The 922,746-nt window shown below is 50.6% G+C and carries 840 protein-coding genes, 1 tRNA gene, 12 pseudogenes, 2 riboswitches and 2 other annotated features (2 of these 857 running past the window's edge); of the genes and pseudogenes, 212 read left to right on the top strand and 641 right to left on the bottom strand.

The features are described 5' to 3' along the window. From PBOR_RS17265 to PBOR_RS17100, 35 genes are all read right to left on the bottom strand, one after another. Window positions 1-1,531, bottom strand: partial view of a cache domain-containing sensor histidine kinase gene (locus PBOR_RS17265; RefSeq protein ID WP_042213702.1) — the 5' portion only. 245 nt of this gene lie to the left of the window's left edge; only the first 1,531 of its 1,776 coding nucleotides appear in the window; it begins with the start codon at window positions 1,529-1,531; its stop codon lies beyond the left edge, outside the window. A 74-nt stretch (window positions 1,532-1,605) separates the two neighbouring features. Next, window positions 1,606-3,291 (bottom strand): type 2 periplasmic-binding domain-containing protein, encoded by a 1,686-nt coding sequence (locus tag PBOR_RS17260; RefSeq protein ID WP_042213700.1) that lies wholly within the window; start codon window positions 3,289-3,291, stop codon window positions 1,606-1,608. Window positions 3,292-3,322: 31 nt separating this feature from the next. After that, on the bottom strand, window positions 3,323-4,219 hold the full coding sequence (locus PBOR_RS17255; protein WP_042213698.1) for a carbohydrate ABC transporter permease: 897 nt from the start codon (window positions 4,217-4,219) through the stop codon (window positions 3,323-3,325). Window positions 4,220-4,225: 6 nt separating this feature from the next. Continuing rightward, entirely contained in the window at window positions 4,226-5,119 is an 894-nt protein-coding gene (locus PBOR_RS17250; protein ID WP_052429518.1) for an ABC transporter permease, read from the bottom strand. A gap of 368 nt (window positions 5,120-5,487) precedes the next feature. Then, the gene (locus tag PBOR_RS17245) at window positions 5,488-6,294 is read right to left on the bottom strand and encodes a hypothetical protein (RefSeq protein WP_081972085.1); all 807 of its coding nucleotides are present in this window, start codon (window positions 6,292-6,294) and stop codon (window positions 5,488-5,490) included. Between the two features lie 119 nt (window positions 6,295-6,413). Continuing rightward, the gene (locus PBOR_RS17240; protein ID WP_042213690.1) at window positions 6,414-7,895 is read right to left on the bottom strand and encodes an Lsa family ABC-F type ribosomal protection protein; all 1,482 of its coding nucleotides are present in this window, start codon (window positions 7,893-7,895) and stop codon (window positions 6,414-6,416) included. Between the two features lie 307 nt (window positions 7,896-8,202). Next, window positions 8,203-9,060: a Cof-type HAD-IIB family hydrolase gene (locus tag PBOR_RS17235; RefSeq protein WP_042213689.1), complete on the bottom strand. Its 858-nt coding sequence runs from the start codon at window positions 9,058-9,060 to the stop codon at window positions 8,203-8,205. Window positions 9,061-9,213: 153 nt separating this feature from the next. Continuing rightward, a complete protein-coding gene (locus PBOR_RS17230; protein WP_042213687.1) occupies window positions 9,214-10,374 on the bottom strand; it encodes an amidohydrolase family protein in 1,161 nt (386 codons plus the stop codon). Further along, window positions 10,371-11,435: an aminotransferase class V-fold PLP-dependent enzyme gene (locus tag PBOR_RS17225; RefSeq protein WP_042213685.1), complete on the bottom strand. Its 1,065-nt coding sequence runs from the start codon at window positions 11,433-11,435 to the stop codon at window positions 10,371-10,373. The genes PBOR_RS17230 and PBOR_RS17225 overlap by 4 nt, the downstream gene beginning before the upstream one ends. A gap of 24 nt (window positions 11,436-11,459) precedes the next feature. Continuing rightward, a complete protein-coding gene (locus PBOR_RS17220; protein WP_042213682.1) occupies window positions 11,460-12,209 on the bottom strand; it encodes an ABC transporter ATP-binding protein in 750 nt (249 codons plus the stop codon). Continuing rightward, window positions 12,209-12,964 (bottom strand): ABC transporter ATP-binding protein, encoded by a 756-nt coding sequence (locus PBOR_RS17215; RefSeq protein ID WP_042213680.1) that lies wholly within the window; start codon window positions 12,962-12,964, stop codon window positions 12,209-12,211. Before PBOR_RS17215 ends, PBOR_RS17220 begins: the two co-directional genes overlap by 1 nt. Beyond that, window positions 12,964-13,830: an ABC transporter permease gene (locus PBOR_RS17210; protein ID WP_081972084.1), complete on the bottom strand. Its 867-nt coding sequence runs from the start codon at window positions 13,828-13,830 to the stop codon at window positions 12,964-12,966. The genes PBOR_RS17215 and PBOR_RS17210 overlap by 1 nt, the downstream gene beginning before the upstream one ends. Next, window positions 13,827-14,816: an ABC transporter permease gene (locus PBOR_RS17205; RefSeq protein WP_245647804.1), complete on the bottom strand. Its 990-nt coding sequence runs from the start codon at window positions 14,814-14,816 to the stop codon at window positions 13,827-13,829. The genes PBOR_RS17210 and PBOR_RS17205 overlap by 4 nt, the downstream gene beginning before the upstream one ends. After that, window positions 14,813-16,432: an ABC transporter substrate-binding protein gene (locus tag PBOR_RS17200; protein ID WP_042213677.1), complete on the bottom strand. Its 1,620-nt coding sequence runs from the start codon at window positions 16,430-16,432 to the stop codon at window positions 14,813-14,815. Before PBOR_RS17200 ends, PBOR_RS17205 begins: the two co-directional genes overlap by 4 nt. 140 nt (window positions 16,433-16,572) lie before the next feature. Next, window positions 16,573-17,700 (bottom strand): NAD(P)/FAD-dependent oxidoreductase, encoded by a 1,128-nt coding sequence (locus PBOR_RS17195; RefSeq protein ID WP_042213675.1) that lies wholly within the window; start codon window positions 17,698-17,700, stop codon window positions 16,573-16,575. 13 nt (window positions 17,701-17,713) lie between these two features. Further along, window positions 17,714-18,472, bottom strand: a complete 759-nt coding sequence (locus PBOR_RS17190) for an alpha/beta fold hydrolase (RefSeq protein ID WP_081972083.1) — start codon at window positions 18,470-18,472, stop codon at window positions 17,714-17,716. 203 nt (window positions 18,473-18,675) lie between these two features. Further along, entirely contained in the window at window positions 18,676-19,551 is an 876-nt protein-coding gene (locus PBOR_RS17185; RefSeq protein WP_042213673.1) for an amidohydrolase family protein, read from the bottom strand. A 20-nt stretch (window positions 19,552-19,571) separates the two neighbouring features. Further along, the gene (locus PBOR_RS17180; protein ID WP_042213671.1) at window positions 19,572-22,685 is read right to left on the bottom strand and encodes a GNAT family N-acetyltransferase; all 3,114 of its coding nucleotides are present in this window, start codon (window positions 22,683-22,685) and stop codon (window positions 19,572-19,574) included. Between the two features lie 181 nt (window positions 22,686-22,866). Further along, window positions 22,867-23,361, bottom strand: coding sequence for a DedA family protein (locus tag PBOR_RS17175; protein WP_042213669.1), 495 nt, complete (start codon window positions 23,359-23,361; stop codon window positions 22,867-22,869). 6 nt (window positions 23,362-23,367) lie between these two features. Next, complete coding sequence (pssA, locus tag PBOR_RS17170; protein ID WP_042213667.1) at window positions 23,368-23,892, bottom strand: CDP-diacylglycerol--serine O-phosphatidyltransferase; 525 nt, start codon at window positions 23,890-23,892, stop codon at window positions 23,368-23,370. Between the two features lie 33 nt (window positions 23,893-23,925). Next, window positions 23,926-25,680, bottom strand: a complete 1,755-nt coding sequence (locus tag PBOR_RS17165; RefSeq protein ID WP_042213666.1) for a sensor histidine kinase — start codon at window positions 25,678-25,680, stop codon at window positions 23,926-23,928. Beyond that, on the bottom strand, window positions 25,677-26,357 hold the full coding sequence (locus PBOR_RS17160; protein ID WP_042213663.1) for a response regulator transcription factor: 681 nt from the start codon (window positions 26,355-26,357) through the stop codon (window positions 25,677-25,679). The genes PBOR_RS17165 and PBOR_RS17160 overlap by 4 nt, the downstream gene beginning before the upstream one ends. Before the next feature lie 149 nt (window positions 26,358-26,506). Beyond that, the gene (locus PBOR_RS17155; protein WP_042213662.1) at window positions 26,507-28,351 is read right to left on the bottom strand and encodes an ABC transporter ATP-binding protein; all 1,845 of its coding nucleotides are present in this window, start codon (window positions 28,349-28,351) and stop codon (window positions 26,507-26,509) included. Beyond that, window positions 28,335-30,080 (bottom strand): ABC transporter ATP-binding protein, encoded by a 1,746-nt coding sequence (locus PBOR_RS17150; protein WP_042213660.1) that lies wholly within the window; start codon window positions 30,078-30,080, stop codon window positions 28,335-28,337. The genes PBOR_RS17155 and PBOR_RS17150 overlap by 17 nt, the downstream gene beginning before the upstream one ends. A 31-nt stretch (window positions 30,081-30,111) precedes the next feature. Then, window positions 30,112-30,597 (bottom strand): nitroreductase family protein, encoded by a 486-nt coding sequence (locus tag PBOR_RS17145; RefSeq protein ID WP_042213658.1) that lies wholly within the window; start codon window positions 30,595-30,597, stop codon window positions 30,112-30,114. Further along, complete coding sequence (locus tag PBOR_RS17140; RefSeq protein ID WP_042213656.1) at window positions 30,584-30,919, bottom strand: hypothetical protein; 336 nt, start codon at window positions 30,917-30,919, stop codon at window positions 30,584-30,586. Before PBOR_RS17140 ends, PBOR_RS17145 begins: the two co-directional genes overlap by 14 nt. Before the next feature lie 185 nt (window positions 30,920-31,104). Further along, on the bottom strand, window positions 31,105-32,049 hold the full coding sequence (locus PBOR_RS17135; RefSeq protein ID WP_342671121.1) for a ketopantoate reductase family protein: 945 nt from the start codon (window positions 32,047-32,049) through the stop codon (window positions 31,105-31,107). Window positions 32,050-32,218: 169 nt separating this feature from the next. After that, a complete protein-coding gene (locus tag PBOR_RS17130) occupies window positions 32,219-34,540 on the bottom strand; it encodes a universal stress protein (protein WP_042213651.1) in 2,322 nt (773 codons plus the stop codon). Window positions 34,541-34,617: 77 nt separating this feature from the next. Continuing rightward, window positions 34,618-35,241 (bottom strand): potassium-transporting ATPase subunit KdpC, encoded by a 624-nt coding sequence (gene kdpC, locus PBOR_RS17125; RefSeq protein ID WP_042213648.1) that lies wholly within the window; start codon window positions 35,239-35,241, stop codon window positions 34,618-34,620. A 42-nt stretch (window positions 35,242-35,283) separates the two neighbouring features. After that, the gene (gene kdpB / locus PBOR_RS17120) at window positions 35,284-37,317 is read right to left on the bottom strand and encodes a potassium-transporting ATPase subunit KdpB (RefSeq protein WP_042213646.1); all 2,034 of its coding nucleotides are present in this window, start codon (window positions 37,315-37,317) and stop codon (window positions 35,284-35,286) included. Between the two features lie 17 nt (window positions 37,318-37,334). Continuing rightward, the gene (kdpA, locus tag PBOR_RS17115) at window positions 37,335-39,011 is read right to left on the bottom strand and encodes a potassium-transporting ATPase subunit KdpA (protein WP_042213643.1); all 1,677 of its coding nucleotides are present in this window, start codon (window positions 39,009-39,011) and stop codon (window positions 37,335-37,337) included. A 282-nt stretch (window positions 39,012-39,293) separates the two neighbouring features. Then, the gene (gene kdpF / locus PBOR_RS38590) at window positions 39,294-39,371 is read right to left on the bottom strand and encodes a K(+)-transporting ATPase subunit F (RefSeq protein ID WP_157764199.1); all 78 of its coding nucleotides are present in this window, start codon (window positions 39,369-39,371) and stop codon (window positions 39,294-39,296) included. Between the two features lie 226 nt (window positions 39,372-39,597). Next, complete coding sequence (locus PBOR_RS17110) at window positions 39,598-39,924, bottom strand: hypothetical protein (RefSeq protein ID WP_042213641.1); 327 nt, start codon at window positions 39,922-39,924, stop codon at window positions 39,598-39,600. A 230-nt stretch (window positions 39,925-40,154) separates the two neighbouring features. After that, window positions 40,155-40,871, bottom strand: coding sequence for a response regulator (locus PBOR_RS17105; RefSeq protein ID WP_042213639.1), 717 nt, complete (start codon window positions 40,869-40,871; stop codon window positions 40,155-40,157). Continuing rightward, complete coding sequence (locus tag PBOR_RS17100; protein WP_042213637.1) at window positions 40,864-43,524, bottom strand: sensor histidine kinase; 2,661 nt, start codon at window positions 43,522-43,524, stop codon at window positions 40,864-40,866. The genes PBOR_RS17105 and PBOR_RS17100 overlap by 8 nt, the downstream gene beginning before the upstream one ends. Before the next feature lie 299 nt (window positions 43,525-43,823). Here PBOR_RS17100 and PBOR_RS38085 point away from each other — a divergent pair. Continuing rightward, window positions 43,824-43,928: pseudogene (locus PBOR_RS38085) on the top strand (SHOCT domain-containing protein); the annotation flags it as partial. A 353-nt stretch (window positions 43,929-44,281) separates the two neighbouring features. Continuing rightward, a complete protein-coding gene (locus PBOR_RS17095; RefSeq protein WP_245648215.1) occupies window positions 44,282-44,965 on the top strand; it encodes a YitT family protein in 684 nt (227 codons plus the stop codon). Between the two features lie 61 nt (window positions 44,966-45,026). Here PBOR_RS17095 and PBOR_RS17090 read toward each other — a convergent pair whose 3' ends face one another. The 9 genes from PBOR_RS17090 to PBOR_RS17050 all read right to left on the bottom strand — a co-directional run bounded on the left by PBOR_RS17090 (window position 45,027) and on the right by PBOR_RS17050 (window position 56,720). Next, window positions 45,027-45,446, bottom strand: a complete 420-nt coding sequence (locus PBOR_RS17090) for an FMN-binding protein (protein ID WP_042213635.1) — start codon at window positions 45,444-45,446, stop codon at window positions 45,027-45,029. A 39-nt stretch (window positions 45,447-45,485) separates the two neighbouring features. Then, entirely contained in the window at window positions 45,486-46,262 is a 777-nt protein-coding gene (locus tag PBOR_RS17085) for a flavodoxin family protein (RefSeq protein ID WP_042213633.1), read from the bottom strand. 266 nt (window positions 46,263-46,528) lie between these two features. Next, window positions 46,529-47,434, bottom strand: a complete 906-nt coding sequence (locus PBOR_RS17080) for a fumarylacetoacetate hydrolase family protein (protein ID WP_042213631.1) — start codon at window positions 47,432-47,434, stop codon at window positions 46,529-46,531. Window positions 47,435-47,449: 15 nt separating this feature from the next. Then, complete coding sequence (locus PBOR_RS17075; RefSeq protein WP_052429517.1) at window positions 47,450-48,364, bottom strand: alpha/beta hydrolase; 915 nt, start codon at window positions 48,362-48,364, stop codon at window positions 47,450-47,452. 132 nt (window positions 48,365-48,496) lie between these two features. Further along, entirely contained in the window at window positions 48,497-50,059 is a 1,563-nt protein-coding gene (locus PBOR_RS17070; RefSeq protein ID WP_218918911.1) for a peptide ABC transporter substrate-binding protein, read from the bottom strand. Window positions 50,060-50,251: 192 nt separating this feature from the next. Continuing rightward, window positions 50,252-54,184: a discoidin domain-containing protein gene (locus tag PBOR_RS17065; protein WP_042213625.1), complete on the bottom strand. Its 3,933-nt coding sequence runs from the start codon at window positions 54,182-54,184 to the stop codon at window positions 50,252-50,254. Window positions 54,185-54,607: 423 nt separating this feature from the next. Further along, entirely contained in the window at window positions 54,608-55,501 is an 894-nt protein-coding gene (locus tag PBOR_RS17060; protein WP_081972081.1) for a (Fe-S)-binding protein, read from the bottom strand. Between the two features lie 129 nt (window positions 55,502-55,630). Continuing rightward, window positions 55,631-56,083 carry a MarR family winged helix-turn-helix transcriptional regulator gene (locus PBOR_RS17055; protein WP_042213623.1) on the bottom strand — a complete coding sequence of 151 codons (453 nt, stop codon included), beginning with the start codon at window positions 56,081-56,083 and terminating at the stop codon, window positions 55,631-55,633. 160 nt (window positions 56,084-56,243) lie between these two features. After that, entirely contained in the window at window positions 56,244-56,720 is a 477-nt protein-coding gene (locus PBOR_RS17050) for a GNAT family N-acetyltransferase (protein WP_042213621.1), read from the bottom strand. Window positions 56,721-57,103: 383 nt separating this feature from the next. Here PBOR_RS17050 and PBOR_RS17045 point away from each other — a divergent pair, with 383 nt between their 5' ends. Beyond that, window positions 57,104-57,706: a P-loop nucleotide/nucleoside kinase family protein gene (locus PBOR_RS17045; RefSeq protein WP_042213619.1), complete on the top strand. Its 603-nt coding sequence runs from the start codon at window positions 57,104-57,106 to the stop codon at window positions 57,704-57,706. On the opposite strand, the gene PBOR_RS17040 is transcribed toward PBOR_RS17045, so the two are convergent. From PBOR_RS17040 to PBOR_RS17030, 3 genes are all read right to left on the bottom strand, one after another. Continuing rightward, window positions 57,703-58,275 carry a GNAT family N-acetyltransferase gene (locus tag PBOR_RS17040; RefSeq protein ID WP_042213617.1) on the bottom strand — a complete coding sequence of 191 codons (573 nt, stop codon included), beginning with the start codon at window positions 58,273-58,275 and terminating at the stop codon, window positions 57,703-57,705. The genes PBOR_RS17045 and PBOR_RS17040 overlap by 4 nt on opposite strands. An 81-nt stretch (window positions 58,276-58,356) precedes the next feature. Beyond that, window positions 58,357-59,274 (bottom strand): class I SAM-dependent methyltransferase, encoded by a 918-nt coding sequence (locus PBOR_RS17035; RefSeq protein WP_042213616.1) that lies wholly within the window; start codon window positions 59,272-59,274, stop codon window positions 58,357-58,359. A 102-nt stretch (window positions 59,275-59,376) separates the two neighbouring features. Further along, window positions 59,377-60,771: a sedoheptulokinase gene (locus PBOR_RS17030; RefSeq protein WP_218918910.1), complete on the bottom strand. Its 1,395-nt coding sequence runs from the start codon at window positions 60,769-60,771 to the stop codon at window positions 59,377-59,379. 127 nt (window positions 60,772-60,898) lie between these two features. Here PBOR_RS17030 and PBOR_RS17025 point away from each other — a divergent pair, with 127 nt between their 5' ends. Beyond that, window positions 60,899-61,657: an SDR family oxidoreductase gene (locus PBOR_RS17025; protein WP_042213612.1), complete on the top strand. Its 759-nt coding sequence runs from the start codon at window positions 60,899-60,901 to the stop codon at window positions 61,655-61,657. Between the two features lie 73 nt (window positions 61,658-61,730). On the opposite strand, the gene PBOR_RS17020 is transcribed toward PBOR_RS17025, so the two are convergent. The 9 genes from PBOR_RS17020 to PBOR_RS16980 all read right to left on the bottom strand — a co-directional run bounded on the left by PBOR_RS17020 (window position 61,731) and on the right by PBOR_RS16980 (window position 69,248). Beyond that, on the bottom strand, window positions 61,731-62,051 hold the full coding sequence (locus PBOR_RS17020) for an iron-sulfur cluster biosynthesis family protein (RefSeq protein WP_042213610.1): 321 nt from the start codon (window positions 62,049-62,051) through the stop codon (window positions 61,731-61,733). Between the two features lie 148 nt (window positions 62,052-62,199). Next, window positions 62,200-62,694 carry a DMT family transporter gene (locus PBOR_RS17015; RefSeq protein ID WP_042213608.1) on the bottom strand — a complete coding sequence of 165 codons (495 nt, stop codon included), beginning with the start codon at window positions 62,692-62,694 and terminating at the stop codon, window positions 62,200-62,202. A gap of 48 nt (window positions 62,695-62,742) precedes the next feature. Next, window positions 62,743-63,441, bottom strand: coding sequence for a Crp/Fnr family transcriptional regulator (locus tag PBOR_RS17010; protein WP_042213606.1), 699 nt, complete (start codon window positions 63,439-63,441; stop codon window positions 62,743-62,745). A gap of 32 nt (window positions 63,442-63,473) precedes the next feature. Then, window positions 63,474-63,899 carry a DMT family transporter gene (locus tag PBOR_RS17005; RefSeq protein WP_042213604.1) on the bottom strand — a complete coding sequence of 142 codons (426 nt, stop codon included), beginning with the start codon at window positions 63,897-63,899 and terminating at the stop codon, window positions 63,474-63,476. A gap of 180 nt (window positions 63,900-64,079) precedes the next feature. Then, entirely contained in the window at window positions 64,080-64,481 is a 402-nt protein-coding gene (locus PBOR_RS17000) for an NUDIX hydrolase (RefSeq protein WP_042213602.1), read from the bottom strand. A gap of 15 nt (window positions 64,482-64,496) precedes the next feature. After that, entirely contained in the window at window positions 64,497-66,455 is a 1,959-nt protein-coding gene (locus PBOR_RS16995) for an elongation factor G (RefSeq protein WP_042213600.1), read from the bottom strand. A 9-nt stretch (window positions 66,456-66,464) separates the two neighbouring features. Continuing rightward, window positions 66,465-67,448, bottom strand: coding sequence for an aldo/keto reductase (locus PBOR_RS16990; RefSeq protein ID WP_042213597.1), 984 nt, complete (start codon window positions 67,446-67,448; stop codon window positions 66,465-66,467). A gap of 792 nt (window positions 67,449-68,240) precedes the next feature. Next, window positions 68,241-68,420, bottom strand: a complete 180-nt coding sequence (locus PBOR_RS16985) for a hypothetical protein (RefSeq protein WP_042213595.1) — start codon at window positions 68,418-68,420, stop codon at window positions 68,241-68,243. Window positions 68,421-68,435: 15 nt separating this feature from the next. Beyond that, window positions 68,436-69,248: a GNAT family N-acetyltransferase gene (locus PBOR_RS16980; RefSeq protein WP_042213592.1), complete on the bottom strand. Its 813-nt coding sequence runs from the start codon at window positions 69,246-69,248 to the stop codon at window positions 68,436-68,438. 206 nt (window positions 69,249-69,454) lie between these two features. Here PBOR_RS16980 and PBOR_RS16975 point away from each other — a divergent pair, with 206 nt between their 5' ends. Next, window positions 69,455-69,658 (top strand): TOBE domain-containing protein, encoded by a 204-nt coding sequence (locus PBOR_RS16975; RefSeq protein WP_042213590.1) that lies wholly within the window; start codon window positions 69,455-69,457, stop codon window positions 69,656-69,658. Between the two features lie 97 nt (window positions 69,659-69,755). Here the strand turns inward: PBOR_RS16975 and PBOR_RS16970 are convergent, their stop codons facing one another. From PBOR_RS16970 to PBOR_RS16885, 18 genes are all read right to left on the bottom strand, one after another. Continuing rightward, complete coding sequence (locus PBOR_RS16970; RefSeq protein WP_052429516.1) at window positions 69,756-71,042, bottom strand: sensor histidine kinase; 1,287 nt, start codon at window positions 71,040-71,042, stop codon at window positions 69,756-69,758. Continuing rightward, window positions 71,029-71,709: a response regulator transcription factor gene (locus PBOR_RS16965; RefSeq protein WP_042213588.1), complete on the bottom strand. Its 681-nt coding sequence runs from the start codon at window positions 71,707-71,709 to the stop codon at window positions 71,029-71,031. Before PBOR_RS16965 ends, PBOR_RS16970 begins: the two co-directional genes overlap by 14 nt. 23 nt (window positions 71,710-71,732) lie before the next feature. Next, window positions 71,733-72,509 (bottom strand): ABC transporter ATP-binding protein, encoded by a 777-nt coding sequence (locus PBOR_RS16960; RefSeq protein WP_042213586.1) that lies wholly within the window; start codon window positions 72,507-72,509, stop codon window positions 71,733-71,735. A gap of 43 nt (window positions 72,510-72,552) precedes the next feature. After that, window positions 72,553-74,904, bottom strand: a complete 2,352-nt coding sequence (locus PBOR_RS16955) for an FtsX-like permease family protein (protein ID WP_042213584.1) — start codon at window positions 74,902-74,904, stop codon at window positions 72,553-72,555. A 136-nt stretch (window positions 74,905-75,040) separates the two neighbouring features. After that, window positions 75,041-76,612 (bottom strand): ABC-F family ATP-binding cassette domain-containing protein, encoded by a 1,572-nt coding sequence (locus PBOR_RS16950; protein ID WP_042213582.1) that lies wholly within the window; start codon window positions 76,610-76,612, stop codon window positions 75,041-75,043. 130 nt (window positions 76,613-76,742) lie between these two features. Next, window positions 76,743-77,915 (bottom strand): alanyl-tRNA editing protein, encoded by a 1,173-nt coding sequence (locus tag PBOR_RS16945; RefSeq protein WP_042213580.1) that lies wholly within the window; start codon window positions 77,913-77,915, stop codon window positions 76,743-76,745. Between the two features lie 2 nt (window positions 77,916-77,917). Next, a complete protein-coding gene (locus PBOR_RS16940; RefSeq protein ID WP_174479818.1) occupies window positions 77,918-78,352 on the bottom strand; it encodes a GNAT family N-acetyltransferase in 435 nt (144 codons plus the stop codon). A 23-nt stretch (window positions 78,353-78,375) separates the two neighbouring features. Further along, complete coding sequence (locus PBOR_RS16935; RefSeq protein ID WP_042213573.1) at window positions 78,376-79,140, bottom strand: TSUP family transporter; 765 nt, start codon at window positions 79,138-79,140, stop codon at window positions 78,376-78,378. A 122-nt stretch (window positions 79,141-79,262) separates the two neighbouring features. After that, window positions 79,263-79,697, bottom strand: coding sequence for an NUDIX hydrolase (locus PBOR_RS16930; RefSeq protein ID WP_042213571.1), 435 nt, complete (start codon window positions 79,695-79,697; stop codon window positions 79,263-79,265). A 191-nt stretch (window positions 79,698-79,888) separates the two neighbouring features. Then, window positions 79,889-80,068: a hypothetical protein gene (locus PBOR_RS16925; RefSeq protein ID WP_042213569.1), complete on the bottom strand. Its 180-nt coding sequence runs from the start codon at window positions 80,066-80,068 to the stop codon at window positions 79,889-79,891. Between the two features lie 137 nt (window positions 80,069-80,205). Further along, window positions 80,206-80,925 (bottom strand): YebC/PmpR family DNA-binding transcriptional regulator, encoded by a 720-nt coding sequence (locus tag PBOR_RS16920; RefSeq protein ID WP_042213568.1) that lies wholly within the window; start codon window positions 80,923-80,925, stop codon window positions 80,206-80,208. 94 nt (window positions 80,926-81,019) lie between these two features. Then, window positions 81,020-82,573 carry a lysine--tRNA ligase gene (gene lysS / locus PBOR_RS16915; protein ID WP_042213566.1) on the bottom strand — a complete coding sequence of 518 codons (1,554 nt, stop codon included), beginning with the start codon at window positions 82,571-82,573 and terminating at the stop codon, window positions 81,020-81,022. 468 nt (window positions 82,574-83,041) lie between these two features. Continuing rightward, on the bottom strand, window positions 83,042-84,157 hold the full coding sequence (locus PBOR_RS16910; RefSeq protein ID WP_042213563.1) for a 5-methyltetrahydropteroyltriglutamate--homocysteine S-methyltransferase: 1,116 nt from the start codon (window positions 84,155-84,157) through the stop codon (window positions 83,042-83,044). Between the two features lie 15 nt (window positions 84,158-84,172). Further along, a complete protein-coding gene (locus tag PBOR_RS16905) occupies window positions 84,173-85,105 on the bottom strand; it encodes a LysR family transcriptional regulator (RefSeq protein ID WP_042213561.1) in 933 nt (310 codons plus the stop codon). Window positions 85,106-85,228: 123 nt separating this feature from the next. Further along, the gene (locus PBOR_RS16900) at window positions 85,229-86,356 is read right to left on the bottom strand and encodes a phosphodiester glycosidase family protein (protein ID WP_042213559.1); all 1,128 of its coding nucleotides are present in this window, start codon (window positions 86,354-86,356) and stop codon (window positions 85,229-85,231) included. Window positions 86,357-86,524: 168 nt separating this feature from the next. Further along, on the bottom strand, window positions 86,525-87,034 hold the full coding sequence (locus PBOR_RS16895; RefSeq protein WP_052429515.1) for a GNAT family N-acetyltransferase: 510 nt from the start codon (window positions 87,032-87,034) through the stop codon (window positions 86,525-86,527). A gap of 63 nt (window positions 87,035-87,097) precedes the next feature. Continuing rightward, window positions 87,098-87,538, bottom strand: a complete 441-nt coding sequence (locus PBOR_RS16890) for a GNAT family N-acetyltransferase (protein ID WP_042213557.1) — start codon at window positions 87,536-87,538, stop codon at window positions 87,098-87,100. A 4-nt stretch (window positions 87,539-87,542) separates the two neighbouring features. Beyond that, window positions 87,543-87,992 (bottom strand): MerR family transcriptional regulator, encoded by a 450-nt coding sequence (locus PBOR_RS16885; protein WP_042213556.1) that lies wholly within the window; start codon window positions 87,990-87,992, stop codon window positions 87,543-87,545. A gap of 168 nt (window positions 87,993-88,160) precedes the next feature. Between PBOR_RS16885 and PBOR_RS16880 the strand changes: the two genes are divergently transcribed. Beyond that, the gene (locus PBOR_RS16880) at window positions 88,161-89,012 is read left to right on the top strand and encodes an aldo/keto reductase (protein ID WP_042213554.1); all 852 of its coding nucleotides are present in this window, start codon (window positions 88,161-88,163) and stop codon (window positions 89,010-89,012) included. Window positions 89,013-89,123: 111 nt separating this feature from the next. Here PBOR_RS16880 and PBOR_RS35520 read toward each other — a convergent pair whose 3' ends face one another. The 9 genes from PBOR_RS35520 to PBOR_RS16835 all read right to left on the bottom strand — a co-directional run bounded on the left by PBOR_RS35520 (window position 89,124) and on the right by PBOR_RS16835 (window position 104,060). Beyond that, entirely contained in the window at window positions 89,124-90,599 is a 1,476-nt protein-coding gene (locus tag PBOR_RS35520) for a TPM domain-containing protein (protein WP_052429514.1), read from the bottom strand. A 187-nt stretch (window positions 90,600-90,786) separates the two neighbouring features. Next, the gene (locus PBOR_RS35515; protein ID WP_052429513.1) at window positions 90,787-92,400 is read right to left on the bottom strand and encodes a TPM domain-containing protein; all 1,614 of its coding nucleotides are present in this window, start codon (window positions 92,398-92,400) and stop codon (window positions 90,787-90,789) included. 125 nt (window positions 92,401-92,525) lie between these two features. Continuing rightward, entirely contained in the window at window positions 92,526-93,359 is an 834-nt protein-coding gene (locus PBOR_RS16865) for an aldo/keto reductase (RefSeq protein WP_157764198.1), read from the bottom strand. 35 nt (window positions 93,360-93,394) lie between these two features. Then, window positions 93,395-97,885 carry a coiled-coil domain-containing protein gene (locus tag PBOR_RS16860; protein ID WP_042213549.1) on the bottom strand — a complete coding sequence of 1,497 codons (4,491 nt, stop codon included), beginning with the start codon at window positions 97,883-97,885 and terminating at the stop codon, window positions 93,395-93,397. Continuing rightward, on the bottom strand, window positions 97,872-98,630 hold the full coding sequence (locus tag PBOR_RS16855; protein ID WP_042213548.1) for a DUF6063 family protein: 759 nt from the start codon (window positions 98,628-98,630) through the stop codon (window positions 97,872-97,874). Before PBOR_RS16855 ends, PBOR_RS16860 begins: the two co-directional genes overlap by 14 nt. An 11-nt stretch (window positions 98,631-98,641) precedes the next feature. Beyond that, complete coding sequence (locus tag PBOR_RS16850; protein WP_042213546.1) at window positions 98,642-100,147, bottom strand: hypothetical protein; 1,506 nt, start codon at window positions 100,145-100,147, stop codon at window positions 98,642-98,644. A gap of 240 nt (window positions 100,148-100,387) precedes the next feature. Continuing rightward, the gene (locus PBOR_RS16845; RefSeq protein ID WP_042213544.1) at window positions 100,388-100,984 is read right to left on the bottom strand and encodes a GNAT family N-acetyltransferase; all 597 of its coding nucleotides are present in this window, start codon (window positions 100,982-100,984) and stop codon (window positions 100,388-100,390) included. Between the two features lie 44 nt (window positions 100,985-101,028). Further along, window positions 101,029-102,942, bottom strand: a complete 1,914-nt coding sequence (gene thrS / locus PBOR_RS16840; protein ID WP_042213542.1) for a threonine--tRNA ligase — start codon at window positions 102,940-102,942, stop codon at window positions 101,029-101,031. Between the two features lie 440 nt (window positions 102,943-103,382). Further along, window positions 103,383-104,060: an HAD family hydrolase gene (locus PBOR_RS16835; RefSeq protein WP_042213541.1), complete on the bottom strand. Its 678-nt coding sequence runs from the start codon at window positions 104,058-104,060 to the stop codon at window positions 103,383-103,385. A gap of 121 nt (window positions 104,061-104,181) precedes the next feature. Between PBOR_RS16835 and PBOR_RS16830 the strand changes: the two genes are divergently transcribed. After that, window positions 104,182-104,667 carry a DUF6803 family protein gene (locus PBOR_RS16830; RefSeq protein ID WP_042213539.1) on the top strand — a complete coding sequence of 162 codons (486 nt, stop codon included), beginning with the start codon at window positions 104,182-104,184 and terminating at the stop codon, window positions 104,665-104,667. Window positions 104,668-105,018: 351 nt separating this feature from the next. Then, window positions 105,019-105,708 (top strand): DUF1796 family putative cysteine peptidase, encoded by a 690-nt coding sequence (locus PBOR_RS16825; protein WP_052429512.1) that lies wholly within the window; start codon window positions 105,019-105,021, stop codon window positions 105,706-105,708. 1 nt (window position 105,709) lies between these two features. On the opposite strand, the gene PBOR_RS16820 is transcribed toward PBOR_RS16825, so the two are convergent. From PBOR_RS16820 to PBOR_RS16810, 3 genes are all read right to left on the bottom strand, one after another. Beyond that, the gene (locus PBOR_RS16820) at window positions 105,710-107,095 is read right to left on the bottom strand and encodes an ATP-binding protein (protein WP_042213538.1); all 1,386 of its coding nucleotides are present in this window, start codon (window positions 107,093-107,095) and stop codon (window positions 105,710-105,712) included. Continuing rightward, window positions 107,085-107,798, bottom strand: coding sequence for a response regulator transcription factor (locus PBOR_RS16815; RefSeq protein ID WP_042213536.1), 714 nt, complete (start codon window positions 107,796-107,798; stop codon window positions 107,085-107,087). Before PBOR_RS16815 ends, PBOR_RS16820 begins: the two co-directional genes overlap by 11 nt. A 128-nt stretch (window positions 107,799-107,926) precedes the next feature. Beyond that, window positions 107,927-109,120 (bottom strand): cell wall-binding repeat-containing protein, encoded by a 1,194-nt coding sequence (locus PBOR_RS16810; protein WP_157764056.1) that lies wholly within the window; start codon window positions 109,118-109,120, stop codon window positions 107,927-107,929. A gap of 143 nt (window positions 109,121-109,263) precedes the next feature. On the opposite strand from PBOR_RS16810, the gene PBOR_RS16805 reads away from it, so the two are divergent. Then, window positions 109,264-110,526 carry a hypothetical protein gene (locus PBOR_RS16805; RefSeq protein ID WP_042213532.1) on the top strand — a complete coding sequence of 421 codons (1,263 nt, stop codon included), beginning with the start codon at window positions 109,264-109,266 and terminating at the stop codon, window positions 110,524-110,526. A gap of 110 nt (window positions 110,527-110,636) precedes the next feature. Here PBOR_RS16805 and PBOR_RS16800 read toward each other — a convergent pair whose 3' ends face one another. The 8 genes from PBOR_RS16800 to PBOR_RS16765 form a co-directional block, all read right to left on the bottom strand. Continuing rightward, the gene (locus PBOR_RS16800) at window positions 110,637-111,995 is read right to left on the bottom strand and encodes a glycoside hydrolase family 64 protein (protein ID WP_042213531.1); all 1,359 of its coding nucleotides are present in this window, start codon (window positions 111,993-111,995) and stop codon (window positions 110,637-110,639) included. A gap of 343 nt (window positions 111,996-112,338) precedes the next feature. Further along, a complete protein-coding gene (msrA, locus tag PBOR_RS16795) occupies window positions 112,339-112,851 on the bottom strand; it encodes a peptide-methionine (S)-S-oxide reductase MsrA (RefSeq protein ID WP_042213529.1) in 513 nt (170 codons plus the stop codon). Between the two features lie 94 nt (window positions 112,852-112,945). Then, window positions 112,946-113,380, bottom strand: coding sequence for a GNAT family N-acetyltransferase (locus PBOR_RS16790; RefSeq protein WP_042213527.1), 435 nt, complete (start codon window positions 113,378-113,380; stop codon window positions 112,946-112,948). Window positions 113,381-113,402: 22 nt separating this feature from the next. After that, window positions 113,403-113,984, bottom strand: coding sequence for a TetR/AcrR family transcriptional regulator (locus tag PBOR_RS35510; protein WP_052429511.1), 582 nt, complete (start codon window positions 113,982-113,984; stop codon window positions 113,403-113,405). A gap of 175 nt (window positions 113,985-114,159) precedes the next feature. Beyond that, window positions 114,160-115,185, bottom strand: coding sequence for a Gfo/Idh/MocA family protein (locus tag PBOR_RS16780; RefSeq protein ID WP_042213526.1), 1,026 nt, complete (start codon window positions 115,183-115,185; stop codon window positions 114,160-114,162). A gap of 38 nt (window positions 115,186-115,223) precedes the next feature. Continuing rightward, the gene (locus tag PBOR_RS16775) at window positions 115,224-116,312 is read right to left on the bottom strand and encodes a Gfo/Idh/MocA family protein (protein ID WP_042213524.1); all 1,089 of its coding nucleotides are present in this window, start codon (window positions 116,310-116,312) and stop codon (window positions 115,224-115,226) included. Then, on the bottom strand, window positions 116,309-117,085 hold the full coding sequence (locus PBOR_RS16770; protein ID WP_042213523.1) for a sugar phosphate isomerase/epimerase family protein: 777 nt from the start codon (window positions 117,083-117,085) through the stop codon (window positions 116,309-116,311). The genes PBOR_RS16775 and PBOR_RS16770 overlap by 4 nt, the downstream gene beginning before the upstream one ends. A 70-nt stretch (window positions 117,086-117,155) precedes the next feature. Continuing rightward, window positions 117,156-118,319, bottom strand: a complete 1,164-nt coding sequence (locus PBOR_RS16765; RefSeq protein ID WP_042213521.1) for a Gfo/Idh/MocA family protein — start codon at window positions 118,317-118,319, stop codon at window positions 117,156-117,158. Between the two features lie 159 nt (window positions 118,320-118,478). Here PBOR_RS16765 and PBOR_RS16760 point away from each other — a divergent pair, with 159 nt between their 5' ends. Continuing rightward, window positions 118,479-119,312, top strand: a complete 834-nt coding sequence (locus PBOR_RS16760; protein WP_342671120.1) for a helix-turn-helix domain-containing protein — start codon at window positions 118,479-118,481, stop codon at window positions 119,310-119,312. Between the two features lie 73 nt (window positions 119,313-119,385). Here PBOR_RS16760 and PBOR_RS36995 read toward each other — a convergent pair whose 3' ends face one another. Together PBOR_RS36995 and uxaC are read right to left on the bottom strand one after the other, a co-directional pair. After that, window positions 119,386-119,556: a hypothetical protein gene (locus tag PBOR_RS36995; RefSeq protein ID WP_157764055.1), complete on the bottom strand. Its 171-nt coding sequence runs from the start codon at window positions 119,554-119,556 to the stop codon at window positions 119,386-119,388. 226 nt (window positions 119,557-119,782) lie between these two features. Then, window positions 119,783-121,192 (bottom strand): glucuronate isomerase, encoded by a 1,410-nt coding sequence (gene uxaC, locus PBOR_RS16755; protein WP_042213520.1) that lies wholly within the window; start codon window positions 121,190-121,192, stop codon window positions 119,783-119,785. A gap of 210 nt (window positions 121,193-121,402) precedes the next feature. Between uxaC and PBOR_RS16750 the strand changes: the two genes are divergently transcribed. Then, on the top strand, window positions 121,403-122,080 hold the full coding sequence (locus PBOR_RS16750) for a GntR family transcriptional regulator (protein ID WP_042213518.1): 678 nt from the start codon (window positions 121,403-121,405) through the stop codon (window positions 122,078-122,080). Window positions 122,081-122,216: 136 nt separating this feature from the next. Continuing rightward, window positions 122,217-123,071, top strand: a complete 855-nt coding sequence (locus PBOR_RS16745) for an SDR family oxidoreductase (RefSeq protein WP_042213517.1) — start codon at window positions 122,217-122,219, stop codon at window positions 123,069-123,071. A 28-nt stretch (window positions 123,072-123,099) separates the two neighbouring features. On the opposite strand, the gene PBOR_RS16740 is transcribed toward PBOR_RS16745, so the two are convergent. Then, on the bottom strand, window positions 123,100-124,191 hold the full coding sequence (locus tag PBOR_RS16740; RefSeq protein ID WP_042213516.1) for a YeiH family protein: 1,092 nt from the start codon (window positions 124,189-124,191) through the stop codon (window positions 123,100-123,102). A 199-nt stretch (window positions 124,192-124,390) separates the two neighbouring features. On the opposite strand from PBOR_RS16740, the gene PBOR_RS16735 reads away from it, so the two are divergent. Beyond that, window positions 124,391-125,266, top strand: coding sequence for a LysR family transcriptional regulator (locus PBOR_RS16735; protein ID WP_042213515.1), 876 nt, complete (start codon window positions 124,391-124,393; stop codon window positions 125,264-125,266). A gap of 107 nt (window positions 125,267-125,373) precedes the next feature. Here the strand turns inward: PBOR_RS16735 and PBOR_RS16730 are convergent, their stop codons facing one another. The 15 genes from PBOR_RS16730 to PBOR_RS16660 form a co-directional block, all read right to left on the bottom strand. Continuing rightward, window positions 125,374-127,167: a glycoside hydrolase family 36 protein gene (locus PBOR_RS16730; RefSeq protein WP_052429510.1), complete on the bottom strand. Its 1,794-nt coding sequence runs from the start codon at window positions 127,165-127,167 to the stop codon at window positions 125,374-125,376. Window positions 127,168-127,209: 42 nt separating this feature from the next. Continuing rightward, window positions 127,210-128,928 (bottom strand): cache domain-containing sensor histidine kinase, encoded by a 1,719-nt coding sequence (locus tag PBOR_RS16725; RefSeq protein ID WP_042213514.1) that lies wholly within the window; start codon window positions 128,926-128,928, stop codon window positions 127,210-127,212. Window position 128,929: 1 nt separating this feature from the next. Then, a complete protein-coding gene (locus tag PBOR_RS36990; RefSeq protein WP_157764054.1) occupies window positions 128,930-130,663 on the bottom strand; it encodes a response regulator in 1,734 nt (577 codons plus the stop codon). After that, the gene (locus PBOR_RS16715) at window positions 130,633-132,270 is read right to left on the bottom strand and encodes an extracellular solute-binding protein (protein WP_042219505.1); all 1,638 of its coding nucleotides are present in this window, start codon (window positions 132,268-132,270) and stop codon (window positions 130,633-130,635) included. The genes PBOR_RS36990 and PBOR_RS16715 overlap by 31 nt, the downstream gene beginning before the upstream one ends. A 68-nt stretch (window positions 132,271-132,338) precedes the next feature. After that, a complete protein-coding gene (locus PBOR_RS16710) occupies window positions 132,339-133,238 on the bottom strand; it encodes a carbohydrate ABC transporter permease (RefSeq protein ID WP_042213512.1) in 900 nt (299 codons plus the stop codon). A 76-nt stretch (window positions 133,239-133,314) separates the two neighbouring features. Next, the gene (locus PBOR_RS16705) at window positions 133,315-134,178 is read right to left on the bottom strand and encodes an ABC transporter permease (protein ID WP_425415541.1); all 864 of its coding nucleotides are present in this window, start codon (window positions 134,176-134,178) and stop codon (window positions 133,315-133,317) included. A 220-nt stretch (window positions 134,179-134,398) separates the two neighbouring features. Continuing rightward, window positions 134,399-137,401 carry a glycosyl hydrolase gene (locus PBOR_RS35505; RefSeq protein WP_052429509.1) on the bottom strand — a complete coding sequence of 1,001 codons (3,003 nt, stop codon included), beginning with the start codon at window positions 137,399-137,401 and terminating at the stop codon, window positions 134,399-134,401. A 158-nt stretch (window positions 137,402-137,559) separates the two neighbouring features. Then, window positions 137,560-139,812, bottom strand: coding sequence for a beta propeller repeat protein (locus PBOR_RS16695; RefSeq protein WP_042213508.1), 2,253 nt, complete (start codon window positions 139,810-139,812; stop codon window positions 137,560-137,562). A 453-nt stretch (window positions 139,813-140,265) separates the two neighbouring features. After that, a complete protein-coding gene (locus PBOR_RS16690) occupies window positions 140,266-140,943 on the bottom strand; it encodes an ABC transporter ATP-binding protein (RefSeq protein WP_042213505.1) in 678 nt (225 codons plus the stop codon). Further along, window positions 140,940-142,067 carry an ABC transporter permease gene (locus PBOR_RS16685; RefSeq protein WP_042213499.1) on the bottom strand — a complete coding sequence of 376 codons (1,128 nt, stop codon included), beginning with the start codon at window positions 142,065-142,067 and terminating at the stop codon, window positions 140,940-140,942. Before PBOR_RS16685 ends, PBOR_RS16690 begins: the two co-directional genes overlap by 4 nt. Before the next feature lie 154 nt (window positions 142,068-142,221). Beyond that, window positions 142,222-143,607: a sensor histidine kinase gene (locus PBOR_RS16680; RefSeq protein WP_342671119.1), complete on the bottom strand. Its 1,386-nt coding sequence runs from the start codon at window positions 143,605-143,607 to the stop codon at window positions 142,222-142,224. 17 nt (window positions 143,608-143,624) lie between these two features. After that, entirely contained in the window at window positions 143,625-144,302 is a 678-nt protein-coding gene (locus PBOR_RS16675) for a response regulator transcription factor (protein ID WP_042213493.1), read from the bottom strand. 144 nt (window positions 144,303-144,446) lie between these two features. Then, window positions 144,447-145,283 carry an NAD(P)H-binding protein gene (locus PBOR_RS16670; RefSeq protein ID WP_042213492.1) on the bottom strand — a complete coding sequence of 279 codons (837 nt, stop codon included), beginning with the start codon at window positions 145,281-145,283 and terminating at the stop codon, window positions 144,447-144,449. A 2-nt stretch (window positions 145,284-145,285) separates the two neighbouring features. Further along, a complete protein-coding gene (locus tag PBOR_RS16665; protein WP_245648212.1) occupies window positions 145,286-145,897 on the bottom strand; it encodes a MarR family winged helix-turn-helix transcriptional regulator in 612 nt (203 codons plus the stop codon). A gap of 821 nt (window positions 145,898-146,718) precedes the next feature. Continuing rightward, window positions 146,719-147,909, bottom strand: a complete 1,191-nt coding sequence (locus PBOR_RS16660) for a metallophosphoesterase (RefSeq protein ID WP_042219501.1) — start codon at window positions 147,907-147,909, stop codon at window positions 146,719-146,721. 207 nt (window positions 147,910-148,116) lie between these two features. Between PBOR_RS16660 and PBOR_RS36985 the strand changes: the two genes are divergently transcribed. Next, window positions 148,117-148,746, top strand: coding sequence for a hypothetical protein (locus tag PBOR_RS36985; protein ID WP_157764053.1), 630 nt, complete (start codon window positions 148,117-148,119; stop codon window positions 148,744-148,746). A 57-nt stretch (window positions 148,747-148,803) separates the two neighbouring features. Here PBOR_RS36985 and PBOR_RS16650 read toward each other — a convergent pair whose 3' ends face one another. The 7 genes from PBOR_RS16650 to PBOR_RS16620 form a co-directional block, all read right to left on the bottom strand. Further along, window positions 148,804-149,220, bottom strand: a complete 417-nt coding sequence (locus tag PBOR_RS16650; RefSeq protein WP_042213490.1) for an HIT family protein — start codon at window positions 149,218-149,220, stop codon at window positions 148,804-148,806. A 68-nt stretch (window positions 149,221-149,288) separates the two neighbouring features. After that, window positions 149,289-149,702, bottom strand: a complete 414-nt coding sequence (locus PBOR_RS16645) for a bacteriohemerythrin (protein WP_052429507.1) — start codon at window positions 149,700-149,702, stop codon at window positions 149,289-149,291. 187 nt (window positions 149,703-149,889) lie between these two features. Continuing rightward, window positions 149,890-150,795, bottom strand: coding sequence for an NUDIX hydrolase (locus PBOR_RS16640; protein WP_042213487.1), 906 nt, complete (start codon window positions 150,793-150,795; stop codon window positions 149,890-149,892). Window positions 150,796-150,912: 117 nt separating this feature from the next. Continuing rightward, window positions 150,913-151,383 carry an MFS transporter gene (locus PBOR_RS38480; protein ID WP_342671118.1) on the bottom strand — a complete coding sequence of 157 codons (471 nt, stop codon included), beginning with the start codon at window positions 151,381-151,383 and terminating at the stop codon, window positions 150,913-150,915. 13 nt (window positions 151,384-151,396) lie between these two features. Next, complete coding sequence (locus tag PBOR_RS38475; RefSeq protein ID WP_042213482.1) at window positions 151,397-151,699, bottom strand: hypothetical protein; 303 nt, start codon at window positions 151,697-151,699, stop codon at window positions 151,397-151,399. Between the two features lie 155 nt (window positions 151,700-151,854). Continuing rightward, on the bottom strand, window positions 151,855-152,718 hold the full coding sequence (locus PBOR_RS16625) for a cation diffusion facilitator family transporter (protein ID WP_042213480.1): 864 nt from the start codon (window positions 152,716-152,718) through the stop codon (window positions 151,855-151,857). A gap of 324 nt (window positions 152,719-153,042) precedes the next feature. Next, window positions 153,043-153,546: a ferritin gene (locus PBOR_RS16620; RefSeq protein ID WP_039292730.1), complete on the bottom strand. Its 504-nt coding sequence runs from the start codon at window positions 153,544-153,546 to the stop codon at window positions 153,043-153,045. Window positions 153,547-153,663: 117 nt separating this feature from the next. Between PBOR_RS16620 and nagZ the strand changes: the two genes are divergently transcribed. Then, a complete protein-coding gene (nagZ, locus tag PBOR_RS16615; RefSeq protein ID WP_245648211.1) occupies window positions 153,664-155,031 on the top strand; it encodes a beta-N-acetylhexosaminidase in 1,368 nt (455 codons plus the stop codon). 57 nt (window positions 155,032-155,088) lie between these two features. Here nagZ and PBOR_RS16610 read toward each other — a convergent pair whose 3' ends face one another. The 5 genes and pseudogenes from PBOR_RS16610 to PBOR_RS35495 form a co-directional block, all read right to left on the bottom strand. Further along, window positions 155,089-156,192: an efflux RND transporter periplasmic adaptor subunit gene (locus tag PBOR_RS16610; RefSeq protein ID WP_342671117.1), complete on the bottom strand. Its 1,104-nt coding sequence runs from the start codon at window positions 156,190-156,192 to the stop codon at window positions 155,089-155,091. 24 nt (window positions 156,193-156,216) lie between these two features. Continuing rightward, complete coding sequence (locus PBOR_RS16605) at window positions 156,217-157,602, bottom strand: ABC transporter permease (RefSeq protein WP_174479817.1); 1,386 nt, start codon at window positions 157,600-157,602, stop codon at window positions 156,217-156,219. 170 nt (window positions 157,603-157,772) lie between these two features. Further along, window positions 157,773-158,462: pseudogene (locus PBOR_RS16600) on the bottom strand (ABC transporter ATP-binding protein); the annotation flags it as partial. Between the two features lie 63 nt (window positions 158,463-158,525). Beyond that, window positions 158,526-161,108, bottom strand: coding sequence for a hypothetical protein (locus PBOR_RS16595; protein WP_042213474.1), 2,583 nt, complete (start codon window positions 161,106-161,108; stop codon window positions 158,526-158,528). A 183-nt stretch (window positions 161,109-161,291) separates the two neighbouring features. Continuing rightward, on the bottom strand, window positions 161,292-162,125 hold the full coding sequence (locus tag PBOR_RS35495; RefSeq protein WP_052429506.1) for a helix-turn-helix transcriptional regulator: 834 nt from the start codon (window positions 162,123-162,125) through the stop codon (window positions 161,292-161,294). 145 nt (window positions 162,126-162,270) lie between these two features. On the opposite strand from PBOR_RS35495, the gene PBOR_RS16585 reads away from it, so the two are divergent. From PBOR_RS16585 to PBOR_RS16575, 3 genes are all read left to right on the top strand, one after another. Continuing rightward, entirely contained in the window at window positions 162,271-164,334 is a 2,064-nt protein-coding gene (locus PBOR_RS16585) for a beta-galactosidase (protein WP_042213471.1), read from the top strand. 594 nt (window positions 164,335-164,928) lie between these two features. Next, window positions 164,929-165,648: an AzlC family ABC transporter permease gene (locus PBOR_RS16580; RefSeq protein WP_042219489.1), complete on the top strand. Its 720-nt coding sequence runs from the start codon at window positions 164,929-164,931 to the stop codon at window positions 165,646-165,648. Next, the gene (locus tag PBOR_RS16575; protein WP_042213469.1) at window positions 165,639-165,965 is read left to right on the top strand and encodes an AzlD domain-containing protein; all 327 of its coding nucleotides are present in this window, start codon (window positions 165,639-165,641) and stop codon (window positions 165,963-165,965) included. Before PBOR_RS16580 ends, PBOR_RS16575 begins: the two co-directional genes overlap by 10 nt. A gap of 5 nt (window positions 165,966-165,970) precedes the next feature. Here the strand turns inward: PBOR_RS16575 and PBOR_RS16570 are convergent, their stop codons facing one another. The 11 genes and pseudogenes from PBOR_RS16570 to PBOR_RS16520 all read right to left on the bottom strand — a co-directional run bounded on the left by PBOR_RS16570 (window position 165,971) and on the right by PBOR_RS16520 (window position 179,147). After that, window positions 165,971-166,945 (bottom strand): alpha/beta hydrolase, encoded by a 975-nt coding sequence (locus PBOR_RS16570; RefSeq protein WP_081972075.1) that lies wholly within the window; start codon window positions 166,943-166,945, stop codon window positions 165,971-165,973. 98 nt (window positions 166,946-167,043) lie between these two features. Next, window positions 167,044-167,451 carry a MerR family transcriptional regulator gene (locus tag PBOR_RS16565; RefSeq protein WP_042213467.1) on the bottom strand — a complete coding sequence of 136 codons (408 nt, stop codon included), beginning with the start codon at window positions 167,449-167,451 and terminating at the stop codon, window positions 167,044-167,046. Window positions 167,452-167,478: 27 nt separating this feature from the next. Next, window positions 167,479-168,822: a hypothetical protein gene (locus PBOR_RS16560; protein ID WP_042213465.1), complete on the bottom strand. Its 1,344-nt coding sequence runs from the start codon at window positions 168,820-168,822 to the stop codon at window positions 167,479-167,481. Further along, the gene (locus PBOR_RS16555) at window positions 168,819-169,907 is read right to left on the bottom strand and encodes a DUF58 domain-containing protein (RefSeq protein WP_042213463.1); all 1,089 of its coding nucleotides are present in this window, start codon (window positions 169,905-169,907) and stop codon (window positions 168,819-168,821) included. The genes PBOR_RS16560 and PBOR_RS16555 overlap by 4 nt, the downstream gene beginning before the upstream one ends. Window positions 169,908-169,910: 3 nt before the next feature. After that, window positions 169,911-170,888 (bottom strand): AAA family ATPase, encoded by a 978-nt coding sequence (locus PBOR_RS16550; RefSeq protein WP_042213460.1) that lies wholly within the window; start codon window positions 170,886-170,888, stop codon window positions 169,911-169,913. 94 nt (window positions 170,889-170,982) lie between these two features. After that, the gene (locus tag PBOR_RS16545) at window positions 170,983-172,074 is read right to left on the bottom strand and encodes a GerAB/ArcD/ProY family transporter (protein ID WP_042213458.1); all 1,092 of its coding nucleotides are present in this window, start codon (window positions 172,072-172,074) and stop codon (window positions 170,983-170,985) included. 18 nt (window positions 172,075-172,092) lie between these two features. Further along, on the bottom strand, window positions 172,093-173,241 hold the full coding sequence (locus tag PBOR_RS16540) for a Ger(x)C family spore germination protein (protein ID WP_042213456.1): 1,149 nt from the start codon (window positions 173,239-173,241) through the stop codon (window positions 172,093-172,095). Beyond that, window positions 173,238-174,686 carry a spore germination protein gene (locus PBOR_RS16535; protein ID WP_042213454.1) on the bottom strand — a complete coding sequence of 483 codons (1,449 nt, stop codon included), beginning with the start codon at window positions 174,684-174,686 and terminating at the stop codon, window positions 173,238-173,240. Before PBOR_RS16535 ends, PBOR_RS16540 begins: the two co-directional genes overlap by 4 nt. A 182-nt stretch (window positions 174,687-174,868) precedes the next feature. Beyond that, window positions 174,869-175,846 carry an aldo/keto reductase gene (locus PBOR_RS16530; protein WP_042219486.1) on the bottom strand — a complete coding sequence of 326 codons (978 nt, stop codon included), beginning with the start codon at window positions 175,844-175,846 and terminating at the stop codon, window positions 174,869-174,871. 97 nt (window positions 175,847-175,943) lie between these two features. Continuing rightward, window positions 175,944-177,257, bottom strand: a pseudogene (locus tag PBOR_RS36650) (right-handed parallel beta-helix repeat-containing protein); the annotation flags it as partial. A gap of 1,029 nt (window positions 177,258-178,286) precedes the next feature. Then, on the bottom strand, window positions 178,287-179,147 hold the full coding sequence (locus tag PBOR_RS16520; RefSeq protein WP_042213450.1) for a DUF421 domain-containing protein: 861 nt from the start codon (window positions 179,145-179,147) through the stop codon (window positions 178,287-178,289). A gap of 217 nt (window positions 179,148-179,364) precedes the next feature. Between PBOR_RS16520 and PBOR_RS16515 the strand changes: the two genes are divergently transcribed. After that, a complete protein-coding gene (locus tag PBOR_RS16515) occupies window positions 179,365-179,571 on the top strand; it encodes a DUF1657 domain-containing protein (RefSeq protein WP_042213447.1) in 207 nt (68 codons plus the stop codon). Window positions 179,572-179,659: 88 nt separating this feature from the next. On the opposite strand, the gene PBOR_RS16510 is transcribed toward PBOR_RS16515, so the two are convergent. The 3 genes from PBOR_RS16510 to PBOR_RS16500 all read right to left on the bottom strand — a co-directional run bounded on the left by PBOR_RS16510 (window position 179,660) and on the right by PBOR_RS16500 (window position 182,336). Then, complete coding sequence (locus PBOR_RS16510) at window positions 179,660-180,235, bottom strand: class I SAM-dependent methyltransferase (protein ID WP_042213444.1); 576 nt, start codon at window positions 180,233-180,235, stop codon at window positions 179,660-179,662. 126 nt (window positions 180,236-180,361) lie between these two features. Further along, window positions 180,362-181,426 (bottom strand): Gfo/Idh/MocA family protein, encoded by a 1,065-nt coding sequence (locus PBOR_RS16505; RefSeq protein WP_042213442.1) that lies wholly within the window; start codon window positions 181,424-181,426, stop codon window positions 180,362-180,364. Between the two features lie 22 nt (window positions 181,427-181,448). Beyond that, window positions 181,449-182,336 carry a sugar phosphate isomerase/epimerase family protein gene (locus PBOR_RS16500; RefSeq protein WP_042213440.1) on the bottom strand — a complete coding sequence of 296 codons (888 nt, stop codon included), beginning with the start codon at window positions 182,334-182,336 and terminating at the stop codon, window positions 181,449-181,451. Window positions 182,337-182,460: 124 nt separating this feature from the next. Here PBOR_RS16500 and PBOR_RS16495 point away from each other — a divergent pair, with 124 nt between their 5' ends. Continuing rightward, window positions 182,461-183,330: a helix-turn-helix domain-containing protein gene (locus PBOR_RS16495; protein WP_042213437.1), complete on the top strand. Its 870-nt coding sequence runs from the start codon at window positions 182,461-182,463 to the stop codon at window positions 183,328-183,330. 67 nt (window positions 183,331-183,397) lie between these two features. On the opposite strand, the gene PBOR_RS16490 is transcribed toward PBOR_RS16495, so the two are convergent. The 4 genes from PBOR_RS16490 to PBOR_RS16470 all read right to left on the bottom strand — a co-directional run bounded on the left by PBOR_RS16490 (window position 183,398) and on the right by PBOR_RS16470 (window position 187,597). Then, a protein-coding gene (locus tag PBOR_RS16490; protein ID WP_099052451.1) for an IS3 family transposase occupies window positions 183,398-184,575 on the bottom strand; the annotation gives its coding sequence in 2 pieces (ribosomal slippage) (window positions 183,398-184,287 and window positions 184,287-184,575; 1,179 coding nt in all). A gap of 112 nt (window positions 184,576-184,687) precedes the next feature. Next, window positions 184,688-185,848 (bottom strand): Gfo/Idh/MocA family protein, encoded by a 1,161-nt coding sequence (locus tag PBOR_RS16480; RefSeq protein ID WP_042213435.1) that lies wholly within the window; start codon window positions 185,846-185,848, stop codon window positions 184,688-184,690. Between the two features lie 149 nt (window positions 185,849-185,997). Beyond that, window positions 185,998-186,462, bottom strand: coding sequence for an AEC family transporter (locus tag PBOR_RS16475; protein WP_342671126.1), 465 nt, complete (start codon window positions 186,460-186,462; stop codon window positions 185,998-186,000). Between the two features lie 259 nt (window positions 186,463-186,721). Further along, on the bottom strand, window positions 186,722-187,597 hold the full coding sequence (locus tag PBOR_RS16470; RefSeq protein ID WP_042213432.1) for a LysR family transcriptional regulator: 876 nt from the start codon (window positions 187,595-187,597) through the stop codon (window positions 186,722-186,724). A 120-nt stretch (window positions 187,598-187,717) separates the two neighbouring features. Here PBOR_RS16470 and PBOR_RS16465 point away from each other — a divergent pair, with 120 nt between their 5' ends. Beyond that, window positions 187,718-188,620: a DMT family transporter gene (locus tag PBOR_RS16465; protein WP_042219484.1), complete on the top strand. Its 903-nt coding sequence runs from the start codon at window positions 187,718-187,720 to the stop codon at window positions 188,618-188,620. Between the two features lie 213 nt (window positions 188,621-188,833). Here the strand turns inward: PBOR_RS16465 and PBOR_RS16460 are convergent, their stop codons facing one another. The 8 genes from PBOR_RS16460 to PBOR_RS16425 all read right to left on the bottom strand — a co-directional run bounded on the left by PBOR_RS16460 (window position 188,834) and on the right by PBOR_RS16425 (window position 197,212). Continuing rightward, window positions 188,834-190,333 carry a DHA2 family efflux MFS transporter permease subunit gene (locus PBOR_RS16460; protein WP_042213430.1) on the bottom strand — a complete coding sequence of 500 codons (1,500 nt, stop codon included), beginning with the start codon at window positions 190,331-190,333 and terminating at the stop codon, window positions 188,834-188,836. Between the two features lie 30 nt (window positions 190,334-190,363). Continuing rightward, the gene (locus PBOR_RS16455; RefSeq protein ID WP_042213428.1) at window positions 190,364-190,987 is read right to left on the bottom strand and encodes a TetR/AcrR family transcriptional regulator; all 624 of its coding nucleotides are present in this window, start codon (window positions 190,985-190,987) and stop codon (window positions 190,364-190,366) included. A gap of 320 nt (window positions 190,988-191,307) precedes the next feature. Further along, window positions 191,308-192,078 carry a stalk domain-containing protein gene (locus PBOR_RS16450; protein ID WP_042213426.1) on the bottom strand — a complete coding sequence of 257 codons (771 nt, stop codon included), beginning with the start codon at window positions 192,076-192,078 and terminating at the stop codon, window positions 191,308-191,310. A 100-nt stretch (window positions 192,079-192,178) separates the two neighbouring features. Continuing rightward, window positions 192,179-192,955, bottom strand: coding sequence for a M15 family metallopeptidase (locus tag PBOR_RS16445; protein ID WP_081972073.1), 777 nt, complete (start codon window positions 192,953-192,955; stop codon window positions 192,179-192,181). A 76-nt stretch (window positions 192,956-193,031) separates the two neighbouring features. Further along, window positions 193,032-194,354: an FtsW/RodA/SpoVE family cell cycle protein gene (locus PBOR_RS16440; protein WP_042213423.1), complete on the bottom strand. Its 1,323-nt coding sequence runs from the start codon at window positions 194,352-194,354 to the stop codon at window positions 193,032-193,034. Next, window positions 194,351-194,683, bottom strand: a complete 333-nt coding sequence (locus PBOR_RS16435) for a PadR family transcriptional regulator (protein WP_042213421.1) — start codon at window positions 194,681-194,683, stop codon at window positions 194,351-194,353. Before PBOR_RS16435 ends, PBOR_RS16440 begins: the two co-directional genes overlap by 4 nt. 421 nt (window positions 194,684-195,104) lie before the next feature. Then, on the bottom strand, window positions 195,105-196,559 hold the full coding sequence (locus tag PBOR_RS16430; protein ID WP_042219480.1) for a DHA2 family efflux MFS transporter permease subunit: 1,455 nt from the start codon (window positions 196,557-196,559) through the stop codon (window positions 195,105-195,107). An 83-nt stretch (window positions 196,560-196,642) separates the two neighbouring features. Then, entirely contained in the window at window positions 196,643-197,212 is a 570-nt protein-coding gene (locus tag PBOR_RS16425; RefSeq protein ID WP_042213419.1) for a TetR/AcrR family transcriptional regulator, read from the bottom strand. A gap of 185 nt (window positions 197,213-197,397) precedes the next feature. On the opposite strand from PBOR_RS16425, the gene PBOR_RS16420 reads away from it, so the two are divergent. After that, complete coding sequence (locus PBOR_RS16420; protein WP_042213417.1) at window positions 197,398-197,841, top strand: DUF4395 domain-containing protein; 444 nt, start codon at window positions 197,398-197,400, stop codon at window positions 197,839-197,841. Between the two features lie 114 nt (window positions 197,842-197,955). Here the strand turns inward: PBOR_RS16420 and PBOR_RS16415 are convergent, their stop codons facing one another. From PBOR_RS16415 to PBOR_RS16370, 9 genes are all read right to left on the bottom strand, one after another. After that, the gene (locus tag PBOR_RS16415) at window positions 197,956-198,294 is read right to left on the bottom strand and encodes a DUF6054 family protein (protein WP_042213414.1); all 339 of its coding nucleotides are present in this window, start codon (window positions 198,292-198,294) and stop codon (window positions 197,956-197,958) included. A 41-nt stretch (window positions 198,295-198,335) separates the two neighbouring features. Then, window positions 198,336-198,866 (bottom strand): hypothetical protein, encoded by a 531-nt coding sequence (locus PBOR_RS16410; RefSeq protein WP_042213412.1) that lies wholly within the window; start codon window positions 198,864-198,866, stop codon window positions 198,336-198,338. Window positions 198,867-199,120: 254 nt separating this feature from the next. Then, window positions 199,121-199,867, bottom strand: a complete 747-nt coding sequence (locus tag PBOR_RS16405) for a 4'-phosphopantetheinyl transferase family protein (protein ID WP_042213410.1) — start codon at window positions 199,865-199,867, stop codon at window positions 199,121-199,123. 27 nt (window positions 199,868-199,894) lie between these two features. Next, entirely contained in the window at window positions 199,895-200,827 is a 933-nt protein-coding gene (locus tag PBOR_RS16400) for an NAD-dependent epimerase/dehydratase family protein (protein ID WP_042213407.1), read from the bottom strand. Window positions 200,828-201,114: 287 nt separating this feature from the next. Then, window positions 201,115-202,101 carry an ROK family protein gene (locus tag PBOR_RS16390; protein ID WP_042213403.1) on the bottom strand — a complete coding sequence of 329 codons (987 nt, stop codon included), beginning with the start codon at window positions 202,099-202,101 and terminating at the stop codon, window positions 201,115-201,117. A gap of 184 nt (window positions 202,102-202,285) precedes the next feature. Continuing rightward, window positions 202,286-203,071 (bottom strand): ABC transporter permease, encoded by a 786-nt coding sequence (locus PBOR_RS16385; RefSeq protein WP_039292825.1) that lies wholly within the window; start codon window positions 203,069-203,071, stop codon window positions 202,286-202,288. Between the two features lie 6 nt (window positions 203,072-203,077). Beyond that, on the bottom strand, window positions 203,078-203,872 hold the full coding sequence (locus PBOR_RS16380) for an ABC transporter permease (protein ID WP_039292934.1): 795 nt from the start codon (window positions 203,870-203,872) through the stop codon (window positions 203,078-203,080). A gap of 70 nt (window positions 203,873-203,942) precedes the next feature. Further along, window positions 203,943-204,998 carry an ABC transporter ATP-binding protein gene (locus PBOR_RS16375; protein WP_042213399.1) on the bottom strand — a complete coding sequence of 352 codons (1,056 nt, stop codon included), beginning with the start codon at window positions 204,996-204,998 and terminating at the stop codon, window positions 203,943-203,945. A gap of 110 nt (window positions 204,999-205,108) precedes the next feature. Beyond that, window positions 205,109-205,891, bottom strand: coding sequence for a GTP cyclohydrolase II (locus PBOR_RS16370; protein ID WP_042213396.1), 783 nt, complete (start codon window positions 205,889-205,891; stop codon window positions 205,109-205,111). Between the two features lie 293 nt (window positions 205,892-206,184). Between PBOR_RS16370 and catR the strand changes: the two genes are divergently transcribed. Next, window positions 206,185-206,511, top strand: coding sequence for a catDE operon transcriptional regulator CatR (catR, locus tag PBOR_RS16365; protein ID WP_042213394.1), 327 nt, complete (start codon window positions 206,185-206,187; stop codon window positions 206,509-206,511). Window positions 206,512-206,585: 74 nt separating this feature from the next. On the opposite strand, the gene PBOR_RS16360 is transcribed toward catR, so the two are convergent. The 4 genes from PBOR_RS16360 to PBOR_RS16345 are packed head-to-tail and all read right to left on the bottom strand — an operon-like array spanning window position 206,586 to window position 210,116. Further along, window positions 206,586-207,467 (bottom strand): ABC transporter permease, encoded by an 882-nt coding sequence (locus PBOR_RS16360; protein WP_042213392.1) that lies wholly within the window; start codon window positions 207,465-207,467, stop codon window positions 206,586-206,588. Further along, window positions 207,464-208,459: an ABC transporter ATP-binding protein gene (locus tag PBOR_RS16355; RefSeq protein WP_042213390.1), complete on the bottom strand. Its 996-nt coding sequence runs from the start codon at window positions 208,457-208,459 to the stop codon at window positions 207,464-207,466. The genes PBOR_RS16360 and PBOR_RS16355 overlap by 4 nt, the downstream gene beginning before the upstream one ends. Continuing rightward, on the bottom strand, window positions 208,456-209,577 hold the full coding sequence (locus PBOR_RS16350; RefSeq protein WP_042213388.1) for a hypothetical protein: 1,122 nt from the start codon (window positions 209,575-209,577) through the stop codon (window positions 208,456-208,458). The genes PBOR_RS16355 and PBOR_RS16350 overlap by 4 nt, the downstream gene beginning before the upstream one ends. 23 nt (window positions 209,578-209,600) lie before the next feature. Then, window positions 209,601-210,116, bottom strand: a complete 516-nt coding sequence (locus PBOR_RS16345; protein ID WP_042213385.1) for a sigma-70 family RNA polymerase sigma factor — start codon at window positions 210,114-210,116, stop codon at window positions 209,601-209,603. A 359-nt stretch (window positions 210,117-210,475) separates the two neighbouring features. On the opposite strand from PBOR_RS16345, the gene PBOR_RS16340 reads away from it, so the two are divergent. Next, window positions 210,476-210,688, top strand: coding sequence for a hypothetical protein (locus PBOR_RS16340; protein WP_039292850.1), 213 nt, complete (start codon window positions 210,476-210,478; stop codon window positions 210,686-210,688). A gap of 171 nt (window positions 210,689-210,859) precedes the next feature. Here the strand turns inward: PBOR_RS16340 and PBOR_RS16335 are convergent, their stop codons facing one another. The 6 genes from PBOR_RS16335 to PBOR_RS16310 form a co-directional block, all read right to left on the bottom strand. Next, entirely contained in the window at window positions 210,860-211,174 is a 315-nt protein-coding gene (locus PBOR_RS16335; RefSeq protein WP_042213382.1) for a hypothetical protein, read from the bottom strand. Between the two features lie 126 nt (window positions 211,175-211,300). Further along, entirely contained in the window at window positions 211,301-212,752 is a 1,452-nt protein-coding gene (gene nagE / locus PBOR_RS16330) for an N-acetylglucosamine-specific PTS transporter subunit IIBC (RefSeq protein WP_042213380.1), read from the bottom strand. A 42-nt stretch (window positions 212,753-212,794) separates the two neighbouring features. Next, window positions 212,795-213,304 carry a PTS sugar transporter subunit IIA gene (locus PBOR_RS16325; protein WP_042213378.1) on the bottom strand — a complete coding sequence of 170 codons (510 nt, stop codon included), beginning with the start codon at window positions 213,302-213,304 and terminating at the stop codon, window positions 212,795-212,797. 21 nt (window positions 213,305-213,325) lie between these two features. Then, a complete protein-coding gene (locus PBOR_RS16320; RefSeq protein ID WP_081972071.1) occupies window positions 213,326-214,192 on the bottom strand; it encodes a PRD domain-containing protein in 867 nt (288 codons plus the stop codon). Between the two features lie 336 nt (window positions 214,193-214,528). Beyond that, entirely contained in the window at window positions 214,529-217,270 is a 2,742-nt protein-coding gene (locus PBOR_RS16315) for a CHASE3 domain-containing protein (RefSeq protein ID WP_052429502.1), read from the bottom strand. Between the two features lie 101 nt (window positions 217,271-217,371). Beyond that, on the bottom strand, window positions 217,372-217,755 hold the full coding sequence (locus tag PBOR_RS16310; protein ID WP_042213371.1) for a DivIVA domain-containing protein: 384 nt from the start codon (window positions 217,753-217,755) through the stop codon (window positions 217,372-217,374). A 214-nt stretch (window positions 217,756-217,969) separates the two neighbouring features. Here PBOR_RS16310 and PBOR_RS16305 point away from each other — a divergent pair, with 214 nt between their 5' ends. Next, on the top strand, window positions 217,970-218,509 hold the full coding sequence (locus tag PBOR_RS16305) for a TraR/DksA C4-type zinc finger protein (RefSeq protein ID WP_425415526.1): 540 nt from the start codon (window positions 217,970-217,972) through the stop codon (window positions 218,507-218,509). A 34-nt stretch (window positions 218,510-218,543) separates the two neighbouring features. Here PBOR_RS16305 and PBOR_RS16300 read toward each other — a convergent pair whose 3' ends face one another. Further along, a complete protein-coding gene (locus tag PBOR_RS16300; RefSeq protein WP_042213366.1) occupies window positions 218,544-218,903 on the bottom strand; it encodes a replication termination protein in 360 nt (119 codons plus the stop codon). 1,160 nt (window positions 218,904-220,063) lie between these two features. Between PBOR_RS16300 and paiA the strand changes: the two genes are divergently transcribed. Then, window positions 220,064-220,582, top strand: coding sequence for a spermidine/spermine N(1)-acetyltransferase (gene paiA / locus PBOR_RS16295; protein WP_042213363.1), 519 nt, complete (start codon window positions 220,064-220,066; stop codon window positions 220,580-220,582). A gap of 118 nt (window positions 220,583-220,700) precedes the next feature. Here paiA and PBOR_RS16290 read toward each other — a convergent pair whose 3' ends face one another. Both PBOR_RS16290 and hrpB read right to left on the bottom strand, forming a co-directional pair. Continuing rightward, a complete protein-coding gene (locus PBOR_RS16290) occupies window positions 220,701-221,357 on the bottom strand; it encodes a general stress protein (RefSeq protein ID WP_042213361.1) in 657 nt (218 codons plus the stop codon). A gap of 111 nt (window positions 221,358-221,468) precedes the next feature. Then, complete coding sequence (gene hrpB, locus PBOR_RS16285; protein WP_042213358.1) at window positions 221,469-223,961, bottom strand: ATP-dependent helicase HrpB; 2,493 nt, start codon at window positions 223,959-223,961, stop codon at window positions 221,469-221,471. A 79-nt stretch (window positions 223,962-224,040) separates the two neighbouring features. On the opposite strand from hrpB, the gene PBOR_RS16280 reads away from it, so the two are divergent. After that, entirely contained in the window at window positions 224,041-225,102 is a 1,062-nt protein-coding gene (locus PBOR_RS16280) for a hypothetical protein (RefSeq protein WP_157764051.1), read from the top strand. Window positions 225,103-225,171: 69 nt separating this feature from the next. Here the strand turns inward: PBOR_RS16280 and PBOR_RS16275 are convergent, their stop codons facing one another. The 23 genes from PBOR_RS16275 to PBOR_RS16170 all read right to left on the bottom strand — a co-directional run bounded on the left by PBOR_RS16275 (window position 225,172) and on the right by PBOR_RS16170 (window position 247,820). Further along, entirely contained in the window at window positions 225,172-225,570 is a 399-nt protein-coding gene (locus tag PBOR_RS16275; protein WP_042213354.1) for a DnaJ family domain-containing protein, read from the bottom strand. Window positions 225,571-225,634: 64 nt separating this feature from the next. After that, the gene (locus tag PBOR_RS16270; protein ID WP_042213351.1) at window positions 225,635-226,024 is read right to left on the bottom strand and encodes a GIY-YIG nuclease family protein; all 390 of its coding nucleotides are present in this window, start codon (window positions 226,022-226,024) and stop codon (window positions 225,635-225,637) included. A 54-nt stretch (window positions 226,025-226,078) separates the two neighbouring features. Further along, window positions 226,079-226,873, bottom strand: coding sequence for a DUF2087 domain-containing protein (locus PBOR_RS16265; RefSeq protein ID WP_081972385.1), 795 nt, complete (start codon window positions 226,871-226,873; stop codon window positions 226,079-226,081). A 150-nt stretch (window positions 226,874-227,023) separates the two neighbouring features. Further along, on the bottom strand, window positions 227,024-227,368 hold the full coding sequence (locus PBOR_RS16260) for a DUF1801 domain-containing protein (protein WP_042213349.1): 345 nt from the start codon (window positions 227,366-227,368) through the stop codon (window positions 227,024-227,026). Between the two features lie 36 nt (window positions 227,369-227,404). Further along, on the bottom strand, window positions 227,405-228,097 hold the full coding sequence (locus PBOR_RS16255; protein WP_042213347.1) for a Rossmann-fold NAD(P)-binding domain-containing protein: 693 nt from the start codon (window positions 228,095-228,097) through the stop codon (window positions 227,405-227,407). A gap of 56 nt (window positions 228,098-228,153) precedes the next feature. Then, complete coding sequence (locus PBOR_RS16250; RefSeq protein ID WP_042213345.1) at window positions 228,154-228,987, bottom strand: oxidoreductase; 834 nt, start codon at window positions 228,985-228,987, stop codon at window positions 228,154-228,156. A gap of 68 nt (window positions 228,988-229,055) precedes the next feature. Then, window positions 229,056-229,631 carry a TetR/AcrR family transcriptional regulator gene (locus tag PBOR_RS16245; protein ID WP_042219473.1) on the bottom strand — a complete coding sequence of 192 codons (576 nt, stop codon included), beginning with the start codon at window positions 229,629-229,631 and terminating at the stop codon, window positions 229,056-229,058. 141 nt (window positions 229,632-229,772) lie between these two features. Beyond that, window positions 229,773-230,582 (bottom strand): SDR family oxidoreductase, encoded by an 810-nt coding sequence (locus PBOR_RS16240; protein WP_042213341.1) that lies wholly within the window; start codon window positions 230,580-230,582, stop codon window positions 229,773-229,775. Window positions 230,583-230,764: 182 nt separating this feature from the next. Further along, the gene (locus PBOR_RS16235; RefSeq protein WP_042213339.1) at window positions 230,765-231,631 is read right to left on the bottom strand and encodes a transglutaminase family protein; all 867 of its coding nucleotides are present in this window, start codon (window positions 231,629-231,631) and stop codon (window positions 230,765-230,767) included. Then, window positions 231,628-232,581 carry an alpha-E domain-containing protein gene (locus PBOR_RS16230; protein WP_042213336.1) on the bottom strand — a complete coding sequence of 318 codons (954 nt, stop codon included), beginning with the start codon at window positions 232,579-232,581 and terminating at the stop codon, window positions 231,628-231,630. The genes PBOR_RS16235 and PBOR_RS16230 overlap by 4 nt, the downstream gene beginning before the upstream one ends. A gap of 56 nt (window positions 232,582-232,637) precedes the next feature. Continuing rightward, window positions 232,638-234,101, bottom strand: a complete 1,464-nt coding sequence (locus PBOR_RS16225; protein ID WP_042213334.1) for a circularly permuted type 2 ATP-grasp protein — start codon at window positions 234,099-234,101, stop codon at window positions 232,638-232,640. Between the two features lie 864 nt (window positions 234,102-234,965). Beyond that, window positions 234,966-235,964: a signal recognition particle-docking protein FtsY gene (gene ftsY / locus PBOR_RS16220; RefSeq protein WP_042213332.1), complete on the bottom strand. Its 999-nt coding sequence runs from the start codon at window positions 235,962-235,964 to the stop codon at window positions 234,966-234,968. A gap of 81 nt (window positions 235,965-236,045) precedes the next feature. Next, window positions 236,046-239,615 carry a chromosome segregation protein SMC gene (smc, locus tag PBOR_RS16215; protein ID WP_042213329.1) on the bottom strand — a complete coding sequence of 1,190 codons (3,570 nt, stop codon included), beginning with the start codon at window positions 239,613-239,615 and terminating at the stop codon, window positions 236,046-236,048. Window positions 239,616-239,807: 192 nt separating this feature from the next. Continuing rightward, complete coding sequence (gene rnc, locus PBOR_RS16210) at window positions 239,808-240,512, bottom strand: ribonuclease III (RefSeq protein WP_039307426.1); 705 nt, start codon at window positions 240,510-240,512, stop codon at window positions 239,808-239,810. Between the two features lie 12 nt (window positions 240,513-240,524). Continuing rightward, window positions 240,525-241,763: a beta-ketoacyl-ACP synthase II gene (gene fabF, locus PBOR_RS16205; RefSeq protein WP_081972070.1), complete on the bottom strand. Its 1,239-nt coding sequence runs from the start codon at window positions 241,761-241,763 to the stop codon at window positions 240,525-240,527. 223 nt (window positions 241,764-241,986) lie between these two features. Beyond that, window positions 241,987-242,220 (bottom strand): acyl carrier protein, encoded by a 234-nt coding sequence (locus PBOR_RS16200; RefSeq protein WP_039307421.1) that lies wholly within the window; start codon window positions 242,218-242,220, stop codon window positions 241,987-241,989. A gap of 121 nt (window positions 242,221-242,341) precedes the next feature. Continuing rightward, window positions 242,342-243,091 (bottom strand): 3-oxoacyl-[acyl-carrier-protein] reductase, encoded by a 750-nt coding sequence (gene fabG, locus PBOR_RS16195; protein WP_042213323.1) that lies wholly within the window; start codon window positions 243,089-243,091, stop codon window positions 242,342-242,344. A gap of 52 nt (window positions 243,092-243,143) precedes the next feature. After that, on the bottom strand, window positions 243,144-244,067 hold the full coding sequence (gene fabD, locus PBOR_RS16190) for an ACP S-malonyltransferase (RefSeq protein WP_042213322.1): 924 nt from the start codon (window positions 244,065-244,067) through the stop codon (window positions 243,144-243,146). Between the two features lie 90 nt (window positions 244,068-244,157). Further along, entirely contained in the window at window positions 244,158-245,147 is a 990-nt protein-coding gene (locus PBOR_RS16185) for a beta-ketoacyl-ACP synthase III (protein ID WP_157764050.1), read from the bottom strand. Window positions 245,148-245,155: 8 nt separating this feature from the next. Continuing rightward, window positions 245,156-246,145, bottom strand: coding sequence for a phosphate acyltransferase PlsX (plsX, locus tag PBOR_RS16180; RefSeq protein WP_042213318.1), 990 nt, complete (start codon window positions 246,143-246,145; stop codon window positions 245,156-245,158). Further along, complete coding sequence (gene fapR / locus PBOR_RS16175) at window positions 246,129-246,725, bottom strand: transcription factor FapR (RefSeq protein ID WP_042213315.1); 597 nt, start codon at window positions 246,723-246,725, stop codon at window positions 246,129-246,131. Before fapR ends, plsX begins: the two co-directional genes overlap by 17 nt. A gap of 346 nt (window positions 246,726-247,071) precedes the next feature. Beyond that, window positions 247,072-247,245, bottom strand: coding sequence for a 50S ribosomal protein L32 (rpmF, locus tag PBOR_RS36255; RefSeq protein ID WP_019911234.1), 174 nt, complete (start codon window positions 247,243-247,245; stop codon window positions 247,072-247,074). A 53-nt stretch (window positions 247,246-247,298) separates the two neighbouring features. Beyond that, entirely contained in the window at window positions 247,299-247,820 is a 522-nt protein-coding gene (locus tag PBOR_RS16170; RefSeq protein ID WP_042213313.1) for a YceD family protein, read from the bottom strand. Window positions 247,821-248,024: 204 nt separating this feature from the next. Here PBOR_RS16170 and PBOR_RS16165 point away from each other — a divergent pair, with 204 nt between their 5' ends. Continuing rightward, window positions 248,025-249,263, top strand: a complete 1,239-nt coding sequence (locus PBOR_RS16165; RefSeq protein ID WP_042213310.1) for a nucleotidyltransferase — start codon at window positions 248,025-248,027, stop codon at window positions 249,261-249,263. Here the strand turns inward: PBOR_RS16165 and PBOR_RS16160 are convergent. Further along, window positions 249,253-250,293 (bottom strand): SepM family pheromone-processing serine protease, encoded by a 1,041-nt coding sequence (locus tag PBOR_RS16160; protein ID WP_052429500.1) that lies wholly within the window; start codon window positions 250,291-250,293, stop codon window positions 249,253-249,255. The two genes, PBOR_RS16165 and PBOR_RS16160, sit on opposite strands and share 11 nt — an antisense overlap. A gap of 160 nt (window positions 250,294-250,453) precedes the next feature. Here PBOR_RS16160 and PBOR_RS16155 point away from each other — a divergent pair, with 160 nt between their 5' ends. Next, window positions 250,454-251,692, top strand: coding sequence for a nucleoside recognition domain-containing protein (locus tag PBOR_RS16155; protein WP_042213309.1), 1,239 nt, complete (start codon window positions 250,454-250,456; stop codon window positions 251,690-251,692). Here the strand turns inward: PBOR_RS16155 and coaD are convergent. The 11 genes from coaD to PBOR_RS16105 all read right to left on the bottom strand — a co-directional run bounded on the left by coaD (window position 251,664) and on the right by PBOR_RS16105 (window position 260,527). Further along, the gene (coaD, locus tag PBOR_RS16150) at window positions 251,664-252,182 is read right to left on the bottom strand and encodes a pantetheine-phosphate adenylyltransferase (RefSeq protein WP_099052469.1); all 519 of its coding nucleotides are present in this window, start codon (window positions 252,180-252,182) and stop codon (window positions 251,664-251,666) included. The genes PBOR_RS16155 and coaD overlap by 29 nt on opposite strands. Then, the gene (gene rsmD / locus PBOR_RS16145; protein WP_042213305.1) at window positions 252,166-252,774 is read right to left on the bottom strand and encodes a 16S rRNA (guanine(966)-N(2))-methyltransferase RsmD; all 609 of its coding nucleotides are present in this window, start codon (window positions 252,772-252,774) and stop codon (window positions 252,166-252,168) included. Before rsmD ends, coaD begins: the two co-directional genes overlap by 17 nt. 386 nt (window positions 252,775-253,160) lie before the next feature. After that, window positions 253,161-253,400 (bottom strand): hypothetical protein, encoded by a 240-nt coding sequence (locus PBOR_RS16140; RefSeq protein ID WP_042213303.1) that lies wholly within the window; start codon window positions 253,398-253,400, stop codon window positions 253,161-253,163. 55 nt (window positions 253,401-253,455) lie between these two features. Next, window positions 253,456-255,183, bottom strand: a complete 1,728-nt coding sequence (locus tag PBOR_RS35490) for an alpha/beta fold hydrolase (protein ID WP_081972069.1) — start codon at window positions 255,181-255,183, stop codon at window positions 253,456-253,458. Between the two features lie 75 nt (window positions 255,184-255,258). Further along, complete coding sequence (locus tag PBOR_RS16130) at window positions 255,259-255,723, bottom strand: GNAT family N-acetyltransferase (RefSeq protein WP_042213301.1); 465 nt, start codon at window positions 255,721-255,723, stop codon at window positions 255,259-255,261. A gap of 53 nt (window positions 255,724-255,776) precedes the next feature. After that, window positions 255,777-256,028 (bottom strand): hypothetical protein, encoded by a 252-nt coding sequence (locus tag PBOR_RS16125; RefSeq protein WP_042213299.1) that lies wholly within the window; start codon window positions 256,026-256,028, stop codon window positions 255,777-255,779. Window positions 256,029-256,169: 141 nt separating this feature from the next. Further along, window positions 256,170-256,304: a sporulation protein YjcZ gene (locus PBOR_RS36645; RefSeq protein ID WP_099052468.1), complete on the bottom strand. Its 135-nt coding sequence runs from the start codon at window positions 256,302-256,304 to the stop codon at window positions 256,170-256,172. A gap of 150 nt (window positions 256,305-256,454) precedes the next feature. After that, complete coding sequence (locus PBOR_RS16120; protein ID WP_042213296.1) at window positions 256,455-256,877, bottom strand: hypothetical protein; 423 nt, start codon at window positions 256,875-256,877, stop codon at window positions 256,455-256,457. 113 nt (window positions 256,878-256,990) lie between these two features. Then, window positions 256,991-257,272, bottom strand: coding sequence for a holin (locus tag PBOR_RS16115; protein ID WP_042213293.1), 282 nt, complete (start codon window positions 257,270-257,272; stop codon window positions 256,991-256,993). Window positions 257,273-257,277: 5 nt separating this feature from the next. Beyond that, the gene (locus PBOR_RS16110) at window positions 257,278-258,081 is read right to left on the bottom strand and encodes a glycoside hydrolase family 73 protein (RefSeq protein WP_042213290.1); all 804 of its coding nucleotides are present in this window, start codon (window positions 258,079-258,081) and stop codon (window positions 257,278-257,280) included. An 811-nt stretch (window positions 258,082-258,892) separates the two neighbouring features. Continuing rightward, the gene (locus PBOR_RS16105) at window positions 258,893-260,527 is read right to left on the bottom strand and encodes a sensor domain-containing diguanylate cyclase (protein WP_042213287.1); all 1,635 of its coding nucleotides are present in this window, start codon (window positions 260,525-260,527) and stop codon (window positions 258,893-258,895) included. A gap of 265 nt (window positions 260,528-260,792) precedes the next feature. On the opposite strand from PBOR_RS16105, the gene PBOR_RS16100 reads away from it, so the two are divergent. Continuing rightward, window positions 260,793-261,080, top strand: a complete 288-nt coding sequence (locus PBOR_RS16100) for a hypothetical protein (protein ID WP_245648209.1) — start codon at window positions 260,793-260,795, stop codon at window positions 261,078-261,080. Between the two features lie 122 nt (window positions 261,081-261,202). On the opposite strand, the gene PBOR_RS16095 is transcribed toward PBOR_RS16100, so the two are convergent. Then, window positions 261,203-261,808, bottom strand: a complete 606-nt coding sequence (locus PBOR_RS16095) for a pentapeptide repeat-containing protein (RefSeq protein ID WP_042213283.1) — start codon at window positions 261,806-261,808, stop codon at window positions 261,203-261,205. A gap of 141 nt (window positions 261,809-261,949) precedes the next feature. Here PBOR_RS16095 and PBOR_RS16090 point away from each other — a divergent pair, with 141 nt between their 5' ends. Further along, window positions 261,950-262,333, top strand: coding sequence for a PilZ domain-containing protein (locus PBOR_RS16090; RefSeq protein ID WP_245648207.1), 384 nt, complete (start codon window positions 261,950-261,952; stop codon window positions 262,331-262,333). 92 nt (window positions 262,334-262,425) lie between these two features. Here PBOR_RS16090 and PBOR_RS16085 read toward each other — a convergent pair whose 3' ends face one another. From PBOR_RS16085 to PBOR_RS16065, 5 genes are read right to left on the bottom strand one after another with little or no spacing between them, the layout of a single operon-like run. Next, entirely contained in the window at window positions 262,426-263,160 is a 735-nt protein-coding gene (locus tag PBOR_RS16085) for a hypothetical protein (RefSeq protein WP_042213277.1), read from the bottom strand. Next, complete coding sequence (locus PBOR_RS16080) at window positions 263,154-263,855, bottom strand: ABC transporter ATP-binding protein (protein WP_042213274.1); 702 nt, start codon at window positions 263,853-263,855, stop codon at window positions 263,154-263,156. The genes PBOR_RS16085 and PBOR_RS16080 overlap by 7 nt, the downstream gene beginning before the upstream one ends. 14 nt (window positions 263,856-263,869) lie before the next feature. Continuing rightward, window positions 263,870-264,244 carry a GntR family transcriptional regulator gene (locus tag PBOR_RS16075; RefSeq protein WP_042213272.1) on the bottom strand — a complete coding sequence of 125 codons (375 nt, stop codon included), beginning with the start codon at window positions 264,242-264,244 and terminating at the stop codon, window positions 263,870-263,872. Beyond that, window positions 264,244-264,993: an ABC transporter permease gene (locus PBOR_RS16070; protein ID WP_042213270.1), complete on the bottom strand. Its 750-nt coding sequence runs from the start codon at window positions 264,991-264,993 to the stop codon at window positions 264,244-264,246. Before PBOR_RS16070 ends, PBOR_RS16075 begins: the two co-directional genes overlap by 1 nt. Continuing rightward, window positions 264,986-265,957: an ABC transporter ATP-binding protein gene (locus tag PBOR_RS16065; protein ID WP_042213268.1), complete on the bottom strand. Its 972-nt coding sequence runs from the start codon at window positions 265,955-265,957 to the stop codon at window positions 264,986-264,988. Before PBOR_RS16065 ends, PBOR_RS16070 begins: the two co-directional genes overlap by 8 nt. Window positions 265,958-266,218: 261 nt before the next feature. Here PBOR_RS16065 and PBOR_RS16060 point away from each other — a divergent pair, with 261 nt between their 5' ends. Both PBOR_RS16060 and PBOR_RS16055 read left to right on the top strand, forming a co-directional pair. Then, window positions 266,219-266,590, top strand: coding sequence for a hypothetical protein (locus PBOR_RS16060; RefSeq protein ID WP_042213266.1), 372 nt, complete (start codon window positions 266,219-266,221; stop codon window positions 266,588-266,590). Between the two features lie 127 nt (window positions 266,591-266,717). After that, window positions 266,718-266,972 (top strand): hypothetical protein, encoded by a 255-nt coding sequence (locus tag PBOR_RS16055; RefSeq protein ID WP_042213264.1) that lies wholly within the window; start codon window positions 266,718-266,720, stop codon window positions 266,970-266,972. Window positions 266,973-267,001: 29 nt separating this feature from the next. Here PBOR_RS16055 and PBOR_RS16050 read toward each other — a convergent pair whose 3' ends face one another. Next, complete coding sequence (locus PBOR_RS16050; RefSeq protein WP_042213262.1) at window positions 267,002-267,958, bottom strand: phosphotransferase enzyme family protein; 957 nt, start codon at window positions 267,956-267,958, stop codon at window positions 267,002-267,004. A 201-nt stretch (window positions 267,959-268,159) separates the two neighbouring features. On the opposite strand from PBOR_RS16050, the gene PBOR_RS16045 reads away from it, so the two are divergent. Beyond that, on the top strand, window positions 268,160-269,023 hold the full coding sequence (locus PBOR_RS16045; RefSeq protein WP_042213260.1) for a sulfurtransferase: 864 nt from the start codon (window positions 268,160-268,162) through the stop codon (window positions 269,021-269,023). A gap of 484 nt (window positions 269,024-269,507) precedes the next feature. On the opposite strand, the gene PBOR_RS16040 is transcribed toward PBOR_RS16045, so the two are convergent. Next, on the bottom strand, window positions 269,508-269,900 hold the full coding sequence (locus PBOR_RS16040) for a hypothetical protein (protein WP_245648206.1): 393 nt from the start codon (window positions 269,898-269,900) through the stop codon (window positions 269,508-269,510). 556 nt (window positions 269,901-270,456) lie between these two features. Here PBOR_RS16040 and PBOR_RS16035 point away from each other — a divergent pair. Then, the gene (locus PBOR_RS16035; RefSeq protein ID WP_042213258.1) at window positions 270,457-271,215 is read left to right on the top strand and encodes a DUF975 family protein; all 759 of its coding nucleotides are present in this window, start codon (window positions 270,457-270,459) and stop codon (window positions 271,213-271,215) included. Window positions 271,216-271,481: 266 nt separating this feature from the next. Continuing rightward, on the top strand, window positions 271,482-273,770 hold the full coding sequence (locus tag PBOR_RS16030; protein WP_042213255.1) for a preprotein translocase subunit SecA: 2,289 nt from the start codon (window positions 271,482-271,484) through the stop codon (window positions 273,768-273,770). 142 nt (window positions 273,771-273,912) lie between these two features. Here PBOR_RS16030 and PBOR_RS16025 read toward each other — a convergent pair whose 3' ends face one another. Next, window positions 273,913-275,778: a serine hydrolase gene (locus PBOR_RS16025; protein ID WP_157764049.1), complete on the bottom strand. Its 1,866-nt coding sequence runs from the start codon at window positions 275,776-275,778 to the stop codon at window positions 273,913-273,915. Between the two features lie 195 nt (window positions 275,779-275,973). Here PBOR_RS16025 and PBOR_RS16020 point away from each other — a divergent pair, with 195 nt between their 5' ends. The 3 genes and pseudogenes from PBOR_RS16020 to PBOR_RS38075 all read left to right on the top strand — a co-directional run bounded on the left by PBOR_RS16020 (window position 275,974) and on the right by PBOR_RS38075 (window position 277,892). Beyond that, complete coding sequence (locus tag PBOR_RS16020) at window positions 275,974-276,525, top strand: MepB family protein (RefSeq protein WP_042213252.1); 552 nt, start codon at window positions 275,974-275,976, stop codon at window positions 276,523-276,525. Further along, window positions 276,522-276,944, top strand: a pseudogene (locus tag PBOR_RS38080) (deoxyribodipyrimidine photo-lyase); the annotation flags it as partial. The gene PBOR_RS16020 and the pseudogene PBOR_RS38080, both read left to right, overlap by 4 nt. Before the next feature lie 195 nt (window positions 276,945-277,139). Beyond that, entirely contained in the window at window positions 277,140-277,892 is a 753-nt protein-coding gene (locus PBOR_RS38075; RefSeq protein ID WP_245648264.1) for an FAD-binding domain-containing protein, read from the top strand. 66 nt (window positions 277,893-277,958) lie between these two features. Here PBOR_RS38075 and PBOR_RS16010 read toward each other — a convergent pair whose 3' ends face one another. The 4 genes from PBOR_RS16010 to PBOR_RS15995 form a co-directional block, all read right to left on the bottom strand. Next, window positions 277,959-278,597 (bottom strand): ABC-2 transporter permease, encoded by a 639-nt coding sequence (locus tag PBOR_RS16010; RefSeq protein WP_042213247.1) that lies wholly within the window; start codon window positions 278,595-278,597, stop codon window positions 277,959-277,961. Window position 278,598: 1 nt separating this feature from the next. Beyond that, window positions 278,599-279,462, bottom strand: coding sequence for an ABC transporter ATP-binding protein (locus tag PBOR_RS16005; protein ID WP_042213245.1), 864 nt, complete (start codon window positions 279,460-279,462; stop codon window positions 278,599-278,601). After that, on the bottom strand, window positions 279,452-279,838 hold the full coding sequence (locus PBOR_RS16000) for a GntR family transcriptional regulator (protein ID WP_042213241.1): 387 nt from the start codon (window positions 279,836-279,838) through the stop codon (window positions 279,452-279,454). Before PBOR_RS16000 ends, PBOR_RS16005 begins: the two co-directional genes overlap by 11 nt. 126 nt (window positions 279,839-279,964) lie before the next feature. Further along, a complete protein-coding gene (locus PBOR_RS15995) occupies window positions 279,965-281,077 on the bottom strand; it encodes a metallophosphoesterase (RefSeq protein ID WP_042213238.1) in 1,113 nt (370 codons plus the stop codon). Between the two features lie 171 nt (window positions 281,078-281,248). On the opposite strand from PBOR_RS15995, the gene PBOR_RS15990 reads away from it, so the two are divergent. After that, the gene (locus tag PBOR_RS15990; protein WP_042213236.1) at window positions 281,249-282,502 is read left to right on the top strand and encodes an MFS transporter; all 1,254 of its coding nucleotides are present in this window, start codon (window positions 281,249-281,251) and stop codon (window positions 282,500-282,502) included. Window positions 282,503-282,565: 63 nt separating this feature from the next. On the opposite strand, the gene mnhG is transcribed toward PBOR_RS15990, so the two are convergent. The 7 genes from mnhG to PBOR_RS15955 all read right to left on the bottom strand — a co-directional run bounded on the left by mnhG (window position 282,566) and on the right by PBOR_RS15955 (window position 289,049). Next, complete coding sequence (gene mnhG, locus PBOR_RS15985) at window positions 282,566-282,949, bottom strand: monovalent cation/H(+) antiporter subunit G (RefSeq protein WP_042213234.1); 384 nt, start codon at window positions 282,947-282,949, stop codon at window positions 282,566-282,568. Beyond that, window positions 282,924-283,217: a Na(+)/H(+) antiporter subunit F1 gene (locus PBOR_RS15980; RefSeq protein ID WP_042213232.1), complete on the bottom strand. Its 294-nt coding sequence runs from the start codon at window positions 283,215-283,217 to the stop codon at window positions 282,924-282,926. The genes mnhG and PBOR_RS15980 overlap by 26 nt, the downstream gene beginning before the upstream one ends. Continuing rightward, entirely contained in the window at window positions 283,214-283,693 is a 480-nt protein-coding gene (locus tag PBOR_RS15975) for a Na+/H+ antiporter subunit E (RefSeq protein ID WP_042213229.1), read from the bottom strand. Before PBOR_RS15975 ends, PBOR_RS15980 begins: the two co-directional genes overlap by 4 nt. Continuing rightward, entirely contained in the window at window positions 283,635-285,179 is a 1,545-nt protein-coding gene (locus tag PBOR_RS15970; RefSeq protein WP_081972067.1) for a Na+/H+ antiporter subunit D, read from the bottom strand. The genes PBOR_RS15975 and PBOR_RS15970 overlap by 59 nt, the downstream gene beginning before the upstream one ends. Further along, entirely contained in the window at window positions 285,176-285,511 is a 336-nt protein-coding gene (locus tag PBOR_RS15965; RefSeq protein WP_039306114.1) for a Na(+)/H(+) antiporter subunit C, read from the bottom strand. Before PBOR_RS15965 ends, PBOR_RS15970 begins: the two co-directional genes overlap by 4 nt. After that, window positions 285,511-288,375 (bottom strand): Na+/H+ antiporter subunit A, encoded by a 2,865-nt coding sequence (locus PBOR_RS15960; RefSeq protein WP_042213227.1) that lies wholly within the window; start codon window positions 288,373-288,375, stop codon window positions 285,511-285,513. Before PBOR_RS15960 ends, PBOR_RS15965 begins: the two co-directional genes overlap by 1 nt. Before the next feature lie 65 nt (window positions 288,376-288,440). Next, a complete protein-coding gene (locus PBOR_RS15955) occupies window positions 288,441-289,049 on the bottom strand; it encodes a universal stress protein (protein WP_039306119.1) in 609 nt (202 codons plus the stop codon). Window positions 289,050-289,457: 408 nt separating this feature from the next. Between PBOR_RS15955 and gdhA the strand changes: the two genes are divergently transcribed. Beyond that, window positions 289,458-290,813, top strand: coding sequence for an NADP-specific glutamate dehydrogenase (gene gdhA / locus PBOR_RS15950; RefSeq protein WP_425415540.1), 1,356 nt, complete (start codon window positions 289,458-289,460; stop codon window positions 290,811-290,813). A 498-nt stretch (window positions 290,814-291,311) separates the two neighbouring features. On the opposite strand, the gene PBOR_RS15945 is transcribed toward gdhA, so the two are convergent. Further along, window positions 291,312-292,295: a diaminopimelate dehydrogenase gene (locus tag PBOR_RS15945; RefSeq protein ID WP_042213223.1), complete on the bottom strand. Its 984-nt coding sequence runs from the start codon at window positions 292,293-292,295 to the stop codon at window positions 291,312-291,314. Window positions 292,296-292,489: 194 nt separating this feature from the next. Here PBOR_RS15945 and PBOR_RS15940 point away from each other — a divergent pair, with 194 nt between their 5' ends. After that, window positions 292,490-293,401 carry an alpha/beta fold hydrolase gene (locus PBOR_RS15940; RefSeq protein ID WP_081972066.1) on the top strand — a complete coding sequence of 304 codons (912 nt, stop codon included), beginning with the start codon at window positions 292,490-292,492 and terminating at the stop codon, window positions 293,399-293,401. Here PBOR_RS15940 and PBOR_RS15935 read toward each other — a convergent pair. Beyond that, the gene (locus PBOR_RS15935) at window positions 293,352-295,772 is read right to left on the bottom strand and encodes a polyprenyl synthetase family protein (protein WP_425415525.1); all 2,421 of its coding nucleotides are present in this window, start codon (window positions 295,770-295,772) and stop codon (window positions 293,352-293,354) included. The genes PBOR_RS15940 and PBOR_RS15935 overlap by 50 nt on opposite strands. A gap of 188 nt (window positions 295,773-295,960) precedes the next feature. On the opposite strand from PBOR_RS15935, the gene PBOR_RS15930 reads away from it, so the two are divergent. The 4 genes from PBOR_RS15930 (at window position 295,961) to PBOR_RS15915 (ending at window position 300,528) form a co-directional block, all read left to right on the top strand. Then, the gene (locus tag PBOR_RS15930) at window positions 295,961-296,935 is read left to right on the top strand and encodes an iron-hydroxamate ABC transporter substrate-binding protein (protein ID WP_042213220.1); all 975 of its coding nucleotides are present in this window, start codon (window positions 295,961-295,963) and stop codon (window positions 296,933-296,935) included. Window positions 296,936-297,030: 95 nt separating this feature from the next. Continuing rightward, window positions 297,031-298,053 (top strand): FecCD family ABC transporter permease, encoded by a 1,023-nt coding sequence (locus tag PBOR_RS15925; protein WP_042213218.1) that lies wholly within the window; start codon window positions 297,031-297,033, stop codon window positions 298,051-298,053. Next, window positions 298,050-299,063 carry a FecCD family ABC transporter permease gene (locus PBOR_RS15920; protein WP_042136839.1) on the top strand — a complete coding sequence of 338 codons (1,014 nt, stop codon included), beginning with the start codon at window positions 298,050-298,052 and terminating at the stop codon, window positions 299,061-299,063. The genes PBOR_RS15925 and PBOR_RS15920 overlap by 4 nt, the downstream gene beginning before the upstream one ends. A gap of 115 nt (window positions 299,064-299,178) precedes the next feature. Next, window positions 299,179-300,528 carry an FAD-binding oxidoreductase gene (locus tag PBOR_RS15915; RefSeq protein WP_042213215.1) on the top strand — a complete coding sequence of 450 codons (1,350 nt, stop codon included), beginning with the start codon at window positions 299,179-299,181 and terminating at the stop codon, window positions 300,526-300,528. Window positions 300,529-300,617: 89 nt separating this feature from the next. Here PBOR_RS15915 and PBOR_RS15910 read toward each other — a convergent pair whose 3' ends face one another. After that, the gene (locus PBOR_RS15910; RefSeq protein WP_042213213.1) at window positions 300,618-301,181 is read right to left on the bottom strand and encodes a TetR/AcrR family transcriptional regulator; all 564 of its coding nucleotides are present in this window, start codon (window positions 301,179-301,181) and stop codon (window positions 300,618-300,620) included. 165 nt (window positions 301,182-301,346) lie between these two features. On the opposite strand from PBOR_RS15910, the gene PBOR_RS15905 reads away from it, so the two are divergent. Beyond that, entirely contained in the window at window positions 301,347-302,303 is a 957-nt protein-coding gene (locus tag PBOR_RS15905; protein WP_042213210.1) for an SDR family NAD(P)-dependent oxidoreductase, read from the top strand. Between the two features lie 74 nt (window positions 302,304-302,377). On the opposite strand, the gene PBOR_RS15900 is transcribed toward PBOR_RS15905, so the two are convergent. The 5 genes from PBOR_RS15900 to PBOR_RS15880 all read right to left on the bottom strand — a co-directional run bounded on the left by PBOR_RS15900 (window position 302,378) and on the right by PBOR_RS15880 (window position 308,041). Beyond that, on the bottom strand, window positions 302,378-303,967 hold the full coding sequence (locus tag PBOR_RS15900; RefSeq protein ID WP_342671116.1) for an ABC transporter substrate-binding protein: 1,590 nt from the start codon (window positions 303,965-303,967) through the stop codon (window positions 302,378-302,380). 232 nt (window positions 303,968-304,199) lie between these two features. Then, complete coding sequence (locus PBOR_RS15895; RefSeq protein ID WP_042136836.1) at window positions 304,200-304,499, bottom strand: heme biosynthesis protein HemY; 300 nt, start codon at window positions 304,497-304,499, stop codon at window positions 304,200-304,202. 173 nt (window positions 304,500-304,672) lie between these two features. Beyond that, window positions 304,673-305,632: an ABC transporter substrate-binding protein gene (locus PBOR_RS15890; protein ID WP_042213208.1), complete on the bottom strand. Its 960-nt coding sequence runs from the start codon at window positions 305,630-305,632 to the stop codon at window positions 304,673-304,675. Between the two features lie 147 nt (window positions 305,633-305,779). Next, window positions 305,780-307,159: a DHA2 family efflux MFS transporter permease subunit gene (locus tag PBOR_RS15885; protein ID WP_042213205.1), complete on the bottom strand. Its 1,380-nt coding sequence runs from the start codon at window positions 307,157-307,159 to the stop codon at window positions 305,780-305,782. 210 nt (window positions 307,160-307,369) lie between these two features. After that, window positions 307,370-308,041, bottom strand: a complete 672-nt coding sequence (locus PBOR_RS15880; protein WP_245648204.1) for a Crp/Fnr family transcriptional regulator — start codon at window positions 308,039-308,041, stop codon at window positions 307,370-307,372. Between the two features lie 147 nt (window positions 308,042-308,188). Here PBOR_RS15880 and PBOR_RS15875 point away from each other — a divergent pair, with 147 nt between their 5' ends. The 3 genes from PBOR_RS15875 to PBOR_RS15865 are packed head-to-tail and all read left to right on the top strand — an operon-like array spanning window position 308,189 to window position 309,657. Further along, the gene (locus PBOR_RS15875; RefSeq protein WP_042213200.1) at window positions 308,189-308,524 is read left to right on the top strand and encodes a cupin domain-containing protein; all 336 of its coding nucleotides are present in this window, start codon (window positions 308,189-308,191) and stop codon (window positions 308,522-308,524) included. Between the two features lie 16 nt (window positions 308,525-308,540). Beyond that, the gene (locus PBOR_RS15870; RefSeq protein WP_042213197.1) at window positions 308,541-308,924 is read left to right on the top strand and encodes a cupin domain-containing protein; all 384 of its coding nucleotides are present in this window, start codon (window positions 308,541-308,543) and stop codon (window positions 308,922-308,924) included. After that, complete coding sequence (locus PBOR_RS15865) at window positions 308,902-309,657, top strand: class I SAM-dependent methyltransferase (protein ID WP_042213194.1); 756 nt, start codon at window positions 308,902-308,904, stop codon at window positions 309,655-309,657. The genes PBOR_RS15870 and PBOR_RS15865 overlap by 23 nt, the downstream gene beginning before the upstream one ends. Window positions 309,658-309,787: 130 nt before the next feature. Here PBOR_RS15865 and PBOR_RS15860 read toward each other — a convergent pair whose 3' ends face one another. The 11 genes from PBOR_RS15860 to PBOR_RS15810 all read right to left on the bottom strand — a co-directional run bounded on the left by PBOR_RS15860 (window position 309,788) and on the right by PBOR_RS15810 (window position 323,388). Next, on the bottom strand, window positions 309,788-310,108 hold the full coding sequence (locus tag PBOR_RS15860) for a hypothetical protein (protein ID WP_042213192.1): 321 nt from the start codon (window positions 310,106-310,108) through the stop codon (window positions 309,788-309,790). 36 nt (window positions 310,109-310,144) lie between these two features. Beyond that, complete coding sequence (locus PBOR_RS15855) at window positions 310,145-310,678, bottom strand: DUF3267 domain-containing protein (RefSeq protein ID WP_042213190.1); 534 nt, start codon at window positions 310,676-310,678, stop codon at window positions 310,145-310,147. A 19-nt stretch (window positions 310,679-310,697) separates the two neighbouring features. Continuing rightward, window positions 310,698-311,744 carry a tetratricopeptide repeat protein gene (locus PBOR_RS15850; protein ID WP_042213188.1) on the bottom strand — a complete coding sequence of 349 codons (1,047 nt, stop codon included), beginning with the start codon at window positions 311,742-311,744 and terminating at the stop codon, window positions 310,698-310,700. A 237-nt stretch (window positions 311,745-311,981) separates the two neighbouring features. After that, complete coding sequence (locus PBOR_RS15845) at window positions 311,982-313,439, bottom strand: 6-phospho-beta-glucosidase (protein ID WP_042213185.1); 1,458 nt, start codon at window positions 313,437-313,439, stop codon at window positions 311,982-311,984. Between the two features lie 41 nt (window positions 313,440-313,480). Beyond that, the gene (locus PBOR_RS15840) at window positions 313,481-315,379 is read right to left on the bottom strand and encodes a beta-glucoside-specific PTS transporter subunit IIABC (protein WP_042213183.1); all 1,899 of its coding nucleotides are present in this window, start codon (window positions 315,377-315,379) and stop codon (window positions 313,481-313,483) included. 107 nt (window positions 315,380-315,486) lie between these two features. After that, the gene (gene licT, locus PBOR_RS15835) at window positions 315,487-316,323 is read right to left on the bottom strand and encodes a BglG family transcription antiterminator LicT (protein WP_042213182.1); all 837 of its coding nucleotides are present in this window, start codon (window positions 316,321-316,323) and stop codon (window positions 315,487-315,489) included. 327 nt (window positions 316,324-316,650) lie between these two features. After that, window positions 316,651-317,610: an EamA family transporter gene (locus PBOR_RS15830; RefSeq protein ID WP_042219460.1), complete on the bottom strand. Its 960-nt coding sequence runs from the start codon at window positions 317,608-317,610 to the stop codon at window positions 316,651-316,653. A 101-nt stretch (window positions 317,611-317,711) separates the two neighbouring features. After that, window positions 317,712-317,821, bottom strand: a riboswitch (purine riboswitch). Window positions 317,822-317,891: 70 nt separating this feature from the next. Continuing rightward, on the bottom strand, window positions 317,892-319,877 hold the full coding sequence (locus tag PBOR_RS35485; RefSeq protein WP_281192354.1) for a M56 family metallopeptidase: 1,986 nt from the start codon (window positions 319,875-319,877) through the stop codon (window positions 317,892-317,894). 128 nt (window positions 319,878-320,005) lie between these two features. Continuing rightward, the gene (locus PBOR_RS35010) at window positions 320,006-320,170 is read right to left on the bottom strand and encodes a BlaI/MecI/CopY family transcriptional regulator (protein WP_218918923.1); all 165 of its coding nucleotides are present in this window, start codon (window positions 320,168-320,170) and stop codon (window positions 320,006-320,008) included. Window positions 320,171-320,294: 124 nt separating this feature from the next. Then, a complete protein-coding gene (locus PBOR_RS15815; protein WP_052429495.1) occupies window positions 320,295-321,779 on the bottom strand; it encodes a stalk domain-containing protein in 1,485 nt (494 codons plus the stop codon). A 376-nt stretch (window positions 321,780-322,155) separates the two neighbouring features. Further along, window positions 322,156-323,388 (bottom strand): IS110 family RNA-guided transposase, encoded by a 1,233-nt coding sequence (locus tag PBOR_RS15810; RefSeq protein WP_042211610.1) that lies wholly within the window; start codon window positions 323,386-323,388, stop codon window positions 322,156-322,158. A 384-nt stretch (window positions 323,389-323,772) separates the two neighbouring features. Here PBOR_RS15810 and PBOR_RS15805 point away from each other — a divergent pair. The 4 genes and pseudogenes from PBOR_RS15805 to PBOR_RS15790 form a co-directional block, all read left to right on the top strand. Further along, window positions 323,773-324,015 (top strand): annotated as a pseudogene (locus tag PBOR_RS15805) (RidA family protein); the annotation flags it as partial. 192 nt (window positions 324,016-324,207) lie between these two features. Beyond that, window positions 324,208-324,957 carry a hypothetical protein gene (locus PBOR_RS15800; RefSeq protein ID WP_245648201.1) on the top strand — a complete coding sequence of 250 codons (750 nt, stop codon included), beginning with the start codon at window positions 324,208-324,210 and terminating at the stop codon, window positions 324,955-324,957. Window positions 324,958-324,973: 16 nt separating this feature from the next. Then, window positions 324,974-326,662, top strand: a complete 1,689-nt coding sequence (locus PBOR_RS15795; RefSeq protein ID WP_042213181.1) for a vWA domain-containing protein — start codon at window positions 324,974-324,976, stop codon at window positions 326,660-326,662. A gap of 27 nt (window positions 326,663-326,689) precedes the next feature. Continuing rightward, window positions 326,690-327,829 (top strand): toxic anion resistance protein, encoded by a 1,140-nt coding sequence (locus PBOR_RS15790; protein WP_042213180.1) that lies wholly within the window; start codon window positions 326,690-326,692, stop codon window positions 327,827-327,829. A 151-nt stretch (window positions 327,830-327,980) separates the two neighbouring features. Here the strand turns inward: PBOR_RS15790 and PBOR_RS36980 are convergent, their stop codons facing one another. Next, window positions 327,981-328,139 (bottom strand): hypothetical protein, encoded by a 159-nt coding sequence (locus PBOR_RS36980; RefSeq protein ID WP_157764048.1) that lies wholly within the window; start codon window positions 328,137-328,139, stop codon window positions 327,981-327,983. Window positions 328,140-328,452: 313 nt separating this feature from the next. Here PBOR_RS36980 and PBOR_RS15785 point away from each other — a divergent pair, with 313 nt between their 5' ends. The 5 genes from PBOR_RS15785 (at window position 328,453) to PBOR_RS15765 (ending at window position 333,465) form a co-directional block, all read left to right on the top strand. Continuing rightward, window positions 328,453-329,007 (top strand): L,D-transpeptidase family protein, encoded by a 555-nt coding sequence (locus PBOR_RS15785; RefSeq protein ID WP_081972382.1) that lies wholly within the window; start codon window positions 328,453-328,455, stop codon window positions 329,005-329,007. A 112-nt stretch (window positions 329,008-329,119) separates the two neighbouring features. Next, window positions 329,120-329,965 carry an ornithine carbamoyltransferase gene (locus PBOR_RS15780; RefSeq protein WP_042213176.1) on the top strand — a complete coding sequence of 282 codons (846 nt, stop codon included), beginning with the start codon at window positions 329,120-329,122 and terminating at the stop codon, window positions 329,963-329,965. Between the two features lie 151 nt (window positions 329,966-330,116). Next, complete coding sequence (locus PBOR_RS15775; protein WP_042213175.1) at window positions 330,117-330,698, top strand: RNA polymerase sigma factor; 582 nt, start codon at window positions 330,117-330,119, stop codon at window positions 330,696-330,698. Continuing rightward, window positions 330,667-332,238 carry a DUF4179 domain-containing protein gene (locus PBOR_RS15770; protein ID WP_042213174.1) on the top strand — a complete coding sequence of 524 codons (1,572 nt, stop codon included), beginning with the start codon at window positions 330,667-330,669 and terminating at the stop codon, window positions 332,236-332,238. Before PBOR_RS15775 ends, PBOR_RS15770 begins: the two co-directional genes overlap by 32 nt. Window positions 332,239-332,307: 69 nt before the next feature. Further along, the gene (locus PBOR_RS15765; protein WP_042213172.1) at window positions 332,308-333,465 is read left to right on the top strand and encodes a TolB-like translocation protein; all 1,158 of its coding nucleotides are present in this window, start codon (window positions 332,308-332,310) and stop codon (window positions 333,463-333,465) included. A gap of 100 nt (window positions 333,466-333,565) precedes the next feature. Here the strand turns inward: PBOR_RS15765 and PBOR_RS38070 are convergent, their stop codons facing one another. From PBOR_RS38070 to PBOR_RS15750, 4 genes are all read right to left on the bottom strand, one after another. After that, window positions 333,566-333,760, bottom strand: a complete 195-nt coding sequence (locus PBOR_RS38070; protein WP_342671115.1) for an SDR family NAD(P)-dependent oxidoreductase — start codon at window positions 333,758-333,760, stop codon at window positions 333,566-333,568. Next, window positions 333,750-334,763: a LacI family DNA-binding transcriptional regulator gene (locus PBOR_RS15760; protein ID WP_042213170.1), complete on the bottom strand. Its 1,014-nt coding sequence runs from the start codon at window positions 334,761-334,763 to the stop codon at window positions 333,750-333,752. Before PBOR_RS15760 ends, PBOR_RS38070 begins: the two co-directional genes overlap by 11 nt. Before the next feature lie 6 nt (window positions 334,764-334,769). Beyond that, entirely contained in the window at window positions 334,770-335,849 is a 1,080-nt protein-coding gene (locus PBOR_RS15755) for an amidohydrolase family protein (RefSeq protein WP_245648263.1), read from the bottom strand. A gap of 278 nt (window positions 335,850-336,127) precedes the next feature. After that, on the bottom strand, window positions 336,128-336,463 hold the full coding sequence (locus tag PBOR_RS15750) for an antibiotic biosynthesis monooxygenase (RefSeq protein ID WP_042213167.1): 336 nt from the start codon (window positions 336,461-336,463) through the stop codon (window positions 336,128-336,130). Window positions 336,464-336,687: 224 nt separating this feature from the next. Here PBOR_RS15750 and PBOR_RS15745 point away from each other — a divergent pair, with 224 nt between their 5' ends. Beyond that, complete coding sequence (locus tag PBOR_RS15745; RefSeq protein ID WP_042213166.1) at window positions 336,688-337,239, top strand: hypothetical protein; 552 nt, start codon at window positions 336,688-336,690, stop codon at window positions 337,237-337,239. 91 nt (window positions 337,240-337,330) lie between these two features. Here PBOR_RS15745 and PBOR_RS15740 read toward each other — a convergent pair whose 3' ends face one another. From PBOR_RS15740 to PBOR_RS15715, 6 genes are all read right to left on the bottom strand, one after another. Next, window positions 337,331-338,464, bottom strand: a complete 1,134-nt coding sequence (locus PBOR_RS15740; RefSeq protein ID WP_042213165.1) for a DUF4179 domain-containing protein — start codon at window positions 338,462-338,464, stop codon at window positions 337,331-337,333. Next, window positions 338,454-338,990, bottom strand: coding sequence for a sigma-70 family RNA polymerase sigma factor (locus tag PBOR_RS15735; RefSeq protein ID WP_052429494.1), 537 nt, complete (start codon window positions 338,988-338,990; stop codon window positions 338,454-338,456). Before PBOR_RS15735 ends, PBOR_RS15740 begins: the two co-directional genes overlap by 11 nt. 160 nt (window positions 338,991-339,150) lie before the next feature. Then, window positions 339,151-340,383, bottom strand: coding sequence for an aminopeptidase (locus tag PBOR_RS15730; protein WP_042213164.1), 1,233 nt, complete (start codon window positions 340,381-340,383; stop codon window positions 339,151-339,153). Window positions 340,384-340,531: 148 nt separating this feature from the next. Further along, window positions 340,532-341,182: a hypothetical protein gene (locus PBOR_RS15725; protein WP_042213161.1), complete on the bottom strand. Its 651-nt coding sequence runs from the start codon at window positions 341,180-341,182 to the stop codon at window positions 340,532-340,534. Next, on the bottom strand, window positions 341,166-341,666 hold the full coding sequence (locus tag PBOR_RS15720; protein WP_157764047.1) for an RNA polymerase sigma factor: 501 nt from the start codon (window positions 341,664-341,666) through the stop codon (window positions 341,166-341,168). Before PBOR_RS15720 ends, PBOR_RS15725 begins: the two co-directional genes overlap by 17 nt. Window positions 341,667-341,839: 173 nt before the next feature. Then, on the bottom strand, window positions 341,840-342,187 hold the full coding sequence (locus PBOR_RS15715; protein WP_042213160.1) for a hypothetical protein: 348 nt from the start codon (window positions 342,185-342,187) through the stop codon (window positions 341,840-341,842). Between the two features lie 256 nt (window positions 342,188-342,443). Here PBOR_RS15715 and PBOR_RS15710 point away from each other — a divergent pair, with 256 nt between their 5' ends. Together PBOR_RS15710 and PBOR_RS15705 are read left to right on the top strand one after the other, a co-directional pair. Continuing rightward, a complete protein-coding gene (locus PBOR_RS15710) occupies window positions 342,444-343,535 on the top strand; it encodes a VanZ family protein (RefSeq protein ID WP_342671114.1) in 1,092 nt (363 codons plus the stop codon). A 34-nt stretch (window positions 343,536-343,569) separates the two neighbouring features. Next, on the top strand, window positions 343,570-345,072 hold the full coding sequence (locus tag PBOR_RS15705) for an amidase family protein (RefSeq protein WP_042213158.1): 1,503 nt from the start codon (window positions 343,570-343,572) through the stop codon (window positions 345,070-345,072). A gap of 67 nt (window positions 345,073-345,139) precedes the next feature. On the opposite strand, the gene PBOR_RS15700 is transcribed toward PBOR_RS15705, so the two are convergent. After that, window positions 345,140-345,907, bottom strand: a complete 768-nt coding sequence (locus PBOR_RS15700; RefSeq protein WP_042213156.1) for an exodeoxyribonuclease III — start codon at window positions 345,905-345,907, stop codon at window positions 345,140-345,142. Window positions 345,908-346,043: 136 nt separating this feature from the next. Between PBOR_RS15700 and PBOR_RS15695 the strand changes: the two genes are divergently transcribed. Together PBOR_RS15695 and PBOR_RS15690 are read left to right on the top strand one after the other, a co-directional pair. Further along, window positions 346,044-347,216 carry an MFS transporter gene (locus tag PBOR_RS15695; RefSeq protein WP_042213155.1) on the top strand — a complete coding sequence of 391 codons (1,173 nt, stop codon included), beginning with the start codon at window positions 346,044-346,046 and terminating at the stop codon, window positions 347,214-347,216. 195 nt (window positions 347,217-347,411) lie between these two features. Next, window positions 347,412-347,699, top strand: coding sequence for a hypothetical protein (locus tag PBOR_RS15690; protein ID WP_042213154.1), 288 nt, complete (start codon window positions 347,412-347,414; stop codon window positions 347,697-347,699). 116 nt (window positions 347,700-347,815) lie between these two features. Here PBOR_RS15690 and PBOR_RS15685 read toward each other — a convergent pair whose 3' ends face one another. Together PBOR_RS15685 and PBOR_RS15680 are read right to left on the bottom strand one after the other, a co-directional pair. After that, a complete protein-coding gene (locus PBOR_RS15685; RefSeq protein ID WP_042213153.1) occupies window positions 347,816-348,925 on the bottom strand; it encodes a citrate synthase/methylcitrate synthase in 1,110 nt (369 codons plus the stop codon). A 111-nt stretch (window positions 348,926-349,036) separates the two neighbouring features. Beyond that, window positions 349,037-349,891, bottom strand: a complete 855-nt coding sequence (locus PBOR_RS15680; RefSeq protein ID WP_042213151.1) for a helix-turn-helix transcriptional regulator — start codon at window positions 349,889-349,891, stop codon at window positions 349,037-349,039. Between the two features lie 171 nt (window positions 349,892-350,062). Here PBOR_RS15680 and fabF (PBOR_RS15675) point away from each other — a divergent pair, with 171 nt between their 5' ends. Then, window positions 350,063-351,301: a beta-ketoacyl-ACP synthase II gene (gene fabF / locus PBOR_RS15675; RefSeq protein ID WP_042213149.1), complete on the top strand. Its 1,239-nt coding sequence runs from the start codon at window positions 350,063-350,065 to the stop codon at window positions 351,299-351,301. A 409-nt stretch (window positions 351,302-351,710) separates the two neighbouring features. On the opposite strand, the gene PBOR_RS15670 is transcribed toward fabF (PBOR_RS15675), so the two are convergent. Next, window positions 351,711-352,586, bottom strand: coding sequence for a LysR family transcriptional regulator (locus PBOR_RS15670; RefSeq protein ID WP_042213148.1), 876 nt, complete (start codon window positions 352,584-352,586; stop codon window positions 351,711-351,713). A 151-nt stretch (window positions 352,587-352,737) separates the two neighbouring features. On the opposite strand from PBOR_RS15670, the gene PBOR_RS15665 reads away from it, so the two are divergent. Then, window positions 352,738-353,919 carry an MFS transporter gene (locus PBOR_RS15665; protein WP_281192341.1) on the top strand — a complete coding sequence of 394 codons (1,182 nt, stop codon included), beginning with the start codon at window positions 352,738-352,740 and terminating at the stop codon, window positions 353,917-353,919. 107 nt (window positions 353,920-354,026) lie between these two features. Here PBOR_RS15665 and abnB read toward each other — a convergent pair whose 3' ends face one another. The 3 genes from abnB to PBOR_RS15650 all read right to left on the bottom strand — a co-directional run bounded on the left by abnB (window position 354,027) and on the right by PBOR_RS15650 (window position 357,468). Further along, window positions 354,027-355,460 carry an arabinan endo-1,5-alpha-L-arabinosidase AbnB gene (abnB, locus tag PBOR_RS15660; protein WP_042213144.1) on the bottom strand — a complete coding sequence of 478 codons (1,434 nt, stop codon included), beginning with the start codon at window positions 355,458-355,460 and terminating at the stop codon, window positions 354,027-354,029. A 257-nt stretch (window positions 355,461-355,717) separates the two neighbouring features. Continuing rightward, window positions 355,718-356,788 (bottom strand): ABC transporter ATP-binding protein, encoded by a 1,071-nt coding sequence (locus PBOR_RS15655; RefSeq protein ID WP_042213143.1) that lies wholly within the window; start codon window positions 356,786-356,788, stop codon window positions 355,718-355,720. Window positions 356,789-356,928: 140 nt separating this feature from the next. Then, window positions 356,929-357,468 (bottom strand): HXXEE domain-containing protein, encoded by a 540-nt coding sequence (locus tag PBOR_RS15650; RefSeq protein ID WP_052429492.1) that lies wholly within the window; start codon window positions 357,466-357,468, stop codon window positions 356,929-356,931. Window positions 357,469-357,738: 270 nt separating this feature from the next. Here PBOR_RS15650 and fabV point away from each other — a divergent pair, with 270 nt between their 5' ends. After that, complete coding sequence (gene fabV / locus PBOR_RS15645; protein WP_042213138.1) at window positions 357,739-358,929, top strand: enoyl-ACP reductase FabV; 1,191 nt, start codon at window positions 357,739-357,741, stop codon at window positions 358,927-358,929. Between the two features lie 88 nt (window positions 358,930-359,017). On the opposite strand, the gene PBOR_RS15640 is transcribed toward fabV, so the two are convergent. From PBOR_RS15640 to PBOR_RS15620, 5 genes are read right to left on the bottom strand one after another with little or no spacing between them, the layout of a single operon-like run. After that, window positions 359,018-359,986 carry a phosphotransferase family protein gene (locus PBOR_RS15640; protein ID WP_042213136.1) on the bottom strand — a complete coding sequence of 323 codons (969 nt, stop codon included), beginning with the start codon at window positions 359,984-359,986 and terminating at the stop codon, window positions 359,018-359,020. A 3-nt stretch (window positions 359,987-359,989) separates the two neighbouring features. Beyond that, complete coding sequence (locus PBOR_RS15635) at window positions 359,990-360,958, bottom strand: sugar phosphate isomerase/epimerase family protein (RefSeq protein WP_042136766.1); 969 nt, start codon at window positions 360,956-360,958, stop codon at window positions 359,990-359,992. 39 nt (window positions 360,959-360,997) lie between these two features. Continuing rightward, window positions 360,998-362,068: a Gfo/Idh/MocA family protein gene (locus tag PBOR_RS15630; RefSeq protein ID WP_042213135.1), complete on the bottom strand. Its 1,071-nt coding sequence runs from the start codon at window positions 362,066-362,068 to the stop codon at window positions 360,998-361,000. Window positions 362,069-362,115: 47 nt separating this feature from the next. Further along, window positions 362,116-363,213, bottom strand: coding sequence for a Gfo/Idh/MocA family protein (locus PBOR_RS15625; protein WP_039303577.1), 1,098 nt, complete (start codon window positions 363,211-363,213; stop codon window positions 362,116-362,118). After that, the gene (locus tag PBOR_RS15620) at window positions 363,206-363,973 is read right to left on the bottom strand and encodes a sugar phosphate isomerase/epimerase family protein (RefSeq protein ID WP_042213132.1); all 768 of its coding nucleotides are present in this window, start codon (window positions 363,971-363,973) and stop codon (window positions 363,206-363,208) included. The genes PBOR_RS15625 and PBOR_RS15620 overlap by 8 nt, the downstream gene beginning before the upstream one ends. A gap of 314 nt (window positions 363,974-364,287) precedes the next feature. Here PBOR_RS15620 and PBOR_RS15615 point away from each other — a divergent pair, with 314 nt between their 5' ends. Next, on the top strand, window positions 364,288-365,106 hold the full coding sequence (locus tag PBOR_RS15615; RefSeq protein ID WP_042213130.1) for a helix-turn-helix domain-containing protein: 819 nt from the start codon (window positions 364,288-364,290) through the stop codon (window positions 365,104-365,106). Window positions 365,107-365,108: 2 nt separating this feature from the next. Here the strand turns inward: PBOR_RS15615 and PBOR_RS15610 are convergent, their stop codons facing one another. After that, window positions 365,109-365,321, bottom strand: a complete 213-nt coding sequence (locus PBOR_RS15610; RefSeq protein WP_042213128.1) for a hypothetical protein — start codon at window positions 365,319-365,321, stop codon at window positions 365,109-365,111. 261 nt (window positions 365,322-365,582) lie between these two features. On the opposite strand from PBOR_RS15610, the gene PBOR_RS15605 reads away from it, so the two are divergent. Beyond that, window positions 365,583-366,263: a TIGR00266 family protein gene (locus PBOR_RS15605; protein ID WP_042213126.1), complete on the top strand. Its 681-nt coding sequence runs from the start codon at window positions 365,583-365,585 to the stop codon at window positions 366,261-366,263. Between the two features lie 104 nt (window positions 366,264-366,367). Here the strand turns inward: PBOR_RS15605 and PBOR_RS15600 are convergent, their stop codons facing one another. Further along, window positions 366,368-366,958: a TetR/AcrR family transcriptional regulator gene (locus PBOR_RS15600; RefSeq protein WP_042213123.1), complete on the bottom strand. Its 591-nt coding sequence runs from the start codon at window positions 366,956-366,958 to the stop codon at window positions 366,368-366,370. 137 nt (window positions 366,959-367,095) lie between these two features. Then, window positions 367,096-367,569 (bottom strand): ferric iron uptake transcriptional regulator, encoded by a 474-nt coding sequence (gene fur / locus PBOR_RS15595; RefSeq protein WP_042213120.1) that lies wholly within the window; start codon window positions 367,567-367,569, stop codon window positions 367,096-367,098. 244 nt (window positions 367,570-367,813) lie between these two features. Here fur and PBOR_RS15590 point away from each other — a divergent pair, with 244 nt between their 5' ends. Together PBOR_RS15590 and PBOR_RS15585 are read left to right on the top strand one after the other, a co-directional pair. Next, window positions 367,814-368,398 carry a hypothetical protein gene (locus PBOR_RS15590; RefSeq protein ID WP_042213118.1) on the top strand — a complete coding sequence of 195 codons (585 nt, stop codon included), beginning with the start codon at window positions 367,814-367,816 and terminating at the stop codon, window positions 368,396-368,398. 132 nt (window positions 368,399-368,530) lie between these two features. After that, window positions 368,531-369,205, top strand: coding sequence for an S-layer homology domain-containing protein (locus tag PBOR_RS15585; protein ID WP_042213116.1), 675 nt, complete (start codon window positions 368,531-368,533; stop codon window positions 369,203-369,205). A 115-nt stretch (window positions 369,206-369,320) separates the two neighbouring features. Here the strand turns inward: PBOR_RS15585 and PBOR_RS15580 are convergent, their stop codons facing one another. The 4 genes from PBOR_RS15580 to PBOR_RS15565 form a co-directional block, all read right to left on the bottom strand. Further along, window positions 369,321-370,070 (bottom strand): amino acid ABC transporter ATP-binding protein, encoded by a 750-nt coding sequence (locus PBOR_RS15580; RefSeq protein ID WP_042136749.1) that lies wholly within the window; start codon window positions 370,068-370,070, stop codon window positions 369,321-369,323. 12 nt (window positions 370,071-370,082) lie between these two features. Further along, a complete protein-coding gene (locus PBOR_RS15575) occupies window positions 370,083-370,751 on the bottom strand; it encodes an amino acid ABC transporter permease (protein ID WP_042213113.1) in 669 nt (222 codons plus the stop codon). Between the two features lie 93 nt (window positions 370,752-370,844). Next, window positions 370,845-371,699 carry an amino acid ABC transporter substrate-binding protein gene (locus tag PBOR_RS15570; protein WP_042213111.1) on the bottom strand — a complete coding sequence of 285 codons (855 nt, stop codon included), beginning with the start codon at window positions 371,697-371,699 and terminating at the stop codon, window positions 370,845-370,847. A 250-nt stretch (window positions 371,700-371,949) separates the two neighbouring features. Then, complete coding sequence (locus tag PBOR_RS15565) at window positions 371,950-373,470, bottom strand: DHA2 family efflux MFS transporter permease subunit (RefSeq protein WP_042213109.1); 1,521 nt, start codon at window positions 373,468-373,470, stop codon at window positions 371,950-371,952. 225 nt (window positions 373,471-373,695) lie between these two features. On the opposite strand from PBOR_RS15565, the gene PBOR_RS15560 reads away from it, so the two are divergent. The 9 genes from PBOR_RS15560 to PBOR_RS15520 all read left to right on the top strand — a co-directional run bounded on the left by PBOR_RS15560 (window position 373,696) and on the right by PBOR_RS15520 (window position 382,159). Continuing rightward, window positions 373,696-374,361: a TetR/AcrR family transcriptional regulator gene (locus PBOR_RS15560; protein WP_042213107.1), complete on the top strand. Its 666-nt coding sequence runs from the start codon at window positions 373,696-373,698 to the stop codon at window positions 374,359-374,361. A gap of 68 nt (window positions 374,362-374,429) precedes the next feature. Next, window positions 374,430-374,532, top strand: a riboswitch (TPP riboswitch). A 112-nt stretch (window positions 374,533-374,644) separates the two neighbouring features. Then, window positions 374,645-375,427: an ABC transporter ATP-binding protein gene (locus PBOR_RS15555; RefSeq protein ID WP_245648197.1), complete on the top strand. Its 783-nt coding sequence runs from the start codon at window positions 374,645-374,647 to the stop codon at window positions 375,425-375,427. Further along, window positions 375,408-376,184: an ABC transporter permease gene (locus tag PBOR_RS15550; RefSeq protein ID WP_042213103.1), complete on the top strand. Its 777-nt coding sequence runs from the start codon at window positions 375,408-375,410 to the stop codon at window positions 376,182-376,184. Before PBOR_RS15555 ends, PBOR_RS15550 begins: the two co-directional genes overlap by 20 nt. Further along, window positions 376,181-377,269, top strand: a complete 1,089-nt coding sequence (locus PBOR_RS15545) for an ABC transporter substrate-binding protein (protein WP_042213101.1) — start codon at window positions 376,181-376,183, stop codon at window positions 377,267-377,269. The genes PBOR_RS15550 and PBOR_RS15545 overlap by 4 nt, the downstream gene beginning before the upstream one ends. A gap of 55 nt (window positions 377,270-377,324) precedes the next feature. Further along, the gene (gene thiM, locus PBOR_RS15540) at window positions 377,325-378,152 is read left to right on the top strand and encodes a hydroxyethylthiazole kinase (RefSeq protein WP_081972380.1); all 828 of its coding nucleotides are present in this window, start codon (window positions 377,325-377,327) and stop codon (window positions 378,150-378,152) included. A gap of 27 nt (window positions 378,153-378,179) precedes the next feature. Beyond that, entirely contained in the window at window positions 378,180-379,007 is an 828-nt protein-coding gene (gene thiD, locus PBOR_RS15535; protein WP_042213097.1) for a bifunctional hydroxymethylpyrimidine kinase/phosphomethylpyrimidine kinase, read from the top strand. After that, window positions 379,004-379,657, top strand: a complete 654-nt coding sequence (gene thiE, locus PBOR_RS15530; RefSeq protein WP_042213093.1) for a thiamine phosphate synthase — start codon at window positions 379,004-379,006, stop codon at window positions 379,655-379,657. The genes thiD (PBOR_RS15535) and thiE overlap by 4 nt, the downstream gene beginning before the upstream one ends. Before the next feature lie 192 nt (window positions 379,658-379,849). Then, entirely contained in the window at window positions 379,850-380,320 is a 471-nt protein-coding gene (locus tag PBOR_RS15525; protein ID WP_042213091.1) for a MarR family winged helix-turn-helix transcriptional regulator, read from the top strand. Window positions 380,321-380,326: 6 nt separating this feature from the next. Further along, window positions 380,327-382,159 carry an ABC transporter ATP-binding protein gene (locus tag PBOR_RS15520; RefSeq protein WP_245648195.1) on the top strand — a complete coding sequence of 611 codons (1,833 nt, stop codon included), beginning with the start codon at window positions 380,327-380,329 and terminating at the stop codon, window positions 382,157-382,159. Between the two features lie 89 nt (window positions 382,160-382,248). Here the strand turns inward: PBOR_RS15520 and PBOR_RS15515 are convergent, their stop codons facing one another. From PBOR_RS15515 to PBOR_RS15425, 19 genes are all read right to left on the bottom strand, one after another. Continuing rightward, window positions 382,249-383,184, bottom strand: a complete 936-nt coding sequence (locus PBOR_RS15515) for a hypothetical protein (RefSeq protein WP_042213086.1) — start codon at window positions 383,182-383,184, stop codon at window positions 382,249-382,251. Window positions 383,185-383,190: 6 nt separating this feature from the next. After that, the gene (locus tag PBOR_RS15510; RefSeq protein WP_042213083.1) at window positions 383,191-383,886 is read right to left on the bottom strand and encodes a pseudouridine synthase; all 696 of its coding nucleotides are present in this window, start codon (window positions 383,884-383,886) and stop codon (window positions 383,191-383,193) included. 192 nt (window positions 383,887-384,078) lie between these two features. Next, window positions 384,079-384,261: a DUF3934 family protein gene (locus PBOR_RS15505; RefSeq protein WP_042213081.1), complete on the bottom strand. Its 183-nt coding sequence runs from the start codon at window positions 384,259-384,261 to the stop codon at window positions 384,079-384,081. A gap of 146 nt (window positions 384,262-384,407) precedes the next feature. Next, window positions 384,408-385,493: an aspartate-semialdehyde dehydrogenase gene (gene asd, locus PBOR_RS15500; RefSeq protein ID WP_042213079.1), complete on the bottom strand. Its 1,086-nt coding sequence runs from the start codon at window positions 385,491-385,493 to the stop codon at window positions 384,408-384,410. Window positions 385,494-385,615: 122 nt separating this feature from the next. Beyond that, window positions 385,616-386,842, bottom strand: a complete 1,227-nt coding sequence (locus PBOR_RS15495; protein ID WP_042213077.1) for a VWA domain-containing protein — start codon at window positions 386,840-386,842, stop codon at window positions 385,616-385,618. Continuing rightward, window positions 386,843-389,191 (bottom strand): DUF5682 family protein, encoded by a 2,349-nt coding sequence (locus tag PBOR_RS15490; RefSeq protein ID WP_042213075.1) that lies wholly within the window; start codon window positions 389,189-389,191, stop codon window positions 386,843-386,845. Next, window positions 389,188-390,291 carry an AAA family ATPase gene (locus tag PBOR_RS15485; RefSeq protein ID WP_039303646.1) on the bottom strand — a complete coding sequence of 368 codons (1,104 nt, stop codon included), beginning with the start codon at window positions 390,289-390,291 and terminating at the stop codon, window positions 389,188-389,190. The genes PBOR_RS15490 and PBOR_RS15485 overlap by 4 nt, the downstream gene beginning before the upstream one ends. Window positions 390,292-390,351: 60 nt before the next feature. Further along, a complete protein-coding gene (locus tag PBOR_RS15480) occupies window positions 390,352-392,199 on the bottom strand; it encodes a HEAT repeat domain-containing protein (protein WP_042213072.1) in 1,848 nt (615 codons plus the stop codon). 36 nt (window positions 392,200-392,235) lie between these two features. Continuing rightward, window positions 392,236-393,681 (bottom strand): SWIM zinc finger family protein, encoded by a 1,446-nt coding sequence (locus tag PBOR_RS15475; protein ID WP_042219448.1) that lies wholly within the window; start codon window positions 393,679-393,681, stop codon window positions 392,236-392,238. Window positions 393,682-394,468: 787 nt separating this feature from the next. Further along, complete coding sequence (locus PBOR_RS15470) at window positions 394,469-395,071, bottom strand: response regulator transcription factor (RefSeq protein WP_042213070.1); 603 nt, start codon at window positions 395,069-395,071, stop codon at window positions 394,469-394,471. Further along, complete coding sequence (locus PBOR_RS15465) at window positions 395,071-396,207, bottom strand: sensor histidine kinase (RefSeq protein WP_042213068.1); 1,137 nt, start codon at window positions 396,205-396,207, stop codon at window positions 395,071-395,073. Before PBOR_RS15465 ends, PBOR_RS15470 begins: the two co-directional genes overlap by 1 nt. A 151-nt stretch (window positions 396,208-396,358) precedes the next feature. Next, complete coding sequence (gene desA / locus PBOR_RS15460; RefSeq protein ID WP_042213065.1) at window positions 396,359-397,426, bottom strand: Delta(5) desaturase DesA; 1,068 nt, start codon at window positions 397,424-397,426, stop codon at window positions 396,359-396,361. Window positions 397,427-397,547: 121 nt separating this feature from the next. Then, complete coding sequence (locus tag PBOR_RS15455) at window positions 397,548-398,753, bottom strand: MFS transporter (protein ID WP_042213062.1); 1,206 nt, start codon at window positions 398,751-398,753, stop codon at window positions 397,548-397,550. Window positions 398,754-399,249: 496 nt separating this feature from the next. Next, entirely contained in the window at window positions 399,250-400,845 is a 1,596-nt protein-coding gene (locus PBOR_RS15450) for a response regulator (RefSeq protein ID WP_042213060.1), read from the bottom strand. Window positions 400,846-400,865: 20 nt separating this feature from the next. Continuing rightward, window positions 400,866-402,233, bottom strand: a complete 1,368-nt coding sequence (locus PBOR_RS15445) for an ABC transporter substrate-binding protein (protein ID WP_042213057.1) — start codon at window positions 402,231-402,233, stop codon at window positions 400,866-400,868. A gap of 14 nt (window positions 402,234-402,247) precedes the next feature. After that, complete coding sequence (locus PBOR_RS15440) at window positions 402,248-403,975, bottom strand: cache domain-containing sensor histidine kinase (RefSeq protein ID WP_042213054.1); 1,728 nt, start codon at window positions 403,973-403,975, stop codon at window positions 402,248-402,250. Between the two features lie 84 nt (window positions 403,976-404,059). Continuing rightward, window positions 404,060-404,923: a carbohydrate ABC transporter permease gene (locus tag PBOR_RS15435; protein WP_042213052.1), complete on the bottom strand. Its 864-nt coding sequence runs from the start codon at window positions 404,921-404,923 to the stop codon at window positions 404,060-404,062. Continuing rightward, entirely contained in the window at window positions 404,920-405,873 is a 954-nt protein-coding gene (locus PBOR_RS15430; RefSeq protein WP_039298140.1) for a carbohydrate ABC transporter permease, read from the bottom strand. Before PBOR_RS15430 ends, PBOR_RS15435 begins: the two co-directional genes overlap by 4 nt. A 220-nt stretch (window positions 405,874-406,093) precedes the next feature. Next, window positions 406,094-407,455, bottom strand: a complete 1,362-nt coding sequence (locus tag PBOR_RS15425; protein WP_042213050.1) for an ABC transporter substrate-binding protein — start codon at window positions 407,453-407,455, stop codon at window positions 406,094-406,096. 329 nt (window positions 407,456-407,784) lie between these two features. On the opposite strand from PBOR_RS15425, the gene PBOR_RS15420 reads away from it, so the two are divergent. From PBOR_RS15420 to PBOR_RS15410, 3 genes are all read left to right on the top strand, one after another. After that, window positions 407,785-407,997: a hypothetical protein gene (locus PBOR_RS15420; RefSeq protein ID WP_039298136.1), complete on the top strand. Its 213-nt coding sequence runs from the start codon at window positions 407,785-407,787 to the stop codon at window positions 407,995-407,997. Window positions 407,998-408,000: 3 nt separating this feature from the next. Then, a complete protein-coding gene (locus tag PBOR_RS15415; RefSeq protein ID WP_042213047.1) occupies window positions 408,001-408,306 on the top strand; it encodes an HNH endonuclease in 306 nt (101 codons plus the stop codon). 104 nt (window positions 408,307-408,410) lie between these two features. Continuing rightward, on the top strand, window positions 408,411-409,313 hold the full coding sequence (locus tag PBOR_RS15410) for a manganese catalase family protein (protein ID WP_042213046.1): 903 nt from the start codon (window positions 408,411-408,413) through the stop codon (window positions 409,311-409,313). Window positions 409,314-409,436: 123 nt separating this feature from the next. On the opposite strand, the gene PBOR_RS37400 is transcribed toward PBOR_RS15410, so the two are convergent. Further along, window positions 409,437-409,595 (bottom strand): hypothetical protein, encoded by a 159-nt coding sequence (locus PBOR_RS37400; RefSeq protein WP_167549546.1) that lies wholly within the window; start codon window positions 409,593-409,595, stop codon window positions 409,437-409,439. A gap of 176 nt (window positions 409,596-409,771) precedes the next feature. Continuing rightward, window positions 409,772-410,773 carry an aldo/keto reductase gene (locus tag PBOR_RS15405; RefSeq protein WP_042213045.1) on the bottom strand — a complete coding sequence of 334 codons (1,002 nt, stop codon included), beginning with the start codon at window positions 410,771-410,773 and terminating at the stop codon, window positions 409,772-409,774. Window positions 410,774-411,012: 239 nt separating this feature from the next. Here PBOR_RS15405 and PBOR_RS15400 point away from each other — a divergent pair, with 239 nt between their 5' ends. Next, window positions 411,013-411,687, top strand: coding sequence for a tetratricopeptide repeat protein (locus tag PBOR_RS15400; RefSeq protein ID WP_042213044.1), 675 nt, complete (start codon window positions 411,013-411,015; stop codon window positions 411,685-411,687). Window positions 411,688-411,809: 122 nt separating this feature from the next. Here PBOR_RS15400 and PBOR_RS15395 read toward each other — a convergent pair whose 3' ends face one another. From PBOR_RS15395 to rpiA, 5 genes are all read right to left on the bottom strand, one after another. Continuing rightward, window positions 411,810-414,968 (bottom strand): MMPL family transporter, encoded by a 3,159-nt coding sequence (locus PBOR_RS15395; protein ID WP_042213043.1) that lies wholly within the window; start codon window positions 414,966-414,968, stop codon window positions 411,810-411,812. Beyond that, complete coding sequence (locus PBOR_RS15390; RefSeq protein WP_099052467.1) at window positions 414,965-415,417, bottom strand: MarR family winged helix-turn-helix transcriptional regulator; 453 nt, start codon at window positions 415,415-415,417, stop codon at window positions 414,965-414,967. Before PBOR_RS15390 ends, PBOR_RS15395 begins: the two co-directional genes overlap by 4 nt. Before the next feature lie 244 nt (window positions 415,418-415,661). Next, window positions 415,662-416,102, bottom strand: a complete 441-nt coding sequence (locus PBOR_RS15385) for a GNAT family N-acetyltransferase (RefSeq protein WP_039298121.1) — start codon at window positions 416,100-416,102, stop codon at window positions 415,662-415,664. Window positions 416,103-416,190: 88 nt separating this feature from the next. Further along, window positions 416,191-416,697: a VanZ family protein gene (locus PBOR_RS15380; RefSeq protein WP_245648193.1), complete on the bottom strand. Its 507-nt coding sequence runs from the start codon at window positions 416,695-416,697 to the stop codon at window positions 416,191-416,193. Beyond that, window positions 416,666-417,346: a ribose-5-phosphate isomerase RpiA gene (gene rpiA, locus PBOR_RS15375; protein ID WP_167549601.1), complete on the bottom strand. Its 681-nt coding sequence runs from the start codon at window positions 417,344-417,346 to the stop codon at window positions 416,666-416,668. Before rpiA ends, PBOR_RS15380 begins: the two co-directional genes overlap by 32 nt. 72 nt (window positions 417,347-417,418) lie before the next feature. On the opposite strand from rpiA, the gene PBOR_RS15370 reads away from it, so the two are divergent. Beyond that, a complete protein-coding gene (locus PBOR_RS15370) occupies window positions 417,419-417,616 on the top strand; it encodes a hypothetical protein (RefSeq protein ID WP_042213040.1) in 198 nt (65 codons plus the stop codon). A gap of 96 nt (window positions 417,617-417,712) precedes the next feature. On the opposite strand, the gene PBOR_RS15365 is transcribed toward PBOR_RS15370, so the two are convergent. Together PBOR_RS15365 and PBOR_RS15360 are read right to left on the bottom strand one after the other, a co-directional pair. After that, window positions 417,713-418,267, bottom strand: a complete 555-nt coding sequence (locus PBOR_RS15365) for a macro domain-containing protein (protein ID WP_042213038.1) — start codon at window positions 418,265-418,267, stop codon at window positions 417,713-417,715. Next, window positions 418,248-418,703 (bottom strand): hypothetical protein, encoded by a 456-nt coding sequence (locus tag PBOR_RS15360; protein ID WP_157764046.1) that lies wholly within the window; start codon window positions 418,701-418,703, stop codon window positions 418,248-418,250. The genes PBOR_RS15365 and PBOR_RS15360 overlap by 20 nt, the downstream gene beginning before the upstream one ends. Before the next feature lie 221 nt (window positions 418,704-418,924). On the opposite strand from PBOR_RS15360, the gene fsa reads away from it, so the two are divergent. The 3 genes from fsa to PBOR_RS15345 all read left to right on the top strand — a co-directional run bounded on the left by fsa (window position 418,925) and on the right by PBOR_RS15345 (window position 421,395). Beyond that, on the top strand, window positions 418,925-419,572 hold the full coding sequence (gene fsa / locus PBOR_RS15355) for a fructose-6-phosphate aldolase (protein ID WP_042213033.1): 648 nt from the start codon (window positions 418,925-418,927) through the stop codon (window positions 419,570-419,572). A 146-nt stretch (window positions 419,573-419,718) separates the two neighbouring features. Further along, a complete protein-coding gene (locus PBOR_RS15350; protein WP_042213031.1) occupies window positions 419,719-420,162 on the top strand; it encodes a MarR family winged helix-turn-helix transcriptional regulator in 444 nt (147 codons plus the stop codon). Between the two features lie 12 nt (window positions 420,163-420,174). Beyond that, window positions 420,175-421,395 carry an MFS transporter gene (locus PBOR_RS15345; protein ID WP_042213029.1) on the top strand — a complete coding sequence of 407 codons (1,221 nt, stop codon included), beginning with the start codon at window positions 420,175-420,177 and terminating at the stop codon, window positions 421,393-421,395. A gap of 8 nt (window positions 421,396-421,403) precedes the next feature. Here PBOR_RS15345 and bcbE read toward each other — a convergent pair whose 3' ends face one another. From bcbE to PBOR_RS15330, 3 genes are all read right to left on the bottom strand, one after another. Next, entirely contained in the window at window positions 421,404-422,678 is a 1,275-nt protein-coding gene (bcbE, locus tag PBOR_RS15340; RefSeq protein ID WP_042213027.1) for a bacillibactin exporter BcbE, read from the bottom strand. Window positions 422,679-422,814: 136 nt separating this feature from the next. Continuing rightward, a complete protein-coding gene (gene helD, locus PBOR_RS15335; RefSeq protein ID WP_042213025.1) occupies window positions 422,815-425,172 on the bottom strand; it encodes an RNA polymerase recycling motor HelD in 2,358 nt (785 codons plus the stop codon). 223 nt (window positions 425,173-425,395) lie between these two features. Continuing rightward, window positions 425,396-426,445, bottom strand: coding sequence for an FUSC family protein (locus PBOR_RS15330; RefSeq protein WP_042213023.1), 1,050 nt, complete (start codon window positions 426,443-426,445; stop codon window positions 425,396-425,398). A gap of 229 nt (window positions 426,446-426,674) precedes the next feature. Between PBOR_RS15330 and PBOR_RS15325 the strand changes: the two genes are divergently transcribed. After that, window positions 426,675-427,175, top strand: coding sequence for a hypothetical protein (locus PBOR_RS15325; RefSeq protein WP_042213021.1), 501 nt, complete (start codon window positions 426,675-426,677; stop codon window positions 427,173-427,175). 32 nt (window positions 427,176-427,207) lie between these two features. On the opposite strand, the gene PBOR_RS15320 is transcribed toward PBOR_RS15325, so the two are convergent. Further along, a complete protein-coding gene (locus PBOR_RS15320; protein ID WP_042213018.1) occupies window positions 427,208-427,888 on the bottom strand; it encodes a phosphatase PAP2 family protein in 681 nt (226 codons plus the stop codon). 110 nt (window positions 427,889-427,998) lie between these two features. Between PBOR_RS15320 and hfq the strand changes: the two genes are divergently transcribed. Continuing rightward, on the top strand, window positions 427,999-428,220 hold the full coding sequence (gene hfq / locus PBOR_RS15315) for an RNA chaperone Hfq (protein ID WP_039298097.1): 222 nt from the start codon (window positions 427,999-428,001) through the stop codon (window positions 428,218-428,220). A gap of 155 nt (window positions 428,221-428,375) precedes the next feature. On the opposite strand, the gene PBOR_RS15310 is transcribed toward hfq, so the two are convergent. Next, window positions 428,376-429,482 (bottom strand): lactonase family protein, encoded by a 1,107-nt coding sequence (locus PBOR_RS15310; RefSeq protein WP_042213015.1) that lies wholly within the window; start codon window positions 429,480-429,482, stop codon window positions 428,376-428,378. Window positions 429,483-429,681: 199 nt separating this feature from the next. Between PBOR_RS15310 and PBOR_RS15305 the strand changes: the two genes are divergently transcribed. Beyond that, window positions 429,682-430,017, top strand: coding sequence for a LytTR family transcriptional regulator DNA-binding domain-containing protein (locus PBOR_RS15305; RefSeq protein WP_039298093.1), 336 nt, complete (start codon window positions 429,682-429,684; stop codon window positions 430,015-430,017). Window positions 430,018-430,246: 229 nt separating this feature from the next. Beyond that, complete coding sequence (locus PBOR_RS15300) at window positions 430,247-431,488, top strand: peptidylprolyl isomerase (protein ID WP_042213011.1); 1,242 nt, start codon at window positions 430,247-430,249, stop codon at window positions 431,486-431,488. Window positions 431,489-431,571: 83 nt separating this feature from the next. Here the strand turns inward: PBOR_RS15300 and PBOR_RS15295 are convergent, their stop codons facing one another. After that, window positions 431,572-431,766 (bottom strand): DUF2188 domain-containing protein, encoded by a 195-nt coding sequence (locus PBOR_RS15295; protein ID WP_042213008.1) that lies wholly within the window; start codon window positions 431,764-431,766, stop codon window positions 431,572-431,574. A 79-nt stretch (window positions 431,767-431,845) separates the two neighbouring features. Beyond that, window positions 431,846-432,445 (bottom strand): nitroreductase family protein, encoded by a 600-nt coding sequence (locus PBOR_RS15290; protein ID WP_042213006.1) that lies wholly within the window; start codon window positions 432,443-432,445, stop codon window positions 431,846-431,848. A gap of 458 nt (window positions 432,446-432,903) precedes the next feature. Between PBOR_RS15290 and PBOR_RS15285 the strand changes: the two genes are divergently transcribed. Both PBOR_RS15285 and PBOR_RS15280 read left to right on the top strand, forming a co-directional pair. Beyond that, the gene (locus PBOR_RS15285; protein WP_157764045.1) at window positions 432,904-434,136 is read left to right on the top strand and encodes a metallophosphoesterase; all 1,233 of its coding nucleotides are present in this window, start codon (window positions 432,904-432,906) and stop codon (window positions 434,134-434,136) included. A gap of 29 nt (window positions 434,137-434,165) precedes the next feature. Beyond that, window positions 434,166-434,381: a helix-hairpin-helix domain-containing protein gene (locus PBOR_RS15280; RefSeq protein ID WP_042213004.1), complete on the top strand. Its 216-nt coding sequence runs from the start codon at window positions 434,166-434,168 to the stop codon at window positions 434,379-434,381. A 465-nt stretch (window positions 434,382-434,846) separates the two neighbouring features. Here PBOR_RS15280 and PBOR_RS15275 read toward each other — a convergent pair whose 3' ends face one another. From PBOR_RS15275 to PBOR_RS15255, 5 genes are all read right to left on the bottom strand, one after another. Beyond that, window positions 434,847-435,788, bottom strand: coding sequence for a phosphotransferase (locus tag PBOR_RS15275; RefSeq protein ID WP_042219444.1), 942 nt, complete (start codon window positions 435,786-435,788; stop codon window positions 434,847-434,849). Window positions 435,789-436,035: 247 nt separating this feature from the next. Next, on the bottom strand, window positions 436,036-436,542 hold the full coding sequence (locus PBOR_RS15270; RefSeq protein ID WP_042213002.1) for a P-loop NTPase family protein: 507 nt from the start codon (window positions 436,540-436,542) through the stop codon (window positions 436,036-436,038). Between the two features lie 96 nt (window positions 436,543-436,638). Next, window positions 436,639-437,778 carry a 5-methyltetrahydropteroyltriglutamate--homocysteine S-methyltransferase gene (locus PBOR_RS15265; RefSeq protein WP_042212999.1) on the bottom strand — a complete coding sequence of 380 codons (1,140 nt, stop codon included), beginning with the start codon at window positions 437,776-437,778 and terminating at the stop codon, window positions 436,639-436,641. Between the two features lie 110 nt (window positions 437,779-437,888). Then, window positions 437,889-439,100 carry a chromate transporter gene (locus PBOR_RS15260; RefSeq protein WP_042212997.1) on the bottom strand — a complete coding sequence of 404 codons (1,212 nt, stop codon included), beginning with the start codon at window positions 439,098-439,100 and terminating at the stop codon, window positions 437,889-437,891. 118 nt (window positions 439,101-439,218) lie between these two features. Then, on the bottom strand, window positions 439,219-439,542 hold the full coding sequence (locus PBOR_RS15255) for a winged helix-turn-helix transcriptional regulator (RefSeq protein ID WP_042212994.1): 324 nt from the start codon (window positions 439,540-439,542) through the stop codon (window positions 439,219-439,221). Window positions 439,543-439,680: 138 nt separating this feature from the next. Between PBOR_RS15255 and PBOR_RS15250 the strand changes: the two genes are divergently transcribed. Further along, the gene (locus tag PBOR_RS15250) at window positions 439,681-440,034 is read left to right on the top strand and encodes a DoxX family protein (RefSeq protein WP_042212992.1); all 354 of its coding nucleotides are present in this window, start codon (window positions 439,681-439,683) and stop codon (window positions 440,032-440,034) included. On the opposite strand, the gene PBOR_RS15245 is transcribed toward PBOR_RS15250, so the two are convergent. From PBOR_RS15245 to PBOR_RS15190, 12 genes are all read right to left on the bottom strand, one after another. Next, on the bottom strand, window positions 440,008-441,504 hold the full coding sequence (locus tag PBOR_RS15245; RefSeq protein WP_042212989.1) for a M56 family metallopeptidase: 1,497 nt from the start codon (window positions 441,502-441,504) through the stop codon (window positions 440,008-440,010). The two genes, PBOR_RS15250 and PBOR_RS15245, sit on opposite strands and share 27 nt — an antisense overlap. After that, on the bottom strand, window positions 441,501-441,860 hold the full coding sequence (locus PBOR_RS15240; protein WP_042212985.1) for a BlaI/MecI/CopY family transcriptional regulator: 360 nt from the start codon (window positions 441,858-441,860) through the stop codon (window positions 441,501-441,503). Before PBOR_RS15240 ends, PBOR_RS15245 begins: the two co-directional genes overlap by 4 nt. Before the next feature lie 188 nt (window positions 441,861-442,048). After that, on the bottom strand, window positions 442,049-442,375 hold the full coding sequence (locus PBOR_RS37720; RefSeq protein WP_157764044.1) for a hypothetical protein: 327 nt from the start codon (window positions 442,373-442,375) through the stop codon (window positions 442,049-442,051). 75 nt (window positions 442,376-442,450) lie between these two features. Further along, window positions 442,451-443,959: a copper amine oxidase N-terminal domain-containing protein gene (locus PBOR_RS15230; protein ID WP_052429490.1), complete on the bottom strand. Its 1,509-nt coding sequence runs from the start codon at window positions 443,957-443,959 to the stop codon at window positions 442,451-442,453. A gap of 93 nt (window positions 443,960-444,052) precedes the next feature. Continuing rightward, window positions 444,053-444,721 (bottom strand): TraX family protein, encoded by a 669-nt coding sequence (locus PBOR_RS15225; RefSeq protein WP_042212980.1) that lies wholly within the window; start codon window positions 444,719-444,721, stop codon window positions 444,053-444,055. Window positions 444,722-444,873: 152 nt separating this feature from the next. Then, window positions 444,874-446,037, bottom strand: a complete 1,164-nt coding sequence (mmsB, locus tag PBOR_RS15220) for a multiple monosaccharide ABC transporter permease (RefSeq protein ID WP_042212978.1) — start codon at window positions 446,035-446,037, stop codon at window positions 444,874-444,876. A gap of 6 nt (window positions 446,038-446,043) precedes the next feature. Next, entirely contained in the window at window positions 446,044-447,573 is a 1,530-nt protein-coding gene (gene mmsA, locus PBOR_RS15215) for a multiple monosaccharide ABC transporter ATP-binding protein (RefSeq protein WP_042212976.1), read from the bottom strand. A gap of 100 nt (window positions 447,574-447,673) precedes the next feature. After that, window positions 447,674-448,762: a multiple monosaccharide ABC transporter substrate-binding protein gene (gene chvE / locus PBOR_RS15210; protein WP_042212974.1), complete on the bottom strand. Its 1,089-nt coding sequence runs from the start codon at window positions 448,760-448,762 to the stop codon at window positions 447,674-447,676. Window positions 448,763-449,542: 780 nt separating this feature from the next. After that, window positions 449,543-449,866, bottom strand: a complete 324-nt coding sequence (locus PBOR_RS15205) for a hypothetical protein (RefSeq protein WP_042212971.1) — start codon at window positions 449,864-449,866, stop codon at window positions 449,543-449,545. Window positions 449,867-449,902: 36 nt separating this feature from the next. Further along, a complete protein-coding gene (locus tag PBOR_RS15200; RefSeq protein WP_042212969.1) occupies window positions 449,903-451,138 on the bottom strand; it encodes a response regulator in 1,236 nt (411 codons plus the stop codon). A 21-nt stretch (window positions 451,139-451,159) separates the two neighbouring features. Then, a complete protein-coding gene (locus tag PBOR_RS15195; protein WP_042212967.1) occupies window positions 451,160-453,025 on the bottom strand; it encodes a cache domain-containing sensor histidine kinase in 1,866 nt (621 codons plus the stop codon). A gap of 24 nt (window positions 453,026-453,049) precedes the next feature. After that, complete coding sequence (locus PBOR_RS15190; protein ID WP_042212964.1) at window positions 453,050-454,063, bottom strand: substrate-binding domain-containing protein; 1,014 nt, start codon at window positions 454,061-454,063, stop codon at window positions 453,050-453,052. A gap of 257 nt (window positions 454,064-454,320) precedes the next feature. On the opposite strand from PBOR_RS15190, the gene PBOR_RS15185 reads away from it, so the two are divergent. From PBOR_RS15185 to PBOR_RS15170, 4 genes are all read left to right on the top strand, one after another. Next, window positions 454,321-454,509: a hypothetical protein gene (locus PBOR_RS15185; RefSeq protein ID WP_042212961.1), complete on the top strand. Its 189-nt coding sequence runs from the start codon at window positions 454,321-454,323 to the stop codon at window positions 454,507-454,509. Window positions 454,510-454,633: 124 nt separating this feature from the next. Continuing rightward, entirely contained in the window at window positions 454,634-455,554 is a 921-nt protein-coding gene (locus PBOR_RS15180) for a helix-turn-helix transcriptional regulator (RefSeq protein ID WP_042212959.1), read from the top strand. Then, entirely contained in the window at window positions 455,544-456,536 is a 993-nt protein-coding gene (locus tag PBOR_RS15175) for a hypothetical protein (protein WP_245648190.1), read from the top strand. The genes PBOR_RS15180 and PBOR_RS15175 overlap by 11 nt, the downstream gene beginning before the upstream one ends. Continuing rightward, window positions 456,533-457,522, top strand: coding sequence for a hypothetical protein (locus PBOR_RS15170; RefSeq protein ID WP_042212954.1), 990 nt, complete (start codon window positions 456,533-456,535; stop codon window positions 457,520-457,522). The genes PBOR_RS15175 and PBOR_RS15170 overlap by 4 nt, the downstream gene beginning before the upstream one ends. Window positions 457,523-457,537: 15 nt before the next feature. Here PBOR_RS15170 and PBOR_RS15165 read toward each other — a convergent pair whose 3' ends face one another. From PBOR_RS15165 to PBOR_RS15150, 4 genes are all read right to left on the bottom strand, one after another. Continuing rightward, window positions 457,538-459,349 carry an LTA synthase family protein gene (locus PBOR_RS15165; protein WP_052429489.1) on the bottom strand — a complete coding sequence of 604 codons (1,812 nt, stop codon included), beginning with the start codon at window positions 459,347-459,349 and terminating at the stop codon, window positions 457,538-457,540. Between the two features lie 427 nt (window positions 459,350-459,776). After that, window positions 459,777-460,766 (bottom strand): aldose 1-epimerase, encoded by a 990-nt coding sequence (locus tag PBOR_RS15160; RefSeq protein WP_042212951.1) that lies wholly within the window; start codon window positions 460,764-460,766, stop codon window positions 459,777-459,779. An 86-nt stretch (window positions 460,767-460,852) separates the two neighbouring features. Continuing rightward, window positions 460,853-461,578, bottom strand: coding sequence for an MgtC/SapB family protein (locus tag PBOR_RS15155; protein ID WP_042212949.1), 726 nt, complete (start codon window positions 461,576-461,578; stop codon window positions 460,853-460,855). 223 nt (window positions 461,579-461,801) lie between these two features. Further along, window positions 461,802-462,593: an SDR family oxidoreductase gene (locus tag PBOR_RS15150; RefSeq protein WP_042212948.1), complete on the bottom strand. Its 792-nt coding sequence runs from the start codon at window positions 462,591-462,593 to the stop codon at window positions 461,802-461,804. Between the two features lie 192 nt (window positions 462,594-462,785). Between PBOR_RS15150 and PBOR_RS15145 the strand changes: the two genes are divergently transcribed. Beyond that, complete coding sequence (locus PBOR_RS15145; protein ID WP_052429488.1) at window positions 462,786-463,271, top strand: DinB family protein; 486 nt, start codon at window positions 462,786-462,788, stop codon at window positions 463,269-463,271. A 104-nt stretch (window positions 463,272-463,375) separates the two neighbouring features. Here PBOR_RS15145 and PBOR_RS15140 read toward each other — a convergent pair whose 3' ends face one another. From PBOR_RS15140 to PBOR_RS15130, 3 genes are all read right to left on the bottom strand, one after another. Then, window positions 463,376-464,170, bottom strand: a complete 795-nt coding sequence (locus PBOR_RS15140; RefSeq protein ID WP_042212945.1) for an ABC transporter ATP-binding protein — start codon at window positions 464,168-464,170, stop codon at window positions 463,376-463,378. Continuing rightward, window positions 464,157-465,083, bottom strand: a complete 927-nt coding sequence (locus tag PBOR_RS15135; RefSeq protein ID WP_042219439.1) for an ABC transporter permease — start codon at window positions 465,081-465,083, stop codon at window positions 464,157-464,159. Before PBOR_RS15135 ends, PBOR_RS15140 begins: the two co-directional genes overlap by 14 nt. Window positions 465,084-465,151: 68 nt before the next feature. Then, on the bottom strand, window positions 465,152-466,228 hold the full coding sequence (locus PBOR_RS15130) for an ABC transporter substrate-binding protein (RefSeq protein WP_042212943.1): 1,077 nt from the start codon (window positions 466,226-466,228) through the stop codon (window positions 465,152-465,154). A gap of 326 nt (window positions 466,229-466,554) precedes the next feature. Here PBOR_RS15130 and PBOR_RS15125 point away from each other — a divergent pair, with 326 nt between their 5' ends. Continuing rightward, window positions 466,555-467,484, top strand: a complete 930-nt coding sequence (locus tag PBOR_RS15125; protein WP_042212941.1) for a C40 family peptidase — start codon at window positions 466,555-466,557, stop codon at window positions 467,482-467,484. Window positions 467,485-467,585: 101 nt separating this feature from the next. Here the strand turns inward: PBOR_RS15125 and PBOR_RS15120 are convergent, their stop codons facing one another. Together PBOR_RS15120 and PBOR_RS15115 are read right to left on the bottom strand one after the other, a co-directional pair. Beyond that, complete coding sequence (locus tag PBOR_RS15120; protein WP_042219438.1) at window positions 467,586-470,294, bottom strand: calcium-translocating P-type ATPase, SERCA-type; 2,709 nt, start codon at window positions 470,292-470,294, stop codon at window positions 467,586-467,588. Between the two features lie 141 nt (window positions 470,295-470,435). Continuing rightward, complete coding sequence (locus PBOR_RS15115; protein ID WP_042219436.1) at window positions 470,436-470,819, bottom strand: DUF2500 domain-containing protein; 384 nt, start codon at window positions 470,817-470,819, stop codon at window positions 470,436-470,438. A 215-nt stretch (window positions 470,820-471,034) separates the two neighbouring features. Between PBOR_RS15115 and PBOR_RS15110 the strand changes: the two genes are divergently transcribed. Beyond that, window positions 471,035-471,391 (top strand): hypothetical protein, encoded by a 357-nt coding sequence (locus PBOR_RS15110; protein ID WP_042212940.1) that lies wholly within the window; start codon window positions 471,035-471,037, stop codon window positions 471,389-471,391. An 83-nt stretch (window positions 471,392-471,474) separates the two neighbouring features. Further along, window positions 471,475-472,347 (top strand): YitT family protein, encoded by an 873-nt coding sequence (locus tag PBOR_RS15105; protein WP_052429487.1) that lies wholly within the window; start codon window positions 471,475-471,477, stop codon window positions 472,345-472,347. A gap of 103 nt (window positions 472,348-472,450) precedes the next feature. On the opposite strand, the gene PBOR_RS15100 is transcribed toward PBOR_RS15105, so the two are convergent. The 4 genes from PBOR_RS15100 to PBOR_RS15085 all read right to left on the bottom strand — a co-directional run bounded on the left by PBOR_RS15100 (window position 472,451) and on the right by PBOR_RS15085 (window position 477,570). Beyond that, on the bottom strand, window positions 472,451-472,738 hold the full coding sequence (locus PBOR_RS15100) for a stage VI sporulation protein F (protein ID WP_042212937.1): 288 nt from the start codon (window positions 472,736-472,738) through the stop codon (window positions 472,451-472,453). A gap of 66 nt (window positions 472,739-472,804) precedes the next feature. Next, window positions 472,805-474,856, bottom strand: coding sequence for an ATP-dependent DNA helicase RecG (gene recG, locus PBOR_RS15095; protein ID WP_042212936.1), 2,052 nt, complete (start codon window positions 474,854-474,856; stop codon window positions 472,805-472,807). A 14-nt stretch (window positions 474,857-474,870) separates the two neighbouring features. Next, window positions 474,871-475,731, bottom strand: coding sequence for a DegV family protein (locus tag PBOR_RS15090; protein WP_042212934.1), 861 nt, complete (start codon window positions 475,729-475,731; stop codon window positions 474,871-474,873). A 60-nt stretch (window positions 475,732-475,791) separates the two neighbouring features. Next, window positions 475,792-477,570 (bottom strand): DAK2 domain-containing protein, encoded by a 1,779-nt coding sequence (locus PBOR_RS15085; protein WP_042212932.1) that lies wholly within the window; start codon window positions 477,568-477,570, stop codon window positions 475,792-475,794. Window positions 477,571-477,761: 191 nt separating this feature from the next. Here PBOR_RS15085 and rpmB point away from each other — a divergent pair, with 191 nt between their 5' ends. Then, window positions 477,762-477,950 (top strand): 50S ribosomal protein L28, encoded by a 189-nt coding sequence (gene rpmB, locus PBOR_RS15080; protein ID WP_019911441.1) that lies wholly within the window; start codon window positions 477,762-477,764, stop codon window positions 477,948-477,950. Between the two features lie 99 nt (window positions 477,951-478,049). Here rpmB and spoVM read toward each other — a convergent pair whose 3' ends face one another. The 16 genes from spoVM to PBOR_RS15000 form a co-directional block, all read right to left on the bottom strand. After that, window positions 478,050-478,130, bottom strand: coding sequence for a stage V sporulation protein SpoVM (spoVM, locus tag PBOR_RS15075; protein WP_020431362.1), 81 nt, complete (start codon window positions 478,128-478,130; stop codon window positions 478,050-478,052). A gap of 171 nt (window positions 478,131-478,301) precedes the next feature. After that, window positions 478,302-478,970, bottom strand: a complete 669-nt coding sequence (gene rpe, locus PBOR_RS15070; protein WP_042212929.1) for a ribulose-phosphate 3-epimerase — start codon at window positions 478,968-478,970, stop codon at window positions 478,302-478,304. Window positions 478,971-478,974: 4 nt separating this feature from the next. Beyond that, window positions 478,975-479,880 carry a ribosome small subunit-dependent GTPase A gene (rsgA, locus tag PBOR_RS15065; RefSeq protein WP_042212928.1) on the bottom strand — a complete coding sequence of 302 codons (906 nt, stop codon included), beginning with the start codon at window positions 479,878-479,880 and terminating at the stop codon, window positions 478,975-478,977. A 118-nt stretch (window positions 479,881-479,998) separates the two neighbouring features. Then, complete coding sequence (gene pknB / locus PBOR_RS15060) at window positions 479,999-482,218, bottom strand: Stk1 family PASTA domain-containing Ser/Thr kinase (protein ID WP_042212926.1); 2,220 nt, start codon at window positions 482,216-482,218, stop codon at window positions 479,999-480,001. Further along, entirely contained in the window at window positions 482,215-482,991 is a 777-nt protein-coding gene (locus PBOR_RS15055; RefSeq protein WP_042212923.1) for a Stp1/IreP family PP2C-type Ser/Thr phosphatase, read from the bottom strand. The genes pknB and PBOR_RS15055 overlap by 4 nt, the downstream gene beginning before the upstream one ends. A 6-nt stretch (window positions 482,992-482,997) precedes the next feature. Further along, window positions 482,998-484,038 carry a dual-specificity RNA methyltransferase RlmN gene (rlmN, locus tag PBOR_RS15050; RefSeq protein WP_042212921.1) on the bottom strand — a complete coding sequence of 347 codons (1,041 nt, stop codon included), beginning with the start codon at window positions 484,036-484,038 and terminating at the stop codon, window positions 482,998-483,000. Window positions 484,039-484,189: 151 nt separating this feature from the next. After that, window positions 484,190-485,656, bottom strand: coding sequence for a 16S rRNA (cytosine(967)-C(5))-methyltransferase RsmB (gene rsmB, locus PBOR_RS15045; protein ID WP_281192325.1), 1,467 nt, complete (start codon window positions 485,654-485,656; stop codon window positions 484,190-484,192). Then, the gene (gene fmt / locus PBOR_RS15040) at window positions 485,653-486,591 is read right to left on the bottom strand and encodes a methionyl-tRNA formyltransferase (protein ID WP_042212919.1); all 939 of its coding nucleotides are present in this window, start codon (window positions 486,589-486,591) and stop codon (window positions 485,653-485,655) included. Before fmt ends, rsmB begins: the two co-directional genes overlap by 4 nt. 5 nt (window positions 486,592-486,596) lie before the next feature. Beyond that, a complete protein-coding gene (def, locus tag PBOR_RS15035; protein ID WP_042212916.1) occupies window positions 486,597-487,082 on the bottom strand; it encodes a peptide deformylase in 486 nt (161 codons plus the stop codon). Between the two features lie 148 nt (window positions 487,083-487,230). Further along, window positions 487,231-489,762, bottom strand: a complete 2,532-nt coding sequence (gene priA, locus PBOR_RS15030) for a primosomal protein N' (protein ID WP_042212914.1) — start codon at window positions 489,760-489,762, stop codon at window positions 487,231-487,233. Next, window positions 489,762-490,994: a bifunctional phosphopantothenoylcysteine decarboxylase/phosphopantothenate--cysteine ligase CoaBC gene (gene coaBC, locus PBOR_RS15025; RefSeq protein ID WP_042212911.1), complete on the bottom strand. Its 1,233-nt coding sequence runs from the start codon at window positions 490,992-490,994 to the stop codon at window positions 489,762-489,764. The genes priA and coaBC overlap by 1 nt, the downstream gene beginning before the upstream one ends. Window positions 490,995-491,490: 496 nt before the next feature. Then, window positions 491,491-491,691 carry a DNA-directed RNA polymerase subunit omega gene (gene rpoZ, locus PBOR_RS15020; RefSeq protein WP_042212908.1) on the bottom strand — a complete coding sequence of 67 codons (201 nt, stop codon included), beginning with the start codon at window positions 491,689-491,691 and terminating at the stop codon, window positions 491,491-491,493. Window positions 491,692-491,745: 54 nt separating this feature from the next. Continuing rightward, window positions 491,746-492,315 carry a guanylate kinase gene (gene gmk / locus PBOR_RS15015; protein WP_042212906.1) on the bottom strand — a complete coding sequence of 190 codons (570 nt, stop codon included), beginning with the start codon at window positions 492,313-492,315 and terminating at the stop codon, window positions 491,746-491,748. Between the two features lie 18 nt (window positions 492,316-492,333). Continuing rightward, window positions 492,334-492,594 (bottom strand): extracellular matrix/biofilm regulator RemA, encoded by a 261-nt coding sequence (gene remA, locus PBOR_RS15010; protein WP_006209218.1) that lies wholly within the window; start codon window positions 492,592-492,594, stop codon window positions 492,334-492,336. Between the two features lie 51 nt (window positions 492,595-492,645). Then, window positions 492,646-493,545 (bottom strand): YicC/YloC family endoribonuclease, encoded by a 900-nt coding sequence (locus PBOR_RS15005; protein ID WP_042212903.1) that lies wholly within the window; start codon window positions 493,543-493,545, stop codon window positions 492,646-492,648. A 38-nt stretch (window positions 493,546-493,583) separates the two neighbouring features. Continuing rightward, a complete protein-coding gene (locus PBOR_RS15000; RefSeq protein WP_042212901.1) occupies window positions 493,584-495,458 on the bottom strand; it encodes a bifunctional homocysteine S-methyltransferase/methylenetetrahydrofolate reductase in 1,875 nt (624 codons plus the stop codon). 155 nt (window positions 495,459-495,613) lie between these two features. Between PBOR_RS15000 and PBOR_RS14995 the strand changes: the two genes are divergently transcribed. After that, a complete protein-coding gene (locus PBOR_RS14995) occupies window positions 495,614-495,871 on the top strand; it encodes a hypothetical protein (RefSeq protein ID WP_042212898.1) in 258 nt (85 codons plus the stop codon). On the opposite strand, the gene PBOR_RS14990 is transcribed toward PBOR_RS14995, so the two are convergent. The 5 genes from PBOR_RS14990 to PBOR_RS14970 all read right to left on the bottom strand — a co-directional run bounded on the left by PBOR_RS14990 (window position 495,844) and on the right by PBOR_RS14970 (window position 504,285). Next, window positions 495,844-496,944 carry a GerAB/ArcD/ProY family transporter gene (locus PBOR_RS14990; protein WP_042212896.1) on the bottom strand — a complete coding sequence of 367 codons (1,101 nt, stop codon included), beginning with the start codon at window positions 496,942-496,944 and terminating at the stop codon, window positions 495,844-495,846. The two genes, PBOR_RS14995 and PBOR_RS14990, sit on opposite strands and share 28 nt — an antisense overlap. An 18-nt stretch (window positions 496,945-496,962) precedes the next feature. Further along, window positions 496,963-498,177 (bottom strand): Ger(x)C family spore germination protein, encoded by a 1,215-nt coding sequence (locus tag PBOR_RS14985; protein ID WP_157764043.1) that lies wholly within the window; start codon window positions 498,175-498,177, stop codon window positions 496,963-496,965. After that, window positions 498,158-499,984: a spore germination protein gene (locus PBOR_RS14980; RefSeq protein ID WP_245648188.1), complete on the bottom strand. Its 1,827-nt coding sequence runs from the start codon at window positions 499,982-499,984 to the stop codon at window positions 498,158-498,160. Before PBOR_RS14980 ends, PBOR_RS14985 begins: the two co-directional genes overlap by 20 nt. A gap of 541 nt (window positions 499,985-500,525) precedes the next feature. Further along, window positions 500,526-501,362: a diaminopimelate epimerase gene (gene dapF, locus PBOR_RS14975; RefSeq protein WP_042212891.1), complete on the bottom strand. Its 837-nt coding sequence runs from the start codon at window positions 501,360-501,362 to the stop codon at window positions 500,526-500,528. A gap of 112 nt (window positions 501,363-501,474) precedes the next feature. Continuing rightward, window positions 501,475-504,285: a calcium-translocating P-type ATPase, SERCA-type gene (locus PBOR_RS14970; RefSeq protein ID WP_042212888.1), complete on the bottom strand. Its 2,811-nt coding sequence runs from the start codon at window positions 504,283-504,285 to the stop codon at window positions 501,475-501,477. Window positions 504,286-504,475: 190 nt separating this feature from the next. Here PBOR_RS14970 and PBOR_RS14965 point away from each other — a divergent pair, with 190 nt between their 5' ends. Continuing rightward, window positions 504,476-506,362, top strand: a complete 1,887-nt coding sequence (locus PBOR_RS14965; RefSeq protein ID WP_042212885.1) for an Rqc2 family fibronectin-binding protein — start codon at window positions 504,476-504,478, stop codon at window positions 506,360-506,362. A gap of 142 nt (window positions 506,363-506,504) precedes the next feature. On the opposite strand, the gene PBOR_RS14960 is transcribed toward PBOR_RS14965, so the two are convergent. The 14 genes from PBOR_RS14960 to PBOR_RS14895 form a co-directional block, all read right to left on the bottom strand. Continuing rightward, a complete protein-coding gene (locus PBOR_RS14960; RefSeq protein ID WP_042219431.1) occupies window positions 506,505-507,359 on the bottom strand; it encodes a PHP domain-containing protein in 855 nt (284 codons plus the stop codon). Window positions 507,360-507,433: 74 nt separating this feature from the next. After that, window positions 507,434-508,333: a selenium metabolism-associated LysR family transcriptional regulator gene (locus tag PBOR_RS14955; protein WP_042212883.1), complete on the bottom strand. Its 900-nt coding sequence runs from the start codon at window positions 508,331-508,333 to the stop codon at window positions 507,434-507,436. Between the two features lie 108 nt (window positions 508,334-508,441). Next, window positions 508,442-508,882, bottom strand: coding sequence for a hypothetical protein (locus PBOR_RS14950; RefSeq protein WP_042212881.1), 441 nt, complete (start codon window positions 508,880-508,882; stop codon window positions 508,442-508,444). A 117-nt stretch (window positions 508,883-508,999) separates the two neighbouring features. Further along, window positions 509,000-509,968, bottom strand: coding sequence for a GGDEF domain-containing protein (locus PBOR_RS14945; RefSeq protein WP_042212878.1), 969 nt, complete (start codon window positions 509,966-509,968; stop codon window positions 509,000-509,002). Then, window positions 509,949-510,857, bottom strand: a complete 909-nt coding sequence (locus PBOR_RS14940) for an EAL domain-containing protein (RefSeq protein WP_042212875.1) — start codon at window positions 510,855-510,857, stop codon at window positions 509,949-509,951. Before PBOR_RS14940 ends, PBOR_RS14945 begins: the two co-directional genes overlap by 20 nt. Window positions 510,858-511,467: 610 nt before the next feature. Continuing rightward, on the bottom strand, window positions 511,468-512,178 hold the full coding sequence (gene eutC, locus PBOR_RS14935) for an ethanolamine ammonia-lyase subunit EutC (RefSeq protein WP_042212872.1): 711 nt from the start codon (window positions 512,176-512,178) through the stop codon (window positions 511,468-511,470). Between the two features lie 20 nt (window positions 512,179-512,198). Next, window positions 512,199-513,554 carry an ethanolamine ammonia-lyase subunit EutB gene (locus PBOR_RS14930; protein WP_042212870.1) on the bottom strand — a complete coding sequence of 452 codons (1,356 nt, stop codon included), beginning with the start codon at window positions 513,552-513,554 and terminating at the stop codon, window positions 512,199-512,201. Then, complete coding sequence (locus PBOR_RS14925) at window positions 513,551-515,035, bottom strand: ethanolamine ammonia-lyase reactivating factor EutA (RefSeq protein ID WP_281192353.1); 1,485 nt, start codon at window positions 515,033-515,035, stop codon at window positions 513,551-513,553. The genes PBOR_RS14930 and PBOR_RS14925 overlap by 4 nt, the downstream gene beginning before the upstream one ends. Before the next feature lie 631 nt (window positions 515,036-515,666). Beyond that, window positions 515,667-515,930 (bottom strand): YlbG family protein, encoded by a 264-nt coding sequence (locus tag PBOR_RS14920; protein ID WP_020432997.1) that lies wholly within the window; start codon window positions 515,928-515,930, stop codon window positions 515,667-515,669. 42 nt (window positions 515,931-515,972) lie between these two features. Continuing rightward, on the bottom strand, window positions 515,973-516,410 hold the full coding sequence (locus tag PBOR_RS14915; protein ID WP_039297969.1) for a YlbF/YmcA family competence regulator: 438 nt from the start codon (window positions 516,408-516,410) through the stop codon (window positions 515,973-515,975). Between the two features lie 46 nt (window positions 516,411-516,456). After that, window positions 516,457-518,598 (bottom strand): helicase-associated domain-containing protein, encoded by a 2,142-nt coding sequence (locus PBOR_RS14910; RefSeq protein WP_042212864.1) that lies wholly within the window; start codon window positions 518,596-518,598, stop codon window positions 516,457-516,459. Beyond that, window positions 518,595-520,307, bottom strand: coding sequence for a DNA repair helicase XPB (locus tag PBOR_RS14905; protein WP_042212862.1), 1,713 nt, complete (start codon window positions 520,305-520,307; stop codon window positions 518,595-518,597). Before PBOR_RS14905 ends, PBOR_RS14910 begins: the two co-directional genes overlap by 4 nt. Window positions 520,308-520,490: 183 nt before the next feature. Then, window positions 520,491-520,922, bottom strand: coding sequence for a CBS domain-containing protein (locus tag PBOR_RS14900; RefSeq protein WP_042212860.1), 432 nt, complete (start codon window positions 520,920-520,922; stop codon window positions 520,491-520,493). 80 nt (window positions 520,923-521,002) lie between these two features. After that, window positions 521,003-522,175: a M20 family metallopeptidase gene (locus PBOR_RS14895; protein WP_042212857.1), complete on the bottom strand. Its 1,173-nt coding sequence runs from the start codon at window positions 522,173-522,175 to the stop codon at window positions 521,003-521,005. 239 nt (window positions 522,176-522,414) lie between these two features. Here PBOR_RS14895 and PBOR_RS14890 point away from each other — a divergent pair, with 239 nt between their 5' ends. Together PBOR_RS14890 and ftsW are read left to right on the top strand one after the other, a co-directional pair. Beyond that, a complete protein-coding gene (locus PBOR_RS14890) occupies window positions 522,415-522,762 on the top strand; it encodes a YugN family protein (protein WP_042212854.1) in 348 nt (115 codons plus the stop codon). Next, complete coding sequence (gene ftsW / locus PBOR_RS14885) at window positions 522,759-524,030, top strand: putative lipid II flippase FtsW (protein WP_081972055.1); 1,272 nt, start codon at window positions 522,759-522,761, stop codon at window positions 524,028-524,030. The genes PBOR_RS14890 and ftsW overlap by 4 nt, the downstream gene beginning before the upstream one ends. Before the next feature lie 109 nt (window positions 524,031-524,139). On the opposite strand, the gene PBOR_RS14880 is transcribed toward ftsW, so the two are convergent. Then, window positions 524,140-524,505, bottom strand: coding sequence for an Asp23/Gls24 family envelope stress response protein (locus tag PBOR_RS14880; protein ID WP_019911482.1), 366 nt, complete (start codon window positions 524,503-524,505; stop codon window positions 524,140-524,142). Between the two features lie 154 nt (window positions 524,506-524,659). On the opposite strand from PBOR_RS14880, the gene cax reads away from it, so the two are divergent. Beyond that, window positions 524,660-525,730: a calcium/proton exchanger gene (cax, locus tag PBOR_RS14875; protein WP_042212852.1), complete on the top strand. Its 1,071-nt coding sequence runs from the start codon at window positions 524,660-524,662 to the stop codon at window positions 525,728-525,730. 72 nt (window positions 525,731-525,802) lie between these two features. On the opposite strand, the gene PBOR_RS14870 is transcribed toward cax, so the two are convergent. From PBOR_RS14870 to PBOR_RS14850, 5 genes are all read right to left on the bottom strand, one after another. Next, complete coding sequence (locus PBOR_RS14870; protein WP_039297956.1) at window positions 525,803-526,105, bottom strand: Fpa/YlaN family protein; 303 nt, start codon at window positions 526,103-526,105, stop codon at window positions 525,803-525,805. 179 nt (window positions 526,106-526,284) lie between these two features. Further along, a complete protein-coding gene (locus tag PBOR_RS14865; protein WP_042136544.1) occupies window positions 526,285-526,530 on the bottom strand; it encodes an HPr family phosphocarrier protein in 246 nt (81 codons plus the stop codon). A gap of 140 nt (window positions 526,531-526,670) precedes the next feature. Then, complete coding sequence (locus PBOR_RS14860; protein ID WP_042212849.1) at window positions 526,671-527,786, bottom strand: aminopeptidase; 1,116 nt, start codon at window positions 527,784-527,786, stop codon at window positions 526,671-526,673. Between the two features lie 95 nt (window positions 527,787-527,881). Then, window positions 527,882-528,748, bottom strand: coding sequence for a hypothetical protein (locus PBOR_RS14855; protein ID WP_042212846.1), 867 nt, complete (start codon window positions 528,746-528,748; stop codon window positions 527,882-527,884). Window positions 528,749-528,851: 103 nt separating this feature from the next. Continuing rightward, window positions 528,852-530,849 carry a sensor domain-containing diguanylate cyclase gene (locus tag PBOR_RS14850; RefSeq protein WP_042212844.1) on the bottom strand — a complete coding sequence of 666 codons (1,998 nt, stop codon included), beginning with the start codon at window positions 530,847-530,849 and terminating at the stop codon, window positions 528,852-528,854. Window positions 530,850-531,240: 391 nt separating this feature from the next. Between PBOR_RS14850 and rpsD the strand changes: the two genes are divergently transcribed. After that, window positions 531,241-531,840, top strand: coding sequence for a 30S ribosomal protein S4 (gene rpsD / locus PBOR_RS14845; RefSeq protein WP_042212841.1), 600 nt, complete (start codon window positions 531,241-531,243; stop codon window positions 531,838-531,840). Between the two features lie 392 nt (window positions 531,841-532,232). After that, window positions 532,233-535,157: a transglycosylase domain-containing protein gene (locus PBOR_RS14840; protein WP_081972054.1), complete on the top strand. Its 2,925-nt coding sequence runs from the start codon at window positions 532,233-532,235 to the stop codon at window positions 535,155-535,157. A gap of 97 nt (window positions 535,158-535,254) precedes the next feature. Here the strand turns inward: PBOR_RS14840 and acsA are convergent, their stop codons facing one another. Beyond that, a complete protein-coding gene (gene acsA / locus PBOR_RS14835) occupies window positions 535,255-536,979 on the bottom strand; it encodes an acetate--CoA ligase (RefSeq protein ID WP_042212838.1) in 1,725 nt (574 codons plus the stop codon). Between the two features lie 160 nt (window positions 536,980-537,139). Between acsA and PBOR_RS14830 the strand changes: the two genes are divergently transcribed. Beyond that, a complete protein-coding gene (locus PBOR_RS14830) occupies window positions 537,140-537,772 on the top strand; it encodes a GNAT family N-acetyltransferase (protein WP_042212836.1) in 633 nt (210 codons plus the stop codon). Between the two features lie 27 nt (window positions 537,773-537,799). Here PBOR_RS14830 and PBOR_RS14825 read toward each other — a convergent pair whose 3' ends face one another. The 3 genes from PBOR_RS14825 to PBOR_RS14815 form a co-directional block, all read right to left on the bottom strand. After that, entirely contained in the window at window positions 537,800-538,495 is a 696-nt protein-coding gene (locus PBOR_RS14825) for a 5'-methylthioadenosine/adenosylhomocysteine nucleosidase (RefSeq protein WP_042212833.1), read from the bottom strand. Window positions 538,496-538,590: 95 nt separating this feature from the next. Continuing rightward, entirely contained in the window at window positions 538,591-539,601 is a 1,011-nt protein-coding gene (ccpA, locus tag PBOR_RS14820) for a catabolite control protein A (RefSeq protein ID WP_036695017.1), read from the bottom strand. Between the two features lie 374 nt (window positions 539,602-539,975). After that, entirely contained in the window at window positions 539,976-540,413 is a 438-nt protein-coding gene (locus PBOR_RS14815) for a hypothetical protein (protein WP_167549545.1), read from the bottom strand. Between the two features lie 232 nt (window positions 540,414-540,645). On the opposite strand from PBOR_RS14815, the gene PBOR_RS14810 reads away from it, so the two are divergent. Then, the gene (locus tag PBOR_RS14810; protein ID WP_042212828.1) at window positions 540,646-541,170 is read left to right on the top strand and encodes a type 1 glutamine amidotransferase domain-containing protein; all 525 of its coding nucleotides are present in this window, start codon (window positions 540,646-540,648) and stop codon (window positions 541,168-541,170) included. A gap of 92 nt (window positions 541,171-541,262) precedes the next feature. Here the strand turns inward: PBOR_RS14810 and PBOR_RS14805 are convergent, their stop codons facing one another. From PBOR_RS14805 to PBOR_RS14790, 4 genes are all read right to left on the bottom strand, one after another. After that, window positions 541,263-542,672 (bottom strand): hypothetical protein, encoded by a 1,410-nt coding sequence (locus PBOR_RS14805; protein WP_042212825.1) that lies wholly within the window; start codon window positions 542,670-542,672, stop codon window positions 541,263-541,265. Between the two features lies 1 nt (window position 542,673). Further along, window positions 542,674-543,198 carry a sigma-70 family RNA polymerase sigma factor gene (locus PBOR_RS14800; RefSeq protein ID WP_081972053.1) on the bottom strand — a complete coding sequence of 175 codons (525 nt, stop codon included), beginning with the start codon at window positions 543,196-543,198 and terminating at the stop codon, window positions 542,674-542,676. A 219-nt stretch (window positions 543,199-543,417) separates the two neighbouring features. Continuing rightward, complete coding sequence (ptsP, locus tag PBOR_RS14795) at window positions 543,418-545,184, bottom strand: phosphoenolpyruvate--protein phosphotransferase (RefSeq protein ID WP_042212823.1); 1,767 nt, start codon at window positions 545,182-545,184, stop codon at window positions 543,418-543,420. After that, entirely contained in the window at window positions 545,181-547,067 is a 1,887-nt protein-coding gene (locus PBOR_RS14790; RefSeq protein WP_042212821.1) for a glucose PTS transporter subunit IIA, read from the bottom strand. The genes ptsP and PBOR_RS14790 overlap by 4 nt, the downstream gene beginning before the upstream one ends. A gap of 147 nt (window positions 547,068-547,214) precedes the next feature. Between PBOR_RS14790 and PBOR_RS37715 the strand changes: the two genes are divergently transcribed. The 3 genes from PBOR_RS37715 (at window position 547,215) to PBOR_RS14780 (ending at window position 548,932) form a co-directional block, all read left to right on the top strand. Further along, window positions 547,215-547,484, top strand: a complete 270-nt coding sequence (locus PBOR_RS37715; RefSeq protein WP_218918908.1) for a hypothetical protein — start codon at window positions 547,215-547,217, stop codon at window positions 547,482-547,484. 195 nt (window positions 547,485-547,679) lie between these two features. Beyond that, window positions 547,680-548,036, top strand: a complete 357-nt coding sequence (locus PBOR_RS14785; RefSeq protein ID WP_042210226.1) for a transposase — start codon at window positions 547,680-547,682, stop codon at window positions 548,034-548,036. Between the two features lie 17 nt (window positions 548,037-548,053). Then, window positions 548,054-548,932, top strand: a complete 879-nt coding sequence (locus PBOR_RS14780) for an IS3 family transposase (RefSeq protein WP_081971880.1) — start codon at window positions 548,054-548,056, stop codon at window positions 548,930-548,932. Window positions 548,933-549,212: 280 nt separating this feature from the next. Here PBOR_RS14780 and PBOR_RS14775 read toward each other — a convergent pair whose 3' ends face one another. The 4 genes from PBOR_RS14775 to aroA form a co-directional block, all read right to left on the bottom strand. Continuing rightward, on the bottom strand, window positions 549,213-549,881 hold the full coding sequence (locus PBOR_RS14775) for a PDDEXK family nuclease (RefSeq protein WP_042212818.1): 669 nt from the start codon (window positions 549,879-549,881) through the stop codon (window positions 549,213-549,215). Window positions 549,882-550,166: 285 nt separating this feature from the next. Further along, a complete protein-coding gene (locus PBOR_RS14770) occupies window positions 550,167-550,601 on the bottom strand; it encodes a CoA-binding protein (RefSeq protein ID WP_042212815.1) in 435 nt (144 codons plus the stop codon). Window positions 550,602-550,769: 168 nt separating this feature from the next. Further along, window positions 550,770-551,303, bottom strand: coding sequence for a GNAT family N-acetyltransferase (locus tag PBOR_RS14765; RefSeq protein WP_042212813.1), 534 nt, complete (start codon window positions 551,301-551,303; stop codon window positions 550,770-550,772). A 5-nt stretch (window positions 551,304-551,308) separates the two neighbouring features. After that, the gene (gene aroA, locus PBOR_RS14760; protein ID WP_042212810.1) at window positions 551,309-552,601 is read right to left on the bottom strand and encodes a 3-phosphoshikimate 1-carboxyvinyltransferase; all 1,293 of its coding nucleotides are present in this window, start codon (window positions 552,599-552,601) and stop codon (window positions 551,309-551,311) included. 116 nt (window positions 552,602-552,717) lie between these two features. Between aroA and PBOR_RS14755 the strand changes: the two genes are divergently transcribed. After that, complete coding sequence (locus PBOR_RS14755) at window positions 552,718-553,026, top strand: rhodanese-like domain-containing protein (RefSeq protein WP_042212808.1); 309 nt, start codon at window positions 552,718-552,720, stop codon at window positions 553,024-553,026. Window positions 553,027-553,058: 32 nt separating this feature from the next. Here the strand turns inward: PBOR_RS14755 and PBOR_RS14750 are convergent, their stop codons facing one another. The 4 genes from PBOR_RS14750 to PBOR_RS14735 form a co-directional block, all read right to left on the bottom strand. Beyond that, window positions 553,059-553,607 carry a shikimate kinase gene (locus PBOR_RS14750; protein WP_042212806.1) on the bottom strand — a complete coding sequence of 183 codons (549 nt, stop codon included), beginning with the start codon at window positions 553,605-553,607 and terminating at the stop codon, window positions 553,059-553,061. A 149-nt stretch (window positions 553,608-553,756) separates the two neighbouring features. Next, complete coding sequence (gene gndA / locus PBOR_RS14745) at window positions 553,757-555,169, bottom strand: NADP-dependent phosphogluconate dehydrogenase (protein ID WP_042212804.1); 1,413 nt, start codon at window positions 555,167-555,169, stop codon at window positions 553,757-553,759. A 266-nt stretch (window positions 555,170-555,435) separates the two neighbouring features. Beyond that, a complete protein-coding gene (locus tag PBOR_RS14740; protein WP_042212802.1) occupies window positions 555,436-556,032 on the bottom strand; it encodes a hypothetical protein in 597 nt (198 codons plus the stop codon). 322 nt (window positions 556,033-556,354) lie between these two features. Then, complete coding sequence (locus PBOR_RS14735) at window positions 556,355-557,644, bottom strand: MFS transporter (protein WP_042212799.1); 1,290 nt, start codon at window positions 557,642-557,644, stop codon at window positions 556,355-556,357. A gap of 189 nt (window positions 557,645-557,833) precedes the next feature. Here PBOR_RS14735 and PBOR_RS14730 point away from each other — a divergent pair, with 189 nt between their 5' ends. Continuing rightward, window positions 557,834-559,309 carry an aminotransferase class I/II-fold pyridoxal phosphate-dependent enzyme gene (locus tag PBOR_RS14730; RefSeq protein ID WP_042212797.1) on the top strand — a complete coding sequence of 492 codons (1,476 nt, stop codon included), beginning with the start codon at window positions 557,834-557,836 and terminating at the stop codon, window positions 559,307-559,309. Between the two features lie 117 nt (window positions 559,310-559,426). Here PBOR_RS14730 and PBOR_RS14725 read toward each other — a convergent pair whose 3' ends face one another. From PBOR_RS14725 to PBOR_RS14700, 6 genes are all read right to left on the bottom strand, one after another. Further along, window positions 559,427-559,750, bottom strand: coding sequence for a DUF1292 domain-containing protein (locus tag PBOR_RS14725; RefSeq protein ID WP_019911532.1), 324 nt, complete (start codon window positions 559,748-559,750; stop codon window positions 559,427-559,429). A gap of 85 nt (window positions 559,751-559,835) precedes the next feature. Further along, entirely contained in the window at window positions 559,836-560,390 is a 555-nt protein-coding gene (locus PBOR_RS14720) for a hypothetical protein (RefSeq protein ID WP_039297906.1), read from the bottom strand. A 258-nt stretch (window positions 560,391-560,648) separates the two neighbouring features. Further along, complete coding sequence (locus tag PBOR_RS14715) at window positions 560,649-560,885, bottom strand: DUF3892 domain-containing protein (RefSeq protein WP_042212794.1); 237 nt, start codon at window positions 560,883-560,885, stop codon at window positions 560,649-560,651. A gap of 92 nt (window positions 560,886-560,977) precedes the next feature. Next, window positions 560,978-561,421: a GNAT family N-acetyltransferase gene (locus PBOR_RS14710; RefSeq protein WP_042212792.1), complete on the bottom strand. Its 444-nt coding sequence runs from the start codon at window positions 561,419-561,421 to the stop codon at window positions 560,978-560,980. 132 nt (window positions 561,422-561,553) lie between these two features. Continuing rightward, a complete protein-coding gene (locus PBOR_RS14705; RefSeq protein ID WP_042212790.1) occupies window positions 561,554-561,769 on the bottom strand; it encodes a hypothetical protein in 216 nt (71 codons plus the stop codon). Between the two features lie 66 nt (window positions 561,770-561,835). After that, entirely contained in the window at window positions 561,836-562,921 is a 1,086-nt protein-coding gene (locus PBOR_RS14700) for a site-2 protease family protein (protein WP_042212788.1), read from the bottom strand. A gap of 74 nt (window positions 562,922-562,995) precedes the next feature. Then, window positions 562,996-563,263, top strand: a binding site (T-box leader). 115 nt (window positions 563,264-563,378) lie between these two features. On the opposite strand from PBOR_RS14700, the gene metG reads away from it, so the two are divergent. Beyond that, window positions 563,379-565,040 carry a methionine--tRNA ligase gene (gene metG, locus PBOR_RS14695; protein ID WP_042212786.1) on the top strand — a complete coding sequence of 554 codons (1,662 nt, stop codon included), beginning with the start codon at window positions 563,379-563,381 and terminating at the stop codon, window positions 565,038-565,040. A 243-nt stretch (window positions 565,041-565,283) separates the two neighbouring features. Here the strand turns inward: metG and PBOR_RS14690 are convergent, their stop codons facing one another. From PBOR_RS14690 to PBOR_RS14675, 5 genes are all read right to left on the bottom strand, one after another. Then, entirely contained in the window at window positions 565,284-566,237 is a 954-nt protein-coding gene (locus tag PBOR_RS14690) for an aldo/keto reductase (RefSeq protein WP_042212784.1), read from the bottom strand. Window positions 566,238-566,414: 177 nt separating this feature from the next. Further along, window positions 566,415-567,224, bottom strand: a complete 810-nt coding sequence (locus PBOR_RS14685) for a helix-turn-helix transcriptional regulator (RefSeq protein WP_042212782.1) — start codon at window positions 567,222-567,224, stop codon at window positions 566,415-566,417. Window positions 567,225-567,489: 265 nt separating this feature from the next. Next, complete coding sequence (locus tag PBOR_RS38585; RefSeq protein ID WP_425415539.1) at window positions 567,490-567,783, bottom strand: creatininase family protein; 294 nt, start codon at window positions 567,781-567,783, stop codon at window positions 567,490-567,492. 233 nt (window positions 567,784-568,016) lie between these two features. After that, entirely contained in the window at window positions 568,017-568,499 is a 483-nt protein-coding gene (locus PBOR_RS14680; RefSeq protein ID WP_042212780.1) for an NUDIX hydrolase, read from the bottom strand. Between the two features lie 41 nt (window positions 568,500-568,540). Continuing rightward, the gene (locus PBOR_RS14675) at window positions 568,541-569,002 is read right to left on the bottom strand and encodes an NUDIX hydrolase (RefSeq protein ID WP_042212778.1); all 462 of its coding nucleotides are present in this window, start codon (window positions 569,000-569,002) and stop codon (window positions 568,541-568,543) included. A 362-nt stretch (window positions 569,003-569,364) separates the two neighbouring features. On the opposite strand from PBOR_RS14675, the gene PBOR_RS14670 reads away from it, so the two are divergent. After that, a tRNA-Val gene (locus tag PBOR_RS14670) sits at window positions 569,365-569,436 on the top strand. 557 nt (window positions 569,437-569,993) lie between these two features. Here PBOR_RS14670 and PBOR_RS14660 read toward each other — a convergent pair. Further along, the gene (locus tag PBOR_RS14660) at window positions 569,994-570,440 is read right to left on the bottom strand and encodes a hypothetical protein (RefSeq protein ID WP_042212774.1); all 447 of its coding nucleotides are present in this window, start codon (window positions 570,438-570,440) and stop codon (window positions 569,994-569,996) included. 208 nt (window positions 570,441-570,648) lie between these two features. Between PBOR_RS14660 and PBOR_RS36975 the strand changes: the two genes are divergently transcribed. Beyond that, complete coding sequence (locus tag PBOR_RS36975; protein WP_157764041.1) at window positions 570,649-570,831, top strand: hypothetical protein; 183 nt, start codon at window positions 570,649-570,651, stop codon at window positions 570,829-570,831. 291 nt (window positions 570,832-571,122) lie between these two features. Here the strand turns inward: PBOR_RS36975 and PBOR_RS38580 are convergent, their stop codons facing one another. After that, a complete protein-coding gene (locus PBOR_RS38580) occupies window positions 571,123-571,587 on the bottom strand; it encodes a hypothetical protein (protein ID WP_052429485.1) in 465 nt (154 codons plus the stop codon). A 557-nt stretch (window positions 571,588-572,144) separates the two neighbouring features. Here PBOR_RS38580 and PBOR_RS14650 point away from each other — a divergent pair. Beyond that, the gene (locus tag PBOR_RS14650) at window positions 572,145-572,375 is read left to right on the top strand and encodes a YuzF family protein (RefSeq protein WP_174479860.1); all 231 of its coding nucleotides are present in this window, start codon (window positions 572,145-572,147) and stop codon (window positions 572,373-572,375) included. Window positions 572,376-572,414: 39 nt separating this feature from the next. On the opposite strand, the gene PBOR_RS14645 is transcribed toward PBOR_RS14650, so the two are convergent. Together PBOR_RS14645 and PBOR_RS14640 are read right to left on the bottom strand one after the other, a co-directional pair. After that, a complete protein-coding gene (locus tag PBOR_RS14645; RefSeq protein WP_167549544.1) occupies window positions 572,415-572,804 on the bottom strand; it encodes a hypothetical protein in 390 nt (129 codons plus the stop codon). 827 nt (window positions 572,805-573,631) lie between these two features. Continuing rightward, window positions 573,632-574,603 carry a helix-turn-helix transcriptional regulator gene (locus PBOR_RS14640; protein WP_042212771.1) on the bottom strand — a complete coding sequence of 324 codons (972 nt, stop codon included), beginning with the start codon at window positions 574,601-574,603 and terminating at the stop codon, window positions 573,632-573,634. Between the two features lie 192 nt (window positions 574,604-574,795). Here PBOR_RS14640 and PBOR_RS14635 point away from each other — a divergent pair, with 192 nt between their 5' ends. Continuing rightward, complete coding sequence (locus tag PBOR_RS14635) at window positions 574,796-575,221, top strand: hypothetical protein (protein WP_042212769.1); 426 nt, start codon at window positions 574,796-574,798, stop codon at window positions 575,219-575,221. Between the two features lie 118 nt (window positions 575,222-575,339). Here the strand turns inward: PBOR_RS14635 and PBOR_RS14630 are convergent, their stop codons facing one another. After that, window positions 575,340-575,822, bottom strand: a complete 483-nt coding sequence (locus tag PBOR_RS14630; protein ID WP_042212767.1) for a cupin domain-containing protein — start codon at window positions 575,820-575,822, stop codon at window positions 575,340-575,342. Between the two features lie 207 nt (window positions 575,823-576,029). Here PBOR_RS14630 and PBOR_RS14625 point away from each other — a divergent pair, with 207 nt between their 5' ends. Then, entirely contained in the window at window positions 576,030-576,623 is a 594-nt protein-coding gene (locus PBOR_RS14625) for a YdeI/OmpD-associated family protein (protein WP_042212765.1), read from the top strand. A gap of 32 nt (window positions 576,624-576,655) precedes the next feature. Here PBOR_RS14625 and PBOR_RS14620 read toward each other — a convergent pair whose 3' ends face one another. The 6 genes from PBOR_RS14620 to PBOR_RS14600 all read right to left on the bottom strand — a co-directional run bounded on the left by PBOR_RS14620 (window position 576,656) and on the right by PBOR_RS14600 (window position 579,466). Further along, entirely contained in the window at window positions 576,656-577,027 is a 372-nt protein-coding gene (locus PBOR_RS14620; protein ID WP_042212764.1) for a LytTR family DNA-binding domain-containing protein, read from the bottom strand. 13 nt (window positions 577,028-577,040) lie between these two features. Further along, on the bottom strand, window positions 577,041-577,163 hold the full coding sequence (locus PBOR_RS36230) for a cyclic lactone autoinducer peptide (protein ID WP_156123117.1): 123 nt from the start codon (window positions 577,161-577,163) through the stop codon (window positions 577,041-577,043). 13 nt (window positions 577,164-577,176) lie between these two features. Beyond that, window positions 577,177-577,713 (bottom strand): accessory gene regulator ArgB-like protein, encoded by a 537-nt coding sequence (locus PBOR_RS14615; protein WP_042212761.1) that lies wholly within the window; start codon window positions 577,711-577,713, stop codon window positions 577,177-577,179. After that, window positions 577,706-578,332, bottom strand: a complete 627-nt coding sequence (locus PBOR_RS14610) for a hypothetical protein (protein WP_042212760.1) — start codon at window positions 578,330-578,332, stop codon at window positions 577,706-577,708. Before PBOR_RS14610 ends, PBOR_RS14615 begins: the two co-directional genes overlap by 8 nt. A gap of 176 nt (window positions 578,333-578,508) precedes the next feature. Continuing rightward, window positions 578,509-578,700: a hypothetical protein gene (locus tag PBOR_RS37710; RefSeq protein WP_157764039.1), complete on the bottom strand. Its 192-nt coding sequence runs from the start codon at window positions 578,698-578,700 to the stop codon at window positions 578,509-578,511. Between the two features lie 274 nt (window positions 578,701-578,974). Beyond that, complete coding sequence (locus PBOR_RS14600; RefSeq protein ID WP_052429484.1) at window positions 578,975-579,466, bottom strand: hypothetical protein; 492 nt, start codon at window positions 579,464-579,466, stop codon at window positions 578,975-578,977. A gap of 131 nt (window positions 579,467-579,597) precedes the next feature. On the opposite strand from PBOR_RS14600, the gene PBOR_RS37390 reads away from it, so the two are divergent. Continuing rightward, window positions 579,598-579,774: a glycine zipper domain-containing protein gene (locus PBOR_RS37390; RefSeq protein WP_167549543.1), complete on the top strand. Its 177-nt coding sequence runs from the start codon at window positions 579,598-579,600 to the stop codon at window positions 579,772-579,774. 39 nt (window positions 579,775-579,813) lie between these two features. Continuing rightward, window positions 579,814-580,419 (top strand): thermonuclease family protein, encoded by a 606-nt coding sequence (locus tag PBOR_RS14595; protein WP_052429483.1) that lies wholly within the window; start codon window positions 579,814-579,816, stop codon window positions 580,417-580,419. A 36-nt stretch (window positions 580,420-580,455) separates the two neighbouring features. Here the strand turns inward: PBOR_RS14595 and PBOR_RS14590 are convergent, their stop codons facing one another. From PBOR_RS14590 to PBOR_RS14575, 4 genes are all read right to left on the bottom strand, one after another. Continuing rightward, on the bottom strand, window positions 580,456-581,127 hold the full coding sequence (locus PBOR_RS14590; RefSeq protein ID WP_042212754.1) for a stalk domain-containing protein: 672 nt from the start codon (window positions 581,125-581,127) through the stop codon (window positions 580,456-580,458). A gap of 165 nt (window positions 581,128-581,292) precedes the next feature. Continuing rightward, entirely contained in the window at window positions 581,293-581,508 is a 216-nt protein-coding gene (locus tag PBOR_RS14585; RefSeq protein WP_042212752.1) for a hypothetical protein, read from the bottom strand. Window positions 581,509-581,641: 133 nt separating this feature from the next. Continuing rightward, a complete protein-coding gene (locus PBOR_RS14580) occupies window positions 581,642-582,049 on the bottom strand; it encodes a hypothetical protein (protein ID WP_042212750.1) in 408 nt (135 codons plus the stop codon). A gap of 97 nt (window positions 582,050-582,146) precedes the next feature. Then, window positions 582,147-582,413, bottom strand: a complete 267-nt coding sequence (locus PBOR_RS14575; protein ID WP_042212748.1) for a hypothetical protein — start codon at window positions 582,411-582,413, stop codon at window positions 582,147-582,149. A 191-nt stretch (window positions 582,414-582,604) separates the two neighbouring features. On the opposite strand from PBOR_RS14575, the gene PBOR_RS35475 reads away from it, so the two are divergent. Next, window positions 582,605-583,858, top strand: coding sequence for a hypothetical protein (locus tag PBOR_RS35475; protein ID WP_052429482.1), 1,254 nt, complete (start codon window positions 582,605-582,607; stop codon window positions 583,856-583,858). Between the two features lie 83 nt (window positions 583,859-583,941). Here the strand turns inward: PBOR_RS35475 and PBOR_RS14565 are convergent, their stop codons facing one another. The 8 genes from PBOR_RS14565 to PBOR_RS14530 form a co-directional block, all read right to left on the bottom strand. Next, a complete protein-coding gene (locus PBOR_RS14565; protein WP_157764038.1) occupies window positions 583,942-584,349 on the bottom strand; it encodes a hypothetical protein in 408 nt (135 codons plus the stop codon). Window positions 584,350-584,905: 556 nt separating this feature from the next. Then, window positions 584,906-585,811: a glycoside hydrolase family 43 protein gene (locus PBOR_RS14560; protein WP_042219421.1), complete on the bottom strand. Its 906-nt coding sequence runs from the start codon at window positions 585,809-585,811 to the stop codon at window positions 584,906-584,908. Between the two features lie 61 nt (window positions 585,812-585,872). Further along, window positions 585,873-587,522 carry an MGH1-like glycoside hydrolase domain-containing protein gene (locus tag PBOR_RS14555; RefSeq protein ID WP_042212745.1) on the bottom strand — a complete coding sequence of 550 codons (1,650 nt, stop codon included), beginning with the start codon at window positions 587,520-587,522 and terminating at the stop codon, window positions 585,873-585,875. 80 nt (window positions 587,523-587,602) lie between these two features. Next, window positions 587,603-588,919, bottom strand: coding sequence for an ABC transporter substrate-binding protein (locus PBOR_RS14550; RefSeq protein WP_042212743.1), 1,317 nt, complete (start codon window positions 588,917-588,919; stop codon window positions 587,603-587,605). A 130-nt stretch (window positions 588,920-589,049) separates the two neighbouring features. Then, window positions 589,050-589,889 (bottom strand): carbohydrate ABC transporter permease, encoded by an 840-nt coding sequence (locus PBOR_RS14545; RefSeq protein WP_042212741.1) that lies wholly within the window; start codon window positions 589,887-589,889, stop codon window positions 589,050-589,052. A gap of 3 nt (window positions 589,890-589,892) precedes the next feature. Beyond that, entirely contained in the window at window positions 589,893-590,807 is a 915-nt protein-coding gene (locus PBOR_RS14540; RefSeq protein WP_042212739.1) for a carbohydrate ABC transporter permease, read from the bottom strand. A 65-nt stretch (window positions 590,808-590,872) separates the two neighbouring features. Further along, complete coding sequence (locus PBOR_RS14535) at window positions 590,873-592,480, bottom strand: response regulator transcription factor (protein WP_042212737.1); 1,608 nt, start codon at window positions 592,478-592,480, stop codon at window positions 590,873-590,875. After that, window positions 592,455-594,275: a sensor histidine kinase gene (locus PBOR_RS14530; RefSeq protein WP_042219420.1), complete on the bottom strand. Its 1,821-nt coding sequence runs from the start codon at window positions 594,273-594,275 to the stop codon at window positions 592,455-592,457. The genes PBOR_RS14535 and PBOR_RS14530 overlap by 26 nt, the downstream gene beginning before the upstream one ends. Before the next feature lie 313 nt (window positions 594,276-594,588). On the opposite strand from PBOR_RS14530, the gene PBOR_RS14525 reads away from it, so the two are divergent. After that, the gene (locus tag PBOR_RS14525; RefSeq protein WP_042212735.1) at window positions 594,589-595,644 is read left to right on the top strand and encodes a LacI family DNA-binding transcriptional regulator; all 1,056 of its coding nucleotides are present in this window, start codon (window positions 594,589-594,591) and stop codon (window positions 595,642-595,644) included. Window positions 595,645-595,735: 91 nt separating this feature from the next. Beyond that, on the top strand, window positions 595,736-598,171 hold the full coding sequence (locus PBOR_RS14520) for a glycoside hydrolase family 94 protein (RefSeq protein WP_042212733.1): 2,436 nt from the start codon (window positions 595,736-595,738) through the stop codon (window positions 598,169-598,171). Window positions 598,172-598,453: 282 nt separating this feature from the next. On the opposite strand, the gene PBOR_RS14515 is transcribed toward PBOR_RS14520, so the two are convergent. Then, window positions 598,454-600,436 (bottom strand): glycoside hydrolase family 127 protein, encoded by a 1,983-nt coding sequence (locus PBOR_RS14515; protein WP_042212730.1) that lies wholly within the window; start codon window positions 600,434-600,436, stop codon window positions 598,454-598,456. A 147-nt stretch (window positions 600,437-600,583) separates the two neighbouring features. Here PBOR_RS14515 and PBOR_RS14510 point away from each other — a divergent pair, with 147 nt between their 5' ends. Next, window positions 600,584-601,456, top strand: a complete 873-nt coding sequence (locus PBOR_RS14510; protein ID WP_042212729.1) for a helix-turn-helix transcriptional regulator — start codon at window positions 600,584-600,586, stop codon at window positions 601,454-601,456. A 28-nt stretch (window positions 601,457-601,484) separates the two neighbouring features. Here PBOR_RS14510 and PBOR_RS14505 read toward each other — a convergent pair whose 3' ends face one another. Continuing rightward, window positions 601,485-601,703, bottom strand: a complete 219-nt coding sequence (locus PBOR_RS14505) for a hypothetical protein (RefSeq protein ID WP_042212726.1) — start codon at window positions 601,701-601,703, stop codon at window positions 601,485-601,487. 117 nt (window positions 601,704-601,820) lie between these two features. Between PBOR_RS14505 and PBOR_RS14500 the strand changes: the two genes are divergently transcribed. The 4 genes from PBOR_RS14500 to PBOR_RS14485 all read left to right on the top strand — a co-directional run bounded on the left by PBOR_RS14500 (window position 601,821) and on the right by PBOR_RS14485 (window position 604,547). After that, window positions 601,821-602,339 carry a DUF3231 family protein gene (locus tag PBOR_RS14500; RefSeq protein ID WP_042212724.1) on the top strand — a complete coding sequence of 173 codons (519 nt, stop codon included), beginning with the start codon at window positions 601,821-601,823 and terminating at the stop codon, window positions 602,337-602,339. 163 nt (window positions 602,340-602,502) lie between these two features. Next, on the top strand, window positions 602,503-603,084 hold the full coding sequence (locus tag PBOR_RS14495; RefSeq protein WP_042212722.1) for a YitT family protein: 582 nt from the start codon (window positions 602,503-602,505) through the stop codon (window positions 603,082-603,084). Between the two features lie 240 nt (window positions 603,085-603,324). After that, window positions 603,325-604,092, top strand: coding sequence for a threonine/serine exporter family protein (locus PBOR_RS14490; protein WP_042212720.1), 768 nt, complete (start codon window positions 603,325-603,327; stop codon window positions 604,090-604,092). Window positions 604,093-604,118: 26 nt separating this feature from the next. Continuing rightward, complete coding sequence (locus PBOR_RS14485) at window positions 604,119-604,547, top strand: threonine/serine exporter family protein (RefSeq protein ID WP_042212719.1); 429 nt, start codon at window positions 604,119-604,121, stop codon at window positions 604,545-604,547. A gap of 519 nt (window positions 604,548-605,066) precedes the next feature. Here the strand turns inward: PBOR_RS14485 and PBOR_RS14480 are convergent. From PBOR_RS14480 to PBOR_RS14385, 21 genes are all read right to left on the bottom strand, one after another. Beyond that, window positions 605,067-605,579 carry a GNAT family N-acetyltransferase gene (locus tag PBOR_RS14480; RefSeq protein ID WP_042212718.1) on the bottom strand — a complete coding sequence of 171 codons (513 nt, stop codon included), beginning with the start codon at window positions 605,577-605,579 and terminating at the stop codon, window positions 605,067-605,069. Window positions 605,580-605,585: 6 nt separating this feature from the next. Next, window positions 605,586-607,610 (bottom strand): Na+/H+ antiporter, encoded by a 2,025-nt coding sequence (locus tag PBOR_RS14475; protein WP_042212716.1) that lies wholly within the window; start codon window positions 607,608-607,610, stop codon window positions 605,586-605,588. A gap of 170 nt (window positions 607,611-607,780) precedes the next feature. After that, window positions 607,781-608,416 (bottom strand): NAD(P)-dependent oxidoreductase, encoded by a 636-nt coding sequence (locus tag PBOR_RS14470; protein WP_042212715.1) that lies wholly within the window; start codon window positions 608,414-608,416, stop codon window positions 607,781-607,783. A 29-nt stretch (window positions 608,417-608,445) separates the two neighbouring features. Continuing rightward, on the bottom strand, window positions 608,446-609,306 hold the full coding sequence (locus PBOR_RS14465; protein ID WP_157764037.1) for a beta-1,6-N-acetylglucosaminyltransferase: 861 nt from the start codon (window positions 609,304-609,306) through the stop codon (window positions 608,446-608,448). A gap of 90 nt (window positions 609,307-609,396) precedes the next feature. Continuing rightward, a complete protein-coding gene (locus PBOR_RS14460; protein ID WP_042212711.1) occupies window positions 609,397-610,263 on the bottom strand; it encodes a VOC family protein in 867 nt (288 codons plus the stop codon). A 534-nt stretch (window positions 610,264-610,797) separates the two neighbouring features. After that, window positions 610,798-611,472 carry a DUF4085 family protein gene (locus tag PBOR_RS14455; RefSeq protein WP_042212709.1) on the bottom strand — a complete coding sequence of 225 codons (675 nt, stop codon included), beginning with the start codon at window positions 611,470-611,472 and terminating at the stop codon, window positions 610,798-610,800. Window positions 611,473-611,497: 25 nt separating this feature from the next. Next, window positions 611,498-611,869, bottom strand: coding sequence for a hypothetical protein (locus PBOR_RS14450; protein ID WP_052429480.1), 372 nt, complete (start codon window positions 611,867-611,869; stop codon window positions 611,498-611,500). 29 nt (window positions 611,870-611,898) lie between these two features. After that, complete coding sequence (locus PBOR_RS14445; protein WP_042212706.1) at window positions 611,899-612,447, bottom strand: GNAT family N-acetyltransferase; 549 nt, start codon at window positions 612,445-612,447, stop codon at window positions 611,899-611,901. A 45-nt stretch (window positions 612,448-612,492) separates the two neighbouring features. Then, window positions 612,493-612,672: a hypothetical protein gene (locus PBOR_RS14440; protein WP_042212705.1), complete on the bottom strand. Its 180-nt coding sequence runs from the start codon at window positions 612,670-612,672 to the stop codon at window positions 612,493-612,495. Window positions 612,673-613,074: 402 nt separating this feature from the next. Then, window positions 613,075-613,371, bottom strand: a complete 297-nt coding sequence (locus tag PBOR_RS14435) for a hypothetical protein (RefSeq protein WP_157764036.1) — start codon at window positions 613,369-613,371, stop codon at window positions 613,075-613,077. A 19-nt stretch (window positions 613,372-613,390) separates the two neighbouring features. Continuing rightward, the gene (locus PBOR_RS14430; protein WP_042212700.1) at window positions 613,391-613,813 is read right to left on the bottom strand and encodes an Rrf2 family transcriptional regulator; all 423 of its coding nucleotides are present in this window, start codon (window positions 613,811-613,813) and stop codon (window positions 613,391-613,393) included. 62 nt (window positions 613,814-613,875) lie between these two features. Next, a complete protein-coding gene (locus PBOR_RS38365) occupies window positions 613,876-614,001 on the bottom strand; it encodes a hypothetical protein (protein WP_281192307.1) in 126 nt (41 codons plus the stop codon). Continuing rightward, entirely contained in the window at window positions 613,998-614,597 is a 600-nt protein-coding gene (locus PBOR_RS14425) for a DJ-1/PfpI family protein (RefSeq protein ID WP_042212697.1), read from the bottom strand. Before PBOR_RS14425 ends, PBOR_RS38365 begins: the two co-directional genes overlap by 4 nt. Before the next feature lie 36 nt (window positions 614,598-614,633). Next, on the bottom strand, window positions 614,634-614,954 hold the full coding sequence (locus PBOR_RS14420) for a carboxymuconolactone decarboxylase family protein (RefSeq protein ID WP_042212695.1): 321 nt from the start codon (window positions 614,952-614,954) through the stop codon (window positions 614,634-614,636). A 100-nt stretch (window positions 614,955-615,054) separates the two neighbouring features. Then, the gene (gene map / locus PBOR_RS14415; RefSeq protein ID WP_042212692.1) at window positions 615,055-615,801 is read right to left on the bottom strand and encodes a type I methionyl aminopeptidase; all 747 of its coding nucleotides are present in this window, start codon (window positions 615,799-615,801) and stop codon (window positions 615,055-615,057) included. A 5-nt stretch (window positions 615,802-615,806) separates the two neighbouring features. Next, complete coding sequence (locus PBOR_RS14410) at window positions 615,807-616,583, bottom strand: metallophosphoesterase family protein (RefSeq protein ID WP_081972049.1); 777 nt, start codon at window positions 616,581-616,583, stop codon at window positions 615,807-615,809. Between the two features lie 38 nt (window positions 616,584-616,621). After that, the gene (locus tag PBOR_RS14405) at window positions 616,622-617,638 is read right to left on the bottom strand and encodes a YhfM domain-containing protein (RefSeq protein WP_167549542.1); all 1,017 of its coding nucleotides are present in this window, start codon (window positions 617,636-617,638) and stop codon (window positions 616,622-616,624) included. Between the two features lie 189 nt (window positions 617,639-617,827). Further along, on the bottom strand, window positions 617,828-618,457 hold the full coding sequence (locus PBOR_RS14400) for an SGNH/GDSL hydrolase family protein (protein ID WP_042212683.1): 630 nt from the start codon (window positions 618,455-618,457) through the stop codon (window positions 617,828-617,830). A gap of 109 nt (window positions 618,458-618,566) precedes the next feature. Next, the gene (locus PBOR_RS14395; RefSeq protein WP_245648181.1) at window positions 618,567-619,385 is read right to left on the bottom strand and encodes an alpha/beta fold hydrolase; all 819 of its coding nucleotides are present in this window, start codon (window positions 619,383-619,385) and stop codon (window positions 618,567-618,569) included. A gap of 202 nt (window positions 619,386-619,587) precedes the next feature. Continuing rightward, entirely contained in the window at window positions 619,588-620,766 is a 1,179-nt protein-coding gene (locus tag PBOR_RS14390; protein ID WP_042212679.1) for an NAD(P)/FAD-dependent oxidoreductase, read from the bottom strand. Between the two features lie 39 nt (window positions 620,767-620,805). Beyond that, window positions 620,806-621,243: a helical membrane plugin domain-containing protein gene (locus tag PBOR_RS14385; RefSeq protein WP_042212678.1), complete on the bottom strand. Its 438-nt coding sequence runs from the start codon at window positions 621,241-621,243 to the stop codon at window positions 620,806-620,808. A gap of 325 nt (window positions 621,244-621,568) precedes the next feature. On the opposite strand from PBOR_RS14385, the gene PBOR_RS14380 reads away from it, so the two are divergent. Continuing rightward, the gene (locus PBOR_RS14380; protein ID WP_042212676.1) at window positions 621,569-622,186 is read left to right on the top strand and encodes a nitroreductase family protein; all 618 of its coding nucleotides are present in this window, start codon (window positions 621,569-621,571) and stop codon (window positions 622,184-622,186) included. A gap of 106 nt (window positions 622,187-622,292) precedes the next feature. Here PBOR_RS14380 and PBOR_RS14375 read toward each other — a convergent pair whose 3' ends face one another. The 4 genes from PBOR_RS14375 to PBOR_RS14355 form a co-directional block, all read right to left on the bottom strand. Beyond that, window positions 622,293-622,916, bottom strand: a complete 624-nt coding sequence (locus PBOR_RS14375; RefSeq protein ID WP_042212674.1) for a hypothetical protein — start codon at window positions 622,914-622,916, stop codon at window positions 622,293-622,295. A gap of 1,082 nt (window positions 622,917-623,998) precedes the next feature. Continuing rightward, window positions 623,999-624,976: a hypothetical protein gene (locus tag PBOR_RS14365; protein ID WP_042212670.1), complete on the bottom strand. Its 978-nt coding sequence runs from the start codon at window positions 624,974-624,976 to the stop codon at window positions 623,999-624,001. After that, the gene (locus tag PBOR_RS14360; protein WP_042212668.1) at window positions 624,955-625,548 is read right to left on the bottom strand and encodes a sigma-70 family RNA polymerase sigma factor; all 594 of its coding nucleotides are present in this window, start codon (window positions 625,546-625,548) and stop codon (window positions 624,955-624,957) included. The genes PBOR_RS14365 and PBOR_RS14360 overlap by 22 nt, the downstream gene beginning before the upstream one ends. Before the next feature lie 194 nt (window positions 625,549-625,742). After that, complete coding sequence (locus PBOR_RS14355; protein ID WP_042212666.1) at window positions 625,743-626,639, bottom strand: LysR family transcriptional regulator; 897 nt, start codon at window positions 626,637-626,639, stop codon at window positions 625,743-625,745. A 390-nt stretch (window positions 626,640-627,029) separates the two neighbouring features. On the opposite strand from PBOR_RS14355, the gene PBOR_RS14350 reads away from it, so the two are divergent. Further along, window positions 627,030-627,770, top strand: coding sequence for an SDR family NAD(P)-dependent oxidoreductase (locus PBOR_RS14350; protein ID WP_042212664.1), 741 nt, complete (start codon window positions 627,030-627,032; stop codon window positions 627,768-627,770). A 127-nt stretch (window positions 627,771-627,897) separates the two neighbouring features. Here PBOR_RS14350 and PBOR_RS35000 read toward each other — a convergent pair whose 3' ends face one another. Further along, a complete protein-coding gene (locus PBOR_RS35000) occupies window positions 627,898-631,563 on the bottom strand; it encodes a X2-like carbohydrate binding domain-containing protein (RefSeq protein WP_425415538.1) in 3,666 nt (1,221 codons plus the stop codon). 192 nt (window positions 631,564-631,755) lie between these two features. Continuing rightward, on the bottom strand, window positions 631,756-633,012 hold the full coding sequence (locus tag PBOR_RS14340) for a purple acid phosphatase family protein (RefSeq protein WP_042212663.1): 1,257 nt from the start codon (window positions 633,010-633,012) through the stop codon (window positions 631,756-631,758). A gap of 264 nt (window positions 633,013-633,276) precedes the next feature. Between PBOR_RS14340 and PBOR_RS14335 the strand changes: the two genes are divergently transcribed. The 3 genes from PBOR_RS14335 to PBOR_RS14325 are packed head-to-tail and all read left to right on the top strand — an operon-like array spanning window position 633,277 to window position 636,589. Beyond that, window positions 633,277-633,990, top strand: a complete 714-nt coding sequence (locus PBOR_RS14335; protein ID WP_042212662.1) for a polyphosphate polymerase domain-containing protein — start codon at window positions 633,277-633,279, stop codon at window positions 633,988-633,990. Window position 633,991: 1 nt separating this feature from the next. After that, a complete protein-coding gene (locus PBOR_RS14330; protein WP_042212660.1) occupies window positions 633,992-634,723 on the top strand; it encodes a DUF4956 domain-containing protein in 732 nt (243 codons plus the stop codon). Between the two features lie 54 nt (window positions 634,724-634,777). Then, window positions 634,778-636,589 carry a CotH kinase family protein gene (locus tag PBOR_RS14325; protein WP_042212658.1) on the top strand — a complete coding sequence of 604 codons (1,812 nt, stop codon included), beginning with the start codon at window positions 634,778-634,780 and terminating at the stop codon, window positions 636,587-636,589. A 139-nt stretch (window positions 636,590-636,728) separates the two neighbouring features. On the opposite strand, the gene PBOR_RS14320 is transcribed toward PBOR_RS14325, so the two are convergent. From PBOR_RS14320 to PBOR_RS14290, 7 genes are all read right to left on the bottom strand, one after another. Beyond that, window positions 636,729-637,265 carry a hypothetical protein gene (locus tag PBOR_RS14320; RefSeq protein WP_042212657.1) on the bottom strand — a complete coding sequence of 179 codons (537 nt, stop codon included), beginning with the start codon at window positions 637,263-637,265 and terminating at the stop codon, window positions 636,729-636,731. 218 nt (window positions 637,266-637,483) lie between these two features. Next, on the bottom strand, window positions 637,484-637,930 hold the full coding sequence (locus tag PBOR_RS14315; RefSeq protein ID WP_042212655.1) for a hypothetical protein: 447 nt from the start codon (window positions 637,928-637,930) through the stop codon (window positions 637,484-637,486). Between the two features lie 46 nt (window positions 637,931-637,976). Further along, window positions 637,977-638,483, bottom strand: a complete 507-nt coding sequence (locus tag PBOR_RS14310) for a hypothetical protein (RefSeq protein ID WP_042212653.1) — start codon at window positions 638,481-638,483, stop codon at window positions 637,977-637,979. 9 nt (window positions 638,484-638,492) lie between these two features. After that, window positions 638,493-638,732 carry a hypothetical protein gene (locus PBOR_RS14305; RefSeq protein WP_042212652.1) on the bottom strand — a complete coding sequence of 80 codons (240 nt, stop codon included), beginning with the start codon at window positions 638,730-638,732 and terminating at the stop codon, window positions 638,493-638,495. Window positions 638,733-638,850: 118 nt separating this feature from the next. Beyond that, window positions 638,851-639,228, bottom strand: a complete 378-nt coding sequence (locus tag PBOR_RS14300) for a hypothetical protein (RefSeq protein ID WP_042212649.1) — start codon at window positions 639,226-639,228, stop codon at window positions 638,851-638,853. A 147-nt stretch (window positions 639,229-639,375) separates the two neighbouring features. Continuing rightward, window positions 639,376-640,149, bottom strand: coding sequence for a polysaccharide deacetylase family protein (locus tag PBOR_RS14295; RefSeq protein WP_157764035.1), 774 nt, complete (start codon window positions 640,147-640,149; stop codon window positions 639,376-639,378). Window positions 640,150-640,211: 62 nt separating this feature from the next. Further along, complete coding sequence (locus PBOR_RS14290; protein ID WP_042212646.1) at window positions 640,212-640,790, bottom strand: hypothetical protein; 579 nt, start codon at window positions 640,788-640,790, stop codon at window positions 640,212-640,214. 150 nt (window positions 640,791-640,940) lie between these two features. Here PBOR_RS14290 and PBOR_RS14285 point away from each other — a divergent pair, with 150 nt between their 5' ends. Further along, window positions 640,941-641,873 (top strand): serine hydrolase domain-containing protein, encoded by a 933-nt coding sequence (locus tag PBOR_RS14285; RefSeq protein ID WP_042212644.1) that lies wholly within the window; start codon window positions 640,941-640,943, stop codon window positions 641,871-641,873. Window positions 641,874-642,548: 675 nt separating this feature from the next. Here the strand turns inward: PBOR_RS14285 and PBOR_RS14280 are convergent. The 3 genes from PBOR_RS14280 to PBOR_RS14270 are packed head-to-tail and all read right to left on the bottom strand — an operon-like array spanning window position 642,549 to window position 644,894. Further along, the gene (locus PBOR_RS14280) at window positions 642,549-643,202 is read right to left on the bottom strand and encodes a YcnI family copper-binding membrane protein (protein WP_052429478.1); all 654 of its coding nucleotides are present in this window, start codon (window positions 643,200-643,202) and stop codon (window positions 642,549-642,551) included. Window positions 643,203-643,252: 50 nt separating this feature from the next. Further along, entirely contained in the window at window positions 643,253-643,918 is a 666-nt protein-coding gene (locus tag PBOR_RS14275) for a response regulator (RefSeq protein WP_039297122.1), read from the bottom strand. Further along, entirely contained in the window at window positions 643,887-644,894 is a 1,008-nt protein-coding gene (locus tag PBOR_RS14270; RefSeq protein ID WP_081972047.1) for a sensor histidine kinase, read from the bottom strand. Before PBOR_RS14270 ends, PBOR_RS14275 begins: the two co-directional genes overlap by 32 nt. 104 nt (window positions 644,895-644,998) lie before the next feature. Here PBOR_RS14270 and PBOR_RS14265 point away from each other — a divergent pair, with 104 nt between their 5' ends. The 4 genes from PBOR_RS14265 to PBOR_RS14250 all read left to right on the top strand — a co-directional run bounded on the left by PBOR_RS14265 (window position 644,999) and on the right by PBOR_RS14250 (window position 648,433). Then, window positions 644,999-645,694, top strand: a complete 696-nt coding sequence (locus tag PBOR_RS14265) for a response regulator transcription factor (protein WP_042212641.1) — start codon at window positions 644,999-645,001, stop codon at window positions 645,692-645,694. Then, window positions 645,687-646,784, top strand: a complete 1,098-nt coding sequence (locus tag PBOR_RS14260) for a HAMP domain-containing sensor histidine kinase (RefSeq protein WP_042212639.1) — start codon at window positions 645,687-645,689, stop codon at window positions 646,782-646,784. Before PBOR_RS14265 ends, PBOR_RS14260 begins: the two co-directional genes overlap by 8 nt. 134 nt (window positions 646,785-646,918) lie before the next feature. Then, a complete protein-coding gene (locus PBOR_RS14255; protein WP_042212637.1) occupies window positions 646,919-647,776 on the top strand; it encodes a D-Ala-D-Ala carboxypeptidase VanY in 858 nt (285 codons plus the stop codon). 48 nt (window positions 647,777-647,824) lie between these two features. Next, the gene (locus PBOR_RS14250) at window positions 647,825-648,433 is read left to right on the top strand and encodes a VanZ family protein (protein ID WP_052429477.1); all 609 of its coding nucleotides are present in this window, start codon (window positions 647,825-647,827) and stop codon (window positions 648,431-648,433) included. A 40-nt stretch (window positions 648,434-648,473) separates the two neighbouring features. On the opposite strand, the gene PBOR_RS14245 is transcribed toward PBOR_RS14250, so the two are convergent. From PBOR_RS14245 to PBOR_RS14235, 3 genes are all read right to left on the bottom strand, one after another. Continuing rightward, window positions 648,474-649,499, bottom strand: a complete 1,026-nt coding sequence (locus tag PBOR_RS14245) for a hypothetical protein (RefSeq protein ID WP_052429476.1) — start codon at window positions 649,497-649,499, stop codon at window positions 648,474-648,476. Window positions 649,500-649,518: 19 nt separating this feature from the next. Then, window positions 649,519-650,442, bottom strand: a complete 924-nt coding sequence (gene cysK / locus PBOR_RS14240; RefSeq protein WP_042212636.1) for a cysteine synthase A — start codon at window positions 650,440-650,442, stop codon at window positions 649,519-649,521. An 826-nt stretch (window positions 650,443-651,268) separates the two neighbouring features. Continuing rightward, entirely contained in the window at window positions 651,269-655,210 is a 3,942-nt protein-coding gene (locus tag PBOR_RS14235; RefSeq protein WP_245648180.1) for a galactose-binding domain-containing protein, read from the bottom strand. A 499-nt stretch (window positions 655,211-655,709) separates the two neighbouring features. On the opposite strand from PBOR_RS14235, the gene PBOR_RS14230 reads away from it, so the two are divergent. Next, entirely contained in the window at window positions 655,710-656,792 is a 1,083-nt protein-coding gene (locus tag PBOR_RS14230) for a nucleotidyltransferase domain-containing protein (RefSeq protein WP_042212634.1), read from the top strand. A gap of 253 nt (window positions 656,793-657,045) precedes the next feature. Here the strand turns inward: PBOR_RS14230 and PBOR_RS14220 are convergent, their stop codons facing one another. The 4 genes from PBOR_RS14220 to PBOR_RS14200 form a co-directional block, all read right to left on the bottom strand. Then, on the bottom strand, window positions 657,046-658,752 hold the full coding sequence (locus PBOR_RS14220; protein WP_081972046.1) for a methyl-accepting chemotaxis protein: 1,707 nt from the start codon (window positions 658,750-658,752) through the stop codon (window positions 657,046-657,048). A gap of 776 nt (window positions 658,753-659,528) precedes the next feature. Then, window positions 659,529-660,227 carry a Crp/Fnr family transcriptional regulator gene (locus PBOR_RS14210; protein WP_042212628.1) on the bottom strand — a complete coding sequence of 233 codons (699 nt, stop codon included), beginning with the start codon at window positions 660,225-660,227 and terminating at the stop codon, window positions 659,529-659,531. Between the two features lie 81 nt (window positions 660,228-660,308). Next, the gene (locus PBOR_RS14205; protein WP_042212626.1) at window positions 660,309-660,842 is read right to left on the bottom strand and encodes a hypothetical protein; all 534 of its coding nucleotides are present in this window, start codon (window positions 660,840-660,842) and stop codon (window positions 660,309-660,311) included. 1 nt (window position 660,843) lies between these two features. Further along, window positions 660,844-662,376 carry a DUF4153 domain-containing protein gene (locus tag PBOR_RS14200; protein ID WP_042212624.1) on the bottom strand — a complete coding sequence of 511 codons (1,533 nt, stop codon included), beginning with the start codon at window positions 662,374-662,376 and terminating at the stop codon, window positions 660,844-660,846. Window positions 662,377-662,490: 114 nt separating this feature from the next. Between PBOR_RS14200 and PBOR_RS14195 the strand changes: the two genes are divergently transcribed. Further along, window positions 662,491-664,167, top strand: coding sequence for an ABC transporter substrate-binding protein (locus tag PBOR_RS14195; protein WP_042212622.1), 1,677 nt, complete (start codon window positions 662,491-662,493; stop codon window positions 664,165-664,167). 8 nt (window positions 664,168-664,175) lie between these two features. On the opposite strand, the gene PBOR_RS14190 is transcribed toward PBOR_RS14195, so the two are convergent. The 19 genes and pseudogenes from PBOR_RS14190 to PBOR_RS14105 all read right to left on the bottom strand — a co-directional run bounded on the left by PBOR_RS14190 (window position 664,176) and on the right by PBOR_RS14105 (window position 683,560). Then, the gene (locus tag PBOR_RS14190) at window positions 664,176-666,233 is read right to left on the bottom strand and encodes a CotH kinase family protein (RefSeq protein ID WP_245648178.1); all 2,058 of its coding nucleotides are present in this window, start codon (window positions 666,231-666,233) and stop codon (window positions 664,176-664,178) included. A gap of 108 nt (window positions 666,234-666,341) precedes the next feature. Then, entirely contained in the window at window positions 666,342-666,833 is a 492-nt protein-coding gene (locus PBOR_RS14185; protein WP_042212618.1) for a DinB family protein, read from the bottom strand. Window positions 666,834-666,877: 44 nt separating this feature from the next. Further along, window positions 666,878-667,618 carry a DUF1835 domain-containing protein gene (locus tag PBOR_RS34995; protein WP_099052464.1) on the bottom strand — a complete coding sequence of 247 codons (741 nt, stop codon included), beginning with the start codon at window positions 667,616-667,618 and terminating at the stop codon, window positions 666,878-666,880. A gap of 3 nt (window positions 667,619-667,621) precedes the next feature. Further along, a complete protein-coding gene (locus tag PBOR_RS36640) occupies window positions 667,622-667,966 on the bottom strand; it encodes a hypothetical protein (protein ID WP_099052463.1) in 345 nt (114 codons plus the stop codon). A 24-nt stretch (window positions 667,967-667,990) separates the two neighbouring features. Beyond that, window positions 667,991-668,818, bottom strand: a complete 828-nt coding sequence (locus tag PBOR_RS35470; protein WP_052429474.1) for a stalk domain-containing protein — start codon at window positions 668,816-668,818, stop codon at window positions 667,991-667,993. An 801-nt stretch (window positions 668,819-669,619) separates the two neighbouring features. Further along, complete coding sequence (locus PBOR_RS14170; RefSeq protein WP_042136184.1) at window positions 669,620-670,444, bottom strand: carbohydrate ABC transporter permease; 825 nt, start codon at window positions 670,442-670,444, stop codon at window positions 669,620-669,622. Further along, on the bottom strand, window positions 670,437-671,333 hold the full coding sequence (locus PBOR_RS14165; RefSeq protein ID WP_042212616.1) for a carbohydrate ABC transporter permease: 897 nt from the start codon (window positions 671,331-671,333) through the stop codon (window positions 670,437-670,439). The genes PBOR_RS14170 and PBOR_RS14165 overlap by 8 nt, the downstream gene beginning before the upstream one ends. A 113-nt stretch (window positions 671,334-671,446) precedes the next feature. Next, complete coding sequence (locus tag PBOR_RS14160; protein ID WP_042212614.1) at window positions 671,447-672,787, bottom strand: ABC transporter substrate-binding protein; 1,341 nt, start codon at window positions 672,785-672,787, stop codon at window positions 671,447-671,449. Between the two features lie 187 nt (window positions 672,788-672,974). Then, window positions 672,975-674,756 carry a sensor histidine kinase gene (locus tag PBOR_RS14155; protein ID WP_042212612.1) on the bottom strand — a complete coding sequence of 594 codons (1,782 nt, stop codon included), beginning with the start codon at window positions 674,754-674,756 and terminating at the stop codon, window positions 672,975-672,977. 5 nt (window positions 674,757-674,761) lie between these two features. Next, window positions 674,762-676,387 carry a response regulator transcription factor gene (locus PBOR_RS14150; protein WP_042212609.1) on the bottom strand — a complete coding sequence of 542 codons (1,626 nt, stop codon included), beginning with the start codon at window positions 676,385-676,387 and terminating at the stop codon, window positions 674,762-674,764. Window positions 676,388-676,815: 428 nt separating this feature from the next. Beyond that, complete coding sequence (locus PBOR_RS14145) at window positions 676,816-677,337, bottom strand: hypothetical protein (RefSeq protein WP_218918907.1); 522 nt, start codon at window positions 677,335-677,337, stop codon at window positions 676,816-676,818. 19 nt (window positions 677,338-677,356) lie between these two features. After that, window positions 677,357-677,623, bottom strand: a pseudogene (locus PBOR_RS38575) (alpha/beta fold hydrolase); the annotation flags it as partial. A gap of 122 nt (window positions 677,624-677,745) precedes the next feature. Beyond that, complete coding sequence (locus PBOR_RS14140) at window positions 677,746-678,189, bottom strand: GNAT family N-acetyltransferase (protein ID WP_042212605.1); 444 nt, start codon at window positions 678,187-678,189, stop codon at window positions 677,746-677,748. A 37-nt stretch (window positions 678,190-678,226) separates the two neighbouring features. Then, the gene (locus PBOR_RS14135; RefSeq protein WP_042212602.1) at window positions 678,227-678,796 is read right to left on the bottom strand and encodes a histidine phosphatase family protein; all 570 of its coding nucleotides are present in this window, start codon (window positions 678,794-678,796) and stop codon (window positions 678,227-678,229) included. Beyond that, window positions 678,793-679,278, bottom strand: a complete 486-nt coding sequence (locus PBOR_RS35465) for a hypothetical protein (protein ID WP_052429473.1) — start codon at window positions 679,276-679,278, stop codon at window positions 678,793-678,795. Before PBOR_RS35465 ends, PBOR_RS14135 begins: the two co-directional genes overlap by 4 nt. 70 nt (window positions 679,279-679,348) lie before the next feature. Further along, complete coding sequence (locus PBOR_RS14125; protein ID WP_042212600.1) at window positions 679,349-679,798, bottom strand: hypothetical protein; 450 nt, start codon at window positions 679,796-679,798, stop codon at window positions 679,349-679,351. Between the two features lie 50 nt (window positions 679,799-679,848). Beyond that, window positions 679,849-680,394: an AAA family ATPase gene (locus tag PBOR_RS14120; RefSeq protein WP_042212598.1), complete on the bottom strand. Its 546-nt coding sequence runs from the start codon at window positions 680,392-680,394 to the stop codon at window positions 679,849-679,851. Window positions 680,395-681,070: 676 nt separating this feature from the next. Beyond that, window positions 681,071-681,799 (bottom strand): hypothetical protein, encoded by a 729-nt coding sequence (locus PBOR_RS14110; protein ID WP_042212593.1) that lies wholly within the window; start codon window positions 681,797-681,799, stop codon window positions 681,071-681,073. A 354-nt stretch (window positions 681,800-682,153) separates the two neighbouring features. Further along, window positions 682,154-683,560, bottom strand: coding sequence for an NAD-dependent malic enzyme (locus PBOR_RS14105; RefSeq protein WP_042212592.1), 1,407 nt, complete (start codon window positions 683,558-683,560; stop codon window positions 682,154-682,156). Between the two features lie 230 nt (window positions 683,561-683,790). On the opposite strand from PBOR_RS14105, the gene PBOR_RS14100 reads away from it, so the two are divergent. Further along, complete coding sequence (locus tag PBOR_RS14100; protein WP_042212590.1) at window positions 683,791-684,735, top strand: tyrosine-type recombinase/integrase; 945 nt, start codon at window positions 683,791-683,793, stop codon at window positions 684,733-684,735. A gap of 32 nt (window positions 684,736-684,767) precedes the next feature. Further along, the gene (locus PBOR_RS14095; protein ID WP_042212588.1) at window positions 684,768-687,125 is read left to right on the top strand and encodes a tetratricopeptide repeat protein; all 2,358 of its coding nucleotides are present in this window, start codon (window positions 684,768-684,770) and stop codon (window positions 687,123-687,125) included. Here PBOR_RS14095 and PBOR_RS14090 read toward each other — a convergent pair. The 3 genes from PBOR_RS14090 to PBOR_RS14080 form a co-directional block, all read right to left on the bottom strand. Beyond that, entirely contained in the window at window positions 687,109-688,350 is a 1,242-nt protein-coding gene (locus PBOR_RS14090; protein WP_081972044.1) for a PLP-dependent aminotransferase family protein, read from the bottom strand. The genes PBOR_RS14095 and PBOR_RS14090 overlap by 17 nt on opposite strands. Window positions 688,351-688,632: 282 nt before the next feature. Beyond that, window positions 688,633-689,124: a hypothetical protein gene (locus PBOR_RS14085; protein ID WP_157764033.1), complete on the bottom strand. Its 492-nt coding sequence runs from the start codon at window positions 689,122-689,124 to the stop codon at window positions 688,633-688,635. A gap of 38 nt (window positions 689,125-689,162) precedes the next feature. Further along, on the bottom strand, window positions 689,163-689,759 hold the full coding sequence (locus tag PBOR_RS14080) for a TetR/AcrR family transcriptional regulator (RefSeq protein ID WP_042212580.1): 597 nt from the start codon (window positions 689,757-689,759) through the stop codon (window positions 689,163-689,165). 119 nt (window positions 689,760-689,878) lie between these two features. Between PBOR_RS14080 and PBOR_RS14075 the strand changes: the two genes are divergently transcribed. From PBOR_RS14075 to PBOR_RS14065, 3 genes are all read left to right on the top strand, one after another. After that, complete coding sequence (locus PBOR_RS14075; RefSeq protein ID WP_042212578.1) at window positions 689,879-690,871, top strand: acrylyl-CoA reductase family protein; 993 nt, start codon at window positions 689,879-689,881, stop codon at window positions 690,869-690,871. 244 nt (window positions 690,872-691,115) lie between these two features. Continuing rightward, entirely contained in the window at window positions 691,116-692,570 is a 1,455-nt protein-coding gene (locus PBOR_RS14070) for an alpha/beta hydrolase family protein (protein WP_042212576.1), read from the top strand. Between the two features lie 37 nt (window positions 692,571-692,607). Further along, entirely contained in the window at window positions 692,608-693,003 is a 396-nt protein-coding gene (locus PBOR_RS14065; RefSeq protein ID WP_042212573.1) for a MerR family transcriptional regulator, read from the top strand. A 386-nt stretch (window positions 693,004-693,389) separates the two neighbouring features. On the opposite strand, the pseudogene PBOR_RS38570 reads toward PBOR_RS14065, so the two are convergent. Together PBOR_RS38570 and PBOR_RS14055 are read right to left on the bottom strand one after the other, a co-directional pair. Further along, a pseudogene (locus PBOR_RS38570) lies at window positions 693,390-693,917 on the bottom strand (cupin domain-containing protein); the annotation flags it as partial. A gap of 131 nt (window positions 693,918-694,048) precedes the next feature. After that, entirely contained in the window at window positions 694,049-695,641 is a 1,593-nt protein-coding gene (locus PBOR_RS14055) for a sensor domain-containing diguanylate cyclase (RefSeq protein ID WP_042212568.1), read from the bottom strand. Window positions 695,642-695,812: 171 nt separating this feature from the next. Between PBOR_RS14055 and PBOR_RS14050 the strand changes: the two genes are divergently transcribed. Beyond that, window positions 695,813-696,211: a hypothetical protein gene (locus PBOR_RS14050; protein ID WP_052429472.1), complete on the top strand. Its 399-nt coding sequence runs from the start codon at window positions 695,813-695,815 to the stop codon at window positions 696,209-696,211. Between the two features lie 110 nt (window positions 696,212-696,321). Here PBOR_RS14050 and PBOR_RS14045 read toward each other — a convergent pair whose 3' ends face one another. The 7 genes from PBOR_RS14045 to PBOR_RS14015 form a co-directional block, all read right to left on the bottom strand. Then, window positions 696,322-696,873: a YfiT family bacillithiol transferase gene (locus tag PBOR_RS14045; protein ID WP_042212566.1), complete on the bottom strand. Its 552-nt coding sequence runs from the start codon at window positions 696,871-696,873 to the stop codon at window positions 696,322-696,324. Window positions 696,874-696,892: 19 nt separating this feature from the next. After that, window positions 696,893-697,597, bottom strand: coding sequence for an HAD family hydrolase (locus tag PBOR_RS14040; RefSeq protein WP_042212564.1), 705 nt, complete (start codon window positions 697,595-697,597; stop codon window positions 696,893-696,895). A 20-nt stretch (window positions 697,598-697,617) separates the two neighbouring features. Continuing rightward, the gene (locus PBOR_RS14035; protein WP_042212561.1) at window positions 697,618-699,243 is read right to left on the bottom strand and encodes a glycoside hydrolase family 9 protein; all 1,626 of its coding nucleotides are present in this window, start codon (window positions 699,241-699,243) and stop codon (window positions 697,618-697,620) included. Further along, on the bottom strand, window positions 699,236-700,093 hold the full coding sequence (locus tag PBOR_RS14030) for a Cof-type HAD-IIB family hydrolase (RefSeq protein WP_042212558.1): 858 nt from the start codon (window positions 700,091-700,093) through the stop codon (window positions 699,236-699,238). The genes PBOR_RS14035 and PBOR_RS14030 overlap by 8 nt, the downstream gene beginning before the upstream one ends. A 36-nt stretch (window positions 700,094-700,129) precedes the next feature. After that, complete coding sequence (locus tag PBOR_RS14025) at window positions 700,130-700,870, bottom strand: GTP pyrophosphokinase (protein ID WP_042212556.1); 741 nt, start codon at window positions 700,868-700,870, stop codon at window positions 700,130-700,132. Between the two features lie 199 nt (window positions 700,871-701,069). Next, complete coding sequence (locus tag PBOR_RS14020) at window positions 701,070-702,104, bottom strand: HD-GYP domain-containing protein (protein ID WP_042212554.1); 1,035 nt, start codon at window positions 702,102-702,104, stop codon at window positions 701,070-701,072. Between the two features lie 153 nt (window positions 702,105-702,257). Then, window positions 702,258-702,710, bottom strand: a complete 453-nt coding sequence (locus PBOR_RS14015) for a hypothetical protein (RefSeq protein ID WP_042212551.1) — start codon at window positions 702,708-702,710, stop codon at window positions 702,258-702,260. Between the two features lie 135 nt (window positions 702,711-702,845). Between PBOR_RS14015 and PBOR_RS14010 the strand changes: the two genes are divergently transcribed. After that, window positions 702,846-703,151 (top strand): Dabb family protein, encoded by a 306-nt coding sequence (locus PBOR_RS14010; protein WP_245648175.1) that lies wholly within the window; start codon window positions 702,846-702,848, stop codon window positions 703,149-703,151. A 6-nt stretch (window positions 703,152-703,157) separates the two neighbouring features. Here the strand turns inward: PBOR_RS14010 and lepB are convergent, their stop codons facing one another. From lepB to PBOR_RS13955, 11 genes are all read right to left on the bottom strand, one after another. After that, window positions 703,158-703,655 (bottom strand): signal peptidase I, encoded by a 498-nt coding sequence (gene lepB, locus PBOR_RS14005; protein WP_042212546.1) that lies wholly within the window; start codon window positions 703,653-703,655, stop codon window positions 703,158-703,160. Between the two features lie 26 nt (window positions 703,656-703,681). Then, window positions 703,682-704,092 (bottom strand): DUF4265 domain-containing protein, encoded by a 411-nt coding sequence (locus PBOR_RS14000; protein WP_042212543.1) that lies wholly within the window; start codon window positions 704,090-704,092, stop codon window positions 703,682-703,684. Between the two features lie 34 nt (window positions 704,093-704,126). Then, the gene (locus tag PBOR_RS13995) at window positions 704,127-704,711 is read right to left on the bottom strand and encodes a hypothetical protein (protein WP_042212542.1); all 585 of its coding nucleotides are present in this window, start codon (window positions 704,709-704,711) and stop codon (window positions 704,127-704,129) included. A 143-nt stretch (window positions 704,712-704,854) separates the two neighbouring features. Continuing rightward, window positions 704,855-705,727, bottom strand: a complete 873-nt coding sequence (locus PBOR_RS13990; protein WP_042212541.1) for an SDR family oxidoreductase — start codon at window positions 705,725-705,727, stop codon at window positions 704,855-704,857. A 30-nt stretch (window positions 705,728-705,757) separates the two neighbouring features. Then, a complete protein-coding gene (gene pgsA / locus PBOR_RS13985) occupies window positions 705,758-706,345 on the bottom strand; it encodes a CDP-diacylglycerol--glycerol-3-phosphate 3-phosphatidyltransferase (RefSeq protein WP_042212540.1) in 588 nt (195 codons plus the stop codon). 31 nt (window positions 706,346-706,376) lie between these two features. Next, entirely contained in the window at window positions 706,377-707,522 is a 1,146-nt protein-coding gene (locus tag PBOR_RS13980; protein ID WP_245648174.1) for a GNAT family N-acetyltransferase, read from the bottom strand. Continuing rightward, window positions 707,519-708,835: a F390 synthetase-related protein gene (locus PBOR_RS13975; RefSeq protein ID WP_042212539.1), complete on the bottom strand. Its 1,317-nt coding sequence runs from the start codon at window positions 708,833-708,835 to the stop codon at window positions 707,519-707,521. Before PBOR_RS13975 ends, PBOR_RS13980 begins: the two co-directional genes overlap by 4 nt. Then, a complete protein-coding gene (locus PBOR_RS13970; protein ID WP_042212538.1) occupies window positions 708,832-709,686 on the bottom strand; it encodes an MBL fold metallo-hydrolase in 855 nt (284 codons plus the stop codon). The genes PBOR_RS13975 and PBOR_RS13970 overlap by 4 nt, the downstream gene beginning before the upstream one ends. After that, the gene (locus PBOR_RS13965) at window positions 709,683-710,675 is read right to left on the bottom strand and encodes an NAD-dependent epimerase/dehydratase family protein (protein ID WP_042212537.1); all 993 of its coding nucleotides are present in this window, start codon (window positions 710,673-710,675) and stop codon (window positions 709,683-709,685) included. The genes PBOR_RS13970 and PBOR_RS13965 overlap by 4 nt, the downstream gene beginning before the upstream one ends. Next, entirely contained in the window at window positions 710,672-711,880 is a 1,209-nt protein-coding gene (locus tag PBOR_RS13960) for an ATP-grasp domain-containing protein (protein ID WP_042212536.1), read from the bottom strand. Before PBOR_RS13960 ends, PBOR_RS13965 begins: the two co-directional genes overlap by 4 nt. Next, complete coding sequence (locus PBOR_RS13955) at window positions 711,870-712,871, bottom strand: beta-ketoacyl-ACP synthase III (RefSeq protein ID WP_042212535.1); 1,002 nt, start codon at window positions 712,869-712,871, stop codon at window positions 711,870-711,872. Before PBOR_RS13955 ends, PBOR_RS13960 begins: the two co-directional genes overlap by 11 nt. A gap of 344 nt (window positions 712,872-713,215) precedes the next feature. On the opposite strand from PBOR_RS13955, the gene PBOR_RS13950 reads away from it, so the two are divergent. Beyond that, window positions 713,216-713,962, top strand: a complete 747-nt coding sequence (locus PBOR_RS13950; RefSeq protein WP_052429471.1) for a hypothetical protein — start codon at window positions 713,216-713,218, stop codon at window positions 713,960-713,962. A gap of 14 nt (window positions 713,963-713,976) precedes the next feature. Here PBOR_RS13950 and PBOR_RS13945 read toward each other — a convergent pair whose 3' ends face one another. The 9 genes from PBOR_RS13945 to PBOR_RS13905 form a co-directional block, all read right to left on the bottom strand. Beyond that, window positions 713,977-714,768, bottom strand: coding sequence for a lipid II flippase Amj family protein (locus tag PBOR_RS13945; RefSeq protein ID WP_039297192.1), 792 nt, complete (start codon window positions 714,766-714,768; stop codon window positions 713,977-713,979). Window positions 714,769-714,889: 121 nt separating this feature from the next. Further along, window positions 714,890-715,279 carry a ribosomal maturation YjgA family protein gene (locus PBOR_RS13940; protein ID WP_245648173.1) on the bottom strand — a complete coding sequence of 130 codons (390 nt, stop codon included), beginning with the start codon at window positions 715,277-715,279 and terminating at the stop codon, window positions 714,890-714,892. A gap of 109 nt (window positions 715,280-715,388) precedes the next feature. Then, the gene (locus PBOR_RS13935; protein ID WP_042212532.1) at window positions 715,389-715,865 is read right to left on the bottom strand and encodes an NUDIX domain-containing protein; all 477 of its coding nucleotides are present in this window, start codon (window positions 715,863-715,865) and stop codon (window positions 715,389-715,391) included. 54 nt (window positions 715,866-715,919) lie between these two features. Beyond that, complete coding sequence (locus PBOR_RS13930; protein WP_042212528.1) at window positions 715,920-716,378, bottom strand: DUF4362 domain-containing protein; 459 nt, start codon at window positions 716,376-716,378, stop codon at window positions 715,920-715,922. 461 nt (window positions 716,379-716,839) lie between these two features. After that, the gene (locus tag PBOR_RS13920) at window positions 716,840-717,424 is read right to left on the bottom strand and encodes a putative ABC transporter permease (protein WP_245648172.1); all 585 of its coding nucleotides are present in this window, start codon (window positions 717,422-717,424) and stop codon (window positions 716,840-716,842) included. 778 nt (window positions 717,425-718,202) lie between these two features. Further along, the gene (locus PBOR_RS13915; protein WP_042212525.1) at window positions 718,203-718,391 is read right to left on the bottom strand and encodes a hypothetical protein; all 189 of its coding nucleotides are present in this window, start codon (window positions 718,389-718,391) and stop codon (window positions 718,203-718,205) included. Window positions 718,392-718,644: 253 nt separating this feature from the next. Continuing rightward, window positions 718,645-718,818, bottom strand: a complete 174-nt coding sequence (locus tag PBOR_RS37385; RefSeq protein WP_167549540.1) for a hypothetical protein — start codon at window positions 718,816-718,818, stop codon at window positions 718,645-718,647. Window positions 718,819-718,909: 91 nt separating this feature from the next. Then, window positions 718,910-719,452, bottom strand: coding sequence for a hypothetical protein (locus PBOR_RS13910; protein ID WP_042212522.1), 543 nt, complete (start codon window positions 719,450-719,452; stop codon window positions 718,910-718,912). A gap of 117 nt (window positions 719,453-719,569) precedes the next feature. Then, complete coding sequence (locus tag PBOR_RS13905) at window positions 719,570-720,472, bottom strand: ArsR/SmtB family transcription factor (RefSeq protein WP_042212519.1); 903 nt, start codon at window positions 720,470-720,472, stop codon at window positions 719,570-719,572. A 162-nt stretch (window positions 720,473-720,634) separates the two neighbouring features. Between PBOR_RS13905 and arfA the strand changes: the two genes are divergently transcribed. Then, window positions 720,635-722,143: an arabinosylfuranosidase ArfA gene (gene arfA / locus PBOR_RS13900; protein WP_042212517.1), complete on the top strand. Its 1,509-nt coding sequence runs from the start codon at window positions 720,635-720,637 to the stop codon at window positions 722,141-722,143. Window positions 722,144-722,152: 9 nt separating this feature from the next. On the opposite strand, the gene PBOR_RS13895 is transcribed toward arfA, so the two are convergent. From PBOR_RS13895 to PBOR_RS13885, 3 genes are all read right to left on the bottom strand, one after another. After that, window positions 722,153-722,842, bottom strand: coding sequence for an LrgB family protein (locus tag PBOR_RS13895; protein WP_039297246.1), 690 nt, complete (start codon window positions 722,840-722,842; stop codon window positions 722,153-722,155). Continuing rightward, entirely contained in the window at window positions 722,839-723,255 is a 417-nt protein-coding gene (locus PBOR_RS13890; RefSeq protein WP_042212515.1) for a CidA/LrgA family protein, read from the bottom strand. The genes PBOR_RS13895 and PBOR_RS13890 overlap by 4 nt, the downstream gene beginning before the upstream one ends. Before the next feature lie 226 nt (window positions 723,256-723,481). Continuing rightward, entirely contained in the window at window positions 723,482-724,168 is a 687-nt protein-coding gene (locus PBOR_RS13885; protein ID WP_042212513.1) for an NAD(P)H-dependent oxidoreductase, read from the bottom strand. Window positions 724,169-724,318: 150 nt separating this feature from the next. On the opposite strand from PBOR_RS13885, the gene PBOR_RS13880 reads away from it, so the two are divergent. Next, window positions 724,319-724,720 (top strand): winged helix-turn-helix transcriptional regulator, encoded by a 402-nt coding sequence (locus PBOR_RS13880; protein WP_042212510.1) that lies wholly within the window; start codon window positions 724,319-724,321, stop codon window positions 724,718-724,720. 46 nt (window positions 724,721-724,766) lie between these two features. On the opposite strand, the gene PBOR_RS13875 is transcribed toward PBOR_RS13880, so the two are convergent. Further along, the gene (locus PBOR_RS13875) at window positions 724,767-725,141 is read right to left on the bottom strand and encodes a YkvA family protein (protein ID WP_042212508.1); all 375 of its coding nucleotides are present in this window, start codon (window positions 725,139-725,141) and stop codon (window positions 724,767-724,769) included. A 116-nt stretch (window positions 725,142-725,257) separates the two neighbouring features. Further along, window positions 725,258-726,217, bottom strand: a complete 960-nt coding sequence (locus PBOR_RS13870; RefSeq protein ID WP_042212505.1) for an acetylxylan esterase — start codon at window positions 726,215-726,217, stop codon at window positions 725,258-725,260. Between the two features lie 123 nt (window positions 726,218-726,340). Here PBOR_RS13870 and PBOR_RS13865 point away from each other — a divergent pair, with 123 nt between their 5' ends. Then, window positions 726,341-727,153 carry a sugar phosphate isomerase/epimerase family protein gene (locus PBOR_RS13865; RefSeq protein WP_245648171.1) on the top strand — a complete coding sequence of 271 codons (813 nt, stop codon included), beginning with the start codon at window positions 726,341-726,343 and terminating at the stop codon, window positions 727,151-727,153. Here the strand turns inward: PBOR_RS13865 and PBOR_RS13860 are convergent. Further along, a complete protein-coding gene (locus PBOR_RS13860) occupies window positions 727,150-727,632 on the bottom strand; it encodes a DinB family protein (protein ID WP_157764032.1) in 483 nt (160 codons plus the stop codon). The genes PBOR_RS13865 and PBOR_RS13860 overlap by 4 nt on opposite strands. Before the next feature lie 161 nt (window positions 727,633-727,793). Between PBOR_RS13860 and PBOR_RS13855 the strand changes: the two genes are divergently transcribed. Both PBOR_RS13855 and PBOR_RS13850 read left to right on the top strand, forming a co-directional pair. After that, entirely contained in the window at window positions 727,794-728,897 is a 1,104-nt protein-coding gene (locus PBOR_RS13855) for a glycosyltransferase family 4 protein (protein ID WP_081972040.1), read from the top strand. 205 nt (window positions 728,898-729,102) lie between these two features. Further along, window positions 729,103-729,864 (top strand): SGNH/GDSL hydrolase family protein, encoded by a 762-nt coding sequence (locus PBOR_RS13850; protein ID WP_042212498.1) that lies wholly within the window; start codon window positions 729,103-729,105, stop codon window positions 729,862-729,864. Between the two features lie 77 nt (window positions 729,865-729,941). Here PBOR_RS13850 and PBOR_RS13845 read toward each other — a convergent pair whose 3' ends face one another. Next, window positions 729,942-730,736 carry an AraC family transcriptional regulator gene (locus tag PBOR_RS13845; protein WP_042212496.1) on the bottom strand — a complete coding sequence of 265 codons (795 nt, stop codon included), beginning with the start codon at window positions 730,734-730,736 and terminating at the stop codon, window positions 729,942-729,944. A 136-nt stretch (window positions 730,737-730,872) separates the two neighbouring features. Between PBOR_RS13845 and PBOR_RS13840 the strand changes: the two genes are divergently transcribed. After that, window positions 730,873-732,219, top strand: coding sequence for a glycoside hydrolase family 30 protein (locus PBOR_RS13840; protein ID WP_042212493.1), 1,347 nt, complete (start codon window positions 730,873-730,875; stop codon window positions 732,217-732,219). 104 nt (window positions 732,220-732,323) lie between these two features. On the opposite strand, the gene PBOR_RS13835 is transcribed toward PBOR_RS13840, so the two are convergent. Beyond that, entirely contained in the window at window positions 732,324-733,445 is a 1,122-nt protein-coding gene (locus PBOR_RS13835; protein WP_042212491.1) for a glycosyltransferase family 2 protein, read from the bottom strand. A 199-nt stretch (window positions 733,446-733,644) separates the two neighbouring features. On the opposite strand from PBOR_RS13835, the gene thiD (PBOR_RS13830) reads away from it, so the two are divergent. Then, entirely contained in the window at window positions 733,645-734,457 is an 813-nt protein-coding gene (thiD, locus tag PBOR_RS13830) for a bifunctional hydroxymethylpyrimidine kinase/phosphomethylpyrimidine kinase (protein ID WP_042212489.1), read from the top strand. Window positions 734,458-734,561: 104 nt separating this feature from the next. On the opposite strand, the gene PBOR_RS13825 is transcribed toward thiD (PBOR_RS13830), so the two are convergent. From PBOR_RS13825 to PBOR_RS13815, 3 genes are all read right to left on the bottom strand, one after another. After that, window positions 734,562-735,467, bottom strand: coding sequence for a hypothetical protein (locus tag PBOR_RS13825; RefSeq protein ID WP_042212488.1), 906 nt, complete (start codon window positions 735,465-735,467; stop codon window positions 734,562-734,564). A gap of 84 nt (window positions 735,468-735,551) precedes the next feature. Beyond that, window positions 735,552-736,073: a GNAT family N-acetyltransferase gene (locus PBOR_RS13820; protein ID WP_042212485.1), complete on the bottom strand. Its 522-nt coding sequence runs from the start codon at window positions 736,071-736,073 to the stop codon at window positions 735,552-735,554. Then, entirely contained in the window at window positions 736,070-736,906 is an 837-nt protein-coding gene (locus PBOR_RS13815; RefSeq protein WP_042212483.1) for an AraC family transcriptional regulator, read from the bottom strand. Before PBOR_RS13815 ends, PBOR_RS13820 begins: the two co-directional genes overlap by 4 nt. Before the next feature lie 123 nt (window positions 736,907-737,029). On the opposite strand from PBOR_RS13815, the gene PBOR_RS13810 reads away from it, so the two are divergent. Next, window positions 737,030-738,487 carry an alpha-L-fucosidase gene (locus tag PBOR_RS13810; protein WP_042212481.1) on the top strand — a complete coding sequence of 486 codons (1,458 nt, stop codon included), beginning with the start codon at window positions 737,030-737,032 and terminating at the stop codon, window positions 738,485-738,487. Window positions 738,488-738,526: 39 nt separating this feature from the next. Continuing rightward, entirely contained in the window at window positions 738,527-739,417 is an 891-nt protein-coding gene (locus PBOR_RS13805; protein WP_042212479.1) for a choline/ethanolamine kinase family protein, read from the top strand. A gap of 30 nt (window positions 739,418-739,447) precedes the next feature. Here the strand turns inward: PBOR_RS13805 and PBOR_RS13800 are convergent, their stop codons facing one another. Further along, window positions 739,448-740,242, bottom strand: coding sequence for an AraC family transcriptional regulator (locus tag PBOR_RS13800; protein ID WP_245648170.1), 795 nt, complete (start codon window positions 740,240-740,242; stop codon window positions 739,448-739,450). 228 nt (window positions 740,243-740,470) lie between these two features. Between PBOR_RS13800 and lacZ the strand changes: the two genes are divergently transcribed. From lacZ to PBOR_RS13785, 3 genes and pseudogenes are all read left to right on the top strand, one after another. Then, entirely contained in the window at window positions 740,471-743,584 is a 3,114-nt protein-coding gene (gene lacZ / locus PBOR_RS13795) for a beta-galactosidase, LacZ type (protein ID WP_042212476.1), read from the top strand. A gap of 270 nt (window positions 743,585-743,854) precedes the next feature. Next, a pseudogene (locus PBOR_RS13790) lies at window positions 743,855-744,227 on the top strand (transposase); the annotation flags it as partial. A 620-nt stretch (window positions 744,228-744,847) separates the two neighbouring features. Further along, on the top strand, window positions 744,848-745,822 hold the full coding sequence (locus PBOR_RS13785) for a phosphotransferase (RefSeq protein ID WP_042212471.1): 975 nt from the start codon (window positions 744,848-744,850) through the stop codon (window positions 745,820-745,822). Between the two features lie 93 nt (window positions 745,823-745,915). Here the strand turns inward: PBOR_RS13785 and PBOR_RS13780 are convergent, their stop codons facing one another. After that, complete coding sequence (locus PBOR_RS13780; RefSeq protein WP_052429470.1) at window positions 745,916-746,662, bottom strand: glycoside hydrolase family 16 protein; 747 nt, start codon at window positions 746,660-746,662, stop codon at window positions 745,916-745,918. Between the two features lie 148 nt (window positions 746,663-746,810). Here PBOR_RS13780 and PBOR_RS13775 point away from each other — a divergent pair, with 148 nt between their 5' ends. From PBOR_RS13775 to PBOR_RS13740, 8 genes are all read left to right on the top strand, one after another. Continuing rightward, entirely contained in the window at window positions 746,811-747,731 is a 921-nt protein-coding gene (locus PBOR_RS13775; RefSeq protein ID WP_042212468.1) for an ABC transporter permease, read from the top strand. Window positions 747,732-747,788: 57 nt separating this feature from the next. Next, on the top strand, window positions 747,789-748,673 hold the full coding sequence (locus PBOR_RS13770; protein WP_042212466.1) for a carbohydrate ABC transporter permease: 885 nt from the start codon (window positions 747,789-747,791) through the stop codon (window positions 748,671-748,673). A 45-nt stretch (window positions 748,674-748,718) separates the two neighbouring features. After that, a complete protein-coding gene (locus PBOR_RS13765) occupies window positions 748,719-750,389 on the top strand; it encodes an extracellular solute-binding protein (protein ID WP_081972039.1) in 1,671 nt (556 codons plus the stop codon). A 139-nt stretch (window positions 750,390-750,528) separates the two neighbouring features. Beyond that, window positions 750,529-752,367, top strand: a complete 1,839-nt coding sequence (locus tag PBOR_RS13760) for a sensor histidine kinase (RefSeq protein WP_042212464.1) — start codon at window positions 750,529-750,531, stop codon at window positions 752,365-752,367. Between the two features lie 2 nt (window positions 752,368-752,369). Next, window positions 752,370-753,941, top strand: coding sequence for a response regulator (locus PBOR_RS13755; protein ID WP_042212461.1), 1,572 nt, complete (start codon window positions 752,370-752,372; stop codon window positions 753,939-753,941). Window positions 753,942-754,107: 166 nt separating this feature from the next. Further along, window positions 754,108-756,747 carry a family 16 glycosylhydrolase gene (locus PBOR_RS13750; RefSeq protein ID WP_042212459.1) on the top strand — a complete coding sequence of 880 codons (2,640 nt, stop codon included), beginning with the start codon at window positions 754,108-754,110 and terminating at the stop codon, window positions 756,745-756,747. Window positions 756,748-756,955: 208 nt separating this feature from the next. Then, window positions 756,956-757,450: an RNA polymerase sigma factor gene (locus PBOR_RS13745; protein ID WP_042212456.1), complete on the top strand. Its 495-nt coding sequence runs from the start codon at window positions 756,956-756,958 to the stop codon at window positions 757,448-757,450. Beyond that, complete coding sequence (locus PBOR_RS13740; RefSeq protein WP_042212453.1) at window positions 757,447-758,412, top strand: hypothetical protein; 966 nt, start codon at window positions 757,447-757,449, stop codon at window positions 758,410-758,412. The genes PBOR_RS13745 and PBOR_RS13740 overlap by 4 nt, the downstream gene beginning before the upstream one ends. Before the next feature lie 699 nt (window positions 758,413-759,111). On the opposite strand, the gene PBOR_RS13735 is transcribed toward PBOR_RS13740, so the two are convergent. The 9 genes from PBOR_RS13735 to PBOR_RS13700 all read right to left on the bottom strand — a co-directional run bounded on the left by PBOR_RS13735 (window position 759,112) and on the right by PBOR_RS13700 (window position 766,785). After that, on the bottom strand, window positions 759,112-759,642 hold the full coding sequence (locus tag PBOR_RS13735; protein WP_042212451.1) for a hypothetical protein: 531 nt from the start codon (window positions 759,640-759,642) through the stop codon (window positions 759,112-759,114). Beyond that, window positions 759,639-760,058, bottom strand: coding sequence for a MerR family transcriptional regulator (locus PBOR_RS13730; RefSeq protein ID WP_042212449.1), 420 nt, complete (start codon window positions 760,056-760,058; stop codon window positions 759,639-759,641). Before PBOR_RS13730 ends, PBOR_RS13735 begins: the two co-directional genes overlap by 4 nt. Before the next feature lie 334 nt (window positions 760,059-760,392). Further along, window positions 760,393-760,929 carry a hypothetical protein gene (locus PBOR_RS34990; protein WP_245648169.1) on the bottom strand — a complete coding sequence of 179 codons (537 nt, stop codon included), beginning with the start codon at window positions 760,927-760,929 and terminating at the stop codon, window positions 760,393-760,395. Next, complete coding sequence (locus tag PBOR_RS38065) at window positions 760,926-761,135, bottom strand: hypothetical protein (protein WP_245648168.1); 210 nt, start codon at window positions 761,133-761,135, stop codon at window positions 760,926-760,928. The genes PBOR_RS34990 and PBOR_RS38065 overlap by 4 nt, the downstream gene beginning before the upstream one ends. A 41-nt stretch (window positions 761,136-761,176) precedes the next feature. Next, the gene (gene helD / locus PBOR_RS13720; protein ID WP_042212446.1) at window positions 761,177-763,597 is read right to left on the bottom strand and encodes an RNA polymerase recycling motor HelD; all 2,421 of its coding nucleotides are present in this window, start codon (window positions 763,595-763,597) and stop codon (window positions 761,177-761,179) included. Window positions 763,598-763,876: 279 nt separating this feature from the next. Continuing rightward, window positions 763,877-764,470: a flavin reductase family protein gene (locus PBOR_RS13715; protein ID WP_042219392.1), complete on the bottom strand. Its 594-nt coding sequence runs from the start codon at window positions 764,468-764,470 to the stop codon at window positions 763,877-763,879. Between the two features lie 27 nt (window positions 764,471-764,497). Beyond that, a complete protein-coding gene (locus tag PBOR_RS13710; protein WP_042212444.1) occupies window positions 764,498-765,436 on the bottom strand; it encodes a ring-cleaving dioxygenase in 939 nt (312 codons plus the stop codon). A 371-nt stretch (window positions 765,437-765,807) separates the two neighbouring features. Next, window positions 765,808-766,281 (bottom strand): GNAT family N-acetyltransferase, encoded by a 474-nt coding sequence (locus tag PBOR_RS13705; protein ID WP_042212441.1) that lies wholly within the window; start codon window positions 766,279-766,281, stop codon window positions 765,808-765,810. An 18-nt stretch (window positions 766,282-766,299) separates the two neighbouring features. Further along, complete coding sequence (locus tag PBOR_RS13700) at window positions 766,300-766,785, bottom strand: GNAT family N-acetyltransferase (protein ID WP_042219390.1); 486 nt, start codon at window positions 766,783-766,785, stop codon at window positions 766,300-766,302. 178 nt (window positions 766,786-766,963) lie between these two features. Beyond that, window positions 766,964-767,222: a binding site (T-box leader), on the top strand. 45 nt (window positions 767,223-767,267) lie between these two features. Here PBOR_RS13700 and PBOR_RS13695 point away from each other — a divergent pair. Both PBOR_RS13695 and PBOR_RS13690 read left to right on the top strand, forming a co-directional pair. Beyond that, window positions 767,268-768,269, top strand: a complete 1,002-nt coding sequence (locus PBOR_RS13695; protein WP_042212439.1) for a tryptophan--tRNA ligase — start codon at window positions 767,268-767,270, stop codon at window positions 768,267-768,269. A 91-nt stretch (window positions 768,270-768,360) separates the two neighbouring features. Further along, window positions 768,361-769,182 (top strand): class I SAM-dependent methyltransferase, encoded by an 822-nt coding sequence (locus PBOR_RS13690; RefSeq protein ID WP_042212436.1) that lies wholly within the window; start codon window positions 768,361-768,363, stop codon window positions 769,180-769,182. Window positions 769,183-769,287: 105 nt separating this feature from the next. Here PBOR_RS13690 and PBOR_RS13685 read toward each other — a convergent pair whose 3' ends face one another. The 7 genes from PBOR_RS13685 to PBOR_RS13655 form a co-directional block, all read right to left on the bottom strand. After that, window positions 769,288-770,886: a hypothetical protein gene (locus PBOR_RS13685; protein WP_042212433.1), complete on the bottom strand. Its 1,599-nt coding sequence runs from the start codon at window positions 770,884-770,886 to the stop codon at window positions 769,288-769,290. Beyond that, window positions 770,879-771,592, bottom strand: coding sequence for an ABC transporter ATP-binding protein (locus PBOR_RS13680; protein ID WP_042212431.1), 714 nt, complete (start codon window positions 771,590-771,592; stop codon window positions 770,879-770,881). Before PBOR_RS13680 ends, PBOR_RS13685 begins: the two co-directional genes overlap by 8 nt. Before the next feature lie 76 nt (window positions 771,593-771,668). Next, entirely contained in the window at window positions 771,669-772,427 is a 759-nt protein-coding gene (locus tag PBOR_RS13675) for an ABC transporter ATP-binding protein (protein ID WP_174479858.1), read from the bottom strand. Window positions 772,428-772,436: 9 nt separating this feature from the next. Continuing rightward, complete coding sequence (locus PBOR_RS13670; protein WP_042212426.1) at window positions 772,437-774,755, bottom strand: ABC transporter permease; 2,319 nt, start codon at window positions 774,753-774,755, stop codon at window positions 772,437-772,439. Beyond that, window positions 774,740-776,038, bottom strand: coding sequence for an MFS transporter (locus PBOR_RS13665; protein WP_042219389.1), 1,299 nt, complete (start codon window positions 776,036-776,038; stop codon window positions 774,740-774,742). Before PBOR_RS13665 ends, PBOR_RS13670 begins: the two co-directional genes overlap by 16 nt. Beyond that, a complete protein-coding gene (locus PBOR_RS13660; protein WP_042212424.1) occupies window positions 776,031-776,693 on the bottom strand; it encodes a TetR/AcrR family transcriptional regulator in 663 nt (220 codons plus the stop codon). The genes PBOR_RS13665 and PBOR_RS13660 overlap by 8 nt, the downstream gene beginning before the upstream one ends. A gap of 277 nt (window positions 776,694-776,970) precedes the next feature. Continuing rightward, entirely contained in the window at window positions 776,971-777,942 is a 972-nt protein-coding gene (locus PBOR_RS13655; protein ID WP_042212422.1) for an aldo/keto reductase, read from the bottom strand. A gap of 118 nt (window positions 777,943-778,060) precedes the next feature. Between PBOR_RS13655 and PBOR_RS13650 the strand changes: the two genes are divergently transcribed. Then, window positions 778,061-778,495 carry a MarR family winged helix-turn-helix transcriptional regulator gene (locus tag PBOR_RS13650; protein WP_245648166.1) on the top strand — a complete coding sequence of 145 codons (435 nt, stop codon included), beginning with the start codon at window positions 778,061-778,063 and terminating at the stop codon, window positions 778,493-778,495. 27 nt (window positions 778,496-778,522) lie between these two features. On the opposite strand, the gene PBOR_RS13645 is transcribed toward PBOR_RS13650, so the two are convergent. The 3 genes from PBOR_RS13645 to PBOR_RS13635 all read right to left on the bottom strand — a co-directional run bounded on the left by PBOR_RS13645 (window position 778,523) and on the right by PBOR_RS13635 (window position 780,670). Continuing rightward, window positions 778,523-779,386 (bottom strand): aldo/keto reductase, encoded by an 864-nt coding sequence (locus tag PBOR_RS13645; RefSeq protein ID WP_042212418.1) that lies wholly within the window; start codon window positions 779,384-779,386, stop codon window positions 778,523-778,525. A 28-nt stretch (window positions 779,387-779,414) separates the two neighbouring features. Further along, window positions 779,415-779,774 carry an ArsR/SmtB family transcription factor gene (locus tag PBOR_RS13640; protein ID WP_042212416.1) on the bottom strand — a complete coding sequence of 120 codons (360 nt, stop codon included), beginning with the start codon at window positions 779,772-779,774 and terminating at the stop codon, window positions 779,415-779,417. 125 nt (window positions 779,775-779,899) lie between these two features. Next, the gene (locus tag PBOR_RS13635) at window positions 779,900-780,670 is read right to left on the bottom strand and encodes a hypothetical protein (protein WP_042212414.1); all 771 of its coding nucleotides are present in this window, start codon (window positions 780,668-780,670) and stop codon (window positions 779,900-779,902) included. A gap of 205 nt (window positions 780,671-780,875) precedes the next feature. On the opposite strand from PBOR_RS13635, the gene PBOR_RS35460 reads away from it, so the two are divergent. From PBOR_RS35460 to PBOR_RS13610, 5 genes are all read left to right on the top strand, one after another. Next, the gene (locus tag PBOR_RS35460; RefSeq protein ID WP_052429469.1) at window positions 780,876-781,910 is read left to right on the top strand and encodes an ArsR/SmtB family transcription factor; all 1,035 of its coding nucleotides are present in this window, start codon (window positions 780,876-780,878) and stop codon (window positions 781,908-781,910) included. Window positions 781,911-782,040: 130 nt separating this feature from the next. After that, window positions 782,041-783,021 (top strand): ABC transporter ATP-binding protein, encoded by a 981-nt coding sequence (locus PBOR_RS13625; RefSeq protein ID WP_042212411.1) that lies wholly within the window; start codon window positions 782,041-782,043, stop codon window positions 783,019-783,021. Then, on the top strand, window positions 783,018-783,815 hold the full coding sequence (locus PBOR_RS13620) for an ABC transporter permease (RefSeq protein ID WP_042212409.1): 798 nt from the start codon (window positions 783,018-783,020) through the stop codon (window positions 783,813-783,815). The genes PBOR_RS13625 and PBOR_RS13620 overlap by 4 nt, the downstream gene beginning before the upstream one ends. A gap of 1 nt (window position 783,816) precedes the next feature. Next, complete coding sequence (locus PBOR_RS13615) at window positions 783,817-784,611, top strand: ABC transporter permease (protein ID WP_042212407.1); 795 nt, start codon at window positions 783,817-783,819, stop codon at window positions 784,609-784,611. Between the two features lie 112 nt (window positions 784,612-784,723). Continuing rightward, window positions 784,724-785,425, top strand: a complete 702-nt coding sequence (locus tag PBOR_RS13610) for a lysophospholipid acyltransferase family protein (protein WP_042212405.1) — start codon at window positions 784,724-784,726, stop codon at window positions 785,423-785,425. 37 nt (window positions 785,426-785,462) lie between these two features. Here PBOR_RS13610 and PBOR_RS13605 read toward each other — a convergent pair whose 3' ends face one another. Next, a complete protein-coding gene (locus PBOR_RS13605; protein ID WP_042219387.1) occupies window positions 785,463-785,918 on the bottom strand; it encodes a MarR family winged helix-turn-helix transcriptional regulator in 456 nt (151 codons plus the stop codon). Between the two features lie 161 nt (window positions 785,919-786,079). Between PBOR_RS13605 and PBOR_RS13600 the strand changes: the two genes are divergently transcribed. After that, window positions 786,080-787,048 carry a quinone oxidoreductase family protein gene (locus PBOR_RS13600; RefSeq protein WP_218918906.1) on the top strand — a complete coding sequence of 323 codons (969 nt, stop codon included), beginning with the start codon at window positions 786,080-786,082 and terminating at the stop codon, window positions 787,046-787,048. A gap of 178 nt (window positions 787,049-787,226) precedes the next feature. Beyond that, window positions 787,227-787,832, top strand: a complete 606-nt coding sequence (locus PBOR_RS13595) for a histidine phosphatase family protein (protein ID WP_042212402.1) — start codon at window positions 787,227-787,229, stop codon at window positions 787,830-787,832. Window positions 787,833-787,896: 64 nt separating this feature from the next. On the opposite strand, the gene PBOR_RS13590 is transcribed toward PBOR_RS13595, so the two are convergent. The 8 genes from PBOR_RS13590 to nifH all read right to left on the bottom strand — a co-directional run bounded on the left by PBOR_RS13590 (window position 787,897) and on the right by nifH (window position 797,958). Next, on the bottom strand, window positions 787,897-789,771 hold the full coding sequence (locus PBOR_RS13590; RefSeq protein ID WP_042212400.1) for an LTA synthase family protein: 1,875 nt from the start codon (window positions 789,769-789,771) through the stop codon (window positions 787,897-787,899). A gap of 239 nt (window positions 789,772-790,010) precedes the next feature. After that, window positions 790,011-791,027, bottom strand: a complete 1,017-nt coding sequence (locus PBOR_RS13585; RefSeq protein WP_245648164.1) for a phosphotransferase enzyme family protein — start codon at window positions 791,025-791,027, stop codon at window positions 790,011-790,013. Between the two features lie 293 nt (window positions 791,028-791,320). After that, window positions 791,321-792,367, bottom strand: coding sequence for an aromatic ring-hydroxylating oxygenase subunit alpha (locus tag PBOR_RS13580; RefSeq protein WP_042212397.1), 1,047 nt, complete (start codon window positions 792,365-792,367; stop codon window positions 791,321-791,323). 959 nt (window positions 792,368-793,326) lie between these two features. Further along, window positions 793,327-793,749 carry a hypothetical protein gene (locus tag PBOR_RS13570; RefSeq protein WP_042212392.1) on the bottom strand — a complete coding sequence of 141 codons (423 nt, stop codon included), beginning with the start codon at window positions 793,747-793,749 and terminating at the stop codon, window positions 793,327-793,329. Between the two features lie 13 nt (window positions 793,750-793,762). Further along, window positions 793,763-795,151, bottom strand: a complete 1,389-nt coding sequence (gene anfK / locus PBOR_RS13565) for a Fe-only nitrogenase subunit beta (protein ID WP_042212390.1) — start codon at window positions 795,149-795,151, stop codon at window positions 793,763-793,765. A 36-nt stretch (window positions 795,152-795,187) separates the two neighbouring features. Then, a complete protein-coding gene (gene anfG, locus PBOR_RS13560; protein WP_042212388.1) occupies window positions 795,188-795,538 on the bottom strand; it encodes a Fe-only nitrogenase subunit delta in 351 nt (116 codons plus the stop codon). 19 nt (window positions 795,539-795,557) lie between these two features. Beyond that, window positions 795,558-797,117 carry a nitrogenase iron-iron protein, alpha chain gene (gene anfD, locus PBOR_RS13555; protein ID WP_042212386.1) on the bottom strand — a complete coding sequence of 520 codons (1,560 nt, stop codon included), beginning with the start codon at window positions 797,115-797,117 and terminating at the stop codon, window positions 795,558-795,560. Between the two features lie 13 nt (window positions 797,118-797,130). Further along, the gene (gene nifH, locus PBOR_RS13550) at window positions 797,131-797,958 is read right to left on the bottom strand and encodes a nitrogenase iron protein (RefSeq protein ID WP_042212384.1); all 828 of its coding nucleotides are present in this window, start codon (window positions 797,956-797,958) and stop codon (window positions 797,131-797,133) included. Window positions 797,959-798,401: 443 nt separating this feature from the next. Here nifH and PBOR_RS13545 point away from each other — a divergent pair, with 443 nt between their 5' ends. Further along, window positions 798,402-798,638 carry a ferredoxin gene (locus PBOR_RS13545; RefSeq protein ID WP_042212382.1) on the top strand — a complete coding sequence of 79 codons (237 nt, stop codon included), beginning with the start codon at window positions 798,402-798,404 and terminating at the stop codon, window positions 798,636-798,638. A gap of 80 nt (window positions 798,639-798,718) precedes the next feature. Here PBOR_RS13545 and PBOR_RS13540 read toward each other — a convergent pair whose 3' ends face one another. From PBOR_RS13540 to nifB, 5 genes are read right to left on the bottom strand one after another with little or no spacing between them, the layout of a single operon-like run. Continuing rightward, a complete protein-coding gene (locus tag PBOR_RS13540; protein WP_042212380.1) occupies window positions 798,719-798,985 on the bottom strand; it encodes a hypothetical protein in 267 nt (88 codons plus the stop codon). 3 nt (window positions 798,986-798,988) lie between these two features. Continuing rightward, complete coding sequence (locus PBOR_RS13535) at window positions 798,989-799,369, bottom strand: NifB/NifX family molybdenum-iron cluster-binding protein (protein WP_042212378.1); 381 nt, start codon at window positions 799,367-799,369, stop codon at window positions 798,989-798,991. Continuing rightward, on the bottom strand, window positions 799,369-800,685 hold the full coding sequence (gene nifN, locus PBOR_RS13530; protein WP_042212376.1) for a nitrogenase iron-molybdenum cofactor biosynthesis protein NifN: 1,317 nt from the start codon (window positions 800,683-800,685) through the stop codon (window positions 799,369-799,371). Before nifN ends, PBOR_RS13535 begins: the two co-directional genes overlap by 1 nt. Then, on the bottom strand, window positions 800,672-802,039 hold the full coding sequence (locus PBOR_RS13525; RefSeq protein WP_052429468.1) for a nitrogenase component 1: 1,368 nt from the start codon (window positions 802,037-802,039) through the stop codon (window positions 800,672-800,674). Before PBOR_RS13525 ends, nifN begins: the two co-directional genes overlap by 14 nt. A gap of 34 nt (window positions 802,040-802,073) precedes the next feature. Next, the gene (nifB, locus tag PBOR_RS13520) at window positions 802,074-803,357 is read right to left on the bottom strand and encodes a nitrogenase cofactor biosynthesis protein NifB (RefSeq protein WP_042212373.1); all 1,284 of its coding nucleotides are present in this window, start codon (window positions 803,355-803,357) and stop codon (window positions 802,074-802,076) included. 516 nt (window positions 803,358-803,873) lie between these two features. Between nifB and PBOR_RS13515 the strand changes: the two genes are divergently transcribed. Beyond that, a complete protein-coding gene (locus tag PBOR_RS13515; protein ID WP_039308902.1) occupies window positions 803,874-804,416 on the top strand; it encodes an NADPH-dependent FMN reductase in 543 nt (180 codons plus the stop codon). A gap of 402 nt (window positions 804,417-804,818) precedes the next feature. On the opposite strand, the gene PBOR_RS13510 is transcribed toward PBOR_RS13515, so the two are convergent. Beyond that, window positions 804,819-805,883, bottom strand: coding sequence for a helix-turn-helix transcriptional regulator (locus PBOR_RS13510; RefSeq protein ID WP_052429467.1), 1,065 nt, complete (start codon window positions 805,881-805,883; stop codon window positions 804,819-804,821). A 128-nt stretch (window positions 805,884-806,011) separates the two neighbouring features. Here PBOR_RS13510 and PBOR_RS13505 point away from each other — a divergent pair, with 128 nt between their 5' ends. Together PBOR_RS13505 and PBOR_RS13500 are read left to right on the top strand one after the other, a co-directional pair. Beyond that, a complete protein-coding gene (locus PBOR_RS13505; protein WP_081972035.1) occupies window positions 806,012-807,139 on the top strand; it encodes a saccharopine dehydrogenase family protein in 1,128 nt (375 codons plus the stop codon). Window positions 807,140-807,267: 128 nt separating this feature from the next. Further along, complete coding sequence (locus tag PBOR_RS13500; RefSeq protein WP_042212369.1) at window positions 807,268-807,762, top strand: MarR family winged helix-turn-helix transcriptional regulator; 495 nt, start codon at window positions 807,268-807,270, stop codon at window positions 807,760-807,762. A 59-nt stretch (window positions 807,763-807,821) separates the two neighbouring features. Here the strand turns inward: PBOR_RS13500 and PBOR_RS38360 are convergent, their stop codons facing one another. The 5 genes from PBOR_RS38360 to PBOR_RS13475 all read right to left on the bottom strand — a co-directional run bounded on the left by PBOR_RS38360 (window position 807,822) and on the right by PBOR_RS13475 (window position 811,223). Next, complete coding sequence (locus tag PBOR_RS38360) at window positions 807,822-808,643, bottom strand: methyl-accepting chemotaxis protein (protein WP_042212367.1); 822 nt, start codon at window positions 808,641-808,643, stop codon at window positions 807,822-807,824. Between the two features lie 76 nt (window positions 808,644-808,719). Beyond that, the gene (locus PBOR_RS13490; RefSeq protein WP_042212365.1) at window positions 808,720-809,484 is read right to left on the bottom strand and encodes a DUF817 domain-containing protein; all 765 of its coding nucleotides are present in this window, start codon (window positions 809,482-809,484) and stop codon (window positions 808,720-808,722) included. A gap of 32 nt (window positions 809,485-809,516) precedes the next feature. Continuing rightward, window positions 809,517-809,732: a helix-turn-helix domain-containing protein gene (locus PBOR_RS13485; protein ID WP_042212362.1), complete on the bottom strand. Its 216-nt coding sequence runs from the start codon at window positions 809,730-809,732 to the stop codon at window positions 809,517-809,519. Window positions 809,733-809,742: 10 nt separating this feature from the next. Further along, a complete protein-coding gene (locus tag PBOR_RS13480) occupies window positions 809,743-810,231 on the bottom strand; it encodes a DUF2975 domain-containing protein (protein WP_042212359.1) in 489 nt (162 codons plus the stop codon). Between the two features lie 110 nt (window positions 810,232-810,341). Then, the gene (locus tag PBOR_RS13475) at window positions 810,342-811,223 is read right to left on the bottom strand and encodes a LysR family transcriptional regulator (protein WP_042212356.1); all 882 of its coding nucleotides are present in this window, start codon (window positions 811,221-811,223) and stop codon (window positions 810,342-810,344) included. 126 nt (window positions 811,224-811,349) lie between these two features. Between PBOR_RS13475 and PBOR_RS13470 the strand changes: the two genes are divergently transcribed. Beyond that, window positions 811,350-812,021 (top strand): O-methyltransferase, encoded by a 672-nt coding sequence (locus PBOR_RS13470; RefSeq protein WP_042212354.1) that lies wholly within the window; start codon window positions 811,350-811,352, stop codon window positions 812,019-812,021. 60 nt (window positions 812,022-812,081) lie between these two features. On the opposite strand, the gene rhaM is transcribed toward PBOR_RS13470, so the two are convergent. The 4 genes from rhaM to PBOR_RS13450 all read right to left on the bottom strand — a co-directional run bounded on the left by rhaM (window position 812,082) and on the right by PBOR_RS13450 (window position 816,227). Continuing rightward, on the bottom strand, window positions 812,082-812,396 hold the full coding sequence (rhaM, locus tag PBOR_RS13465; RefSeq protein WP_042212350.1) for an L-rhamnose mutarotase: 315 nt from the start codon (window positions 812,394-812,396) through the stop codon (window positions 812,082-812,084). Between the two features lie 123 nt (window positions 812,397-812,519). After that, window positions 812,520-813,608, bottom strand: coding sequence for a rhamnogalacturonan acetylesterase (locus PBOR_RS13460; RefSeq protein ID WP_042212348.1), 1,089 nt, complete (start codon window positions 813,606-813,608; stop codon window positions 812,520-812,522). Window positions 813,609-813,694: 86 nt separating this feature from the next. Further along, complete coding sequence (locus PBOR_RS13455; RefSeq protein ID WP_042212345.1) at window positions 813,695-814,999, bottom strand: alkaline phosphatase family protein; 1,305 nt, start codon at window positions 814,997-814,999, stop codon at window positions 813,695-813,697. Window position 815,000: 1 nt separating this feature from the next. Then, on the bottom strand, window positions 815,001-816,227 hold the full coding sequence (locus tag PBOR_RS13450; RefSeq protein WP_042212343.1) for an MFS transporter: 1,227 nt from the start codon (window positions 816,225-816,227) through the stop codon (window positions 815,001-815,003). 320 nt (window positions 816,228-816,547) lie between these two features. Here PBOR_RS13450 and PBOR_RS36965 point away from each other — a divergent pair, with 320 nt between their 5' ends. After that, entirely contained in the window at window positions 816,548-816,706 is a 159-nt protein-coding gene (locus tag PBOR_RS36965) for a hypothetical protein (RefSeq protein ID WP_157764030.1), read from the top strand. A gap of 188 nt (window positions 816,707-816,894) precedes the next feature. On the opposite strand, the gene PBOR_RS13445 is transcribed toward PBOR_RS36965, so the two are convergent. The 5 genes from PBOR_RS13445 to PBOR_RS13425 are packed head-to-tail and all read right to left on the bottom strand — an operon-like array spanning window position 816,895 to window position 819,454. Beyond that, window positions 816,895-817,665 carry an ABC transporter permease gene (locus PBOR_RS13445; RefSeq protein ID WP_042212340.1) on the bottom strand — a complete coding sequence of 257 codons (771 nt, stop codon included), beginning with the start codon at window positions 817,663-817,665 and terminating at the stop codon, window positions 816,895-816,897. Then, window positions 817,666-818,424 (bottom strand): ABC transporter ATP-binding protein, encoded by a 759-nt coding sequence (locus tag PBOR_RS13440; protein WP_042212338.1) that lies wholly within the window; start codon window positions 818,422-818,424, stop codon window positions 817,666-817,668. Between the two features lie 14 nt (window positions 818,425-818,438). After that, complete coding sequence (locus PBOR_RS13435; protein WP_042212335.1) at window positions 818,439-818,789, bottom strand: DUF1048 domain-containing protein; 351 nt, start codon at window positions 818,787-818,789, stop codon at window positions 818,439-818,441. Between the two features lie 12 nt (window positions 818,790-818,801). Continuing rightward, window positions 818,802-819,149 (bottom strand): DUF1048 domain-containing protein, encoded by a 348-nt coding sequence (locus tag PBOR_RS13430; protein WP_042212333.1) that lies wholly within the window; start codon window positions 819,147-819,149, stop codon window positions 818,802-818,804. Further along, a complete protein-coding gene (locus PBOR_RS13425; RefSeq protein WP_281192352.1) occupies window positions 819,146-819,454 on the bottom strand; it encodes a PadR family transcriptional regulator in 309 nt (102 codons plus the stop codon). Before PBOR_RS13425 ends, PBOR_RS13430 begins: the two co-directional genes overlap by 4 nt. A gap of 213 nt (window positions 819,455-819,667) precedes the next feature. On the opposite strand from PBOR_RS13425, the gene PBOR_RS13420 reads away from it, so the two are divergent. Beyond that, the gene (locus PBOR_RS13420; protein WP_245648162.1) at window positions 819,668-819,994 is read left to right on the top strand and encodes a dihydrofolate reductase family protein; all 327 of its coding nucleotides are present in this window, start codon (window positions 819,668-819,670) and stop codon (window positions 819,992-819,994) included. 21 nt (window positions 819,995-820,015) lie between these two features. Here PBOR_RS13420 and PBOR_RS38355 read toward each other — a convergent pair whose 3' ends face one another. Next, on the bottom strand, window positions 820,016-821,041 hold the full coding sequence (locus PBOR_RS38355) for a diguanylate cyclase (protein WP_281192351.1): 1,026 nt from the start codon (window positions 821,039-821,041) through the stop codon (window positions 820,016-820,018). Window positions 821,042-821,750: 709 nt separating this feature from the next. Here PBOR_RS38355 and PBOR_RS38050 point away from each other — a divergent pair. Beyond that, window positions 821,751-821,933 (top strand): annotated as a pseudogene (locus tag PBOR_RS38050) (excalibur calcium-binding domain-containing protein); the annotation flags it as partial. Between the two features lie 89 nt (window positions 821,934-822,022). Here the strand turns inward: PBOR_RS38050 and hflC are convergent. The 7 genes from hflC to sbnA form a co-directional block, all read right to left on the bottom strand. Continuing rightward, the gene (hflC, locus tag PBOR_RS13405) at window positions 822,023-822,889 is read right to left on the bottom strand and encodes a protease modulator HflC (protein WP_042212328.1); all 867 of its coding nucleotides are present in this window, start codon (window positions 822,887-822,889) and stop codon (window positions 822,023-822,025) included. Beyond that, window positions 822,886-823,908, bottom strand: coding sequence for an FtsH protease activity modulator HflK (gene hflK, locus PBOR_RS13400; protein WP_081972368.1), 1,023 nt, complete (start codon window positions 823,906-823,908; stop codon window positions 822,886-822,888). The genes hflC and hflK overlap by 4 nt, the downstream gene beginning before the upstream one ends. 143 nt (window positions 823,909-824,051) lie before the next feature. After that, complete coding sequence (locus PBOR_RS13395) at window positions 824,052-825,158, bottom strand: GerAB/ArcD/ProY family transporter (protein ID WP_042212326.1); 1,107 nt, start codon at window positions 825,156-825,158, stop codon at window positions 824,052-824,054. Further along, the gene (locus PBOR_RS13390; protein WP_081972033.1) at window positions 825,155-826,417 is read right to left on the bottom strand and encodes a Ger(x)C family spore germination protein; all 1,263 of its coding nucleotides are present in this window, start codon (window positions 826,415-826,417) and stop codon (window positions 825,155-825,157) included. The genes PBOR_RS13395 and PBOR_RS13390 overlap by 4 nt, the downstream gene beginning before the upstream one ends. 24 nt (window positions 826,418-826,441) lie before the next feature. After that, the gene (locus PBOR_RS13385; RefSeq protein ID WP_042212322.1) at window positions 826,442-827,953 is read right to left on the bottom strand and encodes a spore germination protein; all 1,512 of its coding nucleotides are present in this window, start codon (window positions 827,951-827,953) and stop codon (window positions 826,442-826,444) included. 71 nt (window positions 827,954-828,024) lie between these two features. Continuing rightward, window positions 828,025-828,990: an ornithine cyclodeaminase gene (locus tag PBOR_RS13380; RefSeq protein ID WP_042212319.1), complete on the bottom strand. Its 966-nt coding sequence runs from the start codon at window positions 828,988-828,990 to the stop codon at window positions 828,025-828,027. 20 nt (window positions 828,991-829,010) lie between these two features. Continuing rightward, window positions 829,011-831,224, bottom strand: coding sequence for a 2,3-diaminopropionate biosynthesis protein SbnA (sbnA, locus tag PBOR_RS38465; protein WP_342671112.1), 2,214 nt, complete (start codon window positions 831,222-831,224; stop codon window positions 829,011-829,013). Window positions 831,225-831,386: 162 nt separating this feature from the next. Here sbnA and PBOR_RS13365 point away from each other — a divergent pair, with 162 nt between their 5' ends. Continuing rightward, window positions 831,387-832,226, top strand: a complete 840-nt coding sequence (locus PBOR_RS13365; RefSeq protein ID WP_042212317.1) for a YheC/YheD family protein — start codon at window positions 831,387-831,389, stop codon at window positions 832,224-832,226. 15 nt (window positions 832,227-832,241) lie between these two features. On the opposite strand, the pseudogene PBOR_RS13360 reads toward PBOR_RS13365, so the two are convergent. The 3 genes and pseudogenes from PBOR_RS13360 to PBOR_RS13355 all read right to left on the bottom strand — a co-directional run. Continuing rightward, a pseudogene (locus PBOR_RS13360) lies at window positions 832,242-832,442 on the bottom strand (low specificity L-threonine aldolase); the annotation flags it as partial. A gap of 323 nt (window positions 832,443-832,765) precedes the next feature. Further along, entirely contained in the window at window positions 832,766-832,849 is an 84-nt protein-coding gene (locus PBOR_RS38565; protein ID WP_425415537.1) for an S-layer homology domain-containing protein, read from the bottom strand. A 227-nt stretch (window positions 832,850-833,076) separates the two neighbouring features. Beyond that, on the bottom strand, window positions 833,077-833,829 hold the full coding sequence (locus tag PBOR_RS13355) for an SDR family NAD(P)-dependent oxidoreductase (RefSeq protein WP_042212311.1): 753 nt from the start codon (window positions 833,827-833,829) through the stop codon (window positions 833,077-833,079). 176 nt (window positions 833,830-834,005) lie between these two features. Between PBOR_RS13355 and PBOR_RS38460 the strand changes: the two genes are divergently transcribed. From PBOR_RS38460 to PBOR_RS13345, 3 genes and pseudogenes are all read left to right on the top strand, one after another. Next, complete coding sequence (locus tag PBOR_RS38460; RefSeq protein WP_157764027.1) at window positions 834,006-834,149, top strand: alcohol dehydrogenase catalytic domain-containing protein; 144 nt, start codon at window positions 834,006-834,008, stop codon at window positions 834,147-834,149. A 21-nt stretch (window positions 834,150-834,170) separates the two neighbouring features. Beyond that, window positions 834,171-834,647 (top strand): annotated as a pseudogene (locus tag PBOR_RS38350) (alcohol dehydrogenase catalytic domain-containing protein); the annotation flags it as partial. A 153-nt stretch (window positions 834,648-834,800) separates the two neighbouring features. Further along, window positions 834,801-835,817: an SDR family oxidoreductase gene (locus PBOR_RS13345; protein WP_042212305.1), complete on the top strand. Its 1,017-nt coding sequence runs from the start codon at window positions 834,801-834,803 to the stop codon at window positions 835,815-835,817. A 361-nt stretch (window positions 835,818-836,178) separates the two neighbouring features. Here PBOR_RS13345 and PBOR_RS13340 read toward each other — a convergent pair whose 3' ends face one another. The 20 genes from PBOR_RS13340 to PBOR_RS13245 form a co-directional block, all read right to left on the bottom strand. After that, window positions 836,179-840,663 carry a LamG-like jellyroll fold domain-containing protein gene (locus tag PBOR_RS13340; RefSeq protein ID WP_042212302.1) on the bottom strand — a complete coding sequence of 1,495 codons (4,485 nt, stop codon included), beginning with the start codon at window positions 840,661-840,663 and terminating at the stop codon, window positions 836,179-836,181. Between the two features lie 47 nt (window positions 840,664-840,710). Next, on the bottom strand, window positions 840,711-841,940 hold the full coding sequence (locus tag PBOR_RS35445) for an S-layer homology domain-containing protein (RefSeq protein WP_052429464.1): 1,230 nt from the start codon (window positions 841,938-841,940) through the stop codon (window positions 840,711-840,713). 421 nt (window positions 841,941-842,361) lie between these two features. Further along, window positions 842,362-843,186 (bottom strand): carbohydrate ABC transporter permease, encoded by an 825-nt coding sequence (locus PBOR_RS13330; protein ID WP_042212299.1) that lies wholly within the window; start codon window positions 843,184-843,186, stop codon window positions 842,362-842,364. Then, window positions 843,186-844,052 carry a carbohydrate ABC transporter permease gene (locus PBOR_RS13325; RefSeq protein ID WP_042219368.1) on the bottom strand — a complete coding sequence of 289 codons (867 nt, stop codon included), beginning with the start codon at window positions 844,050-844,052 and terminating at the stop codon, window positions 843,186-843,188. The genes PBOR_RS13330 and PBOR_RS13325 overlap by 1 nt, the downstream gene beginning before the upstream one ends. 121 nt (window positions 844,053-844,173) lie before the next feature. Continuing rightward, window positions 844,174-845,478, bottom strand: a complete 1,305-nt coding sequence (locus PBOR_RS13320; protein WP_042212296.1) for an ABC transporter substrate-binding protein — start codon at window positions 845,476-845,478, stop codon at window positions 844,174-844,176. Window positions 845,479-845,673: 195 nt separating this feature from the next. Beyond that, window positions 845,674-847,434: a sensor histidine kinase gene (locus PBOR_RS13315; protein WP_042212294.1), complete on the bottom strand. Its 1,761-nt coding sequence runs from the start codon at window positions 847,432-847,434 to the stop codon at window positions 845,674-845,676. A gap of 23 nt (window positions 847,435-847,457) precedes the next feature. Further along, on the bottom strand, window positions 847,458-848,999 hold the full coding sequence (locus PBOR_RS13310; protein WP_042212292.1) for a response regulator transcription factor: 1,542 nt from the start codon (window positions 848,997-848,999) through the stop codon (window positions 847,458-847,460). A gap of 141 nt (window positions 849,000-849,140) precedes the next feature. Beyond that, window positions 849,141-855,758 (bottom strand): OmpL47-type beta-barrel domain-containing protein, encoded by a 6,618-nt coding sequence (locus PBOR_RS13305; RefSeq protein ID WP_218918905.1) that lies wholly within the window; start codon window positions 855,756-855,758, stop codon window positions 849,141-849,143. Window positions 855,759-856,269: 511 nt separating this feature from the next. After that, window positions 856,270-857,196 carry a glycoside hydrolase family protein gene (locus tag PBOR_RS13300; protein ID WP_042212287.1) on the bottom strand — a complete coding sequence of 309 codons (927 nt, stop codon included), beginning with the start codon at window positions 857,194-857,196 and terminating at the stop codon, window positions 856,270-856,272. 293 nt (window positions 857,197-857,489) lie between these two features. Continuing rightward, window positions 857,490-859,103: an extracellular solute-binding protein gene (locus PBOR_RS13295; RefSeq protein WP_042212285.1), complete on the bottom strand. Its 1,614-nt coding sequence runs from the start codon at window positions 859,101-859,103 to the stop codon at window positions 857,490-857,492. 50 nt (window positions 859,104-859,153) lie between these two features. Further along, complete coding sequence (locus tag PBOR_RS13290) at window positions 859,154-860,032, bottom strand: carbohydrate ABC transporter permease (RefSeq protein ID WP_042212282.1); 879 nt, start codon at window positions 860,030-860,032, stop codon at window positions 859,154-859,156. Then, on the bottom strand, window positions 860,033-860,992 hold the full coding sequence (locus tag PBOR_RS13285; protein WP_081972031.1) for an ABC transporter permease: 960 nt from the start codon (window positions 860,990-860,992) through the stop codon (window positions 860,033-860,035). It abuts the gene before it with no gap. Between the two features lie 48 nt (window positions 860,993-861,040). Next, entirely contained in the window at window positions 861,041-863,488 is a 2,448-nt protein-coding gene (locus tag PBOR_RS13280; protein ID WP_052429463.1) for an alpha-L-arabinofuranosidase C-terminal domain-containing protein, read from the bottom strand. A 278-nt stretch (window positions 863,489-863,766) separates the two neighbouring features. After that, on the bottom strand, window positions 863,767-865,194 hold the full coding sequence (locus PBOR_RS13275; protein WP_042212278.1) for a response regulator transcription factor: 1,428 nt from the start codon (window positions 865,192-865,194) through the stop codon (window positions 863,767-863,769). 1 nt (window position 865,195) lies between these two features. After that, the gene (locus PBOR_RS13270) at window positions 865,196-866,938 is read right to left on the bottom strand and encodes a sensor histidine kinase (RefSeq protein WP_042212276.1); all 1,743 of its coding nucleotides are present in this window, start codon (window positions 866,936-866,938) and stop codon (window positions 865,196-865,198) included. Window positions 866,939-867,047: 109 nt separating this feature from the next. Continuing rightward, window positions 867,048-868,955: a beta-galactosidase gene (locus PBOR_RS13265; protein ID WP_218918904.1), complete on the bottom strand. Its 1,908-nt coding sequence runs from the start codon at window positions 868,953-868,955 to the stop codon at window positions 867,048-867,050. Window positions 868,956-869,154: 199 nt separating this feature from the next. After that, entirely contained in the window at window positions 869,155-869,586 is a 432-nt protein-coding gene (locus tag PBOR_RS37700) for a hypothetical protein (protein WP_042212272.1), read from the bottom strand. A gap of 49 nt (window positions 869,587-869,635) precedes the next feature. Then, the gene (locus PBOR_RS13255; protein WP_052429462.1) at window positions 869,636-871,312 is read right to left on the bottom strand and encodes a type 2 periplasmic-binding domain-containing protein; all 1,677 of its coding nucleotides are present in this window, start codon (window positions 871,310-871,312) and stop codon (window positions 869,636-869,638) included. A gap of 52 nt (window positions 871,313-871,364) precedes the next feature. Beyond that, window positions 871,365-872,234 (bottom strand): carbohydrate ABC transporter permease, encoded by an 870-nt coding sequence (locus PBOR_RS13250; RefSeq protein WP_042212270.1) that lies wholly within the window; start codon window positions 872,232-872,234, stop codon window positions 871,365-871,367. Window positions 872,235-872,249: 15 nt separating this feature from the next. Then, window positions 872,250-873,185: an ABC transporter permease gene (locus tag PBOR_RS13245; protein WP_042212268.1), complete on the bottom strand. Its 936-nt coding sequence runs from the start codon at window positions 873,183-873,185 to the stop codon at window positions 872,250-872,252. A 271-nt stretch (window positions 873,186-873,456) separates the two neighbouring features. Between PBOR_RS13245 and PBOR_RS13240 the strand changes: the two genes are divergently transcribed. Both PBOR_RS13240 and PBOR_RS13235 read left to right on the top strand, forming a co-directional pair. Then, a complete protein-coding gene (locus PBOR_RS13240; protein WP_042212266.1) occupies window positions 873,457-875,184 on the top strand; it encodes a sensor histidine kinase in 1,728 nt (575 codons plus the stop codon). Next, the gene (locus PBOR_RS13235; protein ID WP_042212265.1) at window positions 875,165-876,523 is read left to right on the top strand and encodes a response regulator transcription factor; all 1,359 of its coding nucleotides are present in this window, start codon (window positions 875,165-875,167) and stop codon (window positions 876,521-876,523) included. Before PBOR_RS13240 ends, PBOR_RS13235 begins: the two co-directional genes overlap by 20 nt. Before the next feature lie 235 nt (window positions 876,524-876,758). Here PBOR_RS13235 and PBOR_RS38455 read toward each other — a convergent pair whose 3' ends face one another. Then, window positions 876,759-877,022, bottom strand: a complete 264-nt coding sequence (locus PBOR_RS38455) for a hypothetical protein (protein WP_342671111.1) — start codon at window positions 877,020-877,022, stop codon at window positions 876,759-876,761. Between the two features lie 475 nt (window positions 877,023-877,497). Here PBOR_RS38455 and PBOR_RS13230 point away from each other — a divergent pair, with 475 nt between their 5' ends. The 5 genes from PBOR_RS13230 (at window position 877,498) to PBOR_RS13210 (ending at window position 884,318) form a co-directional block, all read left to right on the top strand. Beyond that, complete coding sequence (locus PBOR_RS13230; RefSeq protein ID WP_245648157.1) at window positions 877,498-879,087, top strand: cache domain-containing sensor histidine kinase; 1,590 nt, start codon at window positions 877,498-877,500, stop codon at window positions 879,085-879,087. Beyond that, the gene (locus tag PBOR_RS13225) at window positions 879,087-880,541 is read left to right on the top strand and encodes a response regulator transcription factor (RefSeq protein ID WP_042212260.1); all 1,455 of its coding nucleotides are present in this window, start codon (window positions 879,087-879,089) and stop codon (window positions 880,539-880,541) included. Before PBOR_RS13230 ends, PBOR_RS13225 begins: the two co-directional genes overlap by 1 nt. Window positions 880,542-880,661: 120 nt before the next feature. Continuing rightward, window positions 880,662-882,362 carry an extracellular solute-binding protein gene (locus PBOR_RS13220; protein WP_042212258.1) on the top strand — a complete coding sequence of 567 codons (1,701 nt, stop codon included), beginning with the start codon at window positions 880,662-880,664 and terminating at the stop codon, window positions 882,360-882,362. Window positions 882,363-882,442: 80 nt separating this feature from the next. After that, window positions 882,443-883,381 carry an ABC transporter permease gene (locus tag PBOR_RS13215; protein WP_042212255.1) on the top strand — a complete coding sequence of 313 codons (939 nt, stop codon included), beginning with the start codon at window positions 882,443-882,445 and terminating at the stop codon, window positions 883,379-883,381. 13 nt (window positions 883,382-883,394) lie between these two features. Continuing rightward, window positions 883,395-884,318 (top strand): carbohydrate ABC transporter permease, encoded by a 924-nt coding sequence (locus PBOR_RS13210; RefSeq protein WP_042212253.1) that lies wholly within the window; start codon window positions 883,395-883,397, stop codon window positions 884,316-884,318. 141 nt (window positions 884,319-884,459) lie between these two features. Here PBOR_RS13210 and PBOR_RS38040 read toward each other — a convergent pair. Together PBOR_RS38040 and PBOR_RS13205 are read right to left on the bottom strand one after the other, a co-directional pair. Further along, window positions 884,460-884,576, bottom strand: a pseudogene (locus PBOR_RS38040) (acetylxylan esterase); the annotation flags it as partial. A gap of 8 nt (window positions 884,577-884,584) precedes the next feature. Further along, the gene (locus PBOR_RS13205) at window positions 884,585-887,812 is read right to left on the bottom strand and encodes a CheR family methyltransferase (protein WP_042212250.1); all 3,228 of its coding nucleotides are present in this window, start codon (window positions 887,810-887,812) and stop codon (window positions 884,585-884,587) included. 337 nt (window positions 887,813-888,149) lie between these two features. Between PBOR_RS13205 and PBOR_RS13200 the strand changes: the two genes are divergently transcribed. Further along, complete coding sequence (locus PBOR_RS13200) at window positions 888,150-888,971, top strand: AraC family transcriptional regulator (protein WP_042212248.1); 822 nt, start codon at window positions 888,150-888,152, stop codon at window positions 888,969-888,971. Between the two features lie 81 nt (window positions 888,972-889,052). On the opposite strand, the gene PBOR_RS13195 is transcribed toward PBOR_RS13200, so the two are convergent. The 7 genes from PBOR_RS13195 to PBOR_RS13165 all read right to left on the bottom strand — a co-directional run bounded on the left by PBOR_RS13195 (window position 889,053) and on the right by PBOR_RS13165 (window position 898,024). Next, window positions 889,053-890,081 (bottom strand): endo-1,4-beta-xylanase, encoded by a 1,029-nt coding sequence (locus PBOR_RS13195; protein WP_245648155.1) that lies wholly within the window; start codon window positions 890,079-890,081, stop codon window positions 889,053-889,055. Window positions 890,082-890,104: 23 nt separating this feature from the next. Beyond that, complete coding sequence (locus PBOR_RS13190) at window positions 890,105-892,015, bottom strand: carbohydrate-binding protein (protein WP_042212245.1); 1,911 nt, start codon at window positions 892,013-892,015, stop codon at window positions 890,105-890,107. 241 nt (window positions 892,016-892,256) lie between these two features. Further along, entirely contained in the window at window positions 892,257-893,297 is a 1,041-nt protein-coding gene (locus PBOR_RS13185; RefSeq protein ID WP_245648154.1) for an ABC transporter substrate-binding protein, read from the bottom strand. Between the two features lie 88 nt (window positions 893,298-893,385). After that, a complete protein-coding gene (gene yjfF / locus PBOR_RS13180; protein WP_042212243.1) occupies window positions 893,386-894,354 on the bottom strand; it encodes a galactofuranose ABC transporter, permease protein YjfF in 969 nt (322 codons plus the stop codon). Then, window positions 894,344-895,384, bottom strand: a complete 1,041-nt coding sequence (locus tag PBOR_RS13175) for an ABC transporter permease (RefSeq protein WP_042212241.1) — start codon at window positions 895,382-895,384, stop codon at window positions 894,344-894,346. Before PBOR_RS13175 ends, yjfF begins: the two co-directional genes overlap by 11 nt. A 7-nt stretch (window positions 895,385-895,391) precedes the next feature. Then, on the bottom strand, window positions 895,392-896,915 hold the full coding sequence (locus PBOR_RS13170) for a sugar ABC transporter ATP-binding protein (protein WP_245648153.1): 1,524 nt from the start codon (window positions 896,913-896,915) through the stop codon (window positions 895,392-895,394). 71 nt (window positions 896,916-896,986) lie between these two features. After that, window positions 896,987-898,024 carry an ABC transporter substrate-binding protein gene (locus tag PBOR_RS13165; protein WP_042212238.1) on the bottom strand — a complete coding sequence of 346 codons (1,038 nt, stop codon included), beginning with the start codon at window positions 898,022-898,024 and terminating at the stop codon, window positions 896,987-896,989. A 266-nt stretch (window positions 898,025-898,290) separates the two neighbouring features. On the opposite strand from PBOR_RS13165, the gene PBOR_RS13160 reads away from it, so the two are divergent. The 3 genes from PBOR_RS13160 to PBOR_RS13150 are packed head-to-tail and all read left to right on the top strand — an operon-like array spanning window position 898,291 to window position 902,659. Beyond that, window positions 898,291-900,099, top strand: coding sequence for a cache domain-containing sensor histidine kinase (locus tag PBOR_RS13160; protein ID WP_245648151.1), 1,809 nt, complete (start codon window positions 898,291-898,293; stop codon window positions 900,097-900,099). After that, window positions 900,096-901,691, top strand: coding sequence for a response regulator transcription factor (locus PBOR_RS13155; RefSeq protein WP_042212236.1), 1,596 nt, complete (start codon window positions 900,096-900,098; stop codon window positions 901,689-901,691). Before PBOR_RS13160 ends, PBOR_RS13155 begins: the two co-directional genes overlap by 4 nt. Continuing rightward, a complete protein-coding gene (locus tag PBOR_RS13150) occupies window positions 901,691-902,659 on the top strand; it encodes a sugar ABC transporter substrate-binding protein (protein ID WP_042212235.1) in 969 nt (322 codons plus the stop codon). The genes PBOR_RS13155 and PBOR_RS13150 overlap by 1 nt, the downstream gene beginning before the upstream one ends. A 48-nt stretch (window positions 902,660-902,707) precedes the next feature. Here PBOR_RS13150 and xynC read toward each other — a convergent pair whose 3' ends face one another. Further along, entirely contained in the window at window positions 902,708-904,384 is a 1,677-nt protein-coding gene (gene xynC, locus PBOR_RS13145) for a glucuronoarabinoxylan endo-1,4-beta-xylanase XynC (protein ID WP_042212233.1), read from the bottom strand. Between the two features lie 234 nt (window positions 904,385-904,618). Between xynC and PBOR_RS13140 the strand changes: the two genes are divergently transcribed. Further along, window positions 904,619-905,485, top strand: coding sequence for an AraC family transcriptional regulator (locus PBOR_RS13140; protein ID WP_042212232.1), 867 nt, complete (start codon window positions 904,619-904,621; stop codon window positions 905,483-905,485). Between the two features lie 37 nt (window positions 905,486-905,522). Here the strand turns inward: PBOR_RS13140 and PBOR_RS13135 are convergent, their stop codons facing one another. From PBOR_RS13135 to PBOR_RS13125, 3 genes are all read right to left on the bottom strand, one after another. Continuing rightward, window positions 905,523-906,641, bottom strand: a complete 1,119-nt coding sequence (locus PBOR_RS13135) for a GNAT family N-acetyltransferase (RefSeq protein ID WP_042212230.1) — start codon at window positions 906,639-906,641, stop codon at window positions 905,523-905,525. A gap of 79 nt (window positions 906,642-906,720) precedes the next feature. Next, window positions 906,721-906,918 carry a hypothetical protein gene (locus tag PBOR_RS36625; RefSeq protein ID WP_042135931.1) on the bottom strand — a complete coding sequence of 66 codons (198 nt, stop codon included), beginning with the start codon at window positions 906,916-906,918 and terminating at the stop codon, window positions 906,721-906,723. A gap of 14 nt (window positions 906,919-906,932) precedes the next feature. After that, window positions 906,933-908,111, bottom strand: coding sequence for a glycoside hydrolase family 27 protein (locus tag PBOR_RS13125; protein ID WP_245648149.1), 1,179 nt, complete (start codon window positions 908,109-908,111; stop codon window positions 906,933-906,935). 870 nt (window positions 908,112-908,981) lie between these two features. Between PBOR_RS13125 and PBOR_RS13120 the strand changes: the two genes are divergently transcribed. The 3 genes from PBOR_RS13120 to PBOR_RS13110 are packed head-to-tail and all read left to right on the top strand — an operon-like array spanning window position 908,982 to window position 912,634. Beyond that, entirely contained in the window at window positions 908,982-909,836 is an 855-nt protein-coding gene (locus tag PBOR_RS13120) for an ABC transporter permease subunit (RefSeq protein WP_245648147.1), read from the top strand. Next, window positions 909,833-910,795, top strand: coding sequence for a carbohydrate ABC transporter permease (locus tag PBOR_RS13115; RefSeq protein ID WP_157764025.1), 963 nt, complete (start codon window positions 909,833-909,835; stop codon window positions 910,793-910,795). Before PBOR_RS13120 ends, PBOR_RS13115 begins: the two co-directional genes overlap by 4 nt. 45 nt (window positions 910,796-910,840) lie before the next feature. After that, on the top strand, window positions 910,841-912,634 hold the full coding sequence (locus tag PBOR_RS13110) for a type 2 periplasmic-binding domain-containing protein (RefSeq protein WP_052429461.1): 1,794 nt from the start codon (window positions 910,841-910,843) through the stop codon (window positions 912,632-912,634). 607 nt (window positions 912,635-913,241) lie between these two features. Here the strand turns inward: PBOR_RS13110 and PBOR_RS13105 are convergent. Then, complete coding sequence (locus PBOR_RS13105) at window positions 913,242-914,000, bottom strand: alpha/beta hydrolase (RefSeq protein WP_099052541.1); 759 nt, start codon at window positions 913,998-914,000, stop codon at window positions 913,242-913,244. Window positions 914,001-914,111: 111 nt separating this feature from the next. Next, on the bottom strand, window positions 914,112-916,136 hold the full coding sequence (locus tag PBOR_RS13100) for a right-handed parallel beta-helix repeat-containing protein (protein ID WP_042212222.1): 2,025 nt from the start codon (window positions 916,134-916,136) through the stop codon (window positions 914,112-914,114). A 183-nt stretch (window positions 916,137-916,319) separates the two neighbouring features. Between PBOR_RS13100 and PBOR_RS13095 the strand changes: the two genes are divergently transcribed. Further along, a complete protein-coding gene (locus PBOR_RS13095) occupies window positions 916,320-917,111 on the top strand; it encodes an AraC family transcriptional regulator (protein WP_042212220.1) in 792 nt (263 codons plus the stop codon). 50 nt (window positions 917,112-917,161) lie between these two features. Here the strand turns inward: PBOR_RS13095 and PBOR_RS13090 are convergent, their stop codons facing one another. The 4 genes from PBOR_RS13090 to PBOR_RS13075 form a co-directional block, all read right to left on the bottom strand. Beyond that, on the bottom strand, window positions 917,162-918,676 hold the full coding sequence (locus PBOR_RS13090) for a glycoside hydrolase family 43 protein (RefSeq protein WP_099052461.1): 1,515 nt from the start codon (window positions 918,674-918,676) through the stop codon (window positions 917,162-917,164). Window positions 918,677-918,695: 19 nt separating this feature from the next. Next, on the bottom strand, window positions 918,696-920,129 hold the full coding sequence (locus PBOR_RS13085; RefSeq protein WP_042212217.1) for a glycoside hydrolase family 43 protein: 1,434 nt from the start codon (window positions 920,127-920,129) through the stop codon (window positions 918,696-918,698). 118 nt (window positions 920,130-920,247) lie between these two features. Then, window positions 920,248-921,765, bottom strand: coding sequence for a response regulator transcription factor (locus PBOR_RS13080; protein WP_042212215.1), 1,518 nt, complete (start codon window positions 921,763-921,765; stop codon window positions 920,248-920,250). After that, window positions 921,758-922,746 carry the 3' portion of a sensor histidine kinase gene (locus PBOR_RS13075; RefSeq protein WP_042212213.1) on the bottom strand. Its footprint extends 823 nt past the window's final position, so the window shows 989 of its 1,812 coding nt (coding positions 824-1,812); its start codon lies beyond the right edge, outside the window — the gene reads right to left on this strand; it ends in the stop codon at window positions 921,758-921,760. Before PBOR_RS13075 ends, PBOR_RS13080 begins: the two co-directional genes overlap by 8 nt.

Genomic DNA, 922,746 nt, shown 5'->3' with positions numbered 1-922,746 from the left:
CCTGCCTGATCGTGATCTGAATAAAAGCATGCGCCCTGGTCGTAATCCCGCCGTGCAGATAACAATTCTCTACCGTTGGCTGGAGGATCAGCTTAATGCTGTAAAGATCCAGAACCTCAGGCTCCACCTGCCATTCCACCGACACCTGTCCGGGATAACGCAGCTGCTGGATTTCAATGTACGCCTTCAGATGCTCGATTTCATCACGGATTAGGGTCACATTAACCCGGTTGCTGAGCGCAAGACGGTAGAAGGTGGTCAGGGCATCTATCGTCCGGATTTGGATATCATCCTGCTGATCCATGGCCCGCCAACGGATCAGGCTAAGGGAATTATAGATGAAATGAGGGTTGATCTGTGCCTGCAGCGCCCTGAACGACTGCTCGCGTTCCTTAAGCATGGCTTCTGTATGCTCCTCTACCAGCTTTCTCAAACGGCCGGACATAGAATTGAACAGTACCTCAAGCTCACCGAGTTCATCATTGTCACGGTTTCTAACGGTCACTTCGAAATAACCTTCCGAGATATCGGTCATCCGGATGCCCAGCTTGCGTATCCGCCAAATGACATTTTTGAGGACAATCATGATCAGAAAGATAGATATCAGCAGGAAAAAGGCAATACCTATTGCGATGTAGTACATAATCCGCGTTGACTGCTCCTCCAGCCGGTCGAGATGCACAAGCGCCGCAACCGTCCAGCCGGACTTAATTTCCTGGGTGATCAGGACCATCCCGTTCCGGGCTGCCGGGGCTTCTTCCGGGTTATTCCAATAAGGTCCTAAAGAAGAGGCGGACAAACGGCTGCCAATCTCGGAGGGCTCAGAGGAGGCAATAATCCGCTCGCTGTCGTCGACAATGTATAATGCTCCGGCCCCTTCAAACGGATGGTCGAATGATTCCATGAAGACACCGTTATAGTCCAGCAGCAGATAGACAATGCCGTAGACATCTCCGTACAAATTCAGGATTTTGTGGGAAACCACCAGCTTCGTCCTGTCGTCAGCCGCATTGGTCCATACCAGATTATCCTCCTTACGCAGCATCGTTGCGTACCATTCCTTCTCCCGCATCCCCGAGAGCATCCGGTCCTCCGGTTTCCACAGCAGCCCTCCATCCTGAACAAGTGTGCCGTTGGTATGGTAGATACGGAAATTCTCAATACCCGGCAAATATTTGCTCGTAAGCAGGAAGGAACGGTCTACATAATTGACCGTGCCGAGTTGTTCATCGATATCCGCATAGTCCCTGGCTAATCTGGAGATTAGCTCTCCATCCGTCGCCGTACGGGTAGCGAGAAGATCATAGCTCTGCTTCCTGAATTCAATACTCTGCGCACTTTGCCTTACCGCTTCCCGGATTGTGAGCATATAGTTAGCCCGTACGGTATGAAGCATCATGTAACCTGCACCTGCAGCAAGCAGTACAGTCGGAACGAACACAATCAGACCGTAGAATAATACAATCTTGCTCCTCAGGTTCATGGAACGGGTCATACGAATGATCCATTTCTCTATCTGCTGTTTTAACATATGTCCCCCCCATGAAGTGCAAAGGGAGCCCTCTCGTGGTGAGAGGTGCTCCGTTACATCTGTACACTATAGTATTATTGCGCTGCAGCTACTTCTTCTTTGTACGTATCCAGCCATTCCTGCTTGACTTCACTCCAGTGTCCGCGTTTCTCCAGCGCATCCTGGAAATCATTCCAGTTCTTCTCAAACTGCCCTTCGTCTTTGGCCATCAGCAGCTTGGCGCGGTATTCCTTACGGATATTCTCAAGCTCCGGGGTATATTTCTCCCAGGCTCCACCCTGTTTCATTTGGAACAGATCATAGGGTTCAGCTACCCGGATCGTGCCCATTTTACCGATAGTTTCGGTGAACTGAATCGTCTTAGCCGCTCCGGCTTTACCCGCATCTTCGGTGTTCCACCAAGGATACCATTCATTGCTGTACGATGCCGCCATATAGAGTTCTGGAGTAACCTTGGCTTTCTGCGCGGTGTCTCCGGAATTCCGGCTCGTTTTATAAGCTTCGTCTGTGAACTTCCATTTGCCCAGCGGCTGGTCGATCCAATCCCAGTACAGCCCTGCCGGACCTTCATTAATTACCTGCTGCTGTTCAGGTTTCGGCTGCAGGGTATAATCGAAGAATTTCAGAATGGCCTCGAGATTCTTGGTCTTCCCGCTGATATACACATCATAGCCCGGATTCGGGTTGGTGACCTGATTAATTCCGAGCTTCTCTACACCTTCCACCTTCGGAAAAGGAACCGCTTCGTAGAACCAGCCCGGCTCTGTCGGCCCGTCCAGGGTTTCCCAGGTAGATGCAGGAATATTCCAGAAGCTGCCTACGTTGAAGGCGATGCGGCCTGATTTGTTTTTCTCTGCATACTGTTCTTTTTTGCTGGTCACAACTTCCGGATCAATCAGCTTCTCCTGATACATCTTGTTCATCCATTGGTAAGCAGCTTTGTAATTGGGATCATCGTAAGCGAATACGAAATCATCACCGCGTTTGTCGATGCCGTTCCCTCCCGTTGTTACCCCGAATGCTGTCAGAATCGCATTCTCATCACTCCAGCCCAGTGTATCACTCGTATCCATCAGGAAGGATAAAGGGATAAGCGATTTGCCGGCTGCATCCTTCTGTTCTGCAGCTTTACGCAGGAAGGTCTCCACTCCCTCAATCGTTGCCAGATCGTCTTTGGTCATGCCCGTTTTCTCCAGCACATCACTTCTGACGATCCAGGCTTGAGATGCCCAGCCCGGCCACGGGTCTTCCGGATTCTGGTCAAACCAGGTCGGGATGGACCAGATATGGCCATCATTATCCTTCATTAGTTCCAGATACTGCTTGGGAATAGACGCCAGCCCCGGGTATTTATCCGGCATGTCGAAATATTGTTCCAGCGGCATCAGCTGCTTGGAGCGGTTCATCGCGCTTTTGACCGTCTCATTCCGGTTGAAGATGGCAGCATCCTCGAAGCCGCCTGTATTGATCTTCAGATTGAGCGCGGTCATCGCGTCGCCTTGGGTTGTCTCCAGCTTCACATCGACTCCAGGCTCCTGCTCGCGCCAGTATTTCTGGACCAAGCTGTCATTATTAATCGTAGACGTCCATCCAAGCCAGAGATTGAAAGATGACGGGCCGCTGGCAGGCTGGGTGCTGGATGTTTCACTGCCTGCAGCAGCATTATCGGCAGCATTTCCGCCGGAGCCCGAACAGCCTGTGACGGTTGTCAATAAGGTTGCTACAGCCAGGGCAGCAAGCCGGGTACGATTGATCTTCATTGTTTAATTCCCCCTATTCTGGTATTGTATTTCATCCTTTCACGGACCCCACAAGAACCCCCTTCACAAAATATTTCTGCAGGAACGGATATACACACAGAATCGGGATCGCACTCACCATAACGACTGCCATCTTAATCGACATCAGTGTAATGTTCTGCATCTGCGAGCTTCTCGCCAGAGCCTCCTGGTTCGTATTTGAACCAAGGACCGCCGATAGATCCTGGGCTGCGAGCAATTGCTGCAGGAAAGTCTGCACAGGTATCAGATTCTGCCTGGTTACGAAGAAAGCGCCGGCGAACCAGTCATTCCAGTGTCCCACTGCGGTGAACAGCCCCAGCGCAGCAAGCATAGGCTGAGAGAGCGGAATTACGATCTGAACCAGGGTACGGACAGGACCGGCACCATCCAGTTCAGCGGACTCAATCAGGGCTTCCGGTATCCCCTGTATAAACTTCAGCATGACGAACATGTTCCACACCGAGAACAGGCCGGGAAAAATATACACCCAGAACGTGTTGACCAGCCCGAGGTTGTTCAGCTGAATATAGAAAGGAACCAGCCCGCCGTTAAATAACATCGTCAGGAGGATATAGCCGAGAATCGTACTTCTTAAAGGAAGCCCGCGGTAAGACAACCCGAAAGCGACCAGAAGCGTAACGATAAGTCCTCCGAAGGTGCCAATAACTGTCCTGGCAATTGTGATCAGATAGGATTGGCGGATAATCTCATTGCCGAGCACGATTTCATAATTAATTAGGGTGAAGTTCTTCGGCCATAGATACACGCCGCCTTTGGCCGCACTCGCACCATCATTCAGGGAGATCGCCAGCATGTACAGGAACGGGTACAGTACTGACAAGCACATGCCGGCCAGAACAACTACGATGATGTACTGGGCTATTGTCTCACCTCTGCTGAGCTTCATTGGCTGTCACCATAATCCTTCCCCGTTTATTTTTCTGGACAGCTGATTGGTCGAAACTACGAGAATCAAGCTGATCAGTGAGGACAATAGTCCTACTGCGGTTGCCATGCCGAAATATCCCTGCTGTAGTCCGTTGCGGATAATGTACGTATCGAGCACATCCGCCACCCCTTGATTGGCTGAATTCATCAGCGGGTATATCTGATCCATCCCTACCGTAATCAGGCTGGGAATACTCAGAATCAGCACGATGGAGATTGTCGGCAGAATACCGGGAATGGTAATATGCCGGATCTGAGCCAGCTTCCCGGCACCTTCCACCTTGGCGGATTCGTATAGTTGAGGATCAATCGTCGTGATTGCGGCCAGATAGAGAATTGTGTTCCACCCGGTCTCTTTCCATAAGCTGCTTAGAATGACCATAGGACGGAACCACTCTGTTGAACCGAGAAAGAATACCGGTTCACCGCCCGCCTTTCCGATGATCTGATTGACCAGCCCGCCATCGAGAGTCAGGAAAGACTGCAGAATGTAAGCGACTACAATCCATGAGAAAAAATGCGGCAGATAACTGACAGATTGCACGAAACGCTTAAATACCGGCCGGGTCACTTCATTAATCAGCAACGCCAGCAGAATCGGTGCCGGGAATCCGAAGATGAATTTCAGTACCGATATATACAGCGTATTTTGGACCACCGTCAAAAACTGGGGGTCCTGCAGGAAAGTGAAGTTGCCGAGTCCCACCCAAGAGCTGTTCCAGATCGAGGTCCCCAGCTGGAAATCACGGAAGGCAACCTGAATCCCCGCCATCGGTATGTAGCTGAACAGCAGCAGCAGCAGGACTCCCGGCAGGATCATTAAATATTGCCAGCGGTACTTGTAGAACTTAGCGTACAATGTGCATCCCCCCTTGATAGTTCTATCATAAGGTGAAGCGCGAAGCCTGCCTATATAACAGCGGTTGGTTATCTATTGCTCTGATTGGATATTTAAAGCGCTTACTAAATTATTGCCTGCATTTTATTTTGCTAATTGAGAACGCAAAAAAAGCCCCTGCAGCTCGCAGAGGCTTGTCCATCTTAAAGGGTGTACAGGTAGATGCTAAAGATCTACACCATAGCTTAGGGGTACGAAGCTAGAATTTACGGCGGAAGGTGTACTCGTTGATTATCCGGCGGCACTTTCTACTGCGACATTGGTCCTCACAACAGCAACCATGATCATCGTAAGCATAAACACCTTTTCATCAAGAAAGCCTTCCTTATTCAAGCAAGCAATTGTTGCATTAAGAGCTTGTACTCACCAAGCTGACTTGCGGTTGACTCGGCTCGCAGGTTCTCAAAAAGCGCTACGGACTTTCTGAATCCTGTATTATCATTAAGTTTAACAGATGATGTCAGAGACAGTAATAGAGTGTTAATTGAATCATAGGTTTTCCCAATTATGGAATAGTATTTCGCCTTAAGATAGATATAATCGTTATAATAACGTACAATTCTTTGGGTCTCATAATACACTGCCATTGCCGACATTTTCTCTTGGAATTCGTTAAGAATCTCATCGACGTTATATTTAAAGTTAATTGCAGCTTTAAGAATACTAATCAGACCCAATAGTAATTCCTGTTCGTTAATCCGCAAGAAGGCTATATAATCAGGAATAATATCAGTATTCCCCTCGTTCAGATCAATCACATAGCGGTTAGCCTTTGCAATCTGCTGATAATACTCTACCTCTGCCACGCCTGCTGCATCCATGCCTTCAATCCAGCTCAGATCTGAATATTTATCGATGGCGGCCCGCGCTTCAGCATAGCGGCCCTTCTTCTCCATCGCGATTCCTTTCAGAGACATGCTGTATCCGAAATAATAGACTACGGGACGTCGCAGGTTAAATGAAGTTACTTTTTGTGCGGCTGCCCGTTCACGTTGATTGGCATTATAGATAGCATTAATCTCGCTATACAGTTTGTCGGCGATCAGGAGAATACCCTCCCAATTCTCCAAGGTAAACGAAGCTTTTAACATTTGAACTAGTGAATCCGCGTTAATCCCGTTAAGTTCCAGCTCCAAAATTCCGTCCTCCCGCTCTTAATCCCCCTTTTTATATAATTCCTGATTTTCCTATATAAGTAAGTGAGCAATATCACTTTAACGGACGGAATTTGGGCTGGAATACATTATCACGGCGTTCAATCCAAGTAATAGTTTTTGGTAGCAATATTCGCGCAGAATTCCCGGTCGTGCTCCACAAACAGGATCGTCGGCGTGTGTTCCATCAGCAGCGCTTCAATCTGCATCCGGGAGATCACGTCAATGAAGTTAAGCGGCTCATCCCAGATATGCAGATGCACCTTCTCGCTGAGGCTCCGGGCAATCAATACTTTCTTCTTTTGGCCGCCGCTGTAGGTGGACAGATCCTTCTCAAATTGAATCCGCGAGAAATCCAGCTTCCGCAGAATCGATTTGAACAGGCTCTCGTCAATCCCGTGCTCTCTGGCATATTCGCTCAGACTGCCCTTAAGATGCGAGGTGTCCTGTGATACATAAGAAATGGCAAGCTGGCTATCCTTAATCAAGCTGCCTGTATAGTTTATGTTCTCCCCGCAGATCAGTAGGAGAATACTCGATTTACCGGAGCCGTTGCTGCCGGAGAGCGCTATCCGGTCCCCCTGCTCAATCGTGAAGCTCACAGCTGAACAAACGCTTTTCTCCCTGTAATAGATCGAAACATCATCCAGCTGGACCAGCTGTTGCTTATGATAAGGCAGCTGTGATATTTCCAGACTGTCCGAGCTTTCGATATTCCGGAGCAGCTTGGACTTCTCGTCGATGGCAGTCTGCTGCCGCTGCTGGATGGATTTCGAACGCTTCATCATTTTAGCGGCTTTGTGGCCAACGTATCCTTTATCCAGTTTGGAGCCGGAGTTTCGGGTGCCGTTCTTGGATTTCTCCACTTCATGGGCCCAGCCGCCTGTTCTTTTAGAGGAATCCGACAGACGCCTGATGTCCCGCCGCAGCTTCTCGTCTTCCGCCAGCTCGAAGTTATCCTGCCTCGTCTTATTCTCCCACCAGCTGCTGAAGTTCCCCTTCTGGATCTCGATGTTGGTCTTGTTGATGGACAGGATATGGTCTACGCAGTTGTCCAGGAAAGCTCTGTCATGCGAAACCAGAATATAGCCGCTTTTGGTGCTGAGATAGTTGCTGACCAGTTGCCGGGCCTTCATATCCAGATGATTGGTAGGCTCGTCTATAAGCAGGAAGCTGTTCTCCTTGATGAAAAGGGCCGCCAGCAGCACCTTCGTCTGTTCCCCGTTCGACAATGAATTGAAAGGCCGGTACAGCACATCCTCCGCTACCTTCAGCAGGTTCAGCTCCCGCATCAATTTCCAGTGTACATACTCCGGGTCAATTTCACTGATTACATCCAGGGTCTGACTTGTGGGGTCCGTAACCGGAAACGGGAAGTATTCAAAGCTGACTTGTGCGGATATCGTCCCGCTGTATTCATATTTGCCAAGCAGCAGGTTCAGAAAGGTGGTTTTGCCCCGGCCGTTGCGCCCGGTGAAGCCCAGTTTCCAATCGGTATCCAGCTGGAAATTCACATGTTCAAAAATATTATCGTAAGTGCCCTCATAGGCAAACGTCAGATTACTCACATTGATCAATGACATACAATATCCTCCTGTATAAAATAATAAAAGCTGCAAGAAGGTTATCTTCTTACAGCTCAAATAAATACAGCAAATTCAGCCCGGGCGGACTTGAATAAGGATATATTGATTGAGTGAAAAGATGCAGACCCTTCTTGCATATAAAGAATAAAACACGCGCACGAAATAACGCTCAAAGCTGTTTTATTGTTTTATATATCGCAAGAGAATCCTACACTATACTGTTCAACTCCAATCGTTTAATTAAGTGCATTTTACCATGAGCTTTATCGGATATCAACCCGGGCCGTACGAATTCAGTGTCTCTTCAAGCAGAGATCAGGCCGTATTTCAGGAAGCAGTTATACAGTCCGTCTTCCTCAATGTGGTCTGTGATATCATCGGCAATCTGTTTGAGCTGCTCTCTGGCATTGCCCATCGCAACCCCCACCTGGACATATTCCAGCATCTCCAGATCATTAAGCCCATCGCCGAGCGCCATGCTGTCTTCACGCGGAATGTTCAGGTGCTGCAGCACATCGGCAATGGCCGAAGCCTTGTGGACACCCGGAATCATCAGCTCCCCGCTATTCTCGCCAAACAGGGGGATAGAACTCTGGAGCGCTGTGAACCGGCCCTGTAAATCCGCTTGAATCCGATCAAATGGCAGGCTGCTCTCAAGAAAGCAGATCTTGTTGACATCATCCAAATATAATTCTTCGTTCCCATACGTCAGTGTTGCGATATATGGATGCGGTGTCAGCCGTTTGCGCTCCTGTGCTGCAGGATCATTCAGCAGATCACCATAAATTCTGCGTTCCAGATGCGGCTGTAAGTTGCGGCTCCCGTATAGCGCGGTGTTGGATTCCAGAATGAAATCCACCTCATTGGCGTGGAAATAATCGATCAGATGTTTGGCGTCTTCCGGGGTTACCTTTTTGTGATAAAGCATTTCATTGCCGCTCTCTACATACCCGCCTGCAGCTCCGATCAGGCCGTCGAAGCCGATATTCCAGATCGAGTCATAGATTTCAGCCTTCGAGCGGCCAGTACACAGGTAGAGTAAATGCCCGTTCTCCCGCGCCTGTCTGCATGCCTGCTGCGCCGATTCCGGTACGATGCCATTCTCTGTGAGAAGTGTTCCGTCAATGTCGATGAAGACTATTTTTCTGCTGTTCTGACTCATGAATCCCCAGCCCCCTTGTGTAATGTTCCTCTGAACTATAATTTATGTAATGCGTTCCAGGTCAAGGATTATTTTCAGAAACAGACGTGAAAAAGGACTGACCCAACACCATGAAATGGTTAAATGGGACAGTCCTATGCCTGCCGGGTACGATTAATTGATCTGGAGCAAATCCGATTCCTGCGCCCCTGTAACCACCGAAATGATGCTCTTCCGCAGCTGCCCGGCATTCTGTGCCTGATACGGATCGGCAGCATAGATGACCGCATCGGCAATGTAGCCCTCGGCAATCCGCCCCAGCTCATGTCCGCTTCCGAGGATCTCAGCTGCGTCCTGCGTAGCAGACTTCCACGCTTCTGCCCGGCTCAAGCCGTAATCGAACAGCGTATCGAATTCCTGCAGGTTATAACCATGCAGTGATGGTGTAGCATAATCCGTACCGAATCCAAGACGTATTCCTGCCCGCTTGGCATATCCAATTGCCGTGGCATGAGCATCGGCAGCGCGGGCGGCCCGTTCACAGATGACCGGATTCAGTGCAAGTACCCCCTTGGGATCGGCAGCGATCCGGTAGATCGAAGTTGTCGGTACGAAGGCTACGCCGGACTCGGCCAGTCTGCCCGCCTGATCCCAGGTAAGGAACATCCCATGCTCTATGGATTCCACTCCAGCCCGGATAGACCAGTCAATCGTCACGCCGCCCCAGGTATGTACCAGAACCTTCTTGTGGTTCGCGTGCGCATGACGGACGATGAAGGCGAACTCTTCCTCAGAGAAGTTCGGCTCTGTTACCTTCTCGGTAGGTGCACCAAGACCGCCTGTTGCCATAATTTTGATCCATCCTGCTCCGGTAGCGTAGATCTCATTCAGGCGCTGCTCCAGATGCTTAACACCCTTGGCATCCGCTGCACCCAGCATTTCACTGCTGGTCTGCACCCGTAACGGCTGCTGATAATACTTCACCAGATGCCGGATGGTGCTTGGCAGAATGCCTCCGGCATCGCGCGCCGTTGTTACACCAGTCCGCAAGGTGGCTGCGAAGGCCTCTGCCTGCATCACTTCAACCTCCCGGCTGTCCCGATTCAGCTGGTCGGCATGATCGAAATCGGTCCAGGCCAGATGCGTATGCAGATCAATGATACCCGGACTGATCCATAGCTTCTGCTGGGGCTCTTCCGTCTCAACATGCTTAGATCCTGCTTCCGCAACCGATGTGAACCGGCCATTCTGAATCTCTATATCGAACCGTTTCCCTTCAATACCTGCGATATGGATGCCATTGTAAGCCTGCAATTGTGGTTGTTTGAGGATCATAGGGCTTCACCCCATACCTGGCGGACTTCCTGAACTGCCTGTTCCGCATCCTGCTTCAGCAATCCGGCAAGCGTGCGTACCGCTGTCTCCACGCCTTCCCGGCTGGCGTTGGCGCCGAAATGGTTGATCCGCAGCAGCTGGCCGTATAGTTCCCCGTCTCCGGGAGCAACGATGCCGATAGGCTGCTTGATCCGCAGGTTCTCTTCCCCGTTAATCCGGACGGTAGTAGTCAGTGTGGAATATTGACGGCTGTTCTTCTGCCATGGTTCAAGACCAAGAGCTGTGATACCCGCTATGGCAGAAGCTGCTGCACGTTCATGGCGCTTGATCACTTGAGCCAGTCCCTCATCGGCAATAGTAGACAAAGCTGCGATCAGAGCTCTGGCCTCCAGTGTTGGAATATTCGGCGGGACGCGAAGCGGCGGCGTGCCATCCGGTGCCGGCTTCAGATCCAGCAAGGATAGAATGGAATTGCGGGGTGCTTGCTCATTCGACTCCAGGAATGCCCAGCCGCGTGGTGATATACTGACTGCGCTGACTCCGTTAGGTCCGGCGAGTGCTTTTTGAGCACCAATTACGGCAAAGTCCACGGACCACTCATCGACTGACAGAGCCTCTCCACCTACTGCTGATACGGAATCCGTTACCGTAATGAGATTATGTTTGCGTGCAAGGCCGAAGATTTCCTTCGCAGGGTTGGAGCCGCCTGTAACGACTTCTGCCTGTACGAAGGAAACAGCAACCGGATGATACCGCTCAACCGCAGACGCAACCTCTTCAACCGTAATGACTTCATCAAAGGAAACTTTCACTTCAATCACCGTCGCTCCGCCGCGCTCCAGCCATTGTCCAAACAAACTGCCGTAAGGGCCAGTCACTACATTTAGAATGGTCCGGCCGGGTGCAGCAATTCCTGCGGCTACCGCTTCAATGCCTAATATGGCTTCCCCCGGGATGATCACCGGAGGGTACTGGGTGTCTAAGAGATCAGAGAGCAATGTTGTTAATGTATTGAACTCAGAAAGGGACAGCGGGATAAATCCTTTAGGTTCTTGGTTCATGTAGACCTCCTGATGTAATTGATTTCATTGTGGCATCTTTGGAACCGCAGATAACAGCTCGCGGCTGTATTCATGCTCCGGGCGGATGAAGAACTGATCCTTGGTATTGATCTCTACCAGCTTCCCCTGCCGCATGACGGCAACGGTGTCGCTGACTGCGTGAATAACCCCAAGATCGTGAGAAATGAATAACACGGTAAGGTTAAGCTCGTTTTTGAGCGTGTGGAACAGTTCCAATACGCTCCGCTGCACGGATACATCGAGTGCACTTGTCGGTTCATCGGCGATCAGCAGGCTCGGCTCCACACTTAGAGCGCGTGCAATGGCAATCCGCTGTCGTTGGCCGCCGGAGAATTCATGCGGATACCTGTCCAGGGACCTGGCTTCCAGCTGAACCCGGCTAAGCAGCTCCTTGCTTCTTGTCTCTACTTGGGAACGGTCGACAATCCGGTGAAACAGCAGGGCTTCAGACAGGATCTGCCGGATAGAATGCTTAGGATTCAGCGAGGCATCCGGATTCTGGAAGATCATCTGGATCTTCTTATGCTGCTCTCTGCTTCTCTTCTTGCGCAACTCCTGTGAACCCAGCAGAATCTGCCCCTCATCCGGAGCGATCAGCCCGGCAATGACCCGCGCAAGCGTAGACTTTCCAGAACCGGACTCTCCGACAAGCCCCAGCGTGGTATGCTGCTCCAAATCCAGCTGTATATGGTCAAGCGCGGTAAATCCGCCGTAACGGACCGTTAGATCACGTACCTGCAAAGCTAATTCCATTATTGTACGCTCCCTTCAAGCTCCGGCAGAGGAAGCACTGAATCAATAAGCATCTGTGTGTAGGGATCAGCCGGATGCTGAAGCAGATTAAGCGTCTCTCCGTGCTCCACAATCTGCCCCTGCTTCATGACATATAATCTGGAGCAGAGGTTAGCGGCAATTGCCAGATTGTGTGTAACGAAGACCATGGCGAAGCCCAGCTCACGCTGCAGACTGGTAATCGTGTCGATGATCTGCCGCTGAACGGTGACATCCAGCGCGGTTGTCGGCTCATCACAGAGCAGAATGCCGGGCTTACAGGCAAGAGCCAATGCGATAACAACACGCTGACACTGGCCGCCCGACAACTGGCTTGGATAACGGTCTGTTTTTCTCAAAGAATCCGGAAGACCTAATCTTGCAAGCAGCTCCAGGGCAATTGTCCGCGATGCTCTAAGGCTGACTTGTTGTCTGTAATACACGACTTCTGCCAGCTGTTTCACAACCGGACAGAGCGGGTCCAGCGCGCCTCTCGGGTCCTGGAATACCATCGCACTGCTTACCGTACTCCGGACGGTCCCTCCGGTCTGCTCCACACCACGAGGAAGGAGACCAAGGATTGCTCGCAGAGTAAGCGACTTGCCGGAGCCAGACTCCCCTACCAGCCCGAGACTCTCCCCGCGCGCAAGCGAGAAGCTTATATTATTGACGAGAATATCTTTCGACTTTGCTGCCAGTGTCAGTGATTCTATTTCGAGCACAGGTTCAATTGACATTATTTTTTCCTCCAAATATCGGCCAGGCCATCCCCTAACAGAGACAATGCAATCCCCGTATACACCACGGCGAATCCCGGAACTGCCGACAGCCACCAGGCGGTGGTAATGAAGGGTTGTCCATCTGAGATCATTGTCCCCCAGTCCGGTGTCGGCGGTGCAATGCCGATCCCCAGATAACCCAGTGTTACAATGGCTACAAGCAGCCCGACCATATCCGTCATCAGCACGACAACGGCTTGCGGCAATACATTAGGCAGAAGATGGCGTAGAATAATTCGTATGCCGGGAAGTCCTAAGGTCTGGGCAGAAGCGACCCATTCCTGTTCCCGGAAGGATGCGCTAAGTCCTCTGACCACACGGGCGAATACAATCCAGCCTACGAGAATGAAGGTGATATAAATCCCCCGTTCCCCGGCACCGCTGGCGAAGGCCACGATAATTACGATCAGATAGAACGGGAAAGCGATAAATGTATCTGTAATCAGTGCAATAATTCTGTCGGTCCATTTGCCGTAATACCCTGACAGCATTCCCAGTAAGACACCGGTACAGAACGGAATGATCTCGGCCAGAACCATGATAGTCAGATCCGTCCGCGCTGCATAGATTAGTCTGGTAAACAAATCACGCCCCAGCTGGTCGGTTCCCAGCCAGTGGGTGGATGACGGCGGCTGCAGGAAGGCGCTCAAATTCTGCTCCGTTGGATGATATGGACTTAAGTAAGGGATGAACAGAGCCAGAAGAATAAGCACAGCGAACATAATGATTCCAATGAGCAGGGATGGGGTATTCCATATCCGTCTCAGCCCGTTTACTTTCTTCTTGCCCGCGGGCAATTGTATATCTGGAGTTGTAGTTGTCATTGTTTCCCCTTCGTTCTGGGATCCAGCCACCAGGAGATGATTTCAATCAGCAGACTGATGATCACTACAGATAGCGCACAATAAAGTGCTATTCCCTGGATAACAGGGAAATCCCGATTCGAAATTGAAGTGAACAGCAGGCTGCCGATCCCTTTGATGCCAAATACCTGCTCGACCACGAGCGTACCCCCGATGAGATAAGAGATGTTGACTCCCAGCAGCATCAGTGTCGGCAGCGCTGAATTGCGCAGGACATGCTTAAACAGAATGACTCTGGAAGGTATGCCCGCTGCTCTCAGCGTGACGACAAAATCGGATTCGAGTACCTCCAGCATTTGCGCCCTGAGCGAGCGGACCAGCGTAGGAATCTGTGAAAAAGCAACCGTTATCGCCGGCAGCGCCAGGCTTCGCAGCGTTCCTGTGAAGCCTTCGCCTACTCCCCCGACAGGGAACCAGCCCAGCCGGACACTAAAGAGCAGAATCAAAAGAATGCCAACCCAGAAGATTGGCATACCGAGAGTAATCGCAGGAAAGATGCGGATCAGATGATCCAGCAGTTTATCCTTATGTGTGGCTGCAACCGTAGCAAGCAGAAGTGCAGTAATAATTGCAAGCACACAGGCAATCAGGATAAGCAGCAAGGTTATAGGAGCCCGCTGCATAATCAGCTCTCGTGCCGAGGTGCCCATAATAATGGAGTTTCCGGTATCTCCTTGCGTGAACAAGGTCTTCATAAAACGGACGAATTGTTCCCATAGCGGGAGATCCAGCCCTAGGGTGTGATGCATATTCTTAAGCGCTTCAGGTGTACTGTATTCCCCGAGAATCATTTTGGCAGGATCACCGGGCACAATACGTATAAGGAAAAAGACAGCCGTCATCACGCAGAGGATAACAATTAAGGCTCTTACAAGTGCTATTCCCAGCCACTTGTAAGAACCATTATTTCCTTGCGCACCGGTTAAGGTTTGCCTGGAATTCATCATTTGCTTACGCGCACATCTTCCAGACGGATACTACCGTTAGGCAGAACAACAAGTCCTTCAACGGAAGAACGGGCACCGATCAGGATGTCCGGATAATACAGCGGAATGTAAGGCACTTCATCTGCAAGGGTCTGCAGCAGCTCGGTGTAGATTGCTGCGCGGGCATCGCCGTCTGGTGTTTTTTGACCTTCATACAGCAGCTTGGTTACATTATCGTTCGTGTAGTGTGTCCAGTACGATTTGCTGAAGCCTTCAGGATCGGTCTGGAAGGCGAGTATCGAGTTCGCCTCCGGAGAATCGGCTTGACCGCTGTTCAGCATCGCCGCGAAATCATAGGCGAAGAAGCGTTCACGGAAGGTGGCAAGTTCAACGGATTCAATCTCAATCTTGATTCCGATGGCTTGGCCTGCCGCCTGAATAATCTGTGCTTCCTGGGCTCTTGTGCTGTTGCCGGAAGCAATCAGCAGCTTGGTTGAGAATCCGTTAGGGAATGCAGACTTGGCAAGCTCTTCCTTGGCTGCGGCAGCATCGAAGTTCAATGACTTAAGGGTATCATTGGCATTGTAAGGAATCGTTGTCGGCAGCAAAGAATTGGCGGTCTGTGCATATCCGAAGGTTAAAGCTTTGGTCAGACCGTCACGGTCCAGCGCCAGCGCCAGGGCACGGCGGACATGAACATCGGAGAAATGCTCATCCAGCGTGTTGAAGAACAATTGCTCCGTCACCCAGCTGCCGTTCGTTACTACCGTTGTATCTGTGCCATCCTTGATCTCTCCTGCATTCTGAAGGGACAGGGCTTCCACTGCATCCACTTCTCCTGCCTTCAGCTGGTTGATCGCCTGGCTGTCGTCTTCGATCAGTTTATAGACAAGCTTATCGATATACGGTTTACCTTCCTGCCAGTAGTTTGTGTTCTTGGTGAAGGTAACATCACCGGCCGGGTCCCAGGTTTCAACTACGAAAGGTCCCGTGCCTACCGGCTTCTTGAAGAATTCTTCTTCGGAAACCCCGCCGAAATTATTCGGGATAATACCGTTCGAGAAGTTCGACAGCTCGGAGATGAATGGTGTGTAGGGTTCTTTCAGCTTAATCACCAGTGTCTTGTCATCCTGTGCCTTGAAGGATTCGACCGTCGCCGAGATCGCCAGAGGCCCTTCAACCGTCAAATGACGGTTCAGGGAGAACACAGCATCCTCCGCTGTGACTGGCGTTCCGTTCGAGAACTTCAGACCGTCACGCAATACGAAGGTATACGTTAAGCCGTCTTCGCTGATCGTGTGGGACTGGGCAAGAAAGTCCTTAATTTCACCCTTGCTGTCAAAAGCGACCAAAGATTCAAACACTTTATCAATCGCAAACGCATTATTGGAGGTGATCTGGTTATGCAGATCAAACGAGGTTACGGAAGCCGGCCGGCCATAGGTAAAAGTGCCTCCTGCAGATGGTTCTGCTGTGCTTGTGCTTTCTGTTGCGGCTGGACTCGCACTTGCCTGAGCGCCATTACTGGTGTCCGCATTGTTGTTGGAACCTGAGCATCCTGCCAGCAGCACTACAAACATTACTGTCAGTGTCCCCATTCCAATCGTTTTTCTAAATGTAGCCTTTAACTTGGTCACGTGTGATCCACCCTTCCTATAAATCATATATGTTTAGTATGGATTGTATTATGGATTACACATCTTCTTCTGTCAAACAAAAGTTCAATTGAACGGCAGAATTGAATCTATTCCTTCCATTGCAGGAAATGAATTCGTAATCATCTGCTCTCAATCGCTGCCTGTAGGTTATAAGCGCTTATATCGATATCTGGCGCACTGCCGAGTGCCAGCTTCGCCAGCTGACTCCCGATAAAAGGACCCATCGTGAGTCCCGAGGCACCCAGTCCATTGGCTGCGATTAGACCCTTCCAGCCTGGAACAGCACCTATAACCGGAAGGAAGCCTGGTGTAAACGGACGGAAACCTACCCTAACTTCACCAAAGGCACTGTCTGCCAGTTCAGGAGCCACCTCCAGTCCCTTATTCAGAATCTCCTGCATACCTCCTGCAGTCACTCTGGTATTATATCCTTCCACATCATTCTCATGTGTAGCCCCGATCACAATTTGCTGCCGGTCAAAAGCGAGCAGATATTGATCACTCGGCGGGATGACTACCGGCCATTCTCCCGTATTCTGATGGTCAGAAACCTGCAAGTGCATAATTTGCCCCTTTTGGTAACTGACTTTGAAGTCAATGCCAAGTGGCTGGAGCAGCGGGTTCGCCCAGGCGCCTGCGCACACAATAACTTCATCCGCCGGGAAACACTCCGCACCTACAGTAACCCCGGTTACCCGCCCAGACTCATGTTGAAGCGCCGCATCTCCGGTAATCCTGGTGGCACCCTGCTGCTGCGCAGCATGAAGCAATGCATCACGCAGGGCACGGCCATCTACCCGGGCGGCACCGCTGATATGCACAGAGGCATAGCCTCCGGCAAGCAGAGGGAACCGTTCACAGGTTTCTTCAGCCGAAAGCCGCGTAATTTCTCCGATTTCCGGTGCATCTGCCAACCGCAGACGTGCCCGCTCTTCTATTTTGTCCAGCTTGCCCGCATCCGTATGAATACTAAGTGCACCTACCCGGGCATAGCCAGTATGGGTTTCGCCTCCTTGCTCAAGTTCCCTGATCAGCTCAGGATAAAATCGCGCACCTGCCTTCGCCAGCCGGTACCAGGCCTGATTACGCCGCTGGGACAGCCAGGGACAGATGATGCCTGCGGCCGCATCCGTGGCTTGCCCATGATCTTTGCGGTCGATTACCAGGACATCTGCCCCCATTCTTGCTAACTGATAGGCTGTGGATGCCCCGAGAATCCCTGCTCCGATTACGATAACTTTCTTCATATGTACAGCCCTTTCACTTGAGGTTTGAATTCTTTGCGAGAAATTCAAGGATCGTATCGTTTACCAGCACCGGCTGTTCTCTTCCCATATGCGGCCGGTGGCCGGCACCCGGGACAATCAGGCATTGTGATCCTTTGATCAGCGAGACTAGCTGAATGATCTTATCCGCTACAGCGTATGTATCGTGCTCTCCTGCAATGATTAGAACCGGACAGCCGATACTGCTTAACTGTGCTTCACTAAGATCCGGGTACCTCCGCCAGTCAGCAGCTGATTGCCGCATGAATTCCTGCCAGTTCCCCTGATGCGCTTCTTGATGTCTTTCCATCATCTGTCGGATGATATCCTGCTTACCCTGCTCCACCAGCCGCTCAGGCTCATATTCATCTGCTCCAGCCGGGTCGCAGAATCCGCCTGTTCCAATTGTAGTCAGCGTAGCAACCCTGGCCGGATCATTCACCGCGAGGTATAGTCCAACATTTGCACCCATACTGTAGCCAATCAGATGCGCTTTTTCAATATTCATGCAATCCATCAAGGCTCTGATATCATCCGCCAGCCGTGGCGTCGACCATTCAAGACTCTCGCACCTGGTCCTGCCATGACCGCGGAAATCAGGGAAATAACAGGTGTATCTATTTTGAAAGTCCAGAATTTGACTTGAGAAGGCCAATAACCCTCGCGAGTAACTGCTGTGCAGAAAAATAACCGGATCTCCGTTACCTATTTTTTCATAAAACAGTTTCAGATCTTTAACTTTAACATGAGGCATGATACTAACCCTCCATTAGCAGGAAATAATGATATTTCGGCAAGTATGATCCTTAACAGCTTAGCACAGGTTGCTTAGTCAGGCATCATGCGGGAGTAAATCATGGATCTCCCGTTTCGCGCAATAACAAAAAAGAACAGCGATTCCCCGGTTAAAGGAGGATCACTGCTCTAAGTTTCATAAGGATAAAGATGCTTCTGCGGTTAAATATTGTCCAATTCTCTAATCCGCTCTTCCAGCTTAGGGAACACGCGGAGTGCATTATTATAGAATACATCCTCCCAGTGCGCTTCCGGGATCAGATGCTTCACGAATATAATGTAGGCATCCAGTGGAACCAGCGGCCAGTCGGTACCGAAGACGAGGCGGTCATATTTCTCGGCGAACACAATCGCCCGGCGGAAATGATCAGTGTAGGTCTGCTCGGTCAGCAGGCGGTTCACCTTAGCCTGGTCTCCGACGATCCAGCCGGACAGGTCGGTATAGAGATTCGGATTCTTCTCCAGGAGTGCCGCTGTGTCCATAACCCAGGGATCGCCCAGATGGCAGAGCATAAAGGTAATATCCCGGTGCTTCAGGAATGTCTCTTCCATAGACAGCGGATGCGAATATTTCAACAGGCCCCGGTCAGAGTACGTTAGCCCTCCATGAATGACGATTGGCAGTCCGTAAGCAGAGGCCAGCTTATAGACCGGATCATAGATCTCGTCCCCCACATTGAAGTGGTAATAGCCGGCATACAGCTTGATCCCGACGACATCCTTCTGTTGCAGCGATTGTTCCAGCGCCTCCAGCTGCCCGTCCAGATGGAGAGTCAGCGGATTAATTCCTACACAGGTAAACAAATTATCCGGAAGCGTCTCACTCAGGTCAAGCAGCATGGGATTGAGGGCTTCCGGATCCGGAAAAGCACCGGCGGCCGTCTCGGTCACGCCCATCCCGACACCTGCGATAACACCGGAGCGGCGGAACTCCTCCTGGAGTCCTTTGCCGGTATAATCTATATGTGCTAAGGTCCGGGCTGTCTCGTGAAAGGTATCAATGTTCGAGTAATGCACATGTGCGTCAATGATTTTCATAGGTGCGTCCTTTCTTCAGTTCACTTGTTGAACCGGATTGACAGGAGATCGGCATAAGCCTGCTCCGGAATCTTCAGATCCGAGATAAGATAGAATTGAGGCTTGCTGAACCGCTCTTCTCCGTCTTTAAGATCCAGCGGGTCTATAGCATAAGACAGTGCCGCATGAGTATTGGCCATCAAAGTTGTAGAAGAAAGGTCCGGTGCAGTGACTAGAGTCAGGCGCTGTTCACGCTCTTTGGAGCCCACTTGAAGAATTCCGTTAGTACTTCTAACCCCCAGCTGTACTCTCCCTGCCTTATAGACAAGCTCTTCACCACTGCTGTTCTTCAGATACCCCCTGCTGTCCTTAAGATCGGCGGACGCACGGTAATGGGACGAGGTTTCAAGCTCGAGCGGATATAACGGTGTGCCCGTATTCTGTTCAATGTGTACAGTAGAGGCAAGTACGGGTACACCCGGAAGCAGCATGAAATACTGATGCAGGATAAGTCCTTTGTACTTATCATTCTGCTGAATGGTGACACTCATGCGTATGCCCGTCCAGCGGTTACCCTTATCGTCCGTGAGCTCGGCGAAATCAGCGGTCCGCGGCTCTTCCATGAAGCTGCGCAATGAAATATCGTTGACCATTGTTAAGATTCCACCCACCCAGGGATTCCACCAGGATTTAGCTATGGGCTGTGGAAAAGAGGAATCCAGCCATTCCTGTCCCTGATACTCCAGCGAGAATAATCCCGGAGCAAAATCGCTGCTGGCCTGTATCCGCAGAATTCCGTTGTCCACGGCAAGCACCTGAGATTGCCCAATGTCCAGAATCTGCTGTTGGATAACCTGATCCGACACAGGAAAGACAAGGAAAGCTCTTGAGCTCTCATAAATATCCATATCCAGCTGCAGCGTAATGACATCAGGATCAGAACCTGATGAACGGGTCAGCGGAAGAGTGATTTCCGCGAGCTTTTGTTCCCCTTGTACCGCAATACTTGTCTCCTTAATGCTGCCTGCACAAGACGAAACCCTGATCTCACCGTCCAAATAAGTCTTCTTCTGCTCCTGCAGTGAGAGCGTTAGAGGACCACTGATGAACGGGTTCCTGTTATTCAGATTGGCCTCCAGCTGCTGTGCAGAATTCAGATCACGCGTATTGCTGCGTAGCAGTGCGAACGCACGGAAATCCTGCCAGTTGTTCCAGGTCCCCAGCGCAATCCGCAGCGGACTTGTCTCCAGCTTGCCTCCAGCGGGAATCCGGCCCAGCGAATGCTCAACAGCATGCAGCCACGATTCCTGGATAAGCTCTAATTCTGCCGGCCAGCTTATCCCCCGCGAGAATTCTCCATGGGCAGCGAACATCCAGTTTTCTGTGAACTTCCGGACATCCCAATAGTCCGGGCTGGACGCTTCTGCACCTAAGCTCAAATCTAAATACTTATCATTATAAGGGATGACTCCTCCACTAAGGCTAAACTCGAAGCTGTCCTTCAGAACCAATTCTTCCTCTTGATCGGTGTCCAGCGGATTATGAATCCTGAAATGCCGGGAGGTGATACCATTGCTGTACAGCTTCACCACCATGGTCAGCAGTATGCCTGGTCTAGCAGTCAGTTCATACCCGGCCTCCAGCACCATGGCTTCATCATCTTTATAATAATGCACCTCAACTGGCGCTACCTTCTTGAACTCATTGGTATAAGGCAGACCAAACTTCGGATAGGCCAGGCTTACAGCCTTCATACGGCCTTCATATAGCTTCAGCGTATTGCCGGATTTATCCAGAACTGCCGAATACCGTCCGCTGCTGATCACCCATCCCTTGTCCGTTTTACCGCCAAAGGCAGCGTCTGCCCCAGGGAAGACCAGGCTCATCTCCTGCCCGAGAATCACCGGTTCAGTACTGCCGCCTGCATTCCGGATCTTCACTTCATGATGCCAAATGCCGTAGGCTTGCAGCCGGGCTTTTATTGTGACGGTTCTCCGGCCCTTTGCCGGAACCTGAACTGTAAGTGTAGTCTGCCCGAACGTGAGGATGGAATCCTCTGGCAAATCAAAGGCGAACAGCGTATCCGTACGGTACCCGTTCTCTACCGTTACATCAACCTCAAACTCTTCCCCGATATAGACGGTTCTGTCAGGTAGCTGCAGCTGCACTTTGACCGGGAACTTGGGCTTAACCCCGAGTTTGAATACGGCAGGCAAGCCGTTAATGAGCAGTTCAGCCTCTACAATGGGATGGGTCTGATAGATACTCTGTTCCTCTTGTACCGGATGGACGAAGAAGCTGCCCTCAATCTGCGTCTCCGATTCAATATCCCGCGATTCGTTCAGCTCAAAGCTGATTTGCGGATTGCTTATGCCGTTAATCTGCAGGGATAAAGGCTTCCCGCTTTTATTAACAGCTTCATATACAACGGGGTATTGAGCTCCGAAAGGCAGCTCATGCCGGTCAGAAATCGTTGCCTGAATCCGGTAATCCTCCGTCTCAATCAGGCGCAGTCCGCGGCCGCTCCGCTCATATTCCATTTTCAGGCGCAGTCCGTCTTTCAGCCATTCATATGTAAAATAGTCAAATCCGCCTTCCCCCTGGCCATCAGGCTGAACATTGATTTCGCGGATGCTGTCGTTATACCAGTCGATCTTCTCAAAATAAGTCTTCACCGCACCGGTCTGCAGCACTGAAGGGATAAAATTCATCAGATGGGTAGTATCATCCCGTTTCTCCCAGAAAAAACCGCTTTTCTTATAGGTAGGAACCGCCTTGACGTTACCCGCCCAGGTGTATAAATCGAGCCGCGGCCAGCCAAGCCGAATGGTCTCCTCGACAGCCCGTCTAACCAGTCTCTTGCCAACCTTACGTCCATGGAAATCCGGTCTGACATTGAGCAGTGGAATATAAAGCGCGCCGGTATCCTCTTTGTAATGGGAGAAGCTGCAGTACCCGATAACCTCACCGCCTGCTACAGCCAGAAACACTTTGAGCAGCGTGCTGTTCTCATGTTCTCTGAGCACACTTTCCTCTGTCCGGTAGGCGTTATCCCCGCCCCAGCTTTCAGAGCTCCGATTCCACATTTCAGCAATGGACGCGGCATGCCTGGCAGGCTCGTATTCTTCAATGACTATTTCTTGTATTTCCGGCATTACGGTATTCCCTCCTCAGATCACTATTGATCCTTGCCTAATGGAATGTACGCACTGGCAGGTAAGTGGATGTTTTTTACAGTATATAATAGAAGGTTAACCATAGTAATATCTTCTTTGATTATAAAAGATTATTACCTATAGCTATCATCATACCCTGCCCGCTCCGCACTTTGCAAAGCTACGTAAAAGATAACCTCGAACCTACGAAATAGCCGATAGAGACAAACAGAAGTGACCACGTGAGCGCACCTGCAACGGTGACAACCAGGTATTTTCTGAAAGACATGGCACTGATTCCGGAGATATAGCTCGTAACATGTCTGAGACCCGGAACGAAATAAGCGATGAAGACCGTCCAGTTTCCGAACCGGAAGAACCATCTTTTCACACTTGAGAACCTTTTTGGTGTAAGCCCTATCCACTTCCCGTATTTGTCTACCACCGGCTGCCCGAGTCTCAGACCGATAGTATAGCTGATCAGCATACCTGTTATTGATCCGATAAAGCACACCAGGACCGAAACTGAGAAATCCAGCACCATTGTTGAGGATAGATAGCCAACGAACAGCATCAGCAGCTCATCGGGTACAGGCAGTCCGATAAGACCCAGCGCGAGCAGGCCAAATATGGCTAAATATCCGTATTGTGAGATCATCTCAATGATCCATGGCATGATGTATCACTTCCTGTTAACGAATTTTTTGAACGAGGGGAACGGAATCCGGCTAACCATGAGCAAGGACAGCAGTCCCATCAGGACGATGACCAGCTCCGGCTTCATCCGTTCAGCCACTAATGCGATCATCGATAGAATAAGCCCTGCAGCCGTAATAGGCATACCCGTGAAGCCCTTCGAAGGCGCCGACAGATTAAATCTGGCCAGGCGCAGCGCTCCGCAGATCAGGAACGCAACGGCAGCAACAGGTCCAAGCCACTCTACATTCTCCAGCCTGTACAACAATATGAGGAAGGTCGGGGCAAGTCCAAAGGAAATAATATCTGCCAATGAGTCCAGTTGTTTGCCGAAATCGCTTGTACAATGGAGCATTCTTGCCAGTAATCCGTCCATGACATCACATATTGCCGCCAGCAGTATCATCAGTAAAGCGAGATTATAACGTTCTTGAATCGTGAAGAGCAAGGAAACTGATCCTAGTCCCAGATTTCCCAGTGTGCACATTGAAGGCAGCCAGTTCCATTTCATGCTGTTTCACTCCCCTTTCTTAAATAGGTCTGTTCAGCCTTCAAAGGTCACATTAAAACAGACGCCGTCCGTTGTGTTTATCACTGCATACCGGCAGCCGTGCATATCCAATATCTGCTTCGTAATCGAAAGTCCGAGTCCGGTTCCCCCTGTCAGACGGCTGCGGGAAGCTTCCGCCCGGTAGAAGCGCTCCCAGATCTGCTCCAGCTGATCTTCGGGGATGTTCTCTCCTTTATTGTGTATGGCGAATGAAAGTGATTTCTCTTGACTCTCCACGGCAACGGTTATTGTACTTCCATGTTCCGCATGTCTGATCGCATTGGTCAGCAGGTTGCTGATTACCTGTTCAATCCAGGACGCATCGGCATAAAGCGGCAGCTCGTTCGCCGGAATAATAACCACATTCAGCTGCTTGTCACCAAGTGAATGTATCAGTTTGTCCGTCACCCTCTCCGTCATTTCGCTCAGCATAAAGGAGCTTTTGCGGAGTTTGATCGTGCCGGACTCAAGTCTGGCTAAATCCAGCATATCTTTTACGAGAAACTCCATTTTATCGGCTTCCTCGATAATGACCTTGATATAATGATCCTGTTTGCCGGCGCTTACCCCATCCTCCAGACCTTCTGCGAATCCTTTGATAATACTGAGCGGAGTCTTCAATTCATGAGAGGCGCTCGCAAAAAAGTCCTGCTGCATCTGCTCCATTTTCTTCTTCTGCTCCATATCTTTAACCAGCTGCTGATTCGCCTCCCGAAGCTCACCCAGTGCAGCATCTAGACTTTGCGACAAAGTGAACATGCTTTTGGACAAGCTGCCCAGCTCATCCTTTTGACGGATCGAAGAATGACCTGTGAAATCCAGCGACACCATCCGTTTGGCGATATTATTGAGCTTAATCAGCGGACGGGTGACCATCTTGGAATAGAACAGCGACAGGACCAGTATCAGAATAAACCCGCCGATTCCCAGATATAAAAAGAACCAGCGCAGCGCCACATTCGAGTCTTTAACATCCTGCAGGGAGGTGACCGTGAATAAGAGCTCAACTTCCCCGTTCCCCTGCTTGACCGGAAGAATAATGACAGAATTCCGGATACCGCTCCAGGGAGCGGTCCACTCCTCTTTCACTATGTTAAGATTTCGGAGTTCTTCGTTCTGATCAAGCGTCAGAGGAAACCAGTCCTCCAAGGCCTCGAAGAGGATGCCCTGCCGCGGATTCCAGACTTTCAAATCCGGCAATACAAGTTCAGTGATTGTCCCGGAAATAGTGCTCATCCCGTCTTCAGGCTCCTCGCCGATCTGCGGTCCGCCTTGTTTCGTAATCGTGAGCGGATAGATCAGATTTCCGGGGTCATTGTCTTCATCAAGACGCTCTCCCTGGACAGTGACTTGATCATTTTCTGTCAAATGGGCTGCCCTAAGCGTATCCCCATATTCGTTCATGAACAGGGACATCGGAATTACCTGAATCTTGCCCGCTTCATCCATCAGCTTCATCCGGAACGGATCTTCAGACTTCAACCGGCCATCCAGCCTCACAATGACCATCTGAGTCTTATTGCGCAGCATGAAGCGGACCAGTTCACGGGAAGTACGGCTTTGCCCCCAGGATTCTTTCGTATAGCTCATCCCGAAGCTCTTGAGATGCTTCTCCACCCTGTTCTCCTTCTGGCTCTGATAGAAGCTGTCAAAGAACAGCAGCTGGCTCAAGATTACCATCCCGTAAAAACATACGAAAAAGATCACGGTCATCACAAACAGCTTAAAGGTAATCCCGCGTCTTCTCATTCCTCAACCTCAAACCTGTACCCTGTGCCGATAACCGTACGGATATAGCGGGATTCATATCCCAGCTTCCCGCGCAGTTTCTTGATATGGCTATCCACGACACGGGAGTCTCCCTCAAATTCAATGCCCCAGACACGGCTGAGGATCGAATCCCTGGAAATCACAATTCCCTTGTTCCGGATCAGCAGACACAGGAGATCATATTCCTTCGGGGTAAGCTCGACTTCTACACCCTCTACCTCCAGACGGTGTGCTAGCGTGTTGAGCATCGCCGAACCAAACTTCACAATGCCGGAATCCGGCAGATGTGTGCCTTGGGCCCGTTTCATAAGCGCATTCGCCCGGGCCACCAGTACTTTAGGACTGAAGGGCTTGGTTACATAATCATCTGCACCTAATTCGAAGCCATGTATTTTGTCGTCATCTGCAGACTTGGCGGTCAGCAGAATAATGGGGATCGCTGAAAGCTTGCGGATTTCCCGGCAGACCTCAAATCCATTCATCTTGGGCATCATGATATCGAGAATCAGCAGATCCGGCAGAAGTGAATTGAACCAGAGGAGCGCATCCTTTCCATTGTCAGCTTCGCGCACTTCCCAGCCGTCCTGGATGAAATAATCAGATACCAGTTCACGGATACGCAGCTCATCTTCGACGAGCAGTAACTTTTTCTTCAATCTACTCCCTGCTTTCAGCCCGTTTATACCACTCAGCATAGTCGAGTGTTATGTCCTTTATGTGCCCTGGTTCAAATTTCGTCAAAAAAAGAAGCAGCGCAATGCGCTGCCCTCCTGAAAAGTAACTATTCGAATGTACTGTTGCTGCCTTATCCTGCCTGAATCGCATGCTTGAACTGGCTGTTATACAGCTCATGGTATACACCCTGTAGTGCAAGCAGCTGTTCGTGGCTGCCCTGCTCGGCGATCTGTCCGCCCTGGATGACGAGAATCCGGTCCGCATCCTGGATCGTACTGAGCCTGTGGGCAATCACGAAGCTGGTCCGGCCCTTCATCAGCGTCCGCATCGCCTGCTGGATATGCATTTCTGTCCGGGTATCGACACTGCTGGTTGCCTCATCGAGAATAAGGATAGCCGGATCAGCAAGAATGGCACGGGCAATCGTCAACAGCTGGCGCTGGCCGTGGCTTAGCGTTGTTCCGTCCGTGCCCAGCATCGTATCGTAGCCTTGCGGCAATCTTGCGATGAACCCGCTGACATTGGCTAGGCTCGCCGCCTCTTCAACCTCGCGGTCGGTGGCATCCAGGCGGCCGAACCGGATATTCTCACGGATCGTTCCTGAGAATACATGCGCATCCTGCAGCACCATACCTAACTGGCTGCGTAACCCGTTTTTGTTCAATTCGCGGATATCTCTTCCGTCAATCAGCAGCTCACCGCTATTAATTTCATAGAAGCGGGTCAGCAGGTTAACAATAGTGGTCTTCCCTGCCCCTGTCGGGCCGACGAGTGCGATCTTCTCACCAGGCTGTGCGGCGAAGCTTACACCGCTAAGGATCGGGGAATCGGCCTGATACCCGAATACCACATCACGGAAAATCACTTCCCCGCGCACCCGGGGCAGCTCCTGCGGCTTCTCGCCAAGGTATTCCGAAGGCATATCCATTACTTCAAATACGCGTTCTGCTCCGGCAATTGCCGACTGGATCAGATTGTACTGGTTCGCAAGCTCGGATATCGGCCGGCTGAACTGCTTGGCGTAGTTCAGCATACTGACGATAACCCCGACTGTAGCCAGCCCGTTGAACGCCATCCATCCGCCAACGCTGGCAATCAGCGCGAAATCGAGGTTATTGATCAGGTTCATGACCGGACCGACCAGCCCGGATACAATCTGCGCCTTAATACTGACCTTATTCAGTTCACCGCTCATTCCGCGGAACCTTGCCGTTTCCGCTTCTTCCCTGCGGTATTGCTTAATCACCTTTTGGCCGCTGATCGCTTCTTCAATGAAGCCGTTGAGTTCACCCAGATGCTGTTGCTGGTTCTTGAAATAGATCCGGCTTAAGCCTGTAATCTTACGGCTGGCCAGCAGAACCAGCGGGATCGTCACCAAAGCAATAACCGTCAGCGGAACATTAAGCATCAGCATAATGACCAGCGAACCGCTTAATGTGATCAGACTGTTCAGCAGCTGGGTAACACTTTGATTCAAAGAGTTCGACACATTGTCGATATCATTGGTTGCCCGGCTCATCAGCTCGCCATTGGCACGCGTATCGAAGAAGCCTATAGGCAGCTCCTGATATTTAGCGAACAGATCACGCCGCAGCTCGAAGACCGTTCTCTGTGACACAGAAGTCATTACGTAAGCCTGCACCCAGGAGACGGCACTGCCGAGAAGGTAAATGCCGCCCAGCAAGATGCAGAACCGGACGAGCAGCCCATAATCCTGGGGGATGATGGCCGAATCTATGGCCTTCCCGAGCAGATACGGACCCATCAGCGCAACGAGGGCGTTAAGTATGGTAAATACATAGACCATAATGAGTCCCGTACGCTGACGGTTCAGATAGGACCAGATGCGCTTAATTGTTGCCATGCGGTTCTTCGCCCGTACCTTCGGCACCACAGCTCCGCGGCCCCCGGGAGGACCTCCGCCGAACCCGCCTGGACGGGCGGGAACCTGTACCTGATTAGGATGACTGGACATACGGCTCCTCCTCTCCCTTCAGCTGCGATTCCCGGATATCCCGGTAAATCTCGCTGTCTGCCAGCAGTTCTTTATGGGTACCTTGGGCAGCAATCCGGCCGTTCTCCAGGATCAGAATCCGGTCCGCATCGATGATTGACGATACACGCTGGGCAATCATAACAATGGTGCAGCTCCGCAGCTGAGTTTTCAATAACAGACGAATCCGCGCTTCAGTAACCGCATCCAGCGCACTTGTGCTGTCATCCATAATCAGAACAGCCGGCTGAATAAGCAGTGCACGCGCAATAGAAAGGCGCTGCTTCTGCCCGCCGGACAGATTAACGCCGCGCTGTCCCAGCAAGGTGTCATACCCTTGTGGCAGTGTACTGATAAATCCATGGGCTTCTGCGGCAATAGCCGCCTGCTCTACTTCTGCATCCGTTGCTTCCGGACGGCCGTAACGGATATTATCCCTGATGCTGCCGCTGAACAGCAGCGACTGCTGCATTACGAAGCCGATCCGGCTGCGCAGATGATCAATGCCAATCTCCCGGATATCTGTTCCATCAATGGCAATGGCACCGGACAGCACCTCGTAGAACCGTGGAATCAGGCTGACCAGGGTAGATTTCCCGGCACCGGTAGCGCCCAGAATAGCGACTGTCTCGCCGGGGCTGGCAACAAAGCTGATGTCTTCCAGCACCAGATTCTCATCTGCCCGGTTATAGGCGAACGAGACATGGCTGAATTCGATCCGTCCGCGTGTAATAACATCACTATTCGCCGAAGGAGCATCGGTAATTTCGCTTGTGGTAGCGAACACTTCATTCACGCGGTCCCCCGACACCTTAGCCCGTGATACGAACGCGAGCATATTGCTCAGCATCATCATGGACATCAGCAGCTGGGTAACATAGTTAATGAAAGCGATCAGCTCACCAACCGGCAGCTTGCCGCTCCAGTTCTGCAGCCCGCCGAACCAGAGTACGGCAACAATGCTTGCATTCAGGATGAGCATCATCAGCGGCATGTTGAGCGCCATTAGGCGAATGGCTCTGATTCCCGTATTTGTATAATCCGTGTTAGCTGTATCGAACCGCTTCTGCTCATGTCCCGCGCGGACAAAGGCTTTGATCACGCGGATACCGGACAGATTCTCCTGCAATACATTGCTTACACCATCCAGCTTCTCCTGCATTTTGGCAAACAAAGGAAAGGACAACCGGATCAGCACATACAGCAGAATGAACAGCAGCGGCACCGCAGCCAGCAGGATCAACGCCAGCGACGGGCTGATCCGGACCGCCATGACCAGACTGCCGATCAGCAGCAGCGGAGAACGGACGAAGGTCCGCAGGATCATTTGCATGAAAGTCTGCAACTGCACCACATCGTTCGTTAACCGGGTAATCAGCGAGCCTGTCTTCAGCCGGTCCAGATTCCGGTTAGAGAAGGTCTGGATATGCTCAAACAGCTTAATCCGCAGATCATTGCCGAAATTCTGTGAAGCGATGCTTGAAAAAACCGTACAGCCCACACCGCCGACCATACCTATGATTGCAACGCCAAGCATAATCCCGCCTGTCGAAATAATATGCGGCAGATCATTTAACATCAGGCCCTTGTCCACGATGCTGGCCATCAGGGCCGGCTGCAGCAGGTCCATAACAACCTCAATTACCATTAACAGCGGGGCGAGCACGCACCAGAGTACGTACGGCTTCATGAACCCCCTGAGTTTCCACATTCAGGTCACCTTCATCTCGTCAGTCGTCCGTTTACGGCAGGTATGTGATTTTATCAGCGATTGGCGTTCTCTGCTTGGCAGCAGGGATTTCCGCCGGATAGCCCACAGCGAGTACAGCAATCACATCATGCTCCTGCGGCGCGCCTAGAATCTCTCGGCCCCGGACCGTTGCGCCCAAGGAAGACCAGAACACGCCTGCACCTGCTTCATGGGCTGCCAGCATGAAATTCTGAATATAGCAGGAAACAGCCATAACGTTCTCATCGCGTTCCATCTGGCTGGCGGCAGGCTTGGAGAGAACACCGATTAACACCGGAGCACCGCCGAAATCGGTCTTATGATTCAGAGCCGCTCTTGTCTCAGGTCCAATAAACAGCAGCTCCCAAGGCTCGTTCATCCGGTGATTCGGAGCATAGCTTGCCGCCTCCAGCCATGTGTTCAGCTCCTTCTCGCTGATAGCGTCCGGTTTGAAAGCCTTAATCGTTCTGCGGGTTTGGATAGTATCAATGATTGTCATGGTTCACGTTCACTCCTTCAGTTGTATTCGCTTGTTCTGCCAGAATTTCACGCAGCTCGAACGCCTGGATGAATTCCTGGATAATCCCGTCCGTTGCTTTCAGCTCACCGCTGATCACCTGCCTGATGGCTTCGAATTCCGGCTGGTCCAGCTGCTGCAATAAGGTAGAGCGTTTGACATGGAGCCGGTCCAGAAATGCAATCGCCCGGCCGCGGCGGAAGGTTTGGGCACTTTGGAAATTCCGCTTGCTGTCTTCATGGGGATGGCCACAATTCTCTCTGTGCTCTTTGTGCCCTCTATGTTCATGTTTTCCTTCGCGCATGTTACTCTCCTCCTTCTGTTGTATACGTATGTATACAAAATTTACTTGTATACAAATGTATACCCTTAATCAGGAAATTGTCAAGCCGCATAACAAAAACAACTCATAAAGCACCGCAGCAGCGGTCTCTTCATGAGTTGTTTCCGGTTCGCGTAATTATACAGTTCCCGATAGTAAATGGTTTGTCATTTCTGCTCCAAGGCATATTTCTTGAATGTTTGCTGCTTGAAATCATCCCAGGCCGGAGTGGGCAATCCCGCCTGCTGTTTAAGCGGCTCAAAAGCTTGATACAGTGCGGAAATCTCGCTGAAGGAGCCGTCCACCAGCTTCATGAAAGGTAATTTATGAACAAGCTTCATGCCTTGGTAGAGCAGTTTCGGATGCCGCTTAACCCCTTTTACGAGTGCTGCCGGATTCGTCTTAATGCCAAGCTTGTTAAGCACGCTGAATCCTTCATCGATCAACGCAACGGCTTGTTTCCAGCGTGCGTTATCCTTTGTTGCTTTTGCCAAATCGCCATTATGAAGATAGCTGACCGAAGTGATTGCTACAATAGGAACAATATGGCTCAATAGCCAAGCGTTAATATCCTCCGGATAATCGAGCTTATATTTCGTCTGCCGGAAGGCCTGCGCCAGCACTGGCTTGAAAGGAACCTCCCCTTCCAGACTGCCCAGCACCATTTGAACGCCCATACGGATGCTGATCACCCGGCCGTTCTTCTCCCGGATCCCTCCGCTAAGCTGAAACCCGAAGACTATATTCTGCGGAGCCCGGCTATTCTCCTTGAAGAACCGCTGCATCCCGTGTGTATCTCCGTTATTGCCGACCAGAACAATATTGGTGCTCAGGTTGTCCGCCAGAAGCGGCAGCACCGCCGGAAAGTCATTGTACTTCATCACTACGAAGATCAGATCATAAATATCATCCGTCCGCAGTTCAGAAATGACCTTCACCCGGTCAACAGTCGTTTTACGCTGAAAATAATGCCGGATCACCAGCCCGTCCTGCTGCAGCTGGGCCGCTCTCTTCGCTCTGGCGAGCACCGTCACGTCATTCCCGCCGCGGACCAGCACATGTGCCAAATAACTGCCGAGCACACCTGCTCCAATAACTAATATTCGCATCATTATTCCCCTCTCATCTTCAAACATTTGTTCTTTAATGAACATCTGTTCATTAGATTATCAGCAGAGGGGAGGTTGCGCAATTGCCAATGAAGGCATGTATGTCAATTTTTGAACATAGAGCAGGTGATTGTCTATTAGTGAGCTTGGGCCCAGCCCCAGCGGATCTTCTTCATTCAACAATCGGAGTGTGAACCGCGACGATCAGCATATCCATATGCCGGGCATGCCGGAGCAGGTAATGGACGAAGCTTTCTTTGAACAACGCACGCCACAGAGGTCTGCGCGACTGGCCGATGATCAGCTGTGTCGTCTGCATTTCATTCATCCGCTGCAGCAGATGTTTGTGCAGATGCTTGCGGCTGACAGCCTCCGTAATATCCATTACACCGCCCAGCCGCTCCGTCAGCTGTCTCAGCGTATCGATCCGCTTCTGCTCTTCCGGTGTCCGTATGCGGTCACAATGTACATAATGCACATGCCATTCGGCCTTAAGGCGGTGCGCAATGCGGAAGCCGCGGCGGATCAGGCGTTCTGCCTGTGGTCCTGTGTCTACGCAGACGAAGATCACTTCCCGTCTGCTCCAGGAACCCCGCAGGGAGGGTTCGCGGTCCCACGCTTCCAGCCGCTCATCCACATCATCGGCAATCTCGCGCAGGGCCAGCTCACGCAGCGCGATCAGATTGCCGATCTTGAAGAAAGACTCCAGCGCCTGATTGACCTTCTCGGCGGCGTATATCTTCCCTTCTCGCATCCGCTGCTGCAGCATCTGCGGGGTAACGTCGATGAGCTCCACCTCACTCGCCATACGCAGGATCGCATCCGGCACAGTCTCGCGGACACGCACACCGGTTAACTGCTCCACGGCATCATTCAGACTCTCCAGATGCTGCACATTGACCGTAGTAATCACGGAGATCCCGTTCTCCAGCAGCTTGATTACATCCTCATAACGTTTCTTGGTCTTACTTCCGGGAACATTGGTATGGGCAAGCTCATCCACCAGCACTACCTCGGGATGCCGGGCTAGGATCGCCTCCGTATCCATCTCCGTAAGTTCGGTGGACTGGTAGTGAATCTGTGCTCTCGGGATCATCGTTAATCCGCCCACCTGCCCCTTCGTTTCCAGCCTGCCGTGGGTTTCCAGCAGCCCCACTACAACATCAATTCCTTTGTTCAGCAGCAGATTCCCTTCCTGCAGCATTTTGTAGGTTTTGCCTACTCCCGGAGCTGCTCCGATATAGACCTTGAAGGTTCCACGGCGGATCTTCTCAATCCGCTGCTCCAGCTCCTGGCTGGTTAAGCGGTGGAAGGGCTCCTCTGTTCCCTTAGGGGCCGAGCGGACCGGCAGAATCCGCTCCCCGTCCCGTTCAGCGCGGTCTGCCATCAGGAACACATCAATATTCCGCGTCCGCCTCAGCACACGGCTGGCAATGGAGCCATGCCATTTCTCCTGCCAGCGGCTTTTCTGCGAATGGCCCATGACAATCCGGGTGACATTGTTCTGAATTGCATAACGCACGAGCATCGAGGGCAGCAGCCGCAGGCGGATCACCTCCAGCTCTTCAAACCTGGCATTGATCCGCTCTGTCAGCTTGAGAATGGAGCGTTTGAATACCTGCTGATCCTTGGTCAGCGGACGGCTGCGCACAAGAAATGTAACGATAATGAGGTCTCCGTTCAGCCGTTTGGCGATCTGCTGCCCCCTTCTGATATAGAGTGACCCATTCCAGTGATACTGCGCGGATACAAGAATCCGCTCTGTTGCGCCGGAAGGGCCGATCAGCCCCTCGGCTTCCCGGTGTTTCTCCAGGGAATCGTTGACCCCTTCCGCCATCAGCCGCAGAGACAGCTCGCGGAGTACGCCAAGATTACCCCGGCGGGAGAGTGCCGGATGCGAGCCTTCTCCGAGTACCCCTTCTTCGATCCGCTTCAGAATGGTTTCGGGAGAGACATCAATCAGACGAACCTCGTCCGCGAATTCCAAGGTGTTCAGCGGTACAGTTTCTTCTGCACGGATGCCGGTCATCTCATAGATCTTCTCGCCAACACCCGCAAGCTCGTAGACATTAATGGTAGTAATCACGCTGATCCCCTGATCCATCAGATAACGGATGTCCTCCAGCCGTGTCGGGAACCTGGCGCCTTCACGGTTGCGGTGCGCCAGGCCATCGACCAGCAGCACCTCAGGATTACGCTCCAGCAGAGCATCCAGCGGAAGATCCTTCTCCTCCTTCCCATCCTTCCGCCAGTGGATGCTCGGAACCCGCTCCAAAGTACCAAGCTGCTGAACGGTTTCCGTACGTCCCATGGTCGATACTGCACTGATTACTACATCTATACCCTGATGCTTAAGCAGCTTGCCTTCCTCCAGCATATGATAGGTTTTGCCAGATCCGCTGACCGAGCCGATGATAATCTTGAGCCGTCCCCGCTGCAGCTGATAAATGGAGTAGAGGATTTCCTCCGGTGACTTGCGTTTATAAGGTGCCATAAGTTAACCTCCTCTCCCCCAGGGCTAACCGGAAATGACCCTGCCCGTATAGCTTACGGGCAGGGTCCAGACCAGTATTACTTTCCTTTGATTTGCGTTAATGCCAGATTCAGCTTCAGTACATTGACACGCTCCTCACCGAATAGTCCCAGATCACGGCCTTCGGTATGTTCAGACACCAGCGCGTTAAGTGTTTCAGCGGGGATTCCGGTCAAATTGCTGATTCTGGGAATCTGCACGATAGCCGCAGCCGGTGAAATATGCGGATCGAGACCTGAACCGGAGTTCGTGACCAGATCTGCCGGCAGCTCACTGACGGGTACACCGGGATTGTCCAGCTTCCATTGGGCAATAGAATCACTTATGCGCTGCAGCATGTCAGGGTTAGACGGCCCGTAGTTATTCGAACCCGAGGCTTCAGCCTTGTATTCAATGCTGGATACTCGGCTCTGGAACAACGCCTGGTCCGTGAAATTCTGCCCGATGAGCTCAGAACCGACTACCTCACCGGCCGGATTCTTCAGCAGGCTTCCGTTCGCCTGCGAAGGCATTAGCACTTGGGCAAGTGCCGTAGATGCCAGCGGATAAATGATTCCGCAGAGTACTATGAATACCGCGCTTAGCCGTATGATAGTGAAGAAATAAGCACCTTTTGAAGGTGAAAGCTGCTCTTCGGCAGTCTCTTTATTGGAATTGTCCATGATGGTGTTGCCTCCTTAAGAATTCAATCGTGTGCTAGTTCACTAAATCCAAATCCTAACAATCATATCAATCAGCTTGATGCCTGCGAATGGAACAACAACGCCGCCAAGCCCATAGATGACTATATTCCGCGCCAGGAGCTTGGTCGAGCTCATCGGCTTGTAGGAGACCCCGCGCATAGCCAGCGGAATCAGCAGCGGGATAATGATGGCGTTGAAGATCAGTGCAGAGATAATCGCGGAGCTTGGGGAGCCGAGTCCCATTACATTGAGGGCCTCCATCTCCGGAATCGCCAGTGTGAACATCGCCGGGATGATGGCGAAATACTTGGCTATATCGTTGGCGATACTGAAGGTGGTCAGCGCACCGCGGGTCATTAGCAGCTGCTTCCCGATCGCTACAACCTCAATGATCTTGGAGGGATCGGAATCCAGATCGACCATATTGGCGGCTTCCTTGGCAGCGGTCGTTCCGCTGTTCATCGCCAGCCCCACATCGGCTTGTGCCAGTGCAGGTGCATCGTTGGTTCCATCACCGGTCATGGCTACAAGCTTGCCTTCATTCTGCTCGCGGCGGATGACGGCGATCTTGTCTTCCGGAGTACTCTCGGCAATGAAATCATCGACTCCGGCTTCGCGGGCAATGGTGGCCGCTGTCAGCGGATTATCCCCTGTGCACATGATCGTCTTGATTCCCATGCTGCGCAGTTCATCGAAGCGTTCCTTCATGCCGGGTTTAACCGTGTCCTTCAGGTAGATCAGCCCGTAGATCCGGTCATCTACTGCAACCGCAAGCGGTGTGCCGCCTAACCGGGCTATTGCATCCGAGTTGCTGTCCAGATCAGCTGGTACTACGCCACCCTGGGCGATTACCCATTTCTTCACGGAATCCACTGCTCCCTTGCGCACCAGGCGCCCGTCCCGCAGATCAATACCACTCATCCGTGTCTCTGCCCTGAATTCGACGAATGCTCCGCCTTCTGCAAGACTGCTGTCGTAGCTGAGCTCCAGCTTCTTGGCCAGCTCCAGTACGGAGCGCCCTTCCGGGGTCTCATCCTTCAGCGAGCTGACCGCCGCCCAGGCGGCAAGCTCAGTGCCTGACGCTCCGCCTGCCGTGACGAATTCACTCGCCATCCGGTTGCCGAAGGTAATCGTCCCGGTTTTATCAAGGATCATTGTGTTGATATCCCCGGCCGCTTCCACCGCTTTACCGGACATTGCCAGCACATTGAACTGGGTAACGCGGTCCATTCCGGCAATTCCGATGGCTGACAGTAGTCCGCCGATGGTAGTCGGGATCAGACAGACCAGAAGAGCAATCATCACCGGAATCTCCAGCTGAACGCCGATGTAATCAGCGATTGGACGCAGCGTAACTACAACGATCAGGAAGATTATCGTCAAGCTGATGAGCAGGGTGTTCAGGGCAATTTCATTCGGTGTCTTCTGGCGTTTCGCTCCTTCAACCAGCGAGATCATCCGGTCCAGGAAGGATTCGCCCGGATCACTCGTAATCCGCACCTTGATCTGGTCACTGACTACACGGGTGCCGCCTGTAACGGATCCGAAGTCGCCTCCGGCTTCCTTAATGACCGGCGCCGATTCTCCGGTAATCGCCGATTCATCTACAGAGGCCAAGCCTTCAATCACTTCACCGTCACCGGGAATCATTTCCCCCTGACTGACGACAACAACGTCACCTTTGCGCAGCTCAGAAGCCGGGACCTGCTTAACCGCTGTTCCCGCCAGCTTATTGGCTGTGATGTCCTGCTTCGTTTTTTTCAGCGAATCGGCTTGCGCTTTACCCCGCCCCTCAGCCAGTGCTTCGGCGAAGTTAGCGAACAGCACCGTGAACAGCAGGATGAAGAATACCGAAATATTGAAACCTACTGAATGCTCCGCATTGAAGTAGCCTGGTGCCAGCACCATGAGCAGTACGATTACCGTACCAACCTCAACTACGAACATGACCGGATTCTTCATTAGGGTAACCGGATTAAGCTTCACGAAACTGTCTTTGGCCGCACTTAGAAGTATAGGACCCGTCAGCAGTTTTTTTCTTTGAACAGTACTCATCTTCTTCTCTCCCTCTCCTACCGTAAAGTCAAATATTCTGCAATTGGACCGAGGACAATAACCGGCAAGAAGGTCAGCGCACCTATAATCAGCACCGTACCAATCAGTATTCCGGTGAACAGTCCGTTATCCGTACGGAAGGTACCAATCGTCTCCGGCACCGGCTTCTTACGCAGCAGTGAACCTGCAACCGCCAGCATGGCGATAATCGAGACATACCGGCCCAGCAGCATGACGATACCCGTTGTGATATTCCAGAAGGAGGTATTATCGGCCAGTCCTTCAAAGCCCGAGCCGTTATTGGCGGCAGAGGATACATATTCATACAGAACCTGGGTCATCCCGTGGAATCCGGGGTTGCTGATACTCCCCTGACCAAGGTCAGTCAGAAAAGCAGCGGCAGTCGGAACCAGAATAATCAGCGGATGGATCAGAATGGCAATGGCAATCAGCTTCATTTCCCTCGCCTCGATCTTCCGTCCAAGGAATTCCGGCGTCCGGCCAACCATCAGCCCGCACAGGAAGACGCCGAGTATAGCATACATCAGCATATTGACCAGCCCGACCCCCTTGCCGCCAAACACGTTATTCAGCATCATCAGTGTCAGAGGCGTAATGCTGCCAAGCGGCGTCAGCGTATCATGCATATTGTTCACACTGCCGGTTGTAGCAGCCGTCGTAACTGTAGTGAACAGAGCAGATTGCGCAATTCCGAACCGCACCTCTTTCCCTTCCATACTGCCTTGCGAGGCATCAATGCCCATCGCGTTAACCGCCGGATTACCCGCACTTTCAGCAGCATAATTCAGCCCGAGCAACAATACGAACAACGTCATCATCGCACTGAAAACCATCCAGCCCTGACGTTTGTTCTTGGCAAACTTCCCGTACATATACGGCAGGGAAGCAGGCAGCAGCCACATCGAGAGAATCTCCAGCACATTGCTCAGCGGGCTCGGGTTCTCAAAAGGATGCGCCGAGTTCGCCCCGAAGAAGCCCCCGCCGTTCGTTCCGATATGCTTAATGGACTCCAGTGAGGCAATCGGCCCGATCGCAATCTGCTGGCTCTGTCCTTCGAGCGTTGTAACCTCAAGTGTAGGTTTCAGTGTCTGCGGCACATGAAGCGCAACAAGCGCCATTGTTACAAGCAGCGCAAGCGGAATGAAGACCCGGATATGCGCTTTGACGAAGTCTTCGAAGAAGTTCCCCACCGAGCTGCGCCCTGTAATCCCTCTGACAAAAGCGACTGCTACCGAGAATCCGCTGGCCGCCGAGGTGAACATCAGCATTGTCATAACCGCCATCTGCGAGAAGTAGGACACGCCTGTCTCCCCGCTGTAATGCTGGAGATTCGTATTGGTAATGAAGCTGATCACCGTATTGAAGGAGAGCGTCTCTTCCATATTACCAATCCCGCCCGGGTTGAGCGGAAGCCCCTTCTGCAGCCGCAGAAGGATGTAACTGAAAGCAACCAGGACAATATTCGTTGCAATGAAGCTGACCGCATATTTCTTCCAGGACATCCCGCCCCGCTGCTTCAGCCCGATCAGACGGTAAATGCCTCTCTCTGTACCGCCGAAGATCCGGTCTGTCCGGTTCGGTTCACCTGAGAATACATGATATAGATAAGTTCCTACCGGTTTCACCAGCAGCACCAGAATTAGAATAACTGCTACAATTTGCACAATACCCACGGATGACCCTCCTCAATATACAAACTAACCTTCATTTCTTTCTTGCCTACTCTCTCCATACTGTATCAATAGATTAAAAATCAACGTTATAAGGTAAAGTGACGGAGGGGATATTTGGAACTGTAGGAGCGAATGCGTACGCCTTTGTCAGCGGATTTCCACCGCGATCAGCGGTATAAATCAAGAAATCTGATGACAACAGCGGCCGGAAGTCCAAATATTCACGCAGTCACGACTAACCTTTATGACACTGATTTTAGATCTTTTTGTACAGCCCCCTTTTTAAAATTTCTCCGGATGAATCAAAGCATAAACCAGATACAGAAACAGAAGTAACGTCGCCGCAAGGACTACCGTCATCACTCAGTCCCCCCTTGTTCATCCACCACATGGCCGCACCATTGCACGAACGCATAGAACAAAACGAATACTGCTGCCAAAGCCACCGTCATATACACATCCATCATCGTCTTTGCCACTCCTCATCCTAATTAATATAGAATCTCTCTCTTGTAACTTCCGGTCTAGCGTACCATTTCTCCCGTTAGTTCAGGGTTAGGGTTTCAGCAGGCGTATTAAGATGACATTAAGAGCGGTAAATCTCATCACCCAGCACCTCATTGACAGCCTGGATAAAAGCCCGATGGCCCCCGTCCGGTTCCATTCTGCGGGGCAGCGCCCGGGCAAGAATCTGCTCCGTCCCCTTCGGGTCGAACTCGAAACTGGTTGCAAGAATCGCCCTGACTTCCCCGGGAGGCGCTCCATTAGCGAACAGGTCCGCTGCTTTATACACAGTGTTGTCCTCATAGCTGCCTTCCTGCTGCAGATAGATCCAGTCGTATCTCTTCTTGATCAGTACCAGCAGTGTTGTGATGACTGTGAACAGCCCGATATTCCTAAACATTAGATCCATTAACATTGCCTTCTTTCCCTGCGTATCACTTCCGGTACAGCGTACCATTCCCGCCGTTAATTCAGGATTAGGGTTTGCTTCAGCGGATAAAGATAGCGTTAAAATGTTCGTTAGATTCCTTGCTCCAGCCACCTGCCCCCCTATCGCAGAACGACAAATAACCATGCCCGTTAAGGACATGGTTATGAATGTTATTTTGAACCGGTGCTATGCGGTTTCCGCTTGCAGATTCAGATGACCTTGCTGTCGTCACCCACCTGCAGCATCCGGTAACCGACACCAATATGCGTCTGGATGTACTTTGGCTGCGAGGGTGTACTCTCAATTTTCTTCCGCAGCGTAGCCATAAACACACGCAGTGCCGGAATATCATACGTATGGCTGCCCCAGATTTCATGCAGGATGTAATTATGGGTCAGAACCTTACCTACGTTCTTGGCCAGCAGGCACAGCAGCTTATATTCAATCGGCGTCAAGTGGATTTCTTCTTCATCCAGCCAGACGCAGCCCGCCGAGTAATCGATCCGCAAATTCCCGTTGGTAAACACAGACGCATCCTTCATCAGCTTCTCGCTGTCCCCCCGGATCCGGCGCAGACTAACCCGCAGTCTGGCCAGCAGCTCCTCCACGCTAAAAGGCTTGGTCAGATAATCATCTGCCCCGGCATCCAGCGCTTCAATCTTGTCCCGGTCTTCACTGCGCGCACTGACCACAATAATTGGAATATTGGACCAGGCCCGGACTTTCCGGATAATATCGACACCATCCATATCAGGCAGTCCCAAATCCAGAATCATGATATCCGGCTGACTGGACACAGCCTCCAGAATCGAAGCTTCACCCGTTTCCGCCGTATGATATTTATAGCCTTGGGTCTCCAGTGTCGTTGTAATGAGCTTGCGGATTGGTTTGTCATCTTCTACCACAAGAATCATAGGTTTATTCATGGACGTTCACCTCTTCTGCCAGCAGGGTGAAGCTGAATACCGTCCCCTGCGGTGCATGATCTCGTAATTCAATATTGCCGCCATGGGCGTGGATGATGGACTTGCAGAGTGCCAGCCCGAGGCCTAATCCTCGCCTGCCGTCCCCGCGCACGTTGTCTGCCGTGTAGAACATTTCGAACACCTTGGCTTTGGCTTCAGCTGAGATTCCCGGGCCGTCATCCGCTACCTCTACTACAACCAAGCCATCCTCTCGTCTGGCAGATACCGTTATATGCGACCCGGCCTGAGTATATTTAATCGCATTATCTACCAGGTTGATGATCACCTGAATAATCAGCCGTGAATCCATTCTGGCCATGAGCAGCTCATCCTCCAGCCGGATCACAATATGATGCTCATCCTTATTGCGGTTTACATGCAGCATGGCTTCGGCAATCACTTCCTCCAGCAGCTCCGCCTGAAAATTCAGGTGAAGGGCGCCGTTATCGATCCGGGTAATGGACAGCAGATTCTCTACCAGATTGATCAGCCACATGGAATCATCGTAGATGTCGTTATACAGCTCTTTCTTCTGCTCTTCATTTAAGACCATCGAGTTGCCGATCAGTATCCCCGCATTGCCGGAAATACTCGTAAGCGGGGTGCGCAGATCATGGGAAATGCCCCGCAGCAGATTGGTCCGCAGCTGTTCCTGCTGGATTTGCAGGGAGATTTCTTTTTGCTTCTCGTTCAGCTTGTCTTTCTCCAGTGCGAGGGCACATTCCCCCAGCATGGCAATCATCAGGCTTTTCTCAAAAACCTCCAGCGGTTCTTCCTCATCCATGACAATACCCGCCACCGCAAAAACCGTATCCCCTCCGCGCACCGCATGATACAGACAATGAGCTGCCGAGAACGTATCCGTGGATGCTCCTGCCCGTTTATTATTCTGCAGCACCCACTCCACAACCTTGCGTTCATCGTGGAGCGTATAGCGCTGCGGATCAACTGCAGATTCTTCTTTGGCAAAAATCAGCGGCTCGGCAAGCTCACCCTCCACCACCTCATAGATAATAATGCTGCGGTCCAGCAGCTTGACCATCTGCAGTGCCGTCTCATTGATGATCGCCGGGGTATCCTTGGCCTGCTGCAACTTCCGGCTTGTCTCCAGCAGAACCTCGGTACGGTAAGCCTTTTGCGCTGATTCCCTGGCTTGTTCCTTGACCCGCAAAGTCAATGTGCTCGTAATGAACGAGGCTGAGAACATGACCAGAAAAGTCACCGGGTAACCGGAATCATAGGCCTGCAGGGAGAAGTAAGGAGCTGTAAAGAAATAATTGAAGACGAGGACACTCAAAATCGAAGTAACCCCGCTGTACAGCCGCCCTTTCGTAACCATCGCATCCAGCAGAACACCCAGAATATATACGGTAATGATATTCGCTTCACTGAAGCCAAGATGCTTGAACCACAACCCGATTAAAGTACAAACCACCAGAATGCCCAGGGTTTTGCCGGTATCAGCCAGAGTCAGAAGCGGAGATCTCGCATATTGCGGGAACCTTTTGTACAAGGATGGACCGTTATCCGGAATAATATAAATATCGATATTCGGAGCAGAAGCCGTCAGCTTGTCGACAATATTAGATTTAGCCGGCCAGCGGTTCTTATGCTGCGAACGTCCCAGAACGATTTTGGAGACCCGGCTTGTTTTGGCATATTCGGCAATTTGCCCGGGAACATCCTCTCCATACACCGTCGCGACCTGTGCTCCGAGCTGCTCCGCCAGTCTTAGATTCTCACGCAGCTCTGCCTTGTTCTTGGCAGTTAATTCTTTCGTCCTCGACGTTTCCACATAGAGTGCCGTGAACGTTCCATGCAGAGCGTCGGCCATTCTGGCCGCGGTGCGGATTACCTTCTTACTGGAGATTGCTGACGACAGGCAGACCAATATATGATCTTTTGTATAAAAGGTTGCACTAGCCGCCTTCTCCCCGAGCTGTACGGCAATTCTGTTCAGCTGGTCAGCAGTATAGCGCAGAGCAATTTCCCGGAGGGCAAGCAGTTTTTCGGGGATAAACAAACCGGCATGCTTCTGCTGCAGCTGTTCATCCGGATAAATGCGGCCTTTATTCAAACGGTCGATCAGATCGCCAGGTCCTACATCAACGAACTCCACCAGATCCGCACGGTCAAATACGCTGTCTGGAATACGCTCCAGCACAGGGATCCCCGTAATGGAGGTCACGACATCGGTCAGACTTTCTATATGCTCAACATTTACCGTCGTGTATACGTTAATTCCAGACCGCAGCAGCTCCTCCACATCCTGATATCTTCTTTTGTGGCGGCCTCCCGGAGCATTAGTGTGGGCGAGATCATCGACCAGGATCAGCTCCGGTCTTCTGCGGATCGCGAGGTCAATATCAAACTCCCGGACCAGTTCTCCGTTAATGGGCAATTCCAGCGGTGGAAGCAGCTCCAGCCCGGACAACAGCTCCGCCGTATCAGCTCTGTCATGAGACTCGATAAAGCCCGCGACCACCTGAAGGCCTTCCTTTTGTTCTTCATGGGCAGCATAGAGCATAGCGCATGTTTTACCTGCTCCCGGTGCGTATCCGAAGAATATTTTCAGCCTGCCCCGCCTTTTCTCTGCCGGTGTATATCCTGCCATTCGAATGGTTCCTTTCCTATATGGACATCATGCCGAGCATGGGTACTATTTCTTGTAGCGTCAGTATAGCATGTGCACAATCAGCATGACATTATGGAATTGGCTGTGGCATTAAGATTACATTAAGATGAGCTGATTTATGGCAGCATTTAGGAGGTGATCCGCAGGCGGTGCCGAATATTGTAGAGTAGAAAATTTTTGCAAACCGATTCTAAGGAGATTTGAGATGACAAACGTTTGACTTAGGATTTGATTCGAAGCCAGAGCCGGCAGCTACTCCTGCTGCGGCTCCGGAGAAATTCAGTATCGCGGATGAACTGCTGAAATTCAAGCAGCTGCTGGATATGGGCGTAATTACACAAGAGGAATTTGACCGCAAGAAATCTGAGCTGCTTAACGGCTAAGTTTCTATCATACTCCATAAAGAGCTATGACTTCTGCCACGGCAGCGGGCATAGCTCTTTTTTTGCAGGCCAACTTTATGGTTCTATCATTTAAGCGAAAATTGAAGTGAGTAAATATAACATGCATTTCCTTGTCTTCTAACAGCCTCTATTTCAAGAGTTGTAGACATGTCACCAGCACCCGCTAATCGAAACAACCCTGAAACTCCATATAAATCATACATCGCTTTACTATATTAAAGTGGATACGCGCACCAGCGGATGCGCAGCAATGCATGTTTTTGCCGGATTTTCAAACTCCCTTTATAATCATAACAATGATTCAATATAGATATGGAGTGAGCATACCTGACATGAATACAATTAAACTGGAGTTCACTGAGCAAAGAAAAATCCGGGCCAACCAGAGATTACAACAAGGAATACTGCAAATTCTCAAGGTGCTGCTGGGTACATTTATCGTGAGTATAGGTATACTAATCCTCAAACGTTCAGAGATCATCACCGGAGGAACCGTAGGTTTGTCACTCAGTTTATCCTATTGGCTGGGCAGCTCGTTCTCCATTATGTATTGCCTGGTCAACATCCCCTTTTATGTGCTGTCCCTGTTCAAAATGGGCTGGAAATTCACCGTATCCACTCTGTTCGCTGTCTCTTCCTTAAGCCTGATGTCGGCTGCAGCTGCCCGCTTGCCTGAATTCGTTCTTCCGGGCTGGTTCGGAGCAGCAATAGGCGGCTCGATCATGGGTCTTGGGATGGCTTACTTGTTCCTGAACGGCTCATCGCTGGGCGGTAGCAATATCCTGGCACTCTTTTTCCATAAGAAATTCGGCTGGAATCCGGGGAAAGTCATGTTTGTGCTTGACGGTCTGATCATCGCCGGTTCGTTCTACTCTATCGGACTGTTCAAGGGTGTCTACTCCGTTCTTTCGATTGTCATCCTGTCGTTCATTATTCATTTGTTCAAAAGCCGCTTCGCTGCTCCGGCCAAAGCTCCGGCACGAACCCCTATCCTTCCGGCGGCAGAAGCTTCTTAACTGTGACGTTATTGAAGTAGCGTCAGCCAAGTCAGTCATCCCGGGCGTTGGTTGAAGCTTTTTACCGCTGAGCTTGATCTAGAGCATCTTCTATCGCTTTAAGATAGGCTTTGCTCGTAAGCGAGGCACCGCTGATACTGTCCACCTGCAGCGATTGAGCCCGGATCACTCTGCTGAATAACTCCTCAGCAGAAGTATCCGGCTGATTCTTCGAATGCTCCAGCAGCTTAATCGCTGTAACCTTCTGCGCTGTGACGGTTACCTGAACCTTATTCGCCCTCCACTTATACATCCCGCCTGCATATTCACCAATATAATCTCCTGCATGCAGCTGTTTGAAATCCACTTCAGCAATTTGAACATTTCTGGCTTCGCGGTGCTCTTTCTCCGTGAATAGCCATCCTGCAGCTAAGCCTGCCAATACAATAATAATTACAGAAATACACACAATGAGCAGGTTTCGTTTCCACCTTGACTTCACTTCAATCCTCCTTTTGTGAATGAATATAACTGTATTCATTCATTTCACGGCATTCTTAGCCATTCTTCTTCCGATTAGATCAAATATACGTCCAGCCAGCCTTTTGAAGGGCCCCAGAGCTGCCGTGTAATAATAAGCCGACTCAAACCAGCCGTTATCCCTGTAATGCCGGTAATCTCTTGACTTGTCATCCAGCATGTTATGAATACTGGTCCTGGACAACCGGAACAGCATCAGTCTGAACAGCGTTGGTGCCGGAGGTGACGGACGCATAAGTTCTTTGTAGAATCTGGCGGCGGCCTTGCGGATTTCCTGTGAATTTCTCTCCTGTGCAGCTGCTGTCACCGGCTCCATTGTCTGAAGCACACAGCCCTGGGTCACCTGGAAGCCCAGATTCTCCCCCATGCTGCTTAGATATTTGACGATACCCTTGCCGCCGTGTATTCCCTGGTTGACAATTGCTGTATAAGTCTTGCCGAAGAACTGCGGCCGATGGAATACATAAGCCAGGCGGTCCAGCAGATTCTTCATCGATGCCGATACATGGAATGCATAATTCGGAGTAGCCATAATAACACCGTCGGAGCTCTCCATCTTCCCGATCAGCACATCCCGGTCATCCTTGAGCGGGCACAATTCTTCACCTTTACTGAAACAGACCTTGCAGCCCCGGCAGAACTCAAGTCTGTAATCCTTCAGGAAAATGTACTCAAACTCAATTTCCCCATAAGTTCTTAGCTGAGCTTCAAATTCGCAGACTGCTCTGTACGTGGCGTGCTTTTGCTGATTACCGATGATTGCTGTGACTTTCTTCATGACTGTCCCTCCAGAGTAGTGATGAGTTAATAATTATATTGTGGAGCCGTGTTTGTGAATGAATAATATATTATTCATTCATATCATATATTAACATAGATATGCCCCGTTGTCTGTCCGGATAGAGCTTGATCTTGAACGATTAGTGAAGATCTGCTACATTTTTATTCTGCCCCGTCCGGCATGTAAAAAAGGCCACAAGCGGCATCCGCTTATGGCCCCATCATTACCCGTATAGTATTCAACCAGAAGAAGACAAGTCCATACTAAATAGTCATTGTATTCGTCAACTGTCCCAGCTTCTCAATCTGCACGGTTACCGTATCTCCTGCTTGCAGATACACCTGCTGTTCCTGCGGATACCCCAGCATAACACCTTCCGGAGTACCTGTCATAATCATATCCCCCGGCTCCAGTGTGAAATGCAGTGAAATATAGCTGATCATCTCATCGCACTTAAAGATCATATCGGCTGTATTGGACGATTGGCGAAGCTCACCGTTGACGGTACACGAAATCGCAAGCCGGTTCGGGTCCCCCACTTCATCGGCAGTTACGAGATAAGGGCCGACCGGAGCGAATTTATCACAGGTTTTGCCCAGGAGCCACTGCTGGGTCCGCATTTGCAGATCGCGGGCGGAGAGGTCATTGCCACAGCAGTATCCGTATACGTACTTATAGGCTTCCTCCCTGGAGACATTCCGGGCCGTCCGCCCCATCACGATTACAAGCTCGGCTTCATAGTCCACTTTCTGCGAGGCAGCAGGCAGCGGTACCGGCTCCAGATGAGCTGCCAGAGCATTATTGAATTTGCTGAACAGAATCGGCGTCTGCGGTATAGGGGCATTCGTTTCTTCCGCATGTTTGCGGTAATTCAGACCGACACAGATGATTTTACCGGGACTCTGGACACAAGGGGCAAGCTGCAGCGCGGATTCATCAAGCAGAGCTATGGATTCTGACACATCTACTCCGCCTGCCGCTTGGACGGCAAGTCCGTTAAGGTGCGATAGAATTTCCGGCCCTCCGGCAATCAAATCCTGCAGTGTTAAGGATCTTGTCCCTTTCACGAGACCGGACGCTGCTAACGCTTGTTCAACATCCAATATGCCAGCTTCCGTATGTACTCCCAGCCGGGTAACGCCCTCTTGAATATAGGATAGTATTTTCATAACTAAGCTGCCCCTTTATAGTCTTGTAATAAAAGCTTGAACAATACCCAGCACTTCACCGGACCAGAAATCCGGACCGCCATGATCCGCGCCCTCTATTTTGTAGAACTCAACATCCTTACCCTTCTGCTTCAGGTCATTGTACAGCAGCACACTTTGCTCAAAAGGAACCAGACGATCCTTATTGCCATGGATAATCAGTATAGGCGGAATGTCCACTTCCTTGGAGATGTGATTCATTATAATGGTAGGTGATGCCTTCTCTAAATTCTCCAGTACATTAAGTCCTCCGATCAACAGGCCTTCGGGAGAATCTGCTCCTGAGTGATCCATCGTAGAATGTGCCTCATTCATCCGGGTAATATCTGCGGGTCCGTAGTAGTCGATGATACCTTTCACTTGGCAGGAAAATCCGTCGTACACATCCGTATCGAGCGTCTTGTCTTGCGGGGTTATTCCCGTCATCACTGCCGTATGTCCGCCAGAGGAATCGCCCCAGATAACTATTTCTTCCGGGTTAATCTTGAACTGCCCGGCATGCTTCCGGAGATAACGGATGGCTGTTTTGGCATCCTGAATCTGTGCGGGGAACGGTGCTATGTCAGACGGCCGGTATTCCACTATAGCGACAGCGTAGCCTTGCCTGGATATCCAGGACAGCGGTGCGAGATTCGCATCCAGATGCTGCTGTCTCCATGCCGAACCTTGCACGAACACCAGCAGCGGCCAGGTTGCATCCGGACGTTCATGCTGTGACGGTAGTATCAGATGCATATGCAGGGGCAGACCATCCCTCTCGCAATAGGTATGATTATGCAGCACGGTGCAATAGACCGCATCTGGATTCATAGGCAGCACTTTCATCCCCTCTGCTGTCGCTGCCGATGCTGGAAACTCCTTGTAGCTGAGCTCTCTGGGTTCAATTCGCATGTACCTCTGCCTCCTCATGAACTCTATTGAGTAAATTTTACCACTTCTATTCATAACTTGTCTTACCGATACGTTTAAATATGAATGCAATTAAAAAAGGAGCTGCGGCACGATACCGGGCTCCCCTATGATTTATAGCCATGAACCTCTTGAGAAAGCTATGGCACCTGTATAATCTACATACACATCCTTGATCAACGGATTATGCAGTACACCGGAAACACAATAAAACAGCGGGAGAATCACCATTTGGTCGATAAGCATTTTTTCGGCTTTTGCATAGATTTGCATGCGTATAACAGGATCTGCCGTTTGCCGGGCTTCCTTTATATAAGCGTCATACCATTCATCGCTCCAGCCTGAATCATTATCCGGACTCCATGAGGTGAACAGCTCCAGCATAGATGCCGGATCATTGAAATCAGCCCCCCAACCTGCTCTAGCCACCGAGAAATTCTGATTCACCCGGTTATCCATCAGCTCCGGCCAGCTCTGCACCTCAATGCTTGCCTGAATGCCAAGCTTCTCTTTCCAATCCGAAATGACAGACTCTGCAATGGAAGCATGGTCGCCCTCATCATTCATAATAATTGAAAACCCTGGAAGAGTAGTCAATCCTTCTTCACGTAACCCTTCCTCCAGCAGCGCCTTCGCCATTGCAGCATCCTCTTTAAAATAGGCATTGTCGGACACCTCTGTCCGGAAGTTCAGCTTGGCTCCGTGAATACTTGGGGGAACAACTCCAAACGCAGGAGTGCCGTAACGCAGGCCTTCGCGGTCAACGGCCATAGCCAATGCCTTACGTATTTTCAGATTCTTAAAAGGACCTGAATTCAGATTGAACTGATAGTAATAGTTAGATGCATAAGGCGCTCCATAAGTAAGCTTGGAGCTTCTGTTATCTAAAGAGGACGAATCCAGAATCTCTTGTCCGCCGCCTCCGACCCAATCCACCTCTTTATTGACGAAAGCAGCCGTCGGATTCGCGGTTCCGGCTTTTGGCAGCAGCAAGCGTACTTCAGACAGCTTAATTTCTTTGGCCGCATAATAATTTGGATTCTTACCTAGAACAATTTCTTTATAGGACCATTGCTTCAATTTGAAAGGACCATTAGTGACCATAGATTTAATGTTTCTCGCCCATTGGCTATTGGCCTTTGCGGTCTTCGGGTACACGGGCAGATAGATGCTCTCCGCAAGCAGCTGGATGAAATAAGAGGTTTTCTCCTTTAATGTGACCTGAAGCGTAGTTTTATTCAACGCCTTTACGCCGATTCTGGCAGCGTCCTTGAGCTTTCCCTCGTTGTAATCCTGTGCATTATTAATCATGTACATATTAAAAGCGTATACCTGCTTGGCTTCCGGGGCGAGCGCCCGCTTCCAGGCATATTCAAAGTCCGAGGCCAGCACCTGCTGCCCATTGCTCCATTTCGCATCCGAACGAAGGGTGAAGGTATGCGTCAGCCCATCATTCGATAGGGTCCATGATTTCGCGATTGCGGGTACAGCCTGGCCAGCCGCATTCAGGCGGACCAGCCCTTCGAACAATCCTTTGACAACCGTAACTGTGCTGTCATCCGCTGCTGAAGCCGGATCAAGAAGCTCTGGAAGTGTTCCAAGGCCTATGCGCAATACCTTATCCGCTTGTGCAGCCGATGAAGCACTTGTCCCTCCTGTGAGCGTTACACTCATCATTAATCCTATTGCCAAAATGACATGAAGCAACCTTTTCATCGACGTTTCCCCTTTGTAAAGCCATTATGTATTAGTAATAGGATAGCATGGAGGGCAGATAATACGCTGTCGTAATTTATCGAAGATTATTAATTATATTCCTGGCAAAAAAAGAGGAGCCCGCTTGAGCCCCTCCCCTGTTCTATCTCCGTTCTACTGAATCAGAAGCCCAAACCCGGTCTGGATATAATACAGGCTTGGATAAGCAATATTGCTGGTAGTCAGGTTATTGAATGTAGCCGAGCCGTTGCCGGTATACGTGTAGATCGCAGCTCCCTTATGGGCGCCGGAGAACCGTGAAGTTGTCACTCCGTCGAGCCCTGTACCGTTAATATTAATGTTGTTGAATACGATATTGGAGAATCCGCCTCCGTATCCGAACTGGATCGCATCGCGCTGGGTGTTGATGATGTCGATGTTAGTGAATGTTATGTTCTTGATCGGGTCACTTGAAGCTTCGAGGTCGATCGCGCCGCGCTCCCCGTCATACAAGTCACGGCTGGTGCCGCTGTTAATAATCGTGGTATCCGAGAAAAGAATGCCCGTGTTGTTGTTGAAATGCGCCCCCGGGAATGTCGTGTTCAATCGAATGCCGGAACCACCTACCGTGTCGATAATGTAGTTATGATCCGCTTTGTGTCCGCTGCCTCCGAAGAAGGCAATCCCGCCTGCACGCCAGTTATTCTCAATGGTATTGTATGAGAAGGTATTATTCACACCATCCGGAGCGCCGAAAGTGTTGCTCGGCCACACGGCCAGACCATCGTCCCCGTTATTCCGTACATTGGTGTTGCGGACGGTCGAGTTGCTGGTACCCTGGGAGTAGTTGATACCGTCAGCAAGATTGTTACGGATACGGCTGTTCTCCACAAGCAGATTGTTCGCGAAGATTGCCGGGGTCCGTGCATAATCCCCAACCCACATGCCGCATTCAAAATGCTCTACCCAGACATCATGGATGATAGAGTTATTGCCGAAGTTATCCATGAAGCCTTTGTAGATGGCATTCTGGTTGTAACGTGATCTGAGATTAGAGTTCATATAGACATTACTGAAATCCAGTTTGCCTAAGATCCGGAGTGAGATCCCGCCGCCCGCAGCATTAGGATTGGTGAACTGCAGGTTGGTATGCCAGTACCCTGCACCCGTAACCGTAAAGTTATTGATCATATTGCTGACAGAGCCAATCACCCACATGCTGCTCAGATTGAAGGTTCCGGCTGGAATATAGAGTGATTTGTTCCCAGCCACAGCTGCTGTAACCGCACTGTTGAAGGCTGCGAGATCATCCTGTCCATCATCCGCAACTGCACCGTAATCGGTAACCGATACCGAGTTGGCCGGACGGGCGATGGCCGCCGGTACTGGCTCGATTTCCAGGAAGTCTACGCCATATTCGAGGCTGTCCCCGTTACTCTTCTGAATACGGATCGTGTCGCCGGGCTGGAGCGGTGTATCCATTTTCCAGTGCACCTCATCGAAGCGGAATAACGGCCGTCCTGCACTTGGGGCATCACCCGGCTGGTCGCCGGAGAAATACTGCCAGGAGTAGTACGAGGTAAGCGGGATGGTTTTGGCTTTGGTGCCATTTACATATACATCCAGTGCACCGGTAAGACCCATACCGTCTGCCGAATCCGGCATGGTGAATCTCATCGTAACCCCGGCACCGCCTTGACCTGAACGGACGGTCCACTGGGCATAAGAACCATTCGATGGAAGCGCCACATAACTCTGGCCCGAAGCTTCTGACGCGATCAGCGTCTGATCGAAGTTCGGAGCAGATTTCAGTACGGCAGAACCGCCGCGGGTTGCATCTTGTGTATCATACCGGCTGTACGGCACGCTTGCCCCGCGCAGGGCATACACAACCAGATTAACGGTATTCACATTGTTAGCCTGCTTGGTTGTAACTTCATTCGCATCTACAGCGATTGTTGTGGTGACGGTGTAATTGCCGTTGACTGCGCTCCATGTTCCCGGGATGGAGACATTCACAGAAGCCCCGGCAGCAATCGCTCCGCTGTAGGAGCCGGTGAATGTCTGCACGGTGGAGCCAGCTGAGTTCTTCAATACTACAGTGATTCCATGTGCACCGCCTGCGGAAGCAATAGTGCCCTGATTCTTGAGATTGACTGTGAAGGCTACGCTGTTCCCCGCCACCGGATTGCCGGGTGACCAGGATGTCGTGCCAACAAGGTCAGAGCTGGATACAGGGGCAACTACGAGTGATGAAGGACTGGTGTAGCTGTTATTGCTGTCATTCTGTTCAATGATCAGATTAGTCTCATCTACCTTGGCACTGAGCGGGTAGGTGGCGGCTGTTCGGGTTCCGGCATTCAATGATACGGTTGCCGAAGCACCCGCTGCCAGAGCTGCTACCGGTGCAGAACCTGCCAGCTCGTTGTTCAAATAGAAATTAACCGTTGTAGCCGCAGAAGCAGCACTGCCGCTATTCTTCACAACGGCATTCAATGTGATCTCATTCGTTTCCACCGGAGCAGCCGGAGTCCAGGACATACCTGTGATGGTCAGGTCCGGGTTCGGCGCAGGCGTCCCATATACCTGGAACTCGGCAATCTGCCCGGCAGGTGCACCTGAATTTGAAGTAATATTGATCTGGACACGTTTGACGGTTGCCGTTACGGGAATCGTCACCGTGTTTCCGGTGGTCGGATTGAATGTATACGCCTGAGCGGAGACCAGATTGCTGAAGGTTGTCGTGCTCTGATTGTGCCCGAGCACTTGAATATTCTGGGTCCGTGTCCCCCATTCCGTGGCGGGGTTCAGCTTCAGCACAACCGAAGTAATATTATGGTTCGCACCAAGATCAAGCGTTAGTGAGCTCGGATTGCCGTTTCCTTCCCAGTAAGTAGCCGTATTATTGTCATTGGCATTACCGGCAGTGAAATTCTGTGTGCTGGAAGAGGCGCTTATTGCCTTGCCAATGGCGATATTCCCTCCAGGTGAAGCTGTTGGCGTGGGAACCGGTGTGGCAGTCGGCGTTGGCGATGCCGTCGGAACTGGAGTTGCGGTTGGCGCAGGTGTAGGTGTGGAAGTCGGAGCCACCGTAGCCGTAGCTACCGGTGTTGGTGTTGGAGCCGTTGTAGGAGCTGTTGTAGGTGAAGGAGTTGGCGTGGCGGTCACTGCTGACGCGACCACAATCTGATCGAGATTGACGTTCCCGGTATCGCCTGCATCATATTTGTAGGCGATGGTATTGCTGCCGGAATTCAGCGTCAGAACCTCTGCCTTCGTGCTCCAGGTATCCCAGTTCGCCAGATTAGGCAATGTGGACTGGCGGATTTTGGTTCCGTTCACATAGATGCTGATGGTCTTATCGCTTCCGCTCGCGTTAGCGTACTTCAGCGTAACATTCCGCGAACCCGCTGCAGCTACACTCACCGTGAAGGTAGTTGCCGGTCCTTGGGTCAGATAACCGTCAACAAACCCCGTACCGGAGTAACCCGCATGATCTGTGTTTACTTTCGCCCCGCCGGAGAGTGCTGCGGATTCCGCTTCATAGGTACCGGCTGGAACCGGTGTTGCAGTAGGCGCAGCTGTCGGAGTGCTGGCACCGTAAATTTCAAGCTCAGAGAACTGGGCGGCCGGCCATCCTGTGTTCGCGGTTACCAATAGACGCACATAACGCGTGCTTGCTGCAGCAAAGTTAACCGTGACACTGTTGCCCGCAACCGATGGATTAAACACATAAGCTGCAGAAGCCACAATATCCGTAAATGTGGAACCGTTCGTACTCCCCTGTACGGCCAGCGTCTGCGTGCGTGTTTCCCAGCCAGCAGGAATCTTCAGCACCACCTGGTCAATACTGGTGAGCGCACCCAGGTCAACCTGAATCCATTGGGGAAAAGCATCATTTGTACTTTCCCAATAAGTGTTCTGATTGCTGTCCTTGACATTGTCAGGCGAATACGTCTGAGATTGGCCGCTGGAAGTGATGGTTTTGTTAAGCGTCAGATTCTGTCCGCCGGCAGCTGATGAATGTGTCAGCGGTCCGGCAGCCATAAACAGAGTGGAGATTAGCAGTGTAACTACAAGTGACCATACGACATACTTGTTGCGCATTATAATCCTCCTTAATCTGATGTTAGAACGGCACATAGAATTTTCTGAAGTAATGAAATGATAGCGATTACAAAAATTATTATCCGTACCAAACCATCATTTGCTTCCAACGTGTAGGTGCCACTCTACTGATATTTCCACTACTCAACCGGCTTGCGATAGTTCTGCCCAGCCCCCTCTCACTGCAATACACACTCATTATAGTTTTAACGCAGTGCAATCTATAATAGCTAATTCTACGGAAAAGATAGGCGATTCAATGATCGTGATGATTTGCAGCAGCGGGTCAGCCCGAAACATCCTGAATAGACAATAAAGCACCTCCGCCAGGGAAGTGCTTCGTTCATATCTGTTCCGTTCCCTCCCGGCATAACGCATTGAAGGCGGGTTATGAATAGAAGGGATTGTGACAGAATTTCATCTTTACTTAGCATTTCGCATCGGATTTCTGCTCTCACAGGGCACCTTGGTCTGGCATAATCCGCAGCCAGCTCCTGATGTAGCCTCTCCGCCGCTCTGGGCCGCCCACTCCCGTGAACCCTGGCCATACACAAATTTCATGCAGGCGATTTTGTCATGGCCGTTTTTGCTGATCGCCTGCACCGGGCAGCGGGTAATGCAGACGCCACAGTTCCCTTTGCTGCATAACAAACAATTTCCCGTATGAGTAGCCGCGGATCTTGGATCAGACGGTAACTGCAAATCCGTTACTACCGACAGCAGCCGTATGGCAATTCCCTTCTCCGAAATGAATCCATCATTAAGACTGAAGGTGCCCAGCCCGGCAGCATAAGCAACATGACGTTCTGACCAATTGGAGATTGGACCCGTATCGGTACTGGTAATGCCGTACCAATCCGCATCCAGCGGCGCAGCCGCAAGGCGGCCAAGGTTTATTATATAGTCCGTCAGATGAATGCGTGCCGCCTTCAAGAAATACTCATCCCCGAACGTACGCAGCAGGGCCCACTCCCGTGAAGCTCTTTCCTTTTGCTGGCGGTTGGCCTTCCTGATGGATTCATGAATGGGCAGCACTATACTGATCACCGAACCGCCATTGTAGGTCCCTGAACCGAATGAACGCTCTATTAACTCTTTTGGCGTTGCATGGCCGGGACCAATAATGCTTTTATACTCCTCAAACAAAGGATCGTCAGCTGAGGCAAATTGAATGATAGGCTCATCATAATAAGGTCCCTGAAGTACATCTGACCAGTTCAATGGACTCTCCTTAACAAAGGCTTTCATCACTTCAATAATGAGCTGCTTCTGTTCCTCTTCTGCTCTTTCATTAATTGCAGCACTGTCTGGGTGCATGGTCTTCCCTCCTCTTGAGTGTACTCTTTCTGTCCGGAAGTTATCGTGTATATACACGAAATGGCGATAAGCAACTGCTGTTGCGTCATTACTGCGCAAAGATTGATCAACCAAGAGCCGAGGTTATGCTCAGGCCATCAGTTTCTCCACTTTGGATAAAAGGGTAGTAAGTACTTTCATATCTTCATCGCCCAATGCTTCCTGCAAAAAACTCTGCGCCTGCTCCCATTGGTTCCCGGCAGCTATATATTTCATTTTCCCGCTCTCAGTCAGGATCAGCAGGCGGTTCCGGCTTCCCTGCGCAGAAATATCCTCCACATAGCCAATCTGTTCCAGTGCCTTGAGATTGCGGACAATAGTGGTCCGGTCCAGTCTCATCTCAAGCGCCAGATCGCTGACACTTGCCGGTCCGAGGGAGTAAATATGCTTCAGTAAAGAAAACTGGCTGATATTTAAACCGCTTGGAGACAGGAATCCGTCATATATTCCTGTGACAGCTGTGGAAGCCCTCCGCAGATTAATACAGCTGCAGACACTAGAAACGCGGATATTGGGTGAAGAAGGGTCTCCGGCTGTTGTCATAGATTATTCTCCTCCTGTTGTATTTATCGTGTACATACACTATTACAAAATGGAGAGCTTTTGTCAGAGTCATTTATCACAAGGACGCGTAATTTGAAATATGAAAAATAATCCTCCCTGAATCTTCAAGGAAGGATTATGGATACAATGGTTTGAATTTCTAAGACAATTCTTTGATATACCAGGCATCACAGGCATAATGCTCTGAGCCGGCAAGCGGAGCATCCAGCAGCCCAAAACCGTGTTTGACATAGAAACGGCCTGCGGCCTGCATGGTCTGCAGCGTTTCCAGATAACATCTGCTATAATGCTGCCTGGCGAATTCCAGTGCCGTCCCTAATAGATCTGCAGCAACTCCTTGACCGCGGATGGCGGATGACAGATACATTTTCTGCAGCTCACAGATTCCGTTCTCCTCATCAAAAGGTGCAATCCCGCAGCCGCCAAGCACCTTTCCATCTTCTTCAACAATCCAATAAGCCCGGTTCGCAGCACTGTTGTAATAGGTGTATAGGTCATGCATGCTGTCATCTGCCCAGGCGAGACCGTCACGGTTGCCCCCGAATTCAATTAGACATTCCCGGATAATCCCTTCAATGGCCGCATTATCTCTGCGCTCTATGTATCTGATGTTCATCTTTGTGTTAAACCTCCCCACCATTCTTACGGGGGATTCCCCGTTATCCTATACACTTTATCACAACAGCTGAATTCTTACCCTGTCAACACGCACAAAACCGCAAATACACCCTTCATACCTGTGGAATGGGATGTATTTGCAGCTCGATATCTAAAAGATTATACTCTGATTACTTTTTGACAGCCCGCATGATAAAACTCCGTTTTTGCCATTGTAATTCCTCTTATCTAAGTTTTGTTGATTCTGACAACTCTTATTTTAGGGACTGGCAGGTGCTTTTTCTATTCAGAATAGGCTATCATTATCATAGTTTGAGCCAATCCAAATTAGTCAAAGGAAATGAGCTTCAAGAGAATGCCGCATATTAAGGAGAGAGTCTAATGAACAAACTTGTATTTTTCCTCGGCCCGGGCGGTGCCGGCAAAACAACCTTGGCCAAAACCATCGCGGCGCGGCGGCCGGCAGCTGTATTCGATATGGATATTCTGCTGCGCCCGGCAGCTACCGCGATCATGACCATGCATGGACTGGACCCTGATGACAGGGATTCGGATGAATATAAAAGCTTATGCCGTGACCTGGGATACCGGATTACGATGGACGCTGCGCTGGACAATATCGGCCTGCAAGGCGATATATTCGTCGTGGGGCCGTTCACCAAGGAAGCTGCCGATCCGGAGTGGATCGGGCGTGAACTGTCGCGCATCGGTCATACGCTGGAGGAGGTTGAGGTAAAGGTTGTGATGGTGGGACTTCCTGACGCGGCTACATTCCGTAAGCGGCTTGAGGGCAGACATTCCCCTCTGGATACCTGGAAGTTCGCACACTGGGATGAATTCAGCGCTTCCTTGGGCAGCCGCACCGTGGCATGGCCGCTTCCGGCTTCCCATGTGGCACAGATCGATAATTCCCATCCGGACAGGAACGTAGCTGCCGCGGCTGTGGAGGCTTTTATTTATGGAGCAGGTGAGGTGACTGCCTAGTCCCCTTTTATAATTCCGTAATAGATTCTGTCATCATATTCTCCGGTTTCCCTGTAATAAAAGCTCTGCCTGAGCGTGCCTTCGTACGTCATTTGTGCCTTGCGAAGCACGCTTCCGGAAGCACTATTCCTCCCGCGGTGAAAGGCCTGCAGCCGGTGCAGACCCGTCTCCGCAAAAGCAAACCGAATCACAGCTGACAAAGCTTCACTTGCGTATCCCTGCCGCTGGTAAGCTTGTCCGATGCAGTATTCAATATCCGCCATCCGGTGCTCGTGATCAACGCTGCAGAAGGCAATTTGCCCGATACATTCTCCGTCCTCCTGAAGCACTATGGCCCATCTATAAATGTCCTTAAAGCCGTAAGCGGCGGTCCAGCGCATAAGAAGTTCATTCACATCATTAATAGTATCGCACGCTGGCTCCCCATATTCCGATTGAACTGCCGGATCAGCGATCCAGTTGCCGTACATGCTGGTTGCATCCTGCAATAGGAATGGCCTTAATCTGAGACGCTCCGTAACAATCAGTTGGGTCCCTGTATGTACACATTCTTCACCTTTGCTCTGCATAGGTTATCTTCCTCCACATTTCTTTTTGAAAAGCCCCCCAATCAATAACATTAGATTGGGAGGCGGATTTGTGATTAGACGTTATTTCTTGATCGCATGAATATAATGAATCGTCTCAAAAGCGGTCAAAGCATCACTCCGGTTGCTGAAGAATCTGTCATTGATCTCTGCCGGTGACAAGTGCTCATAAATCAGCATTCCTGCCTGCTCCAGCAGCTGCTCCAGTTCATGATAAGCGAAACAGGATTTCATCGGCTCACCGCTGGCGGCAGCCATCTGTACCATTTTCTCAACACGGCCGGACAAGCCCTTCTCTTCAAAAAGCCGCTCATCCGCATAATCAAACACAATAGAGCTGCCTGCCGGGAGGCCGGCGAACAATTCAGTAATAAGGCTGGTATTCTCCTCTTTCGTCAGGTAGTAGGATACACCAAGCAGGCTGAAGAAGGTCTTGGCTTGTAGATCAAATCCCTGCCCAATAAGATTGGTATACGAGAACTTTCTGGTGAAATCCATGGGTACAAAGTGAAGATTGTCCGGAATCTCCAGTCCGGCGTCACTGAGCCGCTGCTTCTTGAATTCCTGTGTAGCCGGATAGTCCACTTCAAATATGTCCAGCTGGTCTTTCAATACAGGATGACGGTAGCCAAAGGTATCAAGTCCGGCACCAAGAATGACATACTGCTTCAACCCTAAGGTCAGCTCATGCAGTAATATGGCCTCACAGTATGCAGCACGCGCGAGCGGTGTCGGGGACAGCTGTACATGGGTAATCCATTTCAGAATGGCGTCCGGATTATCCTGATGTTTATTTGCAATATCTATGTTGAAAAATGGGATGCCCTGTACCATATTCATGCTGATGTCTGAGAACTCCTGCTCTGAAATCAAGTCTTGGGCCAAATAATCATCAAAAATCTTGGGTGTGTCATATTTACTGTGATAGGCTCGGCCAAATGCTGCTACTTTGGAAGTTAAACTGGACTCATTCTGCTTCAAACCTGTATCCTCCCATAAAAAATAAGATTCCCCCGGCCAGGAGAATCTCATTATATACGGAAACTATTAATATGTAAATTATAGCATATATAATATTTTTTGTCAATGATAAACTTCTCCAAGATACGCCCCGGCTTCCCCGAAACTGGAGATCAATCCGCTGCCGACAGCGGCACAGAGCGCCGCCCCTACCGCAGCTTCTTCAGCATGCTCACCAGGTGTAAGCGGCAACCCGAACGTTGCCTCTGCCTTGGTACACAGCACCGGATTACTCCGTAAGGCATTACCGGAACCTATAAGACGGCTGAAAGCCTTCGCACCTTGCTGCTCCAGGTCATGCAGGAAGCCGTACAATTCATCAACCATCCCCTGAAGAAAAGCGCGTGCCAGTCCCGCAGGGGTAAAGTTATCCAGAGAGATTCCCTCTATACTACCGCGCTTGCCGGGGTCAGCTCTTGTTCCCAGAAACTGTGTGTTCACCTTTAGTCCGGCGGTCTTACCGTCAGATGGCTCTTCCGTAAGCAACTGTGCCAGCAGAGAATAGACATCTGCAGGTGCTTCTCCGGTGTAAGCTGTGATTAACTGCCGGAAGAACCCTTCCAGCAGCGCATACGACTTACCGCCGCTCAGCGCTGCTCCAACCAAGAGCACTCCGCCGCCAGGGTACGGGCGCACCTCCATAGCTGATGATGCATGGTTGTATTCTGGAAGCCAGGCCGACAGCTGGCTGCCCGTACCGATGTTCAGCAGCAGCGAATCGCCGGGCTGCGGCACGCTGCCCAGGAAGCTGGCCTGATTGTCCCCGAGCGAAGTGTACACAGGTATTCCCTGTAGTGTTGCACCGATTGCAGTCCCGGAAGGGACGACCTTAGGCAATATTGCTACATCGATTCCAGCCTGAATGAGCGCTATTTTATCAAAATCACCCGTCTCTAAACTGAAGCCCCCGATGCCAGCTGCCTGCGTTGCATCAATTAGAGGTACGGCGCTGTTCGCCAGCCTCATCGCGATGTAATCCGCAATGGTGCAGAATTGGACCGCATTCTCAGGCACAAGCTGATGCTGCAGATTATAATAGTGAGTCGCCAGTCCGTAGCCTGGAGCCACATGATATCCGGCAAGTCCGCTTAGCTTCTGGGCATAAGTGTAACTGCTGTCCTCCAGACAAGGCTGGCCGCCCCTTCCATCCTGCCACGTATAGAGCGGACCCAGAGGATTACCGTTGTGATCAATATACACAATCCCGTGCATCTGTCCGGTCAGGCCAATCCCTGCTGCTTCCGGCACTTGGGACAGCAGATGTTCAAGGATACGTTCAGCCTGCTGCAGAATAATTCCCGGCTCCTGCAGACGTTCCCATTCATGATTCCGGCTGGATGGTTTAATGGCTTGTTCCTCTGTAATCGAATGCAGGACGGTTTGCTTATCCAGATCGTAAAGTAATCCGGAAATTGAGGTGGTTCCGATATCCAGTCCGATCATGATCATGTACTTCATCCTCTTTCCGTTCATATAGCCTATATGGTAAGCCTTCGCGAAGTATAGCGTCAACCGGGCGCATAAAATACCATGGATCAAATGATACTAGATCAGACAAAGTATAATTCAAGCGGGAGGCGTACATGTGAGACTTCAGAATAAAGTAGCGGTAGTGACCGGAGCAGCATCCGGGATGGGCAAGGCGATTGCGGCTCTCTATGCCAAAGAAGGTGCTAAGGTAGTAGTTGCGGACATTCACTTGGAGGCTGCGGAGACGGTGGCCGGGGAAATTAAGTCCGGCGGCGGAGAAGCCTTCGCGGTGAAAGCGAATGTTGCTGATGAATCTGATATTCAGAACCTGATCGACACTACAGTAAAAACCTATGGCACCGTAGATATCCTGGTGAACAATGCGGGGATTATGGATAACTTTGAACCGGCCGGAGACATTGAGGATGACAGCTGGAACCGTATCCTGGCCGTCAATACTACATCCGTTATGCGTGCTACACGCAAGGTGCTGCCAATTTTTTTGGCCAAACAGCAGGGTGTAATTATTAACGTTGCTTCCGCAGGCGGCCTGTTCGGTGCCCGGGCTGGTGCAGCTTACACAGCCTCCAAGCATGCGGTTGTCGGATTCACTAAGAATACCGGATTTATGTATGCCCCGCAGGGTATCCGCTGCAATGCGATAGCCCCTGGTGGTGTAGAGACCAATATCGGATCTACCATGACGCATATTAATGAATTCGGGATGGGACGCACTCAGCCGGGCTTGGCTCTTAATCCGCGTACGGGCAAACCGGAAGAAATCGCACAGCTTGCCCTGTTCCTGGCTTCAGAGGAGGCCAGCTTTATTAATGGAACAGTAGTGACTGCCGATGGCGGCTGGACTGCTTATTAAGAGGTCTGCTCCGCTTCTAAACAAAGGCCATCTCCCGTTATTCACGGTCGATGGCCTTATTTCTTACACTTGTTCAGCTGCGTGCATCCTGCACTCTGATATTACTGCCGAACAAGGTAGAATCGCTTGTCAGCTTGTAGGCAGGATAGCCTGCCTCTGCTTCCAGACGCATGACCTCATCGAATAGGGATTCCTGCTGCCGGTCGCACAGAAAGGTGAAGGGTTCGGTTTGAAATACAATATCCGTCGGGGAAGGCCCGCTTACAATCCGGATCACCAGCACGCCATTGCAGCCGCAGTCCTCCGTATCATAGAACATTTTGAATTGCCCGGGCTGGCCGGCAAGACTCTGCGCAAGCCGTTCTTCGGTGAGCGGGTTTAGTTGTATTTGCATCAGATAGTTCTCTCCTTTTCAGGGCAAAATGCCTGCGAATTAGATCAGGTGACAAGTATAGTCTGTAATCTTCCCGGACTCCTGTGACAGCAGTCACTTTGGGTATGACATTAATATAACATATAATCAGCGTGCTTTATCCTTAAGCTTAATCCGTATGCAGCGCACTGCGGCGCTTAACGGCTCCGGCAGATTCCTTGGAATCGCTTTTGCCGCCTAATTTGAACACCAGAATCCCTCCGACGATAATGAACACGCCGATCAGCTGGTTGAACGAGAACGGAACCTTCTCCAGCCCCAGCCAGCCCAGGGAATCCCAGAGCAAGGCGAAGCCGAGCTGGGCGGTCAGAACGATCGAGATTGCATACGTTGCGCCAAGGATTCTGGTGGCCTGGACCAGGCAGATTACGACGCCTACGCCGATCATCCCGCTGAACCAGTACCAGGGCTGCATATGCTGCAGCGTGAACATGTTCTTCCCTTCCATAATCAGCCCCATAATCAGAGACGCCGCGAATCCCATGCCCAGCACCAGTGTGGTGGTTGTCCAGGAGCCTGTATGCTCATTGACCTTGGCATTGAAAATATTCTGTAGACTAACCAGTGCACCCGCGATCAGCGCGAGTAGTATTCCTGCTATCATATCTGTTGCTCCCTTATATGCTGATTTGTTGTGCGTTATTTCCCGGGTTTATTCATAAATATTGCGGCTTGCCAGGGCGGAGAGCCCTTCCCTGTCCTTGACGATAATTGCCCCGGAGCTGCGCTCGGTCAGCCCTTCCTGGCAGAATTTCCGGATCACTCTGTTCAAATGCCTGTAGCTGGTGCCGATGAAATTAGCGGTATCCACCAGATTAACCGTATTCAGCTGACCGGTAAATTGCGGATCGGATTCGTCGTAGGAGATGGACAGCAGGTAGCTGGCCAGCCGCACATCCACCGGATGCATCAGATTAAGACTGAGGAAGCTGGACTTCCGGTAGAACTTCTGAGTGATGATCTCCAGCATAAAATGCAGCAGCGGCGGATGATCCTTCGCATATTTGTTCAGCCAGCGGTACGGCACCGCAATCATGTGAACCGGTGACACCGCTTCTACTGTATTGAGCATTTCCGTACCCTGAATATATTCAACATCGCCGATAAGCTCCAGCGGTGTTTTGAATGAGATGATCAGTGTCCTGCCCTCTGCCGAGGTCGTATAAATCTTAAGCTTCCCCTTGACCAGCACATAGAGTGTGCCTGAAGGGTCTCCTTTGGAACAGATATGCTCCCCCGGATCGTAGCTCTGCAGCGACAAGAGCGGCTTAAGCTGCCCTGTGAAAATATGATCGAGCTGGTGCTTCTGCAGATAGGCCTGCACCTGCCCGGGGTCCTCAGTTTCCTTCATCGCACAGATTCACCTCCGCTTCATCTAACCTGTCAGAATTTCAGCACAACCACACCGAGGATCATCATCCCGATCCCGATAAACTGCGGCAGCTTCATCTTCTGCTTGGCTACCCCGAACCAGCCCTTAATGTCGATGACAAAAGTCAGGCACAGCTGGGCAATCAGCAAAGCAGAGATGGTTAAGGTAACACCTATGCTCTGAATCGCCGTTACCTCACTGAAAATAACGAATGCGGCAAAACCGCCGCCGATCAGGTATAACGGATTAACCTTGCGGAACCCGTGTTTCTTGCCGTCCCGGACGAACAGCGCAATGACCAGCGCCATCAGGAACCCGGTGAACTGCGTGATTGTCGCTGCCTGCCACGTACCAATATCCTGGCTGATCCGTGCATTCGCTACCCCTTGCAGCGTGATGCAGGCCCCGCCTATAAATGCGAAAATTATCCCCTTCATCTGTCTCTCTCCTCTATATACTGTCTGCTTTAATTAAAAGCCAGTTTGCCGGATTCGGGAAGGACATATGTCCTGAATTGTAAAAGTGTCCGCTAATGGCTGTCCGATGGTAGCAGCTTAAGAGATAAAAAGCCCGTTCCAGGCCGGATTCCGGCTCGAAACGGGCTTATCTTATATGGTTTAGGAGAGCAGCTGCATTTCCCGCAGCTTGTCCATAATAATCACACTGACGGCTGACACGCGCGCTTTGTCCTCATAGGTCAACCACGCTAACTCCTCAATCTCCGAAGCCGGACTCAGCTCTCCGGCGTAATCTGCCGTGAGACAGGTCATCCGGACAGAGACGCCTTCCGCTTTGCCATGCGCGGGAGCTTCAAAGCTTCCGAATTCTGCAATGGTCTCCGGTAGGATCTGAACAGATAATTCCTCTTCGATCTCCCGCATCAGCGTCTGTGCATCACTCTCACCCGCCTCCCGCTTGCCTCCCGGGAAGTAGTAAGTATCCTTTCCTTTGGACCGGGCGCCAAGCACCTTGCCGTCCACGATATATATCCAGGCCACTTTATCTATGATTTCAGCCATTGTTCATCTGCTCCTTCATCGTACTTTAATATGCATATGCTGCTCCGCTTCATCCCACGGTACCGGATACGCCTGGCCTTTGGCGCAGAAGATAGAGGTTGAAGAGTAAGCCGGATCGGCATTTTTATTATAATTCCGCTGCTGAACCACTGACTCGGTCTGATGGCACGGCTGATAACCGGCGACTCTGAGCGACAGCGAGCCTTTGCCCTGCGTCATGGAGGCGAGTCTCACTCCGTAATTCATGAAGCTTGCCGCCGGAACCGTACCGGAAATGACAGCCTTGGACTCTGTAATCTCCGGAGGATTGAAGCTGCCGCTGGCCTGCTGGATATCACTCATTACTTTGCCCACATAGTCTGAATCTATCCGGATCTTCAGGTCATAGACCGGTTCAAGCAGCAGATTCTCCGCCTGCTCCAGCCCCTGGCGCAAGGCGCGATATGCCGCTTCGCGGAAATCGCCGCCGCTTGTATGCTTATTATGCGCTCTTCCGCTGAGCAAGATGATCTTGAGGTCGGTCAGCGGTGAACCTGTCAGCAGGCCGTGATGGCCGCTCTCCAGTAAATGCTGCCCAATCTGATGCTGGTAGCCTACAGCCAGATCATCCGGATGACAATTGTTAATGTAGGTAATACCGCTGCCGCGTTCCCCCGCCTCCAGCTTCAGATGAACCTCAGCGTAGTGGCCAAGCGGTTCGAAATGTCCGCAGCCATAGACGGTGCCAGTGATCGTCTCCTTGTAGAGAATCTCCGGCGGCCCAAAGGCAATCCGGATCCGGAACCGTTCAGCCATGATCTGCTCCAGAATCTCCAGCTGAATCGCGCCCATCACATGGATATGCAGCTCCTGCAGCTCTTCATCCCAGCTTACATTGAGTGACGGATCTTCCGCACCCAGCTGTCCAAAAGCATGCAGCAGCTCTTTCAGGTGTACCGGCGGCTTAAAAAGAACTTTGGATTTCAGCGTAGGAATCAATCCGCTTTCCTGATGGTCTGCCAGTTCACCGACTCCCGTACCGGGTAGGGCTTCAGACAGGCCGACAACTGCAAACAGCTCCCCTGCTGCAGCCCAATCGGCAGAAGCATATTTCGTGCCGTTATACTTGCGGATTCCGGTCACCCGCCCTGAAGCACGTTCCGGAGCATGTCCATACTCCAGGCTCTCCCTATTCTTTAGCACTCCCTGAAGTGCTTTGATGTAGGTGATGCGTGTGCCTTTTTCATCGTGGCGTATTTTGTAGACCCTGCCGGCAAAAGGCAGCTGATGATCGTACTCCGAGAAGGTCAATGCGTCCAGATATTCCAGAAACTCATCCACTCCGAGGTCGAGCAGCGCGGAGCCCTGCATGCAGGGAAAGATCCCGCCCCGTTTCACCATGTCAGGCAGTGCACTGCGGCAGACGTTGTCTGCCAGAGCTCCTTCCAGATACATCTCCAGCAGCGCGTCATCACGCTCCGCTATAAATGCTCTCATCTCTTCGGTCAACGCCTCTCCCGGAAGCTGCGGCAGCATTAAGGCATTGCCGCTGAGCTGTTGCCGGATCTCCTCCAGTACACGCTGCGGGTCCGCACCGGTACGGTCGGTTTTGTTAATGAAGAAGAGGGTTGGAATGTTATGCTGGCGCAGCAGCTGCCACACAGTTTCTGTATGACTCTCTACCCCCTCCACCGCACTGAGAATGACCACCGCATAATCCAGCACCTGCAGGCAGCGCTCCATCTCTGGAGAGAAATCTACATGGCCCGGGGTATCCAGCAGGAAATAACGGGTGTTCTTGTACACAAACTCAGCCTGATCGGCAAAAACAGTGATTCCGCGCGCCTTCTCAATCTCATGGGTGTCCAGAAAAGTATCCTGATGATCCACCCGGCCGCGGCTGCGGATCGCTTCGGTATGGTAGAGCAGCTGCTCGGCGAAGGTCGTCTTGCCGGCATCCACATGTGCAAGCAGTCCGACAGTTATATTGTTCATAAGGTGCTGCTATACACCTCCGCGGATATGCGGAGCAACCTCAGCCTGATAAAATGCACTTAGGCGCTCCATGTCAGCTGAACTATAGGAAGGCACGTCTAATGTAGCGAGATTATCCGCTACCTGAGCTTCGTTCTTGAACCCTGGAATCACACAGCTGACTGCCGGATGGTCCAGAATCCAGCGCATGGAGGCTCTGGCCATATTGCCGCGTCCTTCAGCGATCCACTCCAGCTTGCGGGCCAGCCGGGCACCGGTAACAAACGGCAGGCCGGCAAAGGTCTCGCCGACGTTGAACTGCTCGCCGTTCGCGTTGAAGTTGCGGTGATCGTTCTCCTGGAACGTGGTGGTCTCCGTGAACTTGCCGGTCAGCAGTCCGCTGGCCAGCGGCAGGCGCACCAGGATACCAGCGCCATGGGCAGCAGCGCGCGGCAGCAGTTCCAGTGCAGGCTGCTGGCGGAACAGATTGAAGATGACCTGCAGCGCCTCCACTCCCGGATATTCAAGGCATAGCAGCCCTTCCTCGATAGTTTCGACACTTACACCATAGTGGCGGATTTTACCTTCGGCTTTCAATTGGTCGAGCGCCTCGAAGACACTGCCGTCTCTAAGGATTTCAATCGGCGGACAGTGGATCTGATACAGATCAATCGCTTCCCGTTCAAGCCGCCGCAGACTCTGTTCACAGTATTCGCTTATTCTGCGCGCAGAGTAGTTATCCGGGTCATGAATATCACCGGCACGGCAGAACTTGGTGGCAATATGTATATCATCCTGCTTGCCTTTGGTTGCCTTGGCCAGCAGCTCTTCCGCATGCCCGGAGCCGTATACGTCAGCAGTATCAAAGAAATTAACCCCCTGCTCCATCGCTAGCTGTAAGCCCTTAAGCCCGTCTTCATCCCTGCTGGTGCCCCAGTCCCCGCCAATCGCCCAAGTGCCAAAGCTGACTTCACTTACAGACAGGCCTGTATTTCCAAGCTTGCGGTATTTCATCGAAAGACCTCCGTTTATGAGTATAGTTAGTGTAGTGAACCCTATGGAACCGTTAACAACTGACCTTATTATTATGAATGGTTTGCGCGAGAAGGTCCAGTCTCTGATAACTATGTCACTCCAGTCTTTATTGGGGCTCCCGAACAAACGATTCAACGGGTCTTACAGTTCTTCCGCTTGTACGCCGATGCCGATTCATGTAAGCAATTCCAAAACCATTTTTAATAAATGTGCTGGGGCTGGTGTGGATTTCGTGCGGCCTTTTTTAGATACAAATCCAGTCCGTTCACCCTCCCCTGTCTTCCGTTGATCTGATGTTAGGTTTCTTGCAAGTGTACTGGGCATGTGCCCAAAATTCCTGCACACAACTCCATATTTCGGGTTCGCTACAGGCAGACGCCGGAAATCCTGTACGAAGTACAACAATCCGGATTTTATCCAGGCATTCTACCGGAAATACTGCATAAAATGCAAAAATTCAGTCCGATTATCTGCCAAATCGTACGAATTCTTGCAAAAAGTACAACATTTTTGATTTTCTACCCTCAATTCACTTGAAATCTTGTATTTAGTACAACAATCCGATTGGGTGAGTTATGTTAATCTGCGCTCCGCCTGGGGAAAGTGCTGAAGCCCAACCAAACTTTACCGCCGGAGGCAAGTGTTACTGGTAATAAGGTCCTCTCAGTCCGCTTCCTTACTTATATGCGCCTGCTCCTGCATATCAAAAAAGACCGCCTCCATTATAACGGAGCACAGCCTTTCACTAAATCCCGGCACAACATTATAGCTCTATCCGGTAGAACGGTCCTCATTTCTCGACTGACAGAAGGCCAGCTCCCATACAAGCAGAACCAAAGGAATGAAGACAAACCAGGGAAGCGTAACGGTATCTCCTATAATGAACGAAATAGCGAGCAGTATTACTACAACGATTATGGAATACAACATACCTCTGCCAAAAGTTCTCATAATGCTCTCCTCCTGTCACTCCAATACAAAAGCAAACACCGGATAGCTCTCCACAGGCTCGAATCCCAGCTTCAGTGCTAACCTATGTGACGCGGTATTCTCATGTGTGGTTTCCCACAACGGAAGCTGGCCCCGCTCAAGGTAATAACCAATCAGTGACCGGGCGGCTAGCGATGCGTATCCTTTGCCGCGCTCAGCTTCTGAGTATGTATCCACATCAATGAAATAACTGTTGTTAACGGTGAAGCCGTTATTCTTACAGACAGAGACTGCCTGGCCCTCTACCTTCACCACAGCTCCGGTGGTTGTCAGGCTGCGAAACCGGTTATGTATGCCGGACAATTCCTCTTCATAATCCTCCAGAACAGGAAATTCCCTGTAGTCAACGGTCACGCCGCTACCTGAAGCATCCTCCGTAACCTTGCCCTCAGGCTGATTAAATTTTGCTTGATTGAATTCATATACAGATTCCATATGTCTGTATACCTTCAATCCGGCATATCCAGGTGTAAATAACGCCGTCCACGCGTCACAATCATCTGTGTATATCTCGAACCAGTTCTCCTGCCGACGCTTGCAGCCGGGAATCACTTGGGTCTGCAAAAATGCTGTCAGTTTCATCCTGTTCAGCTCTGAAGTGATATCACCGGCTGCATACATCCATCTCCCTGTAGCCCAGACCACGGCAAGGGAGGGTGAAGCTGCATCATCGGCAAATACCCGCCCGGGATAATTCCCCTGCAAGACTGACAATGCGGGAATATGCTGCTTCTTACCGGCAAAAAAAACTTCAACCGCAGGATAATCCTCAAAATTCAGCTCAATCATCTCATTAAACCTCCAATACAATCGATGTTTCCGTTTACAATAATACTCTATTATGCTATTTACCGACAACAGTAGTGAATAACTTGTAGAATATCAATATATTTAGTATTGTTTAGATATATTCAGTATTAAATCTCTCTGCTTGCAAACATCCAGAACCACTAAATAGAATCAATATACTCCACACATGAAAGGAACGTGAAATCATGAAGATCAGCGCCAGAAACCAGTTTGAAGGTACTGTAGTGTCGATTGAAGAGGGACAAGTCAATGCGAAGGTTGTGGTAGATACCGGAGGCCAGAAGCTCACCTCCATTATCTCAGTAGAAGCGCTGCGTGATTTGGAACTTAAGGAAGGCTCTCCTGTTACTGCAATTATCAAAGCTTCTTCCGTATTACTGTTGGCATAACCGGCTTACGGCTTGCGCCGGGTAAGCTCATAGCCTGTACACGCCCGCACGTCAAAAGACCTGATCCGGCTATCCGCCGCTGATCAGGTCTTTTGGTTCAATACCGCAGCACCAGCACAAACCGCATCCCATGCTCCAGCGGCTTAGCGAAGATATCGCCGCCCATCTTCTGCAGCAGCTGCTTGCAGATGAATAGGCCGAGGCCGTTACCCGGCTTCCCCTCCGCGTTGGAGCCGCGCCAGAAGCTGGTGAAGATATAAGGCAGCTCGCCCGGCAATAGCGGTTCGCCCGAATTCTCGATAACGATCAGCTGGCGGTAGTCCTCTTCGCGGAAGGTCATACTGATGCGCCTGCCGTCGCCGTATTTTATCGCATTCTCGATAAGATTATTAATCACCTCAAGCAGCTTATCCTGATCGCCCTGCAGCAGCTTGTCCTGATAGGGCCCCGTCTCCAGCTCAATCTTCAGCAGCTCCAACCGTTCTTTATGACCCTGGATAACCTTCCTGTTCAAATCACTTATATAGAACTCTCCCGGGACGATCTCAATATCCTGCAGCGAGGAGACTGAGGCTGTAATGATCTCACCGATCAGCTGCTCAATCTGCTCCGCTTTCTGGCCAATCAGCCTGACGGCCACTTGACGTTTCTCTTCGCTGTCATAGAGGCTGCCGTCTAGAGCACTAGCGTACAGCCTGATTGCGGCAACAGGTGTTTTGAGCTCATGCGACAGGGAGGCGACCAGCGTCTGGCGGTCTTTTTCCAGGCGGAGATTGGTCTGCTTCTGGGTATCCAGTGTCTGCCGCAGCAGGTCAAGTCCCCATACGAACCGGCCGAAGAACCGGCTACGGTGCTCCTTCATGCCTGTATTCAATTGGCCTCTGGATAACTCGTAAGGCAACTCTTGTAAGGTGTGAAACGGCTCCAGAATCTGCTTCCGGATATAGAACAGCAGTGCAGTCACCGCCCCAAGCGCCGCCAGCAGGAACACATTCAGGATTAGGAATACGCTGTGATCCGCACCGGGCAACCGGTATGAGAACCTTAAATACCCTGTCAGCTGCTGCTCCAGATAGACAGGTTTGACTGTGAATTCGTATGAATCCGCTACACCTATTCCGGCAAAAAACCGCTCAACAGCCTGGGCCTCCGCCCCCTGATCTATCCAGCTTAACCCGTTAACGTATGTATAATCTCCGTGAGTAAATATAATCTCTTCCGGCGGCACCCCGCGCTGCACCTGATCAATAATCCGGTTGATCTCCACCCGGTAAGCTTTGCCGGGCTCCCGTATTTCCCGGTAGGATACATATCCATTCAGAATGGCAATCACGATGAGCCCGGTGAGTATTGTCCAGAGAATCAGTTTGTTATATGCCTTCATACTTGTACCCTACCCCCCAGACGGTTACAATCCGCCTCGGCTCTTTGGGGTTCAGTTCGATTTTGTCCCGCAGCTTGTTCATATGTACCGTCAGCGTCGAAGGCTCACTGAAGCTGTCTGCTCCCCATACCTGTTGGAACAGCCACTCTTTGCGCAGAGCCTTTCCCTTATTACTCATCAGCAGTACCAGCAGCTCATATTCCTTGGCCGTCATTCCGAGCTGCTGACCGCTTTTATATACCATCATTGAGGTGCGGTTAATCGTAAGGTCACCATCTGCCAGCAGCTGCTTATCGTCGTTCATCTCATAGCTTCGACGCAGATGTGCTTTGACCTTGGCTGTCAGCAGGTTGACCGAGAAAGGCTTCTCCAGATAATCATCCGCACCAAGCTCAAGACCAATAATCTTATTGTCATCCCCATGGCGTGCACTCATTATCAGAATCGGCAGATTGAACTTCTCCCTGGCGAGTCTGCAGACGGCGAAGCCGTCAAGCTCCGGCAGCATAATATCGAGCAGCAGCAGCTTGACCGGATGCGTCTCCAGATATGCCAATCCCTCTTCACCGGAGGCTGCAATGAATACAGAATACCCCTCCACCTGCAAAAAATCCCTAATCACCTCCGCCAGCTCCGCATTGTCTTCAATGATCAGAATATCCGCCACGGCTTTTCTCCTCCTGCTGCCTGTTACCAGCCCATCTCCATCAGCCAGCCCGTCAGGCTGCGTTCACGTTCCCTCGAACCCTGTTCCGGTGAATATTTGCCCAGGACATGCTCCCCCTGGATATTGCCATCCACCATATATAATACCTTATCACTCTGTGCAGCTACCTTCACATCATGGGTGACAATCATCAGCGTGGTCCCTTCACGGTTGATCCGGCACAGCTCATTCATTACTTCCTGTGCAGCTTTCGAATTAAGTGCACCAGTCGGTTCATCGGCAAATAGCATCGCAGGCTCATTAATCAGTGCCCGGCATATACAGGCCCGCTGCAGCTGTCCGCCGGATACCTCCGTAATGTCATGCCCGGCCGTTTCAATAATGTTCAGCTTCCGCATTAGCGCATCGGCGTATTGATTGACATCACTGCGGCTGCGCCCGCTTCCCTTCCCGGATAAGGCCTGATAGCCCGATAGAATGATATTATCATAAACGGACAGATTGCTCAGCATATGCATCTGCTGAAAGATAAAACCCATCTTATGCAGACGCAGATCAGCCATACCTTTCTCGGAGAGCTGCGAGAGACTCTGTCCGTCAAACACCACTTCCCCCGCCGTGAGCCGGTCCATTCCGCTGACGGTATAGAGTAGCGTCGATTTGCCCGAGCCGGAAGGTCCCATCACCGACACGAACTCCCCTTCATGAAGTGTAAGATTGATATTCCGCAGGACATTATTCTGTCCTTTATTAACGATATAGGTTTTGCATAGATTGGTTACTTCCAATACGGCTGCCATATTTGTATTCCTCCTTGTGTTAATGATTGCAGTTCGCTCTAGCTTATTCTTTATTCATGTTCCAGATCTGCACACGCTTGATTTGGCCGCAGCTGGTGTATACCGCCAGCATGACGACAGCGAGGATGAGCAGCGGATAGAAGAGATAGACCTGGAGTGGAACGATCGTAAGGTCCAGCTTCGTCAGACCGAATATCCGGAAGATAAGACCGAGCAGACGTCCTCCAAGGGTATTTGCTACGATCACACCAAGGATTAATGAGACAGCCATAATAATCAGAATGCGCAGCACCTGCCACAGCCGGATGGCTGAATTCGTGAAGCCGATGCTTTTCATCACCGCGATGCCGTGTACTTCCTTGGTGATCAACAGCCTTACGAACAGACTGGTAATGAAGAACGTAATAATGCAGATAATTGCAGTCAGCAGTGCATTAATGCTGCGCAGCTGGCCCATGAAACCTCCAGTGATCTCGCCCAGCATCTCCATACCTGTTTTGAGGTTAAGCCCGCTGAACTGACTCTGAATTCCTTTCATAATCTCCGCCTTTTGCTCTTCCGGGGCATTGATATTGCCTGAGAACAGATAAGCTGCTACAATCTGCGGGTTGTAATCCCGGGCAATCCAGACCCCATAACCTTCGTTAGAGATACTCTGGAACAGTCCGCTGATAATGAAATTGCTTCTTTCCCCATTTATTTCAAACTGGATATTATCCCCCACCTTCTTGCCATACTTTTCGGACATGATGGTCGTAATGGCAATTTCGTTCTTGAGTATAGGGGCAGTGCCCTCCAGATATGGAATGGACTCGTCCTGATCATTCTTCTGGGCGTTAATCCTCCGGTTATCCTGACCGTCATCAGCGATATATTTGATCATGAGCGCATAATTGGCGGTGAGTGTTACTTCGAAGCCATTCTCGCGGAATTTCTTGCTGATTGCCGCCTTTTCCTTCTGAATCTCATCCACGGACTTCTCTACCATTTCCGTTTTGGTATAGAAATCTGCTCCGACTGTGCCGAAATACTCCAAAAACTTAGGGGTAACGATCGTATTGGTCAGATTAACCGGGATAAGGATGATCGCTGTACTCAGGACTAGCGTTAGAATGAGTGAAGTGTAGCTCTTCAACCGGTTCAGCACATCGCTCAGCGCCAGGAAGAATGCGGTGTGCAGGAATCGGCTTTTATGTAAATGAATTCTGCGGGAAGCCTTGAAGCGTTCCCCGGTCTGGCCTTGCCGGATGGCGTCAATAGCCGAAGCCTTATTTATTTTGCGCATACAGAGCAAACAGAACAGCAGGATGAATCCTATAATGGCCACAGTGCTGCACGCGGATATAATAATGCTGATGATGCCGCCTGGCAGGATCATATACTGCGAAGTCTTGCGGGACATCAGCTCTGTAAGCGGAAGACTGATTCCAAGTCCGATGATGCCGCCAAGCAAGGACAGACCCATATATTTCGTTAAATAGAGCTGTTTGATCGCCTGATTCCGGAAACCAATCGCTTTCATCACACCGATCTCCTTGTACTCATCCTGCAGTGTGGAGACAATCGTGAACCGCAGTGTAAGGAAAGCTATGAAGATCAGGAAAAGGCTGATTGCAAACATCATCGCGGAAATAATCCGGTCGGTCATGTAGGACATCGCAACGAGTGACTTGTCGACCTCGAAGTTAATCGGCAGATCTGCACCGGCAAAGGCTCCGGACAGTTCAGTTGCCGCTATACCCGGAACTGCGTTGAAACTCCATAAGTTCACGCGGGAATTCTCCGGGACCGCCTGTTCAATTTCGGTGAAATCTTCTGCGGAGATTACCATACGCTTGAGACCCAGCAGATTCGAACCCATGAATGCATCCTTGAAGTAACCGCTGACGGTAAAATTTTTCGTGATCCCTTCAAGCTGGAAGCTGATTCGGTCTCCGGATTCGATGCCGCTAGTCAGCATCAGGTTTGTAGGCAGCCCAATCTCCCCTTGCTGAATAGTATAGGGCTCATTGTCTTCCCCGAAGATCAGATTTACCTGTTCCGGGATAGCCGCCAGCACAAGACTCGTATTGCCGGAAAAGCTAGTTCGCCCCTCAGGCATCTTGATCTGCTCCAGTGACAGACTGATTTGTTTCTCCGTATAAGATGTCTCCACTTTCTGCTCATTCTTAACCCAGTCCTGGACTGCCCCGTTGAATTCGGGAGTATCCGCCAGCGTGATATTAAGATCAGCCACCCGGCTCTTGCTAATGAAGCTGGTAAGGGCACTTGAGGTTGAATACATCAGGCTGGAGCTGCTCGCTACGAGCGTTGAAGCCAGAATTATGAGTACCAGCAGAACGGTATTCATCACTTTTTTACGCCACAGATCTTTTTTAAGTATTTTCAGGAACACAATGTTGTTCTCCTTTCGTCAAGCTCTGTCCTGAGTATAGCGGGGCAAATATTAAATAATCCTTAAGTCGCTGCAAAAGAAGTCCGCGCAAAAAAAGAGCTACGGAATAATCCATAGCCCTCTGCTTACTCCTAACCTAAACGTCCTGCTCAGTGATCCCCGATTCCGGGTCAAAGGTAAGCATCTTCGTCGCTATTTTATCAATAAAGAACCGGTCATGGCTGACGGTAACTACCGCTCCGGGAAAATGAATAAGTGCCTGCTCCATCACTTGAATACTGGTCAGATCCAGATGATTGGTAGGCTCATCCAGGATGATCACAGCAGCACCGGAGAGAAGGCATTTCGCTAACGCTACTCTGGCCTGCTGGCCCCCGGATAGATGACCGATTTTCTTACTCAAATCCGTTTCCGAGAACTGCAGCATAGACAGGAATTTGTTCACCTTTTTCCGCGGCGCTTCGAGTCCCAGACCATACACATTAACCGCATGGCTTACTGTATCTTTAGGATCAAGCTCGTCCCACATACGATTGAAATACGCGTAACTGACACCTCGCTCCCAGGTCACAACCCCGGAATCCGGCTCTTCCTGACCCGTCAACACCTTGATTAGCGTCGATTTCCCGCTTCCGTTAGGGCCGACTATGACCATCCGGTCTTCCTTTTGAATGTCGAAGCTGATGTTCTGGAAGATAGTCCGGCCATCATACGTCTGGCCAACCCCCTTCACTTCAGCAAGCTTGTCCGGAAAACGCAAATTACTATAAATATCGGTAATCAGAACATTCACCGGATGCGGCTCCACCCGCTTTTTAATTTCCGTCAATTTGCGCGACAGGCGGTCTTTGGGAGACTTTTTACGGCCCCGGGTATCAATGGCTTCAGACTCCATAAGCAGGAGCTCTTCCTCCCATTCAAACTGGCGGTCGAGTACCTTTTTGCGCATCTTCTTTTTTTGAACATAATCGGTATAATTGCCTTCGTACTCCTGGAAATGATAATTCTCGATCTCTATGGTCCGTGTAACTACTCTGTCAATAAACTGCCGGTCATGTGAGACCAGAAGCATCGCCCCGGTGAAACGGTGCAGCCACTGCTCGAGCCATACGATTCCTTCCATATCCAGAAAGTTAGTAGGTTCATCCAGTAATACAACATCGGGTACCTCAATTAAGACCTTGGCCAGTGCCGCGCGGTTCCGCCATCCCCCCGATAACTCGTCTACAGGCTGATGCCGTGATCTCTCGTCAAACCCCAGTTTAGTGAGCACCGTATTAATCTCCACCGAGACATTCCAGCCATCCAAATGATCCATCTGTTCAAAAAGCTCCGCTTGCCGTTCTAACAGGATATTCATCTGGTTATCATCCGTTACTTGCCCCAGCTGTTCCCCAATTTGATGTAGCTCCTGTTCGATAAGGGTCACCTGCCCGAAGCACAGCTCCAGCTCCTGTTGAACAGACAAGGCCCCGGATAGCTCCGAGAATTGGGAGAAATAACTGATCTTAACCTTTGGGTCCAGCTCCACTTTTCCGGCCGTAGGCTGTTCCTGCCCCATGATCAGCTTAAATACAGTTGATTTACCAGCACCATTGCGTCCGATTAGACCTATGCGTTCACCTTTGCTTACACGGAAATAGATATCTCTGAAGATCATTGTATCCTCATATTTCTTAGTCACGTTCTCCATACGTATTACACTCAAACCTATCGCCCCTCTGGTTCCTAAAATCAGAATGAATCTGTCAGCATACAGAGGTGATTATAACACTAAATCCGCATTACCGTTCTCCGGCTGCACAAAAGGCCGCTATCCGCGGCCCTTTACCTTGAAATTAGAATAGTCCTTTGGCAAAATTATAAAACGCCACTGCTGAATCCCATGCCGGGAAGCCGGCCTGGGCCAGCTTGTCGCTGCCGCCGCCTTTTCCCTGATACTCGCCCAAGTGGGTCTTGAAGAAGGCTCCGCAGGACAGCTCCGCAGCTCCGCTATGGGCGAGCACCACCTTATTCTCCGCCGCGCTCAGCAGCAGAACTGGAAGGTCGGTCAGCGCCGTAAGCTTCACAGCCAGGCTCTGCAAATCCTTAAGCGTTCTGGTGTCGGAGATATGCGTAATCACCCGGCTGCCTGGTTCCATGGCGGATAATAACTCCCGGGCCAGATAGATATCGTTCTGTTCCTTAAGCGCCGCCAGTTCAGTTAGCACCAGCTTCTGGTCATTCTCCCATTTGCCGATCCGGTCGATAATTTCGTCCTTACCGGTATTGAACCTGGCGGACAGCTGCCCCAGAATACGCACATTATCATTGAATTCATCCAGTGCACGGCTTCCGCATTTGAAAGTGATCCGGATATTGCCCTTCTGCTTCTCGGAGCGCAGCAGCTTGATCATGCCGATGGCTCCTGTTGAAGCTACATGCGTCCCCCCGCAGGCGTTATGTTCGACACCTTCAATCTCCACAATGCGGATATCCTCTGTCACCTTAGGCAGCTTCACGAGCGGCAGCTTGGCCATTTCTTCTGCTGTTACGAAGTAGCTGACAATGCTCCGGTTCAGGTAAATCTGCCGATTGACCTCCTGTTCAGCCTCCGCCATCTGTGCAGCAGACAGTTCCGGCAGCCCGATGTCAATCGTGGCATAGTCACTGCCAAGGTGAAAGCTGAGTGTCATGGCCTGGTATAAATTACGGAAGACCGCCGACAGCAGATGCTGGCCGCTGTGCTGCTGCATATGGTCGAATCTCCGGTTCCAGTCGATTCTGCAGTTAACCTCTGTATGTGCAGGAAGCTGCGCTACCTTGTGCAGCACCTCATCATTCTCCAGCACAACATCCAGTACCGGAAGTTCACCTATGTACCCTGTATCACAAGGCTGTCCGCCCCCGTGGGGATAGAAGGCTGTCTCCACAAGTGTCACATACACTCCGTCTTCACGCTCTACCGATCCGCTTATGGACGTATTCCATTCCTTCAAATAAGCCGATTCATAATACAGCTTCTTAGTCATGGTTATGCTCCTCCGTTCGCAGCTTCAGCAGGACCGAAGAACCGTTCCATTACAACGTAGTCCTTGCCGCCCTTGCTGAATACTTCTTCTGTCGCCTGCATTCCGAATTTCTTGTAGAAGCCTGCTTTGTAGGTTCTAGCGTTGCAATAGATCCGCTGTACCCCTGCCTGCTCTGCTTCTTTCAGCACTGTCTGCAGCAGTCTGCTGCCATAGCCCAGACCCTGCTCCAGCTCCAGCGTAGCAAACTTGCGGAACTGTGCTTCTGTACCATTAATGAACAGGGACAACACTGACACCAGCTGCTCTCCCAGATACAGCCCATAATGCACGCCCTGCTCATCATCCGCCAGCTTGATGTAATCCGGCTCACGCTCCGGCCACATCACTTCATGCCTAAGTTTCCATGCTTCTTCTTTCTGTATGATCCTGATCTCCATCTCATCCACTCCAATATATGTACTTAATGCATCGTATCCCATATCTGCTTGCCGATCAATATAACAGTAACTGTTATAAATAGCGGGCGGATATACGCCGCGCCTTTACGGATGGCTATTCTGGAGCCCACAATAGCTCCGATCACCATCGGAATGCCCAGGATCAGCCCATGGGTATAGCTGACGGAACCGAGGGCAATAAACGTAAGCAGACTCGTGATGTTGCTGGCGAAATTCAGCATTTTGGCATTACCGGCGGCCGTAACAAATTCGAAGCCCATCATCAGGAAAGCGAAGATCAGAAAAGATCCGGTTCCCGGTCCGAAGAAGCCATCGTAGAAGCCTATGACCAGTGCCGCAATAATCCCGATCAGCCTTGTTCTGCCATTGCTTGAGGAGAAAGTGGATACATCTCCCCATGCATTTTTGAACAACGTATAGACCGTTATCACTACCAGCATCACAATGACCAGCGGCTTCAGAAACTCTGAAGGTACCTGACGGACGGTAAGTGTACCGGCCACCGCACCTATGATGGACAACGGAATCAGTGTCCGGATCAGCTTGAAATTGATTTTGCCGGAGCGTACGAAAGAGGCCGTGCTGGTCAGCGAGCACATCGACCCGGCCAATTTGCTGCTGCCCAGCAGCAGAGGAAGCGGAATCCCTACGGACAGCAGTGCGGGAATCGCAATCAGTCCGCCGCCGCCCACTACGGAGTCAATTAATCCGGCCAAAAAACCGCAAAGCACCAATACTGCCACCATGCCAATCGTCCAATCTTCCATCCTGCGGAAATCCTCCTGCTATGTACTTTACATTTGTTTTCAGTAAACTTCATTCAGCATACACAATTTTGGCGGGATGCACCATAGATTTGTGAAAATGCGCACGGCTCCGGTTACTCCTGTCACGCCCAGCCATGTGAAGCAAACCAGACATCCTCCCTGAACTTGCTCCAGGCTTCCTTTACATAAGAAATCATATTATCAGGAAGATCATCCAGCGGGAACCAGCGCAGATCATCGCATTTATCCGGCTCGGTGTTGCTAATCTCACCACTCCAATGCTCCGCTCTGAAGAAGAAATCAATCCGTTCATTACCGGAAGTCCGGATATGCATCGCACCGAGCATTTCAAGGTCTGATGGAGCGATAACAGCACCGCATTCTTCCCGGACTTCACGGATGGCGGCGGAATGAAGCTCTTCTCCTCCTTCCAGCTTGCCCGCAGGCAGACCGTATTCTCCATCGTGATGCCCTGTATTCGAGCGCCGCAGTAGCAATATCTGCCCATCCTTGATCAGAAATACATGTACTACAGTCAATAACCGGAACGGTTCCATGTCGTAATCCCTCCTGTTAGTTCAGCCAATTAATATACGAGAACATTAGTTTGCATATTTATAATCGACTATATCATATCAGGCTGAGCTTTGTCAGACGGGAATGGTACTGTCTACTTCATTGAAAGCCAAAAAAGCGGTGAGGTTGCCCTCACCGCCCGCTTGGCCCCTGATACATTAACAGGAATAGATCATTTATACGTATTCTGCTCATTTTTCTTATAGGTCGTTTTGTCATCCCTCAGGGATTCCTTGCGGATGTCATTCTTCTTCTGTTCTATTTGCTGCGCTTCCTGGCTGGTGACCGGGTCCTGATCAAGCTCCTTGACGGTATTGACCAGATTCTTATCCGGTTCTGTGTAATCTGCCATTGTATAGCCTCCTCTAAGTTGTGTGCTGCTCGGTTCGGCTTATTTTGGCAAAAAACAGTAAGGAATATTCATGGCACTACGGCATAAAAAAGCGGACAAGCCTGAAATAAGCCTGTCCGCTTAGCAAAGCAGCTATTCTATTCTTCCGAATCCACGTTGTGATAGACCTGCTGTACATCGTCCAGCTCTTCGAGCGCATCAATCAGCTTCTCGAACTGCGCCTGTGCATCTTCAGGAATCGCCACGTAGTTCTGCGGCAGCAAAGTCAGCTCGGCTACGGTGAATTCCGTAATGCCTGCGCCGCGGAAAGCTTCCTGTACAGCGTGGAACTGGTCGGGTTCGGCATACACGATCACTGCTTCATCCTCTTCCAGCACATCACGGACATCCAGGTCTGCTTCAATAAGAAGCTCCATGACTTCATCCGCAGATTTGCCTTCCACACCAATTACCGCTGTCGGATCGAACATATACGTTACCGAACCGCTGACGCCCATATTGCCGCCATTCTTGCTGAAGGTGGAGCGTACCAGCGGAGCTGTACGGTTAACGTTATTGGTCAGCGCATCGACTACGATCATCGAACCACTTGGACCGAAGCCTTCATAACGAAGCTCCACGTAATTTTCGTCGCCGCTGCCTTTTGCCTTTTCAAGTGCGCGGTCGATAATCGCCTTCGGCACATTGTAAGTTTTGGCGCGCTCCAGAACCACCTTCAGCGCCCGGTTGGATTCCGGATCAGGCTCGCCCTTCTTCGCAGCAACATAGATTTCTACACCGAACTTAGCGTAGACCTTACTTGTATTGGCATCCTTGGATGCTTTCTTTTCCTTAATATTATTCCACTTACGACCCATATCGTTACCGCTCGCTTTCCAACATTTGATTAAAAACAGTCCTGTATATTATACCTCTGTTCGATATATCCCGTAAAGGGCCGTCCGTCTCCATTCATAAATCCAGTAAAGACAGCATACGGTCCGTCCCCGCAGCTTGAATAAGCATCGGCAGACGCGGGCCTTCATCCGCACTCAGAACCAGCTGATAGATGATAGTGAACAGCCTTTTTTGCTGAGTCCGCATCGTTTTTTTGTCCTCATGATGACAGATGGCGTAGATTTGAGTCATTCTCTGCGTTTCGTCCAGCTCACAGTTTCTTAGCAGAGTGCAGAGGGTTCGCAGCCATTTCAGTTCTGCCGCGTCCAGTGAATGATAATAGGCTAAGTTCGGTGAAGGATTGACCGTAATCAGCTTGTGCGGCATCCAGTTTCTGATCCAGTGCTCCGCCCGGTCCGCCGTCAGCAGCAGCTGATGCTCATCTGACTCCTCACCGTTCTTGGTGAGAATGTCCCGGAGCAGTCCCCGGTCGAAGTTGATCAGCGGCAGCAGACTGGACACCTGACTGAAACTCGGAGACGTTCCGGTAGAGCCGCTTAGAAGTGACAACTTCAGAGCATCTGCGAGATCACCTGTTAATGTCCCGGCATGAACTCCCGCAGCATATCGCTCGAACTCCGCATAATTGCGCAGCACATCCTCATCCAGCCCGATATGAAAAGCTGCATTCGGCTGGTATTTGGCGAACAGGAACAGGATATTCTCCGGGGCATATATGTTCAGGAGATCATCGGGTGTGTAATTATGCCCTGAAGAGCTGGACATTTTGGAGTAGCTGCCTTTAATGCTGATGAATTCATAGGGCTCATACATAGGCAGCGGATTGCCGAAGATTCTCTCCGAGATTACTGCGGCCACATTATAGCTTCCGGTTTCAGACGAGTGATCACGGCCTCCGGGCTCAAAGACCACCTGCTCCATGTTCCAGCGCATCGGCCAGTCGATTTTCCAATGCAATTTGATATTGCTTGCCTGCGGAATACTTACGATATCGGTATGACCGCACTTACAGCTATACACCACGTTCTCTGCGCTGCCGTCGAAATGCTCAATGGTAGTATCATCTTTACCGCATTGAATGCAATAAACACTTACCGGATAAAATGCTGCCCGGTCTGCCGCAAAGCTCTCGCCTGTTTTGAACGACATCAGAATATCGTAGATATCTTCCCGGTGGCGCAGGGCATGCAGGATTGCCGGATTATAACGGTGCGACTGGTATTCCCGGCATTGATAGATGAATTCAGGCTCGATCTCAAACGCCCGCAGCGCCTGCTCAAACTCCGCCTCGAAATGGGCCGCATACGAAGCATGACAGCAATAGGGACAGGGAACCTGCGAATACGGCATGCCTATATATTGTCCGAACGCGGGGTCCACATGTTTCGGCACCTTGCGGAACCGGTCAAAGTCATCCCATGAGAAAATGAACCGTACCTCCTTCCCCGCCCGCCGCAGTGCTTTGGCTACAAACGCTGTAGTCACAATCTCGCGGAAGTTTCCGATATGGACCGAACCGGACGGACTGATCCCCGATGCACATACAAAAGTCTGCCGCTCCGGATGGTTCACGATTAACTGGTTTGCTATTCTCTCTGCCCAATGCATTGGCAAATCACCTCTACTGTTAGTTAATATGGAGCGTATGTGGAGCCTGTTTGACTTTGGAGACGATGCCCGGCTACCCGGAAACGCCAAAAAAGCTCCCGCCCTCAAGATTGTTATCTTGAGGACGAGAGCTTGAATAAGCTTCGTGGTACCACCTCTGTTCGCGGACATGTTGCCAGGCCCGCCTCTTCGGGTACGGCCATTACGCTTATACCCTATCTCTGTAACGGGAGATCCCGGCATACCATCCTCGGGCGCTGCGCCCGATTCCATATGCAGCTCGGAGACTTTTTTCAGCTCAGGCGCTTCGCTGCCCCATTTCACCACTCTGGAGCTCTCTGTGAACGCTGCCGCCTGCTTACTCTTCTCTTCATCGCTTGTGTGTAGGTAAGTTATTATCAGCAATATTACTCCTGGCAGGTTGTTTCTGTCAATAACTCTGTTTCATATTTACGGGAACGCTGTGATCTACACCCAAACCTCATCCGCCGTCTCAATCACCAGCCGCAGCTTGTCCCACTGCTCTTCTTCTGTCAGGATATTCCCTTCCTCGGAAGAGGCGAAGCCGCATTGGGTGCTGAGACATAACTGATTGATATCCACATATTGTGCCGCTTCTGCGATCCGGGCTTTGAGCTGCTCTTTGTTCTCGAGACCGCCATGTTTGGTGGTGACCAGTCCCAGAACGACGAACTGGCCCCGGATGAAGCGCAGTGGTTCGAAATCACCGGAACGTTCATTGTCATATTCCAGGAAGAACGCGTCCACCTCGGCGCCGGCGAACAGCTCTTCAGCAACCGGCCCGTAGCCCCCGGCAGCAAACCAGGTGGAGCGGAGATTGCCTCTGCATACATGCAATGCAATCGTCATATCCGCAGGGCGGGCAGCGATGCTCTCATTGATCAGCCGGACATAGTCCTTCGCCAGCTGGTCGGGATCGACACCTCGGCTGCGCAGATGCGCCCGGTGTTTGCCGCTGCAGAGTGTTCCCCAGGTGGTATCATCGAGCTGCAGATACCGGCAGCCGGCATCATAGAAGGCCTGAATCGCATCCCGGTACACCTGGATGATATCCCCATACAACGTTGCGGAATCCGAGTATACGTCGTTTCCGTTGTAATCCTGCACGAAATGAAACAGCGCCGGTGAGGGGATGGTCATTTTGGCAAGCGTGTCTCCGGCCAGCTGCTGCAAGCTGCTGAAATCGGCAACCATGGGATGGTCGCCGAAGGCGATTTTACCGGTAATCTTAAAGCTCTCTGCCCGGTTCACCGGTTCCTTGGAGCTGCCTGCCGGCCCGAGCGTAATCTTCTGTGTCCCCTGAATTCCGAAGAAGAAATCGAGATGCCACCAGGAACGGCGGAACTCCCCATCGGTTACGGCTCGCAGACCCAGTGCCTTCTGCTGCTGCAGCAGCTTAGCAATCTCAATGTTCTCAATCTCACGCAGCTCCGCGTCGGTCAGTTCACCCTGAGCGTGCAGGCTGCGCGCAGCTTTGAGCGCCTCTGGCCGCAGGAAGCTTCCGACAATGTCATAGCGAAAGGGCGGTGCATTTCTTGTCGATCCGATAACTGGACTAATCATACGTCCCTCCTGCTGTTATAGTAAGAAAGATTCAAGCTCGAAATAATTATCCGATACCAGATCATTCAGAATGTTAATATACCCCGACATAATCTCGCTCGGTTTACGGTCCTTGTGGGCAATCCAGCCGACAGAGAACACCTCTTTGCTGTCAAAAGGAATCGTGACCAGCCCCGCATCATTCAGTCCCGAGGCCATGATCCCTGTGCCCACGGTATAGGAATCGCTTCCGAGCAGCAGATGAGTCAGCGTGGCGCGGTCGGTAACTTTAATATTCTTCTCAATCTGCGTGAAGCTAAGCATTTCCTCCGAGAAGTGCAGTGAGTTGTTATCCCCCTGCTCAAAAGTAATATACGGAAAAGGAAGAATATCATCAATGGTAATTCTCTCTTTACCGGCCAGCACATGTCCAGCCCGCACATATACATGCGGATTCGTATTGAATAACGGGGTAAACTTCAGGTTTCCGTCGCTGAACAGCTTGTTCATTACCTTATAGTTGCTCTCATTAATATACAGAATACCAATATCACTGCGCAGGGTACGCACATCCTCGATAATCTCATAGGTCTGCGTCTCTCTCAGGCTGAAATTGTATTCGGCTACCTTACTCTCTTTCATCAGCTTCACAAAAGCGTCCGTAACAAACGCATAATGCTGAGTAGATACCGAAAAGTAGATCGGACTGCGTTTCTTGCCGGTATAGCGGTTCTCCATAAACTCCGTTTGTTCAATAATCTGCCGGGCATAGCCCAGAAATTCCATGCCTTCCGCCGAGATGCTGATCCCCCGGTTATTGCGTTCGAAGATGGTAATGCCAAGCTCGCTCTCCAGCTCCTTGATAGCATTCGAGAGGCTGGGCTGTGACACAAATAGCCTTTTGGCCGCTTCGTTCATCGAGCCGCTGTTCGCAATCTCAATTGCGTAGCGGAGCTGCTGCAATGTCAAACCTGTTCCCCCTCTGATCAAGGAATTCACCTATATAACAAATAAGAATTTAATAGTTATCCTACCACACCTTGCCGCACCCAATCTACCAGGGATTATAAGGCGTGATAAGCAAAGCAGAAGTTATTGGGTCCGCTTCTTGCCTGCATCGATTTTGGACGGATCAAGCCCTTCCCAGATGTTCTTGATATCCGCCTGCCCGGGATCTTCAAACACCAGGAATGCGGTCGGCAGATAACGTTCCCCGTATTGTGAAGAAGGCTTATTGAGAATCTCGTTGTCCTTCACCAGTACAGTGGATGAACCCCCGTCCAGATTGGCTGCGATTACTGCACCATGCTTCAGCATAATCTGCTGCACATCATACAGATTCGCCCCGATGCTGTAGCCCGGCTGCCGCCCGTCGATGACCACGAAGATCAGCGCACCGTCCGCCCGTTGGCCCATAGCCGTTCTTGGGGCGATCCCCCAGCCTTCAGCCGCATTCTTGATCTGGCCTTTGCCGTTCACGATAATCCGCGGCTGAAAAGTAACCGCCTCCTGCACACCCATCTTGCTCAGCTCATCTAATGTGTAGTTTCCGGCAATCATTTTGCCTTCTTTGTCCAGGCCTACAATCTGTGTAGACTTCTTGCCGCCAAGTCCGTTATAGTACAGCTTCCCTTGCGAGATGACCAGCCCGATCGGCTTGAAGCCATTGCCCTTCCAGTTCGGGTCGGCGAAGCCTCCACCGTTCACCCCGGCGATTGCCCCTGTCCGCGCCACCATACTGGATACCTTTTCCCCTGAACCGATCTTATTAGGTACACCGAGGCGAACCTTCTTCGGATCATTTACAATCATTACATAACCTGCGTACCCGCTGCCATTCACCTTTTCAATCTCGACCAGCGGCTTATCTTGTTCTTCCTCTACCACGGGGTCCGGTTCAATCACATGGGTGTCCACCTCATTGCCCATCTCCTGAAACCGTTCGGTATATTCGCTGACGCGGTTCTTGAGCTCATCTTCACCAATAATATATTTGGCCATATACCGGTGTTGTGTCGTAATTAGCGTATCCGCTATCAAATAGCGGGTGTTCTGGGCAGACGGTGCGAGATAGAGCCAGCCTCCGGCTGCAATCAGTAAGATGAAGCAGAACATAAACACTCTGAAAACTGTACGAAAAAAACCTCTTTTCTTGCGCTTGCGGGCCGGTTTCTTCTTCTTGCGGACAGTGGAACGTTGCGGTAATGATGAAGAATTCACTTCTAGATATCCTCCCTAAACAAACCTTTGTTGTATAATTCTATAAACTCACATATTCCATAATAGACGAATACGCAAGTTTAAAAGTTTCAGTTTGTTCAATTCTCTGTCCATTATCTGTAAACTGGTGATAGAAGTGAACAAGTAGCTTACGAGGATATCCCGCTCTCACTTTGATTTTGTTAAATATAGTGTAAGCTCATCATCGACCCGAACCTGGTTTCCGGGAACAACGGGCAAGTGATCATAAATCATTCCCCGGCCATCGGGGATAAACCCGCGTTTGATGTACATCCTTTGTGCAGTGCCATAGCTGGCATATAATCCAACGCCAATACCAATCGTATCCGATTTAGCGAACGCCTCTGCTTCAAGCGCCTCAATTAATACACTTCCTATCCCTCGTTTTCTGAAGGGAGGAATAATATCGAAATTTTGAATCTCTGGAATTTGGTTTTGAGCAAAGTAAGGGTACTGTGGTGAATAAACGACATGCCCCCAACCTGCAAACTCCGTCTCATGAAATACTAAGAGCGTACTCCGTTTGTTTAATTGGTTCTCCTCCCAGCAATATTCAATATACTCTAACGGCTTGCTTACATCATGTGGAGTTAGCCCGCCGTGAATCATTCCAATGTCACTGGACATCATTCGACGGACAAGTATAGGTACGCTCATAAGTATATTTCATTCCTTCCGGGATATTTATATGCATCCATTCATTGTAGCAGGAAGATTTCCTTAATCCTCCAGGTTTCTCTTTAACATCTGTTCATCGTCTTTAACATAATTGCAATGTTCATACGTCCTAATGGCAGCAGCATTCCTTCTACCGGTCAGCACCCTCATACTTCTTACTCCGCGTTTTCTAAGGTTTTCTTCCAGACAAGAAATCAATGCAATTGCAATTCCTTGTCTTCGGGCAGCTTCTTCTACATAGAGTTCGGTAATTTCTCCATATGGTTCATCATAGCAGAATGAATACAAGCTTTGGGCACAGCCAAAACCGACGATTCTGCCACTTATCTCTGCTACGGCAATCCATTCGTTACGATTTATATTTAAATGTTCAATTATCTTAGCCGGGGATCTTTTTACACCACCGTTAAATTCTTGATTTAGTCTAGAAAGTTCTTCAGCATCGGTTAAAGATGCCAGCCTTACATTTGCAACAGAATTCATCTCCTCACCCCTTCCTAGCAGAAGCCGAGTAAAACACATCAGCATGCATATGCTGAATTTCAGCCCAATTGCCGGGATTGGTCGTGTCTGGTGAGCGGTGGGCCAGAATGTCCTGATAAAGGGCTGTTTTTTGTTCCAGATGGGCAACATGCCGTTTGGCTTCTTCGAGCTTAATGAGCGCCGCTTCTTTATGCTCCATTATGAGTGCGCTGCGTTGCGGAATGGTCGAATCCCCTTCGAGACAGAGATCGACGTATGTTTTGATGACTTCAATCGGCATTCCGGATTGCTTAAGACATCTGACGCCATGCAGCCAGTTGATCGATTCTTCGTTGAACAGCCGGATGTTATTCCCGTTTCGCTGTACGCTGGGTACCAGCCCTTTATCCGTATAAAAGCGTACAGCGTGCTCGGTGAGTCCCGTGATCCGGGCGGCTTCTTTGACTGTATGCATGTATGATCCTCCTAGTAAAAATGATGAGACCGCTTGACTTCGTGTAACACGAAGGCGATAGGCTTATTGTAATGCAACTCGCACGGAAGTGGAATCCCCGCTTCAGAACCCGATTTCCGGGACACGTACCGTTTGCAGATATACATTTGGACAATGGGAGGAATTACAATGCTAAACGTAACTTTAAATAATGGTGTAACCATGCCGATCATCGGCTTTGGTGTTTACCAGGTGCCGGATGCTGAAGAATGCGAGAACGCTGTATATGAAGCGCTGATGGCTGGTTACCGCCTGATCGACACCGCGGCCGGTTACCTTAATGAGGAAGCTGTAGGACGCGCAATCAAGCGTAGCGGCGTGCCGCGCGGGGAGCTGTTCATAACGACCAAGCTTTGGGTTCAGGATGCCGGCTATGAGAGTGCCAAGCTGGCGTTTGCTAAATCCTTGAAGAAGCTGCAGCTCGACTATCTCGATCTATACCTTATTCATCAGCCGTTCGGCGATTACTACGGCGCTTGGCGTGCAATGGAGGAACTGTACCGAGATAACAAGATCAGGGCGATCGGTGTCAGCAACTTCCTGCCCGACCGTCTGATGGACCTCATCGTGCATAACGAAATCGTCCCTGCCGTCAACCAGATCGAAACGCACCCGTTCTACCAGCAGGCCGAGAGCGCTGCTTTTATGAAAGAACAGGGCGTGCAGCACCAGTCTTGGGCACCGTTCGCTGAAGGACTGGGCAACATGTTCGGCAACGAAGTGCTGGCCTCGATCGCTGATAAACACAACAAGTCTGTCGCCCAGGTCGTGCTGCGCTGGCTTGTCCAGCGTGGAATCGTTGTTATTCCAAAGTCAGTAAGAAAAGAGCGGATCGCCGAAAACTTCAACATTTTCGATTTTGAGCTGAGCGCGGACGATATCGGACAAATTTCCGCCCTCGATACGCGGCACAGTCTTTTCTTATCCTACCACGATCCGAAATTCGTCAAGATGCTGGGCACCTTGAGAGTCGATCTCTAAAGCCAGATCAAACCGCAAGCTCATCATGCGTTTATCCTCACCTATAAAGATAGGACAGGGCGGCCGCCCTGTCCTTTTTCACCTGCATAATTAGGAAAATGCAATAGCGATTCACCGGTGTCTGCCCACACCGCCTCCGCTGCTTGCACTCCCCCCACCGCCGGAATTATCACCGTCATCGTCGTCATCATAAGAAGAATAGCGCCCAGCTCCGCCACCGTTGGTAGAACCGCCCCCACCTTCATTTTCATCCTCATCCTCGTATGAGGAATAGCGCCCTACTCCGCCTCCGTTTGATGAACCGCCGCCTCCTTCATTACTTCCCCAGAAGCTGCTCTGCGAGCTGCTGTGATTCAAGGCTTCGTTACGATGCCGCTCATGCCGGCGGTGCCGCCGCTGTCTCATAGTAGAACCTGAGCCGAACCTGGTAACGAGGCGGTTCATATTCTGCTGGTTGAACGGATTAAGCCGTGATCCGAAACGGGCAATTAAACGGTTGCGGCCGGATGCAGCAAGACTGATCAGAGCAATGATTATTAGATACACTCCAATAATCTTTAATCCTGTAGATGCGCTGACAGGTTTCGGTTTGCTGCTAATGTCCGATTTTACAGGTGATTTGCTTCCTGCTGCAGCGGCAGACTTGGTGCTCATCGCCGCAGTCTCCTGGCTGGCATCCGCTCTGGCCAGGAAGAAGCTGTAGAAGGCATTCGCCGTGGCGGTTGCCCCGCCGGCGTAATCTTTTGCCGCAAATTCGGGTTCAAGTAACGTGTCCAGTATCCCGCCAATGAGTTCATTGGTGAAGGTTCCTTCAATCGCCTTGCCCTGAAGTACATGATAATTATCTCCGCCGATATCGAGCACCAGCATCACATCTTTAGGTCCTGCGGCTACACCGGCGAACTTCGCATACGTATAATCCTGCAGGCTTTTATCACCGGAATTCTTGACAGTCACTACGTAGATCCCGCTTCCGGTCGTTGCCGCATAGCGGTTGCTGGACTGGTTCAGATAATCCTTGGTGACTTGTTTCAAGACCCCGGCATTGTCCGAAATATAGTTTTTGGAGCCGAGGGTTTCTGAATAGACTCCGCCTAGGCTTTGAATTAACGAACCATAGGTTCTGCGCGCGCCTGCGCTATAATCCTTCTTGGCGAAATCAGGCTCCAGCGACTCCGAGAGAATCCGGGATAACACATTGTCGTTCAGCGTATCCTCCAGACCTTTGCCCGGAACTGCCCAGTAATCATCATCCTTGATGGAGAGCAGCAGCAGGACTCCGTTGTTCTTATCCGCAGATCCGACTCCCCATTCATTGAACAGTGAAGTCGCGTAATCTTCCATCGATGTTCCGCCTGTAGAATCCACTGTTACCAGTACAACCTGTGCACCGGTCTGCTGATGCAGCTTCACACCATAATTGACCATATAATTCTCTGTCTTCTGATCAATAACATCCGCGAAGTCATTCACGTAAAATGACTCCGAATGCGCCGGAACAGCCGCCTCCGTGCGGCTTGGCGCCAGCGGCAGCAGCATGATCAGCAGGATGGCGGTGAACACAACCTGTATACTTTTACGATTCATTGATACCCCTCCGCTAATTATATCTCTTCTATTCTATATCGGTTACGCACATTATGGGATATAGTTCCATTCCGTTTATGCTTATGTATGAAGCGAAAAAAACGGCAGGCCAGCCCGCAGAAGGGGATGTACTGCCGTTGTATATGTGCTGTCTTTAAATAAAATATTACGGATATCAAGAAACTAATTACCGGTGTCTGCCTACACCACCGCAGCCACTTGCGTTGCCGCCTCCGCCGGAATTACCGCCTCCAGAAGAACCTGAGGAATGGCGGCCAGCTCCGCTGCTGCTGGAAGAGCCCGAGGAATGACGGCCAGAGCCTCCACCGCTGGAAGATCCGCCTGAGCCATGATTGGTTTCTCCGCGGGAAGAGGATGAACGGCCAGCCCCGCCACCGCTTGACGAGCCTCCGCCTCCATGATTGGAGGAAGAAGAGCGGCCCGATCCTCCACCGCTTGTTGAACCTCTGCCACCTGAATTACTGCCCCAGAAGCTGCTCCGTGATTCATTACGGGACGATGAGCTGCGGGGTTGAGGCCGCTGGTTATAGCTTCTTTGGTTATAGCTTCTACGCCTGATGCCATAATCCGGCTGCCCCGTCCAAACACCATAGCGCTGTATATTGCCGGGGTGATGCGGGTTAATTCCGATTCCGTACCGGGCAATATTACGGTTGCGGCGAGAGGCGGATACGCTGAAGCCCCATACCAATATTAGAAAACAAAGAATAATGGCACTCCCGTCTAAACGGTCAACCGGCTCCTTGTCTAGCGGATCATAATTGGAGTCTGGATACGTGCGCACCGGCACATTCGAAGGGCTGTCCGCAGCAGGCAAAGAGTTTACCTCCGCAGACTCCATGCTTGGAACTGCAGGCTGTTGGCTATGATCCGCTCTGGCCAGGAAGAAACTGTAGAAGGCATTCGCCGTCCCGGTTGCACCTCCAGCGTAATCTTTTGCCGCAAATTTCGGTTCAAGCGCAGTATCCAGAATCCCGCCAATCATATCATTAGTCAACAGATTGTCGATATCCTTGCCCTGAAGGACATGATAGTTATCTCCGCCGATATCGAGCACCAGCATCACATCTTTAGGTCCTGCGGCTACACCGGCGAACTTCGCATACGTATAATCCTGCAGGCTTGTATCACCGGAGTTCTTGACAGTCACTACATAGATCCCGCTTCCGGTCGTTGCCGCATAACGGTTGCTGGACTGGTTCAGATAATCCTTGGTGACTTGTTTGAAGACTCCGGCATTATCCGCTACATAGTTTTTGGTGCCGAGGGTTTCTGAATAGACTCCGCCTAGGCTTTGAATTAACGAACCATAGGTTCTGCGCGCGCCTGCGTTGTAATCCTTCTTGGCGAAATCCGGCTCCAGCGACTCCGAGAGAATCCGGGATAACACATTGTCGTTCAGCGTATCCTCCAGGCCTTTGCCCGGAACTGCCCAGTAATCGTCATCCTGGGTGGAGAGCAGCAGCAGGACTCCGTTGTTCTTATCCGCAGATCCGACTCCCCATTCATTGAACAGTGAAGTCGCGTAATCTTCCATCGATGTTCCGCCTGTAGAATCCACTGTTACCAGTACAACCTGTGCACCGGTCTGCTGATGCAGCTTCACACCATAATTGACCATATAGTTCTCTGTTTTCTGATCAATGACGGCCGCGAAGTCATTCACGTAGAAGGACTCCGAATGTGCCGGAACAGCCGCCTCCGTGCGGCTTGGAGCCAGTGGCAGCAGCAGGATCAGCAGGATGGCGATAAGCGCAGTTTTTAAAGTTTTCCCATACATTAATACCCCTCCGGCTCTCATATCTCTACTCTACTATATCGGTTAAGCGCACAATGGGATATAGTTCCATCCCCTTATACTTATGTCCGAATCTAGTAAATATTCAAAAAGAGACTGCCCGGAGGTTACTCGTTATTAAATCTGTCCGGATGCGATCCAAAACGCTGGTTGTTGTTGAGCGCATTAATGCGGCTGATTTCATCCTCTGACAGCTCGAAATCAAAGATATCGGCATTCGCGATAATCCGCTCTTCCTTGACCGACTTCGGAATCGTCACAATGCCGTTCTGCAGATCCCAGCGCAGGATGACCTGAGGCAGCGTTTTGTTGTGGCGTGCCGCAATATCAGCAATCACCTCATTGTCCAGCAGATGGCCTTGGGCCAGAGGAGCCCACGCTTCAATCTGGATACCTTGCGCCCGGCAATACTCACGAAGCTCAAGCTGGCTGAGCAGCGGATGAAGCTCGACCTGGTTCACCATCGGCTTCACCTTGGCTTCAGTTAGAAGATCTTCCAAATGGTCAATCTGGAAGTTCGAAACACCGATCGCCCGGACTTTTCCACCCGCATACAGCTTTTCAAGCGCCCGCCAGGTGTCTTTGTATTTAGCTCTGATCGGCCAGTGCACCAGATACAGATCCACATAGTCCAGACCCAGCTTACTGAGACTCAGGTCAAATGCCGCCAGTGTAGAATCATACCCCTGATCGTTATTCCATACCTTGGTGGTGATGAACAGCTCTTCGCGGGCAACCCCGGATTCGCGGATCGCCTGACCGACTCCTTCTTCATTTCCATAGACTGTTGCTGTATCAATGCTTCTGTATCCGGCCTTAATTGCTGCTTTGACAGAATCCACAACCTCTTGACCTTCCTGTACTTTGAACACCCCAAGACCAAACCAAGGCATTTCTACACCGTTAGCTAGCTTCGTTGTCGACTTTAGATTCATCATTATCAGAATACCACCCATCTATATGATTTGGATTGTTGCTAGAACAATGAGGCAGGGACAAGCTTACGCCCGCCCTTGATCAGAGTTGAATCCAGTGCATCTCCTTTATCCCCGCCAAAATACAGCTGCCAGTACACGCCGAAGCGGATGCTGACATCATTCTTCACCAGCTCCGGCGGCGTAACGATCAGCCACTGGAACTTCAGCGCCTTGGAAATCTCGAATACCGGATCAAGCACGTTATTGGAGACCATTTCACCAAACGGATTATCGTACAGGAAGACTGTCCAGCCTTTATTCTCACGGTTGACGCGCTTGTGGGTCATAATCATCATCGCCACCAGCAGCTGAACCGACTGGCGTTGACCGCCGCTGCCGACGGCCTCATCCAGCGCCCCGCGGTTAATGACCTCCCAATCCGAGTAATGGTACTCTTCCGGTGCTGCGTAGAGGAAATAATTCTCGGTCACCGGTTTATATACCTGGAGCACCGGGAAGCGGTTCTGCAGCGCGGCATACACCATCCGCCCGTCATTAATCAGCTCTCTGACTGCGGAAGCCGGAACCTGTTCGATCTTCGGGAACTTCTCCAGCAGGCTGCTGATGCAGCGGTTGAAATACTCACTGACCAGCGGTTCGATGTCATCTGTCGTTCTCGGAACGGTAATATTCTTGTAATTCAGCCGGACCAGCGGGAAGGCATGCCCGTTCTCATTATGAATGATCATCCGGCGTTCCATCCGCTTGAGAATGTCGGTAATCTGCACGACCCGCTTCGAGGCACGTCCTACCCACAGCTTGCGTGACAGCTCCATATCTTCCTTGTCACTGCGGATACTCTCAATCTGATCACGTGAGCTCTGGAGCATCGAGTCCAGCACCTGCAGTGCGATCGAGAAATCATCCCAATGAACCGTATTCAGGCGATCCTGAATTTTGGTCTCCAGCTCAACGTTCCAGCCGGACTTGGCCAATCTGCCGCTTAAGGCTGTCTTCTCTTCTTTGACTTTGCGCGAGATTTCCGCACGCTGGCTGCGGCTCTCCTTGCTGCGCAGGAGCCAGTCTGCAACCAGCTGCTCACAGTTCTCCCGCACATCCAGCTGCACCTCTTCCGGAACATCCCGCAGCTGCACACGGCTCTCAACATGGGTATCCATAACTTTGCTCTGATTGGAGAGTGTCTGCAGCCACATATCCATAGATGCAAGCGCCTGCTTGCAGGTATTCAGCAGATGCTCATTCTCGCGGAAGCGCGCACTGATCTCTTCTTCCTTCTGGCCCAGCGGCTCATGCCAGAGCTCCACAGCACGCTCGTGCTTCTCCTTGATCGCCTTCTCGGATTTGCCCAGCTCCTTCTGCAGGTTATCCAGCTCCGCCATACAGCGGATGTAGGAATCACGGATATTCTGATAATCCTCATCCAGAATTCCAGTGTCACTCTTCTGGCGCGTTCTGGCCGACTGAATAACCTCCGGTGAATCGTTCGGTTCAGGTGCGGACTGCCATCCGTCATCGACCTGCTGTACTGCTGCTTCCAGTTCAACCAGTTGTTGACCTGCCGCCTTGATCTGGGCAGCCCGTGTACGGATCTCCAGCTCATTCTGGCTGAGGGACTGCTGCTGGCTTTCCACGGTACTCAGCAGCTGCAGCAGCTTATCCTGTACAGCCTCATCCGGCACTGTTTCCTCCTGCACAGTATCTTGTGCAGCACCGCCATGTTCACTTGGGAAGTGGATTTCCGGGAACCAGTTCTGCAGCCGCGGGAACAAGGAATACTTAGCTTCTCCCAGCCACTTCTCACGCTGCAGGGCGAGGCTGTCCATATCTGCCTTCAGATGTGCCAGCTGCTGTTCCTTGACGGCAATCTCTTTGCTTAAGGTAGTCTTCAATTCAACTGACTTTTGTTTGTCTTTGTAATCCTGCTCCTGCTTCCGGCTCCGCTCCACCCACTCACGCAGCGCCGCTGCCCTGGTCTCATGCTCGGTTTTCTCCGCCTCACTGACAGCCAGGTCTCTGGAAATTCCGGATAGAGTCTCTTCATTCAGCGACATTTCAGCATTCAATTCATTCAGACTCTTGCCCAGCTCCTGCTGCTGGGTCTCTAATACCTTCTGTCTGGCCCTCAGACTCACGGTGTGCTCACCCTGAAGCAGCCGGTCATACTCCAGTCTGGCTGATTTCAGCTTCGCCAGATAACCTTCCGCATCCTGCAGCTCCTCTTCCTGCTCCTTGAGCCGTGAAGCGATCCCTTGCTTCCAGTCCAGGAAGCGTTCCGGCTGAAGCACCATCCGCGGTCCCTGATGGGAGAGCAGCAGGAATGAAGCGCCTGTCGCATCAGCCATTTCCTCGCGCACGAAGATCGGGACAGGAGATTTGAGCAGAAGCTCCTGAAGCAGTTCAGGCTGAAGCTTAGCCGATTCACGCTTCGTTACAATCAGCCCGTAAGGCAGCAAAGGGTGACGCTCCAGCTCCTCTTCGCGGACCAGATAAGACTGGTCGTTCAGATATGCGCTGCCGATCATAGAGCTGATCTTCAGGGCGTCCAGAGCATCCTTAACCGTCAGGATATCATTATTAGGCAGCCAATAGGCTTCCTGCTGCAGCTCTACATCCAGCAGCTGATTATAATATTCGCGTCTGAGCCGCTTCGTCTGCTGCTCGGCATCATCCATTCTGCGGATGAACCGTTCCTGGAGTAGAGCTTTCGCTTCGAACAATGCCGTCGTCCCGAGCAGCTGATGTTCTTCATACATTTCCAGCAGAACGACCAGCTGCGACCAGAGCTGTGATTCCTTGCCCATCTGGACTTCAATCCGGTCCGTTAACTCCTCTGCCTGGCTTGCAGTCCCCAGCAGCTTCTCAGTCAGCCGGGTATGTCTGGTATGCAGGGCAAGCTTCTCTTCTTCTGCGGATTTGCGCTGCCCGTTCAGGGCAATGATATTCTCGGCGATGCTTCTGGCTGCAATCAGCGTGCGCTGAAGTGCGGCTGCCGGGGAATGGGCAGCTTCCTGTCCGTGGCGGGAAGCGAAGACCCCCAGATCTTCGGTATACTGGCGGATGAGCGCCGTCAATTCATGGATTTTGCCTTCAAGTCCGCCGAGTTCAAGCAGGAATGCCTCCCGGCCTTTGCGCAGAATGGCCTCTTCTGCACCCAGAGCTTGCTGGCGGCCGCTGAAGAACTGAATTCGTGCCTGCCATAACCGGTAGACCTCATCCCACTGCACCCGAAGCTCCTGCTTGGCCGCTTGGATAACCTCTTGGCGCTCCTTCATCGCAAGAGAACCTTCGATGGCTTCAATTTCCTTCTGCCACTGCTCCATCTGGCGGATCTGCAGTCTGCGTCTGGCTAAATAATGGGCAACCTCCAGATCCTTTTCCTTCATCTTCGACTCTTCCAGCCGTTGCTTAGCCCGTGCCTGATTATCCGAGACCGCTTTGAAATCATCCTGCTTGCGGTCACGCTCTTCCTTGAGCTTCAGATATTTCAGATTATCCGTCTCAAATTTCAGCTGCTTCGCTTCCTGATAATGTCCGGCCAGCTCATCAGCTGTTTTGCGGCGTTTGTCTTCAGCATGCTTCAGCTCATCGTAGATCACAGTGTACAGCTGCCGTCCAAGTAATTCCGTTTCCTGAAAGCTGCGGTCAGCCTCCGTCCCCTGCTTGACTGACTCGTAGAGCGGCGCGGCAAGTGAAGTGAATTCGGCAAAAGCGCGCTCTCTCTGCTCCAGCATCGGCAGCCGCTGTGCAACCGTAGCTGAATCTATGAACATCCGCTGAAGTGAACCTTCATCCTCGCGCATACTGCCATTTAGACTGGACCCGATTTCCGGAATAATCAGCTTCTCGAACAGATTGTGGTTGGTGAAGGCGTCATTCTTCTGGAAATAGCCTTTAATCCCGCCCTCTTCTCCGTTGATTCTCCGCATATTACGCCATTCATCAATATGAATATCCCGGTCCGCCAGAAAGGCGTAATATTTCTTCAGGTCGGAGCTATGGCTGCCGTACGCAACGATCTCATTGCGCCGCTCCCGGACGAATTGCTGAATCGCTTCAAAGCTGGCCGGACTGTTCAGCCCATGATCGTAGAGCGGCAGTGTAGACAGTGTAAGCTCAGCATTCTCATCATAATTGAGCAGCGCATAGAGCAGATAATCCACTTTGATCTCCAGCTGATCGATGGAGTTCTGGGCAGTCATTGCGATTCCGGTAGTTATGTACTCTGTCCGTTCCGGAGCGTCCAGCCGCCATTCAATGGCCACGTGGAACGTGTAGGGCTTCAGCTGTTTTTTGTGATTATGGAAGAAGGCTTCTACCTGGTTCTCATTATCCTTACCCCAAGCCGCCTTGGGCATCAGCAGCTGGAATATGGACTGCAGCAGCACGCCCTTTCCCCCGCCGTTCATCAGCGTGATCAGCGTGTTGGCCGGGCCTTCCTCATTGCACAGGTCGAGGATCATATCCTCATATTTCTTCAGCATCTTCTCATATTTAAGTCCGGCGATGCGGATTCGCTCAATGCGCGGCATGGGCTTCATCCTCCTTCTCGCTGAGAGTCCGGCCAATCAGGGCCTTCAGCTCTTTGTAGCGGTCCACATCATGATAGAGATAACGCATCCGCTCATACAGCTCTTCCCTCGGGAATATCCGCTTCTCGTTCTCGGAGATAAATACCAGATGCTCTTCCTCCAGCAGCTTCATCCCCTCATGGATCAGGCCGATCCGGGAGCCGGCACCGCGGGTCAGCGAATCGCCTTCCTCCTGGCTTTTGGTCTGCATGTAGAGACTGCTCCACACTTTGTGCATTGCCTGGATATCCAGCCGCCACTGCTTGCTGAAGCTGCAGTCTTCGTCCATGTCCATCCATGTCTGGAACAGGGCTGATACCTGATCCGAGAGTTGAATGTAGGACATGCTGTCCTGACCCGGCTTGAAATGCTGCTCATCCTGATCCATCTCGGCCAGGAACACCAGAATGATTACGTTGATGATATGTAGATGCGTCTTACGTTCGATGCGGGAATATTTATTGCGCAGCTGTGTGAAGTTGCTGGCGAAGCCGGAACCCATTGGACTCACGAGCAGGTGCAGGCGATGCCCCGAGTTCATAATCCGGCAGCCGGCTTCTTTGGCCACATATTGTAAGGCATCATAGGCGACGGTATCCTGCAGGCATTCGGCGGCAGCGGGATCATCAAGTGATATCACCTTGCGGCGAAGCAGGTCGAAGAACAGCCTTGAAGCCTGCTGTACTTGCTCTAACGAATAACTCATGCTGAATCATCTCACTTCTCTACTATAGTAATGGTATAAGGGCTGATCTCCAGACCGGGCCAGCGGATGCTGCCCTGCTGCCTGTTAGCAATCCTGGTCCGCAGTAACTTGCCTCTCAACACTTCCAGCTCCGGATGACCGCTGATCAGCTGCTGAATCAGCTTCTGGCATTCATCTGCCCCGCCCTGGCCTTCCGCTTCCTGTTCCTGTACGGTAATTTCGGTATGGAAAAATTGTACCCACAGATCCACGGCATCCGGAGTTTCCGCCCAGCGCCGCTGTTCTTCCGCGGAGAAGGCCTCTGCCGAGAACGTAAAGCTTCCTTGCTCTGCCACTCCGGTTAAGACCGGCAGCCATAGATCACATACCCCAGCCCAAGGTATGCCTTTGGGAACATAGTGTACTTCCTCTTCGTCCCCGGCTTCATCCGGGTCATCCGGCAATTCGTCCGGCAGGAAGCCGACATCCTGCTCTTCCCAGGCCCAGGCCAGCGGATAAATGAAGTCTTGGCTGGGAGAGAATAGCCCGCTGATCAGGGTTTCCATGCTATCCCCATCCGGTAATCCTTCCGGCTTCACCCATTCCTCCCATACATGGGTACGGAAGTTGAAGCCGGCGGCACCCCAGAACAGCTCCGGGAAGTTGAGCCTGAGATTGGTTTCCGCTTCAAAGATGCTCAGCACGACTTCAGCAAGCTCATCATGCACTCTCCGCGAGAGCTCTACCCGTTCTGAGAGCAGCCGCAGCTCATTGAAGTCGATGACATCCTTCTCATCATTGGCCAGCCGGGCCAGCGAGCGGTGGATATTATCGAAATGCTTGCGTTCCTCGTCAAATTGCTGATGGATCTCCTCCAGCCGCTGATGCCGCTGGGTACCGTATTCGCTGAAGATATGCTTCGGGTTGCGGCGCAGCGCATTGCGGTATTCCTGCTGCTGCTGGGTCATCTTCCGCACCCGTGAGATCAGTTCATTCACATCCTGCATCGCCCGGGTTACCCGTCCATGCTTGATATGCATCTGGATCTCGAGCAGCTTGATGCTGATCTGAAATTCATCAATGATCTCATGGCTCATGAAGATCAGCTCCATCGCATATTCGGAGAGCCGGTAGATGGTAGTCCCGTTCTCTTCCCAGCTGGTGCGGGTGGCATCTTCATCTACGGTGAAATATTTATACTTCTGCACCGCCATCTGCCGGGAATGATCATCGTAATAGTTAGCCTCGAAATCCCCGCCGTTTCCGCTCCACAGCAGCCCGTCCACGAGCCGTTCCACCGATTCCGGACTGCCGAGCTTCGCGATGCCGAAGCGTTCAAGCGAGCTCCACGTCAATTCGACCAGGTCCTCCCTGGATCTCTGCTCATTCGATTCCAGCTCCAGATAATAGACCTGCAGCAGTACACTTAGAGCAATCATTTCCTTATAAGGCTGAAGCTCACCAAGATTCATGCCTGCACCCAGACTCCACAAGGGATTCAGCCGCTTGTTCCGTTCTCCAAAATCATTCCAGTTCATGCTCCAGCCAACCTCGCCATCACTTCATAATTTACCTCACAACATAACATAAACCCACATCTGCCCCGAAGGGTGAAATATGGGCTAGGATTACGATAAACGATATATTGGGGAATGTATGTTTCTATCCTCATGTCTTTCTATTATATCAATGTTTCACAGATATGGCTATTTGCAAAAAATAATAGAGGAGCCCCGAAAGGGGACTCCTCTAAGTCACGGTTTGGCAACCGGATGCAGCTATTTGTATTTCACATTCAGCAGATACTGCAGGTTAGCTTTCACCGCAGGCCACTCGTCATCAATGATACTGTACAGCGCATTATCCATAACCAGGCCGTCAGAAGTCAACCGCTGCTTGCGCAGCACGCCTTCCCGGACAGCGCCAATCCGTTCAACCGCCCGCTGCGACCGGAGGTTGGTACTGACAATGGAGAAATTTACGCGGATTAGTCCGAGTCCCTCGAAGCAGTATTGCAGAAGCAGCGACTTCGACTCTGTGTTCACAGCTATTCTCCAGTAATCCGGCGAAATCCAGGTGCAGCCGATCTCTGCATTGCGGTGTGTCCGGTCCAGATGCATGATCCGCGTAGTGCCGGCAATCCGGCCGGATGCCTGCTCTATCATGACAAAAGGGATATCCGTACCTTTGGCCTTGCTTACCAGTGCAGCGTCTATCAACTGACCCACTTGTTCTTCTGTGCTGACTCTTCTCCAGGTATATTCCCAGATCAGCGGATCGTTCAGCACCTTAATCAGCTCCGGCCTATGCTCTTCCCCCATGGGTACAAGCCTGATCACGTTGCCCTCCAGTTGCTCAGCATTCTTCGAAATCATGTATCAGCCCTCCTGGACATTTTACTATATATTAATGAAGCGATTTATTTCCGCTCAGCAATTTGGCCCGCCAGCTGCTGAATGAACTCCTGCACACTGAGCGATAGTTGTGAGCTCTCCGCACGGCTTCGTACAGTAACTGCACCGTTGTTTTGTTCTTGATCTCCGAGTACTAACATATAAGGCACCTTCTCCAGCTGGGCTTCACGGATTTTGTAACCCAGCTTCTCATCCCGTAAATCAAGCTCTACTCTAAGCCCGGCGGCTTGCAGCTGCTCTTTAACCTCGAAGGCATAATCAGCATGAACCCTGGATACAGGCAGCAGCTTGACTTGTACGGGAGACAGCCACAGCGGAAAAGCTCCGCTGAAGTGCTCTGTAAGAATGCCCATGAACCGGTCAATGGAGCCGAATACTGCACGGTGAATGACTACCGGACGGTGTTTCCCGTTATCTTCACCAATATAAGTCAGATCGAACTTCTCCGGCATTTGGAAATCCAGCTGGATTGTACCGCATTGCCAGCTTCTTTTCAAGGCATCAAGGATATGGAAATCGATCTTAGGCCCGTAAAAAGCGCCATCCCCCTCGTTCACCCGATACTCGATCCCGTTGTTCTTCAGCACCCGTTCGAGTGACAGCTCCGCCTGATCCCAGAGCTCTTCAGCCCCCATATAATCATCCGGACGTGTGGACAGCTCCACCTTGTACTCGAAACCAAATACTTTGTACATCCGATCAATGAGCTCCAGCACCCGGCTAATTTCATCCTCAATCTGTTCCGGCAGGACAAACAGGTGGGCATCATCCTGGCAAAAAGTGCGGACACGCATCATTCCATTTAGCGCTCCCGAGAATTCATGGCGGTGGACCTGCCCATATTCAGCAATCCGGATCGGCAGCTCCCGGTAGGAACGCAGGCTGTTCTTGTAGATCAGCATATGCCCGGGGCAGTTCATCGGTTTGAGCGCAAAGTCTGTTTCATCCACTTTTGTGAAATACATCTCGTCTTTATAATGATCCCAGTGTCCGGATTGCTCCCATAGCCTTCTGTTCATCATCAGCGGTGAACGGACCTCATCGTAGCCGCTGGACCTCTGTAATTCACGCGAGAAGTTCTCCAGCTCAGTACGGATGAGCATGCCCTTCGGCAGATAGAACGGCATACCCGGCGCTTCTTCGGAGAACATGAACAATCCAAGTTCTTTACCCAGCTTGCGGTGGTCACGCTTCTTCGCTTCCTCCAGCATGTGGAGATGCTCCTCCAGCTGGGATTTCTTGAAGAATGAAGTTCCGTATATCCGCTGGAGCACCTGATTATCTGAATCCCCGCGCCAGTAGGCTCCCGCTACGCTAAGCAGCTTGAAGGCCTTGATCCGGCCAGTAGACGGCAAATGCGGCCCCCGGCACAGATCAGTGAATTCACCTTGCTCATACAAGCTGATCACTGCATCCTCCGGCAGGTCACGGAGCAGTTCAAGCTTAAGGGGCTCCTCCAGCTGCCGGAACAGTTCCATTGCTTCACTTCTGCTGACCACCCGGCGCAGGATCGGCAGATTCTCTAGGATTATCTTCTCCATTTCCTGTTCGATTGCCCCTAAATCCTCCACGGACAACGGCCGTGCTATATCAATATCGTAATAGAATCCATCCTCTATGACCGGACCGATACCCAATTTAACATTCTGATCCCCGTAGATCCGTTTGACAGCCTGGGCCATCAGATGAGCAGTACTGTGTCTGTGGATCATCAGTCCTTCTTCACTGTCCGCCATTATAATTTCAACGAGGCTATCCTGTTCAACCGGGTGATCAAGGTCAACGAGCCTGCCGTCAATTTTACCGGCTACCGCATTCTTCTTCAGACTGGCACTGATTGACTCCGCAACCTGCGCAACTGTGGTGTTACGCGAATACCTCCTAATTGATCCATCCGGCAGTTTCACTTGAATCTCCATGATTGTGGCCTCCATTTCTTCAGGTTTCTGTTAGTGTATATTGAACGCAAAAAAACGCATCTCATCCCGGAAAGGGACGAGTGCGTCTAAGCTCGTGGTTCCACCCTAATTCGACTATGTATTCACGGACCCCGGCTGTTCGGCGGAAGCGCGGATAAGCATAATCCTCATGGCATCCGCTAACGGGGATGGGACGGTGGCATTTACAGCCTCGCTAACAGCAGGAGGGTTCAGTGTCACGGCTGCAAAGGGGTAACATCCGGCTGGTCTCTGTAAGAAGCTCGCACCTTGCACTTCTCTCTCTGGTCAGTCCTGGGAGGATATCATGTCTCTGGTCATTGCCTTAAGTATGGTGTTGCTGGTTACATAATACTGAATGCCTTCGTTAAAAGTCAATACTGCGGTGAAAAAATAGTTGGTTGCCGCACTTCCGCAGCCAACTATCCGTCAATATAACTCATATGAATCCGCTGGATAATGTCACCAACTTCTCCTACTGTTTTCGCAATATAATCAGCACCAGCGGCCGCTAACTCCTCCTCCGAGCCGTAGCCGAATAACACGCCTATAGAGGGGACTCCGCAGGCCTTCGCCCCGATTATATCATGCTCCCGGTCCCCGATCATCAGCGCCTGCGCCGCAGGAATACCATTCTCGTCCAGCACATGCCGGATCACCTCACGCTTCTTCGAGCGTGTCCCGTCCAGATTGCTGCCTGCGGTGAACTTGAAGAAGCCGTCCAGCTTGTAATGGCGGAGAATCTCCTCGGCAAAAACTGTAGGCTTGGAGGTTGCCACATACAGGCTGAACCCCTTATTCCGCAGGTCCTCCAGTAACTCTGGAATCCCAGGAATCACACTGTTCTCGAACATGCCAAGCGTCCGGTAGCGCTCACGGTAGAACTCTACTCCCTGCAGGGCGGCTTCAGGTGTCAGACCCTGGATTTGAATAAAAGAATCATAGAGCGGCGGCCCGATATACGGAATCAGCAGGTCAGGATGCTCCACCCCGATATCTAATTTGTTCAGCGCATATTCCACGCATTTGGTAATGCCTTCTTTGGGATCGGTTAATGTACCGTCCAGATCAAATAAAATATGATGCAGCGCGTCCTTCACTTCCGTTCGTGCTCCTTTCCTGTTTAGCTTTTATCCATCATACCCTCCTTTCTTCATACTTTCCACACACTTATCTACTAACATCACTATGTAAGCTATATTTGAACTTGGAGGATGTAACATGAATATGACGCATTATATGTCGCTGCTGGCGGAGAATCAGCCCTGGAATCTGATTCTTTTCATGGCGATTCCCGTGATTTTTGCAGAGACGATTACGGTTACAGAGTTTATAATTCTGTTCACCAAGAAGCTGAACGGGCCGCTCAGAGCCTTCAACCGGGTATGCAGTATTCTCGCGGGACTCTATTTCACCGGAGTTTTCCTGTACTTGTTCCCTACCGCCTTCATCCCGCTCACCGCGAATGGTGAATGGCACACCTGGGTGGATGTAGTTGCGGTAAGCTTTTATCTGAGCGGAGTCATCTTCCTGCTGCCTCTGGCCCTGCTGGATCTGGGTCTCATCGCCCGCAAACGCAGTGAAGAGAGCAAGCTTAAGCTGCACTTCCTGCTGATCAGCGGCTTCCTCGTTGTTGCCCACATCGCTATGATCTTCGGGATGGTGAATCCGGAAATTATGGGCGGAATGGCTGGAATGAACCACTAAAAGTATCGATGGTGCAGAGGTGTCCCTAGAGTCGTGAAAATGGCGGCGGGGACGCTTTTTTTGTTCATAATGCACAAAATACCATAGATCATCGCAGCAGTTAATTGCTATAATCTCCTAATATATGTTGTTTATCGAACGGGGAGGAACTGGCAGAGGCGGTTATACGGGAGATTTCAGGGGGAAACTGGAATTACCGACTATTAAATTAATTAATGTCTAACGTGAGAGCATAATCTAATTGCGCTGGAGAAATTAATGCAGCAGGTGAGCCGCTGAATTTTGTCGTATTCGTCCAATCAATCCCGGAGCATCGCGTATATGATTTACTAACGATGAGACTGGATAGAGATGGGTGAAATCATGAAACTACAAGAGGTCAAAAAAGACTACGAACTGATCGTAAGCTTAGGTTCATCTTGCGCGCCTGCAATTAACCTGAAAAGATACGGCTTACGAAAATTCTCAATGCCTTTAGACTGGATGATTTCGTATTCACTGGCCGACGTCAACCGGCTTCTAAAGAATGAGTTCAGGAATTTTATGGATTTCAGAAATCTGCATCCGTTGGATGAGACGCATTTTTTGCTGGATGATGGTGATCCCGTTTATTTGGATCATTCCAGAAGTAATCTGTCACAATCCTATTTCATAAGAGACTCCCTGTATAACATCATCTCTGCCCATGATTTCCCGATTATTACAGGCCAGGGCTGGAGCGCTTCCTATCCGGCCTACCGGCTGAAACTGGAATACCGGATAGGACGGTTCTGGAACAATCTGCTCAGCAGCGATGATAGCTTATTTGTCAGATGGTTTGCGAATGCTGAACAGGTGCTGGAGCTGCATATGATTTTATCAAAACTATTAAATCACAAGAAATTCACAATACTCATCCTAAATCCTATACCCGGCCTTAGTGCAACAAGAGAAGCGGAATGGGGTATCGACAATGTCTGCGTTCTGGAGGTGCCCAGCGATATGAATGACTATGCTAATTGGGATTACATCCTGCAAGGTATTAGACTGATTAATTCATAACTTATCTCGCAAAAGTAACCTCACAACGCGTCCCTACACCCACCCTGCTTGTAAACACAATCGTACCGCCGAGCAGTTCGACCAGCTTATTCACAATCGAAAGCCCGAGGCCGGAGCCTCCGTATTGCCGTGAGCGGGATTTCTCCACCCGGTAAAAGCGGTCAAAGATATAGGTAAGCTCCGCTTCCGGAATACCGATTCCCGTATCCTCCACAACAAATACCGCCGAGTCCGGAGTAAATCTTAAATCCACCCTGATCTGCCCCCGTTCAGTATAGCGGACAGCATTCTCCAGCAGATTCATCACGATTTGCTCCATCCGTTTGCCATCGCCCAAGATCCTCACGTCTTGCCCGCCATCGTACGAGGCCGTCACCTCCAGACCTTTCTCCTTCGCTGTTAATTCTACCCTGCGGACTGCCTGATCCACGATTTGCCAGAGGTCAACCTGTTCCAGATTCAGCGGAATTTTGCCCTCCTCCATTTTGGCCAGCTCGAATAAGTCGTCGACCAAATGCTGCAGCCGGTGCGCTTCCTGATCGATGATGTCGAGATACAGTACCTTCTCTTCTTCTGTCTCGTACAGCCCGCTCTTCACTACCTTGGCATACCCCTGCAGGTAAGTGATCGGTGTCCGCAGCTCATGCGAGATATTAGCCAGAAATTCCTGGCGGGTATCCCTGTAGCGCTGCAGGTCAACAGCCAGGTCGTTGATCGCTCCTGCGAGAAAACCTATCTCATCATTACCGCGGATGGTGACGCGGGTCTCCAGTTCACCGGCGGCGATCTTGCGGGTGGCTCTCTGCATCTGCAGAAGCGGCCGGGACAGGACAACGGCAATGACCCAGGTGATGCCGAGTGCCAGAAGGAAAGCGCCGATCCCCGTGAGCAGCAGAATATTCCGAACCGAGGCCAGCGAGTCTTCCATATTCGTGGTGGAGGACATTACATACAACGCTGAAATGACACCTTCACTGCCCGAGATAGGTTGTCCAGTGACGAAATACCGGTGCCCCGCTGGATCTTTGTACAGGAAGCTGACCGTTTTCCCGGTAAAAATATCTGTAAGATCCCCGGTTCGGATGAACGCCCGGTCCGCAGAATCGTGAACACCTGAATGCAGATTTGTACGGCCATCGGGAAGAATGTTAAATATACTGACATTCGAGAATTCAGCAAACGTCGTCATCATCTGGCTGGTCGTGGACTCCTTGGACTGGGCCATAACCGTGAAATGGGAGGCCAGCTCCTCGGTTTCCGTCTGCATTTCGTTGTAATAAAAGCTGCTGAACATCCTGTCGATCACCACTCCCAGTGACAAAAGCACGATCAGGAACAAGGAAATGATGACCAGCCCAAGCTTGAAGCCGATGATATTATTTTTCATCCGTCATACCTGTGACCTGGAATTTATACCCGAGCCCCCATACCGTCTGCACCGGATTGTAAGTTAAGCCCGCTCTCTGCATTTTTTCACGGATATTCTTAATGTGGGTATCGATCACCCGGGTCTCCCCGCCGTAATCATTCCCCCACAGCCGTTCGACCAGCTCATCGCGGGTGAATACCCGTTGTCCCCCGCGCGCCAGCAGGGTCAGCAGATCGAACTCTTTTAAGGTGAAATCAACGCTCTGCTCCTGTATGCGCACCTCGCGTGCTTCCGGGTAAATCCGCAGACCGGGGTACTCCAGCACTTCCTCACGGGGGGCCAGTGATTGTGTCAGCGCAGAGCGGCGGAGCAGCGAATGTATCCGGGCCAGCAGCTCCTCCGGTTCAAACGGCTTGGTCAGATAATCGTCCGCACCTATGCCAAGACCCTGCACCTTATCCTTAATCTCCGAACGGGCGGTAAGCATCAGAATGGGAATATGACTATGCTCCCGGATCACACGGCAGACCTGCCAGCCATCCATGTCAGGCATCATCACATCGAGCAGAATCAGATCAAATGCCTGCTGCCCCGCCATGCGGATGGCTTCTTGCCCCGTGGCCGCTTCCCTGGTGGCGAAGCCCTCGTTCAGCAGATATATACGCAGCAAATTCCGCATATTCCATTCATCGTCCACTATAAGTATTTGAGATTTGGACATGCTTTCACCCTTTTCATAGACTGGTTAATAGTTCGTAATTCATTATACCCAAGTGGAAACGGTTATACCGTCTTACTTATTATATAAATGAAAAACCGGCAGCGGAATCCGCTGCCGGCTTGCTCTGTCTAATGCCCTGAGTGCGGATTATCACCGGAGGCGGAGGAAATCTCCAGCATGTCATCGATCTCACTCTGCGCTGCGGCGTTAATCGTTGCCGTATCACCCGTTAACCAAGCGTGATTATACGGGCCTTCCGCCGGTGAATCCTTGAATTTCGGCTGCAGCTCCATCGTATAGTTCATTAGGGAATCCGGCAATCCGTCCTTACCGGTGAAGACCAGCGGCGCGTGTTTGCCCAGATGGGAGAAGGGTGCAGCAGCAATCGCCAGCATCGCAGAATCCGTAGTCAACAAGGACAGGTTATGTCCGGGAGCAGTGATTCCCCAGCCGAATCCGTTCACCGTATCCTTGAATTTGGCAAAGGCAATGGCATTCTCGTAAGGATCTTCCCCCGCTATGCGCGTAACCGTTCCATATTGCTTAAGCTGTTCCTCCACATCCGTTGAAATGACGGATTCGGGACCGAGAACATAAATAGCCGCATTGCCGCCGCGTTCCTTGAGGGCATCTGCTGTCGCAGCCGGGATATCGCTTTTTGCCACATATAATAAAGGCTCCGGCATATGGGCAATCCAGTTGACAGCCGGCAGAGTATATTCAGGACTGTCCATGGAGCCGATAATTACACTCTGCGGCAGCTCACCCGACACTTTGGCATAGTAAGTATCGATAGCGCCAGCCACAGCTGCAGGTTCATTTCCTTCAATCTTGTCCACCTTCAGATTAAGCGGACTGAGCTGCGTCCCGACGCTTTCCGGAGATGGCCCTACAATTACAATCTGAATACCGTCATTGCTGTCCGCACCAAGCGGCTTCAGCCGCTTCAGCTCAGCCAGAGTTGCATCCGGCACACCGTCTTTGGTGAAAAAGAGCACCGGCCCGTTGCTCGGATGGTGGATCAGGTCCGTGCTTACCGCCGCAATCTGCCAGTTATCCACACTGGTCAGGACTACAGACGATGGCCGGTTACTCTTGGTTTCAGCAGTCCATAAGGTCTGTGAGACCAGCACAGCCGCCTGAACAGGGTCAGAGGTATTGATCCGGGTTGTATTTTTGGTCGCAATCCAGGGCATGGATACCGTTGTTTGTGCAGTTGCCGCGGCTGATTCTTCCTTGTTATCCGCACCCAGGCTGCAGCCCGCAAGTGTAGCTCCAAGCAGCAGGATAAAGGTAGCCGTCAGCAGTCTTTTCTTCATCATTGTCCCTCCACTTCAGTTGCTCTCGCGAATAACTAGAAGTGTACAAGACAAATGTGTAGAAAGAATGAAGCAACAAAGTATACTGCGAACCTCCTGCTGCTTCTGTACAATATGGATACTATGGTATCTGGAGGATAACCGGCATGGACAATCACTATATTGCAGATCGTATCAGAGCTTATAGGGCAGACACCGAGTCTGTTTACAACACTTGGTTTCTGAATAATAGCGAGCGGTTAAAGGCATTCCGTACAATCAAAAGCGGACTGACAGACGTCATCCGCAGCATTGAAGCGCGGACATTCGGCAATGATTATAAGGGTTCATCCCTGGAGTTTGTAATGTCCGCCATTTGTGAGCAGAAACAGATTTTTGAAGGAGCGGCTCATGCCTTCTACTGGAAACCTAAATTGCGTATTCCGGATATTTATGAGAATGATGTCCATCAGCTCGCTTTTGGACGCTTTCTGAAGGCAGTACAGCAAGCCAGCCAGGAGAAGCAAATTTTGGAGGAAATTTATAAGCTCGACAATATGCATATCAAAGGGCTGGGCCCTGCCGCAGCCAATATTATATATTTTCTTCATCCCACCCTGTTCCCGCCATTCAATACCGCAATTGTAAAAGGCTATAACGAACTTCTGGGCCAGAAGATCAAGCTGGGTTCATGGACTGCATATCTGGAAATGCGTGAAGGTCTGCTCCAAATGAATAATGAACAACGCTCCCTGCTGTCCAATGATTTAGGCGCTATTGGAGGGTTTGTGTTTGAAATTGGCACCGGACGTCTCATAGTAAGCGGCAATGCAGAGCGGGTTCTGGAGTCTGAGGCAGCCAAGCAGGAGAAAACCCGGTTAAAACGTCATACAGAGATCATGAACGATATCCGTGAAGAAAATGCACATAGTGAAATGCAATATCATCTGGCAAGATTAGGCCGCTCGCTCGGATATAAGGTATGGATCGCTCAGAATGATCACAAGAGACAATGGAACAGCGCAAAGCTCGGTGAATTATCACTGCCCGCATTGCCTCCGCTTCAGGTATCCAAAGCAGCGTTTGACACTATTTCCTTCATTGATGTGATTTGGCTTGATGATGAGAACAGAATGATTGCTGCCTTTGAAGTAGAGAAAAGCACGTCCATCTATTCGGGCATCCTTAGGCTGTACGATCTGGCCTTGTCGCTTAATGAACCGGAATGCAGTTTATACCTTATTTCTCCTGACGGCAGGGAAAAAGAAATTCAGGCCCAGTTGCTGCGTCCTTCCTTACAGCAGAACAACGCCGGGCATATCTCTTATATTTTATTCTCGGATCTGCAGTGTGAATGTGACGCCATGTGCAAATACGGCCGTTCACATGAGGTGCTGGAGGGAATATCCAGAAAGCCGGTAAGAAGTTAATAACGGCGGAATCACACGATAATCACGCTTTGAACCAACAGCCCGGACAGGATTCACCCTGCCCGGGCTGTAGTCTAATCGCCAGCTCGTTCAAACATCAAGCGGTATTATTACCAGGCCACGCGGATAATCAGGCCCTTAGGATCGCCGACTTCAAGATAAGCGGCCTGGCCGTTGACATCATCATAAGGGAAGCCGTAAGCCAGTCCGCTGATGCTGTGGTCATGCCAGAATTTCGCGTAATAGTTGGCTGGAGCCGCTTTGTAATAGTCCGCGACATTGTTCCAGTTGCCGGAGGTGTAGACATGGCGGTTAATGGCAGCGCTGGTGGCTGCATCAATAAGCGAGCCGTCATTGCGGAGAATATCCTGGGTGCTGTAGCTGGAATAACCTGCGAAATAATTGCTATTGGCCCCGCCTGCTTTAAACGATCCATGGACAGGAGCGATAATCCGGTAAGGCGCCTGATCCGTAGCAAGTGATTTGAAGGCGGACGGCACTTCATTCTGATATTTACTGAAGATTCCGGCGCGTGTCTCCGATTCCAGCTCGCCTACGGTCTTATCATAGCCGCCCGACAAGCCTACCAGCCGGTGCTGGATCGGGAAGCCGAAGGCATCTACGCGTGTCGTGTTGCCGTGATAGCCTGTAGCATCCACTGTGAATTCAACGAAATCGAAATAGAGATTACGGTTAGGGTCAGTAGGATTATCAATATCCGGTCCGGCAAAGCCGTCATCATAAGTCTTGATGTACAGCGGCGTGCCTACGCTGAGGAACATGCGGCCGGAGGTGATTTTGGGCATCGTTACCCAGGAAGCCTGACTTACGGTATGGTAGATATTCGCGTAATTCACGCCGTTTTTGGTCAGATGGCCGGAGGCATCATTCAGCGCATTAGAGATTGGCAGCAGATTGCCGCTCAGATCCAGATAACTCCATTTGCCGTTGGCCGGATTGATGCCGATGACTCCCCAATATATCTGGTTGTCCGGATAGGCCCCGCCCGTTCCGTTCATGACCTTCACCGACACTGAACCTCCCGGCGGGGTGGGAATGGAAGACGCGGCTATGGAATAGATCGAAGCAGAGGAACCCCCAGGCGGGGTAGTCGGCGCCGTTCCGGCAGTATAAGTAAACCAACCGGTATCATATGCCGGCGTTCCGTTGTTGTACGTGAAGAAATAGGTGAGAACAGTTCCGCTTGCAACGCCTGTGACCACCTGCTCATAGCGGGCTTTGCTGCTGTTGTAGGTTGTACGGTAGTTCAGCTGCGTTCCGGAATTGACCTTGTAATGTACGTCGACCCAACTGGTGCTTACCGTAGATTTGAACCAGATTGTCGCAGTAGTTCCTGACAAATCTACTCCCTGCGTATAATCAGCGGCGGCTGCTTTGGAACCAAAGAAAGGCAGGCAAGAGAGCAGAAGCACGAACGCAAGCATGGACATTAGCCATTTTTTAGGCATCGTATTATTCCTCCTGAATTATAGTGGCATTGCTGTAATCATTACCTTTGGCAACCGGAAGCTACAGACAGATAATTCAGCATTTCAGAAAGCCTCCACCCTCCTCCATTCCCCGGATTAAGCCAGAATCCTGTATGAATGTATGCGTTTACAAATATGATTATAGTAGGGCAAATCTTCATTTAGTAGGCTCGAAATTTCGGTTTTAGGTTCCCATTTTTTGGTTTTATGACTTAATTTCTTCCGTTTCACCTCTAGAGCGCTGCAAAAATAGCAAAAAGCCCTCAATCCCCAGATGCCAGGTGATTAAAGGCTTTTCTAAACTAAATTTCATTATCCGCTTTTACCAGTGCTGCGAAATAAATGTATCCCGTCCGGATTGCTCACGGTCCTCTTTATAGTGCTTCGGATTCTTCTTGTGATAGTCCTGATGATAGTCCTCAGCCGGATAAAAATGAGGTGCAGGCAGAATCTCCGTCACCACAGGAAGCTCAAATCTGCCGCTGGCCGCCACTTGCTCCCGGGAAGCCAGAGCCGCCAGCCGCTGCTCTTCATTATAGTAGAATACCGCTGTCCGGTACTGTGTTCCGCGATCCTGAAACTGTCCGCCGTCATCCGTCGGATCAATCTGCGGCCAGAACAGCTCCAGCAGTCTCTCGTAGGGGAAAAGTGCCGGATCAAACGTAATCTGCACCACCTCATAGTGACCGGTTGTCCCTGTCTTGACCTGTTCGTATGTAGGATTCTCTACCGTGCCTCCGGCGTACCCCGATACGATTCCCTGAATTCCGGGAAGCTCTTCAAACGGTGTAACCATGCACCAGAAGCAGCCTCCGGCAAACATTGCCTGTTCCATAAGCTTAATCCCTCTCCCTGTCTCTTATCTGCAGATCATAATTAGCACATGTATTGAAGATAAGGCCTACTGGTCATAAAGTCAATTTGAGGATTTAGACCTGCAAGCTCTTGACCATAATGACGTGGGGGATTCCATCTTCCATAAAGACAGGTGAGGAAGTCTCATACCCCAGCTTCTGGTAAAAGCCTTCGGCCTGCTTCTGTCCATGCAGCTTGGCTTGCCGGAGTCCCTGCTCAGCAGCTATACTCTCCAGTGTGCTGATAATTACGGATCCTAGCCCGCTTCGGCGGTATGGGGCCAGCAGACAGATCCGCTCCAGCTTGGCCCATCCGTCCACAGCTCTCAGTCTGGCTGTCCCTACGGCAGCCTTCTCATCCTCGTGAAACACCAAGATATGCTCAGCCTGACTCTCATATTGATCAAACTCATCAGCCAGCGGTACGCCCTGCTCCTCTACAAACACTTCCCGTCTGATCCGGAAGGCCTCTTGTAATCCTGCTTCATTCGTAACCTTATCTACATACATATCATTCTGCCTCTCTCTCCAGTTAGGATTGCTTAATGCCCGCCCAGAAAATCCCCCAGATATCCTCCAGGCGCTGTTCAAATTCCTCCTGCTTATAAAAAAACATCTGCATGGCGATCCCGTCCAGCAAACAATAATAAGCCGAGAGCAGGCTGTCTGTCTGCTGCTGCCGTATGACTCCCGTGCTCATACCCTCCTCAAAAATCGCCTTGTACAAAACAGCGGAACGCTGCTCCATCACCGCAATCTGCTCCTCCAGCAAGTCTTGGAAGAACGGAGGCGGAAATTGCACAGCCATTTTGTAGAAAGCAGTCAGCACGGGGTGATCCACTCTGTAATAGTAGTTCTTATGCACAATCTCGCGCAGCTTCGTCTCCACCGGAGCAACAATAAGTTCCCCGTATAGCTGTTCAAGAAACTCGTAATAATGCCGGGCCATTTCGTGAAATGCGGCCATGAACAAATCCTCTTTTTTGGGAAAATAGGTGGCAATGGATTGCTTCTTAATCCCTACCTCCTGGGCAATCCCGGCCAACGAAGCTCCTTCAAAGCCCTTTCCGGCAAATTGTGCACATGCAGCCTGCAGAATCGCGTTAGCAGTCATCTCTCAAGCCTCCCTGACGATCGTCAGGTAATTATCACATGCAGATTATAATTTGTCAATCTTGTGGTTACCTGCCTTGTATTCACGTTGCAGCACGCCAAAAAAGGATCACAGCACGTGATCCTTTCTCTTTGTATATCATGAGTGCACTACTTAATATCATATTCCGTTCATTCTACACATACTGTCCTGCCGTCAGCCCAGTTCTGCCCGCCGAGGACTTGTAGATTCCTTCGATCAGCTCCAGCGCCTTAATGCCCTCTGCAGCGTCAATCCAGAACTTACGGCCGTCACAGATGTGGGCATAGAAATCATGAATTAACCGGGAATGTCCGGTGCCCCAATACGATTTACCTCCGGTGCTGCCGGTTGCCGGTTCACTGAGCAGCGTTTCCTGGCCATCCTTCCAGAGATAGAGGCTATCCCGGCGCTGCAGCAGCGTTCCCTGCTCGAAGACCAACTCCAGCTCAACCGGAGAATTCACTACATAAGCATTGGTACCGTAGAAGAGTCCGCGCACATTATTCTTGAAGCTGATGCAGGCATGTGCACTGTCCTCCACTTCAATGACTTCATTCAGCACATCGGTCGTCACACTGCCCTTCACGAAAGAGATTTCTCCGCCGAACCATTGCAGCAGATCGAGGGTATGAATAGTCTGGTTAATCAGCACACCTCCGCCTTCAGTGGCCCAGCGTCCTCTCCAGCTGCTATTCTTGTAATAATCGTCGCTCCGGGTCCAGGTAACCACCCCTTTCATACAAATGAGGGCTCCCAGATCACCGGAATCTATCATTTCCTTGATCCGTACCGAAGGGTCATTGTAGCGGTTCTGGAAGACTACGCCGAGCTGTCCCGCCGCTTGATCCGCAGCTGCCTGCATTAACCGGGCCGAAGGTACATCCAGCGCCACCGGCTTCTCGGTTAACACATGTTTGCCGGCCTTCAGCAGTTCCACCGCCATCCCGGCATGCAGATGATGAGGCGTGCACAAATGGACAATACCGATATCCGCCCGCTCCAGAAGCTCCTTATAATCCGTCAAAGCTTCGCACCCATAATTTTGAGCAGATTGTGCCGCCTGAACGGGATCACTGTCCACCACGGCCAGCAGCCGCGCATCATCTATAGAAGCAATGGCCCTGGCATGCAGCGGAGCAATCGCACCGCAGCCGATAATCGCTGCTCCAATTGGATTCATCTTATACACCTTCCGTTCTTCTGATAGCTGTGATGCAACTATTTGAGAGTATCCGGGGTCAGATTGAGCGCTTGACGCTGCGCCTCCAGGCATAGTTCGGCCGCTTTAAAGGCATGCTCCTGGGTCATGGCATTTTCTGTACGCTGCAGGCAGTCCATGATCAGCTCACCGAAGAACGGGAAGCCGATCCGGCCGGCCACATGCTCATAATGTTCCCCCTCACGATCCACATAGTAGACATGGTCAGGCGTGCTGGAGCGGCCAATATCGCTGTATTTGCGCAGTTCGATATATCCTTCGGTGCCCATAATAATCGTCCGGCCATCGCCCCAGGTCCCTAATCCTTCCGGAGTGAACCAGTCCACGCGGAAATATTGGGTCGCCCCGTTATCGCCAACCAGCGTGGCATCACCGAAATCCTCCAGCTCCGGGTATGCCGTATTGTTATAGTTGGCTACCTTGCTGTGCAATATCTTGGCATCGCGGCAGCCGGCGTAGAAGAGGAATTGTTCAATCTGATGGCTGCCAATATCGCAGAGAATGCCGCCGTATTTATCGCGCTGGAAGAACCAGTCCGGCCGGCTCGGAGCATTTAACCGGTGTGGTCCCATTCCAATTACCTGGAGTACACGGCCGATTGCACCCTTTTGCACCAGCTGGCCGGCATACACTGCGCTCTCCACATGCAGTCTTTCACTGAAATAGGTCATGTATTTCTGCTTCGTCTGTTCCGCCTGAATCCGTGCTGCTGCCAGCTGATCCAGCGAGGTGAACGGTGTTTTGTCCGTGAAATAATCCTTCCCGTGTGCCATGACGCGCAGACCCAGCGGTCCCCGTTCTGAAGGAATAGCCGCTGCCGCTACGAGCCGGACTTCAGGATCTTCAAGAATCTCTTCAGCCGAACGTGCGGCCCGGACGCCGGGGTATGTGTTCAGGAACACTTTTACCTTCTCCGGGTCAGGATCGTATACCCATTTCAGCTGGGCTCCTGCTTCCACAAGCCCGTTGCACATCCCGTAAATATGCCCATGGTCCAGCGCTAGTGCGGCAATTACGAATTCACCCGGCCCCACCACAGGCTTGGCTTCATGTACCGGTGCATACATCATTCCATCCTTGCGGCTCATGCCTCATCCTCCAGCTTGGTGTGCAGATAGTTCAGACTGATCTCGAGGCTCTCAAACGGATCACGCTGGCACACATCCTGCTCCACGATATGCCACTCCACTCCAGTCTTGCGGCAGGCTTCGATAATTGCTCCGTAATTCATATTCCCCTGGCCGATTTCGGCGAATACCGGTTTACGCGACAGAACCGTCATATCTTTGAAATGCACGGCCTGCATTCTGCCTTCCACTTTATGAATCCACTCTACAGGATCGCCGCCGCCTGCCTGAACCCAGTACAGATCCAGCTCAAAGCCAAACACCTCGGGATCACTTTCCTGCAGCAGGATTTCCATACCGGTCATATCTTCAAAACGTTCAAATTCAAAATCATGATTGTGATAGACAAATTGCAGGCCATGCTGCTCCTTCAGGGTACGCGCAATACCGGAGGCCAGCTTGGCAAAGGTACGGTAGCCTTCCTGGCTGGTCTGATATTCGCCCGGCAGTCCGCCAAGGCCGATGTACTTGCAGTTCCACAGCTTATGTTCAGCAGCGAGCGCATCCAGATCATTCACCAGCCGGTCCCAGGAAACATGTGTAGCACAAATTTTCAAACCGTATTCATCCGCATACTCCTTCACCAGCTTAGGGTCCATCGGGCCAATCCCCGAGATTTGTACTGCCTGGTAGCCGATTTCGCTCACCTTCCGCAGACTTTCTCTTAACGCTTCCGGAGTCTTGGTAAATTCGCGTAGGGTATACATCTGTGCAGCAATTGTTGAACGTTCCATTTCATTCATCCACTCCCAGATTAGTTTGAATTGGTTAGATAATGCTATACGTGCAGATTAAAGAGCGATGCTAGTGGGTTCCCGATACATCCAGCGCTTTCTGGCTGACGGGCGTCTTTTGAAAAGTAGAATTCTGCACCTGCACCATCAGCTTCTCGTGGAACAGCTCGCTGTCGATCGGCAGGTCCACCCAGTTATCCGTCCACGCTGACAGGTACATCGCATTGGAAAGAGTCAATCCGTGAATCCCCTCTTCACCAGGCGCCAGAAGCGGCTCGTCATGAAGAATGGCATTGGTGAAATTACGCATAATGCCTTTATGCTGATCCCCGTCACCTGGTGCTACCGGAATCTCGCATTTCCAGCACTCGGGTGATCCGAATCCTCCGGTATATTCTGCGTTGAATTGCGGCTCCGGTGTGCGCAAACGGAAGAACGTCAGCTTCCCGTCTTCGATTACGATTTTACCGTTGTCGCCTGTAATCTCGAACCGGTTCGTTCCCGGCGCCTCCCCTGTAGTGGTGATGAACAGCCCCGTTGCGCCGTTCTCGTATTCCACATAAGCAGTCACGTCATCCTCAACCTCTATGTTGCGGTACTTCCCGAAGTGGCAAAAAGCCCGTACCCGCTTAGGCATCATTCCCGTCGTCCACTGCCAGAGATCCAGCTGATGCGGGTCCTGGTTAAGCAGTACACCTCCGCCTTCTCCGCCCCATGTCGCCCGCCAGCCGCCGGAGTCATAGTAGCTCTGAGAGCGGTACCAGTTGGTGATAATCCAGTTCGTACGCCGGATCTCCCCTAGCTCCCCTGACTTGATCAGTTCTCTTAGCTTCTGGTAGAGCGGGTTCGTCCGCTGGTTGTACATAATGCCGAACTTGCGGTCAGACTTCGCAGCAGCGTCGTTCATCTCCTGAACAGCTTTGGTATACACACCTGCGGGCTTCTCTATCAGAACATGCAGCCCGTAACCCAGTGCCTCTATCGCCAGCGGCGGATGATCATAATGCGGTGTGGCAATCAGCACAGCATCAATGGTTCCGGACTTGAACAATTCTTCCGGCGACAGGAACCGTTGCACGTTATCCGGCAGATGCTCTTCCGCCCAGTCCAGCCTTTCCGGGCTGCTGTCGCAAACGGCAGCCAGCTCAGCCCCCTTAATATCATTCAGCAGACTGTGCGCATGCGCACGTCCCATATTGCCCACTCCGATAATGCCAAATCGTACCTTCTCCATCTCCCAATCACTTCCTATTACAGTTTATGATATGAGGATAACCTTAATCGCTCCCGGTGAACATGACTGTAATTAAGGTGTTTTTGTATATAAATAAGATGTATTAGATAAATGAAAGCGGTATAATGAATTTATGAGCGTTGTAAAGGAGCTAAACCTATGAATATGAATGCCAGCGGAAATCTGACCGGACGCCTGCTGCAGAATCTGACTGTTACGGTTACCCATGCCCAATTAACCAGCAGATACCCCGGATGGAACCGGACGAATGAGACACCTTCCTTCAACCGGCTGTACTATATTGATTCCGGCGAAGGCAAAGTGATCATCAACGGCGTGGCGTATTATCCCAGACCCGGGCAATTGATGATCATGCCGGCCGGCTCTACCCAGACCACGGATACCTCGCCTAATGATCCTTACACACGCTACTATTGCCATTTTGATGCGCAGATCGGGGAATGGCCGCTATTTCATTCTGCCAACAAGCTCTATATCAGCGATGTGCCGGATCCGGATGCAGTAAGGGCGATTTTTACGGAAATGATTGATTTGTTTCAGGATACCGGCTTTCTGGCCACTCTGCGGACTCAGGCATCGCTGCTCACCTTATTAGCGTTGTGCCTGGAATCCGGAGGCTACAGCAACTTCCTGGATGACCTGACGCATACCAGCGATCAGGGGAAGCTTGCGAATGTGCTGACTTACATTGACCAGCGTTTAATGCGCCCGCTTGATGTGGAAGAGCTGGCGGAGCTTGTCCATCTGCATCCGAACTATTTCATTCCCTATTTCAAGAAATTCATCGGCGTCCCCCCGATGCAATACGTTCAGCTGAAACGGATGGAGCTCGCCAAAAGGCAGCTCTCCTACACCGATTTCAGCATCTCCAATATCGCCGAGCAGGTCGGCATGGAACTGGCCCATTTCTCCAAGGTGTTCAAGAAGACTACCGGCGTTTCTCCTTCTGCTTACCGGAGCAGTACGAAGTAGGGGGCGTGGGTACGATCAGCATACGATCCATCAGTTTATTTAACGTGCGGCGTTACTTCACTGGACCCGACTTTCACGTAAAAACTTGCATCCGGGAGATGCTAGTTGGATTTTCGGCACTTAATTTCCCCGCTTCTCCAATCCAAAGGTGAGTAAGTGGATTTTCAGCATTTAATTCTGCGAATATTCTAACTTTCCTATTTTCAGTAGTAGTAAGTTTTGTTTTTCCAACTAGATTAGCCATACTAGTGATTCCTGCAGAATTAGATGACGTTTATCCAACTAGCATCCGCCAGAGTCTCTGAGCACACTAAGATTGGCTACAGGGGGGGCTCGTATAAAAGTACAAAAAACAGCAAGACTCCAAGGGTTTAGAGTCTTGCTGTTTCTAAGTTGATGCGCAGGCTAATTGTGGAAAAGCGGCAGCGTTCGCCTCTGTATCCGGATTTTCAGCACCGTCTGCCGTGTGTTTATTTTATTCCGAAATAAGCCTCGGCATTGTTGTAACAGATATTCTCAATCGTCCGGCCTACAAAAGCATAATCACGCGGCAGATCGCCCTCTTCAATCCATGTGCCGAACAGGTTGCAGAGAATCCGGCGGAAGTATTCATGACGCGTGAAGGAGAGGAAGCTTCTGGAGTCGGTCAGCATGCCGACAAACGGACTGATCAGGCCGAAACTGGAGAGCGCCTTCAATTGCTGCAGCATGCCTTCCTTCTGATCATGGAACCACCAGCCTGAGCCCATTTGCACTTTGCCTTTGATCCCGGAGCCCTGGAAATTACCGATCGATGTTGCGATCATCTCGTATTGTGACGGATTCAGCGTATACACAATGGTCTTCGGAAGCTGTCCGCTGGCATCGAGATCATTCAGCAATGCGTTCAGGCTGCGGGCCATATTGAAGTCCAGAATGGAATCGAACCCGCTGTCCTTGCCGAGCGTATCGAACATCCGTGAGTTATTATTGCGGAGCGCACCGATATGCAGCTGCATGCTCCAGCCCCGCTCGTGATACAGCCGGCCTAATTTGAGCAGCGTATAGCTCTGGAATTTCTGTTCCTCCTGGGCGCTGATCTCCTCTCCCTTGAAAGCACGGGCAAATATGTAAGCAGCTTCATGTTCCGTCGAATGGGCATGCGGAAGCTCACCGAAGGCCTGATCGGACAGGCGGCAGCCATGCTTGTGGAAGTAATCGATCCGCGATGTCACAGCCTTCATGAAGTCGGAGTAACAGTGAATTTCCAGTCCGCTGGCTTCACTGAGCGTGGCAACATAGCCGGCAAAACCTTCATCGCGGATATTCAGCACTCTGTCCGGTCTGAAGGTTGGAGCAACAACAGTCTCCAGTGCACTGTCGTTCTTAATAAGGATATGATGCTCCAGAGAATCAGCCGGATCATCTGTTGTGCAGACGACGTCAACATTCAGCTTCTTAAGAATGCCTTGTGTAGTCAGGCCGTCTCCTTGCAGTTGTTCATTACAGCGGTCCCATACACTCTCTGCATTATCGGCCGAGAGCAGCTCATCGATTCCGAAGTAGCGCTTCAGCTCCAGATGGGTCCAATGGTACAGCGGATTGCCCAGCATCTCGGGTACAGAACGTGCCCAGACCATAAATTTGTCTTTGTCCGGAGCGTTCCCGGTAATCAGCTGTTCATCGATGCCGAGCCAGCGCAGCGCCCGCCACTTGTAATGGTCCCCGGATAACGCCAAATCGGCGATATTGCGGAACTTGCGGTTGCTGCTGATTTCCTGCGGATTAAGATGACTGTGGAAATCGTAAATCGGCATTTTTTGGGCATAGTCATGGTACAGGGTTTGTGCACTTTTGTTCAGGAGCAGCCAATCTTCATGAATAAAAGGTGAGGTACTCAATGTGTTCTCCAGCCTTTCGTCATTCCGTATTTTAGAAGATAAGAATGTATAGGCTAAGCGCAATATAACGTTCTTATCTTTTCCGCAGAAGCGGAAATTTGTCCAGGTAAGGACGGTATTAGCCGTTTCTGCCTGTTTGCACTACCATACTACCATACTTGTATGGTAGTATGGTAGTGCTTCTGAACAACTTAACAGGAGGGCTACGCGATGGAATACATTATCGGTACACAAGCGGTTTCCACACGGGACATCGTGTATCGTTCTTTGAAGAATCAGATTTTGCTGTTGGAGCTCCCTCCCGGCACCAGCATCTCGGAGAAAGAAATTTCACTTAAATTCAATGTTAGCCGCACTCCCGTCAGAGAGAGCTTCGTCCGGCTGGCCCAAGAGGGTCTGCTCGATGTCTATCCCCAGCGAGGAACGGTTGTCTCTCTTATTGATTCCGGCCTCGTCGAAGAAGCCCGCTTCATGCGCGAGCATCTGGAGCGGGCGGTTATGCGCGAGGCCTGCAGCTCTTTTCAGGCCAAACATCTTATAGATCTTAAGGCGAATCTGGATAAACAGAGACTCTGCATTGAAGATCAGGACTATAAGGAAATGTTCATGCTGGATGAAGAATTTCATCATCTGATCTTTACAGGCTGCAGCAAGAAGAATACCTGGGAAGTAGTCCAGCAGATCAAGGTCCATCTGAACCGCAGCCGGATGCTTAAGCTTACGGCAGATCATAATTGGGAGCATCTGTATCAGCAGCATTATTGCCTCTATGAAGCGATCCAGACACATGATGTTTCGCAGGGTGATCAAACGATGAAGGAGCATATGGCATTAACCATTGCCGATCAGGAGATGCTGATGGAGAAATACCCGCAGTACTACAAGTAGAAAAGGCTGTGCCGTCCATTAAAAAAGGAATCTGAGGACCTGAATAGAAGCCCCGCCCGGCGGGTAATGATGCCCGATAGTAAACAGACTTAGTCCTACTAGGATCATACTTACATTAGAGAAGGGTTGGATACCTATGTCTGAGTTGGCATTACAGCCTCAACTGGCTGGCAAAATCACCGTGATTACCGGAGGAGCCGGCGCACTTTGCAGCGTGATGGCCCTGGAGTTAGCCCGTCAAGGCGCCAAGGTCGCCATTCTGAACCGTACAGCGGACAAAGGTTCCGCTCTGGCTGCACAGATAACTTCAACCGGAGGCCACGCACTCTCCCTGGCCTGTGATGTTATGGATCCCCTAAATGTGCAGCAGGCAGCCGATGAAATTCTGAAGCACTGGGGGCCTTGTGATGTATTAATTAACGGAGCCGGAGGCAATCAGCCTTCAGCGATTACTACCAAAGAAACCTTCGCAGAGGGTGACCTGGAGAATCCGGATATCGTCTCTTTCTTCGATTTGTCTGTAAGCGGGTTCCGTAATGTCCTTGACTTAAACTTGACCGGAACGTTAATTCCAACCCAGATCTTCGCCAAGCAGATGCTCGGCCGCACCGGAACATCGGTAATCAACATTTCCTCCATGAGTGCCGCTTCACCGATGACCAAGGTTCCGGCATACAGCGCTGCCAAGGCGGGGATTAACAACTTCACACAATGGCTGGCCGTCCATCTGGCAGACGCCGGAATACGGGTTAACGCTATAGCCCCTGGCTTCTTCGTAACCGCGCAGAATGAGCAGCTGCTTGTGGATAGTAACGGAGAGCTGACTGATCGGTCCCGCAAAATCATCTCCCAGACGCCGATGCGCCGTTTCGGTACGCCCAAGGATCTGCTCGGTACCCTGCTCTGGCTGGCCGACGAGCAAATGTCGGGATTCGTCACCGGAGTCACCGTGCCGGTAGACGGCGGATTCATGGCTTATTCCGGGGTTTGAGCGGGATCTATTCAGCGGTTCCATCGGATCAAGATAATCCCAACCAATGTACAAGTCCAATTCCAAGCAGCGACATGAATACCGAACCTATGAATCCGGCGATTACCGGCTTACGCCCCATGCTGCTGAAGGTCTTGAGGTCTATCCCGAGTCCAAGTCCCGCCATCGCCATGGCCAGCAGCAGATAGGCAAGTGTGATCATGTCTGACGCAAGCTGCTGAGGGATTACTCCAAGCGTATTGATACCGCTCATCAGCAGGAACCCTGCAATAAACCAGGGAACCGGGAGCTTCTTGCCCTCCCGGTTTCCTTCCGTTCCGGCGGCACAATCATCTTCTGCTCCATTGGACAGTTTCATGCGGCTGTGTAGTTTGCGCTCCCTGCGGCCTTCGATCAGGCCAAGAATCAGCGCGACCGGAACAAGCATCGCAACCCGGGTCAGCTTCACCAGTATTGCCAGATCGGAGCCTTGCTGCCCGGCAGGTATAGCCGCAGCGATGACATGTGCCACCTCGTGCAGGGTTGCTCCTGTGAAGATTCCGTACCCCGAAGCACTTAATCCCATATACGGATACAGAATCGTGTATACAAGTGTAAAAATAGTCCCCAGGATGGCCACTGTTGCCGCTCCCACGGCCGTCTCATTATCTGTCGCTTTGATCTGCGGGGCAATTGCAGCGACCGTTGCTGCGCCACAGATGGCTGTTCCGCACGCGGTCAGCAGTCCCAGTCTTCTCTCCATCTTCAGCCAACGCGCCAAACCATACACAGTGAACAGCGTAAACACCAGGTTAATGGCTGCGATCGCCAGCACTTTTGGACCCGCCTGGACGATATCTCCCAGATTCAGCCTCATTCCCAGCAGAATGATACCGGCTCTAAGCAGTCTTTTACCGGAGAACCGCACACCTGCCATAGTCTGTTCCGGAACACCCGCTACTGCCCGTAGTCCGATCCCTAGCAGAATGGCCAGCACCAGTTGGCCCATCATGCCAAGAACCGGCAGCAAGGCCATATATTTCGCCGCAACCGCCAGGATAAGGGTAATTGCAATCCCTCCGGCAAAGGAACCGAATCTATAATCACTCCTGTGTATTTGATAACTGCCGCTTCTATTCATCCGTACCACACCCCATCCACCGCTTCGTTAATGTCGCCGCTTCTTATAGCTTCACTATATAAGCATGCTTATGGAATGTGAAATATGGCTTTGCTATTCCAATCATTACAAATACTTATGTTTAGGCGGATTCACTATGATAAAATAGTAAAAAACCGCTTTTACCGTTACATCTATCTTCAATAAATGAGGGATTGTTATGATTACAGATGCACTCCGTGTATTCGTTACCGTAGTAGAACAGCAGCATTTCTCCAAGGCTGGCGAACTGCTCAACCTCTCCCAGCCCGGGGTCAGCCTGCATATCCGCAATCTGGAGAACGAATTCGCCGTAAAGCTGCTGCACCGTTCCCCAAAGCAAGTGCGCCTTACAGAAGCCGGGGCCATTCTCTATAGACACGCGAAACAGATGCTCATACATTATGAAGAGGCCGGCCGGGAGATCCGGCTGCTGCAGGACGAAGTGACCGGCACCCTGCAACTCGGGGCCAGCTTCACAATAGGGGAATATGTGCTTCCGGCAAGGCTGGCAGAGTTCGCCAGACAATATCCGCTGGTCAGTCTCCAGGTCACCATTGGCAATACGGAAGAGATTATTGCTGCAGTCCGGTCTAACCGGCTGGATATCGGCTTCATCGAAGGTGAAACGTCGGACTCCGATCTGTCCATCATCCCTTATATGAAGGACGAGATGATTCTGGTTGCACCCTTCGGTCATCCGCTGAGCGGAGAAATCATTGTTGAAGACCAGATGCTGCGTAATGAAATTTGGGTGCTGCGGGAACCGGGTTCCGGCACCCGGGCCTTCAGCGACCGCTTCTTGCAGGAGTCTGGTATTCCAGTCAAACGCTCCTATGTATTCAACAGCAGCCAGGGAGTCAAAGAAGCTGTCAGTGCCGGTCTTGGACTGTCTTTGCTGTCCAGATGGATTGTACGCAAAGAGTTGGCCAGCGGTGAATTGTGTGAACTAAGAATCAGGCATACGCTGACCGAACGGGATTTCCGGATCATCCGGCACAAGGATACTTCAGATACGCTGGCTATGCGGGTCTTTATTGGTAAACTGCTCGCTTGATCTATAATGATCTGTTCAATCCGCCGGCTGCCCTGGATCGGACAGCTCAAAAACGCCCCGGCCTTCATCACAAAGTGCGTGGAAGACGGGGCGTTTTGTAAGATTAATTATTCAAGCGTCTTATCAGGACGAATCACGATCACCCCTGCCGGCGGCACCTCTAGTGCATGCACTCCTTTATTCCACAGCAGCCTGTGATCCGCTACAACCTTTCCCCGGCAGTCGCGGATATTCACGAGAAGGGCTCCTGCATCCCGGTTCAGCTCCAGCACCAGACGCGTGTTCAACGTCCCGTTAACTACCAGCACTTGATCCGGCAAATCTCCTGCTAAAGGAATCACCGTATCATGGTAAACGGCAAATACCCACTTCTGTGCGGTGCGGGCGATGACAAGCGGATACAGCAGCTCGGGGCCTATCGGCTCCAGTGTCCCGTCCAGCAGCACATCCCTGTGTTCTCTCCAGAACGCCAGCCAGAAGCCCAGCATAGCCATATGCGGCTCAGGCAGGGTATCCAGCCGGACGGAGATCTGCGGCACAGCGAACAGCACATTAATGAACTGCAGCGCGGCAGCCTCGGCCGGCTCCTGCGGATTCCACATCAGCATATCGGCATGCGCCGCGGTATCCCCGCAGATTAGCCGGATGTCGATCGTGTGAATCCGGTTCTGCAGAGCATCGTTCGGACAATCTGCGGCCCGGAACATATTGCCGTATTTGCGCATCAGCGGACCGGTATAATTCTGGCGGAATTCAATCATAATGTCCGGCTTCAGCTGCCGCAGGCGGGAGAGAACACCGCTTAACAGCAGGTCGACGGCTTCAGGAACAGAGTCTGTATCCCTGCCGTTCTTTCTGTCATCCTGTTGGCCGGCAGCCTGCCCTTCCACATAGAAGCTGTCTACGAAGTCGAGCTTGAAGCCGTCCAGATCCCAATCTTGCAATGCCTTCTCATATAGGGAGATTAAGTATTCCCGTACTTCCGGATAACGCGGATCGGCAATACCTGCCCCGAAGCTCTCGCTATAGTAGAGTAATTTATCCTTGAAAAGCAGCCATGCTTCACTGTGCTTGCCGATGAACGGCACTGCATACCACAGTAGATATTTCATACCAAGGTTATGAACACGGGCAACATGTGCCTGCATATCCGCGATTTTGTCCGGGCTGGCCTCCCAGTCTCCGCAATACGCGTATCCCCGGGCTTCATCTGACGTCTGCCAGCCGTCATCCACAATTACCGCTCCGCAGCCCAGCTCAGCCGCTAGTTTGCACTCCGACTCTACGATCTCCGGCATCAGCTGCTGATGGAAGCTGTACCAGGTCGAATACATCGGTTCCCTTGCGGTATCAGGAACCGGGGAAGGCTCGCTCCCTTTCAATCCTGCCCACCACTTCCCCACTCCGTCAAGAGCTTCATAGTAGGGAATGCTGCGGGAATCCAGCCGCAATATGGCCTCATAATGTGCGATGGGAGAAACGTTCCCCGCGAACAAGGTTACGGAGCATTGAAAGCTGGACGATTCTTCATTCAGTCCTGCACGCAGCTCCAGGGGATTCAAAGCTTCTGAGCAGGCAAAGGTCAGGACATTGTTCCCCCTGCTGCCATACAGACTGACAACCGGAGCAGAGAAAGCAGCTCTGGATAGGAAGCCTTCCCGCCAATCGGGAACCAGTCCTCTGTTCCGTTCCGCTGCCGGATGCCACAGTCCTTGAATATCAATGGCCTGGCAGCTCCAGCGAAGCGTTAGCTTGGGGGGAGCTGCCGGAACGGGAGCACTGAGGGTCAGAACAGCATAATCAACGCCGTCTTCGCCGCGCTGCACATGAAGCTGAGATTGAAAGTCAAGACTGCTTCCTTCAAGAAGGATCTCGTAATCTCCTGTGTTAATGGTCTTCAATATACTCCTAACTCCTTCATAGCCGATTATCAGCTCATATGGTTATAAACGGCAGGGAATGGTTATCTGCACACAGGTGCCGATTCCGGAACGGCTGGCGATCAGCACTCCGTATTCACTGCCGCCATGCAGCTTAATTCGGGAATCAACATTACGGATGCCGTAGCCGATCCGGGTCCCCTCAGGGGCCAGAATCTGCCGGATGGTATCCGCATTCATGCCTACCCCATTGTCTATTATCTTGAATATGATGCTGTCCTCCCTCTTCTCCGCCACAAGCCGGATTCCGATGGTGCTGCCGAACCAGGCATGCTCCAGCACATTCTCAATCATCGGTTGAAGAATCAGCTTCACCGTCGTATACTCCAGCACTCCGGGGTCAATATCGTAATATACCGACATCCGCTCCCCGTACTTGATACCCTGAATGGCAATATAAGCCTTAGCATGCTCAATTTCATTGCCCACTGTTGTGATAATTCCGCCCCGGTTCAAGGACAGCCGGTAGAACTTGGCCAGCTCTTGTACAAGGGTATGCAACTTAGGAATATCTCCAAATTGAGCCAGACGATTGATCGAGGAGAGTGTATTGTAGAGGAAATGCGGATTGATCTGCGCCTGCAGCGATTCCAGCTCTGCTTCTTTTTTCTGAAGATCAGCGACATAATTCTGGTGAATCAGCTCTTCGATATTGCTGCCCATCCGGTTGAAGGCTACGGCGATCTGCGCCAGCTCGTCATTGCCCTTATACTTAATTCTCTTATGAAAGTCCCCATCGTGAAAAGCGTTCAGCGATCCGACGATCTTCTGAATCCGCCGGGAGAAATAGCTGGATACTCCGATGCCGAGACAGGCCAGAACCAGTGCGCTTGCCAGACAGACCAGCAGTGTCATTCTCCGCACTTCGCTTGCACTTTCATCGAACAGGCTGTTCGGAATATAGGCTTGCAGCTCCCAGCCGATGCCTTCAAGCGGCTCACTCAGTTGCAGCCGGTTGCCGGCGGATTGCAGGCTGGCGGCTTCCGCACCCTCCGGTGAAGACTCCAGCACCACCCTGCCGCTCCTGTCGGTCACCACAAGAGTGGCATACTCGCCGATCTTGCGGTAATCCACCGAATCCAGCAAATCCTGCATCTGCACCGTTACCCGGATCAGACCGATGCTACGCTGCTTCTGGATATCATCCATCCGCTGGATCAGTGAGATATTGCCGTTCTCTTCATCGCGCAGAATCTGACGCCATTGACCGGCACCCGTTTTAGCTTCCGGCGCCACGAGGTCATGATACCAGTCTTCCCCCCGGATTCTCTGCAGATGAAAGATCTCGTACCGCTTGGTCGAGAGCAGCGGATTGGGTCCAATCTCGCTGTAATATAGTTCAGGGATAGAATCATTCTCCAGGTACAGGGACAACCCGACATTGCTTGCCGTGTAATTGAGCAGATTCTCAAGCGCCGGCATAAGGGTCTTTGTCATTGTCTCATAGCTGTACCAGCCTTGATCATAACGCCGCAGTGCACTTTGCAGGTTGAAATTGTAATACAGGGTACTGGATATCCGTTCAATATTATCCGTACGGTAGGTGATGTTATCCCTCATCTGCTGAAGGGTGCCTTGTATATTCTCGCGCGTCTTCTGTTTGAGCGAGTTCACGGAATGACTGTAGGCAAACAAGCCCACTGTACCCACAGCTAGCAGCAGGCAGACCACATAAGGGAGAATCAGCTTGTATCCGTAAGGCATACTCCACCTGCGCCGCATATTACAGATGTCTCCTGTAATCGCCCGGGCTGACTCCGTAATAATCCTTGAACTGCTTGCTGAAATGCGACAGATTCTTATATCCGACACGCTGTGCGGCTTCATAGACCTTGAGCTTCGGATCTCCAAGCAGCAGCTTCACCCGTTCCAGCCGCCTTAAAGAGACATAATCGGAGAAGTAGATTCCCTTCTCTTCGTAGAAAATTTGACCCAGATGATTGGGCGAGAAGGAGAAATGATTGGCTGCATCCCGCAGCATCACATTATGCTCCAGACGCTCCTCGATATAAGCTTCAATCTCCTGCACGAGCTTGCGTTTCTTGCCCTGCCGTTTGCGCTGCAAATGCTCTGACAGCTCGAACATACGGCGGCGCAGCCAGGATTTCATATCCTGGGTAGTCTCGAAATGATAAAGAATACTTAGATGCTTCCGGTCCAGTCCAAGCACCTCGTAGAAGTCTTCATTAATCGTATGCAAATAAGCATCGAGCTTCGACACCACATGCAGAAACAGCTGGTAGATTTCCAGCTTGGTCTCCATACGGTCTACCCACACGAACAGCTCTTCATTACAATCGTCAATGGCAACCAGCCGGTAAGAGGACATAGCTTGAAACAATGCCTGGAGAATATCATCCAGATCCTTGGCTTCGGCGGTAACCGGCCCCTTGGCATCCGTATGCATAAGCAGTTTGCCTTTGCCCAGGAACAGCTTCAATCCAAGAGCTTCCTTGGCCCGCTGGTAGGAGAAATGCAGCTCCTTCAGATTGCTCACCAGAGGCCCGGCTCCTATGGTCACAGTCAGCGGAATTCCGCTGACCGCGTGATGAATTAATTCCTTAAGGCATCCATGGTCTACCCGTTCTTCCAGGATGAGGGCAAAATGGAACTGATCCAGTCTGCAGACCTGAATCCGTTCCATCGCACAGAATTGTTCAACCGACAGGCTCAGCTGCCGCTCTATTCCCGCCTTGGCTTCCTCACTGTAACCGTTCAGCTTCCAGGCCAGGTCATCCGGCTCCAGCAGAGCAGTGTACAGACGGGTGCTCTGCCAGGAAATCCCCATGCGCTGAAGCACCGGCACTACCTTTTCCTCATCGGGTGTTCCGTCCAGAAGCTGCATGAACAGGTCCCGCTTCAGCAGGGGTTCCGACTCCGAGAAGTAATGCTCCAGACGGGAACGGGCCCGTTCTTTGTTAAGAGCATCCTTCACATCATTCAGCGTCCGCCGCATATCCTCGTCGTCCACCGGCTTCAGAACATAACCGCAGGCGCTCATGGAAATGGCCTGCTTGGCATACTGGAAGTCCTCATAGCCGCTGACAAAGACAATCTTCAGCTGCGGATTCAGCTCAAGTGCTCTGCGGGCCAGCTCCATCCCGCTCATAATCGGCATCTTGATATCCGTAACGATGATATCCACCTGCTGCGCTTCCAGCACTTCAAGCGCCTCGAAGCCGCTGCTTGCGGCTGCACACACCTCCATGCCCATTTTTTCCCAGTTCATGAAGCATTGCAGCCCCTTCAGATCGAGAAGCTCATCGTCTACCAGCAGCACCTTATACATTCTATCCCATCCTTCGAACCCGCTTGCCGCCAGAACGCAAATGCGGATGTGATCCCCATAGGCGGAAGGCTGTCTCTTCCCAAATAATGGGGTATACTTGGCTTCAGTATACCCCACGCCCCCGGCAGACTCTATGGTTATTTCATCTTGCTGAGGTTGCTCTGCCATCTTTCCGTCTGGTACACCAGCAGCTTGTCGTAACCTGCTTTTTTGGCGTCTTCATTCGCTTTGTTAATCAGGCTAAGCACCTCTTCATCACTCTTGGCATACAGCGTCTTGGCAAAAGCCTCCTGATAGATATCGTTGACGGCTGTGGCAATCGTGCCTTCTTCCGAATCCGGCAACGGGTCAAGGTTGACGAACTCCGTAAAGTTTCTGGAAGTCTTCCAGGTCACCTTCTGCTGGGCCAGTGTCGTCCAGTTCTGCTTGTCAGCCGGCAGCTGTGCATCCATCTTGGCTTTGGTCTGGTCAATGAATGTAGTGTTACCCACCCAGTTGAAACGTCCGATCCTTTCCTTGTCTTTGCCCGTCTGCTCCGTGCTGAGTCCCCCGGCATTCAGAATCGGCACTCCGTCTGCATCGGTCTCATCCCAGTAGAGCCCCTTACGTCCGAAGTTGATGATGCGCTGGCCTTCCTCTCCGGTCAACCAGTCCAGATATGAAAAGATCGCTTCAGGGTCCTTTGCATTCTTGGTAATGACAAGCACATTCCAGCCGAGGGAATTGTAATTGTTCGGAGTGATCTTGGCGGCATCGAGGCCGGCTTTGTGAATCGGCCAGATGATCTCATAGCCTGCTTCCGGATCGGTTGCCTTCAGGGCACCGTCCGCTCCCCGGCCCGGATTGACCACATCGCCATCCACATATACGGCAACGCGGCCCGTTTTCAGCTTTTCGTTAATCTGGTCGCCGGTCTGTGTGAACACATCCTGTGAAATCAGCTTGTCGCGGAACAGCTTGCTGGCATACTGCATGTTCTCAATGAATACCTGATCCTCAAAAATCGATTTCAGTTCATTCCCTACGGGATTGGCTCTCGTCAGATAAGGTTTATTCTCGGCCCATCCGCCATACATGGTATCAATACCACGGCCTTTGGCTCCTACCTCCAGCGGAACGACATCACTGTATTTCTCCTTCACCTGCTTCAGATAGGCATACAGGTCATCATAGGTTTCCAGCTTAGGCGAACCCAGTTCTTTATAGATCTTCTTGTTAATGATCCAGCCGCCGTTACCGTTCGGACTTGAGGTATACCAGTTCGGGAACTGGTACAGCTTGCCGTCGTCTGAGCGGAGCATGCCTAGCGTGGCTTCCCCGGCATTATTCTTCAGATTCGGATATTTATCAAGGTATTCATCCAGCGCTACCAGCATTCCGCCCTGCCGCAGACGCTCGACACTTGCGCCCCGATCCGTCATAATGACATCCGGCAGACTGCCCGAGGCAATCATGGTACTGAACTTGGTCTCAGCAGCGCCGCTTGACTGAACGGGTGTCATATTGACCTTCAGGGTGTCGGCAATCCAGCGGGTGGTTGAATCAGCACCCCACTGCTCCGTGGTATCCCAATCATAATTGCTGTAATAACTGAAGGTTACCGGCTTGACTGTACTCACTGCTTCAGTGGAAGGTTCTTCCGTTGCCGGTACCGACGTTTCTGCTGCAGCAGTGGCTGCCGCCGGTTCTTTACCGGGTTCTGTCGTACTCTGGGCTGTGTTGTTCCCTCCCCCGCATCCTGCCATCAGCAACACCGTGCATAACACAACTGTCATTTGCGCCAAGCTTTTCGTCCGTTTCAAATCAGTAACCCCTCTCTAAATGTGAATTCAAGGAATTTGCGCTACTCTTTCAATGAACCGATGAGCACCCCTTTGACAAAATATTTTTGCAGAAATGGATACACCATAATGATCGGCAGCGTAGCCACCATAGTAGTAGCCATAATCAGCGACTTGGTGGTGACGGACTGCACCAGTGCCAGACGGTCCTGGGCCGCCGCATTGCCTACAGACTGAAGCTGATCTGTCACAATGTTAGAATTGAGGATCTGCTTCAAGAGCGTCTGAATCGGAATCAGGCTCGGATCGTTGATATATATACTGGCTGAGAACCAGTCATTCCAATGATAGACAGCCGTGAAAAGAGACAGCGTAGCCACGACAGGACCTGATATCGGCAATATGATACGGATCAGCACACCGATATGATTGCAGCCGTCAATCCGTGCGGATTCTGCCAGTCCGGCCGGCAGGCCAAGAAAGAAGGTCCGGAAAATAATCATATTATATACACTGATTAACCCGGGAATAACCAGCACCCAAAAGGTATCCATCATGCCAAACTCCCGCAGCAGCAGAAAGGTGGGTATCAAGCCGCCGCTGAAGTACATCGTAATGATACAGAAGACCATATAGAATTTGCGCCCGATCAGTTCATGACGTGATAACCCGTAGGCCAGGATAGCGGTGAACAGCACGGACAGGATCGTTCCGGTTAACGTTCGCATGATGGAGATCATGAATGCCTGCCCGATCCTGCTGTCCTGAAAGACGACCTCATAGTTATCTAATGTTGGAACTCTGGGCCAGAAAGTAATGCCGCCCAGTGACGTATCCGAGCCCATATTGAAGGAAATGACCAGGGAATTCCAGAAGGGATACAGGGTGACGAAGCCCAGCAGGAGCAGAATGATATAAATGAACAGCTGCAGCACTTTATCCCCCGTTGACAGCTTCATCATAACCTGTAACCCCTTTCCCCGCAGAGTCTGATTTCATGAACATTTCTGCTTACACAACGCATGGATACTGCTCCGCTTACCATAGGCTGGAACCCATTTTTCTGGCTGCCTTATTGGCAAGTGCCAGCAGGGTTACACTGACAACGGCCTTGAACAATCCAGCTGCTGCTGCATACGAGAAACGGTTGTTCAGTATCCCCATCCGGTACACATAGGTATCGATAACATCCGACACATCGCGGAGAATCGGATTCGTGGCCAGAATCAGAATATCTTCAAACCCGGCGTTAAGAATATTCCCCACCGCCAGAATCATGAAGATAATAATGACCGGCCGGATACAGGGCAGTGTGATCAGCTGTATCTGCTTGAATCTCCCCGCCCCGTCAATGGAAGCGGCTTCATAGAGATGCGGATCAATTCCGGCAATCGCAGCCAGGTAGACAATCGCGGCAAACCCCATCTCCTTCCACATCCCCGTACCTACGAGAATGCCCCAGAAATATTCAGGCACAGACAGGAAGCTGATCGGCTCAGAAGTAAGATTCAAGCTCATCAGCAGCATGTTAACGCTTCCATTATCAGTCGACAGCATCGAGCCTACGAACCCGCCGACGATCACCCAGGAGAGAAAATGCGGCAGATAGCTGACGGTCTGCACGACCCGCTTGAACATCATACTCCGGACCTCGTTCAGCATCAGCGCCAGCAATATCGGTGCCGGGAACCCGAAGCAGAGCTTCAGCAGACTGATCACCATTGTATTGCGCATTACTCTCCAGAAGTCCGGGGAATTGAAGAAAGCCTCGAAATGCTTCAGCCCCACCCATGGGCTGTGTAAGAATCCGCCGAACAGCTGATAATCCTGGAAAGCCATTAGAACTCCGTACATGGGCAGGTAACTGAAGATGAAAATGAAGATCATAGCCGGCACAACCATCAGTTGAAGATCCCACTGTCTGATCCAGCCGGTCCACCAGGATACCCGGCTCCCTTCCTTACGGATATGCAATCTCCGCTCGATTTCCACATTGGTCATCCTTCCTGTTTCTTTGCTTTACAGCTTTATTCTATGATCTTCAGGAAGGAGCAACCAGTAGCGCGGTCAACGAAAAATGTGGTCCAGCAACGGAGATTTATACCGATGCGCTGCTATCCGTTTAGTCCCCCTCTGCAGGCAGCCTGACAGCTTTTACATCGTCTATATACAGCGTTCCGCTGCCCTGTGTCCCGCTGCCTTGGGCAATATAGAATGCGAATTCTTTAATGGAACCCAGATCAATGACTCCATTGCCGCCGGTAGACCAGCCAGGGCGCAGGAACTCGCTAAAGGGAATCCTTACAAGCACTGGAGATGTTCCTTGAATTCGAATACTGGCTTCCCACACCTCACCGTTCGTCTCATGAAACTGAACCGCAAGCTGCCGGTTCGAGCCATCCGGCTGCAGCCAGAAGGAGATGGCTTCCATGCCCGGCCATTCCTTGCCCATACTGCGGTAGACTCCCGCATAGCCGGGATTGCCAACCGTATAGTCCAGCTTAAGCCCGTAAGTGCCGCTGTTCAGATGGTAAGTGTCCAGCGTTACCGTCGCTGCGTTGCCGGAGACATTCCGCTGCCATTTGTCACGCAGGCTGCTGTTTGAGCTGCCGTACTGTTCGAAGTCATCAATGATATAACTGTCAGCAGGCGGCGGCACATACGGGCCGTTGCCGGTTTCGCCGTTATGGAGCGCACGGGTATTGCTGAAGAGAGCCTGAATGGCACTGAGCGAATTCTTGTCGGTCAAATATTGCGACCAGGTCATGAAATACGTATAACGGGACTGCTTCTCCCGCAGCATATCCATGTCCGGCAGCTCCCCGTTCTCCCCGATGGCAATCGGTCTGCCGCCGCTGAGCTGCACAAGCTTGTTATAATACGTATCACGGTAATCATTGTTATAGATATCCATCGCCAGAACATCCACCGCATCATGACCGGGATAATACGGAGCTGAATCATAGGCCCACGAGCTCTCGGCATTCGGGCTCCATACCCAGATCAGATTATCCAGACCGTGCAGATGGGTGAAGCGGTCGTACATGTTGTCCCACAGCTGCCTGAACAGCTCCGGCCGCGCGCCCCACCAGAAGAATTCGGCATTCATCTCATGATACGGCCGCCACAGCACCGGAATCCCTTCATCCCTCAGCTGAGCCAGGTATCCCGCAACTTCGTCTACCTGCGCCGCCCACTGATTGTAAAGAGCGGTGCCCGGAGTAACAATATCCGTCATTTGGGCTGAAGTAACATCTCCCGTCACACTTTCCCACCCGGCGGTGGCAGAATCCATAGGCCGGGGCTCATGGTACGTCAGGGTAATGATGCTGCCCGAATGGCCTTTGATAATCGCCTCATCAATCATGGCCTGGCGCAGGGCGCTGAAATCCCCGCCGGTATAATAGGCGAAATCCGAGCCCCATATTGCCGGATAATACCCGGTCAATTCTGCTGCCGTATCATACCAAAGGGAGGGTGCTTCGTAATAGTTATGCTGCCCCGTATACACAGCATTGCCGACCGTAGCATAGAGCCGGTCCAGAAGGGCTTCCGCTTCCTCCGACGCCCCCGGATTCACCGGATACATCTTGCCGGTAGTCAGCTCAAGCGAACTCGCCGCTGATACTGCCGTCCCTTCGCTTACTGCTGTCACCTTAACCTCATAGAGACTCCCAGGTGACAGACCTTCCAGCTTATAGGCATACAAGGATTGACCGGGAACATAGGGTACCGTTATACTGCTCCATTCAATATCTGCCGCCTTTTTGTAGGTAATGCGATAATTCTTCACCCCAAAAGGACCGGTGGCAGCCAGCCACTCCAGCTCTGCGGATACGCCATCTACAGCATTCACGGTAAATCCGGCAGGTGCTGCAGGTGCGAGGTCTGCAGGAAGCTCCGGCAGCATGCCGACATATACCTGATCCAGGAACTGGTCCGCCCCGGTCTGATTCATTGCTGTCAGCTGCATATATTCGCCAGGACTTGCTGTAAGCAGCTTCCCTTCTGAACGTTTCCATGCGGATGCGGTGTTTGCGATCAGCGGATGCTCAGTTTCAGTGAAATCCTGATAGACACTGAGACTTACGGTTAATGCTTGCGGGGGCACAGCTGCTGACCTGGTCCAGTAGGAAACCAGATAAGAGTATTCCCCGTACACAGGAATTTCCTCGCTTCTGATTGCCGAGTTGCCCGGCAGGCGCGCCGCATATTGTCCGGAGTGTGTTCCGTAGGTTGTGGTCTGCACCGTTCCTGTTTCGGTCCACGGGCTGATCGAAGCCGTCTCGAAACCGCTGTTAGTGAGCAGATTCACGCCCGGTGTCGCCTCCATGCCCATCACCGCATCGGAAGTATTGCCGGCAGTATCTCTGGAACGCAGCATAATGGCATACACAGAGAATGGATCAAGATTCTGCAATGTATAGGTGTATGATGTGACGGTCTCCTGGTGGGGAACCGATAAGGTATTCCAGCCCGAGTCTTCCGTTTTTTTGTAGGACAGCTGGTAAGATTCGACCGCCATATCATCTGTAGAGCCCGCCCAAGTCAGCTTAAGTGAATCCGGCTCATGCTCGGCTATCCAGGTTCCGGGCGTTGACGGCCGTTCAATATCTACATTCTCCCGGATCACCGCGTCGTCAATGTAATAATCTTTGCTGGTGCTGTTCCAGAACGAGAAGCGGATATACTGCACCCCGGGAGCCGGTGTGTACAGCAGCTGCTTATACTCCCACTGCGTCGAGCCCGAATAGTAGAGATATTGTTTCGTCTGCTGACTGCCGAAGGCATCCACATCAATCGCCGCACTCGTCACTCCCGTTCCGGCGAATTTAACCCATAAGCCCACCCTGTAGGTTTTGCCTTGCTGAACTGCTACAGATGCCGACGCCCCGCCTGTGTTCCGTTTCACCTGAAGACTCTTCGCGCCCCCATGCTTCTCGGCGGTTGTCACCACCGGACTCCCCCATTTCTCCCACGACACATCTCCCGCTTCGAAGCCGGGATTACCAAGCAGATTCTCCCCTGCCGAATGCGATACCGCTGGCGGCAGTAGAATTGATGCAGCAAACAGAGCGAGGGCCAGGCAACCATGCAACCATTTTTTGCTCGTTCGTGCAGCCACTTTGTTCAGTCCTCCATTTGAATAGAGCCGGATTATATTCGATGATTACATCGTCCGGCCCATCAAATGTAAGCGTTTTCTATTGAACTCAACAAGGATCCGCAGCAACGAAAACTGTGTTTCAGCAACGACAACGCGTTTAGTTGTAGGTTTACCTGCTAACGGCTGATTGTCCCGCGGAAAGCACCGTTGCCGCAGGTGACGGCAAGCACTTGTCTGCCCTCACAATCCAGTGCAATCCCCTTCCAGCGGACGGCTCCCAGCGAAGCATGCTCCCACCTGTCCCAGGTGGCTCCCCCATCCCGGCTCCATGCCAATTCGGACTCCGTAGAGGTCCGGACCATCGGCTCACTGGCCAGAATCAAGAGATCCTCACCATATTCTCCGCGCCCTGCCGAGAAGGCAGATACATTGAAGAGCCGGCCTTCCGCAGCCGGGAACAGCTTATGCCAGCTCTGCCCGTAATCATTGCTGCGCCATAGCCCTTCCGAAATAAACCCCGCATAGATCGTTCCCGGCCGGGATGGAGAGTACGCCACAGTACTCAGTACCGAAGCCGGACCGCCGCGCTGAAAGGGAAGTCCCTCTCCAATGAAATCCCAATTGTCCCCGCTGTTTGAAGATTGCCATATCCCCTCAGTGGCTTCTCCCGCCAGAAGCTGGCCCGCCTTATGGGGGTTCATATCCATGAGCTGGTTAGACCCGCAGGCATTCTTGACCTGATAGACTACGACTGACAGCAGCTCCGCTTCAATCCAGCGCTTCTGATGCGGAAGGGTCTCCACATGAGCCGGAGGCCGAAAAGCTGTGCGCTCCCATGACGCTCCGCCATCCCGCGAACGGTAGATTCCTGCGCCTGCGCTGATACTCCCATCCACATAGGCATAATAAGTGCCTGGCTGATTGCCGTCCTCGCGCAGAGCCTGAACGAATAACCCGGAACCAAGGGTCAGGACAGCACGGGCCTGGCCCCCACCTTCCCGGTATGCCGCTATGCAAGCATTGCGGGTATGGCCAATGAGGCCATACAGGTATAACCCCGGATCTGCTGCGGAAATAACGGCCGCAGAGCTTCCGGAATAGCCGGGCAGCCCAGGCAGATTGCGGAACGATAGTCCGCCATCTTCAGTCACCTTAGGTGAATGGTCCGCCATGGTAACGCAGAACTTGCCGGGCTGCTGCTTATCTGCCGCTGCCGCTTCCATGCAAGTGGTCTCCAGCCCGCGGAACTCCCCGGCCTGCCAGGTCAATCCGCCATCTCCGCTATAGGCTACACCATACCAATTGCAGAGATACAAGCGGCCTGGAGTGAACCGGTCCACTATAATCTTGGAGATCGCCCAGCCTGCAGCTGAAGCCCGCGATCCTCCATTGAAGCTGTCCATATACGCCGGAAAACCGCTCAAATCCGCATCCTTATGGATATGAAGCAGCTTCCAATGCTCCGCACCATCCTCGGAAATATATAGCGGAACCGGCGGAATGTCTTTCATCTGCGGCCGCAGATCAGGGGCTGTATACCAGCGCTGCGGGATATGGGAATCCTGAACAATCGTGCCGTACCGCTGCTCTCCCTTCAGTAAACCTGCTCCGGCAGATTGCCAGGTCCGGCCGCCGTCTGAGCTGCTCTTGATACCGCCCCAGATACAGGCGGCAAGCAGCCGCTGCGGGTCCCGGCTGTCGAACGACAGCTCGGCAAAGCTCGGCCCCTCCACCAGCAGATCCCACGATTGTCCTGAATCGCAGCTGAGATACAGCTTCCCCGCCTTGCCCCGAGGGCGGTCCTGCAGCAGACCTAATATGCCGTACTCCCCAGGATCGGCATAATCCATATTGAGCTCCTCATCGCTGATCGTTCCGGCATATAACATACCCGGCTGATCCGGATGAAAAGCTACGCACCCGAAGCGCTCCTCCGGAAGGCTGCTCTGCTCCCAGCTCTCTCCTTCATCCCTGCTGATCCATAATCCGCCGGTATACCCGCCGGCTGCAACAATTCTGGGATGAAAAGGATCTACGGCAATGACCTCGCCATACATTCTTGTCGGGCCGTTGCCATAGAACCCCATGCCGCTGCAAACCTCATACCAGCTGTTCCCGCCATCTGCCGATTTGTGCACCGCCCCGTAGAAGGTCCGGCTCCTCACTTCGCCGCAGCAGCGGAACATCACCTCCGGATGATGCCGGCTGATGGCAAAGCTCTGCACCTGATGGTGGTAAGCCTGGGTCAGCCCCCGGTTCAGGGTCTCCCAGCTCTCCCCACCATCCCTGCTGCGGAACACGCCCGCCACATCACAGCGGGCATATAATACACGGCCGTCCGCCGGATGCTGCAGCAATCCGGTGATATAGCCGCCGCCACCCAGCGCCGCAGGCAGCCACTCCCCTGCCGGGCTTATCGAATAGACCATGACAGCTTCATCCCCCTTTCTTCAGTCCTTTTAAGCATAACTTGGAGCTGCGCAGAGCGGCATCCCCGGTAGCAACGATATCTACCGCTGAGCAAGGAATGTGAATCGCAGAACAAAGCTGCTGCTTTTTTTGCAAATTCATAATTACCTAATTAAGAACAAAATCACCTTACATAACTCCATTCAGAATAATTCGGTCTCATTGTGTTCGGTTTTCCGCATACATTAGGCCCGATTACCTTCACGGAAGCTCATTGTATTCGGTTTTTCGCATACATTAGGCCCGATTACCTTCACAGAAGCTCATTGTATTCGATTTTCCATATACATTGGCGCTCCCTTTGCCCGACCATCTTATTTGTCCACAACTGACAAATCCCCTATTTCCTACCTAACAAAAAAACTGAACCCCATCCCCGGGATTCAGTCTCAACTAACCATACAAGCTATATCCTAGGCTTGAACCAGCACGCCATCCTCCAGATGAAGCACACGGTCGCACCACTCCAGCATCCGCTCATCATGAGTCACCATGACCGCTGCCTTGCCTTCGCTCCTCACCTCATCGGCGATCATCCGCACCACTTCTCTGCCGCGGCTGTAATCCAGACTCGCTGTCGGCTCATCTGCGAACAGGATAGCCGGTTTGTTCATCCACGCCCGGGCAATGGCCACGCGCTGCTTCTCACCGCCGGACAGCTGCTCGGGATACTGATTGCGCCGTTCCCATATCTCCAGACGCTTCAACAGATAGGTTGCCCGAACCTTGGCTTCCTTGGGGGTGAGCTTAGCCAGCTTGGCAACATAGAGGAGCTGTTCCTCCACCTTCAGAAAAGGCAGCAGCTGCGCGCTCTGGAACATGAAGCCAATCTTCTGCAGCCTCAGCTCCGTCAAATCGCCTTTGTCCTTGTCACGCAGCGATTCGCCGTCGATGAAGATCTCCCCGCTTGTCGGCGTGAGCAGGGCACCTGCGGCAGACAGAAAAGTGCTTTTGCCGGAGCCGGAAGGTCCCAGTACTGCTACGAATTCACCTTCGTTTACTGTAAGATCCAGGTTCTTCAAGACAGTCATTGCGCCGTCTCCGTCCCCGTACGTTTTGGTCACTTGCTTCATTACTAATTTGGCACTCATGCTCCAGTCCTCCCTATCGCTTCCAAGGCATCCACCTTAGCTACTCTTGCTACAGAAATCAGTGAACCCAGCAGTGACATTCCGATGAACAGCAGGCTGGTCAGAATCATCGTCTGCCCGTCCAGCTGGAACGGCATCGTATCCGGCAGACCCATATTCATTCCGAACGTGAGCAGGAGGCTCAGTGCAAGACTGGCTACGGACAGAATCAGGACTTGGCCGACTACGCTCCAGGCTAAATAGGACATTTTGGTACCCATCGCCTTAAGAATACCGAACTGGCTGGTCTTCTGGATCGTGATGACGTAGAAGAATACAGCAAGTACAACTGCAGCAATAACGAACAGGAAGGCTATCATCATGAGCAGTGAATTCTGCTCAGCGGCATATCCGGGAACACTGGAAATCGCCTGTTTCTGGGTAATGACCTCTACCGATTGCTGTTGTGCGGCAATTTCAGAGGCTTGTGCAGAAGATACTTTGAGTGCGATAACATTGTAAGGAGCATTACCAGAACTGCCAGAACTGCTTCCGCCCTGAACCGCCCCTTGCTTCATAGCCTGCCAGTCCAGCTGATTGATGTAGACGACCGGTGTATGGCTGTAAGAGCTGTCTTTCACAAAACCGCTAACCGTCCAGCTCATGCCTGAGGCCTGATCACTTATTGTACTGCCGATCGTGACACCGGACTCTTCCAGCTTCGAGTCTACTACGGCGTTTCCTTGAACATCATTGGTGATACCTGCACCCTCCGTCACTTTAGGAGCGAGCATACCATTCATATCCGCGGCAAAAAAAGTAATGTCCGCCTTCACATCTGCATCGGCAGCAGTAATGGTACTGGTCTGCACGCCAAGCAGAGTTGCCTTCGCCTCCCCGGCCACCGCACGGGCTGCTGCAAGCTCCGTCTCACCTAACTGTGAACGTCTAAACGTATGGTCAGCGTCGCTCTGCACGACAAAATAATTCGCAGGCATATTCTCCAGTGCCGAAATATTCGCATAGGCAAGTCCTCTGGCCAGACCCGTTACGAACAGGACCAGAAACGAAACCAGCAGCATGATCACCATTATGAGGCTGTAGCGTGCTTTGGAATGCCTCATTTCCCGTAAAGCCAAAAACATATAACCACTCCTTCTAATCTGTATAACCACAGTTTAGAGGGTGAAAATGAACGGAGTATGAATAAAGAATTACACTATACAGATTGACTATAGACGGTTCAAAAACTAATGTTATGCGCAACTGCGGTGAATGTTGGACTTCCGGCCGCTGCTTTCATCTGTTACTAAACGTCTGCTCAATCTGTATAGTGGCTGGCAGGGAGACCGTAAAGGTAGTCCCTTCTCCAACCGTGCTTACAGCCTCAATCGTCCCGTTATGCGCCTGAATAATCTTCTGTGCGATGGCCAGCCCCAGCCCGCTGCTGTTGCTGTCACGGGTACGTGCCTGATCCACTTTGTAGAACCGGTCAAAGATCATCGGCAGCTGCTCCGCAGGAATGCCTTCACCGTTGTCCGTAAACGTTACAATACAGTTATGACCGTCTGCGCTTGCTGTAATGCTGATTGTACCGCCTGCCGGAGTATACTTAACGGCATTCGAGACCAGGTTCATCCATACCTGAAAGAGCAGATTCGGGTCGCCTTGCAATGTAATTTCACCGACATGCAGGCGGACCGCAAGCTCCTTCTCGGTAAGATGCCATTCCATGATCTGCATGACCTGACGGAGCTGGGCCCGGAGATCGAAGCTTCGCTTCTGCAGTGCATGTTCATCATAGTCGAGTGAAGACAAGGTGAGCAGTTGCTTGCTGAGCAGGGATAACCGGCGGCTCTCTTCATCAATAATCGACAGATACTCCAGCCTTTGTGATTCAGGCAATGCACCGTCTTTTAGCGCATGAGCGAATCCCTGGATTGAAGTCAGCGGAGATTCAATTTCATGTGAGACATTGGCAACAAACTCCTGACGGGCCCGGTTTGTCCGTTCCAGCTCCCGGCTCATCGTCATGAAATGAGAAGCCAGCTGGCCGATTTCATCGCGCCGGGCGGTATATAGTTTGATATCGTACCTGCCTTTGGATATTTTGAGTGTCGCCTCGGTCAGCCGTGTAATGGGCTTCACCACATGGAATACTGTAATCAGCACGAACCACAGGCTGAACAGGATAATGACGCCAATCAGCACGGCAAAAAAGATCCGCAGCTCACCAAACTGCACCTCAGCATCCGGACGCATGAACAACGCATAAGTCTCTCCGGTGATCTGAACAGGCACACCAATCGAATTGCTGAGCTGATTATCGAAGAACCCTGTGATAAACGCTGAGCTGGGGAAATTACCAACACCGTGATAAATGCCCCCGGCCAGCACCTTTTGCAGCTCACCTTCCTGCAGATCATTTTTGCGGAAAGGCAGGCCGTAGAATTGTTCATCGCCGCTGCCATTCACTAAATACATCTTGTACCCCAAGGAGGCTGTACTCAGCAGATACTCTTCCGCAGCATCCGGGTGGTCCTGAATGAACTGCTGCAGCCCGATGGCCATTTTGGTCAGCTTGGCATCGTTCTGCGGTTTGATTTTGGCCTGATAATAGAAATTGGAAACCAGAAACCCCAGAACACTGCTGATCACTATGACCGAGCAGAACACAATACTCATTCTTACATACAGCGATCTCATGTGTTCACCATGTCCACTTTGTAGCCAATCCCGCGCACGGTGCGGATCGTGAAGTCATTCTGATAGTCGCTGAACCGCTGGCGCAGACGTTTGATATGCACATCCACCGTCCGCTCATCCCCCTCGTAGTCCGCTCCCCATACCAGTTCGATCAGCTCACTGCGCGAGAATAAACGTCCGGGATACTGCGCCAGCTGGGCCAGCAGCTCGAATTCCTTCACCGGCAGCAGAAGCACATCATTTCCGTCACTGATCTCATAGTTCTTGCGGTCAATCACCAGTGAGTTCAGCCGGATCCGGTCATCAGAGGCAATAGAATAGCGGCGGAACAAAGCTTTAATGCGGAACAGCAGCTCTTCCGGCTCAAAAGGCTTGGTCACATAATCATCCGTCCCGCGCAGATACCCCTGCTCCTTATCACTGAGCTGCTGGCGGGCAGTCAGCAGAATCACCGGAATATCGTAAGTTTCCCTTATGTACGAGCATAGCTCCAGACCGTCCATATGGGGCATCATTACATCCACCACCGCCAGATCCACCGTCTGCTCCTTCATCAGGGCGGCCGCTTCCCGGCCATCACCGGCTTCCAGTACAAGATACCCCTCTCTCGTCAAGACATGCCGCAGCAGCGTGCGGATATGGACATCGTCGTCGGCTACTAATATTTTTTTCAACAGAAAGCTCTCCCTCCGGCTTGCCTAATTCAATGACATCATACTAGCAACAAACCGATATCAAGACAAGCCTGTGCGCATAAGCTGCAACCGATACAGTTTAGGCTCCCTAACACAGCAGCACACGATACACTAATCTAACCTCTACTTAGCAGGCTCTCCCCCCACCGGCAGAAAAGGCATAATGCTTTCCCTCAGGGGTGTGACAGGCCGCCCCATTAGCCGCTCCAAATCCCCGGAAGTGGATGAAGTGTCCAGCTTGCTGATAAAAGCATAGATCCAGTGCTGAACCGCAGCATCCTGACGATGTACGATAGGTTTCCCTGCCACCTCCGTCAAAACTTCAGCCAGATCAGCAAAGTCCCAGGTTTGCGGAGTTGTCAGTTCATAGATCTGATGGCCTGACTTGCCCTCTGCAAGTACAGCTGCCGTTGCAAGTGCAAGGTCACAGCGATTTACCGAGTTAAACTTCCAATCCCCCGGTGCAGTAACGAGTTCTCCGCAAGTAAGTGCTTCCTTGAGCCCCAGTACCCCAACGAAATCAATGTATAGGGCATTCCGCAAAAAGGTATATTCCAGCCCGGACTCTATGATCGCCTGTTCAGTTAGGGTGTGCACATTAGCCGGTTTATTCTGATCTATACTCTGCCGCGGAAAGGCAAAACCCGTATAGAGAATATGCCCGACCCCGCTTCGTTTCGCCGCATCTATGACCTGTTTATGCTGAGTCAGGCGGACGCTGTCATCCGTATGTGAGCTGGAGATTAGCAGCAGCCGGGAAATCCCGCAAAAGGCTTCGTCCAGAGATTCCGGGACATCATAATCGGCATAACGGACTTCTATGCCTTGCTCCCGGAGATGCGCCGCCTGCTCAAGCTTCCGTACTCCGGCGACAATCTGTTCTGCCGGGATACGGCTGCGCAAATTTTCAATAATAAGGCTCCCCAATTGTCCGGCGGCTCCAGTGATCATTATCTTCATGATTATCTCTCCCTTGTATGTTCGCTCAATTTGTTCAGCAGACCCAACAGCTGATGCAGCTCCGTTTCATTGAGACGCTTCATCACGTTGGCAACAGCTTCCCGGTTTCCGGGCAACTGTTCAGATAACAGCTTGCGGCCGGTTTCCGTAATAGAAATCACCGTCTTGCGTCCATCCAGCGCATGATCTGCACGGTTGATGTAGCCGTCCTTCTCCAGCGGAGTGAGCAGCAGACTGATATTGGCTTTGGTCACACCGATTCTCTCCGCGAGCAGCGAAGGAAGTATTGTTCCCCCATGCTTCGCAATCTCAACCAGTACGCGGATTCTTGCCCCGTTCAGCCGTTGCGCCTGCCAGTATTTCTCGGACACAGCTACTGTGTTTGCGGTCGCACTCACCATGGCGAAGAAAACCTCATTAGGGAGCGGCAGCTCCAGCACATACTTTTGCAGCTCATCCATTTGATCATCCTTTGGTTCATCCTTTGGTTCATCCTTTAGTTCATCTTCATTCATTTGATCATCCTCCATCCGATCGCCTATTCCTTCATTCATTCGTCCATTCATAGAATCATCCATCGGTCCGTTCAATTGTTCATCGGTTGGTATATTCATTCGCTCGCCCATTTGATAACCCATTCTATCATTCAAAGTTACGTAATAACGCCTAAAGTTCCGTCCATAACGCTGCTTTACGCCGCCAGTTCAATTTAGTTAATAACTTAACTATATTTATAGAGAATAACTCACCTCACTCTTAATGTCAAAACACCAGATTAACATCTCTGGAAAGTCTGGATTTTATACCAAGGCCGGTGCTGCTGAAACAAGAGTTTGGGTGTTGGTTTGGGGGTTGGTTTGGGGGTTGGGGTTGGTTTGGGTATTCATTTGGATCTTGCGCAGCATTACTAGTGATTTAACCGGACTAATCCCGGATTGTTGTACTAAATGCAAGATTTTTTCTTTATTCACTTGTAAAAATGGTTATTGTTGTACTTTTTACAACAATCCTTATGATTCAACCGGTTGTCCAACTAAATTGTTGTATTTTCTGCAAGATTCCCTGTAAATTAGCCGGATCGAATTCGAATTGTTGTACTTTGTGCAGGATTTCCTCCACTTGGATCGGATCAGCCCACAAAGTTCCGCTTTTCGCACAACCTCCCATAGTCTAACCGGATTCCAGCATACTATTTGCCATACACCCTAACATAAAACCAACATAAAACCCCCTACCCTTCATTCGAAGGCAGGGGGCATGGCGGAAGGTACACGGGCTACGGTAAAAGGTACAAGTTACGTTAGATGGTTCAGTTACGGTAGACGGTTCAGTTACGTTAGATGGTTCAGTTCCAGTAGATGGTTCAGTTCCAGTAGACGGTTCAGTTCCACTAGATTCCTCAAGTACAATAATGTTGCCTCCACTAGACGATCTTTTAGATCAATACCGCCTTAGCCGCAGATGCCACAGGTTCTTCGCTGTAACTCATACTGCCTTCCAGAACAACCTCCAGCTTGATTAGTTCAGAGCGGCTGGCCAGACGGATCGGCGGTCCCCAGGTTCCGTAGCCTGAGGAGACAATGACATGCAGCTTGTCTTTGAGCAAATAACCCCAGTCCAGCTCGAACAGCCGTCTCGTAATCCAGTGATTCGGAGCAATCTGTCCGCGGTGGGTATGTCCCGACAGCAGTACATCCACTCCAGCCCGCGCAGCAATCTCGAAGCCGGTCGGCTGATGATCCATCATGATGATTGGCTTCGAGCGGTCAAGTCCGTCCAGCAGCGCATCTACACTCAATCGCCCGCCTGCCTCCATCGCTTCAGCAGTCTTGTCTTTACGCCCGACAACGTACACTCCCGAAGTTTCCACAACCTCATCCTGCAGTACTTTAATGCCGATGTTGTTCATCACTTCGGTGTATTGCGCAATCGAACCGCCATAATATTCATGATTCCCCAGCACAGCATAGACGCCGTGGCGCGCCTTAAGCTGCTTCAACTGCTGGTCCATTCCATTGCGGATAAAAGGTTCAATGCTGTCATCCAGCACATCCCCTGCCAACAGAACGATATCGGGATTCATCGCATTAATCTCTGAGACCATCCGGCGTAGATGCCGGTTCCCGACAATGTTGCCCAAATGCAGGTCGGAGGCGACAGCTACCGTCAGCGGAACGCTGGTTCCGATAGACTTATCGACGTTCAGCCGGTGGCTCCGCACCACTGTACTCCAGGCATTGCGTGAACCCCAGAGCAGGAATACGGCAAGCAGTGCCAGCACGGTAGCTCCAGCTTCGGTCACGAACGCCGAGAGTCCTACACCAGTGAGCGCCAGCACTCCATATACCAGATCGGTCAGCGGCAGCAGAATCACGGCAAACTCCATACAGGCCAAATAATAGGAGCCGACTACCTTGAACAACCGGCCAACCGGCTTAAGCGCCTGCGGCAGCGGAACTCTGCCAATTACATAAGAGAAGACAATCACAAAAAATACAGGCCAGTATACAGCAGCATGTATGCCCGGCAGCCATTCCTGAAGGAGAACCCACAGATGCCATCCAATGTAGAAATTAACAAGTCCCAGCACAAGAAGCATAATTATACCGGAAGCCAGCATGCGCATTATTTTCACTCAATCCACTCCCTTTAGGTAAGTTTCTATAATATCTACTTCAGATCATATCACAAAGTATTAGTGAGGTATAAATTGTGCTCCGCCACTATGAAAAATCTTAGATAGATGCAGGAACCTCGCATAGTAAAAACGAATCCGTTCTATGTAACAGTTGAGTAACTATTTAGGTTAAGCGGGAGAAAGGTGAGGATTTCCTTGGATCATTCTTTTATGAATTCTTTTAGGATTTATTCAAAGATTTCTTTATTCATTTCATCATTATTACTGGTTGTTGTATTAACCGGCAGTGATTCAAGTACAAATATACAAACCACTCCAATGGACCTTAACAAAAGCTCCGTATCAAATATCCCTTATTCCATTCGTTCGAGCATGTCTTTTGCACCTCACAAAGCAGAAATTGAGAAGCAATTGGGAAAAGCCGATATCACCAGACGCATGAAAGGCTATTCCTATGAAATACGAAATGTTTCTGACGGCAGTCATATCTTTATAATGTACATGAGCAGCAGCTATGTTTCTGACATATGGAGGTTAACGCACTTGTTAAGTCTGGATAGTTTCAGCAAGATCACCATCGGAGAAAGTACAGTAAGCGATGTAAAAAAAATTGATCTCTACTTCATGAAGTTTAATTACTCTGATCAGCAAAAGGTGGCAACGAGTGAACATAAGCTAGACGATGATGGAGTAATGATTATCAGCTATACACACAGCAATAATACTTGGATTGTTAATTCAATCGAGCACACCAAACAAGATCCATCAGCGTTTGTTGCACAACTTCTGCCCGAAGATAAAGAAATGTTGATGGAAGACTTTTAGTCAGGTTTTGAATTTAATGTATAGTATACACAGCGAAAAAGAGCCCATCCGGACTCTTTAACCTTCACCTAACGCCTTAACAATTTTCACCCTAGTCTCGTTTAGCCGTGCTTCTGCACCATCCGGGTGCAGCGGCTCACTCCAGATGAATCCGTCACCCTCGTACCTTGGAACAACATGCATATGGTAATGGGTCAGATCATTAAATTTACCGCCGTCAGCACAAATTCTGATTCCGTCCGGTTTGTACAGGCTTTTGAGCAGCGCAGTAACTTTTTGCGAAGCATCCATAACAGCGTGCGCGGTTTCCGGGTCCAGCTCGTCGGTATCCAGATAATGCTTTTTAGGTAGAATCAGGGTATGCCCTTCATTGAATGGCGCAATATCAAGTACACAGGTTACATACTCATTCTCGTAAATAATGTTGAGCTCCGGTTCAATACCATTAGCGATTCTGCATCCCAGGCAATCCATATGGGTGTCTCCTCTCCCGTTAAAAAAAGAAAATGCCCTGCGGCATCTTCGTGTTCCGGATTATGTAGTTAAACGGCTTTGTTACCTTTTGCAGCGATGCAGTCCCCGATCAGCTTGTCACATTTGTGAATATGATTAATCAGCCAGTCGGTCAAAGTGCGGTTCAGCTTGATCGTAGACAGTACGGATACACCTTTGGTCTTAATGCTCTCTTCCAGATCCAGAACGGTCTGTACGAATTCAGCATGCGTCTTCTGGTGTTCTGTCAGTTCAGGGAAGTCGATGTCCTTCATCAATTGCTCTTCACTGCCGAAATGCTCCACGGTGTAGTCCTTGAGGAACTTCAGTGTTTCTTCGATCTTGTCTTTGCCCTGCTGGTTGGTACACGCCTCAAAAAAGTCATTCAGCTTCACAAGCAGCTGTCTGTGCTGGCAGTCAATCTTCTCTACTCCGATGTCATATGAATCCTTCCAGTCAATCATTGACTCACCTTACCCTTTTCCATAAATTACAAAATGAAAAGCATAATTCATTTTCCACTTTTGCGCATAAAAGTACTATTAACAACATCACACGCCTAAAAGAAAACACTATAAAGTCGCTAAATGTCGAATTCGATGGCAGGAAGGTAGGAAATGGGTAGGTAGCTCAAGCCTGTATCTCGTCTTCTCAAGTTAAGCTCCATTCCAGATTGTATCTGTACAGCTTCGACGGGCGGTGTCCGGCATCCCGGGTGCTCTCATCCGTCTCAATTACCCGTTCAGCAATCTTGCGGCGGAATGCGGCGGCGAGCAGCTCTTTGCCAAGGATGATTTCATACACGCGCTGAAGCTCGGACAAGGTGAACAGCGGCGGCATCAAATTGAACACAATATCGGTATATTCGGCCTTGCCGCGCAAGCGTTCAATCGCAGCCTGCACCATGAGCAGATGGTCAAAAGAAAATCCCGAGCTCCGGACAATCTCACGGTCCATATGGCGGACATGGCCTCGGATGGTTTCGGTAAGCTTGACCACACCGCTGAGCTTCACTTGTTCATTCTGCAGAATAATCTCCACAAATGTCTCCAGCCGGATACCTTGCTCCAGCTCCTCGCGGCGAGTCTCCAGGATATTATACGAAACCTCAAACCAGGCGGCTGCGGCCGCATCATCCCCTGCTTGCACTGTCAGGGCTTTGCGGTCCACGAGCGCCATATAGGAACAGCTGATTACCCGCATCCGCGGATCACGCTCGACATCGCCCCAGGTATATAGCTGTTCCATATAAATGTTATCAATATTAGTCTCACTGTACAGCTCCCGGCGGGCTGCCTCCTCTACGCTTTCGTGGATCCCCACGAACCCTCCAGGCAACGCCCATTGTCCCAGAAAAGGATGTTCACCGCGCTGTATCAGCAGAAGCTGCAGCGATTTCTCCGCAAGCTTGCGGTAATTATCCTGTTCTTGCTCCATTACGGTGAAAATTAGCATATCGACAGCAACAGACGGACGTTCATAGCTCCCGGCATTATAAGTCTTCAGGAATTGCTCCTCTGTTAAACCGTTATGATCAGTGACTGGTTGATTAGACATTGGCAGGCTCCTTTATAGGAATATCTTAATAATATCCTATTGTTAATAACATATCGTTATTATATACCTGCCGCCGAGGAAAACGTCAAGTGAAAGGTAATGTAACCCTGCCTACAATCAAGCCTTAGCTTCAACAATGTGCGTAGCCTTGCCGGATTTCACAATTCTCATGGCCATGATTGCCGCGAACAGGCAGAGGAAACCTGCGGTTACGAACGGAACGCTGTAGCTGCCGAGCCACTGCCGCATCAGCCCGGCTCCGTAAGTAGCTGTGGATGCCCCGATTTGGTGGGCGACCAGAATCCAGCCGAACACCATTCCGGCTTGCTCCCGGCCGAAGAGATCGGAGGTGATTTTGACGGTTGGCGGAACGGTGGCAATCCAGTCCAGTCCATAGAAGACGGAGAAAATCAGCAGCATCGTATATCCGCTGTTCAGCGCATACGGCAGGAAGATGAGCGAGAGTCCGCGCAGTCCGTAGTACCAGAACAGCAGCACCCGGTTGTCCAGACGGTCCGACAGCCAGCCGGACAAGGTGGTTCCGACCATATCAAACATCCCCATCAAGGCCAGTAAGCCAGCGGCCATTACCAGCGGAATATTATAGTCCCCGCAGGCAGGGATCAGGTGTGTGCCGATGGCTCATCGAGATCAGCATCATCCGGCGGATTCCGTATTTCGCCATCAGGGAAGCTGAGAAGGAACCCATCAGCCCATACAGAAAAATCCGCACAGATAACGCCTCGGACACCGCTCCGCGGCTCCAGCCGAACTCCTCTTCAAACTGCAGCATCAATACACTCGGGATCGAGCTGATCCCCGCTGCAACCAGCAGTACAATAAACACAATTCTGATTACGATCCATCCATAATATAGATTATTCCGTTTTCCCGCGTGCTGCATGCTCCCACTCCCGCTTCCAACTCAATATTTACCTACAATGAGAACGATCATTCCCAATATAGGTAAAAAAATTGCCTTCTTTCGCAAGTAAGGCAATTCAATATTGTTTAATAATATAATGTTCCGGGAACGATCGGTCAAGTAATATTCATTCGTCACATGGGCTCAATATGGACTAGTACAGTAGCTACTTGATGACGGTCCTTCAACTGACCCTCTATTTCTTCCGTAATATCATGGCTCTGCACCACATTCAGACTGGAATCCACAAGTACCGTCGTATCCACAAGCACATTGTTCCCATGAATGCGGGCTTTGATATCTTTGATCAGCTCAACGCCTTCAATCTCCGCTACCGTCTGCTTCATCAGCTCCAGCTCACTTGCATCGAATCCGTCCGTCAGATCATGAGTGGCTTTGCGGAAGATATCCCATGCGGTTTTGCAGATCAACAGGCCGACAATTGTAGCGGTCAGCGGATCAAGCCACGGAATGCCGAACTGCGAGCCAATAATACCAATGAAGGCTCCCATGCTTACGAGCGCATCCGAACGGTTATCCTGCGCAACGGCATGCATCGCATTGCTGTTCAGTGTACGGGCAAGCTTAATATTGTACATATACACAGCGAACATAACCACAGCACAGGCAGCTGCCGTCCACGCGGCAATGAGATCAGGGGTTTCCAGTGAAGGCTGAACAAACTTGTTGACACCCTGGTATAGCACTTGAAAGCCTACAGCAATCATAATAAAAGAGGCGATCAGTGCGGCAACTGTCTCTGCTCTGAAATGACCATAGCTGTGATTGGAATCCGGGGGTCTGCGGGAAATCTTCAGGCCTGTCAAAATCGCTATGGAAGCAATAATATCGGTGCTGTTATTCAGTCCGTCGGCAAGTAATGCCTGGGAGCCTGAGACTGATCCGATGAACAATTTGACGGCAGATAGCAATATGTAGGCCAGTAGACTGAGCCAAGCCCCTTTTTCACTTTGTTTGATATCGCTGTAATTATCCAAGAAAAAGGACCTCCAAAGAATAGTATTGTTCCATACTACACGCTGACTAACGGGTGGGTCTAGAGAAACAGTGTTGCCGGACGGCGCAAGAGTTAACCCCGCCAAATAGAGTTGGAGTACCGGAAGTATGTTGCCGTGCACAACATTGTTTGCACTAACTCAACATTAAGCACAATACATGCTTCAGGACTAAGTAACTTTTCATTGTAAACACCGTCTAACTATTATGGAGAAGTCCCGTCAGCCGCATAAAAAAGCGGATACCCTCCTGTATAGGAGGGTATCCGCTGTAAAAGTAAAGAACAGGACAAATCCGGAAGTAAATTATTCCGCCGGAGGAGTAAACGAACGGGCTGCGAACTCGGCATCCAGCATATAGAAGGCATTGCTGTCCGTTTCAATCCGTTTGAGCTTGGCGATAATGTTGCTGAAGAGCGCCTCCTCCTCCACCTGCTCGTCAATGAACCATTTCAGGAAGTAGATTGTAGCGTGCTCGCGTTCATCCAGGGCCAAATCGGCCAGATGGTAGAATTTCTTCGTATTCTGCTGCTCATGGGCGAAGGCATGTTCGAACGCATCCAGCATGGATGAATATTCATTGTTCGGCTCCGGCAGGGCAGCAAGGGTGGCACGGTAGTCACGGTCATTGAGGAATTTGTAAATCTTCATCGCATGGAACCGCTCTTCTTCAGCCTGCACCAGGAAAAAGTTGGCGAATCCGTCCAGACTCTCACCCGAACAATACGCAGCCATCGCCAGGTATACATGCGCGGAATAGAACTCGAAATTCATCTGTTCATTAAGCGTGTTCATTAATTGTTCTTTCATTGACAGGTCACCTCATCCTTCTCATTTGTGTACTCCAGTAAGCAGTTCTTATGTAAAATCTATTTCATCTTATCATCCCTACCCGCCAATCAGCAAACGAAAGGACGAATCTCAACAATGAAATGGTTCAGCCCGCGGCAACACAAGTCATCCCCGTATATGCGCCTCCTCTTCCTCCTTACAACCGTTGCCTGTCTGCTTCTGGCAAGCGGTTGCGGAGGGCGCGGAAGCTCTGCACCGGCTGGTGCGAGTCCTTCCCTGGCACCGGCATCAGCTTCACCCTCTGCTGCGGTGACAACACCTGCTGCAACAGCAGCTGAATCACCGGCAGCTCCTGTGCAGGCCTCTCCTACTCTTGCTCCGGCAGAAGACAGCGCGGACACTAACGACGTCATCTCCCGGAAGATTGCCGGGATGACACTGGAGGAGAAGATCGGACAAATGCTGCTGGTCGGAATCGATGGGACTACGGCAGAGTCTGCGGCACAGAAGATGATTGCCGATGACAAGGTAGGCGGAATCATCCTCTATTCCGATAATATCAGCAGCCTGAAGCAATTGGTCAGTCTGACCAATGCCTTGAAGAAGAGCAATAACGGCAATCCCGCCCCGCTGTTCATGAGTGTAGACCAGGAAGGCGGCAAGGTCAGCCGTCTTCCCGCCGAATACGCAGTGTTTCCCTCAAATGCAGCGGTAGGGAAAGGGAATAACGCTGCCGATGCCGGAACCATGGGCGAGCTGCTGGCAAGGGCGGTGAAATCCTCCGGCTTCAACATGGATTTCGCACCAGTTCTTGATATCAACAGCAATCCGGATAACCCGGTTATTGGTGACCGCTCCTTCGGCAGCACAGCAGATCTGGTAGTCCGCCTTGGCATCGCCGAGATGAAAGGCCTGGAGTCTGAAGGAGTTGTGCCTGTAGTGAAGCATTACCCCGGCCATGGGGATACTTCCGTAGATTCCCATCTGGAGCTGCCGGTAATCAACAAAACTGAGGCACAGCTCGCCAAGCTGGAATGGCTGCCATTCCGGGCGGCTATTAAGGAGAAAGCAGACGCAGTAATGGTAGCTCATATCCTGTATCCGAAGCTGGACCCTGAGAAACCTGCATCCCTGTCCAAAGTAATCATCGGCGGGCAGCTGCGCGGACAGATGTTCTTCAAGGGAGTCGTCATTACCGATGATCTGACGATGGGCGCGATCGTCAAGAACTACAGCCTTGCAGCTGCTGCAGTTGATACTGTACTGGCAGGCAGCGACATTCTGCTGGTTGCCCACGAGTACAAGAACGAGCAGGCGGTGCGGGCCGCTCTGCTCAGCAGCGTGAAGGACGGTACGGTCACCGAAGCCCGGATCGATGAAAGTGTCTATCGCATTCTTGCATTGAAAGCCAAATATGAGCTGACCGATCAGGCGGTCCCCGTCCCCGAACTTAATGGGTTGAACAGCGATATCAAAGCCTGGCGCAAGCCATTCCAACACTAGTTAGCACAAAAAACCTGCGTTCCGTATTTAACCGGAACGCAGGTTTTTTGCTGATTCTTACTGAAGAACTACAGTATCTCCAGCCTTCAGTCCTGACAGTACTTCTGTCTTCTCTGTCGTCTCCATGCCTACCTTGATCTCCGTCCGTTCATACTGGCCGTTTCCTTTATCCAGCATAACATAGGCCAGATCACCTTCATGAACAACGGCTATACTGGAGACCACTACCGCCTTCTCTTTGCGAGAGGTCTCGATATCACCGCTGAGGCTGAGTCCGCCGATCAGATGCTCGTCCGGCTGCAGGGAGATGACTACTTCGAATTGCGGAATTTGTCCAGCCGTGTTCTGGCCGGTGGTCGTCGTCGCAAATTTGGAAACCTCGGTTACTTCACCATTAAGGATCAGATCCTTCATCGCTGTCATCTTCACCTGTACCTTCATGCCCTGCTTGATGCGGAAGATATCCTGCTCTCCGACCTGTGCAATGAACTCCAGCTTGTTCAGATCCACGATCTTGCCGATGTACTGATTGTCTGTAACCGTCTGCGGCCGTTCCGTACTGCTGTCGTAGAGGAAGATGCCGTTCTCGGGTGCATGATAGACGGCCGTGTTCAGCTTCGCTTTTTTATCCGCAAGCTCCTTGGCCTGAATCTCGGCATTCACCTGATTCAGTTCGTCGTTCAGACGTGCAGCCTCCTGGGCAGCCAGTGCCTTCAGCCGTTCCGCTTCCGTACCGGCCGGAGCCGCACTCTCATCCTCCTGCTGGCTGACAAAAGCGTTCAGCTCCGCCTCCAGCTTCGTCTTGCGGTTGGCAGCTTCCGCCGTCGCAATCTCATTGCGCAGCAGCGACTGATCCAGGGTAAAGAGTACATCCCCTTTCTTGACCTGTGCGCCATTCTCTACTTTCCAGGCGGTTACCTTGGAGGCAAACGGTGCATACACCAGAGTCTCCTGCTGGTATTGCGATCTTCCTTTTACCTGTATCGAGCTTGTCAGCGTCTCCTCTGTTACAGGGAAACTGATCACCTGCATCGGTTCCGGCGGAAGCTCTGCCGCCTCATTGCCCTTGAAGAATTTGGTATACCCCAGATAACCTGCGGTACTGATGATACCTAAGATTATGATCCACTTCAGGCTCTTCTTTAGAGTCCTCTTCATCATTTCGGCTTCCTTTCTAGCTTAGGCTTAATCTCGTTTAATGGCGGTCAACGCATCGGTTCGGGAGGCGCTGATGGCCGGATAGATTCCGGACAGAACTCCGGTCATGATGGCAAAGGACATGCCAACCGGTAAATTGAGCGCCGGGATGAAGAAATTCATTCCATCGCCTGCCGAACCGACCAGCTTATTAAGCCCCATGACAATTAAGTAAGAGAACAAGACACCCAGCATTCCGCCCAGCAGTCCCAGAAGCGCGGCTTCTGTTATAAACATATTGCGGATCTGCCCCATGTTGGCTCCCAGTACCTTCATAATGCCAATCTGTCTTCGACGCTGATGGGTCGACATCGTCATGGCCACAATAATGGAGATCGAGGCAATGATCAGGATGAATACACCGATGCCGAGTGCAGCCATTTTGATCATATCGAATTGTTCTTTCAGCATTTCCTGCTGATACAGATTGTCGCTGGCATTCAGTGACAGCTTCTGAATCATTTGCTCGACCGCCTTGATGTTCGCCACATCGTCCACTTTTACCGTAACGGCGTTATAGCTTCCCTCTGCCGGCAGATTGAGGACACTGGTGGTGGAATTATCAAATACCAGTTCCTTGGAGAGCTGCGCTGCAGTTTCAGGCGACATATACATAATCTTGTCATAGGAAGCCTGCATATCGTCGATCCCCTTCGCCCCTTCGAGAATGCCACCTATCTGGAGCGGAGAGCTAAGCTTCGTTGTAGGAGTAGTTGTGCTGTAATCCTGAGCCTGAATCTGAATCTGTTTGCGGTACAGCTCGGAAGGCTGGACCGATAGTTTTCTGTACTGCTCCTGGATATCCTGATTGAACGGATCATTGCCCATACTCTCATAAAGCTTCTGCCGGGTCTCCAGGTCGATCAAGCCCAGAGTCGCCCCGTAATTGAGCACAACCGTTCCCGGCTGGCCGTTCGCTCCGCCCTGCTTGAATTTGTGATCGTATTCCGTCAGCATCTGCAGGTCGGCGACAATGATCCTGACATCAGCAATTTTATTGTCGATCGTCACCAGCTGCAGATATCCAGCCTCCTGAAAGGGTGAAGCGGCCTTCACATGATTCAGTCCTTGGATAATCTCCAGCTTCTGATCCGTCAGCTTGCCCGGATCAAGATTCTCGTTCACTTCACCTGATGCAGGGCCGCCTTTCCCGCCCTGGGATGGTATCCCCCCGCCCGGCGATACCATAATTTCATCCATTTTGAAACTTTGGTTCACCTGGTCGGTCACGTAGACCTGGGCAGACTGGCCCACACTCAGGGCCACGATGATAGCCGCACAGCCGATGGAGATACCGGTCATACATAGACCCGTAACCACCTTGCGCCGTTTGACCTGTTCCCAGGCCATCCGTGAAATATCTCTGATCTTCACGGCTTCCCTCCCTCTGCAGGCTCAGCTTCCGCAGCTGTCTGATCTTCAGCTTCGTCAGCTGACTGCTCTTCAGTCCCCGCAGCTGTCTGCTCTTCAGTCCCTGCAGCTGTCTGCTCTTCAGTCTCTGCAGCTATCTGCTCTTCAACTTCCGTAGCTGTAGCTGTCAGCTCTTCAGTCTCAACCGCTGTCTGCTGTTCAGTGATCAGGAAGCCGTCTTTGAGCGTAAAGATCCGCTGCATTTGCTCTGCCACCTTGTGTTCATGGGTAACTACTATAAACGTAGTCTTCATCGTACGGTTCAGATTCAGCAGAATGCTGATAATTTCCTCCTCGGTCTTGGAATCCAGATTCCCCGTTGGCTCATCTGCGAAGATGACCGACGGTTCTGTGATCAGTGACCGGGCAATACTGACCCGCTGCTGCTGTCCCCCGGAGAGCTGGGAAGGGAATAAATCCGCTTTGTCGGGAATGCCCACCTGCTCCAGCAGGGCGAGCGCCTTCTTCTTACGGAGTGATGGGGATACCGATTGGAACACAAGCGGCAGCTCCACATTCTCGCGAACTGTCAGGCTGGTAATCAGCTCATATGCCTGAAAAATAAATCCGATATGCTTGCGCCGGAACTCGGCAAGCTTATTCTCGCCCATCTTCACAATGTCCTGATCGGCAATATATATGTGACCTTCCGTCGGCTTCATCAGTCCGGCCATCAGGTTGAGCAGAGTTGACTTGCCGGAGCCTGAGCTTCCCAGCAGTGCTACCATCTCTCCCGATCGGACAGCGAAGTTGATTTTGTGGAGAACGGATGTCCATTCATTACCGGTTTTGAACGAATGCGTAATATCTTCAACACGCAACATGGAAGCTGCTCCTTTTTAAAAATACAAGAATTAATATATTAGATAGGTTGAACTGAATTCAGATTACTCAGATTTAGGCGGAAGCTCTTCTTTGACCGTATAGACCTGGCCGCCGAGCATCAGCCGTTCACCCTGGAACTCATCATATAAGGTTAATTTATAAGTGCCGCCTCCCAGTGTTTTGTACAGGCTTCTGTTGATAGAGAGCGAATAGACGTTGTTGGTCCCTTCTGTCAGATCGGTACCTATTCCGAGTGTTTTTTCCTGCGAGATGCCGAATGGATCGGTAATTTGTAGAATAAGCTTATGCTCCAAGGCTCCTGCATCGTATTGGTAATCCCGCTTCAGATTGTAGTTGATTGAAATATTAATGGTATCCGTGGATATCATATGTCTGCCTTCTGAGCTCAGGAATGAAATGGTATAAGGGTATAGGACAGTTTGCAGTAGTGTAGTTGCCGGTTCATTGACCTGCGGATTCAGCTGGAGCGCAGCTACATCCACAAACCCGGTTGCTTCCTGTCCGCTCTCAATCAGCTTACCGCTGTTAACTCCAGCACCCAGGTAAAGGGAGATATCACTGATATCCATGGTTTTGGGCAGCTTGGTCCAGAAAACAACCAGTTGTTTCGCACCTGGAGAAGCACTGTTATCCGACTGGCTTGGCGTTGCTTCGAAATATTGTCCGTCCTTGGTTTTGTAATATGCCTGCAGGCGGGCCATCTTGCTCTGTCTTTTTTCTTCACTGCTCATGAGCAGTTCGGTATAGACCAGATTGTAATTTTCTCCTTCATAGACCGTGGTTCTGTTCTCCTGCACACTGGCTGTTTTACCTTTTCCTGTTACGGTGTAGCTTTTGCCCTGCGGAATGGCAGGGATACTGTTGGTTGAGTTGCCGATACTAAGATCCAGGAATGGAATAGTTTCTGTATTCTCCGTTCCAGTTAGAGCTATTCGCATCTCCTTGAACTCAGCCGTATAGGCTATTTTGCCGAGTACATACATTTCAAGTGATTTGCCGGGAGCCAGGACCGATGATTCCTTATTGTCCATGAACAGGTCTGTAGTCACGAGCAGACTATCATTATCGAGCTTGATCGAGCCCTTAAGCTCCGGCAGGGTCAGCGACACGGACTGTGTATTGGTAATTTTCAGTCTGGCAGCTACAATGTCATCATCTCTCCATGGGTAACGCTGCACGGATTGAATACTATAGGAGAAAGAGCCAAATGAATTCGTTGTCATGTACTCCTGCCCCGTCTGCACATCTGTGCGAAGCGAGTAAGGAATGACGAAATAGGCTACGGGGAAAATCATTTTGGAAGTCGTTGCTCCTGTTCCGGCAGTATTTGTTGCCCCTTCTGAACCGGTGGAGCCAGGTACAACTGCTGTATCCGCGCCAACCGCTTCGATCATCATCAGCTGCAGGCCGGACTGTTCCACTTCAAGCGGTACGCGGACCGTCAGCGGAATGATTTTGGTCTCCAGCGGCTTAAGTGTCACTCCGCTTAACCCCTTAGCACTTACCGGGAAGGTTGTTCCTTTGACAGATTTGACCGCCAGCTCATAGCTTGGCAGCGTTACCGCTTTGTTGCCGGTATTCTTGATCTGCATCTGAAAAGTCCATACAGCGTCAGCATCCTGTGAGTACACATTGGCATTGCGGAGCAGGGTTTCTACGGTGTTGCTATTCACAATGATTTTTTTGACGACGCCGTTCCCGACCACCAGATTAGGGGATGTGGCCGCAGGAAGCTTATATGCGGATTTCGGCAGCTCCAGCTTCGTTGTTTCATCCTTTTGCGTAAATTGCAGCTTCATATTGTCTGTTTTGAGATAGGCGGGGATTTCGGTCAGGTAGTAGATGCTCCGCTTCTCCTGCGGCTGAATCGTATAATCGGTTTGTGTGCCGCTTAGCGCAAGCTCAAAGGAAGTGCCGCTGGCAGACACCAGGTACGCGGAATACCCCGGATCACCAAGCACCTTGTTACCTTTGTTGGTCAGACTGAGCCCGACCTTGGCATAGACTTTGCCGCCGTATTTGTAGAGCTGCAGTGAATCCGCACTTGCTGTAACAGGAATGTCGCTCATCGTGGTATTCAGGCTTGCACCTGCCGCAGCAGCTGTGGAGTAATTCGCGGGAACTGCATAAGAACCCGCCTGTCTCAAATACCCCTTCGCCTTGGCATCCCATACCAGCATGGAGATCTTCAGGCCCTGCAAGGATGAGGTTTGTCCCACATTTACATAGTAGGTAACGCTGAGACTTTCTTTCGCGCCAATCTTTTTCTTCAGTGCATCCGTACCTACCGCATTCCCCGGAAGCACTGAACCGCCCGGTGTAACAACACGCGAGAAATAATGCATCAGACTCGCGCTTGAATTGCCGGAATTGGTATATTTCAGCGTGTACGAAACGATATTTCCGCCGGTCTGACTCCAAATGTTGACGTTCTCAAGGACTGCAGTCACTCCGGCTCCCAGTGGAACGGAATTGAATTTAAATGCTGCTGCAGTGGCGGATACCGCTGCGTTCTTTGATGTTCCGGCTGCGCCGGCAACGGGGGCAGCTATGCCGCCGGCCAGTTGGCCAGCCACAAGCGTACTCACGAGCAGAGCAGCATATGTAACTCTATACTTTCTCATTTATTTCCCTCCAGAAGTATTTACTAGCAATATTATAGTTGCAGGCGGTGTGGAATTTGTATCCACTTTGTAACCCTTCGCCTCCGGTTGTAACCTTCTCGAGCCAAAACATGTCAAATACAGCATAAAAACCGCTGATAATGTAACAAAGTTTGTTAATAAATTACCGGATAAACTATGATTCTATGAGCTGAACAGCCGTCTGTATTGGTTTGGCGGCATACCTTCCAGCTGTCTGAAGACCTTAATGAAGTAACTGGACTGGTGAAAACCGCTCTGCAGCGCAATTTGCGCCACTGACAGCTCTGTCGAGACCAGCAGCAGTTTGGCGCGGGCCATCCGGCAGTCACTTAAGTACCGGTTCGGTGTCTTTCCCATAATGCTGCGGAACAGGCGCAGAAAATGATAGCTGCTGTAACCGGCAAGTCTGGCCATCGCCTCCAGCGTCCAGGGCCGCTCGCATTCACTGTGTATCCTGTCGGCCGTGAGCCGGATGGAATGTCTGATCTCCAGCGGCACCGATCCGTGCAGCGGCTCAGAATTCTGCATCAGCGTCACGAGTATCTCATAGAGCAGTGTAGACAGACGCGGTTCACTGCGGGTCTCATAAGTCGCGCTTAGCTTGTACATCTCCTCGAAGACTGGTTCATAGCCAGTCCCCGGATCGAAGGTGAAGAAATAACCGCGGGAATGATCCGCTTCCTCCAGCATCGGCAGAGATAAGGCTGTGGCGAAATGGACCCAGCGTACATCCCAGGCCTGGACCGGGTCAGAGCCATATTGCTGGTAAGCCCCCCGCGGGAACAGAAACCCGCTGCCTCTCTTCATGGATATCCGCTCCCCTTCCTGAAAGACATAGCCCTCTCCGCCAAAAACCATATGGAGGTTATAGCTGTTCAGGAAACCTTCGCTTCTGCGCTCCGCATGCTGCGGGAAGTCGGTATAGTGCCCCAGCATCTCCGGATAGCAGACATAATGAGCATACGCAGGCTGCGGCAGAACATAATGCTTTTTCATACGATCCCTCTCTTCTCTCCGTCTTGAATCAAGCACGCAATATAGTAATATAATAGCAATATTATGTTATATAAGTGTATACACTGCTGATAATACAATAGATTGGTACCAACTATAAAGCATATATTTACACTTGGAGGTTACTATGAAGAAACCTGTTGCCGCAGAACGATTCGAGCTTGGTGTCTGTTATTATCCCGAGCACTGGCCTGAATCCATGTGGGCGGATGATTACCGCCGTATGGTTGAAACCGGATTCACTGTTGTACGTATGGGCGAATTTGCCTGGTCACTCTTTGAGCCGGAAGAAGGCCAATTTCAATTCGGACTGTTTGACCGTGCTATAGATTTGGCGCACAGCTACAGGCTGAAGGTAATTATGGGAACACCTACTGCCACTCCGCCCGCCTGGCTTACCGAACAATATCCTGAGGTATTGAATGTGACTTATGAAGGTGTGACGATGCAGCATGGCATGCGCCGTCATTATAATTACAGCAGTCCCAAATACCGTGAGCTCTGCGCCAGAATTGTAACTAAGCTTGCTGAGCATTACGGCAGTCATCCCGGTGTAACAGGCTGGCAGATCGATAATGAATTGAACTGTGAGGTCAATGTGTTCTACTCGGAGAGTGACCACCTTGCCTTCCGGACGTGGCTTCAGGACAAATATGTGACACTGGATAAGCTGAATGAAGCCTGGGGCACCGTGTTCTGGAATCAGACTTATACGCGCTGGTCACAGGTCTATCTGACCCGGCCTACACCATCGCCTAATCAGCCTAACCCGCATCAGGCGCTGGATGAGAAGCGTTTCATCTCTTATAACACAATCTATTTTGCCAAGATCCAGGCGGATATTCTTCGTGAACTGGCTCCTAACCAGTGGGTTACTACCAACGGCTTATTCGGACATCTGGACAGCCATGAGCTGAATGACGAGCTGCTGGACTTCTTCAGCTATGATTCATATCCGCAATTCTCGACCATTTACTTTGATCCGGCAGAGGTGAACCCGCTGCGTGACCGCGGCTGGGGACTGTCACTCTCTGCGGTCCGCTCGGTCAGCAGCAACTTCTGTGTGATGGAACAGCAGTCGGGACCCGGCGGTTGGGTCAACAGGATGGATATGCCATCTCCGAAGCCCGGGCAGATGCGGCTGTGGACTTACCAGTCTATCGCCCATGGTGCGGATATGCTGCTCTACTTCCGGTGGCGGACAGCTACTATGGGTAACGAAATCTATTGGCACGGCTTGAATGACTATCATAACCAGCCGAACCGGCGCGTGAAGGAAGCTGAGCAGATCGGCAAGGAACTGGCAAAGATCGGCAAAGCCTTCATCGGCAGCCGAACTCAGGCTAATATCGCCATCGTGCGGGATTATGATAATGAGTGGGACGGGGAATATGACGTCTGGCACGGGCCATTCATGTGGCAGAGCAACAAGGAGTGGTTCAAGACACTGCAGCGGAAGCACATCCCCAATGATGTTCTGTATATGCGCAGCAATACTACGCTTGCGGAGCTTGTGCGTTACGAGGTGCTGGTCTACCCGCATCCGGCCATTATGAGCGACGACACAGCGGCCCTGCTTGATCAATATGTACAGCAAGGCGGGAAGCTGATCTTCGGCTGCCGCACCGGATACAAGGATACCACCGGACAATGTTATATGCGGCCTTTTCCCGGAGCGGCTCAGGAGATGTGCGGTGTAACCGTTGAAGAGTTCACTATGGTCAAAGGAACACGTCAGCCTACCTCGATCAGTTGGACCAACGCTCCTGAGACGCTCACCGGTGCCGATGCTTTCAATGATATTCTTCATGTGGAAGAAGACAGTGTCGAGGTTATGGGAACCTATGCCAACGATTATTATGCCGGCAAACCGGCGGTAACCCGCAACAAGCGCGGCAAGGGGGAAGTATGGTATTACGGGGCTGTATTCAATGAGCAGGCTGTGCTGCAAATGATCGGGAGTCTGGGTCTGAATTCACCAGCTGCCGAATGGCTGGAATTGCCTTCGGAGGTCGAGCTGCAGATCCGCGCCGCTGGGGAAGGTACCTCTGCAGGACTTACCTTCCTGCTTAACTATAGCGAAGAACCGGCAGAGATTGTGCTTAAGGAATCCAGAACAGACCTGCTAAGCGGACAAACCCTCTCTGGAAGCTATACGATGGATGGATATGGCGTTCTGGTACTGGAATAACCATTCCTGTTAAGCTAAGGCATGACTAAATCAATATAAAAGGGTTCCGCCGCCGCAGATTGCCCTGCGGATCGCGGAACCCTTTTGTTGTTGCAATCTGCCCGGCAACTAAACTGGCGAAGGTATTGCAGCATATAAAATATAGAATCTCCTTGCAATTCGCTGTGAATTATTAGATATTAAAAACTGAAATTCATATTCAGTTTCAACGTGGAAGTTAGTGATAGTTGTATTATGTGCAATTAAAAACTGAGAAAAAGCATGTTTGCCTCTTATAACTGTAGTCTGTACAACTAAATTTGCCCGAATGGGCGAGCACCCCTCTACATAGGGCAGTTTAATTGCACGAAATACAACTAAACGCTTAAACACTAGTAAATCAGGTGATTTAGTTGTACAAAGTACAATTAAGCATACCTGATATATCGTAACCAGTCACTGTCAAACCTTCAGCAAGCGGTTTACCAAAGTGGTTATTACAAGTTTATATGTGATGCTATACTTAGCTTGGAAATGAATAGTTTGAAATATAGAGGAGCGAGTGAATCCGTGAAGCCAGAATTCATACAACAGGAGTCTCCGGCGAATGGCCGCCTGCAGCGGGATGCCCTAGAGGTACCGGAGGGAAATGACACCTTCCTGCAAGGGGTCAAGGACTGCCTCCCCACTCTGCTTGGATATCTGAGTATTGGCTTCGCGGCGGGCGTTGTGGAGAAAACCGCTGGCCTATCCATTGCCGAAATTGCCATGATCTCCATTATTCTATATGCCGGCTCTGCCCAGTTTATCGCCGCAGGAATGATTGCGGCCGGAAGCAGCGCCTCCAGCATCATCATCACGATTCTGCTGGTTAATCTGCGTCATCTGCTGCTGAGCGCGGCAATATCGCCCTACTTCCGCCATTTGAGCCCGCTGCGCAATCTGCTGATTGGATCCCTGCTTACCGATGAGACCTTCGGGGTAGCCATTCAGAAGAGTGCCTCCAGGAAGCAGATCAGTGAGAAATGGATGCATGGGCTCAACATTACAGCCTACCTGAACTGGTTCCTGGCCAATATCGCCGGTGCCTTCCTCGGTCAGTGGATATCCAGTCCGGAGAAGTGGGGACTGGATTTCGCCCTGCCTGCCATGTTCATTGGATTGCTGGTGCTGACGATCATGGGCCGGCGCAAATATCTGCTGGATATCACTGTCGGAGTCATTGCTGTCATTGTCGCCGTGCTGGTCTCCATTCTGTGGTCACCCAGCATGGGTGTGATTGCGGCAGCCCTTATAGCCTCTACAATTGGGATGGTGATTGAACAATGGAAATAAGACTGGACATCTTCTTCATTATCCTGGGAGCCGCACTCGTTACCTTCATCCCGCGGGTTCTTCCGCTTATGCTGCTTAGCCGGATTTCAATTCCGGACTGGGGAATGCGCTGGCTCAGTTATGTACCGATTGCGGTTATGGCTGCATTGGTCGCCCAGGAACTATTCGTAACAGACGGCAAGTTCGCCGCGCTTTCCACGAATGTGGAGCTGATCGCGGCATTGCCCTCCTTCTGGGTGGCCGTCAAAACCCGCAGCCTGCTGGGAACCGTAGTTACCGGCATCCTGGCGCTGATGCTGCTGCGTCTGCTGTTCTGAATTTTTTAGAGTTCAGCTTCCAGCTTCAACCTCTCTTTTACGTATTCGCCAATATGATAAATCGCCTGCTGTGCTTCAGGCAGAAATGCAGCCATCAGCTGAAACACACTCCACATGTTCTCCCACACCTCCAGCTGCGCTGCTGTTCCGGCCTCGGCTGCCTTAGCGGCCAGCCGCTCGGCATCACTCAGCAGCACCTCCTGATCGCCCGCCTGGATGAATAGAGGCGGTAACCCTGAGAGGTCTTGTCTGAGCGGGGATAATTGCGCAGGGGCTTCACCGGCATACTCTCCGAGATAATCCTCCAGAATACGCTGATTCGTCTCCCGGCTTCCTGTCGGATCTCTATGCGCCCGGCTGGTATACGACTCTCCGTCCAAATGAACAAGATCACCATGTGGCGAGAGCAGGAATGCTCCGCCCGGAAGCGGCTTCCCTCCATCCCGCAAAGAGATGAGCGTCATAAGAGCAAGTGTTGCACCCACAGAATCTCCGCCAAATATGATGTGCCCGGACTTGAAGCCCTGATCCAGCAGCCACTCGTAAGCAGACAGGCAATCTTCACCTGCAGCCGGATAATGGAATTCCGGAGCCAGCCGGTATTCCACAGTAAGCACAACAAGTCTGCTGGCGACCGAGAGCCTTGCCGCCAGATCCCGGTAGACTGCACAGCTGCCCGCAACAAACCCTCCGCCGTGAATATACAGAATAACTTTGGTTTCCCCATGTCTATCATTTCTTAGGGGACCACCACATTTACCTGCTTCCCCGGGATCAACAGCCCTGACCCACTCACCGCTGAACCGCCCGGTCTGAACCTGCTCAACCTGCACACCGTTCAGCGCTGGCAGTTGTCCGGCAGATTCCTCAAGGGCGGCACGGATTTCATACGCCGTTTGCCCCGGATACGGATTATTGTGCTTCAGCTGGCTGGAAATGGCCTGCAGCTGTTCAACCGGCGTCACACTAGGGCATATCATCACAGTTCATTCCTCCTCTTAATCGTTCATAAACACAATATAAACCCTGTACCAGAGTACAGGGTCAAGTGTCCATCCCGGATTAAATTCCCGCCGATTCAGCCCTTCATGTTCAGGATATCAAGGGTCTCCTGAACACCTGGATGTCTGTCCTGTGTAAGGAGGCTGCCTTTTAGCTCTTCCAGCTTCCGGCGGGTCGTGTGCCGTTTGGCGATCTCCTGATCTACAGCGGCCATTTTACTCTCAATGACTGTAATAAAGTCCGGTATTCCGATGCTGCCGTCTGAAGATTTGACCAGGGCTTTCTTAATCTCACGCAGAGTAAATCCGCAAGATTTCGCATTCTGGATGAATGCGATCCGTTCCAGTGCCTCCTCCGGATACATCCGGTATCCGCTGGATGAGCGCTGCGGCTGCTGAATCAGCCCGTATTTCTCATAATATCTGAGTGTTTCTATGTTTAATCCGGCCTCTTTGGCCAGTTCGCCTCGTAAATATGGGGTCATCCCTATTTCACCTTCCCACAGGATTAGCTATAGCTTCAACTGTTCTTTAAGAGCTGCAATCTCTTCAGCAGAGAGCTCAGGGAGTTCTGACTGTTCCTCATCTGCATATCTGGCTTTATGATATAATCCGAGCAGCTGTTCATAGGCTTGCCCTTGGCTTCCAAGGCTTTTGCGTTGCCGTTTCTCGCCTTCCGACCATGCCGCCACATCAGCCGCAGTCTCCTGCGGGGTCAGATAGGCTTTCACCTCATAGCCCTCGGTATGCTTAGCGCGGAGCCAATGACGGTATAGCCAGCGGATACGCGCACGGCTTCCGTCCATTGCCTCCCAGCGGTCCCGGCGGCTGGCAGGTGTAAGCTTGGAACGCAAGTAATCCCTGACGCCCTGAACGGTCTGCTCCCAGGTGAACAGGCTGGTCTCTTCATCCTGATAACCGGCCGGTGCTGCCTGCGTTTCTCTGCGCAGCAGTGTCAGCAGCCAGTCCATTGCTCTGCGCAGGACTCCTCCGGTATTTCTGTACAGCCAGCGTACACCGTAATACAGCACCACAACTAATGCAGCCGCCCCTATAATATAGAAGCCAATGTTAAGAATAGCGGCAAGAATGCCTGGCTCACCAGCTTCTGCTGCCGGGAATTCCTGGATGGCTTGCGGAGGAGCCTCCTCCAGTGGAGCTTCATCTGCTCCGGAGGATAACCGGCTCAGCCATGTGAAGAATATCCGCACAGCATTCCACAGCAGCATCCCGACCGCTTTACCGCCGCCTGCTGCCAGTACTGCTGCGAGGATAACGAAACCGGCCAGGTACAGGCGGTTATGCCGCCGCAGACCTTCGGGCAGACGTGCTGAATCACTGTCTAAGGAGCTGTAGCGCAGATGGCTGTTGTTGGAATCAATCAGTGCCAGCACCAGACATAAGCTTCCGCTCCAAGTTAGAATAGTCACATTAGCCTGTAGCTCCGGGATTTGGGAGAAAGCTATGGAAGCGATGAAATACAGCGTGATTCCGGCCAGATAGATTCTGAACCGGTTCACCCGGGATGCTGCAGTCATGCCAAGAAAAGCACTGACTGCGGCACCCGCCGCCAGCGGAATGCCCGTCAGTGTCAGCGTGCTGCTTAACAGTCCGGCCAGGACACCCAGCAGCAGCGCTGCCAGCAGCTGCTGCCATAAACGGCTGCACTTATACCGCAGCAGCACACCTGCTGCGGCGATCAGCGGTAATATGTATATCCACCTTACTGCTGCTTCATCAGACTGCAGATAGGTTTGCAGCACCAGCCATACAGGCAGGAGCAGCAGCCAATCTATGAAAGCGGATATCCATAGCGCAAGGTTTGCCTGGAATGAAGACGGGAAGCGGAGTTTCATAGCGCTACACCGCCTTCTTCAGGAATATCCAGCCATTCAACGCCATTGCCCATAAAGCTTAATGCTGCAGCCGCATACTGCAGTTCCGCCCCCCGGTGACAGGTAATAATCAGATAATCCGTATCCCCTTCAGCTTTCTCCGCTTCAATCTCCATCAGCCTGCTCATCGGCAGTGTTCTATCCAGGTTCAGTCTGGCCAGCATGCCCAGGAATTCTTCCGCATGTGATATAGGCCACGTGTCCACCGGATCTCTTGCCCCGCCGCCGTCCAGCCTTCCATTGCTGAGCAGCCGGGTCTCAATACCATGACTGATGGCATATTCAGCCACGGTCGCCGCGTACCGGATGCCTAGCTCAATCCGCTCCACATCGGTTACGGTCCGCCACATGGAATCGCTGATCTCCACGTTCAGGCAGATGACAAGCCTTGAATCGGCCGTGTAATCCTTCTGATGCACCTGCATGCTTCCTGTCCGGGCTGTCGCTTTCCAGTTAATCGAAGCCAGGGAATCCCCTGCACTGTACTCGCGGGTACCTGCGGTCAGGAACGGATCTTCTACAATCCAGCGCTTGACGGGCAGCTCGCCAAGCCAGCTGTGAACCGGCAGCGGAAGCTCATGAAATTGAAGCAGCCCCGGGTAGACAAGCAGCTCCAGCTGCAGCGGGAAGGTCTTCGATTTGCGGCTCATTCCGAAGAGATCACCCGTAGTCATGGTCGCTGTCTCCAGAAGGAACAATCCGCGCTCCCGGCAGATCACGTTATGCCGGCGTTTGATATGGCGGTAGGACCTCAGAAAGAACAGGCTGACATGATTCTGTGAGATCTCCCCGCTGCTGATGCCGAGATTCTCCTGGGAGCCGAATTCAAGCCCCCGGGCGATGCTGGATTCCAGACGCAGCCAAGGCAGCGGAAGCAGCTTCTTATTCATGATCTCCTCGACCATCTCCACCTGCTCACCTGCATACACGGCTTTGGCAGAGAAATAGCGGGTATAACTGACCTTCTTAAGCGCATTCCGGTCGTAGATCGCAGAAATGAACAGCAGCAGGAACAGCGTGCTTGCAATGAACCACGGCAGCGACATGGCTCATTCCACCCTTCCGCCTCTGGACAGGACAGTTGCCTCTGCCGGAACCTCCACCTCGCGCAGCACCTGAAGCACGACCTCAGCCGATTGCCCTTCACGGACTCCGGGCCCGCGCTGCAGGATTAGCCGGTGTGCAAGCACAGGAACGGCTACTGCCTTAATATCATCCGGTATAACATAACTCCGGCCTTGAATCAGTGCATATCCCTGCGAAGCACGCAGGAGAGCGAAGCCCGCCCGGGGGCTGGCGCCCAGCCGGACGGCTGGAGATTTACGGGTAGCTTCGACCACGCTGATCATATAGGCCAGCAGTTCATCACTTACATTAATACCAGCGGCTAGCCGCTGCATCTCTTGAATTTCCTGTGCACTGGCAACCGCAGCGGTATCCTCCAGGGGGTTGTTCTGGCGGAAGCGCTGCAGAATATGCACCCCTTCATCAAATGTGGGGTAGCCTGTTGTAATCCGCATTAAGAACCGGTCGAGCTGCGCCTCCGGCAGCGGGAAGGTTCCCTGGCTGTCAACCGGATTCTGCGTGGCGATGACCAGAAACGGCCGCTGCAGCTCATGAGTCACACCGTCGATGGTAATCTGCCGCTCCTCCATACATTCCAGCAGACTTGACTGGGTACGCGGAGTGGCCCGGTTAATCTCATCAGCGAGCAGGATACTGGCGAATACCGGGCCCGGGCGGAATTGAAACTCTCCGCTCTTCTGGTTGTAGTAGTTGATGCCGCTTAAATCAGAAGGCAGCAGGTCGGGCGTGAATTGAATCCGCTTGAAGGCGCAGTCCAGCGAGCGGGCCAGTGTTTTGGCGAGCAGTGTTTTGCCGGTTCCGGGTACATCCTCCAGCAGCACATGACCATTTGCGAGCAAAGCTGTCAGCAGCAGATTCACACCATTCTCTTTGCCGACAATAACCTTAGCCAAATTTCCCCGGATCGATTCAATCAAAGCAGATGCTTCTTGAAGATTCATGTATAATTACACCATCCCATTCCAAAAAAAGGTATGTACTATAGCTTAATCATACCAGAAAGCGTCTACATTATATAATTGGGAGAATCAACAGTCATTTCAGCTGCTTGCCAGACTTCGAGCGTACCCATGCCACGATAAAATAGTACACCGGTATAAACTCCACAATCAGCCAAAAAATAGTCGTATTGAAAGAATAATAATTATGGTAATATACGGCCACATTCATCGAGTATACAAATGCAATTGTAATGGAACAGACCGTCAGGAGCGGAATCATAACTTTTTTTGCTTTTTGTCTGGTAAGATACAAGGCACATTTATAAGCAACATAGATCATAAAAGAGCTGTGAATGAACATTGAGGACGACCATATGCCAATCAGAATCGGATCAGAGTTTCCCAGGAGATCATCATTCGAGGAACTGCGGATCATCTGCAGGAAGGGAAACTGCAGTTCCTTCCCGAGATACGGGCCGAAATTCAGCATGGTCATAAGCCATACTATCAGAACAATCAGTATCACAGTGATCCCACCCAAACTCAGTGGCTTCATGATCTTATTGCTGATCTTAAGCTCCGGGGCAACAAAAAGAAACACAAACCATTCGCCAAACCAGGACATCACTGTAATCGAATCCTTAATGACGATGTGCGGGTCATGATAATGGAGAAATGCCGGAAGCATAGAATATTCTGCATGCTGGATGAATAAATACGTACTTAGAATGGCGAAGACAATGCAGATCAGAGCAATGCCTTCCGACATATACACTATAGAGGCAAAACCCAGATGAGCGGTGTACATAATGACCAGACCCACAACAAGTATAATAAAAAGCGGGGGAGTTCCGCGCAAATAATTGCCTCCGAAGAACAGTGCGAAATTGTGTATATCATATGATACGTAATAAATACACCAGCACAAGAGCAGAATCACTATGATTCCATGCAGCCACTTCCCCATAATCTCTGCCCCGAACTCAACCCAGCCTATTCCCGGCTTGAGCTTTCCCACCATGATCGTGAAATATAACAGAATCAGCCCAAGGAAACCGCCAAGAATCAGGCTTATCCATCCTTGATAGGATGAGGTTTCAATGAGACCGGGAATCAGAAACATCGTACTTTGAGAGCCAAGGTATACAATCGAGAACCGAGTCATTTGCCATTTAGATGTCCGCATATTTCCTCCTTCGCCCCCTTATTTCTCCGAACCAAAATCTGCAATTTTAAAATCAGCTGTCACCTTGATCCGGGCCTCCCTGCTGTAATAATCCTCCCAGTGATCACGCAGACGTTTCCATTCTTTCGGATAATTCCATTCCAGCAGCATACCGAGCTGAAGTACATCTACTCCCGCCTTCTGCACATTTTCCAGCGTCTCCGAAACTTCCTTTACCGCTTTCTCCTGAAGTTTGGTCTTAAGCAGATGGCTGAGCTGGTCCGCTTTACGTTGTTTAGAGTCCTTGAAGGAGGTTATACTCGCCCGGCCTTTTAGCTTAATATGAAAGACTGGCCCTTCAGGAGTCATCTTGACAGAGGAGGAGGCTTTGTCATTCAGAAAATACGCAGTGGCAGTCCCCTTGCCGTCATCATCCCATGAAAACGAATTTACAGATTGAACGTATTGATTTGCTGCCCAAGCCAAGGCTCTACCCTCTTTCACCTTCAGTATGGCCTTCATCTTCTTATCCTGAAACAGCATCACACCGTCTACCCCGCACCAATATTCCGTTTTTCCCTGCTCAGAAGTTTCACTTTTTTTGCCGAAAGATAAATAATTCATGGCATAGCCCATATGGTAAGACTCCGACAGGATGCAGTCTCTGATTGTAGTACTTAACAGAATCTTTTGCCTGGCCATATTATTGAGCACCTGATCGGGCAATTGCTCAAAGACCGGTGTCAGCATCGGGATCTCCTTAGCCTTGCCTGGAGCAGCCATAATATAGGTTCCGAGAGAATTCTCAGGCTGCCGCTGGAACCATTCCAGCATATCTCCTATCCCCTGCTTGGCATATTGTTTGCCCAGTACAATAATCTTGAGATGTGAAGCCTCCATTTTGCGTGACAAATCCTTCTGAATCAGCAGGATAGCTTCCGGAATGGTCGGTGCAGTCTTGGATACCATAGAGTAGCTCTTTCCGTCTCCAGCCCCACCCCCTTGTGCGCCTGAATCCAGACGGTTCGGGAGCGGTGAACTGATAGTCACCTCAACCGTTCCGGGTTCCTCACCAACATCAATAAACAAGCCATATACAAAGGTCAATTCGTCGAGTTCCAGCTTGGACCAGCAACCGGTCAGATTCAGAAGCAGCACTAACACAAGGATCAGCTTGAGAGGCTTCATTGCTTCTGTCTCCTTTTATTCTTCCTGTCGGTATAAGAAGAGCTGCGCTCCGTCATATACTGGGACGGAACACGGACCACGGTATCCTTCCAGTCTTCCAGAACCAGCGGAGCTACCGGCTGTAGATAGGGAGTGCCAAACGATTTTAGATTAGCAAGATGGCCATATATGATAAAAACGGCGATGAAGACACCGAACAGTCCCATCGTCCCCCCCAGAATCAGAAGCACGAAACGCAGCAGTCTAAAGGTCAATCCAAGCTCAAGATGGGGGATGATGTAGGAGGCGATACCCGTAATGGAAACTACAATAACCATGGGTGCTGAGACAATTCCCGCCTGTACCGCAGCCTGCCCTATGACAATACCGCCGATAATAGAGACAGTCTGGCCAACCGGCTTCGGAATGCGGGTCCCTGCTTCTCTCAGTGCTTCGAAAGTAAGTTCCATGATCAAAGCTTCCGTCAGTGCAGAGAAAGGGATATTCTCACGGGCGGCAGCAATGGTGATCAGCAGGTTGGACGGAATGATCTGTGCGTGGAAGGTTGTGATCGCCACATATAAAGAAGGCAGAATCATCGATATCAACGAGAAAAAGAAGCGGACCAGCCGGATCCAGCTGCCGGCGTAGAAGTTCTGGTAATAATCCTCAGAGGATTGCAGAAGCGCAAAGAAAGTTACAGGTGCCAGTAATGCCGACGGGGTACCGTCCTGCAATATGCTGATTCTGCCCTCCATCAATGATGCGGCTACAGAGTCGGGACGTTCTGTATATTGATAGATCGGAAAAGGTGAAAAATGCCCCTGGCGCATATGCTCAGCCAAATAGCTGATGCCCAGAATTCCATCGACTGAGAGACTATTTAGTTTCTCTTCCATTTCAGCCAGGATTTCCGGCTTACATAGCCCTTCGATATAAACCAGATATACATCGGTTTTGGTGTATCTGCCGATCGAGAAATGTTTGGTCTTCAGATCGGCATGTTTGATCTTGTGGCGCAGCAAGGACAAATTCGTCTGAACATCCTCGATAAAAGCCTCCTGGGGTCCAATGACCACCAGCTCGTTCTGCGATTCGGACACTGCTCTCTTCTGATACTGGGTAATTTCGAAATAATAGACATACGGCAGTCCTTCAATACAGAGCACCAGATTCCCGCTGACAATCAGCTCCACGGCCCTGTCCGGATGAAAAGCCTTCATATAAGGAATCGCAAAGGCTGAGCCGCGGTCCAGACGCTCCATGAATTGCGGCCAAGCCGGTTCACTGTTAGCCTCTGATTTCAGCGGGCTGGAAACAAATTCCTGCAGGCTGAGCATGTCCACAATGGCAGGAATATAGATCAGCATGCAGGCGTGTCCGTACACATGTATCGACTGGTATACAGCATCGCTGCAATCCGTGAGCTGTTCTTTGATGAGCTCAAGTATATTCTTGTCCGGCATCCTGCCTGCCTCCTTCCGGCTTTAGAGAATCTTCCTTAGTGTGCCAGATCACCCTGAATTTATGCCCCTAAGCACAAATACCCCCACTATGCGGGGCCCAGAAACCTATAAATTCTATTAAAAAAGGAGCCGGATCATCCCGGCTCCTTCATTAAACGGTATTAACGCTGCTGTTGCTGTCCTTAGAAGCCCATCACCGGATGAGGAATATAAGGCTCCTCCAATCGGTGTACATCTTCCGGACTGAGCGTGACCGACACCGCTGCGGCGGCATCCTCCAGATGGCTCATTCTGGTCGCTCCGACAATCGGCGCAGTGACCGGCTTCTTCTGCAGGACCCAGGCAAGTGCCACCTGGGCCCGCGGAAGACCACGTTCTTCAGCAATCTCCTTCACTCTCAGCGCCACCAGACGGTCGGCTTCCTCCGTCCGGGAGTACAGCAGCTTAGCAAATTGGTCACTTTCCGAACGGGTACTCGTCTCCTGCCAGTCCCGGGTCAGCCGCCCGCGGGCCAGCGGACTCCAGGGAATCACTCCGATCCCTTCCGCTTCGCACAGCGGCAGCATTTCCCGTTCTTCCTCACGATACAGCAGATTCACATAATTCTGCATGGATACAAACCGGGTCCAGCCATGCCGTTCTGCCACATGAAGCGCCTTCAGAAATTGCCAGGCAGACATCGAGGATGCACCGATGTAACGTGCTTTGCCCGCCTTCACCACATCATGCAGGGCTTCCATTGTTTCTTCAACCGGTGTCGACGGGTCCCAGCGGTGAATCTGATACAGGTCCACGTAATCTGTCCCCAGCCGCTTAAGGCTATGATCGATTTCACTCATGATAGCTTTGCGTGACAAGCCTCCGCCATTGGGGCCCGGACGCATTTTACCATGTACCTTCGTCGCAATGACTACCTCATCGCGCGAGGTGAAATCCTTGAGCGCACGTCCGACAATCTCTTCGCTGGTACCGTCGGAATAGATGTTGGCCGTATCGAAGAAGTTGATGCCCAACTCCAGCGCTTTGCGGATAAACGGCCGGCTCTCCTGCTCATTCAGTGACCAGGGATGAGTTCCGCGCTCCGGCACCCCGTAGCTCATACACCCCAGACAAATCCGTGATACATCCAGTCCCGTTGTTCCCAGCTTCACATATTCCATATTCGGCAGCATCCTCCCTATAGCAAATTAGATCCTATGAAACCGATTATAGTATACCGCTGCTGGCCGGAAATGGAAATCAGTCCTGTTATCCGGCTTATTGAAATGTAGCGCCGATGTTCGTGCCGCTTGGGGTGCCTGATCCGATCAGATCACTTCCGGCGGCCAGCTTCAGAAAGCTGCCGAGGCTGAAGGAACCGTCCGCATTTCTCACGACCGAAGGTGTGAGGCTGACAAAGTCACTACTGCTTGCGCTTAGGCCTTTGGCATTGGTGCTGGCGTTGCTTTTCCACCATACATTGGTGCTGAGGATGTCTGTCCCGCTGGTCTTGTCGCTGGAGCTGCCGGCAAAACTCAGATTATTCGTAAACTGATGAGTCCCTGTATCAAAAGCATAATTGCTCTGTCCATTGCTCCAGGATGTATTATTGGTCATTTGGATCGAACCCGGGTTGCTGTTATAGGTAAACCCGTGTTTTTTATTCTGAAAAGCGATGCTGTTCTGCACAATGTGATTGACAGCTATCTTTTCACCGCCGAGCTTGAAGCCGTTGCCGTCACTGTTCGCTGTGCTGTTTCCGTCTGAGGTCTGCCCGTTCTTATAAGCAATGCTGTTCTTGATCGTGACCACTCCAATAGGGCCGGTATCTGACTTGGTATAGAGGTCCCAGCCGTCATCTGTGTTCCAGGCAGAGATGCAATAGTCAAATACATTACCGGGTCCAATGGTCAGCTTGGCGGCAAAACCGTCGGCATCCTCGCCATTATCCGGATCGTAGTTGTCATGGGAGTAAACGCCGATAATCTGGTTATAGCTGGGCCAATCGGCCATGTTAGACAAGGTAGAGGAATAGCGGCTGATCTGCAGCCCGGAATCCCGGTTATGATGAACCTCAACATTCTGAATAATGTTGTAGTTGCCGCCGATGAAGATGCCGTTATCTCCTGCCCCTTTAACCTCCAGACCTTTTACATTCCAGTAGTGTCCGAAGATCTGCAGGCCGCGTTCTGTGGAAGCGAAGGTCTCTGCGGAGAAATCAAGTACCGGCTTCTCACTTCCGTAAGCAATAAGGTTCTTGCGCGCCGCTGAAGTACCGCTGTTCTCCCGCTCAACCGTTACCGGAGCGGAGAAGGAGTAGGTACCACCGCGCATGTAAATTGTTCCTCCAGCAGCCACCCGGGTAAGCGCCGAAGACAGGGTCGTCGGGCTGCCGATTGTACCCGGATTACCTGCTGCCCCGTTTGGTGCAACATACAGGCTTCCGGATACTGGTGTTGCCGTTGGCGTCGGAGCAACAGTAGGAACTGGAGTTGGAGCTGTGCTCGGTGTTACTGTTGCCGTTGGTGTACTTACAGGGGTTGCCGTGGGTGCTGAAGTCGCAGTAGCTGTAGGGGCGGTAGTTGGACTTGCAGTTGCTGTAGCTGCTGGTGTAGAGGATGGTGCGGCTGTCGGTACAGTGGACTCTGATCCGTTGACTACAATATTGTCAAATTTCACTGAAGTCTTGTAGGCTACCAGGCCGATGCCTCCGGCAGTCAAATTGTTATCGTGTGCATTTAGTTGCAGCACATTGTTTACATACATATTGATTGAATCTCCACTTAGTTCAAGCTTTACTGTGTACACTGTGCCTGTAGAAACTGCGAAGTCTTTGGAGGCCAGCGTAGTGCTCGAACCCGAGACTTTCTTGCGGATTTCGAGTGTGCCGCCATTGCTGTTCGACAAGGAAGCTGCGTAGTAGTTATTGCCGTCCGTATACCGCCCGCACACATAAGTCCGGTTGCTTCCGTTGAAGTTATCCACTTTCACATCCGCTTGAACACTGTAATCACTCCATGTGCTGCTGCCTGCGGAGGTGCGCCCTTCTGTACTAGCAGACTGATAATATACTTTGGAGCTGCCATCCTGAACCACAGACCATGTACCTGTGGTACTGGTCCAGCTGCCTGCACTGCCGGATTCGAAATCATCATTGAACAGACTTGCCGCAGCAGCTGAAGGTATTCCCAATTGGAGCCCGCCAAAGACGAGCGCCGAAGAAAGCGCAATCATTAAAGCATACGAAAATCGCTTTTTTAGTTTCACGTTAACATTAACCTCCAAAGTGTTGGATTATTTAATAACCATTTGCAGCGTTTGCATTACGGTTGCATTTCCATCGAAACCTTGTCTGACTAAGTGCAGCATCTTAACGCCATGGCGCTCCTCCTTTTGCCCGACTATGCAGATCACTGCTAAACGTTAATTTTCACAGCAGTCAATCTAATCTCCACTATAAGTAAATATTTGTAATTGTACAGGGATTTCGGAACTATTTTATTGTATTTATTTGAATTATAGAATTTTCTATGAATTTTCTGCTAAACTCTTCTGGCTTAGCCAAATAGAGCATACAAAATAACCCCACAAAGTGGGGCTGCAAGGTTCCAAGCAAACCAGTCAATTTTGAATAAAAGGCTTAAGTCTCTTCAGCAATGTCTGCAACTGTTCTGAGGTATTTTCGTACATCTGCTTGGCTTCTTTATTCTTCGTTGACAAGCTAAACAGCTCTAGATCGGCTTCACATTTCTTCAGCAGCGCATACAGCTGTGGCTTATCCTGCGGCTGCTGTACCTCCACATTATCCGTGTACAGATCTACGGTAAGTTCACCATAAGAGTCAACCTGGCCCAGGAATACATTCTCCACGTTCAGGTTGAGCTTCTCCAACTCCCCTTCCAGCCAGCCGCGTGACAGATTCAGGGTATCGAGCGGTTCATCCATAATTTTGCCGTCCATAATCACCGCCTGCGTCTCACTCTCGGGAGCAACCTTAATCCCAAGGTGTTTAGGTGTAAGCGGCTGGTTCTCCCGGGTGAGCAGCACATTGATCGCGCCGTCTGACTCCATAATGGCAAATTCAACGTCGGCTACTTTGAAGACATCCTTCTTCCGCAGCTCCTCCAGTAATTCATCTGTAGTCAGCTTCTCCTTCTTCATATTGTTCTCCAGAATCTTGCCGTCTTTGATCAGCACGGTGGACTTGAAATCAATGAAATCCCGGGCTTTCTTGCTCTTGATCTGCAGATATTCAATTCCGAGTGAAAAGGCTACCCAAACGATAAGAGCGATCAGGCCGAGATGCCAAGTCTTATCTGTATCGAGCGAAATGTACGCCGCTAAGCTGCCTACTGTAATTCCCGTGATGTATTCGAAAAAAGACAGCTGTGAGACCTGACGCTTCCCCAGTACTTTGGTAAGGAAGAAAAGCACAACTACAGCAAAAACCGTCCGAAGAATGACCTCCAGTGCTTCAGGCATTCGTAAAACCTCCTGTAAAGTTATTCATTATCCGCATTGTAGCTTCATTATTTGTCAAAACAGGCGGTAAATAACCAAGAGAATAAATTCCTGTTTCCAAACAGACGGATGGACATTCTGCCAAAACGGAATTTTTTACCTGTATGTCATGCTACCGGTTGCGGATACTACTCTGTGAGATTCTGCTCCAACCTAGACCTGAGGAGGTAATGATCCAATGACTGTTGCATCACAAGTCAAAACCTGCGTAGCTTCGTTGAAGAGCGCCCAAGCCAGTCTTGAGCAGTTCGCTATGGAAACCCAGAACGAGGAAGCCAAGACACTGTTCACAAATGCTGCAGAGCAGACGCAGCAGATTGTCCAGCAGGTGGAAGGCCGCGTAACCGAAATTGAGAAGGAAGAGCCGCAATACAAAGGATTCTGACCGTTATTTAAGAACGGCAAACAGGCTGATCCATATGCAGAGTACTCTGCTACCGGATCAGTCTATTTGTTACTTTTGAATACCAGCCTCATAGTTTAACAGCATCTGCTATCAATGAAACAAAACCTAACTTCCCATCTGCATTTCGGTGATCAAAGCGCTTCGAACGGTAGATGAAACCGCCGCACTCATCCCAGGGAACATCATGGAACCGCCCGGATTCATCACAGTACTCCAGCAGTTTAACCTGATACCCTGCGGCAGTGAACATCTTCTGCAGAGTAATATAAGTATGTACGATCCGGTGAGAGGCAGCAGGATGGTCCAGCGGTCCCGGCCCGCCGATCTGCACAATGTTCTGATACGCTTCATCCGGGAAAAAACCGTCCGGTACGGCGCAGCGGATATACCCGCCAGCAGCCAGATACGGATAACAGGTTTTGGCTGCCTGTATCCCTTCCTCATACGTCAGATGCTCCCAGACATGTTCGGCAAGAATGGCCTCCAGGGAATCAGCGCTGAATTTGCGCGACCAATCCTCTTCCCGCAGCAGATTCAGCTCCGCCTCTTCCGTATGCAGCCACCCCTTGTTATGGGGGCTTCCCCCGCTCCCAATTACTACTCTTAACGGTTCATTCAACCGGATCCCCCCATGGTTAAGCATCTACTATCTGGTATTCATTGTAATCTCATTTCGGAAGATCAGGAATACAGCTTTGTCAGATGAATATGGATTTATATGACTTTTACACAAAAAGAAAGAGCAGCTCATTGGCCGCCCCCATCTATTCTATCTGTTCTTCACATTCAGCTCAGCACTCTGTATAAATTCCGCAATGTTCAGCTTGCTGCCTGTCCGCGCACTCTCAAGTGCGCCAAGCACCATCGCCATACTGTAGCGGTTGTCGCGGCAGTCGGTCTCGGCGGGACGCTGCTCCGCAAGCGAGCGGAACATCTCTTCGAGACAGCCCTGATGGAAGGTCTCCTCCATCTGTACAACCGGTCCATCCACCCGCTCATAATCATTCAGGAATTGGCCTGAAGACTCGATCCCGCTAACAATTTCGGCATACGGCATGTCCCGGCCATCCCAGACCGCTGCACCCCGTTCCCCCTGAACCCGCCAAGAGGCTTCCCAGGATGTAGGCGCGCCTTCCGCACACCATGAGCCCTGATAACAGAATACGGAGCCGTCTGACATTTCAAAAATACAGATGGCCGCCGCATTCCCTTCATACCACGATCCGGGAGGATTGAATTCCTGACAGTACACACTTACAGGGTCAGCACCGCTGATAAAGCGGGCCTGATCGAAGGTATGGATCGCCATGTCCAGCAGCAGCGGGCTGTCCATCGCTTCCCGGAATCCGCCGAAATGCGGGGCCAGATAGAAGCCCGCGCTTATGGAACCGGTCCGGCCTATCGCTCCCGAGGTGATTAATCCGCGTAAAGAACGGATGCGCGGATCATACCTGCGGTTCTGCATGACGGCATGGCTCAGCCCTGTGCGTCCGGCAATGTTAACGATTTCATTACATTGCTCCATCGTTTCCGCCAGCGGCTTCTCGGTGAAGACATGACATCCGGCTTCCAGTGCCTTACTGGCAATACTGAAATGGCTGGACGGCACGGTAATATCGAACACCAGATTGGCCCCTGTATCTTCAATCGCCTGTGATACATCTGTAAATACCGGGCAGGTGAGTCCGTGTTTCTCTGCCATGGCCTGCGCGGATTCCACCCGGATATCTGCGAGTCCCACGATTACAATTTCAGCATGCTTCAGCGCATAGCTGATCCATTCATTAGCCATGGCTCCGCAGCCCGCAACAACTACACGATAATCTGCTGTCATAGGTTGTTCCCCGCTTTCTGATTTAGGCAGGATTCGGCACGAAGCTGCCGCCCCGGCATTTTTTCAAATAATGAAGTGCATGAACCTGGCCGGTCATTTCCAGCTCGTCACGGTAAACGGGATCATGCCAGCCTTCGATATCAATAGTTCCTGTGTACCCGGCCTGCCGCAGTATCGAGATAACATCGGTCCAGTTCGTATCCCCGAAGCCCGGTGTCCGGTGCCATACATACGGTTGAGGTCCGTGAATTCCGTATTCCTTGATAATATCCCAGGCTATCGTAGCGTCCTTGCCGTGAACGTGGAAAATTTTGTCCGTCCATTTCCGCAGCTGCGGAATCGGATCGATCAGCTGCACCATCTGATGGCAGGGCTCCCATTCCAGCCCCAGGTTATCGGCATTTACCGCATTGAACATCTTCTCCCATGCTGTAGGGTTATGGGCAATATTCCAGTCCCCGGATTGCCAGCTGCCATCCATGGAACAATTCTCAAAAGCGATTCTGACGCCGCGCTCCGCTGCTCTTCTGGACAGCTCACCAAACACCTCTGCAAATTTCGGGATGGACTCGTCAATTGAAACCCCGGGCAGACGTCCGGTGAAGCCGGAGACCATATCGGTTCCGAACAGATGGGCATGGTCGATCAGCCGTTCCCAGCTGGCCAGCGCATCCGAATTGTCACCTGTGCCTGTAAGCGGATTCCCGAATATCCCTACAGAAGAGATCACGAAATCATGCTCCGCTGCCAGCTCACGCACCCGTGCAGCAGTTTCTGCCAGATCCGTATTTCCTGTAGTCTGCCAGAAGGTCAGGCTGAAGGATTCAAACCCGTGTCCGATAATCTGCGGAATCACTCTTAGCGCATCTCCGCCTCCCACCAGTGTCCCGATTCTCAATGCATTCTGCATCTTGTATACCACTCCAATATTGGTTTATAGTTAGTTCAACAACCCAAGTATATCCCTCATTTCGGGCAAAATCTCTTCTTATCTTGTGCTAAACTAGCTGAATCTTGTGGGAGTTGAAGCATTCATGACTTATCCGAAAGAACTGAAGGAATATCCCGCGCTCGAAGAGAAGATCTATCCTTTCCGTTTATTCTTCAATCACTGCCGGGGCGCCAAGCCGGAGCAGAACATCCTCTTCCTGCACTGGCATGAGCATTTCGAAATTATTGTAATGCGCGAAGGCCGGGCGATCTTTCATGTGGACAGCAAACCTTATGAAGCCGGGCCCGGAGACGTGATCATGGTGCCATCCGGCGGGCTGCATGTCGGCTATAGCCTGGATAGCGGAGATGTTTCCTATGTCTCGATTGTTTTTCATGCCTCATTGTTCAAGGACCGGAATCAGGATTCCCAGCATGAGCAATTTGTAGCTCCTTATCTCAGCAACCAGTATCAGTTTCCGGTCATGCCTGTGGTCCATAACCCGGAATGTGCCTCCTATTATCCCTTGCTAGAGCGGATTATTGACGAAGTGCAGGCGAAACAACCTGCTTTTCAGCTTGTGGTAAAGAACCAGCTCCACTTATTCTTTACACACCTGTCCCGTACCTTCCCGGCCCAGCAGAGTGAACGTCATTCGATCAACCGTGAACGCTTCAAGCCTTTGCTGGAACACCTGGAAACCCATGTTGATCAGAAAATGTCGGTCGAGAGCGCTGCCCGATTCGTTAATCTGAACGCGTTCCATTTCTGCAAAACCTTCAAGAAGCTGACCGGACGAACCTTCATCGATTATGTGAACCTGTGCCGGATGGATGAAGCCGAGCGGCTGCTGCGGGAGACCGGCTTCAGCATTACCGAGATTTCCGGCAGAGTCGGCTGTGACAATCCCAATTATTTCACCAAGCTCTATAAACAGTACAAGGGGCAGACCCCATCCAAGGTGCGAAAATAGACACAAAAAAACACCGCGCACCAATGAAGTGTGGTCATACCCCTGTCAAGTAGACAGATGAAAAAAGCTATGCAGCCAGCGCGTGCCGATACTCAATCGGTGCGCGCTGTTTGAGTTTGGCCTGAAATCGCTGGTAGTTATAAAAGTAGATATATTCCTCGACGGCTTGATGGATCTCCGCTTCTGATTTACACTGGTGAAGATACAACTTCTCTGTTTTGAGATGCGAAAAGAAGGATTCGATGCATGCGTTATCTAGGCAGGTTGCTTTGCGAGAGTGGCTGCCTTTGACGCCGAATGCCTCTAATCGTGTGTTGTACGCCTGAGACGTATATTGGAAGCCTTGGTCCGAATGGAGTACGGCTTCCGAGACGTCTCTTTTTCGTGTCCACTGCTCCACCGTATCTAGGACCAATTTCACATCGTTACGGTCGGAAATTTGCCAAGCGACAATCTCATTGTTAAAGAGATCCTGAATGGCGGACAGATAATAAAATTGGGTGCCATCTGAGATATACGTAATATCGGTGACGAGCTTCTGTTGAGGGCCAATGGCATGAAACTTACGCTTCAATCGGTTCGGATACACCACGGATGGAGTATAGCTGGAACGATTTCGTTTCTTTCGGATCACCGATTGGATTGACAATTCTTTCATCATTCGTCCTACCTTTTTATGATTGACGAGGTAACCTGCTTCCCACAGAGCTGTCCGCATTCGAGGGTATCCGAAAAAGGGATGTGCCAGGTGAATGGCTACCATGTGCTCTTTAATTTCATGATCCCGCGCGCGTACTTCGACCTGTCGTGATCGTGTGGCGCGCCACTTGTAATAACTGGCCCTAGGGAGTCCTGCAATGGCCAATAGGCGTGTAACGCCGTGTAGGTCACGCAGCTCCTCGATAATTTGGTAATTGTCCTGTGATTTCAATTTCTCTCCTTTACTAGATTTGGATACCGCTTTTTTAAGTAGTCGACCTGCGCTTTCAAGTAATCCCGCTCTTCTTCAATGCTGGCAAACGTCGTACGGGAGCGTCCTTTTATAGGACTGGATATGCCCTTACGGGTATCGAACGCTTCCCCATTTTGGTACTTCCTCACCCACACTTTCAGTTGGGTCCTGTTCCGAATCCCCAACATTTCTGCCACTACATTATAACTGGCGGATCCCTCCAGATACTCCCTGACCGCCGCCATCTTGAAATCCTCCGTATACTGTTGAAATACTTGACCTTTTCTGGCCATAAAAATATCCCCTCCAAGTTTACTCGTTCCTAATCATAACATTAGGTTTTTTACGAGTGTCTACTTGAAGGGGATAATACCAGTGTGCGGTGTTTTTTTGTTCATTTAGAGTCTACATCTCCGCTATCGGAACCCAGCGCCGCTCTTCAATCGAGCGTTCCACCGCTTCCAGCACAGCCTGGCATTTCACACCGTCCCGGAAATTCGGCTCTGGCTGGCGGCCTTCGGCAATCGCATCCGACAGCTCCAGCATCTCGTGAATGAATGTGTGTTCAAAGCCAATGGTATGGCCCGGCGGCCACCAGGCTTCGGCATAATCATGGGCGGGATCGGTGGCGAGCACTCTCCGGAAGCCCTGCACATCCTCGTCATCCGAGGTCAGGTAGACCTCCAGTTCATTCATCCGCTCGAAGTCGAATTTCACACTGCCCAGGCTGCCATTGATCTCAAAGGAATTGGTTGAACGATGCCCGGCCGCGAACCGTGTCGCCTCAAAGCTGCCCAGGGCACCATTTGCAAAACGGGCCAGAAACAAAGTAGCATCATCCACCGTTACCGGGCCGCGCGGTGCATCCTTGCCGGCCTTGGCACTTAGACCCGTCATTTCCGTTGCCAGCGGCCGTTCCTTGACGAATGTCTCGCTCATGCCGATGACCTCCTGCACATCCCCTACCAGGAAATGGGCCAGATCAATCAGATGTGCCCCCAGATCACCATGCGATCCTGAACCGGCAATCTCCTTCTGCAGCCGCCATACCAGCGGGAATTCAGGGTCGAGAATCCAATCCTGCAGGAACCAGGCACGGAAATGATAGACCGTTCCCAGCCGCCCGCTCTCAATCAGCCGTTTCGCCAGTCTGACCGCCGGAGAGAACCGGTAGTTGAAGCCAACCATATGAACAATACCGGCTTTTTCCGCTGCCTCCAGCATTTCACGCGAATCCGCCAGATTCAGCGCCAGCGGCTTCTCGCAGAAAATATGCTTGCCCGCAGCTGCCGCGGCCAGCGCAATCTCCTTATGAGCATTGCTCGGCGCATTGATGTCGATTAGGTCAATATCGCTGCGGGAGACCAGCTCCTTCCAGTCCGTTACACCTTCCGACCAGCCCAGCTGGCTGACGGCCTCCTGCAGCGCTTCCGCATTCCGTCCGCAAATGACGGACATTTGCGGTTTGAGTGCCCGGGGGAAGAACATCGGCAGACTGCGGTAGGCATTACTGTGGGCTTTGCCCATGAACTTATAACCTATCATTCCGATCCGTAGCTGTTTCAATATGAATCCTCCTCAAAGAATACTTCCTGATTTCAATCCGCTATAAAAACTGCAATGCTTCCATACGACAGCAATCATTGTACACGCATACATTTTCTCATTGGGAACGTTCTCAGTCAATCTGCTTCTCCCCGGGACCGTGCGGATCCTCAAATATTCACCAGCATGATCACACCAGTTACCGTAACTGTACTGAGCAATGTGGAGAAGAACACAGCCTGCGAAGAGAACTCCGGTTCATTATCGAATTCTACAGCAAGCAGCACTGAACTGAGCGAGGTTGGCACGGCAGAGGAGACAATGAGTGCTTTGGCTACCAGCCCCTCCATCCCCAGCTGCCAGAGTGTCAGTGCAGCAATAGCCGGTCCGGCAAGCAGCCTAAGGGTAACCGATAAGGTTAGATCAAGCATTTTCCCGGTGGGTAATGACCATTTCATCGAACCAAGCTGAACACCAAGCGTTACCAGTGCCAGTCCGATAAAAGTATTCGCCACATAGCCAATCGGAGCTGCAAGGAAGCCCGGAAGCGGAATCTCCAGTCCCCGCATCACCAGTGCCAGCGGAATGGCATAAATAACAGGTTGTCCGGCTATCGTATGGAGTACCATGCGCAGACTGCTGCGGTGAGCGTTAACACTATAGATGCCATAGGTATTGGGCAGGAAGGATTGCAGCGTTAGAATGACAACCTGAACGGCAAGAGTCAGCGGATTTCCGGAGAAGGCCAGCTGGTTGATTGGAAGCCCGTAGTTCGCACTATTTGAACAGCGGAATCACGTTGTTCAGTAATATCGTTGTAAACAGGAACATGTCCAGCGTCAGCCTCCACGCAGCAAAATAAGCAGCCGCAGCCGGCTTTCATTCTGCCCGTAATTATTGGTTATTGTCCATCCAGGTCTCCACATACTTTAAGAACCGTTTTGTTGCCGGTGATGCATATTTCATCGAGCTGACGGCAATTCCCAATGAGCGGAAACTCCGTTCCTCCAGCTCAAGCATGGCGACGTTATGATTCTGGCGCCGGGTAACGAGCTCCGGAAGAATGCTGATGCCCAGACCTTTTTCCACCATGGCAATAATCGCATAATCATCACCTGCCGAGAATTTGATGTTCGGCTTAATCCCCGCCTTCTCCAGCACCCGACGCACATCGTAGTCCGAACCGGCTTTGGGGATAATGAAATCCTCATAGGCAATTTGTGCCAGAGGCATATAAGGCGCCCGACTCAAGGGATGGTCCTTAGAAAGAACGGCCAGCATCCGGTCCTGCTTCAGCGGAAAGACCTCGAACTTCTCCCGGGTAGGCAGCGACAGGAAGCCGCAGTCGACCACGCCAGCCTCAATCCACTGCTCAATCTCCAGATATCCGCCCTCCATCAGCTTGAATTCAATATACGGATATTCTTCGCGGAACTGTTTGATCATCCCCGGCAGCCAGTGCACGGAGACACTCGTAAATGTGCCTATCGTAATCGTTCCTGTCTCCAGCCCATGGATATCCGCCACCTGCTGCTTCAGCTGTTCATTCCATTTGAGGATTTCACGGATCGGTTGAATGACCTGCTCTCCGTTAACCGTCAGCTTGACACCGGAACGGCTCCTCACAAGCAGCGGGAACCCGAATTCACTCTCCAGGCTGCTTATCGTATGGCTGATGCCGGATTGGGTGAAGCCCAGGACATCAGCTGCTTTGGTCAGACTGCCGAGTTCAACCACTTTGAGGAACACCTCGTATTTGATAATACTCATCGCTAACCCCTTTGCATTACATGAGAATTACTCATGTTTCACATGATAAACATTCAGTTACCTTATGTATTCGAGCGTATTATACTATATTCACTTGAAATAAAGAAGGATGATGATGGAATGAAGCCGCTAAAGGCCGAGCTGATGCTCATGGTAGTTACAATGTTCTGGGGGTCCTCCTACCTCTTCATGAAGATGGGGCTGGGCACACTCGGAGAGTTCAATCTGATTGCATTGCGTTTCGGGCTGGCCTTCATTCTGGCCGCTCTGCTGTTCCGCAAACGGCTGCGCAGTGTGGATGCCAGAACATTGAAATATGGAGCCCTGCTCGGCTTTCTTCTGCTCGGTGTGTTCACCTGCATTACCTTCGGATTGAAGACCACCACGACCTCCAATGCCGGATTTCTGGTCGCTCTGACCGTTGTTTTTGTACCGCTGCTGGATGTTCTGATCTTCAAAAAAAGAGTCGCCCCTCCGCAAATCTTCGGTGCAATTCTGGCGATTGCCGGCATCGGTCTGCTCACTCTGAACGGGTCGCTGCATGTCCAGACCGGTGATCTGCTCTGCATTCTGGCCGCCGTATTCTACGCCGTACAGATTCTGGTTACCAGCCGCGCTGTCAAGAGCAGCGATTCGCTGAATATCGGCATTCTGCAGCTGGGCTTCGCCGGGGGATATGCCCTGATTCTGTCAGCAGTCTTTGAGACTCCTGCACTGCCTTCGACTCTTCCCGGCTGGATCGCCATCCTCGCGCTCGGAATTTTCTGCAGCGCCTGCGGCTTCATCCTGCAGCCCGTTGCCCAGAAATACACAACGCCGACCCGCACCGGATTAATTTTCGCCCTGGAACCGGTCTTTGCCGCCTTCTTCGGCTACTGGTTCGCACATGAGCAGCTTTCGCTGCAAGGCTACACCGGTGCTGCCCTTGTCCTGCTGGGCATTATAGCTTCCGAGCTGCTGGGCAGAATGCATTTCGCTCCGCTTCCGGCAAGAATGCTCAAGAAACGGCGGGCCAACCTATAAAGATTCTATAATGGCTCTGATCTGCTCCTAGCCAGCTGCTGTAAAGACATAAATGTTGCACGTAGTACAACTCTGATACAGAGATACCCGTGTGGAAGAGGCAAATGTTGTATTTCGTGCAGGATTTCGCAACGTAATCGAAACAGCGGTGTTATAAAACGAGAAAAAACGCCACAGCGTTAAGCTGTGGCGGCCGTAAACCCAAGATATGAATTAATGTCCCATCATAACAGCAGCGTCGGCTTTCTGCCCTTCCGGGGCTCCGGCGGAACCGGCTGTTTTCGGTTTGCGCAGAATCAGACTGAGTACAACTCCGGCCAGCGCGATGCAGGCGGAGAGGAAGAATACATCATTGAAGCCCTGTACAGCGGCGACAAGCGGATTGCTTCCGGCAGCCATCTCACCCATATGAACAGTAATCTGGCTGGTCAAATACCCGGTCATTCCGGCAACAGCAAACGATACTACGACCTGCTGCGCTGCGGCGGTAAGCGGAGTCACCCGGCCAACCCATTCACGCGGTGCAGAGTTCAGAACATGCGTGTTGACCGGCATCATCGACAAGCCCATTCCCAGACCCATCATAGCCAGACAGGCCATGATAACCGGAAGACTTGTGTCAACCGTTACACCGGACAACAGGAACAGCGCAGTGGAAATGACACTGAGTCCGACAAACAGCAGCGGTCGTGCACCAATCTTATCAAATAAGCGGCCGCCCACCGGCATACCAAGGCCGGAGGCCAGCGCCTGCGGAAGCAGGATCAGCCCTGTCTCAAGCGGCGTGTAATTCCGGATCTGCTGAAGATACAGCGGAACGAACAGCATGGAACCGAACAAGGCTGCCTGAGTTACCCAAGACAGGATAATCCCCCGCGTGAAGTCCGATGAACGGAAGACGCGCAGCTCCAGCAGAGGATGCTTCTGCATCAGCTCGGCGATAACGAACAGCACCAGTGCTACACCACCGACAGATAAACCCACAAGAGCCCCCGTCGAAGTCCAGCTTTCACCTCCGCCTTGATTGACGCCGTAAGCAAGCATGGAGAACGCAAGCGGAGCCAGAATGATACCGAAGATATCCAGATGCGCTTTACCCTTCTTTTCGGTAACCGGCAGATATTTAACTCCAAGAATGATACCCACGATGCCGATAGGCAGGTTGATCAGGAAGATCCAGTGCCAGCTTACGTACTCTACCAGCCAGCCGGAGAGAATGGGTCCAAGTGCCGGAGCCAGCAGCATGGGAATTCCAAGCATCCCCATAATTGAGCCTCTGCGTTCTGCAGGAGCCAGTCTGAAGACCATAGCCATACCGATTGGAGCTACCATCCCGCCGCCAAGACCTTGAATGACCCGGAAGATGACCAGTTGTGTCGAGGTCTGGGCCACCGAACAAAGAACGGACCCCAGTACAAACATGACAATCGTTGTTAAAAAGACTTGCTTGGAACCGAAACGGTCAGTCATGTAGCCGGCCAGCGGAATAACGGCAGCCAGCGCCAGCGTATAGCCGGTAATAGCCCATTGGACGGTCTTAAGGTCTGTTGCGAAATATTGCACAAGATTCGGAACCGCAACGTTAACGGCTGTACTGTCCAGAATTACCATAATCATACCGACGATAATGGCCAACAATGGCGGAATAATGGCTTTCAGCGAGAACGGTGCTTCTATTGCGGCACTGTTTCCTTGATTTGTAGTGTTTGTCATTCTCTTCTCCACTCTTTTCTCTGTTTATAATTAGTTATACTTATGAAAATAAAGCTCAAACAACCCGTCGATCTGCTCCTCCAGCGGCGAAAGCTTAAAGATCTCCTTCAAATCCTCCCGTTCCTTCGGCAGGCTGGAGATCATAATCACCGGGAAAACAATTGCCCCGTAGACCTGCATCATCATCATCATGAGCTTATCACGGTCCTGCTCTCCGGTAATCTCGCTTAGCGCTTCCTTAATACGCTCCAGCCTCATCAGCTTGGAGTACTTCGCATACTCATCCTGTGAACCCATAATATGATGTCTTTGATCAAGCATCTGCCGGGCCATTCCCGGGTAACGGCTGAGATTCATAATATACCGCATGAAAAATAGCTTCATCCGCTCCTTCGGCGGCAAGGTGTTATCTTCCAGTGCTTTGAAGGCATCATCAAAGGTAGCCACCAGTTTCTTCACAGCGTCGCCAAACAGCTTTTCCTTGGAGCCGTAATAATAATTCACCAGTGCGAGATTCGTCTCTGCCCTTGCAGCAATACTCCGAAGGGTAATACAGCTGAATCCCTCTTCGCGGATTAAATCCACGGTTGCATCGAGTATAATCTGCTTCGTATCCTTATCTGAAGAATCAGCTTTGTTGTCAGGTTTAACCATAATGCAGCTTGTCGCCCTCCTTTGCCGCAATAATCTAATCAGTGATCTAATCAATGATTTAAACAGCGTTTAATCAGAATTTAAAATTACTCTCTTTAGAGTGATCTGTCAATAGAAGTTTCAGCCAATCAGACTCTGCAGCTCGCAAGACATGTCTTTCATCTCTGCCGCCGACCGGCTGACTTCATTCATTGCCTTGAGCTGGGCATCCGATGCCGCAGCAATGAACTAATTGCCCGGCCGTTGGACAAAAAAAGAAGCATCTATACTGCTGCTGTTACAGCTGTAAGATGCTCCCGCTATTATGGATCAGTTATCCGTTATTTCAGCGGGCTGGCCAACACTTCCACCGCCTGAAGCGGGCTTAGCTTCAGCTCGACAAGCTTGCCCAAGGTATTCAGCTCCAGCGTCAGCAAAGCTTCCGATTTAGAGAACGACAACACGCTTGTGATCGTCATATTCCCGTCATGCTGACGGCTTTCTGTGGACTTCACTCCGAAGTACTGGCCTGCCGGAACGGTTACACCTTCCCAAGTTTGCTGTATGACGGGCAGCGAGGGCTGCTCAGCTTCTGTACTGAAGTACCGCTCACGCAGGGCCGTGTAGTTGCCTGCGGCAAGCAATCCGGCTACAGCTCCTGCAGTTACCTCTGGTGAGTAGATCTCAACCTGCCCTTTTGCCGGAGTATAGGAGGTAACCAGTCCGATAGCTGCAAAAAACGACAATGGTGCATACGCGCGCTGCTGCTTCAGTTCAATGCTATCTGTAAAAGGCACCCGATCCTTGCCGTTTAAAATGATCTCTCTCCCGCTCAGTCTGAACTCAATGGTTTCCTGGAAGCGGTTCAGCTTGAACTGTCCTGTGGCACCTATAAAGGTTGTCTTATACTTGAGGACTTCCGTAGTCTCCCGGAGCGGGAGCATGAGGGTTGATCCGCTGGTATAGGCTTGCGGCCCATCCGGCTGCAATGCTTGTCCGTTCACTATAATATTTACGCCTGGGGCTGCGTGGACGCTATTTCCGGTTAATCCCCCCGATCCTGCTGCCAATAACAGTACACTTAGGAATACGGCTACGATTCTGTTCTTCAAATCGATCCCACCTCTCCTGTAATATAATTATTATGCACGCAAGCTTCAGGCAATAAACTTACATGAATCATTAACCGTTCTGCGCAGCTTTGGAACAGTCTTACTCCACATTAAAGTTAAAATACTGCTGCGGATAAGGCTCCTTGATCAGTGTGAAGTGCCACCATTCCTTGGTGTAGGGCTTGAAGCCCTGCTTCGACATGGCATCCTTAAGAATCTTACGGTTGGCATGCTGGGTACTGTTGACCAGAGTAGTATTATAGTAAGAAATCTCGCCGAAGAAATCATACGGGCTGCCCATATCAACCAGCGCCCCTGTTTTTTTATCAGCCAGTGTCAGATCGATGGTGCTGCCCCGTGAATGCCCCGATTTCTTGGAGATGAAGCCCAGCTTGAACAGATTGCGCTTGTCCAGCTTGGGATAATACTGCTGCTTCATCTTAATATCCGCGGCGTCCAACGACCAGCGTACGAAGTGATTCACCGCTTTTTGCGGGCGGTAGGCATCATAGATTCTCAGGATATACCCTTTGCTGTTTAGATCGTCACTGACTTTCTTCAGCGCACTCGCTGCTGTCCGCGAGAAAATCGCCAGCGGCGCTTTGTACCCGTCAACTCGTGTTCCGGTAAAATTATTCTCGCTGTAGTAGCGTATCTCAAATTGCGCCGTTGGAATCACTTCATCCAGATACACAAACCCGCCGGGGAGGTTGTTTTTCTTCTCCACCTTGCTCTGCGCCGGGGCTGCGGCTGTATTCTGTATCTTAGGAGCCGCCGCTATGGCTGTTGTTGCCGTTGCCGTTAGAAGCGCAGCACCGCCTACAATAAGCGCACATAAGACCAATCCCAACCTTCTGCCTGTAATTCGCAGCTTCATCAAAGCTAACCCCTCTCCTGCTCATCCCGTATTTTCACCCTACCAGTATACGTGCAGCAGCAGAGGGCGTCCATAGTTAAGAAGAGACTTGTGCCGCAGGGAGCATATCCTTCCGCCGGTAGACCCCCATCAGCAGCCCGACAGCGGCGAATTCAATGAAGACATGCTGTCCGTAGCTGAGGAAAGGGAACGGGATAGCAGTGATTAGCATTCTTCCGCTGAGGATCGATAGACCATAAGCCAAGCGGATGGCTAGCATAAGGGCCAGAGCAAGGATAAGCATCCGCCCGTAGGTATCGCGTACAGCGCGGGTATAAGAAATCATTTTGAGAACGAACCAGCCCACTGCCGCGATGAACAGCAAGCCCCCGGCCCAGCCGAAGCATTGAACCAGAAATACAGGGAAAAGATCTGAATACGCATACGGCATTCCATCCCCCGCTCCACCGAACCCAAATCCTCTCCAGCCTGCGGATGTAATGGCCTCGTAAATGACACCATTGAGGTAACCCGGGCCATTAGCCATATAATTATGATCCAGCGCTCCAATGATCCTGTCACGCAAGTTCATATTATTCCAAACATAGATGGCTCCGCCCGATAAGGAGGTTATCACCATTAATCCGGCTGTGACCCAGCGGCGTGTTATCCATACATATAGTGTCAGTGATACTGCCAAATAAACCACCAGCTCCGGTAAAGACCGGATCGCCGCATAGATCACCGCAGGCAGCAGCAGTAATGCTAACTCCGCTAATTCTCTGGTCCGTCCGCTCCATTTCAGCACAAAGCTGCGGCTGGTCCATATTCCTGCCAGAGCGACAACAAATATATAAGGACTGTATCCAACCAGATCAATATAAAAGCCCATAAAACCTACATAGCGTCTATTCCCATTAATTAATTCAGGACCCAGCAATAGGCTGGCAACGATCGCCATCAATGCTGCAGCATAGATGAATCCTGATGCTCTCTGCAGCAGCTTAAAATTGACGAAGTACATTCCTGTCATAACTGCGATCCCAAGGATGATATACACCGTCTGGCGCATCATCAGATCAGATAGGGCCGGGTTGAAGGAGGTTCCGGCTTCTATAGACCCCATCCCCAGCAGACTGACGCCTGACAACAACATTACACCTGTAAGCAACCCCCAGGGAATCCGCGGTTTATGGATTTTATGCAGATCTCTGCCGATCACCTGCGGGTCTCCCATTTGTGCGACAGCATATTGCTGCGCTTCGTCTTCTGTTGCACCAAGCTGCTGCCGCTCCAGCATCAAGTCCTGGAAATGCCCGCTAAGCTCCTCCCGGATTTCGCTATGCATTCCTTTGGCTCTGACCTCGGCACACACCTTGTCCAAATATTTGTCCAGATTCATCTTGCTCTGCTCCATCATGCACCGCTCTCCCCCAGTACCGAATCCACCGCGCCTTTGAACAGCTTCCATTCCGCTCTCTTCTCCTGCAGCTTCTCCTTGCCTTCATCCAGCAGCCGGTAATATTTGCGTTTGCGTCCTTCAACCTCAAGCCAATACGCCTCCACCCAGCGTTCGCTCTCCATCGCATGGAGAATCGGGTAAAGCGTGCCTTCCTTCAGGGAAAATACCCCTTGTGAGCGCTGCTCCAGCTCTTTGATCAGTTCGTAGCCGTATAACGGCTTGTCGAGCAGCAGCGTGAGTATCAGGGTTCCCGTGCTGCCCTTCAGCATTTCCTTACTGACTTTCATCGGCATTCCCTCCCGTTCAAATGGTTATCCGCTAATACATCGTTAATCTATGCTTAATATACTTTAATTCCCAGTTGAAGTCCAGACATTGTCTCTACCTCAGCCATACAAGTAACCCGTTAAAACTTGCGGATAAGCAGCCTCTAGGGGCATTAATGTTGTACGTTCTACAACTTTGATCCCCGGATACATGGGCGCTATAGAGGATTGTTGTACGAAATACAAGATTTTCTCCGCTAAGCCGCCTGGAAGAGGAGAAATGTTGCCTTTTTTACAACAATTATGAATTAGGAGCGATATCATGAGGGAAATGTTGTATTTTGGGCAGGATTTTATACAATGAATGCTCTGTGAGCTCCATATTGCACATAGCAAAAAAGCACACCCGAATTACGGATGTGCTTGCAGTCAATTAATGAGATTAGTGCATGGAAGCCTGTGTCTTGTGCGAGACAATAACACGTTTCAGGAAGAAAGCAACCACCAGACCGATAATGGCCATCACCATGCCGAAGATGAATGCGTTCTGTACCCCGTGGGTAAATGCGGCACCAACATTCAGCGGATCGGCAGGATCCGTTACAGTCTTCATATAGCTCTTGGTACCGGAAGTCATAATGCTTACCGCCAGAGCCGTACCAATCGCCCCTGCAACCTGCTGCAGAGTATTCATGATTGCTGTACCGTCAGGATAATATTCCAGCGGAAGCTGGTTAATCCCGTTCGTCTGGGCAGGCATCATAATCATCGAGATTCCGATCATGAGCACGCTGTGAAGAACTATTACGAAGATAACGGTAGAAGTTGCTGTAATACTGGAGAAGAACCACAGCGAGACAGCTACGAGTACGAGCCCCGGAATAACAAGCCATTTCGGGCCGTATTTATCGAACAGACGCCCCATTAGCGGTGACATTAGTCCGTTAATAATTCCGCCCGGCAGGAGCAGCAGCCCTGCTTTGAAGGCAGTATAGCCTTGTCCCTGCTGCAGATACATCGGAAGAATCAGCATCGAGGACAGAATCACCATCATACAGATGAAGACCATCAGTACACCGACCACGAACATCGGGAACTTGAAAGCACGCAGATTAATCATCGGCTGCTTCATCGTCATCTGGCGGATGCAGAACAGAACGAGCGCAATCACACCGATGGCAATGGCGATGATCACCTTCGGGCTTCCCCAGCCTTCCGCTTCACCGGCGCTGCTGAATCCATATACAATACCGCCGAAACCGAGTGAGGATAATATAATCGACAGGATATCAATCTTCGGCTTGGTCACTTCTGTGACGTTCTGCATGAAGAAGATTCCGCTGAACAGCGCGATCACGAGGAACGGCAAGGACAGCCAGAAGATCCAGTGCCAGCTGAGGCTCTCGATAAGCAGGCCGGCAATAGTAGGGCCGATCGCCGGAGCTACCATGATGACGAGTCCGATGAGACCCATCGCCGCGCCTCTTTTCTCAGGAGGAATAATAACCAGGATCGTGTTGAACATCAGCGGCAGAAGAAGTGCAGTCCCCATCGCCTGAACGACCCGCGCTGTAAGCAGGAATTCGAAATTCGGCGCCATTGCAGCCAGGAATGTTCCCGCAATCGAGAAGCACAATGCTGCAATGAACAGCTGTCTTGTCGAGAACCACTGCAGGAGCAGCCCGGAGATCGGAACCAGAATACCTAATGTGAGCAGGTAGGCTGTAGTCAGCCATTGTGCTGTAGTCGGTGTAATTTGCAATACATTCATAAGATCACTTAGAGCTACGTTTAGTGCGGTCTCACTGAACATGCCGATAAATCCGGCAAGCAACAAGGAGACGAGAATGGGAAGTGTCTTAAATTTGCGGGGCTCTGTCTGCCCCTTACCAGTCATAGTTGCGTTCACTCTCATATCCTCCTGATTTCTGTTTGTTCTCTCTCTATGTGTTACATTGTTGCAGATGGTGCTGTGAAACCTTAAGCCAGTATTGCCGGAATGCTCTCTGCTGCCGCAACCAGCGGCTGGACATTTCTGCAGGTCAACGCCAGAAGCAGCGCACCTTCAAACAGAGATACAACAACAGATGCCTTGCTGTCAGCGCATTCTTCCTGCATTCCTTCCTTAATTAGACGCTGTGCAATCACATCCTGCCAATCCTTGAACACACATTGACAAGCGCTCCGCAGCTCATTGCTGACACACGAAGTCTCCACAGCTACCCAGAAGCTGAACGGTACTAATCCCTCGAATGAGGATTCCTCCGCCTCCTTGGCCATGGACAGTATGAAATTCTGCACCGCCCGGGCAGGCGAGTCTTCACTCTCTACATGAAGCCGCAGGTTTTGGGAGACCATTTCACTCGTCCGGTTAATACAGGTCAACACCAGCTCTTCTTTGCCGTGGGGAAAATAATAATACAAAGATCCTTTGGGCGAATCACTGTCCTTGATGATCTGATTTAGTCCGGTTGCATGATAGCCCTGTGTGAAAAACAATCTCGAAGCCGTATCCAGAATAGCTTCGCGTGCATTATGCTTGTTTGACAAGCTGGACACTTCCTTTATAGGTGTTTCTACACTTTTATAACAATTGGTCTACATAATAAAACCATGAATGAACTCCGGCTGTCAATGGATAATAATTTCAAATTTTAATGTTTCCGCTTACTGATTGCCACATTCCCGATCATTGAGTATAATTTAATTAATCCAATGCGAAAGGTGTGATTTCGATGAGTGAGCCATCTGTTATAAAGGGAATTCCCCGGCCGTTAGTCAAGACCAATCAGGCTTTTATCGTAATTTCGGTATTAACGGCACTATTTACGGAAGCCTACTGGATTCTTGCCTTGCCGCTTGCCGCAGGACTGTCGGGTCTGCTGTTCGGTTACAACCCCGTGATCAAGCTGGCAGCGAAATTCCTTACTAAGGAACGTTCCGCCTATGTACTGGAAGATTGGGAACAGCAGCAGTTCAATCAGAGCATTGCTGTCTTCTGCCTGACTGGAGGACTGGTCAGCTTTCTTGTCGGCTGGACAGTAGCGGCTTATATCTTCACTATCATGGTTGCACTAGCAGCCACAGTAGCAATCCTCGGCTTCTGCATTGGCTGCTTCATCCATTATCAGTGGAGAATGTATACCTATAGACGCAAACAGGCAGCTCTCCACAAATAAGCCGGAGTCTGTGCTGCCCGGGCGATGAATATTACAGGGCCAGTAAGACACAGCAGCTGCATGCTGCCAAGACATATGCTGGCCTCCAGGCTCCCTCATCCGTCATTTCTCTGCTTAATCCACAATGAAGTCCGAGAGAATCTGCTCCACAGCAGAAGCAAAGCTTTTGCCGGCTCCCCAATCAATCTTAATGATCATTCCCCTTGAGCCTCCTGCCGGAATGATCCGGACATTACTCCGTCCCTTCAGATTATCCACAATGATCACCAGTGCAGCCTGATTACCGGAACGGAAGTAGTAACGTTCATACACCAGCGTCCCGATCATCATTCCTCCTCCGAGATCATTCAGTTCCTCATATAACAGCTCCGACTCCTGCGGCATCCCCTCTTTGATCAGCGCAAGCGTTTCATTTGGCTGCAATCTGACATCGAAATGATAAGCCTCACTCATTCTCCTCACCCTCCCACAGGTTTGTAGCATAATTTGGCTGCTTATTGAACCTCGCCCGCCACATCCCAGCGATGACGGAATTTCTCCAGCCGCGGATGTACATGAGCCGGCGCTTCGGACAACAGCAGGCGCAGCTTGACGATCCATTCTTCGAATGAAGAATAAGAGGCGAACTGATTTGCCATCTCCGGGGTCAGATAGAGAAAATAAGGTGCGGGATAGACATCGCTGATATGGCGCAGCGCTGAATCCAGCGGTGTGTATTTCTTGCGTTTTCCTTCAAGACTTTCCACTGTAATGAACGACCGTCCCTGATCTCTTTTCCACTCATGCAGCCGGTCCTCCCGCTTATAATAGGCCTGCACCGGCTCCTTCGTCATCCGTCTCACGGTTTCTTCGTGCAGCGGATACAGCACCAGCTTGGTGAATTTGCGCTCTATTGCGGTCTCAGCGGCCTTCAGCAGATCCATATCCGAGATACGCTCGAATGAATCGTAGAAGATCAGGGTCCCTTTGCGTTCAGCGGCTGGCGGTTCATAACCATAAGGCACATGCTGAATGTCTCGTTTCATCATAACCCTCCTGTGTGCTTCATTCCCTACAGCATATCATGCTACTCTGGATGACGTACAATTCTGCGGACCCCATATTTCTGCAATGACAGCTCACCTGAAGCATGCCAAGATAACTCTGGAGTGAGGATAACCGCAAAAAAGCAGCGCTGCCATGATAGGCAATCGCTGCTACAATACCTGTAATTGTCGGGCTGTGCAAGGATCATATGTATCTGGCGGGTCTAATGCGGCTGGCGGGAGCCTCTCTTGCCCTACAAGACGGGGAGCCCGTTAAGCTCTGGAGCAGATTGCTCTGCCTGCGCCCGGCAGCGGCGAAGAAACACTTCGGCGAGATCCTTAGCCCGGACAACTAAATATTGATCAGGAAAACGAAAGTCAGTTGAACAAGCTGTCAACACATAACCGGGATCTACCGGATATTGCCTGAATGCATGATCGGGCAGCCGGTCACTGAGCATAGACTGCTCATATTTCAATACGTACTGCTTGGAGAATACCGAACGGATCGGATTCGTCAGCCCGATTCCCTCCATCTTCAGATAACTCTCTTTTCGTGTCCATAGGTCATAGTAATAGCGTGTTTGAGCTTCGGGTTTCAAGTTCTGGTATTGCTCCATTTCTTCAGCGGACAGGCTATACCGGGCGAACGCCGGATTTACGGCGGCCATCTTCTGGATATCGATTCCAACCCGCTGGCCCTTGCGGCTGACGATACCTGCCACCCACTTTCCCGAATGTGAGATGTTATAATCCCAGGGTTCGCGCATAGTTGACAGCCGGGGTTTGCCAAACACTCCTTTGTCAAAGCGGATCTCATCATTCCGCATTCCCTCAATATCCATCGCGAACATCCGGGCGAGGATGTCTCCGATAAGAGCTCTGCGGACATCATCCTCACGCTTCAGCCGGCTGCTGCTCATCCGGCGCTCCGGTGACACATGGGCCAGCAGCTCGTGAACTGAAAAAGCGGTTCCCAGTGATACGGCAATAATATGCATGAACGGCAGCGCCTCCTATCGTTTCTCCTATTCCTGTTGCTCCCGGAACCAGCCTAACGTTTCTTTCACCGCTACCTTATACGCGGTAGGAGAATATTCCGGGAACCGCTTCATGAACTTGTTCTCATTCAGCAGCAGTGGATACTCGAATTCATAGAGCAACTCATGGAATTCCTTAGCTTCTTTGTCGAATATACCGGCCAAACCGACTGCCCAGCCCGGCAGTGTCCGGCATTTCCTTGGACTGTCTGCTTCATCCTGGATCATATTCAGGAATTGCCGGCCTTCAATCGCCCCGGAGCCGGATACATGCCATTCCCCTTCTTCACCGCTGTCCGCAAGCAGCACGGCCGCTTTGGCCGCATCGCGGATATAGACCAGGTCATGGGGAACATCCAGCTTAACCGGCCAGGCAATAGTTCTGGCCCGCAGCGCTCCGCTGAATATCGGACCGAATACCCTGTTCGTAACGTTGGGTCCATAGTAGTCAGGATAACGCGGGATGACATAGCGGAAGCCGTGCTCTGCTGCCTGCTTCATCAGCAGCTCCTCCAGCTGGTTGCGAAGCTTGCCCTTGCGGGTAAGTGCCGCTTTAGGATGATTTTCATCAGCGGGAAGGTACTGAAATCTGCCGTATCCATAGACATTGCCCGGAAAGACCAGTGTCTGCCCGGAATGGAGCCTTCCGGTTAACCGTTCCAATGCTTTAGGCATGATAGTGTACCACTCCTGGTAAGGAACATTAAGACAGAAGTAGACTGTTGTTACTCCTGTCAGCAGAGAGGCAAGACCCTTGTCATCCTGTATATCCAGTGAAGCAATAGTCAGCAGCGGTCCCCGCAGTCTGCTAAGTGCCTCATTAGAACGATGATAGGTAGCAGTTACCAGCTTGCCCCGTGACAGTAATTCTTGGGTGATGGAATAGCCCAAACCGCCATTGCCCCCGATTACGAGATTCATAACATTACCGGCTCCTTATCGAGCGTATGAATACCTTCGGCCACCAGCTTAACGGTCCATTCAATCTGCTCGCGATTATGATTGGCAGTGTTGAAGAACCGGATGCAGGGCGCTTCCTCAACAACTGCATGATATCGAACTGCTGCAATATTCTTAAGATACTATTAGTATACATTGATGAATATACTGTCTTCATTGGGATAATTTGACGATTATTGTCGTTTACGGTCTTTAATATGTATATATGGTGAATTATTGCGATTCAATAGTTTTGCAGCACTCTAACTTTATGATCGCTGAACAACTTCAGGATTCAGTCTCTGATTCGCATATACCGCTGCTCCAAGTGTGCCCGCACTGCTGCCCAGTTCGGCCTGAACGATCCTGCATTTGCCTCCTGAGAGCTTCAGCGCATGAGCCTTTACTGTGTCGCGGACGCTGCCCAGCAGCCGGTCTCCTGCCGCAGCCATGCCGCCCCCGATAATGATCAGCTCAGGGTTTAGCAGATTAATCACATTAGCCAGGCCGAATCCCAGCAGTTCTCCGGTTTCATGCATGACTTCGATCGCCAGCCGGTCCCCGAGATCATAAGCTTCTGAAATCATCTTTGCGGTAATTTGCCCGTCATCCTGATTGGTCCAAGTCTGAATCAGACTGCTCTTCCCTTCCAGCAGCTTCTCTTTGAACGTGTTGACCATGCCCACAGCAGATACATACCTTCCAAGGCATCCGGAGCTCCCGCACCGGCATGGCCGGCCATGCCGGTACATATTCATATGTCCGATTTCACCAGCGCTGAAGGTTGTTCCATACAACACCTTGCCGTCATGGACGATGCCCGAGCCTAATCCGGTGCCGAGTGTGAGCAGCACGAGATTCCGGCACCCTTTTCCGGCACCCTGCTGCCATTCCCCGTATAAATTAACCCGCACATCATTATCTATGAAGACCGGGTAATCGTAAAAGGGTTTCATTTCGTTTACTATATGTATTTGTTCCCATCCGGGAAAGTTAGGCGAAAAAATGGACAGGCCTTCCTCCGGGTCCAGCAGACCGGGAATTCCCATGCCCATACATGCAATCTGCTGCTGATCAATCCCACTTCCTTCTGTAAGCTGTGTAACTGCCAACCTGATCCGCCCCAGCACATGAGCCGGTCCTGCAGCCGCTTCTGTTGGCATGGACAGTTCATCTACCGCCATGAAATTCTCATTGAACAGTCCCGCTTTAATATTGGTTCCGCCCAGATCGATGCCTATCGTATAATTGTTCATCACTTCTGCCCCTTTACAGTAATTGTCCTGGCTTCACTCTCAAGCCTTATTATGCGCTTTCATTCATGGGGCAGGTAGGATTTTTTGAGCATCATTATAGTATTTTCTATACAAAAAAGGCCGTCCTTGCCAGCCTATAGATAGCTGCTTGGACGACCCAGTATGATTTTCTTTGCGGATTCCCTTAGGATCCCGCACCTTTATACCGCTTAACCCCATAGCTCCAGGCCATCAGGCCGATGCCGAGGAACACCGCACCCACCACCGGGGTCAGCAGCGCCATCCCCTTCATCTCATCACGGTGAAGGAACAGGGCTGCCGGATAGATCCCGACAAAAGCAAACGGGATGATCCAGGTGAGCAGCACCTGAATCGCCCGGTTGTAGATCGTAACCGGATAACGGCCGTAGGTCTGGATGTTATACATCAGCGGCAGAATACCGGTCGGCGCATCGGAGTAGAACGACAACGAAGTCAGTGTCGTATAGATGCCGGTATAGATCGCTACCGCACTGAGTGTCAGGATAATCAGCATCGGAATGGTCCACCATTCGAACGGCAGACCCAGATTGCTGCCGCTGATGGCCATAACAATCAGTCCGATGAAGGAACCCACAAGGGACGGCGGATCTACATTCTCCAGGAAGATCTGGAACAGGTTATGCGCCGGACGGGTCAGAATGCGGTCCATCTCGCCTTTGACGATATAACGCTCACTGAAGCCCCACATATTCACGAAGCAGCTGAACACGCCGAACGGCACCATGAAGAAGCCGTAGACGAATACCACTTCGTTCTGATTCCAGCCGCCCAGGCTGTCAGTATGCATGAAAATGACAAGAATGAAGATAAAGTTCGTTGCCTGGAAGAGCAGATCGGAAACCACCTCCACCCAGAAATCAGCGCGGTAGGTTAACCGTGTCTTCATATAATTTTTCAGATATTCAATTAACAAGCCCAAATAGTACATTCCGGCTCAACCTCCCTGCACGAACAGCCGCTGGCGCGCTGCGTGATATAGCCAGACAATCGGAACCAGCAGGACCAGGAACCAGATCACCTGGATGCCCAGCACATTCCAAATGCCCACTCCCTGCACACGGCCTGTGAATACAGACCCCGGCAGATATGTGATGGCTTGAAAGGGCAGAACCTTAAGAATGGACGATAACCAGCCCGGGAACAGCGTAATCGGTACGATGAGGCCGGAGAACAGGTCGACGATAACACGCTTCATGCGCATCATCCCCTCATTATTCTCGACGAAGAATGCAGACAGCCCTGTTATGATATTGATCTGCGAACTGATCAGGAAGCTGAAGAAGAGCATCACCAGGAAGCCGATCCAGGCCGAAGGTTCTGTCGGCAGCTGCACCGGAAACAGCAGAATGGCAATCACCATACCCGGGATCATCAGCATCATGAAGCGGAACAGTCCTTCCCCAAGCCCCTGCATCATTTTGACCAGTACATAGTTATAAGGGCGGATGAACTGAATCGCTATGCTCCCGTCGCGGATATCGGTAGAAATCTCCCTGTCCAGGTTATTGAAATAGAAGGCCCGTGCCATCCACGAGACGGCCACATAGGTAGTCATCTGTGCTCCGGTAAAGCCGCCGAGGGACTCCCCGTTGCCATAAATAGCTTTCCAGGTGAAATAGTTAACCCCGATATTCAGCGTGTAGATCAGGATTCCTGAGTAGTAATTAATGCGGTATGCCAGCATGGTCAGGAAGCGGATGCGGATGAAATCGAAATAAGCGCCGAGCAGCAGCCTGCGGCCGTTCTCTCCAGAACCGCCTGAAGAGCCTCCGGAGGAGGCAACTGCACCATTAAGCTGCTCAGACATGGACAACCTCTTTCTCATCACTGAGTGCTGCGATCTTCTCTTCCGGCTTGTCTGCGGAACCTGACTGATAAATACTGCGGACAATATCGTCCGTATTTGTTTCAATGATTTTGATATCGGTAATATCTGCCTGTCCAACCACCCGGCCCAGTACATCCGATACATTCAGCTCCAGCGGAATCCATACCTTGGCACCAAGCTCATTCTCAGCTGTCCAGGTAACCGGCATCCCCTGTGTCCACTGCACCAGCTGCTGCAGCTTCGTAGCAGTACCGAACTGGAACTGCACTTCACGTCCTGTTCCCCACCGCTGCTTGAGATCCTCCAGACCCCCGTCATAGATAATCCGCCCGTCATCAAGCATGATAACCCGCGAACACAGCGCTTCGATATCCTGGAGGTCATGTGTAGTCAGCAGAATGGTTGTGCCATGCTCACGGTTCATATCCTTGAGGAATTCACGAATCTCTGACTTCACTACAATATCAAGGCCGATCGTCGGCTCATCCAGAAACAGAATGGACGGATTGTGCAGCAGCGCAGCCACAAGCTCGCAGCGCATCCGCTGACCGAGACTGAGCTTGCGTACCGGACGGTTCAGCAGATCCTGCAGCTCCAGCCGCTCGACTAGCTCATCCAGCCGTTTTTTGAAATCCTGCTCGGAGACCCGGTACACCTTGCGCAGCAGCTGGAAGGATTCGATGACACCGATATCCCACCAGAGCTGGCTGCGCTGGCCGAATACGACTCCGATGTTCTGCACGAACTTCTCCCGTTCCGCATACGGCACGAAGCCGCCTACAGAAAGACTGCCGGCGGTGGGTACGAGTATCCCGGTGAGCATTTTGATCGTGGTCGATTTGCCGGCCCCGTTCTCCCCGATGTATCCGCATATTTCGCCTTCGGGAATACTGAACGAAATGTCCTTCACTGCGGTCACTTCGGAATATTGCCGTTTAAACAAATCAGCGAAGGCCCCTTTGAGGCCCTCGCGGTTTTTTTGGACTTTAAATGTCTTGCGCAAGTCCTGCACTTGAATAGCATTCATAGGTTACCTCACTAAGCTAAGTATTGGGTTCAGTACCCCATTATAATGTAATGAATGCAAAAGTACTACCTATTTCCCTTGCCATTTCACTTCGCCGTGTTCCGGCTGATTTATTTGGCTACTCTGCCTTCAAAAAAATCCGCGCTCTGCACTGCCTCTAAATGGCCGGAGCGGGTCACTTTGGTCCGCAGATACTTTTCGTTGAAGACCGAAACGTCGCCCCACAGCGGCACTCTTTTGACCGTGTTCATTCCGGCAGCTCTCAAAGCTTCCATCTTCTTCGGATTGTTGGTGATCAAGGTTACCGGTTTGCTGCGCAGGTGCTGAAGCACGCTGATCGCGTCTGTGTAATCTCTGGAATCGTCGGCAAAGCCCAGCTCCAGATTAGCTTCAACAGTATCATATCCTTCTTCCTGCAAAATATAAGCCATCGCTTTGCTGAACAAGCCGATGCCTCGTCCCTCATGATTAGCCAGGTAAAAGAGTGCTCCGGAACCATGCTGGGCAATCATCTTCATCGATGTGTGCAGCTGGAAGCCGCAATCACAGCGTTTGCTGCCAAAAATATCGCCGGTATGGCAAATGCTGTGCATCCGGATCAGCGCTTCGTCGGAGTTCTCGAAATCCCCATAGACAAGAACGCTTGACTGTTGCCCATCCGCAAGGTTCATTGAAGACAGGCGGCTGATGAGCAGTTCTGTTGCTTCTTTACCCTCCGCTTGCTGAAGCTCTTCATCCGTCACTTTCAGCCAGCTGTACCATTTGAAGGTAACGGTCTCCCCGTCGAGGTTCACAGGTAAGGTAATGGGACCAACCAGTATATTCGTGGAATCATCCATTGAGATCCGTTTGATTTTGTTCTGTAGTATGGAAAGAATATCGGGTTTGATCATGAGTGCACCGTCCTAAAAGTTTTGATAGCATAAGCTTCTCCGAACTGCTGTCGCAAAGCTCGCTTCGGAAGCATAGGCTTAGTTGGTATGCGCAGGCCATGCAACTTTTCCCTAAATAATGCGTAATAGCCTATGCCTGGTTCATTAAATTTAAATATTCACGTTTTGCACTAGTAACTATTTGTAAGTTAGTTTATCATTGTAATATAAGTTCGTCAAGTTATAATATATATATAAATATTTATGATTACTTATTGTAAGTTTATGATATAATGAATGTTGAGGTGATGCTAATGAACAACTTCGAAATGTGTCCACGCTTCGAGAAAGCGGTCGATGTGCTTAGTAAACGTTGGGTTGCTCTTATCGTGTTCGTACTGATGGATGGTCCGCGGCGATTCGGGGAAATCGAGCATTGCTTATCCAATCTAAGCGGCAAAGTACTGTCTGACCGGCTGAAGGAAATGGAGAACGAAGGCATTATTCAGCGCACGGTATATCCTGAAATGCCTGTGCGTATTGAGTATTCGTTAACCGACAAAGGCACGGCACTGGCTCCCATTCTTGGTGAAATCGGCACCTGGTCCACGGATTGGATCGAGATTGGCGTGACCAAATGATTGCCGGCTTGCATGCCAAATAGCGCCCCTGAAGTTCCTTAACCAGGAAACTTTGAGGGCGCTGTTTGTTTGTCTTATAAATCTTTGCGCTGAAAATGCAGAATTCCTACCGCAAATGCAATTATGGTATAACACACAGCATAAACGATGAATGACACTGACGGGTACGCACTGATATTAATGATGCTGAGTCCGCCGTTACTAAGCGAAACAAGACCGCCAATCTCATTCAGACTGAACAGCTCGGCGGTCATTCTCCGCTGCAAAGCATCCGCCGGCATCAGCATTGAAATGATTCCGGTCAAATTATGCAGCACATTCAGCGCATCATTCTCCAGCCGCAGTGATCCGCTAAGCTTATCAAGCATTCCTCCCAGAAACCCAGCCCCATAGAGCATCGTCATGAATACGCCGTTCCCCAGCGCCGAGAAGATCCCTGAACCCAGCATGGACACGCAGATTAACAATGGAACCACAGAAGCAAACAGAAGAAATGACTTCACTAGTGCTGCCGGATCTTTGGGAACACTCGCATGGAAGCTTGTGATCAGCAGGATAGCCAGAAATAGAATGAAAGCATAAGCTACGCCCAGCGTTACGAAGCCGAGCCAGCGTCCGAGATACCATTTCCAGCGCGGCAGCGGCCGGGGCAGTAATGCCTGCATGACACCCTGCTCGGCTTCTCCGGCAATCACCGAGAACGAGCTGAAGATTGCCAGAAAGGCGATGACAAATGCGCCGAAGAAGAAACCCAGACTAAGGATAAAGGCACCGTTAGTAAATCGTGTGATCAGCTCGCTCCCGTTATGTACTGAACCTGCTCCCGGGTTATTCTTTCCAACCGTATCGGCCACAAACCAGAAGGCGATCAGAAATACAAATGTAAGCAGCAGGGTCAGCAGCATCACCTTTTTGCGCAGCATTTCCTTCCAGGTCATCGCAAGGATGGTGCTCATTCGCGTTCCCCCCTATGGCTGAGTCCGGACACAGCATCCATGAACCACTCCTCCAGCCGCTCTTTTTTGCGGGTTACTTCATATAAAGTCATCCCCTGCTCCACAATAAGTCCGTTCAGCCAGCCCGCCTGCTCTTCGTTATCCAATTCTGCTTCCAGCCACACGACACTGCTGCCAGCTTCCGGTTCTTGTCCGTTTCCCTGCTCCGTTCTTTCAGCTCCAGCATCCGAGTGTCTGATGTTTAGCCCCGTGTGCTCATTCAGCCAGGACAGCAAAAAAGGCGTGTAGCCGCCCACTTTGAACTGCCAGCGGGTCCGCTGGCTCAGCATCTCTGATACTTTGCCGTGCCGCAGGACCGCCCCGTTATTAAGCAGAGCCATCCGGTCGCACAGCACTTCAACATCCTCAAGCAAATGTGAGTTGAGAAAAATCGTGATCCCGCGCTCCTTCAGCCGCTCCAGAATCATCCGCACTTCCATTCTCCCGATTGGATCAAGGGCTGATGAAGGCTCATCGAGAAAAATAAGCTCCGGCTCATTGACCAGCGCACAGGCCAGTCCCAGCCGCTGCTGCATTCCCTTGGAATAATGCTTCACCCGGTCCTTCCCGCGCTGCCCGATGCCAACCTCCTGCAAGAGCTGCGGAATCCTTTTATCCGCCAATGTCCTCTCGATCCGGCATAGCCTGGCATGCAGTCTGACTACCTCTTCTCCTGTCAGCCACTCCTGATAACGGTATAGCTCCGGCAAGTAACCAATCTTGGCTTTCGCTTCAAGAGAACCCAGCGGATGACCCAGTATGGAAGCATTCCCGCCAGTTGGTGAGATGAGTCCCACCAGCATTTTGACGAAGGTACTCTTGCCGGCGCCGTTGGGGCCGAGGAAGCCAAAGGCTTCCCCTTTCCCCACAGTGATGGTAACATCCCGGCAACCGCGTCCGTTATTATATTCCTTGGTCAGGGCGTTAGCATCAATTGCAGGTGCGCTGCTCATTGCGTGATCAACTCCTGTACTTTCTGAATGAATTGATCTCTATCCGGATAGACATCTCCACCCGTAAGCTGGAGCATCTGACCATCCTGGACCCAGACTGCAGAATAGCTGTAGCCTCTGCTGAACTTCATTTCGGTAAGAATAACAGGGGTGTCGGCTACCGTAATCTGTTCATCATTGCTGCCCTTTATCAGCGGCATTGGAATATCACCGGACAGAATCCGGCTCTTCTGCAGGTCGCTTCTCAGATAATCGGGAATTAGCGGAAAGTTAACTACCGCATCCAACGCTTCATCCATATCTATAGAAGGATCAACGGTAACTACAGGTGTATTCATCTGCGACAGAGTAGCCCAATGCTCCTCATCTGGAGACAAGTCATAATTCACAATTTCCGGCAAATGCAGGGTGAGCGGTTTGCCGTCCACAGACTCAGGCAGCAGATCGTTCGAACCTACACGCTTCAACGCCTGATTCACTTCATCCACATTCAGCGTCAGGGTAATATCACGGGATGCGTTTACTCCTACAGTCTTAATGGCAGCCAAATCCTGCCCCTTCAGGGGTTCATATCCCAGCACTCCCTGCATTTCCTCTACCGGGAGCTTACCCTCGATAGATCCGTTAGCTACAGAGAAGGTGCCAAAGGAATTCATCGTCTTCTGGAAATTCCCTTCTCCGCTCACCTGATAGAACATATCACGCAGATCGCTCTCTTCCACTACAGCTACATCCTGCATCCGGAACTGGTTCAGGATAGCTGCCATGGCGGTATTGCCTACAGGAGTTGCCAGAATAGCGGCGAAGATAGCAACCCCTGCAGCCCCTGCAGCCCACTTTCGTCTCCGGTTCAGCACAGGCCCGCGTGATTTCCGGACGGTTTTCTGCGGAAGCTCTGAACCTGTATTTTCTCCTGCTCTTGCTGCTATAGAGTCTATTCCGCTTGCTGCAGAATCTGTATTAACTGCTTCCTCTATTTGTCCCGCTACAACCGCCTCCTGCTTACCCCAATCCGCCCAAACCGGATTCACAGGTTCTTGTCCGAGCTTCTCCTGCAATTTCGCCCAAGCCTCGTCTGTTCCCGCAGGCTGAGAATTCCCGTGTGCTCTATTGTTCATTGCTTCATTCCTCCCTGATGATATTATTCTTGCGGAAGCGACTTCACCGCATGCTGTTTCAATTTGGCGGTAGCCCGGCTTAACAGCGTGCCAACCACCGGCGGATTCACACCGAGCTCCCCTGCGATTTCCGCATAGCTGTAACCTGAATACTTAAGCAGCAGAGCCTGCCGGTCCCGCTCGGGAAGCCCGTCCAGCCAATTCCGTACATCTTCCTGGTCCAGCTTGCCCAGTACTACATCTTCCCCCGTAGGGGCAGAGGCATCTGTGTCGTACATTAACTCCTGCTTATTAATCAGCCTTCGCTCCCGAACTTGTTTGTTCAGGTAATCGTATCCAATCCGTGTAAGCACTCTATGCAGCCAGGCGCCCAGGGCTTCGGGATCATCCGGCGGATTTCTGTACAGTCTGAGAAAGACCTCCTGCGCCAGATCATCGGCGGCACTCTCATCCCTTACAAGTGCCGCCAGCTTTCGGCGCACGATTGGATAATGTGTATAAAAAATAGATTTAAAGTTGTCTGATTCCGGAATTTCCATCAGGGTAATCCTCCTTATCCGCTGCAGCTATAAGTAAGACGAAGACTGGAGCCGATTTGTATCATCGCCGTTCAAAAAGCTCATTCACATTCTTACCATAAGACCTGCCGATACGCAAAATAGCCCCACCAAGTGGGGCCTTAAGTTCGATGATTATTCAGTTACACAGGCACTTCCCATACCCAACATGACCATGTTAAGTATTCATATAATTACCATCTGCAAGGTCAGAATATCCATAAATGTGACAAAATTTAAAGAAATATCGCACATATTTAGTATAGACAGGTTGCTCTGGGCGGTAAAATATAGTAATTTTAAAAGTGTAAGCTATTATAAATTGAGAGGTGGAGCTAACGATGGAAAAGATGTGTATGGAAATGATGATGAACATGTGTATGGAAGACATGATGTGTAAGATGAAGAACATGAAAATGTGCATGGAAAAAATGACCGAAATGGGCATGATGGACATGGATATGGACATGATGATGAAGAAAATGCAAGAGTGCGATGAAATGATGACCATGTGTATGACCATGATGCGTGAAGGAATGCAAATGTCCAAATAAGTACCGCAATTCGTTGAAGTGAATCCGCTAAATTCACTCTAACAGTATATTCGCATATCATGGCAGAGCAGACTAACTGCATGCCATTTTTTATGTCTTTTTTTATTACTATTTTATATCTATTTATTATTCCTCTATATTTACCTTTTCATATCTCCGCTTACTTCTTAATTATCTGATCTTGATATACCGCTCTTGAATCTGTTTGGCTACGGTGATCCGCTCCATCTTCAGCTCCCAAATCTGCGTTTTCCACTGATCGCTATCCTCAGCGTCCTCATGATCTCTCAGCTTATCGAACAACTGCAGCAGCATGAAGTTAATATGATCGAACCGTGACCACAGCTCCCGTACGCTATCCACTTGTTTCTGTTCTTCCGCAAGATCTTTATAGTTCTTCAAGCGATCCAGGAGATCAGCCTGCCACTGTTCATCGTTAATTGCTATGGCGTAATTTAGAAGATCCAGATAATCATCGATTGACATGTGTACCGACTCCTTAATTTCTTTATACCAAGTATTATACTCGGTATTATGTATATTGCAATAGTTTGCGTAAAAAAAAGCAGACATCTAAGATGTCCGCTTTGGAATAGCCAGTATGCTGCAGTGTTACATCAGCTTTTTGATATCATCCTTAATCTGTTCGGACTGTGGTCCGAATACAATCTGTACGGCCCCTTGACCCAGTCTCATTACACCGGAAGCGCCGAGCTGCTTGAGTGCGGAGTCTTTAACCGCCTTATCATCATTGACGTTAAGACGCAGACGGGTAATGCAGGCATCGATGCTGCGGATGTTCGCAGGGCCGCCGATGTTCTCCAGAATTTTAGCAGCTCTGGAAGAAGCCGATACTGTTCCCCCGCCTTTGGTCAGGTCAATAATTTCATCATCCGTGTCATCTTCACGGCCTGGTGTTTTGAGATTGAACTTGACGATAATGAACCGGAACAGCACATAGTACAGAACGAAGAATGCAAGCCCCACAGGAATGAGTACCCACGCATTGGTGGAGAGCTTCATGTTAAGCAGGTAGTCAATTAACCCGGCAGAGAAACCGAACCCGAGCTTCACATCCAGCACATACATGAGGAATCCGGCAAAACCGGTAAGCAAAGCGTGTACAACATACAGAGCCGGCGCAAGGAACATGAAAGAGAATTCCAAAGGCTCAGTAATACCCGTCAGGAAGGAGGCAATCGCCGAACCGATAAAGATGGAAGCAACCATTTTGCGTTTCTCAGGCTTGGCTGTATGAATAAATGCCAGTGCCGCACCAGGCAGCGCGAACATCATAATCGGGAAAAAGCCTGTCATGAATATCCCTGCAGATTTATCTCCGGCGAAGAAGCGTGTCAGGTCACCGTGTACAATATCTCCGGCAACGTTCGTGAAATCACCAAGCTGGAACCAGGCAATTGCGTTAATGACATGATGCAGACCAAAAGGAATCAACAGACGGTTGGCGGTGCCGAAGATAAATGCACCTACAGCTCCCAGACCGACGACCCAGGTACCGAAGTCACTGATTACATCCTGGATTGGACTCCAGATCATACCGAGCAGAACAGCAAGGACCATTGTAGTCACTGCAGTAATGATAGGAACGAAACGTTTGCCTGCGAAGAAGCCAAGCCAATCCGGCATCTTGATATTGTGATATTTCTTGTACAGGAATGCTGCCCAGGCTCCGGCAAAGATACCGCCGAGTACACCCATATTTAGTTTAACATCGTCACCGATGAATGGCATTTGGGCCGGAATTACTTTGAGAATACTGTCAAGAATCTGATAAGCTATGAGTGCCGACAGCGCGGCTACTGCATCCCCTGCGAATCCGATAGCCACCCCAATGGCAAAGATAAGAGCAAGGTTGCCGAAGATTGCACCTGCGCCTGCATTAAGGAACGGTGCAACATATTGATTCAGGAATCTGCCTGCTGCCCCCATATGGAAATCCTTCTCATAGTTAATGAGTGCGAACCCTTGCAGAATCGCTGCCGCCGGCAATGTTGCGACTGGAAGCATCAATGATTTACCCAACTTCTGTAAAAAAGCTAACATAATGAAATCATCTCCCGGTTTCATATTAGTATGTCTATGTTTTTATAGCTTTGAAGCCACTGTAAGAATACTGTTCTTCCCTGCAGTAACGGAGCCGTAATGGAAGTCCACAACCGGCGTATACTCCGCGTTACTGGTCACAATGACCGGTGTAATGGTCCGGTAACCCGCAGTCCGTATCGCCTCGAGATCGAACTCAATCAGCGTTTGGCCTGCTTTCACTTCATCTCCGGTGGCAATATTGCTGATGAAGCCGTTTCCCTTCAGGCTGACCGTATCGATCCCAATATGCATCAGCAGCTGCAGACCGGAGGAATGCTCCAGGATAAGTGCGTGATTAGTTTTGACAACATGGGCAATTATTCCGTCAAAGGGAGCGATTAATCTGCCCTCGGTCGGTTCTATGGCAATTCCCTTGCCCATATGCCCGCCGGCAAACGTCTCATCCGGTACGTCAGTTAGCGGAACAGCCTGCCCGCTGACCGGAGCGGGTATCTCAATACTTGCTTCAGCATGTTTCTCTTCTTTTTTTGATTTCCATCTGGAAAACATAAATGTCACTCCTTGCCGCTGCTATTTGTTTTTCTCTAAGGTCTGGAATAACCGGTGCAGATGCATGGCGAGGAAGCATATCTCTTCTTCCGGCACGTCTACACCGAGCTTGCCTTGCATGATCTTTCCCATTTTGAGGGCCAGCTTGTATTCATCTTTGTATTCTTTCTTGATGTGCTTCACGAATGGATTATCAATGAGCGAACCCTGCAGAATCCGTTCAATAGAGAATCTCAGGTGAACCATCAGCCGGACATGGTTCATACTGCCCTGTTCAAAAATGATATTGCGTTCATTGCGGATCATATCCATCAGATCGCTTACGATATTGGAGGCTTTAACCAGCTGGCCAACCGGCACATTGCTGACCGCGGAATAGACATGATAGGTTAGGAATCCGACTTCATCTTCCGGGATCCGCACCTCGAATTCCGCACTGATCTTCTCCGCCGCCTTGTAAGCGATCTCAAATTCTTTGGGGAAGGTCATCCGGGTTTCCTCAAGAAATGGATTGACAATGTCCATCCCGCTCCGCAAGCGGAAAATGGTGAACTGGATATGGCTCGGGAGCGCCAAATAGATCTTGTCGTTTAACTTGCCGGGAAACTCACGGGCGATATCCGAAATAATCTCATCCGTTATCCTCATGACTTTGGGATCTATATCTTCCAGCAGAATCTGATACTGGCTCCATTCCTCCCGGTCCTCCAGCCGAAACAGCTTCTCAATCCGGGGATCATCCGCATCAATCACACCTGCGTCTTTAAGCGCGAAGCCGATGCCCTTGCCGATAATTACGTATTCCTTGCTTTTTTTGCCTCCTTGAACCATTACGACATTATTTCCAATCACCCGCAGAACCTGAAATTGTTCATTTTCCCTCGCCAAGTTCTCCCTCCTTTCCGTCCATTGCCTGATTTTTCGCACAAAAAAGAGCCAAGACTGACTCAAATGAATGAGATCAGATCTTGGCTCATGCCCTGTTAAGGTAACACGCCGTTTGCATATAAATGATCATTTATGATCTCATAATAAATCATACCTTGTATTCCGTCAATGGCTATTTCAAAAAGTCAAGTTTTGCCCCGACCAGCCTGACCGGATCAATGTAGTCTGCACCACTATTCAGTATTTATGCATAATCACTACTTGTTATCGTATTAAAAAGAGTCAGTCAGAACTCTGTAGAAAGAGTTCTGTCCTGACTCTTCAGTTGAATGTTTGTTAAACGCGATCCTGTATCCAGCGGCACATCCGGGTGACGACCTCTTTCATTACTACCGGTTTGCTCATGAAATCAGTAGCCCCGGCCGTCAGGCACCGTTCGCGGTCCTCTTTCATGGTCTTGGCGGAAATTGCAATGATCGGAAGCTCTGTGAGTAATAGCTCTTCCCGGATAATAGACAAGGTATCGTAGCCGTCCAGATTCGGCATCATGATGTCCAGCAATACGATATCCACATCGGCCTGTTCTCTGACAATCTGCAGACATTCATAACCAGTCTGGGCAGTCAGAACGTTCATTCCATACGGCTCCAGACCCTTCTGCAGTGCAAAAATATTGCGCGAGTCATCGTCTACAATCAGAACAGTTCTGCCGTGAAGCTTCTCATATTCTTTCTCAAACAGCAAATCTTTGCTGTTGTCCAGCGTCCCCCGCTGAGCAGATGCTGTCTGTTCAGACGCTGCGGCAGCCTGAGTCTGCCCCGGGAGATTATCAGACTCTTCCCCGCTGTCCAGCTCACGGCATGGAAGGTAGAGCGTGAACGTGCTGCCTTCCCCCTCTTCACTCTCCAGGCTGATATGTCCTCCCAGAAGCTTGGCTAATTGAAGCGAGATGGATAGTCCTAATCCGGTTCCTCCGAATCTGCGGGCCGTCGTCCCGTCTGCCTGGCGGAAGGCCTCAAAGATCAGCTCGCGGTTCTCAGCAGAAATGCCGATACCGGTATCTTTGACTGCAAAGGACAGTAATGAGTCGTTCGCTGCATAATTCATATCCGAGTAAGAATCCAGTTTACGGATCTCAACAATGACAGAACCCTGCTCTGTGAATTTGAACGCATTGGACAGCAGATTGCGCAGGATCTGGTGCATCCTCATTTCATCGGTGAAGAACAAATCCGGGACCTCTGCTCCAAGAGTCACCTCAAACTCTAAATTCCTTCCCTCAGCCAGCTTACCGAAATAACCCTGCAGCAGCGACGGCAGCTCTGTAAGATTAACAGCATCCATTTCCACCAGCATTTTGCCGGCTTCCACCTTGGAGAGGTCAAGAATATCATTAATCATACTCAGCAGATCACTGCCGGAATTGTAAATTACAGAGGCATACCCCTGTTCTTCTTCAGTTAATGTATGATTGCGGTTCTCTGTAAGCAACTGTGAGAGAATCAGCATGCTATTAAGCGGTGTGCGCAGTTCATGAGACATATTGGCCAGAAACTCCGATTTATAGCGGGAACTAAGCTCAAGCTGTTCATTGTACCTCTCCAGCTCTATGGCTGCGTTCTCTGCCACAGACTTCTGATCCTCAAGCTCCTTGTTTACGTTCAGCAATTCACTGGTCTGGTTCTGCAGCTCCTCCGTCTGTACCTGAAGCTCCTCAGACTGCACCTGAAGCTCTTCGGATTGCACCTGCAGCTCTTCATTCATAACCTGTGAATCACGCAGGAGCTTCTGAATCTCCATACGCGTCATTACGGAATTAACGGTAACTCCCATCATCTGCAGCAATTCATCCAGCAGCTCGAAATGATAAGGCGCCCAGCGTGTAAGCGCAGCAATCTCCAGTACAGCTAACGTCTTGTTTTCAAAAACAATTGGAGCTATAACCGCAAACCGCGGAGGGGTCCTGCCCAAACCGGAAGAGATATATATATAATCCTCTGGCAGATGCTCTATAATGTTAACCCGCTGATCCAGCGCGCACTGCCCAACAAGACCCACTCCCGGCTGGATAATATCCGCACCTAGACGGGCTTCCTTATTCTCCGCTCCTGCATAGGAGTATGTCCGTTCGAACAATTCTTCACGACTTAGCACGAAAATAGTGGCATACTGCATCTCCAACATCACCGACAACCGGTTGACAAAAATTCTGCATAATGAAGGCATATCTGTCGTTTCCTGAAGCGCAATGGACATTGAAGTAAGCTGTTCGCTGGTCCATTGATCCCTCTGCACTGTGTCCAGCAGGCCGTTGGTCGCTTCACCTAATTCAAAGACCTCGTCAAACGTCTTCACTTTAATCCGATCCGACCTATTTCCTCCACTGGCAATACCGTTTATTGCCTGGATTACACTGTGCAAAGGATTCACAATGCTGGCAGAGAGCAGATACGTAATCAGTGACGCTAACACGGCAACTAATCCCCAGAGAATGTACATTGTAATGAGCAGCTTTTGGTTGCTGTCTTTAAGATTGTTTATACGCTCGTTGGTAAGACTACGCTCAATATCACGGAAGTAATCAGACTGTGATCGAATTGAATCAACAACACTTTTCCCGGAATCATTGCGAAAAAAAGCACTAACTGCCTCATTCTGACCATTCTTCTTCAGATCTACCACATATTGGCCCGCAACATCAATCCACTTCTCAATATTATCTGAAATATTATTCAGGTTCCCGACTTGCTCCGGATTATCTGAAATCAGACTGTTTAGCTTCGCAAAATTGATCCGCCACTCCACAAGTCCGTTGTTATACGGCTCCAGGTAGGACTCGTCCCCGGTAAGGGCATATCCTCTTTGGCCGGTCTCCATATCCAATACATTTTTCTCAATTTGATATGTAAGTTCATGAACCTCGATATCATGGTCGCTCAGGAACACTGTTTCTTTCTCCAGGCTGGTAATCCTGTTGGAGACGATAACCAGAAACAGACCCAGCATTAATAAGATGATGACATATCCAAGTGCGATTTTGCCACGGATCTTCAAGCTCCACGCATGCTTCTCCGGCAATGGTCCAACCCCCATCTTGCGTTATAATATACTGCATTTCCCTATAATTGTAATTGCTGGGGCGAAAGTTAACAAGTAGTCTTATTACCTGGAATGCGTGTCTACAAATATCCTTCTGTACGCGGCAATCTGTCCTTGAGCTGCCGTACATTAGCTTCCAGTTTAATAATAATCTCTTCCAGATCTAACGGATCGATCCCCTTGATAACAGGAACAGGCGCTGCTGCTGACTTGGCCTCGGCCTTCAGCTCCTTCATTTCAATCTGCTGTTCCTGCCACTTATCCATCAGATCCGCAATGGTGGCATAGAACCGCTCATAATCCTTAATTACGCTATCCAGAAATGTATCAACTTCCTCGGCATCGTAGCCGCGAAGCTTCATGCTGAATTCCTTCTCATGAATCGTAAGTGCATCCAGGGTAATACCGAGCTGGCTGAACAGCTTTCTTTGCTTGTCCAACCGGCGTTTCATATGTTCGTCCATTTAAGTAACCTCCAAGTATATGCTGCATTCATCCGGCAGTAATCATTATAACAGGGTGAAAGCAACCTGAAAACATCACTAAAGTTGCATTTCAACATAGCTAAGCCTGCTGATTGCTCCCTGAGACAATAGGGTAAGGAAAGATTACAACAGTATAACCACTACGCACACCCGAAAGGAAGATGATCAGATGAGCCACTTATCAAAATCAGAGTTGACTAAGCTCCAGCAATTACTTGAGGAGCGCAGAACAGAGCTTGAACAGCATTTCTCCAGCAATGGGGCTGAAGACAGCCTGCTTGGCGATTCACTCACACTCTCTACGGGTGAACTCTCTTCTGTAGATAACCACCCTGCAGATACAGGAACCGAAACCTTTGAACGCAGCCGCGACCTGTCCATCAACACTTCGCTATCCGAAGAATTAACCGATATTGAAGCTGCACTGCAGCGGATCGAAGACGGTACTTATGGCATCTGTGAAATCAGCAAACAAGAGATTCCTTATGAACGTCTTGAAGCCATCCCCTATACCCGTTACGCCATTGAATATGCCCCTGCCAGCCAGAACTCCGGCGTACGTCCCGTGGAAGAAGAAGTAATGACGCCTCCGCCTTCCGGCGCAGGCCAAGGACGGCAGGAGCATAGCGGAAGATTCGATGACGCCGGTGCCTGGGAAGCTGTTGAAGATTACGGCAGCGCAAGCTCACCTGTAACTCCTCCCGGTCAGGATACGGAGGAAGAGGATTCCTGAGATACGGACAGGACCAGGGAGTAACAGATTAGCTTCAAAAGTTATCTGCTACCGCCTTATTGAGTATCCCAAGACAGCGGTCCAGATCAGTCTTCACCTGCTTCTTATATAGTCTGGCTTTCTCCTCCCCGTCGGCAGTGAAATGGTATAGAACAATTTCCTGGAAATCGACTTTGGGATCACTGCCCTTTAACTGCTTCGTGCGGTACAGTATCCCCTGCTGTACTAACTCATGCAGCGCACGGTAAATTTCACTCTGGGGAGGAGAATACCCATACGCTTTGAAATCTCTCCGCAGATCCTCCAGCATCTGATACCCGTAACCTTTATGCTGCTCCACCATTGTAATCAGATATACCTTTATAAACGCCCGCTGGGCAATCATAAACGCCATAGGACACCTCCTGGGTGTTTTTTGTTTTGGATTCTTTTCATTTGGTTTTGATTTCCTTATAACCTTAGTATAAACCCTATTTCCCATCTTTCACAACAAGTTATCCTGAAGTGAAAATCAAGGACACCGGGAGGTTTGAAGTAAAGTTCCTTTTTCCATTTTGAAAAGTTAGTTAGGTACGTGGGGAGTTGAATTTTATAGAATGAAGCTGGACAGGCAGGAGTTTTTTGTGTTTCTATTTCTATTGTGAATTTTTCATATGTTGAAATTACAGAATTTGATTGCATCGATAACTGTGCGGCTGTAGCTTGAGTTTAAAATTGCTGGCGCTGAGAAATCTGTCACCTTGTCAATGAGCTTAAACCTAGGCATTTCAGGACGATCCCTGAACCCTCTGTCTACTTCATACGCCGATCTGTTAGGAAAAGCCCTTCAAGTTCAAGGTTGTATTATAATGTGCAATTGGTCTTTTCCCTCTCGATCACCCGTTGAGGTGAAATTGTTCTATATTCACTTTTTCCTTGCTCCTTGTTCCTTGCTCCTAGGTTCTTGTATCTTATTTCTTGTTTCTATTGTGAATTTTTCATGTAATGCTATCGCAACAATAGTATACTGATTTTCCCCTACTCTTCACTTGATTTTGTTTAATGGGTTCATTTGATTTTATCCAAGTGCTTCTATATTTTTTCATTTTTTTAATTAATTTTTAGTTTGTTTTTTTTGGTTTTTCTTTGTATCTTAGATTTGTTTATAAGCTAGAGCTTCTATTATGAATTTTTTCATGTATTGAAAATACACTTTTTTACCAGGAATTTTTTTATTGTAAATGCAACATAAATTATGTACTATTTTTTATAGGTTGTAAAAAATATTATTAGCAGATCAATGGCGTGGCGCAGATCAACTCTTAGGAGCTAGTAGCAGCATGGCAAGATCGCAAAAATGGTTCTGTGTCAGCGAAAACCTAAATGTTGTAAATTTTACAACTTGTATGTATTGATACTAGGTGATTCTTAAAAATTGTTGTATGAAATACAACAATCGCCCCGCTTAGACGCTTGAATATTGAAAAATGCTGCAATTTGTACAACAATTTTCGAATACACTCGATATTTTGCGGGAAATGTTGTATTTCGTGCAGGATTTAAGGAGGAATAGTAATGAGTATATTTATAAAAAAATGCTTGGAAGATGATTTGAGTTTACTTCAAGAAATTAGTGTTGAAACCTTCAAAGAGACGTTTGAGCATCAAAATTCAGCTGAAGTTATGCAAGCCTATGTAGACAAAGCCTTTAACAAGGAGCAATTAAAAAAGGAACTATCAACAGCCTCTTCTGAATTCTATTTCATCTATTCTAAAGCGGAAATTGCCGGGTACTTGAAGGTAAACATGAATGCCGCACAATCTGAAAGCATGGGTAATGATTCGCTTGAGATTGAACGGATCTATCTCAGGAGAGCTTTTCACAAACAGGGTTTAGGGAAATATTTGATAAATAAAGCTATAGATATTGCTGTAGAACAGAATAAAGAAAAGGTCTGGCTGGGCGTCTGGGAAAGAAACGGGAGTGCGATTGCTTTTTATGCAAAAATGGGGTTTGCTCAGACCGGTACGCACTCTTTCTATATGGGGGATGAGGAACAGACAGATTATATAATGACCAAAACACTTATTTAGCCTTCCGCTGAGTGGGTAGTTAACTAAAGAAACAAGGACTGCCCCAGGCCAAAATCCCTGATAGGCAGTCCTTGCTTTCATATATCATCTATGATCATGCTTAGGCCAATTTACCCATTTAGAATTTGTCGCGATTGTACAGATCAGGATCGCTGTCGACGTTCATCGCGCCTCTGTTGCCCAGCGTGTTGCCAACTCTCGTATCCTCCGGAATAATATCCGGATTCGTAGGTCCGCGGTCTGCTAGCGTCCCATTTACGGTATCATCCGTATAGCGGCTGTCGTAACGGCTGGCGTTGAGCGAACGGTTGCCCCGGAAGACATTATGGATATCCCTGCCGCGGCCGTTGTCATCAACTAGCACGAGGATTTTGCCGCTGTCCACGTATCCTTCGTAATCCCTGGCTTCATCCTCCGGAATTCCAAGTCCGATTAATCCGCCCACCAGTCCGCCTGCTCCTGCGCCAATTGCAGCACCTGTTAATGTTGCTACAATGGGACCGGCTGCGAGAATCGGTCCTATCCCCGGGATGGCCAGTGCGCCGATTCCTGCGAGTAATCCGGTGATCCCGCCGACTACGCCTCCGGTCGCCGCTCCTGTTGCTACGCCTTCCGGTGCCATCGTTCCTGTATCCTCGGAAATGCTTTTTAAATCATCACGATCACGTGTAATGACTGAAATATCGTCGTTAGTAAATCCTTGGCTCTGTAAACTTTCAATCGCTCTGGTCGCTTCTTGTTCTGTATCAAATACACCTACGATTTTATCTGCCACTTGAAGCCCTCCTTCGAAATTGTCGTTCGCTATTGTATTACCCGTTCACAGGTGCGCCAAACAGCGATTCCAACTCTTTGCGGGCTAATTTGCGTTATTATGCAAAAATGTTTATTTGGACGGACGGGTGCGGTTGGTTGGAATGGCCTGCAGCGGATCATCCGGCCAGTAGTGCTTGGGATAGCGGCCCTTCAAGTCTTTCTTGACCTCAAAGTAAGTTCCGCCCCAGAAGCTTGCCAGGTCTGAAGTGACCTGCATCGGCCTTCTGGCCGGAGACAGCAGATGCAGCAGCACCGGAACCTTCCCCCCGCCAATCCTCGGTGTATCAATCTGCCCGAACATTTCCTGCAGTCTCACCGCCAAAACCGGCGATCCCGGATTGCTGTAATCCAGTGGAACGCGCGACCCGCTAGGCACGGTAATATGTGTGGGCGCTTCTCTATTCAGGGTCTGCCTGCTGTTCCAGTCCAGCATATTCTCCAAAGCCTGTGTCAGATTCACACGCTGCAGGTCACGCAGATTGCGCATTCCGTGGATATACGGTGCCAGCCAATCGTCCAGGGTATCACATAACGCAGCATCGGACATATCGGGAAAGTCCGCCCGCAAGGCATGCAGGAACCCCATCCGCTGCCGCAGCTGGATTGTTCCCTTGTCCCACGGCAGCCGCTCCAGCCCTTCTGCAGCAATCACCTTGAGCAGTACGTGTTCCGTCTCCTCTGGGGTTGCGCGTTCATGGGTAGTCTCCTTCAGGATGAGTGCACCCAGCCGGGTTACTCTGCGTGCCTTCACGCTTCCGCTCTCATTGTCCCAATAGACTTCGCGTTCTTCAAGAAGGCTATCCGCATGATGCTTCAGCAGATCCTGCTCGGAGAGCTCTGCGGCAAGCATAATCCGGCTCTGCCCGGCACGGTCATCCACGCCGGGCGCCACAATATAGGGCGAACGCGCAAGCGGCTGCCCTTCGCGCATCGCCGCCCCCCGGCCGCCGGAGAGCAGAAACGCGCCATCGCCGCGTTTCTGCCCGATGCGGTCGGGATAGGCGAACGACAACAGCAGCCCGCTGAGGCTGATGTTGTCTATGGCTTCTCCCGGCGCTGCCTGCAGCTGCGCCAGGAAATTGCGGCTCTCACGCTGCACCGCGCGAAGAGCCTGCGGGTCCGCTCCGCCGCCAGCAGCGGAGCTTCCAGACCCGAGCAGCGCCTCCACGCGCAGCGTGAGGTCGCTGCTTAGTGCCGCGGGACCCTTGAAGAGGTCCCGCTCCTGCAGCAGCGCCGCGAGCTGTGCTGCGAGCGGCGCCGCTGCCAGGTCTGCCGCGCGCAGCAGCATGTGCGCGATGCGCGGGTGCGCGCCGAGCGCGGCCATGTTGCGGCCGTGCGGCGTGATGGCGCCGCCGGCGTCCAGCGCGCCGAGCTGGCGCAGCAGCGCCGTGGCCTGCGCGTAAGGCGCGGCAGGCGGCGCGTCGAGCCAGGCGAGCGCTCCGGGCTCCGGCACGCCCCACAGCGCCAGCTCCAGGGCGAGCTGCGCCAGGTCGGTCTCCATAATCTCCGGTACGTTATCGTCCGGAAGGCGGTCTTGCTCCTCCCGGCTCCACAGCCGGTAGCACACACCCGGCGCCGTGCGGCCTGCCCGGCCGCGCCGCTGATCCGCCGAGGCCTTCGAGACCGGCACCGTCGTCAGCCGCGGCATACCGGTGCGCGGAGAGAACACCTGTGTCCGTCTTAGACCCGTGTCAATCACCGTGCGCACACCTTCAATCGTCAGACTGGTCTCGGCGATGGATGTCGCCAGTACGACCTTGCGTTCGCCAGGTACAGCCGCCGCGACTGCCGCATCCTGCATCTGCTGCGGCAGCTGGCCATAGAGCGGACGCAGCACGGTTCCCTGCGGAAGACCGCCTGAGGCCAGCTCCTGCTCCGTCCGGCGGATCTCCCGCTCGCCCGGCAGGAAGACGAGCACATCCCCCGGCTGCTCGGCAAGTGCCCGGCGCACGGCAGCCGCCGCCGCTATCTCGGGATATACCTTGTCCGGGCCCGGCACATACACCGTTTCTACCGGATAGGTCCGTCCCGGACAATTCACTACCTGTGCCCCGCCAAGCAGGGCGGATACCCGCTCGCCATCCAGTGTCGCCGACATCACCAGAATGCGCAGATCCTCACGCAGCACACTCTGTGCTTCGAGCGCCAGCGCAAGCCCCAGATCAGCATGCAGGCTACGCTCATGAAATTCATCGAAGATAACGAGTCCAACATCACCTAGTGAAGGATCGCTTTGCAGCATTCTCGTTAATACACCTTCTGTAACCACAACAATACGCGTATTCCTGCCCACCTTGGTATCCATCCGCATACGGTACCCGACCGTCTGCCCGACACTTTCCCCCAGGCGGGAAGCCATATAAGCAGCAGCTGAACGGGCTGCGAGTCGTCTGGGCTCCAGCATAAGAATGGTTTTTCCGGCCAGCCAAGGCTCGTCCAAAAAAGCCGGAGGGGTGCCTGTTGTCTTCCCTGCTCCAGGCTCTGCGATCAGTATTGCTGCAGTAGTATCTGTAAGTATTCTTTTCAGGTCAGGGAGCACCTGCATAATCGGTAGCTGCTTCATTTCATCTCTCCATCATCCGCTAAAAGTTAGGTATAATTGGAATTAACATCCTTTAATCAGGTATATCCATTTCATTATCATGGGCGAAACCGGCCCGGATATCGAGGAGTTCAGCCATATGAAGATTATACAAGTGATCAGACTCATTTCTATGTCAGTTTTGGCGTTAAATGCACTAAGTGGGTGTACGCCCAAAGATACCGCCAACTCCCCCCCTTACGCTAGCAGCCAGACCTCTATTCCTGCCGTGCATCCCGTCTTTTCGCCGGAAGCCCAATCTGACGCAATGCCCGTCTCTTCAGGGGACAAAGTTCAGCAGCAGCTGCAATTCGTCTTTAATCATGGTTTTCTTCTGCGCGACGGCAGCTTAGAGACACAGGTTCCTTCTAATTATAGCTCCGCGGATACTGAACTGTCCCCTCATACGGAATTGAAGCTTGAGAGGCTCTACGCTTCTGCCGCGGATACAGGCACGCAGTCTTTCCTTCTCGCAAGCATCCTTTGGCCCACCAACAGTATCGGCAGTACTTTGGAGCAATGGCTGTATAGTTATGAACCCGGGAGAGGCTTCACCCTGCTGTGGTCATTGGCAGAAGAGCAGCCCGCTGCGTCGGCCACACAGATGGACGGTTACACCCTGCAAGTCAAGCTGGCAAAATACGGCCTGACGCAGAATCTACGATTGCTGGATGAAGATATCCTCCGCTTGAAGAGCAATTCTTCTCTGCCGAATCCGCTCAGCCAGTCTGATCTGATAGATATAGGTACACCTACTGCATACGGCCTGCAAGAGACCGGACCAGATCCTTCCTCATCATGGATTGTTAAGAGACTGATCAATCTCGAATCCCCACCTTTTATAGTCGGGAATCTATATACTGAGTTTGAGCTGAAGAGCGGGTCTGCCAGAGTGAACCGGGCATTCCTCTCCAGTTATGCCAATCTGGCAGAAGGGGTGGTTCTTGATCGCATACTGATAGACAAGCTCCAGCTTCCGTCAGACTCCGCAGAACTCCGTTCTGCTTTAGCCCAAGCTTCTAATCTTGATACAAATCAGTTGGTCGAGGCAGTCCTGGCACTCGCCGAGCAAGGCATCTTACACGAAGATCGCGGATTCTATATCTATTCTCCTATACCGTAAAAGAATTCTTCAATCTAATAGGGAAGCAGCCCCCAGTTCTTCGAACTGGAGGCTGCTCCTACATATTCCTTACTCGTCCATGCCCGCAAGCCGGTGCCGGATTCTGTCCCCATAATCCATATAAGCAGCGCTGCCGTCCAATCCGCGTTCCTGCAGCAGGACCTGCAGACGCAGGCGCTTGAGGGACAGCTTGGATTCCAGCTCCTTGCGCTCGCCACTATCGCTGTTCCCGCTGCGATGGCAGGCGGCCAGCAATTCTTCCAGGGTTACACACTCTGAACGCAGCGATACTTCTTCGGGCAGAAGCCCTGCATTCTTCATAATCTTATAGGACATCCGCAGATCCTCAGGCACTCCCGAGAGATCCTCCAGTTCCAGCGGCTTGCCATGCCCCGGCAGATTGGCAAACTCTCCGCTGCGCATGGCCTCCTGAATTCTCTGTTCTGCAAGCCAAGATAATATAGCCATACACACCGCTCCTTCCGCCAGCACCTGCTGTTTGCCCTTATTTTAGCACAGGCACTGATGAAATTCATTCCCGGTTTACTTTCTGCTTATGATAACCCCGCTCCCCGTATGGAGACAGCTGCTCCAGCCATTTGCCCTCCAGCTCCGGCAACAGCTTGCGGTATTTCTTCAGCTCCTGCACATCTGCCACGAAATCCTCTTCAGGCTTGATCTGCTCCAGTACTTCGAACCGGAAGCCTTCTTCACCGTATTTTCTCCAGTCGGCCTGAAGCTCCTTATTGTCGTGGTTGTTGATATCCAGCATGAATTTATGCTTGTTCCAGACTCCGTCGAGATTCAGGCTGCTTCCTACATACACTTTGTCGTTGCCGGTATTTACAATTCTGTATACCCCCATCGGCCTGTGCGAGTGTGCATAATTATATCCCAGCTCTTTGCGTCTTGATTTGTCCATTCTCTTGTCTCTCCTTCATATCTGCGCTAGCCTATGTTCTCCTATAAGCTTACGCTATAATTTCACCCAGTAGCTGCTACCGTCATCTTCGCGGTCCAGCAATCCGTAATCGATCAGGTAGCGCCGCAGCGTCACATAATCGGGATAAGCCGATTCCAGCACGGCGTTAATTTCTTTCTCGCTATATTTGCGTCCCGTCTCAAAACGCTGGATCAAATGCCGCAGAATTGCCGCTTTGCGTTTCTGTTTCTTCGGGAACTCTGACAAGGGGCCATCCAGGCCCTGTTTGAAATAGGCACCCAAGATCTCCGTATTCTCCTGTTCAGTAATGGCGAAACGTTCATCAACCATCACAACCGTACGCGGAATACTGACAAAAGGGGATGAAGCCCCCGGCTTCTCTTCGGCCAGCTCCATTACCGCCAGGAACAGCTTCGCCTGCTTCACCTTCTCCCGGAGGGTGAACCGGTGATTGCGGACCGTGGACGTGCTGCCGATTCCCAGCTCTTTGGCGGCCTCAGCGTCACTGAGACTCTGACGGAAAGCCTGCAGCAGACCCTTCTGCAGCTCCGTTAATCCGGTCAGCTTCTTATCCAGCGTAAGCAACCAAGAGAACATACCACCATGCATGCTCTCTACATGCAGAGCTGCAAACCTCTCAGCTTCATAGAATCTGTCCTCGTCACTATAAATAATGCCCTTCTCGAATTGCTCACCGCAGACCAGACAATGGAACACAGCCAGGTGCCCGTCAGCTTCCCAGGTATAACCCTGCTTCAGTTCTGCAACGCTGGCATTCCAGAATTTCTCTGAAATCCGGATCGCTTCATTTCCTTCCGACAACCGGATCACCACATTCTTTGTTTGTTTTATATAGACATAATATCATTTTGTTTGTTATTTTACAACTATCTAATTAGATTGTTTGATGAAAACACAAAAACACCGCCAATCATGGCAGTGTCTCTGTAACCCGGCGGCAGTATTTAATTTGTCGTTTTATAAAGAAGCCGAGGCTTGTTTCAGCAAAGAGGACAGAAGTTCATAATCAACAGTCTTACCCTCCAGCAGCTTGGTTGTCAGACGGTCGCCACTGCCTGTTTCGAATTGGCCTTCGGGCACTTCCAGCGCTGCTGCATTGAATATGGAGAAGCTGACCCAGCCTTTGGCGGTGGAGATTACAGCTGCATATTTCCCGTTTTTGAGAAAATGCGGTTTGCCGTACTGGATCCGTTCCGTCACTTCAGGGATAGATTCGTGGATGACTTCACGCAGCCTGGAGCATATTTCCGCTTGCCAGGGCACTTTGATTTGAGCGATGAAATTGGTTACCTCTTCGTTCATGGAATCACCTTTTCCTGAAGGATGTGATGCAGATTCTTACGGTTTGGCTATGGCGGCAATATCCCGGTTCTCCACAATATCTCGATCATGGCCCCGGCGCACAATATGAATCATGGCCAGTCCAATCTCCTGCAGAGTCACGGTATACCCTGGAAATAATGCACGAAGCACAGGGTACATCCATCCAATAGCATAATAATATTTATGTGTACGGGTCAAGCCCGGAGTAGGCCGGATAAAGCCCGGACGGAAGAAATAGGTTCCCCGGAACGGCAGCTTGCGCAGATCATTCTCCGTCTTGCCCTTCACTCTTGCCCACATACTGCGCCCTTGTTCTGTACTATCCGTTCCCGATCCGGTCACATAGCAGAAGACCATGTCCGGATTCACGGCAGACAGCTGCCGGGCCACATGCATCGTAAGATCATAGGTCAGCCTGCGGTATTCCTCTTCCTTCAACCCGACCGACGATACCCCGAGGCAAAAGTAACAGGCATTATAGCCCGCAAGTTTCCCGTTGATGCTGCTGAGATCATAGAAATTCTCATGGATTATTTCGGTTACTTTGGGATGCGAAATGCCGCAGGGGCGGCGGTTGATCAGCAGAATTTGTTCCACCTCAGGATGAGTAAGACATTCATGCAGCACGCCTTCACCCACCATACCGGTAGAGCCGGTAATGATTGCACGGATTTTGCCTCCGGCAGTTGCCGGTTGGGATGCTTTCATATATTCGCCTGCTTTCTGCGTAACTATTGGCACTAACTGCTCTGTGACTTCTCGAATCAATTCGCTGCAAAATCTGCAGAGGTGCTAAGCGCCTCCCATCGTAAGGTTTCGGCCAGCTTGGCCTGATCAATCTCCTTGGCCATACCCACAGCATCGCTGCCCAGCAGCAGACGGAGAGGCGGATTGGCCTCTTCCACAATCGCCAGCATCGCCAGCGCCGCTCTGGCCGGATCTCCAGGTTCTTGCCCCGTACGGCTCCGCACATGCTTCAGCAGTTGACCCACTGTATCCTTATACGGTTCTCCAGGTTCAATATGACTCATGGATGGACCCGCCCAGTCTGTACGGAATCCCCCAGGTTCAACGATAGTTACCTTGATTCCGAGTGGAGCAACCTCTTTGGCGAGTACTTCAGAGAAGCCCTCCACCCCCCATTTTGCCGTCTGATATGCTGCGAGTCCCGGAGCACCGGCACGTCCGCCGATAGAAGATATCTGCAGGAAATGTCCGCTTCCCTGCTCACGCAGAACAGGCAGTGCTGCCTTAGTGACATGGATGACTCCCCATAAATTCGTCTCAATTTGCGCCCGGAAATCATCTAGCGAAGTTTCTTCGATTGCAGACATATTACCATATCCCGCATTATTTACCACAACATCCAGACGCCCGAATCTCTCTACTGCAGCTGTAATAGCCGCCTTTGCCTGCCCGGGATCAGTCACATCCAGTGCAACTGAGGATATTTGCCCGCCGTAATGTTCTTCCAGATCAGCAAGCTGCTGCAGATTGCGGGCCGTGGCCACAAGCTTATCCCCTTTAGCCAATACAGCCTCAGCAAGGGCACGGCCTAAACCGCGCGAACTTCCGGTAATGAACCACACTTTTGACATATCCCTTAACCTCTTTTCTTGTTTTATTAAACGATCGTTCGTTCTTTTATAATTAAAAAAAGAAATCATCAAGCCTTAATCGCATCCCAGCTGAGCTTGATAATCTCCGAAAGCCTGTCATCGTTGAACTCGCCGTTTCCTTTGAAATGCTCCTTGGCCAGGGCTGTGACAGGGAAATAACAATAGGTCAGCAGCAGACTGGCGTCAAGCTTCTTCAGCACGCCCTGCTGCTTCCCGCGCCCGATATAATCATGCAGCGGTTTGAACATCATTGCCATACTCTCTTCGAGGCATAATTTCGTAAGCAGCGGAGAATTGCTGAACTGCTCCAGGAACAGGAAATAATCCCGGTTCTCCAGTAAGAAATCGCGTAGATTCCTCATCATAACTGCCATTCCCTGCTGAACCGGCTGGCCCTCTTCAAGCCCGTGAACCATATTCAGACTCATCTTCTCCTTGACACGGATATACAGCTTGCCGAGCATATCCTCCTTATTCGCAAAATAAACATAAATCGTTGACGGTGACACCCGGGCACGCTTCGCAATCTTGGACATTGAAGTGTCGGAGAACCCGATCTCATTCAACAGTTCAAGGGTTGCCTGAAAAATAGCTTCACTTTTGTTCTCATCTTTATGTCTCATGAGGCTATAATAAACGATCATTCGATTATCGTCAAGCCGTCACAAAATAACCCTGTCCAGACCGTACAGATCTTTGGACAAGGTTATTTTACATAGTCTATTTTATCTACCTGTCTCTTGGAGGACTGCTACTTCTGTTAGTTAAGATAACAATGACTCCGCACCATCAATAACAATCTGCGCACCGGTAATATGGATCGACTCATCCGAAGCCAGGAATGCAACCAGATCAGCCACATTCTCCGGCTTACCAGGTCCGTCAGCAAGCGGCTGTGCACCTTCGGGGAATTCAATCGGAATCACGATCGATTCCACATCCTCATTGAACTCTGTGCTTTCATCGATATTCGTGGATATTGCTCCCGGGCAAATGACATTCACGCGGATTTTGAACTTGGCCAGCTCCAGTGCGGCCATCTTCGCAAACGCCACTTGGCCTGCCTTGGTTGTGCTGTATGGTGACCAGCCGAAGCTGGCGAATCTGCTGTTGCCGTTAATCGAGCTGGTGATAATGATGCTGCCTTTGCCCTTCTCCTTCAGGTGGGGAATACTGTATTTAAGGGTAAGGAAAGTCCCGGTCAGGTTAACAGAGATGGTCTTCTCCCAATCGCTGACACTCAGCTCCTCAATCGGGCCGACAGCGCCGTTAATTCCAGCATTCGCAAAGACAATATCCAGCCCCCCGAAATGCTCCACCGTCTTGCGCACTGCTTCCTCCATCCGCCCTGCATCCGAAGTATCCACATCAATGGCTAATGCACAGTCCTTGCGCAGCTTGTTCAGCTTCTGCTCCAGAATCGAGGTACGTTCGTTCACCAGATCGAATAACGCAACATTAGCGCCTTCGCGCGCCAGCTGAATCGCTGCCGCTCTGCCGATCCCCGAGCCCGCACCTGTAATTATGGCTGTTTTTCCGAGAAAACGCTGCTTTTTAGCTATATTTGGGCTCATATGTACTCTCTCCTTCCGTATTGTCCAGCTTCATGAGAATGGCTCTGTTTCAAGATTACCCAATTGGGCCTGGATTATAATCATTTTATGCAAAAATTGCACAAACCTTGTGCAACTTGCACAGTTTAATCACACGAACAGAAAAAGAAAAGACCCCACAGTTGTGAGGTCCGCCTGTCTTCTTAATTATCCAGCTGCCGTACATCCACTTTAACCGAAAGAGTCCCCGCTACCCCGCGGTAGACGCCTTTGACCGGCACTATATCCTTATAGTCCCGTCCGTGCCCAAGCTTGATATACCGCCAGCTGACTTCAACATTATTGGTAGGATCGAACCCCAGCCAGCCCGTACCCGGAATATGTGTCTCTACCCAGGCATGCGAGGCCTGCTCGAAATTCGCATTACCTCCCTGCAGGTCGCCGACGAAATGGTACCCGCTCACATAACGCGAGGGCAGCCCTACACTGCGGCAGACGGCGATCATCAGATGCGCATAATCCTGGCAGACGCCGCGTTTGAGCTTCAGCGCTTTTTTGACTGTTGTATTCACGCTGGTCGCTTCGGGGTCATAGGTGAACTGTTCATAGATCGTAGAGGAGAGCTTTTTGGTCCACTCGTACATATCCTCAGCTTCATCAAAAGGATGCTGCGAAGCAAACTCCACCAGCTCCGGCGTCACCTCGGTATACCTAGTCGGCAGAATAAACTCAATATAACGGTTCTGGAATTTCTCATCATTAAGCAGCTTCACCTGCTCCTCCAGTGCAATATGCGGCAGATCTGCACCTTGCGCTTTATCGAGCGTCACTACCGTCGCTTTGGTATGGATGACCATCTCCGTATGCGGCTTGTTCACGGAATAAGCATGGACGCGGTTGCCGAAGAAATCTTCATAGGTTAACAGATTCGCCGGCGGATGAACCTCCACCTCATGATGGTAACAGGACTGGCGGTAATTCGTTCGCGGCGTCAGTCTGATCTCATTGACACTGTCCGTCACCGGCTCGGAGTAACTGTAGGTTGTCGTGTGATTGATTTGAATTTTCATACCGAGACTCCTTCACGGCGAAAAAATGCACCCTCCATCGTTTTGCCGAGCTTCTGGCAGGATAACATCAGTGCCTGCAGCACATCCTCGACTAAATCTCCGGACATTTCTTCTTTCTCCATATAATCCAGCTCGGCTTTGATCTTCCCCGCCTGGCGGATGACCTTCTCATGCCCCGAGCCCTTTTCTGAAGTATCCAGCTCCAGCTTGGCCAGATGCTCTTCCAGCTTGTGGAAGGAGAATCTTATGGAACGCGGGAAATGCGGATTGACAATCAGGAATTCCAGAATGCACTCCGGCGACATATCATCAGCATAATATCTGCGGAATGCCTGATACCCGCTCACCGATTTCAATACTGCCTGAAGCTGCGTATAAATAGAATTGATATCCTTCGATTTGCAGGATACCGTAACTGCCTGAAGAATCCGCGTTGTATTCTCAGCCCGTTCCAGGAACCGGCCGCTCTCAATGAAATGCCATTCATTGCCGCGAAGCATCACCGACTGTTCTGCTCCGAGGAACATCGCAGCACGCTCTTTGATCTGCTGATAGAACTGGTGGGGGCTGCTCATAATATCTGCTACCGACTGCTCACCAAGCCACAGATTGAAGCCGTTGGCAATATCCCACAGCTCACTGGGCAAATGCTGACGCAGGGTACGCAGATTATTCCTCGCCTGATGCACACAGGAGAACAATGAATTCGCATTGCCGAGATCCAGCGTGATGAAGGACAGCACATCCTGCTCAGCGAAGCTCTCGAATTGCTGCAGATATTCATTCCGGACACCGAGCGCGTCAATCAGCCTTGACCACTTATGGCCCTCCGCCTGGAAATCCTCTTCCTGCTGAATATGATAATGTACATCGATCAGCCGGGCATGATTCTCAGCCCGTTCTATATACCGGCCAATCCAGAATAAAGCCTCCGCATTGCGATTCAGCATCGTAGCCACCCCTTCACCTTACATATTGATGCCGCATTATTGGTGAATCCTATTGCTCAAGCCATCACCCAAGTGTCCTTCACTCCGCCGCCCTGGGAAGAGTTCACGACCAGTGAGCCTTCACGCATCGCCACCCGGGTCAGGCCTCCGGGTATCACATGCGGCTTACGGTCTGCCCCCATCAGCACGAAGGCCCTGAGATCAATATGGCGCGGTGTCATGCCGTCCCCCGACAATACCGGTGCGCGGGACAATGACATTATGGGCTGCGCGATATAACGCTCCGGTTCAGCCAGAATCTTGAGCCGGAAGTCCACCAGATCCTGCTTGGTGGCTTCGCTTCCGATCAGCATGCCGTATCCGCCCGAGAGCGAGGTCTCCTTCACAACCATTTCAGACAGATTATCCAGCACGTACTGCCGCTCTTGCGGCCGGGACAACAGGTACGTCGGAACATTGCCCAGAATCGGTTCTTCATTGAGATAATACCGGATCATATCCGGCACATATACGTACATGGCTTTGTCATCGGCTACGCCTGTTCCGGGTGCATTGGCAATGGCGATGTTCCCTGCACGGTAGGCATTCATCAAACCGGCAACCCCTAGCAGTGAGCTTGGCTGAAAAGCCAAAGGATCGATGAAATCATCATCCAACCGGCGGTACAGCACATCCACGCGGCGCAGTCCGTTCATTTCCTTCAGGTAGATCTTGTGGTCCTGGGCTACCAGATCCCGTCCTTCAACCAGGTGGATCCCCATTTGCTGAGCGAGAAAAGCATGCTCATAATACGCGGAGTTATATTCGCCCGGGGTCAGGAGGGCGATCACCGGATCCTTGGTCCGCGACGGGGAAAGGCTGCGCAGTACCGACAGGAAGCGGTTCAGGCTGTGATCCACATCGCGGATGGAGCTGGCGAAGGATAATTCAGGAAAGAGCTGGTTCATGAGGGATCTGCCTTTGAATAGATAGGAGAATCCTGATGGTGTACGTAAATTATCTTCGAGCACATAATACTCTCCGTCATGATGACGGATCAGATCTATCCCCGAGGTAGTGATGTATGCACCACCCGGGACACGGAGTCCTGTCATTTCCGGCCGGAAATAGCAGTTGGATATAATCATCCGCCGGGGTACAATTCCGTCCTTTACGATATATTGCTCATGGTAAATATCATGAATGAACAGATTAAGTGCCGTTATCCGCTGCACAATGCCAGCTTCAAGCCGTTCCCATTCCGCCTTCGGGATGATCCGGGGAATCATATCGAAGGGAATTGTCCGCTCCATCGGTTGATCCTGTGCCGGGTTGTAGAGTGTAAAGGTAATGCCTTCTTCCATCATCCGACGCTGCATCAGCTTCTGCTTGCCTTGCAGCTCTTCGGGGCTCATCCCGGAAAACATGCGGTTCACATGCTTGTAATGAGGCCGGATACTCCGTTCATCAGCATACATTTCGTCGTAAAAATGCTGCAATGCATACGGAGCTAAACCGGGCAAAGGATCTAGTTTGGACATGAGCCCGACTCCTCTCGGATCAGTGTAATGTGTAAAGTTTATTGACAAACAAGCTTACTTTTTAGAAATTTATCATGAAAATATTAAATACTAACTTCATAATACGTAAATGATAATGTTCATGTCAATATATATAACAGCAAAATGGAGTTTATGAACCATCCCGCATGGTTGGAATCGCTTCCTTTCTCTTAAGGGTGCTTTGGAGGCGTGCTTATGTGAATCTTACATCAAATTGTATGCAGGAGTGTTGACAAGCAGTACTATTAGGAATTTTTCATATGTTGTATTTTTATAGTAATTCAGGTAAAATGGCAGCCGTTTCTTCTATTTAAATACAGGCGGGCTGCTTCATGACTTAATAAAGTGGGTTCGATCGCTTCATGCCTTAAAGAAGTGAGTGGGGCTGCTTCATGCAGATCACATATGATACGGACTGAAATTCAGCTATTCTTGCAAATTCCGGTGATTTGCGGAGCATTCGAACTGAGAATCCCTTATATGACTTCTGACACCTCATTTTCAGCTCAAATGAACAGGATAACGGAATCTCAGTCCGCTTCACTATCAAAAAGCGGTTTTTTTCAGGAAATAAGCTCTTCTCAGTCCGCTCCCCATACTGGCTGCAGCTGCAGCTTCCTCTTACCTTCCACTTCCACTTCCACTTTCACTTCCCTTATGAAACCTGGTTCTTCACATGTTATACTTCCGGTTTGCCGGTTTTCCGGATTCAACAACGCCTTTTTCACAATTCATGCAGTCTATAGTTTCCCAAACCAAAAAAAGCCTCCAGGGCATTTTCGTTCCCTGGAGGCTTGATAGATTACTTTCATACTTGTGCAGTGGAAAATGGGACCCGGACTATTAAGCTTGGCCTTCAGTCTCTTCCTCATCGGAGATCATGCCTGCGAACAGGGCATGCACGAATTGGTCGGAATCAAACGGCTGGAGATCTTCCATCTTCTCACCCAGGCCGACAAGCTTCACCGGCAAATTCATCTCCTGGCGGATAGCTACTACAATCCCGCCCTTCGCGGTACCATCCAGCTTCGTCAGCACCAAGCCGGTCACGCCGCTCTTCTCTCCAAACAGCTTGGCCTGGCTCAGTGCATTCTGGCCGGTCGTTGCATCCAGCACCATCAGTACCTCATGCGGGGCACTCGGTATTTCGCGCTGAATCACCCGGAAGATTTTGTTCAGCTCTTCCATCAGATTGCTCTTGTTCTGCAGTCTACCTGCGGTATCGCAGATCAGTACATCTACGTTACGCTGCTTGGCAGCCTGTACGGCATCGAACATAACAGCTGCCGGGTCAGAACCCGCCTGCTGCTTGATCACATCTACCCCGGCCCGCTGGCCCCAGACTTCGAGCTGTTCAATCGCTCCGGCACGGAAGGTATCCCCTGCCGCCAGCAGAACCTTTTTGCCTTCCTGCTTATAGCGGTGCGCCAGCTTGCCGATTGTCGTCGTCTTGCCGACCCCGTTTACCCCGACAAAGAGGATCACTGTAATCCCGTCCGGATTTTCCTTCAGGCTGTTGTCGTCATCGCCGCGCAGCAGCTCCATCAGCTTGCGGGAGAGAATCGGCTGAAGCTCAGCAGCATCCTCGATGCGCTTCTGCTTCACTTCAACGCGCAGCTCTTCTACCAGGTTCATTACTGTGTTCACGCCTACATCGGCGCCGATCAGAATCTCTTCCAGCTCTTCATAGAATTCTTCATCTATCTTCTTGCGGCGGATAATCAGATCCGAGACCTTCTCAACGAAGCCCTTGCGGGTCTTCTCCAGGCCGTCGCGGAACTGTTTCGTTACGCTTTCCGTTTTGCCGGAGATGCTTTCTTTCAGTTTCTTAAAAAAGCTCATAGTGTTCCTCCTAAAAGTTTTATGAAGCGATACTGCTTAGAATTACTCCTTAATAAAACTCGCTTCGTAAGCATCTGCCTCTCAGGCAATTTCAGCCTCTTCATCCTCCAGCCGCACGGATACTAGCTTGGATACGCCGCCTTCCTCCATGGTCACGCCATAGAGAACATCGGCTTCCTCCATCGTTCCTTTGCGGTGGGTGACTACGATAAACTGCGTCTGCTCCGAGAACTCGCGCAGATATTGGGCGAAGCGCACGACATTGGCTTCATCCAGCGCCGCTTCAACTTCATCCAGTACGCAGAACGGTACCGGCTTGACCTGAAGGATTGCGAACAACAGTGCCATAGCAGTTAATGCCCGTTCTCCGCCAGACAGAAGCTGCAGATTCTGCAGCTTCTTGCCCGGAGGCTGGGCGACAATATCAATCCCTGTATCCAGCATATGCTCCGGATCGAGCAGCATCAGATCAGCCCGTCCGCCCCCGAACAGCTTCGAGAATACCGTGCCGAACTCGCGGCGGATGGCGTCAAAGGTCTGCTTGAAACGTTTGGACATTTCCTCTTCCATCTCATGGATGACATGATACAGCGTAGTTTTGGCTTCGACCAGATCGTCTTTCTGTCCGCTTAGGAAGGTATAGCGTTCGTGAACACGCTGATACTCTTCAATAGCCCCCAGGTTGACTTCGCCCAGTCCGGAGATACTGCGCTTTAGACGCTGTACTTCCATCTGCGCTGCAGGCACATCCTCAGGAACCGGATAACGCTGCTTCGCCAGCTCATAGCTAAGTTCATAATCATCGCTCAGCTTGCGCAGAATATTGTCCAGCTCCACATCCAGACGCCCGACGGCAACCTCTGTAGAACGGAGCTTATCATCTACTGCCCGCAGTGCCTGCCGCTGGTCTTTGGTCTCGCCTTCGGCCAGCTCCAGCTTACGTGATATCGCAGCACGGTCGGCACGGGCCAAGTCCAGCCTGGCGGAGGTGTCTTCTTTCTTGAGGCGTGAGCTGTTCACATCTTCCTTCTGCTTCACAGCCTCCCGTGCATTCTCTTCCAGATCCTGCTCGATGGTCATCAGCAGGCTGCGGCTCTGGCGCAGCTCTTTCTCCTGCGAACCGGCATCCTGTCTCATGCGCCGCAGCTGCTCCTCAAGTGAGAAGATCTCCTGGTCCAGCTTCCCTTCTGTAACCTTCATGCCGGTCAGCTTGCCCTGCAGCTCTTCCTTGGCCGTTTCATTCGCCTTGCGGTCGGTTTCGGCGTTGCGGATCGCCTCGTGGGCTTCCTGCTCTTCCTTCTCCAGCCTTGCAAGCTCAGCCTCTGCCTGCTTGCGGGTCTCTTCGAGTCCGCGAACCTCGTTCTCGAAGCCGCTGCGCTCAGCGCCTGCACCCTCTACCTGCTCTCTAACATGGCGAAGCTCCTGCTCCAGCTGCTTCAGGTCACCGGATATCCGCTGCTCTTCCAGACGTTTCTCGTCACCGTCATGCCGCAGCTCCTCCAGCTTCTGCGCCGCTTTGTCCTGCTCGGCCCGCAAACGGCTGATGCCCTGCTTCAGCTTCACAATCTGCTGCTCGCTCTCTTCGATCTCGCCGGACAACTGGTCCAGCTGCCGCTTACGGCTGAGCAGGCTGTTATTCTTCTTATGCTGGCTGCCCCCGGTCATCGAACCGCCGGCATTGACTACATCCCCTTCAAGCGTAACAACTCTGTACCGGTATTGGCATTTGGCAGCAATGCGGTTCGCCTGCTCCAGACTCTCCGCGATGACCACATTCCCCAGCAGACTTCCTACGATGCTGGAGTACTTCTCCTCGAAGCCGACCAGTTCAGAACCGATTCCGACAAACCCCTCGGCACCTTCCACCATACTGCGGTCGCTGCCCGTAATCTGCCGGGGCCGGATAACATCCAGCGGCAGAAAGGTCGCCCGTCCCAGCTGGCGCTGCTTCAGGAAGGCAATCGCCTGCCGCGATACTGCCTCGTTCTCCATAACAACATGCTGCAGTGAAGCGCCCATGGCCGTCTCAATAGCCATTTCGAGCTTCTCCGGAACGGAGATCAGTTCAGCAACGGCGCCGTGTACACCGCTTAACTGTCCTTTGCGGGCACCTTTCAGCACCTCTTTGACCCCAAGCATGAATCCGTCAAAATCATCCTGCATTTCCTTCATCGTCTCATGCCGGGAGACCTGGGCTTCGCGCTTCTGCTCCCATTTGCGGAGTCCGCTCTGCGTTTCCTCCAGCAGCTTCTGCCGCTTACCGGTCTGCTCGCTCTCCGTAATGTACGCGCCGCGCAAAGCGCCAATTTCCTTGCCGAGTCCGGCAATTTTATCCTTAAGCCCACCCTGGGCAGAGGTCAGCTCCTCCAGCCGGGCAGTCCATTTGCCGCTCTCTTCCTGGCTGCGGCTCATCCGCTTCTCCAGGCTCTCCTTCTGCTGGTCCGCATAGCGGATCTCATTGCGCGCCTGTGCCATCAGGTTCATCAGCTCGAGCAGCGCGCTCTTCAGCTTCTCTTCCTTGCTCTGGCTGATGCCTCCGGCTACCCCTTGCAGTCTGGATTCTTCATCAGCCAGCTGTACCCGCAGTTCTTCCAGCGCCAGCCGGGACTGCTGCAGCTTATGCTCCAGCTCGGCCAGCTCACGCTGCCGTCCCTCCGAACGCTCCCCTACAGAACCCAGGGTCTGCATCAGCTGTTCGCGGTTGTTCTCCAGGTTGCGGCGGCGTTCTTTGAGCAGCTCTCCATAGCCTTCGCTCTTCTCGTTCGCTTCACTGTAATGCAGCAGCTGCTCCTGCAGCTTCTCCACTTCCTGCTCCAGACTCCGCAGCTCAGCACGGCCGCTCTCCAGCTTCGCGTCATGTGCAGAGACTACCGTGGACAGCTCAAGCTGTTCATTCTTCAGCAGCTCAAGCCGTGTATTGCCTTCCTGCCAGGCCGTATGTATGCCTTCAATCTGATGCACATACACCGAGATCTCGAGATGCTTCAGCTGCTCGCGCAGCTCCTTGTAACGGATAGCCTTCTCGGACTGATCCTTCAGCGGCCCCACCTGATCCTCAAGCTCACTGATCAGGTCATGAATCCGCAGCAAATTCTGCTCGGTCTCGTCCAGTTTGCGTCCGGCATCTTTTTTGCGTGATTTATATTTAACAATCCCTGAAGCCTCTTCAAATATACCCCTCCGGTCTTCAGAACGGGTACTGAGTATCTCTTCTATCCGGCCTTGTCCAATAATCGAATACGCCTCGCGTCCGATCCCGGTATCCATAAACAGCTCAGTGATATCCTTCAGCCGGCAGGCTTGCTTATTGATCAAATACTCACTTTCCCCGCTGCGGTGCACACGCCGGGTCACCGTAACTTCGCTGAAATCCAGCGGCAGTACGTGATCCTCATTATCCAGCGTAAGGGAGACCTCACCGTAATTAACCGCTTTACGGGCGTCACTTCCGGCAAAGATAATATCTTCCATTTTACCGCCGCGCAGTGATTTGGCACTCTGCTCGCCGAGCACCCAGCGTATGCCGTCGGAAATATTACTTTTGCCGCTTCCGTTCGGGCCGACTACAGCCGTAATTCCGCGCACAAATTCCATTTCCGTTTTGTCGGCAAATGATTTGAAGCCCGCTAATTCAATCCGTTTCAGAAACATAACTCGCCTATCACCTCTAACCCATTATACCATAGCGTTTCCTTGCCTAGAATCGTCAAACTACAATCAGACTGCCTGATACATCCATCATTTCGAAAAAGAGCAGCAAAAGTCTGACTTCCGCCTAAACGCCGGCATTCAGACCATTGCTGCTCTACTCCGCTTGCCCAGCTTCGCTGTTCAAGTCTACCTTCAGGCGCCGTCTTCCTTCAGACGCAATAGCGCCGCCGCGGCTGCCTGCTGTTCCGCTTCCTTCTTGGAGCGGCCGCTGCCGCTGCCCAGCGAACGGCTGGCCATGAACACTTCAGATACGAATTCACGCTCGTGCGCCGGTCCGCGTTCTTCAATAATCCGATATTCCAGCGTACCCATGCCATGATGCTGTATCAGTTCCTGAAGCTCTGTTTTGAAATCGCTCATCTGCATTTGCAGCTTACCATCGGTTTCGACCAGCGGGAACACGTGATTATCCAGGAACTTCCGGGCCGTTTCCAGTCCTTGATCGAGATAAAGCGCTCCCACGAAGGCTTCAAACACATCGGCCAGCAGAGCCGGGCGGGTACGCCCGCCCGTAAGTTCTTCCCCTTTACCCAGCAGCACAAACCGTCCGAAACCGAGCGTCTCGGCAAAACGGACCAGCGACGGCTCACATACAATAGCGGCACGCAGCTTGGTCAGTTCACCTTCAGGCCTGTCCGGGAGCAGATTGTACAAGTATTCGGACACCGTAAGCTCCAGCACAGCGTCGCCCAGAAACTCCAGGCGCTCGTTGTCCTGATGCTGATTGAAACGGTGTTCGTTCACGTATGATGCATGGGTAAAAGCCTGCTTCAGAAGTACAGGATCGTGAAATTGGATTTGAAGTTGGCTTTGTAACTGCTTCAGGTCTCCTTTCACTGCACTGTCCCCCTACTTATTATATTTTTTGAGAATAACAGTCGCGTTATGTCCTCCGAACCCGAATGAATTCGACATTGCGATATTAAGATCCGCCTTGCGGGGCACATTCGGAACATAATCCAGATCGCATTCCGGATCAGGGTTGTCCAGATTGATCGTAGGAGCAATCATGCCATTCTGCAGTGAAAGTCCGCAGATAATCGCTTCCACACCGCCGGCAGCGCCAAGCAAGTGGCCTGTCATCGATTTGGTGGAACTGATTGCTACCTTGTACGCATGCTCACCCAGAGCTTTCTTAACAGCGGCTGTCTCCGACTTGTCGCCTACCGGTGTAGAGGTACCATGTGCATTGATGTAGTCGATATCCTCCGGATTAATTCCGGCATCGCGGATTGCCATCTTCATGCAGCGTGCTGCACCGTCAGGATCAGGCTCCGTCATATGATGGGCATCGGCACTCAGGCCATAACCAATAACTTCAGCGTAAATCTTAGCTCCGCGTTTCTCTGCGTGTTCCAGAGATTCGAGAATCAGGATTCCTGCGCCTTCACCCATAACAAAACCGTCACGGTCAACGTCGAACGGGCGGCTTGCCTTCTGCGGCTCATCATTGCGGGTGGACATGGCTCTCATCGCACAGAAGCCTGCCATACCTGTAGGACGGATTGTCGCTTCTGCACCGCCGCAGATCATCGCATCCGCATCACCGCGCTGGATCAGGCGGAAGGATTCGCCAATGGAATGGCTGCCTGTCGCACAAGCGGTTACTGTCGTTGTATTCGGCCCTTTGGCTCCGAGATTGATCGACAGCTGGCCGGAGCCCATGTTGGCAATCATCATTGGAATGAAGAACGGGCTGACCCGTTTCGGACCTTTTTCCAGCAGCAGATTGTGATTGTCTTCCCAAGTACCCAGACCGCCGATACCGGAGCCGACAGACACACCGATACGCTCAGCATCGATATCTTCACCAATCTTAAGTCCGCTGTCCTTCAGCGCTTCTTCGCCGGCAGCTACCGCAAATTGCACGAAACGGTCCATCTTGCGGGCTTCCTTACGGCCGAAACGTTCCTCTGCATCGAAATCTTTGACCGAAGCCGCGATTCGTGTAGTATATTCACTGACATCAAAAGTATCGACAAGAGAAACTCCGGATTTACCGCTCATCAGGCTGTCCCAGAACGTTTCCAGATCCTTGCCCAGCGATGTCATCACTCCCATACCTGTAACAACCACTCTTTGACTCAAACGCGCTCACCCCATCTGTAGGCTGTAAATACTTACACAACAACATGTAAATGTATTCTGGCCTGAAGTCTATATAAACTGCAGTCGCCGCAAGATTAACCAATCTGCGGTTCTGTTATTTTCCCCATAAAGATGCTCATGCACCCTGTGCTGCTGCCTTAAAGTACCGTAAAATGAGGAGAAGCCCCGCCCTAGCAGGAACGGGACCCTCAATCATATGACTCTAGGTATGAGATTGTATGTACTTCACAACTTCACCCACGGTCGTAATACTCTCTGCATCTTCATCAGAGATTTCCATATCGAATTCATCTTCCAATTCCATAACCAATTCTACTACATCAAGAGAATCAGCACCTAAATCATCTTTGAAAGACGCTTCTAATGTTACCTCAGCTTCATCGGCACCTAAGCGGTCGATGACAATGCGTTTTACACGCTCCAATACATCGGACATCCGGTTCACCTCCTCTTTTGGTATTATACGAGATATGAAGTCAAAATACCATAGAGCACAAAAAACGCTTTCTGGCCGCCTCTGCTCTCTTCCCCCGTAATGATCTAACGTTAGCGTAACCTTACATATACATTCCGCCATCCACATGAAGTGTCTGGCCAGTCATGTAGGCTGCCCCTTCCGAGGCCAGGAATACCGCCGTATTAGCAATGTCCTCCGCCCGCCCAAGCTTGGCAAGGGGAATCCCCTTAACCAGCTCACTGCGGACTTCATCGGACAGCTCACGGGTCATATCGGTATCAATGAATCCGGGCGCGATGCAGTTCACGGTGATTCCCCGTGAGGCCAGTTCGCGGGCCGCAGATTTCGTCATTCCGATCACCCCTGCTTTGGCAGCGGTGTAGTTCACCTGACCAGGATTACCCGTCACACCCACGACAGAGGAAATATTGATGATCCGGCCATAACGCTGCTTCATCATCGGACGTGTTGCTGCCTTAAGGCAGTTGAACACACCCTTCAGATTGGTTTCGATGACCTGATCGAATTCTTCCTCTTTCATGCGCATAATCAGATTATCCCTGGTAATGCCGGCATTATTCACAAGAATATCTATTCTTCCCCAGGTGCTGATAACCTCTTTCACAAGGTTCTCCGCCTGCTCGCTGTTGCCGACATTCCCTTGGAGAGCAATCCCTTCCGAGCCCAGCTCCTGAATACGGGCTACGGTTTCCTCGGCCGCCTGGAGGCTGCCGGAGTAGTTCACGGCCACCTTCACGCCCTGCTCCGCCAGTGCCAGTGCAATAGCGCGGCCAATTCCCCGGGAACCACCGGTAACTAGGGCGGTCTGACCTTTAAGTGCTGCAAACATTTTCGAGTTGTCCCCCTTCAATAATCATGCCGCTATTGTCATGCCAAGCCGATTACCAGCCGGTCTGAGCGCTCTCGAGACTGTTGATATTCACGAGCTTAACATTCTTGTCAATCTTGCGGATCAGGCCTGCCAGCACGCTGCCGGAGCCGATCTCTACAAAAGTGTCCACTCCGGCTGCTATGAGCCATTCCACACTGTCCTGCCAGAGCACAGGAGAGAATACCTGCGCCACCAGCAGATTGCGGATCTCTTCCGGATCTGTAACCGGAGTAGCTGTGACATTGACGATAACCGGCACAGCAGGAGCATTAAAGGTGACCGTCTGCAGTTCTGCAGACAGCCGTTCCGCAGCTTCCTTCATCAGAGAAGAGTGGAACGGACCGCTGACTTCGAGCGGAATCGCCCGTTTGCCGCCGGCTTCCTTGACACGCTGCACCACTTCATTCACACCAGCCACGGTACCGGAAACCACGATCTGTCCCGGGCAGTTAACGTTCGCCAGCTCAACGGAATTCCCCGCCTCCGAGATACTGCGGCATAGCTCCGTGAGGGCCGAGCGGTCTGCACCAAGCGTAGCTGCCATGGCACCTTGACCGCCCGGCACAGCTTCTTCCATGAATTGCCCGCGCAGACGGACCAGCCGCACTGCATCCTCATAGGAGAGAACCCCGGCGGCTACAAGAGCGCTATATTCACCAAGACTGTGGCCTGCTACATAGTCAGGCGTTAGACCTAAACCGCGCAGCGCTTCCAGATAAGCCACACTGGCCGTAACCAGTGCCGGCTGTGTATTGACAGTCTGCTTAAGCTCGCTGTCCGGTCCTTCAAATATAAGCTTGCTTAGCGGAAATCCAAGTACTTCGTCACCCTTTTCAAATACTGCACGGCTCTGCGGCAGGGCTTCATATACATCCTTACCCATACCGACCGCCTGTGCACCCTGACCGGGAAAGACAAATGCGATTTTACCCATGATGCTAAAAGCTCCTTTCCCGTTAACAGCAGCTCCTCCGGCCCTAAGGACGGATAGAACCGCATCGTTCTGTTAGTAATGCCCTGCTGGTTACCAGATCAGTACGGAAGCTCCCCAGGTGAGGCCGCCGCCGAAGCCGACCATAAGCACGGTGTCGCCTTCCTTCATCCGGCCTTCCTCTGCTGCTTCCACAAGTGCCAGCGGAATGGACGCCGCTGAAGTATTCGCGTATTTATCCACATTGATAACACATTTCTCAGGCGGCAGATCCAGACGCTGCATCGCGGACTGGATAATCCGGATATTGGCCTGATGCGGCACGAACAAGTCGATATTCTCCTTGGTCAATCCTGCTTTGGTAAGCACACGTTCTGTAGCCGTTCCCATAACACGCACCGCGAACTTGAATACTTCACGGCCGTTCATATAAATGAAATGCTTCTTGTCTTCCACCGTCTGAAGGGAAGCCGGAAGACGTGAACCGCCTGCTTCCATCTTGAGCAGACTGCCTCCGGAGCCTTCAGCACCCAGGTCGAAGGACTGGAAGCCCCGTCCTTCCGGAACTTCGCCCACGATCACTGCACCAGCGCCGTCGCCGAACAGTACACAGGTGTTGCGGTCCGTATAATCCGTGATGCGCGACAGGGTGTCCGCCCCTATAACAAGCGCATTGTTGTACATTCCGTTCTGGATAAAGCCGGTTGCCGTAGCTAAGCTATATACGAAACCGGAACAGGCTGCCGACAGGTCAAACGCCGCGGCACCTTTTGCCCCCAGCCTGTCCTGCAGAATGCAGGCTGTGGATGGGAAGGTACTATCCGGTGTAACTGTAGCAACAATAATAAGATCAAGATCTTCCGCCTTCATACCGGCAGATTCCAGTGCCTTCAGCGCAGCTTCATAAGCAAGATCCGAAGTGGCTTGTTCCGGCGCGGCAATATGCCGTTCCCGGATTCCTGTCCGGCTGACGATCCATTCATCATTTGTTTCGACGATCTTCTCCAGATCGCTGTTGGTCAATATTCTCTCGGGTACATATTTGCCTGTACCAATGATTCCTACCGGACGTAATTGTTTCATGTCGTCACTCACTTCCCGCTAATTTCCTTGGATATGCTGGCCACCAGATCCGCCTGCAGCGCAATCCGGGCCTGTCTTACCGCATTCTTCACCGCGTTGCCGTCAGAGGAACCATGCCCTTTCACTACGAGACCGCTTAGACCGAGCAGCGGCGCTCCGCCGTGCTCCTTGTAATCCATTTTACCCTTAAGACTTCTAAGTTCAGGCATCAGTATGGCTGCGCCCAGCTTCGTCTTCAGCGACTTGCTGAACTGCTCCTTCAGCAGAGAGAACATGGCGCCTGCCGTTCCTTCCAGCGTCTTCAGAAGTATATTGCCGGCAAACCCGTCACAGACCAGCACATCGCAGGCTCCGGTCAGCACATCCCTGGCCTCCACATTGCCGACAAAGTGAATCCCTGTCAAAGCTTCCAGCAGCGGGTAAGCTTCTTTGGTCAGCTCATTCCCTTTGCCCGGCTCAGTCCCAACATTCAGCAGACCAACCCGGGGCTTCGCGATGCCATGCACCTTATTACGATATATGCTGCCCATCAGGGCATATTGCGCCAGATGCTGCGGCTTGGCGTCCATATTGGCACCAAGGTCCAGGGCCAATACGCCGACATCATCCAGCGTGGGTATCATCGGTGCCAGGGCAGGACGTTCTATACCCTGCATTCTTCCCACAACCAGAAGCCCCGTAGTCATGAGCGCCCCGGTGTTGCCAGACGAGATCATGGCATCAGCTTCACCTTCGCGCACCATCCGCCCGGCGACTACCATAGACGAATCCTTCTTGCGGCGGACTGCCTTCACCGGTTCCTCATCGGAACCGATCACGTCCCCTGCATGACGCACCGTCACATTGGACGGCTTGTTCTTCAGCAGCGGCGCAAGTCTGGCTTCATCCCCGACCAGCACGATCTGCGTATCACTCCACTCCGCGGCTGCGGCCAAAGCCCCTTCTACATTACACTCAGGAGCATTATCCCCGCCCATGGCATCAATGGCGATCAGCACTCCGGTTTCCCCCTTCGCTGTACTCTTCAATTGCAGAACGGTACACTATAAAATGACCTTGAAATACCAGTTCTTCTCCAACATATGTAAACACGTCCACCTCAGCTTTGCCGTTCCGGCCCGCAAGCGAGCGTACCTGCGCTTTGGCGATACATTTCTCACCCAGCCGGACCATGCGCACGAACCGGATATCGGCTGAAGCGGTCAGGGCAATTTCATCATTGATAATAGCAACTGCCAGCGAATTCGCCTGGCCAAATACATAGTGGCCGCGGGCAATCCCGTTCCGGGAGAAGACATGCTCTTCACGGATCTCAAAAATTGAAATCCCGCTCCGGTCCAGCTGCAAATCCACTATGTCACCGACCACTTCGTCAGCGGGCAGCGAGCGGACCTGGTCATAGGAGTGCTCTGCCATTTGCTTCATCCGTTCACGCAGCTCCGGAATTCCCAGCTCCATCCGGTCCAGCCGGATCGTCTGAATGCTTACCTTCAGCTGGCGGGTCAATTCCCGGTCCGTTACAAAAGGATTGCTGTCAATGATTGATAGCAGCTGCTGCTGGCGTTCTTTCTTGGACATCCGCTCGATGGCGACTCACCTCCTGGCACATGCCTCTAATGAAAAGCATCCGGCCGCAAGAGTGGCCGCTTGTAGTCCTAACTTCCTGTTCATAATTAACAATTAGAACCAGGTACTAATATGTAGTATAAAGCATGCCGCCGCAAAAATAAAGCTTTGACTTGAAATCTGCCGCAAACCCGCGGCGGACAAGCACTGGCGGCTTCACACTCTTCCATTGACAGCAGCTGTTGCTGATAGAGATATACGGATAAGCTAGTATGCGAAGCATATAGATTCTTATATTCCCAAAAAAATAGCACTTCACCGGCAGATGAAGTGCTACTCTTATATGCAGATATGCAAACTATTGTTTGATGATCTCTCTTGCTTTGTATGTTCCGCAAACTTTGCATACGTGGTGAGCCAGTTTCAGCTCTCCGCATTGTTCACATTTCACCATACCTGGAACTACCAGTTTAAAGTGAGTACGACGCTTGTCACGGCGTGTCTTGGACGTTCTGCGTTGTGGTACTGCCATGTTAATCAACCTCCTGATTTTGGTTTTGACCCGTTATAATCCGGGATTTGTTCTTAGTTATCTTGCTTGGTAAAGAATCCTTTCAACCCAGCGAGTCTTGGATCGATCACTGTGTTGTCGCAACTGCAGGTGCCTTCGTTCAAGTTCTGTCCGCATTTCTGACAAAGACCAAGACAGTCTGCCTTGCACAATACCGAATCCGGTAAGTGCAGTACGAAATTTTCTTCCACATAGGGGATAAGATCCACAATCTCATCCTTGATGTAAATGAGTTCCTCATCTTCATCTTCCGGAAGAATTGGCTGTTTAAGCCACTTGAAAGTCTCAGCGAAAGGAATGTTCAGCTTACTGTTAACCTCCGTGAGACAACGTGAACATAACATGTCCACTTCTCCACTCAGTGTTCCCACCACGTTCACACTATCGGTTCCCGCGGGCAGCGCTTTAAGGTCTACTGAGAGTGGTGCAACAGCAAGAATATCCTTGCGCCCTTTGACAACCTCACTGACATCCACAACATCGTGGAGAACCAGGGGCTCGTCGGCATTCGCTAATTTGCGAAAGTGAATGTTCATAGTTATCACTCCAAACAAACAAAATTTATTATACCTATTATTACCGGACTTTGTCAACCATTTTTCCTTTATATTGTTTCAAGGGCGGAGACAATTTATGATATACATAAGTTAATCACCAGAAAACTGCAAAAAACGGGAAGGCATGAGCGTGAATCCCGAACCCGAATCGTCAGATATCCCAGAATAGGGCGTGAAGTAAACGTGACAACTGTAGGCATTATAGCCGAATATAACCCTTTACATAACGGGCATGTCCACCATTTCAACGAGGCCAAAAGAATCTCCGGAGCCGAAAGCTCCATCGTTATCATGAGCGGCCCGTTCACCCAGCGCGGCGAGCCGGCGGCGGTCAGCAAGCGTGCCCGTACCGAGATGGCGCTGCATATGGGCGCCGACCTCGTGATTGAGCTGCCGGTGGCGTATGCCGTTCAGCCGGCAGAATGGTTCGCCTTCGGAGCAGTATCCCTGCTGGAGGCGACCGGTGTCGTGGACAGCCTGTGCTTCGGCTCCGAAGCCGGCACTTTGGGCGCGCTGCTGCCCTTGGCCGCCTTCCTGGCCGAGGAGAGCAGCGCGCTTAAGGAAGAGATCCGCGCGCGCATGGCGCAGGGCGCGGGATTCCCCGCCGCATACAGCGCAGCTGCGGCGGCGGCATGGAAGGGTACTCCCGGCGGAAGCGGAAGTACCCTTGATGCCGAGGCGCTGCTGCGGCAGCCGAACAACAGCCTCGGCCTGCACTACCTGATCGCGCTGCAGCGCCTCGGCAGCGCGATCAGGCCCTTCACCGTGCCGCGGACCGGCGCGGGCTTCCACGACCCGCTGCAGGGCGGGTCGTCCATTGCCAGTGCAACAGCGATCCGCAGGCTGCTGCTGGAAGGCGGCTCACCGGCGGCATACATGCCGGAGTATAGCGTGTCCATCCTGGAGAGAGAGCATGCAGCAGGCCGGGGCCCGGTCATGCTTGAGGACTTCCGGGCACCTCTGCGCCACGTGCTCTCCACCCGCTCCGCTGCGGAGCTGCGCGGTGTGCAGGATATGAATGAAGGGCTGGAGAACCGGATGCTCCGCATCCTTCCCCTGCTGGAGCAGTTCACCGTCGCCGGTCTTCTGCAGGAGCTGAAGACCAGACGCTACACCCATACACGGCTGCAGCGTCTGCTCCTTCATATCCTGCTAAACCACAGCAAGGAAGAAATGACCCCGGCCGCCCTGGCCCAGGGTCCGGGTTATATCCGGGTTCTCGGCTTCCGCGAGAGCGGCCGCACGCTGCTGAAGCAGATGAAGCAGCGTGCAGCACTGCCCGTAGTCACAAGTCCTGCCCGCTTCTCCCATCCTATGCTGGAGCGGGATCTGCAGGCAGGCGCTGTATTCGCCGGAGCTTATACCAATCCGCTGCGCAGTGATTTGTACAGCGATTATCTGGAGCCGCCGGTCAGGATTTGATTACCGGCTGCTCTTCCATATATTTCAGTGCGTCCGACAGAGTGGATACCGGAATCAGCTTCATGTCTGTGCCGATCTGATCTGCTTTCGCCTTGGCTTCTTCATAGTTTTTGACCGGAACGAAGAAGAATTCCGCCCCTTTGCGGTCGGCAGCCACGATCTTATGCTTCACTCCGCCGATCGCCCCCACATTTCCCTCAGCATCTATCGTACCTGTACCTGCTACCCGGTGGCCCTTGGTCAAATCCCCCGGAGTGAGCCGGTTATAGATTTCCATGGTGAACATCAGTCCTGCAGAAGGCCCTCCTACATTGGTATCCACAAAACTGACGCCTTTCCCCTTTTCCTTAGGCTCCACCTTCTGAACGGCGCCGATAACAACCCCGAAGCCCGGCCGGCCGGCCGAGGTCTCTTTATCCTTAACCTCCACCAGCTTCACCTGCTCGGTAATTTCCTTGCCTTCACGCTGCAGGACTACTTCAACGGTATCGCCGATTTTGTATGCCGACAGCAAGGCGGACAGAGCTGCCGGATCGGCTGCATGCTGACCTTTTACACTGATAATCTTGTCGCCCGGCTTAAACTGTCCCTGATTGGTTGCGTCGGGTACCGAGAACACGTACAAATAATCCACAACATCCTCATACGGCACATCTGCAGCATGATAAGCAGCCTGTACGGCATAAGATTGTGAACTGTTCATATAAAAGACCTGCTCAGCCGCGTATTCCTGCTCGGTCTTATCCTGCAGCCGGGTCTCTTTCAGGACAACCTCTGCATTCGAGTTAAATACGGAGGCCACCAGGAGGGCCACATTGGCGTAACTGGCAGATACGGTAGTCATCATGAACGTGCCTTGCTCCTCAGGATCAGCATTCTCCACCTTGATCATCGGGGCTACCTCAGAGGCGCTTCCCGGCTGATACACAATATACGGAGTATTCATAAAGACAGCAACATAGAGAATGACCACAAACGTAAATAAGTAGGCTGTGGCGCGGATACCCACACGGCGTTTCTGTTGCCTCAAGTCTCTTCCCCTTCTTTCCCGCGGCATGACGCCCCGGCATTAGAATGTGCTGCCAGGAGCCGGGAGCATCTCTCCGGCTGTGGCATGATGGTTGTCTCCCCTGCATAAATTGATAACAAGCTCTGCCCATGTCCTAAGCTATGAAGAGGTGATGCTACTAATGATTAACTTTAAAATACGGCGGTTCTTCCGGGGCTCGGCTCCTTTTATCTCAGGGGCGGCAGCGATCCTGCTCGCTATAGCGATCGTCCTGGCACCGGAATCCTCGTTCAAGGCTTCCCTTGCGGGGCTGAAGCTCTGGTGGACCCTCGTCTTCCCGGCGCTGCTGCCATTCCTGATCCTGTCGGAGATGCTGACCGCTTCAGGCATCGTGCATGGCCTCGGCGTACTGCTGGAGCCGCTGATGAAGCGGCTGTTCCGGCTTCCCGGTGCAGGCGGCTGGACGCTTGTGCTCGGAATCACCGCCGGCTTCCCGGCCGGAGCCGGAGCCGTTATGCAGCTGCATAAGCAGGGGGACATTACGGACAAGGATGCCGGCCGCCTGGCTTCCATCGTCCATTATGCCAGCCCGGTTACATTGCTCATTGTTGTCGGCACCGCGTTTCTGCACAGCCCGGCAGCCGGGTACGCATTGCTTGCCATCCATTGGTTGTCAGGCCTTGCCGCCGGATGTCTGTCAGCCCTCATTAAGGGGAAAGCCTCCGCCAATGACAGCAGACTGCCCGGAAGCAGCCCGCACGCCAAAAAAGCATCCTTGCCCGGACGTATCCATCAGGCAGCACTGGATGCCCGTGCAAGGGACGGACGGGGCTTCGGCAAGGTGCTCGGCGAATCTGTAACCGCCGCCGTCCAGAATCTCATGATTGTAGGCGGCTACATGATCATGTTCGCAGTAGTCATTAATATCATCAGCCGGCTGTTGCCGCAGCTCCCGTCCCCGCTGGCTGCCGGACTGCTGGAGATTCACCTCGGAGCCCATTCAATAACCTCGAATACCGCCGGACTTGAAGGATTCTTCTCCGGCAGTCTGCTCGGTCCCGCATTGCTCTCTGCAATGCTTGCCTGGAGCGGAATCTGCGCCCAGCTTCAGGCGCTGACGGTGCTCAAACCGGCGAATGTCCGCTTTCTCCCGTTTACCGCAGTCCGGTTACTGCATGGACTCATCGCATTTGCACTGGCCTTAATTCTCTGGAAACCGCTCGTGAATATCCGCGCAGCGGCGCTTCCAGTCTTCACCGGCACCGATTCAGGCGGACTGGATCCCGGCATAGGCTCTGCAATCCGGATTTGGAGCTTCCTCCCGCAGATACTAAGTCTGCAAGGACTGCTGCTTCTGCTGCTGCTGGCCTTATCAGTGGCTGTAAAGATTTTTACTTGGCGCCGCCATCCATCCGCTTGAACTTAAGCTTCATGGCCTGTTCCACTTCAGGCGTTACAAAATCCGAGACATTCCCGCCAAAGTGGGCAATTTCCTTAACCACACTTGAGCTGAGATAGGAATATCTCGGATTGGTCATCATAAATATCGTTTCCGCTTCGGGGTCCAGATTATGATTAATGGACGCATTCTGCAGCTCATACTCAAAGTCCGTGACGGTACGGATTCCCCGGACAATCACCTGGGCATCCTTTTGCCGGACATAATTAACGAGCAGATCCCGGAAGCTGTCTACCTCTACATTCGGAATATCCGCTGTAGCCTGGCGCAGAAGATCCGTACGTTCCTCCACCGAAAACAACGGATTCTTGCTTAAATTATTCAGCACCGCAACAATCAGTCTGTCGAACTGTTTCGCTGCGCGGTGAATAATATCCATATGCCCCAGAGTTACCGGATCAAAGGTTCCGGGATAGATCGCCACACGCTCTTTTCTAATTTGCAGACTCATCATTAACCTCCTCGCCACTGACGGCAACTTCCGGCAGAGCAGCTTCATACTGATAGATTGAGATCGTAGTCTCCCCATATACGGATTGCCGTGTCCTGCTGAATCCCGGTATATTCTCCGGATATTCATAACCTGATTCATGCTCAAGCACAATTACGGCATCAGGCTTCAGCAGATTCTTGGCTGCCATCGTCATCATAAGCTCATCCCCGTGCTTCAGACGATACGGAGGGTCCAGAAAAACAAGATCAAACGCTCTCCCCCGCTTCTCCAGCGCAGCCAGTGCTCTTCCGGCATCATTGCGGTAGACTTCGGCCTGCGCCTCCACCTTGGCTGCTTTCAGATTCGCCCGCACAGTGTCGAGCGCCTTCTGCTCCATATCCACAAATACGGCTGCTTCCATCCCTCTGCTCAAGGCTTCAATCCCAAGTCCGCCGGTACCGGCATACAGATCCAGGGCCGTTCCGCCTTCAAAATAAGGCCCGATCATACTGAATAGCGCTTCCTTCACTTTATCGGTTGTAGGCCGGGTGCCATTGCCTGGAACACTCTTAAGCGGCCTGCCCTTTGCAGTGCCCGATATTACTCTCACCGATCATCCACCTGCTTTATGTCTCTGTTTATTATGCCATACAGGGCATAAGTCCAAGCCTATAGTACCACAATTAATCCATGAAATAAAAAGATTGTCCGAGTTTGTCACAATGCGCAGTCAGAAGTTTTGGAGAACGGATGTATAAAAGTCCGGCAACCGGGCCATCCTGTAACTATCGACATCGCAAAATGTCGTAGACAACCGCGGAGCAGGCTTACGTTTCCCCATAAGCTCTTCGTCCGGTTTCTCCTCTCCCATGAAAGAGGCTCCCGAAAGGGAGCCTCGATTTTTGTTGGGAACCTTTAAGAAAAGAAAAGCCCGGCACCATGCGTGCCGGACTAAGAAATTTATTTAATTCGTTTAATGAGAGCCTCTTGCTCAATCTAGCTTGCCGAGAGGAGTTCGATAATCCGATGCTGGTTTTCCAAGATGGACTCCATCCGGATTACCCGTTCATAGGTATCCAATACCGCACGTTTAATCAATTCCTGATCCTGCTTCAATATTTGCACATCTTGCTTCAAGCCGGTCTGTTCAGTCTCAATCCGTTCCAGGCGCTCATTCACAGGCTCTAATTCTTCACGGATGACGGATCTTAACAACTTTGCCAGATCATTATCCATGCATCCCGCTCCTTAACCTTAATAAATAGATTTTACCAGAATCAAGCCTCTCCTTCTACCTGCTCTGCTTCAAAACCCACTGCCCCATATCTTTAATTACCCGCGCATCGACTACACCCGGGACATTATATTCATCCGGTGTTCCTGCCCCCGCTCCGTCATAATCCACGAAGAAATGGTTCAGGCCCGGATACAGTTTGAACTCTGCCGAGTTATTGTTCTTCAGAACATCCTTCCAGAGCGGATAATCCGCGTCCGCATAGACCTGGAAATCATCGCTTCCTTGCATAACAAGCACAGGCTTCGTCAGCTTCCGTGCCAGCTCGGCTGTACCGTGCTGATCCATTTCCTTGAAGTAATACGCAGGTGCACCAAATACAGCCGGAGCTGCTTTGGCTTGCTCGTCTGTCATTGCTGACAGCGCCTTCGCTCTGGCCAGCTCCGCCTCCACTTTGGCAGCAGCCTCTGCCTTGGCCGGAATAGAATCATCCAGCTTAGCGATCACCCGCATATTCTGATCGTAAGCAATCTCCCACAAGCTTCGCGGTGAGCCGGCAAGCAGGATTAATCCGGCGAAGTTACCGCCTTCCGCATCGATTCTCGGACCCAGCATCCCGCCCAGGCTATGACCGGCAAGGTATACCTGCCCGGCATCCATACGTTTGTCCTGCTTAAGCAGGAATGCCGCCGCAACAGCATCTTCTACAGTTTCTTCCTTAACGGTTACCGATGCCGCAGCAGTTCCCATGAATTCCTGCGGATAGCTGTACCCCCGCTTATCATAACGCAGCACGGCAATTCCCTGCTCTGCAAGCCCATAAGCGATGTCCCGGAACGGCTTGTACGCGTATGCCGCTTCATTAAGATCAGAAACACCCGACCCATGCACCAGTACTACTGCTGGCAGAGGCTTCACGGTATCCTTGGGGATTGTCAGAATGCCCTTAAGCGGATGTGCAGTCCCTGCTCCGACTACAACCGTTTCTTCTGTAACACCTGCCGGCAGAGTCAGCTCCGGTGCTGCTTGCGGATCTTCATACGGAGTAAACCACAGCCCCTGAATCTCACCGCTGCTGTTAACCGTAAGCGTCACCGTGATCTTCCCATGAGTAAATTCAGCGACACCGGACAGGTGATGCAGTCCCGTTTCACGGCTGCTTTTCAGCGAACCGACTTTAACGTACTCCCCATAAGCTGCTGCTATGCTCTCCCAGACCTGCTGCAGTTTAAGACTCGACAGATTTCCCCGTACCTCTGTACTGAAGAATCTGTCTGATAACGCTTCATACTGGCCGGAAGAGAGCAGCTTCATCACCGCTTCGGTGTAATACTGCGGCGAGTCCGCTTCTGCCTGGGCAGAGCCCGGTTTCGACTGTGTGATATAGCCGATCTCATCCAGCAGCGTCAGCGGCACATAAATCCGGTTGTTCTTCAGAACCGCTGCACCTTCAATGGTGAGTTTATCCTTTCCATTCCGGATAAATTCACCGCCTCCAAGCTTCATTAAGAGCTCCATACCGCTGACTTTGATATGCAGACTGGAGCTCTCTTTTATGTAAGTTGCCCCGAATCCCAGCGCTTCCCCTGCCTGGCGGACAGGCACCATAATTGTAGTACTCTCCAGATAAGGCGCCTCGCCCGCAGGAGAATTCAACCCTTTACCGTTAATACTCAAGGTCACTTTGATATCCGCTGCCTGTGCCACCCGCGGTGTGACAAATCCCGCAGATAACAGCAGAGAGCAAGCCAGTACGGCCAACAGAAACCCTCTTGTTCTTCTCATCGATTACAGCTCCCTTCAATAATCACATCCTTTTGTTATACGGCCCATTTGGTAATTAGTTACATCATCCAAAGCTTAATTGCTGCCACTCAAATCCTGTGATAACCGCACCATGTCCCTGCAGAGTATGCCATTCTCATAGATGCTCTCCGCATAATGTCTGGTGAAAAAGTCAAAATCCACGCCAACGATACGAAAACCGCATTTCTGGTATAATGCCAGCTGTCCGACACTGGAATTCCCCGTCCCCAGTTCAATGGTTGTATAACCCGTTTGCCTCGCCGTCTCAATGGCCTGCTGCACCAGCATTCTGCCGATTCCTTTGCCCTGATATTCTTCAGCAACCGCCACATTCACCAGCTCGGCCGTCTCAGGTCGGGTAGGCAGCAGTACATACACACCCGCTACTTCATCTTCATGGACAGCAATATAGCAATCTCCTCTTGCGAGGTAGCTCTTCACCAACAGTTCTGACGGATCGGCGGATAACAGCAAATCCATCGGCGGCAATTCATCCGGGAGTAATTTTCTGATTTCCATACAAGTCTCCTTGTCCTGAAACATTAATTCCTGTATCTCAATAGAGAGTAAACTTAAATTCTGCCTGACTCTTTCAATAAAATAAAATCATGACCGCGGCGGGTCAGTTTCATCCCTGCAGTCCGGACAGTTACTGTACCATTGCCGGCTCTCGGAAAACTCACATTCTCCACCATCCGGCTGTCCACAAGCTCCTCCATAATATCGGCATACGCTGCGGCCTCCAGTTCCATTTCTTTCTGACCGACCGGCTTGCCCAGTTCAATCCGTTTAAGTATGGCATAGACCAATTCCTTCTCTTCCATGAAGCACCTCTTTCATAACTGCACTGATTGCCATGAAGACAATGACTTCTATTATCGCATATTCCTGCCAGACATAGCTAATCAGAAAAAAAGCGCAGTCCCAAGGCCTTAGCCCCGGACTGCGCTGATTGACGTTAAGGTCTAGTAGAAGCAGGCACTCAGAATAATGACCAGCAGGATATAAAGTACCAGAATCGCACCGGTTGAAGTCCAAGGACTTACCGGAACCACATTAACGCCGCCTACATTGCCACCGTATCCGCAATCTGCACCCATGAGATTACCTCCTTCAAAATGATGACTACAGAACAGAATATGAGCAGAATGCCTTAACAGATTGGGCGAAACGGTCAAAATTTGGGGTATGTACAAGGGCATCCTGTCCGCCCGGTCAACCGAACCGGACAGGATGCATGAATCTACAGATTAATCGGAAACCAGAATTCCGTCAAAGCTCTCAGGACCTACACGGATTGTACCGAGAAGGTTCGAACTGATAAATGCAGTATAAGTCAGCTGCGGAGTAATCGGCGGAATAAAATCATCCGCAGAGAAGGTGATAACCTGTGGAGCCAGCACACTAAGGCTGAATGTAGAGGTAGCGGAATAGACCAGTGGATCTGTAGGCAGTGTTCCTCTGACAATTGTAATAGTGACACCAACCAGCGCAAGTGGAAGCTGCACAGATACCGTACCTTTTAGAATTACACGCGGATTCGTGGTTACTCCCTGACTGATAATACCAATCTGCCCGAACAGCTGCGGAGCATTGATAACCAGAATTGGTATAGCGATTGAGTTGGCAGTACTCGCATTCTGCGAAGTTCTTCCATCAACATAAGTTCCCATATCAAGCACCTCCTTTCTTCATCACAGTGTATTAACAATTCCCCGGAATTGCTTGGACATATTGACAGTGCACATCACCCCAATTAAGCAACACGCGCCGGAGCATCTCCTGCTTACTCTTCCTTTGTGGTCCCGCTCCGCTTATTGAAGGCCAGCTCGAACAGACCTGTCGCCGATAATCCCGCAAGCCCTCCTGCCCATAAACGCAGAATAAGATTCATATCGGTAAAAGGATAGGCTGCGGCTCCGACCAGCAGTCCAATTCCCAGTCCTACAGCGGGAACAACGTTGCGCGGAAGATTCACACTGTTCTTCACCAGTTGAACCAGCGCCATCACAAAGACGGCCAATACCGACGCAAATGCCAGCACATTGTTAAGCGCATCGTTGTACATAAGGTCTACACCTCCTTCCTGGTAACCAGCAGTCCTGCCCTGTTCAGCACCGTCAGTATGCGGTAGAAATCATAGCTGCCTCCTGTAGGGGTATCGAGCAAACCCGCAGCCACTGCCGCCTGAACCGCCGGCTCTGCCCAGGCAGGAATGCTTACAACAGCACGGCCTTCTATTACGGCCAGCCGCTCCGTCACTCCCTTAATCACCTGTCCCTGTTCCAGAACACCCGTTTTGAGTGTATCCCGGCTTACCGTAAGGCCTGCCAGCAATACCCGCATCTCCTGAAGCTCCGTTTCCAGACTTGCAAGCCTTTGTTTATCTTCAGCCGACATCTCCTCATCCTCCTTCAGCTCATCGTATTGATACAAATTATAAGCATCCATAATCTGAATCAGTTTTGATGCATAATTTGGATCGGTTGCATAACCTGCAGCGGCAATCTCCCTGGCAGCTGATTTGCCGTCCACTCCGATCACCTTGCTATATAAGGCACGGTTCCAGGATACACCCTGGGCAATCAGCGCGGAATGGTCAGCCACAGACTCGCCCCAGTTATTGTAGGCTCTGAAAAGCGCAGATACCTGCACAGCTTGGCCGTTCCTATATTCTGTAGTCCGGATTGACAAACTCCCTGCAGGCCCGCTGCCTTTTATGCCAAACAGATTATTAGCCTTCAAGGTCAAGCTGCTGTTCCCCCAGCCGGATTCCAGCGCGGCCTGTGCAATCGTCAGGGAAGCCGCAATATGGCTGCGCTGCATATCAGCCACGGCAAAGGATACCATTCGGGAGATAAACTCAGAATCCGACATTTCATCACATCCCTTCCTACTATATTAAATGCTTTTCCGGCTAAACTGCCTGTGCTTATCCCTGATAAGCCTGTATTGAAGTCAGATTATTTCAGGGACAGCTTGTCCCAGAACGGGCTGGTCCAGCGGCTCTGGGCTTGCCGGCAGTATTGCCCTTATAGAACGCGGAGCCTATTCCCCCTACATCGTGCCGGCCCTCAAGATTATTTGTATGTCAGGTGTACAACAAAGCGCCGGAGCTCCCGCTCCGGCGCTTCTTTAGCTATTCTTCTGGCAGCATCAGCTAAAATACGCTGAGGATTATAACCAGCAAGATAAACAGTACCAAAATAGTAGCTGCGGATGTTCCCAGACAGCCATAACCAGCAACATTTTCTCCCATTGCAATTCCTCCCTCAGCCTGTGCCGTCATTTATGTCTTTCCTTAGCATCATATGCCTGAAGTCCTGAAAAAACTGGGCTGACGTACAATATGGTAATTATAAGCAAAAAAAGTATTGTGAAATCATCCATCGTAGCGTAAACTAGTAATAATTAACTATATCGGAGGGACTAATTTACTATGCCTTCATATTATTTTAAGGAGTTCTGGACACCGCTGAGTTGGGTAGGTATTAAGTTTTTCCGGGATGACGAAGGATTTCTTTGGATTAAATGGTGGTCTAAGCCACGCAAGAGATTACGCTGATTTAGCGAGATACATATCTTGCATATAGTTTTCTATAACGGGAATGCCAATAACCTTTCTCCGTCACAGGACAGAGAAAGGTTATTGGCTGTTTATATTACCTTCCTGTACAGACCTCAGCCCTCAGGAAGCCGCTTCAAAAGTAATCCGGTTCTTTCCGCTGCGTTTGGAGATGTATAACGCTTCATCCGCCAGCCTCAGAGTCTCGATAGTATCACTGCCCCCATCGGGCGTCCATACAGCAGCGCCTACACTACACCCGACATGCAGATCTTCGCCTCTGATCATAATGGGCAGATTGATTTTACTGATGATTCGTGAAGCCACAATTTCCGCCTCCTGCATAGGTTTACCTGCAGAAGTATTAAGAATAATGACGAACTCATCCCCGCCCAGCCGGGCTACGATTTCATTGTCGCGTGTACAGTCCATCAGCCTGAAGGCTATCTCCTGCAGCAATGCGTCGCCGATCGCATGTCCGAAGGTATCATTCACTTTTTTGAATCCGTCCAAATCAAGGTATAAGAAACTAAGCGTCGTGCGATTCTGCTTGGCTTTGCTGACTGCATGGGCCAGAAATTCATCCAGCGCAGCCCGGTTGGGCAAGCCCGTAAGCTTGTCATGCAACGCCATATCCGACATATAGCTCAGCTTGCTCTCTGTCTTAGTCAGATTATTCACCAGGTTACGCAGTGACTCAGACAGAATCGCTACATCTTTAAACCGGGTTGAGGATGGAATCTCCACATCGGCCCCTGAGCTGAGCAGATCGGCCGTCCGGGTAATATCCCCCAGCGGGCGGCTGATCCATCCGGCCAGCAGCCAGCCGATAATCGCAAAGACAGCTGCTGTGATCAGTCCGCTGATCAGAATAAAGCGTTCAAGCTGATGTACCGAGGCAAAAGCAATTTCCGCCGGCTGACGGATAATGACCGACCAGCCCAGACCCGGATAATTCATATAGCCGTCCCCATATGCATATCCAGTCAAATAGGAGTCCTGATTCTGCTCCTGTTCAATAATCCATGAACTATTACCGCTGCGGGCTTTCTGCAGCACTTCATTTGGCATTCTTTTGCCGACAAGTGCTTTGGGACCCAGGAGGATCGTGTCATCTTTCCTGCTGACTACGAACACTTCTACACCTTTCAGGCGCTCCTTGAGCGGAGTCACAATGGAAGCCTCGACTTCACGCGACCATTCCCAGCTGAGATGTGCTGCCAGTACACCGTTTATCTGGCCTTGCTTGCCAGTAACCGGCACACTCACATCAACAAACTGCAATGCTTCGCCGGAAGGATTGGGAAGCAGCTTGGAGAGCAGCACCGCATCATGGACATCCCCGATGAAGGTTCCCTTCAGGCCTTCCTGAAATACCGGCCTCTGACTGATGTTCGTGCCCTGCAGAATATGATCTGTGGAAGAAAGGACATTCCCCTTATTATCGAGAAAACCCACCCAGGTGAATACCGGCAGACTCTTCTTCAGCTGATCAAGCAATCCGCTGACTTCTGACGCATCAACCGGCTCCTGAAAAGCATCAAGCTTGCTGAGCACCTCAACTTCCCCGGAGCGTGACCACATGAAATGGTCAAGCTTCTCGGACATTTGGTAGGCTTCTTCAGCCAGGGAGCTGCCAATGCTGACTTCAACAGACTGAGTAGACCGGTTGCCGATAACATAGCTGAGCAATGCCGTTAACAGAATGATAATGACCGCAAAAGCAGTTGAAAATAACGTACGCAGATTTAAAGACATTCACATTCTCCTCTTCGGAAGACCTTATCATAGCACCGACCGCTGAAGTTGCCTAGTAGCGCACTCTATGTCGAAAAGGCTCGGTAATTATTTATCGGAAGGAATATGCGGAAATATAATACAGCTTCCGGCAGACTTAGGGATTTCCTTAATTTAGCTCATGCGTTGTATCAATATTATGCTGAGTTGCGCGGATGATAGTGTTTACATTTTGGCATTATAGTATAATCTGCTCTGTAGCACATGCCAACTTAAGGAGTGATTGATGATGACTGAACAATATGAGATGTATGATGATCCCTTCAAGATGCTTATTCTGCTGGCAACGCTGATATCTGAGAAACAGGGTACAGAGCTGAAATTCGAGCATGTCCCTTCTTATGAGAATGAGGTTTTTGCCATTGAACACCAGAAGTTTCTCTATAAAAAAGATGGCACGGAAATCACCTGGTTTGAGTTTCTGGGCAGAGACATTGCCTCCTCCAGCGATCTGACCCGTTCCCAGTACAACAAAATGTTCGTAGATTGCATGGCTTCACTCTATAGCCTCTAATTCTTCACACCAGGTTACATAAGGAGCATTTCAAACCAATACCACAGCCATGCCGTCCTCTCAAGGGACGGCATTTCACTTTTTACTTCATATATATAGTGAATCAGCCTGCAGTCCCCCGCTTATCCCACCTTGGCTCCCATCGAACGTGCCAGCAATACTGCCTGCTCCACATCCAGCCGTACCCCTTTGAGATCAAGACTCTTCAGGTCAATCCCTTCCAGCCTGGCATCACGCAGATCTGCTCCTGCAAGCTGGCACTGCGCAAGCTGTACACGGCTTAAGTCTGCACCGCGCAGATCCGCTTTTTGCAAATTACAGCCCTGCATATCCGCCTCGGCGAACCGGATGCCCCGCAAATCCTGCCTGCTGAGATTCAGATGGCGCAGATTCGTATATGCCCAGTCCCCACCGTTGAGGGTAATCCCATCCATATAGGCATTCGCGAAATCGGAACCGATCATCTTGCAGTTCTCGAACTTCGCCACAAACAGATTCGCTCCGGTAAACTTGCAATTGGTAAAAGCCCCGTCCCTATGCAGCGAGGCATTCAGCAGTGCACCGGTGAAATCACAGTCCACAAAACGGCAGCTGATGGAGGTCATTTCTTCCATGGAAGCCCCTCTGAAAGAGCAGCGCTCAAATGTACAACCGTTCATTTCTCCATCCTGCATAGCAGCATAATCAAAATTATGATTCTGAAAAGTTTCATTGTAGTATAGATACATATTGTTTTAACACCTCTTTACCCGGGTATTGAACCTAAGATTCTGTGTACCGGGATTATAATTTATTTAAAAAATACTACTTTAGGAGATTGTCCAACTGTAGCCGTTTCGATATAATAGCAAATAAACTCGCGGAGGTAAATGATGGATGACTCCAGCAGAAAAGAACCGTTCCGTTATGTGATGAACCAGCCCATCGATTGCTGGCTTGAAATCCCTGCCAGCAATTCCGGGCCTGGAGCCGGAAAATTGACTGAAGGCATCCTGCTTGACCTGAGCCGTTCCGGCTGTAAGGTGCGTACTTCTCTGAACCTCCGCTTCACTGCAGGTGATACGAAGCTGATTATACATTTCCAGCTGGCGGAAGAGAAGCTTCAATTTGAAGGAAGTGTGCGCTGGGGCTGGATGTTCGGCCTTGGGCAGTTCCAGTACGGGGTAAGGCTTGATCTGTCGGAAACTGAGGAAGAACTGCTGCTGCGGGAGCTTGAGATCTGGACCAATAGCAGAAGAGCTCAAGGATTGTAAGTATAATTTGCACAAAAACGAAAGCAAGGCTGACATCGTCAGCCTTGCTTTCTCATTGAATGGACATATGTGCAATGCAGCTCTCTATCCGATCAAACCTCGATTCTTTTCTTCACCATTACAACCATTGAATAGATCAGAATAAAGGCAACCACAAATTCGAGCAGAAGCGGCCATTGATTGTTGGAAAGGTACCTAATCGTCACTCCGCTGTCGGGCCGCAGATTATTCTCGTAAATCTCAAAATTAAAGGTATTGTCCAGACCTATGAAATAGCTGTCGAACATAAATTTTTCAAGATAGGCTACCCCATTCTGCAGAAGTGTGAGGACCACAATCCCTATCCATACTCTCCACTTGAATCGCAGGCTTAATGCTACAGTAATAGAGAACATGACCATAATCATCAGGAAAACAGCGGACCATACAAACTGCAGTAAACATCTTAAGCCGACTGACACAATATTATCCGGCAGGAAATCCAGCGGGTAGATCAGCTGGTAAATGCCAAAATGCACCAGACCAAGAGCAATCACCGTCAATATAAGCAGCAGCGCAAACAGCAACGGTGATATGACCGTCTGCAGGGCAGTCACCGGGATAAGCCGCCGCTGGTAAGACTTAAGATTCCGGAAATAACTGAATACAGCTATAAATACAAGCGCCAATGCAAGTATCAAGTAGATAACCAGATTTAGCGAAACTAATTGTTCGTTCACCTTGGTGCTGGATATCCAAATCGCAGGCTGAGCCAATAGTGCAATAACAATAAAGACGAGGATTCGTTCCCTTCTGCGTCTCAGATCATATTTTAACAGCTTCAGCATTCGGCAAACACCTCTCTGAACAGCTCATCTATACTTTTCCCCCGCTCCAGTCTGAGCTCTTCCACTTCACGCTGGAGAACGATTTCCCCGTTTTTCAAGAAAATAACCTCGTCAAAAATCCGTTCGATATCGTTCACCAGGTGTGTAGAGATCAGAATGCTGCTGTCTTCCTCATAGAATTCCATAAGCGCATTGAGAATCTTGGTTCGCGCTACGGGGTCGACACCGCCGATGGGCTCATCCAGCATGTAGAGTCTGGCCCGGCGCGACAACGCAAGTGTGAGCTGCAGACGTTCATTCATTCCTTTGGATAACGTCCGGACCTTATCCTGCACTCTGAGTTTCATGAAATCCAGCATTCTCAGTGCTTTGGCCTGATCGAAGTCCGGGTAGAAGTCCCGCTGGAATTTCAGCGCATCGCCCACGTTCATCCAGGACTCCGTAACCGGCACATCCGGCATGAAGGACACAAGTGCCTTGCTCTCGACCCCTACGGGAACACCGAGGACTGAAATGCTGCCTGAATTGGGCCGGGCCAGTCCGGCGATCAGTTTCATAATTGTGCTTTTGCCGCTGCCATTGCTGCCTAGAAGTCCAGTAATCCGGCCTGTTCCCAGTGCAAAGGAGACATTAGCCAGCGCTTGTTTGGAGCCGAACTTCTTGGTCACACCCTGTACTTGAAGTAACTCTTCCACTCTTGGTACTCCCCCTATTCTTGGCCACGCTGATGTATATTCTCCGCTACTGCCGCCAGAATGTCTTCCCCCTGGAAGCCGAGCTCCTGCATGCCCCGGATAAAGCGGTCCAGCACATCCTGCGCCATTTCCTTCTTGATGCTCAGAATCGTCTCTTCTCTTCCGGTGACATATCTGCCCATGCCGCGGCGGGTCTCCACGATTGTCTCACGCTCCAGTTCCTGAAAGGTTCTTTGTACCGTATTCGGGTTAATCTGCAGTTCAGCGGCCAATTCACGCACGGAGGGGATTTTATCACCGGGCTTCAGCTTCCCTGTAATGATCTCCCCTTTGATGTAGTTCATGATCTGGAGATAAATCGGCTGGTTGTTATCGAATTCGATAACCATCAAGCAACATCCCTGCGTCTGAAGACCGCAAATCCTGCGAACAGGAAGAGCACCATGTATATGCACAGCAGCACAATGGAGAAGTTCAATGTCATTCCCGGCATAGGCGCGCCACCGTCTTTATAAGCTGCAAGATTAAGGTTGGGGAACAGGAAGTATTTGTAGAAATCACGGTAAATGATGATTTTATCTATGGTAGTGGCAAAGATTGTCGCACCGATCGTTACCCCCGTTGATTTGGTCAGTATCCCGAGCATAAATCCGATTGTGGCATACACGATGCAGTATACGGTGGAGTACAGAAGTGAAGTAAGAATTTCATTGATTCCTGCATCCCCTCCGCTGAGGCCAAAGAAGATCATTCCTGAGACAAACAGCGCTATCGTTGCAGCCATCAGCATACTAAGCGAATAGAGCAGTACGGTTACATATTTCGAGGCCAGTATCGCTGTCCGGCTGCGGGCCCGGATCAGCAGAAATTTGATCGTCCCCTGACTATATTCTTTGGATACAATCCCAGCTATACCTACAATGACGAGAATCACCAGCACCTGGCCAATTCCCGTAGGAAGCAGTGAGTCTGCTGTGAATTCTGCTGCGGAGGCGTACGTATCTGCCGCAGCCACTGTATGCACAATATAACCTATTACAAATACCATCAGCACTAATAGGGCATACGGAATAATAAAGCTGCGTTTCTTCGAAATTTTGAGCCATTCATTCAGTACGAGTTGATTAAATTTACGCAATGCGGTTCCCCCCTGTCCATTTCAGGAAATCATCTTCCAGGCTTTGTTTATTCTCTGTAATCCGGTAAACCCCAACTTTGGCTTCACTGAGTGCAGCCACCAGCTCTGGAACGGTCCCATCCGGCAGACTTACATGCAGCTCGGAATGAGCTTCATCTGTCCCGGTAACCTGTACACCCTGTAGTTCTCCGGCGACAGTACGCGCTTGCTCCACCTTATCTACCCGAATAGTAAGTGATACTTCACTCCGAGCTTCCGCCGCTTCTGCAATCCGGGTAACCGTAACGAGCTTGCCGTTCTGAATTACGACCGCCCGGTGGCAGATCTGTTCGATCTCGGCCAGCATATGGCTGGAGATTAGAATCGCAATGCCCTCCACCTCAGCAATCTTGCGCATATAATCGCGCATCTCCCGGATACCAGCGGGGTCCAGCCCGTTGGTCGGTTCATCCAGAATGAGCAGCTTCGGCGAATGCAGCAGGGCCTGGGCGATACCCAGACGCTGGCGCATGCCCAGCGAATATGCTTTTACCTTCTTGTTCATCGCTTCCTGCAGTCCAACCAGCTCCACAACCTCATCAATCCGCGATTCACCGGCCCCGTCACTCATCCGCAGATACTGCTTCAGATTGTCATAACCGGACATATGGGGATAAAATTCCGGATTCTCGATGATTGCTCCGATCTGCGAGATGGCCCGCTTGAAGTCCTTCTGTATACTGTGCCCATGAACGAGAACATCCCCTCCGCTCATACGGATGAGTCCGGTCATCATGCGGATGGTGGTCGTTTTACCAGCACCGTTCGGACCCAGCAGTCCGATAATTTCCCCTCTTTGGATATCGAAGCTCAGGTTATCTACTATCGCTTTCCCTTTAATCACTTTACTGACGCCTTGCATTTCCAATACAGTTTGTTCCTTTACGGGGCCTGACAGCCCTTGATTACGAGTGGACGTATTCATGACAGCCTCCTTATGTAGACACGGGATTGTTATTGTTTCCAGCCTTGTATTTCCATTGATGTGTCAGTGTGTTAGTTAAATAGTACACTAGACATTCTCATCTGTAAAGCCCAATTGTGATTTTTTTCCTTAAGCTCTCTATAAACAGGCTATCCATTCAGGGATTCCGGCCATACCAGTCTTCCAAAGCAAACATAGAATAGTATTGCAACTGACAGTACCGTACTGCATTTGCCATTCCAGCTTCGAGGAGGAGTTCATGTGGACAAAGAGGTTCATATCTCACAGACATATCCAAGGCTGACCGTGTACAGCGAAGAAAACTACCGCGGAAGAAGCAGAATTTACAGGGGCAATCTTGGTATCCGTAATACAGACAATATTCTGGACGGAATTGAGAGTCTCCGTTTCTTCTCCACCAGCAGCAATGCAACGCTCGTCCTGTTCAGCAGAACCCGGTTCAGAGGCAGCTTCCGCGTGCTTCGCGGAAACCACAGCATCCGTGATCTGGATGACTATATCTCCGGCAACGATGTAGAGTCAATTATCTCGACTAACCAAAGACTGACCCTGGCCCAAATCCGCAGCATCCGCAGCAGCGGGGAACTTCCTTCGGGTTACCGGTTAATCTAGTAAGAATCAGCAAGACAAATAGGGCACACTCCGGTATCACCCAGCCGGAGTGTGCCCTATTTGATTGTTCAAATGAATCCAAAGCGGGTAATCAAGGAGGAAAAATACTAGGAAAGGGGAGATTATCATGCCATCTTCATCTAAACGATCCAAAGCCCGGCTGAAACCCGGCCATACATATGCTGCCAGATATCAGCTGGTTAAGGGCCCTATTCCGCCTCCACAAAATTTCTTCCGGAAATACTTCTGGCTGTTAGCTGTAATCGCCTTTGCTTCAGATATCCTGGGGTTTGCTGACCGCTATTATGTCACAGCCCGGGAGCTTGGAGTCCAGCAGGGGCTGATCACGCCAAAACTGTGCAATCTGCCGTATTATGGATAGCCGGACTGTTATTAACATTCAAGCTGTATCTACAGCTTCCCGCCTGACATTTGAATCACATCTGCCGCAAGCACTGCGATCTGCTCCTGCAGCACTTTCACATCATCAATTCCTTTCCAGTAACGGGTGACAAAATGAAGAAAGACATCGACCTTACGCAGCAGGATCAGCGTGGGAATCGCTGTTAATTCTTCCGTGGTAAGTATGATCTTGCGGCTGAAGCCCCGCCAGAAATCACGGATAATCTGCTCTTCCTCTTCATGGCACAGCATCCCGGACAGAATAACTGCAGCCTCCATGGCCCGCACATCCCAGGTGCAGAACTCAAAATCAAGGAGCGCTGTCACTTGCGCAGCATCCTCCGCATCCACCAGCAGATTGGAGGCATTTAGATCGCCATGTATCAGCTGATGAGGTAATCCCTCCAGTTGCTCCAGTGAATCTGCCACACCCTCATAAGCCTCAACCAGCACTTTCAGTTCCGGCAGCAGATCCTGGAGAGGTTCAGGCGGATTCAACAACAGACCGCGGAGTGCTTCCCGGGTGCACAGCGGATACGACTGCCCCAGCTCATAGTATGGCCTGTACACAGCAGGGTTCTCCGGCTTCACATCAGCCAGCACAGCAGATAAGGTCCCGGCCGCCTCACCGAACGACTCATAGAAGCCCGAATCCTGTTCAGCCGGAGATTCACCTTCAATATAGCCGAACAGGCAGGAATACTTCCCGTCACCCTCTTTAAGCTGAACCATCGTCTCCCCCGTGGAGGTAAGAATAGGAACAGGAATTTTAAACGGCAAATCCAGTGCAGCCAGCTTTTGCAGCACGGCATGCTCGAACTCTATTTTATTCCGGTCTCTATGTGTATCATAAATCCGCAGCACAGCGCGGCGGGTTTCCTTGTCAACAAAGTAGGTGGTGTTATTCCAGCCTCCGCTCCGCTTCCTTAATGTCCCGTTCCACTCCGGCCAGGCTTGGCTTACAATAGTATTCGTAGGCTTTTGCTCCTTTCCAAGTAACTATATGCACAGTAATTATCTTCAGTTCTCTCCTCCGGTTCTCAAGTCATTGTAGAATCAGGATTGGGACGATGTCAAATCGCCATGATTCAGGTTCAGCGGTTATGCGGAAATCTGTTTTTCCGTTATAATAAACTTCATAGAATATAAGTAAAGGATGGGATACATATGGACGCTACCGTAACCAAACGCTGGCTGCTCGCCAGACTCTACGAGCCGGAGCAGATCATCGTAGACTGCCGCTTCACACTGGGCAAACCTCAGGCCGGCAGAGATAGTTATGAAGAGGAGCATATTCCGGGAGCAGTCTATCTGGACCTGGAGCTGGATCTGTCATCTCCGGTTGGCGGACACGGAGGCCGTCATCCCCTGCCTGATCCTGAGGTGCTGGCGGCGCGGCTCAGCAAGCTTGGAATCGGCAACGATTCACGTATTGTCGCCTACGACGATGAGAGCGGCATGAACGCTGCACGCTTGTGGTGGCTGCTGCGTTACCTCGGGCATGAACAGGTATTCATATTGGAAGGCGGCTTCAGCCAGTGGAAAGCCGAGAAATATCCGGTGACGAATCATCAGCCGGTCCGGGTACCTAGTACATTTGAGGCCAATGTTCAGCCGCAGATGCTCGTTGACGTCCACAAGGTACAACAGATATCTGCTAATATGGAGCCTTCGGCTTCTCCAACCGGCCTATCTTCAGTCCTCATCGATTCCCGCGCCCGTGAACGCTTCCTGGGGCAGGAAGAGACCTTGGACAAGCGAGCCGGACATATTCCCGGTGCGTTCAACTTCTTCTGGAAAGAAACGCAGAATGCCGACGGCAGCTTTAAGAACGCTGAGGAATTGCAGGAGCATTTCTCCGAGCTGGACCAAGACGCTGAGATCATCGTCTACTGCGGCTCCGGCGTAACCGCCTGCCCGAATGTGCTGGCGCTGGAGAAGGCTGGGTTCAAGAATGTGCGGCTGTATGCAGGTAGCTGGAGTGACTGGATTAGCTATGAGGAGAATCCGGTGGCTACCGGAGAAGAGTAAATGCGAATAGCCCGCGTTCAGCGCGGGCTATTGTTATTTTCTAGCCAATTAGTGGAGCGGTTTACCTTTACGTCCCACAATGTATTCGGTTTTTCGCATACAATTGCCCCGTTACCCCTCGCTGTCGCACATTGTGTTGGGTTTTTCGCATACAATTGCCCCGTTCACCCTCGTTGCCGCACATTGTATTCGGTTTTTCGCATACATTTGCCCCGTTACCCCTCGCTGCCGCACATTGTGTTCGGTTTTTCGCATACATTTAGCCCGTTTACCCTCGTTGCCGCACATTGTATTCGGTTTTTCGCATACAATTGCCCCGTTACCCCTCGCTGTCGCACATTGTGTTCGGTTTTTCGCATACATTTAGCCCGTTTACCCTCGCTACCGCACATCGTATTCGGTTTTTCGCATACATTTGCCCTCTCCCCCTCGTTCCTCTCTAAATGGCTGGTTTTCCATAAGCATTCGCGGGCCACATTATTTATCAGACTAGATCTGGACTTTGGAGCGTACCTATATACTCATAATAAATAATTCGCTGCGATTCTCCTCTTGCCACTGGGCGGAATTTCCCCTTATCCACCAGCATGCGGCAGTATTTTATGACCGTCGTTGTGTGCAACTCCAATTCTCTCGCGGCTTCAGCCGGGCGAAGAACACGATGGTGACGGATGGCTGACCGCATCAAATCACGTTCAAGTTTAGAATAGGAACTCTCAGCGCTTCTATTCGCAGATTTTCCTGCCGACAAATAAGGAAACAGAATGTTACGCAGTGCGGAGAGGATGAAAGACGGGTTGTCCTTCAGTTCATCCAGCGAAATATAGAGCACCATGCAGTCCTGTGACTGCAGAAAAAGCCCGCGGTTCAGGTCCATCCGGTATTTGCTCCGGTCCGTGCCATGCGAGCCAAAGTCCATAATTTCAAATGCAATACGTGAGGTTCCGACCTGCCATAGTATATCGACAAAATAGGATCTGCCACGCCAGTCCTTAACTTCATATTCCGGGTGTAGTCCCTTCTAAAACGCACAAAACCCCGCCTCCTTCCGAATGGGTTAGGAGACGGGGCATTCTTTGCCACGTTTGCTTGAATCTATACTTAGTGTGCCACTTTTGGCTGGCTAAAACAATACAAAAATATCAATATAGAGACAGATTGTGTTATACCGGACTGCCCTTGTTGATGTGTCACGGAAAATCTATTGTATATACCCGGTAACACTGACTCAGCACTTCAATACTAACTATTCTTCCTTTTATTCATTCATCCGAAACAAACTTAGAAATATAAAAACAGTTTCCAGCATCCGCTCCGCAATCGTCAGCATTCAGCCAAAAGTCATAGTAATTAATTGTTTGTCTAATGACATAATCTATGGTATCAATTGTAAGACAAAGAATAAAAATGCAAACAAGAAGAGAGGTTATTTGATGTGGGATCGTAAAGAACTAAAGCGAAGGGCCAAGAATGTACTCCGCTCCTCCTATTGGAAGGCGTTTGTGGTGAGTTTACTGCTGGTCTTTCTAGGGGAAGGCTCAGGTCTCCCAGGATTTAATCGTAACATGGGATCATCGGCCCGTTCAGAAATTTCCAGCTCAGGTCTGGATTTCGATTGGAACGTGTTAGGACCTTTTCTTTTAATCGCACTATTAGTAGTCGGCATTATTGCAGTAATTGGAATTGCATTTTATATCCTGATCGGATCTCCGCTTAAAGTGGGTTCATTCTGTTACTTCAAGCAATCTGCCGAGGGTGAAGTCCGTATGGGCAATGTCGGCTATGCCTTTAACAAGGAGCGGTACTGGGCTATTGTTGTAACCATGCTCTGGAGAGGTTTTTTGAATTTCTTATGGTTCCTGCTGCTGATCATTCCTGGCATTGTAAAATCCTATGCGTACAGTCAGGTACCTTACATTCTTGCGGATAATCCGCACATCGGGTATAACCGCGCAGTAGAATTAAGCAAGCAAATGACACATGGACATAAGTTCAGCATGTTTGTGCTTGATTTGAGTTTTATAGGCTGGATTCTGCTTGGCCTGCTGGCACTTGGCATCGGGGTTTTATTTGTTCAGCCCTATATCAACGCCACGAAAGCCGAGCTTTACCTGGAATTACGGCATCATGCGCTATCGTATAATTTGACAACAGCACATGAACTCCGGCTAGCACAGACACCCTTTATCTAGAAAACGTATCTGTTATCTGCATACCACTATTTAGGACAGATTGCATTCTTTGTAAAAGCAGCAGCAGCCCCGTAGACCGGAGGTTACTGCTGCTTTTGCATGTAAGACCTTGTCTTTCGTGCAATTTTGTCCAGGAGGAAATAAATAGAAACTTTGAGTTTGTTTTTACGTAGTACTACAAAGTTTATGAGCTTGAAGCCAGGCGAAACATTCTATGTTTGGAGCGGCTGGACTTCATTCTTCTACCGAGGGGAGATCACATTCCTATGAATATAGCCGTCAAGCTGATGCAAAAATTCAAAGACTACGATAACCGGAATACGCTGAAGGCCTACCAGGATAAAACGGAGCTCATCAGGAAACGGAATGTGCAAGCATGGAACGACGGGCAGCTTCTAGCGGAATCCCTCCGGCTGCAAAAAGAAGCGCGGTCGGGCACAAGTTTGGACGAGTTGCTTGTAGATGCCTATGTGTTAGTCTGCGAGGCAGCGAAGCGAACGCTCGGATTACAGCCGTATGATGTCCAGATTATGGCTGCCATCGCTCTACATGAAAGATTTCTGATCGAGCAGCATACCGGTGAAGGAAAAACACTCTCTGCGGTTATGCCTGCATATCTGAATGCACTGACCGGCAAAGGTGTTCATGTGCTGACTTTTAATGATTATCTGGCCAAGCGGGATGCGGAGTGGATGGGACCGGTCTATCGTTTCCTCGGATTGACGGTAAGCCCGGTTCAAGCGGGAATGAGCCTGTCCGAGAAACGGGAAGCATACGCCGCCGATATAACCTACGTTACAGCTAAAGAAGCCGGCTTCGATTATTTGCGCGACACCATCGCACTAAGCGAAGCCGATACCGTGCATCGTCCCTTCCACTACGTCATCGTTGACGAAGCGGATTCGCTGCTGCTTGACGAAGCGCGGGTGCCGCTGGTCATCAGCGGAGATTCGGCCACATCAGGAAGAGACGGCTTTCGTTTCGCAGAAGTGACCCGGCAGCTCAAGCAGGCAGAGCATTACGAATTCGACGAGTTCCAGCGGAATGTTTACTTAAACGAAGCAGGCGCTGCAGAAGCAGAGGTGCTGCTGGGTTGCGGCAATTTGTATGATAGCCATAACAGCCATCTGCTCACATCCTTAAACTGCGCACTGCATGTGGAAACGTTATTGAAAAAAGACGTTGATTACATCGTCCGGGACGGTGAAATCGAGCTGATCGAAGAATATACCGGCCGCGTGGCCGAGAACAGGTATTTGCCGGACGGACTGCAAGCCGCACTTACAGCCAAAGAAGGACTGGACTCCATCGCCGGGGGAAAAATCCTCGGGACGATCACCATTCAGCATTTCATCAGCCTGTATCCGCAGATTTGCGGAATGACGGCTACCGCGCATGCTTCCGCAATGGACTTCAAAGAACTTTACGCGCTGCAGGTTGTGCAAATCCCGCCGAACCGGCCAAACATCCGGCTCGATCATCTGCACCGGATTTATACCCATAAAGAAGCCAAGCTTAAGGCACTCGTACAAGAAATCTCATCCGTCAATAGGACAGGACGGCCTATTCTCATTGGTACGTCCAGCGTCGAAGAGTCTGACATGCTGGCGGAGGCACTAGCTGCTTCCGGTGTACCTTGTCAGGTTCTGAATGCAAAGAATGACGCAGAGGAAGCCGATATCATTGCCAAAGCCGGAGAAATCGGCGCCGTGACGGTGTCTACGAATATGGCGGGACGCGGTGTCGACATCCGGCTCGGCGGCGGCAATCCCGCGCAGGCAGGAATAGTGACTAAGCTGGGCGGTTTGTACGTAATTGGCACCCATGTGAACGAAAGCGTACGGATCGACGACCAGCTGCGGGGGCGTGCCGGCCGCCAAGGCGACCCGGGAGCCTCTGTATTCTATGTAAGCTTGGAGGACGAGCTGATGCTGCGGTTCGGATTCGATACAGCGGTTCGTGTTCCCAGGCAGGATGAGGCTCTTGAAGAGCCGGCGCTCAGCAGCAAGATATCAAGTATTCAGCGTATAGTTATGGGCCAGAACTTCGATATCCACCAGGAACTGAACGGTTATTCGGATATGGTGGAGGATCAGAGGCGGATTCTATACGCGGAGCGGCTCGGAATTTTGAGAGGTACGAAGCTGATGAGCCCGTCGGAGCAGCGGGTACGGCTTTTTTATATCGACGAGTTCTGGGCTGACCATCTGGCATTCGTGTCTTATCTTCGCGAAAGCATCCACTTAGAGAGCCTGGCCAGCCGCAATCCGATCGACGAATTTCATGCGCAAATTACTCAAGCCTACGAGCTGATTCCCGCTAGAATAAACCGTGAAACGGCAAATATGCTTAAAAGGCTCGATGGTTCGAATGATCCGGCGAAATGGGATGAATTCGGTCTGAAGAGCCCTCCTTCCACCCGGACTTATATTATCAATGATCAATACATCCAGAATAAGCGCAGCTCATGGACCGGAACGACCGTTCTGGCTTATTGGCTCCGCCCGTTTCTAAAGAGGGCATTATGGCCTGTATTCAAGATGTCAAAATACTGATGCACCGCGCTTACTTCGGAACACAAAAATACATCGCCAGTGCGTATAAGGCACTTGGCGATGTATTCAGTATTTACAGATACTCGGAAATCAGCTAGGAAAATTCAGTTTGTCAGGCGTTATTTGCGGTGTAATCCCCTGCTTAACTGTAGAACTGCCAGAATACAAGCAGCCCCACCAGAACAACCATCATTACTATAGGAAGAATAGCTGACCACTTGTCACCGGCAGTTGAAGCGGATCGTTTCTTCCTCCAGGATAGCAGCAGCGCGGCTAAGAACACCACCGCCAGTCCAGTCAGACCATAGTTGACCAAAATTTGCGGATACACTTCGGTATAGGCACGTTCATTGTTGCTGAGCATCCTTAAGGCCAGAACCAGAATATTCACCACAATGCCGGTGCCTGTCAAGGTGAGGCCAGCCGTCAGCACGCGGCTGACGGCACGAAGGGCAGGGCGTGTTCCAGCTCTTCGCTTGTTCAATATTGCCTGTACCAGCAATACAAACGGGGCGATAAGGAAATAGAGGATGGCCAGTGCCGCAAGCACGGCATTCAAGAGCAGCACCGGCATTGATTTACCTGCAGGCAGCGGCAAATAATCCGTTGTATATACCGAGATCGCCTTCACCTTACCCTCAATGACCGTCGCATGAAGCATTGGCCAGGCATCGAGCGCCGAGTCTCCGCTCACTTTCTGATAGATGTAAGGCTGAACCTGCTTGTAGCTTCCATTCATCCCTGCTAGTGACACCCGGAGCTGATCCCCTCCCTGCGGCTTAAGCTTCATCAGCGTAAGATAGGGGAATAGATTCATGAAGCCGTGTGCGGGACGCCGCGCAGCCATGAACTCGCCTTGAACCTCTGAAGAATCCGGCAGATCACCAGCATCTGCCTGCTCACGCGTGCCCAGTATTGCTTTGGTCAGACCATGTACAATATTGGATTCGCTGGCCTGATTGGTCATAATTATAATCGCGAACCGGTCTTCAGGCACAATCTGCAGATTGGTGGCAAAGGCAATCGTATTTCCCCCATGGCCAAGCGTCCGGTGCACTCCGGGATATTCCCAGAATCCATGTGCAATGCCCGGCATTCCTTCAGCTGAGGCATAACTCTGACCCAGCATCGTGCCCAGCGTCTCCGGCTTCCCGAACAGAGGGGATCCTTCTCCGGCTGCAGGCATGAATGCCATCGCAAACTTAGCCAGATCTTCTGCAGTACCGTTATTTCCTCCGTTAGGGTACATGGACATATAATTCCATGACCCTTGCTTAAAGGTCCCTTCTCCTTCGAAGAAATAGCCTTTAGCTTTATGCTCCAGCAGCTCCGGACGGTCCTCTACAACAGAATAGGCAATCGAATCCTTCATCCCGAGGGGATCGAAAATATGCTGCTGAACGTATTCATGATAAGGCTGGCCGCTGATTCTCTCTACAATAAAGGCAGCCAGCGAGTTGCCATAGTTAGAGTAAGCTACAACCTCACCCGGTCTATAAATCTGTGCCGGCTGGGCCAGCTGCAGCCCCTCTTCCAAAGAGCGTACTTCCTCGGGGGACTGATAGGCCATGTCGAACATATACTCCTCGAATCCGGCATTGTGGTTCATCAGATGAAGCATCGTTATGGGATCATCATATTTCAGCTTAGTGAGGAAATTGTCCGGCAAAAGCTTGCGGATATCTTCATTCAGATCAATCTTCCCTTGCTCAACCAGCTGCATTACGGATGTCCATACGGTAAGCTTGCTGATCGAGCCCCATTCCATTACCGTATCCTTCGAAACAGGGATCTGCTGCTCCAAGTCAGCGTAGCCATAACCCTTGGACAGTACCACCTGGCCATCCTTCACCATAACAACTGATGCACCTACGGATTGTTGACCTATGTACTCTTTTACATAATCATCGACAAAAGCTTCCAAGCCGGACAACGGAATTCCGGAAGGCGTTGCTCCCCCGTTACCTTTCTCTGCTGCAAATGCTGTGATACTACTGGAAAGTAGCAATAGTATCGGGAACACAATTGTAAATCCTCTTCTTAACAATAAGACCTCTCCTCTAATCTAGTAAATTCCTGCAGTTCCCCCATTCTAACAAAAATCATCCTGCATAACATTACAAACAGCTTACATTTATGCCGGATGGACTGGTATTATCTTAATTGGAGACAGCATTATATCCACTCAGGAAGAAGGCATCTTATGAATAACTTTTATAACACGCTGGCTTATATAAATGAAACGTTTTACGCACCTGCCCGCTTAACAGTTACTTCAGTGCGTGAAGAACCGCAGAATGCCGAATATGGTGCCGGCTTGTTTCAACTAAATAACCTTTCGGTTCGATTTCGAGTTGGGAAAATAACCCCGACGAAGACAGGGCAGTTTGTCGTCTTCTGGGAAAAGGATGCTGAGCGTAAAAACCGGGCATTGTCCTATACGGACGCTCCCGATTTACTGGTAATCAATACATTCCATCCGGTCAGCGGGGAGATTGGACAGTTCGTGTTTCCGAAAGACGTGCTGAGAATGCACGGGGTGCTGGCATACGGGGATGCACCAGGGAAAATGGCAATGCGCGTGTATCCGGATTGGGATACAGTGACCAGTAAACAGGCTTCTGCTGCGCAAAATTGGCAGCTGCCCTATTTCTCCAGAGTAGATCCAATGAACGGTCAGCATATGCAGGCATTAACCAGGTTGTATGCACCAGAGATTCGTATGACACTTACATCGGAGGAAATACAACTATGATTCTGTTCATTCACCGGAAGGATCTGCGGACCTCGGATCTCCCGGCCTTTGACGCCATCTCTTCTGCACAGGAGAGTTCCCTGCATGTATTGATTCTTGAACCTTTCTTGTTACGGAATGAGCGATATCTTGAGCATAGCGGCCTGAACTTCCTCCGGCATGTATCCGGTCTGCAACAGGAATATGAACATCAAGGCAAGCTTCTCCATATTCTTTACGGGGAACCGGATGACATTGTAAGGAGTCTGGCCGGGGTTCATCCGGTCCATGAAGTCAGGGTCCATGCCGATTATACCCCCTATGCTCTGAAAAGAGACCGGCTCCTGCGCGACACAGCCCTTGCTCTGAACATGCGCTTTCACACACATCATGACAGCATGCTCTGCGACCTGGATGACTTCATGGACTGGTCCGGGCGGAGTGAGCCTTTTAAGGTATTCACCCCCTTTTACCGCTGCTGGCGCAGCTTCCTCCATGAACGTTTCCGGCCACCCTACTCTGCCGGTCTGCAGGAACTGCGGACCGTGGACATACATCCGCAAATCGCTGGCAACTACCGGATTCCCGAAGAAGTTACCCGGCAGCTCACAGCGCTCGCCCAGCCTGCGCAGACTATGAATCCCAGTCATCTGCTGGAGGATTTCATGCAAACGGAAGTGCAGCATTATGCGGTAAACCGTGATAACTATTCGCAGGAAGGGACAAGCCGGCTCAGCAGGCATCTGAATACAGGGGCGATTTCTGTTCGGACAGTCTATAACCGGCTTACGGAGAATGAGCACTTAGGGGAAGAATGGCTGAGACAGCTGGCCTGGAGAGATTTCTATCTGTATCAGGCGCGGCTGGATCCTATGTTTTTCAACTACGAGAATGTGTATGATCTTTCTGCCCTGGGGACACATAATTTCGAGGCATGGTCCCGCGGCAAAACCGGTATTCCGGTGATTGATGCAGCTATGCGCCAGCTGAATGAAACGGGCTGGATGCCAAACCGGCTGCGGATGATTACTGCGATGTTCCTGACCAAGAATCTCGGCTGTCCGTTTATTTACGGCGAGCGGTACTTCCGGCTGAAGCTGAGCGATTACGACAATACATTGAATCGCGGCGGCTGGCTCTGGAGCTCATCACTCGGATACGATGCCTCGCCTTACTTCAGGGTGATGAATCCGGTAACCCAATCTCAGACCCATGATCCCAGCGGCAGCTATATACGTACCTGGTTGCCTGAGCTGTCAGAACTGCCTGACCAAGCCATACACCTGCCCCGCGAGGATGCTATTGTTGATCTTAAGCGGTCACGGGCGCTGGCGATAGAGCTATATAAGGAAATATTGAGCAGCAAAAGAGCTGCGCCTCAAGAGTGAGCTGCGCGGAACCCGCGGCAGATGCGGGTTCGGCCGGTTGCGCGCAGCCGTTTCCACTTACATGAATCAAAACTCTTTATTCCTGTGTATCCGCACTGCCAGCAGATAAGATACTGCAAATATAACGACAGCAACAATCAGGGAGACATAACCTGTCTCAGCGCCATTAAAGTTCACAGGCTTCCACAACAATCCCAGCAGCATCCACACCAGAAAACGGATGGTAACGGATAAGGCTGCCGACACCATAATCATCATCTCACTTTTCTCCACACCGAATTTAAGAATAACCGGATAGTAGATTGAAATGGTTGAGATGGATAAGGATAAGCCGAATGTGAACCCGGTTGACAAATTAAAATGAGTTGTGTCTATCCCTCTTACAAAAATAAGAGCCGGAGTAACTATACTTACTGCAGTACCCGTCAGGATTAACAGGATGAACGAAAGGTATTTGGCTCTGATCACCGTTTTCCTTTGGATCGGCATAGTGATTTCAAGCTTACTCCATTTAGAGGCCTCGTCCATCTGCAAAGAGGACCCGATACTTACAGAAAAAATCAAAATCTGTGCAGCAATGATCGAATTCATTACAGTGTGATCGGCCGCCACAAATGAAACAAGCAGCAGAGCCAAGGCAATTCCCAAAGATGTCTTTATATTATTCTGGAGAGAATAATAATTATTTAACAACAGCCCCCGCATGTTATTTGCCCCCCTTTACCAGAAGCAGCAGAATCTCCTCAATAGATACTTGATCGACAGTGATCCTGCCATATTTTTGCTCAAACCCTTTTTTATCTATTACCAGCACATCAGTTTGATGCTCCTTTACTCTGTAAGCAAGTCTATCGCCTTCAGCAATGATCTTGAACTGATCACTTTTGCAGCGGGCAACTCCGTAGTCATATATCAGCTCATCCTTCTTCGCAGTCAGAATATTCTTTCCTTGATGAATGAAAGTGATGTAATCGGCGATTTTTTCCAGGTCACTTGTTATATGGGAGGACATCAATATAGAATGCCGCTCATCCTCCACGAACTCCAGAAAAACCTCCAAAATCTCCTCTCTGGTAACAGGGTCTAGCCCTGAGGTAGCTTCATCCAGAATAAGCAGCCGGGGATGATGTGACAATGCGGCTGCTATGGCAAGCTTCATTGTCATCCCCCGGGAGAATTCCTTAATCTTCCGGTCCATGGGCAGGCCAAACTTGGCAGTGAGCTTTAAATAGAATTCCTGATCCCATTGCTTGTAGATTCCGCACATAACCTTTGCAAGCTTGCCCGGTGTCAATACAGCCGAGAAGTTTGCGGTATCCAGAACCACTCCGATGTCTTCACGGATTGCAGTGTCTATGTCTGTCATGACCCGCCCAAAAATCCGGATCGTTCCGCTGTCTATATGAACTGTGTTCAATATAGATTTAATGGTTGTCGTTTTTCCGGCCCCATTCTCTCCCACAAACCCCATGATGGTTCCATTGGGAATGGAGAACGATACATCATCTAGAACAAAATCAGAATCGGTATAGGCTTTTGTCAGTCCGGTTATCTCTAAGCTAAGATTCATTTTTTCCCTCCGTATAAAAGACAGTCAGCATATCCACCATCTTCTCCAGTTTAATTCCACTCGTGTGGGCAATTTCCGCTGCTTTCATTAAATGCTCTTCTACTTTTTTCAGCTGCTCTTCCTGAAACATATCTTTATTGGTGGCTGAAACGAAGCTTCCGCGTCCAACCGTAGTATCGATGAATCCATCACGCTGTAAATCCTCATAAGCCTTTTGCACAGTAATAACACTGACCTGAATGGACTTCGCCAGGGAACGCATAGAAGGAATCGGATCTCCTGCCTGCAGTTCTCCACTCATGATCATTTCTTTGATCTGTGAGGTGATCTGCTCATAAATAGGCTTGTTTCTGTTGGTACTGATGATAATCTCCAAACGCTTCCTCCCCTCCGCAATATTGTACTTATTGTACCAGTACAATATATCTGATTTACTGATTTTTGTAAACTCGCAAAAATTCTTAAAAAAGGGCTAACCCCACCACCGGGTCAGCCCTCCAAATTACCTGTTTGCATTCGAGAATTGAACATGAATGGACACTACCTCCGACCGCGATCCGATACGGATCGGCGGACCCCAGAATCCATATCCGGAAGATACTATGGAATGGAGCTGCCCTTTCTGCAGATATCCCCAGTCATTCTCAAACAATCTGTCAGTCAATATATTGGCAGGCGCAATCTGCCCGCGGTGGGTATGACCGGAAACCATCAGATCAATCCCCTGCTCCTCTGCGGTATCGAAGCCGACCGGCTGATGCTCCAGCATAAATACCGGCTTGGAGCTATCCATGTTCTCCGCTAGATCAGCCAGCTCCGCTCTATCCTTATCACTATAGTCTTTCCGGCCGATCAGCGTCAGCCAGTCTCCCACCTCAACCACTTCGTCATAGAGGACCTGAATCCCGCTCTCCTCCAGCAGGCTTATGATCTCCTCCGTCCCGCCTTTGAACCGGTCATGATTGCCCAGAGAAGCATACACGCCGAGCGGCGCTTGAATCTCCGCTAAAATCGCACCGATGCCTTTGTCCTTATACGGCACAATATCATCATCTACAATATCGCCTGGAAGCAGTACGATATCCGGGTGCAGTGCGTTGATTTGCTTAACCATCCGCTCCGCATGGCCTTTTCCAGATAAATAACCAAAATGCATGTCCGATGCCATTACAATATGAAGTTCACCGTCCGCCGGACCCGTCTTGTCGATCTGTATGTCATACTGTCGCACTACCGGACTGTAGGCGTTGAAGCTGCCAAACCCGAGCAGACCGGCCAGCAGCAGCAAAGTGATGATTCCTGACCACTTCTGAACGGCATGACGCGGCAGCCTGATCAGCTTCGTTAGCCAGACCGAAAGATGTACGAGCGGCAGCAGCATAATTAATAAGCTGAACAATGCCAGCCAATAGCTGCCAATGACACTTAAAATAACCGATCCTGCAACCACTCTTGACAGGATTAACGAGCTTGCCAGAAAGACAAGCGCAATGATATAGAATAGCCGGAACCTGCCTGACACTACCGGCTTGATCCAGCCCCATCCGCTCCAGCCGATGTAGAATACAATTAAGGCATATACAATGATAAATACGAGTCCAAAAATAATATACATGTTAACCACCTTATGTAAATTTCATCCGAGCACCAAAGCTTTTCTAACCAGTCTACAGTAACTTCAGACACCACTGCAACTAAGCTGCGTTTTGTTGTTGACATTGTCTTATAATTATCATTTAATGGTTTGGACCTTTCCTTAATTTACAGACAACCTGGAGGATTCATCATGGCACAACCTTTCTTTCCAAGACTGCAGGGTAACAGCCGGGGCTGCTTAACCTTTGAGCCCTTTTTCCTGATTCCCTACAGCATGTTCTCCACCTATGCCACCCTTTATATGTACGAGCTGGGTCTGACGGAGCTGAACATCGGCTGGATTACTACCATCGGACTGATCGTACAGGTATTCTCTTCATTAATCAGCGGATATTTAACAGACCGTCTGGGACGCAAGCGGGCTATTTTATACTTTGACCTGCTTAGCTGGAGCCTGGCCACCCTGTTATGGGCTGCATCACAGAATCTGTGGTTTTTTACGGCCGCTGCGGTCATAAACGGCTTCCAGCGTGTCCCGCATATTGCTTTTTATTGCCTGATTGTCGAAGATACCCGGCCCTCTGACCGGACGTATGTCTTCACCCTGCTGCAGATTATCGGTGTTATCGGAGGGTTATTTGCACCGCTGGGCGGTCTGCTTGTACACCAGTACGGCATGGTTCAGGGGATGCGGATGATGTATGTGCTCGCGTTTCTGTTCATGACCTTCCAGTTCGTCGGCCGTCAGCTGACGACCCGCGAAACCGAAGCCGGGATCAGGAAACGTCAGGAAACACGTGAACTTGGACTAAAAGAAATTATGGTCGAATATGGCGGTGCCTTCCGTGAGCTGTGGGCAGAGCACAATCTGCTGCTGATCTTCGGCGTATACATCCTGTTCAACTTTCAGGCAACGCTGAAAAGCACCTATCTGTCACTGTATCTGGCGGATTATCTGCATATGGATAGCGGTATCCTGTCCCTGTTTCCGGCAGTCTCCTCTATAATCATGCTGCTGACCCTATGGCTTCTTATGCCCAAAATCCCAGACCAGAGCGCCCACCGCTCCATGATGGCCGGCTTCGGGCTCTCTGCGCTGTCGAATGCCATGCTGGTATTATACCCTTCATCCAGCCTCTTGTGGATCGGACTCAGCACCATTCTGGCAGCGGTGGGCCTGATGATCAGCTCCCCTTATCTGGAAGCTGCCGTACAGAACGCTATCGACGACGATAAACGTGCCAAAGTCTTTTCCACACTGTCCGTGCTAATCCTGCTGTTCACTGCACCTGCGGGCATCATCGGCGGCTGGGCGTACAAGCTCGATCCGCGAATCCCTCTATGGCTGGTAACAGCGGCGTTTGTCCTTTCCTATATGCTGCTGCATCTGTACCGCAGACGGACTGCGCAGAATCACAATTCTCCGCAGCAGCTTTCACAATAACCAAACAGGGATTTCCCTCAGACCATCTAAGGCCTGGAGGACATCCCTGTTTCTATTTTACTGCTATGACGTTGAAGAATCTGACTTGATGCGTTCCTTCTCCAGCACCTCTTTGAGGTCATCCTGGATACGGCGGTTCCACAGCGGAACACCGGAGCGGTAGGCCGCCCGGCCTGTCAGGTGGGCAGACAGCGGTGATGTCATAAATACGAAGACAATTCCGAGCAGCAGCTTCGCACTGACGAAATCAAGGAAAAAAGCAAAGTAGAGAAATGCCCCGGTGAGTACACAGAGCACACCAAGCGTAGCGCTTTTGGCAGCGGCGTGTGATCTTAAATAGACATCCGGCAGACGGATCAGCCCAACAGAGCTGACAGCACTGAGCAGTGCACCTGTCAGGATTAGCAATACGAACAGTAATTCAACGGCCGTCCTGATCATTTCCATATTCAAACACCACTCCCCTTTCGATATATCTGGCCAGCGCCATCGTTCCGATGAAAGAGAGAATGCCGATTAGCAGAATGTATTCAATGAAGGCCTCCGTCTTATACAGGATCGAGAGAACCGCTACCATCGCCAGCAGGTTAATTCCGATCGTATCAAGTGCTGCGACCCGGTCAGGCAGCGAAGGTCCTTTGACCAGCCTCCAGGCGCATATCGCAATCGAAATGACCATGATCGAAAGCGACAGCATGAGTATAAAATGAATCATGAACGGGTCACCTCCAGAATCGCTCGTTCGAACGTATTGCGGATATTGGCACCGAACTGTTCCACATCCTGTATGTCCATCGCATGAATGTATAAAGTCCGGTTATCTTTGGACACCTCCAGCACCACGGACCCCGGAGTCAGGCAGAGCAGTGTAATCAGTACAGCCACCTCCCAGTCCGACTCCAGCTCGGTGTGGTACATTAGAATGGCCGGACGGATGTTAAGGTTAGGCCGAAGCACCGCCTTGACCACGATATAACTGGATACAACCAGTTCCCGCAGCAGCAGGCCAGCCAGCTTCACAATGGCCCATACTTTGCCCAGATACAGCCGTCCGTCAAAGAAGCGCCGCATAGCCATGAGAACGGCAATACCCAGCAGATACCCGACGATGAAGCCGGAAGCCGTCCAGTCATTATTCAGGAACATCCACAAGAACGCTATCATGAGATTTAACAATATTTGAAAGGCCATCTTCATCTACTCCTTTCATGACAGCGTTAATGTACTCTGCCGGATCAGCCAGCACAGCTCCGGCTTGAGCCACAAGCCCGTTCACCGTTTCGGCGCCGATCCCCATCAGGATGATGAGGACAAACAGCACGGCGGCCGGTGCCATCATTGCTTTGTAGCGCAGCGGATGGACTTCTTCCTCGCTTCGCTCACCGCCCCAGAACACTTCCTGGAACACTTTGATCAGCGAATACAAGACGACGAAGCTTGAAGCCAGTGCAATGAGGGCAAGGGCAACATGCTGCTCCCCGAAGCCGCTGCGGACCATCATGACTTTCCCGGCAAAGCCGCTTAGAGGCGGAACGCCCACCAGGGCCAGCGTCAGGATGAAGAACATCCAGCCCGTCCACGGATACCGGCGGATCAGGCCGCCCATTTGTCTCAGCTGCTCCGTTCCTGAGGCAGCAATAATCATTCCGCCCAGGAAGAACAGCAGCGCCTTGGCAATCATGTCGTGCATCAGATAGAACACTACCCCATTTAATGAATCCTGGGTTGCCACCGATATGCCAAAGGCAATAAAACCTACACTAATCACAATATTATAATTAAAAATCCGGCTCAGATCATTGTAAGCCAGCGCGCCGACAGCTCCGAGAATCATCGTTGCACCGGCCATCCAGCCGATCAGCGTATGTGTCAGCCCCAGATCATGAACAAAAATCAGGGAGAACGTTCGCGTGATGGCATACAGACCAACTTTGGTCAATAAGGCACCGAACAGTGCCCTTACAGCCAAGGGAGGAGCACTGTATGAATCCGGCAGCCAGAAGAACAGCAGCAGACCGGCTTTGAGCGAGAAGACCAGCAGCAGCAGTACAGCAATTACATTCATGACACCGTCCTGCCCGGCCTCGGCCACACGGATCGCCAGATGCGCCATATTAAGCGTACCTGTCGCTGCGTACAGATAAGCAATCGCTGCTACAAACAAGCTGGATGAGATTACATTGACGAGTATATATTTCAGTGTCTCACGCAGCTGGACTTTAGTTCCGCCAAGTACAATCATCGCATAAGAGGCGACCAGCAGTACCTCGAAGCATACGAACAGATTGAACAGGTCTCCTGTGAGGAAGGACCCGAATACACCGGTCAGCAGGAAGTGGAAGAACGTATAATAGTAGAACCGCTCCCGCTGCTCACCGATGCTTGCGAAGGAAAAGAACAGGCAAGCCGCGCCTACAACCGCTGTTGTTAATACCAGCAATGCCGCAAACATATCAGCAACAAAGACGATGCCGTAGGGCGGCAGCCATCCCCCCATGTACAGCGTTTGAATCCCGTTTGTATTTACCTGGTACACAATAATTAACGCAATGGCAATGTTCACAAAGACACTGATTGCACTGATTATTCGCTGCAGGTTAATTCTTTCTTTCAGAAAAATCAGGATGACCGCCGTAAACGCCGGAATCAGCAAAGGCAGTACCAGCAGATTGTTCATGGTCTCTCCCCCTTGCTTCCTTCCACATCATCCATACCCGCCGAGCGGTAGGCCCGGTAGGCCAGTACGATGAAGAACGCGGATACCCCAAAGCTGATTACAATCGAGGTAAGGATAAGCGCCTGCGGCAGCGGATCGACATAACTGTCCGCTTTCTCGCCAAGCAGCGGTGAAGCGCCAGTCTTAAGTCCCGCCATGGTCAGCAGCAGCAGATGAACACCGTGAGTCAGCAGTGTTGTCCCCAGAAGGATGCGGAGCAGGCTTTTGGATAAGACCAGATATACACCTACGGTAAACAAGACGCCGATCGCCAGGGCAATAAGGATCTCCATCAGTTATCCCTCCCGATCGTAAAGATAATATTCATAGTGACACCGATGACCGACAGGTATACGCCCAGGTCGAACAGTGTCGCTGTAGTGAGTTCGGTCTTGCCCATCACCGGCAGCTCGAAATAGCCGAAGGTCTGGGTCAGGAACGGAACATCGAACACAAAGGAACCTATCCCTGTGAGAAAAGCTATAGAAATTCCGGCCGCAATTAACTTGCGGTAATCGACAGGCAGCACCTTTTCCACAAATTCCGTACCGAACGCAATGGAGAGCAGCACGAGCGCAGCTGCAGCCATCAATGCGCCGATAAAACCGCCACCCGGATGGTTATGACCGGCAAAGAACAGATACAAGGAGAAGGTAATGATAATTACGAAGGCCACTTTGGCCACGGACTGCAGAAGCACATCGTTGCTGCGCGCATAACGCGGCTTATTATCATCCGGCACATCTCTGACCAGATCAGGCTTACTGCCCGGTTCAAGCTGCAGCTTAATCATCGAATAAATAGCCAGCGAGGCCAGACCCAGCACTGTAATCTCAAACATGGTATCAAAGCCGCGGAAATCCACCAGCAGCACGTTGACAATATTTTTGCCGCCGCCGAGGGTATAGCTGTTCTCCACATAGAAGCTTGAGATAGATTCGAACGGACTGCTGCCAAGCGCCGCCAGCGCGACAAGCGTCATTGTTGCCCCGAATCCAACGGCAATGATCAGCTTTGGGATCTTCACCCGGAATTTGACCTTCTCCCGCTTCAGTCTGGGTAAATGCCGGAAGCAGAGCAGGAACAGCGTCACCGACACCACTTCGACGATCATCTGCGTAAGCGCCAGATCAGGTGCACGGAACAGGATGAAGAGCAATGTCACCATATACCCTACCATTCCCGTCAACAGAATCGCCGCGATTCTGGACTTGGCGAACGGAATCGCGAGTGCACCCGTCAGCATGACCAGCACAGCAACTACCTCGAAGAAGGATACCGGAGCATACTCCCCTTGGCCAAACGTAATTCCGTCTGCGTACAGCAATGAACCGCCAACTACAACAATAATCAGGGTGAAAATATACATCAGATAATGGCGCATGGAGCCTGTCATATATAGCCCTGTCACCGAACGGGACACCCGCTCCACCAGCCGGATACTGCCGTCGTAGACATGGTTCAGCGTGTATCCGCTTCGCCATTCCTTATCCACCAGACTTAACCGGCCATACACACGGTATACGACAATTCCCAGCAGGATCACACCCAGAGTCATCCACACTTCTGCTGTGAAGCCATGCCAGAAATAGATGTTCACATAAAAGGGCGAGCTGGCCGCCAGCTGCGGATGAATAGCATTCATTCCCGGCACAATCAGTGTCTTGGAAAGTATGTTCGGGAACAATCCTGTTATAACCGCCAGCAGCGCCAGGAGAATTGGAGGAAGCAGCAGCCCAAACGGCGCCTCATGCGGCTTCTTATCCAGCTTCTCGGGCTGGTATTTACCGAAAAAGGTATGGAAGACCATAATCATGCTGTATGCAAAGGTAAATATACTTGCAATCCAGGCCAGCACCGGAAAAATCGTAAAGAAAGATTGCGGGCTGAGGATATCCAGCTGTCTGATATTCAGCACAGCCGTGAAGAACATTTCCTTGCTCAGAAATCCGGCAAACGGCGGGAGGCCTGCCATGGAGAAGCTGCCGATCAGCGCTACCGTGAAGGTCACCGGCATCAGTGACACCAGTCCTCCCAGCTTGCGCAGATCGCGTGTATTCGTCTCATGGTCGACAATCCCGACCACCATAAACAGCGAACCTTTGAATATGGCATGATTAATTAAATGAAAGAGGGCAGCCGTTGTTGCAGCGGTAAAGAACACAGCCTCTTCGCCCGTATAGAATGAAGCTGCCGATCCCATTCCCAGTAATCCCATAATCAGCCCCAGCTGGCTGATTGTAGAATAGGCTAACAGAGCCTTCAGGTCCGTCTGCTTCATCGCCTGGATCGATCCATAGATCAAGGTGATCAGGCCGACGCCCGACACAATCCAAAACCACTCATGTTGCCCCGCAAACACCGGGCTGAAACGCGCGACCAGATACAGTCCTGCCTTGACCATCGTTGCCGAGTGCAGATAAGCGCTGACCGGGGTCGGTGCTTCCATCGCATCCGGCAGCCAGATATGAAACGGAAACTGGGCCGATTTGGTGAAGGCACCCAGCAGGATCAGGATCATTGACGGTATGAACAGCGATTGTCCGCTGATGTCTCCGGTCTGGCTCCAGATTTCGCGGATGCTGAAGGTGCCTGTCATGCCGTACAGCATCAGGAAACCTGCGAACATCGCCAAACCGCCAAAGACCGTGATCAGCATCGACTTCAGTGCGCCGTAGCGTGACTTCTGTCTACGGTGCCAATAAGCGATCAGAAGGAAGGATGATACACTTGTCAGCTCCCAGAATCCATACAAAACCATCAGGTTATCAGACAGCACCACCCCGAGCATCGCGCCCATAAAGATTAGGAGATAAACATAAAACGGGGTCAGTTCTTCTTTGCGTTTGTCCAGATAATAAATTGAGTAGAAGATGACGAGCATCCCCATCCCGGTAATTAACAATGCGAACAGTAAACTTAATCCATCCAGATGAAATACCAGATTAATGCCAAGGGACGGAATCCATGATACAGTCTCATATCCGGAATCCCCTCCCTTAATGACCGGAATACGGGTCAAGAAATAAATGAACAACGCCAGCGGTCCGGCAATTACAAGCCACCCTCTATGGAGCCTGGCCATCCTCCCGCGTAGAAGCGCTATCATTAGGGCCAGCAGAAACGGAACAAGTACGGTAATATGCAGCAAAGGCAAGCCTCCTTTTCCACTCTACAGATTAAATTGTGAACACTGGTACTTACTTCTGGAAGTAAAAACGGTTATAAGGGATCGCTTAATGTCCCCTCACAGATATGCAAATATCTCGCTTTACCATCTTGCTCAATTCTGAACAAGCCATTCTCAAATTCCGTGTGCAATTCGTGAAAAAATTTCCCTTTGATGTAATCCTGGCCTTCCGGCTCATCGCTGAGCTGGTATACGCCCTCATTCTTCACCAGATAGGAGATTACACCTTCTTCATGCGTCTCTTCGAGACCGGCGCGCATCCGCTGCACAGCCACAACATGCAGATCCATCATCTTCATTTTGCTGATCAGCTCATTGACAAAGTTGCGCTTGGTCAGCTCCTGCCACAGCGTCTGGGCCGATTGCCCGATAATGATCTGCGTGACATCCTTCTCTTCTGCCGCTTCAACGATAACATCTGTTGTCTTGCGGCCCCGGCGTTTGCGGACCATAAATTCTGCCCCGGCTTCCTCTGCCAGACGCTTCCAGACTGCCATGAACATTTCCTTGCTCTGATTGTATTCATCACTGTCCGAACTATCCACATTGAGTACATAGAGCGGTGCCCCAAGCATCTCAGATAGCTCCACACCACGCCGGATTAACCGCTCCCCGTGCGGACCATAATGAACGCATACCATAATCTTTTCCTTGTGAATGACCTTCGCCCTCCTGTAACATGGGCAAGAAATACAAAAGGAGCCTACTGGCGTTAGGCCCCTTTCTGTTGTTTCAAACCCTAAAAATTATATTTAAATTATATCTATTCCGATACTGTTTGTAAAGTTTACGGACAAGGAAATGACAACATTGAAACATTATTACCATTATATAGTATCCTCAATTGATCCTTTTATACGTGATATCTGGCATGTCATGTAAGGTTCATAGAATTTCTTAATGACCAGACCAAAAATAATTGATTGGCAAATTGATGTAAGGTTTTATAGAATTCTTTTAAATTAAAAATAAATCCGGGGCTGCCCGAATCCACTATCAGACAAGGAGTGCTTGCTAAAGTGTCCACCGTTCATTCCGTTACTTCAGAAATTACTAACCAGGCTATACAATATGTTCATCAAATATACGCGGAGGTACAGCAGCGCGACCCGCAGGAAGCCGAATTTCATCAGGCGGTCAAGGAGTTCCTCGATTGCCTAGTGCCTGTACTGGCACGTCATCCGCAATATATGAAGCATGGGATCCTCGAACGGCTGGTTGAGCCCGAGCGCAGTATTTCCTTCCGCGTGCCCTGGGTCGATGATGCCGGCAAGGTCCGGGTTAACCGCGGTTTCCGAGTTCAATACAGCAGCGCAATCGGCCCTTACAAAGGCGGACTCCGCTTCCACCCTTCCGTTTATCTCGGGATCATCAAGTTCCTGGGCTTCGAGCAGATTTTCAAAAATGCGCTGACCGGCCTGCCCATGGGCGGCGGCAAAGGCGGCAGTGATTTCGATCCCAAGGATAAGTCAGATCAGGAAGTTATGCGGTTCACCCAGAGCTTCATGACGGAATTGTACCGCCATATCGGCGAGGATACGGATGTTCCCGCAGGTGATATTGGTGTCGGCGCACGCGAGATCGGCTATATGTTCGGACAATATAAACGGATTCACGGAGGACATGCGGCCGGGGTTCTCACCGGAAAAGGGCTGCTGTATGGCGGAAGTCTTGCGCGTAAGGAGGCAACCGGCTACGGCTGTGTATACTTCGTGCAGGAAATGCTGTCATCGACACGGGGAACCAGCTTCGAGGGCAGCCGGGTAGTCATCTCGGGTTCAGGAAACGTTTCTATTTATGCTATTGAGAAGGCTCAACAGCTGGGAGCTCTTGTTATCGCTTGTAGTGATTCGAACGGATACATTCATGATCCTCAAGGAATCAATCTGGCTACTGTCAAAAGGCTAAAGGAAACCGAACGCCTGCGTATCAGCGAATACGTGAAGGAGCATCCGCATGCACAGTATGTTGAGGGCTGCAGCGGAATCTGGAGTCTGCCTTGCGACATCGCCCTGCCTTGTGCCACCCAAAATGAGATTGATCTGGCATCCGCCCGTACGCTGATTCTGAATGGAGTCCAAGCCATCGGTGAAGGGGCAAATATGCCGACGACGATCGAAGCGGTTGAACTGTTCCTTGAGAATAATGTGTTGTTCGCTCCGGCCAAAGCGGCTAATGCGGGCGGTGTAGCCGTCTCGGGCCTGGAAATGAGCCAGAACAGCATGCGGCTGGCCTGGAGCTTTGAAGAAGTCGATGCGAAGCTGCAGGAGATTATGAAGAATATTTACCGCAGATCGGTGCAGGCGGCAGAGGAATACGGGGTTGCCGGTAACCTGGTGGCCGGAGCCAACATCGCCGGCTTCCTGAAGGTCGCCGATACCATGCTGGCGCAGGGGATTGTGTAACTAAATAAGGAGCAGGAGAATCTGTAAGGATTGTTGTATGAAATACAAGAATTGTCCGATTTACCGCTTGATTACGTGGGAAATGCTGCTTTTTATACAACAATTCTTGATTAGACCAGAAATTATGCGGGAAATGTTGTATTTCGTGCAGGATTTCCTCCCCCCTTATGTTCCGCTTATTTAGTAGCCGTATTTATCCGTTTATCTTTCTCTCTCTATGAATCAGAGGTAGTTCTACCTCTGTTTTTTTTTGATTTCAGCAGAACATGCGAAGGGGTGTCTCATGTAGCCATGCAATGGCTGCTTGAGACACCCCTCGTTTTTGGAGTAAAAGATTCATAAACTTGTGGCGAGAACGCCCCGCGAGTGGACCGTTGTTCCAGTTGCTGTGCTGTTTAAGCAAGATCAGATTTCACCCGGGAGAGCCCGGGCCAGATCATCGCCATCACAGCAGCTGGCTGCTCCCACCAGCCTATCCGTTGCTCACTCTTCGCCAGCCTACAGCAGCTCGCGCCGCAGCGTCTCTGCCGATTTAGGGGACAGATGGCCGAGCGGAATATCGAATACCGTCTTGGCACCCTTATGGCCTTCATGCTTCAGGCGGAAGGCTGCGCGGGCATAAGCTACCAGTACGCTGGCTGTGAATTCAGGATTGCTGTCCAGCTTCAGCCCGAATTCGGCAATCTGCTTGCTTCCGCCGCCGGTTCTTCCGCTGCGGATAACGAAGCCGCCGTGCGGCATACCGGAATGCTTCGCAGCAAGCTCATCTTCTGAAATAAAGTTGACGGTTGTATCATAATCGGCGAAATAATTCGGCATCTCCACAATGCTCCGGGTGATTGCTTCACGATCTGCCCCTTCTTCCGCCACCACGTAACATTCCCGGCGGTGCTTCTCGCGGGTAGTCAGCTGCGGTGTCTCTCCGCCGCGGATGCTGTCAATGACCTCCTGGACAGGAACGGTATATTGCACACCCGCCTTCACACCGGGAACACGGCGGATAGCATCCGAATGACCTTGACTGACCCCTGTTCCCCAGAAGGTATAATCCTCACCTTCAGGCAGGATCGACTGCATCAGCAGGCGGTTCATGGAGAACATTCCCGGATCCCAGCCCGTTGAGATTACACTGACCGTTCCGCCCTCCTGAGCTGCCTTATCCACTTCAGCGAAGAAGTCAGGAATTTTGGCATGGGTGTCAAAGCTGTCCACTGTATTAAACAATCTGGCCAGCTGCGGTGTCTGCTCCGGCAGGTCTGTTGCTGATCCGCCGCACAGAATCATTACATCAATTTTGCCTATGTATTGCTCGGCTGCGGAAATATGCTCTGTGACTGTTCCTGTGATCTCCGCCAGCTGCTGCGGGTCTCTGCGGGTAAATATAGCAGCAAGCTCCATATCCGGATTTTGTTCAATCGCCTGCTGTACCCCTTTGCCCAAATTCCCGTATCCGACGATCCCAACTTTGATAATTGATGTCATGTCTAATATAGTCCTCCCTTGCCGGTTATCCCGGAGATATGAATCCTTTAAATTATAAGTATATATACATTACACGAAATGTAAACAATTAAGAGTATATAAATTGAATTTTCCCGGACTTGTCCATTCCCCGCTCTTCGCTTACAATAAACCCAATTGATAATCATTCTTAATGGATGGGGTGGAAAATAAAGATGCCAGCTGTGTTAACTCATACGTATGGAAACAGCCATTACATAAAAACACCGGACGGGCGTCAGCTCCATTACATGGAGAACGGAGAAGGTCCGGTAACTGTCGTATTCGAATCAGGCATGGGCATGTCCCGCTCTGCCTGGGGGCTGGTGCAGCCGGTAGTCGCCGGATACACCCGGGCTGTCGTCTACGACCGGGCAGGCAGCGGCAAAAGTGATGCGGACCAGGCACCAAGAACACTGGCCAGGATGACCGATGATCTCATGTGCCTATTGAGCCACTTGGGAGCCGGCCCCTTCATTCTCGTCGGCCACAGCTGGGGCGGCCCCGTTGTCCGCACCGTTGCTTCCCGGAACCCTGCCATCATCCGGGGACTCGTTCTGGTCGATCCGACAGACGAGCATTGCGGGCTCTATTTCGAGGAAGCCTCCGTGAAGCATTTCGCCAAGATGAACACCCTCCTTCCGCTGCTTGCCAGAACCGGACTATACAAGCTGATGGGAAGCAAGCCCGGCAAGGTTCTGCCGGAGGATGTCTACAGGGAACAACGGCAGGAGGATTTCACTCTACAGGCGGCTCACACCATGGTTGCTGAGGGCGCCCATTTCCTGCAGGATTTACGGGCACTTCTGGCGCATCCGCTTAGGCTGGAAGGCATAGAGGTATCCGTGCTCTCCGGAACACTAATCACCCGGATGGAACGGAATTTCCGGCCGTCGCTTCATGAAGCCCATAGGCAGACAGCGGCAGAATTGGCACACGGCCGCCTGGTCGAAGCCCGGCACTCCGGTCATATGATCATGTACAGCGAGCCTCGGCTGATCGCAGATGAGATTGAACGGATGATCATTTCGTCCGGGCTTACCGCTCCCTATTCACCACATAATTCATCAAATGCTTCAGGAAAGTAATATTACGCGGGATCTCGCGCAGTGCCTCTGTGGCCTTGCAGTAGTGATCCCACATCTCTTTACTGGCCCCCTCCTGTCCGAGAATGGAGACAAAATTCGAATTATTGTTAACCGCATCGTTGCCGACAGGTTTACCAAGCACATCCTTATCTCCTTCCACATCAAGCAGATCATCCTTAATCTGAAAAGCAATCCCCATATGATAAGCAATTCTCTTGAGCGCACCAATCTCCGCATTGCTAACCTCAGCCAGCATAGCCGGCATGACCAGACATGCCTCAAAGGCCACGCCTGTTTTGTAAAAGCACACATTATTCAGCTGCTCCAGCGTCAATATCTTACCTTTTGCATCCAAATCCATTGCCTGGCCCATACACATATCCTCTGCCTTCCGGGCCGAATAACGGATTAAGGCAAGCACAGTCTCCGCCTTAAAGCGGTTAAGTGATGCCTGCTCCCCAATTGCCTTCTGGATCAAGTAGAGCCCGGTTAACTCTGCTACTGCACTGCTGTGAAGCTCATGTAGGGTCATGCGCCCTCTGCGGGTAGAGGCATTATCCTGGGAAGGCAGATCATCGAAGATCAGGGAGGCGGTATGCATATATTCAAGCGAGCGCAGGAGCGGTATAATTGCCGCTGGGTCTAAACCATATTCCTTCACACCCATCACCCAGGTAAGTATCGGGCGCACCCGCTTCCCGTCACCTTCCAGGCTGTAATTGGCCGCATCAATCAGCTGCTCCTTCATGGCCGGAAGCTCTTGCGGCTTGGTGAAGAGCAGCTCGTCATTGATCAGACTGCGGACACTTTTAAACGTAGCGAAGAACTCCTTCTGCTCCCTCGCATCCTTCTTCAAGTGCTCGATCATCTGGTCCCGCAGCAGCTTATCGAAAAAGTCCACATCATCCGCTTTGCGTACCATGATCTGAATGAGCCCGTTAAACACCGGATGACCGGCTGCAAAAATTCCCATCGTCTCATTATACTTATCCGTCCCGGCACGTTCTTTATAACGTTTCAGCCCGTTAATTGCCCGGTCAAGAATAACCTCGCGCGCCTTGGCATCGGAATGATACACACTGTGGATCAGATTGGAGATCACCGCCCAGTATAATTCATAAGGATTAATCAGATCCGGCCTTTGCTTATGATATCTCAAATAATAGGTATACGGTGTTACGGCTTCGTCACTCATATCCTGGGCCATATCCGCGAAATCATCGGCAAGCTGGTTGTAGAGGCCAAAAAAGAAGGTCCGTTCTTCAAATCCCTCATCCGCAGGCGCACTTATGACTGAACGGGCGATCAGCCGGGACGACGATGACTTCAAGATCACAGGAATATACAGATCTTCGTTAGTGTAATCCCCCCTGGTGAGTACCTTGACACGATCAAAATCCTGAGCCTGAAAAAAGACATATGACTGGCCGAAAAAGCTATGCTGCGTCTCCGGCCGCTGTTGCTGCTTAATATACTCAAAGGCCTCTGACAGCTCCGAATGAATATACTTGATCAGCTCCATGTTCGCTCCGGACCAATCCCCAAGTACCGGCACAACTCCGGTAAGCAGTGCCGAACGGATCAGCTCGGAGTACTGCTCTTTCTCTGGAACCGTCAGTATCTGGGAATCCAGCAGATCGTCAACGAAAGGATACGTTAGCCCATAGGAATACCCCAGCCTAATCGCTTCATCCAGAGTCCGGGACCGTTCCTCAGGTATAACATTGTCGTCCATCTCTTCTATAGCATGCAGAATAACGCCAACGATAATCTTGATCAGCTTGCGCTGGGCATGCTCCGCATTCATTCCCTCCGGAATATGGGCAGCTACAGATCTTAATTTGGCAATCACCCAGATCACTGCAGCTTCTACCCCTTCCTTCTGGGCCCAGCGGTATACCCCGGCCAGGTTCATGAAATCAGGTTCTTCTCCTGCACCTGAGCGGGCTGACTTCAGCAGATGCCTGTGCAGATCAGCAATGGTCCTCTTGATCCGGTTCTGTGTGTCAGGAGAATCCGGTGCCTTACCCAGATCCCTCATATAAATGTAAGAGACGCTCCGGTCCAGGTAATCATCCAGCTTACCTGTGTAATTCAGCCATTGGATGTAGCGGTAATAATCTTGGGTATCCGGCTTTTTCTTCCCCGGTGACCATAAGGACAACACGGAGAAGCGCCGGATATGCTTCTTTTTCCACTCACGGATATCCGCCATTAACGCCGTCACAGATGATTTGCTCTTCATCTGATTATGCAGTGAGCTTAAGTAGCGGGCAGCCTTATGCTCTGCCAGCTGATAACCTGTATGGGGATGTTCGTTAACAATTTCATTTATAGGATGCACAACCTTAGCTTCATATTGGTTTATCATGCTGCATTCGGTTCCTTGGGCAGATGGGGATCACACTTTTTAACCTTATACGAACAAATGGCAGCATGGTTACGAAATCAAGTTAAGGATTGACAAACGGGCAATAAACAATTAAAGTTTTAACAGTCATACAATTGATAATGATTATCAATTTCATAAAATCATCATTGAAAGGGAGATTATCAGAAATGAAGAAATTGTTATTACCTCTACTCATCCTTACCCTCCTGCTTCTAAGCGCCTGCGGCAATAATGCAAGCAACAACAGTTCAAGCAGCAACACGGCGGCCGCCACATCTACACCGGCACCTGAAGCCAGCGCAACTGCAAGTGCTGACAACAGCAGCACAGATACCATTACTTATGAATCCGAGACCGGACCTATCGAAGTTCCCGCCAATCCACAGCGTGTTGTAGTTCTTGCCGGATATGCAGGCAATCTGCTCGCTCTGGATATCCCCCTCGCCGGAGTGGATTCCTACATCAAAGCAAATCCTAATTTCCAGGATCAATTGAAGGATGTCGCCGAAGTCTCTGAGGAGAATGTGGAGAGTATTCTGAATCTCAAACCGGATTTAATCATCGCTTCATCAGACACTAAAAACCTCGACAAAATGAAACAAATCGCACCGGTGGTTACCTATACATACAACAAAGTGGATTATCTGACCCAGATTCTGGAGATCGGCAAAGCGGTTAACCAGGAGCAGAAAGCCGCTGACTGGATTGCTGATTTCAAGGCACGCGCCCAGGCGGCCGGTGAAGAAATCAAAGCCAAAATCGGTGCCGACAGCACGATCTCGGTGATTGAAGGAGATTCCAAAAATCTGTACACCTTCGGCAGCGCCTGGGGACGCGGTACAGAAATCATCTATCAGGCCATGGGGCTGAAGATGCCGGATAAAGTGAAGGAAATGACAGCCAAAGACGGATACTTCAATTTGTCACTGGAAATCCTGCCGGATTATATGGGAGATTACGTTATCTACAGTAAAGACCCTGCCGGAGATGCTTCCTTCCAGGAGACTTCCACTTACAAGGATATCCCGGCCGTCAAAAGTAATCATGTCTACGAAATAGATGCTACATCCTTCTATTTCAACGATGCTCTGTCGCTTGACTATCAGCTTGATTTCATTACCAAATCATTGTTGGGGAATTAATTATTAATCAGGAGTCCAGCCAGGTTGAAACCGAAAAAAAGGAGCGCAAATCGCGTTCTTTTTTTTCGCAAATTGATAAGGAACGGATGGTCGAAATGGAGAAACAATCTCCGCAAAAGCCGATAAACTCTACTTTTGTGCTTAAGCTGCTCGTCAGCATGATTTTATTTGTGGCCGTATTTGCCCTGGCGGTCAGGCTCGGTGCCAAAAATGTTTCATTGACGGATATTTGGAGCGCCATCAGCAATCCGAAGGCTACGGGTGGTGATATCTCTATCATCCGTGAACTGCGGCTCCCCCGCGAAGTCGGCGGCATTCTGGTAGGTGCCGCCCTCGCTGTTGCCGGGGCGATCATGCAGGGTCTAACCCGAAATCCGCTTGCCGACCCGGGGCTGCTTGGTCTGACAGCAGGTGCCAATGCTGCCCTTGCGGTATCCTTCGCCTTCATCCCCTCCATCGGATACTACGGAATTATGATCGCCTGTTTCATCGGCGCAGCCTGTGGCGTGATGCTGGTGTTCGGCATCGCTGCACTCCGGAGGCAGAATATGTCCCCTCTGCGGATGGTGCTGGCCGGTTCTGCCGTATCGGCCCTGCTGACCGCTGTAGCCGAAGGAATCAGCCTTCAATTCAAGATCTCTAAAAACGTATCGATGTGGACATCCGGCGGACTGATCGGCACTACCTGGGGCCAGATTACAGCAATTGCCCCTATTATTATCATTTGCCTTATCGTCTCCATTCTGTTGTCCCGTCAGCTGACAATCCTTAGTCTGAATGAAGGAACAGCTGTGAGTCTTGGGCTCAAGACGACTCAGGTTAAGATTGCATTGTACATATTGATCACGCTGCTCGCAGGCGCTGCTGTTGCTCTTGTCGGCAACATCGCCTTCGTCGGCCTGATGATCCCCCATCTCGTGCGGGTGTTTGCCGGGACAGATTACCGCGCCATTCTGCCGCTGTCCGCCATTTCCGGCGCCACTTTTATGGTGTTCGCCGACACACTCGGACGGATGATTGACGTCCCGTTCGAAACGCCTGTCGCCGCGATCGTGGCTGTGCTGGGCCTGCCGTTCTTCCTGTTCATTGTCCGTAAAGGAGTGCGATCCTTCTCATGAAACCAGCCCGGCTGTATCGTAATCAACCGCTTGTCGTATCGCTGCTCATGCTTCTTATCCTGGCTACCATCGTTATCGGAATAGGGATTGGATCTTCCCCGGTGTCATACGGGAGACTGATTCCGACAATCCTCGGGCACGGTTCTTTCGAGGATAATTTTGTACTGTTCTCCATCCGACTCCCCCGGATACTGATTACGCTGCTCGCAGGTATGGCGCTTGCTTTATCCGGTGCTATTCTGCAGGGCATTACGCGCAATGAGCTGGCGGATCCGGGAATTATAGGCATTAATGCCGGGGCCGGGGTCGGGGTTACCGTCTTTTTCATTTTTGCATCCATTGACGCCGGGTCCTTCATATATATGATTCCGCTTGCGGCATTCGCCGGAGCCCTGGTAACCGCTGTACTCATCTATGCCTTCTCCTACACCCGCACCGATGGCGTTCAGCCGATCAGGCTGGTCATCACCGGAGTCGGGTTCTCCATGGCACTCTCCGGCGTGATGATCGTACTCATCTCTTCGGTGGACCGGACCAAGGTGGACTTCATCTCCAAATGGCTGGCCGGTAATGTGTGGGGTACAGACTGGCCTTTCGTTCTCGCCCTGCTGCCCTGGCTGATCATTCTGGTCCCTTATGTGCTGTACAAATCCAGAACACTGAATTTGCTTGCTTTGAACGAGCCTACTGCTATCGGGGCAGGTGTGGCGGTCTCCAGAGACCGGGTCCTCCTTATGCTGGCGGCGGTTGCGCTGGCGGCGTCGGCTGTTTCGATGACCGGCGGCATCGCCTTTGTCGGGCTGATGGCTCCGCATATTGCCAGAGCCCTGGTAGGAGCACGGCATCAGCAATTCGTGCCGGTATCCATATTAATCGGCGGCTGGCTGCTGCTGCTGGCGGATACGATTGGCCGTAACCTGACCCAGCCTGACGGTATCGCTGCCGGAATAATGGTTGCTTTTATCGGCGCTCCTTATTTCCTGTATCTTCTATTGAAGAAAGAAGGGTAGTACTGACGCAAACTCTCCGCGTAAGCCCACTCCATAGACTAACGCCCTACATACTATATTGGGACCTGACTGCATACATGCAGTTAAATTGTTAGCTCAAAAGGAGCTGGAATCATTGAAATCAGGAACAAAACTTACCGGGCGGGTGATCTATAAAGGTAATCCGGGCTATGAAACGGCACGCAAAAATTGGGATCCGCATACGGACAGATTCCCGAAGGTATTTGTCTTCGCACAGAAAACGCAGGATGTAGCCAATGCCATCCGCTGGGCCAACGAGAATAACATCCCTATCCGGCCAAGAAGCGGCCGGCACTCGCTGGAGGTCAATCTGTCCCAGGTCAACGGAGGCATTGTCATCGATGTAAGTGAACTGAGGAGCATCAAGCTCAATAAAAAATCGGGAACTGCAGTAGTGGGGACCGGAAATACGGTGGGAAGAATCGCCCATACGCTTGCGCGGCAGGGATACATGGCCCCTTTTGGGGATAGCCCAACTGTCGGAATCGGGGGCATTACACTAGGCGGGGGAATTGGGCCGCTTCAGCGGACCGTAGGTCTGGTCAGTGATAATCTGATTGAGCTTGAAATGGTGGATGCCAAAGGCAGAATTATTATCGCCAATAAGAACAGCAACGCCGATCTCCTCTGGGCTTCCCGCGGGGGTGGCGGAGGTAATTTTGGAGTCTGCACCCGTTATAAGTTCAAAGTGCGTCCCGCGCCGGCCACGGCGACCGTCTTTCGCATCACCTGGCCCTGGAACCAGTTCGAGAAGGTACTCAAAGCCTGGCAGCGCTGGGCTCCTTCCGTTAACACCAGACTGGGCAGCGAGCTATCCATTGGTCCCAAAAAGGGCGGTAATGTCAGCATGCTGGGCCTGTTCCTCGGATCAAAAGCGGAGGCGGTCCGCCTCTTAAAGCCCATTACGGACGTAGGGACGCCCACGAATCAATTGATCCGCTCATTACCTTATCCCAAAGTAGTGAGTTTCCTGCTGGCTCCCGATCCGGTGCAGACCCAAAGATTCAGCAACCAGTTCTCCAGCGGTTTCGGAAGAAAACCTTTCCCGGACAAAGCGTTTAAGTCTATGCGTGAGTTCCTTGAGAACGTGGAGGGCGAGTTCGCAGGGTTCTATTTCCTCAACTGGGGCGGGGCTGTAAGCCGTAAATCACCCAGATCTACCGCCTTCTACTGGCGTAAAGCGAAATTCTATGTAGAGTGGAACAGTTCATGGGTCAAGAAATCGGATGCTGCCAAAAATATTGCCGTGGTGCGGAATACACGCCGGAAGCTGCAGCCGTTCATCGTGGGAAGCTATATTAATGTTCCGGATCAGGGGATCAAACATTCCGGTCCGGTTTATTATGGAGCGAACTATCCCCGGTTACGGAGAGTCAAAGCCAAATATGACCCCGGAAATGTATTCAACAATCCGCAAAGCATTCCTCCGGCCCGCAAGGTATAAGAATAAGATTACGAATCAACACATAGGGCAGGCGCAGATCAGAGAGCATATGATCTACGCCTGCCCTCTTACAGTTGCCCAATATTTAACTATACAAAAATCAGATCCAGAAAAGAATCAATGAGATGAGCCGGACTGTCCAGTCCTTTTTCCGTTTCAGAATGCTCGGACATATTGAGTTCAACTAAACCATGGATGAAAGCATACATGATTGCGGTGGACTGATTAGGTGATTTCCGGATAGTCCCCGCCTTTTGAAGACAGCCCTCCACGTGTGCAAAAATAAAAAAAGCAGATTGTACAAGCTCCGGGTACATTTCCTTATCCCATTGCTTACGGAACATCAGTTGATAATGCTCGGGGTTGCTGATGCCAAAGTCGTAATAAGCCAGCAGAATCGTATATACAAGTTGCCGTGGCTCTGGACCCATTTCACTTAACCTGCTGATTGTACGATTCAGCATTTCAAAATTTCCGGCCACAATCGCTGCCAGCAAATCATCTTTATTCTTGAAATGTCTGTACATTGCTGTCCGGGATAAGTTTAGTTTAGCTCCCAGATCACGCATATTAATAGCCTCAACACCATGCTGATCAATCATTTCCCGTGTGACCTGAAGCAGTTTTTGTTTGGTATCGCCATTATTTTTCATAGTATCCTCTGGTGAATAAGAAATGTAATTTGTATTATAATTTTACCTCATCTTGTTGACAGCGTCAACATACTGGAGGTATACTCTATCCATGTTGACGGTGTCAACTAAAGGAATGGCGGAATTTTAATTTTAAATATTCTATTGAAGGAGAGTGTATTCACAATGAGTCTGCGTAAACAAACGGTTATTATTACAGGGGGAAACTCGGGACTAGGTTATGAATCCGCAAAGCAGATTGCCAAATTTGATAACAATTATGTGATCCTCGCCTGCCGCAATGCGGTGAAAGCCAAACAAGCTGTAGACTCCTTAATACAAGAAACAAACAATAACAACATCACTTCTATGGAACTGGACTTATCCTCCTTAGAATCAGTCAGAAGCTTCGCAGGAGAATTCTCAAAAATGGATTTCCCGCCCTTATACGCACTAGTGTGCAACGCCGGAGTACAGTTTATCGATGCTACGCATTATACCAAAGACGGGTTTGAAATGACCTTCGGCGTAAATCATCTTGGACATTTCCTCTTGGTTAATCTGTTGCTTGATCAAATCGTACCTGAAGGCCGAATCGTGGTTGTCAGCAGCGGAACGCATGATCCATTGAAAAAAACGGGAATGCCAGAACCGGCGTTCACCAATCCTCAAGCACTGGCTCACCCTGACACTGTGAGTTCAAAAGAAGGAATAGCCCTCATAGGAAGGCGCCGCTACACGACCTCTAAACTATGTAATCTATATTTCACCTACGAGCTGGCCGAAAGAATAAAGCAGCATACGGACAAAAAGATTACCGTTAATGCTTTTGATCCTGGAATGATGCCCGGCACCGGTCTGGCTCAGAGTTACACCCCTATATTAAAATTTGTCTGGAATTACATTATGCCGGTAATGACATTATTTGTTCCGAATGTAAATACCGTTCGTCAATCCGGAAGAGCTTTAGCCAATCTGGTAACCGATGGGAAGCTGAGTCAGACAACGGCGAAGTATTATGAGGGTAAGAAAGAAATTAAATCCTCAATATTTTCGTATAACAACGACAATTGGAAGAGTCTATGGAGTGCTAGTATAAAGATGACCAAATTGGAGCAAGCGGAAACCCTGCTGAAAATATGATAATTTGCTATTAAACTGAACATAAAGAGGCCCGCATGTATCCACGCGGGCCTCCTTCTTATGGTTCCAGCCTTTTACTGTCCGGAATTAGCCAGGAATTCATCAATCTGCCGCTGAACTTCTGCGATGATGGTATCAATTCCAGCTTCCTTCACCTGTGCCTGAAGCTTGGCCAGTCCGCCGTCCACATCCTTCACTGAACCGTATTCCAGCGGAATGCCATATTGCAGCATCACATTACCGACATTAGCTACCTCGGTCTTCACTTTGCTGTTATCGAAGACAAAGGTCTCCAGCGGATAGTGGTAAACCTCAGCTTCCCATTTGTCGGTCAGCGCATTGCCTTCGTCAGGGAAGGAGGCGTTGTCCCGGTTCAATGGAGAGTTAAAGCCCCAGTTGGAGAATCCGGTATAGTTAGCATTTTTCTCTGCATTCGTATATTTATCATCGCCAACCGGATTATAATGCACAGCCGTAATGCCGTTCATCATCAGATCATGCAGTTCCTTGTCATTCTGCAGCAGATCAATCACCATCAGTGAACGTTCAGGGTTCTTGGTCGTAGCGTGAATGGAGACCCCGTTCTGGGTGGAGACAGCCACAGACTTCTTCTTGTCCGGTGTAATATCAGCCAGAGCCAGCTCATACGGTGAATTTTTCTCGCGCATATCCGTCATTAAAGCCCCAAGTGTGCCAAGATTGTGTGTGATCGATGCTGTCTTGCCTGCACGGAACTCCTGCTGGTGATCCAGCTTGCTGTTGAGTGCGCTCTTCGACCAGGCGTTGTGATCCGCAAGATCTTTATAATAGTAGACAAGCTCTTTGAATTCCGGAGTTTCATATACATTGAATACCTTACCGGCCGGATCTGACAGCTTGAAGCCAATCGGCAGATCAAAGTCGAACATGTTCCATTCATTCTGCTGCTTCAGCAGGACCCGGTCCAGATTGTGCAGCTTCCAGTCCCCTGTCTCCGGTACGAACGGAGTGACACCCTGCTCCTTCTCGGAGACCGTCTTGAGATAAGTAGCATACGCCTCCGGGCTGTTGATCTCCGGCAGATTATATTTCTTGCGCAGGTCCTCCCGGTACAGAATCAGCTTCTCAATCGTTTCCCCGCGGTTCTGAGGCACCATATATAGCTTGCCGTTCACCTTCGCCTGACCCCAGCCCACCTCCGGCATCGCTTCCCAGGTCATCGGCGCGTACTTCTGCAGCAATTCGTCGGTCAGCTCAAGAAACCCGCCTTTGAGGGCCTGATCATTATAGCCTGCCCAGTTGGCAGAGTAGATGAGGTCAAAATTCTCATTCGCCGCCAGCTTGAGCGGATATTTCTGCGCCCAATCCGACCAGTCCAGGAACTCGGCTTCCAGCGTAGCGTTAACTTTCTCCTTCAGCTTCTTATTGATCTCTCCAAATACCAGGTCGTAATCGACTGGTTTAGGCCCTACAAAAATCATCTTAAGTGTTACGGGCTGGGATGTATCCACTGTGCCGGAATCTCCGGCTGGCTGGGTATTCGTCCCCGCAGCTTCTGTCGCGGCTGCCGAAGCCTGCGGCTCCGCCGTGCTTCCTCCGGTGTTGCCATTGTTATTGCCGCATGCAGCAAGCATAGATATCATCAGAATACCGGACAGCAGTGTTAATCCTTTTTTCTTATTCAAATGATTTTCCCCCCAGCGTATATGTGTAATCGCTTACAATTACAGTATAATAAAAAATCCAATCCCGTCTAATATAGGCAAGCAACGATTATACATACTTTTGCAACGACTTTCGCCATGGAAGGACAACAAATGCTGAATACAAAGAAACGGCATTATCATTAGCAGCCCTCAAGAACTGTTAAGACAATGCCGTCTCAAACCATATGGTGTTTATTTCAGATTGAGCAGCTTATTTCTCAAGAAATCCTGTTGAGGGATTCGTAATGAAGAAGCCTTCCTGCGGCACATAGAAATACTGAATCCAGACTCCGTCGAGCAGCGGTTGACGTGTATCCAGCACAATCTCGATACCTTTATCCGTGGCAACCACTTCATCATGCTCAGTCGGTGTATCAAGAGCAACATCATAGTGCCCGTGATTGCCGTGATCCTGAGTAATAATGACGCGGATCTTCTTGCCTTCCGCTTCAGGAGTGTTCAGCATATCCTTCAGAACCTTTGCAGCATTGCGGTTAACTTTAACTTTCATCCTCTAGCGACCTCTATTCTTTGTAGTTTACAATAAGAAATTCATTATAACATAATATAAGGTGCTATATATAATTCACCAATAAATAGTACCTGCATAGGCTGCAGCAAAAAGAGAGCCGGCCTGGGCTCTCTCCTGTTTCGTTCGTTTTCATTCGATAGGCTGAGTGAATCTTACTTCGCTGTGTACAGCTTAGTTTTCATCAGGGCTTCAAGGAAGGAGAACTTGCTGAACGCAGTTCCGCCTTGTGCCAGCGGATCTACCAGATTGACGAATACATTGCCGCTCTTCACAGCTTTCAGGCTCTTCCAGATGGCATTCTTCTGCAGCTCTTCCAGTGCCTTAGGATTGTCTTTGTTCTCGTCCGCCGAGAACTGTACAAAGATGTAATCCGGGTTGATTGCCGCAAAGGATTCCAGGGAAATATTCTGCTGGGCTTTGACCTGCTGCACTTCCTTCGGTACAGTTGCTCCTAGATCGGCATACAGGGAGCGGTTAAAAAATACGTCCTGCGGATAGAGGAACAGGCTGCCTGAGCGGATGCGCAGAGCAATGACCTTCTTGTCCTTGAGCTTCGGTGCAAGCTTCACTTTGGCTTCCTTCAGTTCCTTCTGATATTTCAGAATCGCAGTAGTCGCTTCCTTCTGTTTGCCTGTTAGTGCTGCGAGCAGCTTCAGGTTGTCCATCCAATCGGTGGCGATATGCGATACTGGAATCGTAGTCGCAATCTTCGCCAGCTTCTCATTGGTCTCCGCCGGGAACTTCGTGCTGCTGAGGATAATATCCGGTTTGAGCTTCAGGATCGCTTCCAGGTCTGGTTCTGCCTTTTCCCCGATCGCTGTTACGCCGCTTGTTATTTTGGAAAAGATTGAAGGGAACTCACCACCGACAGTCAGTGCTCCCTTAGGTTTGAAATTCAGCACCAGTGCGTCTTCCAGAGCCTCTACTGCACCGGTAATGACAATATTATTGGTTTTGACCGGAACGGTGTATACCTTGCCTTTATAGGTAATCTTTTGTGTTGCCTGTGCTGCTTCTGCAACGCCCACAGACGCGACATTTACACCTGCGACAGAAACGATACCCAATGCCATAACACCGGCAAGTACCAAACCTGTTATTCTCTTTATCATAGCCAGCTACCACTCTCCATCATTTATTAATAATGATAATCATTATCATCATTACTAATATAATAGTTTCATCTCCCCTTTTTGAACATGGATTATTGTCGTTAAAAACATGGACGATCTTCGCAAAGCAAAAAAAGTCTTTCCTATTTATGATGTATGAGTCAGACCTTTGATAGTAAAAGATAAACCTAATCCGGCTATGGCCACTACGGTCAAGCTCCAAAAAGCGGCATGAAATCCGTACATCATATTCACCGGGAATGAGGAAGAACTGAAATTCATCGTAATCGTCATTATGGCTATCAGCAGAACCCCACCCAAAGAGCTGGCTAACGAGCGGATTGAAATCGTCATTGGAGAGGCATGTGGAATCATCTTAGGAGGTACACTTGCCATCGCATAGGCGGTAACAGGCGTCATAATAAACCCGATTCCCACCATTAGAAATACATAGAGTACAGCGAGTATAAGTATGGATGAATCCTGGGATAACATAAGCGAGATTAGCAAAGCTACCCCGGCAATGAGGGTAAACCCGCCGCGAAGCACTATCTTCACTCCATAGCGGTCATATATTTTTCCGGAGATTACACTGGTACACCCCAGCAGCAGCGCACCCGGCAGCAGCATTAGACCTGACTCCCTTGGTGTCAGCCCCCGGACATTCTGCACATATAGCGGAATCAGCAGCTCACCACCCACCATTACAATGAACATCAGCACCCCAATGATTGAGGCGAGGCTAAAGTTCCTGTTACGAAACAGCTTAAAATCCAGCAATGGAACGGTAAGCTTCAGTTGACGCCTGATAAATAGAACTATGAACAATATCCCGCTTAGGATAGCAGCCCCTGTCCATACCCGCGAGCCATTTTGATCCCCTGCCAGATTAACACCGTATAACAGACCGGCAAATCCGGTTGTTGAAAATAAAATAGATATGTAGTCCAGCTTCTCCCGGTGCCTCCCCCCCACATTCTGCAAACTGAACGCAGCGAGCAGCAGGTTGGCTATCACTACAGGCAGCAATGCGTAGAAGAGAATCCGCCAGGAGTGTTCCTGAACGACTAAACCTGACAGGGTCGGACCCAGCGCCGGAGCCAGCCCCATTACCAGTCCGATTAACCCCATAGCCGAGCCTATCTTCCCCTTCGGGAACACCCTGAGAATCGTTGTCTGGAACAGAGGCATCAGCAGTCCTGCCCCTAAGCCCTGGATAATACGCCCGTTCAGAATAAGGATAAAATTCGGCGATATTCCCGCGATAAGGGTGCCTGCCGCAAAGGCAGTTGCTGAAGTGAAGAATAAACCTCTTGTCGTGAATCTTCCGATTAAAAATCCGGCAACAGGCACCGTTATGCCTGCGGTCAGATAGTATACAGTAATCAGCCACTGGGCCCTGCCTTCATTAATCCCCAAATCCAGCATCATTCTGGGCAATGCCGTATTCAGCATCGTCTGCATCAGCTGCCCGAGGAAATTCGCGATGACCAGCGAAGATACGATTAATCCGGGTCTGCTTTTCATTCCGTCTCCACCTGTCTCTCTTGTTATAAAATACATTAAAGATACACTAAGTCCTTAATAAAAGCGGATTACGCCCTCTCCTTTAACTTCGGACAGATTATTCCGCTAATTGGACGGGCAGTAAACACCCCCCAATCAAAGACTTAATGTATCTACAATATATTCAAAAGTACAGATTGTCAATCTGTACTTACAGGAGTCAGCATTCTTTTACCACTGCAGCTCATAATCTATCTCCAGCAATTCAAACTGGTTCCGTGTAAACCGGATCAGTCCATCCTGTGCCATCCGCTGCAGTTCCCTGGATAAGGCACTACGGTCCACAGTCAGGTAATCCGCCAGATCATTCCGGCTGAATGGAATCTCAAAGACGGGCGAATTATTTTTTTGGGCCTGCAGGCTCAAGTAGTGGATAATCCGTTCCCGCAGTGATTTGTGTGAAACCAGGTCAAGCTTCTGAACCATCGACCGGTTATTCTCCAGCAGCAAGGTCAGCATATTCTCAATAATCCGGCTTCTCAAATGGCAGGTCGCCTGGCCCGGACGTACAATTTTGTTAATCTTGATGAACAGCACGCGGCACGCCGAGCCTGCAACCGCTTCGTAGCCGCTGGGCTCCTGCTCCAGACGAAGTGCGGTCTCCCCGATAATCTCCCCGCTCTCAAGCTCCGAGAATATGAACCGCATGCCCGAACGATTCTCCTTGCACAGCAATACATTTCCCTGCAGAATAATACCCGCCGAATCCAGATATTCCTCCTGCTTGAAGATGACATCCTTCTTGGCGAAATCCTTAATTGTACCCTGAAGACAACCCAGTGCCTGCTGCACCTCGCTGATCATAAATCCTTTAAATAAGACCGTGCTTTGGATTTTGTTCATATATTGCTGCACATTTATCCGCCTCCTGTTGCCATGGCAACAGAGTCATTGTACAAACTCTGCTACAATTCAATAAATGAGAACGATTCTCACCTTATCTCATTATACCAAATGTTAAGAATCATTCAATATATACAGGAGGACGGCATGAGCGGAATGACTGCAGGCACAGTATTTTATTTCAATGACATGATTAGCATCCGGCCCTATCAGATATCGAGCAGAACACTGAATATCACAGAAGGTTCGGGACAAGCCGGGGCACCTGAATGGGTACTGTATGGCATGGATAAGGATGAGACCATCAGCTCGGAGACCTCGCCCAGATCCAAGCTCATTCACGTACTGGAGGGAGAGCTCCACATGCTCATAGCAGAGCAGCCCTGTCCATTAACCGCCGGGGCAGCGGTAATCGTCCAAGCCGGTACCTGGCATGAATTCGCTGCGCAGAGCAGCTGCAAATTTCTGCAAATCAGCATATAACCTGGAGGTAGATCGTATGAAGCAAGAACATTATATTAAAAGATTGCCGCAAGCCGAAGTCATGGATTTACGGAAGATCATTACGGTGGAAGAGCAGCAGGTATCGAGCCTGACCCTGGTACAGCGCTCCAGTCTCGCCATGACACTGATCTCCCTGGATAAGGGCTCGTCGATTGGCGGCCACTCCTCCCCGGGCGATGCCATGGTAAATATTCTGTCGGGCGAAGCTCAGATCACCATTGCGGATAAACCATACACTGTGCTGGCCGGGGAAACGATCATTTTACCTGCTAATATTCCGCATGCGCTATATGCTACAGAAGCCTTCCAAATGCTGCTGATTGTGGTCAAACCGGAGAAGAAGGAGCTGAGACACGTTGAAAAAGGAAGTCGGGCATAATTTCCTGGCCAAACTGGGCAAAAAGCGGCTGCGTCCCGGCGGTGTCGCTGCTACGAACTGGTTGATCCGGCATGCGAAGCTGAGCAAAGACAGCCGGATGCTGGAAGTGGCCTGCAACATGTGTACCACCTCTATCCAGCTTGCGCGTGAGTATAAGTGTCAGATTACCGGGATTGATATGGACCCCAGAGCACTTGAGAAGGCTGAGAAGAATATTAGAGATGCCAATCTGGAGGGGTACATCCAGGTCAGACAGGCCAATGCGATGAAGCTGCCTTTTGAGGATAACAGCTTCGACGTCGTGATTAACGAAGCGATGCTGACCATGCTGAATCAGGCGGCGAAGCAGAAGGCTGTAGCTGAATATTTCCGTGTGCTGAAGCCCGGCGGTGTTCTGCTTACGCATGACATCACTTTTGCGAAGGACAATATGGCCGGGGAGCTGGCGGAGCTGCGCCGGACGATTCATATTAATGTAGAGCCGCTGCCTGTGGCAGAGTGGGAAGGACTATTCAACTCCACCGGATTCAAGAGAGTCGAACACGCTACAGGAACCATGTCGCTGATGAGTGTTAAAGGCATGATCCGTGATGAAGGTATCCAGGGGACGCTGCGCATTTTCAAGAATGCACTCAAAAAAGAAAACCGCGCCCAATTCAAGAAGATGTATACCTTCTTCAATACCACTGGCAAGGATCTGAATTATATCGCCGTGTGCAGCAGCAAGGACTGATGAAAATATTTCCTCTGCCGCCCGGTCAGAAAAGCTCATACAAATCAAAAAAGGAGCTGTCCCTAAAGCCATGAACTGGCTGCTTGGGATAGCTCCTGCTTTGGGGACAGCCTTTTTGGCAACGTCTACGTTAAGCGCTCTGCTCTGAGATAGAGGCCATTACTTCGGCCGTTACATCTTTTCCGCCCCTGAGGTTCGTGATCAATGCACCAATGGTATAAATCGGCCCCCAGGGAATTCCCCACCAGCCTACCACCGCACTAAGCAGTGTGAACTTGAGCCCCTTAGAAACGGCATTCTCGTCAGCTCGGATAAAATAGATATTGGAGCTTCGTCTGAACGTCATCAGGATAACCGAGAAGCAATAGGTGTAAATTACGAATTTTCCGCCTTGCTGTATTTGACTCTCAATACTCCCGCTGTCCATTCCCTCGATGCCTTTTATGATCATTGTAATTCTCCTTTAATGGTTAGAGTTGGTTGTCCGTTAAGCTAGTAAATTGACGAGTAGATAAGGAATGCCTGTGGCTACAGCGACGCCATAGATGAAGTCCAGCCACACAACCGAACCAATGGAACAAAGGTAGATGAGCCCGACAATAGGGGACACTATTATTTTCATCAGCCAGGAGGTCTCCTTGTCCTTGATACTGCTCCAGATATTCTTGGCATCACCGGTGCTCGGGAAGGAATGCATCGCAATGGATACGCCCAGCCAGATCAATATATAATCAATTAACGTTGCGTTTCCGAACTGAATCACCGGAATAGCTGAAGGCAACGCAATCAAAGCGCCAATGACCGTATTAATGAAGAATGGGCCGAGCCCGATCCATATCTGATGAGACTGAGAACCGGGCTGTTCATGCACCACATATCCGGAAGGATTACCAACCCGGAAATAGCAGACATCGAGGACTGAGGTCCGGAACAATCTGCAGAAAAGCTGATGGGCAAATTCATGAACAATTACACCCGGAAACGTAACGATAGATAGAATAAATCCCGGAATAAAAAACATTGATTCACCTCACTTCATATTAGTCCCGCCAGGCCGTTGTCGCGTTGAAGACCGAAGTTAACTGATCCAGTTCCTGTTGACTATAGTCGTCACGGTTCTGCAGCAAGGCCACCAGATGGTCACGCTCATCCAAATGCTGAGTATAGTGATTGGCAAGCGCCAAATTGGCGATATTCGCACCATTATCCGGATTCAGCTCATATGCTTTCTGTGCGTCACTCAAGCCTTGCTCATCCTTATGCTGCTTCAGTTCAATTCTGCTTAAGGCAAAATAAGCATGGTCGCTCTCCGTGTTTCCGCTAAGCACAGATTGAACTTCTACGGCCGCTTTGTCGTATTGCTTGGTTTCCCTATAAGCTGCAGCTAACAGCAGAGTCGCAATATCAAAATCAGGTTCTGACTCCCGCAGCTTCAGCATTATGGATTCTACTTCAGTAAACTGCTTGGCATCAAAGAGACTGTCTGCCAGATAATATTGCCCAGAGACATTCTCGGGATGCCCGGTTATGTATTGTTTCAGCTTCTTGATCCGAGGCTCAAGCTCCTCTTCAGCCAGTATGTCCTCCAGCTCTTCTTCCGCATAATAACGGCGGTCCATTTCAGTAATCACTGTATTGATCTGATTGGCCATCTCCTCGTCTTCTGCCTCTTCGCCGCTAATTCTGCCAAATACCTGATTGGCTTCGTTTATCCGGTCTGAATGGTAATAGGCCAGAAACAGACGGGCAAGGATCTTGGTTGAATCGGGAAAACGCTCTGATGCTTGTTCAAATTCGCGGGCGGCTGTAAGGTTCTTATGATCTGCATATGCCTGTACACCCCGCTTGTAATGTATACCTGCTGTCAGTGTGGATGGAAAGTGAGCCATAGCATATACCAGCAAAATAACAATTACCACTGTGATACCCTTGATCCAGACAGGAACCGGCCGCCTGGAGAGCTGCGTCCGGCACTCATGGCATAACGCTAACGTAAATCCTGCTTCAATCTCCCTTCCCCCGCAGCTCTGACACCGGGTCTCTTCAATCTCAGAGTGCATTTGTTCATCGGAAGATATATTTCCCATTCAAGCCTTCAACCCCTTCTTCGGCAAATAAATATAATACCTGCATTATTGCCCCCTCATTCTTGTCTTTGAACATCCTATATTGAACCAGCTAAGGGTATTATTTGGATATATGTTTTATCACTTCATATACGCAAGCTTCCGATTTATTTCCCCGTTACCACAGCAAATAGCAGCCAAACAGTGCTTCTGCACTGTTTGGCTGCTATGCTTATGAACTCATTGCCGACAGCCTGATTAATCCAGCTGTGTTCCGTTGCTGGCGATCACATTCTTGTACCAGTAGAAGCTGTCTTTGCGGGATCTGTCCAGTGTGCCGTTCCCTTCATTGTCCTTGTCGACGTAGATGAATCCGTAGCGCTTCTTCATTTCGCCTGTTCCTGCACTGACCAGATCAATGCAGCCCCAGGGAGTGTAGCCGATCAATTCTACCCCGTCCTCCAGCGCTTCACCCATTGTCTTGACATGTTCCCGCAAATAATCGATCCGGTAACCGTCTTGGATTGAACCGTCCGTTTCAACGGTATCTACAGCGCCAAGTCCATTCTCCACTACCATCATAGGAATGCCATAACGGTTGTAAATATGATTCAGGGACCATCTGAGCCCTTGCGGGTCAATCTGCCAATCCCAGGCGCTCGCCTGCAGATATGGATTCTTAAGCCCCATCGACAGATTGCCGCCGATAGCCTCCTGATCCGGAGCTGCGCTCACACAGGTGGATGAATAATAGCTGAAGGTGTAGAAATCTACACAGCCGTCCCGCAGCGTCTGCCCGTCCTCCGCCTCCTGCTGAAGCTCAATATTCTTCTCTTTGAAATATCTTGTGGCGAAGCCCGGATATGCGCCTCTGACCTGAACATCCGAGCAGAGGAAATTGCTCAGATTATCCTTTCGCTGCGCCAGCAGAACATCTTCCGGATTACACGTCAGCGGGTAAGAACACATATAGGCAATCATGCATCCGATCTGGAAATTCTCATTGATTGTATGCCCCAGCTTCACGGCTTTGGCGCTTGCGAGGAACTGGTGATGCAGCGCCTGATAACGCAATTGCTCATTGTCACCGGCTGCCGAAGTGCCAAGCTCTGCATTGCCTTGCGGCATGATCGCTCCTGCCATGAAAGTCCCGAACGGCATCGTCAGAATATTGATTTCGTTGAAGGTCAGCCAGTATTTCACACTGTCCTTGTATCTATTGAAGATCACTTCACAGTAACGGACGTAGAAGTCAATCGTTCTGCGGTCCGCCCACCCGTTGTAGGCTTCAGCCAGGTGGAAAGGGGCTTCATAATGGGAGATCGTCACCAGCGGTTCGATCTGATGCTTTTTGAGTTCGGCAAAGACCTGATCGTAGAATTGAAGGCCCTCCTCATTCGGCTGCGCATCATCCCCATTCGGAAAAATCCGTGACCAGGCGATGGATAAACGGAAGACTTTGAAGCCCATTTCGGCAAACAGAGCGATATCCTCCTTATAGCGGTGATAGAAATCCACTGCCTCATGACTAGGATAGTTAGAACCGGCTTCCAGTACCGGGGTGATTCTTCTGGATATTGTATGCGTTCCGGCAGTAATCACATCGGCAGTGCTTAATCCCTTGCCTCCAGCATCGAATCCGCCTTCCAGCTGATTGGCAGCGGTTGCCCCGCCCCACAGGAAATCCTCCGGAAAACTTGTGTACATTGTGCTCATTATAGTTCCTCCTCGTTTGGGGTTTCTTTGAACAGAACAGATCAGATCATTACCGTCAGCAGATTCTCCCTGTAATCAATGCTCTTCAGGTCCGTCTCAATCACATCGAGATACTCGGCGGAATTTGAAATAATGACCGGTGTGGTCAGGGTATAGCCTGCCTCTCTAATCGCCGCTACATCAAACTCCATCAGCAGCTGGCCTTTTTTGACCAGATCTCCTTGCTTGGCCTTTGGGGTGAAGTATTTGCCCTTTAATTTGACGGTATCCTTGCCCACATGAATCAGAATATCTACCCCGTTATCACTGGTGATCCCTATGGCATGCCCGGATGCGAACAATGTGGTTAACACCCCGTCTACTGGTGAATATACCTTGCCTTCCAGCGGCTCAATCGCGATGCCCTTACCCATGGCTCCTGTAGAGAAGGCTTCGTCTGTCAGCTCGGACAGCGCTCTGACCTGGCCCTTCAGCGGACTTCCCACAGTCTCCTGCTTCACCAGCGTATTACGCGGGGTGCCTGTGCTCTTGCTCTCTGCAGTCTCTTCATCCTTAAATCCGGAGAAGAATACAAGAATGAAGCCTAATATAAAGCTGATTACAATCGCCGCGATTGCACCGTAGAATCCTTTATCCATACCCTCCGGACTGATATAGCTTGGGATGCCGAAGATGCCCAGACCGCCGAGAATATAGCCTTTGGTGCCCATCAGACCGACAATACCGCCTCCGACTGCCGCAGCGACACAGCTTAAGACAAATGGCTTCTTGCGCGGCAGCGTAATCCCGTATATAGCAGGTTCAGTGACACCGAAGATTCCTGAGATGATTGCCGGAATAGACAATGACTTTAGCTTCACGTTCTTCGTCCGCAGCAGAATGGCCAGCACGGCACCGGTCTGGGCAAAGGAAGCCCCGAAGGAAGCTGCCAGAATCGGATCGGATTTCAGCACAGCCATGTTGTTGAGCGCAATCGGCACCAGACCCCAGTGCAGGCCGAAGATGACGAATACCTGCCAGAACGCGCCAACCAGCAAGCCTTCAATAACCGGGCTGAGATTGTAGAGGAACAGGGTTCCCTCTCCCAGCAGTTGTCCCGCCCAGGTGGAGATAGGACCGATGGCGATCAGGGCCAGCGGAACGGTGACGAGCAGGGTGAAGAACGGGACCAGGAATGTGCGTACCACACTCGGAATCACCTTTTTGAAAAAGCCTTCCAGCTTAGATCCGATATAAGTAGAGATGATGATCGGAATGACGCTGGACGTATAAGACATCAGGATGACCGGAATCCCCAGGAAGGTAATATAGACCGGAGATTCAAAGATCGTTCCGCTAAACAGCGTATAGAGCGGCTCGCCGGTTGCCATGGTGCTGCTAAACGTCGGATACACCAATGTAGCACCAATAGCCATTCCGATAAAGATGTTGGCGCCAAACTTCTTGGCCGACGTATACCCGAGGAATATCGGGAAGAAATAGAACAGGCAATCCCCGAGCGCATTCAGAATCTGGTAGGTACCTGAAGTATTTGTAATCAGACCCAGCGTCACAAATAGGGCAGTGAAGCCCTTAATCATTCCTGTTGCGCACAGCACTCCAAGCGTTGGAGAGAATACCCCGGAGATCATATCGATAAACCTGTTGAACAGGCTTGTTTTACCGGCCGTGGCTGCCTCTGACCCGTCTTCCTGGAATCCGCCCGCAGCCATAACCCGGGCATAGACCTCAGATACATGATTGCCGATGACGACCTGATACTGGCCACCGCTCTGAATGACCGTAACAACTCCATCCATATTTTTCAGCACATCTGTATTGGCCAGTGTTTCGTTCTTAAGTTTGAAGCGCAGACGGGTTATACAATGGGTTAATCCGTTTACATTTTCTTTGCCGCCGACGTTCCTGATAATTTCTGTTGCGAGTGCATCATATTTCACCTTAAACCCTCCCATATCTCGATTAATAAAATAAAAAACGAAACCATCCGGCAACAATGTTCTGCCGATTTGGTTTCGCCTGCATGACCAGTAACAATCCAAAGGTTTTATTCAGTTTGTCTTTGCGTTACCCGCTGAATGTGAATCGTTAAGTACAGCCTTTCCTCATCCAGAAGCCGGGTATCCAGGTACTGCTCAATTTTGAGTACACAGCTATGCGCCTTTTTGTATTTGGTCCGTACCTGCTTGAGCAGAAAATCATCAACTGACTCTACCGCTTCCTTGTTACGTGACCGCTGAAAAAAATACCGCAGATGCGTAATGAACCGTTCATAGCTGACCGAACTCTCATCAATCTCGTTGTTATAGGAATACTTAACAATATTGAGAATGTCATCGATCTGTTGCGTCTGCCTGGTGACATCAGCAATCTTATGACCGGAGCTGTTCATTTGCGCATTAATCAGGTGCAGGGCAATATTGCCGGCCTCATCGTCCGGCAGTGAGACCCGGGTATAATGCTCAATAATCCGCAAGGCATGCAGTCCGATACCATATTCCTTGGGATAACAGCGCTGTATCTCCCAGATGAGCGGATTGGTATTGCGGATCCCCTGATCCCAGAGATCTAGTGCATGGGTCAAATGATCCGTCAATGTAACGTAGATATAATCACTTAGACGAGCTTTCAGGGAATGCTTAGCATATTCGATAATGTCGTAGCATAAGGCAACATATTCGGCGGGAGCATCTGCCATGAGCGCCTTGAATTTCTCCGACGCATCGTTCTGCTTCAATACAAACGTCTTCTCAATCAGGGATACATCCACCGGATCACCTGCGTTCTTCTTGTAACCGATCCCGCGTCCCATGACCACCAATTCATCTTTGCCTGAATCCTTGGCAATAATGGCATTGTTATTGAATATCTTTTCGATAATCAATCCTCTGCCCTCCTTTATCCCGAATTTCATCCATCAATACAGGATGTAGACGAGTCTGGGATTTACTGCGGCGTCCCGCAGGCCTTAACACAAAGAAAGGCAAAACCCAAAACACGTGACCATGTTTTGGGTTTTGCCTTTTCAGTAACAATCCCAAATTCAGAATAGCACTCTAATTCATTTTTGGCAAGAAAAATGTTTGCGCTTTCAATTGACCGTATTCTGCGCGGATGATCGGAACATTCTGCGTATGCAAATAAGCAGAGGATTGATTTCCGGGTAATACGGAAATCAATCCTCTGCTTCATGTTACTGTTGAGTAAGAACTTAAACGGATGATGAAGTGACCGTCCGGGAATTTCTCCACCGCAGCTTATACAGCTCCGGCAGTACGACTCCGACCAGCACCAGAACCACTCCGGTCCACTGCAGGCCGCTAACATGCTCATGCAGGACGAACGAGGACAGCAGTACAGCAACCGGCAGTTCAGCGGCGCCAAGAATACCAGCCATGCCTCCGCCGATATGCGGAACCCCGATTGCGAACAGGACTGGCGGGATAAAGGCGCCGAACAATCCAAGCAGGAAGCCGAACAACAGCAGCTGGCTCCACAGCAAACCGTTAAACAGGAAGTATGGCGGGAACAGGATGAACAGCAGCAGCAGGCCGCCGGTAACCATCCAGGCACTACGGTAGGCCGGATGCGCTGCCGGAACGGCTTTGCCGCTGAAGATAATGAACATGGAATAGCTTACTGCGGATAACAGCCCAAGCATAAGCCCGAGTGCGTTAAAATCGGCAGCTCCCTGATTCAGAATTCCGGCCGCCAGCAGCGTTCCCCCGAACAGCAGGATCAAGGTCAACACGGTGATCTTATCCGGACGCTGGCGTTTGCTTACGGCCTGGATCAGCACGCTGATCCAGGTGAACTGGAACAGAAGAATAATGGCGAGCGAAGCCGGAATATACCGGAGGGACTGGTAGTAGAGCAAGCCGGTAACCACTGTTGGTGCGCCGGCGAGCATTAGCAGCAGTCTGTGCTTCCAGGCGAGCTTCAATGCTGGCGCCTGTTTGACAGCTGCCGCAGTATTAGTACGGCTGCGCTGTTTGCGGCTTTCCCTAACCTTGGTATATAAGGCCAGCAGCCAGGCAAGAATACAGCCGGTCAGCAGCTGCGTACCAACGACTTCGCCCAGCTTATAGCCTTCTCCGTATGCTAATACAACGATTGTGGATAAAATGCCGTAGCTCATAGCGCCTATGAGCACGGAGATTAAGTATTTCATATCTTTCATATCAATTATGCCTCCTGAATCTTCTGCTTTTCTGTATTTTCTGTATCGGCCGCAACACGCAAATAATCCTAACTCCGGGATAGGGACCAGTGTAACAAAGTCCTTATCATCGTAGTTAGGAAGAGTAGGCTTCCTGTAGAAACCCTCGCCCTGATGTACCTGATGGCTGCGAGGTTATACGAGAACAATATGTAATTATCGGGTTGACGACTGTTCATATGTTACACGTCAAGTGAGCTGGCGTCAACCCTAAATTCTTAAAATTTGTGGAGTTACGGAACATAAACCTCGGTGACCGACTTAACTTCATCGTTGCTGACGGTAATCATACATGGAGGAGCAAAGTCGGTAAACTGCTCATAATACGCGATAAACTCCGCTTTGCTGACGCTTTGGAGCGAGCCCGGATTCTCACGGTCTATCAGCTTATACTCCGTCTCCTCCGTAACTGTGTAGGGATCGTTAATCTTATATTTGTTGAGGATATAGAATCCTCCCGGCAGATCCTCCTCCGTGATACCCAGGGCGGCAAACCGGCCAGAGTCTTCAAGGGTAAGCCACTCTACCTGATCGAGATTCAATGTGCCGCTGTCCATGGTAAGACCTGTAACATAACCGAGGAAGCTGCTCACAGGTGTAATTGCAAAATCTGCGGCAGTTGCCCCATAATCTACGACAATACTGTCTCTGGACACCGGCTGGTTCAATTCAGTTCTGATATATTGAACCGCCACCTGAAGCGGATCAAGTCCTGTCGTATCCGTCCCCGCATCAGCTCCTGCCTGCAGGCCGGCATAAAAGGCTGACAATGTCTCTCCAGTCTGAGGCGTATTGTAATATTCATTACCGTGCGTATCGTTCCAGCGTTCAACCGCCCAAATGCCCTGCTCTTCCTGCTTCACCGGCTGAGATAATAACAGCTGGCTGGTCTCACCAGTGGTCAAAACAAATTTGACCAGAATATGATTGCCGCTGAACGTCTCATGCGGAAGCTGGCCTTTCCCTTCAAAGAACTTACGGAGAGCTATTTCCTGACCGGCTGGCCGGGACATGTCGTTCTCACCGCTCCTGATCTCTCCCAGATATTCAGGCACAGAATCCTGATAGGAGAATACAAGCACCGGCTTGCCCATGCTCCCGTCTTCGGTAAGCATACCGTCGTCAGTGGTTATGTTTCCCAGCAGCGTTAATTTGTCTGCGTCATCCGGCTTCAGCCTGTATTCCAATGCCCAAAGCTGCACAGGCTTATCCAGCAGGTGATCGAATTGACCGATTTTCTCAAATGTAGTGATGGTACTTTCCTCAAAGGTTAGATCCGGCACCGCTCTTTGATAGGAGACAATATTCGCCTCAATGTATTGTTCTGCGTAATCCCTTTCAGTGGTTTCTGCCTGCTGTCTGGGGTTGCCAAGCAGTCCCGCGCTGATCGCGGCAATTCCGGCAATACAGAGTAGGACTACCCAGAATGCAGGTTTCCGGTAATGTAAAATATTGCGGATCCGCCCTTTGGTTCCGTGCTCTCCAAAAGCTAGCGGGGAACCGTAGGTAAAACGTCTCCCGGTCGACAGAGCTAACAAAGAGAGGGAATAGTCCTGCTTAATTCCGTTGCCCAGCTGACGGATTACACTCTCATAACAGGACTTTTCCATATCCTCGCTCATTAGAAAGAAGGCCAGCCAGACTAACGGATTGAACCAGTGGATACAGAGTACAACATAGGCCAGCGGCTTGATGATATGATCAAATCTGCGGATATGCACCTGCTCATGCTTGATAATATAAGCCCGCTCCTGATCCTGCAGACCGGGGGGAAGATAAATCCGCGGTCTCAGCATACCCGAGACAAACGGGGTTGAGATCCGCCTGGTTTCATAGATGTTCCAGGATAAGAGCTGTGCGTTCTCCAGCCTGCGCCTCAGGCGGATTGTGGCAGTCAGGCGGTGGACAAGCATAATGCCAATCCCGGTAAGCCAAATATACAGCGCAGTCTGGGCCCATGGATCACCGGGAGCAGGGCTGTCTGCAGGTTGAGCTATAGCAGTCACTGACTGTGATACAGCATTCACTGGCTGCAGGCTTGCAGCACCTTGGCTCCCCTCCGGTACCTGTATGACTTGAGCGGACCGGGAATCCGGCAGGATTGCCACTGCAGCAGCTTGTGAAGCCGTCAATTTCACTGAAACCTGTTGCGCCTCCGCCGGAATAAGACTAATGGCACTCTCGAAGGAGAACGGGCAGACCAGCCGGAACAAGACTATTGACCACAGTGCTTAGGAATAAATCTTGGGAACCTTGCGGAGCAGCAGCCGCATCAACATTATAATTACCACACAATAACTGCCCGTGATGCTCATGTTAATCAGGTGTTCCAACAGCTGATCCACCGCTATTCCTCCTTATGCTCCTTGATTAGCTTCACAAGGGCATCAACTTCACTGTCACTAAGCTTCCGGCTTCTGGTGAACGCCGCGAGGAACCAGGGCAAGGAGCCTTCAAAAGTCTCCTCCACAAACTGCTTGCTCTGTTCGGCGTAGAAATCATCTTTATTCAGATTTCTTCCAGTTCAGTCCGGTCTCGCACAGCTTCACGAGCTCGCCTGAAGGAATCGGCTCATGGCTCCAGAGCAAATCTGCGAATTTGGACTGAACCGATTCAAAGTGCCCGCAGCACTCATTTTATTGGGCAGCTGCAGTCCCCATCTCCACTTCACCTGTGACTTTATTCCATTGCAGGCCGATACCGAGAATCCCGCAGATATCCTCCAGCGGGAACATTGTGCTATCGGGCAAGCTGCCCATTGTAAACTCACGGCCCGATTTCTTGCCATTGATATACAATTCGAGCGGATCACTGACCTTAACTTGAATCGTCGATTTCCCGTAAACAAAGTTCCAGACAGTGAAATGATAATTGCCGAGCTTCGGATCCGGATTGGATATCCCCCTGCTGACCTGTACACCAAGCGCCTTGAATACACTTGTTAACGGAACATACAGTTTGCCGTCAATCACTGCTGCGGTCCCATAGAAAGAGAACGGCTTCCCGTTCACGGAGAAAGTTAGCGGATGCTGGACCGGCGCAAGGACATAACCCTCTTCATCCCTGGTTGTCGTACCGCTGCCAGTCGCAAGTCCCGAGTCAAAGCCATCTCCCCAACCGAGAAAAGCACCCTCTTTGCGCTGGGCAAATCCGAAGTTTCCGCTGCTTCCCCATATATTGGTGATGCCGGCTCCGTCTTTAATCTGAAACGGTTTAGCCAGTGCTCCTGAGTTGTAATTCCATTGCCAGACTGTCCCATTCTTCTTCAGTACATACAACCGGTGGAATCCCGCCTGCAGCTGATAGACGCCGTTAAGACCGGCAACGGGTGACGGCGCTTGAAGCTCTTTGTTCCAGCGCAGGATCTGGCCGTCGCTTCGTAGCAGGAACACCTCACCTTGCGATGCTGCCATACTTGTTATAGAGGATGAAGCCAGCGTACCTACACTCACCGGATCACTCTCAAGGCGCATCCGGTTCAGGACACTGTTATAGAGGCTCATCTGCTTCACACTGCCATCCCCGGTAAGAAATAATACATCGTTACCATTAATCACGGCGGATTTAATTCCTGAAACAGCTTCAAGCGCTAAATACCGGATCTGCACCAGCATGCTGTTAGCCTGATCATAGGACGGATACCACAGCATTGCGGTCCCGTCTTTTTTCACAGCAATCCCCTTGGACCCGTCCGTAGTCAGGAAAGACACGTCCTGAAGACCTTCCAGCTTAACCGGACCTCCCCGTCTTTGATCCGGCAGAACGGGGTCATCCGGAATGAAGCTGCTGTAGGCTTGGCCCCAGCCCCATACCTCTCCAGCCTTGCTGAGCGCGAAGGATGCATTCCCGCCTGCCGCCACCTGCACGATGCCGCTTATACCCTCCACTTTTCTGGGAATGTACTGATTAATGCTGGTCCCGTCGCCAACCTGGCCTTGTTTGTTGTATCCCCAGCCGGTCACAGTCCCGTCGCTCCAGGCCGCAATTCCATGCGCAGAACCGCCCGATGCACTTACCACTCTTAACACCGGCGCAGCTGCTGCTTCCCTGCCGGCGGGCAGGAATACGGACCCCACCAGTATACATACTATGAGCCGAATAACTGTTTTACGTAAAAGCAAAGTCAGTTCCCCCTCTTAATATTTTTCCAAAAATATTCTATGTACTATATAAAAAGCACTTTAGACAGCCCCGCACTTAATTCGTTACCAGCAGAATGGAGACTTCTTAGGAAGCACTGAATACATAAATGTTGTACGTTTTGCAACTTTGATTCATTGGAAACCGGGTGTTTGACAAGATTGTTGTATAAAATACAAGAATAATCCTGCTAAACCGCTCGAGAAAGGAAAATTCATGCCTTTTTATACGAAAATAAACGTAGGCTTTAGTAGGCATTAGCTTAGTACGTGTTTTAAAAGTAACTCTTTCGGGATAAACTTACTCTTAAAGGCGCAAAAAGTCCCCCTACCCCAATTATTGAGCGATTTTTAAAAATCAGCTCGTTTCGGGGGACGTCACTTGAACCGTTAAGCCTAACTTTTCGATTTGTTTCAAGTAATAAGCTAACGCCTTTTCCTTGGACGTGCTCTCCGGCACGTCTTTTTCTTCGTATCCAGATCTGTTTTTCATTAAACTGTAAATAATCTTTACCAGTAAATGTGCCGTGGCTACACACGCTTTTTTGTCTCCACGCCGCTTTCGAACCCGCCTAAAGTGCTGACCGATACGATTGGAGGATTTCTCATTGGCCCATGCCGCCTGGGTTAACGCGCGTTTCAAAAACTTGTTTCCCGGCAGACATTTCGTTTTAGATTTCCTTCCTGCACTTTCCTTGTTTCCCGGGCTGACGCCTGCCCAAGACGTCAATTGTTCCTCCGTTTCGAAACGCTTATGAACCTCCGGACCGAGTTCAGCAAAAATAGCCGCAGCCGTATTGCGTTCAATCCCAGGGATCGAATCGAGCCACTCCAGTTCTTCGGCATATGGGGCTAGCTTGCATTCAATCCGGGCTTCCACTTGCTCGATTTGCTTCTCCAGATACAACAGATGATCCCAGTGAAGCCGCATCATCTCCCGATGATGACGACGCACACGTCCATTCAACGCGTCCATGAGTTCAGGGACCTTTTTCTTTAGTTTTGTCTTCACGAGCCCGCGAAGCTGCTCTTCGTCCAGCACCTCGCCATTCATTAACTGCTCCAGCAACAAACGGCCCGATACGCCAAAGACATCCGTGATGAAACTAGACAATTTGATATTTCCATCTTGCAGCAGTTTATGAATCCGATTCTTTTCGGCAGTGATCGCTTGGACCATTTTCACCCGGTACCGGGTCCAGTCCCGCAGATCCCGCAACTGCTCGGGCAGGACCACACTGGCTTGAACCAATCCGCACCGGTGGAGTTTCGCAATCCAAAAGGCATCGTTCATATCGGTTTTTCGTCCAGGAATGTTTTTAATCGTCCGAGCATTCGCCAAGACGATGTCGCACGTCGATTCGAGTACATTCCAGACCGGTTTCCATAATACCCCTGTACTCTCCATCGCTACCTCCTGACACCGATTCGCGATAAGCCAGTCCTGAAGCCGCAATAATTCACGCGTTGTCGTTCCGAACGTCGAGATTTGCTTTTGGGGAGTGTGGTCCAGCGGTCCGTTTAGAATACAAGCGACAACCGTTTTGTTATGAACATCGAGACCCGCACAGCATTCACGTATAGCATCCATGAATCTATCCTACTTTCCTGTCAATTCACAAATCATGCGCTCATTCGTTTAGAATTTTATACACGCACTTTGATGTGCAATAGGCGGTGCCTGAGAGTCGCAATAGGACAGTTTATACAACAGGGTTTTTGGCCCCAATAAATGCTCGTCCACAGATTTGTTATCTTTAGTTTTTCCAGGTTTTAGGTATAGAAACATAGGGAGTACCTATTTTCATTCTAGGGGGTGACGCCGAGGCGTCATGGAAGTTTATACAACAATTTTGGATTTGAGCCGATAAGAGGATGGAAATGTTGTATTATGTGCAGGATTTTGTAATAATTCACCAGATATCTACCAACCTATATAGACTAGTATACTTCCAATTATTAGTACAGCACTATGCAGACCAGGCAGGTGTTTGAGAATATACGGACCGCCCTGGAAGCTGCCGATGCCGGGTTTGATGATGTGGTGAAACTGACCTTTTTCATGACTGATATTTCGCAAATGCACATCGTCCGTGAAGTCCGCGATCAGTATGTCAATACAGCGAATCCGCCGGCAAGCTCTGCCGTAGAGGTGCGCAAGCTGATCCGCGACGAGTTCATGATTGAGATTGAGGCCACCGCTGCCGCGCAGCTGTAAAAGGTTAGCATAGACCCGCAACAGATTCCACTCTTTGCCGGGTGGAGCTTATAGGAAGAGTCCGCAGCAGATGCGGGCTCTTCCTTTTTCTATGCGCTGCCCTCTTTTCCGCCATTATTTACAGTCTTTGCACAGTATTTCTCTTAAATAACGAATCAAACAGAGCAGTAGCTAAATATACTCTTGGAGGGGGTGTTAATCCTGAATAATTCCGGACCTGTGAAGCTGCTGGGCGTAATTGCCGGAGTGGTCATTCTGAATATTTCCATTTTATCGCCAGGATTGCTTGGAGTAGCCATCGGAGGGTCCAGTACTCTTGAAACCGCAACAGGGATAACCTTGCTGGTTGTCAGCCTGCTGATTGTGCTCTACGGGAGTTATACCCTGCTCTTCAAACGGGCGCAAGTCCACACAGTCCCTCCTCTCGAAACACGGGATGACTATATAGCTGAGCTTAACCGCTACCTGGGTGTGAGGGTTCTGAAAGAGGATGTGGGCCTGGCCATAGATCAAATGATGCGGATGGATAAAAAGAAGCTGACACTGCTGAATGTGCTCGCCGGGCGTTTCGAGCGGGAGGAGCTCAGTTTCCGGAAGTTCCACACAGTGATTCAAGAAGTGGAGAAGCTCCTGTATCTGAATATCCGCAGTATTCTGAGCAAGCTAAGCGTATTCGATGCCGCCGAGTTCTCCCAATTCACGGGTACAATCAACTCCGGCAGATTCCCGGGTACTTTCATCCAGAAGAAAAACGCCTTGTTTAACGAATATTTCTCCCATATAAAAGGCGGTCTGGCAGCCAACGAGGAGATCCTGCTGAAGCTGGACCAGCTGCTGCTGGAGATATCCCGGCTCGGAAGTACGGATTATGACACCGCTCTGGAGATGCCCTGCATGCAGGAGCTGACCGCCCTGATCGGGCAGACGAAACTCTATCAGTAACGAAAGGAAGATGATTATGGCCGGGAAAGGCAAAACATTCATCGTACTTGGCCTCATCGCCGTGTCCGTCTTTGCGCTGGTCTATTTCGGAATCAGCCTGACCGCGAATTTGGGCAAATCCAAAACAGAGATTTCTGCGGAAGACGCGGACAAACGGTTGAATAAGATCTACAAGGATATTCATGTCAATAGTTCAGCTCCGGTAAAAGGGCAAATCGACCTCGACCCGTCTTCTGTCGGCGACTCTCTGCCGGATATCTCCAAGTTCCCGCTATCTGTGGACAGCACGACGGACAGTTACGCTGAAATCTTCTCCTCGACCGAGAAATCCGGCAGCGGCAATGACGGCTGGCTGAATGAAGTGGCAGCTGATTTCAACTCTTCCAGCATCCTGGTGGACGGCAAGCCCGTATCGGTCAAAATCCGTAATATCGCTTCAGGTACAGCCGCCGATTATATCCGGTCCGGCAAATATGTGCCTGACGGCTATACTCCGTCCAATGAGCTATGGGGCGAAATGGTCAAGGCTAGCGGCATCTCTGCGGAACTTGTATCTGAACGGCTGGCCGGCAATGTGGCCGGGGTGGTCATGAGCAGGCAGAAGTATGATCAGCTGGTCGGCAAATACGGCTCAATCAATGTGAAGACGATCACTGATGCCATTGCCGCCAATGAGCTGGCGATGGGCTACACCGATCCTTTTGCCAGTTCAACGGGGCTGAATTTCCTGGTGACTGCGCTTGGAACCTTCGAGAGTACGGATCTGCTTGGAGATAAAGCGGTTCAAGGCTTTGAGAAGTTCCAGGCTAATGTGCCTTTCATTGCTTCCACCACCCTGCAGATGCGGGATGCGGCGAAGTCGGGCATGCTGGATGCCTTTGTCCTGGAGTATCAGACCTATGTCAATGCGGCGGATCTGACAAGCGGTTATGTGTTTACACCCTTTGGGGTAAGGCATGACAGCCCGCTCTACGCACTGGGTGATTTGCCAAAAGAGAAGCTGGAGATCATCCGCAAGTTCGCCGAATTTGCCGTGCAGGACAAATACCAGACAGCAGCCTCGGACAGAGGCTTTAACGGTCTGAATGATTACAAGTCTGAGCTGACTCCGGTGGACGGCTCCCTCCTCTCCTCAGCCCAGAAGCTGTGGAAGGAGAAAAAAGACGGCAGTAAACCGATTGCCGCAGTATTCGTAGCTGATGTATCGGGCAGCATGGCCGGCGAACCGCTGAACCGGCTCAAGGAATCGCTGCTGAAGGGCCAGAAGTTTCTGGGCAAGGACAACAGCATCGGGTTTGTCTCCTACTCCAGTGATGTGACGATTAATCTGCCGATCGGCAAATACGACACCAATCAGCAGTCCATGTTCGTTGGGGCGATCAATAGCCTGCAGGCTGCCGGGGGGACGGCTACTTTTGACGGAATGGTCGTGGCCATGAAGATGCTGAAGGATGAGCTCGCGCTGCATCCGGAGATGAAACCGCTGATCTTCGTGCTTAGCGACGGGGAGACGAACGAAGGACATTCATTGGATGAGATCAGAGGATTGATTGAGAGCTACAAAATCCCCGTATATACAATTGGATATAACGCCAACATCAAGGCGCTGGAGAGCATTTCAAGCATCAACGAGGCTGCTAATATCAACGCAGACACAGAAGACGTGGTCTACAAAATCGGCAATCTGCTCAATGTACAAATGTAAGCCCCATATTCCCGAAGGAGGGTTCCCATGTCATTCTCAATGGAAATTCCCAGCCCTGAGAAGCTGAAATCAGTGATCGAAGAGCAGGTTCAGCCGGAGCCGGAGGAAGTTACGCAGCTGAAGGAACAGGCGCTCAGCAATGTGTCCAGTATTCTTGAGCTTGACTTTGAGTCCCTGGAGAAACGCAAAGCTGTGCTGCAGTCGATTGACAGCTTCGGGATGGGCACCATGCGCTCGTCTTCGGAGAAGAATTCACTCCTGCAGGTATCCGTAGGCAATCTGTCCAAGACCGGAGATGAAGGCGGCCAGGTCGCCAGAGGACTAACCGAGCTGCACCTGCAGCTGAAGGATCTGGACCCCAGTGCGGTGGATTTCGCCAAAAGCGGCTTCCTGGGCAGGTTCTTCCACCCCCTGCGTAATTATTTCGCCAAATATCAGAAAGCAGATGCGGTCATCTCCGATATCATTCTATCCCTGGATAAAGGCAAAAGCGTGCTGAAGAATGATAATACCACCTTACAGATTGAGCAGCAGACTCTGCGTGAGCTGACCAAAAGGCTGAAAAAGGAGATCCAACTAGGCATCCTGATGGATCAGGAGATCGAGACGCAGATTGAAGCGGCTAAGCAGCGCAGTGAAGACGGGGATAAAATCCGGTTCATCACGGAAGAAGTCCTCTTCCCCCTCCGTCAGCGGGTAATGGATCTGCAGCAGATGCTAGTGGTGAATCAGCAGGGCATCATGGCCATCGAAGTCGTCATCCGCAACAATAAAGAGCTGATCCGCGGTGTAGACAGGGCGAGGAATGTGACGGTATCGGCGCTCAAAATCTCGGTTACGGTCGCAAGCGCCTTATACAACCAGAAGATCGTGCTGAAGAAGATTGAGCTGCTGAACCAGACCACCGACAATCTGATCAGCGGCACCTCCAAAATGCTGAAGGATCAGGGCGCGGCCATCCACAAACAATCGCTCGAAACCAGCATTTCCGCCGACACCTTGAAGCAGGCTTTCACGGATGTCCTGTCTGCGCTCGATTCAATCAGCACCTACAAGCAGGAAGCCCTCCCCAAGATGCGGGAGACGATCAACCAGTTCCGGGAGCTGGCGGATAACGGTGAACAGCAGATCCAGCGGCTCGAAAAAGGCAACGTGCTCGGATTATAGCCATACTGTGCATAGGCAGCAGTAAACAGAGCATATCGGGATTAACGCCGGATGCTCTGTTTTGGTATGCGCGTATTCATAAACTATCAGGCGGCCTTCACCCTATTGAATATTTGACATTTTACGCTGCTGGCGCAAGGATTTCGCGAGTTCAACCTGGTGGTTGGGGGGCAGCTCTGATCACTTTTTTGAAATCCTGCCCAAAATACAACATTTCCCTCAAATTCTCGGCCATAATCCACAATTGTTGTACGAAATGCAGCATTTCACCTCCTCCAAGCGGCTTCACGGGATAATTCTTGTATTTCATACAACAATCTGCCTAAACGCCCGGTATCGAGAAAGCCGAGTTGCAATATTTACAACATTCTAGTTTATTGAATATGAAACTCCCAACAAACAGTTCAGAGATTCCCCTTAGTTCTTCAGAGGTAATAAGAAACAAAGGGGGCTGAACTATGCGCTGTCAAAACTTGAAACCGCGGACTTCCGTACAACCCGCCATCTGGTTATGGTCGCTCTTATTCCTGTTCTTAACTTGCACAATCTGGACACCCAAATCCTCTGCAGCCGGCTTCTCTGCTTCCTGGCCCTATAAGGCAGATGTTATACATAGCCAGCAGATGGTTGTTGTCGAAGCGAAATCTGTGAATTCCTGCACCGGACAGCTGTCGCTGCACCAGAAAATAGACGGGCAGTGGACAACCGTCTTCTCCGGCATTCCCGTTACCCTGGGCAGCAACGGCATCGGCAAGACGAGAGAAGGTGACGGCCGGACGCCCTCCGGCATCTATAAGCTTGGCTCAGGCTTCGGAACTACTGCTAATCCCGGTGGACTCCTGATCTCCTATACAAGAACAACCAAACAGGACTTCTGGATCAATGATCCGCTCTCCCTACAGTACAATCAATGGGTGTCCTATGCCGGGAACCCGAATCAGCGCTGGAAGTCCTATGAACGGCTCCAGCAGCCGCTTTATAAATACGCCATCGTTCTGCGCTATAATGATGATCCGCCCGTGCCCGGGAAAGGCAGTGCCATCTTTCTGCATATCTGGAGGGGGCAGGGTAAGCCGACAGCCGGCTGCATCGCCATGTCGGAGCAGCATCTGCTCAAGCTGATGAGGCTGCTGGACCCTGCCCTGTCCCCGGCTATTGCCATCGGCATCTCCGGCTGACACGAATCCGGCAACACATTTAACAGAAATTGGTTTGTATATCCTTTCGGATTATTGTATGTTTATTCAGTTGCTTTTACTGAATGTACATGTACCAAGGAGGATTACCCGTATGCATTTTCTGGATATAACCCACTTCACCTCAGAGCAGATCCTGGAGATCTTTGAACTAACGGACCAATTGCGGTACAGAACCTCTGAGCCGTTGCTCCAAGGCAAAACCATGATACTGTTCTTCCCCGACACCAGTCTGCGGACCCGGATCAGCTTTGAGAAGGGTATCAGAGATTTAGGCGGAGAATATATTATGTTTCCTCCGGAAGCATTGGAGAAGAAAGAAACACCGGGCGACATGGTCCGCTATCTGGAGAATTGGGGTGACGGCATTATCGCCAGATATCCAGACTTGTCCAAGCTGGAAGAGCTGTCTGCACATGCTACCATTCCTGTGATTAATGCCATGACATCACATAATCACCCCTGTGAAATTCTGGCTGACCTGTACGCATTGCGGTCCACAAGGGACAACTACCGGGACCTAACCTATACCTTCGTAGGCCCGGCAGGCAATATATCCAGAACCTGGATGGAAGCCGCCAAGGTGCTGAACCTCTCGTTCAATCACGTATGCTCTGCTGACCAAAGAATAGATTCTGACCACCCGAACTATAATTTCCATAACGACCTGGACAGCGTCCTGCCGGAGAGCGATGTTATTCTCACCGATTCTTTGCCAGTGACATGCCTGACCCAGGAGTATATTGGCGCCTATCAAATTACTTTGGACCGAATGAAACGGACCCGGCCAGGGGCACTATTAAATCCTTGCCCCCCATTTTTCCGTAATGAGGAAGTAAGTGAAGATGTGATTGCTTCCCCTTATTTTGCCGGATTCGGTTTCAAGAAAAGTCTGATCTACCTCCAGCAAGCCATCCTCCTTTACTGCTTGTCCCACTAACGGCAGTATCTGAAACGCATCCATTTATTTAGCGGACCCTTCAGCGTATTCTTCAGATTAGAAGATATGCTTTGGGGTTTTTTGGTGAAAAGTGAGAAAGATTAGACCGTCCGCGCGTCTTATATGTAAATACGTCCATTGGAGGCAATAGATGAAGGAGCAAGAGAACACCGAACTCATAATTGCCGAGGTGCTGGCCGGAAACCGTGAGGCCTTCTCTGTACTGGTAGACCAGTATAAATCCGGTTTATACCGTCTGCTACTGGGCCTCGGAGCGAGCCATCAGGATGCGCAGGATCTGGCGCAGGAAACTTTCATTCAGGCCTATCAGAAGCTGCGCAGCCATAATGTGCAGTCCAGCTTCGCTGCCTGGCTCTACACCATTGCCATCAACCGGTTCAGATCCCAGAAGCGGCGCAAGGCATTTTCTTTCTCGGGAGGCTCCATTCTGGAGGAGAGGGATCAGGCCCCGACACCTGAAGAGCGGTATATGATCAAGGAAAACAAGCTGGAGCTGCAAAAGAAGCTGGCCCTGCTTCCGGAACGCTACCGGATCGTCCTGCTGCTGCGTTATACCAACGAATTAACCTACGAGGAGATTGCCGCCATCACGGGAATGACACTGCATCAGGTGAAGAACCGTCTGCACCGCGCCCGCTTGAAGCTCAAAAAACAATGGCCGAAACCGAAGGAGGATACCCATGAAAAAATCGGATTACCGCACACACGATAATGTTGCAGATGAGGAAATGCTGATGTCTCTGTCCGGTTATGATGATCATCAGATGGATGAGGATTTCACGGGGCATGTTATGGAGCAAATCCGCCAGACGGAGATTTTGCCCGTTTCAAGCGGGGACATGGCTGAATATACCGGCAATCCCGGCCGCAGACGGTTCCGGCATACTGTACTATGGGCAGGCTTGGGTGCAGCTGCTATTGCACTGGCGGTCCTGTTGTTCCTGCTCCCGAACTTATCTATTCCACAGCAGATACAATCTGCCAAATCCCAGAGACTTCTCCTCTTGCCATCCGAATGGAGTGACCATCATCTGCTGGAAGCCAAGAAGGCCGGAGTTGTAAAGCTCACGGATATTGAGGTCACGGACCAAGGCTATACACTTACGCTTCAGGAAGTGGTCGCCGATCCAAACCGGATGATTCTGAATCTGAGAATTACCGATGCCAAAGGGCAGCCTGATGAGGAAATGATGTCCATGTTTGATATCACCCAGCTGCAGCTCCGCAACGAGGAAGGGCTTGAAATTGGAGACCTGCAGGGCATCAACCATATGAGTACTAAGCTCGCCCCCGATAAGTACAGGATGGAATATCTGCTGTTAACCTATTATTTCAAAGGAGAACAGCCCGGGGATACCGTATTCATTGAAGGGAAGGTTCATGAGCTGATGCTGGACCACAAGACCAATGATAGGATTTCGGGAAATTGGAGCTTCAGTTATGCTGCAGACATGACAACCGCCAATGCTCTGACAGTGAACACTGATTTGAGTAAATACAGCTATACCACACCTCAAGGGCTGAAAATTCTGATGAAAGGCATCACGCATTCTCCTGCCGGTGCCAAAATTGAATTTAGTACTCTCCTGAAGGATGAGCTGGCCTCCCAAGTTCCGGAGAACCGCAGGGTAAATCTGGGTGTCAGGTATCATTTTGAGAATGCCAAAGGTCAAATTGTCGGATCACTCATTAATAGTAAATATAGCGGAATGTCTGAGATGTACAGAGTCGGTCATGATCTCCAATTGAACTGGATTTATTACTTAACAGAACTTCCATATCTCAGCGAGCCAATTTATTTCGTACTCGACGGCTTCTCCATCCCTGTTAAATCGGATGATTCATTAACGTTCAATCCGGCGCTTCTGAAGACAGAGCCTGCTGTCTTTGCAGCAGAGGGCGATGTCTTGAATGTGAATAATATAAAGATCACTGAGACTCAGACCTTGCCGGGGCTGTCGGCCTGGATGGCTGTCAGCGGCAAATTCAGCAATGAATTCGATATGGACAAATGGATGGCCCGGGACGGCAATGGCACAGAGTATGATGTAATCCGTTGGGGTTCCTACCGGGAGGGAGATCTCGTTTCCTTTGGCCAGAGTAGTGAGAACTCTGATCTTGTGTATCTGATTGTTGACGGTATGAAATCCATCCCCAAGGAGCTGACGCTAATCCGCACAGTCACGGACAAGTCATTTAATGACGTCGACTGGAGCTTCGAGCTGCCGGGTCCGGCTGCAACTTCCCAATAATTTCCGCGTCTATTCTTAATAATAGGGATTGGATATATTATCCCAATCTCAGGAAATGGATGTGAATCTATGAACCGCAGCATGAGGCTATTCTCGCTATTGCTTGTAACGGTTGCCGCACTCAGCGGCTGCACTTCACAGCAGGAAGATTCACCCGCACCTTCTTCTCCATCAGCTGCTCCCGGATACACCGGAACGGTAGCCACAAGCTCACCCGAGCCTGCCGCCTCGCCCTCAGCCGCGGGATCTACCGAAGCCCCTGCGATGGCAACCTCCGTGCCGGATCGGGCAGACTCCTTCCTGGGTGTCCGGCTTATTGATAAACAGGGAGAAGTGGTTAGAGAATGGGCTGCTGCAGCCATTAACCTGTTCCAGCCAGTACGGACCGGGCAGAACGAAGAGCAGGAGCTGTTTATCTACCGGATCGGCAGTGAGCAGCCTGAGCTTCTGGCGGAGGACGGAAGCATTACATCCTGGCCTGCTCCGCAGTGGTCGGATGATGAACCCCCTTACGGCAATGACTATGGCAATGATATCCTCTATGCGGACCGGCTATTAAATGATGAGATATTCGCCGTCAAAGGAAACCGCACTTTATACCTTGTGAATATAATAACCGGAGAAGCCAAGAAGCTGTACTCTGCCAAACGGCCGGTCTATGGCCTCACCGCATCACCGGATAACAGCCAGGCTGCCCTGCTTGTTGCCTCTGAGCCGTATATAGGACCTGATGCCGATTTGATAGTGCTGAACCGTAAGGGCGAAGAAATATTCAGCAAACCGAAGGCCAGCGTTCAAAGCCACAGTGACGGATTTCTCTTTATTTATCCGATGGCCTGGAAAGATTCCGTTACCCTCGCTGTACCGGCCAGCGGATATGAGCTGTATGGCAACGGTGGGGTGAATCTGGTTCACATCGATACCGGGGTAACTGAATTCCGGGAGAAGCCGTCTCTACCCGCTGACCTGCTGCGGCTCTTCGAGGAATCTGCCGGGAAGGTGAAATTCCCGGAGGAGCTGCACTTCCTCCCCGAGCCAGGAGACCAGCCTGTCTATTATGCAGTTCAAGGCATGAACTCGGATATCTGGCTGCTTAATCAGAAGACCCGGCAGGCCGTGAAGCTGGAGAAGGGACGTCTGCTGAAATGGACTACTGACGGCAACCTGCTGGTAAGTGCAACCTCAAGGGAACTGCTGGAGGCCTATTTAGGGATAGAATCTTTATAACCTCAGTCTCTAGTTTAATACCTATCACACGCAATAAAAGCGGGGATCGGCCTATGTGCCGGTCCCCGCTTTCCTGTATTCACTACAAATTTATATCTTTTCATTCCAAATCTTCAAACATCATATTATTGAACCCTGTCTTATAGGGTCCCGGATTAATGGTCGCTACATGGATGCCGAATTCGGCCAGCTCCTGCTTAAGTGTCTGGGCGATCGCTTCAATCGCATGCTTGGACGCACTATAGGTACCTAGCTGAACCAAGGCCGTCAGGACACAGAGTAGTCTAACCTTCAAACGGTATAACTGTATCCCGTCTAATGAGCTCAGGGGCAAGCCGCAGACTTCTTCCGGCACCGCCATTCATGATTTCAATCAGCAATTCAGCAGCAAGTGTTCCTATCTCCTCGTAACGATGGCGGATGGTGGTAAGCGGCGGATTGGTGTACGCGGTGAAAAAAGAACCATCATAGCCGATCACCGAGAGATCATCAGGCACCTTAATCCCCTTTCGGCCTAATTCCATAATAACACCCATAGCCATCAGGTCATTGGCGCAGCATACCGCCGTAAGATCGGGTTCTCTGTCCAGCAGCTTAAGTATTGCCCCTGCTCCGCTGCTTCCGCTGAAATCCCCGATTTCGATACATGAAGCATCATGCTCAATTCCTGCCAGGGAGAGCAGAGCTTCGCGAAACCCCTGATACCTTGCTTCGCATATATGTACTTTCTCCGGTCCATTGATATAGCCGATTCTCCGGTGCCCCTGCTCCACCAGAAACGCACCGGCCATCCGGCCGCCCTCAAGGTCATCAGATCCCATCAGCGAACAATGCGGACCTACAGCTGAACCCAAATTGACAGCGGGAATCTGCAGCTTCAGCACCTCCCTGATGACCGGATGCTCTTTGGAGAACGGAGGCATAAATATACAGCCCTGCAGATTACGCATCCTTATCCAGTGAGATAAGCTGTTTGGTGCATAATCCCGGAAAGGAACAGAGAAGATCAGGATATCTTTCTGAAACAAACGTAGAGCTTTTCTTAAGGAGGCAAAAATATCTTCAAACTCCCGGTTGGATTCCCCCTCCATCTCCGGCATGAACACCCCGACCAGATTGCTGGTACGGGTTACCAGCTGCTTCGCGCCAAGATTCGGGACATACCCTAGCGTTGCTGCCGCTTCTTGAACCCGGGTAACGGTTCGGGGATGCACCCCGTAGCTGCCGTTCAAGGCTCTGGATACCGTACTGACGGATAATCCCAGCTTGTTTGCAATATGCTCCAGTGTGATGTCCATATTCATTCACCCCTTTCCGGCTTCCGCCAAAATCCGTCCGGCTTTCACCTTTGTAAGCTCCTCCTTAGGATATTTCACTCCGGTATCGAGTTCAAGCTTATGTATAGCGTCAAGCTGCGTTTCAGTAACTGGCTGGGCCTGAATAAGGGCATCCAGGTTGTCATGGGCTATTTTACGGGCAAGCTCTGGGTCATCAAGCAGATCAATGAACCGGTAAATCGCTTCAATCGCCTGTTTTTCACTTTCGATTCCATAACCGGAGTCAGTACTGACCATGAAACGGTCCGGGAATTTCTTCATGACCGGTATGAATGATTCAGCGTCCCCGCCTGCCGGATTAAACATCGTGAAGCCGGCAAAAAAGTCTGCATACAAATTGGGATGAGCCGATAATAGCCGGTCGATCTCCTCAGAGGTATTATAGGCATTGATATGCGCAAAAATAAATGTCGTCTGCGGATGCTCATCTAACGCCTGCTCCAGCTTGGCAACCGGCATGCCGCCAGGCGGATCGATATGCAGCAGCAGCGGTGCTTTGTATTCTGCTGCCAAATCGTAGATTTGCGGCAGGTAGCCGTCCATCGGATGCTCCGCTTTCCACTCCACTCTGGACACGACTGGCGACGCTGTTGAAGCCGCAGCGATCTCTCCGAGGCCAAAATATCCTTTCTCCAAATTATTCTTGATAACGGTTAGACAACCGGGATCATGCAAATCGAATCCTGAGAAATATGGAATGAACAATTCCGGATCATACTGATAGGCGAGCCATGCTAAGCTGTCGCTAAGAATTGCACTCGACTCTGACACATCGCCAAAAAGGACGATTTGCTTCACATTGTTGTTTCTCCAGGTATACAGCATCCCCAGGTACTTAGCGCCGCTGGCATCATGATTGTGCGCATCGATCAAGCCGAGCCCGCTATACTTTGCTGCTAATGCTTCCAGCTCTTTTTGCTTGGCTATGGCCGGGTTTACAGTGGCTTCAGGAGCCTCAGTCTCCGCTGGTGCACCTGCTGTTATTTCCGGTGATGGTAATGCCCCGCTCTGAACCGCAGCCTTTTGCTGCTGGCTGTTATTTACCACAAGTAACAATATTAGTCCTCCTAGTACAATGATCATTCCTGCGAGCCATTTTCCCTTCCTCCGCATGAATCGCTCAGCCCTCTCTTTTTCGGGAACGTTCCCGATAGTTGAGATAAATATAATATTTATAGGAGATATTGTAAATGTAATTTTAGAGAACGTTTCCGAATATTATGATTTATCTCTCCTATCCAATCCCTGGAACGCCTCCGGTATAATATCTTAGTCAATATACCGGAGCGTTACAGTATGAGGGATGTGCGCTGAATTAGCCCGGTTTAGGCGCGTTTCCCGTAAGCCTTGCCTTCTTTTACCGTCTGTACATGATACATATTTACTGTAGTACTAATGATATAAGCCGGCTTCTCCTGCCCTCTGCTGTTCTTGTGGCCCTGGAGATGCGCGTCACTCTTCTCCCAGTTCTTCCAGGCTTCTTCCGATTCCCAGCGGATCAGGATAAGCACTTCCTCCTGCTCCTTGTTCTTCTTGTTGACCATCACACTGAGATCGATCAGCCCGTCCATTTCTTCAATGGCCCCCGGTTTGCTGAAGCGTTCCACTACAGCGCTACTGTTGCCTTTTTCTACTACGATGGATCTGGTTTGAATGTACATGTGATCTAGTCCTCCTGAGAATGCTGCTATAATGAAATGCAGTTCGGCTATAGCGAGCTAAATTTGAATAATCTCATTCTAATTGATAATAGTTATCATTGCCAGCAGGAGCTTAGCAGTATAGATAAAGTTTATTTTATAACAGAGAACTCACTAGAACGAATACGCCTCCCGGTATACAGTATTAATAGTTAATAACTATTACTATAGAAAGCAGGCAGGATATGAACATCGAAGTAAAGCTTACCGGACTTAATGAAGCCTATATCATCAAAAATATGTACCCGCTCTATCTGCACGATTTGTCGGGTCATTACGGTCTTGTAGAAGGACATACCCCTAACCGGCACGGTGTATTTGAGGACGATGACGAATGCCGCACTCTGGCAGACCAGTATGAAGTGCAGAATATCTGGTGGGAGAAGCCGGGGATTCTCTACCCTTTTCTGATCCGGGTGGATTCACTGCCGGCCGGGTTCGCACTGATAGCTACTCCGCCGCACTGCGCGCAGGGGGTTAATTACTTCGTAAATGACTTTTTTCTGCTGCAGCCCTTCAGGGGGAATGGTATCGCGGAGACAGCGGCTGTGGAGGTGTTTGAGCGGTTCCGGGGCGAATGGGAGCTGTTCACCAACCCGGCGGCGAAGAATATAACCGGACAGAAATTCTGGCGAAAGACGGTTGCCCGCTATACGCAGAACCAATATACCGAAAGAGCCGGAGAGACTTTCGACGGGAATATGCTTGCCTTCCGGTTTAATAACCGGATTAAATAAGTGTTAACTTTAATAGCTAGATATACTCAGCACACACAGCACAAAGGCTGACACACTGAAAATACAGCGGCCAGCCTTTGCTCATCATGGTTTACGGCAGAATGGGCACGTTAATTTCCTTGGCATTCTTCCCCGTACCTGTCTTCAGGATCATATTCAGGGACTTAGGCTGATCCAGCAGATTGCTGCCGTATCTCCGTTCAAACCCATCATAGGTTCCTGAACCCGCTGTCATTCCCAGATGGACAGTTCCATATTTAGTAACAGACTGAATTTCATTCCCGTATCCAGCTACAAATATTTCTTGCCTGTTCTGCCAGGTAATCTCCGGCTCATTCTTAATTTTAATCATTGTCCGGATCAGCAAAGGTGAGATTTCAACCTTCTCCAGCGTCACTGCGATCCCTTCCAGCATGAAGTCTACATCCGGCTGAACAATGACAGTTTGCTGCCCTTTGAATTTCGGGTCCAGCTTGAAGCTGACCTTAAGTCTGGGAGAATAATGCACATCGGCTACATTCACACCCTTCTTTAGGTCTTTCATTTTACCCGTGTCCATAGAGGCGATCTGGAAATCTGCTTCAAGCTGCTCCGGAAAAGGTTTGGTCCGGTCCAGCTGGATGACGCCGCGGCCGTAGAAGATACGTTTCTCCTCTAAGCCGGTGCTTTCATCGTGTCCGCCGATTTGACCTTCACTTTCGAGATAATAACCGGTTGCCAGATTCTTTATCCGAGCGCTGTTAATGTTGTATATTTCCTGCCCTTCGGCTACATTCGCGGTATACAAAAAGATAATTCTGTTCTCATCCGCGGTTACCGCATCCAAAGTTATCTGATAATCCCCGCTTACTGCACTTTGATTAACCGGTTGGATATAACCGTGCCGGAACGCTGAGTCCAGAGTCGCCGCTTCCATATCAAAAGAATATAGCCGCTTATACTTTTCAAACTCTCCCCAATTCACCGTTCCAGCGGGTCCGGCAGTTTGTGGTGTAGAATCATGGAGAATTGGAATGAAAAACAGGATCAATGCGGCAACCGCAGCGGCAGCCAATCCGATAAAGGAACCTCTGGTGAGTCTGCCCTGCCAGCTTCTCCTGCGTCCGCGCTCCATTCCCGCCTGAACTGCCATTCTGATCTCATTGCCTCCGGCATCCGCTTGGGCTTCCTTGTGCATACGGACCGCATCAGACAGCATTGCCTGTTCTTCCCTGCTATTGTTCATTCCATTCACCCCGGTTCTTCATAATCATCCTAAGCTGCTTCAGTCCTTTGTGCTGCCAGGTTTTGACGGTTCCTTCCGGCTTCTTAAGCAGCACTGCAATCTCGGCCAAGGTCATATCATTGTAATATTTGAGCAGCAGCACATGACGGTATTTCAGCTTCACCTGAGAGAGCGCCCACTGCATTTCCATGGAATGGGTACTGTTCTGAATGACCGGCTCCATCATATTCTCAGCCGCGGTAGGAACTGCCCTCTTCCTTCTGCGCTGTTCGTCAATGCAGACATAGATTAATATCCGTATCAGCCAGGATTTGAATGCCTGGGGGTCCTTCAGGGTTCTTCGTTTCATCCAGGCCCGGCAGGTTGTTTCCTGCAATGCTTCCAGCGCATCGATGCGGTTGCCCAGATAACTGTAAGCAATATGATACAGCTGATCACTGTGCTCCATAACCGCTTTAACAAAATCCGTCTCTTCATGCGGCACAGCGGCAGTAACCCGCTTCATCTCTGCCCCGGACATCGTCATCTCTCCCTCTCCTCTCCATCACTTTTACATGAATTAGACGGAGAGGTTATGCAAACAGTTTTACCCTGCGCCAAAAAAAGCCGCAATCCCCGGCTGACCGGGAAAGTTGCGGCCTTTCTTGTGAAATGCAGCTGACTATCAGCCGCCGGTTATCCTACATCTACAGTACCCAATTGCCTTGGCGGAACACCGGTTCGATGGTCCCGTCGGCCAGCTCTCCGTCAATATCAAGCTCCGAAGAGCCAATCATGAAATCGACATGCGTAAGGCTGACGTTGGCTCCCTTCGCAATCAGTTCTTCACTTGTCATCGAAGTCCCGCCTTCAATGTTAACCGGATACGCACTGCCAAGGGCGAAATGGCAGGAAGCATTTTCGTCGATTCCGGTATTATAGAACACTCGGTTCAGCCGGGAGATCGGCGAATCATGCGGCACCAGTGCCACCTCTCCAAGATAAGAGGCCCCTTCATCCGTATCCAGCAGCGAGGTCAGATGCTCGCGCCCGGATTCGGCATCATACGCTGTAACTTTGCCGTCCGTAAAGGTAATCGTAATTCCATCCACCAGCCGTCCGTTCAAGTTAAGCGGGAGTGTGCTCTTAACGGTACCATTTACTCCTGTACGATGCGGCATCGTGTAGATCTCTTCCGTAGGCATATTCGCTACAAAATATACACCGTCAGCATTCTCGCCGCCGCCACCGCGCCACAGATGGCCTTCCGGCAGTTCTACGTGCAGATCCGTGCCCGGTGCACGGTAATGCAGGCTCTTATAACGCATGGCATTCATCCGCTCCTGGCTCTGCTTCAGATCACCGATATGACTGCGCCATGCAGCAACCGGGTCCTCACTGCCCACACGGTTCATCTGGAACACCGCTTCCCACATCGCATCAATCCGGCCTTCTTGAGGCAGATCAGCGAATACCTTGTCCGCCCAGGCGCGAGTTGGTGCCTTGACCAGCGACCAGCTGATTCTGTTGTTGCGGGTATAGTTCTGATATTTCTTGCGCGCTACCGCAGCAGCCTTAACAGCTGTGGATACTTTGGCGGAGTCAATTCCGCGGAACAGTTCCGGGTCCGGTACCTTAATATGTAATATAGCTCCGCCTTCTTCAGCGAATCCCTCCAGCATATCGGCATGCCACTGCGGATAATATCCGAAGGAGTCCTCCGAAGCCTTCTCGTAACGGATGCGCGTTACCGCTTCATCATCCCAGTCCACAAGCACATATTTAGCCCCTGCCTCGTATGCTTTGCCCACGATCAGCCGGGTAAGTTCCACAGTCTCCAGCGGTGCATGCACCATCAGCACTTGCCCCGGCTGCACGTTCACGCCAACCTTCACCACCAGCTCTGCGTATTTCTCCAGTAACAGATCAAAATCCTTCATGTCTTCTCTTCCTCCGTATCTTTTCCGTCTGTGTATGATTCTTCTCTTGCGTTAAACAAGCCCACTTGTTATTTTAACGCAAAATGGAGCAGGTGGCGATTACTCTTACTTCATCCTGTACACTTTTGGCTTGTATACCGCGCTGCTGCTACTCAGCCTCTATCCATTCTCCTGCGAATACGCCCTGATTATCCTCGCGGATAAGGATCAGCGACTTGCTGATTACATTATGATTGTGGTAAGCAATCAAGGTCAACTCGCTCTGCGAAGCAGCTGACTGCAGCTTATCCTCTAACATGGGCGACCAATAGATGATTTCCCCCGGTTCCAGATCAGCTTCCGTTCCCAGCGGATATACTTTATAATCAGGCGGATTCCAGCGCAGAAAGCTGCCCTGGGTGGTCATCAGCTTAATCTCATCGGCGCCTTCAGCCGTAATCAGAATCGGGAAACCCGGAGCCCTGCTGTTCGTCACACGGTAGTTTCCAATGGGAAAAGCAATCTCCGGCTTCACCTGCTGCGGTGCCCCGTCTGCGGCATACACAGTGACGGCAAAGATGTCCCTCCATACCTGAAGTTTACCTGGTCCCGTTGATGTATCCCTGTACAGCAGCAATATTATTGGTAGTATGATAAGGGTAAGTGAACCTGCAAGCGCTATACGGAGTCTGAATCTGCCACGCCAGTGAAATCCGGTTCTGCCTGACTGTCCCTTTTCCCGGAGCACATTACTGATGATACGGTCCGTAAGCTCTGGCGGAGCCGTTATCTCCTTCATTCCTCTAGAATATGGCTTCATCGCCCATCCCTCCGATCATGGTCTTCAGCTGGTCCCGGGCCCTTCTGAGCTGCGTGCGGACGGTGCTTTCCTTGCTGCCCAGCATTTCGGCAATTTCAGATGTGCTGTAGCTTTCAAAATAATACAGATGGATCACCATCCGGTATTTGGCCGGCAGCCGGAGCACCGCCTCCACCACATCGCGGTCCTCTTCACGTGTGATAGGTAATTGCGGGGGAGATGTAGAAGCTACCCGCCTTCTCCACGGACTGCGCAGCATATCTCTGCTGCGGTTAACCGTGACTCTGATAAGCCAAGCGCGTTCATGCTCCGGATCACTGAATTCCGGCTGATGTTTATATAATCTGATGAACACATCCTGGCAGATATCCTGTGCATCGGCCATATTCCTGACGGATGCCAGGGCCAGGCGCAGCACCATATCCGAGTGCTTATGGATCATTCGGGTAATGTATTCTTCTGTACCGGGCAATGGTTTCTCCAAGCGGCTTCGACTCCCTTCATGAATAACACGCAGCAGGAAGCGCAAATGTTTCATTCTATTATAAAAAGTTCCATTCCGCCTCCGGTAGGGCTGCAGAATGGAACCGCTTGAATGTTCTCAGATTGGGTAATGTCTGATATGGTAACGCCCGGTGATTCTAAGCTAACTGCCGGCTACTGCTTATCCACCTGCAGCAAGGTAATTGTCTTGACGTCATACGTATGCGAAATCTTCTCTTCTGCAATCACTTTCAATTTCGTGAGGCTGGCTACTTTGGCCGGGTCTGCCTTGGAGAGCAGCCTCCAAAGTTCAGGGTCTGACAGGGTCTGATAGAGCTTGTCGTCATCATATTCCTTACGGTTCTGCGTGACAAGCTTCACTTTGTAGCTGCCGATAACTGATTCTGCCTTGCCTTGTTCAGCGAAATAGGCCAGAATATCCTGCCTTAGCTCGGCCAATTCCTTTTCCAGCTCCTTCTGCTTGGCCTTCAACTTATAATACCGCTGCACCTTCTTCTCCATCTTATCTCACGCTCCTCTCCACATATGTATGCAGGAAAGAACGGCTAGAATGATTAATTCCATTGAGTAAGCCCTGGTTTAATTCTATACTGAAGTCGGTTCAAGCAAGTTATAATAGGGGAAATAGTCTGCAGCGTTAAAAATCGCGGTCTCATACATAATGTTAGAATCTATATCGTGAAATCGTTCAGACAAAAACTAGGGCAGCAGGTGAAACATGTTTCAATCCTATCTTTTTCCAATTTCTTATGCATTCATGGCTTTTCCGTTAGCGGCACTGCTCTTCACTTTGCCGTTCCTGATCGTTCAATACCGCCGGCATGGTTACATCAACAAGATCCGGGCGCTGGTACTCTATCTGTTGCTCCTATACTTGCTGAATGCCTTCTTTCTTGTGCTGCTGCCTATGCCAGAATCGCGCCATAATGCTGCACCTACCGGGCATATGCTCCAGCCAGTGCCGCTGCAGTTCATACAGGACATCCTGCGGAATACACAGCTCTCGCGTAATGACCCTTCAAGCTATCTTAACGTACTGCGCGAACCGGATTTCCTGCTGGCCGCCTTCAATGTTGCGCTGACACTACCTTTCGGGCTCTTTCTGGGCTACTACTTCCGGACACGCTGGGTCGTGTGCATCATACTTTCTTTCGGATTATCACTATTGTTTGAGATTACTCAGATTACAGGGATATACGGATTCTTCGATCATCCTTACCGGATCTTTGATGTCGATGACCTGATCACCAATACGTTCGGCGGAATTGCCGGATTCCGGATCGCCTTATGGATCTCCGGGCTGCTCCCGCGGATTGAACAGCTTGACAGCCAGGAGGATTTATCGGCCAAAAAGGTTACCTACACACGCAGAGGCCTTGCTTGCCTGCTGGATGCAGTCCTATGGACCGCCGCTGGACTGCTCCTTAACCAGCTATCCCTGAATATATCATTCTGGGCAGTCAGTGTTGTATATTTCCTGATCGTTCCCCTCTGTACCAGAGGGCGGACGCTGGGCAAATGGGTGGTGCGTATCCGGCTGAGCAGTGCGGATGATGGACCACTCAAGCTATGGATGGTGTGGGTGAGGTATGGTTTACTCTATGGATTGCTTGGAGGAATAAACTTCCTGATCCTTGATTCTGCACTAATGCAAAGTTTCGGCACAGCAGGATCTACGATTATACGAATTACTGCCGCGCTTGCCGATCTGGTATTCATCATACATCTGATGCTGCGGATGTTTAAGCGTGACCGTCCGCTATTCTATGAACAATGGAGCAGGACACGCAATGTGATTACCTGGCCTAACCCGCAGCCGGCAGCTGCCGGTGAAAGCCTGGCCAACTAAAATTCAATAGATAGAGAGAGAGAACATTACAGCCATGAAAAATAACGATATTCAATCCCCCGCCCGGGAGTGGCAGGAGTGGATTATTGAAGCGGATATAACCGGCATGCAGCAGGAAATGGAGCAGGGAAATGTAACTTCCGAGCGGTTAACAGCGCTGTATTTAGAGCGGATTGACCGGTATGACGGCCTGCTGAAATCTGTGCTGGAGATTAATCCGGATGCACCGGAGATTGCCCGGATGCTGGATCAGGAACGCCGGGATAAGGGAATACGCAGCCCGCTGCACGGAATTTCCGTCCTTGTTAAGGATAACATCGCTACTTCGGACAAGCTGCACACCAGTGCGGGATCGCTGGCATTGGCAGATTACAGGGCTGCTGAAGATGCTGCAGTAATTCATAAGCTACGGGCTGCAGGCGCCGTGATTCTCGGAAAAGCCAATATGACGGAGTGGGCTAACTTCATGTCGCCCACCATGTGGGCGGGATACAGCTCACGCGGCGGACTTGTGCTGAACCCTTACGGGCCCGGTGAGCTATTCATCGGCGGCTCCAGCTCCGGAAGTGCTGCGGCCGTTGCCGCAAACCTGGCAGCAATCGCTCTGGGCACGGAAACTTCCGGTTCCATCATTTGTCCGGCTGCCCAGAACTCGCTGGTTGGCATCAAACCTACTTGGGGGCTGGTAAGCAATGCGGGGATTATTCCGGGGATCAGCAGTCAGGATACCGCCGGTCCGATAGCCAGAAGCGTAGCGGATGCTGCACTTCTGCTCAGTGTCATTGCCGGTGCCGGAGAGCCTCCCCAATTGGCTGCGCCGGATGGAACAGCAGCCAGACATGATTATACTGCCTCTCTGGATATGGACTATGTGAAATCCAGACGAATCGGAATCCCGAGATTCTATTATCGGAATTTGGACGAAGAAGCTCTGCAAGTGATGGAATCTGCCATAGCTGTTCTTAAAGAACTTGGAGCTGAAGTGATCGACCCCATCGAGCTTCCATGCCAGAATGCGGAGTGGAATGCAATTATTCTGCAGTATGAGTTCAAAAAAGGGTTAAACCGTTATTTAAGCGGCCTGCCGGCATCCCTCCCCGTGCATTCCTTGCAGGAGCTGATCGAATTCAACAACCAGCACAGCGGACAGGCGCTGAAATATGGCCAGGGAACACTGGAATGGCTGGATACTTCCGGCGATGACATTACAGAACAGGAATATCTGGAGCAGCTGCATTCCTCCCGGTCCATGGCGGGCAGACAAGGCATTGATTATGCATTGGTGCATTATGGGCTGGATGCCATCATGTTCGCCGGATATCACGGCACCGACCTGGCGGCGAGAGCCGGTTATCCGCTCGTTACAGTCCCGGCCGGTTATACCACTACCGGGGTAATTGCACCGGGAGGCTATATCACTAACGGTCCGCAGGGGGTCACCTTCTCCGCCTCAGCCTTCAGTGAATCCGTGCTGATTGGCATTGCTTATGGATTCGAACAGGCCACGAAACACCGGCGTCCGCCGCTTCTAAAGTAACAAATAGAGGCTGTTTCCCCTAACTTGGGAAACAGCCTCTATACTTTACCCTAACAGCATTATGAATCTAAGCTTCCGCCTCATCGGCAAGATGAAGGACTACAGGACAATGATCGCTGCCTAGCACATTGCATTCAATACCCGCATCCAGTAGACGCGGGGCAAGCCGTGAGGAAGCCAGGAAATAGTCGATACGCCAGCCTACATTCTTCTCCCGCACCTTCGGCATATAGGACCACCAGCTGTAGGCACCCTCAAGCTCAGGATAGAAATATCTGAAGGTATCAACGAACCCGGCCTCCAGGAGCTCTGTCATCTTGCCGCGTTCTTCATCGGTGAAGCCTGAATTGCCACGGTTCGATTTGGCATTCTTGAGATCAATATCCTGATGTGCCACATTCAGATCCCCGCAGACGAGAACCGGCTTATGGGCATCCAGCTTCAGCAGATAATTCCGGAACTCATCCTCCCATTCCATGCGGTAATCCAGTCTCGCCAGATCCCGTTTGGCATTCGGAGTGTATACATTCACCAGATAGAAGTCTGTGAATTCCAGGGTAATAATTCTTCCCTCGTCTTCCGTATCCTTATTCAGACCGTATCTGACAGACAGCGGCTTAATCCGGGTGAAGACGGCCGTACCTGAATATCCTTTTTTGAGGGCATAATTCCAGTACTGCGAATATTCCTCTCCGTGGTCAAGAACAATCTGACCCTCCTGAAGCTTCGTTTCCTGCACGCAGAAGATGTCTGCGGCACTTTCCCGGAAATATTCGTTAAACCCTTTATTCACACAAGCTCTCAGACCATTTACATTCCAGGACACCAGCTTCATCGTTGTCATTCTCCTTACCATTCACTAGAATTACTTTCAGTGTACCATATTATCCGTCCCCGGAAAGACTTGACCATGATACAATAATTAGGCTTGCCTGAACATAATCTATGAAAAACGAGGTTTCACTACTGCTATGAACACCCCAAATGTACTGCGCAGCTTCAACTTTCTGTACTTCGCCCTGCTGGCGATGTTCATCCCCTTCCTTCCGGTCTATCTGGACAGCCAAGGCTTAAGTCCGGCACAGATTGGCTTCGTCATCGGAACCGGAGGGTTCATCACCATCATTGCCCAGCCGCTGTGGGGCATGATCAGCGACAAAACACGGACAATCCGCAGAGTGCTGCTGCTCCTCCTGCTGTGCTCAGCGGTTACAGGTTACCTGTTGTATCATTCGGGCAGCTATATCCAGCTGATTCTGATCGCCATGCTGCTCTATTTCTTCCTGATGCCGATTGATCCGCTGACCGAGAGCCTGAATTTCCGGATTGCCGAATCCGCAGGAATCAGCTACGGTTCCATCCGCACTTATGGAGCGCTTGGCTACGGCGTGATGTCCCTGCTGACAGGCTATTGTCTGCTATATTTCGGCGCTGGCGGTCTCGGGATTTTGTTCGCAGGAACAAGCCTGCTAAGCCTGCTTCTCTGCTGGAAAATGCCGGATGCACCTGTAACAGGCAAACCGGTTACCCTGGGCAGCCTCAAACAGTTCCTGAATAACAAAGAAACCCTGTTGTTCCTGGTGCTCATCTTCATAAGCTCCGTTCCGGCACGGATGAACGACACCTTTATCGGTGTCTATATTCTGGAGCTGGGCGGCAAATCTGCACTGGTAGGCCAGTCCTTTTTCATAGCGGCAATCAGTGAGATTGTAGTCTTCGCCTTGAGCTTCTGGTGGCTGCGCAAGGGCAAGGAGCTGATTATCATCTCCTTCTCGGGCGCATTCTATTTCCTCCGGTTCTTCCTCTCGGCCTGGATCAGTGACCCGCAGCTGCTGGCTTATCTGCAGGTTCTGCAATTGCTGACGTTCCCCGTCTTCTATTCGGCGGCTATCCAGTACCTGTACAGCATTGTGCCGGAGGAGTGGCGGGCTACAGGCCAGACTGTGCTGGCCTTGCTCTTCTTCGGAGTGTCCGGTATTCTGGCCTCCTATGCCGGAGGTGCAATCTATCAGGCTTACGGCGGCAGAGTGCTCTACTTGAGCATAGCAGCCATGTCTTTTGCCGGAATGCTCTTCGGGCTTATCCTATACCGGATCTATGGCAGACGGTCCAATGATAAAGAGTATCCTGCAACAGCTTCATAGTTCAGTTCATAGACTTAATCCATAGCTTTATTTAGCCAAAAAAAGCCTCCGCCCGCCATGGGTAGAGGCTCTTCTTCTATTAAATTCTACTCCTGTCACCCTATCAAAATGTGCTAATCTCCCAAGACATTCGTTACAGCAATCATAGTTTCGGCGAATATGATATCCTATCAAACGAAAAAGGAGGTCATTACCATGGCTATCTTATTACCACAACAATTCTTCAATCTGGCTCCCTCGGTAGGCAAATCTTACTACGAGAATCTGGCAGGTGGCATTAACGCGGCTGTAACCGTGAATAACAACTCCGGTTTCCCTGTGGACCTTGTCCTTTACAGGGTTAATGCTCCAATCGTCACTTATACTATCCCTGCACTGAACAGTCTCACAATTTCTGTAAACTTGCTGCTAGTTGCCGCACTTCTTAGCACAGCCGCAGGCGCAGTCTTCGGCACCATTGAAGTCGCAACCTCTGAGTTCTAATCTAATGTCTGAGTATCCCCCTCATACTCTCTCATTAACATTCCCTTGTTCAACATCTCCGGCTGTTTGACGGCCGGGGATGTTTTTGTGCTGTTATAAGGGGGATTCCTCTGCTATTACGATACTACCTCCGATTCAGGCATAGGTCCGATATACGTAGATTGCGGGCGGAAAATTCGGTTATTGGCCGCCTGCTCCAGAATATGAGCCGTCCAGCCGACAATTCTGCCAGCCGTGAAGGTTGGAGTAAATATCTCCGGTGAGAGCTGCAGCGCCTTCAGAATCGCTGCCGCATAAAACTCAACGTTTGTGAACAGCCGCCGGCCCGGTTTGTATTCCTCCAGCAGTGCAATCGCTGTGGCTTCCACATGCAGAGCAAGGTCAAAGGATGCGTCCTTGCCGATCATCTCAAGCGTGGCAATCTGCAGTGCTTCAGCACGGGGATCTTTGGTCTTATAGATGCGGTGTCCAAAGCCCATCAGCTTCGTCCCGTTATCCAGCGCATTACGCAGCCAAGGCTCTGCCCGTTCAACCGTTCCGATATCCTCCAGCATTGAGATGACTTCATAAGGCGCGCCGCCATGCAGCGGCCCTTTCATCGCCCCGATGGCTCCGCATACCGCTGCGCACATATCGGATTCAGTCGAGAGTACTACCCGGCCGGCAAACGTCGAAGCGTTCATACCATGCTCCATGCAGAGAATCAGGTAAGCACTGAGCGCCTTGACATGGGCTTCCTCCGGCAGCTTTCCTGTCAGCAGGTACAGATAGTTCGCAGCATGGCCAAGCTCAGGAAGCGAATCCAGCGGTTCCAGGCCTTGCAGTCTGCGGGCTCTGTACGCGATGATTGCCGGGAGAACGGCCGTCAGCCGTACCGCTTGCTTCAGCGTCGGCGGCCAGGTCGTATTCTCTTTATCCCCTAGAGCAGCAACTGCACTCTGCAGCACCAGCATAAGCGGTACTGAAGCCGGAAACAGATCCAGCATTCTGCACAGATATTCAGGAATGACTCTCTCCTCTGCCATCTGTGCCTTGAGCTGTGCCAGCTCCTCCGCATCCGGCAGACGCCCGTTCCAGAGCAAATAAGCAACTTCCTCATAACTTTTGCTTACCGCAAGCTCTTTCGCCCAATACCCGCGATATACCAAGTGTCCTTTCTCTCCATCAACCAATCCGATTTCAGTTTCTCCGGCAACTACGCCTTCCAATCCGGTTACTTTAGCCATTGACCTTTGCCCCTTTTACGATCCCGCAGGAATTAATTCATCATATAAGGAGTATAAACGTCAAATTCGATATTGCATATTTATAGTTTTTTATGAATCCATAAATAATATCTATCGCCCCAACGGTTCAGGCGCCATCAGCTGCTTCAGCTTGGATTCTGTGTTGGAATCTCCGGCGGGGGTGTAGATGCTGCAGCGCAGATCCGTGCTGCCCTGCACCTGAAGCGAGGTCAGATGGAACAGCATTTTGCCGGCTTTGGCATGCCGGAACTCCAGCACAACGTCCGGAGCGGAGCTTACCCGGCTCTCCTCCCATAGCTGATTGAACTCCGGATGCTGCTCCTTCATCTCTGCAATGAAATCATCATACCAGCGGTCCTCCAGATATTGTCCATAATAGGCGCGGAAAATGGACAAGTACCCCCGGACAAACTGCTCCCAGTTCACGGCCAGCCGTCTGAATTCCTTGCGTACAAATAACAGGGAGATCATATTGCGCTGCTCAGGCGGCAGCTTGGCGAAATCAAGAAACACATGTGCTGCTGCCTCATTCCAGCCGACAATGCCGCAGTGCCGGTCGGAGATCATTGTTGGACAGGTCTTGAGCTCCTGCAGGATCTTCTGCAGGGACGGATGAATCACTGAGCTCTCCTCTTGAGGATACACCATGCTTCCCGGCCCGTTGTCCAGGGCCAGTGCAAATAAGTAGCTCCGTTCATCCTTGGTCAGCTGCAGTGCTGACGCAATACAATCCAGAACGGATGGAGATACTTTAATATCACGCCCTTGCTCAAGCCACGTGTACCAGGTATTGCTGACGCCAGCCAGTTGTGCCACCTCTTCGCGTCTAAGTCCCGGCGTCCTTCTGCGCGCTCCTTCCGGCAGTCCTGCCGCTGCCGGAGAGATGGCCGCACGTCTGGATTTCAGGAAATCTGATAATGCTTGCAGCCTGTTCTGATTGGACATTATTTGCCCCTGCCTTTCGCTTTGTCTGCCTATTAGTGTGGTAGTAATTATACCAGTATAAACTACAACTTGTAATAGGATAAGTTAAGTGGAACAATAGGTCTAGAAAGCATCAGATTATGCTTACAATACTTAAATTTATGCTCACATAACTTATAGGAGGATTAGAGTATGGAACGCGTAGTGATCACAGGGATGGGCGTTATTTCGCCGCTCGGCAATACCGTAGAACAGTTCTGGAACCGCTTGGCTGCAGGTGAATCGGGGATTTCGCCGATTACTACTTTTGATACAGCACACTTCAAGACCAAAATTGCCGGCTCTGTGCAGGAGTTCGATCCAGATGCAAGATTCGGCCGCAAGGAAGCCCGGCGAATGGACCGGTTCAGCCAGTTCGCCCTCGCTGCCGCCGAGGAGGCTTGGGCGCATTCGGGCCTGCAGCTGGACAAGATCGACCGCGAACGCCTGGGAGTCTATGTAGGCTCCGGAGTCGGCGGCATCCAGACTCTGATGGAACAGGGCGATGTGCTGCGTTCCCGCGGGCCGGAGCGGGTAAGTCCTACCCTGATTCCGATGCTGATCTCCAATATGGCGGCAGCAATGATCAGCATTAAGCTTGGAGCCTTAGGGCCGACCCTATCGCCGGTCACTGCCTGCTCGATTGGTAACACCGCCATCGGAGAAGCCTTCCGCCTGATCCGTTACGGGGGAGCCGATGTGATTATCGCCGGCGGGGCTGAAGCAGCCGTGACCGAAATTGCCCTGGCCAGCTTCGGCAATGCCACAGCTCTATCCACCCGCAATGATGAGCCGCAGAAGGCCAGCCGGCCTTTTGACCAGAACCGTGACGGCTTTGTCATCGGGGAGGGAGGTGCAATTGTCATCCTGGAGTCCCTCACCCATGCCCTGCAGCGGGATGCTGTTATCTATGGTGAAGTAACCGGCTATGGCGCCAGCTCCGACGCTTACCACATGGTAGCTACTCATCCTGAGGGCATAGGTGCCTATCAGGCGATGAAGCTGGCCCTCAGAGAGGCCGGAATCACTCCGGGGGATGTGGATGTAATCAGTGCGCACGCAACCAGTACGATTGTCGGAGACCGTTCTGAGACGATGGCGATCAAGAAGCTGTTCGGCGATGACGCCTACCGGATTCCGGTAACCGCGAACAAGTCAATGACCGGACATGCTCTGGGAGCAGCCGGAGGCCTGGAAGCTATCGCTCTGCTCAAAAGCATTCAGGAAGGCCTGATTCCGCCGACGATCAATCTGGAGCAGCCTGACGAATTCTGCGACCTGGACTATGTCCCTAACCAAGCCCGCCAAGCGGACCTGAAGACCGGGATCTCCAACTCCTTCGGCTTCGGCGGACATAATGCGGTCATCGTGCTGCGCAGGTATGAGGAGTAAGTCAAGGTAAGCTTACGGTATTCAGTGGCGTGGGAATAGAATGTTACTACCTGAACAGCGGATCTCCGGATGGAGGCCCGCTGTTTGGCGTACAAGTTACCGGTCAATCGCTGCGGGACTGGCGAATACGTCAATTCCTTACATTGAATTCATTACCGACAGAATGGAGGCTTCTTAGGAGGCCCTGTAAGCATAAATGTTGTACGTTTTGCAACTCTGATTCATGGGTAACCGGGTGTTCGAGAAGATTGTTGTATAAAATACAAGAATAATCCGGCTAAGCCGCTTGAAAACGCTGAAATCCTGCATTCTATACAACAATCTTGAATTTCGGCCGCTAGGATCAGGAAAAAGTTGTATTATGGGCATGATTTTATAAGAAGTTACCCTATCAGGATCTGCATACAAATCAATTGAAATACGCAATAGTTTTCTCAATAAATGCCTTAGCCGATTTAGTCAGAAAACGGTCGGACCGGTGAATGATCTCAAAGTGACGGTATGGCGGGTCATCTGTTATCCGAATGCAGCGCAGAGTTGGTTCATTCATCGCCTGGATCAAAGGATAAGGCAGCACCGTACCTCCGACGTTGGCTTTAACCAGGCTAATAATGGAGGTTGCCGAGCTGGTCTCCATGATCGTATTTAAGCTGAATCCATATTTACGGCAATAATTATCCACCAATTCTCTGCCTGTAAATCCTTCGGGGAACATCACCGTCTGGATATCACGCAGTTCCCGGATACCTATCGAGCTTCGCTCCGCCCAATCATGATTCTCGGAAACGACGAGTACATATTCTTCACTGCACAAAGAAATGCGTACAAGCCGGTCATCAGGAGCAGACGTAACGTCAATGCCGATGTCTACTTCATTCTCCAGCACCTGATTCAAGACGTAGACCGAAGAGACAACCTTCAGCTGCACCTTGGGAAACTGTGTATGAAAATTCACGAGCAGAGGAGTCATCCGGTAGTCCAGATCGGAAGGGAGAACGCCGATGACCAGCCGGCCCCGTTGATCATTGCGGAATTCAGCTAACGCATCCCGGGTGTTCTGTAAATGCCGGATCATCTGCACACAGTGCTCCAGATACAGATTTCCTGCCTGGGTCATCACAATCTTTTTGCCAACCCGGTCAAATAAGGGAACGCCGAGCTCATCCTCCAGCGCACGTATTTGTTGACTCAGCGTAGGTTGAGAAATGCCGAGTTTCTCAGCTGCCCGGGTGAAATGAAGCTCCTCACACACAGCAATAAAGTTCTCCATCTGACGAATCTCCATCTAAGCCGCCTCCTATCATTGGTTTTAGTAATCATTTTAATAGAAACTATAGTATTGTTCAATCATTCTAATAATTCTATACTTAATCGAGCATAACCCAGAGCTCTTTGAACAACAAAAGATCACGGGTGAATGCAACGATACTACTACCATGAGGAGATTCATAATGAAACTTTTTTACATCGTCTTAGCGCTTATCCTGGCTTCAGTGAACTTACGGCCCCCCATTACATCCATATCTCCTCTAATGAGCACCATAACATATGATCTGGGTATAAGCGGGATTACCGCCAGTCTGTTAACTACACTTCCGGTATTATGCATGGGCATATTTGCTCCGTTCTCCGTTAGATTAAGCAGAAAGTGGGGAAACGAAGGGGCCATTGTTCTGGCGCTAATTCTCATCGGGCTGGGTACGGGATTACGGTGGTTTGCGGGTACCACTCCACTGATGATGTTCACTTCGTTTCTGTCGGGTGTAGGGATTGCGCTGGCAGGGCCGCTGTTGTCCAGCTTCATTAAGCAGTATTTCCCTGACCGGGTGGCGGCCATGGTGGGGATCTACTCGACAGCGATGGTGACAGGAGCCAGTATCAGTGTGGGACTGTCGGTTCCGCTTCAGCATACGCTGGGCGGATCATGGAGGGGCTCGTTGGCTGTATGGGCATTGCCCGCAGCCATCGCATTGCCGGTCTGGTTGCGGTTAGCCTGGTCTGCGCACACAGACCGGCAATCCGGTGCAACTAAGAGTGTACTTCATACACCGCTTCCGGTGAGGAGCAGGCGGGCCTGGCTGCTGACCTTATTCTTCGGGCTGATGGCAGCGATCTTCTATTCGTTAACCGCCTGGCTTGCGCCAGCCATCCAGAGCCAGGGGTATAGCCAAGAGACGGCCGGCAACATCCAAACGTTATTTACATTGATATCGCTGCCCTCTACGTTGTTCATTCCGATGCTAGTACACCGTTATCAAAGACGTGTATTCTGGCTTGTCGGCTGTGCGTTAATGGAGCTGACGGGTGTCCTGATGCTGAACCTATCCATTAGCCCTTGGCTCGCAGTGATTCCACTCGGTATCGGCGCAGGCGGCCTGTTCCCGATTGCACTGATGCTGCCCATTGATGAAACAAGCAATGCTGAGGAAGCCAGCAGCTGGTCTGCAATGACCCAATCCGGAGGCTACATTCTCGGGGCGCTTGGCCCGCTAGCCATTGGCTGGTACTACGATGCAACGGGCAGCCTCGTACAAGCATTCTATGGCTTGGCTGGAATCATTGTGCTTCAGGTTATCGTTCAATTGGCAATCGGAAATAAAAAAAGTTCACCAGAATAAAAACAGCGGCAGCCGAGGACTTATTCCGTCCTTTGCTGCCGTTGTTTCGTATAACAGGTCAACCCTATACTTTATATCTGCTTACAATAGCCTTGGCCGGGATAAATTCACTTGTTCTCCGGTGAAACCTGGCTTCCCCAGACTGAGATGCCTTCCGCCGAGAGTGCCGTGAATGTCATCACATTGCTGGCGGCGGCTTCATTCCATTCACGCAGGAACACTCCGCTGTACTCCGTCCCGTTTATAGTCAGCTTCGCATTATGCCCCTCACTCAGAATCCATGTACCTGTTACTGTGCCGCTTATCGTCCCGTCTGTGTTCAGCTTAATGTTCTCCGACTCCACAATCTCAGCCGTGATATCCTTGCCGTGATTCACATATTTGTACTCGCCGGTCACGTCCTTGGATGAGTACTTGCCGATCTTCTCCCCGCTGTAGCGGTGAGGTGCCACTACCGGCCAGCCCGCTTCGTTCATGAACATCTGGTGCACCCGCACTTCATGCTTCTCGCCAAGGTACGGGAACCGGGTGTGGAAGATCAGATAATACTGCCCGCTCTCCTCATCATAATATGCTGAATTATGTCCGGGAGAGACATACCCTGCACCGCTGGCAGAGGGCTCCTCCTCAGAATTTACAAATTCATAATTCCCCATCAGCTTGACCCCGTAAGGGGCATATGCCGGATCATCAAACAGAACTCCAGCGGTTCCCCGCGCGTCAATCATGGCTTTGCCTTCAGAATCTTCAAACGGTCCATCCGGGTTCCTGGAACGGGCCACACGGATATTATAACCGCCGTTCGCATCGAGTCCTCCGTAAGAAAGGAACAAGTAGTAGTAATCCGTCTCCGGACTGTACAGCATGTACGGCCCTTCTATCCGGGCATGATTGGCCCCCAGCAGCTTCTTGCCGTATCCTTGGTCTGCCAGAGGAAATCCCGTAGCCGGGTCCAGCTCCAGAATGAAGATGCCTCCGGAATACGAGCCATAGACCATCCACAGCTTGCCGTCCTTATCATAAAAGACATCAGGGTCTACTACATTCGGCTTCTCCGTAGCATCATAGACCTCACCGTCATCCCCGGTGCCGGCCATACCCGACTTAAGGATAATCCCTTTATTCTTATAAGGGCCTTCAACCTTGTCCGCGACTGCGATGCCGAGTGCCGACAGCGGGGAATCTCCCCGGCAGGCATCGTAGTACATGTAGAACTTCCCGTCCGCCAGTTGAATCACATCAGGTGCCCACAGGGTATCCGATTGTGCCCAGCTGAGAGTCTCACTGAGTTCCTCCGTTACATTGGGAATAAGCACGTTGTCATCGGTAACACCGGAGGAAATCTGTGTCCACGACATCAGATCCTTGGATTTGGCCGATGCCAAATGCGAACCAAATACATAATAGGTGTCTTCAACCTTGATCACGGAAGGATCATGGACAGATACATTTTCAAACTTGGGTATGCTTGCCGAGTTGCCGCCGCTGCAGGCAGACAGTAACGCTAAGGATATCAAAGCGGTTAGTGTTCTTGTTCTCATATTCTAATAACCTCCCTATGTATACCCTTACATTTTGCTGCGCAAGTACAAATTAGTCAATACTTTTATTTATATGTATTTGTATTATTTTAGGTTTATATAAACTTAAAGTCAGGCAGATCAGCCCGACATGTTCTTTACGGGGACTTAAGCTTCATCCTCCATCAAAGAAACTCATTGCTTCCTGAACGTCAAAAAAGCGCCAAGCCGAAATCGGCCTGACGCTAATCTTATTAGTATGTGCGGTATCCCTGCTCTTAATACTCGCTGCTGTTCTGCACGAGTACCGGCTCCGGATAGGCGTTGCTCAAGACGCGGCGCTGCTTCTTCACGACATCCGGCGGTTCTACCGCAGGTGCCATCGGATGCATCAGCCAGGACTTCACAAGATGAGTATCGGAAACCTTATACATTGGCGGTTCCTTCTCCATGTCGATCGCCATCGCATACGTGCTGCGCAGTGCGAAGGCATCACCCTTAGGGGGCTTGATCAGATCGGGAGGTGTTCCCGGAATCGCTGTGAGCAGGGAGCCCTTGCTCTCAAGGCTAGGCATGGAGGCCAGCAAGCCCCAGGTATACGGATGTCTTGGATCATAGAAGATCTCTTCCGCAGTACCCATTTCAACGATTTGTCCGGCGTACATAACGGCTACACGGTCTGCCATTCTCGCCACAACCCCAAGGTCATGGGTGATGAAAATGATCGCTGTATCAATCTTCTTCTGCAGGTCCTTCATCAGATCCAGGATCTGTGCCTGAATGGTTACGTCGAGCGCGGTTGTCGGCTCATCGGCAATCAGGAGCTTAGGGTTAGCGGCAAGTGCCATAGCGATTACGACACGTTGGCGCATCCCGCCGCTGAACTCATGCGGGTACTGCTGGAAACGGCGTTCAGGTGAAGGAATTCCCACCAGATTAAGCAGTTCAATGCCGCGTTTGTAAGCAGCTTCTTTGGTAATTTTCTCGTGCTTGAACAGAACTTCGGTAATCTGTCTGCCGACTTTCATCATCGGATTCAGCGAGGTCATCGGATCCTGGAAGATCATGCCGATTTCTTTACCGCGGATTTTTTGCATTTGCTTCTCATTCTTGCCGATCAGATCTTGTCCATCGAACAGAATCTGTCCACGCTTATATTCGCCCGCAGGCTGAGGAACCAGCTTCATGACTGCTTGCGAGGTTACACTCTTACCGGAACCGGATTCGCCTACAATCGCCAGAGTCTCCCCTTTATTTACATGAAAGCTGACACCACGGATTGCTTGGACTTCTCCTCCGCGTGTTCTGAATGATATAGCTAGGTCTTTTACCTCTAAAAGGCGCTCCATCCTGTCACCCTCTCTGCTTCTTTTCAAATTATGATAACAATTCTCAGTAGCCAAAAAACACGCAATACTATTATTTTATCTAGATATAGGGGTTCACGTCAAGATTTTTCTGAAAACGTCACCGTCATAAATCATCATTCTCAGCCGCGATTAAACCTTGTCCTGTTCTTCATCAATCCCCATACGAGCGGCGGTGCCACGATCAGCATAAGCAGCAGCGACCACCCTATGTCAGCTTCGCTCACAACATTCTCATACAGCAGGCGGTAAAAAGCATATATAGAGTACGGCAATGCTGCGAGCACTGCTGTCACTACACCCGGGGTATATAGCCTCAGAACAATACTTTGTGCCAAATGTGTGAAGACATGCAGCAGAAACACAGCGAGCACGGCTAAGTAGAGCCAATAGAACTTTAAAAATACCGCAGCGAAGGTTACCCCCACTATCAGAATATACACGAAGAGCACATCCATAGCAAAATTCCTGGTGGTCATGCCCATCATAGGCGCAAAGCGCTTCTGTAATGACGGGGGAAGCGACGCTGTTATAGCTGGACCGTGTTTGTTCCCCCATGCCTCAACGGTAAGAATTTCTTCAAAATCATGAAACATGAAGACTACAGGCAGCAGCCAGAGCAAGCTTGTTACGTCCATATGTATTTGAAGCCAGTTCATCATACCATCCGTCCCCTTTGCAAAGTACGTTGTCATCCGGTATGTTCTCTGTTGCCCGTCGTCCCTGTCTTACTTGCGGGAATAACATTCAATGAAGTAAATTAGATCAATATAGAAATCATACAGCCTGATCTGGGAGCTCAGATGTTTCTTCACTTCATTATAAGGATCACCTGAGAGGTTCACCATGAGAAAATACTCACTCCAAATCAGGCAACTCCTCTCCATTCTTCAATCCCAGCAACCATCGATGAAAGCGAGGTTAATACTATAATGATCATAAAACCCAGAACACGCGGTTTCATCTGCACCACTGCTCACCCAGCCGGCTGTGCACACCAGGTACAGGAGCAAGTAAATTATGTACAAGCCCAAGGTAAGTTTACCGGTCCACGTAATGTACTGGTCATCGGTGCCTCAACAGGGTATGGACTCGCGGCCAGAGTTGCAGCCGCATTCGGTGCAGGAGCAGCCACTGTAGGCGTCTACCGGCCCAGTACAGCCAGCGAGACGCGTACTGCATCGGCAGGCTGGTATAATTCCGCAGCATTTGAGGAAATGGCTTATACAGCCGGTCTGCGCTCCTACAGTGTATGCGGGGACGCTTTTACCGCTGAAACGAAAGAACGGACTATTCAATTGATCCGCAGTGAACTCGGACAGGTTGATCTGGTCATCTACAGCGTCGCCACGGCACGCAGAACTGACCCGGAGACCGGAGCAGTTCATCAGTCTGCATTGAAGCCGATCGGCAGCACCTATACCAATACAACGGTCAACTTCCATACCGGAGAACTAAGCACGGTACAGCTTGAACCGGCGACTGAAGAGGAGATCGAAGACACGGTTCATGTGATGGGCGGGGATGACTGGCGGCTATGGATTGAAGCGCTAAGAGATTCCGGTGTCCTGGCAGAAGATGCGGTCACCCTCGCCTTCTCCTATATTGGTTCAGAACTGACCCAGGCCGTCTACCGTGATGGTACGATCGGCCGTGCTAAGGATCATCTGGAAGCCACAGCCCTGCAGCTAAATGCTCAATTATCGCCCGCCGGAGGCCGCGCCTATGTAGCTGTCAGCAAGGGTCTGGTGACCCAGTCCAGCTCGGCGCTCCCTGTAGTTCCGCTCTACATCTCCGTCCTCTACAAGGTTATGAAAGAACAGGGACTGCACGAAGGCTGCATCGAGCAGGCCTACCGGCTGTATACCGGCTTCCTGTACAACCCGGAGGGAACCCCAGTCGACGGACAAGGGCGTATCCGGATTGATGACTACGAGTTGAGCCCCGCAGTGCAGGCAGAAGTTGACCGAATCTGGCCCACACTGAGCACTGACAATGTCTATGAATATTCAGATCTGGAGGGCTACAGACGCGAGTTCTTCCAGCTGTTCGGTTTCGAGACCGGCGGTGTTGACTATGAAGCGGACATCAATCCGGTCGTAACCATCCGGAACAGCTACTGAGTGCTGACTGACATCCATCTGTTCTGATGTGCTCAACAACAGCCAGGAGGCCGGATCTCCGAAGAGAACCGGCCTCCTGTTTGTCTCGTCAGATTACAGCTGAGAACAGCTTCCAGGACTCCGCGAGATTGTCGTGAGCCCAGCGTACATGATTCTCATCCTTATACTGGCGCGAATAACACTCAATAACCATAATAAGATCCAGATACAGGTCGTACAGCCGCTTCCGCAGCAATTCGTCCGGACTGTTGAAGGCTGTCCCGTACCCTTCATAGAACGCTTCCGAGTTCTCGAAATGCCGGAAATAATACTCCAGCAGCACATCGCCCCACATGGCCCGCTCCCAGTCAATAATGGATACGATCCTGCCATCCTGTACAAAAATATTACCGTTCCACAAATCCCAGTGTACAAGACGCGGCTGCGTCACTGCATCCAGCGCCGGCAGGTAATTTTCGAGCGCCTGCTCAATTTCCGGCAGCGATGCAGGTAACGCGGCATTCAGTCTCACGGCATCCTGAAGCACATTCAGCAGCATCGCCTTGAAGGTCTCCCTCCAGGCCGTTCCACCTCCGGCAGGATCCGCACCGAATAATCCAAAGACTGGCCCTTTAATCTCATTGATCAGCCGCTGGTACCGCCCGAGTTCATACTCGATGGAAGAGCGCTGCTCTGGAGACAGGCTCTCCTTCACATCGCTGTACGGCTCCCCCTCGACCTTCTCCATGAAGAAGTAAGGGCATGGAATCAGCTGCAGGCTCTCATCATAACTGTAGACTTCCGGCACAGGAATCCCGCCTGCAGCACGGACCAGGCGGAGCGCTTCCACTTCAGCACGCATAATATCCTTCTCATAGCTGAGCACCGCTGTCTCCGGCCCTGGAGCAACCTTAAGGATGACCGAACGTCCATCGCTTAGCTCCAGATCATAACCTGTATTAAAAAAACCTCCGGTCAGCTCTCTGCTGCCCACAACCGCTGAATCTGCACCGAAGGCGCTTGCTGCCAAAAGACTCAGCTGCCGGTCATTCAGCTTGACCTTGGTGAAGCTCTCCATCTGTTAAACCCACCACATCTCGGAAAGAGGCTCTTCAATAAGGACCTGGCGGAGATTGTCTACAGCTTTGGAGAAGCCTTCCTCAATAGACATCAGGCCGTCTTCGTGTTCGATACTGACCACATAGTCGTATCCTACCAGGCGGAGAGCACTCATCATATCCGCCCACACCTTGACATCATGTCCGTAGCCTACGGAACGGAACTGCCAGGCGCGGTCAAGCATATTCGTATAGGACTGCATGTCCGTCAGGCCATGCTTATTGACATTAACCGGATCAATCACGGTATCCTTCGCATGGAAGTGATGGATCGCGCCTTCACGGCCCAGAATATGAATCGCCTGTACCGGATCAATGCCCTGCCACCACATATGGCTCGGGTCCAGGTTCGCGCCAATGGCTTCCCCTGCAGCTTCTCTTAGTCTCAGCAGTGTGGCTGGAGTATGCACAGAGAATCCTCCGTGCAGTTCAAGGCCAATCTTCACATCATGCTCAGTTGCGAAAGCAGCCTGCTCCGTCCAGTAAGGGATCACTTTATTCTCCCACTGCCAGGTCAGAATCTCCTGGTAATCATTCGGCCATGGCGCAACCGGCCAGTTCGGATATTTCGCGCCTTCATGATCGCCGGGACAGCCGGAGAAGGTATTCACAACCTTAACACCCAGCTTCTGTGCCAGCTTAACCGTGTTCACGAAATCCTCATGATCCTTGGCTGCCAGCTCCTTCTGCGGATGAAGCGGGTTGCCGTGGCAGCTTAGCGCACTGATGATCAGACCGCGGGATTCTACTGCATGCTTGAATTCCTTAAGTGCTGCTTCATTCTCAAGCAGCAGCTTCGGATCGCAATGGCTGTTGCCCGGATAACCTCCGGTGCCGATCTCAACTGCCTTCAGCCCTTTGGATGCCACATAATCCAGCGCTTCCTCCAGCTTGCGGCCGCCGAACAATACCATAAATACTCCAAGTTTCATTGATGTTGCCACCTCTCCCTGATCAGTTCTCGTATCTTGTTATGCTTCGTAGATATCGAAATTCTTAATGGTCTCATTCTTCTCTGCCGCTTCAAAGATAGCTTCAATCAGAACAAGCACACGCAGCACTTCAGCGTTCTTGACAATCGGTTCTGCTGTACCTTCGATTACTGCAGCCAGATTGTCATAGAAGCTGGAGGACAGCTCAGACGCCGCCGGCAGGTCTTCGGTAATTGTCGAGCCTTCTGAAGGCGGAGCCATCGTCTTGGTTAAACCTACACCGGCACGGATCGGTGTCGGTTCTATTTTTTCGGATGCGTTGTTACGGGTGACCATTCTTCCTCTCAGAGACCAGTCCTCAATAATAGCTGTCCCCTCAAGGCCCTTCACATACCATCTTGGCAGCGTGATGAAGTTGGTGGTCCCGACTTCAACGATAGCTTTGATCCCGTTCTCAAACTGCAGGATGGCCTCGAAACCGTCATCTACATCATTGCCCAGAATAAAGCTCAGACTGCTGCTGACGCTTGTGACCTTGCTGTCAATCATGAACAGCAGCTGATCCAGCAGATGAACGCCCCAGTCCAGCAGCATCCCTCCGCCCTGCGCCTTCACATGACGCCAGTCGCCGGGAATCCCGTTGGCACCATGCACCCGGGATTCGATCTGGAAGAGTGATCCAATCGTCTCCTTCTCATACATCTCCTTGATTACGCGGAAATCCTCATCCCAGCGTCTGTTCTGGTGCACCATCAGCACACGCCCGGCAGCATCCGCCGCTGCCTGCATCTCGGTAAATTCGGCTGATGACATGGCCACCGGCTTCTCACAGACCACATGCTTGCCGGCTTGAAATGCACGAACAGCAATGTCCTTGTGCACATCATTCGGTGTAGCGATCAGAATAATCTCCACATCCGGATCTGCCAGTACTTCCTCATAGCTGGAATAAGCGGTGTAACCTGCTTCGGCAGCCAACGTGCGCCGGTCTTCCAGCAGATCGAAGGCTCCGCTCACTATCACGCGGTCACTTTCTTTGATTAATTGCGTGTGATAGCTTCCCATTCCGCCGTAACCAACGATAACTACAGTATGTTTGATTGAACTCATGGATTCCACTCCTGTTTCTCTAATAGTCGCGTGAACCGGAGATGCTCTTAGTTGTCAGAACTTCCGTCAAAATAAACGGCACGTCCGGTACGTGCTGATTCATATACTGCTTCAAGGATTTGGGTAACAACAAAAGCCTGCTCCGGCAATACAACCGGATCTTTATCTTCTCTTACCGCTTCAAGCCACAGACGCGCTTCACGGTCAGCCTCAGTCTCAGCAGCACCAGAGTAGAAGGCTACTCCGCCTGATCCAAGATCAACCTTGGTTTCGTACAGGCGTCCGGCACGTTCGCCGTTCAGACGCAGGCCGTCCTTCATGTCTGCTCCGCCTTCAGTACCGGCGAGCATTGTCTTGGCTTCGCCAAATTCAGACACATTCAGCGCCCAGCTGGCTTCAAGCACAATTGTAGCACCGTTCTCCATTGTAATGAAGCCGAATGCGGAATCTTCAACCTTGAATTGTTCCGGATCCCATGGACCGAAGGCATTCGCCGCATTTTTCTTCTGGCCCAGTTTGTGGAAGGTGGAGCCTACAACCATACGCGGTTTGTAGTTATCCATCAGCCAGAGCGTCAGATCCAGTGCATGTGTACCGATATCGATCAGCGGTCCGCCGCCCTGCTTCTCTTCATCCAGGAATACGCCCCAAGTTGGAACAGCACGGCGGCGAAGCGCAATAGCCTTACCGTAATAGATATCGCCGAGTTCTCCGCTCTCGCACAGCCCCTTCAGATAATCACTGTCTGCACGGAAACGGTTCTGATAGGCAATGGACAATTTCTTGCCTGTGCGCTTGGCGGCATCCAGCATTTCCTTCGCCTGGGCAGTGGTCTTCGCCATCGGCTTCTCGCACAGTACGTGATTGCCGGCTTCGAGGGCGGCCACAGTGATCTCGGAGTGGCTGTCGTTTGGTGTGCATACATGCACGATGTCGAATCCGCCGGCAGCCAGCAGCTCACGGAAATCGGTGAATACGGCAGCGCCTTCAGCACCGTAAGTCTTAGCAGCCTCTTGGGCGCGTTCTTCTACGATGTCACAGAATGCCACCATTTCGGCATCCGCCTGACGGGAAAGACTTGGCATATGTTTGCCGTTTGCGATACCACCGCAACCGATAATAGCAATTTTGAGTTTGTTAGACATGAATATTTCCTCCTTGTTTCGCATATGTTGTGATCCAGTTCAAACTGTCAGTTACACTGGCAAGCGGTGAACGGCTGCAATAATCCTGTTCAACCACTGCCCATTCCACACCAGCCGCAGCAGCCGCTTCGATGATGGCAGCCAGATTGACTTCACCTTCACCCAGTACAACAGTTTCCGGAGAACCGTCTTCGCGTTTCTTCAGGTCCTTGAGGTGGATGATCGGCAGTCGTCCTGCGTATTTATTGATGTATTCTACCGGATCATATCCGCCAAAATACACCCAGCATGTATCCATTTCCACTTGAAGCTGGTCAGCAGGCACTTCTTCGAACAGATAGTCAAAAGCAGTAAGGCCGCCCACCTTCTCCGTGAATTCGAAATCATGATTATGATAAGAAAGAACAGCTCCGCCAGCCCGGCATTTGTCGCCGATCCGTTGCAGGTTCTTAGCCACTTCAGGCCAATTACGCTGTTCTTCAGTCAGAAAAGGCACGATCAGATTACGGTTGCCAATCTCCAGATTGAAGCTGATTTCCTGTTCCGTATCATTCAGCATAACATCATACGGACGATGTGCTCCGAGAGCAACGAGCCCCGTTTCCTCTAGCAGTGCCTTCACCTGCTCAGCCGTACGGCCGAAATAGTGGAAGAATTCCACACCGCTGTAGCCCAGTTCGGCAACCTTGCGTATTGTCCCTTCGAAATCCTGTTCCAGTTCGTCTCTCAGCGTATACAGCTGAAGTCCTACCTTCAACATTATTGCTCTCACTCCTAAGTTTGATCCGAGAGTCAGGCTGATCTTGCCGCCACCGCCCTTTGCCCGGCACCTATGCCAAGCATTCCACCTGAACAAACGGGCTGTAAACATAGGATGTAATATAGCTGTCTACCTGCCATCCGCTGCGTCCAGAGTTTGCCTATGTAGCGATCAGAGCCGCAATAAAGCCTCCCCCACATCATTTGTATGTTTTTTGCTTAGGTACATGGTAATATGAAAGCGTATATAATAAAATGAATAATATGATTAAAACATGAACAATCTGCTTATCATTTAAAAAACTAGGAGGACTCATGACACCTAACGCAGCCTGCCACATCCTATCCGCCGGATTCTCCTTCCACCGCAAGCCGTTTCATATGTCCCGCAGCGAGGGCGTCCAGTATTATCTGCTGCGCCTCCAGACCGAAGGGCGCAGCCGGACCATGGAGGGCGGAGTCATCACTACTGTCGAGAGCGGCAATCTGATGCTGTTCGCGCCAACCGATCCCTACTACTTAAGTATCGATAAGGAAGTCTACCCTGTCGGCAAACCGCGGATAGAGAGCGGTGACTATCATATATTCTGCAGCGGGCCCTGGATAGAAGAATGGTGGGGACGCAAGCATCGCCCCGCTGTACTCCGGCTGCCGCTTAGCGATCATATTCTCGGCCTGTTCCGCCAGCTTGTGCTGGAGCAGCGCCGGTTATCCGATTCTTCACCGGATATCTCCGCTTGTTATCTGCAGATTCTCTGCATGGAGATTGACAGGCTGATGTCCGAGCAGCCGGCAATTTCACCCAAGGCCTATCTCGCCTACCGGATGAAGCAATATGTCGAGGAGCATGCCGCTTACGCCTTCCATCTGGAGGATGTGGCCGGCCATGTCGATATTTCCGTCTCCCGCGCGGTACATTTGTTCAAAGAGGCGTTCGGCACAACGATTGTGAAATATGTAAATGACGTCAGGCTGGATATGGCGAGGGAGAAGATTACCTTCAGCCCGATGCCGCTGGAGCATGTATCTGAAACTTGCGGCTTTGCCAACTATACGTACTTCCACCGTGTATTCCGCAGCCGGTTCGGAATGTCCCCCAAGCAATACCGCATCCATAGCAGGGCGCAGGTGTAAGGTCACGAGACCAGGCGGCATGCAAAAGGAGCGCCATCACCATTGATCCGCTCCTTGTGTTTGACTTTATTCAATTGCTGGCGCTTGCCGGGTGTCATCCGTACATGCTGGGAGATGGCGCCGTAATCCTGATTCATCCTGCGGTTTCTTTCGGCACACCAGGTGCCGGAGCGCTCTGCCTTCAGCAGAGCTTTTTGCGTGCGTGTACGTGCCATATGCGGCAACACTCCTTTGTCATAAGCTTATTCAGTACATGCAGTACTGTTAGTTTAATTTTAACATAATCACCACACCAGTGCCCGGTATAATTAACTATAATAGTTTATTCCTTTGCGGTCAGCTTACACTGCCTTGTCCTCAGCTTGCAGCGGTGCAGCTTGTTACAGTATTCTTGATGGACAAGGTACATGCTTCTGGCAGAAGAAAGTCATCAATTATACTTAGAATGGAATAGGCAGAATCAGGAGGAGATATTAATGAAATACGATGTGCTGTATGACGGCGCTTTTGCCATGCTGAAGGTAGTCTTGGAGTCAGGAGAAAGTGTGAAGGCGGAAATGGGAGCGATGGTCGCCATGTCGCCGAATGTGGAGCTGAGAGGAACGGTAGACGGCGGTATTATGCGCGGACTCGGCCGGATGCTGAGCGGGGAGAAATTCTTCTTCCAGGAGCTGACCGCCACCCGCGGACAGAGTGAAGTGCTGCTCTCACCGGGGGCAATCGGGGATATTCAAGCTATTGAGCTGGACGGGTCGTACAAGCTGATGGTGCAAAAGGATGGTTTCCTGGCCGGAACCCATGGCATTCAGGTCAATACCAAAATGCAGAATCTGACCCGCGGCTTATTCTCCGGCGAAGGCTTCTTCATCATTGAAATCAGCGGCAGAGGAACGGTCTTTCTCTCCTCCTTCGGAGCCATTCACGCCATCAACCTCGGCCCTGGCGAAGAAATGATCATTGATAACGGCCACCTCGTGGCCTGGCCGGATTATATGGATTATAAGGTGGAAAAAGCAGCCTCCGGCTGGCTGAACAGCTTAACCAGCGGGGAGGCACTGGTCTGCCGGTTCCGCGGCGAAGGCGTCGTTCTGGTACAGACCCGCAATCCCGGAAGCTTCGGGAGCTGGATCAAATCCTTCGTGCCGAACCGGCCGTAGCAGCGGTGGGTCTGCCGATTCCGAAGATTAAAAAAGATTGAACCTGTAATAGAAAAATCACAAGTTCAATCTTTTTGGAACTTCATCCGCATTGGACCGGATGTTTAAGCCATCAGCTTATCAAGATGACTGGAAATCAGCTGAATCATATCTTCCGGTGTAACCATCTCAGGATAGATCACACTATGAACGACCAATCCGTCCACCAGAGCATGCAGCATTTTGATTTCCCGGTCCAGATCCAGGTCTTGTCTTAACAGATTCACCGCATCCAGGTACTCCATCATCTGGCAGAATCCGCTATACAGCCCGTTATGTACTTCCTGTTTCAGCGCCTGTATGGCGGGGTCCGCTGCTGCCCGTCCGACAAAAGCCAGCCAGACCTCCGCTTCCGCTCTCCTCTCTTCATCAATGGGCATTAATTCATGAATCAACCTCTCCACATCCTCCCGGGGATTCCCCGAGTATTGAAAGACCTCAACTCTCTGGTAGCTTCGTTCGCTCACCAGTCTCATGGAGAAGGCAAGCAGCTCGGATTGGCTGGCAAAATAATGCCGCAGCGATCCCAGCGACATGCCCGCCTCCCTGGCAACATTCCGCACGGATACAGCTTCCAGACCATCACGCCGGATGATCCGCCAAGCCGCCTCCGCCAGATGATTACGGCGTTCATCATGGTTCACTTTTTTTGGCATAACGTCATTATAGCATGTGCACCAGCCTCATATCCCTGCTCCATAAGTCGCAAATACGCTGATTCTCCGCTGAAATCAAATAAAAAGACGCCGGCTATTAATCAGCCATGCGCCTTTGAATATTCCCCAGCTGCAGCTCAGGAAACAGCCCGGCATTCTTTATCGCCCTTACAGCCGTTTCCTTTGCAGGTATTATAGGTGCCTTTGAAATCAAGCCGGTGATCGGTCACACTGAAGCCATACTCACGGGCCAGCCGCGCTTCAAGATCCACCAGCCAGTCATCCTTAATCTCCTCCAGCTTACCGCATACATTGCAGATCAGGTGGTGATGCATATGAACATGATCGTCACCGCGCAGGTCATAGCGGGCAACGCCATCGCCGAAATTCATCTTTTCTACAATATGAAGTTCACACAGCAGCTCCAAGGTACGGTATACGGTCGCCAGTCCCAGATGCGGATAACTGCGCTTGACCAGCATATAGACCTCTTCCACGCTTAAATGATCCTTCTCGTTATCCAGCAATACTCTTACTATAGCCTCGCGCTGTGGCGTAAGCTTATAATTCTGCGCCGCGAACTGCTGGCTGATATTTGCTACTCGGTTCACCCGGGTTCCCACCTTTCCGGAAGTTGAACAATTCCCGACAATAATTAGTAATCGTTACGAAATAAGCATAACAAACTTGTCCGTCAAAGAAAAGGCCTGACACCAGTATAACATCACTTTTCCCCAAAAATGTATAAATAGGTTCTGCGGATCCCGATTATATTATAGCCGGCTAGTCTTATACCCATTCCGAAGTGCGCCCTCCCTCCATACCTTATATAGACTAAATCTCTTATAAGTGAGGATGATCCGGATTGCGAAAATAAAACCCAGGCAGACCCGGCGGCTTGTGACAGCCTCTGTACTGCGCAGAGTAGCCACGGCCATGCTGCCGTTCTACCGGAAAATTGCCGGCAACAGCAGCTTTGCCGCTGAATGGACAACCGCCGTTGTCTCCGCAGACCTTGACCTGATGGGCAGACTGCTGGCCAGGATTCCTACCCTTGCGCGGGTAGAGAATTATGGGACAAACGGCATCGGATATTTCATTTCGTTTCCTTTTCCGCTGCCGGTTGCGTTCTATACGAATGGAACAACGATTCCGCCGGGTATGGTTCAGTTCACCTTCAATACAGCCGCCCACCGCAGCATTGCACGGTCAATTATTCCGCTCTACCTGGAACTCTCTGTAAACAACAGCTTCGCGGAGAGTATGGCTGCAGCCATCCGGCGCAGGGACCGTGGTGCGGTAACCGCGATGGTACGCAGTCTCGTTACAGCGGATTCGCTTAAATCCGTAACCATTGAAGACAGCGGGATCGCGCTGCTGTTCAGAACCAGGTTCAGCAAATACCCTTACCGCAACCTGCTGTTTCAGGAAATGATGTAAATCGTCTGCAACCTTTTCTAGTGTCATTGCGTCATTAGAGTCAAGTTGAAACGGTTACGCCGTCTTGTAACGGACAATCACCGGATCAGCGTGAAACCTAGTGGTACAACCTACAATAGAGGTGGAATTCAGATGAGTATCAAAAAAAACACGATCGCAGCTTTTACAGCCGTAACGCTTCTTACCTTCTCTCTCGGTGGACAGATTTTCGCGGCCGGCAGCAGCTTTAAGGATATCGACAGTGTAACCGGCAAGGACAAAATCAACTCTCTGAAGCAGCAGGGCCTGATCAAAGGAATTTCGGATACCCAGTTTCTGCCCGCATCCACAGTAACTACGGCACAGGGCGTTCAGTTTATCTCGGGCGGACTCCAGCTTAGCCTGGCCGCAATCGATTTCAACAAGGCTCCCGTAGCCAGTGCGATCTTCTCCAAAGTAAAAGACAACGCCTGGTACGCTGAAGCCTTCATCAATGCCCACTACAATGGTGTGGACATTCCGGCTGATATTGATCCGTCCAAGCCGATCACCAAAGAGCTGTTCACGAATCTGCTGATTCAAGGTGTTGAGAAAGCCGGCAATCTGCCGATGATCAATATCGTTCCGGTGGACATCGCCGATGCAGATGCTCTTGAGCCGTCCTACCAGGGCAGTATCCAGCGCTCCCTGAAATACAACATCAATACACTGGATGCTAATGGCAAGTTCAATCCGAAGAGCCAGCTCACCCGCGCAGAAGCGGCAATTATGCTCTACAACGCACTGGATTATTTGAACTCCCGCAGCGATGCGGCCACACAGAATTAACTAATAGCTGAGTAATCATTCATGCACTCCCCCGCGCATGATATTTCACAAATGGAAAAAGGCAGTCCGGGATTCCCCTCCCGGACTGCCTTTTTGCGTTATTGCCTTCACTATTTCAGTCTTCTCCGCTCAGGCGGTTCAGGAACTGCAGTGCGCGCGGGTTCTTCGTCTGCTCCAGCACCTGCTGCGGTGTTCCCTGCTCCAGAATGACCCCATTGTCCATCAGGATGATCCGGTCGGCCACATCGGCCGCAAATTTCATCTCATGGGTAACAATGACCATCGTCATTCCTTCCCGGGCCAGCTGCTTGATTACCTTCAGCACCTCACCGACCAGTTCCGGATCGAGCGCCGAGGTCGGCTCATCGAACAGCAGCACCTCCGGTTCTACCGCCATCGCCCGGGCAATCGCTACACGCTGCTGCTGGCCGCCGGACAGCTGATGCGGATAGGTATCGGCCTTGTCGGCCAGCCCTACCTTGTCCAGCAGGGCAAGCGCCTTCGTTCTGGCTTCCTCCCTGGAACGCTTCTGAACAGTCACCTGGCCCTCCATTACATTCCCCAGTGCCGTCATATGGGGGAACAGATTGTAGGACTGGAAGACCATTCCCGTCTGCTGGCGCAGAGACAGCACGGTGCGCTGCGGGATTTTACCGCCGGGAGTGAAATCCAGCTTAATATTATTCAGAGCCAGACTCCCCTTATCGGGGGTCTCCAGCAGATTGAAGCAGCGCAGCAGGGTGGTTTTGCCGGAGCCGGAAGGTCCGATGATCACCATCACCTGGCCATGCTCAACGGTCAGATCAACGCCCTTCAAGACCTGCAGCGGACCGAAGGATTTATGTAAATCGCGTATTTCAATCATGGGTATGCCTCCTTAACTGGCCGAATACCGGTCCAGCCGCTTCTCCAGATATTTCTGCAGCGCCGACAGCACAGAACAGAACAGCAAATAGAACAGTCCGGCTTCGCAATACAGCAGCAGCGGTTCGTAGGTGGTCGCTGTAATTTGCTGTGCTTTGCGGAACATTTCTACGTATGTGATGCTTGCTGCCAGTGATGTATCCTTCACAAGACTGATAAATGAGTTCGATAACGGGGGAACCGATACACGGGCAGCCTGAGGCAGAATCACGCGCCGCAAAGCCTGTCCACGGCTCATGCCCACGGAAAAAGCGGCTTCCCATTGGCCTTTATGTATAGACAGAATAGCCGCCCGGACAATTTCCGAGGAATATGCCCCGACACTAAGTGTGAAGCCGATGACCGCTGCGATGAACGGATCCAGCACAATGCCTACTGTAGGCAAGCCGTAGAAGATAATAAACAGCTGCAGCAGCAGCGGTGTTCCACGGATAACCCATACATAGAAACCGGCAATCAGCTTCGGAATTCTCCAGGATGACAGCCGCACAAGCGCGGTAATTACAGCAAGCGTAAGCCCAAGTGCAAAGGAGACAAGGGTTAGCGGAATGGTAAAAGCCACCCCGGCTTTGAACAGAGGCAGCAGTGAGTCGAGAAATATTTGTATTTTGCGGTCATCCATCGTTCTGACATCCTTCTTGGACGCGCAGGGCGGAAGCTAACGGCTCCGCCCTTGTCCATAAGTTATTTGAAAATGTCGGTTAAGGGGGCAAGCTTATTTCGATACGTCAGCTCCGAAATACTTCTCGGAAATCTTCAGGTAAGTACCGTCATCGTGCATGGCAGCCAGCGCTTCGTTCACTGCCTGCACCAGCTCATCGTTACCCTTCAGGAAGACCGCTGCACTATACGAACCTTCAGCAATCTCATCCACCTGCTTGATCTTGATATCCGGCTTCTGCTTCTTCAGATCCAGGAAGGACAAGCCGTCATTAACAGTCGCATCAATCCGTCCGGAGGTCAGCAGGTCAATCGCCTGATTGAAGCCTTCTGTAGACACAATCTCTGCACCATTGTCCGTTGCAATCTGTCCGAGGTTACTTGTCAGGGACTGGCCGGCTTTCTTACCCTTGAGGTCAGCAAAGGATTTGATATCCTCATTATCTTCACTGACGATCAGCACAGCCTTGGATACGATATACGGATCAGAGAAATCATATTTCACTTTGCGCTCGTCGGTAATGGAAACTTCGTTGAAGATCGTATCGAACCGCTTGGCATCCATACCGGCAAAAATACCGTCCCACTGAGTTTCGATAAACTCAGCTTCCACGCCCAGACGTTTAGTTACTTCTTCGGCAATTTCGACATCGAAGCCGGTAAGCTTGCCGTCCGCATCATGATACGTGAACGGTGCATAGGTTCCTTCCGTTCCGATACGCAGCTTGCCGCTTGCTTTGACAGCTTCCAGACTATTCTGCTCAGCAGGCGCCGCACTGTCTGTAGCCGCTGCAGTAGGTTCAGCCGCCGCATTGCTGCCTGCTGCTGAATTATTGTTATTGTTGTTGCCGCACGCCGCAACCACTGCCATGGTCAGGAGCAGCATAATTGTCAGACTAAGTTTTTTCATAAAATTAATCCCCTCTCATCTCTCTTTATGTTCCGGACTTGCCGGCAAAATGAATAGTAACACTGAGGTGTTACATACGTCAATAACTTTTTCCGATAATATACATCGGATTTATGTTATATCGTTTTTTGATAGTTTAGCTTGCCCTAAATTTGCGTTTCTACATCAGTGGAAGGCAAACTAAATGATCAAAAACGCAAAACAGCGACCCTCCAGTAACGGAGAATCGCTGCCTTACTTCTTATGAATGTTAACCGTGCATGATTTCAGGCACAACTTTCTCTTTGGAGCCTCCGCTTTCTGACTTACGGCCCCGGCGCAGCAGCAGTCCAAGGACCGCACCGCCTAAAGCGACAAAGATCATAATGCGGAAGGTATCGGCGAAGCCTTGGGCCAATACGGTTTGCTTGGCCAGCTGCAGGGCTTCCTTCGAGGCTCCGTCCACAGTCTGTCCGGCAGCGGCTGCCGCTTCCTGCATCTCAATACCGCGCGCGGAGGTTCTGGCAGTCAGGATTGTAACCAGCGTCGACACTGCAAGCGAGTTGATAACCTGCTGCATGGAGTTAGTCAGCGAGGTTACCCGGTTGACCAGGTTGCCTGGCGCCTTGTTCAGCAGATGCGTATTCATCGGCATCATCATCATCCCCATCCCTGCACCGCACATGATCAGCGGAAGAATCAGATCACGGCTCTGGGTGGTCAGATCGACATGGGAATACTGGAATAACGCGCCTGAGACCAAGCTAAGACCGCAGACCACAAGCCAGCGCACTCCGATCCGGTCGAACAGAATGCCGGCAATCGGCATCATCAGCCCGGAAGCGATGGCCTGCGGCAGCAGTGTCAGGCCGGTATCGAATGCGCCGAAGCCGCGCGCCTGCTGCAGAAACTGCGGCAGCAGGAATAAGGCGCCGTATAAACCGAACTGGGCGATCCACTGCACGATAATCCCGGTGGTGAAATCCACAGATTTCAGAATCCGCAGCTCCAGTAGAGGGGTCCTGGAACGAAGCTCGGCAATGACAAAGGCAATCAGAGCAACAGCTCCCAGAGACAGCCCGATTAGAGTTTTGTCAGAGGTCCAGCTCTGCGCCCCCTGACTTACTCCGTAAGTGAGTGAAGCAAAAGCCAGCGGTCCGAGGACCATTCCGAATTTATCCATGCCGGGTACGGAGTTCTTCGCCGCATTCGGCAGCTTCCGCAGCCCGATCAGCACACAGATAATGCCGATAGGAATATTAATCAGGAAGATCCAGCGCCAGGAGTGATACTCCACCAGCCAGCCGGACAGTACAGGACCAATCGCCGGAGCGAACAGCACCGGAATTCCCATAATACCCATGACGACGCCCACTTTATTCTTCGGAGCCAGTCTGTAGACATACGCCATCCCGACCGGTAGCACACAGCCTCCGCCGAGTCCCTGCAATACACGGAAAGCAACCAGCCATTCTGCACGGCTTGGCGTTGCACACAGAATCGAGCCAACCGTAAACACAATAACGGCTGTCAAAAAGACATTCTTAGCCCCGAACCGGTCAGACAGCCAGCCCGACAACGGAATGACGGAAGCCTGCGCGAGCATATATCCGGTTACTACCCACTGCAGCGTGTGCAGATCTGTTTTGAAATCCACGACCAGCCTGGATAAAGCCACATTCATTGCTGTACTGTCCAGGACAACCATAAATACGCCGGCAATAATCGCCAGCAGCGGAACTAGAATGCCGGATAACCGGAAATCGGCATCCTGCTTCAAGGTCTGATCCATACTCCTTCTCCTCCTTAACTGTCCGCTGTCATCTACGTTGACCTGCGGGCAGATATGTCTATATAATTAGTGAACGGACAATTGTCCGTGTTCGCATTTCATAGTCTACGGACAATTGTCCGTTGTGTCAAATGATTTATATGATTTTCTGCAAACTTGATTCGTTACCTGGAGAATAGAGACTTCTTAAATGCATTGTAGGCATAATTTCTGAAAGGGGACATCATGAAAAAAATAGAAACGGAAGTTGAGCCTGTAACATCAGCAGCTCCAAAGAACACAGAGAACAGAGACAATGCTGCAAAGGAACCCGCCGACCCTTATGTGCAGCGGATTCTCGAAGCCGCCCGCCAGCTGTTCACCGAGAGCGGTCTGGAGGCCGTCAGCATGTACGGCATTGCCAAACGGGCAGGCATAGGACAGGGCTCGCTGTATCGCCGCTTCACCGATAAGGGCGAAATCTGCTCCGCGCTGCTGCTGGACAGCACTGAGCAGTTTCTGTCCGGGATGGAGCATCAGCTTGCTGCCAGCGCCGGTGAAACGGCTGCCCTGGCTCATCTGCAGAGCAGCATTGAGCAGGTCGTTGGTTTCGTTGAGCAATATGCGGAGCTCCTGAATATGATCAAATCCGAATTCACCGGCAAGAAGCAGCTTACCCAGTTCGAACATCCTTTTTTCCAGCGGCTCGGAATTGTTATGACTGAACTTCTGCACCGCGCGTCCGCCAACGGAGAGATTATCGGGATTGATCCCCGCTTCGCAGCCACTGCGCTGATCTCTATCCTTAGTCCCGATCTTTACCTGTATGAACAGAAACGGAACGGCTCTACTAAGGAGGAAATCTCCCGGGGAATTGTTGTATTGTTCATAACCGGCCTCTCTAAGCGATGACAAGCAGCTCTTTACAAGCGGGGAAAATATGGTATATTAAGTAGCAATTACGAATTCAATAGCACCTGTTATTTCACTAGGGGAGTCGGCCGACTGAGACGGAGCTTAAGCTCCGGACCCTTGGAACCTGATCTGGATCATACCAGCGGAGGGAAGTGGAGCAGAATGTATCAGCGGTTCCGCGTCTTTGCAAACTGACTGTACCTTCAGGCCCATTCATTTCCTCCGGAAATGGATGGGTCTTTCTTGTTTTCGTATCGTAAATATCTTTCCCCAAGGAGGCTTGCTTCACCAACCAATGATCAACATTACCAATCTGACCTATTCCTTCGCAGCTGCGCCAAAGGCTCCTGTCTTCTCCGGAATCTCGATGAAGGTCCGCCGCGGGGAGTTCATCTCAGTCGTGGGTGCCAGCGGCTGCGGCAAAAGCACGCTGTTCAAGATTATCGCCGGCCTGCTGGAACCCGGCAGCGGCGAGGTTGCACTGCACGGGCTACCCTCATATTCCGCATCACAGCGGCTCGGTCATGTCGGCTATATGCCGCAGCAGGATCTCCTGCTGCCCTGGAGAACCGTGCTGGACAATTGCCTGCTGCCCTGGGAACTGAAGCGGGGCTGCTCCAAAGAGGAAGCTGTTATTCAAATCCGCACCATGCTGCAGCAGTTCGGCCTTGGTGAGACCGGGGCAGCGTATCCGCATGAGCTGTCGGGCGGCATGCGCCAGCGGGTAGCATTACTCCGCACAATTGCCTCCGGGAATGAGCTGCTCTTGCTGGACGAGCCGTTCGGAGCACTGGACGCCATCACCAAACGGGACCTGCACCGCTGGCTGCTGGAATTATGGTCGGGACTGGACAAGACTGTACTATTCATCACCCATGACCTTGAGGAAGCGCTTCTGCTCAGTGACCGCATCTATCTGATGACCGGCGGTGCCGGGGGCGGCATGCAGGAATTCATTACCGGTCTTCCCCGTCCCAGACATCACAGTCTGAACTATGAACCGCAGTTTACGGCCCTGCGGAAGGATTTGGAGCTGAAGCTGTATGACAACCGTCTTCTATAGGGGCTTGCTGCGGGAATACGGACCAGCCACCCTGCTTGTAGTGGTGATCCTGGCGGCCTGGGAAACCGTATCCCGGCTGGGGCTGATCCCCCCGTTCATCCTGCCGGCTCCCACTGCCATCTGGAACGCTCTGATGGAAGACAGGCGTTTACTCTTCGGCGTCCACCTGCCCGCAACACTGCTTGAGGTACTCACAGGCTTCGCTCTGTCCGTCTTCTGCGGAAGCCTGCTGGGAACAGGCATGCATCTGTTCAGGCCGCTGGCCACAGCGCTGTATCCGCTGCTGATCATCAGCCAGACAATTCCGCTGGTTGCGCTCTCTCCCCTGTTTATCATGTGGTTCGGCTACACCCTGTGGAGCAAGGTTGCCGTAGTGTTCCTGACCGCCTTCTTCCCGGTAGTTGTCGGCACCTATGACGGGCTGGGCAAGAATACCGAGCAGTACCGCGAGCTGCTGCTGACGCTTGGCGCGAACCGCTGGCAGATTCTCCGCAAGGCTGCTGTTCCGCTGGCCCTGCCGTCCTTTTTCTCCGGACTGAAGCTGTCGGTTGTGTACTGTGTCATTGGCGCTACCATCGGTGAATGGCTTGGAGGCAGCCGGGGGCTGGGTTACTTCAGCCGGAGAATGGCCGGCAATCTGCAGAGTGCCGAGATGTTTGCCGCTGTTGTGCTGCTGTCCGTACTGGGTATCACACTATTCCTTTGTATTGCCATGCTGGAGAAGTTATTTCTGAAGAAAAGAGGACGCTATTCATGACTCCGATCCGCTATAACCGTTATCTCTACACCCGTAGTGCTCAACCTTATAAATTACTGCCTTATTTATTGCTCCTGTCTGTTCTTTTGGTTCTATCAGGCTGCGGTGCCAATAACGGACCGGCTGGCTCCGGCTCATCATCACCATCTACATCATCCGCTCCGGCGGCAGGCGCCGAAAGTAGTAAAGCCCATAAGCTGACGATTATGCTCGACTGGTACCCGAACGCTGTTCACTCCTTTTTGTATGCGGCACAGAGTAATGGGTATTTCGCTGAAGAAGGGCTTGATGTTGAGATTCAGATGCCTGCCGACAGCAACGACGCACTGAAGCTCGTGGCTGCCGGACAAGTTGACCTGGCCCTAAGCTACCAGCCGCAGGTGCTGATGGCCCGGGGAGAGCAGATTCCGGTCAAATCCGTTGCTGCTCTGGTGCGGCACCCCCTGAACCATCTCATGGTATCCGCGGACAGTGGAATAACCCGCCCGGGCGAGCTCTCCGGCAAGCAGGCCGGTTACTCTTCCATTCCGCTGTACGAAGCCATGCTGCATACCATGGTCAAAAACGACGGTGGTGATCCCGGCTCCCTGAAGCTGATTGACGTTGGGTTCGAACTTATCCCTGCCCTCTCGACGGGACGCGTGGACGGAATTATGGGCGGCTTCATCAACCATGAACAGCTGATATTAGAACAGGAAGGCCATCCTGTACGTTCGTTTAATCCGGTAGACTACGGGGTTCCTGATTATTATGAGCTGGTGCTGGTCGCAAGTGATCAAGGTCTGCAGGAATCCCGGGAATATTTCCAAAAGTTCATGAATGCTGCGCGCAAGGGCCAGCAATTCGCCGCTCAGCAGCCGGAGCAGGCACTGAAGCTTCTGCTGGAGCATCAGGATACGACGGCACCGCTTGATGAAGCCATCGAGAAGCGCAGCCTGGAGATTCTGCTGCCGCTGATGGATGCCGGCGAACAGCCCTTCGGTTATCAGGATACCGCCTCCTGGGAGAATGTCCGCAAATGGCTGAGTGAGAGCGGTCTGCTGGCAGAGGATATCGAAAGTGCGGATGCTTTTATTAATTTATAGAACATGCTTTACATGCTTTCGAAGTGAGTTTTGCGAAGTGATCTCAAGGGTGCTTATGCTATCAAAACTTTCAGGAGGAATAATCATGTCTTTTCTATCCAAGGTACGGCAGGCAAATCCGCTCGTACATAACATTACCAACATTGTAGTGGCTAATTTCACCGCTAATGGACTGCTGGCGCTGGGGGCTTCCCCGTTCATGGCGGATGCGCCCGAAGAAGTGGAGGATGTTGCTGCAATGTCCGGGGCGGTCGTGCTGAACATCGGCACACTGAATGAAGCGGCCATCGCTTCAATGGTGAAGGCCGGACAAGCCGCGAACCGGCATGGCGTCCCGCTTGTACTTGATCCCGTTGGAGCAGGCGCTACACCGTACCGCACCGAGGTTACCGCGAAGCTGCTGGGAGAGCTGCAGCTGACCGCTCTGCGCGGCAATGTGGCCGAGGTTGCCAATGTCGCCGGAGAGAGCTGGGCGAGCAAAGGCGTCGATGCCGGAGCAGGCGAAGGTGATGTGATCACCTTGGCGAACAAGGCAGCGCGGAAGCTGAACTGTGTGGTGATCATCACAGGTAAGGAGGATATCATTAGCAACGGCACCCGCACTTACATCGCCAGCAACGGCCACTCCATTCTGACCAAAGTGACAGGAACCGGCTGTCTGCTCAGTGCCGTAGTTGGCGCATTTCTTGCTGTTAGCAGCGGACACATGCTTGAGGCAGCTGCCGAAGCCCTCTCGTTCTATGGTGTGGCAGCCGAGATTGCAGCTGATGCCGCAGAAGGACAAGGACCCGGCAGCTTCCAGGTGGAGTTCCTGAATCAATTAACCCTGGTGACCCCTGACATCTACAGCAGCCGGTCACGCTTACAGCTGCTTGAACCATAAACCTGACAACCTAAAGGAGAATACCCGATGACCCGTATACGTAAAGCGTTAACGATTGCCGGCTCCGACAGTGGCGGCGGTGCCGGCATTCAGGCTGATCTGAAGACCTTTCAGGAGCTGGGAGTCTATGGAATGTCCGCGCTCACTGCAGTTACGGCACAGAATACCTTAGGGGTTCAAGGTGTTTATCCGCTGAGCACAGACGCTGTTTCTGCGCAGCTGAATTCTATTGGCAATGATTTGCTGCCCGATGCCATTAAGACCGGCATGCTGTTCAGCAGTGAAATTATCAGTGTTGTCGCGGATAAGGTGTCTGAATACGGCTGGCAGCAGCGGCTGGTAATCGACCCGGTAATGGTCGCCAAGGGCGGGTCTGCTCTGCTGCTGCAGGAAGCCGTGCAGGCGCTAATTAACGGACTGCTGCCTCTGGCACTTGTGGTTACCCCCAATCTTCCCGAAGCTGAGATTCTCACCGGGATGAAGATCAAGCGTATGGCAGACAGAGAACAGGCTGCGAGACTCCTGCATCAGATGGGGCCGCAGTACATTGTTCTTAAAGGCGGGCATGGTCCGGAGGGCGATGAGCTTGTAGACCTGTTCTATGACGGCCGGGAATTTCAATATATGACCAGTCCGCGGATCGAGACCAGGCATACCCATGGAACCGGCTGTACTTTCTCGGCGGCGGTGGCGGCAGGCCTTGCGCTCGGCCATTCTATAAATGAAGCGGTTCATACAGCCAAAGCCTTCATTCAGGCAGCCATTGAGGACAGTCTGAACATCGGGGCAGGACATGGGCCGACCAATCATTTTGCTTACGGGAACCGTATCAGATCAGGGGGGCAGCAGCTATGAAGCGGATTAACAGTGTGGATATGCGCAAGCTCCTGAAGGTATATTTCATTATGGGCAGCGTGAACTGCCGCCTCTCTCCAGCCGAAACCTTATCTGCGGCGGCAGACGGGGGAATCACCTTATTTCAGTTCCGTGAAAAGGGTCCCGGTGCTCTGACCGGCGCCGCTCTGCTTGAGCTTGGACAGCAGCTCCGGGCAATCTGCCGGGCCCATCGTATCCCATTCATCGTCAATGACGATCTGGAGCTGGCGGTTGCCCTAGATGCAGACGGGGTCCATGCCGGCCAGGATGATCTGCCGGCCCGGACGATCCGCCAGCGGCTCGGCGAGCATAAGATTATCGGCGTTTCCGCCCATAATCTCGCAGAAGCTCAGCAGGCTATTGCTGACGGAGCCGATTATCTTGGGATCGGTCCGGTATACCCCACCTCCTCCAAGGACGATGCCGAAGCCGTTCAAGGAACAGCTGTCATAGAAGAGCTTCGCCGCAGCGGTCTTAATATTCCCCTGGTAGGGATCGGTGGAATAACCCTGGATAACGCCCTGCCGGTGCTCCGGGCTGGAGCAGACGGAATCTCCGTAATCTCGGCTATTGCCGGAGCGGAGGATATCCGGGAGACCGCGAGGAAGTTCGGCTGGATTAATGATTAAGAATTTATCTGTTTCAATAACACCCGCAGCTGCCCTCACACAAGCGCTGCGGGTGTTATTTATGCATTGCGGTGCAACTTGTCTATCGCGATTTCAACATAACATTTACATTTGGAATAATCAGGCGTATATTCGGTTTACATTGTAAACTGTTTACAAGAGAAACTATTTCAATTCAGAGGAGGTCCTTTCATGACAGATCCGGCGCAGACGATAGAGGTGTATCATTCCTTGCTCGCCGTTGCCCGCCAGCTCCGTAAGCTGGCCCACCAGAGCGCAGCGGATCTCGGATTAACCGTGCATCAGGTCGGCATACTGGAATCACTTCGCAAGCATCCCGGACAATCGCAGAAGGAAGTAACAGAACGCCTGGTGTTTGCCAAGAGCCGTGTAAGCCTGCATATCGATGCTCTGGTCGAGAAGGAGCTGGTAACCCGTGCCGCCTCCGCGGCAGACCGCAGGGAGACGAAGCTGAATCTCACACCGGCAGGCGAAGCGCTGTGCAGACAATATAATGAAGACGCCTACTCTTACAAAATGCTGGGAGCGGCGCTGGACCATTTTTCCGGAGAAGAGGTTCAGTCGCTCATTCAAATGCATTCACAGCTGCTCGAACAGCTGACCCGGAATCAGGATCACTTAAATAACACACAAAGCTGGTGATGAATAATGTCCAGAGGTTTCGGTCCAATGGGATTCGGCGGACCCGGGCATGGCAAATTAAAGTTCGATGATGATGAAGCGAAGCCGGATATATCCAAGGCGCTCCTGCTCCGCATCGTGAAATATTTCCTGCCTTACTGGAAGCAGACCCTGCTGGTAATGATTGTGCTCTGCATTTCCGCAGTGCTCGGGCTGCTCCCTCCCATCCTTATTCAGCATATTATTGACCGCGCGCTCCCGGATAAAAATCTGCAGCTGCTGGTTCTGCTCGTCCTTGCCTCACTGGGGACGACTGTAGTGTCCGGCCTGCTGGGAGTAGTGCAGAATTATCTCAACTCTTTTATCTCCCAAAACATTGTCCATGATATGAAGAATCAGATGTACCGCCATCTGCAGGGCATGCCGCTGCAGTTCTTCTCAGGTGTCAAGCAGGGTGAAGTCATCACCCGGATGACCAGTGATATTGCCGGAATACAAGGGGTGTTCAACAGCACTATCGTCAATTTTGCCAGCAACCTGTTCATTCTTACCACTACGGCAGTAACTCTGTTTATCATGAACTGGAAGCTGGCGCTGCTGGGCATCGTGGTCGTCCCCCTGTTCATTATGCCAACCCGCAAAATGGGCAATGTGCGCTGGAAGCTGGCCAAGGAAACCCAGGAGAAAATCTCCGAGCAAAATCAGATCATCCAGGAAACGCTCAGTCTCAGCGGATATATGCTCATGAAGCTGTTCACCAAGGAAGACACCGAGCTGACAAACTTCAGAACCGTTAATGCCCAGGCGACACGCCTGCAGATCAGGGAATCAATGGCCGGCCGCTGGTTTATGCTGGTCCTCACCACCTTCACCAGTATCGGGCCAATGCTGATATATCTGTACGGCGGTTATCTATTTATCCAGGGAGAGCTGACGGTTGGTGCGATTATCACCTTTGTGGCGCTGCTGGGCAGATTATACGGGCCGGTCATGCAAATGACTAATCTGTATGTGGATGTGAACCGTTCGGTGGCGCTGTTTGAACGGATTTTTGACTATTTCGATATGGACCCGCTGATTGTGGATTCACCGCTGGCCCTGCCGAGCAGTGCTGAAGGTCAGGATATCGTCTTCGAAAATGTAAATTTCGCATATCAGCCGGACAAACCGGCCCTGCAGGGGATTTCCTTCACGGCTGCCGCCGGATCATTGACTGCGCTGGTCGGCCCCAGCGGAGCGGGTAAAACAACCATTACCAGCCTCATCCCCAGACTCTATGAACTGGATTCGGGTGTGATCCGCATCGGCGGCAAGGACATCCGTGAATTCACGTTACATTCGCTCCGCTCCCAGATTGGCTTGGTTACCCAGGACACATACCTGTTCAACGGGACAATTAAAGAGAATCTGCTCTATGCAAGCGCCGGTGCCACCGAAGCTGAGATGATTGCCGCCTGCGAAGCAGCCTATATCCATGATTTCATTATGAAGCTGCCTGAAGGCTACAGCACAGTAGTCGGTAACCGGGGGATCAAGCTCTCCGGTGGAGAGAAGCAGCGGATCTCGATCGCCCGCGTGCTGCTTAAGAATCCGCCGGTTATCATCATGGATGAAGCCACTTCGTCATTGGATACGGTATCGGAATTCTATATCCAGCAAGCGATGCATCAGCTGCTGCTGGGCAAGACCAGCATCGTTATCGCCCACAGGCTATCCACTATAATGGCTGCCGACACTATTCTCGTCGTTCAGGACGGCGCTATCGTAGAGTCAGGACAACATGATTCACTTCTGGCGGACAACGGGATGTACAGGGATTTGTATAATAAGCAGTTTCAGGAGAAAGCATCCGCAACCTGATATTGTATAGAATTGAAAAAAGGGATTCCCGGAAGCCATAACGGCTGCTTGGGAATCCCTCTTTTATAATTGAACAGATAAGTCCAGGTTTATCTCTCTGTATGCAATGGCTCCAGCTTGTCCATCCAGCCGCTGAAGTATTCCGGCGTCTCATTCTTCTTCAAGCGGGCATAATATTCGTCCACAAAACCGCCGTCTCCGGCACGCTGTCCTGCCCACTCATAGAATTCTTCAAACCGCGTCAATGCAAAGCTACGCTGCTCCAGAATCAGATAGGCACTGAGTAAGCTGTCCAATGTCAGGTCTGTAGGGTTATTTTTGTACTCCTGCTCACTAAGCCGCAGCTGGTCTTCGGCATATTGCTTGGTGAGGGTCTTATCCGGTACATACCGCGTTCCCTGAAGCTCATACACGCCTACCAACGCTGGACCAAGCGGCAACTGCCCGGAGAAGGGACTTGCAAGCAAATCCTCATCTCCGTCCTGATCCGTATCCTCATAGTTCACCGAGACATTATCTTTAACGGTCAACTGCATGACTCCGTCGATTTCCTCCACGACAATATAGGAGGATTCAGGACGGTTATCCATCAGACTGAACAAAAAGGTGGCATGGTTATTCTGCACAAGCGCTTCCGCCCAGAGATCATCTTCCTCACTCCAGATATTGCCGCCTTCAATCTTAATTCCGGCCTGCTTGCTGTCAAAGACAATCTTCCCGTCCTTCACAATCGCAAACTGCGTATACGTAAACTCCCCTTTGTTCCAGTAGTATACCTCGAAGATCTGCCCGTTCAACTGAACGGCATCCATATGTACGAAATCAGAATACTTATCTGCAATCTCCGGGGAGACTTCGGGCAATTCTCCGGCAGGTGCTGCCTCTTCCGCTGATGCCTGCGGATCAGAGGACGGCGATACTGATGATGAGACCGGTGTTGCTGCCGGCTCTGCGGATTCAGTACCCGCGCTGCTTGAACAACCTGCTATAACCGCTAACGCTAACAGTAAGCTTAATATTCGCATTTCTTCTTATCCTCCTAGTCTCGAATGGAGCTCGGCCAGCTCATCCCCGGTCAGATGCCTCCACTGCCCACGCGCTAGTCCGCTGAGCGTAATATGCATGATCCGTACACGCTCTAACCGGAGCACACGGTAGCCCAGTGCTTTGCACATCCGGCGGATTTGTAAATTCAGCCCTTGAGTCAGAATAATCGCAAATTCATGATCCGAGATCATGCGGGTGACGCAAGGTTTGGTCCGGGTCTCCAGAATATCCACACCGGCTGACATCTCCTGCAAAAATAATCCGGTTACCTGCTTGTCCACCGTAACCCTGTACTCCTTCTCATGACCATGCTCGGAGCGCATCATCCGGTTAACCACTGCTCCGTCATTGGTCATGAGTATCAGCCCTTCGGACTGTTTATCCAGCCTGCCGACGGCAAAGATCCGGGAAGGATAACCGACATAGTCAATGATGTTCCCCTTCACCTGCCGGGCAGCAGTGCAGGTAATCCCTACCGGCTTATTAAGAGCCAGATAGACCCGTTCTTCCCGGTCCGGACTGAGTGTAACGCCGTCAACGGCCACCGTATCTCCAGGCTCAACACTGGCCCCCGCGGCACATACCATACCGTTAATGGTTATCCGTCCCGCTGCAATCAGCCGGTCCGTCTCTCTGCGCGGATATACACCTGTCTCACTTATATATTTATTAATTCTCATGAGGTTACCCGCTTTCCTGCCCTACATATTAAAGAACACCTGATTCACTTACAAATCAGATGTTGCCAAGTGGAAACGGTTATGCCGTCCTTGAATTAGGACGGTTCCGTTTCAGTGAGAAATAGAAGGATTAGTTATCAGGTGAACATATAAACCCTTATATTTTGAAACTATTATGGGCACATGGCCGCCTTATTTACTGCCTCCGGTTTTGTTTCCGCTGCTGCCCTTAGCTGCGCCTGCGCCCTTGCTTCCCTGGCTTCCGGGAGGTCCGCTTTTGGCCGGCTTCACGGGTTTCGCCGTCTTATTCCAGCGGGTCCAGCCCTTGCTCCCTGTTCCTCTGCCTGTGCCGCCGCCTTTACTTTTTGCCACAATATCACTCCGTCAGTATTCAGTTTTCGTCATGCATTCCTCTATCTTACCATTATTCCGGGGGTTATGTCAGGTAAAAGCGCAAACAACCTGCACGGAGAATATCCGGCAGGCTGCATCACGGGCCTAAATGAAGGTGTTCCCGCTGCTTATTTCGGCTGAATATAACCTTCAGCCTTCAGCAGCTCAGCGATCAGTACAGCACCGCCGGCAGCACCGCGTACAGTGTTGTGGGACAGGCTGACGAATTTGTAGTCATACAGTGAATCTTCACGGAGTCTGCCGGCCGAGATTCCCATGCCATTCTCGATATCACGGTCCAGTCGGGTCTGCGGACGGTTCTCTTCTTCGAAATAGGTGATGAACTGCTTAGGCGCACTCGGCAATCCCAGCTGCTGTGGACGTCCCTGGAAGCTGCTCCAGCGTTCCAGAATTTCTTCCTTCGAAGGCTTCTGCTCAAAGGAGGCGAATACCGCAGCCAAATGGCCGTCAGCGACAGGCACACGAATACACTGGGTTGTGATCACAGGCTGTTCGCTTTTGACAATACCCTCGTCTGTTACTTTACCCCAGATCCGCAGCGGCTCCTGCTCGCTCTTCTCTTCTTCGCCGCCGATGAAGGGAATCACGTTATCCACCATGTCCGGCCAGTCGGCAAAGGTTTTGCCTGCCCCGGAAATCGCCTGATAGGTCGTCACGACAACCTTCGAAGGCTTGAAATCATGAAGTGCATGCAGTGTAGGCATGTAGCTCTGAATAGAACAGTTTGGTTTAACAGCGATAAATCCGGTTTCTGTTCCCAGACGTTTGCGCTGCTGGGCAATGACCTCAAGATGCTCAGGGTTGATCTCAGGAATCACCATCGGAACATCCGGCGTCCAGCGGTGTGCCGAATTGTTCGAAATGACCGGAGTGCCGGTGCGTGCATAGGCTTCTTCCAGTGCCTTGATTTCTTCTTTCTTCATATCGACAGCGCAGAAGATCAGATCCACATCCGCTGACACTTCCTCCACCTTGGACGCGTCCTGGACCATGATGCTCTTAACGGCCTCAGGCATCGGTGTGGACAGCTTCCATCTGCCTTTGACGGACTCTTCATACGTTTTGCCGGCCGAATTGGCGCTAGCAGCAATAGCTGTTACCTGAAACCATGGATGATTCTCAAGAAGTGCAATGAAACGCTGGCCCACCATACCGGTGCCGCCAACAATACCCGCTCTCAACTTACTTGACATAAGAAATTCATTTCCTTTCAAGCAGCGCCCATCGATAGGTGCTTTTTAATAACCGATTATAAATGATATATGCATGTTACACAATATGTGATTGTAAAGTAAGTGTTTCCTGTACGAAGAAATTATCGCGTCATCCCCAGCCGCTTGGACAATTCGCCAAGATCCTGGCCCTTCAGCGCCCCTTCAACCAGAGCGGGCAGCAACGCCGGAGTACAGGCAAAACAAGGGGTTCCGTCACGGGTGAGCTGGGCGGCCAGGCGCTCATCATAGGATGGCTTCCCTTCATCCGACAGGGCCAGCAGTGTCATTGTACGCACACCGGATTCACGCAGCTCACGCATCCGCCGGACCAGTCCGGCCTGGTTGCCGTTCTCATACAGATCGGAAACGATGATGAACAGTGTTTTCTTCGGCTCCTCGATGAACTGCTCACAGTACTTCACTGACTTGTGGATATCCGTACCGCCGCCAAGCTGAATGCCGAAGAGCATGTCAACGGGATCATTGGCACATTGCTCAGTCAAATCTACAACCTCGGTGTCAAAAGCGACCACACGCGTGCTCAGTGCCGGAATGCTGGCAAAGATCGAGCCGATAACCGAAGCCCAAATGACGGAGCTGGCCATCGATCCACTCTGGTCAATGTCCACGATCACAGTCCACTCCTTGCTGCGGCGGGCCCGGTCGAAATAAAAGAACCGCTCGGGGATAATCATCCGCCGGTCCGCATCATAATGCTTCAGATTGCGCTCAATGGTCCGCTTCCAGTCCAGCCCGCTCAGCGATGGCAGCGGGGAATGCTGCCGCTTGTTCAGCGCGCCTGTGACGGCACGGCGGATGTCCGTCTCCAGCAGCTTGACCAGCTCGTCAACCAGTGCCTGGACAAGCATTCTTGCCGTGTCCTTTGTTTTCTCGGGAATCTTGCCTTTGAGCGCCAGAAGTGTACCGACCAGCTGTATATCCGGCTTCACTGCCGCCAGCAGCTCCGGCTCGAACAACAGCTGCTTCCAGCCTTTGCGCTCCATGGCATCACTCTGGATAATCGAGACAACATCCTCCGGGAAGAACGTGCGCACATCCCCAAGCCACTTGGACAGATTAATGGCGGCATGCCCCGATCCCGCACCTCTGCCCTTTGAACTTGTTTGTGAATTTCCGTCAGCTCCGCCTGCACCTGCTTCATTATAGATCGCAGCCAGCGCAGCATCCATAATCAGCTCTTCCTCGCTGAGTGCTGTCCCGCCGCCTGCCCCGTAACCGGATAAAGCTTCCTCTGCTTCCTGACCCAGAATCAGCCTCCAGCGCGATACAGCGCCGTTCCGTACGTTATCCTTAATATCCTCCCCCATCTATAGGTCACCGAAGTCAAAATCATTCAGCTCATCCAGCATCTTGGCTTCCTCCTCCTTCAGCTCGCCTGTCAGAATCTCAGCAGCCTGTTCTGTGTTCACACCCCACAGCTCACCCAGCAGCTCGGCAATCATCGTCTTCTCTCTTGGCGAGAAGGTGCTGAACGCCCGGCGCAGAAAGACCAGGGCGCGCTTGAATTCCTCATCATCCAGGGCATTGATATAATCATTCAACTGCTCCCACAGGCTCATCCTCGACAACAGGCCGTAGCGGTTACGCATAGACAATCCTTCGAACCAGCCCGCCCCCAGATCAGCAGGGATACCCGGAGACAGACGGCGGGATACCTCTGCGGCTACATCTTCCGCAGAGACCGCAGCCCGCTCCATCAGGATGGCGCAGGCGAAGCCGGACAGCCGGGGATTACGGTCATCCCGCTGGGAGAGCAGCAGCAGCTCCTGCAGCCACAAGGCAGTATCCAGCGTTTCGCTGTGCTCAAGCGCAATGCCGTTCAGCTCATTCATCGCGCTGATCATATACGCAGCCGCTTCATCATTACAGCCGCTCGCATCCAGCAAGAACAGACAGCCGCGCCGGAACAGCTCCTCCAGCAGCGGCACAAGCGGAGCGGTATCCACCTTGCGGATATCGCCATAGCCGATGATGGTCGCCAGCTCCCGGGCAGCAGCGGCAATAGCAACTACATCGCGGCTGTCCACCGCGAGGCTCTGCAGCACCCGGCTGCCCTCCTCCATCTGCGAGGTCATCGCGCACTGGCAGGCGATGCGGATCAGTGCAGACGCATCAGTAATCGAGCGGCATTCCAGCAGCTTCTCACGGAGCACATAGGCTGCAGCGACTTCAATGGTCTCGCCCAGAAGGGTGGATTCAACCACCTGGATCTCTACCTCCGGTGACCACTGGATAATCCAGTGCTCTGCCCAGGTCGCCCCGGATTGGCCGCTTGGCACATTCCGCGCGAAGGAAATGCCCAGCAGCGCAAGCCTGTGAAACAGCACGGAACGGTGCAGATCCAGGTAGGCCGCTTCGCTGCTTGACACCCGTCGGTTCTCGCGCAGATCGAGCGCCAGGTCGCTGGCTACTGTGGACTTGTATTTCTCCAGCTTATACTGCTTCAGCAGCCGGTTCAGGTCATCCTGGATCGGTGTCTGGCTGACACCTTCGGCCAGGCTGCCGATTGCCGTACCGACATCCACCCGTGCCAGTGATTCGGCAACTATGGAGAGATCACCGTGGCCGAGCAGCGTCTGGGCGGCATCGCGCAGATCACGCAGCGTAGGCGCGCTCCCGCCGTGCAGAGCTGCCAGTGACTCTGCCAGCCGGACCGCTTCAATCACTTCGGCGGTGGAACGGTGCGTACCATGGCCGCGTACCTGTCTTGCCACGGATGACAGGTAGAGATGCGGCAGATCCGCAGCCCGTCCGGACTCCATCAGCTCCCACATCAGCTCGAAGTAATGCGGAGCCCCGTTGCCTGCACCATAGCCGGACATCGTGGAGAGCTTATAATACGAATACGGCATCAGCGTCAGCTTCGTGCTGCGTGAAGGCAGGGTCGCCAGCTCGCTGTCGGTCATTACATCTGTAAGGTCGGCCAGTGCAGCAGCATGGTAAGCGCCGCAGATCACTACAATCTTCTCCGGCTGATGTCCGGATTCAATCTTCTTCCGGATCTGGCGCCGCATGTAAGCTTCGCGCAGCGCGTTATAGGCATATTCACGGGGCTGCTCAATCCGCTCGCGGGACCCTGACAGCTCACGCATCTGTGCAGAGAACGCCAGTATCGCCGCACGGTATGCTCCGCTGCTGGCGTTATGCTCGTAATTGCGTTCCCAATACATATCATAGTCGGGTTCACCGGCGAGCCGGGCAATCCGGCTATACACCGATTCCTGCTCCTGCAGTTCATCATCCGTAGGCTCGCCTTGTTCATCCGCCGCAGGCTTGAGCACCGGCCTGCTCCCGGATTCATGCCGCAGGGCATCCTGCAGACCAAGGGTTACAGAGGAGGGAAGATCGATGAATTCCGCCTCCGCCCCATGATCCTTCGCCCAGCGCATTCCCTGGTATTCCGGGGAGTAGACAGCAAAGGGCCACAGCACCGTCCGTACAGGCAAATCCTCAGTAAAGGCCAGAATCGCAACCGGAGGTTTCGTGACGGTGTGGGTCAAATGACGAATCTCGTCAGACGCATCTCCGGGTCCTTCGATCAGGACAGCCGTCGGCTGAAGCTCATTCAAGTATTCCAGCAGATGCTTTGCACCGCCCGGAGACAAATGGCGTACCCCAAAAATATTCACACCGGCCGCAACCGCCGCGCCACTCACTCGTTCATCTCCTTGCAGGCTTGATACAGTCCGCGCCAGTCCGCTCCTTTTTTCTTCATAACATTGTCGAGGTATTCCTTCCAGACCAGCTTATCCTTGTCGTCATCCTTGACGATAGCCCCCTGAAGGCCGGCAGCCAGATCCCCGTCGGTCAATTCTCCGCTGCCGAAGCTGGCTGCCAGGGCCATGCTGTTCGTCAGCAGTGAGATGGCTTCCGCCGTGGAGATTACACCCGCCGGTGTCTTCACCTTCTCCTTCTTATCGAGCGTCATGCCGCTGCGCAGCTCGCGGAAGATCGTCACTACCTTCAGCAGTGCTTCATCCGCCGGAACGGAAGCCTGAAGCTCATACGAAGAAGCAATCTCCGCAACCCGCTTCTTCACGATCGACAGCTCCGTCTCCAGATCGGACGGTGCCGGCAGCACGATGATATTGAACCGGCGCTTGAGCGCCGCTGACATCTCATTCACGCCGCGGTCACGCGTATTGGCGGTGGCAATAATGGAGAAGCCTTTGCGGGCACTGGTCTCCTTGCCCAGCTCCGGGACGGAGATCGTCTTCTCCGAGAGAATGGAGATCAGTGCATCCTGCACCTCGGAAGCGCAGCGGGAGATCTCCTCAAACCGGGCTATGCCGCCGTCCTCCATCGCCCGCATGATCGGGCTCTTGACCAGCGCCTCCGGTGTAGGGCCGTTCGCCAGGAGCATGGCATAGTTCCACGAGTAGCGTACATGCTCTTCACTGGTTCCGGCAGTCCCTTGCACAACCAGACCCGAGTTGCCGTAGATCGCAGCCGCCAGATTCTCGGACAGCCAGGACTTCGCCGTTCCCGGCTCCCCGATCAGCAGCAGGGCACGGTCGGTCACCAGCGTGGCGACCGCCATCTCAATCAGCCGCGTGTTGCCGATATATTTCGGGGTAATCACGGTCTTGCCCGCCTTGCCTCCGGCAATGAAGGTTAACACCGATCGCGGGGACATCTGCCACCCGGCAGGGATACGTCCTGTATCTTCCCTGCGTAATGCCTCCAGTTCCTCACGGTATAGAACCTCGGCTGGCAGACGCATGTAATCCTGAAGCTGGCTTTGTTCCGTCGACATGAACACCTCTCCTTTATAGATACTCTTCTAATACATTGCTCAAGTTAAATCCGCCTTGGATTATTGCGCACTCTTCAAGCTGTTCAGTACATACTCCAGCTGCTGCCTGCATTCATATCTATATTTAGGGATTATTGCTTCCAGACGGCCTGCATAGCTGGCCGGGAAGCGCTCCATCAGTTTAAATAAGTAGAACTCAAACGTATAAGGCGTATGAGCATTTTTATTCTCCAGTGCTGTCATCAGCAGCTCAAGACGCTCAGGCTCCGGCACCCCGGCCCTTTCCAGACCTTTGAAAATATTAGAAATGAGATCATAAGTCTGGCGTTTAAACGGCTCCTGCAGCTTGCCAAGCAGGTAGTCCCGTACGCCCTTATGGCCCGGCCGGGCAAAAGCGCTTGCCAGGTTAACCGCATCATGCTGAATGAACCAGTCCAGCCAGCGCGGATCCCAGGCTGCCGCAATCTCCCCGGCTGGCAGCATTTCCCTGCTGTACGGCTGCCTGATTCCCGAAGCATCCCACTCCACTTCATACGCCCTGCGGCGGATATCTACGACCTGCTCCTCAATCGTATTAATCAGCAGTTGGGCGCGCTGAGCCGCATCTTTGGCATCCTTGCCCACCAGCGCCTTCAATTTATCCATAAAGGTTCCGCCGAACCGGTTGAACAGCTCCTTGGGAGTCATCACCCGCTGGGCGGCATGGAAGTAATTCGGCAGGAAACGCACACTCCGCTTCTCCAGCGCCTCCAGCTCTGCCAGTGCAGCTCCGCCCGGAGTGTTCTCTTTGTACCAGGCTGCCTGGTCAATGAGCGGAATCCAGCCCAGCGGGGAGAAACGGGCATACTCCTGAAGGACATAGCTGTAGATTTCATCCAGCTGCGGGCTCCGCACATGGCGCAGAGCGGTCACGAACGGGAGAAGAGCATTCCATGCGGTCTCCGTCAGCTTCTTGTCTTCATTATTCTGCGGCGCTTGTTGCAGTTCTTCCATGAACAGTACCGCCAGCTTGGCAGAGACCTCTGCGGAGGCTCTGCCCGCCAGTACACCGGCGACCATCTCACGGTCCTTCTTCGCAGTGAAAGCTTCCACAAGACGCTCTCCGCCCTGCGGTGAACCGCCCGCAGCCAGTGCCGAGAATGCGCCTTCACGGATAGCCTTCTTCTTATCTGTTGTCCACTCCAGCAGTGCACCGATATATTGCTCATGACCGGCGAGCCATTTCATAGCGGTTACCCGGATGTCTTCACTGCCGCTTCCGGCGGCACGGAAGATCTCTTCCAGATACCGGTCTCCCCCCACCTTGCCGATCACCTCAAGCTTGCGGACCTCAGCCCGGCCGCCGGCAGGATCAAAGCTGTCCAGCAGGTACCCGGCAATGTCCGGTCCATAAGACGGAAGAATATCGTTCATTGCAAAATCCGCAAGTTCTGAATACGGATCGTTCAGCGCCGAGATTGCCGATGGCAGCAGCCGTAAATCCTGAAAAACACCTTCCTTAAAGGCATCAATTACAATTTCGTATCTGCCGCTTCCGGTTGTGCTGAGCGCCTGCTGAACGGCACCAATCTTACGGTAAGGCTGATTCGTCTTCAGGGCAAAGCTCAAGGCCTTCAAAGGACCGGGAGTTCCGTCAGCTGCTGTAGTCCCCTGGGTATACAGCACCGACTCCAGCAGCAGCGTAAGCTCCTGCAATTGAAAGCCGGGAGCGGTCCCTTCTGCGCCGCCAGGCTCCAGTAATGAAGCTACGCCCTCGCCCAGCTTCTTAAAGACCGGGGCACGTTCCCCCAGCTGCTGAAACTGCGGAAGCAGGCGTTTCAGGCGGAAGTCTCCAGCCGCCAGCTCGCTTCCGGCAATATACAGTCTTCTAATCTCCTGATGCAGCTCCTGTAATAACGCTGTGCTCATGGACTGTCCTCCTATGTGAATGAACTTGAGTGTATTCTAGTACAGCAAGCGGATGATATCATCATTCTTAATGACTGTCAGCGGCTGGGCAGTGAGCCTTCCCTTGTCCAGGTTATGCTCGAACATCACCAGCAGGAAGCAGTCCGTATGAGCGGCAGCTGGCACAAACGGCAGCATATGCACGGTTCCCTGCGGCAGAGACGGAATATCCTCCAGAACCAGGCTGCTGCCGGATTCATCTGTAATAACATATTGGCCGCTCTCCGTAACACCCAGGCTGGCGGCATGCAGCAGCATCACCGGCAGCTTGTCACTGAGCGGATTCTTGATCTGATTCTTCACTTTTTTGACAGCTTCAGCGTAGGAATGGTGAGCCTGGGCAGTAGCCCGTTCTATATCCGGGCCCTGCACTGTCCTTGGAGTCATCGCTTCAAAACGGACCCGCGCATTCATATCCCCCGGATAAGTATATAGCTGAGGGACCACGGCAATCTCAAAGAAGCTGTCTTCCTCCCGCATCAGCTTAGCTGCCTTATACGGCCGGTAATTGACCGTCCGGTGGATCTTCCCGCCTTCTGCAGTGAGGTCCACCCAATACCCGAGATCCACATATTCCAGCCGCGCCATATCATTGAAGCTGTAGAAGGCCAGCTGCAGCAGCTCGGCCCCTTCCTTCACCAGGCCGTATTCCTTCAGTTCGCTCAGCTGCCAGGCATGTCCCAGCCACTCATCGATGGTCGATTCATGGTCGAGCGCAAGCTCAGGGTCCTCGCTCCGGGCCAGCAGATACGCCCGGCCCTTCTTAATAAATGCATGAAGCCGTGACAGCTGCTCCATCGCATATGTATAGTTCTGCTCCTGGTCATTGCCGCCGGACATTAGGATAGTGAACCGGCGCAGCTCAATCTGCGCACCTGACAGATAATAGTTGCCAAGCTGCTTCACCTGCTCCTGTATCGTCTTCATGCTCGAACGGTCAATGGTGGACAGCCCGCCGCGGACGAACCCCAGCACCAGCTTCTCGAGCATATCGAGCCCTTCAAGCTGTGCGGTGATTTTTTTCTTGAGCGCGGATTTATTAATCTTCTTCGGCTTAGGCTCAGCACCCTCGGCCGCCTGTTTCACCTTATTCTCTTCCCGCTTCTCAGCATTCTCACGCTTGGAGGCTATGTCCTCAGGGACGGGAGCAGGGCTGAACGTCTGGCCTTCGACACGGGCATAGAGCAGGCCCAGCGCATGCTTGCAGGGGAACTGGCGGCTGGGGCAGCTGCAGCGGAATACCGGACTGTCCGGCACGATGAAATCCACAGAACACTCATATGGAGTCTTGCCGCTCCCTGCACATTTACCAAACAGCAGCTCTCCGTTCTCCGACTGATGGAGCTCTATGAAGCTCTTTTTGCGGACCAGGCCTTGGCCGTTCTTGATAGCTGCAGCATTGGGCGCAAGTGAATCAACGTATGATGAAGTAAGTTCAGGCAAATCAGATTCCTCCCGGCTGAAATAGGATATAAGCGGCATAAATAGCACTGCGGTTATGATACATGCAAGTTATTACCCAACTTCTCGCGGATAAGATCACATGTTTGCATTTATCTTAGCAAAAATATTCCACCGATCCAATCCAGGAGGGTGCTCCGTGGGAAAAATAGTAAATATGACCTAGCTATATAAGACGCACTTAAGATTTGAACTTGAAGCTTAGTCGTCACTGCGGTGAACATTTGGACTTCCGGCCGCTGCCCGCCCCCCAGATTTCTTGATTATTTGCTGCTGTTCGCGGTGAAATCCGGTGACTGCTGATGCTTCTGAAGCTAGCTTTCCTGCGGAAAGCTCTCGGGCGACCGCTATCCTCTCCTACAGTTCCAAATTTGTTAGTTTCTTTAGTGCGTCTTATATTAGGTAAACTTATCTAGAGAACGTATACAGGGAATAAGTGTATTTCGTACAGTTAAAAACAAACTTTCCAGCGGATTTATTCCGTTAATTGTATTCTGTACAACTAAAAATCACGAAAAGCGATCAATAAACGAAAGGCAGTCTATATAAGTGTATAAAATGCAGTTATCCTGCTTAACCCGTACCGTCAGGCGATTTTAGTTGCACTAAATACAGTTAGAGCCTGGCGGGCCCTCTGCTTCAAGCAAAGTCCGGTTCTGCTCCGGTCCTTAGGTCTGCCGGTCTGCCGGTTCCTAAGAATAAGCCTTCTATCTGCAAAAAAAAGAAACGGCCCACTGTCACAAATGACAGCTGCCGTTCCTATAGTTAATTATTTGAACCAGCCCTTCTCCTTAAACCGCGTGATCGCCTCAATCCGGTTGCCTACATCCAGCTTGTCCAGAATGACAGAGATGTAATTGCGGACCGTTCCGGTCGTAATATACAGCTGGCTGGCGATCTCCTTCGTGTTCTTGCCATCCGCGATCAGTCCCAGGACCTCCTTCTCGCGCTGCGTCAGCGGATTGGCTTCGCTGCTGTAGGCCTCGTCCATTAGCTCCGGCGCGTATATCCGTCTGCCATCCACCACATTGCGGATCGACAGCGCCAGTTCTTCGCTTGGACTGTCTTTAAGCAGATAAGCATCGACACCGGCCTTAACTGCACGTTCGAAATAACCGGTCCGGGCAAACGTGGTCAGGATCATAATTTTGCAGCCTGAACCCTTCAGTGCTTCCGCTGCCTCCAGGCCGGTCATGGCCGGCATTTCAATATCCATAATGCAGATATCCGGCTGATGCTGCTTCACCAGCTTCACGGCCTCTTCCCCGTTGCCTGCCCGGCCCACAACCTTCATATCCTCCTCCAGATCCAGGAGAGCAGCGAGCGCCCCCAGCAGCATGCGCTGATCTTCGGCAATCACTATTGTAATCATTACACGTTTACCTCCATTTCCGGCCGCTGTGCAACATTGGGCACCTTAATGACAATTGTTGTTCCTTCGTCACGCACCACTTCCATGCTGCCGTTGACGAATTCAAGCCGTTCCCTCATCCCCTGCAGCCCATGACCTTTATGGTAGTGATTAGTCCCTTCAATTCCCGCGCCGTTATCCTTCACCTTGATGACCAGGTCGGTCCGGGAAGGTTCGATCTGAATCAGGCACAGCGAGGCACCGCTATGTTTGACCACATTGTTCACGGCCTCCTTCATACACATGCTCAGCACATTCTCGGTAATCAGGGAAGTGTTGGTCAGGTTAGGGTCACCCTCCAGCATGTAGCCAATCTCTGCTGCCTGGAGTAATTGCCGGATACGGACCAGCTCATCTTCAAGCCGGATGCCCCGCATCTGGGTAATCATTTCCCGGACTTCCTTGAGGGCGCTGCGGGCCGTCATCCGGACATCATTAATTTCGATCAGGGCCTGCGCCGGATTCTTGGTGATCAGCTTGCCTGCCAGGTCACTCTTAAGGCCAATCAGCGACAGCCGCTGCCCCAGCGTATCATGCAGATCACGGGAGATCCGCTGGCGCTCCTCCATAATAACCAGCTCGGAGATCCGTTTGTTGGCATCCTCCAGCTGTCCCTGCAGCTTATCCTGATTGTTGCGGTTATAGGTCGTTACCGGCAGCAGCACCACGGCAATGATACTGACCAGCACGAACGGAAGCTGCGAGAGGAACACGGGATTACGCGTAATCAGCTCATAGTTGATGGCCACAATCGTTGTCAGCAGATGAATCGAGTACAGGGTGAAGAAAGCAGCCCGTTTCTGGATATTCCCGATGAAAAAAGCCAGGAACAGCGCAAAGTACATATACCCGAAGAGCAGCGTCATCGTTATCGAGACAACAATCTGCACACTGGTCCAGAAATAGACTACCCATCCTTTCGACTTGAACGCCAGCACATAGCAGGCGAAGAAGACAATAATCATCAGGATTCCGTATACCCAGCGGCCTGCCGAAGCCGAACGGAAGATGGAATAGAACGGGAGAATGTAAAAAACGACCCATACATAAGGGCTCAGACCCGTGCTTTTATGAAAAATATGATGCCACTTCTGCATGTTAGCCATCCTTTTTGCCAGCAAGATTATACCCCCATTTTAGCACAAAGCTTATGTAAACCGGCAATTCTGCAGAATGATTTGGACAAAAAGAAAGAACAGAACCTGTGGCGTGATCTCCCGGTCCTGCCTTTCTCTTCTATGACGGCTTCTATTTACTCTGGAATCCTGGTTTGATCACCTTCAGCACCTCGGCCGCCGCAGGCTTCTTCTGCTGCAGCCGCTGCTTCATTTCCTTGAAGCTGACGAACGTTTTGTGCTCCTCATCCCACAGACGGTACTTCAAGGCCTGCAGACTTGTGCTGAGTGTAATCGTTGTAGCTTTTTGCAGCGGCGGAGTGGCATTGTGGGCCAATTCCAGATTATAGTTAGGCACCTTCGGGCTTAAATGATGCACATGATGAAAACCGATATTGCCGGTAATCCACTGCAGCAGCTTCGGCAGCTTGTAATATGAGCTTCCTTCTACTGCGGCATTGACATAACTCCATTCCTCATCATGCTCGAAGTAGGTATCCTCGAACTGATGCTGCACATAGAACAGCCAAATGCCGAGGAACCCGGATACAAACACAATCGGCAGCTGCACCAGCAGGAACGCCTGCCAGCCGATGAGCATAATCAGTCCGCTATACAGCGCTACGATGGAGAAATTCGTCAGGTACGTATTCATGCGTTCCTTGCGTCTGGCTCCTTTGGCGTTGAAGCGGTACTGGATCAGGAAGACGGCAATCGGACCTATTACGAACATTACCAGCGGGTTGCGGTAAATCCGGTAGTACAGACGCTGCATCGGTTTCGCCGCCTCGTATTCATCCACGGTCATGATCCAAATGTCGCCGATGCCTCTTTTGTCGAGGTTGCTGCTTCCGGCGTGATGTATGGAATGGCTGTGCTTCCACTGACGGTAAGGGACCAGGGTAAGCACACCAGTAATCGTTCCGAGAATATCGTTCGCTTTGCGGTTCTTGAAGAATGACCCGTGGCAGCAGTCATGAAAAATAATAAAGGTACGGATGACGAAACCTGCAGCCGGAACGGCGAACAGCAGTGTCAGCCAGTAGGAAACGGATAAGCTGAAATAAGCGGCTGTCCATAACAGCACTAACGGTCCAAGTGTATTTATGAGCTGGTAGATGCTCGCTTTACGGTCTGTTTTTTCGTAAGGGGCTACGCTTTTCTTCAAGCTGGAGAGCTGGGATGTCTGGTTTGTAGTCATCGGGATCGTTTCCTCCTCGGATGCATCCATTCAAGGATACTTATCTATCTACATTATAGAGAAGAAAGTGTCACCCTTGTAAGTCATAAACATCAACCCTCATGTATGACATATGTCATAGTTACCCCTGAAGAGATTGCCGTCCAGACTCCTTCGCTCTGACCAGCGGCAGCAGAATCAGCATAGCGATCAGGAACAGTACGCCGCTTCCGGTGAATACCGCGAACAGCGAGAAGACTCCTTTCAGATAGCCGGCTGCAGACATCCCGATCACCATGAAGCCCATGAACATTGGACCCATAATTCCGCCGACTCTGCCCATATAGCCAGCCTCGGTATTCCGCAGAATCAGTGTGTTGATGCCGATATGGATACACGGATAAAAGAATCCGGTCAGGGTCTGCAGCGTGATCGTCAGTGCTGTATGATGCGACCAGCCCACGCCGACTGTCCCGGCCGCGCTGACCAACAGGCCGAATGCGAGCATTGTCTGTGGTTTCACGGCTTTGCCTTTGCTCATAATCAGCATTCCGCCAAGCAGCATCGCTGCCCCGTTCGCCATCATGATCCACTGCAGGAAACCTCTGTCCTTACCTAGATTCTCAATAATTACGAATACACTAAGCGGCTGGATCAGCCCTGCGGCAAGTCCCGCAAACGCAAATGCCAACCCGAGATTCCGCAGCACCCGGCTTGAACGCACATAATCCAGTCCGGATTTCATCTCAGCCATGATTCCGTTCCGGCTCTTTCCGGCCTGCTCCGGCGCGTCTTTGGGCAGCAGACCCAGAATGAGCGCAGAGCCGGTGAACATACCGATCATCACGATAAGCGATACCTCAATCCCGTAATGATTATAGATAAAAGCGCCAATTACCGGGCCAATGACCATAAAGAACGCAGACAGCGACTGGAACATGGCCATCACACTCTGCAGCTGATCTTCAGGCACATGCTGTTTGAACAGCTTCATCGCAGAAGGCTGTGAGAACTGTGACAATATAGCCGATACCAGCGTTGCCAACAGCAGAGCTCTCCATGATCCGGACATGACAACCAGCAGCACAACAAAGACAGAACATGCCGATAACGCATCACTGATCATCATCGTCCGCTTGGGCAGCCACCGGTCCGCGAAGGTACCGCCAATAATTGCAAACAGAAAGATCGGAGCATATTCGGCCACCGAAATGAGCGAGACATAGAAGGGATCATTATGCGTAATATCCGTCACATACAGCAGAATCGCAAAATTCCTCACCCACACCCCGAGTTGCAGCAATACCCTTGACATAATAATCGTTCTTACATACTTGTTCCTTAACACGGTCATATCCCCCATATATTAATATAGACTAAATAGATATATATCTAATCTGTCTATTAATATATAGACTTTAATTTATTTAGTCTAGTTTTTAAATAGATTATTATTCAATACATCTAATTTATCTCGATGAACGCGACTCAATTCTTTCACGTTACGAATGAACACTGTTCCATAAAAAAAGCCCCCGATCAAGTGAATGATGCTGGGGCTTATGGGGCTTACGGGGCTTTTATAGATATTAAGGCCGCCGCACATTACTTCATTCAGACTAATTCTGGGCCGCCAAGTGCACATATGTTCCCCATTTCTTCCGCAATAGCACATTGTATTCGGTTTTTCGCATACATCGCCTCTCCTTTGGCTCGCGTCCGGTGAAATCAGAGGGGTTACTGACGAGGTATCATCATTTCTATGGCCATAAAAAAAAGCACCCGAAGGTGCTCGTACGTTTATTCCCTTATCTGCTCTTCACAGTTTGATCCGCCCCGCTGCGTCAAGCCTGCTTCACATGCTCCTCACGATACTCCGTCGGCGTCTTGCCCGTGGCCTTCTTGAACACTTGCGTGAAATATCGCGGGTCCTGATAGCCGACCATCGGAGCCACCTGATAGACCTTCACCGTGCTGTTCAGCAGAATGTACTTGGCGTTCTCCATCCGGCAGTGGGTGACGAACTCCAGGAAGGTGTAGCCCGAGATTTGTTTGAACAGAGTGCAGAAATGGCTGATGCTGAGATCGGCCACCTCGGACACTTCCTCGATGCTGAGATCCTTATGGTAATTGGATTCAATATACCGTTTGGCTTTCTCAATGATGCTGCGCCCGTCTTCGCGGGCTGCTGTGCTGTGATTCTGCTGCAGCCAATCACGGAATTCCGCCTTAAGCACTTCAATCATATCCGACAGCGTTCCTAAGCCGTGCAGCTTGCTTAGCAGAATCTCTACTGTCCATTCATTATGCGTGTTCAGATGCTCGAACTGCCGGTACAGCACCACACTCATCTCTATAATTAGGCGTTCCGCCAGCTGCTGCGGAAGGGCCTGGGATTCGATGAAGACAGACATCTCATCAAACAGGGCAAGCATGCGCTCCAGATTTAGTGTGCGGATACTCTCAATCAGTGAGAGCTCCAGCTCCTTTGGATATTTCACCTCACGGCTGCCGGCTGCCGCCGTCTCCTCTTCGATGAACACACCCGCCTGGCCTGAATAGAAGCGCTGATACAGGGCATGAGCCGCTAAAGGGTAGACCGTGCTTAACTGATCAATCCCCCGGGTGGTGCGGCTGATACCCACAGAGCAGTTCAGCTTGGAGTAACGCTTGATGCCGGCGATCAGCTGTTCACCGAGCTCTCTTTTGCCGGTGCTAATGGCGGCCGGGAAGAGCAGTATCCATTCCCCGTTATAGAACGGGAAGATCGACAATGCCCCATTCTCCAGCGACCATTCCTCCAGAATATTGCGGACCGCGAACAGCCACAGATGCTTCTCTTCTGCACTCCACTTGGCGGTAAGCCCGGCATAGTCATCCAGACGGACTACGGCCATGAAATATTCTTCCTCGAGCTCACTGTTCTCCAGCCACTTCAGATGCTGCAGCGGGCGCGGATTGCCAAGCGTGAACTCGGCCAGCATCCGCTCGCGGGCAAGCAGCGACAAGGTCTGTACGGAGAGCATCAGCTGCTCGTTCTCCTTCTGGCGGTCAAGCCGCTCTCTGGCCCGGGTGAGCATCACCGCCAGCTCCTCATGATCAATCGGCTTCAGCAGGTAATCAAACGCACCAAGCCGCAAGGCTTCCCTGGCATATTCGAACTCACCGTAGCCGCTGATGAAGATGAAGATCAGCTTGGAGCTGCGCGGCAGCACCTCTTTCATCAGAGCAATCCCGTCTATGACCGGCATGCGGATATCACTGATTATGATCTGCGGTGAGGTCTCCTGAATCAGCTGCAGAGCGGCCTCACCGTTCTTTGCTTCACCAACAATAGTCATACCCAGCTCTTCCCAAGGAATCGCAACCTTCAGGCTGCGCAGAATAATCGGCTCATCATCCACGAGCAGTACTTTGTATTTCTCCTGATGCTCACTCATCTTATTGCACCCCCCAGGGTTTATTGAACGTCCGAACTCCGGATCAGATTCCAGTATTGCTTCGACGCATCTTGCAGCTCCCGCAAAGCCTGATCGGCCTGCATGCCTCCGCCGATCATCTCTTCAATTACACTTAAGAATGTCTTCTTCACTTCAGGCGACAACAGATTATCGTAAGGAACGAAGCTCTGGTGACTCTCCTCCATCAGATCCATCACCTGGGCGAATACCGGTCCGGTCTTATCCGGATCGAAGGCAATCCGCATTGAAGGTATTCTCAGACCTTCATACACAATACGCGTCTGTATTTCCTTGGTATAAAAGCCTTTCATCAGCTCCAGCGCAGCTTCCCGTTTCGCACCGGTGAGGCTCGATGAGAGCCCGATCCCCATGGTATAGCCGCCGGCAATCGACGGCTCCGCCCCTTTGACCAGCGCCGGAAAAGGAATCACACCCACCTGGTTCTGAAATTCCGCCGGAGCTGTCTGGCCTGAGAATAGATTGATGTCCCAGTTTCCGTTAAGATACATCGCCGCCTTCCCGTCAGTGAACAGGCGCACTGCATTCTCGGTTGACGTATCATTGGATTCGCTGCTAAACGCGCCTTCGCCGATCCACCGGTTCAGATGCTGGAAGGCCTGCAAATAGCCGCTGTTCTGAAAGCCCGCATCACTCTCGCCTGTCACCAGCTCCTGAATCAGCTCCGGACCGGCATAACGGTCCATTAAGTAATGGGCGAAGATCCCGGCAGGCCAGCGGTCCTCATTCCCTAAGGCAAACGGGATATACCCCGCCTGCTTCAGCTTGACAATTGTCTCATCCAGTTCCGCCACTGTTGCCGGAATTCCCAGTCCAAGCTTATGAAAAATAGTTTTGTTGTAATAGAGCGGCTCTGCATTGCCTTCAATGGGCAGTCCATAGATATGTTTGTTAAAGGTCCACAGATGCAGGTCCTTGAACTGATTGGTTAGCCCGTTCTGGTCAGCGAACTCGGTCAGATCCATCAGCCGGTTCGAACGGACATAGGGCTCTATCTCCGCCCCGCCGAACAAAACGAACATATCCGGCGGTGTGCCCGTCACCATCTCGCTCTTCAGCTTCTGTTCCCGGTGAATGTTCTGGTCGAGTCCTTCGAAGTTCACCTTCACGTTCGGATGACTCTCCTGGTAGCTCTGCACAACCTCCTCGAAGATGGCCAGCAGCGGCCGGTCATGCTCCTTGATCCAGAAATGCCGGAAGGTCAAGGTGATTTTCTCGGGAGAATTATCTTCAATCGGCTCCCGGTCCTCCTGCATAATGAACCAGACCGCACCGGCCATCAGCACGATGTAGAGCAGAATCCAACCCCAATTGGTCAACCATTTCGCAACGTTCCGCTGGTCCTTCATTCCCTGTCTCCTTCTCATGATGGCTGAATCTTCGGAATCCGGATACAAACCGCTGATCCGAAACCGGGGGAGGAGCAGACCAGAATGCCATAAGGATTGCCGAACCGGATGTTCAGGCGTTCATGTACATTCTTCAGCCCCACCCCGCTGTCGCTGTATTTTTTGGGATTGGCTCGTTCCTTGTTCCACTGGCTCATCAGCACCGCAAGGTCAAAGCCCGGGCCGTTATCCTTGACGATAATGATGATATCCTTGCCGTTCTCCTGGGCTTTGACCGTTATGGTGCCGTGCTCCTCCATCTGCTCAATGGCATGATATAAAGCGTTTTCTACGATGGGCTGGACAATCAGCTTCTGGGTCATCACCATCTTCAGGGAATCGGGCAGGTCCAGCTCATAGGAGAATTTCTCTTCGAAACGGAACTTCTGAATATCAAGATAGTGGCGGACATGCTCGAACTCCATTTGCAGCGGAATCAGCTCCTGATTCTGGCTGATGCTGATGCGCAGCAGCCTGCCGAGCGAGATGACCATCTTGCTGATATCCCTGTTGCCGGCCAGCACCGCCATCGAGTTAATGGATTCCAGAGAATTATAGATGAAATGCGGGTTAATCTGCGCCATCAGCGCCTGCATCTCCGCTTCCTTCTTGCGTCCCTGCTCCGTCTGCACCTGCTCGATCAGCTCATTGATCTGCGAGCTCATCCGGTTGAAGCCGTCGATCAGCGAATCGCTCTCATCATTGGCACGGAGCGGAACCGTGATCGGCATGAATATCCCCTGCTTAACCCGCTTCATCCCGTTCACCGCACTGTTAATGCTGCGGACTAGCCTGCGGATGAAATAGCGGTCGAACAGAAAAGCGGACAGCAAGGACACCATGCCAAGAATAATTGCGATATTGCGGATCGATACGGATTCCGATGAAATCAGATTCATCGGGGTAATCGCAGCCAGATACCAGTCTGTATTATGTGAAGGCAGAAAAGTGATCAGCGACCGCTCCCCTTGATAATTGTCAATGTAATAGTCCTGTTCCTGGGTATAATTCTCCTGCAAAAAAGGAAAATCTGTACGCTGTCCGATATACTCACCGGACTTGTTGAAGACGATATTGCCCTGCTTGTTCACCAGCAAAATATCCCCTTCTTTCAGGGTTGCCGCTTCCCAGAAGATCTGATCGAGCAAATCCGGCTTGACATACACTACCAGATAGCCGATATCCTCCAGTGAATAATAGTCTTTAATCACTCTGGCCTGTACAAGCACCGGTTTGCCCGCGCTTGCCGAGCCGTTCTCTCCGGGTCCCGACCAGACGGGACGCCCTTCGGCGCTTTCCATCGCCCCAAACCAGACCTGTTTATGCATATCGGCAAAAGACATCGGCGCATTGTATTGATAGAGCAGCCGGTCTTTGCCGTACAGACTGAAGGAAGTAACCATGGGATGATTGATCAGCAGATTGTTAATCTCCTGCTTGCGGTCATAGGTAAGCACAAAGTTCTGCTGCTTGAGCGATTGCTGAATCGCCGGCTGCGTGATCGCAGAATTGGTAATCGATGAAATCTCGCTGAGCGCGAACTTCAGCTTGCGGTCCGTCTCCAGCAGTGAAATCCAGTAGAAATTGCTTGATTTCTTCTCCATTGCATTGGAGAAATTGACATACGTAACAATCCCCATGGCAATCACGGGAATGAATACGAGAAGAATAATAGCGAACAAGATCTTGCGGCGGAGCTTCATGTATGGTCCCTTCCTCCTGCTGACTCTGTCCATTATTATTCTTCACAGCATTCTATATTTCCTGTTACAGCAAATAACAGTTCATCAGCTCTTAATTGCACCTGAGGTCAGACCGGCAATAACCCAGCGGCTGAACAGCAGGAATACGATCAGCAGCGGCAAGGTTGCCGTGAAGGTTGCGGACATAATCATTCCATAATCCAGACCGTCACGGGTAGTGAACAGCTGCTGCAGAGCAATCTGTATTGTATAATGCTCCTTGTTCTTCAGCACCACCAGCGGCCAGAAGAAATCATTCCATACGGTCATGAAGTTGAGAATACCCAGTGTAGCCATTGCAGGTGTAATTACCGGCACGGCAATTTTCCAGAAAATTCTGAAGTGCCCGCCGCCGTCGATCCGTCCGGCTTCAATCAGCTCGGTTGGAACTGCAGCGGATATGTACTGGCGCATCCAGAAAATCCCAAAGGCATTAACCATCGCCGGCACAATCAGCGCCTTGAAGCTGTCAATCCAGTGCAGCTTAGCCATAATAACATAGGTCGGCAATACCCCGAGCTGCTGCGGAACAATCAGTGTAGCGATTACGAATACAAACAGCATATTTTTGCCCGGGAATTCATATTTGGCGAACGCATAACCGGCCAGTGTACAGAAGAACACGACCGAGATCGTCACCATGGACGATACGAACAGCGAGTTACCGAGCGCCTGGAAGAAGTCCGATTTTTCCAGCACACGCTTGAAGTTATCGAAGAACTGGTCTCCAATCGTCAATAGCGGCGGTACATGGAAGACAGCTCCTTTATCATTCGTGCCGACGACGAACATCCAATAGAACGGGAAGATAGAGACCAGCGCCCCGAGGATCAGCAGACAATAGAAGCCCAGCTTGCCGAAAAAGCCGAGATCATCCGGTTTTTTTCTAAACATACGAAGTGTGCTCACGCTTTTTTCCCTCCAGTCTCTCTGCTGCCGCTTCTGGAAATCAGCATGTTCAGAACAGAGAACAGAATCGTAACGAGGAACAGCAGAACTGCTGTAGCCGCCGCTGTACCGAAGAATCCGTTGCGGAATGCTTCGCTATACAAATAGGTAACCATCGTAATCCCTTCCTGCCGGGTAGATCCGGTTCCGGATTGGCCGAGGAAGACATACGGCTCTGTGAAGAGCTGCAGGGCACCAATCGTCGATTGCAGGGTTACGAAAATAATAAACGGCTTGAGCAGCGGCAAGGTAATGGAGAACAGCTGCTGTCTGCGGTTAGCCCCGTCGATCCGGGCCGATTCATACAGATCCATCGGAATACTCTGCAGTCCGGAGAGGAACAGAATCGCGTTATAGCCCGTCCAGCGCCACATCACCATCGTTGAAATGGCGATTTTGACTCCCCACCAGCCGGAGTTGAAGGCCATGCTCTCTACACCGATTCCGTTAAGCAGCCAATTGATCATCCCGTTGTTGCCGAACAGGGTGCTGAATACGAGCGTAACAGCCACGATGGAAGTGATATTCGGCATGAAATAGAGAATGCGGAAAGTCTTTTTGAACCGGGTCATGCCTGAATGCAGCAGCACAGCCAGAAGCAGCGCCAGGAACACCTGCGGCACGGTACCCATCAGACCCATGATCAGCGTGTTGCTGAATGAGATCCAGAAGGTCGGATCGCTGGTAATCAGATCGTAGTTTTTGAAGCCCACGTATTTCATGGGACCCAGTGCATCCCACTTGAAGAACGATAAATAGAATGTGAAGAAGATCGGATACAGTCCGAATATCGAGAACAGAATAAAGAACGGTGAAATAAATGTATACGCAGTGAAGCGGCTCCGTCTTTGTTCGGTCAAAAAAGGACGTTTGCTCTCGGCATGCGGACTCGCTAATACGGGCTCAGCCATGTCACACCTCCAGTGAATTCGTAACGCAAGCAGAAACGGCTATGCCGCCCTCTCTAGGACGGTATCCGTTTCAGCGGGGAATAGAAGGATAAAGTACAGCGTGATAATATACTTTCCTATATTCTATAAATCCGGACTCACAGAGGATGAAGCTCTCCATGAATCCGGACTTTAGAGGAATCGGCTTCCTCATTAGACTAAGTTTAACTGCAGTAAGAATTTAGCCGCGCTCTGCAAGAGTTTTCGACTGCTTTACAGCATCTTCCCACTCTTTTGCCGGATCAGCTTTCTTCTCAAGTACGTTCTTGAGCGCATTCTTGAAGAAGGTATCCGTCTGGTCATGCAGCGGTCCATAATATACCGGTTTTACGCGGTTAGCCGCTTTACCGAATTCAACTGCCGTCTGCTGACCGCCGAAGAAGTCATCCTTGAAGTCTACGAATGCAGGATCTTCATACAGTGCAGGGATAGAAGGCATCAGGCCCTTGGTCTTGAAGGATTCCAGCTGGTTGTCTTTGTTAACAAGCCATTGGATGAAATCATAAGCTTCTTTCGGATGCTTGCCTTCCTTAGGAAGGGTGATGAATGAACCGCCCCAGTTGCCGGCGCCTTCAGGAAGCTGGGCAATTTTCCATTTGCCGGAGGAATCAGGTGCGTTGCTCTTGATGTTACCAGCCATCCATGCCGGGCCCATAACCACTGCGAACGAACCGTCGTTCATGCCTTGGCCCCATTCAGGCGACCAGAGCATAACATTGCTGATCCAGCCCTCTTGAATGCCTTTTACAGTAAAGTCATATGCTTTCTTCACTTGCGGATTAGTGTCACCGATGAAGGTGCCGTCCGCCTTGCTGAAGTAGATTTCGTCAGCAGACTGGTCACGCAGCGCATTGTACGTGAGATCCGTCAGATCGGAGAAGTACTTGCCGGTTTTTTCTTTGAAGGCTTTGGCTACAGTAGCAAATTTATCCCAGGTATCGATCGCTGCGCTGAATCCTTCAGGATCGCTTGGCAGGCCGGCTGCCTCAGCCAGATCGGTACGGTAGTAGACTACAGTTGGTCCGATATCTGTCGGAAGTCCAAGCTGGAAGCTGCCGTCAATCGAAGAGGCCTGTTTCCATTTCCAGTCCAGATAGTTGGCTTGAATGTCTTTGGCACCCAGATCGTTCAGGTTGTAGAATTTGTCCTGTGCGCCCAGGAAACGTTCCATGAAACCGATTTCAAGTTGGAAAATATCAGGTGCTCCCGAACCGGCCGACAAGGCTGTTGTCAGGTTGTTGTGGTGGGCCGTCTGGTCACCGGTGTTCTGTACCTTGATGGTTACATTCGGGTGTTCCTTAGTGTATTCAGTTGCCAGCTCTTCATAGTTCACGTTGCCCAGTGTCCAGAAGGACAGCTCTACCTTCTCTGCAGGCTCTGTATTAGCCCCTTCAGTTGCCGGTGCATTTGTGCTTGCTGCGTTGTTACCTGTATTTCCTTCTGCAGCCTTGTTGCCGCCGTTGTTGTTTCCTCCGCATGCTGCAAGCGAACTCATGAGCATGATGGAAACCAGCGTCAGCGCCAGGTTTTTTACTTTTTTCATTCCTCTGTACCCCTCTCAAAGGTTTCTCTTACAAGATTTAGTGTACAGTAGGCTGATATTTTTTTTGAGGAGGCAAACTCCCGGTTTATGGTGGAAATATTTATGATTCATATAAGACGCACTTAAGTTTGAACTTGAAGCTTCATCGTCACTGCGGTGAACATTTGGACTTCCGGCCGCTGCCCGCCCCCAGATTTCTTCATCTCATCCGCTGTTCGCGGTGGAAATCCGGTGACTGAAGCTGCCGAAGTGGATTTGAAGCCTGGACCCAGGTATACTAATTGTATTTGCTGTACAGCAGTTATCCCGATATAAAGGAGAAATATTCCATGCCCATCAACCGTCCTTTGCTGACCGACAGCGATCTGCAGGAAGCGATTGACCGCAAGCTGCCCGTCCGGGTATTCCAGGATGACCATCTGGTGAATTCCGGAGCGACGGTAGTCCGCTTCACAGACTCGGATGTCGTCATCCAGTCCCGGGTCAGCGATTTAACCTATTATTCGCGCAGCCGCTGCGAATTCTTCGAAGTCCGGCCCTAGCCTATGAAAGAACAAGCCTTGGGCAAGTGTGAGCTATGCGGCCGTTCCCCTCTCGCAACCACCGTCCACCATCTGACTCCCCGTGAGAAAGGCGGAGCGCTGCTGCCCACCGCACTTCTCTGCAAGGCTTGCCACCGGCAGATTCATGCCCTGTATACCAACAGCGATCTGGTTCTTCTTGACCTGACCACGCTGGACAACTTAAGGCGCGATTCACAAATTGCCGCGTATCTCAAATGGATCTCCAGACAGCCGCCCGGTTCCGAACCTAAGCTTCGTAAATCCAAACATGTGCGGGGCGGACGTTAGTCCCGCTGCTCTTAACGCATGTATAGATTACCTGATATAGAGACACTATAGAGCGGAGAATGGCCGATAGGCCAACATTAATCTATAGTGAGGCTGGTGCATCTATGTTCAAGCGTTTTGACGAAATTGCCATTGAGATTCCCGAAGTAGAGCGTCCAGACCCGAATGCCGCGGCCGCAGTTCAAGAGCTGATGGGCGGTAAATTCGGCGAGATGTCGACTCTGAACAACTATCTGTTCCAATCCTTCAATTTCCGCGGCAAAAAAAAGCTCAAGCCCTTTTACGACCTCGTGACGAGCATCACTGCGGAAGAGCTGGGGCATGTAGAGCTGGTGTCGCATGCGGTCAATAAATGCCTGTTCGGATCGACATCGTATAAGGATCCTGATCAGACTCCGCTGGAACCTTTCAAGGATGCGCGAAATACCTATTTTGCGCTCGGCGGTGCGCAGTCGTCTATGCCCTTTGACTCTATGGGCCGCCCCTGGAGCGGGGAATATGTGTTCAACAGCGGGAACCTGATTCTCGATCTGCTGCATAACTTCTTCCTCGAATGCGGGGCCCGCGCGCATAAGATGAAGGTATACGAATTAACTGATCATCCGGCAGCACGTGAAGTAGTAGGTTATCTGCTCGTTCGGGGTGGAGTCCATGTTGTGGCTTATGCCAAAGCGCTGGAGATGGCTACGGGAGTTGATGTAAGCAAACTCGTCCCCATCCCTTCCCTCAGCAACAAGGCCTTCAACGAGACACGCAAATACGAATCACGCGGACTGCACACGAAGCTGTACACGAACAGCGAAGGTGATTTCACGGCGATTAAGCAGATCTGGAAGGGGCCGCATCCGGAGGACGGCCAGCCGCTTGAAGTCATCGAAGGCTCGCCTAAGGGATTCCCGGTTCCCGATGCACCTGACGTACCGGAAGAATTCGCACCTGGATTCTCCGAAGAGGAATTCCTGGCTATTGCCGCACGTCTGCAGTCGGCAGCCAATATAAGAGAATAGGCATTAAACAGATAAATATTGCACAAAAAAAACAGGTGCCTTCCTATGATGGAAGGCACCTGTTTCTGCCGGTTCTATAGTTTGCTGCGATATATTCTGCATCTGATGGTTAACGGTTATAGTTCATTTCTTCTTATCGCCGTAAGTGCTCAGCTTCTCATTGAGAACTTCCTGAAAGCTCTGGACTTTGTCTTCTGATTTCTGCGGCTTAGGATTAAGAACGGGCTGAGGTCTAAAAAACTGATGATTAAAAGCCATAAGATTATGTACGCTCATACTCATTGAAGTTCAACCTCCTTCTATAATCTTCACCTTTGTTTGCGTGAGTGCGAAATATCTTATCCCTTATATAACCCGCTCTTTCCAGTCCTAAACATTTATTTCTCAATTAAAGTAAAAAAAATAACCTCCAGGCCGCTAATCCGGCCGGAGGCAATGTGCAAACGCGCAATTTCCGTTTATTTCTTCAGTGCTGCCCAGGAAGCTTCATTCAGCAGCTCCAGCTCCTCCGGGTTCAGCCGGAAGGTCATGGCGCCAATATTCTCCCGGGCATGGCGGGCTTTAGAGGCTCCAGGAATGGCGACTACGGTGTCGCCATGATAGTGAATCAGCCAGTTAAGTGCAACCTGGCCCGGTGTTGCCTTATATTTCTCTGCCAGTTTAGCCAGAGAATCAATCAGCGGTTTGCTGCGGGCCAGGCTGGCACCGTCCAGACCCGATTGCATCCGCCGTATCCGGGAGACTGCGGCAATCTGTGACGGATCATTGTGGAAGCGTCCGGTCAGGATCCCCTGCTGGAGCGGAGAGTAGGCGATAATGGAAATCCCCAGCTCCTTGGCAGCAGCCAGCGTCCCGTTCTGATCGATATTGCGGTGCAGCAGATTGTATTTGACCTGGTTGGATACCAGCGGGAGCCCGTAGGTTTTCAACAGCCGGTGTGCCTCTACCATCTGCTTGGCCGAATAGTTGCTCACGCCTACATAACGGATTTTGCCAGCCTCCACAAGTCCCGCCATGGCCTTCATCTCGCTGGCAATGGAGGATAAGGAGAACGGCTGGTGAATCTGATACAGATCAATTCCTCTTCCGCCCAGACAGGCGATACGCTGATCAATCGTTGCGGGGATCGATCCGGCTGTGCGCAGCAGCGGCCACCACTTGGTGGCAATCAGCGGTGCGGCATGCGGACTGCCTTCCTTCCGGAGCTGATCCAATACATGAGCCAGCGCCTCTTCGGATTTGCCCCCTCCGTAGATTTCTGCCGTATCCACCCAGTTCATGCCGCCTTCCAGGCTGATCTTCACGATCTCCAGAATATCCGTATCCGTAAGATTACTCCAATAGCGGCCTACAATGCCGCTTCCCCTGCTGAACTGCCAGCAGCCGAGTCCAAGCGCCGATACAGATAAATCTGATTGCCCCAGCGGGCGTAAATTGACCTTGCTTGCCGTTGTCTCCATATTTCATCCTTCTCTCAGAGAATTAATTGAATACAATATGTAAGAGCTTAAATAGCTATGAGACAATATAACTGTACACAAAGCTTAAGTCTTCCCTTACGGACTGTCAATTGTAATGCCGGAACCAAATTGCATAATACGCCATGGCCCTATAAAAGGATGATATGGTATAATTGCCCTGCCATACTGCTCTAGCTGTTGCAGGATGCTCAACGAACACATCATAACGGAGGGAATTCATGTTTAAACTTTTTTTCGGCTATCTGCTGCTGTCCCAGCTGGTGGGTAATCCTTTTCTGGCCCTGATCATTCTGCTCGCCATCCTGTACTTCCTGGACCGCCGTTATGTCGGCATATTCCCCAGTCTTACCAAGCCTTTCCGCCGCAGACGCCAGATTTCCAAGCTGCGGACGACGATTGCTCTGAACCCGAATGATGTATCCGCCAAGTTCGATCTGGCCCGGCTGCTGACAGAGCGCAAACGCTACAGCGAGTCCAAAGAGCTTCTGACCGAAATCGCTGACCGCTATGAGACCTCAGCTGAGTATTGGGTGGAGCTCGGGTATGCTAACCTGAAGCTGGGCATTCTTCCTGAAGGAGAAGCCCAAATGCTCAAAGGCCTTGAAATCAACCGCAGAGCCCAATACGGGCAGCCCTACCTTCGTCTCGCCGAGACCTTCAGGCATGCAGACCATGACAAGGCGCTCTATTATGTGAGCCAATTTCAGGAGATTCAGACCTCCTCCAGTGAAGCTTATTATCTGGCGGGTTCCATGTTCAAGGCACTGGGCCGCACGGAAGAGGCCAAACGGGCTTTTACCGAATCGCTTGCAGTGTACCGTTCATTACCCAAATACAAGAAACGCCAGGAACGCGGCTGGGCACTGCGCAGCTACTTCGCGAGACTGCGCTAACCCTGCAGTTACATATTTTCCAGGATGTTTGTCCTATTATACAGAAGCATAGAACAGTAAGAGCAGGCTCCACTCAACCGGAGGCCTGCTCTTTGCTGTTTCATATCATGTAATGCTGTGAGTTATACATCCAGTGATTTGGGCTGCTCTTCCGCCGCTGCCGTGCTGAACGGCCACCAGTTCGCCCGCCCGAACATCCGCACCATGACCGGCACGAAGAACGGAAGGAACAGCAGCGCGTACAAGGCGAGACCGGAGAGAACCACTGTAGCAATCTGCATCATCGACAGTACCCCGGAAGGATACATCGAAGCGAAGGTTCCGCCGAGGATAACAACAGCTGACAGAATTACAGTTCCCATATTACGCATGGCATGCAGAATCGCTTCGCGTACATCCCAGGTTTTATTCTCATTGAAACGGGCCATCAGGAAAATACTGTAGTCTACCCCGAGGGCAATCAGCATAACGAAGCTGAAGAACGGAGTCGTCCAGGTGATCCCGGAATAGTTCAGGAGATGAACGAAGATCGCCTCCGTTACGCCCAGTGCTGTAAAGTAGGTAATCAGCAATGAGATAATCAGATACAGCGGCATAATGATGGAGCGCAGCAGTAAGACCAGTATGATAAAAATACCGCCCAGCATCAGAATTACTGTACGCGTGTAATCCTCATTAGAGATGGCCTGTAAGTCGCTGTAGGTGCTGGTAACGCCGCTCATGGCGGTTTCCGCATTCTCCAGCTTCGTTCCGGCCACGGCACGGTCTACCGCAGCCTGGATATCACCTACGCTGTCTATGGCTTCTGCGCTGTAAGGATTCTCAGCGAATACTACATCCAGCGTCATAACCTTGCGGTCTCCGGACAGATAGGTGTCGAATACCTGCTGAATACCGTCAGCTTCAAGTGCTTCCGCCGGCACGAAGAACCCGCTCAGCTCGTCATCCTTGGCATCCTGAATCTGCTTGAGGTAATCCTGTGCGGAACTGAGGCCGCCTGTGATTTGTCCCAGGCCATCCGCACTTTGGGTCAGTCCATCTGTCAGCTGGCCGAGCTGGCCTGTAAGCTCACCGAAACCGTCAGCGAGCTGCTGCTGTCCGCCCTGCAGCTGATCCAGCCCGCTGGTGATGGACGGAATCTTGCCGACAATCTGCCCCTGCCCGTCAGCGGCCTGATTCAGGCCTGACTGCAGCTGGCCGATACCGGCCACCAGCTGATCCAGCCCCTTCGCCAGCGCGGATTGGCCTGCTGCCGCTTTGGCATAGCCGGCATTGGCTTCACTCAGTCCGGCTGCAGCACCTTTGAGCTGATCTGAGATCTGGCCCAGCCCTCCGGCCAGCCCCGCAGCTCCAGCGCCGCTCTGCGACACCGTGCCTTTGATCGTCTGGTAATTGATATCCTGCAGCAGCTCCGGATGTGCAGTCTCAAGTCCTGCGAAAGAGCCTTCCAGACCTGTCAGTGCATCGGCTACGCCTTGAAGCTGTGTCTGCAGGCCGGCAAGTCCTCCGTCCAGCGCCGTCAGACCGCTGCCGATCTTCTTATATCCTTCGAGCAGTGCCGTATTGGCATCTGCCAGCTGTTTCGCACTTGCCGCCGCCTGCGCGAGTCCTGCCTTAATCTCTCCGGCTCCGGCAGAACCGCTGCGGATGCCGCTCTCGATCTTCGACAAGCCAGCGCCCAGCGTATCGATGCCTTTCTTGAGCTCAGCCGTGCCTTCTGTCAGCTTAGCGCTGCCTGAAGCGGCCTCGGCGAGCTTCGGCTCATTTACCTTCAGCTGTTCGCTTGCTTCTGCAAGTCCGCTCTGAATTTTGCTTAAGCCTTCATTGCTCTGATCCAGCCCGTCAGCGAGCGTAGCGACCTGTGTAGGAATCAGGAAATCATTAATTTGCTCCCCGGTCGGACGGGACATGCTGCGTACAGCTTTTACTCCGTCCACCTTTTCGAGCTCACGGCTGATTTTCTCCGCCAGGCCCATATATTCAGCCGTATCCATCCGGTCATCGTTCCTGATCACAATCTTGCCCGGCATCGACTCACCCGGACCGAAGCTCTCCGAGATAATATTGAAGCCTTTGACCGACGCGTAATCCGATCCTATTTCATCCATGCTGTTGAAGCTCAGCTTCCCGCTGTATGTAAGCAGGAACGGCACAACGATGACGGCCACAATCAGCAGCGCAGCCCAGGGTCTCTTCAGGGAGAACGAACCCGCCGCCCCCCAAATCCGGCTCTCGCTATGCTCCAGCTTGCCGCGCGACGGCCAGAACATCTTGTGACCCAGCACCGCCATGAAGAAGGGTACAATCGTTACCAGCGCCAGCAGCATCACGAATATCCCGACAGCCACAGCCACCGCCGAACGGTAGAGCATGAATTTGGACAGGCCGATCGCCAGGAATCCGACGAATACCGCCAGCCCTGAATAGAATACAGTTCCGCCTGCTTTGCGGTAAGTAGAGATAATAGCACTTTTCGTATCCTCGGAATGGGCAAGCTCTTCCTTGAACCGGCTGATCAGCAGAATACAGTAATCCGTCCCGATCCCGAACATAACCGCGACCATAAAGATCTGTGTGAAGGTCGACAGCGGGAAATCAAATCGGTCCACCAGAAAAGCTACAATTGACTGGGACACGATATAACTCAGCCCCACGGTAAGCAGCGGCACAAACGGCGCTACGAACGAACGGAACACAACGAACAGAATTAGCAGAATAAAGACAACTGTAATGTATTCCGACTTCTTCAGCCCTGCTTCCGAGCTGGCAATCGTATCTTCTGTGATCAGCCCTTCACTGGTCATATAATGATCAGCAGTGACGTCACCCAGCAGCGCCTCTGTCTTGGCAGGCAGCTCTTTCACTTCTTCTTCGCCGCCCTGTACCGACAAAGCGACCATGATCGTATTACCGTCTTCGGCAATCAGCGTATCCTTAAGTTCAGGCTGTGTAAAAGGATCCGTAATTGAGCTCAGATTCAGGGAATCCTTATTCGCGGCCAGCTGCTCAACACCTTGTCTAATACTCTCAGTATCCGCAGCCTCCAGGCCCTCTGGCTTGTTGAACACAAGTGCAACCTGGTGTAGCGTTTCCCCGTCCTTGGCTTCTGCCACTTCCTTCATGATTTCGGCAGCCTTAGACGAAGTGTATCCGGCCGGTACCGAGATTTGCCCCTTCTCCCGGACCAGATCGGACATAGCCGGTGCGGTCAGGAATAACACTACCGCGACCGCCAGCCATACAGCGATAATTGCCCATCTTGCCTTCAATACGGTTCTCAATTGTTTCTACCTCCTGGTTCCTGCATCAGAAATGCCAGCTTCTCAAACATCGTGATGAACCGCTCGATATCGTTATCCTCGAAGTGGAACAAGTAGGGGGAGATAACCTCCTGCATCTGCTTCTCAGAAGTGCTGTAGACACTCTTGCCATGCTCCGTCATCGTCAGATACACCTGCCGGCGGTCATTCTCATCACGGGTCCGTTCAATCATTCCCGCTTCATCCAGCCGGTTGATAATAGCCGTAATTGAGCTCTTGCCCACCGCCACTGCCTCAGCCAAATAGGTGGAGGTACACTTCTCCTGTCCGGCAATCAGCCGGAGGATCAGGAACTGGTCATTCGTGAGCCCTTCGCCAAAAATATCCCTGAGTCTGGCGTTAATCTGCCTGGTCACAACCATATAAGCGTCCACGTAGCGGTTGATCCATTCCTCTGCATCCTTCTTCAATGCTGGTTCCTCCTTTTCAAATAATAGTTCACGTGTAGAACAGTTTCACTGTAAAACTATATTGTCCATTTCTTAAAAAGTCAACCGCTTTTCAGAAATTTTCCTGCATAAGTTCCCGGACGCAAAAACAGCCACCCTGCACGTAAAGTGCTGAATGGCTGATCTGTACCGCTATGTCCTGTCCGGGATGTTCTGTACGCTATGTTTTGTATGCTATGTTTTGTTGTGTTCCAGCCCGCTAGCCTTATTCCTCGTCCTCAGTCTCTTCAACCTCGTACACACAGCGGAACATTTCAATTCCGGCTGCATTCTCGCCCAGGCTGTATACCATAAATCCAAGGCTGCGGTAGAAATCTGCGGCAATCTCATCTTCGGTCTCCGCCACCAGATAACGCGGCTGACGGGTCGTTACCAGCTCAAGAATCATGCCGCGCGCATATCCCTTGCCCCGGTTCTCCGGCAGCACCGCGATATGGCGGATATCCAGCGAACCGTCTTCAGTCTCTTCGAAGCCGGTGAGGCCGAGCAGCAGCCCTTCCTCTTCCCAGCCGCATAGCTGCAGTGCCGCTTGCTCCCGGTATTCTGCCGAAGTGCGCTCAAGCGCATCCGGATCATCTATAACTGCATAAGCCAGCAGTTCGTTCACCTCAGGGGTTCCGACAAGCGGCTTCAAATCAATCAACATTATTTGACCTCCTAATAAGTTAAATAGCACATGCTTCTTGATATCACTTCACAAACACGCTACGTAAGCATTAGCTCATCCGCCTCTGCTATCCCCGCACCAGCCGCAGCAGCGCATATCCAATCCATACCCCCAGCAGGTTAAGCAGCAGATCATCAATATCCAGGCTGCCCACCCGCAGCAGCATCTGCATCAGCTCAAGCAGCATTATACATAGAACGGATACAAGCGTTAACCGCAGTAATGAGCGGTAACCGGCGCTAACCAGCGGCAGCAGGATGCCAAAAGGAACAAACACGGCTACATTACCCAGCAGGTTAACCAGCCTGCCCGAATAAGACACCCCGTTATTCATGTCAAAGTACAGACGCATGGTGCGCAGCGGCTCCAGATTGTAGCGGAGCGGCCCCTCCGTCTGAACCGTCCGCCCGAAACCGAGAAACATCCAGTAGATCAGCACTGCGCTGTATATGATCAGCAGCAGCCAGGCCAGTATTCGCCTCCCCGGCGGCAGCATCTGCCTGTCTGCTGACGTTCTCCCTTTCCGGTGGTGCTTGCGCGTCTTAGAGATCGCTCTCACCTTCAATAATTTCAATGGTGCCGTCATTCTTGCCGATCACTGCCATATCGGCAATGCCGATGAACAGCCCATGCTCCACTACGCCCGGTATACGCTGGAGGGCAAGCGCCAGATCAGCAGCGGAGTCAATAGCTTCGAAGCGGCAGTCGGCAATATAGTTGCCGTTATCCGTCTTATACAGCTCCCCGCCGCTGCGGCGCAGCTCCGGCTTGCAGCCAAGCTTGGCCAGATCAGCGACGGTCCACTCCCAGGCAAAGGGCACGATCTCAACCGGCAAAGGGAATTTGCCCAGTGTGGTTACTGCCTTGCTCTCATCTGCTACCACAATCATACGGGTGCTGCCCATAGCGACAATTTTCTCACGGAGAAGCGCGCCGCCTCCGCCTTTGATCAGCTGCAGCGAACCGTCAAGTTCATCCGCACCGTCAATGGTCAGATCCAGATGATCGACATCGCCAAAAGCAACCAGCGGAATCCCCAGCTCACGGGCCTGATCCTCTGAAGCCTGCGAGGTAGCCACTGCTGTGATGTTCAGGCCCTCACTTACCCGTTCACCCAGCTTGCGGATCGCCCAGTAAGCGGTAGAACCGGTACCCAGTCCTACCTTCATTCCGTCCCGCACATACTCGACGGCCTTCTCCGCTGCCAGCTGCTTAACATTGATACTCATTTTATTACCCCCATGTTATCCGTTATAATGAACCAAGTACAATAATACACACCAGGAGGATTCCGGATGAGAACCGAAAATCAGATTCAATCCAAAATCAACGAATTGACGCTTCAGCGCAGATCTCTGGAGTCGCGGCTGGCACCCTTATCCGCTGATGATCCGCAGCGGGCGGCACTGGACGCCCAGTTAACCCGGCTGGAAGATATGATGATGATGCTGGAATGGGTACTGAACGCACCCACAGGCAAATATCACGCCTGATGCCGGGTTAGGACATTATTTTGCCGTAACACATACTAACCCCGGATCCACTATGTAAGGCCCGAACAAATCAATAGGCTGGTCTACACTGTTAGCTCAGCTATAATCTTTGAGCATGGCCTCATACAACTCGGCATTGTCATGTTCAAAGCAGATGAATTCAATCCGCTGCAGCGGGAGTTCCGCTGATTTCCGTTCACGCACATATGTGATGACTGAATCCAGCGCTGTCCTGCAGGCCAGATCTTTGGGGAAGTTATAGACCCCTGTACTGATGTTCGGAAAAGCAACACTCCGGGCTCCATGAGAGCATGCCAGATCGAGGCTGCTGAGATAACATTTGCTTAAAATAGCAGTCTCGCCAGCGGAGCCCCCTTTCCAAATCGGTCCTACGGTATGAATGACTCCCCGGAACGGGAGGAGACCAGCAGTCGTTAACGCTGCTTCACCGGGAAGTATCCCGCCCTGCTTCTGCCGGATCACTGCGCATTCTTCAGCAATCCGGGGTCCGCCCGCCCGGTGAATCGCCCCGTCCACTCCCCCGCCTCCATAGAGGCCTGAGTTGGATGCATTCACGATCATCTCACCTTGCCAGACGGTAATATTGCCTTCACTTACTGAAATGACTACATTATTCACTGTGATTTGCATATTCGGCCTCCTGTTTCGCCACAGTCTCCAGCGCCTTGATCATTTCCTTCTCCCCCCTGCGTGCAGCCTTGCCCGGAAAAGATAAATATTCAAACCGGACTCCCTGGAGCGCCGCCTGGCGGAGATTGCTGAGCATATAATTCTGCGCGTCGGACAATACCATCTCGCCTCTTCCGGCAGCAACCCTGCACAGCGCATTCGTCGTTCCGTCCATCCCGTCAAACAGAGTGAACTGAAATAAAGGGACGGCTTCCGGCAACTCCCCATTCGGAGCGAAATCCTGATGATATACAGAATACATCAGATGGCCGGTATATGCTCTGGATGCATCATTCTCCCGCTCAGCAAGCATTCTGCTGTTCTGAAAGGCAATAATCCCGGCGGCGAACAGCAGAAACAATACCGCACTTCCAATTAAAGTAAATATTCCTTTCACCCGCCAATCGCATGAAATGGACAATACCGCTTCTATATTATCATGGAGAGAAGTCCGCCGGGAATGGTCCTGAGGTAAGAAATGTTTATTTAAGCGCTTCATCTATAAAGTTATTTTGAGATATTCAAATTAACAGTTGAAACTTGCCCTAGCATGTCTCATAATGAAGTGGAGCAAACTGATTTGTCAATCCATACGAAATCAAGGGAGGATATCTGGAAATGAAATTTTTCTTGGATACAGGAAATATTGAGGAAATCAAACGTATTACCCGCCTCGGATTAGTGGATGGCGTAACGACGAACCCGTCGCTGATCGCCAAGGAAGGCAGATTGTTTAAAGATGTAATCAAAGAGATCGTGGCGATTGTTCCCGGTCCGGTCAGTGCCGAAGTTATCGGTCTCACAGCGGAAGAAATGCTGAAAGAAGCTTACGAAATCGCTGAATGGGCTCCGAACGTTGTAATCAAGCTGCCAATGACTGAAGATGGTCTTGAAGCCTGTTATGAACTGACTAAGAAAGGCATCAAAACTAACGTTACGCTCGTATTCTCCGCTGCTCAAGGCCTCATGGCAGCCAAAGCGGGAGCTACTTATATCAGCCCGTTCGTCGGACGTCTGGACGATATCGGTGTTGACGGCATGAAGCTGATCAAGGATCTGAAGACCATTCTGACCAACTACGGCCTGAAATCGGAAATTATTGCAGCCAGCATCCGTAACATCGCTCACGTAGAGCAAGCAGCCATTGCCGGAGCTCATATTGCTACGATCCCGGGTTCACTCTTGCCTTCCCTCTGGAAGCACCCGCTGACAGACAACGGAATTGAACGTTTCCTGAAGGATTGGGAGAAAGTGCCGCAAGTATAATAATTAAGGTAATTACGGTTTAGTTCAAGCCCCTCTCCGCTAACGCGGAGCGGGGCTTTTTGCTTTGCTGTCCCGCAAACACCTTGACCAATTTACTTGTTATAACTATAATTGTTGTAACAACTATATTTAAAGGAGCAACCTTTATGCCCCATTCCTCTCCACAGCAATTCCTCGGTTTTCTGCTGGGCTCCACCCACCGGAGAATTTCAACCGGCTTTGCCAGGGCTCTGAAGCCCTATGATATTACTCCCGAGCAATGGTCGGTCCTGCTCATGATCTGTGACCGCAGCGGAATTAGCCAGAAGGAGGTTGCCGCTGCTGCCGCCAAGGACCAGCCGACAACTGCACGCATCGTAGAACTTCTGCTCAAGAAGGGCTTCATCAGCAAGTCGATGAATCCCGGTGACCGCAGGGCCTTCCAGCTTTACGCCACCGAAGAAGGGCAATTATTAATCGGGAATACGCTCGAACTGGAGCAGCAGACCATCAATACTGCCGTGGCCGGGCTGGATCCGGAACAGCTTGAAGAGCTCCGCAGCATGCTGGAGCTTATCTACCACAACACCGGAAATACACATCAAGAATAGGAGCACACACCCTTGACCCATTCAACTGAACGTCTATGGACCAAACCCTTTATTACTCTCACACTATGCAATCTGCTGCTGTTCACCGGCCTGCAGATGACTTTATCCACCCTCCCGGCGTATGCGGAAGGAACGCTGCATGCAACTTCCGTGCAGGTCAGCCTCGTGACCAGCCTGTTCGCACTCAGTGCTATCGCTTCCCGCTTATTCTCAGCCAGAGCTATGGAGAAGGGCGGACGCAACCTGCTGATCTTCCTCGGCCTGTCAGTTTCACTTGCGGCCGTGGCCGGCTATTATTTCGCTGGCAGTATCGCCGCCCTTCTGCTGCTCCGGATGTTATTCGGTGTAGGCTTCGGGATGGCCAGTACCGCCTTCCCGACTATGGCCTCCGATGTCATTCCTATCCGCAGGATGGGTGAGGGCATGGGCTATTTCGGACTGTCCACCAGTCTGGCCATGTCTGCCGGTCCGCTGATCGGCCTCAGCCTGCTGCAAGGGCCCGGATTCGGCTCCCTGCTCCTCGGTGCAGGAGCTGTGCTGGCCGTCATCTTCCCGCTCGGCTTCCGGCTGGCCAAGACCCTGCCTGCACAACACAAAGAGCCCGCAAGTGTACCGGCTGCAGCCTCTGGAGGCGGAGCATACCGCAGGCTGCTTCTCCCCTGCCTGCTTAACTTCCTGTTGTCCATCACCTATGGCGGATTGATTGGCTTCCTGGCACTCTACGGCGCTGAGAAGCACTTGTCGCATGTAGCCTACTTCTTCCTGTTCAATGCCGTTTCGATCGTCATTATCCGTCCGCTGTCCGGTAAGATTTATGACCGGTTTGGTCCGGCAGCACTGCTCCTTCCGGGAAGCCTGTTCATCATCGGCGGACTGTTGCTGCTCTCTTTTGCCTCATCGACCGCTGCATTGTTCCCTGCCGCATTATGTTACGGCTTCGGCTTCGGATCGATGCAGCCTGCGCTTCAGACCTGGATGATCCAATCTGTAGAACCGCGCCAGCGCGGACTGGCCAACGGCATGTTCTTCAATTCGCTTGATCTTGGTGTTGCCATCGGCTCTATGCTGCTTGGGGCAATCGCCTTATACACAAGCTACGCTGTCATGTACAGATACTCCATAGCCGCACCTGTCCTGCTGCTCGCCGTCTACCTCCCTGTGTATTTATCACAGCGGAGCAGAAGACGCCACTCCAATGCACAGGGAGTAATCGGCAGCACTCCAGTTAATTAAAGCCTGGATCACCTTGCCTTCTGCTTATAAATATTCAGCTGGCGTGCGGCTCCGGGTTTGGAGCTGGTCTTACCGTCTTTTTTCTCTTGGCTGGGGTGAACTGCGAATAAAGTTAATAGTACTCCAGCCACACCCAAACCTGCCATCGTTCCAAATACTTTCCAGTGCCCCCATGACATCAGCAGCGAGACCATCGGCGGTCCAAGTGCCACTCCGATAAATCGCATGCTGCTGTACAGGGCGGTAATGGTTCCCCGGTTCTCCTTCTCTATCCCTTCCGTTATCAATGCATCCATACAGGGTAATGTGATTCCTATTCCAACCCCGCTCAAACTCAAGAACCCGGTAAGCAGAATGATCCCTGAATTGAAGCCGGCCATAATCATCGCCCCGGTAAGCAGCAGCATCCCGCCAAACCCCAGCCATTTCATTCTGGTTTTATTCTGCCCGATGACTTTGCCCGTAACAAAAGAAGCGAGGCATAACAGCGCCAGCGGTATCGCCAGGATATATCCTTTCATCGCCCCGTGCATATTATATTTGGCTTCAAGCGTCTCCGATAAGTAAAAAAGCACTCCAAACGTAACAAACATACATATCCCGCCAATCGCAAAGATCGCATACAGCCATCTCCCTTTCTCACGCAGAATACCTGCGATGCAGGACATGAACTCACGGATACCCATATTTACAGTTTCTTCCTTAGGCTCCGGCTTGCGGACCAGGAACAGGACAAGCAGAAATGAAATGAGGCATAACACCGGAATGGCGATAAACGGAGCATACCAGAGCACCAGCCCGAGATATGCGCCCAGAATGGGACTCAGCACCTTACCGAAGGTATTGGAGGTTTCGATGAGTCCAAGGCTTTTGCTGACAATCTTCTCATCCTTGAACAGGTCCCCGACAAAGGGGAGCACGATGGGAAAAGCTCCTGCTGCCCCAACCCCCTGCAGCACACGCCCGGCAATGATAAAGCCGTAAGCCGCTGCTCCGTCGGAGAACCATGCGGCTGCTACACACACCGCCCCTCCGGCGGCGGCAATAAGCAGACTGGGGAGAATCACTTTTTTGCGGCCGTACCGGTCCGATAAATAACCTGCCACCGGAATCATCAGGATGGCCATCAGCCCGTACACCGTGATCAGCATGCTGACCTTGAAGGATGAGATCCGGAGTTCGCGGGCGATCTGCGGCAGAACAGGAAGGAGCATGGAATTGCCCAGCGTCATAATCAGAGGAATGGAGGCCAGCGCTGCCAGATCCCATTTTTTGTCTTTCATGGATTGACCACCTTTAAGAGTTCATTGTTCACAACACCTCTTATTGTGGTTTTTTCTGCGGTCCGGTATTCGCTAACGCCAAAAAACCGTCCTGCGTTACACGCAAAGACGGTTATATAGACAATCCATAGCTATCTTAGTCCTGCAAAGACCCTGCCGATACAGTCTCACGCACCGCAGCCGGAAGGAACGGATTAGGCTGTCCCAGGCTGTAGATATGAAGCAGATGCATCGCCCGGGTACAAGCGGTATAGAAAAGCTTACGTTCATGCTCACGGCCATATTTCTCTGCCGAGCCATCGTAGATAATTACCGCGTCGAACTCCACGCCTTTGGCCAGATATGCAGGCAACACCAACGTACCCTTCTGGAAATTAGGCGTCTCCTTCGTAACCAGCCTTACCGGCAGTCTGCTCTGCAGTTCGCTATGCACCCGTGCACTTTCTTCCGCTGTTTTGCAGATAACCGCTACATAGTGATAGCCCTGTGCGTGCAGATTCAGCACATCCTGCTCCACCGAAGCCAGCAAGTCGGCTTCACTGTCCACCACCGTCAGCAGAGGCTCCTCGCCGCGCCGGTTAAAGGGTACGATCTTCTCCCCTCCGGGGATCATTGCCCGAGTAAACTCGACAATCTCATAGGTAGAGCGGTAGCTGCGGGTTAATGAGATTACCTCCGTGTTCTCTGCACCATAGATGCTGACCAATCCTGCCAAATCTCCCAGCACCTCACCTTGGGCGTAGATCGCCTGGTTGAGATCGCCGAGCACCGTCATTTTGGCCCTTGGGAACAACCGGCGCATGAACTCCAGCTGGAACGGGGAATAGTCCTGGACTTCATCGACAATGACATGCCGGATCAGCGTATTCGTCCGGAAACCCTGACTGAGCTCCTTCAAATACAAGAACGGAGTCGCATCTTCATAGGCCAGCTCATTCCCGGCAATGGTGGCCAGCGTGAAATCGCAGATGTCATCCCATTCCTCAGGCAGATCCCGGCTGCTGTTCAAGCTGTCCATTAACTCCCGGTCCGTAAACAGTCTGCTGTACAGCCCCTTTACATCGACGAACCGCCCGCGTTTGGTCCACCCGCGCAGCGGCTTAAGCCGCTGGCTGACGATATAACGGGCGAGCATGATTTTCTCCGTATCAAAGTCATCAAAACTCTCATTATGCCCTCCACCCTTGCGGCGCATCATATTGTAAGCACGCTGATAATCGCTGTTATCCATAAGCTCAATCTGGTCTTCAACCCATGATGCAGTACGTTCCTCAATGCTGAACGCAGCTATTCTTTTGAGCAGCCAGCCCGTCATCAGCTCGATCCGGTTAGCCAGCTTGATACCCGGATCATAGCTGTAGAACTGGCGCTCCATCTCTTCTTTGCCCACAACCGCACGACCCTGGAACATCAACGGCTTAAACATCATTCCTTCATGTTCCAGCAGGTTTACATACCGCCGGATGACATCCAGGAAAGATACGGAGGATTTATAGGTAATTCCTGCTCTTCGTATGGAGGCTTCCGGTCCATCCGGCGCGTTCAGCAGGCTCTCTGTTTGATTGAACACATCCTCCAGCTGAAACTCCTGTCCGAGCCGGTGCTCCAGATACATCTGGAAGGTGGTCTGCTGCATATTCTCTTCACCGAGTTCAGGCAGAACGGTTGATACATAGCTGTTAAACAGCGGGTTCGGTGAAAAGAGCAGCATCTGGTCCGCCTGCAGCACCTCGCGGTATTTGTAGAGCAGGTAAGCTACACGCTGGAGCGCCGCTGAAGTCTTGCCGCTCCCGGCCGCTCCCTGCACAACCAGCATCCGGCTTCTGTCGTTGCGGATTACCGCATTCTGTTCCTTCTGGATGGTCGCAACGATACTCTTCATGCGGTCATCGGCGCTGTGGCTTAGCACCTGCTGCAGCAGCTCATCGCCGATCGTTACGCCGGTATCGAACATGACTTCGATCTCTCCATTATCGATTACAAACTGGCGTTTGAGCTCCATGTTCCCCGTAATTAAACCGCCTGGTGTGTCATAGGCCGCCGGGCCCGGCGCACCGTCGTAATACAGGCTCGATATCGGGGCCCGCCAGTCGTAGATCAGGAAGGTCCCGTTATCCTCCATCAGTGAACCGATGCCCAGGTAGATTTTTTCTGCCGCCGTATCCGCAGATTCCGAGAAATCTATCCGGCCGAAGTAGGGGGATACGACCAGCTTTTTATATTTTTTGAGTGCTTTACTGGATTGCAGATGATGGCGCTCGCGTTCGTTCAGGATCTGCGCCTGCTGCCGCAGGCTGGTAGAGGTCTCGCCCAGATCATCGGGGCTGCTGAAGTTCACCGTAACTTCCTCCCAGAAGTCTTTACGCATATCCACGACATCCGTGCGGTGGAGTCCCAGCTCCTCCGACAGCAGCCGGATGTGGGTAGATAATTGTCTGGTAATTCCGGTTACCCGCTCCTGTTCTTCTTGCCACTCGTGATCATGTTTATCCAATGCATTTCATCCCCTTCAGAAGGTTGACATTCATAATTCTCCGTGTTATAATTAAATTGAATAACTATGTTTTTTTGGGTTTTATGTTATTCGATATCTTTTTATATTACCAAGTCTTTAGCGCTTTTACAAGTTTCCGCTTAATTTATTTACTAATCATACTACTGAACCTCATGTATATATTCATCCGCTCCCTCTGGGACCGGATTTTTTGTTCTTTATCTTATTCATTCATGCCGGCGGTATCCTTCTCGTCTGTGTTCATCCGGTTAATCTGATCAGCAACCCTATCCAGACGATCCAGCTGGTAGCCGTAATCATAAATGGCCGCCGCCACCACAGACAGCCTCAGCTGTCCGGATTTCTCTGGATCATACCCGTGGATTGCTGCCTCCAGGAACCGGTCGTTGTCATCCGCAAGCAGTTCGGAATCATTCGCGCCAGGCTTCAGCTTATCCTCGAATTTCAGCAGGATGTACTCATGATATTTAATCAGCTGCTCCAGATGGCGGTCAAACAGCTCATCAGTCCGCTCTGTGCGCTCTGCCTGGAAGTAATGACGGTCTATAGCCTCCAGCACCTGATATCCCTTCTGCAGAGAATTCAGCAGATTCTTATACACCACCATCTGTCTGGTCTGACTGTATTTGGCCCTTCTGAGCTGTTTCTGCTCCTCTTCGAACAATGCATACTTATCAGCCAGTGCTTTAATGGAGCCTTCCAGGCTATTCTTCTCATCCCGGAATACACTTTCCTTCATTTCATGTGATACCGCAGTCCTTAGCAACAGTGAAAGGCTGGTGAACACATTCTCAATCTGCTGGATGTACTGCTTGCGCGGCTTCGGCGGAAAGACAGCGATATTAATAATGAACGCCGACAGGATACCGGTCAGCGTCAGCAGAAAACGGGTAAGCGCGAATTGCCACTGTCCGGATGCCTCCATTACGGAGATCACGGTAACCAGCGTCAGGCCGATCGTATCGGCGCGGTTCATTTTCATGCTGATCATAATCACCAGAATACATACCAGCCCGACCGCAATCGGTTCATTGGACAGCAGCATTCCGCCCAGCAGTGCAATAACAGCCCCCATGGTGCTGGTCTGAATCTGATCGAGGAAATACCTCCATGATCTGTATATGGATGGCTGCATTGCGAAAATTGCCGCTATGGCCGCACCGACAGGGGAAGCGAAATTGAATAGAACGGACAGATAAAGTGCGAGCGTGACTGCCATTCCTGTTTTGAGTATGCGGGCACCAAAAGCCAAATCCATCCCTCCTAAAAAGCTTGATCTAATTCTAATATAAATGCTGCTATTAAATATTTATGTATATCCTGAAGGTATTCGGTAAATCTCTAATAGTTGCACACACATTATTACCCATGAAGTAAGCTGGCGAATTTTAGTATGGCTTAAGCCGGGTTTAAGGATTCTTTCAGCTTTCGGGGAATACTGGGTACTTGTCAGCTAATACACAACTCAGAAGAGGTGAATCATGAACAACAATATCAAAAGATTAACCGCGCTGGCCGCAGCCGTAATGCTTACTATGGCACCGGCTGCCGCATTTGCCGAGAACCCGTCCGCCAGCACACCTACTTCCGCACCGGATTCCATTCATGCCGGTAAGGAGCATGGCCATCCTCACGGTGCCAACAGGAACTTCAGAGCCGGAGGCCACTTCATCATCAACGAAACGGCCAAGCTGCTTGAGATGGACCGTTCAGAGCTGGTAGACAGCTTGAAGGCGGGCAAGACACTCTATGCCCTCGCCCAAGAGAAAAAGGGCTGGAGCGAAGATCAGTATATCCAGAAGCTGAGCGAAGCAGCCAGCCTCAAAGTAGACGAGTCAGTCAAGGACGGCCGGATTACGAAAGAGGACGCCGATAAGCTGAAGGCCGGACTGCCTGTTATGATCAAGCTGAGCCTAAGCCGTTCAGCACAGTTTCACCAGGCCAAGCCTCCACAGCAGCCTGCTGCGCCGAAGACACGCTAAAGCTCCAGTCAATGAGGCGGATGCCCTGCAGATTATTTGCGGGCATCCTTTTTTCTGTGCGGGTCTGCCCCTCTGCGCTCCCTGAAATTCCGGTAAGCCTCGAAGCAGGCGGCTGACAACATGAGCCATGCCCCGCTGGCTGCGTATCCGCCGATCACATCACTCGGATAATGCACTCCCAGATAAATCCGGCTCCAGCCGATCCCGCCGGTCATCAGCACGGTGAACAGGATCAGGACGAGGCGTTCACGCCTGTTGCGCATATGCCTCCAGAGCAGATAAGCAATCACCCCATACAATGAGAAGGCTGCCATGGAATGTCCGCTCGGAAAGCTGTATCCCGCCTGTTCAATCAGCCTGTGAATGGTGGGACGCTCCCGGTGGAACCACAGCTTAAGAAGAGTATTCAGCAATTGTGAGCCAATGCCTACCCACAGAAACAGGGCTAGCTCCATCCGGTGCTTCAGCGCGAAGAACAATATCGCCATAGTCAGCAGCGAAATCCCGATGGCCAGCTTCGAGGAGCCTACGAGCGATAAGCTTTTGGCCAGCGCTGTCAGCGGCGGTGATTCCATAGATTGCACCATATGTATAACTGCACGGTCAAAGCCGGCAGTTCCGCCCAGCTTAACCAATACAGCGATCAGGATAAATCCCAGCAAAAACCATATAAAACGGCGAAATCCGCCGGACCAGTAATGATAATAAAGCATAACTACCCCCTTGTCTATTTTCACGCCACATGACCGATTTCCTGGGAGAGACTCTCCCGTGTTATAATTGCCTAAGAAGTTAATTCATATAAAGATGGAGTGCTGCCAAAGTGGAAAGTCTAAAATTACAGGAACGTTTGTTGAACCAGTGTATCTCAACAAAAGTGCCCGTGACGATTTTTACAACTAACGGAGTCAAAATGCAGGGACTTGTAACCTCTTATGACGCTTATACAATCACCTTGCAGGGTCAAGGTGACGGCAGACAGAACGTGCTCTTCAAATCGGCAGTCTCAACGGTAGTGCCGCTGAAGCCCGTCTCGCTCAAATAAGCAGCCCCGCCCGGCGCATCTCTGGGCCTAACACCGACAATTTAACCGTCCCGAATTCAAAAGGAACACCGGAGCAAGCCATTCCGGTGTTCCTTTTGCCATAGTTGCCTGTCAGGACAAGCTCCGCTTAACAGTTGTTGTCCGCTCCCAATTACTTATCCCGCAAATACAGCAGGCATGACACAGACCGGCTTGGACAATTCCGCCGTATTTCCGGTGAAGGTTAACCGCCCGCTGGCAGTGTCCAGCGAGAAGACTACCAGATTATTGCCGTCCCGGTTGGCAACAATCAGATACGCTCCGTCCGGCGTTACCGTGAAGTGGCGCGGATGCCCCCCTCTTGTTGATACATGCTCCACCAAAGTAAGCTCAGCCGATGCAGGATTCACAGCGTAGACCACCACACTGTCGTGTCCGCGGTTAGAGCCGTACAGATATCTGCCATCCTTGGAAAATGCAATTTCAGCGCAGCTGTTATTCTCTGAAGGATATCCCTCAGGAAGTGTCGATACCGTAATTGCCGTCTGCAGAGTCCCTTCGGCAGCATTATACAGGAAAGATGTAACGGTACTATCCAGCTCATTGATCACATATGCAGATTTGCCATCCGGATGAAATACGAAATGGCGGGGTCCTGCGCCTTCATGCAGAGCAGTATCTCCAAGCGCTTCAAGTGTCTTCGCTTCCTTATTGATCCGGTAAGTCCGGATCAGATCGAGTCCCAGATCAGACACAAACAGGAAACGCTCATCCGGGCTGAAGATGGCCGAATGCGGATGCGGCCGGTCCTTGCCCGGAAGATCTCTATGTCCGGTATGTACTGCAGTATCCGTCAGCCCTACAGGTAATCCGTCTGCATCCAGGGTAAGCAGTCCTACAAATCCACCGTGATAGCTGCATACTACAATATGTTCACTTTCAGGATCTCTGTTGATGTTACAGGTCGTAGTTTGACCCTTGCCTGCAGCAGGCATCGTCGGAGTCCGCTTCAATTCAGTCAGCTTGCCGGTCTTAGGCTCAATAGCAAAGGTTACAATTTCCCCCTCTTTGCCTCCCTCACCATTCGGCTTCTCGCCAATCGCATACAGCTTCAGCCCGGAAGGATCCACATTTACGAACGTCGGGTTCGTTATGCCTTCTGCTGTATCCAGCCGCTCAAGTGTACCTCCTGCTGCACCGTCAAAAGCATATACCTGAACTCCGCTCTCCTCTGCAGTTGCATAAGAGCCGGTAAACAACAGCAGCTTCGTATTCTCATTCATCTGGGTACTCCTCCTCCAAGTTGTTGTTATGGATGCATATCAGCCATCTATATAATTTACAGTTTTTCGTGAGGTATGACAAATGCAACGGAAAAAATGACAAAAAACATTTCAAAAATAAGACTTCTCAAAGCAAAAAGAGTATGCTATAATGAAAGCGCTAACATCAATGTTAATTATGTATAAAGGGGGAACACGAATGAGCAGCCTGCTGGAAGCCAGAAATGTATATGAGGACTTCGAGGTGGAGACAGACATTCTGTTCTTTAAGGTCGGGGACCATGACCTTGTCATTTTTCACGGCAGAAACTACAACATTAAAAAGAGAATGACTGCCGAGCAACTGAACCGCTTATTGTCGAGCAACAGCTATTATCATGTGTACGGGGGCTGCTACGTTAACCTGAACAAGATCAGCTCCATTGAAGATGACTGTATCTATTTCGGTGAAATGGGCTTGTATGCGAAATCTGTACGCGTTCCCAGACGCAAACAGGAAAGCATCCGCCATCTGCTGAGAGGACTTAGCTCCTGAGGCGGATACCTATCCGCCGCTGCCTGCAGCATCCTTAGAATACAGCTCTCTAACCGGGCCGGAGTGAGCATGGGGCAACCCTTTGCTGCTCCGGCTTTTTCCTGTTTCTTAATGGAATATTAAAAAGTTATTATGCTTTTTTATACTTTCTTAAGGTTTGGAATTCTGTTTTCTGGTAAAGTTGTAGAAAGACAGGCACCACCTATATTGAAGGGAGTCATTAATTATAATGGACAAAAAAGATTTCAACGAAAATGAACAGCTCGAAAACGGCGGAACGCCGGATGAGAACGACGCTTCTGTGATTACCCCGGAAGATGGAATTGCACCTGCTGAGGCTGTATCTGAACCTCAAGAAGAAGTAATTATTCCGGCAGAACCTGTACAAGCTGCAACAGAACGCTCCAGCAGCGTGCAGTCTCCGAACATTGAAGAAAGCGTTCCCGTGATGAATAAGGTAGGCGACGGCACTCCTCCTTCCAAGCCGGCAGCACCTGCGGGCGGCAAAGGCTGGATGATCGCTTCCATCATATTGGCGGCGGCATTAATCGTAGTTCTGATTGTGCAGCCTTTCAAGAAAGACGACAGCAAGATCGCTGTTGCTACCGTTAACGGAACGGATATCACGAAAGCACAGCTATACGATAAACTGGTTGAAGCAGGCGGCGAATCCACACTGCAGAACCTGATTACTACTACGCTCGTAGATCAGGAAGCGAAGAAAGCCAACATTACCGTTACCGATGAAGACATCAATCAGGAGATTGCAGACCTGACAACCCAATTCGGCGGTGAGGAAGCCCTGAATTCCGCTTTGCAGCAGAGCTCTATGACTCTTGATGACCTGAAGAAGCAAATGCCGCTGCAGGTTGAGATCCGCAAGCTGGTTGAACCTAAGGTTACCGTTACGGATGAGGATATCTCCAAATATTACGACGAGAATAAAGCTACCTTCAATCAGGAAGAAGAAGTCCGTGCTTCCCACATCCTTGTTGAAACCAAAGAAGAAGCTGACGCCATTGTTCAACAGCTGAAGGACGGAGCAGACTTCGCCACACTGGCCAAAGAAAAATCCGCAGATACCGGCTCCAAGGACAACGGCGGCGATCTTGACTTCTTCAAGCGTGCCGATATGGTTGCTGAATTCTCTGATGCTGCCTTCAAACTCAAGGTTGGCGAAACCAGTGGTGCTGTGAAGACCGATTACGGCTACCACATTATCAAAGTTACTGACCGTAAAGAAGCACATGAATATACACTTGCTGAGAAGAAAGAGGAAATCACCAAGACTCTGAAAGCGCAGAAAGTATCGGAAATGTCTTCTACGTGGCTGGCTGATTTGACCAAGAACGCCACCATCACCAATACTTTGACCGATACTCCTGATGCATCCGCTACTCCTGCAGAATCTGCTGCACCAGATGCCAGTGCAGATCCTGCTGCAGCTGCAACAGAAGCTCCAGCCAAGTAATATATATAATCTATACAAAGAGGACAGGCGGATTCCCGCCTGTCCTCTTTATTTATGCCCGGCCCTTGGCCCGGGCGCAGCTGTCAATGGTTCTTTTTACGAATCTGTTTGTCGTGATTCTCGCCCCACTCTTTGGCCTGTGCGGTTGCAATGGCAATCGCCCGCCCCTCCTCATAGCCATCCTCAAGCAGCGCGTTGGCAATTTCCACAGCCTTGTTGCGCACAGGCGCAGTGAAGTTCTTCAGTGAATCCGGATAGTCTTCTTTATTCCATGGCATAACAAAAACCTCCTTGATCTGACTATAATCATACTTAGCCGGATCAGGGAGGTTCTAAACCACTTATTGTAATGTTTTCTTATTTAATGACTTTCACACGGTCTTCGATCGGCTGGAATTCCTTCTCTCCTGGAGGGGTTACAGTTGTGCCGAATGGCAGCTGTGCAATCAGCTTCCACTCTGCCGGAATGCCGAATGTTTCTTTCACTTCATCGTCAATCAACGGATTGTAGTGCTGAAGCGAAGCGCCCAGACCCTGTTCTGCGAAAGCTGTCCACACTACGAACTGCAGAATCCCGGAGGACTGGTTGGCCCAGATCGGGAAATTCTCTGCATACAGCGCGAAGTTTTCCTGAAGATGCTTCACCACCGCCTGATCTTCGAAGAAGAGCACGGAGCCGTAACCGGCTTTGAAGGAAGCTAATTTCTGGGCAGTGCCTTCGAATTGTTCAGTCGGAACGATCTTGCGAAGGGTTTCTGCGGTAATGTCCCACAGCTTATCATGTTGTTCACCCAGCAGAACTACAGCTCTTGAGCTTTGCGAGTTGAAGGAAGTCGGGCTATGTAATACCGCCTCTTCTACGATCTTCTGGATTTGTTCGTCGGAGATTGGAGATTCTTTGCTGATCGCATATACGGAACGTCTGCCTTTTACCGCTTCGAAAAAGTTTTTAGACATAAAATAACTACCTCCATTAAATTAAGTAACTTACTTTTTTAAATCTTAACACTTTTCCTACTGGAATACAACACTTACTCACAACTTTTTCCTGCCCGCTATCTTACGCGTATATATCAGCTCTTAGTGTCGCAGTATTCGTAGTATTTATACGCCTTCCACTATTTTCTATAAGCTGATCTCCCCGTTTAGAAACATGGCACTAACTTTTCGTATATACAATCTGACAAGAAATACGCTACAATGATTCAGCAAAAGTGCAGAAAGAAGGTCAATTCATGAGCTCCCCTCATATAAATGGCACTAAATTAACAATAAAATTCACATTATTTATACTGCTTTCTTCTGCCCTGGTTCTTGGAGGCTGCAAGGACACAGCTTCGCCATCACTGAATGCAGCAGCCGTTGTTACTGAAAGTGATTCACCTATAGATTCTACAGAGCCTGTGTCCTTCTGGGTGGCTACAGATACACATTACCTGGATAAAGCGCTTGAGGATGGCGGCCAAGCCTTCCAGACCTATGTCACGGGCGGAGACGGTAAGATGCTTCCCTACAGCGACGAATTAACCGAAGCCCTTGTCTATGATGTGGAACAGAAGAAACCTGGATTCCTCATCCTGAGCGGCGATTTGACCAACAATGGTGAAGCAAGCAGCCATAAGGAATTGGCCGCGAAGCTGCACCGGATTGAGGCATTGGGGACCAGCGTTTATGTTATTCCCGGCAACCACGATATCAATAACCCCTGGGCCAGATCCTTTGACGGTGACAAGCAGGTGGTCACAGATCATATTAATGTTGAGGATTTTCTCGCGACCTATGAGGATTTCGGTTACGATGAGGCGCTATCCCGGGATACTGACAGCCTAAGTTATGTCGTAAAGGCCGCTCCGGGCCTCTGGCTTCTGATGATTGACAGTGCCCAATATGCGCATAATGAAGAATATAACTTCCCGCAGACGGACGGGCGTATCTTACCTTCTACCTTGTCCTGGATTGATGACAATATGAAGAGGGCCGCAGAGGAGCATGTCTCGGTTATTACAGTGATGCATCATAATCTGCTAAGCCACACCTCCATGGCGGTATCCGGCTTCAAGCTTAACAACAGCCAGGAGACCATGAAGACGCTCCGCAACGATGGTCTCAATCTGGTCTTATCCGGGCATATCCATATGCAGGATATCCGCCGGGACCCCGCTGAGGATTCTATTGATCCGGCCATGCCTGTATACGATATTGCTACAAGTGCAATGGCCGTTAATCCCCATCAGTACGGTGCGATGACGTTTGATCCGGTCTCCCGTGCTTTTACCTACATCACGTCTACTGTAGATGTGGAGGGCTGGGCCCAGGCAAATGATATTACGGATCCTCATCTGCTGAACTTCAAAACGTATGCTGAAGAGACCTTTGCAACTGAATCATATGAGAAGGCAATGACCAGACTGAAGGATAGCACCTTTACAGAAGCTCAGAAGCAGTCAATGGCTGAGGTCATGTCCAAGCTGAACATTAAGTATTTCGCGGGTACTGCCGCTGACTCACTGGATGAGATCAAAGCCATGCCGGGATACAAGCTGTGGGAGAGTATGGAGGGCGGATTCATGTCCGGCTATATCCGCAGCATGGCCGAACATTCCGGGCAAAGTAATGTATCGCTGGAGATGGTTCTGACCACACAGTAACAGGCACTATTTTGAGAGGAGCATGCTCAGTGACAGATACTCATGAATCCCCGCAAGGCAGCAGCCTGCCTGAGACAATCTCCAAGCCCGCGCACCGGGCGCTGGCCGGAGCCGGTATTGTACGCCTGGAGCAGTTAACCGATATAACAGAAGAGGAGCTGCTGAAGCTGCATGGCATGGGTCCCAAGGGAGTACGGATTCTCCGCCAGGCGCTTGCAGACAAAGGGCTGGATTTTGCCAAGTAAACGGGTCTAGTGTGACGCAATAATTAAACAGCGGCAGCCATGGACGGGAAGAAGTCCTGAGCTGCCGCTGTTATGTTGTACTGGCTTAGGCCAGATATTATGGCAAAAAACATAATCAAGCTTTAACTGTATTTTGTACAACTAAAGCTTGCCCATATGCCTCAGATGGAGATTTAACTGCACTCTGTACACTTATATAATACTACTTTGCCGGGGAAGAACACTTTTCTCTATTTTAATTGTACAGAATACAGCTATTCCTGCACATTGGGGTTTTCGCCGTCTTTTAATTGTATAGAATACAGTTATTTTCCATGGGCTCCGTTCTGTCCTGCTTCATTTCTTCATTTACTCATAAGCGCGCTGCCAAACACGACGAATCCGCCGCGGTCACAAACTCCTCACAGAAAGCCCCCCATCCACATCGTGGAGAGAGACTTTCTTTCTGAAGTCCCGCAGTATTATTTAATTCTCGGTTACATCTTCTATAAACTGCAAAGCACGTCTGGTATGATAATCAGAGATTCCCTTCGCAGTCTGCTGATCCGGATAACCTCTCTGGACCAGCTTTAGACCAGCCGAGATCAACGACAGATGATGATGATATTGATAGAACAGCTTCCTGTTAACATCGAGATGATCATTCTTCAGATACCGGTAGAAATCGCCAAAACGAAATTCCATGAAACTGTGCTCATGCTCAATATCGTAGAATTCAGCTCCTTCGATATCAATCAAACAGGGTTCCAGATGATCCGTAACCAGCACATGATTAGGACCAAGCTCGCCATGGATATATCCATAACGGCTTCTGGGTTCTATTTGGGACTCAAGGTTGTGCAGCATATCAAGCAGCTTACCTTGATTCTCGCGGATAACGTCAATATATTCGGAGGCATAAGACAACTGAATTTTAGCGTTTTCGAATTGTAAAAGATGACATTGCTCCGTATTAGACTCCGCTTGATTTGGCTTTCCGTAGATTCCGCTTTCACCCGCATGCATGCCCGTAATCATGTCTCCCAGGCGTTGAAAGATAGTATCCTTAACCCTGGCATCGGGGTGATTGAAATAAGCTTCGGCATCTTGCCCTGCTACATACTCCACAAGCGCATAATCAAAATTATAATGATTCCTTTCCTTATTTAAATCATAAAGGATTGGAGTCCGGATAGAGTGTCCGGTTAAATATCTGTTGTTGATTTCAAATAGTTCGCTGCCGTAGGACTGTGCATTCGTATATTGATTTGCAATTTCTTCCTGAAAATAATTCATGGTTATATCCCACACATACAGAACGCAAGAAAATCCATTAGTGCAGTCTATCTTATAGACCACCTTTTGCGCGCCTCCATGCATCTTTGTAACCATTGCAACAGAATAACCGGTGCCAAAGACCTTCCCCAAATACGCCTGTAAGGCAGCAGGATCGAGATGACAATAAATTTCCAAGGAACAACACTCCGCTTCTTCATTTATTGCCGGCTACCCCACTGTATTATAAATCCCGGAAAAAATATAGACTGTTTCTTTCGGTTCTGTTATCATATTGAATTAGGTCTTGAATAAAATCGGCATACAAAACAGTCTTTGGAATCTTTCCAAAGACTGTTTTGTATTTGCCGTAATTTTCCGTATATAACCCCCTGCTCTCTTACTCCGTTAGGGCTGCCAGCAGCTCCAGAATATCCAGGTTATTGTTTACGGTAATCAGCTTATCCTTATACTCACAGCTTTCAATAAACCGGGGAAGCTTCACAAGATTATAGTCCCTGTTCCACTCTATCAGCTCCCGAACGCTTTCAAGCGTCTCACGTTTGTTACTTACAGCCACTCCAGATATACGTTCTTGATGTCTTTTCCATATTCGCTCTTCTTGTAGAGATAACGGCGGCATAAGCACGATGATTTTGTCCGCAGCCAGTAAACTTGGCCCTACCCACGCACGGTATACACCTTCGATGATCCATGATTCACGGCTGACGAATTCTTTCAGCTTACGGTCCCGCTCTTCCTCCGGCGCTTTCACTCCATATACATCCGCTTCATTATCCCAGAAAATATCATCTAATTCGTAATGCGGAATATTCAGTTTCCGGCTCATTAATGCGGATATGTAGGATTTCCCGCTTCCCCCGCCGCCTATAATATGTAATTTCATTACTCGTCTCCCCTCCGTCCCATCAGACGCTAATAACCGTACGGATGGCTATCCGTACGGTTATTAGTCGATTCTATTATACTAGAAGTTTAGTGCTTACTTCCAGATCTCATCGGCGATTTCTTTGATGAAAGCAAGCTTGCGCCATTGCTGTTCCTCTGTCAGGTAGTTGCCTTCTTCGGTCGAGGCGAATCCGCATTGCGGGCTCAGGCATATCCGGTTCAGATCAACGTATTGCTTCGCTTCCTCAATCCGCTTCAGGATATCATCCTTGCTCTCAAGCTCACCGAACTTGGAAGAGAATACGCCAAGCACAACCTGCTGGTCATCCTTCAGGAAGCGGAGCGGCTTGAAGTCACCGGCCCGTTCGGTATCAAACTCCAGATAGTATCCCGAGTAGTTATCGATGCTGAGCAATGTTTGAACGATCGGCTCATAACCTCCGCCTACCCCTGCATAGGTGGATACATAATTGCCGCGGCATACATGTGTCGTCACAATCAGATCCTCCGGCAGACCGGCTGCAACCGCCTTGTTCAATTCTGCCAATTCATTCGCATACTCAGCAACATTCACACCGATCTGCTCCATGACAGCAACAAATTGTTTGTCACACAGGGCTCCCCATGTGCAATCGTCAATTTGAATACTGCGGCAGCCTGCGGCATAGATATCCAGAATCGCTGCCCGGTACGCTTTGGCAATATCGGCAACAAGCTCTTTGCGGTCAGGATAGAGGGTGCTTGTGCTTTCCTTATTTTCTGCCCGGTCCAGCTCGAACAGGAGCTGCGCTGCTGCAGGAATGGATTGGCGTGCAACCACGTCATCACCAGCAATTCCTTTCAGAAAAGCATAATGCGCGACAAACGGATGGCCGCTATAGCTTATTTTACCGGTTAGGCGAGCTGTTTCAGGTCTCGATTCGGCGCCATTAAAATTATAGCCTTGATCAATGATTGTACGCGCAACACCATCGAAGCCCCAGAAGAAGTCCAGATGCCACCAGGAGCGGCGGAATTCACCGTCGGTAACCGCTTGAAGTCCTACCTCTTTTTGTTTCTGCACGAGCTTAACAATCTCAGCATTCTCAACTTCTGTAAGCTGGGAGGCGGTGATTTCACCGTTCTTGTATTGTAATCTGGCATCCTTAAGCGCCGCAGGGCGCAGGAAGCTGCCAACGATATCATATCGGAAAGGGGTGGTGGTACGTTTCAAGGGTTCGGTTTGAGTGCTCATTAGATAATCTCCTCGCTGAATAATTATACAAACAATATAGCATAGAAGGTCTGCTATACCGTTCTACCCATCCGTTATGATTGGTTATAATTATTTGTTATAGCCAAGTGTTAGAATACTCCCAGCAGCATTCCGCCCGCTGCCCCAGCTACAACTACCACCCAGGGCGGAAGCTTCCAGAAAACCAGCATAATAAATAGAATGACGGCCAGGGCAAAATCCATCGGCTCCAAAATAGCGGTAGTCCACAGGGGATCATACAAGGCAGCAAGTAAAATTCCAACTACAGCTGCATTAATCCCGATCAGGGCTCCTTGAATTTTTGGATTTTTTCTTAAGCTGTTCCAAAAAGGGAGTGCGCCGATGACAAGAAGAAAGGCAGGCAGGAAAATGGCGAAGGTGGCAATCATTGCCCCGGAGACACCTCCGGTCATTGCCCCTAGGTAACCGGCAAATGTGAATAACGGACCCGGAACCGCCTGTGTGGCTCCATATCCTGCCAGGAAATCTGCCTGGCTAACCCAGCCTGTTGGGACTACCTCTCTTTCCAGAAGCGGAAGCACGACATGTCCGCCGCCGAATACCAAAGAGCCTGAACGATAAAAGCTGTCAAATATCGCTAACGCTCCCGCTTCTGCTGTCCCTCGGAGTAATGGGAGAGCTACCAGCAGACCAAAAAATAATCCTAAACAGACCATACCAAAGGATCGGCTGATTGAAATGTGAAGATTTGCTGTGCCAACCGCAGCATTTTTACGATAAAGCCATACACCAACTAAGCCAGCTGCCGCAATCGTAAGCACCTGACTGTAGGCCGTCTGCCAAGACAATGTAACGGCTGCTCCAATAACAGCGATGGTTACTCTATCCCGGTCAGGTGTCAGCTTTTGCCCCATACCAAGCACCGCATGGGCAACAATCGCTACAGCAACAATCTTCAGTCCATGAATCCAGCCTGCATAGCCTATATCATAGCCTTGAAGCAAAAAGGCAAACGCAACCAGTGCAATGACAGAAGGTAAAGTAAAGCCTAGCCATGCAACTATACCTCCCAGTAAACCCGCTCTTACAACACCGATGCCGATTCCAACCTGGCTGCTCGCCGGACCAGGGAGAAACTGGCAAAGAGCCACCAGATCAGCGTAACTCCCTTCATCCATCCATTTCCGGCGGCGTACATATTCATTGTGAAAGTAACCCAGGTGAGCAACCGGTCCTCCAAACGAAGTAAAACCCAATTTAGTAGATACAAGCAGCACTTCAAAAAGGACTCCAGCCCTTCGCTTCTGATTATTTTCCCACCCCTGCTCATCCGTTTGCATATACACTGCTCCTCTGAGATTAAACTGTATAACATAAACGGATTGGCTCCATAGATTAATGATTATGATTGTACATCAATAAGCAAAGCTATGGCAGATCATTAGCCTCCATCAGGTACTACGGTTTCTTCTTCATATGCTCAATATGAGAAACTCCCCAGTCATTCAATACCTGCAGCACAGAGCTTAGCCCTTTCCCGTATTCTGAGATTGAATATTCAACCTTTGGCGGAATCTGATTGTACACTTCGCGGTGCACAATATCGTTATACTCAAGCTCCCTTAATTGCTGGGTGAGCATCTTCTTGTTAATATCCGGAATGGATTTCTGCAGTTCTCCGAATCGCATGGTGCCTTTGTTAATTAGCTGCAACAGGATAACAGGCTTCCATTTCCCGATCAGAATGTCCAGTGCCGACTCAAACTTACAATACGATTCCATAGCCTCCAGCTCCTTATCCTGCGTATGGTTACTTATTCTTCACTATGTTTATTAAAAGTGCCTACTTTCGCGTACTGCTTCAATGGGGCTATTATACCAGTAACGAACGGCAAATAAGTAATCTGGAGGAGTCATTTCATGAATATTGCATTGTGGATTGTACAGGGAATAGCAGCAGCAGGTTTTGTATATTCAGGCTGGCTCAAGGCATTCAGGTACGGGCAGGCGAAACAATCCTGGGGATGGGTATCGGATGTTCCCGAGGCATTAGTGATCTTTATAGGGGCAGCCGAACTATTGGGGGCACTTGGAATGATCCTTCCTTATGCACTGAATACAGTACCAGTGTTAACGCCGGTTGCCGCAGCCGCGCTTACGGTGATCGTCCTTGGGGGTGCTATTTTCCACATTAAGCGTAAGGAATACCGGGAAATCGGCGTTAACATCGTCTTTATCGTGTTAGCTCTAATTGTCGCGGTTGGCCGGTTCTGACGCAAAGATGTCCTTGGTTTCGCTTCTAGCTCCTAAATCGAAAACAGATAAACTCTCCAACCGGTCAATCAGCTGACGCAGGCCCGCTTCATCTGCAGCATACAGCCGTGCATCCTCTCCGAGTTGCTCTTCCACCTGCTCTCTTGTAAAGGTATAAGAAGCGGTGACACCCTCATATTGTCCTGTGTGGTCAGCAATCACATTGATTATACTGTCAACGTTATCAATCAGGCTGAAGAGCAGAATCGAATTCCGGTAAAAAATCTCCATACTTATTGCCCCATCCTTCATCATTCCGGGAGCATCCTTCATGGAGTAATTGATCGTTAATTCATAAGGGCGGGAGCCTGTTTTCAGCTCGATTCCTGCGCCTTCCAAACCTGCCGGCAATGGCATTTCACCAATAAGCGCAACCACCTTGCTATTATCCCCCACAAAGTTTGTCTTGCTCTCCATAAGCTGATCCACCGCATAACCGGAATAAAGCGATTGCGGTGAATTCAGCACCGGCTTAGGATTGGCGGTACATCCTACTATCAGCGTAACAATCACAAGTATAGAGCCTGCAACCACCCCGGAATTGGGCTGACGATATGCGAGAATATTCTTAATTCTGGCCTTCACACTACTCTCTCCAAAAGCTAGCGGACTGCCGGTGAATAACCCGCTCCGGCGGATGGAGTGAGCAAGCAGGGAGCCCGAGTAGCTTGCTTTAATTTGCGGGCCCAGCTTCTTGACGACCGTTTCATCACAGGACATCTCCATATCCATACTCATAAGTGCATAAGACAGGCACATCAGCGGATTAAACCAATGGATAATCACCAGCAGGTACATTAGCGGCTTAATCAGATAATCCCGTCTGCTGATATGAGTCTGCTCATGCAGTACGATATAGGACAGCTCGTGGGCCCCTATTCCAACCGGAAGATAGATCCTCGGCTTCACGAACCCGCAGACGAAGGGTGTAGTGATCTGATCCGTTTCATAGATATTATCCATAACGAGGGTTGCCGTACGGACTCTGCGAAGTATTCTCAAATAAGAGATAACACTGTACAGAAGGAGTACAGCAGCACCTGTCAGCCAGATTATGCTTCCTGCCCATAGAATGAATTGCATAGGATTAGCACTGGCTGCCGGAGCAGCGGATGGAAGAAAGCTATTTATAAAGCTTCCTGCGCTGCTTATTCCAGGGTCTACAGCAGGCTGCAGCTGCGTTCCAATATTGTGTGGTACGAATTCAATTGCACCTGTGCCGCCTTGGCCCTCAGGCTGGACGAGCTGCAATAGACTGAAGCTTGAAGTGAAGCTGACAGGGATGGCCAGTCTGATCATTACAGCCGGCCACAGGAGATAGGAGAAGATTCTGGGAGCGCGCCGCAGAAGAACTCTCGCCAGGATCACCTCTACTGCCACGTAACTTGCCGTAATGCTCATGTTCAGGATACTGACTAACAGAGTTATCATTGGGTCGCCTCCTCTATAATCTTCTTCAGCTCCGCCGCCTCCTTCGCAGACAACTTCTTGTCTCCCAGAAAGGCGGTCAGAAATTGCGGCAACGACCCGTCAAAAGCTTTATCTATTACCGTCTGGCTCTCGTATCGCTGTGCCTCTGATTTTGGGACGATGGCAGTCACAGTTGCCCCTTCATTCCTGAGGATTCCCCGCTCGCACAGCTTTCTTAGTACCGTATAAGTCGTGGACTTCTTCCAGCCCAGCTTAGTCAGGCTTAACTTCACCAGCTCTGTTGAATTAACGGGCTCATTGTCCCAGACCAGGCAAGCGAATTTATATTCGGCATCGAATAATTTGTAGGATTCCATCCTGCTCACTCCTCATAGGTTTAATGAAATAGACCTCTTACCGGTAAGTCTATTGCAATAAACCTTTCCTGTCAAGATATTGTAGGTTCGTTCATTTCAGTGTATTTCGGGTTAATAGACAGGCCAAAAAGCCGAAACCAATCAATCGCTCAGGGGTTTCGGCTGTTGTATTTCAAATTCTGCTTAGCTTACAGATGGCCCTTCCAGATATTCCAGGACAGCAAAATGCAAACCGCCGCCATTACAAAAAAAACAGCAGAAACCCGGGTGTTTGAACGGAAATTAACGCCATAGGCCGTAAAAAAGATTGCTGCTGCTAATTTAGAGATCAGCTGATAATAACCATTTTGCGGAAAAGAGGAGCTGCTAAATATAACGGCCGCAAGCAATGTGGTAATAATAAGAATCTTAAACCACAGAGGTTCTGTTAAGAATTGTTTGTAGATTAGAATGATCCGCTGCATCCTAGCCGCCCTTTCATTTACCTGAAATTTTATCCTTTTCTTTAATTTCACTATACCTGAATATAAAAAAAACCGGAACCACCCAATTTCTCAGGGGTTCCGGCTTCATGCTTACCTCTTTAAACCTTACGGACGGTCAATCCAGATATATCCGTCTTCATCCACTTCAACGGTAGCATGGAGACCTTGTGCCAGAACACGCAGCGGCACATAGGCATCACCGTATTCATCCACGAATACAGGTTGTGGAAGCTTAACGGTAGTGCCGGCAATCTGTGCCTGCGCGGAGCCGATTTTGAATACCAGCAGATCGCCGTAGACATCATCGGTTACATTAATCGCGCGATTAGCTGCATCCCACTCTACTGTTGCATCCAGGTCCTCTGCAATATAACGCAGCGGAACATACGTTGTGCCGTTGTCCACGATAGGATAATAGTAATCATCATCCGGTGCGATCATCAGGCTCTTGGACGTAATTCCCATATCATCCTTGAGCAGGTTATAGACCGCAGAACCTTGTTCAAAGCTTCTCAGCGTCTCACCCGGAGTGAGCTGCGCTGACGAGAAATCAATGCCGCCCGTTGTGCTGATCGGATCAGCCGTTACAGGACCGTTCACATTCCAGGTCTCTGAAACCAGCTTCACGTTGATACTCTGCAGCGGCAGATCCTCACTGGCCGGAAGAGCAACATTCAGGTCAATGTTCTGCTTACGGACATGGAAACCGCTGTCCACGAACAGGTCCACGGTCAGCTTCGTATCTTTGCCGAGAACAGTCTTCAGTTCAGGTGTGCTCTCATAGAGACTCTCGAGCTGCTTGTCGTAGACCAGCAGGAGAGCATCCACTGCCAGCTTGGCAGCATCATGCGCTACAGTGACTACGCCTTCTTTGTCATCCAGCGGGATCTCCCCGAAGCCAAGACTGTTCAGATCTTCACCTGAAGCCTCCAGCAGCGGATACAGATAATCATAGAGGCCGCTGATCAGGGCAGTGAAGCCTTCAGTGTCTTTGGAGATAGATCTCAGGAAGCTCTTCAGCAGCACCGGAAGCTCTTCACCCGTAATTTCGGTATGTAGCTTCGTCAAGCTCGTCTGCTGGCCATATACAGATTCCGATACGGAGGCAACCGTAATTGCTCCAGGATTCGGCAGGTTCTTAACCACGAACTGGGAGATCAGCTTGGAAAGCTCCAGTGTCTTCGTCTGATCCAGACCTTCTATGCCGAGGGTATCTTCATACCCCTGGATAGGGAAGTAGAACGGCTGCTTGGCCCCTTCCGCGGTAAACACAATATTAGCTTGATCCACATAGAAGGAGAACGGAATTTTGAGCTGTTTGTATCCCACAATTCCTGATGCCGAGACATTACCGTTGTCCTGCAGCTTCACACTTCCAAGCGTAAGGGATATTGAATTAATAAGATCGACAATCTCCTGATCCTCCGCACGGATGCCTACTGCAGGAACAGCGCTTAAGGTAAGTGTCGTACTTGATTCTGAGGATTTCACATCGAGATCCCCGAGCAGTGCCTTGTTGACATCAAATCCGCCGACGGTTTGGCAGCCTGCCAGGATCAGCAGCAGTGCGAGAAACGGCACTATCCATTTGGTTCTTGCTTTCATTTTCCTCATAGCATGTCTCCTCTAGCTCATAATGTGGTAACGTATCCATCATCTCAAAGGAGGAAGGATTTGTAAATGAAGAGGACAGAATCTATCATTCCTTCAAAAGGTAAATAAACTCCGCCACTCTATAGATACCCAATCTTGGAAAAAGAGAATCTTTACCAACGCAAGTACCGCTAAATGTGCGGGATAAAATGACCACCAGACCCAGCGCGGCAGCCGTCTCCGCTCCAGCAATATCCAGAAGCCCGGGGTCAGCGCAATGAGAATGGTAGGCACAATACTGGCCATCTGCACCAGCCAATTGTAATAGAACAGATAAAATACATTCAGCGCAAAATGAGCCAGCACAAGCCAATACGAACGGGTATACCGGAAAATCAGTACCAGAAGCAGCCCGTACGCATTATAGTCCAGCGGCAGATGATCCATGATCAGCACAGAAACAATCACCACCGGAATTCCAACCCACAGATTCGGCAGCTTATCGAGCAGCGTCAGTACAAGCGCCGACAACAGGAGGGTGAACACCACATTCCAGCCCCCTGGATCCAGTGCTAAATTGTACGGAATCTGGGCAAGCAGGGCGATCACCAGCAGCCGCCGCAGATAGCGTGGTCTCGATGAAGTATGTATATGCCCTTGCACCAGCGCGTAGCAGTAAATCGGAAAAGCAATTCTCCCCACATATCTCCAGGCAAGCTCACCCGGGAAAAAAATATAGCCGATGTGGTCAATCAGCATGGTCAGCATGGCAATAATCTGCATCTGTGGCCTCCTGTCACAGTGATGAAATATTTTTCGCCTTAGATGCTATTATCCATGGCCGGGCGTAATGCCGCAAGTGTTGCCTGAGATCTTTATGTCAAAAAAGCCGGAACTGCTCCCTCTCAGGGAGCAATTCCGGCGGCAATTCAATCCTAAGCCGTCTTCGACTTATTATAAATATCAAAGCCGACCGCCAGCAGCAGCACCAGACCCTTAATGCCCTGCTGCCAGTCAACACCGAGGCCGACGAGCGACATGCCGTTGTTCATGACCCCCATGACCAGACCGCCGATGATAGCGCCGACCACAGTCCCGATCCCGCCGGAAGCGGATGCACCGCCGATGAAGCAGGCGGCAATGGCATCCAGCTCGAAGTTAGTGCCGGCTTTGGGTGTAGCCGAGTTAAGCCGTGCAGCGAACACCAGACCGGACAACGCGGCCAGCACACCCATGTTGACGAATACCCAGAAGGTGACACGCTTGGTTTTGACCCCGGAGAGGCTTGCCGCCTTCTCATTGCCGCCCAGCGCATAGATATGCCGTCCCATCGTCATATGGTTCATTACGAACGAATAAATCGCGATCAGCACCAGCAGAATGACGAGAATGTTCGGAATCCCGTTGTATTGGGCAATGACATAAGTGAACAGGTTGATAACAATGACCAGTGCCGCCGCCTTAACTACAGATATCCACACCGGAGATTGTTCGAAGCCGTATTTCAGGGTGATTTTGCGGCTGCGGTATTCCTGGTAGACAACCAGAACGGACAGGATGACTCCGATCACCAGGGTAAGCACATTCAGTGAGCTGCCGCTAACGATATCGGGGATAAACCCCGAGCTGATCTTCTGAAAAGTCTTGGGAAAAGGCGCTATCGACTGCCCGTTCAGCACGATCATCGTCAAACCGCGGAACAGCAGCATCCCCGCCAGGGTAACGATAAACGCCGGGATTTTGATATAGGCGACCCAGAAGCCCTGCCAGGCACCAACGAGTGCTCCCATGAGCAATGAGAGAATCACAGCAAGTACAGGATTCATCTCCATATCGACCATCATAATGGCGGACAGTGCGCCGATGAAGGCGGCCACCGAACCTACTGACAGATCAATGTGCCCGGTGATAATGACGAGTACCATCCCGATGGCGAGCACCAGAATATAGCTGTTCTGCAGAATCAGATTGGTTACGTTCAGCGGCTTCAGCAGAATGCCGTCCGTCATAATTTGAAAGAAGATAGAAATAAAGATCAAGGCAATGATCATGCCGTATTGGCGGATATTCTTTTTGAAAAGTTCAGTAATGGCTCCCATGCGGTGTTACCCCCTGCTTCGTGTCATAAATTTCATCAACAGCTCCTGCGATGCATCCCTGCGTTCCACTTCCCCGCTGATACGCCCTTCACACATCGTGTATATCCGGTCGCACATCCCGATAATTTCCGGCAGTTCAGATGAAATGACCAGCACACCCTTACCCTCTGCTGCCAGACTGTTAATGATGGAGTATATTTCGTATTTGGCCCCTACATCGATTCCGCGGGTAGGCTCATCCAGGATCAGAATATCCGGCTGGGCATAAATCCATTTGCTGAGCACCACCTTCTGCTGGTTGCCGCCGCTGAGATTCACTGTTTTTTGCAGAATGCTCGGCGTCTTGATGTTCAGCTTCTTCCGGTATTCCTCGGCGACCAGCACTTCCTCATTCTCATTGATTACGCCGCGGCGGGACAGCTTCTTCAGATTACTTAGTGAAATGTTACGTTTGATATCGTCGATCAGGATGAGCCCATATTGCTTGCGGTCCTCAGTGACATAGGCCAGTCCGTTCTCAATGGCCTGGCTGATATTATTCAGCTGGACCTCTTTGCCGTGCATAAAGATCTGTCCGCTGATCCGTTTGCCGTAAGACCTGCCGAACACACTCATCGCCAGCTCTGTACGTCCCGCGCCCATCAGCCCGGCAATGCCGACTACCTCGCCGCGCCGGATGTGCAGATTGATCTGGTCCAGCATTTTGCGGTCCTGCTGTGTGGGGTGATAGACCTCCCAGTTACGGATCTCGAAGATCGTCTCTCCCAGCTCCGGCATCCGTTCCGGATAACGGTTCGTCAGATCGCGCCCGACCATGCCCTTAATAATCACATCTTCAGTAACTGCATCGCGTTTCATATCCAGCGTCTTAATGGTCTGTCCGTCGCGCAGAATGGTTACAGAATCCGCTATCTTCTCGATTTCGTTCAATTTGTGGGAAATGATAATTGAGGAAATCCCCCGCTTCTTCAGCTCCAGAATGAGCAGCAGCAGGTTCTCGCTATCATCCTCGTTCAGCGCCGCCGTCGGTTCGTCGAGAATGAGCAGCTTCACTTCCTTGGAGAGCGCCTTGGCGATCTCTACGAGCTGCTGCTTGCCGACACCTATCGTTGATACTCCGGTAAACGGCGATTCCTTAAGGCCGACGGTTGTAAGCAGCTCCTTGGTCTTCACCGTCGTTTCGTTCCAGTTGATCACCCCGCGCCGTGCTTGCTCATTGCCGAGGAAGATGTTCTCCGAAATCGACAAATACGGAATCAGCGCCAGCTCCTGATGGATAATGACGATGCCAAGGCCTTCACTGTCCTTGATATCTTTGAACTGGCATACCTGTCCCTGGTACAAAATATCCCCTTCGTAGGTACCATGCGGGTACACTCCGCTAAGCACCTTCATCAGCGTGGACTTACCGGCTCCGTTCTCCCCGCAGAGGGCGTGGATCTCGCCTGCCTTAACCTGCAGATTGACATTCGCGAGCGCTTTGACGCCGGGGAATATCTTCGTAATGCCTTTCATCTCCAAGATATATTCACTCAAGTGTCTCTCACCCAGCTTTCCTTATGACTGTGCAGCGGCTGCCGGCGGCTGCCCTGATTCCTGACTGCCGCCGGTTGGCCGCTATATAACTGGCAGCCGGTTACTCTCCCAGCTGATCTTTGGTATAATAGCCGCCGTCTACCAGCACCTTGTCTACGTTGCCAGCATCCACAGACACCGGCTCCAGCAGGTAGGACGGAACGATTTTGACACCATTGTCGTAGGTTGTGGTATCGTTGACTTCCGCTTCCGTCCCCTTCAGCACGCTTTCGGTCATCTCCACCGCTTTCTTGGCCAGCTCACGGGTATCCTTGAATACGGTCTGCGTCTGCTCTCCGGCCAGAATGGATTTCACCGAAGCCAGTTCAGCATCCTGACCGGTTACTACCGGAAGCTTCTTGTCGCCCGAACCATACCCCACACCCTTCAGGGAGGAGAGAATGCCGATGCTGATGCCGTCGTAAGGAGACAATACAGCGTCGAGATTATCGCTGGCATAGTTAGCGCTCAGCAGGTTATCCATCCGCGCCTGGGCCGCGGCACCGTCCCAGCGCAGCGTAGCTACCTGATCCATCGTAAGCTGCTTGCTGCGGACAACCAGCTTGCCGGAATCGATATACGGCTTCAGGATCGACATCGCTCCGTCGAAGAAGAAGTAGGCATTGTTGTCATCCGGCGATCCGCCGAACAGCTCGATATTGAACGGGCCTTTGCCGTCCTTCAGGCCAAGCTTCTCTTCAATGTAGGAGCCTTGCAGCACGCCCACCTTGAAATTATCGAAGGTTGCATAGTAATCTACGTATTCACTTTTTTTGATCAGACGGTCGTAAGCGATAACTTTGACATCCGCATCATGCGCCTTCTGCAGCACATCCGTCAGGGCCTCCCCGTCAATTGAAGCGATTACAATCGCGTTCACGCCTTTGGTGATCATATTCTCGATCTGGGATACCTGGTTCTCCACGACATCCTCGGCATACTGCAGATCGGTGCCGTAACCCAGCTTCTCGAACTCCTTCACCATGTTGTTGCCGTCATTCACCCAGCGTTCCGAGGATTTCGTAGGCATTGCAATGCCTACTTTGCCTTTGGACGCATCTGTGCCGTTTGATGAATTCCCGTTGCTGCCGCATGCGGATAAGATAAGTACGAGTGTTAGTAGCAACGTGATCACTGAATATTTTTTCATTCCTGCACTACCCCCTGGACTATTCTGTTGTCTTCCACGAGTGCTCCCGTGTGACATGTTGAGTATAGCAACGGGGGCTATGGGGCGTATTTACACTCAGACTACTGTTTTTATAAAATCAGAACTTTTGTCGCGCGGAGCATCTGAAGGCTGAATAAATGGTTGAATTGTTAATCCAATTGATGCTAACGGACACAGCAGAGTTTATTTCAAACAAACTGCATGCTTTATATTGCTAACGGACACCAGAGCCTTTAAGTGCAGTTAATACTCCGAAATCTGTTTGCCCGAGGGGAATAAGTGCTCTCAGGTCCATTCCCCCCGGAAAATGCACGTTTGCGCGCAAATAAGGCATCTCATGTCCGTAGCAACTGATCGGATAGGGAAACCCATACTGAGTGTGGTGCAGCACGCGGCAAGCTTGGAATGACGACTGTGTAGCGCTGTGTGGACGGCGTAGGGTGGCGGCGCTGAGTGATGGCCGCTGAGCGGGAACCATAGAGTCATGGTGCAGGTGATGGTGTACAAGCAGTGTACAGGCTGTGTGCAGCGGGGTGGCGATACTGTTGCACAGTGTGATGTGTGAGGCGTCAAACGCACAGTGACGTGTATGTTGCGGGGTGGTGATTAGGGGTACGGCGCAGCAAGAAGCCAGCCGGAAGTTTCCGGCTGGCTTAATCCTTCTACATCGCCCCCTCCAACGGAAGCACACGCGTTCATCGGCGAATCGGCGGTTTCTTGTCATCAACTGAATATTTGGTAGCCTGCATATTGTGAAGCTTAATCCAGCTCACGGAGTGCTGTCTTGATCTCTTCCAGCTCCTGCTTCAATTGGGTGAACAGGAGACTATTACTCTCTGCAGTCTTGAGTTTGAAATTGGTCTTGCTTAAGAAAGCCATATAAACACCCGAGATTCTTCTGGTGATATTCTCCGCTTCCGCAGGCCCTGAGGACAGTCTGAAAAACTGATTCATCTGCTGTCTGGTAAGCTCCGTGAACGCAAATTTCTCCAGACACAACTCCAGGACTTCGATGCTGCCCAGTGCAGCTTGCCTGTATTCGCCGGCTGTTCCGGTATTGCTCATAGAATTGACTTCTTCCAAGTTGCGCACCCCTTGCGGTATGTATATATGAACATCCTACTCTTTTCTGCGCCTGCCGTCACCCCCATCCTCAGGCTGCACCCCTTTGCGGAACTGCAGGGGCGACACGCCGGTCTGCCTCTTGAACGCGGTGCTGAAATAATGCTGCGTCTCATACCCCGACTGCTCAGCCACCTCATGGATGCTCAGCTCTGTTGAATGCAGCAGCTGGGTGGCCCGGCGGATTCGTATTTGCGTCAAATACGTGCCGAAGGATTCGCCCAGCTCCTGCTTGAATAGGCGGCTGAGATATACAGGTGAGGCCAGAAGCTGGCCGGCCATCCCCTCCAGGGTAAGCCCATATTCGCTGTAATGCTCCTGTATATACTGCTTCGCCCGGCGGACGAGAGGTGACAGCGGCTGCTCTTTGGCCAGGGCCACCCGGCAGTTCCGGTAGGCTGAAGCAAGCTCTGTGATCTCCCCTTGTACAAGCCGGGTGCCGACTTCTACAGCAATTTTGAGATTGCTGCGCACAGCACCTTCAGCTCCGGCAAGTACCTGCTCGCCTGCGTCATCCCACAGCAGAATAACAATCAGTCCGGCGGTATCCCGGAAGATCACCTTGGTATACGGCTCCAGCAGCTCCGTGATGATATTCTCGATCGCGAACAGGAACAGCTGGCGTTCGTTCTCCTTCATCCCCGGATGCTGGCCTTCCCATCTCCAGCGGATAATGCCGATCCGCTCCGGCCGCTCCGGCGGCAGCTGCAGGAATTGCAGCTGCTCCCTGATCTCCGCCTGGCTCAGATTCCCGTCCAGCCATTCCTGGCAGAAGCGCTCGCGCAGCAGCGGGAAATTCTTCTGCAGCTGCCGGGAGGCCTGCTGCAGATGCTGGCTCTGCTGCTTCTCCGACTCCAGCTCCCCCCGGACACCGCGGAGTACCTGCATCAGCTGCTTCGGCTCAGCAGGTTTCAGAATATAGTCATTCACCTGCAGGCGGATCGACTCCTGGGCATAGGAGAATTCATCATGGCCGGTGATAACAATGATTTTGCAGCCGGGCAACTGTTCTCTCAGCTGTCTCATCAGTTCCATTCCATGCATAATCGGCATGTTGAGATCAACCAGTGCAATATGAATGGAATGGTGCACCGCCAGCTCCAGCGCCTCTTCACCGTCTTCTGCTTCAGCTACCACAGTCATACTCAGGCTATCCCAGTCTACGCATTGGCGGATGCCTTCACGGATAATCCCTTCATCGTCGGCAATCATTACTTTCCACTTCTCCGGCATGCTCGGATATCCTCCTCTTCCTTAATCCTTCTCAGGATAACTGTCACGGACCACCGGATGCCGGACGGTTACAACCGTGCCGCTTCCGGGCTCACTTTCAATCGTAATACCATACGGTTTCCCATAGGTTAGTCTAATCCGTGCCTGCACGTTCAGAATGCCGTAACCGCTCCCCGTGCTATCCGGCAGCGGCGCTTCTGTCTCCGTATGCCCGCTGTCCTGTGTCCCTACAGTATCAAGCCGCTGCTTCAGCAGAATCAACCGCTCCGGAGTGATTCCCGCTCCGTCATCGCGAACCGTAAGGTATAGCTCATTCTCCCTTTCGGTGACCTGTATAGAGAGATGTCCGGGGCCGCGGCGTTCCTTAATGCCGTGATAGATCGCATTCTCCACCATCGGCTGCAGCAGCAGCTTGAGCACATACAGCTCCTGAAGCTGCGGCTCCACTTCGATGGAATACGACAGCTTGCTGCTGTAGCGGACATGCTGGATCTTCAGATAACTGACGATATGCTCCAGTTCATCGGAGAGCGGAATCATATCGCTCCCTTTGCTTAAGCCCAGCCGGAACAGCTTGGACAGGGACTGCACCACCTCGGCAATATCCTCCGCCCCTTTACTGCGGGCCATCCAGTGAATCGTATCCAGCGTATTATAGAGAAAATGCGGTTTAATATGCGCCTGCAGACTGCGCAGCTCCGCTTCCCTCTTTTGCCGCGCCTGCAGTTCGGTCAGGGATAACAGCCGGCCAATCTGGGCCAGCATGGTATTGAAGCTGCGCCCCAGCAGCCCGATCTCATCGGAACGGTTCCCCCAGTAGCGGATCGTCAGATCGCCCGACTGCGCCTTGCTCATGAAGGAGGCCAGCTGTCCGATCGGACGGGATATGGAATATGCGAGATAGAAGGATGCCGTCATCCCCAGCATACAGACTACAAACACGAAGGTTACGACATTGAAGGTAATCTCGCGCACCCCAAAGGCTGACTCATCCATCGGAAACACGCCCATCGTTGTCCAGCCTGTAAAGGGGGACGTCCGGTAGATCAGCTGCAAATGGCGGCCGTCCACGATTTCCGAGGTGATACCCGAAGACTCGGTGAACAGGCCTGCCGGAATCTTTTGCATAAAAGGGTGCTGCGGCGCGTAGATCATCTCCCCGTTGTCGTCCACCACCGTCAGGTAGCCCGTCTTGCCCAGTGTGACATCTCTGGCCGTCTCGGCAATGACCCGCAGCTTCAGGTCGACCAGCACCACGCCCTGCACAACCTGCGTTTCAGGATCAACAATCGCCCGTACGGCGGAGACCACCTCGCTCTCCTTATAATCCACATGGGACATTACAGCGCGGCCGTAAGGGTGCCCGACAATCTTGAAGATCCCCTTGTTCTCCGCCGCCTGCTTGTACCAGGCTTCCTCCGTCAGCTGGGTACCGGAACGGGTATACATCTCATTGCTGATGAAATCGCCTTCACTATTGACCAGCATAATCCCGGCAATCTCGGAGCTGAGCGTAGTGAAGCCCTGCAGAAACTTGCGGATGTTATATTCCGCAGACTCCCCGTTGCCCGCAGTACTGTCCGGCTGTCCGTTACCCGTCACATTACCATTCAGAAATTCCTGCACACCGGGGTCAAACGAAATCAGATAGGTAATCTTCTGCAGATTCTCCACATCGTTCTCAATCGCCGTATTCACTTTGCCGATCAGCTGCACCGTGTTCTCGTTGCTCTGTTCCTCCACGATCCGGTCAACGGTCCAGCCAATCAGCAGCCCAAGCCCGATGGAAGGCAGAATGCTGATCAGCAAAAAGTGAATAATCAGCTTGTAGCGGATCGGCATATTGTTCAGCTTCAGCTTCTCCATGTTCAGGCTGCCCTTGCGCATGACCCGCTCCCCCTCTTCCGCAGCCTACTTGGCATAATAATTATCCACGTTCACCTGTGTGACCACATCTATCCCGGTATCGACCGTATCCGGTACGGGCAGCGGCTTATTGTTGGCATATGCTTCAGGGTCCGCTTCCAGGTCACGGTGCAGATGAAACAGCTCTGTCAGCGACCAGTAGCCCATATTCCAGGTTCCCTGGGCCATGGTTGCAGCAATCTTGCCTTCCTTCACCAGATCGAGTGTACCCTTATCGGTATCGAAGCTGATAATCTGCGGTGCCGGGCCGGTTCCGTGAGCTGCATCTACCGCCTCCGCCACACCGATGCCGCCATTAGATTCCGTAGCAAAAATCCCGGCCAGCTGCGGGTACCCGGCCAGCAGCTGTTCGGCAGCTTCCCGCGAGGCCACCTGGTCTCCCCGGCCATTCTTGACGGCCACAAGCGTCATCTCCGGATATTGACTGCGGATGGTATCCCTGAACCCATCTGTCCGTTCCTGATGATTATGCTGGTCAGGCGTGGTGATTATGGCCACTTCACCTTTGCTGCCGGTCAGCTCAGCCATCTTGTGTGCGGCCTGGGTTCCGGCATTATAATTATCCGTCCCCAGGAAGGAGTAGGCCTTGCTGTCCGGCGCTCCCGAATCAAATAATACTACCGGAATGCCGGCCTCCACCGCCTTGTTGATTGTCGCCGTGAGCAGCTTGGAATTCACCGCCGAAATCGCAATCCCCGCCGGCTTCTTGGCGATGGTCTGCTCCAGCACGGTCATCTGTTCATTGGCATTATGCTGGGTCGAGCCGTGATATTCCACGGACACATTAAGCTCCTCTGCCGCATCCTCGAAGCCCTTCAGTACGCTTTTCCAGTAATCAATACCGATCTGGAACGTAACCATCACATATTTATCTTCAATATTCCCGCGCAGTCCGGCTGTCTCCCACGGATCTGCCGAATCACTCTGCTGCTTGTAATTCAGCACGTAGATCAGGAAGATGCCAATCAGCAGCACATAGACGAGCCAGAGCTTTTTCACATATGTAACCCCTTTCAAGACAAGAAGTAAAGGGCACCGGCCAACTTGCCCTGATCGATGTCCAGTCTAGTCTAAGGGCTTGGCGGGTTTCCCGTCAATTACGATCCGTTTAACCGAACCGTTCCGGCTGGAGCATTCGTTAGGCGGACCAGAGGCCTTCCTCTTAGAATTATGAATCTAATGCGACATTTTATGTCGTATCAGCTGTTTTATACTGGACCAGTAACATTCAAATTGCTGAAATGAGGACTACACAAATGGTAAAAACAAAACGCGGACGGGTACTCTGGACCCTGCCCTCCCATGGCCGCGGCACCTGCCCGGTCTGCGGAACAACCAGAATTAAGCTGCTCTACACAAAAGTAAAGTCTGATGGTGAAGTTCTGAAGGTCTGCAAGCGCTGTGACAAGGCGCCGCAAGCCAAAGTAGATGCCGTAACCAAGTAGGCACAACCCTGATGTCCGCCCGGCTTCATGCTTCATGCATGGAGCCAGGGCGGCATCTTTGCCTTGTTGCGGTGGAAGTTCATCAGACGCTATACTGAAATCTGACAGAAAGGAGCGGAGCCGCATGAGCCATATTCACCGTATTCAGTGGTTTGACCAGCAAATCAGAAATGCCTGTTATCCGAACAGTAATATTCTTGCGGAGCAATTCGAGATCTCCAGGCGCCAGGCGCAGCGGGATATTGAATATATGGCGGAATCTCTGCGGGCTCCACTCCGGTATGTGGCCAGCCAGCGCGGGTATATGTACGAGGATAACAGCTTTGTGCTGCCTCATCTGTATATCACCGACGAAGAGCAGCGGGTATTGAAATATCTGGCTTACCGTTACAGCCATTATGATTATGAGAACGGCCAGACTATCCGGAGAGTCGGCGGCCTGCTGGAACGATTCACAGATCAGCCCCAGCAGCCGGGGGAATTCATGCTGCCTGTGTTTGAAGTGGATGCCCGGCGTTTGCAGGTTATCGGGCTCTTAGAGCAAGCTATTCAAACACGAAGGGTAGTCCACATCCTCTGCCGGAAGCAGCCGGATCACCCCCGGGAATTATATCTCTGTCCACTGAAGCTGAGCCACCGTCTGGAGGAAGATTATGTGGTTGCTGCCGTAGAAGGGAATTCCCGGACAGAGCTCTTTAACTTGACTGAGATCCAGCAGTTGAAACTGACGGACAGATATTTTGCAGCGGACGAAGAATTCTCAGTTGCTCCCCCGGGACAGAATAAACAGCTGAAGCCGTTCACAGCCAGAATCAGGCTGAGCGGGACACCTGCGGATTCCTCATGGGGAGGTTATACCATCCGCTCCACCGACGGAGATGTCTATGAAATTGAGTTTTATGACACGGATGCCTTTCTGGGGCAGCTGTTCAGCTCGGAATGGACCGGAATTCTGTCCCCCAAATGGCTGAAAGAGAAGGTTAGGATCAGATGCCAGAAATTAATGAATCTGCTGAATGAACAGGAGAGCCGGAGTGATCATTAACGGAATACAAATGAAGCGCGAATCCAAATCTTTTACCGATGCCCTCTACGCCATTCTCACTGCAGCCGGGTTATTCCATGGACCCAAATTCATGCTCTCCGGGCTCAGCGGGATGGCCTTCAAATTCTCCGTGCATGAGAAGCTCTTCCCCTTCTCCGTTACTGCGTATGGACAGTGGGGCAAAGAGCATGAACCGGCCATCGATAATCTCGGCATCCTTACCGGCAATAGCGGAGGGAGAACAAGACATGATTCGTTCGCCGTATATCAACAGGCTGCCATTGATAGTGTGAAGCAGAGTCTGAACCTGGGCCTGGCATGCATCTACTGGATACCGGAGTTCGGCGTTATTCACGGTTATGATGAGGAAGACCGGGTGTTCTATGTGCAGGAGGGATCGTCCAGCGAGACCCGGTATGTGCTCTACGATAACTTTGGCCTCAACATTACCCCGTTCTGGTATTGCCAGTTTATCGGGGATAAGGTGGATATTCCGCTGCGTGACGCTGTACTGGAATCACTGAGGCTTGCCCTGGAGGATTGGGAGACCCCGTACAAAACACTGCCCGATCAGAGCATTGCATCTGGCAGACTGGCTTACAGTTTCCTAATCCGGGCTCTTCAGCAGGGAGAGTTCGACAGCGGCGGTGCCGTCTATATTCTCGAATCTTACCTGACGGCGCGCTCAGAGATCCGGAGTTATCTGCAGGAGGTTAAGTCCGTATTGCCGGGACTGAATGAGGTACACAGTATTTATGCCGAGCTTGAGGAGATGGTGCGCGGGCAGTTGAAGGCTGCACTTCCGTTGATTAAGAGCAGCCGGGCGGTGGTGCACCAGCAGCTTCCCTCACTCTGTACCACCCTGCAGCAGGCGTTTGAGCTGGAGGAACGCGCGATGCAGCAGATTAGACTAATCTCCGGGCGGTACCCGGATCTGAAACGATCCATTCTGCCTAGATGGGGGGCGCATACGGCCAGATGATGAACAGAACAGAATTGGATTCAGTACCGGCGGCTGTGCATCCTCCACAGTTCACTCATTCTTATGTGGATGCCATGCACCAGGTCCTGTCGGCTAACGACTGGTTCACATTGCCCAAATATATGTTATCCGGAATGACTGCCTTCTGTTTCCGTCTGTCCGTGCACAGGCAGCTTCACCGGGACTCACCTACAGCCTATAACTGGATGGCTGAGCACACGGTAGCAGCAGATTTAATCGGCATTGTCTCCACTCAGGCGGCAGGGTTTCATTTCGCGCCTACGTTTCCGCTCTATCAGAAGCAGGCTATCCTGGAAATCCGCAAATCGCTTGAGCAGGGTACTCCTGTCATTTGCTGGAAAGATCAGTTTGTGGTGATAACCCGTTTCGATGATCACAAGCAGGTGTTCTACTACAATGAAATTTCTTCGAGAGCAGAACTTGAGCTGCCTTATGATCAGCTGGGAAGGAATGAGAGCCCTTATTGGCATTGTCAGATCTTCGAAGGACAGATCCGTAAGGACTTACGGCAGGTGCTCAGAGAATCCTTCCTCCAGGCTGTATACAAGGCAGAGGTACATGACCCGATGCTGCCGGAATCGCAGTATGCCTGCGGGCTGCAGGCTTATGATGCCATGCTGGACGCCTTGTCGCGCAATACTTGTGATGTTACCGGAGCTTATGAAACCCTGGTTTTCTATGCAGCCAGTAAGCAAGACACCTCCTGCTACACAAGAGATGCCTGTAAATATTGGCCAGAGCTCGAACCCACCGCCAGCCATTATGAGCACCTCTCTGCTGTCTATGTTGAAATCGCAGCGCGATTAAGCCAGAACCCGGTACACTCAACAATCTACCGCCGGCCCAAAGAACTGCTTGATCTCATCCGCGAAGCTAAACAGTCCGAGGCCGAAGCAATTCAGTCCATCCGCCTGCTGCTGCGCGAGCCGATCGAGAACCGCTTCCATGATGTGGGGCTGCGCTGATTCTAGCCCTTCCGGTTAGAACATTAAACCCTCCGCATACTGCTCCCCTTCCAGCAGGTCATACTCGATCAGGCGATAGTCCGCGAGCAGTTCCTCCTGGTCTGGTGTCAATTCATTCAGGATTACGCTGCTGCCGGACCCGATCAGCACATCCTTGCTGAGTCCGGGGATCTCTTCCTGCACCTGCTCCAGCAGCTTGTAATAAGCAGGAAGTGCCTGGCCGGATAGTCTAAAGACGGCCGGGCCAAGGAAGGCCGGGCTAAGTGTGCCCAGCGGCTCATTCCCGATATCATAGTTAGCCAGAAGCAGCAGCTGCGTCTCGTGCTTCAGCCTCGGCTCCTGATCCCAGCCAGCCTCTGTATAGATCCCGGCGGTCAGTGCCGGCAGATGGTCACCCCAGAATACAGCAATGGTCGGACGTTCAATCGTCAGCAGCTCCTGCTGCAAATAGGCCAGTGCCTCGTCAGTCAGCTTAGTATCCTGCACATAGGTTTCCAGCTCATCCTTCTGTTCCGCCTGCCCGCCATCTACAGTAATCGTGTTCGGTCCGTTCAGACCTTTGGTGAACGGGAAATGATTCTGCATGGTCACCAGATGCAGGAAGACCGGTCCGGATGCTGACTTAAGCTCCTTAACAGCCTCCTGCACAGCGGCTTTGTCAGAGATATAGCCGTCCGGGGTGATGCGGGCAGCATCCGGCAGATCCTTTTCACTGGTGAAGCTGTCAAACCCCAGTACCGGATAGACCCGGTTGCGGTTATAGAACGTCTCATCGAACGGGTGCAGTGCCTGTGCCTGATAGCCGCGCGATTTCAGAATACTGACGATCGACGGCAGCGAGGACATTTTGACTATCCGCTGTTGATAGGGAATCGTTCCGTCCCCCAGGAAATACATCGACAGCCCGGTCAGCGCCTCGAATTCAACATTGGCGGTATTGCCGCCGAATTCCGGAGACAGCAAGTAACCTGACGGAGTCTCATCCGCCGCCTCATGAATGAACTTCAGCGGATCTTCGCTTAAGGTATACCCCGGCAGACGCGTAGGATCAAAGAAAGCCTCATCCATCATAAACAGAATATTCGGCTGTTCTCCAGGAATGGCTGCTGCCGGTTCATCCGGCAGTGCCGAATACTTGGCTGCCACCGCTTCAACCGCTTCCCGGCTGTACCCTTCCGGCTTCTCCAGCAGGCTCTGGCGCAAATTTCCGGCAAAAGCAAAGATGAATCCGTTTTGTGTGTAGTTCACCTTCTGGTTCCAGAAGATGTTCTGGTAGTTCATAGCCGTAACAACAGACGACTGGCCCGAGACAAGCACAAGAAAACCTGCGCTCAGCGCCACTGAGATCCCGCCCAGACTTAAGCGCAAAACCAGCTTGATTCTGTTCCTCGGCAGCTTGCGGATCATGTACGCCAGACCGGCAACCACTAATATTGCGGCTATTACCGCCAGCGGTGAGATCATACCTTTGGTAATCTTGCTCATTTCACCGGCATTTTTGACCAGCATAAGATCCCAAGGGAAGAGAGGTTCTCCCCTCGTAACAAGCTTCTGATAATCGGCAACACCCAGCAGCAGACATAGTACACTGACAACCGCAGGACCAGCATATGTATTAGGCAATATCATTGAACTTAAGAGCAGGATGAAGAAAATGAACAGACTTCCTGCACCATACAGCCATGGATACCTGCCGATCCAATGCAGTGCACCCGTCAAATTCATACTAAAGGAAGCCGCCTGCAGGAAATAATTCAGTACAAATCCCCCGGCCAGCAAGACTAACAGCAAATACGACAAACGTTTGGAAGACCATAAACGCGACAAGTTCATTCACTCCTAACTGGATTAAAGGAGTAGTATACGCCTTTTAGCTTAAAGCCGCCTTAAAATTCAGTATGCAAAAGAAGTACATCTTCGTATTATGCACCTCACAGCCTCTTCCATAATCCCCGGATGTGAGATTTCCAGCACGTTATTTCCCGCAAAAAAGAGCAGCAAACTTCGCTGCTCTTTTTCTATACTCTTCACATCTATATAGCTTGAACTTGAAAATATACAATGAGGATGGAGTGGCGGAAGAGAAGTTTGAACTGTAGGAGTGGTAGCGTCCGCCTTTGTCACCGGATTTCAACCGCGAACGGCGGTATGTATCAAGAAATCTGGGGACAACAGCGGCCGGAAGTCAAACATTCTCTGCAGTCACGGCTAATCCCCATAGCGGAATTTTTCACGGTTCAATCTATATATCCCCCTACTTCACATACAGGCGGCTAGTCTCCTCCCAATACTCTCCCGGCTCCAGACCGAACAATCCGATGTCATCCGCAGGAAGATCCACCTTCGGTGCATTAACCAGATTGATCTGCGGCTCAGGACAGAAGAAGCCTTCAGTAGCGCCATTGTTCCAGATCATCCACTGCTTATAAGAGGTTCCCACATCATAGACCAGCGTAACACCGGCTTTGCTGTCGGTAAGCTCCATGCGGTTGCGGCCATTCTGGGCTACAGCGGTATAGTGGTTGTCCATTGGCGCATAGAACGGGTACAAGCCCCCGTCACGCAGAGCCACTTCATCCGCTGTCAGCTCCTGGAATTTGCCGGTCGGCAGCATCCGGTCGCTCAGCTCCCAGCGCTCGCCGATAGTCAGCTTCACGCGGTAATCCTGCGGTGTACTGCCTGGTGCGAACGGTGCATTAATGGCAGTATGGAACGCCAGCAGACAAGGCATCAGCTCTTCGCCGTCATTATGAACCAGCAGCTGTTGGGACAGGCCGCCTTCTCCCAGAGTATAGCGCAGCTTGACGGTGTATTTGAACGGCAGATATTGATAAGAAGGATGATGCTCATCCACCTTGATCGCTACAGTGACGAAGCTTTCGCTTTTGCCGCTGCCGAATTCTTCAACCTCCCAGGCTGCTGTATGTAGGAATCCGTGCAAATGGTTGCCAGTCTTGGCTTCATTAACAGGCAAACGGTAGGTTTGTCCATTCCACGGGAATTCTCCATCCTCATAACGGTTCGGCGGGAACAATACAGGAATGCCGTGAATCCCGGGGCTTGCCTTGAATGCTTCCATTTCCTCTGCGCCTGGCTCATGCAGGAAACGGTAACCGCTCTCAGTATCACGGAAGCAGATCAGGTTGCCTCCGATGCCCGGCAGAATGGCAGCCTCATAACGTCCGGCTTTGAGCCAGACTGCAGCTTCTCCCTCATATTGTCCTTCAAATGCAGTAATCGACATAATATTATTAATCTCCCTTCCATAAGCTCATAATGACTCTCTCATAGATAGAGTACCACATCTGCCGGATCGGCAACATGTCATTTTTACAGCTGTTCCACTTCGACGCTCATGACATGCTCAATTTTCTTCACATCATAATAGATTTCTGTAGCATAATCACGGTCCGGTGCAGAGATTACCATATCAATCATTTGTCTCCCGTCCTCCAGATCCTTGATCTTCATCCGCCGGATGGTCCGGCCGGTTTTACGGGTTTTGCGCTGCTCGGTGATGATATGGCGCTGTTCAATTTTCTGGATCACATCAGTCAGAATGTAATTGGGCTCCATGATGATTTTAATCGAAATCTCATGTTTGTTCAGCACCTCGGGTCCGATGGCCTTGATAAGAAGGGGTACGGCATTGACCGCGAACATCAGCAGCACAACTGCATATCCCGCTTCTACATAAAATCCCGCGCCGACCGCAATCCCGATACCGGATGCCGTCCAGATCAGCGCCGCCGATGTTAATCCGGAGATCGCGTCCCCGCCTCTGCGCAGAATCACGCCCGCACCGAGAAAACCGATACCGCTCACAATCTGCGCTGCAAGACGCATCGGGTCCATATTGGGATGCTCCGGCCCGCCGAACTTGTCATACGCATGAATCGAGACCAGCGTTACCAGACAGCTGGCGATACTGATGACCATACTGGTCCGGATTCCCAGCGGTTTCTGTTTCAATTGCCGGTCAATCCCGATGAACAGCCCGAACAGCATGGCCACAAGCAGCTTCACAATCGACTCCGTGTGCAAATCAATATTCATTGTTGTCCTCCTCTCCATGACAGATAGAATCAGTATACCTGAAAAGCACTGCAATCTTTACTGTAATTTTTCGCAAGCAGATTTAAAAGAAAAAACGGACGTCTGCACCTCTGCAGCCGGTCATCAATCGGTACCTGATGAGCTCCGGCAAAGGGACAACGTCCGCTTCAGTTAAAGGCTGCACTTCACCCATTATATGAGTGTTAAAGTACGAATAGAAGAATCAGCCATGCAGCAGCGACTCTGCTCCATCACAATAAATCTCGGTTCCTGTGATATGATCCGAATCTGCAGAAGCCAGGAACAGCGCCAGCTTAGCCACCTGATCAGGACGACCGGGCCCCTTTTCCAGCGGCTGTCCGCCATCCGGGAATTCAACCTCGATCTGCACCTCCTTAAGATCATCCGAAGGGTACGTATTGTCATCAATATTTGTGGTAATTGCACCTGGGCAAATAGCATTCACGCGGATTTTGTACTGGGCCAGCTCCAGCGCCGCCATTTTCATAAATGCCACCTGCCCGGCTTTCGTAGTGCTGTACGCCGAGAATCCGATATTGGAGAATACCCGGTTGCCGTTGATGGAGCTGTTGATCAGGATACTGCCGCCATGCTCCTTCAGATGGGGGATCGCATATTTAACTGTAGCGAAGGTTCCGCGCAGATTGATCTGAATCGTCTGATCCCAGGACTCAATATCCATCGTTTCGATCGGTGTCATCGCACCGTTAATCCCGGCATTCGCGAACACGATGTCCAGCTGTCCCCACTTGGCGACAACCTGCTTCACGGCTTCCTCCACCTGCTGCGGCTCGGCAATATCACATTCAAACACAGCGGCTTGCCCGCCCTCCTGCTCCACCTGCCGGACCACCTTCTCAGCGTTCTCCACAGTCCGGTCCAGAAGCGCTACCTTAGCTCCGTTTCTGGCGAATTCCAGTACCGACGCCCGGCCAATGCCTGAGCCGCCTCCGCTTACGATGGCAACCTTGCCTTCCAGTTTCTTAGTGGTCATATGTGTAGTTTCCTCCTAAGGTCGTTATTGTTCAAGTAAGTTCTTTCCTTAAATTATACCTCTCATACCGCATAGTGAATCGTTTGGCCTTGCTGTTTTGATAAAGCACATTTGGGGATATAATTTAAGAAGCATGAATGATATTGGTTTTAGACACGCCTTTATTTTTCTACACAGAGGAGATTATTACTCATGATGAAACATAATGAAGAGATTCGTGATCAGATCTGCGCAGCTGTCTCCGGCCTCTCGTCCGAGACCCTGAACCGGAAGCCTGCCGAAGGCAAATGGTCACCTGTACAGGTGATGGAGCATTTGTATCTGATGGAAAAAGCGATCACCGCCGGGATTATACAGGCGCTCGCTGCCACGGAAGAAGCTACCACTGAACCGAAACCCTATCAGCTGACGCTCGACCGTAACCGGTTCATCGATGCTCCTCCCCACCTTGTGCCTTCAGAGGATTTCATTCCGCTAGGGGATGTACGGGCCCGGCTGGACCAGTCCCGGTCTGACCTGAAGACGGTGCTCGACCAGAGTGAAGAAAGCCTGTGGAACCGCAAGCTATACCCACATCCGGTGTTCGGTCCGATGGATGTCGCCCAGTGGGTGGATTTCATCGGCATACATGAAGAACGGCATCTGGCTCAGCTGAAGGAAGCACTTGATGGGATTTGAACGGATCCTGCGCACTATTAGAAATTAAAAGTAAACACCAAAAAGGCTTGAGCAGCTGTCCAAGTAACAGACAGCTCTCAAGCCTTCTTCAGGTTCAATCCTGCTTATCCCAGCATCATCCGGTCATCCGCCAGCTTATGGCCGCTGATTGCTTCGAATTCACCAAGCAGCCGCTCTACCGTCAGATCCTTCTTGCGGGACTCATCAAAATCGAGAATGATCGATCCCTTGTCCATCATGATCAGCCGGTTACCTAAACGGATGGCCTGATCCATGTTGTGGGTGACCATCAGTGTAGTCAGCTTCATCTCACGGACAATGGATTCCGTAAGTTTTGTGATCAGTTCAGCGCGCGAAGGGTCCAGCGCGGCTGTATGCTCATCCAGCAGCAGAATCTGCGGCTGGGTGAAGGTCGCCATCAGCAGGCTGAGTGCCTGCCGTTCACCTCCGGAGAGCAGCCCCACCTTAGCGCGGAGCCGGTTCTCGAGGCCAATGCCCAGCTTGCTGAGCTGCTCACGGAACAGCGTGCGTCTGGACGCATTCACCCCGAAGGACAGACCGCGGTTCTGGCCCCGCTTATAGGCCATGGCCAGGTTCTCCTCAATGGTCATGTGCGGCGCCGTACCGGCCATCGGGTCCTGGAAGACCCGGCCAATCCAGCGGGCGCGCTGGTATTCGGCCAGATTGCTGATGGAGCTGCCTTCAATACGAGCTTCACCGAGATCCGGCTTCATTACACCTGAGATGATGTTCATTAATGTCGATTTACCGGCCCCGTTGCTGCCGATAATAGTCACGAAATCTCCGGCACTGAGTTCCAGATCAATGCCCAGCAGGGCGATCTTCTCGTCAGGTGAACCGGGGTTGAACAGCTTGGATACATTATCAAGCTTTAGCATCGGCTGCCCCTCCTCTCTTGCTGCTGCGCGTCAGTTCCGCAAGCTCTTCGGTCCGTCTGCGGGCCATCGTCTTCTGCTTCACGAACCGCTGAACAGACGGGAAGACGAGGGCGATGATAACTATAATAGCTGTAATCAGCTTGAGATCCGAAGCCTTGAGCCATGGCACACGCAGAGCCAGCGCCACAACAATCCGGTAGACGATCGAGCCCAGCACTACAGCCAATGTAGCGCGGAAGACGCTGCCCGCACCGAATATCGCTTCCCCGATAATTACCGAAGCCAGCCCGATAACAATCATACCTATACCCATGGATGAATCGGCAAACGTAGAATATTGAGCGATCAGCGCACCCGAGAGGGCCACCATTCCGTTCGCCAGACTGATGCCGAGAATAGTCGTAGTATCCGTATTGACCCCGAAGCTGCGGATCATCCGGGCGTTGTCGCCCGTAGCCCGCAATGCAAGTCCAAGGTCTGTACGCAGGAACAGATCCATCAGAATCTTGACCAGCAGAACCACAAAAGGCATTACCAGCAAAGGATTAACAGTGCTAAACAGGGACTCCTCACCCATTAAGGATACATTGGGACGGACGAGAATCCGCAGATTGATGGAATACAGCGCAATCATCATGAGAATCCCCGATAGCAGGCCGTTGATCTTCCCTTTAGTGTGCAGGAGTCCTGTACACATGCCTGCTGCCATTCCGCCGAGCAGTGCACAGAATGTTGCCAGCAGCGGAGAATAACCGTGGGTAATCATGACCGCAGCAATCGCGCCGCCGGTGGTGAAGCTTCCATCCACAGTTAAATCCGGGAAATCAAGAATACGAAACGTAATATACACCCCGAGTGCCATAAAAGCGTACAGCAAGCCCATTTCCAGGGCGCCGATTAATGAATTATACATAGATGACTTCCCCCCTCAAGCGGCAAAGGGCGCCCGTATTGGAAACGCCCCGTTATAATGACTGTATTTTATTGAATAATGTTATTGTCCGGATCTGCTACTTCAGCCTTCATGGCGTCCGTAACTTCAATGCCCTGTGCTGCTGCCGCTTTGAGGTTAAGAATGAGGTCCAGCTTCTCCTGCATCGTTACCTTCAGATCACCCGGGCTTGTGCCGTTCTTAAGCACTTCTACTGCCATTTCGCCAACCTGGTAGCCATGATCATAGTATTTGAAGCCCACGGTTGCAAAAGCACCCTTCTCCACTGTATCACGGTCTGCAGAGAAGAACGGCAGCTTGTTGTCATTAGCCGTCTGAATAATTGTATCCACACCGCTTACAACGGAGTTATCCAGTGTAATATAAAGGGCATCCACACGTCCTACAAGGGATTCAGCTGCCTGCTTCACCTCTGAAGTATTCGTGATAGCTGCCTTCACCAGCTCAATTCCGTGTTTGTCCAATTCTTCTTTGGCGATATCCGCCATAACCACTGCGTTAGGTTCACCTTCATTAATCACAAGCCCAAGCTTCTTCACATCCGGGAATTGGGTAGCGATGAAATTCATCAGACGTGTAATTGACTCAGGGTTCGTATCTGATGCGCCGGAGACATTGCCGCCGGGATGATCCAGATCACTTACAATCTTGGCATCCAGCGGGTCAGTGACAGCCGCGAACAAAACCGGCGTATCCTTGCTCACATTCTGCACAATGGATTGTGCGGACGGAGTGGCGATCGCCAGCACCAGATCGTTCTTGTCACCGGCAATCTTCTGGGCAATGGACAGGTTGTTCGCCTGATCCGCCTGGGCATTCTCCAGATCTACCGTCAAGTTCTCGCCTTCTACAATGCCGGCATCCTTCAATGCTGCCAGGAAGCCTTCCCGTGTAGCATCCAGCGACGGATGTTCTACATATTGCGAGATGGCGATCGTGTAGGATTTCGTATCCGCAGAACCGTTGTCTGCCGGAGCGCTAGTTGCGTTTGCCGGTGTATTTCCTGCATTTGCTCCATTATTTACCGCTGCATTATTGTTGCCGCAACCTGCTGCCACCAGCATCAAGGACATACTAAGGCCAAGCCAAATGTGCTTTCTCTTCATCAGATAACCCCTCTTCTTTTACGGTTTCAGCGCGCGAACCTGGGTTAGCGGTTCAGCATTATCGCTTTCATCTTTGAAAGCATTAAAGCAAATGCTCACACCATTTCCGCATCCACTGCCGTAATCTATTAAACATATATTATATGTAGGTTGATTTTCCGTCAATCATTTATCACGGCTCCATATTTTACAAAAAACGCACAATGGACTGATCATTCGACAAGAACAGGCCTGTTACTCTTGACATTGATTGCTAAAGCCTGTTTCACATAAAAAAAGCCGCCCTGCACAAACTTTACTTAAAGTTTGAAGATGGAGCGTGCCAAATGCCAATAATCAATTCATACAAAACTGCGGCCACAGCCGCAGTGCTGACTGCCGTCATTCTTGGTTCCACCGCCTGCAGTTATTCCAGCAAGGACGATACCCCGAAAGTGAATTCAATTACGCCGGCAGGAACTTTTGCCGGGAGCTATTATGAGAAGAATTCCATTACAGACAAGGAAGGCAAGTACTGGATTCCGCTGAAGTCGGCCGCTGCCTCCATCGGTTACAGGATGAAGGACGATACTTCAAGCGGTGGTTACACCAAGCTGGGCTACAGCGATGTAATGTACATGCTCCGTCCGGATTCCAGCCAGGTTTTCTCCCTGGGGGAGAAGATCACCCTACCGGACGTTCCGATCCGCCGCGAAGGCCAGATCTACATCACGCCCAATGCATTATCCAAGCTGCTGCAGACCGAGGTTGGCTGGAACCCCAGCACCGGAGAGATTAATATTGCCGCCCCTTCCGACAGGGATGTTACCACCAATACAGGTGCAGGTGGAGCCGCTAAGCCGCTGCGGATCCAGAGCGTCTCCAATGTGGATACCGGAGAACTGATCTCCTATGCCAAGAAGTATCTCGGTGTCCCTTACGATTTCGGAGCCGGACCCTATGAGGAAACCAAACGGTTTGACTGCTCATCCTTCACCCGGCATGTATTTAAGAAATTTGGTGTCGATCTGCCCCGGCTGGCCAAAGACCAGGATAATATCGGCAGGCGGGTATCAAGGAGCGAGCTGGAGCCCGGGGACTTAATTTTCTTCACCGTGCCCGGACGCTTCGAAAGTGATGCTGTTCCCGGTCATGTGGGTATCTACATGGGCGACGGCAAGTTCATTCATACTTGGGGAGATCCGGGAGTGCAGATCAGTGAGCTGGACTCCGGTTACTGGAGCAATGTTATTCTGCACATGCAGCGGGTGTTATAATCCCCTTAACATAACAAATGCAAGGAAGATTGCGGGCTTCTGCCGAAGCTCCGGTCTTCCTTGCATTTTTGTATGCGGATCCGCCATTAGCCGTCCACATATTACTCCCAGTTCTTACTGCGTCCGCTCAAGCGGAGAACCAGCTTCACCAGTTCCACGATAAGTACAATCGCCACTGCGGCACCACAGACAATCCCCCACTGCAGGCCGCTCAGATGCTGCACTCCGAACCATTCATTCAGCCCGGGAATGATAATAACCAGCACCAGCAGAAGTCCCGAGATGACTGAAGCCCCCAGCATATACCGGTTGCTGAACAAGCCGATCTGGAACAGTGATTTCGTATTGGATCTGACATTGAATGCATGGGTGAGCTGCAGCAGTCCGAGTGTAGCAAAAGCCATCGTGACGGCAACGCCTTCATCATAATGGGTGTGTGCCCAGTAATACACCAGCAGAGTCAGTGCCGCCTCAAGCAGTCCCTGATAGATGATTCCAATCCCCACGCCTCCGGCAAAAATACTGCTGCTTGATTTACGCGGTTTTTTCGACATCACATCGCTTTCTGCTTTCTCAAGTCCGAGCGCGAGCGCCGGAAGAGTATCTGTGACCAGATTAATCCAGAGAATATGAATCGGTTCAAGAATCCGCCAGCCGATCAGCGTCGCAATGAACAGGGTCACCACTTCCCCCAGATTGGCCGACAGCAGGAACTGGATCGCTTTGCGGATATTGCTGTATACCTTGCGGCCTTCCTCCACAGCAACGACAATCGTAGTGAAATTATCGTCGGCCAGCACCATATCGGATACGCCTTTGGCTACATCTGTTCCTGTGATACCCATTCCCACGCCGATATCCGCTGATTTCAGCGCTGGTGCATCATTAACCCCGTCACCGGTCATGGCTACGATCTTGCCCATTTGTCTCCAGGCCTTGACGATACGTACCTTATGCTCCGGCGATACACGGGCGTACACGGAATAATCGGCCACTCTTGTGGCAAAATCCGCCTCGCTTATCTGATCCAGCTCACGGCCGGTCAGCACGGCCTTGTCATCGTCGATGATTCCAAGCCGCTTGGCAATGGCTGCAGCCGTGTCCCGGTGGTCCCCGGTAATCATCACCGGCCGGATGCCCGCCCGTCTGCAGACGGCAACCGCATCCCGGACCTCCTCGCGCGGCGGATCGATCATTCCGGTCAGTCCGACAAACACCAGCTCCTTCTCCGTCACTTCCGGCGAAGGAGCAGCAGGCTGCTCTGCATGGTCGCGGTAAGCAAACGCCAATACCCGCAGCGCTTCGTCAGCCAGGCTTTTGTTGCTGGCCGTAATCCGGCTGATATGCTCCTCCGTCAAGGGCAATACATTGCCATTCTCTTGAATATGGCTGCATTTAGACACCAGCACATCCGGCGCTCCCTTGGTCAGCACCCGGAACTCCCCGTTATCCAGCTTATGGATCGTCGTCATCAGCTTGCGGTCCGAATCAAAAGGCAGCTCATTCACCCGCGGATAATGCTGCTCCAGCTCCCGTTTGTCTGTTCCGATGCTGAGTGCGAAGTCAACCAGCGCCGTTTCGGTGGGATCACCGATAATGGCTTTGCCGCTCCGGGTGCCTCCCGCCGGGCCGGGTTTCCCCCCTGCCTGAGCTCCATCCGCCTTAGTCCCGTCAGCACTCTTGCCTTCGTCTATGCTGGAATCATTGCAGAGGGTCATCGCCTGCAGCAGCAGCTCACCGCCTGGCGTTTCGTTAAGTTTCGAATCGGCTTCGACCGTCTCTCCGCCCACATAAAGCTTCTCTACGGTCATCTTGTTAAGTGTTAATGTGCCCGTCTTGTCAGAGCAGATAATCTCTGTACTGCCCAGTGTCTCCACCGCAGGCAGCTTGCGGATAATTGCCTTGCGCTTAGCCATCCGCTGCACGCCTAGCGCCAGAATGATGGTTACGATAGCCGGAAGACCTTCAGGAATCGCCGCTACCGCAAGGGAGATGGAGGTCAGCAGCATATCAAGCAGCTCTCTGCCCTCCAGCCAGCCGACTACGAAGATAACGACACAGACGCCCAGAATAATGAACGTGAAATATTTGCCAAGCTCATCCAGTTTTTTCTGCAATGGGGTAACTTCATTCTCCGCCTCTGAGATATAACCGGCGATCCGGCCCACTTCGGTCTCCATCCCCGTAGCCGTTACTACACCAACGCCCCGGCCATAGGTAACGCTGCTGCTCATATAAGCCATATTCGTCCGGTCACCGATTACAAGATCGTTGCCTTCCAGTACTCCTGACTGTTTATCCGAGGGCAGGGATTCCCCGGTCAGCGCTGCCTCCTCCGTCTTCAGTGACGCCGCTTCCAGCAGACGGAGATCAGCGGGCACCACATTGCCTGCTTCCAGCAGTACGATATCGCCGGGCACCAGCTCCTCGCTTTTGATCTCTGTAACCTGCCCGCCCCGGCGGACTCTCGCCTGCGGAGAGGACATGCTCTTGAGCGCCTCCAGCGCCTGCTCGGCTTTGTTCTCCTGAATAACGCCCAGCACCGCATTCAGGACAACCACCAGCAGAATAATGACGGTATCCGTCCACTCACCGAGTATACCCGAGAGTACAGCAGCCGCCAGCAGGATAAAGATCATAACATTCTTGAATTGCTCAATAAATTTGGCCAGCAGCGATTTGGACTTGGTTTCTTGAAGCATGTTTTTGCCGTAACGTTCCAGCTTCCGCGCCGCTTCTTCTGCAGTTAAGCCTTCTCCCCTGCTCTCCAGTTGCTTTAGCACCTCAGCCGTATCCAGTGTGTGGAACAACACACCAGCTTTACCCTTGGTATTAGCAGAATCTGAATTCAAGCCATCCGCTCCTTCTATAGTTTATTTAGTGCAGTGAAACCCTTATATGGAGTTTTACCCAAAAATAGCAGGAGAATTCTGAAAACATATGTAGATTTATCAAAGGTTACGCCTGCTATGACGTACGAATCCTTTGAACCGGGTTCCCTTGCTGGACAGCTCCCCCCTGTCTCCCTCAACGATCAGACCATACGCTTTAGCTTTCACTTCCAGCTCCTTCCGGCTCCCGTTCTGGAATTCAAAGGTTACATAGTAGCTGGTGTGAGTACCCGCATGCCCTCTGCCTCCCCACACTTCCGACCGTTTAGTAACAGCTGTCGCCACCCTCGACTCGAGCGGGCTGGCATTATTGGTCATCCAAATCTTCAGTGCCCTGGCAATAGTGTAAGCAACAAAAACTGCGATCAGCAGCAGCACCAGCTTTAATAAAAACGGGCCTTCCGAGAAAAAGCCGCCCTGGGAGCTTGATACTGTAAGATTCATAAATCCGTCAAAAAAGCCCTCATTATGCAAATTAAACGCTCCTTTGTTAAAAATAATTATTAAATGTTCATTTTACTAGGGAATACGCGCTGTACCGCCTGCGGTTTCGCATTTTCATGACATTTCCCCCAAAAAAACCGTGCCGGAAATTTGGTCCTGCCCAGAATCATATGTTATGCTTTAACTACAATATACAGAAAGGAGGTGTTCTCTTGATGACATATCTAGTGCGCTTGTCCATTTCTAAGCTGCTGAAGGCGGCCTTCGTACCCGTGCTTCTCCTGACCTTTCTGGCTGCTTCTTCCCAGATGCTGAACGAACAGGAGGCTTCTGAAGTGCAACATGCCAGACTGGAGCGTTATGAGCATAAAATGGCGCAGCCTGTCCGGGCGCACAGCACAACGTTCCATTACATTCCTTCCGCGCGGCTGGCCCATCCTGAGAACCTGCTGGCGCTTCATCCGGAAGCGTCGCTGCCTCTGCTCTGTGTGTCGTTCTTCCCCATTATTTACATCATTCTGAAGCGACTCCTGCTGTATCCGCTGAAATGCACATCACACTTTATAAGGTAACGGCTTACCAATAAGTTAATATCATTCTCTGGCTGAATCAATCGAACATAAATTCAGGTTTCCTGCTGAAAGGAGGAAATCCATTGAAAATCAGATATAGAGGGGCTGCCCCCCTGCGTCATTCCAGAATACTTCGTCTGCTCTCCGTTATAGGCGGGGGATTGCTCGCTGCTGTAGGACTGGAACTGTTCCTCATGCCGCATAAGCTGCTCCCCGGCGGAATCGCCGGATTATCTGCTCTGCTGTCGCATCTGACCGAAATGCGTCTTGGCTTATTTCTGTTCCTGTTTAACCTTCCGTTCATTCTAATGTCGCGCAGACAGATTAATCTCCGCTTTGCCCTGTATACGATGCTCGGATTAGTCTGTCTGACGGCAGGCTCACTGGCCTTGCACCACTTTCCTGCAGCTGCCAGCGAACCCCTGCCCGCTGCTATAGCCGGCGGACTGTGCCTGGGGTTTGGACTTGGCATCTCTGTCCGTTTCGGAGGGATTACCAGCGGAAGCGAGAAGCAGGGAGTACGGCTGCTGAACGGCGGTCCGCCCAAATCTGCTGAAATGGGCATCATGCTGTTCAACTGTGCCATTCTGCTCTTTGGCGGTTCGTTATTCGGCTGGGATCAGGCCATGTACAGCATCATTGCTTATCTGCTAGCCTTTGAAGCCCTGCGCTTCTCGCTAAGGGACTTGTCCCTCTCACAGGCTGTCTGGATTACCAGCAGCAACTGTGAAGAGATCCGCCGCAAGCTTCAGCAGTCGCTTGACCGCGAAGTTAAACTCGTCAGGTCCACCGGCCCCGAGGGACAGCCGGGCACCGTCTTCTGCCTGGCGAGCAGACTGGAGGAAGAGGAACTGGCTTCCATCGTCCATGGATGCGACCAGGACAGCAAGATCGTCATCAACGCAGCCCGGAGCAGCCGGATTTCAGCGCTTTTCCGTAATCACCCGCCCGGATAACCGGTAATCTATCCGGACAATACAGATAAACTAAAAAGCGTTCCCGCAACCAGTTGCGGGAACGCTTTTTAGTTACTTCAGCCATGGGGCAGAATCCGCCCGTTCAGCGGAACATCCCCCATAAGCGGATCAAATGAAATGTATTGCTTGGATCGATTTTCTGGGCAATAACAAACTTCACAATTTGGTCTTCCTGTGCCGACGTCAGCTTCTCATTCATCACTGCAGAAGCGTTGCGCACCAGCCTGCGCACAACGGCAGTGTTCTGCAGCTCTTGCTTGGAAATCCCGTTAATCATATTCTTGATACGTTCCTTAACCGCCGGATTCTTCATCTTCATCTTAATGCGATCCACCAGCGCAGGACTAATTCCGAACTGCTGATAACCCAAGCATAGCACCTCCCGTCATATCCAATCATTCACAGTATATGAGGGCAGGTCTCCGCATGTGCCTAATCAGTCAATTAAATCCCCCTGGAAGATTTGCTCCTGCTGTAAGTACCCGCGCAGCGGGGCATAATCCGCCGATGTCCAGAACGCGGCATCCCGCAGCAGCTCCGCAGCATCATCACGAGCCAGCTCCAGCGTTTCGAAATCGGCTGTCATATCCGCCAGCCTGAATTCCGGCAGCCCGCTCTGCTTCGTCCCGAAGAAATCCCCCGGTCCCCGCAGCTCCAGATCACGCCGGGACACCTCGAAGCCATCATCCGTATCCGTCATGGCCGTCATCCGCTCTCTGCCAATCTCCGATTTGGGATCTGCCATCAGCACGCAATAGGAAGCATGCTCCCCTCTGCCGACCCGTCCACGCAGCTGGTGCAGCTGGGACAGGCCGAAGCGGTCGGCATCCATGATGATCATCAGGGTGGCATTCGGCACGTCTACCCCCACCTCTACGACCGTCGTAGAGACCAGCAGCTGCACTTCGTTGCTGTAGAAGGCACGCATCACTTCATCCTTCTCCGCAGGCGTCATCCGCCCGTGAAGCAGCCCTACCTTGTAGTCCGGGAAAGCCTGAGACATCTGAACATGCAGATCAATTGCATTCTGCACATCGAGCTTCTCCGACTCCTCAATGAGCGGACAGATCAGATAGGCCTGCCGGCCTTGCTCTATCTCGCGGCTGATCAGATTCAGCACCCGCTCCATCAGATCAGGCTTCACCCAGTAGGTCGTAATGGGCACCCGACCCTTCGGCCGCTCCGACAGCGTAGACACATCCATGTCGCCAAAAACAGTGATAGCCAGCGTACGCGGAATCGGGGTTGCCGTCATTGTGAGCACATCCGGATTGTAGCCCTTGCGCCGCAGGACGCTGCGCTGGTTCACCCCGAACCTGTGCTGCTCATCTGTGACTACAAGCCCCAGGCTGCGGAAGAAGACATCATCCTGTATTAACGCATGGGTTCCGACGACAACATCCAGCATTCCCAGCTGCAGGGAAGCCAGCAGATCCTTGCGTTTGCGTCCGGTCACACTGCCGGTCAGCAGTCCAACGGTAATTCCGAAAGTCTCAAACATCCTCGTGAGCGAGCGCATATGCTGCTCGGCCAGGATTTCAGTCGGCACCATCAGTGCCCCCTGGAACCCTGACCTTACAGTGGCATACAGTGCGATCGCCGCCAGTACCGTTTTGCCGGAGCCTACATCCCCCTGGAGCAACCGGTTCATACAGTACCCTGAACGCATGTCATGCAGAATCTCCAGCTCCACATGCTTCTGGGCATCCGTCAGCTCAAACGGCAGGCTCCGGACAAACTGCCGTACTGTCGCATTGTCCACCGTATGGACCACACCGTCCATTCTGCCGCGGTTAAGGACCCGGAAGGCCTGTACCTTCAGCTGGAACAGGAACAGCTCTTCATAGACCATTCTGCGGCGCCCCTGCTGGCCTTCCCGGGTATCCTCCGGCTGGTGGATCGTAGCAATCGCCTTTTTACGCGACATGAAATCATACTTGCGCATAATACTGTGCGGCAGTATTTCCGGAATCAGCTCCCCGTACTGCTGCAGGCCCTGATTAATGACCTTGCGGATCCAGGACTGCGTGATTTTGCCGCCCACAGAGTACACCGGCTGCAGGGTCCCTGTCTTGCCTTCTCCGCGGTCCGGAAATTCATAATTGGTTACGGTAATCTGATTGCGTTTCTGATCCCATTTCCCGGTAAGGACTACTTCACGGCCCACTGTCAGCTGCTCCCGCGCATAATGCTGGTTGAACCAGGTTGCCGTGAACATCCACGGCTCGGCCACCATCTTGCAGCTCATACGTGATTTGCCCCCGAAGCGCTGCAGCACCGGTATGCCGATCACCTTAGCTACGACGGTTGCTTTATCGCCATGCTTAACTTCACTAAGAGACTTAGGCCGGAAATCCTCATAACGGAAGGGGTAGTATTCCAGTAAATCCTTCACTGTAAAGACGCCAAAGGCGTGAAGCTCGCCTTGCTTTTGAGCGCTCACGCCAGTTATTTGTTTCACTTCAATTGATTCCAAAGCCACCACCATGTTCATCCCCTATACTAGGCGGGCCAGATGAATACGGCTAAGGTCCCGTTGCCGACATGGCTGCCTACGACAGGGCCGATGTTGGTCAGTACCTTCTCTTCTATGGTGAAATGCCCGGACAATTCCTTGAGGAATTCTTCGCCGGAAGCCGGTTCAGCCGTATGACCCACGGCCACATTGATTTTGTTCACACCCGGCAGATCTGCCTTGAACAGCTCGATCATGCGGGCAACTGCCTTCTTGCGGCCTCTAACCTTCTCTACCGCATAGATGATTCCTTCTGCATCGATCGACAGGATCGGCTTGATATTGAGCAGCGTACCCAGGATGGCGGACGCTTTGCCGATTCTGCCTCCCTTCTGGAGATACTCCAGCGTATCCACCAGGAAGTACAGCTTGCGCGATTTGCGCAGACTCTCTACCTGCTCCAGGATTTCCTCCGGCGCTTTGCCCTGACCGGCCATTCTCGCGGCTTCCACTACCATGAACCCGAATCCGTATGAAGCGGACAGGGAGTCAACCACGGTGATCAACTCCCCCTCCTCTTCCAGCATGGATTTGGCCAGGACTGCGGATTGATAGGTTCCGCTAAGTCCGGAGGAGATATGGAAGGACAGGATCGGACTTCCCGGATAACGTTCCTGAATACTGCGGTATACGTTCATATATTCGACCGGCGACGGCTGTGAGGTGGTCGGCAATTGCGGCGAGCGGGGAAGACGCTCATAGAACTGCTCCGGAGTCATATCCAGATTATCCCGGAAAGCCTCTTCGCCGAACATCAGGGTCAGCGGAACGACTTCAATGCCGTACTGATCCGCCAAGGCAGGCGGGATATCGGATGTGCTGTCGGTAACGATTAAGGTACGATTCATGGATTTCCTCCCCATACTATGATTTAGCTGATCCACTCTGCTTGCTTAGGTCTATGGTGTCTATGGCTCCACTGAGAAAAGATAGTAATACAGCGGCTGGCCGCCATCATGAACTTCAACTTCTACCTGCGGGTACGTTTCTTCCAGCCAGGTGCTGAGAGCATCCGTAACATCTGCTTCGGCATCCGCACCAGTCAGCACCGTAACGATCTCGTCACCGTTCACCAGCATGCTTGCCAGCAGCTGCTTGTTTACCGCAAGTAATTCATCGGCAGCAGCAACGATCTTGGAGTTCGAAATTCCGATATACTGCCCGGCTTTGATCTCCAGCTCTTCAATGACTGTATCCCGCACTGCGTTGGTAACTTGTCCCGATTTGACCTGTGCGATAGCCTCCAGCATGTTGCTGGTGTTGGCATCAACAGCTTCCTCTTCCTGGAAGGCAAAGGCGGCCGAGATTCCCTGAGGAATGCTCTTGCTCGGGATCACCGTGATGTCACGTTCGCCCTCCAGCAGTTCCTTGGCCTGCTGCGCAGCCAGTACGATATTGGAGTTATTCGGCAGAATGTAGATATGCTTCGCTGAAATGGAAGAGATCGCATTAACGAAATCCTCCGTGCTGGGATTCATCGTCTGGCCGCCGGCCAGGATGGCATCCACGCCCAGGCTGCGGAAGATATCGGAGATTCCATCGCCCGAAGAGACTGCAATGAAGCCGTATGGTGCGAGATCATCCGCGGGAGGAACCGCCGGCGACTGCACGCTGGCCTTCTCTTCCGGAATATCGGCGAATACATCCGGCATTGGAGCAATATCCATTCCGGCGGTCAGCAGATCGCGGTGCTGCTCACGCATGTTAAGAATATGAATCTGCGTGATCTCACCGTGCATCAGCGCCAGGTTAAGCACCTCTCCGGGAGTCTTCGAATGAACATGCACCTTGATGGTTTCATCATCCGAAATTACAATAATAGAGTCGCCGTTAACTGACAACGCTTTCCGAAAAACTTCTTCATCAAAATCTGATTTCACAGATGCGCCAAGCTGGCGGTTGATGAAAAATTCCATATCATATAGAAATTCGATGTCTTCCGTAGAGAGCTGGGATTGCGCGGAAGACTGTACGGAGGACAATACATTCTCAGGTTTGGTCAGTACCGCTGCAGGAATTGGTGCAGGAACTGAGGCTTGTCCTTGTACAGGGGTCTGCACAGCGGCTGATCCGCTGGTTAGATACTGGTGGAAACCTTCATAGATGTAGACCAGTCCCTGGCCGCCGGAATCCACAACACCAACCTGCTTGAGCACAGGCAGAAGCTCCGGTGTATTGGCTAACGCTTCCTTGGCTTTGGACAGCACTTCGGTCATCAGCTCGGTAACATCCGTAGTGCGGCGCGCATAATACACTGCATGTCTTGCAGCTTCTTTGGCGACAGTAAGGATCGTACCTTCAACCGGTTTAACCACTGCTTTGTAGGCTGTATCTACGCCAGTCTGCAGTGCTGCAGCGAACTGCTGCGTGTTCAATTCTTCATATTGGGCTGCATAACGTCCAAGACCTCTGAATAACTGCGACAAAATAACGCCGGAGTTCCCCCGCGCGCCCATCAGGAGTCCTTTGGAGAGCACTCCTGCACATTGGCCTACAGAGGCAGTATTATTTTTCTTCAATTCATTCGCGCCTGCGGTCATCGTCAGATTCATGTTTGTTCCCGTATCTCCGTCCGGAACCGGAAAAACATTTAAAGAATTGACATGCTCCGCATGCTGCTGCAGCTTTTCCGCACCAAATAGTACCATTGCGGTAAAATCTGTTCCGTTTATAGAACGCTTACTCAATGAGAATTCCCCTTCCTAACTTCATGCCTAATCAATTCTATGATTAACTGGACATAATGCACTAATTTATATTGTACTATAAGAGCGAAAAGAAATAAATGTTTTTGAATCGGTTGACGTAGCAAATTTTGCTGTGATATTATATTTAAGTATTGTTTTACGCAGGTGTAAGTAACAAGGAGGTGTAATCTATGTCCCGCAAATGTACAGTAACAGGCAAGAAACCGGGCAGCGGCAACCACGTGTCTCACGCAAACAACCGCAACCGTCGCTCTTGGGGAGTTAACGTTCAGAAGGTCCGTATCCTAGTGAACGGCAAACCGAAACGCGTGTACGTCAGCACCCGTGCTTTGAAAGCCGGTAAAGTTGAACGCGTTTAGTCTTGGATTAATCTAGGACCTAGCGATATCTCATATGAAGCAAAAAGCACCCTTTACATTCGTAAGGTGCTTTTTTTCATGTTTTCTGTTCTCTCTGACTCAGCTTTTCTGAAAAGTGTTCAAAATCGCTTTAACAAAACCTCCCAAAAATCTTGGCAGCTTGAACGTGTAAAATTTCATGATTAACCCTCCCATCAATTCATGCCGTGCAGTAGGAGACTATCCTGTCATGATGTGTATACCAACGAACTGCAGACCTCCCTTATTGTATAAAAAAAGGCTACATGAGATTTCTGCTCATGTAACCATATTTATGCGGGTATAACTTGGCCTATACCTAAGCGCTCCGGATTAAAGGACAGCACCATCCGCCGCCTCACGTATCACCCGGATTGCACCTGCACGGTCACTGCGTCCGAAGACCGCATTGCCCGCTACCAGAACATCAGCTCCTGCTTCAGCTACGAGAGATGCTGTAGCTTCAGCTATCCCTCCGTCCACCTCAATCCGCAGCCCTTTATGATTGATCTCACCGGCCCATTCGCGAATCTGTGTGATCTTACGCAGCATACGCGGGATGAAGGCCTGTCCGCCAAATCCCGGATTGACTGTCATGACCAGCACCAAATCAACATCCTCAAGCACTTCACGCACAGCAGCTGCCGGGGTACCCGGATTAATCGCCACACCCGCCATCAGGCCGAGCTCTTTGATCTGATGAACTACACGGTGCAGATGCACACAAGCTTCCGCATGTACCGTGATTACAGAGGCTCCTGCAGCGGCAAAATCAGCAATATACCGTTCCGGATTCTCGATCATCAGATGAACATCAAGCGGCAAGGAGGTATGGGCTTTGACCGCTGCCGTAATGGCAGGTCCCAGGGTAATGTTCGGCACAAAATGACCGTCCATCACATCTACATGAATCCAATCCGCACCGCTGGCTTCGGCTTCGGCAACCTCTGCGCCAAGGGCTGCGAAATCTGCTGACAATATAGAAGGAGCAATAATAACCATGTGTTTAGTACCTCCGCTTTTTATCTTTCATTTCGTTGTAGAACAGCTTGTAATGCTCATAGCGGCTGGCCGCTATATCTCCGTCCTGCAATGCCTCGATAACTTTGCAGCCCGGTTCGTGAAGATGGCTGCAGCCGCGGAATTTGCAGTTCTCCGCATAGGAAGCGAACTCACGGAAGCATTCTGACAATTCATCCACACCCAGCTCCAGAAAGTCCAGCTGGCTGAACCCTGGTGTATCGGCTACGAATCCGCCATTTCCAATATCCATCAATTCAACATGACGTGTCGTATGACGCCCGCGTCCGAGCCGCAGGCTGATTTCCCCTGTCTCCAGCTCAAGGCCCGGTACTAGGCGGTTCAACAGTGTTGACTTCCCTACACCGGACTGGCCCGAGAATACACTGATGATTCCGCCCAGGCGCTTCCGCAGCTCATCAGCGCCTGATCCGTTCAGTGAGCTCGTGACCATCACTTCATAGCCAATTTGTTCATATAGAGCCTTGACTGCTTCTGTAGCCTGGCCTTCATCATCCGCCAGATCCTGCTTGGTCAGTACAATCAGCGTGTCCAGTCCCGAATGCTCGATATGAACGAGAAATTTGTCCAGCAGGTTGAGGTTCATATCCGGTTCCCGTACAGAGAACAGCAGTACGGCCAGCTTCACGTTCGCTACCTGCGGACGGATCAGTTCGGATTCACGGGGAAGGAGTTCATCCACCATGCCCTCCCCGTTCTCAGTCAGCATATAGATAATCCGGTCACCAACCAGAGGAGCGATTCCTTTTTTCTTCAGAATCCCGCGTCCCCGGCACTGTACAGCCTCTTCCTCCGTTGCGATCTGTCCATCCCTGAGCGGCTTCACATAATAATATCCGCTAAGTGCTTTAATAATGATTCCTTCAGGCATACATATTGAGCCTTCCTCTCCTGATTTTGCGCAAATGACCCAAGATTGTATCCCCCGGGTCATTTCGCCGCTCCAGCTGTAACGGTGTTGACGCCGTCCAGCTGAAGCTTATCTCTTATTATTTATTTTTGCTTTTGCCCTTGCCCTTGCCATTTCCATTATTATTTCCTTGAGAAGCGGCAAGCAGTTTATTATTATTTTCTTTGCCCGGAATGAAGCCGGTCTGATCTCCCTGACCTGTCTCTTCGCCTTCTCCGGCACCCGGCGGCAGAATCTCAGGTTCTATCGTAGGCTCAGCCGGAGGTTCAGTAGGTGCAACGGTCGGCTCAGGAGTCTGAGTCTGAACCGGAGGAGGCTCAGGGGTCTGTACATTGTTATTCTTGACATCCACATAAGTTATAGGATAGGTCTCGAGGAATTCCCCGTCCCGGTATACGGAAACCATCCCGTCCTTGTTGGGAGCAAGCACCATGTTCACAGATAAGGTCTGACTTTTGCCAATCGTGCGTGTGCCCCACTCCTGGTTCTCGCCATTATTACGCGCATCTGCAAAGACAATCCGGATTTTGCTTCTTTGGCCGTCCACGGCCGGTGCAACTGGAACCGGGAAGGTATATTCCAGTGCTTCCGGAGGATAACCGGTACTGAGGTAAATGGTTATTTTCTCTCCGGGAGTAACCTGATCCCCTTCCTCATATGCCCATTGCTTCGTGACTTTGCCCTTCTCATAAGTGAAGCTGGGCTCTTCCTTAACCTCATCCAGCACAAGGCCGGCTTTCTCAATCGCTGCTTTGGCTTCCTTCTCTGTCATTCCGAGGAGGCCCGGCATATTCGTGCTCTCTTTCCCCTTACTCACGATCAGCTTAACCGTTACTGTCTCAGGATCATACTCACTATTTGCCGCAGGCTCAGAGCTGATTACTTTGCCTTTGTCAAAATCCTCACTGTAACGTTCGTCCGGAGTGATTTTATTCTGGGCTATACCTAGCGCAATTAACTCTTTGACGGCATCATCATAGCTCATATTAGAAACATCCTTTAGCTTAGGCAGTACCTTGGCGGTACTTACTGTAAGGATAATATGCGTGCCTTCCTTGACCATCGTGTCAGTCTTGCTCTGTTTCCAGACGATATTTTCTGCAAAATTCGGATTGTATGCCTGCACCGGCGGCTCCTCTGCGAACAAGCCCACCTCTTCAAGCGCAGCTTTGGCTTCCTCAAAAGAAATACCGGTAACTACCGGCACCGCCACTTCATCCACGGACAATTTGGAGTTGACATACCAGACGACCCCGCCCATAGCGATCAGCAGTATAAGGGTAAGACTAATCCATAGTGCTGCACGGCCCGATTTGCGCTTGCCGGCTGGAGGAGGCGGAGCATCCTCCATACTGCGGACACGTTCATCTCCGCCGCCACGGCTGCCCAGACCCCGCTGGAGCGGCTTGATCGCCGGAATCACCCGCGTTCTGTCCTCATCATCGTCGTCGTGGAACAGCGCTTTGGCTTCACTCCGCCGTTCAGGCAGCAGACAGGTCTCCAGATCCTGCAGCATTTGCTTGGCGGACTGGTACCGTTCCTCCGGGTTCTTGCGCATCGATCTCAGAATTACATTCTCTACGCTTTGCGGAATCAGCGGATTCAGCAGACGCGGCTCCTCGAATTCCTCCTGCAGATGCTTCAGCGCTACACTAATCGGGCTTTCGCCCAGAAAAGGCAGCACTCCGGTAAGCATCTGATAGAGCACGATCCCCAGAGAATACAGGTCAGACTTCTCTCCCGTCGTCACACCTTTGGCATGCTCCGGCGAGAAATAGTGGACAGAACCGACCACAGAACCCGTCTGGGTTATCGTAGTGGATGTAACCGCCCGGGCAATCCCGAAATCCGTTACTTTGACCCGGCCATTACGGCCGATCAGAATATTATGAGGTTTAATATCGCGGTGAATGATCTGGTTCATATGCGCATGATCAAGCGCATCACAAATTTGTGAAGCAATCCGCACAGACTCATCGACCTGCAGCGGAGCCCGCTCTTTAATAATTTCGTTCAAATTCTTGCCTTCAATATATTCCATAACAATATAATGGACTTCATCTTCCTGGCCGACATCGTAAATGCTGACTACATTTGGATGAGATAACGATGCAGCTGATTGCGCCTCCCGCCGGAACCGGCGGATGAATTCCTCATCATGCACAAACTGGTTGCGCAATACTTTGATAGCAACATTCCGGTTAAGCAGAATGTCATGGGCTCTGTAGACGAGCGCCATGCCACCTCCGCCGATCCGTTCGATGACTTGGTAACGGCCGCCCAATTCGTGACCGATCATCTATCCCACTCCTTTGTCTCGGGCACTGCGGCCTCTCCTTGGTGTTCTAACATAGCAACGCTGATATTATCGTTGCCGCCGGCGAGCAATGCCAGCTGAAGTAATCGATCCGCTCTTTCTTCCAGAGAAATCTCATGAATTCCGGCTACCTTGGCTATATGGTCCTGACTGACGAAATTGCTGAGCCCGTCGCTGCACAGCAGCAGAAGCTCCCCAAGCGCAAGTGTAACATAAGCCAGATCCGCAGACACCACGGCATCCGTTCCCAGAGCCCTGGTCAGCACATTGCGGCGCGGATGGCTGCCCAGCTCCTCCAGGCTGATCTGGCCGTTCTTGAACAGCTCATTGACCAGCGTATGGTCCTCGGTTAGTTGTATTGCTGCACCGTCCTGAATGAGATACGCCCTGCTGTCTCCGATATGGCCGATATATCCTGCTGACCCTTTCAGCAGAGCAGCTACGATGGTAGTCCCCATGTTGTGGTATTTCTCATCGCTTTGAGCTTCTATGTGGACCGTGCGATTGGCTTCCATAATGGCGGCAGACAGCGCCTCCTTCAGCTCTGCCTCCGGAAGATCAGGCTGCAGCTGGTCCAGAATGTTCCTGACCGTCTCCAGTGCAATCCTGCTCGCGGTATCGCCAGCCAAATGTCCCCCCATCCCGTCGGCTATAATGCCGAGGGTATAACCGTGGCGCGTAGCGCCGATCCAGACCGAATCCTCATTGACGGTACGTACCCGGCCAATGTCGCTGGCTTGAACTGTTCTGATCAAATATCCTCACCCCAACTCCATATGTTTGGCACGCAGCTGACCGCATGCGGCCGCAATATCATGGCCTTGCTCACGGCGGATCGTGACGTTCACACCGTGATCGGCCAGTATACGCTGAAATTCAAAGATATCATTGCGGGAAGTCCGTACATACTTGCGCTCAGGCACATGGTTAACCGGAATCAGGTTCACATGGCAGAGCATGGTCTTAAGCACACCAGCTAATTCCTCGGCATGCTCAGGCTGATCGTTCACGCCGCCGATTAGGGCGTATTCGAAGCTAATCCGGCGGCCTGTCTTGGCCTGGTAATAGCGCAAAGACTCGATTACGTCATCGAACGGATAACGGCGGTTAACCGGCATCAGCTTGGAACGGAGCGTATCATTAGGAGCATGAATCGAGATCGCCAGATTAATCTGCGTATCTTCGTCAGCAAACTTGTAAATATTCGGCACAATCCCGCTGGTCGATACTGTAATATGGCGCTGGCCAATGTTCAGGCCCTTCTCATGAATCATTAAGCGCAGGAATCTCATAGTCGCGTCGTAGTTCTCGAAAGGCTCGCCGGTACCCATGATAACAATGCTGCTGACACGTTCGCCGCGGGCATCAAGAATCTGCTGGGAACGGACAACCTGAGCCACAATCTCCCCTGCAGTCAGATCACGCTTCAAGCCTCCAAGCGTCGACGCGCAGAAGGTACAGCCGATCCGGCAGCCCACCTGGGTAGTTACACATACGCTGTTGCCGTAATTGTGCTTCATAATAACTGTTTCGATCGCATGATCATCATGCAGGCCGAACAGGAATTTCACAGTGCCGTCTTTGGATTCCAGCTTAGTAATTTCAGTCAGAGCCGAAATACTGAACTGCTCCGCCAGCTTACCCCGCAGTGCCTTGGAGAGATTGCTCATCGATTCGAAATCATTCACACGCTTCACATACAGCCAGTCAAAAATCTGTCCGCCGCGAAAAGCCGGCTCTCCGTTATCCTTGGCCCACTGCTGCAACTCTTCTAAAGAAAAATCATATATTAAAGGTTTCATTGTTATTAGCACCTGTTCTTTCATAAATTATATGCGTATTATTTCTCATTCTTCCTATTTTAACACAAATTCCAGAGCCGGTAAAAGAAAAGCCCGCCGCGCAAAACCTCTGCGGGGCGGGAAGCTGTAATTCCATGCAGAAATCACTATATTACGAGAGTCGCTCCAGCCGGGCAATATAGAATCCGTCGCTTCCGAAATGATGGGGAAGCAGCTGTATTCCATCGCCTGCGGCAATTGCGGTTCCCTCTAGCCGTTCCCAGACGGCTGTCTTGAAGCTGACCGGAGCGAAGCCGGGATTATGCTCCAGGAAATCCCTGATAATCCGGCTGTTCTCCGCCTGTTCCGTAGTGCAGGTGCTGTAAACTAGTATACCTCCCGGCTTCAGTAGCCCGGCGACAGACTGCAGAAGCTCATGCTGCAGTGTTGCTACGCTGTCCACATCTCCGGGCTGCTTCCGCCACTTCAAATCCGGCTTGCGCCGGATCACCCCAAGCCCCGAGCAAGGTGCATCCAGCAGAATCCGGTCGAAGGATTCCGGCTGGAGGGCGGCACCCAGCCGGAGGGCATCGCCGCTTAAGGTAGCAATGCAATCCAGACCCAGACGGGCCGCCTGATCGGCGATAAGCTTCGCCTTATGCTCATGCAGATCATTGGCAAGTATAGATCCTTCATCCTTCATCAGCTCGCCCATGTGCGCGCTTTTGCCTCCGGGAGCGGCACAACAGTCCAGCACCTTCATCCCGGCTTCTGGTGCTACAACCTCAGCCACCAGCATCGAGCTCTCATCCTGTACAGAGAGATAGCCGTCCCTGTACCAGGAGGTCAGTGCCAGATTGCCGCCTCCCTTAACAATAAGCCCGAAGGGGCTGACCTTAGATTCAGAGGCATCCAGGCCGGCTTCGAGCAGCTCAGCCAGCAGCGCCTCACGGCTGATCATGGTCGTATTTACGCGGACACTGACCGCCGGCGGTTCATTGTTCGCGGCACACATAGCCTCCGCTGTGTCCGGGCCATATTCCGCAGACCACCGCTGCACCATCCAGAGCGGATGCGAGTGAAGAATTGAGATCCGCTCCTCCCGGCTGATTTCCTCCGGCAATACCGGCAGTTCCCCGGCCCGCAGTACGCTGCGAAGCACGCCGTTGACCATGCCGGAGATTCCCTGATGGCCGCGTTTCTTGGCTATATTCACAGCCTCATTAACCGCTGCATGCGAAGGAACCCGGTCCAGATACATAATCTGGTACAGGCTCAGACGCAGCAAATTACGCACCCAGGGCTGAAGCTTGGCAAGTCCCTTGCTCACGAAACCGCCCAGCACATAATCCAGTGTAATCATCCGTGATATACTTCCGTACACCAACTCCGTAGCCAGTCCGGTATCTTCACGGCTCAGATCCGCCTTCTGCAGGCTGCTGCCCAGCAGAAGATTACTGTATGCCCCCTGCTGCTCTACGCGGACAAGGATATCAAGTGCAACCTCGCGCGCAGTAGCTGCTGCGGGCGGTTTACCGCCCGGCTTCTTCTTGCCTGCTCCTCTGGCTTGACCGCCCGGAGCAGAGGTATTACCGGCGGATTGGATGCGCGGTCCGCCGCCTTTGCCGCCCGCGCTCAACCCAGCACCGCGCCAGGCTTAAGACTAGCACCGCGGCTGAAATCTGCCGCGCTCATCGCTTTTTTGCCGGCTGGCTGTACCGTTGTCAGCAGGAGAATACCGTCGCCGGTCTTCACTTCAACACCGCGTTCGCTCACTGACAGTACGGTGCCCGGTTCAGCGCTTCCGCCTGCATTTCCCGCAGACGGCTTCGCCGCTGCCCACACCTTGAAGGTCTCGCCGTTCCACAGGGTGAAGGCACCCGAGAACGGTACCAGCCCGCGGATACGGTTATAGGTTGCCAGTGACCCGGCCGTCCAGTCGATCCGTTCATCTTCGCGGCTGAGATTCGGCGCATAAGTTGCCTCGCTGTCATCCTGCACGGCCGCCTCTACACGCCCTGCCGCCAGCCGCGGCATTTCAGCCTTCAGCAGGTCACGTCCGGCAAGACTCAGCTTGTCGAACATGGTGCCTGAGGTATCTTCATCCTCAATCGGCACCTCTACCCGCGAGATCATATCTCCGGTATCCAGTCCTTCTGCCATGTACATCAGCGTTACACCTGTTACCTTCTCGCCGTTAATGATGCAGCGCTGTATCGGTGCACCGCCGCGGTATTTCGGCAGCAGCGAGCCATGAACATTCACACATCCGTTCTTCGGCAGTTCCAGTACACTCTTCGGCAGAATCTGCCCGTAAGCCGCTGTTACAATCAGATCCGGCTCATAGGCAGCCAGTTCAGCTACCGCTTCCGGGCGCCGCATCCGTTCGGGCTGAAGAACCGGCAGCCCCAGTTCAAGAGCAGCCTCCTTCACAGGTGAAGGCGCAAGCATCTTCTTGCGTCCTTGCGGACGGTCCGGCTGGGTAACCACTGCGACTACCTCATAGCCTTCCTCCAGCAGCATCCGCAGGGAGGGTACCGCAAAAGCCGGCGTTCCCATGAACACTATCTTCATTTCACTCACTCCTCAGTTTCACTGCGTTCTGCTGTATACTCATATACCTTCTCGGCAATATCCGTGAACAGCACACCGTTCAGGTGATCGATTTCATGCTGAAAAGCCCGTGCGAGCAAGCCGCTTCCGGTAATTGTAACTTCATTGCCTTCACGGTCCAGACCGCGTACGGTTACTGTCTCTGCACGGCGTACATCACCGTTCAAGCCGGGAATACTCAGGCATCCTTCGGGTCCGAACTGCTCCCCGTCCATGCTGATAATCTCAGGGTTAATCAGCTTGATCAATCCATGCTCTTCATCGGCATCTACTACGATCAGCCGCTTCAGAATTCCAACCTGCGGTGCTGCGAGACCAACGCCTTCCGCGTCATACATCGTATCCGCCATATCGTCGAGCAGTTTTTGCACATTCGGGGTTACAGTTGTTACGGTCTTTGCTTTCTTGTGTAATACTTCATCCGGTTCTTTCACGATCAGCCTGATTGCCATTACAAAAACACCATCCTTGTTCTGAACATGTCTATAGTATATAAAATGAAAAAAATCACTCTTTCATTTCATAGTAAAGCACCTGAGTAAACAATGAACATCTATCATTCAGACAAAACTGCCTTACCCATTGTAACACGCCGGGAGATTACATCAACATCTGCGGGTCCACATCTATGCTGATCTGCAGTCCTTTGTCACGGACAGAGTCCTCCAGCTCCTCTGCCACCTGACGGGCCAGTCCGATTGCATCGATCGCACCGCGCCATTTAATGATGCATTGAAATCTGTACCGGCCTTTGAGCCGCGGCAAGGGTGACGCCACCGGACCCAGCAGATCCAGCGCATCCGAGGAGAGCTTGTCCAGACTTCCATACCAGCGCAGCTGCCTTGCCTTGCCCTGGATATTCAGGGCATAATTCTCCGCCAGCTTCAGCAGCAGCGGAAGCTGCTCATGCGACAGCGTGACCAGAATCAGCCGGCAATAGGGCGGATAATGCAGCTCCTTGCGGTGCTTCAGTTCATCCCGCACGAACGATCTGTAATCATGCCCGCTGGCATGGATGATCGAATAATGCTCCGGTGTATACGACTGCACAACCACCTCGCCGGGCAGCTGATGTCTCCCTGCTCTGCCGGCAACCTGAGTTAGCAGCTGGAACGTCTTCTCCGCCGCCCGGAAATCCGGCAGATTCAGCGCCGAGTCCGCAGTGATTACACCGACCAGGGTGACATCAGGGAAGTCGAGCCCTTTGGCCACCATTTGCGTTCCCAGCAGCACATCGGCCTTCTTATCCCTGAACTGGTTCAGCAGCTTCTCATGTGAACCCTTCTCCGTAGTTGTATCCACATCCATACGGATTACTCGGATACCTGGAAACAGCTTGCCGAGCTCTTCCTCGACTCTCTGGGTCCCTGTCCCGAAGAAGCGGATATGCTCGCTGCCGCATTCGGGACACAGCTTAGGTGCAGGCTCGGCATGGCCGCAGTAATGGCAGCGCAGATTGTCGCTGCGGCTGTGATAAGTCAGTGAGATATCACATTCCGGACAACCGGCGACATATCCGCAGCTCCGGCACATGACGAAGGTGGAGAACCCTCTGCGGTTCAGCAGAAGTACGGTCTGCTCTCCGCGTTCCAGCCTGCTCACCAGGGCAGCATGCAGCCTGCGGCTGAACATGGAGCGGTTGCCTTCCTTCAGCTCATCACGCATGTCGACCACAGCCACTTTGGGCAGCTCATTGCCGAGTGCACGGCTTGGCATCTCCAGCAGAATCGGCGAGAAATGAATATCGCTCTGTGATCTGGCTGCGTGATAGCTCTCCAGCGAAGGCGTTGCCGAGCCAAGAATTACAACTGCCCCGCCCTGTTCAGCTCTGCGGACCGCAACATCACGGGCATGGTATTTCGGATTCTCTTCCTGCTTATAGGAGCCTTCATGCTCTTCATCCATAATGATCAGGCCCAGATTGGCAAACGGAGCAAACACTGCCGAGCGCGCGCCGACAGCAACCATCGCTTTGCCCTCACGGATCTTGCGCCATTCGTCGTAGCGTTCTCCGACAGACAGCCGGCTGTGCATCACCGCTACTCCGCTGCCGAACCGGCCTTTGAACCGTTCAACCATCTGCGGGGTCAGGGCAATTTCCGGCACCAGCACTACAGCCTGGCGACCCTGCTCCACACAGCGCTGAATGCACTGCAGATAAATCTCCGTCTTCCCGCTGCCTGTTACCCCGTGCAATAAGAATACTTCATGCATTTGCTGCTCTACAGTTCCTACAATCCGCTTATAGACAACCTCTTGCTCCGCTGTCAGCGGCAACGGTGTGCTTGGCTTGAAGTCGCGTCCCTGGTAGGGATCACGGTATACTTCAATTTCACTAATCTCAATATAACCTTTGTCCTCCAGAGCCTTCACCGTACCGGCTGTTACCTGAAGAACCGACAGTACATTCTTGAGCGGCATGGGAAGTGTTGCCTCCATATCGATCAGGAATGACAGTACTTCCTTCTGGCGCGCCGAACGTGCCGGGAAGCCGGCCAGGGATTCCCGTGCTGCGGAGAGTCCGATAGCCAGATCAACGGCCTTCAGCTTCTTCTTGCCCATCTTGTCCTTGATGGATTGGCTCTCCGCCAATACACCGCGCCGCACCATGAACTTAACAGTTTCTGCCGCCTCAGGGAAGGTGCGGGTCAGCAGTTTCATGGATACTTCGCCGTGGCGTCTGACGAAGTCAGTAATCTGCTGCTCTTCATTGTCCGCCTCCAGGAAAAGCGGAAACAGCTCATCTCCGGGAGAATTGACCGTTTCCTCTGCATCGCCTAACGAGATCAGCCGCTCGGCTTTGCCCTTCAGGGCAGTCGGAAGCATAGCCTGCAGTGCGGAGATCCGTCTGCAGGCATATCTTTGGCTCATCCAGTCGCCCAGCTCTACCAGCTCCGGTGACAGCGGGGGCAGCAGATCGAGCACTTCCACAATCGGTTTCATTCTTGATACGCTGCCGGTCTCTCCCGACTCCAGTGATACAACAAACCCCTGAACCGTACGGGGTCCAAATGGAACCGCCACTCTGCTGCCCACTTCAATCCAAAGCTTCAGTGAATCCGGAATCAAATAGTCAAACGGCCGGTCGGTGCTGCGCACAGGAACATCGACAATGACCTTGGCAATATCCATTATAATAAGGCTCCGGCAACACGTTCAGCGGCGAGCTGCAGTACCCGGCGCGCCACCTCATCCTTAGAGACCAATGGAAGATCCAGAACGAGGCCGTTTGCATCATAGACCGACACAATGTTGGTATCCGTGCCGAATCCGGCACCTTCTACAGCAACATCATTAGCGACAATCAGATCCAGGTTCTTGCGGACCAGCTTGTCCTTTGCGTAATATTCGGCATTTCCGGTTTCGGCGGCAAACCCGATCAGGAATTGCTTGTCCTTCATTTTGCCGAGACTTTCCAGAATATCGGTTGTCTTCACCAATTCAAGCGTCATCGTGTCGCCGCTCTTCTTGATTTTGGACTCCGCGCTGTGTCTCGGACGGTAATCTGCGACTGCTGCCGCTTTAATGAGAATGTCACAATCGGCCCAGCGGTCTGTGACCGCTTCGTACATATCCTGCGCGGACTCTACGCGGACCAGCTCGATATCGGCATCGCGTGGCGGTGCTTCATCCGTCCGCGCAGCGATCAGGGTAACCTGGGCCCCCATGGCCCGTGCTGCCCGTGCCAGCGCAAAGCCCATTTTCCCGGAGGAATCATTGGAGATGTAGCGGACAGGATCGATGCGTTCAACCGTACCGCCGGCGGTAACCACTACCTTTTTGCCAGCGAGCGGCCCGGATTTCTTATCGTTCTGCAGCGCAAAGAAGTTCTCCACAACCTTCACGATGGCTTCCGGCTCTTCCAGGCGTCCTTTGCCTACATAACCGCAGGCCAGCAGTCCTTCTCCCGGCTCAATAAAGTGCACACCCCGCTTGTAAAGTGTATCAATATTACTTAATACCGCCGGGTGCTGATACATATGAACATTCATCGCAGGGGCTACCATTACAGGAGCTGTAGCGGCAAGCAGTGTAGTAGACAGCATATCATCTGCCAGCCCATGCGCCATTTTGGCAATAATATTCGCGGTAGCCGGTGCGATCAGGACCAGATCGGCCGAATCCGCCAGATCAATATGTGAGATGGAGGACGGGTCGCGTTCCTGAAAAGTATCGCTGTATACCCGTTGCTTGGACAATGACTGCAGTGTCAGTTCTGTAATGAACTGCTTGGCCGATGCTGTCATGATGACATGAACCTCGGCGCCTTGCTGGGTAAGCTTGCTGGTCAGGGCCGCCGCCTTATAAGCAGCAATACCTCCTGTGATTCCGAGTATAATCGACTTTCCTTGTAAACTCTTCAAACTGATCTCCCCCCTGTACCTCAATCTGTGCCCATTGTATATGCCGCTATGAAAAGAAGAAATGAAAATCTTCATATTTACGTCAAAAGGAAGCTGTATAGATTTCATTTAGTTTTTTGAATAAAGGAACTATCGCCACTGCGGTGATATTTGGACTTCCGGCCGCTGTTGTCCCCAGATTTCTTGATTTATACCCCGCTTATCGCGGTGGAAATCCGGTGACAAAGGCGGTCGCTGTCGCTCCTACAGTTCCAAAATCCCCTCCGCTGCTCCGTTCACTTCACTCAAAATTTCAAGTTTAATCTATTCCGCTTCATTATATCCTTATAAATAGAGAAAAAAATAACAACCTTCCGGTTGTCAGGAACAGCCCGGTGCGGGCTATTATCTATTTCATTTGCAGCTTAACTGGCTTAACTCAAGAAGAAACGGCTGCGCCATCCCTAAGCGGGATGGTTTCCGTTTCTGCTGTGAGCCTTGAGCCGGAACCTTAAGTCTATTCTTCGCCGCGGGTTACGATAATGCGGTCTTCATAGATCTCTTCAAGCGCAACACCAACATACTTGTGCGATCTCGGGTTCTTAATATCAGTCTTTCCGCCTTCACGGAGTGCTCTAGCCCGGCGGGCTGAAGCTACAACCAGGGAATACTTGCTGTCAACCTTGGTCACCAGTTCGTCAATGGATGGATATAGCACGTAAGACACCTCTTCACTTTTTACTGTAAATATGAACCAATCCTGTAGAGCCTGTCATCTCACCTTACAATGTTCGGCGATAATAATGCTTTCTATTCGCTTGCAGGCCAGATCGATCTCGTCATTCACTACTGCGTAATCATAATGCCGGATCAGGCCGATCTCATCCTCTGCAACAGACATGCGGTGGTTAATCACATCAGGATGCTCCGTACCGCGTCCGCGGATACGGTCCTTCAACTCGTCCATGGACGGAGGAAGAAGGAAGACAAAGATACCTTCGGGGAATTTGTCTTTGACTTTGAGAGCTCCCTGAACCTCGATTTCCAGAATAATATCTCTTCCGCTCTCGAGTGTTCTCTCCACAAAATCACGCGGAGTACCGTAATAATTGCCTACGTACTCCGCATATTCAAGCAGTTGGTCCGCTTCAATCATGTCCGCGAACTGCTCTCTGGATTTAAAAAAATAATTGACGCCGTTCTCTTCACCTGCACGCGGAGAGCGTGTGGTGGCAGAGACGGAGTAGACGAGTTCAGGCATCTTCGGCCGCAGCGCAGTGCAAACCGTACCTTTGCCGACGCCGGAAGGGCCGGATAATATGATCAGCAATCCTTTTGACATAGTACACTCCATTTGTTGTTATTCGTCGTTATCGTCATCTTTGCTGGATAGGCGGTGAGCAACGGTCTCCGGCTGAACGGCCGAGAGAATTACGTGATCGCTGTCTGTAATGATGACGGCCCGCGTCCGTCTTCCGTAGGTGGCGTCGATCAGCATGTGCCGGTCTCTGGCCTCCTGAATAATTCGCTTGATCGGTGCAGATTCCGGGCTGACAATGGAAATAATGCGGTTGGCCGACACTATATTCCCAAAGCCGATGTTGATTAATTTGATTGCCATGTTCCGGTTGTTCCCCCCATAAGTTACATCTTTGCTTGTTTCAGGTCCCTGTTATTCTAAGTTCGCCGCTTGTTCGCGTATCTTCTCAAGCTCTGCCTTCATATCAAGCGTGAGATTCACGATATTCAGATGATTGCACTTCGACCCGATGGTGTTGGTCTCCCTGTTCATCTCCTGAATGAGAAAATCAAGTTTGCGTCCCGCAGGCTCACCGCCAAGCAGCAAAGCCCTGCATTGCCCGAAATGGCTGTACAGCCGGGTAAGCTCCTCATCTATATTGCAGCGGTCGGCGAAAATAGCAATGTCCATGCCGATTTTATGCTCATCCCATGGGAAGCTCCCGTCATTCAGTCCGCTGAGCCGCTGCCGCAGCTTCTCGCGGTATTCATTCACAACCAAAGGCGCAAGCGCGGATATCCCGGCATGCAGCTCTTCCAGATGGTCAAGCCGGCGTGACAGATCAGCGGCCAAGTACCCGCCTTCACGGGCCCGCATCTCCAGCAAGGCCTCCAGACTAAGCCCCAGCCCCTTCTTGAGGAGCTCTGCAACTTCTTCAGAGGGGGCCGCCGCTGCAGCAAGCGGAGTCTCTTCCTTGAGTTCCATAACACCGGGCATAGAAAGTATATCACGGAGAGTCAACTCTCCCGGGAACCCGTACTCCCGGCTTAATATTTCTGCTGCGTCCAGATAGGCCTTCACCATAGTGCGGTTCAGCGCCTGGCCGTCAGCCGCTCCATCGGTGAGTTCTCTATTAATGATGACATCTACCCGTCCCCGTTTGATATGATTCTGCACAATTCTCCGCAGCATATCCTCATAACCCGTCCAATCCCGGGGCATCCGCAGCACAACTTCGCAGTAACGGTTATTCACCGATTTGACTTCGAAACTTATCTTGTGTCCACCGAATTGCAGGGATGACTGACCGTATCCGGTCATACTAAATGACAACGGAATCACATCCATTACACTATTGTAATTGATTCTTACTAGCGAAACAAGGGGGACAATTTGCGTCCCTGCTTCGCCCAGACATACTCCAGCAGCTGTACACTCATATCATAGAACATAAAAGGAGTAATCAGATAGATGCCGTTAAAATGCGCAGTCGCCGCATCCAGCAGCTCTTTGGCGATAAGGACACCTTCCGCGCGCCCTGCTTCCCCTTCCAGCCCCTGCATGCGGCTGCGGACCTCGGCGGAGAGCTGAATCCCCGGAACCTCATTATGAAGATACTCAGCGTTGCGGCCGCTCGCCAGCGGCATAATCCCGATAAAGATCGGAATATCAAGATGCTCTGTGGCCTTGGCAATCCGGGCAATCAATTCAGGATCATATACAGGCTGGGTCATAATGTAATCCGCACCGGATGCGATCTTCTTCTCCAGCCGCTCCACCGCCTTGTCCAAATGCTTGACATTGGGATTAAAGGCAGCACCAATCACAAACTTCGCCTTCTGTTTGAGCGGCTTGCCCGAGAAGGCTACCCCATCATTCAGCTGTCTGATCATACGTATAATTTCAAAAGAAGTCAGATCATAAATCGAACTGGACCCCGGCAGATCACCGAAACGCGCAGGATCACCGGTTACAGCCAGAACATGGTCAATGCCAAGGGCATCAAAGCCCATCAAATGCGACTGGGTACCAATCAGATTGCGGTCCCGGCAGGCAATATGCACCAGCGGACGCAGCCCTGTACGGGCCTGAACCAGATGTCCCAGCGCCATATTGCTCATCCGGGTAACAGCAAGCGAGTTGTCTGCCAGCGTCAGCGCATCCGCACCGGCTCTGCGCAGCGCTTCCGCTCCCCGCATGAACTTCGCGATGTCCAAATCACGCGGCGGGTCAAGCTCTACGATTACCGTATGCCGTTCCTTGACCAGATCCACAAGTGTCGGTTCAGCTCCGCCTTGTCCATCATCCTCACTCAAATGCTCATGCACAGAAATCCGTTCTGCCATTGTATGCTCATCAGGTTCCGGAAGCGGTTTAACCTCATACTCCTTGAGCGCAGCGGATATCTCCGCAATATGCCGGGGAGTGGTGCCGCAGCATCCTCCGATGATCCGGCTGCCCATATCCGCGAAGACCGGAGCCATCTGGCCGAAGTATTCCGGAGATGCCCCGTAGCGGTACTGGCCGTCCACATAATCTGCTACCCCTGCATTGGGATAGATTGATACTGGAAGCACAAGCCTCCCCTGAAGAGTACCCAGCGCACGCTTGATGCCGTTAGGCCCGGTGTTGCAGTTGAAGCCGATGACATCCGCCCCGTCCTGTTCCAGAATGCGGAATGCCTCAGGCAGTGTCAGCCCGTCCAGTGTGCGCGCTGAATCATCCACAGCCAGCTGGCAGATTACCGGAAGCTCGCTGAGCTTGCGGACGGTTCTAAGCGCCAGGTGAAGCTCCTCCACATCATAGAAGGTCTCCAGCATAATACCATCCGGCTGCTCTTCCAGCAGGGCGGCAATCTGCTGTGAGAAAAACCGCTTAAGCTCGGCCGAGGACAAATTAGCCCGTTTGCCGGCACGTATCGAGCCCACAGCCCCGACTACATATCCGTTCTCTCCGGCTGCAGTGCGGGCAATTCTTATCCCGGCACGGTTGATCTCCGCAACCTTCGATTCCAGCCCGAATTTGGAGAGCTTATCATAGTTTGCCGAATAGGTGTTACTCTCCAGCAGGACAGAACCGGCCTCTATATAGCTCCGGTGCACATCCTCAATCACCTCCGGAGAGGTCAGATTTAATTCCTCATAGGAGATGCCTACAGGGAAACCCTTTTGATATAAAAAGGTTCCCATCGCTCCGTCTCCGACCAATACGTTATTCTCCCATGCAGAACGCAAATCCGGCTTCACCGCAAGAACCTCCCCTAACTGACATTAGTTTCATACTAATGTAACATAAAACGGGATGGATGATAAGCTTTGATCAGCGGAATCCGCAGCCCTTTGCATGGCATACCGGCAAATGATTCATACTACTCCTATTCTTTTACAGAGGAGCCTGTCTAATGAAACAACACACCCGAAAGCTGCTGCTGCGCAAATATGCCGTCATCCTGCTGCTGTCCGTCCTCTCCCTGCTGTATCTGTATCTGGGGGACTGGCTGTTCGGGTACGGGCTGGATAACATCGGATATATCTTCAATTACCTGCTCTACACCGCTTCCGAGAAGCTGTCTGCAGCTGTGCTGGTCCTCTGCATGATCGTGCCGGATGCCGTGTACTGGATACGCGGAACTCAGCCCGGACGCGGCGCAGAGAAATGAGCCCGGACTGCTGCAAGGATTACCAGGACTGCCGGAACAACCAGCATGAAGAATGGATACACTATATATAAAAGTCCGCCCCCCTCGTCCAGATGCTCCGTAAAGCTGCGGGCATCCAGCATGGAGGTGAACAGAATAATCAGTGCGCAAGGATACAGCATCCGGCGGAAAGGCATATGGAACAGTTCAGAAATACCAACCAGCGCAGCGGCAAAGAACACGGCCATTTTAAAAAACACCCCGATAATCAGCACCATCACCACAAAAATATCGACACGCTGGATGAAATCCGAAATTGAAATCTTGCTGATCGTCGGCATCAGCGGAAGCGGGGAACGTTCCACAATATCCTCACCCAGAACTGAAATATTCAAGGCCATTGTGAAGCTGAGCAGAATTGCAGAGAAGAGGATACCGGCGGCGATAACCCAGGGTCCTTTTTTGACATTAGACAAATAGGGCATCAGCATGGTGAAACAAACCATCTCCCCGAACGGGAACATGTAATTCTGGCGCATCACCGAGGCAAGCACAGGCTGAAGGCCATTCTCCAGCACGGGCAGCAGCCTGTGCAAATTGATAGATCCCGAGAGCATCAGCATAATTGTACCGAACAAGCCGATCAGCATCACGACAAGCGCAAAGACCACCGAAGTTCTGCTCAGCACCTCCACTCCTTTATGCAGCACATATGCCCCCGAGAGCAGCATCAGCGCACTGAGAATGAACAGCGGGGTATTATGCATGGTAGCCATAGCAAGCATAGTACTGCCATCGCGCAAATCCCGGGCGGCAAGGTTAATGTAGAGAATGATATACAGTACGGCTACTGGAGTTCCGATATATTTGCCGAGCAACTTTCGCGTATAGGCGGTAAAAGGCATGTCGGGGTACTTGCGGTACAGATAGGCATAACCTGTGAACACGATTAGACCAGCCACACAGCCGATCAATATCGAGATCCAGGCATCCCTCCCGGCTCCCATTCCCAGGTTAACGACCAGTGCCGTGCCCAGCTCAAACAACACAGTCAAGCAGAAAAACTGACCCGGCCCGATTTTGATCGTACCCATATGTTGACCTCCCCGCTTCTATTTGTTGATCTGAAAGGAGTTGCTGCGCATATCCGTATGCCGGATGACAGCGTCTGCCACAAATTGCACTTCACAGGTGGCGAAAATATCCTCCCAATGATCCTTGACCTGCTTCCAGCCGCGCGGATTCTTCCGCTGCAGCACCTGGCCGAAGCCGAGGTAATCGCTTTTGAACTCCCGGGCTGAAGCAATCGCTGTCTTGATCTGCTTGATCGTTTCTTCCGTAAGCTGTTCGGACAAGCCCTCCAGCACTTCCGGTGAAGTAAGGTCCAGCGGATTGGCGGATTCCTTCACCGCTGCCTGCTGTCTGATCTTCACAATAATCACGGGATGCTCCGGGTCTGAGGCTTCCGTATTCAAGGTTACCTGGGACTGATAGACATTGAACGACAGATAGCCGCCTTCCTTGTCCTTGATGACAACGGGAAACTCTTTGATTTTGTTATGCAAAAGAACAGTGCCTAGTGCAGCATCGCCGTCCAGCCAGCCTTGCATCTTATCGTCTTTGAACGCCGCAAGTCCTGATACTCTAAGGATGGTCCGGGGCCTAATGCTCTTCAGATTATCATTGGTGTCTGCCTGTTCACGTTCACCGCTGGTAAACACGCCGTTGATTACCGGTCCGCCTCCCCTGAGCTGAATCCCCCTGATTACATCATCTACTTCCATCCGGAAATTATAGCCGAACTGCTTGGAGGTCGTATCCAGCTTCTCCACCAGATCATTCGCAGGGATTTTGCTGAATACGGTCATCGTTGACATCAGTTCATGCGCCGGCTGCCCTTTGGCGATAAAAATCAGACTGGTGAGCCTGGTATCACTCTCCCGCTCCAGCACATCCATGATATCCTTGATCCCTTCGCGGGCGAGTTCCTCTGAGACCACCAGTACCCGCACATGCCCCAGGGATAAGAAACGCGCGGTTTGGCGGGAAGCGTCAGCCAGTGCCTCGAACATCGTACGGCCAGTGCCGGTATACAGGGCAACCGGCGCTATTCCCCGGGACTTCTCCCCGGATATTTCTTCAGCGACGATCACCTGAAAAGAGAGCCGGTATTTCTCGGCCTCCGTCGGCCCCCGGTCGATGGCGACACCAGAGACTATGGCCCGGCGGTTAAGCTCAACGCTGTCCCAGCAGCCGGTAAGCAGGAGCAGCGGCAGAAGAGCCAGCAGCAGTCCACGGCTGACCGGTTTATTCTTCATTTGCTTCATGTTGTTCACCTTCAGCCCGCTGCCTGGCAGCTGTATTATTCTTGAGAATGAGCGGAGACAGCTGCTCGTCATAGCCAGTCGTTATCTGCATGTATTCAGGCATCTCTGCGCGCATCTGCTGCGGTGATTTGCGTGGGCCCATCAGCCAGAGCGGCAGCCTGAGAATCGTATCCTTCTGCCCCTTGACCGAGAGAGGCACGAACGGGGATAAATAGGGAATGCCGAAGGAACGCAGGCTGTTCATATGGGCCACAAGTACAATCAGTCCCAGCGTGATCCCGTAGAAGCCGAACATGCTGGCCATGATCAGAAAAACAAACCGGATAATTCTCCCGGCAATCGCCATGTTATATGCCGGAAGGGCAAAGCTGGCAATCCCGGTCAGCGCTACCACGATAACCATGATCGGCGTAATGATTCCCGCTTCTACAACAGCCGTCCCCAGGATAAGCGCACCGACGACGGATACCGTCTGACCGATGACACGGGGCATGCGGACACCGGCTTCCCGGAGAATCTCAAATGCCGTTTCCATCAGCAGCACCTCTACAAAAGCCGGAAAAGGCACATTCTCCCGCTGCGAGAGCAGATTAATCAGCAGTGTTGTCGGTATCATTTCATAATGATATGTAGTCAGTGCAAGATAAACGGAAGGACCGAGAATCAGGACCAGAAAACTGAGATAACGGATGATCCGCATCATAATGGCGATATCAAAACGCTGGGAATAATCCTCTGCAGACTGAAAAAACTGTGTGAACACCGCCGGAAGAATCAGCACAAACGGGGTACCGTCGACTATAATGACAACCCTGCCTTCCAGCAGGTTGCCTGCCGCCACATCCGGGCGCTCCGAATTGTATATGGTCGGAAACGGCGTGAACGTCTTGTCCTGGATCAGTTCTTCAATGAAACCGGACTCCAGCACTTCATCTATGGCAATCTTATGCAGGCGCTCCCTGACCTCACGGATCAGATCTTCCCCCGCGATTCCCTTCATATACATCAGGGCCACATGGGTCTGGGTTTCCGTACCGATCTTCATGTATTCCAGATGCAGCTTGGGAGATTTGATCCGGCGGCGGATCAGTGAGATGTTCGTGGCCACCGACTCCACAAAACCATCCTTCGGACCCCGCACCACAAGCTGTGAGGAAGGCTCGCTGACCGAGCGCTGCTCCCCGCCGCGCGTCTCACAGATGATGGCCGTCCGGTATCCCTCCAGCAATATAACCGTGTCGCCTGAGAGAACGGCCATCATGATATCCTTCCATTCCTCCTGAAGTACCGCGTCGCCGATTTCCAGTGCGCGGTTTAGAATCAGCTGCGGGAGGGGGGGGCATCCCGCGCCGGGCTCTGCAGTAAATATGGAAGCAGACTTAGCAGCGGAGTTAGCAGCAGACTCAGCTGTGGCGTTAATTGCAGCTTCTGCCGGAGCGGCGGTGCCGGAGTCTGCTGCATCGCCAGGGCTGGTCTCTGATGCGGCTTTATCGCTGGCTGTTACCATGTCATCCGTATCGTCCGGGAACAAGTCCTCCGTATTGCCCAGCAGCGAGCCAATCACAAATTCGTTAACGGCCACCGTATCGGCCAATCCGCTGAGATGAATTGCCGCCGCTTCAATCCGGCGTTCTCCCCCGATCTGGATTCTGCGGACTTTGAGATCCGGACTGCCGCCAAGCTCAGATTGCATATTATCCAGATTCCGGGCAACGTTATCGGACAGATAAGGAGTTCCGCCTTCAGCTGGCTGGTTCGCCGGTGCTACAGCTGTTGTCTGTTTATGTTTATTGGACCATGACTTCATATCCGCCTCATCCCTCCCATACTCATGCAGAGTTCTATTATTCGCGGATATCCTTGCCATTATTCGGCTGGGTTCCCGGCGGACTGGAGTTCCCGGGTATTGATAAGCTGAATGGAGATTCTAACATTTCTAAAATTCACGCCACTGAAGTTCATGCCACACCGGCAAAATGTTGTATGTATTACAACCTTGGTGCATAGATATCTGAGCATTTTAGAGGATTGTTGTATGAAATACAGGATTTGCCTCGCAAAGTGACCCGGAGAAGGAAAAATGATGCCTTTCGTACAACAATTCCGGATTTGAAGCGGAATAAAAAGCAAAATGTTGTATTTAGTACAGGATTTTAAATAAGCGGCGGAAAGTGCTGCAATTAGCAGAGTTCATCAGAGAATTCGTGCTCCAGGAGCAGCTAAAAGTCCAAATTTCACCAGGGTGAAGGACCGGCGGATGCAGAAATCCCCCGCAAGCTCGCAGCCCGCGGGGGATTTCCATATCTATTGCTATCGTGTTTAATCTGCTATCCGTATCAAATCCGGTATTAAATATCCACCGAGCCGGTATACACAACCTGTGCAGGACCCGTCATATACACATGGTTGTCTTCCTCATTCCACTCGATGAACAGGTCGCCGCCCTTCAGGCTGATCCAGGCTGAGCGGTCGGTTACCCCGTTCAGCACGGAGGAGACCAGCGTCGCGCAGGCTCCGGTTCCGCAGGCCAGTGTAGGTCCGGCTCCGCGTTCCCAGACACGCATATCCACATGTCCGCGGTCCACAACGGTAGCGAACTCTACATTCACCTTGCGCGGGAACAGCGGGTGAACTTCAAGCTTTGGTCCCCATGTGCCGAGATCGAAGGACACCGCATCATCAACATAAATGACCGCATGCGGATTGCCCATGGATACGGCAGTGAATTTGAATTCCGTTCCGTCCGCCTCGATCGGCTGATCCAGCACAGGCTCTGCGTCGATCGCTACAGGAATCTGCAGTCCCGACAGAACCGGCTCACCCATATCCACAGTAACGGTTTCGACTACACCATCCTTTACTTTCAGGGACACTTTCTGTTCACCGGCGCCAATCGTTTCAATCACAATCTGCTCCGATTCTACCAGTCCGTGCTCATACACATATTTGGAGACACAGCGGATGGCATTGCCGCATTGCTCGGCTTCCGAGCCGTCAGAGTTCATGATGCGCATCATGTAATCACCGCGCTCTGAAGGCAGAATATATACCAGCCCGTCAGCGCCGATGCCGAAGAACCGGTTACACAGGGTAATAGCCAGCTCCGAAGCATTGCCCGGCAGCTCATCCTCGCCGAATACTACTATAAAGTCATTGCCCAGACCGTGCATCTTAGTAAATTCCATTATATCGTCCACTCCTAAAGGTTTTGTCTGAATATGCCCGCCCGGTTTAGCATAAACCAAGCTTCCCGGTGAAACCAGCATACCTTAAAGGAGTGGAATGATGCTATTGATTTTATGCCGAAAACTTTGTACTTTTTATCATTTGCCGTCCGCCGCTGCGGCTGCGGTTCTTCTTGCCGCCCCAGACGCTGCCCGCACCCATCAGGAAGGTCGGAATGCCGGCCATCACCAGCACCAGGCACCATTCGCGGAAGCTGAGCGGGACGGTTTTGAATACCGGCTGCAGGAAAGGCAGGTACATTACAACCAGCATCAGGATTACGGAGGACAGGACGGCCAGCACCAGCGCTTTATTCTGGAACGGATTCCGGTGGAAGACCGACCGGGAGCTGCGGCAGTCGAAGACATGAATGAGCTGGGCCATAACCAGGGTGGCAAAAGCAACCGACTGCGCCCGCACCAGCTGCTGTGCATTATCCGGTGCAATGCGCAGCGTCAGCCAGAATGCGGCTAGAGTGCAGAGGCCGATCAGCAGCCCGCGGCTGACGATCTTCCAGCCGAGACGGCGGGCAAAGATATTCTCCTTGGCTCCGCGCGGCTTGTGCTCCATTAAATCCTTCTCCGGCTGATCTACCCCAAGCGCCATAGCCGGCAGCCCGTCTGTGACCAGGTTGACCCAGAGTATCTGGATCGGCACCAGCGGCAGCGGCAGCCCCAGCATCATGGCGAAGAACATCGTCAGAATCTCACCGACGTTCGAAGCCAGCAGATAGCGGATAAACTTACGGATGTTCTCATAGATATTCCGGCCTTCTTCAATGGCTGCAACGATCGTCGAGAAATTGTCATCGCCTAAGATCAGTGACGATGCTTCCTTGGTTACATCCGTGCCGGTGATGCCCATGGAGATTCCGATATCCGCCGCCTTGATCGCCGGAGCATCGTTCACACCATCCCCGGTCATCGCCACCACATGTCCATGGCGCTGCAGGGACTTGATAATCCGCAGCTTGTGCTCAGGAGATACCCGGGCATATACATAGACATTATCCGATACTTTGTCGAGCGCATCATCGTCCATCCGGGTAAGCTGGCTGCCGGTCAGGACGGTGCCACCCCGCTGCAGAATGCCAAGCTGATGGGCGATGGCTTCCGCAGTCGTCCCATGGTCCCCGGTAATCATCACCGTTTTGATGCCGGCCCGGCGTGTGACTTGAATCGCATCACGCACTTCACGGCGCGGCGGATCGATCATTCCGGCGAGTCCCACGAAGACGAGCTGGCATTCCGCTTCCTTCTCGCTGCCGGCTACTTCTCCGCTCCGCATCTCACGGTAAGCCATCCCGAGCACGCGCAGCGCGCCTGAAGCCATCTCCTCATTGGCCTCCAGCACCTTCTGGCGCAAGGTCGGCGTGAGCGGAACTACTCCGCCTTCCCACAATATATAGGAACAGCAATTCAGCAACACGTCAGGCGCACCCTTGGTGCAGATCATCCGTCCTCCGGGATGGCTGACGGTGACAGACATCAGCTTGCGTTCGGAATCAAACGGGAATTCCGTTTCGCGGGTATAGGTAACAGCAAGGGTTTGTGCGGTTAACCCCATTTTGGCAGACAGGGTCACCAGTGCTCCTTCTGTCGGATCACCCTTCAGCTCCCAGACAGACTGGGTGGCCGCAACCTTGTCGGCTTCCGCACCTTTAGCCTTCTTCTTGCCGCGTGTATCGGTGATTGTCTCATAAATCTCCGCGTTGCTGCATAATGCGCCCACCTGCAGCATCCGCCGCAGACTCTGGTCATTCTTCAGATCCACAGGCTTGCCTTTAAGGAGTACATGCCCTGTAGGCGAGTAGCCCTCTCCGGTAACTTCCAGACTCCGTCCGCCGTTCCACACCCGCGTTACCGTCATTTTGTTCTGGGTGAGCGTTCCGGTCTTATCCGAGCATATAACCGAAGCACAGCCCAGGGTCTCAACCGACGGCAGCTTGCGGACGATGGCCTTGCGTTTGATCATCCGCTGGACACCTAGTGCAAGAGCAATGGTTACAATCGCCGGAAGACCTTCCGGAATGGCCGCTACGGCCAGACTGACACCTGCCAGGAACATCGCCGGCGCAGGCTGTCCATGCAGAATCCCTGCAAGGACAACGACAATCGTGAGGCCCAGGGAGACATAGATCAGAATCTTGCCAAGCTGCTCCAGACGGTGCTGCAGCGGTGTTTCCTGCGATTCGGTATTCTGGATCAGGTCCGCTATCTTGCCCATCTCGGTATTCATACCGGTGCGGACGACGACTGCCCGCCCTGTCCCGCGGGTCACCATCGTGCCCATGAAGCCGATGTTTTTCTGGTCGCCAAGCGGGAGCTCTTCGGCATGAATTGCCTCCGCATGCTTGGAGACCGGCAAGGATTCACCCGTCAGTGCCGACTCCTCGGCGTAGAGGGCGCTGCACTGCAGCCAGCGGACATCCGCCGGGATACGGTCGCCGCTCTCCAGCAGGACGATATCACCAGGTACCAGCATTTTGGCCGCAATGACTTCCTGCTTCCCGCCGCGCAGTACCTTGGCAGAAGGTGCAGAGAGCTGTTTCAATGCCCGGAGCGAACGCTCGGCGCGGAACTCCTGTACGAAACCGAGTACCCCGTTAAGCAGAATAATGGCAATAATCGTAATGGCATCGAGATATTCGCCGAGCAGGCCGGATACCAGCGTCGCCCCCATCAGCACCAGCACCATGAAATCCTTGAACTGATTGAGCATGAGCGTTATAGGCGATACCTTTTTGCCTTCCGACAGCTCATTGTACCCGCTCTCTTTACGTCTTTCTGCAGCATCCTCTGCGCTCAGACCCGCTCCCGGATGAACGCTGAACATCTCCTGAAGCTCCTCTGCACCGAGCCGGTGCCAACTTTTTTGTTCCATGACTTATCTTTCCCCTCCCGGTCGTTTCTTGACTTCCGGCGGCGCACAGCTTTTCCACCTGTTCATGTCCAAGTGTATTCATGGTCGTCCCAAATTATCACCGCATCCGGTTTCTCCTTTTGCGCGAACGAGTGAAAGTATGGCATCATAGGGGGAGTACATTATTTTTAGGCGACAGGAGAACTTTATCATGGCATTAGACGGCATCGTTACCAAAGCGATCGTGCATGAGCTTGAGCCCTTCATCGGTGCACGCGTCGGCAAAATATATCAACCCAGTACACATGACCTGATCTTCACCCTGCGCGGTGCGGGCGGCGGCGGCAAGCTGCTGCTGTCGGCGAATCCGACTTACCCCCGGCTGCATCTGACCGAGAGAAGCAGCATCAACCCGGCGGAAGCTCCGATGTTCTGCATGCTGCTGCGCAAGCATTGCGAAGGCGGCACCATCGAGAGCATCACACAGGTAGGCATGGAGCGGATTATCCATATCACCATCAGAACCCGGGATGAGCTGGGCGATGTCTCGGCCAAAAAAATCATCATCGAGCTGATGGGACGCCACAGCAACATCATTCTGACCGAGCTGTCCACAGGCACGATTATCGACGGGATTCATCATGTCACCCCATCGATCAGCAGCTACCGGGTCGTAATGCCGGGAGCAGCCTATACCGAGCCGCCGCAGCAGCATAAGCTGAATCCGCTCGGCATAAGCCAGGCCGCTTTCATCTCCCTGATGGCTTCGGCCGAAGAAGCAGCCCTGTATGCGGCCGAGCATCCGGAGGAGCCTGAGGAGGATATGATCGAAGGCGAGATTGCGGGGCTTCTGGCATCGCTGGAAGAACCGAAAGCGGACGGCTCCGGCGGCCCCGCCCCTTCAGCCGACCCGGCGGGCTGGCTGGTACATGCTTTTAACGGCCTGAGTCCGCTCATTGCCGGTGAGATTGTCCTCCGGTACAGGGAGCTCGGGGGCGATGCCCAGGAGTTCAGCAGCGGAGTAAACCATCCGGAGCAGCTGTGGGAAGCCTTCGATTCCGTAATGGAACCGGTAAGGGAGCTTCAGTTCTCGCCAGTCTCCGGCTTGAACGCCAAAGGCAAGCCCATCTTCTCCGCCATTCCGCTGAAGCTGATGGGCGGGAATGTGAAGCACTATAATTCGGTCAGCACATGTCTGGAGGATTATTACGGGGACAAAGCGGAGAAGGATACCGTCAAGCAGCGGGTAAGTGACCTGATCCGATTCCTCAGTAATGAACGCGGCAAGAACATCAAGAAGCTAACCAATCTGCAGAAGGATCTGGATGAGGCCCAGGACGCCGACCAGTTCCGGATCTGGGGAGAGCTGCTGTTCGCCTCCCTGCACACACTACGCAAAGGCGACAAGGAAGCCAAACTAGTAAACTATTACGATGAGAACCAGGCGGAAATTACCGTTCCGCTGGATCCGCTTCTGAGCCCGACCGATAATGCGCAGCGCTATTTCAAGAAATACAATAAATTCAAGAACAGCATGAAGGTCATCGGGGAACAGCTGCTCAAGACCCGTGAGGAAATTGCCTATATGGAGACGCTGCAGCAGCAGCTCGCCCACGCCTCCCTGAATGACATCGAGGAAATCCGTGAGGAGCTGGTAAGCCAGGGCTACCTGCGGGACCGCAGCAAAAAGGGCAAAAAGAAGAAAAAGGCAACCCGCCCTACCCTGCAGGTGTTCACCTCTTCCGAAGGCATCGACATCTATGTCGGCAAAAACAATCTGCAGAACGAATATGTCACCAACCGTCTGGCTTCGGCGAACGATACCTGGCTGCACACGAAGGACATTCCGGGTTCGCATGTAGTCATCCGCAGCGAGGAATTCGGCGATGCAACCTTAGAAGAAGCTGCCCAGCTCGCCGCTTACTTCAGCCAGGCGAAGCAGTCGAGCAGCGTTCCGGTAGACAGCACCCTGATCCGGTACGTCCGCAAACCAAGCGGGGCTAAACCCGGCTTCGTCATATACGATCATCAGCGGACGCTATTCGTTACACCGGATGAAGAGCGGATCAAGAGTCTGGCGAGCGTTCTGCGGAGCTAGTCCCGGTAACAAACAACCTCCATCCAAAGGCGTCATCGCCAACGGAATGGAGGTTGTTTTGGGTTTGCTGCACTCTAATTTCATAGGGCAGGTATTTTCACAGGCTGCTGCCCGTGCCATCCGCAAATCACTTCGTTCAGGCTCAGCTTCGGGCCGCTTTCAGTTGCTCCAGCACGGCTGTGGATACATTGACACTGCCGATATCCCCGTGGAAGATCACACCTTGCCGTGCGCCATGGAAATCCGAGCCGCCGGTGACCAGCAGGCCGAATTCCTCAGCCAGCGCAAGATAACGCTCATGCTCAGCGGGACCATGATCGGAATGGTAGACCTCGATTCCGCGCAGCTCTCCGGTCTCAAGTATCTTCCGCACGAGTTCATCATCCCCGTAAATGCCGGGATGGGCCAGCACCGCTGCGCCGCCCGCTTCCTGTATCCAGCGGCAGGCCTTTTCCGGTGTGATCCGGGGAGGCGATACATACGCCGCCGCACCTTCAGCCAGATATTTATCGAATGCATCCCGCATGTCCGTTGCTGCTCCCAGGCGCACCAGCTCATCGGCAATATGCGGCCGGCCGACACTCTCGTCCGGCTTCAGCTCCCTGCCCATGCCCGACAACACCTGCTCCATGCTGATCTCAATCCCCAGCCCGCGCAGCTTGTCTATGATCGCCTCATTCCGCCCGAGGCGGGTATTCCTCTGCTGTTCCAGCCGGGACAGGAACAGCTCGTCCTCTGTATCGATGTAATAGCCGAGCACATGAATCTCTTTCCCTCCGGCCCGTGTGCTGATCTCCACACCGGGAATTACTGTAATGCCGTACCGCTTACCGGCCTCCAGCGCTTCGGCCACCCCACTTACCGTGTCGTGATCGGTAATGGCTACAGCCGCCAGTCCTTTCTCATAAGCCAGACGCACATTCTCGGCCGGAGCCTGCATGCCGTCCGAAGCCTGTGTGTGGGTATGCAGATCGCCTCTTCCCGTAGCGGGCACCATATCCGCTCCTTGTGTATCATTGAACTTACTATTCTTGTCTTCCATTTGACGCCTCCATTCTCCAAGTAATTCAGCTATTGACCGTCCGCATGCTGGCGCAGGAAAGTCAGAAACGTCACCGCCGAAATCGGCAGCAGCGTCGATTTCAGATGAATCGCGTAGAACTGCCGTTTGAACGAGGCATCCGTGAGATTGACAATCTTCAGTAACCCAAGCGCCACCTCGTGCTTGACCGATGAGGTAGAGATAATGGTAATCCCCAGCCCGGCCTCCACTGCCGACTTCACGGCTCCTGTACTGCCCAGCTCCATCACAATCCTCATGGCGGCGGGATCAAGCCCCTTCTCCAGCAGCTGCTCTTCCATTACCCGCCGGGTCCCTGAGCCCTGCTCACGGAGTACGAACGGATAACCGAGCGCATCGCTCAGGGTTACTTCAGTCTGATCCGCCAGCGGATGGCCCTGCGGAACGATCAGCTTCAGCTCATCGCCCATTACCGGCTCGATGACCATATCGGGATGGGATACCGGCGCTTCAATCAGCCCGAAGTTCAGCTGGTGTTTGTTGATCTCATCCATAATCTGCGAGGTATTCATCACCTTCATCATGATCGAGATGTTCGGATATTCCCGTCCGAAGGGACCGAGCAGGCGCGGAAGCACATATTCGCCGATCGTCAGGCTCGCTCCGAGCTGCAGCCGGCCCTCCAGCATGTGGGTGAAGGCCGACATGGCCTGATCCGTCTCCCGCATCAGCTGCATACTGCGCAGCGCGAACGGCATCAGCGTGCGTCCGGCTTCGGAGAGCATTATTTTCTTAGTTGACCGGTCAAACAGCTTAGCCCCGAAATAATCCTCCAGCGCCTGAATCTGCATCGTCACTGCGGGCTGTGTCATATGCAGCGTCAGTGCCGCCGCCGAGAAGCTGCCCCGTTCGGATACGGTATAAAAAATATGAAGCTGATGAAAGTTCATGCTTTTCTGACTCCTTTTCAAAATAACTCCAATAAACACATAAATACCTGTTCTTCAAAAAAAGGGCACGCAGCCATAAGCCGCATGCCTTCGTTGCCATACTGTCTCCTACTTGCGTCTGCGGCGTTTCTTCATCAGCTTCATGCGCCGGGAGTGGCGCAGCCACGAATAGTATTTCTTAAGATCCCGCAGCTGGGGAGTCGCCGAAATCCGGCCGAGAAACGACACAACTACCATGACGTACAGCGGTTCACCGGAGAGCGAGGTCACACCCTCAAGCTGCCTGAAATCGACCACAATCACCGTATCATTGTCAATCAGATAGGCATTATACTCACTGTGCGAGAAGGTTCTCACCCTGTTCTGCTTCAGGCATTGCCAGATCCATGCAGTCACATCGCCGTTCCCGTCATCCTCCTGGGCAACCCGGTCTGCGTAGCGGCTCTTCGCATGCTGGGTAAGCACGATATCGGCAATCCCGTAGTCATTCAGCACGATATGAAAGGGCTCATACGCCGCCCCCCACCATTCCATCCCCTTGCCATGCATTGTCATCACACTCCACGTAAAAGGGTCTTGGCATGCTCTTATTGTTGTCAATCTTACCGCATTGATGTCTGTTGTTCAAGCATACCGCCATCCCCGTGAAGCACGCAGGCGCAAGTCTCAGTGTCCGAGTCTGTGCAGGCTGAGATCGCTGTCATCCACATAGCTGCTGCCTTTGATCATTTTACAGCTTTTTTTGAAGCGGGCCGCCTCTTCCGAGAGGTCTTCTATAGAGGCAAATCTGCGGCTGCGGTTGGTTACAACGGCGATGGAGATCGAGACCAGCGGAATTTCCTCCATGCGTCCTGAACGGCTCTCGGTCAGTACAAACTGCTGGGCCAGATGGCCGGCATGATAGAAATCTTTTACCACCATATCGAACTCCCTGATGATGCTCCTGCAGCACTCCTCATATTGATAATGGCTGATGAAAATAATAAAGTCATCCCCGCCGATATGTCCCAAAAATCCCTCCAGACGCAGCGCCTCATGCTTCAGAATCTCCGCCGTAGCCTGAATCATCCGGTCGCCTTCCTTAAATCCGTATGTATCGTTATAGGCCTTGAAATGATCCAGATCGATGTACAGTGCACTGAACTGCTCCTGCAGCAGCGATTTTATCATCCACTCCGTTATACTGACATTGCCCGGCAGTCCTGTTAACGGGTTCAGGAAGCTGGCCGCCACCGCCTGAATTTCCGCAAAATTAAGCAGCAGATCCCGCACACTTACCGCTCCGAACAATGTATTCCCGTGGGTGACGATTACATAGTCGTACAGGTTCTCATCATTCCTGGCCATAGCCAGCCTGCTTACATCAATGATCGGCGTCTTATAATCCACCACAAGCGGATTCTTATCCATCACCAGCTCCACGGATCTGCCCATATATAGTGTATAACCATACAGAGTACCGATCTGCTGGTAAAAGCGGATTCGCATGATCAGTGCTACCGTGCATCCATTATCGGTTACTGCGACGCCCTGAAGCTGGGGATTCTTTTTGAAAATCTGATCTACGTACTCGCATTTGTGATGTATTGTAATTTCCGGGATCTGTTCGGCGATTTCACCAATTTGAAGAAACATGCCTATACCCTCCTCTTACTGGAAACGGCAGTGCCGACGACGGGAATCCTCCATCTACAGGCTGGTGAGCCGGTCTTCCGAGTGCATAACCTTGACCATATTCCACTCCCGCCATCTGCAGAAAAAGCAGCTCCTGCGCCGTCTCAATGCCTTCTGCAATCACCCGGGTGGAGGAACGGTCGGCGTATTCCTTAACCAGCTCCAGCAGCTCCTGCTGTTCCCTGCTGCTGTGAATTCCCCGGATCAGCGACTTGTCCAGCTTAATGAACTCCGGTTTCAGGTAGACCAGCGTCTTGAGACTATTGTAGCCGGAACCGGCATCGTCCACCGCAATTCTGAAGCCCTGTTCGCGGTAATGGGACAACACTTTCTCGAAACCGATATAATCCTGCACCGCCTGGCGTTCCGTCAGCTCAAAGACCACACGCTCCGGTGCAAGTCCCAGCTCCTCCAGCAGCGTCAGCGTTTCACCGCTTTTGTGGCGGGAATCATTCAGCACCCCCGGATGCACGTTAACAAATAACAGTTTATCCCCCGCAGCATCCGCCTCCGGCAGCCTCTCCATATAACGGGATAAGGACATTCTGCGGCAATACTGCTCGAATCTGAACATCTGCTCTGTCCTTCCGGCAAAATCATAGAAATGCTCGGTGCTCGGGAACTGCGGAGAACTGGGCGGCCGGTTCAGCACCTCATGTCCAATAGTTGCTCCGCTCCGCAGATGCAGAATCGGCTGAAAGTAAGTATCCAGCATTTCCTTATCCATAATATCAAGCAGCATGGACAATCTGCCCAGCTCCTTGGCCTCTTCCCTGAATCTTCCGCCCAGATGCTGAAGGTATTGCGGCAGCGCCGCCAGCTTGCGGGACAGAGTCCCTGATTTATTCATTTTATCACCTGTCTGTTTTCCTTCGTGAATTTGGTCACTCTTTCACCAGCATAGTCCGGAAGTATTAAGCAGGTATAAACTATGGGCGGCAGTCAACGGTTTTGGACAGTAATTTATGACAGGTTCGGACTGGTATAACGTCAAATTCACACTAGTGAAAATCACTTAGGCAAATCGCCTGCTGAGGGTCTGCGGTGACCCGGACATGATATATGCCTAGGAGTATCCGGTATGCTTAATTGCACTTTGTACAACTAAATCCTCTGACTTTCAACCTCCTCAACGTATAGTTGTATTTCGTGCAATTAAAGTGACTGTAGCAGAAGGTTTCCACCGATTTTGGCAGATTTAGTTGTACAGAATACAGTTATACGGAGCAAGCACATCTTTTCGCTGTTTTTAACTGCACAAAATACAACTATCACTGATTACCCAATTGATACTGGATACACAAATTGCTGCATTAAATGAGCTGTTGTACTAACCGGAACATACTCAAGGTATTTCCGGGTACAGCAAATAACCTCAGGCCCGCATAGGCGGAATGAGGTTGGGTTAGAAACACATAAGAGCATGTGCCTTATAGGATGCGTTAGAATTAAAGCTTCACTTACAGCTGCAGGCCGACTCCGCTCATTTTGAGTTCCAGCATCCTGGCGATTAGGCTGCCAAGATGAGCTCCGGCCTCAACCGGAGGAGTGCCTCCCTGATGAATGTTGGACAGGACCATCCGCTGTGAATCTGTCATTCCGGAACGCGGCCTGTAGCCAAGATAAGCACTCAGGGATTGGGAGGTGATCAGCCCCGGGCGTTCTCCAATCAGCATTACTATCACTTCGGGCTCCAGAATATCGCCAATAGCATTCATACAACCTACCCTGGCCTTCCGCACAAAAAACGGCGTCCCCGCAGCCAGCCCGTGAACCGCCAGAGAGTCCAGCAGCGCCGGGTAAATATCCCGCAGGTTGCTCTCGACAGCATCGGCACTAAGTCCGTCCGACACCACAATCTGCACCTGCGGAGCCTGGATACAGCGTTCCCGCAGAAGCTGAATGCTGCTCTCCGGCAGCTGCCGGCCCAGATCCGGCCGTTTCAGGTAGAGCTCCTTGTCCGTTACCTCTGAGTTAACCGCAAACAGCCCCAGCTCATCCAGCAGTGTGCTGCTGACACTGCCGTACACTGAATCGACTGCTGCCGCATGATCCAGACGCAGCTGCAGCTGCTCACGGGTCGTCGGCCGTGTTCCCGCCCGGCCTGTGCCGATCCGCGCCGGTGTAGCCTTCCGTAGTCTTTCCATTCCCTCCGGGTCGTGGAACGCCATGGTTGCCCCTCCTTTGCCGTTTAAATGAATAACGTGGGATCACCGGCAAGTGCAGTCAGCCGGCCGTTCTTCAGGATGCCCATTTGTTCCGCCCAAGCCGAGAACTCTGCTCCCGGCTGCAGACGCAGCAGCTCCCGTACTGTAGCAATATCATGAAAGCTGGTTGACTGGTAATTCAGCATACAGTCATCCGCCATCGGAACCCCGATGAAGAAGTTTACTCCGGCTGCAGCAAGGAGAACCGCTAGGTTATCCATATCATTCTGGTCTGCCTTCATGTGGTTCGTGTAACAGACATCCACGCCCATCGGGATTCCCTGGATTTTGCCCATGAAATGATCCTCAAGTCCGGCCCGGATCACCTGCTTGCTGTCATACAGGTACTCCGGTCCGATAAAACCGACGACGGTGTTCACCAGAAATGGCTTGAACACTTTGGCCAGGCCATAGCAGCGGGATTCCAGTGTAAGCTGATCCACGCCGTGATGACCGCCCGCTGACAGCTCAGACCCCTGGCCCGTCTCGAAATACCAGCGGTTCTCCCCGCTGGCCGTGCCGGACTCCCGGATCAGCTGATCCGCCTCTTGCAACAGCCGCAGATTAATCCCGAAGGAGTCGTTGCCGCTCTGGGTACCGGCAAGACTCTGGAAGATCAGATCGGCCGGAGCCCCCTTGGATATGGCTCTCATCTGGGTGGTCACATGGGCAAGCACACTGTTCTGCGTCGGGATGCTCCATCTGTGAATGACCTCCTTTGTTTCGTGCAGGAGGCGGAGAATATTGTCTGTAGTATCAATGACAGGATTGATACCGATTACTGCATCCCCGATGCCGTAGCTCAATGCTTCATAGATAGAAGCCTTCATCCCCAGCGGATCATCCGTAGGATGATTGGGCTGGGCCCGGCTTCCGAGCCGCCCGCGTTCTCCCAGTGTAGTGTTGCAGCGTGTTATCACTTCACACTTGGCCGCGGCCTGGATCAGGTCCAGATTGGACATCAGCTTGGCAGCCGCGGCGGCCATCTCACTATTCAGTCCTCTGCCGATCCGGCGCAGCTCTGTGTCTGATGCAGCGAGCAGCTGTTCTCTCAGCTCGCCGACCGTCCAGCTGCGGATCGTCTCATATACCGCTTCATCCACTCCCTCTTCAATTACTCTGGATACCTCGTCCGTCTCCGGGGGCAGCAGCGGGTGGCTGCGGATATCCGCCAGGGTCAAATCGGCCAGCACAAGCTTGGCTGCCATCCGTTCGCGGTCGTCCGACGCAGCAATTCCGGCAAGCTGATCGCCGGACTTTTCTTCATTCGCCTTGGCGAACAGCTCCTTCAGATCATGAAACAGGTAGCTTTCGCCAAGCAGGGAAACCGTCAGCTTCACCCATTATCACTTCCTTTCCGCGAATTTGTCGAACTGAAAACCAGGGTTTTGACGGCAACCGGTATATAATTCCCGTCCGCCGGGCTTCCCATGTCAAGATAATCGCCATGTGCCACACTGATCTGATCCAGGCATACGCAAGGCTGCCCGCCTTGTGACAGCAGATAAATACAATTGCCCAGAGCTTTGGCAATATCATTCTCACAGATCAGAATGCAGAGCTTCAGCTTATGAGCCCGCGAACACCCGGTCACTGCCTCAGCAATCCGGCGCAACACAGCATAGGTGCAGGGAGTGATTACCGGGATGGCAACGGCAAACTGCATTTCTTCCGGCTCTGCCGAACCGTATTTTGCAGCCCCCTGGGCAAAAGCAGCCTTTATTGCGGCTGAAATTAACTCAGGCTGCTCCGCGTCCTGAACCGGCACTGGCCAGACCAGCCGTATAACGGGAATATTCCTCAGCGGCAGCAGACCGGGGTCCGCGTAAACTGTTGAGCCGCTAAGCTGCAGGGTATGCACCCCTGCGCCAATCACAGTTGCCCGCTGCGCTCCCGGAGCTGTTCGCAGCTTCACCGGGTAATGTTCAGCGGCTTTTTTAATCGCATGAGCCAGCAGCGGCCCGATATCGCCATACCTTGCAATCTCCGCCGTATTGCGGGGCGCCGCCTGCTCCATCAATGCACCCACACCGCCGGAAACCCAAAGCTCCGTGACTGTACTATCCCTGGCATCTGTGGCTGTAATGTCCGGGTGACCATAGATCAGCGGGCAGTCTTGCGGATCGCTGCCCTTAAGAAGCACCTCCAGCAGCATTTCACTCCATCTCCGGGTCACCTCCAGCAGAACAGGCCAGCCGGCCTGCTCTCCCACCCGCAACTGCAGACCCTCACGGCTCAGCCACTGCTGAACTGCGGGATATATCTTTGTTACGGTTCCATCAGACTCCAGCATGATCAGCCGGCCGCCGATATGAAAGTTCATCGTTCCAATGCAGCCTCCGCTGTTGAAGTATGCCGCGTTGGCCGTACCACCCCCGATATCCACGTTGACTATCGTCCCTGCCGCACTCTGCGAATGGACTTCCGCTCCAGCACCTTTGCCTGCAAGCACAGCCTCCAGATCGCCGCCTGCCTGGGCAACCACGAACCCTCCCGACTCCCCCGCCAGCTGATGAAGGATGGAATCCGCGTTCGACCTTACTGCCGTTTCTCCAGTAATAATGACAGCACCCGTATCTACCTCTTCAGGCTTTAGTGCCGCGCTCAGGTACTCTGCCGAGAGGATCTGCTGTAAGGCCGGGAGATTAATTTGTGATTCACCTATCAGCGGTGTTAGATGCATCGGGCCTTCATATACAATATTACGTTCCGTAATTTGGTATTGCGGCAGCATGGATACAGAATATCTCCGTCCAACCTTGAGTCTGCTGAAGACTACTTTTGTGGTACTCGTTCCGATATCAATTCCGACGCTGGTAATTTCCCGCTCCAGTTCTATGCCGCTCTCCCTCCCGTCTGCCGTAGTGTCAAAGTAACTGCCAAAATATTATGCCAAAATATAAAAAAAGACGCCTTGTCAGTCCTGCATCATTCTGCCATGCGTGCCTGTTACGTCTGTGCCCTGTATTGTATTCGTTGTGTGGTACTCATTGTTTAGATATATTTGCATGGGTATAAATCCAGGAGGATCGGCTTGCTTTCCCTGACCATCTTGCTTTCCCTGACCATATAGTAAGTCACCGGCGGTTGGCTGTCAATTTAGTTAACATTCTCCATACAAAATGTCATCCTGCCTGCTTCGGGCGGAATCAAAGATATGGCACATTGTATTCGGTTTTTCGCATACATTCAGTTCATCTGCCCTATCTTTAGCACATTGTATTCGGTTTTTCACCTACATTCGGCTCATCTGCCCTATCATTGGCACATTGTATTCGGTTTTTCACCTACATTCGGCTCATCTGCCCTATCATTGGCACATTGTATTCGGTTTTTCGCATACATTCGGCTTATCTGCCCTATCTAAGGCGCATTGTATTCCTGATCATTCAATTCTAAATTCAAAAAAAACAGACGCCAGCGGCGCCTGTTCAATATTGCTATATTTGAATTTACAAACCGTAATAACGGGACTTGTCCGGTCCATTGCTGGTATATTCGGTCTTGAGTTCATTGCGGTAGGAACGCTCAATCTTGCGCACGTAGGAAAGTCTGCGGACATTCTTCATAACTTCCTCGGCGCGTTCCGCGTTCACATACATTACCGCATAGTGCATCTTACGGGAAACATAGTGCAGTGTTCCGTATTTCTCCAGGTTACGCGCTGCCTTGACGTCGCTAACCCAAACGATATAACCTGTCCGTTCCGCAAACATAAGCTCATCCGCCTTTCTTTCTCTATTTTCTCTACGGCCAGCTTATCCGCAAGAGCATTTGCCTCCGCTGCCGCATCCGCCTTTGGGGGACGGGTCATTGCTCGGTACCTTGATGCTGTCCGATACCGAGAAGGCGATTGCTTCAGACATCGAATGAAGGATATCATCCAGCGTCTTCTCCGCATTCTTGAAGCGGACAACCTCTTCGAACTGTTCCAGCTCCCGTTCTACTAACTCAACCTCATCCTTGGCCGAATGATAGTTCGGGTGAAAATGTCCAAACCGCTGTGTCTCCTCAAACAGCTCCTTCTTGCTCTGCAGCCGCTTGACCATGGCCTGGATTTCGGGGCTCTGATCGACCCGCCCTTTCCAGTATAAGTAATCCGACACTTCGGCGGATTGATTAATCATATCGCCTAATTCATAGGCGTATGTCAGCACTTCGGCCATATCGACCGTATTTAATTCCGCTACGCTCATGAACTTCAACTCTTTTCTGCATTAATGTTCTACCGCAAGCGGTAGACTACCTTATCATAACATATCCGGCTGCTCCAGAAGAAGAGGAATTTCTCTGCTTGACCGGATGCAGCAGCTTCATTTCCTGCCAATCCTCGGCGGCAAGCTGAATCTCCTCTGCAGTCTCTGATCCGGAACGCAGCAGATTACCCCGTACTCTCCACGGACGGCCGCTTATTTGCTCTGGAATAAAGTCTGCTGTTTGCCCCTTCACGGAAATTCTAACCTTGATTCCCCAGGCCAGCGCCTGCTCCATCACCTTCTGCGCTGTAGTGACATGGTATTGCCTCCACTGGTTGAACCACATTTGCGGAACTGCCTCCTCACCCTGAAGCAGCTCCCCATCCGGCACTGTCCCCGCCAAAGGCAGGAGCTTCGGATACGCAGCAGGACCGAACAATCCCCGCTCCTCAGCAGGAGAAGGAAGCTCATAACGGACGATTGCCTCAGGCAGTTCATAAGGTCCGAACGGGTTGTGCGGCTCCAGCTCATCCTCCCGGCCGCCGATGATTCTTGGCGGTGCCAGCCCGGCTGCAGCCAGTTCCTTGCGCAGCTGGCCGACAGATTCCGGGCGGACAATGAAGTGGAGCGGACCGATCCGGGTTAGAATATCCTGCATCCGGGGATGGGCTGCAATGTCCTGACCCTCCCGTTCGCCCGCGCAGGACAACAGGATCACCTCGGACAATGATGTCCGTCCGATTCCTTTGGCCCACTGCCGCAGCGACAGCTCCACCTGCTCAGGCAGCCCCTCCCGGGCATGGGCGGCAAGCCATTCAATGGCATCCGCCGGGGAACACCCCAGCTCTGCTGCAGCTTCCAGCATCTCCCGGGTCAGCCGGAAGCTCCAGAGGTCCTCATTATGCATCAGCTCCGCATACCCAGCCAGGGTCCAGCGGGTTGTATACGGTACTTCAGGCGGGACCAGCACCTCGAAATCCGGCTGGACTACGAATCTGCCGGCCGCAGGTACACCGGATTCCGCGGGCATACTCCAGTCCGCGCCAGTCTCTTCTGAATCCAAAGAGCTGCCGGAGGCTATCTGCTTCTGATTATGATTATACTCTTGCTCCTGCTCCTGTACCCGCCAGCCATCAGTTACAGCAGAGCCGCCGCAGGCTTCATCCTGTTGCGTCTCATCCGCTAGCTCTGTACATATATCATCTCGGCTTTCATCCGCTTCTATTATACCTGCCGCAGTTCCGGCCAGTTGCGGCCTCCCTGGCTTCCAGCGGAAGCAGGGCTCTCCCTTCTTTGAATAACCCAGTTCACCCCAGCCGAAACCTGCCAGGCTGCGGAGCCAGGCAAGAGAAGACGCATGAAGCTCCGAACCCGCCGGCCCGGCATCAGACTGCTCCTTAGCAAGGCCGCTCTGAATCATCCATTCCAGCAGAGGCAGTACGGCAAACCATTCCCCCGGGGTAAATTCCGCCGCCGAGATCAGATGCCTGAAATGCTGTCCGGCAGGCTCCGGAGAACCATAACGGCTGATTACAATGCGGTATAGCGTATCCGTCATTTCCTGTTCAGACAGCGCCAGCCAGCACTGCAGCTTCATAATGTCTATTCTATATCCGCTGCGGCTGCGGCTGATCAGACCCAGAACAGCCATCAAATCTACGATAACCGTTACCGGAAGCGGGTAAGGCTCAGGAATGGCCGGGTTCAGCTTAAGACCTGCCAGATGAACCTCCTGCATCGACAGCTGGCCTGCGAGCTGGCTAAGCTGCCTCTTGTGGATAAGACCCTTGGCCGTCAGCGGTAACCCCTCCCGCGCTGTAAATAACAGCGCCCGGAACAGCTCGGCAGCCAGTCCAGTGCAGGCAGGAAGCTCAATCCTTACACCGGTTTCTGCAATAGTCTGCGGACAGGCAGGCCAGAAGCCCCGCCCGATCAAGGGAAACCGGTGCTGCGGAATCTGATACAGCTTCTCCCCCCACATTTTCTGGCGCAGCTCCAGCATTCCTGCCTGGAGCAGCTCGTTCAGCGCCAGCTCCTGTTCAGCGCGGCACAGATAAACTGGCCGCAGCCGTTCAATGGTATCCGCTGCAACGGGGCTGGCTGCATGTTCCGCACTAATCGCCCGGAGTACTGCCTGCGCTTCGCGCGTCAGCTTCTGCACATCTGCGTCAGACTCCTGCCCCGTCATAGAATTGCCTCCTCTGCGGGTTCCAGCATTCGGACCGCATATTCGTAGCCTTGCTCGGTTAAGAACATCCTGCGCCGCAAGGCAAATTCCTGCTCCCTGCTGTCACCGGAGACCAGTGTATAGAAATACGCCTTATTGTCGCCAGACTTGGGCCGCAGGATACGCCCCAGCCGCTGAGCCTCCTCCTGCCGTGAGCCGAAGGCACCGGATACCTCTATGGCCACCGAGGCATCCGGCAGATTGACGGCAAAATTAGCCACCTTCGAGACAACCAGCAGCGGCAGCCGCCCTTCGTTGAAGGCGGCATACAGTGCGCTGCGTTCCTTCTGTGTAGTTTTGCCGGTAATAAGGGGCGCACCCAGGGCCTCCGCCAGCTGCTCCAGCTGGTCCAGATACTGGCCAATCACCAATATCGCCGCCCCGGCATGTGCTGAAGCAATCGACGCTGTGGCCGCAGCCTTTGCCTGATTGCCGGCCGCAAGGCGGAACTGTTCTTTCGCTCCGGCATAGATATATTGCTGCCGCAGCCGCTCATCCATCGGGACTATGACTTCAATACAGTCCACTGCCGCAATCCATCCCTGACTCTCCAGCACCTTCCAGGGCAGATCGTAACATTTAGGCCCGATCAGGGAGAATACATCACCTTCCCGGCCGTCCTCCCGGACCAGCGTTGCTGTAAGACCCAGCCGCCGGGTAGCCTGTATGTCAGCTGTTGCCCTGAAGACAGGAGCCGGGAGCAGGTGGACCTCGTCATAAATAATAAGTCCCCAATTTCGCTCGTTGAACAGATTCATGTGGACAAACGGTCCCCCCTTAGCTTTACGATGGGTCAGAATCTGATAGGTGGCGACCGTAACAGGCCGTACCTCCCGGCTCTCGCCGGTATATTCCCCCACTTCATCCGCATTCAGGGTAGTCCGCTGAAGCAGCTCATGCCGCCACTGCTCCACCGAGGTGGTGCTGGAGGTAAGAATCAGCGTTTCACACTGCAGCTGCTCCAATACTGCAATGCCTACTACCGTTTTGCCCGCTCCGCAGGGCAGAACAACGACACCGCTGCCGCCGATGCCTCCAATTCCCTGAAACTGCCGGACAGCATCCTTCTGATAATCCCGGAGTCCGAAAGCTTCACCGGTACTGCCGGCCTCGCCTCCGGCTTCTTCTGTCCAGGCAAGCTTCAGTTCCTCCCCGTCCCGGTAACCGGCATAATCGAGCACCGGGTAACCCAGCCTCGTTAATTCCTGCTTCAGCAGACCCCGGTTGGCCTTCGGACAATCGCTCTGGACAAGTCCTGTCCGGCACAACCCCAGCTCCTTCACAAGCTGGCTGCCCTCCAGTTCATCCAGCAGCTCAGCCTGGTCTGCGAAGAGCGTAACGAGCTGGGGGTCACTCTCATGCATGCGCAGCTGCAAGCGTCCGTAACGGGACATCAGCAGCTCAATTTCATTCTCCAGACCCGAAGGAATTCCCCACCGTGACAGCCTGCGCAGCTTGTTATTAACCTCCGCCGCCTCCTGGCCTCCAGCCGCTGCATTCCAGAGTGATAACGGCGTTATCCGGTACGTGTGATAGACTGGAGGGCTTTTGACAAGCTCGGCAAAACCAGCCAGAACCGCTCTCGCTTCCTCATAGCCCGGGTGGGCGCATTCCAGCAGGATGGTCCGGTCGTTTCTGGTAATACACGCACCCGTTCCTGCACCGTTCATAGTGTTCCCTCCTTGTGATCCATAGTGATCATGCTCTAATGCAGCAGGAAATGGATAACCCCCATAAACGGGGTAGCACAAAATAACCCCACAACGTGGGGCTTTATCTTAGACGGTTGCTCAGGTACTACTTTTGAAAAAGCCCATCTCCGCGTAACGGACATGAGCTTTCCATAACGCTATTTAATGCAGCTGCCGCCGGGAGATTTCACTTAACGCCTCCGCTGCCTCATCCGCATAAATCCTTTTGACCGCTAAATCTCCAAGCGACACGATTCCGGTCAGCTTCTTGTCCCGGGTCACCGGAATACGGCGGATTTGCCTTGATGCCATCAGTTCCGCAGCCTCATCAACAGAGGCAGTTTCCGGAATGGAGATAACTTCCCGGCTCATAACGGTTTCAACGGCTGTGGAGCCAGGATGCTTGTCCGCATACCCCCGGAGTACAAGATCACGGTCCGTGATTACACCCAGCAGCGTTGCCCCGTCGGCCGAATCTACTACAGGAATGAAGCCTGTCCCGTAATCTCTCATTTTGACGGCAACCTCATAGATATTATCGAGCAGCGTGACCGAAGCCGGATCGGCGGTCATTACTTCCTTGACAATCTTCAAGAATGAACCCTCCTGTCTGCCATGTCACCATGCTATTTGAGAGTAGTTTTTCCTGAAGCGTCATTTATTATACAAATGTATTATTGTTCATTCAGGAAGGAATCAGCCATGGCCACCAGAAGCTTCGCCCCATAGAGCATGGCATCCTCATCAAAGTCAAATTTGCTGTGATGATGCGGGTAGACCGCATCCTTGTCCGGATTGCCTGCGCCAACAAAGATGAAGCAGCCGGGGATTTCCTTAACATAATACGAGAAGTCTTCCGCCGGCATAATTTTCTCCATCAGAATTACATTGGCGCCTTCACCCAGCGCTTCCGGGGCAACACGGTAAAAGCGGCTGAATTCCGCTTCATCATTCACCAGCGGCGGATATCCCATCAGATAATCGACAGTCGCCTCTGCGCCATACGCTGCTGCGATGGATGCCGTCATCTCCTCGATTCTGCGGCGGATCAGATAGCGCGTCTCTTCATCGAACGCACGCACTGTACCGGTAATCCGGCAGCGCTCGGCAATAATATTCTGGGCAGATCCGCCTTGAATCGTCCCTACGCTGACCACCGCAGGACGCAGCGGATCTACGGTGCGGCTGACAATGCTCTGCAGTTGGGTGACAAGAGCCGCCCCGGCCACAATGCTGTCCACCGTACGGTGCGGCATGCCGCCGTGGCCGCCTTTGCCGATAATATCTATGAAAAATTCATCGGCGGAGGCCATCAGCGGTCCAGGCGCACTGCCCACGGTACCGAGCGGAAGCGGCGTCCACAGATGCAGTCCATAGACGGCATCCGCACCTTCCAGCACACCTTCTGCGATCATCCCCATCGCACCGCCCGGGCAGACTTCCTCCGCCGGCTGGAACAGGAAACGGATCTCGCCGCGGATCTCGCTGCGGCGTGCACTGTAATAGGCCGCTGCAGCCAGCAGCATGGCCGTATGCCCGTCATGTCCGCAGGCATGCATAACACCGGGATTCTGCGAAGCATACTCCCGGCCATTCTCTTCCGTAATCGCCAGGGCATCCATGTCTGCGCGCAGAACAACCGTTTTGCCGGGCAGTCCTCCTGTAAGTATACCTGTCAGTCCGTAACCGGACCCGCTTCTTCTAACTTCAATCCCCAGTTCGGACAGTCTTGCGCCCACATAGGCGGATGTCTCCTTCTCCTGATAAGACAGCTCCGGATGGCGGTGCAAATGGCGGCGCCATTTCACCATCTCCGGCAGCAGCTCCTCTACCGCTAACCTCTCCATAATTCTCCATTCCCTTCTCCGGCAACATACTTCGGACAAGCCTGCGGCCTGCTTCCTCAATGCAACGCCCGGCCGCAGCATGCCATATATCTTTTATTGTAGCAGAAACACAAAAAAGTGGGTATCAATAGGCCCGCTCTACCTTGCACAACCCCGTGAAACATACTATCATGAGGAGGAACATCGCAAATTTTAATTACAAATGTTTCATTATACTTCATACAGGGGAGTTGTGCGCTATGATATTTGAGAACACGGGCCTCGAAGGATTGAAGAGTGACCTTCTTTATCTTGACGAGAGCGCAACCAAAGCCGGATTTATCCGCTGGCAATGGGAATACTACCGAGCTACCTACGACTGCAAGATAGAAGACCGCCAGAACGGCGGCGAGTACTTCCTGCGGATCAACACCCGCGCTGTGGAAGGGAAGCTGGAAAAGGCGGATGCCATACTGGCCATTGAAGCCGTCTACTTGGGCAAAGCCACTTTCCCCCACGGTCTGGAGTATGAATCTCCCGTGCCTCAACCGGTGCTGGATACGGCAACGAAGCATATTCATCAACTGAAAGAGCTGCTGGAAGCTTGAGTACCGCGAAGGGAAAGACAGCCTCCAAAGCCAGCCTGCCCAAAAGAGGAACGCCCGATTTCCAATTGCTCATTCTCACGTTGCTGCTCGTCGGCTTCGGACTGGTCATGGTGTTCAGCGCCAGCTCCAGCTTGACTCTGGCCAGTGAGAAATTCAGCTATGACGCTTTTTATTTCGTGAAACGCCAGCTAGTCTGGGCCGTGCTGGGAAGCTTCGTCATGTTCACGGTGATGAATATCCACTACAGCAAGTTCAAGAAATGGTACGCTCCGATCTTCGTCATCACCCTGGTGCTGCTGCTGTTCGTGGCCACCACCGAGAGAATTAACGGAGCCAAGAGCTGGATGAATATCGGAGGACTAGGCATCCAGCCTACCGAGCTGGCCAAGATCTCCATCATCCTGTACCTGTCTGCACTCATAACCAAAAAAGGCGAACGCCTGCGGGATCTTCGAACCGGATATATCCCGGTAATGATCATCGTCGGCATTGTGGCCGGACTGATCATGATGCAGCCGGATCTGGGCTCCTGTCTGATTCTCGTGGCTACCAGCGGACTTGTTATCTATGCCGGCGGCGCAAGCATGAAGCATATTCTTGGTTCGATCAGCTTGCTGGTGCTGGGTGTCGCGCTTGTCATGGGGGCGAAGACTGCCATCGACTCCCTGTCTCCGCCAACCGAGAAGGCAGCGGCCAATCAGGATTACAGACAAGGCCGGATTGAAGCCTTTCTGGATCCCGAGAGTAACTCTGATGGCAGCGGCTATAATATTATGCAATCCCTGATCGCTTTAGGCGAAGGCGGGACACAAGGTTCCGGTTTTGGCCAAAGCATCCAGAAGCTGCATTACCTGCCTTACCCCTATACGGATTTTATATTTGCTATTATCGGTGAAGAGCTTGGATTTATTGGAACCTCTATCTTCCTGTTGCTCTATCTGTATTTCATCTGGAGAGGCATCCTGATCGCACTGCGGTGTACTGACCCCTTCGGCACACTGGTCGGCATTGGAGTGATGGGACTGATTGCCATTCAGGCCTTCATCAATATCGGCGGTGTAACCAACACGATCCCCCTTACGGGAGTTACGTTACCATTCATCAGCTACGGAGGTTCTTCTCTGTTAGTCACCATGCTCTGTATGGGGATTATGCTCAGCATCTCCAGGGAAACCAACCGGCCTGCCAAAGAGGAAGTCGTCAAGTCGGTCACTACCGTCAGACAGGTGCGTGCCAACAGCCGTGCTGCCGGCACACGCTCCCGTTAAGAAGCTACATAGAGCCGATTATGTATGGTTAAATTAAAAAGGCAGTCCGGATCAACTCCCGGACTGCCTTTTGTGTACCGCCTGTCAATAGCTCTTCAGCGGTTAGCGTTTATGAAATCTCGTCGTTCTTGAATGCTACGCCTTCTACCTTGACATTAACCTCTACGATATGAAGCCCTGTCATGCTCTCTACAGCCTCGCGGACATTCTGCTGCAGCATCCGGCACACTTCGTGAATCGGTGTTTCATAGAGAACAATAATACGCAAATCCACTGCCGCTTCCAGCTGGCCTACTTCGACAGTAACACCCTTCTGCACATTCTTACCGCTCAGGCGTTTCGCCCAGCCTTCAGACAAACCGCCAGACATGGCTGCAATTCCGGGAGTCTCCAAAGCTGCCAAACCGGCAATTTTCGAGACAACATCATTCGATATCCGTATATTTCCCATTTCAAGTTGAAGTTGTTCTGCCATGCCATATCCCCCCTACACTCATTATCAATTATTGTAATTCGAAAACAGGCTAAAAAGCAAATGAGTTTCTCGCATTCCCGTTTACAGTCAGGAACAATTTGGGTATATTGATTATGAATTCAACCTACATACAGAGACTGGAGTGTGCCTTACCTTGAAAAAATGGATCTCGCCGGCGCTGCTGGTCATCACCTTCCTCCTCAGTGCCATAGGACATTATGCGGACTGGGATCATACCCTGCAGTTCATACTGTCCGCTATCTCGGTTATCTTCGTGGCCGGCTTCCTGGGCCGGGCGACAGAAAGCGTAGCCCACTATGCCGGACAGCGGCTGGGAGGGTTCCTTAACGCCACATTCGGCAATGCTGCCGAACTGATTATCGCCTTCTTCCTGGTCAAGGAAGGACTCTTCGACATGGTCAAAGCCAGTCTCACCGGCTCGATCATCGGCAACCTGCTGCTGGTGCTCGGACTCAGTATTTTTGCCGGGGGCATGAAGTTCAAGGTTCAGAATTTCAATGTCACGCTCGCCGGACTGAACGGATCGCTGATGATTGTTGCAGTTATCGCCCTGTTCGTCCCTGCCATGTTCTTCAATACCCACTCTATCACAGAGAAGGATACAGATGTACTCAGCCTTGTAGTCGCCGGCCTCCTGATTGCCGCTTACATGGCCTGGCTCGTCTTCTCTATGATCACGCACAAGAAATATCTCGCCGATGTAACGGATGACACCGCAGAAGAGCTTCCGAATGAGCATGCTCCGGTCTGGTCCAGAAATCGTTCAATCCTCTATCTGGTGATCGCTACGGTTATGGTCGCTTTCGTCAGCGAATGGCTGGTCGGCACACTGGAGACCCTGACTGAACGTTTCGGCTTCAGCGAGCTGTTTGTCGGTGCGTTCCTGGTGGCAATCATCGGTAACGCCGCTGAGCACAGTGCAGCCATCATGCTGGCTATGAAGAACAAGATCGGTGCCGCCGTAGAGATTGCCGTAGGAAGCAGTCTGCAGATTGCCTTGTTTGTTGCACCGGTACTGATCTTTGCCAGCTACTTCATGGGCAACACCATGTCCATCGTGTTCACCACCATTGAGATTGTAGCGATTGCTGTATCGGTATTTATCGCTAAGTCGATTATCCAGGACGGCGCAACGAACTGGTATGAAGGTCTGCTGCTGCTCGCGGTATATCTGATTCTCGGTGTATCGTTCTACCTGGTATAACAACTCTGCACACAAAAAACGCACATGAGCGGCCCCCTGGGTCCTCGTGTGCGTTTTTATGAATGACCGGAATTACATCTCCCGCTCCTCAGCCTTCTTATTAAGCGCTTCATACAGTACAGCCAGGTTGCGTTCCAGCTTGCTCAGTACCTGCTTGCCGGTGAATTCAGGCACCAGCCCGGCTCTGACCGCAAAATCGACCTCCCTGGAGAAACCATACATCTGGGTATCCAGCACTTCCTCATAGAGAGGGCAGTAACGAGTCGCCAAATTCTCCATCTGCACTTCAATAAGCTTCTCAATTTTATTGGCATCTTCTTGTAGAAGATTGATTGCTTTGATATTAAGCTGTTCCTGCAAATCCGATGAAGTCATGCATTATCCCCCCTATGTCCAAAAGTTACAGCTTCTACTGCTTATTATACTTAATATTAGTCGAAATCAGGACCTAATACAAGAATTCAGTTTACGATTCGTGAAGAAGGGACAAAATTAACGATTTTCACAGCAAAGACGCCCTGCCGCAAGGCCGGACGTCTCCTTTGAATAATGGATTACTCCGCTACAACCGTAAAGTTCAAATTGTGCTTAGCAAATACTTCGCTCATTGCTTTCTTGGCTTCCTCGGCATCTGTGCCATGTACATGAAGCTCATAGCTTTGGCTGGATACCAGGGTAGTGAACAGACCAAGGATGCTCTTAACATCAATGTACTTGTTGTCCGCTTGAAGAACGATAGATGAATTAAACTGGCTGGCTGTTTGTGCAATATCCACGATTGCCGCATTGTTACTGGACATAGGAATCCCTCCGCAACTTGATTATAAACTTAAGTTCAATTGTAACCAATTCCATGATACATTGAATCCGCTTACTCACGCAAGGTGTTTCTTGAAAACAAGCCTTGCAGGCTTGCATTTTCAGAGCTTTGTATTACATTTTATTTCAGATTCTCGGGATTCAGACCTTCAAGCTCCGGCACCACAAAAATTCCGTCCTTGCGGATCAGCACATCGTCAAAGTAAATCTCTCCGCCGCCGTACTCCGGACGCTGAATAAGCACAAGATCCCAGTGAATGGACGAACGGTTGCCGTTGTCCGTCACATCATAAGCCTGGCCCGGCGTAAAGTGTAGGCTGCCGGCAATTTTCTCATCGAACAGAATGTCCTTCATCGGATGCAGAATGTACGGGTTGAAGCCAATGGCGAATTCGCCGATATGGCGCGCGCCGTCATCGGAATCGAGGATTTCATTCAGCCGTACCGTATCATTGCTGGAGGCTTCGATGATTTTGCCGTTCTCAAACGTAAACTTCACATTCTCAAAAGTCACGCCGTTATAGAGCGTCGCAGCATTGTAGCTGATCGTCCCGTTCACGGAGTCACGCACCGGTGCGCTGTAGACTTCACCATCGGGAATATTCTTCTGGCCGGAGCATTTCTCTGCACCGATTCCTTTGATGGAGAAGGTAAGGTCCGTTCCCGGGCCGGCAATCCGTACCTTATCCGTTCTGCGCATAAGCTCGGCCAGTGAATCCTGGGCTTTGTCCATTTTGGCATAATCCAGATTGCAGACTTCAAAGTAAAAGTCTTCAAAGGCTTCAGTAGAGGTATTGGCAAGCTGCGCCATACTGGCATTAGGGTAGCGAAGTACCACCCATTTGGTATGCTTGACGCGTTGTTCGCTATGTACCGGGTGGGAATAGAGGGAATTATAGAGCTTCATATTCTCTTCCGGCACATCGGACAGATCATTGACGTTCTCACCGGCACGGATGCCGATATAGCAGTCCATCTTCTTCATCCGGTTCAGGTCAATCTCCGCCCAGGTCTGAATGCCTTCAGGTGTAGCATATTTAAGCATGCTGCGCAGAACCGTACGGTCCGTCAGCTGTACAAATGCACGGCCTCCGGCTTTGCCGATTTCCTCTACAACCGCTTTGATTAAATCTCTTTCACTGCCGATCATTTCGACGAGCACATTCTCGCCGGGCTGTACGTTTACGGAATACCCTACCAGGTTAGCCGCAAGCTTTTGAATTCGGGGATCATTCATGTTTCTCTCTCTTCCTTCCTCATGCTGAAATTAAACATACCGTTATATTGTAGCACGCCCGCTATAGAGCGCAAGCTCTTCCAGAGCGTGAGCTTTCATTGATAACCATAGAAATCAACCCGGGTGATGTAGGTTTCTTCAGTAACCTCACCTGTCTTGCCGGGGTACGTCGCGGTCCGGTTCCACGTCAGCCGGGCGGGCAAATTACGCTTCGGGTCTACCTTGAGATAATAAACCGTCCTGATACTGGCTTGCTTCAGTCTCTGCTGCAGTTCAGCCTGCTTCTGCTCCCACAATGCAGCCCGTGCCTCCTGCTCCTTAGCAGGCTTTCCAGCAGCCGTTCCAGCGGCGCCCTGGTCATCGGGGCGTATCGCCTGCATCTCCTGCTCCAGTTCCGCTGACAGCTGGCTGCGCGCTTCCTCCGGCGTCAATTCGATGCGCAGCACACGGGTTCCCCTGGCACTCCCCGCTTCCTCTGTTACCGTCTTTTGCAGCCCCTCCAGCTCTTCCAGCTGCCTGAGCGGATTCAGCGCCTCCAGCGGATTGCTCTCCTGCAGAGCCGGCGCTGCCTGCTGCGCCTTCCATTCACCATCTTCCTTCACCAGCCTGGTGTAGTAGACCGGAACATTTCCTGAGCCCTGCTCTAGGTGATGCGGAGCGGATTCGGCTGCGGTGTCCGGCTGGCTCCCGTCCGGCAGCAGGGAATATAAGCTGACCTTATTATGATCAGCTACCTTTCCTCCATAATAGAGCGATGACTCCGGAACCGTCTTGCCGCCGATCAGCAGCGCTGCCTCCCCTTCGAAGGATACTCCGTCACTGCCGTCCATACCGGCCAGCACCAGACTTAAGGATTCAGCAGCCGGTTTGTCATTCATGACACCACAGCCGCTTGCAGGAATCAGGCAGATCAGCAGTACAAGTGAGAGGATTCCCGTGCGGTACGATATCAGTTTCATCATAGATTCAAGGCCTCCCGGGCAGATTATCATTCATTCTTCCTAGGGTCTCCTTGAATACAGCGCTTATACGCTTGTCAGGATGCAAAAAAAGAACCCTCAAGGCTTAAGCCCAAGGATTCTTTAAAGTATTCTCAACGGTTTTGTTATCGATAACCACCTGGTTCCGGCCGTTGTTCTTGGCTTCATACAGCGCCATGTCCGCCCGGTAGAAGAGCGATTCTACACTTACCCGCTCATCTGTCCAGCTCCATTCTGCTATGCCGCAGGATACCGTTACACGCGGCTCTGTTTCCCCCATCACCCGCTTGCGGATGCGTTCGGCCACAAATACTGCCTGCTGCACCCCGAGCTGAGGCAGATATACGGCAAGCTCTTCCCCGCCCCACCTGGCGGCGATATCCCCCTGACGGATTGAAGACTTGACGATTTCGCTTACTTGCTTCAGTATCTTGTCACCCTTCTGGTGGCCGTAAGTATCATTGACCGTCTTGAACTGATCGATGTCAACGACAATCAGGGAACCGCAGAAATCCGTGGCCTGCCGCTGTTTGATCTCTTCATCCAGATAATGACGGGCGAAGAGCCCTGTCAGGCTGTCGCGGTTAGCGAGGCGCCTTACCTCAGCATGCAGACGGGCATTGCCGACCGCAAGCCCGATATGCCCCGCCATAGCCTGCAGCAGCCTGTAGCTGTCGTAGGAGAAGAAATGGGCATCCTTATGGGCGAGCATAATCGCCCCTCTGACTTCTCCCCCTACACTTAACGGTGTGGCGATCAGCGACTGTGAACCGGTAGCATCCATAAGCTTGGACGTCGCTCCGGCGGCATACTTATAGTCTGATAGTAGGAGCGGCTCGCCTGAGGTATAGACCTTTCCGCCCAGTCCTTGCCCGGCTTCCACCAATTCACCCAGCAGCGGGGTATGATTGCAGGCAATGACTTCAAGTCCGCCTCTTTCTTCATTCATATGCAGGATGCAGCAATAATCGGCCTCGAACATCCCCAGAAGCTCCTCAAAGGCAAATTGAAAAATATCGCCAAGGCGCAGGCTCTGGTTGAGACGCTGCGTAAGCTCATTACTCATGCGCAGCTCCCGGATAAGCTGGTTGGAGCGTTCATACAGCTTGGCGTTCTCGAATGCTGTCCCGGCAGTATCCGCCACCATGGTCAGGAAGCGCAAATCCACCTCCCGGAAGGAAGGCTTGTCCATTACCATATGAAACACTCCGTAGACACCTTGCTTGCCTCCCAGCGGAAGACCTACCTCCACCGTACAGCTGTCTTCACGTCCGGCATGAAGTGCCACCCGGCCATCCTTGAAGGCTCTGGCACAGACATCATTGCTGGCCCAGCGCAGCGGCAGCGGCTTGACCTGAGGATGCGTGCTGCGGTGATCCTGAGACATGAACAGATCGAGCCGCGCTCCGGGATACATCGCCGCGATGCTGTCGATCACCTCGGTGAGCACGGCATTCACATCAATGTTGTCATGCATCCGCTGGACGATCTGGAAGAGCAGCGAACGGCGGCTGCTCTCCCGCTCAGCATGGAGATGCACGCCGGCAAGATCCGAGACAAATACATGCTCGAACTTGTGGTAAAAGCAGGTCTGAAAGTGCATTGCCATCGCTTCTGCCGTATGTATTCCGCCGCTTGCATACTGCTCCGCCGGCATCTCACAGCCAAGAACGGCGAATATTTCTCCGTGACCGCGTGTAAAAATAGGCATAGCCAATAAAGTCCGTGCTTGTCCAGCCTCCTGAACCTCTACGGCATGCATGCCACCAGAGCGCAGACAGGCCTCCGCCGCCTCTTCCCATTCTGTCTTCCAGCGCCCCTGCCGGAATTCGAATATGGGATCAATCCATTCTGCTTCAAAGTTCAGTACACACCAGTTCCACGATTTCGCAAAGGACGGTACGGCCTGTCCCAGCCAATCCTTGAAACTCTCGGCAATCAAGCTGGCTGCATAAGGAAAATCATGGGACACAATGTCCGTTTCCCTCAGCCAAGCAGCGGGATCTTCATAATCTCCGCTTTGCTTGGTGTCCTGTAACAGCATACGACTGGCCTTGCGGTCGTATGCTTCCTGCTCCGACATAAAGAGGATCCCCTTTGCTATTTGATATCAGTTTTTTCCGATAACATCTAATTAGCTATATTTTACTCCCTTTCTTTAGGTATTGCATTATATTTTCCGCAAAACCGGGATTTTTTTTAGGACCAAAGAACTAACGACAAAGATAGACAAAAACTCTTTTAAGTTGCGCTTGACTTTGACTGTCATTTTCATATAATATTTATTGTTGAACAAGACTGTAACAAGTCTTAATTGGGCGTAACGTTGTGTCACCCTCTACGCATTTCGTTACTGCCAGGGCAGCGGCTGAACTTCCCTCGGCAGTGTGAAACCATCTAACGCTTTCACGGATACGAATTGCGGCGCAAATAGGCCCTACAATACATTTGCAAATTAAAAGGAGTCTACTATAATGGCACGTTACACCGGACCTAAATTCAAACTCAGCCGCCGTCTGGGCATTTCCCTAAGCGGTACAGGCAAAGACCTGAAACGCCCTTTCCCACCAGGACAGCACGGCGCTAACCAACGCAGAAAAGTAAGTAACTACGGAATGCAGCTTTTGGAAAAACAAAAACTGCGTCACATGTACGGCTTGGGCGAAAAGCAGTTTAAAACTCTTTTCACCAAAGCACAAAAGCTCCAGGGTATCGCGGGCGAAAACTTCATGTTCCTGCTCGAAAGCCGCTTGGACAACCTGGTTTACCGTCTTGGATTCGCTAACTCCCGTGCAGGCGCACGGCAGCTGGTATCCCACGGCCACGTAACCGTTAACGGCAAAAAAGTCGACATCGCTTCTTACCGCGTAAGCGTGGGCGACGTTATCGGACTTCGCGAAAGAAGCCGCGCTATGGGTTCTATCAAAGAAGCTCTTGACAACCGCTCCCACCTTCCAGGCTATCTGGAATATGCTGATGGTTCTTTCGAAGGCAAATTCATTCGTTTGCCAGAACGCGCCGAGCTGTCCCAAGATATCGATGAGAAACAAATCGTCGAGTTCTACAACCGTTAAGATTCTGCCTCCAGCAGATCTGATCAAAGCTCCCGGATATTTTATCCGGGAGCTTTTTTCGTTCAGTAGACATCTATTCCTTTCATCATCCTAAATCCAGCCTGGCAAATTCCCGCTTTCCTTCCCGGATAATGTCACCCTTCTGCACGGTTAACTATCGCCTTGTTCTGAAGCAGCACAAATAGCCTCTTATTCATCCCAAGGGACGAGCAAGAGACTCGCGGTACCACCCTACTTAAAGACTATCCTCATACAGCGATATCCAATTGAATCTATTTATAACACAGCAACTTTGGAAAAAGCAACGGCGGAGTAAATCCCGTGCGGCAGAAGCGCATTCAAAATCGCCAAATTGTGCTATAATAGTTCCGTTAAAAGGAGGATAATCGTCGATGGTTGAGGAGAATAAGAAGAAGACCGCAAAACAGCGTCCGCCGCGCAGATCCTGGCTCCGCAGGTTCGGTTCAGTCGTGAAGTGGATGTTTATACTCGGTATACTCGGCATTCTGTTTGCCGGTGGCGCCGTGGCAGGCTACGTGACTTCTATAGTGAAAGATGACCCTGTCCGCACCGAAGAATTAATACAACAGCAAGTCAGCCAGAACGCCATTACCGGCTTTGCCTATTTCAGTGACGGGCAGCCGATCGGCCAGCTCCGGACGGAAGAAGACCGCAGACTTATTGAATTCAACGATATTCCACAGCTTGTGATTGATGCCGTTCTCGCTATAGAGGACAATAACTTCTACAATCATAAAGGGGTGGATTTCAGCGGCACCCTGCGTGCAGTCAAGCAGAAGCTGCTGAACGAATCCGTACAGACCGGGGGCAGTACACTGACCCAGCAGCTGGCACGCCGCGTGTTCCTGAACCTGGACCGCACAGAGGACCGCAAGGTGAAGGAGATCCTGCTGTCGCTGCGGCTGGAGCGTTTCTTGTCCAAGCAGGAAATATTAACGGCATACTTAAATAAGGTTCCTTTCGGGAACGGTTCGAATGGTTATAATGTTTTCGGCATCAAGGCTGCCGCCAAAGGCATCTTCGGTCTTGATGATCTGGAAAAGCTGAACGTGGCACAAGCGGCTTATCTGGCCGGCCTGCCTCAGCTCCCATCCAAATACTCCGCATTCAATGGTGTCGGCGAATTCAACGAGACTGCCTTTAACCGGGCCATTGACCGTCAGCGTCTGGTGCTGCGGCGGATGCTGGAAGAGAACAAGATTACAACATCCCAGTACGATGAAGCCCTGCTCTTTGATATCAAGAGCTCGCTTGCTCCGCATACGAAGAAGGCTTATGCTACCTTCCCTTATCTCATGCTGGAGACGGAACGCAAGGCGGCTGAAATTATGCTGACGCTGAACGAAGACAATAAAGGCGCTGCTTCGGATACGGCGGCAAGTACCGCTGACAACACGCTCCTTCTGGAGGAAGCCCGCCAGCAGCTGATGACCGGCGGCTACCGTGTATACACTACCATTGATAAGAAAGTGTACAGCGCAATGCACAGCATCTCGGAAGACAGCGATAACTTCACGGAGGACAGCAAGGCCAGAGGCAAGGAACAGACGGCCGGCATCATGATCAACAACAAAACCGGAGCGATTCTCGGGATGATTGAAGGACGTGACTTCAACATTGAGCAAATGAACTATGCCACCCAAATGGTCCGCCAGCCCGGTTCCACCATGAAGCCGATCGCCGCGTATCTGCCTGCACTGGATGCCGGATTGATCCAGCCTGCCGGCATTCTGGATGATGCCCCGATTGTCATGAAGGACGGCGGCAAGGGCTTCCATATTCCGAAGAATGCCAACAACCGCTATCAGGGGCTGGTTACCGCCCGTTATGCCCTTAATAAATCCCTCAACCTGCCGGCCTTGAAGCTGTTCAATGACAAGGTGGGCATTGAGAACGCCTGGACTTTTGCCAAGAAGCTCGGGATCACTACGATTCAGGACGATGATTATAACGCACAGACCGGTGTAATCGGAGGATTGCGTTACGGGGTTTCCGTTGAAGAATTGACGAATGCCTATTCTTCAATCGGCAATCAGGGTGCCTTCAACGATGCGTATATGATCGAGAAGATTGTTGACTCGCAGGGCAAGATTATCTATCAGCATAAGGTGAATCCGGAGCAGGTCTTCTCCGAGCAGACAGCCTATCTGATGACCGATATGCTGCGCACCGTAATAACGGATGGTACGGCAAGTACGGTCAAGAAAAACTATGAGCACTTCAAGGAAGTCCCGATTGTCGGCAAAACCGGTTCTACGCAGAACTATGGGGATGTCTGGTTCATGGGCTATACCCCGGATGTTACCCTGGGCATGTGGGTGGGCTATAAAGAACAGATCAACACCCTCCAGGGAGATACGCAGAAACGGCAAGCTCAGACATTATGGACCAAGGTTATGAATACAGTGATTGACAAGCGTCCGGAGCTGTTTGTAACGAAGGAATTCCCTAAACCGGAGGGTATCGTCAAAGCGACGGTCTCCGCTTACAGCGGCAAGAAGCCGTCGGAACTGACGGATAAATTCACAACGGACCTGTTCAATGCTGAATTCGTACCTAAAGACAGCGATGACGGAATCTCCAAAGCCAAATACATCACCTTCAACGGGGTGAATTATCTTCCTCTGGAAGGAACGCCCGAGGATTTCCTGAAAGAGAAGATTGTCGTCAAGCGCGAGAAACCGATTCAGGATCTGGTCAAAGAACTGCTTGCGGCCTTCCCGGCCATGAAAGAACATGAACCACTGGCGTACTATATGCCGGCTGATGCCAAAACCGACTTCCCGACCGAGGTTGATCCCCGGGTGGATGACGGCAGCGCGCCAAGTGCTCCAGGTGAAGTGATGGTCTCTTACAGCACCGGCAAAGCTGTTATTACCTTCACTCCAAGCGGTTCATCCGACGTTGTGGGTTACCGTCTGTACCGTTCACTGAACGGCGGTTCCTTCCAAAAGCAGGCCGTGCTCTCGGCCGGCGAAAGCACCGTCTTTAAGCCCGGCACACCTGCCAGTGCCAATGCCACCTTCTACGTGGCTGCCGTAGATGTAGCCGGACATGAGGCCGCCTCGGGAAGTGTAGCCGGCGGAACTCAGCCTACGCCGGAGCCAACGCTGCCTCCGGAGGAAGTACCAGGTGACGGCACTGGTGGCACGGAGCCAACGCCGGACCCCGGAATCATCCCGGAAAGCAGCGATGATCCCGGGATGATCATTATCCAGCCGCCAGGAGGCAATGAAGCAACGCCGCAAGGCAGCGGTAACGGATCTGGCGGCAATACCGGTGCTACCACACCATAAGCTATGCTCTGTGGATGGCGCCAAATGAATGAATTAGAAAAGACCGTTCCCTGTATCTGAGGGAACGGTCTTTTCTATAGGCTGACTGATTTTGGCTTCAATCCTCAATCGTAGATAAATCACCTGCCGGAAGATGCAGCTCCCACGCCTTCAGGACACGGCGCATTATTTTGCCGGACCGGGTCTTGGGGAGCTTATCCTTGAATTCAATCTCGCGCGGTGCAGCATGGGCAGACAGGCCCGCTTTGACAAAAGCAGCAATCTCGTCCTTCAGCTCTGCAGTCGGGGAGTAGCCGTCCCGCAGTGAGATGAACGCTTTGATAATCTCTCCGCGCATCACATCCGGCTTGCCGATCACTCCAGCCTCAGCCACCGCCGGGTGTTCAACCAGTTTGCTCTCCACCTCGAACGGACCGATCCGCTCTCCGGAAGAATTAATTACATCATCAATCCGGCCCTGGAACCAGAAATATCCATCTTCGTCCATATAAGCCGAGTCCCCGGAAATATACCAGCCGGCAATCCGGAAGTATTCATCATATTTGGCCTGATTGTTCCATACCTTGCCCATCATTGACGGCCATGGCGTCCGGATGGCCAGGTTGCCCATCGAATACGGCGGCAGAATATTACCGTGATCATCCAGAATAGCGGCTTCGATACCGGGTAGCGGCCGCCCCATGGAGCCTGGCTTGATGTCCATCCCCGGATAATTGCAGATCAGCTGCGCACCCGTCTCCGTCATCCACCAGGTGTCGTGAATCCGCTGGTGATAGAATTTATCGCCCCACCGCACGACCTCCGGATTCAGCGGTTCCCCTACAGACAGAACATGACGCAGACTGCTCAGATCAATATCCTGCAGGCTTCCTGCCCCTGCGCCCATCAGCATGCGGAAGGCCGTAGGCGCACTGTACCACACCGTTACCCCATAGCGTTCAATCGTCTTATACCAGTCCTGCGGGCTGAAGCGGCCTCCCCGGATCACGTTGGCTACTCCATTCAGCCAAGGGGCGAATATCCCGTAAGAGGTGCCGGTCACCCAGCCGGGATCTGCTGTACACCAGTACACATCATCCGGACGCAAATCCAGTACAACCTTGCCTGTATAATAATGCTGAATCATTGCCCGCTGCACATGATAGATGCCCTTAGGCTTACCGGTAGACCCGGAAGTATAATGCATGATCAGTCCGTCATCCAGAGCCAGCCATTCCGGTTCAAGCTCTGTTGAAGCTTCAGCCATTTCCAGTTCATAACTCAGCAGCCCCGGATCTTCAGAAGCGGTGCCGCCTATCAGAATAATGTGGCGCAGCCCTGGAAGCTGCTCCCGCTTCACCCGCTGCAGCAGCTCAGGCGTCGTCACCAGCGCTACCGCACCGCTATCCTCCAGCCGGTCTTTCACTGCTGTCTCCATGAACGCCTCGAATAGCGGTCCCGCTACGGCACCAACCTTCAGAATGCCCAGCAGGCTGAAGTACAGCTCCGGTGTCCGCGGCATGAAGATGAATACACGGTCGCCTTTGCCGATCCCATATTTATGGAGCACATTACCGAACTTGTTCGACCGTTCACGCAAATCGGCAAAGGTGTACCTCTCCTCGCGCACAGTATCACTATAGAGCAAAGCAGTAGCTGCTCCCCGTCCCTCCTGCACATGACGGTCTACGGCTTCATGAGCCATATTCACCTTACCGGTTCCATACCAGGAGAAGCTTCTCTCGACATCCTCCCACCGGAATTCGTCAACGGCACGGGAATAATCCGTCATATTCGCGTGCTGCACACGGCCCGGCAAAATTTCGCTGTGGACTTGCCCCATTACACTTGCCTCCCCTACTCGTTTGATTTAAGCTTTAAGGGTAAGAAACTCTCATCTGCAATGTTGTCAACGCGCCAAATGTGAATTTTTCGTGTCAGAGCCAGTATATCACAGGAAGCGGTTACATTCCATAATATAGTGAACTGAAGGGAGCCCAATCATGGAGCACATCAAAATCCCCGTCTCCCATACCTTTGAGCATGCAGACAGGCTGGTATCCGTTGAAGGCCCCTTGCCACCGGACACACTTAGACAATTAGTCATGCACAGCGATCTAGATGCCTTCCGGAAGCCGCAGGAGCAGCTGGAAGCCTTAATCGATATATCTGGCCTGCCGGAAGGCCGGATCATCGCAGCCGTGGTCTCAGACGTTATAGTAGGGTATGTTACCTTTCATTATCCGGATGAGCTGGAGCTGTGGTCTCAAGGAGGAATGGAGGATCTGATTGAGCTGGGCGCAATCGAGGTCGCGGATGAATACCGGGGATGCGGGCTTGGGAAGCTGCTGGTCTCCAGTGCTTTTGAAGAGGGGCAATTAGAGAACTGCATCGTATTCACGACGGAATATTATTGGCATTGGGACCTGAAGGGCAGCGGCCTCTCAGTATGGGAATACCGCCAGATGATGGAGAAGCTGATGAAGACGGTGGATATGGTGTGGTATGCCACGGATGACCCGGAAATCTGCTCCCACCCGGCCAACTGCCTGATGGTCCGCATGGGCCAGGCTGTTCCGCTGTCCTCCCGCGAGACCTTCGACCGGGTCCGCTTCAGACAGCGGTTCATGTATTGATAGGACCGGGATTATATTGCGCAGAGCTTACATCGCTTTCAGCATATACTCCAGTATGGCGTGCGAACGTTCCGCAGCAGTTACCGTAAACTCACGGTAATTCACATGTGCAGAGCCATCCGCTTTGTCAGACATGGAACGGATGACCACAAAGGGTGTCCCGTTCATATTGCAGACCTGGGCAACAGCTGCTCCTTCCATCTCGGCACACGCTCCATCCAGCTGCTCACGTAGCACGGTAACCGTATCCTTATTTGCAATAAACTGATCTCCGGACAATACAATGCCGGTCACAGACTTCTGCTTCAGCTCCCGGCAAGCCTGCTCCGCCAGCTTCACCAGCTGCGGATCTGCCGGAAAGGAAGAGGTTTCCTGGTAGGGGATCACCCCTCTGGCGTAGCCAAGAGCGGTCACATCCACATCATGCTGGATGCACTGCGATGAGATGACAATGTCCCCGATGTCCAAATCTGGATGCACTGCACCTGCTACACCGGTGAACAGCACCTGCGAAACGCCGAAGCTGTCCAGCAGAATCTGCGTTGTTACTGCGGCATTCACCTTGCCGACCCCCGATTTGCAGAGCACCGCTGTTTTGCCGAATACAGTTCCTGAATGGAAGGTTACCCCCGCCTTCACCGTTGTCTGTTTATTCTCCATTTCCTCAAGTAGCAGCATAATTTCCTCATCCATCGCACCAATCAGACCCAGAACTTCACTCATCTTAAACCCTCCCGATTCTTAACTGCCCTGAAACATAAAAAGCTCCCGAAGGAGCTTTCTACATACCTTATATTCTCGTGCTGAACGTACAAATCTTATTTGTTCACATGGTTGACGGACAAACGAAGAATCGTTTCATGCGGCAGGATAACCCGCGGGTTCTCCACCGTTTCCTTCTTCATCAGTTTCGTCAGCAGTCTCATCGCTACTGCACCCAGATCGTACATTGGCTGTGCCACAGTAGTGAGCAAAGGACGAACCATAGATGCCATCCGGATATTGTCGACACTGATGATCGAGAAATCGTCTGGAACCTTCAAGCCTTCATCCTGAATACTGTGAATTGCCCCAATGGCCATCTCATCGGTTGCTGCGAAAATAGCTGTCGGTTTCTTCTTGAGGCCGAGGAAATACTTCATGGCTTCGACACCGGATTCGTAACGATAGTTACCGATGCGGACCAGATCCTCCTGGTACTCAATGCCTGCCGCTTCCAGCGCTTTCTTATAGCCGTGGAACCGGGCGTAACCGTTCGCAGGATCCTGCAGCGTTCCGCTGATCATCGCGATCTCACGGTGTCCGTGGCGGATAAGCGTATTCACTGCATCAAACGCAGCCGTCTCGTGATCGATATCAACAGACGGGTAAGTCCCTTTCTCATCCCGCGTGGCGCAGAGAACAATTGGAACTGCCGAGGTCTGGAAAGCCTGAATATGCTCTTCCGTAACGGTTCCGCCCATGAAGAGCAGCCCGTCCACTTGTTTCTCAAGCAGCGTGTTAATAACACGAATTTCCTTCTCTTTGCGCTTGTCGGCATTACACAAAATAATATTATAGTGATACATATTGGCAATATCTTCAATCCCGCGTGCAATTTCCGCAAAAATCGAGTTGGAGATATCAGGGATAACAACCCCTACGGTTGTCGTTTTCTTGCTGGCGAGACCTCTCGCCACGGCATTTGGACGATAGCCCAAACGCTCAATCGCTTCAAAAACCTTCTTCCGGGTCTGCGGTTTCACGTTCGGGTTATTATTCACAACCCGTGATACCGTAGCCATAGATACGCCTGCTTCTCGAGCTACATCGTAAATGGTTACCGTCAAATTACTCTCTCCATTGCGATAAATTTTATCGTTCGACTAATTAAAATTATGATACGACACTTTGTACAATTGTGCAATGATAACGCTTCATTTTCCTTTCAAAATTTCTTTCAAAGGTTGAAACGCCAGTCCTGGCGCGGGCTTTACCCCTTCCACCATTTCTTAATACTCCAATAACTCCCAGCCTTAAACCACTTTTGAATTTCAGAAATGCAGGGGGATCATAGCGAAAATTGCACTCAATCCTCCGGACAGCTGCAGCAATCCTGTAACCTCTTTCTATCGTATCAAAAAGTGCGTGAAAAATCCAACATTCGTTGAAAGATTTTCATTGATTTTGCAGAAAAATTTTTCAAAACACCAAAAACCGCCTATTATTTGGCACTTTCTGCCGACTGAGCCGTTAATTGGGACAGCCTAAGGCCAGTTTCTTCCATCCACGTCTTGTCGGACATATCGACAGCTACGCGGTAAACATCCAGCAGCAGATCTATCCTCCCCTGAATAGCACTCCGTATGGTCTCCTCCAATTCAGGCAGTCCGCCGGCAAATAAACCTGAAGCGAACGTCTCCTTAAGTACACTGGCCCACTCATTGCGGTCTGCAAAGGACAAATGCTTCCTCCCTGGCGGAGTATCTCCAAGCTCACCGATCAGTTTGCCGAGATCCCGCTTGATGACGGGCAAAGGCTCATACCGGGCGCACTGCCCGCATGTGTAGACGGGAACCTGTGTGATTTTGATCTTTGCACTATAAATCAGCGCATGCATATGTATGGTCATGATCCCGCCGCAGCCGCATGACTTCCTCATTAAATTATCCTTATACATCTCCCACACCTCAGAATGATCTTTATAAAAACGCGTAAGTTTGCCTGTTCACATGCTATATTCGACCTTACTCCTGCGAATCCCTGCCGATTTGCATATAATGATTTAATTGGCAAAACACTTATGAATTCCCATATAAAAAGTGACTTCAACTTTTTCTTTTGATAGAATGACAAGGAACCAAGATGTTATTTCCCGGAAGGAGCTGCATGGAATGAGACTGGCTGGCAAAAAGGTTATAGCGCTTGTAGACGATGAATTTGAAGATTTGGAGCTCTGGTATCCCGTGTACCGCGTGCGGGAAGAAGGGGCCGAGGTTCATTTGGCCGGACTGGAGAAAAATAAGACCTATGTGGGCAAATACGGTGTACCCGCCACCGCTGAATATTCCTGGGACGAACTGAACGCAGCCGATTATGACGGCATCCTGGTTCCCGGGGGCTGGGCGCCCGACAAAATCCGCCGGTACAGCGCGGTGCTGAAGCTGGTGCAGGATTTCAATGCTGCGAAGAAGCCCATCGGCCAGATCTGCCATGCCGGCTGGGTACTGATCTCTGCCAAAATACTGGAAGGCGTGACCGTCACTTCCACTCCAGGCATCCGCGATGATATGGAGAACGCCGGGGCGATCTGGAAGGATGAGCCCGTCGTAACCGACGGACATATCATCTCAGCACGCCGACCGCCTGATCTGCCGCCTTACGGCAAGGCTTTCTGCGATGCGCTGGCTGGGGAATAGGCTTAAATAATCCCCCTTAAATGAAGATCTGAATATTCAAAAGCCCTGCCCTCCGTCATAGCGGAGATCAGGGCTTTTCCGGTTATTGTCTGTTATTTGCGCAGGGTAAGCTCTGCTTTATCTTTAATCAGATTCGGGTAACTAATGATCTTGAATGTCAAAGGCTGCGGCAGCTCAGCTGTGCCCAGTTTGTAAGCGTACTGAAAAGGAGGAACCTTCTCATTAGCATGAGCAGTATCGATATGGGGCACCGCGGGATTATACGTAGCCGTATGCAGTTTGCCCGCTCCGTCCTTGAACGTCTGGTCCAGAATTACATTTGCGGTGTTAGCAGCGCTTTTATTGCTTGGTCTTTGATATTCCAGAATCAGGCTGTGAGTGTTTGACCCAGCGGCTAGACGCAGGCGGTCGTCAGGTCCTTTGATAATTTGTTTCTTATCCGTATCTACTATCAGCTCCTGGGCAGATTTCTCAAGACCGACGACACCGTCAATTTGCAGCTTCATGGTGCCGGGTGACAATTCACTGCCAGGGAATACGAGATACTGTTTGCCCTCAACATTAATCGATCCCTTTGAATACAATGCGGTATAATCATTACCGCCTCCAAGCCGAATATGCGGGCTATTCAGACCGAATATTTCCACGGAATTCTGCGGACTGTATGCAGTTTCCACATAGATGCCAGTTGCAGCTATATATACGTCCCCGATCTCAACATCCTGGCCCGCGATTTCCATAGTCCGGTTAATGGATACGGTCTCTCCGGACCGGGCAACAGCATTCTGCTCTATGGTAATCGGGACATAAACCTCATTGTTCGTCTCAAATCTCTGTATGCCATCGACCACCCCGCCTACCGGCCCCACCACGCTCAGCTTTACCGCCATCCGTTCCGGCAGTTTTGTATAATTGCGGTTCCAGAGTACTTTTTGGTATCCTCGTGTTACCCCAGATACAGCTTTCGAATTGTTGCTGAAGTACGTTCCTAGTCCTAGCTCAATATCTGCAACTGTAGTCACTGAGAGTGAATAATCAGATGCCTTTACGTTCTTATTCTCCAGCTTATAGAAAAAGAGGATCCCCATCCGGTCTGCTGCAACGGCTTCCACTGTCAGAATATACCCGTCCGTCTCTGCTGTTGCTCCGCTTACCGGTTTAATGAGGCCTGCGGCCAAAGCTGAAGTAACTGTAGAATCACTTCCGGCAACTTTACTGTAAGCTTCAAACCACTTCATATCCTGCGCCGTTACCTGCGAGCCCAGAGCAGCACTTCGCGGCTTCAAAGCATCGCTTCCCCAAGGAAAAACGAACAGCAGCAGAATCGCCAGTACAGCCACCGAACCTAGTACATAACGCGCCCTTAAGGACAGAGTGACTTTTCGCGACCGGGCCATCCCCATGCGAATGGCTGCATTCAGCTTCAGTTCAGCAATTTCATCCGCTTGAGCGGACAGACTGTGATAGTACTCCTTCAGCAGTGTTTCTTCATTCGTGGCCATTCTATAGTCCCCCTCTGATTCTCATTTTGTCGCGCAGCTGCTTCAGTCCCTTGTTCAGCCAAGTCTTGACCGTCCCCTCAGGCTTGCCCAGTACCTCGGCAATTTCGGTCAGCGTCATATCCCGGTAATACTTCAGCACAAGCACCTGGCGGTATTTCGGCTTGACCCCGCTGAGCGCCTGCTCCATATCCAGCTTACGGTCACTGGTCATCTCCTGCAGGCCGCCGCTAATCTGAACCGTGCCCGGAGACACCAGACGTTTCCTCCGCTTCAATTCATCCTTACAGCAGTTGATCAGAATTCTTGTCAGCCATGGCGCAAACCGCTCTGTATCCTTCAGGCTCGCACGCTTGACCCAGGCTCTATATGTAGTTTCCTGCACAACTTCAAGTGCCTCCGCCTCGCTCCGCAAGTAACTGTAGGCTATGCTGTAGAGTATTTTCTTCTGCTCTAGCACCCGGCTGATGAACAACTGTTCCTGCTCATTTAAGACACGCATCCGCTCGCCTTCCCAGACATTCTCCATCCCCGCATCCTCCCTCTGCTTTTATTCATTTCTGTATATACTGACTGCGCAGCAGCGCAAACGGTTTTACTTTTTTGGGACAAATAAGATAAACGGTAAGAATTCCTCTCTTTGAGGAGCCTGTAACAGCTGTGATTCACAGCAAAAAGTCCGGCGTGTATGGGTTACCACACACCGGACTTTATATTAGATAAGCAAATTATGTGTGCCCGTTAATGGTTAAGACGTTTTCTCTTTGGAGTCCCCGCCTGCACCCAGCGTAATTCCGCTGCGCCCGGCAAAGGCACTCAGCTGCTCCTCCGTCTCTGAGCTGGTCCGGTTCCGGAAGCAGAGCTTGGCAACTTCTCTGGCTTCGGAAGCCAGTGTGTTCAGGGTGCGGTGCTTCACCTTAAGCAGCGCCTGCGGCGACATGCTCAGCACACTGATTCCAAGCTCCAGCCAGAGCGGTAAAGACCGTTCATCTGCGGCCATTTCACCGCATACACTGACATCGATGCCCACCTTGCGGGCGGCATCAACCGTCATTTTGATCATGCGCAGCACTGCCGGATGGTAAGGATGATACATATGGGCAATCTGCTCATTCATCCGGTCCACAGCGAGTACGTACTGCACCAGATCATTCGTGCCGATACTGAAGAAGTCCACTTCCTCCGCGAGCAGATCGGCAATCATAACAGCGGCTGGAACCTCAATCATAATGCCTACCGGCAGCTTGCGGTCATATGGAACTCCCCGGCTGTCCAGCTCGCTTTTCACTTCCTCCAGCACGGCTTTGGCAGCCTGAACCTCTTCAACGGAGGAAATCATCGGGAACATCATCCGGACATTGCCGTAATGGCTGGCCCGCAGAATGGCCGTCATCTGCGTCTTGAACATGTCCTTTCGGTCCAGACTAATGCGGATGGCGCGGTAGCCGAGGAACGGATTCTGCTCCTCCGGCAGCTGGAAGTAATCCAGATGCTTGTCTCCTCCAATGTCCAGGGTGCGGATGACTACAGACTCCTTGCCGACTTTTTCAGCTACCAGCTTATAGACTTCAAACTGCTCATCTTCGGTCGGGAACGTGTTGCGGTCCATATACAGAAACTCCGTACGGAACAGTCCAACACCTTCGGCTCCATACTTCAGCGCCATATTAAGCTCCTTGACAGAGCTGATATTCCCTGCCAGACGCAGAGATACGCCATCCTTGGTGAAAGCTTCCACAGTAGCGAGCAGTTCCAGCTGTTCCCGCTTCTTGAGCTGCTTCGCACGTCTGGAGGTGAAATCCCGCACGGTGGTCTCATCCGGATGGAGCATCACGGCTCCGGTCTCCCCGTCGAGCACCAGCATGTCCCCGGTCTGAATCGGGGTAAGGATTTTGTTCTCCAGACCTGCGACCAGCGGAATGCCAAGCGCCCGGGCCATGATGGAGGAATGCGAAGTTTTGCCGCCCATCATTGTAACGATGCCCAGCACATAGGCCGGATTCAAATGGGCCAGCTGGGACGGAGAGAGCTCCTTCGCCACAAGAATATATGGCTGTGTATCAGACGGAAGCGTAACCTCCGGAGCACCCAGCAGATGCTTCAGCAGACGGTTGCCGACATCCTTAATGTCCACCGCCCGCTCCTTCATATACTCATCGTCCAGCAGATCGAACATGGCTACAAAATGGTCAATCGCTTCTTTCACCGCCACCTCGGCTGCCTTATACTGGCGTTCGATTATACCGCGGATTTCGCTCATGAACACAGGGTCGTCCAGGATCGCCAGATGGGCATCAAAAATACTCGATTCCTCCGGTCCGACGACCTCCCGGAATTCTCTTTTGATAAATTCAATCTCATCCTTAGAGGTGCGGATCCCTTCGTATAAACGTTCAAACTCCTTAGCCAGATCCACCGGGTTCACCTGCGTGTCCGGCAGACTCCATTCCCAGTTCGGCAAGACAAAGGCCTTCCCGATGGCAACACCTGCTGCGGCGCCTATGCCTTGTATCATGCTTCGATCCCTCCAACATTACTTTCGTGTAGAACAACGGACATGACGGACGACTGCCCCTTTTTAACATTTTTAAATGGAGCATAGCTCCAGGATTTTACGCGGTCCGGATTGGTAATGACCATCGGTGTAGCGAGTGAAGCAGCATGCTCCTTCAAGAAAGCCAGATCAAATCTGACCAGCAGCTGTCCCGGCTCCACGCTGTCACCTTCCTGTACAAGCGCCTCAAACGGCCCTTTAAGCTGCGAAGTATCAATCCCGATATGCATAAGCACCTCAAGCCCCTCGGGCGTAGAAATGCCCACTGCATGCATTGTAGGGTATACGTGCATCACCTTGCCGAATACGGGCGAGACCAGCTCTCCTTTTTCCGGGAAAAAGGCTACTCCGTCCCCGACCAGCTTCGCGGCGAATATATGGTCCGGCACTTCTTCGATCGGCATCATCCGGCCCTGGATAGGCGAGCTGAACAGCACCTGGGGCAGATCGCGCAGCATCAGCTTGTCGATTTCTTCCCGGATCAGCTCCGAATACGTACCGAAGACGACCTGCACATTGCCGCCGCCCAGCTTGATGATGCCTGCGGAGCCAAGCCCCTTAAGTGCTCCTGTATCAATAAAACGGTCGTTATGCACAGTTAATCTTAGCCGGGTGATGCAGGCCTGCACCTGCACGATATTCTCCTTGCCGCCCAGCGCCTCCAGAATCAGCGGAGCCTGATACGGTATATTACCCGCCCAGTCTCCCAGCTCGGACCCTTCTTCGCGGCCCGGCGTAGGAATCTGGAAGCGGCGGATCGCCCAGCGGAACACATTATAGTAGACAATGCCATAGCCGATCCCGATGGGAATCAGCAGCCAGGCCCGCTGGGACAGATGCAGATTGAGGAAGAAATCGATCGCCCCGGCCGAATACGAGAACCCGTGATGAATGCCAAGCGAGTAGGTCAGTACCATGGCAAGGCCGGACATGACTACATGCAGCCCGAACAAATAGGGTGAAGCAAACAGGAAGGCAAACTCAATTTGCTCTGACACCCCGGTCAGAAAGCAGACCAAAGCGGCACGCAAAAAAGTCTTCTTAATCTTCGGCTTGAGGTCCTCGCGCGCTTCCTGAATAATCGCGAAGGCAATCGCCGGCAGGGCAAACATCATAATCGGGAACAGCCCGGCCATGAAGATCCCAGCTGTAGGGTCACCGGCAAAAAAACGCGGCAAATCCCCTTGCACGACTGCACTTCCGTCAGGCGTCGTGAAGGAGCCCAGCTGAAACCAGAATACATTATTAAGAATATGATGCAGGCCAAAGGCCGTCAGCACCCTGTATAATACCCCGTAGACAAAAACTCCATATCCGCCGGTAACCTGCACGACCCGGAAGAGATCATTCAGCAGCTGTTGGAGCAGCGGTGATACGCCGAGCATCACCCAGGCGAACAGCGCCGAGAACAAGCCCATAAACAGCAGTACAAAACGCGATCCTCCGAAAAACTGGATCGCCTCCGGCAGCTTGATATTCTTAAACCGGTTATGCGCTACGCCGGCTACAATCCCAAGGATAATACCAATTAATGTTGCAGGCTGTACAGCCCCGTCTCCCATGTTGGAAACAATCCGGTCATAAGTGAACATCCCTGCGAGCGCCGCCAGTCCGGCCGGTCCGGCCTGATTGGACAAGCCCCATGCCACACCGACAGCAAACAAATAAGGCATGAAATAGAATATTCCTTGCCCCGCGTATGTCGTCACTTCGGATACCGAAGAAAGTCCCCATGCAGACCACGGTAAGCTGCCCAGACTCAGCAAAATGGCCGCCGCCGGAAGCACCATGGTAGGAAGCATAATGGCTCTGCCTAACTGCTGCAAAGATCCGAGCCAATTCAAGGTGACCCTCTCCTTTCTTTCTATATTGAATGGTAAGCGCTGCAGCAGTTTTTGTCAAAAGAATACGTGTGAACAAGCACAGCACGGATAACCGGACTCGGAGGCGATTACCCGGTTACTTTTACCGGACACGAACTCCCTTCTGCAATGTTGGTGTATAGCGCGACTCCTGCGACTCCTGCGACTCCTGCGACTCCTGCGACTCCTGCGACTCCTGCGACTCCTGCGACTCCTGCGACTCCTGCGACTCCTGCGACTCCTGCGACTCCTGCGACTCCTGCGACTCCTGCGACTCCTGCGACTCCTGCGACTCCTGCGACTCCTGCGACTCCTGCGACTCCTGCGACTCCTGCGACTCCTGCGACTCCTGCGACTCCTGCGACTCCTGCGACTCCTGCGACTCCTGCGACTGAATAAGTGTAGTTTGTACAACTATAAATGACTAGGAGATCTTACATTTTATTTTAATTGCATTCTGTACAACTATTCAGTTGCAATGCTGCTATATCTCTCACTAATTGAACTTTTAATTGTACGAACTCCTAGGCCCCCTAATGGAACTGGAGAGTTCTCCCCCAATTTATTACACTGTTAAAGAGGGAGGCGAGCCCCATGAAGAAGAAACGAGCCTACGAGGAAATTAAGCTTCAGATTGTGAAAGAAGCACTCTCCGGTGTCAAAGTGGGGGTGTTAGCCCGGCGGTACGAAATGCATCCGGAAACCATACGTACCTGGATTCGCATGTACCGGGATGAGATCCCGGATAACGAGATCCCGGCGACCGATGACCATCTGGTTGAAATGAAACGCCTACAGGAAGTGGAAGACAAGTATCAAAGTGCGGTGAAGCTGTTAGGCGAGAAAGAACTAGAAATTGAGATCTTACGTGAATTGCTAAAAAAACAGAACCCTGCTTATCCGACAAGCTCGAAATCGCGGACCGATTCCTTAAGCAGGGGCAAGTCGTAGCCACGGTCCTGCGTATCTTGGGCATTGCCTCCTCGACGTACTATGACCGCAAACAACGGGGAACTCACACGGGAATTGCCACCACTCCGGCTTCGCCCGGTCGTCCTCATCCGGGGTACTCCCTGAACGTTTCCGGAGAGAAGATTAGTGACGAGCAGATTCAAGAGTGGCTCATGGAGCTCGTTGAAGGCGAGGAGAATGGCTATGGATACAAGCTTCTCACCCAGTGCCTACGGGACCGTAGAGGGCTTATTCTGGACAAAAAGAAGGTGTACCGGCTCTGTAAGGAGCTCGGGATCTTACACCAGCAGCGTCCGGCTCACAGTCGTTATCCGCGCCATCTGGCCCGGAATCGGATTGTAACCGGCCCGAACCAGCTTTGGCAGATGGACATTAAATATGGGTACGTAATGGGACGGGACCGATTTTTCTTTGTTCTGAGTCTCATTGATGTGTTTGACCGGGTCATTGTCGGGTACTACCAGGGTTCCTCGTGCGACGCGGCAGCGGTGGTTCAGACACTAGAAAGGGCACTGCGAAGCCGGCTCCAAGACGGGGAGGCCAAGCCGGTCATTCGTACCGATAATGGCCCCCAGTTTCTAAGCCACGCGTTTGGAGAGGTTTGCGAAAAAGAGAGGCTAGAACATGAGCGTATTCCGCCAAAGACACCGAATATGAACGCCTACATTGAGTCGTTCCACAGCTTGCTAGAACGTGATCTGTTCCAAAAGACCGAGTACGAGACCTTTGAGGAGGCCTATGCCTCTGTGGACCAATACATGGATTTTTACAACCACCGCCGTTTACACGGGAGTTTGAGACGAAAACCCCCACTAGTTTTTTCGGAGTGGGTCATGCAACTGGCAGACCGCACTCCATTTTACCGGACATTATGAAAAAAAACGTAATCCTACGAGAAGTCGAGATTTAATGAGGAGGACTCCGGAATTAGGGGGCCTAACCGCGAAGTGCAGTTATTTCTGAAAAAACCCCTGTAGAGCGCATTTTAGTTGTACTAAATACACTTATCTCCTAGTACACCAGATGGCCTAAAAACTTTAGCAGTAAAAGTAGGAAATTCAGCATTGACCAGCTGTCATTGGCGTAACCTTAATCTGACACAGGAAGGGTATATTGGGTGTTCTGGGTGTTCTGGGTGTTCTGGGTGTTCTGAAGTCACCATACTAGATCCGACCGCATGGAGCTAACCTCGTAGTAGCGTACCCGTTCTTTTGAGATTACCGGCTTAAGCAGTCCTTTATCTGTTAAAGAAACGAGCAGCCTGCGTGCCGTACGGAAATTAATGTGTAAATATTCAGTCACATCCTTGGGCCGAAGCGGCCGGGCAATCCGCCATGCCAGTCTTAACACATCCATCTCTTCCGATATCAAATGCTGAGCGGCAGTACTCCGGGCTAAATAAGGTGCCAGCACCAGCTGCAGCAGCATCCGGCATACCTCAGGACGCTGCTGGAGATCGTCGAATGAGAAATGCAGCATTTTCCATCCCATTCCCGTTAGGAATGTATCTCTATTAAGTGCATAGCTGAATTTTTCACGGTCCATATCTTTAATATGACTCTGGAAACCATCACATTCGATTCCAAAGCGGGCACCATTCGGCGGCAGAAAAGCAAAATCCAAAAATTGCGACTTGCGGTTCCAGTCATATACTTCGTATTCCGGGTGCAAATACTCCAGCGACTCAAACAGCGGCCACCATACATTCTGTAAAAACAGTTTCTCAGCATAATTGTGTCCCCGGAGCAGCCTCCCCCGCCTTTCACCAGCTCTTTCATTTGTATGCGTTTCAATAAAAGTACAATGTGCCTGCTCAAATTCCATATGAACAACCTCCTGTGAAATAAAAAAAACGCCCTTCCCCCACTATGAAATGGAGTAAGGACGTTCTTCGTCTCTGCTAAGTATAGCAATTTGAATTCATGAAATCTACAATTCGCCTGCGTAACTTTCCAACACTGATCGCCTCTTCCTGGCGTGCGCGGTAGGAGGAGGGTGTTACAAATATACGTAATCCAGGCTGTTCCAGCACTCCGGATTTGGAAAGCTAGAAGCTTGAGTCACGGTCCACTGTACCATGAGCTCATTCATCCGTCTGCAATCAAGCACTTACCCCCGGCTCCGGCCCTTCACCGTAATCGCCTCTTCCACCTTGATGCAGCGGTCCATGATGGCGATCATATCGTGGGCAGCGGCGATGTCAGCCGCCTCCTGGCTGATGATTCCCTGCTGCAGCCAGAGGACGCGTGCGCCGATATCTGCGGCTTCCTGCGCGACAGCCGCGCAGTATTCGCTGCGGCGGAATACATTCACAATATCTACCGGCTCCGGAATTTCCGCCAGCGTGTGATAGCATTTCTCGCCCAGGATCTCTCCGTCAACCGAAGGATTGACCGGAATAATCCGGTACCCCCGGCTCTGCATGGCGCCTGCGACCATATAAGAGGTGCGGTCGGTTTTGTCGGATAGGCCGACTACGGCAATATTGCCTGCACCAGCCAGAATATCTCCGATTTCATCCCTGCTTGGGTTCTCAAAGCTCATGTGTATTTCCCCTTCCCGTGTGGTTAGATGGTAGCTATAAATACATCATACAGCGGAGCTTGCAAAGTTCCAAATTCACAGGGCCCTGCAACCGCTGAATCTATTCATAAAATAAACAGGTTAGGATCCGGCGGCCGGAGATACAGTCCCGTTGGTGCGGCAGAACCCTCAGCTCACAGTACTCAGCCAGACCATGTGAACAGAATCCGGTCCCCAATAATCCTTAACTACCGCATAGGGCTGTCCGAATTTGCGCAGCCACCTGGTTTGAGCGCGTCTGTAGCCGCTGTCCAGGCAGAACTGAGTGATCCCCTGCTCCCGAAGAAATACCATGAGCATCGCAATCAAAGCCGACCCAATCCCTTGCCCCTGATATTCAGGCAGAACGTACAGACTGCCCAGCTCACCTACAGCGTCAAGCCGATTCCCGGTACAGACTCTAATGTCCTCTCCGCAAGGTGCATAAGAAATGGTGCCGACAACCCTTCCGTCTATTCTGGCGACCCAGAAGAAGATATCTGAATTCGGCGGATTCAGGGAAGCAGCAGCCATTCGTATCTTGGATTCGATCTCCTGTTGGATGTCACCTTGTAAGTGACCCAGTCCCTCGCTCTCAAAAGCATCCGTGATCGCAAGCTTATAAAGATCCGATACCGGAGAAATATCATCCTCCGTGAGCGGATAGATATTTAACGGACCCACCTTTGTTATTCTACCCACTCCACATTCGCGCCAAGCGAACGCAGATGATCGAAGTATTGCGGGTACGACTTCGCCACATGATGGGCATCCTTGATCCGCAGCGGCTGACGGGCTCTGAGGCCAACTACAGTAAGTGCCATAATGACGCGGTGATCATAGTGTGCATTAATGGTTACGCCGCCTTCAACGCCTTCAGGCGTACCATGGACAATGATCTCATCACGGCGCTCTTCCACCTTTGCTCCGGCACGGGTCAACTCCGCCAGATAGTCGGTAATCCGGTCGCACTCCTTATAGCGCAGATTCTCCACGTTATAGAAGCGTGATGTCCCTTCGGCAAACACTGCCGCTGCCACCATGGCCAGCACAGCATCCGTAGCGGCATCACCATCGAATTCCACCGCCTTCAGAATACCGTTGCCCTGCACATGCACGGTACCATTCTCATGCGTGAGCGGCACTTCCATCATCCGCAGCACATCCACAATCGCCCGCTCTCCCTGCTTGCTCTTCTCGGCAAGCCGGTGAATTGTCACATCCGATTTGGTCACTGCTGCGGCAGCAAGTACGGCTGCCGATCCCGGATAATCCCCTTGTACTGTGTAGGACTTCGCCGCATAAGCCTGACGGCCCGGTACCTGGAAGGACATGTAATCGTCAGCAGCATCTACAGTAATGCCTGCCTGCTCCATGACTTCAAGTGTCTGTCCGATGACCACTTTTGATTTCAGATCATCCAGTACGATTATTTCACTGTCTTCCTCTAATAGCGGCGTGAGGAACAACAGCGCACTAAGATACTGCGAGCTGACGGCACCGGATACGGTAATCCGTCCGCCCTGCGGTTTGCCGCCGCGAATAGTGATCGGCAGCCTTCCGTTATTATGCTCCACCTCCACACCAAGCTGGCCCAGCGCCTGAATCAGGTCATCATGCGGCCGTTTGCCGAGCGAATCCGGATACGTATTCACGAAAGTGACCTCTGGGCTGAGCGCGGCAACCGCCATCAGGAAACGCAGCACGGCGCCGGCATTCCCGACATTCAGCTCTTTGACATCACGTGGGTGACGCCCGAACCCCTGAACTACAATCTTCTCTTCATCTTCAGTCAATACAGCACCGAGATCGGCGATACATCTGCGGATGGCATCGCTGTCCTCGCTGTGTGCGGGATGATAAATCGTACTGACCCCTTCCGACAGGGCGGCTACCAGCAGGTAGCGTGTAGTGTAATTTTTGGAAGAAAGGGCTCCGAATTCTCCTTGCAGTGTCGGTGTAGGCCTAACAATAACGTCCATAATATAAGCGCTCCTTAAAGTAATATAGTTTCTGTATGTACGGCCCGTTTGACAGGGTAATCCGCAATTGTGGTATCATTAATTTATTATATTAAGACAGAAAAGAGGGTACTACCATGAATGATATTCCCCAAATTACACCGCAGGAACTGCGCAAACGGCTCGCTTCAGGCGAAGAGCTTGTTCTGATCGACGTCCGTGAAGATGATGAGGTTGCCTTCGGCATGATTCCAGGTGCGCAGCATATCCCGATGGGCCAAATTCCGCAGCAGACTGAAGAGCTTCCGGCTGATACCGAGATCATCTTCATTTGCCGTTCCGGTAACCGCAGCCAGCGTGTCTGCGAATATCTGCAGCAATTCGGCATTAAAGGCTCGAATCTGAGCGGCGGCATGATTGAATGGAATGAAACCGAACAAGCCTAGTCTAAATCACGAACGCAAACATACTTAAAAGCTCAAGCGCGGTAATGCATTAAAATATATTGTGAGACTTCGGCCACATTCAGCTCCGTTGTATCGACCGTGCAGTGCGCGAAACGGTAAGCTTCACTGCGCTGTTCCATAATAGCGCGGACCCGTTCTGCAGCATTGCCGGCGAGCAGCGGCCGGTTCTCATCCCCGCTGACACGGGCGATAATCGCTTCCTCAGTGGCTGTAAGTGCCACAACAAGTCCCTGCTCAAGCATAACCTCCGCATTACCGGGTGCAAGCACTGCGCCCCCGCCAGTAGAGATAATTCTGCGTTCACCCTGCAGCATCTGCTTCAGTACGGCCGATTCAATCTTCCGGAAAGCCTCTTCGCCGCCTGCGGCAAAAATCTCCGCAATGCTCCGCCCTTCACTCTCCGTAATCACTGCATCCAGATCAACCAGTTCATATCCGAGCTCCTCAGCCAGCATAGCGCCTACCGTTGACTTCCCCGTAGCCATCATACCAACGAGTATGATATTTCTGTTCTCTGTTATATCCCGTATATTCTGCTGTTCTTCCTGATCCCCAGCCATAACTACCTCCAACCGCGACATTTGTCATATCATAACACAGGGTGAAAAGTTTGCACAATGCCGTCAGAGTTGCAAAAAAAGCCCGAAAGCTCTCCGCAAGAAGCGAAAAGCATTTCGGGCTCTCTATAGCCTAAGCTGGGCGGTTAAAGTTACTCAGCCAGCCAGTTGTGGTGGAACACGCCTTCTTTGTCCACCCGTTTGAAGGTGTGGGCGCCGAAATAGTCGCGTTGTGCCTGCAGCAGGTTGGCTGGAAGGCGTTCTGTACGGTAGCTGTCGTAGTATGCAAGCGCACTGGAGAAGCCGGGAACCGGAATACCCAGGGTTACGGCCGAAGCAATAACTTTGCGCCATGCGGACTGATAGTTGTCCATAACATCCTTGAAGAACGGATCCAGCAGCAGGTTCTTCAGATCTGCATTATTAGAATAGGCATCCGTGATGTTCTGCAGGAACCGGGAGCGGATAATACAGCCGCCGCGCCAGATCTTAGCCAGTTCACCATATTTCAGATCCCAGCCGTATTCGTCTGAAGCTACACGCAGCTGTGCGAAGCCCTGTGCGTACGATACGATTTTGCTGGCGAACAATGCTTTACGCACGTTCTCGATGAATTCTGCTTTGTCGCCGTCAAATGCAACTGCTTCAGGACCGCTCAGCACTTTGCTGGCTTCAACACGTTCTTCCTTCATTGCAGACAGGAAACGGGAGAATACAGATTCAGTGATCATGGACAGAGGCACGCCGAGATCCAGCGAGCTTTGGCTTGTCCATTTGCCGGTACCCTTTTGTCCGGCAGCGTCAAGAATAACGTCAACCATAGGTTTGCCGGTTTCTTCGTCATACTGCGCGAAGATATCCTTAGTAATCTCAATCAGGTAGCTGTCCAGCTCACCGCTGTTCCACTCTGCGAAGGTGTTGTGCAGTTCCTTGGCATCCAGGCCCAGCACATCTTTAAGCAAATGGTAAGCTTCGCCGATCAGCTGCATGTCGCCGTACTCAATGCCGTTGTGCACCATTTTTACATAGTGTCCGGCACCGTCCGGTCCGATATATGTACAGCAAGGCTCTCCGTCCACTTTGGCAGAAATAGCCGTAAGAATAGGTTCAACCAGCTTATACGCGCTTTCCTGGCCGCCAGGCATAATGGAAGGGCCCTTCAATGCGCCTTCTTCACCGCCGGATACGCCGGTGCCTACGAAACGGAAGCCTTTGTCCTCAAGATATTTGCTGCGGCGGACGGTGTCAGGGAAATAAGCGTTACCGCCATCGATAATGATATCGCCCTGATCCAAGAATGGCAGCAGCTGTTCAATGGTAGCATCGGTTGCTTTGCCCGCCTGAACCATGATCAGAATTTTGCGCGGCACTTCCAAGGATTGTACGAACTCCTCAACTGAGAAAGTACCTACCAGGTTCTTGCCTTCTGCTTCTGCGACCAGATCATGTGTCTTCTCCGGGGAACGGTTAAACACGGATACGCTAAAGCCTTTGCTCTCGATGTTAAGAGCCAAATTTTTGCCCATTACCGCCAAGCCAATGACGCCGATTTGTTGTTTTGACATCTGGTTCTCCACCCTTTGCACCCTGTATTTTTGTGAAATCCATTTCTCGCAGTATAAGAATACCACCCTTTGTCAGAGACAGCAAAGTTCTGCCTGCGAAAGAGAGATCAATTTCATTGACAAAGTCCCAAGAATCAGGGAAATTGCTCACAATGACTATTTTAACGGTTTTGGGCGCAGAAGTGAACCCCCGCATGCAACTTGCATTACAAAGTTCAAGGCACCCCATAGCGGGATGCCTTGAACACAAGATGATTGATTCAATTTTACCATTCAAGCGCGGCAAGCTCCCGGGTCAGAATGTTCAGCCTGGCCGTGCAAACCTCCACTCCGGCAGAATCCTTATTGCGCATAGCTTCACTCAGGCGGTCCAGCTGTTCATCAACCTCAAGCCTGCGGTCACGGATCCGTTCCTCGCCTTCAATAGAGTAGAACAGCTTTGTCAGTTCCTGATCCGAGAGCAGCGGCCCTTTCTGGTACAGCACACGCTGCTGATATCCCGAAATCTCGACGAGGCGGATCACTTCGCCGAACAGAATATTCTCAATAATAATCTGACGGTCGCGGAAACGTTTGACTACGGCATGGCCGCGCATATCGCCAATCAGCTTCTCCATCCATTCAGACAGGCGCGCATCACGGATCATATAATCTCCCACCAGCTTGAAGCCGTCCTTAATCCGCTGGAAGCGCAGCTTCACCAGCTTGCGTCCGGTGCGCACCGAAATAAGAAAAACATTCTCATTCTCGCTCCAGTAAAGGGAATAGCCTTCCTTTATCAGATCCTTGATCAAGTCCTGGATATGTTGTCTGTCAAACCGGAGCTCCAGATTGCAGTACTCCACTTCGTCATTTTTGTTCACGGCACTCCCCCCTAACTGCTTGGTTACAGCATAGCCAGCTTCATGGCCTAACTTAAGAAGTAGAACTGACTGCCGGACCTCCACATACACACCTTCAGTTTTGTCTTCGTCTTACACTTATTTTATACTTCATTTTATGTAGCGGTAACTTGGTTTATTGACTATTTTTACCCGCTTTCCGCCTTTTCCAAACGCCAGACGCTGCTTTTGAAGTTATTCCCTGATCAATTGTGCAAAATAAACCACTTAAAAGCCGCAGTCAGCCGGATTAACCAGTCTGTCTGCGGCTTTTGCATTTACTTTATTTTAGTAAAAGCAGCACTTAATGGGCGCTGCCTTGCTTTAGCTTCGTCCGGTGGACAATCAGCAGATGCAGGCCGAAGAGCAGAACCATTACACCTGCACTGGCCAGAAAAGGCGCACTATGGCTTACAGAATCCCACAGCTTGCCGGACAGCACGGGACCTGCGACCATTCCTGAGCCCTGCAGCGTCAGGAATAGGCCCCATACCGTCCCGCGCTCTCCCTTGGGTACCTGCTTAGCCAGGAAGGCATTCCATGCCGGCAGGATCAGCGCATAGCTGATTCCGACCAGCGCCACGGCAACGAATGCGAGCGGCAGCCAGCGGACCTGCGAGAAGAACGCCAGTGAACAGGCTGCCAGCAGGAAGCCGATGTTGAGGAACACCGATGTCCCGATCTTATCGACCAGCTTGCCCGCCGGAATCAGCGCCAGCACGGTGATGCCTCCGCCGGCAATCAGCAGCAGGCTGAACTGGTTAGGCGTCACATGCAGCTCGGAGCGGGCGAACAAAGTGACCACCGGGGTCATTAGACCGATGGCAAAAGCCTGCAGGAACAGCGCCGGGAAGAGCAGCCGGCTGACCTTCAGGGAAGTTCTGACCTGATGCCAGGTCCGCTTCAGGCTCTGCAGCGGCCGCAGCGGCGTACGTGGCGCACCCGCTCCATCAGCATTCATCTCACGGACGACATGAGGCGCATGGCCGCCAATCCGGGACGGCAGCAGCAGCGCCACAGCCACAACAGCGGCGGCGAAGCCCATCAATACCAGAAAGACCGTACGGTAGCCCTGACCGCCATGATCCATCATGAAATTGACAATGATCGGCCCGATCCCGGTACCGGCCAGCGATGCCATCTCCACAGCGCCCATAGCCGCCCCGCTGCTGCCGCTTTCCGTAGAACCGGCAAGTTCGGTAATGCCGGTCATGGTACAAGGCCATAGCGGCGAAGTCCCGATGCCCAGGACCAGACAGGCAATAGACAATGTGGTTGCATCCTTGGCATAGATGATCATTCCGACAGCCACCAGAATCAACAGCAGCGCACCTGTCATCGTCCAGCGGTAGCCTATCCGCTCCATCACCCAGCCAAACGGGCTGCGGAAGAGATTGTCCCCCAGATACTGCAGTGCAAAGGCGAAGCCGACCACCGTTACCGAGAGGCCCAGAATATTCTCCATGTAGACTGGCAGCAGAGCTACCAGCAGCGATCCTTTGACGAATTCGACCAGAAAAATAATGACCCACATCTCCACAATGAACGGTGAGGCTAAATTGATATGCATACGCTGCGCTACTTTGCCAGACATTTCATCACATCCTAGTATTATGTTGATTGATTTGTTATACTGATGCTTGCTCAAGCAGAAATGGCTAGTCCGTCCTCTAATGGACGGTATCCGTTTCAGCGAGAAATATAAGGATAAAGTATAGCGTAAACTAATACTTCCTTATATTTTGAAAAATCGAATCTTCGCGAAAGGTTGTGACAGCATTAAATGGATCAACATGTAACTCCCCTCTTCACAGCTCTCAAAAAGCATGCCGCCGGAAACCCAGTTCAATTTCATATTCCGGGACATAAGAAGGGGCTAGGGACCGATGCCGAATTCCGTGAGTTTATCGGCGATAACGCTCTATCCATAGATTTGATCAATATTGCACCGCTTGATGACCTTCATCAGCCCACCGGGGTAATTCTTGAAGCTCAGAAGCTGGCTGCAGAGGCCTTCGGCGCCGATTACACGTATTTCAGTGTACAAGGCACGAGCAATGCCATCATGACTATGATCCTCTCTGTCTGCTCGGAAGGAGACAAAATAATTGTACCGCGCAATATTCACAAATCCGTGATGTCGGCGATTATTTTCTCCGGAGCCAAGCCTATTTTTGTCTCTCCTGTACAGGATGAGAATCTTGGGATAGACCACGGCATAACCACCAGCTCGCTCGAACGGGCTTTAAGGCGCCATCCGGATGCCAAGGGTGTCCTCGTTATCAATCCGACGTATTTCGGCGTATGCGCCGACCTGCGTTCGATTGTCGACCTGGCCCACAGTTACGGGGTTCCCGTACTTGTGGACGAGGCACATGGAGTATTGATTCATTTTCATGAGGAATTACCGGTATCGGCCATGCAGGCCGGTGCGGATATGGCAGCAACCAGCGTGCATAAACTGGGCGGCTCCATGACGCAGAGCTCGGTACTGAATCTCAATGCCAAGACAGGCCTTGTTAACCCCCAGCGGGTACAGACCATTCTCAGCATGCTGACCACAACTTCAACTTCATATATTCTGCTTGCTTCTCTGGATACCTCCAGACGCAACCTGGCTCTGAACGGCCATGAGATGGCATCGAGAACCATCGCCCTGTCCAACTATGCGCGGGAAGCTATTAACAGCATCGAAGGCTTGTACAGCTTCGGCAAAGAAATTCTCGGCACAGAGGCAACCTTTAATCTCGACCCGACCAAGCTTAACATTCACGTCCGCCATTTGGGTATTACCGGATATGAGACCGAGAACTGGCTGCGCCAGAAGTATAACATCGAAGTAGAACTCAGCGACATGTATAATATTCTTTGCCTGATTACCCCTGGAGATACCCAGGAGTCGGTAGATAAGTTGCTAGCCGCGCTGCGCGTGCTCTCAGCGATCCATTACAGCAAGGGTGAAATCTACGAGCTTAAGGTTCAGGTGCCGAATATTCCGCAGCTGGCCCTGATTCCAAGAGATGCCTTCTACGCCGATACACAGCTGGTTCCCTTCCGGGAGTCTGCAGGCTACATTATTGCAGAATTCATCTATGTTTATCCGCCGGGCATCCCGATTCTTCTCCCTGGTGAAGTTATTACCCAAGATAACATCGACTATATCATTGACCATGTGGAAATCGGCCTGCCGGTCAAAGGCCCCGAGGACCGCAGCATCACCAACATTAAGGTAATTGTAGAGGCAGAGCCGATCTCTTAATCGGCTTCTGGCCCTGCAGCAATACAAAACCCCGATACTATAATAGTATCGGGGTTTTGTATTAGGCGGTACTGTCTTGTCCAAGACAGCAAGCCTAAGTTCCTGATTGACTGAAATCTATTCTTGCTGGGCCAGCAGCTCGTTGTAAGCTTCTTCAACAGCTTTCCATTCAGCTTCATCTTCAATGTTGTAAAGAACCATTTCTTCGTCTTCTTCTTCCATACGCAGAATGATGCCGTCTGCTTCAGGGTTTTCACGTTCCAGCAGCAGTGCGTATAGCTTCTCGCCTACGTCGAACGTTTCCACCAGCACCATTTCTACATCTTCGCCCTGCTCGTTCGTCAAGGTCAGCACAAACTCCTCGTGCTCATGGTCGTGATCATGTCCGCAACCGCATGCTTCACCATGTTCATGGCCATGCTCATGTTTGTGATCGCTCATTGAAATACCTCACTTTAAATTGAATTATCCTACATTTGGTATCGTAACACGTAAGATAAGTTCAGGTCAATTTGCAGAAGCCCGGTTAATTCTTAGCCGAAGCCGTAACTACCTTCTCTGACACAAGAACGTAATCTCCGCTCTTGGATGACTTGATGAAGAATCCTACACTGTATTTGCCGGATTCTTTGAAATCATAGGTGAATTCCGGCGTAGAGAACCAGAAGTCCTCATTCTTCGAGCCGCCGGCATCCTCCAGAATATCCTTCACATTGCCCGACGGATCGGTGATTGCCACCTTCACAGCTGAAACGCTGTCCTTCAGGCTGTCAACCTGGGTAAGGATCTTCATCTTCAGCTTGCCGGTGTTCACATTGCCGAAAACCGTATCGCCCTTGAACAGCACAATATGCACATTAGGCTTGAGGATCGTCACTTTGCCTGACCCGTCCCAGCTGACGACTCCTCCCGCTTCTCTCGCAGGGATATAGGCCTTACCGTCAATCAAATAGCCGCCATCGGCTATTTCCTTTCCATTGCTCCACACTTTGATTTTCTGGTTTACAGCGTCAGCGAACAAATATGAGCTTCCCATCATGGAAAACACAACCACGCATAGAGCAATTTTTCTCCATCTCATTGTAGAGCCCCTCCAAATAATTCATGCTGTTAATGTATACTACGAACCTTTCTACAAGTTGCGCAGAATTCAGGGAATTATTTCTTTTTGCAGGAGAAAAGAAAAACGCACATTTATGCAACCGGTTTCGTCATGCACAGCAGGGTTGGAAAGGTGATTCCCGGGCAATTGCCCCTTCCCGCAGATCAAAAAACGGCCGGACAAGAGCGTCAATTAGACGCTTGTCCGGCCGTTTTCAACCTGTTATCTATTACCTGCTTAAAATTGCGGAAGCTGATCCAGATTGTTGGTAGGATCCCCATCTGCATCACCGCGGATATACATTTCGTCGTCTTTCCCTTTGAATACGTTGACTCCGGCAATGCTTCCGGACTGAACCTCCTGAAGTGCCTGCTGGTAATCCAGCACACGGCCGGAAGAGGTCTGGAACTTGGTCAGATCACCATCACCGTTTCGTTGGGCTGCAATAAAGCGTTCACGTTCGTTGTTCATCACTTAGGATCGTCTCCTTCGCGCCTCGGATTAGCCGTCAATCTGGCTCACAGATAGCTTATCCATAGAATCGAAAGAGTATGTACCCGGGAAAATCACAACGTTTTTTGCATTCTCACATGAAGAATGCCGGCATCATAGAAAGGCTCCTGGGAAATCACTTCATAGCCCAGCTTGCTATAGAACGTTTCCGCATGACACTGGGCATCGAGAATAGAGGCAACAAGGCCCAGTTCACGGGCATGCTCTTCCATTGCAAGCAGCAAAATCCGTCCGAAACCCTTGGACCGGTAATGCTCGTGAACAGCAATCCGCTGCATTTTGGCAGTCCCCGCCTTGTAATAGATCAGTCTGCCGGTAGCTGCCGGCTCCCCCTCTTCCTTAAGCAGGAAATGATGCGCATTATCACCGATCACATCATATTCATCAATTTCCTCTTCCGCCGGGACTTTTTGTTCCTCCACGAATACTTTCTTACGGATTTCGAGCCCCATTTGGAGCTGCTCCTCTGTAGTGACATGTACGATTTCCACTGCCATTCTCCTCTAGCCCCTCTCTGTAGGTCCAATCAACATTGAGCCATTATACAGAATTTTTAATATCCTGTATAGAGCCTGAGGGCTCCAGGTATAGGGAAAACGGACAAGCCGCATCCGCCGGACTACGCCGGACTACTGAATGGAATATACCTCTTCCGGTATCGAACGGTCGTATACATCCTGCATAACCGGTGATATAAGACCATCCGGAGTATCAAGTCTCCCGTCCAGTCCGGTCATCTTATGAATTCCTGTATATCCGGGAGCCTCACCGCCAGCCGCACAGCCGGCCGTACCCAGCATCACACACACTCCAATGACTCCGCTCCACACTAATGACTTGCGCATAGTTGTCCTCCCTGTTCTTCTGGCTGTATACAGCTTTGACGAATCAGGGACTTCATAAACGAATCCTCACAGATTTACATTACCAACGATATGCACAAGATACATCATACCCCCAAGAAAACCTGCGAGCGCAAAATAAGCAATACCATACCTCCAGCGTGACGCGGCTGGCACATCATAATATTTATCATTATCAAACACTGTAAAGCTGATTTCACACTGCATCTTCAGCTGCAGCTTAGTATCTACATACAGCTGGTCGAGCTGTACGATCCGGACTTTGCTGATAATAGACTGTACAGGCATAGTCGTTGTACCGTAGTAGTCCAGATTATCCCAGCGGACACCGAGATATTGCTGGCGGTTCAAATCACTGTAGGTGGTAAACGGCAGCTCTCTTTTGTGCTCAGGTCCGGGAATCAGATAGCCTTGATCCTGCAAATCCTCAATGGGTATCAGGAAGCTCTTCAATACCGCATGCATCTGATTCTTCGTGCGCCGGCTGATATATTTCTTATACATGTCATAAGCAAATAACAGCCAGATAATGCCGAACAAAATGGATTTAAGATAAATGATCACCGCCAGTCCCCCAATCAGGCCCACCAGCCATAACCAGCGTGTAACCGCAGTGGCAATCCGTCCCCCATCCAGCGGGTGAATAGGCAGAAGATTGATCAGGTTAAGAAAGAATCCTACATAAGCCAATGAATACAGCAGCGGGCTGTGATAATAATAAGCTGCCCCGAATACCGCGGCTGCTCCTATGCTCCCCAGGATGGGGCCGCCGAAAGCTACATAGGCCTCCTCTCTGGCATCCAGAGGCTGTTTTTTCATCGTAATGAGTGCTCCCATAAAAGGAATAAACAGCGGTGCGCTCACCGGCAGTCCGATGCGTTTGGCTGCTATAACATGGCCGATCTCATGAACGAATAATAAGGCAACAAAGCCTGCTGCAAATCCCCATGGATAGATTAATGCATACGCCCAGATGGATACCGCCATAGAAATCAGCGGACCCGCTATCTTCCCCAGCTTAAGCAGAGACAGAATGGTTTTGCCCTTCAGCAGCAGAAGTACTCCCGCGCTTCCAAGCCATCCCATAATTCCTGAGCTTTTCTTTTCCTGCTTTTTTTCCGGCAAAAGTCTCATTCTCCTTTATCTCTATATCTGGTGTTGACATAAGCCTGCACCTGCATATATGATATCCAGTAATTAGGATAACCACAATAGCTATGAAGAGAAAGAGTACCTTGGCAATTCTTTCACAGAGAGCTCCGGCCGCTGAAAAGGAGCAAAGAAAACCCACGGGAATATGGTCTCAGAGCTGCGCATCGAAGCCCGCATCAGCGGGACGTAGGCTGCGCCGGAACCCGCATCCGTTACCATGCTAGGGTATACCCGCGTCTTCGCGGACGTACCTGAAGAGGTGGATGCCGCAAGGCATTGATGAATTTGGGTGGTAACACGTGAGCACAGGCTCTCGTCCCTTTGGGGATGAGAGTCTTTTTTGTGCGCTTAGAAACCTAAACATGTTATCCGAAACGGATTTTGTCCGAAGCCGTTTCAAGGAAACATCTGTCAACAAAACTTATAGGAGGGCAATGACATGACAAACATTTTTATCGGAGGGGCTTGGCCGTATGCCAATGGCTCCCTGCATCTGGGCAGGCTTGCAAGTCTTCTGCCGGGAGATATCCTGGCCCGCTATCACCGCGCCAAAGGTGACGCCGTGCTCTATGTCTCCGGCAGTGACTGCCACGGAACTCCCGTTGCTGTACAGGCGGCGCAGGAAGGTGTATCCCCTAGGGAATTAGCCAGCAGATATCATCAGGAGTTCGCAGATTGCTTCCGCACGCTGGGATTCACCTATGACTTGTACACCCGGACCGATCAGGAGCATCATCACAGCGTGGTGCAGGAGCTATTCCTTAAGCTTCTGGATAACGGCTATCTGTACCAGAAGTCAACGCTCCAATGCTACTGTGAGCAGGATCAGCGCTACTTGCCGGACCGCTATGTAGAGGGAATCTGCCCGGTCTGCGGACAGCAGGCCAGGGGCGACCAATGTGATTATTGCTCTACAATTCTCGACCCCGTTGACCTGCTGAAGCGTACCTGCAAAATCTGCGGAACCACGCCGGTGCTGCGCTTCACCCAGCATTATTATTTGTCACTGTCCAGCTTCCAGAGCGCACTCTCGGAATACGCGGATTCCGCGCGGGGCTGGAGAGACAATGCGGTGCGCTTAACCCGCAGATATCTGCAGGAAGGACTGCAGGACCGCGCCGCAACACGGGATCTGGATTGGGGTGTGGATGTTCCCGTAGACGGCTTCACGGACAAGAAAATCTATGTGTGGATTGAAGCTGTCAGCGGATACCTGTCTGCCAGCAAGCAGTGGGCTGCCGAGACCGGCAGCCGCTGGGAGGATTTCTGGCTGGTATCCACTGAGGAACATGACGCCGGAGCCCCTCCCATTACGGCCTATTATGTGCATGGGAAGGATAATGTACCTTTTCACAGCCTGATCTGGCCGGCTCTGCTGCTGGGTGCTGAAGACCTTCATCTGCCGGACCGCATCTTCTCCTGTGAATACATGACTCTTGAAGGGGAGAAATTCTCCACAAGCCGTAACTGGGCCGTTTGGGTGCCGGATATTCTCAGCCGCTACGATCCGGATTCCGTCCGGTATTTCCTGACGGCGAATGGTCCCGAGAAACGGGATGCCGACTTCTCCTGGAGAGAATTCATCTACAGCCATAACAGTGAGCTGCTGGGAGCGTTCGGCAATTTCGTCAACCGCAGTCTGGTATTCGTGAATAAGTCCTGGAATGGCGAGGTTCCTGAGGGTACACTGGATGCCGCATGGGCCGGCCGCATTAATACTCTGTACAGCGAGACCGGGAGACTGATTGAAGGAGGCAGCTTCAAAGAAGCGCTCGAGCATGTCTTCACCCATATCCGCCAGGCCAATAAATATTTCGACCAGCAGTTGCCGTGGCTGCAGATTAAGAATGATCCCGCCGCTTGTGCCAGCACGCTGTATACCTGTGTACAGATCATCGCTAATCTGTCCAACCTGCTGAACCCGTTCATTCCGTTCTCCTGCGGCAAGATTAGGGGCTTCCTGGCCCTTGAACAGCCTGTCTGGCAGCCGGTAACCATTCGGGCACATCAGCAGGTACAGGGGCTGGAATTATTGTTCGAACGGATTGATGTAGCGAAGATTGAGGAGGAGACCGGGCGGCTTAAGAGCCTGCAACGCTAAGGTGGCAAACTTCATCATCTCCTCGTCAGCTGGCTGATGAGGTGGACTGAGATTCCTCTATTCCTGCAAATCAGGCAGATTTCGCCGGTCAATCGGACTGAGAATCTCTTATATGCCCCGCCGCCCCTCACTTTGGGGCCGGATGAACAAAATAACGGAATCTCAGTCCGTTCCAGCCTCAAAAAGCCGTTTTTTCGGGAAATAAGGTCCTCTCAGTCCGCTTCACCTTTGAGATGAACACTATTAATTCCGGCCGGGAAAACGTCCTCCGGCAGCAACGCCCTGCGGGGAGATCCGTTCGATCCGGGCAAGATCACCCGCCGACAGTACAACCTGCAATGCGCCGAGATTCTCTTGTACCCGCTCAAGCCGCTTCGTTCCCGGAATCGGTACAATGTGTTCTCCCTGCGCCAGCAGCCAGGCCAGGGCAAGCTGCGAAGGGGCGCAGCCCTTCTCGGCCGCCATCTGCCCGATCAGCGAGACCACCTCAAGATTCCTGGTGAAATTCTCTCCCTGGAACCGCGGGTAGCTACGACGGTAATCGTCCGGCGGCAGGTCATCGAAGCTTTTAATCTGACCGGTCAGAAATCCCCGGCCGAGCGGACTATAAGGAACAAATCCGATGCCCAGCTCTTTGACCAGCGGCAGTATTTCATCCTCCACCTCCCGGCTCCAGAGCGAATATTCTGTCTGCAGTGCCGTAATGGGATGTACCGCATGTGCGCGGCGTATCAGCTCAGGTGAAGCTTCCGATAAGCCAATGTAGCGGATCTTCCCTTCCTTAACGAGCTCAGCCAGCGTGCCTACGGTCTCCTCAATTGGAGTGTCCGGATCAGGACGGTGCTGATAGTATAGATCAATATAATCCATCCCGAGATGGTACAGGCTGGCATCTACTGATTTTTTGATATAAGCGGGATCGCCCTTGGGGCCCTGAGTATGGGTTATGCCGAATTTGGTCGCAATAACCGCTTTATCCCGTCTGCCCTTAAGCGCCCGGCCCACGAGCCTCTCATTGCTGCCAAAGCGCTGCTCCCCGAAATCTCCATAGATATCTGCTGTGTCCAGCAGGGTTACTCCCAGGTCGAGTGCACCATGGATTGCTTTTACCGACTCTTCATTATCCGGCATCATCATAGTCCCTAGTCCCAGAGCGGATACTGCCAGGCCTTCGGTTCCGATTGTTCTTGTCTGCATGTGGTTGTCGCCCTCTTTTCCTAGTGTAAGTCTTCGAATATGTCCCTATTCTAACTGACCTGCTACGGAGCAGCCACAGTACGTTTATACTAGTAAGATCATTACCAGGGAAGAGAACGTCTGGGAACAGAAGTAGAAGCAGACCTGCCCGTTCAAGTGAATCCATACTCTTCTCAGCTACTCAGGCACAGGTGTATAGATACAAATATGCAGGCCCGGATGATCGGCCAAATTCGCTACGGAATTGATATCATAGGTTACAGACTGATTCGTGCCAAGACTTTGTATGACTACACGATTTACTTTCTTGCCTTGAATGTTGTGCAGCTTCCACATCTCAGCAAAGTCCACACTGTCCTCACAGAGCTTCAGTACCATTTCCTTATACCAGGGGTCATGCAGATGCATGTCATAATAGGTTCTGAACACGGCTACTGAATAGAGCGCGAATTCCTCCCAATTCAGCATCCGGCGGCGCAGTCCCTGATCGAGGAACAAAAGACGGAGCATAATGCGCTCTGAAGCGGGCAGTATCCCGAAATTGCTAAGAACTTCAACCGCCTTATCATTCCAGGCCAGAACCTCGGAGCGCTCATTCGTAATAAAAGACGGATAAGACAGCTGGCTGATAATATCCCGCCACTGCGGATTCAGCTCGGGTCTCACCGTATTAATAGAAGGAATGGCATCCGGCAAACCCGGATTCCACAGCTCGAACAGATGTGTCCGCTCATCAGGCGTCAACCGGAGTGCCTGGCTGAGACTCTCCATAATCTCTCTCGAAGCGGTAACTTCCCTGCCTTGCTCCAGCCAGGTGTAATAGGTGCTGCTGACACCCGCCAGAATCGCCACTTCCTCCCGCCTTAGTCCCGGTGTTCTGCGCTGGCTGCTCGTTTCCCTTAACCCTGCGGCTTCAGGCTGCAGCCGGTTCCGGCGTGATTTCAGATACTCACCAAGCCGCTTGAACTTCGAATTCTCATCACTCATAAGCTAACCTCTTCTCGCAGCAATTAATGTCCCTATTCTACCTCAATTTATACCGTTCACAAACTCATACGGAACTCGGACTTGAGAAGCTATAACATGATCTCTCGCATAAAAGGCTGCAGAACCACCTTCGCCTTCGCACCGCCAGCTATAGCAATAACCCCGCTGGCTTCTCCAAGCCGCTGTCGCGGTTAACATGGACGAAGCCAATGGGGCTGCCTGTCTCGCTTGTGTCTTTCTTTCCTGCCGCTTGCCTACTATTCCATTACAGCCTGGAAGCTTCAGCCGGAGTAATTTCAAAGGCCTGTGCAGCAATCTTCTGCAGCTCGGCTGCGATGGCTTCCACAGAGCCCTTCCACAGCTTGCGGCCTAATTCTTCACTGGCATGAGTCGGATCACCTATGACACCCGTTGCCGAGTACTTGGTGAAGTCGAGTGCGGGATCCTCCCAGTCCGGTTCACTGCTGCCGGGATTGGCGATCAGCTCCTCACGGATGCACTCGGGATGTTTGTAGAGTCCCAGCGATGTGGTGAAGCTGTCGGCATGACCACCCGGAATATGCGGATCGGTATGTGTGCACCAGACACCATGGAACGGATGATGAGGAACGATTAAACTTCTCAGCCACCTGGCTCAGCATATGTCCGCCGCAGCCGCGCATAATCACGAGCTGCCTGAAGCCCTGGTCGGCCAGTGAAACCAGAACCGCATAGATCACATCCTCGTACACCTTCTGCGGAATGTCGATGTATCCATAGCCATAATTGCGGTGCTCGGGAGTTGGTACTGTATTAAATCTTCCTGCTCAGACTTACTGTAAATTCGGGTTTGGTCTCGTAAGCCATATAAGCAACCTTGCCGTCAAAAGCCAGATACGCTTCATAACGTGTGCGGATTGCGGGACTGGTAATCATCTCAAGTACTTTATCCCGGTTAACCCAGTAGCTCTCAGAAGTTTCATCCGAGGTTGCTAATGCCCCGCCGATTGGCCGGCACACATAGTCCAGCATCACTTTAGTCGGAACATCGGTTACTCCGTCATGCCCTTTGTACATCCCCGTATTTGAATACACGCCGATAAGCTGGTCAACCACAGTGAGGATGCCACTTTCCTCCTGTATTTCACGGATCAGGGCTTCCATCAGATTCTCACCTGCCTCCACTTGCCCGCCGGGGAACACCCAGCCGCCCTTAAACGTTTTTACCAGTAAAATTTCTCCCAGTTCATTCTCTACAATCCCGCCGACCGCGACAATATGAGTAGGCATAGACATGGCAATCACTCCGATCAATGGTATAATTATGCCGCACAAAATTACGCTTGCTCAATAAACCTGATTTGATTTACATTGTCTCTCAGCTGCTTGATGTACTCATTAACTCTCGCGATTAGCGTGGGATATATCCCGGGATACGTTACCCCTTCAGGTATTTCTCTGAATCTGCGAATTTCCTCCATTTCGAATTGCTGTAGGGGGCCGAACTTATCTACGGCTGCAAAGTACAGCATCCCGAAGCTCGCAGGTACTTCCTCTCTGCTGACCGAATATATGCATATAGGGTATAACTTGTACGACTCAGCGCCTGTCTCTTCATACATTTCCCTGGCGGCGGCTTCATCCGGGCTCTCTCCTGCTTCAATATGCCCGCCGGCAAATTCCCATGTGGACCGCTCTCGGTGCCGCACCAGAACCCAGTCCTCACCCTGCTTCATGACAATCACAACATACTTAAGGCAAACCTCAAGCATTTCAGATTCATGCAAAGTTACTATCATTAGAAGAACTCCTTTGGCTTCATTATGTATAATGGAATGATTGAAATATATTTCCAGACAACCGCCATCATTATATTATAAAATCTTTTCCGTGTCGCTCAACTTTTTCGCTGCAAAAAAGCCCCGCTCACACTCAACGGGACCTGCACATTAACTTATCATCAGCCCTCGTAAAGGGATTAATCTCACCTGTCAAATCACGGCAGGGCTTCTTCTCTCCCGCCGAGATCCGCTTCCCCAGAGCAGCATAGCACTGCCTCCTATTTAATCCTAATAAACCCCATATATCAGCCAGCCTATTTCTTCGGTATAAAAAATTCTTGCCAATCCCTCACATCCTATGGTATTATAAATTTCGTTGCAGGACGGTAGCTCAGCGGGAGAGCACTATCTTGACAGGGTAGGGGTCATGGGTTCGAACCCCATCCGTCCTATACTGCACCACCTGACAAAACCCTTATTTTATAAGGGTTTTGTCTTTTTTTAGGTTGTATCATCCCTTCAACTTTATGAGATTGGGGACGGATTGGGGTCGGGATTTTTTTGCCACCAAAAAAACGGCTACCCTATTTAACTTGGGCAGCCGTTTCGTTTATTTAGATATTTCAAGTTCGTATATCTTAGCCGGGGTAATTACTTTGACTTTCGCTGGAAGCGTAATATTCATGAAAAAGAGCGTACCCTTTACTTTATGTTCTAAGTATTTTTTTGTTATTGGTTTATCGTATGTTATGGTATACGGTTTAAAAAGAGCGCTATAAGCGCTCTTTAATAAAATCGACACTTGCTTCAAGTAGCCTAAGCTCCCTTCACTAACGGGTTTCTCTTTTCAGACATCGTACACCTTAATTGCGAGCGAAGGTCCAGATGATAACCGGCCAAATGTGGTTTGCTTGATTCAAGTCTTTACAGAGTTAATAGTATAACCCAAACAAGCCCGCCGACCAGTTAAGGTTGACGGAATTTTGAGGATAGTACAGAGTCCTCTATACTATATTCCAAATAGCAATGACTCATTTAACCCATGAGGTCTTCCTGAAATTAACGAATCCTCTTGGTCTACAAAATAAAACTGTTGAATGTCTAGTTCATATTTGATTTCATTAAGGACACTCTTTAAACCAGGAACCCACAATAAGGTATCTTGACGTATGTAATTCAAAATCAGTTCGTAACTATGCTCAAACTTTTGAATATTTGGGCTATTATCCTTTTTCAGTACTGTGCGTACCCTTTCTGCTAATTCCATGTAATCAGCATCAATATGCTCTTGTCTACTAATAGCTACTGGTTTTAATTTTGACCATGCGTAGGCTCCACCAGCTACCACTTCTTCGGACCCTTCAACATATTCAATGCATGAATCATCATTAATAAAATCATTAATCCGTTCCTCTAAATCTTTGAAAGCTTGAACGAGCGTTATTATTTTTTTCATAAAGAAACCTCCTAACAAATAGCCTGTTTAATTTTCTCAGTTAGCTATTATAGTCTTTTACTTTGGTGAATCCAGTATATCGCATTTTGAAACACAAATTCAATTAAGAAAAATTTACTAAATTTACATCATTATCACTGACTATCGGTTTGAATAATAGCACAGGTTGGTATTGTATAAGTAAGACTTATGAAGGAGTTGCCTATGTATGAAACCAATCGAGATTCACTCTATTTTAGAAACGGCTAACCCTTTACGTTTTCATCTAATTAGTGGTGAAAATTACTCCGGTACATTTATTAAAGACGAGCAAACTGGATACATACAATTAATTGGAACTAGCATATCATTTCCTATCTGGGCGATTAAACGTATACAGAGAACCCCATAAAGACTTCATTATCCGTCTTCCATTCGGTCTACATCCTGAATTGTAATTTTGAGTGAACTGATAACCTTTTCCTTTGGATACCCCTTCTGTCTCTTGCTTAACAAAACAGATGCTACTACTGCTGATACAACTATTAGTACATCTAAGATGACTACAAACTCCAGCAATATTATCCCCCCTACAAAAATCGAGCCTACGATTATATCCACGCGGCCTTTAATTTTGCTTCTGGATTATACTGTTGGTTCTTCTGAACCATGTAATATAAATATAATAGATCTTAAAAAATATTCACGTGACAATAATTAAAACTTTTTTAACGCAAATCCCCCCTTCCTGGGAGAGTATGGTTCTTCCGTATAATTCATATAGAACATTATGTATGTAGTAAGGAAAATTTTCCTTATGCAAAAAAATACCCCACCATACTGGTATTGTTAATGACGGGCCTTCATGAATGATATTTTCAATATTCCATATTTGCCTGAACCGGTTTGCTTCTGTTACCTGCCACTGAATATATCCATTATTCACACCGGTGATCGTGTATCCAAAACCCTTTTCGATGTTGATTTCATTTAATCGGTCTGTCACGCCGCCCCCAAGTCCAGTGTCATCGACTCTGACTTCTACTTCATTAACTCCTGAGTGCTCAGATTTCGTGTCATCAACAAGCCTTAGCACCCATCCTGTAGTGGTGCCTTCAACGCGCACGCGCCATACGTCTGATCCTTCGCCGTATTTACGCTTAAGCATAGCGATATTCTCTTTGCTCGTCCTGGGACTGTTTAAGCAAGAGAACTTACGGGTCTTATAATCTGCACGGTCTCTATTATGGAAATCGTAGAACACTCCACTTGTACGTGTTGGGTTTCCGCATATTAAGAGCTTATTATATGGACCTGACAATGTTCTTCATAGTGGTGCATATATACCTTAGTCTTCGTCCATTTCAATATTTTTTTCAGTATCGGACTCTTATCCTGTCATTTACTGATCTCAGCCCATAGGACGTCATGCAGCTGCTGCCGTGTTGGAGCCGTGCAGACTACCTTTGGAAACGGAAAACAAGACAGGAACCAAAGCGCAATCGCCGCCTCTGCCCTCTCTCGGGGGGTGGCGGTGAGCATTGCTGCGGTCACTTCAACGCTTACGGCGCTATACTCTCCCCTCCGTTGAATTATTATTTTTACGTATTTGTGTCATAACGCTTAGTACCTATCTTAAATGGGCTCTCGCCTAGCTCTTTAATTAGGCGTTTGCATAACATGAGGTATAACCATCTGGGAGGTAACAAAGTGCTGAATAATCAAATGTATCCAATGCATCAACAGATGCCGCAAGCAATCATGGTTTATCCAATTGATCCCTATGTCGTTGAAACCTTAATGTCTGTAAAAGGTAAGCAGGTGGTACTTGAAACCACTCGCGGCGGGATTAGCGGCTGTGTGATGGATGTAAAGCCAGACCACGTTGTATTGGATACCAGAGGCAGAAAATTCTTTGTACGCATCTGTGAGATCGTTTGGATCATGCCAGAGTAAATGGCCGTTCATGAGAGAGTTGCGAAAGCAGCTCTTTTTTTATGCCATTTCCACCTGAGCCCCGAGAAGCTTTCTTGCTGCAGCCCAAAAGCTTGCTGCCGGTGTCTTCTCGTCCGCCTGGATACCAATCTGCTGCATGGCTGTAAATTCCGGCTCCAGCTCCTGTAGAACGGTTCGATGCCGATATCCCGGGTGCGTATAAATGTAAAATAATTGAGAAGGATGCTGCGTTTTGAAATATAAATGAAGATTGCTCTCTGCACTTTTTATAGGCATCAGTTTTGGTATTGCATTCTCCATTGTTTTTAACAATATCGCCAATGGTGGCGGATTAGGAATTGTATTTGGAGTCTCCATGTATGAGGCAGAGAAACCAAAGCCCCTAGGCTCTAAAATAACTGCCTCTGTCATTTCGTTGTTGTAGATCAATCCGTTCCGGGTCTAAAGCACGTATGGCGTACGGTTCCAAATAGGTCGTGTGTGCCGGCATATGGCTGATGTTCCTTCATGCCATGGTCCATTTGCTGCCGGGGTAGTGCAAGATGCGTGGGACCTTCACAATTCATCCTCCTCTCCGTATGTCAAATCCTTGTAGGATCAGTAGCCCCTTCTTCCTTTATTGCGAAAATCCCCCTATTATCGTATTGTTTATTTAAAGGAGTGATAGTTGTGCGTATAGCTTTTTGGATTGTATTTGCCTTTGTTGGTATTTTGATCTTTGGGATAGTAGGCGGCTTAATTGGCCGTAAGAAACGGGAGTAATCAATAGGGGCTATAATAGCCCCTATTGATCTATAAAATGATTGCCACCATGCGGATGAATTGATTTGAGCAATTGCATAACATATCTTAAAACTATTGGAGGTTGTTACGTAACAGCTGACGTTGATAACACCGTTCAAAGGCGTGGACCTGAAAGCTTTGAGGCTACCGCTTATTGCAACGATTAAAGCAATGATTCAGCCAACTCCATTCCCGTACTCGCCTCGCCGCCCCCGCGAAATTATTAACGATGATCTGTGATCATCTCCTCTATTAAACGTCTCTGTGTAGCCGCAATGAGTGCAGAAACATTCTTCATGCCCTTTAAGTTCCATCCACACTTAGGGTAAATCGCTCTGATTGCTTATCGTAACCACCTCCCTGGACATAGAAAAAAGGCCACCCTATTAAAAGTAGTGACCTTTAAATTTCTGAAATTATTTTAAATTCATATAAATCAAAAAGCGCATATTGCCGACGCGGGAACGTGTTCTTTAAAAGTGCTTTCCCACCGGTCTGATATACTTAAAATGCCGTTCCGGATTGAAATACAAGTAAATTAGTCTACCGGGGGAAGTATCAAAGCAGTAACCCGTGCCTGCAAAATCAAAAGTTGCCATTGCCTTTTCAATCTTTTCCTCAACACTGCGGTTTTCCTGCTCGTAATCGAATGGCCCATGTTCAAAAACAATATACTCCGCTTCGGGAACATCAATCATTAGCATTTGTGGCGGTACTTCGCCTTTATAATCATAAGGAAGTCGTGCACCATGACACTCTGTACGTGGAATCCCCCAATCGCAGAGTCTGCCATCCGGGTCATTCATATACGCCATAACCTGACCGCTGCCGCTGTTAGGTTCGCTCCCGCCATCATCATCCAATTTGCCTTTGATACTATCGAGTAAGCCGCAGATGGTTTCGTAGTCCTGTCCCGGAATCAGACTTTGCTTTTGCCAAAAATCCCAATACCCATTACTCTCATAGTTTTTGATGTGCAAAAATTTGTGAGCGGGAATGGTTACAAAATAAATTTTAATATCTTCTGTAGATTTCATCATCCCAATCTCTCCCAATCCTAAGAAGTAGCGGTCGAACGGGTTTATTTTTGTACGAAGAACGACAGGCTTAGGCTTTTTCCGGTATTCACTTGGAGTTACACCATATGTTCCCTTAAAGGATCTGGTAAAGGCTTCATGTGATGAAAAACCATAATCAAAAGCAATAGCTAAAAGGCTTTTTTCACTATCACGAACTTCTTTTAGTGCAAAGGCTAATTTTCTATGCCGCAGATAGTCCCTAAGTTGCATACCCGATATTTCTTTGAATTTTCTTGTTGTATAAAACTCGGAATAACCCAGCCTGCGAGAAAGAAAATGTAGTGTCAGGGCTTCGTCATTATAATTTTTAATGCATTTATCAATTTCATCAACGATTAATTGAATTTGATTCTGCCACTCGTACATTCTTCTATTCACCCCGTTTCAATCACCCTGCATTCATTATAAAGATCTAGAGGGAGTACTACTTGATTTCACTTGCTGTTATTTCTTTTTCCTCTTTAAGTAAAATGTATATAATCATCAGGAAGTAAGTCCAATATATACTTGCGGATTTACAATATATTAACGTATACCTATGAAATGGAGTGATGATAAATGGCGACAATTATTAGTTATGGTTCAGAGGCAAAAATCCCGTTAGACCCGTTCAATACTGCTGTAACGGTTGCGGGGATTCCTGGAGCAGGCGCGGCTCTAGCCACAGCGCAAGTAAATATAAGTCCTGCTAATCCTGCCTCTTTCTCCAGTAGAGTCGAGTTAAATGGCAGCTTTAGTCTTACTGCACTTGCTGATAGCCCATTTTTTGTTATCATCCGGCGTGCCGGAGTAGATATTTATAGATCCTTTTATCGTTTCACTACAATTACTGATATACAATTAAATGTTCTGTGGGTGGATGGTCCATATCTTGGAGTCCATAACTATGAATTGATCATTCAAAATGATAGCATCTCGCCTATAAATCTATTTGGACCCATAGCATTCACAGCAACTGCTATTGGAGGAGAGGGCGTCATTTAAGTGATTGAACCAGATTTGGTTTTTTAATTTCTTTCAAATCGAATGTACCCGCCGGGCTTCCGGCGGGTTATTTTATGTATGCGCTGAATTCGGGGCGTTCCAGAAGAATACGGGCAGCTCACTTCCACTTCTCCGCGACATTCTCCTCACCTTTGTAATAGTCCACCCGCTCATCCGCCATATAGATTTCCTCGTAAGGCAGAATGTTAATCTTCCCGGAATCCGGATATTCACAAATATCGATCCCCGGGTTCGTTCGCAAATCCAAGTATCTGCAAGGTTCGGCGGTATGATTATATAATTGATGTGCCCCTTCCGGCCCTGTTTCAAAAAATACAGTGTCCCCTTCCTGCACTTCCTGGAACCCTGCTGGCGTTCTGAGGGTAGCCCGGCCTGAAATAATTACAAAGATCTCTTCAACACTTCTATGAAAATGATACGGGTAGGAATACTTCCCGGGATCAAGCGACCTGATTTCAAAAAGCAGCTGCTTCGCCCCGGCCATTTCAGCCAGCTTCCTGCTTGTATGCCAGGCAAACTCAGGAACCGGGGATTGTCTTTGTTCAAACGAAACGTTCTTTTCATTGAAAATAGTAGCCATCAGAATCTCTCCTCATCATCGGATATTTTCATATTATCTGCTTCCTGCCCGTCTTCTTTATAATTCATCAAATTTTTTGCAGCGCTGATGTTGCATTTTTAATAAAATTGATTACAGTAAGTGATGGTGTTATACAATCGCCGCGAGCAGTTTGAATAGCTTTTTCTTATTTGTTATATTATACCAAAGATATAGAGGTGTTCCTGAATGACTAGTAGTGAAATGAATCCTAAAGTGGATTTTTTCTTTAATAAAGCAAGCCAGTGGAAGGAAGAATACGGGAAACTCCGGACGATCCTGCTTGGATGCCAGTTGACAGAGGAATTGAAGTGGGGGGTTCCTTGTTATACTTTTCAGAATGGAAACATTGCTTTAATCCACGGATTCAAAGAATATTGTGCGGTTATGTTCGTTAAAGGCTCCCTGCTGCCTGATCCTGAAGGCATTCTGATTCAGCAGACCAAGAATGTGCAGGCCGGACGCCAGATCCGGTTCACTACTGTTCAAGAAATAGCCGATAGGGAAGCTACTATTAAAAATTATATCTATAATGCCATAGAGGTTGAAACCGCTGGTCTGGAAGTGGATTATAAGAAGGATACGGAGTACGAGATTCCTGAAGAGTTCCAAGCTAAGATTGATGAGAATCCGGATCTGCAAGCAGCTTTTGAAGCCTTGACCCCTGGACGGAAAAGACAATACATTACTCATTTCACAGACCCCAAACAATCCAAAACTCGTACAGCACGGGTTGAGAAATATACGCCGCATATTCTGAACGGTAAGGGATTGAGTGATTAGGTTGATACTTAAAAAAACCACCCAACGGGTGGCTAGTTAAATACTATGTTTTCAATTGCACTTCCCAATTGTTTCTTTAAATCCTCATAGCCTATTTTTGACAGCATGCAGCCGTTTTTGCTGTTCAGATTAAAGTACGCTGTTTTGAAAAAGTCATTCATCCGTACGATCTTCCTCACATTAATGGCCGCTGTACGGTCTCCCACCGAAAATTCGAAACCGCTATTATTCAGTGCTGTGCACCAATAGCTAAGGGGACCTGTCGTATAATAGGTTCCATCTTCTGTGTATACAACAACCTTTCGCAAACCGCTGCTGTGCTGCATATACAAGATTTCATCAATCGGCAGAGAAACCACACCGGATTGGCCATTCACATCTTTTGTCACTGATAATGTAATCATAATTGTCCGCTCCTTATTTCAATAACTCTGAAGGAGTTTTCGGTTGATGAATATACAGAATACTTGCAGTACTGACAAACGTCAAGGCTACTACCGACAGACAAGATGCCAATCCGTAAACGATGCTCTTATTCATCTTCTGTAGAATTTTAGTCAATGGATTTCACCTCCCTTCGTGAAGTTTTAATCAGAGTAAGCGCTTGTACAAAGAAACTTACCGATACTGTTGGAGATATAATAATGAAGTTGGCCGCAATCATTACAGCTGCTATTAGCTTTAACAGTGGGTAATACTTTTTAGGAATCCTACTTTGATGCTCAATATTGGATGGTGCGTACATGGCTACAAGAATAATACTGATAAGGTTTAGCATTTGCGTCATTTGTACATCTGGCTTAACAAAAGACATTCCTGTAAATAATGAGGTAGTAACTACTACACATAGAACGCCAGATTGAAGATGCTTTCCTCCGCTTGTTTGCCTTAATAACGCAAAGGTTACTAGTATAATAAACGTTTCTTTGGTATTACCGGTAATCATTGAGAGAAGTAATGTCAAGGCGATTATAAATACAGCGTTATAAATACCTTCCAGCGCATATTTAAGTACTGCTTCACTTGTTGGATGATGCGGAACCGCTTCTTTTATAGCTTTTGCTGTTCGGGCAGATAGTTTTTCAATCACTTTTTTGATCCTTTCGGATGGCGTAGTACAGTAGGTAAGCTGATGTAACCGCGAAGTAAATAATATTAATGTAAGTCTCGTTATAATATAGAACTGATGAAATGGAGATCAGAAAAAGCATGATCAACAGGATAACCGAAATATCTTCAAACTTAAACTTCAGCTTATTCAAATCGAAACTAAATCCATAACCTAAGCGATAAACTAACCATGCCCCTGATATAATGAGTACCCCGCTTACGGATTGCAGTATGTACCCATTACTTATACCTGACTTGGCAGCATCGATAGATCCAAAGAGAAGAATTGCAATCCCAGTCTGCACCACACCAAATATGACATAACCCGATATGGTTGACAATAATGAAAGGATCAACGACATTCTCACAAAAACAGCAAAGAAAAGAACGAAGAAACCTATTGTAACCAAAGGCATAATATTTCCTAAGGTAAAATCATTGCGAAGTACATAGCTTTGAAGATTGATCAATAGGGTTAACGATAAAGCCTGCCATACATGCTCCTGAAATCTAAATCTGAACAAACACATGATTAAAAAATATAAAGAAAATGCCTCTATACCTGAGAAAAACATGAACCCCACAGGTTCCCACGACAAAACACAACACCGCCTGACATAATTTTAATTCACAAGATTAATTATATAACTGTACCCGGTATAGCGTATACTATTTATTTCCTGAGAGGCGGTACTTTTGTCCAGCACATAACTCTCTCCCCTGCATTCTATATAGAGAACCTTAATAGAAAGGGGTAGATCAGCATGGCGACTCGTCAGCCGGATTTGGTGTTGATCAATTGGAGCCGGAACCCGTTAGTTCCCGGATCAGCACGCAGAATTACCGCCAGCCGGGTAATCGGAAATGCCGAACCTTGCTTGCCCAGCCTAAGAACAAATGGATTGCTTAGTACAGCGTTAGCCTGTCTGCAGGACAACGACATCGGCTTCAGAATCGTGTTCCGCAAAAAAACATCAAGCATCAGCGGATATGTGTTACTCCAGCGTAATTGATAGGATATTTGGGGTCTGGCTAGCCGCCAGGCTCTTTTATTTTGCAACTTCTCTGAGAGGACGAATGTAACAAGTGAAGGGAATTCAGGCGTATTGCCACCTTTCTCTGGTCCACGCGGGATTAATATCGGGGGATTGTATGGTAAAATACACTAATATAAACAGAACATCTGCCGGTACCTCCTAACCATACACCAACGGATGTTCATCACTAACAGGATTTTTAATTTATAATTCCGCCCATGTTACATTTAGCTCTAGAGTACCTTCCTGAGAAGCCAAAGAACCGCCGATGATCGACCAGCTCTGCTTACCGTCCTTGGTGGTACCCTGGATAATCAGGTTCTTGTCATCAATGGTCTGTGCAGACTCGCTTCCCAGTCTGGAAGAGAAGTAATCCTCATAGAGCTTCGATACCGTATCCATACTCTGCGTTGTTGTGAAGATCAGAAGAGCTGTCTTTTTGCCTTCATTTTCTTCAGAATGGGATAGCTTGATTTGGACATCCTCCGGCAGCGGGAAATCCTCAGGCAGATTCTCCGGCAGCTCTTGGGAAGCGGAAGCAGCATCCGGCTGGACTGCAGTCCCATTGTTCCCGGCGGACGGTGCAGAGGTCTGCATAGATTCAGTTGCAGGCGCATCCGGCTGATTACTGCAGGCATTCACTGTCAACATGGATAACATCATCGATAAGGTCAAGATTAGTTTTTTGGTATACACATCTTCACTCCTTAAGCGTTCTAGGCCTAACATTGCCAGTAAGATATGCAGGCTTACCGGATAATACCCTTTATGCTATTCCCCCAATCAGCTGCTTGATTTGAATTACATCTATAAAAGGAGACATGGATATGGGTAAGAAAAAAGACTCCTCCCAAGGCATCGCCCTGGGCTTATGCTTTGGTATAGTGTTTTGGATGGCTTTTGATAACCTGGCTTTGGGCATTGCCTTGGGTATCGCCTTCGGAGTTGCTTTGTCTAAGAGCGGCACCTCTAAGAACGATCCCAAAGATCCACCGGCTGAGTGAGACGTAATGATATAGTCAGGGCAAAGGAGTCGTTAGCAAATGTTCAACGCTAAAAACCGTAAGAGGATTACCAGATATGGCTTGATTGTATTGGCTCTTACGATTTCGTTATTGACAGCTGTCCTGTCGAAAGATGAACCGGACGGTAACTTTGAAACACTGGACACGATTGTTCTTACATATCCTTCCGAGGCAAAAGTTCTATCTGTAACCGATGGCGATACTATCAAAGTTAAGTTCGAAGATGGTTCAGTGGATAAAATCAGGCTCCTGCTCATCGATACCCCAGAAACCAAACGCGCCAATACACCGGTTCAGCCGTTTGGCCCTGAGGCCAGCGAATACTTAACGGAGCTTCTGAACGGGCAAACGGTTAGGGTCGAAATGGATGTGTCTGAACGTGATCAATACGGCCGGATTCTGGCTTATGTCTATCTCGGTGATGAGATGGTGAATGAAATGCTGATCGCAGAGGGTCTGGCCAGGGTTGCCGTGTATCCGCCCGATGTGAAATATGTGGACCAGTTCAGGGTTATTGAGAAAAAAGCGAAGTCTGCGAAGCTGGGGATTTGGAGCCTGGAGAACTATGTGACCGACAGGGGATACGACACTTCTGTCACAGCTACCCCCGCCAACAAAAAATAGACCCGAGAGTCAAAAGTCTCCCGGGTTCTTCTATAGTTACTTATAATAGGAAGTAGTCAATGGAACGAACATGGATGAGCCGTCTTGTACGTCTCCGGTTACATAGATAGAGCTTACTCCGGCAATGTCCACCTCTACGGTTACGAGCCCTTCTTCAGGGGTAATGTTCAGCTTCTTAAGCACCGTATCCGTATCGCTGTCTTGCACGGTGAAGTCTTTAATATCAGTGCCGATCGCCGCTACCTGAATGTACAGCTTCTGATATTTCTTGTTCGGGTAGAGCATGAACGAGCTGCCGCGATTGCCGCTGCCATTGTCGAAATGAACATCTTTGTAGTCCTTATCTTTATAGACGGTTTTGTCAGGATCTTTGGTGTGATACGACGAGTCAAAACCGGCAGCTATGGAGACTCCTTCCGTCTGCTCGCCTAATGAAATGGTATTGGAGGCAGCATCGAATTTAACGGTAACACCGAGAAGATCCGACACAGACCGGACTGGCAGATACGTAGTATCCTTATAAGAAATCGGAGCGATCACTGCACCGCTGCTATTCTTCAGCTGCACAGGCTGGCCATCTACCTTGAATTTAATTCCCGGATTCAGAAAAGCTTTGATCTCCTGCAGATTGGCTCCGGCGTATACCCCCGTGCCCATTCCTCCAAGTACAGCAAAAACAGTCAGCGCAGCGGTTAATTTCTTTTTCACCCGATCAAACTCCTCTCCATGTACTTCAAATTTAAAACTTACCTATTGGGATTATAATAAATCATTCCATAATATGCAAATGTTCAGAACCTTATTTGCCCAACAAAAATACCCCGCCTTCCCGGCAGGGCATCCGTACTTCCATTCCAGTTGGCTATGTATCGTTTAGAGCTCATCTTTGTTGTGAACGGATTCATAGTGGTTGCGTATTTCCAGATTCTTGGCATGATTATACAAATCCAATGCAACAATTCCTCTGCGCGCGAGCTTCACTACCAGAACGAACAGATAAATACCGAGCCCCAGACATGCCAGCCAGATTAAAAAGAAAAATATACTGAATCCGCCGGCAAGCCATGACCCAACCCCTGTTGCCATCATTTCTCACAGCTCCTCTCCTCTTGCTAGAGTTCAGAATCATTAATTAAATCATAATGGGTTTGGAACATTTTGTATATACAATCAAAAAAAACCGCCGGACCGGAGTTCAGCGGGTTTGTTCTATTCATTTCTTTTATCCGATGGATGTGCCTGAGAATGTCACGGGTCCTGTAACACTGGCTGCATTGAGCAGGATATTCAGACTGTTATTGGCGACACCCAAACTGTATGCATGATAACCAGCAGGTACAGTTCTATCCATATAAGCTATAGTGATCGGTTGGATTGCCAATATTGCCAGTCCGCTGGAGCCCATATTGAAGATGGGCTGCCCGTCCCGGTACAATGTGAAGACTACACTGGGTACGCCGAGCGTAGTTTGAAATCCGATGGAGGCACTCAGTAATACAACCCCTGAAGTTACAGTAGCTAGGCCAAACTCGGCCAAGATCAGATTTCCCGCAGGTGAAAGAATTGGAATAGATAAGGTCTGACTGCCCGTTGTCGCAGTGCTGGCCCCTGTGTCGATAATCGTTGCCATGGTGATTCCTCCTCTCTAATCTTCTACTTATAGAATATGCTAGAGGAGTTTATGAGGTTGGACAAATGAGACTATATTTCAGGATGCGTAAGGATGATCAGCGGTTGCTGTCTTTATGCGGCACCTGATATTGCCCTGTCAACGGATCATACTGCGGACGTTCTCCGGCAATCTCCAGCTCAATGCGCTGCAGGGAATAGACAAGTTCACCGAAGCCAATAAAAAACATACCGGCTATGCAGGAAACGGCGAGGAATATTACAACACCAAGCACACCGCCCAAATGGAATCCCACTGGAATACAAGCAAGGACCCCGAGCACGATGATCGCCACGCCAAAATACTTAAGGTAAGCCCCTTTCATCAGTTGTCCTCCTTATTGCTCATTATTTATTAAGGATAGCATATTTCTTGTGGAATTAACTGTTAATGAGCCATGTGAGATAGCTGCTGGGAGAGATGGGATGATTAAAAGTTCTATTAAAATTAATAGTAATAATAATCCATTTCCGCTATAATGATTTTGCTTTATTACGAATCTGGGGGAAATTACTTATGAACACAAAATTAGCTAAAATCGCTGTGGCTTTTGCCCTGCTGTGCTTACCGGTTGCAATAACCGGATGTGGCGGCTCTGCTGAGGTTACCCAATCCGCAACTGCTACTCCTTCACCGCCGCCTGCAAATTATTCAGTGAAGGATAAGACGCTGGAATACCTCGAGGGCTTTGGCACCAATTCCTGGAATACTGAATCATCTAAGGATATCGCTGAGAAGATCCGGGTAAAAGCCAGAGAAAGTGAAGAGGATAAATATACTTACCTGGAAATCGCTGACTCTATCGAGAAAGATGATATACAAAATGTGAAGAAGCTTTTCACGAAAATAGGGGGGGTTATCCCGGCGTCAGTAGCCGAAAGATACCCTGATCCCACGCCAACACCGGTCCCGACAGTAGAACCGTCAGAAGGCGGGGACACTATAACATATGCCGAAGCAGATCAGACATTAGGCGCCAGAGCACTTAATTTAGCCAAAAATTATCTGGAAAAAGACCTGTCCCAAGAAATTAGAGACGAAGCTCTAGCAGTTATTCTCAAAAGCCTGGAGTGGATAACTGAGGAGAATCAAAGCAAATTCAAGGAAATGGCCATTGCCATACAAAAGGATGATATGGCAACTGTCGAGAAACTATACGCTGAACTGCTGCCATTGTACCCGGGTATACCTGAATCAGCTGCGGCCGCAACAGCAGCACCTGAACCTGTGGCAGCACCTGACGATATCATTCATCTCAAAGGAAAAAGCGATCAGGCTACTGATTTCTTCAATTTAAAGAGCGGTATTGCAATCGTGGAAGCAACAGATGCTGGCGATTCGAATTTCGTTATTTATCTATACGATGAAACAGGAAACTCTAAGGAGATGCTGGTGAATGAAATTGGACCTTACAAGGGAAAATCCTTAGTGGTGATTCCGGAAGACGGGAAATACATGCTGAATGTAGAATCAGATGGCTCATGGAAGGCTGATATCACTCAGAGCATTCCTGATAACATTAAGAGCGCTCCAGTCAAATTAACGGGCAAGGGGAATGATGTTGTTTTTGCGAGGCTGCAAAGCAAGCTGACCCGGTTCACATCCAAGCATGTGGGAGAATCCAATTTTGTTGTCAAGGTTAATGACAGTCTCCTGCTGGTCAATGAAGTTGGTAACTATTCGGGCTCAACGGCAGAAAGCATTGAATCAGACGGGATTTATGTCTTTGCCGTTGAAGCAGACGGACAATGGAGCATTAACATTGAATAATCTCCTATAACCCTAAAAAGATTGCTAATCCAGAGTGGAGTAGCAATCTTTTTCTTTTGGCAGCGTATCGCTAGACAATTATATTAGTTGCTTAAATTATAAAAGGTCACTTTCACCTGAATCGGAACCGTAGTATCCGTTGCATTCAGGTAGAGCAGCGCATTTCCGGCACTGCCGTCCCAATAGCTGAAATACAGCTCCTGTACAGCACTGGCACCACTCATTGTGCCCATTTGGATTTGGCCGCGGTTGGTAATATTAAAGTAATAGGGACCCGTCACTTTGCCGGTGTCCGATAGCTTCTCCACAACAGCTTTAATGGTTTTGGCGGAGGTTGTACAGAGCAGGTATGTGGTTTGTCCCGGCTGCAGAGTCAGTGTTACTGGCGTATTAAACCCCGGCGCCAGAGAAAGGGCATGCGCTGAAGGAGCGGAGACCCATAAGAAACTTGCTGCGAAGAGAAACACTATCAACGTTTTTAATTTTCGCATTTATTAATATCCTCCTTATTCTTTGGGAGTAGGGAAATCGGTCTGAACGAAACGCAGAGCACTCGCTTGGTGTAGTCCGGCTCAACAGAGCAGCAGACTATTTGCACTTCACACTACCCGGTAGATTGGAGTTTATAAGCAAGTCTCCTTCCTCTTAAATGGACTATATGAGCATTTTTAATATATCAGGTACATTTTCCCTTGTAAATATTTAGAATTTAATAGATTCTGCCTGATAATCCTCTGTGATTTCAATGCAGACTGCATAAGGAATAGTTGCATTTCGTGCAGTTAAAAGACGGCGGAAAACCGGATAAGCTAGGATAAGTGTACTCTGTACAACTAAAATTGAGAAAAGTGTTCGTTTGCGGCGTAGCTGTTATTTTTAGTTGTATGAAGTGCAGCTAAAACTCCCACGGGGCAAAAATCGCCCGTTTTAGTTGTACAAAATACAGTTAAACTTGAAGCGAGTGTCTCGTAGCAGACAACCTGCCATTCGAGCACGGTGTCCGGCGTAGAGCCGGTGGAACCAGATTGCTTAAAAGCGTTCCAACACCTATTCCTTCATTCTCATCACCCCGCCGCTCTCTTCCAGCTCCAGAAATACCGGCCGTTCGTCGGGTGTCTGATTCGGGGTATGGATCGCTAGCATCAGCTTATCGCCGAAGGTCCGGAATACCATCGCGTGTCCGCCGTCATTCTGATAGAGTGCCTCTTCCTGATGAATCCACGGCCCGGTTACCTCACCGCTCCCGGAACGGGCAATGCCCAGCGCATAGGTGTTATTAATGAAGCTTGCCCACAGCAAATACAACGTATCGTCGTTACTTGACCTGAACAGAAACGGCCCATCCGTTACATAATTGAGTTGATCCGCATACCGCTTGGATTCAAACGGTGTTGTCCACGGGGCTTCCGATGCCCGGAACAAAGTAACCGGTTCGCCTTCCGCACTCCGCAGGTCCTCCGTTAACCGTATGGCGCAGACCTCCCCGTCTCGAATCTGCTGCCACTCATGGCAGAATACCATCCATGGCTGACTCTGCTTATCTATATAAAGTGTTCCGTCCAGGGAGCTCCAGTCCTGCGGAGTCACCGGCCCTTCGCTATACGGGGTGAACGGGCCAAGCGGGTGCGGTGAAGCAAGCACAGCCGTCCCCAGCAGATCATTGTCAGTGCGCCGGAAGGTGGCGAACATGATGTATTTCCCGCCGTATGCATAGACTTCCGGAGCCCAAAAATTCCGCTTAGCATAGAAATCCGCCTCCGGCCGGAACACCGGAAACGGTCCCTCCCAATGCTCCAGATCTTTGCTAGTGTAGGCGTCGAACCCCGTGCCCGTGCCCCAGATATTACTGTCGGTACTGCCGTACAAATAGTAGAGCCCCTCTCCCTGTTCCAGTCCTTGTTCTGCAAGCGGAAGCACAAACGGATCTCTGATCTGCAGGTTATGATTCTCTATCACTAATACTCCTCCTTCTTCATGAACATTTGAAGACTGCCCGCCCTGGCTATTACTAGAGCTACCGGTATTCCGGCAGCACTACCCCAATATCGCTGATGCTGCTGAACCCGCCATCTCCATATTCCAGCTGTTCATTGCCCTTAATCGTGAACGGGAGATTCTTGCCCTGATAACAGATGCTGCCCCCGATTTCACGGATACTCATCCCGGTCAGCTTCAGCAGCTCCCCGTTCCGGTCCGTGATTACGCGGACTCCAAACGGAAAGGCCATGTACTCCTCCATGTCCCGGTAGATCACTGCCCCCTGGCGGGTAGTGATCAGCTCATAGACTGTTCCGTCTACCACCCGGCGGTATCCCGTCTCATGGGCCACCTCCTGGCCATGATCCATATCATAAGGAAGCAGTCCGGTGAACCACAGCTCTTCTCCGGCAACCGGCATTATTCCGCACAGCCGCTCCACATAATCCAGCAGGCACAGAATGGCCGGAGAATACGTTTCCGTATAGCCCTCTTCTCCTGTCCAAGGGCTTAACGTCTGAGCAAAGCGTGTCATCCGCGACAGCGCAGCCAGAATAGGCTGCATCACCCAGGTCAGTTCAACATAACGCCCGTGATGTTCAAAGGCATGCGGCGCGCGGATGATACTAAGGAAATTGGATGAGCCGCCCCAGGTGTTGTAGCTGGAGAACGGATCAAACCGGGGGTCATCCATCGCTATGGAGGTGAAGGGATATTTGGCGAAGAACTTGCTGGTATTCAGCAGATAACGCCGGAGAGCAGCATCAAAGAAATCGCGGTCTCCCACTTCGCAGGCCAGCACACGCAGCAGCACATCGGACTGCACACGCACAAACCGGCCTCCGCGGTCACGGTCATAGAAGAACTCATCATCTTCATCATAGCAATAGCTGAAGAGACTCTGTCTGCTCGACGCAGCTTTGGCCTCCCACTCAGCTCCATCCTCTCCAAGTTCCTCTGCAATTCTGGATAGATACAGCCGCTGGCAATAGACATTGGCCGTTAAATCAGGGGCCAGAAACGGCAGCAGCGGTGAATCCGGGTTACATTGCGCCGCATCGTCCAGATGTGGCGTATCGGGAATATGCCAGAATCGCGGGGACAGATCATGCCCGGTATCAAAGGTGCAGAAGGCCTCCACGCAGCCTGTTCCTCGTGTATCGCGCCGGCTGGCCAGCCACTCGTCGAACCGGCTCATCGCCTGGTACATCGAGCTAAGGAACATCCTGTTACGTCCGTTCTGCACATAATGATTCCAGATACTCCGGGCCAGCGGGGTCACCATCTGGATCTGACGGTAAGCCGGCCCCGCAGGGGTTACTTTGTAAGGGATCAGTCCATCCTCACGCTGATAATCGGCGAACAGGCGAAAGGTCGCTTCCGCCACCTCCGGCATAAAGCGTGACAGCAGCTCAGCGCTGATGGTTCCCGTACTTTCCAGCCAGCTGCCGAGATAAACACCTCCTTCATGCAGAACATGGCCGTTACCGTCCATCGGCACGATACAATCCATAAGCTTATGCAATCCGGAATAATAGACATTCTCCATCGCTTCCGATGAGGCGGCAAAGGCTACTCCCGACTGCCTCCATTGCCCCATAGAGCCACGGTCCGCCGCCTTCTTGAGCACTCCGATCCGGTCATCAGCCGTTACTTCCCGGAGCTGCTGTAATAAGTCCCTTGTCATGTAATTCTCCTCCTGTATCTTCACTTTCCTCCCCAAACAGAGAAGCAGACTGCCCGGGCAGTCTGCTTCCGGTAAACGACTTATTTGCTGCCAAAAATCTGCGTAGCGCCTTTATAGAAATCCTCTACTCCCTGCTTCACGTTCTTCTGCTCGAAACCGATCTCCTGCACCGCAGTTTCAGCCAGCTTGGTGAATTCGGTGAAGCTTGGCGGATTGTAGCTGATGGCAAAAGGCTCTTTCTTCGTCGCCTCAGATACCCGGCTCGTGAAGTCGTATACAGTCTGCTCCAGCGGAGTGGCATCCTTCATCAGGAGGTCACGCATCTTGGAGGTTACAGGCACTCCGCGGTCGCTGCCCAGAATCTGCGCGGCATCGGGGTCATTGATCCAGTAGTTCATCAGTGTGGCCACTTCCTTCGGATGCTCCGTCTTCGCATATCCGGACAAGCCCTGGCTGGATTCGAATACGACACCTGTTCCTTTAGGACCCCGCGGGACCTGAACCATCGTCAGTGTATCCTGGATCAGATTCTGATGGGCGGCGAACTGGTTGGACGGAATGAGGCTCATCGCCACTTTACCGGTGACCACCAGTGATTTACTCGTGTCTCCCGGAGGATTGGACACCTGCAGGGAAGGTGTGACCATTCCGCCGTTCTTAGACATGTCGTTCCAGTAGTTGAACCAATCCTCGGCGTCCTGCTGTTCGAAGCCAAGAGCGTCTTTCTCCATATCATAGACCTGCTTGCCGCGCTGCTTCATATAGATGTCCATTCCCTCAACTGTAAAGTTGTAGGTTCCGTAATAGCCTTTGCCCAGCTTCTCAGAGATCTCCTTACTGATCCGGGCGTAATCTTCCCAGCTCCAGCCGTCCGCCGGAATGTCCATTCCCGCTTTTTTGAACAGCTCGGTGTTGATGACCATCCCTCTGGCATTTGCTCCGGCAGAGATATGAACCAGCTTGCCTCCCAGCGTTCCGTATTCCACCATCGTCTGATCCATATCCGTCAGATCAAGCTCTTTGCCGACATAAGGCTGAAGATCCAGCAGTACCCCTTTATCCGCGTAATCCGTTACGTTGCCTCCAAGGAAAAATACATCCGGTGCTGTCCCCGAAGCCAATTGGGTGTTCAGCTTGTCAAAATACCCGGAGTTTGGAGCGAACTCCCCGACCACTTTGATATTGGGATATTTCTCCTCGAATTTGCGCAGTGCCTCGTTCGTCTTGTCTGCCCGCTTCTGATCACCCCACCACATAATCCGCAGCTCGACCTGATCCACAGACGGCTCTGCAGTATCTGTGCTGCCGGTTGCAGGTTTGCCGTTATTGCCGCCCGAACAGGCGGTCGTTGCGGCCAGCAGCAGTGCGGCCAGTGTAAGACTCAACGTTTTTTTCATCGAAATGTCCCCCCAAGAATAGTTGTAATCGCTTGCATTCCCATCCTAATCATTTCTTGACCGGAGTTGAATTTCATTTCTTCGGGTATCCGCTAGTGGTTTTTTCGGGTCTGTATTCAGTAGAGCCCCATCATTTCAACCCGGTCGTAGCGATGCCCTCCAGGAAATGCTTTTGAAAGAGAAGAAAGATCGTCATGATCGGCACAAGCGAGAGCACGGACATCGCCAGGAGCGCGCCCCAGTCGGATGATCCGGAGGGATCATAGAGTGAGCGTATGCCCAGTTGAACGGTGAACAGATTGATGCGGCTCAAATAGATCATCTGGCTGAAGAAGTCATCCCAGGTCCAGATAAAAGTAAAGATTGCCGTTGTTATCAGCGCAGGAACCAGCAGCGGGATGATGATCCGGAAGTACAGCTGACCCTGTCCGCAGCCGTCAATCGTTGCACTTTCATCCAGCTCCTTCGGAATGCCGCGGATAAACTGGATCATCAGCAGTACGAAGAACGAGTCATGCGCCAGCCATTTCGGTACGATCAGCGGTAAGTAGGTGTTCACCCAGTCCAGCTTGCTGAAAATAATATATTGCGGAATCAGCAGCACATGGTAAGGAAGCATAATTGTCACCAGCATACAGGCAAACAGCACACTCTTGAGACGGAACTCCAGCCGGGCGAACGCGTATGCCGCCAAAGAGCAGGTGAGAATATTGCCGATCACCGACAGCACGGAGATCGTTGCCGAATTGAGGAAAAAGCGGCTGAACGAGATACCCTGAAGCCCCTTCCAGCCATTCACATAATTCTCCAGCGTAAATCTTGCCGGCCACAGACCGGGATCAGAGAAGATCAGCTCATTCGGCTTAAAGGAACTGGACAGCAGCCACAGCACCGGATAGAGCATCAGCAGCCCAAACAGAATAATGAGACCATGCTTGCCGAGCTTAAAAACCGTCTTTTGTTCAGCCATGATTTATCGCCCGTCCTTTCCGTCGCCGTAGAACACCCAGAACCTGGAGGTCACGAACACAATTGAGGTAAACAGGCCGATGATGATCAGCATGATCCACGCCATAGCAGCGGCATAGCCCATATCGAAGAATGAGAAGCCTTTTAGATACAGATAGAGCGTATAGAACAGCGTTGAATTTACCGGACCGCCGCGTCCGTCCCCGATTACATACCCCGGAGTGAACACCTGGAAGGAATTGATAATCCCCATGACCAGGTTGAAAAAGATGACCGGTGACAGCATGGGCAGCGTTATCTTGCCGAACTGCCGCAGCTTACCGGCCCCGTCCACCTGTGCCGCTTCGTACAGGTCAGCAGGAATCTGCTTGATTCCGGCCAGGAATATGACCATCGCGGAACCAAATTGCCAGACAGACAAGGTAACGATGGTGGAGAGGATGTAGCTCGGATGGGCGATCCAGGCCGGACCTTCAATGCCGAACCAGCTTAAGAAGTGGTTGATCAGGCCTTCCCCGTCAAAAATCTGCCGCCATACGATGGCGATCGCCACACTTCCTCCCAGCAGGGAAGGAATGTAATATACCGTTCTGTAGATGCCCAGCGCCCGGATGCCTTTGTTCAACACGACGGCGACCAGAAGGGCAAACGCCATTTTGAGCGGAACCGAAAAAAGCACGTATTGGAAAGTCACCGTAAGAGATTTGTAGAAGTATTCGTCTGCCGTGAAGATGTGCCTGTAATTGTCAAAGCCCAACCATACCGGGGCATTGAGCAGGTTGTACTTGGTCAGGGACAGATAAAAGGATCCCAGCATGGGGCCAAGTGTCAATCCGAAAAAGCCGATCAGCCAGGGAAGCAGGAACAGATAAGCGGTGCCGCTCCTTCTCCATAAAGCCGATTTATGTGCTGTCTTCATATGCGCCTTCTCCTTCTTAAATGGATATAGGCTCATTATAGAAATAAGCGCAGCCCGCTTGAATGCTATTTCTTCGGCTGCTCACTATTGAATTTTTCAGGTGGGTTCAGGCGGAAGTCCGAAGGGGCGATCCCGTACATCTTTTTGAATTTGGAGCTGAAATAGCTGGCATTCGAGAATCCGGTAAGCTCGGCAATGTCCCATAGACCAAGGGTTGTGCTTACCAGCAGATGCGTGGCCTGGGCCATCCGGATGTCGGTAAGATAGGCCATGAAGCTGCGGCCTACCTTGGCTTTGAACAGCTCCGAGAAATAGGAGGAATTGTAATTGAACCGTTTGGCCAGCTGGGTCAAATTCAGATCATACATGTAATTGCCATCGATATACTGCGTCGCAGTGCGGATCACCGAATCATCGGGGTCCCCTGCTTCCTGCAGTTGACGGTGTGCGCGTCCGGCCAGCTTCAGCAGGAACTGCTCCGCCTTGTCTACTGAGTCAAGCTTATGGACCATCTCCGGATGGAGCCATAGCTGCTGGGCATGACCGTTCCCATGAGCAGGCGCCCCATCCGCTCCGTCCACAAGCAGATAGAGCTGAAAGATCAGCTTCACGAAACGGGAACGTGACTGGGAGAATGCCTGCTGAAGCTCCTGCCGGACCGTCTGCCCGAAGCAGCCCCACTCCCCCTGAATGAGCAGGCGGCGCAGAGTCCGTGTCAGCTCATCTGTAAGCACTGCTCCCGGCTCAGACTTTCCTTCAGCCGGCGGATAAGCGGCATTCTCCGAGAGATTCCAGGCCAGAAGCGACTCCATATAGCCTTCCTTCCACTGGCGGAATCCGAGCTTGACACCGCAATACCCGATGACCGGAGCAAAGCCCAGATGTGCAGAGATACAAGCAGCCAAATCTGCACAGAACTGCGGCATATCCGTTAGCCCGTCCTGCAGAATATAGTGAACCAGTCCGGGGTAGTTCGGATCGCGGAACACCAGGCAGCCGCTGCCGTACCTGCCCGCGAATTCCCTGCCCAGCAGTTCAAACGGCAGGCGCAGCTTGCCGGGAGTCCGCTCCGGCAGCTGCGGAACATCCCCCGTCCGTTCCCTGAGTCCGGCCGTTGCAACATGAATTCCCGTCAGATCCCATTCGCCCAGCTCAAAGAGTGCGGCCCGCTCTTTCAGCGCATCCACCTGCTCTACTTCCTCTTTGACAAGCTGCACAAGGAAATGCTCCTTCATCTCCTTGTAATACTGGGATAGCCGCCACTGGATTACGGCCTGCTGATCACGGTTATTGCGCTCCCGGTCAAGCTCTTCCTTAACCTTCTGCAATACGGCCATCAGTTCATCGGCAGCTACCGGCTTCAGCAGATAATCACGCGCCTGATTACGGACAGCCGCTCTGGCGTAATGAAAATCCTCGTAGCCGGTAATTACGATCAGCTTCAGCTCCGGATAGAGCCTGCGGCAATCCTCAAGAAAAGACACACCGTTCATCACAGGCATATTCATATCTGTAATTACAATGTCTACCGCTTCACAGGCCAGACGCTCCATCGCTTCCATTCCATTACCCGCCTCACCGAGCACTGACAGATTCAGGTCTGCCCAGTCTGCCTTCAGCCGTAAGCCTTGGCGGATTTCCGGCTCATCATCCACGATCAATACGCGATACATCTTCATTCCTCCTCTGAATGGGCAGACTCAGCTCGATGCTGGTGCCCTGCTCTTCACTTGAATCTATCCTGAAGCTGAATAAATCGCCATAATACAGCCGGCATCTGGCCAGCACATTGCGCAGTCCAATCTGATGGGTCTTGCTCTGCAGAAGCTGCTCCAGCTGCTGGCGCATGGCCTGATCATTCAGCTCGCGGAGCAGCTCCGGATCCATTCCGATGCCGTTATCGGCAACAGCAAGATACAGCCGCTCCTTATCTTGTCTTACCGTGATCCGTACCCTGGCATTCGCCTGGTGAATGAAGCTGTATTTCACCGCATTCTCGATCAGCGGCTGGAGCAGGAACTTGACGATTTCCAGATCGTCAAGCTCCCCCGCCTCTTCGATCCGCAGATCGAGACCCGGGCCGAAGCGGATGTCCAGAATGGACATATAATAGCGGACATACTTCAACTCCTCGCGCAGTGGGATCAGATCCTCGCTAATGCGCAGCGAGAACCTGAGCATTTTGCCGAGTGACTCAATGACCGTAACCGTCTCCTTAGTCCGCTGCTGGATAGCCAGACTACTCATCAGCTCCAGGGTATTGAACAGGAAGTGGGGATTGATCTGCATCAGCAGCGCTTTATATTCTGCCTGCTGGCGCAGCAGCTTCTGTTCAAACTCGGTTCGTATCAGATACCTCAGCTGCTTGACCATACTCCGGAAGGTGTCGGTAGCGTAGTCAACCTCGTTTCGTATCCTGCGTTCCGGCGGGGTAAGGCGTTCGGCCTGGGCGAAATCCCCCTTCTGCACTTGACGCATGGCCGATACCAGACGGGACAGCGGCTTGGTAATGCCGTAAGAGATCCAGTAAGCGAGTACAAAGGCGGCAATTAACATCAGGGAAGCGAACACAATAATGCTGTTACGGAGCTTGTACAGCTTGGCGTACAGATCCTGCTCGGAGACAAAACCGACCAGCAGCCAGTTGGTGATATTCAGTTTTTTGTAGACCAGAATATGTGAGGCCCCCTTCTGATCCTTCAGATAGACAACACCTTGCGCGGCTTTGCCTGCACGGACCCGCCGGACCTCCGCCGCCGCTTCCGGATAAGCACTGTACTCCTGCTGGGACAGAATGGGATTGCCCTGCTGGTTAAGCAGAAAAATGGTACCGCTTTCACCGAGATGTATACGATTCAGCGGCTCCAGCAGGAAGTCCGCCTTGATGTTGACCTTCATCACATTTTTGGCCAGCGACGGCTCAAAAATCCCGATCGGCAGCAGCAGGCTCACCACCTCATACGGCTTGGCCCCCTTAATTTCCACCTGATCGGTATGGGCCGGAACCCAGTGATTGCTGTGTTCAATGAAATTGCGGTACCACGCTTCCTGCTTGAACGAAGCATCTGTAACCACCTGGTTATCGGCACCAATCCGCATCCCTTCCTCACGGTAGATAGTAACCGAGGAGACAATCGAATAATTATTCGTGGTCTGGGTCAGGAACTTGCTCATAGTAATATTGGCGAGCATCTTCTGCCCTTCGCTTGAAGCCGGATTGGACAGCTGGGCATCCCACCTCTGGGTGATATCGCTGTTGTAGACCAGAGAGGACAAGTCATAGCTCTGCTGCAGGGCCATGTTAATAAATGAGCCGTACTCGTCCATTTTCTCCAGTGCAGAGGATTCGATATAGGAGCGGATGATGGAGCGTGACTGGTTGAACAGCAGCAGCGACATCGTACCGAAGGATAGTACGAGCAGCACAACGAAGAACGCGATCAGGCGGTTTTTTAACGAGTAAAAGATAGTAATCCCTCCTTCTCCCTGCGTAACTGCGAATCTATTTCCTGTATAATCATCTGTTTCGTCCTCTCCAGTACCTCTTTTTTCCTGATGCATTTATTTGTAACGCAGATCGGAGAATCCGGCAAGTGGAAACGGTTATTTCGTCCTCAAAGGACGGGATTACTTTCAGCGAGCAATTGAAGGATAAAGTTTGGCGTAAAACTAATCTTTCTTATATTTCAAGGCAAAATTATTTGGGCGGACGATTGATTTTCACGCGGATTTATTTTACAATGAGTTCATAAACGCGCGTTTACAATAGAGGGGGTACACCATGCGAAGCGAAGATATTGCCAAGCTAGCCGGGGTTTCGCGAAGCACAGTATCCCGTGTGATCAACAACTATTCCAATGTCCCTGAAGAGACCCGGGCCAAGGTGCTGAAGATCATTGAACAGCATCAGTACGAGCCTAACAGCTTCGCCCGGGCTCTGGCCGGCAAGAAGACCGATACGATCGGGCTTTTTGCAATCAGCATGAACGAGAAAGAGAATACGACACGGATCTATCAGAATAACTACTTCGCCCCGTTCGTTGATGCCGTTGTCGACACCGCGAATGCCCGCGGCTGTTATGTTCTGATTCATACCGTCTATTCTCCCGACGACTTCCTGAAGGTGAAGCAGGCTTTCCTGCAGAAACGGATTGACGGCGGCATTATAGTCGGCACCCAGAAGGATATCGAGATTGTACGGGAAATGGTCGGTCTTGACTCGCCGCTTGTGCTGATTGATTATGACATTTCGGAGATTATGTCGGAGCATCTGGACCGCAATCATCTGGCTATAGTGAATTCCAAGGACTATGAGGGTACGGTTGAAGCGATCGAGTACCTCATCGGTCTCGGCCATGAAGAAATTGGCATGATCTGCGGACGGATGAACACGTACTCCGGGCGGGAACGCTATATGGCATACGAGGATACGCTGAAGCGCCATAACCTCGCGCTGAATGAGAATTTCATCCTTCAGGGTGATTTCCTCAAGGAAACCGCCTATGAAGAGGTCAAGAAGCTGCTGAATTCCGGCGGCCCGCTGCCGACTGCATTCTTCTCATCCAATGATGACATGGCTATTTCGGCTATGGAAGCGTTCTCCGAGCATGGCATCTCCGTGCCGGAAGATATGTCTATTGCCGGGTTTGATGATGTGCAGCTTGCCGCACGGATTCATCCCAAGCTGACCTCCGTCCGTCTGCCGATTTACGAAATGTCCAAGGCCGCTGTAGAGAAGGTCATCGAGCTGTGCGATTCACAGCAGCCTACCTTCAGTACTATCAGTTTTCCGGCACGTCTGGTGGCAAGAGATTCCTGCCAGCCGCCGAAGCAGTAATGTTTAGGATACAGAAAAATCCCTTACCCCGAGGGGATTTTTTCTCAGCTTTGTAAACGCGCGTTCACAATTGAAAGGAGACTTGTCTCTAATGAAATTCGGAACTTTTGACGACACCCGTAAAGAGTATGTAATCAACACCCCAAAAACACCTTACCCATGGATCAACTACCTCGGCAACGAGCAATTTTTCGGCCTCATCTCTAATACTGCCGGTGGTTACACCTTCTACCGCGATGCGCGCATGAGAAGACTTACCCGTTACCGGTATAACAATATTCCGCTGGATACAGGCGGCCGCTACTACTATCTGTATGATGACGGTGATTTCTGGACTCCGGGCTGGATGCCGGTTAAACGCGATCTGGACTTCTACGAATGCCGCCACGGTCTTGGCTACACTTCCATCACTGGCGAGCGTAACGGTATTTCCGTGAACCAGCTTGCTTTTGTACCAATGGGCCACAATGCTGAAGTACACCGCCTTGTCGTTAAGAATACCGGCGACGCGAAGAAGACCGTTAAGCTCTTCTCTTTTGCCGAATTCTGTCTGTGGAATGCCAACGATGATATGACGAACTTCCAGCGTAACCTCAGCACCGGTGAAGTTGAAGTGAAGGATTCCGTCATCTATCACAAAACCGAATACCGTGAACGCAGAAACCACTACGCTTTCTATTCAGTAAACAAAGAAATCGCCGGCTTCGATACTGACCGCGAATCCTTCGTGGGTATGTACAATGGTCTGGACGCTCCGCAGGCAGTTGCTGCCGGTGAAGCTACCAACTCCGTTGCCAGCGGCTGGTCGCCAATCGGCTCCCACGCACTGGAAATCACACTGGAGCCAGGTGAAGAGCAAAGCTTCATCTTCGTACTCGGCTATATCGAGAACCCTGAAGATGAGAAATGGGAATCCCTGAACGTTATCAACAAAAAGCCTGCACAGGCTGTAATCGATCAGTTCGCTACAGATGCCCAGGTAGATGCTGCCCTGGCTACTCTGGCTGCACACTGGGATAACCTGCTGTCCAAATATCAGATCCAGAGCGGTGACGACAAGCTGAACCGGATGGTTAACATCTGGAACCCGTACCAGTGTATGGTTACCTTCAATATGTCCCGTTCGGCTTCCTACTTCGAATCCGGAATCGGCCGCGGCATGGGCTTCCGCGACTCCAATCAGGACTTGCTCGGCTTCGTACACCAAATTCCAGAACGCGCCAGAGAGCGTATTCTCGATATCGCGGCTACCCAGTTCCCTGACGGCAGCGCATATCACCAGTACCAGCCGCTTACCAAGAAGGGCAACAACGAAGTCGGCTCCGGCTTCAACGATGATCCGCTTTGGCTGATCTCCGGTACTGCTGCCTATATTAAGGAAACAGGCGACTACTCGATCCTTGATGAGCAGGTTCCTTTTGACAGCAATCCGGATCACACCGCTACCCTGTTCGAGCACTTGAAGCTGAGCTTCGAGCATGTAACGAACAACCTCGGACCTCATGGCCTGCCGCTGATCGGACGCGCGGACTGGAATGACTGTCTGAACCTGAACTGCTTCTCCACCGAGCCGGGCGAATCATTCCAGACTACTGAGAATATCGCAGGCGGCGTAGCGGAATCCGTGTTCATCGCAGGTCTGTTCGTCTTCGTCGGACCGGACTATGCTGAAATCTGCCGCATGCGCGGACTGGATGATGTCGCTGCTGATGCAGTTGCGAAGATCGAGAACATGAGTGCCATTACCTTGTCCCACGGCTTCGACGGCGACTGGTTCCTGCGCGCTTATGACCACTACGGCGACAAGATCGGCAGCAAGGAGAACGAAGAAGGCCAGATCTTCATCGAGCCGCAGGGGATGTGCGTAATGGCGGGTATCGGTGTGGAGAACGGCGAAGCAGCCCGTGCCCTGACTTCCGTTCAGGAACGTCTGGATACGGACTATGGTATCGTATTGCAGCAGCCTCCGTACTCCAAGTACTACGTGAACCTGGGTGAAATTTCTACGTACCCTCCGGGCTACAAAGAAAATGCCGGTATTTTCTGCCACAACAACCCATGGATCATGATCGCAGAAACGGTTCTTGGACACGGCGACAGAGCCTTCGATATCTACAAAAAAATCGCTCCGGCTTACCTGGAAGACATCAGCGAAGTGCACCGTATGGAACCTTACGTGTACTCGCAGATGATTGCCGGTAAAGATGCTGTACGTCACGGCGAAGCGAAAAACTCCTGGCTGACAGGTACAGCGGCATGGAACTATGTAGCAATTACACAGTCCATCCTCGGTATCCAGGCTGACTTTGCCGGTCTTAAGGTTGATCCTTGTATCCCTACGGAGTGGGACAGCTTCGAAATCACCCGCGTCTTCCGTGGAGACACTTATGTCATCTCAATCCAGAACCCGAACCATGTCTCCAAAGGCGTGGCCAGCCTGACTTTCGACGGCGCTGCTGTTGAAGGCAACATCATCGCTCCTGTAGGCGACGGTGCAGTTCACCAGGTTGTAGTTGTATTGGGTTAGTTAGCATCACTGAAAATAGCCCCCGGTTGTTCCGCCTAAGCGGTGCAGCCGGGGGCTTTCTTATTGTTTAGAGGCCATGTCAAACAGCAATTGGAAAAAGAGCACTTAATATCAGGAACACAGCTCAAAATGCGGGAAATGCCTGGAATTAAATGACGTTTATCCAACTAAATGCCGCAGAGAAACTAAAATAGCGAAATTAATATACATTTGTCCACTTACTGCCCTTGGGGGAGGTTGGCTTCAGCATTATATACGGCAGCTACCGGTCATACGAGTTAACTACGGAATCCAGACCTTCATCTCGCCGCTGCCGCGGTTGCCCCACAGATAATAAGGGACTGCGGTTACCTTCACCGCTTCCAGCGGTGCCTTCTCTCTGCTGTACAGCCCTCCGGTCCAGGCCGCCTGTGCTACGCGGAAGCCGTCGCCTTCTACCACTACAGCACCGCCAAGCAGCAATTCATCATACGTCTCGGTGAATGCCGCTGCTTCACTCAAAGAAACCGAGCTTAGCGGCTCACTGTTATCAGCCGCTTCCAGGCAGTAGACCAGCGGCCCGCGCTGGATGGCAGTCTTCCCGGCATCGGCACGCAGATTCGGGTGGGCGTAAACACGGTGTGCTTCCATCGGCAGAGTGAGCTCAATCACGTCTCCGGCCTTCCATTCCCTGCGGATCACCGCATACCCCTGCTGCAGGCTTGCAGCAGCATCGGCTACTGCCTCTCCATTCACTCTGATCTCCACGTTCCCGCTCCACGACGGAATACGTAACGCAATACCGAACTCCCCGGCTTGGGCAGGATCAACCTTAAGCGAGACAGCTCCATCCCAAGGGAAACGGCTCTGCTGGCTGATTGCAACCGCTGTACCTCCCAGCGTAGTCTTCAGCTCACTGCCGATATACAGATTAGTGTAAAGCGTATCGCCGTGCTCAGTGTAGATATACTGATTCAGCGAGGTCAGCAGACGCGCTACATTCGGCGGACAGCAGGCGCAGCCGAACCATCCCTGGCGCTCCGCTTTCACATGATGTTTGCCGGGGTTGCAGCTGCAGGCCTGCGGCCATACTTCAAGCGGATTCACATAGAAATAGTGTTTGCCGTCCTGTGCCATTGAACCGAGCACATTATTATAGAGCGCCCGCTCCATCACGTCAGCATACCGGGCGTCCGGGGTCAATTCCAGCATCCGTTTGGCAAAAAAGATCAGCCCGATCGAAGCGCAGGTCTCCGCATAGACAGTATCATTAGGCAGATCATAATCAAAGGTGAACGCCTCACCATGATGTGTTGACCCGATTCCGCCGGTGATATACATCTGTTTCTCCGTCATATTGTCCCACAGGCGCTCGCAGGCCACGCGCAGCGCTTCATCTCCGGTCAGCCGGGCCAGATCGGCCATGGCTGTATACATATAGACTGCCCGGACGGAATGGCCCAAGGCCACGCTCTGCTCACGGACCGGGATATGGGCCTGATTATAACTGACATCCACACTGCTTGTAGCCGTACCTGTCCAGTGCGTAACCCGTCCTCTTTGTTCCCACTCCTGATGCAGGAAGTTCGGTTCCTGTCCGCGCTGGTCGATGAAAAAGCTGCTGAGCTTCAGATATTTCTCTTCACCGGTCAGCCGGTACAGCTTCACAAGGGCCAGCTCAATTTCCTGGTGACCATCGTAGCCCTTCAGCTTCCCTTCCTCCGGTCCGAAGACGGTTTCAATGTGGTCAACGAACCGCCGCACAATGCCCAGCAGCTTGTCTTTGCCGGTCGCTTCATAATAGGCCACTGCCGCTTCAATGAAATGTCCCGCACAATACAGCTCATGGCAGTCCAGCAGGTTCGTCCAGCGTTTGCCCGGCTCCTTGAGTGTGAAATAAGTATTCAGGTATCCGTCTTCGTGCTGTGCTTCGCCGACCAGATCAATCATCTCATCTGCCTGACGCTCCAGTTCAGGATCGCGCTTGATGCTGAGCGAATACCCCACTGCTTCCAGCCATTTAGCTACATCACTGTCCTGAAAGACCCAGCCGTTGAACTCGCCTTCTCTCCTGCCGGCAGCGATTTCAAAATTGGCTATGGCATGGCTGGGTTCTGCCCCTGCCACCCGGTCATGCAGCGCCTCATACTGGTACGGAATAACGGTATCCTGCACCAGCCGGATATAACGCCCCCAGAATTCATCCTGAATGGCCACCTGCCGGACTGTGTTAGCGGCTTGCTGAATATCTGCAAATTTACTCAATGTAACTTCTCCCCTTTTCATTTCATCCTCGCTATTTGCAATTATAGACGGTAAAATGAATAAAAAACAGAATCATAAGCAACCCTGTTTTTGTACTATTTCACACTGGAATTCCCAGCTGTACAGAGAAGTTCATCTAATTGAAAAGAGCTTGCGAAAGGAGACGACATGCCACCTGTTCCTTCCTATATCCATCTGGCGGCGCCGCCTTTCCCTTATTTCCTGGAATGCGGCCACACCATATATTCGCCCGGCGACCAGCATCCAAACCGCAGCCGTATGGGGAAATTCGATCTAATTATTGTAGAACAAGGCTGCCTGTTCATTGGTGAAGAGAATAAGGAGTGGGCAGTGACTTCCGGACATACACTCCTGCTGCTGCCTGACCGCTACCATTATTCAGTTAAGCCCTGCGAGGAGCTGACATCCTTCACCTGGGTGCATTTTCACACGGTGGGCGAGTGGATAGAAGCGGAGGGGGAACCTGTATACACAGAACGTGAGAAGCATTTCCGGCAGTTCCTCACCCACCCATATACGATCCGCGTCCCCCAGTTCGGACCGCTTCCTGATCCCTTCGCCCGGAGCGGACAGGCTGAACAGTTATTGCAGCTCAGCCAGGGACGGCGCTCCAGCTCCGTATGGCAGCAGCAGCGCATCTTTGAGGAGATGCTGCGGATGATGGATCTGGCCCAGCAGGATACTGCGGGCAGCCAGGCTGCGGAGATCGCCGAGCAGACGGAAGCCTACCTGCGTAATCACTTCACGGAGGACCTCACGAATGCCTCATTGGCGGATGCACTGCATTTTCATTACAATTATCTGGCCCGCTGTATGAAGCGTGTCTATGGGCTAACCCCCATGGAATATCTGACGGATTACCGCCTGGAGCAGGCCAAGCTGCTGCTGCTTAAGACGGAGATTCCTATCTCAGGAATCGCAGAACGCACCGGCTTCGAGAGCACCGCATACTTCTCCAGGCGCTTCAGCCGCAAGGTCGGCATCTCTCCGCTGCGCTTCCGCAAACGGTACTCCCGCTGACGCGCTTCTATCGCAGGAATCAGGGAAATCAGATAGGCTCCGACGTAAGAATCCGGAATTCATGCAAATCCCGGCAATAGGACAATCCCCGGATCCGGACAGATTTCGCTGTGTATGCTCTGATCTGTCCCCCCGGTTCCAGCAGTTCCTCTGTGCCGTCCTTCAGCACAACCAACACCTGAACCTCCGAAAGTGCCGCAGCCAGCAGCTCCATGTCGGTTTCCAGCACCTTATAGATATAATCCACCGTGCTACACCTGCTTTACTGTAACTTTATTTAGTGCACTTAAATCTTGAATAACAGCGATTGCACTGGACAACCTAAATTACGTTCATAACCTATTTGTAGAGGAGTTCTGTAATTATGGGAGTTCTAAACGGCAACCCCAAAGATGAACCGCTTCATTATGGTGAAATCTTCAATCTGTGGCAGGTCTCGGCCACTGCCAAAATGTCCTTGTCTACCTACCAGGCTTTTCACTTTCATGCCGGGGACCAGGATCTGAAGAAGATTATCGATGATCTAATGGATCAAGCACAGAAGGAAATCAAGGACTGCGACAAAATCCTCAAGCTAAACGGCTTCGTTCCTCCGCCATCACTCCCGGACCGCCCTTCCGTCAAGTTGGAGGACATTCCGGCAGGAGCAAGGTTCTCCGATCAGGAGATTGCTGCGGCACTCACCGGAGCTGTCTCGCTCAGTCTTGTAGTCTGCAGCCAGGTCATGGGCATGTCGATCCGCGAGGATATCGGCACGATGTTCATGAAGATCCACGCGCAAATGGCCGCCTTCGGCATGGAACTGCTCAAAATGAACAAGCAAAAGGGCTGGCTGATCCCGCCTCCGTTGCAGCTTAAGAAGCCGGAGCCCGTTCATGCCTGAGGATCCGCTTCCGGTTTATACACGCTCTCCGTGGTGCAGCTCTTCATTGAACAGCATCACGGATTATTAATCCTGCTTTGGCAGGATTTTTTGTTTTATAGCTATTTTTTTCCAGACAGGTGCATATTTATTAAGACATGCCTTAAGTCTGGAGATGCTGAAGATGCGTTCATATTCTAAGTATGTTATTATTCTGCTCGCCAGCCTGCTGATTGCAGCGGGAACCAATTTTTTTCTGGTGCCTTATAAAATACTTGATGGTGGAATTATCGGCATTGCCCTCATCATTAATTACATTTCCGGCATCAAAATCGGACTAGCCATCGTTGTCTGCAGTCTACCGATCTTCCTGCTGGCCTGGTTCCGGGAGCGGGAGATCTTCTATAACAGCATTCTGGGGCTGCTGACCTCCTCATTCCTGATCGAACTTATCGGGCCGCTGCAATATCACTTTCTGTACTATATTGAGCTAGGCTCCATCTCCAGCGCTATTATCGGTGGCTTCCTGATGGGCAGCGGCCTCGGGCTGATGCTGCGGTTCAAAGCCAGTACAGGCGGGACGGATCTGCTGGCCAAGTTCATGAAACGTTACATTCCGCTCAATGTCGGAGTGATTATTTTCCTGACGGATTTCCTGATTATCGGGGCCGGCGGTGTGCTGATCTCCAAGGAGACTTTTTTTCATTCCATTCTTACCATTGTGTCCGGCGGCGTTGCCACTGGTCTATGTACGCTGGAAGACTAGAGCACTCAATGCCCGCGGCTAAATGAGGGTGTTAATCATTGAATACATATAGTGAGACCCAGTGCTCAACTACTATATTTCTCCATATTTATATCGAAGAAAAGAAATAAATAGTGTATATTCATTTTATCTTTTTGATAAAATTTTATTATTCGCCAGATTATATCGAATAAAGGTTGAAATTTTCACACATTGCGGCGACAATCGAATAGATAACATTCCCGGGGAGGATCGACGAAGTTGGATAGCACAAGCAACAATAGCAATACTACCGCGCATGATATTATAGACCTGTGCCTGCTGGCCGGTAAAATCATGCTGCAAAGCGGCGCCGAAACCTACCGCGTGGAGGATACCATGAGCCGGATGGCCGCATCGCTCGGCTTCCCTGGAGCGCATAGCTACGTTACGCCGACAGTCATTATGTTCACCACCAGCCGAACCGAACCGGTGAAGCTGTTCCGGATAGCCGAACGGACGACCGATCTGCAAAAAGTGTCCGAGGTCAATGACATCTCAAGACGGCTTAGCGAACGCCAGCTCACCGCGGCCGAAGCCCGTGAGCGTCTGGGTACGGTCGACGACGCGGCACATGCCTATCCAGTCTGGCTGCAGACTCTAGCTGCCGCCTTGACCGGTGCTTGCTTCACCGTGATGTTCAAGGGCAGCCTGTGGGATGCCCTGCCGTCGCTGCTGATCTCCGGAGTCGGCTTCGCCGCCGTTACCTATCTGCACCGCCTGGTACAGATCCGTTTCTTCGCGGAGTTCATCGCCTCATTTCTGATTGGCCTGCTGGCCTTCTTCTCCGTCAAGCTCGGCATCGGACAGGAGATGGACAAGATTATTATCGGCTGCGTCATGCCGCTCGTGCCGGGACTGCTCATCACTAATGCAGTCCGTGACCTCATGGCCGGCCATCTGGTCTCCGGCCTGTCTAAGGGAGCAGATGCATTTCTGACCGCCTTTGCCATTGGAACCGGCATTGGACTGGTGCTGTCACTTTTCTAATCACCACTTGAAAGAGGTAGTCCTTCATGATTTTGCAACTTATAACCAGTTTCATTGCTGCCTCCGCCTTCTGCGTTCTGTTTAATGCGCCGGTGCGCGCACTGCTTCAATGCGGTTTCGCAGGAATGATCGGCTGGATGCTGTACCTGCAGCTGGATGACAGATGGGATACCGTTGTTGCCACCTTCGGCGCCACCGTGGTTGTCGGGGTGATCAGCCAATTTTTTGCCCGTTCCTTCAAAATGCCGGTGATCATATTCAGCGTCGGCGGAATTATCCCGCTGGTTCCGGGCGGCCTCGCTTATGATGCCATGCGCAAGTTCGTGGAGAATGACAATAACCAGGGGATTCAGTTTGGGGTACAGGCACTTCTTCTCTCCGGGGCCATCGCCGCCGGACTGGTGCTGAGCGAGGTGCTTGGACAGATGTTCCGCAGGAAGAACACCTCCGAATAGCTTGTTCCCTTTCCCCGTACTCTGACGCTGTCCCGCGCGTCTAACGCACAATAAGCCCGCTAGCCTGCATGGACCTGGTCCCTGCATGGCAAGCGGGCTTATTGCGTTGTACGGATGCATCATCGGTGCCAGCTTCCCTGTTAGGTTCACCAAACCGTCCGTATTAAATGCAATATTAACAGTAACTATACTGTATTTATGCAGTTGGCAATCCATACATGGAGTACGTAGCGTGAAACTCTCCAAGTCGCCGCCCGGCCCAGCCAAGTGAGCGAATTACTGTTTGAATCGTATACATACACAGGCCTAATTGTTGTACGTATTACAACTTAGGTCTATAGATACCGGGTGATTCTTAAGAATTGTTGTATGAAATACAATAATTGCCCTGCGTAACTGCTCGGATAAGGGGGAAATGCTGCATTTCCTACAACAATTCTTGACTACTCCCGATATCATAAGGAGAATGTTGTATTTCGTGCAGGAATTTAGTTAGCGGCTTCTGGCAACGGCCAACGATTAGCCGATAATTTTCTGATAGCTGACAATGTCCAGCCACCGGCCGAACTTGCGGCCGATCTCCTTGAACAAGGCGCTCTGCTCATAGCCGTGCTTCGCGAACAGGCGGCGGCTGGGCTCATTGTCTGCACATACGGTAGCTACCAGCACATGGAACCCAAGCTCGTTAGCCCGCTCTTCAATGAACCGCAGCGATTGCCCGCCCAGCCCTTGTCCTCCGCTGCCGGGCTTCAGGTAAATGCTGACTTCACCGGAAGTATCGTAGGCCTCCTTGTTCTTATGTCTGGTAATCAGCACATAGCCCTGCAGTTCTCCGTCCTGCAGAAGGACATACGATTTAAATCGCGGGTCCCCATTCAGCACAGACTGACGCATTTGCGTCAAGGTCTGCGGCTCGGTATGAAAGGAGACGGTGGTGTTAAGTACATAATAGTTATAAATATCTAGCACACCGGCCAGATGTTCCTCAGTAATTTCTGCAAAGTGCAGCCCGCTAGCAAGCAGTTCCCCCATAATTCATTAATCCTCCCAAATAGATGTTTCCAGCTGATCCACGAACCGCCGCAGCTTACCCGCGACCTTGAGATTAATAGCCCCGTTCTGATACATCTCTTGCACGGTATTCCGCTGCTCCTGAATCGCCTGCAGCTTCAGCTCCAGCTTCTCATCATCAACGACGCCGTCTTTGCTCCAGCCTTCGCCCTGCACCAGCCGGGATTCCAGCCGTTCATACTTGTCTATGACCTTCTGCGAAGCCAGGCGGTTCTCGTCACTGATTCCGGCGCTGACGGCTGACACGGCTGCCTGACACATTGCAATCTTCGCCGTCCGGGCACTTTCGGCATTCTGCACTGCCCGGCGTCCTTCTTCCCCATTGAAGCGGCCGGAGAAGAGGCTGGAGAAGAGGCGCTGGATTTCAGTTACTGTAAATTTAATTTGCGTGTCCAGCCGTCTGCAGAGCAGCGATTCCGTATGATCCAGCAGCTCCTCCATCTTCACGGCGACAGGGGCGGGGACCGCCCCGTTCTCCAGCATCCGCCGCAGTTCTGTGCGCTCTGCCTCCAGGCCGCTCAGCCGGGCCTCTACGCCCAGCCGCCTGAACTGCTCCGTTGCCGGATCACTGTCCGGCTTGGCGGTACACAGCCGGTCGATCTTGTCTGTGAACTCCAGTAACACCGGCTGTTTCGTCTGCTCCGGGCTCTCCGTAACCAGGCTGCGCAGCATCGACATCCCGGCGTCAATCACTACATTTCTGGCTGCCAGCTCTGTATTTCCGTATCCAATCGTCTGGACCACGGTCTCCTCTTTGTCTGCCAGCAGCGGCAGGAAGATGCTGGCAATGACCAGTGACATCAGAATGACACCTGCAGCCAGCGCAATAATCAGATCCCGTTCAGGGAATGGCGTAATACCGTCCCCAAGCACGAGCGGAATGGAGAAGGCACCGGCAAGAGTTACCGCTCCGCGCACACCGGAGATTGATGTAATCACCTGTGACTTAAGCGGTGCCTTCTCTACCCGGCGGAACCGGCTCTCCCATAGTGAATAGGCATAGACCCAGAGGAACCGCAGTACAATGAGCAGCGCGGTAATCGCCATCACATACCCTGTGACCATAAAGTTGTTCAGCGTCTGATCACGGTAGATGACCTCCACAACATCCGGTACGGACACTCCGAGGATCAGGAATACGAGCCCGTTCAATACCAGCAGCAGCACCGACCAGGTGCTGGCTGATACAAGCTGCAGCTTATACTGCGGCGATACGGCCCGATCCTTCTCGATGGCGTACATTACACCACCAGCTACGACAGCGAGGATGCCGGATACACCGATCTCTTCACTGATCAGATAAATAATAAACGGCGTAAGAATCTGCAGCAGCACATGGATCGTAACATCCTCCATGCCGAATCTGCGGATGAACACGCTGAGGCGGATCAGCAGAAATGAGAGCACCGCACCCAGCAACAGTCCGCCTGCGGCTATCATCACAAAGCTGAGCGATGCCTTAGGAAGCGAGAAGACTCCGGTAACCATGGCCGCAATTGCAAATTTGAAGGCGACCAGGCCTGAGGCATCATTCATCAGCGATTCGCCTTCAAGGATACGGTGAATGCTCTTCGGCAGATGCACTCTTCCGGCCAGCGCACCGACCGCTACAGCATCCGTAGGTGACAGAATCGCCGCCAGCGCGAAGGAAGCCGCCAGCGGGATTGAAGGGATCATCCAGTTAATGGCATAACCCGCGACAAATACGGTTACAAATACAAGCCCCAGCGCCAGCAGCAGTATCGGGGCTCTCAGGTTCCACAGCTCATCACGCGGTGTCCGTCTCCCGTCATTGAACAGCAGAGGGGCAATGAACAATACAAAAAATAGTTCAGGCTCAAAAGACATATGTATTCCGGTCGGCACAAGTGCGGCAATGATCCCGAGTCCGATCTGAATCAGAGGAACCGGCACAAACGGAATGAAACGGTTCACGATATTCGATACCGCGATTAGCCCGAGCATCAGCAGCACTGCAAGAAAAGTCTCCAAGCCCCATCATCTCCCGATTATGTATTTAAAATAATTATATCCTAAATTTGCAGTGCCTGCATAAACGCCAATAAACGGAAGGCACACCGGAATCTCCGCTTGTGCCTCCCGCTATATTCTCTTTCCAGCATCCATCCGGCTGCCTCACTGCAGAAGCAGCAGCTTCAGGATCAGGATTCGGACACCACCGTGAACCGTTCGCCGATATGCTGTGGCTGTTCAAGCTCATCCACAATGGCAATCGCATAGTCGGCATAACTTACGTAGCTCTCGCCTTTGGAATTAACGAGCAGATGATCCTTGCCCTTCACATACGCGCCTGTTCTCTCCCCGACGGCAAAATTGGCTGACGGACTGACGAAGGTCCAGCGTAGTCCTTCTGTTCCTTGCAGAATTTCCAGATTCTTAGCCTGGTTCAGGGCTGTTGGCTTCACAAAATCCGGGAACCCCGGTGTATCCACAACCTTCACCGCCCGGGCTTCATCCACGTACAGGCTTCCCGCACCGCCGACGACAACCAACCGGGTATCCGGTACATTCTTAAGGGCGTCAATCAGTACATTACCTGCTTCCACATGCAGATGCTCCTGTCCAAACGGGGCTCCGAATGCATTTACGACGGCATCATAGCCCTGCAAATCTTCAGCGGTCAAGGATAGGATATCGTTTTCCAGCACAGCCGCCTTGCTGCCTACAACCTTCGCAGCGTTTCGTACTATAGCCGTAACCTCATGTCCTCTGTCCAGCGCTTCCTTCACAATCTCACTGCCTGCTTTGCCGCCTGCTCCGATTACTGCAATTTTCACTGTATAAGCCTCCTATGATAGTTAGTGCCTCAAGCCAGCCGCAGAATATCGCTGATGATCTCCTTGTCGACATCCAGATCGAACTTCCGGCCCCAGAAGCAGCCTGCACCTTGCGCGCGAATCCGTTCATAGTCCTCGGCCCGCAGTGTTCTGGGGAATTCCGGACCAGTGTTCCAATCCGTGTAGCGCTTGATTTCATTGATTACGTTGTCCTTATATTTACTGTTCAAAATAATGGAATGAAAGAAGATTTCATCGCCGCAGAACGAATTCCTGAACAACCGGACGTACCCGGGATGCTCCGCGATAAATTCGAGTATATACTCCATGCATTTCCCGGTAAGCGACATCCAGTTCGAGCCCTTGTACAGCTCCTCAGGCAGCTCCTTCAGGCTACGCTTAAGCCAGGGTACAGACATCACCAGGTTGATGTAACGGTTGCGGATCTCTGAGACAGCTTTGGCCCGGGAGACCAGGAACCTCGGATAATACACAGACACCCGGTACATGCACCCCCACATTTCCGCCTCATTCGGAAGCTGCAGATGTTTGACGAACTCCTGCCCTTCATGCTCCTTGAAGAAATCAGCAATCACCTTATTGGAGGCAAGCGGCAAATCCTGGCCGCTGATAATATGAACATAATTATAATTCCCGCTCGCCCGGATCAGTTCAAAACACTTCAGGATGCATTCAATCTGGCCGTAATGGCCCCACTGTACGTCTACCGGGTGCTCTACGAAATGAATATCTTCGCGATGGATAATTTGCTCTTCGATCCCGCTTTTCTTATCCACATGCAGGAAAAACTCCACATGCTCATCCGTTAAACGATCGATCAACAAATTAATCTGCTGAGGGCTCTTGTGACAGAGGACAACATAAGCCATTTTGAAATTGTGCAAAAGATTCATCCTTTCGCTCATTTATTTCCACATATTATAGGGGAATGAGCGAAGATGGACAAGTTTTCATTGTTTTCAGCCTTTGACGAGCAGCCGGATTCCAATATTCCACGGGTCTTTCACGGTAGTGATTCCGCCTTCTACTTCTACACGGTATCCCGCTTGCTTCACACGTTCCGCTACTTCGGAGACATCTGCGCTTGCCGGCAGCAGCAAAGTGAAGTAATCGATGCCTGCCGCATTGGCCGGAGCCGCCTTAGCGCCTTGCCCCGCCCAGATATTCAACCCCATATGGTGATGATACCCACCAGCTGAAATGAATAGAGCCGCATCCCCGTAACGGGTGGTTATTGCAAAACCAAGCGCGTCCACATAGAATTTCTTCGCCTCTGCCAGATCACCAACATGAAAATGCACATGCCCGATCACCGTGCCGGCAGGCAGTCCGGTCCAGGTCAAGCCTTCGGAAGCCGCCAGCAAGCCGTCCACATCAACCGGATCTGTTGTCATCACCACACCGCCTGCCGCATCGTATTTCCAGGTGTCGCGCGGCCGGTCACGGTACAACTCAATGCCGTTATTGTCAGGGTCCTGGAGATACAGCGCTTCGCTGACCAGATGATCGCCCTGGCCGATCTCGATGCCCGAATCAATCAGATTACGCAGCACCAGTCCGAGACTCGGACGGTCAGGCAGCAGAATTGCGAAGTGGTACAGCCCGGCAGCCGAGTTACGGCGCAGAATCTGAGCCTGTTCAATCTCCCGCAGCACCAGCAGCACATGCACGCCGTCCGCCGTCATTTCAACCTCACGCCCCTGCTGGCGCAGAATCTTCAGTCCTATTACATTCTGATAAAAGGTGAGCGAACGCTCCAAATTGCTTACTCTAATCTGTACAAGTCCAATTTCCAGTTCTTGCGGCAGTGCTGCTGTTGTTGTCATATAAATTCCTCCTGATTAAAAGCTGATGGATAATGCAGAAAGACAAATCCTCCGGTGCCGTTCGTGCCCAGTGCTGCTTAGTGTTGACTGTTTATAAAATCTCCATTCAAGCCTGTAACTGTTTCCGTTACACATTAACTAACTTTAGTATAGTTGCACTCTATATGTTTGTCAATTACTTTTGAAAATCGTCCGGTGAGCGAATCACGCGGTAATCCAATAGTTAAATTATCTAACTGGTTAGATCAAAGTGATTTATCCCTTAAATTCCCCGTTCAGCCGACTTCCGGCGGAATCAGAGGACTTCATACCTCATTTGGTTGTCTACCTAATCAATCATTGGCACATTGTATTCGGTTTTTCACATACATTCGGTTCATCTACCCTACCATTGGCACATTGTATTCGGTTTTTCACATACATTCAGCTCATTTCTACGGATAAGCTCAAAGTTTCAATGAAACTTATCTACGACAGACGAAGATCATAATTTCCTATAAAAAAGCCCGGCCCATTGGCCAGGCTCCGAAGGAATCATCCGTAGTATTTGGGTTCACTAAGCTTTTCAAAAGATACATCCTGTGCAGTAATCCTAAGCTCACTTAGCGGCGGGTCCAGCAGAACCCGTAATTCAAACCCTTGTTCCACCGCATAAATTTCGGTATATAGCCAGTACATTCCCGTTAGGGATTCAGGCAGCTCCAACCTGTTCACCCTGGTGAAGGTTAGACTGATATCACACTGGTAATGCATGGCTCCGCTGCAGTCCAGAATGATCTCCACAACATCCTCCGACGGCACAGCATACGAAATCACCCTGGCATCATGGAGAGACTTCTCGACTAACTGAACAGCATTTACAGGGAGGTTGTGCTTAGTAGAAAGATACCCGCTGTAGTATTCATCATTCAGCCTCTTCATCCTGGCTTCGTATTCACTACACCATTGCTGCGCCTGCTCTTTGAACTCAGGTTCAGGATAAGAAGAATTGATCGTTCCGTCATGAATGGAGGGATGGAAGTAATCCGGAAGGTACTTCAGCAAATCCGCTTTCAGGTATTCCAGGAAATCCCTCGCCCTGTCCTCGTAGCTGATTCCTTCTGCAACATGCCACGCAACATCCTCCAGCCAATCCTGCTCCGTCTCAGGGAACACCATGAAGCCGCGCACCTGCATTTCTTCATACCAGGATTTTGTGTAAAATTTCATTTGGCGCTCCTTTACTCCCCAAGTCTCATCTATTGGTAATCTTCGTGCCCATATATACCCGTTTTTCAAGTGTCGCCTGCTGAACCCAGCTCTGTATTTCCAGATAGCTGAACAGGAACTTATCATCTACTTTGATATAAGGCAGCATCACGCCCTCGTAAGGCCCGTTATTGCTCAAAATCGAATTCTCCGCTTTGATAATATTGATTACCTGATCTTCACTGATCCGCAGAAGCTCCGCCGTCTCGGCAAGAGTCAGGAGTGGGTGGACTGCGCTCTGGCTCAGAACAGCCTGCTCACTGCCGGTTGTCCGGCCGTTGCTGATAAGCAGGCAGCCCGCCACAAACGAAAGGCCCAGAATCAGTGCGGCCCCCAGGATTGCAAATTGATTCTTCATGTACAATATCCCCTTACTCATATGTAAAATTAAGATTTAGAATTATAGGATATGAGCCAGCAGTCCCTCCATTCACCTTCATGCCACTCGTGCTCCGGCAAAAGCTTTTCGCGTACAAAACCATTCTTCTCGTACACTCTAAGCGCCCTGTGGTTCCGGCATTGCGGGTCCATGACAATGAGGCCGGCCTGCTCCACTTCGAGCAAATACTTCACCATCCCGCCTACCAATAGTGATCCGATGCCTCGATTCCACATCTGCGGCTCACCGATGAACTGATCCATGCCGTAGATCTTGCCTGCATAATCCGCATAACCATACTCTTCTTTCTCTTCCCTGCCCACAGGATAGAACTGGATATAACCTATGGGACGGTCTTTGAACTGTACAATCCCGCGGTTTATCTCATCCGCCTCATCCTCATAGAAATGTGCCTGCACCAGCGTCTGATCATGCGGACGGTCCCGGCCTTCGTAATACTCCAGCACTGCGGGATCGGAGAGCCACCGTACCAGCAGGGGTGCATCTTCCCTTTCCAGCCTCCGGACGTTCAGATCCCCGCTGTGAAACAGAATCATTAAGTAATCACTCCTTAGCGATCAGCTGCAGACAGCCCCCGTCCGCTACAGCCGCTTGTCTATAATATGCTTGTTGTCCTTGATCTCCTTGCGGAGCAGCCGGATTTCCTGAATTAATTCGTCCAGCTTGTAGGTCGCCCTGGATCCATCAATGGCCTTTCGGATAATCAGCATAAAGACCAGCAGCGACAGGAACCATATAATCAGTACTAAGAATATCATCATATCAGCGCCTCTTCTCCATTTATTGCAGCAAACCACACATGGTGTCAGTCTAAACCATCTGGAATAATGTGTAAAGACAACAGCGGCGATTTCCGGCAGCCGAAAAAAAAGGACCCTGCCGGTATCCGGCAGGGCCAAAGTCTATTATAAGGGGGTCATGTGATTAATATACAGGCTTAAGCTTAATGCCTGATGAAAAGAACATAAAGGTTTGCTGAAATTACAAAAAACGCAATAGGAGTCATAGACAAAGAGAAAGACCCTGCCGAGGCACGGCGGGGTCTTTCATAAATGTATCCACTGGGGGGTGGAGATCTTTAATATACTCCCCGAACCTTAAAAGTACATAAATGTCTGCTGAAAGTTTCCTTAAGTTTCTGTGGCAGTCTGCAGAATCTTACATCAAGGGCCGGTGCCGCTTGAGGCTGCATACCAGCCCAGCCAGCTTTTCTTCACATAGATATAGCTTCGTTCTGTATCTTCTGCATAGTACAGATCTCCGTACCTTGGATCATTCTTAATCCGCCCTTCTGTAACGTTGCCTGTAAATGCAGCTGCAGGATCACGGATCAACAGGCTCTTGCGTACAGCGAGTTCAGGTGTAGGAGAAGGGAAGATGAGCAGAACCAGCAGCACAAGGCCCAGCAACAGTGTTATATACAAAACTGCACCTTTTCGCTTTCGCTTAGAGTTTCGCATAACGCATTCCTCCTCTGCCTCACGAAACAGGAATTTGATGTACGATCTGATCCAGCGTAACCTCCTGCAGTACACTCTCCATTGCTTTCTGCGCAAGCGAGAACACGGGAACAATCGCCCCGGCGATGTTCTTGCCTACCGGACACTCGGGGTTCGGGTGCTCATGCACAGAGAACAACGAATCCTCCTCCACTGCATTAACCGCTTTGTAAATCTGCAGAAGCGTGATCTCAGCAGCACTGCGGGTAAGCTTCGCTCCGGCTACACCGGGGCGGACCTCCACCAGACCTGCTTTGCTCAGCATGCCTGTAAGCCGGCGGATGACAACCGGATTCGTATTGACGCTGCCGGCAATCCACTCGGAGGTGCTCTTACCGTCTTTGTTGCTGTCTATTAAAGTTAGAATATGAATAGCTACCGCAAACCGGGTGCTGATGTTCATGGAAATCTCTCCTTCGGCTGACCAGAATGCTTCCCGGCAGATGCAACAATAATAGTTACATTCTAGACAATTGTCAATCCTGCAACAAACAGGCTTAGCGCATACTCCAGCTCTTTGGATAATACGCGCAGATGTTCCGGATCAGCTTGTCTGTGATTGTCTGACAGCAGCTCATTCAGAAGTTTCAATGGTTTCCCTCATTAGAGTACATTACAATGCCTTGCGCGTCATAGGGATAGTCGATCTGCTGCTTCACGGCAGCCATTGCTTCGCGGCCGGCAAACAGTGATATCAGATATAACCCCAGATCAATTGAGGTGGAGACACCGCCTCCGGTAATAACATTCCCGTCCTGCACAATCCGGGCTTGGACCACTTCCCGGCAATAAGGCTCCAGCAGCGTATACGCCGGTGCATTTGTTGTGGCCCTGCGCCCCTCCAGCAATCCTGCAGCACCCAGCAGCAGGGCTCCTGTGCATACGGATACCAGATAAGGAACTCCGCTTGCTCCCCGAAGCCAGGAGATAAAGCTCTCGTCATGACGCAATCCCCTCGTCCCGAACCCGCCTGGTACAAATACCAGATCATATACCGATAAATCCGGCAGCACTTTACCGATTCTTACCGTAAGCCCCATTTCATCTCTGATTTCCCCGGCCGGACCGCAGATATCCCACTCCAGCCCTTCCCCTGCGGGGAACTGGCCCAGCCTGCAGATCACATCATAAAAACCCGCGAAATCCAGAAACGTAATGCCGTCAAACAGAATAAAAGCAATTTTCACACTACCCGCTCCTTCAATATCCGTCGTCCCGTGATTCTACTCGCTGTCGTAAGCCTGCAAAGCAACGGGCAAGGCCTGAATGACTACATTGCCTACAGCCGGAAGAGGCAGCAGGACTGCGCTGATAATCTCCTCCCGGGTAGCGCCGAGCGATTTGGCATGCTTAACATGAAAGGCCAGCCCGCTTTCCAGCCTAACCGCCGCGAGTACGGAGATATAGGCAATCTCTTCTGTTAGGGCATCAAGCGCACTTGCTGCATCCAGCTTATGCACAGCTTCCACCCAGGCTCGATGCTGCTCTGGTGCTTCCTTCATAAACGTCTTAAAAGCGTTGCTGACTTGCGGTACATTATCCATTCTCATTGTCCCTCTATTTGTAGGTGTAGGTTCGGAATAACAAAGAAAGTCCACCCTTATGAGGGCAGACCGTATCTGTATGTTCATGGATGCTAATCTCTTAGGCGCTGGTCAGAATAATCGGTTTGCCCTTAGTCACTACAATCGTATGCTCATACTGGGCAACGCGGCTGTTGTCCGCCACACTGAGCGTCCATCCGTCCGACTGCTGTTCTACAAAATCAGCACCCGTAGACAGGAAAGGCTCTATGGTAATGACCTGGCCTTCTTTCAGCACTGTGGTTACCCGCGGATTATAGAACGGCAGGATCTCATAAGGCTTCTCATGCAAAGATTTGCCGATGCCGTGGCTGCAGAGATTGCGCACAACCTTGTAGCCGCGCTTGCGCGCCTCCGATTCCATCACCCGGCCGATCTCGTTCACCTTCATCCCTGCTCTAAGGTGATTAATTACGCTCATCATTGTTTCTTCTGTACTCCGGCAAAGATGAACCAGCTTCTCATTATAAGGAGGCAGTTGAAAAGATACCCCTGCATCTCCGTAGTACCCGTTCAATTCAGCCGAGACATCAATATTGATTAAATCTCCGGCCTGGATCACCCGTTGTCCCGGAATTCCATGTGCCACCTCTTCATTAACGCTGATGCAGGTGGTGCCGGGAAAGTTATAGGTTATCTTAGGAGCAGATTTCGCGCCGAAAGCTTTCAGAATCTTCGCTCCCACATCGTCGAGCTCTGCAGTCGTCATTCCGGGAACTATACTTTTCTTCATCTCCGCGATGGTGTGGCCTACCACTTTACCGGCTGCTTTCAGTCCTTGCAAATCCTGTAGTGTCTCGCTCGTCATCCTGTTCACATTCCTCTCGTCTCTGATGATTCCCCGGTCATCCGTCCATAGCGGATGGCCACCGCATAATCAGGCCGCCCGGCCTCTTCCGCAAGATCCGCCGCCTTGTCCCAGTCGTATTCAACCAGCCTGTGGACAATACGCCAGCCGCCCGGTGAACCATTGTCTCTGATACACAAGCAATAACTGGCTAAGGGCGTGCCCGACTCCATAACATAGGGATATGGCAGTTTCTCCTCGTAGGCGGGCAGGCCTACACTTCCGGGATTCACCGCTTGCTTACCTTCCGGCAGCTCCAGCAAGTGGAACACATGGCTGTGCCCGCAAAAAACAATCCGCTCCTCTATCCTGTGCAGCTCCGCCGCCAATTGTTCCGCCGGCTTATAGGCCGGACCGACAGCTGGCGTAAGTTCCTCCAGCAGGTAATCGGCATTGCTCCACGGTGTTCCGTGACAGAACAATAATCCATCGTAGCTCCACGTTCCGCAGTGGCTTCGGATCCAGGTCTCTTCCTGTTCCCGGAGCAGCGGTTTAACATAACGGTAGGTGGGCGATGTGCCCGTCTCCTCCAGCAGATGCTCGTCACAATTCCCCATGATGTTGATCATTTCCTTGCGCTGCATCAGCAGTCCGGCAGTAGCCAGAGGATCTAGCGGCCCGAACAGGCTGTCGCCCAGATTGACGATAAGATCCGCCTTCAGATTGTCCAGGTCCTTAAGCACAGCTTCAAGTGCAAACAAGTTGCTATGTATATCGGAGATTACAGCGATTATATTGTACAATTGCAGGTCCTCCAATTCCTAATCTTCTCAGCTGCGGTTCATGGGGCCGCTTCCTGAAAGGCAGTTCCATCCCAGCGGTATACAGTCTCAATCTGCTTGCCAGGAGCGTTGTCATAATGGTCCGCCCGGAAACCGCCTTCGACAGTCTCCAGCTTGACGGAATACCGGTCAGGACTGCTGATAAACAGCCCGGATGCCGCACCCTTAATCTGCAATTCCTGGATCGAATGATCCGGTTTCAATGTAAACAGCTTGAACAATGATCCGTTCGAAGAACCATATTGGCCAATCGTAAAATCGGGATTACCGTCCCCGTTATAATCAGCGAACTGAATCTGGAACAAATCGCCGAAGCTTAATTCTTCAGTGAAATGTCGGCTCAGCGCGAACGTGCCCAGTGCTTCACCCTGTTCATCTGTAATGACCAGCCGGAATTGACCGCTCCAGCTCCGTCCTGCCAGCGGGGATGGGCTGGACCAATCCTCGCTGTAGCTGCCTTGCAGCAGCTGCAGGTTCAGGAATTCCTTGTTTCCTGTGACCGGAAACAAGGAATTGCGTGAGATCGTCACCGGACCTTGTGTCACTACCGATGCCTCATCCGCCTCGGACTTCGCGGCAGCAGCACTTCCCCCGCTGAAGATCAGCTTGCGCAGCTTATCGGCATTCTTGGCGGAGACAGTATAGCCTGTCCCGCTGCGCTCAGCGGATAGCAGCAGACCGGCGTTTCCCTCCTGCTCGCCTAAACCCAGAATAAATTCCTCTGTATAGCCGTCTCCGTACACCAGCTTCATGCGGAAGTCCGCATCGTAATCCAGCTCGCCCGCAATACGTTTGCTTGTATTCATGGCCGTAGCCATCGTCTTAATGAAATCGCCATCTTTGAAGATCCTGGACTCAAAGGGAGCCGTCTCCGCTTGGCTCTCTATAGAGTTATAGGTCAGATCAATTTCAGAAATCCATCTTGAATTAATGTAGCCGAAAGCATTCTGGCAGCCGCTTAATAGAACAACCAGAAGAACAGGCAGAATCAGCAGTAGCCGCCTTATGGGTTCCACCTCCACATCATTATGTATAGATCAAGTATAACAGCCTTCTTAAGCAGAGTGAAATTCATCTCTCTCCCGCAGCCGTCCGGAAGCCAAACCGTCCGCTCTGGTGTATGCCAAAAACCGGCCCGCTGAAGAGTCAGGAACCGGTCTGTGCAGTAACTTCAATATGTAGGGAGCAGCCAGCTATAATCCGCTTTAGCTTATAGCCCCCACAGCCTTCATCCAGGCTTCTGCGATCAGCGCATGGCCGGCAGGTGAAGGATGGACGCCATCTCCGGCCCAGAAGGCAGGTTCGGCCTTAACCGATGCAGCGGCGAACAATCCATCCAGAGGGACCAGCACAGCGCCATATTCACGGGCCAGCTCACGCACCACATGAATTTTCGGGTCCAGGTCCTTACGCCAGCCCTTACGGTCTTCCGGCACCGGCAGCACGAACGGCTCAACCAGCACCAGCTTGGCATCCAAACTCTGCTTAGCGCGTTCAATCAGATCACGGTAGGATGCCTCGAACTCAGCTGCTGTAGTCTCCTGCCCGGAATCGAACCAGCGCCAAGTATCATTAACACCGATATAGATCGACACCCAGGTCGGCTTAAGCTCCAGACAATCCCTGTCCCAGCGTTCCTGCAAATCCACAGCGCGGTTGCCGCTGATGCCGCGGTTGATGAAGGTAAGGTTCTTCTCCGGATACTGCAGCCCAAGACGGGCGCCTGCCATCAGCGCATAACCTACACCAAGCGATGAAGCGTCTGCGTAATTGCGGCCGCAATCCGTAATACTGTCACCCTGGAACAGGATGATATCGTTCTTTTGAAATGGCATGCCTGAAATCCTCCTATGAAAACATCTGTAATAGTATAAACATATTCATTATAACAAATAGGTTTTCCTGCGAATACGTTTTCATTACATATTTACGGATTAAACCTGTTCACTGCTCTAAGCGCTTCCGCAGGGCTGTATTCAGAAGTTGGTTGGAATGAGCTTGTACCATCCCAATAATTTCATCAATGACGAGTCCAGGCTCGTCGTGATGGACATAATGACCGCTGCTTCCGGCGATCACCTGCCTGCTGGCCGCAGACAATTCCAGAAACTCTGCCTGGTTCTTCTGCTCAATCTCAAGTATCGCTTGTGCCGGCCAGTCTGATGCCGCTTCATCCGCAAGTCCCCTCGTGATCACAGACAGCGGAAGGTTGCCGGGCATGGAAGCTCTGGCAGCAGAAATCTGTTTATAGCTCTGCATCTTGTCGATCCGCTCACGATTAAGCGAAGGGTTCAGCAGGTAAGCCCGGTTCGCCGCAACATGCTGTGGGGGCAGCGCCCGCTCATAAGTAAGCTCCTTATATTCGCCTGCGGCATCTATCAGCACAAGTCCTGCTGTCCGGTCAGGATAGCAGCAAGCGAAGAGCCTGGCTACCAGCCCGCCAAAGGAATGACCGACGAGAATATATGGCGCCTTAATACCCAGCAGCGAAAGCAGCCGGTACAGTTCATCCACCAGATCCTGACAGGAACGCGGTCCGGGTACTCCCGGGCTGTTCCCGGTGCCTGCTCTGTCATAAGCCAGGGTTGAGGCATGCTGCGCAATACTCTCCTGCACACCGGTCCAGGAATCGCACCCGTCACCCAATCCGGATATAAATATAACGGCCGGCGCACTGTAGGCAGAATATTTATAAAACAATCCGCGGCCCTGGCCGTCCGTCTGAACCTCCATCCAATTGCAGATAAACCCGTTTCGAATCATCTTCTCCTCCTGAGGCCGTGTAAAAAGTTCATATACAGGCTATGCACCTCATTTAGATTAAATCGCCTTCCAGTAATTTACTATGTAATTTCACACAGCTCTCCCTCATTGAAAAAAATCCCCCTCAACTGCCTGGAGGCGGTTGAAGGGGATTATCAGCTGCATGGAAGCAGCTTGGAATGGATTAGCTGGATATAAAGGATTAATAAGCCAGGCTGAATAACCCGTGAATATGAGTCAAATACCGGATATTGCTGGCTTCCTTCATCAGCGTTGCCGGCAGACCTTTCAGCGGTGTGGAATTGCCGCCGACAATCGCCACCCCGTCTCTGCGTCCCAGACTGGCAAGTGTTCCGGAATTCACCGGGCTGAATGTCTCGGAAGCTTTATCGTTCAGATAAGCATACAGATTGTATCCAATCAGTTCACCCATCTGCCAGGCGATCTGTGCCGTTGGCGGATACGGACGGCCGTCCGGCGCGAAGACAACCGCACTGTCACCGGCTACAAACACATTCTGGTGTGAAGTGGATTGCAGGAATTCATTCACGGTTGCGCGGCCGCGGTTCACTTCAAGCCCGGACTCACCGATCAGCGGGTTACCCTGCACGCCGCCGGTCCAGACGAAGGTATTCGCCACAATCTGGCGGCCGTCCTTCAGGTCAATGGTATTACCGGCCACGTTCGTAACGGGAAGACCCGTCAGGAACTGAACCCCCCGTTTCTCGAGGCTGGTTGTAGCGCGCTCAATCAGATGATCCGGCAGGACCGGAAGAATCTTCGGTCCGGCTTCTACGAGCAGCAGCTGAATTTCTGCAGGATTCACTCCATATTTCTTAGTCAGCTTAGGCAGCACATCGGCAATTTCACCAACCAGCTCAACACCTGTCAAGCCGCCCCCGCCGATCAGGATGGTTGCATCAGCCGCGTTGCGGCTTTTGGCATATTCACGGATCCGGTCTTCAATATGTCCGTGAATCCGCAGGGCATCTGCCGCCGATTTCAGCACCATGCTATATTCTTCAAGTCCCGGAATGCCGAAATAAGCCGTTGTGCTGCCCAGACCGACTACAAGGGCATCATAGGTCAGCATTACCCCGTCCGAGAGAATGACCTGCTTGTTCTCCACCGAGAACGAATTAACCTTGGCAATTTTCAGATCGATATCCTTACCGGCAAACAGCTTCGCCAGCGGCATGGCAACTGCCTGTTCAGAAGCGCTGCCGGCTGCAAGACGGTGGAGTTCTGTAATGATCTGATGTGTGGGATACTGATTAACCACTGTAACTCTGGCTTCAGCTTTGCTCATATATTTGCGCACGGTCAGAGCACTCAGCAGACCGCCGTAACCTGCACCTAGAATGACTATATGTTTTGACATAATAATTCCTCCGTCCTTACGATTAAGAGTTGACAATAATTATTTACCGGATTGCCGTTCACCGCTGACCTGCAGGTATGCATTCATGAAACGGAGTACGTTCTGTACCTGAGGGTCCTTGATCATTTTCATCATGCCAAACAGGCTGACCGTTTCACTGCTTGCATCCGCGCGGTCTTTCGCTTCAATAACCGTAGCCGCCAGATTCTTGACAGAGCCTACCACAGGACCCGCCATCTCTTTGATTGCGCCTACCGTATCACTTTTGAGTACTTCATCCGATGCAACCGACTGTACGAAATCAACTGATTTGGTCAATGCACTGACCAGCTGTGTAATCTGCGGGAGCTGCTCCACCAGAAGAATTAGGGATTCCTGAACTTCAGGCTTCAGAAGCTGATTCAGAATATCCTCTTTGGGAAGGGATGCTGCGGGTATTTCTTGTTCAGAAGGGATTTGAGTAATTGTTTCTGACATAACGAAGTCTCCTTTACAATGGCGTTGCTGCTTAAAAATAGTCATCCTTAAAAACTATGTGACTATTATAACACTCTGTTTGTTATAAATGTCACAATCTTATTGGCTTTATAGCCTTATTTTGTGATTAAAATCACTTCTTTTCTTCCGTTTTCATATTTTATCGACTATTTGAACTTAAATTCACAATTTATTGTTGTATAATCATTGACGAACGCTTGCGGTTGTGATATTTTAAGCAAGTAACTTAATGTAAGTTTATTTATTAATATCAGCTATTGATTATTACTAACCAACATACATATCACAATGGAGGTAATTATTTATGAGTACTTTTTCAGAATTGGTTCAGTCCCGCAGATCGGCTATGAATTTCGTAGAAGGGGTAAAAATCCCGCAGAATGAGCTTGAAGAGATGTTCTCACTGGCACGGCTGGCTCCCTCAGCCTTCAACCTGCAGCATGCCCACTACAAAGTCATCAGCGACGACACTGTGAAGGAAGAAATCCGCAAAGGCGCATACGGCCAGTACAAAATCCACACCGCGTCGGCTGTCATCGTCGTGCTGGGTGACAAAAACGCCTACCAGCAGGCTCCGGAAATCTATAGCGGGCTTAAAATGCTGGGTGCCATGAGCGAAGAGGATTACGACCGCACCATTCAATCCATCAATGACTCTTATACCGGAAAGGATGCTTTCCAGCGTGATGAGGCGATCCGCAATGCTTCCTTGTCGGCTATGCAGTTCATGCTGATTGCCAAGGACAAGGGCTGGGATACCTGCCCGATGATCGGTTTCGATCCGGAAGCGGTGAAGGCCACCCTCGGGCTCGGCGACAATTTCGTTCCGGTAATGCTGATTACGATCGGCAAAGACAATAAGCACAAAATTAGACCACGCGGCTACCGCAAGCCGGTTAATGAGTTTGTAGAGTTCATCTGAGCTTAAACCTGGGCCACTGGTTCACAACAACAAAAAGGTCTTCCGGTTAAGCAACCGGAGGACCTTTTTTGTTGTGATTGTATAGGACAGATCTTCAATCAGATGTTCATCTGGCATAATGTAAAATAGCCGCTGCCGCGCGTTCCCGGCGCTCCGCATCGGGACTGTGCAGGGCAGCCTTCAGAACAGCCAGCGCCTCAGCAATTGTTGCTTCATCCACACGGGCCGGAGAATGAACAGCTTCTCCATCGCCAGCAGAGGAATCTGCAAGCCACAAATCCATTCTTGCTGCAGGCAGCACTCCTGAATACCGGGTAACTTCCTTATCTGAAGCAAGCAGTGCTTGTACTGCAGAATTCACACCACTGCGGGGCAGACTCTTCAGCCAGGTTACTCCGCGCCGATGCGCGGTTCCGCCCTTCATGTTCTCTTCCCGGCCATCATAGAAATAATCACCCAGATCGCCAAGGTATACCCATTCCTCATCCGCAATCAGCACATAATCCCCGTCCTGCATCACGTTGACGAAGGCGTCGAGACTGCTGAGAGCCTCTTCCAGCTCCTGCTCCTGATAAGCTCCGGATGCAGCCAGCGTGCTGCGGATATCCTCTCTTCCGCTGGTCTCCAGATCTCCAACAACGGGATCTCCCGCACATACATAATTATCCTCCAGAAAGGACTTGATTAACCCGCAGCGGGTTCCTTCAAGCTTCACAGCAAACAAATTCATCCTTTTCTTCCTCCTTCAAGTGCCCGGATGCCTGAACCGCAACATAACAATCAGTAAATTATACAGCAACCGGAAATACTTTTGCTGTCCTTTTTTAGACAGCACCGTTACAGATACAAATTTGCCCTGCAGATGAATCAAGCTAGAGATTGTGAAGCTTAGCAATTGCACATTTCCTCACCTGAGCTTGGCGGGTTCATGAACTCATCAGCTCGTGAGGAGGACTGACATTCCGTTAATGTCCTGAAACACCTTGTTTCAGTGCTTGAAAGAACAAGATAAAGGATTCTCAGTCCGAATCATCCTGATCAAGAGGCTTCTTTGGCGAAATAAGGGCCTCTCAGTCCACTTCAGCAAGAAATCCGCTTCGATGTACCGGCAGCCAGTCAGCGGATTGACACTGCCGATAACGATTCAGAGTATTTATACCTATTTGCAGGGACTCGGTAACGTTGGATCAAGTTTAGAGTGAACAACTATTGCTCGGGATCATTTATTGTGTGCAGCAGGATAAGATCCTCCTCATAAAAAACTAAGGATACGGAAGAATAATAGCGCTTACATGACTTTTCGGCGGGAAACAACCACAAATTTGAAGTATCCGCCTTTTTACGGCTGCGGTGAATCCCGGTATAATACAGGTATCAGCTCAAGGAACCATACACTGTGGTAAGAACATATGCTGGGGCAGAATCTCCGGCAGTCCTCTTAAGCAGCTGTACTCCCTGAGATCTGAGACTATATCTTTGATCCTGGCGTTAAAGCTTTCAATCCATCCCTACACGAAATGGTATGAGCTTCTTAAAGCTCAAAAGCCCACAATCAATCCTATCGTGATCAGCGGATGAATTAGAGAAGAATTAATGGGCAGGATAGGCAAATTGACTGCCGCCTCGGACGATTTCTACCCGGCTGAGTACAAAGGATAGGATAAGGAGTCTGAGAAGAACATGGGTATAGTGGTTATAGTATAAACCTCTATTGTTGATGAATTTATCAGCAGTAGAGGTTTATATGTGTTATAGGGGGATTTATTTTAGTTATTGCGGGACAAGCATGCAATTGAACTTGGCATAGCTGCTTTAGCGAAGCCCTTCGGCAACTTTAAGCAGAGTCTCTTTGGATACCTCCGGTGATTCTGTGCTTACTTCATGCAGAATGTTCCATCCGTTAGTTTCCCCTAGCTCGATCCACTGGATATAAGCATAATAGTTATTTGGGTTCCCATAAGCTTCTTTATTCACAATATATAAAGCATCTAAAGATCCAACCTTCATCTCCTCAACCGTAGTAGCCGCTGCAAAATTTGCTGTGAGCTGCGCTTCAAGTCCGCTAGGCGTATACTTAACCACAATTGCATCACTTTTTCCTCTTGGACCCTCATATATGAGCTGCGGACTTACAGTCTTAGCTATTCTATTAGGAGTATTGAAGCTCTTGATCCAGGCATAATCCTCACCGGGCTTGACCCTTTTCGAGAGGACATTGGTGTATTTCTTTACCCAGGAGTTGTCTATAATCCCAAGCTGACTGTCAGACATCGCTCCTGTAAAATGATACCCTTCCGGCAGACTCCCCGGTACGGCAAGCGCTCCTGTAATCGGCTCGGTTGCCACCTTCCAGCTCTCTATATCGGAGAACAGCTGCGGACGGTTCACCTTAAACAGGTCATATCCCCCTTCGGGCAGTGACACATACAGGAAGGCGGATTCATTCACAGCCAGTTTAGTCTGAATGTCTTCAACAAGCAGCTTCACGTGCTCACCGTATTCATTGGATTCAGTATAGTCCGAATGAACAATCACCTCTATTCCAGTAGAACCATATGTAACGGCCCATAACCTTTCCGCACCATAAACCGCGCCTCCAAACAGCATTATTCCGCAGAGAACAACCGCTATCCTTGCAGTGCCGCGAATATGTCTTTTGGTTTTCCGTTTGTTTTGGAATTTGAAGTACTGATCAAAGCTTGCGGAAATCTGTGTCTCCAGCTGTTTTGGCATAACCACATCCTGCTTAAAAGTGAAAATTTCCCGTTTCAATTGACTTTCGACAGGCATGTATAGTCCCCCTTCATCTCATCTTCCTCTGTAAATACGGCATGCTGCCGCAGCTTGCGCATTGCCTTGTGATGCCTGGATTTAGCGGTACCCAACGGGATTTCAAGGGCTGTGGCGATCTCGTCAAAGCTACATTCCCCATAGTAGCGCAGAACAATCACACTGCGCAGCTTAGGAGGAAGCCCAGCCACCAGCTGAAGCAGCTCACCCCGCTGTTCCTGCTCAATGAGCGGTGTATCCGCCCCCGGTAACAACACCTCTGACGCATTCTCCCTGCTGCGGATCTGGATGCGCAGCCTGCGCCAGCTTCTCCGGCTCCAGTTGCTGCATTGCCGTACAATCATTCCGTTCAGCCATGCCCCGAAGGGCCGATTCCTGTCATACTGCGGAAGACAGCGGAACAATTCTATGTAGATTTCATTCACTACATCGGCCACATCACCCTGCCGGTCAACAAGCAGACAGACTGTCCCGTACACCTGCTGTTTGATACTGTCATGCACAGCAGTAAAAGCATCCTTATCTCCCTCTTTCAGCCTTTGCAGACAGCCATGCAGCTCTTCCTCGGTCATCCGTCTCTCTCCTTTCTGTCTTGGTCTTCACTCTATATTGGTCCGCTGCGGGACAAAGGTTCCCTTTGAGTACAATAAATTCAATCCTTGCACAAAAAGAAACGGCCGCCCATGAATTTCGTCATGAACAACCGGATATGGAAATAAAGTATAGTTGTCACAAACCGTTCTTATCAGCTCTTATTAGTTCTATTCTACATATGCACAGGTACCCCCAACTCGCGCTTCAAAAATTGATATATTTGTAAGCTGGCCCCCCTCAGCGGGTAATCCGCTGTTCTGCAGGCGATTCCGCAGCTCATATCCACCGCTGGTCCTGACAGCTTCCGCACCACTGTACCAGCCGGGAGAGGCTGCAACGTAATCTCAGGTACAAAAGCCATTCCAATGCCGTTCTCCACATAGAATTTCAAGGCGGACATGCTGCCGATTTCCATGGTGTTCAGCGGAGGGCCGGCTGCTTCCTGCAGAATGCTCTCCAGCTTCTTGCGGTAAGGACAATCCGCTGCCGTAATGAGCAGACGGTGTCCGCGGAGCCGGTCCGCAGTAATCTGCGTCTTTTTCACCAGCGGATGCTCCTCCGGCAGCAGCAATACGAACGCCTCCGTGAAAAGCGGCTCGAAATGCAGCTCCGTCCCCAGCTGCGGGGCCGAACACAGAATCATATCGAGTTCCCCGCGAAGCAGACGCTCACTGAGCACAGCTGTGCCGGCAATGTCTATAGATAGGCTGATCCGGGGAAAGAGCTCCATGAACTGGCTCATAAGCAGCGGCAGCCGGTAACTGGCAGTCGGATCGGTTGCACCGATGCGGACACTCCCTGCTCCTCCCGACTGCAGATCAGCAAGACTGCTCTGCAGCCGCTCCATGTCTTTCACAATCTGCAGGCTCTGCTCATGGAACAGCCGGCCGGCTTCCGTCAGGATCACCTGCTGTTTGCCGCGCTCCAGCAGCTGTACGCCCAGCTCCGCTTCGAGCTTCTGGATCTGCATCGTTACCGTGGACTGGGCATAGCTGAGCTCTTCGGCTGCGCGGATAAAGCTTCCTGTGCTTACAATAGTCTGAAAGGTTTTTAATGTTTTGAAGTCCATTTATGATAACCTCTTTCCAGCTTAAGATCGTTCTTCATTGCACTTTGTACAATAGAATTTGCGTTATCCGGCGCTAAAACCGGTTCTATTGTATTTCATACAATTGATTTCCGGATTTCAGCCCAAAGTCAACGATTCCACTGAATTCTACTGTACAGAGTGCAATAGATTCTATTTTTCGGCGGATTATAGAGCCATCTGTTGTACAAAGTGCAATAGAAATAAAGCACATGCTTTAGGATTCAATAAAATTGAACTGAATATTCAATTCATTCAATTATACAAAACCATACATACTGAATACAATTGTATACAAGGATATTCAATACTTAAAAAGGACATTCAATACTTAACAAGAAAATTTAATAATTAAGTCAGGAGCGGATAAGGATGGATCTGAGAGGTAAAGTCGCAATAGTAACAGGCGGAGGCACGGGCATCGGGCGGGCAACCAGCCTTCAGCTTGCCGGTCATGGCGTAAAGGTTGCCGTAAATTATTCCCGTTCGGAAGCGGAAGCCCGGGAAACGGTTAATTGGATCATAGCGCAGGGCGGGCAAGCCATTGCAGTACAAGCTGATGTATCAGAAGATCCGCAGGTCCGGGCTATGGTTGAACAGGTTGTTCAAACTTATGGCACGGTGGATCTGCTGGTGAATAATGCCAGCATCACGCAGCATATTCCTATGGATGATCTGGAGGCAGTCACCCCCGAGGTGTGGGATGAATTATACGGTGTGAATGTCAAAGGTATGTTCTTCTGCGCCCGGGCAGCCGCCCCCTATATGAAGTCAAGCGGACAAGGAGCCATCGTCAACCTTGGAAGTATTGCCGGAAATACGGGTGCCGGTTCATCACTTCCTTACGCTGTGTCCAAAGCGGCAGTTCACGGCTTGACCCGGTCACTAGCCAAAGCTCTCGCCCCTGACATCAGGGTCAACTGTGTTGCCCCTGGAGCCGTAGCGACACGCTGGTGGGCAGGCCGGGAAGCGCAGATGCACAAGCTCGCACCGAACCTGCTGCTGCAGAGCATTGCTGCGCCGGAGGATATCGCCCGCTTCATTTGCTCCGCACTCGCTCAGGAAGCTATGACCGGGCAGATCATTACCGTCGACAGCGGGCAGACTTTATAGCCGTTACAGCGCTGGCAGATTCATTCTACACGCAGCAAGCAGCCCCCTCATCCGCTATAATGCGGAGAGGGGGCTGTCTGTTAGAAACTGTTCAAAACTCTGCTACTCTATTCACCTGAACTCTTAATTAAGAAGGTTCATTCCCCCATACCAGGCTGCCGGAGATATAGGCCGGAATATTAGCCCAATCCGCATAAGCTGTGCCCGCTGCGTTAAAGGAATAATCTCCGGTCTGGGTATAATTGCTCCAGTCCGACTTGGAAGCACGCAGCTGAATGTCTATGCTTGCTCCGGCCGCAAGTGAACCTGCATCCCCTGTAAAGCCCAGCTCTAAGTAATAATCGGCTCCGGTCTTGGCTGCCGGAAGTTTCACGAACGACCCGGTCACATTCGTGCTGCCAACCTGCGACCAGTCACAGAAGAAGCTCTGGGTCTGCTCACCGTCAATGGTGTAATAATATCTGATCTTGACATCGGCCAGCGAAATAGCAGCCGTTCCGGTATTCATCAGTTTAATCTTCGGGCTCAGTGTATTAGCCGCAGCCGCTGTACTGCTGTTATACATCTGTACTTTCAGGCCACCAGCAGCAGGTGCCGTTGTATCCACTACCGCAACAGCTAAGGCTTGCGCCGCTCCGGCGCTGAAATTGAAGCTCAGCGTTGTCGTACCCACCGCCTGCGCTGCCAGATACGCCTTGCTGATCGTGACAACCGAACCGCTCACACTGTAATCCGTTCCCGCTGTCAACGCTGCCGCACCGTTCTTAATCGAGGTTAGCGTGTTCCCGTTCAGCGTCAGCGTCACGGCGATATCCGCCTGATTCGCCGTCTTCTTATCGAAGCTGGCACTGACCGGCGTAATCACAGAATTGCTGGCCGGTGTTGTTGTATCCACTACCGCAACAGCCAGACTCTGCGCCGCTCCGGCGCTGAAATTGAAGCTCAGCGTTGTCGTACCCACCGCCTGCGCTGCCAGGTATGCTTTCTTGATCGTGACTGCCGATCCGCTCACACTATAATCCGTTCCGGCGGTCAACGTTGCCGCGCCGTTCTTAATCGTGCTTAACGTGTTCCCGTTCAGCGTCATCGTCACGGCGATATCCGCCTGATTCGCTGCCTTCTTATCGAAGCTGGCGCTGACCGGCGTAATCACAGAATTGCTGGCCGGTGTTGTCGTGTCCACTACCGCAACAGCCAAGGTCTGCGCTGCTCCGGCGCTGAAATTGAAGCTCAGCGTTGTCGTCCCCACCGCCTGCGCTGCCAGGTATGCTTTCTTGATCGTGACTGCCGATCCGCTCACACTATAATCCGTTCCGGCGGTCAATGTTGCCGCGCCGTTCTTAATCGTGCTTAACGTATTCCCGTTCAGCGTCATCGTTACGGCGATATCCGCCTGATTCGCTGCCTTCTTATCGAAGCTCGCGCTCACCGGGGTGATCGTTGAGCCTGCCGCCGGAGGATTTACCGGATCGGCGTATAAGGTACCCCGGCCATTGGTTCCCAGATATACGCGTCCGTAAATGCGCGGATCTCCAGTGATGGCCATGTTGATTTTGGCATACTGATGGGCATTGTCATTGATCCGCACCCAGCTGGCCCCGGCATTATCGGAGCGGAAGACACCTCGGACACCGTCGATCTGGGCTACTGTATAGAGTGCCATATAGCTCTGGCCCGGTGCGGCCTTACCGAATCCGATAAGGTCAGCCTCATCAACATTGGCCAGCTTGGTGAAGCTTGCACCTGAATTGACAGAGTGCCATAAGCCATATTTGTTCTCAACCGTATTGCCGCCGGCAAACCAGATATCGCCTTCGATGCCCGGCATCGCTTTGATGCTGATCTGGGCCTGATTCGGCTGCAGATTGCCGACATTATTGGTCGGGAAGCCTGTTGCTCCCGTAGCCGTGAACGTTGCTCCGCCATCCGTACTAACGTAGAAGGTTCCCGCATAGAAGGCATAGAATTTATTCGCATTCACCCGGTCAGAAGCAATCTTGGCCCCGGCAGGCACACCGTTGCTGGCTGTCCAGGAATTACCGGATGACTTGGAATAATACACGCCAATATCCGAGGTGCTCCACAGAATAGAGTTGCCGCTGGCGGATACGGCTACCTGGCCTTGCCCGGCAGTCGTCTTAGTCCCGTTCGAGGGTTCCGCATTCGGCATATACCAGTTCGTGCCCCCGTCATTGGAGATCCCGACCGACTTCATACTCGGGGACTTCTCCTTGTCCGCACCGCCAACACGCACTACATAAGACGGGCTTAATTCGGCATAATCAATGCCCGTTGTGGTTGCCCAGGAAGGACTTGTCTGGAACTTGGCCGGTGCTACAGTTACATCATCATACCGGAAGCCGGACACATCCCCGAGTGCGGTAATGAGATGTGCTCCGGATGGAGGACTGATCAGCCCCAGCACGGCTGTCTCTTCTACTCCTTTTGCCATCACGGAGATATTAACTTTTCCGCCGGTATCCCAGGCGCCTAAATTATTTGAACCATAGATGGTCGCACCCGTACCGTACATCATCCGGTTGGAGTTGAACGGATCAATCTCCAGATCCCCCATCATCCAGCCCAGCTTCGGCGAGGGATCAAGGGAGGTGGAAGTTACTCCATGGTCAAGCCATGGGGCAGCCGTGATATCCATCGCGAATTTATAGGTCCGTTCCGGATAATTGCCCCAATCCCAAATCCGGCTCCAGGTTGCCCCGCCGTTGGTGCTGCGGAAGATGACCTCATCCGGCCACCAGGCATTCAGACTGGAGACCATCACGGTATCAGGATGCTGCGCATCTACAGCAAGACCGCCGAATCCGTACCAGTTATCGGTTCCTGTGGAAGGACTGATGTTCGTCCATACCCCGCTTGTTTTGTTCCATTTCCAGACCTCGCCCTTACTTCCGTCATACGGTCCAACGCCATTGCTGTAAGTAATGTACAGATCCCCTGTAGAAGACAGTACACCATGATGCGGCAGATAACCTACAGGCTGGCCGGGCAGTGCACTCCAGGTGGCTCCCCCGTCCGTGCTGCGGTAGACACTGCTTGCTGTGTCCGCTACTCCCACATAAATCGTCTGGGTAGCGTTCCCGGAGGTACCTGTGCTTTTGTCAAAAGTAATCCAGGATAAGCCCACCAGATCATTGCCGTAATCAAGCGTCGGATTCTGAATATATGTCCCCACATTAGGGAAGGAGCTGACCTTGGACCAGGTGATCCCGGAGTCGGTGCTCTTCCACAGGCCGTTCCCGCTGCGTGCCCCGAAGAACAGGATGCTGTTCTTATTGGGGTCAATCACCAGCCGTTCCCCGGCCGAACGTCCGGGCATATTGCCGCCAACCTTGAACGGAAGCGGTGTTGTCTGCCACGTATTCCCCCTGTCGCTGGAGCGCATAATTTGTCCATTATCGTCCCATGAGTTCGTGTAAGTGCCGGTCGCCATATACACCTTGTCCGGATTGACCGGATCGGTAGCCAGCGCATCCACGCCATTCTTGTTCCAGTCCACCCAGCCGACGGAATCGCTGATCGATGTCCAGCTGCCGGATGCCTGATTCCAGCGGTAGGCACCGCCGATATCCGTCCGCGCATAGATCAGATTCGGTTCGGTCTGGTTAAAAATAATGCCCGGAACAAACCCTCCGCCCGCACCGGTAACCACGCTGTTCCAGTTGTAGGCTTCACTTGCTGCGGCATGAGATACTGCGGGAGAAACGGTAAACAATGAGCAGGGCATTGCAGCCAGCAGGACAACCATTCCCATTCTTCGGATACGTTTTCGAATCACGGTTCTAACCTCCCATGTTCTTTCTTTGATAACGCTTTCATTATAGTGCGTAAACTATCTGTGCCGTGAGGGAAAACGGTCGAATTTATATGAAAACTGTCAGCAATTATCGTACCATTTTCACTCTTTTTATTACTATTTTAACAATAAAAGGTTCTCATGGATTGTCATCCAAAAGAACCCCAATTTCTAATGCTTCAGAATAAACTCATCCAGCTTGTTGCCAGCGGTATCATATGCCTGGTATGTCAAGGTATCTCCGCTAACCGTGATTCCCGCGAACATCGGCTTATTATTCTGGAAATGAACCTTATGGAAGAACTGGTCTTCCTTCTTCTCGTTGAATTTGGCCCCCGAAGCGTTGGTCACCACATAGACCGTTCCGCCTGTTGTACCATTGCCACCATCACTCTCGGGCACGATTTGACCGGCGCGCAGCGGATAAGAACGGGAATACTCATGATTATGCCCCTGCAGCACAAGATCCACGTTATATTTGTCAAAAATCTCCGTCCAGTCCTCCACCTTACTGTACATGTTCCCGCCATACGCCGGACGGTGCATCGCTACGATTGTCCACGGCTTATCCGTACCTGCAAGGTCCTTCTTCAGCCAGTCAGCCTGCTTCTTCAGATTGCTCTCTGTATTCAGCACAGTCACATGAACCGGGCCGTAATCGAAGGAATAGGAGGTGCCTGCGATGGAACCCTTGGCCCCGTTATCCGGCAGATTGAAATGCGAGGTAAACTGCTCAGCCTCTTCATCAATCTCGTCATGATTGCCGGTCACCGGCATGAGGGGCACACTGGCCACCCTATTCTGAACATAGCCAAAAAAGCTGTTCCATGCCGCGCTATCCTCCGGATCCTCCGTGAAATCCCCGTTATGCACGATAAACTGCGCCGCCGGGAAGGTCTTGAATGCCTGCTCCAGCGTATTACCCCAGATCGCGAAATCCGCGTCGGTCACTCCCTGGGAATCCGTAACATTGATAAAGGTCACCTGGCCGCTGGCCGCTTCCGCAGTGCTGAACTCGTACGCAAGGCTCCACTCCTCTTCCTCCCCGCTGCCTACCCTATAAGTGTAGCGGGTTCCCGGCTCCAGTCCGGTAATCTCGGCTTTGTGCACGCCTGCTGTACCCTGATCCGTCTTGACCGTGGTATTGGCTGCCTGAACCTTAATGACCCCATCTCCGGTAAAATCAGACGTCTTGCCCTTTATTACCTCAAGCCAGCCGTCCGCTCCGGGATCTCCAGTGTACCAGGTGAACGCGCGGCTGGTGGCCGGATCGCTTTTAAAGGTGCTGACCAGATCATAAAGTGCACCCGAGAGTTCAGATCCTCCCTCAGCAGCCCGCTCTGATTTGAGCCGCTCCACACGAAGCGCCAGCACGATCAATACAACGACTATAATTCCGATGATAATGAATGTCTTCAAGTCTTTCATGTGCTCCCTCCGCCTATCAAATCTTGCAATCTCTGAACCGCCATCCGATCTGTTCTGTTTCTGTATTCTAGGGTATCCCCAGTGGCAGCAGGAAGTCAAATTCCCGGCACGGCACAACCTGACATTTCGCGTCATTTGTAAACGCAGTGTAAAAACATTCAGCTGGCGTTCAGTTTAATTTAAGAAAATCATAAGGTCGGTCCCTTAGAATAGGGTCAGCGGCCAGATCACGCAAGAAACTTAGAGAGAGAAATGAGGTGTGAGATGAACAAGAAGCTGCAATTCCGGCACGAGCTGAAATTCTTCATTAACTATCATCAATATCTTATCATCCGGCAGCGGCTCCAGAGCTTAATGGATACAGACCAGAATGCTGACGAGGGCGGGGAATACCATATCCGCAGCCTGTATTTCGATGATATGAACAACACAGCATTGTCCGACAAGCTCGGAGGCCTGCGTGAACGTGCCAAATACCGCATACGGATCTACAATGTGCAGGACGATATAATTCATTTTGAGAAAAAAATCAAGATGGACGATTATATCGCCAAAATCAAGGAACCGCTGACGCGGGAGATGTACGATGAGATTATGGCCGGCAACTATGAGGTGCTGAATGTACCGGATAAGCCGCTGTTTATGGAGCTCTATAATCAGATGCGCCATAACCTGCTGCGCCCGAAGGTGATCGTTGATTATGTCCGCGAGCCTTATGTATGCCATAACGGCAACGTGCGGATTACTTTTGACAAGGAACTGAGAACGGGACTGCATGCGGTGGATATCTTTAGCAAAGAGCTGCAGCCAATCCGTGCGCTTGACGGGAGCTTTATTATTTTCGAGGTCAAATTCGATGAATACCTGCCCGATTATATCCGGATTGCCCTGCAGCTCGAAGGCTTGAACCGGCAGTCCGCTTCTAAATACGTCATTTGCCGCAAATTTCTAAAAACCAACACTTGGGAGGATTATTGATATGAGCATCACAGCAAGTCTGGCTGCAGCCGCAGCACAGGGAGCGGACGACACCGCAACGACTTTTTCCGATATGATCAAAAGCTCGGTGACTGACAACTTCGTTTCCGACATCCGCATTTCCAAAATACTGATTACGCTCGGCGTGGCTTTTCTGATCGGATTCTTCATTTACATTCTGTACAAACGGGTCTTCAGCGGAGTCCTCTACTCCAAAAGCTTCAACGTCTCCTTGATGGGCATGACGATGATTACTGCAACCGTTATTATCGCGATCAACTCGAACCTCGTGCTGTCGCTCGGTATGGTCGGCGCGCTGTCCATCGTCCGTTTCAGAACGCCTATCAAAGATCCAACCGACCTGATCTTCCTGTTCTGGGCAGCTGTTGCCGGAATCGTAACGGGCGCCAGGTTCTTCACACTGGCTATTATCGGCTCCATCATCATCGGCCTGATCCTGTTCCTGTTCATTAAACGTTCTTCTGTAGAAACTCCGTACCTGCTGGTCATTAACTGCGACGGCGACGACAGTGAGCGCGAAATACACAGCCATCTGACCAAATCGGTGAAACGCTATAATATGAAGCAAAAAACTGTTACAGCCGGCAATATTGAGCTTACGCTTGAGCTGCGGCTCGACGACAAGGAAGGCGGATTCGTGAACACGGTTTCCAGCCTTACCGGTGTCAAGAATGCCCTGCTGATCAGCTATAGCGGCGACTATGTCTCATGATCACGGGCCTGCTGCAGGCTGGTAGATCTATATTCATGAAAGGCGGTGCCCAAGATGATAGCACGAGGTAAGCAGATTCTGCTCATTCTTAGTTGCCTGCTGCTGGTTACCGCTATAGCTGGTTGTCAGATTTCAAATCCTTCTGCGGATAACAACAATACTATGACGGACACGCAGAACAAGGCGGTATCAACTGAGGAACAGAGTCTTGATACAGAGGTTTTTCCAAAGGATAAGGTTATAGATGTCAAAATCACGCTGGACCCGGATGATTTCCAGGATATGCTGGACAATGCCAGCGCCGAGGAATACAAGACGGCCTCCGTCGAATATAACGGCATCCAAATGGATAATGTCGGAGTGCGGACCAAAGGGAATTTAAGTCTGCGCAGCGTGGTGCAAATGAGCGATTCGGACCGGTACAGCTTCAAGCTGTCTTTTGACGAGTATGTGAATCAGAACCTGTTCGGGATTACCAAAATCAATCTCAACAACAACTACAGCGACGCCTCATACATGCGGGAATTCCTGACCTATGAGCTCGCGGAGAGCATGGGACTGCCCACGCCAAAATACTCGTTCGTCAATATCTATGTCAACGGGGAGCTTAAGGGCTTCTATCTGGCGGTAGAGCAGATCGGCGATGCCTATCTGGAACGCCATTTCGACAACACCTACGGCGCACTCTATAAAGGCCAGATGACCGGACAGGGCAGCGATCTTACCTGGCTCGGGGATGACGCTTCACTCTACACTGGCCTTGAGATGAAATCGAAGAAATCAAACGATGACATTCTCGTCGACATGCTGGATGAGCTGAACAACGGCACCGACTATGAGAAATACATCGATGTCGATGATGCTCTTGGCTATATTGCCTTAAACGCCGTGACCGGCAATATGGACAGCTATCTCGGCAGTAATAAGCAGAATTACTACCTGTATGAAGACGACGGCATCTTCTCCATCCTGCCGTGGGACTACAACATGGCCTTCGGCGGCATGGGCGGTTCGGATGTGCTGATTGACGAGCCTACCCAAGGCGCACTCGCCGAGCGTCCGCTGGTGGCGAAGCTGCTGGCGAATGAGACTTACTTAGCGAAATATCACGAGATCGTCCGCAGCATGCTGAGCGGCTACCTGAAGGACGAGACCTTCCAGGCCCGGATCAACGAGCTGGACACTATGATCTCAAGCTACGTGAAGGCCGACCCTTCTGCCTTCTATACGTTCGAGCAGTATGAGAGCGGCATCGAGTCCGTGAAGACATTCATGTCGACCATGGCCAGCACCGTCACGCAGCAGCTCGACGGCACGATTCCCGCTACCAATGACGGTAACGGCAGCGGTGGCGGATTTGGCGGCGGATTTGGCGGCGGATTTGGAGGTGGCGCTGGCGGCGCTGGCTTTGGCGCCGCGGCAGGTGGCGCGGCGCAAGGGCAGGCGGGCGCGGCGGCTGGCGGCGCGCCGCAGGGGCAGGCGGGCGCGGCCGCTGGCGGCGCGGCGCAAGGGCAGGCAGGCGCGGCGCAAGGGCAGGCAGGCGCAGCGGCTGGCGGCGCGGCGCAGGGCCAAGCGGCGCAAGGTGGGCAGACCGGCCAGGGCGTTCCCGGCGGTGAGCCGGGCGCTATGGGCGGTCCGGGCTTCCCCGGGGGCGGCTACGGCCCGGGTGGCGGTATGGGCTTCGCCGGCGGCATGGGCGGCGGCGGAGGTTTCGGCGGTGGCGGCATGGGCGGCGACTTCGGCGGCCAGGGCAATACACCGCAGCAGCAAGGTAGTACCAGCGAAGCTGTTACTACCGGCATAGCGATTGTTTTGCTTTTACTGGCAGCTGTGTTTGTTAGCTTCTATAAACGGAAGCGTTTATAGAACGCTGCCGAACCAGATCATAAGCTAATCTAAGCAGGCCTAACATTTATTGTCTAGGCCTGCTTTTCCTTATAAATAATACGATTTGCTAAATATGGACTCCAGTATCACCAAATGATATGCCGTGATACATCGGCTATTATTTCAAATCAAATCGTTTTATTAATCTCATGGGATAAGTGTAAACTTCTAAGGCAGTAATTTCCGCTTCCCCAAAAATATCTTGCGAAAAAATGAGTTCCATCATCTTTTGCATATCAATTACCTTTACAATTCCTATTGTGGCATGAATTACAGGATTACCATGAGTAATAGAATTAAACCACCCGATGCCAGTGCAGTATTCCTCATATTTTTTGTGAAATTCATAATAAAAATCAACGAAAGACTTCGAATGTGCAGGGTCAAGGCATATTACAGCCGTTTCGGTATGTTCCCCACGAGGAGGGAGGACGCTCAGAGAATGAAGTGAAATTTTTTGTTTGGTGTGTTTAGAGGCAAAATTCGAAGTCCATTTACAAAGAAGCTCTTCATCAAAGTCCTCATATGCCGAAATTGTTATATGAGGGGGCCATTCAGGGACAGAATATCCTTCGTCAGATAATAATTTTTTCAGTTCTTTTAATTGCCTATCTTTTTGTTCGTTAAATCTTCCCACCACCACATAATTACTCATTGCCTTCCCCCCCCATTTAGGAACAAACGAGCAGATAAAACTATCTGTATTCAGACTTAAGGCTCAATCTAAAAATCAGCAGTTGATATTTCCAGCCTGATAAGCGATGCCTCTTACCATTAACTAATATACCGGCTTTGTAGCATTCACAATTTACATTATTTACATAATTTATATCTCTCTAATTAAGCTGAGCATCAAAATGCACTTTCCCATTATTACAATTGTTCGCAGCTTATTTGTTCCACCTGTAAATTCCTTAAAACCGGCAAAATGCGACCCAAATACCAACTAAAATCAGTAATATCTATATCATCTTTTGCATTAATTTTCTTTCTGGCAATTGATAAACTAAACATCATTTGATTTGTATTAAAGATAAGCAACTCACATCCAACTTCAGAATCTACCCGCATTAACTCAATTCCAATAATCTCTTTTTTCTCCTGCTTTTTTTTCAACATATCGAAGAAGCTGTCTCTATTAAGTACACTAGATGTCCAATTATAATCGTCATCATCACCCAAAGGCAGTATAGTAATCTCCCCATTACTTTTCACGTATGTCCAGCCTTCATTTTCAATGTTCTGAAACAAATCCGGTAGCGATAAGCTTTCACGACTATGATTGCTTAATCTTATATTTATAGAGGCTGAGATAGACATGAATCTCATATCCTTTCCCGAATCTTGAGCGTATTTTTGTTTTTTATTAATATAAATGTTTTCTAATTGCAGCTATTTTTGTATGATAAAACGCATTATCATGGCTATTGAAGTATTCTTTATATCTTCTATAGAAATGTTCTGCCCCATTTAATAGCGCATGAATAAACTCTTCACTGGGTAGTTTGAAGTGTCCGTACCTTCCCTCTCCAATTTTCAATTCCATATAATAAGAATTCACTTTTATCATTTCAAATTTTATGGGCTGATCAGGAAAAAGAAAGCCCCCTTTTCCCACTTGCAAATATTCTTCTAACGCATTCATTAAAAAGCCCCACAGCCAATTAACCGAATCCCACATATTATAATCCATAACGATTTTGTAGTTCCATTCAATAACAATAGCTCCATCCAGATATCTAAGATCAAACTTGTGGATATACTTTTCAATTTCATTTTCATTGTCTATATGAATAAAATATTTGTTAGGTTCATCCATAAAGTTTCCAGGCAATATTAAATCGGGTTTCTTTAAATACGTTTCAATTTTCATAATATTAGATTACTGAATTACTTTTTCTAATAAATAAATCGTTAAAAATGCATCTTCATTGAATGCAAACTTTCTTTCCAATACTCTATAGTCTTGCTCAAAAATTTCTATAATATCTCCTGCAGTCAGTGTAGGAATAGGAATTTTGGTTTCTTGCTCGAAGATTAAGTTGTCATTTTCAAAATCTAAAAATCTTGTCAAGAACACCTCTACTGGCGCGAATTCCGGTTCATACTTTATAATTGTCATTCTTCCTTCTCCCTCAATTCCAAACTTATTTTCTTAACAATTCCCATAATGATTAATTTACAATAAGAGAAAAACTTTGTGTGGTTCTTTCTCAAGCATTCAAATGAAATCATTAAATTCATTCGGCACCAAAAATCTCATCATTGCTCCTCTTAATCTCTGCTAACATCTTATCCATTCTATCCATTTCAAAAGCACCTTTTCTTTCCCCTGATAGAAAATATAGTTTCATCCAATAAGCATCATCCTCTGCAAAAGCCCCAATAGCTTGCCGGATATTATCTTCCGTTAGGCTTCTTACAATAATATCTGGGGGAGACGGTGGCACATAATCAAGCCCTTCCTTGTCCATATACCAATAATAATTTTGGGGTGTAGCCACAACCATAGTGTATGTAACACCATCCTCTAGCTCTACGAAGACATCAATATTGTCGTTTTCTATATTTTTTATACTTGAAAGATAAGTGAGAAATGTTATGTTAACTATTTTCATAATGAACCTCCTACTTAAATATTCAACTGATACTTGCAACTATATTACAATTGCAGCCCGGCAAGTCAGCGAAAGTTACAGTGATTTCATCTTCAGCAAAATAACGTAGTACTTAAAGGTTTTATTTATAAAATAAATACGCGTTCACTACTCCCACGGGCTATTACCACTCTTACTATTTCCGCTCAATTTCTCATAACCGATCTCCATTTCAAGATGGTCTCCCAACGCATGAGGAACTGCAAGACTTATCCCCAGTGTATCTTGGGTGAGATAACTAAATATACCTGAATTATTTGCCCCGCCCGCTTCATCTGCATGTTTCAAATCATTAAGTAAATCTTGGTCTTTAACCCCACTCCAAAAATCTTTCATAACTCCTTCCTCTCGCAAATTTAAATTGTCATCATAGCTTTTGTAGATTCCATTTTTCAATTCTTGTAAGAATGCCTCATCGATCTCCAGTAAATCGGTTAATTTCACTTTAATTTCTTTATCCACATCTATATTTGTTGTATAAAAAACATTTAACGGATATGCTCCTCCCTTATTAAAAGCTGAACCAATATATTGAATGCTTAGGAAATCATCGCTTTTATATGTAATCTGATAGTCTACTTCCAAAGTATTGTGACTATCTAAATCTAATGAATAAGATTCAAGAGCACCAAGCGCCTCTACCCGTATCAGGTCATTTATAACCTCTTCCTTTTTATCATTCGGTAAATCAACCAGCTTTGGATATATAATGTTAATATTGTTTTGAGCATAACTGTCACTTTCAACTTTGTAGCTTAATGCAGGAACAGTCTCCTTGCTGACCTCTTTTTTATCAGAATGAACCTTATTTTCGGCACTACATGATATTAATAAAATGACAATCGGTACAATAGTTAATAGCCTGAACTTCACTTCGCTCATCTCCGCCTGAAGAACTTCTAGTCATCGTAATTAGCTATTCTCATATCCCGTATCTGTAGAACTTAATTCTCTCTATCCCAAATACCAGCAGCTACCCGCGTGTAACCCATAAGATTATGCTCACCTAGACCCTCTTCGGTGCCAAAAACCCATCTAACCACATTATGACTATCAAGATGCATCTTATGAAAATCCTCATCGTAGTCCACAACCACCTCGACACCTAATGCAGAAACAAGTAAATTATTCACCATTTCGGAAGATAACAGTACATTCGAAATTTCATCATAAATAGGCCGGGTAACATCATTAAGCGTATCGCTGTCTAAGTAATCTATGTATTTTGTATCCAGAGACACTCCTGTTTCATAGATGGTTCCGGTCTTACTTAACATCATCACAAACTTATTGGACTGGACTTCACCAAATATTAATATAATGCGGCCTTTCTCAAGAAGCGCGAGGACTTCCGCTATCTCAACATCATGCGGGTGGTTTATTAAGTCGTTGAACTCCCAATTTCCGATAGATTCAATCTGATTAATATTAGCGTCGTAGCCTCTTTCTTGAAGGACTTTGAGTAGCCAGCTTAAATTAATTATGCTTTTGGTAAAAGTGATCACATTGAAGTTAGCAGCCATGTATCCACCTCCGCAATCGTCTACAATTCATCAAGTCTTGTTAGTTAAGAACTTCACACCATTATCACTTACAGTATAATACATATCCAGCTATAGTAAGACTAAGCAAATTCAAATACTCTAACCTATCAATCTGACGGAGGCGGAACAATGAACACTGTACTATTAGACGAATTGGTAGCATCGGTGGGCAAGCAAAATCTGCGTGTTTTGAACGTGATGGTCAGGCAGAATGGCGAGCTGATAGCCAGGCATGATTTTGAGGAGGAACAGCCGCACTTATTATATTCTGCAAGCAAAACCTTTACTTCCATGGCTGTGGGGATTGCCGTTCATGAGGGATATTTCAGACTTAACGACCTTGTAGTAGATTTCTTTCCTGATTATTTACATACCTGTACTGGCGATACTGAATTTCTGAAGCGGATCACGATTCATGATTTGCTGTGTATGGCAGCCGGGCATGCGGAATGTCCGGTGAATAAAGCGGATTGGAGAAGCGGGCAGAAGTGGGATATTGCTGAGTTGTTTTTTGAGGAGCCGGTTGTCTTTGAGCCTGGGACTCATTTTACCTATGATAATTCAGCCACCTATATGCTCTCCAGAATCATTAGCAGCGCTACCGGAACTAACCTGGACGACTATCTGTATGAGAAAATATTCCACCCGCTTGATATTCCCAAGCCTGATTGGGACAGATGTCCATTGGGATTCCCCCAAGGGTTCTCGGGATTACATTTAACCGCAGAGTATTTATCCAGATTCGGGCAGCTGCTCCTGAACAAAGGCGCGTGGAACGGACAACAGCTCATTCCATCCGGTTATGTGGAGCAAGCAACTTCCGTCCAGATAAAGACAGATGATTTCACTCCAGACTTTGCAACCGCAGACTATCATCAGGGCTATGGATATCAGCTGTGGATGAACTCCTATCCTAACTCATACCGGCTCGACGGATTGTATGGGCAATATGTTATCGTCCTTCCGGAAAAGAACGCAGTAGTTACCTATGTATCCGACGAACCGGATAATATGACCGGGATTATTGAGCTGACCTGGAATACGTTAGTGGATAAGCTGTAAGGCTGCATGTGGATATTCGTGGAACACAAACGGAATAGGTTTCAGTAACTCATCCGTAAAGATTGGTTTCACGTGACCTGTGATTTATCAGCCTTTTCTCGCAGAGAGATCCCGCACCCGGATAACAATTGGATTTATAGCACTTATTGCTCCCGACTTTGGAGCTTCAGCAAAAACAGTTGGATTTATGGCACTTAATTCTGCCCCTACACCCGGTTTTGCCCGATCCCGCAAAATTAAGTGTTATTTTTCCAACTACGCCCGGCATTTAGGGAATTCCCCCGGAATTAAGTGTTGTTTATCCAACCGTTGTTCCCAACCGGCGTGCGTGAGCATCCATAGATAAAGTTAGTTTACAAAAGCGCTGGGCACCAGTCGGCGAGAGTGCAACAGATCATCGCAGGCACATTAGCACATCATGAACCCCCCCCATCCCAGCATTCCAGCATTCTACGCATTCCCACATTCTCACATCCCCACATCCCAGCATCCCCACATCCCCTCAAACCGCAAAGAACCCCGCACCAGAGGGTGTTATTCACCTCAAACGCGGAGTTCTTCTATCCGCCAGAACAGCCAGTTTGGCCAGTCTAACAGATATGCTTACTATATTCCTTCAACAAATATCTGCTTCAATCCACTTACCTGGACTCCAGGTAATCTCCGGTTCCAGCCCTACTCCTTCTTCCCCCGCAGCAAAGCAATAGCTGCCAGCAGGAAGGACAGCAGCGAGATGCCCAGCGCAATGTACAGCATCGGTGACACGCTGGAGCTGTTCCCCTCTTCCTCCATAATGGCCTCATGCTCGTCCATGGTCATGGTGCCGTTATCCGCCATGTCCACGGAGCCGTGGGAGTGGGTGCCTCCGCCGGAGGCTTCGGCAATTGAAGTGATGGAATGCGGGGATTCCGAGCCTTCTTCACCGGACCACTGCACCACGCTGCCGTCGGCATAATGCTGATAGGCATTCCAGGCGATATCGCCTGCGGCGGCCGGGTTCTGGACGGTGAAGTAGAAGCGCTGGAACTGTCCGGCCTGAATGCCGTCTCCGTTCGCGATCCAGCTGACCTTGTCGCCATCCACCGTTACGTCCCAGCCGGGAGAAGCCTCGTATTGCTTGAATGCAGCTCCAGCCGGGATACGCAGATCGACCTGCACAGTAGCAATGTCTTTCTCAGACGGGACTTTGAGCGTGTAAGTCTCCCAGGCCCCCGTGCTTGACGATGCCGGGCTGACCGTTACATGCGCACTTGCCACGGCTGCGAATACCATAAGTGCTGCGGCCGCAGGTACGGCCAGGGCTGCTATTTTACGGAAAAGTCTGTTCAATGGGATCTCCCCTTCTCTCTTATGTAGTCTAATCATCCTTCTGCAAAGCTCTATCTTTTCCCCGGAAAATCCCGCTCCCGCGAAGCCAGCCCCTGCTCCATGGCATACCGGGTGAGCTGCGTGCGGTTCTGAAGCTGGAGCTTCTGGAGAATATTCTTGAGATGGTTCTTGACGGTGTGCTCGGAGATACCGAGGGTGGCCGCAATCTCTTTATTCGTCGAACCTGAGGATACACAGCCCAGTATTTCCTTCTCTCGCGCCGTTAATGCCTCCCGCTCCTCCTTGACGGAGGTCACGGCGAACTCTTTCAGAATCTGAAAAGCCAGCTCCCGGCTCAGCGGAACCTCCTCACTGACAATCGCCAGCAAATACTCAATCCAGGTCGACGGAGCCAGGTTCTTCAGGAGATACCCCTGCGCCCCCTGCTTGAGCGCTTCGAACAGATAGGAGATCTCATCCGATACGGTGACGATGACGATCTTCACATAGGGGTATTCCAGCTTAATGCGCCGCGTAGTCTCCAGACCATCCATACCCGGCATTTCGATATCGATCAGAATCAGATCCGGCATCCATTGTCCGGTCCAGACGATTGCCTCTGCTCCGCTGGCAACAGCGCCGATCACTTCGAACCGCTCATCCAGCGCCACAATCTCACTCATCGCCTCCCGCGCATGCGCATGGTCATCGACGATCAGCACCCGGCAGCGTTCCATCCGTCGTCCCCCCTTTCGCAATCTCTACAACTGTTCCGTCAGGTCCGGATTGTAAGTCAAGCTTCCAGCCCATGCTGCATGCCCGTTCTCTCATAATCTGCAGGCCATAGCTCCCGCTCACCGCAAAAGGATCGGCATGTGCGAATCCGGCCCCGTTATCGGCAACGGTCACGTTCCAATTCAGCCTGTCACCTTGGCCGGAGACGGACACCTTACCTGCGCGCGTATGCTTGCGTACGTTGATAATGGCCTCGCGGATGCAGGACAACAGCTCAGCTTGTTCTGCTGCCGTTAGCGCCTGCTCATCCAGATGCCAGTCCAGCGACACCTCAATCATCACTTCACCGGCTATTCCGGCAAGCTGCTCTTGAATGGAACGCTCCAGGGAGAAGCTCTCCTTGCCGCTGACCGGCACCTTGAGATTGGCAATGGCCTGTCGCACATAGCGGTTGACTTCGTGCACTGTTTTCTTAATCTGATCCACGCTCTCTGCGCTGATCTCCCCGTCTTTGCGGTTCTGTTCCAGGCGGTCAATCCGCACGGAGAGCAGAAACAGCGACTGTGCCATTCCGTCATGCAGCTCCTTGGCCAGCAGCTCGCGCGCTTCCATCGCTGCAGTTGCCGCCCGCTCCCGTTCCAGCTCCCGCTGGCTCCGTTCGAGCATCCGGAAGAGCGGCAGCAGCAGAATATTACTGAACAGAAAGACAAGCACCGGAGTTAAGTAGTTTCCCATGTCCATGGAGATGTACTGCATCAGGAACTGATGCCGCACAAACTCCCAGATGCCGACCATGAGCGTTGGAATCAGCAGGATGAGCACTTTAATTCGGGTATACGTCGCTGTCCCCTCCTTAATACTGATGATAACTTTATCATTCCCGGGTCTTGCCCGGCATGACTCTTTCGGGCTATACCCGGCAATAAATGTTACAAATATAAGTATTTTAAAAATAATCTTATCTCGTCCGGACTCCATACTTACAATAATAGCAGGTCGCGAAACCATATCCGATAGGGTACACTAGGAGCAAAGCACAATCAAGTATTCTTTCATGCTGACTATACAGGAGAGACAATGAAATGAAACGTATTACGATACTTATCGCCGACGATGATGCGGAAATTGCCGATCTGATCGGACTGCATCTGGAGAAAGAGGGCTATCATCCCATCAAGGTCACGAGCGGCACAGCGGCTGTTCAAGCAGTCCAATCCCAGCATATTGATCTGGCGGTGCTGGATATTATGATGCCCGGGATGGACGGGTATGAGGTGACCCGGCAGATCCGGGAGCAGCATCGGCTGCCGATTATTTTTTTGAGCGCAAAGACGTCGGATCTCGATAAAATCACCGGGCTCGTGATCGGCGCCGACGATTATATGACCAAGCCGTTCAATCCCATGGAGCTGGTCGCCAGAGTGAATGCGCAGCTCCGCCGCTCCATGCAGCTGAATCAGCCGGTTGCGGAGCATAAGGCTGTGCTGGAAACGGGAGGTCTGATCATCGATCCGGACCGCCGTTCGGTCACCCTGTACGGGAATCCCATTGAGCTAACGCCGAAGGAATTCGACATCCTCTATCTGCTGGCCAGCTATCCGAAGAAGGTGTTCAGTGCGGAGCATCTTTTCCGGCAGGTCTGGGGCGAAGCCTATTATGAGGGCGGGAATACCGTCATGGTCCATATCCGCACCCTGCGCAAAAAGCTTGGCGAAGAGCAGACCAAAAACACATGGATCAAAACGATCTGGGGGGTAGGATACACATTCAATGGCTAATATGTTCCGCAGCTTCCGCTTCAAAATGATCTCATTGCTCGTTCTGAGCATGATCTGTTCCGGCGCCATTACTTTTGCCCTCTATAAAGGTCTGCAGATGTACTATACCTCACAGGTTAAGCTGGAGGACCCGCTGGCCCGCTTCCGCTGGATGATCGCCAGCTTCGGCGACCTCAATTTCTTCCTGATCTTCTTCATTCCGCTGGCGCTGCTGTTCTTCTTCCTGTTCACCAAGCCGTATGCCCGTTATTTCAAAGAGATCTCGCAGCATATCCGCCTGCTGGCAAACGGGGATTTCAAGAGCCGCATCCATATAACCTCCAACGATGAATTCGAGGATATTGCCGCCGATCTGAATCTGGCCAAGGATAAGCTGCAGCAGGCGGTGGAACGCGGGGATTTCGCCGAGAACAGCAAGGACAAGCTCGTTCTTAACCTGGCTCATGATCTGCGGACCCCGCTGACCTCTGTACTCGGCTATCTTGACCTGGTACTGAAGGACGGACAACTAAGTGCTGAACAAATCAAACATTACACAACCATCGCCTATACCAAATCGCAGCGGCTGGAGAAGCTGATCGATGAGCTGTTCGAGATTACCCGGATGAATTACGGCATGCTGACTGTCGAGCAGCTCCCGCTTGATCTAAGCGAGCTGCTTGTCCAGCTGAACGAAGAGCTGTATCCTGTGCTGGAGAACAACGGACTGACTGCCCGCCTTGCGCTGGCTCCGCAGATGAGAATTACCGGGGACGGGGAGCTGCTGGCCCGGGTGTTCGAGAACCTGCTGACCAATGCCGTGCGTTATGGCAAAGACGGCCAGTATGTCGATATCCGCTGCAATCCGGAAGGGGAGAATGTAATCGTCCAGATGATCAACTATGGGGATAGCATCCCTGCGGAAGAGCTGCCTTTTCTCTTCGATATGTTCTACACCGGCGACCGGGCGCGGACCCATCAGGAAGGCAGTACCGGACTGGGCCTGTTCATTGCCAAAAATATCGTCGAGCAGCATCACGGCACCATCTCCGTCCAGAGCGACGCGATCCGCACTCTCTTTGAGGTGCGGCTTCCGGGTCTAATTAAGTAGAGTTATAAATTCTTTTATTTTACGCGGAAACGGCTTTGCGTTTTTATATTTTAAGAAAAACTTTATCTTTACCCCACTTCTTTTTAAATTCACTCCCTTATTCTTTGGACATAGAGTCCAAGGAGGAAGCTGAAATGAAGAAGTGGGTTTTTTGGGTTGTTCTTGCCGGGCTGCTTGGGTATCAAGGGCTGCGCCAAGGCGGAGAAGACGTCCCTCCCGGACAGGGTATGCCTATCGTTCAAGTGGTTACGGACCACGGCTCCAAGAATCTGACGGTTATCCCTAAAAGCAGGGTTCACCAGGGCAACCTGCTGCTTGTTAACAAGGAATACCCTGTACATAAATCGGGCGTCAGCAAAGATATTGTCAATCTTACCGAGCATCAGGAGCTGATTGAAGGGTATGGCCTGCTGGACAACAAGACGATGCTCTCCGAGCAGGTAGCGGAGCAATTCTCGATTATGGTGGGAGCTGCTGCCGGACAGGGTGTCCAGCATTTCCTGATCAGCAGCGGCTACCGGAACAACTCGGAGCAGAAACGACTCTATGAGGACAAAGGCGCCGAATACGCACTTCCGCCCGGCTATAGCGAGCATAATCTCGGCTTGTCACTCGACATCGGCTCCACAGAGATGGCGATGAGCCATGCTCCTGAAGGACAGTGGCTCCGGGATAACGCCTGGGATTATGGTTTTATTCTGCGCTATCCTGAAGATAAGACCGGCATTACCGGCATCCAGTATGAGCCTTGGCATTTCCGCTATGTCGGCCTGCCGCACAGCATCATTATGCGGGATAAGCATTTCACCCTGGAGGAATATTTGGATTATCTGAAGCAGCAGAAGACAATCACCGCTACCGTTAACGATACGGAATATCAGATCTCGTATATTGCGGTCACTGGAAATACTCCGGTTCCTACACCTGAAGGCCGGCATGTCGAGTTCTCGGGCAACAATATAGACGGCGTTATTATGACGGTATATCCATAAGAGCCAAGCCATATAACAATATAACCTAAGAGAAGGCGGTGATGCGGAATGAATCCGGCACACAAACTGAGAATATACGGGTTGCAGGCACTTTTCGCCGTATACATCTATGTACTCTTCAAAATCATCTTATTCAAGTTTGGTTCGATTAACTTCAGCTTTCTCTGGCAGCAGCTGCAGAAGAGCCCGGATAATATCGCCGGCAGTCTGCGCACAGGAAACTTTGTTCCGCTCGCTACCCTGTCCAATACGTATCATCATCTCACACCTACTACCATGCTTAATTTCGCGGGAAATATTGCCTTGTTTATCCCTTATGGCATATTCCTTGTGCTACTGTCCCCGAATGGAAAAGGCGGCGGCTCCTTCACCGGTGTTCTGCTGCGCTCTTTCGCATTAAGTGCGGTGCTTGAATGTGCGCAGGCGGTATTCTCCATCGGAACCTTTGATGTGGACGATCTCATTCTGAATACGCTTGGGGGTGTGCTGGGTTATCTCCTGTTCCGGCCTCTGATCAAGGCATTTAAGCCAAGCGGGAAAAGCGGTCAAATCAATAAGGACGATCCCGCGCCAGCGCAAAATAGAAGGATCATCTATGATACGAAGTCTAATCCTCCTGCCATATCCGGCAAAGGCTCCTCTGTCACCAAAAGGTGACGGGGAGCCTTTGTCTTCGTTAGCGGTCTAATCCCCCGCCTTATATAGGCGAAGTATACCGGCCGTATTGGATCTCCAGTTCTTTGAAGGTATTGCCCTGCTGTAACAGGAAGAAGGAGTTCACTCCCTCCGCTCCCCACCAGTTCAGCCCGAGCAGTAATCCGTCCGCCGACTGTGCCGCAAACAATAACGAGAACATCTCCGGCCGCATCTCACCGCCGTCATCAACACGCCAGACCGAATATTCATCGCTCTCCATAACAGCGGGATAATCCATGAAGCTGAGCTTCCCGTCTTCATTCAGGACAAGACTGAAGAGCATATCCTTATCCTGCCTTGTGAACTGGACCAGATACAGCTCCCTATCCGGGGCCAGATCAGCCAGCTTCCAGGCGGACTGAAGCTCCCGGTGCTTAACGGCAGCTATGCTCTTCCGCACCGGATCTCCGGCTGCAAGCTGCGGAGCTGCCGGGTCGGCGGGTTGCAGATCTACTAATGCAGCCGGCGGGAAGCTGGAGGAATCAACCAGATAATAGGTTTCATCCGCTTTCGCAGCACCACTCTCTACCGTGTAGAGATAGCCGGACAGATTAGCGAAATTATTCGCCAGTTCCCGTCCATTGCTGTCCTCACTCCCCGCTTGCTGCTTCTCGAACTTCACGGCCAGCACCTGACCTCCGTTGCCAATGGCGGTATTCAAGGATTCCATCTGCTTCCCGCTCCCGTCTTCCTGTGAAGTCACAAGAAGATGACTTCCGGTCTCATCGGCGAAGCCGAATACGGGCTGTAGCTTGGCGGGATCGAGGAAAGCCGCCAAGGCAGGCGATTCGGTGGCCGGAGCAGATGAAGCAGGGGCTGCCGTAGGTGTAACAGCCGTCTGCTGCGGTACAGGCGATAGGCTCTGCTCCGCCGCAGATGATGGTTTGGCCGAAGACTCATTACTCCCTGTAGTACCGTTGCTTTCAGACCGCGAACAGCCGGACAAGCTTGAGATTACCACTGCCGTAAGAATAATCAGTCCGGCAGCTTTCAGCCGGTGCCGGGAACTTCTCTTCACTCGATTCATTGGGTATCCTCCAGTGGAGTTATTCGAATATGCCCATACTAAGGTAGCGTTCACCAGTATCTGGAGCAATACACAACACGCGCTTGCCATGCCCCAGACGCCGGGCTTCCTGCAGCGCTGTCCATACCGCTGCCCCGCCGGAAGGGCCAATCAGGATCCCTTCAGTACTGGCCAACCTCCTTACCATATCCAATGCATCTTCATCGGATACCTGCACTATATCATTATAAATGCCGGTGTTCAGAATCGCCGGCACGAAGCCGGGGCTGGTGCCCACCAGCTTATGCGGTCCAGGCTTGCCGCCGGAGAGCACTGGTGAGCCTTGCGGCTCCACGACAACCACGCGGAGCTCTGGCAGTTGCTCACGCAGCGCCTCTCCCGTTCCGGTAATCGTGCCGCCTGTTCCCGAGGTGGCAACAAATACGTCCAGTCTGCCTTCCATCTGCTCCAGAATTTCCGGAGCGGTGGTGATGCGGTGGATGTCCGGATTCGCTTTGTTCTCGAACTGCTGGGGAATGAAGCTCCCGGGGATCTCCTGGCCCAGCTTCACTGCCTTGGCAATCGCGCCCGGCATCCGCTCCGCTGCCGGCGTCAGCACAACCTCCGCGCCGTAGGCCTTCAGGATATTGATCCGTTCCTTCGTCATATTATCCGGCATAATCAGGATTGCCTTATAGCCCTTCGCTGCCGCATTCATCGCCAGGCCGATGCCGGTATTGCCGCTCGTCGGCTCAATGATCGTCCCGCCAGGCTGCAGCCGCCCGTCCAGCTCCGCCTGCAGAATCAGATTATACGCGGCCCGGTCCTTAACGCTGCCGCTGGGATTGAACATCTCCAGCTTCACATACAGCTCCGCATCCTCCGGTCCGGTAATGCGGTTCAAGCGTACAACCGGCGTACCGCCGATCAGCTCCGTAATATTATTAACTACCCGCTTAGTCATCTATATGCCTCCCTTATTCCTGTGTTTGTCTTATGCAAGATGTAGCTTCCATTGTATCGCTATCAGGTAGCTCTTGTCGATTTCCCCAAATTGGAGGGTATGCTCAAGCCCGAAACCCTATGAAAATCACCGGGTACAATAGTGAAAAGCCTATGCCCGCTTGAATTGTGGAGCCAGAGGGCTTGTATGAGTGAACTTAATGCTGAACGGCGATCTGTGGGGAGATGTGTGGTGCATGGCGGCGGGAGTGTGAGTTACGGAATGTGTGGCTGCGGGGTGTGTGGCTGCGGGGGCTGCAAGGGCTGCGAGAATAGTAAGGTTAGCGCGGATACAGGACTAACTAGCATGGATAACATCGGTAATGTGGGACACAAACGGAATTGTTGTACTTTATGCAGGATTTTCAGCAGATGAGCGAGCCAAATTACGGATTGTTGTACAAAATACAATAATTCTCCTCAGATAAGCAAGATAACTCCTTAATTGTTGTATAACATACAATATTTCCGAATTTTAGGCGGAATAGAGCCTGAAATGTTGTAAAATATGCAGGATTTCTGGCCGTTAGGCAAGCTTGAGCCTGAAATGTTGTATAACCTGCAGGATTTCCGCAGTTAGGTGGCTCGTTGTACATACAGTCCTAGACCCGGTTCCAAGATGAACCGGTTATGCTGTCCATAGGAGGACAGTTATCCCTTTCAACGGGAAAAACCGCCCCCCGGACACACGGGAAGCGGTTTTTGCAGTACGCTGAATATTATGCAACTTAGCATAATGCAGCTGAGCAATATTCAGCCATACAATAATCAGCTATACTATTTCAGCTCTACGGATTCACAGTAATCGTAAACGTCGACGTAGTATTTTTAATAGGAGTTACGGTGTTCAGGATCTTCAGATTGTTGAAGACAACGTTGCCTACCGCCGGGCCCTGGCCTGCTTCGGCCGATTCGTTGGCCCAGATGCCGACTCCGGACTTGGCGTCGAACGCGTCGCCGCTCTTCTGCGCACCGGAAATCGTGATGTTCGTAAAGATGGTATCCGCTACAGGGAACTGCGGTGAATTGCCGACATAGTTGGTCTGGAACATGATCCCGTGATAGGTCGGATCAATAATATCCACATCGCTGACCCGGATGCCCTGGAACACCTTGGAGGCGGAGAATACCCAGATGGCCGGGAAGGTCTGTGAGCCCCAGAAATGTCCGCCCGCCCGGACAACCGAAATGTTCTGGAAATTCGTCGTCGGCGATGCGCCGAACCCGTTCATGGCATAACCGAAGTCGAGCGAGCTGATCGTAATCCCGGAATAGCAGAGCGTATCCGCAATATAGATGTTGCGGAAGGTGTTCGCATAACCGCCATAGACGGCCACACCGGCTGCACGCCAGGTCAGGATCGAGGTCAGGTTCTCGTATACATTGTCCTTCATGTCCGAGCCGCCGGAATCGATCGCCGAGAACAGCGCGAAGCTGTCATCTCCGGTCGCCCGTGCTTCATTGTTGGACACGAGGTTATTCGTGCTGCCGTTGGTCATGTTGATGCCGTCGGCGAAGGTGTTGCGGATACGCGAGTTTCGGATCACCATGTAATCGGTATTTGCACCCCAGTACATACATACCTGATGTTCGGTCCAGATGTTGTCAATCGTAATGTTCGCTACATTGGAGAAGTCGAACACTTTTCCAGGACCGTCAATGCGTGAGGTATAGTTGCCGAAATAGGCAAACCCCGAGAAGGTGGAGCCATTCGCAGAATCGGTAGCTCTGAAGCCAACATCCGTATTGGACTGGTTAACCGGCGCATAGAACCGGGTATACCAGGGACCGGCTCCGACAATTTTAATAGGTTTGCCGTAGACCTGGAACTTGTTCGAGGTTTCATACGATCCGGCTGGAAGATATACACCCACAAGGTTGCCGGTCGTATCCATACGGACTTTATCAATCGCATTCTGCACATCCTGGTGCGTGAAGCCCAGCGGAACCGTATACTTGGACGGGTCCGGATTGGCGATCGGCGCTACCTGCTCCAGGCTGACGAAGTCAATCGCATACTGTGAAGTGTTGGCTGCGTCCTTCTGAAGTCTGATTGTGCTGCCAGCCGGAATGGTGCTGTCGAACATAATATTCGCTTCATCATAGATGTGGCGCGGAGAACCGGCGCTTGGCGAATTGCCCGGGCTGATCTCTGAGCCGTACAGCCAGGCGTATTTGGAATTCAGCGTAATGGCTTTATTGAATACACCGTTCACATAAATATTAAGTGTAGCCGTTGTTCCATCACCGCTTGCCGAGTCCGGAATCGAGAACCGGGTAACGAGCGTATTGGTGCTGGCTTTGGTGGTGAACTCAACATAGCTGCCAGTAGTATTCAATGTGACTGCTCTTCTGCCTGAGGCTTCACCGGCAAGATCACCGATATTGCGGTTCGGATTCAGCTTGACAGCTCCGCCCCCGACAACCCCGTCCTCCGCTTCATACATGTCGTAAGGCATATTGGCCCCGCGTCCGATGTAGAGCGACTGATTCTGGATGTTGTTGGCCCGCTTCACTGCAAGTTCATTGGCGTCTACGGCAATTTCAGTTTTTACATTATATTTCCCGTTCACAGCGGTCCAGGTTCCAAGGGCAACCGGAGCCGTTATGCTTCCGCTGGCAATGACACCGTTATAAGTGCCGGTCAGCGTTTTGATTACCGCACCGGTGGTCGCATCAGTCAAGGTCAGCGTGAGGTTATGTGCACCACTGGCGGAAGCCGCCGTTCCCTGATTCTTAATAGCCAAGGAGAAGCTCACTGTATTCCCGCCAGCAGGATTACCCGGAGACCAGCTGACCGGAGAAGCGATCAGATCCGAGCTGGATACGGGATTTACGGTAAGCGATGCAGGATTCGAGTAGCTGTTATTCCCTTCATTCAGCTCAATGACGGTGTTGTTCTCGTCGACCTTTGCACTTAATGCATAGGTTGCTGCATCTTTGGCGCCGATGTTCAGCGACACTGTGGCCGAAGCTCCTGCGGCCAGAACACCGACTGGTGCTGTTCCGGCAAGCGTGGTGCCAAGATAGAAGCCGACGGTTGTTGCTGCCGAAGAAGCAGACCCGGCGTTCTTAACGGTAGCGTTCAGCGTGATGACATCGGTCTCTACCGGAGCAGAAGGGCTCCAGGACATCGCCGTCACTGTAAGATCCGGATTCGCAGCCGGTGTGCCGATGATCTGAAATTCAGCTACCTGTCCGGCGCTTGAACCGGAGTTCGTAGTGAATTTCAATTGCAGCTCACTGGCCGTTGTGGTGACTGGAATGGTCACGGAGTTGCCACTGGCCGGGTTAAAGGTGTACACCGTGGCCGGCACTAGACTAGTGAAGGTGCCTGTAGACTGGTTATGACCCAGTACCTGAATGGTTTGGGTACGGGTAGCCCAGGCTGCAGCCGGATTCAGCTTCACGACTACCGAAGTTACATTGGCATTCGCGCCAAGGTTCACAGTCAGCGTATTCGGATAGCTTCCGCCCGCCCCTTCCCAGTACGTATTCACGTCTCCGTCATTGGCATTGGCGGGTACAAATGTAAATACAGAAGATGAAGCATTAATGGACTTGCCGATCGCCAGGTTCGAGCCGGGACCCGCGCTTGGGGAAGCCGTCGGCGAAGCGGTTGGCGAAGGTGTTGGTGTGATAACTGGAGTTGGAGACGGGGTTACTGTTGGAGTTACTGTTGGAGTTACTGCTGGTGTGGCAGTCGGAGCTACGGTAGGTGTAGCCGTCGGCGCAACAGTCGGCGTTGGGACAGGTGTGGCTGTTGGCGCTACCGTCGGAACGGGTGTAGCCGTAGCGGTCGGTGCCGTTGAGACGGTCAGAACCAGTTGATCCAGATTCACGTTGCCGGAGTCGGACGCATCGTATTTGTAGGCAATAGTGTTATTTCCGGCTGTTAAAGCAAGAATTTCTGCCTGTGTGGACCAGGTATCCCAGTTAGCCAGATTGGCAAGCGAGGTCTGCTTGATCTTGGCCCCGTTCACATAGACACTCAGCGTCTTGGTGCTGCCGGAGGCATTGGCATACCGCAGCGCTGCGCTGTAATTGCCTGCGGATGCAGCCGAGACAGTGAAGGTTGTGGCTGCTCCCTGGGCAAGATAGCCGTCAACAAACGCAGACCCGGTATAGCCGGTGTGATCCGTGTTGGTCTTGGCCCCGCCGGACAAGGCGGCAGCTTCCGCTTCATAAGTTCCCGGCGGAGAAACCGCGGTTCCGTACACTTCAAGTTCAGACAGCTGCGCAGCAGGCCAGCCGGTGTTGGCCGTGAAGTTTATTTTAATATAGCGGGCTGTTGCAGCAGTGAAGTTGACCGTGACTGTGTTAGAGCCGCTGGAAGGATTGAAGCTGTAGGCTGCTGAGGCAGCCAGATTGCTGTAAGAAGCATCATCCGTACTGCCTTGAACGGACAATGTCTGTGTTCTTGCTTCCCAGGCTGACGGCAGCTTGAGTACAACCTGATTGACGCTGCTGCTGGAGCCTAGATCGACCTTGATCCATTGCGGAAAAGCATTGCTGGCACTCTCCCAATACGTTCCCTGGTTACTGTCATTGGCATTCGCTGCCACATACACATCACCCACAGAGCTGGCGGTAATCGTCTTGCCTTGAGCCAGATTGCCTGCCGCTGCCCCCACTGCCGGGAATAACGCCAGCTGGCCCACACATAGCGCAAGTATCAAGCTGTACAGCAGGAATGTCCTTTTCACTGAAGCCTTGTGTCTGGTAATCATCTGACAACCACCTCCCATAGTTTTATGATGCCGTTTTAAAGTATGCGCTTTCATAAATGATCCCCTATACTCCTCGCCTCCTTGATTTATTCTGCCGCCCCTGCGGTTCTGAAGATATGTTGCAATCAGCCAGTTCACTCCTCCTCCCACTGCTGCCCTTACACATTCAAAAGACCGGTCCGCTCCTTGCGTCAATATGCAGAACAGCAAACCGCAAGCGCAAGAGAAACGGACCGGACCCGGAGTGAGCCTATGAACTAACTAATTATGGTAATAATATAAGATATCACTAGGTTGAGGTCGATGGCTTATTCTATGATTAGTATGTGCATAAATACGGATTACATATTTTTATGCAGCACTCCTGAGCGGAGCAGCAGCACTCGATTCCACTGAACAACACCGGGAGAGATTAAACCTAATTAAAGTCGGCATACCCCCGCAGGCAGGATGCTTATACAATGAATACAACAAGGCGCGGGCCAAGGGGGAACTAAACATGAAGAATGCTGACCAACAGGAGCTATTCCACAAAAACGAGAAACTCATTAACATGGTTATTGAGCGGGCCAAGCGGGATTTTCCGGAGGAGATTGCAATGATCGGGCTTACGGGCTCTTTTCGTACCGGAGATTTCCATGACAAAAGCGATCTGGATCTAATTATTATTAACAACAACAACCAGGGCTGGGACTTCTCTTCCTGCTTCATACTGGGGGACGTCGGATACGATATCTATTGCACTCCATGGGAGACAAGGATTGAAGATCAGGCTGCGCTTGAAAGTCCGATGAATTCCAGTCTGATAGATTTACAGGTGCTCTATTGTGCCAAACCGGAATATATGGAGAAATTCAATGCGTACAGACAGAGGGCGCTGGATATTTTAGCTAAGCCTATCGGGAGCGAATGCATCGGCAGAGCGAAGAAGTGGCTCGATAGTGCCAAGCAGGAATACGCGAATACACTGCTCGCTGGAGATCTTGGGGCCGTCAGGCTGGCTTCAGGCGAGGTTGTATACAACCTGGTAAATGCCCTGGCCAGTTTGAATAACACTTATTTTAAAAGGGGGCTTAAGCGTTACCTGGAGGACATTTCCACCTGGCAGTATCTTCCCGGCAATTTTGAAGCGATATATATGGATGTCATTAATGCCAAGACTATGGATGAAATCAGAAATACCTCCTATATACTCCTGAGTAGTATTAACAATCTGTACAACTCCCTCTATCAAAAATATGTAGTCCAGCCCGTCCCGTCCTATGATAATCTGGCGGGCACCTATGAGGAGCTATGGTGCAACTACCGCAATAAGATTATTGCCAGCACCGAAGCGAAGGATAAATCCTATGCTTTCTATACCGCTATGGGGACACAGCAGTTCCTGGATGAAATGACGGAGTCGCGGGGAACCCGGAAGTTTGATCTGATGCAACACTTCGATGCGGATCAGCTAGATTTATTTAAGGAGCAGTTCCTGCTGGCGATGGATGAGTATCTGGAAGAATATAACCGCACAGGCCAGCCAATCGAACGTTATGATACCTTTGAAGAACTTTATAGACAATATATGAAGGTTTAGGTAATTCTCTACGGGGGATAATTAAGCGACCCGATGATCAGGAGGTTATAATGCTTAGTTATAAAAACACAACGACGGAAGTTGCTGCCAGTGGAATCGATACTGTTATTATATCCGTTGGTGCAACCGAGCAGGTAAGCCTGAATGCAAAGACCCCCGCCGTTTCCGGCGGGGGTCTAAGATGTATTCTCTGGGAGAGAATTCTCTCTTATTCTGCACGATCAAGCTGAAAATAAGCTGAAGGCCTGTTAATCTACACGTTGAAACGTGCCACCAGACCCTGCAGACCTTGTGCCAGCATGCTCAGCGCGCTGGCAGATGAAGCAATTTGTTCTACCGAAGCCATCTGCTCCTGCGAGGCAGCGGATACCTGCTGCGTATTCGCCGCAGTGGTCTCTGAAATCTGCGTAACGGTACGGATGGAGTCTACGATTTCCTCGGTTGCCGCCGTGATTTCTTCCACAGCTCCGGACACCTCCTGAACCTGTCCGGCCAGCGAATCAATCGAGATGCGGATTTCGTTGAAGGAATGTCCGGCCTCTTCGATGATGCGAGTTCCACTCTGCACTTCGTTCATGCTGTTCTTCATCACCTTCACTGCATGGTCGGCATCCGACTGGATTCCGGTCGCCATCTCAGCAATCAGATTGGCGGATTCAGCAGATTGTTCGGCCAGTCTGCGTACCTGATCGGCCACTACCGCAAATCCTCTGCCCTGCTCTCCGGCCCGCGCCGCTTCAATCGTCGCATTCAGGGCCAGCATATTCGTCTCTGAGGCAATCCCCTTGATCACTCCGACAATGCTGCCAATTTCCTGTGACCGCTTCACGAAGCCCATGACCTGCTGCGACAGGGACTGAATGGATTCGTTGATGGAATCCATCTGACGGCCGGCGGACTGCAGGGACTGGTCTCCGGCAACCGCATATTCGGCAGAGCGCAGCGAAGCTTCAGAAATATCCTGCACACTGGCAGCAATCTGCTGAATCCCGGCAGACATTTCAATAATCGTATTCATGTTGGTCTGCAGATCATTCATCTGCCGTCCCGTGCCATTGGCAACTTCGCCCATTATCCCGGCGATCTTCTCGGTCGCTTCGGCAGTCAAACCGCTGTCGGAAGTCAGCTTGACCGAGGAGGCTGCGAGGCCGCTCGCAGAAGCATTCACCTGGCCGATCATCGCCGCCAGATTATCCGTCATTTTATTGAAATTCCGGGCTAAATCTCCGATCTCATCCTTCGTCCGCACACTGAGCTTGCGGGTCAGATCGGCATCCCCGTCTGCTATTTCTTCGAGCTGCCTGTTCACATCACTTAGCGGTTTCAGAATCCGTGCCGACATCACGAACGCGATCAGCACAGCCAGCAATACCGATAGTCCGGTTACCCCCATACTGGTAATCATAGACGAGCTGCGGTGAGTAGCCGCCTGACTCTGCTCCTTCGTGATTTCTTCATGCAGCATATTCTCAAACACAAGCTGTGAGTCGATTATGGTATCCAGGGAGAGCGTAGTAAACGACTTCTGTGCCTCCGGGAAATTACCGTCTTTGGCTAAGGCAAAAGCTTCCTCCAGTACGGTCAGATAATTGCCCCATTCACTCTCCAGATTCGTAATTCCTGCAAGCTCAGCTTCGTTCAGACCCGCACCCTTAAGCTCCTCGGCAGCCGCCGTAATCTGCGGGATCATCGCTTCATAGGCAGTCAGGTTGGCGGTTCTTTCCTCATCCGTATTGCTCATAACATATCTTGCCGCCAGCCCGTCCGCCGTACGGATATCATCAGTTAATCCCTGCACCAGCGACAGCTTGCTGTAGTTACGGTTGATCTGTTCTGTAAGCATGGTTACCTTACCCTGAAATAAGGTGCTGCCCGCGATTGCGATAATGAACACGATAATCACAGCGGCGAAGCCGGACATGATTTTGGCGCGTATTCCTCTAAGGTTGTTGAACATCATAAATTCCTCCACTCTATATGTAAGCTATACTGCATAACCCCTGCCCTTAGGGGCTTGTAGACTATGTATCCTGCATGCACGCTCCATGCGACTGGTGCTGGCTTGTCCTCCTTAAGCGTGTTACTAATCTTTTCCTCATGCCTGTATCTTACGTCCCAATGCTTAAACCAATCTGAAATGAAGCTGAGCATCCGCTGAATGAAGCAGAAGCAGCTGATCCAGCCTCAAAGGCGGTGTATGCTCGTGCAAGAAATTGCGGGGGAATTACCGGAAATACAAGGATAATGAATAACAGAAAGCATACCTCCGGGGAAGCACATTGTGTTCGGTTTTCCGCATACATTGGCCCGGTTACCTCCACAGAAGCATATTGTATTCGGTTTTTCGCATACATTGGCCCGGTTACCTCCACAGAAGCACATTGTATTCGGTTTTTCGCATACATCTAGCCCGGTTACCTCCACGGAAGCATATTGTATTCGGTTTTTCGCATACATTTGGCCCGGTTACCTCCACGGAAGCACATTGTATTCGGTTTTTCGCATACATTTGGCCCTCCGTTAGCCAGGCTTCCGGGGAATCTGTGGGATTCGTGATGCAAGAACAAGATCACCATATTTTCATAAACAACACAAAAAAACCGCCACCCCGGCCGATGGCAGGAAGTGACGGTTATTCGGATGAGTATTCGATCCCCTAAGCTTCTATAGCTATTATGTATGTAAGCTGCTGTCATTCACTCAGGTTCACTCATATTCACTAGAGTTCACCCAGGTTCATTCATACAAATTGCCGTTCGCAAGCATGGCCAGCCGCTCTTCATCCAGCACGATCAGCCGGCCGCGTCTGCGTTCAATAATCCCTTCTTCGATCAGGCGGCGCACCACCCGGTTCAGATGCCGGTAGCTGGTACCCAGCAGATCGGCAGTCTCTGTCAGGCTGGAGGTACGGATCTCCTCCACGCGCTGGGCGCCGGTGTTGTCCGAGAAGAGGGACATCAGGTAGCTGGCGAAGCGGTTCTCCACCGGATACAGCACATTCATGGCCGAGGTCTGGCCCAGCGTATACAGCTTATGGCTCAGCTCCCCGACGAGGAAGCGCAGCAGCGCCGTATTGTCTTCGAACTCTTTTAGCAGCAGCTTCCTTCCGGCCACCAGCAGCAGGCTGTCGCCCACCGATACCACCTCATTCTTGACCGGATACTGGCGCAGCAGCTCAACATCCCCGATCACCGACATCGGCCTTGCGAACCGGACAAGCATCGACTTGCCGTTAGGCAGCAGGGTATGAATCTTCAGCTTGCCCTGCACCAGAATGAACATGCTCTCCAGCCGGTCGCCCACCGAACACACCGCATCCCCGTCGTTGTAACGCCGAAGCTCCATCTGGGCAATTGCGCCGCTGCTGAACATTGCCGTAAGATTATTCTGCTCCGCAAGACTGCGTACCGCCTCCGGATTTACTATCGAATACATGCAGCTCTTCCTCTCCCGCTGTGTAAAGTTAACTCTGTCTTCAAACTGTACCACAGCTCAAGGTCAAAGGGCTAACCGGCTTCACCTCATGTCTGCGTCGTCCAGGCGGATCTCTGCTACAGTTGCATCCGGTGAACACCAGAATTCTAAGGTTATTCCTTGTTTATGATCAATGTATCCGATAATATCTGCGGTCTGCTCATTGCTTTTGTAATATTTGCTTCCATACAGATCAAGCACACTTTGTTTGCTGTCTCCGAGTCCGATGCCCAAGGCCGTATGGAGCGGATCATCCGAACGGTTATTATCCGTGGCTGTGATCATAATCCGCTTAATCAAACCTTCGTCAGGCCCGGAATGAACCGAGGCCGTGACAAGACCGTCTTTCCAGTGGTAGTAATCATACAGCTCATTATCCTCCTTACTTAAGGGGCTGCCGAACTGCTTAAGCAGATGATCGTCATTAATATTGTCGTGCAGGTTCACACCGCCGATCGCTTCGCGGGCGAGGTCCGTGGAAGGCGTCAGCTTTTCGGAATAGGCAGAGAAATTATACACCCCGAAGCCTGCTACGATGAGAGCGATCAGAATAAATACAATCCGTCTGATACCCATACTAATGGACAACGCCTTTCTCAAAATAATCCTTCAGCTCCCGCTGCTCCCGGAAGTTCGCGACATTAAAAGACGGCCAGTTGCGCAGCGGCCGCACCCGCTCGGACAGCCGGTTCCGCAGAGCCTCGTCGAGAATGCCATTCTCCTGCCTGCTGAACTCAATCAGCTCAGGGACCACATCCGCGGACAGCCCGGTCAGATAATTGGCATCCAGGGTGCCGCTTGCGGCATAGCGCTGAATATTCTGTCTGGCAATAATATGATCCATCCCGATATAATTCATCAGCACATAAGACAGTAAACCGAGCACGATGTAACACTTAAGCAGCGGGAACTCTGCCCGGATGATCCGCACCGCAGCCAGAACAAGCAGCAGCCCGAGGAAGATCATGAAGGCATGCACCAGGAAGCGGATATAGGTGTAACCATACGCTTCTTCATATAAGGTCAGCCGCGAGTAGGCAGAATAGAGCATGACCATGGAGCAGAGAACCAGAATATAGAGCAGAATCTGAATCACCCGCTTCAGCCCTCCGCCCGCTTTGCGCACCGCCAGCAAGGACAGCAGCAGAATAACGAAATTGAGCGCTGTCACCAGAATCAGCTCAAAGAATCCGCTCCGCGCATAATCCGCATAAGTCTTGCCATCGGGCAGAACGCCTTCCCACGCCCCGAACAAATACGAGAATTGCACGCTCACAAACAGCATGTATACGGCATTGATCACCGCAAGAACTGTAGTAATGATGATGGGATCATCAACGCCGATACTCTCCTCCTCCGGTTCATTCACATCCTGCACTGTGAGAGTATCAAGCCCCCCAGGCGGATAGGTCTGGATATAGGACTTACTATCAACAAACCCCCACACAAAGCCGAACATCCCTAGTCCAAGCAGGATAATCCACAACGCCCTTGTGATCCATTCGCCAAAAGAGATATTGTCAAAGTAACCCGGGAGCTCTGTCAGCAGCCGGTTGAATACCCCATCCGCCGTGGAGAGAAGCGAGGTGACGATCAGCAGCAGCGGAAGGGAAATCAGCAGCCCGATCACTATACGGATCAGAACCTGCTTGCGTTCATTAGACACCCCGCCCTGGCTACGGCGTAACAGCTTCACCGCTGTGTTCCAGTGGCGCAGGCTCTGGGGGAAGAAATGCTCCAAAGCCGCTCCGATCAGCCCGAAGCCGCTCCAGGACGGCAGGCGGTAACTGAGCATATAAGTCATATGTAATAGAATCAGCGCAGGAATTACAAGATAATTAAGCCCGAAGAAAAACCAGTTGCCAAACAGTGCGTACGTCAGCGACAAAAGGAAGACTGAACCCATCCACATATAGCTGAACCAGTTGTGCTTACGCAGCTTCTCCTTGCCGAAATAGAACATAAACGCGTAGAACAGCACTACAAAAATAGGGTAAGAGATTCCGGGCATCTTGCCGTAGAACAGGTACTGATGCACAAGCGCAAGCAGAAACGCGGCCAATAATGCAACGCGCGCAAATCCCGGTTTGGATACGGTTTGATCGTCCATGGTAAATTCCTCCATCATTTTACTTTCTTACCCTGATTCTAGCTGATAAAATAAGAAGAAAAAGAGAAATATATTATTATTAATTTCCTATTTTGTGAAAGGAGAATCCTATAGATGAAGCTGCACAGTCAATTTCTGAAGCTGCATTCGCATCATGGCGGCCCGGCAGAGGTCCTTGTTACCCTCGATGAGCTGGCCTTGACCCTTGGCTGTACCCACCGCAACGCACTGCATGTGGTCCGCAAAATGGTAGAGCTGAACTGGATCACCTGGACGCCCAGCCGGGGAAGGGGGCGGCGTTCCAGACTTGTGTTCCTCGCAGCCTCCGAGGATATTGCCCTGGAATCCATGATGCAGGCCATCAGCAGCAAGGATATCAGCAGCGCCCTTGAAGGCATCCGCGGGCATACCCGCACCTCCGCCCTGCAGGATACGCTCCAGGGCTGGCTGCTGGCCTACTTCGGCCATCATGCCGAGATGCAGAGCGACAAGCGGATCGATACGCTGCGGCTGCCGGTCACCCAGCAGCTGCATACCTTCGATCCGCTGTATATGAATCTGCTGGCAGAGTCCTTTGTCTCCAGCCATGTCTTTGACGGTCTGGTCGGCCGCAGCGGCGAACGCGGCAAAGTCATTCCCGGCCTGGCCCACGCCTGGGAGACCGATGAAGCGCGTACCGCGTGGACCTTCCATCTGCGCAAAGAAGTCCTGTTCCATCACGGCAAGGTACTGACCGCCGAGGACGTGGTCTACTCTTTTGAGCGGATGATGTCTACCTCACAACGGACGCTGTACAGCTATATTTTCAAGGAAATCCAGGAAGTCAAAGCACTGAATGCCTCCACCGTCCGCATTCTGCTGAAGAAGCCGAATGAACTCTTCCTTCCCTTCCTCTGTACCAGCCGGGCAGCTATTGTCCCCCGTGACCTGCAGTCGATTGGTGAGAATGTGTTTGGACGAAAGCCTGCGGGGACCGGACCTTTTAAGGTAGTGGAGATGAGTGAGGATACTTGCGTGCTGGAGGTGTTCCCTTATTACTTTCAGGGGCGGGCCCATCTGGACCGTGTGGAAATCATCTATGTACCCTGGGGGCTTGCGCCGGAACCCTCCGAGACGGGTTCGGGCTTCCATGTCATTCCGAATCCGCAGGCAGCGGGTGCCGGCTCCCTGAGCAAGATTCATTCCGAATCCTCGGTACGCAAGTTTGTCACCTGCAACACCAAAAAAAAGGGACCGCTAAGCGATCCCCTTCTCCGTGCTGATATTCTGTCCTGCCTGCATGAGGCTCCCCGCGAACCCTTCCGCCATTCAGCCGGTCTTCCGGCGGCGGCACTGCAGATTGCTACCATACCGCAGTATGCCGGAGATGCTGAATACATTGCAGCAAGGCTGAAGCAGCACGGATATGCATGTAAGGTAGTATCCGTATCCCCGGAGGAATTCAAAGGACCGATCCGCCTGCAATCCGATCTGATTGTCTTCTCTCTGCTCCGTGATCAGGACGAGCAGCTGCGGCTGTACGATCTGTATCTGACACTCTCGCAGCATATTGAGCCGCGTACCCGCGCCGATATTGAAGGCAGGCTGCATATGATCTCCCGGGAGCCTGACGCCGCTGCCCGGACAGAGGGCTTCAGGATTATCGAGGACAGCCTGACCCGCGATCATCAGCTGCATATCCTGTACGAGAAGCCTGCCGAGACGGCATATCTCCCCTCTGTCCGCGGGGTAACCTTCAACAGCCAGGGCTGGGTGGACCTGCGTCACCTTTGGTTTCCGCCGGAGCTGTAAAGTATACTCTAAGCTCCACTCGCCTTGGCCGAGGCTGTTACGGTTTGTGCCGCAGCATTCCAGAGCACATCCAGACCGAGTCCCTCGGAGATGAATCTTACCGGAACCAGAGTCCGGTTGCCGATGATCTGCGCAGGAACATCCAGCGTAAGCGCCTGTCCGTTAATCGAAGCAGTTTTGCTGCCAATGGTCATGATGATTGTAGTGCTTCCTTTAACCGCAGTGATTTTCTTGGCAGCCTGGTCCCAGGTCACCTCTGCGCCCAGCGCACTGAGAATAGCATTCACAGGTACCAGCACTCTTCCATCCTTGTTGACTGGCTGCTGATCCTGGAAATCAACCACTGCGCCGTTAAGCAGTACAGAAATGCCTGTTCTGCTTGCTGTTCCTGTAGCTGCCGGTGTTCCCGCATCCGCCGTACTGCTGCCCGCCGCTGTCTTGACGACCTCCGGCAGCGGTGTAACGGTCAGGCCGAGCTGCTCCTGCAGATTAGCGAGCCTGTTCAATGCAAAGGTCATCAGTGATCCCGCTGCCATCGTCCCCATGCCTTGGCCTGCTCCTCCAGCCTGGCCCCCTTCGGGCCGGGTTGCTGCTCCGGCGGCAGTGCCGGCTGATGCTGTTGCCGTTGCTGTGGTTGCTGTCGCAGCCGGCGCCGGTGAAGGAGCCGTCCCTGCCGTTGTACCCGTTCCTGCCGGACGCGCCGGAGGAGTTCCGCTTGGCATCGTTAACCCTTCTGTACCGGCAGGAGGTGTCATGGTTCCGCTGCCCATTCCGGCTGCATCAGCTGTGTAAGCCACATTGTTCTCGAACTGTTCCATGGTGTAGAACTTGGTCGGATCAGCCTGCACATACGGCCGGATCAGTGAAGCAAGCCCGGTAATCCGGCTCTGGATGCCTTCCAGATAAGTAACCAGCTCAGACACATACGTATTGTATCTGGCCTTATATTCGGGCACCTCCAGCAGGTTGCCGATCAGCGGAACCTGATCCACATCAATCCCGAGTGTGGGTGTATCGATGGAAGCCGTAACGGCATTGACCGCTGAAGCAGCAGCCGTGATTGAAGCTGCAGACGCGGCCGTTCCGGTTGCTGTAGTATTGCTTGCAGCAGTACCCTTTACCGCTCTTCCGCCTCCGCCCGTGTATCCGTTAAAAGACATATTCATATCCCAGGGAATCACGGAATATTTGCCCGCTGCATCGCCATACAGCAGATAATTATGTCCCTTATCCCCGTTGTAGCTGTCATAGTTGCCGAGCACGGCATTGGCAGCGATATATTTCAGTGCAGAATCTACATCCAGTACACTTTCAATATTGCCCTTCTCTCCGTCAGGCATTGCATTCAATACGCTGATGAAATTCTTGAGTGAAGCCTTGTCATCCTCAGTACCGGTCTCATAAGTCAGTGAATCATAGTCACTGCCTTCTTCAGCCTTCAGATAACTCTGCTCTTCCGTATCGTATAGCACACCGGAATCGGCATCCTCACCGAAATTACGCTCCAGATAACTGTCATCCACAGCTTCAACGCCGACATAGAAGCCATACAACTCACCGTTGATGTACAGATTAGTGAATACTGTCAGCGGAACATCCTCACCTATAGAGCGCAAGGCTTCATAATGCAGGTATTCGCGCAGAAATGACGGATCGGAGTAGCTGTTGTTAAGCACTATTTTATCCAGCCCCAGCAGGGTCTGCGTCTTGTCGTACTTATCGAACTTCAGCCGGAAGCTGTACCGGTCCGAATCCGTCATGGATGCTACAGACTTAAGCGTCAGGTTCCCCTTGGTCGAGAAGCCTACATTCTTCAGCACATTTCCATCCACATCTACGGTTACACTTTTATACTCCTTGTCCAGCGGGCTAGCCAGGATACTTGTCCAGTCCTCGTCAGCAATCGTTACCTTCACATTAATGATCTTATCCGGGGTGAACAATGACTCATATGCCTGTGCTGTTCCCGCATCCGCCGCATAAACCGCAGCAGGAATGCCTGCAACCGCAGTTACCGACGCCGCTACCGCCAGTGATAATGACGTCAGCATCAGCTTTTTCAACATGTTCTTCATTCGCAAAATGTGTAATCCTCCTCAACACTCAGATTTGTATCTTGTTCATGCCTGCTGGCATTGTAAAATACAAACCTGAAAGAGGACTGAAAGTACCCTTTATTCTCCGCCGGGCAAACTGCCCGCAAGCCCTCTGCCTACCAGATTGGCGGATACCGGCTTCTTGCCGAGCTCCCTGGACCAGACGGAAAGCTGGCCGATATGATGAATCTCATGAGCAATAATATGGCGCATAATCTCACCCCAGGCATCCTCAATGACCCGTCCATCCGCCCGCTCATCCTTCAGTATGTTCCGCTCCAGCCCCTCATGCCAGGCCAGCACAAACTGCTCCACCTCCGGCCGGAACCTTGCATCCAGCTCCCTGATCTTCTGCAGAGTGCCAAACTCCGGGAAATCGGCCCGAAAATCAGGCTTGCCCTCCATATCCCGTATCCAGCTCAATTCCACATCGATAATATGAACCAGTGTCTTCAGAATCCCGCCCATTCCGCCTATCCGTTCTTTCAGCAGCTCTTCCTCAGGCAGCTCCTCACACCATTTGTACCATTCCTCGCGGATCATCCAGTTATAACGGAATAATGTTTGCATAGGCTGCCTCCTGAATTGTAATGTAATCTTCAACCTTCCGGCATTCAACGTTCAGTTTCCCTGCCCTGCTTGCGTCTGATGCTGTAGAATCTCATCGCTGTCGGAACACCCTTAATCTCAAGAACACCGCTATAGATCAGTTCTCGCAACCTGTGTTCAAAATAAGCGTCTCCAATATACTGCTCACAATATCCCAGTGCCTCTCCAACTAACCGTGCGGATTTCAGAAATCCGTCATCTCCGGACGGCGGCTTCAGGTAGTCCAGCTTCTCCAGCAGGTAGCTGTCATAATAGTCAGCCGGTACCTCAAGTACAGCATTGTCTTGCCATATCCGCAATACCCGGGACTGCTCAGAGATGTTCTGCCATTCCTGGTCCAGCCGCGTGATATCCGCAGCAGTAAGCTTGCGGCCGTCGTGGATGCGCAGGAGTGCCTCCCGAAGCTTATCCGCAGGAATCTCACCGGAACTACGGTATTTGATGGAGGCATCCGGAGTGTTGTACAGCTCTTCACAGATTGCGCAGGCATCGCACACCACAATGCCGCTCGGTCTGTTCCCCAGCAGATGAACAGCAAGACGCAGTCCGGTCTGCTCGCAGGCATTGCCGCTGGTCCAGATCACGACCTCAGCCTGTTCGGGAATCTGCTCCAGCTTGTCCATAAGCTCCGTATATATTTCTTCGCCCTCATCGCTGGCGGTAAAGTATCCCAGGATATTCTGGAGAAACCAGTCACTCCGGGCCTTCCTTCCCTCCGGCGAATCCAGCTGGCGAAGCGGACCTATGGCTTAATTCTCCCGCAGTGTAACAAGCTTGTGCGAGTCAGTCCAACCCAGTCCCCGCAGCGCCTGCCTCATACTGCCGCCGAAGGAGTCACCGCCCACGAGATGTACATACGTACAATCCGGTGAGGGGTCCCAGATTACCCGTTTCTCGCGGGGTTTCATCAACATTGTGTAATATCCCAGCAGTCCGGCAACGGGTCCCGCAATCTGTTCATCAAGCGGTTCTTCAAGCCGCTCACTCTGTTCCTTCAACCGCTTGATCTGCGCCAGAATCCGCATCAAATACAACTTTACTTCTTCATCCCTCAAGCCGCTAACAGCGTTTACGATTTCCTGCATATCTTTCATCTGATTCCACCTTTGTTCAGGTATTTATATAGGGGAGCGGTCCAGCAGCCTCCCTTTGACAAGCAAATAAAGCGGGGGATAGGGCGATTGCTTCTGAGCGGTAACCAAGGTGAACCCGTCCTTCCCGACAGCCGGTCTTTCCCGTTTCTGCACCGGGAACTGAACTGAATCTTTGAACACCACATATGCTGCTACATCCGCTGCTCCTGCCGGAATATCATTTCCGGTTATATTCTGCGACTTAACAGTAAAGCTGCCCTTTGCCGGGTCATAGGTGTAAGAGACAGGCCGGAAAGCATCGTTGCTGATAATCGCCCCCGGCGGTGCTCCAAAGGCGCTTCTCTCCAAATCCTCTAATGCTAATTTAATAATATCCGTCTGCATCAGAGTGTCACCTGTCAGTGTATAGAGATGATTACTCTGATCCCATTTACTCACGATGCCCAAACTGCCCGCCAGCACACTGACCGGAATGAACATCGAATTCTGCTCCATCACCGGAACCGTATCCATGGAGCCGGCAACCCCGTTAACGGAAACGGATTTCGACCCGATCGTGAAAATAACCGTTACATCATCCATTCCAATTGTAGCTGTTTTACTGTTGGCATCGTAGCTGACCTTCGCCCCGAGCAGCTCGCTGATCGAGCGCAGCGGTATCATCGTCCGGTAGTTCGCATCCACATAAGGCGGCTTAGGGGCCGTGTAGAGCACATAATACTCGTTGATCTTCAGCAATACCGGGTAATCCTTAGGCGCTGCATGCACCTTGCCCGGATTACTTCCTACCAACAATACTAAGCTCATTCCCGCTGCCAGCAGCCCCGCCAGTAATCTCTTATTCTGTTTCATAGGATTATTTACGCCCTCTTTCTAATAAATTGTGAACAATGCACCGCTCCCGCTACTGCGTTTCTTGTAAATTACGCGTGCAAAGTACAATATCAGGTTTCAACTAGTGAAACCACCTTGGAAATTCACTCGCTTGCTTACGGTTTCCCGTGAACGGATTACGGTATATCCACGCGATGCTTAATTGCACTTTGTACAACTAAAACGTCTGATTTACAACCGGTTCTCCGTTTAGTTGTATTTCGTACAATTAAAGCGCCGGTTGTAGATGATATACACCGATTCGGGCAGATATAGTTGTACAAACTACAGTTATAAGAGGCAAGCCTACCTTTTCGCTGTTTTTAATTGTACAGAATACAACTATTGCTGAATCCCGCTTGGAGCTGAATACATCAATTGCTGCATTGTTGAACGAACACCGCTCCAGCCGCCTCATTCGGATTGAATGTCCGCAGTTAAGCAACTCATCTTATCCCTCTCCTCCCACCTAATTTAACCCTCATCTAGTAAATTAAGCAAGCGAAAGAGGCAAGCAGCATCCTTTCTGCTGCTTGCCTCTTTCTCTATTCTCCCCTGCCCACTACCCATTAATCAATTGAACTAGAATCTTTCCCATTTGGGATGAGTGGCGGAAGAGAAGTTTGGAACTGTAGGAGCGGTAGCGTCCGCCTTTAGATTTGAATTTCTACCGCACTCTATGCGGCTTAAATAAGGAAATTCAAATATAACAGCGGCCGAAAGTCCAAACTATCTCTGTAGTCACGATTACTCCCAATTTCAGAAATGTTCTGGTTCAATTTATTTCACCGACCCGATCATCCCAGCCACAAACTGCTTCTGCATCACAAAAAACACCAGTGCCGTAGGGATCGTGCCGATCACAATAGCGATCATAATCATACCGTAGTCCGGGGCGTAGCCCGAACCGAGTGTGGAGATCAGAAGCGGCATCGTCTTCGTCTGCGGGGTCTGCAGCACGATCAGCGGCCAGAGATAGTTGTTCCAGCTCGACATGAAAGTGATGATTGCCCCGGCGGCGTAAGTGGTCTTCATAGTCGGAAGATAGATGCGCAGGAAGATGCCCAGCTCGCTAAGCCCATCCATCCGTCCTGCCTCCAGCAGCTCCTTCGGGAACATCTTCGTGCTCTGCCGGAAGAAGAAGATCAGGAAGGCCGTAGTCACCGTAGGCAGAATGACCGAAGTCATCGTATCAATGCCCATCCACGGGAACACATTCGAGATCTTGCCGAACATCCGGTACAGCGGAATCATCAGCGCGGCGAACGGAATCATCATCGACAACAGCAGAATGTTGAACACAATGTCCTTCGAGCGGCTGCGGAAGACTTCGAAGCCGTAACCGGCCAGCGAGGCAATCAGCAGCGCCAGCAGCGTGGTGGTGATCGAGATTTTAGCGGAATTGATCAGGGATAACTGCAGATCTGTGGTGTCCAGCAGCTTCTGGAAATTATCCAGCAGATGTGTACCGGGCAGCAGCCGCCCGCGGGTGACGTCAACCGACTTGTTCGTGGAGCTGACCACCATCCACAGGAACGGGAAGATCGAGACGATGGCCGCGATGCTGAGGAACAGATACATGAAGAAACGTTTGCTCTTAGCCATTTTTATCACCTGCCACTTTGAACTGGATGACCGACAGCAGCGCAATCATAATCACGATGGAATACGATACGGTGGCTGCATAGCCGAAGTCTGCTGAATATTTGAACGACAAATTATAAATGTACTGGGAGATCGTCTGTGTCGCATTTCCCGGTCCGCCCTTCGTAATATTCATGACCTCATCGAATAGCTGCAGGGTACCGATGGTGGATGTGATCGAGGTAAACAGGATGATCGGCTTCAGCAGCGGGACAGTAATTCCGAAGAACTGCCGTGACGCCGAAGCCCCATCAATTCTGGCGGCCTCGTAGATGGAACTGTCAATATTTTGCAGGGCAGACAGGTAAAAAATCATATTGTAGCCCGTCCAGCGCCACGTGATCGCGATAATAATCGTAATTTTGGCCCAGAACGGGTCGGTAATCCATTCAATCGGAGCACTGACCAGATGGAGCTTCAGCAGCATGGTGTTCACCAGTCCGTTGCCGGCAAACAAATATTTGAACACTACGGAATAGGCAACCAGCGAGGTTACACAGGGCAGGAAGATCGCCGTCCGGAAAAAGCCCTTAAATTTCAGCTTGCTGTCATTCAGCAGCACCGAGATAAAGAGCGCCAGTACAATCATCAGCGGCACTTGCACCAGCAGATAAATGAAGGTGTTCTTAACGGACGTAATGAACGTTTTGTCGGACAGCAGCCGTGAATAGTTATCGAATCCGGTGAAAGTCAGATTGCTGCCCGTTCCTGTCTGGAACGACAGAATCAGCGCCTGGAGCATCGGGTAGAAATAGAAGACGAAGATCAGAATGACCGCGAGCAGGACGAAGGACCATCCGGTCAATACGCTTTTGGTACGGATACTCACGCTCGAATTAGTTTTTTTCACATCGGCCCAGCCCCTTCATGGTTGAAAATAATAAACCCCGGACGCTGCCCCGCCCTCCTGAAAGCCCGGGAGCCGCAGGCCACGCCCAAGGTTTACCTGTGTGTCAGACTCAGCTATTTAATCTGCGATTCGGCCTGGGCCTGGGCATCGCTCAGCACACTGTCAATGTCCTTGCCGTTCAGATAATTCTGCATTTCAACAATAAGGATGTCTTCGATAGCGTAGGTATTGATACCGTAATTAACACTTGGAATCTGCTCTGTCCAGGCGGCGAAATCCGATACAACCTTCTGGCCGCCGAAGAACTCATTAGCCTGGCCGTAAGCCTCCCCGCCCGCAGCCGCTTTGAACGTACCGATGACACCGATGTCCGTGAGCAGCTTCTGGTACATTTCCACATTGGAGCCGAAGGTCTTCGCCATGAAGTCTGCTGCCGTTTCCTTGCCGTCCACATTCATCACATACCATGAGCTGCCGCCGAGATTCGAGGCATGAACCGACTCATTCGCGGTCAGCTTCGGAAGCGGTGCGATGGCCCACTTGCCGGATTGCGATGCTTCAGCCGTGATTGAAGGCGTTATCCAGTTGCCTGTCGGCACCGAAGCCACATCCCCGCTGTTCAGCGCAGCAACGAACTGGCTCCAGTCGGCATGCACATTCGCCACATTGGAATCTGTCAGCCCTTTATAGATTTCAAAAGCTTCCTTCAGCGGCGCATTGCCGGCAATATTCGGCGTCTTGCCGTCTTCCTTCAAATACCATTCACCGGCGGATTGAATCATCATCCGAATCAGCCCAAGGTCGTTCGGGTCCAGTGTAATCAGCGCCTTGCCGGTCTTCTCTTTCACAGCTTTGCCGATTTCAATATATTTGTTCCAGTCGATATCCTGCAGATCGGCCAGCTTATAGCCTGCCTGCTCCAGATAATCGGTTCTGACATAGAGTCCGGTTACGCCGGAGTCAAAAGGAATGCCGTACTGCTTGCCGTCCAGGCTGGTTGGTCCTGCTTTATAATCAGCGAAGTCGGAGCCTTTAATCGAGCTGCTGAGATCATAGAAGGAATCCTTATAGGATTGCAGGAAGCTCTGGGAGCGGTAATCCTCGATCAGCACGATATTCGGCAGGCCTTTGGTTGTACCGGAGTTAAGGCCTGTATTCAGCTTCTGGATAATATCATTCTGTGCGTACTCTACAATGTTAATTTTGACATCAGGGTTAGTTTTGGCATATTCCGCTTTGGCTACTTCCAGCGCGGCAATATTGAATGCAGGGTCCCAGGCCCAAATTGTAATTTCTTTCGCCTGAGCAGGTGCTGTGGTTGCCGAATTCCCCGCCGTTCCGGTGTCCGCAGCGGCATTACCTGTGTTCTTAGAGCCGGAGTTAGAGTTCGAATTGGAACTGCAGGCAGTAAGCATAAGCAGGCAAATCAGCAATAACGCAATGCCTTTTTTCATTTGTAATCCTCCCCTTTGATGCGCTTTTATGAGTTCCGCTTCAATGTAAGCGCTTATTTATTACATAAGTAATCTTATCATCCGCGAAAGAGGACCCGTTAGAACTTACTTTATAGGGATTTGTCATTTTATCGCCTAATTGTAAGCGTTACCTTTTTGCCGTTTGTTCTTTTTTTGGATATTGGTATTATTCTTGTCCCGGGATCAGCGGCAGGCGGATTTTAATGGCTGTCCCCTCACCAGGTACGCTTTTAATAGTAATCCCGTACTCTTCGCCATACATCAGCACCAGCCGGTCATGCACATTCCTGATTCCAATTCCTGTGAACAGCTGGCGCTTGCTCGCAGGCCCGGACATGGGGAGATCAGCTTCACCGGTGTCCATACCATCCCCGTTATCGACAACCTCGCAGAGCAGGGATCCCGCATCCTGGGAGATGAGGATATGGATATATCCGCCGCTTTTCTTCGTAAACGCATGGAAAAAAGCATTCTCAATAAACGGCTGAATGATCAGCTTCGGCAGATGGAAGTCCATACAGTCCGGTGAAATGAAGAAATTCACTCTGATCCGTTCCCCGTAGCGTACATGGTTAATAAACACATAGGACTTCAGATTCTCCAGCTCCTGCGCCACCGTGATGCTCTCACTGACATTGCTCAGCGCATTCTGCAGCATGGAGATCAGGGCATGAATCGTATGAACCGCCTTCTCCTGGCTGCCCTGCTGTACCAGGAAGTTGACCGAGGCCAGCGTATTATACAGAAAATGCGGGTTAATCTGATGCTGCAGGGCGGCAAGCTCGGCATTCCGCTGCTCCTTCTGCGTCTCGACCAGCTTCTCCACATACTCATTCAGCTCATCAAGCATATAGTTATAGGCATGTCCCAGCTCCTGAAATTCAAAGCTGCCGGTTACCGTGATGTAATTATGGAAGTTCCGCTGGGTGATCTTGGACATCTGCCGGGTAAGCAGGGTCAGCGACCGGGTCAGCCTTCTGAAGATCAGAAACACCACAATCAGGGCTACGATTACGATGGCGGAGCAGATCAGCACTACCATTTTACTGTTGACCATCTGGCCGAGGGCTGTCTTTTTATCAATCAGATTCACAATATAGAAATCATAGGACGACAGGTAATCTGCAATCAGAATGGAATCCGTACCCCGGAAATCAATATTTTTGTAATCCAGCCCCTTCTCTTCAATCTCCTTGGCAAACTGCAGTAAATCCTCCGCCTGCTGGCCCATCAAATCACTGCGGTTGCTGGAGACAATGACTCCATCCCTGTTCAGAATCGCCACATCGTTCCCCGTGCTGACAAAACTCGCATAGAAGGGGCGGAAGTCCTGCTCATGAATGGTAAAATACAAGGTTCCGTAAATATCGCCCGTTGTGCGTTCCATGAGCGCTTTGCTGGCTACGATCACAGCCTCTTTCTGCGGGGAATCCTTACTGCTCTCCTCATAGAACTGGTACATCAGCCGTTTCGGCTCAGCCAGTGTATTCCTGGTCAGCTCATGCTGCTGCAGCTCCTGGTCACTCATCAGCAGATTGTTCGTGTTGGTGGAATAGCTGCGGCCGTTTTTGCCCATGATTTTGACCCCTACCTGGTAGGAGTCCAGAGTAGACTGGATCTTCTTCATCTGCGTCGTCATATTGTAATAGGTCCGCAGTACCCGCAGGGAATTCGAGTCTTCTTCCGTGAGGAAGCTCTTGATGGTGCCGCTCAGCTGTGTGTTGTTGGTGGCGGTAACGATCGAATAATGAAAGGATTCGAAGCTCGCCTTGATCTGGCTGATCACCTTGGTATTCGTAATGCTGAAGGTGTTCATGAACAGCTTCTCCGACATGCGAACCGTGGTCCATGAAGAAGCGATGGCTACAGCAATAATGCTGATCAGCATCACGATGAATATTTTGATGAACAGGCTGTGGAATTTGAAACGGTCCCAATATCTGCGCATAAGCTCTACTCCTGCCCGTAATGCTGACGTCTGTAGCCGCTCGGGGACAAGCCGGTATATTTCTTGAACACTTTGCAAAAATAGCTGTGATCCCCGTATCCGACCATGCTGCTAATCTCGGAAATCGGCGCCTCGCCTGCCCGCAACAGCTCTGCCGCCTTGCCCGTGCGGATCGTATTGAGATGCTCCTTGAAGCCCTCCTGATTGTAGGTCGTGAACAGACTGGACAGGTAGGAAGGGTTGAAATGAAAATGACGGGCCAGCTCCGTAAGACTCAGCGGCTCCGCATAATGCTCCTCCATGTACTGGAGCAGCTTGGCCATATTGGCATTGCTCCCTGGTGTCGGCGCTGCTGATGAGGTCAGCTCCATGACCCGGGCAAGAAAATGATCCAGAATCCGCACGGCCCCATCCGCTGTGCCTGCCTCATCTATGGCCCGGAACAGCCCGTATTTCCCTTCCTCCAGCTCCCCCAGATGGCTGAACTGATTCGTCACATTGAAGATAATATTGCCGAGGAAGGACTTGAACTGAAACACATCCCCGTCATATTGCCGGCTTAGTGCATCGACATGCTGATGCAGATCGCCGAACGCCTCCTCCAGCTGCTGGCGCTTCAGCTGCTCCGTGAACTGGGTCAGGTTGAATTTCGGCAGCTGTGCTTCCCGCTGCGGCAGCTCATCGTAGACCAGCAACACCTGGTCTGGCATGAAGAAGCGGTACTGCCTCAGCTTCAGAACACTCTCCTGATAGACGGCAGCCAGTTCGCTGAGCGAACCGAAGCTCCGGCTCAGGGTCAGGCGCAGCTCAGGCTCTTGTCCGGCCAAGGCGTGGGCCAGCTTATTCACAGCCTGCAAGAGCGCCGGCCACTGCTCTTCCTGCAGGTTGACCAGCAGCAGTGCTGCATTCGGCTCGCCGCCATGGATAATGCACTGCACCAGTCCTGGAACAGTCCGTTCCAGTTCCCCGGTTACAGCTGCGGTGATGGCTGTCAATGCATCTGCGTCATTGCCTGCGTTATCGGCACCAGCGGTGGCAGCATTGCCGTCAACACTGACAACACCGGCAGTTCCGGTCTGTCCGGTCTCCCAGCCGAGGAAGCTGAAGCAGTCCTGCGGAAGCTGCCGCTTCACGAACGCCTCGCCCTCAGGCTGCAGCCGGTAGCCTGAGATAATCCGGCTGAGCAGGGCATCCAGCCGCTGGGGTGCCGCTTCCGGCTGAACTCCAGCCGCGGCTGCTCCCAGTTCCGGGATACGCTCCCGGGTCTTCTGCAGCACCTGGAGCAGCGAACCGGCCTCCAGCTTCGGCTTCAGAATATAATCGGCCACCCCATTCTGGAACGTGGAGCGCACATAATGGAATTCGCTGAAGCTACTCAGCACGATCACCTCTGTAGCGGGATAATCCCGCTTCACTAAGCGTGTTAACTCCTCACCGTCCATCACCGGCATCACAATATCGGTAATGATGATATGCGGCTGCAGTGCCGGAAGCGAATTCAGCGCTTCCTGCCCGTTGGCCGCTTCACCTACAATCTGAAACCCTTCGCGTTCCCAGTCCAGCACATATTTAATCCCCTGCCGGACCAGAATTTCATCGTCCACAATCAGCACTTTGCATATTTGATTCACAGTTGTCCCCCGCCTTCTGTAGTCATGACCACTGGTCCGCCACTCATGAAGGGATTATAAAGCGCTGTCATCGGGATGGTCAAACGGTAATTTTGGGGGGAGAGGTGATTAAACACTCTGGAGAAGTATATAAAGTCTACGAGGGGTGAAATCCAATGCAAAGTATAGCTCTTGGCAGGATAGTTGTATTTCATACACTTAAAAATGAGGCAAAGCCGGATTTTCCAAGTTTAACTGTATTCAGTACAACTAAAAATAAGAAAAGTGCTTCCTTAACAGAATAGGCAGCCTTTTAGTTGTAGAAAATGCAACTAAATTACAACTGAACCTAAAATACATCTTTTTAGTTGCAGTAAATACAATTAAAGCTGGAACGTGTAAGTCCCAGCTTTACTGAATAATCCACTTATGGCAGATTCGAAGGAAGCTTAAACTTTGGTCAATAAGGCTTTTCTGAGGATCTCTAGGATTGAATCAACAACAATCTGCGGGTTCTCAATATGTATGTTATGTCCGCTGCCGGATGCTTCAACCAGCCTCCCGTTGACTGACCAGTTCTTCAGATCATTTGCCGCTTCCCGGAGTTTCTCTCTGATTATTCGCTTCGTATCTTCTGATGTTCCGGGATAGAATTCATTGACTACTACTGATTTGATAACAATTAAGGGGATCTCTGTTGCGGGCATTCCCCTGACCTTCCGGTAACCATCCTGCACATTGGAGAACTCACTATGCATGGCCGCAATAGTCTTTTTCTGAAACGATGTCCTCCATAAAAGCTTCTGGGTCTGCTTTGAAAAAGGGCTAATGGTTGCAGAGAACCCCGGGAACTTTTTGAAACCCGAAAGAATCTTCAATACTCCGATCTTAGACAGTACTTTTAATACAAAATAGAATTTAACAGCCATAATTTGTCCCTTAACATGTTCTGCAGGAAAACGGTCAGTCATTTCATCTTCGTGCATGGAATCAACCAGCACAACCCCCCGCCACAAGCTGGGGATATTTTCCGGTAAACAGCCTTACATTTAATCCGCCGTAGGAATGACCCACAAAAATATAAGGACCATCAACTCCAGCTTGCAGCAGCAGCTCATAAAGCTCTGATATACACTGCTCATTGGTACGCGGGAACGGCCCTGATTCACTCCATCCGTAACCTGCACGATCATATACGATAACTTGTGTAACCTTGGCAATTTCGGGGGCTACAAGCGACCATAACAAGGCAGATGAACCACAGCCATGCTAAAATACTACGGGGGGGCAAATCTTTAGTGTCGCCTTCAACGATGTTATTCAATTTATGATTTCCTACGCTTGTGAGCTTCCCTCTATTCGTTTGCACCTTCTCCATCCTAATGCGAGCTCAAATGCTTACGGTAGCCCTCCACCCGCTCTTCTTTGTAGCCCATCTTCTCATAAAAAACATGCGCTTCCTTCCGCTTCTCTCCCGACACGAAGATAATATAGTAGCAGTCCCGCTCGTGGGCGATGTCTTCGAGGGCAGTCATCAGTTTTTTGCCAATACCTTGGCGGCGTGCGCGCGATGAGACTACGACATTCTCAATCACCATGAACGGACGGCAATCCCCAACGAGGTCCTGGCAGACGATCCCCATCATAGAGCCCAGCAATTCCCCGTCTACAAAAGCACCCAATAGCGCATACCGGCTATCCTCCCGGATGGCCCGGAATGCCGTCTCCAGCTTCACCGGATCTGTCGGTCCGCCAATCAGTTCTTCGTACAGCGTATTTAGCGCCTTAAGCGATTCAATGCCGATTTCTTCGATTGTTACCATAGTCTGTGTGCCCCGCTTTCATTTAATTGTGAATCCTTTATTGCTTCTCATATAAATATAATTGCCCATTGCGCGGATAACCCATCCGCTCTGCCTTGTAGCCCCTGCGCCGGAGTTCCTTGTCCAGTACTCGCATGAACGCGCCATGGCTGACGATCAGCACACGCCCTTCAGATGCAGCAGCTTCAGCTTCCGGCACCAGAGAATCGACAACCGTACGGGCACGCTGCAGAACAGCCGCTCGGCGCTCCGGTTGGGAGGGATGGCCGGCAGCCCAGGACAAACGTGCGAGTACGAGCCAGCAGGCGAGAGGCAGGCGCAGTCTGCTTAGCTTGAATCTGCCGAACCCCAGTGCTGCTATACCAATTTCCCTCAGCTGCTCCGTATATACGAACTCTTGAGCATCAAAATAACTTGCCGTATGTACCGCTCTCACCTGATCACTGCACAGACAAATATCCCACTTTTGCAAATTGCTCTTATGTCCCGGTTGCTGAATTGGGGCTGTCTCATATCCCTGTATCCATAGATTGAACTGCTCTCCAGTCAGCCAGGTCCGCTCCGGCTTGTGCTCCACTCTGAAATGCCTAACCAGCCCTAAGCTCATTCCACCATACCTCCGGCGTTCACAACCGTGACAGGTAAATCTCCGCTGCTTGTCAACCCGGCATGAACCGTGCCATCGCCGCCTCTGCCGACAAATTTGACAACATTCTTACCTTTGGGCAAAATGAGTTCTGTTTCACCTTCTGTACTGTTCTCCGCAACTACTTGTACATCCCCATCCGGAGTTATGAGGACAATTTTGAATTTGCCGTCTTTCAGACGCTGCTGATATTCAATATTCACCTTGTTATCCTGCTCAGCTTCTATCGTCCAGATTGTGTCTGATCCGTAGAATTTCGTGAATTCAATATCGGCCGACTCCGCCGTCACTTCACCGCTGCGGTTGCCATAGCTATAGCTGTCTCCGCTTCCGGCAATCGCCTGATTGCTATTGTACATCTCTTTCTGTTCCTGCTTCACACCGCAGCCGGCAAGCACCACCGCGAGAATCAGAATTACGGAAAACATCACCCGCTTGTTCAATGGCAGATTCTCCTCATTTGTGACAACTTGAATATCTATGTAAACGACTAATTCCCTATGGAATTAGCCCTTACTTGCCCTGCTTTTCATTCTTAAGTTCAAACTCCTCACTGTGACCGTCCCATTCCACATTTACTTTAATTACGGAATCTTCCCACTCAAATGCACCGCTTCCATCCCCTCCCGAATGCAGCATTTCCAGCCGAACAGGACCTTCTTCAGTCCGGCTTCCACCTCCGCTTGTCCCTTTATAGCTGTATTTGAACTGTTTGATCTCTCCGAGGTCCGACTGTTCGCCTTTGTAATGAAGATCGAACGTATACCGTTTGCTGGATACGGAATCCTTTACCCTGTCATTTTTGATGATCAGCTTCTGGCTTGCTGTCTGCTCATATACAGCCGACCAGGTTTCGCTCTCGCCTTTAAAAGTATAATTGAAATGAGTAGTTTCCGTATTGCAGGACGTAAGCAGCATAAGCATGACTCCGGGAAGCAGCAGCGCACGCACGATCTTCTTCATGTTTCGCCCTCTTTTCCATAGCTTATCATGTGAAAAAAATCCTGATCCGGTCATTCCGGGAATTGCCGGGACATATGGTGCAATACAGCCGCCACCCGTTCTTCCACTTGCATATCTCCTTCCAAACGCACAACATCACAATTCAGCCCCGCCATCCATTCCTCATGCAACACCCGGCTTCTGACCTCCGGTCCTGCTGTATCATAGAGCGCCGCCCACTCTATAAAAGTCTCGACATCACCATATTTACTTCCGCCAGGCAGACCTTCCTCACCATAACGTTCATATTCCCTCGCCCGCAAACGTTCCAGGCGAAGCTGCTCAGGAATCCACAGGAAAATCACCAGATCAATGATATCGCGGAGACTGTCTCCCCAACCGCAGATTGCACCGGATAAAATCCAGGACTCCTGATGCTCTAAGTCGTCTTTCAAACTGCTCAGCCGCTCTGCGACCGGGGAAAGCTTACTATACTTCTGCTCCCAGAGGTAATCGTCACTGTCCAGATGAACATGCGGAAGCCTTGCCGCGAGCGCCTTGCCAAGTGTAGTAGTCCCCGCTCCGGAAGCTCCCATAATATGAATTCTGCGGTTCATGGCTCCTCCTGAATCATAGAATAGATGTATTCAATTGTATATTTTACCATGTTGATGTTGGCGGGGGAAAGTATATACGAACCTCTAAATCAATCGAATGCACCGTTTACCCGGCTGAAACCATCAACCGCTGAATTATAGACTGAGCATAAAGTATAGATAATTATTTATTTGAAATTACTCACCAATATCCAGCTATGAATTCCGGAATCAAATTACTTCAAAAGACTGCTTATTGCATCAATCAACTGGCTCAATCCAAGAAAGAGAAAAGGTCCTAAAATAATAAGCAATATAATACTTGCGCAACCGTTTTTCCTGAATTCTTCCTGTCTTTTCTCCTTGGAAACTTTAGAAACTCTCCTTTCTCTTACCCGATAGTTATTGTCATCATGCATGATAAACCTCCACCTAAATTATGTTAACTAAGATCCTTAATTCGCTGGTCCAAATTCACTCGTTTGTAATTACATTCTATAATTCCTGAAAATCCTTTGCTTTATTTATGCTTTCCACTCTCTCCCCACCATTTACATCTATAGAGTACAGTGCAATGTTATTTCTTTCATATTTTGCGTTCTATATTACCAACGGGTCTCTAAGTCCAAGAACAAAGTGAATAGCTATACGAGGCCGGTAAATCCATACAATAACCAGACATTAACAATATAATCTCCTAATTCAAACATGAACTGCCTAATTGAAATAGATTGACGTCATTTAAGACTTCATGATTTAGAATTTGGCATGTTTTGTATAAATTATCTGTGTTGTTTAAATAATATTTTTCAAAGCCTAACTGGTTTAACATCTCTAGATTTGGAGAACGTTTGGCAGGATATAACACTAAAGATACTTTTCCAATTTTTAAAAATTTGAATTTTTTTAATATATTAAAAACTTGTTCTCTACTCATTTTCTCAACAAACATAAAGCTAATCTTTAGTGAAATTTCTGACGGATTTTCAATAAAATTAGTATCCCAGTAATTTGCCCCTCTGCTAGTCCAAAGTAAAGAAGGGGCATCATATTCCAATTCATATTCAACATTGTTATTTTTTATAACAGAATCAATCACAGGTTTTGCCCAAGCCTTTAGCATATAATCATTTTGCGTTTCCTTGCTTTGGCCTTGAAATACATTAAAAACAATCCCATCCTCCATTGATAAAACTCGTCCCATAAATGTCCCGTGCAGATTTGTTCTATCAAACTCCACCATCTCAAATATTTTATGATATCTGGACTCCAACAAGCGATGAACTTCTTTTTCCACTTCACTTTTCCCGGAAGAAGTTATGGAGGAAAACAGGTAACCAAAAAATAATGGATTAATAACTATAAAATAAATTAAAGGTATGCAAATACAGACAATGGTCCACAAAGGGATTTTAAATAATTTCATATTCAAGTCCTCATCTTTTTTCAGATATTTTTTCTTGTTGTACTTTTATCATTTGAATCCTATTCTTCCTGAATAGTATCTATTAGAATCCCAGCTGATTTTATCTTTCCGCATCTTGTTTTTACTATTTTTTCTTTTCTTGTATCTATTATCAAAGGAATATACCACGGACCCAGCAGCGCAAATTGTCGAAGTTTGTACTATATTAAAATATATTAACAACTAATGTATTATATATTAATTTTTCCAGCTATTTAATAATCCCCAAACGCAAATTCCATATACGCCAAAAGCAAAAAAAGCCGCAACCCCAAACGGGCCGCGGCTTTCATTTACCTATTATTACATTTCCCGTTACGAAATATCCGGCGGAATCCTCCGGGCCATACCTGTAGCAATCGCAGCCTGGATGACAGCAAGACGTACCTGCTCCACTACCTTTTCGTTAAAAATACTCGGAATAATATACTGCTCATTCCGCTCATCCGGATGGACCACTGCAGCGATGGCCTGTGCTGCCGCCAGCTTCATCTCCAGATTCACAGCTTTGGCCCGGCAGTCCAGCGCTCCGCGGAAGATTCCGGGGAAACAGAGTACGTTATTGATCTGGTTCGGATAATCGCTTCTTCCGGTGGCCAGCACCCGGACATAGGGCTCTGCCAGCTCAGGTTCAATCTCCGGGGTGGGGTTAGCCATAGCAAACACAATGTTATCCGGCGCCATAGTCTGCAGATGCTCCACCGTCAGAATCCCTCCGCCGGAGACGCCGATGAATACATCCGCCCCGCGAATCGCTTCGTCAAGGCCTCCGCTCACATTCTCCGGATTCGTTGCATCGGCCAGCCAGCTCCATTCGGGATTGGAGTAGGGTTCGTCCCGATTCAGAATCCCTGCCCGGTCCACAGCATAAATCTGCTTCGCCCCCGCCGCCAGCAGCAGCCGGCAGATCGACACACCCGCCGCGCCGATGCCGATGACCACAATTCTGCAATCGGCTATAGCCTTGTCCACTACTTGGAGCGCATTCAGCAGCCCGGCCAGTGCTACCACTGCGGTGCCGTGTTGATCATCATGGAAGACCGGGATGTCCAGCTCGGCTGACAGCCTCCGCTCAATCTCGAAGCAGCGCGGAGAGCTGATATCCTCCAGATTGATTCCGCCGAAGCCGGGAGCAACCGCTTTCACAATCCGGATGATTTCGTCCGGGTCCTTCGTGTCCAGACACAGCGGGAATGCATCGATGTCCGCCAGCTGCTTGAACAGCATCGCCTTCCCTTCCATCACCGGCATCGCCGCCTCCGGTCCGATATCACCAAGCCCGAGCACTGCGGTGCCGTCGGTGACGACAGCTACCGTATTTCTTTTCATGGTCAGGGAATAGGCCTTCGCGGGATCTTCGGCAATCGCCATGCAGACACGGGCCACACCAGGCGTGTAGACCAGGGACAGATCCTCCCGGTTCTTGATCGGCATCTTCGGAGTAATCTCAATTTTACCTCCCAGGTGTGCGAGGAAGGTCCGGTCGGAGACGTTAATGACTTTTATACCCGGCATATTCTTTAATACGCTTATAATCTCTTCATTCGCTGCATCCTGCACATTTACTGTAATGTCCCGGGTTGTCACGTCCTTACCGCCACGGATGACGTCTATCGCCACGATATCGCCGCCCGCAGATGCAAGCCTTGCTGCCACATCCCCAAAAGACGCTTCGGACTTGCGGATTTCCAGCCGGATAATCATCGTTGTTGCAATTGACATAGAATATGCCTCCCTCATCAGACGAATCTAAGTCCAATATACTACAGTTCACAGATTGTACATAATAAAATCCAATCATACATAAGGGATGGAAGACTTAAATGCTGCAACATTCATATTCGTCTATTAGATTATTGAAATATATATTTCTTATTTCCCCCTTTACTGAAAGGCTTTGTTATACTTTGAACATCCATTTTAAAGATACTTAAACATCAGGAGGAATATCATTGGCAATTTCCGTTTCAGCATTAGATGAATATATTGAAAAATACATATCTTTTCTAATTATTGAAAAAAACCTTTCACCTAAATCTATCAAGGCTTATGTATCAGACTTAAATAGACTTCATAACTGGCTGAAAGAAAATAAAGTAGAGGCAATTACAAGCGATATTCTGCATAGCTACTTTCACAGCTTCAACAGCACAGGAACCCTTAAGGATTCCACAATTAAGAGAAAATACATAACGTTTAAAGCTTTCTTTTTATTCTTAGTCCAGAAAAGCTGGATTGACCAATCCCCACTCAACAACTTCGGAAGAAAATTCAAAACTGCAAAACGAATTCCAAAAACGCTAGCAGTTGAAGAAATAGAACGATTATTGCAATCACCTCTGAAGGACAGAGAACATTTTGCTTCCCCTTTCCGTACCCGCTTATCTATTCGTAATGATGCCATTATCGATTTGTTATTTTCAACTGGAATCCGGATTGGTGAACTTGCACAAATTCAACTGGAAGATATTGATTTAAAAAGTCAAGTAGTTATTATATTTGGAAAGGGACGCAAAGAGAGGTTGTTATATTTATCCAGCACTGAGCTCATTGACAAACTCAACAATTGGTTAGCTGTAAGGGAGTTATTCCGTCCACAAAGCGATACTCTTTTTCTTAACAAATATGGTCAAGCTCTATCCATTTATGGTGTTGAAGATATATTTGCTAAGTACAGAAAGCTGGCCTGTATTAATGAAAAATCAACCCCACACTATCTCCGTCATTCATTTGCTACCCAGCTACTGGAGAATGGAGCTGACCTACGAGCTGTCCAGGAAATCTTAGGTCATTCTAGCGTGAGTACCACAGAAATATATACCGAAGTATCAGTAAAACGAAAGAAAGATGTACTTTCTCAATTTAATCCGCGCAACCGGCTTGAGACCTCCAAATAACTACGAATTATTTGGAGGTCTAAAGAGGTGTCATGACAGAATTAACTATTCCATTTATATTACGTGCAGATGAAGAAAGAAAAATAAAAGAGAAAATAGATCATTGTAATTTACAAAGCAATAATATTATCGTAAGTGGTGATTCGGGCTGTGGGAAAACATCCTTAATAAAGAAAATTTTAAAAGAATATGTTTCTAATTCGGAATTTTATGTGATTTATTTAGACTTAAATGCTGATTTATTATCAACTTCTTCTTTTTTTGAAATATTCTTATTCAATGTTTGGAATCCAATTGTATCTAATGAAGATCCATTAATGAGCATAGGTGAAAAACAATCATTTAAATCATTTATGACTAGAAAAATGTGGAGAAAAGGGGCTGCCAAAAGACTTTTTCAAGTAGTAGTTGAAAGTATTTCAGCGATCCCTACGTACGGCTCGACACTGAGCACTCTTTTAAAGGGAGAAAATAGTGAGAAAAATGAAAATAATAACGTTATCGATATGGCAGATAACATTGGGGAATATCTAAGCTTTGTTTCTAAAACAAAAAAAATTATTTTATCAATTGATAATTATCAATTTATGCAAAATAATATTAAGGTTCTTTTTGAAACTTATCTTCAGAGAATCAAAAAAAATATTTCATTTATTTCAATTTATAGGACTGACAACATACAACTCAATCTGCCGTTATGCTTTGGGAATGATCGAAAATCTATTGAATTATCTAAATTCAAAGCTGAAGAGATCCTTAAATTGTTAGACAAGATGTACATCAGTAATACTTCAAATGAAACTATAGCCAACGATTGCTACAGTAAAACTTCAGGGAATTTGAAAGAAATTGAATTGTACTTAAAAGATAACCATAAATCTATAATTGAAGGCACTTTAAGTATTAGTAAAACACGTTCAATGAAACAAGTTTTACTTTTAATGCCTGAAATTCAAAGATATTTGGTATTAATTTCTGCTATGTTTCCTGCAGGCTTAAAAATTGAATATGTATCAAAAATATTAAATGATATTTTAGTATTAAATAGTGATGATCTATTATTACATGAATTACAAAAACTTATTGCACTTGGTTATATTGTTGTAAACAGTGTTAATCATGATCTCTTAAAACCCGCTCATGAAAAAATAACCTTGTCTTTGAATAAAATTGCTAACGAGGATGAATTTGTTGAATTTTATAACAGTATAAAAGCTACTCTAGAAAATCTAATTGCTCATAAGATTCACGATAAGGATTATGTTTACATTTTACATTGTGTTATTGGTTTATATAATAGTAAGCAACTTTTAGAAAAGATGGATTATTTAATAGATCTTATTAAAATTGAATATGAACGATGTGCTTACTACTACATAGTGAGTATATATAAGCAGACGTTGGATTTGATTGAACATCTTCCTGAAATATGTTTGAGAAAAATACTGGATTCAATTCAAAAAACTTCGGAATTTTCTTTAGGAATAAATTTATTGAATATATTAAAGCAAAAAAAACCTAGTATATATAATAAATACAGAATTTACGAAGTGAAATTTTTAACTCAATCCTATGATTTCGAAATGGCTTTAGAAGAACTAACATACATTCCTTCTAATAACGAAACTCTACTTTATCAGCTAAATATATTACAGCATGTTGGTAAGGATATTGAAGCCCAACAATTGGTAAGAGGGATCCTAGATGCGGAAGATTTCGATAAATGGTTTTATTTAATTTTAAGGAATTCAGCGCACTATTTTTCCTATGATGAGGCGGTTTACAATTTAAAACGGACACTTAAGTTTTTTATTAATTCCGGGACATTATTTGAAAGAGCAACTGTTCTGAATAACCTTGGTGTGATAACTATCTGGAATCAAGAGTTTTCAGAAGCTATATATTATCTAACTGAGGCACTAAATATACATAAAACAATAAATTCAAACGAAATTTTTGAAGTTTTCTGTAATTTGGGTGTGCTTGAATTCTTAAGAAGAAATCTTGAAGGAGCCAAAACTTATACCAATAAGGCTCTAGAGACAGTACCTCAGAGCCTTTCTTTAGACCATATTATTTTACAACTCAATCGACTAATAATTGACTTGAATTCTAAAGTAATTCCCCTTCAAGTTGTTTATCAAGAAATTTTGCAAATGTATAATAATTCGATAATAACTAAAGATCCTTGGGTGAGATTTCAAGTCGTTTACAATCTGTATAGCATAGAATTAGCTTTAAATCTTAGTATTACTGAATATCCCAGAGAATACTATATTGACAAGAATCTCGAAAGAAATTTAACCTGTTTTGAGATTTTTGTAAATGTTCATTTGGACGGTTTAGACTTACCAATGTCACTAAGTTTATCTCCTAATTGGAGATATTAATGGTTTTATGATATTTTTCAACTAAATAATGTATTCCTTCATTTTGAATTGCTGGATTGAGAAGTATGTTTGCAATTATTTCCGCGAGAAGAGTCACATCTTCATTAGAATAGTTTAGGTTGCTTATACAAACAGTGCCTAATCGAATACCTGAAGTTATATCAGGAGAGGTTTGATCGCCGGGTATTAAATTCTTATTTACGAGAACATTATTTTCATAAAATCTTGATTCTACTAAATTCCCTGTTGTTTTTAAAGCTCTGACATCAATTAGGATTAAGTGAGTATTTGAAGTCCCAGTTACAACAGTTATATTTCTTTCAACTAATTTTTTGCATATAATTTTAGAATTGTCTTGTACCAATTTTGCATAATTTTCCAGATTAATTGAGCTTAGTTCAACCAGTGCAATCATTTTTGCAAATTGAAGGGATTGAAGGGGCCCCCCTTGTGAAATAGGGAAAATTGAATATGCTATTAATTTGCTAAATTCACATTTATATATAAGGATTCCACCTTGTGGTCCTCTTAAGGTTTTATCCATAGTGAATGTTACAAAGTCAGCATGGGGAAATACATCAGGATAAGTCTTCCCAAGAACATATAAAGCAGTGTGACATATATCGGCTAATAAGAAGGCATTATACTTATGGGCTATTAGAGCAATTCTATTGTAATCAATTTGTAATGGATAGGAGGAAGCTCCAACAATTATTAGTTTAGGCTTGTTTTTTTGAGTTAGCTCTTCAATTTCATCATAATTAAATTCAAATTCAGGAGTGAGGTGATAATTTATTACTTTATTTTGATTTTTTGATATTTTATTGTGAGAGATGTGACCGCCATCTTTAGGGCTTAAACTCAGAACAACATCATTTTCTGATAAAACCGCGTTATACACAATTTGATTGGCTTGAGTACCGGAATGAGGTTGAGTTGTAACATTATAATTAGTATCTAAATCGAAGAGTGTTCTTACAAGTTCTTCGGAATAAATATCAATATCCTCGATACATTCAAATGCTGGAAAAAATCTTGATCCACTTACGCCTTCTGTTGGCAATGTGAAAATGGGATATCTTTGTGCGTCTATGACACTTTCGAAAGGATAACTACAGCAAGCCTCCATATTTATGTAATTATTTTGAACAGAATGATAGGAATCAATTATTTTGTTTACTCGTTGATACTTTTCTCCAAGAAATCCATTTAATAAATACATCATTTACCTCCAAATAATTCGTAGTTATTTGGTCATGAATAAGTTATTTAGGAGGACATTCTACAAATCTATTCAAACTAGGGATTTATAAGAAACAAACAGTCCAAACCAACTTCAAACATGAACCAGACTCATTTTCAAAACTACATATTCGCCACCTCATTCCCACCATCCTCCTCAATTCTTAAAATAATCCATGGAAATACAACAATTACCGACAAAAAATTAACTAATTTGACTTATCTTCACCACTCAGATATTTCTAGACCAGACAACGTATATTGCTCAATCCGGAACCTCCCAGTTCTCCGCAAGCTTCAGCAGCTTGTCTTCCGCAGCATCTTCATCTTCTCCAAGTACTTTGGCTTCAATATAGTAAGTTACCAGTTCATCCTCCGTATGCTTGCCTGGACGCTGAATACACAGCCAATAATAAATAACCTCAGGAGCCGGAAATACAGCACTCCCTCCCTGTGTAAATTTGATCAGCTGTCCATCTCCAGCCGGAATCGTAACCGGTTTCTTCCACAAGATCTCCGAATGATTATGGATACTGATGTACCCGTCAGGCTGGCTCTGATGGCCAAGCGACAACTCCATTTGATCCAGAGTTAGCACGTCCATTCCCTGCAAATATTTCGCCGGTTCTTCATTGTCAAGCCGCAGCCTGTGTACTGCAGAGCCAGAATCAGAACCCCCATACAGATACAACACTCCCCCGCCAAGAACAAGACAGACCACAGCTATAAGTACGATATTCCGCCATTTTCTCCCCAAATGCTATCAACCTTTCCCAGTTTTCTGCATACTCTCATCTACACACTGAGCACCTTCATAATTGCCGTGTAACAGGAATCCTTGAACACCTCATGCAGCTCGTCATTATCGGCCATCAGCCACTGGATCAGGCAGCCGTCAATGATCGCCCGGATCACAGGTCCAGTCTTCTCTGGCGACAGTTCTTTGGAGAAAATACCTTCCTGCTGTCCCAGCATCAGCACTTCCTTACTGATTCCCGCGCAGCTGTCATAGAAGCGCTGATTGATATCCCGGTACACCGGAATACGGCTGGCCCGCGCCAGGAAATCCAGATACACACGGTAAAAGGCACGGTTCTGCTCCGGACCCGGAAATGCAGACCCGATGTATGCGGTCAATTTCCCCGTTGCGGTATGCTGCTCCTCTACTGCGGCCTGCTCCTTGGCAGAGATCCGGCCGGTCAGCCATTCCAGAAGCTCAACCAGCACCGCTTCCTTGCTCTCAAAATAATAATGGACGACTCCCTTGCTGACCTCCGCTTGATCAGCGATCGTCTGCAGGGTTACAGCATCGTAGCCCCGCTCGGACAATGCCCGAAACGCAGCGTGCAGGATCTGCTTGCGTTTCTCTTCAGATTTCTTGTAGCGTACCATAAGACCTCCGCGAATTAGGAATAATGTGTATTATATCATAGATAATAAAAAGTTGACCGGTCAGAATAAATATTATATAACAGATGTACAAATAGAGTTCGGTTAAGGAGAGATATCGCATGACTAACCCTTTTCAAGCTTTGGTGGTAGACAATACAGAGCCTTTCTCCGTTAAGGTCAAACCGGTGTCACTGGAAGACCTGCCAGCCGGTGAAGTCCTAATTAAGGTAGCCTATTCCAGTGTAAACTATAAAGATGGACTAGCGGGCATTCCGAATGGCAACATTGTGCGAAATTATCCGTTTATCCCCGGCATTGATCTGTCAGGAACCGTAGTTTCCTCTACAGACAGCCGGTTCCAGGAAGGCCAGTCCGTTATCGCCACCAGCTATGGCATCGGCGTATCGCACTTTGGCGGCTTCAGTGAATATGCGCGCATTCCGGCGGATTGGGTTGTTCCCTTGCCTGAAGGCTTAACTTTAAGGGAAGCGATGATCTATGGAACAGCCGGATTCACGGCTGCAATGTCTGTTGAAGCGCTGGAAGCACACGGACTAGCTCCGGATAACGGAAAAGTGCTCGTCACCGGGGCAACCGGCGGTGTCGGAGGTGCTGCTGTGGCCATTCTGGCGAAGCAAGGCTACCAGGTAACCGCCAGCACCGGCAGAACAGACGAAGCAGGATATCTGCAAGCCTTGGGCGCAGCTGAAGTGATCTCCCGCGAGGATGTAGCCGGCAGCGCGGTTAAGCCGCTCGACAAGCAGCTGTGGCAGGCTGCTGTTGATTCTGTAGGAGGCACCCCGCTCGCGGCTGTACTGAGCAAGATCGCTTACGGTGGTGCAGTTGCCGCCAGCGGCTTAACAGCAGGAACCGCAGTTCCCACAACGGTATTGCCGTTCATCCTGCGCGGAGTCAGCCTGCTAGGCATCGATTCCGTCTCCTGCCCTGCGGAGAAACGGGCGAAGCTGTGGCAGCGTATGGCCGGCGACATGAAGCCTGCTGTACTGGAGGAGCTGGTGGACCGCGAGATTACCCTGAATGAGCTGCCTACTGCACTTCAGGATATTCTGAAGTCGAATACCCGGGGCCGCGTGCTTGTCCGCCTGTCCTAAGTTCCAGCTTCCCCCGGTGCTACTCCCGGGGCCGCATAAGTTATCAGTTTAGTCTATACATCCTTATATAAAATAAGCGGCAGTGTGCTCTGTGAATTCAGAACACACTGCCGTTTTTTGTCCTCTACCTTACATGTTCTCCATCCCCTTTATATTATTCCGGCAAATCCAGACTTGACCTTGAAGTATACCTCAACCTTTATGCTGTAAATGTAATAGACATTTATTCATGGAGGTATTGTAAATGAGAGGGTTAGAGATTGTAGTTATTATTGTGATTCTGGCTGCTACAGCGGGAATTGTATTGATGAAGAAGGACCGCAGGCTGGATACTGTCATGCTGCTGGCCGTAATTATAGCTATGGGACTGCATGGATTCATAGAGCATTACCGTATCCAGATGGCACCGGCCTATGCTGCAGTGTTGGGAGTCCTGATCGTTCTGACCCTAAGACTGGTGAAGCAAGAGCGGAGCATCCGTCCCAAGAAATTCAGTAGGCTGATTAAAGGCCTGCAGCTGATTATAGTCCTGATCGTGTCAGGTGTTTCCGTATATTTAAGTGAACTGCTGCCCTTATTCACTCTACCTGAACCTACGGGAAACTATGCAATCGGCACAATTGCCCGGCAGCTTACGGATGAATCCCGTGACGAGACACTCAGTGCTGAAGATGGCGACAAGCGGGAGCTCATGATCAATGTCTGGTACCCGGTCGACCCGGAAGATGCCCAAGATCTTAAGAAAGAGCATTATCCTTCCGCCTTAGGGGAAGCGGTCAGCCTGGTGTTCGGATTGCCGAAACAGCTGTTCAGCTATCTCACGGAGATTCCTACCCATGTAGTTGACGGGGCGAAGCTGTCCACCGGAGAAGCCAGCTATCCGGTGCTACTGTTCTCTCCGGGAATCCGCTCTACCCGGTTTCAGAGTATGTCAGTGATTGAGGAATTGGTTAGCCAAGGCTATATTGTAGTGGGGATGGATCATCCCTATACATCCGCCAAGGTAACTTATCCTGATGGACATTCCGTGTATTACGACCCCGATCCCGAATTTGATACTTCTGCCGAGCTCTACGCGCACAATGTCACAGGGGTTGCTATCCGTGCAGCTGATGCCAGCTTTGTGCTGGATACTCTGACTGAATGGAACACACAGGACCCGAACGGGCTGTTCCAGGGCAAGCTGGATCTGAGCCGGGCAGGAATCTTCGGACATTCCTATGGCGGAGCGACAACCGCTGAGACGCTTGCCCGGGATAAGCGGTTCAAGGCAGGAGTCAGTCTGGAAGGCGGCTTCTGGGGGGAGGTCGCCCATACCGGACTGCAGCAGCCGTTTATGTATGTGATGTCCGGCAACACTGCGCAGAGTCTGGATCCGTCAGTAACGAAGAAGGACAAAGTCTTCTATGAAGAGTTCGCTCCCGATCTGAATTCTGTAATGACCCGCAGCACCGGGGATACCTACTATCTCACGGTTGATCACTTCATCCACCAGAGCTTTACTGACATTGCCCTGTTGTCACCCGCATTGTTCGCAAACGGCATCGATCCGGTGCATACTGTAGATATTACCAGATCCTACGTGCGGGCATTCTTCGATCAGTATTTCAAAAGCGAGCCGCAGCCTCTTCTGGCAGGCCCTGCAGCCCAGTTCCCGGAAGTGAAATTTGACCAGACGTATACTCAAAAGAGACAATAGCGGTATATGAATTTCGAATCAAAGGAGTGACTGACCGATGGAAGGAATGACCCGCGGCGAGCTGGCCCGGCGGGCGGGACTGAGTGCGGCTGCCATCCGCTACTACGAAGACAGCGGCGTCCTGCCTGTCCCCGGGCGAACCGCGAATGGATACCGGATCTACTCCGATGATTATCTGGTGAAGCTGAAATTCATCAAGGATGCCAAATCACTGGGCTATTCGCTGAAAGAAATCCAGGCGGCGCTCGCGCTGCTCGGCTCCGAGATGGATGCCCAAGCGTTAAAGGAAAGAGTACGCGATAAAATCACCGAGATCGATGAGAAGATTGCAGCACTGCGCTCTATTCAGAGCATGCTGGCAGGCCTGCTCAAGACACCTCAAGATGATATCCAGGATTACCTGCAATCGTTCCAGCTCACGGATAACCGCTGATTGAAGAATCGATCACTTGAGGCAGACGGCAAATAAGAAGACGGCAGTTTATTCTGAATCCACAGAATACACCGCCGTCTTTTATCAATTCCCTTCTGCTATTCGATTCCAGTCTCATTCACAGCATTCGCCGCATTTGGGTTGACCTGAACATATGGCAGCTGGCGGTAAGGCTGGGCATACGGCTGGGAGTATGGCTGGGAGTATGGCTGGGAGTATGGCTGGGCGTAGTAGCCATGAACCGGCATAGGCTGGTATCCAAAAGGCTGCGGAGCCGGCTGATAACTATAAGGCGCCATATTCGCATTGGCCATCATAGGCGCCATATTGGCGGGAGCCATTTTGGTGCCTTTCATATTCTCGGCAGCGACCTGCGAGGGATTACAGCAATCCGCAGGCGGACCAATGAAGGTCTGGGGCTTAACGGGAGCAAGTGCTTCCTTAACTAGCGCTTCATTCAAACAGTAAGTATGAGCCAGGACATTGGCCGGTGTCTTGCTCAGAATATCTGATCCCAGAATGACTTCCGGCGTCGGTGCATCGAAGATAGCCAGCAGATGGGTACAATCCACCGTTGCCACTTCATAATGCCACCAGCCCTGCGGCACATTGGCTACCTGGCCCGGCGTAAGCGGGAAATGCAGCAGTTCATTGGTGAACGGGTTGATCAGAGATACCACCGCACTGCCGGATATACAATACACCAGCTCTGCTGCATTCTGATGATAATGCGGTTCAACCACATTGGATTTGCTGAGATAAATATCAAGCAGCGAAGTATTCTCCAGGGTGTTCAAATTCTTAATACCCAGCACATTGATGTAATTGCAGTCATCCTTCTTAAATAATGTGTTGCAATTCATGTCAAACGTAAATTGTGTATTAGGTGACGTGTAATCCATATAAGAGGTCACGCAGATCCTTCCTTTCATCGGGGCCGTTTTTATCGTTCTGAGGTAGGATATGTATCCGCCAATGCCCAGGTGACGATTAATTTCAACCGCAGCAGAAAAAAAGCACCCCCATACGGAGATGCTCCTGTTCCCTATTCGCGGGCAATCACGGTCCGGTTCCGGCCGGTATGCTTCGCAGTATATAAAGCTTCATCCGCCTTCCCCAGCAGCTCTTCGCGCGTACGGCCATTCGTAGGATAATGGGCAATCCCTTGGGAGGAGGTGACTTGCATCGGCAAGGGTACCTTGCTTTTCTCAAGCGTCTGGCGGATCCGTTCGGCCACATTGTAAGCATCCTCAGGTCTGGTCCGCGGGAGCAGCAGCACAAATTCCTCTCCCCCGTAACGGGCACACACATCACCCGGGCGGATATTTGCGGTAAGAACTTCAGCGACCTGTCTCAGCACCTCATCCCCGGCCAGATGGCCGTATGTATCGTTAACGAATTTGAATTTATCCACATCCAGAACGATTACAGAAAAAGGCACCCGCGCCGCAATCCATTGGCTCATGCTCAGGTCCAGGGATCTGCGGTTCGTAAGTCCTGTCAGCAGGTCCGTCATGGCCTCTTGAGTAAGCTGGTTTGTCTGCTTCTGGATATCCGTCCAGGCAATGACCACCGCTTTGGTCAGCAGGTCCACCTCCCGGTTCCAGTGAGGCTTCAGATCGGGAAGCTCAACATTCTCTTTGCCGATTCGGTTCACTAGGTCAGCAAGCACCACAAACGGCTTCGCCAGCCGGTGAGCCAGCACAAATACGCACAGCAGCAGGATCACAAATGGAATCACAGTATACGATACGATTTTGCGCAGATGAGCCAGCAGCTGATCCTTGATGACTTTGACCGGTGACACCACAACAACACCCCAGCCGTTAGCCGGAACTGCCGAATAACCAGCGAGCATCAACACACCCTTGGTATTGCGCCCCATCATTTCCCCGCTCTGCCCTTGCATCATCCGCTGCACAACCTCGTTGTCACTTACATCCTCATTCATTCGTGCTTTGTCGGGATGGAATAGCAGATGCCCTTCCGAGCTGACGATATAGTAATAGGAACCCGACTCATCGACGGTATTGTTCCCGAATATCATGTTCAGGATATTGTAATCCTGGAGATAGACCGTACCTCCGAGCTGGCCAAGATATTGTTTGTCTTTGTTATACAGCGGTTCACTCATGAAAAAAAGTATTCTTCCGGTCGTGGATGAAGTATACGAAGGAGACAGGTATGCGTTCTTCAACCGCAGCGCTTCCAGCACCGGAGGAGACATAATCTGCTTGCCTACCATTCCAAGGGCAGCGGGTGAATTATTCAGCACTTTCCCCCCGGCATCCACCCGGATGATTGAATTGAAGTAATTGCTGCTGTTGCGCATTAACTCAAGGTATTCATCTATAGCTTCCGGCTCAGCGGAATCCATAGCGGATATTTTCTCAGCACCGTATAACAGGCTGCTGCGCATCGAACGGAACAGTGAATCCACCGTTTTGCTCATTCTGTCCGCATTGGAGTAATTCAGATTAAGCGTGGTAGCCATCAGGGATTTCTTCTTGGATTGGTAAGAACCAACGAGCAGAATCGTTGTTGTGAGCAGAAACACCATGGTCACCAGGGCCATGAGCAGCAAAGTAAGACTGAGTTTCCTTTTGGGTTTATGTTCTGCTCTCTTTGGTGTAGGCATTCCTCAACCTCCTTGTCTGCCTGAGCCCGTATTGTCTAATTATATACGATTGGGAATTGGAGTACACAATCAGTTTAAGTTCCATTTTCTTCCCTGAAATTACATCTTTACGCATGGATCCGGGCATCCTGTCTATTAGATTCGATCACATTGCAGGAGGCCAGAGTCGCCGTGACCCGCATATTCCGGAGTATAGACGGTATGGCCCATTTTGCCTCCGGAAACAATACGATTATGCTCCCTTACCCCTTATTCCGCGATGTGTTTGTGAATACAGCAACGACTGACGAAGCAATGTATTTGTATAAAAAAGTCATTCCCGAGCCTGCCGGTCCGGCTTTTCAGAAGCTGGATCTGAAGAAATTCTACAGTCTCGATCTCCCTAAAAGCTATCTGTTTCTGACCAAGGACATGGTCCTGCCGCAGGGTGCTGCGGGCGGCTGGCTTCCGGGTCAATCCGGCCACCTGGGTATGTTCCGCTATATAGAGGGAACCGGGTATCATATGACTACTGTGCATACCGGGCCTGCAGCCATTGCCGGCAGAATCGTTCAAGCCAGCCGGGAGTAGATTTCATTAGAATACCGTATGATGCAGAGATAACGAACAACTGAAAAAGAGCAGACGGAAGGGGGATACCCCGTTCCATCTGCTCTTTTTTTGATGAATATGAATATGACTTACCAGCCGTTCCGCCGGATTAGTGAAGTAATCTGGGCCAGATGATGGCGGCTATGCCAGATATATCTTTGAACTGCGGCATCCAGCGTCATTGTGCCCAGGCCGCCGCTTACGAAGACCCGTTCATAATCAGCCGGCTTCAGTGAAGCCAGCAGGGTCGCGAATCTCCGGTTGAGCAGCTCCACCAGCTGAAGTGAGGACGCCGCCGGTTCATCCCTATAATCGCTCTGCTCCGCCCACAGATCCTGCCTGTAGCTCGGAACCTGCGGTGCTTCTTCCGTCAGCCCCCGCTTGAACCGCAGATAGGCATACATGCCGGTATCCGCCAGATGATGCACGACCTGACTCACTGTCCAGCCGCCCGGACGGTAAGGAGTATCCAGCTGCTCTGCTGTAAGCGGCGCTACAGCATCCCTAAGCTCAGCCGCCAGCTGCTTCATGATCTGAAGGGATTCCTGCCGCGCTTCCTCCGTCCGGTTCTCTACCGCTGTAAATTTCCCGATCGGATACTTCAATAACTCCAAGTCCTGCTCTGTCAGGTTATTGTTCATTTCACTCCCGGCTCCTTCATTATTCATCTGTGGGTAAGGGACGGACTGGTGATAAAAGGTCATAGACCTCATCCAGTGTTCCCACGGTATAATCCGGCTTCACTTCATGCTCCCAGGCGAGCTGATCCCGGTTCATCCAGCAGGACTTAATTCCCGCTCTGGCTGCACCCAGAATATCCGAGGCTGAATCTCCGATATGGATAATCTGCTCCGGCTCCACACCATAATGGGCAATTACCTCAGCGAACATCCGGTTATGACTGTCATTCTTATAAGACCGGTAAGTCTCTGAAGTGAACAGGGTCATCTGATAATTCCGGTAGAAGTCAGGCAGCATAAGCTCATCTGTATCACTGACAATGCAGACCGGATATTCCCCGCATATGCGCTGTAAGAAGGCTTCGGTGTCCGCATACATTGCGGACAGCCGATGCTGGGCAAACAGGTTATCTACAGCCTGCAAGCAATCATAGTCCAAGCCGTGCTGCAGGAATACTTTCTGAAATCCTCTGCTGTAAATCTCCTTACTGCTGATGAAGCTGCCGTTCTCCCGGGCTTCGGTTGATACGGCGAAATAGTGACTGAGCAGCTGGCTGCCCAGCTCCCGGGACTTGTCTTCGCTGAACTCCTGATTAAGGATCGGCTTCCAGACTTCAGCTCTCCTGCCCTGAATATTCACCAGAGTCTGGAACATATCCAGACTAATGACCCTGAAAGACTGCATGGTCCCGTCTCCTCATCTGATCAGGAATTGAATCTTGCCGTCACGAATACCGCAGGTGAATTCCAATAAATGGTGACCTCATTCGTCGAGTAGCTGGCTTCATGATCCACGAAACACTGGGCTGCCGGCTTGCCTTGCAGATGCTCCTGCACATATTCATCATGAAGCCCGCGGTCGGGCCCGCCTGATACGAGACCCGGAACGGGTTCGGCTACATTGTCTCCGACTGACGGGCGGTGATGCGGATGCATAACCGCATGTTCACCGAAGCCGGTCACATAGCTGATGCCCAGCACATTGCGGCCGAGCAAATAATGCAGATGATCCAGTGCACAATCTGCATATTCAGCATTTCCGCTGAAATGCTCTGCCGCCAGCAGCAGCATAGCATTGTTCATGACCAGCATGTTGCTGCCCCAGATATAGTCCTCTTCCAGCAGCGAAATTCTGTAACCGTCCTTACGGCTCTGCCGGAGAAGGCGTGCGGCTTCAGCCAGCAAACCTTGCTTAAGCTCCGCATACAGGTATGGCTCGGATTGCGCCTCCCCGTTCAGCAGATAGGCCAGTGTGCCATAGCCGCCCATATCGGCCCAGCCGAGGCTGTATTTCGGGAATGGAAGCTTCGCCAATTCTCTGGCTGCGCTATGGTATTGTTCACCGCCTGTAGTCCGGAACAGCTCCGCCGCTGCCCAGAAGCGCTCATCGCGATCTTCCTCATCACCGTATTCTCCGGTCGTAATGCCCGGTGGATTAGTGAAGCCCGGCTCCTCTGGATGCGCCTCCAGCCAGTTCCAGGCTGTGACTGCAGCTTCAAGGCACCGGGCAGCATACGCTTCATCGAACGGCTTATAGACCCGCGCCGCCATCGCCATCACACCGGCGAAGTCACCTGTAGCCGCAGCGGACACCGGGGAGAAATACAGCTCCGCCGTATCCTCTTCCGGCATCACTTCAAGCCCCGGAAAATTCTGTGTGGTCAGCTTGTGGTACACAGCCCCGCTGCCGGTCTCCTGCATCTTGAACAGCCAGTCCAGCTCGACTTTGCATTCCAGCAGTACATCCGGCATCAGGCCGTCACTCTCCGGCAGTGTGAAGGCACCGGCAAATGCTGCAGGATACAGCTCCCAGGCCAGCAGCAGATCAGCAACGGCCTTGGCACCGGGCCCGGAATATTTCCCGTAATCGCCTGCATCATGCCAGCCTCCGCAGCTATCCAGCTTCAGCTCCGGCTGGCCGATTACCGTTCCTGCTGCCAGATGACAGGCCTCATGTCCCCAGGGTCCGGCGTACTCTCCGCTCAGCTCCACTCCGCAGCGGTAATAATAGAAGGCTTTCAATAACCCCTGCTGCAGATCCCCGTAAGGCTTGTCTGCAATTACAAACGCAGGCGAAGCCTGTCCATCCTCATCTTCGATCCGGTATTGCCTGGGAGTCGTTACGGCGGAGAATATACCGGTATGCACACGGCTCCCGCTTGGCTTATCCTCCACTCCCTCCCCTGTCTCTCCGGTAAATACAACGCTTCCAGTCTGCAGATTAACAACACGGAAACGGGACACCTCTCCGGTAAATAGGGCAAGCTTCTCCCCTGCACTGGAATAACCCGCCTGGTTCACTGTAATGGTACGAAGACGCTGTTCACTCACCTGTCATCTCTCCCTTGTTCATAGTTTCTGCCAGAAACACTGCAACACCATTCTCATTGTTGGATGCGGTAATCCGATGTGCGACAGCTTTGAGATCCTCATGGGCATTCTCCACCGCGACACCTGTTCCCGCTGCAGCAAACAGCCCCAGATCATTCAAATGGTCGCCGAAGACAACAACATCCGCTGTATCCAGCCCCATGTGCTGTGCCCATAGCTTCAGCCCCTGACTTTTATTCGCATCCGGATGGCTGAATTCCAGGAAATAATGATCTTTTATGTATATATCCTTCATGAAATGAATATGTACCTCTGAACCGAAGCGGTCAAGCACTTTCTGATGCAACGGTGCCAACTCCTCCAGCCTTCCGATGTAAGTTATCACCACCGTCCGGTGATCTGGCGGACAATCAAGCCGCTTCACCTCACGGAAACGTACATCATTCATACGGGACTTGTAAAACTCCACATCTCCTGTGCGGATAGGCGCTTCATAAAGCACCCGCTCGCCGTCCGCTGCATCCAGCAGGAAATGAAACGGAGTTATTCCGCAGGTTCGCCCTATCGTGATGATTTCCCCGGAAATAACGGGGTCCAGCCAGTAACCGGCAATCACTTTGTGCGTCATGCTGTCATAGATAAGTGCCCCATTATAAAGAATAAGCGGATATTTCCAGGAAATATCCGCTACTACGCTGTCTGCACTGATGAATCCTCTCGCTGTAGCGAAGCTGATTATGATTCCCCGTTCCATCGCTTCTGTAATTACCTGCACTGTGTAGTCAGTAAGCTTCTGTTCCGAGTTCAGCAGGGTTCCATCCAGATCCGTAACATAGGCCTTTCTGTACATGAGCCTTTCATCCTCCACCTTACGTATGTCGTCCGGCTATTCCCCTAGCAGCTTAATAAAGTTTGCCGGCAGGTTAAACTGCTGATTATTGATGATAATCTCCCGCAGTCCGGAGAAGGAATCCTCGTCCTCCTGGGCATCCTTGATTTCCTGAATCTCACGGTGCAGCCGCTCCATCTGCAGATCGAGTGCATTCGCTTTGTCTGCCGCATTCTTGAGTTCACGGGTCAGATGCTCGGGAACCGCCTGGCTGTATTTATAGAAAATTTTATGCTCCAGACTGGCCCAGAAGTCCATGGCAATCGTACGGATCTGGACCTCTACACAGACATGCTCCTGGCAGTCAGACATAAACACCGGAACCTCTATGAGCAGATGCAGACTCTGGTATCCGTTCGGCTTCGGGTTCTTGATATAATCCTTGACCGCCAGCACCTTGAGATCGTCCTGCTTCTGCAGCATGGCACTGACCTGATAGATATCCGAAATGAACGAGCAGGTGATGCGCAGCCCGGCAATATCCTTGATGCTGGATCTGATCTGTGTGAGTGACAGCTCGCTGTTCTTGCGCAGCATTTTATTCATAATGCTCTCCGGGGATTTAATCCGCGATTTGGTATGCTCGATCGGACTGTAGTCATGGAGCAGCTGAAATTCCTCTTTGAGAATCTCAATCTTGGTCTCCATTTCGGCGAGGGCGAATTTGTAAATCATCATAAACCGGGTAAGCTCGTATTTAATCTGCTTGAATTTCTCTAATTGATTGTCGGCATTCATTGTAATTTCTCCTTTATGCTGCTGCACAGAATTGCTATAGTAATCTCTCATTAATCATAGCCAATCTATTCCCGGAATACAAACCGGCAAGCTTATACCTCCTTCTAGTTGCGCAAAAAACGGATACACCATCCCGGGGGACGGTATATCCGTTCATAAGAACCGTTGCGCTCTCCAGAGAGGCCGCTTATCCGGCGTATCAATTAAAGACTTCAACTACAGACAGGCTGCGCTCACGGGACAAATCTCTGAAGCCCTCGTCCACCTTTACCAGCGGCTTGAACAGATCCAGCGGGTTATTCATTACAATCATGCCCATTTCGCCGTTGCTGAGCTGAACATTCTTACCTACGAAGCTTGGCAGCAAATGTCCGGTAAGTGCCTGTACAACCGTTCCGTTCAACTGGCCGAAGCCCATCTCATGTACCTTGCGCAATACTGTAACCAGTCCTTGCTTCGGACGGTTCAAGGTTGAAGTAGTCAAGGACATATATATGTTGGCTACGGTAACAATTTGAGTGTACGGGTGAATATTATTTTTGAGCAGCTGCTTCGGATATCCAGAGCCATCCTCGTATTCATGGTGCTGCAGCGCTACGAGTGCTGTAACCTCATCCAGCTTGGAGCCGCGGATCAGATCATAACCATAGGAGGTGTGGCGTGCCAGTTCCTCTATTTCAGAACCGGTTAGAATACCCGGTTTGTTCAGGATCGACAGGGGAACCTGGCTTTTGCCGATATCATGAAGGTAGCCGGCGCGGCTGATCAGATAACGCTCCTCCTTGGAGTAGCCCATCCATGATGCAATATAATATGATAGTAAGCCAACCTGTAAAGAATGATGATATGTATCAATGTCATCCCGGTCCAGCAGAAGCAGCAGGGAGACTACGTCCTTTTGCCCATCCAATGTTTCCAAAAGCGGTTTCAATGTATCATCGACCATGGACTGCGAGAAGCTCCCCTGGGTCAATGCTTCCAGAAAAATAGATTCATAATTCAGGATAGCGTGATCGAAATCATCATGCAATCCGTGACTTTGCTCTTCTTCACTGCCCGTTTGCTGCATACTGCGCGGCTCAATATCCACATAATGAATTTTGTGCCGGATGAGGATACTGATCTCCTCCCGTTCAACATGCGTCCCTTTGGGGAGAACATGCAGACCTACACCGTTGAAAGTGTCTGTCATAAGACAATCGCCGTGTTTGAGATCCGTGACATGTACTTTCAAGTTTCAGCACCCCTTTAGTTTATAGGAATATTCCGTTATGCTCCACTTGATCATAGTCAATCGGCCTCAAAGTAACAATCCGGTGAAAGTCACAAACTGCCGCAAATCTAGTTCAAATGAATCCCTGTCTTTAGCCGCTTTTCCAACAATTACTCACAGCCACTTGACAAATCTCTTGTATTTCAGCTGAATTCCGTTGGCTTCCGCCCAGTTTATCAGTCTTTTCATTGCCTGTTCCCGGTCTCCCATAAATCTGAAGCACAGATTAACCGGGACAATCCATTTTCCTTGGGGCAATATCCCTACTAACGGACCATCTATGCAAATGGTCTTAATCTCTTTACCGGATACACGGCGGCTGCGAACCACAAGCGTATCTGTCCCCCATTTGAGACTGCCGGCCTTCCGCAGTGTGTTGAGTAGAATGGAGAGGAACCCCGCAAGGCAGACTCCTATCCATATAATCCGGAAATAATAACCAAAGGGATGCCTATCCGGGTCGATGTGAGGTGAAGCTGACATAATGATGGCCGGAACGAGGACAGCCACCAATGTTTGAATGGATAAGGGGGCCTTGATTCTGCTGTTGGTGGAGTTTTCAGGCATACTGTTCCCCTTTCATTGAACAAATTTATAGTATAATCTCTTTACACTTACAAAACTGTGCCCATGCTTCCGAAGTCAGTTTTGACGAAGTGATCGCAGGGAGCTTAGGCTTACAAAACTTTTAGGAGGATCATTATGTACGAGCATCTGGTAGCTTTCAGATTTAATGAGCATTTCGAGCCGGGTAGTGAAGAAGGGCTGATTGCGGCACTACTGGCACTGAAGGGGCAAATTCCGGGAATTGTTGAGATTACGGCAGGGGTGAACACGACGGAGGAAACGGAGAATATCCACGGCTATACGCTGGGGCTTCGCGTGACCTTTACAGATCAGGAAGCCCTGCGTCAATACGGGCCGCATCCGGCGCACTGTGCTTTTGTGGCATTGCTGGAGGGGATTATTGAGAATGTGGTCGTGGTAGATTACCCGGTTCACCCGTAGCCTTTTTTAGAAAAGATCATTCACATCAAACAGCACTTTACCAATCAGTTTGTCTTTGTCTACAAAGGGAGTACTCCATAAATGAGCGTCATAGCTGACATTCCGGTTATCGCCAAGGAAGAAATAGTGGTCTGCGGGAACGGTGACCGGTCCGAAGGTGTAGGTCATCGCTTCCTGGAGATACGGCTCGGCAACGGCCTCATTGTTACGGTACAGGGTACCGTCCTTAATCTCAATCTCGTCTCCCGGCAGTCCAATCAGCCGTTTCACATATCTTTTGTGCTCATCTCCGGCTACCGGGGGATAGAACACCACGATGTCGCCATGCTTAAGCGAGGAGTTCCAGAGCATTTTGTCCACAACCAGGCGGTCGTTAATCTCAATGGTCGGAATCATGGAGCCGGTCGGTACTCTCATCGCTTCAGCTACGTAAGTCCGGATAAATAAGGATAGAATAATGCCGATTACAATACTGGGCACCCATTGTCTCAAGAATTTCTTCATATTACTGCCACCTCGAATTAGTATAATTAGGCTTCAAAACGTCCGATAATCCGTGACATTTCCAGCTCTGCATCCACAGCAGAATGTTTAGGCAGATGAATCACAAGCAAACCGCCGAAGATCTGCTCCCATCTCCCCTCGTGCTCCGTAACCCGTTCTATGAAACTGCGGATCTCCTGCGAAGCCGCCGCCTCTTTGCTGAGCAGCCAGGCATACCTGACGAACCCGGATTTCTGCACCGTTTCTATATAATAGGCAATGCCCTCTTGTTCTCTCACCCGGATAATGTCACCAAGAGCAATCCCCGGGTTAAAAATCGGCGTTTCTTCAATCCGGTATTTGTCCTTGGCGACCGGAGTCACATCCAGGACCTCAATCTCACGGCCCCGCTCATCAAAACATATATGTAATCCAACCGTTCCCGGCAATGCATACACCCCAGTTCTGCTTCTGCAAAGATAAGAAATACAGCTAACAATACTCCTCTAAAAGCGTTATCCACCATTGCTTGTTCACCAGATACTTATAACCGGGCGGCAGCAGAAGATAACCATGGACCGGCTTCACGGGTTCCGTAATCCCATAGACCAGATCAATCCGGAGTGTGAAGGTGCTGATGCTTCTGCCTGTCTGCACCTCAAATTCGTTAATATAATTGTAGATGTCCGGTGCAGCCTCCCAAAAGCGCATAGCTGTCTGACCGCCCACCTCCATCTCCCACCATTCTATAAAAGCCGGCCACAGTCCGGCACAGGTCTGCCGAAGTGCCAAATCGGCCACAGACTCAAACCCCGGAGGCTGATGCAGCAGCGGATGTTTCCCCGCAAGGATGCAATCCGTTTTATAACGCACCAGCTCCAGCCACCACTGTTCATAAGCCAACTTCAGCGAATCGGAGTCCGGAAGACCCGGGTCAGAGCCGGAAGCAGGCCACACATGCTGCCCTCCAGGTCCGCGCAATGCCCCGACTGAACAGCCTACATACGATGCGAAGTTCAACCCGTAATCTCCGCCAATGCTGATATGCCATTGATTAGCTCCATTCAGCTCATGCATAACTATTCTCCTCTGTTCAAGTTCAACATCTGATCTTCCGGACACTCCCCGGCGTCAGCGCCATATCTAAACTGTAAGGGAAATTCCAGCAGAACGCAATCCTCAACCCTGGGCTGCGGAGCCCGGCCACTTCATGCTGTGGTTCATTTCATCGCGCGTAATGATCTTGCGATGATGGCCTCCAGCATCTTCCAGGGAAGCAGCGTTTTGCCCAGAATGAGGACCCGCGAGCCTTTGCCGACAGGATAGCGCAGTTTGGGTGCGCGCTTCTCAGTAATCCGCCCGATCAGCTCAGCAACCTCCTGCGGATCTGGCGCCGTCTCAGCGGTCCGCCGGGAGTAGCGCAGCACCTCATCCAGCCTCGTCTGGTAAGGAGAACCTTCGCTGCTGTGTATGCCGGCAATACCTTTTCCCCAGATAGGTGTGCGGAATGAGCCGGGTTCAACCAGCACTACGCGGACGCCAAAAGAAAGCATCTCTTGCCGCAGGCTCTCGCTGAAGCCTTCCACTGCAAACTTGGAGGCGGCATACGGTGCATATCCGGGAAAACCGGTCAGCCCGCTGACACTGCTCACGTTGATAATCAGTCCTGTGCGCTGCATGCGCATAATGGGAAGTACGGCCTTGGTCACCGCAATCAGACCGAAGAAGTTGGTCTCCATCTGCCGCCGCCACTCTTCCATGCTTACTTCTTCCACATAGCCGCCTACAGCAAAGCCGGCATTGTTCACCAGCACATCTATTCGGCCGAACTGTTCTATAATCACACGGATCGCTGAAGCAATTGAAGCTTCATCCGTCACATCCAGCGTCATCAGATGAATGCATTCCAGAACACCGGCTTGCTCAGCTTGCTGTACAAGCTCGTTTTTACGGCTGAGATCCCGCATGGTAGCGATTACCTTGTAGCCTCTACGCGCCAGCGTAAGTGCGGTCAGCAGCCCGAAACCGCTGGAAGTGCCGGTGATCAGCGCGATTGGATCATGACCGTGGGGCAAGTTCGGAATAGTGTTCATATTGCAGCTCCTTTAATAGATTAGTGATGTTCAATCTCCAAGCTGCAGTAATAGATAGTTGTTCTTAATATAGTTATAACCCGAGTATACAGTCATGACCAAAGCGCCATACATCAGTGCCTGGCCGACAGGAAACGAAGTGAACAGACTGAACGGAGCATTATTCAACAGAATTGCCGAGATGGCCGCAACTTGCAGCACCATTTTATACTTGCCATATTTGTCGGCTGAGAGAGCTATTCTTTGCGCTGAAGCAGCGATCCGGATGCCCATCATTATTATTTCCCTCGCTAAGATTAGAAAAGCAATCCAAGTAGCGATCAAATGCAGGCTTACCATCAGGATCAGCGCGGCGGCAATGAGCAGCTTATCTGCCAGTGGATCAAGCAATTTCCCCAAATTTGTGATCTGATTATATTTTCTTGCGATATACCCGTCCAGCTTGTCCGTTACAGAAGCCGCTATAAAGACGATTGCTGCATAGAAAACACCATGTATTTCAAGATGCTGCAGGATCACCGATTTGCTGATTAACGCTTCAGGATAAATGGGAAAGAGTGCAATGAACAAGGGAATCAGTAATATCCGGAATAAAGTGATACGGTTAGCCAGATTCATCTTTTGCCTCCTAATGATTCATTAATCCAGACTACAGCTTCAGCTTCTGAATCAGCGGCATGCCGATCCGCCGGAGCAGCAGCTCCAGAAATGACCAGCCGCAGCGGTTCAGCCAGGCAGTGTCCCGGTCGTACACTGCAGAATATTCTATGGCCCCCACCGCACCCCGGTTGCGCTTGAACTGGCCTACGCCGGAGCTCTCATGCAGCAATAGACCGCTGCTTCCGGCCAGCCCGATCAGAACAGCGGACAGCATACGGTAGAGTCCGACAGACTGGGGCAGACCCGTGTCATAGCCGAAGAGCGGCGCTGTCATTGCGCCATCCCGCTCATAGAAGCCAAGTACCGCGTCCAGCCTTCCTTCTCTGCGCAGCCCGTAGATCTGCAGCGTACGCCGTTCCATCGCCATAGCAATGAAAGCTTCGGTAAACTGCGGGTTATACACCGAATATTTGTCAATGTACAGCAGTCTGTACAGCTCTACTATCCGGGGGATATCCGCTGGTGTAATTTCATCGGGGGATACTTCCGTATAGCCATGCTTGGCCAGCAGGCTCCGGTCGCGTTTAACCAGCCATCTGGCTTTGGAGCCGGAGCTATTCTGCTGCAGCAGGTAAATCTGCCGGCTTGGCACCAGCTTGCAGCCGACCCCGCGCAGACTGGCGATAAGATCTCCCGAAGTCTCCATGCTGAGCGAGCGGTACATAATGGTATAACCCGGATATGCCTGCCGGAGATATTCCAGCACTTCCGTCAGCTGTCCGGCACTGAGCGCTGGATAGAGATTGGTGGACAGCAGCCAGTTGTTAACCTGGATTACCCGGTTGAACCGGGCTTGTCTCAGCAGCCAGCCCATTGCCATCAGCATCATTGATAATGCGCCTTCAAGCATCTGGTTGTTCAGCAGGGCAAGCTCCTCACGCGCATAACTGACATAATGCGTATAGGGGGAACACACATAGGAATTATCATAATTGCTATCGTTGATCGTAACCGGAACCGGAATCCCGTCCACAGTCAGCACTTTAACGGTAGTATGGACGTTGGAAATGTAATATTCCGTTCCTGACTCCAGCAGCGGTGTAAGATACTCGCGGGCATACCGCCCGTATTCCGTATCCGGCCACTCCAGCTGATCCATGGAATGGCGGTCATATTGAATTACTCTGCTGTTCACAGCTTCCAGCCCCTCTCCACCCGGCGCAGCTTCTGCCTGCCCGGGGTGAAGCTGTACGCTGTGAACTTCAGCTGCGGAGGAATGCATGACAGTCTCGTGAACAGCCGCAACAGCTCGCTTGCAATCAGCGGCTCCGTATCTTCCGCGCTGCCGGGCCGTGTGCGGAACGAAATCTCCAGCTCAAGCGGGCTGTGCTGGATAACCCGGTAATGCTCGATATCTGCAGAAGCCGCCAGCACCGCCCTGGTAATGAAATCCGGAAACACGGTGACCAGCTGCCCGTCTGAGACATTTGGCAGATACAGGATATCATCGCACCGCCCTTCAATCCGCTCGATCGCTGTAAACAGTGAACCGCAGGGACAAGGCTCAGCCGCTTCAGTAAGAATATCATTCAGTCGGTAGCGGATAATAGGCTGCACGGATCTGGAGAAATCGGTCACGACCGGTACGAACCGGCGGGATTCCTCATCGAGTACTTCCTTTTCAATATGTACGATGTCCTCATTGAGATGCAGTGTCCCATGACTGCAGGTAGCGCCAAGAAAGCCCTCGGTGCATTGATAAGCCTGATGCACCTTCTGTCCGAAAGTACGCTCAATATGCTGCCGGTCCAGCGGGTCCAGCACTTCTGCGACAGCGATGATTCTGCGCGGCAGCAGGTTCAGGCTTCCCGAATTCTTAGCATCTGCCAGCAGCCTCAGCATGGAAGGCGGTGCAATCCAGATATCCGGCTGGTACTGCTCCATCCGGGCGAGGAGCTGCGGAAGCGGCTCCAGCAGGTCGAAGTACTGGAACTGCAGCCGGCCCTGCTCCACAGATTCATACAAATTGCTGTTCGCCCGCAGGAAAAAGGCAATTCGCGCACGTTTCCACAGTCCCCCGGGCAAAAGCTTGGCCAGCACGGTGCCGGTCCAGGCTGCCTGTTCGTCTTCTCCGACTAGAAAGATTCCCCGGCTGCCCGAGGTTCCCGAAGACAAACCCACGGTGACGCCTTGAAGGGTAGGCTTGAAATCTCTGCTGTTCTCCGCCTCATAGGCTTCAGCAAATGCCTGTTCTTTGGTGATACCCGCTGTATTCAGGTCATCGAAATTCCCCATCATCAGTGACTTCTCTATCACAGGAAACTTCCGCCATTCAGCAGCCGGCATTCCTGCCCACAGCTCCCTGTAGAACCGGGAGTTCTTCCTTACCTTGTCCACATGACGCCGGATGCGCAGTTCCTGCCACTGCTCCAGCACTGCGCGGTTCTTCCAGCGTCTGCCCCATTTGGTAAGAACATAATGTGTAATGACTAGTCTCATCCGCTTCATTTCACACTTCCCGTTCCCCAGAGCGCAAGCGCCTCGCGGCAATGGCTCGGGACGATCCGGATGTCCGGAAACCGCTCATGGATCTGACGCAGACGGCGGAAATTCTGTTTGTACTCCGCGCGGCTGGACATAATCAGGCCGGCTGCCGGGTGAGGCTCGCGGTTCTCCCGGAAAGCCCGGCTGGACCAGACCGTATCCGCGCAGAGCAAATAATCATGTTCCCCTGTGGATACGAACAATCCAATCATACCGGCGGCATGGCCGGACATCTCTACCGCCAGCAGGCTTCCGTCGCCAAGCAGATCATACGCCTCCGTGAACGGAAGTCCCTCCGGAAGCGGACGCATGGCTGAATATTCATCTACAGGCAATGAACGGATGCTGAAATCATCCGGCAGCAGACCCGGCAGAAACCCTGCCTTCGTCGCCCGGACCGGACCGAGTCTGCTTACGGCATCGTAAGATTTACGCAAATAGATAAACTTCGCCTGCGGGAAATCCCGCACACCGCCGATATGATCGGCATGGAAATGCGACAGCACAACATAACGCACATCCTCCGGAGCAATCCCGCCGGTCTGGAGCCGCGAGACTGCGCTCTCTTCATCTGTATAAACTACTGGCGTAATCCGGCGGTAGAGTGAGGCCGGCATATGCGCCGTTTCCTGAAAGAACCGGGCACTATAGCCTGTATCGAACAGAATCGGCCCATGCTGCGGATGCCGGATTAAGGCGTAGCCTGCCGGGAAAAGGGCGGGCTTAAGGGAACCTCCCCGCAGCGTCAGCAGTTCGGGATGCAGGCAATATCCCGCAGACAATATAGATAATCCAACTGGTATCTCTGTAATCATTGCTGTTCCCTCCACCATTCCGCGAAGGCACGAAGACCCTCGTCTAATGTCACGCGCGGGTGATAGCCAAGCTGCTCCCGGGCCTCCGAAATATCCAGCGTCTGGGAGATTCCCAGCGCGGCTGCCGAATAGCGGGTGAGCAGCGGTTCTCCCAGGAACGGCAGCAGCCTGTGTATGGCTTCCATCATCCCCGCTGCGGCATAAGCGGCAGCATACGGCAGCCTCCTGGTGTGCAGAGGAATATCAAGCAGGGAGAACAATCTGGTCACCAGATCCCTGAACATGACCGGCTCACCATTGGTTATGTTATAGGCCCGCCCGGAGGCAGAGAGCGGGGCTTCGCAGCAGAGCAGCATGGCATCGATTACGTTCTCCACACAGGTGAGATCGATCCTTGCTGTTCCATCATTCATCAGCGGAACTCCCTTGGTCTTATTCGCTGCCAGCAGCCGCGGGAAGAGGGCATTGTCCATCGGACCGAAGATGGCTCTAGGCCGGAGCATAAATGCCGTAAGCCCGCCTTTCGCTGCCTGCTCCACTACCTGCTCGGCCATAAGCTTTGTGGCAGCATAGGCATTGGCCGGCTTCCCGGGCAGCGGATCACTCTCGCGGATTCCGAAGCGGTGCCGCTGGCTGGAATACAGGCTTGGGGTGGAAATATGGATCAGCCGCCCGACGTCATGCCGTTTGCATCCCCGGGCAATATGGCTTGTCGCTTCCACATTGCATGTATAGAAATCCCGGTACTTCCCCCAGGGCGAGGACAACGCTGCGCAGTGGAATACAACATCCATCCCCTGACAGGCGCGGTCAGCCGTCTCAGCATCGCGCAGATCCCCGGGAAGGAATACAGCACCTTCCTTCTCAAGCTGCCTCCCAAGCTCCGGATTGCGCCCCTGCCCGTAGACCTCCCAGCCCAGCTTAACCAGTCTGCGTACAGTATGCTGCCCGAGAAATCCGGTAGCACCCGTTACCAATGCTTTTGTCATGCTTCACCATTCCATTCTATATCTTCTGTCAGCGCCTCTGTAATGGAAATCCGGTGCTGCCAAGCCGTCTTCTGCGCGGCATAGACCACACGGAACTGCTCGCGGAAGGGGCGGGGATCATTCTTCCGGTAGACTACATCTTCTGCATCGCGCAGTGCCCTCCGCCAATTACTCCAGCCCCCGGCTCCCGGCTTCAGTCCGCAGCCCAGCATGGGCAGAGTCAGCATTGCTTTTCGGCCTGAGCGCGGAATCAATACTTCTCCGGTCTGCACAAGCATACCGGGGTTCAGCAGAGCATCCGTCAGCCCGTCCTCCGGGGTGAACAGATGAATCCCGCTGGTCGCACGCGGATTGCATTCTATCGGATACAGAATTCCACCCTCCGGCTCAATAAAATCAAATCCGATTTGGCCGCTGAAGCCGGTAGCTCCGGCAAAACGCTGTACCCACTCCAGTGCCGCGGGATGGTCAAGATGCTCGAAATATACACTCGCACCGCTCCGGCCCGTCCGGTACCTGCTGTCATAAGCTGCATGCGCCACTACCGAACCTTCATGAACGATACTGTATGTGCAGACCGCCGTGCCCCTGATATACTGCTGCGCCACCCAAGGTGCAGCAGCAGAAATTCCGGGTGGAGGAGCGGTTTGACCCTGCTTATATCCACGGGTTCCTGCGTTATCCTTACCGGGCAGAATCACTTTAGATGCAAACCGGGAAAAGGCCGGTTTATAGACCCGCTGCTCACCGTCCGCCGCAGCAATGCCTGCTATCCGCCGCCACTCCGCGGCGCTTTTGATTAAGGTAGTCTCCGGGACCGCAAGTCCGAGGGAACGGGCCCAGTCAATGAAATCCCCCTTGTGATGCAGCCGCGCCAGAATTTCACGGCAGGGTGCAAGCACCCGGCAGCCGGTTATATGCTCAAGACCGGCTGCGATGTAGAATATCTCTTCGCAGGTGGGAATCAGACAGTTAATATTCAGTTCCCCGGTTAATCCGGCCAGCCGCTGAATATAAGCCTGGGGCTGATGCCGGGGAGAAGGCACCCGGAAGCTGGCCTCAACAGCGGAGGACACCCGGCACAGATGATATTCGGCGCTTTCCGCAACGAAGACCCGGTGGCCTGCCGCCTTGAACAGCCTTGCCAGCTCCAGCGCTACCGGGGCACGTCCGCCGGTAATCAGAATATTCTGATCAATAGTCAATAATCATGCCTCCCAAAGACAACCCTGCCGCTGTACCGATTAGCATGATCCGGTCGCCGCGGGTAATCCGGCCCTGCCTGATTGCTTCATGCAGTCCCATCGGTATGGAAGCTGCAATAGTATTGCCATGGCCTGCTGTATTGTCGAGGAACCGGTCCTCGGCAATCCCCAGCTTTTTGCGCAGCAGCCGCATGGCCATGGCACTGCCCTGATGGGGTATGACCAGACTGAAGTCGTCCATCTGATTCCCGGTAGCTGACAGCATCTCACTGAGGAAATCCGGAAGCAGCTTCGAAGCCTTGCGGAAGATGGCCTGCCCGTCCATATGGAATAAATAAGGCACTGCGTTCTCCGCAGTGAATTTCTGGGCATGCAGCCTTGTGCCGCCCCCGGCAATCTCTGAATAACGGGCACCGCTGCTATAGGTTTTGAGTGAAGCATGAAGAATTCCTGAAGCATCCCCGGCTTCTGCAGGACCAATAACGGCTGCTGCTGCCCCGTCTCCGAATAGTGCAGAGCTCTCCTTATCCTCCCAATTCAATCCTGCCGATGCAATTTCAGTAGCTATCAGCAATACATTCTTGTATCTCCCAGCTTCTACCATATATGACATCACGTCAAGACCTACCAGAAAACTCAGGCAGGTCGCATCGATATCAAAAGCCGGAACACCGGAATCCGCCTGTCCCATCGCTTGTTGAATGAATACTGCAGTGCTCGGAAGCGGCTGCTCCTTGGTCCCGCTTGTACAGACCAGACAATCGATGTCCTCAAAACTTAAGCCTGCATCGGCCAATGCCGCTTCCGCAGCCCTTGCGCCCATGAATGAGGCAGTTTCACCTTCACCGGCATAGTGACGTACGCCTACTCCGGTAATTTTATTGACCCAGCCCGCAGGTGTGCCGAGTACCACATCAAGCTCTGCATCACTAATCTCGCGCTCCGGCAGATATTTGCCTGTACCCTTTATTTTCACATGTCTAAGTTGCATCCTGCATCCCCTATTCCTATGAGTACCTAGATGTCGAACTTTATATATTATTGTAAACTATAGATATATTCTACTAGATTTCCTGGCCAAGTCATATAAAAAGAAGCAAATCACAAATAAGAACTAACGTTCTTTATTTCCCTTGACTATCCATTAATTCGGAGTTATAGTAAATTAACAATAACACACGCTAAGCGGGAGAAGCACCTCGCAAGACAGGCAGATCATGCCTTTCTTGGAGGTGCTTCTTTGTGTCCTATGGTGGTCTATTGGCAGAATAATGAGGACTGGAGCTGAATGAAATGTTGAAATTCACAGGTTATACCCGAGACTTTGTAAGGAGAATGATTGTTGTGCTAATCCTGCTGGCACTTTGGGCCGGTGCTGTCCCGCGGGTCTCAGCGGCATCAGAGTGGGACTCAGCGCTGGATGAGATCCATAACCTTTATTCGGCTTATACGGAACTGCAGGTAGTGTTAAAGTCGGAAATCCAGCGGAATCAGGAGCTGCGCAAGCAGAATAATGCGTCGCTCACGGCGGTTAATGCCAAGCTGCAATTCACAGATGCCGCCCAGCTTGCCAAGCTGCGTACAGCAGCCGAAGCTATGCAGAAGAAACACGCCCCCGTGCTGGAGCAATACACTTCACTCGGCAAGCAGGCCGCAGCTGCTCGCAAGGCCAATAACCTGAAGAGCGCCACGCTCCTTGAGATTAAGCGCAATAAGCTTAAGGCGGACGCAGCTGCAGCACGGGCTGAGGTGAAGATCACAACTTCTGCACTTGCGGAAGCCAAGGCGCTCACAGCTGCAAGAAACAAGCCTGCTAAGGATGCCCTTGCACCAATTGCAAATCTCAAGAAACAGATCACCGCCCAGAACAAATTGTTCTCAGCCATGCAAGCCGAAAGAAGCGAAGCCGACAAACGCTACAAAGCCGCCGTCAAGGCGGGGGATGCCACCAAGGCCGCGGCTGCGATGAAGCTGTCTTACAGCAAGATGGGTGAAATCCGGACAATGTCCGGACGTATGTACAGCTGGGAACAGCAGATCAGTACAGCACTCCGTTCCGCAGAATTGAAGCTGCCAAAGTAACTTATCCCGCAGGATCAGAGCAGCTTCACAAGCCAGCAAATGATGTAGGCTCCCGGGACAAGCAGTGCTTGACCGAGCAATGATCCCAGAAAGCGTGAACCCATCAGCAGAACATAGATTTTGCCCAGCTGATCACGGTACTCCACATTTTCAGTCGCCTTATGGGTAATGATTCCGAGCTGCGGGTCGATGAACACTGTCAGCAGTATCGTCGCTAACCCGTTTATCAGACCCGAAGCCTGGGATGCAGTTGTGCTTAAGTCAGGCATTAGTTTGGCAGCATACATGGAGGATAACACCCCAACGGTATAGAAGGCCGTAACGAATATATTCATCACGATGAACCGTTTAGGAATACCCAGGTAGCGGAAGCTGCGCAGCCTCACCTTCGGCCTGCGGATATATTTCCGCGTATTCTTGAGCTGGCCGACGGTTACGCTGGTCAGGAGCTTCGGAATGGAGCCTTCAATCTCAAGCTTAGAGATGATTCTTCCGAACAGCCCTACGAAGGTAGGGAACAAGGCGATGGCAATTAGGGTACCCAGTGAAGAAGCCAGCATAATAATCCGCAGATAGTTGAGCAGCGGAAAGCTGTCGTCTATTTTTCCGTAGTCTACGAACTTAGCCGTTAAGGGAGCCTGTACCATGTTGGCCGTTCTGGAGACCAGCACGATGATTCCGGTCAGGGATAAGGCGATTGCTATCTTGTTCAGCTTCACTCCGGCAAACCGTACCGAATACGATAACGTCTCAGCAGTGTGAATGATCAAGGTCAGCAGGCATACCACGATTAAACTGTTCGTCATTTGCAGTTGCTCATCTCCAAATCAGGCAGCGTTCGGCTGATTACCGGCAGTCCCATTCCAAATTATTACAAACCGGCAACGCCTCACTTAATATATATTCTTCTTCCTGTATAATCCAGAATCAATATTGTAAGATTTGATCAATTACATAGCAGAACAGGATTCCGGCCGTATACCGGACCAGATCAATCCAGAGGAAACCCTGGCCCAGAACCAGTCCTCCGGCTGTTGTCGAGCGCACATGTATAATCCAATCTGCCTGATAGAGCTGGCTGAACTCAATCCCGAAGCTGAAGCACAGGCTAAGCACAAGTGACAGCCACAACGGATGCCGGGTCAGCAGCACACGGAAGGCAAGGTAGATCATCCCTGCCCAGATTGCATCCCCAAAGTGTACGCTGACAAAGTGCGGCAGCTGATCACCGTATGCTCTGGTCCCAAGGCCCAGCATAACAGCGAGCAGTACTGCGCTGCAGTAGATAACCTTGGATTTTATATCCCTAATTTGCAAACAAATTGCTCCTTTGTATTGAACTACTGCTGCCTATGGGAATTACTGCGGGAATTACTGCGGGAATTACTCCGGGAACAACTTCTTCGTTCCAGCGGAGTGCATTGCTCTAATCAAATATAACTTTCTGTGCATCAGCGGCATCGCGAAGAAACAGCTTCGCGGGATACGGGATCGCTAACTCAGGCAGTTCATCTTCCTTGAAGAATTCCAGTTCTTCCGCCTCCCCGTCCACACTTCTTAGATGGCCTTTGACGATGACGCACTCAAATACAATCACCGTATACTCTACCTGATCACCGTTAACATATTCGTATCTGTATTTCCCGCCGCCAAATACGCCGATGATCTGTTCAGGTGTCACCATCAGACCAGTCTCTTCAAACACCTCTCTGCGCAGCGCTCTGGAGGGTGTTTCTCCAGGCTCGACCGCTCCTGCCGGCAAGCCCCATGACGTCTCATCTTTCTTGCGGATCAGCAGAATTCTGCCTTGTTCATCCCGCACCACTGCCGCTACCGACGGCATCATTAATAGTCCGCTGCCGGTCTTGCCGCGCAGCTCCCGGTAATATTCAGATATTGGCATGAAGATTCCTCCTAACCTTGATTCAGCATTTACAATATACCGCTTAATTCTAGCCTAAAGCTCATCCTTGCGAAAAGAAACCGGATTAAATTTGAAGTCCTCCGGCTGATTCTCACAATCAGACAGTTCTACCTTGTAGAATTCTTCGACCTCCGTAAGCTGGATCGCCCTGCAGACATATTCAATTTTCCCGTCGTATCCGGCCCAGTCCCGGGTGCTGTCCACCGTCCAGTGCAGCTCTCTGCCGTCATCATAGAAATCATGAATATATGGTCCGCTGTCAGTGCCCCACTCAAGCATGGTAAGATTGTCTCCTTTGCCTTCCTTAAATCTATGTATCATTTCTCTAATTCTGTCCAAATCCAGCTGATCAAAATGCGTAATCAAGTTACGCTGATCTCTGGCCAGAGGGACTGGCTTATTGAATTCCCGTATCAACAGAGCTGTAAGCACTGCTATGATCATCATTTCCAGAATGATAATAAACGGACTGTATTTCTTAATGCTCTTCATTTGCCCTCCCGCTCCAGGGTTTATTTGAGCAACCCGGATACCTCTATATTTGACACCGCTGTAACATATTCCTTGTCTGACCGTAATCCGAGCAGATCCGTAAAGCGTCCATTTCCTACATTTTTGGATGAAAATATTTCTTAAGTCTTAAGGTTATCGTATGATTGCTTTAACAGCTAAATAATTCATCAATTTGACGAGGAAAAGGGTGATTTAAATGAAACGTAAGATTGTAATCAAAACAAACAAGAAGCCCACATTACCCGCCGGCATTAGTTTGGAATTCATGGATTATCTGTTTCAGGTTATGAATGAATATGATCAAACTTTAAAGGGACTTAAGAACAGATAAGAGTGAGTCCTTTTTTATATCAACAGAAATAGGCCAACCAAATTACTCTGGCTGACCTATTAACACAGAATTCCCGGCTGAATCACCCGGAAATGTCTCCCTAGCCGATTCATCCCTCACCAAGCTCCAGCTGCTCCCTAGGGTCCAGCTCCCTCAACCCGCGCCGCCGGGTCCGGATAGTCCATAGCAGATCTGCCGAGAATAGCAGCAGGGCCAGCGGAATCACTGGCGTCCATACCCGTTCAACTTGCAGATACAGGAAATGGACCAGCGGCTGCAAACCGTAGATACAGGCAATGGATAGCCCCCACCAGTACAACGAGAATTTCAGGCAGATGTGTCCCTGCAGCTGATAGGGCATTCCCGAATAATCCCACCACTGCTTACGAAAAATACCCTTGAGCAGCCAGCCGCTGACAAACTCCACAGCCGACGGAATAATCAGGGCAAGCATCAGGAATATAGGAAACGGAAGCCCAATATCCTGTCCCGTAAGCAGCAGCAGAGGTGCACAGCCGTACATGGGTTTAAACGGCCCCTTCAAGAAGCCTTCTTTGCGAAAGGTGCCTGCGCTGTAAAGGTTATAGCTGCCTTCAAGCACCCAGCCGAGGAACGAATATACGGTGAAATAGAACAAATACGGGCTTACAGCTGCCAGTGTATTATAACTATCTTGCAAAAGTACCATTGTCATTGTAGTCAGTCCCGCCCCCAAATCCCGTATTTCATTAATGGGAGCTAGTATGCCTCCGGAAAACGGAGGTTATACGGTAATTTCTGGCGGTCCTCACAAGAAGAACAAAATCACCCTAACGGGTGAATCAGCCCGAGCTATGCAGCCTGTACAGCTGATGTAGATTTTAAGCCATCTCACATTGCTCTATTCTGAATGCTTTGTTTGGGCCAGCCTCCGGTAAAATCAGGGGCACTTTTGCTCCTCATTCCCGCCTGCCGCTCACTTTCAGCGGAATCAGAGGGATTTATCCCTTTAATTTCCTCCTAACGCCCACTTTCGCTGGAATCAGAGGGATTTATCCCTTTAATTTCCTCCTGCCGCCCACTTTCGCCGGAATCAGAGGGATTTATCCCTTTGATTTCCTCCTGCCGCCCACTTTCAGCGGATTCAGAGGGATTTATCCCTTTAATTTCCTCCTACCGCCCGCTTTCAGCGGAATCAGAGGGATTTATCCCTTTGATTTCCTCCTGCCGCCCGCTTTCGGCGGAATCAGAGGGATTTGTCCCTTTGATTTTCCAAGCCTCCGACTTCCGGGGATTCTGTGGAATTCCGGATACAGGAACACATTCGTCCTTCAGACGGACCTGCTCCAATTTCCAGAGAAGCTTATCACAACTAACGAATATCGTAATTTTCCTATACAAAGAAAAAGCTGCAGGGTTCCGTTTAGGAACTGCAGCCATTTATAGGATCTAATGATTTAGGGCCGGATAACGGCCACACTTGCCTTCAGGGTTCATTCCTTATGCTGATGTTCTCTCTGCATCTGCATTAAGGGCGGACCTTCCTCACGCTGGCTTCTTAGCGTTTCCAGCTTCATGTCGCTTCGCACACCGAAGCTCGATCCGTACTTCTTCTCGAGGTTGCCTGTCAGGGCATCACCGCGCTTTTGCCGATACCGGCCGTTCTCGTTCCGACTACGCATATTAGGTTTCCTCCCCGCAACTTGAATTGCCTGAGACCTGTGAACCTGCGATGCTCCTGGAGAATCAAGACGTGATGAGGTTGTACTTCCCTTTAGTATACAGTATTTACTAATGCAAGCTCAATATGCTCATTTACGCAAGCGCAAACAAACAAAAACCGGATACCCTCGTAAGGAGAGCGTCCGGTCTATGTGAAAAAAGACTGTCCCATAGGAACAGTCTGCTGCATCCATGCGCGATGTATTTGCCGCTCTAATTCTTCGGAAGCGGGTCGGGATGTGCGGATTCGGCCGGTTTGGCGATCCAGTCATCGGCTTCCGGCTCAATGTCCACACCATTTTCCATCTTTTTGCGTTCCGCGAGTGAATCACCGTCTTTATTCTCTTTGTTGCGGATGTCTGCTTCATTCTCGATATGATCCGACATGTGAACTCCTCCTTATGCAAGCTGTGCAGGTTTTGGATTACTTAGTTATAGTTACCCGTTGACCTGTTTTGCAAACATTTATTGCTGGAGGTTATTTCACCCTGCGCTCCAATTGATCCAGCCAGGCCGAGTACAGTGCCTCATACTGCTGAATCGCTGTAGCTCTGTCTTCCGCCGGATAGCTGAGAATGATGCTGTCATCACCAGGATCATCTTCCCCGTAAATTGCATAATAGAAGCTGTTACTTGCATAACCGGGAGCCTTCTCCCCCTTCTGCAGGGCAAGACTCCATGTTTTACTGCGGGAATCTGCATAAACCTGGCCCAAGGGTTTAATTTCACCCCGCGCGCCCTCCAGGGCACAGAACAGGAATCCCAGCTCCGAATTCAACTCACAGTAATCGTACTGAACCCCGTTAACAGCAAGCTTGCCGGTGTATGAACGGTTTTTTTCGGCATAAGCACCCTTCAGGGTCACAGTCACTGTCTTCGCATAATTTGCATCCTGTAGCTTATAGGCGGTCACCTGCATTTCCCGGTCCAGCCGGATCACCTTGGGTGCACTTAAGAAGCCGTAAGCAATAATTCCTGCCAGAACAAGCACGGCAATACAGCCGTAGAGCAATTGTCTCAAACCGTCACACATCCCCTGTAAAAAGCTTCACAAAGACCATTATTTAACAATAAATAAACTCTTTGCGGAGGGCAACATATTTTCACACTCAGCATACTCTCGATCAATACAGGTTCACTATTCATAATACACCCGGAAAACAATATCCTGCTCGTAATTGCCGAACCCGCGTCCGAACAAGGTTAAGCCGCCCCGCCTTCGGGTGGTGTCTTCTGCAGTTAACCGGAAGCTCCACTGGTCCTGCTGCCAGCCTACTTCATCAATGGTGACAGCAGAAATCTGCTGGCCGTCTATGTAAGTTCCCCCTGTGTTAATCCTCAGCACCTTCAGCAACCCATACTGGTTCACATCGGAATTCCACCAGGCCGGAGTCAACCTTCCCCGCTGCACGCCGAAATCACCTGGGCTGGTCCATTTGCCTAGCGGAATACCATTCATCGTAAAAGCAATGTCTGAAGGCCATTTCTCATTGACATGCGGCGCTTCCGAGCCGATCTCCATCGAAATCTCAATCTCCTGCACCGTCTGGTCCATGAACAGGTAGTTGGGCACCTTGTATTCGGCGTAGCCTTTGGCGAACCAGAGAATTCCGGCATCGACCCGCTCCGGGTCCAGGAAATAACGCGGGTCGTCATAATACCCGATCAGCTTCTCGGTGGTGGCAATGCCACAGGTCGGTGAAGCCTGAAGATCGGTATAATGCCCCACCGGTACGGAGACCTCCACCACCTTCCGGGCAATGCCTTTGGCACCAGACAATTTAATCTGCAGAAAATTAGCGGAGAGCGAGCAGTATTTATACGTGCCGCCATCAATCCGCTTCATTTGGGAGCTGACGATGCCTGCCTTCTGGAGCTTGGCTACGTGGGAGCTGACAATGGCGCTGCTTAGATACAGCCGGGCTGCGATTTCCTTGATATGCATCTCCCGGACGCTGAGCAGATCAATGATCCGCAGCCGCACTTCACTGGCTAATGCTTCGTACACCTTCAGCGATTCGGAATCCGTTGTTAAATACATCCTCTAACCTCCGCGCTCTTTGAATTAGCATTTTTATTAATCCTAAATTTTTTTATTGCTTAGTATACGCTGTAATTCGTATGATGTAATCACAAATCAGGAAATTAGATTAATCATTTCATTAATCGTAATATGACTTCACTACAAAAGGAGCTTAACACAATGAGCATTCAATCCAAGATGATTGTCGACAAGGACTTCAAGCTGGCTGAAGTAGACCCGAGACTGTACGGATCGTTCATCGAGCATCTGGGCCGGGCCGTTTATGGCGGAATTTATGAGCCTGGGCATCCTACCGCAGACGCTAACGGATTTCGCGGTGATGCCCTGCAGGCCATCCGGGCTCTCCGCGTGCCGATTATCCGCTATCCCGGAGGTAACTTTGTCTCCGGCTACAACTGGGAAGACGGCGTAGGACCCAAAGAGAATCGTAAGCGCTCTCTAGAATTAGCCTGGTGGACTACAGAGACTAATCAGGTGGGCACTAATGAATTCGCCGATTGGGCCAAGCTGGCCGGTTCAGAGGTCATGATGGCGGTCAATCTGGGCACCCGCGGGATCGACGCCGCAAGGAATCTCGTGGAATACTGCAACCACCCTTCCGGTTCCTATTGGAGCGATTTGCGGATCTCACACGGGTATCAGGCCCCTCACAACTTCCGCACCTGGTGTCTGGGGAATGAAATGGACGGCCCGTGGCAGATCGGAGCAAAAACAGCCGTCGAATACGGCAGGCTTGCCAATGAAACCGCTAAAGCCATGCGTTGGGTTGACCCTTCCCTTGAGCTTGTGGCCTGCGGCAGCTCGGGCAGCAGCATGAGCACTTTCGCTGAATGGGAAGCTACTGTACTGGATCTCACCTACGACAACGTGGATTTCCTCTCCCTGCACACCTACTACAATAATAATAATGGCGATACAGCGAATTTCCTGGCCAGCTCACTCGATATGGACCAGTTCATCGACAGCGTAGCAGCAGTATGTGATTATATCAAGGCTAAGAAGAAAAGCAAGAAAAAGATTTATCTGTCTCTGGATGAATGGAATGTATGGAAAACGCAGGGGACCAGCCGCGCGCAGCAGCATTGGGAGATTGCCCCGCCTGAGTTCGAGGATGTCTATAATCTTGAGGATGCACTTGTAGTAGGCTGCTGCCTGATCAGCCTGCTGAAGCATGCGGACCGGGTGAAGATGGCCTGCATCGCCCAGCTGATCAATGTCATTGCCCCGATTATGACTGAGAACGGGGGCCCCCTGTGGCTGCAGACCACTTATTATCCTTACATGCATGCATCAATCTATGGCCGGGGAACAGTGCTGCACCCGTTAATTACCAGTCCGAAATATGATTCAAAGGATTTCACTGACGTTCCTTATCTGGAAGCAGTCAGTGTATATAACGAAGAGATGAACGAGGTTACCGTATTTGCTGTCAACCGTCATCTGCGCGAAGGCCTGGAGCTGACCGTCGATCTGCGCAGCTTCGGTACAGTAGAGGTGATCCAGCATACCATACTTGAGCATGAGGATCTGCAAGCGGCGAATACCCGCTCGAACCCGGCGAATGTGCTCCCGCATAACCGCGGAAAGGCGGCCGCAGACGGCGGCCGGGTAAGCGCCCTGCTTCCGGCAGCTTCGTGGAATGTTATCCGGCTGCGCGTTAACGGCTAATACACTGCATTAATGGTACATGATCCAGGCTACGAACGGTCCGGCAATGGAGCCGACAATGGCGCATACCGTCATGGCCACAGAGCTCATGGACACCGACTGCTCACCGTACTCCAGTGCTTTGGCTGTGCCAAGGGCGTGCGAAGCCGTTCCCAGGCCGATGCCGATGCCGGACTCGCCGCGGATTCTGAACAGCTTGATGATATACGGCCCGCCGATGGCCCCTGTGAATCCGGCGATCATTACGAATACAGAGGTAAGCGAGGAATCTCCGCCGAGATTGCTTGAGATCTGGATGGCTACAGCGGTTGTGATCGACTTGGGCAGGATGGAGAGGACATACAGCTTGGAGAAGCCGAGTCCGGCTGCCAGCAGCAGCCCGCTGAACATTCCGACGAGCAGTCCGGTGACCGTCCCGCCAAGTACGGCCGGGAGATTCTTCCACAGCACATGCCGCTGTTTGTACAGCGGATAAGCCAGGGATACAACCGCTGGCCCAAGCAGGCGGTTAATCCAGTCGCCGCCGATCATATAAGTCTCATAAGAGATATGGAAGCCCATGAGCAGCACGACTACAGTGAACGTTGCGGTCAGTGCCGGCAGCAGGACAGGAAGACGGTAGCGTTTGTATAACATGGACATGAAGAGATAGATCAGAACATTCATCAGGACAAAACCAACGGCCAGCAGAATTCTCATGCTTCCTTCCCCTTCCCTTGCAGGCTGCGCGCACGATACGTCCGGCGTGTCAACCGCTTGGCGCTGCGGCTGGCAATCCACTGGCTGGAATGTGCCGTGACAACCATGGTCAGTACACTACTGACCACCAGAATGCCAATCAGGAGAAGCCCTCTTCCGCTGAAGATATCCAGATGGTTCATGATGCCTGCGGTTGCCGGGATGAAGAACATGGGAAGATAAGCCAGAATAAAGGATGAGCCGTTCTCGATCAGCTTCACCGGAACAATCTTGAGCAGCAGCAGGACGAATAGCAGCAAGAGCCCTACGATACTGCCCGGAACCGGCAGATGCAGCAGTTTTTGCAAGTAATCTCCGGCCAGGAAGAACACATACAGCAAGCAGACTTCAGCGATAACGCGGATGATTTTCATATTGCAGGAATCCCTTCAATCTTGAAATGGCGGTCACAAGCAGCCTGTTACAGGTAACAAGCTGACTTATTAAGAGTATCAGAATTTTCAGCAAGTTTTCAAACTTTTTTCGAAGCTTCTATGTATTTTCATTTGCACAGCACAAAAACCGGATGCCATCCTAATCGGGACGGCATCCGGTTTTTAATTACCTGCGTTTCCTCATATATTGCTGAAGACGCTGCGTTTAGACCCACTGCACTACTTGGCCGGCCGTTTGACGGGTTTTGCCGCGCGGCTCATTAACCCGGTAACCAAAGGCCGCCATGCAGGCAATTCCGAAATGTGCCGGGTCCATTATCCCTTCCTCTGTCAGCACCTGCTCGATCTTTGCCTTGTCGAAGCCTTCAATCGGACAGGAGTCGATGCCAATCTGCGCCGCAGCAGTCATCATATTCCCCAGAGCCAGATAGGTCTGCCGTGCGCCCCATTCAAAGATCGCCCGCTCATTGCCTTCCAGTCCGAAATCGGATTTCAGGAACACATCATAGACCTTCTGCTTCCCCCCGGCAATCTCGGGCGGCAGGTTCTGCACATCGCGCATCATGCCCTGAATATACTCCGAGTCCGCAGCCATATCACGCGGCAGTCTTGCTAGAATCAACATGAAATGGCTTGCCGTCGGCAGCTGCTTCTGTGCACCCCAGGCATAAGGAAGCAGCTTCTCACGGATATCCATACTCTGGACAATAACGAATTTCCAGGGCTCGAATCCGAACGAACTCGGTGACAGGCGTCCCGTTTCCAGGATGAACCCGAAATCCTCTTCGCTGATCTTTCTGCTGCTATCGAATACCTTGGTAGCATGTCTGTATTCATAAGCGGCCAGAATTTCCTGCTTGGTTGTTGCGGTTGCTTTTGCTGTGGTATCCATATCACTTACTCCCTTTCTGTGTATCCTTCACGTTTGGAATTGACGTTATCCTGCTCACATGCTTATAGTAGTGGATAGATTACTATTCGTGAAGTACGCACATTTTTGTTATGTAGTATACAAAATGATACTTAAGGAGCGTGAGCTGTCATGCGTGACCGCAAAGGCGGTTTTGGAGCCTGTCCGGACGGCCAGGGCGCCGCTTGTCCGGTTGAATTCACTCTCGACGTTATCGGCGGCAAGTGGAAGGGTGTGCTTTTATACCATTTGATGGATTCAACGAAACGCTTTAACGAGTTCCGCCGGATCTGTCCCGGCATAACGCAGCGTATGCTGACACTTCAGCTCCGTGAGCTGGAGGAGGATGGTGTGGTTCACCGCGAGGTGTATCATCAGGTTCCGCCGAAGGTGGAATACTCGCTGACCGAATTTGGCCGGACGCTGATTCCGATCATTAAGCTGATGAGGGATTGGGGCACAGAATACCAGGCGAAGCAGCAGTCCGCAGACAGCCGCCCCCCTGGAAGTGGAAGGATTGAGGAAGAAGCCTGAACCAGGTGCAGCTAATAGCTGCACTTTTTGTTCTATTTACGCGGCCTTACGATTTCTCGAAAAAATTCTCGGCCTTCTGCTTATGCTCCTCCTTCACCTGTCCGGCAATCGCCCGGATGCCTGCGGCAATAACCGCTGCATCATCCGTGAACCCGAGTCCGATCAGCGCATCGGGAATCGCATCAATGGGTGAAATGAAATAGGCCAGCGCACCGAATGCTATGCCTTTGGCCCATAACGGGGTTTTGGCATCAATGGCGCAGTAATACATGGCAACCGCATCTTTGGTGAACGGGATTTTGCCCGCCGCTTTCCTCGTTTTGCTCCAGAAGCTCTTCTTCACCAGCTGCTCATTCTTCTGGCTGTATTCGAAATTCTCCACGACCAGTTCCGCGGGAAGCTTGTCTCCATCCTTATTCATCTGCCATTCCCTCCCATTCCTTAGGCTGCCTTCGCATTCTGACAACAGCTTAGCAGCTTCATTATAACCTTTACACCAAACACACGCCGCTAATCAGCCTTCCAGTAATTAATCTTTTAACCCAGATGCTCCCGGAAAAAGAGTACCGTCTGCCTGCGCTGATATTCGCTGACCTCATGCCCGGAGAACGGATAATCCATCATCTGCTTAGGTGACTCAATTCGGTTATAGGCAGCATAGATGGTCTCCGGCATGCAGACGGTGTCCTTCCAGCCTGCGGACATCAAGACAGGAACGGTAAACCGGTGCGCCAGATTAACGATGTCAAAATAGGCCAGATTCTGCAGCACCCGCTCCAGATGCTCCGGATAGCGCTTCAGATAATCGGCAATCTCTGTGAGTGAGCTGGTTGAATTCAGCACCCCGAAGTCCAGGCGGCAGAGATTCGGTATGTCTGCAGCCACTGCAGCAACCCGGCGGCTCAGTGCCCCGGCCAACAGCGCAATCCCGCCTCCCTGGCTCCCCCCGGTGATGGCAATGCGCTCGTGATCAACACCCGGCAGCTGTGCTGCGGTCTCTATGGCACGAACCGTATCTATCGCTACAGCCACATAATAGGAACGTTCCTTCTCCAGCAGCCCCTGGGTGATCCAGCCTCTGACTATACCTTCTTCCTGCGGCAGCAGATTGCCGGTCTCTCCCAGTTGTCCACGCACATCCACGGCGAGTACAGCATAGCCAAGCATTAGAAAGTGAGCATACCGTTCCGGATACCCCCGGTCGCCGGTGTAACCGGGAAACGTAACAATACACGGCAGATCTCCCCGCTCACTTGTGTCAGCAGCAGGCCGGATGTACCAGGCATGGATGGTCGTTTCCCCATAACCTGTATAGCTTACTTTGCTAACCTCCATGCCTGGATATGGAGTTTCTTCAGGGATTATTGTAACATCCAGCGGCAGTTCCTCATCTTCTGCGAGCAGATCATTCCAGAATTCATCAATCGTTTCCGGGTCCAGCGTTGGTTCTGGGCGGCAATTCTCAAGCTCCTGTTTGCGTTGCTCAATTGCATTCATTAATCGGTTCCTCCCGTTTCTCATAAACTTCTTTATCATTGCAAGACACTGTAAGCGCATTTAATATTATAAATATAAATCCATAGAATTCCAAAGGAGATGTTCATCATTCGTTACGGAACTTTGGCACATACAGCTGGCTGCCTGCCGCTTAAAGAATTGACCGCCACCCTACAGACCTACAATATCGACTTCGTACAGCTCGCCCTGGCCAAAGCCATTCAGGATATTGATCTGTCTCCCGGCAAGCTTAGCCCCGGCCTGGCTTCCTATATCGGTGAGCAGTTCGATAAAGCCGGCATCCGTATTGGCGTGCTGGGCTGCTATATTAATCCGATTCATCCCGACCCTGCCATCCGGCGGGTAGAGATTGACCGCTTCAAGGAGCACTTGCGCTATGCCCGCCAGTTCGGTGCACCTATGGTCGCTACGGAGACCGGTGCATTAACGACTTTTCTGGAATCCGATCCTTACCGGTATGAAGAAATCGGCTGGGAAGCCCTCAAGGCAACGGTCGAGGAGCTGGCAGAGGAAGCGGAGAAATGGGGGGTGTTCCTGGCGCTTGAAGGAGTAAGCACCCATACGCTGTCTTCCCCGGGCAAAATGCGCCGCATCCTCGACGAGGTTCCCTCCAGCTCCATTGGTGTGGTACTGGACCCTTGCAACCTGATTGGTGAAGAGGTTCATCTGCAGGATGAAATCGTAGACAGTTCTTTCAGCCTGTTCGGTGACCGGATCATTCTGGCACATCTCAAAGATATCTATGATGATGGTTCCCGGATCCGTCACGGCGCTTCAGGACGCGGGCTGTTCCACACCACAGAGTTCCTGAACAAGCTGGAGGCTCATAAGCCGATGATCGACGTTTCACTGGAAGAAGTGACAGGGCTGGATATCAAGGACACCGTTAACCTGCTGCGCAATCTGCGCAATTAATCATAATGCTGCCAGTTCAGGAGATGGATTTCTTCCTCCTGCAGCAGCTTTGCAGCGAATACAATCTGGCCGGTGTGGTAGGCGTAATGCTCTGCCGCCCCGATCAGAATTTTTTGAATACTCCAGCTGTAGCCCTCCATTCCTGAGCTCTCGGGATAATGAACGGCAACAACACGCTGCAAATCCCCTTCGGTCAATCCCCGGATGACAGACCAGCTCTCCTCTCTCACTTCCCGCATCATTCCAAGCAGTCCCTCCGGCGGGATTCCGCCCCGTGTTAAGAACTCCGACGGCCTGTCCCTGTCTGCTGCACGGCCCCCGATTCCGCTGACCAGATGCTGATACTCACTGCCTGCCACATGAAGACAGAGGTTGCCGATGGCATTCATCTTGGGTCTTGGCCGCAGCCACACTTTCTCCTCTGTCAGCTTAGCGAGCGCCAGCTCCACATAGCCCAGTGACTGATCCAGCCTTCTCATACATTCTAAGATAATCTCACTCAATCTGATCCGCTCCCTCCAAACCCCCATTTGCTGCAAAAACACCGTATAACCGGTACTTTTCGCCATTCAATGAATAAAATAGTATACATATCGCATGTTTGCAAGCGATTCTCGAGTCAGAAAGGAAGGGATCATACATGAGATTCACTTTCCCCATTCTTACCTTATGCCATGGCGGGGCACAACGCATGCTCGTGGAGCTCACGAATGGTCTTACCGCCAGGGGGCACCATGTGGTCATCCTCATGCCGCTTGGAGGCGATGTTTCTTATGAGGTACATTCCACCCTGCACATTACCGATTATACGCTGCTTCGTGAATCTGATTTCCCGGTCAGCGATATCATCGTTTCGAATTTCTATACAACGGTCCCGGTATCACAAGCTGCAAGCCAGAACGGCAAGGGCATCCATGTGCGCCTGTCCCTCTGTTACGAACCGCTGTTTCTGCCGCAGAATGAGGTATCCTTTCCCTCCTATCACACCACCGATAAGCTGATTGTTCTGTCCCAGTGGCAGCAGGAGTTAATTGAGCTCGGTCACGGAATTAGCGGAAGCATTGTCCCCGTAGGGATCAGTTCCTCTTTTCAAAATATGCACATCCGCCATAATCTTCAGGAGCCGCTGAACATTACCGCGATCCTGCGCAAAGTGGAGAACGGCTTCTCCTGGCACCGTGAGCAGGATTATCTGGTGAAGCAGCTCGATATCGTCAAACATAATGTCCCGGGGGTAAATATCAACTTCATCAGTCCGCCGGATGAGTTCTACAGTTCGGATTCGCTGCAAAAAATGAAGGCCAGCGGCAAATACCGCTTTTTCACTCCCCTGAATGACGATGAACTCTGTTATCACTATAACGGGGCTGATATTTTTGTCAGCTCCAGTATTTTCGACACCGGATCTTTGCCGGGCCTTGAGGCCATGCGTTGCGGTGCTGCGCTTGTGTCCGTATACTCGGGAGGAAATCTGGAATATGCCCGCCACGAAGAGAATTGCCTGCTATCCTACAGGTATGAGAACCGGATTGCTGAGGATGTCATCCGGCTGATTCAGGATCCTGCGCTCCGTGTCCGCCTTGCCTCCCGGGGAGAAGCCGATTCCCGGGCCTGGACCTGGGAGAATAGTGTCAGGATCATGGAGCAGACCACAGCAGGCTTCCTGACAGGGAACTCCGTGAACACTCCGCCCAAATCAGCGCTCCTGCAAAGACTCGGCAGCTTCAGAATGCGCAGGAGATAAGCCCCGGTGAGAAATGATATGCGGAACAAGAAGCGGATTAGTTAAATGAGGTCCAGCTCTGCATTTGCGGAGCCGGGCCTCTTCAGCCTGCCGGCAGTTCCGTTTAAGCACCCGCAGCATGAAACCATGACATATGTACATAGGCACTGCCCCATGTATGGTTTACACTAAAGATATATACACTAGGATTATCGGAGGCGGGACAATGAATACAAACGAAGAGCACAAGGAAGCCACGGGGCTTGAGTTTAAATATATGGTAAGCGGAGACTCTATTTCTAAGGGTGTTGTCTATGATGAAGCCAGAAGCAAGTATGTCATTCTGGAGGACAATTACGTGTCCCTGCTGCAGGGCAAGCTTAAGGGAGCCATGCGTAATACCGCCAGATTCGGCAATACGCTGATGAAGGGCTTCGGCAACCTGAAACGGGATGTGCTGAAAGACAAACCGGATATGGTGCTGATCGAATACGGAGGCAATGACTGCGACTATCACTGGGGAGAGATTGCGAGCAATCCTGAGGCGGAGCATAGTCCTAAAACCGATTTCCCTGCATTCGAGCGGATGCTGCTCGACATGATTGATTTCCTGAAGAATCAGGGAATTACTCCTATTCTGATGAGTCTGCCTCCGCTGAACGCGGACAATTATTTCAAATGGGTCAGCGGCAATAATCCGGATTCGGAAGTGAATATCATGAAATTCCTCGGCAGCGTTACTAAGATATACTGGTGGCAGGAGAGATATAATTCAGCAATTATCAAGGTCGCCGAGAGCACCAAGACCAAGATCATTGATGTACGGGGCGCTTTCCTCCAGCAGCCGGACTACACCAAGTTTATCTGCCGGGATGGAATCCACCCCAACCGGGAAGGCCACCGGATTATTTATGATAAGGTCATGGACTTCATCCGCACAAGCGAACCGCAGCTTCTGCTGGATAACTCGGCGTTGCCGGGACACTGATTGCCGGACAAACCTACATAGGGGCATCTCAATAGCCGGGTAATGGCTGATTGGGATGCCCCTTTTCATCGGCACATTTATGAACGCCTCCGGTATACTCCCGGCGCAACCCCATACCGTTCACGAAATACCCGGTGGAAATAGGTATAGCTGCCGAAGCCTGTCTCCTCCGCGATGCGCTCCAGTGTATAGTTGCTGTTGTCCATCAGCCGCAGCGCCATCGCCAGGCGGACTTGCAGCGCATACTGCATCACCGAATATCCGAACTGTTCCTTGAACAGATGCACCGTCCGGGTGACGCTGATCCCCGCATGGCGGGCCACATCCTCCAGCCGGATCGGCGAAGTCGCATGCTCCTCCACATAGTTCTTGATCTTCAGTCCCTGCAGGAGCGAAGAAGACGATGCTGCCGGTGCTTCGAATATCGCCCGGTCCAGCAGCAGGCATAATGCCTTGAACAACGCTTCAAGAATTTCCGGGCTGCCGCCGTCAATCCTCCGCTTCTCCAGAATTAATTGCTGCCAAATGCTGTGCAGCTTGCTGTCTTCAGCTATTCTGGATTTCTTGGCCCTCACCTGCTTGTTCCACCACTCATCCACCCAATCACCTGTACACATGACATAATAGTCTGCACTGAAGCCGAGCGGACTCTCTTTCTCGCCGATCCGCAGATCGTAGAGCTCGCCTGGACGGAACAGCAGCAGATCACCGGGCATTACAGGGACCATCTCCCCGTCAATCAGCGCTTCACACTCTCCTTCTGCCTGAAGCCGTATGATATAGGTATCCAGCCCTTCACGGAATAAATGCCAGAACGGCTGGATATGCCGGGAAAATGAGCTGAGATGAATGTCTACACCGGTTGTCCCCACCAGAAATCACCCTTTCTGATTATAGCCTCATGACCAGATCGTTGAGGTTCTTAACCATATTGTTTCTTCAAAGTACAGCAGAATACCTTCTATAATGAGACTATTCCTACAAACTTTCAGGAGGTAACACAATACTATGAGCAGCACTACAGTTCGCGTGATCCAGACAGCCCAGGGAACCGGTGACCGGTTAACTGAATTACAGCCCCTGTCCTTCCGGCCGGATTCCGAAGAGAAGGAAATGGAGTTAATTAATATCTATGAGGATCTGGAATACCAGGAGATCGAAGGCTTCGGCGGTGCACTGACAGAAGCATCTGCAGTTACGCTGGCCAAGCTCAGCCCGGCCAGACAGCAGGAGATTATCGACGCTTACTTCCATCCGGAGCATGGCATCGGCTACACCCTGTGCAGATCACATATCCAGAGCTGCGACTTCTCAACAGGCAACTATGCTTATGTAGAGGGTGTTGACCCGGAGCTGGCCACGTTCAACATCTCCAGGGATCAGGAGTCGATTCTTCCGTTAATCAAACGTGCAGCTGACTCCGTGGGTGAGAGCTTCCGGCTGTTCTCCTCGCCATGGAGCCCGCCGGCTTTCATGAAGACGAACGGCGAAATGAATAACGGCGGCAAGCTGAAGCCGGAATACCGGGAAGCCTGGGCGAATATGTTCGTGAAATACATTCAGGCTTATGCGGAAGCCGGCATCGACATCTGGGCCGTCAGTGTGCAGAACGAAGCCAAAGCCAAGCAGATCTGGGATTCCTGCATTTACACCGCTGAGGAAGAGAAGGATTTCGTACGTGATTATCTCGGTCCTGCCCTGGAAGCAGCCGGCTTAGGCCATGTCAAAATCATGATCTGGGATCATAATAAAGAACGGGTATATGACCGGGCGAAGACCGCTTTCAATGATCAGGAGGCGGCAAAATATATCTGGGGCATCTGCTTCCACTGGTACTCCGGCGACCACTTCGAAGCCCTGAGCGCTGTACATGAACGTTTCCCTGACAAGAAGCTGTTCTTCAGTGAAGGCTGCCAGGAAGGCGGCGTACACCTCGGCTCGTGGAACACAGGCGAACGTTACGGCCATGACATTATCGGCAACCTGAACAACTGGATGTCCAGCTGGACCGACTGGAATATCGTCCTTGATGAGCAGGGCGGACCGAACCACGTAGGCAACTTCTGCGATGCGCCGGTTATCGGCGATACCCTGAAGGATGAAGTAATCTATGAGAGCTCATTCTATTACATCGGCCATTTCAGCAAGTACATCCGTCCGGGCGCCGTTCGTGTGGGCAGCTCCAGATATACCGACAAATTCGAAACTACGGCATTCCGCAATACTGACGGCACTTATGCCTTGGTCGTACTTAACCGCACGGACAGCGAGCTGCCATATACCCTGCACTTCCGGGATCAGCTGGCGGAAGGCTCGATTCCGGCCCATGCCATCCAAACGCTGCTGTTCCAATAAAAACACACAAAGGCGCTCCCAAGCTACGGCTTGAGGAGCGCCTTTATTCATTTGGCCGGTTTGTCATTTATTCGCCGCTTCGGTACCGCTGTTAAGTAACCCTGCTATTCTTTCTTCTCCCCAGCGGTCTCCTGCGGCTGCAGCGAAACATATTTGTCCCCCAGAAGCTTCTGGAAGTAGGTCCGGTTGTATAGCATGCTGGGATGGCTGGGAAGATGCAGCAGGGCAGTTTCATTGAAATGATTAGCCCGTTCATGCTGGCCCAGCCGGTCATAACAGAGTGCAAGCTGCAGATTCGGAATCCAGGTGGCGAAGGCCTCATTCTTCACACCCATCGACTCTGTCTGCCGCGGCAGCATAACAGCAAGCTCATACCAGTAGATCGCCGGGTGAAGCTGGCCCTGCTCCACATGCCAGGCACCGAGCCGGCAGCAGAACTCGGCACGCGGAGAATCGTACTGGAGCGTCCGGGTAATCGCAGTAAACGCTGCTGCCTTGTCACCCAGCCGCTCCCGGCATTCGGCCAGCCGCAGGCAAGCCTGAATATTATCTTCGATCCAGCCTTGGCCCCCGTTCAGAAACTGCTCGTAATATTGGCAAGCTTCCTCATGGATTCCATGATCGCGCAGCTCATTGGCATAATAATATTGATCCCGGGGAGAGAAGACTTCTCCCTCAGCCACCCGCTTGCGGTAGATCCGCAGGTTGCGGTCCGTGTACTCTTTGTCTTTCTCATGGGTAATGCAGACATCACTGCTGTAAGAAGGGCCGTATACCTCGAGGTATTCATGCACCGGGCCGATCCATTTGAACCCGCAGGACCGGCGGACCAGCCGGTTGCGCCGCAGGGAAGTGACCACATTCCCCTCCCCGTCAAAAGCAAGATTATACTGCATGTTCACACTGTCCACATTCTCCGGCAGAGCGTGCTTCAGCTCCCTGAACCGCGCATGATCCTCATCCTTAAGGTAGTCATCCGCATCCAGCCAGAAGATGTATTCCCTGGTCGCCTTGCTGAAGGCGAAATTGCGGGCAGCCGAGAAATCATCTATCCAGGTAAAATCATAAATCACCGCTCCGAAGGTTTCTGCAATTTCCTTCGTTTTGTCCGTCGAGCCTGTATCCACAATGATAATCTCATCCGCAATCGCTCCAATGGAAGTAAGGCAGCGGGGCAGGCTCTTTTCTTCATTGCGGACAATCATACATAAGCTGATTTCTATCATGGCAGCCTCCTGAGCAATAAAAATCCGTTTTGCTACCATGATATGCAGTGTAACGGAATTGAAACCCTTGTTCTCACCCAAAACCATAGATAACAGGACGGATTAGGGAGCTTGTACTTTTTTTGCGGACTACGGCCATGATATTTGTTATAATAAGCTCCATACCATACCATCCATATACAAAAAGGGGACGTTACCTTTGTCAAAAATCATCAAAACCTTAACCATTGCCGGCAGTGACTCCAGCGGAGGCGCAGGCATTCAGGCTGACCTCAAAACCTTTGAGGAATACGGCACCTATGGCTTCAGTGCACTGACTACAATCGTTACCATGGACCCCGACCGGGGCTGGCACCATAATGTATATCCGATTGATGCCGCAATCGTCGCAGAGCAGCTCAAAACGATCTTCGCCGGCGGTCCCGTAGACGCGATGAAGACGGGTATGCTGGGCAGTGTCGAAATTGTGCAGGTTGCCGAGCAGGCGATCAAGAACAATCTGCAGACTAATGTGGTTATTGACCCGGTGATGGTCTGCAAAGGCGAGGATGAAGTGCTGAATCCGGAGAGCGCGAATGCAATCCGCGATCTGCTGCTCCCTCTGGCTACTGTAGCTACACCGAATCTGTTCGAAGCTGGTGTCCTCTCGGGTCTGGGCAAGCTGACTACCCTGGAAGAGATGAAGGAAGCGGCCCGCCTGATCCATCAGCTCGGCACCAAGAATGTTGTCGTCAAAGGCGGCAAGGCACTGGGCGGAGATAAGGCGATCGATATCTTCTTCGACGGCAGCGAATATACCGTTCTGGAGACGGCCAAAATCGAACCCGCCCACAATCATGGAGCCGGCTGCACCTTCGCCGCCGCTATTACCGGCGGTCTGGCTAACGGTTTATCGGTGAAGGAATCCGTAGTTAAGGCGAAGGACTTCGTGTCCGCAGCCATCCGCAACGGCTATGCCTTCAATCAGTATGTCGGCCCTGTATTCCACGGCGGCTATCGCCTGGAGAAATAGGAACAGCAAATAAACCTCTCTTCCGAAATGGATGTGAACATCCATTGAAAGAGAGGTTTTTTGATATTTTCAGATATTCAGATATGCTGTTCTCTGTATTCTATTTACTTCGCGGCTTGTTCCTCCGCAATATGCTTCACAAACTCAATCGTCTTGTCCTTATTGTCTTCGCCAAGCACACCGATAATAATCGATTTCACATTATAGTCAATGGGCAGTGCAGATATGAACGGAGAGTCCATAATATCGACACCATACAGCTCGCGCTTGCCGGTATCTTCATTCGTTCCCCATCTCATACGTGCATCGTCAGCAGCCAGCTTGCCGTCCGCCGTAATGGATTCGAGATTCTGGAATCCGGCCTGTCCCCCGATCCACTCAATGGTGGCATCATCCATAATGACGATATCCGGCCGGTTGGCCGCCAGCTCGACCACAGCTTTCTGCATATGGTTCATATCCAGCGTATCAGCGCCTTCCCCGGTCTTGGGCAGATACACAATGGTCGCCTCTACCCGCTTCCACTGCGGATAAGCGTCAATGACCGCTTGTTCCAATGCCGCTGTATCCCCGCTGCTGTCCTTAGCCCCGAAATTACCCACGAACATAATGGTCGCATCCACCGGCGGCAGTGAAGCAAGATACTGTCTATGCTGATAGTTATCGTACAGTGCTTTCCCGCCAAAAATCAGCACAAGCACTGCGATGATGGATAGAATAACATGTGTTCTGTACAGCCGCATAAAGCGTTCCCATTTGCTTGCAGTCCCGGAGAACCGCCCGTATTTGGCCAGACGCTGGTCTTCCGCTTCTTGAATCTCCTGCTCGTCCCAAGTATCCAGAATAAGCTTGTACGACTGGAAATCCGCTTCATAGTCCGCGATCTCTTCATCCGTTGAAAGGGTACGTCTGCGCTTCAAGAGCAGATCGAACCGCTTGTTCAGTTCCTCTCTGGTTACGGTTTCAGTTAATCCAAGCCGCACGTACGCTTGCTTCAAGTTATCGTTCACATTCAGTTCTCCTTTGATATGTATGATGCCATAATTCTATTTTAACAGACTTTGCCCTGTATTCTCCACTCTGGCTAAAGAGGGTCAGAACAGGACAGGAGTCTCCATCAGCAGGAACTCTGTTTCAGTGTCTCCATACCGGTTCGTGAAGCTCTGGCCGGGCAGGAAACCCGCCTTCTTGTATAAGGCAATGGCCCGAAGATTAAAGGCTGCAACCGACAACCGGAACCGCTTCGCGTCATAGGTCCGCCGTGCAAACTTCATACCCGCCTGCAGAAAAGTAAGCCCTTTTCCAGCGCCGGTCAGGTCCGGCCTTAATCCCAGTCCGATATCCAGCGCTGTTCCATCCAGATAATATCCCAGCTCTACTCCTCCTCCCACCTGGGCATTCCGCCCGTAACAGAAGAATCCGGCCAGTTCCCCCTCCGCAGTGCGTACGCTGAAGTAGGAGCCGTCCATCAGCTCTTCAATATCCTCCGTTTCAGCAGAATCCTCCAGCATATTGTACAGAGAATAAGGCGGTTCGTATTTCCAGTTCAGAATCTCTCTGGCTGCCGGCTCATCCATTAACCGGATCTGGTATCCATTGTACTGCGCAATGCTCATGGTTTAACTCCTCCTGTTTCCTGTTTTCTGAATTCCGTGGGTGCAAGCCCGGCATGCTTCTTGAATTGCCTGGAGAAATAGAACAGGTCGCCGAAGCCGAGCTGGTCGGCAATCTCGCTGACCGAGCCGGAGGTGGTTGCCAGCAGGTCTTTGGCTTTATCAATCTTTTGCCGGGTGATGTACTGGATGGGGGGTACGCCGATCTGCTGCTTGAACAGACGCATGAAGTAATTAGGGTGCATATGGGCAATTTCGGCAAGGTCATGAATCGTAATATTGTGTTCGATATTCGCGGCGATGTAATCCAGAACAGCAGTCAGCTTCCGGGCAGCGCCCAGATTCTTATAAGAGATTTCATCCAGCTTGTGATTCATGACGTAATGGGCGATCAGCTCCAGCAGCCTGCTCTTGCCCAGCAGCGGGGCATATACAGCATCCGATTGGGTACTCCCGGTAATCCCCTGGAATGCCGCCTCGACAGCAGCGGGATTCTCCGGAATGCATACATGATTCAGCTCCAGGACACGGAACAGGTTGATCTCTCCGACCTTGGCACTGAAATGACACCAGTATTTAAGAAAAGGCCGTTCGCTGATGCATGAGTAGGACTGCTTCACACCCTCAGGCATCAGGATCAGCTCCCCCGGCTGCGGATAATATTCCTTATCCCCGATCTTCAGCCAACCTTCACCGCCGCAGATGTAATAGAACTTGCTGTAGTCCGGAGTATAGTCCAGATCCCTCCACCGTGTGGTGCACTGATTATAGTCCGCCATGAGCAGATCGACCTTCAGATTGGATAAGTAGCTGGTGAGCAATGCGCGATGATCCATCGTTCAGACCGCCTTAAAGGTTATTTTTGTACATCAGAAAGTTAGTCCCGTACATTCTTAATCCCCCTGCGGCCCGGTACAATGAAAGCGTTATATAAATTGCGGGAGGATGAGAAACTTACTATGAACACTACGGAATATTTGCATCTTATCGGCGAGACCATTAAGAACGGCCCCTATAAGGATGATTGGGATTCTCTAAGCGCCTATCAGGTGCCGCAGTGGTACCGCCAGGCCAAATTCGGCATTTTCATTCACTGGGGACTGTATTCTGTCCCGGCATTCAGCAATGAGTGGTACTCACGCAATATGTACATTCAAGGTACGAAAGAATATGAGCATCATCTGGCTGTCTACGGGAACCACAAGGACTTCGGTTACAAGGATTTCATTCCCCTGTTCACAGCGCAGCAGTTCAACCCCGATGAGTGGGCGGCCTTATTCAAAGCCTCCGGCGCCAGATATGTCATTCCCGTTGCAGAGCATCATGACGGCTTCCAGATGTATAAAAGCGCTGTCTCCCATTATAACACGTACGAGATGGGGCCCGGGCGGGATATTCTCGGCGAGCTGAAGGCCGCCTTCGGGAAGCTTGATCTGGAGCTGGGCGTCTCCTCCCACCGCGCGGAGCACTGGTTCTTCATGTCCCACGGTAAAGAGTTCGACTCCGACATTCATGAGCCGCTGGAACGCGGCGATTTCTACTGGCCGTCCATGCCGGAACCGGATCATCACGATCTCTACGGCTCTCCTCCGTCTGAAGAGTATCTGGAAGACTGGCTGATCCGCTGCTGCGAGCTGGTCGACCAGTATCAGCCTAAGGTTTTCTATTTCGACTGGTGGATTGAGAATGCTGTATTCAAACCGTATCTGAAAAAATTCGCCGCCTATTACTATAACCGGGCTGCCCAGCGGGGAACTACGGCTGCCATTAATTATAAACATGATGCCTTCATGTTCGGCACAGCCATTCCCGATGTAGAACGGGGGCAATTCGCTGAGCTGAAGCCGTTCTTCTGGCAGACGGATACAGCAGCAGCGCGAAATTCCTGGTGTTATACGGAGAATAATGACTACAAGCCGGCCGGAGAAATCATCTGCAATCTGGTGGATATCGTCAGCAAAAACGGCAATCTCCTGCTGAATGTGGGTCCGCGGGCTGACGGCAGCTTTGCCGATGAAGATAAGGAGATACTGGCTGCTATCGGCGGCTGGCTGGGCACAAATGGTGAAGCCATTTATGAGAGCTCCTTCTGGCGCACATTCGGTGAAGGGCCGACACGCATTGAAGAAGGGCAGTTCACCGACGGCAGCGCCAAGGTGTTCACCCCTGAGGACATCCGTTTCACCGTGAAGGGCAACTGCCTGTATGCAACCGTCCTTGTGTTCCCTGTGGATGGCGTGGTCCGCATTAAATCGCTTAGGGAGAAATCTCCGTATTTCGAGGGAATTATCCAGAGGATGTCCGTGCTCGGTTTCGATGAGCAGCCTGCCTGGGAACGGGATGGAGAAGCGTTAACGATCCGCACCACAGCGGTGGCCAGCGCGCTGCCTGTTGTGTTCAAGCTTGAACTTGCCTGATCTTTGCCTTTACTCTATACAACGGAAGGAATAACCAGCATGAGCGGATGGACTGAAGACATGAAGCAGATTATTGAGGAAGAATTGCAGTGGGATATCGCGGATACAGCCATTGAATACCAGCAGGATGGCTTGACTAATCAGAATTATATTATTACTAACGGTATCCGTAAGCTGGCTCTGCGCATAAGCGGCGGCAACGCGGACAGGCTCGGCATCTCCCGGGAGGCCGAGCTTGCGGCTATGCAGGCAGCGGCAGACATAGGGGTAGGCGCAAAGGTAGTGTATTTCTCCACGGAGACGGGTCATATGGTCACAGAGTTCATTGACGGCGTGAAATGGAACGACGCGGATACCGGCACCGATGTGAATATGAAGCGGATCGCCGATACTATGAGCAAAGTGCATGCCCTGCCGCCGGTTGCCTATGCATTCTCGCCTTATCAGGATATTAAAGACCGGATACAATTTGCCGCCCGGCACCAGCTCGGGCTTCCCGGAGATCTGGACGAACTGCTGGAGAAGCTTGCTGCCATTCAGCATGACAGGGCGTCAAACGGACAGCAGCAGCTGGGGCTGTGCCATAATGATCCTTTTGCTAACAACTTTCTGGATGACGGGTCTGTGCGGCTGATCGACTGGGAATATGCCGGAATGGGCGATATCATGTTTGATCTGGCATGTGTATGCTCAGCTTATTCGCGGCCACAGAAGGAAACCTTTCTGTCCTGTTACTTCGGACAATATGATGCAGATACCCTGCATAGCCTTGAACAGATGTCTTACGTAGTCACCTTCTGGAATGCAATGTGGGCGGTGCTGCAGGCACATGGCCATAATCCGGTTGAACCCGCAGAGTCTGCTGAGCCGGCTACAGATTACCGCCAGATCGCGGACTGGATGTTCGCCCGGCTGAGGGAGAGTCTGTGATACGGCTACAAATCCGGCGCCTGCCGGCCCCTAATCCAGACCATGCAGGCGCCTCCACTCTTCGGGCTGCATACCGGTCAACCGCTTAAACACAGCACAGAAATAGCTGACATTCTCGAACCCTGCCCTCTGGGCGATTTCATAGACTCTCTGCCCTCTGCTGCTGAACATGAGCTGTTTGCTCCGGTTCACCCGCTGTTTGTTAATATAGGCGACCGGCCGCTCGCGGACGGTGCGCTGGAACAGCCGGCACAGATACTGCGGTGACACTTCAGCCACCTCGGCCAGTTCCTTCAGCAGCAGCGGACGGTGCAGGTGGAGCTCTATATATTGCAGCACCGGCTTCATCCGTTCCAGCTCATTATCCTCATTCGAGGCGGGGAGCAGGCTGCGTTTCAGATCCAGAAGCAGCGAGTACAGTAACTTCGAACGCTCCAGATTATCCTGAAGCTCATTGCCGTATGAAAGGGTAAGCATCTCCTCCAGCGGGTTCAGGATGGGCTCCGCTCTTAAGCTCCCCATTCCTGACTCGCGTATTCCGGCATAGAGCAGCATCTGGGCCGCTTCCCTCCCGTTAAAGGAAATCCAGGCCAGCTCCCATTCCCGGCTCAGCGGAGTATACGAATGGGGAACATCAGGATAGAGAAACATGATATCACCGGGACCTGCAGTATAACGTTTATCCCCGATAGTCAATTCGCCTTTTCCGCCAAGTACCTGGTGCAGCTGGTAATCCGGAAAGCCCGTAGGCCGGAGAGTCTCTTCCTGATGCTCCCAATACCCGATGGTTGTGGCATAGAGCGGCAGCAGAAGCGTTTCTTCCATTTCGCAAAAGATCATTGTACTTCTCACAAGCCCCACCCTTTCTGTAAAAAGCCCGGCTGGTTCTAACCGCCGTTATTCCTGTTCCACCTCCCCATCATAACGGCCTCCCGTTTCAAATTCCAGTCTATTCTTGTTTCATATTTTGTTATATTCGATGAATATCATTATATATACCCCAGACATTCTCCATTCTATAATATGAATATAACAATATAAGGAGATGTTAACTTGCGCCATAAGCTCTCATACCAGCAGCCCGCAAACGGATATCCAGAATGGAATAATAATCCTGAGCTATTTCAATTGAACCGGATAGACGCGCATGCCTCCATGATGTCTTTCCCGGCAGTGGCTGAAGCCCTGCAGGGAACTAAAGAAGCCTCCTCCCGTTATCAATCCTTGAACGGAACCTGGAAATTCGCTTTCGCCGAAACTGCAGAAGCGCGGATCAAGGATTTCTATACCACCGGCTATGACTCCGGAGATTGGGCGGATATTACCGTTCCCTCCCACTGGCAGTTCCAGGGATATGATTATCCGCAATATACTAATGTCCGTTATCCATGGGCCGTGTCCGAGCCGGATCTGAAGCCGCCTTTTGCCCCAACCGTGTATAATCCGGTAGGCTCTTATATCCGCACCTTCACCGTACCCGAGACTTGGGATGGACAGCCAGTGTACCTCAGCTTCCAGGGGGTTGAATCCGCTTTCTATGTCTGGGTGAACGGCGAGCTGGCCGGATACTGTGAGGATACCTTCACGCCATCCGAATTCGATATTACCGCCTATCTGGTACCGGGTGTCAACAAGCTGGCCGTAGAAGTCTACCGCTGGTGCGATGCCAGCTGGCTGGAGGATCAGGACTTCTGGCGGCTGAGCGGAATATTCCGCGACGTTTATCTGTATACTGCACCGCCAGTGCGGGTTGCCGATTTCTTCGTCCGGACAGAGCTGGATGAGAAGTATACCGATGCGCAGCTGAACGTGAATCTGACGATCGAGAATTATTTTGATACGGTGATCGAGTCTCATTCTGTACAGGTGCAGCTCTATGACGGTAAGGAACAGCCGCTATGGGATCATCCAGTCTCCGCCTCTGTCGCTTTCGTCCAGGCTGGAGTTCAGCAGCTACAGCTAACTGCAGCAGTGACGAACCCGAAGAAGTGGAGCGCCGAGAAGCCTCATCTGTACACCCTGGTTATTGCTGTATCGGATGATCAGGGACAAGTGCTGGAAGCGGTCAGCTGCAAAGCAGGCTTCCGTACCTTCGAGCTCCAGGATGGTCTGATGAAGATCAACGGCAAACGGATTGTGCTCAAGGGTACCAACCGTCATGAATTCTCCTGTGACACCGGCCGGGCGCTCTCCAAAGAAGATATGATCACCGATATCAAGCTCATGAAATCGCATAATATCAATGCTGTGCGGACTTCCCATTATCCGAATCAAGTCGTATGGTATGAGCTGTGTGACGAATACGGTCTCTATGTCATCGACGAGACGAATCTGGAGACCCATGGCTCCTGGCAATACGGGCAGCAGGAACTGCATGAGTTCAATGTCCCCGCCAGCCGGCCGGAATGGCGCGCCAATGTCATTGACCGCTGCAACTCCATGATGCAAAGAGACAAGAATCATCCGTCGGTCATCATCTGGTCGCTCGGCAACGAGTCCTTCGGGGGCGATAACTTCCTGGCCATGCACGATTATCTCCGGGAAGCCGATCCGACCCGTCTGGTGCATTACGAAGGAATTTTCCATTACAGAGCATCGGAAGCCGCAAGTGATATCGAATCAACCATGTACATCAAACCGGATGATGTCGAGAGATATGCGCTGAACCACCCCAAGAAGCCGTATATTCTGTGCGAATACAGCCATGCCATGGGCAACTCCTGCGGCGGTCTGCATCTGTACACCGAGCTGTTTGACAAGTATGACATCATTCAGGGCGCTTTTATCTGGGACTGGGTGGATCAGGCGATCCGCACTTCTACCGCTGATGGGATAGAATATCTGGCCTATGGCGGCGATTTCGGGGAGAATCCGCATGACGGCAACTTCAGCGGCAACGGCCTGCTGTTCGCTGACCGTACGGTTACTCCGAAGCTGTTAGAGGTCAAAAAATGCTATCAGAGCATTGTCATCACCGCGCTGGATCTGCTGCAAGGACGTCTACAGGTCCGCAACAACTTCCTGTTTACGGATCTGGCAGACTATCAGCTGCAATGGAAGCTTGCTCTGGAGGGAGAAACCGCGCAGGAAGGACTGCTGCCGCTGTCCGCAGCACCTGGTGAAACCGCTGAAATTGCCATTCCGTACGATCAGGACCTGCTTGAAACCGGCAAAGAAGCAGTGCTTACGGTCTCATTCGTCCAGCAGGCCGAAACGGCCTGGGCAGGTGCAGACCACGAAATCGCCTGGGAACAGTTCGTTCTAACCCCTTACCTTCCGGCCAGCGCTCCTGTTACTCCAGGCAGCACGCTGCAGGTTAATGAGCAAGACGGGTTAGTGACTTTTGCGGGCGGCAGCTTCGGAATATCCTTCGACACGGCAACCGGCGCCCTGGTTTCTTACCAGTCTTCCGGCAAAGAGCATCTGCTTGCGCCGGCAAGACCTAACTTCTGGAGAGCGGTAACCGACAATGATCTCGGCAACAAACATCCGGAGCGCTGCGCAGTCTGGAAGGAAGTCTCTTACAGCCGTAAGCTCACCCGGTTCAGCTGCCGTGTAGAGGGCAGTCTCGGTTTCGTGAACACTGACTATCTGCTGGATACCCAGCCGAAATCCCTACTGCGTGTTCAATACGAGATCCGCACGGACGGCTCGGTAGAAATTACGCAGGAGCTTCAGCCGGGCAGCAGCAAGCTGCCGGAGATTCCGGAATTCGGCATGGCCTTCGAGCTGGACAGCAGCCTCGACACCATCTCCTGGTACGGCCGCGGGCCGCATGAGAATTACTGGGACCGGCAATCCGGAGCTCCGCTGGGACGTTACAGCGGCAAGGTCAGCGGGCAGTTCACGCCGTATCTCCGTCCGCAGGAATGCGGCAACAAGACGGATGTCAGATATGCCTCCATCACTGCTGGCAGCGAAGGCCACGGCTTGCATGTAGAAGGCGCATTGCCTATCGAAGTCAACGCCCTGCCTTGGAGTGCAGCTGAGCTGGAAGCCAGCGATCACGGCTACAAGCTGCCTGTATCCGACAAAACGGTGCTGCGCGTGAACTACAAGCAGATGGGCGTCGGCGGTGACGACAGCTGGGGTGCCCCAACGCATGAGCAGTTCACCCTGCCTGCTAACCGTCCGTATTCGTTCCGGTTCACGCTTTCACTTGTGTAAGTTGCCTCACAAGTAGAAGGGGCTGTCCCAAAAGCCATGAAATGGCTGCTTGGGACAGCTCTTTACTTTGTAGTAGCATCAACGTGGGCACTTGGGTGGACGCTCCGCGAACGGACCGTTGTTTAAGCGGGATACGAAAACACTTTTTCAACAAACACAAAAAAAGAAATCGCCTTTTTGGTAAAATGGAGGTACCACCCAACCATTTCAAAAGGAGCGATTTCTTTGTACATTCAATAGTCCATGGACCAACTTTGCTTGCCATAGGATCTGAAAGAAGATATCCCGGAAAATCACCTCGATCGCGCTTGTGAATACCGCCGTCAATCGGCTGGACAACGCCATTTTTGACGCGGCCTATCCCGGCGGCGGCCGTGACAGTTATCACCCTAAGATGCTTACCAAAGTCATTATTTACGCCTATACTAAGCGAATCTATTCGTCTCGTCAAATCGCTAAGACCGTACGAGAGATCATCCCTTTCATGTGGCTGGCCGGACGGCAACGCCCCAACTTTCGTACGCTGAATCGCTTCCGTTCCCAGCGAATGAGGAGTGTCCTTGAAACGGTATTTACCTCCGTGTTTCAGTTTCTAGCTGACGAAAAATACATTTCCCTTGAGCATTACTTTGTGGACGGCACCTTCAGCGAGAAGTAGAAGGATAAGTTAGCATGTGAAACATATAAATTATATTTTCAATAAAGAGGTGTCCCGGCAGCCGGTTCTGCGGCTTGGGACACCTCTTTTCGCTTGCTCATCATCTGCTTTTTAGCTGCTTATTACCTGCTGAAGCCAAGCCTCACCGCACAATTAAGAATCATTTCTCCTAGTGCACACTAGCGAGCAAACAATTCATGCCCATAATACAACATTTCCCTTATGAATCCGGCAATAATCCACTTTTGTTGTATGAAATGCAACATTTCCCCTTCTCCAAGCGGATTAGCAGGACAATTGTTGTATTTCATACAACAATCTATCCCCACACCCAGGTTTCTGCGAAACCAAGTTGCAATACGTACAACATTTAAGCTTTTACAGTGTAAATTTAAGCACCTGTATTCAGCATTCACTGGTCTATGAACTTGAACTATCCGGGCAGTAAATGGCCGCGTCCCCCCTGCGTTTTCTCCCCATATATTTATCTTGTATTATCCCCTCACTCCGGTGAAAATAAAGTCATATAGCAGCATTACAGAGATTAAACTAGTGTTAACCCTGAATAAATTCATCGTTTATATTTCCAGGTGAGGAGATATTGTATGTCCGACACAGCCGCTAGAATCCGGGACGAAATTTTAGACTCCATTTCAGAGATTTTCGGGGTGCACGTTACTGAAGCTACGCAGATTGATCAGGGTTTCCTGAATCTGAAATGGAGACTCGAAAGTGATCACGGACCCTTGTTCGTGAAGCAATACAGCAAGATACGTTACCCGGAGCATCTTGTGGACGGACTTGAGATTTCTTTGACTCATCAGGATCAGCTGCAGCTGCAGGGCATCCCGGTTCCCAAGTTATTTTCGCATCAGGGGAAATATGTCTTAAGAACGCCTTCGCAGGAACGGTATGTGCTGATGAACCTGTGTGACGGAAACAGTATTGGGCCGGGCACGGCAAATGAACAGCAAATGTATGCGCTTGGGAGTGTAGTCGGCCGGATGCATAAGCTGCTGAACACGGACCTGACTCCGCTGCCGCTGCATTGGAATATCCGGACTACAGAAGCTATGCGGAGAAACTGGGATAAAAGATATCTTCAGGCCACCACTGCACAGTGTGACGAAACGGTTGCGGCGCTGGAGATTCAGCGGAGAATTATTGATGGAATGGATACCGGTATTTTTGCAGACTGCGAGCGGGGCTGGGGGCACTGGGATTTGTTCGTGGATAATATTCTGTTCAGCGCGGATGAGGTAGCGGCTATCCTTGACTTCGACAGACTGCATTTCGTGTACCCGGAGTTCGATATATCACGCCCCATCTTGTCCTGTGCATTATCAGGCGACCAGCTCCGGCTGGACCGGGTCCATGCCTTTGTGACAGGCTACCGTGAATACAACCCGTTAACCGTGGACAAATTGATCCGTTCCATTAAATTGACCTGGTGGAAGGAAGCCGAATGGATTGCCGTTCCCCAAAAGGATGAATTCACACCGCTCATCAGATTCCGCCACGAAAATAATTGGGTTGCCGCCCACTGGGATAACCTGAAAGATATGTTTGCCGGAATCTGAGGAGTTCAGCGACAAGTAATCGCAGCAAACAGGAGGAATGGCCGCCTTGGCTGCATTCCTCCTGTTTGCATGTACCTAAGATAAGCTGCCGTCTCAACTCTGATACAGCCGGATGCTTGACACCGTCATCACCGCCGGCAGCGCAGCTTCGTCCACCGCCACATTGTCATACCAGCCGCCCACTGCAAGATTAAGCAGCAGATAAAAAGGCTGATCAAAGGGCATCACCCCCGGCTCCAGACTCCGCTCCGCGAAGCAATGCCCGTCGACAAGCCAGCGCATAGAACCGGCCTCCCATTCCAGCGCATACTCCCGGAATTCATTAATCGTTCCGCTCTCAAGTTCATAGGTGAACTCTTCGACCACTTTCTGCGCAAGATCCGCTCCATAGTGCAGAGTGCCCGCAATCTGCCGGGGCAGACGTCCCTTCGCCTCCAGAATATCGATCTCCCCGGAGGCCGGCCAGGGCCCGTAAGCCTGATCCTGCGGAAGCAGCCAGATGGCGGGCCAGATTCCCTGCCCTACCGGCAGCTTGGCACGCACGACCAGTCTGCCGTAGCAGAAAGAGAACTGGTCCCTTGTGTCCAGACGGGCCGAGGTATATGCAAAGCTACGCCCGTCCTGTTCTATAGCTTCACGGCGTGCACACAGCTGCAGGCCATCCTCTCCGATAGACAGATTCCCCGGATTCCCCGTATAAAACTGCTGCTCCCCATTGCCCCATCCCGGATACACCGGTTTGCCGTCATTGTCTAATAAGTCGTTGCCCAGGCGGATATTCCAGCGCTGCAAATCCGCATTTCCGCTCAGGAAATCCTGCTCCCATACAAGCTTGTTCATCCTTCGCACACTCCCTTCATTTAATCACAGCATACTTAATTTCCAGGGCCGGTGGGTGGAATCCAAAAAATTGGGATAGGGTCAATAATCATGGCCTTTTTTCCTCAACCCTTTTCTCATACGATGAAAGAGGAAGGGGGCACAGCACATGTTCCAATACAGAACGGAACAAATGAAAGCGCTTGTTAGACAGTGGCAGCTGCAAAGCATGGTAATACCGGGCATTATCTGGATGTTCATCTTTTGTTATATCCCTATGTTTTGGCTGATCATTGCCTTTATGGACTTCAGCATCGCGAAGCCCATGCTGGAGTCGCCGTTTGTCGGGCTGAAGCATTTTCAGGATTTTATGACGGATGACCGTTTTTGGCGCTCGATCCGCAATACCCTCGGGATGAGTACGATTAAGCTCGTACTTGGTTTTCCGATCCCCATTATGTTTGCCCTGCTGCTTAATGAAATCCGGAGCCTCCGGTTTAAGCGCACGGTGCAGACGATCTCCTACCTGCCCCATTTTATCGCCTGGACGATCTTTGGCGGAATCGCACTCAACTGGCTGGGTGAGGGCGGTGTAGTTAACCAGCTGATGATGGCGCTCGGGTTCCAGGACCGGGAAATCCTGTTTAACAGCGACCCTAAGTACTTCTGGTGGATTACCTTTTTCACCGATACGCTCAAGGAAACCGGCTGGAGCGCCATTATCTACATAGCGGCCATAGCCGGCATTGATCCGGGGCTGTATGAAGCAGCCGAGCTGGACGGCGCGAACCGCTGGCAGCGGATGTGGCATATTACCGTACAGAGCATCCGGCCCACGATCGCTATTCTGTTCATTCTCGCGGTCAGCGGGATCCTCGGCAGCAACTTTGAGCAGATCTTCATGCTGAAGAACAACATGAATATGAAGATGGCGGAAAGTCTGGATCTCTACATCTACAACATGGGGCTTGTCTCCGGGCGGCACTCCTTCTCCACCGCCGTCCTGTTTGCCCGCTCAATCGTAGCGCTGGGGCTGCTGCTGTTGGCCAATCAAACCTCCAAGAAGCTGACCGGCGACAGTATTTTTTAAAAAGGAACGGATTAGAGCGGCGAAGCCGACTCCACCTGGAAAGGAGACAACAGATTCATGGCAAGACGCGGAAGGTTCTGGCGGATTGGCGCTTTTGAGGTCGGCAATACCCTGCTGATGCTGGCAGTTTGCTTTCTGACGCTGTACCCGATGTGGTTTGTACTCGTCAACTCGCTGAATTCACCGGCCCAGGCCTCGCTGGGTACCGTCAACTGGTTTCCCAAAGAATTCTCGCTGGCCAGCTACAGTGTTGCATTTAATGATAAAACGCTGATGAACGGCTTCTACATCACAACTATGCGTACGATAATCGGGACTGTGGTACATGTGCTTTTCACCGCTATCGTAGCTTACGGAATGAGCAAGTCCAATCTGATGGGGCGCAAGCTGTATCTCAAAATCTCTTTGATTACGATGCTGTTCTCAGGCGGACTGATTCCCTCCTTTATTCTCATGACGAAGCTGGGCCTGTATGATAGTTTCTGGGTATTCATCATCCCGTCCATGTATACTTTTTTTAATATGGTTATATTCATGAGCTTCTTCCGCACCATTCCCGACAGCCTGGAGGAATCAGCCAAGGTCGACGGTGCTTCGGACTATGGCGTTCTGTTCCGGATTGTATTGCCCAACAGCATGGCCGTTATCGCCACCATCTCACTCTTCTCAGCGGTCTATCACTGGAATGATTATTACCAGGGCGTCATTTATATCCATTCCCAGGAGCTGCTGCCGCTGCAGACCATGCTGTACAAAATCATTGCCGAGAACTCCATGTCCTTCATGCAGCAGCAGGCGATGGCGCAATTCGGCGCAAGATTACCCGGCAATTCGATCAAATTCGCCTCCATGATGGTGGCTACGCTGCCTATCCTTATCTTCTACCCTTTTATCCAGCGCTATCTGGTCAAAGGTGTAATGATAGGTGCAATTAAAGGCTAGCCGTCATGAAGACTTCTACACCCATACAGAAAGGATGATTATGCTGTGAAAAGAAAATCTGTTAAACCCGTCTTAGCCATGATTCTGGCTGTAATCCTGACGTTAACTATGGCCGCATGCAGCAGCAAATCCGCCAATAAGGAAAGCGCACCCACAACTGCGCCGCAGGCCGATACTACACCGGCGCCTCAGGCAGAAGCCACTCAGAATCCTGATGAACCCGCCTGGAAGCTCGATACCAGCCCTGTCGATTTAACCTGGTTTGTCGGAGCGAACTGGTATGCACACTCCTGGGGCGAGAGCCTTGCTTCCAAATATGTGACGGAGAAAACGGGTGTCAATGTCAAGCTTGAGGTCCCTTCCGGTGAAGCAAACGAGCAAATTACTCTAATGATGACCTCAGGTAAGCTGCCGGACCTCATCTCTATGGGTTCTTGGGAAACCGCTGTCAAAAAACTGTGGGAAGGCGATCATGTCTATGCCCTCAATGAATTGGCCGATCAATATGATCCGTATTTCTACAAGGTAGCAGGTGATGGTACGCTGAAATGGTACCGCCAGGAGAACGGCAACACGTATGGTATTCCGAATGACTCCTACAGCCCCAACCTGATGCACGAGACCGGCATGACAGCCGCCAATCAGACCTTCCTGGTCCGCAAAGATCTGTACGAGGAAATGGGCAGTCCGGACCTCAGTACCCCGGAGGGCTTCCTGGGTGCGCTGCAGCTGCTGAAGGATAAGTATTCCGAGTACAAGGGTCAGCCTATGAGCCCCTTCTTCGCCCAGGGGAATGTCCCTTACGGGATGACGGAATATCTGCAGAATCTGCTGGCCGTTCCGTATGAGAAAGACGGCAGCGTATATGACCGGGTGACCGATCCGGATTATATCGCCTGGCTCAAAACCTTCCGTACCGCTTACGAGCGCGGATTGATTAACGTAGATTTCCTGGTGGATTCCGATACCCAGGTGGAAGAGAAAACGAACAACGCACGTTACTTCATGATGATCCGCGAATGGACCGGCATGACGGCTGTCAATCCGATGCTGGCTGCGGGCGCTAACCCGGATTCCAACTATATCGCAGTCGACGGGCCGCAGAATAGTAAGGGCGACAGCGCCAAGCTGTTCCCCGGCAACATGGACGGCTGGATGGTGACCATGATCAGCAAATCGACCGAGAACCCGGAACGGGCGATCCGCTTCCTGACCTACCTCGCCAGTGAAGAAGGCCAGCGTGACCTGTTCCTCGGCAAGGAAGGCGAAACCTGGGATACGGTGGACGGCAAACCGCAGCTGAAGACTGAATTCGTTGACATGCTGGGCAGCAATATCGAGAAGCTGGAGAAGGAATACGGCATTCTGGATACCTACTGGATGATGCGCAATCCTGTCATCGTTAACCAGTGGAGACCGGAGAAAGCGCCTGTGATCAAGCAGATGGAAGACTTCGCCAACGCACAGGCCGATATTGACAGCGGCATCTACAAAGGGCTGGACCCGCTTGGCGATTCGGATGTAGCGGTGGCCTGGGCGCGTATCTCCCAGAACTGGGAGGAAGTGCTGCCTGAGCTGATTACGGCCAAGGACGAAGCTGCTTTTGACAAAATCTTCGAGAGCTTCCTGTCCCGCCGCGACAGCTATGGCTTCGCGCAGGTGAAGGAATACCGCCAGACTGAGCTGGATGCACGCAAAGCCAAAATGGCGGAATAATATCTTGAACTATGCCGGCGGCCGGAATGGCGGCCGGTATTCCCTGCTTTTGGGGTCTCCCCTTATAGCTGCAACGCCTTATTACCTACCAGCCGGTTTGTAATATATGGTATATTACAGGGATGGGAGGGGTTCTGAGATGAAGTATTTACTGACAACATTAAGGAAGCTCTACCGGAATTCCCGCATCTCAACCAAGCTGTTTCTGTCCTTCAGCCTGATGATTGCCATCCCAGCCATTGTGGTCTCCTTTTTATTCATCCGCACACAGGAAAGCCAGCTCTACAAGGAAGCTATGGCTGAGGGAAGCAATCATGTAACGCGGCTGAACGAACGGCTACGCAGCCGGATGGATATTCTTGAGAACGCTTCCTCTACTGCGCTCACCCAGAAGGCATTTGTGGATTTCATTCATTCCAATATGCGCGGGGATGGCCTGGAGCTCGTGAAATTCAAGCAAAACCAATATGAGCAGATGCATAATATCATTCAGAGCCATGAGATGATCAGTGAGCTGAGCTTCTATGTCGATAACCCGGATGTATACGAAATCTGGCCTGAAATCTATCATTATAGCAAGTTCTGGCCGCAGGATTACTGGATGACACTCCGGGATGAAGGCGGGGCTGCCTTCCGCTTATTCGCCTTTAAGGATGGTGAGGATACATTATCCTACTACAGGCTGGTGCGGCTTCAGGGCCAGCAGCAGAAGCTCCCCACCATTATGGAAATCCGCGCCAAACACAATGTAATTTTCAGTGATCTGCTGGAGGATACCGGGGGAGATTTCTTCACGGTTGTAATGGACGGAACAAGTGCTTTCCGGAATGTCTACAATCCGGGGCATGAGTTCCCGCAGAATGCCGGGGAGAAGCTGGACGGCATTCTTAGCCTGATTCATGAACAGCTGGATGTGCTGCAGCAGAATAATCCGGTTAAGATCCACTCCGGGGATCAGACCTACTACGCGCTGTACCGCTACATCGCCCCGCTCAACGCCTATGTGGTCGATATCGCCTCCCGTCAGGCATTGATGCAAGGCCCGCGGAACTGGTACCTGCTCGTAATAGCCATTACCTCATGTGTGCTGCTGCTCATGCTCCTGCTCGTTTCACAGATGACCCGGCGTATATTCCGGCGGCTGGAGAAGGTGCTCGTATCCATGCGAAAGGTACGCAGGGGGCAGCTGGATGCGAAGATTGATACGGGACTCGGCGCTAACGAAACCGGTGACGAAATCGATTATGTGGCCGTCAGCTATAATAATATGCTGGATGAAATCCGGCATCTGATGACACAGGTGGTCGATAAACAGCTAATCGCCAAGAATGCACAGCTCCACTCCCTGCACTCACAGATCAACTCCCATTTCCTGTACAACGCCCTGGAGTCAATCCGGATGCATGCGGAGGTCCAGCAGCAGCCGGCAATTGCAGGTGCACTGGTCTCTTTAGGCTCACTGCTGCGTTATAGCATGCAATGGCGCAGCGATACGGTTGCCCTCAGTGAAGAGCTTGCCAACATCCACAGCTATATCCGGTTCATTAACTTCATGGAAGGCGGAAACATAGAGTTGTCGGCCGGTCTTCCCCCGGAGGTGCAGCGCTATACGATCCCCAAAATGTGCATGCAGCCTATCGTTGAGAATGCCGTGCACCATGCAGCCCCTTCAGGAGGCAGTGTACATATTCAAATTACTGTACGGGTGGAGAATGAAAGCCTGCTGCTAATTGAGATCCGCGATGACGGCTTAGGCATTGATCCGGGAATGCTGGCCAGTCTCCAGTCAGTGCTGCGGGGTGAATCGGATCGGCCGATTATTACGAGCAAAAACGGGCTGGGGCTGGAAAATGTGCATAAGCGCCTGCAGCTGCATTACGGCACGGGCTGCGGTCTGTGGATTGACAGCGTGCAGAGCGCCTATACCTGTGTAACCATACGGCTGCCTTGGGAAAATGTGAATCTTGGAGGATGGTAGGTATGATTAATATTCTGGTTGTGGACGATCAAAAGCATATCCGCGATGGCCTGCAGGCTATGCTGCGCCAGTTCCCTCTGCAGCTAGACCATATTTACAGCGCTGCAAGCGGAATTGAGGCACTGGAACTATTGCGTCAACATAACATCCAGCTGGTCATTACCGATATCAGGATGCCTGATATGGATGGACTGGAGCTAATGGCTCAGACCAAAGAGGAACGCATTAAGGTTGATTATCTCATTATTAGCGGGTACAGCGATTTCGCTTACGCCCAGAGGGCCATTGAGCTTGGGGCCAAAGGCTATCTGCTCAAGCCTGTGAAACGGGAGGATCTGCAGTCCTCGGTTGAGCATGTCTGGCAGGAAATTCAGACGAGATTGTCGCTTTCCCGCAACTTCGAGCAGTTGTCCCGCCGCGCCCGGGAGACGGACCGTAAGGAGCTGCGCATGTATATGCAAGGCGCAGCGGGAGATGAAACGTGGATTGAAGAGACTGAGCGGCAGAACGCAGAGCTGTGGCGCAGCTACCGGCTCTGCCTGCTGCGCGAGGAGCTCTGGATTAACCAGCCGGGTACCAGCAGCAGCCATAGCATAGAATCTATTGCTTACCGTGTCTTTGGCAGACAGGCTTGTATCTGTCTCCAGCACCGCCCGTACCTGATCCTGGCAGTTGATGCAGCCGTAGATCCGGGAGTCTTCCCCGCTGCGCTCAAAGCAGAGCAAATCGAGGCCATTACAGCGATGACGGGCCCGCAGCAGGGATTAGCGGACTTACCCGGCAGCTACGTGCAAGTCATGGAGCTGCACCGTCACAGCTTCCTGTTTCCGGATAAGCTCTGCCTCCTGCCCGTGCATATTGAGCGGCTGGAGCAGCAATGGGAGCTGCCCCATGAGGAGCTGTATGCCCTGTTCCAGTTGACCGGCACCAAGAACAGCGGCAGAATCACCCAAGGCATCTCCAGCCTCTTCCACAAGGATGTGCTGCAGCGCTATCACATCCGGTACACACAGCAGCTATGCCGCGCCGTGGTCCAGATGATGGAGGAATATGAGCGTGTGATCCGTCCATATATGGGGGAAGAAGCGCTGGATTTAGACTCTCTGCGCAGCCTGTTCGACTATCCGGGCATCCGCGATTATATTCAGGCGCTGCAGCAGCTGCTGCTCCGGCTGAACCAATTTTATTATGAATACAAGTGCAGCTACCGTAACTCGCAGGACTTGAACGAAGCCATCCGTTTCATTCACGAGAATTACCACAAGCCGCTGGATCTCGCGATGGTGTCCAACCATGTGTCGCTGAACTACGCCTATTTCTCCAACCAGTTCAAGAAGAATATCGGCAAAGGTTTCGCCGAATACCTGCGTGATGTGCGTCTGGATAAAGCCCGGCGCCTGCTGGCCGACACGGATCATAAGATTGTTGAGATCGCCTCCATGGTCGGGTATGAAAGCTACAAAAGCTTCACACGGGCCTTCCGGGATGTGATGCATATGCAGCCCACTGAATACCGTCAGCTGATGCGCCGCAGGCAGGGCAGAGAGGGCGATTACCAGGATACCGTCCTGTAAACAGGAGGTTACGCTGCCAGAATAAAGCCACAGGATCAAAAGCCAAAAAATTGGGTCATAACAAAAAGGATTGTCTCTTTTAGCGGTATATAAGATTCGATAGAATAAAGATGTTCTCTCATGTAAGCGGTTCCTTTCTTATCCATTAATTAAAAGGAGGGCAAGTATGAAACGATTTCACCTTACGGATAGCGGATTTAAGCAGAAGGTATTGAGTTTGTTCCTGGTCTTGGTGATGCTGTCCGGCATCGGCCTGTTGCCTGCTTCGAGAATTCAGACAGCAGCAGCAGCGGGGGTCACTGTCAGCTCCATGTCTTATTTCTCAGCGTCAGACGGTCCGGTTATCTCCAAATCGGGCGTAGGACAAGCGAGCTACGGTTTCGTGATGCCAGTGTTCAACGGAGGCTCCGCTACCTGGAGTGATGTGTCGGATGATGTGGGAGTCAAAGTGAAGGTCAGCGGCAACTGGATAGACATCGACAGCGCAGGCGGCTATGTCTACAACCAGAACTGGGGCCACTGGAGCGACGGCGGCATGAACGGCTACTGGTTCACGCTCTCTGCTACGACTGAAATCCAGCTGTACTCCAAGGCTAATAGCGCGGTTACGCTCAATTACACACTTGTTTTTCAGAGCCTGAACAAGACTACCATCTCAGCTATGGCGCCTACACAAGGGCCGCAGATTACAGCAGGCTTTACAGGCAGCGCAGGCTTTACCTATCCTACCTTCAACAATGATCCGGCCTTGACGTATGAAGCCGTAGCGGATGATCTGAAGGTATATGTGAAACCAGTCAACAGCAGCACATGGATTGATATCGACAACAATGCAGCCAGCGGCTGGATCTATGACAGCAACTTCGGCCAGTTCACCGATGGCGGCGGAGGCTACTGGTTCACCGTTACGGAATCGATCAATGTCAAGCTGGCATCCAAGACCTCTTCCGCCAGTCTTATCTATACCATCACCTTCAATCAGCCTGTCAGAAATTCATATGTCATCTCGGCATACGACGGCACAGCTTATACCGCAGATAACAGCGGCTCCATCGGCTTCCCCCTCCCTAAGATCGATGGAGGAGCACCGGTTGGCAGCGAGCTTAGCAAATTCGTCTATCAGATCAAAGTGGGCAGCGAGTGGGTGGATCTGAGCAATTCCGGCCAGAGCGGATTCGTCTACGCCGGTAACGGCTATAACAATCTGTCCGCTGCCAACCAGTGGGGCTACTTTGCCGATTATATCTATGGACTGTGGTTCCAGCCCATCCAGGTCAATATGGAAATCCGCATCGGCTATCCGTTAAACGGGCAGGCAGGCGGAAACGTCGGCAGCAATTATGTCTATTACACCTTTACCGGCAATCCAAATGCCCCGCGTCCCGATGAGAGTGACCATGAAGATATTACACTCGGAACACCGGCAGACCCGGCCGTAGCAGGCATGAATCTCATCTGGCAGGATGAGTTCAGCGGCACTGCACTCGACACCGGCAAATGGAATTATGAGCAGGGTTACTATATCACTAACGACCCTAACAGCTGGGGCTGGGGCAATGCGGAGCTGCAGCACTATACCAACAGTACCCAGAATGTATTTGTCCAGAACGGACAGCTCAATATCAAGGCTGTGAACGAGCCGAAATCCTTCCCGCAGGACCCGAGCCGGTATGCACAATACTCCTCCGGCAAAATCAACACTAAAGATCATCTGTCCTTCCAGTACGGACGGGTGGACATTCGGGCTAAGCTGCCTACAGGCAATGGGATCTGGCCTGCACTGTGGATGCTTCCGGAAGATGCCGCTTACGGGGCATGGGCCGCATCCGGTGAGATTGATATCATGGAAGCCAAAGGACGTCTGCCCGGCACAACCAGCGGCGCCGTTCACTTCGGCGGACAATGGCCTGTGAACCGGTATATCGCCGGCGAATATCACTTCCCTGAGGGGCAGACCTTCGCGAACGATTATCATGTCTATTCCATGGTCTGGGAAGAAGATAATGTGAAATGGTATGTAGACGGCAAATTCTTCTTCAAAGTCACGAGAGATCAATGGTATTCTGTGGCGGCACCGAACAATCCGAATGCCCCCTTCGACCAGCCCTTCTACCTGATTATGAATCTGGCGGTCGGCGGACATTTCGACGGCGGGCTCTCCCCCGCTCCATCCGATATCCCGGCAACGATGCAGGTAGATTATGTGCGGGTCTATAAGGAAGGCAGCGGGGGAAATCCCGGCAACCCCGGTAACGTTCCGGTTAGCGGCGTCTCCGTAACGCCTGCCACCGCCCAGGTGCAGGCCGGACAGAGCGTCCAGTTAACTGCCAATGTGGCGCCGTCTGGTGCGACTAATAAACAGGTTGTCTGGAGCGTTTCGAACAGCAGTACCGTATCCGTGAACCAGAATGGTCTCGTAACCGGTCTTGCCCCGGGTACAGCAACCGTTACGGCCACAACGGCGGACGGCAACAAAACTGCCACCAGTACAATTACCGTTGTGTCTCCGCCTCCTGCTGTAATTGTTATTGGGGATCAGGTGCGCGGCCTGAAGAAAACAGGCAATAACCTGCTGTTCTATGTGAACGGCGCAACCTTCGCTGATCTGCATTACAAAATCAACAACGGCGGACAACAGAACGTGGCCATGACCTCCACAGGCAACGGCAACTACACCTATGCGGTAAATAACCTCCAGCAAGGCGATACCGTGGAATACTTCTTTACCTATAACCCGGGTCAGGGGGCGCTGGATTCCCCTTGGCAGACCTATGTGCATGGGGTGACCCAAGGAACCCCGGAGTAGGAAAAGCATCCTGAAACAGATAAGCGGCTGAACGAGTGGCCGCTTCATATGACCGCTAACACAGGGGATGGGGAAGTCTTAGGACTTCCCCATCCCCTGTTCTATTTCACTTCATGGCCGGTAATACAACCCAAATAAATTTTCCGGAAACAAAATGTGACCAAATGCCGTCCTTAAGGGTGTTATAGGTAAAGGAGGGCATCGCCTCATGCAGCAACCCATGACCCGGCCGGGCAATCATGTGATCAGGAGTTACGAAATCTACGCCAATATGCTGTTCCGGATTGCCCTGGTTCATCTGGGCAGCCGCCAGGATGCCGAAGAAGCCACTCAGGACACCTTCATCAAGCTAATGGAGAAAGCACCCGCGTTCAAAGATGACGAACATCAGAAAGCATGGCTGATCCGGGTAATCACCAACCATTGTAACAATCTGCTGGGCAGAGGCTGGCGCAAGCGCGAGGTCAAGCTGGAGGGTATAGAGCCGGTTACGGCCGACAACCCCGAGGATATGGCGGTCATGCAGCTCGTGCTGGCATTGCCGGTGAAGTATAAGACTGTGATTCATCTGTACTATTACGAGGATTACCCCATCCAGGAGATCAGCAGGATTCTGCGAATCAGCGAGTCTGCCGTGAAGATGAGACTCAAGCGGGGACGGCAGCTGTTAAAACTGGAGCTGGAAGGAGCGGAACCGGAATGAAGGAAGAACAGTTTCGGACAACATACAAGAAAGCGGTGGATGCAATGAAATCGAGTGAAACAATGAAGCAGGGATTGGTCAATAAAATGGAGCAGAAACGCCGTCCGCGTAAAATGGTCTATGTTGCGGCAAGCGTACTGCTTGCCGCCGGGATCGGCTTGGCCGGCCCTAATCTGTGGCAGCAGCTTAATGGAACCGCAGGCTCTGATCAGGTGGCCCAAGTGAATCCGGGCACGCCCGCTGCGGGTACCTCCGCCGGGATCGTCATTCCCAAGATAGAACTGCCGGATAAAACTACCGGGGTTGCAGCAAGTATGGTCGCTCTAATCGTGTATAAAGGCAATATCTATACCCAGGCGGCGACCCGCATCGAAGCGGCTGATGCCGCAGCACTGCGCGGTGAGCAGCTGGGCCGGACGACCGGCGGCATCGATGAATGGAGCGGCAAGGATGAATATATCGAGCTGGCCTCCAACATTGGCGAAGCGGATATCTACACTGTGAAGGGTTACGATTCCGGGTTCCTGGTGATGTCCTATACAGAGATTGACGGCCAGGTGTACGCTGATCTGTACGAGCATACGAATGGCATTACTATAAACAGCGGAGCGGATCTGTTTGGCAAGCTGAATCTGGAAGGCCGCATCGCATCCGCCCAGTGGGAGAGCTTCAGCAGCTGGAACAACGGCCAGCAGCAGTACCTGCCGCTCCCAGGCGGCGAAGCGCTTGACGGCTTCTTGACGGCACTTCAAACTGCCAAACCACTGGCAGCAGAGCCGCTGATGGAGCAAGGCATCTATGACAGCGAGGACCGCAAAATCATCTACCTGCAGTTGGATGACAAAGCCCGGGTGGAGCTGACCCTGTTCGGCCAGGGACTGGTACGCTACGGCACGGCTCCGGTATTCTTCGAGGTCGAATCCGGCGCTTTCCAGGCGCTGTGGAACAGCATGAATCCTTAAGAGCTGCCGCTTACGGCCAGCAGCCGGTTTAACAGCCGAAACATAACCTCTCTTCTCCTGGCACCAACGCGGGTCAATGAGGAGATACAGCCAACAGGCGGGGAGGAAGCTTGCAGAGCTCCCAACGGTTGCAACAGCCAACTTCCACCAGAATCAGGTGCACTTTTACCCCTGAATTCCCTCTTCAGCGGCAAACAAGTGGATAAAGATATCTTAATTAGCCCATTTCTGTAGGATATACGGAAGCAAGTGGAAAAACAGCATCTAATATAGTTAGTTTCGCTACTGTGGATGAAATGGGCAGATTTAAGTGTTGTTTTTCCAACTGTTGGTTTAGATGCTGCCATTCGTTCATCAGCAAGTGGAGGAAATCCAACTAATTCCGCTTCCCATCCCCTCTGAGCTTAACTAATTCACTCAATTCACCTTATCGGGTGCGAAAACTTTTAGAGCCAACGGCAATTTGTCCGTTGGCTCCTTTCTTTCTTCCCGTTCCATTACAAACCGGACAGACGAACTCCTGGGATTCTTCAGTTTCACGTTCATACACCCGTTCCCTAATGGCAATTTCGTTTTCATAATCCCGCTCCCCTTATGTATTCCGGATCAGCTTAATCATACCGGTGTTTAAGGACCGTTCATATGCCGGGAATGATTTAAGATATTCCTGCCATATGGCTATTTACACGTAAGCAACTATTATCCCATTGCCCCTTCGACGCGGTACTTCTTCTCCCATTCTGACACATGGCTGGAGTCAATTCTGATCAGCTTGGCCGGAGGGTATTCGGTATATCCATTCATCTCACCGCTGCCTGGCAGCAGATGCAGTTCTTTAATTCTGCGCACCACTTCCTCATCGGTATGAATAGCTCCGGACTCTTCATCAGATACGACCCTAAGCGGGATCGTCTGCCTGATACTGATGACAGATCCTGCACCGTCTTTGTATGACAGTTCAACAGTAATATAGTGCATCCCGCAGGGTATTGGCTCCCGCGTAAAGATCTCGATGAACAGATCCGTTGCAGCCAGCGGCTCAAGAACAGAGATCACCCCGGCGCTATCCTCCGGAGCATCATTTAGATTCTGCGTCCGGTGAAGTCCTGCCGGCAGAGTAATCTGCACGCGGATATTCTGGACTGGACACGGCGGAGCAATCTGAATCCAGAGATGATTCATGCCTTCTTCATTTTCAATGGCAGATTTGGCATAACGGACTTGCATCATGCGTGTCCCTCCTCTTCAAGTAACCGGGTAACGCTTTCGATCATCTTCACCTTCAGCTCTGGAGAGATACGCGAACTCACCGAGAGAACCACATCTTCACTGACAATATGCGTTTCGTTCCGGAGTATCTGGTCTGATTGATACATACGCAGGTTGTCTCCAATCTTAATCACTTCGTCTATCGGCAGACCCGCTAATTTCTCCTGGGCCGATGAGAGTGTATCACCACTCTTGGACAAAACGAGGATGGCGCGTAAATAATGCAGATGGTTATCCGTATACGTCCGCTTATTGCCAACCAGTTCAAGCGGGGGGAGCATACCAATCTGCGTGTAATATCTAACCGTCCGTAAATTCATTTGCGGGTCTTCGTTCTGCAGCACTTCGGCCAATTGCTTCGCAGTGTACGTATTCATAGTAATCACCCTTCTTGTCGAGTCATATATACAGTATAGTGTTCATGTTACAGTTTAATGTATTAGTTACAGTTTAGTGTAACCATACTTCATTGTCAATATTCCCTTTTGCCTGAGACCGGGACAGCTTTCAAGTAGTTGGAAAAATGCATTTTGCAGCCTAATAAGTGCTGAATCTCCAACTGTTGCTTGGCAAGGACTCCTCCGTTCATGAGCAAGTGGTGATAATTCAACTATCTCTAGTATCCTAATTTCCTAATAACAAAAAACCGGCTGCAGCGCAGCCGGTCAAACTGGTCATCTTAATTTTCATCAATGGCTTTCTGATCATTCCTTACTGACCAGTAAGCGCACGTATCTTACTTCGCATAGACTCCTGATGGCTGGCAAACTGCTTATGTCTATGCCCATTGGCACCTGACGGATGAGGGAATCCCCACAGACAGTCTCGTGCATCCAGCCCCCCGTCCGCTGCAAGCTGCTGAAGCACCTGCTCAACATTTTTGCCCAGAGGTATGATTAACGGCTGATTCATGAGACTGAGTTCATCTTGCAATGAGCTTAAGGCCGTCCGGTTTAGAAAAGGGTTGGTCCGCAGACTGGGATGGGTCCCGTTATAATTATTCCCCGCCACAAATACCGGAAACCGCAGCAGAGACGTGGTGTGCAGCAGCTCATGGTGATCCTGAAACAAATCCCCGCTGGACCCGATGCCCAGATAACGGTGCAGTTCAAGCGCGTCCAGCATCTCAACTAAATGGGTTCTCATCGTTCCGGCGAAGCCGGCTTCTTCTTTCGCCTGTCTGCACACCGCCTCATCGGACAACCCTGCCTTAAAGCCAGCCTTTGCTGCTTGCAGCGCTATTCTCATTTGTGTCCACCCCGGCGTATTCCGATAATCACTACTTTGGCGGCAGGATTGACATACTCATTATGCGGTGCGTAGAACATTTCAAGCATTCCGCTGCGCTGCATCAGCAAGTCACTGGCCAACAATTCTGCTTTGGACAGCATTTTATCTTCCGGGAGCTCAAGAATCGTCTGTCTATACCTATTCAAATGACTGGAAATAAGCATGCCTCTACTCCATTCAATAAATTTCCAGGGTCTACCTGCGTTCAGTGCTCCTCCAGTTCATACAGTGCCGGGTCTACCCCATCGACAAACGGCGTCCATTCCCCTGTCGTGTACAGCAGCAGCATGTGCATGGCCCGTGTACAAGCGGTATAAAAGAGCTTGCGCTCATTTTCACGGGTGTAGCTCTGCGGGGAGGCGTCGTAGATCAGCACAGCGTCGAACTCCACGCCTTTGGCCAGATAGGCAGGAATCACCTGTACCCCCTTCTTAAATGCAGGAGTGTTCTTGGTAATGTGCAGCAGCCCGGCAGCCCCTCCGGCGGTCAAAGACGCATAGGCCTCTCCGCTCTCAGCCGCAGTCTTCGTAATTACAGCAATGGAAGTGTATCCATCCGCCTGAAGCTTAGCAACATCTTGCACGATGCGTTCCGCCTTCATCTCATTGCTCTCCAGCTTAGTCAAGACGGGCTTCCTGCCTCTCCGCTCAAAAGGGACAATCGCCTCACCGCCGGGCAACAGCGGCTTCGTGAACTCCACAATCTCAAACGTCGAGCGGTAGCTGCGGACCAGCTGATACTGCGTAGTCTCCGCCTCTCCATACAGCTGAACCAGCGGTGAACCCACACCCGACAGATTCGTTGCCTGCGTGAAGATCGCCTGGCCGAAATCACCGAGGACCGTCATACGGGCACGGGGAAACAGCTTCCGGAGATATTCATACTGGAACATGGAATAGTCCTGGCCTTCATCCACGAATATATGCCGCACCTGCGTGTTCGTCCGGACACCTTCAATCAGTTCTTTTAAATACAGGTACGGTGTCGCATCTTCATAAAAGAGTTCATTTCCGCCCAGCTTATCCTTGGTTTGTCCGCAGATATCAGGCCAAAGCTCCGGCACCTCCGCATCACCTGTCATTTCCCTGTAGGCTTCTTCATCAGTGAACAGCTGGCGGTATAACCCGTTCATGTCGATAAAGGTGAACCGCTTGATTCCCCGTCTCAGCGGTCTGAACTGCTCCTTCACGATCATCTCGCCCAGCAGCTCTTCCTCCCGTTCGGCAAAATCAAAGTCTCCCTCATCCAAACTGCGCTTGTGCACCAGCATTTCCTGAAGCCGGAGGTATTTCTCGGCAAAGTCAAACACCCCCTTCTCCCTGTGCAGCATTCCGTACACTTTAGCGAATTGCTCATTATCGAGATAATTCATCTCCTCCTGTACCCAGGACGCCCCCTGCTCCTCTTTCTGCAGTCTGGCCAGCTCTTCCAGCAGCCATTTCTGCACCAGAGTAACGCGGTTCGGCAGACGAATTGACGGATCATAACTGTAAAGTTTTGTTTTGATCTGCTCCCCCGATATTAACACACGGTCCCGGAAGCAAATATCGTTAAGCAGCATGCCGTCCTGCTTCAGCCACTGCACATAGCCCTGAAGTGCCCGGAGGAAGGCTTCCGATGCCTTATATTCAATGGCCTTGAGGCGGGCTTGATATCCGCGGTCTGTCTGCCTGGTCAGCACATATTCCATCTGATCAAACGGATCTTCTATCCGGTAATCCTGACCCAGCCACGTTTCCAGATATTCCTGAAAGGTTACCTGCTGCATATTCTCTTCACCCAGCTCCGGAAGAACAGTAGACACATAGCTGTTGAACATCGGGTTAGGTGAGAACAGCACGATCTGATCCGCCGTGAGCCGCTCGCGGTGTTTGTATAGCAGGTAGGCTACGCGCTGCAGCGCTGCTGATGTTTTACCGCTGCCCGCCGCTCCCTGCACTATAAGCATCCGGCTGGTATCATTGCGGATAATCGCGTTCTGCTCCGCTTGAATCGTGGCGACAATGCTCTTCATTTGTGAGTCTGCACCCTTGCCAAGCACCTGCTGCAGCAGTTCATCTACAATCGTTACACTCGAATCGAACAGATGCTGAAGCTGACCCTCACGAATCTGGTACTGCCGCTTCAGTTCCATCGTTCCGGTGATCCGTCCTCCCGGTGTATCAAAAGCGGCTTTTCCCGGAGGATAATCGTAGTACAGGCTCGCAATTGGAGTCCGCCAGTCATAGACTACGAAGCTCAGGCCATCCTCATCGATGAAGGAAGAAACTCCGATATATACCTGTTCTTCAGCATTCTGGCCATCCTCGCGGAAATCAATCCGCCCGAAATAAGGCGAGGGCAGCAGCCGTTTCATATTCTTCCATTGCTGCAGCTTCCGGGCATGACTGCGTTCCCGCTCGGATAACACGGCATTCTGCTGCGTAATTGTGAAAAAGGACTCTTCAAAATCCTCCTCCGTGCTCGTATTGACCGTAACCTCCTCCCAGAATCTTTTGCGGATGTCTGTGGCCTGCTCCTTTAACCGGCCAACCTCCGGCTCCAGGTTTGCGATCCCCAATTTCAGCTTTTCCTTTACCTGCTCCAGCCACTCCTGTTCCTGCTCCCAGCTGCTTATCTTCTCCATCACCCGAACACTCCCTTTTCTTGAAGGATAAGAATCTGAATACTCCGTGCCATACACTTCCCTTATCTTTCCCGCTGAAAAAGCCCCAAACTGGCGGGTTGACAAACCGGATGTCTCTTTGCTATAATTAAGATATAAATAAGATGACATACCTATGTTCGTTTTTCAAAAAAGTCGACAGTTCTTTAACTTTAGCATATTACTTCTTTGTATGCAATACTTCCCGATACATAATTAACCCTGGCGCTTCCGCCAGGGTTTTGTTGTACCTATATGCTCTTACACCGGCCGCTCGATCGTAAAAATCTCACCAACCCCCGCATAATTATTCCCCGCCAGGCGGCTTACCGCCCCTAATTTTACCGGATCAATTCTTCCCTGTTCGTAGATATCCTCATCCATATGAAACTGTACAATCCTGCCGATAATCAGGTCATTATTAGGCAGCTCCACACAATGCTCAAGCAGGCATTCCATCCGCACCTTCGCTTCTTTAACCCCCGGAACAGCAATCTGCAGGCTGTCTACAGGCGTCAGTCCGGCTAAAGAAATCTCACTCTGGTCCGGAGGCAGGGGCGCTGCGGTGATATTTACCTGCCCGACATTCTGCTGATCCACAATATGAACGACAAACTCCTTCGTCTGCTTAATATTCCGCGCGGTATCCTTGGACTGGCCCGCAGCATGCTGAATCGAAATAGAGATCATTGGCGGGTTAGAGGATACAATGTTGAAATAGCTGAACGGCGCACCGTTTAAGATCCCCTCCTCCGACATCGTCGTGACAAAAGCAATCGGCCGCGGGATAATGCTCCCAACCAGAAGCTTATAATTGTCCCGCTCGGTATTGTGCTGTGGATCAATTGAAATCATCATAACATCCCCTTCTCTGGAGCTGGATTAACCTAATTCTCTTATAGTGAACGGCAGCAGCACCTGTTCAAGCTGTTCTCTGTGCGGCTCATATTGCGCCGGCAGCATCAGGTGGCTGCCCATCGTTTCCGGTGTTTCGTCATGGGCGAAGCCCGGAGGATCAGTGGCGATTTCAAACAGAATCTCCCCATGCTCTCTGAAGTAGATGGCGTTGAAATAATTCCGGTCCTGAACTGGCGTTACCCCATATCCATTATCATGCACATAATCCTGCCATTCAAGCTGATCCTGGTCATCCTTCGCTCTCCAGGCGATATGATGCACGGTGCCGACACCCATTTCACCGCGCTGTACCGCAGTAACCTTCAGTTCAACCACATTTCCGATATCCGCAGCCGAACGGTAACGGGCGATGTCGCCTTCCTGTCCTACGAAGGTAAGTCCCATCACCTTCTCCAGCAGCTCAGCAGTCTGCTCCGGATGTGTGGACAGCAGTGTCGCACCGCCGAAGCCTTTGATCGCAACCTCTGGCGTTACTCCGCCGAAGGTCCATTCATTAAGCTCTCCAGCCTCACGTTCCACCAGTTCGAGATGCAGACCATGCGGATCATCGAATTCCAGGTATTGCTCGCCAAACCGCTCCATTTCGGTAAAAGCAACCTCGAACTTCGTCAGTCTTTCTCTCCAGAAAGCCATCGCCCCTGCCGGAATCACATATGAAGTAACGCCGACTTGCCCCCCGCCAATTTTACCCTGATACGCATCTGCCCAAGGGAAGAAAGTAATAATAGTCCCCGGCTTGCCGCCATTATTGCCGAAGTAGAAGTGATACGTTCCCGGATCGTCGAAATTAACAGTCTGCTTAACCAGCCGGAGTCCCAGCACGCCTGCATAAAAGTCCATATTTTCCTGCGGATGGCCGACTATTGCGGTGATATGATGAATGCCCATAGTTTGTTTGTTCATTTGAATTCACTCCTGTTTTGATTTATTTGAGTAGCAACTAATATAGCCTATATATCTTTACTTTAAGATATTAGGTCAAATATTATCTTTAAGTTAAGATATTTTATATTATCACTTTACTTTTTATTAATCGGCTTGTCAAGCACCTGTCTATATCTATTACTATTTACAATCCTGCACAAAATGCAACATTCTCCTCCCTAAAACATCCATAATCGAAAATTGTTGTACGGAATGCAGCATTCCGCCTCCTCCAAGCCGCTGAAAGAGACAAATCCTGCATTTCATACAACAATCCCCTCGAAAACTTAGGTATTTATGAAATCAAAGTTGCAATATATACAGCATTATATAGCTTTATAATGTGAGCCTTAAATAAGCTTTTTTTCATAAAAACACAAAGTCAGCTTGTCGTTGATCTCTTTGGTCTCACCCGTTCTTCTGTAACCCAGCTTCTCATACAGGTAGCAGTTCCTTTCCTCTTGCATGATGGTAGCCAGCCCCCAGACTGTAGCGTCAGCATAGATTTTCTCGATCTGGGCGAACACCTGCTGGGCTATGCCTTGGCCTTGATATTCCGGCAAGATAAATATTTGGCCGAGCCAATATTTCTGCTCATCTGTCTTTTTGACTCTGATACTGCCTGCCGCGACACCGGCATACCGGATGATGTAATAATCTACAGAAGCCTGATTGATCCGTTCCGCCACTCTCTCCACAGTTTCATTGGCCGGGTTCGTTTCATGATCCTGATATTTCTCGAGCAGAGGCATGAATGCCCGGGTTTGCATTTCATGAATCGCTGGCGCATCTTCCACTACCGCTGTACTTAACGTAACTTCCATTCTATGTACCTCCAGATTTTATACAAAATATACATAATCCAAGTGCTCGCCGTCCAGTCCGGCAATATGATTATTCGGTCTTCTGCGCGACAGGGTGAATCCGATGCTCTCATACATCCGCCGGGCGGGGATTAGATCATCATTCGTCGTTACAATAATTTTCCGGACTTCATTGTGGAGGATTCTATTCACTGCTTCTTGAAGCTGCATTTTACTGTAACCCTTACCTTTGTGTGCTGAAGCAATGCAGTTATGGCCTATTTCCGCAACCTCAGGCAGGTTCCTCGGGTCCCAGGAAACAAAGCCGATGGCTTCACCGTGTAGCGTTGTGATGAACCCGTATTTATCGGCAATTTGCAGATTATCAAAGAAAAAGTTGTCAAAATCCCGCCATTCAGCAAGGCAGCTTTGCTCATACCGGCAATCAATGGCATAGGCGTCTTTCAATAGTTCAAAGAGTGTTCCCCGCCCGAACTCACTTATTTTTCTATATTCTATTCCCATGGCTCCCCCCATTTCTTCTTTAAATACACTTACAAACATTACAATGAAATACATTATTCCACCATGATATATTGCATGTAAGTTCTTGAATACAAACTGACGGCACTTCACTAAGGAAGCCCTGCCAATTGACATTCACCCATAGATGTTGTAAAAATACAGTAATACAATTTTATACAACTATGCAATGACGAAGAGAGTACGCATAACGAATACTCCAGAGAGCTGATGATCGCTGCGAATCAGTGTAGGGATTATGCCGAAGTGGGCTTCTGAGCATCCAAACCGAACCTTCAGGAAGTAGGCTTTGGCGAAAGTCTCATCGTTACAAGAGACGCGTATTCAGACATATAGTGTTTGTCGCGATACGTTCAAGCGGGTCCGGATCACAATCCGGGCTAATTAAGGTGGTACCACGGGGTTTTCTCGTCCTTTTCAGGATGAGAGGACCCCTTTTTGATTTTTATAAACGGAGGGATAACATGAGCAAGGAAATTGTATTAACCGGAATTAAGCCTACAGGCAAAGTCCATCTGGGGAATTACATCGGTGCCATCAAGCCTGCACTGCAACTCGCCGGGGCCGGTGATTGTACTTCACTTTATTTTATCGCTGACTATCATGGATTAACTTTCATTCAGGACAGAGAAGAGTTTAATCATCTGTCTTACAGCATTGCAGGCACATGGCTGGCATTGGGACTGGACCCGGACCGGGTGATTTTCTATAGACAGTCTGATGTGCCGGAGATCTTCGAGCTGAGCTGGATTCTGGCCTGCCTGACCTCCAAAGGTCTGATGAACCGTGCCCATGCGTACAAAGCCATTCATGAACAAAATATTCAATTAGGCGTGGATGCGGATACCGGAGTCAATATGGGCCTGTTCACTTATCCGGTTCTGATGGCAGCGGACATTCTGCTGTTTCAATCAGACAAGGTTCCTGTCGGTAAAGACCAGATTCAGCATGTGGAGATCGCCAGAGATATTGCCGAAGGCTTCAACCGCATTTATGGAGATACCTTCAAGCTGCCTGATTATATGGTAGATGAGAGTACAGCGGTCATCCCTGGCCTTGACGGGAGAAAAATGAGCAAAAGCTACAATAATACGATTCCGCTGTTCGAAACACCAGAGAACCTGAAGAAGCTGATCAGCAAAATCAAAACGGACTCTACGCCTCCCCAGGAGCCGAAAGACCCGGATACGTCTAATATTTTCTTGCTGTACAAAGAGTTTGCGGCTCCCGCTCAAGTACAGGATTTCAGGAACCAATATCTAAGCGGCATCAGCTGGGGCGAGGCCAAGCAGGAGCTGTTTCAGGTGATCAATGCTGCACTGGAGGAGCCCCGGAAGAAATACCATGAGTTAATGGCAGAGCCGGAACAGATCGACGCCATCCTGTGTGAAGGTGCCCGGAAGGCAAGAGCCCTAGCTGCACCTCTGCTTGCCCAGGTCAAATCCAGGATCGGACGCTATAAATAGATCCCCAGAGCGGAGTTTGACTCAAACAGGTGATATGGTAAAATTATCTAATCTATACCTGATATAAAATAGACTGGTGGGAGGAATATCGGTGAACGCACGTAACTCAACGTATAATTTCCAGAATGTCAGTATCGGAGCAGAAGCTGAACTGCTGCGCTTGCAGGAACAAGCTTTGATGGGCTGGAATAAAGAGTACCGCACTTTGCAGCAATTCGGATTGACAGACGGGATGAAGGTTCTGGAGGCCGGTGCAGGTCCGGGATTTGTCACGGGTCAATTGCTGGAGCACCTGCCACACAGTGAGATCACAGCCCTCGATATCGATGATGCTTTACTTGAAGAGGCTAAGCTCAGATTAAGCCACATCCACGAATCACGGCTTACCTTCGCCCACGCTTCGGTGTATGAGACTGGACTGCCTGACAATCAATATGATTTTGTTATTGCCCGTTTAATCTTTCTTCATCTACATAACCCGCAGCAGGCAGCAGCAGAACTTAGACGTGTCCTCAAACCTGGCGGCAAATTGGTCATTATCGATGTGGACGACGGGATGTTCGGGGCAATTGAGCCTGAAATCGGGGTTATGCCTGCTATTATCCAAAAGCTGGTCCAGCAGCAGGCTTCAAGAGGCGGAAACCGCAACATTGGCCGAAGCCTGCCACGCCTGTTATCCGGCTCCGGCTATACAGACGTAGATATGGATGCCATCCTCCAGCACAGCGATCTGCATGGTATAGAAGGCTTCAAGCGGCAATTTGATATTAACCGGTTCACCGGGTTCTATAAGACAGGTATCATTACGGAATATGAGTATGAGGAATTGAACCGAGCTTATGAACAATTCTGCCGTTCCCCGGATGCGCATGCGATGATGCTATTTTTTATGGCCTGCGGTACTAAACCTTAATAGATTAACATAAGGGGCTTTGATGAGCATTGTTCATAGATAGCACAAAGAAACCACTTCTTTGAAAGGGTTAATCCTATTTTAAGAGTGGTTTCTTTTGTATGGCTACAGCCTCTGAAACAAACGTTCCCCGCTAACCTGTATATATCTGTACATTCCGGCGCATACCGCTGCCATAAGGATTCCATAGCCCAGCAGGATGAGATTTCCATTCACTGTACTCAGCAGCATTAACAGTGCGGCCGGAACAACCAGACTGATGAATCCCAGAAGCATCGATACCAGCACCGCTGCACTCTGCTTGATCGCCGTAACCTCACTTGTCCAGTCCAGCTTAGGCAGCTTCAGGTTCACAATCACACCCAGCATGGCTGAATAGCATGCATAGAGCACAGGGATCACAAGCATTAATATACTTTCCATCCATCCGGTCCGCAGCGTATATATAAGCAGTCCCCAGCTCACGGCTATGACCGGTATCGTAATGGTGAGATTCACGGCAACTTTGCTGAGGATAATGGTTGGCTTGGATACGGGCGAGCTTGTCAAAATCCACAAATGATTCCCTTCAAGCGAAACCGAACTTGCCGTAGTGCAGCTCAGAACCACAAATAAGGAAACCACAAGCGGACTCAGCGTGCTCAAATACTCCGATAACTGCGGAATGTCGAGCACGACCCCAAGCTTCTCTGAGCTGACGAACAATAAGGAAACTGACATAACCAGTAATAGCACCATACCGATACCCGTATTCAGCACATAATTGGCTGAGCTGAAATAGCGGCGCAGCTCCTTGAAGTACAATGCCTTAAAAGCAGAATTCGCATGCAGCGGCTTCATGGTATACCTGCTGGCTGCGTGGCTGGTCATAAGGCCTGTATGAATAGCTTTGTACCGGGTTGCCAGCACAGTGGAAAAGAGTACAAATGCAAGTACAGACAGGCCGATGAAGAAGATCAGTGAACTTACCCGGTACGAGCAGACCGCATCGACATACACGGACGCCAGGGGATACAGCTTAAAGATCGCATCGCCCAGCCCTGTCCCCACATCAGCAAGCTCCTGCTGGTCTCCATCAAGCTTAAACGAACCCAGCATGAATACAATAAGGACGGCAAAAGTGAATACAACACTAATCATCTTGCTTGCTCTAAATCTTGAAGAAACCCAGCTGATGAGTGCGCCTATAATCGTTGCCGCTACAATCGGCAGCAAGGTGATGAATAAGAGTGTCATTCCAAAAAACAGATAAAACAGCACACCCGGACTGACCTGTATCGCATAGACCGCGCCCGCAGGAAGCATAACCAGCAGTGTAAAAAACAGATTCATCACATACAGCTGAAGCACCCGGCTCGCAACCACATGACTCGTCTTCACCGGCAGCGACATCACCAGATCATAATCCTTATAGCTGAATAACACCCCGCTGGCCTTATAGACTGTGGTGAAGAACCCGACAATCGAGGTAACTGCCATCATAATAGCCAGCAGCAGATCCATCCGCCCCAGCTCCTCGAAAGCCATGGCCATCATGAAGCTGTAGCTGAAGGACACCGCTCCTATCATGAGTACACCGGCTATAATCGTTATGCTGAGCAGCAGCGCCTTGCGTCTCTCTGCAGGGTCTTTCGTATGCAGCGCTTTATTCAGGCCGAAGGAGGACAGCAGCTGCAGCTTCGTCAATCTCCAGATATTAATCATTGTCGATCAACTCCATGAATACTTCCTCAAGGCTGTTCTTGCCCTTCACCTCTTCAGTGCTGCCATGGGCAATGAGCTGGCCTGCCTTAATGATCGCGATCTTATTGCATATCTTCTCTGCCGTATCCAGCACATGCGTCGAGAAGAAGATCGCCCCTCCGCTGCTGCACAGCTCAGCCATGATGGTTTTCAGCGTATGCGCAGCTTTGGGATCCAGTCCTACAAAAGGTTCGTCCAGCACCAACAGCTTGGGCTCATGTATAAGCGCTGAGATAATCGCAAGCTTCTGCTTCATGCCGTGAGAATACGAAGAGATCATATCGCCCAGATTGGCCGTAATCTGAAAGGCATCGCTGTATTTCTTAATGAGCCGTTCACGGTTGGCCTTGGATACACTAAAGAGATCGCCGATGAAATTCAGGTACTGGATGCCGGTAAGATGATCGTACAGATCGGGATTATCCGGAATATAGGCAATATTCGCTTTGCAGGCTACCGGATCTTTTTTAATGGAGATTCCGTCAATCTCTATGTCTCCTTCTTCAAAATCAAGTACGCCCACTACAGCACGGATGGTTGTTGTTTTGCCCGCCCCGTTATGTCCGATGAAGCCATAGATATCGCCCCGCTCGACCACTAAGCTTAAGTCATCTACCGCCTTCTTCCCGCCTTTATAGCTCTTCGTAAAATGTTTGATCGTCAGCATGTCCTCTCACCTCTTCATTGGTGTCAGCAAATAACTATAATACGATCAGCCCGCGCTAATCGTTCATTAGCTATTATTAAATCCCGATTTCCCGCATTTTCACCGTGATCTTGTTCATCCGGCCGTCTATATCCTTGCCGCTATATTTCGGCAGCCGCATTTCGCTGACGATTCTGCCGTCACACATGAACATAATCCGCTCTGTCCTCGCAGCAATGGTTGCATCATGAGTGACCAGCATGACCGCAGTCCCTTCCTCATTGATCCCGGACAGCAGGTTCATAATGTCCTGGGCTGCAGCCTGATTAAGCGCACCGGTCGGCTCATCAGCAAAAATAATGCCCGGGCTGCTCATCAATGCGCGGCATATCCCCGCACGCTGAAGCTGCCCTCCCGAGGCCTGCGTAATATCCCGCTTCGCCAGCTCCGCGATCCCCACCTTCTGCATCAGCTGTCTTGCTTTCTCTGTAATCCCTGCAGCGTTACGCCTGTTGTCACGCATGGACGGAAGAATAATATTATCCAGGATGTTCAAGTTCTTCATCAATGTCGGCTGCTGAAACACAAAGCCCATCCCCGTTCTGCGCAGGTCAGCAAGCTCATTCTCCGCAAGTGTCTCCAGATCCCTGCCGGCAAAGGTAACCCGTCCGGCGTCAAAACGCTCCATCCCGCTCAGCGCAAACATCAGCGTCGACTTGCCCGAGCCCGAAGGTCCCATAACCGAAACGAATTCCCCTTTATCAATATCAATAGACACTCCGTCCAGAACCCTACGCTTGTCATCACCGTTTCCGTAATGTTTGGTTATATTTATACCGGTAAGCATCTTCTTCATCTCCATGATCTACTCCTTAATATTCCCGGATATTTGAATTCGTCCTGTTCCTGCTGTACCGATAATCGTGGCAGTCAGCACTGAACCTGCCATCATCAGCGGGCATAACACATACGCCGAAAGCGGATTGATTACGAACTTGAACGATGAAGCTCCAAATGAGGAAATCAATACACCCGCAAGTACCTGCCCGAGCGTGTTTGCCAGCAATGTGCCGAGAACCATCCCGATAAGGAGGACAAATAGCGAACGTGAGAAATACTGTACTGTCAAATCCGAGTTTGTAAAACCGAGTGACTTCATGACGGCAATGGAATGCCGGTCCTTGGCCACAAGCATCCGCATAAATAACAGCGTAATCAGTACATTTATGAACAGCATCACTGCAATGGCAGCCCATGAGGCCTTACCTACTGAGCTGATGGTAGAGCCGAAGGTCTGCGTAACGAATTCATCGATGCCTGACACCTTCGCATAATTGAAACGGTCCGCATATTCGGTTACCTTGCTGCCGGTTAGAGATGAATCCGTCAGCTCTGCGTAAATAACGGACCACATGACCTCCGCTGATTTCGTACTGAACACGGCTTTGGCCGTTTTCCCGCCATTGGTCACATCCGAATAAATGCCGCTTACCGTGAGCTCCCGGGCCTCCCCGTCGATCATCAGGGTAAGAGCATCGCCTGGCTTCTTGCCCAGTTCATCCGCGTTCACAGCGGAGAGGGCAATTTCATGGCCAGCAGCCGGTCCGTTTCCCTGGGAATAGGCCACCGGGAAGACCGAATGATCGCCAAGCTCAACCTTTAAGCGTTCTTCCGATCCATCCCCCAGCTTCACTTTGAGAGCCTGCGTTGTCAGCACTGCATACCGGGAGATGGCCGCGTCTTGATCCATGACCTGTGCAATATCTGCCGCCTTCTCAGCAATATTGCCAGTCTGCTGAATATCCAGGCGCAGATCACTGTCCCCGATTCCCATGTAGGTGATGAAGCTTTTGGAGGCAATCGTGTTGTAGAGGTTCTGGGGAACAATCATAATAAATGCGGAGATCACGAGTACAGCGAGCATTGTGCCGTATAGACTTTTTCTGGACAGGACATCCTTGACACCGAGAAAAATATTCGTGTTCAGCAACCGGTTGCTGCTCAGATTGAAACGTTTCGATCCCGCCGGATGATCCTGTGAAGTGCCGAAGCGGATGGCTTCTGCGGGGGATATCTTCCGGAAGCGCGTCAGCACCCTGTACACATAAGCGGTAACCGCAAGGAATACAAGCAGTACACCAATGACCCCGCAGCCTAAGGCAAGCGCAGAGTTCTCACTCTCCCCCATGTATAACCTGATATTCTCAAGCAGCAGACCTCTGAATACGAATGAAAGCGCAAATCCGAGAATACTGCCCAGCGCCGCCACACCTGCGTATTTCGCAAGATAGATTTTCTTCAGGTCTGAAACACGTAATCCGATGGCTTTCATCACACCGATCTCGCGGTAATCACTTTCTATGGTTGCAAGAAGCGTAAAGCGTATACACATAAATGCAATAACAACCACCAGGACGCTTGCCAGCAGGATGACTGCAATCATGAGTCCGTCGGATATGGCATTAAGCATTTTGAATAGCGGATAGGTAATGGTCGGTCCGTTGGCTTCAAGGCCTGCTGCGGTGTAATCTGTTTCAAATGCGCCAAGCGTGGACAAGTCCTTGAGTCTGAACTCAATCAGATATTCGGTGCTTCCTGAATCCTTAATTTCCGCATAATCATGCGGGCTAACGAGGAATCTCTTGGACGAGGCGAGCAGTGAATTCATCTGTGAATCACGCAGAAACCCTGCTACGGTAAAATTCTTGCCGGCTACAGCAATCGTACTCCCAACCTTTGCGGTTCCATCCTTCATATAGGTAACCGGAACATAGACCTCACCGTCAGCTGCCGTAATCACATTTCCGTCCAGGTCCAGCAGATAATCAAATTTCCCGCTTTGCGTGCTGAAGCCGTTATCCTGAACGCTGTCCGCAAGCGATTTGCCGTCGATTATAATCCGTGCACCTTCGACATTAAGGAAATCAAGCACCTGAAATTCGTCAACCTTGCTGTTCTGCTCGGCAAAGGCGGTAAACCGCGCCTTATCCAGTTCACCGGAATGCATCTGCATGAAATGCGGTGTTCCGGCCTGCTTCATCAGCGTATCAATGGCCCCGGACAGATTGACGACCAGTATCGCAGACAGAGAAACCAGCATAGCCGCGGCAGCCACAAAGATCATGGTGGTCATGGTAATCCCTTTGCTTTTGAGAATATCATTGCGGATTATTCGGTAGTACATACGTCACCCCTGTTCTCAAGGCTTCTGATCGATTTCAAATTATAAATGATTAACGAGGCTGCGCTTAACAGCAGGCCTGCAATGATAATGAGCAGTCCCATGCCCCGCCCGCTGCCTGTGCCGATGACCTCCCCCACACTGCCGGCAAGCACTCCGCCTGTCACCAGTAATGGAGTGAACACATAATCCGCCAGCACACCGGATAGCGTATAAGCGGCGACAAACCCCAGTTGTGACACCAATCCAATCAATGACCACGCTCTTCCCTGAACGGAATTATCGATGTTGGTGCGGACCAGATAATCCAAGGCTGTGTTCGTGAACGGCAGCATGGCAAAAAAGAGAAATCCCGAAATACTGATCAGCACAATATTCTCCCGGAGTCCGAAGGCTGCCATACTTATCCCTGAGCCAAACAGCGACACTGACAGGATTCTGACAAAACCCTTCTTCATCGGCAGCATTCCTATAATCACACTCGATACAAGCATCCCCGAGGCGATAATGGTCTCAAGCGTACCTAATACAGCACTGTCCGAAAAGCTCAGAATCATCGGCATGGACAGGGTCTCAATGAATCCAATAAAAAATGTCATTACAGAGGTCATAATCACAAGCACCAGCACGCCCCGTTTACCGGAAACAGCTCTCCAGCCGTCTTTGAATTCGCGGATAAACGCTTGAGCCTGTTCCGGTTGCTTGGAAGCAAGACCGCTGCGTACAGCAAGCGTTGTAGCAACAGTTACGAAAAATGTGCAGATATCGATGATCAGCAGCAGCTTCACATCTGAAACAACGAGCAGAAATCCGGCGATGACAGGCGAAATCAGATATTTGGCTGAACCAGCCACCTGAACAAAACCGCTAGCCTTCGTGTATTGCTCCTCGCTGAGCAGATCCGTAACCGTAGCCTTGTAAGCCGGATCAAGCAGCGAGGAGAACACCGAGCTAATAGTCACTCCTATACAAATCTGCCACAGCTGCGCTTCTCCGTTCAGTAAACAGATTAGAATGAAAATAAGCCCTGTTGCGGAAAGACTGTCGCCGAGTACCATCAGCAGCCTGCGGTCATAGCGGTCCGCCAGCACTCCCGCCACAGGGCTTAATAACAGCGAGGGCATAAACGCCAGCAAAGTGACCAGTGCCATCGCGGATGCCTGACCGGTCTGCTGATAAATATAAATGCCCAGCCCGAACGAGGTAAGCCCGCTTCCTATTGCTGAAATCAGCTGTCCTGACCAGAGCAGCAGAAATTTACTGAAGGCTGTGCCGGAACTATTCACCATCATCATCTCTAGCTCCATCTCCATAGCCAAACATCTGCATTACACTCATGAGACTTCCGCTCTCCGCACCCAGCAGCCTTTCAACGTTCGAAATAAACGCCAGTATGCGTGACATGCGCACCTCATCTGTCATTTCAACCATATCATCATCAAAAATCGTATTCGCATAGATCACAACCATTTCCATACATTCATAGGGATACTGTGTGTTGAATATTCCCTGCTCAATGCCTTCGCAGATGATTGGCGTCAGGATCGGCGGAACACCGCTGATGATCGCCTTTTGAATCTTCTGATGCATAAGCGCGTTCTGCGGCTTGTGAATATGCTCCATGATTTCCGTGCTGCTTCCGCCTCCGCCGCTAATGTTCAGTGCCATAACCACGCGGAGAATCCGGTCAATGACAGGTATGCTCTTGTCAGCGGCAATGTGCTGCGCGGCCCCCAGAATATTGGCATTCGTCCGTTCAATCAGCGCATCCATAATATCCTCCTTGGACTTGAAGTGATAATATAGCGTCCCCCGTGCAATCCCGACCTTGCCCAGAATATCGCCCGTGCTGGTTCCGTCAAAGCCCTTCTGGCCGAAAAGCTCTTCCGCTGCGTCAAGGATTTCATTTCTGCGTATTTCGGCTTCTTTTACAATTCTCATAGTTTAGTTCTCCTTAAGTTGTGCCGACCGACTGTCTGTCGGTAATTGATTATAGCATAGCATGCTTTTGCAGAGCTGTCTCGTTAAAATGTAACAAACAAGTAGAAACGGCTTTGCCGTCCTTTTGTAAGGACGGTACCGTTTCAGCGAGAAATAGAAGGATAAGTTATCATGTGAAACATATAAATTCTTATATTTCAGGAAAAAAGGGCGCAGCCCGGCGCCCTTCTTCTTGCAAATATAGCGGGAATCACATTTTAATAAAACTTCAGGCTGTTTAGATGAATGGATGAGGGATATAAAGTTCTTCCAGACTTGTGATCTCTTCAGATGTCAATTGAACAGACAATGCCGAAACCGAATCTTCAAGCTGGCTGATGCGGGTCGACCCGATGACCGGAGCTGTGACCTCCTCCTTGTGCAGCAGCCAGGCAAGCGCAATCTGTGCGCGCGGAAGTCCACGGTTCGCAGCAACCTCGGCAACTCTCTGTACAACTTTGCGGTCCGCTTCCTCCGTTCTGGTAAACATCGCCTTGGCTACCTGGTCTTTCTCTGATCGTTCTGTGAGCTGATCCCAATCCCGGGTTAACCGGCCCGCAGCCAGAGGCAGATAAGGTGTGATCCCTACCCCCTGATCTTTACATAGCGGGAGCATTTCCCTTTCTTCTTCCCGATACAGCAGGTTAAGTCTGTTTTCCATAGCAATAAATCTTGTCCAGCCGTTTCGCTCTGCGGTGGACTGCGCCTTCGCAAACTGCCAGGCCAGCATGGAGGATGCTCCAAGGTACCTCACCTTGCCCGCCTTCACTAAATCGTGGAGTGCCTCCATCGTCTCCTCGACCGGCGTATCCGGGTCATAGCGGTGAATCTGATACAGGTCAATGTAGTCTGTTCCAAGCCGTCGTAGACTGTTATCAATTTCGGTCATTATGGTTTTGCGGGAAAGGCCCATTGCATTCGGACCCTTACGCATCGGTACGAACACCTTCGTGGCAATCACCGCTTCGTCCCGGCGGGCAAAGTCCCTTATTGCCCTTCCGAGAATTTCTTCACTTGTGCCGTCGGAATACATATTAGCAGTACTGAAAAAGTTAATGCCTAATTCTATTGCTCTTTTAATAATCGGTCTGCTGTTCTCTTCATTCAACGACCACGGGGTATTGCCGCGCTCAGGTACCCCGAAGCTCATGGTTCCAAGACTTAACTTCGAAACGTCCAGTCCGCTTCGTCCAAGCTTCACATATTCCATTGAATAGTCACACTCCTAGTATGTTTATAAATCTTCAGGTTGACATGTCAACCAATAAACACACAATACCACCTTGTGGTTGATGCGTCAACCATGCTATGATCCTTCTATGGACAATATGAGCGAATTAAACGAAGATGAAATGCAAATATGGAATATGTGGAAAGGTTCCTTCAAACGGATCTTCGGCCGGGTTGTGAAAGAGATGTCTGAGCATACCGGGTTATCCGAAGGCGATTTCGGAGTATTAGACCGGTTAGTACAATTCGGAGACGGGAAGCTTCGCCAACAGGAGCTGGCTGACTCCATGGACTGGGATAAAAGCAGGTTATCCCATCATCTGACGCGGATGGAGAAACGGGGGCTTGTTCAAAGAAAACCGCTGGACACAGACCGGGGTGTACAAATTATCATTACTTCTGCCGGCAGATCCGCCTTGGAGGCTGCCCTTCCCGTAGTCTCCAAGGCAATACGCAGGCATTTTCTGAGTCAGTTAACCGATCAGGACATGGAGTCGATTGCTTCACTGGCGGAGAGAACGAAAGCACCTTGACTGCTTATGATAAGGCTCTATGCGGACTTACCTTGGAATGAATAGCTTCATTAGTTTCACGTACACCGGGTTGACCATAAGACCTGCCGGGTTTACGGAATATCTCTTCCCCGTATCCAGCCGCCGGATTCGCTCCATTTCCTCCCCGCTCAGCTCAAAGCCGAAAATTTCGCTATTCTCTTGTATCCTTTGAGGATTCGACGATTTGGGGATAACAATAATTCCGCGCTCCAGATGCCAGCGCAGAATGACCTGGGCAACCGACTTGCGGTGAGCATGAGCAATTGCTGCCAGCTCCGGATGCTCCAGCAGCACTTTGCTTCCCTGCCCCAGCGGCCCCCATGCCTCATGGAGAATCTGATTCTGAAACATGTAGTCATGCAATTCCTTCTGCTGAAATTCCGGATGGGTTTCGATCTGATTCACCATCGGCAGGATCCGGGAGTTCTTCTTAAGGTGCTCGAGATGGCGGATATCGAAATTGGCCACACCTATGACTCTGATCCTGCCTTCATCGTACAGCTCCTCCATCGCCTTCCAGGCCTCAACATAATGAGGACCGGCGAAATGGATCAGATACATATCGAGATACGTTACGTTCAGCTTCCGGCAAGTCTCCTCGAACGCCCTTCTCGTTGCATGATACCCAAGGTCTGTCGTCCAGGCTTTGGACGTAAGGAAGAATCCCTCCCGGTCCATACCACTTTGCCGGATCACCCGGCCCAGTGCCGCTTCATTGCCGTAAATTTTCGCAGTATCGAAATGGCGGTACCCGCTCCGGATAGCATTCTCTACCGTCCGCTCAAAGGCTTCCCCATTCTTGATCTTATAGAGGCCGAACCCGAGTTGAGGAATATTTACCCCGTTCACGGCTTGAACTGTCTGATTCATTAGCGGACCCCCTCCCTAATCTTCCGGATTACTGCTCCCGTGCTTGTCCATCACATTGTGCAAGGACCTTCTCTATTTCGTTCACCAGACTTTTCATCAACATCAGCTTGCTTCCGGTGTCCAGACGATAATAGTTGCGGGTTCCTTCTTTCCGGACGCTAATAATCTGTGCCTCTTTCAATATTTTCAGATGATGCGAAACAGCCGGCCGGGATAAGTGGGTTTCCACCCTTATCTCACCTACACGCATGCCGGGGTTCTGCGGCCCTTGAAGCAAGGCCATCAGGATGGCCTGCCGGGTCTCATCTCCGACTGCGTTCAGCACCTTGAGCGAGTTCCTAAATTCGGTGGCAAGAGCAGCCACAAGTTCCTGGTCTACGAAAATCATCCCTTTTCGTTTAATCGTTTATTTCTTTTGACGGAAATAAGATACCACAAATTCCACCCCGCCTGCATTTCGGGAAAGAAATTCAAGAACCTTTCTTTCCCATAACAGGAAGTAAGACCTTTACTTTACATTAGCTTGGCTAACCGCCTGATCTCATCGCTTAACCTTGGATTGACCGGATACACTGCTTCTAAGAAATCCAGAATGCTTAGTGCCGATTCGGGAACATGATCGTAACCCTGTATCATGCTTCCGATAATTTCAGCAAAACGGGGGTATCTCTTCTCCAGCCGTCTTTCATTTCCAAACGGGTCGGGATAATAATCAACCTCGTCCTCCAGCAGATGGAGTACAGACAGAATCCTGTCTATAGCATATCCCTGAATAAACCGCGTAGCGGATAGACGCTCACCTCTTGCATAACGTCCGAGGCCTACGTATAGATTGGTTAAGGCTTCGTTCAAAGGAAAGTCCAGGGAATCCTCCTTCGGAGAAGGGAGGGGTCTTAAAGGTCTGGCGATTGCCGTATTGGCATACAGGGGATTCTTCCATATCACCCGGCCCTCCGTATAGGAGGCATCCGCCAGCTCCGATTCCTCGAATACAGCATATTCTGCGAATATCCCATCCTCGAACAATACCTTATATCCAAGATCCGAATTCTTGAAGGCATAGGCAAGAGGTTGTATGGCTTCGAGCCAATCCAACCGGTCGATATATCTCCGGGTCACGCCCGGCTTCACAATGACAAAAAAGTCCAAATCTGAATACTCATCCATCCGTGCCGTCTCGACCCCTACGGAACCAACGCCTAATAATAATAGTGCATCACCTGTGCGCTCCAGTGACTTGCCGATTTCCTCCAGCCGCTGCAGCAGCAATTCTGTTCTCCGCATATGAATCCTCCTCTGGTCCGGGAATGCAAAAAGGGTCCAACCCCACTTCTCAGCGAGGTTGAACCCTAAGGTTACATTGCCTTTATTAATCTAACGTAAAGTTATCATGGCTGAATTGCTGCTGTCAAGATATAAGCGCGCACCGGCAATTTGACAAAAGAAGTTTCATCTCTTATGTTGAAATGAGAGTAAAGGGGGATGTCCATTGGCGCTCGAACAGAGTGAGAACAACGTTACTAAGACAGTTATACATACAATCTCTTCTGTAGCGGAAGCTATTGCATTATTATCAAGTTATACCGGGGCTGACCAGCATTCCTATGCACAGCATGAGCAAGAGCTGTTGAATCAGGCGTTATCTGCTGAGGCCATTGCCTTTATTACTAGCTGGAGAATAAGAAGCCGTTGGGATTTTATGTACCTGTATGAGTTTTTTATTCCGTTTCCCCATTTCAATGATATGGCGTTATTCCTGGATGAAATTTCCGGGCTGTCTGACGAGTCTTATCTATTCTATATTTTTGGCGGGGAAGTGCCACAGCAGCAGATTGCTGAAGCTTTGCTCCATCCGGATGCAACTGCTGATTTTGGCCTTAATCCGGCCTCCATGTTTGGCGGTAAGCCGGAATTTATAAAGGTCATGTTCACTGATATAAAGCCGATTCGTGTATCCATCCATCGCTTGCTGCTGGAGATAACAACCTCGGCTGTCTTTCGGGAGCACCTGAACACTAAGCAAGGTTTATATGAAGCTGCCATCCAAGAAGCTCAGGCTTTCGGGCTGGAGCCGCTTCACTTGGCGCAAAAGCTGATGGAAAAATCATTTCGCAGAGTCAGTAACTATCAGACGTTCTACTTCATCCCTTCCTATTTCCTGACTCCCCGTCATATCCGGATATTCGATAATCATACCTGCATCGTTATTTATGGCTGTTATAACACTCCATTAAATACCCTGGAGCGGAGCCTGGAGCTGGAGAAGCAGCTGAAGGCATTATCCGACCGTAACCGCATTATGATTCTGCGGATTCTGCATCAGCACAAGGAGTACGGGGCAAGGCTTGCGAACACACTTGATTTAACGACTGCGACAATCTCGCATCATTTGGAAATATTGAAGCAAGCCGGCTTGATCGTTGAGGAGAAGGTTGGCAACATTAAATATTTCGAGCTTGATCATTCCAGGTTCGACAAGCTGCTGCAAGAGCTGAGTACATTTGTGCAAATGGAACAGCTGTGAATTAGACGATCACCCGTTAACCGGGTGGTCGTTTTTCATTTCATCATAAAAATGTACTTGCCTAAAATAGAAATAGGATGCTATTTTAATATAAGACGTTTATCTTATATACGAAAGGTGATCATCTTACATGAGCACAGAAATCATTCAGGTGCATAATTTGAAGCGAACCTATCAAACCGAGGAAGGCATTTTCAGAAGAAAGAGAAAGGTCGTCGAGGCTCTTCAGGGTATCAGCTTTTCTGTGCGTGAAGGGGAGATTCTCGGGTTATTAGGTCCAAACGGCGCTGGTAAAACAACAACGATTAAAATATTGACCACGCTGCTAACGCCGACATCCGGCGAGGTTCGTATTCTCGGGCTTGACCCTGTGAAGGAATTCAAGAGGCTGCGCTCACAGATCAATTTTATTCTCGGCGGAGAGCGCAATCTGTATTGGCGGTTATCGGCCTATGATAATCTCGCTTATTTTGCAGATTTATATAAAGTCCCCCGCCAGGTGCAGAAGAGCCGGATTCCACAATTGCTGGAGCTGGTAGGATTGACCGAAGTTGCCCACCGCAGAGTCGAAACCTTCTCCAAAGGCATGAAGCAAAAGCTGCAGATTGCCCGCGGTCTGGTGAATGAGCCGAGAATTCTGTTCCTGGATGAACCGACGATCGGGCTTGACCCGGTGAGCGCGAGGCAGCTGCGTGATATTCTGCATAATTTAAAGCGCCAAGGTACGACGATTCTGCTCACTACACATTACATGCCTGAAGCGGATGAGCTCTGCGACCGGATAGCTTTTATTGATAAAGGGCTGATTTCTGTACTGGACACTCCAGAGGAGCTTAAGAAGCGAATCAATCAGATTTCCGTTGTAACCTGCAGCATCTCTGAATTGACAGAGGAGGAACGGGCGATAATCACGGCGCATCCGGCAACCCTCCGTCTGCAAACCGGTCAGCCGGAGCAGCTGCAGCGCTTGCGTATTCAAACCCGTCTTCCCCAGGAGCTCATCATGGAGCTATATTATATTGCTGGCCCGGTAAGAATGGCGAATTTGTCGATTACTACTCCCACTCTGGAAGATGTCTACATTCAAATATTAGGCGGGGATGCCTCATGAGTTACACCCTTACACCGGATCTGAGATCCTTACTCCATACGATTAAAGTACATATGAAGCTCTCGCTCGCCCGTCCAATGTTCCAGTTTATTATCTTCCTGATGCCATTCCTGTTCTCAACCATAGCGATATTAGTATATGGAAAATCTTCTGCGGAGCAAATTTTTCAGTATGTTGTGCTGGGCTCCGGGTTCATTACCCTTTGGTCCTCCATCGTATTCTCTTCCGCCAGTGATGTTAACCGTGAGAAGTACTATGGAACTTTAGAACTGTTGTTCACAGCACCAACCCCATTCGGGCTCACGCTGGCCGGCAAAATTATAGCCAACACACTATGGGGAATATTATCCATGCTGATTTCTTATTTTTATTTAATCGTCATTTACCGCGTTCCCGTGATTATCGGGCATCCGCTACAATTCATACTTGCTTACCTGTTTGTCCTGTGCGCGCTGTCGGTCTTCTCCTTCTTTCTGGCCATGTCCTTTACACTGTCCCGCCAGGCTTATGCCCTGATGAACATGCTGGAATATCCGGTGTATCTCATATGCGGTTTTATGTTTCCGGTCTCCGTACTTCCGGACTGGGTCAAGCCTTTATCATGGGTGCTGCCCCCTACTTGGGCTATTGAATTACTAAGAATCATTAGCAGGAAGGATATGAAACAGGATGAGCTTATTGTCGCTTGGGGAGTACTGCTGCTGTTAACCGTCTTTTATCTCGTTATTTCTCTTATCTACTACCGGCTTGTAGAGAGACGGGCCAGAATAAACGGAAATTTAGGGGTGTTCTAAAATGGAAGCTGTTGCCCGGTTTTACCGTCATGCGCACCTGTCGTTCAAAGCACTGTTCGGCTGGCTTAATCCCGGTGTCTATCTGATGGTTATGGTCATTAATCCGTTAAGCCAATTGCTCTTCTTCGCAATGCTGGCCAAATACGCTTTCCAGGGAAGCAATCTTGCCGGTTATGTGGTTTCTAATGCGCTTCTGCTATGCGTGATGAACGCGGTCTTCGGCATGATGACCGTTATCAATTCTGACCGCCAGATGGGTACACTCCAATTGGTAGTAGCAAGCCCTGCCAGCAAAATAGGCGTGTTCTTTGCCCGGGCTATCTTTCATATCGTCAGCGGCCTGTTCACGGCAGCACTTGGACTCGCTTTCGGAATGCTGATCTTTGGGCTTACCTTCTCGGGAGAGCAGCTGGCCTGGCTTGGCCTCGTATGGACCGTTTCCATTTCCGCTGCCTGCGGACTCGGGTTTGTGATCTCAAGCTTTGCGCTCTGGTCGCCGTCGATGCATATCTGGTCCAATCTGCTTGCAAGCGTGTTACTTCTGTTCAGCGGAGCCAGCTTCCCGCGTTCTCATATGCCGGACTGGATGTACAGATTATCTGAATTCTTCCCGCTGACAAGAGGTGTAGAAGCGACGAAGCTGCTCATTCGTACCGGGGATAAAGAATTTACAACCATCCTTACACGGATGGCCGAAGAGGGTTTGCTTGGATGCGGATTTTTTCTCCTGGGTATACTGCTGTTCTATTATGCGGAATATTTAGCAAGGGTTAAAGGCACTATGGAGATGGAGTAGAATACATAAGGCTTCCAGTGATGGAGGTCTTATTCGTTCTTCCAATAGACATTAATCTTCACGCCAGGATATGATATCCTTGATGACAAGTGAATATTGGAGGGATAAACACATGATTTCCGCTACAACGGCAAGAATCATAAATGTTTTACCGGATAAATGGGTCACATCCATATCGAAAAATATTATAAATAAATACCTGAATAAATATGCAAATATACATATAACCGGCAGTGAACACTTAAAAGAAATACAAACACCGGTTATTTTTATATGTAATCACCTAAGCAATTCGGATGGATTAGTTCTGGACAAGGCACTGAAGGCGATTGATCCGACTTTTGTAGCAGGTGAAAAGCTGTCCAATAATGCAGTGACCAGTATCGGTGTCAATGTAATTAAGACTACAACTATTAAGCCCAATACCGCTGACAAAGAGGGTCTCGAAAAAATCATCAAGCTTGTTAAACAAGGGGAAAGCTTACTGATCTTCCCGGAAGGAACCCGAAGCAGAGCCAGCAGTTTAATTGAAGCAAAGAAAGGTATCCTTCTTATAGCAAGATTAACCGGAGCTCCAATTGTACCTGTCGGGTTATATGGGACAGAGAAGCTTTTACCCATACATCAAGATGGCGATATGAAGGCGGAAACGTTCAATAAGGCAGATGTTCATATCCATATCGGGCAACCATTTGAATTGCTCCAGCGGGCGAAGGATCAGGATAAAAAAGAATATGAAGAGTTCACCCTCACATACATAATGAAAAAAATAGCGGAATTATTACCTGAAGGCTATCGGGGAGTATATAAATAGCCGGAGCCATCCCTTGCGGATGGCCTTTTCTTTCTGTTCAACGGCTCGTCCCGGGGGCAGTAATCAGAATCTTGCTGGCAAGAGCAATGGTCTGTGCACGTTCCGCTTCAGTAAGACCTGCGGTTACCTCCATAATCTGACGCTCAATCTGCTCCCCGACTTCATGAATTATCTGCCACCCTGCCGCAGTTGCCTTCACATTAAATCCCCGCTTGTCAGCCGGTGACACGGTCCGCTCAACCAGTCCGCGGCGCTGGGCACGGTCGACTAGCCCGGTAATACTGGACTTATCGAGTCCCAGATGCTTAGCCAGCTGCAGCATACCCGGTTCCCGGTCCCGCAGTATCCCAAGCAGCCGGATTTGAATGATCGACAGATCATGCTCCGCCCCTATTCTGGCAAGAATGTTCTGGATCAGGAAGGATAGCTGCACCAGACTGTCCACAATCGACAGATCATCCAGTTTATCAAAAGAATCTTCGTAACTGCTCATATACGTCCCTCCGTAATTCATCATTTATCTAACCTGCTGTCCACATTGTATCATAATCGCCGTTGACTTTGTACGTGAAACAAACTATATTGTTTGTATTACAAACTTATTAGTTTGTGTCACAAACAAATAACCCGCCCACTGGGCAAATGGAGGCCACAATGATGTATGCTGCTGTTGTACGATCCTTCGATTCAGGTCCAAAATATGAACTCTTCGATACTCCTGTACCGTCAGGAGCCCATGAAGCTCTGGTTGAAGTCCTTGCTGCCGGGTTACATCTCCGGGTACGGGCACAGGCGGATGGCTCCCACTACACCAGCACGGATGAACTGCCGCTAATCCCCGGTATCGACGGGGTTGGCCGGCTGCCGGACGGTCAATTAGTCTATTTCGTCGCAACGGATACTGCTCTAGGCTCTTTTGCCGACAAAACCGTAATTGACCTGCGGCGCAGTGTGCCAATACCGGCTCATGCCGACCCTGTACTCATCGCTGCCGCTATGAATCCGGCCATGTCATCCTGGGTGACCCTGCGCCGCCGGGTTGAGGCGCAGCCCGGGTTCAAGGTTCTGATTCTGGGGGCAACGGGCAATTCCGGACAGATGGCTGTCCAGATCGCCAAGCTTCTCGGTGCAAGCAAGGTTATGGCTGCCGGACGTGACGAAGAGCGCCTCCGTTCGCTTACGCGGCTCGGCGCTGATGTAACTGTGTCGCTCGCGGGTGATCCTGAAGCAGCTGCCCAGCGTGTCGGCGAGGCGGCATCCGATGCGGACATCGTTCTCGACTATCTGTGGGGAGAGCCTGCCGGGCTGGCTATGATTCCGCTGCTGACCATCCGGACTGACCGCAGCCGGCTGCTGACCTGGATTCAGATCGGTTCTGTTGCCGGAGCGGATGCCGTCATCCCTTCTGCAGCACTCCGCTCGGCCAACTTCCAGATCATCGGCAGCGGTCAAGGGTCTGTGACTCCGGCCGGATATCTGGCCGAATTCCCGGCGCTGATCGAAGCTATTGCAGGAGGCAAGCTTAATGCTAACCCTATAGCTTGTCCGCTGTCCAAGATTGAAGAAGTATGGAATACTCCGGCAGGCAGCCAGCAGCGGGTAGTATTCGTACCGGAGAATTAATTAATGCGTTGACCCGCCCCGCCTAAACGCAGACCCGTGTCCGAATTATTATCAAGCTTCGTTATCCCGGTTGTAACTTCTCCTCTTGATAAATCTGGAAAGTGAGTGATAAACTTAGCAGGGCATCCCGCATAAGGAAGCATGCTTACTCTCTACAGAACAGGAGGCCGAAGGAACATTGGCGATTTATTTGGTAAGACACGGCAAAGATGATGAAGGATTCCGTGGAGGATGGAGCCAGCGGGGACTTATCACGCAAGGTTACCGACAATCTGAGAAGCTCGGCCGCCACCTCCGGGATAACCAGTCCTTGTTCAACATACAGCGCATTGTCAGCAGCGATCTGCAGCGGGCTCTGGATACGGCCGGTGAGCTGGCAAGAGAACTGGAAATCCCCCTCGAACGCAGTATGGACTGGAGAGAAATGAATAATGGCGTGATCGCCGGCATGCCGAACGAAATCGTAAATGAACGGTTTCCCGGTTTGTATTTCTCCGGCTTGCGGATGGACGAGTGTTATCCCGGCGGCGAAAGCCCGCTGGAGTTCTTCACGCGCATCAAGGAAGCGTTCGCCCGCTTATGCGAAGACCAGGCAGACAACAATCCCGAAGGTAACATCATGATTGTTACTCACGGCGGAGTCATTAATATCATCTATCATATTATAAGAGGATTAGACTGGAATAACCGCGGCAGTAAATTTCCGGCTTCCTACACAAGCATGCACACCATCGAGCATCAGGGCGGGAAATGGACTATTTCGCTGGAAAATTATACAGTGTAGCTTACGAAAAGGCAGACCCGCCAGCCATTACGGCTGTTGAGTCTGCCTTTTTTCAAATCTGAATCTAATCTTCTGACTGAACATCCGGACGATCCGGCAGCTGCTCAAGGTAACTGTTAGACATATTCAGCAGCCGCTGCACGCTATTAAACTGCGCCTCAGTCGATCCGCCGGCAATCACCGAATTGTCCTTCTGGCTGAAGTTGGTCCCGTCCGCATAGGCTTCTCCGGTTACATAAATGCTTGAATTGTTAATAAAAGACCCCGTCGGCAGGAAATGTCTGACCGGTAACAGGTTGGTCTCCTGATTCAGCAGATCCTCCCCGAAATGCAGCTGATTCTCCACAGATACACCCAGCAGGTTGGCTACAGTCGGCAGAATATCAACCTGTCCGCCGGTATGCCCGATCTCGGCAGGCAGCGTTCCGGACGGCGAGTGCACAATGAACGGGATATTGAACATGTCGGTATAACCGTAGTCATACCCGATCAGCTCTTTCAGCCAATCCTTCTCGCCATCGCCAAGCGCATAGAGCGGCACACCCTGGTGATCCCCGTAAAAGACAATCAGGCTGTCGTCCCAAACTCCGCTTTCCTTAAGTTCATCCAGGAATTGCCCCATCGCATAATCCGCATAATTCTGGGCCTGAATATAGTCGCCAAGCAAGGTCCCCTGATACTGCTCAGGCAGAGTCATCTTAAGCTTCTCCTCCGGCAGACGGAAAGGATGATGAGCGCTCATGGAGATTACCATGGCATAGAACGGATCTTCCTTCGCGTCCAGAGCGGCAAGCTCGGGAACGGTTTTGGCGAACAGCACTTCATCCGAAGAACCAAAAGCAATATGGTCATCGTCGCCATAGAAGCTCTGATCATAATACTTATCGAATCCGATGGCTTTATAGAGTTCTTTGCGGTTCCAGAAATCCACGCTGTTGGTATGGAAGGTATACGTATGATAGCCGTTTGATTTCAGCAGACCCGGCAGGCCCGGCAGTGCTTTGTTCATATAATTGGAGGAAGTCGCCGGCTCATTCTTAGGCACATAAAAAGAAGTATTCACCACGAACTCCGCGTCCGAGGTTGTGCCTTGGCCTGCGTCCGTGTAAAAGTTATTAAAGTAGGTATTGTCTTTCACCAGCTTGTTAATGTTCGGCGTAACTTCCTGTCCGTCAATGGTCAGGCCGATCAGGAAGTTCTGGAAGGATTCCATCTGTACCACGATCAGGTTCTTGCCTTGGTCGGCAGCGAAATACTGCGGGGACTCAGGCATCGTAATGCCTTTCAATTCATTAACCGCTGTCTGCGTGATCTCTTTGCTGTCGATGATCTCTTCCTTCTCCGTCGTGTCGGCAAACAGGGTATACACCTCGTAGTTGAGGATGCCCATACTCTCGGCCTTCTTGATCTCATTCATGCTCGCATGGTTAGGCCAGATATTGAAGATGCAGAGCCCGAAGGAAACCGCAGTAATGAGTGTAAGCACCGGCCGGCTCATCCGCACTGCGCCTCTTTCTTTCCAGAGCGAAATGTATTTCGGCCGGAACATCAGGAACAGGAAGAACACGACATCGACGAAGATAAACAGATAATAAGGAGTGATGAGGGAATAGGTGCTCTCCCCTACCTTCGTAACTTTGTCTGCCTGCTGCAGAGCGTGATAAGTGGCAATAACGCCATAATACTTGTAGTACATCAATACGGCGAAATATATGACCGTTATAAACAGATTGGCCACCATATAATAGAGAATCTTCCGTTTGCGAGCCAGCCATTCAATGAGACTGAACACAATGAGGAAGAACGGAATTTCCGTAAACATTGTACTCCAGTTAGGCCCGTCATTAAAAACAACATACCACGCCACTCCACTCTTGAGCAGCAGGAGAAAAGTGAACAGCAATATAGGTTTGTTTCGGATATCAAATGATTTTTTCATAAGCGGTCTCTATCTCCTTATATTTCAGAAAGAATTACATCACGTTTCAATAATATGCACAGCAAGACGTCTTTGCTCCAGCTGTTGCCATATAAGGACTAGCGATTGTTCACTTCCTCACATTTGGTGTAGGCATAAATTGTACTACTGAATTAAAGCACAAATTACTTAGGTTATCAACCTATTTTAATTCCGCCGATAGAAACGGCAATGCCGCCCTCTGAGGGACGGCATCTGTTTCACCCTTCATACTCAAACGGTTCGTCGCACGAGTAAATCTCATCGAAAAATCCGTTATACAGAATATCGTCTTCCAGGCATTTAATGAGAAAAGACAGCCTCTCGTCACATTCCGGTTCCCCGCCGTTATTCCGCATGACCTCAAAGGCATCCACAACACTCTCCATAAGAGTTGCTTGGATAAATAAGGGCAGCTGCTCCAGCACCGCCGATTCAATTCCGGTCTCAGATCTGTACCCTGCGAGAACAGTTGCAAAGTATTCATCCATGAATTCCTTGCGTTTTGCGGAATCAGGCTCAAATTGTATCCAGCCTACTCCATGTGTCCAAAGCGCCGCCAGATCAAACATATACCACCCGAAACAGCAATTGTCGAAATCGTATACGGTGATTTGCCCCGTATCATAATCTATTGAATAATTCCCGTCATTGTAATCGAAATGAAGCATCCCGTAAGTCTCCCGGTTCACTTCCACTTCTCTCAGGGTGTTAAGCAGTTCAATCAGCTTCCCCTTAAGCAAGGTCAGGGATTCAGGAATCAGCTCATCCAGATATGCGGGATTGAATTTGTCAAAAAAACCATACCGGCGATGGACCGGCGTGTACTCTTTCGATAATTGGTGCAGCTTCCCCAGCACTTTACCGCTGTTATAATAATATTCGGTAATGGGTACACCATCCCTGTACCGGTATTGATGCTCCGCCAGCATTGTTCCTGCGGCTTTATCAAACAGGCTGACGAAATAGCTGTGGTTATCGTGAGTAATCTCCTCCAGCAGATTTCCGTTCCGGGAGCTGAGCACATTCGCGACACTGCCTCCATGCTCATACAGGTAGCGGATATACTCCAGTTCACCCAGGAAATCCTCACGGCTACGGTCAGGCAGGAAAGCGAACCGGAGTATTTTGGGGCCGGCGCCTGCTTTTTCACAGGTGTATACCACATTACGTCCTCCCTCATGCGCTTCAATCTGCCCGAACTCGTAGCCGTTTAATCCGTACAATTCTGATACCAAGGGAAGTAAGTGTGCAGTGCTTTTTTGGGCAACCTCAATATAGTTTATAATATCTCCTCCAAATCTAATTTGCGTGGTGATTTCCTGTACGGGAATCCCAACCACCATATTTTACCTAAAGCAACCGCTCAAGCTCCAGGGATAGTATTTATATATTTAAACTATACTGCCATTTATTTCTTCACAAGCACAAACAAAAGCAGCCCCGGTCATCCGCTGACCGTAGGGCTGCTTTCTTATTTTAGCGTACGTATACGCTTATAAACAACCGTCCGAAGGTGCTTCGCCTGGGGTTAAGACGTGTAATTCTTGCCCAGGCCCAAGCTGCTAAGCAGTTGTCTGTAGGCAATCGATGTCCGGTCTGCCGGAATATGGGCTTCCGCCTGCAGATCCAGCGGCAGATCCTCCGGCGTCTGCGACTCGACCATCTCCGCGTCCTCCTGGAACACCTGCAGATTGAACTTGATTGTATCTTCTACAGGGGCACTCTTATCAAAGTTACGCGAGATCGGGCAGAACAGCCGGGTATAGCGGGCGGATACCGGGGAGGCACAGTTTAGGATCTTCAGCCTGCCCTCATCCGGGAAGTAGACCGTCAGCGAAGCGGCGAACGGCGCAAATACGCGGAACTCGCGCAGCCACATGAACCCTTCGGGTGCAGGGTTCTCCTGCCCTTTGCCATAGTTGCTGACCGTACTCCAATATTCAGCCACCAGCTCCGTATCCCCTTCACGCCATACCTTATACTGGGGAACCTCAGTGTTGTTGCGGTCACCGAAGGTTGCCGTATGCACGTAAGCGAAATGCGACACATCCAGGAAGCCTTCCATCTGCCGCCCGGAGGACCCGGCAATATCAAAGCTCGGAATCAGAATATTAATGTAGTCGGGATCATCCCAGGCCGGGAAGGCTGGAATCTGCTCCGGTGCACCGGCAAGGCAGGTCCAGATCAGGCCGTAACGTTCGACAGCGGGATATACAATCAATTTCAATTTGGGTGAGATCTTACTGCTCGGATGCGCCGGCACCGCTGTACACTTTCCTTCACAATTATACCGGAAGCCGTGATACGGGCAGACAATCTCGCCGTTCTCAACCCAGCCCTTGCTTAAGGGGGCTCCGCGGTGGAAGCAGAGATCCCGGGCAATCACCACCTTGCCCTCGCTGCGGTACAATACCAGCTTCATATCCAGCAGCTTCACCGCAAGCGGTTTGTCCTGAACCTCATCCGCCCTCGCCACCGGATACCAGTACTGGGCCAATATACGCCAGTCTTCTGGCGAGAAGGTGCAATCACGCGGGAGCTCCAGTTGTTCCTGCCGTTTCTTTTCCTCAATCATGACCGCTCCACCTCTCAATTCGCTATGAATGCATAAGATGATTTAATTATATGTTAGAATAACTAACTTGTTGTGTATATTTTAAACTGATTTTGTCACTAAAATCAATTGGAAATCTGATTCTTTTGTAATTTCGCCTAAAATACGCATATCAATGTTATGCATCATGACATAAACATAAGAAAAAATCGCCCGGCCGGCGAATTGCACAACTCACGAGGACTCCTATATTGTACCTCCTACTCCCATAACCTCCTTATCCAACCCACTTCAAGCGAAATCAGGGGCACTTTTGCCCCTCACTTCCCCTTAACGCCCACTTCCAGCGGAATCAGGGGCACTTTTGCCCCTCATTTCCCCTCAACGCCCACTTCCATCAGAATCAGGGGCACTTCTGCCCCTCATTTCCCCTCAACGCCCACTTCCATCAGAATCAGGGGCACTTCTGCCCCTCATTTCTCCTCAATGCCCACTTCCTAGCGGAATCAGGGGCATAAATCCCTTCAAATGCGCAGGAAGTGGGTTGGAAGGTGAAATGAGAGGGATAAATCCCTTTGAATGTGCCGAAAGTGGACGAGATGGAAGAATGAGAGGGATAAATCCCTTTAAATGCGCCGAAAGTGGGCTGGAAGGTGAAATGAGAGGGATGCCAGCTCCACTTTTCGGGCGGAATAAAGGCGTTGGTGTCCGTAAGATCGGGACTCAGGTGCTTTCCGCAGACTTAACGTCTCTGCTGTCCGTAACGATAAGCTATTTATTTGTTAAACCGTTCTGTGACGTCTACTTTCTTGACAGAGGGGCACTTCTTCCCCTCACTTCCCCTCAACGCCCGCTTCGTGGGATAAATGCATACATCGGTTAATTTCCTAATCAATAAAAAAACAGCCCTCCGGAGAGCGGAAGGCTGCGCAAGCTTCTTTTTAAGTTAAATACCGGATTACGTAAGACAATCAGTGATTTCACATCGCAGCAGCAGTTCTGAGAGCAGCAATCTTCACCTGATCAAACAACTGGACCACCTTTTTGCACATGGACAGCACTCTTGCAGAGTCTTCCGGCTTCGGGGTTCCATGGAAATAATCATCCAACGAACAGATGCCGAAGATGAAATCGAGCGAGCGGATCTCCTTGTTCAGCTCCTTCGGAACCTCAACAACACTCTCCACGGCATTCATCAGGCAGATATAATTGTGATTCAAGGGCATTATACCGTACAAATGACATAAGGCCACCAGGTAACGCTCAAGGGCGACAGAGCCAACGTTGAATACCAGACTTAGCCGCTGTTTCTCACGCAAGAACTGTTCCGCTCTGCGGTGATACCCGAGTGCATCCCGATAATTCTCCTCGAATGCTTCCATATCCGGTTCTATCATCAACATCACTGAATCCCTCCTACCATACGCTCAGAATCCACTCTTTGTTCCGTTTGTACTCCATATCCGTGAATAGGGTATTGGCGATTTCTTCCGCCAGCCGGATTGCCCCCGCATAGCCTACCGTCGGATGGCGGTACAAGCCTGCACGGTCATAGGTCGGGAACCCTACGCGCACCATGGGAATATTATTGTCGATGGCGGTGAACCGGCCTTTGGAGTGGCCAAGAATGAGGTCCAGCTCCACTGTCTTGTTCTTGATCCGGTTCTCCAGCTCCATCAGATCCGCGTTTAACACAATCTCCATATCGAATTCGACATTATCCTGCAGCGCTTTGATCCGCGGATCATTCTTATAGGTCGTGTTATCATCACCGAGCAGCAGAAGTACAGGCTTCATCTCCAGATCAATGCAGAATTCGGCAAGTCCGATGACCAGATCGGGATGCCCGTAGATCGCCACCTTCTTGTCGGCAAGGAACATATGCACCAGGTCGGCCAGTGCGTCGATGGCAATCCCCCGCTCGCTGACAAGCGATTCGGGAATCGGCTTGCCGGTAAGCTTTTTGACATTCTGCAGGAAGGTGTCCGTGTTGCGTATGCCAATTGGTGTAGGTCCGATCACGGAAGGGATATCAAATTCATTCTCCAGATATTTCGCTGCTCTGCCGCCTTCATATTTGTTAAGGGCAATCGTACCCAGGGCATTAGCCGTTCCGGTCAAATCCTCAATCGTTGTATTGCCGTGGGATTCCCCGCTTTTGTCAGGCAGAATCGGTGAATCGAAGCTTTCAATTTCAAACAGCACCGTAGCCTCCACCTGCATTTCGGCCAGCAGATGCTTAAGTGCCGTGACATCTCCGGGATTCACCCAGCCCGTAATCAGATTAAGCTTCCCGCTCGGCTGGTCCCTGAGGGCAAAATGCTTCACAAAGGCTTCAACAGCCACATCATAGCCGCTGACCTGGCTGCCCACGAAGCTCGGCGTATGCACAGGAATCAGATGCACCTCGCGGCCGGCAAACTTCTCTTTGAGGAGTCCGTTATTGAGCTTCAGAATGACGCCATCTACATCATCACCGATAACTTCCGTGGAACAGGTAGTGATAATCGGCACAACTTTCACATCCGGATAACGCATCAGCAGCACATCCACCGCCTGCTCTACACGGTTCAAAGCGCCGAATACAGCTCCATCCTCATGTACAGAAGAAGAGGCCAGCAGGAAGTTATCCTTGAAATGCTGTGAGAACAACAGCCGGACGAACATCACACAGCCCTGTCCGCCGTGAACAATTCCGATACAATCCTTAATTCCGATACTGGCATACTGCGCACCCGCAGGCTGGCAGGTGAAGATCGGATTAATCACACCGCCGCGCTCTTTTTGCACAATTTCACAAGTCATACGAATTCCCCCTCCGATTCTTGCCATATGAGCGTATTAATATTGCTGGACGGTAAGCTCCTTATTCAGTGAGCCTGTGATGGTTATATAATCGATACGCTCTTTGAGCGCCAGCATCAGCAGCTTAATTTCCGCATTGCTCATTGTAGACAGCCACAGGAAACGGCGCTTATATTCTTCCGCCAGCACTACAGCATCGACCCAGTAGCAGCGGTCTGCCAGTGTTTCCTTAGCTACGGGCTCATCACACAGAATCTGTGTCGTTTTGGATAATACCCCTTCATTCTGCTTCTCCCTGTCCCAGGTCCGGGAATGGAACTGCCACAGGCAATGCTTCAATATATAATTCTCCAGCTGCGCAACCCTGTCTTTCATCAGATCTTCCATAGGCTCTCCTCCCTTAAACTCAAACACCGGCTAACTGATTCTGCAGATACGGATAGGTTCTCTCACGCAATTTGGAGACTGAGTCGTAACCGCCGGTATACTGCCTCAAGCTCGCGGAGGTTCTGATCTCTTCGCTCAGATTGACGTCGGACAGCATTCTTTGTGTGGCGAACCCGCGGCTGACCGGAATCTCGTCCTTGCTGATATCCAGTGCAGACAGCTGATGAATCGGCGAATAGATCGCATTGTAGATATCACGGGCGAATCTGACCCAGCCTTCATAGCCTTTATAGGGCCCATTATGATAGGCATGCGCATTCAGATAAGGAACGCGCACCTTCTTGGCAACCTCTCCCGGACGTTTACCGGTCAGGATGATATCCGGCTTCAGCATCTCCATCGCTTCAAGACCTTCAAGCTCATTCGGGTCATCAATGGCCAGCGCGCCGGTATCACAACGGGCAATCCCTTTCTCCATATCTCCCTGGTGGCCGAACTTCGTATACATGGACACAACCTCAAGCCCCATCTCTTCATGAATGACGTTGGCCCAGTGCCATAGCTTGGAGCCTCCCGGCCAGAGACATACCCGCTTGCCTTGGAGGCGCTCCTTATACCAGTCCAGCTCCGGCTTCCATCTGGCCGTTTCTTCATCAATAATCGCCTGCGCCCGGTCTTCAATTCCGAAGAACAGCCCAACCTTGCGGAGGGATGCAGAAAGCGGCTCGAAGCCGAAGCCATCGATATCCAGGCGGGGGATACCGTATCTCACCCGCAGCTCGTTGCAGATATACTCTGCAGAACGGGCACATTCCAGCACATTGAGATGCGCGCCGTGCATCGCTCTCAGATCATCGTAAGAACCGTTGCCGGTGAAGGTCGACAGCACCTGTATGCCCATGCTTTTGAAATAATCGACCATAACCTCCTGATCCCCCTGAATGTTATACTCACCGACATAGTTGATGACATAATCGCTGGTGATGACTGGTTCCACCGTCCCGACCTTCTGCTTAATCCAGGCAATATTAATGATATGGTGTCCGCCCGATTGGCTCGGTCCCTGGAAGCCCGGTGAGTTGCAGACGAAGATGTCCACGTCCGGCATTTCATCCATTACCTCCTGGGCTACTGCACCGATATCATCGCCAATGAGGGCCGTAGCACAGGTCGAGTAGATCGTCATGCGCTTGATTTCCGGGAACTGCTTGAACGCCTCTATAATGTTCTTCTTGAGGAGACCTTCGGCTCCGAATACAATATGCTTCTCCTTCACATCCGTAGCAAACGTATTCTTGATCTGAAAATTATCATTATCGCTAATATAGCGCTTGGTCTGCCAAGTGTCATACGTGCAGCCGACCGGCCCGTGGCTTAAGTGGATGACATCCTTCATCGGGGTGCCGATCACATGCTTGGCGCCGCAGTAGGCGCAGCCCCTTTCAGAAATGGTCCCCGGAATGGTATTGAGATAGCCTTCGGGCAGCGCGGAAGTCAAGTCTTCGCCCGGCCCTTTGATCACGGCGTGCTGTGTACGCTCAGGAATACACTCGCTGCACTTGAATGTGTGATGCGGCATGGCTTATTCCTCCTTAATCTCCGATTCCGTATTTGACAACCATCGCTTCCAGTTCATCCATGCTCAGCGGCTTGGGGATCACGAAGCTCTCATTCTCAAGAATCTTCCGCCCAAGCTCGCCGTATTCGCGGGCCTGATTGCTCTCAGCGTCGAATTCGACCACGGTCTTCTTGTTAAATTCAGCCTTCTGGACAATATTGTCGCGGGGAACAAAATGAATCATCTGTGTGCCGATGGAAGCGGTGAATTCCTCCAGGAATTCTCTTTCCCGGTCTACGTTGCGGCTGTTGCAGATGACCCCTCCGAGCCGCACACCGCTCTGCTTGGCATACTTCACTAACCCCTTACAGATGTTGTTCGCTGCGTAGATTGCCATCATCTCGCCCGAGGCCACAATGTACACCTCCTGGGCCTTGCCGTCACGGATCGGCATCGCGAAGCCGCCGCACACTACGTCACCCAGAACATCGAAGAACACAAAATCCAGATCCTCCGTGTAGGCCCCGTTGTTCTCCATCAGGTCAATTGCCGTAATTACCCCGCGGCCCGCACAGCCGACACCCGGCTCAGGACCACCCGATTCCACACAGCGGATCCCCAGATATCCGTCCTTCACAACCTTCTCGGTGGTGATGTTCTCTGCACCGTCATCGCGGAGCATATCCATCAGCGTCTTCTGATTCATCCCTCCCAGAATCATCCGGGTGGAGTCAGCCTTCGGGTCGCAGCCGTGGATGAATATTTTCTTGTCATGGAAGTAAGCCAGCGCCGCCGCTGTATTCTGCTGTGTAGTCGACTTCCCGATTCCACCCTTACCGTAGATTGCAATTTTTCTAGTCATTTCTCCACACTCCCTTTGATTTGATTATTTCTGATAATGGCTCTGGAATTGACTAGATCATAACAAAACTGAACATACTGTCAACGGCATCCCCGAACGCCATATCCGCATCCCCACGCGAATGTCCGTTATTTCACGTTTGAAAGCGCTATTCCACATATTCAGGAATGAATAGCAGGCATAAAATCCGAACTTAATCACAATTCATTTTCTTGAGAACGCTATCATTCGAGCTATGAAACCGCAACCACAGCTCCCATGTCATCATTAATAACACACAAGATGAACCTACTGTTAAACCATCTGTTTCCCGGTTGTTTCAATCCATATAAGGGATGTAAAATGACATTAACGGAAGCCAAACCCCACAACAAAGTGAGCTATATTGACTCCGAATATACCAAAAGTGCCTGCCAATTACATTCTAAGGAGAGATGGAAGCTATGAGTCAGTTTGCCAGCGTTAATCAGGAGGCCTGCATTGCCTGCGGTGCCTGCAATTCCGCAGCCCCGGACATCTTCGATCTGGATTACAACGGAATTGCCGGAGTGATCTATGAAGGGGACCGGAACCGGGGAATCACAGCCATTGAACCGGAGCTCCAGGAAGATCTTCAGGAGGCCTTTACCAGTTGCCCTACGCACTGCATCCGGCTGGCTGTAGTTCCTTTTGCTTCTTAGAACCGGAGGTTATCAGACACAAATACAGCAGCGCTTCTCCAGGAATGGAGATTCGCTGCTGTATTTGTGTTCCATGTCTTTCAGGATTTATAGGCATTCCATTTCACCGCATACTCCATATCTCCCCAGGCTTTGGCCAGACAATCCCGGATCAGGGAGTATTCAGGCACCGACTCGTCAGGAGCCGCATCCAGCAGCCCAAATGTACGGCTATTCAGCAGATTCCCCTGCGCCAGATACTTTCTGAAGAGCAGTGCAAAGGCGATCCGCTGTTTCGCCAGCAGCACCGGATCATACTGCACGTTATAGGCTTGCAGCAGGGATTCAGTACCCGCGGCTTCAGACATCGGTTAATCCTCCTCCTTCCGGCGTTTCATGGCCTTGACCAGCCATAGCGGCGGACGGTTACGCAGCATCTGCCGGAGCTGATCCAGCTGGGGGATAATTTCACTGCCTTGCTCCGATTGAAGCAGAATAATCCCTGCCTGCAGTACCTTTTTGGTGGCATCTCCGCCAATTTTGGTCACGAATAGCACTGTGCAATCGCTAATCAGATCCACCCTTTGCTGGAACTTGTCGCATTCTTCAGTCTCTTCCTGCACCGCAGGAAGCGTTCTGGATTCCAGCTGCCGGTAACCCTTCTCCCCAAATTCAAAAATAGCAAACGAGTTGCATTGGCCAAAGTGACTGTCTAGTGCTCTGCCTTCATTAGACGCAAACGCCAGTTTCATCAGGATATCCTCCCTTTGCTGTTCAGTGTATTAGCCAAATCATTAAGCAGCTCAGCCGTCCCCCTGTATCCTGCTGTCGTCCTCGCAGCTGCCCCAAAACGGTTGAATACCGGGAACCCAAGCGGGATATACGGTATATTATTGTTGCGGGCGGTCTGCTGCCCGTATGAATTACTGATCCACAGATCCGCTCCGGCAGCTGCAATTCGCTCCAAATCATCGAGGTCCCCGAGGAGCGGCACTTCCGGAAGCGCGTCAACCGATGGGGAGGGTGCTGAAATTACAGAACGGAAGGAACGGATTCCAAGTTCAGATAGACATTGATATAAGGCAACCAGATGATCCGGCTCCAGCGCAGCAGCGATTCGCCGCCCTCTGAAGACAGACCGGGTATCCAGCATGCAATCGAGCAGAAACTGCCGCTGCCAGCGGTACTTATTCTCACCCTCACTCTGGCTGAACTGGCGCAGAAACAGGAAGAATTCATCACTCTCCCGCAATCCCGTGACACCGTTAAATACAAGATAAGGAATCTGCAGTCCCTCGTGCAGCAGCCTGGCACACGGCTCCATCGATTTACCGAGGGCAACCGTGTACGCCGATGCCAGCATCTCCCGCATATAATCAAGCGGAACACCGCCTCTGGAGAGCGCTGTATGTCCGGTCATCAAATGTCCTGTAAGCGAAGAGGATAAATCCGGCAGCACAATCACTTCCAGATCGAAGGAAGCGATAATCTCCTTCAGCTCCATCACATCTCCAGGCGTCATATGGGCGCCGGGCAGCAGATTAATCCGGTTGCGCTTTTTCTTCCGAACCGTCTTCCTGCCGCTTTGCATGATTTTTTGAATTACAGAAAATACGGTTTTGGCATATCCCGACTCCATAGAGCCCTCATAATCAGGCAGATACAAACCAAACATCAGCTTGTCTTTGAACATCTCCTTGTTGTGTCTGAAATAGTCGTCGGCAATGCCCAGCAAATCCTCACCCACAACCTTTGTAAGCGAGGTGCCGACAAGTGCAATTACATCCGGATTATGTCTGGACATGACATGCCGGATCATTTCGCGAATCCCTTCTCCCCCGCCAAAAATCAGATTCTGCTCATGAATGGCAATATTCTGAATCGATATCGGTTCACGGAAATGGCGTGATAATACAGTTTGGACAGATTCTGCACAGCCCTGGGCTCCATGCAGAACAGGAATTGAACGGAAAATGCCTTGCAGTGCAAGAACGCCGCCAATCGCCTGGCTGGTCTGAAAGGGATTAATAGACAAGGGCTTGGCTGTGCTCCGCTCAGGCCTGGCCATAGCTGTCCACCTCCCACGGGGAGCACCGGAAGATCAAATTCCAGACCGGCTGCTCCAGCGTATCCAGCAAATCCCGGGCAAGCCGTCTGACACCCTCATAGCCCGCATATCCCCCGTGCTGCTGCTCATCCAGATTAAGAAATGGGATTCGCTCCTTGAGCGGAACAAAAGCGTTCCGTCCGCTGACAATCATCAGCTCTGCCTTGCGGTCCCGGTACAGCTGCAGCATCTTCGCTTCATCACTCTGCACCACGAGAATGGTCTCCTCTTGGAGCCTTTCTTTGATCCGCGATATATCCTCCTGCGCGTTCTGGTTCGTGCCGATGGCTGCGATTCGGAGGCCCAGCTCACTCAGTACGGAAATATAGCTCCAGCTTTCGCTGCCATCGGTGAAGAGTACAACCTTTCTGCCTTTAAGTGATTTATAAGTATGCAGAATATCCTTATGCAGGCGCTCCTCCTCCTTGCGCATATAGCGGTGGAGCTGCTTATCGAACCGCTCATCCTGAAAATGAAAAGAAAGCTGCCGGAGAGAAAAGCGGATCTCACGGGAGCCGCAGAAGGAGCCTTCGAAATAGGGAATATCGAACGAGTCACGCATCTTCCGGGCGAGTGTAACCATTGAGCGGCTGCACACAAGCATGTTGAGCTTGGCCTGATGTGCACTGCGCAGCTCAGCAAAGGTACATTCACCGGCAATCCGCGAGATCACCCGGATGCCTATTTTGGATAACATCGCCTCAATGTCTTGCCCTTCACTTGCAAAGCGGTAATCACCGATAAGATTGATATCAAAAGGAGTGAGTCTGCCGGGGTCTGCATCCGAGGTTCCGATGACTTTGTCGAACAGGGCTTCGCCTGCCTGGCGGCTGCCCATGTTTCCGTTGCCCGTAAAACCCGGATAATGCAGCGGAATGACCGGAACGTTCCACTGTTTCTCAGCCTTGTCACAGATCGAAGCTAAATCTTCAGCAGTGAGAAACGTGATACAGGTGGCATAAACAAAGATACACGGAGGATGATAATGTTCGATGATATAATTTATGGCTTCGAGCAGTTTTTTGCGGCCGCCCAGAATGATATCCATTTCCGTAAGCCCCATAGAGAACCCGGATTTGGATAAAGGTCCCCCCTGTAATCCATTCTCCAGCATAGCCCAGCTGTTCTGAAGACAACCAGGAGTGCCATGTACAAGATGTGCCGCATCGGATACAGGCAGCAGAACCGCCTGAGATCCCTGAAAGGCGCAGCTTCGGGCCAGCTCACCGGGAAGAGGTTTGGCACAGCCTTTTTTCGCCTGGCCATTATGCTCACAATCCGGCTCAACGAACAAGTTCGGAACACCTCTGGGCATTACATCCCCCTCCTTCTCCTATTGTCCATCTCTTCTATTGAAAATACTGCAGATATCTCGTACTCTCCAGCAGCTGCTCGTTAATATCCCCTTTGCGGACTAAGGGAATAACTCCTGACTGCCGCAGCTCCCGTGCGGGAGCTTCTCCGATACCCGAGCATAACAGCAGACTGCAATCCTTAAGCATCTCTACCGCTTCTGATAACGGCGGGCCGCATTCCCGCGTCCCATTGCAATAAGCCTGGACTTTGCGCACACCGGCAAGCCGGACCTTCCCCCGCAGCACATCATATATCATGAATTCTTTGGCATGTCCAAAATGCTGGTTAATGACATTCGACCCTCTCGTCGCTACTGCCACTCTTACCGCACCGCTCCGCTGCTCTTGAATCTGTATTTGCGCAGCAGCAGCCGTCTGCTTCATGCCGGCTGCCAATTGATTCCTGATATCTCTCCGTTGATCAGCAGTATAGCTGCCTTGCGCCTGTAACACTTCCGGAGTCTGGCTGAGATCCGAGCCGATTAATCCGACCGCATCCGCTCTGCACTGCCGGCAATGGCGCATCACCGGCATAATTGCGGAGGAAGCCTTCTGCACCCTGTCCGTCTCTTCCAGTGTAGGCGTTCTGAAATCCAGCTTAGAATAATGGCTGCCGGGAGATAGAATCAGCGGCATAATATTATGCGAGAAGGCGCCAAGCCTGTGAACTGTACCAGCCACCTCCTTGAGATGCTCCCCGTTCACCTCCGGGATATGAACCGAATTGATTTTGCATAGGATCCCCCGCGCTGTTAACAGGGCGATCCCTTCCAGCTGTTGCCGGATCAGCAGCGCTGCTGCCTCTTCTCCCCGATAAGTAATCCCTTTATATCTGACATGCGCATAGATCCGGCTCCCGATCACGGGATCAATAGCGTTCATAGTAACCGTGACATGGCGTATCCCCAGCTTCTGAATGATATCGATGAAATCGGGCAGCATAAGACCGTTCGTGCTCAGACACAAATGCAATTCAGGGTATGCATCTGCCAGCAGACGAAAGGTCCTGAAGGTAGCTTCCGGATTGGCGAGAGGATCACCGGGTCCGGCGATACCAACTACAGATAAATTAGGCATGCCTGTGAGGATGTGTGACACTTCGCCGTAAGCTTCATCCGGCGACAGCAGTCTGCTGACCACTCCGGGACGGCTTTCATTCACACAATCAAATTTGGGATTACAATAATGGCATTGGATATTACATCTTGGCGCAACCGGAGCATGCATTCTGGCAAAATAGTGATGTGCCTCTTCACTGTAGCAGGGATGATTCTGCAAAGCCTCTCCATTTCCACTCCTCCATCTCCATTATTTTTATATCTAATTATATTTAAATATAACTAAATAATAAATAAATCCGTTTACTTAATATTCTAATTTTATTTAATTATATTACTTTTATTCTAATTATAGTTCAATCCCAAATGACCCACTCAGGTATATTGTCATGAAATATGTTATGTTCCATGACTAATATATAACGCGAAGCGTTTTCACAACCTGTTTGCACTTGTTTTCCTTAGCTCCGGACGGATAAGAATCTATCGAAGCATGGACATATTTCTGTCTTCAGACCCATATTCTTCTCATAAATGCAGCCAGGAAGATGTCACTTCTGTGAACGGCTGATCATCTTGGCCCGGCCGCGGCCTCTATTAAGCGATCTATTATTCTTGGAAGTATAGGATAATAAATAGTTTCTAAAATTCACTTGCTTTATTAAAGTTATAAGCTATAATAAAAACATAAGAGCCACTTCAAAAAACTTACAACCAAATTCGAGGAGGAATTACAATGACAACATTAAACATCGGAATTATTCTGGGAAGTACCCGCCAAGGCCGCGTTAGCCCGCAGGTCGGTGAATGGGTGAAAGGTATTGCTGACGCACGCGGAGATGCCAATTATGAAATCGTGGATATTGCCGACTTCAAGCTGCCGCTCCTGGGCGAAACTGACAGCTATGCGGAAGCTCAAGCGTGGGCAGCCAAGCTGGCAACACTGGACGGCTTCGTATTTATTGTACAGGAATATAATCACAGTCTTACCGGAGCACTTAAGAATGCCCTGGACTCCGCCCGTGAAGAATGGAACAACAAAGCAGCAGGTATCGTAAGTTACGGTTCGGCGGGAGGCGTCCGCGCCGCTGAACATTTACGCGGAATTCTCGGCGAGCTGTCTGTAGCGGATGTTCGTGTACACCCGCTGCTCTCGCTGTTCACTGACTTCGAGAACGGCTCCGTCTTCAAACCGGCTGATCTGCATATCGCCAACGTTAACGCCATGCTCGATCAGGTTCTGGCCTGGAGCGGTGCACTTAAGACATTACGCCAGTAATGTCGGGTACCCGCAGCGCAGCATTATCACAATAAAAGGGGTCCCGACAGCCAGATGGCTGTTGGGACCCCTTTTGATTTTGAGTAAAATAAACGCAGGTAGCTGAGTCGATGCTGCTGCGTGAACAGACCAGCACTGAAGGCAAAAATGTTGTACGTTTTACAACTCGGACCCACAGATATCAGAGTGTTCGGGCAGATTGTTGTATGAAATGCAAGAATTCTCCCGCTAATCCGCATGGAGGAGGAAAATTGCTGCAGTTTGTACAACAATATTGGATTTAGGCCGATACAATGAGGAAAATGCTGCAGTTTATACAACATTTCTGAATTTAGGCCCATGTGCCGGTATGATGAGGAAACTGTTGTATTATGGGCAGGACTACCAGACACCCTCTTCCCCTTAACGTGACAGCAGCCTGCTGATCAGCTCGCGGCGGCTGAACACGCCTGCTTTGGCAAAGATGGATTTCAGGTGGTCCTGAACGGTATAAGCAGAGATATGAAGCGACTCCGCCAGCTCCTTAGTGGATAACCCCAGTAACAGCATCTCTGCAAGCTGCTTCTCCCGTGCTGTTAAGGCAAAGGCCTCGGCCAGCAGGCGAAATACATCGGAAGATCTGGCATTAACAAAAGAAACAGCCAGCACGCCTTCCTCAGGGCCGTCCAGCCTGCTGGCTGTAACTGTCAGATAAGCCCCCTCCCCGGTTTGGAGGCATATTTTAGCGTTCGAAGGGGCAGCTTCGGAAGCACTCTCCTCTGCTACAACCCGCAGGCACACGGCCCGGACCGGCCCCGGCAGCACTCCCGCATCCAGACGTTCCCCCTTCCGCATCTGCTCAAGCCAATAATTCGCCGCTTTATTCGCACTCAGCGCAATCAGCCGCTCATTCAGCACCATAATTCCGTTATCCGCCGGCCCTTCACTGTCCGTATCCTTGCCGGGCAGCGATGTGGCGTAACTGCGCAGCCCGGCAGCAATCAGCGGTGCAGCGGAAGCGATCCAGGCGCATTCCTGCGCTTGAAACGGAGGGCTATCCAGCGGGCGGAACAGAGTCAGGAATCCCCAGCAGGCCCCGCCCGCCATAAGAGCAGCCCGCAGCTCATCACCGAATCCTGCGGGCTGCAGGACCTTGCGGTAACGCTCACTCTTCTCCAGGCTTCCGCCCGTAACTCCGCTTAAGCAGGCTACCGGAAGCTCCGCCTTGGCCAAATGCTCATACTTCATATAATCCTCATGCAGATATTCATATTCAAACAGCGCAGCGTGCACAGCTGCGAGCCCCTGTTCCGTGACCGCCCCGGTGGTTAAAAGCGTATGCGGATCTACTGTCGTGCAGCAGGCCGCAGCAAACGGAATAACGGAACGGAGCTTCGCAATAACCGCTTCCCTGTATTGCTGTGAATCCATAGCTCCCCCGCCCCGGGCGGGGTCCAGCTGCTGTATGCTCTTCATCGCCTCGTTCATCTTGATGTCCTCTCTAAATCCCACATATGTGGGATGGTCTCCCGTCCATAATATCCGGATAATGAAACATAATTCTTATTATATCGCAGGTAAGCTTACATTCAATATTCAAGGACGGAGAAGATACAATGAAAACAGATATTATAGTCATCGGCGGTTATGGTCATGTCGGGTCACAAATTTGCCGGCTTCTCGGCGGGAGACATCCCGGGAAGGTCTATGCGGCGGGAAGAAATCTGAAACGTGCCGAAGAGTTCTCCCGCAGCACCGGCGGGTACGTGAAGCCGCTGCATCTGACGGCAGAAGAGCCGCTGGACCGGAAGCTGCTTGAACGGGTGAAGCTGGTTGTAATGTGCCTGGACCAGCAGGATACGCGGCTGGCAGAGGCTTGCTTACAGAGCGGCACGCATTATGTAGATGTCTCGGCAAGCGGGGATTTCCTTACCAGGCTGCACAAACTGGACGCCGTGAAGAATAACCTTCAGGCATCAGCTCTGCTGAGTGTCGGCCTGGCTCCAGGGCTGACCAACCTGCTAGCGGCACAGGCCATGCAGGAATTGGAGCAAACGGATTCCATCGATATCTCCATAATGTTGGGGCTGGGCGACAGTCATGGACAAGCCGCACTGGAGTGGACAGTGGACAATCTGGGTGCATCCTTTGAGATTACTGAGCATGGCAAAGCGCGTACAGCTTCAAGCTTCACCGAAAGCAAGTCCACTGATTTCGGCTTTGACCTGCGGACCCGGACAGCCTACCGCTTTCCCTTTTCGGATCAGCAGACTCTGCCTGAAACTTTGGGCGTTCCATCCGTCTCCACCCGGCTCTGCTTCGATTCCCGCATATCCACCTCCGCTGTTGCCGTGCTGCGCAGATTAGGTCTGCCCGCACTGCTGCGGAACAGGACCTTCCGTAACTTCGCTGTCCGGGCTTTCGGCAAATTCCGGTTCGGCTCGGCACGATACGCAGTTAAAGTGGATGCCTACGGGTTGAAGAACGACAAGCCCGTGCGGATTGAATATGGAATTGAGGGTGTACATGAAGCAGATATTACCGCAATAACTGCCGCAGGTGTAATCCTTAACCTCTATGAATCCACACCTTCGCCAGGCGTCTATCATATTGAGCAGTTATTCACTCTGCAGCCGGACGGGAACCATCTGTCGCTGGTATCCGCAGAGAAGGCCGGAACCGGCTATAGTATGGCCTACCCTCTGAACGGCGTCACTTTTTGGAGGCGGAGTACTGTCCGATAGACTTTCTTTTTGCAAATGAGTAAACGATTCGCTACAATAAAATTTATCATTCCCTTGCCCGCCAAACATCTTAAATTTGCAATTCTGGCGTGTCCAAGCTATCCATCTCTTTCGAAGGAGGACTACTCATGTCCAGCCATGAACCCGATCAGCCGACTGAACTCCAGGAACAATTCACCCTGCTCATGCGCGGACTGGGAACCCGGACGGTACAATATCAGCAGAATGTGGCCTCCGCCCTCGGTTTATACAATAATGACTTCATATCCGTAGATATCCTGCGTGAAAAGGGGCCGATTACCGCCGGAGAACTGTCGAAGCTAACCGGACTGACTACCGGCAGCGTCACCGCATTAATTGACCGGCTGGAGAAAACCGGCTATGTCCGCAGAGAAAATGACCCGGGTGACCGCCGCAAAGTGATTATCGTTCCGCTATATGAGCATAAAGCGGATGTCATAGAGACCTATTCGGCGCTTCATACGGCTATGATTGCCTTGGCTGCTTCATATACGGAAGAAGAACTCACGCTGATCACACAGTTTCTGGGCAAAGCAGGCGCGGTGCTGGAACAGCAGATTGATCACCTGAACGCCCATCCTCCTGGCCGCTCTAATTCCTGACCTATAACTGAATACAGCAAGGCGGCCGTTAACATAACGGCCGCCTTGTTTATGATATTTTATTGAATAACGGATGAAATAAATCTGGCCATCTCCCCGCTGGTCTCATTCAGCTTCTCAATCACATCACTGAACTGGGTAACCAGCTCAGCTTGAGCCGAGGAAGACATGGCGATTGCTTCAATCTCCTGCTCCATCTCCCGGATCGAGCGCTGCACCGTGCTAAGAGAATCCTCGATCGACTTCGTGGCTTCCTTCGTATGTACCGACAGCTTGCGGACCTCTGTCGCCACTACCCCGAAGCCTGCACCCTGCTCTCCGACCCGCGCAGCCTCAATCGCCGCATTCAGGCCCAGCAGATTCGTCTGCTCGGAGATCTCGCGGATAAACCCGGCAACCTTATTCACCTGCTTGGACTCTTCCACGGTCTTACGGGAATTGTCCAGAATCTGCGCCGTCGTCGCCGACAGCTCCTCAGACTGGGCTGCTACATTCTGAACCATATCCATGAGCTGGCCGCTGATCTGATTAATGTTTTCGGTCAGCTGTTCCATTTTATCTTCATTTTCCAGCGTATAGGCTATAGCGAAAGCCCCGATAACTTCACCCTCCGCACCATAGACCGGCACTGCCGAAGAAATCACAGTTGCTCCATACAGCTCAGGCGACAGCCGGTTTGTCGTAGCGCGTCCTGCCAGGGCATTGCCGAGTGAGGGATCATCCGGAGGAACCGGACTTCCTTTGGTTAAACCGAAATCGAGCACTTTGCTGGGTGCATAGTAATGGAATATTTCCCGATCCGTAATGCCGATCATAATGTCCTGTGCGTGAATCTGTTTGAAAAAGGGTGCTGCTGCGACCAATGCTGCCAAGTTATCCATAAGCATCTCCTAATTGTGAATGTTTAGAATTATTATCGTCACATTCAGCCTTTTAGTTAAGAGCGATACTCATGAATTATGAACGTCCTGCCTTAACATGCTTAAGCTGGGCGACTATAATGACGCTGATGATAACGAGCAGAAACCATGAGCTGATCTTGCTGAGCCCCACCAGATGCCAGGTCTCGTGCTGGTCGGGATATTTCCAGGCACCCAAGAAGGTAGCGATATTCTCAGCCAGCCAGATGAAGAAACCTACGATGAAAAAAGCCAGCGTCAGCGGCATCCGGTACATCCGGTCCTGCACCCGGTAGATAATCCATGTTCTCCAAAAAACAACCACCACCAGCGCCGTCAGCCACCAACGGAAATCCGGAATAAAGTGGTGGGTGAAAAAGTTCAGGTAAATCGCTCCACCCAGCAGGCCCGCAGAAGCCAGACCCGGCCAGCCGGTCATGTCCATCTTCAGTCTGCGCCAGATCTGGCACATGTAGCTTGCCACGCTGGCATACATAAACCCGCTGTACAGCGGAACTCCGAGCAGCTTCGTATATCCGGGATCGGGGTAGGCCCATGAACCCATTCTTATTTTATAAATCTCCAGCATCAGACCGATCACATGAAATACACAGATCACTTTGATCTCATCGAGGGTCTCCAGCCCGCTACGGTACATTAAGTACTGGACGGTCAGCAGGATCAGCAGAATAAGATCATAACGGTGGATGAAGGGCACTTCTACTCTGCTTGTAAGGATCAGGGTTCCAAAGATCGCAACAGGAAAGATGCAGCTCATCGCCTGATGATAACCGAAATGCAGCAGTCTTGTGATTGAATTCAATATACTCCGCTCCTCGCCGGTCAAGCTCCCCTTTATTCATTAGATTCGGGGATGTATTCTAATATGTCTCCCGGCTGACAATCCAGTGCCTTGCAAATCGCCGCAAGCGTTGAGAACCGGATCGCCTTCGCCTTGCCGTTCTTGAGTATAGACAGGTTAGCCATCGTTATGCCAACCTTCTCCGTAAGCTCTGTTACACTCATTTTCCGTTTAGCCAGCATCACATCAATATTGATTATTATCGCCATGGTCATCACCTCAGACTGTCAAATCATTTTCAGATTTTAGTTCGATTGCTTCGTTTAACAGCTTCTGGAGCACTGCAGCGAATACAGCAATCACCATGGAAGCCAGAATAATAATCATTCCGATCACGATAATTCCCGGAGCATCATCTCTCTCCGCCATCAGATAGAACAGCGGCATGCCGATTACAAACATACCGCTGATGGCGACTGCGCAGTGTTTGATATTCTTCAGCACCTGCACAGAGGTTTCCGAGAACGCCTTGTTCTGGTCGATATAGCCTAACAGCTTAAAGGCCTGATAGAGTGCAATGTAAAAAGGCAGCGCCGCCCCATACAAATCAATCATTACGAGCGCCTGTATGTAACCCATATCCGGATACAGCTCTTCTGCAAACCCCGCGATCTCCGGCACCACGAATACACATAGCGCAAGTGCAGCCAATCCAAACAGCACTATCACTGCCTTCAAAAAAGTGGTCGAACCTGGTTTACGTTTCATTGAATAAAGCACCTCACTTCGAAATTGTGAGTTTAATTTAACATATAATTTATCGTTTATCAATATATTTAGATTGTAAATTGATAATTAATTATTGTTTAATCCATATATCATTGGCGGCATATCTCAATAAACTGCTGCAGCGCAGCAGGCAGGGATTCATTCTTACGTGTGCAGACAGCAATGTGGTTGCTTAGCTGAATCCCTTCCACATGTACACGGGAGAGCTGCTTCCACTCCACAAATTCGCGCACAGCAAGAGAGGAGATGAAGTTTGCACCATACCCCGCGATTACCGAACGGATGGCCTCACCCAGTCCGCTGAATTGCAATGCAACCTCTGGCGGCTTCAGACCATATGTCGTACATAACGAGACAAGGCGCTCTCTTGTTGAACTGCCTTCTTCCCGCATAATAAACGGTTCGCGCATCATCTCAGTCAGAGACACCGTACGGCCTGCATAGGGATGTGAAGGGGCTACCACGAACCACAGCTCATCCTCGAAAAGCTCCAGCCACTCCACATCCTCCGGCTTCTCCTTGGCTCCGCCTCCATAGAAGGCAACGTCTGCTTCATGCCGCTTCAATTGCCCGAAGGCCTGCTGGGAATTCGTTGTTGTAATCTCGATTTCAATCTCCGGATGTCCCGCCTTGAACCTGGCGGCCCAGCCGGGGACCAGGAAATTAGCCGGGAGATAAGTAGCCGCGATACGCAGCTTCCCTTTTCTGCCCTGGCGGTAGTCCTCTACAAACTCATCCATCTGCTCTTCATAGGTGAAGAGATTCCCTGCCTGCTTGGCCAGTTCTGTTCCAAATGAAGTAAGCGAAATTCCGCGGCCGCTGGGATTAAACAATGTCAGTCCGAGCTCCTTCTCAAACTTCTTGATCTGGCTGGTAACCGCCGGCTGGCTGATATTGAGCCGCGCAGCCGCCTTCGTGACGCTTCCCGTCTCAGCAACATAATAAAATAACCTTAAGGCATGAATATTCATGCAGATCGCCTCGATTCATAATCAAATTATATGTAAACTCCATAAACATATATTAGTATTATGTGTTATTTTACCTTATATTTAAAGCAGATCCAATACAACACTTAACCTAACGGAGGGATTCACATGAAAGAACAGAACAAATGGAGTAAGGTTGATGCGTATTTCAATGACAAGCTGCTGGCGGCAGATCCGGTGCTGGACGCTGTGCTGGATGCAAACACAGGCGCCGGATTGCCGGCAATTGATGTCGCTCCGAATCAGGGGAAGCTGCTCTACCTTCTGGCCAAGATGAAAGGAGCAGCTAACATTCTGGAGATCGGTACGCTGGGCGGCTACAGCACCATATGGCTGGCCAGGGCATTACCGGAAGCAGGAAGGCTGGTGTCACTTGAATTCGAGCATCACCATGTGGTCGTGGCTGAGGATAATCTGAGACTTGCGGGGCTGGCAGATAAAACCGATGTGATTGAAGGTCCGGCACTTGAGACGCTGGCTACGCTTGAAGCCCGGGGTTATGGGCCGTTTGACTTCATCTTTATTGACGCTGACAAGCCGAACAATCCTCATTATCTGAAATGGGCGTTGAAGCTGGCCCGGCCGGGAGCAGTCATTGTGGCCGATAACGTGGTGCGTGATGGTGAGGTCATTCAAGCGCATAGTACAGATGACCGCGTACAAGGCATCCGCCAGTTTATAGACCTGCTCTCCGCCGAGCCGCGGATAGAAGCCACCGCACTGCAGACGGTAGGCAGCAAGGGGTACGACGGCTTCGTGCTTGGCATTGTCACTGCATGACAATAACCCGCAGAGCAGGATATGGAGTACTATCCTTGCTTGCGGGTTATTTGTTACCCATTATTTTAAGTAGAATACGTCCTTCAGGTTCCTGGACACCGGGCTGTTATCCGGATTGGTCTCCATCAGCGGCTCCATATATACCCACCACTTCCGGCAAATCTCCGTCTGCGACATCCGATCCCACCGGTCTTCGTCCTCAATCTCTACGTAAGCAAACAGGCTGCCCGTTTCTTCGTCCAGAAAGATAGAGTAGTTGTGTGCGCCATGGTTCTTCAGCTCTTCAGCCATCTCCGGCCACAGCTCATCATGACGGCGTTTGTACTCCTCGTAAGCATGGGGATAAACATGCATAACACTCGCTTTTCTAATCACTGTTCAGCTCTCCAGACATATTGGGGTTTAGGTGAAACTTAAGTGAACTATTATATTGAACATTATAGAGTATACATGAACATTTTTGAAGATAAATAAACTCAAATAAACACACTATCCGGTTTAAATCAGGGAACCCCCTATATTGCTGATCAGATGCTGCGCGAGCTTGTCCGCCTCTGCCTGCTGTATCCCAATCGCCGCCAGTCTGGCAATCTCAATGGCTCCTGCTTCCGAGAAATGTGTATTATCCGCTGCGCCCTCAGGGAGGTTAGCATATTGTCCCGGTTCCGCCCACAGAAATACCTGCCTGGAACGCGCTTCACCAAGCTCCTCAAAGTATGTTTTGCTGAGTGAAGCAAGATCTACGAAAGGCACAGCTTCACGCACGGCAAGCTGCCTCATAGCTTCGATATAATCACCGTGGGTATTCCGGATGGCCCCGTCCTCCGCAAAGAACCGCCGGTGCATAGGCGCTACAAGCACAGGATACGCTCCGGCTGACCGCGCAAGATCAATATATTGCTTCAGGTATTGCTGATACGTCGTGAACGGACCCGAACCTTCTTCCGTTTCCTTCTCATCGTTGTGGGCAAACTGGATAAGCAGGAAGTCACCCTTCCGCAGTCTTTTGGCGATCCGCAGCAGACGGCTCTCCTGAATGAAAGTTCTGGCGCTTCTGCCGGAACGCGCATGATTAGCAATAGCAATGCCTTCACCCAGATATAATCCGATCATCTGGCCCCAGCCTGTATAGGGGAATTGCCCGGAGGCTTGATCGGTCATGGTAGAATCTCCGGCAAGAAATAAAGTAGGGATAGTGCTTACCCTGCTGGCCATCACTTTCTGCACGGCGGGAGCCGCACCTCCGAAAGCCAGCTTGAGTGTACCGTCCTCGACATGCACGGCGAATGTACGGGTTGTAATCTGCCCGGGTCCGGTCTTCACCTCAAGCAGTCTGATCCGGCCCAGTCCTTCTCTTATTGTGGTAACAGCGGAGCTGTCCGCTGAACCAATCTCCAGCGTAACGGTGTAGTTGCCGTTTGGCACATCCATCAGCAGCGTCGGCACCGCAGGAGAGAAATACTCTCCAGGCCATGAATCCTTCAAGTCCTCATTCTTCGAGCCTTCCGTTGCTGCGGCGAAACCATAACCTTGTTCCATGTCATACTGACATTCTGGTGCGGGTACAAACGAATAGCTGAACATCATACGGGCATCCACCTTTCTTGTCCCGTCTACACTAATTCATCCGCAGTTTTTTGACAATTGGATTCTTTTGCCGGTATTGCACTTTCTTACTCCCGGGCAATCTCTTCAAGGACTCTCCCGTCCCCATGCCCGAAATCAACTCCCAGAATTCTTCCCATCGTCGGGGCAATATCGACCATCTCGATGTCGCCAATGGAATAATCCTGCTTAATTGCGCCGCCGGAGATGACGATATTGCACCGGTAGCCGCTTGTGTCAGGAGAATAACCATGCGTAGCATAACGAACGCCATGTGCCTGCAAATCGACTACCAGCTGTTCCTCCAGACTCTCATCAAAGCAATATCCGCGCTTCGCTTCCAGCATTATTCTTGTGGAATGGCTGGCATGAAGACGGTCTAACGTCTCTCTGTCGTATACGCTTTCAATTCCTGACGTGTCATTCTGCATATATTCTTCAACGGCTGACAGCGCAAGCCGCTCTGCTTCTTCGTCTCCCGGCCGGATGTGCAGGTACGCCGAGCCTCCGCCGCACTGGAAATACGCACGCCATTTCTGCTGTCCGCCCTCTTCATAGATCAGACCCTTTGCCTGCAAAAGCTTGTTCAAATGAACTTTGTAGCGCACATTGAACTGACCATGGTCTCCGAGCACCATAATCACCGTATCCTGCCTGATCCCGGCATCGTCCACGGCCTGAATGATCTCACCCAGCCGGTTATCCATACGCAGGATGACCTCCTTCACCTCATCGCTGTCTGTTCCATACAGATGTTTGGCATCATCCAGGTCGATCAGATGCATCATGAGCAGATTCGGCTTATTGCGCTTGATCGTATCCACGGCACACTTGGTTGTAAAATCATCCAGATACGGCTGGGCAATCCCCTGCCTGATCCGTCCGTATTTCAATTCCATCCGGATGCAGTAGGCGGGGCTGCCGCTTCTAAGCACCTTAAGTGCCTGATTCTCGCCCTTTAGCGCCCTGATCTCCGGGATATTGTACCTGATCGAAGACTTGCCGGATACCGGCCAGAGAAGTCCCGCAGTACTCAACCCTGCCTTACGTGCAGCATCATAAATTGTCGGAGCCTTGACCGCCTCCCGGAACCAGAACCAGCGCTGATCCTCCTCCTTCACGAACGGCTGCAGCGGGTTATTGTGGTGAATACCGTGCTTGTCCGGATAAACGCCGGTGGCTATGGTGGTATGAACCACATACGTGAGGGTGGGATATACACTCCGCAAACGGTTGCTGTGGGCACCCTGCTTAATCAGTTTGGATAAATTGGGCAATCGGCTGGCCAGTTCCCAGTTGTCCTCCGAGAAGGCATCATAGGAAATGACAATCAGATGTTTAGCTAATGGAGCGCGAGGCGTTGTCAGTTCCATATCAGTTCCCCTTAGGCAGAGTTATAAAGATGAAGAAGCCAATCAGAAACAGCGGAATAATCGATAAAATACTATAGCTGGCATTGCCGGTTAGTGTAGTTGTCAGTGCCATCAGTGCAGGGCCGAGTATCGCCGCGAACTTGCCAAAGATGTTATAGAATCCGAAGAATTCATTGGAATTCTCCTTTGGTATGATTTTGGCGAAATACGACCGGCTAAGCGCCTGAATCCCGCCCTGGGCCGAACCAATCAGCGCACCCAGAATAAAGATATGCCACACGGAAGTGATGAAGAAAGCTGCAATACAGGAGATGATGTAGGTGAAAATCCCGGCAATGATCATTGTACGGGCGGAATAGGTTTTGGCCAGATTCCCGTAGAGGATCGCGCAGGGGAACGCAATAATCTGGATAATAAGCAGAATCCCCAGCAGCGTAAAGGTATCCAAAGAATCCGCGCCCAGCACGGAGGTGGCATACGGAACAACCATTTTGATAATGGTATCTACCCCGTCAATATAGAAGAAATACGCAAGGAGAAATACAAAGACAATTTTGTGCTGGCGGATATTGCTGAAGGTTACGGCCAGTCTCCGGAAACTGTTCGCAACCGGCTTAGGCTCTGGCTCAATATAGTATCTCTGCTTCACGTCCCTAATCATCGGCACAGTGAGCAGTCCCCACCAAAGCGCCGTAATGATGAACCCGATCTGGTACCCGATGGCCTTGTCCATCCCCATCATGAAGATCAGCAGCAGGCTGATTCCGAACGGAATGCAGCTGAAGATATAGCCGAACGCAAACCCTCTCGTGGAGACCTTATCCATCCGTTCGTCGTCCGTAATATCTACCAGGAAGGAGTCGTAGAAGATATTGGACCCGGCAAATCCGACCGCTGATAAAATATAAAAGGCAATCAGCAGCTGCCACTGCCCGCTATCCGGTGAAACAAAAGCCAGAGAGGCTGTAGCCAGTACGCCAAGCGCAGCAAAGAAAATAAAGAAGCGCTTCTTCCGGTCCTTGTAATCGGCAATTGTCCCCAGGATGGGACTTAACACCGCCACCAGAATACTGGCAATGGAATTGAAATAGCCCAAATCCATACTGCTGCCCACAGTCGTGAACATCCCGAAGATAATGGGCAAAAGCGCTGTGGTCACCGCCATCGAATAGGCAGAATTCCCGCAGTCATACAGAATCCATGATTTCTCCTCTTTACTCAGCTTCATCTAATCTTCTCCTCTGATAACCGATTGTTTCAGTTATATCACGTGAACATCTGAAGCATGTTAATGGGGTGTAAAATCACAGAATCTAGTGGCTTAATGGCTATAGCCTTCCAAATATCCTGCAATATACATGGTCATTATAACCTGAATTGTCAAAGGAAAGGTGAAAATTTAGATTATGCTCACTGGATTCTCTGAATATATAAGGGCAGAGGGTGCAGCTGCAGAATAGAGACTTTTCAGTAAATACTGTAGACATAAATGTTGTACGTTTTACAACTTTGGATCATTGATAGCTAGGTGTCCGGGAGGATTGTTGTATGAAATACAATAATAATTCGGCTGAGCCGCCTGAAAAAGGTAAAATCCTGCATTTCATACAACAGTTCCGGATTTGGGGCGATAAGAGAAGGGAAATGTTGTATTATGTGCAGGATTTCATGACAAGTTATCAGAAATCAGCCACAAAAAGTAGATGAATCGGCAAAACCGTAGCTACGTACTCAAAAACCAACCAGCGGATGCAGCTGTTCTATGAACCCGAATATGGTCTGCATATTGAGGGGAATGTTGACGGATGTCACCTAATCATTAGACGTAAAAATGGCGCCTGCCCCGGAAGTATCGGGAGGCGCCATGCTTTTGCCGCTAAGTTCTGGACAGCCGTTCACGCCGCCTTCCGTTTATACACGCGCATCGCAAACAGATAGGCAACTATCAGTATCCCCAGGCACCAGGCAAGTGCAGCCCAAATGTCATGTCCGGCAGGCTGCCCCGCCAGCAGGGCGCGCATAGTTTCCACTATGGAAGTCACTGGCTGATTCTCGGCAAAGGCGCGGACAGCCCGCGGCATCGTTTCTGTAGGCACAAACGCGGAGCTGATGAAGGGAAGGAAGATTAGCGGGTAGGAAAACGCGCCTGCGCCGTCCACCGATTTGGCGGACAATCCGGCAATTGCGGCGATCCAGGTCAAGGCCAGCGTAAACAGCGCGAGTATACCGGCCACGGCAAGCCATGATAATACTCCGGCAGGAGAGCGGAAGCCCATAATAAGCGCTACGAGAATGATTACGGCAACCGATATTGCATTGGACACGAGTGAGGTCAGCACATGACCCCAGAGCGCCGCCGAACGCGCAATCGGCATGGAGTGGAACCGTTCGAAGATACCGCTCTGCATATCCATAAACAGACGGTAAGCCGTATAGGCAATGCCGCTTGCAATGGCGATCAAGAGGATGCCGGGCAGCAGATAATTCACATAGTTCTCGGTGCCGGTCTGAATTGCACCGCCGAATACATAAACGAACAGCAGCAGCATGGCGATCGGAGTGATGGTGACCGTGATAATGGTATCCATGCTGCGGATAATATGGCGCATGGAACGTCCAAGCATAACGCTCATATCGCTGAAAAAGTGCTTTCCTATCGCTTCCATTTATTTTCCCTCCCGTTTACCTATAATTGCGAGGAATATCTCCTCTAATGTAGGTTGTTTTTCAACATACTCTACCTTGTCAGGCGGAAACAGCTTCTTCAGCTCGGTGAGTGTACCGCTCGCGATAATTCTGCCCTCATGCAGAATAGCGATTTGATCTGCCAGCTGTTCGGCTTCTTCCAGATACTGCGTGGTCAGGAATACCGTCGTGCCATTAGCAGCAAGCTCTTTGACTGTTTTCCAGACCTCGCCCCGCCCTTCGGGATCAAGACCGGTAGTCGGCTCGTCGAGAAAGATAAGCTGCGGCTCCCCCACAAGGCTCATGGCGATGTCGAGTCTCCGGCGCATCCCGCCTGAGTACGTTGATACTCTGCGGCTCCCGGCTTCGGTCAAGCCGAAGCGCTTCAATAGATCATCCGTTATCTGAAGCGGATTCTTCAGATGCCGGAGCTTGGCGATCATGATCAGATTCTCCCGCCCGGTCAATATCTCATCCACGGCAGCAAACTGTCCGGTCAGGCTGATCGACTGGCGTACATGATCGGGCTTCGATGCGACGTCAAAGCCGTTTACGATAGCGGTGCCTCCATCCTGTTTGAGCAGTGTAGTGAGAGTTCTGACAATTGTCGTCTTGCCCGCGCCGTTCGAGCCGAGCAGCGCGTAAATTTCACCGCGCCGCACCTCGAAATCGACACCCTTCAGAACTTCTATACTATTGAAGGACTTTCGCAGTCCTTTCACTTCAATGGCATTTCCCATCCCGTTTCCCCCTTTCACTTCGTTTTATCCACAGCCTTTTTCATGGCCTTGGCAACTTCCTGGTCCACAGATTCCTGATAGAGGTCAGCGTAGGTTTTGGAATCTTTGATTAGATCGTCGCAGAACGCCGCTACGTCACTGCCTGTCACCTCGAGCACTCCTTTCCCCAGGGTAGCGCCCTCTGCAAAAAGATCGACAATCCCCGAAAGCAAACCATTCCCCTCTGTCAGCTCCACTGGACCAACCTTAAACAGATATTTTTGCAGCTCTTTATATACAATCTGGTAATCCTGCGGCAGTGCTTTGACACGGGCAACATGCGCCCGCCACTCTTTTTTGCCCTCAATCATATCCCTTATTTTCATTGTATTCTCCTCCTATTTGCCTAATTTCCGGGCGATATTATCATTTAGCTGCTGACGCCATTTGTCGCGGTAAGACTTTGCCCCTTCTTCACCGGCCAGCGCTGAACAGAAGCCCCGGATATCGTCCCCTAACACATCCACGGCATTCTGGCCGTCCGCCGCCGTTTCTTCCAGCAGGCCAAGCACACCGTCAAGAATGGGCATAAGGTTGCGGCCGGTGAAATCGGAGTGCGGCCAAAGCTCGGCTTTAATTTTCTCCCAGGCCGCCTGATAATCAGCCGGGAGCTTTTTTACCCGCAACTCAAAAGCTTTGAATTCTTTGGTCATGTCGCTGCCGGTGATTTTTTCCCAAAAATTCATTGTTTCCTCTCCTTTAACTCATTCATTTTGGATGATACGAACTCCCATTTCCCCCAGAACTTCTGCAGCTCCTCACGCCCCGCATCGTTCAGCGCGAAGAACTTCCGCGGCGGCCCCATATCCGAAGGCTTCTTAGTGGTATCGACCAGCTTGCTTTTCTCCAGCCGGATCAGGATGGTGTACACCGTTCCCTCTACAACATCAGCGAAGCCGAGGGCATTCAGCTGCCTTGTGATTTCATAACCATAGGTTTCGTTGCGGCTTATTATCTCAAGGATACAGCCTTCAAGTACGCCCTTGAGCATTTCCGTCAGATTATCCAGCACAATTCCTCCTTACTACTCTGTATGACTTGTATTCAGTATTACTTACTACCACTACATAGTAACACATAGTAGCTGATTGTCAATAGCTGTTAATGTGATAATAAAAAAAAGGGCGGGTTTGTTTAATGCACCTTCCGCGGTTAAACTAAGGTTGTATTAGGCAGGCTAAAATGTAATACAAGGAGGATGCATATGGGGCGTGTAATTCTGCAGATGAATGTGACGCTGGAGCACGTGTCGAGGCAGAATTCTTTTTTGCTAACGGGGCCGGTTTCAGAGGAAGTGCAGCAGCTTACGGCAGAAGGAAAGAGCCTGATCGTTAACGGCGGTCCCGGGCTGGGCTCCACTCTGGCAGAGCTAGACTTGGTGGATGAATATCACTTCCTAGTACAGCCCATGGTTGCCGGACACGGTCCCCAATTGTTAGGGGGAGTCCATGACCGGCTGGATCTGAAGCTGAGCGGGACTAAGGCCTTCGGATCCGGCGTCGTGGTACTCCGTTATACGCCCGTCCGTTAACCGCCTGACTGATCACCGAGTTCATGTAAGACGCGGTTCAGCATAGCACACCTGGTTTCTGCCCTTTCCTTTGGCCTCGTATAAAGCTTCGTCGGCTCTCTCCAGCATCTCTAGCGGGGCAGATTCCGGAAAAGAAGAAACCCCTACAGAAATCGTAATCCTTAGCAGCGACTGATCAGGAAGTACAAAGGCGCTGTCTTGAACCGAGGAACGCAGCTTCTCAGCGACCGCCATGCCTTTATCCGCCGTACACCGCAGCAGAAGAACAGCGAACTCCTCTCCTCCTTTGCGCGCACAATAATCGCGTATACGGATACCGGACTGCAGAACATCAGCGAGTTTAGACAGGACGACATCTCCGGCTGCATGACCGTAGGTGTCGTTTACAACCTTAAAATGATCGATATCTATTAATAACAAGGTGAACGGTTCTTTCTTGAGCGTACTCATTTCCGCAGTTTTTTTGAATACCAGATTAAAGGACCGGGGATTATGGAGTCCCGTAAGGAAATCCCGTTCTGCCGCTTCTTTAAACATTTGTAATGCATCATGGGATTGCTCCAGGTGGTTAATGAGCAGATAATTGAACAGGCAGGCCATGAAGCAGATCAGGTCAAACAGCAGAATTGTGTCTATGTTAGTCCAGCCTATCAGCGGAAGCAGGATGCAGGTGGATAGTATTACCATACCGCAAGCAGCAATCAGCCACCGGTAAAAATTCGGCGTTTTAAGTGAAAAAGAAAAAATGCCCACAAGATAAGTAATTCCGATATTTACAACGCCCAATAGGGTCGCTTGATTAATTTCCCCAAGGAAAAATAACCGGAAAAGGGCAATTATACTTGTCGTAATCATCCCCGTAACAGGTCCGCCAAGATAAGCGGATGCCAGAATTGAGACTTGCCTGAAGTCAATAATGGTGCCATCGCCTAAGGGAAAAGCAAAATACAGCTGAACAATGCCAAACAGTCCAAACCCGATTCCATATAAAGCATGTAATTGAAGCTTGGAGAACGCCCGCTTTCCTTTTAAGTGGGACAATATCATATCCCCGAAAAAGATAAACGTAGTAAGCAATGAAAAATTGATGAGCAAATTAACAAGCATAACATACCCCTTACAAAATAAGTGATATCCCCTTTTGATTCTATAATGAGGGATATTTGAAGACACCCCATCAGTATAGCATGGACATTCGTGTAATTCTCTATCAAAATAACCCCCAAAATCGTTTACACTTTTGTCGAATGATCCAATGTTTCTATATAGAAACAACTTCCTTTAATTGCTAAACTAATTGGAGTCAACCAATACATTAAAGGAGTTTAGTATGTCACGTTCAAAAATAGCTCTCATCATTAGCGGAATTGTAATTGTGTTTGAAATTCTATTGCTTGTATCCTTCCCTTTCCGTGTGGTTATCGCCTTTAATTTCCTGTTCCTGGCCCTCGCTGCCATCCCTCTCTGGTTATTTGGAATGATCTTCCCGCAGAAAGTAATCTGGTGGGGAACTGAGAATACTCAAACCCGGAAGAACGTCTCAAAGTACACAGGCATTCAGCTGCTCATTTGTTTCATTATCGCGATCGTTATTATTCCCAAAACCGAAGACCAGGCTCTAAGCGCTGCAGCACCCTCACCTTCACCAGCTCCTGCGGCCACCGCGAAGTCTGTTGCAACAGAGGAGCCGGGTGTCTCAAGAAATACAGTTGCCTCCATTCCAACACAGAAACCTGTTGCAACTAACAAACCCGTCACCACAACCAAGCCCAAAGCCACCAACAAACCTGCAGCCACTAAAGCACCAGTCCAAGAGGTGTACTACAAGAATTGTGATGCCGTCCGCGCAGCCGGGGCTGATCCCATTCACGCCGGGGAACCAGGATACTCACGCAAGCTTGATCATGACGGTGACGGCGTAGGCTGTGAGAAAAAATAGGCGGTTACACTCAGCAGCATTTCAAAGAGGCCCATGCGCAAACCGCATGGGCCTCTCATATTTACATCCCGCCAACATATCAGATCAGGTTATTGCCCCATCAATATTTTGGCATAGGGCGAGTCAATCGGTATCATGATGACTGGCTCATTCTTCAGCGTGGTCACATAACTCTCCAGTGTACGGTAAAAGCTGTAGAACTCAGGAGATTTTCCATAGGCCTGGTTGTAGATCCTGGCGGCTTCCCCTTCTCCTTCAGCGATAATTTTCTTGGAATCGGCTTCGGCCTGGGCCATCAGCTCCCTTGAGGAGCGGTCGGCCTTGGAGGTTATTTTCTTGGATTCCTCGTCACCTTCGGACAGATAACGCGCGGCAATGGACTGGCGGTCCGATATCATCCGGTTGTATACACTTTGTTTGTTCTCCTCCGGCAGATCCGTACGTTTGATCCGTACATCAATCACTTCAATCCCGTAATTATCACGGGTTAAGGCGTCAATTACATCTTTGGTGATCTCATCGTTAATATTGCCCCGTCCGGTGTCCTCACTGATAATATTCTCATAATTGACCTCCGACAGCTTGCGGCGCACGGAGTTATATACCGCCTCATCAATACGCTGAATCCCTCCGCCTACGGATTGTACAGTTCTCAGGAATTGCGAGGCGTTGGTAATTCTCCAGACGGTATAGTTATCAACCACAATCGGCTTCTGGTCCTTGGTCAGAATGCTGGTAGGTGAGCTTTCGTACGTCATCTGATACTTAGGGAGAGCTGAGACATTCTCGATAAAAGGGATCTTCAGCCTCAGTCCAGGCTCCTCGACGGTACGCATCGCTTCACCGAAACGGAGGACCACCTTGTATTCGCCTTCCTTTACAACATACATAGAGCCGGCAAGCAGAATAATTAGGACAAAAGCTGATATCAGTCCGATAATCTGGTTTCTTTTCACTCTGCATCTCCTCCTTGCGGCGCGGCTGAAGCTGCCGGGCTGGCCGGAGTGCTCCGCATCAGCTCATTCAGCGGCAGATAATTCACAGTATCGCTATTCGAGTTGGTTATGAAGATTTTGGCGCTAGGTAGAATGGTCTCCAGCGTCTCCAGAATCAGCCGGCTTTCGGTTACGCTCTTATTGTTGCTATATTCAGCAAATATAGCGTTAAACTGGGCTACATCGCCCTGCGCGTTCAGGATACGCGATTTCTTCTCGCCTTCGGCTCTCTCGATCAGCGCCTGCGCTTCACCGCGTGCTTTGGGGATGATATCATTCTCATATTTCTTGGCGTTATTAATCTTCGTGTTCTTCTCTTCACGTGCATTGGTAACCTCGCGGAAAGCTTCCTCTACCTGGCCGCTAGGCGGCTCAATATCCTGGAATTTGATATCAATGATCTGAATACCGGTGTTGTATTTCTTCTGCAGCTCTACTAGCAGCACCCGGACCTTATCCTGAATAACCGTCTTTCCGTCTGTAATTGCATAATCCAGCTTCTCGGAACCAATGACCGCACGGATGGAGGAGCTGGCTGAGTTACGCAGGAATTTGTCCGGGTCGTCAATGTTATACAGATAATTGCGGATATTGCTAATCTTCCACTGTACTACAGCATCGGCAGATACGATGTTCTCATCGCCTGTAATCATCATCGCTTCATCTTCAACGGCTACAGCTCCATCAGCCTCCTGACGGTACCCGATATGTATCCGCTGGGTCAGCTCCGCAGGCACCGTAATCACTTCCTGTATTGGATAAGGCCATTTGAAATGAAGTCCTGCTGAGGACTCGCTGGTATATTTGCCAAATGTCAGGATAGCTGCACGTTCCTGCTCCTGCACGGTATAAAATGACGAAGAGCCCAGATAAAGCAACACAGCGGCAGCGGCTACCCCTAATCCAATCTTCTTATACATTCCCGGTTTCAGCTCGGGAAGCCTGCGTCCCGGGATAGGATTATTGCCATCCCCATTCATGAAATTCAAGATGCATCGCTCCTTTTTACGTATTTAAGTCTATATAGAGATACATATACGTAAATAAAACAAAAAAGTCGCAATTTTCGCGACTTTGTTCAAGCTTGCTGTATTTTACTGCGATTATCTCTTTAGCAATAAGACTATCGCCGGTTATCGGTATGAGAGGTTTCTTTCACAGCAGAAACCAGCCACAGGAACAGCGGAATTCCGATCATATTCACAGGCAGCACATAACGGATCCAGACTCCCTTGAGCAGCAGTCCGGCCGGAGGGTTCAGCGTGATTACCAGCATGGTGAGGATGAACGAGACTGCAGCCACGATCAGGGATATTTTTTTCCAGCTGCCGGTCTTGCCGGTCCACTGGGCTAATCCATAGCTGGTGATAAACATATAGATGGACAGCTTAACGAAGATGCAGACCAGCCAGACCGCCATCACAAAAATATCCATATTCTGAATAAACTCCATCAGATAGACCAGCTTGACCATCTCAAAGAAAGGGAATTGCAGCCGCCCGCTTATGGCCGGACCGAAGGTCATAAGGACCCATAGTACGCCAAACAGCAGCATTACCGAGGAGAAGGCTACGCCCAGCAGCAGCGCCTTGCGGGTTCCTTTGCCGGCATTCTCCACAAAGGGAAACAGCATCATGAGCAGGACAGATTCGCCAAGCAGTGAGACCGGTGCGAGCGCTCCATTCATAATTGGCCCGGGTCCGGTATCTGCATAAACGGGCAGCAGCATCGGCCAGTTGAGATTGTTGGCCGTTAAGGCGAAGGTCAAGGCTAGAATAATCATCAGGATCGGCCCCCAGAGCTCACTGACCCTGCCGATGGCTTCAATTCCTCCATGATACACGGTGTATAGGACCACTCCAAGCATCGTTCCAATAACGATCCAGGCAGGTGTCTTATAGAGGACGCTCAGGCGGATGAACAAGAACTCGTCACGCAGAATCAGACTGATCACCCAGAACCATTGGAGGATGAACGGAATAACAATCAGCTTGCCGCCCCATTTCCCCAGAATAGTCACACTATACTCCATCAGGGTCTGCCGGGGATAACGGGAGCTGAGCTTGGCGGCAACATAGGTAATGATGAGCCCCATGAATCCAGCCAGAATGTAAGAAATCCACGCGTCCTGTTTGGCATAGAGGATCGTTGCCGTCATCGAAATCAGCAGGTTGATTCCGATCTCCATCATCATAATCATCCAGAACAGCTGCCGGTTGTTGATCTTCATTTCCCTTCACCGCCGTCTCTCGTTGGCAGCAGGGATTTACCTGTAAGACCCGTTCCGGTGAGGTTAAGTTTAACCGTAATATCCAGATCAATGTCCGGAAATAGGGTGTCCCAGTCTGCAGCATACTTCTTCCATTGATAGGGATGCCGGTGATGAATCGTATCCCCGAACCCGAAGATATCGCATTTAAATTCCTTTTGCACTTTCTTGACGACTTTATTGATCTTCGCTTCGAGATATTGATTCATCCGCGCCTCAACCTTGTTCACATTTTCCGGTTTAGAGAGATCCAGGGGGGAATCATTCTCTTCAATGAATCCCTTGCCCTCCAGCAGGATCCGGAACTTGGGCAGGCTCCCGGTCATAACAGGCGTAATATGACTCTTGAAGGTGTCCACATTAATGCTTACAGACTGACCTCTGGTTGCTCCTGAGAGAGCATCTGCTGCCTCCCCGCCTGGTTTATCCGCGTCTACCGCGTTAATGATTGTTGTGAAATTCCGGAAGGCCAGCTTGTTCGTAATCCAGAGTCTGACCCAGAATTCATCATAATTCAGATATCCCGCCAGCTTCAGCTTCTCATTAAAAACAGCCGCCCCGTATAAGCTTAAGGTCGTTTGCGGCGGGCTGTCATTGGAGGTCTTCTTGCCCGTGTTCACCTCCGGCGTTTCAATCGAGAGTGCAGGCATGACGCCGCATCCCGTACCGTTCGCCATGATAAAGAAGTCCAGCAGTGAGCGGCTGATCGGCGCACCGCTTTTCTCCTGGATTTTCTGTACGGCAATCGCCGGATTGGCTTCGAGCTGGTAAGCTAAGCTCATCGCCTCCTGCGCAGTCCCGCCTTTGACGACAAAAATATTCGACCGCGGGCGGACCATCGGGCTTCTGCCATACTCGTCCATGATGGAGAAGACCCCTTTCTCCGCCAGCTTCTCCCCAATGAAGATATTCCGCCGGTGGCCCGGAAACAGCACCCGCGAAAGCTTTCTTTGCATATTCTGTTCGGCATCCCTGTTATTCTTGCCGAAGGCACTTTCTGTCATGAAGCCGGACTGGCCGGCCTGTTCCCCGCCTTGCTGCCCGCCTGATTTGGAGGCAAGCGGAAGCACGAGGTTGGCCGTTGCAAGATATTCTCCATCTTCCATCAAGTCCATACCCCAGCCGAGGACAATCGCCTGGTCGTTCAATTCCTGACGGTCCCAGCAGCCGGTCAACACTAACGACAAGGCGAGGAATATGAATATTATTCTCCTAAACATATGCCCACGTCCTTTTCCTGCCTGCTATTTGGTCTTCTTAGGGAACCGTTCAGGCTTGCCCTTGGCCAGCCAAGGCATCAGCTTGCGCATCTGGGGTTTAGGCGCACGCACAAGCACATCGTTCAGATTCTCCATGGACAGAGGTGCATAAGGTGCCATATAGGGAACACCAAAGGGCTTCAAGGTTACCATATGCACTGATAGCGTGATGAGAAATAAAACAATTCCATAGAAGCCCAGGATGCCGGCTGCAATGAGTAACGGAAACCGGAGCATCCGGTAGGCAGCTCCCAGGTTATATATAGGAAAAGCAAAAGAAGCGATCCCTGTCAGAGACACAATAATCACCATCGGTGTGGAGATGATGCCTGCAGCTACTACCGCTTGTCCAATAACGAGCGCACCGGCAATACTGACCGCTGGCCCAACCTGCTGGGGCAATCTGATTCCCGCCTCACGCAGACCTTCAAAGATAAACTCCATAATCAGAGCCTCGGCAACAGCCGGAAGTGGGACGCCTTCTCTGGCAAATGCAATACTAACCACCAGCGGTGTGGGCACGACCTGCAGATGGTAAGTAGTTAAGGCTACATACAGCGAAGGCAGCAGCAGTGAAATATGTACAAAGGTATACCGGATCCAGCGCACAAAGGTAGCATACATAAATCTGTCGGTGTAATCGTCTACTGCCTGCAGTCCCGACCAGTACGTCATCGGTACAATAAGTACAAACGGCGTATTATCCGTGATAATAATAACTTTGCCCTCAAGCATACTGGAGACCGCTACATCGGGCCGCTCCGTGTTCTGAATTTGCGGAAAAGGCGAGAACACATTATCCTCAATATATTCTTCGATATTGCTGGAATGAATGATGCCGTCGATTTGTATTTTCTGGAGACGGGCTCTCACTTCTTTGATCAGGCTCTCCTTGGCGATGCCCTCCATATAGCCGATTACAATATCCGTTTCCGTGATACTGCCGAGCGTCATACTCTCCAGCTTCAGCTTGGAGGAGCGGATGCGCCGCCGGAGCAGGGAGGTATTGGTCCGCAGTGTCTCCATGAATGCATCCCGCGGGCCGCGGACTACCTTCTCCGATGTAGCTTCCTCAATGGAACGTTTCTCCATCTTGATCAGGCTGGCCACCATTGCGAAGGCATTGCCCTCCGTGAAAATGACCGTCTCCCCGCGCAGGATTGCCTGAATAACTTCCTTCGTATCATAGACGATGCGGATTTGCAGTGTCGGAATAAAGATCTCTTTCAGCTCTACATCTCTGCTTTTATTGACCTCAGTGCTTCTGCGGAAATGCTCCAGCAGCGGCCGCAGCACAAATTCATCCACGGCATGTGTATCACACATCCCGTCCACGTAGATCAGCGTTGCCCGGTTGATCCCGTCGATGCTGCAATTCCGGTACATAATATCTGAGCAGCCGAGGAACTCCAGCTCCATCCGTTCTACATTGAACTTAAGATCCGGATACAGCCTCTCGGGTTCATCATGCTCTTTAGCGGTTTGGTATTGTTCCATGCGGCATCCCCCTCATTGTTGGTATTTGCTGGAGTGGGGGAAATTATGCATATATCAAGGCCATTCTTCATTTAAGCGAGCTCAGTCCCAACCCCTGCTTCTCCCGCCTTCTTAACATAGTATACCGCCGTAGCGATATCAAAAATGGCCATGCCCATCGGGCAGAAAAGGACGGGCTCATCTGCAGCGAATGCACGGAGACTGTGGCGGCAGACGACATCGGCAAGGGTCTGTGTTCCGGCACGGCTCAGTCCCTGTTCCAGGTGAAGCTGCTCGATATCCGTATTCTCACGGCACACTTCCTCCCAGTCGTCGACGACGATGGCTTTCAGTGAAGCCAGCGCCTCCGGCTTGTAATCACGAAGTGAAACATTCAGCAGCAGCATGCCTTTGGCGGGAGGAATATCAATATAACGGTGATCGGATACCGTACATGTAATGAGAATATCAGAGTGCCGGTAGACATCCGCCCACGTCTCTGCCACTTCCATCCGCTCCAAGTATAGCGCTGGAATTTCTGACAAGTCTGCTCCCCGTATATCGAATATACGGATTCGTTCGATCCGGTCTCCAAAGAGAGCCATAGCCATTTGACAATGATATTGCCCGATAGGTCCCCAGCCGATAATGCCAAGCTGAATCCGCTCCAAGGCACGTTCCCGCAGAAAATGACGGATCATCAGCCCACTGACCGAAGCCGTCCTGACGATGCTGGGAAGCGGCGAGTTCAGTACAGCTGACGGCTGACCGGTATCAGGGTCATTTAAAACGATGATACTATGCGCGCGCGGGAGACCCGACGCGATATTATCCGGGAAGCTGGAGATCCACTTGATTCCGGCTGTATTCACATTCCCCCCGGCATATGCCGGCATGGCAATGATCCGGTTATGGAGATTCTTGTATCTCAGGTAAGGCTTTACCGGCTGCACGTAATCGCCGGAATGGATGAGGTGCACCGCAGCTTCTGTTGACTCTGCAAGGGCCGCCCAGTTCAGGCCCACCGCAAGCAGATCCTTGTTATTTAAATACAGCAACCTGTCTCCTCCTTATGCGGTCAAGTCAGAAATTCTTCATCTGCTGCCGGCAGCTGCTGTCCGAACTGGCTCTGAATCCATGAGTCAGAGAATACCGTATCGAGATAACGTTCGCCCTTATCATGCAGAATAGCGGCGCAGACAGCACCGGGAGTGAGCTTCTGCTTCATCTGCCTAATGGCAGCAAGAACCCCACCGGAGGACGCTCCGGCCAGAACCGATTCCTTCTGCGCAAGTGCCCGGCAGCCCTTAACGATATCGGAATCTGTAACATGCACAATATGGTCAATCAGATCTGTTCTGCAAAAAGGCGGCACAATGCCTGCGCCTAATCCAGGGAACCGCCGTTGCTCCTGATTGCCGCCAAAAATTGCGCTGCCCGCTGCATCCACAGCCACAATCTTGGTCTGTAGCCCTTTATCCTTCACATATTCAGCAAGCCCGCGGATCGTGCCGCATGTACTGACGGCGCAGAACAGATAATCCACCTGTCCGAGCTCATCCACGATTTCCTTCATGGTGGTATGGTAGTGTGACAGATAATTATTGGGGTTCGCATACTGATTCGGCCAGTAGCTGCCCGGTATTTCCGTGAGCAGCTGCTGCACACGCTTCAGTCTGGCGGGCAGAAACTCGCCTGTTTCGGAATCGGGACAGTCAATATAATCAATGGTTGCCCCCAATGCCTTCAGGATCTGAAGATTCATCTCAGTTGTTCTGGAATCCACAACACTGATGAAGCTCATCCCCAGATATTTGCAGATCATAGCCAGGCTGATCGCCATATTGCCCGAGCTTGATTCAATAATGACCGTACCCGGCCCGATGAGGCCTTCCTTCCAAGCCTCCTTGATCATCCACAGTGCCGGACGGTCTTTGGCGCTTCCGCCCGGGTTCATCAGCTCCATCTTCGCGTAGACGCTGAACCCGCTTTGCGGGAACAGATGGTCCAGCTTGATCAATGGCGTCTTCCCGATAGCCGATAATATACCCGTGTCCAGGTTCAGCTCCGCCCGGTCATTGACTTTATCCTTCTGATAATACAGCTTCTTGTTCTTCACCTGTCCGGTCTGGGGCTTCACGCCGTCTGATGCCAGAATGACCTCAATATCGTCAAGCAGATGATTCCGGATCATCAGACCAATCTCCGGGATGCACTCCCTGATTTCTTCCCTGATCGCCGGAACTATCGATGGATCCGCCGATCTGCTCTGGATATACACGGTTAACGCATTGCTGCTTACCCGGACCCGGATCATTGCATCCTGGAGATGACGGTATACCACCTGTTCAATATCGTAGATACTGATTTTCTCCCCGTGCTTCAGCTCGCGGCCCACCCGCTTGACGATGGACCCGAAGCTCTGCTTCTCCATCCCGTTTATTTTCACTGCCCTGAAATCCCTGACGACGTCATAGGTTACAAAACGGATGGCGGGCAGCAGCCTGCGGACGGTTGAGGTAAGCACCAGGATCCCTTCGCCGGCGCCCAGCGGGTCCAGCCCCTCCCCTAATGCCTCCGTCCCGATGACTTCCGCAACAACTCCGTCAGCAAAGATATACCTGCCCAGATCATGTGAATAGTACGCGATTGTGCCTATTTCAATAGATCCGTACGTATCGGTAATGTCCTGCGGCTCAAGGCCGAACAGGCGGGCCATGTTCCGCTGCCACTCCAGTGTAGCGATCTCACCGACCAGAATGATCTTGCGGATACCGAACGTTCGCGGGTCTTCAGCAGCATATACGATATGATCCAGGATAGATGGCATCGTATACAGCAGGTCGGGCTTAAACGCCTGAATCCGCCCGATATGCTGCTCTATCGGCAGCTCGAAAGGAATTGAGCTGCTGACGAGCCCCAGCCGGTCGAAGATGGTCAGCGCCGTATTTGCTGCATGTCCGGTTCCCATATCAGCCAGCGCTCTTGCACATCCGCTGCCAGCAATCAACTCACCGAACAGCTTTGTTTTGATACCGGTATAATGGGCGTCATCTTCTTCTGAGTAGACTATAGCCTTACGCCTGCCTGTACTTGTGCCCGATGTCCGGTATACGGCAAGCGAAGCATCGGGTGAGCTGCTATAATAATGGGTTTCAAGAATATCCGCGGTCATCAGGGGAAGATTCTGCAGGCTGTAATTCACCTTCTCACCGTCAATAAGCCCCTTGTACCAGGGGAACTGCCCGATCACTTCAAGCACTTTATCCCGCCAATTGTCCATCAGCATCATGGACGCCTCCTGCTCCGGCCGCATACTGGCCTCTTGGATTCACACCTTCCATAATCATATGTAACAATCTCCCGGTGTGTTCTGCCCATGGCATCTGCCCAATCAAAAGCCGGCACTCTACCGTACTATGGCCTATAAGAAGCTAGCGGACGGAGGGTTACGATGAACAAGCAGATCAGCCGTATTTCCAATAAACTGACGAAGACAAGGGTACTGGCGGAGAAGCCGGAATTAAAAAGGCATATTCCGGACACACGTAGAATGAGCCGGAGTGGACTGCATGCGATGCTGCAAAAATACCAGATGGTGTACATTAAGCCCTGCTGCGGCTCACTTGGCGAGGGGGTTATCCGGGTTGAACAGAGGACACATAAAAGCCGGAGCAACGCTGGCGGAAGAGACTCTGACGTGACGAATAAATACTCCTACCGCTATCAGTCAGGTACACGGGTGAGCACATTCAGTGATTATGACAAGGCATATCAAGCCATCATGAAGGAGACGCGGGGGAAATCCTATTTAGTGCAGAAGGGCATCCGTCTTCTGACTTACAGCGGCCGGCCGTTTGATATCCGCGTGATGGTCCAGCGTAATCCTAAGGGGAAGTGGGAAGCTACAGGAGCTGCAGGGCGCGTCGCGCATCCGCAGAAGGTGGTTACGAATGGAAGTCAGGGAGGAACGATATATCCGGTGGAGGAATTGCTGAAGGCATACACCGGCTTAGAGAAGCGCAGCGCTCTGATCACACAAATGAACGGGCTTGGTGTGAAAGCCGCCATTCAGCTTAGCTCTGTCTATCCGGCGCTTAATGAAATCGGCGTTGATCTTGCCTTGGACCAGCAGCTTACCCCATGGATTCTGGAAGTGAACACAGCCCCCGATCCCTGCCCGTTCACCAAACTGAAGGACACCCGTATGCTTGACCAAATCATCCGATATGGCAAAGCTTACGGGCGCACCTACAATCTGAAGTGCATGAAGGCTAAGCGGGGGATTGTGTGAAGTGCATGATATCCGTTATGCTAAATTCACAATATCCTCAATGAGCCGTTCAACATTTTCTCTTTTTGTAGCCCAGCTGGTACAGAATCTTACAACACTATGGTTGTCACCGGCTTGTTCCCATAAGGAGAATGAATATTTCTCATTTAGTGCAGTCAGTGCATCTAGCGGCAAAACAGGAAACTGCTGATTGGTCATGGAATCATACCGCATAGAAAAACCTTTATTCAGAAATGCCTCACGGATCCAGATTTCTCATACTTAATCTCTTAAACCAGGCTCAGTTTCTTTTTTATTTTATTTCTTAATGTAACAAATCCCTTTGTAAAAAGTCTATCTCATCCTTTTCATTTCCCGCCGGCTTGTCGTCTTGCCTGCCCCCTTTTTTGCCGCAACTATGTATAGAGTATAAAAAACGCTAAGCCATTCTTATTAATGGCTTAGCGTTTTTTACCGTTAAAATGTGATAGGAACCAGTCATAGAAAAAGATTAGGACGCAACCTGGATAGAGGAAACTCCACAGGCGTTCATCCCATTATTAATAACGGAAACTGCCATCTGTATATCCGTTTACAATACCCGCTTGGACCGCCTGTGCAATGGCCTGCTTTGCCCCCTTCACCGATTTGATTTTGATCGGCGAATGTCAGTGAGGCCCCTTGTGCCTCCAGTTTCAAAGCACCTGCCAGTATAACCGTAAACTCGGCGCGGGTGACTCCTTCTTGCTTCCCGCGAAGTACGCCGGTTTTGATGCTATTTCGACCTCCCCGGCTTCCGTCCGGACTGTATAACTCGTCGTACCGGCAGCAAACGATGGGCTGAGTTCCAATTTCATTGGGAATTCATAGATTATATAATATAGGGATTAGCTTCGATTGTTTCCGCTTTAGCAACGGCTGCTTCCAATGTCATGCCAGTAAAATTCTGCGCATGGAGGAATCGTCCGCTCTTTTTGTCATCCACAAAGGCACCCACCGCGATTCCGGGAATAACGTTCTCCACTGCTCCAGGCGCATTCGGGCCTCCTAGATCGGTTCTGCACCACCCTGGATCCGTAATATTAATCATAACGTTGGTGCCTTCCAGCCTCGATGCCAAATCCTTCGTGAATTTATCAAGAGCTGCTTTGCTTGCCGCATATCCTGCCTGCTCAGGTTCATTCTTAATTCCGCTTGTCGTATTGATGACACGACCAAAGCCCCGTTCAATCATTTTAGGAATCAATCGGTGGCAAATCGTCGCAATGGAAATGAAATTAATTCGGAAGCTCATATCGAAGTCTTCCACCGGAGTTTGCCAGTAATCTGTTCTGTACGCGATTTGCACGGCTGCATTGTTGAAAATAATATCAACAGGCGTTGCTTTAGCTTCAATGTCGTCGAGCATGGCAACCACTTCTTCGTGATTGGCAAGCTCGGCTTGTACGCAATACGCATCAACACCAAGCGCTTGTACCTCTTCCTTCACTATCTTGGTATGTTCTAAGCTTCGGCTATGCAGAATAAGGTTACACCCTTGCTTGGCCATGAAGATCGCAGTTTCATAACCTACGCCTCTGCTTGCCCCTGTAATAAGTGCCCATCGTCCTTGTGCGTTTACCATTATAAGCCCTCCTTGTATTCAGTATTTAATTTGCTAATGATATCGGAATAACAATCGTTATTATCTCCTATTTTACACTGTAAACATTAAATTTGATAGCATATTGTTAGCAATATTAACGTTGTTATTATATAATAAAACTAACAAAATAATTGAACTACTTAACGGAGGGGCATATGAAACAAATCAAAGCCTTTGGACCGCAGGATCTCAGAGTCGTAACGGCGGAGATTCCGGCATTGGCACCCAACGAGGTATTGATCGATATGCAAGCTTGCGGCATCTGTGGCTCTGATAAATGGTTCTGGTATGTGGAGTAACCGAGCGATTACGTTGCAGGTCATGAGGCCTCTGGTGAAGTTGTTGCTGTTGGAGCTGATGTTGCGAAGTTAAAAGTTGGCGACCGTGTTGCTGTAAATAACGTAAAAGGATGCGGCACTTGCGAAGTCTGCCAAGCTGGACAATTCGTCAGGTGCCCGAACGGGGTCACACATATGGGGTTTGGCTTCTCGGAGAAATTCGTCGTTCCCGAGCGGAACTGCCTGAAGCTTGATCACTCCGTAAGCTATGAGGTCGGCAGCTTAATTTTCGATAATTGGGGGACTCCCTATTCAGCGATCAGCCGGACTTCAATGAAGGCCGAAGATTATGTCGTTGTCATCGGCTGCGGTCCAATCGGATTAGCGGCGGTCAGACTTGCGAAGCTGAGAGGCGCGCTTGCTTATGACGTTCTTTTACGAGAACTTCACAAGCTGGGGAGAGATATTCCGGTTATTCTCGAGCATTTGTCCGGTGAAGAGCAGTATTCGCACGGCTGAAAAACACCTCAGAAACGTGGCGGCGCACGAGCACATAGGAATATGACGCCAGCGGCATATCCGTGTCGATTCCATTTGTCATAGCTGTGAACGCGTGTTATCGTAAGGTTATGCAGCCGCATTTTTGTTGTCGCACATTAACGGAGGTGGGTTATGAAAGCGCTATTTATCGGAGGGACGGGGACGATCAGTTCGGCGATTACCAAGCCATTGTTGGAAAACGGATGCGAGCTCTATCTGCTTAATAGGGGCAGCAGAAATGAGACATTGCCATCGGGTGTAAACATTATTCAAGCCGATATTAATGATGAAGAACATGTAGCTAAACTTATTGAAAATCTGACGTTCGACGTCGTTGCTGATTTTATCGCATTCGTACCTGCTCAATTGGAAAGAGACTATCGCTTATTTAAGGATAAGACGAAGCAGTTCATGTTCATTAGCTCTGCTTCCGCATACCAGACTCCATTGTCCGATTATAGAATTACGGAGGGAACCCCGTTATCCAATCCCTATTGGGAGTACTCCAGGAACAAGATTGCCTGCGAGGATTACCTGCTGAAACAGTATCGCGAGCAAGGTTTTCCAATTACGATTATAAGACCAAGCCATACTTATGATGAGCGATCGCTCCCGCTTGGCGTGCATGGAAGCAAGGGGACATGGCAGGTTGCTAAGCGCATGCTGGAAAAGAAGCCTGTGATCATTCATGGGGACGGCACATCGTTATGGACAATGACACACAGTCGTGATTTTGCTAAAGGCTTCATTGGATTAATGGGCAATATTCACGCGATAGGCGAATCGATTCATATCACTTCGGACGAGACGGTTACCTGGAATCAAATCTACCAGATCATTGCCGATGCCTTGGGAGTAGAGCTTAACGCTGTTCATGTTGCTTCGGAGTTTCTGGCTGCGTGCAGCAAAGAAGATTACAGGGGTGGGCTGCTGGGAGATAAGGCGAATTCTGTAGTGTTCGATAATTCAAAACTGAAGAGGCTTGTTCCTGAATTTGTTGCAACTACAAGGCTCGATCAAGGGATTAAGGAAACGATTAAGTATATTTTAGCCCATCCTGAACATCAAAAGGAAGATAAGGAATTCGATGTTTGGTGTGATAAAGTTGTTCGGGCATTGGATGCAGCCGTATCAGCTGTTAATGGGTAATGGACGGGTACCACCCGGCATGTGGGACGGTCTGTTACAGCTCTCCGTCTTCTCATGATCACCGCCTATGTTTTCCTCTGAAAGTTGCATAGTGATTTCCATACATACCCTACTATCCCAATATATTAAAGTTGGCAGATTTCAAAAAAACAGTTCGTCATTTAACGGGCTGTCAGAATGTCAAGAAACCCAGCGTCTTGTTCCGGACGTCTGGGTTTCTTCGTTGTTTGGCGATTAGACGGGCGTTATCCCTTCCCTTTGGCCATATTGGACGGGGAAAAGGCCAGCTTCTTCTCCTGTTCTTTATAATTCGCCAAAAAAAGACCTGGGAATACCTTCCCAGGTCAGAGTATTGTTTATTTCACTGCATATTCATGTGGTCGAATAACCCGTCACCGTTGATTGTTGATGGATCTAGCGGTGTTATCATAGCCGGATCATTAACAATGTCGTACCATTTACCGGCTAATTTAAAGTACACATGGTTAACGCCGTCTGCATGGTATACAGTTTGAGCTGCATTAATGAAGTTGTTCAGGCTGTATCCGGAGACCGCGGCCTTCACACTTAAGTCGAACGCATACCGTCCAACCAGCAGAATATTACTCTCAACTGTGATGGAGGAGACCTCTCTGTTCTTCAATCGGGTAATGGTGAGCTCAGCAGCTGCCAGCTTGTTCTGCACGTCCGCTGGCACCAGCGACTTTTGTTGATCTGTGAGCGCATTATAGGCAGCTCTTGCGCCAGCAACTGCAGCCTCATCACTTAAGCTAATGTCTGCTGGCAGATTATTGATGAGTGCGATAACCGTTTCCGCATTGTTCTGATTAGTCTGGCTAATGTCTGCTGTAACTACGAATGTACTTAAATGTGTGGTTGTAAACGTGGCTGTATTGTCGTTCAAATTAAAAGCAGCATCCGTTTTGCTCAAAGAATTGTTCTCAGCATCATAATAGTACAAGCCCGGAGTCCCTTTACCTTCCAATTTGGCCAGCATTTCCGGTGTAAGGTGTACAGTGACTTGAACGGCTGTGCCCAGATCATGTACAGCTCCGGTAACAGAATTCTTCATATTCAAATCGAAGGTACCTGCTACCTCTTGGCTGGCTGATGCTGCAGCCGCAGTAATATTCGTTGCGGTCTCTGGGGAAGTCTTGTCCTGTGATACTGTCAGTGTGCCCGTACCTTGTTTCTCAAACAACACCGAGATTGGCATCTGAATCGAGACATTGCCCAAATTCAGTGTATAATCGCTAGTTGCCGGAAAATTGTAGATGCTGTACGGAATCTGGTAAACGTAACTTCCTTTACTGTCTGGTGTTGTAATGCTTACCGAGTGCTCTACAGCACTGCCAAATATTTTCACTTCATATAATTGGGGTTCGTACCACCAGACGCTGCATCCCAGAATTTCAACCTTAACATAACGTCCGGTCACATCTGAGAGCTGATCGGAGTTGAAGCCGTAGTATGCATTGCCAGAGGAATGGTCAAGCGCCAGGGTATAGTTCACTCCATCATCGCTTACCCAGATTTTGTAGTTATAGATCCCCTCTGATCCACCAATGAGATACCAGCTTAATTGTACCTGATTAATATTGTAATTCTGCCCCAGATCGACGCTCCACCATGCCGGATAATTCGATCCGTTAGCGCTCCACTCTGTGGAATAATCGCCATCATTGGCAAGATTCGCCGTATAATCGACGCCATCACTTGAGGGTTTCACATTAGATGCTTGGGCCGGTTTCCCTTGAGAAATCAGCGATCCTTCATATACATTGGCGACTTCACCGGTGGTCGTATTAATTTTGATGGTTGGGGAATAGTCGAAAGATAATTTCCCATTGTCAATCTGAACCGGGAACCATACCGTACCGCCTGCTTCAAGCGGACTCTTCAAGCGGTCACTCATCAAAATATACGAAGTACCGTGCGTTCCTGTAACCGGCATAAGATAAGTAGATTGTGAACTGAACGCAACGGAGTTGCCCACAAGGAAGCCTTTGCCCAGATCCTTTCCACCCCATGGATTGACAGGCGTATCCCCCTTCCAAGAGGACGCAGTAGTATCGGCAAGAGTAGCGGCCTCTGCAGTGGAATACATGGCCTGGCTAGGGAACCAGCCTGCGGCGTTTGAAGTTATCAGGTAATATATTCCATCCCTCTTCACGATAGCAGGCGCTTCTCTACCTGCATAGGTGCCGTTGAAGTCTGGACCGCCATATATATTATACACTTGCTTGGCGCTGCGATAGTCATCCGCGAATCTGAACATGGTAAGCTTGGAGTTAGCTCCGTCTGGTGCTCTGTTTGCAGTAACAATATAATATACAGACCCGTCAACATCCTTATATAATGTACCATCCCTGGCTTCCATGCCATCAGGATGGTAGGTCTTAATGTAAGTGAAAGGTTCCGTCGGGGAGTCTGACATTGAAACAGTGATCATACCTAAAGAATAATCTACTGCGTTTTCATAGTGGAAGACCATGATATACTTGTCCAGCTTGTCATCATAAACGACTTTCACCCGTTCGTTCTTGAATCCGTTCGTAAGTTCGGGCGGATGATTACCGTTCTCGTCAACCGTTTCACTCGAGAATACCGTATTCTCGTATTTCCAGTGAACCAAATCCTTGGACGAGTACACCCCAAGATTGTTTACTGATTGTCCTTCTGTGGACACACCGCTATACATATAATAGGTATCTCCAACTTGCAGAAAGCCTTCGCCGCCCGATGGGAGAACGTTGCCGTCCGTATCGTACTTGATTGCCTCGTTATTATAAATCAAGTCATCAGCTGAGGATGTAGTAGCTGCAATGGCAATGGAAAGCTTGCTTTCGCCGCCCCCGTTTACTGAGGAGAGCTTATAGTAATAGGTCGTTCCAGGCTCCAGACCGGAATCTTTATACATATTATCAGCAGAGCCCGCAATTTTGATATATTCTCCGTCAGCTGCATTGGAGCGGTATACATTGAAGCTCGTGGCGCCGATCACCTTATTCCAAGAAAGGGAAACAGCGTTAATGTAGCTTGCCGTCACCTTCAACGCGGAAGGAGCCGAAACAGATACAGATGCCGTGGTCACTTTCACCTCGTTCGAATAAACGGATGTACCCAGTGGGCTTGTATAGGTCACCACATAATAATAGCTGGAACCGGTGATGAGATTATTGTCTACATAACTTGTCTTCATCCCAGTGTCGACTGGGGAATAACCGCTTCCGGCAGTCATGCTTCTGTAAACGGTATAACTTGTAGCATCCGGCATGGGTTGCCAGTTCAATGAAACAGTTGACTCGGTTTGACCAGTGGAAGTAAGCACTGTTTTAGGCACAGTATCCTTGCTGGTCGTTGCCTTCAATGAGGCCGACTTGACACTTTCCCCCGCCCGGTTCACCGAAGTTACTTTGTAATAGTAGGTAGAATCCTGATATACATCCAAATCTTCATAGGTTGTATTAGCAGTATTGCCAATCAGGGTATAGGTACCCTCTTCACTTTCCGAGCGATAAATATTATATTTATCTGCTAATGGAACCGGATTCCAGGTGAATTGGGTACGGTAAGGGAATTTATACGGGTTCTGGGCAAGGCCAGCCGGCGCCGCCGTAATCTCCGTCTCTGTACTGACCGCCAATTCATTGGAATATACAGATTGCACTTGGCCGATCGATCCGGTCATCACATAATAATAGGTGGTTGCCATATTCAACCCTTGATCCTCATAGCTTGTTGCCGGACCATTATAAACCTGCTGATAACCGCTGCCAGAGGTCGAAGAGCGGTAAATCTGATAAGAGGTTGCATTGTCGATTGCCGCCCAATTCAAGCTTACGCTCGTTTTCGATGTTGCACTACCGGACAAAACGGGTTTGGCCATTACGGCAACATGCGCTATAGCGGTCAATTCCGGACTAACGCTGTTCAGATGTCCTATCACATCAAAGGAACCCGGCTTTTCATACTTCGACGGAAGAATGGCCTCCCAGGTAACCGGAATATTTTGCATGGTTCCGTCGGAATTGGCCAGCTTTACGAAGCTTGGAAGTACAGGTGCGGAACCTGGCGTCGTCCCGATATCGACCGAAGACACCGAGGAAGTGTCTACCGTCATGACAGCCAACGCACTGATTTGGGAAGCATTTAAAGCGGAACCATAGATTCGGTAGTTGTCTACAATCCCGTTTACATACGGATCACTCCAAAAGGACTTTCCTATATATCCGGAGAGCGCCTTCGAGGCATCGTATATCTCGCTTGGATCGCCTGTTATAGATTTACTTATGGCCAAAGATCCGTTGACATACAAATACTCTTTATGATTATCACTATCTACGACTACAGCGAAGTGTGTCCAACTATTGTTAGGCAGAGCCGAACCAGAGAAGTGCTCATCCCCCTTAGAAGTTTTTAAACCACCCTCCGAACTGGTTTTCAAATAGACATATTTGCTGGTGTCCGAGCCGAGTCCGGTAATAAAGCCATTGGCTCCGCTTCTCAAATAAACATCTGCCGTAACCGTAACATTATGAACTCCATTCATCACGCCATTGGGAATGGTCAGATAGCCATTTGATGTTCCGTCCAGCGACATTGCACCATAGTTCTTACTTTGAGAAGTCCAGGCCGCACCACTGGAAAGAACGCCGTCATAGCCATGACCGGAGCTGTCATGAGCAATCGTCCCGCTGGTTTCATTAAAATCATATTGCACCAGCAAGCTGGCATTTGGCGGGGTAATGTATTCAGAACCCGCTGCCCCAAAAGCAGTTATAGGACCGCCAAAAACAAGTAACCCTGCGAGTAGGCCGGAAATTCCTTTGTTTATTTTTTTCATTGAGTGCTTTTCCTCCAAACATATATTATTGGGTCAAATTTCATAAGCTACCATGTCCCTACTGTCGAATCCGTATCTGTCCAGAAAGCTCCGTTATATTGGATCTTTAATTTCGACAGATCGCCAAATATATTATTCGCAGTTGTGATCACGCCATCAGTGGTTGCTGCAACGATTGCATTATTATAGTAAAGTGAGTAGCTTGTGATAAATTGATCATCCATTTTCACCTTCAAGTCAGCGGTCAAGGCATTTTCAAAACTCGCCCGGGTTAACAGTTCTACTTCGCTAATTGTGCTGCCTCCTTTGCCCGAAGAAGTATAGTATGAGCCATTATACAGAATCTTTAATTTGGACAGATCACTGAATACGTTGCTCACCGTGGTAATTGTACCTGTAGAGGTGGTAGCGACAAGCTCATTATTGTAATAAAGGGAATAATCGGTTATAAACTGACCGTTTATTCTCACCTTTAAGTCGGAGGTAAAGGCTCCGGTAAAGCTTGCAGCAATCAAATATTCAACGACATCGGTATAAGAACCGCCATCGCCCCCGCCATTACCGCCGCCGCCGTTGCCATTACCACCTGGAGAACTGCCGTTATTACCTGTCACGGGTGGTACAGGAACAACCGGAGGCTCCATTTCTTCCGTGTCATCCGGAACAAGACGGGCATCTAATGCTCTAAGCACAGTCACGAGAGTTTCGGCACGCGTAATCGGGTTCACAGGTTTAAAGCTTCCATCCGGGTAGCCGTTCATAATCTTTGCACTGTATACGGAAAGGACAGCCTGCTTGCTCCACACGGCAATTTTGGAAGCATCCGTAAAAGGGAGCGCTTCCGGTCCCGGCTTAAGAGAATCGATACGGCTTATGATGACTGCGGCTTCTTGCCTTGAAATATGGCTCCCTGGACGAATCGTGCCATCTGGATAACCTGTAATATAACCGGCTGCCTGGGCTGTGGCGATGACCGGATAAGCCCAGTTGCTGCTTTTAATATCGCTGTACGTAATAGGCGCACTTTTGTCAAAACCGAATGCATTGTTTACAAGAGAGAAAAATTCCGCTCTGGTAATATTGTTATTCGGTCTGATGGTTCCATCCGGATAACCTTTCATAATTCCCGACGCCAGGGCTGATTCAATAGTTTTCTTGGCCCAATGCGTCTCGTAATCGGTTAATGGCTTATTCGCAGCAAATGTAATTGATATTGACGATAGAGTGGTCAGAATAGCAATTACAATAATTGAAATTCCTTTTATAAGCTTGTTCATGCTCCAATTCTCCCCCTCCTTTATGCTGATAAAATTCGTCTGAAGATTACGTGTATTTAATATACTATCCCTTGGAGCTTACCCCCCTTTTCTGTTTATGTTTTCAGTACAGTGTTCTCTCTCTGTTGCTTGTCCTCCGCCTCTGTCATGACTTCTAATGAAAGCGTTATCTGTAATCGTATTCATAATACCATTACAAATTTTCCTGTCGTTAGAACTCTCTTTATTCAATTTAGGGATATTTTTGCATATAATTTCCACTCTGTTGATGGTAATTAGCAGTATTTTTACAACTGGCACATTTTTTTGATTTATTGCTTGTGTTCGGACACCGTTCCCTCCTGGAAAGGGGCAAACAAATAGGACCTGCCATCATAATGGCAGGTCCTATTTGTTTGCAGGCGGTCGTCACACTGCCCAACTATTTAACTGAACCCACCATCCCTGCAACAAATTGTTTCTGCATCAGGAAGAACACCAATGCTGTAGGAATCGTTGAGATTACAATCGCCGTCATGATCATCCCGAAATCCGGAGAGTAACTGGAACCGAGATTGGAGACCAGCAGCGGAATGGTTCTTTTCTCCGGTGTCTGCAATACAATAAGCGGCCACAAGTAATTATTCCAGCTGGACATGAAGGTTATGATCGCACCGGCTGAATACGTGGTTTTCATGGTTGGCATATAGACACGGAAGAACAGGCCCAACTCGCTTAATCCGTCCATGCGCCCTGCCTCCAGCAGCTCCCTCGGAAACATTTTTGTATTTTGGCGAAAGAAAAAAATCAGGAATGCTGTTGTAAATGTTGGAAGGATGACCGCAGCTATCGTGTTAATCCCAATGATGGGGACAGTGCCCGACAATTTGGAGAACATTTGATACAGCGGAACCATGAGCGCCGCGAATGGGATCATCATTGACAGCAGCAGCACATTGAATACGATATCCTTCGCTTTGCTCCGGTATATTTCAAAGCCGTATCCGGCGAGAGAAGCAACAAGCAATGCCAGGATTGTGGTGGATAAGGCGATTTTAAGCGAATTCCACATAGAGGGAAGCAAATTAATGGAATCCGTAAGTTTGTTAAAATTGTCGATAAAATGACTTCCCGGGAGCATTCTGCCCTGGGTTACATCCACCGAGAGATTGGTGGAACTGATAATCATCCACAAAAACGGAAAAATAGAAACGATTGCGACAACCACTAGAAAGAGATAGATTCCTGTACGCTTCAATTTTCTCATTACTTATCATCACCAGCCAATCTAATTTGAAGGAAAGATAACACAATAATCATGATCACTATGGAATAGGAAACGGTCGCAGCATAGCCAAAGTCCGGCGTGTATTTAAATGAAAGATTGTAAATATATTGGGATATGGAGAGGGTCGCGTTACCCGGCCCGCCCTTCGTAATATTCATAATCTCATCAAACAATTGCAGTGTTCCGATAGTCGATGTAATCGATGTAAAGAGAATAATAGGTTTTAATAGAGGTATCGTGATGGAGAAAAATGTTTTTACCGCCGATGCACCGTCAATACGGGCCGCTTCATAAATGGAATGATCAATGTTTTGCAGGGAAGACAGGAAAAATATCATATTATATCCGGTCCAACGCCAGGTAATGGCGATGATAATCGTAATTTTTGCCCAAAACGGGTCAGAGATCCATTGGATAGGCTCGGAGAGCAGATGGATCTTCATTAAGGCGAGATTAATCAATCCATCATTCCCGAACAGATACTTGAATACTACGGAATAAGCAACAAGCGAGGTCACACAAGGAAGAAAAATGGCCGTCCTGAAAAAGCCCTTAAACCGCAGCTTGCTGTCATTGAGCAGCACCGAGATAATCATCGCGAAAATAATCATAATAGGGACTTGAATAATTAGAAAGAGAAAGGTATTCTTGACTGCTGTAAAGAAAGTCTTGTCGCTAAAAAGACGCTTATAGTTGCTTAAACCATCAAAATGTAAATTGGCTCCAGCACCCGTTTTAAAGGAGAGCAGTAGCGCCTGAATCATCGGGTAAAAATAAAATATGCTAATCAAAATCACGGCTAGAGCAATAAATAACCAGCCTGTATGTTTGGTGCGGTTACGCATCGTATGGTTCAATTCACTCAAATCCTTTCTATATCGAAAAATAAAAAAGGAAACGCCGGCCTCCGCTTTGCACAGCTCGGCATCGGAGGCCAGCGTTCACCCGGTCAATCTATCATGGTTCTTACTTGATCTGAGCCTCAGTCTGGGATTGGGCATCGCCCAAAACCTTATCAATATCTGAGCCATTCAAGAAATTCCGCATTTCTACTTTGAGGATATCCTCGATTGCATACGTATGCATACCATAGTTTACTTTAGGGATCTCAGTGGTCCACTTTGCAAAATCGGAAACAACTGCCTGCCCTCCAAAGAATTCATCCTCGCTTTTGTAAGCATCTCCTTCAGAGGCAGGTTTGTAAGTGCCGATTACACCTACATCAGTGACCAGACTTTGGTACAGATCAACATTGGATCCAAGGGTTTGGGCAAGAAAATCGGCAGCCGCCTCTTTACCGTCACTGTTCAATACATACCAGGAACTGCCGCCAAGGTTGGAAGCGTGCACTGAGCCTGCTGTGTTCTTCAGCTTCGGAAGCGGAACGACTGCCCACTTGCCGGCTTGATCCGCCTGGGCTTTGACCGATGGGGTAATCCAGTTGCCTGACGGCAGCGATGCGACGTCCCCACTGTTGAAGCCGGCCAGGAATGAATTCCAGTCCGACGTGATCTTCACGATATCGGCAGACATTAACTCTTTGTAAGTCTGGAAGGCTTCCTTCAGTGCCGCATTGTCCTTCAGATCGGGAGTGGAACCATCACTTTTCAAATACCAGGAGCCAGCCGATTGAATCATCATCCGGATTAATCCCAGGTCATTCGGATCTTGTGTCAGCATATCCTTGCCTGTTTTTTCCTTTACCGCTTTACCGATTTCTATATATTTCTGCCAGTCAATATCCTGCAGGTCATCGACCGTATAGCCTGCATCCTGCAGATAATCCGTACGTACATACATCCCCGCTACGCCGGAATCAAACGGAACACCGTATTGTTTTCCATTCATGCTCGTGGGTCCGAGTTTGTACTCTGCGAAATCGGATGCCGTAATGGACGACGTTAAATCTTGAAATGAATCCGGATACGTTTGCAAAAAGCTCTGCGCCCGATAATCTTCAATCAGAACGATATTGGGCAGACCCGAGGTTGTTCCCGAATTCAGGCCGGTATTGAGCTTTTGAATAATATCATCCTGAGCATATTCAACAACGTTGATCTTCACATCGGGATGATCCTTCACGTACACATCCTTTGCCTGATTCATCGCCGCGATATTGAAATTCTTGTCCCATGCCCAGACCGTAATTTCCTTACTGGAACCTTGATTCCCGCCACTGTCGGTGGAATTTGCCGTGTCATTTGATTTGCTTGAACAAGCCGTCAAAAGTAAAAAGCCAGCAAGTAATACAGCAGAAACTTGTCTCTTCATGTTTATCCCCCTACATTGATTTGAAAGTGCTTACTTAAAAAGGATAACATTCGAAGGAATTAATCAGTTAGAATATAATTTGTAATAATTAGTGATATTATTGCCTATTGAATTCGCTTCCAATAAGAAACATTGTAGTATTTTTGCATTTGGCATATTTTTTATATTTTGATGCGTTTTACAGCATCGGTTTGCTTAACCTGGCAGTTTAATGGATATCTTGGTGCCCTGTCCCAGAGTACTGGATATGGATACCCCGAATTCTTCTCCGTACAAAAGCAATATGCGCTCATGAACATTGCGGATTCCAATGCCATTGAAAAGCTGTCTCGCACTGGAAGGACTGGGTATGGTGTCCTGGTCGCCAGCGAGTTCCATTCCGTCACCATTATCCACGACCTCGCACAGCAGGTAATCTCTCTCTTTGGTAATGACTACATAGATATAGCCGGCACTTTTTATATTAAAGGCATGAAAAAATGCATTTTCGATGAAAGGCTGGAGGACAAGCTTGGGTACTTGCGAAGACAAGCAGTCTGGGGAAATGAAGTAATCCACCTTAATCTGATCACCATAACGTACCTGATTAATGAACACATAATGTTTTAGATTCAGCAATTCCTGTTCTACAGAAATCGTTTCTTTCACATTACTGATTGTATTCTGCAAGAGGGAGATAAGCGAATGGATGGTTTCCGTAATCATCTCTTTATTTCCACGCTGAACCAGCATATTAACAGACGCCAGCGTATTATACAGAAAATGGGGATTGATTTGCTGTTGAAGCGCGGCCAGTTCGGCATTTCGTTGTTCATTCTGCGTTTCAACGAGCTGGCTGACATATGCATTCAGCTCATCAAGCATATAATTAAAGGCCTTACTGAGTTGTTTGGTCTCATAGCTGCCGGTAACCGACATATAATTGTGGAAATTCTTTTTGGTTACATTGGACATTTTCTTAACCAGTGTCCGTAAAGATTTCGTCAGTCTCTTCGTTATGAAATACACCACGAGTACAGCTACCGCAATGATGCCGGCACTAATGAAGATTACCGCTTTCCGGTTGAGCATATGGTTAAGCATGGTATTCTTATCAATGATATTTACGATATAAAAATCATACAGGGGCAAATAATCCGCCAGAACAATGACCTCCTGATCTGAAATCTTCATTTCTTTGCTGACCAGGCCCAACTGCTGGATATCCCTCGCATTCTTCAAAATCTCGGGCGATTCCGTTCCGAGCAGTTCTTGCCGGTTGCTGGAAACAATCAGCCCATGCTGATCCAAAATGATCACATCGTTGCCTTTGCTGGTAAAGCTGGCATAATTCTTGCGGAATTCATTCTCTCTAATCATCATGAACAGGGTTCCGTACGATTTTTTCGTTTCCGGCATAATCAATTCTTTGGAAGCTACCACATAGGGCTCTGCGGAGTTCCATATGCCGCCTGCCATATAGCTGTACAGCATTTGACCATTATGATTCCAGGTATTCTCCGTAATGGGATTGCGCAGCAATTCCCCTGGCGGACCTGACCAATAGGTGCGGTTGCTGGCATAGCTTTTTCCATTAACACCCACAACAACAATTCCTACATTTTTGGCCCCGATGCCTGATTGAATCCGTTTCATTTGATCATTCATGCTAAAAGTCGTTTTGAAGTTCGACAGAGAATTCCCATTCGCTTCAGTCAGGAAGCTTTTGATCGCGCCGCTTTGCGCTACATTGATCGCGATATTTACGTTGGAGTAATGAGTGGACTGCAATCCGCTTTTGATCTGCTCAATAATTTTGGAATTCGTTATACTGAAGGTCTGCACGAATAGCTTTTGTGACATCTGCACCGTAACCCAGGAAGTTAATATCGTTACAGAAATAATGCTTATTGACATAACAACGAATATTTTACTGAACAAAGTTTGATCGGTGATTTTTTTGATCTGCCTTTTCATTTTCAGCTTCAGACCCCTTCTTGTTACTTTTTGCGATAGTGACTGGGCGAGGTCCCCATAAGCTTGCGGAACACTTTGGTGAAGTAACTGTGATCGGAGTATCCCACCAGGTTGCTTATTTCAGATATGGTAAGGTGTGGTTTCTCTCTTAGGAGCACACATGCTTTTTCAATGCGCACCCGGTTAAGGTATTCTATAAACCCCTCCTTATTGTGGAGCGCAAAATAATTGGACAAGTAAGACGGATTGAAATGAAAATGTTTTGCCACATCCGTTAAGGTAAGAGGGTTGGAGAAATGTTCGTCTATGAACAGTAATATTTTTTGTATTCCGAGAGGGTTTGATTTATTTTCGACGCAATCCACCGCACTTTTCAGGAATTTCTCGACAAGGGGTATCACTTCCTCAATATGCTCAGCTTCATGAATGAAACGAAAGTATTCATACTTTCCTTTATCCAGAGCGTCGGCTTCATAATGCAAATGCATCAAGGTCCCTATAATATTGAAAAGGCTGTGGCATACAAATGATTTGAACTCAAACATGTCTATATCCATCCTGCCTGGCATTGACTGAACATAACTGTTCAGACGTTGAAGGGCCAAGTGAAAGTCCTGGCGATTCAGTTCTGCATTAAAAGCCTCGTGATCAAACAAAGATCCGTTACTTTTGTCCTCTGTATATTCATTAACAACCAATAAATTCCGGTTTGGCAGAAAGAAACGGTGATCCAAAATCCTCAAAATTTCATTGGAGTACACTTCATGAATTTCATCAATTCCAGAGAAGTTCCGGCTAAGCGCCACACACAAGGGCATATTCCCCCTGATACCTGCTTCTGCCAAATGTTCAGCAACCTGTATTGCCTCAGGCCTGTTCGTACTCTCCAGGTTAAGCAAGAATCTAATGTAGTGATCTTGATGCGAAATCCGGCGGAGGATAAAGGGTTTACCCAGAAGTGCAATATCTGTCTGCAAGCCGGATTCCACCCATTCTTCATATCTCTTGATCGCAGAGGAGCTGTCTTGCACCGCTATAATCAGCAAAGCGAAGCAAGGGTAGATAAACATCGAATCTATTTCCGCAGGATGGTAGTCATTCTGATACCCGGCAATCAGCTTGTCCAGAAAATAATCTACAGATTGTTTTTTTTCACTTGTCCATTCCATATACTTGAGTGCCGGTATACGCTGAGCAGTCTTCCTTAATACAGCCAGCAAGGATACCTTATCCAGCTTGGGCTTCAACATATAATCAGCGACCCCGCTTTTAAAGGTTGAACGGACGTACTCAAACTCACCGAAACTGCTGAGAACCACTATTTCAGTTTCCGGATATATTCCCTTAACGATCCTGGTCAATTCCTCTCCGCCCATCACAGGCATCACCACATCAGTTAAGATGATATGCGGCTGGAATAAATCGACCATCTCCAGTGCTTCTTTGCCATTCGCAGCCTCCCCGACAATTTCAAATCCTTCGCTTCTCCAGTCCAGGAGATGTATAATCCCTTGACGTACCAGCATCTCATCATCAACAATCAGAACTTTGCAAGTTGTCTCCATTCACTGCCCCTTTTCAGAAGAAATACCTAATTCAATCTACAGCCTGAACCAAAGCAAACATACCGTTTCGAAGAAAACGGTATGTTTATTTATTCATTTGCTCTTGTATTCATTGCCAAAATAAGTAATTAGCTTCCTCAGTTATTTTTTGTATACGTTATAGAGAATTACAGCAGTTTCTGCCCTTGTTGCATAGTCAAGCGGTGCAATATTATTGCCGCTGCCTGAGACAATACCGTTCTTCACAAGAGTTGCTGCGCTCTCTACTGCATAAGAGCTTACCTTGGAAAGGTCTGAGTAGCTGCCAAGATCGCGTACAGTTCCATCCATCGCTTTCAGCTTGTTGGCTATAAGCATGGCTCTTGCCGTTAAGGTCATCATATCCTGTCTGCTGATCTTAGCAGATGGATCAAACCGGTTATCGCCGGTTCCGTCAGTCACTCCCAGCACTTTGGCTATGCCAATAGCATTATAATAGTAATCGGTTGATTTAACATCAGTAAAATTCGTATCAAATTTGGCCGTTAAACTGAGTGTTGATACAAGAAGACTGATGAAATCTGCTCTTGTAATCTTCTCTTGGGGAGAATAGGCAGTTTCCGAAGTTCCATTGATGATTCCTTTGGAAGCCAGTGCTTCAATCTGGGTATTCGCCCAGCCAATACCAGAGATATCAGCGAAAGTCTTGTAGACCTGGGCAACCGCAAATGTACTGAAGTGAGTAGTGGTAAATACCATGGCTCCCATTTCAGGATCATATTTTCCGCTTGGAACCGATGCTGCGGCACCATTGTCATCCATATACAGGATTACAAGATGGTCAGCCTCTTTCGCTTCATTGATTGCCGGTTCGTATGGAATTGAAACGTTAACCGGAATATCGGCGTTGTTGAAGGTGATGGTCTTGTTATCCGCCTTCATGGTCACCTCAATTACAGGTCTGGTTCCAATCTGAGAGATAACCGGTGCCTGGCGGATTGTTGAAGTATCCCCTTCTGCAATTTGAACGGATACCGTCTTGGCATTGCCCAGTTCCCCCGCTGAGAACATGTGGGCAGGAAGCGCCATTGTTCCAAGAACCGTCTTAATCTGTATTACTTTTGTATGATCTCTGGAAGTCAGACTTGCAGCAGGCAACTGCAGTTCATATGCTGTCGCGCCCTTAACTCCGGGCAATTCAATTTGGATCACTTTTGTACCCTCATCATTGTCCCGGGCGAATGCAAATGCCTCTGTAATGTCTGCCTCTGAAACAACTGCAACAGCAACGTTTGTTGCGTTATCAAGCTCCGCCTTAACTATTAGCTTCGCCGGATCGCGGGCTGGTTCTGTCGTTGATGTAGGGTTAGGTGCAGATCCCGGCACAGCTCCAGTTGTGTTCTTAGTATTGCCGCCTGTTACTGCCGGTGTCCTTCCCGGTACCGTTACAGTGAGGCTTGCCGTATCCGCTTCTGAATGGTCTGAGATCCTGGTCACAACAAACACAAGGTGCACTTCTGTATCTGTGCCAGGCGGTATTATGACTCCATCTGTTGTAATCACGTCCGGCTTATCCGTTGATCTAATGGCTATGCTGAATCCGTCCGGCACCGCCGGCAGCGTCAAGCTGGCCGCATCCCTGGCAGGCGCTGCAACAGCTGTAATCCCTGCTGCTATTTCCTGTGCCGTAGCTGGAATACTCAATTCACGTAAGATTGTTACGGTGTATGTCTTGGTCGTCAGCATATCCTTGGCAGTTACCTGGATTGGAATGCTGTTCTCACCATAGTCCAGACTGAGCGATAGCTCTTCCCCGCTGGCAACAGCTATTCCGTCTATGGATAGGGTTGAATCCAGGTCATACACGCTGGCACTTACAGTGATTGAAGCCATGCTGCCAGGCACCACAGCCGTATAGTCTATAATATCCTTGTCGAAAGCCGGAGTTATTGCAGCCATCTGTAAGTGAATGGCAGCCAAATCCGTATTGCCGGAATGGGTTGGCAATTCCAGATTGATAGTAATAGGCAGTGATTGCGCCGCTTCCGTATTCCCTGCATTGTCAACAGAGTAGTATTCCACAATGTACTGTCCGCTCTGGTTCAATTCAATAGGCTCAGAATAGGTCTGCCATGTCTGGCCATCTATACTGTATACCGTCTTTGCCATCCCTGACAGGTTATCTGTCCCCGCCAGTGTAACCGTAACCGGCGCGCTATACTTGCCGGATTCAATCGGATTCGCGGAATTCGGAGTGGCCGTGGTAATTGGCCCCGTTTGATCCAGCTGGAAGGTAATGTTCTTCGGATATTCCTCTACCCCCAGCGAATCGGTTGAATAATAAGACACGGAATACTGCCCATCCTGATGGAAAGTAACCGGACCGGAATATGTGCTCCAGGTGGTAGCATTATCAACGCTGTATACTGTTCCTGTTACGGTTCCCCCCGTTTCAGCAGCGTCAAGGGTCAACAATACCGGATTGACATACCAGTTCAGATTCCCGTCGGGTGAAGACGGCGAGATTACAGCAGTTGTGACCGGCATTTTCTTTTCAACCGCCAGCCATGCCAGCACAGGGTCACTACCACTGACTTTGCTTACGCTGATCTGCACATTGTCAGCCTTTTCAAGGGTGAATCCGATCTCCTCCTGATCGGCTGCAGTATTTTTGTTGATTGAGAAATTCTTGGAAGCAAGCACGGTGCCCGCCGAATTCTTGGCCGAGAAGCTCATGCCACGGGTGGCGCCCCACCATTCCTTGTAGCCTGAGATCAAGGTATAAGATCCGGGATCCAGATGCAGGGTATAATCAATGCTCTTGTCTCCGTAGGCGTACCAGCCGCTCTCATAAATGCCGTTTGTACTGGTGTGATATCCGATGTCAGTGTCAACTTTACCCGTATAGCCCCATTGCCCGTCGTATGCCTGATCGGACACCGAATTTACCAGTTGTCCGTCCAGTCTGGTCTTGGCAGCCGTGAAGAAGGAGGACACTCCTATAGAACCGCCGCTGATAAAATAGGTCAGGTTGGCATTTATCACATCAACCGTGGCATTCACCTGGTATCCGCCGGCCATAATCCCCGTGACTCTCATCGAAGTATAAGGACTGAAGGTAAGGCCAGCCGTATTCCAGGATACCGGGGAAGTAACTGCATTGCCAAGTGCATTCACCGCTCCCAGGGTAGCTGGAAGACCTGCCGCCCCCTCATCAGCCGTGACGGCAAATTCCGTTGGACTGGTCACTGACACAATGACATTAGGGTCAATAATATTGAAGTCTTTGCTCAGCACACCGCTTGACTCCATGCCGTCCGCATAGGCTACTGCCTTGAGAACCGTATGACCCCAAGTTAAGCTGACCGGACCGGCATAAAGCGGGCTCCGGTCCGTAGGCTCGGCGCCGTTCGTTGTGTAATAAATCTTGGCACCGCTTGTTGTACTTGAGAGCGTAACCGCCTGTTCAGATGTGTAGGTTCCGCCCTCTTCGCTTGCTGCCGGTAAGGCGGCCAGCGGTTTGGAGAGATTATTCGCATACACCTGCGCCTCAAGCAATCCATTCGACCAGTCCGCGGTAGAATTATTGTTATGGGCATTCTTGACTGCAGTGATGTTCAGCATCACATATCTATATTTGCCCTTCAGCATGTCGCTCTTGAAGCCCGCTGTTTTATTCTGGGTCTCATCGGCCAGGACAATCCAGTTTTTGTTGTCATTGCTGCCTTGAACCGTATAGGCATAATAAGCTTCGGAACCATTGTGGTGCTTGAAGCTGAGGTCCACACGCGACAGATCATAGACATCCTGCAAATCAAACGTCACTGAGTAAGGAACCTTCTTTTGCTGATAATAAAGCGTATCTGCTGACCATGTATCAGCTTCAGCGTACGAACCGTCATTAATATATTTCAGCAGCTTCCCTGCTACAACATTATCCTCACCGTCCACAGGTTTGCCTTGCGACACATTGGTCACATCCGGATAATTAAATACTCCGTTGTCCGGATTCAGCGACCATCCGGGCGTATAATTCATGGTCATCGTGTGTGTACTGTTGTCGATGTTGAGCGGCAGCCATACATAGGAGGAAGCGCCAAGAACATCGGGATTCCAGCGGTCGCCCATATACACATATTTGATGCTGCCATCCGCAGCCTTAACCTCCATAATATTCGTAGGTTGGCTATAGAAGGTAGTGTTGTTGCCTAACGGCTGAAGAGCAGACCAGCCATCCGGATTGCTAATGTCGGTAGTATAGGAATACATAGCCTGGTTCGGATACCAGCCAGATTGGCTGGAGGTAATAATATAATATACTCCGCCGGATTTGATCATCGCCGGAGCTTCTCTCTTGCCGCCGCCAAACAGCTGATAGGAATGCTCCCAGTCGACATTTGTGCTATTCTCCGTAAGCTTGTATACACGCATATTCTGCCAATCCTGCGTACTGATCAGATAAGCTTCTCCGGTGCCGGGATCCTGATAGACAGTGAAGTCGCGGGACCCATAACCCCACAGACCGTCCGAACCGGTATAGGATGCATCTGTTTCAGCAGGGTCGCCAACATGTCCCGCCCCCGGGCGGAAATTATGAAGCACGGTATAATGACCGTCCACCGAGCTTGCCGAAGCAATCAGGATATGGGAGTTCCCATAGTCAGTTCCATTCTCCCAGTGGGCATACAGCACGAACTTCCCGCTGGCCTGATCGTATATCAGCTTTGGACGCTCCATATTGAATTGCCCGGTTTGGGAACTGATGAGCCCGGGAGTTGAATCCGAAGTATAGCCGGGATTAGTAGTATTAGACAGGATGGTGGACACGAGTTCCCAGTTGAGCAGATCTTTCGATTTGTACAGGTTAATGCCATTGGTATTGTGAGAATTCAGGGATTTGTCTTCACCGACCCAATAATACCAGCCGCCCTGCTGTACAAAGCCGCCGCCGTGGGCTTGAATTGACTTCCCTTCGTTGTCGTACCATGCCGCTCCAACCGGAACACTGGTATAGCTGCCTGCAGGTGGTGTGCCATATACGGTCAGCTCATTGAAGCCGCGTGTCCAGTCAGCGTTCAAATCGCTGTTATTGCTTGCCCTTTTCACACCGGTGACCTGAATCCGGACATAACGGTATGTGTTCGGATCGGAAATGATATTCTCATTAAAGCCGACAATTCTATTGCTGCTCTGATCCTTGATCGTAGTAAAGCTGTTTCCATCCTTGCTGCCGCTCAATATATATTGGCTGTAGGTTTCCGAACCCTTGGTGAGCCTAAAGGTGACATCAATCTGGCTGATGGCGGATTCCTTCCCAAGATCGACTGTCCAGGTAAAGGTTCCTGTGTTCGCACCGGGTTGAAAGAAATTGTTCTCTGCATAGCTGATCCCGTCATTGGCTTGGTCGGCAGTGTAGCCGGCTGCCCCAGGAGAATCGCTTGCCGACAATGTTGTCGGTTTGTTTAAAGAGAGAATCTTCCCGCTCTGCACCGGAATGACAACACCGGCATCGGCATTATATTTAATGCTGGAGTAATAATCATACGCAGCATAACCATCCTGTAAAGTGATCGGCAGCATGCGCTGCGAGGACCATGCTCCGCCGAGCGCAGGATCCGGGGTAGCCCAGCCGCCGCTCCAGCGGTTCGCCATCATCACATAATGGTCGCCGATTTGCACGATTCCGCCGGATTGGGCGCCGAATGTTACAGTATTACCGATCGGCTGGAGCGGCGCGTCCGCAAGCTCCGGAATAGACTGTGCTGAGATATACCCGCCTTGACTGGGATACCAGCCTGCGGTTTGCGAGGTAAACAGATAATACCAGCCATCCTTTTTGATCATCGCAGGCGCTTCACGCTGCTGATTGGCAAGCAGTGTGACAGCGGGATAAACGTCCGCAGGCAGGATATTTGTCCAGTCTTCATTCAGTTTATACACTTTCAGATTCGCATTATTATCGGACGCGGAGACGAGATACCCGCTGCCATCATCATCTTCAAAAAAGTTTAGATCCCGTGATTGATTCCCTTGCGGCTGGAAGCTGCCGTGGTAAGTAAAGCTGCCTCCAGGGGTTCCGGAAATACTGGCAACCCTTGCAAGGGTGTAATCCGCATTATTCTCATAATGCGCCCACATGACCACCTTGGAGCCATGTTTTACAATGCTGACGGCTTCAAATTTATTCGCGTTTAGCTCCGGATTGTCGGTTTTCGACAAAATGACCCGATTGCCGCTATAATTCAGACCGTCACTGGAAGTTTGCTCTACAATTTGTGTGAAGCCGGAACTGTCACTCTGAAATGCATACTGATAATAAATGCCGTCGAACAGCAGCTTGGATTTCAGCTTCAAGAACGATACCTTGGTATTGTCATATGTCATAAGACCGGCAGCCGGTTCGATGACAGCTTGTGCGGCAGCAGGCTCTGAAGTAGCAATGACTCCAGATGCTCCGATTGCTGAAACCTTATAGTAGTAGGTCATGCTTGTGTTCAAATCATAGTCATCGTATGTGGTGGAAGCGGAAGATGCCAGCTCCACATAATTGCCATTGTCCGCATCAGACCGGTATAGTTTATATTTCGTTGCCCCGCTGACAGGGTTCCATTCAACCTTCATATTATCCGCTGCTGTATCCCCCTGAAGTTCAAAGGGCGTTGTCACTACAGTCAAATCATTTCCTGATCTGGACACTTCAGCCCTCGCGGTGAGCGACATGGCGGGAATGAATCCGCAGATAATAATAAAACTAAGGAAACTTGCAAAAATACGTTTCATTCTGAAATTATACTTATTCACCCTTATAAGCTCCTCCCCTGATTGGCAATCGGCTAATCTCCCCACTATAGAAAGCGCTTTCTTTAATACCGTTAATTCTAGCACCCAAATTAGTTTTGCTGTTATGAATATATCTAGTAAAATTGGTCATATGTTCGATATTTATAAAGGTACTATTGCAGTGAATTTGTAATATATTTTGATTTTGTAATATTCTTAGCTGTTAACTCTCTTAAGTATCCTCCTCGTACCTTTTATAGCACTTGTAGAAAATGCTTAGTGGAATGATATCCTTTTTCCAACAGACTTTAAAGGTCATTATTTGAAGATCATAGCCAATTAATTAACTAATATTCAACTTTTAAGAAATCGATGCCCCAATCTGCGTAGAGCTCAAATAACGAATCGTAATAAGCCTGCGCTTCTCAGACGGAATTTCCCCGAATTCCCTTAGAATTTGTGATGTCAATGCAGGTAAGCTTATGCTTTGCGAAAAGACACTTGAAGTGAATTAATCTTCTGGACGAAGCTCAATCTCAAACTGCTCGTTACGGTCACAAACCAGGATTCCTTCGATTACATTAAGCCGTGCTACCTGAATGGAAGAACGGCGGTTACCGTAGGCTGAGACCGTATTCCAATCTCCCGTCCGGCCCGGGTGGGTAAAATAGAAAATATAAGCTTCATCATTCTGAACTACCACATCGGCATGAAAGCCAATTCCACCGTCATCAATGCCTCTGCCGGGCTGATCCAAAATCTGTCCATTCCGCTCCCATTGTTCTAGATCAACGGAGCGGTATACCCCCTGTCCGCGCCATTCATCAATAATCAGCCAATAATAGCCTTTGAAGCAAAATACATTGGGACCCTCATGTCCTTGATGGGTCAGCACGGGACCTGTCACTTCCCACGAATAAAGATCCGCACTGTCGGCGGCATAAGTAACCGAGCCGTTTGCCTCATCTTTATACCACATACGGAAGCGACCATCCGGCAGAGGATAGATACATGCATCGATTACCCTGTCTGAACTAAGTTGAATGTGGGATTGATAGCTCCAGGAGAGCATATCCCTACTGGTATAGTGGAGCAGGCTTCGCTTGTGTCCCTCCCAGACCTCCGGTACGCCCTGAATATAGCTGACATACATATGATAAAGTCCCTCATGCCATATAATCTCCGGAGCCCAGAACGTATTCCGGCCCCATTCAATGTCCAAGCCGTTTATAATACCCCGGTATACCCAGCTTTTCCCGCCGTCTTTAGAAGATGCAACTCCCAGATCACTTCCATGGACCCAGGTGAAGCCTGGACCTTCGGCCGTTGCCCTGCGGCTGGTATATACCAGCCACCATTCCCCGGCGTTTCGATTATAGATCACCACGGGATCAGTAGCGCCGTCATAGATAGGGTCACGATATAGCGGTTTGTTCATAAGAGTTCTCCTTTATATATGTGAGATTGTCCAGCGGCAGATCCCCCAAAACCGAAATCGCCTTCACCAAGGAACCTTTATGGTTGTGCGGTCTCTGGAGCTTCGGCATATTGCGTTGGGATTTCCCACGCTCCTGTCTTGTTCATAGGCATCGTGTACTTGCCGACTCTACCGGCTCGTTTATAGCTTACTCATTTTAACTGTACGCATGAAATCAGCATTGGTACCCACAGAAACGGGACGAGCCTTTGCTTAAAGGCTCGTCTCCGCTTTCAGCGAATGTGGTTCAACACTTACAAACCCATTTCCTCGGCTCTCTTGTTAACTTCATCAATGGCTTCTTTCAAACCCTTGGATTCGTAGCTTTTCACAGCTTTTGTCCACATGGACGAAACGTCTTCCTTGCCGATAATAGTATTGATTTCATCGTCCTGAAGGGTTGTGATCGCCAGTTTGTTCTTAGCCGGTGTGGACATCAGCATAATATCGAAGTTAAGCGGTGCCGGTTTGTCTTCCGCTTTGAACTTTTTGAATGTTGCCTGATCCACGGCTTCCCAAGCCGCTACATCCGGATTGGCGTTGACCACTGTTTTACCAGCTTTATAGAATGCACCATGCCACTGTGCCAGTGTATTGATCGTATTGGTAATGGGGTATTTTTGTGCCAGAGATTCATCAGCGGTAAGCAGTGATACCGCTTTTCCGTTCTCTATTTTATAATCCACATCCAGAATGCCATTCTTGTACAATGCAGAGTATTCTTCCGAAGCCATGAAGTCGACCAACTGCAAAGCTCGATCAAACTCTTCATCGCTCATCATGTTGTTGAAGTAAATTTCCGACCAGTAGGGCGTTACAACATAGGTGTATCGGTTTCCATCAGCCGCGGGCCAGATATTCATAATTCCAACTGCGTCAGTCAGATTTACACCAGGATTCGCCTTTTTGAAGGTATCTGTATTGGCCGCTGAATTCAGTGCTCCGCCATAAGAGATAAAGGCTTGTCCGTTAAGAAATTTCGTAAAGCCATCCCCTTCCTTTTGAATGGCAAAATCTTTATCCAGTAAACCATCGTTGTAAAGTGTTCTGAGCTGCTGAAGACCTTCAACCACTCTTTTTGAGGTATAGGAAGGAATCCACTTTCCATCTTCTTTAACCCATGACTGATTGTTGGACATTTCAGGGAAACTGCCCAGGAACTGCGTATCAATATAGCTCTTATTCTGAAGCGCGATACCCACTGTTCCGGGATGCAGCTTCTGTACTGCTTTGATCATGGCGACAAATTCCTCAAAGCTGTTCGGATCAGAGGTATATCCGGCTTCACTTGCCCAATCCTTGCGGTACAAAATGGAACGGTCCAACACCCAATCGCTGGCATCGTCATAAGTCATTCTTGGAACCATGTAATACTTATCATTGACCTTCAGTGGCGTCACGGAAGGCAAGTTCATGATCCGTTCAATGGTCGGGTATTTACTCAGATCATCTGGAAGTGGCTTAATGATACCCTGCGTGGCCCACGAGGAATAAAGAGCCTTGTTATCCACGGCGATTACATTCGGAAAAATATCCGGAAGCTGACCGGAAGCAGCCCACACCTTTGTTTTTTCCATATAATCGTTCCATGTTAATTGCACCGGCTTCAGTGTAACATTGAACTTTTTCTCCATATCATTGAAGATCACATCATTTTCAGCACCTGGAGCGTCAAATCCGTCCTGGATACCCATCATGGAGACATCCAGCTCCAGATGTTTCGAGCCACTCTCTCCGGAAGCGCTACCAGAGGCATCGTTGGATGGAGAACTTGACGAATTATTATCATTGCTGCTGCAGCCCGCAAATACTGTTGTCAGGACCAGCATGACTGCCACCAGCATCTTTGCTTGTTTGCTCTTTTTCATGTAAACTATCCCCTTTTGTCATGTCTTATAATAATGGCTGCTTGCCAGTATTATCCCTTAATCGAGCCTATCATAATCCCCTTGGCAAAATACTTCTGAACAAAAGGATAGACCAGGATAATCGGTACCGCTGAAATAATGATCATGGCCGACTTAACAGAATCGCCATAAATATTTTGTGTCCCTTGAGCCAGCTGAGCTCCTGCTGAGCTGTTAATAATCTGACTGATGTTGGTTATGGCGTTACGCAGCACCAGTTGCAGCGGATACAGTTTGGTATCGTTAATGAAAAGCGTGGGCAGCCACCATTCATTCCAGCGGTCCACCGCGTAGAACAATGTCATGGTCGCAATAATAGGCATAGATACGGGAACTACTATTCTCCATAAGATGGTAATATCGTTAGCTCCATCGATCTTGGCCGATTCCTCAAGGGAAGGAGAAACCGTATTGAAAAAGTTTTTCATCATAATCAGGTAGAAGGTGTTAACCGCAGGGGGTATAACCATCACCAGCAGATTGTTTTGCAGATTCAGCTTTTGCAGCGTCAAAAAGTAAGGAATGAGTCCCCCAGAGAAAAACATGGTAAAGATAATCCCGTTGAAAATAATATTTCTTCCGGGTAGCGTTTTCTTGGATAACACATATGCGCCAGCTGTGCTAACCACTATACTGAGGATGGTACCCGCTGCGGTTACGAAGAGCGTAATCCCCAACCCGCGTGTAACCTTCCCGTCAATGAACAGAAACCGGTATGCAGATAAATCGAAATCCTTGGGAAACAAGAACAATTTACTCGAACTAGAGTCCGATACCGTGGAGAACGATAGCATCAGCGTTTGATAGAACGGAAACAGCGCGACCAAGGCCATTATTCCAAGAAATAGTGTTATTAGAGCATTGGGTAGATTGAACTTCTTGGTTATCACTTACAACCCCTCCTCTTTGCCGACTTTGGTCACGATATAGTTGGCACCAAACAGTAAGGCGAAATTGATTATGGACTTCAATAATCCGACGGTAGTTGAGAAACCAAAGCCAGTTGCATCCGTAAACGCGCTGCGGTAGACGAACGTATCTAGAATATCGGCATATTGATATACTGCTGAGTTATACAGGTTGAAAATCTGGTCAAAACCACCATTCATTACATTTCCCACGGCCAAAATGAATAATACTGCCGCAGTGGATTTAAGTACAGGCCATGTGATCTTTCTCATCTGCTGAAAACGGTTAGCCCCGTCCACTGCGGCTGCTTCGTACATCTCGGGATTAATTCCCGCGATCGCTGCCAGATAAAGAATGCATGACCACCCGGCCTCTTTCCAAATGTTAGAGATAAATAACACTATGGTGAAACCCGGCCCGTTAGTCAGCACGGATGACTTGTCCGCTCCGAAAAGCACAAGAATCTGATTGTAAAGTCCCTGGTCACTAAAAATCCCTATGATTATTCCACTTAATACAACCCAGCTGATAAAGTGAGGGAACGTAAATACAGTTTGAAATATCCGGGTGAGCTTCCCTTTCGAAATCTCATTAAGCAGCAGGGCAAGCACTATTGGGATTGGAAATTCAATGATAAGCCGTCCCAGACTGATCAGAACCGTATTGCGGGTAGCCGTCCAGAAATCGGGATTGTTGAAGACAGCGGTAAAATTAGCAAAATCATTCCATGGACTGCCCAGAATTCCTTTGGAATAGTCAAATTCCTTGAAAGCCAGTAATATGCCGTACATCGGAACATAGGAGAAAACAATGTAATAAATCACCAGCGGTGCGAGAAGGAGATACAAGTATTTATGTTTGACAATCTCTTTTCGCAATTTCCCACCGGTTCGCCGTGCCGTTAACTTTTCAGGAATTTCAAGCTGAGTATGGCTTGCCATTTTCTCTTCACCTCTATTATTTGTTCATGGCAATGGTAGACAGGAAATTCAATCCGTCTTCAATCTAAGCATCGTTACCGAATGACCGGGGAAACGGTAGGTGAACGATTTCCCAAGTCCCGTCAAATCCTTCGAGACAGGAACAACCCTTTGCGGTGCTGCAAATGAATTCTCGGCATCAAGACTGTCTGCGCTCAGTTCAATAACTTTCCCTATTTCTCCTATTCTGTCTACCCCCTCCAGAGTCAATTGCACTTCAAGTTCATCCTCCTGCGCGTTCACCGCCTTGATAATAATATCTCCGCTGGCATAATCCTTGCTGGCAGTGTAATACAAAGGTTCGATAGTAGACACTGGGTCAATCAAGTCATGGATCAACACATCATCTACATAACAACGGATGTGTCTCCCTGATACCTCTACCTTTAATGCGTACTCTCTTCCGGTCTCAACAGATACTTGATCAATTTCAATAATCGTAGCCTCAGTTCCGTCTACACATTTGCGCAGGGTAGAGAGCCGGTTAATCCACCCCCCATAGTTCCAGACATAGTAGTTATTACGGTCCTGTTCGCCGAAAATAATCCGCAGGCCTTCCTCGCCGTCCAGCTTCACACCCTTAACGGAAATCGTATAATGATTACTCACATCGGCGCTTACTGTCGACCGGCAGTCTGCCAAGTCCGTAGATGACTGCACATACCCTCCAGCGGCAGCTATCCAGTCTCCCTCACGAATCTTCCACAACAACGAGTGATTCTGGAAACTGTCACTAAAATAGGTTGTACCCGCCAAATTATCGCTTATGGTGAAGTCCATGTATTTCACACTTGTCCTAAACGTGCCAACACCGATACGACCCCGTATCGATTCCTCAGTCGCCGTATGTTCGTTCGAAGGAGGATTCAAGGCCAATTCGGAGTGAAGCACCACGTCCCCTTTATTAAGACTGAACATTTGTTGCACATAATAGTTCACACTGCCAAATGCTTGATGATTGTTGAACCAGATAAGGTTCGGGCGCCAATTCACATAATCGATATTGGCTAACATGGGTGCGTAGCAGGTGAGCTTGACCACATCCGCGTTCCGCTCCAGCCCGGTCATATAGGCCGCCTCAGCCAGTGCATTATAAAATTTATTTCCCCATGAAGCGTATTCACCGACAAACACCTTGGGACCGCTGCGGTCAAAATCGTCATAGCGGTGCCAATTGCTTAGGAACCAGGATGGCAATGCATAATAGTGTTCATCGACCAGATCCGCCTGAAACTGTCTGGAATAATTCCAGCCAGTCTCATAATCCTCTCCCTGCGGCTGTGGGCCACTGGAGCAAATCACCTTGATCTCCGGATGTTTCTCGCGGATGGCATTCTGGAAATAAGGATAACGGTCAAAGTATCCCTGCCGGACTTCCTCGTTACCGATGGCGATATACTGTAGACCAAAAGGCTCTGGGTGCCCCAGTTCCGCCCGTTTTGCTCCCCAAACCGTGTCTGTAGTACCATTTGCGAACTCAATCAGATCCAGTGCATCGTCGATCCATGGACCAAGTTGGTCCAGCGGTTCTTCAAGGCCGTGATGCGGGTTGTATGCGGCGGGAAGAACCGGCAAGGGCGCCGCTCCAATATCCTCACAGAATTGAAAATACTCATAGTAGCCCAGCCCCATCGACTGATTATAGCTCCAATTATTACGGCGTGAAGGCCGGCTTGCCACGTCACCGATTGTGTTCTTCCAGCGGTACATTGAATTGCGGGCTTCGGGGTCCAGCGAACCGTCATGCACCAGGCATCCTCCCGGAAACCGCATAAAACCCGGCTTCAACTCCGCGATCAAGCGGGCGATATCCTTTCTTAGTCCCCCAGGCCGCTCATTAAAGGTCTTCTCCGGGAACAAGGAAACCATATCCATATGCAACCTGCCCGTGCCAGTAGTCAACAGTACCAGTCTTGCCGCCGTATCGGTTCCACTTGAAGTTAGCACTGCCTTATATTGGACCCAATCTCCGGATTCAACTGTGATCAGGGCTTCGGCAAACAAATCTTCAGTCTGGCTTTCAAGTCGAATTTGAACGGGCCGGCTGCCATTGTCGTCACAACGGCAATAGAAGGTGAAATGATAGCGCTCTCCTTCTTGGACAGCGATGCCTGTGTTAAAGCCGTGATTCATCAAACCGGCGCCCGTTCCTGGCGTTGTGACATCCAGCACAACATAAGTCGGATTATTAGGACTAAGCGGATTTTCTTGTGCTGTATGGATGGAAGCGATTCCACCACCGCGTGTAACAAGCGACCAGGCCGTGAGCGAATGATAGTCCTCATTATCAATGGGATCAAATTCAAAGGAGCGGTTTTGGACAAGCTCCGCATATAGCCCCCCATCAGCGGCGTGGTTCAAATCCTCAAAGAAAGCGCCATACATTTCGGAATTTAGAACTGGCCCCGGACGGGAAGCATCAACGGTCAGCCTTCCTGGCGTCTGAGCTGTTGTCATGTGCCCATTAGTCTCTTGCAAGTAGGTTCACTCCATTTCCTAAGGAAAGCATCTTCTCTCTCTGCCTTCATTATAGGCTTTCATTCCTGGAGGGTGTATTCACGCAAATTAGTGAATATTGCACAAAACCAATAAAATGAAAACGTTTCATTCGACAAAACATCTAATAATTCTCCATTCTCTTCTACTTAAAATCCATATCCATCAGCCTAATGATATGCATGAGAGAGCAGCTACTCCTCATACAAAGCAAAAATCCCGCCCCTATGGACAGGATTTCAGGTATGCTCGGCACGGTAGGCACTTGGTGTAATGCCCTTCACACGTTTGAATATCCGGCTAAAATAGAAATAATCGGAATAGCCGGTTCGCTCGGCGATTTCATTAATGGGCAGATCCGTTGTCGAGAGCAGCTTGCAGGCATAGTTTATCCTCAGATTGTATAGATACTGTGTAAATGTGGTTCCGACTTCCTTCTTGAAAAGCTGGCTGATGTAATTGCCGTTTACATTTAGTTGTGCGGATAGAGCCGGAATAGAAATATCTTCATTATAATGCTTATTGACGTAATCAAGGATCGTATTAAACGTCCGGTTCCGCCCATGCAGACGTTTGAATTCCGTATGCGTCTTCAGCTTTTCTGCCAGCAGTTCCTTTAGAAAGACCAGCATTTCAAAGACCGTATCGAACAACCCGCAAAGCTGGTCAAAAGAATAAATAAAATCCTCATGCGGCCCACCCTCGCTTCGCCCCGCGAACAGCATAGTCTGGTTATACACAATGACTGCATGCTTGATGTACAGCTTCCCTTCCGCAAACAGCCCTTCCATCTCATCCAGACAGGCAGACAGAGCATCTCTGTCATTACTCACGATCGCCTCCTCCATGTCTTTCATGGCGTGTTCTTTCTCGTTAAAATTCACACTCTCATCGGTCAGCAAGCATGGCTCTCCTGCTGTAAAGAAGCGGTAGGCTTTGATCTCAGCCTCCTGCAGCGCTTTGCGGATTTCTCCGGCCCTGCGGATCCCTCCACTGATTCCTATGCCCTTGATTTCGTCCCCCGCGGCGTTCTCCAGATCAAAGCACAGTGACTCCCCGTTCAGCTGCTGAACAAGGTACGCATATTTGCCGAATCCAATACGCAGGGTGACACAGCCGCTCCAGCCGGAGAACATCAGCTTGCTTCTCCCTACAGACACAATAGCTTTAATGCCACCGGCTGAGCGGATGTCTACTCCGAGTGATTTTAGCGCATTGTCCAAATATGTGTCGGCTTCACTGGTGCCTTCAGCGATATAATCAAGAATTCGGCCTTCGGCAGTGATTTCCCGTCCTTCCAGAACCGTCTTGGCCTTTTTCAAAAAAACTGCGATTTCGGATTCATCAAAGGGCTTCAAGCAATAGCCAAAGGCTCCGTAATTAATTGCTTTTTGGGCAAGTGCAAATTCGGCATAGCCGCTTACAACAATAACGAGCGGTTTGGACGTTGTATTCTGCAAGTTTTTGATTAATTCCAGACCGCTCATACCTGGCATGCGGATATCCGTGAATACGACATCCGGCTTCAATCTCTCAATTGCCTCATAAGCTTCCGCTCCGCCCAGTGCGTAGCCGGCAATTTCGAACCCGTTCCCGCTCCAGTCCACGCTCGCGATCAGGCTTTTGACCACTAATTCCTCATCGTCCACTAGAAATACCTTAAACATATTATTTGCACTCCTCCAGCGGAATCGTGATGACAACCTCAGTTCCTTCACTCTGTTCACTTCTGATCATAATACCATATTCGTCTCCATAGTTTAGCTTGACCCTGTTATTGACATTCTGCAGACCGATACTGGCTGTATTGCTCTCCAGTCCTTCCTGCGCTGACAGCATTTCCTGAATCGAATGCAGCTTCTCTTCATCGATCCCCGGACCGTTGTCTTTAATCGACAGAAGAATCGTATTCCCGGTGCGCTCCCCGCGCAATTCCAACATTCCCGAGCCGCTCTGTGGTTCAATCCCGTGAAAAATCGCATTTTCAACGAGAGGCTGAAGAATCATCTTTGGAACCTGACATTCCAATATATCCTCGGAAAAGTGAATTTCTGTTTTAAAACGGCTTCCAAAGCGGATCTGTTGAATGTACAGGTAACTTTTGACCATCGTCAACTCTTCCCGGAGAGGGACCATATCCTTGCCTTTTATGCTGTAACGGAAGACAAACCCGAGCGCCTTAGCCATATTAAATATTTTGTCCGAGCCTTCCTCCACTGCAATCCCCTTGATGGATTCCAACGTATTATACAAAAAATGGGGATTGACCTGACTTTGCAAAAAGGCCAATTCGGACTGTTTTTTTACCAGCTCCGCTTTATACAGTCTGGTGTTACTGTCTACAAGCTGCCTTGTCAGGAGATCCAGCTCATCCAGCATCCGGTTAAAATTCTTGGCCATAATGCTGATTTCCGCATAACCCTTCAGGATAATCCGACGGCTTAAGTTACTAGGCCTGCCTAATTTGAAATCACTCATGAACTGCACCAGCTTCTTCAGCGGACGTATAATATTGCTAATGACGATGAAGAAAGGAAAAGCCAGCAAAAGCAGCGCAACGAAGAAGATGATAACTGATTGCTTGCGTACATCCTCAATTCCACTCAACAGTTCGCTTTTGGGCAGCTTGAAGACGATTCTTCCATCAATATCGGGCACCGCACCTGTTTGAACCAGATAATCCCTATCTTTTTCTTGCGATAAGCTTTCCTTGTAAGGACTTCCTGTATCCAGCTGAGCATCATTGGTAAAAAACACCTTATCGTTACGGTCCAGCGCATAGATTTTACTTCCGGTCAGACGTATGGACTTCTCAGGCGAGCCCAGTATTGCTTTGGCATCCAGCACAAGCATCAGCGTGCCAATTTTTTTATCATCCTCAAAGTTGGTGATGGAATAGATCGGACAGCCTGCGATAAACACATTTTTGCTCACGTTATTAAATGGAAGAGTGGTAATTCCGGTAAAATAGTACAGCTGCTTGTCTGGTACTTCCTCCACAAAGGGCAGCAGATTGCTGATATCTCCGCTGATATTGAATTTCATGCCCTCTCTGCCTACTAAAGCGATATCCAATATCCCATCCTTCATATTCATCATGTCTGAGATATAGCCTTTTAATTGCAGATAGTCCTCGTACTTGTCTATAGGATCGGTCTCCGTTAAATATTCTTGTACAAATGTTGAATTGTAGGCAATATTCTGAATGATCCGCTTGACTGCATCAGTGTTGGAAGACACAGTCTGGTTCATCTGCGAGATCATCTCGGTGAAATACTCGCTGTTCTTCTTCTCTACGACATTGGTGGATTTGCTGTAGCTGGTAAAGATAATAAAGAGCACCACCACAATAATAAAGGCAACCAGCAGAGAGAGCTGTATACCAATCGGCATTTTTTTGAAATAAGCCATCTGTTCACGACCTCTGAAGTGAAGTAGGGTCCCGGACTGGGATTTCACCCCGGGCAGCTCCCATTCTTTATTGTATCAGCAATTGGCCGCATTTCCATTCAGTTCTCCGTCAGAATCCTGTTTTGGGAATCTCAATCGGAAGTACATCATATGGTTCAGCCTGGCCGGTCCGCACCTCATACATGTTGGAATGAGCCTGCTTCACACCCTCCACGAAGGGCTGATACGGCTGGTTGCAGACATCTACCACACCAATTTGATAATTCTCACCGTCAAAGCGCCCAAGCACCGGCTGATCGTTCCACTGAAAATAATGGACACCGATCAGCTCTGGAATCGCCGCCGCCTGCTCGACGTAATAACGGTAAGCTTGTCCCCGTTCCTCCTGGGTTCCAACCGCCCGGATTCCGTAAGCGAGCATGCCGGCATCCGCCGCACCGAAATGATATTCACCGATCATTACCGGCTTGTTCAACACCTTGCTGATATGTTCAATTTGTTCCCGGTCAGGAGAGAATTGATAGCAATTCAGCGAAAATACATCAAACCACTCGCAGCCCTCCAGCATATCGTCGCTGCCCACCCAGGCATAACGCATGCCCAGATTGAGATGGTCCGGGTCCGCCAGCTTGCACAGACGGGCTGGCACCTCCACGTACCGCCGGATCAGTATCCGGTTGAATTCAGCATAATCGGCTTCCCGAGCAGAGCTTCTGTGCTCCACCGCCGTCTCCGCCAAATACAGACTCTCCAAGCTCTTATATGAACTTCCCCAGGCTTTGTTCAAAGACTGCACCGTTCTATACCTATCCTCCAGCCACTGGACGAATCTTTCTTTGCTGGCATAACGGACCGGTGACTGCAGCATTTGATGCGTCAGATTCAGACTGTCGACGAATGCCCAATGCGGCTCATTGCGCATGAAATAGCCGACCATTCTCCGGTCCTCACGCAGTACACGAAGCTGGTCTGCGAAGCTTTCGGCACTCCGTTCATATTCCGGACTGAACACATCCGGGAAATCACGGAAAATGGTCAGCTCTGTGACCGGGAAACTCTCCAGCGGATAGACATACGGCAGCTTGGAATTACGAATAAAGTCAGAATCGGACCAGTTCCCAATTGTGTTGAAACCCCATTTAATCAACCTGCATTCGGTTAACTGCTGCCAAGTCTGACGCCACTGGCTGCCAAAGGAGCGGATCAGATTGGCAATTTCGAAGCTGAATTCCCGCCCTCCCTGTGACCAGGCCTCTTGGTATAGTCCATCGCTGCCGGGCAGCTGCGGAGTCAAATGCTCCATACCCGATACCCGCATAGGAGAAGCAGGAGCGATACAGTCCATGCCCGTGCTGAACAGGGCATAGCCGTCGGGATCGACAAACCACCAGCGGCTGCCGTCATGCTCTGTGCGGAAAAAGCCTGTGGCAGCAAATTCCATCCGTTTCCACCCGCCATACCGGCCATATTCGCTGCCGCGGGAATCCGCTACTCCGGCAAGCAGTCGCTCTTCCGTAAGCTTCCGCACCATTTGCTGCGGATCTTCCATTTTGCCTATCCAGTCTTTGCTAGCCAGTTGGCCCAGCTCATTGATATAAGGCATAGGGTCATAATCAAATAGAGGAATGCTTCTGGTCAAGGATAACCCGGCAAATTCTATTCTTCTATCTGTAATGGAAGGGATGGTGGCGATCGTCATTCGATTAATGCTGCTCCGGTCAACATAGGTATCTCCCCGCATCACAGACTGCATGATGCCGGGATAACGGTCGAGGAACAGCTTCTCCCCGTTCAGATGGCTGAGCGGCAGGCATATAACAGTTTTGACATTTGGCAGGACTCCCAAATGGAACGTAATCGACCGGTTCTCCTGGTCATGAAAAGTAAACAGCAGGACAAGCACATCATGTGACTCATGAAAAACCTCGGCCGTCACAAAATCGAAATCAGTCCATACTGAGCGGCCAGCATTGTCAGATTCAAAGTATACACTTCCACCTTGCGGCGGTGTTGTCATATAGAAGCATTCGGAAGACAATCTGTGACATTCAGTATGTGGACCTGCCTGGAGTAATTCCGCAGGAATAGATAAGCTCATAGAGATTCCCCTTTTCTACACTTTCAATCATTATAATGTAAGCGATATCATTATGCGTATATACGGATCTTATGAAAACATGGACAATACTTACTTGTTGGCCGTCTGGCTTCCGTCGCTAATATGGGCCCGGACCTCCAGCGTATTCTCTTACCGGAAGCAGCTGGAAATACTGCCGGCTGGGACCAGAACCGGGGTTATATGGAGATTGCTGTTCAAGGAATACACGGCCAGCCCCCTCCCGTTTCTCTCCTTCTGCTGTAAGAACCCTGCCGTCCTTATATGTGATAACCAGCCTGTTCTCTTCTTCTTCTGCGAGAAGCCAATGGAAATGGGCTGCGTCATTATGGATAGGCTCCAGCGTCAAGGAACTGGCCTGACCCACGCAAAGTGACATTTCCTGATTCCGGAGTCTTACAGCAGCGGAACTGCCGTATTCAACAGTCCATAACTGCCTGTGATTGTCATAAGCAAGCGTAATTACTTCAACACTCGAAGTGCCATCAGCTTCTGGAGACTGCGCAATTAGAAGTCCGGCTTCAAAAAACAAATCCGGCCAAGGATAACCTTAACCGGATCTGCAGATGGCATTATAAAGCTTATTTCAAGCCCATATTAGCCATGACATCTATTTTACTGGCATTCACGTACCAATCGTTCACCTCATCGGTAATTTGCGTACCGCCCTTTTCATACCATTTTTTCACAAAATCATCATAAGCTTCAAGCGGTTCATTGCTGTAAATAATCTTCGTGAACATTTCTATTTCCGTCGTTTGCAATTGCGCCCATGAAGTTTGCATAGTCTTGGTAGGCGCGCCGTTGAATGCATCCGGCAGCAATACATCCCTGTTTTCATAAGAAATTACGTACCCGTCTTTGGTTGTTTGATCAGCCGCATCAGATCTCATCAAGACACCATTGTCGGCCTTGGAACCATTCGCCAGGTCATAGAAAGATTTTCCTGTGCCATCTACGCTGGGAGTATTCTTTGTGAAGAGCATCTTGCCTACACCTTGAACTTCGTCAATGGGATTGTTGAATTTTTTGGAATCAAAGGTGACCTGATCATTTACGATATCATAGTCATAGCCTTGAGCGTAGCCATACTTGAAGTCGCCGGTACCGAACGCCACATCGTAGAGCTTGTCATAGTACAGGAAGAAGGCTTCCATATTGTTGAAGTCTTTGTTGAACATAAAGACACCGTCATTGAGTTGGGCAGATTGGTAGGTTTTGTCGCCGTTTATAGCGTTGATTGTTGGATAAGCGTTAACCTTCGCACCTTTCACATTCTTTTCGACATCTTTAATACTGCCGTACAGCCAAGGACGGCCAATGATAATTCCCGCTTTGCCTTCCGTAAAATCAGCTAGTGCGTCCCATGCGGCCTTTGTAGCCAATTCTTTATTCAAATAACCTTTGGAATACCAATCACGGAGTTTAGCTAAGGCTTCCTTGTTACCGTCCGCAACTGATCCGTAAGTCAACTTGCCGTCTTCTTCCAACCATTTACCGGGAAGATGCTTGCCGGTATACGCACTGAATATCATAACAGCATCGCTTACCCATCCGGTGTTATAGCCGTCCTTGCCGGAGAAGTCAAACCCGTAAGTATCCTTTTTACCGTTGCCGTCCGGATCATCATTCGTAAAGGCAGCGATGACTTTTTCGAATTCATCAATATTAGTAGGCGCTTTCAGATTCAGTTTATCAAGCCAGTCTTGACGGATAAGCATTACTTCGCCTTCAGTCAGATTGGGGGAAATAGCCATTCCATACACCTTGCCGTCCTGAACAACCGGGGTAAAAGTGGTCGGGAACTGCTTGTAAATCTCTTTCAGACGGTCCGGCATATATTTTTTAATATCTTCTGTAATCTCTTTGACGCGTCCGGATTGAATCATATCATTCAGCAGCGCAGTATCATACACAGGCATGACATCCGGGAGTTGCTCGGTGCCGGTAAGCCCCAAACGCAATTTGGTATTGTATTGGGACCAATCACCGCCGAGTAGCGTAGTTTCAATTTTGATACCGAGATTCTCCTCACCCCATTGTGTCATCACATTGTTATTCAGACTTTCACCATTAATGTATTTGCCGGCATTCTCGTCTTGCTGTTTCGAAATGGTAATCGTGATTGGAGGATCATACTTGCCGTCCTTCAGCGTTGATTCTGTCGCAGCGTCCGATCCATTGTTTTTCGAACCGCAGCCTGCCAGCAACCCTGCCAGCAGAAGGGCAGTAGTAATTATAGCACTTGTCTTTTTCATCAATTTGTCCCCTTTATATTTAGAAATATATAAGTGCATATAGCTTTGTCCATTACTCCTTTACCGCTCCCAGAACAATACCTTTAACAAAGAACCTTTGGAGGAAGGGATACACAAGAATAATAGGTAAAGTACTGATAAAGATTTGTGCAGCCTTGATACTTTGCTCCGACATTACCGCCGCCTCAGATGGACTGAGGGCCATATTCTGTGCTGAACCCTGTACGACTATCGTCTGCAGGAAAGAAGCCAGCGGATATTGGGTCGTATCGGACATATATAGAATTCCGTCAAACCAAGAATTCCAGTGCCCGACCATGATAAACAATCCGACGGTTGCCAAGCCGGGAAGAGACAGCGGCAGATAGATTCTCCAGAAGATGCCGAAGAACGAAGCACCGTCAATAAATGCAGCTTCTTCAAGCGCTTTCGGAATCGTCTTGAAGAAATTCATGAGCAATATCATATTGTAAGCCCCAAAGGCACCCGGTAAAACCAACGCCCAGATGGTGTTCTTCAATCCAAGACTGCTAACCAGAATATAGGAAGGAATCAACCCGCCGGAGAACAGCATGGTGAAGACGAAAATCCACATCAATGCATTGCGTCCGCGGAAGTCCTTTGACAAGGCATACCCGGCGGTCGTTATGACAAACATGCTGATCAGCGTCCCCAAAACCGTCCGGATCACTGAAATAAGCATAGAACCGGTAAAATTCGAGTTATTAAAGGTTTTAGCATAGGACTCCGTATTAAAATCCACTGGCCAAAAGGATACCAAATCACCGTTTACGGCGGCCTTGCTGCTAAACGATTGCGCGAGCAAATGTAGCAAAGGCAAGAGGCACGTCAAGGCAATCAGAATCAGAAATATATAATTGAAGAATGAAAAAATCTTGTATCCCTTGGACTTATGATACACTCTCTTTTCTCCTCTCTAGAATATTTTATAGTTGGCTACCTTGTAGGCAATCCGGTAAGAAATGATAATCAGGATGAAACTGATACCGGATTTGAACAAACCGACGGCGGTACCGAACCCGTATTGTCCATTTAATAAGGATGCCCGGTAAACATAAGTATCGATAATGTCCCCGGTGCTGTATACAAGCGGATTGTACAAATTGAAGATTTGATCAAATCCTGCATCAAGGATACTTCCAAGGCTCAATGTAGAAATAACAATGATCATCGGCAGCATGGTGGGAAGTGTCACATGCCAGGTTTGCTGCCGGCGTGTTGCGCCGTCGATTTCAGCCGCTTCATAGTAGGAGGGGTCTATTCCTGTAATGGTGGCTAAATAGACAATCATGCCGAACCCGAAATTCTTCCACAAGTCACTGATTATGACTGTCGGTCTGAACAGCCCCGGATCGCCCAGGAAGAAGATCGGCTTGGTTCCGAAGACATTCGCCAGGAAATGGTTGATGCCGCCGTCAAGGCCCAGAATATCGATCATGATTCCGGCAACCGTTACCCAGGACAAGAAGTGAGGCAAATAGACCAAAGTCTGAATACTTTTCTTGACCCCGACATTTCGGAGCTCACTCAACAGAATCGCCATAGCAATCGGGACGATAACCCCGACAATAATCTTGATTACGGCAATAATCAGAGTGTTGATGATAGCCTGCGTCGCTTCCTCTTGCTGGAATATTCTCGCGAAATTATCAAGTCCAATCCAGGTTGAATGCATCATTCCCAACCATGGCTTGTAATCCTGGAAGGCAATAACTAAGCCGACCATAGGACCGTAAGCAAAAATAAGTACAAAAACCAATGCAGGGATACATAACACATACAATGGCCAATTTTTCTTAACTTCCTTGTTCCAAGGGTTCTTCCTGTTCCTTTTGACATCGTCTGTTTTCATTTGTGTGACTTGGTTGCTTATAATCTGAGTTATTTTTCTTACCCCCTTATATATATCCAGATCCTTATTTCTTTCAGGGTTAATGGTAACAAAAGCGCTTTCATACTAAAATGCCTTAATCTAAATATCATGACCACTCCCTCAACATGTTTGAAGAGCGGTTTCATCCAGAAGTCACATTCTCTTTTTCTTTTAGAAATTATGGATTATGATATTTGGTATACCGTTGCTTTATACAGAAGAAGTAGTCTTTGCGACAGGAGAATTAAATATGATCAAGAGAGTAAACATGAAGAGGTTTATTTATTTCTTCATTTTTTTCCTTTTACTTACTATAGGTTTGTTTTTCGTAATGAATACAATGGGGTCTAGAACCATTCAGGAGAGCATGATTAACTCTTCCAAAAATCAGCTTGCCTATGTCGATAGCATTGTGGACGGTATAATTTCCGAGGCGAGTATGTACGGCATCCAGTATACAACTGACAACTCTGTGCGTTTCTACCAAAACAGGATACTGGAATTAAGTAATTACGATGCGCAGATGAAGAAAAATGATATTTATAACCGGATTTCGGATCCGCTTCTCTCCAGCCAGTCGGTTGAATCGATCGGAATCTATTGGAAATCTGAAGGCACCTTCATTACCACTGGTTCTGATCCGCTTGCCAAGCTGCCCTTTGAGAAAGTAAGCAACCGGGGCTGGCAGACTTATAATAACAGTTTGTATTATTTCTCAATCTATCCTTATATTAACCAGCCGAAGAATCCTGCTGATGTTCAGTACATCGTAGGTGTTAAGCTGAAAACGGAATATTTAACAAGCTTGCTTGAGCGAGCGGTTAGCGGCGGCAGCTCCAATGCTTTTTTCCTCGTAAACAAAAGCTTGTTAATTAGCAACAAGAAAGTGGACAGCCGGATTGAGGAAAAGACCAAGGAGACGATTACGCCGGTTACACAGGAGATTCTAAAGTTTGACTATCATACCGAAGACGATGACTATTATGTATTATCGAAGTACATTCAACCCATCGACACGTACCTTGTCACGTATACACGGATGAGTGATTTTATGAATCCGCTTCACCGGAATCAGCAAGTGTTTCTGGGAAGTATCCTGGTTATCCTGGTTATTGGCCTTATTGTCATTCTTATGTTCTATCGCAATTTTTACCGAAATGTGTATTTGCTGGGCAAAAAATTCTATCAGGTGGAACAAGGGAACTACAGCACCAGAATTAGCGAAAACCCGGTTAATGAGTTCTATAATCTATTTAAAAGCTTTAACCACATGGTTGTTAAAATCCAAACTCTGTTCGCATCCTTGAAGACTGAAACGGAGCTGCGAAGAAATGCAGAAGTGAAGCAGCTGCAGGCCCAGATCAATCCACATTTTCTTTATAATAATCTGTTTTTTATTATGTCAATGGCGAAGGCGTCACCGGATGCAGTCATGCAAATGAGCAAGCATCTGGCGGAATATTACCGTTATTTGACCAAATTGGATTCGCATGACGCCACTCTTGCCTCTGAACTGCAGCTTGCGGATCATTATTTATCCATCATGTCCCTTAGCAAAAATATTAATTATGAAATCAATTTGCCCCCTGAGCTTGGAGAGCATCGCATTATGCCGCTGATGATCCAGCCCATTGTCGAAAACGCGATTCAGCACGGCATTGAAGAGCATCAAGGCGCGCATCGTGTTTCGATAGATGTAAAGACTCTTGACTCTGGAGCACTGATTATTATCGCCGATGACGGCAAGGGGCTTACCCCTGATGAAATATGGCAGCTCATGATCAGGATTGGAAATGAAACGCCTCCTGAAGGGACTAGAGGGATCGGTCTTTGGAATATCCACCAGCGTCTTAAAAATGCGTATGGTGAATTAAGCGGCCTGCGGTTTTTCACAAATGACTGGGGTGGCTTATCCGTACTGGCTTATATTGATTTCTCGCTTGATGAAGGAGGACAAAATGCGCTTATTGATCGTTGATGACGGGCATTACATCGTTGAATATTTAAAGCATCTGCTGGATTGGGGAAGTTTTGGAATTGAGCATATTGAGACCTCTACAAATTCGATTGAGGCCAAACAAATATTGAGTCAGAATCACATTGATATTCTTATTACGGACATCCGTATGCCCGAGGTCTCCGGCATTGACCTGCTGCAGCACATTAATGAGATGTCGCTAAGAACCAAAGTCGTTTTTCTCTCAGGCTATTCCCAATTTGATTACGCTCAAAAAGCCGTACGTTTAGGGGCACTCGATTATTTGCTTAAACCCGTGGATAAAGAGGATATGGAAAAAGCCATGAGACAAGTAATTAAAATTATCAATGAGAAAAAATTGAAAACCTCGGTTGCATGGGAGAAGTTTGATGGTCTGGGTTACTTGCTTTCCGTTATAGGCGAGCGTCACCCAACAGGCAATGATTACAGCACTTATGATAACGCTTTTATGAATCAGCCTTTCTGCTTTTTCCAGGTCTCCGATGCCCGGGAGAAAGATGAAATGACGCTTCGTGACAATAACGGCGGTTTAGATCAATTCATTTGGAGCACCACTTCGACATTAGCGGGGATAGTGTTATATTCCAATACGGAAAGGTTAGAGAACAGTATTGAAAATATTACGTTTTCTGAAAAGTTTGAATTCAGTCACAAAAATACGGTCCGGTATTATTTCTACCAATTCTTTTTTGATGAAAATGTGGGCATCAGTGAGTTTGCAATCGTGCGGGATAGTGCTGAATTCCCAAAATTAGAGTCAGGAGATTGGGAATGTGCCAGAAAAAAGATCCTTAAAAATTTCCCCAAAATCAGTTCCAGGAAGCTAAAGACAATCTATCTGCTGGAAGTGATTTATTATCTTTATTTTACGAATAACAAGTTGCAGCCTGCGGAGGTACAAGACTGGATATTCAACCAATTAAAAAATCCGGATGTCGCATTACATTCGATTATACTGGGCATCGCTCAATTGGAGAGAAACATCAAATTATCTAATGATGATATCATTCAGACCGTTCAGGTATATATAGCGAATCATATTAGCGAATGTTTGAACTTGGAGGATTTGGGGAAAATCGTTCATCTTCATCCTGTTTATCTTTCTAAACTCTATAAGCAGGAGACTGGGGAAAATTTATCAAATTATATTTCCTTTAAGCGGTTGGAGAAGGCTGCGAGGTTATTGATTGATTCTAATTTACATGTGACCGATATTTCTCATTTAGTCGGTTACAAAAAACCTCAATATTTTATCAAGCTGTTTAAAGATCAGTATGGGATCACACCCTATCAATACCGCAGAAAACAGACTACATAACAGGCTGCCTAAAGCTCGCGGTGAGGTTTTTACTTTTAAGAGAAAAGAGGGTCAACTGCGTAAGGGAAGCCTGGCGTAATGGATCGGCTTAAGTTGAGAATTTCCCGGCCTCCCGCTGTTGCTCGAATCTATTGCGTATTCTGCTGTCTTCCATCTTCATTTAGGAAGTTGTATTTTGGCTTAATCCTAAAAACTGTAATGGATTGTTTGGGGAAAACATACGAAAAACTGTTCTTCATGGCCGTAAAGTGATTCTGCCTTCCAGTTCACATAATCCACGTTGCAGAGCATCGGGGCATAACAAGCCAAGCCTACCGCATGTGCATTGTTCTGAAGCCCCGTCATGAAAGCTGACTCCGACCCCGTCACCCTCTGCCAGGGTGTCGATAACGAGATAGTTCCGGTTACGTTCATTCAGAGAGTAGCTGTCTTCGACTGCAATAGAGCTTTTACCGCCTCCGCGCTCCACCTTCTCCCAGGCTGTCAGCGTTATCCTCACCGAACTGCTCAGTATAAATTTTCAACATTCCTTCTGTCTTCATTTCATCACAACCCTCTTCCTTTTTAATTAGTTTTTTCATTTATTAATTAGTGTTTATATTAACAATCACATGCAATTGGCAATAATTTCGTCAATTATGAATCAAAACGTGAATCCCCACCTCTTATTTAATTAGATATCATTCTCAAAAGGCAGAAAAACCAAGTAACATTTTTAAAATATTTAATTGAATTAGTCTTTTGTTAATATTAGACTTTTAAGCAAAGTGCTACGCATTGTCTGAAAGGATAAACAAATCATTGCTTGAAGGAGAATTTACATGCTGAGGAGTTTCCGAAAGGTAAGTCTGATGAAACAGATTCTATATTTAATCGTTCTTATGCTGATAATCCTATTGATTTCATTTATGGTGTCCAACTTGATAGCCCGGAATATCATTGAGAAGAAGGTTGCGGATTCTTCCAAAAAAATAATGCTGCAAATCGAAGAAACCATGGTGAGTTTTTTTTCGGATATGGACGGCATTTCCTATTCTCTACTTTACAGTCCCACAATTCAGAGCTATTTAAGTTCAACTAATGTTCTATCAAGAATTCTGATGGATAAGGAAATCGTTTCGGAGTTTTCCAGCACGCTTTCATTGAAAAAAAATATGAAGGGGATTCAGCTATACGATAGTGAAGGCACCATGATAACCAGTATAGGAAGAGCAGTTGAGCCCTCTACCAAAAAACGGGTATCTTCAATTGAATATACGGTTTTGCATCCAAATCAGTTGAATGCTACCTACTATACTATTGCCGTTCCGGTATACAATCTGCAGAACAACTATGTGCTAAGGGATTATCGGGGCATGTGTGTATTTATTATGGATGTGGCCAATTTAAACAGTATTCTGAGCAAATCGAAGATTTCAAATCATTCCGAATTATTGCTAGTCGATCAGAACAACAATATTATTGCGGGTACAGATGGGGCTATAAATACTGAAGAAATGGATAAGTTAAAGAAATGGAGCGAAGACCCGCGCTATATAGTGCAAAATATAACCCTCTCCTATAACGGATGGAAAATTATCAGTGTAATCCCCAAGAAAGAGCTGCTTCAGGATTTGGATATTATTGAGCGTTTGAATGTGGCAACGTATTTGATTATCTTTTCGATTTTTTGCCTTTTTTTACTGATTTTCTATTCGCGAATCCTGAAACCAGTCAAAGCATTATTGGACTTTATTAAATCTTACGCCAAAAGTGGTGGCCCCAGAAGATTCAATGTGGTGTACTACAACGAAATCGGAGTGCTGGCCAATAATTTAAACCAGATGCTAGACAATATTGACCAATTAAGCCGTAATGTTCAAATTGTGCAAAAGCAGATGTATGAGACAGAAATAATCAAGAAACAGATGGAAATATCGGCTTATCGCAACCAGATTAACCCTCATTTTCTCTATAACACCTTGGAGAGTATCCGTGCGATTGCGCTTTATCACAAAGTAGGAGAGATTGCAGACATTACGGCATCCCTATCCAATATGTTCCGGTATTCGGTAAAGGGTACTCATTTGGTGACAATTCGGGATGAGATCATACATCTAAAGGAATATGCCAAAATTATTGAGTTTCGTTTTGGAGGAAAAATACAAATTGTCATACAAACAGATGAAAGTCTGCTCGCAGTACAAACTCTGAAAATGCTGCTGCAGCCCATTGTGGAGAATGCTGTCTTTCACGGACTCGAAAAAAAAATCGATCCCGGTACGGTTTTAGTAAGAATTGAAAGCACAACTGTGAAGAAATGCAAAATCACCATTCAGGATGACGGTTGCGGGATGGAAGAACAGCAGCTACGCAACCTTTCAAAATCCTTGCAGCAGTTTATGACCCCTGGAAACACAGTAAACGATGAAAAACTCGGCATTGGACTATCCAATATCTATCGAAGAATCAAGCTTTTTTATGAGGATGAAGCGAAATTGACGATCGACAGCATCTTGAATAAAGGAACAACCGTATCTATTACTTTCCCTATATACAGACAGACGGAAGAAGGAGGAAGCTAATGTATCAAGTACTAATCGCTGATGATGAGCCATGGGTTGCCTATGGAATTATGCACTTAATAGATTGGGAGAGCCTAGGATTTCAAGTGATAGGAACAGTGTATGATGGTTTGAGCGCTTTGAGGATTATTCAAGACCGTAAACCGGAGCTTATCATTTCCGATATCCGGATGCCAGGTTTAGACGGAATTCAGCTTTTGGAAAAAATAAATCAAATGCAGCTCCAAACCAAAGTGATTCTCGTTAGCGGTTATGCCGATTTCACTTATGCACAGCAGGCAATCCGCTTCGGCGCATTTGATTATTTACTGAAACAGATTGACAAAGACAAACTGAAAGAAACAATATCAAGATTGATTTATTGTCTAAAAGACACCCAAAGATCTTCAAAAGAGCTGGATCTGTTTCTTGATGATTTGTTTGAACTTCTGGAACCGGATAACAAAATTACAATCGGAAATTTTTTGAACAACAAAGGAATTATGAATGAATATCCCCACTATCGGTTTGTTTGCTGTTTATATTCTACTTCAACCGCCTTACTGTCTGAGCAGAAGATAATGCCGGAAAAAGAATTGCACACTATTCGTTTCCGCACGGGCCAAAACAAGATTTCGATTCTAGTCAGTTATGACGAAAGCAAAAAAAACTTTGATTTTTCAAACTATATTTCAGAACATTTTTCTCAATGCACATATATTGGCATCAGCAGCATTGGATTGTCCTCAACCCCCATTGGCAAGCTCTATCAGGAAGCGGATATCGCGATGTTCAGTTCGTACTTTCATCATAGCAATACGATTAATCAGTACAAACCGGCAAAGCTTTCTCTGGAAGTTCGGCAAATGATTCTGAATTTAGAAATATCCATTAAAGAACTGGCACATAAAAATATCGTTAATTTGCTCAATGAAACTTGCCAAGAGTGTACAAGAGAGCATCTGAGCATCGAACAAATCACGATAATCTACAATCAAATCGTATCAATGATCTTTAAATATCACGGTAACTCTAATGTGATTGATGAGATCGAGCATCTCCCTTATGAGCATATTGTGCGGATTTTCCGCTCGCCTGAACAACTGTTTGAACGATTTATTTTTTTCTTCGAACAGTTAACGGAAGTAGAGGTTTATATACCGAATGAACAAGTAAAGAGAGTCATTGAATACATTGATAGCTGCTTTACCGAGGATATTCTTCTAAGTTCGATCGCTAAGAAATTCAATATCAGCTTGGGGTATCTCAGTTCATTGATCAAAAAGGAAACAGGAGCTACTTATTCTGAATATGTTTTGAACAAACGATTAAGTATGGCGAAGGAACTTTTAAATGACGGGTCCATATCTATACATGAAATTGTACAACGGGTTGGCTACAAGGATTATTTTCATTTTAACAAGCTGTTCAAAAAAAACTTTGGCCTTACACCGAGTAAATACCGCAAAATTTAGATTGGTACAAGTGAACAGAACACCAAAATAAAAAAACTGGAACATATGCCAAAAACGGTTTGCAGTTTACGATGTAGGAGTTCCAACATATATTTTCATTTAAGGGGGCTCTTGTAGATTATGAAATTCATGAGAGGGAAGTTTATGCTGCTCGTATTACTGATGTTCTCTTTAGTATTTGCAGGCTGTAGTTCCAACAGCAATAATGAAACCGCTAACAAAACGGAAAGCGCGAACCAGGGATCTGAAAACAACACCGGCAGTACCGCGAAAGCCGTCTGGTTCTCCACCGTAGATTTTTGGAATCCACCTTCAACCTGGAGTACTGATCCGAATACCGTTCAAGGAGCGATAACTGAGAAGACCGGCCTTACCTTCGAATTCAACATTCCAGCGCAAGACGGGGAAACGAAATTAAATCTGATGCTGGTTTCATCTGGTCAGGATTTGCCCGACCTTCTAACAATCACAAATGACGTCTTGGGTAAAAAATTGATAGAGGCCGGAAAGGTGTGGGACCTAGATGAATTTCTGAAGAAATATGATCCCGAATCCCACCTCTTAACCGATTTCCCTGCGGATGTAAAACAGACCATAGTTGACAGAGATGGCGGTTTTTATGCTTACCCGAGCCACATTGACTCTGAAGATGCAAGAAAGGTTTATCCTCCTTCCGGGCAATTTTATATCGATACCGTCGATTATGCTACCAATAACGGAATTGTTGTCAATAAAAATCTGTTAAATGAGGCCGGCTTGACTCTGGATGATATTAAAACCGAAAAGGGTCTGCTTGCCGCTTACCAAAAGATTAAAGATCTGAATTTGAAGGTAAATGGAGCTTCCGTTATACCGTTATTAGTAGACGGAAAATCCTATCAGGAACCAACCTTGGGCTTTCTTCAGGACACGTTTGGCGCAATGCCGGTCGACAAGGACGGAAATTACAGAGACAGACTTTTGGCTCCTGAAACAAAAGAAGCTTTAGAGTTTCTTTATAAAGCCAGCAAAAGCGGTTATTTCGAACCCGGGCAGATGACTGTAGATAACGCAGCGGTTAAAGCAGACATGGCCTCGGGGCGTGTATTTACCTTTATCGGAAACTCGGCTAATACATCTTTTCAGTTAAATGATTATTGGACCTCTTCTGGCCCGATCCTGTCGGACAAGGGAACTACCCCTGTGCTGGCGAAGAATAAGCGGGCGGGCGGCGGCTGGATGCACACATTTATATCCAAGACAACTAAAGAACCAGAAAAGCTTGCTAAATTTCTGAGTTTTATGACCAGCAAGGAAGGCATGCTCTTGCACATCTACGGTTTCGAGGGCATTCATTACAATTTTGACGCCAATGGCCATATCATCAAGACGGAACAAGGTATTAAGGACGCGTCAGAGTATATGACAACAGGAGTAAGTGCATTTTGGCCCTTCCATAACACTACGTTCTCTTACAGCATGCAGCAAGCCCCAACAGCGGAGACTGATTTACAGGCAGTTACCGCAAATAATGTAAATTCAGCCTACGGCAAAGCAAAGGATACTGTGATTTATAATAGTGCGGCCCTAGAACTGCCTGCAGATTTATTCCCGGCTGACAGTGAGTTTGCGAATGATGAATTGCAGATCAAAACGTATAAGGAAGCGCAAATTGCCAAGATCATTATGTCGAATGATGCTGCTGAATTTAATAAAAATTATGAGGATATGATTACTCAACTGAAAAAGCTTGGTATTGAAGCGCTTGATCAGGAAAGAAACAATTATATTCAAGAAAAAAGCAAACAATACGGGGTTGTTATTAAAGGTGTTAATTCCTAGTCTTTAGATGAAGAACGGTGCCAAAGCGGATATGTAAAACTGCTCTTTGGCACTGTTATTTTAGGAATGGAGGAGATCATATGACAAGGCAGCGGCAAAAGGGATATAAGCTCGGCTATGACTTTAGAACGCAGTTTGAACTAAAATTGATGTTATTTCCAGCAGTGATTCTGATCTTTGTCTTTAACTTTGCTCCTTTATTCGGATTATTAATGGCTTTCAAGAGCTACGAACCTTCAATGGGTATTGGAGGAATCTTCACAAGCCATTGGAATAACTTTCAGCATTTCACCCGTGTATTTCACAACTTCCAATTCTGGCCGATGGTCAGAAATACGCTTGGCATCAATCTTATCGGAGCATTGGTGGGAATACCCGTGACCCTCTTCTTCGCCCTGATGCTGAATGAAATCAAGCATCCCAAATTTAAATCGCTGATACAAACGATTACCTATTTGCCACATTTCCTGTCCTGGGTTATATTCGGAGGTTTATTCATTACACTGCTGAATACAGACGGCATTATTAACTTTCTGCTCATGGAATTTCATCTCATTGACAAGCCGCTTCAATTTCTGGCAGATCCTCAATATTTCTGGGGAATTGCTATCCTGACCGGACTGCTCAAGGATCTGGGTTGGGGAGCTATTCTCTATCTGGCGGCCATGGCGGGCGTAGATCAGAGCTTGTATGAGGCGGCGGCGATCGATGGCGCCGGGAGACTTAAACGAATGCTGCATATTACAATTCCGGGGATTCTGCCGACTCTAATGGTATTGATCATATTTGCCGTAAGCGGCATGTTGAATAATAATTTCACACAGATTTATGTGCTGCAAAATACTTTGAATTTGCCGGCAAGCCAAGTTATCGATACGTATGTTTATCAAACCGGCCTGCTGCAATTTCAATTCGCCTCGGCAACAGCCATCGGTTTAATGAAAACTGTTTTTGCATTGTTATTGTTGGTCGGCGCCAACACTTTATCCAATAAATTGACTAAAACTGGCTTATTCTGAGGAGAGATCACATATGGTTGGAGGGAAAAGCGCAGGAGAACGCGTATTTACTTCATTAACGATTCTGATTATGGTCATTCTTATGGTCATAACCATATATCCGTTCTGGTTCTCGTTAATCAGTTCATTGAACAGCGGTGAGGATCTGCTGCGCGGTCCGGTATTTCTGTGGCCGAGGGAGCTTACATGGGCAAGCTGGGAAAAGGTGCTGGCAGACCCGGGAATACTCAAGGCAGCCTGGATAACCGCTTCACGTACAATAATTGTTACCGTAATTTCCATGCTGTACACGTCAATGTTTGCTTACGCATTCTCCCGCTCCTACTTGAAAAGAAAACAGTTTTATGTAATTATCGGCTTCGCAAGCATGTATTTCAGCGGAGGATTGATCCCTTCCTTCATGCTCATGAACTGGCTGGGGCTATATGACAATTACCTGGTTTACATCCTTCCGAATATATTCGGCGGTTTCTATAACGTAATTATTTTCAATGCCAATTATAAAGGTATTCCTGACTCCTTGTTCGAATCTGCCAAAATGGATGGAGCCAGTGAATTCAAGATTTTCTTCCGAATAGTCATTCCCCTTTCAAAACCTGTGCTGGCAGCCCTTTCCGTATTTACAGCCGTTAATATATGGAATGATTACGGGACAACCCTATATTTCACGCAATCCAATAGCTTACAGACGCTGCAGTATGTCATATTGAGATTAATTCAATCGAATAGGGCTGTTGAGAACATGATGAACACTGTCGATGGCTCTAATCTCGCAGTATCTCAATTATTAAACAGTTCGGACGGGCATGGACTAGTAACCGCCCACACTATTGAGCTTGCAGCGATGGTTATCGCCTCAATCCCTATGATTGTTATGTATCCATTTGCCCAACGATTTTTTGTTAAAGGTGTCTTGCTCGGTTCAGTAAAAGAATAAGCAGCTTATTTATAGTCTATATAGAGCGAACTTAAGAATTCAACTTGCTGTCTGAATGAAATCCTTGGCTCGCAAAGAATTCATGCATCAGCTATACATAATTCTTAAGTTCAGCTTATATATTCGCGGCAGAATAGTCCGTTATAAGGCCATGAACATCTGTAGTGTCCGATCGGCAAGATATGGAAGATACTCATGACCGTATTCATGATATACCAACAGGTCTTTATCAGCTGTAATTTTGTTTAATGTGGCGAAGATTTCCCTCATAAGCGGAGGTCGTGGTATCCAGTTTCTTGATTCAAGATAATTTTAACAACTGTTCCCTTACCCCACACACTTGTAATGGAAATCACACCCTCGTGACTCTCAATAATTTTGTAGCTGACCATTAAGCCTAACCCCATACTATTCTGTTTCGTTGAATATATGGCAGCTCCCAGGTTGACTAGCTTATCCTCAGGTATACCGGACCCATTATCACTAAAAATAATGTTTACTGATTCATCGCCATCGATCTTTACCTTAATCAACATATCCCCGCCAGCAGGCATTGCCTCAATACCATTTCTAATAATGTTGCTAAATACAATTTTGAGCTGATTGGGAACACATTTGACGAAGAGTACCGGATCGGCAAATTTCGTTATCATCTCTACATTGAAGATCGTTGCCTGTGGTTCATACATGGAGATGACTTCCTTCAATATTTGGACTACATCGTTTGATTCGAAATTCTGCTTTTGCGGACTAGCCAGGACTAGTAATTCATCCGTTATGGCTTCGATTTTCCCGAGCTTCGAAGTTGAGGTATCCGTATCATGAATCTCCTGTTCGATGCCTGCTGCCAAAAGGCCTATAACCGAGAGCATCTCCGTAGAATGTAATAATTCCAGCTTGTTTTTCTGCTCCGTAAAATCTTCAGACATTCTTGCATTCTTAAATTCAGTAATATCAATTAACGTAACTGCGATTCCTTGATAGCGGGAATCATATGCTGAATAGGGTAACAGAATAATACTAAACCATTTACCATTTGAATTCCGGATTTCTTTTTTGACGCTTTCACCCGAAAAGAGAACTTTCATTGCGTCTGCCATCAGTTCGTCATATTGTAAATTATGTTTGATATCGCCGATGGAACGGCCTATGTCCATGTCTGCCAAATTAATTTCTTTGCTGACTGCAGGTGTGAATTTACGTACATTCATCTTTTCATCCAGAAAAATAGTAGCGATATTGGTGTTGTTAAAAAAGTTTGACATATCATTATTAGAATCGGTTAATTCCTGGATTTTAGTCTGATATTCTTGATTTACAACCATCAATTCTTCGTTACCCGACTGTAACTCTTCATTCGTGCTTTGCAGTTCCTCATTGGAAACAATCAATGCTTCGTTGACCAATCCCAGCTCTTCATTAGAAGTTTCCAATTCTTCGTTATACACCTCTAATTTAGCATTCGCAGTATGCAGCAATTCCCTCGCATGAACCAATTCTTGATCCTGGTCCTGAATGTGCTCCTTGACTTGTAACTCTGGAAATTGATGATTCTGTATCAAGTCTGCATCTATTACATCCTCGATAAGGACTTCTTTGTGTTCAGCAGCATCTTCAAAAAAGAGAATCATCAATTTGTCATCTATCGAATCGATTGAAAAAGACTTTGCTCTCAAATGAATGGAGTGTCCTTTATAGCTATCCTTAATGGCTACATCTCTATAAATAATTTCCTTAAGTTCTTTTCTCGCTTTTTGCAGCAAACTCCCAATAACAACCCCCAAATATTCAGGAACCAGTTTAAACACATTCAGTGTCGGTTTACCCTTAGGGAAGACTAAATATTGATTGGCATTCCCATTGATATGAACGATATCGTTGTTACTATCAAGGATAATGCAAGCAGTCACGTATTCTTCGATCAGCTTGGTATACACCGTTTCCAATTTAAGAACCCGTTCTGCTTCCTTTAATCTTACAATCACATTATTTTTGTGACTCATTTTTTTATCATTCACACGTTCTCTGATACCAGAGAAACCTGCTGCAGATAACGAATCACTTAACTTATGGTGGTATATATTCCATCTATTATCCAGAGGTATAAATAGATTGGTCAGTTTGCCCAAGGTTTCACTTGGACCCAAAAAGAGATACCCGTCTGATTTTAATGAAAAATGAAACAAGGAAATCACTTTTTTTTGAACAGGTTGTTGTAAATAAATCAACAGATTACGGCATAAAATTAGATCTAGCTGGGTAAAGGGTGGATCACTAACCAAATTGTGCTGAGCAAAAATGACCATTTGTCTAATTTCTTTATTTACTTTGTATTCATTTCCTTGGCGGGTGAAGTACGCATCCAAGTATTCCTCTCTCACGTTCTTTGTAATGATGTCTGAATATACCCCTTTGCTGGCGAATTGAATAGAATCCTTGTCCAGATCAGTGGCGAAAATGGTCACATCAAAAGTTTCTTCAATGTCCTCCATATATTTTCTAATCAAAATGGCTATGGAGTACACTTCTTCTCCGGTAGAACAACCAGCAACCCACACCCTTAAATGCTTGTCTGCACCACATTGCTCAAAGATGGTAGGCAATACCTTATCGGCAAGAATAGCAAAGGCAGCCGGATCACGGAAAAATTGCGTCACTCCAATTAATAAATCTTTCTGCAGGGCAGTGACCTCATTGGAATGATTAAATAAATATTGATTGTATTCCTTAAGGTATTGAAATTCTTGAATACCCATCCGTCTTTGAATACGGCGCATAATACTTGCCTGTTTATAAACAGAGAAATCCACACCCGTAGACTTCTTCAGGATCGCAAATAATGTACTTAGTTCTTCAGCAATCGATTGTTTAGTCTGATTCATATAAAAATCAATATATTCAATAATATGTTCCGGCATTTCCTCAGGAGTAAGAAAATAATCGGTCTGATCAATTTCAATATCACTTCCGGTCAAGCGGACAGGATTTGTCATATCCGTTTCTTCAACTATGATTAGCCCGTTAGCTTTTGAAATACTATCGATGCCAAGCATACCGTCTCTACCCTCATTTGAAAAAAGGATAGCTATCGTATTGCTTCCAAGAATTCCCGTAAGTCCATTCAAAAATCGGTCAGCCGACAAATCATTGCCTTTATTAGCAGTTACTTCTGTTAGACTTATTATTCTTGATTGAAAGCTAATATCATGATGGGGAGGCAACAAATAAATACAATCCTCATGGATCTCCATTTGATCTGCTGCATGAAATATCTTCATATTAGTGTGCGCAGAGAGCTCTTCCAGTGGAAATAACTCCGACTTGGCAGACTCGTGTTGAGCAATGATAAAAGTCAGTCCATGGAGAGTATCCAGATGATCCAGGAATTGCTTCAGCCCATCCAACTTTTCGGGTGAAGCTACAATGCCAACTATGCTAAATTCTTTGATTCGTTCATAGTCCGAATTATTCTGATAGTATATTAGCTTTTCCATTAGACATAATCATTTTCCTTCCCCTTAAATCTATAATACGGATTAATAAGCTTACATTCTTCCACGTCACCAACCATTACCCATATAGTACCACAAAAAATTATGTCAAATTCAGCATAGTCCTATTAATTTATAGATTGAGCTTGTGGTTTTTCTATTTGGGATTGGCCGTGACAATTCCAAAATCCCCTAGTAGAAAAATTATGAACGCCGAGGGAACTGAAGAAGGCATTGATACTATGATTGAACTATCGGTTAATCCTCATAACGCTATCTTTCTTCATAAATTTGCTTTAACCTAATAGTATTATGACGCTAAAGGATACAGGTGCTGAAGATGGAGCCAATGGAATACGGAATCAGCGAGAATCCGATGTTTAAAGCAAACGGATATAAACCGCCCGATTTGCACAAATGGGGGCCGGGCGTCCGCGATGTGTATGCTCTGCATTATATTGTAAGCGGGAGAGGCTATTTGAAGACATGCCAGACAACCTTCCTGTTGCAGACCGGCGAAAGCTTCATTATTTTTCCGCATATGGAGGTGTACTATTACCCTGATCCGCAGGACCCCTGGGAGTACTTCTGGATTGAATTCAACGGGACTGAGGCCTCCCGTCTGTTGTCGATGATTCATATTTCACCGGAGCATCCGGTTGTAACGGCCCCTCCGCAGGATATAGAACCCTTGTATCACAAGATCAAGGCCACCGGCATAGAGCCCTTTGAACGGGAACGTTCGGAGGCAGGGCTGCATTTGTTATTGTCCCATTACATGGAGTATTACCCCAGTGAACAAGCATATCTCAAAAAGGACTATGTCTCTTCCGCAAAAGAATATATAGAAACCAACTTTTGGAATTCCTCCTTATCGGTTCTGGATGTAGTGGGATTCGTCAAAATTGAGCGCAGCTATTTATTCCGGCTGTTCAAGAAAGAAACTGGAACCTCTATTTCCGGCTACCTGACTGCATTCAGGATCCAGCGTGCCTGTGCATTGCTGGCGGATTCGCAGTTATCTATAAAGTCTCTATCCTATTCCGTCGGGTACCATGACCCGCTGTATTTTTCAAAGGTTTTCAAAAAAGCAACTTCGTACACTCCCTCGCAATATAGAGAAGCATTCAGCGGGGAACCCCCTAACTCCGCAAGCAGTTAAAAAAGCTGCTCCAGGCGCGATTGTTACGCACCGGGAGCAGCCCTTGGAGAGATGCTTGCTGATACACTATTCGAGCCTGATTCAGTTATCTTTAACCGGAACCGGAACGGATTCCAAATCTGCTTGAACACCATCCGTTGTTTCCATGAGAGACGACGAGCCGCCCAGGTATTGCTTGAGCCATTTCAGCGCCGGACGCTCCGATCCGTTAGAATTCAGCAGATGCGTATTCGGTTCCCAGGTCTGATTCTGGATGTAGCCCCAGAGGGTCACTCCTTTTACCGCAGGATTCTCCCACAGCACAGGGAACTTCTCCTTATATCTGGCCAGCTGTGTATTGTCGTCACCGGTCATATCCAGCTCGGAGACGTAGATAGGCAGGCCAGTGGCGGACAATTTACCAAGCACAGTATTCATGGTAGAGACACTAACGGTATTCATATTGAAATGATGGCACTGAATGCCGATGCCGTCGATCAGGCCTCTGGATTTCAGGTGATTGATAATCGTCACATACTGGTTGGTCAAGCTTGGATCACCAATAATTCCATATTCATTGATGAGCAGCTTGGCGTTCGGAAATGCGGCTCTTGCTTGCTGGAAGGACCAGATCACCCAATCCCAGCCCGTACTTCCGTCGCCGCCGATAGCATTGCGGTAGGAAGGCTTGGCATGCAGCGGCTCATTGACTACATCCACGAACGCCGACTTGGGATAACGCTGCCCCGCTGCGGTAATCCATGCGCTGACCTCCGACTTCTGTTCTGCCGCCGACAGGCCGGCAACCCATGCAGGCTCTTGGCTTGCCCAGACCAGTGTATGGAACTTGAAGGGGAAATTTTTGCTTACCGCATAATTATAGGAAGTATCCGCGCCGCCCCAGTTCATATTATTGCGATTGCCTTCAACCGCTCCCCATTTGGTGGCATTCTCAGGCGTCACCTGATTCCAATAGGTGGCGAAGCTCGCAGGAACACTGCCTGCAATGATATTCCCCAGGAACTTTGGCCCGTTGGTAAGCGCGGCACTGGCGTTCCCCGACATGACGGATGAGAGTAAGACGCCGGTTAAGCCCAACCCGCTTACAAGCTTTTTAATACGGTTCTTCAATTTGAATCCATCTCCTTTGGCGATTATAAGCCCCATTCAATATAATCCACAGAAGCATCCCAGGCTCCATTGTCCGTAGTTACGATCAGCTTAACCTCCTGATTACCGGTGCCGTGGGCCACATTGGACAAGGTCTGCACAGTAGGTGTGGTTCCGCTGAAGTAGAAGGAGCCGACGGTCACCCCGCCAATTTGCAAATCGACCCTGGCTGCGGCGGAGTTGCTGGAAGCCCCCCGGACTGAGATATTATGGCTGCCATAGGCAAAATACTGATTGAACGCAGCAGCATCATCATTCCCGTACAACGTTACCCCGCTGAACGGAGAAGTGATCTTGCCCGCATAAGTGCCGCTGAGCGTCATATCCTCTGCTTCCACTTTGCTTCCGGTTCCGGGAGCAGTGGTGCCCGTGGAGAATTGCCAGTAATCCAGATTAAACAGGCTGCCGGAGCCTGATCCGGTGAATACCAGGTAGAGCCTGTGAACTCCTGTTGCATTGCTGACAGTAGTCTCTACCTCCTGCCAAGCTTGTGCCCCTCCTGTAGAAGGAACATTAAGTGTACCCACCAATGGGCCGGTTGCGCTATCCAGCCGAATTTCGATTTTGCCGCCTGTGATGGTGGAAGCTACGTTTGCCTTGAAGCTGGTGGCTCCGGAACCGAAATCCGCGTTGCCTACGGCAATCCAGTCCCCATTGTTAATGCTAGTCACATTCATATTGCTTACAGGGCCGCCCGCAGCCTGAGTAGCTTCAGTAGCAATGCCTGCATTCCAGCCGATGGTTTCGGCTTCGACTCTGGTGAACGGATTCAGATTGGCAATCTGGGCAATGCCCGCCATGTCTCCCTGAACCTCCTGGATGTTCCCGTTCGCATTATGGACAAGCTTATTGATATGCGGAGAGCGGTACCCTTTGCCGTCGCCGAGTACAGCCTTCGCTACGGTCTGGGCATGGTAGACTACATACCATTGGTTGTTGAAGTTAAAGACCGCATGGTGGTTGTTGCCGCCTACTCCGAAGAAGGTGTACGGATTCTTCAGGAAATGTCCGGTATACGTAAAAGGCCCCATCGGGCTGTTGCTCACCATGTACCCGATTTCACCTGCCGGATAGGCAGCCGGGTGTGTGCCGGAGAAATTGAAGCAGTACGAGTAATAATATTTGCCTCCATACTTATGAATGCCCGAATCCTCGAACATATAGGGGGCATCAATGGTGGATGCGCTTCCAACAATACTCGTCATATCCGCACCCAGTTTCAGCACGCGTGCTGTCCGGGGATTGGCTATGGATGCCGGGTCCGAAGTGTTGGGGATACCCCCGCCTGCATACAGGTATCCGCTGCCGTCATCGTCCACCAGGACAGCCGGATCAAACAGCCAGGTCACGCCGGACATGCCGGGTGTAGTCCCTGTCACCAGCGCTTTGCCCAGCGGGTCCGACCAGGGGCCAATCGGAGAATTGGCCGTTAACACGCCGATGCCTGATGCACCGTTTGCAAAATACAGGAAAAATTTATCCTGGCCGTTAATTTTTTTCACCGCCGCCGAAGGCGCCCAGGAGAGAGAGGCCCATTTGGCAATGCCGGCGCTGCCGTTGACATTATTGGCTCCGGCCACCGGGATGGCGCCGTGATCTGTCCAGTTCACCATATCCGCCGAGGAGATGACATTGATTTTGTTCAGGGCGCTGAAATCATTGTCCTTCACGGTTCCGTTGCTGTTATAGACGTAAGCATCGCTGGACATATAGACATAGACTCTTCCGTTATACGTCAGTGCGAAAGGATCGGCACCCAGCTTGTGATCCATCAGGGGATTGGAATTCCCCGGCTGCTTGGCCGTGGCATTGTTTGCAGCAGACACAGACATCATGGGCAGACCGTTCAGGAATAACACAAGGGTTACTGCAATGACCAAGAGCTTTTTAAACATCGGCATACCTCCATTAAGTTTAATTTGTAATCCCTCTCAATCGGCTGCCGCACAAATAACGATCGCCCGGCAGCTCCTCCTTCCTTGCATTATCTGGATAAATCTACTAATATTTGTTATCCGAGATCATCTTAATATAGATTCCAGCATGGAACAATGTAGTTTTTTGTTTGAAAAGTTGAATTTTTTTTGCGTTTTATCTGCAAAAAAAAAGCCGGAGCAAAAGCGCCCGGCTGCTTCTTCAATATTTGCGGTTTTCTATCTCCCTACCAGCCAGTTCTTGCGTGTAAATGTCCTCCGGTGTTACCATTCGCTTGGGCAGCGTCCGGCCAGCCATAATCTCTTTGACTGCCTGCATCAGCAGGGGGCCCAGCATCGGATTGCATTCGACAACAGCATTAATACTTCCCGCCGCCATCTGCTCAAATGCCCTCCGTGTGCCGTCCACTGAAACTATTATAATATCGCTTCCCGGTACAATACCGGCCTCCTTCATAGCCTCCACCGCACCAATAGCCATATCATCATTGTGGGCAAAGAGCACCCGGGGCCACTTCTCCTTCGGCTGCTGCAAAAAAGTCTTCATTACCTCACGGCCGCCGCTTTGTGTGAAATCTGCAGGGGCAGTCATTGTAATCCGGAGGTTCTGCTTGTCCCCGAGCATCTTCCGGAACCCGCGCCCACGGTCAATCGACGGCGTCGAGCCTACGGTGCCCTGCAATTCTGCGATATGGATTGCCTCGCTATGATGGCGCATCTTATCAATCACATATTTGGCTGCCTTTACCCCTTCTTCATAAAAGTCAGAACCGATAAAAGTGACATAGAGCGAGCTGTTCTCCACGTTGACTGAACGGTCCACAATAATCACCGGAATCCCTGCCTGCCTGATTTCCAGAAGAATCGGTTCCCAGCCGGTCTGAACCACAGGGGCAATCGCTATGACATCTACATCGCTCCGGATAAAGCCACGAATGGCATCGAACTGTTGCTGCTGATCTTGTTCGGCGTTCTTCAGGATGAGGGTAATCCCCGCCTCCCCGGCGGCTTCCCGGATCGAAGCGGTATTGGCCTCCCGCCAGGTACTCTCCGACCCAAGCTGGGAGAAGCCCAGCACAATCGGCTTGACCATGGCTCGATCTGCCGGCGGCAGCAAACCGGTATTCACTGCAGGAGAATGATGAGGCATCATCAATGCCTGCGTATTGTTGCCTCCGCTGCCTGAGCAGCCGCCCAGCAGCAGTAACAGCAGCAGAACCAGGCACCCCTTGGCCGTTCTCAACAGTACCCCTCCTTCATATGATAGCGATTACAATTATATAGCAAAAACATGGGGAGACAAGAATTATTTGTCTCCCCATCCAGTCTTCTTATTCTTTTAGAGTCAACCGCCTTGAGCTTAACACCCGCTGCAGGAGGATAAAAATGAACAGCAGCAGGCCAATGACAATTTTGGTCCACCAAGAGCTGAGTGTGCCCTCGAAGCTGATAATGGTCTGAATCACACCTTGGATGAGTACACCGAAGAAGGTGCCCAGCACATAACCTACACCGCCGGTCAGCAGTGTTCCGCCAATGACGACAGCCGCGATGGTATCCAGCTCAAAGCCTACGGCATGAAGCCCATAACCCGACAGCATATAAAAAGTGAACACCACTCCTGCAAGTGCCGAGCACAATCCGCTGAGCGTATAGACAAGCACCTTGGTTCTTCCCACCGGAAGCCCCATCAGCAGAGCGGATTGCTCATTGCCCCCAAGCGCATACACGTTGCGGCCAAACCGGGTGTAATGGGCGGTGAAGATCGCCACAGCAACGGCAACAAGAGCAATAATGGCGCTGATCGAGAGAAAGCTGCCGCCCGGCAGCGGGATTCTCGTCTGGGCAATGGCTGTATAGAAGGAATTATCAATGGTAATGGTGTCAATGCTGATTACATAACATAAGCCCCGGGCCAGGAACATTCCCGCCAGCGTTACAATGAACGGCTGGATTGTGAAATAATGAATGATCGCTCCCATAATGCTGCCAAACAACGCACCCATCAGGAGCACCAGCGGAATAACAACAGCCGGCGGCCACCCCTGCTGCTGCACCAGGCTTGCGGAGACCATTGTCGACAAGGCAATGATAGAGCCGACCGAGAGATCAATGCCGCCTGACAGGATGACAAAGGACATGCCAACGGCCGTGATCAGCAGAAAGGCATTGTCGATGAGCAGATTCATCAGTACCTGCAGGGAGAAGAATCCGGTATACCGGAAGGAACCGGCGGCGAACATGACGAGGAACAGTACGATGGTGACCACAATCGGAATAAACTTGCGGTTAAGAGACATGACGGGTCACTTCCTTCTCTGCGGGATAATGCCGCGACTTCCAGCGGGCGGCAATAGCGGCCCGGAAGGTATCCGATTGGATCAGGCAGACCGCCAGCACGACAAAAGCTTTGACGACCAGTGTAATTTCCGGCGGGACGCCGATCATATAGATGGTTGTGGTCAGCGTCTGGATAATCAGCGCACCGATTACGGTACCCGTAAGATAAAAACGGCCGCCGTTCAACGACGTCCCCCCGATGACTACCGCCAGAATAGCGTCGAGCTCATACCAGAGTCCGGCGTTATTGCCGTCGGCGCTGGAGACATTCGAGCTGAGCAATAGTCCGGCAATGCCGGCACATAAACCGCAGAATACATACACCCACAGAATAACCCAACGGGCGCGGATACCGGACATGGAGCTGGCGGCCGGATTGCAGCCCACCGCTTCTATAAACAGGCCCAGGGCTGTCTTTCGGGTAAGCAGCACGGCAATGACCAGAACCAGGGCTACGACAAATATTGAAAATGGCAGCGCAGCAAGTGAGCCGGACCCGATATAGGCATATTTCGTGCTGGTTACCGTAATAATCTGTCCGCCTGTAACCAGTTGGGCGATCCCCCGCCCCGCAACCATCAGAATCAGCGTGGCTATAATCGGCTGAATTCCGGCCCCGGAGACGAGCAGACCGTTCCATGCGCCAAGCACCAGCGACAAACCTGCTGCCAGCAGCACCGAGGTTAGAATCAGACCCAAGGCATTCTGGTCGGAAGCTTTGCTGATGCTCAGGCAGGCAACGGCGCCGGATATAGCGACAATGGAGCCGACAGACAGGTCGATGCCCTTGGTTGCCACTACCAGTGTCATCCCAATGGCCACCAGGATAAGCGGTGCTCCGAAGTTAAGAATATCAATCAGGCTTCCGTATAAGTGTCCGTCATGGATTGTAATTGAGAAGAAGTCCGGCGAATAGCACAGGTTGAACAGCAGCAGTACAGCCAGAACGCACAGCGGCCAGAATAAATGATGTTTTACCAGTTGGCTCATAGTCGTGTCAGCCTCCCGCAATCGCCTGCATAATTTGCTGCTGGCTCATGTCCTTATCCGAAATTTCCTTCACTTTGCGGCGGTCGCGCAAGATGGCGATCCGGTCGCTGACCCGCAGCACTTCCTCCAGCTCGGAGGAGATGAACAGGAATGACATGCCCTGCCGTGAGAGCGTCAGCACCAGCTTTTGAATTTCCGCCTTGGCTCCAATGTCGATGCCCCGTGTCGGCTCATCGAGAATGAACAGCTCAGGCTCCGTCAGCAGCCACCGTGCCAGCAGAACCTTCTGCTGATTTCCGCCGCTTAAATTCTTGATCAGCAGGTCGGGATTTGGAGGATTGATATTCAGCATGCGGATATATTCTTCAGCCATCTCCTCCTGCCGCCTGCGGGAGATGGTCTTGAACGTGCCGTACTTGGCCTGCAGCGCAAGGATAATATTCTCTCTTACCGTCAGATCGCCGATAATCCCCTCTGTCTTGCGGTTCTCGGAGCAGAAGGCGATCCGCCGTCCAATGGCCTCCCGCGGCGAATGTACCCCACCTCCTGATTCCGCCAGCGTCAATTGCCCGGAATCCGGTTTGTCGGCACCGAAGAACAGCCGGGCTGCCTCTGTCCGCCCCGATCCTAGAAGTCCTGCCAGCCCTACTACCTCACCCTTGCGGATCGACAGATCGAACGGCTCAATCCCGCCTTTGCGGCCCAGCCCCTCAGCCCTGATCAGCTCATCACCCAAGGCATCCTTGTATTCTGCTGCCAGACCCGGCAGCTCTTCCAGCAAATTAAGATCCTTGCCGATCATTTTTAAGACCAGATCCAGCCGTGTTAGCTCCTTAACCCAATATTCACCGACAAGTTCACCGCCCCGCAGGATGGTTACCCGGTCGCAGATTTCGTACATCTGATCCAAAAAATGCGTGACAAACAATATCGATAAACCACCCTTTTGCAGCTTCCTCATAATGCGGAACAGCTGCTCCACTTCATTCTGATCCAGACTTGAGGTCGGTTCGTCCAGAATCAGTACCTTGGCTGAAATATTCAGCGCTCTGGCGATTGCGATCAGCTGCTGAACCGCTACGGAATACATATGCAGCGGAAGGGTAACGTCGATCTGCAGATTCATCCGTTCCCGGAGCAGCTCCGCAGCGCGCAGATTCATTTCCTTCCATAGAATGCATCCGAATCTCCGCGGCTCTCTGCCAATGAAGATGTTCTCGGCAACTGTCAGATTGGGGCACAGATTGACCTCCTGATATACCGTGCTGATTCCCGCAGCCTGCGATTCCAGCGGGCTGTGCAGGGAAATGGGCGCACCCTCCATTTCTACGCCGCCTTCATCAATGGAATAGACGCCGGTCAACACTTTGATCAGCGTTGACTTGCCGGCACCATTCTCCCCCATCAAGGCATGAACCTCACCAGGGAACAGGCGGAGGTTCACATTAGTCAATGCTTTTACGCCCGGAAACCGTTTATGAATCCCGGTCATTTGCAGTATGGGCAGCTGCGTGCTCATGGTTGCATCCACTCCTCATTCTCCATAGAAAACGCTAAGGCGGTTGTCAGGCCGCCTTAGCCGCATTCTATTAGGCTTGCTGATTAATATTCACGGCCAGGCAGCACTTCCTTGGCCTGCTCGGAAGTGAAGGTCGATTCCTCGGTCACAATCCGGGCCTCAACCGCCTGGCCGTCTACTACATTCTGCACCACCTGCATCAGCTGCGGTCCAAGCAGCGGATTACACTCGACGATGAAGTTGATTTTACCTTCACTGGCTGCCTGCATTCCGTCCTTCACCGCATCGACAGAGATAATCTTAATATCCTCGCCCGGCTTCAGCCCTGCCGCCTCTATAGCCTGAATCGCCCCGAGTGCCATATCATCGTTATGGGCGTACAGCACATCAATATCCTTATTGGCCTTCAGGAACGCCTGCATAACTTCCTTACCTTTGGCCCGGGTGAAATCGCCGGTCTGAGAGGCAATAACCTTGAGATGCGGATTGCTCTTGATGACTTCGGCAAACCCTTCCATACGGTCATTGGCTGGAGCAGAGCCTGTTGTTCCCTGCAGCTCCACAATATTAACGTCCTCTGAAGCGTCTTTATACTGATCAGACAGCCACTCACCCGCCTTGCGGCCTTCTTCCACGAAATCGGAGCCAAGGAAAGTAACGTACAGCGAGGTGTCTTTAGAATCCACCGCACGGTCGGTCAGAACCACCGGAATTCCCGCAGCCTTTGCCTCTTTAAGTACAGTATCCCAACCGGATTCCACGACCGGGGAGAAGGCAATCACATCCACTTTTTGCTGGATAAAGGAACGGATGGCCTTGATCTGATTCTCCTGCTTCTGCTGCGCATCCGAGAATTTCAGCGTATAGCCCGCTTCCTTGGCTGAATCCTGAATGGACTTCGTATTGGCGCTTCGCCATCCGCTCTCTGCACCCACCTGCGAGAAACCGAGCGTAATGTCCTTGGCCTCCGTCTTGGTTCCGCCATTCGCCGCCGGTGCTTCCGTTGCCGCATTTCCGGTATTCGCCGCTTTGTTCCCCCCATTATTGTTGCCGCATGCTCCAAGCATGACCATAGTTAAAGTAAGTGCAAGCACTACTCCCATTTTCCCGAATCTCTTCATACGTATTTATTCCTCCCCCTCGGCATTCACCAGGTTCTGGTGTTCTGCCCATTATAAACCGCTTACAAAAGTCCGTTATACGGGCAGCCTTTGGCGTTTGCTTTCTATTTTTGGCATTGTTCTGTCCACGGGAGGATTTTGTGTATTTTTTTATTTAAAAGGTGTGAATTTTGATTGCGCTTTCTTTTCGGGTATCGGCATCCCAGAATTTGTTATAAACTATATATTGAAGCCAAATCTACTCTACTTGCGAAAGGGAACTTCCGATGATGCGGATCACACACTGGATCTCCTCCAGTCTGAGGGCCAAACTGCTGGCTTTGTTTATTGTGCTGTCCACGATACCGCTGATCGCTGTCGGCCTCATTTCTTACCAGAAATCCTATACTTCCATTTCCAGTCACAGCAAGGCTTCTAGTATGCTTCAGGCTGACATGCTGGGAACGAATATCGATAATCTGTTCAAAGATACCGAGCGGCTGCTGGAGCTCAGCAATAACCCCCAGGTCATCCATTTTCTTTTCTCACAATCTGAAACCTATCAAGAGGCCAAGGAAATTCTGCAGACCTTTACACTCTACCGGGACACCTACAAATATGAGGATGTACTCAATATCAGCCTGATTAATCTATACGGCAAGGGGATCAGCGAGCGGAGGGGCATCTTTCAATCCAATATTAATCCGCTGCGCAATCCGCATTTCCAGACACTGTCCCAGAACCCCGAGCTTATTCTCCGGATTCCTCCGCCCCTGATTTCCGGTTATGACCGGGTTGACGGCTTCACCTATAGGAATCAGGGCGTCATATCGATCATGACAGCAGTCAAGCAGCGGATCACGCATGAGGTGATCGGATTCATCATTGTGGATCTGAACGACTCCTTCATCAAGGAATTCTGCGACAAGATGACGATTGGTACAACAGGGTTCTTCTACCTGCTGGATCAGCAGAACAACCCCATCTATGTGCCGCCTGTTCAAGAAGCGGCAGTGGCCCTTGTTCAAGAAACGGGATTACCTGCCGGGGAACTAAGCGGAAGCGGGAGCTTTGTGCTTCAGACCGCCGGCCCGCCCTGGTTCATTGTCCATACCTCCTCCCTATCGACAGGCTGGAAGATTATCGGCATGGCCCCGCTGCAGGAGATTGTTGCCGAAGCCAACCGGATCAGGCAGCTGATTATAGTCAGCGTAGGCTTAAGCATCATTTTCGCGATAACGCTTAATTATCTGCTTACGCGGCGGCTGACCCGGCCCATCCAGCTGCTGCAGCACAAGATGCGCCTGACGGCAAGCGGGTACCTGGAAGCCAAGGTCAAACCGGACGGCAATGATGAAATTGCCGATCTGGGACAAAGCTTCAACATTATGGTCGAGCAGATCAAAGCGCTGCTGGAGCAGAGCATCCGCAAGCAGCAACAGCTGCAAAAGGCGGAGCTGCGTACGCTGCAGGCGCAGATCAATCCGCATTTTTTATACAATACACTGGATTCCATTGTATGGATGGCTGAAGCGGGGAATAACGATGGTGTCATCCGGATCGTGAAAGCGCTATCCGGGTTCTTCCGGCTTAGCCTGAATAAAGGGCGGGACTGGGTGCTGATCCGTTCTGAGCTTGCCCATGCCCAAAGCTACCTGATCATCCAGCAGATGCGTTACCGTGACATTCTGGAGTTCAAGATTGAAGTTGCGGAGGAGCTGCAGGAATATCCGATTCTGAATATGACGCTGCAGCCTTTGATAGAGAATGCCCTCTATCACGGTATCAAAAATAAAAGAGGCAAAGGGCTGATCAGCATTAGCGGAAATACAGACGCGAACTCCATCATGCTCACCGTAGCCGACAACGGAATTGGCATTCCCGGAGAACGGCTGATGCAGCTCAGAGAATATATCGAGCATCCCATTCAATCGGAGGATCCGGACACCGCTCAGAACGGATTCGGTCTGCAGAATGTACATCAGCGGCTGCAGCTGTATTTCGGAGACGAGTATGGAATCCGCTTGGACAGTTCAGAAGGTTATGGCACACAAATTACCGTTCGCATACCCAAGAACAGGGGGACCCTAAGATGAAAAAGGTTATGCTGGTGGATGATGAGATCCTGATCCGTGAAAGTATACGGGAATCCGTAGATTGGGAGAAAGAAGGCTTTATCTTTTGCGGTGACGCCCCCGACGGTGAGCTTGCACTTCCGGTCATCGAAGAACAGCTGCCCGACATTCTCATTACCGACATCAAAATGCCTTTTATGAACGGGCTGGAGCTGAGCTCTGTCGTCCGGCAAAAGTTCCCAAAGATCAAAATCATTATTCTAAGCGGTCATGATGACTTCCAATACGCCAGGGCGGCGCTACGGCTTGGGGTTGAGGATTATTGTCTCAAGCCGTTCAGCTCTGCGGATCTGCTGCAGCTGCTCCATAGTGTCAGCTCCAGGATTGATGAAGAATTGCGGATGAAACAAAAACAAGCCTATACCCCCGAGAATCTGTTCGCTGATCTGTGCGGAGGACTGATCAGTACCGCTGCCGCCATCGAATCGGCAGAACAGCTGGATCTCCTGCTTATGGCCCCTTACTATGCAACTGCCATATTTACGTTAAATCCATCGGATAACGATGCAGGAACGGGTTCCCCATGCGCGCCTCAGGATGCCGAAGAGCTGTTCGCAGGCCTGCTGAAGGAGCTGGCAGAAGGCTTCATCTATAAACGCAGCCGCACTGAAACTGTCCTGATCTATAAAGGCAGTAATCCGGCCCAGATGAGCCGTACCCTGGAAGAGATCTGCGGGACTTGGAAGCAGAAGCTGAGAGCGGCTTGCGGCCTGGAGCTGTCCGTCAGTCTGGGTGATGTCCGGGAACGGCTGCAGGGCATTCATCTCTCCTATCTGGAGGCCGAGGATAACCGGATGTTCAAGAAGATGTCCAGACTGAATTCAGCAGCGTTGCTTGATGCATATTTCGATCCATCCGCCAGCGGTATCCTGCTCGACCGGAACCGGCTGATCCAGTTTCTGAAGCTGGGAGACCACAAGCAGGTTCCCGCATTTCTGCTGGAGCTCTCTGCGGAGCTCCAGCAGATGAATTGGCAATCCGTATACGCCTATTACCTGATGAACGACATCACCCTGGAGCTGGTGCAGACGGCTAAGAAATGTTTTCGCGCTGCCCCAAATCCTGAAGAGCTCATTAAGGAATTCCAGACACAGCTGAAGCATATTTCCAATACAGATGAAGGTCTGCATTATTTGAACCGGCTATTGGAGCGGCTATGGGAATGGAGATCCGAGGGGGCAGATAAATATCGTGAGCTGATTGACAAGGTTAAGCATTATATCAGTGAGCATTATGACAAAGAACAGCTCTCCCTTAACGACATCTCCAGTCAGGTCAGGGTCAGTCCCAGCCATCTGAGCAAAACCTTCAGCCAGGCGACCGGACAGACAATCACTGAATTCCTGACGGCCACACGCATGGATAAAGCCAAAGAGCTGCTGAAGTCAACGGGACATAAAACGTTTGAGATTGCGTTTAGCGTAGGCTACAATGATCAGCATTACTTCTCCAATCTGTTCAAGAAAGTAACGGGCATGACGCCTATGGAATATCGCAAGCACGGAAATTCCGGGGATCAGCTTCAGCCCATCCGTAAAGGGGCGGGGAATTAATGACTTCTTCCAGAAGGCGGATCCGGTATGTCTTTATTCTGCTGCTGGCAGCAGGCTTCATCCTTGGCGGCTGCTCCCGTTCCTCCGGAGCCACTAATACACCTTCGGAGGAAGCCCTGGACTCTTCATCAAGTCAGAGCGGGGAGCCGCCGCTGACTTTCGGTATTATCTATCCCATGGTGAATGCCACCTACGAAATGATAACCGGGAAAGCAGAAGCTGTGGCAAAAAAGCATAATGTAGAGCTGCTGGTTCAAGCGCCTGACGAAGCCAATCTGGAGCAGCAGATCCGGATTATGGAGATGATGATCAAGCGGGGCGTAGACGGAATCGCCATTGCCCCGGCGGATTCCCTGGCGCTTACCAGCGTTATTAACAAAGCGGTATCCCGGGGGATTCCGGTGGTTTGTTTTGAGTCGGATTCGCCTGCCAGCAGCAGAGAAGCCTTCATCGGGGCTGATAATAGAGCAACTGGCGCTACTATCGGACAGACTGTGGAACGCCTGCTTGGCGGAAAAGGGATGATTCTGGTCGAGTCTGGAATGTCCCGCATGCGGGGCACTCAAGAACGGCTGCGCGGATTGCAGGATTATTTGGCGGAGCATACCGAGATAGATGTACTGGAAATCCGTCATAATGACGGCAGTGAGGACAGCGCAGCGTTGCAGCTGGAGCAAATGATCTCGGCCCATCCCCATTTCAGCGCTTTGGTCAGTCTGGATTATGTCTCCAGCTCAAGCTCTGTCCTAGTCTGGAAAGCCAAAGGCCTGACGCGCTATAATATCGCTCTGGGCCTCACGCCTTCGTTGAAGCAGGCCATGGACAACGGACAGATTACGCGGGTGATTTCACAGAACGAGCAGAATTGGGGAGAGGATATCATCAACACTCTGCTGCTAAGGGCCAAAGGTATAGCTGTAGCCAAATGGATCAATACGGAAATTACAATCATTGGTGAACAGCCTTAGCCCTCCAAAAAGCGGAGGGCCCGGGGTTCATAATGTCACTGCATTAACCTACTGGGCAAATACATTGATACTGTCTACATTCGGTCCTTCCGTACCGGTAGTCACCACTTTTACCGTATTGGTCCCGGCATTCATGGCTGTCTGAACCGTCTTCTCTGCCCAGGTTGACCAGCTCCCCGTTGCTGCAAAGGGGGTATTGCTGATGACCTTGGTGCCATTCACATATACATCCAGGTTTCTTGTACCGGTCTCCAGCGCATAGCGGAATTTCATATTCTTGGTCCCTGCAACCGCACAGTACACGCTGTTCCATTGAATAGCGGCATCGTTTGCGGCATTAAAATTGACGTAGCCGCTGCCGGTGTAGCCTGCATTAGTCGTTTCTGCTGCTGCAGCCGTCAATGTTGTGTCTGATTCGGCCTCATAGGTGGTGCCCGTTCCGGTGCCACTGCCGCTGCCAAGTGCAGCTACAAAGGTTGTCACACTTTGGGCCGGAAGCTGGGCCGTGAAGGAACCGTTCGACACATTAATGGATGACCCGGCGGCTACCTTCCGGCTGGCGTCTGTGATCCAGGCGGATACGCTCGCTGCCGTGCCATTCTGCAGGACAAAGCTCTGGCTTGCAGCCGAAGTGCCTTTGTTAATGGCCACAATAACCACCTTGTTATCTCCTTTGTAGGCCGAGGTGTAGATGTTTGTATTTGGATTCTTGGTGGCGTCTACCCTTACATACCCGGGCCGGATGAATTTGGAGAATTGTGCCATGCTGTCCCCGCGTTTGCTGATCGTGCCATCCTCATTCATCGGACCGTATTGACGGCGGATGTACCACCACACATAGGCCTGGAAATCCGCCTCTGTCATCGCGTTGTGCATATGATAGGCTACTTCCAGTGCTTCCGGCCAAAGATTGGCCGAGTTATTATTGCTGTTGGGGTAGTAGACCTCTGTCATCCACAGCTCTTTCCCTGCCCCCTTCTGTTTGAAAAGAGGATAAGCAAAGTTGTTAAACGAAGTTCCATACGTATGCGCACCCAGAATATCCATATTGGCAAGCGCCTGTGCATCATTAAGAATGGGGTCCGACATATTCTTCAGGTAAGAGAACGACTCAGGAGCTATAACCCTGCAGTTGATAGATCCGGCATTATTTTTCATAAAATTAAGCATTTCTGCGGGAGTCCACCAGGTCCAGGTATGGGCATAATCCGGTTCATTCTGAACCGATATCGCATACAGCTCCACACCGTTATTCTTCATGTACGTAACGAAATCGTTCAGATGCTGGGCATAGGCTGCGTACTTGTCGTATCTGAGGCGTTTGGCCGATGTATCGCCATCGTGGTTGAAGGTCTCTGTCATATCGCTTGGGGGATTCCAGGGCGAAGCAAAAACAAGGGCTCCCTTTGCAATAGCTGCCTTCGCCGTATCTAATTCCTTGTACCAGTTACTCTTATTGTCATCCACATAGATTCTCAGAATAGAGAATCCCAGCTGGTTCGCACCATTGCCAAAGGCCGTTTCTCTTTGCGCTGCAGTCAGATCTCCTATCCAGGCAGGGAGGTTGATGCCTCCGAAGCCGCGGATCACCTGTTTCTCGGCTGACAAATTCACGGTCACATCGCTTGCTGCTGAAGCCTTGGGAGGTGCGGGTACCATTATTACAGACAGCACAGTTACACAGGCCAATAAGGTGCACAGTGACTTTTTTACCCTTGAAATCATTAATTCCATCTCCTCTTCGTGTAATCTCGGCCAACCCCTGTTCTTATCACCTCCAGTCCGGTCGAAGCGCAGCTGTACCTCACATCTGCTTGTCCAATTTTCTCACAATTATAGCAAACGCTTCCTTTAACTGTATTATATAAATTATTCGCTGTATAATCCTTGCATATTAACGATAATATATTGCGTGAATGCCTATTATTACATTAAATTACATTAAAGGGAATGTACGCTATGGATCGGGCTATAAACTATATTTTCACCCCTATTCAGGAAGAATTGCTATGCTTTCATAAAACAACAGATACCGAGCTCATTAACCCGGCCTTGCCTTATCACCGCCATGATGCTTACGAAATCTATTTATTTCTGAGAGGCAATGCTTACATGTATCTGGAGCAGTCCTGCTACAAACTGGTTCCCGGCGACTTAATCATAATCAGCCCCGGCGAAATGCACCGTTGTATCTGTATTGACAATCAAATGTATGAACGGATAGGGCTGAATATCAAGAAGTCAGCTTTGGAGAGACTTTCAAGCGGCCGCTCAAATCTGTTAGCCTGTTTTGAATCCCATCCCTTGGGACAGAACAATCTTACCCGGCTCTCGCGGGAACAAACGGTGTTGTACTGCCGGCTTGCAGACCAATTGATTACTTGCCTGGGCTCGGACGCATACGGACAGGATCTGCTGGCGGAGTCCTATGCAACCCGCCTGCTTGTGTTCATCAACACCTTGTATCAGTCGTCTACCTGCTCATCAAACAATCTTATGCCGGAGCTGGTTAGCCATACGATGACCTACATCAAGGAGCATCTGGCCGAAGCTATCTCCTCAGAGCAGCTGGAGCAGGAGTTTCATTACAGCGGCAAATATATAAGCCGGCTGTTCAGGGAGCATACCGGACTTACGATACGCTCCTACATAATCGATCAGCGCATATCGCTGGCCAAAAGCCACCTGTCTGCCGGCAACTCAGTCGCCGAAGCTTGTGAGCTTTCGGGCTTCAGCGATTATGCCAACTTCATCCGCAGTTTCACCAAGATTACCGGAATCTCGCCTGGAAGATACGCCAAAAAAAACGCAAGCCTCCCGGAGTAGAAGGCTTGCGTTGCTCTATTGTATAACATGGGATTACTCAGAATTTATCAATCTTGTACCAGAACAGCGGCAGCGGGAACCAGCCTGCGGGCGCATCCACTGCCATATAACGGCCATGCTGGGTAAGCAGAAGCGTCTGAGCCTCCAGCCTGTCCAGGACCACAGCTCCCGGCTTGGCAGACCGCTCGACGCTCACGCCCTCTTCGTCCACCCGCGCCGTCACCGGCTGACCGTCCATCACTGCGGAGAATTCTCCCGGAACAATCCCGGTGGTCTTGGACTTCAGCGTGAGGTAAGCCTTCAGGACATTGGCGAAATCCAGAATATGATACATATCCGAGTTCTCGATCACAAAGTCTTCCGCAAAGAAGCCAAGAGCCTTATTCAGCGGGATGTCATATTCCGGCGCGTACATCGTTATTCGCCCTGCTCTGCTATAGGCCATGTATGCCTTAAGCGTCCGCAGAATATCGTCCGCCTTCTTTAGCGCGAATTCAGCTATATCATCGCCCGCTTCGTTGACAACCAGATACCCGATCAGCTTACCCTGATCCAGAACGCCAAGCGCCTTTTGACAGAGTGTGCTGAAAATAAGCGGCAATTGCTCTAAGTTACGTTCAACATAAGCAAGCCGCGAGGTGTTCATGTTATGCGCAAATTCTGCTCCTCCTTCAATCTCAAATAACGGGCTGAAGGATATACCGGTGTCATCCACCTCTCTTAAGCTATGGCGCACATTGGCTTCTGCCACAGTATACTTGAACTTGACACCGCCAAGCGTGAAGCCGAAATACTCATATCTCTGCCGCTGCCCATATAATACAACCATATCGCATGTACCCCGCAGCTCTTCAAGCCACAGATTCATAAGCGCTTTCATATGCCCTTCGCCGCGCGCACGCGGATGGACCGATACGGTACCCAGATATCCGGTCCGCAGCGTATCCTCACCTACCCGTAGAGACTCGGGGAACACAGCCACCAGTGCGCGCAGCCTGCCCTGCTCATCCTCAGCAATCTTATGCATGGCCGAAGAATCTACACTTTTGTCATAAGCCTTGGGCATCAGGATTTCAAAATCAAAGCGGAATGCCAGGTTGGCCAAATCTATGTATTCCTCGCGCTCATGCGGAGCTGCCGTTCTGTATTTAACCATTTGCCCCATCCACCCTTTCCCTTCCACTTTACACTCTCTCGCTATATAGATAAACATAAAGCAGCGGAGGTAACGCGTTTTAACGGAACAACACACATTTCCCCGACTCCCTGAAGTACTTGATCAGCCGCTCAATCGGCTCGCGCCCGCATTTGAGCTGCTCGCCAAGACAATCGATACACAGGAAATCCTGGGCATTGCGAGTGACCAGCTTCAGGTAAATCGCCACATCATCCGTCATCAGGGGAACACCGCATTGTCTGCATGTTCTATTCATGTTCACACTCTTCTCTACACCAATTTAGCCCGCACAATCAGACAATCATGGGCTGCAACGACCGGAGCATATCTTTCTCTGAATACGCCAAGCTCTTTATGCTCCCAGCAGTCATACAGGGACAGCGATTTGCCGGAGGCATACGGAAGTCCGAAATCCCAGAATTGCAGCGACATTTCTCTTTGTCCATCGCTCAGGTTGAAGAAGCCGATCGCAAGGTCTCCGTCCGACAATACTTTTACCAGCATGAACACATCATCTGCATGGAACCACTGGGGCTCCGGCTTGATGCGGTAAGCCCCGCGGCTCTCCACATCCTGATTGATCGCAATCAGATCCGGGTTCAGCAGAATATTCCTGGTAGCCTCGTTGGCCTTGCGGATATCGCTGCCGATCATCAGCGGAGAACCCAGCAGGCTCCACAGTGAGAAGTGGGTCTTGTACTCCACATCCGTGCAGCCGCCGATCTGACTGCCGATGAAGTCGCTGTTGCTGCCTCCGTACATGCCGACAACCAGCATATCCAGATCATTATGGCAGTAGGCCCCGGTGTAGGCGGCTTTATCCAGCTGCGACAGAGCCAGGGTCTTGATGGATTCCCAGCTGTCCTGGATATCACCCGTAGAGCGGTACATATGCGCGCCGGATTCACGAATCCACTGATAGACGTTGTCCTCGCCCCAGTTGCACGCGGAGAACAGAATGTCTCTTCCGCAGTTCTTAAGTGCGAGACTCATCCGCTTGTACAGCAGCTCTCCCGACATATGTCTAGGCTTGAAGCAATAGTCATACTTGAGAAAATCCACGCCCCATTCAGCCAGTGATTCCGCATCCTGGAATTCATGCTCGAAGCTCCCCGGATACCCAGCGCAGGTATGGGTGCCTACACAAGAGTACATGCCGAACTTCAAGCCCTTGGAATGAATATAATCTGCAAGCGCCTTCATTCCGCTCGGGAATTTGACCGGATCGGCAACCAGCTTGCCATCCTTGTCCCGTTCTTTCAGGCTCCAGCAGTCGTCAATGACAATGTAATCATATCCCGCATCCTTGTAGCCGTCTGCCACCAGGGTATCGGCAGCTTCCCGGATTAACTGCTCGTTAATATCCCAGGTGAAGGTGTTCCATGAATTCCAGCCCATCGGAGGCGTTAAGCCGAGTTGTTGTTGTTTGTCCATTAGTTGTTTGTCCATGATTAGTATTCATCCTTTCGCATCATCGCAAATGTTGGTTTAAGAGCAAATGCTGTATTCTTTATGTATTTAATCACACACAATCCTTGTAATCTATAGCTTGATGTTGCTTTCATATCGACGTATGTTGCTTTTCTTAAGCATGGAAATCAAGGGATTGCAGAACAGGCTGACCCGTGAACGAGCCGTTTGGTGTGTTCTGGGGCAGGCGTAGGTGCGGTGTGTTCTTCTGGGTAGTGGAGGTGCAGGTGCGAAAAGTTCTTCTGAGTAATAGGGGGTGGGGCGATATGTTCTTCTGAGTAGTGGCAGGCATGGAACGTAAGTGGAAATTGTACAACTAATTATATGATGTAACTCTACCTCCCGGTAGTAAGTGGAAAAACGGCACTTAATTATCCTGTTTATGCCACAAACCAGGATATTGGATTATTTAGTTGTACTTTTTCCACCTAATGATCTTAAATCGAATCATTCGAGAAAACTAAGTGTCCTTTTTCCACTTCTTTTGCGGGGAGGACATGTTCAAGCTCCTATCCAGATTTCACCTGATAATAGATCAATAAGTGGTGAGGATCGGTCATTGTTAGTAGGTAGACGATAATTTATTATAGATTTCATATATGAAAGCGTTATCAATATAGAAGGGTTGGGGAAACCATAGGGGACACAACGAACAGCGCACTCCCCGGGGCCGTTGAAATTGCTTTTGAAAAAGGGGGATGACCGACAGACTTACACTACCAGGAATAGCAGATCTGGAAAGCTTCAACGAGGCAATTATACAAAGAGAATACGAAGAGGAGTGAAACAATGCGCAGCCAGAGCATAAGAAGCAATTCCTTCCGGAAATTTCTTTACATTTCGCCCTTTATGGTTTTACTTGCTGTCTTTGCGTATTACCCGCTCTACGGATGGGTGTATGCCTTCTTTGACTATACCCCTCCCATTCCGTTGTCCCAATCGCCGTTTGTCGGCTTCAAATGGTTTCACTCTCTGGTCGAGAATCAGGTTAAGATTGATCAGCTGCTTCAGGTCATCAAGAACACCTTCGGCATCAGCGGACTGGGCATTCTCTTCTCCTGGCTCCCTATGCTCTTCGCCATCTTCCTGACAGAGATCAAGGCTGTCCGGTTCCGTAAATTCATTCAGACCGTAACCACTCTGCCTAACTTTATCAGCTGGGTGCTCGTCTACTCCCTAGCCTTCTCCATGTTCTCCAGTGAAGGTATGGTCAACGGCTTCCTCCACATGACGGGGCTGTCCGATTCTCCGGTTCTTTTCCTGCAGAGCTCGGATCATGTCTGGCTTACCATGTGGTTCTGGGCAACCTGGAAGACACTCGGCTGGTCAGCGATCCTGTATATCGCCGCCATTATGGGCATTGACGAGTCGCTGTATGAAGCAGCTTATGTGGACGGTGCAACCCGGATGCAGGTGATCCGGCATGTCGTATTGCCAAGCATGATGCCGACTTATTTCGTCCTGCTGATGCTCCAGATTGCCAGCTTCCTGAACAATGGACTGGAGCAGTACTTCGTCTTCCAGAATGCTTTTAACAAGGACACAATTCAGGTATTAGACCTATATGTGTATAACCTCGCCATGGGCGGCGGCAGTTATTCCGTCTCCGTAGCCATCAGTATGCTGAAGAGCCTGATTAGTGTGGTGCTTCTCTTTTCGGTAAACGGACTGTCCAAATTATTGAGAGGGGAGGGCATCGTATGAGTGACAGCCAGACTGGTTTTACGCCAAACAGCCGGGATATAGACATCTCCAAAACGGTCAAAATGCAGGTCAGCGCTACCGACAAAATCATTTCCACCGTCATCTATATCCTGTTCTCCCTCTTCGCCTTCATTTGCGTCTATCCGTTCTATTCGATCATCATCAATACCATCAGCGCGAACGATCTCAGTGCCAAGGGTGAGATTATCTTCTGGCCTAAGGGGATTCATTTCCAGAACTATGTCGATGTATTCAAAATACCGGGCCTCGGCAATGCCTTTGTCATTTCGCTGGGCAGAACGGTAATAGGTACCCTCCTCACGGTCGGCGCCTCTGCCTTCCTGGGATTCATGTTTGCGCAGGAGGACATGTGGGGCAAGAAATTCTGGTACCGCTTCACCATCATCACGATGTTCTTCAACGCCGGGATCATTCCGTGGTATCTGACCATGAGATCCCTGCATCTGACGGACAACTTCCTGGCGTATATTCTTCCGTCGGTTGTAGCTCCATTCTTCATTATCCTGGTCAAAACCTTCGTGGAAGCCACACCGAAGGAGCTGCAGCAGGCGGCAAGCATTGACGGTGCAGGAATCTTCACCATTTTCTATAAAGTCATTCTGCCGATCAGTAAGCCGATCCTCGCAACCGTTGCCATCTTCTCGGCAGTCAACCAGTGGAACTCCTTCCAGGATACGCTGCTGCTGGTGACGGACAGCAAATTGTACAGCCTGCAGTTCATTCTGTATAACTACATCAATCAGGCTAGCTCCTTGTCCACTATGGTCAATCTGCAGAATGCCGGCTCAACGGCGATGGCAACTCTGGCGACCAAGCAGACCTCTACCTCCATCCGCATGACGGTTACCATTATCGTGGTCGCTCCTATTCTGCTGGTATATCCGATCTTCCAGAGATTTTTCGTCAAAGGAATTATAATCGGGGCAGTCAAAGGCTAATACGCCTGCGCCATTATGATACATTAATCATTCGGGGGGCTACACATGAGAACACACATTAAGCTGGGAAGAAAGTCCGCATTGGTACTCGGAACGACTATTCTGCTGATAACAACGGTACTAAGTGGGTGCAGCGGGAATTCCAACAATGGGGGTGCTGCAGCGGGGACGGCCGAACCAGGAACACCTGCTGAGTCATCCGATCCGGGCGCTGGCGGTATTGATCACAGCAAACCTTTGACCCTTACGGTATTCGACAACGCAGCTAACTATCAGGGGGAGCAGACCGGGTGGTACGGTAAACTGCTGAAAGACAAGTTCAATATCACGCTGAACATTCTGGCTCCACAGGTGGCCGGCGATCAGCTGTACAAGACCAGATCAGCATCCGGTGACCTCGGGGATCTTCTGATTATTGAGAACAGCCAGCTCGAGGAATTAATTCCGGCGGGGATGATTATGGATCTTACGGACTTGATCAAGAATACAGAGCATCTGTCCAAATATGTAGACAATCACTTCAAGCCGTTCAATGTTGCCTTCGAGAAGCAGAATCCGGATGGTAAAATCTATGCCCTGCCGGCCTTCACCGCCGATACTTCGCCAACCACCTTCTCGGAAGAGCTGCCATACTCCAGCCCGATTCTGCCTTGGGACTATTACAAGGGAATCGGCGCGCCGAAGCTGAACAATCTGAACGATCTGATGACCGCCCTGAAGGACATGCAGGCCAAATATCCGAAGACTCCGGACGGCAAACCTATTGTTCCGATTACGCTGTGGAAGGACTGGGACGGCGGAAGCATGGAGAATGTCCGCTGGCTCAGCAACTGGTATGGCTATGAGCAGCCGAACGGGACTACAACCATCCAATTGAATGCCAAAGGCGATATCGTTCCGATCGTAGACGACAACAGCATGTACAAGAAGATTCTGCAGTTCTATTATGACGCCAACAAGATGGGCCTCGTCGACCCGGACTCCCCTTCCCAGGACTGGAACAAGGTGTCGGAGAAGCTGACCAACAAACAGGTTCTTCTCCTGTGGTACTCCTGGCAGAGAGGCTTCTACAACACGATTGAAAGAGGCAACCAGGGCGACGGTAACGTAGCGGTTCCCATTGCAGATACCCATCTGATCCAGAACAGTGATGCTTACTTCGGGAACGGAAGAGTGTTTGCGATCGGCTCCAAAGCGAAAGAACCGGAAAGAATCATGGAACTTATGGACTGGATGTCTTCCCCTGAAGGTCTGCGCTACTACACGAACGGCTTTGAAGGCTTCAACTATGAAAAAACACCGGACGGCAAATTCAAGCTGACCGAAGTAGGCCAAACGGCTTTCCAGGAAAACACCCCTGTACCTGCTGAGTACGGCGGCGGCGGTTATCAGGACGGCCAGAGCAAGGTAAACTCTATGATTATGAGTGATTTCGTAGTCGACCCTGATACCAAGGAGTTCTACAACAACACCTATTGGGCTTCCACCATTGAAGCTAACCAAACAGCGCTGACTACAGACTGGCAGAAAACCTATGGCGCGGCCACTCCAACCGAATACTATCAGAAGAACAACATGATCGATATCGTACCTAACATCAACACAAGTCTCGGCTCCGATTCTTCGGACATCAAGAACAAACGCAGCCAGATCTCGGATTACGTCAAGAATACCTCATGGAAAATGATCTTCGCCAAGGATCAGGCTGAGTTCGATCAGCTCTGGACGAAGCTCAAGAGCGATGTCGAAGGTCTCGGCTGGAATGATGTCTTTGCTGTCGACAAAGAAAGAGCAGACAAAATTGTTAAAATGCGTGCCGATGCGATTGCGAACAAATAAGCCTTGACCGGCAAGGCGCCGGTATAAAAGAAAAGGCAGCCCCGGAGCCATGTACTTGGCTTGGGCTGCTTTTTTCGCGCTTAAGTATGTATATAAGCCAACTTCTCCAGCCTACTGCAGCACAATTCCGGCCAATCGAGCCCCCTCATCAGCAAACAAGTGGAAAAACGTATCTTAATTAAGCGGATTCCCGTGTTTGCAGTTTGATATTTTCTCCAATTAAGGTGAATTGCAATGAATTAAGCGCTGTTTATCCAACTACTTCCTCACAACAACCTCAACGCCGCGTGCAGTGCAGTCTTGTGCGATCGGTGGACGATAGGTGAGTGATTAGTGGCTGATTAGTTGGCGGTCGGGGGACGGTGGGTGTGTTATTAGCGGATGATTGATGGGGCAATCAGCGGATAATCAGTGCTTATCAGTACTCAATCAGTACTCAATCAGTACTCAATCAGTACTCAATCAGTACTCAATCAGTACTCGACCAATGCTCGGTCAGCGTTTGATCAACGGACAATCAGTGTATGTTCGGCAGGGCGTTTCGCGGCTACAATAACAGCACCTCCAGCGGAATCAGAGGCGCCCGCTCCGAACGCCCCCAAACCATTTAAAAAATAAGCTGCGAGAACTGATACAGGCCGTTCTTCCAGACCGGCCAGTCGTGGTCGCCCTGCTCTTCCACCCAGATGTGCGGTATGTTATGCTCCGCGAAATAGGCATGGGTCCGGTCGCTGACATACTTGAGGCTGTCCAGATCACCGCAGGATAACCAGAGCAGGCTAAGCGCTGCGGACGTCTGCTGCGGGTCGGGTACCAGCAGTTCAGGCTCCTTCGTATTGGGAGCCGGGGAGAACGCCCCGATCCAGGCGAACCGGTCCAGATGGTTCAGACCCATGTTGAGCGATTGCCCGCCGCCCATGGATAACCCGGCCAGGGCACGGTGCATCCGGTCCGTCAGAACTGAATAATTCGCTTCTATATAAGGGATGAGATCATTCAGCAAATCCGATTCAAACGTTTCAAAGGCCTGCACCTTGTCGGGGGCGAAAATATCGCCTTCCGCCCGGTCATTCAACATCGCCCGGCCGTTCGGCAGCACAACGATCATGGGTTTAAGCAGATGATCATCATACAGATTGTCCAGGATAATCTGCGGTTTGCCGTGGGTATACCATTCGTCCTCATCTCCGCCAATTCCGTGGAGCAGATACAAGACACTGTATTTCTCTGCACTGGAATATCCGGGTGGTGTATATACTCTGGCCTTCCGGGTGTTGCCTACTGTAGCAGAAGGGTATTCTATCGTGCGGATCTCTCCCCGCGCGATCCCTTCCCGCTCCTGATCATATCCTGGCTTTGGTATCAAATAATTGTGATTATTCCCGTTCAATGTCCCTCATTCCTCTCCTTGAATTTATGTATTTCCCATACTTTATTCAATAAACAAAGTGCGGGAGCCTTCCCCCGTTATTCTATGTTACAGAACAAACTTTACCGGGCTATTGTCTAACAATTCAAAGGGTCCGGGAGTAACATTACGCTCCGGGCGCTGTTTGCCAAAATAGTCGTGGTCAAAACGGTAAACGGAGCCATCCGGTTCCTCATAGTTCATCTCCGCGTGATAGCTTCTGCCGAGCAGCTCAGTCGTAACTACCGCAGGAGCTGCAGCACGCATCATTTCAGGACTCTTAATACGCACTTGCACCTTGCTTATCGCTGGATCGGTGTATATCTCAACACCGTTGTCAACATAGGCCCTTGCATCCGGCTCATGAGAACTGGGGACCGCGCCTTTCAAATACACATTGCCCTGTATCGCGACAGGAAGGGCCATTCTATCGGGCTGGAACGGCTTTCCGGCTTCCTCCATCGCCGCAATTTCTTCCTTCGTGTATTCCCACCACCGCTTGTGCAGGGAATCCGGGTAATCGTTGTACCCGCCCAACCCCACAGGATGAAGATAACAGCGGGAGTTATCCGGGATACCGTCCATTACCCGGGTACCGTTATCGTCCAAATTTTCTCTTGGAGTGAGTGGAAGATGCTCGAAAAAAGTCATCGGCATCGGCCCGTTGCGCGGATCGTCATCACCTATAAATAGGTTGTTGTAATACTTATCGTCGCCACCCGTGATGTTACTGAACCCGGCAACCGCTGTCTCATGAGGCATGTGGTAGGGCGTATAGCGGGTAAGCTCGGAACGCACCACAAACCTGCCGGCAAACAAATTATGAACAAATGCGCCGCCTTGAGCCATATTGCGAAAGTTCATCGGTGACAGGAACAGATTGTGATCCACCATATAAGGGCCGTGGCAGACCTCCACAAAGAGATCCTCGGACAGATTGTCATAAAAGGTGTTTCGGCTGATACGGGTCCCCTGCGCCTGCCAGTCCAGCCAAAGCGCCCGGTAGCAGCTGTAGATGATATTCCCGCAAATCTGGGTATCCAGTGAAGCATGGAGTTTGATGCCTCCGACTTCTGCGCCGTGGAAAATGCGTTTATGGTGGATGTTATAAATGCGGTTCTGATAGATCTGGCTAAAAGCACCCCCTAGATGCCCAACGATTCCCGCCTGTTCACAATCATGAATCACGTTGTTGCGGACAATATGGCTTCCAATCTGGTCCTTGTGCCAGTCCTTGCGCAAGGCGCGGAAAATAACCTCCTGCTCCCGTTGCGTTCCGCCTTTGATCCGGTTCTCTGACCATTCGTTATGACCGGTGGTTATTTCTTTGCCGAGGCTGATCCCTGTACATTTAGACTCGCTGATCAGATTATCCTCAATAATCCAGCCCTTGCTCCAATGGGGACCTATGAGCCCTTCCTGCAAAGCTGTTGGCGGAGCCCACTGGGGTGAGGCCTGCCGGAGTGTGAAGCCCTTGACGGTTATGTAGTTGCAGCCGGTCTTCTCCGGCCAGAAGCAATAAGGGCGCACATTGATTTCCACATTCTCCTTACGGGGGTCCCTGCCGCCGAAGTTCGCCCATATTGTGGTGGTCGTGGAGCTTACTTCCGCATACCACTGCAGCAAAGAGTCCTCCGCGTATTTGGCCTGAGGCCAAACCTGGGGATTGCGCAGCTTATCCACGCCATCACATTCATACAGGGACTTGCCGTCAAGGTATACCTCTCCCAAATGCGGCGGGAACGCACCTTCAAACAGCCAGTCTCCGTACAAATTAACCTTATAGGGGTTGCGCACAACAAACAGGGTATTCGATACCTCCGCGCTCCAGACGCCGTTCCCCTCGTCTTTCCAGTCGGCCACGGGCTCAGCACCTGTGATAACCACTTCTCCATCCCCGGCAGACTGATATACAATCCGCTGTCCCTCTGTGCCTCCATTGGCCGGGCTGACCCATTCCCTGTAGATACCAGCATGCACTGTAACCGTATCTCCCGGCACTGCTAAAGCCGCAGCGCGGGAAACGGTGCGGAAAGGCTGTGCCGCCGTACCCGCTGCCTCATCGCTCCCTTGAATTGTAACATGGTATTCCACAATCAAACCTCCCTTTCTCTAATTGATTATTTCTAATAATTAAAATTCAAGATATCATTGCTAAACAGTTGATGTTCTTCCCGCAACCCCTTAATATATAGTATAAATTATAGGAAAATCCTTCAATTATAACAATGATGTATAACGAATTTTATTTGATCTATCCAAAGAAAGGAGAAGCTAATGCCCACCATTCATTACGTAGAATATGACGCTGCGCATCCGGACGACTTTGTGTACAGCATTCCCGAAGGGCTGGATGCCTGGCTTCTTGTGCTTACACAGACCCCGGCGGTGTTTAAAGTGAACGGCGAAATGAAGGAGTTTCCGGCTCACTCTGTGGTTCTTTATCCGCCCAAGCACAGCATTTATTACCGTGCTTGTTCCAACAGGTACGTTAATGACTGGGTCCGTTTCGATGCGGATGAATCCTATATTACGGAAGCCGTGTTGCCATTGGGCACTCCCTTCTCACTGCCGGATCCCGGTTATTGCCATCAGCTATTTCAACTGCTGACTTTGGAGAACTCATTCCAGAACGACTACCGGGAGCTTTCTATTAACAACCTGTTCCGGATCTTCTTCAATAAGCTGTGTGAAGCGTCCCAGGACAAGCTGAGTCCCCAATACTATAACCTGCTTGACTTGCGCAAGACTCTGTACAATAATCCGGGTCATCCCTGGACCGTTTCCTCCATGGCCGAACATCTGCACATCAGCGCAGGCTACCTGCAGACTATCTATAAATCTACCTTCGGTATATCCTGCATGGAGGATGTTATTCATTGCCGGATCCGGATGGCCAAAGAGAAGCTTGGCTTCGGCCCGTACAAAATCGCCGAAGTTGCGGCGCTCTGCGGCTATGCAAATGTAGAGCATTTCTGCAGACAGTTCCGTCAGCTTACCGGTTATTCCCCCCGGGCCTACCGTGACAAACTTGCCGCTAAAGAAACGAAAGACCCTGCTGATCAATGACAGGGTTAAGAGGCTTGCAGGCTTCAAGCTTATATCTGTGTGGCAGCAGCCTAATTCAGCCTGTGATAATGGAAATAACCGAAATCGGCATGGCCGCCGGATTGTCTGGTGGCATAATTGAACAGAGCCGCCCGGTATCCCATAAAATGATCCAGCGTATATTTCATCTGCAGCGTCCGTCCAATCGGCTTCCACTCGCGCCCATCCTCCGAATAGAAGAAATTGGCTTCATCCAGGCTATCCCTGAAATTGAAGTCAATTCTAAGATAAACCTTATCTCTGGTAAACTCGGCTTGCTCCACTATCTCCTCGCAGCCGCCACCGCCGTTGACACACATGTTCACGCTGAACTTCCCCTGCCCCCCGGCGGCAATCCCAACCGTACCAAACCCGTTTTGCAGGGCTGCCAGGCCTGCCCGGTCGCCGTCCCGCAGGCCGCAGAGGTCTATTACGGTCTCTGCACTGCAAGCCGGACCTTCCGTCCGCTGGGTCAGCGTATTGCGCGCCTGCAGGATACTGTCCGCCAGCTGCCCGGTGTACAGCCGCAAATAGCCCGGCCGCTCCGTGACAGACCATAACCCGTTGTCGGGATTATGGTTCCATTGCCAGTGGAGTGCCAGCCTGTTGCCGGTATAATCGAACTCATCGCTGATGACCAGCGGCTTCGCCTCTGCAGCAGGAAGCCTCGCCGCATATACTTGGAGTGCTCTGCCGTTCTCCCCGATAACCGGCCAATCGTCCTCCCAGTCTACGGGCAGCACGCAGGGTACCCGTCCGACAGCATCATGATCCTGGAACAGCACCGCATACCAGTCGCCATCCGGCGTATCAACGATACCGCCTTGGGCGACACCGTTATTCCGGTAGCCCAGATCATCATCCAGAATGACCTTCCGCTCATAAGGACCCAGAAGCTCCTGTGAACGGTAGCACAGCTGGCGTCTGCGCTGATTGCCGGTTCTTGGCCATTCAATAAAGAATAAATAGTAATAGCCGTTAAGTTTGTATGCATGACAGCCTTCGATCCGCAGCCCGATGTCTTTCCGCCCTCCTTCAAGCAGCAGCTGATCCGTTCCGCCGGGCTTCACCGCCGTCAGATCCTCTGTCAGCTCCCGGATCCGGATATCACCGTTCCCGTAAATCACATAGCTGCGTGTATTGTCATCCAGCAGCAACCCCGGATCATGATGCAGCCCCGGAATTACCGACCGCTCCCATGTTCCATGCTCAATATCCTCTGTCCGGTAGATATAGAACCGGTCCATGTCATTGGAGGAGAAACATACGTAATAGATTCCGTCCTTGTACCGGAGAGAGGCCGCCCAGGAGCCTTTGCCATAAATATTGTTGCCTTCCTGCAGCCGGTGGGCCACATTATCCTCTAAGGTATCATAGACATAATTCACGATTTCCCAATCGTTCAGGTTCACCGATTTCATAATGGGACAGCCCGGCATGGAATGCATGCTGGTGCTGACCATATAGAACACAGGCCCCACCCGGATGACATCAACATCCGGGACGTCTGCCCACATCACAGGATTGGTAATGATGGCGGTTTGCAAGATACTTCCCTCCCAGCGATTAATTCTGCTCCGTAAACTGCCAAGCTCCCAGCTTGAACAAGCCGGTTCCACCCTCTCCCGCGAATACCAGATAGAGGTGATGGATTCCTGCCGCTCCCTGGACGTCCGTCTTCAGCTCCACCCATTCCTCCGGCCCGTTCACTGCAGGAACAGGCAGCTTGCCAATCACTGGGCCAGCCGGGTCATCGAGATGCAGCTCCAGCGTACCGCCCGCTTCAAGCCCCATAACCGAAGCACTGAACGCCTCCGCTCCGCGGCTCCCGAAGTCTACCCCGGATAATCCGATCCAGCCGCCGACGCCAATCTCCGTCACCATCTGTACTCCTCCGGCTGTCACGGGTTCCGTATGCACACCTGCACTCCATCCCATCGTTGACGCCGGTATACGTTCATACGGATTCAGGACCTGGAGCTGCTGTACTCCCTCATAGTCGGCTTCAATGTTATAAATGGTGCCATCCTCCTTATGGAGAAGGCGGTTAAGATGCGTAGAACGGTAGCCATTCGCAATACCCTGAGCCTTGGACAAGGTCTGCGCGTGATAAGCGATATACCACTGCTCATGAAATTGGAAAACCGCGTGATGATTATTCCCGGATACTCCGAAGAAATGGCCCGGATTCTTGAGAATCGTTCCGTGATAGGTCCAGGGCCCCATTGGACTGCTGCTGGTCATATACGCGATCTCTCCTGCAGGAGGGCTGCCTTCCGGACGCTCCCCGTCATAGAAATTCGAGCAGTAGCTATAGTAGTAGACACCGCTCTGCTTATGTATCCCGGCATCCTCGAACATGAAGGGTGCCGGAATCACCTCAGCAGTTCCCGCTACGCTGATCATATCCTCACCCAGTCTCATAACCCGTGCTGTGCCAGGCTCCGCGGACTGGCCTTCCGGCACACCGCCTCCGAAATAAATGTAGCCCTTGCCGTCATCATCGACCAGAACCGCCGGATCGAACAGCCAGGTCACCTCCTCGACCCCCGGCGTGGAGCGCAGAATCAGCGCTTCCCCGATAGGGTCAATCCACGGGCCCACCGGACTGTCACTACTCAGAACGCCGATGCCGCTGGCATTATTGGCGAAGTACAGGAAGAACTTATCCTGTCCGAGTATCACTTTATGGACGGCTGCAGGCGCCCATGACTGGGTAGCCCACTTCGCCGCCCCTTCCGGTCCGGCCACTGCAATCGCGCCGTGATCGGTCCAGTTGACCAGATCGGCAGAGGAAATAACTGTGATCGTATGAATACTGCTGTATGAATTCTCTTTCACCGTGCCGTTCCCGTCGTACTCCAGGGCGTCGTTGGTCATGTACAAATAGACCCTGTCCCCGAATACAAGGGCATAGGGATCCGCCCCGTATCTGTGTGCAACCAGCGGATTGCCGTTTGGCGGCACCTTTCCGGCAGCCTGTTTCAGTTGATATGTCATTTGATTCCCTCCATTGATATTAAGCGTTTAAATTTCTTTTGTTGGCGCTTTCAATAGCTAAATCTATGATATCTCAACGGTATGCGTTTACCATTACCAAATTAAAGGGATTCCCCCTTCATCCTTCAGATTGGGCCTTCTGGCGGAAAGCTACAGGCTTCTGAGCCGTCCGTTTTTCAAATTCTCTTAAGAAATGGTGGTAGTGCACATAACCCACACTCTCCACAATGCTCCGGACAGTGTCGCTTGTTTCGATCAGCCGCTTCTTGGCTGCTTCTATACGCAAGTTATGAATATACTCGAGAATGCTGATTCCGTGCTTTTTGATGAAGGACTGGCCCAGATATACCGGATTGATATAAAAGTGCTCTGCAATCTCCTTTACCGTCAAAGATCTGAAATAATTATCCTTCAAGAAGCACTCTACCCGTACCAGCGGATGCTCGGAGCTGCGTTCCTTATGCTGGCGGATATACTCCATACACGTAGTCAATCCTATCTGCAGGGTATCCTTCAGAACTTCAAGCGACCTCGGCTCGGTTCTGAAAAATTCAAGCGAGCCTCCCCGCTGTCCGTCCGCCCCCCCGAAATCCTTCAGCAGCTCCATGCTTTTCAGCATGATATTCATGCTGGTCATCTGTACAACTTCAGGAGCTGTTCTGTTCTGCTTGAACATTCTGAATATTTCGTCCAATTTTTCTTTGACTTTCTGCCCTTGCAGCCGTTCCACGGCACTCATCAGTTCCTCAGTTCGTTCTGCGGAAGGCAGATTATAGCTCAGCTCGTTCCGGTTGCTGCTTGCCGTGTCAACCGGTCCGCTTCCGTCCGAATAGAAATAGTGGCTGGCGGCGGCTCCTGCCGCTTCCCTATAAGAGACGGACAGCTCCCGGAGAGACTGGACACTCGGTCCGATGCTGACGGAACCCTTCACGCCGTTCATAGACAGTCCGGCATATACCCGCTCTGCCAGTCCGGCCGTTGCTGCCGAGCTTTTCACGACCAACCCTGCCTGGTCGCCGGGCAGATCGATGAACAAGGCTCCTGCCGGTCCGGCCAGCTCCCGGCAAATTTCTGTGATATTGCTTTTGGGACCATCCACATGCAGATACGTCCATCCCGAGACCGCCTCGTCCAGACGGTCCATCTGTTCAGCAGCCTCCTCTTCAGGCTCGGCCCATTGGCCTTCAAGCATGCGAGCAATCGCCAGGGGAAGAAGCCTGCTCGCCAGCATATTCTGCTGCATCTTCAGCCTGAGGCGCATTTCCAGTTCGTCCGTTAAATCAGCAAGCACCTTATCCCATTCCGCATCAACGACAGGCTTAATCAGATAGTGCTTCACCCCGTAACGGATGGCAGTCCTTGCATATTCAAATTCGCTGTAACCGCTGAGAACGACGAAGATCGGCTGCTCCATCTCAAGCTTCCGTACGCGCCTGATCAGCTCCAGACCGTCAATTTCGGGCATGCGGATATCGGTAATTACTAGATCAGGTGAACTCTGTACAATTGCATTCAGCGCTTCTTCCCCGTTCTCACAGGCACCACAGATTTCAAAGCCCAGTTCCTCCCAATTGGTCAACGTCCGCAATCCTTCTAATGCTATTGTCTCATCATCTGCCAATACCACTTTATACATTAGATCCCTCCACTTCCGGAACCGAGACTAAGTCTGTGGGAATTTGAATGGTGATTACCGTCCGTTCATATTCGGTGCTCTCTATGGTGAAGCCGGCTCTGCCGCCGTAATACAGCATCAGGCGTTTGTAAACATTCCGGAGTCCGATATTTTTACCGGAGTCCTGCTCCGACTGCAGATGGGAGTTGATCCATTCCAGCTTTTCCTTACCGATTCCTTTTCCATTGTCGGTCACAACAATTACCAAGCCTCTCTCGTCCATCGCAGCGGATACGCGGATTGTCCTCGCCCATTTCACCGACTGCAGGCCATGCTTACAGGAGTTCTCCACCAGAGCTTGGATACTCATCTTGGGAATCCGGCAATTCAGCACGGCAGGATCGATATCCAGGTCATAGGTGAACCGGTGCTGAAAGCGGAACTTCTCAATCTGCAGATACATTACAATAAAGGATACCTCTTCCTCAACGGTAATGAGATCATCCTTCCAGCTTAGCAGCCTGCGCAGAATAAGAGCCAGATTCCGGATCACATCCGTAACTTCTTCATATTTATATTTCTTGCAAATGACCAGTATGGCATTAAGCGTATTGAAGAGGAAATGAGGGTCTACCTGACTTTCCAGATAGTTCAGCTCAGCCCTTACTCTTTCAAGCTCAAGGTCCTTCTTCTGAATCTCCAGCTTGTAGACATCATTGATCAGGTTGCGGATCTTCTCCGTCATCAGATTGAAGCTGCGGATGAGTCCGCCAATTTCGTCCTTCCCCTCATACATATCGATGCTCTCGAACTGCTCATATTTGACCAGCTTCATATGTTTGTAGAGCAATCTGACCCGCAGATTATAGGATTGTATAATTACGATCATCAGCAGGGTAGGGATGATTATGGTCAATATGGCCAGAATCAGCGACATCCGGAGCGCACGGCTCATCTCATGATTGACCTCCCGTCCCTCCGGAGTTCCCACAAGCCTCCAGC

The sequence above is a fragment of the Paenibacillus borealis genome, from assembly GCF_000758665.1.
GTDB lineage: Bacteria > Bacillota > Bacilli > Paenibacillales > Paenibacillaceae > Paenibacillus_AQ > Paenibacillus_AQ borealis.
This window is presented reverse-complemented; position numbering and strand designations above follow the sequence as displayed.

What these genes read in the sequence shown, in the direction of transcription:
- PBOR_RS13965 (WP_042212537.1), bottom strand. Translation starts at nt 710,675, where the DNA reads ATGACAAAAGCATTGGTAACGGGTGCTACCGGATTTCTCGGGCAGCAT.
- PBOR_RS15150 (WP_042212948.1), bottom strand. Translation starts at nt 462,593, where the DNA reads ATGACCACTAAGAAACTGGAAGGCAAGGTTGCCATCGTAAGCGGAGGC.
- PBOR_RS13905 (WP_042212519.1), bottom strand. Translation starts at nt 720,472, where the DNA reads ATGTATTTAACAACGGATTCCGAATCGCTGAAGGTGTACGAAGCATTA.
- PBOR_RS16095 (WP_042213283.1), bottom strand. Translation starts at nt 261,808, where the DNA reads ATGTATCTATACTACAATGAAACTTTTCAGAATCATAATTTTGATTAT.
- PBOR_RS16745 (WP_042213517.1), top strand. Translation starts at nt 122,217, where the DNA reads ATGTCTGAGTTGGCATTACAGCCTCAACTGGCTGGCAAAATCACCGTG.
- PBOR_RS13760 (WP_042212464.1), top strand. Translation starts at nt 750,529, where the DNA reads ATGAAGTATTTACTGACAACATTAAGGAAGCTCTACCGGAATTCCCGC.
- PBOR_RS14220 (WP_081972046.1), bottom strand. Translation starts at nt 658,752, where the DNA reads ATGATGTTCAACAACCTTAGAGGAATACGCGCCAAAATCATGTCCGGC.
- PBOR_RS15715 (WP_042213160.1), bottom strand. Translation starts at nt 342,187, where the DNA reads ATGGAGAAGAAGGTGCAGCGGTATTATAAGTTGAAGGCCAAGCAGAAG.
- PBOR_RS17205 (WP_245647804.1), bottom strand. Translation starts at nt 14,816, where the DNA reads ATGATGAATTCCAGGCAAACCTTAACCGGTGCGCAAGGAAATAATGGT.
- PBOR_RS14890 (WP_042212854.1), top strand. Translation starts at nt 522,415, where the DNA reads ATGATATTTGAGAACACGGGCCTCGAAGGATTGAAGAGTGACCTTCTT.
- PBOR_RS13655 (WP_042212422.1), bottom strand. Translation starts at nt 777,942, where the DNA reads ATGGAATATGTGAAGCTTGGACGAAGCGGACTGGACGTTTCGAAGTTA.
- PBOR_RS14750 (WP_042212806.1), bottom strand. Translation starts at nt 553,607, where the DNA reads ATGGCTGGGGATCAGGAAGAACAGCAGAATATACGGGATATAACAGAG.
- PBOR_RS15975 (WP_042213229.1), bottom strand. Translation starts at nt 283,693, where the DNA reads ATGGCCTTTCAAATATTGTTAAATCTCATGATAGCGTTCTTGTGGATG.
- PBOR_RS14070 (WP_042212576.1), top strand. Translation starts at nt 691,116, where the DNA reads ATGAGAGGGTTAGAGATTGTAGTTATTATTGTGATTCTGGCTGCTACA.
- PBOR_RS14155 (WP_042212612.1), bottom strand. Translation starts at nt 674,756, where the DNA reads ATGCGCAGATATTGGGACCGTTTCAAATTCCACAGCCTGTTCATCAAA.
- PBOR_RS14365 (WP_042212670.1), bottom strand. Translation starts at nt 624,976, where the DNA reads ATGCCTGTCGAAAGTCAATTGAAACGGGAAATTTTCACTTTTAAGCAG.
- kdpB (WP_042213646.1), bottom strand. Translation starts at nt 37,317, where the DNA reads ATGAGTACTGTTCAAAGAAAAAAACTGCTGACGGGTCCTATACTTCTA.
- coaD (WP_099052469.1), bottom strand. Translation starts at nt 252,182, where the DNA reads ATGAGTCTGCAAATTAGAAAAGAGCGTGTGGCGATCTATCCCGGAACC.
- PBOR_RS16670 (WP_042213492.1), bottom strand. Translation starts at nt 145,283, where the DNA reads ATGAAGATAATGATCACTGGAGCCGCCGGACAATTGGGGAGCCTTATT.
- PBOR_RS13930 (WP_042212528.1), bottom strand. Translation starts at nt 716,378, where the DNA reads ATGAAGAGCATTAAGAAATACAGTCCGTTTATTATCATTCTGGAAATG.
- PBOR_RS15320 (WP_042213018.1), bottom strand. Translation starts at nt 427,888, where the DNA reads ATGCTTTATTATCATTACTGGTCCGGCGGATTTCGCCGTTTTATATGG.
- PBOR_RS15295 (WP_042213008.1), bottom strand. Translation starts at nt 431,766, where the DNA reads ATGCCATGGAATAAAGAAGACTATCCGGATTCACTGAAGAACTTCACT.
- PBOR_RS14315 (WP_042212655.1), bottom strand. Translation starts at nt 637,930, where the DNA reads ATGTCTATCTCAGCCTCTATAAATATAAGATTAAGCAATCATAGTCGT.
- PBOR_RS14700 (WP_042212788.1), bottom strand. Translation starts at nt 562,921, where the DNA reads ATGAGACTTTTGCCGGAAAAAAAGCAGGAAAAGAAAAGCTCAGGAATT.
- PBOR_RS14450 (WP_052429480.1), bottom strand. Translation starts at nt 611,869, where the DNA reads ATGAAGAATCAATTTGCAATCCTGGGGGCCGCACTGATTCTGGGCCTT.
- PBOR_RS14690 (WP_042212784.1), bottom strand. Translation starts at nt 566,237, where the DNA reads ATGCAGACAAGAACAATCGGAACCGAAGGCCTGGCAGTATCCGCTCTG.
- PBOR_RS13140 (WP_042212232.1), top strand. Translation starts at nt 904,619, where the DNA reads ATGGATCGGGCTATAAACTATATTTTCACCCCTATTCAGGAAGAATTG.
- PBOR_RS13220 (WP_042212258.1), top strand. Translation starts at nt 880,662, where the DNA reads ATGAAATTCATGAGAGGGAAGTTTATGCTGCTCGTATTACTGATGTTC.
- PBOR_RS13265 (WP_218918904.1), bottom strand. Translation starts at nt 868,955, where the DNA reads ATGACAACACCGCCGCAAGGTGGAAGTGTATACTTTGAATCTGACAAT.
- PBOR_RS16695 (WP_042213508.1), bottom strand. Translation starts at nt 139,812, where the DNA reads ATGGTCTATTCGATAAGCCCGGCAGGGGAGTGGCTGCCTGCGGCGCTG.
- PBOR_RS15115 (WP_042219436.1), bottom strand. Translation starts at nt 470,819, where the DNA reads ATGAATCTTACAGTATCAAGCTCCCAGGGCGGCTTTTTCTCGGAAGGC.
- PBOR_RS14025 (WP_042212556.1), bottom strand. Translation starts at nt 700,870, where the DNA reads ATGAATGCCGACAATCAATTAGAGAAATTCAAGCAGATTAAATACGAG.
- PBOR_RS16140 (WP_042213303.1), bottom strand. Translation starts at nt 253,400, where the DNA reads ATGGATAATGATCTGGCAAAGTTGTTAAGATCCGTCATCCGTGAAGAA.
- PBOR_RS14880 (WP_019911482.1), bottom strand. Translation starts at nt 524,505, where the DNA reads ATGGCAGAACAACTTCAACTTGAAATGGGAAATATACGGATATCGAAT.
- PBOR_RS15680 (WP_042213151.1), bottom strand. Translation starts at nt 349,891, where the DNA reads ATGTCCAATCAGAACAGGCTGCAAGCATTATCAGATTTCCTGAAATCC.
- PBOR_RS13890 (WP_042212515.1), bottom strand. Translation starts at nt 723,255, where the DNA reads ATGAAAATCATCCGCGTTATCGCTGAAGTCTGCTTGCTGTATGTGTTC.
- mmsB (WP_042212978.1), bottom strand. Translation starts at nt 446,037, where the DNA reads ATGGGAGCCATTACTGAACTTTTCAAAAAGAATATCCGCCAATACGGC.
- pssA (WP_042213667.1), bottom strand. Translation starts at nt 23,892, where the DNA reads ATGAAATGGAACTGGCTGCCTTCAATGTGCACACTGGGAAATCTGGGA.
- PBOR_RS15630 (WP_042213135.1), bottom strand. Translation starts at nt 362,068, where the DNA reads ATGAGTTCAATCAAACATACTGTAGTTATCGTTGGTTACGGCGGAATG.
- PBOR_RS15830 (WP_042219460.1), bottom strand. Translation starts at nt 317,610, where the DNA reads ATGAAATACTTAATCTCCGTGCTCATAGGCGCTATGAGCTACGGCATT.
- PBOR_RS15420 (WP_039298136.1), top strand. Translation starts at nt 407,785, where the DNA reads ATGCCCATCAACCGTCCTTTGCTGACCGACAGCGATCTGCAGGAAGCG.
- PBOR_RS16885 (WP_042213556.1), bottom strand. Translation starts at nt 87,992, where the DNA reads ATGCATACAGTCAAAGAAGCCGCCCGGATCACGGGACTCACCGAGCAC.
- PBOR_RS15870 (WP_042213197.1), top strand. Translation starts at nt 308,541, where the DNA reads ATGAAGCAAGAACATTATATTAAAAGATTGCCGCAAGCCGAAGTCATG.
- PBOR_RS14465 (WP_157764037.1), bottom strand. Translation starts at nt 609,306, where the DNA reads ATGGCTTATGTTGTCCTCTGTCACAAGAGCCCTCAGCAGATTAATTTG.
- PBOR_RS15265 (WP_042212999.1), bottom strand. Translation starts at nt 437,778, where the DNA reads ATGAGCACTCAAACCGAACCCTTGAAACGTACCACCACCCCTTTCCGA.
- thiD (WP_042213097.1), top strand. Translation starts at nt 378,180, where the DNA reads ATGACCCGTATACGTAAAGCGTTAACGATTGCCGGCTCCGACAGTGGC.
- PBOR_RS16790 (WP_042213527.1), bottom strand. Translation starts at nt 113,380, where the DNA reads ATGTATGTAGATAAGGTTACGAATGAAGCAGGATTACAAGAGGCCTTC.
- PBOR_RS13850 (WP_042212498.1), top strand. Translation starts at nt 729,103, where the DNA reads ATGAATACAAACGAAGAGCACAAGGAAGCCACGGGGCTTGAGTTTAAA.
- PBOR_RS16030 (WP_042213255.1), top strand. Translation starts at nt 271,482, where the DNA reads ATGAATATAGCCGTCAAGCTGATGCAAAAATTCAAAGACTACGATAAC.
- PBOR_RS16985 (WP_042213595.1), bottom strand. Translation starts at nt 68,420, where the DNA reads ATGAGAACTTTTGGCAGAGGTATGTTGTATTCCATAATCGTTGTAGTA.
- PBOR_RS15270 (WP_042213002.1), bottom strand. Translation starts at nt 436,542, where the DNA reads ATGAAATTACATATTATAGGCGGCGGGGGAAGCGGGAAATCCTACATA.
- PBOR_RS14055 (WP_042212568.1), bottom strand. Translation starts at nt 695,641, where the DNA reads ATGCCTACACCAAAGAGAGCAGAACATAAACCCAAAAGGAAACTCAGT.
- smc (WP_042213329.1), bottom strand. Translation starts at nt 239,615, where the DNA reads ATGTTTCTGAAACGGATTGAATTAGCGGGCTTCAAATCATTTGCCGAC.
- PBOR_RS13240 (WP_042212266.1), top strand. Translation starts at nt 873,457, where the DNA reads ATGATCAAGAGAGTAAACATGAAGAGGTTTATTTATTTCTTCATTTTT.
- PBOR_RS16115 (WP_042213293.1), bottom strand. Translation starts at nt 257,272, where the DNA reads ATGTACAACGATGCGCTTAACAATGTGCTGGCATTTGCGTCGGTATTG.
- PBOR_RS15790 (WP_042213180.1), top strand. Translation starts at nt 326,690, where the DNA reads ATGTCATTCTCAATGGAAATTCCCAGCCCTGAGAAGCTGAAATCAGTG.
- PBOR_RS16510 (WP_042213444.1), bottom strand. Translation starts at nt 180,235, where the DNA reads ATGCTTAACCATGGGGGGATCCGGTTGAATGAACCGTTAAGAGTAGTA.
- PBOR_RS15140 (WP_042212945.1), bottom strand. Translation starts at nt 464,170, where the DNA reads ATGCTAAAGCTTGATAATGTATCCAAGCTGTTCAACCCCGGTTCACCT.
- PBOR_RS14090 (WP_081972044.1), bottom strand. Translation starts at nt 688,350, where the DNA reads ATGATGTATTTATTAAATGGATTTCTTGGAGAAAAGTATCAACGAGTA.
- kdpC (WP_042213648.1), bottom strand. Translation starts at nt 35,241, where the DNA reads ATGGACAATTCCAATAAAGAGACTGCCGAAGAGCAGCTTTCACCTTCA.
- PBOR_RS14730 (WP_042212797.1), top strand. Translation starts at nt 557,834, where the DNA reads ATGGATCAACATGTAACTCCCCTCTTCACAGCTCTCAAAAAGCATGCC.
- PBOR_RS36990 (WP_157764054.1), bottom strand. Translation starts at nt 130,663, where the DNA reads ATGGCAGAGCAACCTCAGCAAGATGAAATAACCATAGAGTCTGCCGGG.
- PBOR_RS13515 (WP_039308902.1), top strand. Translation starts at nt 803,874, where the DNA reads ATGACAACATTAAACATCGGAATTATTCTGGGAAGTACCCGCCAAGGC.
- PBOR_RS16455 (WP_042213428.1), bottom strand. Translation starts at nt 190,987, where the DNA reads ATGGTTAAACCTGACAACAAAGCTGATTCTTCAGATAAGGATACGAAG.
- PBOR_RS16945 (WP_042213580.1), bottom strand. Translation starts at nt 77,915, where the DNA reads ATGACTAAGAAGCTGTATTATGAATCGGCTTATTTGAAGGAATGGAAT.
- PBOR_RS16780 (WP_042213526.1), bottom strand. Translation starts at nt 115,185, where the DNA reads ATGAATCCAATTGGAGCAGCGATTATCGGCTGCGGTGCGATTGCTCCG.
- PBOR_RS14720 (WP_039297906.1), bottom strand. Translation starts at nt 560,390, where the DNA reads ATGAGATGGAGAAAAATTGCTCTATGCGTGGTTGTGTTTTCCATGATG.
- PBOR_RS13085 (WP_042212217.1), bottom strand. Translation starts at nt 920,129, where the DNA reads ATGACATATCAACTGAAACAGGCTGCCGGAAAGGTGCCGCCAAACGGC.
- PBOR_RS16240 (WP_042213341.1), bottom strand. Translation starts at nt 230,582, where the DNA reads ATGAGCCCAAATATAGCTAAAAAGCAGCGTTTTCTCGGAAAAACAGCC.
- PBOR_RS16710 (WP_042213512.1), bottom strand. Translation starts at nt 133,238, where the DNA reads ATGATGAAGCTGTCAACGGGGGATAAAGTGCTGCAGCTGTTCATTTAT.
- PBOR_RS15585 (WP_042213116.1), top strand. Translation starts at nt 368,531, where the DNA reads ATGAGTATCAAAAAAAACACGATCGCAGCTTTTACAGCCGTAACGCTT.
- PBOR_RS16020 (WP_042213252.1), top strand. Translation starts at nt 275,974, where the DNA reads ATGAATAACTTTTATAACACGCTGGCTTATATAAATGAAACGTTTTAC.
- PBOR_RS15525 (WP_042213091.1), top strand. Translation starts at nt 379,850, where the DNA reads ATGACAGATCCGGCGCAGACGATAGAGGTGTATCATTCCTTGCTCGCC.
- PBOR_RS15185 (WP_042212961.1), top strand. Translation starts at nt 454,321, where the DNA reads ATGGTAAAAACAAAACGCGGACGGGTACTCTGGACCCTGCCCTCCCAT.
- PBOR_RS13990 (WP_042212541.1), bottom strand. Translation starts at nt 705,727, where the DNA reads ATGAACACTATTCCGAACTTGCCCCACGGTCATGATCCAATCGCGCTG.
- PBOR_RS13235 (WP_042212265.1), top strand. Translation starts at nt 875,165, where the DNA reads ATGCGCTTATTGATCGTTGATGACGGGCATTACATCGTTGAATATTTA.
- PBOR_RS13615 (WP_042212407.1), top strand. Translation starts at nt 783,817, where the DNA reads ATGGAAGCTGTTGCCCGGTTTTACCGTCATGCGCACCTGTCGTTCAAA.
- PBOR_RS14075 (WP_042212578.1), top strand. Translation starts at nt 689,879, where the DNA reads ATGACTAACCCTTTTCAAGCTTTGGTGGTAGACAATACAGAGCCTTTC.
- PBOR_RS14395 (WP_245648181.1), bottom strand. Translation starts at nt 619,385, where the DNA reads ATGATTCGAAACGGGTTTATCTGCAATTGGATGGAGGTTCAGACGGAC.
- PBOR_RS15560 (WP_042213107.1), top strand. Translation starts at nt 373,696, where the DNA reads ATGAAAAAAATAGAAACGGAAGTTGAGCCTGTAACATCAGCAGCTCCA.
- PBOR_RS13640 (WP_042212416.1), bottom strand. Translation starts at nt 779,774, where the DNA reads ATGATTTTCGTAGACCAGGAACTTGTGGCTGCTCTTGCCACCGAATTT.
- PBOR_RS17135 (WP_342671121.1), bottom strand. Translation starts at nt 32,049, where the DNA reads ATGATGCGAATATTAGTTATTGGAGCAGGTGTGCTCGGCAGTTATTTG.
- PBOR_RS15545 (WP_042213101.1), top strand. Translation starts at nt 376,181, where the DNA reads ATGACTCCGATCCGCTATAACCGTTATCTCTACACCCGTAGTGCTCAA.
- PBOR_RS14305 (WP_042212652.1), bottom strand. Translation starts at nt 638,732, where the DNA reads ATGACAATTATAAAGTATGAACCGGAATTCGCGCCAGTAGAGGTGTTC.
- PBOR_RS13445 (WP_042212340.1), bottom strand. Translation starts at nt 817,665, where the DNA reads ATGGAAGCGATAGGAAAGCACTTTTTCAGCGATATGAGCGTTATGCTT.
- PBOR_RS13505 (WP_081972035.1), top strand. Translation starts at nt 806,012, where the DNA reads ATGAAAACAGATATTATAGTCATCGGCGGTTATGGTCATGTCGGGTCA.
- PBOR_RS13695 (WP_042212439.1), top strand. Translation starts at nt 767,268, where the DNA reads ATGAGCAAGGAAATTGTATTAACCGGAATTAAGCCTACAGGCAAAGTC.
- PBOR_RS16155 (WP_042213309.1), top strand. Translation starts at nt 250,454, where the DNA reads ATGATTAACTTTAAAATACGGCGGTTCTTCCGGGGCTCGGCTCCTTTT.
- PBOR_RS15590 (WP_042213118.1), top strand. Translation starts at nt 367,814, where the DNA reads ATGATCCGGATTGCGAAAATAAAACCCAGGCAGACCCGGCGGCTTGTG.
- PBOR_RS15910 (WP_042213213.1), bottom strand. Translation starts at nt 301,181, where the DNA reads ATGAAAAATAATGGCGATACCAAACAAAAACTGCTTCAGGTCACACGG.
- PBOR_RS14635 (WP_042212769.1), top strand. Translation starts at nt 574,796, where the DNA reads ATGGCGACAATTATTAGTTATGGTTCAGAGGCAAAAATCCCGTTAGAC.
- PBOR_RS16845 (WP_042213544.1), bottom strand. Translation starts at nt 100,984, where the DNA reads ATGATTTCGAAGAATGCTGAGCAACTGGAGGGCAACGTGATCAGGCTT.
- PBOR_RS15605 (WP_042213126.1), top strand. Translation starts at nt 365,583, where the DNA reads ATGAAATACGATGTGCTGTATGACGGCGCTTTTGCCATGCTGAAGGTA.
- PBOR_RS16325 (WP_042213378.1), bottom strand. Translation starts at nt 213,304, where the DNA reads ATGTTTTCCAGATGGAAATCAAAAAAAGAAGAGAAACATGCTGAAGCA.
- PBOR_RS14800 (WP_081972053.1), bottom strand. Translation starts at nt 543,198, where the DNA reads ATGGAGAATGTCTGGGAAGGCGAGCGGATGCGTGTCTTAAATGAGCAG.
- PBOR_RS16850 (WP_042213546.1), bottom strand. Translation starts at nt 100,147, where the DNA reads ATGAACTGGAATGATTTTGGAGAACGGAACAAGCGGCTGAATCCCTTG.
- PBOR_RS13385 (WP_042212322.1), bottom strand. Translation starts at nt 827,953, where the DNA reads ATGGAACAATACCAAACCGCTAAAGAGCATGATGAACCCGAGAGGCTG.
- acsA (WP_042212838.1), bottom strand. Translation starts at nt 536,979, where the DNA reads ATGGGGCAAGTCCACAGCGAAATTTTGCCGGGCCGTGTGCAGCACGCG.
- PBOR_RS14540 (WP_042212739.1), bottom strand. Translation starts at nt 590,807, where the DNA reads ATGAAGACAGCACATAAATCGGCTTTATGGAGAAGGAGCGGCACCGCT.
- PBOR_RS16920 (WP_042213568.1), bottom strand. Translation starts at nt 80,925, where the DNA reads ATGGGTCGTAAGTGGAATAATATTAAGGAAAAGAAAGCATCCAAGGAT.
- PBOR_RS14065 (WP_042212573.1), top strand. Translation starts at nt 692,608, where the DNA reads ATGGAAGGAATGACCCGCGGCGAGCTGGCCCGGCGGGCGGGACTGAGT.
- PBOR_RS14815 (WP_167549545.1), bottom strand. Translation starts at nt 540,413, where the DNA reads ATGAGGAAGTCATGCGGCTGCGGCGGGATCATGACCATACATATGCAT.
- PBOR_RS13540 (WP_042212380.1), bottom strand. Translation starts at nt 798,985, where the DNA reads ATGTCTGAAGCCGCGGGTACTGAATCCCTGCTGCAAGCCTATAACGTG.
- PBOR_RS16940 (WP_174479818.1), bottom strand. Translation starts at nt 78,352, where the DNA reads ATGGAGATCAGGATCATACAGAAAGAAGAAGCATGGAAACTTAGGCAT.
- PBOR_RS15245 (WP_042212989.1), bottom strand. Translation starts at nt 441,504, where the DNA reads ATGATAACTCTGTTAGTCAGTATCCTGAACATGAGCATTACGGCAAGT.
- PBOR_RS15775 (WP_042213175.1), top strand. Translation starts at nt 330,117, where the DNA reads ATGAAGGAGCAAGAGAACACCGAACTCATAATTGCCGAGGTGCTGGCC.
- PBOR_RS17055 (WP_042213623.1), bottom strand. Translation starts at nt 56,083, where the DNA reads ATGACAACAGCCGGAGACCCTTCTTCACCCAATATCCGCGTTTCTAGT.
- fabV (WP_042213138.1), top strand. Translation starts at nt 357,739, where the DNA reads ATGATCATAAAACCCAGAACACGCGGTTTCATCTGCACCACTGCTCAC.
- desA (WP_042213065.1), bottom strand. Translation starts at nt 397,426, where the DNA reads ATGACTACAAACCAGACATCCCAGCTCTCCAGCTTGAAGAAAAGCGTA.
- PBOR_RS14825 (WP_042212833.1), bottom strand. Translation starts at nt 538,495, where the DNA reads ATGAGTGAAGTTCTGGGTCTGATTGGTGCGATGGATGAGGAAATTATG.
- fabF (WP_042213149.1), top strand. Translation starts at nt 350,063, where the DNA reads ATGGAACGCGTAGTGATCACAGGGATGGGCGTTATTTCGCCGCTCGGC.
- PBOR_RS16680 (WP_342671119.1), bottom strand. Translation starts at nt 143,607, where the DNA reads ATGAGTATTGTGTTCTGCTCGGTCATAGTGATCAGCAGTGTTCTGGGG.
- PBOR_RS14865 (WP_042136544.1), bottom strand. Translation starts at nt 526,530, where the DNA reads ATGTCCAGTAACAATGCGGCAATCGTGGATATTGCACAAACAGCCAGC.
- PBOR_RS14195 (WP_042212622.1), top strand. Translation starts at nt 662,491, where the DNA reads ATGAAGCTGCACAGTCAATTTCTGAAGCTGCATTCGCATCATGGCGGC.
- PBOR_RS16255 (WP_042213347.1), bottom strand. Translation starts at nt 228,097, where the DNA reads ATGAAAGCATCCCAACCGGCAACTGCCGGAGGCAAAATCCGTGCAATC.
- PBOR_RS16245 (WP_042219473.1), bottom strand. Translation starts at nt 229,631, where the DNA reads ATGAGACATAAAGATGAGAACAAAAGTGAAGCTATTTTTCAGGCAACC.
- PBOR_RS13470 (WP_042212354.1), top strand. Translation starts at nt 811,350, where the DNA reads ATGAAAGAACAGAACAAATGGAGTAAGGTTGATGCGTATTTCAATGAC.
- PBOR_RS13625 (WP_042212411.1), top strand. Translation starts at nt 782,041, where the DNA reads ATGAGCACAGAAATCATTCAGGTGCATAATTTGAAGCGAACCTATCAA.
- PBOR_RS15480 (WP_042213072.1), bottom strand. Translation starts at nt 392,199, where the DNA reads ATGAGCACAGCGTTATTACAGGAGCTGCATCAGGAGATTAGAAGACTG.
- PBOR_RS14340 (WP_042212663.1), bottom strand. Translation starts at nt 633,012, where the DNA reads ATGAAAGACTTGAAGACATTCATTATCATCGGAATTATAGTCGTTGTA.
- PBOR_RS17045 (WP_042213619.1), top strand. Translation starts at nt 57,104, where the DNA reads ATGAACAAACTTGTATTTTTCCTCGGCCCGGGCGGTGCCGGCAAAACA.
- PBOR_RS15925 (WP_042213218.1), top strand. Translation starts at nt 297,031, where the DNA reads ATGGAGAAACAATCTCCGCAAAAGCCGATAAACTCTACTTTTGTGCTT.
- PBOR_RS16340 (WP_039292850.1), top strand. Translation starts at nt 210,476, where the DNA reads ATGGAAAAGATGTGTATGGAAATGATGATGAACATGTGTATGGAAGAC.
- PBOR_RS15495 (WP_042213077.1), bottom strand. Translation starts at nt 386,842, where the DNA reads ATGGGGGAGGATATTAAGGATAACGTACGGAACGGCGCTGTATCGCGC.
- PBOR_RS16750 (WP_042213518.1), top strand. Translation starts at nt 121,403, where the DNA reads ATGGAATACATTATCGGTACACAAGCGGTTTCCACACGGGACATCGTG.
- PBOR_RS35510 (WP_052429511.1), bottom strand. Translation starts at nt 113,984, where the DNA reads ATGACTGCTAACGCGATTCTGCAGGCTGCATGTGCACAATTTGCCGGA.
- PBOR_RS13775 (WP_042212468.1), top strand. Translation starts at nt 746,811, where the DNA reads ATGTTCCAATACAGAACGGAACAAATGAAAGCGCTTGTTAGACAGTGG.
- PBOR_RS14950 (WP_042212881.1), bottom strand. Translation starts at nt 508,882, where the DNA reads ATGCATGGCAAGGGGATGGAATGGTGGGGGGCGGCGTATGAGCCCTTT.
- PBOR_RS15570 (WP_042213111.1), bottom strand. Translation starts at nt 371,699, where the DNA reads ATGAAAAAACTTAGTCTGACAATTATGCTGCTCCTGACCATGGCAGTG.
- PBOR_RS15745 (WP_042213166.1), top strand. Translation starts at nt 336,688, where the DNA reads ATGAACATCGAAGTAAAGCTTACCGGACTTAATGAAGCCTATATCATC.
- PBOR_RS15730 (WP_042213164.1), bottom strand. Translation starts at nt 340,383, where the DNA reads ATGAAGGATTTTGATCTGTTACTGGAGAAATACGCAGAGCTGGTGGTG.
- PBOR_RS15625 (WP_039303577.1), bottom strand. Translation starts at nt 363,213, where the DNA reads ATGTCTAACAAACTCAAAATTGCTATTATCGGTTGCGGTGGTATCGCA.
- PBOR_RS16765 (WP_042213521.1), bottom strand. Translation starts at nt 118,319, where the DNA reads ATGGAGAAGGTACGATTTGGCATTATCGGAGTGGGCAATATGGGACGT.
- PBOR_RS16860 (WP_042213549.1), bottom strand. Translation starts at nt 97,885, where the DNA reads ATGCCGCGCATTGAGCGAATCCGCATCGCCGGACTTAAATATGAGAAG.
- nagE (WP_042213380.1), bottom strand. Translation starts at nt 212,752, where the DNA reads ATGTTAGCTTTTTTACAGAAGTTGGGTAAATCATTGATGCTTCCAGTC.
- PBOR_RS13390 (WP_081972033.1), bottom strand. Translation starts at nt 826,417, where the DNA reads ATGTTTAGGAGAATAATATTCATATTCCTCGCCTTGTCGTTAGTGTTG.
- rsgA (WP_042212928.1), bottom strand. Translation starts at nt 479,880, where the DNA reads ATGCCTGAAGGAATCATTATTAAAGCACTTAGCGGATATTATTATGTG.
- PBOR_RS13660 (WP_042212424.1), bottom strand. Translation starts at nt 776,693, where the DNA reads ATGAGAATTGTAAAAGAAGCCGAAATACGCAGAAATGAAATCCTTGAC.
- PBOR_RS17190 (WP_081972083.1), bottom strand. Translation starts at nt 18,472, where the DNA reads ATGCCTCATGTTAAAGTTAAAGATCTGAAACTGTTTTATGAAAAAATA.
- PBOR_RS16335 (WP_042213382.1), bottom strand. Translation starts at nt 211,174, where the DNA reads ATGTCAATCGATGATTATCTGGATCTTCTAAATTACGCCATAGCAATT.
- PBOR_RS13095 (WP_042212220.1), top strand. Translation starts at nt 916,320, where the DNA reads ATGCCCACCATTCATTACGTAGAATATGACGCTGCGCATCCGGACGAC.
- PBOR_RS14260 (WP_042212639.1), top strand. Translation starts at nt 645,687, where the DNA reads ATGGCTAATATGTTCCGCAGCTTCCGCTTCAAAATGATCTCATTGCTC.
- PBOR_RS16735 (WP_042213515.1), top strand. Translation starts at nt 124,391, where the DNA reads ATGATTACAGATGCACTCCGTGTATTCGTTACCGTAGTAGAACAGCAG.
- PBOR_RS13440 (WP_042212338.1), bottom strand. Translation starts at nt 818,424, where the DNA reads ATGGGAAATGCCATTGAAGTGAAAGGACTGCGAAAGTCCTTCAATAGT.
- PBOR_RS15650 (WP_052429492.1), bottom strand. Translation starts at nt 357,468, where the DNA reads ATGATGAACTGGCTTCAAATACATATGGACGTAACAAGCTTGCTCTGG.
- PBOR_RS13710 (WP_042212444.1), bottom strand. Translation starts at nt 765,436, where the DNA reads ATGAACAAACAAACTATGGGCATTCATCATATCACCGCAATAGTCGGC.
- PBOR_RS13160 (WP_245648151.1), top strand. Translation starts at nt 898,291, where the DNA reads ATGATGCGGATCACACACTGGATCTCCTCCAGTCTGAGGGCCAAACTG.
- PBOR_RS35490 (WP_081972069.1), bottom strand. Translation starts at nt 255,183, where the DNA reads ATGAGAAGAACAAGAGGGTTTCTGTTGGCCGTACTGGCTTGCTCTCTG.
- rpe (WP_042212929.1), bottom strand. Translation starts at nt 478,970, where the DNA reads ATGGTTATTATTGCTCCTTCTATATTGTCAGCAGATTTCGCAGCCCTT.
- PBOR_RS15880 (WP_245648204.1), bottom strand. Translation starts at nt 308,041, where the DNA reads ATGAACAAAATCCAAAGCACGGTCTTATTTAAAGGATTTATGATCAGC.
- PBOR_RS15485 (WP_039303646.1), bottom strand. Translation starts at nt 390,291, where the DNA reads ATGTCGACGGAACAAAGCCAGCTTCAGGATTACATGCGTCTGCCAGCC.
- pgsA (WP_042212540.1), bottom strand. Translation starts at nt 706,345, where the DNA reads ATGAATCTGGCTAACCGTATCACTTTATTCCGGATATTACTGATTCCC.
- anfD (WP_042212386.1), bottom strand. Translation starts at nt 797,117, where the DNA reads ATGCCGCATCACACATTCAAGTGCAGCGAGTGTATTCCTGAGCGTACA.
- PBOR_RS16715 (WP_042219505.1), bottom strand. Translation starts at nt 132,270, where the DNA reads ATGACAGTTGTGTTATGCACGGTGTTGCTGATGGCAGGATGCGGGGGA.
- PBOR_RS15920 (WP_042136839.1), top strand. Translation starts at nt 298,050, where the DNA reads ATGAAACCAGCCCGGCTGTATCGTAATCAACCGCTTGTCGTATCGCTG.
- helD (WP_042212446.1), bottom strand. Translation starts at nt 763,597, where the DNA reads ATGGAGAAGATAAGCAGCTGGGAGCAGGAACAGGAGTGGCTGGAGCAG.
- PBOR_RS14680 (WP_042212780.1), bottom strand. Translation starts at nt 568,499, where the DNA reads ATGTCTATGCCTACTCATATTGTCGCGGTCGGCGGGATTGTAGAGAAT.
- def (WP_042212916.1), bottom strand. Translation starts at nt 487,082, where the DNA reads ATGGCAATCAGGCTGATCGTGAAAGAACCGGATGAAGTATTACACAAG.
- paiA (WP_042213363.1), top strand. Translation starts at nt 220,064, where the DNA reads ATGAGTATATTTATAAAAAAATGCTTGGAAGATGATTTGAGTTTACTT.
- PBOR_RS15795 (WP_042213181.1), top strand. Translation starts at nt 324,974, where the DNA reads ATGGCCGGGAAAGGCAAAACATTCATCGTACTTGGCCTCATCGCCGTG.
- PBOR_RS17030 (WP_218918910.1), bottom strand. Translation starts at nt 60,771, where the DNA reads ATGAAGTACATGATCATGATCGGACTGGATATCGGAACCACCTCAATT.
- PBOR_RS16120 (WP_042213296.1), bottom strand. Translation starts at nt 256,877, where the DNA reads ATGGGAACTTATGTTGATGGAAGAACTTCGCAGAATGCGAGTACTGCC.
- PBOR_RS17085 (WP_042213633.1), bottom strand. Translation starts at nt 46,262, where the DNA reads ATGAAGAAAGTCACAGCAATCATCGGTAATCAGCAAAAGCACGCCACG.
- PBOR_RS13810 (WP_042212481.1), top strand. Translation starts at nt 737,030, where the DNA reads ATGAACACTACGGAATATTTGCATCTTATCGGCGAGACCATTAAGAAC.
- PBOR_RS15445 (WP_042213057.1), bottom strand. Translation starts at nt 402,233, where the DNA reads ATGAAGGACCAGCGGAACGTTGCGAAATGGTTGACCAATTGGGGTTGG.
- PBOR_RS17175 (WP_042213669.1), bottom strand. Translation starts at nt 23,361, where the DNA reads ATGCCATGGATCATTGAGATGATCTCACAATACGGATATTTAGCCATA.
- PBOR_RS16280 (WP_157764051.1), top strand. Translation starts at nt 224,041, where the DNA reads ATGGGCGAAACCGGCCCGGATATCGAGGAGTTCAGCCATATGAAGATT.
- metG (WP_042212786.1), top strand. Translation starts at nt 563,379, where the DNA reads ATGACAAACATTTTTATCGGAGGGGCTTGGCCGTATGCCAATGGCTCC.
- PBOR_RS16975 (WP_042213590.1), top strand. Translation starts at nt 69,455, where the DNA reads ATGAAGATCAGCGCCAGAAACCAGTTTGAAGGTACTGTAGTGTCGATT.
- PBOR_RS35495 (WP_052429506.1), bottom strand. Translation starts at nt 162,125, where the DNA reads ATGAAAAAGCATTATGTTCTGCCGCAGCCTGCGTATGCTCATTATGTC.
- fmt (WP_042212919.1), bottom strand. Translation starts at nt 486,591, where the DNA reads ATGAAGATAGTGTTCATGGGAACGCCGGCTTTTGCGGTACCCTCCCTG.
- PBOR_RS14955 (WP_042212883.1), bottom strand. Translation starts at nt 508,333, where the DNA reads ATGAACTTTCATCAGCTTCATATTTTTTATACCGTATCCGAACGGGGC.
- PBOR_RS14230 (WP_042212634.1), top strand. Translation starts at nt 655,710, where the DNA reads ATGAAGAATGCTGACCAACAGGAGCTATTCCACAAAAACGAGAAACTC.
- PBOR_RS15510 (WP_042213083.1), bottom strand. Translation starts at nt 383,886, where the DNA reads ATGAGAATTAATAAATATATAAGTGAGACAGGTGTATATCCGCGCAGA.
- rlmN (WP_042212921.1), bottom strand. Translation starts at nt 484,038, where the DNA reads ATGAAACCTTTAATATATGATTTTTCTTTAGAAGAGTTGCAGCAGTGG.
- PBOR_RS15665 (WP_281192341.1), top strand. Translation starts at nt 352,738, where the DNA reads ATGAGGAGATTCATAATGAAACTTTTTTACATCGTCTTAGCGCTTATC.
- PBOR_RS14545 (WP_042212741.1), bottom strand. Translation starts at nt 589,889, where the DNA reads ATGGCTGAACAAAAGACGGTTTTTAAGCTCGGCAAGCATGGTCTCATT.
- PBOR_RS16640 (WP_042213487.1), bottom strand. Translation starts at nt 150,795, where the DNA reads ATGTCTAATCAACCAGTCACTGATCATAACGGTTTAACAGAGGAGCAA.
- PBOR_RS14495 (WP_042212722.1), top strand. Translation starts at nt 602,503, where the DNA reads ATGCGTTCATATTCTAAGTATGTTATTATTCTGCTCGCCAGCCTGCTG.
- PBOR_RS15225 (WP_042212980.1), bottom strand. Translation starts at nt 444,721, where the DNA reads ATGCAGATTATTGCCATGCTGACCATGCTGATTGACCACATCGGCTAT.
- PBOR_RS15690 (WP_042213154.1), top strand. Translation starts at nt 347,412, where the DNA reads ATGGCTATCTTATTACCACAACAATTCTTCAATCTGGCTCCCTCGGTA.
- PBOR_RS13570 (WP_042212392.1), bottom strand. Translation starts at nt 793,749, where the DNA reads ATGTTGATGATAGAACCGGATATGGAAGCATTCGAGGAGAATTATCGG.
- xynC (WP_042212233.1), bottom strand. Translation starts at nt 904,384, where the DNA reads ATGATTTCAAGGGTAAAAAAGTCACTGTGCACCTTATTGGCCTGTGTA.
- PBOR_RS13620 (WP_042212409.1), top strand. Translation starts at nt 783,018, where the DNA reads ATGAGTTACACCCTTACACCGGATCTGAGATCCTTACTCCATACGATT.
- PBOR_RS13245 (WP_042212268.1), bottom strand. Translation starts at nt 873,185, where the DNA reads ATGAAAACAGACGATGTCAAAAGGAACAGGAAGAACCCTTGGAACAAG.
- PBOR_RS14105 (WP_042212592.1), bottom strand. Translation starts at nt 683,560, where the DNA reads ATGTCAATTGCAACAACGATGATTATCCGGCTGGAAATCCGCAAGTCC.
- PBOR_RS35475 (WP_052429482.1), top strand. Translation starts at nt 582,605, where the DNA reads ATGAACACAAAATTAGCTAAAATCGCTGTGGCTTTTGCCCTGCTGTGC.
- PBOR_RS15410 (WP_042213046.1), top strand. Translation starts at nt 408,411, where the DNA reads ATGTTCAAGCGTTTTGACGAAATTGCCATTGAGATTCCCGAAGTAGAG.
- PBOR_RS16520 (WP_042213450.1), bottom strand. Translation starts at nt 179,147, where the DNA reads ATGCCTGAAGCACTGGAGGTCATTCTTCGGACGGTTTTTGCTGTAGTT.
- PBOR_RS14210 (WP_042212628.1), bottom strand. Translation starts at nt 660,227, where the DNA reads ATGTATTCGATAGTAAATCCGGAGGCGGTACGCAGTCTTGCGGAGCAG.
- PBOR_RS15635 (WP_042136766.1), bottom strand. Translation starts at nt 360,958, where the DNA reads ATGAAACTTGGAGTATTTATGGTATTGTTCGGCGGCCGCAAGCTGGAG.
- PBOR_RS15325 (WP_042213021.1), top strand. Translation starts at nt 426,675, where the DNA reads ATGAACAACAATATCAAAAGATTAACCGCGCTGGCCGCAGCCGTAATG.
- PBOR_RS16170 (WP_042213313.1), bottom strand. Translation starts at nt 247,820, where the DNA reads ATGAACATTCACTTTCGCAAATTAGCGAATGCCGACGAGCCCCTGGTT.
- PBOR_RS14455 (WP_042212709.1), bottom strand. Translation starts at nt 611,472, where the DNA reads ATGAAATTTTACACAAAATCCTGGTATGAAGAAATGCAGGTGCGCGGC.
- remA (WP_006209218.1), bottom strand. Translation starts at nt 492,594, where the DNA reads ATGGCAATCAAATTAATCAACATCGGCTTTGGGAATATAGTGTCGGCC.
- PBOR_RS13500 (WP_042212369.1), top strand. Translation starts at nt 807,268, where the DNA reads ATGTCCAGCCATGAACCCGATCAGCCGACTGAACTCCAGGAACAATTC.
- PBOR_RS13255 (WP_052429462.1), bottom strand. Translation starts at nt 871,312, where the DNA reads ATGAAAAAGACAAGTGCTATAATTACTACTGCCCTTCTGCTGGCAGGG.
- PBOR_RS16445 (WP_081972073.1), bottom strand. Translation starts at nt 192,955, where the DNA reads ATGAAGCTGCGAATTACAGGCAGAAGGTTGGGATTGGTCTTATGTGCG.
- PBOR_RS15230 (WP_052429490.1), bottom strand. Translation starts at nt 443,959, where the DNA reads ATGAGGAAAATGAAAGCAAGAACCAAATGGATAGTGCCGTTTCTCGCA.
- PBOR_RS13460 (WP_042212348.1), bottom strand. Translation starts at nt 813,608, where the DNA reads ATGATGTTCAGCTATTCGTTTGTACCCGCACCAGAATGTCAGTATGAC.
- PBOR_RS15465 (WP_042213068.1), bottom strand. Translation starts at nt 396,207, where the DNA reads ATGCAGAAGTGGCATCATATTTTTCATAAAAGCACGGGTCTGAGCCCT.
- PBOR_RS13670 (WP_042212426.1), bottom strand. Translation starts at nt 774,755, where the DNA reads ATGTACTACCGAATAATCCGCAATGATATTCTCAAAAGCAAAGGGATT.
- PBOR_RS14960 (WP_042219431.1), bottom strand. Translation starts at nt 507,359, where the DNA reads ATGGTGCCCGCTACGGGAAGAGGCGATCTGCATACCCACACACAGGCT.
- PBOR_RS13870 (WP_042212505.1), bottom strand. Translation starts at nt 726,217, where the DNA reads ATGAATGCAATTGAGCAACGCAAACAGGAGCTTGAGAATTGCCGCCCA.
- PBOR_RS16225 (WP_042213334.1), bottom strand. Translation starts at nt 234,101, where the DNA reads ATGTCCAAACTAGATCCTTTGCCCGGTTTAGCTCCGTATGCATTGCAG.
- PBOR_RS14755 (WP_042212808.1), top strand. Translation starts at nt 552,718, where the DNA reads ATGAATGATATTCCCCAAATTACACCGCAGGAACTGCGCAAACGGCTC.
- ptsP (WP_042212823.1), bottom strand. Translation starts at nt 545,184, where the DNA reads ATGATACAAGGCATAGGCGCCGCAGCAGGTGTTGCCATCGGGAAGGCC.
- PBOR_RS16185 (WP_157764050.1), bottom strand. Translation starts at nt 245,147, where the DNA reads ATGAAACAATTACGTCCGGTAGGAATCATTGGTACAGGCAAATATGTA.
- PBOR_RS15255 (WP_042212994.1), bottom strand. Translation starts at nt 439,542, where the DNA reads ATGGAATCGTATTGTAAGTTTGAGTCGGCACTGGACATTCTGATCGGG.
- PBOR_RS13210 (WP_042212253.1), top strand. Translation starts at nt 883,395, where the DNA reads ATGGTTGGAGGGAAAAGCGCAGGAGAACGCGTATTTACTTCATTAACG.
- rpmF (WP_019911234.1), bottom strand. Translation starts at nt 247,245, where the DNA reads ATGGCAGTACCACAACGCAGAACGTCCAAGACACGCCGTGACAAGCGT.
- PBOR_RS16740 (WP_042213516.1), bottom strand. Translation starts at nt 124,191, where the DNA reads ATGAATAGAAGCGGCAGTTATCAAATACACAGGAGTGATTATAGATTC.
- PBOR_RS17235 (WP_042213689.1), bottom strand. Translation starts at nt 9,060, where the DNA reads ATGAGTCAGAACAGCAGAAAAATAGTCTTCATCGACATTGACGGAACA.
- PBOR_RS13435 (WP_042212335.1), bottom strand. Translation starts at nt 818,789, where the DNA reads ATGAAAATAAGGGATATGATTGAGGGCAAAAAAGAGTGGCGGGCGCAT.
- PBOR_RS17215 (WP_042213680.1), bottom strand. Translation starts at nt 12,964, where the DNA reads ATGTCAATTGAACCTGTGCTCGAAATAGAATCACTGACACTGGCAGCA.
- PBOR_RS16355 (WP_042213390.1), bottom strand. Translation starts at nt 208,459, where the DNA reads ATGAGCAGCGCACCTGCAATTGATGCTAACGCCCTGACCAAGGAATAT.
- PBOR_RS15310 (WP_042213015.1), bottom strand. Translation starts at nt 429,482, where the DNA reads ATGAATGAGAATACGAAGCTGCTGTTGTTTACCGGCTCTTATGCAACT.
- fabD (WP_042213322.1), bottom strand. Translation starts at nt 244,067, where the DNA reads ATGGGTAAAATCGCATTTGTCTTTCCCGGTCAGGGTGCACAGGCGGTC.
- PBOR_RS15200 (WP_042212969.1), bottom strand. Translation starts at nt 451,138, where the DNA reads ATGCCGGAGAAGTGGAAAGTAATGATTGCCGACGATGAAGGGATTATC.
- PBOR_RS17005 (WP_042213604.1), bottom strand. Translation starts at nt 63,899, where the DNA reads ATGAAGGGGATAATTTTCGCATTTATAGGCGGGGCCTGCATCACGCTG.
- PBOR_RS36995 (WP_157764055.1), bottom strand. Translation starts at nt 119,556, where the DNA reads ATGGCTAATCTAGTTGGAAAAACAAAACTTACTACTACTGAAAATAGG.
- PBOR_RS13800 (WP_245648170.1), bottom strand. Translation starts at nt 740,242, where the DNA reads ATGGAAGAAACGCTTCTGCTGCCGCTCTATGCCACAACCATCGGGTAT.
- PBOR_RS13970 (WP_042212538.1), bottom strand. Translation starts at nt 709,686, where the DNA reads ATGATTACAGAGATACCAGTTGGATTATCTATATTGTCTGCGGGATAT.
- PBOR_RS36230 (WP_156123117.1), bottom strand. Translation starts at nt 577,163, where the DNA reads ATGAATAAGAGCATCGTTTACGGATTGGCATCTTGTCTGTCGGTAGTA.
- PBOR_RS16350 (WP_042213388.1), bottom strand. Translation starts at nt 209,577, where the DNA reads ATGAACAATAGAGCACACGGGAATTCTCAGCCTGCGGGAACAGACGAG.
- PBOR_RS13840 (WP_042212493.1), top strand. Translation starts at nt 730,873, where the DNA reads ATGAGCAGCACTACAGTTCGCGTGATCCAGACAGCCCAGGGAACCGGT.
- PBOR_RS13165 (WP_042212238.1), bottom strand. Translation starts at nt 898,024, where the DNA reads ATGAAGAGATTCGGGAAAATGGGAGTAGTGCTTGCACTTACTTTAACT.
- gndA (WP_042212804.1), bottom strand. Translation starts at nt 555,169, where the DNA reads ATGTCAAAACAACAAATCGGCGTCATTGGCTTGGCGGTAATGGGCAAA.
- PBOR_RS15970 (WP_081972067.1), bottom strand. Translation starts at nt 285,179, where the DNA reads ATGAACAATCTGCTGGTACTGCCTTTGCTGATTCCGGCGTTTACGGCG.
- PBOR_RS16725 (WP_042213514.1), bottom strand. Translation starts at nt 128,928, where the DNA reads ATGCGGCGCAGGTGGAGTATGCCTTACGGATACAAGCTGATTCTCCCT.
- PBOR_RS14330 (WP_042212660.1), top strand. Translation starts at nt 633,992, where the DNA reads ATGAGCATCACAGCAAGTCTGGCTGCAGCCGCAGCACAGGGAGCGGAC.
- PBOR_RS14170 (WP_042136184.1), bottom strand. Translation starts at nt 670,444, where the DNA reads ATGGCTAAGAGCAAACGTTTCTTCATGTATCTGTTCCTCAGCATCGCG.
- PBOR_RS16375 (WP_042213399.1), bottom strand. Translation starts at nt 204,998, where the DNA reads ATGAATGCTATTCAAGTGCAGGACTTGCGCAAGACATTTAAAGTCCAA.
- PBOR_RS15565 (WP_042213109.1), bottom strand. Translation starts at nt 373,470, where the DNA reads ATGGATCAGACCTTGAAGCAGGATGCCGATTTCCGGTTATCCGGCATT.
- PBOR_RS15440 (WP_042213054.1), bottom strand. Translation starts at nt 403,975, where the DNA reads ATGAAGCTCCGCCGCAAGATCTTGTTCGCTATTATTCTTCTCGTATTC.
- PBOR_RS13755 (WP_042212461.1), top strand. Translation starts at nt 752,370, where the DNA reads ATGATTAATATTCTGGTTGTGGACGATCAAAAGCATATCCGCGATGGC.
- PBOR_RS15425 (WP_042213050.1), bottom strand. Translation starts at nt 407,455, where the DNA reads ATGAAAAAAGTAAAAAACCTGGCGCTGACGCTGGTTTCCATCATGCTC.
- PBOR_RS34990 (WP_245648169.1), bottom strand. Translation starts at nt 760,929, where the DNA reads ATGAGAATAGCGCTGCAAGCAGCAAAGGCTGGCTTTAAGGCAGGGTTG.
- PBOR_RS14355 (WP_042212666.1), bottom strand. Translation starts at nt 626,639, where the DNA reads ATGGACTTCAAAACATTAAAAACCTTTCAGACTATTGTAAGCACAGGA.
- PBOR_RS15990 (WP_042213236.1), top strand. Translation starts at nt 281,249, where the DNA reads ATGGCACAACCTTTCTTTCCAAGACTGCAGGGTAACAGCCGGGGCTGC.
- PBOR_RS15610 (WP_042213128.1), bottom strand. Translation starts at nt 365,321, where the DNA reads ATGGCACGTACACGCACGCAAAAAGCTCTGCTGAAGGCAGAGCGCTCC.
- PBOR_RS14895 (WP_042212857.1), bottom strand. Translation starts at nt 522,175, where the DNA reads ATGGAGAGGTTAGCGGTAGAGGAGCTGCTGCCGGAGATGGTGAAATGG.
- PBOR_RS13175 (WP_042212241.1), bottom strand. Translation starts at nt 895,384, where the DNA reads ATGAGCCAACTGGTAAAACATCATTTATTCTGGCCGCTGTGCGTTCTG.
- priA (WP_042212914.1), bottom strand. Translation starts at nt 489,762, where the DNA reads ATGGATATTGCCAAGGTCATTGTCGATGTTCCTGTGCGCAGCACCGAC.
- PBOR_RS16825 (WP_052429512.1), top strand. Translation starts at nt 105,019, where the DNA reads ATGGGTGAAATCATGAAACTACAAGAGGTCAAAAAAGACTACGAACTG.
- PBOR_RS14775 (WP_042212818.1), bottom strand. Translation starts at nt 549,881, where the DNA reads ATGGAATTTGAGCAGGCACATTGTACTTTTATTGAAACGCATACAAAT.
- PBOR_RS14265 (WP_042212641.1), top strand. Translation starts at nt 644,999, where the DNA reads ATGAAACGTATTACGATACTTATCGCCGACGATGATGCGGAAATTGCC.
- PBOR_RS16495 (WP_042213437.1), top strand. Translation starts at nt 182,461, where the DNA reads ATGACTTATCCGAAAGAACTGAAGGAATATCCCGCGCTCGAAGAGAAG.
- PBOR_RS13995 (WP_042212542.1), bottom strand. Translation starts at nt 704,711, where the DNA reads ATGCATGAGCTGAATGGAGCTAATCAATGGCATATCAGCATTGGCGGA.
- PBOR_RS14515 (WP_042212730.1), bottom strand. Translation starts at nt 600,436, where the DNA reads ATGAAAAGGGGAGAAGTTACATTGAGTAAATTTGCAGATATTCAGCAA.
- PBOR_RS16830 (WP_042213539.1), top strand. Translation starts at nt 104,182, where the DNA reads ATGAATATGACGCATTATATGTCGCTGCTGGCGGAGAATCAGCCCTGG.
- PBOR_RS16345 (WP_042213385.1), bottom strand. Translation starts at nt 210,116, where the DNA reads ATGGAAATTCCGGAATCAGACAACTTTAAATCTATTTTTTATACACAT.
- PBOR_RS16230 (WP_042213336.1), bottom strand. Translation starts at nt 232,581, where the DNA reads ATGCTGAATCGCAATGCGGAGGCTTTATTCTGGATTGGCCGGTATATA.
- PBOR_RS14575 (WP_042212748.1), bottom strand. Translation starts at nt 582,413, where the DNA reads ATGAAAGGGGCTTACCTTAAGTATTTTGGCGTGGCGATCATCGTGCTC.
- PBOR_RS16665 (WP_245648212.1), bottom strand. Translation starts at nt 145,897, where the DNA reads ATGAATATACCAACCGATGAACAATTGAACGGACCGATGGATGATTCT.
- nagZ (WP_245648211.1), top strand. Translation starts at nt 153,664, where the DNA reads ATGAAATGGTTCAGCCCGCGGCAACACAAGTCATCCCCGTATATGCGC.
- PBOR_RS14990 (WP_042212896.1), bottom strand. Translation starts at nt 496,944, where the DNA reads ATGGGTACGATCAAAATCGGGCCGGGTCAGTTTTTCTGCTTGACTGTG.
- PBOR_RS14275 (WP_039297122.1), bottom strand. Translation starts at nt 643,918, where the DNA reads ATGGAACGCTGCCGGGTGCTGATCGTCGATGACCATGCGCATGCGCGG.
- sbnA (WP_342671112.1), bottom strand. Translation starts at nt 831,224, where the DNA reads ATGATGCTGATGGACAATTGGCGGGATAAAGTGCTTGAAGTGATCGGG.
- PBOR_RS14940 (WP_042212875.1), bottom strand. Translation starts at nt 510,857, where the DNA reads ATGAATAAATCAGGGACTCTGTCCCGCAAGCTGGCGGCGCTGCCGCAA.
- PBOR_RS17075 (WP_052429517.1), bottom strand. Translation starts at nt 48,364, where the DNA reads ATGCGAATTGAACCCAGAGAGCTCAGCTACAAGGAGTTTCCAGCATCG.
- PBOR_RS17020 (WP_042213610.1), bottom strand. Translation starts at nt 62,051, where the DNA reads ATGCAAATACAACTAAACCCGCTCACCGAAGAACGGCTTGCGCAGAGT.
- PBOR_RS14580 (WP_042212750.1), bottom strand. Translation starts at nt 582,049, where the DNA reads ATGGCAACGATTATCGACACAGGGGCCAGCACTGCGACAACGGGCAGT.
- PBOR_RS17220 (WP_042213682.1), bottom strand. Translation starts at nt 12,209, where the DNA reads ATGGAATTAGCTTTGCAGGTACGTGATCTAACGGTCCGTTACGGCGGA.
- PBOR_RS15700 (WP_042213156.1), bottom strand. Translation starts at nt 345,907, where the DNA reads ATGAAGCTGGTGTCCTGGAATGTAAATGGTCTGAGAGCTTGTGTGAAT.
- PBOR_RS14445 (WP_042212706.1), bottom strand. Translation starts at nt 612,447, where the DNA reads ATGATTCTGTTTCACAGCGGGGATCTGAACGTCCGGAGGCTGGAAAGG.
- PBOR_RS13230 (WP_245648157.1), top strand. Translation starts at nt 877,498, where the DNA reads ATGCTGCAAATCGAAGAAACCATGGTGAGTTTTTTTTCGGATATGGAC.
- PBOR_RS14350 (WP_042212664.1), top strand. Translation starts at nt 627,030, where the DNA reads ATGGATCTGAGAGGTAAAGTCGCAATAGTAACAGGCGGAGGCACGGGC.
- PBOR_RS14460 (WP_042212711.1), bottom strand. Translation starts at nt 610,263, where the DNA reads ATGACAACAACAGCAGCACTGCCGCAAGAACTGGAAATTGGACTTGTA.
- PBOR_RS15895 (WP_042136836.1), bottom strand. Translation starts at nt 304,499, where the DNA reads ATGAAAGTTAAAGTTAACCGCAATGCTGCAAAGGTTCTGAAGGATATG.
- fabG (WP_042213323.1), bottom strand. Translation starts at nt 243,091, where the DNA reads ATGTTTGCAGCACTTAAAGGTCAGACCGCCCTAGTTACCGGTGGTTCC.
- PBOR_RS13425 (WP_281192352.1), bottom strand. Translation starts at nt 819,454, where the DNA reads ATGCTCAAGGGCGTACTTGAAGGCTGTATCCTTGAGATAATAAGCCGC.
- PBOR_RS14770 (WP_042212815.1), bottom strand. Translation starts at nt 550,601, where the DNA reads ATGAGCTTTGAGAACCCAAGCAGGGATGAAATCGGAGATATTCTGGCT.
- PBOR_RS14235 (WP_245648180.1), bottom strand. Translation starts at nt 655,210, where the DNA reads ATGATTACCAGACACAAGGCTTCAGTGAAAAGGACATTCCTGCTGTAC.
- PBOR_RS13355 (WP_042212311.1), bottom strand. Translation starts at nt 833,829, where the DNA reads ATGGTAAACGCACAAGGACGATGGGCACTTATTACAGGGGCAAGCAGA.
- PBOR_RS16085 (WP_042213277.1), bottom strand. Translation starts at nt 263,160, where the DNA reads ATGCTGAAGCTGTTAAAATATGATCTGAGACGCAGAAGGGAACGAATC.
- PBOR_RS36965 (WP_157764030.1), top strand. Translation starts at nt 816,548, where the DNA reads ATGAAATACAATAATAATTCGGCTGAGCCGCCTGAAAAAGGTAAAATC.
- PBOR_RS16465 (WP_042219484.1), top strand. Translation starts at nt 187,718, where the DNA reads ATGAAGCCGCTAAAGGCCGAGCTGATGCTCATGGTAGTTACAATGTTC.
- PBOR_RS16530 (WP_042219486.1), bottom strand. Translation starts at nt 175,846, where the DNA reads ATGGAATATGTGAAGCTGGGAACAACGGGACTGGATGTATCACGGATT.
- PBOR_RS15760 (WP_042213170.1), bottom strand. Translation starts at nt 334,763, where the DNA reads ATGGACATCACACTGGAGCATATTGCAAACAAGCTGGGATTATCCGTC.
- PBOR_RS16300 (WP_042213366.1), bottom strand. Translation starts at nt 218,903, where the DNA reads ATGGCGTTTATGATTGCCCAGCGGGCGTTTATAAAGGTATATCTGATT.
- PBOR_RS17210 (WP_081972084.1), bottom strand. Translation starts at nt 13,830, where the DNA reads ATGACAACTACAACTCCAGATATACAATTGCCCGCGGGCAAGAAGAAA.
- PBOR_RS13315 (WP_042212294.1), bottom strand. Translation starts at nt 847,434, where the DNA reads ATGAAAAGGCAGATCAAAAAAATCACCGATCAAACTTTGTTCAGTAAA.
- PBOR_RS14785 (WP_042210226.1), top strand. Translation starts at nt 547,680, where the DNA reads ATGAAGAAGAAACGAGCCTACGAGGAAATTAAGCTTCAGATTGTGAAA.
- PBOR_RS36640 (WP_099052463.1), bottom strand. Translation starts at nt 667,966, where the DNA reads ATGAAAGATATGCAGGAAATCGTAAACGCTGTTAGCGGCTTGAGGGAT.
- PBOR_RS13225 (WP_042212260.1), top strand. Translation starts at nt 879,087, where the DNA reads ATGTATCAAGTACTAATCGCTGATGATGAGCCATGGGTTGCCTATGGA.
- PBOR_RS15725 (WP_042213161.1), bottom strand. Translation starts at nt 341,182, where the DNA reads ATGAAGCCATATTCTAGAGGAATGAAGGAGATAACGGCTCCGCCAGAG.
- PBOR_RS14430 (WP_042212700.1), bottom strand. Translation starts at nt 613,813, where the DNA reads ATGAACATCAGCACCCGGTTTGCGGTAGCTATTCATATTCTAACTTTA.
- PBOR_RS14860 (WP_042212849.1), bottom strand. Translation starts at nt 527,786, where the DNA reads ATGAATGATCCCCGAATTCAAAAGCTTGCGGCTAACCTGGTAGGGTAT.
- PBOR_RS14520 (WP_042212733.1), top strand. Translation starts at nt 595,736, where the DNA reads ATGAAATTCGGAACTTTTGACGACACCCGTAAAGAGTATGTAATCAAC.
- PBOR_RS16585 (WP_042213471.1), top strand. Translation starts at nt 162,271, where the DNA reads ATGAAGAAACCTGTTGCCGCAGAACGATTCGAGCTTGGTGTCTGTTAT.
- PBOR_RS13420 (WP_245648162.1), top strand. Translation starts at nt 819,668, where the DNA reads ATGGGGCGTGTAATTCTGCAGATGAATGTGACGCTGGAGCACGTGTCG.
- PBOR_RS15620 (WP_042213132.1), bottom strand. Translation starts at nt 363,973, where the DNA reads ATGTTGAAGGTAGGACTTCAGCTGTATACGCTGAGAGACGAACTGGAA.
- PBOR_RS13365 (WP_042212317.1), top strand. Translation starts at nt 831,387, where the DNA reads ATGAACAAGCAGATCAGCCGTATTTCCAATAAACTGACGAAGACAAGG.
- PBOR_RS17050 (WP_042213621.1), bottom strand. Translation starts at nt 56,720, where the DNA reads ATGAACATCAGATACATAGAGCGCAGAGATAATGCGGCCATTGAAGGG.
- PBOR_RS15655 (WP_042213143.1), bottom strand. Translation starts at nt 356,788, where the DNA reads ATGGAGCGCCTTTTAGAGGTAAAAGACCTAGCTATATCATTCAGAACA.
- PBOR_RS37385 (WP_167549540.1), bottom strand. Translation starts at nt 718,818, where the DNA reads ATGTCGGATCATATCGAGAATGAAGCAGACATCCGCAACAAAGAGAAT.
- PBOR_RS16545 (WP_042213458.1), bottom strand. Translation starts at nt 172,074, where the DNA reads ATGCGGACATCTAAATGGCAAATGACTCGGTTCTCGATTGTATACCTT.
- PBOR_RS14140 (WP_042212605.1), bottom strand. Translation starts at nt 678,189, where the DNA reads ATGGTAACAATCGAAGAAATCGGCATTGAATCGCTTAAGGCGCTAAAT.
- PBOR_RS15145 (WP_052429488.1), top strand. Translation starts at nt 462,786, where the DNA reads ATGATGAAACATAATGAAGAGATTCGTGATCAGATCTGCGCAGCTGTC.
- PBOR_RS15240 (WP_042212985.1), bottom strand. Translation starts at nt 441,860, where the DNA reads ATGGAATCCTACAAATTATTCGATGCCGAATATAAATTCGCTTGCCTG.
- PBOR_RS15600 (WP_042213123.1), bottom strand. Translation starts at nt 366,958, where the DNA reads ATGCCAAAAAAAGTGAACCATGATGAACGCCGTAATCATCTGGCGGAG.
- PBOR_RS14555 (WP_042212745.1), bottom strand. Translation starts at nt 587,522, where the DNA reads ATGACAAGGGACTTATTACAGCAGCTCCGGGAAGTAACGGCTGATGAC.
- thiE (WP_042213093.1), top strand. Translation starts at nt 379,004, where the DNA reads ATGAAGCGGATTAACAGTGTGGATATGCGCAAGCTCCTGAAGGTATAT.
- PBOR_RS13320 (WP_042212296.1), bottom strand. Translation starts at nt 845,478, where the DNA reads ATGAAGAGACAAGTTTCTGCTGTATTACTTGCTGGCTTTTTACTTTTG.
- PBOR_RS16810 (WP_157764056.1), bottom strand. Translation starts at nt 109,120, where the DNA reads ATGATGAAGAAAAGACTGCTGACGGCTACCTTTATCCTGCTGCTTGGA.
- PBOR_RS16500 (WP_042213440.1), bottom strand. Translation starts at nt 182,336, where the DNA reads ATGCAGAATGCATTGAGAATCGGGACACTGGTGGGAGGCGGAGATGCG.
- PBOR_RS16430 (WP_042219480.1), bottom strand. Translation starts at nt 196,559, where the DNA reads ATGACTGGTAAGGGGCAGACAGAGCCCCGCAAATTTAAGACACTTCCC.
- PBOR_RS15430 (WP_039298140.1), bottom strand. Translation starts at nt 405,873, where the DNA reads ATGGCTGAGCCCGTATTAGCGAGTCCGCATGCCGAGAGCAAACGTCCT.
- PBOR_RS16540 (WP_042213456.1), bottom strand. Translation starts at nt 173,241, where the DNA reads ATGAAGCCTCTCAAGCTGATCCTTGTGTTAGTGCTGCTTCTGAATCTG.
- PBOR_RS15405 (WP_042213045.1), bottom strand. Translation starts at nt 410,773, where the DNA reads ATGGAGACAACGGCAAGCAAGGTCAATTTACGCCCGCTGGGGCAATCA.
- PBOR_RS15615 (WP_042213130.1), top strand. Translation starts at nt 364,288, where the DNA reads ATGACACCTAACGCAGCCTGCCACATCCTATCCGCCGGATTCTCCTTC.
- PBOR_RS16385 (WP_039292825.1), bottom strand. Translation starts at nt 203,071, where the DNA reads ATGTACTATTTGGGCTTGTTAATTGAATATCTGAAAAATTATATGAAG.
- PBOR_RS16045 (WP_042213260.1), top strand. Translation starts at nt 268,160, where the DNA reads ATGGACGCTACCGTAACCAAACGCTGGCTGCTCGCCAGACTCTACGAG.
- PBOR_RS14480 (WP_042212718.1), bottom strand. Translation starts at nt 605,579, where the DNA reads ATGGGGGAACTGCTTGCTAGCGGGCTGCACTTTGCAGAAATTACTGAG.
- PBOR_RS14440 (WP_042212705.1), bottom strand. Translation starts at nt 612,672, where the DNA reads ATGATGATATTCTTAGTACTGATTATATGGTTCCTGTCGCTGCTGGTC.
- PBOR_RS14320 (WP_042212657.1), bottom strand. Translation starts at nt 637,265, where the DNA reads ATGAGTAATTATGTGGTGGTGGGAAGATTTAACGAACAAAAAGATAGG.
- thiM (WP_081972380.1), top strand. Translation starts at nt 377,325, where the DNA reads ATGCTATCAAAACTTTCAGGAGGAATAATCATGTCTTTTCTATCCAAG.
- PBOR_RS16760 (WP_342671120.1), top strand. Translation starts at nt 118,479, where the DNA reads ATGAATATGAATGCCAGCGGAAATCTGACCGGACGCCTGCTGCAGAAT.
- PBOR_RS16650 (WP_042213490.1), bottom strand. Translation starts at nt 149,220, where the DNA reads ATGGATTGCCTGGGATGCAGAATCGCTAATGGTATTGAACCGGAGCTC.
- PBOR_RS13745 (WP_042212456.1), top strand. Translation starts at nt 756,956, where the DNA reads ATGCAGCAACCCATGACCCGGCCGGGCAATCATGTGATCAGGAGTTAC.
- PBOR_RS14160 (WP_042212614.1), bottom strand. Translation starts at nt 672,787, where the DNA reads ATGAAAAAAGGCATTGCGTTATTGCTGATTTGCCTGCTTATGCTTACT.
- PBOR_RS16130 (WP_042213301.1), bottom strand. Translation starts at nt 255,723, where the DNA reads ATGGAAATCAGAAAATTACTCCCGGATGAATTGCCGCCGATGGATTTG.
- PBOR_RS14125 (WP_042212600.1), bottom strand. Translation starts at nt 679,798, where the DNA reads ATGAAGAAGATCGTGCGTGCGCTGCTGCTTCCCGGAGTCATGCTTATG.
- PBOR_RS15710 (WP_342671114.1), top strand. Translation starts at nt 342,444, where the DNA reads ATGGCTTTTCCGTTAGCGGCACTGCTCTTCACTTTGCCGTTCCTGATC.
- anfG (WP_042212388.1), bottom strand. Translation starts at nt 795,538, where the DNA reads ATGGAAGATCTGATGAAAGACAGGGTTGCGCAGCTGGAGAATTATATA.
- aroA (WP_042212810.1), bottom strand. Translation starts at nt 552,601, where the DNA reads ATGGACGTTATTGTTAGGCCTACACCGACACTGCAAGGAGAATTCGGA.
- PBOR_RS14435 (WP_157764036.1), bottom strand. Translation starts at nt 613,371, where the DNA reads ATGCGAAACTCTAAGCGAAAGCGAAAAGGTGCAGTTTTGTATATAACA.
- PBOR_RS14295 (WP_157764035.1), bottom strand. Translation starts at nt 640,149, where the DNA reads ATGAGCGAAGTGAAGTTCAGGCTATTAACTATTGTACCGATTGTCATT.
- PBOR_RS15695 (WP_042213155.1), top strand. Translation starts at nt 346,044, where the DNA reads ATGAACACCCCAAATGTACTGCGCAGCTTCAACTTTCTGTACTTCGCC.
- PBOR_RS13485 (WP_042212362.1), bottom strand. Translation starts at nt 809,732, where the DNA reads ATGGCGATAATAATCAATATTGATGTGATGCTGGCTAAACGGAAAATG.
- PBOR_RS36980 (WP_157764048.1), bottom strand. Translation starts at nt 328,139, where the DNA reads ATGAAATACAAGAATTATCCCGTGAAGCCGCTTGGAGGAGGTGAAATG.
- PBOR_RS15155 (WP_042212949.1), bottom strand. Translation starts at nt 461,578, where the DNA reads ATGAATATTGATTTGCACACGGAGTCGATTGTGAAGCTGCTTGTGGCC.
- PBOR_RS13780 (WP_052429470.1), bottom strand. Translation starts at nt 746,662, where the DNA reads ATGAACAAGCTTGTATGGGAGCAGGATTTCCTGAGCGGAAATGCGGAT.
- PBOR_RS15860 (WP_042213192.1), bottom strand. Translation starts at nt 310,108, where the DNA reads ATGATCATAAAAGGCATCGAGGGAATGGACAGCGGGAGTATTGAGAGT.
- PBOR_RS15940 (WP_081972066.1), top strand. Translation starts at nt 292,490, where the DNA reads ATGCCAGCTGTGTTAACTCATACGTATGGAAACAGCCATTACATAAAA.
- PBOR_RS13270 (WP_042212276.1), bottom strand. Translation starts at nt 866,938, where the DNA reads ATGGCTTATTTCAAAAAAATGCCGATTGGTATACAGCTCTCTCTGCTG.
- PBOR_RS14850 (WP_042212844.1), bottom strand. Translation starts at nt 530,849, where the DNA reads ATGTCGGAGCAGGAAGCATACGACCGCAAGGCCAGTCGTATGCTGTTA.
- PBOR_RS16035 (WP_042213258.1), top strand. Translation starts at nt 270,457, where the DNA reads ATGTGGGATCGTAAAGAACTAAAGCGAAGGGCCAAGAATGTACTCCGC.
- PBOR_RS14045 (WP_042212566.1), bottom strand. Translation starts at nt 696,873, where the DNA reads ATGAACAATAACCTGACAGAGCAGGACTTGGAGTTATTGAAGTATCCG.
- PBOR_RS16895 (WP_052429515.1), bottom strand. Translation starts at nt 87,034, where the DNA reads ATGAGCGTACCTATACTTGTCCGTCGAATGATGTCCAGTGACATTGGA.
- PBOR_RS16010 (WP_042213247.1), bottom strand. Translation starts at nt 278,597, where the DNA reads ATGCGGGGGCTGTTGTTAAATAATTATTATTCTCTCCAGAATAATATA.
- PBOR_RS13590 (WP_042212400.1), bottom strand. Translation starts at nt 789,771, where the DNA reads ATGAAAAAATCATTTGATATCCGAAACAAACCTATATTGCTGTTCACT.
- PBOR_RS16390 (WP_042213403.1), bottom strand. Translation starts at nt 202,101, where the DNA reads ATGAACAATTATACGATAGGCATCGATCTGGGCGGAACCAATATTAAA.
- PBOR_RS16400 (WP_042213407.1), bottom strand. Translation starts at nt 200,827, where the DNA reads ATGAATCTCGTAATCGGGGGCAATGGCGGTTTGGGCTATTCCATCACC.
- PBOR_RS17060 (WP_081972081.1), bottom strand. Translation starts at nt 55,501, where the DNA reads ATGCACCCAGACAGTGCTGCAATTAATGAAAGAGCAGAAGAGGAACAG.
- PBOR_RS15935 (WP_425415525.1), bottom strand. Translation starts at nt 295,772, where the DNA reads ATGATAAACCAATATGAAGCTAAGGTTGTGCATCCTATAAATGAAATT.
- PBOR_RS14660 (WP_042212774.1), bottom strand. Translation starts at nt 570,440, where the DNA reads ATGAAAAAAATAATAACGCTCGTTCAAGCTTTCAAAGATTTAGAGGAA.
- PBOR_RS15400 (WP_042213044.1), top strand. Translation starts at nt 411,013, where the DNA reads ATGTTTAAACTTTTTTTCGGCTATCTGCTGCTGTCCCAGCTGGTGGGT.
- PBOR_RS17225 (WP_042213685.1), bottom strand. Translation starts at nt 11,435, where the DNA reads ATGAACCAAGAACCTAAAGGATTTATCCCGCTGTCCCTTTCTGAGTTC.
- PBOR_RS15575 (WP_042213113.1), bottom strand. Translation starts at nt 370,751, where the DNA reads ATGGATGACCGCAAAATACAAATATTTCTCGACTCACTGCTGCCTCTG.
- PBOR_RS16565 (WP_042213467.1), bottom strand. Translation starts at nt 167,451, where the DNA reads ATGACCCCATATTTACGAGGCGAACTGGCCAAAGAGGCCGGATTAAAC.
- PBOR_RS14915 (WP_039297969.1), bottom strand. Translation starts at nt 516,410, where the DNA reads ATGAGCGTAGCGGAATTAAATACGGTCGATATGGCCGAAGTGCTGACA.
- PBOR_RS13475 (WP_042212356.1), bottom strand. Translation starts at nt 811,223, where the DNA reads ATGAATATTCATGCCTTAAGGTTATTTTATTATGTTGCTGAGACGGGA.
- PBOR_RS13325 (WP_042219368.1), bottom strand. Translation starts at nt 844,052, where the DNA reads ATGCGTAACCGCACCAAACATACAGGCTGGTTATTTATTGCTCTAGCC.
- PBOR_RS13150 (WP_042212235.1), top strand. Translation starts at nt 901,691, where the DNA reads ATGACTTCTTCCAGAAGGCGGATCCGGTATGTCTTTATTCTGCTGCTG.
- PBOR_RS13345 (WP_042212305.1), top strand. Translation starts at nt 834,801, where the DNA reads ATGAAAGCGCTATTTATCGGAGGGACGGGGACGATCAGTTCGGCGATT.
- PBOR_RS14830 (WP_042212836.1), top strand. Translation starts at nt 537,140, where the DNA reads ATGGAGCACATCAAAATCCCCGTCTCCCATACCTTTGAGCATGCAGAC.
- PBOR_RS13935 (WP_042212532.1), bottom strand. Translation starts at nt 715,865, where the DNA reads ATGCCAATATCTGAATATTACCGGGAGCTGCGCGGCAAGACCGGCAGC.
- PBOR_RS16645 (WP_052429507.1), bottom strand. Translation starts at nt 149,702, where the DNA reads ATGATTGACTGGAAGGATTCATATGACATCGGAGTAGAGAAGATTGAC.
- PBOR_RS16125 (WP_042213299.1), bottom strand. Translation starts at nt 256,028, where the DNA reads ATGGAAGAGAAGGAATTGGTCTATGCCATACTTAAACGGATTGAACTG.
- PBOR_RS38580 (WP_052429485.1), bottom strand. Translation starts at nt 571,587, where the DNA reads ATGCTTAAGCGTAAATACGGCGAAGGATCAGACGTATGGCGCGTGCGC.
- PBOR_RS38065 (WP_245648168.1), bottom strand. Translation starts at nt 761,135, where the DNA reads ATGCTTATTTCCAGTCATTTGAATAGGTATAGACAGACGATTCTTGAG.
- PBOR_RS17255 (WP_042213698.1), bottom strand. Translation starts at nt 4,219, where the DNA reads ATGAAGCTCAGCAGAGGTGAGACAATAGCCCAGTACATCATCGTAGTT.
- PBOR_RS13635 (WP_042212414.1), bottom strand. Translation starts at nt 780,670, where the DNA reads ATGCGGAGAACAGAATTGCTGCTGCAGCGGCTGGAGGAAATCGGCAAG.
- PBOR_RS13730 (WP_042212449.1), bottom strand. Translation starts at nt 760,058, where the DNA reads ATGAATACGTACACTGCGAAGCAATTGGCCGAAGTGCTGCAGAACGAA.
- PBOR_RS15520 (WP_245648195.1), top strand. Translation starts at nt 380,327, where the DNA reads ATGTCCAGAGGTTTCGGTCCAATGGGATTCGGCGGACCCGGGCATGGC.
- PBOR_RS16555 (WP_042213463.1), bottom strand. Translation starts at nt 169,907, where the DNA reads ATGTCGCTGCCGTGGTTCATTGCAAGCACGCTGTTCCTGCTGCTGTTC.
- PBOR_RS14290 (WP_042212646.1), bottom strand. Translation starts at nt 640,790, where the DNA reads ATGGCTGCTAACTTCAATGTGATCACTTTTACCAAAAGCATAATTAAT.
- PBOR_RS13735 (WP_042212451.1), bottom strand. Translation starts at nt 759,642, where the DNA reads ATGATGCAAGTCCGTTATGCCAAATCTGCCATTGAAAATGAAGAAGGC.
- PBOR_RS13190 (WP_042212245.1), bottom strand. Translation starts at nt 892,015, where the DNA reads ATGTTTAAAAAGCTCTTGGTCATTGCAGTAACCCTTGTGTTATTCCTG.
- PBOR_RS15905 (WP_042213210.1), top strand. Translation starts at nt 301,347, where the DNA reads ATGAGTCTGCGTAAACAAACGGTTATTATTACAGGGGGAAACTCGGGA.
- PBOR_RS14500 (WP_042212724.1), top strand. Translation starts at nt 601,821, where the DNA reads ATGGGAGTTCTAAACGGCAACCCCAAAGATGAACCGCTTCATTATGGT.
- catR (WP_042213394.1), top strand. Translation starts at nt 206,185, where the DNA reads ATGAACAACTTCGAAATGTGTCCACGCTTCGAGAAAGCGGTCGATGTG.
- PBOR_RS17240 (WP_042213690.1), bottom strand. Translation starts at nt 7,895, where the DNA reads ATGTCATTGATCAATGTGAGTAATCTGACGTTTGCCTATGAGGGCACT.
- PBOR_RS14985 (WP_157764043.1), bottom strand. Translation starts at nt 498,177, where the DNA reads ATGAAGCAAATGAAGAATAAACCGGTCAGCCGTGGACTGCTGCTGGCT.
- PBOR_RS16505 (WP_042213442.1), bottom strand. Translation starts at nt 181,426, where the DNA reads ATGACAGCAGATTATCGTGTAGTTGTTGCGGGCTGCGGAGCCATGGCT.
- PBOR_RS13950 (WP_052429471.1), top strand. Translation starts at nt 713,216, where the DNA reads ATGATTGTTGTGCTAATCCTGCTGGCACTTTGGGCCGGTGCTGTCCCG.
- PBOR_RS15125 (WP_042212941.1), top strand. Translation starts at nt 466,555, where the DNA reads ATGCCAATAATCAATTCATACAAAACTGCGGCCACAGCCGCAGTGCTG.
- PBOR_RS14905 (WP_042212862.1), bottom strand. Translation starts at nt 520,307, where the DNA reads ATGAACGGTGCAGGAACGGGTGCGTGTATTACCAGAAACGACCGGACC.
- PBOR_RS14110 (WP_042212593.1), bottom strand. Translation starts at nt 681,799, where the DNA reads ATGAAATTATTTAAAATCCCTTTGTGGACCATTGTCTGTATTTGCATA.
- PBOR_RS14080 (WP_042212580.1), bottom strand. Translation starts at nt 689,759, where the DNA reads ATGGTACGCTACAAGAAATCTGAAGAGAAACGCAAGCAGATCCTGCAC.
- PBOR_RS15290 (WP_042213006.1), bottom strand. Translation starts at nt 432,445, where the DNA reads ATGTCTAAAAACTTTTTCGAAGCGGTAAAAGGCAGACGTTCCGTATAT.
- PBOR_RS15170 (WP_042212954.1), top strand. Translation starts at nt 456,533, where the DNA reads ATGATGAACAGAACAGAATTGGATTCAGTACCGGCGGCTGTGCATCCT.
- PBOR_RS14595 (WP_052429483.1), top strand. Translation starts at nt 579,814, where the DNA reads ATGTTCAACGCTAAAAACCGTAAGAGGATTACCAGATATGGCTTGATT.
- map (WP_042212692.1), bottom strand. Translation starts at nt 615,801, where the DNA reads ATGACGAGCGAGACACTACAGGATTTGCAAGGACTGAAAGCAGCCGGT.
- PBOR_RS14385 (WP_042212678.1), bottom strand. Translation starts at nt 621,243, where the DNA reads ATGTCAGAAACAATTACTCAAATCCCTTCTGAACAAGAAATACCCGCA.
- PBOR_RS13330 (WP_042212299.1), bottom strand. Translation starts at nt 843,186, where the DNA reads ATGAGAAAATTGAAGCGTACAGGAATCTATCTCTTTCTAGTGGTTGTC.
- PBOR_RS14310 (WP_042212653.1), bottom strand. Translation starts at nt 638,483, where the DNA reads ATGAAAATTGAAACGTATTTAAAGAAACCCGATTTAATATTGCCTGGA.
- PBOR_RS17155 (WP_042213662.1), bottom strand. Translation starts at nt 28,351, where the DNA reads ATGTCCAGTCATCCTAATCAGGTACAGGTTCCCGCCCGTCCAGGCGGG.
- PBOR_RS13915 (WP_042212525.1), bottom strand. Translation starts at nt 718,391, where the DNA reads ATGCGTAGTCGGAACGAGAACGGCCGGTATCGGCAAAAGCGCGGTGAT.
- PBOR_RS14040 (WP_042212564.1), bottom strand. Translation starts at nt 697,597, where the DNA reads ATGCAGTCTTTCAGGGTCATTAGTCTGGATATGTTCCAGACTCTGGTG.
- eutC (WP_042212872.1), bottom strand. Translation starts at nt 512,178, where the DNA reads ATGGCGTTCCACGACCCGGAGGGAATGGAAAGACTACGGAAGGCTACA.
- PBOR_RS16250 (WP_042213345.1), bottom strand. Translation starts at nt 228,987, where the DNA reads ATGTCAAAAGTGTGGTTCATTACCGGAAGTTCGCGCGGTTTAGGCCGT.
- PBOR_RS13855 (WP_081972040.1), top strand. Translation starts at nt 727,794, where the DNA reads ATGAGATTCACTTTCCCCATTCTTACCTTATGCCATGGCGGGGCACAA.
- PBOR_RS15735 (WP_052429494.1), bottom strand. Translation starts at nt 338,990, where the DNA reads ATGACGATGTCCGGGGCAGAGATGAAGCGGGTTACTGCCGCTGTGCCG.
- PBOR_RS16990 (WP_042213597.1), bottom strand. Translation starts at nt 67,448, where the DNA reads ATGAAATACCGCAAGCTTGGAAATACAGGCCTGTCTGTAAGTGAAGTC.
- mnhG (WP_042213234.1), bottom strand. Translation starts at nt 282,949, where the DNA reads ATGGAAATGATCAGGACGGCCGTTGAATTACTGTTCGTATTGCTAATC.
- PBOR_RS14205 (WP_042212626.1), bottom strand. Translation starts at nt 660,842, where the DNA reads ATGGGTATCAGACGGATTGTATTTATTCTGATCGCTCTCATCGTAGCA.
- PBOR_RS16270 (WP_042213351.1), bottom strand. Translation starts at nt 226,024, where the DNA reads ATGGACAAATCAAGACGCAAAGAGCTGGGATATAATTATGCACACTCG.
- PBOR_RS35445 (WP_052429464.1), bottom strand. Translation starts at nt 841,940, where the DNA reads ATGAACAAGCTTATAAAAGGAATTTCAATTATTGTAATTGCTATTCTG.
- cysK (WP_042212636.1), bottom strand. Translation starts at nt 650,442, where the DNA reads ATGACTAAGCGGGTAGTTAATAATATTACGGAGCTGATCGGCGGTACG.
- PBOR_RS15785 (WP_081972382.1), top strand. Translation starts at nt 328,453, where the DNA reads ATGGTTGTTGTCGAAGCGAAATCTGTGAATTCCTGCACCGGACAGCTG.
- PBOR_RS13645 (WP_042212418.1), bottom strand. Translation starts at nt 779,386, where the DNA reads ATGAATCAGACAGTTCAAGCCGTGAACGGGGTAAATATTCCTCAACTC.
- PBOR_RS13455 (WP_042212345.1), bottom strand. Translation starts at nt 814,999, where the DNA reads ATGGAACTGACAACGCCTCGCGCTCCATTAGCTAAACATCTGATTGTC.
- PBOR_RS16440 (WP_042213423.1), bottom strand. Translation starts at nt 194,354, where the DNA reads ATGATGGAGCAGAGCAAGATGAATCTGGACAAATATTTGGACAAGGTG.
- PBOR_RS15135 (WP_042219439.1), bottom strand. Translation starts at nt 465,083, where the DNA reads ATGTATAATTCATTAATCGGCGCCCTGGAAATGGGCTTGCTGTACGCT.
- PBOR_RS16970 (WP_052429516.1), bottom strand. Translation starts at nt 71,042, where the DNA reads ATGAAGGCATATAACAAACTGATTCTCTGGACAATACTCACCGGGCTC.
- PBOR_RS16065 (WP_042213268.1), bottom strand. Translation starts at nt 265,957, where the DNA reads ATGAATACGTCCACTCGTAATCAAGGGCTGTCAGGCCCCGTAAAGGAA.
- PBOR_RS14185 (WP_042212618.1), bottom strand. Translation starts at nt 666,833, where the DNA reads ATGCAAACATTATTCCGTTATAACTGGATGATCCGCGAGGAATGGTAC.
- PBOR_RS14625 (WP_042212765.1), top strand. Translation starts at nt 576,030, where the DNA reads ATGACTAGTAGTGAAATGAATCCTAAAGTGGATTTTTTCTTTAATAAA.
- abnB (WP_042213144.1), bottom strand. Translation starts at nt 355,460, where the DNA reads ATGAGAACAAGAACACTAACCGCTTTGATATCCTTAGCGTTACTGTCT.
- PBOR_RS16040 (WP_245648206.1), bottom strand. Translation starts at nt 269,900, where the DNA reads ATGGACCTGAACCGCGGGCTTTTTCTGCAGTCACAGGACTGCATGGTG.
- PBOR_RS14015 (WP_042212551.1), bottom strand. Translation starts at nt 702,710, where the DNA reads ATGCCTGAAAACTCCACCAACAGCAGAATCAAGGCCCCCTTATCCATT.
- PBOR_RS15980 (WP_042213232.1), bottom strand. Translation starts at nt 283,217, where the DNA reads ATGATTCATTTTATACTCATGCTGTCGCTTTCGATCATGGTCATTTCG.
- PBOR_RS16535 (WP_042213454.1), bottom strand. Translation starts at nt 174,686, where the DNA reads ATGCCGGACAAGAATATACTTGAGCTCATCAAAGAACAGCTCACGGAT.
- PBOR_RS16110 (WP_042213290.1), bottom strand. Translation starts at nt 258,081, where the DNA reads ATGTCGGATTCTGAGTTTATCTCCCGAATGGTATCCTTTGCCGTGGCT.
- PBOR_RS14010 (WP_245648175.1), top strand. Translation starts at nt 702,846, where the DNA reads ATGTACGAGCATCTGGTAGCTTTCAGATTTAATGAGCATTTCGAGCCG.
- PBOR_RS13215 (WP_042212255.1), top strand. Translation starts at nt 882,443, where the DNA reads ATGACAAGGCAGCGGCAAAAGGGATATAAGCTCGGCTATGACTTTAGA.
- PBOR_RS13545 (WP_042212382.1), top strand. Translation starts at nt 798,402, where the DNA reads ATGAGTCAGTTTGCCAGCGTTAATCAGGAGGCCTGCATTGCCTGCGGT.
- PBOR_RS14710 (WP_042212792.1), bottom strand. Translation starts at nt 561,421, where the DNA reads ATGGCAGTGGAAATCGTACATGTCACTACAGAGGAGCAGCTCCAAATG.
- PBOR_RS13480 (WP_042212359.1), bottom strand. Translation starts at nt 810,231, where the DNA reads ATGAAACGTAAACCAGGTTCGACCACTTTTTTGAAGGCAGTGATAGTG.
- gmk (WP_042212906.1), bottom strand. Translation starts at nt 492,315, where the DNA reads ATGTCAAAAGGATTGCTGATCATATTATCCGGCCCTTCCGGCGTCGGC.
- PBOR_RS13450 (WP_042212343.1), bottom strand. Translation starts at nt 816,227, where the DNA reads ATGAAGCTGAGTAAAGAGGAGAAATCATGGATTCTGTATGACTGCGGG.
- PBOR_RS16200 (WP_039307421.1), bottom strand. Translation starts at nt 242,220, where the DNA reads ATGTCCGATGTATTGGAGCGTGTAAAACGCATTGTCATCGACCGCTTA.
- PBOR_RS14565 (WP_157764038.1), bottom strand. Translation starts at nt 584,349, where the DNA reads ATGCGAAAATTAAAAACGTTGATAGTGTTTCTCTTCGCAGCAAGTTTC.
- PBOR_RS16260 (WP_042213349.1), bottom strand. Translation starts at nt 227,368, where the DNA reads ATGAACGAAGAGGTAACCAATTTCATCGCTCAAATCAAAGTGCCCTGG.
- PBOR_RS16660 (WP_042219501.1), bottom strand. Translation starts at nt 147,909, where the DNA reads ATGCGCATGCTGGCTTCCGGTATAATTATGCTTCTTGTGCTGGGACTT.
- PBOR_RS13875 (WP_042212508.1), bottom strand. Translation starts at nt 725,141, where the DNA reads ATGAATAAGGATGGAGACAAGCTTCCCGCGGAACTGGTCGTGGAGAAT.
- nifN (WP_042212376.1), bottom strand. Translation starts at nt 800,685, where the DNA reads ATGGCCAGGCCTGAGCGGAGCACAGCCAAGCCCTTGTCTATTAATCCC.
- PBOR_RS15955 (WP_039306119.1), bottom strand. Translation starts at nt 289,049, where the DNA reads ATGGTATGCGTTCATTATGGTCCGCACGGGGAGCGGTTAATCCGGCGT.
- lysS (WP_042213566.1), bottom strand. Translation starts at nt 82,573, where the DNA reads ATGCATTGGGCAGAGAGAATAGCAAACCAGTTAATCGTGAACCATCCG.
- PBOR_RS17260 (WP_042213700.1), bottom strand. Translation starts at nt 3,291, where the DNA reads ATGAAGATCAATCGTACCCGGCTTGCTGCCCTGGCTGTAGCAACCTTA.
- PBOR_RS16690 (WP_042213505.1), bottom strand. Translation starts at nt 140,943, where the DNA reads ATGAGTGCCAAATTAGTAATGAAGCAAGTGACCAAAACGTACGGGGAC.
- PBOR_RS15640 (WP_042213136.1), bottom strand. Translation starts at nt 359,986, where the DNA reads ATGGAGAGCTTCACCAAGGTCAAGCTGAATGACCGGCAGCTGAGTCTT.
- PBOR_RS13835 (WP_042212491.1), bottom strand. Translation starts at nt 733,445, where the DNA reads ATGATAGAAATCAGCTTATGTATGATTGTCCGCAATGAAGAAAAGAGC.
- PBOR_RS13860 (WP_157764032.1), bottom strand. Translation starts at nt 727,632, where the DNA reads ATGAGAAGGCTGGATCAGTCACTGGGCTATGTGGAGCTGGCGCTCGCT.
- PBOR_RS14980 (WP_245648188.1), bottom strand. Translation starts at nt 499,984, where the DNA reads ATGAAGTCATGGTCCAATAAACATAAACAGACAACAGCTGTAGCACCG.
- PBOR_RS16275 (WP_042213354.1), bottom strand. Translation starts at nt 225,570, where the DNA reads ATGGCTATATTATCTTGGCTTGCAGAACAGAGAATTCAGGAGGCCATG.
- chvE (WP_042212974.1), bottom strand. Translation starts at nt 448,762, where the DNA reads ATGAAAAAATATTCAGTGATCACGTTGCTACTAACACTCGTACTTATC.
- PBOR_RS14705 (WP_042212790.1), bottom strand. Translation starts at nt 561,769, where the DNA reads ATGCGCAAGTCATTAGTGTGGAGCGGAGTCATTGGAGTGTGTGTGATG.
- PBOR_RS15685 (WP_042213153.1), bottom strand. Translation starts at nt 348,925, where the DNA reads ATGGCTAAAGTAACCGGATTGGAAGGCGTAGTTGCCGGAGAAACTGAA.
- PBOR_RS38360 (WP_042212367.1), bottom strand. Translation starts at nt 808,643, where the DNA reads ATGGATAACTTGGCAGCATTGGTCGCAGCAGCACCCTTTTTCAAACAG.
- PBOR_RS16705 (WP_425415541.1), bottom strand. Translation starts at nt 134,178, where the DNA reads ATGGTTGTGCCGGCTATGATCTTCATTTTCATCTTCAGTTACCTGCCC.
- pknB (WP_042212926.1), bottom strand. Translation starts at nt 482,218, where the DNA reads ATGATCGGTCACGAATTGGGCGGCCGTTACCAAGTCATCGAACGGATC.
- PBOR_RS15740 (WP_042213165.1), bottom strand. Translation starts at nt 338,464, where the DNA reads ATGAACAATAGCAGGGAAGAACAGGCAATGCTGTCTGATGCGGTCCGT.
- PBOR_RS16855 (WP_042213548.1), bottom strand. Translation starts at nt 98,630, where the DNA reads ATGAGTTATTCGTTAGAGCAAGTACAGCAGGCTTCAAGGCTGTTCTTC.
- PBOR_RS16820 (WP_042213538.1), bottom strand. Translation starts at nt 107,095, where the DNA reads ATGAAAAATAATATCATCGGCTTCAAGCTTGGGCTGGTCATCATTTCC.
- PBOR_RS13535 (WP_042212378.1), bottom strand. Translation starts at nt 799,369, where the DNA reads ATGAAACTGGCGTTTGCGTCTAATGAAGGCAGAGCACTAGACAGTCAC.
- PBOR_RS15260 (WP_042212997.1), bottom strand. Translation starts at nt 439,100, where the DNA reads ATGCAAACGGATGAGCAGGGGTGGGAAAATAATCAGAAGCGAAGGGCT.
- PBOR_RS17065 (WP_042213625.1), bottom strand. Translation starts at nt 54,184, where the DNA reads ATGCGCAACAAGTATGTCGTATGGTCACTTGTAGTTACACTGCTAATC.
- PBOR_RS14945 (WP_042212878.1), bottom strand. Translation starts at nt 509,968, where the DNA reads ATGTTTCTTCAAATTGGTGAAATCGCCGAACAGATCCCGGAAATTACA.
- PBOR_RS17095 (WP_245648215.1), top strand. Translation starts at nt 44,282, where the DNA reads ATGAATACAATTAAACTGGAGTTCACTGAGCAAAGAAAAATCCGGGCC.
- PBOR_RS13785 (WP_042212471.1), top strand. Translation starts at nt 744,848, where the DNA reads ATGTCCGACACAGCCGCTAGAATCCGGGACGAAATTTTAGACTCCATT.
- PBOR_RS14970 (WP_042212888.1), bottom strand. Translation starts at nt 504,285, where the DNA reads ATGGAACAAAAAAGTTGGCACCGGCTCGGTGCAGAGGAGCTTCAGGAG.
- PBOR_RS16515 (WP_042213447.1), top strand. Translation starts at nt 179,365, where the DNA reads ATGACTGTTGCATCACAAGTCAAAACCTGCGTAGCTTCGTTGAAGAGC.
- PBOR_RS16235 (WP_042213339.1), bottom strand. Translation starts at nt 231,631, where the DNA reads ATGAAAATTCAAATCAATCACACGACAACCTACAGTTACTCCGAGCCG.
- PBOR_RS15415 (WP_042213047.1), top strand. Translation starts at nt 408,001, where the DNA reads ATGAAAGAACAAGCCTTGGGCAAGTGTGAGCTATGCGGCCGTTCCCCT.
- PBOR_RS16570 (WP_081972075.1), bottom strand. Translation starts at nt 166,945, where the DNA reads ATGATATGCCCTAGTGTGACGCCGGTTGAACAGCTGCAGGCCATTTCC.
- PBOR_RS14380 (WP_042212676.1), top strand. Translation starts at nt 621,569, where the DNA reads ATGAGTACTTTTTCAGAATTGGTTCAGTCCCGCAGATCGGCTATGAAT.
- PBOR_RS13815 (WP_042212483.1), bottom strand. Translation starts at nt 736,906, where the DNA reads ATGGATCATCGCGCATTGCTCACCAGCTACTTATCCAATCTGAAGGTC.
- PBOR_RS16775 (WP_042213524.1), bottom strand. Translation starts at nt 116,312, where the DNA reads ATGAGCCGCAAGGATGGAATGATGTATGCACCGGTACATGAAGCCAAG.
- PBOR_RS14360 (WP_042212668.1), bottom strand. Translation starts at nt 625,548, where the DNA reads ATGACCGAGGAAGAGCTGCATGGCTGTCTGCAAAGGCTGAAAGAGGGA.
- PBOR_RS13300 (WP_042212287.1), bottom strand. Translation starts at nt 857,196, where the DNA reads ATGAACAAACCGCTATATCGTGACCCTATCTATGACGGCGCTACTGAT.
- hrpB (WP_042213358.1), bottom strand. Translation starts at nt 223,961, where the DNA reads ATGAAGCAGCTACCGATTATGCAGGTGCTCCCTGACCTGAAAAGAATA.
- PBOR_RS15780 (WP_042213176.1), top strand. Translation starts at nt 329,120, where the DNA reads ATGCATTTTCTGGATATAACCCACTTCACCTCAGAGCAGATCCTGGAG.
- PBOR_RS16620 (WP_039292730.1), bottom strand. Translation starts at nt 153,546, where the DNA reads ATGAAAGAACAATTAATGAACACGCTTAATGAACAGATGAATTTCGAG.
- PBOR_RS14525 (WP_042212735.1), top strand. Translation starts at nt 594,589, where the DNA reads ATGCGAAGCGAAGATATTGCCAAGCTAGCCGGGGTTTCGCGAAGCACA.
- PBOR_RS15930 (WP_042213220.1), top strand. Translation starts at nt 295,961, where the DNA reads ATGAAGAAATTGTTATTACCTCTACTCATCCTTACCCTCCTGCTTCTA.
- PBOR_RS15965 (WP_039306114.1), bottom strand. Translation starts at nt 285,511, where the DNA reads ATGGAGATCCTTATTGCCCTGGCGATCGGCGTCTTGTTTACCGTAGGT.
- PBOR_RS13605 (WP_042219387.1), bottom strand. Translation starts at nt 785,918, where the DNA reads ATGAGCAGTTACGAAGATTCTTTTGATAAACTGGATGATCTGTCGATT.
- PBOR_RS37400 (WP_167549546.1), bottom strand. Translation starts at nt 409,595, where the DNA reads ATGAGTATGAGCGTACATAATCTTATGGCTTTTAATCATCAGTTTTTT.
- PBOR_RS15350 (WP_042213031.1), top strand. Translation starts at nt 419,719, where the DNA reads ATGCCCCATTCCTCTCCACAGCAATTCCTCGGTTTTCTGCTGGGCTCC.
- PBOR_RS38480 (WP_342671118.1), bottom strand. Translation starts at nt 151,383, where the DNA reads ATGGCCGCTGGCTTACTGGCCTTGATGGGGATGTTTGATATGGTCGGA.
- PBOR_RS15580 (WP_042136749.1), bottom strand. Translation starts at nt 370,070, where the DNA reads ATGATTGAAATACGCGATTTACATAAATCCTTCGGTCCGCTGCAGGTC.
- PBOR_RS14190 (WP_245648178.1), bottom strand. Translation starts at nt 666,233, where the DNA reads ATGTTGAAAAAGCTGATGCTGACGTCATTATCACTGGCGGTAGCGGCG.
- PBOR_RS16930 (WP_042213571.1), bottom strand. Translation starts at nt 79,697, where the DNA reads ATGGAACCGTTCCGGTTATTGACTGTAGTACATGTATTTCTGATCAAG.
- PBOR_RS16360 (WP_042213392.1), bottom strand. Translation starts at nt 207,467, where the DNA reads ATGAGCACCATCCTTGCGATGACCTGGAAGGAAATGCTGCGCAAAAAG.
- PBOR_RS16935 (WP_042213573.1), bottom strand. Translation starts at nt 79,140, where the DNA reads ATGGAAGATTGGACGATTGGCATGGTGGCAGTATTGGTGCTTTGCGGT.
- PBOR_RS16550 (WP_042213460.1), bottom strand. Translation starts at nt 170,888, where the DNA reads ATGAATCTTCAAGAAGCATCTGCTTTGATTGAATCGATCCGGGGAAAT.
- PBOR_RS35520 (WP_052429514.1), bottom strand. Translation starts at nt 90,599, where the DNA reads ATGAATCGTAAAAGTATACAGGTTGTGTTCACCGCCATCCTGCTGATC.
- PBOR_RS14675 (WP_042212778.1), bottom strand. Translation starts at nt 569,002, where the DNA reads ATGATAGTAACTTTGCATGAATCTGAAATGCTTGAGGTTTGCCTTAAG.
- PBOR_RS13275 (WP_042212278.1), bottom strand. Translation starts at nt 865,194, where the DNA reads ATGTTTAAGGTATTTCTAGTGGACGATGAGGAATTAGTGGTCAAAAGC.
- PBOR_RS17080 (WP_042213631.1), bottom strand. Translation starts at nt 47,434, where the DNA reads ATGAAAATACTATCCTATATTCAAGAGGGCGTTACCCGGCTGGGAGTA.
- PBOR_RS14135 (WP_042212602.1), bottom strand. Translation starts at nt 678,796, where the DNA reads ATGAGCTTAGGGCTGGTTAGGCATTTCAGAGTGGAGCACAAGCCGGAG.
- PBOR_RS13685 (WP_042212433.1), bottom strand. Translation starts at nt 770,886, where the DNA reads ATGATTAATATCTGGAGATTGACGAAGCTGCAGCTGCTGTCCTCCTTC.
- PBOR_RS17100 (WP_042213637.1), bottom strand. Translation starts at nt 43,524, where the DNA reads ATGGCAGGATATACACCGGCAGAGAAAAGGCGGGGCAGGCTGAAAATA.
- PBOR_RS14855 (WP_042212846.1), bottom strand. Translation starts at nt 528,748, where the DNA reads ATGATGAAACTGATATCGTACCGCACGGGAATCCTCTCACTTGTACTG.
- PBOR_RS13945 (WP_039297192.1), bottom strand. Translation starts at nt 714,768, where the DNA reads ATGACGAACAGTTTAATCGTGGTATGCCTGCTGACCTTGATCATTCAC.
- PBOR_RS13395 (WP_042212326.1), bottom strand. Translation starts at nt 825,158, where the DNA reads ATGAAGATCAACAACCGGCAGCTGTTCTGGATGATTATGATGATGGAG.
- PBOR_RS16805 (WP_042213532.1), top strand. Translation starts at nt 109,264, where the DNA reads ATGGACAATCACTATATTGCAGATCGTATCAGAGCTTATAGGGCAGAC.
- PBOR_RS16075 (WP_042213272.1), bottom strand. Translation starts at nt 264,244, where the DNA reads ATGGTTATCGAATTCGATAACAACCAGCCGATTTATCTCCAGATCATG.
- PBOR_RS16470 (WP_042213432.1), bottom strand. Translation starts at nt 187,597, where the DNA reads ATGAGTATTATCAAATACGAGGTGTTCCTCAAAGTGGTTGAACTCGGC.
- PBOR_RS14145 (WP_218918907.1), bottom strand. Translation starts at nt 677,337, where the DNA reads ATGACTGACCGTTTTCCTGCAGAACATGTTAAGGGACAAATTATGGCT.
- PBOR_RS16610 (WP_342671117.1), bottom strand. Translation starts at nt 156,192, where the DNA reads ATGATGAAGAGGACTCTAAAGAAGAGCCTGAAGTGGATCATAATCTTA.
- PBOR_RS14870 (WP_039297956.1), bottom strand. Translation starts at nt 526,105, where the DNA reads ATGACTTCATCGGATTTGCAGGAACAGCTTAATATCAAAGCAATCAAT.
- PBOR_RS14325 (WP_042212658.1), top strand. Translation starts at nt 634,778, where the DNA reads ATGATAGCACGAGGTAAGCAGATTCTGCTCATTCTTAGTTGCCTGCTG.
- PBOR_RS15515 (WP_042213086.1), bottom strand. Translation starts at nt 383,184, where the DNA reads ATGCGAATATTAAGCTTACTGTTAGCGTTAGCGGTTATAGCAGGTTGT.
- PBOR_RS15855 (WP_042213190.1), bottom strand. Translation starts at nt 310,678, where the DNA reads ATGTTTTTTATTCCGGGATTTATTCTATCTATCGTTACGTTTCCGGGT.
- PBOR_RS15370 (WP_042213040.1), top strand. Translation starts at nt 417,419, where the DNA reads ATGAGAACCGAAAATCAGATTCAATCCAAAATCAACGAATTGACGCTT.
- PBOR_RS14535 (WP_042212737.1), bottom strand. Translation starts at nt 592,480, where the DNA reads ATGTATCGCGTATTGATCGTGGATGATGAGCCGGAAATCCGCCAAGGC.
- rpsD (WP_042212841.1), top strand. Translation starts at nt 531,241, where the DNA reads ATGGCACGTTACACCGGACCTAAATTCAAACTCAGCCGCCGTCTGGGC.
- PBOR_RS15130 (WP_042212943.1), bottom strand. Translation starts at nt 466,228, where the DNA reads ATGAAGAGAAAGCACATTTGGCTTGGCCTTAGTATGTCCTTGATGCTG.
- nifH (WP_042212384.1), bottom strand. Translation starts at nt 797,958, where the DNA reads ATGACTAGAAAAATTGCAATCTACGGTAAGGGTGGAATCGGGAAGTCG.
- PBOR_RS15945 (WP_042213223.1), bottom strand. Translation starts at nt 292,295, where the DNA reads ATGACATCAATTATCAAAGTTGGGATCGTCGGATACGGGAATTTGGGC.
- PBOR_RS13750 (WP_042212459.1), top strand. Translation starts at nt 754,108, where the DNA reads ATGAAACGATTTCACCTTACGGATAGCGGATTTAAGCAGAAGGTATTG.
- PBOR_RS14620 (WP_042212764.1), bottom strand. Translation starts at nt 577,027, where the DNA reads ATGATTACATTATCAGTGACAAAAGATGTGAATGGCCAATCCGGTGTG.
- PBOR_RS35470 (WP_052429474.1), bottom strand. Translation starts at nt 668,818, where the DNA reads ATGAAACAGAATAAGAGATTACTGGCGGGGCTGCTGGCAGCGGGAATG.
- PBOR_RS15765 (WP_042213172.1), top strand. Translation starts at nt 332,308, where the DNA reads ATGAACCGCAGCATGAGGCTATTCTCGCTATTGCTTGTAACGGTTGCC.
- PBOR_RS14630 (WP_042212767.1), bottom strand. Translation starts at nt 575,822, where the DNA reads ATGGCTACTATTTTCAATGAAAAGAACGTTTCGTTTGAACAAAGACAA.
- PBOR_RS36645 (WP_099052468.1), bottom strand. Translation starts at nt 256,304, where the DNA reads ATGGGTGCAGATTGCGGATACGGTGGCAATGTAGGCGGCGTTAATGTG.
- PBOR_RS15875 (WP_042213200.1), top strand. Translation starts at nt 308,189, where the DNA reads ATGAGCGGAATGACTGCAGGCACAGTATTTTATTTCAATGACATGATT.
- PBOR_RS13880 (WP_042212510.1), top strand. Translation starts at nt 724,319, where the DNA reads ATGCGTGACCGCAAAGGCGGTTTTGGAGCCTGTCCGGACGGCCAGGGC.
- PBOR_RS15195 (WP_042212967.1), bottom strand. Translation starts at nt 453,025, where the DNA reads ATGCGCAAGGGCAGCCTGAACATGGAGAAGCTGAAGCTGAACAATATG.
- PBOR_RS15305 (WP_039298093.1), top strand. Translation starts at nt 429,682, where the DNA reads ATGAGCAGCCTGCTGGAAGCCAGAAATGTATATGAGGACTTCGAGGTG.
- rpmB (WP_019911441.1), top strand. Translation starts at nt 477,762, where the DNA reads ATGTCCCGCAAATGTACAGTAACAGGCAAGAAACCGGGCAGCGGCAAC.
- PBOR_RS13280 (WP_052429463.1), bottom strand. Translation starts at nt 863,488, where the DNA reads ATGACAACAGCTCAGACGCCAGGAAGGCTGACCGTTGATGCTTCCCGT.
- PBOR_RS14400 (WP_042212683.1), bottom strand. Translation starts at nt 618,457, where the DNA reads ATGCCATTTCAAAAGAACGATATCATCCTGTTCCAGGGTGACAGTATT.
- PBOR_RS38460 (WP_157764027.1), top strand. Translation starts at nt 834,006, where the DNA reads ATGAAACAAATCAAAGCCTTTGGACCGCAGGATCTCAGAGTCGTAACG.
- PBOR_RS16370 (WP_042213396.1), bottom strand. Translation starts at nt 205,891, where the DNA reads ATGATCAAACCCGATATTCTTTCCATACTACAGAACAAAATCAAACGG.
- PBOR_RS15890 (WP_042213208.1), bottom strand. Translation starts at nt 305,632, where the DNA reads ATGATAAAGAGAATAACAGGTTTGGTACTTGCCGGTGTTATGGCATTG.
- msrA (WP_042213529.1), bottom strand. Translation starts at nt 112,851, where the DNA reads ATGGAACAGGCAATGTTTGCCGGAGGCTGCTTCTGGTGCATGGTTACA.
- PBOR_RS13700 (WP_042219390.1), bottom strand. Translation starts at nt 766,785, where the DNA reads ATGGGAATAGAATATAGAAAAATAAGTGAGTTCGGGCGGGGAACACTC.
- PBOR_RS13120 (WP_245648147.1), top strand. Translation starts at nt 908,982, where the DNA reads ATGGTTTTACTTGCTGTCTTTGCGTATTACCCGCTCTACGGATGGGTG.
- PBOR_RS16055 (WP_042213264.1), top strand. Translation starts at nt 266,718, where the DNA reads ATGCCATCTTCATCTAAACGATCCAAAGCCCGGCTGAAACCCGGCCAT.
- dapF (WP_042212891.1), bottom strand. Translation starts at nt 501,362, where the DNA reads ATGGAATTTACTAAGATGCACGGTCTGGGCAATGACTTTATAGTAGTA.
- PBOR_RS13705 (WP_042212441.1), bottom strand. Translation starts at nt 766,281, where the DNA reads ATGGAAGTTACGTTAAGTACAGCGGTAGTGGAAGATGCGCCAGCGATT.
- PBOR_RS13080 (WP_042212215.1), bottom strand. Translation starts at nt 921,765, where the DNA reads ATGTATAAAGTGGTATTGGCAGATGATGAGACAATAGCATTAGAAGGA.
- PBOR_RS38075 (WP_245648264.1), top strand. Translation starts at nt 277,140, where the DNA reads ATGAATCCCAGTCATCTGCTGGAGGATTTCATGCAAACGGAAGTGCAG.
- PBOR_RS17015 (WP_042213608.1), bottom strand. Translation starts at nt 62,694, where the DNA reads ATGATAGCAGGAATACTACTCGCGCTGATCGCGGGTGCACTGGTTAGT.
- PBOR_RS14270 (WP_081972047.1), bottom strand. Translation starts at nt 644,894, where the DNA reads ATGGAGTCCGGACGAGATAAGATTATTTTTAAAATACTTATATTTGTA.
- PBOR_RS16770 (WP_042213523.1), bottom strand. Translation starts at nt 117,085, where the DNA reads ATGGAACGTTCAACAATTGCTGCACAGATGTATACCCTACGCGAATTT.
- PBOR_RS15850 (WP_042213188.1), bottom strand. Translation starts at nt 311,744, where the DNA reads ATGGGAAATATATCTTCCGATGAACAAATGCACTCTGAGATTGAAGAG.
- PBOR_RS13205 (WP_042212250.1), bottom strand. Translation starts at nt 887,812, where the DNA reads ATGGAAAAGCTAATATACTATCAGAATAATTCGGACTATGAACGAATC.
- PBOR_RS16595 (WP_042213474.1), bottom strand. Translation starts at nt 161,108, where the DNA reads ATGAGAAAGTATAGAGTTACATATGCTGCTCTGCTCGTGAGTACGCTT.
- anfK (WP_042212390.1), bottom strand. Translation starts at nt 795,151, where the DNA reads ATGACTTGTGAAATTGTGCAAAAAGAGCGCGGCGGTGTGATTAATCCG.
- PBOR_RS14250 (WP_052429477.1), top strand. Translation starts at nt 647,825, where the DNA reads ATGAATCCGGCACACAAACTGAGAATATACGGGTTGCAGGCACTTTTC.
- PBOR_RS14300 (WP_042212649.1), bottom strand. Translation starts at nt 639,228, where the DNA reads ATGAAAATAGTTAACATAACATTTCTCACTTATCTTTCAAGTATAAAA.
- PBOR_RS14995 (WP_042212898.1), top strand. Translation starts at nt 495,614, where the DNA reads ATGAAACAACACACCCGAAAGCTGCTGCTGCGCAAATATGCCGTCATC.
- PBOR_RS17130 (WP_042213651.1), bottom strand. Translation starts at nt 34,540, where the DNA reads ATGGCACCTTATAAACGCAAGTCACCGGAGGAAATCCTCTACTCCATT.
- PBOR_RS14245 (WP_052429476.1), bottom strand. Translation starts at nt 649,499, where the DNA reads ATGAATCGAGTGAAGAGAAGTTCCCGGCACCGGCTGAAAGCTGCCGGA.
- arfA (WP_042212517.1), top strand. Translation starts at nt 720,635, where the DNA reads ATGAGCATTCAATCCAAGATGATTGTCGACAAGGACTTCAAGCTGGCT.
- PBOR_RS13920 (WP_245648172.1), bottom strand. Translation starts at nt 717,424, where the DNA reads ATGACAATGGTACTTTTGCAAGATAGTTATAATACACTGGCAGCTGTA.
- PBOR_RS14335 (WP_042212662.1), top strand. Translation starts at nt 633,277, where the DNA reads ATGAACAAGAAGCTGCAATTCCGGCACGAGCTGAAATTCTTCATTAAC.
- PBOR_RS13115 (WP_157764025.1), top strand. Translation starts at nt 909,833, where the DNA reads ATGAGTGACAGCCAGACTGGTTTTACGCCAAACAGCCGGGATATAGAC.
- kdpF (WP_157764199.1), bottom strand. Translation starts at nt 39,371, where the DNA reads ATGACGGTAGTCCTTGCGGCGACGTTACTTCTGTTTCTGTATCTGGTT.
- PBOR_RS13680 (WP_042212431.1), bottom strand. Translation starts at nt 771,592, where the DNA reads ATGCTGACGATCAAACATTTTACGAAGAGCTATAAAGGCGGGAAGAAG.
- PBOR_RS14805 (WP_042212825.1), bottom strand. Translation starts at nt 542,672, where the DNA reads ATGGCCACGAATGAAGAAACACTGCTGAAGGAGTACTATCACAGTCTG.
- hflK (WP_081972368.1), bottom strand. Translation starts at nt 823,908, where the DNA reads ATGAATGGGGATGGCAATAATCCTATCCCGGGACGCAGGCTTCCCGAG.
- PBOR_RS17000 (WP_042213602.1), bottom strand. Translation starts at nt 64,481, where the DNA reads ATGGCTGAAATCATAGATAAAGTGGCCTGGATATATATCGTGGACGGC.
- PBOR_RS17070 (WP_218918911.1), bottom strand. Translation starts at nt 50,059, where the DNA reads ATGATGAGTGTAACGCTCACAGGAGGGACAAGTGCTTCATCGGCTGCA.
- PBOR_RS17165 (WP_042213666.1), bottom strand. Translation starts at nt 25,680, where the DNA reads ATGAGAAGACGCGGGATTACCTTTAAGCTGTTTGTGATGACCGTGATC.
- PBOR_RS16910 (WP_042213563.1), bottom strand. Translation starts at nt 84,157, where the DNA reads ATGATTAGTCCAGTTATCGGATCGACAAGAAATGCACCGCCCTTTCGC.
- PBOR_RS14640 (WP_042212771.1), bottom strand. Translation starts at nt 574,603, where the DNA reads ATGTACGAGTGGCAGAATCAAATTCAATTAATCGTTGATGAAATTGAT.
- spoVM (WP_020431362.1), bottom strand. Translation starts at nt 478,130, where the DNA reads ATGAAATTTTACACGTTCAAGCTGCCAAGATTTTTGGGAGGTTTTGTT.
- recG (WP_042212936.1), bottom strand. Translation starts at nt 474,856, where the DNA reads ATGGTGGTGGCTTTGGAATCAATTGAAGTGAAACAAATAACTGGCGTG.
- PBOR_RS14550 (WP_042212743.1), bottom strand. Translation starts at nt 588,919, where the DNA reads ATGAAAAAAACGTTGAGTCTTACACTGGCCGCACTGCTGCTGGCCGCA.
- PBOR_RS14585 (WP_042212752.1), bottom strand. Translation starts at nt 581,508, where the DNA reads ATGATGGCAACAGGGGTTGGGTCATGGCTTGCCGGCGGATTCAGTATA.
- PBOR_RS15180 (WP_042212959.1), top strand. Translation starts at nt 454,634, where the DNA reads ATGAGCCATATTCACCGTATTCAGTGGTTTGACCAGCAAATCAGAAAT.
- PBOR_RS13430 (WP_042212333.1), bottom strand. Translation starts at nt 819,149, where the DNA reads ATGAATTTTTGGGAAAAAATCACCGGCAGCGACATGACCAAAGAATTC.
- PBOR_RS13510 (WP_052429467.1), bottom strand. Translation starts at nt 805,883, where the DNA reads ATGAACGAGGCGATGAAGAGCATACAGCAGCTGGACCCCGCCCGGGGC.
- PBOR_RS13650 (WP_245648166.1), top strand. Translation starts at nt 778,061, where the DNA reads ATGAGCGAATTAAACGAAGATGAAATGCAAATATGGAATATGTGGAAA.
- PBOR_RS16560 (WP_042213465.1), bottom strand. Translation starts at nt 168,822, where the DNA reads ATGAAACTCCGCTTCCCGTCTTCATTCCAGGCAAACCTTGCGCTATGG.
- PBOR_RS17010 (WP_042213606.1), bottom strand. Translation starts at nt 63,441, where the DNA reads ATGAAGGAAACTGAGGACCCCGGGCAGGTGCAGGCCTATCTGCAGAAG.
- fsa (WP_042213033.1), top strand. Translation starts at nt 418,925, where the DNA reads ATGAAATTTTTCTTGGATACAGGAAATATTGAGGAAATCAAACGTATT.
- PBOR_RS16880 (WP_042213554.1), top strand. Translation starts at nt 88,161, where the DNA reads ATGCTAAACGTAACTTTAAATAATGGTGTAACCATGCCGATCATCGGC.
- PBOR_RS15810 (WP_042211610.1), bottom strand. Translation starts at nt 323,388, where the DNA reads ATGGATGCTATACGTGAATGCTGTGCGGGTCTCGATGTTCATAACAAA.
- PBOR_RS14965 (WP_042212885.1), top strand. Translation starts at nt 504,476, where the DNA reads ATGGCATTAGACGGCATCGTTACCAAAGCGATCGTGCATGAGCTTGAG.
- PBOR_RS15160 (WP_042212951.1), bottom strand. Translation starts at nt 460,766, where the DNA reads ATGTCGATTACTGCATTTGAAGGACAATATGAGGGAGAAGCTGCAGTC.
- PBOR_RS17195 (WP_042213675.1), bottom strand. Translation starts at nt 17,700, where the DNA reads ATGAAGAAAGTTATCGTAATCGGAGCAGGGATTCTCGGGGCATCCACA.
- PBOR_RS17230 (WP_042213687.1), bottom strand. Translation starts at nt 10,374, where the DNA reads ATGATCCTCAAACAACCACAATTGCAGGCTTACAATGGCATCCATATC.
- PBOR_RS15885 (WP_042213205.1), bottom strand. Translation starts at nt 307,159, where the DNA reads ATGAAAAGCAGACCCGGATTAATCGTATCTTCGCTGGTCATCGCGAAT.
- PBOR_RS16435 (WP_042213421.1), bottom strand. Translation starts at nt 194,683, where the DNA reads ATGAAAGTCAGTAAGGAAATGCTGAAGGGCAGCACGGGAACCCTGATA.
- PBOR_RS16685 (WP_042213499.1), bottom strand. Translation starts at nt 142,067, where the DNA reads ATGTTTTTGGCTTTACGGGAAATGAGGCATTCCAAAGCACGCTACAGC.
- PBOR_RS13770 (WP_042212466.1), top strand. Translation starts at nt 747,789, where the DNA reads ATGGCAAGACGCGGAAGGTTCTGGCGGATTGGCGCTTTTGAGGTCGGC.
- PBOR_RS16995 (WP_042213600.1), bottom strand. Translation starts at nt 66,455, where the DNA reads ATGAACAATATAACTGTCGGACTGCTTGCACATGTGGATGCCGGCAAG.
- PBOR_RS17140 (WP_042213656.1), bottom strand. Translation starts at nt 30,919, where the DNA reads ATGCGCGAAGGAAAACATGAACATAGAGGGCACAAAGAGCACAGAGAG.
- yjfF (WP_042212243.1), bottom strand. Translation starts at nt 894,354, where the DNA reads ATGTCTCTTAACCGCAAGTTTATTCCGATTGTGGTCACCATCGTACTG.
- PBOR_RS14200 (WP_042212624.1), bottom strand. Translation starts at nt 662,376, where the DNA reads ATGGACGATCAAACCGTATCCAAACCGGGATTTGCGCGCGTTGCATTA.
- PBOR_RS36625 (WP_042135931.1), bottom strand. Translation starts at nt 906,918, where the DNA reads ATGAATAGAACATGCAGACAATGCGGTGTTCCCCTGATGACGGATGAT.
- PBOR_RS14725 (WP_019911532.1), bottom strand. Translation starts at nt 559,750, where the DNA reads ATGAGCGATCACAAACATGAGCATGGCCATGAACATGGTGAAGCATGC.
- PBOR_RS13310 (WP_042212292.1), bottom strand. Translation starts at nt 848,999, where the DNA reads ATGGAGACAACTTGCAAAGTTCTGATTGTTGATGATGAGATGCTGGTA.
- PBOR_RS15470 (WP_042213070.1), bottom strand. Translation starts at nt 395,071, where the DNA reads ATGATTACAATAGTGATTGCCGAAGATCAGCGCATGCTGCTGGGGGCG.
- PBOR_RS38475 (WP_042213482.1), bottom strand. Translation starts at nt 151,699, where the DNA reads ATGCAGCACGCGGGAAAACGGAATAATCTATATTATGGATGGATCGTA.
- PBOR_RS13340 (WP_042212302.1), bottom strand. Translation starts at nt 840,663, where the DNA reads ATGAAAAAAATAAACAAAGGAATTTCCGGCCTACTCGCAGGGTTACTT.
- PBOR_RS17185 (WP_042213673.1), bottom strand. Translation starts at nt 19,551, where the DNA reads ATGAAAATCATTGACGCACATGTGCATTACTCGAACATTGATACCTTT.
- PBOR_RS13975 (WP_042212539.1), bottom strand. Translation starts at nt 708,835, where the DNA reads ATGAAGCGGATGAGACTAGTCATTACACATTATGTTCTTACCAAATGG.
- PBOR_RS13955 (WP_042212535.1), bottom strand. Translation starts at nt 712,871, where the DNA reads ATGCAACTTAGACATGTGAAAATAAAGGGTACAGGCAAATATCTGCCG.
- PBOR_RS14375 (WP_042212674.1), bottom strand. Translation starts at nt 622,916, where the DNA reads ATGAATTTGTTTGCTGTGAAGCTTGAAGGAACCCGCTGCGGGTTAATC.
- PBOR_RS13295 (WP_042212285.1), bottom strand. Translation starts at nt 859,103, where the DNA reads ATGAAAAAGAGCAAACAAGCAAAGATGCTGGTGGCAGTCATGCTGGTC.
- PBOR_RS15770 (WP_042213174.1), top strand. Translation starts at nt 330,667, where the DNA reads ATGAAAAAATCGGATTACCGCACACACGATAATGTTGCAGATGAGGAA.
- PBOR_RS16005 (WP_042213245.1), bottom strand. Translation starts at nt 279,462, where the DNA reads ATGAATCTTAGCTTAGAGATAACCGGACTGACAAAAGCCTATACCGAT.
- PBOR_RS15300 (WP_042213011.1), top strand. Translation starts at nt 430,247, where the DNA reads ATGGACAAAAAAGATTTCAACGAAAATGAACAGCTCGAAAACGGCGGA.
- ftsY (WP_042213332.1), bottom strand. Translation starts at nt 235,964, where the DNA reads ATGAGCTTTTTTAAGAAACTGAAAGAAAGCATCTCCGGCAAAACGGAA.
- PBOR_RS36975 (WP_157764041.1), top strand. Translation starts at nt 570,649, where the DNA reads ATGAAACCAATCGAGATTCACTCTATTTTAGAAACGGCTAACCCTTTA.
- PBOR_RS17110 (WP_042213641.1), bottom strand. Translation starts at nt 39,924, where the DNA reads ATGGATCTAATGTTTAGGAATATCGGGCTGTTCACAGTCATCACAACA.
- PBOR_RS17105 (WP_042213639.1), bottom strand. Translation starts at nt 40,871, where the DNA reads ATGAATAAACCTATGATTCTTGTGGTAGAAGATGACAAACCAATCCGC.
- thrS (WP_042213542.1), bottom strand. Translation starts at nt 102,942, where the DNA reads ATGGAGATTCAAGTGAAACTGCCGGATGGATCAATTAGGAGGTATTCG.
- PBOR_RS16100 (WP_245648209.1), top strand. Translation starts at nt 260,793, where the DNA reads ATGATGACTGAACAATATGAGATGTATGATGATCCCTTCAAGATGCTT.
- PBOR_RS16890 (WP_042213557.1), bottom strand. Translation starts at nt 87,538, where the DNA reads ATGAATTCTGTTGCAAATGTAAGGCTGGCATCTTTAACCGATGCTGAA.
- PBOR_RS13885 (WP_042212513.1), bottom strand. Translation starts at nt 724,168, where the DNA reads ATGGATACCACAGCAAAAGCAACCGCAACAACCAAGCAGGAAATTCTG.
- PBOR_RS16980 (WP_042213592.1), bottom strand. Translation starts at nt 69,248, where the DNA reads ATGATTGAGCTGAATTTTGAGGATTATCCTGCGGTTGAAGTTTTTTTT.
- PBOR_RS14255 (WP_042212637.1), top strand. Translation starts at nt 646,919, where the DNA reads ATGAAGAAGTGGGTTTTTTGGGTTGTTCTTGCCGGGCTGCTTGGGTAT.
- PBOR_RS14920 (WP_020432997.1), bottom strand. Translation starts at nt 515,930, where the DNA reads ATGTTTGCGGAACGGACAGGTTATATCGTTTGGGTTAGCGACGTCAAG.
- PBOR_RS15110 (WP_042212940.1), top strand. Translation starts at nt 471,035, where the DNA reads ATGACATATCTAGTGCGCTTGTCCATTTCTAAGCTGCTGAAGGCGGCC.
- PBOR_RS13600 (WP_218918906.1), top strand. Translation starts at nt 786,080, where the DNA reads ATGATGTATGCTGCTGTTGTACGATCCTTCGATTCAGGTCCAAAATAT.
- PBOR_RS13740 (WP_042212453.1), top strand. Translation starts at nt 757,447, where the DNA reads ATGAAGGAAGAACAGTTTCGGACAACATACAAGAAAGCGGTGGATGCA.
- PBOR_RS14510 (WP_042212729.1), top strand. Translation starts at nt 600,584, where the DNA reads ATGCCACCTGTTCCTTCCTATATCCATCTGGCGGCGCCGCCTTTCCCT.
- PBOR_RS13580 (WP_042212397.1), bottom strand. Translation starts at nt 792,367, where the DNA reads ATGATTGAGGAAAAGAAACGGCAGGAACAACTGGAGCTCCCGCGTGAT.
- PBOR_RS13135 (WP_042212230.1), bottom strand. Translation starts at nt 906,641, where the DNA reads ATGGTTAAATACAGAACGGCAGCTCCGCATGAGCGCGAGGAATACATA.
- bcbE (WP_042213027.1), bottom strand. Translation starts at nt 422,678, where the DNA reads ATGAAAGACAAAAAATGGGATCTGGCAGCGCTGGCCTCCATTCCTCTG.
- PBOR_RS14685 (WP_042212782.1), bottom strand. Translation starts at nt 567,224, where the DNA reads ATGAGTGATGAGAATTCGAAGTTCAAGCGGCTTGGTGAGTATCTGAAA.
- PBOR_RS17180 (WP_042213671.1), bottom strand. Translation starts at nt 22,685, where the DNA reads ATGCCGGAAATACAAGAAATAGTCATTGAAGAATACGAGCCTGCCAGG.
- PBOR_RS15550 (WP_042213103.1), top strand. Translation starts at nt 375,408, where the DNA reads ATGACAACCGTCTTCTATAGGGGCTTGCTGCGGGAATACGGACCAGCC.
- PBOR_RS14285 (WP_042212644.1), top strand. Translation starts at nt 640,941, where the DNA reads ATGAACACTGTACTATTAGACGAATTGGTAGCATCGGTGGGCAAGCAA.
- PBOR_RS14735 (WP_042212799.1), bottom strand. Translation starts at nt 557,644, where the DNA reads ATGTCTGGCAAAGTAGCGCAGCGTATGCATATCAATTTAGCCTCACCG.
- PBOR_RS13895 (WP_039297246.1), bottom strand. Translation starts at nt 722,842, where the DNA reads ATGAGAATTCTGCTGGCCGTTGGTTTTGTCCTGATGAATGTTCTGATC.
- PBOR_RS13820 (WP_042212485.1), bottom strand. Translation starts at nt 736,073, where the DNA reads ATGAGCATTGCGCAGTACAATGGATACCAGATCCGGTTAATGGATGAG.
- PBOR_RS14840 (WP_081972054.1), top strand. Translation starts at nt 532,233, where the DNA reads ATGGTTGAGGAGAATAAGAAGAAGACCGCAAAACAGCGTCCGCCGCGC.
- PBOR_RS13200 (WP_042212248.1), top strand. Translation starts at nt 888,150, where the DNA reads ATGGAGCCAATGGAATACGGAATCAGCGAGAATCCGATGTTTAAAGCA.
- PBOR_RS16420 (WP_042213417.1), top strand. Translation starts at nt 197,398, where the DNA reads ATGAGTGAGCCATCTGTTATAAAGGGAATTCCCCGGCCGTTAGTCAAG.
- PBOR_RS15995 (WP_042213238.1), bottom strand. Translation starts at nt 281,077, where the DNA reads ATGTATATTATTTTTGGACTCGTATTTATCATTGTATATGCCTTAATT.
- PBOR_RS15365 (WP_042213038.1), bottom strand. Translation starts at nt 418,267, where the DNA reads ATGCAAATCACAGTGAATAATGTAGTCATTTCAGTAAGTGAAGGCAAT.
- fapR (WP_042213315.1), bottom strand. Translation starts at nt 246,725, where the DNA reads ATGTCCAAGAAAGAACGCCAGCAGCAGCTGCTATCAATCATTGACAGC.
- PBOR_RS15845 (WP_042213185.1), bottom strand. Translation starts at nt 313,439, where the DNA reads ATGAGCACAATGTACACAAGTTTTCCGGAGGATTTCCTGTGGGGCGGG.
- PBOR_RS17145 (WP_042213658.1), bottom strand. Translation starts at nt 30,597, where the DNA reads ATGACAATCATTGATACTATCCAAACCCGCAGAACGATTAAGGCTTTC.
- PBOR_RS13125 (WP_245648149.1), bottom strand. Translation starts at nt 908,111, where the DNA reads ATGGACAAACAACTAATGGACAAACAACAACAACTCGGCTTAACGCCT.
- PBOR_RS38355 (WP_281192351.1), bottom strand. Translation starts at nt 821,041, where the DNA reads ATGATATTGTCCCACTTAAAAGGAAAGCGGGCGTTCTCCAAGCTTCAA.
- PBOR_RS13610 (WP_042212405.1), top strand. Translation starts at nt 784,724, where the DNA reads ATGATTTCCGCTACAACGGCAAGAATCATAAATGTTTTACCGGATAAA.
- lepB (WP_042212546.1), bottom strand. Translation starts at nt 703,655, where the DNA reads ATGAAGAAATTCTTGAGACAATGGGTGCCCAGTATTGTAATCGGCATT.
- PBOR_RS14810 (WP_042212828.1), top strand. Translation starts at nt 540,646, where the DNA reads ATGAGACTGGCTGGCAAAAAGGTTATAGCGCTTGTAGACGATGAATTT.
- PBOR_RS16415 (WP_042213414.1), bottom strand. Translation starts at nt 198,294, where the DNA reads ATGAGTGAGGCTTATCATTTCGATGTCAGATTGCAGCCAAATGAAACG.
- PBOR_RS16800 (WP_042213531.1), bottom strand. Translation starts at nt 111,995, where the DNA reads ATGCCTAAAAAATGGCTAATGTCCATGCTTGCGTTCGTGCTTCTGCTC.
- PBOR_RS37715 (WP_218918908.1), top strand. Translation starts at nt 547,215, where the DNA reads ATGTTGGTGTATAGCGCGACTCCTGCGACTCCTGCGACTCCTGCGACT.
- PBOR_RS16105 (WP_042213287.1), bottom strand. Translation starts at nt 260,527, where the DNA reads ATGTCTTTAAATCTGCGTACGTTATTTTCAACTGCTTTTGCGGTCATT.
- PBOR_RS13715 (WP_042219392.1), bottom strand. Translation starts at nt 764,470, where the DNA reads ATGATTTCAATTGATCCACAGCACAATACCGAGCGGGACAATTATAAG.
- PBOR_RS13305 (WP_218918905.1), bottom strand. Translation starts at nt 855,758, where the DNA reads ATGAAACGTATTTTTGCAAGTTTCCTTAGTTTTATTATTATCTGCGGA.
- PBOR_RS17040 (WP_042213617.1), bottom strand. Translation starts at nt 58,275, where the DNA reads ATGCAGAGCAAAGGTGAAGAATGTGTACATACAGGGACCCAACTGATT.
- PBOR_RS14390 (WP_042212679.1), bottom strand. Translation starts at nt 620,766, where the DNA reads ATGTCAAAACATATAGTCATTCTAGGTGCAGGTTACGGCGGTCTGCTG.
- PBOR_RS13525 (WP_052429468.1), bottom strand. Translation starts at nt 802,039, where the DNA reads ATGCCCAGAGGTGTTCCGAACTTGTTCGTTGAGCCGGATTGTGAGCAT.
- PBOR_RS14030 (WP_042212558.1), bottom strand. Translation starts at nt 700,093, where the DNA reads ATGTACAGAAAGGCCTATGTTACGGATCTGGATGGAACCCTGCTGAAC.
- PBOR_RS16310 (WP_042213371.1), bottom strand. Translation starts at nt 217,755, where the DNA reads ATGGACGAACATATGAAACGCCGGTTGGACAAGCAAAGAAAGCTGTTC.
- PBOR_RS13675 (WP_174479858.1), bottom strand. Translation starts at nt 772,427, where the DNA reads ATGAAGAAGATGCTTACCGGTATAAATATAACCAAACATTACGGAAAC.
- asd (WP_042213079.1), bottom strand. Translation starts at nt 385,493, where the DNA reads ATGTCAAGTAAGTTGAGAGCGGGTATTGTTGGCGGCACCGGTATGGTG.
- PBOR_RS15705 (WP_042213158.1), top strand. Translation starts at nt 343,570, where the DNA reads ATGAAAAATAACGATATTCAATCCCCCGCCCGGGAGTGGCAGGAGTGG.
- PBOR_RS13110 (WP_052429461.1), top strand. Translation starts at nt 910,841, where the DNA reads ATGAGAACACACATTAAGCTGGGAAGAAAGTCCGCATTGGTACTCGGA.
- PBOR_RS16410 (WP_042213412.1), bottom strand. Translation starts at nt 198,866, where the DNA reads ATGAAACGAGACATTCAGCATGTGCCTTATGGTTATGAACCGCCAGCC.
- PBOR_RS16960 (WP_042213586.1), bottom strand. Translation starts at nt 72,509, where the DNA reads ATGGCAGCCGTATTGGAAGTAACCAATCTATGCAAAACCTATATCGTT.
- PBOR_RS15450 (WP_042213060.1), bottom strand. Translation starts at nt 400,845, where the DNA reads ATGAGTGAGCATCAGGAGAAATACAAAGTACTGCTCGTGGATGATGAG.
- PBOR_RS17150 (WP_042213660.1), bottom strand. Translation starts at nt 30,080, where the DNA reads ATGTGGAAACTCAGGGGGTTCATGAAGCCGTACGTACTCTGGTGCGTG.
- PBOR_RS14120 (WP_042212598.1), bottom strand. Translation starts at nt 680,394, where the DNA reads ATGAACCGCAGAATTCATATTATGGGAGCTTCCGGAGCGGGGACTACT.
- PBOR_RS37390 (WP_167549543.1), top strand. Translation starts at nt 579,598, where the DNA reads ATGGGTAAGAAAAAAGACTCCTCCCAAGGCATCGCCCTGGGCTTATGC.
- PBOR_RS15250 (WP_042212992.1), top strand. Translation starts at nt 439,681, where the DNA reads ATGAATATTGCATTGTGGATTGTACAGGGAATAGCAGCAGCAGGTTTT.
- PBOR_RS14650 (WP_174479860.1), top strand. Translation starts at nt 572,145, where the DNA reads ATGTATCCAATGCATCAACAGATGCCGCAAGCAATCATGGTTTATCCA.
- PBOR_RS13805 (WP_042212479.1), top strand. Translation starts at nt 738,527, where the DNA reads ATGAGCGGATGGACTGAAGACATGAAGCAGATTATTGAGGAAGAATTG.
- PBOR_RS13155 (WP_042212236.1), top strand. Translation starts at nt 900,096, where the DNA reads ATGAAAAAGGTTATGCTGGTGGATGATGAGATCCTGATCCGTGAAAGT.
- PBOR_RS15385 (WP_039298121.1), bottom strand. Translation starts at nt 416,102, where the DNA reads ATGTTGATTGATTTGAAGCCGCTTGTCGGAACCCCTGAGGTGAACGAA.
- PBOR_RS14910 (WP_042212864.1), bottom strand. Translation starts at nt 518,598, where the DNA reads ATGACGGGGCAGGAGTCTGACGCAGATGTGCAGAAGCTGACGCGCGAA.
- PBOR_RS16090 (WP_245648207.1), top strand. Translation starts at nt 261,950, where the DNA reads ATGATGGATGACTCCAGCAGAAAAGAACCGTTCCGTTATGTGATGAAC.
- PBOR_RS35515 (WP_052429513.1), bottom strand. Translation starts at nt 92,400, where the DNA reads ATGTATGGGAAAACTTTAAAAACTGCGCTTATCGCCATCCTGCTGATC.
- PBOR_RS14095 (WP_042212588.1), top strand. Translation starts at nt 684,768, where the DNA reads ATGACAGAATTAACTATTCCATTTATATTACGTGCAGATGAAGAAAGA.
- PBOR_RS16405 (WP_042213410.1), bottom strand. Translation starts at nt 199,867, where the DNA reads ATGCATATTATTGCCGTATCACTGGGAACCGCTTTTTCAGTTCACGAG.
- PBOR_RS15670 (WP_042213148.1), bottom strand. Translation starts at nt 352,586, where the DNA reads ATGGAGATTCGTCAGATGGAGAACTTTATTGCTGTGTGTGAGGAGCTT.
- PBOR_RS14485 (WP_042212719.1), top strand. Translation starts at nt 604,119, where the DNA reads ATGATTTTGCAACTTATAACCAGTTTCATTGCTGCCTCCGCCTTCTGC.
- PBOR_RS16575 (WP_042213469.1), top strand. Translation starts at nt 165,639, where the DNA reads ATGGAAATAAGACTGGACATCTTCTTCATTATCCTGGGAGCCGCACTC.
- PBOR_RS15090 (WP_042212934.1), bottom strand. Translation starts at nt 475,731, where the DNA reads ATGAATCGTACCTTAATCGTTACCGACAGCACATCCGATATCCCGCCT.
- PBOR_RS15750 (WP_042213167.1), bottom strand. Translation starts at nt 336,463, where the DNA reads ATGTACATTCAAACCAGATCCATCGTAGTAGAAAAAGGCAACAGTAGC.
- PBOR_RS16925 (WP_042213569.1), bottom strand. Translation starts at nt 80,068, where the DNA reads ATGGCAGATTACACAGAACCGGATAAGAATCTGGTCAATACCGTCAAG.
- PBOR_RS16460 (WP_042213430.1), bottom strand. Translation starts at nt 190,333, where the DNA reads ATGACAAACACTACAAATCAAGGAAACAGTGCCGCAATAGAAGCACCG.
- PBOR_RS14420 (WP_042212695.1), bottom strand. Translation starts at nt 614,954, where the DNA reads ATGGATAATGTACCGCAAGTCAGCAACGCTTTTAAGACGTTTATGAAG.
- PBOR_RS13285 (WP_081972031.1), bottom strand. Translation starts at nt 860,992, where the DNA reads ATGGCAAGCCATACTCAGCTTGAAATTCCTGAAAAGTTAACGGCACGG.
- PBOR_RS16815 (WP_042213536.1), bottom strand. Translation starts at nt 107,798, where the DNA reads ATGTCCAAATCTCAAATACTTATAGTGGACGATGAATGGAATATGCGG.